Here is an 882,498-nt window from a genome sequence, read left to right on the forward strand (position 1 = left end):
CCAGGCAGGACATCGAGCGTCATCTGCCCGGCCTGTTGCAGCTCCTGTCCGAGGAACTGGGGTCCGGCAACGCGACGGGCAGAACCGGGAACACTGCGGCTCATTAGCCCACCGGGAGCACTGGCCGTCCTGCTGCTCTCACTGGTCAGAGGCGGGCCGTCATGAGCTCGGTGAGGCGCTGTGCAGGAGTCTCCCAGCCGAGCGTCTTGCGAGGTCTGGAGTTCAGCTCGGCGGCGACGGCGTCGAGCTGGTGGCGAGTGTGAACGCCCGGTGAGCGCCCATCTCGCTGCCCTGATCCCAGGTCAAGGAGCGCTTGAGATGAGCCGGCAGCGTGGCCATGGTCTCCACCAGAGCGTCGCGCATGCGCTCGGCGCTGCGGTCGATCGGCAGGTGGACGAGGCGGCGACCTGCCAGGACAGGCCACCGACGATGATCTGCGGCAGGGTGGCGATCCAGGCTCCCGCATCCGACTTGGGCCGGCCGGTGACCAGTTTCCCCGTCCTCATCTCCGAGACCGACGCCTCGATCTTCGCCGTCCGGGCCGTGAGGTCGAGGTTGTAACGCCGGAAGGCGGCGAGTTCGCCGCATCGCGTACTGCCGAAAGTCGCCAGGAGCACAAGGGCGCAGAACCGGCGAGGCACAACATCGGCCAGCGCGTAAAACTTCGAGACGGTCAGCACGGGGCGTTCTTCGGGACGCTCCACCCCGGCGTTCTTGATCTCGAACCGCTCACCCGCGTTCTGCGGGTGTGTCGGCCCGATCTAAGAGTTGGTCGGTGGGGCGACGACCAACTCGGTGTCCGGGTCGTGGTCGGTCTGCGGAGGGCCAGCGACGATCATGGTGGCTCGGGCCCACGGCTGTTCTCGCAGCAAGAACGGCAGTTCCTCCAGCAGCCAGTTCGCCACGTGCTCCAGCTGCTCGGGGGAGTCACCGTCGCGGACGATCAACAAGCGCTCTTGCTCATCCAGGTCACCCTGTATCCACACCGAGGCGTCCAACCACGGGGCAAGCTCTTCGCGGATGATGCCGGTGCCCTCGACCCAGATGACGTCGGCACCGGCGGGGATGGTGATCGATCCGGGCCGGTCGTGGGTGATCCAGGCATCAGGGCGGAAGTCCACCGCCTCACCCTGGTGCAGGGGTTGCAGGATGTTCTCGACGAGTACGGCGCCCCAGTCGAAGTAGGCGTGGTTCCAGGCGATGTCGTCGGTGTGCACGATGGCGGAGTTGAGCACCACCTTGCGTAGCCGCTCGGCCAGGGTCGTCTTGCCGGCGCCGCCCCGGCCGTCGATCGCGATCACCCGCGGACGTCCGGTGACGTCGGGTGACGCATCGCGCAGCTGCCGGACGGCGTCGAATACGGTCACCACCCGCCAGCCGGCGGCCTCGGTCTCGCCTGGATGTAGATGCATCGACAACCTGTCTCCCGAGATGAGGACAAAGATCAGCATATGAGCAGCTGCCGTCGACCAGGCCGCGAGCTCGCCGACCTGGGCAGCGTCGTTCCCTACGGATCAGAAGGTTGCGGTTTCGAGTACCTCCGGCCGCACACAGCATAAAGGCCCGTTACCAGGGAAAACCTGGAACGGGCCTTTGCGTTTGTCCTGACAATCTCGGGATCTTGCTAACGCCGCTGCTAACAAGGGGCGCTCACTCGCTGATCGCCTGGGCGAAGATGTCCGCTGCCGAGCGGCTAGACACGGCTGACTCCAGATAATTCATGGATCTTGATCGATGGGCCTACACCCCGATACGCGTGCCATCCCGTTCCATCTGTCCTGTTCCGTCTGTGAGACGCCTAGCAGATTCCTGACAGTCGGCAGTTCGGCCCTGCTCCGTGCCGTCCTCCCTGCCTCGATCAATGACGGAACAGGACGTCGAGTTCGCTGAAGTCAAGCGAGCCGTCCAGCGCCGTGAGACCGCCCGTGCCGAGCAGTTCCGCAGCGGCTCTGCGGGCCGCGGTGTAGGCGGCCTGGGCCAGCCCGGTGCCCAGGCTGATCCTGCGCACTCCGACCTGCGTGAGCTCGATGACACTCGGTCCACCGGCAACGGCCATCGCGTTGACCGGCAGCGGCGACTCGGCACAGAGGGTTTTCAGCATGTCCAGATCAAGCAGGCCGGGAACGAAGATGCCGTCGGCTCCCGCCTTGGCGTATGCCGCCGCGCGCGCCAGCACCTCGCCCAGTCGGTCCTCGGATGCGCCTATCGCGAACAGGAAGACGTCGGTGCGCGCATTGATGAACAGTTCCGGCAGGCCCGCCGCGGCCGCCTCGTCTCTGGCGGCGCGCAACCTGGCGCTCTGTTCGGCGACGTCGAACAGAGGCCCGCCGACGGCCGTGGAGTCCTCCAGATTGACGCCTACGGCACCGGCCTCGACCACCGCCCGCACGGTCGTGGCGACATCCGCCGGGGTCGGTCCGTACCCTCTCTCCACGTCGACCGTCACCGGCAAGTCGACAGAGTCCACGATGCGCCGCGCGGCCTCCACCATCTCGCCCCGGCTCAGCCGTTGCCCGTCACCGCGGCCCAGTGACCACGAGACTCCACCGCTGGTCGTGGCAATTGCCGTGGCGCCGACAGCGGCGATCACAGCCGCGCTGGCGGCGTCCCAGGCGTTGGGGAGCACCAGCACGGAATCGGTGCTCAGGCTGCGGAACAGCCGGGCCTTCCTCTTGGCTACGGCATCGGGGGAGGGGGAAATGTCAACAGACATGTGCATGACCGCCTTGGCGTTGTTCTGCTTCTCGGCACCCTGCCGTGGGCACCTGCTCCGGGGATGCTGCCGGGCAGGGGACCGAGCGTCCACTGATTAAGCTCGGACCGAATAGTGGAGGCGGGATGAAGGCGCGGCTGACCTTTTCGGTGAACGATCTGGCCGAGACCCGGTGCGCTGTCTCGCCCATGTGGGAAGTCGTCACCAGCTTCAGAGCGCTGGCCGCTGCCGCGGTGCCGGGCCCGCACCGCGGCTGGGCCGACCAGGTACGCCTGCGGCTCGCAGCCGCGAGTCTCGATCGCGGTTGGCTGGCCGACATGATTCCGCCTGTCGGCCACCTCCCCGACTTTCTCAACCCGACACCGGCGACCGCATCCCCCGACCTCTCCGACGAGTTGGCCGCCATCGCGGCCACCGACCCTGAGCAGGTACGGCGGGATCTCGACTGCTTGGCCGCCGAGCGTGAAGGCCGGTTGTCCCCTCGGCTGCGGGGCCTTCACCGGACCCCTTGGACCTACCTACCTCGGATCGTCGCGGAGATCGAGGTCTACTGGCGGCTTGCGCTAGCGCCCTACTGGGCCAGGATCCGATCAGTGCTGGAGGCGGACGTCTTTCACCGGGGCCGCCAGGTGGCCGAGCAGGGTACGGCCCAGGCTCTCAACGAGCTGCACCACACGGTGCGTTGGGCCAACGGCAGCCTCCACCTGGTACAGCGGCACTGCGCCATCACCAGGATCGAGACCGGAGCGGGGCTGCTCCTGGTGCCGTCGGTCTTCGCTTGGCCGCGGGTGCTGACCCGGTTCGTCGGGTCGGAACCACCTCAGCTGGCCTACCCGGCACGCGGGATCGGCACGTTGTGGGAGCGCCGGACACATGCGCACATGGAAGCCCTCGCCGCCGTGATCGGCCGATCCCGGGCGCTGATCCTGGCCGAACTGGACTCACCCGCCTCGACCACCGAACTCGCCCAACGGTCGGGCCTTTCCGCGGCGGGCGTGTCCCAGCACCTCACCGCACTGCGGGCCGCCGGCCTGACCAGCACGCACCGCGCGGGCCGCTCGGTGCTCTACGCCCGCACCGGCCTCGCCGATGCTCTGCTCACCGCACAGAAGTGAAAGCCTGCTCGAAGCGACGTTGATCGAGTGCGCGGCCTGTATGCCGGCCATGTACAGCAACAGGGCGGACAGCACCGCATCACGGCGTACACTCGCCCAGCGCCGCCAGCCGTCTATGTTGCGGCTGGCTCCCGTGAAGACAAGCGTCGGGGTTGTACTCCCAGGTCCAGGCGTCACTCACCGACGACCTCTCGGCGCGCGGATGTCGTGATCTCGTTGATTTCGGCCAAGGCTGAGTCCAACTTGACTCTGTCGGTCGTGGTGGTGACCTCCGTCTCCAATGCGTGCTGGCGGGCCGCTCGGGCGGGATAGCGCTGAATCGCCACAAACTCCCCCCATTGCTGCAAGAAATTCTGCAGAGGTGCCACGGTGCTCTGCCGCGCCGCCTGCTCTGTCGCCTGGTCGAGGTGGTCGACAAACTGGCTGAGGTTCCGGAACGCCTATGTGATCGGACTGTCGGGCAGGCTATGCGCTGTGTTCGTTGCTGGTGGGGGCGGGCGGGTTCGTTTCGTTGTGATCGAGGGTGGCGTACCAGGAAGCCAGGACTTTGAGGGCGTCGTGGTCGGGGGTGCCGGGTTCGGCGCTGAGGGCGGTGAGGGTGAGGCCGGGATCGTTGGGTACGGGCAGGGCTTCGAAGGCGAGGGTGAGGTCGCCGATGGCGGGGTGGTGGAAGCGTTTGATGCCGGTGTGGTGCAGGCGCACGTTGTGTGCGGCCCACAGCGTGCGGAATGGTTCGCTTCGGGTAGACAGCTCGCCGATCAGGTCGCTGAGGTTGCGGTTGTAGGGGTCCTGTCCGGCTTCGGTGCGCAGCAGTGCCGCGGCTGCGGCGCGCTGGGCGTCCAGTTCGGTCATGTACTCGGCGGCGCCGGGGTTGAGGAACTGGTAGCGGGCGAGGTTCACCGGCCGGGCGGGGGCCTCGAAGAGGGGCCAGTACAGGGCCTTGCCGAGGCGGTTGGTGGCCAAGATGTCGAGGCGGCCGTTGCGGATGAAGGCGGGTGCGTCGGTCATCGCGTCCAGCAGCTGTTGTAGGGCGGCCCGGATGGGTTGGGCGGCGCGACGGCGTGTGGGCCGTCGCGTGGTGCTGGCGGTGTGCGCCAGGTCCAGGAGATGGGCGCGCTCGGATTCGTCAAGCTGCAGGGCGCGGGTGAGAGAGTCCAGGACAGCCTCCGAGGCGCCGGAGAGGTTGCCACGCTCCATGCGCGCGTAGTACTCGGCGCTGACCCCGGCGAGCATCGCGACCTCCTCGCGCCGCAGTCCGTTGACACGCCGGTGCCCCGAGGCGGGCAGGCCGGCCTGCTGCGGCGTGATCTTGGCGCGGCGGCTGGTGAGGAACTCGCGGACCTCGCTGCGGTTGTCCATGTGTTCGAGGCTACGACGATCCCGCCGAACAAGGGGTGTACTGCCAGTACACGTATCAGCGGGTCCTTCCGCACGCGCCTGACCTGCCGTTTGATCGATATCAGGCCAGCACTGGGCCGCCCGTCCGCTCCAGCGGCGCACACCGCGGTTCGGGACGGAATGGAAGCCGATGCCCGTTTCCCGTCGCTGCGGGGACGTGCCGGGCATCGGCGCGGAAAGGAGCCGTCGATGTCGGAGAACAAGAAGCCCGAGGGCCCTCGGCAGCAGTTCGGTGATATCGCGCCGGCGCTGGCCGGTTACAGCGAGGACGTGCTGTTCGGGCAAGTGTGGGAGAACCGGGACCTGTCTCCACGAGACCGCAGCCTGATCACAGTGGCCAGCCTCATCACCAGCGGCAGCACCGAACAGCTCGCCTTCCACCTCGGCAGGGCGCGCGAGAACGGGGTCAGCGACAAGGAGCTGATCGAGACGGTCACACACCTGGCGTTCTACGCCGGATGGCCCAAGGCCATGTCCGCACTCACCGTTGCCAGGAGCGTTCTGACCGATTCTTGAACTGCCCCGTGCCCCGAGGAGGTGCCGCCGCCACCGTGTGGCTGTGCAGTCCCGGTGCCAGCTTCGTCATCGGCGTCGCCCTGCCCGTCGACGGTGGCTTTATCGCCCACTGAGTCCCCAAGGCTCCGAGGCGTGCGCAGCCCCGGTTCCGCATAGACCGAGCGACGCCAACATGCCGGGAACCATCTGCGGGCGACTCGTCACGTCCCCGAATGCCCATCGCAGCGCAGCCCGCCCATGAACCTGTAAGGAGCGTCATCATGGAGTACGTCCGTCTCGGTACCACTGGCCTGAGGGTGAGCCGGCTGGCTCTCGGCTGCATGAGCTACGGCGACCCCACCATCCCGAGAGCCCATCCCTGGGCGCTGACCGAGGACAAGGCCGCGCCGTTCTTCCGCCAAGCCGTCGAGCTGGGCATCACCTTCTGGGACACCGCCAACGTCTATCAGGCCGGCACCTCCGAGGAGATCGTCGGTCGCGCCATCACCGAGTACTCCCGGCGCCAGGACATCGTGCTCGCCACCAAGGTTCGCGGCAAGATGCACGACGGCCCCGGCGGTGAGGGCTTGTCGCGCAAGGCCATCCTCGAACAGGTCGACGCGTCCCTGGCCCGGCTGGGCACCGACTACATCGACCTGTACCAGATCCACCGCTTCGACGACGAGACGCCGGTCGAGGAGACGATGGAGGCGCTGCACGACGTCGTCAAGGCCGGCAAGGTCCGCTACATCGGCGCCTCCTCGATGTACGCCTGGCAGTTCGCGAAGCTCCAGCACGCCGCCGACCTCGGCGGATGGACCCGCTTCGTGTCCATGCAGAACCAGTACAACCTCCTGCGCCGGCAGGATGAGCCGGAACTGATGGCCATGTGCGGCGACATGGGCGTAGGCCTGGTGCCCTACTCGCCGAACGGGAAGGGCCGCCTCGCCCGCCCCACCGGCGAGCAGAGCACCCGCTCCCGTACCGACCACGTCGTGCAGTCCTTCGACAGTCCGTACGACGAGCCTGTCATCAACGCCGTGCAGCAGGTCGCGGAAACCCGCGGCGTGACCATGGCCCAGGTCGCTCTCGCCTGGGTGCTGCGTAACCCGCTGGTCTCCGCGCCCATCGTCGGAGCCACCCAACACCATCACCTTAAGCAAGCCGTGGACGCGCTCAACCTTCACCTCTCGGACGAGGAAGCGGCCACCGTGGAGGAGCCCTACACCAACATCGGGCCGTCTTGGTTCTAACACCGCCCAGGGCTGGACTCTCACGCTCAAGCTGGTGAACAAGCTGGGCAGGCTGTTCACTCCGCCGGCCGAGCCCGTCCCTGCCGGATCCGGTCGTGGAGCGCCATGCAGATGAACCGAGTCGCCATCGTCGGGTCATGTGGGAGCGGCAAGTCTCATGTGGCCCGCGAACTCGGCCGGCTGCTGGATGCACCGGTCACCCATCTGGACGCGGTCTACTTCGACGACGAGTGGAACCCGCTCCCCCCGGAGAAGTTCGAGGCCGCCCAGCAAGAGCTGGTCGCGGCCCCGCGCTGGGTCATCGACGGCAACTACAACTCCTCGCTGCACGTCCGGCTCCAGGCGTGCGACACCGTGGTGATGATGGATGTGCCCACCTGGGCCGCCCTGTGGGGGATCTTCTCCCGCCAGCTCCGGCATGGAGCCGGCCAGCACACCTCCGGCGTCTACAACCGCATCCACTGGGGCGTGCTCACCTATGTGGCCACCTACCGGAGACGCATGCGGCCCAAAGTGCTGGCAAAGATCAACGAGCTGGCCGCAGGCAAGCGCGTGGTCTTCCTCACCGGCCGCGCCAAAACGCGCCGCTGGCTGGAGCAGGTAGCCGTCAACCGCTGACCTGCGCGGACGTGTCCACGGCGCATCGGCTGCTCGGGTGGTCTCCGGCCACGGACCTGCTCACCGATATGACCGCGCAACTCGAATGGCTCACCGCCAATCGCAGCCGTTCACCCATTGCGGTAAAGACGGTCTGAGCAATGCTCGTCTGCCGCCGCCTCACGCCGTAGACGACGCGAAAAGAAAGGTCCATTGTTGTCACCGGGCAGGGCGGGCCCAGGCCAGTTTGATCGGAGCCAGCAGCGCCAGCGCGGCCAGCGCGAAGGTGGGGAGCAGGGCCCAGCGCAGCACCTGGTAGCCCACCTCCTGCTGTTTGGTCATGGTGCCGAGCGAGGAGCCGATGCTTTCGTACACCTCATCCAGCGAGTTGGCCGTCCGGGCGTTGTAGGCGCGTCCGGCGGTGCCTTCGGCCAGGGTGCGCAATGTTTCCTCGTTGGGTGGGACGTCAAGGCGGTGGCCGTCGATCTCGACGGTGCCGTCGGGCGTGCCGAAGGCGATGGTGGAGACCGGCACTCTGGCCGCGGCGGCGGCCTTGGTCGCATCGGGCACGACGCGGCCGGAGGTGTTGTCGCCGTCGGACAGCAGCACGATGGCCGCCGGCGGTGGATCGCTCGCGGCGTGCTGGTCGAAGGAGCGGATCGCGTCCAGACCGGAGAAGACCGCTTCGCTGATGGCGGTTCCGGGAGCGGGCTTCAGCGCGTCGATCGCCCGGATGACCGCCGTGTGGTCGAGGGTCGGCGCCACCACCACCGCCGCGGATCGGGCGAAGGAGATCAGGGCGACGTTGAACCGCTCGGGCAGGCTCGTGATGAACATCTTGGCCGAGCTCTTGGCGGCCTCCAACCGGGACGGCGGAATGTCGGTGGCGATCATCGACAGGGACACGTCGATGGCCACGATGATCGTGGCCCGCTCGCGGGGAACCTGAACGGAGGCGGCCGGGCGCGCCGCGGCCAGGATGAGCAGAGCCATCAGCACGACGAACACGGCCGCCGCGATATGCCGTGACCAGCCAGGACGGCAGGGCGCGATCAGATCGAGCAACCTCGGGTCGGTGAAGCGCGCCATCTGCCGGGGCCGCCTGAACTGGACGGCGATGTAGCCCGCCACGACGACAGCCAGGATCGCGAACGACCACAGCCAGCCAGCGGCCAGAAAGGCCATGCGCCCTCCCCATAACCCATCGGCAGGGGGGACAGGGCCAAGTCTAGTTCTCCTCCTTCTCCCACTTTCGTACGCCCTGATTCGGCTCGCAGGCAGGACTGTCAAGCATCAAGCGAGGCAGGACACGGCATCGTAGGGGGTACCGGGTCTCAGGACCAGCGCCCTCAGGTGCGCCGGACCAACGTACGCAAAGAACTGCACGCGACCGCCGCCTGCCTATCTTCCTATGGTCATGCCTCTTTATCCGACCAAGACAGGCTTTGGCCATCGATCACAAGGGATTGGACAATATATCGCATCCTCTTTGACGTGAGAGTCAGCTCCGCAGCCAATCTTCGACCGGCATCGGTTAGCACGAACGTATGGTCGCCATTCAGGTCGTTCATGGATTTTTTTAAGATGCGACCATCGACCTCAAGACTGTCCGACCAGCCCCACCGAGCCACAATGATGTGTGACTCGCTCGTCAACGCTACGTTGATGATCGTAGCCCATACCATGGAGCTTCGCTTCTCTGTGGATACGGTGGCACGCCAAAGGCTCTCTGCCGATGGTGCTTTGCGAGGTGGGACATCAGGTATCCGCGTTGGAGTGGAAGATACGTCGAACACCTGACCGTCGGCTGCGCGAAGATACAAAACAGGCGTTGCCCATTCCACGGGATTTGGAATTGCGTAGATAGCTCTTCGAGCATGGGCGATGCATGTATCAATGGGATCGCCAACGGCGAGCATCTCATAGAAAACCTTGGAGAAGGCAATCGCGGCGCGGTCGCTGATCTCGAACTGCATGGCCACTACCGCTGGAATACGTTGTTGTACGAGCGTCTGGGCCACTCCTGCCAGAGGGTCGACATGACCTGTGCGAGCGCCTTCACATGCGTTGAGGATGGCAAGGCGGAGAGAGCCGTGGTCATGGAGGAGGGCGGCTAGCTGAGCTGCTCCTACCGGCAGGCCACGGTGATTGTCATCTTCGAAGAGAAGCTCACCGTAGCCGACCTGCGGGCTGAACCGGCCATGTCCAATGAAATGGAGAATATGGTAGTCGCGGTGGCGTAGCTGAGCATCCAAGCGGCTAAGGGTTGGCGGCTCAAGACGATCAATTTCGACGTAGCCTGACTCCACTACACCGCTCAATGCCTCCTCAAGATTTGTCCACTCTCGTTCTACATCGAGTTCGTCGAAGTCGGGTTCGTTCGGATTGGAGATGACCACGAGCATCCTGAGTGGCCCGGTGACCGAAAGAACACGACTAGGATCGGGAAGCTCCAAAAATCGCACCATGGGGGTTCTGGTTGACAAGCAGATGAAGCGGCGTCGCTCGGGGTCGTACAGATACTCCCAAGGGAGATCGGCAAGTTCCGGACAACCTGACAAGCGTATTCTGATTCGCAACCCGGACTGCTCTTCTTCGGTGCTCTGCAGGCTCATGAGGAGGTGCGCTTGGACCTGCTCTTGGAAAACTGCAGAGTAGAGGCTGCCGCCAAATTCGATTGCGGCTGCGTTTGATGAAGGCGGAGCCCCGCGCATTCCGCGGCGACGTCCTATTTTGAGTAACAGTATCTCTAGCTGTTCATCGGTGAAGGGAAGTTGAAAAATACGTGTGGCGCCCTGGCCGCTGGGTGAGTCCAACACTCTGGCGCGGTAGGAGCTGCCATGTCGTTCGATGAGGATGTCGAAATTCTTGTAAGTATTCTTATTCATTGCCCTGTTTGGATCGATGCCAAGTCAACGAGATCTTGAAATTGGCCGAACCGCTCGTCTTCGCGATGAAGGCGCCGGCCTCCGCGCTCAGTCCTAGTCCGAACTCGACGTTGATCTCATCAGGCGCGTCCGAGAGGAGTCGGAGTCGATTGATCACGGCTTGGGCGGCTGGGCGTATACGTTCGACGGCTTGCTCGAAACTGCGGTCAGCCTCTTGGGCTGTGGGGCGTGAGCCCCATCCGCGTCTTGCCGCACCATCGGATGCGGGCAGGTCATGGACTTCCACCAGTAGCGTCTCTCCACCGTCTGACTGAAACTCGACGAGTCGCTCCATCATTGGCCTCCAAGGATCCTTGATAGCACTTGGAGTCGGCATCCGATAGTGAATAGGTCACAGAAGTGCGACGATTGCCGTGGTTCGAATAAAGATCACGGGCGGGGGATGAATCCTGCGCAATTATGCTCGCGCCGTAATCCATTGAGCGTCAATGCCCTATCTCCAGCAGAGGCGATATATGTGCCGCCGACGCCCCCTCTATCTGCCGAACAGCCAGGCGAGTATTTGTCGTTATTGCGTACTATAAATCGATATGCGAGATTGTTCGCTAACATCGCCGTCGAATCGGGATAGCGATGATGTCTGAGAGGCCCCAGCGCATGGTTCTTGCGGGCAGCCAGGGACGCGTATTGTCCGGTGACGCCGACCAACTGGCGGATCACGTGCGGGTTGCCGGCCGCGTTGACCCCGAAGATCTTGGCACGGCCGCGTCGATCCGCCGGCGTCCGTAGCGTGGTGGTCTTGCCGGCGCCGTTCGGGCCGATGGCGTCGAAGATTATACCGGGTCGTACCTCCAGATCGATCCCGTCGACGGCGCGGTGCTCGCCGAACGTTGCGCGCGTACGGCCAGATCGAGCCTTAAGAGGCCATCGGCGTATCGGACGGGCGCCAGTACGGTGAGCAGGCGACCATGGAGCCCCGCGCCCATCGCGCAGCCCCGAAACCGCCTGACCTGCACAGGCTCCGCGCGCTGCCGTACGGAACAGGATGCACTGTGCGACATCGGCAGGCCGGCGCACAACCTCAGCCCGCTGGTCGTGATCGTCCTGAAACCTTGCGATAACACCTTCATAACGTCCCATCTACTCGTGTTGCTACTGCGGAATCCCTAGCCGAATACTGCTGCAACACGAGTAGATGGGATTTGCGTAGTGGTCACACGCCGCGATGTGGCGCGGCTGGCCGGCACCTCAGACGCCGTCGTCAGCTACGTGCTCAACAACGGGCCGAGAAATGTCGCGCCGCACACCCGCGAACGGGTGCTGCGCGCGATCGACGAGCTCGGCTATCGGCCGAACGCCGTCGCACGCTCGTTGCGCACCAGCCGTACGCACACGATCGGGCTTGTCGTCCCCGACAACGCCAACCCCTTCTTCGCCGAGCTGGCCCGCGAGATCGAGGACGTCGCCTTCGAGCACGGCCTGACGCTGTTGCTCGGCAACGCGATGGACGACGACGATCGTGAGGCCGCCTACGTGCGGACCCTGATCGACCGCCAGGTGGACGGGTTGATCCTGATTCCTGCCCACGGCCCGCACGCCTGGCGGTCCCAGCTCGCCGCTTCCAAGGTGCCGTGCATCGTGCTCGACCGCGAGCTCGACGACACCCCGGCAAGCCACCTGCTTCTCGACAACGAGGGCGGCGCGTACGAGGCGACCGGCCACCTGCTCGCGCACGGGCAGCGGCGTATCGGTTGCGTGGCGGGGCCGAAGAACATCCATCCGACCGTCGACCGTGTCGCCGGCTGGTCGCGGGCGCTGACCGAAGCCGGTCTCGACCCGGCCTCGATGCCGCTGGTCAACGGTCCGTTCGGGCGGCGGCAGGGCTACCTCGGCGGCCACGAGCTCCTGTCACAGGAGGACCGGCCCACCGCGCTCTTCGTGACCAGCGACGAGCAGGCGATCGGCGTCGTGCGCGCCGCGGCCGAGCTGGGGCTGAGTGTGCCGGGCGACGTCGCGCTGTGCTCGTTCGACGGCATCGCCGCCTCCTCTTACACCGTGCCCGCGCTCACCACCATGCGCCAGCCGATCGAGGTACTGGGCAGGCGCGCAGTGGAGCTGCTGGTGGCACAGATCGGTGACTCATCAGGCGGCGAGCGTGTCGTCCTGTCCGCCACGCTGATCAGGCGCGGCTCGTGTGGCTGCCCTGACCCGGTCGGCGGGGTCGACGATGCGTGAGCTGGAGCTGGTCGTCGTCGGCAGTCTCAACATGGATCTCACGGTCCCGGTGACGCGCCTGCCCGGCCGGGGCGAGACGGTCGCGGGCGCCGCCGCGGTGCGGGCCGCCGGAGGCAAGGGCGCCAACCAGGCGGTGGCCGCCGCCCGGCTGGGCGCGCGGGTTCGCCTGGTGGGCCAGGTCGGCGACGACGCACTGGGCGGCGAGCTGCTCGCCGCCGTGGCGCGTGAGGGCGTGGACGTCTCAGGCGTACGGCAGGTGCCCGCCGCCACTGGGCTGGCGATGATCGTCGTCGAGGACGGCGGCGAGAACATGATCACTGTCGCCAGCGGCGCCAACGGTCTGCTCCGCCTCACCGACCTCGACCTCACCGGCGCCGACGCGCTCCTGCTACAGCTGGAGATCCCGGTGGCCGCCTGCCTCGCCGCCGCCCGGCAGGCCAGAGCCCACGGCGTGCCGGTGATCCTCAACGCCGCGCCGTACACGCAGGGTCTTGAAGAGCTGCTCACCCAGGTGGACCTACTGATCGTCAACGAGGGAGAGGCCGCCGCCCTGTGCGGCGGCACCGACCCCGCGGCGCTGCTCGCGCTCGGGCCGTGCGCCGCGGTGGTGACGCTGGGCGAGCACGGGGCGCGCGGCCAGGACGCCTCCGGCGTCTGCCAGGTGCCCGCATTCCCGGTGCATGCGGTGGACGCGGTCGGCGCGGGGGACACCTTCTGCGCGCAACTCGCGCTCGCCCACGCGGCCGGCTTGCCTCTCGCCCAGGCTGTACGGCTGGCCTGCGCGGCCGGCGCGCTGGCCACCACCGGCCACGGGGCACAGACCGCCATGCCCACCGGCGACCAAGTGGAAAGGCTGCTCGCCCGTGCGTCATGACGGCCTCTGGCATCCCCGCCTGCTGCACATCCTGTCTGCGGCGGGACACACCGACCTCATCGTGGTGGCCGACCCCGGCCTGCCCGTTCCGCCCGGCGTCGAGACGGTCGACCTCGTCTGGCGCAGGGGCGAGCCTGCCTTCCTGCCCGTACTGGAAGCGGTGCTCGGCGAGCTCGTCGTCGAGACCGCCTACGTCGCCGAGGAGTCGCCGCCCGGCTTCCTCGACGGCGTACTGACAAGAACCGAACGCATTCCTCACACCCGTCTCAAAGAGCTCACCGGCCGGGCCCGCGCAGTCGTGCGGACCGGCGAGGCGACGCCGTACGCGAACGTCGTCCTCCAAGCGGGCGTTCCCTTCTGAAGGAGAAACACCACATGAACAAGAAGATCGTCGTCGTGGCCGGTCTGGCACTCGCGCTGACCGCCTGCGGCAAGGAGGGCGGCACCACCGCCGCCGCGCCCGCCGCCGCCCCCAAGCCTGGTGAGAAGCCGAGCGTCTGCCTGGTGATGAAGTCGCTGGCCAACGAGTTCTTCCAGCAGATGCAGAAGGGCGCCGAGGAGCACGCCGCCAAGCGCGGCGACCTCACGCTCAGCGTGGTCGGCATCCAGAACGAGACCGACATCGACAACCAGGTCGCCGCCGTCGAGAAGTGCGTCACCCAGCAGGCCAAGGCGGTCGTGATCGCCCCCGCCGACTCGCGCGCGCTGATCGCGCCGATCAAGCGCGCCGTCGACGCGGGCGTGAAGGTCGTCAACATCGACGTTCAGCTCGACGAGGGCGCGATGAAGGCCGCCGGCATCGGCGACAAGGTGCCCTTCGTCGGCCCCGACAACCGCGAGGGTGCCAAGCAGTCGGGCATGGAGCTGGCCAAGGCCCTCGGCAAGGGCGCCGAGGTCGTCATCCTGGAGGGCAACCCAGGCGCGGCCAACGCCGCCCAGCGCAAGGCCGGGTTCGAGGACGCGATCAAGGCGGGCGGGCTCAAGCTCGTCGACTCCAAGACCGCGCACTGGGAGACCGACGAGGCGCACACCGTCTTCGGCAACATGCTCACCGGGCACCCGAACATCAAGGGCGTGCTGGCCGGCAACGACAACATGGCGCTCGGTGCGCTGAAGGCGATCGAGGAGCAGGGCAAGAAGGATCAGATCAAGGTCGCCGCGTTCGACAACATCCCGGCCATCGCCCAGTACGTCAAGGACGGCACCGTCGTGTCCACCCTGGACCAGTACGGGGCGCAGCAGGCCTCCAACGGCATCGACTACGCCATGAAGATGATCGCCGGCGAGAACTTCAGCGGCTGGCAGAAGACCGAGATCAAGCTCATCACCAAGGACAACGTCGGATGATGACCGTCACCGGCCTCATCAAGCGCTTTCCCGGTGTGATGGCGCTCGACGGGGTCGACCTTGACATCCGCGCGGGCGAGATCCACGCCCTCGTGGGAGAGAACGGCGCGGGCAAGTCCACGCTGGTCAAGGCTCTGGCCGGGATCCACGCGCCGGACGGCGGCACGATGACCTTCGACGGCGCGCCGTACACTCCCGCCAGCGCGGCCGACGGTCTGGCCGCCGGGATCTCGGTGGTCCACCAGGAGCTGGCGCTGCTGCCGTACCTCACCGTGGCGGAGAACCTGTTCCTGCGCGCGCTGCCGCGCACGGCGGGCGTCGTCGACAGGAAGCGGCTGCGCGCGGACGCCACGCGGCTGTTGACGGAGATCGGTCTGGAGGTCTCGCCCGACACCCTGGTCGAGCGGCTCGGCATCGCACAGATGCAGCTGGTGGAGATCGCGAAGGCGATCTCCACCAGCTGCAAACTGCTGATCATGGATGAGCCGACCGCCACACTCACCTCGCGCGAGGCGGGACGCCTGTTCGGCATCCTGCGGGCGTTGCGCGAGCGCGGCGTGGCCATCGTCTACATCTCCCACCACCTGCAGGAGGTGCTGGAGCTGGCCGACCGGGTCACCGTGCTGCGCAACGGGCGCAGCATCGAGACCCGCGAGATGGCCGGCGTGACCGCGCCCGACCTGGTCAGGTTGATGGTGGGGCGCGACCTGGCGCAGGAGTTCCCGGCCAAGCCACCGACGGAGCTGGGCGAGGTGGCGCTGAAGGTGCACGATCTCAAGGTCGCGGGCTTCGAAGGGCCGCTCTCCTTCTCGGTACGGCGCGGCGAGGTCGTGGGCCTCGCCGGGCTGGTCGGCTCCGGTCGTACCGAGGCGATGCGCGCGATCTTCGGCGCCGACCCCGCCTTGTCCGAAAATATCGAGCTTTACGGCAAGAAAGTGCACATCAGGCACCCCCAGGACGCGGTACGGCACGGCATCAGCCTGCTCACCGAGGACCGCAAGTCGCAGGGCCTGGTCCTCGACCTGCCGATCAGCGCCAACGTCACGCTCGCCAAGCTGCGCGGATTCCTGGTGCGCTTCGGCCAGGAACGCTCGCTCGCCGAGGACCTCGGGCGGCGCCTGCACCTGCGTTCCGCGGGCGTCGACCAGCATGTGCGCACCCTGTCGGGCGGTAACCAGCAGAAGGTCGTGCTGGCCAAGTGGCTCAACGCCGGATCCGACATCCTGATCGTGGACGAGCCCACCCGCGGCATCGACGTCGGCGCCAAGTACGAGATCCACGAGCTGCTGCTCGGCCTGGCCGCAGAAGGCAAGGCCCTGCTCGTCGTCTCCTCGGACCTGCCGGAGCTGATGGGCATCTGCGACCGCGTCCTGGTCTTCTCCCGCGGCAAGATCGTCGGCGAGGTCGCCCGGGCGGACTTCGACGCCGAGCACATCCTCACGATGGCCTACTCGGGCTACCTCAAGAACGGTGAAACACAGTGATCAAAAGGCTCGTGCTCGGCGAGGCCGGCATCGGCGTCGCCCTGGTGCTGCTCGCGGGCTTCTTCGTCATCGCCGCGCCGAACTTCGCGACCGAGCAGAACCTACGCAACATCATGACCCAGATCACGCTGAACACCGTGCTCGCCGTGGGCATGACGTTCGTGATCCTGGTCGGCGGCATCGACCTGTCGGTCGGCTCGGCGATGGCGCTGTGCGCGGTCGTGTCGGGCACCATGATGGCCGGATCCGGCTCCGCCATGACGCTGGTCGGCGCGATCTTGGTGAGCGTGCTCGTCGGCGGCGTGGTCGGCTGGGTCAACGGGTTCGTGTCAGAACAGTGGCGGGTGCCGTCATTCATCGTCACCCTGGCCATGCTCAACATCGCGCGCGGCGGCGCCGAACGGTATACCGACGCGGCCACCATCTACAACCTGCCCGCCGCGCTCAACGAGTTCGGGACCCTAACGCTCATGGGCATCCCCGCGGTGTTCTGGGTGGCGCTGCTGCTGGCAGGGGCCGGCTGGTTCGTGCTGTCGCGCACCGTCTTCGGGCGGCTGATCTACGCCACCGGCAACAACGAGGAAGCCGTCCGCCTGTCCGGCCACAAGACCTCCCGCATCAAGATCGCCGCCTTCATGATCGCCGGATTCGCTGTGGGCATCGCGGCCATCCTGTACATGGCCAGGCTCAACATCGCCAGCCCTATCCTGGGCCAGGGCTACGAGCTCAACGCGATCGCCGCCGTGGTCATCGGCGGAGCCAGCCTGCTGGGCGGGCGCGGCTCCATGGTCGGTACGTTCCTCGGGGCATGTCTGCTCGGCGTGCTCACCAACGGGCTGCTGCTCATGGGCGTCTCCGACTTCGAACGGCAGATCATCACCGGGCTGGTGATCCTGGTCGCCGTGGTGCTGGACGCGTACCGGCTGCGGCTGGCCCGCAAGCTGGCCGTCACCCAGCCCGCGCAGGCACTCACACCGGCGACGGTCCCCTCCTGACCATCGACCAACTCGGCGGACGGGTAGTGAGGGACTCGGAAAGGCGAAGGCCAGGTCGAAGGCCGCCTGAACAGGGCAGAGGGTGCAGCTCTCTTGCAGGTTGACGCGGATGCTGCACAGCAACGCCGCCTAACGGATCAGGAAGGTTGGGGTTTCGAGTACCTCCGGCCGCACACAGCATCAAGGCCCGTTACCAGGGAAAACCTGGAACGGGCCTTTGTGTTTGTCGGGACAATCTCGGGATCTTGCTAACGCTGCTGCAAACAAGGGGCGCTCACTCGGCGATCGCCTGGGTGAAGATGTCCGCCGCCGAGGCTTCCGCTGCGCGGATCACGTGGGCATAGACCCGCAGAGTGGCGGGACAGTCAGGCCTGTACTGCACGTTCAGCCATGTTTCCGTATACCGCGACGCCTCCTTGGCTGGAAGGTTGTCTTCGTGAGACGGCTATGGAGCATCGTCGCCACGCTCAGTACGGCATTGAGTGCAGTCGCCTGCACCGACCGGCCTGCTCCGTCCGTCGAGGTTGCTCAGACTTCATCGTGCTCCTCTGGCAACGTGTGCTACGCGGCTGTCGGCAAGGACCCGGCCATCGTCGTCTATCGAGGAGAGTTCTACTCCACGCTGATGCCGTTGACGGCGCGCCTGGAGTGGGTGGAAGGCGATTCGTGCCTGGTCGTCAAGAGAAATGGCAACACGGAGAACCTGTTCTCGACAGAGTACTCGCGGCTCCGCATAGCTTGCCTACTTTACCAACCGGAAGGTAAAGTAACGGCATGGCAAGAGCTGGAAAGCAACGCATCATCGACGGCGCGCTAGAGCTGCTCCGGGCGCAGGGGGGCGGCTCGATCACCCTGGATGGGGCCGCCAAGCAGGTCGGGCTGACCAAGCCGGGGTTGATGTACCACTTCCCGACCAAGGAGGCGCTGATGCTGGCGGTGGTCGACCATGTCGCCGCCCGCTGGGAGCATTTGCTGCTCGACCGCCTGGACAAGCCGCTGGCGGCCGCGTCGGCCACCGAGCGCATCCGTGCCTACGCGCAGGTCTCGCTGACCGAACGCCACGACCAGGCCGAGTTCGCGATCTACTTCGATGCGATGTACCGCGACGCGTTTACCGACGCCTGGGTGCGGCGGCTGCAACCCTGGCTGATCCTGCCCGACGACCTTTCGCCGGCCACCCGTGCCCGGCTCACCATGGTTCGGCTGGCGGCCGACGGCTACTGGATCGCCGCCGCCACCGGCGTGTTCGCCCCGGCCGAGCCAGACCGGGTGCTGCTGGCGACTGCTATCGACAAGCTTCTGGAAGACGAGACCGACTGATGAACAAGTGGCTGCTGCTCGCCGCGGCGATCCTCCTGGAAGTCACCGCCACCCTGTCGCTGCGCGCGGCCGTTGACCATCCCGGCTGGTACGCGCTCGTCGCGGCCGGTTATATCAGCGCTTTCGTCGCCCTGACCTACGTGCTACGGCTCGGCGTCGGTGTCGGCGTCGCCTACGGCATCTGGGCCGCCGCCGGCGTCGCCCTGACCGCCATCCTCGCCACCATCATCTTCGGCGACCCGTTGACCGGGGTCATGGCTCTCGGCATCGGCCTGGTCATCGGCGGCGTGCTCTGCGTCGAGATCGGGTCCCAGGCCGCCCACGCCAAGCAGGCCGCTCACACACAGGAAGGGCACATCTGATGGTCTGGCTCGCTCTCGTCGGCGCCATCCTGTCCGAGACGGCCGGCACCCTGGCGCTGCGCATGGCCTCGCAGCCCGGCGGCTCCAGGAAGTGGTTCATCGGTGTCGGCGCCGGCTACCTCACCGCGTTCACCATGCTCACCATCACCCTCAACGGCGGAATCGCCCTCGGCGTCGCCTATGGCATCTGGGCCGCCGCCGGCGTCGCCCTGACCGCCATCTGCTCCCGTATCCTGTTCGGCGAACCGCTCACCAAGGTCATGATGCTGGGCATCGCCTTGATCATCGGTGGCGTGATGGCCGTCGAACTCGGCGCTCAGCACTAACAGGGCTGACTCGATCCGCTCACCATGACACCCCATAGCCCGCGGTCCGGCGGCAGATCCGGACGCTTGTCGGTCTATCGATGATGTCGCCAGGCTGCGGCGCACACCTCTATCCAGGCCGCGAGGTCAGGCACGTCATCGATCGTGAGTAACGAGTACGGCGGGGAGCCGGCCAATGGCGCGACAGCTGTGAACGCGTGGTCCGGTGCGAAGAGAAGTAGCCGACCGTCGTGCCGATGTGCCAGCGTCAGATTCCCGTTGGCCTCTATGGCGACGGCGTAGTACTCATCGGGGCTGATGGAAACTTCCAGGCCGACGTCTTCCCAGAGCCACGCATAGTCGGTGAGTACATTTGCGATGCCTACGCGCGTCGCATCAACTGTGAGCACCTCGTTCTGGTTGTTCCACCAGGTGGCGGGCTCACGGAACCTTTCGACGATCCCGCCGCAGAGCTTCCAGAAGCTCTTGTGGGTCTGGGGGACGGAATCACCGTCCACATCGTGAGGCGGGTGGCAGAGCCATCCCCGTCGATCGTCCGGTGATCCCCATGCCAGCAACTCATAGGCATTGCTTCCGACGGAGACAGGCGTGAGGGTCGTCGATTGGAGCAGAGCAGACAGTTCAGGCAAGTCGTCGATCGATCCGCGGGTCCACGGCTGTGCCTCGCCCACTACAGCGCTATCTCCGGGTTGGAGGAACCATGAAACCTCGTGGAGGAACTGCTCCCAGTCGCTCATTGCACTGATGGTGGCAGAGTCGCCTTCGTCCATCGGTCAGGGGGCCGAGCGTCCGCTCATCGGTAGAGGCGGCTGTCCTCCCCGGTAGGAACGACGCCACTCGGCCGGCTTGGCGCGCTGCATGATGCACCAACCGTGCACACACCATGATCGACAGGTGCTGCGAAAGTGGCCGACGACGCGGTTCGGGCGGCACACATCGCGGCAGATGAGCGCGTTGGCGGCCCGCCTGGTTGGCCGGCGGAAAATGATTGGGCGGGACGACGTTCGGGCTGATAGCGTCCGCTACACCGTGACAGGCCGCGAGGAGGTGAGACCCATGAACGCTGTATCGATGTGGGTGCTCCCCCTCGTCATCACGGTCGGGCGATTGACGTAGGCGTCGCCGGGAGCGCCTCGACAAGGCACTCCCGAAAGGCAACAACCTATGGACTCTGGGCATTTCACTCCGGGCACGGGCGAGCATGCCGTAGCCATCACGCGGGTCGCGGAGAGGCAGTGGCACGCTGTGGCGGACGACCGGGTGGTCGGCCGCGGCGATTCTTCGCGCAGACCCGACGGGCGGATCTTCCTCAGCATCGACGCGTGGCACTGCGCGGCCTTCGACCAACTCGCCGATGCCATGCTGGCAGATCTGCCGAAGCCACTGCACACGCTGGTCGACGAGGCCGACCTCGACTTGACGTCCCACTGGGAGCGAGTCGGCTTCACGACCCGACGCCGCGAGTGGGAGTACCTCGTGCCCACCGACCCGCGGGTCACGGGACTCGGCTCAGTGCTGCCGCCGCCGGGCGTGACGATAGTCGCCGTCGGCGAGGCGGAGGAGGGTCCTCTGCGCAAGCTGGACCGCGTGATTCGCGACGAGGTCGAGGCCACCGTCGGATGGCAGGAGATGCCGGCTGAGGTGCTGCCTCGCCCGGACGGCGTCACCCTGCTGGACCCGTCGAAGTACGCGGTGGCGGCACAGTGCGGGGAATATGTGGGACTGGTCCGGTTGGCGCCGGTGACCCGGCAGCCACGGATCGGGCTGATCGCAGTCCGGTCCGACCACCACCGCCGCGGTATCGCTCAGGCGCTGCTCGCCCACGTGCTGGGTTCGCTGCACCGCTGCGGGATCGAAACGGCGTCCGCCGAGGTGAACGAATCCAACGGGGCGGCCACGGCGTTGTTCGAGGGCGTCGGCGCCCGGCGTACGAGCAGCAACCTGGAGTTGGTGCTCCGCTGACGCCCCACCGCCTCACCGCGCGAGGGGGCCGGCCTGATGCAGCGCGTCGATCACGGTTGCGTCAACGGAATCCGTCTCCTCATCGACCTCACAAGTCACCGACCGGAGAAGTGCGAGAATTATGACCAGAACAGCAGACGGCATCGAAGTCGAGGGCACCGTCGTCGAGTGCCTGCGCAACGCCACCTTCAGGGTGGAGCTTGCGAACGGGCACAAGGTGCTGGCGCACATCAGCGGGAAGATACGGAAGCACTACATCAAGATCTTGCCGTATGACCGGGTGCTCGTGGAGCTCAGCCCGTACGACCTCACCCGCGGCCGGATCATCTTCCGATACAGGACGTAGCGGCAGGCTGGGACGCGCCCTGAAGGCTCTCCCATCTGGACCGGAAATGCCCTCCAGGATGACGACTCGGCTCGGTTCTTCGTCCGGGTAGGCACGTCACCGGCCTGACGCGCCAGCGGGATCGAGCGTCCGGCTTCCAGCCGGTCGCCGATCCCGCTGGCGCATCGCGTCTTTGGTCACCTGCCCAGGCTCGCCGCCGTGCACCCGGCCAGGCAGGCATCCGACGGCTTCAGGGGTCGCCGGGCCTCAGGAGTGAGCACAGGTCGCGGGGCAGAACTTGGCCTCGGGGTAGCGCGATGACGGCTTGTCCAGGAGGGGCTGCCGCTGCGACTTCAGGTGCTGGTCGAGGAAGGCCGCCACGTAGGTGCGGGTGAGCTCGGCGCCGCGCGCCGCGCCCAGGACGCCGGGGAGGGGTTTGATGCCGAGGGCGTCCGAAAGCAGCGGGGTGTCGGTGAAGGACTGGTGTTCCGCTCCTGTCAGCACGATCCAGCGCTTCCATCCGGTGAGCAGCTTCCAGTCGCGGTCCCACGTAGGCATGGGGCCTCCGGAGACGTGCTCCGCCGAACCCAGGAACATGAACGGCCGAGAGAACCCGCTCTTGGGGATCCGGGCGTAGGCGGTGCCGTCCATGTCGATCCCGGCCCGCACTCGGGGGTCTTCGAGCATGGTCGCCATAGCGCTGGATCCGCCGATCGACTGGCCGACCATCGCGATGCGGGAGCGGTCGATCCGGTCGGAACCGGCCCACTTCGCCGGCAGCTGGTCGAGCACGAACGAGACGTCGGCCGCCCGGCCCTGGACGAGCCCGGCGCCGAAGCCGGGATCGGAGTTGCTGTCACAGGCGAGGCATTCGGCGACCCGCCCATCGGGGAAGGTCGTGGCGTAGCTCTCGTAGGTGTGGTCGATCCCGGCCACGACGTACCCTCGGCTGGCCAGGTCCTCGGCCAAGGACGTGAGGGTGCTCATCGGCTTGGTGAAGCCGGGGGAGAGCACCACCAGCGGCAACGTCTTCCCTGCGGGTTTGGCGTCTTTGATGGCGTTCGTGCGGGTCTTGCTCAGCGTGTCGGACGGCGCGCTCGCAATCCCGGAGCCTTTCAGGAGGAGTTCCGATTCCTTGGGTGTCATGTACGGCGCCTGCTGCCCGTCCCGTTGCTCGGTCGGATACCAGAGGGTGACCTTGAGCTCCCTGGCGTCGACGTCGAGGTTCCAGGGATCGGGGCGGGAGGTGTCCTTCAGATACAGGGCGGTGGTGCCGACCGGGTGGGCGCCGGAGGGGGCGGGCAGGGTGGCAGGCCCGGCGGGCGCGGCGGACACGGCGTCGGATCGGGGCGGCGCGGGTGTGGAGCAGGCGGACGCGGCGAGGACGGCCAGTCCCGCGGCGACGGCCAGGAGCAGTCTCATGGAGAGGTCCGTTCACTTGTGCAGCAAGGTCAGGGCCTTGGCCAGGGCGGGGTCGCGTCCGGCGGCCGCGTCCTTGGGGGTCAGGGGTACGTAGTGGTCGGGCGGCACGCCGATCCGGTCGATCACCTCGCGGTTGGGCCCCAGGTGATGCCTGGCCGGGAAGCCCAGCGCGGTGTTGTTACGCAGCAGGTACGACTGCGCGGGCCCGGAGATGACGCCGGCGGTTCTGGTGCCGACCAGCTGGCCCAGGCGCAGGTCCTTGACCGCGGAGCTGAAGTGCTCGCAGGCCGAGGCGCAGCTGCGGTCGGTGAGCACCATCAGGGGCAGGCCGAGCAGCTCGACGGTGTCGTCGGTCCGTGAAGTCTCGCACTTGCCGTCCACGGTGCACTGGTAGGCGGTGACCTTGCCGTGGCCGAACGCGCTCAGCAGCCGGATCGCCTCCGTGGGGCTGCCGCCGCCGTTGCCGCGCAGGTCCAGCACGACGCCGGACAACGTCCGGCCTTTCCGCAGCCTGGAGATCGCCCGCAGGGCCCGGTCCGCGGAGTCGGGCACGAATCCGGTCAGCCGTACGTAGGCGACATCGTCGTCCAGCAGCTTCGACTGCACCACTTGCAGGGCGGCCAGATCCCGCTGAAAGAGGCCGGGCTTGAGCGTCACGCTCCAGCGGCGGCCGGCGCTCTGCCGCAGGAGCCGCAGCCGGACCGGACGCGCTTCCGGATATTGCGGGTAGAGGGCGGCGATCGCGGGAGTGGCCTTCCCATCGATGAAGGGCGCCGATCCGTTGATCGATTCGATGATGTCACCCGCGCGCAGTCCGGCGGCCTGCGCCGCGCCACCCAGCACGGCGGTGACGAACAGCGGAGCGAGTGCGACGCCGAGGTTGCCGTCCGCCTGCGAAGCGTCCACGTTCGCCTGCAGACCCAGGCCGTAGCCGTCACCGTCGTAGTAGTCGGGCGGCCGCTTGGCGTCGTGCGTCCAGCCGGCATGGTTGTCGCCGAGGCCGGCCACCATCGCCTCAAGGGTGACGACGGCCAGCTTGTCACGCAGGTCCGGCACCTGATCGGTGACCTTCCGATAGACCCCCTCGAAGGCGGCCCAGTCGGCTTTGCGGTCGCCGGTCAGCGCGGGCATGCCGGCCCCCGGCAGGTCGCGTCCGTTGCGGTTGACCTCCTGGGTCAGGGCGACGAATCCGGCGGTCAGCAGTGAGCGGGCGTCCAGGGTGGCGCCGCTGTAGTAGTTGCCGAGGATGCAGAAGTACGCCTGCTCGATCACGTCGATCGTGGTGGGAGTCTCCGCCCCGGGCGCTCCCTGGGGCGGCGCGCAGACCGTACTGCCCGCCGTGCTCGCCTCGCCGCGCGGTGGCGCCGGTGCCGTGCAGGCCGCCGCCAGGAGCAGGGCGAGCCCGGCGGCCGCGATCCTGACGACGGTCATGACAAGCCTCTCCGTACCCGCCAGAAGCAGAGCCAGATGAGGCCGAGGGTGAGCAGGGCGTAGATCCCGGTCTCGATCCACTGGAAGGGCCAGAAGCTCTCGATGGGCTGGTACGTCGCCTGCTGCCGATAGCCGAGCCGGTTGATCTCCGCTGTGCACGCGTCCGTGCCCTGTCCCCTTGATGGTGCGCAGGGTCCCGACGTCGTGGAGATCGGGATGGACCGCGCGATCGTCGACGACGGCCCCGAGGCTCCATCGCCGCCGGCGACGGTACGTCCGGACGGATCGACCAGGACGCTGGACAGGACCCAGGCGCCCGCGTGGCCGGGAACGGCCGACGTGCTCAGGAAGACCTGCATGGCTCCGCCTTGCTGCCCTTGCGGCACGATGCCGTTCACGTTCGTCCGGCCGAGCTCGAAGGTCGACGTGACCGGGGGCATCAGGTGGGGACGGACCAGCAGCGGCATGGCGAGCTGGATCGCGGTGAAAGCGACCAGGGTGAGTGCCATGGCGGGCAGTGTGCGGCGCACCAGCACGCCCATGGTCACGCCCAGGACGAAGGCGAAGGCCGCGTACCCCATCGGGGCGATGCCGCGCGCGCTGAACACCAGGGGAGCCATCCGGGCCATTTCCGGAACCGCTGACTTGTCCAGGGGGTCGGACCACCAGGTCACCGCAAGGCCGCACAGACCGGCGGCGGCCGTGGCGGCCAGGCCGGTGAGCCCGAGCTTGACCGCCAGCCAGCGGCCGCGGGTGATGCTCTGGTTCCACACCAGCAGATGCGTGCCCGACTCCAGCTCGCGGGTGATCAGCGGAGCTCCCCAGAAGAGCCCGACCAGCGCCGGCAGGATCAGTACGACGAGGGTGAGGGCGAGGAAGGGGAGCTGGTACTCGTCGAAGAAGCGGTCGAAGAAGTCGTCGCAGGTGTTGTCCGGGGTGCAGCCGGCGATCCCCGCAGCGTAGCGGGAGGCCAGATCCGGGCCGGTCAGGGCCAGCACGGCGGTGAGAACCACGAGTACGGCGGCCGTCATCGCGGCCGAGCCGCGGAACTGCCGCCAGGTCAGCCAGGTCATCGCCGCACCTCCAGGGCGACTCGCCGGTTCTCGGCGGTGCGCCTGTCCATGTAGGCCAGGACGAGGTCCTCCAGGCTGAGCCGGCTGACCGTCCAGGCGGGGTCGTGGATCGGGGCGTCGGTACGGACCACGTACGTGCTCTGCCGGTCGGTGTGGCTGGCGGAGACCACATGCTGGTCGTCGGGGAGCCGGTCGGGATCGCGGCGCGGGCCGGTGAGCCGGTGATGGGTGGCCAGCAGCTGGTCGGTCTTCCCGGCGATCTGGACGCGGGAGTCGACGAGCACGATCAGGTAGTCGCAGACCCGTTCCAGGTCGGAGACCAGGTGGGAGGAGAGCACCACGCTCAGCTTGTGCTCGACGGCGGCCTCCATCAGCCCCTGCACGAACTCGTGACGGGCCAGCGGGTCGAGTGCGGCCGCGGGTTCGTCCAGGATCAGCAGCTCGGGCCGCTTGGCCAGGCCGAGGGTGAGGGCGAGCTGGGCGCGCTGGCCGCCCGACAGCTTGCCCGCCCGATGCGCGGGGACGAGGCCGAGCCGCGCGATGCGTTCCCGCGCCATGCCGTCGTCCCAGCGGGGGTTGAGCCGAGCTCCCAGCCGCAGGTGTTCGGCAACGGTCAGGCCCGCGTAGACGGGGGTCTCCTGGGCGACGAACCCGACCTTGGCCAACTGCGCGGACGTGCCGCCTGGCCGGCCGCCGAGCACGGTGATGCCGCCCGCGGTCGGTTCGAGCTGGCCGCTGGCCAGCTTCAGCAGCGTGGACTTGCCGGCTCCGTTGGGACCCACCAACCCCACGACGTGGCCCGCCGGGATGTCGATGGTGCACTCGCGCAGCGCCCAGCGTCTGCCGTACTTCTTGCCCAGTGCCTGGGCCTGCAGGACAGAAGTCACGCTATGTCCTCCTGAAAAGGTGGTCATGAACAGTGCCGGGAACGAAACTAGGTACTGCTCATGTGGGTGCGCTTCGGCCGTCAAACCGAGATCACGTACCGCCTGAGAACGAGGGGCCGCCGGCTCATCCCTGCGATCTAGTCCCGAAGAGCGGGAACTCCCGTCATGGCGACCGATGTGGGACGAACGGGGCAGGCGTGACAATGTGCCGGTGGAAATCGGTGAACGACGGTCGTGGTGGCGGCAGGTGCTCGACCTGTACAGCCGGCTGAACGAGGACTACTCAGATCAGCGCGGCGTCCGGGACACGCCGGGGCGGAGCAGCGGCGGACCCCCAAGGCTGTCTCGCGGAGCACTCGCCGTCGACGTGGTGATCGCGATCGTCCTGACGGTCATCGCGGTGACTCTATGGGCGAAAGATCCAGCGATCGGCTCTACCGCGCATCAGCCCGAAGCGATCGAGTACTTGCGGCTGCGACCTGGTCCTCCGGCCGGCCACGCACTACCTCCCGGCGCATCCCTACCGCTTGCCCGGCTTCCGTCCCACGACCCGCCCGTGTTCCTCGTGGCGCTGACGGCGTTGCCGCTGGCGGCGCGGCGCCGGTACCCGCTCATCGCCTTCTGGGTGGTGCTGGCAGCGGCCCGGGCCACCCAAGCGGATGCGACCTGGATCACCGTACTGACCTGCGCTGTCGCCGCGTACGGCGCCGCCGCCCACAGCCGTCACCGAATCCCGGCGATGGGTGGCCTCGTGCTCGCCGCCGGGCTCGCCGGTAGTGCCGGGTTCGGGGACATCACGCCTGCCTTGCCGGGCTGGATGGGGCCGTTCGTCGTCCTGCTGAGCGTCGGCGTCATCGGGAGTTTCGTCCGTTTCTGGCGGCGGCAGCTTGGAGCCAGCCGGCACCGGCTCACCGAGCTGCAGCAGGCGCAGGCGGACGCCATGCGCAGGGCTGTCACCGAGGAGCGGTCCCGGATCGCCGCCGAGCTCCACGATGTGGTGACCCACAATGTCAATGTGATGGTGATCCAGGCCGGTGCGGCCCGCAGCGTGATGGACGTGGAGCCGGAACAGTCGAAGCAGGCTCTGCTCGCGATCGAGTCCGGCGGCCGGGCCGCCATGGCCGAATTGCGCCATGTCATGGGCCTGCTCGCCGGCCCGGGCGGCGAACGCCTCGACGGGCCATCCGACGGGCTCGAACCCCAACCCGGGCTCGAACAGCTCGACGGCCTGGTGGAACGAGTCCGCGCCGCCGGAGTGCCGGTGCGCGTCGCGGTGTCGCCGCCCGGGCCTTTGCCCCCCGGGATCGACCTCGCCGCCTACCGGGTCGTACAGGAAGCCCTCACCAATACGATCAAGCACGCGCCCGGAGCCGCCGCGTCCGTGACGATCGGCCATCACGGCGACTGGCTGGAGATCGAGGTGAGCGACACCGGCGGGACACGAAGCGCCGGGCCGCGTACCGGTGACGGCAGGGGGTTGATCGGGTTGCGCGAGCGGCTCGCGGTCTACGGCGGGACCCTGGACGCCGGACGGACGCCCGGGGGCGGATTCCGGATCAAGGCCCGCGTCCCGTGGCGGACCGTATGACCGAGCGGTTGCGCGCCGTCATCGCCGACGACCAGGCACTGGTACGCACGGGATTCCGCATGATCCTCACCGCCAACGGCATCGAAGTGGCGGCCGAGGCCGTCGACGGGGCCGAAGCGGTCGCCGCGGTCCGCCGTACCAGGCCCGACGTCGTGCTCATGGACATCCGGATGCCGCAGATGGACGGCCTCGAAGCCACCCGGCGGATCCTCGCGGGCGGTGCCGAGGACACCCGCGTGCTGATCCTGACCACCTACGACCTCGACCACTACGTGTACGCCGCGCTCGCCGCGGGGGCGAGCGGGTTCCTGCTCAAGGACGTCTCACCCGAACACCTGGTGGCCGCGGTACGTCTGGTGCGCTCCGGCGACGCCCTGCTCGCGCCCACCATCACCCGCCGCCTGGTCGAGCGTTTCGCCCGCCGCGACGACGCGAAGCCCACCCTCCACCGCGATCTGCACCAGCTGACGCCCCGGGAACTGGATGTGCTGCGCCTGCTCGCCACCGGCCTGAGCAACGCCGAACTCGCCAACCAGCTGACCCTCAGCGTGGCCACGGTGAAGACCCACGTCGCCAGCATCCTGTCCAAGCTCGACCTGCGCGACCGTGTCCAAGCCGTGGTGGTCGCCTACGAGACCGGCCTGATCTCGCCCGGCGGCCCCGGCCCCGCCGACAGCTGAGGCGCTGTCGAGGACCTTCGTGAAAGGACCGGATGGCCTCCGCCCGCCATCCGGTCATGGGTTCAGGTGCTTCTATGGGCGCGAACCGTGAGTCGCGTCCGCACCGTTCTTGGGCTTACCGGCCAGCACCCCGACCCGATAGATGGCGGCCAGCTGGAGGCAGCCGACACGCGCGGCCTTCGAGTACGCGGGGCAGGTCTTCTTGACGAGCGTGGTGAAGAACAGGTTGTCCACCTTGGACTTCTTGTTCCGGTCGATGTACCACTTGTAGCCCTTGTAGGTGTTGCCGATCAGGCCGTAGCCGTAGTCGTGCATGTCACAGGGCACCCGGAAGTCGAACTTCCAGAACAGGTACCGGGGCTTGTCCGGCGAGTTCGTGCAGTGGTCGTGGTTGATGCCGACGACCTGGAATCCGGTGGGGGTGTTCTTGAACTGCGGGTTGTGCCAGCCGTAGTGCGCGGCCCAGGCCGAACAGCCCTTCTTCGTGTACCACAACCAGTTCTCGACGGTTGCGCACTTGGTGGGGGAGGACAGCGTCCCGTCGATGCTGGCAGGGTCGGTGAAGTCGGACGCGGGCGGTTCGACGGCGTTGGGGTCGCCGACTCCCGTAGCGCCGGCCAGGGGGTCGATGGCGGACGGACGGTCGAGCTCGGTCGAGGCCACAGTGGGGGAGGCACTGTTCGCGGGGAAGGACAGGTCCCAGTTGCCGAGCTCGAGCGAGTTCAGGTGGTCAAGGCGTCCAGCCGTGTCGTAGGTGTACGTCTCCGCCGCAGTGCCGCTGCTGGGGTCACTCGCGGCACTGAGCCAGCCTGACAGGCTGTAGTCGAATCTGGCCACGGTCTTCGGCGCCTCGGTGCCGGAGACGACGGTGATCTCCTTGACCTGGCCGGCGTAGTCGCCGAACGAGCCGGAGGTGGCCGTGGTGGTGGTCGCGTAGCGGAGCGTCACCGTCTCTTCCGGCTTCTCGTCGACGGCCGGGTCCTTGATGGTGCTGATCCGTCCGGCGGAGTCGTAGGTCAGCAGGCTCGTGCCGTACGCGCTGGTCCCGAACCCGGTGACACGCCAGTTGTCGCCCTGGAGTGTGCCCAGTTTGTTCCAGGTGTAGGTGGGGCTGAGCTCGGCCTCGGTGAACGGGGTGCCGCCGGCGTTGACGAAGACGTCGTCGCCCTCGTCCGCCGTGGCCAGGTTCGACGCGATGGTCTCCACGACCGTGGTGTGCAGCTCTCCGGCCGCCGCGTCCCACTTGGTGGTCTCCGTGATCTTGGAGCCGTTCGGGTCCTCGTACTTCTGGATGCCGCCGCCCGAGGGGAAGGAGATGCTGCTGGTCAGCGCGTAGCGGGTCGAGGTGCCGCCGTCCAGCTCGGTGACGACGACGGCGCCGTTCTGGATCTCCAGTTTCCGGGCGATCGTGCCGCCGAGGAACTCGGCCTGCCAGCCGGGTCCGAAGACGCCCAGCTCGGGACGTGACGCGGGGGCGGTCTGCGGCTTGGCCAGGCCATCGTCCACGACGGTCACGTTGTGACGCCGGCCGATCGCGCCCGCCGCCACGTCAGATTCATGCAGCTCGTAGGTGTGGGATGCGGGGAAGTAGAGGCCGGGGCCGATCCCCTGGACGGGGACCGTCGGCGCGTCCCCGACGGTGTCGGCGGCGGCGGGTGACGCGGCGAGCAGGGGAAGCAATACCGCCGCGACCGCGGTGGCTAAGGTGAACCTGCGCAAGCTGAGCTCCTCACAGACGCTACTCGTTGGTAACGAGATCGTCGCGACGCCGCCTGGCAGGCGGATGGCAGCTCGATGGCACCGGTTGTCAGGAATTCATTACACTGATCGACCAGCCCCGTTGACGTGTCCGGTTTGGCTGATCATTGTGTGATTGATCCACAAAAAAGCAGCATTATGCCATGCGTTCCTGGCAGCTGGCTGGCAACTCGATGACACCAGAAAGGTGGGGCAGTCGGTGAAGATCAAACTGCTGGGCCCACTGGAGATCCGTGACGACCAGGACGTGCTGATACCGGTCACGTCCGCCAAACAACGCATCATCCTCGCGGCGCTCACGCTCCGCCTCGGCGAGGTCGTCCCGGTCGAGCATCTGGTGGACTGCCTATGGGACCGCGAGCCGCCCCCGACGGCACGCGAGACCGTGCACAGCCATGTCATGCGCCTGCGCAAGCTCCTCGCGACCTCGCAGGTCCTGCTCACCAAACCGGGTGGTTACCTGCTGAACGTGGACAAGTGCGAGGTGGACACGGCACAGGTCCAGCGCCTGCGGGCGCGAGCCGCCCAGGCCGCCGCGAGCATGAACCAGCAAGGGCAGTCCGCGTTGCTCCGGGACGCGCTCGCGCTGTGGCGGGGCGAGCCGATGACCGGCATCGACTCCGAGGTGCTGCGGGCGCACTACGTCCGGGTGTGGGAGGACATCTGGTGCCAGATGATGGAGGAATGCATCGACGCCGAGCTCGCGCTGGGCCGGCACGCCTCGCTCGTCGGCGAGCTGCGCTTCCTCGTTGCCAGCCACCTGTTGCGTGAACGGTTCCACGGCCAGCTCATGCTGGCGCTGAACGCCTCCGGCCAGCGGGCCGAGGCCTTGCGGGTCTACCAGGAAGTCCGGCACGTGCTGATCGAGGAGCTGGGCATCGAGCCGGGCGAATACCTCCGCGAGGTTCACCGGCAGGTTCTGCACGCCTCGCCCGAGCCCGCTCCGATGTCGCCTGCCCTGCTGCCGCTGGACGTTTACGGATTCGTCGGACGCGCCCCCGAGCTGGAGCGGCTCGACGCGCTCCTGGGCGCCGCCGACGAACAGCCCACCGCGGTCGTCGTCACCGTGTTGTCGGGAGCGGCCGGAGTGGGGAAAACCGCCTTGGCGGTGCACTGGGCGCACCATGTCAGTAAACGTTTCCCGGACGGCCAGCTGTACCTCAACCTGCGGGGATTCGACCCGACCGGATCGCCGATGAGCCCCGCCGAGGCGATGCGCAGCCTCCTGGAGGCGCTGGGCGTGCCACCCCAACGGGTGCCGGCCGGCCTGGCCGCCCAGACCGGCCTCTACCGGAGCATGCTCGCCGGGCGCCGGGTTCTGATCGTGCTCGACAATGCCCGTGACTCCGAGCAGGTACGTCCGCTCCTGCCGGATTCGCCGGGCTGCCTGGTCCTGGTGACCAGCCGCAGCCAGTTGTCCGGGCTCATGGCGATGGAAGGCGCCCACCCGCTGCCGCTCAAGCTGCTGCCCGTCTCGGACGCCCGCAAGCTGATGGCCAAGCGCCTGGGCGCGAACCGGGTGGTCGACGAGGCAGACGCGGCGGAGGAGATCATCAGACGGTGCGCGCGGCTTCCCCTGGCCATCGCGATCGTGGCGTCACGGGCGGCGAGCAACCCCGACGTCTCGCTGTCCGTTCTGGTCGCCGAACTCGACGACGCCTACCTGGACGTCTTCGACGGCGGCGAACCGATGACGCAGATCCGTACCGTGTTCTCGTGGTCCTACCACGCGCTCACCGCCGACACCGCGCGGTTGTTCCGGCTGCTCGGCTCCCACCCCGGCCCAGAGATCACCGCGCCGGCCGCGGCCAGCCTCGTGGGCATGTCCCTGGCCCAGACGCGTCCCTTGCTGGCCGAGCTGACGCGTACGCACCTGATCACCCAGCACGCTCACGGCCGCTACGCCTTCCACGACCTGCTGCGTGCCTACGCCGCCGAGCTCGCGAGCGCCCACGAGGTCGAGTCCGAACGGCAGGCCGCGCTCCACCGGCTGCTCGACCACTACGTGCACACCGCGGACCACTCGGCCCGGCTGCTCAACGTCCATCAGAGCCCGCTGCTCCTGACGCCGCCCCAGCCCGGAGTCGTCCTGTCGGCGGCGAACGACCACGAGCAGGCCATGGAATGGTTCAAGACCGAGCATCCGGTCCTGATGGCGGCCGTCTCCCTCGCTGCGCAGTCAGGGTTCGACACGCATTTATGGCAGCTCACATGGCTGTTGAATGATTTCCTGGATCGACAGGGCCGATGGCGTGAACAGGCCGGGCTCCAGGAGCTGGGCCTGGAGGCCGCCTGCCGTACCGGCGACATGATCGGACAGGCGCACGCCTACCGGAACCTCGGGTGGGCCCTCACCAAGCTGAGCCGCTATGACGACGCCCTCGGGCATTTCCAGTCGGCGCTCCGGCTCTACGGCGACCTGGGCGACCTCACCGGAGCCGCGCACACGCACGGGAACATGTCAGGAGTGCTCGAACGGCAGGAACGCTACCGGGAGGCGCTCAGCCACGCCAAGCAGGCGCTCGAGCTCTACCAGCGGACCAACCATCAGGCCGGGCAGGCGCGGGCGCTCAACGCGGTCGGCTGGCACTACACGCTGCTCGGCGAGCATTCCAAGGCCCTCGCCTACTGCTGGCAGGCGCTCGACCTGCAGTTCCTGACGGGTGACCTCCACGGCCAGGCGGCGACCTGGGACAGCCTGGGCCACATCCATCATCATCTCCAGCAGCACGAGCAGGCCATCGACTGCTACCGGCAGAGCCTGGTGCTGTTCCGGAACGCGGGCGATCTGTGCAGCGTGGCGGGAACGCTCACCCGGCTGGGCGACAGCCACCAGAAGCTGGGCGAAGGCGAGACCGCCCGGCTCATCTGGGGCGACGCGCTGCACATTTTCGAGGAACTCGACCACGCCGACGCCCAGCGGGTCAGGGCCAGGCTCACGGGGCTGTCGGACTGGGATTCCATGGCCCATGAGCACATCACCCGATCGGCCGGCCTGCCTTTGTGAGCCGGCTGAGCGCCCGCACCTCCTGCAGCCGCCGCCCCGGCTGGTATTTGTCCGGTACCCGCACGCAGCAGATCAGGAAGGCTTGCCGATGTCCAGCGCCGTGGACGGGCTGCGGTCGTGCTCGGCGGCGATCGATCACAGTGAGGGTGAGCGCTCTACACTCGCTCGCTATGACCCGATTAACTGATCGTCTCGGTCCCGTCTCCCTGATTCTCGCGGTGCTCGCCATCTTCGTCGGCATCCGGCTGACGCAGGACTGGTTGAGGCCGGGGCTCGGGGTCATCGCGGCGGCGCTGGCATGGCCTGGGGTACGGAAGCAAGCCACGATCGCCACGGTGTACAACCGCAGCACATCGGTGGCGGGGATGGCGGTGGCGGCGGTGGCGATCGCCCTTAGTGCGGCGAAGTTGGCGTCCACCGCTCTCTTTTAGCGCTGATGGCAAGGGTGTTCAGCAGGCCGTGCCGTCTCCGTGGTGCTGTCCTATCTGTCGGAGACAGTTGTGGTGTAGCCGTCGACGATCTGGATGTCGGTGGCCGCGTCCGCCGAGGCGGGGATGGTCGGGGTGAGCAGGGCGGCGGCGGCCAGGGCGCCGAGAGTGGCGAGCATGGGTTCCTCCTGAGTGTCGTCCGGGAAGGGGCCTGGCGCTCCAGGCGGCCCGAGTCGCGAGTCGAAACGGTGATCTGGAGTTGCGCACCGACTCGCGCGCGGTTTGGTGGCGGAGCCCGGACGGCGTCGGTGTTGCCCGGCGCCGTCCCGGCTGGTTCTCGTGGTGTCTGTTGGCGCTGGTTCGAGCGCGTCAGGAGGTGACGGACTTGGCGGTGGGGAGGACCTCGGTGACGGTGGGGAACGGGCGGGGGTAGGGGGCGCCGATCTTGAACTGGCCGGCCAGGGTGTCGGCGAAGGCGGCGGCGATCCGTAGTTCGCCTTGGGCGTTGGGATGGGTGCCGTCCCAGGTGTGGGCGGAGGCGACGAACTCGGCGTGGGTGGCGGCGATGACGATGGGGGACTGCTGGGTGTGCAGGTCGTTGGCGACCAAGATCAGTTGCCGGTTGAAGTCGGAGACCCGGGCGTTGAAGAGGGGGTCGTGCGTGGCCTTGTGAGTGTCCAGCAGGGTGCCCAGCACCAGGCGCAGCGCCGGGTTGCCGGCGCGGGCGTTGCCGATGAAGGTACGCAGGTTCGCCTCGTTCTGCTCCGTCCCATGGTCGTACCAGAACAGGTCGTTGATACCGAGCAGCACCAGCAGATAGTCCGGGTGGTGCTCGGCGACCTTGGCGGTGATCTCGTTCATCTCCGCGCAGTAGGGACGTCCCCACTGCGCGTCGTGGTCGGAGTCGAAGTCGGGATCGGCATAGCTCTGGTCACCGTCGCCGGTCCGGGCCGTGGTGATGGCCTCCAGATCGTTTTTCGGCCCGACCAGGTCCAGGTTGACCCCGTGGTGGCGGAGGTGCTTGTAGAGCCGGTAGCGCCATGTCCAGTCCCCGCTGCTCCCGTGACTGATCGAATCTCCCACGATCATCACCTTGATGACGTCGGTCGCCGCTGGTTGCCTCATGCCCCGGCTCCTTCCGGTTCCGGCCGTGTGGCGGCCGGCGGTGGCCCGGCGATCGTGGCGTGCGTCTTTTCGGCGTGGGAGGTGCCGTTGGCAGTGGCGGGGCTTGGACGGCCGGCGATGACGATGATGGTGGCGGCGAGTGGTGCATGCCGTGGGGGGAGACGCATGATCCTCCGACCTCGAAACGATCGCTACATTAAGTAGTTGATTACGTTCGATAAGTAATCATGCGAGGTGGTGGTGGTGGCATTGCCGCCACGGTGATACCCGTATGCCCTGTTGTGGCGCCCCTCCGGGAAAGCGGTGGCGCAAGGTGGAGCGGGCAACATGTACTGAGGGTAGTTGATCTTTGACTGTGGGTTGCGGGAGGCTTCTCGGGTCGAAGTGATCTTCCTTTCAGGAGGCACCATGCTGCTCGCCCGCCGTCTGCTGGCCGGCGCCGCCGTCGTCACCGCCGTGAGCGCGCTCACCGCTCTGCCCGCTGCGGCCTCTGCCCAGCACCATGCCGCTCGCTCCGGCCTGGCTCCGTTCCCGGTCTGCATCGACGCCACCAACGACCGCGCCGACGGCACCGAGATCCGGCTGTGGCGCTGCCTGGATCACACCAACCAGCGGTTCGTCATCGAAGACGGCGCTATCAAGGTCGAAGACACCGTCGGCACCGCCCGGGAGGTATGCCTGGACGCCGGCAACACCCGCGCCAACGACGCCCGGGTCCGCCTGTGGCAGTGCCTGGACCACGCCAACCAGAAGTGGGTCGTCAGGCGAGGAAAGATCATCCTCCAGGACACCCTCGCCGCCGGTGAACCCGTGTGCCTGGACGTCGGCAACACCCGCTACAACGGCGACAAGGTCCGCTTGTGGCGCTGCATGGACCACGCCAACCAGCGGTTCGTCATTGACAACGGCCAGATCAGGGTCAAGGACGCCATGTAGAACACGGGGCTCCCAGGCGCGCACCTCGCCATCGCCACTTCACCGAACAAGACGCTCGGCACGTAGTCATCACCCGGCGGGAGGGTTCCGCTCGGGCACCAGAGAGGAACACCAGCGTGAAGGCAATCAAAAGAGCTCTCACCGCGAGCCTGGGCGCCGCCGCCGTCAGTGGCGCGCTCCTGGCCGGAGCCCTTCCGGCCCACGCCTCATCGTGGCACCGCGTCCACACCTCCAGCGATTTCGTGACCTGTCACGCATACATTCTGGTCACCTATGGCGGCTGGCTTGCGGACCACGTGAAATGCGAGCTCGACGGCACCTGGCACCCGTTCCAGACTTACGGCGTCTACATCTGGTACTGAGTCACTCCGGTCCGCACAGAGCGTCCGCGTGCTGAAACAGCACGCGGACCCTTACGACAGGGGGGCACACGAACGGCTGGTGACGGAGCGTTTCAGCCGCGCGGCGCGTACATGATCACGGCGACACCGGCCAGGATGCGCCCGAAGTTCGCATCAGGCTGAAGGGTGGCGACGAACCCGTACAGGCCCAGCGCGAGGACGCCGGCGCCGATCCAGATGACGCCGCGCTGCTCGCGTACGCCCTACCAGACCAGCCATGCTCCGCCGATCTCGGCGAGGGCGGCAAGGGCGAACAACGCGCAGCACGCCTTCTCCCGATCGGCCAGGTCCCGTACCCACGCCGCCACGCCGGGCTCGGCGCGCAGGCGGAAGCGGATGCCCTGGCTGGTCTTCTCCTGACCGAAGAGCCGCTGATATTCGTCCAAGCGCTGCTGGGCGGTATCGGGGGCGGTGCTCATGTCGCAAACCGCGCGCCGACCGTAGGCGGCACGGCGCCCCCGCTGCCGCGCCGCTCGGGGCGGGAGGTCGTCCGATGCCCGTACGCTGTGCGAACCCGCCGGGGAGCACGTCGCGGTCTCGGACAGCGAGCTCCCGGAGTGTGTTCGCCCAGGTCATGGGCGATTAGGTGCTCCTTCGCGTGATCGGGAGACCATCGTTCGCTGGTGAAAATCGGGTGGTATTTCGTATCACTTGCCGGAATGCTGGGGCAGGGCGATGAGTTTTGTCGGTGGTGCCGGTCAGACTTTGCATGACCACCAATTCGCCAGCCATGACCACATCATGTCCGACGACCCCCGATAGAGGTGCCGTGCCCAGCCCACAGCTCGACTCACCCGCCAAGTCCGCGACCGCCGGTTCAGGTCGCACCCCGGCCGTGATCCGGCTGCTGGTGCTCGCCACGTTCGTGGTCATCCTCAACGAGACAATCATGATCAATGCGATCCCGCGGTTGATGGGCGCGCTGCACATAACCGAGCAGACGGCTCAGTGGCTCTCGACCGCCTTCATGTTGACCATGGCCGCTGTCATCCCGATCACCGGATGGTTCCTGCAGCGGGTGTCCACCCGCAGCGCCTACACCACCGCGATGGGCCTGTTCCTGCTCGGTACGGCGTTGGCCGCGGTCGCGCCGTCGTTCGAGGTGCTGCTGGGCGCCCGCATCATCCAGGCGTCCGGGACGGCTGTGATGATGCCGCTGCTGATGACCACACTGATGCAGGTGGTGCCCGAGGAGGACCGGGGCCGGGTGATGGGCAACGTCACCCTGGCCATCTCGGTCGCGCCCGCCATGGGCCCGACGGTCTCAGGGGTGATCCTTCAGTTCGGGTCCTGGCGCCTGCTGTTCGCCGTGGTGTTCCCCATCGCCGCCCTGATCACATGGCGTGGCCTGAAGCAGCTCAAGAATGTCGGAGAGCCCGAGTTCAGCACCATCGACTGGTTGAGCGTGGTGACCGCGGCTGTCGGCTTCGGCGGCCTGGTCTACGGGCTCAGCCGGTTCGAGGGCGGTGACGTCGGTGTCGCCGCGGCGATCGTGGCGGTCGGCCTGGCGGCCATCGCCGTCTTCGTCTTTCGGCAACTGTCGTTGCAGAAGCGTGGCGTGCCGCTGCTGGACCTGCGGACCCTGCGCTACCGCACCTACACGGTCGCGTTGATCATGATGTCGGTGGCCTTCATGGCGATGCTCGGCTCGATGATCCTGCTGCCGCTGTACCTGCAGAACATCCGCGAGCTCACCGCACTGCAGACCGGCCTTCTCGTGATGCCGGGCGGCCTCGCGATGGGGCTGCTCGGTCCGACCGTCGGCCGGTTGTTCGACCAGTTCGGCGGCCGGGTGCTGGTCATCCCCGGCGCGATCGGGATCATGCTCGCGCTCACCGGCTTCACCCAGGTCTCGATGACCATGCCGTACTGGCAGCTTCTCGGTCTGCACGCGCTGCTGATGGCGAGTCTGGCCTTGACCTTCACCCCGGTGTTCACCCTTGGGCTCGGCGCGGTCCCCCCGCGGCTCTACTCCCACGGCAGCTCGATCCTGAGCACGCTGCAGCAGGTCGCCGCGGCCTTCGGCACCGCGCTTGTGGTCACCGTGATGAGCGCGCGAGCCGATGCCCTGAAGTCCGAAGGGGTCACGGAGGCGCTCGCCAGCCTCGACGGCATGCGGCTGGCCTTCATCATCGGCGCGGTGCTGTCCGTGGCCGTGGTCGTCACCGCCCTGCTCCTCCCCGCTCGAGCGGACAGCGCCGGCGAGGGGACCCAGCCGACGCACCCGGCGTGACAACGCCGGGGTGGAGGGTCAGGCCTGGCTGCTGAGCCGGGCGTAGGCCGCGGGTGGCATGCCGACCGCGGCGGTGAAGTCACGGGTCAGGTGGGCTTGATCGGTGTAGCCGAGTTCGGCGGCCAGCGTGGCAAGGTCGATGCCCTGGGAGATCCGCTCCGCGGCCTCGTGCAGCCGGAAGCGGCGGATCACCCACTTGGGGCCGATGCCGACATAGTCCCTGAACAGGCGCTGCAGCGACCGCACCGACCGGCCCGATATGGTGGCCAGCTCGTTGACCTTGGTCATGGACACGTCGCTCTCCACCGCCGCCACCAGCGCCGCGACCTCCTCGACCAGCGGATCCCGCTTCGGCCCCAGACCCACTAGAAACTTCTCGATGAGCCCGATGGCGGCCCGGGGGTCGGGTTCGGCCAGGACCTGCCCGACCAGGGCCGCGCCTGCCGTGCCGTACATTTCACCGATCTCCACGAAACGGTCGGTCAGCTCGGAGACCGGGCCGCCGAGGAGCGGCCGGAAGCCGCCGGGGCGGAACCGCGTGCCGAGCACGCGGCCGCTGCCCCGCATCGTGTAGGAGAACCCACCCTTGATCACTCCCGCTATCTGGTGGAAGTCCTGGGTGATGGTCATGTTCACGGTGGGGTGGGAGACGATGCGCTGTTCGTACGGCTCGGCGAGGTCGGTCCAGGTGACGACCCAGAAATGCTCCACGTACGGCGAAATTTCGGGGGATGGCGCCTGGCGCGCGAAATTGAAGGAGTTGAGCCCCGCGTACGGGTTGACCCAGCCGCGCTGTCGCGTTTCTACAAGCCGCGCCTGAGACGCGCGGGGCACCATGTCCGCCATGGACGACATGATGCCGCTGATGACACGCGCCACCGAACGCACCTCTGGATTGGTGCGCGCGGTGCGGCAAGACCAGTTCGGGTCGCCTACGCCATGCGCGAAGTTCGAGGTCAAAGACCTGATCAACCATCTGGAGTGGGTAGCGGAGCTGTTCGAGTCGCTGGGCCGTAAGGGGCCGTTGGTCGAGCAGGGCCCTTACGCGGGCGACTTCCCCGAGCGAGTGAAGGGCACGCTCGCCGCCTGGTCGCGGCGCGAGGCATGGGACGGGACCAGCCCCGGCATGGGCCTGCCGATGACCACGCTGGCCCACATGTACCTGGTCGACATGGTCGTGCACGGCTGGGACCTGGCCAGGGCCACCGGTCGGCGGTACGAGCCGGAGCCCGAGGCCGTCGCGCGGGCGCTCGACTTCACCGGCCGGATGGTGGAGATGGGCAGGCAGCGCGGCGCCTTCGGGCCGCCGGTGGCGGTGCCGGACGACGCCCCGGCGTTCGACCGTCTGCTCGGCGTCATCGGCCGGGATCCGGCCTGGACACCCTGATCCGCTACAGCCTTTAGGTTGTGGCGTCGGTGTAGCGGCGGGCCATGCGCGCGAAGGCGTCCTTGAGCTCGGCTGGGCCGACGACCTCGATGTCGGCGTCGAACCTGCCGATGGCGGCGGCCAGGCTGAGCCAGGACCACGAGTTCAGGATGAGCCGGCAGCGGTTCGGGCCGAGTTCCTCGACGATTCCGTCGCGGGTATAAGGGGACACGGCGGCGGCGGGTAGGCCGAGGATCACCTCGCCGCGGCAGGGCCAGTTGCCGGAGCGGTCGGAGTTCCAGAACTTGCTGACCACGAAGGCGGCCACGTCACCTGCGGGCAGCTCGCGCGGGGTGAAGCGGGGCCCTGTAGGGGTGCGCGGGGTGATCCGATCGGCACGGAAGGTGCGCCAGTCCTCGCGATCGAGGTCCCAGGCGACGAGGTACCAGCGCCCGCCCCAGGTGACGAGGTGATGGGGCTGCACCCGGCGCGGCGGGGTCCGCACGCCGTTGTCGTCCGCTCCTGCTGGGGTTACGGGGGTGTAGTCGAAGCGCAGCACCTCGCGGGCGTGGACGGCGGCGCTGAGTGCCATGAGTACGCCGCCGTCGGCCTGTGGGTCCGGTCGGATCCCGGGCCGCTCGACGGCGATGACCTGGAGGGTGTCGATCCGGTGGCGCAGCCGGGCGGGCATGACCTGCCGGACGGTGTTCAGCGCCCGGGCCGCGGCTTCCGCGATGTCGGCACCCGTGGTGGTGGCGATCTGGAGTGCGATGGCCAGAGCGATGGCCTGCTCGTCGTCGAACAGCAACGGGGGCAGCTCCGTGCCGGCCTCGAGCCGGTACCCGCCGTCGGGCCCCTTGAAGGCCACTATGGGATAGCCGAGCTCGCGCAGGCGGTCGATATCTCGGCGTACGGTGCGCGAGCTGATGTCCAGCCGCTCGGCCAGCAGCGCCCCCGGCCAGTCCCGGCGCGTCTGGAGCAGCGAGAGCAACGACAGCAGTCGCGCTGAAGTCTTCGGCATGCTGCCTATATTGCCCTGAGAAGAGGCCACTTCCTGTCCGCTTCACCTGCGACTGTTGTCGTGTGCCAGTCAACGACGACAACGCGAAGGGGCCGAACACCATGACCGCCACCACCACGCTCGACGCCGAGCGAGGCGACCTGCTCGCCCAGCTCGCGGACGCGCGAACCGCCCTGACCAACACCATCCGCGGGCTCGGCGACGAGCGACTCGGGGAGCGCCCGACGGTCAGCGAGCTGTGCCTGGGCGGGCTGGTCAAGCACGTCGCGTCCATGGAGGAGCAGTGGATGCGCTTCGTGGTCGAGGGCCCGTCGGCGATGTCCTACGACCTGCCCGACGGTGTCACCTGGGCCGACTTCGCAAGTGGTACCGCACGCGAGTTCCCGCAGTGGGCGATCGACCACCAGAAGGACTTCCAGATGCTGCCCGGTGACACGTCGGCCGGGATCCTCGCGCGGTACGAGCAGGTGGCCGCCCGCACCGCGGAGATCGTCGCCACAGTCCCCGACCTGTCGGCGACACACCCGCTGCCGGCGGCGCCCTGGCACGAGCCGGGAGCGGTGCGCAGCGTACGCCGGGTGCTGATGCACGTCATCGCCGAGACCTCCCAGCACGCCGGGCACGCCGACATCCTGCGCGAGACGCTCGACGGGCAGAAGTCCACCTGAACCGATGACCGTTCTCGGCACCCGGGCGCTCAACCGCGCGACACTCGCCCGGCAGTTACTGCTTGAGCACGCCGACCTGCCGGCCCTCGACGCCGTCGCGCACCTGTGCGGCCTGCAGGCGCAGGAGCCGCAGGAACCGTTCGTCGGGCTCTGGTCGCGGCTGCGCGCGTTCGACCCGGCGGTGCTCTCGGACCTGTTGATCCGCCGGAACGTGGTGCGGACCCACCTCATGCGCCGCACCGTCCACCTCCTCACGGCCGACGACGTCCTGGCCTGGCGGGCGCGCCACGACATCATGCTGCGCCAACGGGTACTCGGGACCTACCGCCGCGAGCTCGACGGGGTGGATCTCGACGAGCTCGCGGCGGCGGGCCGGGCGGTGATGGCCGACGACGAGCCCCGCTCGATGGCCGAGCTCGCGCGGGCGCTGGCCGAGCGCTGGCCGGCGCCGGGGCAGCGGGCACTGGGTGAGATGCTGATCGCCGCCCTGATCCCGATGGTGCAGCTGCCGCCGCGCGGGCTATGGCGCACGAGGGCGGGGGTACGCAACGTCCTGCTCTCCTCCTGGCTGGGGCGCGAGATCGACCCGCCGGCTACGGACGGCTCAGATCCGGTCGGTGAAGAGCTGGTACGGCGCTATCTGGCCGCGTTCGGCCCCGCCTCGTCAGCCGACCTGCGCGCCTGGTGCGGCCTCGCCGGACTGCCGGCCGCGGTGGCCGCGATACGCGAGGAGCTGGTCGCCTTCCGCGACGAGCGAGGCCGGGAACTGCTGGACCTCCCCGACGCGCCGCGCCCCGACCCCGACACACCCGCTCCGGTGCGGTTCCTGCCGGCGTTCGACAACGCGCTCCTCGGTTACCACGACCGCGGCCGGATCGTCGACGACGCCCACCGCAACCTGTCGGTCGCCGGTGCCCGCGTCGTCCTGGTCGACGGCCGGGTCGCCGCGACCTGGACCGTCGAGGCCGGCACCGTGATCGTCGCCCCGCTGCGGGGTTTCTCGCGAGCCGACGACACCGCCGTGGCCGAGCAGGGGCAGGCGCTGGCGTCGTTCCTCTCCGACAACGACAGTGACCGCGTACAGATCGTCGCGTCTACCGGCTGAGCGAATCTTGGCAGCTCAGGGATGCCGCACCCCCAACATCGACCGGATCGCCGACGAGGGTGTGCGTTTCACCGACTGCTACGGCGAGCAGAGCTGTACGGCGGGCAGGGCCGCGTTCATCACCGGCCAGAATCCCTACCGGACGGGCCTGACCAAGGTGGGCATGCCCGGCGCCGAGATCGGGCTGCGCGACGAGGACCCGACGATCGCCACCGCGCTCAAGGACCAGGGGTACGCGACCGGCCAGTTCGGCAAGAACCACCTCGGCGACCGTGACGAGTACCTGCCCACGGCACACGGGTTCGACGAGTTCTTCGGCAATCTCTACCACCTCAACGCCGAGGAGGAGCCCGAGCAGCCCGACTACCCGACCGAGGAGGAGTTCCCGGGGTTCAGGGAGCGGTTCGGGCCGCGAGGGGTGATCCACTCGTGGGCCGGCGAGGACGGTACCCAGCGCATCGAGGACACCGGGCCGCTCACCAAGAAGCGGATGGAGACCTGCGACGAGGAGTTCCGTGACTCGGCGATCGACTTCATCCGCCGCCAGACCGAGGCCGGCACGCCCTTCTTCGTGTGGTTCAACACCACCCACCCGTGTTCGTGGCGGCGACCGGCTATGTCACCGTGGCCGAACGGCCGCTGGACCCGGCCGATTCCCTGGCGCGCCTCCGGAGAACCTGGTGCCCGGGTCGATGGTGTTCGTACCGACGCGCGGCCCGGTCGATCTGCGGCATCTCAGTCTGTGGTGGAGGTGGACGCCGGGCGCGTGCTGGCGTTTTCCGGAGGGGACAGGATCGAGCGTCGACGACCGCCTCGACCATCCGGTGGTCCACGTCGCGTACGAGGACGCCGCCGCCTACGCGACGTGGGTCGGCGCCGCGCTGCCCACCGAGGCGCAGTGGGAGTACGCCGCACGCGGCGGACTCGAAGGCGCCTCGTTCGCCTGGGGCGACGAGCCCCGCCCGGGTGGTCGCATCATGGCCAACACCTGGGACGGAGCCGACTTCCCCTGGCGCTCGGCGGGGGAGTCCGGTTGGTCGGGGACCGCACCGGTCGGGTCCTTTCCGCAGAACGGTTATGGGTTGTTCGACATGGCGGGCAACGTCTGGGAATGGACCTCCGATTGCCGAACGGCATCCCGAAGCGGCCTGCTGCGGTGGTGATGCCGAATCGAGCTATGACCTGGCTCAGCCTCAGTTCCGCATCCCGCGCAAGGTGATCAAGGGTGGGTCGTACCTGTGCGCCGACATCTACTGCCTGCGGTACCGGCCCGCCGCTCGTCGGCCGCAGATGATCGACACCGGTATGAGCCACATCGGCTTTCGTTGCGTCTGGGGCTCTCCGGCTGCCGGGCGTATGACGGGTGGTGGCGCGCCGTGACTTCGGGGACCACGCTGCCGTCGTAGCGGCCTCGCCTGCGGCTGGTCTGGATTGTTAAGTCGAGGTTGATGGTGCGTTGTCAGATCTGTCGTTGTTCCAGGTGGAGAGCGCATTCGATGCTGGGGACGTAACCGAGCTGGATCGCCATGACCGCAACTCTAGCGCCGCTAGCGCTTCTGTCGAGGCTATGTTAGCGTCACTCCTGCAACTAGCGGCGCTAGAAATCGGAGTCAATCGTGCTCACCCCCGTTGCCTATGGACTCGCCATCCTGCTCGACCTGCTCATCCTCTTCATCGGCCTGCGGTTCCTGCTGGTGCCACAGGCCGCCGCCGCCGGCTACGGCGTCCCCGCCAAGAAGGACGGGGACTCCGCCTACCTGACCATCAAGGGTCAGCGCGACTCCGTCTACGGCCTCGTCGGCCTGGCCCTGCTCGTCTTCGTGGGTGCGCGCGCCGAGGCCTGGTTCATGCTGGTGGTCGCCATCCTCCCCCTCTTCGACACGGTCATCGTCCTGCGCAACGGCGGCACCAAGGCGGTGGCGTTCGGCATCCACTTCGCCACCGCCGTGCTCGTCCTCATCTGCGCCGCCCTGCTCTTCCTCGTCTGAACCAAAGGAGTCACCGAGATGTCGCTGATCGTGCCGGACTTCGACGAGTCCGTCATCGTCCGCTCCGCGGAGGCCGAAGTGATCGGCCAGGCCCCCACCACCATCCGGCTGCTGGCCGACAGCAGCTCGACCGGCGGCGCGCTCTCGACCCAGCGGGTGACGCTCGTGAACGGCGCGGACGGCGCCAAGCCGCACCACCACGCCGGCTCCGCCGAGCTGTTCTACGTGCTGGACGGCACCGCCCAGCTGCTGTCCGGCGAGCAGGTCGTCACCGCCGAGCGCGGCGACCTCGTGGTGGTGCCGCCCGGTCTCGCCCACGCCTTCGCCGCGGCACCGGGGGAGGATGCCGACATCCTCATCGTCATCACGCCGGGCGTCGAACGGTTCGAGTACTTCCGCCACCTGGAGCGCATCGCCTACGGCAAGGTGCCGCCGGAAAGCCTGCTTGAGGTGCAGGAGCTCTATGACACCTACTTCCTCAACAGCGCGACCTGGAACGACGCCAGGTCTTGACGCACCGTCGGCCGTACATCTCCCCCACAAAAGGTCACAAATCATGAAAAAGATCTATTACGCGGCACACACCTACATGATCTTCGGCGTGATCAGCGGTCTGTACTATCGCGAGCTCACCAAGTTGAACGACTTCACGGGCGACAGCCAGCTCGGAGTCGTGCACACGCACCTGCTGGCGCTCGGCATGCTCTTCTACCTTGTCGTGCTGGCGTTGGAGAAGCTGTTCACCTTGTCGGCCAGCAGGCTCTTCAACTGGTCCTTCTGGGTCTACAACGCGGGTCTCGGGTTGACCGTCCTCATGATGCTCATCCACGGCACCCAGACGGTCCTGGGCGCCGAGACCAGCGCGGCGATCTCCGGCATCGCCGGACTGGGACACATCGTGCTGACCGTGGGCTTGATCCTTTTCTTCATCAACCTCGGCAAGCGGATCCCCGGCAAGAACTGAGAGCTACGCGGTGGTGGCGCGGTTGCGGAGGTCGGCGGCCAGGGCGTCGATGCGGAGGTTCAGTGCCTCCTCGCGCCGGCGCTTCAGGTCGTCCTTGGCGGCGTAGGAGCCGTTTCCGGTCTTGTGCTGACCCTGGAGGTCGACGATCTTGGCCTGCAGGGCTGTGACGTCCTTCTGGCGTTGCCGGTTGCCGCTCGTACGCCGCAACTGGTCGGCCAAATGGTCGTATCGTGGCAAAAGGGAGCTGATAGCGGAGCTTTCATGAGCGACAATCTCTTTCGTATCGCGCTCGACGAGCTCGGCGCCGTGCTCGCGAAACTGGACGAGAAGCTGATCGACGCGGCCTGCCGGATGATCACCGATGCGCGAACGATCGGCGTCTACGGCTGCGGCCGGGAGGCGTTGCAGATCAACGGGTTCGCGATGCGCCTGTTCCATCTCGGTCTGACGGTCGCGGTGGTCGGCGACATGACCATGCCGGCGTTGGGGCCGGGCGACGCTCTCGTCGTCACCTCCGGCCCCGGCGAAGCCGCCACGGTGCTGGCGCTGATGCGAACGGCGAAGGCGGCGGGCGCGACGAACCTCCTGCTGACGGCTGAACCTGAGAGTAGCGCGGCGAAGCTCGCCGACTTCGCGCTCGTGATCCCGGCGCAGACCATGGCCAGCGACCAGGGCGGAAGGCGGACTTCCGTCCTGCCGATGGGTTCGGTCTATGAGGGCGCGCTGTTCGTGCTGTTCGAGGTGATGGTGCTGAAGCTCGGGACGCTGACCGGCGTCACTCCCGAGGCGATGCGCGACAGGCACACCAACATGGAGTGAAAGGTGGCGTGTGCCGAGATCGCGGTGGTTTGCGGCGGGCCTACTACTCATGCAAGAGTAGTCTCGTGTCTTCCATTCGGATCTTCATTCTTGGGGCACTGGCCGAACGCGGCCCCATGCACGGACACCAACTGCGGCTGCTCGCCGAGGAGGAGCACATCGATCTGTGGACGGACATCACCGTGGGCGGGCTGTACGGCGCGATCAAGCGCCTCGCGGCCGAGGAATTGATCGAGGAGCTACGGGTCGAGCGGAAGGGGGCATACCCGCAGCGTCAGGTCTGGGGGATCACCCAGGAGGGTTCGAGGACCCTCGCGTCCCTCCGGCTGACCGCGTTGCGCGAGATCGTGGTCAAACCCGACCCGTTCGACCTGGCCATGACCCGCCTCGACCCGGATCGCCTGGACGATCTGCCCGTCGTGATCGCGGCACGGATCGGCTCCCTGGAGGCGAGGCTCGCCGACCATGAAGCGCACGCTCAGGCGATCGCTTCCCATCTGACACTTGCCGAAAAGCTGTCGATGAAGCACGGGTCCTACCGACTGCGAGCGGAGATCGCGTGGCATCAGGAGCTGGCGTCTCTCCTTCCCGAGGTGATCGCCGATGAGAAGGCCCGGAAAGGGACATCATGAATCAGCAGAGTGCGCCGGCTGCGCTCCCGGCAACCGTTTCCCGCGCCACCTGGTTCGCCTTGGTGATCCTCTTGGCGGGCGTGTTCATGGCGCTCCTGGACACCACCATCGTCAACGTCTCCATCCCGACGATCCGCACCAGCCTCGGCGCCTCGGAGTCCACGTTGTCGTGGGTGATCTCCGGCTATGCGCTCGCGTACGGCCTGGCGCTCATCCCCGCCGGCCGGGTCGGTGATCGGTACGGCCATAAATGGGTCTTCATCGCAGGACTGGCCTTGTTCACCGTCGCGAGTCTGGCCTGCGGGCTGGCGCAGAACGACGTGCAGCTCATCGCTCTCCGCGTGGTCCAGGGCCTTGCCGGAGGCATCTTCTTCACGCCCGTCACGGCCCTCATCCAGCTGATGTTCCCGGGGCGGCTGCGCGGCAAGGCGTTCGCGATCATGGGGGCGACGATCGGGTTCTCCACCGCCCTCGGCCCCCTCACCGGCGGCCTCATCATCGAGGCGTTCGGAGCCGATGACGGGTGGCGATGGGTGTTCGAGGTCAATCTTCCGATCGGTGTCGTCGCCGTCGTCGCCGCCTTCTGGCTGCTGCCCTCGCGGGCCGAGGGAAGCCGGGACACGGGGACCGACTGGATCGGACTCGTGCTCATCGCCGGCGGCCTGGTCGCCCTGCTGGTGCCGCTCATCCAGGGCCAGGACCAGGGATGGCCCGAGTGGACCTATCTCTCGATGGCCGGCGGTGTCGCGCTGATCGTCGGGTTCGCGTTCTGGGAGCGCCGGGTCGCCCGCCTCGGAGGCAGGCCCCTCGTCCCGCCGCACCTGTTCGTCCATGCCTCCTTCACCGGCGGGGTCGTCCTGGCCTTCGTCTACTTCGCCGCGTTCACCAGCATCTTCTTCAGCGTCGCCCTGCTCTGGCAGGCGGGACTTGGCGCGTCCGCCCTGCAATCCGGCCTCGTCGTGCTGCCCTTCGCCATCGGCAGCATCATCGGCGCCTCCCAAAGCGACCAGCTCGCCAGCCGATTCGGCCGTACCGTTCTCCTCGTCGGCCTCGGACTCGTCGCCGTCGGCATCATCGCCATCTGGCTCGTCCTGGTGGCCGTCGCTCCCACCAACCTGCACGGGTGGTACCTGACCGTCCCGCTCCTCCTCGGCGGCGTCGGCAGCGGAATGTTCATCGCGCCCAATGCCGACTTCATCGTCGCGACCGTGGATCGGGCCGAAGCGGGAGCCGCGAGCGGCGTCATCGGCACCGTCCAGCGGATCGGTAGCGCTGTCGGCATCGCGGTGACCGGAAGCGTCCTGTTCGGAAACCTCGACTTCAGCACCCCCGGTCCCGACGCCGCCGCCATCGCCTTCGCCCACGGCGCCACGTACGCCATGGGAATCAGCGCCGGCTTCGCGGTCCTCGCCTTCGCCCTCGGGTTCACGTTGCCCAAGAAGGCCGCCTCATGACGCTGCTGTTTGGACCTGTTCGGGAGATACCTCACCGGCGATCATAGGCACGTGAACCCACAGGCCTTTTACCGCGCCCCGTACCCCCTTTATGCCGAGGCTCGCCGGACTCGTGGGCTCACCTTCGTACCCGAGCTGGACGCCTGGCTGGTGAGCAGACGCGAAGACGTACGCGAGGTGCTGAGCAAGCCCGAGCAGTTCTCCTCGGCCGGTGCGCTGCGGCCCGACTACCTGCCCAGCAAGGCCGCGCTCTCGGAATTGGTCAAGGGATTCGGCGGAGTGCAGGCGGTGCTCGGCGCCGATGGTGACGCGCACCGGCGCCTGCGCCGGCCCCTCACCAGAGGACTGTCCCCGGCCAGGGTCGCCGCCGCGCTCCCGTTCATCACCGAACGGGCCGAAGCGCTCATCGGCTCCTTCGCCGGGGACGGCCAGGTCGAGTGGATGGACGCGTACGCCAAACCGCTGCCCGCCGACGTGATCGGCCACCTGCTCGGCCTGGATCCCGCCGACGTCCCCGGCGCGATCAGGGGCGGGCAGCAAGCGGAGAACCTGGTGTTCACCGAGCTGACGGAGGCCGGGCAGGTCGAGGCCGCGAAAGAGATCGTGGCCCTGCAGCGCCTGCTCGACGGCTATGTCCGCGCGCGCAGGAGGGATCCGCGTGACGACCTGATCACGGAGATGGTCCGCGGCCTGGCGCCCGGATCCGAGGACCTCACGCTCGACCAGCGCAGGGAGATCGTGTCCAACGTCCAGAACCTGCTGCTGGCCGGCCACCTGACCACGACCGCCCTGCTCGGCACGGTCATGCTGAACCTGCTACGCGACCGCCGCCAGTGGGCACTGCTCTGCGAGCAGCCGGAGCTCATCCCCGCGGCCATCGAGGAGGCGGCCCGGTTCGAGGCGCCGATCCAGGGCTTCCGGCGTACGGTCACCACCGACGTGACACTGAACGAGACCGAGCTGCACCCGAACGACGTGGTCTTCGTCTCCTTCGCCTCAGCCGGCCGCGACGCGGACGCCGGCGCGCGCCCTGACGAGTTCGACATCAGCCGGCCGGCCTTCCGCCACCTGTCCTTCGGCCACGGCCCACACGGCTGCCCGGGCTCGCAGCTCGCCAAGGAGCAGGTGCGGATAACCCTGGAAATCCTGATCCGCGACCTCCCCGGCCTACGCCTGGCCCGCACAGACGTGACCATGGCCCCCACCCTCATCCACCGCTCTCCCGAGGCGCTCTTCCTCGCCTGGTGAGAAGGCCGGGTGGCAAGCCTTACCCGAGTGCGGCCAGATCCTCCGCGGTGATGGGGCGGAACGTCGGCAGTATGGCGAGCAAGGTCGCCTCTGTTGAGTCATGGCCGGCCACTTGCACCAGGGCGTCGCCATGCCTGGCGAACAGGAGGGTGGACTCGTTCTCCAGGCGCGTTCTCCAGACGCCGGGTGATATCTCCCTGCATGGCGTGATCGGCTGCCAGCCATAGTTCGGAATTGGATTCGCGCAGGCGGCCTTCGGAGTGGCGTCCGTGGCCCGCTGGATATAGGCCGCGATCGCCGGGCCGACCTTGTCCGCCGCTGTCGGATGATAAGTGAGGCTGACCATCTTGGGCAGGCGCCACTCGTCCACGGAAGCGAGCCGATAGTTCGGGATGACGGGCGCGATCAGCGGCACCCCGGAGTTCTTGAAATCTCTTGTCCGTTCCGATTCGCTTATTGCCCCGGCCACCGGTGGCGCGGCCAAGCAGGCGAGAACGATCGTCCCGGCCATGGCGGTGCCCACCGCCCAATTTTCCAGGGCGCACAGCCATGCCGTGAGGACAAACCCGATCATGGCAGGGACGGCGAAGGTGAGCAGGTGAAACAGGTTCCCCTCGGGTATCCACCAGCTGAATGGGAGCTCGACCATGGCAAGGCCGTACATGGCGAACGGCGCGAGCACTCCCACGAGGGGCCAATACGGCAGTTTGGTCGCCCAGCCGAGCAGTAATCCGAGCGGGAAAGGGGAAAGCGCCATCGCCACGACTCCGGCGAAGTCATCGGCTCCTGACCCCTGCGGCCAATAGTCCCCGACGAGATTCACCGACACGCCGATCGTGGCCCCTACCAGGGCGGCCTTGCCTAATATCCGCCGCATGCCGTGATTCTTTCGGTCGGGCCGTGGCGACTGTCAAGCGGTCGGACGACCATGATGGATCTATGGAGTCAGCCGACGAAGAGACGTTGCACGCACGAGCCGAAGCCGGCGACCCGGAGGCGATGATCGGCCTGTGGCTCGCGTGGCGGCACGGGCCGCGGGCCGAGGAGGGTGACGCGTGGGTGCGGCGGGCGGTGGCGGCGGGTTCCACCGAGGCCATGCGCAGGCTCGGCGCGTGGCGTGGCCGCCAGGATCCGGCCGAACAGGAGCAGCTCTACCTGCGTGCCGCCGAGGCGGGGGACCGTACGGCGTTCTCGCTGCTGGCGCGCCTCTACGAAGAGCAGGGGCGGCGGCCCGAGGCGGAGGTCTGGCTGCGCCGCGCCACCGAAGGCGGGTTCGACTGGTCGCTGAGTCCGAGGCTCGCCCTCCTGCTGGCGATGCGCGGTGCCGACGACGAGGCGCTGGCAGTCTGCCTGGAGTCCGATGAACCGGGCGGCGAGGCCTACCAGATCGCCGCGTCGTTGGCGGAGGAGGAGGGGCTGCGGGAGGCGGCCGATCGCTGGATGCGGGAGGCGTACGATCTCGGCTCCGCATTGGCGGCGGTGCATTACGCCGAGTTGCAGGAGCGCGAGGGCGACCTGGAGGGCGCGGAGCTGCTCTACCGTGAGGCCGGATCAGCCCGGGCACTGGGCGAGTTCCTTGAGCGGCGGGGGCGCGTGGCCGAAGCCCGGTCGATGCTGGAGGGGAAGGGGGACAGCGAGCGGCTCGCGGCGTTCCTCGAACGGCACGGTAATTCCGATGAGGCGGCCGCGATGCGGGACAGGATCCGGCGGGCCAGACCGACTGTCCCAGAAGCGGGGGAGTGGGTGACGGTCGTCGCCACTGTCGTGACGGCGTCCGCGCTGGTCCCGTTCGTGGAGGCGCTGATCGGCCGTATGGCCGAGGACACCTACGACGGGGTCCGCGGCAAGCTGCGCAAGCTCGCGCGCAGGCTCGGCAAGGGCCGCGAACCCGCCGAGAGCACGTTGATCGTGGTCAGCGATCCCCACTCCCACCTGCGCCTGCACATGCGTACCGACGCGACGGACGAGGCGCTGGCCGCGCTGCGCGACCTCGATCTCAGCGGCCCCCGCGGCGCGCTCCGCTGGAACCCGGAGACGCGCAAGTGGGAGCACCGGAACGGCCGATGAAGCCGCCTATGTCTGGGCGATGCGTCCCGTCGGGGGTGCGTCGCGGTGGAGCTCCAGGGCGGCGTCGATCAGGTCGACCCGGGGCAGGCTCGCCACCGCGTCCAGGTCGAACCAGGCGGCCTGGTCCGTCGTCCCGCCGACCTCGTGGCGCAGCTCACCGCTGACGATCCGCACCGCGTAGACGATCCGCAGCGATTGGAAGTCGATGGGGCCCTCTGGCCCGGCCAGTGCACGCCGCCGCGAATCGATCCCCAGGAGCCGCTCGGCGACCACCTCGTAGCCGGTCTCCTCCCGCATCTCCCGCACCATCGCGTCAAGGGGGTCCTCGCCGTGCTCCAATCCGCCGCCGGGCATGGTCCATCCCCACTCCGCGCCATCGGCGGAGATCCACCGCGCCAGCAGGACCTGACCGTTCTGTATGCACACCCCGTACGCGGCAACCCTCAGTGTTCGCTCCGCCATACCGAACCCTCCTGTGTCGCGCCGGGAGAAAGATCCATGGTGCCCGATGATGGAGAGGGCATGTGCGGACAGTGCGGGAGGATTCGTGGAACTCGGGTTGAGGGACAAGGTCGCCGTCGTCACCGGTGGCAGCTCCGGGATCGGCCTGGCCGTGGCGCGGGGGCTCGCCGCCGAGGGCGCGCATCTCGTGCTCGCGGCCCGTGCCGCCGACCGGCTGGAGGAGGAGGCGCGCGGCATCGTCGAGGCTCACGGTGTACGGGTGCTGCCCGTCGCGTGCGACGTGGCGACAGTGGAAGGCACCACGGCGCTGATCGAGGCGGCGGAGGAGGGCTTCGGGGGCGCGGACATCCTGATCAACAACGCCGGAGCCGGGTCCAACGAGACCATACTCGAGGCGCCGGACGAGAAATGGCAGGCGTACTGGGACCTGCACGTCATGGCGGCGGTCCGGCTGGCCCGCGCACTCGTGCCCGGTATGCGGCGGCGCGGTGGCGGGGTCATCCTGCACAACGCGTCGATCTGCGCCGTACAGCCGCTGTGGTACGAGCCGATCTACAACGTGACGAAGGCCGCGTTGATGATGTTCTCCAAGACGCTCTCGACGGAGGTCATCGACCACAACATCCGGGTGAACTGCGTCAACCCCGGCCTGGTCCTCACCCCCGACTGGGTGAAGACCGCCAAGCAGCTGACCGCCGACAGCGGCGGCGACTGGCAGGGGCACCTCGACGAGGTCGCGCGGGAGCACGCGCCGATCAAGCGGTTCGCCACTCCGGAGGAGGTCGCGGACTTCATCGTCTTCCTGTGTTCGGACCGGGCCGGTTATTCGGTGGGCGCCACGTACTTCGTCGACGGCGGGATGCTCAAGACGGTATGAAGGGTCAGGTGAAGTGCGCCTCGGCCCTCAGGTGGCCGGCCGCGTCCTGGACGGTCAGTTGTCCCGACTCCGGTGAGCCGGTGATGACGATCGGCTCGCCCGCGAAGACGGGGCGGCGCAGGCGGTACGTCAGGCCGGTGACCCGGCGGCCCGGGGCGTACCGGCGGGGCAGCTCGGCCATGAGGACGGCCAGCAGCGGGCCGTGTACGACGAGGCCGGGGTAGCGCTCGACGTCCGTGCAGTAGGGCAGGTCGTAGTGGATGCGGTGGGCGTTGGCGGTCAGCGCGCTGAAGCGGAACAGCAGCGGCGGAGCGGCGGTCATCGAAAGCCGCCATCCGGCACCGTCATCGGCGCCGGCGGTTTCACCGGCGACCGCCGCCGTGGGAGCCGTTGCCTGAGATGGTGGGTCTGAGCGGTAGACCAGGTCCTGTTCGTCGACCAGCCGCAGCTCTCCACCCTGCCGGTACTCGTAGCGCACCGTCACGAACAGCATCTCCCCCGACCGTCCCTCCTTCGGCGTGACGGCCGTCAGCTCAGCGGTCCGTACGGCGGGCCGCCCCATCTCCAACCCCCGCCGCGCCCGCATCCGCCCACCCGCGAACATCCGGCGCCGATGCGGGATCGGCGGCAGGAAGTGACCCTCGGCCGGATGCCCGTCGATGCCGAGCCGGGCCTGCGCAGGCCACTCCAGGAAGTACAGCCACTGCCACGGCAACGGCAGCGGCTCACCGGAAGGCGGCGCGTCGAGCACCGCCGCCAGAGCCGCCGCCGGGCCGGGCGAAATGACGTCTTCGCTGGTCACGACCCCAGGACGCCAGTCGCGTACGTAATCCGAGAGCGTCATTCCCCCACCACCCCTTGAGCGCGGAGCCGGGCCACCTCGGTCGTGGACATCGACAGCAGTTCGCCCAGCACCTCGTCCGTATGCTGCCCCAACTCCGGCGCGGGACGCGGCGGGAGTTGACGCCCGCCGAAGACCAGGGGCGGTCCGGGCGCGAGGTGCGGCCCGACGCCGGGCTGGGCGAGCTCGCCCATCAGCGGGCTGTCGCGCAGCGTGCCGTCCCGGACCAGCTCGCCGAAGTCCCGGTATTCGGCCCACAGCACGGACCCCAGAGCCCCTTCGAGCGCGGCGACGGTACGGCCGGCGAACCACGGCGCCAGCACGCCGCCCAGCGTCTCCCGGTAGGTGTAGCGGTCGGCTTCGCGCAGGAAGTCGGCGCCCAGGGCGCGTTCCAGCGCGGCCATCACCTCCGCCAGGCCGGTCGCCGCCACCAGGTCGCGCCAGTGCCTCGTGGTGAGGACCAGCACCATGACCCGCCGTCCGTCGGCGGTGGCGAAGTCGCGGCCGAAGTCGCCGAAGACGTGGTTGCCGAGTCGCGGGCGAGGGGTGGCGCAGAGCTGGGCCTCGGCCAGGTAGCCGAGGTTGCCCGCGGTGGCCAGCGCCACATCGTGCAGCGCCACCTCCATCCGCTGCCCCTGGCCGGTGACCAGGCGGTGCCGTTCGGCGGCGAGCAGCCCGACGGCGAGGTACAGCCCGCAGGCGACGTCCCACGCCGGCAGCACGTGGTTGACCGGCCCGTCGTGGTCCTCCGGCCCGGTGATGGCGGGGAAGCCCAGGGAGGCGTTGACCGTGTAGTCCACGGCGGTGCGGCCGTCGCGGTGACCGAGCAGCCGGGCGTACACGAGGTCGGGTCGCCGCTCGCGCAGGTCGTCGTAGGTCAGGCCGGGGCGCGGCGCGGCGTTGGTGAGCACGATGCCGGCGGTCGTGATCAGCGCGGCGACGACGTCGCGGCCGGCGGGGGAGCGGAGGTCGGCGGTGACGGAGCGCTTGCCCTTGTTCAGGCCGGCCCAGTAGAGGCTGCGGCCGGACGGGGCCAGCGGCCATCGGCCCAGGTCGGGGCCGCCGCCGAGCTGATCCACCCGGATCACGTCGGCGCCGAGCTGGGCGAGGGTCATCCCGCCGAGCGGCGAGGCGATGTAGCTCGACAGCTCGATGACCCGCAGACCCGCCAGGGGCGCCGCATCGTTCACAGAAGGCAGGTTAGTGGCAGGTGGTGACCCCAAGTCGTGGAAGAGCCGTCTCGACCATGCCAGGGACGGTTAGTGTCTGTTCGGACACAAGGAGTGATGATGACCATGCTTGCGCGCGCCATTGAGCTCAAGGCCGAGCTGATCCACTTTGCCACCTCCGGCCGGTTCGGGCGCGAGCTGAGCGAAGTGCTCGACCGGTTCTACGCCGACGGCCCGCCCGCCGACGAGGCCGCGGCCTTCCTGCCCGTCGACTACTTCGCCCACCAGCACCGGCTGACCGGCGGCGACACGGTCATCGACCGGTTCCTGCGCGAGCGGCCCGACCTCGCCAGGTCCGATGTCGAGCTGCTGTCGAGATGGAAGGACGTGGTCGAGGGCGTGTACGAGGTGCGGGTGGTCGACGGGGCGACCGTGCTGCTGTTCAACCTCGTGGACGAACTCGTCTACCGGGCCTTCTCCAATCTGGGCGAGGCGGCGTTCGAGGAGCTGCGGCCCGGCATGTACGTCGTGGGCAGGCTGGTGCCGCTCGGGCTCGACTGGCTGATCAGCGGCACCCCGGCGGTGCACCCGGCCGCCGCCCGCGACACGCTCCTGTCGACGGCCGCGCACATCGCGCTGGAGCATCCCGGCTGGGTGTTCCGCAACCCGGTGCTGCTGACCCAGGCCAGGGAGCTGCAGCGCGAGCAGCGCCAGTGCTTCATCGGCCACTTCGGGGCCGACCTGGTCGTGCTGCGGGGCGCCGAGCTGGCCGACCGCATGCGCGGCTACCTGGCCTACCAGTCGGGCCGGCTGGGCGGCGCCCCACCGGCCGGGCAGGATCTGCCCGAGCAGCTGACCGGGGCCGAGACGGTGGCGCTGATCTTCGACGAGGTCGCCGGGCTCGGCTGCTACGCCGACTTCGGCATGCTGGAGGAGGTCTTCCTGGACCCCGGCCTGATCGCCAAGCGGCCCTATCGCGAGCTCGTCAGCGCCTATCTCCGGGGCGACGACGTCTCGCCGGTGCCGATCCGGCGGCTGGCCGAACGCGATCCCGAGAAGGCCGGAGCGGTCTTCGCCGGGCTGCTGAACAAGCGCGGCTTCCAGTGGGAGCGCAGCGGCGAGCTGCTGTTGCGCACCCACAAGCCGGCGCATTTCACCGCCCGGCCGCTGCCCACGGTCATACCGGTCACCGGGGCCGTCGCCGAGCACCTGGGCGCCGCCTGACGAAGGCTCAGGAGGCTTCGGCCTTGTCTTCCGGGAGCGGGATCCACTTGTGCGCCCAGACGACCAGCTCGTCCAGGACGGGGCGCAGCTCCTCGCCCATCTCCGTCAGGTGGTATTCGACCCTGACCGGGGACGTGTCGAGCACCCGCCGCTCGATGAGCCCGGCCGCCTCCAGCTCCCGCAGGCGCCGGGCGAGCATCGTGTCGTTCACTCCGGGGATGGCCGCTTTGAGCTCGGCGTAGCGGTGCGTGCCTTTGAAGATCATGTGCAGCAGGGCGCCCGACCACCGCGCCCCGATCAGCTCCAGGGCGGTGTGAAACCGGGTGCATACCGAATGGAGGCTCACGGGACAGATCATACTCCTCAACTTGCTAAGAAATATGTAGTTACTCAATAATGTTGAGTGGCTAGACCTTCGAGACTGAGGAGCAGGACATGTCCAAGCCCGTACTGCAAGTGATCATCGCCAGCACCCGCCCCGGCCGCGCCGGCCGGGCGATCGGGGAGTGGTTCTACGAGCGGGCCGTGGCCGGGGGCGAGTTCGACGTCGAGCTGGTCGACCTGGCCGAGGTCGGCCTGCCCTTCCTGGACGAGCCGAACCACCCCAGGCTCAAGCAGTACGAGCACGCGCACACCAAGGAGTGGAGCGCCATCGTCGAGCGCGGCGACGCGTACGTCTTCGTGACGCCCGAGTACAACCACAGCTTCAACGCCGTGCTCAAGAACGCCCTCGACTACCTGCACCAGGAGTGGCAGCACAAGGCGGCGGGCTTCGTGAGCTACGGCGGCCTGTCCGGCGGCACCCGGGCGGTCAACGGCCTGCGCCAGGTGGCCAGCTCACTGAAGATGATCCCGGTGGTCGAGGCCGTCAACCTGGCGTTCTACCCGCAGTTCGTCGAGGACGGCACGGTCAAGGCCAACGACGTGATGACCGGCGCCGCCGACGCCATGCTGGCCGAGCTCGCCAAGCTCACCGGCGCCCTGCGCCCCATGCGGCTCGCGGCCGCCTGACCCAACAGGGCCGCCTGACCCAACAGGGCCGCCTGACCCGGCCGGCCTGCTTGGCTCGTCCGACGCGAGGGAGCCGAGCGGCGGGGTAAAGCCCGCCGGGCCGGTGCGGGAGTCATCGTCAGTTTTCCTGGTCGTCGTCGTCGATCAGGTGGTCGAGCGCGCGGGTCACGGCGTCGCCCAGCGGGCGGAACGCCTGGGTAAGCGCGTTCGCCAGCGGACCGAAGATCTCGGTCACCTCGTGGAGCAGATCTTCCGTCTTGCTCTCGGGCGGCGCCCAGCGCATCGCGTCGGCGCTCAGCGTCTCCCATTCGTCGACGACGCCGTCGATGGCGTCGAGAACATGGTCAGGATCGCTCGGCATGGCCCTTCTCCAAGGCGCGGGAGTGGGATAAGGCCACGGTACATCCAGCCAGAAATGCGACGCCAGACAATCAGGCGGGGATGGAGACGCCCACCCCGCCGCGCGTCTGCCCGCCGTACCTCTCCTTGTCGGCCGCGATGTCGAGCGGCCGGATGCCGGTACGAGCGGCGAGCACCTCGTCGGTGAGGAGCGCGGCGGGCACCAGCCACGAGACCTCGAACTCCAGCCCGTCGGGGTCGTGCGCGTACAGCGCCTTGGTGGTGGCATGGTCGGAGGCCCCCGCCAGCGCGCCGAGCTCGCTCAGCTTGGCCGCGACGCGCTCCAGCTCGTCGAGCGTGTCGACCTCCCAGGCCAGGTGGTAGAGGCCGACGGCGGACCGGCCGGCGGTGGACGGGCCCGCCTGCGCGCCGATCTGGAACAGGCCCAGGTCGTGGTCGTTGGATGAGCCGGCGGCCTGGAGGAAGGCGGCGCCGGGCATGCTCATGACGGTCTTGAAGCCGAGGGCCTCCCGGTAGAAGGTCACGCTGCGTTCGACGTCGCGTACGTACAGGACCGCGTGGTTGAGCCGTTGGACCGGCATGGTGGAACCCCTTTCGGCGGTAGCTACCGATAAGTATATGAGAGTTCAAGTAAAATGGCCGCATGACCCGATGGCTGGACGACGACGAGCAGCGCACCTGGCGTGACTTCATGGCCGCGACCCAGTTGGTGAACGAGGCGCTCGACCGCCAGCTCCAGCGTGACGCGGGCATGCCGCACACCTACTACATGATCTTGGTGGCCCTGTCGGAGGCGCCCGAGCGCTCGATGCGGATGAGCGAGCTGGCCGCCAGGGCGCAGAGCTCGCAGAGCCGGCTCTCGCACGCGGTCGCCCGGCTGGAGGAGCGCGGCTGGGTGCGGCGCCACCGCTGCGACTCCGACCGCCGGGGCAACTACGCCGTGCTCACCACCGAGGGGTTCGCCGCGCTGGCCGCCGCCGCGCCCGGCCACGTGGAGGAGGTACGGCGGAGCCTGTTCGACGTCCTCACCCCCGAGCAGCTGGGACATCTCGCCGAGATCTCCACGGCGCTCCGGAACACGCTGGAGCAGTAGCGCGAAACTGTCCCAGCGACGCCGTACCGTTCTCCCGGACCTAGTACAAGGAGAGCGGATGCACGACACAGATGAGGCACTTTTCAGGGCTGTCCACGGGATCGCCGGCCGCCTGGCGGGCCACCCGGTGCCGGTGGTGATGGAGGCCCTGATGCGCCAGTTGCCCAAGGCCCCAGGCCTTGACCTGGCCGAACTCCGCAGAATCGCCGAAGAGATCAGCGTGGGCAGAGACCCTTCGGGCTTGTGAAGCGAAGAACCCGGCAAACAAGACGCACGTAGCGGCGCCCAGCCGGTGAGGCGGAGGACCGTGCCCCTGGAAGGCCGCCGGCCCCGGTCGGCGGATGGGTCCTCCCGTGCCTGCCGTAACAAAAAGATCCCTTAAGACACCCCGATACCTAATCAGGGTCGGGTCAGGGGTGGGGCCTGATGTGGGGTGGGGGCGGTGGGCGGGAAAGTAGCGACATGACCGCAAAGAGGCTCTATCCCATCATCGCCTGCGGGTCGATCGTGTTCGCGGTGGTCGGGATCGTGGTCGGGCAGCTCGTGCCCGACCCGGACCTGAACCCCCTCAACGTGACCGTCAGCGAGTACGCCGTGTCCGACCGCGGGGGCGTCACGGAAGCGGCGATGATGGTGCTGGGCCTCGGTTCGCTCATTCTCCTGAAGGCGCTGAAAGCGGCGCACGCACCGGTGCGGGGGCTACCGGAGCGGCTGCTGTGGGTGTGGTCGGGCGCGCTGATCGTCGCCGCGGTCATCCCGACCACACCGATCGGCCACGACCTGACCCTGACCGCGCAGATCCACCGCTACGTGTCGGTGGCCGCGTTCGTCAGCCTGCCCGCCGCGGCGGCCCTGCTGGTGCCCCGGCTGGCGGCCGACGAGGCGTGGAAGCCGGTCGCGCGGACGGTCGAGTGGCTGGCCCTGGCGGGCGGGCTCGGGGTGCTGGCGATCACCTATGTGGCCCTGCCCGGCGAGCGGGTGATGATCGGGCTGGTGGAGCGGTTGCTGCTGGGCGCGGAGGTGGCGTTGCTCGCGGTGCTCGCGGCGTGGTTGGTGCGGCTCGCATGGGGCCGAGCAATTGCCCAGCAACCTGTGAATTTCCGGACATATCCTAAGTTTGTGGCTAGTCGATCTTAAAAACCGCCGCAATTGGTGCTATTGTCTCCCGCGATCTTCTATCCGGGAGCGGGCGTCATGGCATCTGGCAGATCCATCAGATTCAAGATCTCGACGCTGCTGGTTCTCCCACTGGTATCCCTGGTAGGACTCTGGGGATTCGCCGCGAGCACCACCTCCGGTGAGGCCCTGAACCTGTTGAAGGTCGACACGATCTGGAACGGCGTCATCAGCCACGCCGACTTCCTGGTCTACACCCTTGAGCAGGAGCGCCTCGCCTCCGCCGAGGTGATCTCCGGCAACGTCACCGACCCGGCCGCGCTGAGCACCACGCGCGCCAAGGTCGACGAGGTCAAGAAGCGGCTCAGCGACAATGGACTTACGGAGAAGACGCAGGCCGCCCTCACCCCTGAGATGCAGGGGAGGCTGAAGGAGGTCTTCGCGACCGTCGAGCGCCTGCCCGAGATCAGGAAGCAGGTCGACAACCGCAGGCTGAGCCCCGGCGGGCTGGTCACCGAGTACTCGTCGATCTCCGACGCGGTCCACCGCCTCTACCCGACGCTGACCCTCGCCACCGACGTCCGGCTGGCTCAGCAGGCACAGGGCCTGATCGCCGCCAGTGAGGTACGCGAGCTGCTGGACCGCGAGCGCGCGTTGATCGTCGCGGCGAACGGCAAGCCGTCCATGGCCGACATGCACATGCTCGCCAGGATCGACGGCACGCGGAGCTACCTGTTCCCCAAGGCCATGGCCAACCTCGACACCGAGCTGCGGACCCCGTTCGAGAAGATCACCAACTCCGTGCGCTGGGCCGCGATGGAGCGCACGCTGGACGGCTACGTCTCGGGCCGGCCGGTCGATCCGGCGGTCTGGCGCGGCATGGTCGACCCCGCGCTGAAGGACTACACGCAGGTCATCTGGGACAACGGGGACCGGTTCCTGGCCCGGATGGAGCCGGCGGGTATCAGCATCATCGTGCGGGCCGCGGTGGCGGGTGTCCTCGGCCTCATCGCGGTCGCCTTCTCCATCTTCATCTCGGTCCGGGTGGGCCGGCGGATCAGCCGTGAGCTGGCGGCGCTCCGCCGTACGGCCCTCGACCTGGCCGAGATCAGGCTGCCCGACGTCGTGACGAAGCTGCGGCAGGGGCAGAGCGTCGACATCCAGGCCGAAGTGCCGCCCATCAAGATGTGCGACGGCGCGACGAGCGAGATCGACGACCTGGCGAACGCGTTCGACAGCGTCCAGTACACCGCCGTGGACGCGGCCGTCGAGCAGGCCAAGCTGCGCCAGGGCGTCTCCGAGGCGCTGCGTAACCTGGCCCGGCGCAGCCAGTCGCTGCTGCAACGCCAGCTCAAGCTGCTGGACGAGATGCAGCGCGAGACCGAGGACCCCGAGGCGCTGTCGCGGCTGTTCAAGATCGACCACCTGACGACCCGCATGCGCCGCCACGCCGAGGGCCTGGTGCTGCTGTCCGGCGGCTCGGCGGGGCGCAGGTGGCGCGGCGTCATCCCGGTCGAGGACGTGCTGAGCGGCGCCGCCGCGCAGGTCGAGGAGTACACCCGGGTCCGCGTCTACCCGATGCCGGAGTGCGGGGTCTCCGGCGCGGCCGTGGCCGACCTCATGCACCTGTTCGCGGAGCTGATCGAGAACGCCGCCGCCTTCTCCTCGCCGGGCAACGAGGTGTCGGTCCGCGGCGAGCTGGTCGGCAGGGGCTTCGCCGTCGAGGTCGAGGACCGCGGCCTGGGTATGCCCGCCGAAGCCCGCCAGGCGGTCAACGAGCAACTGGCGAGCCCGCCCGAGTTCGAGGCGTCGCACACCGAGCGGCTCGGCTTCGCGGTGGTCGGCATGCTGGCCGCCAGACACGGCATCACGGTCACGCTCAAGCCCTCCCCCTACGGCGGAACCACCGCGATCGTGCTGGTGCCCACGGGGCTGATTCAGGCCCTCCCGACGCCGGTGCGGGTGCCCGAGCTGGAGTCGGTGTCCGTCTCGGTGGTCAGGACACCCGAGGACACGACGGCCCCGGGCCAGCTCCCGCGCCGGCAGCGCACGACCAAGCCGGGCCCTGAGCGCTCCCAGGAGGCGCAGCTGCCCCGCCGGGTGCGGCAGGCCAACCTGTCGCAGCGGCTCAAGGAGGCGCCCCCTGAGCAGGCGGAAGTACGCTCGCCCGCGGGCCGCTCGCCGGAGGAGGCCAGAGCCCTGCTCTCCTCGCTCCAGTCCGGCTGGCAGCGCGGGCGGCAGGACAGCGATCAGGATGGGGGATCCCAATCGTGACCCGTGAGCCCGACGAGTGGGTTGACGAGGAGGCCGGACCCGTCGTACGGCCGTACGCGGTGACCAGGGGGCGCACCAAGTCCTCCTCGCCCGCCGAACTCGACCTGCTGGCGACCGTGATGGCCACCGGCCAGCCGCCGCCGGCCAAGGCGGATCTGAGCGCCCGGCACCGCCGCCTGGTCGACTGCGTCACCGGGCAGACCAGACCGGTCGCCGAGATCGCCGCCGAGCTGGACCTGCCCGTGGGGGTGGCCAGGGTCCTGCTCGGAGATCTGCTCGACTACGGTCTGGTGTCGGTCCGGCCGCCGCTCAACAAGGCCACGACGCCTACGGAGAGCCTGCTCAGGGAAGTGATCGACGGTCTGCGGGCGCTCTAGCCCGCTGCTAGTTCGCCGACGTCAGCGTCCTCAGCGAGTGCTCGACCAGCGTGACCATGACCTCCTTGGCCGAGGTGCGCCGCCGTACGTCACAGAGCAGCACGGGCACGTCCTCGTCCAGGTCGAGCGCGATCCGCACGTCGTCCACGCTGTGCCGGTCGGCGCCGTCGAAGCAGTTGACGGCCACCACGAACGGGGTGCCGCGCTGCTCGAAGTAGTCGACGGACGGGAAGCAGTCGGTCAGCCGGCGGGTGTCGGCGATCACGACGGCCCCGAGCGCGCCGTAGGACAGCTCGTCCCACATGAACCAGAACCGTTCCTGCCCGGGGGTGCCGAACAGGTACACGACCAGCCCCTCGCGGATCGTGATGCGGCCGAAGTCCATCGCGACGGTGGTGGTGGTCTTGGTCTCCACACCGTCGAGATCGTCGACGCCGACGCCGCGATCGGAGAGCACCTCCTCCGTGCGTAGCGGCCTGATCTCACTGATCGATCCGACCAGCGTGGTCTTGCCCACGCCGAACCCCCCGGCGATGAGAATCTTCAGCGCGACTGGGTCCTCAGAGAGCACGGAGTCCATTGATCACTTCCTTGAGAATGCGCTCATTCGGGCGCGGGCCTGTCTCTGAGGGCGACGTCACCGAGATGAGGCCGTGGTCACGCAGGTCGCCGAGAAGCACTCGGACGACGCCTACGGGCAGATCGAGTTCGACGGCCACATCGGCCACCGAGATCGGGTTACGTGCGGCCCGAAGGATGAGTTGTTGCTCGGGTTCGAGGTCGTGGTGCGCCGGGTCGCCGACGACCGAGACACTCGCGATGAGGTCGAACACCTCTCCGGAGGTTCTGGTGCGCCCGCGTATGAGGGCGTAGGGCCGGACGATCGGCCCCGCGTCCTCGTCAAGCCACCGCGGGGGTTCCTTCATGACGATGTCGCCCGGGGGTTGGTGGATATGTGCTGGCCCACCCGCTTGACGAGCATCGCCATCTCGTACGCGATGTGCCCGACGTCCACGTTGGCGTCGGCCAGCACGGCCAGACAGGTGCCCTGCCCGGCCGCCGTCACGAAGAGGAACGCCGACTCCATCTCGACGATGGTCTGACGTACGTCGCCACCGCCGAAATGCCGTCCCGTGCCGCGGGCCAGGCTCTGGAACCCGGCGGCCACCGCCGACAGGTGCTCGGCGTCCTCGCGGGTCAGCCCTTTGGAGTAGCCGACCGCCAGGCCGTCGGTCGACAGGATGACCGCCTGCCGTACTGCTCCGACCCTGGTCGTCAGGTCGTCAAGGAGCCAGTTCAGCTCACCGGTGTTGGTCGTCGGCACACTCATGCCTCCCCCTCTTCATTCGCTTCTTCTCGGGCGCGTTGGGTTCCCCGCTGGAAGGCGGAGAACAGGTCCCGTACCTCATCGGGAGAGCGTTCTGTCTTCTCTTCCGGATCCGGCTCCGACGGCTCGTCCGTCTTGAGCTGGGGTGCCAGGTTGGCCTGTTTCACTCGCCTTGGCAGCCCGGCGTGTGTGCCGTTCACCACCGCGAGTGCTTTCTTCTTGGTACGGCTGGGCAGCGCGGGCGTCTCACCGCTGCCTGCCGTCAGTGCGGCCTGGTCGTTGACCAGACTGCGCGGCACCAGCACGATCGCGGTGGTGCCGCCGAACGGCGAACGGCGCATCAGCACCTGGATGCCGTGCCGTTCGGCCAGCCTGGCCACCACGAACAGGCCGAGCCTGTCGCTGTCGGCCAGGTCGAACTCCGGCGGGTTGGCCAGCAGCGCGTTGAACGTGGCGTACTCGCCGGCCGACAGCCCGAGGCCCCGGTCCTCCACCTCGATCGCGTAGCCGTTGCTCACCAGGTCGCCGCGCACCACCACGGTCGTGCTGGGCGGCGAGTAGATCGTGGCGTTCTCGACCAGCTCGGCGACCAGGTGGGTGAGGTCGGCGGCGGTGGCGCCGTCGAGCGCGCTGCCGGGCATGGCCTCGACGGTAACCCTGGTGTAGTCCTCGACCTCGGCGATCGCCGCCCTGACGATGTCGACCACGGGCACCGGCTTGCGCCAGGCCCGGCCGGGGGCGGCGCCGGACAGGATGATCAGGCTCTCCGCGTGGCGCCGCATGCGCGTCGTCAGGTGGTCGAGGCGGAAGAGCTCCTCCAGGCGGTCCGGGTCGTGCGTACGGCGCTGCATGCCGTCGAGCAGCGCGAGCTGGCGGTGCAGCAGGCCCTGCTTGCGCCTGGCCAGGTTGAGGAACACCTGGCCGATGCCGCGCCGCATCGCGGCCTGGCTCACGGCGGCCCGTACGGCGGTGCGCTGCACGGAGCCGAACGCCTTGGCCACGTCCACGATCTCGGCGGCACCGCTGACCTCGAGCGGTCTGGCCTCCTCCTTGACGTTCACCTCTTCGCCCCGGCTCAACCGGTCGACGAGGCCGGGCAGCCGGTCGTCGGACAGCTCCACGGCCGCGGACCTGAGCGCGGCCAGCTCGCCGGCGAGGCGGCGGCCGAAGCGTACGGAGATGATGATCGAGGCGAGCACGGCGATCAGCCCGAGACCGCCAGCGCTGCCGATCTTCACCATGGTCGCGCCGGCCGCGTCGAGCGCGCGCCCGCTCAGCACCTCGGAGGACGACACGCCCAGCCGGTCGAGCTGCGCCGCGAGCCGGTCCACGGTCGCGTTCCAATCCGTGCCGTCGGCGGGTGGGGCGCCGGTCGCGATGATGCGCGTCTCCATCGCCGTGAAGTCCCTGAACGGCTCGCCGGCGAAGATCTGCTCGTACGGCTTGCGGAGCGCCGTGTCGAGCCCGGCCTGGCCACGGGCGCTGAGGAACTTGCGGGTCGCGACGTATTCGGTGAACTCGGTGAGCTCCGGCTCGGTCAGCCGGTGGTCGATGAGCGCGCCGCTGATGAGCGCGTGCTCCCTGGCGATGATCTCCCGGGCGTTGCCCATGGCCTGCAGCGACGACGCCTGCTGGAAGATCTGCAGGTCGGGCAGCGAGATGAGGTGGTCATAGAGCCGGAAGATGGCGTCGAGGACCCCGTTGTACTCGTTGAGGCTGGTCAGCCGGGAGCTGTTGCCGCCGTCGATGTCGGCGCGGATGGAGCCGAGCCGGTTGAGCTCGCCGTTGAGGGTGTCGAGGGAGCCGCGCAGGTCGGGCATGATCGCGTCGCCGGCCTCGACAGCGGACTTCTGGAAGCGGGCGACGGACTTGTCGGTGGCGGCGCGCTGCGCACCGAGCTCCTGGGTGAGTTGACGGGTGGTGACCGCCACGGCCGATTGGGCCCGCTCGGCTTGGAGCTGTAAGCCCAGGTCGGTGGAGGTGACACCAATAGTCTGATAAAGCGTGTTGGCTCTTAGGAGGGCTTGACCGTCACCCACGGTGAGATTGAGGGCAAAGCCCCAGAGCGCACTCAGAGACAGGAGGGGTAGCAGCAGCAATAAGAAGATCTTGAACCGAATTGACCGGTTTTGCGAGCCCATGTCCCAACCTCGGAGTCGAGGGGCATTTCCACACTCTGTGTAAACACACCTCCGGAAGATCGCACAGGAGACTAGCACCGATTATGCTTCCGGCGCAGGGGGAGGAACGCGTTGATTAGCGTGATTACTGGGGCAAGTGCCGGCATCGGCGCCGCGGCGGCGGGCGAGCTGTCACGACGGGGACACCGGGTGGTGCTCGTCGGCCGGGACGAGTCTCGGCTCAAGGCCGTGGCCGACGGGTTGAGCGGATCCGAAGCCGATGTTTTGACCTGCGATTACACATCGCTTGACGACGTTCGTAGGTTGGCGGCGGTGCTGCGTGAGCGTTATGAGCGCATTGCCGTGCTGGCCAACAACGCGGGCGTGATGAGTCCGCGGCGCCAGATTACGGTGGACGGTCACGAACTGATGATTCAGGTCAACCATCTGGCCCCCTTTCTGTTGACCCATTCTCTAACAGATCGGGTTGACAGGGTAGTCACCACTTCTTCGCGGGCAGGCAGAAGCGGCCGGCTCGATCCGGCCGACCTGTCGCGTGAGCAGCGACGATGGAACGGCTGGCTCCAGTACGGCGATACGAAACAGGCGAATGCCCTGTTCACCGTCGCGCTGGCGGCCCGCGGGGTGGCGGCCACCTGTTTCCATCCGGGTGTGATCCGCAGCGGGTTCGCGGCGGAGACGTGGATCATGCGGATGTTCCTGGCGGTGCCCGGATACGCCAAGCCGCCCGAGTACGGCGCGCGAACGCTGGTGCACCTGGCGACGCACGCCGACGGCGAGAAAGGGGCCGGGCGCTATTTCGCGAAGCAGGCCCCGGAGCGGGTCCCGGACACGATGTCCGACCCCGGCCTGGCGGAGCGGCTCTGGCAGTCCAGCCTCGACACGCTGAAGCACGGTTTGAGGTAACAGCCTCATGTCCGCAGCTCGGCGACGGCCAGATGGGCGGCGGAGATGGCCGCGTCGGCGCGGGCGGACGGCACGGAGTCGCAGTTGGCGATCGCGATCCTGCCGAAGCGCCGGCGCGCGGTGTCGGCTGGGAACGGGCCGTCGGGGTAGAAGGAGTGCCACGGGCGGCAGTACTCCGGGGCGTACCCGTGGCCCCAGCGGTTGACCGTGATCGCCTCGACGTCCTTGGCCGGGTCGAAGCCGCCCGGGCCGAGCAGCCGGGCGAGCTGGTCGCGGATGGTGTACTCCAGCCGGCTGTAGGGCGTGTTGAGCAGTTCCTGCCTGCCCACGGCGGCGCCCGGCCCAGGACCCAGCTCCGACTGGCACGGCGCGGCCAGCATGCGCAGGTTGATCGGCTCGCCCGGGTCCTTCGGGTGGTCGTAGCCGGGCATGCCGACCGGGTGGTCGAGCTCCGACAGGCACCAGTAGGCGCCGGTCCAGCGGGTGCGGTCGATGCCGAGGCGCCGCCACGCCTCCCAGTTGCGCAGCTGCACCGCCGCGTCCAGCACCGGCATCTTGACCGCGTCGCGCAGCGCCTGCTTCTGGTCGTCGGGCAGCTCGGGGACGAGGTAGGGGATGACCATGTTCCAGCAGGCCAGGACGACCGCTCCGGCTTGGACCGTGCTGACCCGGTGGCCGTCGAAGTAGCCGACGGTCGCGGTGGTCGCGGTGTCGGGTGAGCCGTCGTTGCGGGCGAAGACGACGGGGCTCGACAGCCGGAAGCGGACCCGGTTCGCGGGCAGGTCGAGCCGGGCGTAGTCGAAGGCGGCGGTGGTGATGCCGTCCATGGTGGTGGAGCCGGCGAAGCCGGGGATCATCCGGCCCAGCATCATGCGGACTAGCGCCTGGTTGCCCTCGGGGAAGTGGTAGACGTTCGGGTCGGCGACCTTCCACTCCTTCTTCAGGCTGGGCGAGCTGAACCTCGACGGCTTGCCGGCGTCCAGCCCCAGCCCGCCGAACCCGGGGTAGTCGCTGCCCCAGGCGTCGATCGCGCCGAACGCCTGCGTGCCGTACCCCCATGCGACGCTCGGCATGGTCCGGAAGAACAGTTCGACGTCCGGGTGCGCGCGGCAGACCTTCAGCAGGAAGTCGGAGTAGGTCAGTTCCGCCAGCCGCTCCTCCTTACGCTCCGGCGACAGGCCGGGGAACCAGTCCGGCGGGTTCTCGTGCAGCATGACGAGGTCCTTCTTGGCCTGCTCGGCGACCGGCAGCCGGGTGACCCACTGCCTGGGCTCCACGCCCGGGGTGAGGCGGACGAGATGGTCCGCCCGGAACGTCTCCCGGTCGCACATCACGCTGCGGTGCATCCCGAGCCCGGCGTACAGGTGCCGGTCGAGGTACCCGCCCAACCTCTCCAGCTTGATGCCGAGCAGGTCGAGCAACTCCTTGCCCTCGGGCGTCCACACCGAGGGCGTCTTGATCGACCGGGAGCCGCCGCAGCCGACCAGCACGCCGTCGCGCCCGGCGGGGCGGAACTCGTTGCGCCGGGCCTGCCCGCCGATCTCGTCGTGGTTGTCCAGGATCAGGATGCGCGCCTCCGGACTCTGCCGGCGCCACTCGAAGGCCGCGCTCACCCCGCTGATGCCCCCGCCGACCACCACCAGGTCGTAGTGCTCGCCCGTGGGCACAGGGGAGCCCGCGTGCTCCCAGAAGCGGCCGTCGCGGAGCGCGTGGGGGACGCTGAGCGCCTCCGGCGTCCCGCCCCGGAGGCCGGTGAGGCTCGCCGGAGAGCCCACGTCCTGGGGGACGAGCAGCGCCTGGGTTCCGATGACAGTCGATCCGCCGGGCCGCGACGCGCAGCTCGCCGACGCGCCCAGGGCCATCGTCCCTGCCACCACGGCGACGCCGTCCAAGAAGTCCCGGCGGGTAATAGGCCGGTTCATCCCGAGGTCGCGCGCCGAGTGCGAGTTCATGTCACTCATGCGCTGATCATCACGACTCCGGGTAAAAGCCGCGTCCTCCCGCGCAGTGCTTCGAGAAACATTTTGCGTGACCTATTACCGCGAATGCCTGTTTGGAGTAGCGTCCGAAATATCACGACGGGGGGAGTCCGGTGGTCGGCAAGCAGGGCAGGGTCACTGGCAAGATCGGCCCTGGTCTCGTCGGCGAGGTCATGGTGCCGGTCAGGGGTGGCGTCGAGGCGTTCTACGCTCATCCGACCGTGCCTGACGAGGAGTTCCCCGTCGGAACGATCGTGATCGTGGTGGACTACTTCCCGCCGCGGACGGTCTACGTCGCCCGAGCACTCGTATAGGGAGGCTCCGATGTCCCCCGAGCCCTACATTCTCGGCGGTGGCATCCTCGCCGCCGTCATCGTGCTGATCCTGCTCTTCAAGGCCGTCTGGCGGGTCGCCGAGCCCAACGAGGCCCTGATCATCTCCGGTCTCGCCGCGCGCAGGCGCGGCGAGGGCCCGGACAGCCTCGGTTTCAAGATCATTACTGGCAAGGGTGCGGCCGTGCTGCCCGGCTTCCAGACGGCCAGGAGGCTGCGCCTGGACACCAGGGCGGCCAATCTCCAGGTCTCCTGTGTCACCCAGCAGGGCATCCCCGTGCACATCCGCGGCGTGGTGATCTACAAGGTCGGCGACGACCTGTCCTCGATCGCCAACGCCGCCCGGCGCTTCCTCGACCAGCAGGACTTCATGACCGGCGCGATCCACGAGCTGTTCACCGGCCACCTGCGCTCGATCATCGGCAACCTGACCGTCGAGGACCTGATCCTCAACAGGGAGCGGCTGACCAGCGAGACCAGGGCGTCGGCCGCCGACGAGATGAGCAAGCTGGGCCTGATCGTCGACTCGCTGCAGATCCAGGAGATCGACGACGAGACCGGCTACATCGTCAACCTGGGCAAGCCGCACGCCGCCAAGGTCGCCTCCGTGGCCCGCATCGCCGAGGCCCAGCGCGACCAGGAGGCCACCGAGGCCGAGCAGGCCGCCGCCGCGCGCAAGGCGGCCGCCGTACGCGAATCCAAGATCCAGCAGGCCGGTTACCAGGCCGAGATCGACCAGGCGGCGGCCAAGGCCAGGCAGGCGGGTCCGCTGTCCGAGGCGACCGCCAGGCAGGAGGTCGTCGTTCAGGAGACGAGGGCCGCCGAGCTGGAGGCGCAACTGTCGGAGCAGCGGCTGCAGTCACAGGTACGCAAGCCCGCCGACGCCAAGGCGTACGAGACCGTCACGCTCTCCCAGGCCGAACGCGACGCCCGCATCGCCCAGGCCGAGGCGGAGGCCAAGGAGACCGAGCTGCGCGCCGTCGCGCAGGCCTCCCAGGTCAAGCAGGCGGCCGCGGCGGACGCCGAGTCCGTACGGCTGCGCGGCGAGGCGGCCGGCGCGGCCACCAAGGTGGCCGGAGAGGCCGAGGCCCAGGCCGCCAAGGCACGCGGACTCGCCCATGCCGAGGCGGCGAAGGCGCTCGGGCTCGCCGAGGCGGAGGCCGCGCAGGCCAAGGGCCTGGCCGAGGCGAACGCCATCAGCGCGCGGGCGCAGGCGCTGAAGGAGAACCAGGAGGCGGTCATCGCCCAGCAGCTCGCCGAGCGCTGGCCCGAGGTGGTCGAGGCGGGCGCCAAGGCGTTCGGCAACATCGAGCACATGGTCGTGCTCAACGGCGCTCAGGGTGTCGAGGAGATGCTCGCCAAGGCGCTCACCCTCGGCGGCACCGGGCTCGGCCTGGCCCGGGCGCTGCTCAACGGCGCGGCCCCGAACGGCTCCGAATCTTCTGGAAAAGCGCAATAACCCGGCGTACCATCGCAAACAGGTGAGCCGGGAAGTCTGGTCGGCAGTGACTTCTTCCTGGGAGTAGCCATGGACTTGATCCCCACCGGCATCATCGCCGCTCTGGTCCTCGTCGCCATCGTCGCCTTCAAACTGATCTGGCGCGTCGCCGAGCCCAATGAGGCGATCATCATCTCCGGCTTAGGCGCGCGCGGCAGGGAGACGCTCGGCTTCAAGATCGTCACGGGTAAGGGCGCGCTGGTCGTCCCCGGGTTCCAGACCGCGCGCCGCATCTCGCTCGACAGCCGGGTCTCCGCGCTCGAAGTCAAGTGCGTGACCAAGCAGGGCATTCCCGTACACGTACGCGGGGTGGTCATCTACAAGGTGGGCGACGACTTCGCCTCCATCGCCAACGCGGCGCGGCGCTTCCTCGATCAGCAGAAGACCGTGGACGACAAGACTCATCAGCTCTTCTCCGGCCACCTCCGCTCGATCATCGGCAACCTCACGGTCGAGGACCTGATCATCAACCGCGACGCGCTCACCAACGAGATCCGCACCTCCTCCTCCGACGAGATGAGCAAGCTGGGCCTGATCGTCGACTCGATGCAGGTCCAGGAGATCGAGGACGCCACCGGCTACATCATCAACCTCGGCCGCCCGCACGCCGCCGCCGTGTCGGCGCTGGCCAGAACCGCCGAGGCACAGCGCGACCAAGAGGCCAACGCCGCCGAGCAGGAGGCTCAGATCAAGAAGTCCGCCGCGATCCGTGAGGCCAAGATCCAGCAGGCCGGCTACCAGGCGGAGATGGATCGGGCCGCGGCCAAGGCGAAGCAGGCCGGGCCGCTCGCCGACGCCACCGCGCGCCAGGAGGTCGTGGTCCAGCAGACGACGGCCGCCGAGCTGGAGGCGCAGCTCGCGGAGAAGCGCCTGGAAGGAGAGGTGCGCAGGCCGGCCGACGCGCGGGCCTACGAGCAGGTCACGCTCGCCGACGCGGACCGGCGCGCCGCCGTGTCACGGGCTCAGGCCGAGGCGGAGAGCATCCGGCTGCGCGGGGAGGCCGAGGCCGAGGCGACCAGGCTGCGCGGCATGGCCGAGGCGGACGCGGCACGGGCCAAGGGCCTGGCGCAGGCCGACGCCATCAAGGCCCGCGCCGAAGCGCTGGCCAGCAACCAGGAGGCGGTCGTCGCCCAGCAGCTCGCCGAGCGCTGGCCCGAGGTGGTCGAGGCGGGCGCGAAGGCGTTCGGCAACGTCGAGCACATGGTGGTGCTCAACGGTGCTCAGGGCGTGGAGGAGATGCTGGCCAAGGCGCTCACGCTCGGCGGCGCCGGTCTGGGCCTGGCCAGGACGCTGCTCAACCGGCCCGCATCGGAGCAAGCCGTAGCCGCGCCACCCACACCCAATGGAGCAAACTCCGAGGTCGTTCGCGAAACCCCTGAATTCCGCGAATAGCGCCGTTACTCAGCTCGTTAGTCCGCACTTCCTCTAGCGTTTTATGGTAAGTCGCTTGAGTGAGGTGGAGAATTCATGCTTAAGGCCTTTTCCATCCTTTGTCTGAGCATGATGGTCATATCGGGATGTGCCGCCGACGAGGTCGTGGAGGCGCCCCCGATGCCGTCCGCGCCCCCGACGTCCGCTCCGTCCCCGTCCCGGCCCGCGCCCGGCGCGGCCAGGCTCCGGGCCGGCCTGCTGCCCACCCCCAAGGGCATGACCCTGGCGTACGGGCCGGAGATCGGGGCGTTCGGCTCGCTCAAGTCCACCAAGCAGGGGCTCGACGCCGTCCGCCAGGCCAAGCTCGACCGGCCCGAGTGCGCCGGGGCCGCCCGGCTCGACGCCGCCAAGCCCGAGGTCGGCCGCGCGCCCGCCGCCGTGGTCGCGTTCTCCTCCGACCACGGCTCGATCACCCAGGCGCTGGTGTCGATGCCCGCCTCCGCCTTCCCCGCGCCGCTGCCCGCGCAGTGCGCCGCCTACGGGGCCGTCGTGCACGGCACCCGGGTGACCTACCGCACGCGCGCGCTGGACATGCCCAGGCGGGGCGACGAGTCGCGCGCCTACCTGACCACCGCGTCGGGCGGCCACAGCGACGCGCAGGTCGGTTCGGTGGTCATCCGGCGCGGCAAGGTCATCATGAGCATGCTCGTCGTCGGGCAGCAGGTGGCGCCCGCCGACCTGTTCGACCTCGCCGGCCTGGCCGACCAGAACCTGGCCCGCATCACCCGATGACACCGCACTGACCGCCGGTCACCGGCCCGGAGGTGACGGCCGGTCACCGGTGGGCGGTGGGCCGGTGCGTGGCCGGTGCGTGCGCGGTGCGCGCCCTCGCCGAGGCTTCCTGTCATCGGAAGACGACGAGGGAGCACCCCCATGAACAGCAAGAACATCCTGATCTCCGGCGCCAGCCTGGCGGGCCCCGCGCTCGCCTACTGGCTGACCCGCTCCGGCCACCGGGTCACGGTCGTGGAGCGCGCCCCGGCCCTGCGCGAGGGCGGCCAGGCGGTCGACTTCCGCGGCGAGGCCCACCTGACCATGCTGAAGCGGATGGGCATCCTGGAGGAGATCCGCCGCTGGCAGACCGCCCCGGGCCCCCTGGAGATCATCGACGGCACCGGCGCCACGAAGGCGTCCCTGCCCGCCTCGTTCACCGGCGGCGCCGTGGAGATCGCCCGAGGCGACCTGAGCCGCCTGCTGTACAACCTGACCAAGGACCGCGCCGAGTACATCTTCGACGACTCGATCGCCACACTCACCGAGACCGCGGACGGCGTGGACCTCACCCTCGACAGCGGCAGGAAGGGCACCTACGACCTGGTGATCGGCGCCGACGGCCTGCACTCGAACGTCAGGCGCCTCGCCTTCGGCCCCGAGGACGACTACGTCAAGTCCTCGGGCTATTACGTCGCCCTCTACAGCGTGCCGGACCTGCTGAACCCCGTGAACCGCTCCGTCCTCTACAGCGAGCCCGGCCGCGGCGCCGTGGTCCACGCCACCCCAGAGGGCGGCGGCGTCACCGTGGTTTTCGCGTCTCCGCCGTTGGCCTACCACTACAGGGACATCGCCCAGCAGAAACACCTCGTGGCGCAGGCCTGCACGGGAATGGGCTGGGAAATGCCGACCCACCTGAAGGCGCTCGACGGTTCGAGCACCTTCTATTTCGACTCGATCAGCATGGTTCACATGGACCACTTCACCAAGGGCCGAGTGGCCCTGGTGGGAGACGCGGGCTACGGCGCCACGATGGGCGGCATGGGCGCGGGCATGTCGCTGATCGCCTCCTACGTCCTGGCCGGCGAACTGGCCATGAACGCAGACCACGAAGCGGCTTTCGCCGCCTACGAAACGGCGATCCGCCCCTACGCCAAAGCCTGCCAACGTGTGGCCGGCAACGCGGGCAGCTTCTTCGCCCCGAAGACACGCAGGGGAATCACCATCCGTGACGCCGCCCACAAGATCCTCACGACCAAGGCCTTCATCGGCCTGCTGAACAACATGACCACCAAGGCAGCGAACGCTATCAAGCTGAAGGACTACCCACTCTGACGGAGAGCGGCGACAACTCCACCGGCCAAGAAGACGCACGTCACGGCGACAAGCACGCTCCACCGGAGAAGCGTGCCCCTGGACAGGCCCCAGCCCCGTACGGCGCTTGGGGCCCACCGGGCCGGCCGTAAAAGAAAAGCTAGATAAGCACGTGCGCGTCCGGCCGACCCACGAAGGAAAACTGCGCATTTCTAGTGAGTTTGATGTGGTCGGCTTGCCAGGTGTGCATGGCGGCGTCGGCGCTGCGCCAGTAGACGAAGTTGAACCGGTCCGCCGAGTAGATCTTGACGCTGTCCTCCTTGAGCCTGCGGACCAGGTGCGTGTCCTCGCCCCGGGTGATGTCCGCGAAGCCGTACGACCGGAACATGTCCGCCTTGCCGAGGAACGTCCCGCCCTGTACGAGGAAGGAGTACCGGTGCTCCAGCCCCGGCAGCCGCAGCATGGTGGTGTTGAGACCCTCGAAGTAGGAGTAGTGGGCGCCCTTGCCGACGAGTTCCGCGTCGGTGTAGTCGAACGACCTGACCAGGTCCGACAGGTAGTGCTCGCCGTACAGGTTGTCGTCGTCCATCTTGGCGATCAGGTCGCCGTCGGCGGCGGAGATGCCCAGGTTCATGCAGGCGCCCAGCGACAGCTCGGCCGAGGCGGGCAGCACGACGACGTCGGAGATGCCCGCCATGCGAGCCTTGTCGGCCACCACCACCGGGTCGATGTCCAGGCCGTGCAGGACCATGACGAGCTGCAGCGGCCGGTGGATCTGCTTGGCCACCGAGGAGATCGCGTGCTCGATCTGCGCGGCCCGGTTGGTCGGCAGCACCACGGAGATCGACCGGGGCCGCGTCGAGACGGGCCGCCCGAGGAACTGGAGTATCTGGTCCACCCGGTGCGTGAACAGGTGCTTGTCGAACACCTCGCGCATCGCCAGGTGCCCCATCCGGGCCCGCAGCTCCGGGCTGTTGATCAGGTGCAGCACCTGGTTGTACGACTCGACCGGCTCGCGGGCGATCGGCAGCAGCTCACCGAACGTCTCCTCGATCGCCCGGGACCAGCCCGAGACGACCGGCGTCGAGCAGGCCGACAGCTCGAACACGCGGCGCGCGCACATCGTGGGCGAGTCGAGCACCGAGTTGACGTTGAGGAAGACCTTGTACATGCGGTAGGCCGCGAGCATCTGGTCGTAGGGGAGCTCACCCACGATGTGCGGCCGGTACTTCTCCGGCCAGGCGTACTTCTCGTCGACCTCGCCGTTGCGGGCGAAGATGTGCAGGCCCAGCTCGCGGATCGGGTCGACGACCGTCTCCATCTGCTCGCGCCGTTCGGGATGCTTGTCGCGGAAGTACATGCCGGCGAAGACGACGTCGTGCAGGCGGCCCTGTCGCTGCTGGATCGGGTTGTGCACGCGCGGCTGGGCGGCGAACTGGAGCACGTCCACCCGGTCGTGGCCCAGAGTTTCACGATATTTCGGCAGCATGTCACCGTCGCAGGTGAACACGTAGTCGAACAGCCTGGCCGTGTCGATGAAGAAGTCGAAGTTCGGCGGGTCCTCCTTGTTCCAGAAGACCGTCGGGATCCCTTCGGCCCGGCACCACGCCACGAGGTCGCGCAGCGGGTCCTTGGGGGCGTTCGTCCCGGTCATCTGGTAGCGCCAGCGGCCCTGGTTCCCGTGCCAGGCCGACTCGCAGAACAGCAGGTCGGGCCGCTTCTCGGCGAAGATCTCCGGCCAGTCCTTGAGTCCGAACTCGATCTGGTCCCACTCGTACTTGAACGCCATCCGCGAGAAGTCGTCCAGGATGACGGCCACCTTGAGGTCGGGCCGGTTCACCGGCCCGGTCGGCCACTTCACCGTCGGCACCTCGACCAGCGGCGGCCGGTGGTTGGCCGTCTCGACGGCCTCGGTGACCGGGGTCGGCGCCGCGGGCGCCCGGTCCTTGGACCTGACCGCCTCCAGCACCTTGCCCGGGCTCTTCGACCCCAGCGCCTCACCCAGCTTGAACGTCCGCTTGGCCTGGGTGGCCGCCAGCTTCCAGGTGGCGTAGGCGGCCTTGGCCTCGGCTATCTCCAGCCTGCGGCGCAGCTCCCTGACCTCCGCCTCGTAGCGCTCGACGAGCTTGCGCTCCTCGGGCAGCCAGTTCACCGGACCGAGTCGCTGGTACGTGGGCTCTTCGGGGGTCTCGGGCATGTACGGGCCTTATCACTTAGCGGAGGTATGTCATGGTACGGCGGAGACCGTACGGAATGAGGGGCTTATTCGGAACGCACACCTTGTGCGGCGGGCGAGAGGTTGTCCCCCTTGAGCCAGGCCGAGATGACGCGGGCGATGCGCGGCCCGGCGGCGCCGTCCCACAGCGGCGGCAGCTCGCCCGACGGCGTCGCGGCGCCATCGGACAGGGCCTTCCCGGCGGCGGCCGGCAGCAGGGCCGGGGTGACGAGGCGGTTCGTGCCGTGGGTGATCGTGATCGGCCGCTCGGTGTTGGGCCGGACCGTCAGGCACGGCACGCCCAGCATCGTCGTCTCCTCCTGCACGCCGCCCGAGTCGGTGACCACCAGCGCGGCCCCCCGGACGAGCGAGAGGAAGTCCACGTAGCCCAGCGGCTCGATGACCTTGACCGAGGGGCCGTCGACCAGGCCCGCCTCGGCCAGCCGGGTACGCCCCCTGGGGTGGATCGGCACCACGATCGGGATCTGGCGGGCGACGTCCAGCACGGCCGAGACCAGCTCCTTGGCCGCCTCGGGGGTGTCCACGTTCGCCGGGCGGTGCAGGGTCGCCACCGCATAACGAGCCGGTAGGCCCAGCCGCGCCACCACGGGCGCCGGGTCCAGCGAGGGCAGCGCGGAGAAGAGGCTGTCGATCATGGGGTTGCCCACCAGGTGCACCTTGCCGGCGGGCACGCCCTCGGCCGCCAGATGCGAGAGCGCGTCGGGCGAGGTGGCGAAGAGCAGGTCCGACAGGGAGTCGGTGACGATCCTGTTGACCTCCTCCGGCATGCCCCGGTCGAACGAGCGCAGGCCCGCCTCGACGTGCGCGGTGCGGATCCCCAGCTTGGCGCAGACCAGGATCGCGGCCAGCGTGGAGTTCACGTCGCCGTAGACCACCACCAGGTCGGGATCGTGCTCAAGGACGACCTCCTCCAGGCCGACGAGGAGCGCCGCGGTCTGCTTCGCGTGGCTGCCCGAGCCGACCCCGAGGTTGGCCACCGGTTCCGGGAGCCCCAGATCGGCGAAGAACACGTCGGACATCAGCGCGTCATAGTGCTGACCGGTGTGGATGATGCCCTGCCGCACGCCGAGTTCACCGAGTGCTCGCACCACCGGGGCCGCTTTCACGAAATTGGGACGGGCGCCCAGAACGTGCAGGACCAGGGGGTTCTCCCTCATTGACCTCGCCTTTCATAGCGGAAGGGAAAAAACGCTGCCTATGGTACGGTCACCGCGTGGCATCCGACGCCAGTCGTGAAGACTCTCCCAGACCTGACGGCAAGGTATCCGCCAAGTCCGCTCGTGCCGGTGTCGGCGGCCTTATCAGGGGCTTCGTACAGCATCCGATCATCGTCTCCCGCGTCGTCATGACGAAGGTGAAGGCCGATCCGGTGCGCGTCGCGCAGGCGGCGGCCGAGTCCCTCCCGCCGGCGCTCCGCCCCGTCGTGGGCAAGGTCGCCTGGCCGGTCGCCCGCAGGGCCAGGCGCGCGGTCCGCAAGTTCAGCATGCGGGTGCTCAAGGGGCCGTGGAACGAGGCCAAGGAGCACTGGGACCAGGGCCGGATCACCGAGGCCGCGGCCGTGCTCGAAGCGCACACCAAATACCCCTTCGTCAAGCGCAGGGCCGCCTACTACCGGGGCGAGCTGGCCGCGATCAGCCCCGACCCGATCCCGCCGGGCCCCAAGGTGGCCGTCGTGGACCGGGTGGCCGGGCGGGTCCTCCACTGCGTCACCAACGCCCTGCCGTACACGCAGGCCGGCTACACGGTCCGTACGCACCGCATCGTCATGGCGCAGCAGGCCAAGGGCCTGGATCCGCACGTGGTGACCAGCTGGGGCTGGCCGATGCTGCAGGGGCACGCCGACGCGGCGCCGTTCGAGGAGCTCGAAGGCATTCCCTACCACCGGCTGCTGCCCGACGGGCACGGTGAGATGCCGTTCGAGACCCAGGGGCGGATCATCAGGGGCGCCGAGGGGGTCACCAAGCTCGTCAAGCAGCTCCGGCCCCAGGTCCTGCACGCCGCCACCGACCACCGCAACGGCTCCATCGCGCACGCCGTACGAGACCGGACGGGCACGCCGTTCGTCTACGAGGTCCGCGGCTTCCTGGAGGAGACCTGGGCCTCCCGCGACCCCGGCCGGATCGGCAGCCAGCGGCACGTGCTCCAGCGCGAACGCGAGGCGTTCCTGATGCGTGAGGCCGACGCGGTCGTCACGCTGGCCGAGACGATGGCCACGGAGATCGTCGAGCGGGGCGTGCCCAGGGAGCGGATCTTCCTGGCGCCCAACGCGGTCGACGACTCGCTGCTCACGGCCTCCTACGACGGCGAGACGTTCAGGTCGGCGATGGGCATCGCGAGGGACGAGATCGTCGTCGGCTCGGTGTCCAGCATCGTGGGCTACGAGGGGTTCGCGACGCTGCTGCGGGCGGCGGCGCTGCTGCGCGACGAGGGCTCGCCGGTGCGGGTGCTCATCGTGGGCGACGGCACCGAGCGTCCTGCCCTGCTGGAGCTGGTCGAGGAGCTGGGGCTGACGGACGCGCTCCTGCCGGGACGGGTGGGCCCCGACGAGGCCCTGCAGGCCCAGGCGGCCATCGACATCTTCTCTTGCCCGCGCGAGGACCTGCGGGTGACCCGGCTCGTCACGCCGCTGAAGCCCGTCGAGGCGATGGCGCTTGGCAAGCCGGTCGTGCTCAGCGACCTGCCCGCGCTGTCCGAGCTGGTCGGTTCCGACGGCGCCGGGCTGCTGGTGCCGCCGGGCGATCCGGCCGCGCTGGCCAAGGCGCTCGCCGGGCTCAGAGAGGACCCCGCCAGGCGTGCGGCGATGGGTGAGGCGGGCCGGGCCGAGGTGGCCGCCAAGCGTACTTGGGGCCGCGTTGCCGAAACCTACCAGGCTCTTTACCGATCCATTACCGAATCATGACCTTGGAATTGGCTGTCTGTTCTGACGGGTTCGGTCGCATTAGGCGTGAGCTAGGTGGACTTGAGATAACCTTTGCGACCATGAAGTGTTGTTTCCGGCTCCCTAAGGCACAGCTGTGACAGAAATCGACTTGGCTGTCATCGGTCTGGGCTACGTCGGCATGCCTCTCGCCAAGGAGGCTGTCGCCGCCGGTCTGCGGGTCGTCGGCGTGGACGTCGACGCCCGCAAGGTCGAGGCGCTCAATGCCGGACAGTCCTACATCGATGACCTGACCGACGCCGACCTCGAGCACATGCTGGCCAACGGGTTCAGCGCCACGCTCGACGAAACCGTGCTGGCCCGGAGCAACACGATCGTCATCTGCGTGCCCACTCCGCTGGACGAGGACCACCGTCCGGACCTCTCCTCCGTCGAGGGCGCCACCGGGTCGGTCGCGCGCAATCTGAGCAAGGGCACGCTGGTCGTGCTCGAGTCCACGACGTGGCCGGGCACCACCGACGAGGTGGCCCGCCCGATCCTCGAGGGCTCTGGTCTGGTGGCGGGGGAAGACTTCCACCTGGCCTTCTCGCCCGAGCGGATCGACCCGGGCAACCCCAAGTTCGGGCTGCGCAACACGCCCAAGGTGGTCGGGGGCTACACGGACAACTGCCGCGATCGCGCGACGGCGTTCTACGGCCAGTTCATCGAGCAGGTCGTGCCGGTCAGCGGCACTCGCGAGGCCGAGATGGCCAAGCTGCTGGAGAACACCTACCGGCACGTCAACATCGCCCTCGTCAACGAGATGGCGATCTTCTGCGACGAGCTCGGGATCGACCTGTGGGAGTCGATCGAGGCCGCGGCCACCAAGCCGTTCGGCTTCCAGAAGTTCCTGCCCGGTCCCGGCGTCGGCGGTCACTGCATCCCCGTCGACCCGTCGTACCTGTCCTACACGGTGCGCAAGCTCGGCTACCCGTTCAGGTTCGTCGAGCTGGCCCAGGAGATCAACGAGCGGATGCCGTCCTATGTGGTGGCACGGGTACAGCGTTTGCTCAACCGGCATAAAAAGGCCGTAAACGGCGCCAAGGTGGTTATGCTCGGCGTGACCTACAAGCCGGACATCGCCGACGAGCGGGAGACCCCGGCCCTGCCGGTGGCGCGTGCGCTGCTGGAACTGGGCGCCGAGCTCTCGTTCATTGACCCGTATGTTCTGGAGTGGTCAGTAGACGGCACCCCGGTGCCACGGGAAGAAGATCTGGCCGAGGCCGTGGTCGATGCCGACGTGACGCTGCTGCTGCAGCAGCACGCCGCGTTCGACCTCGACATGGTCGAGGCGAAGGCCAGGCTCGTGCTCGACACCCGCGGTGTTCTCACCGAGGGTGAACGCGTCGAGCGGCTGTAGCGACGGAGGGTTGCGCGCAGTGCACGTGCTCGTCATGACGGTGGTGCATAACCCCGAGGACGCGAGGATTCTGCATAGGCAGATTCGTGCCCTCGTGGATGCCGGTCATGAGGTCACGTATGCCGCCTCGTTCACCGCCCACGGGGTCGTTCCTCGTCCTTGGGTCAACGGCGTCGATCTGCCCAGGGCCGCGCAGCGTAGACGCGTGGCCGCGGTCTGGGCCGCCCGCAAGCTGTTCAAGCGCATGCGGCGCAAGGTCGATCTCGTGATGGTGCACGACCCCGAGCTGCTGTTCGCGATCTGGGGCGTGCGCAACCGCCCGCCCGTGGTCTGGGACGTGCATGAGGACACCCCGGCGACGCTCTCGCTCAAGCCGTGGCTGCCGTCGTTGCTGCGTCCTCCGATGCGTTTCCTCGCCCGGATGCTGGAGAGCATGGCGGAGCGCCACCTGCACCTGCTGCTGGCCGAGACGGCCTACGCGGGCCGGTTCAAGCACGCCCACCTGATCGTGCCGAACGAGACCTGGGTCCCCGACTCGGTCACGCCGCCCGGCGACGACCGGGTGGTGTACCTGGGCTGGCTGTCCAGGGCGCGGGGCGTGATGGACGCCGTCGAAGTGGCCCGGCTGCTCCAGCCGTACCGGGTGGCGGTGGAGCTGATCGGCTACGCCGACCCGCAGAGCCGTCCGGTGCTCAACCAGGCCGTCACGGAGGGCCTGCTGGAGTGGCGCGACTTCATGCCGAACGACGAGGCGCTGAAGCGGCTCGACGGCGCGCTGGCCGGGCTCTCCCTGCTGCACGACGAGCCGAACTACCGCCACTCGATGCCCACGAAGATCGTCGAGTACATGGCCCACGGCATCCCGGTCATCACGACCCCGTCCCCGCGCGCGGTCGAGCTGGTCGAGCGGTACGACAGCGGCGTCGTCGTACCGTGGGAGGACCCGAAGGCCGTGGCGCAGGCCGTGCTGACGCTGAGGGACGACGTGCGGGAGCGGCGGGCGCAGGGCGCGCGCGGCTACGCGGCGGCCCGGGCGAACCACCACTGGCCCAACTCGGCCAAGCGGTTCGTGGCCCAGCTCGAATCGTGGGCCGGCGTCAAGAACTAGGCGTCAAGAACTAGCGAGCGGTTTATCTTCGGCAGATCACTAGGGCGGTAGGTTCCTCATCGTGCGCTGGCTCCTCGTGCTCCTCGGCGCTGTGATCCTGGCCGCCGTCGCGGCCGTGATCGTCGTGCTCCCCAAGGACGAACCTCCCAAGAAGGCCAGCCAGCAGGTCAAGGCGACGCCGACCCGTACGGAGCCCACGCCGAAGGTGAGCGAGATCACCGACAGTTGTGGAACGTTCGAGACCAAGGAGAAGGCCCCGTACGCCGTCACCGGCTACTGGATCACCCCCAAGTCGAACCGCTGCACCTGGCGCCACCAGCTGGAGGACATCCACAACCTCGGTGGCGACACGGTCATCAGGATCGGCTACGGCCTGCAGTTCCGCGAGCCCGACGACGAGGGGCGCGTCCAGACCAAGGACGGCCAGCTCGACCCGCTCTACAAGGACTGCGTGGAAGACGGCCTGAGCTGCCGCGACGCGGCCGAACGCGATCTGCGGCAGGCCAACCCGAAGAACCGCGTCTCCCGCATGTACGTCTACCGCACCGACGAGTCGTTCGGGCCAGGCCTGTTCCGCTGCCCCCAGATGGAACACAAGATCACCGTGGGCAAGCGGGTGTACTTCCGCATGCTCACCCCGATGGACGGCTCCGACGACGCCACCTGCGACTTCACCAAGCCCAAGCCGTACGACATGATCCTCGTCGCCGGCTCGGACACTGACAGCCTGACGCAGCTCCTCGATCTCGGCGAGCAGTTCGGTGTGCAGGTCTTCCCGGCGCTGCCGCTCGCGCCGCGCGACCCCAAGACGCCGACCAGGGCCAACGACAAGCACATGGACACGCTCAGGACGCTGACCCGCCGCATCCTTCAGGACTACGGCGCGCGCTTCGCCGACCGCGCCTCGCTCGGCGGCGTCTACCAGCCGTTCGAGGTGCAGATGGCCGACACGCTCGCCGACAACCCCACCCTCACGGTGTACGCCGAGCAGCACCAGATCGTGGAGCAGGAGCTGCCCGGCAAACCCATCCTCATCAGCCCCTACCTCGACGCCCGCAAGCGCGTCCCCTTCGGGCAGACGCCCAAGCAGGTGGCCGAGGCGTTCGTGGCGCTGGCCAAGACCGGGGTGGGCATCATCGCGCCGCAGGACAGCCGCGGCACCGGCAAGGTCGGCCTGTTCTGGCCCGACCAGCGCGAGACCGAGGTCGATGCGCGGCTGCGCCCCGTCGTCGGCGAGACCACGTACGGCACGGCCTACCACGGCTCGACGCGCGACTACTACCGCGAGATGTCGGCGGCCCGTGAGCAGATGCTCCAGGCCGGCTACGACGTGCAGCTCTGGGCGAACGTCGAGGCGTTCGAGCCCTCGGGCGACCGCCCGTGCGCCCCGCAGGGCACCCGCGGCAAGACCGACAAGGAACGCCTCGACCAGGCCGTCACGATGGCCGGCCGCTACGTTCAGAAAATCGTCTCCTACATGTGGAGCGATTTCATGACCTGCGGCTCCCCCTCGCTGGAGACGGAGATCACCAAGGACTGGCAGCGGCCGATCGCGGTGGACGCCATCCGGCGCTCCCGCGACATCCAGGACGGCATGGAGGTGCGCGGCTACCACCTCAAGGACGGCACGATCACCGTCCAGTACGGGGACGAGCTGAAGGAGCTGGTCGTCTCCGCGGTGGGCTGGCTCGACGAGGACCCGCTGGAGGACCTGCCGGAGGGCATGCAGACGGCGTGGGTGCCGTTCGACTGGGCGCAGGTGCCGCCGGACGAGTGGGTCAAGATCGGCGTGAAGCTGCCCTCGGGCAAGGCCACCACCGAGCCGCTCCATGTCCGCATCGTGGCGTGATCGCTCCCGGCGCTTCGAACGCCTCGGACCGCCTGGCGTGTAACGTGCCTGCCATGGTCCCGAGCATCCCGGTCAGCGTCGACCTGGTCGTGCTCACCGTACGCTGCCAGGCCCTGAGCGCGCTCGTGTGGCGCCGGGACAATCCACCCTTCCTGCGCCGCTGGTCGCTGCCCGGCGGCTTCATCCAGCTCGATGAGGACCTCCCGGCGGCCGCCCAGCGCATCCTGGACGAACGCGCCGGCCTCCCCGGCGCTCCGGTGCACCTGGAGCAGCTCCAGACGTACGGCTACCCGGACCGCGACCCCCGCCAGCGCGTGGTCAGCGTCGCCTACCTGGGCCTCGCCCCCGACCTCCCGGCCTCGGAGAAGGCCCACATGAGCTGGCAGCCCGTCGACACCCTGTCGGTGATGGCCTTCGACCACCGCCGCATCATGCAGGACGGCATCGAACGGGCGCGGGCGAAGCTGGAGTACACCTCGCTGGGCGCCGCCTTCTGCCCCCCGGAGTTCACGGTGGCGGACCTGCGGCGCGTGTACGAGATCGTCTGGGGCCGCCCCCTGGACCCCCGCAACTTCCACCGCAAGGTCACCAAGGCGGAGGGCTTCCTGGTGGAGACCGGCGCCACCACCACCCGCGACGGCGGCCGCCCGGCCAAACTCCACCGCCGCGGCCCCGCCGAACTCCTCCACCCCCCGATGCTGCGCTCCCTGAAGGAGTGACGACCGGACCTCCCGGTGCTGCCTTGCCGGGCGGCTTCTTTTAGGGTGAGGCCATGCCTCGTTTCCGTTCGATTCTGGACACCATGCCGGCGTACAAGCCTGGCAAGGCCGTGACCTCCGCCGACGGCCGCTCGTACAAGCTCTCCTCCAACGAGTCGCCCTACGACCCGCTGCCGTCCGTGGTCGAGGCGATCGCCGAGGGGGCGAGGCAGGTCAACCGCTACCCCGACCCGGGGGCGGTCAAGTTGACGGAGGCCATCGCGGAGCGGTTCGGGGTGCCGGCCGAGCACATCGCGCTCGGCGCGGGGTCCGTCACCGTGGCGCAGCAGCTGTTCGAGGCCGTGGGGGAGCCTGGCGGTGAGGTGATCTACGCGTGGCGGTCGTTCGAGGCCTACCCGCTGCTGGCCGACCTGGCCGGGGTGGAGTCCGTCAGGGTGCCGCTGGCCGGTGAGGACCACGACCTGGACGCCATGGCCGAGGCGATCAACGACCGGACGCGCATGATCTTCGTCTGCAATCCCAACAACCCCACCGGCACCGCGATCCGCGAGGCCGAGCTGGTGGCCTTCCTCGACCGGGTGCCCGACGACGTGCTGGTGGTGCTGGACGAGGCCTACCGCGAGTACGTGCGCGACGAGGACGTGCCCGACGGCCTCACCCTCTACCGCGACCGGCCGAACGTCTGCGTCCTGCGGACCTTCTCCAAGGCGTACGGGCTGGCGGGGCTGCGGGTCGGTTACCTGGTGGGGCACGAGGCGGTGGCGTCGGCCGTACGGAAGACGATCATCCCGTTCGCCGTCAACCACCTCGCGCAGATCGCGGCGATCGCCTCCCTGCGCGCGGAGGACGAGCTGCTGGAGCGGGTCGACACGGTGGTCAAGGAGCGGACCCGGGTACGCGAGTCGCTCATCGCCCAGGGCTGGACGGTCCCCCTGACCGAGGCGAACTTCGTCTGGCTGCGTCTCGGCGACCGCACGCTCGACTTCGCGGCGGCGTGCGCGGCCGAGGGCGTGGCGGTGCGGCCGTTCGCGGGTGAGGGCGCCCGCGTGTCGATCGGCGATCCTGAGGCGAACGACGTGTTCCTCGCGGCTGCGGCGGCCTTCAAGGCGAGTTGACAGTTCGTGGGGCAAGGCCCTCTAATGGGCCTCTTGTCGCGTGTCGCCGGCCGGAGGACGTCGGCGGCATGGAGGCACCGGTTGTAGGGGATGATGTCGTGACTTCTCACTTCACAGGCAGCGCCTGATCTGATCGCGCGCCCGCGCGTCGTCCCCGCGCCCGGTGGTGCCCCGCATCACCGCCGCACGCGAAATCCTGTGCTGCCCGACGGTCCGGCGATCGCCTGACCGCTCCTTTCCGCGTGCTCATCGAGGCTCTCCGCCCGAGGCCGGTACGGCGTGCCGTGCGCCCCCGCATGGTCAACCCCGTCACTTTCACATCTGGAGAGCAAGCAGAGCATGCCCCAAGACTTCAATCAGCAGATCATCGACGAGTTCCGCGCCAACCAGGGACAGGTCGCCATGTTCGACGGCGCCCGGTTGCTCCTTCTGACGACCACCGGCGCCCGGACCGGCGCAAGCCACACCACCCCTGTCGGCTACCTGCCGGACGGCGGGCGGATGCTGATCATCGCCTCCGCCGGCGGGTCGCCCAGGCATCCGGCCTGGTACCACAACCTGCTCGCCGAGCCGAGGGTGAAGGTGGAGGACGGCGTCTTCACCTACCAGGCGGAGGCGGTCGTCCTGGAAGGCGAGGAGCGCGACAGCGCCTTCGCCCGCGCGGTCGAGCTGGATCCGGGCTGGGCCGCCTACCAGGCGAAGACGAGCCGGGTCATCCCCGTGGTCGCGCTGACCCCGCTCGGCGGCGGTCCGAACGCCGGCCGAGGGGGTGACATGCTGGTGGCGGTCCACGACGCGTTCCGCCGGGAGCTGCGGCTGATCCGCAAGGAGGTCGCCGCGTCCGGGACCGGCGGGCTGGGCGTGCAGTTGCGCGTCAACTGCCTGACCCTGTGCCAGGGCCTCCATCACCATCACTCCATCGAGGACGCGCGGATGTTCCCGGGGCTCGAAGGGCAGTATCCCGAGCTCGGCCCGGTCATGGACCGGCTGCGGGAAGAGCACCGGACGGTCGCCCGGCTCCTCGACGAGCTCCAGCGACTCCTGGCGGACGGCGAGCCGGAGGTGGCCGCCGAACTGGTGCTCGCGGAGGTGGAACGGCTCACGACCGAGCTGGAGGCGCACCTCGACTACGAGGAGGAGTATCTCGTCCCGATCCTCAACGGCTTCTAGACTCTGACCTCTTCCGGCGTGAGCCGTGCTGCTTTGGGTCGTCGCTCCGTGGACACCACGAGGGCGACGCCCAGCAGGATCACCACCCCGCCCAGCACGATCTGGGAGCTCACGTGCTCGTTCACGACGAGCGCGCCGAGGATCACCGCCACAGCGGGGTTCACGTACGCGTAGGTCGACACCAGCGAGATCGGCGCGTTGGTGAGCAGCCAGGTGAAGGCGGTGAATCCGACCAGCGACCCGACCAGGATCAGGTAGGCCAGCGCGGCCCATGACCGCCCGGTGACGGCCGTGAGGTCGAGTCGTTCGCCCACCGACGTCCCCGTGACGGCCAGCCCGGCCCCGCCGACCAGCATCTCGATCGTGCTGGCCGCGAACGGGTTGGCCGGCATCGGGATCCGTGCCGACAGGAACGACCCGATCGACCACGACAGCGACGCCACCAGGACCACCACGATCCCGGTGGTGCTCGTCGGCCCGCCGCCGCCGTTCAGCGACAGGGCCGCCACGCCGCCGAACCCGACCAGCACGCCGGCCAGTGTCGCCACCTTCGGCCGGTCCCTGACCACGATCCGGAACACCACCAGCCAGAGCGGCACGGAGGCGACGAGCAGCGCGGCCAGCCCGCTGGACACGTGCTGCTCCGCTATGGCCAGCATGCCGTTGCCGGTGGTCAGGAGCAGCAGCCCCACCAGCGCCGCGCCGCCGAACTGGGCCCGGGTCATCCGGAACGGAGCCCAGCCCTTGCGGACGATCAGCACCCCGCCGAGGATCAGCGCCGCCGTCACGAACCGCAGAGACCCGCTGAGCATCGGCGGCACGGACTCAACGGTGATCTTGATGCCGAGGTACGTCGATCCCCAGACCACGTACACGATGACCAGTGCGCCCCAGACAAGGAGTGGAGAGCGGTGGTCAGGGGTGTTCGATGACATAGCTCCTGACAATAGCGGTCGCTCCCGACAAAACGCCTGCGGGTTTCGGACCTCGCTCGGGGGGTGGCGGAATGTTAACGATAGTGGGCTTTCACGCCACTATCTAGCCTTCTGGCCGCCTGGCAACATCTGTCGCATCAGCTCGCCGTACGAGGGGATGAAATGTCAGGAAATGCAGCCGCTGTGGCCCACTTCTCCGCCCGCCTGGCCTTCGAGACCGACGTCTCCGACGTGGCCACCGACCTGGCCGCCCAGGCCGTCGTCGTGATCGACTCCCGCAGCCAGGAGAGCTGGGACCAGGGCCACGTCCAGGGCGCCGTCCATCTTCCCACCGCCGAGATCGCCACCCGCGCGCCTGCGACGATCCCCAAGGACGCCACAGTGGTGACGTACTGCTGGGGCCCCGGCTGCAACGGCGCCACCCGAGCGGCGTTGGAATTCGCCAGGCTCGGCTACCGGGTCAAGGAAATGCTGGGCGGCTTCGAGTATTGGGCCAGGGAAGGCTTCCCGGTGGAGACCGCGTCGGGCGTCACCCGCCACCGCGTGGACCCGCTCACCGCCCCGGCGGAAGGTATCGCCTGCGGCTGCTGAACGAGGAAATTTTGGTGCCCCCGTCCGAATCCCGTCGATCGGGGGCGACGCAATACATACCCCCTTCGATCGCAGTCAATCCCAAGTTCACCCACGTCAAAAACGCCGGATAAACGGGTCGGGGGCCCGCCGCCCCAGGAAAGGGGAAGGGGGGACGGCGGACCCGTATCAGGGGGCGGTCAGCGTGGCCCGAGTTTCTCCACGATGAGGCGGTAAAGCTGGCGTGGCCGGCCCGGTTGAGGCGTACGGTTGGGCGGCAGCGGCCACGCGAGTCCCTCGTCGACCAACGTGCGCAGCAATCGCCTAGCCGTACGCGGCGTCACTCCGAGCATCTTGCCCGCGCCCTCCGCGTCCACCACGGTGTCGCCGCCCTCCAGCTTGGCGGCCAGCCGGGCCAGCACCTCCACGCCCTTGGGTTTGAGCGCGGTGGAGCCCTGAGGCGGCATCCGCGGAGCCGGGATGAGGGCTCTGCCCTCGCGGTCCACGGCGAAGCCCTGGGCCTGCTTGCCCGCCTGCGTACGCGCCAGCGCCGCCCGTGCGTGCGACTCCGCGTCGTGGGTGGTGCGTCCCATGCCCACGCCGACCTCGACCGCCAGACCCAGCTCGTCGCGGATCCTGGCGGCGAACGGCAACACCCTGAACCCGTCGGTCGCGGCGGCGATCGAGCCCCTGGTCGCGGTGACCAGATAGCTGTGATCGTCGATCGGCCAGACGGTGGCGTTGATGCGGTTCGCCTCCTGGACGAGCAGCCGGTGCAGCGAGAGCCGGAGCTCGTCGCGCCAGTAACGTGGCGCGGCGCGGCGTACCGGCTCGCGTAGCGTCGGCACCTCGACCAGGACCACGGTGAGCTGTGACTCCTCCAGGCGGTGGTGTGCACCGAGCAGCGCTGCGGTGTGCAGCGCGGTGCGCACGGCCGCTGAGGTCGGCCTGATCCTGATGGCCGGGACACCGGACGCCTGAAGGCGTTCGGCGACCGCCGGCAGGCACGTGAGCGCGCCGGTGGTGGATCCCTGCCGGGCCAGGCGTTCGTGGTAAGCCGCGATCGTGCCGGTGGCGCCCGGCTCGTCGCGGCTGTGCACTTCTGTAGCGGCAATCCCGAGGTCTGTGTACGCCTCTTCCACGTCGGCCCTGGCGACCACGTCGATGCTCACCCGCTGCGGGTCGATGCGCGGATCCAGTGCCGCCTTGGCCAGGGCGGCGACCAGCGCCGCCCCGCCGAGCTGCACGTAGGTCGCGGGCATCGTCAGCACACCTGATCGCCTGGCCAGGTCGTAGGGGACCGGGCTGGCGAAAAGACATGCGTCCACGCCGGGACCGAGCCGCGTCACTTTGTCGGGCGCCTCCTGCTCATCGCGGTAGGCGGCCGCCACAAGACGGCACGGAAGTGGCGCAGCAGCGTGTCCCATCAACATGACCCGCTCGACCAGATCGTGGGGTCCGACCACACCAATGGTGAGGTCCGGTGTCATGGCACCCGGGCGTGACACTCGGGGAGTTTCTTCGGCCCTCTCGACCAATGTTCGTCCCATCCAGCTGTCTGTTGCAGTGCTCTCTTTTGGAACGATCGCTCGCGGGGACCATAATGTCACGCCCGACTTTTCCGGAAAGCCGTTCTGCTTGACTGGCTGAGAAGGTATATCAGCAGCTCAACGAGGTATTCCTAACGCTTTTTAGCGATCGGAAATCTCTTGTGTAATGTCCGCGCCCAGTGCCCGCATTCGCTCGGCGAGATGCGCGTGCCCGCGGTCGATGAGGTAACCCGACTCGATGACGGTCTCGCCTTCGGCGGCCAGTCCGGCGAGCACCAGCGCGATTCCGGAACGCAGGTCGTGCGCCGTCACCCGGGTGCCCTTGAGCGGGGTCGCGCCCCTGACGATGGCCCTGCTGCCTTCGACCTCCACGTCGGCGCCCATCTTGTTCAGCTCGCCGGCCAGCGCGAAGCGGCCGTCGAAGATGCGCTCGTGGATGTAGCTGGTGCCGTCGGCCAGGGCGGCGACCGTCATCATCGGCGACTGGAGGTCGGTGGCGAAGCCCGGGTAGGTGTCGGTGATGATGTTGATCGGCCGCAGCGGCCGCTCGCACCGTACGTGCAGGACCGCGCCGGGCCGGGCGAAGTCGACGCCCATCTGCTCCAGCTTGTAGCGGACGACGCCCAGGTCGAGGCCGGTGCCGACGAGGCTGAGGTCGCCGCCGGTGATCGCCGCGCCCATCGCGAACACGCCGGCGTCGAGCCGGTCGGGCATCACGGTGTGCTCGACGGCGTGCAGTTCGTCGACGCCCTCGACGGTGATGAAGCCGGTGCCGCCGCCGCTGATGCGCGCGCCCATCTTGGTGAGCATGTCGATGACGTCGAGCACCTCGGGCTCCAGCGCCGCGTTCTCGATCACGGTGATGCCCTTGGCCAGGGCGGCGGCCATGATGAGATTTTCAGTGCCGGTGTGCGAGGGGGTGTCGAGGTAGAGGGTCGCGCCGGTCAGGCCGGACGCCTTGACGTGGATGACCGTCTCGCCCTCGTCGACGACCGCGCCCAGACGCTTGTAGCCCAGGTAGTGGAAGTCGAGGTTGCGGCTGCCGAGATTGCAGCCGCCGACCCCTTCCACGATCGCCTCGCCCAGCCGATGCAGCAGGGCGGGAGTGAACAGGACCGAGCCGCGGAAGCGCCTGGCGATGTCGGCGGGCAGCACCGCGCTGGTCAGCCGGGAGGCGTCGATCACCAGCGTGCGCTCCGCCTCGTGCAGCTCGACGTAGGCGCCGACGGACTCCGCCAGCTCGACAGCCCGCCGCACATCCTCGATGATCGGCACATTGCGCAGGACGGTGCGGCCGTTGGCGGCCAGCAGAGCCGCACCGATCATGGGCAGCACGGCGTTCTTCGCGCCCTGGATGAAGGCGGTTCCACGCAGTGGGTTGCCACCGCGCACGCGGTAACGGACCATTCGTGCGGCTCCTCGGAGGTCTCGGTCTGGCTAGACCGGCCAAGAGTAGCCGCTAACCACACCTGCCCCAGCCGAATCATCCGCTAAAGGGGGCTCCGGTGATGCGCTCGTAAGCTTCCAGATAACGCTGTCTGGTCTGCTCCACTACCTTATCCGGAAGGCGAGGTGGGGGAGTTCCGGAGTCTTTGTCCCATCCCGATTCGGGCGATAGCAACCAATCTCTTACATATTGCTTATCAAAGGACGGTTGTGAGCGTCCGGGTTGCCACCCGTCAGCGGGCCAGAATCGTGACGAGTCAGGCGTGAGTACCTCGTCCCCCAGGGTGAGCACACCATCGGCGTCGCGACCCAGCTCGATCTTGGTGTCGGCCAGGATGATGCCCCGCTCGCGGGCGATCTCGGCGCCGCGCGTGTAGACGGCGAGCGTGATCTGGCGGAGTGCCTCGGCCGTCTCCGCGCCCACGTCGCCGACCACCCGCTCGAAGGAGATCGGCTCGTCGTGCTGCCCGACCGGGGCCTTCGTCGAGGGGGTGAAGATCGGCTCGGGCAGCCGGGACCCGTCTTCGAGGCCCGGCGGCAGCCGTACCCCCGAGACCGCCCCGTCGCGCCGGTAGTCGATCAGGCCCGAGCCGGTCAGGTAGCCGCGCGCCACGCACTCGACGCTCACCATCGACAGCGGCTTGCACAGCATGCTGCGGGAGTCGGGCCCCGGCCCCGCGATGTGATTGGGCACCACGTCGGCGAGCCGGTCGAACCACCACAGCGACATCTGCGTGAGGATGGCCCCCTTGTCCGGGATCGCGGGCTCCAGCACGTGGTCGAAGGCCGATATCCGGTCGGAGGCGACCATCAGCAGGAGCCCGTCGTCGGTCTGGTAGAGGTCGCGGATCTTACCGGAGTGCAGATGCTTCATCGGGCGATGTCCGTCCTGTGGTGCGAGCCGCGCAGGCGTACCCGGGAGACCAGCTCGTAGGCGTTGCGGCGGGCCGTCTCCTGGTCGGGGCCGGTGCCGACCACGTTGAGCACCCGTCCGCCGTCGGAGAGCACCTTGCCGTCGGCCAGTCTCGTGCCGGCGTGCAGGACGTAGGCGTCGGCGGTGGGTTCGAGCCCCTCGATGACGTCGCCCTTCACCGGGGTGTCCGGGTAGTTCTCGGCCGCGACGACCACGGCGACCGCCGACCCCCCGCGGAACACCGGCACCGGATGCTCGCTCAGCCGCCCGGTGGCGCACGCCGCCAGCAGCCCGGCCAGCGGCGTCTCCAGGCGGTCGAGCACCACCTGGGTCTCCGGATCGCCGAAGCGCGCGTTGAACTCGATCACCTTCGGCCCCTTCGCGGTCAGGGCCAGGCCCACGTACAGCACGCCCTGGAACGGGCAGCCGCGCCGGGCCAGCTCGGCGATCGTGGGCTGGACGACCTCGCGCATCACCTGCTCGGTGAGCCCGTCCGGCGCCCAGGTGAGCGGCGTGTAGGCGCCCATGCCGCCGGTGTTGGGCCCTTCGTCGCCGTCGTAGGCCCGCTTGAAGTCCTGGGCGGGCTGCAGCGGAACGGCCGTCGTGCCGTCGCAGAGCGCGAACAGCGAGACCTCGGGTCCGTCGAGGAACTCCTCGATCACCACCCGCTCGCACGCCGCCGCGTGCGCGAGCGCCTGCTCCCGGTCGCCGGTGACGACCACGCCCTTGCCTGCGGCCAGCCCGTCGTCCTTGACCACGTATGGAGCGCCGAACTCGTCGAGGGCCTGGGCCGCCTCCTCGGGCGTGACGCAGGCCCGCGCCTTGGCCGTGGGGACGTCGGCCGCCGTCATGACCTCCTTGGCGAACGCCTTGGAGCCCTCGATCATCGCGGCCTCGCCCGAGGGCCCGAAGCAGGCGATGCCCGCGGCGCGCACCGCGTCGGCCACGCCCGCCACCAAGGGCGCCTCGGGGCCCACCACGACCAGGTCGGCGGCGAGCCGCACGGCCAGCTCGGTCACCTGGCCGGGGTCGGTGGCCGTGACCGGATGCGTGGTCGAGATCTCCGCCATGCCCGCGTTGCCGGGGGCGCTGTGGAGCTCGGTGACCTGGGGATCGAGCATGAGTGAGCGGCACAGGGCGTGTTCACGCCCGCCGGATCCGATGACTAGAACGCGCACCGCCCCATTGTGGCAGGGACGGCCGGACGGCTTCCCGTCGCACCCGCGACAGACCGGCCCGGGCACTCGAAATGTGGGAATAGCCGGGAATCTTTGTGGAGTTCTACCTGATCTGACGACGGGTCAGGGAGTATCGTCGGTCTGGTCCATCCCGCCTGTGGTAACTTAGGGCGGCTTTGTGGCATCTCTTGTGATTGGAGGTGGTCCGGGATGAAACCTGGTGATCCCAGCAGTACGTGCTCACCCACGTACACCCTGTATGCCCCCGACCACTCCAATCCGGCAGCCTGATCGTGCCTCCACGCTTTTTCCTTGATTGAGGTGACTTTTCGTCGCGCGTGGAGCGTGCCAGGTCGGGCGGAAAGGGACTGCCATGCGCTCGTCCACGATTTTCCGTCGCACCACCCGTCACCCCGTACAGCCGCATGTCTCGCGCCAGCTCACCAAGCCGGTACGTGAGAGCTGCGTGCCTCCCATTGACTCCATCGTCGAGTTCGGCGCCTACATCAAGGGCAAGAAGGTCGACGCCGCGGGCATCGAGGAGTCGCTCGAGCTGGTCCGCGAGCACAACAGCCAGTTCGACGGCGCCAAGGCGTTCGTCTGGGTCGGCCTGCACGAGCCCGCCGCCCCCGAGGTCGAGTGGCTGGCCGGCGTGTTCGGCCTGCACCCGCTGTCCGTCGAGGACGCGGTCAAGGCCCACCAGCGCCCCAAGGTCGAGCGCTACGGCGACTCCCTGTTCATGGTGCTCAAGTCCATCGCCTACCTGGACCACGACGAGCTGACGGCCACCAGCGAGATCATCGCCACGGGCGAGATCATGGTGTTCCTCGGCGTCGACTTCGTGGTGACCGTACGGCATGGCCGGCACTGCCCCCTCACCGAGGTGCGCGAGCGGCTCGAAGACAAGCCCAAGCTGATGGACCGCGGCCCGGCGGGCGTGCTGCACGCCATCGCCGACCACGTCGTCGACCGCTACCTGCAGGTCGCCGACCTCATGCAGCTCGAACTCGAAGAGGTCGAGGCGACCGTCTTCGCCGACGTCAGCTCCCGCGACATCAACCGCATCTACCAGCTCAAGCGGGAGATGCTGGAGCTGAAGCGGGCGGTCACACCGCTCCAGGCGCCGCTGGCCGCGCTGCCGCAGCGCCGGGTGATCCCGTCGGAGATGCGGGAGTACTTCCGCGACGTCGGCGACCACCTCTCCCGCGTGTGCGAGCAGGTCGAGTCGTCGAACGAGCTGTGCAGCTCGATCCTGCAGGCGGCGCTGGCCCGCTCGAACGCGCTGGCCAACGAGGACATGCGCAAGATCTCGTCCTGGGTGGCCATCATGGCGGTGCCCACGATGATCGCCGGGATCTACGGCATGAACTTCGACTTCATGCCGGAGACCAACCAGGTATGGGGCTATCCGGCCGTGCTCGCCGTGATGATCACGGCCTGCGTTCTGCTGCACCGCGGCTTCCGCCGCAACGGCTGGCTCTAGACGGTGCTCAGACTCCCACGGGCCGCCTGAGCGGTCCGACGGGGTCGGGCAGTCGCAGCCCGCGCTCCCGCCACAGCTCGCGCATCCGATCGGGGTAGTCGGTGACGATCCCCGACACCCCCAGGTCCAGCATCCGGGCCGCCAGCGCCTTGTCGTTGACGGTCCAGACCGCGACGTCCAGCTCGGCCGCGGCCACCTGGGCCATCAGGTCCTCGTCGACCATCACGTGCTCGGGCGACAGCGTCGTGGCCCCCGCCTCGCGGGCGGCGGCCGGGATGTCGTCGCCCAGCGGGCCGTTCCAGTGCAGGGTGTCGAGCTCGATCAGCGCGAAGCGCCGCGTGCCCGGCGCCAGCCTGGCGGCGTGGCCGATGATCCGCCAGTCGAAGCTGAGAATCGCCGCGTTGTCCAGCCTGCGGTGCCGGTCGAACTCCTCCAGCACGAGCTCGGTGAACATCTCGGGGTCGGCCGTCAGCTCCGGCCTGGTCGGGTCGGACTTGAGCTCGACGTGCAGCCGTACGTCCTCGGCCTCGTAGGCGTTGACCAGGCCGAGCACCGCGCCCAGCGTGGGCATCCGGGTCTCGGGCATCGCCCGCTGCGTCAGCGCGAACGGATCGTCGGCATGCCGGGGCAGCCGCACGCCCACGTCGAGCGTGCGCAACTGGGCCAGCCCGAGCGAGTTGATCGGCTTGCCGACATAGGGGAAGTGGGGGTCGTCCTTCGCGATCGGCCGCGTGTCGGCACTGGTCACGGCCGAGACCGTGAGGTCGTGGGTCAACACGAGGCGCCGATCGGCGGTGAGCGCGACGTCGAACTCGAGCGCGTGCACCCCGAGCTCCATCGTGCGGCTCAGCCCGGGAAGCGTGTTCTCGGGCCAGAGGCCCCTCGCTCCCCGATGACCGTGAATCTCAACGCGCACACCGGGGACACTACCGTGCCCCGTGCCGCGATCACGACGTGCCACGCCGCGCCCTTTTTGTGGTGAGTATTACTATTCCTGGTTGAACGTCCATACGTAGACCATCTGGTCCCACTCGGGTATTCCGCCCGCTCCGCCGTACGTGGCCTGGGCCGCCTTGTTGTCCTCACCGGTGGCCACCCACATGCCGTAGCAGCCGCGTTCGCGGGCGAGCCGTTCCAGGGCCGCGACCAGCGCCCCGGCGATGCCCTGGCCGCGGAAACGCTCGTCCACGCCGAGCTCGTAGAGGAACATCTCGGTCCCCTTGTCGGGGTGGGTGGTCTCGACACCGGTGATCATCCCGGCCGGAGTCTCGTCCACATAGGCGATGAGCAGGTGGTGCCCCTCATCCGCGAGGAACCTCGCGGTGGCCGCCGGCAGGGGAGCGGCGTCGAAGAGGTGACCGGCCGCCTCGACGGCCTCGGGCCGGGTGGCACGACGGATGTCCATGTCCGGAGCGTAAGCGCAGGTCGGCGCGCCACGCGCGCCATTTATTAGGTCGATAAATGCGACTCTGTGGCAATAAGCTGGCGCTCATGATGGAGGCACTCGAAACGGTCCGGCCGGAAATCGTCCGGGCCTGGGTCGACGGCTGGGTGGTCTCGCGCAGCGCCCCGCTGCCCGTACGGGAGCCGTGGGGCCTGCGAGTGGACGTCGGCCGGCCCGGCCACGTCAGCCGCCACATCCTGCCCGCGCCCAACCCCGGCGACCTGCGCCTGCTGGCCGAGACGATCAGCACCCCCGGCACCTGGCTCAAGCTCTGCGCCCCCGCCGAGGCGGTCGTCCCCTGGCTCACGCCGGCGTGGTCGATCGACGAGCCGGAGTTCATGATGACGGGGCCGCTGTCGCGGGGCCGGGCCACGGCTCCCGACGGCTACACGCTGGCCGTCACCACCCGGTCGGACGTGACCGTGGCCCGCCTGCTCACGGCGGCGGGCGAGATCGCGGCCCGGGGGCAGATCGCCGTCACGGGCCGTACCGCGGTCGTGGACCAGGTCGAGACCGCGCCGGAGCACCGCCGTCGCGGCCTGGGCAGAGTGGTCATGACGGCCCTGGCCGACCTCGCCGCCTCCCGCGGCGCCAGGACGGGCATCCTGGTGGCCACGCCCGCCGGTCAGGCCCTCTACAGGACCATCGGCTGGACGACCCGCACGCCGATGACCGCCGCCGTCCTGGCGGCTTCCTGACGCCTCTGGGGGCTTTCTAACGCTCTGGGGGCTTTCTGGCACCGGGGTACGGCCGGCGACGCGGTGCCGGCCGTACCCGTGAAACCGGGAAGATCAGACGAGAGAGCGCAGCACCAGCGTCTGGTCGCGGCCGGGGCCGACGCCGATCGCGGAGATCGGCGCGCCGCTCATCTCCTCCAGCGCCCGCACGTACGACTGCGCGTTGGGCGGCAGGTCGTCGAAGGTCTTGGCGCCGGTGATGTCCTCCTGCCAGCCGGGCAGCTCCTCGTAGATCGGCTTGGCGTGGTGGAAGTCCGTCTGCGTCATCGGGATCTCGTCGTGCCGCGTGCCGTCGACCTCGTAGGCCACGCACACCGGGATCCGCTCCAGCCCGGACAGTACGTCCAGCTTGGTGAGGAAGAAGTCGGTGACCCCGTTGATCCGGGTCGCGTAGCGGGCGATGACCGCGTCGAACCAGCCACAGCGCCGGTTGCGGCCGGTTGTCACGCCGTACTCGCCGCCGGTCTGGCGCAGCCACTCGCCCATCTCGTCCTCGAGCTCCGTGGGGAACGGGCCCGAGCCGACGCGGGTGGTGTACGCCTTGAGGATGCCGATCACCTTCGTGAGCCGCATCGGCGGGATGCCGGACCCGGCGCAGGCGCCTCCGGCGGTCGGCGAGGAGGAGGTGACGAACGGGTAGGTGCCGTGGTCGATGTCGAGCAGCGTGCCCTGACCACCCTCCAGCAGCACGAACTTGCCCTCGTCCAGCGCCCGGCTCAGCACCAGCGAGGTGTCGGCGATGTGCGGCTTGAGGCGTTCGGCGTAGCCCAGGTACTCCTCCACGACGGCCTGGGCCTCGATGCCGCGCCGGTTGTAGACCTTGGTGAGCACCTGGTTCTTCTCGGTCAGCGCGACCTCGATCTTCTTGGCCAGAATGCCGGGATCGAGCAGGTCCTGGACCCGTACGCCCATCCGGTAGATCTTGTCGCCGTAGGCGGGTCCGATGCCCCGGCCCGTCGTGCCGATCTTGGCCTTGCCCAGGTAGCGCTCGGTGACCTTGTCGAGTGCTTTGTGGTGGGGCATGATCAGGTGCGCGTCGGCCGAGATCAGCAGGCGCTCGGCGGAGATGCCGCGCGCGGCCAGCCCGTCGATCTCGCTGAGCAGCACTCCGGGGTCGATGACGACGCCGTTGCCGATCACCGGCACCACGTGCGGCGACAGGATTCCGGTGGGCAGGAGGTGCAGGGCGTATTTCTGGTCGCCGATGACCACGGTGTGACCCGCGTTGTTGCCACCCTGATAGCGGACGACGTAATCGACGTCGCCACCGAGCAGGTCGGTGGCCTTGCCCTTGCCCTCATCGCCCCACTGGGCACCAACGAGAACGACAGCCGGCATGGTTCAGTCTCCTGAGCACAAAACGAAACCCCTGGCGCAAGTGCGACAGGGGCTCTTGCGTAGAGAGACTACCCGAGTCTGCCTATTCGTCCCAAGTGTTAGTTCTTGGTAAGTGCGTCGTAGGCCGCCTCACTGCTGTCCTTGAGGAACTGCATGCACCGCTCGGCCTCGTCCTTCTCGCCGATCGCCTGAGCGGCTCTGGCGAGCGAGTAGAGGCAGCGCAGGAAGCCGCGGTTCGGCTCGTGCTCCCAAGGGATGGGACCGTGCCCCTTCCAGCCGCTCCGGCGGAGCTGGTCGAGCCCGCGGTGGTAGCCGGTGCGCGCGAAAGCGTAGGAGGTGACGGCGTGGCCCTGCGCGAAGTACTCCTCCGCGAGCGTGGCCCAGGCCCCCGGATAGGCGGGGAAACGGGCTGCCACGTCGGCGGCCTTGGCGCCGGCTTCCAGCGCCTCCCTGGCCTCGGGCAGGTCCGGCAGTTGAGTCGGGGGCGGCCCGGCGAGAAGGTTATCCATAGGACAAGTCATACCCGCCGAGCCGCCGACGTGGCTAGGAGATCTTGGTCCCAGCTGATTTGAGGTGCTCACACGCCTCGACGACGCGGGCCGCCATCCCGGCCTCGGCCGACTTGCCGTAGGCGCGCGGGTCGTACGCCTTCTTGCTGCCGACGTCACCGTCGACCTTGAGCACGCCGTCGTAGTTGCGGAACATGTGGTCGGCGATCGGCCTGGTGAAGGCGTATTGGGTGTCGGTGTCGACGTTCATCTTGACCACGCCGTAGGAGATCGCCTCGTGGATTTCCTCCATCGCCGATCCGGAACCGCCGTGGAAGACCAGGTCGAACGGTTTGTCCTTCCCGTACTTCCCGCCGACGGCCTCCTGGATGTCCTTCAGCACGCTGGGCCGCAGCTTGACGTGGCCCGGCTTGTAGACGCCGTGCACGTTGCCGAACGTGGCGGCCAGCAGGAAGCGGCCCTTCTCGCCGAGCCCCACGGCCTCGGCCGTGGCCAGCGCGTCCTCGGGCGTGGTGTAGAGCTTCTCGTTCATCTCGCCGACGACGCCGTCCTCCTCGCCGCCGACGACGCCGATCTCCATCTCCATGATGATGTTGGCGCGGTGGCACTTGTCGAGGAGCTCCTTGGCGATCTCCAGGTTCTCCTCCAGGGGTACGGCCGAGCCGTCCCACATGTGCGACTGGAAGAGCGGGTCGAGGCCCTTGGCCACGCGCTCCAGCGAGATGTCGATCAACGGCCGCATGAAGCCGTCGAGCTTGTCCTTGGGGCAGTGGTCGGTGTGCAGCGCGACCGTCACCGGGTATTTGGCGGCGACCACCCTGGCGTACTCGGCCAGCGCCGTCGCGCCCGTCACCATGTCCTTGACCGTGGCGCCGGACAGGAACTCCGCGCCGCCGGTCGACACCTGGACGATGCCATCGCTCCCGGCTTCGGCGAACCCGCGCAGCGCGGCGTTGAGCGTCTGGGAAGAGGTCACGTTGATCGCCGGGTAGGCGAATCCGCCCGCCTTCGCGCGGTCGAGCATCTCGGCATAGACCTCTGGGGTTGCTATAGGCATGCTTCATCTCCCTGAGAAGTACGGCTTCGCGCAGCCCAGTATCCCGGTCCGCTACCCCGCGTGGTAGAGACAACGCGCGGCGGCCAAGAGCGTTCATGCCGGGTAGGCTCGCCTCGTGGACTGGCTTTCCAACCTCCTGGACCCGACGTGGTGGCTGACGATACTCGGCGCCTTCGCGACCGTCGGCGTCCTGGCGATCATCTTCGCCGAGACGGGCCTGCTCGTCGGGTTCTTCCTGCCCGGTGACTCGCTGCTCGTCGCCGCGGGCATCTTCAGCTCCGCCGCCGCGGCGAAGGGGATCGGCATCGAGCCGCTGTCCTTCCCCGTGCTGCTGATCGCCACACCACTGTGCGCGGTGGCCGGCGCCCAGCTCGGGCATCTCATAGGGGCCAAGGTCGGCGGGAGGTTGTTCGACAAGCCCGACTCGCGGCTGTTCAAGAGAGAATATGTGGAGAAGGCCGAGCACTTCTTCGTGAAGTTCGGCCCGGCCAGAGCGGTGATCATCGCCCGCTTCGTGCCGATCGTCCGCACCTTCATGAACCCGGTCGCCGGTGTCCTGGAGATGCCGGCCCGTACGTTCTTCCTGTGGAACGCCGTCGGCGGCGTGTTGTGGGTCGAGAGCATGCTGCTGATCGGCCACTTCCTCGGCGGCCAGGTCGACCCCACCAAGATCGACAAGTACATCCTGCCCGGTGTCTTCCTCATCGTGTTCATCTCGGTGATCCCGATCATCGTCGAGGTGATCAAGACCCGCAGGGCCGCCAAGCAGGTGCCGGAGCCCAACGGTAAGCACCACCGCGTGGGTTGATTCCTGCCGGTGGGCGGCAATGATCGAGATCGCTTCCGCCTACGAGTACGCTCCCCCTTGTGGGACGCCACAGGTCAGATCCGATGGGCCTCGCCCGCCTCGCGCTCGCCGTCCTGGCGGCGGTGGCCGTGGTGACGCTCTTGGTCGTCGGCGGTCGCGCGCTGCTCACCTCGCTCGACACGCGACAGCAGCAGCCCGAGCGCGCGAACGTCGCCGCCCAGCCGCAGGCCAGTGCCCAGGTGCCGACTGTCCGCATCGAGTGCGTGGCCGACACCTGCCCCCTTGTCACGGTGCGCGTACCGGGCGGCGATGTGCTGCAATATCGCGACATGAGCAGGGGCGAGGAGGTCAGCTACTTCGAGCCGGAGCTCGACGTGGTGCTCACCGACGCGGCCACGGTCCTGGTGACCGAGAACGGCAAGGCCCGCGCGCCGGGCAAGGCCGGTGCGCGGGAGGCGTTCACAGTCCGAGGTCCTGGAGCGTGAACGCGGAGCGGTAGTCGAGCCCCTCCTCGGCCATCCGGGGCGCGGCGCCCCGCTCGACGATCGTGGCCACCGCGACCACCTCGGCGCCCGCCTCGCGCAGCGCCTCGACGGCCGTCAGCGGGGAGGCGCCGGTCGTGGAGGTGTCCTCGACGGCGAGCACCCGGCGGCCCTTGACCTCCGGGCCCTCGATCCTGCGCTGCATGCCGTGCGCCTTCTGCGCCTTGCGCACCACGAACGCGTCGAGCAGCCGCCCCTGCGCCGCGGCCGCGTGCATCATCGCGCTCGCCACGGGGTCGGCACCCAGCGTCAGCCCGCCCACGGCGTCGAACTCCAGATCCTTGGTCAGGTCGAGCATCACCCTGCCGACCAGGGGCGCGGCCACGCCGTCGAGCGTGATCCGGCGCAGGTCGAGGTAGAAGTCGGCTTCCTGACCCGAGGAGAGCACGACCTTGCCGTGCACCACGGCCTTCTTCTTGATCTCGGCCAGCAGGTTGTCGCGATCTGTCATGGCACCAAGCTTAGGGTCCTGGCCAGGATGAGAGCCGGTCCGGTCGGAAGGTAAAGACGGCCCTTCGGTTTAACCATGGCGGCGGCTGCGGAATGCTCGGGGAGGCAACTTAAGGTAATCGCGAGGTAACTATGAGTGGTGTATCGCCATCTCCGCAGAGCGATGCGGATCTTCTTCACGCGGTCAGAGCCGGCGACGCCACCGCCTATCACGAACTCCACGAGCGCCACGTAGCCGCCGCGCGCTCGCTGGCCCGCCAGCTCGTCAGGGGCGAGGCCGAGATCGAGGACGTGGTCGCCGAGTCGTTCACCAAGATCCTCGACCTCGTCGGCCGCGGCGGTGGCCCCCAGGCCGGGTTCCGTCCCTACCTGCTGACCGTGGTTCGGCGCACCGTCCATGACCGGACGCGGGTGGCGAGCTGCCCGGTGCCCGCGGACGAGAGCTTCGATCCCGATGTGCCCTTCGTCGACCCGGCCCTCATCGGCCTGGAGCAGTCGCTGATCGCCAGGGCGTTCCTGTCGCTGCCCGAGCGGTGGCGGGCGGTGCTCTGGCACACCGAGGTCGAGCACTCCCCACCCGCCGACGTGGCCTTCCTGCTCGGCCTGCCGGCCAACGGTGTGACCGAACTCACCCGCCGCGCCCTCGCGGGCCTGCGCCAGGCGTACCTGCGGATCCGCCTGACCGCACCGACCCGCGATGCGTGCCAGCCGGTGCTCGGCACGATGAGCCGCTACATCAAGGGCGGGCTGGCCAGGCGCGTTTCCAAGGCGGTGGACGAGCATGTGAGCGACTGCCCCGAATGCCGCGCCGTCCTGCTGGAACTGACCGACGTCAAACGGGGCCTGCGCGTCATCATCGGCCCGATGATCGCCGGACCGGTCTTCGCCGGGTACGCGGCGGCACTGGCCAAGACGAGAACCGCGAGCTGCGGTTCGGGCGGGCTGGGTTGGATCTGGCGGTCGCCACTCGGTTGGTTCTGGCATGCGCTCGGTGGGATCGGGCGCGGGCCCACGTACGTGATCGGTCGGGTCGGGTGGGCGTCCAGCGGCGTGGTTGCTTGGGCCGGGCGGGTTTTCGGGCGCCTGGTCGGTTGGGTCGAGCGGGCGTCGAGGCATGTGCTCGGGCGGGTCCGGCAGGTGTCCACGTGCGTGCTCGGGTGGGTCCGGCAGGTATCCACGTGCGTGCGCGGTGGGGGCGGGCGGGTGTCCAGGCGCGTCCTCGGCTGGGTCCGGCGGGTGCCCACGTACGCGCGGGCGGCGGTCGCCGGCGGTACCGCCGCCGCCGTGGCGGCCGCTGCTATGTTCGCGCTGGTCACGGCCGAGGATCCGGTAAGAAGGCCGGTCGCCAAGCCCGTCGCGTCAGCCGGACCGCCACCTGTACGGCCGCTCGAAGAACCCACGCGGCCGGCCCCCGAACGTCTGGCGGCACCCCCGGAACGGAGGCCGCACGGACCCCGCCTGCACGCCACGATCGGCGCCCTCGGCGCACTGGTCCGCGCCCGGCCCGGCATCATCGCGATACGCCTCCGCAACTCGGGCAACGCCCCGAGCAGCGAAATAGAGGCCGCCGTAGACCTGCCCACAGGCGTCACGCTGATCCCCCCAGGCCGCCACACCGGGGGCGTCGCGCTGGAGCGGTCGCGTGGTCACGGTGGGGGTGTGGCTGCGGGCCTCAGGCCGTCGGCCGCTCATGGCGGGGGTGTGGCTGCGAGTGTCGCGCTGGAGCGGTCGGGCGGCTACGGCCGGGACGTGGCTGTGGGAGCCGTGCCGCCAGGTGGCAAGGGTCGCGGTGTCGCCGTGGTCACGCCCGTTCGGGCCGGGGGTGGCTGGAGTTGTCGTCCGGCCAGGCGGGGTGCGACGTGCGTCAGGGGGCCGCTCAAGGCGGCTCGCCGCAGCGCGGTCTTCCTGCGCGTCCAGGTGGCCGCTCAAGCGCCACAGGGGGGCGGTCCCGCTGTCCGGATCACGTCCGGCTCCCTGCGGGCCGCGGCGCACTCCGCGGCCGGGGTACGGCAGGTGGGCGCGTCCGCCAGGTTCGCCGCCGACGGAAAGGTGACGGTCAGGGCGATCGGCAACTCGCTGCTGAGCTGCCCGGCGGAGCGTGACGGTTGTGCGGAGGCCGGGCAGCGGCGGGGCGATGGGCGCGACGGCGAGGTGTGGCCCATGGAAGCCGTCGACGAGGACCGGGTGGCGGGAACGTACGTCTCCAGCGGCGCCACTCTGCGGCGGCCCCCGGGTGGGCGGGTCGTGTGGGCGGGTCTCTACTGGTCGGCCGGTGGGGAGAGCGCGGGGCCGATCAGTCTGCGACCGCCGGGTCGTCGGCGTTACCTGTCCATCAGGCCCGAGCAGGTGACGGTCAGCGAGCTGCCCTCGGGGTCCGCTTACCAGGCGTTCGCCGACGTGACCGGGCTGGTCGGGAGCGCCCGGCGGGACGGCATGTGGTGGGCGGCCGACCTCCCGATGCGGGAGGGGGCCGCGCGCCACGCCGGATGGAGCCTGGTGATGATCGTGACCGATCCCGCAGGACCGTACAGCCACGCCGTCGTGCTCGACACGGCAACGGTCGTCGGCGGCGAGGCCGATCAGGTGCGAATCCCATTGGGCGGCCTCGTCTCGGCAGGCTCGGCCGCCCGGATGCCGCAGGGCGGCCTGGTTCCCACGGGATCGCCCACCGCCGGCCCGGTCTCCACGGGGTCGGCGGCCCGGAGCCGTCGGGGTGGGTCGGTTTCCACGGGGTCGGCCGGGCGGATCGCGTTGGGGCGGGCGGACCGCAGGAGTTCGGCCGCGCGGATCGAGATGGTGACCTGGGGAGGCGATGCCGACCTCGACGGGGATCGGCTCTCGCTGGGGTCGGGGGCGCTCACTCCGGTGGGGGGCGATCGCGACTCGGGTAACGTCTTCGACGGCTCGTCCAACGGTGCCAAGGGAATGACGTTCGGTGTCGACGTCGATACTTTCGGTGCCGAACTCGGCAATGACCCGGCACTGGCGATCGCGACGCGGGAGGATGTGGTGCTGTTCGCGATTGCCGCTGTGTGCGTTCGTGCCCGGTCGTGACCAAAGTCCGACATATTGGTACGGTCAGCCCGAATGCACCGGCGTATGGTCGGGGCAGGGGCGAATCGTCGGGATTAACCCTCGCGCGATCACCTGCTTTCATTACCCTGAGACAGGGCCGCCGCGTCCGGCTCTGACGGTGCACGAGTCTGCTAGGTCGGACCACCAGGAAAGGGGCCGTGTCAGTGGATCGCTGCGCGCTGTTCGTGGACGCTGGCTATCTGCTGGCCGACGGCGCGATGGCCGTGCATGGGACCCGCCATCGTGAAGCCGTGGCCTGGGACTATCCAGGGCTGTTGCAGCTCATGTCAAGCCTCTCGCGCGAACGCACCGGGCTGCCGCTGCTGCGGTGCTACTGGTACGAGGCGACCGTCGAAGGACGTCGCACGCCAGAGCACGACGTGCTCGCCGACATCCCCGGTCTCAAGCTCCGCCTCTCGCGCATCCGTCCAGGACGGCGCGAAGGCGTGGACGCCCAGGTTCACCGCGACCTGATGACGCTCGCCCGAAACAGCGCCATCTGCGACGCCGTCGTGGTCAGCGGTGACGAGGACCTGGCCCAGGTGGTCTGCGACGCGCAGGACCTCGGCATCAGGGTGACCGTCGTGCACATCGCGACCGACGGCGGCTGGGCCGTCGCCCGCTCGCTCACCCAGGAGAGCGACGACCTCATCGAGCTGGGCGGCGTTCACCTGCGCCCCTACGTCAACCTGGTGACCGGCGCCATCGAGGTGACCAACGGCCACCACCAGCCGGTCAGCAACGGCCACGGCGGCCACGCGCAGCGGGAACTGCCGCCCGCCGAGTCGAGCGGGGGCGGCCACTCCGCCAACTCGACGCGCGCCAACGGCATGCCGCCGTCGGTGGGGCGCCGTCAGTCGCCACAGCCGTCGCTGCCCGCCTACTCCGACTACCAGCCCGACCCGCCGTCGGCGGCTCCGGTGACCGGGCCGATCCCGCAGCAGTCGCAGGCGCCGACGACCGGGCAGTTCAACTCGCCGTCCAACGGCACCTACCAGCCCTCGCAGCTCGGCGCCTACACCGGCCCGCAGCCCGCGCCCGTCTCCCAGCAGCCCTCGGCCGCCACGGGCGGGGCCACCACGCTGTCCGACGCCGTCAAGGCCGCCCACCGGGAAGGGCACGACTTCGGCGAGTCCGTGGCCCGCGACGCTCCGGCCCTGTGGCTGGAGGCCGTGCTGGCGCGCAAGCCACGGATGCCCTCCGATCTGGAGGCCCGCCTGCTGCAGGGCTCGTCGCTGCCGATCGACTTCCTGCTGCACGACGAGGTCCGCCACGCGCTGCGTCGCGGCTTCTGGGACGCGTTGGAGCGCGCCAGGCACTAGCCAGGCGCGGCCAGGCACCAGCCTGAGGCCCCTGCGGCTGGAGGGGCCGGTGGGATTGCCGTACTGGTCTCCGCGCCTCGTACGGACGACTTGGCGCCCGCGCCGCCGGCCTGAGACGCCTCGTACACGGACAGTCCGGCCTCAGCGCTCCAGTACGGACGGCAGGGCGCGCCCCGGCGACGACCGCCACATCCGGAGCGCCCTCTTATCCACAACCTGTTGACCGGCCGTGGGGCGAATTCACGACAGGGCGTCGAAACCGGCGCGGAGGTGGGCGAGCCGGTCGGCGAGGTCGGAGAGCGGGGCCGCCACCCCCGGGTCCGGCGTCTTGCGCGCCAACTCCCGTACTCTGGCCAGCTCGTCCTCCGCCGCCGTCAGCCGCCGGGACAGCTCGGGCAGGATCGCCGACTGGTCGCCCGCGCCCGGCGGCAGCTCGGCGGTCAGCCGCTCGCGCAGCATCGAAGCCTGCTCGGCCAGCCGCTTGTTCATGTTGTACAGCTCGGAGAAGACCGACACCTTGGCCCGCAGCACCCACGGGTCGAACGGCTTGGTCAGGTAGTCGACGGCGCCCGCCGCGTAGCCGCGGAAGGCGTAGTCGGGCGCGCTGTCGACCACGGTGAGGAAGATGATCGGGATGTTCCTGGTCCGCTCCCGCCGCTTGATGTGGGCGGCGGTCTCGAACCCATCCATGCCCGGCATCCGTACGTCGAGCAGGATGAGCGCGAACTCGGTGTTGAGCAGCGCTTTGAGCGCCTCCTCGCCGGACCTGGCGCGTACGGGCACCAGGTCGAGCGAGCTGAGGATGGCCTCAAGGGCGATCAGATTCTCCTCGCGGTCGTCGACCAGGAGGATCTTGGCACGATCAGGCATCGATCACGCCCCTTCGGCTGATGACTCGCCAGTGGATCGCCCTCGGCCGAGCCAGCCGCGCAGGCGTTCGAGCAGCCGGTCGACGTCGACGGGCTTGGGCACGTAGTCGGAGGCACCCGAGGCGATGCTCTTCTCGCGATCGCCCCGCATGACCTTGGCGGTCAGCGCGATGATCGGGAGATCGGCGAACTGGGGCATGCGCCTGATGGCCGAAGTGGTGGCCCAGCCATCCATCTCCGGCATCATGATGTCCATCAGCACGAGAGCGACGTCCTCGTTCCGTTCGAGCTGCTCGATTCCTTCGCGGCCGTTTTCAGCGTAGACGACGGTGGAGCCGTGCCGTTCGAGAACACTGGTCAGGGCGAACACGTTACGGATGTCGTCGTCGACAATGAGGATCTTCGCGCCGTTGAGCGGGTCGTCGCCGTGCCACTGGCTGGTCTCGGCGGGCGGTTCGATCAGCTCGGGCAGCGGCAGGTCGAGCGGGATCGGCGGCTCGTGCAGCGCGGCCGTCGGCTCCTCGACCGGCACGGAGAGCAGTTGCCTGCGCTCGATGCCGCTCTCGACCTCCGCGAGCGGGCCCGTGTAGGAGGCCGGCAGGTAGAGGGTGAACGTGCTCCCCTTGCCCAGCTCGCTGTCGACGTGGATCTCACCGCCGAGCAGCAGGGCGATCTTGCGGCAGATCGACAGGCCCAGCCCGGTGCCGCCGTACTTACGGCTGGTGGTGCCGTCTGCCTGCCTGAACGCCTCGAAGATGACCTCGCGCTTGTCGGGCGCGATGCCGATGCCGGTGTCGATCACCTGGAAGGCCAGCAGGTCGTGGGCGCCGTGCAGGGTGTCGTCGTCGAACTCGACCCCGGCAGGGACGGGCGTGACCCGTAGCTTGACCTCGCCCTTCGGCGTGAACTTCACCGCGTTGGACAGCAGGTTGCGCAGCACCTGCTGCAGCCGCTGCTCGTCGGCGCGCAGCTCCTGCGGCACGTCGTTGTCCACCTCGACCGCGAAGGCCAGCCCCTTGTCCTGGGCGAGCGGTGCGAACGCCGCCTCCAGGAGATCGACCATCTTCGGCAGCGACACCTGGATCGGATGGATGTCCATCCGGCCCGCCTCGACCTTGGACAGGTCGAGCATGTCGTTGATCAGCTGGAGCAGCGCCGACCCCGCGCCGTGGATCGTCCTGGCGAACTCGACCTGCTGCGAGGTGAGGTTGCCCTCGGCGTTCTCGGTCAGCAGCTTGGCCAGCACGAGCAGGCTGTTGAGCGGCGTGCGCAGCTCGTGGGACATGTTCGCGAGGAACTCGGACTTGTAGCGCGAGGACACGGCCAGCTGCTCGGCGCGCTCCTCCAGCGTGCGGCGGGCCTGCTCGATCTGGAAGTTCTGGATCTCGATGGCGCGGTTCTGCTTGGCCAGCAGCGCCGCCTTGTCCTCCAGCTCCGCGTTGGACCTGCGCAGCTCCTCCTGCTGGCGCTGCAGCTCGTCAGAGCGTTCCTGCAGCTCGCGGGTGAGTCGCTGCGACTCCGTCAGCAGGTCCTCGGTGCGCGAGTTGGCGATGATGGTGTTCATCGTGACGCCGATGGTCTCGACGAGCTGGGTCAGGAAGTCGAGATGCACCTCGCCGAACGGGGTGAACGAGGCCAACTCCAGCACGCCCAGGACGCGGTTCTCGAACAGGATCGGGAGTACGACGATCTGCGCGGGCGTCGACTGGCTGAGGCCGCTGTCGATGGTGATGAACCGCGGCGGCACGTCGTCGAGGACGATGTGCCGGCCCTGGGCCGCGGCCTGGCCGACGATGCCCTCGCCGACCGCGAAGCGCTGACGCGGGCCGCGGTCGGGGCGTACGCCGTAGCCGCCGATCAGCAGCAGCTCGTGCTCGCCCTCGGGATCGACGCCGTAGAAGGCGCCATAGCGGGCCGACACCAGCGGTGTCAGCTCGCTCATCGTCAGCTTGGCCACCTCGAACAGGTCGCGGTGGCCCTGCATGAGCCGGGAGATGCGGGCCAGGTTGGACTTGAGCCAGTCCTGTTCCTGGTTGGCCTGGGTGGTCTCGCGGAGGTTGGCCACCATCGAGTTGATGTTGTCCTTGAGCTCCGCCAGCTCGCCCTGCGCCTCGACGGCGATCGAGCGGGTCAGGTCGCCCCTGGCCACGGCGCTGGTCACGGTGGCGATCGCGCGTACCTGGGTGGTGAGGTTGCCGGCCAGCTCGTTGACGCTCTCGGTGAGCCGCTTCCAGGTGCCCTCCACGCCCTCGACCCGCGCCTGGCCGCCCAGCCGGCCTTCCGAGCCCACTTCGCGGGCGACTCGGGTCACCTCGGAGGCGAACGACGACAACTGGTCGACCATCCGGTTGATGGTCGTCTTGAGTGCCAGGATCTCGCCCTGGGCGTCCACGTCGATCTTGCGGGTGAGGTCGCCGTTGGCGACCGCGGTGGTCACCTCGGCGATGTTGCGCACCTGGTACGTCAGGTTGTTGGCCATGAAGTTGACGTTGTCGGTGAGGTCCTTCCAGACGCCCGACACGCCCTGCACCCGTGCCTGGCCGCCGAGCTGGCCCTGCGTGCCGACCTCGCGGGCCACGCGGGTCACCTCGTCGGCGAAGGACGAGAGCTGGTCGACCATGGTGTTGAGGGTGTCCTTGAGCTGGAGGATCTCCCCCTGGGCGTCGACGGTGATCTTCCTCGACAGGTTGCCCTGGGCCACCGCGGACGAGACCGCCGCGATCTGGCGCACCTGGGAGGTCAGGTTGTTGGCCATCGAGTTGACGTTCTCGGTGAGGTCCTTCCAGACCCCGGAGACGCCGCGTACCTGTGCCTGGCCGCCCAGCTGTCCCTCGGTGCCCACTTCGCGGGCCACCCGGGTCACTTCGGAGGCGAACGACGACAGCTGCTCGACCATCGTGTTCATGGTGGACTTGAGCTCCAGGATCTCGCCCTGGGCGTCCACGTCGATCTTGCGGGTGAGGTCGCCGTTGGCCACGGCCGTCGTCACCTGGGCGATGTTGCGTACCTGGTAGGTGAGGTTGTACGCCATGGAGTTGACGTTGTCGGTGAGGTCCTTCCAGACGCCCGACACGCCCTTCACCTCGGCGCGTCCGCCCAGCTTGCCCTCGGTGCCGACCTCGCGGGCCACGCGGGTCACCTCGTCGGCGAAGGACGAGAGCTGGTCGACCATCGTGTTGAGGGTGTCCTTGAGCTGGAGGATCTCGCCCTCGGCGTCGACGGTGATCTTCTTCGACAGGTTGCCCTGGGCCACCGCCGTCGCCACGGTCGCGATGCTGCGTACCTGGCTGGTGAGGTTGTTGGCCATGAAGTTGACGTTGTCGGTCAGGTCCTTCCAGACCCCGGAGACGCCCGTCACCTGGGCCTGGCCGCCGAGCTGGCCTTCGGTGCCGACCTCGCGGGCGACTCGGGTGACCTCCTCGGCGAAGCCGGAGAGCTGGTCCACCATCGTGTTGACGGTGTTCTTCAGCTCGAACATCTCGCCCACGGCGTCGACCGTCACCTTGCGGCTCAGGTCGCCCTTGGCCACGGCGGTGGTCACGACCGCGATGTCACGCACCTGCGCGGCCACGCGGGAGGACATCGTGTTGACGGCCTCGGTGAGGTCGCGCCAGCTACCGGACATGCCGCGCAGGTTGGCGCCGCCGCCCAGCCGGCCCTCGGTGCCGGCCTCCCGGGCCACCCTGGTGACCTCGGAGTTGAACAGCGCGAGCTGGTCGACCATGCCGTTGATCGCCTTGCCCAGACGGCGTACCTCGCCGCGGGCCGAGCGGTCGAGATCGATCCGCCGCGACAGGTCGCCCTTGGCCACCGCGTCGATCACGTCTGCGGCGCCGCTCACCGGGCTCACCAGGGCGTCGATCAACATGTTGACCGACTCGACGCTCTCCGCCCAGGCGCCGACCCCCGGCCCCGGCGTCAGTCGCTCGCCGAACCGGCCCTCCTTGACAACTTCCTTGCGTACGCGCACCAACTCATTGGCGAGGTGTTCGCGACGGTCGGCCACTTCGTTGAGCAGCAACCGCACCTCACTGAGGATGCCGGCCGGGGCATGGGGGACCCGGCGGCGGAAATCGCCGTCTCGCCAGGAGAACAGGGTCTCTAGGATCGGGACGAGATCCGACTCGGTGTAAGTCCTCTCCTCAGAGCTCAATGCGGCCTTGGCCGTTGTCATGGGACCTCCTTCACTCCCGGGGTGCCACCGCGAGTAGGTACAAGTCTGTCACGATGAGTAGCTCCTAGTCCCGTCCCTTGGATTTACCCCAAGCCACCAGGAAGTGTGGTAGGCACGTTGCGATGACTGGTACTCCCCATGCGGTGTTGGCCGCCACGTTCGCGCCCGGCGACACCGCTGTGACGGCTGCGATGAGGTTCACCCGTGAGGTCCTGACCGCGTGGGCAGTCGGCAGTGTGCTGCATGTGGCCGAGCAGGTCGCCGCTGACCTGGCCGAACAGGCGATAGACGAGCCGTTCGAAGTCATCTGGAAGCACTTCGGCGATGCCGTGCAGGTCGAGTTGAGACAGCGGAGCAGCTCACACGGCGACCCGAAGGCTCCGTCCGTGGGGGTAGAGGAGTGGGGCATCACCTTCGCGGGCGAGTCTCGTGTCCATTGGGCAAGACTCACGCTACCCGGCTCTACGGACAAAGTGTCATCCGAGTGGCTGGAGGAGAGCGCCAGGGGGCCGCATTGGCTGGGGTTCCTGGCCGACGCCAGTGACCTGCTCGCGGGCACTCTCGACCCCGACATGGTGCCCGCCATCATCGCCCAGATCGTGGTGCCGCGGCTGGCGAGCTGGTGCGCCGTCTACACCTCTGACACCGCTGTCGGTCCGCTGCGGCTGGTCTACCTCTGGCACGCCGACGAGGCCAGGATCGACGGGCTGCGCGAGCAACTCGGCGACATGGATGCGATGATCGCCGACGCCCGGGTCACCTCCACCATCCACCTGGCCGACTCGCAGGTGCTCGCGGTCCCCCTGACCGCGCGCGGCCGGGGCCTGGGCATGATGTGCCTGGGCCGGCCCGACCGCTTCACCGACGAGGTCATCCAGTTCGCCGAGGACATCGGCCGGCGGGCGGCGCTGGCCACCGACAACGCCCGCGTCTACGCGCAGCAGGCCGCGGCCAACCGGGCGCTCCAGCGCAGCCTGCTGCCGCCGAACGAGCCCGAGGTGCCCGGCCTCGACTACGGCGTCGTCTACGAGCCGGCCGGCGAGGCCAACGAGGTCGGCGGCGACTTCTACGACCTGTTCAAGGCCGGCGACGACTCGTGGCGGTTCGCGATCGGCGACGTGTGCGGCACCGGCCCGGAGGCCGCCGCCGTGACGGGCCTCGCCCGCCACACCCTGCGCCTGCTCGCCCGCGAGGGCTACGGAGTGGCGGCCGTGCTCGGCCGGCTCAACCAGGCGATCCTGGAGGAGGGCGAACGGGCCAGGTTCCTCACCCTGCTGCACGGCGACATCACGCCGGTGGCGACCGGCTTGGAGATACGCCTCGTGTCGGCCGGTCATCCGGAGGCGCTGCGGCTCAAGCCGAGCGGCGTGGTCGAGACGGTGACGACCCCGCAGTCGCTGCTCGGCGTCTTCCACGAGGTGGTGTTCGAGGCCGACACGCTGCATCTCGACCACGGTGACGTGCTGCTGGCGGTCACCGACGGGGTGACGGAGCGGCGCTCGGGCGGGCGGCTGCTCGACGACGACGGTGGTCTGGCCAAACTGCTCGCCGAGTGCGCCGGGCTGTCGGCCCGCGCCGTGGCGGAGCGGATCCGCAGGGGGGCGGCCGACTTCGCCACGGAGCCGAGCGCGGACGACCTGGCGATCGTCGTCCTCCGGGCCCGCTGAACCTATTTCCCGATGTTGACTAAGTGACTTTGCAAGTAGTCGATTATCAGAGCGGGTTTACGTGCTTGCGGGCGAATTCAAGCTGTAGTGCTATTTGCGCGATCCGTTCGGACATGACCAGGGAACCGCGGATCGCGTCGTAGGCGTACACCTCGTGCTCCCGGCCATGCTCGGCCAGTTTCGCCACGTACTTCTCTATCTGCCGTAGCGGGCACCGGCTGTCGTTCTCGCCGGCCAGGATCAGCACCGGGCTCTCCACCCGGTCCACGTAGGTGATGGGGGAGCTGGCGGCGTAGCGCTCGGGCTGCTCGTCGGGCGAGCCGCCCAGCAGCGCACGGTGGTAGGCGCGCAGGCTCTCGGCCTCGTCCTCGTAGGAGGTCTGGTGGCAGGCGATCGGCACCGCCGCGATGCCGGCCGTCCACAGCTCGGGCTGGGTGCCGAGGCCGAGCAGCGTGAGGTAGCCGCCCCAGGCGGTGCCCGCCAGCAGCATCCTGGTGGGGTCGGCGATGCCGCGCTCGACGACGTGCTCGCGTACGGCGGCGACGTCGGCCAGCTCGATGTGGCCGACGTCGCTGTGGAGCGCGTCGCGCCAGGCCGTGCCGTAACCGGTCGAACCTCGGTAGTTCACCCGCACCACCGCGAAACCGGCGTCCACCCAGGCCGCGACCTCGGGGGAGAAGGCGTCGCGGTCGTGCATTGTCGGGCCGCCGTGCAGCAGGAACACGGTGGGGTAGGGCGCGGCCCCGATCTCGGGCCGGGAGACCAGCGCGTGGATCCGGCCGCCGGGGCCGGGCACGTCGAGGTCTTCGACCGGGACGCTCGGCGGCGCCGAGGGGCCGCTGGGGTTGAGCACGACCTGGCCGTTGCTGGAGCGGATCACCGGCGGGCGGGAGGCGCTGGACCACGAGTATTCGACGTTGCCGCCGGGGCGCGGGCCCGCCGCGTCGATCACGCCGTGCGGCGTCTCCAGCAGGGTCAGGCCGCCGCCCGCGAGGTCGTAGCGGTGCAGGTAGCTGCGGGCGCGATTGTCGCGGGTGATCAGCAGGCCGCGGCCGTCGTCGTACCAGTCCGCGGTCAGCTCGCCGGAGTCCTTCATCCAGATCTCGCGCTGCTCGCCGGTCACCGGGTCCCAGACCAGGGGCTCCTGGCGCTGGCGGCGCTCGTGCAGGGCGAGCATGCGGCGGTCGCCCGGCACCGGGGCGAACCTGAGGCCGATCACGCCCTTGTCGGGGCCGTCGTAGAGCTCGGCGACGGCCTCGCCGTTGGGGCGGACGACACGGAGCGCCGGATGACGGAAGTCGCCGTACTCCGCATGATTTATCGCGATAAGTGCGCCGTCGAGGGACATGTCGGCTACCCAGGCCGCCTCGGCGTGCTCGTAGAGCAGGCGGGACGGCTCGCCGGGCCGTACCAGATGGATCCTGAACGAACCCTCGCTGGCCAGGCTGATCGCCGCGACGCCCGCCGTGGACAGGGCGATGCCACCCGGCTGGCCGGGGCCGAGGTCGTGGGCGACCGGCTCGTCGGGGCCGCCGGTGAACGGCTGGCGCCACCACAGGCCGAACTCGTCGCCCTCGGTGTCGGCGAACCAGTAGATCCATTGGCCGGTGGGATCGATCGCGGCGTGGGCGGTGCCCTTCGGTCTGTCGGTCACCTGGCGGTTGGCGCCACTGGCGCGGTCCCAGGCGTAGACCTCCCAGGTGCCGGTGGCGTTGGAGCGATAGATGGAACGGCTCGGGGCCAGCCGCGCCCAGGACGGCAACGTCATGCGTGACGCCCGGAACCTGGCCTGCCAGCGTTCCTCGGCCTTCATCCGGCGCGCCCCCCTCCCTCTCTCACCCCGCCTCTGGGCGTGGGTTGCCGTCCAGTATTGCGCCTGTCTCGCGGAAATACTCCGAGAATGTGGGGGAATTTCGGACTAAATGCCCCATCATTAACACGAGTCCCAGATGTCCGTCAAGGAACAGCCCTTGATCATGGTGACGCCTCGAAGATAGACAGATGGAACGCAGCCGTAGCCACCACTTTTTCTCGCTTTTTCGCGGTATCCCGAGAGAGAAAGCTCGAAATCCGGTTCGCCAGCTCGGTCGCCTCAGTGTGCCACGCGCTCGGCCCCATCCCCACCACCCCGGCGATCTCGCCGGGATCCAGCTCCAGGTCGAACTCGACCATCCGCCGGTCGGCCTCCTCGAACCCCGCAAGGCTCCTGGCCAGTCGCCGTTCCTTCTCCTCGTCAACCGAGAGCAGCCCCAGCTCCTGGACGAGCGGGCTCAGATGCGCCCGAGCGGGCGTCACGACGACCACCACGCCGCCGGGCCGCAGAATGCGGCGGAACTCGGGGCCGTTGCGGGGCGCGAACACGTCGATCACTATGTCGGCCACCCCGTCCCTGATGGGCAACGGCCGCCACACATCGGCCACGAAGGCCCCCACCCTCGGGTGCGCCCGAGCCGCCCGCCGCACAGCGTGTTTGGACACGTCGAATGCCATCCCGATGCCACGGTCCACCGCTCTCAGCACCGTCGCCAGGTAGTAACCGGTCCCGGCTCCGGCATCAACGATCACCGGCTCCTCCGCGTGGCCGGCCTCCTGCCGCGCCGACCCCGCCTCGCGAGCCACTGCGGCACTACGGTACGCCTTCTCAGCCGCCGCGTCCGGCAGTGCTGAGAACCTATCCCTACGGAAAGCGTCGCCTTCCCGGCCATTGGCGCTCTGTATCCGCAACCGCACACTCTCGGCGAGAGCGTCGGCGAGCGGAGCGTAGTGTCCGGCTCCCAGAAACTCGGCCCGTGCCGCCACCATCGCCGCGCTGTCAGCCGTCCCCGGCGTCCGCGACCCGACCAGCAGGCTCACGTAGCCCTGCTTGGCCACGTCGAACGCGTGGCCCTCGGCGCAGCGCAGCGTGTCACCCGCCAACCGCATCTCATGCGCACAGACCGGGCAGGCCAGGTATTCGACGATGTCAGCCAGCATGCGCCCATTCTCACGGTCGCCGGGCACTTGACGCGCCACCGGTAGGACGGGCTGACAAAGGAGAGGGTGGGCGGTGGAGTCACGCCCGAAGGTGTATGTCGTACAAGAATGGGTGCCGGGCGATATACGCAAGATCCGGCACAGGCACTGGGTCAGGCGCTGGCCTGGAGCAGGAAGGCCGCGTTGGACGGTGTCTCGCGGAGCTTGCCGACCAGCAGTTCCAGTCCCTGCTGCCGGTCGAGTGCGGTGAGCATCCGGCGGAGCTCCCAGACCACCTGCCGCTCACCGGCCGGTAGCAGGATCTCCTCGCGGCGGGTCCCGGATATGCCCAGGTCCACGGCCGGGAAGAGGCGGCGTTCGGCCAGGTCGCGGGCCAGGTGCAGCTCCATGTTCCCGGTGCCCTTGAACTCCTCGTACAGGCTGTTGTCCATGCGCGACCCGGTGTCCACCAGCACGGTGGCCAGGATCGTCAGGGAGCCGCCGCCCTCCACGTTTCGCGCGGAGCCGAAGAAGCGCTTCGGCGGGTAGAGGGCCGTGGCGTCGATGCCACCGGTGAGCACGCGGCCACCGCTGGGGGCCAGGTTGTTGTACGCGCGCCCGAGCCGGGTCAGCGAGTCGAGCAGCAGGACGACGTCCTGGCCGTTCTCCACGAGCCGCTTGGCGCGCTCGATGGCCAGCTCGGCGATCGCGGTGTGGTCGCGGTCGGGATGGTCGAAGGTGGAGTAGAAGACCTCGCCCTGGATGGAGGCGCGCATCTCCGTGACCTCTTCGGGGCGCTCCCCGACGAGCACGACCATGAGGTGCGTCTCCGGGTGGTTACGCGCGATGGCCGCCGCGAGCGCCTGCATGACCATGGTCTTGCCGGCCTTGGGCGGGGCCACGATGAGCCCGCGCTGGCCCTTGCCGATGGGCGCGAACAGGTCGATGACGCGAGTGCTGAGCGACTCCGTCTCGATGCGGAGGCGTTCGGTGGGATGGATCGGCGTCAGGTCGGCGAAGTGCGGACGGTGCCGCCACTCGGTGGTGCCGTTGACGGACTCGATCTCGATCAGCTTGCCACCCGCGACGGTGGCGACGACCTGGTCGCCGGGGCGCAGGCCGAACTGCTTGACCCGGTCGGGCGGCAAGCGGGTGTCATCCGGGCCGGGCAGGTGCCCCGCGCGAATGAAGGCGCCTTTCTCCCGGATGTCGAGCAGGCCGGTGACCTGTCGAGTGGGCGCGGCGGCGCGCGGTTTGGGAATGGTTTGAACAGACATGATGAACCCTCCTCGAGGGCAACGCCGAAGAAACCGGCGAGTGAAGAATGAGCCTGGCCCGAGAATCCGGGCGGGGCGATGGGGGAAGTGGCGGAGCAAGAAGCTCAACGCCGCTGGCAACGTATCACACGTTCCGGCCCATACAACACCTAGCCCTCATGGGCTATTCCCGGGGGGTTCTCGCGTCTTCCGCCTCGGCGCGCGGAGCGCGACGTAACAATGTTCTTCTCGGCACGGAGTGCTGCGAATTACCGCAGCTGGTGTGCACGACGACACAGATCGCCCATCAACGCACCGGCATCCTGTCAAGCGGGATGCAGGGCCACTGCAATCCGATGAGGCTTTCATAGAGACACGACTCCTTGGGGGATCACGATGATGAAGACCAGCACCCTTTGCCCGCGGTGTGACAACGAGCTCGACGAGGGCCCGATCATGTACCGGTGCGCGCACTGCTGCCGCGCCGTCTACGCCGCGGACCTCGAGAACGAGTACGTTCCGCGCCAGCGCGTGGCCGCCTAGTCTGGGCGAATGCCGCACAAGCCGCGTACGATCTCCGGCGTCGAGGTGACGCCTCTCTGCGACGCCGTGGGTCCCATGGGACCGACGATCCGCCGCCCGCTCACCGAGATGTTCCCGGGGGGAGGGCTCGCGGACGGGCCGTGGATCCTGCACTTTCACTGCTATTTGCTGCGTGACCCGGCGGGCCGGGTCACGCTCGTCGACACCGGCATCGGTGGCGCGGACTCACCGGCGTCGAGCTGGGCGCCGGTGCCGGGAACTCTGCCCGGTGAGCTGGCGGCCGCCGGAGTGGATCCGGCCGAGATCGGCACCGTGATCCTCACCCACCTGCACAGCGACCACGCCAGTGGCGCGGTCGTGGACGGCCGCCCGCTGTTCGAGAACGCCAGGTACGTTCTGCAGCAGGCCGAGGCCGACGCGGCCCAGGGCGCGATGCTCGATCAGATCCTCACCCCGATCAAGGGGCAGCTACAGGTCGTCGACGGCGATGCCGAGGTCGCGCCGGGCGTGCACGTCCATCTGGCGGCGGGGCACACCCCTGGTCACCAGATCGTCCGGCTGGGCGAGCTGGCGATGACCGGCGACCTGGTGCTGCATCCGGCGCAGCTCGCCGATCCGAGCGTTCACTACCTCTACGACGACGACCCCGTGAAGGCGGCCGCCACGCGTGCCGAGGTGCTCGGCGGGCTGCGGGCCGAGCGCGCGGTGCTCGCCACCGCGCACTTCAGCGACCCGTTCCTGGAGCTCTGAGCGTCTCGCCTCAGGCAGGGACCGGCAGGTCGGCCAGCAGGTCGGCGGGGAGGCTGACGATCGCGGTCAGCCCCCCGTACGGCGAGGCGCCGAGCGCGACCTTGATCCCGTTCCTGGCGGCCAGCCTGGCCACCACGAACAGCCCCAGCCGATCGCTCTGCGCCAGGTCGAACTCCGGCATCTCGGCCAGCCGCGTGTTGAGCTCGTCGAGCTCCTCCCTGGTCAGGCCGAGACCGCGGTCCTCGATCTCGACGTTCACCCCGTGCGGGGTGATCGTCGTCCGCAGGTCCACCCGGGTCTGCGGCGGCGAGAAGAGGGTGGCGTTCTCGATCAGCTCGGCCATCAGGTGAGCGACGTCGGTGACCGCCTGGCCGACCAGGGAGACGGGCGGCGGCTGCAGTACCTCGACCCGCGGGTACTCCTCGACCTCGGCCACCGCCGCGCGCAGCACGTCGTGGATCGGCACGGGGTTGCGCCAGCCGCGCCCCGGCGCCTGGTCGGACAGGATGATGAGGCTCTCGGCGTGCCGGCGCATGCGGGTCGTGAGGTGGTCGAGCTTGAACAGGTCTTCGAGCGTCTCGGGCTCCTCCGCGCCGCGTTCCATGCTGTCGAGCTGCAGCAGCTGACGGTGCAGCAGGGTCTGGTTGCGCCTGGCCAGGTTGACGAAGACCTGGCTGACGCCGTGCCGCAGCCTGGCCTGGCTCAGCGCGGTCGCCACGGCGGTGGACTGCACGTTGTTGAACGCCTGCACGATGTCATGCACCTCGCTGGTCTCCGCCTTCACCTCCAGCGTGGGCAGCTCGTCGGGCGTCGGCGGGCCGACGTCCGTGCGCAGCCGCTTGACCAGCGCCACCAGCCGTACCTCCGCCAGCTCGGTGGCGGCGTCGCGGAGCCCGGCGAGCTCGCGGACCAGGCGGCCGCGGAAGCGGAGCGAGAGCAGGACGGAGGCGAGTACGGCGATCAGGCCGACGCCGCCCGCCACGCCGATCTTGATCAGCACGTTGACGGCCGCGGGTGTGACGCGCTGCGTGATCCCCCGTACGGCCTGCAGCTGGTCGCGCTCGACGACCGTCCACACGTTGCTCGCGTCGATGGGCCAGGTGGCCGCCGTGGCGGGCAGGCCGTTCTTGGTGGCCTGGCCCGTGATGGCGTCCTCCGCCTCAAGGAACTCGCGGTAGGCGGGCGAGGAGATCAGCTGCTCGTACGGCCCGCGCAGCCCCGGGTCGAGATGGGACAGCGCCTGGGTGTAGAGGAGCCGCCTGGTGGCGACCATGCCGGTGAACTCCCGGCGCTCAAGGGTGCTCACCTTGCCCCTGGCCAGGAGCACGATGATGAGCGCCCGCTCTCTGGACAGCAGGTCCTTGGCCTCGCCGAGCATGGTGACCGCCCGCGCCTGCCGGTAGAGCGCCATGTCGGGCATGAGGATCATGGCGTCGTACATGCGGAAGGAGGCGTCGGCGATCTCGCTGTAGCCGTCGATCACGTCGAGCGGGGTGGGGCTCGCGCCGTCGACCTGGCGCCGGATCCCGGGTAGCTGGTCGAGCCGGTCGTACAGGGCTCTGAGCTGGTTGGCCATCCCGGACGAGACGTCCTGCTCGCCGGCCCGCCCGCGGAAGTCCGCGACGGCCTCGTCGGTCCGGATGCGCTGCTTGGCGAGCTGATCGGCGCCGCGCCTGGTCACCAGGAACTCGATGGAGGCCAGCCGCTCGCTCTGGAGCTCGACGTTGATCTGCTCGGACGGGTCGGCCAGGTTCGTCACCAGTTCGTTGATCGCCAGCAGGCGCAGGCCGTCGCCGCCGGTCAGGGTGGCCGCGAACGCCCACAGGCCGACCAGTGACGTGAGCGGGACGATCAGCAGGACGAGGAGCTTGATGGCGATGGGACGGCCACGCGTGGGGGGCATGCGACCTCCGGAGGCATGATGAGATCGCCTCGCACAGTACACCCACTTTTATCGGGATTTCTGGCGTCGGCCGACGCGAGGACCCCTGGCACCCTCGCGCCGGCCGCACTCAGATGCGCTGCCGTTACCGCCGCCTGGGGTCCTCGACGCCGCCGGCCACGAGGCGGTCGGCCGGCTCGGACTGGGGCTCGGGCCGGGGCACGGGCTGAGTCTCGTGCTCGTGCTCCAGCTTCCGCTGCAGCTCGCGCTTCTCTTCCTCCAGCCGGGCCACCCGGCTGGAGGCCTCGGCCCGCGCCACGCGCGCCTGGCGGCGGCGGGTGGCCGTCCGGCGGGAGCCGGAGCTGATCATCGCGATGCCCAGCAGCAGAACCGCCGCGGTCACGGCACCGGCGATGAACATGCCGAGGGAATCGAATTCGAACGTATAGCCGAACAGAATGTACCTGGCGGTCTCTTCAGAAGCGACCAGGGCGATGGCGCCACCAGCGAGCAGGACCAGGACCAGACCCAGCAAGATCATTTCAGCTCACTCCCTGTTGTCAGAGCGAGTCCCCACTGCCCAGACGCGGACGGAGTATGCCGCGCCATCCCCGTTCTCATAGGGGTTTGCGGCCATCATGGCGTTCATGAGACCCGAGCCCGGCCAGGTGCTGCACTTCTCCGAAGACCCGACGATCGAGCTGTTCGTGCCGCACGTCGCGCCGACCTCCGCGATGCGTGAGCCGTACGTCTGGGCGGTCGGTCACGACCGCTGTCCCGACTACTGGTTCCCGCGGGCCTGCCCGCGGGCGATGGCCTGGAAAGGGGCCGCCACCACCGCGGCCGACGCCGACCGGATCATCGGCGCGGGCTGCGGCGATCGGGTGCACGCCATCGAGTACGGCTGGCTCAAGGCGCTCATGGACGTCAGCCTGTACGCCTACCGGCTGCCGGCCGGCCCGTTCCGCGTCATCGGCGACGACGGCCACGCGCTCGTGGCCGAGGTGCCGGTGACGCCGCTCGGCCCCGCGGAGCCGGTGCCGGATCTCTTGGACCTGCACGAGGAGGCCGGGATCCAGCTGCGCGTGCTGGACAACCTCTGGCCGTTCTGGAACGAGGTGACGGCCAGCACGATGAAGTTCAGCGGGATACGGCTGCGGAACGCTCGTCGATGAGCGCGGTCAGTTCGGTGACCGGCATCGACCGGGGCGGCAGCTTCTCGCGGGCGTAGCGGTTGGCCTCGCGCTGGAGCACCTCGTTGGCCGGGGTTGGGATCCCGTACTCGCGGCCGAGCAGTACGATCTCGCCGTTGAGGTAGTCGGCCTCGATCGAGCCGGTGGACCTGGCCAGGCTCTGCCATGAGGATCCGCCGCCGCGTTCGAAGCCGTCGATCGGCCGGGGGTCCACCTTGTTGCCGCGGACCTCCGCCTGCTCGCCCGGCGTGGGGTAGGCGATGCCCGCCTCTTCCAGGACGGCCATGCCCTCGGCTCTGGTCTGCTCGTGCAGCGACTCGAGGCCGGGGTCGCGCCCGCAGAGCGCGTCGACCGCGTTGCCCAGGTTGCTGAGCAGCTTGCCGTACTTCCAGCGCATGACGTCGGGCGCGTCGAGCCCGGCCATCCAGCTCTTGTTGAGGTCGGTGACGAGCTGCTGCGAGACTTCATCCACATCCTGTGGATAACGTCCGACATGCAGCATGCCGGAGTACGGGTGGCCGTGGGCGGCCACCGTTCCGGGCTCGATGTGCGTCGCGGGCAGCCACACGCACATGCCGTAAACGCGCTCGAACCTCCGCAGGACCATCCGCTCGTTGTCGACGCCGTTCTGGGCGCACACCACCGGCAGGTGCCTGGGCCACGGGTCGAGCGCGCTGATCGTGTCCTGTGACTTGGTGGCCACGATCAGCACGTCGTCGTCACGCGTCGGGACGGGGCCGTCGGCCACGGGCACGTCCAGGGTCTCGCTCGAGTCGGGGGTGAAGAAACGCAGGCCGCCGTTCTTCAGCGCCTCGTAGTGGGCGCCGCGCGCGACCAGCACGACTTCGTGCCCGCCCTGGTACAACCGTGCTCCGATGGTGCCGCCGACTGCCCCTGCTCCGATGACTATGTAACGCATGATCCGAGAATGTCACCGTTCACTCGGCGAGCGCCACCTGGGCCTGCGCGGCCATCGCCCCGCGGGTGCGCTCACGGAGGATCGTCTTCAGTACGCGCCAGCCGTCGCGTACGGCGTGCAGGTTGCTCTCGCCGTGGATGCGGGAGTGCTCGTGGCTGGGTACCTCGCGGATGCGGAGTCCGGCCTGGGCGGCTCGTACGTTCATCAGTGTCTCGATCTCGAAACCGTCGCAGTCCAGCGCCAGCGCATCGAGGTGGTGGGCCCAGAACGCGTTGTAGCCGTAGCACAGGTCCGTGTAGCGGGTGCCGTACAGCAGGTTCGTCAGACCCGTGAGGACCTTGTTGCCGAGCGACCGGAGCGGGCTGATGTCGTCGGAGCCACCGCCGGGTGCGTACCTGGAGCCCTTGGCGAAGTCGGCGCCTTGAACCAGCGCGCTGACGAAGGAGAAGATCTCTCCGCCGTCGGTCGACCCATCGGCGTCGATCATGACAATGATGTCGCCGCGTGCCGCCGTGAAACCCTCGATGAGGGCGTTGCCTTTGCCACGTCCCGTCTGCGCGACGACGCGCAGGTCGGGCCGGAGTCGCCGGGCCACGGCGACAGTGTTGTCAATCGAGTTGCCGTCGACGAGGACTACTTCGTCGATCCAGGTAGGCAGCGTCGCGAAGACGTGGGGGAGATTGCCGGCCTCGTTCATCGCAGGAACGACGACAGTGACGCTCACGGCGAAGGGCTTGTTCATGCCCTGAAGGTGCGCTTTCCCGCATGCAAGCCGCTTGACAGCCCCTTGCACTGCTCTCTGATGTATGTATATGTCCGGACATTCAGCGCAGCAAAGGGAGTCGTCCGGTGAGGCGCTCCACCGTCGCGCGCGGGCCGAGGAGGCTGACGGCGTAGTAAGGCGGCTCCTCCGTCCGGGCGAGTTCGGCCAAGTACTCGTCGTAGACGTTGGTCCGCTGGGCGATGGCCGCCATGTCGGTGACGACCAGTTCGGGTTCGGCGGCGGCCTCGGCCCGCAGCCGGCTGACGATCGCGGCGGGCGCGGCCAGCACTGTGCAGCCGATCCACGGCAGCCCCGCGTGCTGGTGGCCGGCGGCGTCGGTGCCGCCCGAACCGAGGATGGCGGGCACCGTACGGCCGACGGACGCGGCGAGGCAGGCGGCGGCGTTGGCCTGGAGGCCGCGGGGCAGGTCGCGGTCCATCACCATCACCCATTTCACCGGGAGCTCCCGGGTGGGCAGGTCGCTTCGATGGTCGAGGCTGTCGATCCAGCCGGCGAGCATGGTCATCCGAGGTCCTTCCTCCTCCGAACTTATGAGGGAAAGGTGGCACGTATCCCGCTGTACCAACAACACGACGACTCTGATTCCGAAGAAAATTCGGAGATTCGTGGCAATATGTGGGCGTGGACGAACTTGATACGGCCATCGTCGTCGAGTTGCAGCGCGACGGCCGCCAGACCAACCGCGAGCTCGCCGAACGGATCGGCATCGCGCCCTCGACCTGCCTCGAACGGGTGCGGTCACTGCGCGGCCACGGCGTGATCGAAGGCTTCCACGCCGAGGTCAACCTGGCCGCCATCGGCCGCCCGGTGCAGGCGCTCATCCACGTACGGCTGCATCCCAAGATCCGCGAGGCGGTGGAGGGGTTCCGCGACTACGTGGCCGCGCTCCCGGAGACGTTGGCGATCTTCGTGGTGTCGGGGGGCGACGACTTCATCATCCAGGTGGCCGTGCGCGACACGGGGCACCTGCGCGACTTCGTGCTCGACCACGTCTCCCGGCACCGCAACATCGCCGACGTCCGCACCTCCCTGGTCTACGACCACATCCGCAAGACGTCTGTAGAAGTCCTCCCTCCTGAACGCCCCAGTCCCCCGCGTGCTGGCCGCAAGTGACTTTCTTCTGTTACGGCCAGCATGGGGCCAGCCCCACCCTTCTGGGCGGGGCCGGCCTCTGTCCAGGGGCACGCTCCTGAGGTTTACGGGGCTGGGCGCCGTGACGTGCGCACTCTTGACCCCGGCCGTCCTCAGGGCTTGGCCACTCGCAGGTGCCAGGAGGCCTCCGTCAGCTTCGCCTGCGCCGACTCACACGCCCACCAGCTTCCTCACCCGGTCGGCGCCCACGGCCAGGAGCAGGGTGGGGAGGCGTGGTCCCGTGTCGTTGCCTACCAGGAGGCGGTAGAGGAGGGCGAAGAAGGCGCGTTGGGCCGTCTTCAGTTCGGGGGTCGCCTTGGCGTCTGGCACCAGTCCGGCCTGGACCTTCGGTACGCCGTACACCAGTGTGGTCAGGCCGTCGAGTGACCAGTGTTCGTCGAGGCCGTCGACCAGTAGCCGGAGTGAGTCGCGGTCGGCCTCGTCGAGTGTGGCCAGTAGCTCGGTGTCGGGTGACTCGCGTACGCGGGTGCGCTGGTCGGCGGGGACCTGGGTGTCGATCCAGCGCTGGGCGCGGTCGAGCCGGGGGCGGGCCTCGTCGAGCGAGGTGAGCTCGCCGTCGAGGTCGCGCAGGATGCGCAGCGTCTGGTCGTCGTCGCCCGTGGTGATGTCGACGATGGAGGCGAGGGTCCGGTAGGGGACCGGGCGCGGCGTGGCGGCCAGCGGACCCTCGGACGTGCGCACGGCCCGCTCGTAGGCGGCCAGTTCGGCGGGCTGGGCGGTCTCGGTGGCGACCTTGCGGCCGAGGCTGTCCCATTCGTCGTAGAGCCGCTGGATCTCCTGGTCGAAGGCGATCTTGAAGGACTGGGCCGGCTTGCGCCGCGCGTACAGCCAGCGCAGCACCGGCGCCTCCATGATCTCCAGGGCGTCGGCCGGGGTCGGCACGTCACCCTTGGAGCTGCTCATCTTGGCCATGCCGGTGATGCCGACGAAGGCGTACATCGGGCCGATCGGCCGCTCGCCGCCGAACACCTCGCCCACGATCTGCCCACCGACGATCCAGGCCGAGCCGGGGGAGTGATGGTCGACGCCCGAGGGCTCGAACACCACGCCCTCATACGCCCAGCGCATCGGCCAGTCGACCTTCCACACCAGCTTGCCGCGGTCGTGCTCGGCCAGGCGCACGGTCTCGCCGAACCCGCACTCGCAGGTGTAGGCCAGCTCGGTGCTGTCGTCGTCGTAGGCGGTGACCGTGGTGAGATCCCGCTCGCACAGCTCGCAGTAGGGCTTGTAGGGGTAGTAGTCGGCCGCCTCCTTGGCCTCCTTGGCCTCCTTGGCCTCCTTGCCCTCCTTGGTCTCCTTGGTGCGGTAGCGGGCCAGGACCGCGTTGATCCGCTCCCGTTCGCGCATGGCGAGCAGGATCTGCTCGCGGTAGGTGCCGGCGGTGTACTGCTCGGTCTGGCTGATGCCGGTGTAGGCGACGCCGAGCTCGGCCAGCGCCTCGATCATCGGCGCCTTGAAGTGCTCGGCCCAGCTCGCGTACGGGCTGCCCGGAGGGGCGGGCACCGAGGTCAGGGGCTTGCCGATGTGCTCGGCCCACGACGGGTCGATGCCCGTCGGCACCCTGCGGAAGCGGTCGTAGTCGTCCCACGACAGCAGGTGGACGCAGTCGTGGCCGCGGCGGCGGATCTCGTCGGCGACGAGGTGAGGGGTCGTGACCTCCCGCAGATTGCCCAGATGGATCGGCCCGGACGGGCTCAATCCCGAGGCGCAGACGATCGGTTTGCCCGGGGCGCGACGCTCCGCCTCGGAGATCACCTCATCCGCGAACCTGGAGACCCAGTCGGTCTCCGTAGTGTCAGCCATCGAGCCATTGTTGCGGCTAGCCCGCGATCAGGCCAACGGAATGCGAGCCTAGGTCAGGGTCACGGGGCCGAGCGGGGTGTCGAGCACCGCCCGCAACGCGATCTCCGGGCCCTCGGTGACGTCCAGCTCGACGCCCAGTGCGGCCAGATCGCGGCGGAGCGCGCCGGGCTCCGGGTGGACGGCGCCGAAGGCGGACAGGCCCAGCCGGGGCAGCCCTGCGGGACGGGTGGTGCCGCCCCAGTCGATGAGGAACGGCACCGGCTGGACCGGCTCGGGATCCTCTCGCCTGGTGAGCCGCCACTCCAGCAGGGTGCCGTCGGGGGTGCGCCGGGACAGCGGCTCGATGTCGCCGGGGTCGTAGCCCTGCTCGCGGGCCTGCCGAACGGACTTGTCGAGGTCGGCGGAGCGCACGGCCCAGGTGATGAGCCGCGGTTCGGAGAGGGTCGCCAGGTCGAAGATGGGGCGCTGGAGGTCGGCCGCGGCTTCCGGATCGGGGCCGATGATCTCCAGGTAGGAGCTCTCGCCGAAGCCGACCAGGTAGTTGGCGGTGCCGCCGGGGTGGCGGCCGCCGACCGCCGGGGCGACCCCGGTGCGCTCGGCGAAGTCGGCCACGCCGCCCAGAAGGTCGGGCACGGCGTAAACGAGATGGTCGAGGCGGGGATCGGTCACTGGACTGCCTCCGGTCGTCGGTGGGCTCGCGGATCGATCACCAGTATGCCTCCGGTCGTCGGTGGGCTCTCGGATCGGTCACTGGTCCGGCTTCCCCTCGCCGGTGGGCTCTCCGAGCGAGAGCATGAGCCGGTTCGCCCAGTTGAAGAAGGCCGCCGCGTGGATCGTGTCGCTGATCGCCAGATCGTCCAGCCCGGCGGCGCGCAGCGCCTCGATGTGCTCGGCGCCGAACTCGACCGGCGTGGCCGCGAGCGCCACCGAGGCGTCGATGATCGCCCGCCACCGCCCGTCCTGCGGCGCCGCCACGCCCTCGTCGAGCAGCCGTCGCACGTCGTCGGGCCGCTTGGAGTAGTGCGCCGCGAACCGCGCGTGCACGGAGGCGCAGAAGACGCACCCGTTACGGCGCGAGGTGGCGGTCGCCGCCAGCTCGCGCTCCGGGCGCGGCAGGCCGCCCTTGGCGTTGTAGAAGATGTCGTTGTCGGTCTTGGTCCGCGCGTGCAGGATCTCCGGGTCGCGGGCGAGCAGCCTGAAGTACGGGGAAGCGGCGCGGGAGGCGTCGACCAGGGCCTCCCGGTGCGCGTCGGTCAGCTCGGGTTCGGTCAGCGGGGTCAGCCACGGCGCCCAGCCCAGTTGGTCCGTGGTGAAGCCGGTCATGAGGTGGTTCCCTTCTGGGTGGCGCCGAGCAGCCGCAGGCCCGCGACCACCCGGATCTGGAAGCTGAGGAAGGCGACGAGCTGCGAGAGCGTCACGATGCCCGTGACACTCCAGTCCGCGTCGGCGAGCGCCCGCAGGTCCTTGGGGCCGGCCTCGCGCGGGCGGAAGACGAGCAGGTGCGCGTGCTCGAACGCGGCGGCCAGCCGGGCCCCGAGCGCCTCGGGATCCCGCGTTCGGTAGCGCAGGCCCTCGTCGCTCTCGGCGGCGAGCGGCCCGTCGGCGGGGTAGCTGCCGTAGGGGCCGGTCGTGCTCGCGGCCTCGATCTCCAGCCGGACCGCGCCGAGCAGCTCGGGCGCCAGCTCGGCCAGCCGGTCGGCGTAGAAGCGGGCGGTCCGCGGATCCTGGTGCAGGCCGGTCACGAAGGCCGCCACCGCGTCCCGCTCGACCAGCGAGACCTCGCCGGGCACGTCAGGGGTGAGCAGCGCGTCGAAGGCGCGCTGGGCGTGCTCGCGGGCGTCCGGCCGCTGCTCACGCAGGTGATCGAGCGGGGAGTCCGGTTCGATCCCGGCCAGGTGGTCGATCACGTCGATCATGTGGTGCTCATTTCGGTGGCGGGAGCCGGCGTCCAGCCGAGCGCGGGCGCGACCTCGGTGGCCAGCAGTTCGATGGAGCGGAGGATCAGCGGGTGCGGCGGGTCGACCGAGTGCACCTGGAGGACCAGGTCGGTGACCCGGTCGAGCGTGGGATCGGCCTTGAGGCTGTCGATGACGTCCTGCGGGGTTCCCACGTGCACGTCGAAGGCGGTGATGCGGTCGCGGGAGGTCTCGAAGGGGAGCCGGGCGCGGCTCAGCCCGCGTTCGGCGTAACGCAGCGCCTCCGCCCGGCTGTCGGCCACGAACGCGGTCCGCGAGGCCACGATCCGGGGCGCGGCGTCCGCGGGCAGATTCTCGTAGTAGGCGTCCACGATGGGCCGCTGGATCTCCGCCAGCGTCGCCTCGGGATGCTCCTCAGGGCGTGGCTGGGTGCGCGACAGCATCAGCCCGTTGCCCGCCCGGCCCGCCCTGGCGCCGCCGCTCACCGAGAACGTGGCCTCCCAGACGGCGTCGAGCAGTCGCGGCGCCGCAGGGTAGAGCCGGTTGCCGCCGCCGAGATCGCGTCCCGACCAGGCGTCGACCAGCACCGCGAGATGCTCGGCGTAGCTGGCCGAGCGCTGCGCGCTCTCCTTCCCGAACGCGGCGAACGACGACGGCGTGCCGCCGCTGCCGACGCCCACTTCGAGCCGGCCGCCGCTCAGCAGGTCGAGGACGGCGGTGTCCTCGGCCACTCGCACCGGGTGTTCGAGCGGCAGCGTGATGATGCCGGTGCCGAGCCTGATCCGGCTGGTGCGCGCCGCGACGTGGGCCAGGAAGACCAGCGGCGCGGGTAGCCCGCCCTCGGCGCCGTCGAAGTGGTGCTGCGCCACCCACGCCGTGTCGAACCCGAAGGACTCCGCGTGCCCGATCTGCTCGGCGGCCAGCCGGTAGCGCTCGCCCGCGGGGGCGTCGTCGAGCAGCCGGCTGAAGAATCCCAGCCTCATCGCACCGGCTCCGGGATCGCGGCGAGGAGTTCGCGGGTGTAGTCGTGCTGTGGGTCGGTGAAGACCCGTTGTGTGGTTCCGAATTCCACTGTGCGTCCCTTGTTCATGACGGAAACGGTGTGCGAGATCTGGCGCACCACCGCGAGGTCGTGCGAGATGAACAGATAGGTCAGGCCGAGGTCGCGCTGGAGCTCTTCGAGCAGGCCCAGGATCTGCGCCTGGACGGTCACGTCGAGCGCGGAGACCGCCTCGTCGAGCACCACCACCGCCGGGTCGACGGCCAGCGCGCGGGCGATGGCGACACGCTGCCGCTGCCCGCCGGACAGCTCGCGTGGCCGGCGTTCGAGCAGGCTCTCGGGGAGCGCCACGCGTTCCATCAGATCACCCACCCTGGTACGGCGGGCGGCGCGGTCCCCGAGCCCGAAGTTACGCAGCGGCTCCGCCACGATCGCGGCGACGGACTGCCGGGGGTCGAGCGAGCCGTAGGGGTTCTGATAGACGAGCTGCACGTGGCGCCGGAAGTCGCGCCCCGTCCCCGCCCCGGCGATCGTCACGGTGCCGGAGGTGGGTTCGGCGAAGTGGACGACCATGCGGGCGGTGGTCGTCTTGCCCGATCCGGACTCTCCCACGAGGGCGTGCGTGGTGCCGGGCCGTACGTCGAAGGACACCCCGTCGACGGCGCGGAACGGGCGTCGCCCGACGCGGAACTCCTTGACCAGGTCGCGGACCACGATCGCGGGCTCTTCCGCGACGTTCTCCGCCACCTCCCTGAACTCGCGCACCGACAGGGCGGGCGCGTCGCGCAGCAACTGCCCGGTGTAGGCGGCCTGCGGAGCCGACAGCACCTGGGCCGACGGGCCCTGCTCCTCGATCCGGCCGTCCTTCATGACGACCAGGCGGTCGGAGCGGTCCGCGGCGATGCCCAGGTCGTGGGTGACCAGGAGCACCGCCGTGCCGAACTCGGCGCGCAGGTCGTCGATGAGGTCCAGGATGCGCCGCTGCACGGTGACGTCCAGGGCGCTCGTCGGCTCGTCGGCGATGATGAGCCGCGGTTCCAGGGCGATCGCGATGGCGATGAGGACCCGCTGGCGCATCCCGCCGGACAACTCGTGCGGGTACTGGCGGGCGCGCGTCTCCGGGTCCGGCAGGCCGACGCGGGTGAGCAGGTCCACGACGCGGCGGGAGATCGTCCGGCGGTCGCCGCGTTTGTGGATGCGCAGGACCTCGCCGATCTGGGCGCCGACGGTCTTGACCGGGTTGAGGGAGTTGGACGGGTCCTGGGGGATCAGGCCGATCTGGGCGCCCCTGATCGATTCCATCCGGCGGTCTGACCAGCTGGCCAGGTCGGTGCCGCCGAGCAGGATCTGGCCGCCGTCGAGGGTGGCGTTCGGCGGCAGCAGGCCGATGATCGCGTGGGCGGTGGTGGTCTTGCCGGAGCCGGACTCGCCGACGACCGCGACCATCTCGCCGGGTTCGACCGTGAAGGAGATCCCCTCGACCGCCCGCCTGGCGTCGTAGGAGACCGCGAGGTCGCGTACCTCCAGCAGGCTCATGTCCTGTCCCTTCCGATCGACCGGCTGATCCGGCTCGCGGCCAGCACCACGGCCACGACCACCACGCCGGGCAGCGTGGTCAGCCACCAGGAGGTCGCCAGGTAGTTGCGGCCCTCCGAGATGAGCAGGCCCCACTCGGGCGTGGGCGGCTCGGCGCCGTAGCCGAGGAAGCCGAGCGTCGAGATGGCCAGGATCGCCACCCCGAACTGCAGGGCGGCGAGTGCGATGACCGGGCCGAGCGAGTTGGGCAGGACGTGCCGCCAGAGCACGGCCGGGAACCGGCCGCCACTGCCGAACGCGGCCTCCACGTAGTCGGACCGGCGCACCCGTACGACCTCCGAGCGCGAGAGCCGGGCGAACGCGGCGACGGACCCGATGCCCACCGCGATCGCCACGTGGACCGTGCCGGGACCGAGCAGGATGATCACTGTGAGTGCCAGGAGCAGGCCGGGCACGGACAGCAGCACGTCGGCCACCCGCATGACGGCGTCGTCGAGCAGCCCACCGGCCGACCCGGCCAGCAGGCCTAGCAGCGTGCCCGCGAGCAGGCCGACGGCGACGGCGACGAACGCCCCCGACAGGGAGTGGACGGAGCCGTGCACCACGCGGGCGAACAGGTCGCGGCCCACGGCGTCGGTGCCGAACAGGTGCTCGGGACTCGGCGGGCGCAGCTTCTCGGCCGGCACCCCGGCCAGCGGGTCGTATCCGGTGAACAGGCCGGGCACGACGGCCCAGAGCAGGACGACGGCGACCGTCAACCAGGAGAGAACCTTCACGCCGCCGCCTTCAGCCGGGGGTCGAGCACCGGGAACAGCAGGTCCACGGCCAGGTTGACGAGGACGAACACGGTGCTCGCCAGCACCACGACGGCCAGCATCACCGGCGTGTCCTGCGCGTTGACCGCCTGCTCGGTCAGCCGTCCGACGCCGTTGCGGCCGAAGACCGTCTCGGTGACGACCGACCCGGCGATGAGCTCGCCGAACGTCATCCCGGCGACGGTCAGCGCGGGCAGCACCGCGTTGCGGGCCACGTGCCGCCACAGGATCCACCGGCGCGAGGCGCCCTTGGCGGCCACGACGGGCACGAACGGCTGCGTGTAGACCTGGTCGATGCCGCGCGCCAGCACCTGCGCGATCGGCGCCGAGATCGGTACGGCCAGCGTCAGCACCGGCAGCACGAGCTGCTGCGCCGGGCTGCCGCCGATCACCGGCACCAGCCCGAGCCGGAAGGAGAACACCTGGATCAGCAGGATCCCCAGCCAGAAGGCGGGCACCGAGATGAACAGCGACGGCACCGCCAGCAGCGCCCCGCGCAGCCAGGACGTCCGGCTGTAGCCGGCGGCGAAGGCGATCACCACGGCGATCAGCGCGGCCAGCGCGAAGCCCGCCGTGGCCAGCTTGGCCGTCTCCGGCAGCGCCTCGGCCAGCCGCTCGACCACCGGCGTGCCGGTGTCGATCGAGTAGCCGAAGCCGCCACGCAGGAAGCCGAGCAGCGTGTGGAGGTAGCCGACGAGCGGCGGGTCTCCGCCGCCGTAGTACGCGCGGATCTCGGAGATCTGCTGCGGTGACAGGCCGAGCTCCGGGTTCTGGAACTTGATCAGGATCGAGTCGCCGGGCAGCAGCCAGAGGAGCACGTAGCCGGCCGTGAAGGCGGCCCACAGCACCAGCGCCGCCTGCCCGACGCGTCGCAGGACGTATCGGGTCACCGCTTCGACAGCCAGACCGAGTAGAACGAGGGCCTGGCCACCGCCTCGAAGGCGACACCCTGCACGTAGGGCGCCGCGCCGTAGACCTGCGGCTCCTCGAACAGCGGGATCGCGTAGCCCTGGTCCACCACGTAGCGCTGGATCTCGCCGACCTTGGCGTCCCGCGCGGTCTTGTCCGCCAGGGCCGACTCCTCTTCCAGGAGCTTGTCGAGCTTGGCGTCCTTGGACAGGATGACGTCGCGGTTCTGGCTGTGGAAGTGGCTCTTGATCACGTCCTCGTCGGCGCGGCCGACCATCGAGTGGGCGATGGCCGTCTTCTCCGCGTCCTTGATGTCGACGGCCTGGGTGCCGGCGTCGGCGGGGCGGATCTCCAGCTTCACGCCGATCTTGGTCCACTGCTGGGCGACGAGTTCGAGGGTCTGCTTGGACAGCGGCTGCGGGCCCGAGACGAAGACGCCGAGCTGGAGCCGCTTGCCGTCCTTGGCGCGGATGCCGTCGGCGCCGCGTGCCCAGCCGGCCTTGTCGAGCAGCGCGTTGGCCTTGGCGGGGTCGTAGGTGAGCTCCTTGGACAGGTCGACGTACCCCTGGGCGAGGTGGCTGAGGACCGAGGTGGCGACCGGGTAGCTCGGGGTGAACAGGGTGTCGACCACCTCCTTGGCGTCCGTCCCGGCCTGGAGCGCCTTGCGGACGTCGAGGTCGCTGAGGATGCTGTTGCCGGGCCGCAGGTAGAGGCCGTTGTTCACGCCTCTGGTCGGCTCCGCATAAATCTTGAAATTCGCGTCTTTGACGGTTTTTTCGTCATAAGCCTGGACGTAGCGGACGTAGTCCGCCTGGCCGGAGGTGAGCGCGCCCACCCGCACGTTGTCCTCGGGCGTCACGATGATCTTGATCTGGTCGAGATACGCGCGGCCCTGGTGCTTCGACGACGCCGGCGCCCAGTTGTAGTCCTTGCGGGCGGCCAGGTCGATCTCCTTGTCCACGACCTGGTTCGCCACGGTGAACGGGCCGGATCCGATGACGTTCTTGAGCTGGCACTGCTGCTCGTACGGCAGCGAGATCGTCTTCTTCGACACCAGCCCGGCGCCGATGACCGAGGTGCCCTGGAGGAAGCCGGGTGACGGCTTGTTGAAGTGGAAGCGCACCGTCAGGGGATCGAGGACCTCGCTGCGGTCGTAGTTGTTGACGAACTCGGCCGGGGGCAGCTTGAGCTCGGTGTCGCCCTTGCCGTACACGTCGAAGTTGGCGGCGACGGCCGACGCGTCGAGCGGGGTGCCGTCGCTGAACTTCACGCCGTCGCGCAGGTGGAAGGTGTACTCGGTGGCGTCCTTGTTCACCTCCCACTTGGTGGCGATCCACGGCTCGATCTTCAGCGTCTTGGGGTCCTGCCAGGTCAGCTTGTCGGTGAGCTGGTTCAGCACGCCGCCGTTCGGATAGAACCCGGCGGCGGGCAGGTAGAGGCAGGTCGGCGGCTGATGCTCCAGGTAGGTCAGCGTGCCCCCGTAGACGGGTGCCCCTCCGGCCTGCGCCTGGACGGCGGGACCGCCGCCGCAGGCCGTTAGGAGCCCTGAGACGGCGAGCAAGGTGAGGGCGGCGGCGGAACGCATGGGACATCCTTCATGGTGGTCGGGGAAAACCACCATACCCTACCTAGATTGTAGGTAAATAGACCCCTACCGCATCGTCGGCGGCTTGACCGACCCCCGGACCACGATGTGCGTGCCGAGCACCACGTGCTGCGGCTCGTGCCGGTTGAGCGCCAGGCGTACGGCGGTGCGGCCCAGCTCCTCGGTGGGGATGTGCACCGTCGTGAGGCCGGGCGCCAGATCGGCGGCGAACGGGATGTCGTCGTAGCCCGCCACCGACACGTCGTCGGGAATGCGCAGCCCCGCCTCGCGCAGCGCGGCGAACACGCCCACGGCCACCATGTCGGTCGCCGCGAAGACCGCCGTGAAGTCGGCCCCCCTGGCCAGCAGGCGCTTGGTCGCCTCGTAGCCCGCCGCGCGGTCGAAGCTGGTGGGGACGACCAGGTCGGGGTCGTACGGCACGCCGTACGCCTCGTGCGCGCGGGTGAACCCCCGGTCCCTGCCGACCTTGGTGGTGCTGGCGTCCTCAGAGCTGACCGCGCCGAGGTAGACGATGCGCCGATGGCCCTGCGACAGCAGGTGGCTGGTCATGGCGTAGGCGCCGCCCTCGTTGTCGTACTCGACGACGGTGGTGGGCACGTCGTCGCCCAGCGACGGCCGCCCGCACAGGACCAGCCGGGAGCCCGCCTTGTCCAGCGCGTGCGCGAAGTGCGTCATGCGCTCGCGGTAGGTGTCGTCGAGCGAGCCGCCGCCGACCAGGATGACCGCGTCGGCGCGCTGCTCGCGCATGGCCTCCACGACGGCCAGCTCGCGCGAGGGGTCGCCGTGCGTGGTGCAGACCATGCACAGCCGCCCCTCGGCGGTGGCCTGCTGCTCCACGCCCTTGGCGACGTAGGCGAAGGAGGGTCCGGTGACGTCGTCGAGCACGAACGCCACCATCTTCGTGCTCGCCCCGGACAGCGCCCTGGCGTGCACGTTGAGCACGTAGTCGAGCTCGCGCATCGCGCGCATCACCCGCACGCGGGTGGACTGGGCGACCGGGTAGTCACCGGCGATCACCCGGGAGACCGTGGACGCCGACACGCCCGCCCGGGCGGCGACGTCGCGGATGGTGGCGCGCTCGCCGTCCTCGGGAGTCACTCTTCGCGACAAGGCTGGCCTTCCATGGTCTTCAGGCGGAGCAGTGTGGCCGAGCGTGGCGTCTCGCGGAACGCTCGCAGTCTACGACGATCATCGCCCGACCCTCCTTGAATAGAAACCGTTGTCTACGGTAGAAGCACTTCCCCTTAAGTTCAACAGTGCAGGTCATATACCTCTTATGTAACGTATGCGGCACGCAGCCGTAAGTTCACGGCGACCGGTTTCTATGGGAGGCCTCGTGATCCGCAATCCCGTCCTGCCCGGCTTCCACCCCGACCCGTCGATCCTGCGCGTCGGCGACGACTACTACCTGGCCACCTCGACCTTCGAGTGGTACCCCGGCGTGCGCGTCCACCACTCGCGCGACCTGGTCCATTGGCGGCCCATCGGCGGCCTGCTCACCGAGCGGCGGCTGCTCGACCTGTCCGGGGTGCCCGACTCCGGCGGTGTCTGGGCGCCCGACCTGACCTATCACGACGGGCTGTTCCACCTGGTGTACGGGGTGATGGACAACTACGCCCACGGCTACAAGGACATCGCCAACTACCTTGTCACCGCGCCCTCGATCGACGGCCCGTGGTCGGACCCGGTCAGGCTCCCGGGGCGCGGGTTCGACGCCTCGCTCTTCCACGACGACGGCGGCGGTTCCTGGCTGCTGAACATGGTCTTCGACTCCCGCCCTGGCCACGGCTTCGCGGGCATCGAGCTCCAGCCGCTGGCCGGCGGAGAAGCGCGGACCATCCTGGCGAACCGCCAGCTGACCGAGGGGCCGCACCTGTACCGGATCGACGGCTGGTACTACCTGATGGTGGCCGAGGGCGGCACCGGCTACGAGCACGGCATCACGGTTCTCAGGTCGCGTGAGCTCGCCGGGCCGTACGAGGAGGATCCGGCCGGCCCGATGCTGACGGCCCGCCACGACCCCACGCTGGAGCTGCAGAAGGCCGGGCACGGGTGCCTGGTCGAGACGCAGGGCGGCGAGTGGTACGTCGCGCATCTGGCGGCCCGGCCCTACACCCGGCGCGGGCCGTGCGTGCTGGGCCGGGAGACCGCGATCCAGCGCGTGGAGTGGACGGACGGCTGGCCCAGGGTGGCGGGCGGCGTCCCCGCCGTCGAGGTGCCCGCCCCCGACCTGCCGCCGCACCCGCACTCCCGCCCGCACGAGCTGTTCGCCGCCGACTGGAGCACGCTGCGGCGGCCCGCCTCGCCCGACTGGCTGCGCGTGGAAGGGGACCGGCTGACGATCGAGGGCGGCCAGTCACCGTACGGCCTGCGCACCCCGAGCCTGGTCGCCCGGCGGGTCACCAGCCGTACGTCCTCACTGGAGACGGTCGTGCGCTTCGAGCCCGGCAGCGTCCACCAGTCCGCCGGGATCACCGCCTACTACAACTCCCGCAACTGGCACTATCTCGCCCTGACCACCGACGGGCTCGTGCTCACCAGCAGCGACAAGGGCAAGCGGACCGTGCGCGGCACCGCCGAGGCCGTCTCCGGCATGGGGCTGCGGGCCGAGTTCGACGGGCCCGTCCTGCACTTCTCGTACGACGTGGGCCACGGCTGGCAGACCATCCCGGCGGAGCTGGACGCCACGATCCTGTCCGACGAGCACGCCGACGAGTTCGTGGACGGCCAGATCCGCGCGTTCGGCTTCACCGGCGCCTTCGTCGGCCTGTGGGTGCAAGACCTGGCGGGCGAGGGCTGCCGGGCGGAGTTCGACCAGACGATCTATCAGACGCCGGACAGTGTGAAATAACCGCTATTCGCCGGTCACGCCGTCGATGCGCTCGCGCAGCAGGTCGGCGTGGCCGTTGTGGCGGGCGTACTCCTCGATCATGTGGACGAGGATCCACCGGTGGGAGCAGTCCTGCCCGTGGCGCTGCTGCTTGCCCACGGCGTCGAGCGGCAGCCCGGCCGACACCTTGCGGGCGTGCTCGATCTCGGCCTGCCAGGTGGCGAACGCCTCGTCGACCGAGGCGGTGTCGACGTCCTCGAAGTCGGCGTCCTGGTTGGTGTCCTTGCCCCACAGCTTCGGGCCGACCTCACCGTCCAGCACTCCCCGGAACCACGCCCGCTCCACGTGGGCCATGTGGCGGACCAGGCCGAGCAGCGACATGCCCGACGGCGACGCCGAGCGCAGGCGCAGCTGTTCCTCCGACAGGCCGGCGCACTTGACGGCCAGGGTCCCACGATGCCAGTCGAGCCAGTTGTCGAGCATGGCGCGCTCGTCGCCGATGAAGGGGGGCGGGATGCGATTGTCACTCATGGTGGGCAAACGTAGCTGACCCCCCGGGTTACCGTCGAAGTAGGCCATCCAGGACGCCGAGCTCCACGAACAGAGAACAAGTAGGTGGAAACAGGAGTCGAACGGGTCAGGGGTGGAAACGACGGGGGGTCGTGCTCATGAGGCGGTTGATGGCTGCGATGGCGATGGTCACGTTGACATCGGCATCATGCGGGGGGACCGGACAGGAGACCAAGGTATGGCAGGCGTCCGTCAGGTCGGATGATCCGGTCGCGACGGTCGCGCCGACGTGGATCAACGGGTTGCGGGTGGTTCGCGACAGCGGCAAAGAGCAGTCGTGCGTCTGGTCGACCACGTACCCGCAGGTGCCGGGTGCGCAGCCGCTGACGGACGAGCTGCGCCGCCTCGTCGAGGAGCGGCGGGCCGGGTTCCTTGAGTGGGCGCGCGAGAGCGGCTGCGGCGAGTCGGACGTGAAGGCACCCGAGCTGAACATCGGGTTCGGCTTCCTGGCCGCCTCGGGCGACGTGATCGGGGTCCGGTTCACCGTCTACCAGCTCGGTGGCGCCGGCGACGGGAAGTCGACGACGTCCCGCTGGTACGACGGAGCCAAGGGGCAGGTGGTGCCCGCGCTCTCGCTCATCAACCCGCCGGCCATGAGCAGGTTCGAGGCGCTGACCGGGAAGGCGCTGGCGGACATCGACGCGCAGGCGCGGCTCACGGACACCCGGACGCTCGACGACCTTGCCTTCACCAGGAGCGGCGACCTGGTCGTGACCTTCGACGAAGGTGAGGTGGCGGCGGGGGCCGTCGGCCAGGTGCACGCCGTGTTGCCGCGCGCCGAGGTGGAGCCGCTGCTGTCGGACTTCGGCCGGCGGGCGCAGGCCCAGGTCATGCGGCCGGTCGGGCGGCTGGCGCTGCCCGGCTACACAGCGGACGGGTCGGTCGACTGCCGCCGGGTCAAGTGCGTGGCGCTCACCTTCGACGACGGCCCGAGTCCGTACACGGACAGGTTGCTGAAGTACCTCGCCGCGTACCACGCGCACGCCACGTTCTTCGTCGTCGGGCAGAACGTGGTCATGCACCCCGGCGTGGTGCGCAGAGCCATGCGGGCCGGGCACGAGATCGGGAACCACAGCTGGTCGCACCGCGACCTGACCACGCTGCCCCCCGCCGTGGTGCGGGCGGACCTGCTCAGGACCGACCGGGCGATCCTGAAGGCGACCGGGGTGGCCCCCACGCTGGTCCGCCCGCCGTACGGCGCGGTCAACCGCATAGTGCGCAGGCAGTCGCCGCACCCGCTGGTGCTGTGGGACGTGGACACGCTCGACTGGCTCTACCGCAACAGCGCGCATGTGACCCGTGCCGCGGTCCGCCCGGCGCGGCCCGGATCGATCATTCTCTTCCATGACATCCGGCCGACCACCGTGCAGGCGATCCCCCAGGTGCTGAAGCGGCTGTCCAAGCGCGGCTTCCACTTCGTGACGGTCAGCCAGTTGTACGGCGGCGAGGTCCCGGCCCGCGCCATCCGTGGCCCGCACCCTTGAGGTTCAGAGGCGGATGCATCTGAGCATTGAATAAGCTGCTCTGGAAAGCGCTTACCCCCTGCCGGAGGTCCGATGCCAGAGCACCGCATTTACGACACCGAGCCCGCTCTGACCTGGGAGGACGCGTTCCTGTCCGGTAACGGCGAGTACGGGATCATGGTCTACGGCGAGCCGCATGCCCAGCGCGTGGTGTTCAACCATCACCGGTTCGTCCTGCCCAACGGCACCCGCGACCTGCGCCCGCCCGCGATCGCCGACCGGCTGGGGGAGATCCGCGAGCTGATCCTGTCCGGGCGGGCCGCCGAGGCCCAGCGGGTGGCGGCCGACGGGCGGGAGCTGGCCTGGACGCAGGCGTTCCATCCGGGGTACGAGCTGGTCGTCGAAGGCCGGTCCGGCGGCCCCTACCGGCGCGCCACCGACTTCACGACCGGGGAGATCGCGGTCATGTCGGGCGAGCGCGCGCACCACGCGTTCGTCTCCCGCGCCGACTCCGTCGTGGTGCAGCGGCTGACCGGTGAGCTGCGGCTCCATCTCACCGGCGACCTGCCGGGCAAGCCGGACGACGTCCACTGTCAGACCTCCGCGTACGAGAAGGGCGGGCGGGTCTTCCTGAGCGTTCGCGGCGCCTATCCGGCCGGGCTCGGGGCCGCCGGGTTCGAGGGGCTGACGCTCGTCCTGGCCGACGACGTCTCCGTGACGGGGGACGTGGTGGTCACGCGGGGCGAGACGCTGCTGCTGACGAAACTGGACCGGTACGAGGAGCCCGGCTGGGGCACCGACCGGCTGGAAGCCGCGCTCACCACTCTGGCCGGTCACCCGTACGACGAGTTGCTGGCGCGGCATGTCGCCGTCCATCGGCCCATCTACGAGCGGGTGACCCTCGACCTGGACGTGGCCGGGGACCCGCCGGTCGGTGAGCTGATCGCCGAGCCCGGCCCGGCGCTGGTCGAGCGGCTGTTCCACTCGGGCCGCTACCTGCTGCTCAGCTCCTCGGGCGTGCTCCCGCCCCGGCTCACCGGTCTGTGGCTGGGCGCTTGGGGGGCGGCCTGGTCAGGCGACTTCACCACCGACGCGAACCTCAACCTGCAGGTCGCCGGGGTGAACATCGGCGCGATGCCCGAGCTCATGACCGGGTACGCCGCCCTGATCCGCGACCAGATCGACCACTGGCGGGTCAACGCCCGCGAGATCTACGGCCTCGACGGCATCCTCGCGCCGAGCCGTACGGACGGGGAGAGCGGCTACCTGTTCCACTTCGACGAGGATTGGCCGTGGACGATGTGGCTGGCCGGGGCCGACTGGCTGCTGTACCCGCTGCACGAGCACCACCAGGTCACCGGTGACCTGCCCGAGGAGCTGCCCGGCTGGCTGGCGGAGGCGGCCGCGTTCTGGGAGGGCTTCCTGACCGGGTCCGGCTTCGTGGTCGTGCCGTCGTTCTCGCCCGAGGTCGGTCCCGAGGGAGGTTCGTACGCGAGCGTCAACGCGACCATGGACCTCGCGGCGGCCCGGCACGCCCTGCGCCTGGCCGGATCCCCGCTGGCGGAGCGGGTGCCGCCGTACCGGATCGATGATCGGGGCGCGCTCACGGAGTGGGCGTGGGACGTGGCCCCGCACGAGGACCACCGGCATGTCAGCCACCTGTACCCGGTGTGGCCGCTGCACGAGATCAACCCCGACGACGAGCCGGAGCTGGCCGCCGCCGCGCACCGCGCCCTGGAACTACGCGGCGACGAGAACCTGTCGGCCCACGGCAGCCTGCACCGGGCACTGGTGGCGGCCCGGCTGAAGGACGCGGAGCTGGTCAGGATCAACCTGATGAAGATCCTGGGCGCGGACATGCTGTTCCGATCGCTCATGACCGCGCACAACCCCGGCCGGGAGATCTACAACGCCGATGCCGCGCACACCCTGCACGGGCTGTTCATCGAGCTGCTGGTGGACTCCCGGCCGGGGGTGGTGGAACTGCTGCCCGCCGTACCGGATCTGCTGGCGAGCGGGACGATTCGCGGCGTCGCCTGCCGGGGGCGGGTCGTCGTCGAGGAGCTGACCTGGGGTTCGGGGGGTGTCAGGGCGGTGCTGCGGTCGCCGGTGGACCAGCGGGTCACCTTGGTCCACCGCGCGTCCGCGTACCGGGAGGAGGTCGAGCTGGTCGCGGGCGAACCCCACCACGTGGCCCTGTAGCGACGGTGACGAGCGCGGGGTCCGCGCTCGTCACCATGGGGCTCAGCGCTCGACGGAGCAGCCGATCCACTTGGCGATGTGCTTGTCCTTCTTCGTGAAGCGCTGGGCGTCGACCTTCTCCGTGAACTTGCGCTTGTGCACGACGCCCTTCTCGTCACGGAACCTGACGTGCCAGCGGTCGCCGTCCTTGCGCTTGACCACGCACTTCATCTTCCCTGCCGGGCCGCACGCCTCGGGGCCGTCGATCCGCTCCGAGATGCGGATCCCCTCTTCGCCCCTGTACACCTTCTCGCCCTTGACCACCTTGAACATCTCAACGTGCTCGACGTCCGGCTCGGCACATTCGAGGATGGGGGTGAGCTGGTCGCTGGTGATGAGCTGCGGCTGGGACGGGTCGTCCGCCGCGAACGCCGGAGCGGACAGGGCAGCGGTGGTGCCGAAGGCCGCCACGGCGAGAATGGCGGCGCCAAGTGCGCGTCTCATGTGAGTCTCTTCTCTGAATGTCTGATCTCTGAACGCTTGAGGATGACGACCGGCCGGTCACCATGAAGATTGCCGGGGCGGGTGTTAATTCCATGTATGTCGGATGACGGCGTGAAAGCAGATCGCCCCATCGGTTGAGTACAGGTGTGACTGCCAACCTGACGGCTCCACTCCGCCTCGTTGATCCTCCGGGGGCGATCAGCGATGCGGACCTGCTGAAGGCGTCGTACCGAAAACCCGAGCGGTTCGGCGAGCTCTACGACCGCTACTTCCGGGAGATCCACGCGTACCTGGGCAGGCGGCTCGACCAGCAGGCCGCCGACGACCTCGCCGCGGAGGTGTTCCTCACGGCGTTCAGGAAGCGCACCACGTTCGACCGCGAGCGCGGAGAGGTGCGTCCCTGGCTGTACGGCATCGCGAGCAACCTGATCGCGTTGCACCGCCGTACCGAGACCAGGAAGCTGGCGGCGCTGCGCCGCAGCGCGGCCACGCGTGAGGGCGCGGAGCACGGCCACGAGGAACGCGTGGTCAGCCGCGTCGACGCCGCGAACGAGCAGGCGCGGCTCACGACGGAACTGCAGGCGCTGTCCGACGGCGACCGGGATGTGCTGCTGCTGAGCGCCCTGGGCGAGCTGAGCCACGAGGAGGTGGCCCAGGCGCTGGGCATCCCGTACGGCACCGTCGGGTCCCGTCTGTCGCGGGTGCGCAGGAAGCTTCGTGCCGCTCTGGGCGGCGTCAATCCCTTGAACGGAGGCTCCGATGGATGATTACCAGGCGGTGCGCGAACTGCTGCCCGCGCCGCCGCTGTCGCCGGAGGTCGAGCGGGCCGGGCGCGAACGACTGGCCGGCGCGTTCGCACAGGAGCGGGTACGGCGGGGCCGCAGGGCCGCCATCTGGAGCACACTCGGGCTCGGTCTGGCTGGGGCGGCGGCCGTGGTCTTGCTGACCGCGACCGGCGTGACGTTGACGCCGCGCCCTCCTGCCACGCACGGCGCGGTCGCTCCGGTCAACGCCAACCGGATCCTGCTGGCCGCCGCGACCTCGGTGGCCGCGACGCCCGACTCCGGCGCCTGGTGGGGCAGCAAGTTGGTCAACGGCAGCGTGTTCTACGACCCCGGCCACCACTACCTGCTGCGGCAGACCAAGTCGGTGGAGTCCTGGATCCCGGCGGACCCGGAGGCCCGTACCTGGTATCGCGAGACCTACCTCGGTGCCGTGCCCGCGAGCTCCCAGGCCGCGGCCGCCTGGCGGGCAGCCGGCGCGCCGACGTCCTGGACCTATAAGAAGAACCCCTTCGGCCTGATCGACAACGGCGGGCCACCGGGCATCGTCCGAGCGGCGCGGGGCGAGCCGTGGACCTTTTCGAGCGAGGACTGGGACTTCCGTATCGTCCTGGCAGGCAAGCCGCTGACCAGGATGAACGAGGTTCCGGAGACTCCCGAGGGGCTGCGTGCGCTCTTCTCCGGTGTGGATGATCAGGAGCTCGTCGACAACGTCGTGCGGCTGATCGTGTACGCGCCGGTGACGAGCGAGACCCGGGCCGCCGCCTACCGTCTGCTCGCGTCGATGCCTGGGGTCTCGGCCGTCGGCCAGGAGACGGACACGCTTGGACGTACCGGGCAGGCCCTTGAATACCAGTCTGCGGAGTACGCCTTTACCGAGTACGCGGGGGGCACCCGTACCCGGCTGGTGATCGATCCAGCCACCGGAATGCCCCTCTCGATCGAGACGCGCGTCACCGCAGATGGCCGTCTCCTGGAGTTCAGCGCGATCCAGGAGAGCGTCTGGACAGATGACAACCCACTAAAGGAGCAGAAGTGAGATCGCTGATCGCCGCCGTAGCCGGTTTGGCCTTCGCCGGAGTGTTCGCCGTACCCGCCCAGGCGACCCCGCCCGAGGGCGCGTACTGGCGGGTCGAGTCGGTCCTGACCTTGGCCCATCCACGGCCGGTCGGCAGCGGCTACTGGCTGACGGAGCGGAGGGCCTCCACCCACTGGAAGACGCCCGAAGGCAAGGGCTGGTTCGGCTACCGGCCGCTCGGCGCCCGGCCCACGACCAAGAAAGACGAGGCGGCCTGGCGCGCCGACGGCTCGCCGAAATCGTGGACCTACCGCACGGAAGGCATGAAGATCTCCCTTTCCACGGAACCCGGCAAGGGATCTGTGGAGCCGACGAAGGGCGAGCCCAAGGGCTTCCGCCTGGGCGAGAAGACCGTGACCTACCAGCAGCTCCAGAACCTGCCGTCGGATCCGGCCGCCCTCAGGGAGTACGTCGTGGCGAACGTGAAGGCCTGGATCGCCGAGGCGGCCGAGGAAGCCAAGACCACCTCCCCGAACTCCAAGATCGACGATTGGCTGTCCAACCTGGATTCGTACGTGGCCATCAACCTGGGCCAGATGCTGTACGAGACCCCGGTGCCGCCGAAGGTCAGAAGCGCCGCCTTCCAGGCACTCAAGACGACCAAGGGCGTCACCGATCTGGGGCGGGCCAAGGATCCGCTGGGCCGCTCCGGGCAGAAACTGGCCCTGCCGTCGAACATGACCAAGGGCACGGTGCTCATTGTGGACACCGAGACCATGACGCTGCTGGCCGAGTACACCGGCCCCACCGCCGACGGTGAGCCGCTGCCGGGCAAGACGAAGGTGGAGACGTTCAAGGCCGGCTGGACCGACGAGAAGCCCGCCGTCCCGGACGGAAAGTAGCCGCGACGCCCACTCGCCCCGACACTCTCGGGGCGAGTTTCTCGTTTTCGCGATCACGTATTGACGACCCCGCAGGCAGAGGCTAGCGTCGTCTCATAATTGACAGGAAACTTTACTATAAGTTTCTCGTCGGACCTCCCATCCACCCCCCAACCCGCCGGAGGTCGGAACACCTATGAGACACACCATCCTGAGCAAGGGCCTCGCGGTCCTGGCGGCACTCCTCCTGCCGCTGACCGCGACGGTCGCCATCCCCACCGGCGCGTACGGCGCCACCTCGGTCGTCTTCGCCGCCGCCTGGGCCCCATGGACCGCGTACACGGCGGGGACCCGCGTCACCTACAACGGCGTCGACTACGAGTGCATCCAGAGCCACACCTCCCAGCCCGGCTGGGAGCCGCCCAACGTGCCCGCGCTGTGGAAACCGGTCACCGGCGGCGGCACCGACACCACCGCGCCGTCCGTGCCCGCCAACCTGCGCTCGACGGGCGCCACCGCCAGCAGCCTCTCGCTGGCCTGGGACGCCGCCACCGACAACGTCGGCGTCACCGGCTATGACGTCTACCGAGGCTCGACGCAGGTGACCACGGCCACCGGCACCACCTACACCGACACGGGCCTGGCCGCCGCCACCAGCTACACGTACACGGTCCGCGCCCGCGACGCGGCCGGGAACATCTCGACCGCCAGCGCCGCGGTCACCGCCTCCACCTCGGGCGGCACCGGCGCTCCCGGCCAGCCGGGCACGCCCAACGTCACCGGCACGACCAGCAGCTCGATCACGCTGTCGTGGGGCGCCTCTTCCGGCACCGTCACCGGTTACCGCGTCTACGAGGGGACCACGGTCAAGGCCACGGTGACCGGCACGTCGGCCACCATCGGGTCGCTGAGCGCCTGTACGTCGCACACGTACACCGTCAAGGCGTACAACTCGGTCGGCGAGTCCGCGGCCAGCGCCCAGGCCACCGGCGCCACCACCGGATGCACCGGCGGCGGCAACAAGGTGCTCGGGTACTTCGTCCAGTGGGGCGTCTACCAGCGCGGCTACCACGTCAAGAACATCGACACCAGCGGCTCGGCGGCCAAGCTGACCCACATCAACTACGCCTTCGGCAACGTGCAGAACGGGCAGTGCGCCATCGGCGACAGCTACGCCGACTACGACCGCTTCTACCAGGCGGGCGAGAGCGTGGACGGCGTCGCCGACACCTGGGACACGGGCGCGCTGCGCGGCAGCTTCAACCAGCTCCGCAAGCTCAAGAAGAAGTACCCGAACCTGAAGGTGCTCTTCTCCTTCGGCGGCTGGACCTGGTCCGGCGGCTTCACCCAGGCCGCGCAGAACCCGACGGCCTTCGCCAACTCCTGCTACAACCTGGTCGAGGACCCGCGCTGGGCGGACGTGTTCGACGGCATCGACATCGACTGGGAGTACCCGAACGCCTGCGGCCTCACCTGCGACGCCAGTGGCGCCGCCGCGTTCAAGAACGTCATGTCGGCCCTGCGCTCCCGCTTCGGCTCCGGCAACCTCGTCACCGCGGCCATCACCGCCGACGGCACCAGCGGTGGCAAGATCGACGCGGCCGACTACGGCGGTGCCGCGCAGTACGTCGACTGGTACAACGTCATGACGTACGACTACTTCGGCGCCTGGGCGGCGCAGGGTCCCACGGCCCCGCACTCGCCGCTCACCTCCTACTCGGGCATCCCGACGGCGGGCTTCTACTCCGACAACGCCATCCAGAAGCTCAAGAGCAAGGGCATCCCGTCGAGCAAGCTGCTGCTCGGCATCGGGTTCTACGGCCGCGGCTGGACCGGGGTCACGCAGTCCGCCCCCGGTGGCACGGCGACGGGAGCGGCGCCCGGCACGTACGAGCAGGGCATCGAGGACTACAAGGTGCTCAAGACCCGCTGCCCGGCCACCGGCACCGTCGCCGGGACCGCCTACGGCTACTGCGGCGGCCAGTGGTGGAGCTACGACACGCCCGGCACCATCGGCGGCAAGATGAGTTACTCGAAGGGCCAGGGGCTGGGCGGCGCCTTCTTCTGGGAGCTCAGCGGTGACACCACCAACGGTGAGTTGATCACCGCGATGAAGAGCGGCCTGGGGTGATCACCTCCTCCGCATGAGTTCTGGGCCGGCCCCGCACCGCGGAGCCGGCCCTTCGCCCCTGGTTGGAGGGTTGATCCGGGAGCTGAGCGGAAATCTTGAAGCGGTGACGACGAACATGCTTCCGCCGTCGGCGTTCATCCGCAGAACACCGTCCGCACCGCGACGGAGGGGCAGAGCGACGTGGACGGCGCTCGCGCTCGCCGGAGCCGTGAGCCTCGGTGGGGGGTTCGGCTACTCGATGGGGCGGACCGCGCAGGACTCTCAGCCGCCGGTCCAGGAACGTGTGGCGGCCATGGCGGCCACGACCACGCTGGGCGCCGCACCGGCCGCTCCGTCACTCCCGTCGCCGGCCGCCGTGGCCCCAGCGGCCAAGCCCGCTTCCCGTCCAGCGGCCGTGTCGAAACATCGCCTGAAGAGCGCCAGACACCGATCGCCGTGCCTGCGATTCGAGGGTTTCAGGGCGCGGCTGTGCAGGAGCCTCTTCGACCCCAAAGGCTCATAGCCACGACTCCTCTGGCCGCCGCGCGATTCCACTCCCGCCAGGCCCGTTTCGCCGGATCGCGGGTCTCGAACACGAGCCGCCCACCGGGCCGCAACGCGTCATGGACCCCACGCAAGGTCCCCTCCGCCTCTTTAGTCATCCTTTGCGACCGATGCGTCACCGTGGGTAGTAACAATGCGGGGGTGATGACGATGAAGGGGTACGACTTCGAGGGACCTGCCCTGGAACTCGGGGCCCTGGTGCGTGAGAACGACACCGCCGGCCCGGTAGAGCGGATCCGCATCCCCCTGAGCATGCTGAACCGGCACGGACTGGTGGCCGGCGCCACCGGAACCGGGAAGACCAAGACCCTCCAGCTCATGGCGGAGCAGCTCGCCGCCCAAGGCGTGCCGATCTTCCTCGCCGACATCAAGGGCGACCTGTCAGGGCTCGCCTCACCGGGCACCGCCTCCGAGCGCGTCACCCAGCGTGCCGCCGAGGTGGGGCAGACGTGGCAACCCACGGCCTATCCGGTGGAATTCCTCTCCCTGGGCGGTCTGGGGTCAGGCGTCCCGATCCGCGCAACCATGACCGCCTTCGGGCCCACCTTGCTCTCCAAGGTCCTCGGGCTCAACGAGACGCAGGAGTCGTCGCTCGGGCTGATCTTCTATTTCGCCGACAAGCGGGGAATGCCCCTGCTGGACCTCAAGGACCTGATCGCGGTCATCCGGTATCTGACGACCACTCCGGAGGCGCTGAACGGGATCGGCGGGCTGTCGGCGGCGACGGCGGGGGTCATCCTCCGCGCGTTGACCAACTTCGAGGCGCAGGGGGCGGGGGCGTTCTTCGGCGAGCCGGAGTTCGACGTGCGCGACCTCATCCGGGTGACGCAGGACGGCCGTGGGATGATCTCCGTTCTCGAGCTGCCCGCCGTGCAGAACCGGCCGCAGCTCTTCTCCACCTTCCTGATGTGGCTCCTCGCCGATCTGTTCAACGTGCTTCCCGAAGTGGGCGATGTCGACAAGCCGAAGCTCGTGTTCTTCTTCGACGAGGCGCATCTGCTGTTCAACGACGCGTCCAAGGCGTTCCTGCAGTCGATCACCCAGACCGTGCGGCTGATCCGGTCGAAGGGCTTGGGCGTGTTCTTCGTCACCCAGACCCCGAAGGACGTGCCGGCCGACGTACTGGCCCAGCTCGGCGCGCGCGTGCAGCACGCCCTGCGCGCCTTCACCCCTCAGGACGCCAAGGCGCTCAAGGCCACCGTGTCGACCTTCCCCGAGTCCTCCTACGACCTGAAGCGCCTGCTCACCGAGCTCGGCATCGGCGAGGCCGTCGTCACGGTCCTGTCGGAGACGGGCGCGCCGACCCCGGTGGCCTGGACGCGGCTGCGTGCCCCCCAGACGCTCATGGCGCCGTCGAGCCCCGACGTGATCCAGGGCGCCATCACCGCTTCACCACTTCAGCAGAAGTACGGCACGGCGGTCGACCGCGAGTCGGCCTACGAGATCCTGGCCACGAAACTGGCCGCACAGCCCGCCAAGCCCACTCCCGAAGCCCCGCGCGAGCCGGAACCCGAACCTCGGCATTCCATGCTGGACTCGAAGGAGTTCCGCTCCCTGGCGCGGTCGGCGGCGTCCGCCCTCGGCCGGGAGATCGTCAGATCCATCTTCGGCACCGCCCGCCGCGGCCGCCGCTGAACCAGCACCCGCAGGTCAAATGACCGCCGTCAATGCGGACGACGGCGCCCGGCCGGCGACGATGACGTCGCGGGCCGGGCGCGTAGGAGCTGGTGGGGAGAGGGTTACTGCGGGGCGTCGAAGTTCCAGACGGCCTGGGCGCCGGGGCCCACGGTCAGCGTCGAACGTCCGATGCGCTCCTCATGCTTGGTCGCCGCGGCCTGGTTGAGCGAGAACGTGAGCTGCTTCAGGCCCGCCTGCGCACGCTCGACGGAGTCGAGCTGGATCGTGGTGCCGCCGCCCATCGCGATCACACCGCCGCCGACCTTCGTGACCTCGAATCCGCCCGCCTTGAGCAGGGGGACCGTGTTGGCGAGGTCGCGCGCGGTGACGCCCATGCGGATGCTGGTCACGTCCCGCATCTGATGGTCGGCGTAGGCGTCGGGCAGGTAGCGCTCACGGCTGACGTCACCGGGGTAGCTCTCCGGCTCGGTCTGGCTGCGCGGGTCGGCGAAGTACTCCGGGAAGTACTCCATCGCCCACGGGTCGAAGTGCTCGTACTGCTCGGAGGTGGTGCGGATGGTGTCGAACCACGGCACGGGAACGCCGTCGCCGAAGTCGCGCGTCTGGCGGTACTTGGCCGGGTCGCTGATGCCCAGGTCGGCCAGGTTCGCGGTCACCTTGGCCAGGTCGCCGCTGCGCTCGGTCGAGACGCCCAGTCCGGCGGAGCCGTAGAGGGCGTCCTGACCGGGCAGGTCGCCCTCGCTGAACAGCTCGACGTAGGTCTCGCGGCCCTTGAGATAGCGGCCCTTCCAGGTCATCCCGCCACCGGTCGTGGTGCGGACCTCGAAGTTGGCGAACTCCCGCAGGTAGGCGGTTGGCGGTCACCTGATCGCCCAGCAACGCGAAGGCTGCGCACCATCACCTGCCCGTCTGCGGCTCGCTGATGTTGACCATCCACGGCACACCGAACCTGTCGACGCACATGCCGAACTCGTCGCCCCAGGCCTGCTTCTGCATGGGCATCGTGACGGACCCGTCTGCGGACAGTCTTTCCCAGTAGCCGCGCAGGAGGTCGGCGTCGTCGCCGCTGAGACTCACCGAAGCGCCCGCCATGGGCTGGAATTGCATGTCGCCGATGACGTCGCTGGCCATGATCGTGTAACCGGCCTCCGTCTCCAGCATCGCGTGCATGATCCGGTCGGCATCCGGTGAGTCCGTGACGCCGAACTCGGCGAAGCTGTTGAGGGCGAGATTGCCGCCGAACACGTTCGCGTAGAACTCCATCGCCTGACGGGCGTTGCCGTTGAACACCAGGTAGGGGTTGAGCCGTGAGGACATGATCTCCTCCGAGAGTTGTGGGATGTGGATGAGGGCCACGTTACCCAGGGGCTATGACAAGGTCGGCTGCTGTGTCGTGTCGTGGATGGCGCGGGCGGCGTTGATCAGGCCGATATGGCTGAAGGCTTGCGGGAAGTTCCCGATGGGTTCGCCTGTGGCGGAGTCGACCTCTTCGGCCAGCAGGCCGACGTCGTTGGCGTACGAGGCGGCGGTGTGGAACACCTGCTTGGCCGGGGCGCTTTCGCCGGTGAGTGCCAGGGCGTGGGCGAGCCAGAAGGTGCACAGCAGAAACGTGCCCTCTTCTCCCGGGAGTCCGTCCGCGGCGCGGTAGCGGTGTACCAAGCCGCGGGCGTCGGTCAGGTGCGCGGCCACGGCGTTCACGGTGGCCCGGACGCGGGGGTCGTCGCTGGGCAGGAATCCGACCATGGGCATCATCAGCACGGACGCGTCCAGATCGGCGGCGGCGAATGTCTGGGTGAAGGCCCCCACCTGCTGGTTCCATCCGTGGGTCAGGATCGCGGCGCGGATCCGCTCGCGCTCGCGTGTCCAGCCGGGGACGCGGCTGGTGGCTCCCAGCAGGGGTGCCAGGGTGATCGCCCGGTCCAGACCCACCCAGCACATGAGCTTCGAGTGGAGGAAGTGCCGGCTGGGGCCGCGTATTTCCCAGAGGCCCTGGTCCGGCTCGCGCCAGTGCCGGGCGGCCGCGTCGGCCACGCCGATCAGGAAGGAGCGGGTGAGCGTGTCGGGCGGGTCCGCGTCATGGTAGATCTGGTGGGCCGCGTCGAGCAGTTCCCCGTAGATGTCGATCTGTCGCTGCTGCCAGGCGTCGTTGCCGACGCGTACCGGGGCGCTGCCCCGCCAGCCGCTCAGGTGGGTCAGGGAGCGTTCGCTCAGGTCCCGCTCGCCGCCGACGCCGTACATGATCTGCAGGTCGACGTCGTGGTCGAGTTGGGTGGCCGCGGCGCGGGCGAGGAAGGCGAAGAACGCGGTCTCCTCCATCTCGCACGCCGCCGTGGCCAGTGCCTGCAGGGTGAAGCTGGTGTCGCGGATCCAGGTGTAGCGGTAGTCCCAGTTCCGTTCTCCGCCGATGCTCTCGGGCAGGGAGGTGGTGGCCGCGGCGACGATGGCCCCGGTGGGGGCGAACGTCAGCGCTCGCAGCACCCGGCCGCTCTGGCCGACCTGATCTTGCCACGGGCCTTGGTAGCGCGCGTGCAACCGGGACCAGGAGCGCCAGCCGGTGACGGTGTCCCTGAGGCGGCGGCGGATGTGCCGGGGGTTCAGACACGGTTGTTCGGGGCCCCATGCCCAACCGGCCCGCAGGGCCAGCCCTAGGCGTTCTCCCGCTCGCAGCGTGTGGGTGGTGTCGGCGACCGCACCGCTCACTCGCAGGTCGATGGGCGTCGACATGGTGAGGACGTGGGCGCCGCCGTGCGCGATCAGGCCGCCGCGGACCGGTTCTATCAGTGGCTTGACGAGCCCGAACTCGGGCCTCGGCGCGTACACCACCTCTACGGGCACGCGCCCTTCGACGCAGGTCACCTGGCGCAGGAGAACGCCGGGTGAGGACGCGCCCATCGAGTGGCCGCGTTCTCCGTGGCCCAGTGCGAGGGCGTCCACGAGTACCACGGTTCCGTCCGGACCACGGAAGGTGGTCTCCAGCACCAGGCTGTCGTCCAGATACCTGCGGGTGATCTCCGCGGGCCGGGTGGGCCGGATGGACCAGTATCCGGCGTTCTCGTCGAGCAGCCGGGCGAAGATCGACGGACTGTCGAAGCGTGGCATGCAGAGCCAGTCCACCGAACCGTCGGAGGTGACCAGGGCCGCGGATCGGCAGTCCCCCAGCAGGGCGTGGTCGCTGATCGGCCTGGTGCTCAAGGGAGCCTCATGGCGATGATCGCCGGGCTTGCGGCGCTGGGAGGGGAGGTGGCGGCTCGGCCGGGGTCTTGTGCCGGCGCAGCCGGATGGCGTACGCGAGCGCGGATCCGGCGAAGAGCACGCCGGTGACCAGCAGCCACCGACCGAGATATGGGCTCGTGTCCAGCCCTGTTGACCTGTGGTAATTGCCCTCGGCCAGCCGGAGGATGAGGGGGAACCAGATGAGGAGCAGCAGGCCGGACAGCGCGGCCGGCACGCGCAGGTAGTTGATCGACGGTGGCCAGGTGGAGGTGCCGGACGGTGGTCGGCGGCGATGCCACGGCCGCCGTTGCGCGGTGACGTCGGCGAGGGAGTACAGCGGGTACAGCAGGAGGTCGTGGATGACCGCGGCGCCGACGAACCACACCAGGAAGCCGATCCAGATGCCCGCGGCGACGACGCGGCCGGCGGCGTATCCGGCCAGGGCGAAGCAGGCGAGCAGCGCCAGCAGGTGCAACGGGTCGGCCCCATAGCGGCCGGCCATCCTCCTGCGGATCCGGGAAGGCATGTCGTCCCTCATTTCGCCGTCGGATGGAAGCCGAGTCTGCGGACCCACTTCGTGTTGTGCACGCCGGGGGCGTTCGGGACGATGATCCTGGCGGGATAGCCGTGGTCGAGGGACAGATCGGCGCCGTTGACCCGCAAGGCGAGCAGGGAGCGGGGGTCGGCCACCTGGCCCGTGCTCAGCGATGCCCGGCGGAAGGAGCCGCCGCGTTGCAGGGATTCGACGAGCACCTCCGCCATGCCGGGCGTCATCCCCGCCAGCCGCGCCAGATCGGCCAGCCGTACGCCCGTCCACAACTGCTCTGTGGACCATCCCTCCACGCACGCGATGGGCAGCGCGTAGGTGTGCAGCGGCATCGCCAGCAGTTCGGCGCGGCTCAGGCCGGCCGGACGTGGTCCGGCCAGTTCCAGCCTCCATGCCGGGCCGGTGTCCGCCAGATGGACGCCCATGGCGGTGGCGGACTTGTTCACCTGGAAGTCGTTGGGGCCGGGGCCGTAGTCCCGCCCGTGCGGGGCCAGGAGCGCGGTGCGGCGCAGCGGTCCGTCCAGGGTCTGGCCGGCGGACAGACCGAGCGTGATCAGTGAGGCGCCGCCCACGAAGGCGAGCACGCCCCGCCGGGACATGGTGGGCTCCGCCGGAGACGGGGGAACCAGGCCATCGGGATCGGGTGGCTCAGGACGGGTCTCTTCCAGCCTGGTGCGCAGCTCACGAAGGAAGCTCCGCGACCGCAGCGATCGGACCATCTTCGGCAGCTTGAAGGCGACGTGGACCACGAAGGCCGCGAGGAAGATCCACGCCCCGTACAGGTGGGCCGGGTAGAAGGAGAACGGGAAGACGTAGAAGAGCTGGATGTTCAGGATGCCGGTGACGAACTCGAACGCCGCGCCGCCGACCAGGAGCAGCAGACTGGCGCGCTCCACGGCTTCGGCGGGGGAGCGCGCCGGTGGCCAGGTGAACAGCTTCGGGATCACCGACCACAGCTTGGCCAGCAGCACCGAGGTCAACGTCAGTCCGAGGACGACGTGCACTCCCTGCGTGACCCGGTACAGCCAGGCCGGGTGGGTTGGCCAGTCGAACAGGTAGAAGCCCAGCCATCCCTTTTCGGGGGTCGTGTCGTTGATGGGCAACTGCGGGTCATAGGCGGCGTAGGACACCAGTCCGGTGATCGCGATGATCGGGATCCCGAACAGCAGGATGAGACCGAAAACCGAGGTCAGCCACGGGCCACGCAGCGGACTGCGCCAGAACCCCGGCCGGAACGGGCCAGGCGGAGGATGTTCTCGCAGCCAGGCGGTGACGTTTTTCCGATCTGACACTGAATCACCCCGAAACAAGTGTTCTGCCGGAAATACCCCTATTTGGGATCGCATAACTGGGGCGGCCGCGGGGGCCGCGGCGGTCACCCGAGCCGTCGCGTGATCTCCGCGCAGGAACCCCGCCCCAAGGGGAGCCACAAGACCGAAGGCGGCGGAGATCCCCCGACGATCGGCCGGAACACCCCTTTCGGGACATCCGCCAGCAGCTTCTCAGGGCAGCGGCGGTAGTACCGTTTCAGATCGGGGGGAAATCCCCGGAGATCGGTCGGGCGCCCGACCACGATCGCGGCGAAACGCCGTTCGGTCACCGCGCGGGCGATGCTGCGTTCGAGCTCCGCCTGGGCGGAGCGGTCGGTGCCGCGCAGGATGTCGGCGGCGGCGGCTCGGTGGGCCACGGGCGGGAGCCCGGCCACCACGTTCAGTCCCGGATCGGAGAAAACCGCCACCGGCCCGTCGAACTCCCCCAGCCACGTGCGGAGCCGGTCACCCACACGTCGGTCAGCGGGGCCCGGGACCACCCGGTCGGCATCGAGGGTGCTCACGGCCAGGACAGCGATCTGCGCCAGGACCAGCAGACCGGCCACCGCCCCGCGCGGGCTCGGCGTCGAGCCGCCCATCCCGATACCCGCGAGCAACGCCACGGCGACATAGACCGGAAGCATGTTGTTCACCGCACCGCCCGCGTGCACGAGGCCGGCGTAACCTTCCACGACCAGGGCGAGGCAGCCCAGGCCGATGAGCAGCGGAGTCCGCCGCACCGCGAGCAGGACCGCGCCCAGCGCGAAGCCGAGGGCGGGCAACAGGTATCGGGTCCAGAACTCGGTGAACGCGGCGTGGTGAAGCCGGTGCTGGGCGAGCAGCTCGAAGACATAGAACACGTACCAGCCGTGGCTGCTCAGGCCCCATACGAGCGTGGTCAGGCCCATCACCGCCGCGAACGTCACCGCCAGCCACCCTCCCAGACGGCGCCGGGGACCGCACAGCAGCGCAGCGGTGATCGCCACCGCCTCGGCGAGCGCGCTCTGCTTGGTGAGGAAGGCCGCCGCGAGCAGCAGTCCGGCGGCCACCGCACCGCCCGGCCGGCGCATCCACCGGGCCAGGTACAGCCCGGCGAGACTGAGGAGAAGGAAGAGCGAGTCCACCCGGGCGAAGTCCAACCAGGAGTCGACGGCGAAGTAGGTCGCGGCGTAGAGCCCCGCCGCGGCCACCCCGGCGGCCAGATCTCCGGTCTCGCGCTGGACCAGCCGGGTGAGGAGGACGAAGCAGCCGAGCGAGGCGACCAGCGAGACCAGTCGGAGCGGGAGATAGGAGACCCCCAGCACGCTCGCGAGGGCCGCGGAGGTGGCGAAGTACAGCGGGGGATAGGCGTCGGGCACGTAGTCGACCGTGGGAGCGGAGTACAACGGGCGGCCGGTGAGCAACCGTTCCACCTCGACCAGGGAGTTGCCTTCCAGCCACTCCAGGGCGTACGGATAGCCCAGCCGGCTCACGGCGACGCCGACGTACACGGCCATCGCGACGAGTCCCGCGGCCGCGGCGAGCAAGATCGGAAGCCGTGCCACAGCCGCCGGGCTGAGCCATTCTCGAAACCCGCGACTACTCACGGACGGATTCCGGCATCGTCCGGAGAGCCGGGAAGACGTCCGCGGCCACACCGGTCACGTTAACGGCGAAGTCCCGGCGGCCGGGTCGACGCCGCCGCATGAAGCGGTCTCGACACGGTCAAAGGTCACTCGTGACCATGCCTGACGACCCGCGCTCTGGGCTCGCTGGAGTTCGGGCAATAGCGTTGGTGCGGTGAAGATACTGGTCACCGGCGCGGCCGGCTTCATCGGAAGTCATGTGGCCGAGGCGCTGCGGGTGGCCGGCCACGAGGTCACCGGCCTCGACCGCCGGCCGGGGGCCGGTCATGTGGTCGGTGACGTTCGTGACGCGGAGGTGCTCGCACGTCGGCTGCCGGGCGTCGACGCGGTGGTCCACCAGGCCGCGAAGGTAGGGATCGGGGCTGGTGTATCCGATCTGCCTGACTACACCTCGGTCAACGTACACGGCACCGGCGTGCTGCTCGCCGGCATGGCGGAGCACGGTGTGGGCCGCCTGGTCCTGGCCTCGTCGATGGTCGTGTACGGCGAGGGCGCCTACGACTGCCCCCGGCACGGCCGGGTCCGGCCGGGTCCTCGTGCCCGCGAGGATCTCGCCCGCGGCGCGTTCGAACCCCGCTGCCCGTATTGCGGGGCGGAGTTGGCACCCGCCGCGATCGACGAGGATGCGCCCCCAGATCCCCGCAACGTCTACGCGACCACCAAGCTCGCTCAGGAGCACCTGGCCGCCAACTGGGCGCGGGAGACCGGCGGTACGCCGATCGCGCTGCGCTACCACAACGTCTACGGTCCGAGGATGCCCAGGGACACGCCCTATTCGGGGGTCGCGGCGATCTTCCGGTCGGCTCTGGAGGCAGGCAGGGCACCTCGGGTGTTCGAGGACGGCCGCCAGCGACGTGACTTCGTGCACGTCCGGGACGTCGCCCACGCCAACCTCGCGGCCCTCGGCTCCAGCACTCCACCCGGAGTGCTGACGGTCTGCAACGTGGCCAGCGGTGAGCCGCACACGATCGGGGAGATGGCCACCGCGCTCGCGGCCGCGCACGGTGGTCCCGAGCCGGTCACGACGGGCGAGTATCGCCTGGGCGACGTGCGGCACATCGTCGCCGCCGCCGGCCGCGCCACCCGCGAGCTCGGCTTCCGCGCGGAGATCGGCTTCGCCGAAGGGATGCGGGAGTTCGCCGTGGCGCCGCTGGGAACTGGCGATTTCTCTGAAGGCACGTGACCCTCCCGTGAGGATCGGGTACGGCCTGCGGCTCTAGCGTCGACATATGAAGCTCGATGTGGTGCTGCCCTGCCTGGATGAGGAGGCGGCCCTGCCGTGGGTGCTCGGGCGTATGCCGGACGGCTTCCATCCGATCGTGGTCGACAACGGCTCGGCCGACGGATCCGCCCGGGTCGCCGCCGGGCTCGGCGCGACGGTGGTGACCGAGCCCCGGCGTGGGTTCGGCGCCGCCTGTCATGCCGGACTGCTGGCCGCGACCACGGACGTGATCTGCTTCATGGACGCCGACGCGTCCCTGGATCCCGGACAGCTGCCGTTGGTGGCCGGGCCCGTCCTGAACGGCGAGGCGGAGCTGGTCCTCGGACGGCGCGTCCTGCGTCCCGGCGCGTCGTGGCCGATGCATGCCCGGCTCGGCAACGCCGTACTGGCCAGGAGGCTGCGCCGCCGGACCGGCGCCCTCCTGCACGATCTCGGGCCGATGCGGGCATGTCGGCGCGCCGACCTGCTGGCACTGCGGCTGACCGACCGGCGCTGCGGCTATCCCCTGGAAATGGTCCTGCGCGCGGCGTCCGCAGGCTGGCGGATTGGCGAAACCGACGTGGACTACCTGCCCCGGGCGGGCCGGTCGAAGGTGACCGGTACGGTGCGCGGCACGCTGCGGGCCGTCGGAGACATGCGCCGGGTCCTGGCCGGCCGCGAGGGCAGGACATGAGCGGGCGGTACGGCGAGCATCCGATCCCTGCCCAGGTCGTAGTGATCGCCAAGGAGCCGGTGCCCGGGAAGGTCAAGACCCGGCTGATCCCGCCCTTCACCCCGGGCGAAGCCGCGGCACTCGCCGCCGCCGCGTTGGAGGACACGCTGCGGACGGTCGCCCGCGTGCCGGACGCCCGCCACGTGCTCGCCCTCGACGGAACCCCGGGAGCCTGGCTCCCCGAGAGCTTCACGGTGCTGCCGCAGCGCGGCCGCGGGCTGGACCAGCGGCTCGCGGCGGCCTTCGACGACGCCCACCGGCTCCTGCCCGCACCCATCGTGCTCATCGGCATGGACACGCCGCAGGTCACGCCGCGCCTGCTGACCACCGCCCTGTCCCTTCTCGGCGACCACGAGGCGGTGTTCGGCCCGGCGGCGGACGGCGGGTTCTGGCTGCTCGGCCTGCGTGTCCCCGACCCGGCGTTGCTGCTCGGCGTCCCGATGTCGGAGCCGACCACGGGTGAGGTCCTGCTGCGCAGGCTCACCCAGGCCGGCTTGAGCGTCGCCTCGATGCCGTGCCTGACCGACGTGGACACCGCGGCCGACGTGTTCGCGGTGGCGGATCTCACTCCGCGCTCCGCCTTCGCCGCCGCGCTCGCCAGGACGAGTCCGCTTCGCAGGTGACTCTCCCGGGGCGTTGCCGCGGCGATTTCTTACGGAGTACGGACGAACCGCGCTGCGGCAGCCTCATGAGGGGTGGCCGATGCGAAGCTGCGGAGCGTGAGCAGGCACACGATGTACGTCGGCGCGACACTCCTGGCGCTCGTCGCCGTCCTGGTCAGGATGGCGTTCGGGCGTCCTGACCTGCTGCCGTGGTACCTGGTCGCGTGGGGGCTGTTCGTGGTGGCGCTGTGGCTGGCCAGGTCGATGCCGGCGCGACAGCGCGCGGTGCTGGTCGTCGCGGGCGGCGTCATCGTGACCGCCACCGGCTTGGTCGCACCGCCGAGCACCAGCACTGATTCCTACCGGTACGCGTGGGACGGCCGGGTTCAGGCGGCGGGCATCTCGCCCTATGACCATCCTCCCGCCGATCCGGCGCTGAGCCCGTTGCGTGACGGCTGGCTGTTCCCGGATGACTGTGACGCGCCCGATCGCGCCCGGGTCTCGCAAGGGGTGTGCACCCGGATCAACCGACCCTTGGTGCACACGATCTACCCGCCGCTGGCGGAGGGGTACTTCCTGCTGGTGCACTGGCTGACGCCGGAGGGTTCGCGGCACAAGGGATTGCAGGCCGGCGGCGCGCTGATGGCGATCGCGGTGCTGCTGGCGTTGTGGCGATGGGCGGGCGCGGGCCGGGCCGCCTGTTGGGCGTGGTGCCCGGCCGTGCCCGCCGAGGCGGTGAACAACGCGCACATCGACATGCTGGGCGTGCTGCTCGTGGTGCTCGCCTTCTGCGTGGTCCGCGGCCGGGGAGCCCTGCTCGGCGCGGCCATCGCGGCCAAGCTGATCCCCGCGACCGCGTTGCCCGGCGCGCTGTCGGGGGTGCTCAAGGGCGGGGTGGCCTGGCGGCGCATCGCCGCCGTCGTCGTGCCCGCCGTCCTGGTGGTCATGCTGACCTACCTGCCCTATGTGCTCATCTCGCGGGGCTCCGTGGCGGGCTACCTGTTCGGGTACGTCCAGGAGGAAGGCTACGAGGCGCCCTCAGCGAGGGGGCGGTACGCGGTGTTGCGGCTGGTGATGCCGGATTCGTGGGCTCCGTTCGCCGCGATCCTGCTGCTGGCGCTGCTGGTGCTGTACGTACTGCGCTACGGAGATCCCGAGCGGCCCTGGGGCGGCGCGTTGCTGGTCAGCGGGTCCGTCCTGCTGCTGTTCACGCCCGAGTACTCCTGGTACGCCCTGCTGGTGGTCGCGCTGGTCGCCATGGACGGCCGGTGGGAGTGGCTGGGCGTGGCCTTGGCCGGAGCGGTCGGCTACCTGTTCGGCCCTGCGACGCTCGCCTACACACTGGCGGCCCTGGCCGTGCTCGCGGGCTGGGCCGTACGCCGGGCCCGCCGCTCCCGCACGGTCGTCGAGAGGGGAGCGGCGCAAGAGGTGGGAGCGGCGCGATGATCCTCCGGACCCTTGCGGTACACCGCAGTTCTTACGGCTTGCGAACGCGGCCGCGGCGGCTCTGACAACGCGCGGTCTCCACAGTTAACGTCAGCCAGGTGAAGGTCATGGTCACCGGCTCGTCCGGATTCATCGGTAGTCATGTCGTCGAGGCCTTCGAAGCGGCCGGGCACGGGGTGGTGCGACTCGATCTGAAGGACGGTCCCGACGTGCGGGACGAGGCAGTCCTGGACCGGGCTCTGCCGGGCGTGGGTCTGGTGGTGCACCAGGCTGCCAAGGTGGGTCTGGGCGTGGATGTAGCTGATCTGCCCGACTACGCGGCGGTCAACGTGTACGGCACCGCGGTCCTGCTGGCGGCGATGGCCAGACACGGCATTGAGCGGCTGGTCCTGGCCTCGTCGATGGTGGTTTACGGGGAGGGCGCCTACGACTGTCCCGAGCACGGCCGGGTACGCCCAGGCCCGCGCTCCGCCGAGGACCTCCGGCGTGGCCTCTTCGAGCCGACCTGCCCGGAGTGCCGCGCCACGCTGCACCGCGCGGTCATCGGAGAAGACGCTCCGCTCGACCCGCGCAACGCCTACGCCACGACCAAACTCGCTCAGGAGCACCTGGCGGCGAACTGGGCGCGGGAGACGGCGGGAACGGCGGTGGCGCTCAGGTATCACAACGTCTACGGTCCGCGGATGCCGCGCGACACCCCCTATGCGGGAGTGGCGGCGATCTTCAAGTCGGCGTTGGAGGCGGGCCGCGTGCCGAGGGTGTTCGAGGACGGCAGGCAGATGCGCGACTTCGTGCACGTGCGCGATGTCGCCCAGGCGAACCTGGCCGCGGCCGCGGCCACACCGGTGCCAGGTAGCTTGACCGCCTACAACATCGCCAGCGGCACCCCGCACACCGTCGGAGAGATGGCCGCCGCCCTGGCGGCCGAGCACGGCGGACCCGAACCGGTCGTCACAGGCGAGTACCGGCTGGGCGATGTCCGGCATATCGTCGCCGCGCCCGACCGGGCCAGAGTCGAGCTCGGATTCCGTGCCGGGGTCACGTTCGCGGATGGAATGAAAGAGTTCGCCACCGCTCCGCTGGGGATGTCATGACCGTCGACGTCGTGCTGCCCTGTCTGAACGAAGAGGCCGCGCTGCCGTGGATCCTTGACCGGATGCCGCCCGGCTACACGGCGATCGTGGCCGACAACGGCTCCACTGACGGCTCGGCCAAGGTGGCGGCGGAGTTCGGCGCGCGCGTGGTCAGCGAGCCCCGCCGCGGGTTCGGCGCCGCCTGCCACGCGGGAGTGCTGGCCGCGACGGCGGACATCGTCTGCTTCATGGACGCGGACGCCTCGCTCGATCCTCAGCAGTTGCCCGAGGTGGTCGCCTCCGTGCTGGCGGGTGAGGCCGACCTGGTGCTCGGGAGGAGGATTCCGCGGGCCGGCGCGGCATGGCCGGCCCACGCCCGCCTCGGCAACGCCGTACTGGCCAGGAAGCTGCGCCGCCGCACCGGTGCGCCCTTGCACGACCTGGGGCCGATGCGCGCCTGCTCACGAGCGGAGCTGATCGCGCTCGGCCTGACCGATCGCCGGTTCGGCTACCCCTTGGAGATGGTGTTGCGCGCCGCGCATGCCGGTTGGCGGATCGCCGAGGTCGAGGTGGACTACTTGCCGCGCAGCGGCCGTTCCAAGGTCACCGGCACCGTCCGCGGCACCATGCGGGCGGTCGCCGACATGCGGCGCGTCATGAACGCCGCGCGAAAGTCTGCATCACTACCGCCGGCAGCGGGACGGCGGGCGCGGAGCTGAGAATCCGCTCGCGCGAAGTGGCGGCACGCTCCGCAGCCAGGCCCACGCCGGCCGGAGACAGGCCGGAGCCGATCAGCCGTTCCTGAGCCGGTCGAGATCGGGGAATCATCGAAAAGATCTTGCGAGAACCCAGCATCCGGCTGCCGAGGATGTGCAGGGCGTGGTGTGCCAGCGCGACGGAGAAGCCGCCTTCGCGGAAGATGCCGATCACCGCGTTGGCGTACCGCGGCACGGCGGGTCCGGGTGTGGTCCGGGCCTCCACTGTGCGGGGCGCCCACATGTGACGGAGGATGACATCGCGCGCGGCGAGCACCGTACATGCTGGGCCATCACGCCCGGGGCAAGGTCGCCATCAGCGTGTAGGGCGACCCGGCCCGCCACCCGCGAGCCGAACACGTGGCCCGTATCGTTCGCACTCCGTAAGAAGTCCGTGCCGTAACGACCTTGTAAGAGATGACGCAGGTCACAGCCCTTATCTTCAGGGCATGACGCAGATCGTGATCATTGCCAAGGAGCCGGTGCCGGGCCGGGTGAAGACCCGCCTGACACCGCCCTACAGCCCGGCCCAGGCGGCTCGGCTGGCCGAGGCCGCGCTCGAGGACACCCTGCGTACCGTCGCGGTTACACCCGCCACCCAGCGGGTGCTGGTCCTGGACGGCCTGCCCGGCGGTTGGCTGCCCGCAGGCTTCGAGGTGATCCCCCAGCGCGGGTCCGGTCTGGACGAGCGCCTCGCCGCGGCGTTCGCCGACGCCTATCGGCTCTGGCCGGAGCCGATGGTGCTGATCGGTATGGACACCCCCCAAGTGACCCCCGAACTGCTGCACGCGGCCATACAGGGACTGAGCGAAGACGATGCCGTCTTCGGACCCGCCGCGGACGGCGGCTTCTGGCTGCTGGGGCTGCGTCGTCCCGATCCCGATCTGCTGCTCGGCGTGCCCATGTCGCAGCCCCACACCGGACGGGCGCAACTCGAACGCCTCAGCGGGGCGGGGCTGAGCGTACGGCACCTGCCCGAATTGACCGACGTGGACACCGCGGCCGACGCCGCCCAGGTCGCCTCCGACGCCCCGGCCTCACGCTTCGCCCAGGCGCTCCACGAGCTGGCGGCGGTCGCACTGCGATGATGGGCGAGATCTACGCCGACGCGCTGGCCGGAGCCTCCGCCGAGCTCGAGTACGTCGACGGCACCCGCACTCTCCTGGAGACCACTCGCTGGTTCGAGCCCATCGATGGCGACGAGACCATGCTGCGGCGATGCGCCGGGCCCACCCTGGACATCGGCTCGGGCCCAGGCCGGCTCACCGTCGCGCTCAACCGCCGCGGCATCCCGGCCCTCGGCATCGACATCACCCCGCACGCCGTACACCTGACCCGCCGAGCGGGCGGCTTCGCGCTGCGCCGCAGCGTCTTCGACGAACTGCCCGGAAGCGGCCGCTGGGAGACGGCCCTGCTCGCTGACGGCAACATCGGGATCGGCGGCCATCCCGGCGTCCTGCTGCGCAGAGTCAGAGAGCTGGTACGTCCGGGCGGCCGGGCCATCGTCGAGGTCGACCCGCCGGGGGTGAGCAGCCGTGTCGACCGGGTACGGCTGCGCCGCGACGATGTCGTGGGCGACTGGTTCGCCTGGGCGGTGGTCTCCGCCGACGACATCAGGCGCACAGCCCGGCTGGGCAGCTTCGACGTGACCGACTGCTGGCCGGAGGCCCGCCGCTGGTTCGCCGAGCTGCGCTAAGTCTTCGAACAGGCCGCACAGCTCATCGCGCCCGGCCTGGTCGGCGTGCTCGTATGCCCTCTCGCACTTAACGGCGCAGGGTGGACCTCTCACTGTCACGCTCGTTTGCGGCTGCCATCGAGGCGGACACTGTGATCCTGTCATTCGAACGAGTGTGGCGGTCAAATGAACAAGGGCCCGGCTCTCGATCTTGAGAACCAGGCCCTTACCTCGGGAACCCTGTCGGGGTGGCGGGATTTGAACCCACGGCCTCTTCGTCCCGAACGAAGCGCGCTGCCAAGCTGCGCTACACCCCGCTGCACGCCCTCTGCAGCGTGCTTGAGAAAGTCTAGCTGACTTCGCGGGTGCTTGTGACCGCCTTTACCGGCGCGGAAGCAGGGTCAGCAACGAGGCCTCCGGGAAGCAGGCGAAGCGGACCGGGGCGTACGGCGAGGTGCCGAGGCCGGCCGAGACGTGCAGCCAGGCGTCGTCGTGGCGGTTGAGGCCCTTGACGCGGGCCCGGTCGATGCCGCAGTTGGTGACCAGGGCGCCGTAGAAGGGGATGCAGAGCTGGCCGCCGTGCGTGTGGCCGGCCAGGAGGAGCTGGTAGCCGTCGGCGGCGAAGCGGGTCATGTTGCGGGGCTCGGGGGAGTGCATGACGCCGAGGCGGAGGTCCGCGTCGGCCGGGGCGGGGCCGGCGACCAGGTCGTAGCGGTCACGGTCGATGTGGGAGTCGTGGATGCCCGCCACCGCCACGTCGAGGTCGCCGATCTTGACGCGGGCCGTGGTGTTGTTCATGTCGAGCCAGCCCTCGGCGGTCATGCCGGCGCCGAGCTCCTCCCAGGGGAGGGACGGGACGTGCTGGCGACGGTCCTTCTTGGAGGTGCGCCAGAGGTAGCGGGCCGGGTTTTTGGGCTTGGGGGCGTAGAGGTCGTTCGAGCCGTACACGAACATCCCGGGACGGGCCAGCAGAGGCTCCAGGGCGTGCAGGAGCGCGGGCACGGCCTCCGGGTGGGCGATCGAGTCGCCCGTGTTGACGACCAGGTCGGGCTCCAGCGAGCCGAGCGAGCGGACCCAGTTGATCAGCTTCTTGCGCCCCGGCGTCAGGTGCAGGTCGGACAGGTGGAGGATGCGTACGGGTCGCTGCCCGCGCTCGAGTACGGGCACGTCGAAGCGGCGCAGCCGGAACCAGTTGCGTTCGACGACGGAGGCGTAACCCAACCCGGCCAGGCCGAGACCGAGGATGGACAGTGGTACAGCGGCGGCTTTCCTCACCCATTCATGATGCCCGACATCCGGCCCGGGCCGTCCCGAGTCTGCGAGAAGGAGGTAAGAAGGGCGCCAGCAGGCCGTACAAAGGCCGCGAAAGGGCCGGGTGCCGGGCTGTGTGATGGGGCGCGCGAGCGCGTAGCCGTCCGTACACGCGGCAAGATGGACCGCATGAGCGCATTGAAGGACAAGCTGAAGGCCGACCTCACGGCCTCCATGAAGAGCCGGGACGAGCTACGTCTCCGGACGATTCGGATGGCACTGGCCGCGGTCAACGTCGAGGAGGTCGCCGGCAAGGCGGCCAGGGAGCTCTCCGACGACGAGATCATCAAGGTGCTGACCAAGGAGGCCAAGAAGCGCCGGGAGGCGGCGGAGGCGTTCGGCAACGCCGGTCGCGCGGCGCAGGCCCAGGCGGAGCTGGACGAGCAGGCGGTGCTGGAGGAATACCTGCCGGCGCAGCTCTCCGACGAGGAGCTCGGCCGCCTCGTCGACGAGGCCGTCGCCGAGACCGGTGCCGCCGGGCCGCAGGCGATGGGTCAGGTCATGAAGGCCGTCAACCCGAAAGTCGCCGGTCGCGCGGAGGGGGGACGGGTCGCCGCCGCCGTACGCGCGCGACTGTCCGCCTAGCCAAGAGGGTGCCCGCCCCAAAGCGGGCACCCAGGGCTCCAAGCGAGCTCAGGTCAGTTCAACGGAGCGACGTTCGCCGGAGTGATGGGCGATTCGCCGCCGCGTCCCCGGCCCCGCCCCCGGTTGTCGTCGCCGTTGTCGTCGCGGTTGAACTGGTCGAAGAAGTCGTCCGGCGGGCCGCCCTGATCGTCCTTCTTCTCCTTCTTGGGCTTGGGCGCGCAGTTGTCGCCGCAGCCGCCGAACCGCTCCTGATCCACCGGCGTGAACTTGGTGGGCTCGACGCCCTTGAGCGCCCCGAGCATCGCCTGCTTCCAGATGCGGCCCGAGATCGACGCGCCGTACACGTAGCTGTAGTAGCGGCCGCCGATGGTGACGCCGATCAGGTTGTGCGTGAAGGCGCCGCGCGGGTCGCCGAGGCTGACGGCGGAGGCGAGGTTCGGGGTGTAACCGGCGAACCAGGCGGCCGTGTAGCCGTCGGTGGTGCCCGTCTTGCCCGCCGCGTCCCGGCCGATGCCGCCGACCTCCCGCATCGTGCCCTTGGTGAACACGCCCGACAGGATGCCGCTGACGGCGTCGGCGACCTCCTCCTCCATGACCTTGGAGCACTTGGGTTTGTACTGCGTGGCCTTGCCGTAGCGGTCCTTGATCTCGGTGATCGCCAGCGGCTTGCAGTACTGGCCGCGTGAGGCGAAGACCGCGTAGGTGCTGGCCACCGTGACCGGGTCGACCTCGTTGATGCCGAGCGTGAAGGTCTCGAACTCGCGGAGCTTCGTGCCATCGGCCCGCTTGAGCCCGATCCGCTTGGCCAGCTTGACGACCTTGCAGAGCGTGACGCGCTCCTCAAGCCGCATGAAGAACGTGTTGACCGAGCCCCAGGTGCCGGTCTGCAGCGTCTTGAAGCCGCCGCCGCCCTCGCTGGAGTTGCGTACCTCGTGCGTGGGGTCGCCCACCCGCTTGCCGTCGCAGTCCTTGAACGCGCCGTAGCCGGACGCGGTGAAGCCGGCGGGCGCCGGGTAGCCGTCGCCGTACTTCAGGCCCTCCTCGAGCGCTGTGGCGAGCGTGTAGGCCTTCGCCGTCGAGCCCTGCTGGAAGCCGCCGCCACCGCCGTGCTTGGCGTCGGCGACGACGTTGTAGCTCATTTCATTCTTCTTCTTGCTGCCGCCGAACTTGCGCGAGGCCGCCATCGCCTTGATCTCGCCGGTGCCCGGCACGACCATCGCCTGCGAGGCCACGGGCTTGTCCTTGGTGCTGACGTACTCCTTGATGGCCTTCTCGGAGGCTTTCTGCATCTTCTTGTCGATGGTGGTCTTGATGGTGAGACCGCCACGCTGGAGCAGTTTGAGGCGTTCCTTGGGGGTCTTACCGAAATCCTCGTTGTTGAGGATCTCGTTCTGAACGTAGAGGCAGAAGTACGGGTACTTGCTCTCCTCGCAGCCGCCGGAGACCTTGGTGTCCTTGAAGACCAGCTTCTTGGCCTTGGCCTCGGCGGCCTCCTGCGGTGTGATCTTGCCGAGTTCGGCCATTCGGTCGAGGACGACGTTGCGCCGGGCCTTCAGCAGTTCCCTGGACGCTTTGCTGACGTTCGGGTCGGTCCGGTTGGGGTTCTGGACCGCGCCCGCGAGCGTGGCCGCCTCGACGAGATTGAGCGCGGAGGCCGGCTTGCCGAAGAAGCGCTTGGAAGCGGCCTGGATGCCGTGCGCGCCGGCGCCGAAGTATGCGATGTTCAGATACTTTTCAAGGATCTGATCCTTGGTGTACTTCTTCTCGATCGCCATGGCATAGCGCAGTTCGTTGAGCTTGCGCCCGACGGTGGCCTCGATGGCCGCGGCCTGTTCCTCTTTGGTCTCGGCCGAGTTGAGCAGCACCTGCTTGACGTACTGCTGCGTGATCGACGAGCCGCCCTGGGTCACGCCGCCCGTGGTGAGGTTCTTGACCAGGGCTCGGGCCGTTCCCTCCACGTCGATCGGGCCGTGCTGATAGAAACGGAAGTCCTCGATCGAGATCAGCGCGGTGCGCATGATGGGGGCGACCTGGTCCAAGCTCACGGACTGGCGGTTCTCGTAGTAGAACTGGGCTATCTGCTTGCCGTCGGCGTCCTGCAGGACCGTGCGCTCGGGCAACGGGGGTTCGTCCAGGTCCTCGGGTTTTAGGTTGATCCCCGTCATCGCGGATTTGGCGGACATCCCCGCCCCGCCGACGGCCGGAAGGGCTATGGCAGCCGTGAGAACGCCCGCGGCCGCACCGGCGGCGATCAACCGCGTGATGTTCAGGAACGGCGAGGAACGATCTTTGCCCTGAGCTTGCACAAGTCCAAGAGTACGTCGAATGGGTGACCTTATCGGTAACTCGGCACCATTTCGCCTTGACTGACGGGGGTGACTAGTCATTCCCGGTCAAGACTGCAGCGAGAAATTGGTCCTCTGGGGTCTGTCGGCCCGAACGTCTAGTTGCGTACGTTCTCCTCTGCGGCAACTGAATACGGAGGCTCGGCGCCCGCGCCCGTCGGCCCCAAATGACGACTGACCACCTAAGGGGAGTGGGGTCGAAATGTGGATCACGGATTGGACCTCCCGTGCCGCCTGTCGAGGAGCGGACCCGGACGCGCTGTTCGTCCAGGGCGCCGCACAGAACAGGGCAAAGCTGATCTGCCGAGGATGCCCGGTCCGTACCGAATGCCTCGCCGATGCGCTGGACAACCGCATCGAGTTTGGCGTGTGGGGCGGTATGACGGAACGGGAACGGCGGGCTCTGCTTCGGCGGCGTCCTGACGTGGATTCGTGGCGAGAGCTGCTCGAGTCCGCCAAGGAAGAGTACGAACGGACTAACGAGTTGATCGCAGGCTGACCCAAGCCTCGGGAGTACGGCCGGTGCCGGCACCGGCCGTACTCTCATGTGCTCGCGAGGAGTTCCCCGATCCGGTGTAGACCCGCTAGATCGTGGACATCCTCCGACATCGCACTTACCTGGACGACCGGCACTGTGGGGTGGGCCGAGCTGAAATGGTCCCGCTCCCGGTGCTCGCGGGCGGCGAGCTGCATCCTGCCGGTGTGCAGCCGCAGTACGGCGGCGGTCAGCTCATGTTCGCCCCGCGACTCCAGGTCTTCCGCCGCGGCGGCGCTACGCGCGGCTGAGAGCGCCGCAGCGGTGGGTTCGTGCACCCGGTTGACCACCAGTCCGGCCAGGGGCATGCGCTCCTCAGCGAGGCGCTCGACGAAGTAGGACGCCTCACGCATCGCGTCGCGCTCGGGCGTGGCCACCACCACGAAGGCCGTACCGGGCGCCTGGAGCAGCCGGTAGGTCATCTCCGCGCGCTGCCTGAACCCGCCGAAGACGGCGTCGAGCGCCGACACGAACGTCTGCAGGTCCTTGATGACCTGCGCGCCCAGCAGCTTGGTCATCGCGCCCGCCATGAGCCCGAACCCGGCGTTGAGCAGCCGGAACGCGCTGCGCCCTCCCGCCTTGGCGGGCGCGGTCAGCAGCCGGATGAACCGCCCGTCGAGGAAGCGGCCGAGCCGCTCGGGAGCGTCGAGGAAGTCGAGCGCGGACCGCGAGGGCGGTGTGTCGACGATGATCAGGTCCCACTCGTCCGAGCGGCGCAGCTGGCCCAGCTTCTCCATCGCCATGTACTCCTGGGTGCCGGCGAAGCTGGAGGACAGCGACTGGTAGAAGGGGTTCGACAGGATCTGGCGGGCCCGCTCGGGGTCGGCGTGCGCCTCGATGATCTCGTCGAACGTACGCTTCATGTCCAGCATCATCGCGAACAACTGACCGCCGCCCTCGGGCGAGCTGATCAGCCGTGGCGTGTTGTCGAGCTCGGAGAGCCCCATCGACTGCGCCAGCCGCCGCGCGGGGTCGACGGTCAGCACGACCGCGCACCTGCCGCGCTCGGCGGCCCGCAGCCCAAGCGCGGCGGCCGTGGTGGTCTTGCCCACGCCGCCGGCGCCGCAGCAGACGATGATCCGGGTGCCCGGGTCGTCGAGGATGGCGTCGACGTCGAGTACGGCGGGCTTCTTCACGCTGCTCCCTGGGTGCGGATGGCCTCGGCCAGCTCGTACAGGCCGGCCAGGTCGACGCCGTCGGCCAGCAGCGGCAACTCGTAGGACGGCAGTGTCTCCTGCGCCAGCGAGGCGCGCTCGGCGCGTTCCAGGTCGGTACGGCGGGCATGCTCGGCGACCTCTTCCGCCAGCGCCTCCGCCGTCGAGGAGGCGCCGTCGGCGAGACCGGCCGCCTTGAGCCCGAGTGTGAGCTCGGCCACGTCGAATCGGCCCTTGACAGCACTGTCAAGTGCGGCCTGCGGGAGAAGTGATTCACGCACCATGTTGATGAAGATCCCACCGGGCGGCAGCCCCGCCGAACGCAGTTCGGCGATGCCGTCCAGCGTCTCCTGAACCGGCATCTCCTCCAGCAGGGTGATGAAGTGCACCGCTGTTTCCGGAGATTTCACGACCTTGCTCACCAGATCGGAGTGATTCTTGATCGGACCGACTCTGGCCAGTCCGGCGACCTCCTGGGTGACGTTCAGGAAGCGCGAGATGCGGCCGGTCGGCGGCGCGTCGAGCACGACGGCGTCGTAGACCCGCTTGCCGTTCTTGCCGCGACGGCGCACGGCCTCGGTGGTCTTGCCGGTCACCAGGACGTCGCGGAAGCCGGGTGCGACCGTGGTCGCGAAGTCGACGATGCCCATCTTGGTCAGCGCCCGCCCCGCCCTGCGCATGCCGTAGAACATCTCCATGTATTCGAGCATGGCCTCCTCGGGGTCTATGGCCAGCGCGTAGACGTCGCCGCCCGACGGGGCCACGGCGATCCGGCGCTCCTCGTACGGCAGCGGCGGCAGGTCGAAGATCTGCGCGATGCCCTGCCTGCCCTCCACCTCGACGAGCAGCACCTTGCGCCCGCCCGAGGCCAGTGCCAGGGCGAGGGCCGCGGCGACCGTGGTCTTGCCTGTGCCGCCCTTGCCGGTGACCACGTGCAGTCGCACGCCGTCCCAATCGGTGTCCCGAGAGTCCACGTTTCGAGGCTACCGAACGGTTATTTACCAGATGCCGACGACCACCCTTTGAGATTGCTCACATCGCGCTCAGCGGTGCATCACAGGCTGCTGGCTCCAGCACCTATGGCGTGCCGCGTTCAGCGGTGCGCCACAGGCTGCTGGTTACAGCGCCTACGCTGGCCCTCATGAAGAAATGGGAGTACCTGACGGCTCCGGTGCTGATCCACAACACCAAGATGATCCTGGACAACTTCGGAGCCGACGGCTGGGAGCTGGTCCAGATCCTGCAGGGTGCGACGCCCGAGCAGCTCGTCGCCTACTTCAAGAGGGAGAAGCAGTGACGCCCGAAGAGAAGATCGCCGAGCTGGGGCTGACGCTGCCCGAAGTGGTCGCGCCGCTGGCCGCCTATGTGCCGGCCGTACGGACCGGTGACCTCGTCTACACCTCGGGCCAGGTGCCCTTGGTCGACGGCAAGATGGCCCAGACCGGCAAGGTCGGCGCCGAGGTCGGCCTCGACGACGCCCGCGAGCTGGCCAGGATCTGCGCGCTCAACGCGCTGGCCGCGCTGAAGGCCGAGATCGGCGACCTGGGCAAGGTCGTGCGGATCGTCAAGGTCGTGGCGTTCGTGGCCAGTGACCCCGCATTCACACAGCAGCCCCAGGTCGCCAACGGCGCGAGCGAGCTGCTCGCGGAGGTGCTGGGCGAGGCGGGCAAGCACGCCCGCAGCGCCGTGGGCGTCGCCGCGCTGCCGCTCGACGCTCCGGTCGAAGTGGAGCTGATCGCCGAGGTCGCCTAGAGTCCGGATATGTCACCATGACCCGAGTGATGTTCTAGAAGGAGGTCATGTGACTGGTCTTCGACTCCCGGACGAGCTCGCCGAGCGAGCCAGGGACATCCTCGCCGGACGTGTCCAGCCGGTCCCCGCGCGGGACGCCGCCACGGTGGTGATCCTGCGCGAGGGGCCAGAGGTCTATCTGCTCCGGCGCAAGGCCACGATGGCCTTCGCGGCGGGCGCCTACGTCTTCCCGGGCGGCTCGGTCGATCCCCGTGACACCGACCACGCCGTCGCCTGGGCCGGGCCGTCTCCGGCGGACTGGGGCGAGGTTTTCGGCGCGGACGAGGCGGTCGCGCGCGGCCTGGTCTGCGCGGCCGTACGGGAGACCTTCGAGGAGTCGGGGGTGCTGCTCGCGGGGCCGGGGCCCGATTCGGTCGTCGACGACACCACGGGAGACGACTGGGAGGCCGACCGGCTCGCGCTGATCGACCGGAGCCTGGCCTTCGCCGACTTCCTCGCCAAGCGCGGCCTGGTGCTCCGCTCGGACCTGCTCAAGCCCTGGGCGCACTGGATCACGCCGGAGATCGAGACCCGGCGCTTCGACACCCGCTTCTTCGCCGCCGTGCTCCCCGAGGGGCAGCGCACCCGCGACGTCGGCGGCGAGGCCGACCAGGTCGCCTGGAAACGCCCGGCCGACGCCGTCGAGCTGGCGCACGAGGGAAAGATCTTCCTGATGCCGCCCACCTACCGCACCCTGAACGAGCTGGCCGCCTGCGACTCGGTGGCGGCCGTCCTGGCCGCGCGGCGCGAGATCGTCACGATCCTGCCCAGAGTCGTGGAGGTCGACGGTGAGTTCCAGTTGGTGACGGCATGAGCGGCCTGCACATCCCGGCCGGCTCACCCGACGGATCCCGTACGACCCACGCCGAGAACCTGCTCGCCCCCAACCCGTCACCGATGACCCTCGACGGCACGAACACCTGGATCATCGGCGACCAGGACACCATCGTCATAGACCCGGGCCCCGACGACGAGCGGCACCTGCGCCGGGTCGCCGACCACCTGGCCGGGCGCCGGGTGAGCGAGATCCTGCTCACCCACGGCCACCACGACCACAGCGGCGGCGCCAGGCGCTTCGCCGAGCTGGTCGGCGCGCCCGTGCGGGCGCTCGACCCCAGGCACCGGCTCGGTGACGAGGGGCTCGGCGACGGCGACGTGGTGCGCGCCGGCGACGTCGAGGTGCGCGTGTACGGCACGCCGGGGCACTCGTTCGACTCGCTCTGCTTCTGGCTGCCCCAGGACAAGGCCATGCTGACCGGCGACACGGTGCTCGGCCGCGGCACCACGGTGATCGCCCACGACGGCGACCTGGCCGACTACCTGCGCAGCCTCGACCGGCTCAGGGCCATGGCCGAGGAGCTCGGCGTGGCGGCGCTGCTGCCGGGCCACGGCCCGGTGCTGGCCGACCCGATAGGCGTGCTCGACGGCTATCTCGCGCACCGGCGGCAGCGCCTCGACCAGATCAGGGCGGCGCTGCGCCAGGGCGCCAAGACGCCCCGCCAGATCGTGGAGATCGTCTACAGCGACGTCGACACGTCGCTGTGGCCCGCGGCCGAGATGTCGGTGCGGGCCCAGCTCGACTACCTGGAGCGGTTGTAGAGGCGGTCCATGTCGAGGATGACCACGGCCTTGGCCTCGATGCGCAGCCAGCCGCGCTGCGCGAAGTCGGCGAGCGCCTTGTTGACCGTCTCGCGTGAGGCGCCGACGAGCTGGGCCAGCTCCTCCTGGGTGAGGTCGTGGTGGACGCGCAGCCCGTCGTCGGTCTTGGTGCCGAACCGCTCGGCCAGGTCGAGCAGCTGCTTGGCCACCCGGCCGGGCACATCGGTGAAGACCAGGTCGGCCAGCACGTCGTTGGTGCGGCGCAGCCGCTGGGCCAGCGCCCGCAGCAGGTGGAGCGCCACCTCGGGACGGCCGGTGAGCCAGGGCCGCAGGTCGTCGTGGCCCAGCCCGGCCAGGCGCACGTCGGTCAGCGCGGTCGCGGAGGCCGTGCGGGGGCGCGGGTCGAACAGCGACAACTCGCCGAACATCTCGCTCGGGCCCAGCACGCTGAGTAGGTTCTCGCGGCCGTCGGGCGAGGTGCGCGACAGCTTGATCTTGCCTTCGAGCACGACGTAGAGCCGGTCGCCTGTCTCGTTCTCGTGGAAGAGCGTCTGCCCTTTGGACAGCTGGACTTCGGTGATGCTCGTCCGCAGCGCCGCGGCGCTCTCACGGTCAAGCGCGGCGAACAGGGGGGCCTTGCCCAGCACATCTTCGGTGTTCACTCTGCCTCCTCTGCTGCCATTGTGACGCACCCCACTCCAGGCGGCACACGTAGGCTATGGGAATGCCCACTGAGTCCAGGCTCGCCCTCGTGCGTCGCGCACGCCGGATGAATCGCATCCTGGCGGAAACCTACCCCGACGCCCATTGCGAGCTCGACTTCGGTACCCCGCTCGAACTGCTGGTCGCGACGATCCTCTCGGCGCAGTGTACGGACAAGAGGGTCAACATGGTTACTCCGATCCTCTTCGCCAAGTACCCGACAGTGGATGACTATGCGGCCGCCGACCGAGCCGAAATGGAAGAGATCATCCGCTCGACGGGGTTCTTCCGCGCCAAGACCAACAGCATCATCGGCATGGCCCAGGCCGTGTGCGAACACCACGGCGGGGTGGTGCCCGGCAAGCTGAAGGACCTGGTCAAGCTGCCCGGCGTGGGCCGCAAGACGGCCAACGTGGTGCTCGGCAACGCCTTCGACGTGCCGGGGCTCACCGTCGACACGCACTTCCAGCGGCTGGTCCGCCGCTTCGGCTGGACCGACGAGACCGACCCGGTCAAGATCGAGCACGTGGTGGGGGAGCTGATCCCCAAGCGCGAGTGGACGATCTTCTCGCACCGGGTGATCTGGCACGGCCGCCGCATCTGCCACGCTCGTACGCCGGCCTGCGGCGTCTGTCCCCTGGCCGCCCTCTGCCCCTCGTACGGCACCGGCCCCACGGACACCGCCAAAGCCCAGAAGCTCGTCAGATCAGGTCCCTTCTCGTAAGCGGGGAAGCCCCCGAACCCCCGGCGTGTTGGAGTTTGCGTGAATCAGGTGCCTGACTGGCTCGACCGGCTCGCGGCGCGGGCCGTACGGACTTCGGTCCCCTCCGGGCTGCGGCCGCCCGCCGAGGGTGGCCGGCCCGCGGCGGTCCTGCTGCTGTTCGGCGAGGGGCCGCTCGGCCCCGACGTGCTGCTCATTCAGCGCAGCTCGCGCGGGCGCAGGCACGCGGGCCAGCCGGCGTTCCCGGGCGGCGGCGTGGATCCGGAGGACGGCGGGCCCGTCGGGGCGGCGCTGCGTGAGGCGGAGGAGGAGACCGGCCTCGACCCGGGCGGTGTGACCGTGCTCGGCACGATGCCCGAGCTCTTCGTCTGGCGCAGCGACAACCGGGTCACACCGGTCGTGGGCTGGTGGCATACACCGTCGGCGGTGCACGCGGCCTCGCCCGCCGAGGTCGAGTCCGTGGAGCGGGTGCCGATCGCCGAGCTGGTCGATCCGGGCAACCGGTTCACGCTGCGGCATCCGCGCGGCTTCGCCGGGCCGGCCTTCCGGGTGCGCGGCATGCTGGTGTGGGGGTTCACCGCGATGGTGCTCGACGCGGTGCTGCGCGAAGGCGGCCTGGAGCGGCCGTGGGACCCCGAGCAGGTGGAGGAGATGCCGCCCGACGTCCTGGACCTGGCGTCACGGGGCTGAACAGAGCTTCAGACCACCGGGCCCAGGCGGTCCGAGTCGCCCGTGGTCAGCGCGACGCCGAGCGCGGCCCAGCCGGCCACGTCGGGGTCGCTGTCGGCGGCCAGTGCCCGCAGCGCGTTCAGCCCGGCGCGGTCCGGCGGGTCGCCCAGCACGTGCTGGAGCGCGTACGCGGCCCCGTACCTGACGCGTGGGTCGTCGTGCACGGCCAGATCCAGCACGGACGGCAGCGACCGGGGGTCGGCCAGGTGGCCGAAGGCGATGAGCACGGAGTAGAGCACCATGACGTCGTCCCCGCTGGCCGCCAGGTAGCGCAGGACGGGCAGCGTCCGGTCCGCGAACGCCTTCAGCATGCCCATGATGTCCACTCCGAGCAGGCGCTGGGTGACGTCGTCCGCCGCGCAGAGCCGCCGCGCCTCGATGAAGGACTCCAGATCGTCACGCTGCCGTAGTACGGAGATCACGTGCCAGCGCACCGCCCCGTCGGGATCGTCGTCGTCAAGAGCCGCTTCGATGAGGCCGCGCACTGATTCGTCGGTCGGCGGCATGGCGCCAACGGTAACCAGCCGCTGACGACGTCCTTGGGAAGACGTGCACACTTGACCGGATCGCTGGTTACCTTTGAAACGTGCGCGGTGATCTGCTTGACCTCATATTGATCGGCCTCGTGATCGCCTTCGGCATCTCGGGTTACCGGCAGGGCTTCATCATCGGTGTCATGAGCTTCGTCGGCTTCGTCGGCGGGGCCGTGCTCGGGGTCTTCATCGCGCCTCCCATCGCCAAGGCCGTCGTCAGCGGTGACACGCCGCAGGCGTTGCTCGCGATCGTGATCGTCTTCCTGGCCGCGACGATCGGCCAGTTCGCCTCCTCGACGATCGGCGCCGTGGTGCGCAGCCATGTCACCTGGGAGCCGGCCAAGGTCGCCGACGCGGTCGGCGGCACGTTCGCCAGCGCGCTGTCGGTGCTGGTGATCGCCTGGCTGATCGGGTCGCTGATCGTGTCGACGGCGTTCACCCCGCTCGTCGACCAGGTGAAGAACTCCATGCTGCTCACCACGGTCGACGACTCGATCCCGCAGACCGCGCGCAACTGGCAGCAGCCGTTCAAGAAGTTCGTCGACCGGTCGGAGTTCCCGCCGGTGTTCGACGCCATCGGCGCGGGCCAGCTCGTCGACGTGCCGCCGCCGGCGCGCAGCATCCTGCAGGGCGCCAAGCTCGGCCGGGCGCAGCGGGCCATCGTCAAGGTGCAGGGCAACGCCGAGAGCTGCAACAAGCTCATCGAGGGCACCGGGTTCGTCTACGCCAAGGACCGGATCATGACCAACGCGCACGTGGTCGCCGGCGTGACACGTGACCTGAACGTCCTCGCCTACGACAACAAGCGCCACCCGGCCACGGTCGTCCGCTACAACCCGCAGCGGGACATCGCCATCCTGTACGTCCCCGGGCTGGACCTGCCGCAGCTCTCCTTCGACGGCACCGCGGAGAAGGGCGACAACGCCATCGTCGCCGGTTTCCCCAAGGGCCAGGGCTTCACGGCGGAGCCGGCCCGCATCCGTAGCCAGCTCGACGCCGAGGGCCCCGACATCTACCACAGCAGGAACGTCACCCGGAAGGTCTACGCGATCCGCGGCAAGGTGTTGCCCGGAAACTCCGGCGGCCCGCTCCTGACCGTGAACGGGCAGGTGTTCGGGGTCGTCTTCGCCGCCGCGGTCAGCCAGGAGGACACCGGCTACGTGCTGACGGCCAACGAGGTCAGGCCCGACGCCGACCAGGGCAGGACCGACACCACGCCGGCCGGCACGCAGGAGTGCGACTAGCCGGGCAGCTCGCTCAGGATCAGCGCGATGGCCTGCCCCGGGTCGCTGTCGGGGCTCAGGCCCGACGCCGCCCGGCCCACCGAGTCGTACGGCTCGCCGTACGACTGCACGCGGGCGGCGCCCCGGCCGAAGAGGGTCAGTGCCCCGCGCCCGTTGCCGCGTTGGAGATGCGTCAGCCCGACGCAGATCTGCGCCAGCCCCTGCCACAGCTCGCGCTCGTCATCGGGCGCGCACTTCCAGCGGCCCTCGAACACCTCGTGCGCGTTGAACGGCAGGCCCTCGCTCAGGAAGCGGCGCCCGTCGGCCAGGGCCTGCGGTGTGGAGGGCGCGTAGTCGTCGGGCACCCGGTCCACGCCGGTCGAGCCGTAGGGCAGCGGCCGGCCGTAGGCGTCGCGTGGCCGGGCGTTGCGCGGCTTGCCCTCGGGGTCGCGGTCTCTCATCGGTCAGGCTCCGGGTCGGACAGCCAGCCGATCAGCTCGGCATCGAACACGTCGGGGGTCTCCTCGTGGGGGAAGTGGCCGGCGCCCTCGATCAGTCGCCATCGGTAGGGAGCGGTCACGTAGCCGCCCGATCCCTGGGCGGTGCGCGGCAGCACCCGGCGGTCGAGCGCGCCGTGCAGTTGCAGGGTGGGGGCCTCGATCTCGGCCTTCATGGTCCTGGCGAAACGCAGGCCGTCGGGACGGAACTGGGAGCGGCCGAACCAGCGGTGATACTCCAGCGCGCAGTGGGCGACGGTCGGGATGCGGAACGCCTCGCGGTAGACGCGCGCGGTCTGCGCGTCCGGCCAGCCCGGGCCCGACCACGCGTCAAGCATCTTGCCGACCAGCGAGCCGTCGTTACGGGTGAGCCGGCGCTCGGGCAGCAGCGGGAGCTGGTAGCCGATCGACGGGCGGGTCGCCCGCAACTGGCCGAACGGGTCGGTCAGCAGCGACCTGCGCATGCGCAGCGGGTGCGGCGCGGACACGGTGACCAGCCGGCGCACGCACTTCGGGTCGAGCACCGCCATCGTCCAGGCGAGCAGGCCGCCCCAGTCGTGGCCGACCACGATGGCCCCGCTCTCGCCGAGCGCGCGGATCAGGCCGCTCGCGTCACCGGCCAGTGTGGGCAGGTCGTAGCCGCGCGGCGGCTTGTCGCTGCCGCCGTAGCCGCGCAGGTCCACCGCGGCCGCGCGGAACCCGGCGGCGGGCAGCGTCCGCAGCTGGTTGCGCCAGGTCCACCAGAACTGCGGGAACCCGTGCAGCAGCAGGACCAGCGGCCCCTCACCGGCCTCCACGACGTGGAAGCGGGTGCCGCCGGCGTGCACCGCGCGGTGCTTCCACGGGCCCTCGATCTGGACGACCGACTCGTCAGGCGCCATCACTGGTCACCGGCTCTATCTCCTTCTCCGGAGTGGCGATCTCCTTGAGGCCCTTGATCGACCTGGTCGTACGCTTCATTCCGGCGAGCCCTTTCAGCCTACGCGTGCCGATGAACACCAGCAGCGCGGCGACCACCAGGTAGAAGACGGTCACGATGAGGAAGGCCGCCCAGTTGGGCAGCCACTGGGCGAGCACGAACGCGATCGTGAACGAGGCGAGAATCAGGCACAGGTGCGCCATGAAGGCGGCGGCGGCGAACAGGCCACCGGCCGTGCCGACCCGCTTGGCGTCGAACCTGAGCTCGGCCTTGGCCAGCTCGATCTCCGAGCGGACCAGGGTCGAGATGTGATCGCTCGCCTGGGCGACCAGTGAGCCCAGGGATTCTTCCTCGGGAGTCTGCGGCATGAACGTCTCCTATCGAGGCCTGGTGGCCCTGTCAAACATCATCCAGCGCGATGCGGCGCTTGCGCACCCGTACGTGGAGCAGCACCGCCGCCAGGACGGAGGCGGTGAGGCTGGCCGCGAGGATCCCGGTCGTCACGGCGTCGGCCCGCTCCCGGTCGGCGCCGAAAGCCAGGTCGCCGATCAGTAGCGACACCGTGAACCCGATCCCGGCCAGCAGCGACACCGCCGCCATGTCCCGCCATTGGAGCTCTTTGGATAGTTTCGTCAGGCCCAGCCGTACGGACAGCCAGGCACCGCCGAACACACCCAGGAACTTCCCGATCACGAGCCCCGCTACCACTCCCAGAACTACCCGATCGGAGAAGATACCGCCGAGGCTGGACCCGTCGAGTTTCACCCCCGCCGACAGGAACGCGAAGACCGGCACCGCGAAGCCCGCGGAGATGGGCCGCAGGTAGTGATCGGCGGCCTCCGCGGGGGAGCGGGTCTCGTGCTCTCGCGTCGTGACGCGGGTGAGCAGACCGAGCGCCACTCCCGCCACGGTCGCGTGGACGCCGCTGGCCTCCACGGCGTACCAGGCGCCCACGGCCAGCGGCAGGTACATCCACAGCCTCCCGGCGCCCGAGCGCTGCAGGATCCCGTAGACGGCGATCAGGGCGGCGCCGGCCGCCAGCATGAGCAGGTTCAGGTGGTCGGTGTAGAAGGCGGCGATGATGGTGATGGCGCCGAGATCGTCGACGACCGCGCTGGTCAGCAGGAACGCCCGCAGGGCCGGGGGCATCGAGCTGGCGGTCACGGCCAGCACGGCGAGCGCGAAGGCGATGTCGGTGGCGGTGGGAATCGCCCAGCCGCGCGCCGCGCCCGGCGCCCCCCAGCTCACCGCGAGGTACACGAGGGCGGGCACGGCCATGCCGGACAGGGAGGCGACGATGGGCAGCGCGGCCTTGCGCAGGTTGGCCAGTTCCCCGTGGACGAACTCCTCCTTGACCTCCAGCCCGGCCACGAAGAAGAAGACCGTCAGCAGGCCGTGCTGCGCCCACTCATAGAGCTCCATGGGGCCGAGCGCGGCGTGCTGGAGCGCGGCGTAGCCGCCGTGCGCGACGTTCGCCCAGACCAGCGCGGCGACGGTGGCGGTCAGCATGACGATGCCGCCGATCGTCTCGGCGCGCAGCGCCTCGGCCACGGTGCGTGCGTAGCGGACGGTGGGTGGGAAGGGCCACATCTCGATGGTCTTGCGCACGGGGTCTCCTCTGGCAGGTGTCGCGGGGATCGCTTCCCCGTGACGCCGACCCGACTTCCCGGCACACCACTTTCACCCTAACCCGGTAACCGGCCCAGAAAACCCGGTAACCGGCCCAGAAAGCGCACGTCACGGCGGCCGGCCCCGTCCGGGGTCAGCGGCCGTTCCCCTGGAGGCCACCCGCCACGTGCGGCGGGTGGCGCCAGGTTGGCCGTGCCGTAAAGGATCAGTCTTCGCTCTTGGCGGACGGGAGCTTCTCCGAGATGAGGTCCATCACGGTGCTGTCGGCCAGCGTGGTGACGTCGCCCACGCTGCGGTTCTCCGCGACGTCGCGGAGCAGGCGGCGCATGATCTTCCCCGAGCGGGTCTTGGGCAGCTCGGGGACCACCAGGATCTGCCGCGGCTTGGCGATGGGACCGAGCGCCTTGGCCACGTGGTTGCGCAGCTCGGAGGCGATGTCGGCGCCCTCCTCCGCGGTGCCGCGCAGGATCACGAACGACACGATGGCCTGCCCGGTCACCGGGTCGGTCGCGCCCACGACGGCCGCCTCGGCGACCTTCGGGTGGCTCACCAGCGCGCTCTCCACCTCTGTCGTGGAGATGTTGTGGCCCGAGACGAGCATGACGTCGTCGACGCGGCCGAGCAGCCACAGGTCGCCGTCCGAGTCCTTCTTGGCGCCGTCGCCGGGGAAGTACATGCCCTCGAACCGGCTCCAGTACGTGTCGATGTAGCGCTGGTCGTCGCCCCAGATCGTGCGGAGCATCGACGGCCACGGCTCACGGATCACCAGGAAGCCGCCGCCCCCGTCGGGCACGCTGTTGCCCTGGTCGTCGACCACGTCCGCGTTGATGCCCGGCAGCGGGCGCATCGCGGCGCCCGGCTTGCCGCTGGTGACGCCCGGCAGCGGGCTGATCATGATGGCGCCGGTCTCGGTCTGCCACCAGGTGTCGACGACCGGGCAGCGTTCGTGGCCGATGTGCTCGCGGTACCAGACGTACGCCTCGGGGTTGATGGGCTCGCCGACCGAGCCGAGGATGCGCAGGCTGGACATGTCGTACTTGGCGGGGATGTCGTCGCCCCACTTCATGAACGTCCGGATCGCCGTGGGGGCGGTGTAGAGGATCGTGATCTTGTACTTCTGCACGATCTCCCAGAACCGGCCCCGGTGCGGGGTGTCGGGAGTCCCCTCATAGATGACGCTGGTCGCGCCGTTGGCGAGCGGGCCGTACACGATGTAGGAGTGTCCGGTCACCCAGCCGATGTCGGCCGTGCACCAGTAGATGTCGGTCTCCGGCTTGAGGTCGAAGACCGCGTGGTGCGTCCAGGCCGTCTGGGTCAGGTATCCGCCGGTGGTGTGCAGGATGCCCTTCGGCCGGCCGGTGGTGCCGCTGGTGTACAGGATGTACAGCGGGTCCTCGGCGTCGTGCGGCTCGGCGGTGTGCTGGTCGCTCTGCCGCTCGACCACGTCGTGCCACCACACGTCCTTGTCGCTCGTCGCCACGTCCTGGCCGGTGCGGCGGACGACCAGGACATGCTCGACCTGCGGGCACTCGGCGACGGCCTCGTCCACGGTCGGCTTGAGCGCCGAGGGGGCGCCGCGGCGGTAGCCGCCGTCGGCCGTGATGACCAGCTTGGCGTCGGCGTCGTCGATGCGGCTCTTCAGCGCGGTCGCCGAGAACCCGCCGAACACCACCGAGTGGACCGCGCCGATCCTGGCGCAGGCCAGCATCGCGATCGGCAACTCGGGGATCATCGGCATATAGACGGCGACGCGGTCGCCCTTGCGCACGCCCAGCTCCAGCAGGGCGTTGGCGGCCTTGCTGACCTCGGACTTCAGGTCGTTGTAGGTGAGGGTACGGGTGTCGCCCTCGGGCTCGCCCTCCCAGTGGTAGGCGACCTTGTCGCCGCGGCCCTCTTCGACGTGGCGGTCGACGCAGTTGTAGGCGACGTTCAGCTCGCCGCCGACGAACCACTTGGCGAACGGCGCGTTCCACTCAAGCGTGGTCTCCCACCGCTTGGCCCAGGTCAGCCGGTCAGCCGCACTCTCCCAGAACGCGAGCCGGTCGGCCGCCGCCTCGGTGTACGCGGCGGAGGTCACATTCGCCGCCGCCGCCAGGTTGGCCGGCGGTGCGAACCGGCGGTTCTCCTGCAGCAGGTTCGACAGCGCCTGGGGCTCGTTGCCAGGGGTTTCCGGGGCCACCTCGTACTCCTTCTATGGCCAGAACTGACGGGTCGTGTCCCACTCCACCAGCTCACCTGCTCCGCACACAAGAGGTCTAGACAGGTCTGTACATGTGGCGACGCGCGGCCGATCCGGTTATCAAGTGGTCTTACACGTGCTATTGAACTGTTGTCATCTTGGCACCGAACCAATATGGAACGGGCCAATGGGTGGGTTTATTGGGTCCCCCGCTAGTGTTGAATGCCGTGAGTGATCCACTGGCTGTCATCGCGGCACTTCCCGGCGTTCCCGAGGCGGTGGAGGAGGCCAGGCAGGCCGTAGACGGGCTGTATCGCCATCGCGTCCTGCGCCGCGCGAGCCCGACCGTGTCGGCCGAGTCGTCACTGCGCGGAGCGCGGGCGTCGGCGGCCATCGAGGGCGTCGACGTGCCCTTGGACGAGCTGCGACAGGGCTCGGTAGAGGATCCCGTCGTCCAGGGCGCCCTGCGCGCGTCAGCCGAGCTGGGCCGGTTGGGCTCCACCTGGCGCAAGGCCCCCCGTCAGGTGCTCGCCCGCCTGCACACGGTCGCCGCGGCGGGTCTCACGGACTCACTCGGCCGGCCGCGTACCCCGGACGAGGAGCTGGCCGCGCGTCTGGAGAGCCTGTTCGGGCTGCTCGAAGCCCCCACGAAGGCGCCCGCGCTCGTGCTGGCCGCCGTCGTCCACGCGGAGCTGGCCGTGCTGCGTCCGTTCGGTACGGCCGACGGCGTCGTCGCGCGCTCGGCCGAACGGCTCACACTGGTCGAGTACGGGCTGGATCCGAAGTCGCTGGTGGCCGTCGAAGTGGGGCATCTGGAGCTGCCCTATGCCGATGGCCTGCGGGCCTACCTGAGCGGATCCCCCGACGGGGTGGCGGCCTGGGTACGACACTGTGCCGCCGCGGTGACTCTTGGCGTACGCGAGACGACCGCGATCTGCGAGGCGCTGCAACGGGGCTGACATAACTCCGGCTGACATAGCTGACGGCGTCTCAGTCATGAGACGCCGTCGGCCGATACGTCACACCGGGTTACCAAGCGTGCACCTCTATTCGTCGGAGCGGGACAAGCCCGTCACGACGCGCCTCCCGCGGCTGGTCGCGCGTGGGTGCCTGGTTGACGCACCCGGACAAGTGGTCCGTGTCACCTTTGTACGACGGATCCGCCCTGATGGGAACCCCTGGGAGCAAGACCTTTACCCGGACGAGGGCCTGCGGGGGCGGAGATTTCGCGCGACCGGGGGTTTTGCTGTGGTTATCAACCTGTGACGATCACTCTGAGTGAGCTGCTTTATGTGATCGTTATGAGGGGGCGAAAAAACTTGGCGAAAATGCGAGATTGCTCCTCGACGAAACTCAAGTTGATCGGGCAGCATACGGGGGTATCTCTTGAAACTGGGGCGACTGTGCACGGGTTTGCATTGCCAGTCTCTTGCCATGCTCTGGTCAAGTGATGAAAGCTTTCTTCTGAAACGGGACCGGCTCTACCCCCCCGGAGCCGGACCGATCAGGCGACCCCCGCTCTCCCCCCCGGCGGGGGTCGCCCCTTTTCTATGCGACTTGGGTTCCCCTGGCCCCCTCGGCCCCTGGCCCCTTCGGCCCCAGGGCCTTCGTCCACAGGGACGAATCCCCCTACTCCCCTCCCGTCGTCCACAGGACCTCTCTCCTCCAGCCCCGTCGTCCACAGAACCACGTTCGGCGCCCCGCCACCCCACCCTCCCGACGCATGGTGTACCTCCCGACCACCAGATCAGGGAGACCCTCATGCACCGCCCACTGGTCATCACCGAAGACCGTGACCTACTCGACGACCTCGTCCGCGTTGCCGCCGCAGCCGGAGCCCAGCTCGACGTGGCCCACGCCCCCGCCCACGCGCGCCCTTTCTGGAACCTCGCACCCCTGGTGGTGATAGGCGGCGACCTGGCCGACGCGATGGCCGCCACCTCACCACCCGCCCGAGACGGCGTGCTCCTGGTCACCCGCGACCCGGAAGACCCCGACAGCTGGCGCCGATGTGTGGCCGTAGGCGCTCAGGCCGTCATCGACCTGCCCGGTGGCGAGCGGCGCCTTGTGGAGGAGTTCGCCGACGCCATGGAGCCCGATCCCCGCTCCGGTGTCGTGCTCTGCGTCATCGGCGGCCGGGGCGGGGCCGGCGCGAGCGTCCTGTCGGCCTGCCTGGCCTTGCGCGCCTCCGGCGACCGCCTGCGCACGCTGCTGATCGACGCCGATCCGCTGGGCGGCGGCATCGACGCGTTGCTGGGACAGGAGGAGGCCACCGGCGCGCGCTGGGGAGACCTGGTGGCCCGCGAGGGCCGGGTCGGCTCGGCGGCCCTGCAGGCCGCGCTGCCTGCGTTCGGCGACCTGACGGTCCTGTCCTTCCACCGCGGCGAGGTACGGACGATCCCCGCCCAGGCCATGCGCTCGGTGCTGGAAGCCGGACACCGCGGCTTCGACGTGGTGGTCGTCGATCTCCCGCGCCACCTCGACCCCGCCGCCATCGAGGCACTGGCAAGGGCGAGCGGCACCCTGCTCGTGGCCACGGCCGACGTACGCGGCGTCCTGGCCGCCGCCCAGGTCCTCACGGAGGTCAACCGGCACACCTCAGACATCCGCGCAGTCATCCGCCCCGGCGTCCTCGACGACGACGTGGTGGCGAGTTCCCTCGGCATCCCCTCCGCCGGCCACCTACCCGACCAGCCCCGCCTCCCCACCACCCTGAACCGCGGCGAACTCCCCAAGCTCGGCCCCCGCACCGTCCTCGGCGCCCTCTGCACGTCCCTCCTACGCGACCTACTCCCACCGTGACCAGACAGCCGTAGCTCCCACCCCCACGCCCTAACGCTCGCCCGCGTCTGTGCCCGTTGCCGTGCCCGTGAGGCTCCCGGGCAGGGCGGGCAGCCTCGTGCCGGAAAGCACCATCCACAGCGGACGCGCTGTCACCCAGTCCGCACAGGGATCAGCGCATGTCGGCCCAGCAGCGAGCACAGGCCAGAACCAACACAGAGCACAGAGCACAAGGAAATGAGCACATGAACCCGGGCGTCTCACCCGAGCTGATCGAGGCAGTGCGCGTACGGCTGGCCCGAACCGGCGTCGAACCAAGCGCCGCCCAGGTAGCAGTAGCCCTACGAGCCGAAAAATCCGTATACGGCGACGCCGAGATCCTCGCCGTAGCCCGTTCCCTCTGCGCCGACCTCATAGGAGCAGGCCCACTGGAGCCCCTCCTGGCAGAGCCCGACGTCACGGACGTCCTGGTCAACGGCTCTCGCGAGGTATGGGTCGACGACGGCCACGGCCTGCGCAGGACCTCGGTGACGTTCACCGACGACAGCGCCGTCCGCAGGCTGGCCCAACGTCTGGCAGCCGCCGCCGGCAGGCGCCTGGACGACGCCTCGCCGTATGTGGACGCAAGACTGGCCGGAGGAGTACGCCTCCACGCCGTGCTCCCGCCGATCGCCTCAGGCGGCACCTGCGTGTCGCTCCGTCTGCCACCAAGACGGACGTACACCTTGCCCGACCTGGTGACGGCAGGCACGATCCCACCGTCGGCAGTACCACTACTGACGGCCATCGTGACAGCCAGGCTGGCATTCCTGGTGACCGGCGGCACCGGCACAGGCAAGACAACTCTCCTGTCAGCCCTGCTGTCGCTGGCCGACCCAGGTGAACGCCTGCTTCTCGTAGAAGACTCAGCCGAACTCCGCCCGCTCCACCCCCACGTCGTACGCCTGGAGTCCCGTCCACCAAACCTCGAAGGCGCCGGCGGCGTCGGCCTACGAGACCTGGTACGCCAGGCCCTCCGCATGCGCCCCGACCGAGTAGTGGTCGGAGAGGTCAGGGGCGCCGAAGTAGTGGATTTGCTGGCCGCCCTGAACACCGGCCACGAGGGCGGCTGCGGCACGTTGCACGCCAACGCGGCCGCCGACGTACCGCCTCGGCTGGAGGCGCTGGGATGCGCGGCAGGCTTGAGCAGAGAAGCCGTTCACAGCCAACTCGCCGCCGCGTTGGACGTGGTCATCCACCTGACCCGCAACCGCTCCGACGGACGCCGCCGTGTAGCGGAAATCTGCCTCCTGTCGAGATCTTCGACAGGCTTCGTCGAATCCGTAACCGCCCTGACCTTCGACACAAAAGGCTACCCGCGCACCGGCCCAGGACACGACGCCCTGACGGAGCGGACTCGTCCATGACCAACCTCACGACGTGACGAGCCTGTCGCAGCCGCCCGAATTCGCGGCGCGTGGCAAAGACCTACGGACGTCGCCTCCACGCTGCACCGCAGCCGTAAAGAGGCATCGCGACCAGGCCGAACGGCAAGCGAGCGATGCAGCCCACGACCGAATCCAAGTCACGCGTCACGTGCCCAGTGAGCTCGCCGATCCATACCGCACCCGATGACGTCGTCCTACGCCCAGACCATTACTGAGAGTTCCTCTCGTACGTCCCCCGCCTCGTACGTTCGGCGACGTGTCGTACGCCCCGGACCATGACCGAAGATTCCCGACCGGTACCTCCACCCAGCCGTAGCGAGCATCGGCGCTGCGTACACCCAACCCGTACCTCCACTGACCCGCACCTCCCCGGCAAGCATCACTCGATCCGTACCTCGCCCCGGCGACATTCACCCGACCACGTATCGTCACCGAGCCACCGAACCGCGCCGAGCCGACCCTGCACCGTCACCGGCCCTGCACTGCCACCGACCAAGCTCACCCGACCGGACCACGACGAGCGAAGGGAGCGTAAATCCTGTGATCGCAGCCCTCATGGCCGCATTGTCCACAGCAGCCGCCATATGGCTGTGGACCGGCCCAAGCACTGCCACAGCCCGCCTCGACAGGATGACCTCCATCCGCGAGCCATTCCAGCAGCGATCCATAAAACACCTGATCACCCGCCCCAGCCCAGCCCGTCGCGCCGACGCCTGGCGCCGAGCATCGATCGAGCTCTGCCAAGCCCTCTCAGCCGAACTGACCGCAGGCCGTACTCCAGGCGAAGCTCTCACCAGAGCGATCAACGCAGTGGACTTCCCAGACCCGGAAGCCCTACGCCCGGTGATGGCGGCGGCAAGGGATGGCGGCGACGTGTCCACGGCTCTCGTCTCCGTGGCCCCACAGCAGGGCGGCGAGGGACTACGCAGCCTGGCGGCCTGCTGGAGCGTCAGCGTCACCGTAGGCGCAGGACTAGCTGCCCTCGTAGAACGCGTCGGCAGCACGCTACGTTCAGCCCAAGCCCACCGCCAGGACGTCACGGCACAACTGGCCGGCCCTCGCACCACCGCGAGAATGCTGGCCGCACTCCCCGCCCTAGGCCTCCTCATGGGAAGCGCACTGGGAATGCACCCACTCGCCTTCCTCTTCGGCAACCTCCCCGGCCTCGCCTGCCTCACGGCCGGTATCGCTCTCGACGCCTGCGGCCTGTGGTGGACCCACCAGATGGCGACCCACGCTGAAAACTCGTAACCACAACCTGCCCAGACCTCAGCCACGACCCGCCCAGACCTCAGCCTCAACCCGCCCAGACCTCCGCCTCAACCCGCCCAGACCTCAGCCACGACCCGCCCAGACCTCAGCCTTGGCCACCCTCAGCCTTGGCCACTACGGCCACTCAGCGGCGCCCGTTTCAGCCCGTCCACTTCAACGGCAGCGACCGGCTCCTTGGCTGCTATCTCCTTCCTCAAGCGATCGCGCCGCGCAACTTACCGGAACGGATCCCCGACGATGCTCGAACTGCTCTCCGCAGCCTGTGCCTGCGCAGCAACCTGGCTGTGGATCTCACCGACAACCCCGGCCGAACGCCTGACCCGCCTGCTACCGCCAGGAGCGGCCGCCCAAAACCGCCCCGGACCCCAGCGACCCACACGCGCACCCTCCGCAGGGCCAAATGCCGACACGTCCCCCATACGCCCGGATACCGACACTCTCTCCCCGCCAACCTGGCTCGATCACCCCGCAACTTCACCCCAACCGATCACCCGCCGCACGATCGTCGGAGCCCTCAGCGCCGCCCTCATCACCGCTCTACTCATCGGCGGAGCAGCCGGACTGATAGCGGCCCTGCTCATCGCCCCGATCGTCGGTGTGGCCCTACACAGACGAGACGACCCAGAAGCCCGCCAAGACACCAAACAGATCACCACAGACCTGCCGTTCGCCGCCGACCTGATGGCAGCTTGCCTACTCGCCGGGCAGCCGGTCAGCGCGGCCACCGAGATAGCAGCAGAAACACTGGCCGGCCCACTCGGCCAGCGCCTGTCATGGGTTAGCCGCCAACTCCGGCTGGGCGCCGACCCAGACCCCACCTGGGCCTTTCTCGCCAGAGAACCGGCTACGGCACAACTGTCACGAGCAATGAGCAGAGCCGCTCAGACCGGCGCCCCAGTGGCAGACGTCCTGACCCGCCTGGCCAACGACGCTCGCGAATCCACCCGAGCCACCTCCGTGGCCGCAGCCAGGAGCGTGGGCGTCAAGGCAGTAGCACCTCTCGGCCTGTGCTTCCTACCGGCCTTCGTCCTGCTCGGCATCATCCCCATCGTCGCCGGCCTCGCAACCGCCATCACCTTCCCGTAGCACCTACCCAGAGACCAGCCCGTGCTTCGGGCCCAGCTTGCATCCAGGGGCCAGTCCCGGGACTGGCCTTCCTCCCCGGGCTTGCCCTCCCCAGGACCTGCCCAGGACCTGCCCAGGACCTGCCCACCCCGGACTGCTCTGCTCCAGGATCGGGCTGCGCTTGAGGACCCGCCCGTGCCCAGGAACCTGCCTGCCTGGGCTCCGGGGCGGGCCTGAGTTCCCGAACCCGTCTGAGCTCTGCAGTCGGCCTGCGCCCTCGAACTGAAACCTGCCTGTGCTCAGCAGCACCCGTCCGCAGAGCAGGCTGATAGCGCTCGACTTCTTCGCCAAGGAGGGCGTGGACCTGACGAAGATCGTCGTCGGGCACGCGGGCGACACCAACGATCTCGACTACCTGATGCGTCTGGCCGACACGGGCGCCACGCCTTCGAGCCGGTCGGCCTGGCCTCGAATCAGCGTGGACTTCCGAGCCGACCCAGGCGCAGGCAGTATGCCTTGCCCTATCGCTCATCCACAGGTGCCCTACCACCTATCAACAGGCCGCTCCGACGCCTCCACTTATCCCCAGAACCCTGTTCGGGCCGTCCGCCGCATCCAGCCTTCAGGCACCGTTGGACCCACGCCGGACAACGCCCGGCCCCGATCACCTGGAGGCACCATGCACGATGCGGCAACTCCCCCGAACGCTGCCGCCACACCCCCCGAAGACCGACAGCTCGCCAAAGCGGCCAACCCAACCGCCCACCTCCACAACTGGCTCGCCGACAGGTGGATCCGCTGTTCGGGACCGCTCAGCGATCGCGGCATGTCCACAGCCGAATACGCAGTGGGCACGATCGCCGCATGCGCCTTCGCAGCGGTGCTGTTCAAGGTGGTCAGCAGCCCAAAGGTGCAAGTGATGCTCTCGAAGCTCATCGACCAGGCACTCAACGCAGCCGGATGACCCCGCCCCAAGCTGCGACCCCCAAACGCGTGAAACGTTCAACCCCACGTCTGAAGCGGCCAACATCGCACGTGAAACGCCCGTCATCGGACAGGAAGCACCCGGCATCGCGCGGCTCTGTGACAGCTGAGACCGCCATGGTCCTACCCGCACTGATGGTCGTCTTGGCCGCCGCGCTGTGGGCGATCCAAGCAGTCGGGGTTCAGTTGGCGTGCGTCGACGCGGCGCGCGCCGCAGCGAGGGCCGCCGCCAGAGGCGAGCCGCTGGACCAAGTTCGCGAACTCGTTCAATCCGCCACCCGGCCCAACGCACGGGTGGACATCAGCCGCAATCCAGAGAGCACAAAAGTAGAGGTCTCGGTGGAGGTACGACCAGCATGGGGAGCGTCTCTGCCCGCCGTACGAGTAGCCGCCTCCGCGACCGCTGACACGGAATCATGACGTACTGGCACACATGCGCGAAGAAGCATCGAGAGTCAACGTTCGCCAAGCAAGCAGACCGTGGCTCCGCGTCATTGTGGGGCGTCGCGCTCATGGGCCTGCTCATGACGGTTGCCATGGCCTTCGTCACGGTGGGTTCCGTACGCGTAGCACGTCATCATGTACAGGACGCAGCCGACCTGAGCGCTCTTGCCGCAGCCAGGCTCGCGATCGTCGATCCTCAAGCCGCCTGCGACAGGGCGAAGATCATAGCCGCGAAAAACGCCGTTCAACTCCTCCAATGCACACTCACAGGTGAAATCGCAGACGTCCGAACCTCGCTGACCATCACCCTGCCCGCCATAGGGACACGAACCCTGACCGGCAGAGCCCGCGCCGGCCCAAGCGAATACACAGACCAAGCGCGGCACCCATGGACCGGCACCCATGGACCGGCACCCATGGACCGGCACCCATGGACCGGAGCAGGGACGCCGAGCAGGGGAGCACGACCGGAGCAGGAACGCGGACCAGGCCAAGCACCACGAACCAGAGCAGGAACGCGAACCGCATAAGCATGCACAGGGTCGAGTACGAGTAGTGACGCGGACCTGATTGCTGGCAGAACGCGCCAGCCTGTGAGGTGGACACGGAAGGGCGCGCACAAGCAACCCAAGACCGATGGATCTGGTGAACGAGGGCGGGCAAGTGGGTGACCTGGACGTTGCTCAGCCAGGGCGTGGACATCCGGCCCCGCTCGGCGCGGCAGACCACCACGGTGATTCGGGCGAGTACACAAGACCGCAGGTGAAAGACCCTATCCGGCGGTTCTCCTGGACTGGTCAGATCCGCGTGCCACCGAGTAACAGGAAGAGCGGAACGCGGCGGCGACGCGCCATCTCGGCCAAGTCGCCGTCGAACCGCTCTTCCCGAGGAGCGCACTCACGTAGAGCTGACAGCGCAAACCCGGCGTTCACCAGCGCATCTACGTAGTCCTCAACCGTTCGATGAAACCAGGTGACGCTGCCGCCCAACCAGCTGCGCTGCCGTGGCCCCTTGAGGAAGTAGTCATCGACGATCCAGTTCGTGCGCGGCTCTCCTGTCCCGGCGTCATAGGAGCTGATAACGGGATGAACAACCGAAAAAACAATCCGCCCACCAGGAGAAAGACATGCATGGCACGCCATCAACACCGCCACAAAGTCCTCGACGTAGTGCAGTGCGAGACGAGAAACGATCAGGTCGAACGAGGACGGCGGGGCGGCGAAGTCCTCCATATCCACCTGCTCAGCACGCCCACAGGTGCCCTGAAGGGTTTCGCTGGCTGCCTCGACCATGACCGCAGAGCCGTCCAGACCCAGGTAGCTACTACAGCCAGCGTTCAGCAGAGTCCGCCCGATGGCCGCGTCCCCGCAACCGAGATCCAAAACCCGCAAGCCGGTGACCTTGCCCATCACGTCCAGTAGCGCGGGCTCCTCCATGACGTGATTGGGGCTCGTCACCCCGCTGTGACGATGGTCGAGATACCTCTGAGAGGTCGTAGGCGAGTCGTAGAAAGAACCACCACGCTGGGGTGTAGCAGTCATGAGGGGAAGCGTAGATCGATCAGCTGGTCTGACGACGTTGCCGCCGAGGCTGAACGTGTGGAACTGAGAGTGTGACGGCGACCCGTTTGTGGCTGCATCGTCCTGTCCTATAGCCCGGGTCCTGGCTCCATGCCCCTCCCGCCTCCCACCTCCCGGCTACCGTGCTGCGGGGTCACCGTGCGGAGTCTGCCCTTTTGAGAGGGTCGGGCCTTGTTCGCGCTGGGGGTTGGGGCCGGGCGGGGCCGGTATTTAGCGCAATGTTCGTGAAAGCAGAGGCGATTTTCGCTTCGCAGAACAATGTGGCTTCTGGGGCTGTCGGGGCTAGGTCGCAATCGAATTACGACTTCTTAGACAGAGTGTCCAAGAGTTAGATAGCTCACATAAGGTGCCGCTTACCCGTGAGTCCATGCCGTCTGGGACCGGAGTCTGGGATAGCCCGGATCTGAGCCATTAGGGTGCGGATTCAGGGGCGGTCGATGATCTATGTCGGCCGAGCGGACTGCACTTCCGGTCGTCGCGTGAACGCCCCAGGGTGGTCAGGCGGCGCGAGGCTCTCTATGGAGGGAAGCGCCGTGACGGTGGTTGGCAGAGCGATAGTCGCGACGGCGCTTGTGGCGGGATCCATCGTGCTCGGTGGGTCCGCTCAGGCGGCCGTGGTGATGCGGCAAGGCGCGAGCCCTGGGGAGATCACGTCTCCGTCCGACGGTCAGGTGGTCACGAGCGGATCCGTGCCGATCTCAGCGCGTACCGGTGTGATGCAGCTCAACATGGGCGTGTACGTGGAGGGGCCCTCGACCGCCAAGCAGAAGGTCGCCGGCGGAGGGGCCAACCAGACGCTTTCCGGTACGTTCGACGCCGGCAGCGTCCCCAACGGGACCTTCAACGTTATTCTCAAGGGCGAGATCACCGGCACCACTTACGCGACGAGCACCTTCAAGCTGAGGCGGCCCGCCGCTGCGCCGGACAACGTCGCCGCGGCCCTGGAGGGCACCGAGAAGATCGTGGTGACATGGAGCAAGGGTTCGGAGCCCGATCTCCAGTCGTACGAGGTCGCGACCAGCCAGTCCGGCATCGTGGGCAGGCTGCCCGCCGACAGCGCCTGTTCTGGATCATCGTGCAAGGCCGTGCTCGCCGTACCGTCCAAGGCGGCTGGGCAGCGGGTGGGCTTCACCGTGAAGGCGTTCAGGGGCGACGGTGACGGGGGGTCGATCGGGTCGGGCAATTCCGGCGCCGCGTACGTGACCGTTCCCGCTCCCCCAGCCGCCAAGCCCAAGAAGACCGCTACGAAACAGGAAACGCCGACCACCAAGAAGGGCGTCGACACCCTGCCGACGCTGCCCGGCAAGAAGCACACGCAGCCCACGGCCGTGCCCACGCGCAAGACGACCACGACGAAGAGCACCGACAAGCTCCCCGCCATACCCGACACCGACCCCAAGGGCAACCTCCCGATTCCGACCGCTGACACGACCGGAGACTCGGGCAAGACCGACGGCCTCACTCCCGACGACACCAAAGGCGACGCGGAATCCGCTCCCGTCGACTCCAAGGTGAAGGCTCAGTCATCGGAGTCGCCGACCGGAAGTATCGGCCAGTACGGCCTGTACGTCGCAGGTGGGCTCGTCTTGTTGCTGTTGGCCGCGCATGGAGGCGCGTGGGCGCGTCGCCGGTCTCTCGCTGGAGCTGCTGCAACTGCTGGGGGGTCGACGTCGCACGCGGCTGCCGCTTCGCCCAGTCAGGGCATTTCGCCGCAGCTCAGTACGGTCAGCGTTCCGTCCGCCACTACCTCGGTGCCCCGGCGTCCGGCGGTGGTCCTGGCCGTTGCCAAGGTCCGTTCGGCCAGTGAGCATTCTCGTACGCAAATGCCCGAACAGTCCGGTGCGCCGGAGCGGTCTGGCGTCGTCCAGAGGTCGGAGCTTTCTCGCGCGTCAGAGCGGCTTGGCGGGCGCCCTCAGCCTCAGGCTTCGGGGGCCCCGCGTACGCCGGAACGGTCAGGCGCGCAGGCGCCCGTACGGTCTCGCATGCAGGCTTTGGAACACCCTGGCTCAGCGGCGTCCGACCGGCTCGGTTTGGGAGTGTCTGACCAGCTCGGTGCGGGGGGTCCCGATCGATCGGGTGTGGGCGTGTCGGATCAATCCGGTCTGGCGACGTCTGATCGGTTGGGTGCGGGGGTTCCTGATCGGTCCGGTATGGGGGCGCACGATCGGCCTGGTCTGGGAGTGTCTGGGCAGTTCGGTGTGGCTGCTGCGTCCGATCGCTTCAATCTGGCGGCGGCCTCGGATCTACCCGCCACGCCATCCGCCGCAGCCTGGCGTTCTGAACAGGGGCCGAGTGTCGGTCGGGCTCAGGGGCCGGGGCAGGGGTTGGCTCGAGCGGAGGTGCGTGCTGCTCTCCCGCTGCACCTCAGCGACGCGGACATGGGTGCCGATCAGGATGACTGGGTGTCTATCGAGCAGGAGGTCGGGGCGCCTGTCGATCAGGGTGGCCGAACGGGAGCTGACCGAGAGGGCGTTGACCAGGGCGGTCGGATGCGGGTTGATCTGGACGGTCGGGAGGTCCGCCAGGAGCCTATTCGGATCGCATTGCCCAGTTCGGCCGTGATCGTGGTGCCTGAGTCGGCCGCCGCCGTCACCCCGCCCGACGTACGCATCGAACAGCGCTGGGACGACTACCTGCCGCCGTCGCCCAGAGCCATGGAGGACAGCGGCTTCTGGGAGCGCCCGCAGCCCGGGGCGGGTGACTTCTGGGCGGCTGACGAGGATGAGAGCGCGTTCGCCGGTCACCGCCATCGCGGCGGCGACAGCTAACTCACGGCCAACCCGACCCGTCTTCCGGCCTCCGATCTCGGTCCGGGTCCTCGGTCCGGGTCCTCGGTCCGGGTCCTCGGTCCGGGTCCTCGGTCCGGGTCCTCGGTCCGGGTCCTCGGTCCGGGTCCTCGGTCCCGGTCCCGGTCCCGGTCCCGGTCCCGGTCCCGGTCCCGGTCCCGGTCCCGGTCTGCAGTCCGGGTTCCCGGCCCCGGTCCCCGGCCTGCGATCTCATCGACTCCGCCCTGTATGCCGGAGGAATCGGCCGAGGGTGGTTTCGCTTGGATACATCCAGGCTTCGGGTGGTTGAGTGTTCGGCTAGACCGAGGTGGGAGTGGAGCGGAGCAGGGTGTCCAGAAGGTGGATGGCGCCGCGTTTGTCCAGTGGCTCGTTGCCGTTCCCGCATTTCGGGGACTGGATGCAGGATGGGCAGCCGCGTTCGCACTCGCAGGAGGCGATGGCCTCGCGGGTGGCCGTGAGCCAGTCGGTCGCACGGGCGTAGCCGCGTTCGGCGAAGCCGGCGCCTCCCTCATGACCGTCGTACACGAACACCGTCAGCAGGCCCGTGTCCGCGTGAAGTTCCGTGGAGACGCCGCCGATGTCCCAGCGGTCGCAGGTGGCGAAGAGGGGGAGCAGGCCGATGGCGGCGTGTTCGGCGGCGTGGGCGGCGCCGCCCAGGTCGAAGCCCTCCTCGGCCAGGGCGGCCACCTCTGAGGCGGGGAGGGTCCACCAGACCGCGCGGGTGCGGAGGGTACGCGGCGGGAGGTCCAGAGGCTCGTCGCCGAGCATCTCGCCGGACTGGAGGCGGCGCTTGAGGTACGAGACCACCTGACGGGTCACCTCCACCTCGCCGAAGTGGAGGCTGCCGGGGCCGAGGTCGTGCGAACGCAGGGAGGCGAGGACGGAGATGTCCGTGATGTCGCGCGCGAACGTCGTGTAGTCGGGCTGCGAACTGCCTACGAGGGCGACCCCGGCTTCCAGGTCGAGGAGCTCTACGAGGTACGTCTCGCCCTGGTGCAGGTAGACGGCGCCGGTGTGCACGGTGGTGTGGGCGGACGGCTCGTCCACGCTGCCCAGGAGGCGGCCGGTCGCGGACTCCACCACCTGGATGGGCGCGCCTCCGCCGCCCCTGATGTCGGCCAGGTCGGTGGCGCGTTCGCGCCGGGTCCAGAACCAGCCTGCGGGACGCTTTCTGAGCAGGCCCTGCGTGACGAGGTCGGCGAGGACGTTCGGGGCAGTGGGGCCGAAGACGGGCAGGTCGGCGTCGGTCAGCGGGATCTCCGCGGCGGCGGCGCAGAGATGGGGGCCGAGGACGTACGGGTTGTCTGGGTCGAGCACGATCGCCTCTACGGGCTGGCCGAAAAGGGCTTGGGGGTGGTGTACGAGGTAGGTGTCGAGGGGGTCGTCCCTGGCGATGAGTACGGCGAGAGCTTCCTGGCCGTCGCGGCCTGCTCGGCCCGCCTGTTGCCAGAGAGAGGCTCGGGTGCCCGGCCAGCCGGCGATGAGGACGGCGTCCAGGCCGGAGACGTCTACGCCGAGTTCGAGGGCGTTCGTGGTGGCCAGGCCCATGATGGAGCCCGAGCGGAGGGCCTTTTCGAGCAGTCTGCGGTCTTCGGCGAGGTACCCGGCCCGGTAGGCGGCGATTCGGTCCGGGAGGTCGGCCCAGTCGGCGGAATCGGGCAACGCCCAGGACAGTGCGCCCTGGTCTGGGGGCGGCGAGGGCGCCTCGCGATCAGCGGACGCCGAGGGGACGTCCCCGCCGTGGTCGAGGAACGGCGGGGTGATGCTGCGGCCCGGCGGCTGGGAGGGCCCGTCGTGGTCCAGAGTGGGCGCTTCGCGGTCTGGGGACGGCGAGGCGGCACCCTGGTCAGGGGACTGCGAGGGGGTGCCGTGGAGGGTGGGCGACAAGGGGGCGTCGTGGTCTGGGGACTGAGAGGGGGCGTCGCGGTCGGTGGGCGGCAAGGGGGCGTCGTGGTCTGGGGACTGCGAGGGGGTGCCGTGGAGGGTGGGCGACAAGGGGGCGCCCTGGTCGGGGGCCGCTGTGGGGAGGTCCTGGACTGTGGGAAGTGGTGGCGTGCCGAAAGCGCCGGCCGTAGGGGCGCTCGTACCCGATTGCGTGCCTGAGCCGCCCGTGGGCGCCCCAGGCGTACCACCTAGGGAAAAAGCGACGTCGGCGAGTTTGGCGCGGGCAGCGAGGGCGACCGTTTCGGCGCCGCGGCGTGAGCGGACGAAAGCGAGGGTGCGGACGTTCGCCAGGACGAGGTCCGTGAGGAGGTCCGCGGCCTCGGCCGTGGCGGTGCGGCGCACTGGAGCGCCTCTCTCGCCCCGTAGTTCGGTCAGGGGCGGCTCCCAGAGCGCGATGGTCGTCGCACCCTTCGGAGACCCGTCCGACGTCACCTCGGCCATCTCAAGCCCCGTCAGGCGCATCGCGAACGCCCCGGGTTCGCTGGCGGTCGCTGAGGCCAGCAGGAAAACGGGCTGAGAGTTGTATCGGGCGCAGATCCGGCGCAGGCGGCGCAGGATCTGCGCCACGTGCGAGCCGAACACCCCGCGGTACCCGTGGCACTCGTCCACCACGACCATGCGCAACCGCCGGAAGAACGATGACCACTGGGCATGCCGCGGCAGGATGCTTCGATGCAGCATGTCGGGATTTGTCAGTACGTAGTTGGCGTGCTGCCGGATCCAGGTACGTTCCTCGAACGGGGTGTCACCGTCGAAGCAGGCCGCGCGGAGCTGTGTGATGCGGAGTTCGCGGAGGCTGCGGAGTTGGTCGGCGGCCAGGGCCTTGGTGGGTGTGAGGTAGAGGACGGTGCCGCCGTCGAGGCAGGAGGCGACGGCCGGAGTGAGGTACGCCAGCGACTTCCCGGACGCCGTTCCGGTAGAAATGATCACGTTTCGGCCACGATGGGCTAGGTCGGCGGCTTCGTACTGGTGTGGCCACAATCCCGAGATGCCGCGGTTCGCCAAGCGCGTAACCAAGAGTTCCGGCGCCCAATTCGGCCATCCCGCTTGACCAGCCTGACGTGCTGGAACATGCTCCACATGGGTGACACGCTCATGACGTGCGGGAACTCCGAGCAGGTGCCGGAGGAGTGGACCTGGCCGGTGTGGGGAGGAAGCGGAGGAAGTCACTGTTTCCAGTCTGCATCCGTGGGCAAAGTCGCCGGGAATCGTGATTTCGTATAGACACAAGCCAGACGCGTGGTTGAATGCCGCGCGTCGGGGTCAGACGGTCTGGAGCCCCGTTCCAGACTGCCAGGCCCGCAAGGGTACTTTCGCAGGCGAGGCGCTGGAGGATCTGTGGATCTGAAGTTGGATCACCACAACGAGGACCGACTCACCATCGTCGAGGTCGAGGGTGAGATCGATGTCTACACGGCGCCGAGATTGCGTGAGCTCCTCATAGACCTGGTGAACAAGGGCAACTTCCACCTTCTCGTCAACATGGAGAAGGTCGACTTCCTCGACTCGACGGGCCTCGGTGTCCTGGTCGGGGGGCTCAAGCGGGTTCGGGCGCACGACGGTTCGCTCGAGCTGGTGTGCACGCAGGAGCGCATCCTCAAGATCTTCCGGATCACCGGGCTGACCAAGGTCTTCGGGATCTACGCTTCGGTCGACGAGGCCAAGGAAGCTCACGGCAAAGACAAGTAGTGATGGCTACCGTCGAGCTCACGTTCAGCGCCCTCCCCGCGCATGTGCGGACCGCCCGGCTGGTCGCGACGGCGATCGCCCGGCGCACAGGCGTGGAGGAGTCACTGCTGGACGAGGTCAGGCTCGCCGTCGGTGAGGCCTGCTCCCGGGCGGTTGAGGCGCATCGCGCACACTGCCCGGGAGAGCCCATCCGCATCGAGCTGAAAGACGATTCGGGGCGGTTCGAGGTAACGGTCAGCGATCAGGCTCCCAGCGACGAGATCAAGCAGGAGCAACCTCTCGATCTGGGCATGCTGTCCGACTCGTTCATGTCAGGGTTCGGCATCGCGGTGATCGCGGGGCTGGCCGATGACGTGGAAGTGTTCCCCAGTCCCAAGGGGATGCGCATCCGCATGAGCTGGCCCGCCGCGCGCAACGGTCACGTACCGACGCAAGCATAATTTTTTCTTTACGGCACAGCACGGTGGGCCCCAACCGCCGACCGTGGCTGGGCCCTGTCCAGGGGGACGGTCCTCTGGTGATACGGGGCCGGGCGCCGATACGAGGCCCGGCACCCATGGCTTCCGCCAGCCGACAGCCATAGGGCCTCCCTACAAGGCCGAGTCGTGGTGCCCACGGCTCGGCTTCGGCATGTCCAGAGCTCCAGCCCGTCCAGAGCTACAGCCAGTCCAGAGCTCCGGCGCGACCGAATCCCAGGTTTCGGGCGTGTCGTTTCGGGCACCTTGTCATGGCCGTAAACCGGCGGAAATATCGGTTGTCAGATGGCAAATCGCCGTGCTGGCAGGGGATTACTGGACGCGTGGCCAAATAGCGACCGGCAGAGCCTTCATATCCGCGCAGCCCGTGCGTAGACTCCCGGCACCGGCCAAGGTGATCCGGCGAAACTGCGGACTCATCCGGAAGCGGCACCCACAACCCGGATGGTGCCGCACCAGCCCGCCGATCTTTGCAGCACCGCCCGGGCAGGACGACCGGTCTTGCCGAGGAGAACGATGTTTAGGCAACTGCTGGCCGCAGAGCCAGCGTCCAATCTGGCCCTGAGCGGTAACAATCTCACTATCGTGATCGTGGTCGCCGCGGTCGCACTGATCGCCCTAGCCGTCGCCGGCGGCCTGGTGCGCGAAGTGCTGTCCGCCGACGCGGGCACGGAGCGCATGCAGGACATCGCCCGTGCCGTACAGGAAGGGGCCGCCGCGTATCTCGCGCGGCAGTTCCGCACGTTGGCGGTCTTCGTCGTCGTGATCCCCTTCCTGCTGCTCCTACTACCGGGTGAGACCGATGTGCGCATCGGCCGCTCGATCTTCTTCGTGGTCGGGGCGGTATTCTCCGCGCTGACCGGCTTCATGGGCATGTGGCTGGCCGTACGCGGAAACGTACGCGTCGCGGCGGCCGCCCGTGATTCGGGCGAGAAGCGCGCCATGCGCATCGCCTTCCGTACAGGCGGCGTGGCCGGCATGTTCACCGTGGGCCTCGGCCTGTTCGGCGCGGCCATTGTCGTCTTCGTCTATCAAGGTGACGCGCCGGGTGTCCTCGAAGGCTTCGGCTTCGGGGCGGCACTGCTGGCGATGTTCATGCGAGTCGGCGGCGGCATCTTCACCAAGGCCGCCGACGTGGGCGCCGACCTGGTCGGCAAGGTCGAACAGGGCATCCCGGAGGACGATCCGCGTAACGCGGCGACGATCGCCGACAACGTGGGCGACAACGTCGGCGACTGCGCGGGTATGGCCGCCGACCTGTTCGAGTCGTACGCGGTCATGCTGGTCGCCAGCCTCATCCTGGGCAAGGTGGCCTTCGGCGAGCAGGGACTGATCTTCCCGCTGATCGTGCCCATGATCGGTGTGCTCACCGCGATCATCGGCATCTTCGTCACCCGGATGCGCGACGGCGACCGCAGCGGTATGGCCGCCATCAACCGCAGCTTCTTCATCTCGGCCGCGATCTCCGCGGTGCTGGTCGCGGCGGCGGCGTTCTGGTACCTGCCCGACACCTTCGCCGAGCTGACCGGCTCAGCAGTGCAGTCCACCGCCAACCCGAGGCTCATCGCCATCGGCGCGGTGATCATCGGCCTGGTCCTGGCCAGCGCCATCCAGCTGCTGACCGGCTACTTCACCGAGACGACCAGGCGTCCCGTCCGCGAGATCGGCGAGAGCTCGGCCACCGGCCCCGCGACCGTCATCCTGGCGGGCATCAGCGTCGGCCTCGAATCGGCCGTCTACTCGGCGCTGATCATCGCGGGCGCGGTCTACGGCGCGTTCCTGCTGGGCTTCGGGAACGTGACGATCGCGCTGTTCGCGGTGGCGCTGGCCGGCACCGGCCTGCTGACCACGGTCGGGGTCATCGTCTCGATGGACACCTTCGGCCCGGTCTCCGACAACGCGCAGGGCATCGCCGAGATGTCCGGCGACGTCGAGGGTGAGGGCGCACGCGTGCTCACCAGCCTCGACGCCGTCGGCAACACGACGAAGGCCATCACCAAGGGCATCGCGATCGCCACGGCGGTGCTCGCGGCGACCGCGCTGTTCGGCGCCTTCCGCACGGCCGTGGAGACGCAGCTCACCGATGCGACTCAGTCGGTCAAGGAGGCGCTCGGCGCGTTCTCCACGTTCAGCCTGAGTATCGACCAGCCCAACGTGCTCGTCGGTCTGGTCATCGGCGCGGCGGTCGTGTTCCTCTTCTCCGGCCTGGCGATCAGCGCGGTCGGACGGGCCGCGATGCGCGTGGTCTTCGAGGTACGCGACCAGTTCCGCAACCACCCGGGCATCATGGACGGCACGGAGAAGCCCGAGTACGGCCGCGTCGTCGACATCTGCACCCGTGACTCGCTGCGCGAGCTGGCCACGCCCGGCCTGCTGGCGGTCATGACGCCCATCGCGGTCGGCTTCGCCTTCGGTTACGCGCCGCTGGGCGCGTTCCTGGCCGGGGCCATCGCGTGCGGCACGCTCATGGCGGTCTTCCTGTCCAACTCGGGCGGTGCCTGGGACAACGCCAAGAAACTGGTCGAGGACGGACACCACGGTGGCAAGGGGTCGGCGGCCCACGAAGCCACGATCATCGGTGACACGGTCGGCGACCCGTTCAAGGACACGGCAGGTCCGGCCATCAACCCGCTGATCAAGGTGATGAACCTGGTGGCGCTCCTGGTGGCGCCGGCGGTGGTCCTGTACGCGGGCAACCCGGCGCTGCGCATCGGGATCACGGTCGTGGCGGTGGGCGTGGTGGTCGGCGCGATCCTCGTCTCCAAGCGCCGTTCGGTCTCCAGCGAATCGACCAGCAACGACAACAACAGGGAGCACGAGCCGGTGGCTTCGTAGCGACCCCGTCCGGACGCCCGCTCCTCCGAGGTCTGGGGGAGCGGGCGTTTCACGTGCAAGAAACGGAGGGTCAGGTGCGGCACCCGCGGCACCCCGGTGGGAAACTGGGCGGATGAACGACAAGCCGCCCAGCGGCGGCAAGACGCTGGCCTACATCCTGCTGGCGATGCTGGCCATCCTCGCCGTGATCGTCGCGCTGGGCGTGTGGGCGACGAGAGGATGATGAAGCACGTGCGTACGTTGATCGTGCTCCGCCACGCCAAGGCCGCGCAGATTCCCGGGCTGGAGGACAGCGAGCGCCCGCTGACGCACAGGGGCGAGCGCGACGCGAAGCGGGCCGGGGACGAGGTGCGGGCCCTCGGGCTGGCTCCCGACCTGGTGCTGTGCTCCCCGTCCCTGCGTACGCGGCGCACCGCCGAGCTGGCCTTCCCCGAGGTGGCGGTCAGCTACGAGCGTGACGTCTACCAGGCCTACCCCGAGGAGCTGCTCGCGCTGGTCAAGCTGACCGATCCGGAGCTCGGGACGGTGGTGCTGTGCGGTCACAACCCGGGCGTGCACGAGCTGGCGATCTCGCTGGCCGGGGGCGACTACGGGTTCCGGCCGGGCTCGTTCGCGGTCATCCGTACCGAATCCGACTGGGTGGACCTGTGGCCGGGCCAGGCCGAGCTGGTCACGCGCTGGGACCCCAAGGGCGAGGTCACCGGCTGAGTACGCCGTCCTCGGCGTCCGCCGCCTCCACCTCGTCCCTGGAGATCCCGAGCAGGTAGAGGATCGAGTCGAGGTAAGGCGTGTTGACCGCCGTGTCCGCCGCCTCCCGGACGACCGGCTTGGCGTTGAACGCGATGCCGAGCCCGGCCGCCGCGATCATGTCGAGGTCGTTGGCCCCGTCGCCGATGGCCACCGTCTGACTGATCGGCAGCCCCGCCTCGCGGGCGAAGCGCTCCAGCGCGCGGGCCTTGCCCGGCCGGTCGACGATCTCGCCGACGACCCGGCCGGTGAGCTTGCCGTCGACGACCTCCAGGACGTTCGCCGCCGAGTAGTCGATGCCGAGGTCGTCGACCAGGGAGTCGGTGATCTGGGTGAAGCCGCCGCTGACGATGGCGAAGCGGTAGTCGAGCCGCTTGAGCGTGCGGACCAGCGTACGGGCGCCGGGGGTGAGCACCACCTGCTGGCGTACCTGCTCGAACACCTCCGCCGGCAACCCCTCCAGCAGCGCGACCCGGCGGCGCAGCGACTCGGCGAAGTCGAGCTCGCCGCGCATGGCCTCCTCGGTGACCCGGGCGACCTCTTCGAGACAACCCGCGTGCCCGGCCAGCAGCTCGATGACCTCGCCCTGGATGAGCGTGGAGTCGACGTCCATGACGACCAGCCGCTTGGCCCGCCGGGACAGGCCGGTGCGCTGCACGGCCACGTCGACGTGCAGGGCGGCGGCCTCGGCGGCCAGCTCGACGCGGAGCGCGCTCGGGTCGGCGCCGGAGACCGACAGCTCGATGCAGGTGACCGGCCACTGGGCGAGGCGTTCGATGCGGTCGATGTTCGCGCCGGCGGCGGCGATGCGCCCGGCGATCCCGGCGATCGCGGCGGGCTGGAGCGTCGCGCCCAGCACGCTGACCGACAGGCGGCCACGCCGGCGCTGCTCCTTGGTCTGCGAGCCGGTGGAGAGCTCCAGCTCCAGGCCGAGGTCCTCAGCCACCCGCTCGACGGCGGTCCACATGGCGCCGAGGGTGCTGCCCGTGCCGGTCGACGGACCGCCCGCGTACGCGACGAGCACGCCCAGGGTGAGCCGGCCGCGGATGACGACCTGCTCGATGTCGGCCACGGTCACCGGGAAGCCCGAGAGAACCGAGAAAAGCCGAGAAGTGACGCCCGGCCGGTCTGGGCCGGTCAAGGTAATCAGGAGGGTGCGCTGGTCCACATTGAGCCAGGCTACTGCGCACGTTCCGCCGCATGAGCACGAGGGGCCACTATCGGCTCAGCAGCAGGTGGGTGTCACCGAACTCGTGCCACAGGTATCCCTCCCGCAGCGCCGCCTCATAGGCGAGGGTGAGCGGCTCCCGTTCGGCGATCGCGCTGAGCATCATCAGGTGGCTCGACCTGGGCTCGTGCAGCCCGGTGATCAGCCCGTTCACGGCTTTCACCCCGATGACGGGCGTCACGATGTGCCGGGTCCAGCCCGCCGAGGCGGCCACCTGCCCGTCGCCGCCGACGGCCGTCTCCAGTGCGCGCACCACGGTGGTCCCGGCCGCCACCACCCGCCCGCCGTTCGCCGCGGTCAGGTTGACCAAGCGCGCCGTGGCCGCGGGCACCTCGTAGCGCTCGGCGTAGGGCGGCTCGTCCTTCTCCGGCGAGGCGACGCCGGTGTGCAGGGTGATCGGCGCGATCCCGACGCCGCGCGCCACCAGAGCCGTGACCAGCTCGGCGGTGAACGGCCGGGCCGCGCTCGGCATCTCGGCGCTGCCCGGCACGGTGGCGAAGACGGTCTGGTAGGAGTCGATCGGCCAGTCTCGGGACACGTAGGAGTAGCGGATCGGCACCCCGTGATCGCGCAGGTACGCCTCAACGTCACGGTCGAGCACGGCCCGCCACAGGCGCGGTGTCTCGCGTTCGATGAGCCGCAGCGTCGCCCGTCCCGGCAGCGGCAGCCACTCGCCCGGCTCGCCGCCGCCGTACGGCTCGGAGGCCTTGGAGTTACGGCGGCGCAGTTCGACCAGCCAGGTGCCGTCCTCGCGCGCGGTGGAGAAGTGCACGGCGAGCCGGTCGAGCCTGATGGCGGCGGGCAAGGTCGCCGAATTGTTGACCACGATCAGGTCGCCGGGGTCGAGCAATCCCGGCAGGTCGGTGAACCGGTGGTGCTCCGGCGGGAGCGAGCCGCGCGAGACCAGCAGGCGCACCGAGTCGCGGGTCAGCCCGCGCGCCTCGGGTGGTTCGTGCGCCGACAGCGTGTCCGGCAGCGCGAAGTCGAGCGCGGCGGTCATTGCAGGCTCACCCGGCCGCTCGCCGGGCGTGACCTGACCAGGTCGTACAGCGCCGCGGCCACCTTGGCGGGATCCGTGGCGCCGGCCGCCTCCTCGGCGCCGACGGCGTCGGCCAGCATGCGGGTGTTCATCTCGCCGGGATCGGCCCACCAGACGGCCAGATCGGGCTCTTCGGCCGCCAGCACGTTGGAGAGCTGCTCCAGGGCGGCCTTGGTGGCGCCGTAAGCACCCCAGCCCTCGTAGGCGCCGGTGGCGGCGTCGGAGGTGATGTTCACGATGGCGCCGCGCGTGGCGCGCAGCGCGGGCAGCGTCGCCTGGATGAGGGCCAGGGGAGCGATCACGTTGGTCTCCAGCAGCGCCCCGAACTCCTCCCGCGGGTACACCGCCAGCGGCGGCAGCGGAGTCACGCCCAGCCCGCTCGCGTTGTTGACCAGCAGATCCAGCTCAGGTACGGCCCGCGCGAGCCGCTCGACGTGCGCCGGGTCGGTCACGTCGCCGGGGATGGCGGTGGCGCCCAGCTCGGCCGCGACCCGCTCCAGGTCCGCCGCGCCACGGGCGGTGAGCAGGAGCTCCCACCCGGCGGCGGCGAGTGTCGTCGCCAGAGCCAGACCCAGGCCGCGGGAGGCGCCGGTGATCAGTGCGGTGTTCGTCATGTCTCGACGTTAGGAGCGCGGCGGCGGCCGGACATCGGGCTGAGGGCTCGCCTCGTCCTGGGCAGATGGACCTAGGACCAATGGGGCGTGGGCGTGGAGGCCCAGGCCCATAGAGTGGATCCCGTGGCCTCCGACAGAGCCTCCGACAGAGACGAGATCATGCAGGCGGTGAGCACCGCCGTGCTCGCGGTCACCCGGCACCTCTCGGTGCGCGAGGTGCTGCAGGTCATCGTCCGCTCGGCCCAGCGGCTGCTCGACGCCCGCTATGCCGCGCTCGGCGTGCCCGACGAGGACGGCTCGTTCGCCGAGTTCGTCGCCGAGGGTCTCACCGACAAGCAGTGGGACGCGATCGGCCCGCTGCCCAGGCAGCATGGCATGCTCGGCGCGATGCTCCGCGACGGGGCTCCGGTGCGGCTGCCCGACCTGCGCGAGGACCCCAGGTTCGAGTGGTGGCCCAAGGCGCATCCGGTGATGAAGGACTTCCTCGGCGTCCCGATCCGCGACGGTGAGGAGGTACTCGGCATCATCTTCCTGGCCAACAAGCGCGCCCCCGACGGCTTCACCCCGGCGGACCAGGACCTGCTCACGCTGTTCGCCGCGCACGCCGCGATCGCGCTGACCAACGCGCGGCTGTACGAGCGGGGCCGCGAGCTGGCCATGCTCGAAGAGCGCAACCGGATGGCCCGCGAGCTGCACGACGCCGTCACCCAGAAGCTGTTCTCGCTCCGGCTGACCGCGCAGTCCGCCGCCGTCCTGCTGCGCAGCGCCCCGGACGAGGCCGCCGCCGAGCTCGAACGCGTGCAGCGTCTGGCGGGAGAGGCCCTGGCCGAGCTCCGGGCGGTGATCGTCGAGCTGCGCCCGGCCGAACTCGACCGGCACGGCCTGGCGGAGACGCTGCGCAAGCACGTGCGCCTGCTCGACCGGCTCCACCCCGCGCGCGTCACGTTCGAGGGCGACGAGCTGCCGCCGCTCGACTCGGCGATCGAGGTGGCGGTGCTACGGGTCGCGCAGGAGGCGCTGCACAACGCCCTCAGGCACTCCGACGCCAGCCTCGTAGAGGTACGCCTGGGCGACGAGGGCGGCAAGCTGGTGCTGACCATACGAGACGACGGCAAGGGCTTCGAACAGGCCGAGTCGCGCGGCCTGGGCCTGGTGTCGATGAGGGACCGGGCGGAGTCCGTCGGCGGCGTCATGACCGTGGCCTCGCCCCGCGACGAGGGCACGACGGTCCGAGTGGAGGTAGGCGTTTGATCCGGGTGCTGATCGCCGACGATCATCCAGTGGTGCGGCAGGGCCTGCGGACCTTCCTCGACCTCCAGGAGGACATCACGGTCGTCGGCGAGGCGGCCGACGGGGCCGAGGCCGTCGCGCTGGCCGGCGAGCTCGTCCCCGACGTGCTGCTGCTCGATCTGAAGATGCCGGTGCTGGATGGGCTCGGCGCGCTGGCCCGGCTCTCGGGGGCGCTGCCCAGGGTGATCGTGCTGACCTCGGTGAGCGACCGGTCCGACGTGGCTCCGGCGATGCGGGCGGGCGCCGCCGGGTTCCTGTACAAGGACGTCGATCCGAACGCGCTCGTGCAGGCGGTGCGGGCCGTACACGGGGGGCAGGTGCTGCTCGCCCCCGAGGCGGCGGAGGCGATGCTGACCGGCGCGAACGGCTCGCCGGCGACATCGATGGGTCCGGTGTCGCTGACGGAACGGGAGCGCGAGGTGCTGGCGCTGATCGCGGCCGGCCAGTCCAACCGGGAGATCGCCAGGAGCCTGTCCGTCGCCGAGAAGACGGTCAAGACCCACGTGTCCAACGTGCTGATGAAGCTCGGCGTCCAGGACCGCACCCAGGCCGCCCTGTACGCCGTACGCCACGGCTTAGCTTGACCTGGCGATGTGAATGGCCAGCTGGGTGCGGTCGCGTAGCCGCAGCTTGCGCAGGATGCTGGAGATGTGGTTCTTCACCGTGCCCTCGGTGATGAACAGCCGCCTGGCGATCTCCCGGTTGGTCGCGCCATCGCCGACCAGGACGGCCACCTCGTGTTCGCGTTCGGAGAGCTGGTCGGCGAGGTGCGGCGGGGCGGGGGCGCTGCGCAGCTCGGCGACCACCCGCTCGGCGGCGACCCCGCCCAGCACGGTCTCGCCCCTGGCCGCCTTGCGGATGGCCGCCACCAGCTCGTCGGGCGGGGTGTCCTTGAGCAGGTAGCCGCGGGCGCCGGCGCGCAGGCCACCGAAGATGTAGTCGTCGTCGTCGAACGTGGTCAGGATGATCGCGGGGATGTCGAGCCGGCCGATCAGCTCGATCCCGTCCATTCTCGGCATCCGGGCGTCGACCAGCGCCACATCGGGCCGGGCCGAGGGGATCAGGTCGAGCGCGGCCAGCCCGTCCGCGGCCTCGCCGACGACCTCGATGCCTTCCTCCAGCTCCAGGAGCTTGCGCAGGCCCTGGCGCATCAGCACCTGATCGTCCACGATCAGCACCCGTACGGTCACACACCCACCCCCACTCCGACGATCAGCACCTGTACGGTCACACACCCACCCCCACTCCGGCGGGCAGGCTGACCCGTAACGCGAACCCGCCGCCCGTGAGGCTTCCGGCGTGGAGCGAGCCGCCGAGGGCGCCGACCCGCTGGCGCAGCCCGGTCAGGCCGTGCCCGGCGCCGAGCTCCTCGTCCGTCGCGCCGTGCCCGTCGTCGGTGACGGCCAGTTCGACGCGGTCGTCCGCGGTGCCGAGCACGACCTCCACGTGCCGCGCTCCCGAATGGCGTACCGCGTTCGTCAGCCCCTCCTGCAGCGCCCGGTACATCACCAGCTCGGCCTGTTCCGCCAAGGCCGGTTCCGTACCCTCCGCACGGAACACGACGTCCAGCCCGGTGCCCTCGAACGACCTGGCCAGCTCGGCCAGGGCCGCGGCGCCCGCCTTGCCCTCCAGCGCCAGCGGCTTGAGCGCCCGTACCCAGCGCCTGGTGTCGGCCAGGGCCTCGACCGTGAGCTGCTGGGCCTGGCGCACCTCGGCCCACGCCTCGCCGGGGCGGGCCTCGCGGTAGCGCTGGGCGTTCTCCAGACCAAGGTTGATCACCGTGAGGTAGTGGCCGACGGAGTCGTGCATCTCGCGCGACATCCGGGCCCGCTCCTCGGCCACCGTGAGCTCGCGCACCCTGGCGGCGTAGCGGCGCAGCTCCGCGTGGGCGCCGGTCAGCTCGGCCAGCAGCCGCTCGTTGTCGCCGGCGCGCTGCCTGGCGCCCAGCAGGACGCGGGCGGTGATCAGCGCCCACACGGTGAACACGGCCATCACGGTCGCCTCGCCCAGCGCCGAGGAACCGCGCCCCGCCATCAGATTGCCGATCAGGGAAAGGAGCGTCGCGGCCACACTGAAGCCGGTGCCGCCGCCGAGCCCGAACACGCAGACGACGTGCACGATGGTCACCACCACCAACGGGATGGTGGTGATCGCGCCTCCGACGGCCATCCCGCCCAGTGAGGCCAGTACGAAAAGCAGGCTCAGCGCCTTGCGGCCAGGCCTCGCCGCGCGATTCCATCGCAGGAGCCGCCAGCCGGCCAGCATCACCACGGGCGGTACGCAGTACGCCCACGGCACACGGCCCGCGCCCGCCGCCATGAGCAGGGCCCAGAGCAGCATCAGATCCGAACAGTAGAAAAGGGCGCTGAGAATGTAGGGGGCGCGCTCATCGGTGCCATGTGTCCAACGATCAGCCACGCTTCCACGCTAACAGCGGGGACGGCGGAGCCCTCGGGCTGAGCGGCCGAACATGACCTGCGACATATGGAAGGACAGGCCGGGATCGGTCTCGCGCAGGATTCGCCCGGCTACGCCGATCTCTACGTTCAGGCATATGAACCACGATTTCGTCAATGCCGCGACACGCAGCACCCATCCGCTGGTGGCGGTCCTGCTGGCGCAATTGATCTACGCCGCGGGGGTCGTCATCGGAATGGCGCTCTTGCTGCCTCTCGGCATGCTCTTCCCCGGCAGGCAGTCGGGCCCGCTCCTCGCGATCCTGCTGCTGCTGACGACCGTGATCCAGCACGCACCGATCTTCGTGCTGTTGTGGCTCTGGACGCGCTTCTACGAGAAGCGGCCGTTCGCCTCGCTCGGCCTCACCTGGGGCAGGGACGCCTGGCGGCAGCACCTGATCGGCTTCGGCCTGGGCGCGGCCTTCATCGCGGGCTGGCTTGTGTTGCAGTACGCCACGGGCAACCTGCGCGTCGTCGGCTCGCTGTGGGACTCCGCCCTGATCTACCTGCTGCCCGTGTCCTACCTGTCCAGGATCATGATGATCGCCATCGAGGAGATCCTCTACCGGGGCTGGATCCTGCAGAGCGCCGGGGCGCGGTGGGGCGTGCCCGCAGGCATCGCCCTGTCGTCCGCGGCGTTCGCGCTCTTCCATTTCTTCGGCCCCCTGATGCTGATCGCGCCGCTGCACACCTTCCACTGGGTGCTCGCGACCAACCTGGTGCTCTGGTCGGTGCTGGCGGCGCTGCTCACGCTGACCGGGCGCGGTCTCTGGGCGGCCATGGCCTTCCACGCAACGTCGCTCTGGCTGGCCAGCCAGGTCTTCGTGGTGGCCGGGCCGGGCCAGCGCCCGCCGGACATGGCCGTGCTCCTGCTGAGCCAGCCGAAGGCGAGCCCACTGGCAGGGGAGGCGGCCCTGGCCGGGCCCTTCACCGGCCTGCCGACCACGCTCCTGCTGGCCGTCCTGTGCGTGGGCGCCTTGGCGGTCTATCGCCGGAGGTCTCGCGTCGAGCCGCCCACAGCCGTTCCTGCCTGATCCGCCGCGTGTTACGGCCTGACAACTCGTGCTTCTCGACGCCCTGATAGGCGTGGCGACGCCGTCCCTCCACCACGCCGCCACGCCGTCTACCAGGCGCTACCGGACAGCAACGCCGCCCAGATCACCCGAGCTTCGGCGAGAGACCATCGGCTGGTCTCGTGGATCTCCTGCTTGCGGTCAAACCGAACGGTTCGCCGGATGAACGCCTGCCCGCCGCCCTCGCACAGTTCGTAGACGGTGGCGCGGCAGGCGCAGGTCCAGTTCACCGGCCTTATGCGATCAGACGTCCGGCATGGATTCCGCCACTCCAACCGAGTGTGATCGCGCTGAGCCATGGCCACATGCGGGCTCAGGCACTCTTCCAGCGACATCACGACGCGCCCCCATGGACCGGCTCCGACAACGAGCGGCTTTGATGTAGTTCCACGTACCGACGCGCGACACAACGGGCGACGGTAATCGGGTTTTCCACGTTGTAGACCGTGTAGAGCCGTCGTCCTGTCCGCCCCGAGATCTGCCCCGTCCACCAGCGGTAGACGAAGCCGTCCGTCCAGACCAGAGGGTCAAACCAGACGGACACCAGGGCGACGCCGTAGCCATCATGAACGTTAGCGAAGATCCCGTGCTGTTTCAGTGCGTTACTGAGCTGGTCGGCGGCGTGGACGGCAGGCGTCCGGGTCAGCAGAGCGGGAGCGATCATCGTTGTCCGTCTCCTCTCGGCGCGGTTGATGTTTGCAGTCGGATTGCCTTCCAAATGTGTAGCGAATTGACTACGTTCGGTAGTTGAATGCCTCCAACGGTGAACTCGCGGTTGCGTCTTTGGTAGGACACACAACGATTCGTGTAGTCCCTGTAGGACAGGAGTAGTGAGGCCCTCTCCGAGCGAGCTGGACGCGAACGCGAGCGTTCTTGCTTACTGGGGTTCCGAACTCCGTAAATACCGGGAGGCGGCGCAATGGAGTCAGAAGGAGCTCGTGAGAAGGATCTCCTATTCCACATCTCTTGTCGGTCTCATCGAGACGGCCAAGCGCGCGCCGACAAGGGAGTTCGCAGAGAAGTGTGATGACGCATTGGAGACGGATGGCGCTCTCGTCCGTCTATGGCCTTTGATCGGCAGGGACATCTACCCCGTCTGGTTCTCACCAAGCCGGACCCGCCCATGTTCTTGGCAACCCTGGACGAAGCCGTGTTGATCCGTCCCATCGGCGGCCCGCAAGTCATGCGCAAGCAGCTGGAGCAGCTTCTCGAATTGGTTCAGCGGCCCCGAATCACCATTCAAGTCATCCCGCTTGAAGTGCGCGCGCATGCCGGTCTAACCGGGGCATTCGTGATCGCGAGCTTCAGAGGATCGCCCGACATAGTCTATTTGGAAACCGCAGTCGAGGGTCAGATAGTCAACGGTCCCACTGAAATCGAGACACTGTTGACGCGCTTCGGGCGTGCGCTCTGCCACAGGCCGCGTCGGTGGCCCTGATTGAGAAGGCGACGGGATCATGAACCTGACGGACGCCCATTGGTTCAAGAGCAGCCACAGTGGCGGCAATGGTGGTGACTGCGTCGAGGTGGCCACCAACCTCCCCGGCATCGTTGCCGTCCGCGACAGTAAGGACCCCAGCGGCCCAGCTCTAGTGTTCGCACCCGAGGTGTGGGCCGACTTCATCGCGCAGGTGAAGGCAGGCAAGATCTAGGAGCTGGGCCAAACACCGACGCCCGTGCGTAGGCGTCCGGGCAGCCTGCCGCCGGAGGTCTCGGGCGGGGCTCCTACTGCTTGACCGGCTCGAAGATGGCGTGGTGTGCCGCCACCAGGGCCCGTCGTACGGCTCGGTCGAGGTCTCGCAAGGCGGCGCCGCGGGCGGCGATCTCCCCGGCGGTCAGGCCCCGCTCGTCGGCCAGTCGCAGCACCGCGGTCAGGCGCGTGGCCAGGGCGGAGACGCGGTGCGCCCGTGCCGGGTAGCCAGGTGCCAGCTCGCCGCCGAGCCGCCCCAGCCGCTCGGGCCACTCCTGTGCCGGTCCGCCGGCCGCGGCCAGCGTCTCGGTCGCCGACCGCATCGCGATCGCCAGCTCCCGCTCCGCCTCGGCCACGGACGGCAGGTCCACGCGTACGGGGCCCGACGGGTGTACGGCCAGTCGTACTCCGACATAGGACGACCCGCGCAGGTCGAGCGAGGGCACCAGCCCGAGGCACCGGTCGGAGAGCACTGCGATGACGGCCTGGCCGGCGTCCACCGCGGCCGCGTTGAAGGCGGGCGGGCCGGAGAGCCCGAGCGGGTCGCCGGGCGCGGGCAGCGCCAGCCGGAACTCGGTCAGTCCGTCGGACCGTAGCCCGGCGAGGTAAGCCCGCAACGGCACGTCGCCCACCGCAGCGGAACCCGGGACGTCGGCAGCGGAACTCGGGACGTCGGCCGGGGTGCCCAGGACGTCGGCTGGGGTGGCCGAGGCGTCGGCAGCGGAATCCGGCACGTCGGGGGGCCCCACGACGGCCGGACCCGAGGCGGTTTCGACCCGGTCGACGGCCTCGTCAAGGCCGACGTGACCGGCGAGCCAGGCGTTGCCCCAGGCGACCAGCGGAGGGGAGACAGGTGATTCAGGGAGCACCGGTCCACGATATGCGCTCGCCCTGCAATAGGTTTGTCCCGAGCGTTACTCCTAAAGGAGGGATCCGGGGATGGGTGGTCAGGTGCTGCGGCTCCAGGACGTCGCCGTCAGGCGCGACGGGGCGGCCCTGTTGCGCGGCATCGACTGGACGGTCAATGAGGACGAGCGGTGGGTCGTCATCGGGCCGAACGGAGCGGGCAAGACGACGTTGTTGCAGGTCGCCGCGACGCTGCTCTATCCGAGCGAGGGCATCGTGGAGGTGCTCGGCGAGCGGCTGGGCCAGGCCGACGTCTTCGATCTGCGGCCGCGCATCGGTCTGGCGAGCGCCGCGCTGGCCGAGCGGATCCCGCCGGAGGAGAAGGTCATCGACCTGGTTCTGACGGCGTCCTACGCGATCATGGGCCGCTGGACCGAGGAGTACGACTCCAACGATGTCACCAGAGCCGTCGAGCTGATCGACATGATGGGTGCCGCGCATCTGATCAGGCGCAGGTTCGGCACGCTGTCCGAGGGTGAGCGCAAACGTGTGCAGATCGCCCGCGCGCTCATGCCCGACCCCGAGATGCTGCTGCTGGACGAACCGGCGGCCGGGCTCGACCTGGGCGGCCGGGAGGACCTGGTGCGCCGCCTGTCGGTGCTCGCGGGCGACCTCCGCTCGCCCACGCTGGTGCTCGTCACGCATCACGTGGAGGAGGTGCCCAGCGGGTTCACTCACGGGCTGCTGCTCAAGCACGGCTCGGTCGTGGCCCAGGGGCCGCTGGAGCACGTGATGACGGCCGACCACCTGTCACAGACGTTCGGGGTGCCGCTGTCGCTGGACCGCAGCGCCGAAGGACGCTGGTACGCCCGCGCGCACTAAGTGCCTGTTCTAAGTGGCTCCGGCAGTAGCGCCAGGAGTTGTTTCGCGTGGCCGGGCAGTTCCACTTCTGCCAGGCCCGTAATGAGATCCCTCAGCGGCATGGGCTGATCGACCAGGACTGTGCCGTTGGACAGAAGCAGGGTCGGCACCAGTGTGTCGAGCTCGGCCTCGCTCAGCATCGGTCCGCCGAGTGCACAGAGGGCGTCTCCTTGGTGGCGGATGCGGTCCCGGAGCCCCGTGTTGCCGCCGGAGCGCGCGATGACCCGTTCGATGGTCCAGGTGTCGAGCGCCATGCGGTTGTCGTACGTCGTGTTCGCTCCCGAGGCGATCGAGGAGACGGCGGTGATGGTGGCGGCGTTGACGATGACGACGTGGCCCAGAATCTGCTCAGCGCTCCATTCGCCGGTCGGCGGGGCGGGGCTCGGGTCGCCGGAGTCGGCCACAGTGGCGGCGGCGTCCAGCAGCGCGCGATAGGCATCCCGGAGCGGGGTGGTGTCCAGCATGTCGTCTTCCTTCTCAGTTGTGTGGCCGTCTTAGGCGTGCGCGTTATGCATCTCCCATGGGGCCTGCGGGAGGACGTCTCCGGTCTCGAGCAGCGACTTGAGGTTCGCCAGCACGGCCGGCCATCCGTTCGAAATGCCGTTGAGCATGGCCAGGTTGGCGAGATTCTCGTGGGTCACGGTGAGGCGGACGATGTCTTGGTGCGGTTCGACGAGAAAGGTGACGACCGACGGCTCTCTTGGCGCTTCGGGGTCAGGGGCGTCGTCGAAGGTGATGACCAGGCGCGTCGGGGGCTCGGCCTTGAGCACCTGACCGACGACATCGACGACGCCTGATCCGTCGACGCGCTGGTGCTCCCAGGCCGAGCCCGGCTGCCAGTCCGAAATGTTGGCGTGCCCCCAGTAGCGCGCCGTCAGATCCGCGTCCGTCAGGGCCTGCCACACCTGCTCCGCGCTCGCGCGGATGTAGGTGACGTAGACGTAGGTCGGTACGGGCGTGGGTTCGTTGGTCATGGCGTACTCCTCTGCCTTGTTCTTGATGGCACTGATCGCTTGCAGCCGGGGCTTGTCGAAGCCCGAGATCCAGCGCTCCTCGATCTCGTGGATCGGCGCCGGGTTGAGATAGTGCAGCCGCTCCCGTCCGCGCCGGACGACGGTCACGAGGTTGGCCTGCTCAAGGATCCCGAGATGCTGTGTCGCCGACTGGCGTGCCATGTCCAGGCGGTCACACAGCTCGCGCAGCGACTGGCCGTTCTTCTCCCGTAGCCGGTCGAGCAGGAGTCGCCGGGTCGGGTCGGCCAGCGCTTTGAAAATCGAGTCCATCGCTGTCGCTTCGAGGCTCACGCTCCATTATGCAGGTATTTACCTGCCTAATGTCAACTGGGTCATGAGACGCCCGCCGTAGATCGCTTCTATCCGGTGAACGGCCAGTAGGATCAACGAAGGCGATCCCCTCGGCCTCGGAGCGTGCCATGTCCACGTCGCAGCTCATCGTCGCCCTCGTTGTGGTCGCGGCGGTGGGGTTGGGGGTGGCGCGTACGGTCCGCATCATTCCCCAGGCGACCGCGGCGATCATCGAGCGGCTCGGCCGCTATCACCGCACCCTGAAACCGGGGCTCAACCTGGTGGTGCCGTTCATCGACCGGATCAAGGACCTGATCGACCTCCGCGAGCAGGTCGTCTCGTTCCCGCCGCAGCCGGTGATCACCTCCGACAACCTGGTCGTCTCGATCGACACCGTCATCTACTTCCAGGTGACCAATCCGAAGGCGGCCACGTACGAGATCGCGAACTTCCTGGTCGGAGTCGAGCAGCTGACCGTCACCACGCTGCGTAACGTGGTCGGCGGCATGGACCTGGAGAGTACGCTGACCTCCCGCGAGGAGATCAACACCGAGCTGCGCGGCGTGCTCGACGAGGCGACCGGCAAGTGGGGCATCCGGGTCAACCGGGTCGAGCTCAAGGCCATCGACCCGCCGTCCTCCATCCAGGACTCGATGGAGAAGCAGATGCGCGCCGACCGCGACAAACGGGCCGCGGTGCTGGCCGCGGAGGGGCAGCGGCAGGCGGCGATCCTGACGGCCGAAGGTGAGCAGCAGGCGGCGGTCCTGCGGGCCCGCGGCGAGGCGGAGGCGGCCGTGCTGCGCGCCCAGGCGGAGGCCGAGGCCCAAGCCATGCGGGCCAAGGGGCAGGCCGACGCGATCGGGATGGTGTTCAAGGCGATCCATGAGGGCAAACCGGACCAGCGGCTGCTGGCCTACCAATACCTGCAGATGCTCCCGGAGATCGCCAAGGGTGACGCCAACAAGATCTGGATCGTCCCGTCGGAGATGGGCCGGGCACTGGAGAATCTCGGCGGTCTTTTCGCGCCGCCCAAGGATGACCCCGACCGGTAACCGGGAAATGGTCCACCTCTAAGCTCTGTCGGGTGACAATTTGGGAGGCCGTCGCGGTGTTCGCGGCCGGGATCGCGGCCGGAGCCATCAACGCGGTAGTCGGATCGGGCTCATTGGTCACCTTTCCCGCACTCGTGGCAGTCGGCATCGACCCGGTTGTGGCGAACGTCTCGAACAACATCGGCCTGGTCCCCGGCTCCTTCACCGGCGCGTACGGCTACCGCGCCGAGCTGGCCGGGCAGCGCGAACGGCTGCTGCGCCTCGGGCCGGCCTCGGCGATCGGCTCGCTGATCGGCGGGATCCTGCTGCTGTTCCTCGACCCGAGTGTCTTCAAGGTCGTGGTCCCGGTGCTGATCGGGCTCTCCTGCGTGCTGGTCGTGGTGCAGCCCAAGCTCAGCGGCTGGCTGTCGGCCCGGCGCGAGGAGGCCGACCCCCACGGCGGCGTGGTGCTCTGGCTCGGTGTGCTGGGGGCGGGGATCTACGGCGGCTACTTCGGCGCGGCGCAGGGCGTGCTGCTGATCGGGCTGCTCGGCAGCTTCCTGACCGAACCCCTGCAGCGGGTGAACGCGGCCAAGAACGTCCTGGCGCTGGTCGTCAACGGGACCGCGGCCGTGCTGTTCATCCTCATCGCCCACGTGGACTGGTGGGCGGTGCTGGCGGTGGCGGTGGGTGCCACGCTGGGCGGGTTCATCGGGGGCACGTTCGGGCGCCGCATCCCCGCTCCGGTGCTGCGCGGCATCATCGTGTGCGTGGGAATTGTGGCGATTATCAAACTAGTGTACGGATAAATACCCGGCATTCTGGGTATAAATCCGTACATGAAGGGTGATCGGGTCGAGATCGTCATCGATGCGGGCGGCTCCCCGCGCACCTACGAGATCGCCGCCACCCGCGCCGGCCGCCGCGTCGAGGTGGCCACGGGGCGCGGGGTGGTCGAGGTCAGTGAGGTGACCAGGAGCGGCACCGCGGTACGTACCGCGCGATTCATGTCCAGCCGCATCCTGGCCCTGGTGGAACACCCGGCCGACGAGAGCTGAGCCGGCGCTCCCCAACAGCGGCGCGGAACGTCAGCGGAAGTCGGCCGCGTGGTCGGCGGCCCACTCGCGGAACGTCAGCGCGGGCCGGCCGAGCAGCTTCGGCACCGTGTCCGTGATCCGCTCCGGCGTGTCCACGAACGCTCCCCAGCCCGCGAGTGCGCCGTCGACGAACCGCGCGTCGCCCCACGCGGCCAGCAACTGCTCGCGGGCGGCCTCCAGTGGCAACTCCGCCCACCGCACCTCGTGTCCGACCGCCTCGCCGATGATCCGCGCCTGCTCGGCCTGCGACAGCTGCTCCGGCCCGCTGAGGGCGTACTTGGCCCCGCCGTGCCCGGCCGAGGTGAGCACGTGCACGGCCACGGCCGCGATGTCCTTCTCGTGGATCAGCGCCCGGCGCGCCTCCCCGTACGGCCAGCGCACCACGCCCTGCCTGACCTGGTCGGCCCAGCCGAGCGTGTTGGCCGCGAAACCGACCGGCCGCAGGAACGTCCAGCTCATCCCGGTATGCCGGATCAGCCGTTCCACCTCCTGGTGGAACAGCGTCGCCTCCTCCCCGTCGGCCAGATCCTCGACGTCGGCCGACAGGTAGACGACGCGGCGCGCGTGGGCGGCGATGGCCTTCACCACGGGTGCGGCGGTCTCGGCCGCGAAGCCGGGCCAGATCAGGAAGACGGACTCGACGTCCTTCAGTGCCGGTTCCAGGGTCTCGGGGGCGGACAGATCGCCCTTGACCACCTCGACGCCTTCGGGCAGCCTCGCCCGGCCGGGGTCGCGGACCAGGGCGCGGACCGGGAGGCCCGCCCCGGCCAGTTGGGAGACGACGTGCTTGCCTACGTTGCCGGTCGCTCCGGTCACCAGAATTCTGCTCATGGTCGGACCGTAGAACTTAAACCAATGTTCAGGTCAAGCTCGGCCGTACCTGGATCGTGCCGTCGCTCCGGATCCGGGTCTCGAAGGTGGGCGCGGGCGCGGTCGCGGGACCATGCTTGACGGAGCCGTCGGCCAGCCGGAACGTGCTGCCGTGCCAGGGGCAGACCACGCACGCCTCGCCGTTCTCCACGACGAGCCGGCCCTGGTGGAGCGGGCCCGCGAGGTGTGAGCACCGGTCGGCGAGCACGGTGACGCCCTCGGTGTGCCGCAGCACGAAGAGCTGGATGTAGCCGAGTCGCCGCGACACGGGACGGCCCTTGGGCAGGTCGTTGACCAGGCACAGGTCGTGCCAGCCCAGCGGTACGAGATGGGTGACCTGGGGAGCGTGGTTGGCGCCCGCCGCCTGCCGGTAGGCCAGATGCCCGCCCAGGTAGGCGCCGAGGCTGCCGGCGCTGAGCCCGGCGACGGTCAGCACCTTGCCGGCGCGTTCGTCCCCGCGCAGCCGGGCCAGCAGCGAGGCGGAGAAGAGCCCCAGCGCGGTCACGTTCGCCAGCATGTGCACGAACCCGACGCGCTGCTGCTCGCGGTGGAGCGACGACCAGTCGGTCAGGCCGGCGGCCGCGGTCGGCAGCGCGCTGCCGAGGCCGGTGGCCAGCAGCAGCCGCGCGGCCCGGGGGTCGGCGTCGGTCCAGTCGAGCACCGCGGTGGACATCCAGCAGCCCAGGCTGAAGGTGGCGAGCGGCGGATGCAGCGGTTTGCCCGTGGGCACGCCGTGCAGCCAGTCGCGCAGCCGTCCCGGCCGGATCCGGTCGCGTACGGCCTTGGCCAGCACCCGGATCGGCCGGTCCATGGCCTTGGACCGCTCAAGCCGGTCGGCCAGATCGACCGGCCCCGCGAAACGCCGCAAATACCGCCGGTTAGCTCGCACTATCTCTTTCACGACAAGTCCCCTACCCCGGGCATGAGGGCATCACTCGGACAGGTGCCCCCTGGCCACGGAGAGCTCGACCAGCTCCAGCGCGTACGCCCCGAGCGACGGCGAGCCGTCCTCGATGAGCCGTACCTTCTCCTTGACCTGCGCGGCCGTCACCTTGAACAGCGACCAGGTGCCGCCCTCGGTGTGGTGGTTGGCCAGGATCGGCGCGAACCGGTCGAGCGCTCTGGCGAACCTCGCCTCCTGCGTCTCCCGAGCCTCGAACTCATCCCAGAGCGCCCGCATCCCCGCCCCCTGCTCGCCCGGGAGCAGCGCGAAGATGCGGTCCGCGGCGGCCCGCTCCGCGTCGGGCTGGGCGGCCACCGCGGCCGTGTCGTAGACGAACGTGTCACCGGCGTCGATCTCGACCAGGTCGTGCACGAGCAGCATCGCCACCACCCGCTGGATGTCGGTCCCCGGTGGCGCGTGCTCACCCAGGACCATGGCCAGCATGCCTACGTACCAGGAGTGCTCTGCGTCGTTCTCTCGCCGTGAGCCGTCCATGAGATGGTTGCGGCGGATGATCCGCTTTAACTTGTCGATCTCGACGGCGAAGGCGATCTGGGCGGTCAGGCGGTCCTCTTCTGGTGCGATAGTCACGCGCGACACCCTAATGTGCGGTGATCACACTGGTTGGCAGAATTGTTACGGGGACCCCATTGAACACGGCATTTCCCGACGGAACGTCGATAGCCGACTCATCGGTCAGCTCGTTCGCGCTGACCCCCGCGTGCTCGGCGGCGACCGTCTGAGCGCTGCCCCCATGTCCCCAGCCGTGGGGCAGGCTGACCACGCCCGGCATGATCGTGTCGGTGGGTTCGAGCGGCACCCTGAGCTCTCCCTTGGCCGAGCGGATCAGTGCCTCGCCGTCCAGTCCGAGCCTGGCCACGTCCGCCGGGTTGATCTGGAGCGTGCAGGTGTTGCTGCCGCCGACCAGCGAGCCCACGTTGTGCAGCCAGCTGTTGTTGGAGCGCAGATGGCGCCGCCCGATCAGCACGATCTCCGGCGGCTCCTGCTCCAGTCCGGCGCGCAGCCGCTCGACGTCCTCGATGAGCTGCGGCGGCGCGAGCTCGATCACCCCGGAGGCGGTCCTCAGCACCTCGGCCAGCCGGGGCTCCAGCGGCCCGAGATCCAGTCCGTGCGGGTTGTCGAGCAGCTTGCGCAGCGACAGATCGCCCTTGCCCGCCCACTCGCCGTACGGGCCCAGCTTGAGCATCAGGTCGAGCCGGAGCTCGGCCCCCGAATCGCCGTCGAGCGCGGCCCGCAGCTCGGCCACGTCGCGCCCCTCCACACCGGAGCCCGGCAGGTCGACGGCCTTGCGCAGCATCTGGTCGATGACGAACTCGTCGAGGTCACCCTCCAGCCCGGACGCGATCATGGTGAGTCGGGCCAGGATCTGCGCCTCCGACGGCTGCCCGTCCAGCGGCAGCAGCGGGCGCGAGTAACGGGTGTAGTTGCGTACCGCGAAATTGAGCAGGGCGAAGTCGTAGTGCCCCGACTGGAGCGCCCGCGGTGGCGGCAGGATGACGTTCGCGTGCTTGGTGGTCTCGTTCAGGTACGGATCGACGCTGACCATGAAGTCCAGCTGCCCGAAGGCCGCGTCGAGCCGGGTGCCGTGCGGCGCCGAGAGCACCGGATTGCCCGCCACGGTGACCAGGAACCGGAGCTGCCCGTCGCCGGGCGTCTCGATCTCGTCGGCGAGCGTGGCGACCGGCAGCTCGCCGTTCGCCTCGGGCAGGCCCCTGACGCGGCTCTTCCACCGGCCCAGTGTGTACGGCCTGCGGGCCACGCCGAACTCGGTGGCGGGTTTGGCGAACATGGCGCCGCCGGGCCGGTCGAGGTTGCCGGTGAGCACGTTGAGCACGTCCACCAGCCACTGGGCCAGCGTGCCGAACTCGGCAGTACAGGTGCCGATCCTGGCGTAGACGGCCGCCGTCCTGGCCGCCGCCAGCTCCCTGGCCAGCCGGACGATCACCTCGGCGGGCACGCCCGTGCGGCGGGACACCACGTCGGGCGGGAAGTGCTTGGCCGCCTCGCGTACCTCGTCCAGGCCGTTCACCTCGTGCGCCACTGTGGTCAGGTCCTCGGCCAAGAGCGTGTGCGCGATCCCGAAGAGCAGGTAGGCGTCGGCCCCCGGCCGGACGAACACGTGCTCGTCGGCCAGACCGGCGGTCCTGGTGCGGCGCGGATCGACCACGACCAGCCGGCCGCCGCGAGCGCGCAGCGCCTTGAGCCTGCCGGGGAAGTCGGGCGCGGTGCACAGCGAGCCGTTGGACTCCAGCGGGTTGGCGCCCAGCATGAGCAGGTAGTCGGTCCGGTCGAGGTCCGGCACCGGGACGGCGAGCGGGTGACCGAACATCAGCCCGCTGGCCACGTGCTTGGGCATCTGGTCGGCGGTGCTGGCCGAGAAGATGTTGCGCGTGCCGAGGGCCTTGAGCAGCGGCGTGCCGTAGAGCTGGCCCGCCATGTTGTGCACGTTCGGGTTGCCGAGATAGACGCCGACCGACTGACGGCCGTGCCGCTCCGTGACCTGGTCGAGGCCCTGTTTGACGGCGGCGAACGCCTCGTCCCAGCCGACCTCGCGCCAGAGCTCGCCCTCCCTGATCAGCGGCCTGCGCAGCCGGTCGGGGTCCTCGTCCAGGCGGCCCAGGCTGGCGCCCTTGGGGCAGATGAAGCCCTTGCTGAACGGGTCTTCCTTGTCGCCCCGCACGCTCGTCACGTGCCCGCCCTCGTCGAGGGTGAGCGTCAGGCCGCAGACGGCTTCGCACAGGGGACAGGTCCGGTGGACGGTCGACGTCATCTCGGCTCCTGAGTTCGTCAGTTGAACTCATCTTGGCCCGTACGGCACGCATGGGGAAGCCCCGGAGCCCCCGCGGTCTCCGGGGCTTGCACTGGGGAGCACCTCAGGCCCGAGGCGCTCCCCAGGTCATCGGCGGGCCGTCAGCCGACCTGCGTCAGCGCGAACGGCCTGGCCAGATCAGGGGGCTCCTCAAGGTCGCTCCGCAAGGAGATCCAGGCATGGCCGTAGAGCCGGGCGAGCCCGGGGGAGGCCGCGCCGGGCAGCTCGTCACGCCGGACGACCTCAACGATCAGCAGGTGCGCCCATTTGCGGTGCCGGTAGACGTTGGCGCTCCTGGCCCAGCACGCCGCGGCGATCTCCTCGGCGTAAGCCTCGAACTCCGCGGCGGAGATGCCCGCTCTGGTCATGACGAGGGCCTTCTCACCCGTGCGGGTGGGGGTGATCCACAACACCAGCGGGATCCGGCCCGCCCGGGTGTGCATCGTGGTCTCCAGGCAGGTCTTCTGCAGCCGGTGCCTGGTCGCCACGCACCAGAAGTGCGCCGCCACCCAGTTGCGGCCGGTCCTGGTCACCGCCGGCACCGAGACCGCGCTGGTCAGCATGATGAACGGCCACCACCGGCCCTGCTGGGTGGCGCCCAGCAGCGTCAGCACGAACAGGGTGAGCGCCCCGATCAGCAGCAGCTCGGTGCGGATCCGCCACAGCCTGGCGAGCAGTCCGGAACCGGCGGCCGGCAGGTCCTCGTTGGCCGGGTAGATCTGGTTACGTGGGTTCCTCGACATCTCAGGACACCTCCTCGACGATTCGGGAGGGAACCTTGAGCTGGTCGAATCGGGGGTCGCGGTAGCGACGTGCGCCGAATCCGGCCTTGGCGACGGTCCAGCCGCGCCGGTACGCGAACTCGTCCGGCTCCATGCAGATCTCTCGATCCGCCCACGCGATGAGTTCCTGGATCCGGGTCTTGATTCGGCTGAGTCCCTTGGTACCTTGTGAGTACATGGAACACCTCTTTCGCGGCATTACTCGAGGTGGGTTCTTGCGCCGGATCGCAGGCTGATGACCGGTGTCGCCGCAGGGTGGCAGCCCTTTTGAGCGGCAATGAGGTGGTCAGCCTGGGTCCGGCTTATCTGTGGTTCTCCGTGCTCGAATGAGCGACATTCGCGGCGGTCGATCAGATGAATGCGGGGTCCTTCCGGCAAGCGGCCTCCCTGGGGCAGAGATTCAGATCCGGGACGGCGACGTTGCCGGTGGTGCGGCCCGCGTGGCCGCCAGCGATCAGAAGCGGTAGGCCCGGTGTGTTCGGCCGTGTCGTCATCTCGGCCTCCCATCCGTCGGCAACCTTCCAGGGCTCGATCGTCTCTCCCGGAACCGCCTGGTGCAATACGTTCAGCAAGAGAAGATTTTGTTTTCTTGGTCCTTGCTTGAAGTTTGTGGTGCATCTGTTGGTGCAACTTGCACGCCAACTATCAGGTGTTCCTGGGGTCCGAGTACACGAGGGGGAACCGCCGTATGCCTGCCGCCCCAGGTCGAGCCCCTCTTGCACCTTGCGCTCACTACGTGAAACCCTTACGGCAAGCCTCAGCAGCAATGCTCGTGCAAGTTGCAGTGTAAGATTGGCTGAACGGCCAAACGGCCTTTCCCGTTACACCTTCATTCCCGACCGAGGAGAGTGGACGGTGCCATCGCAGCAGGGCAGTCCGACTGTTCGCAGGCTCAGACTCGGTCAGGAGCTACGCCTCCTACGCGAACGAAAGAAGCTGACGGGGGCCAGGGCGGCCAAGGATCTCGGCTGGAGCGCCAGCAAGATCAGCCGGATCGAAGCGGCCAAGACTGTGCCAAGCGCCGAGGACATCAAGGCACTGGCAGAGCTCTACAAGATCGACAGTGGTAAACGTGACGAACTCTTCGCCCTGCTGAGGGATGCGGATCAGCGTGGGTGGTGGGAAGATTACGAAGACGCCCTACCTGAGGAATACACAAGATTCCTCGGGTTGGAGGCGGAGGCGACATTCCAGCGCAACTGGGAACCCCAGATCGTGCCTGGTCTCCTCCAGACTGAGGACTATGCACGGGAGGTCGTCCTCTCCGTCCGCGGCATCTCGCGCATCACGCACAGCGGTGTCCGGAGCCGGGTCGAGGCGCGCATGGATCGGCAGCAGCGGGTGTTGCACCGTCCGCAGCCGTCCCAGCTACGTTTCGTGCTCGACGAACCGGCGCTGATGCGCCGTTTCGGTGAGCCCTCGGTCATGCGGGAACAGATGGAGCATCTCCTGGAGATGTCGCTGCTGCCACACGTCAGTGTGCAGGTGCTGGTGATGGATGCGCTGCACCCCGTCAACACGGGGGCTTTCATCCATCTGAAGTTCGCGGAATTCGACGATGTTGTATATCTGGAGCAGCTCTACACTGCTCACTTCGTCGATGATCTCGAACGAGTGGCTGGATACGAGGAAGCCTTCGACTACATCAAGTCCCAAGCGCTGGACGAGGACGAGTCACGTGTGCTCATCCAGCGCAAGGCCATGATGTGGCGAGGCTAGCGACAAAGATCACAACAAGGGGCAACGGTGCCCCTTTCGCCCGTTTGGGGAGAAAATGTACATCGATCCCGTGGCAGCGACCTGGCAGAAGAGTAGCTTCTGCAACGGCGCGAGCAGCTGCGTCGAAGTCGCGCCGCTTGCCGACGGAAACGTCGCCTTGCGAGACGGCAAGGAGCAGGACGGACCTGTCCTGGTCTTCACGCCGAGTGAGTGGGCTGCCTTCACGGCCGGGGTTCGTGATGGCGAGTTCGACCTGACCTCGCTTGCCGCTACCGCGTCATGAATAACGGCCCTGGCAGGTTGCTAGCACAACACCATCAGGGCCGCCGCGACTCCAGCTCGTCATCTTTCGCGAGAACCGAAGATCCCCATATCTTGGCCTGAAGTGCGTTGGAGATCAACTAGCGACTCACCCACTGCTCCACTTGGACCGCCCCCAACAGGCTCCACGTGAAACTGCCCGCGCCCTCACAGGGACGCGGGCAGTTTCACGTGCTCTGTGTCAGGCGAGGTCGAGGCCGCGGGCGACGCCCTGGCCGAGGTCCTTGTGGATGTTGCTCCAGTACTCCACGACCCGCTGCCTCATGTCCGAGGTGACCTCGGGGGCCGAGGCGTGGCCGACGATGTTGCTCACCAGGTGCTCGCGGTCCGTCTCGGACAGCACGTTCTCCCAGAGGGCGCGCGGCTGGACGTAGTCGTCGTCCTCGGCGTGCTTGGTGTACGCCGACCGGATGATCTCGCCCGCCACCTGGTAGTTCTCGCCCTCGTACAGCGAGGGGTCCGCCGCCGGGCCGTTGACGCTGTTGGGGGCGTACACCGGGTCCCGCTGGTTCGTGAAGGTCATCGGACCGTCGAAGTTGTAGGAGTTGACCGCGGTCCGGGGCTGGTTGATCGGCAGCTGCAGGTAGTTGGGGCCGATGCGGTAGCGGTGCGTGTCGGGGTAGGAGAAGAGCCTGCCCTGCAGCATCTTGTCCGGTGAGGTGCCGATGCCGGGCACCAGGTTCGACGGCTCGAAGCCGGCCTGCTCCACCTCGGCGAAGTAGTTGGCCGGGTTGCGGTTCAGGGTGAACGTGCCGATCGTGATCTCGGGGTAGTCGCTGTGCGGCCACACCTTGGTCAGATCGAACGGGTTGAACCGGTAGTCGGCTGCGGCCTCGAACGGCATGATCTGGACGTTCACCAGCCACGACGGGTGGTCGCCCGCCTCGATGGCCGTGTGCAGGTCGCGGATGTGGTGGTCGGGGTCGACGAGCAGCGCGGCGGCCTCGTCGCCGGTGTAGTTCTCGATGCCCTGCTCGGTCCTGAAGTGGTACTTCACCCAGAACTTCTCGCCTCCGGCGTTGTACCAGAGGAAGGTGTGCGAGCCGAAGCCGTGCATGTGCCGCCACGAGGCGGGGATGCCGCGGTCGGTCATGAGGAACGTGACCTGGTGCGCCGACTCCGGTGACAGGGTCCAGAAGTCCCACTGCATGTTGTTGTCGCGCAGATGGGTGTCGGCCCGGCGCTTCTGGCTGTGGATGAAGTCGGAGAACTTCTGCGGGTCCCGGATGAAGAAGATCGGCGTGTTGTTGCCGACGAGGTCGTAGTTGCCCTCTTCGGTGTAGAACTTGATCGCGAACCCCCGCGGGTCGCGAGCGGTGTCGGGGCTGCCGAGCTCACCGGCGACGGTCGAGAAGCGCAGGAAGAGCGGGGTCTCCTTGCCCTTCTGGAAGAGGCCGGCCTTGGTGAACTGGCTGACGTCCTCGGTGATCCGCAGGAAGCCATGGGCGCCGCCGCCTTTGGCGTGCACGACGCGCTCGGGAACACGTTCCCGGTTGAAGTGCGCCATCTTCTGGATCAGGTAGTGATCCTGCATGAGAAGAGGGCCGTTGGGGCCGACGGAGAGCGAGTGCTCGTCACTCGGCGCGGGAATGCCCGCGTCGTCGGTGGAGATGGGCCTGTTCGTCATAAGCGTGGTCCTTCGCGATCATCGTTGATGGCTAAGGCAGACGCTCCAGTACGTGACATCGGCTGCGTCCACGACATCGCGCACGGTCTGCGTGATCGCCACGCGGGCCGCGGTCGTCCGCAGCCCGCCCGACGAATTAGGTCATAGACCCCATATCCGGACACGCTATGCGCTAAACCTGAACGATTCAAGTAAAGGAATGGTGCAAGCTTCAGTTCACGCGGAGCCGTACCAGGAAGATCGAGCTCAACCCGGCCAGTACGGCCAGCGCCGCGAGCGCCACGGCGGTCACCATCGAGGCGGACCCGGTGCCGCCGCCCTGGCTCAGGGAGATGAACAGCGTGCCCACCGTAGAGACCCCGATCACCTGGCCGAGCTGCATCACGGTGAGGAGCGCCCCGCTCGCGTCCGCGGCGTAGACGTCGTCGACGTGGGTGGTGGCCAGGTTGGTCACCGCGACCTGCACGCCGAGCCCGGCGCCGATGAGCGCGCTCATGACCGCGTACGCCACGCCGCCACCGGCGGCGAGCCCGAGACCCACGTAGGCGGGTGCGGCCACCACGTAACCGAAGGGCACGAACGAGCGCTGGCGGCGGGGCGGCAGCAGCGGCCAGCCGAGCCCCACGAGCGCGAACGCCAGCGCGCACGGCACCAGCATCATGCCCGAGGCCAGCGGCGACAGCTTCAGGTCGCCCTGCAGGTGCAGCGCCGAGGTGAACAGGAACGCGCCCCAGGTCGCCGGCCCGAGGAGCAGTACGGCGAGCCCCGGCCGCATGCCGGGCGCGCGCAGCACGCGCGCGTTCACCAGCGGGCGCCCGCCGCGGTTGGTCACCCAGCGCTCAACGCGGACGAACACCACGAAGAGCACCACACTCAGCGCCATCGAAGCCCAGCCCCACAACGGCCAGCCGAGGTCCCTGCCGAGCACGAGCGGGACCACGAACAGCAACACGGCGGCCGACAGGCTCACCAGACCCCACGGGTCGAGCCCGCCCTGGCCGCCGCCCTGGTCGGCGGGGAGGACGCGCAGGCCCGCGATCAACAGCAGGACGCCGATCGGCACCAGGACGAGGAAGACGATCCGCCAGCCGGCGCCGAGCCCGAGCAGGATCCCGCCGAGCGCCTGGCCGACCACGATGCCGCCGCTCACCACCGCCGACCACAAACCCAGCGCCCGGCCTCTGGCCGCGCCCTGGTAGTTGTGCTGGATCAATGTCATGACCTGGGGCATCATCAGCGCGGCCCCGGCGCCCTGGGCGAGCCGGGCGGCGACCAGCGTGCCGGTCGTGGGCGCGAGCCCCGCCCCCAGCGTGGTGAGGGTGAACAAGGCGAGCCCGATGAGGAAGGCCCGGCGGTAGCCGAACAGGTCGCCGAGCCTGGCACCGGTGATCAACAGGACGGCGTAGACAATGGTGTAGCCGGCGACGATCATCTGCAGCCCGGCACCGGATGAGTGCAGATCGGCCTCGATGGTCGGGGTGGCCACGTTGACGATGTTGACGTTCAGGATGGCCAGGAACTGCCCCACGAGGATGACCGCCAGGAGCAGCCCGCTGGCCTTGCTCTTCTCCGGCTGTTGGACCGGCATAGGAGGAGCAAGAGGAGCAGATTGGGTCATAAGTCAAGTGTGGCGGCAATCCAGTACCAGTAACGAGAGCCCCTTTATACTGGTATTAACGCTACCTGGATCACTGACGCCCGCTCTCCCATAGTTGAGGAGTGACCGTGACAGAAGCAAGGCGCTCCGATCTGTCGGCATTCCTCCGCACCCGGCGCGAGCGGATCACCCCCGAGATGGTCGATCTGGCGCCGGGTCCCCGCAGGCGCACGCCCGGCTTGCGCCGCGAGGAGGTCGCCCAGCTCGCGGGGGTGGGCGTCACCTGGTACACGTGGCTGGAGCAGGGGCGGCCGATCAACGCCAGCAGTCAGGTGCTCGACGCGATCTCGCGCACGCTCCGGCTCGACACCGCCGAGCGGCAGCACCTCTACCGGCTCGCGGGCCAGTCGGGCACACCCATCCTCGACGACTCCACGCCGGTGACGCCGGAGATGCAGGCCATACTCGACCAGCTCGGCGCGATGCCCGCGTGCATCACGAACAGCCGCTGCGACCTGCTGGCCTGGAACTCCGCCTATGCCACGATCTTCCCCGAGACCGTCGACGCTCCGGAGTGCGAGCGCAACTCGCTCTGGCAGACCTTCGTCAAGCCATCCTGGACGACCATGCTGGTCAACCGCGGTCAGGAGCTGCCCCGTACCGTCGCCGTCTTCAGGGGCGCCTACAGCCGCCACTCCGACGACCCGTGCTGGCAGGACTTCGTCCGGCGGCTCGCCGCGGAGAGCGCCGAGTTCGCCCGGCTCTGGGCCAGGCAGGACGTGGCCGAGCCCGGGCCGCGCGTGAAGACGTTCGAGCACCGGCAGATGGGCCGGATCAGCTTCAGGACGACGAGCTTCAACCTCTCGTCGGCGCCCGAGACTCGCATGATCGTCTACACGCCGCTGGACCAGGGGTGCCTCGATGCCATGACTCGTCTCATGACAGAAGGTCAGCTTAGCTAGAATCGCCGCGGTTCATCCGCTCATGCCATGCTCGATGGCTGAAAGTCAGGATCGAGCGGAAGCGACCGCACATGAGACTCCCCCGTCCCCTACTCTCGGCGCCCCTCGCCGTCACGCTGGCCGCTGTCGCCGCATGCACGGCGGCCGAGCCGGAGCAGCCGCCGAAGACCGAACAGGCGGCGGAGGAACCGAAAGAGGCGAAGGTCTCCGCCACCCCAGCCCGGCGGCCGTACACCATCTCGTTCGGCGGGGACGTGCACTTCGAGGGTGGGCTGCGCAACAGGCTCGCCGCGCCGCGCACGGCGCTCGGGCCGATCGCGGAGGTGCTGCGCAAGGCCGACCTCGCGATGGTCAACCTGGAGACGGCGATCACGACCGGCGGTACGCCCGCGCCCGGCAAGGAGTTCACCTTCAGGGCGCCCGCCACGGCGTTCGCCGCGCTGAAGGCCGCCGGGGTGGACGTGGCGTCGATGGCCAACAACCACGGCATGGACTACATGGAGACCGGGCTCGCCGACTCGCTGGCGGCGATCAAGCAGAGCAAGTTCCCGATCGTGGGCATCGGGGCGAACTCCACGCAGGCCTACAAGCCATTCAGGAAGACCGTCAACGGCAACCGGGTCTCCATCCTCGGCGCCACGCAGGTGCTCGACGCCGAGTTCATCCAGGCGTGGACGGCGACGCCCGACAAGGGCGGGCTCGCGTCGGCCAAGGACGAGCCGCGCCTGCTCCAGGCCGTACGGCAGGCTCGCAAGAACTCCGACACCGTCATCGTGCACCTGCACTGGGGCACCGAGATGCAGAAGTGCCCCAACCCGGCGCAGCTCGCGCTCGGCCCGAAGCTGATCAAGGCGGGCGCCGACGTGGTGGTCGGCGGGCACGCGCACATCCTGCTCGGCGCCGGGTACATCGGCAACGGGTATGTCAGCTACGGCTTGGGCAACTTCGTCTTCTACAACTCCACGCCCGCCACCACCGGCAAGACCGGCGTGCTGACGCTCACCATCAAGGGTCGCAAGGTGCTCAAGGACCAGTGGACACCGGCCACGATCCAGGGGGGAGTACCGATCCCCATGACGGGCACGGCCAAGACACAGGCGGTGGCCGACTGGAAGGCTCTGCGGTCCTGTACAGGGCTGGCCGCCCGTCCTTGACGGGATCTATCATTGGACTCTACGTCTAATAGGAGGTCACGATGCGCTGGGTCGAGTCCGATGACGTGCGGTTGGCGGTCTTCGAGGAAGGCGATCCCGGCGACCCCACGATCCTGCTCGTGCACGGCTACCCGGACACGCACCGGGTCTGGGACGAGGTCGCCGAGCTGCTGCGCGACCGCTTCCACGTGGTCCGCTACGACGTACGCGGCGCGGGCTCCTCGACGGCCCCGCGCCACACCCGCGACTACGTCTTCGACCGGCTCGCCGCCGACCTGGCGGCGGTGCTCGACGCGATCGGCAAGCCGCGGGTCCATCTGGTGGGGCACGACTGGGGTTCGCTGCAGGGCTGGGACGCGGTGACCCGGCCCGGACTCCGCGACCGGGTGGCCTCCTTCACCAGCTTCGGCGGCCCGGGTCTCGCGCAGTGGCGCCACTTCATGAGGCACGGCCGGCGGCGCGACGTGCTGGCACAGCGGGCCAGATCCTGGTACATCGGCGTCTTCCAGCTTCCGGTGCTGCCCGAGGTGGCTTGGAGCACGTTCATGCCGCGGGTCCTGGAACGGACGATGCGGCTGAACGAGGGCATCGAGCCCAGGCCGGGCCACCCGGCCGAGACATTGGTCAGTGACGCCCGCAACGGTCTGCGGCTCTACCGCGGCAACATGGCCGACCGGCCCGGCGGTGACGCGTCCGGCCGATCCCGCGTCGACGAGGCGGTCCGTGGCGAGGCGGTCCGTGGTGACGCCGGCCGTGGTGACGCCGGCCGTGGTGACGCCGGCCGTGGTGACGCCGGCCGTGGTGGCGGTCCGACCGTCGCCGTGCCCGTCCAGCTCATCGAGCCGACGCGGGACCCGTTCGTCACCCCGGCATTGCTGGCCTCCCTCGGGCAGGGGGTCCCGAAGTTCTGGCACCGCAAGATCGCGGCCGGTCACTGGGCCCAGCGCAGCCATCCCGAGGTCATCGCCAGGATGATCGCCGAGTTCGCCACCCACACCGACGGCGGCGCGCCCACCAGAAGCCTGCGCGGAGCACGCGTCGAGAAGGGACAGAAGGCCTTCCACGGGCAACTGGTGGTGATCACCGGCGCGGGCAGCGGCATCGGACGCGCCACCGCACGCGCCTTCGCGGCGCATGGGGCCGAGGTCGTCTGCGCGGACCTCGATCTCGAAACGGCGACGCGCACGGCCGACGGCATCGCCAAGGACCTCGGCGGCACGGCCCACGCCGTACGGGTCGATGTCGCCGACACCACCCAGATGGAAGACTTCGCCAGAAATATCCGCGCTGAGTATGGAGTGCCGGACATTGTGGTGAACAATGCCGGGATCGCGGTCAGCGGGCCATTCCTCGACCACTCGGTCGACGACTGGCGCCGGACCCTCGACGTCAACCTGTGGGGCGTCATCCACGGCTGCCGCCTGTTCGCCGCTCAGATGGTCGAGCGGGGAGAAGGCGGCCACATCGTCAACATCGCCTCGCTGGCCGCGTTCGTACCGTCGCGGTTGCTGCCCGCCTACTCCACCTCGAAGGCGGCCGTGAAGATGCTGAGCGACTGCCTCAGGGCGGAAGTCGCCGAGCGGGGCATCGGGGTCACCGTGATCTGCCCCGGTTTCGTGTCCACGCCCATCGCGCGCAACGCCACGTACGTCGGACCGGACATCAGGGAGACGGCCGAACAGCGGCTCGCCCGCCGCGGCTACCCGCCCGAGCGCGTCGCCGCCCACATCCTGCGGGCCGTACACCGTGACCAGGCCGTCGTGCCGGTCAATGCGGAAGGGAAGATCGGCTACGCGCTGTCGAGGATCTCGCCGGGAGCGCTGCGGCGACTGGCACGAGTGACCGGCGTCACAGCAATTCCGCCATTCGCCAGGTAACGATCGTGCACTTGGGGGGAAGATGGAACCCGTGTCCTCCCCGATGATTGAAGACGGCTGCGCGCCGCCCAAATCGCTCCGGCGACGGCCGACGCAGCGCCGCAGTGCCCGCCGCGTCGAGCGGATGCTCGACGCGTGCGCCGAGCTGCTCGACGAGATGGGCTACGAGGGTCTGTCCACCACCCGCATCGCCGAGCGAGCCGGCGTCGCGATCGGGTCGGTCTACCAGTTCTTTCCCGACAAGCGAGCCATCACGCAGGAGCTGACCCGGCGCAACGTCGAGCAGTTCGTCTCCCGGGTCGGCCGCAGGTTCCTCGAAGAGGACTACCGCGGCTGGTGGGAGGCGGTCGACGCGATCATCGACGAGTTCGTCGACATGCATCGGACCGTGCCCGGATTCAGGAACCTGCGCTTCGGCGACGTGGTCGACCTCAACCTGCTCGACTCCGACTCCGACAACAACATGGTGATCGCCGGACGGCTGCGCGGACTGCTGCTGAAGGAGTTCGGGCTGGCCGACAGCCAGGAGCTCGACCTGGCCGTGCTGGTCGCCGTCGAGGCGGGCGACGCGGTGCTGAAGCTGGCCTTCCGCCGCGATCCCGACGGGTCGCCGGAGATCATCGAGGCGGCCAAGCAGCTGATCCGCGGCTTCCTGTCCCGCCAGCTCAAGTCCTGGTCTCCTTGAGGCGCCCGGGTCACGTTCCAGGCTCTCTGCAGGGTGCCCAAGTCCTCCTGGAGGCGTTCTGGGCGGCTACTCGGTTTCGTGTAGCTCCCTGAGGAGTTCGGGGAGCCAGGCGGGAGTCGAGCCGTGCTGGTGCTGTGCCTGGTCGTTCGATTCCGGGACGAGCGCGGCGGCGGGCGGCTGGTGCGGCTGGGTCCGCGACGGGCCGGTGCCCGGCACGCACGGTGCCGGGAGCGTCACCGGTCGTGCGTCGCGTGCCTCCCTCGCCATCCTGGTGTGCAGCCTGGCTTCCAGCGCATGGAGGTTTCGCTCAGCCGATTCGATGGCCTCCAGTCGGGCCGAAAGGTAGCCGACCGCCCCCGGAATCACGGCCGACAGCACGATGACGCAGACCAAGATGAAGGTCATCTGCTTGGACATGCCCATCGCGACTCCCTCCACTAGCGGACGAGCGCGACGGTTATATCCCCTCCGACCAGCACAGACACGCTGACTGTAGTCATACTTTAACGCTACGTTGCCGAACCCGTGCGAGATCCGCGATGTGCATTGACCGGGCAAAACCGCAAGCGGCTCGGTAGTCTCGCGGTGTGGCGCATGTGACCCGTGAGCACCTTGATCGCCTGCTAGAGCAGGCACTGCTGGCCGACGACCACGGTTCGCTGGCGAAGCGGCTGTACGACGTCGCGCTCGGCTATTCGTCGGGCGACGTTTCCAGGGCATCCATCCTGGTCCTGGCCGCCGAGGAATGGCGAGCGGCGGGACAACCCGCACGTGCGATGGAGTGCTTCCAGCGTGCGATGGAAGACGGTGGCGAGTCGAGCATCGACCCGCGAGCCGGCATAGCCGACACGCTTTTCGAGCTCGACAGACCGGACGAGGCAAGGGAGGTCATCGAGACCATCCGCGCGGAGGGCCGTGTCACCACGGCGACCGCTCACACGATCGCCGAGACCCTGGTGGCCTACGGTGACCTGAGGGCGGGGCACGAGTGGGCGACCCAGGCGGTGCTGGCCTGCGAGGAGAACGACCCCGAGCAGGTGGCCCTGCTGCGCACCCGCTACCGCATCCGGGTGGACCTCGGCCTGCCGGAGGACGACCTGGACGCCCTGGTTTCCTGACGAGGGAGGCCGTGGGCAGATGACGCGATCCGCCCCCTGTAGGAGGGCGGCGCGATCTGTCCTGCTGGGCGCATGGCGTGATCCGCGGATGGGTTGCGCGGGCCGTCTCCTCTGGTGCATGGCGCGGCCTGTCCTGTTGGGCGGGTGGCGCGAGCCGTTCCGTGGGTGAGTGCTGCGCGCTGTCCGGTGGGTGGGGGCGTGAGCGTGCGTGGGCGCGAGGCGTCAGTCCAGGGCCAGTCGCTGGATCAGGCCGTTGACGCCGTCGACGGCGGGGGCGTGCTCGGGCACCTCCGGCAGTACGGGGGCGACGGTCTCGCGCTTCACCTGATCGACGGGCGGGAGCGCGTTGACAGGCGGGAGCGCGTTGACGGGCCGGAGCGGGTCGACGGGCCGGAGCGGGTCGACGGGAGACTTGGCCACGGTGCCCACGATGCGTGAGCCGGCCGTGGTCGCGTCGCCGGGCATGTCCACGGTGGGCTTGCCGGTGTGCGGCAGGCGCCGCGGCATGGGGAGGTCGGGTGCCTCCGCCAGCCTCGACACGTCCGCCAGGCCCGCCGCGCCGGGGATGCCGCCGGGGAGCGTCGAGGCGCCCGTGGTGGCGGCCATCCCGCCCTGGTCGGCGATGTTCATCACCGAATGGCCCGTCGCCAGGCCGGTGACGCCGAGCCGGTCGGCCAGGCGTACCGCGGCCATGGACAGGCGGTCGCCGGCCGAACGGGCCATCGTGCCGCTCTGCGACCCGGCCGGCACCACGAGATCCGTGCTGTCGTCGCAGACACGGACCGTGGACGCGGATACGGACGTGGACGTGGACGTGGACGTGGACACGGACGCCGTCATATCCGCCGACGGGCCGCCACAGGCATCCGAGGCGTCGGAGGAGGCGTAGGCGCCTGCGGGGCCCGTGGCCATCCAGCTCACTGCCCCGCTCACTGCCACGGTCAGCGTGGCCACCGCGAGGATGCCGCGGAACTTCCGAGATGACACTGCACGTCCTCCTGCTTCGGCTTTCGATGATGCGACGAGAGCCGAAGCTAGCCACGACCGCCTCCGTCGCGGGCCGGCTTGCCGGAAGGGTGGCGCAACGCTTGACGACGGAGGGCCGCCGTTGACCGTGCCATCAACTACCACCGGTTGAAGCTGATGGTTTGCTCTCGCGGTCCCGTCTGGGTGAAGGGAGGCCGGTAGCGTGTGGCTGGTTGATGGCAGCCCAGCCCGCTATGCCGCGTGTGGCGATGTTGCGGGCCGCGATGTGGTCGGCGTGCCCAGCGAGGCCACACCGGGTGCAGACGAACCGGCCCCGCGCCGGCCGGTTCGCCCTGGACACGCACCCGCACTCCGGACACGCCTGCGAGGTATACGCGGGGTCGACCAGCAGGAAAGCGACTCCGGCGCGGGCGGCCTTGTAGCGGGTGAAGGCGATCTGCTGGGCGAACGCCCAGCCGTGCAGGGTGCGCCGCTGGAACCGGTAAGCCCTTACCCGGCCGCGGATACCCTGAAGATCTTCCAGGGCGACACCACGGCCGGTGCGTTCGGCTTCACGCACCACGTATGTGCTGATTTGGTGGTTGAGGTCGGTCGTCATCCGGTGCTCACGCCCGGACAGGCGGCGCAGCACCCGCCGCGCCGCCGAGGTGCCCTTCTTCTGCAACCGTCGGCGTTGGCGGTGCCGCCGTTCCCGCAGGGTGCGGACGTGGCCGTTGCCGCCGATCGGCCCAGGCAGGGCCGGGCCGGGCAGCACCGCGCCGTCGCAGGTGACCGCCAGGTTCGCCACCCCTTGATCCACCCCCACAAAGCCGCCGACCGGCTCACGCACCGCTGGCTTGGGCAGGGTGAGGGCGACCTGCAGCAGCCACACCCCGCGTCGACAGATCAGGTCTGCCTCCCCCATCGGCAGCGTATCCACGGCCTTGAGGTCTTCTGGCCGGCCGGTGTAGGGGACGGTAACGCGGCCGGTGGGGGTCCACAACGACACCGTCCGGGCATCGCGACTCCAGCTCATCAGCCGGGCGTCGTAGGGGACGGCGCCGTGCGGGCGGAAGATGTGAGCGCGTTTCTTGGTGGAGCGCCGGTTGGCGTAGGCGCTGGCGACCCGGGCGATAGCCCGCACAGCCGCCTGCGCGCCCAGCCCGGCCACCTGCGCCCGCACCGCGTAATAGGCCAGCCGGTGCAACTCCACCACCGTGAAGACGCGGTGCTGCCAGGCCAGCCGGGACACGACGGTGGCAGCCTGACTACACACCAGCACCGCTGCCGCCAGCGCCTCGGCCTGAGCCGGTGTCGGCGTGAGCCGCAACTGCACGATCGAGGGCAGGCCATGCCGTTTGGCGGCGGAACGGCGGATCGCCATCGCGCACCTCCTGTCACAGCGTCCTCACCCACCGCACACATTACCGAACGTGACCGAGTCTTTCCATGCTGTTTTCGAAAGGGGGGGTGGCCCGTGTCATGAAACGCCGACGCCCGGAAACCAGCCGGTCTCCGGGGCGTCGCGAGCGCGGGGTCAGCCGCGGGCGATGGTGAGCTCGTCGTCGCCGAGGTCCACCAGGACGCGGTCGCCGTCCACGACCTCACCCGACAGCACCGACTTGGCCAGCTTGTCGCCGATCGCCGACTGCACCAGGCGGCGCAGCGGGCGCGCCCCGTACATCGGGTCGTAGCCGGTGAGCGCCAGCCACTCGCGGGCCGCGTCGGTGACCTCCAGCGTCAGCCGGCGGTCGGCCAGTCGCTGGGCCAGGCGCTCGACCTGGAGGTCGACGATGCGCGTCAGCTCTTCCGAGCCGAGCGCGTCGAACAGGATCACGTCGTCGAGCCGGTTGAGGAACTCCGGCTTGAACGCGTTGCGCACCGCGCCCAGGACGGCCTCGCGCTTGGCGCCGTTGGCCAGCTTTGGGTCGACCAGGAACTGCGAGCCGATGTTGGAGGTGAGGATCAGGATCGTGTTGCGGAAGTCGACGGTACGGCCCTGGCCGTCGGTCAGCCGGCCGTCGTCGAGCACCTGCAGCAGGATGTCGAAGACCTCGGGGTGGGCCTTCTCCACCTCGTCGAGCAGCACGACCGTGTAGGGCCGCCGCCTGACTGCCTCGGTGAGCTGGCCGCCCTCCTCGTAGCCGACGTAGCCGGGAGGCGCGCCGACGAGCCGGGCGACGCTGTGCTTCTCGGAGTATTCGCTCATGTCGATGCGGGTCATCGCCCGCTCGTCGTCGAACAGGAACTCCGCCAGCGCCTTGGCCAGCTCGGTCTTGCCGACACCCGTCGGGCCGAGGAACAGGAACGAGCCCGTGGGCCGGTCGGGGTCGGAGATCCCGGCCCGGCTCCGTCGTACGGCGTCGGAGACGGCCTGTACGGCCTGCTGCTGCCCGATGAGGCGCCGCCCCAGCTCCTCCTCCATCCGCAGCAGTTTGGCCGTCTCAGCCTCCAGCAGGCGGCCCGCCGGGATGCCCGTCCAGGACGAGATGACCTCGGCGATGTCGTCGGGGCCGACCTCCTCCTTGACCATGGCGTTGTCGGGGGTGGCGGCCTCGGAGGCGGCCCGCAGGGCCTGCTCCAGGCGTGGCACCTCGGCGTACATGAGCCGGGACGCGGCCTCGAAGTCGCCGTCGCGCTGCGCCCGCTCGGCGCTGCTCCTGGCCTCGTCGAGCTGCTTCTTGAGCTCGCCGACCTTGTTCAGGCCGGCCTTCTCGGTCTCCCAGCGGCCGACGAGGGCGTTGAGCTCCTCCTGGCGGTCGGCCAGCTCCTTGCGGAGGCGTTCGAGCCGCTGGATGGAGGCCTCGTCGGTCTCCTTGGACAGAGCCAGCTCCTCCATCTTCATCCGGTCGACGTTGCGCTGGAGCTGGTCGATCTCGACGGGCCGCGAGTCGATCTCCATGCGCAGCCGGGAGGCGGACTCGTCGACCAGGTCGATGGCCTTGTCGGGGAGGAAGCGGTTGGTGATGTAGCGGTCGGAGAGCGCGGCGGCGGCGACCAGCGCGCTGTCGGCGATCTGGACCTGGTGGTGGGCCTCGTAGCGGCCCTTGAGCCCGCGCAGGATCGCGATCGTGTCCTCGACCGTGGGCTCGCCGACGTAGACCTGCTGGAAGCGGCGCTCCAGCGCGGGGTCCTTCTCGATGCGCTCGCGGTATTCGTCGAGGGTGGTGGCGCCGATCATGCGGAGCTCGCCGCGGGCCAGCATGGGCTTGAGCATGTTGCCCGCGTCCATCGCGCCCTCGGCGGCGCCCGCCCCGACGACCGTGTGCAGCTCGTCGATGAACGTGACGATCTGCCCGTCGCTCTCCTTGATCTCGGAGAGCACGGCCTTGAGCCGCTCCTCGAACTCGCCGCGGTACTTCGCGCCCGCGACCATCGCGCCCAGGTCGAGCGAGATGAGCCGCTTGTTGCGCAGCGACTCGGGCACGTCGCCGGCCACGATGCGCTGGGCCAGGCCCTCGACGACGGCCGTCTTGCCGACGCCGGGCTCGCCGATCAGCACGGGGTTGTTCTTGGTGCGCCGGGACAGGACCTGCACGACCCGGCGGATCTCGGAGTCACGGCCGATGACCGGGTCGAGCTTGCCGCTGCGGGCCCGCTCGGTCAGGTCGACGCCGTACTTCTCCAGCGCCTGGTAGGTGTCCTCGGGCGTCTCACTGGTGACGCGGGCGTGGCCGCGTACCTTCTCGAAGGCGTCGAGCAGCGCCTGCGGGGTCGCCCCCTGGGACTTCAGCAGCTCGGCGACCTGGCCGCCGTCGGTGGCCAGGCCGACGAGCAGGTGCTCGGTGGAGACGTACTCGTCCTCGAGCCGCTTGGCCCGCTGCGCGGCGGTGTTGATCACGGTCAGCAGCTGGCGGGAGCTCGACGGCGCGCTCACGGTGGAGCCCTGGGCCTTCGGCAGCGCGGCGAGCTGCTCCTCGGCCTTGGCGCGCAGCGTCTTCCAGTCGGCGCCGACGGCTTCGAGCAGCGGAACGGCGGTGCCGCCCGTCTGGGCGAGCAGGGTGGTCAGCAGGTGCGCGGGCGCGATCTCCGGATTGCCCTCCGCGGCGGCACGCCGCATGGCCCCGGAGAGAGCTTCCTGGCTCTTCTGGGTGAGCTTGTAGTCCATGTGTTTCTAGGCCCCCGGTGGCAGCTCGTAGCGGATCAGCGCCCTGACCATCTGCATCTCGGCGCGGAGGCGGTGAACCTCCTCACGCAGCCGCAGAGCCTCGTTCTCGAGCTCGAGAATCCGCTTGATGCCCGCGAGGTTGATGCCCTCCTCCTGGGAGAGCCGCTGGACCTCGCGGAGCTGGACGATGTCGCGGGTGGAGTAGAGGCGGCCGCGCCCCGCCGTACGGCCTGGACAGACCAGTCCGAGCCGGTCATACTGCCGCAGCGTCTGCGGGTGGAGACCCGACAGTTGCGCGGCAACCGAGATCACATAGACCGGTGTTTCGTCTGACAGGTCGAAATAGTTGGCGTCCATCGGCTACTCGCTTCTGGCTCTCTGTATGAGATCAGCCCGCGGGTCCTCGCCCGCGGTCGCGGTGTTGAACTCCGTGAGGAGTTCGCGGGACTTGTCGTCCAGCGTCTTGGGGACGACCACCTCGACGGTGGCGAGCAGGTCGCCCTTGGTGCCGTCCTTGCGGGCGACGCCCCTGCCGCGAACCCGGAACGTGCGGCCGTTGGGGGTGCCTGTCGGGATGCGCAGCGTGACCGGCAGGCCCTTGAGAATCGGCACCTTGATCTCGGCGCCGAGCGCGGCCTCGGAGAACGTCACCGGCACGGTGATCGTCAGGTTGTCGCCCGTCCTGCCGAACACGGCATGCGGTTTGACGTGCGCGAGGATGTAGAGGTCGCCGGCCGGGCCGCCGTTCTCGCCCGGGGCGCCCTTGGCCTTGAGCTTGACCCGCTGGCCGTCGGCCACCCCCGCGGGGATGCGCGCCTGGATGTTGCGGGTGCTCTTGGCCCGGCCGCTGCCCTCGCACACGGGGCAGGGGTCGTCCACGAGCAGGCCACGGCCCTTGCAGTCGCGGCAGGGCTCGGAGAAGGCGAAGTTGCCCAGGTTGCGGCTGGCCGCCCCGGTGCCCTCGCAGGTCGGGCAGACCCGCGGGGTGGTGCCGGCCTTGGCCCCGGTGCCGCTGCACGCCGTGCAGGCGGCCGAGCTGGTCAGCCGGAGCGACACCGTGGAGCCTTCGACCGCCTCGGTGAACGTGAGCGTGACCTCGGACTCGATGTCCTGCCCACGCCGCGGCCTGGTGGTGCTGGTCGTACGGGCCGAGCCGCCGCCGCGGTTGAACAGCCCGCCGAACAGGTCGCCGAGCCGCTCACCCGCACCGTGGCCCTGCTGCTGCTGGCTGGCGGTGCCGCCGAACAGGTCGCCGAAGTCGAACGGGAAGCCGCCACTGCCGGGACGCTGGCCGCCCACCCCCGACCCGAACAGCGTGCGCGCCTCGTCGTACTCCTTGCGGCGCTTGCCGTCGGACAGGACGTCGTAGGCCTCGGAGACCTCCTTGAACTTGGTCTCCTTGGTCACGTCGCCCTGGTTGGTGTCGGGGTGGTATTGCCGGGCCAGCTTGCGGTAGGCCTTCTTGATGTCTTCGGCGGTGGCTGACTTGGGCACACCAAGGACGGCGTAGTAGTCCTTCTCCAGGTAGTCCTTGGTGCTCATCTATCGCCCTTCGTTCTTCTTCGTCAGTTGTCGTCGTCGGACGCCGGAGGGGCGTCTTCTGGCTCCGCCACGGCCACCCGTGCCGGGCGGAGCACCCGGTCACCCATCCGGTAACCGGGCTGTAGCACCTCGACCGCGGTCGGCTCGGTGACGTCCGGCGAGTAGCTGTGCATCAGCGCCTCGTGAACGGTCGGGTCGAACGGGTCGCCCTTCTGCCCGAAGGAGTTGAGGCCGAGCTTGGTGACCGCCGCTTCCAGTGACTCTGCCACCTTCGCGAAGCCACCGGTGAGCTCGCCGTGATCACGTGCCCTGCCGATGTCGTCGAGCACGGGCAGGAGCTCCTGGAGGGCGCTCGCGACGGCCTGCTCGCGAACCGCGACCCGGTCACGCTCGACCCGCCTGCGGTAGTTGGTGTACTCCGCCTGGAGGCGCTGCAGGTCGGACGTCCGCTCGGAGAGCTGCCCCAGCAGGTCCCCGTCCTGCGCCGCCACCTCGGTGGGGGCGGGGGGAGCGGGGGCCTCCTGGTCTTGCGGACGTTCGCGCACCTGGCCCGTCTCCGGGTCGATCTTACGGTTGTCGCGGATCACCGGCTCGTCGTGCCCGTTGTCACGCGTCGGCATCACTTGTCCTTCTTCGGCTGGTCTTCATCGACGATCTCGGCCTCGACCACGTCCTCGTCGGCCTTCTGCTGCTCGCCGGCCGCGGCGTCCTGCGGAGCGCCCTCGCCGTCGGCCTGCTGACCCTGGCTCTGCGCGTAGATCGCCGAGCCCATCTTCTGGCTGACGGTCGCGAGCTTCTCGGCCGAGTTGCGGATGACGTCGGTGTCGGTGCCCTCAAGAGCCTTCTTCAGCTCGGCGAGCGCGTCGTTGACCTCGGTCTTGATCTCGCCGGGGACCTTGTCGTCGTTCTCGCGGAGGAACTTCTCCGTCTGGTAGGCGAGCCCGTCCGCGTTGTTGCGGACCTCGGCCTCCTCGCGGCGCTTCTTGTCCTCCTCGGCGTACGACTCGGCCTCGCGCATCATCCGCTCGATGTCGTCCTTCGGCAGCGCGGAGCCGCCGGTGATCGTCATCGTCTGCTCCTTGCCCGTGCCCAGGTCCTTGGCGGAGACGTTGACGATGCCGTTGGCGTCGATGTCGAAGGTGACCTCGATCTGCGGGATGCCGCGCGGCGCCGGGGCGATGCCGGTCAGCTCGAACGTGGCCAGCTTCTTGTTGTACGAGGCGATCTCGCGCTCGCCCTGGTAGACCTGGATCTGCACCGACGGCTGGTTGTCCTCGGCCGTGGTGAAGACCTCGGAGCGCTTGGTCGGGATCGTCGTGTTGCGCTCGATGATCTTGGTGAAGATCCCGCCCTTGGTCTCGATGCCCAGCGACAGCGGGGTCACGTCGAGCAGCAGGACGTCCTTGACCTCACCCTTGAGCACGCCGGCCTGCAGGGCGGCGCCGATGGCGACGACCTCGTCCGGGTTGACGCCCTTGTTGGGCTCCTTGCCGCCGGTCAGCTCCTTGACGAGCTCGGAGACGGCGGGCATGCGGGTCGAGCCGCCGACGAGCACCACGTGGGCGATGTCGGAGACCTTGATGCCGGCGTCCTTGATGACCTGGTGGAACGGGCCCTTGGTCCGCTCGAGCAGGTCGGCGGTCAGCCGCTGGAACTCCGCCCTGGTCAGCTTCTCGTCGAGGTGCAGCGGGCCCTCGGACGAAGCGGTGATGTAGGGCAGGTTGATGTTGGTCTCGGCCTGGCTGGACAGCTCGATCTTGGCCTTCTCCGCCGCCTCACGCAGGCGCTGGAGGGCCATCTTGTCCTTGGACAGGTCGACGCCGTGCGCGTTCTTGAACCGGTTGGCCAGCTCGTCGACGACCCGCTGGTCCCAGTCGTCACCACCGAGGTGGTTGTCGCCGGAGGTCGCCTTGACCTCGACGAAGCCGTGGCCGTCCTCCTGGCCGACGTCGAGCAGGGACACGTCGAAGGTGCCGCCGCCGAGGTCGAAGACCAGGATCGTCTGGTCCTGCTCCTTGTCGAGCCCGTACGCGAGCGCCGCCGCGGTCGGCTCGTTGATGATGCGGAGCACGTTGAGGCCCGCGACCGTGCCGGCCTCCTTGGTGGCCTGGCGCTGCGCGTCGTTGAAGTAGGCCGGGACGGTGACCACCGCGTCGGTGATCTTCTCGCCCAGGTAGGCCTCCGCGTCCTGCTTCAGCTTCTGCAGGACGAAGGCGCTGATCTGCTGGGGGGAGAACTTCTTGCCGTCGATCTCCTGGGACCAGTTGGTGCCCATCTCGCGCTTGACAGAGCGGATGGTCCGGTCCACGTTGGTGACGGCCTGTCGCTTGGCGACCTCGCCGACCAGGACTTCGCCGTTCTTCGCGAAGGCGACCACGGACGGCGTGGTCCGCGAGCCCTGCGCGTTGGCGATGACGGTGGGCTCACCGCCCTCGAGGATCGAGACGACGGAGTTGGTCGTCCCAAGGTCGATACCTACCGCACGTGCCATGAGTACGTCCCTGTAGTTAAAGTTGAGTCGGTTGGACTCAACGTACGAATGCCCGAACCGTTTGTCAAACAGCTTGAGCCTACCCGACTCAACCCCAGCCCGAGCACCCGCATTCCCCCCTGCAAGACGAGACCTCCGACACATGTGCCGGAGGTCTCATAGCGGAGGTTCAGGGCTTGGCGCCGTCCACGACCTTGCGCTTGCCGAGCGGCGACTTGAGCTTGACCGTCGTGGTCTTCTCCACCGCGATCATGATGCAGGCGACGTCCTTGGCCTTGGGGGCGGTGCCCTCGTAGAGCGTGACCGTGACGCGCTTGCCCGTCTCCTTGACCTTGACCCGGTCCAGGACGCTGCACGGCGCCACGCCCGACCACCAGGTCAGCTTGAGCTTGCGGCCGTGGGACGTCGGCTGCGCCTTGGTCCAGCGGACCTTGTGCGTGTTGATCGTGTCGCCCGTGGGCTTGACCGGTTTCGGAGACTTCGTGGGAGTCGTCTCGGCGGGTCCGCTCGCCACGGGGTCAGTGGTGACCGGCACCTGAGGGGCGGAGGCGGGGGCCTGCTTGGCAGGCGCCGGGGCCCCGCAGCTCGTCGCAAGCACCAGACATCCGGCCAGAAGAGTCGCTGTCATTGTGCGCATACTTCTTGGACGAATGGGACGCCTCGGAGGTTCAGCCGCCGGGATCCGGCGGAAACCGCGCCGGTGAAGTTAGGGTTGAACACGTGCTGCGTCAGGCCCTGTTGGCCGTCTCCAGGAGCGACCTCGCCGAGCGGGTCGTCACCACATCGCCGCTGACCAGGGACGTGGTCAGGCGCTATGTCGCCGACGACGTCGACGCGGTCATCGCCCGGCTGACCCGCGACGGGCTGCTCGTCACCGTCGACCACCTGGGCGAGGACGTCACCGACCGGGCGCGGGCCGAGCGCTCGGTCCAGGACCACCTCGCGCTGCTCGGCCGGCTGCCTCAGCACGCCGACGTGTCGATCAAGCTGACCGCGCTGGGGCTGCGGCTCTCCGAGCAGCTCGCGCTCGACAACGCGGCCACCATCTGCGAGGCCGCCGCGGCCAGGGGAGTGACGATCACCCTCGACGCCGAGGAGCACGACACGATCCCCACGCTCCACTCCGTGCACGCCACGCTGCGCAAGGAGCATCCCGACGTGGGCGTCGTGGTGCAGGCGTACCTGCCGGACGCCCGCGAGCGCTGCGAGCGGCTCGAAGGGGCCAGGGTGCGGCTGTGCAAGGGCGCCTACACCGCGCCCGGCGCCCATACCGCTCCGGCCGACATCGACCGCTCGTTCGTGCGCTGCCTCAAGGTGCTGATGAACGGCACCGGCTATCCCATGGTCGCCACGCACGACCCCCGGCTGGTGGAGATCGCCTCGGCGCTGGCCGTGCTGACCGGGCGGGACGCGACGGGCTTCGAGTATCAGATGCTGTACGGCGTGCGGCCCGCCGAGCAGGCCCGCCTGGCCGGGCTCGGCGCCCAGGTGCGCGTCTACGTGCCCTACGGCACCGACTGGTACGCCTACCTCATGCGCCGCCTCGCCGAGCGCCCGCGCAACCTGGGCTTCTTCGCCCGGTCGCTGGTGAGCAGGCACTAGCTAGGTAGGCTACCGGCGTGATTGCGATTCTGGGCACGGGCAAGATGGGCGAAGCCCTCCTGTCTGGTCTACTTCGGGCAGGGTTCGATTCGGGCGACATCATGGCGACGGCCCGCAGACCGGAGCGAGCGCAGGCGCTGCGTGAGGCGTACGGCGTGCGGACCGTCACCAACGCCGAGGCGGCCAAGGCCGCCGAGACGCTCATCCTGGCGGTCAAGCCGCAGGACATGGCGACGCTGCTGGCGGAGATCGCCCCTTACGTCCCCGCCGACCGCTTGGTGATCACCGCCGCCGCCGGCATCACCACCGCCTTCGTCGAGCAGCGGCTCGGCGTCGAGGTGCCGGTGGTCAGGGTCATGTCCAACACGCCGATCCGCTTCGACGAGGCGATGAGCGTGATCTCGGCGGGCGCCCACGCGGGCGAGGAGCACCTCAAGCACGCCGAGGACCTGCTCAAGCCGGTCGGCAAGGTGCTGCGCATGCCCGAGTCGCAGCAGGACGCGGCCACGGCACTGTCGGGCAGCGGGCCCGCCTACTTCTTCTACCTGGTCGAGGCCATGGTCGACGCGGGGATCCTGCTCGGCATGCCCAGGGCCGCGGCGCTCGACATGGTCACCCAGTCGATCGTGGGCGCCGCCGTGATGCTGCGCGACTCGGGCGAGCACCCGGTTATCCTGCGCGAGGCGGTCACCTCTCCCGGCGGCACCACGATCGCGGCGATCGCCGAGCTCGAACGGCACAGCGTCCGCGCCGCCTTCCTGGCCGCCATCGAGGCCGCCCGCGACCGCAGCCGCGAGCTCGCCTCGGGCTGAGCCCGGGAGGCCCAGAGCCGCCCGGACCGCCCTGCTCCTACGATGGGTCGGGTGACGATCCGTCGCGGCATCCCCCCGCTGCTCGTCCTGCTCGCGCTGACCGGTTGCTCGTCCGAGGAACCGGCCGCCGTACAACTGGCCGACGTCAAACGCGCCCCCGTCACCGAGGTCGTCGAGGCGCCGGCCACGATCGGCGCCCGCGCCACGGCCACCCTCCGCTCACCCGCCCAGGGCACGATCGCCAAGCTCTACGTACGCGAGGGCGACCACGTGCGCAAGGGCCAGATCGTGGCCAAGATCCGTTCACCACAGGCCCAGGACCAGCTCAGACAGGCTCGGCAGGCGTCGAAGTCGGCCTCGCCCGCCACCCCGAGCCTGGGCCGCCCGAACGTCCGGCTCGCCTCCTTCGACACCGGCGCGTTCGACCGCAAGGTGGCCAGGCACTTCGCCAGGGCGCGCAGGGAGGCCAAGAAGATCGACGACGCCCAGGCCCGCCGGCAGCTGCTCAGCGCCATCGGCCTGGCCGAGGCCCAGCACAAGGCGCAGACCAGGGCGCTGAAGTCGATCACCGCCCAGCTCAACCGGTCGATCAACAGCGTGCTGGCCGGCGTCACCAGCGGGTTCGGCGGGCTGACGTCGTCCATGGCGTCGTTGCAGGCGGCCTCCAAGTCCCAGGCGAAGGCCGCGGTCAAGGCGGCGGAGAGCACGGTGAAGTCGCTCACCGTCAAGGCGCCGTTCGGCGGGGTGGTCACGCTCGGCCGGCCCACCGGCGGCGGCGCCGCGAGCAGCCTCAACGGCCTGCTCAGCCAGCTGCCCACCGGCGGCCAGCAACTGCCCGCCGACACCTCGGGCGGCTCCGCGAGCGGCGGCACGCCGGTGGCCACGGGCGTCCCCGTGTCGGCGGGCGACCCGATCGTCACCGTCACGGACGTCTCGGAGCTCACGCTCTCCGCCGACATCGACGAGACCGACGTGCTGCTGGTCAAGAAGGGCACCCAGGCGACGGTCGAGCTCGACGCGGTCCCCGGCGCGGGCTACACGGCGCGCGTGACGGGCGTCGGCGTGACGCCGCTGGCGGGCACGACGGGCGGTGTCAGCTACCCGGTGCAGCTCACGCTCGGCGCGGGCAGGTTCGACGACGGAGCCGAGGCGCCCACTCCGAAACCGGGTATGAGCGCGGTGACGCGGCTGACGGTCCGCGAGTCGCCGGCCGCCATCGCGGCCCCGGCCTCGGCGATCGTCTCCAGCGGGCGCGAGAGCGTGGTCTGGGTGGTCAGGAACGGTACGGCGGAGCGCCGCGTGGTCAAGCTCGGCGCACAGGGAGAGGCGGTGGTCGAGGTGCTGAACGGGCTGTCGGTCGGTGACCGGATCGTGGTCAAGGGCGCGGACTCGGTACGACAGGGGCAGCGACTGCCATGACGACCACCGCCTTGGCAGCCGCTCTGGAAGCCGTCGACCTCACCAGGCGCTACCAGCTCGACGGCGTCGCCGTGGAGGCGTTGCGTGGTGTGTCGCTCCGCATCGGCCGCGGCGAGTTCGTGGCCATCATCGGGCCGTCCGGGTCCGGCAAGTCCACGTTGATGCACCTGCTCGGCTGCCTCGACCGGCCCACTTCCGGGCGGCTCCGGGTGAACGGGGTGGAGATGTCGCGGCTGTCCGACACCGAATTGGCCGAGCTGCGCAACAAGACCATCGGGTTCGTGTTCCAGTCGTTCCACCTGCTGGGCAGGACCACGGCGCTGGACAACGTGGCGCTGCCGCTGGTCTACCGGGGGATCGGCAAGGCCGAGCGCCTGTCCAGGGCGCGGGCGGCGCTGGAGTCGGTGGGACTCGGGCACCGGATGGAGCACCGGCCCTCGCAGATGTCCGGCGGCGAGCAGCAGCGCGTGGCGATCGCCAGGGCGCTGGTCGGCGAGCCCAAGGTGCTGCTGGCCGACGAGCCGACGGGCAACCTCGACACCCGCAACGGCGCCGAGGTCATGGCCATACTCGACCGGCTCAACAGCGACAGCGGGGTGGCCGTGGTGCTGGTCACGCACGAGCCGGAGGTCGCGGGGCACGCCCGGCGGCAGATCCACGTACGCGATGGGCTCATCGAGCTCGACACCGCGGAGCGTAACCCGGAGTGAGAGGGCGCGAGGCGTTCGGGATGGCGCTGGAGGCGCTGCGGGTCAACCGGCTGCGCAGCGTGCTGACCATGCTCGGCGTCATCATCGGCGTGCTCGCCGTGGTGATCCTGGTGGCCGTCGGCACCGGCGCGAAGGACGCGGTGGAGAAGGAGATCTCCGGCCTCGGGACGAACATCATCCTGGTCGTCCCGGGCCGGCTCAGCGTGGGCGCGGCGCCGACCCAGAGCAAGCTCAACCTGGCCGACGTCGCGTACGTGCGGCGCGTGGTCGGCGACCCGGCCAAGGTGACGGTGTCGCTGCAGTCGGGCGAGACCGTGCGGGTCGGCGGGAGCGAGGCGTTCGTCACCATCGTCGGCACCGACCAGAACCTCACCAACATCTTCGAGCGCCCGCTCGACAAGGGCCGCCACCTGAGCGAGACCGACGTCGACACCCGGCGCAGGGTCGCCGTGCTCGGCTCCGAGGTGGCCGACAAGCTGTTCGGCGACCTCGACCCGATCGGCAGGCAGCTCACCGTCTCCGGGGCGCGGTTCCGGGTCGTCGGCGTCTACGCCAAGATCGGCCAGACCTTCGGGGTCTCGCGCGACCAGGAGGTGCACATTCCGGTGACGACGGCCCAGCGGCTGCTCGGCATCGCCAGGGTCAACGGCATCGCGGTGGGCGCCTCGGGGCCCGACGAGATCGAGCCGCTCCAGGAGCGGGTCGTGGCGGCGCTGACCGAGAGGTACCCGGGGGAGAAGTTCTCGGCCGTCACGCAGACCCAGCTGCTCGGCACGATCGGCAGCGTGCTCGGCATGCTCACCGGCGTACTGGCCGCGATCGCCGGCATCTCGCTGCTGGTGGGCGGCGTGGGCGTGTCGAACATCATGTTGGTCAGCGTCCGGGAGCGGACCCGCGAGATCGGGCTGCGCAAGGCGCTCGGGGCCAAGCAGCGGGACGTGCTGGCCCAGTTCCTGATCGAGGCGGTGCTGCTGACGACGATCGGCGGCGTCATCGGGATCCTGCTCGGCGTGGGAGGCGCGTTCGCCATCCAGGCGCTCACGCCGGTGCCCGCCTCGGTCACCTGGTGGTCGGTCGCGCTCGCGTTCGGGGTGTCGGCGGCGGTGGGCGTGTTCTTCGGCGTCGCCCCCGCGCGGAGGGCGGGCCGGTTGGACCCGGTCATCGCCCTCCGTGCCGAGTGATCACGCGTCGCGCCGCCGCATCAGCACGGCACCCGCGAGCACGGCGACGGCCACCCAGACGAGGTAGACCGCGAACCCGCTCCACGGGCCCAGGGAGCCGTTGCTCTGGCCGGACACGACCAGCAGGCCGGCGTTCGTGGTGAAGTACTCGGCCACGGTCTTGCCCCAGTCGCCCGGGAGCTGGTTCGCGAATATGGGCAGCACCATGATCAGCGCGATGGCCGACACGATCGCGCCCGGCGTGTGTCTGACCAGCGTGCCCAGCCCCAGCCCGAACAGCCCGCACGCGGTCAGGTAGAGACCGGACCCGAGCGTGGACCGCACCACCTCGCCCAGTTCGATCGACGGCGGCTGGAAGATCGCCACGCCGACGCCGATCGCGCCGGCCGACGCGACCACGCAGACGACCAGCGAGATCACGACGAACACCACGATCTTGCCGGTCAGCAGGCGCATGCGCTTGGGCACGGCCATGAGCGAGGTGCGGATGCCCCCGGTGCGGTACTCGCTGGAGATCACCAGAACACCCAGGGTGGCTATGGACAGCGCGGCGATCATCGAACCGGTCAGGCTCATCGTGATCGCCTGATCGCCCGGGACCGGCCCGTCGGCCGTGCTCTTGGCCGCGATGCCGATGAGGGCGGAGAGGCCCAGCATCAGCCCGGCGGTGACGGCCAGCGTCCACACGGTGGACCGGACGGATCGGATCTTGGTCCACTCGGACCTGAGGATGTCCATCATGACGAGTACTCCAGGCTGTCCTTGGTGAGCTCCATGTAGGCCGCTTCGAGCGAGGGCTGGACGAGCGTCAGCTCCTCCAGCGGCAACCCGGCCCGCGCGGTGATCGTGCCGATCTCCAGCGGCGTCACCCCGGTCACCCGCAGGTGGTCGCCGTGCGGCTCGCCGACCCTGATCAGCTCGGCCACCTCGGCCAGCCGTGGCGAGCGCACCCGTACGTACGCCTGGGAGCTGCGCCCGATGAACTCCGACACGCTCGTGTCGGCGATCAGCGCCCCCTTGCCGATCACCACCAGGTGGTCGGCCGTCTGCGCCATCTCGCTCATCAGGTGGCTGGAGACGAACACCGTGCGCCCCTCGGCCGCCAGCTTCCGCATGAAGGTGCGGATCCACAGGATGCCGTCCGGGTCCAGCCCGTTGACCGGCTCGTCGAAGAGCAGGATCTCCGGATCGCCGAGCAGCGCGGCGGCGATGCCGAGCCGCTGCGACATGCCGAGCGAGAACCCGCCGATCCGCCGCTTGGCCACTTTGGCCAGGCCGACCACCTCCAGCACTTCCTCAACCCTGGAGGTCGGGATGCCGTTGGTCTGCGCGATGGCCAGCAGGTGGTTGCGGGCGCTGCGCCCGCCGTGCACGGCCTTGGCGTCCAGCAGCGCGCCGACCTTGCGCAGCGGATGCCGCAGTTCGGTGTACGGCGTGCCGTCCACGAGGACCGAGCCGCCCGACGGGTGGTCCAGGCCGAGGATCATGCGCATGGTGGTCGACTTGCCCGCGCCGTTGGGACCCAGGAATCCGGTCACCTGACCGGGTTCGACGTCGAAGGACAGGTCCGCGACGGCCACGGTGTCGCCGTAGCGTTTGGTCAGGTTGGTTGCCCGAATTGCGGTCATGACTCCAGCGTGGCCGTGGTCCGCCGGTTTCTCTTCCTGCTGGGGGACCGTTCGCGCGCGCGGTCTCTGGGACCCTGCTCCTACTCTCCAGGGGTGATCAGCGCCGCCTCGTAGGCCACGATCACCGCCTGCGCCCGGTCCCGGGCGCCGATCTTGGCGAACACGCTGGTCACGTGGTTCTTGACGGTCGAGGGGGAGACGTCCAGCTCTTCGGCGATCTCCGCGTTGGACCTGCCGCGGGCGATCAGGACGAGCGTCTCGCGCTCGCGCTCGGTCAGCCCGCCCAGCCGCGTGGGAACCGCCTGCCTGCGCGGTCGTGACGCCCGTACGAACGTGCCGATCAGCCGGGTCAGCAGCCGCGGCGCCACGGCGGACTCGCCGCGGTGCACCACGCGGACGCCCTCGACCAGCTCCTCGGGCGAGACGTCCTTGGGCAGGAACCCGGCGGCGCCCGCCCGCAGGGCCGCGACCACGTTCTCGTCCAGGTCGAACGTGCTCAGCGCGAGCACCCGCACGTCGGGCAGCTCGCCGGTGATCCACTCGGTCGCGCGTACCCCGTCCAGGCCGGGCATGTGCAGGTCCATGAGCACCACGTCGGGGCGCAGCCGCCTGCTCAGCACGACCGCCTCCGCGCCGTCGGCCGCCTGGCCCACCACGCGCATGTCCGGCTGGGCGTCGAGCATGAGCTGGAAGCCCTTGCGCACCAGCGCGTGGTCGTCGGCCAGCAGTACGGCGATCATGTTCTCTCCAGGGGGATCCGGGCGTGCACGACGAAGCCGCCCTCCAGGCGGGGACCCGTGCGCAGCAGGCCGCCGCACAGTGCCACGCGCTCCGCCATCCCGTCCAGCCCGAACCCCGGCGCGGGAGCCGTCCGACCGGTCGGCGCTGGCAGGCCGTCATCGATGACCTCGACCTCGACGGCCTCGCTCCCGTACGCCAGGCGGACGCTCGCCCGAGCCCCCGAGGCGTGCTTGCGGGTGTTGGTCAGCGCCTCCTGCACGATCCGGTAGACGGCGTGGTCGACGGCGGCGGGCAGCGTGACGGGCTCGCCGGTCACGGTCAGGCTCGCGGGCAGCCCGGCGGTCTCGGCCTCCTGGACCAGCGCGGGCAGCCGGGCCGCGCCCACCCCGGTCGCCGCGTCGGCGCCCCCCTCGGCCCTGTGCAGACCGTCGGTGGTGAGCACGCCGCCGGCCCTGAGCAGGCCGTCGGTGGTGAGCATGTCGCCCGTCCTGATCGGGTCGTCGGCCCTGAGCACGTTGAGGAGCTCGCGCATCTCGGCCAGCGCCTGGCGGGCGGTCCGCTCCGCGCCGGCCAGGGCGTCGAGGGCGACGTCCTCGCTCGGCGGCAGGGTGGCCCTGGCGCCGCCGACCAGCACGTTGATCACGCTGATGTGGTGGGCCACGACGTCGTGCAACTCCCTGGCGATGCGCCGCCGCTCGGCGCGGACCGCGCTCTCGGCCGCCTCCCGCCGGCCGCGCTCCCTGAGCTCGGCGCGCATCCTGACGAACTGCCCGACGCCTATGGTGATCAGCGGATATATCATCCCCGCGATCCAGGAGCCGGCCTCCGGCCTGGTCAGGAAGGTCGCCACCCCGTAGACCACGCTGCCGCCGGCGGCGGTGAGCGCGGCGGTCCTGCCCGGGGTGTAGCGGCCCACGCTGTAGAAGGCGATCATCGAGGTGAGGGAGTTGTTCGGCAGGATGCCGGCGGTCATGCCGAAGACGTCGGCGACCGACTCGATCGCGGCGACGGCGATCGGCCTGCTCCGCCGTAACAGCAGCGGGAACGTGCAGAGGATGAAGAGACCGGCGCCCTGGGCGACGTCCGGGTAGCCGCTGCGCAACGTGGAGTACAGGCCGATGCCCGCGCCGATGGCGAGCACGGCCACCAGCGTGGTGTCGAAGACACGCGGACGCTTGAAGAATCGCCATGCGGCCGTGATCCGACGCATGAAGCGCATGATCCAACCCTATGTTTCAATTCTTGAAAAGTGACGATATTTCGCCGGAGTAGCCGACGTCACCGTATGGACGTGGTCCGCTGACGCTGCGGTAACGTCGCCTCAAGGGGCGAGGCGACGGGAGCGGGCATGAGTTCGACGGCACGGGCCATCTGGGACGACGCTCTCATCTCCTACGACTTCGGGCCGGGCCATCCCCTGGCGCCCGTCAGGGTGGAGCTGACGATGGCGCTGGCCCGCGAGCTCGGCGTGCTCGACAAGATCGAGGTGGCCGGCTGCGTGCCCGCCACCGACGACGAGCTGGCCATGGTGCACAAACGCGACTACATCGAGGCGGTCAAGCGCGTCTCGGCCTCGGGCGGCCCCGACCTGTCCGCGGGGCTCGGCACGTCCGACAATCCCGCTTTCAAGGGCGTGCACGACGCCTCCGCGCTCATCGCGGGCGCCACCCTGGCCGCCGCCCGCGCGGTCTGGGAGGGCACGGCCGAGCACGCGGTCAACATCGCCGGCGGCCTGCACCACGCGATGGCCGGCTGCGCCAGCGGTTTCTGCGTCTACAACGATCCGGCGCTGGCCATCGCCTGGCTGCTCGCGCAGGGGGCCGGCCGCATCGCGTACGTGGACGTCGACGTGCACCACGGCGACGGCGTGCAGGCGCTGTTCTACGACGATCCCCGGGTGCTGACGATCAGCCTGCACGAGAGCCCGCGCACGTTGTTCCCCGGCACCGGGTTCCCCGGGGAGACCGGCGCCGGCGGCTCGGCGGTCAACGTGGCGCTGCCCGCGGGCTGCGGGGACGCGGGCTGGCTGCGGGCCTTCGACTCGATCGTGCCGCCGCTGCTGCGTGAGTTCCGGCCGGACATCCTGGTGACCCAGCACGGCTGCGACAGCCACGCGCTCGACCCGCTCGCCAACCTGATGCTCAGCGTCGACGGGCAGCGCGCCGCGTACGCGTACCTGCACCGGCTGGCCCACGAGACGGCCGGCGGCCGGTGGATCGCGACGGGCGGCGGCGGCTACGAACTGGTCCAGGTGGTGCCGCGGGCCTGGACGCACCTGATCGCCGAGCTGTCCGGGCATCCGCTCGATCCGGCCACCCAGACACCCCCGGAATGGCGGGCTTTCGTACGGGAGCGGACGGGGGAGACGGCCCCGCTGACCATGACGGATGGCAGAAGTCCGGAATTTCGCGACCTGTCGGGTGGTTATGACCCAGCAGACCCCATCGACCGTGCGGTCATGGCGACCCGACAGGCGGTCTTCCCCCTGCACGGCCTCGACCCGATGCCCTAGGGAGAGCTGTGCTCAGCCGCGACCAACTCCGTGAACACCTGATCCGGACCAGGATCGCCGGCGAGGTCGCGACTTCGCGCGAGAACAACCTCGACCACTACAGTTCGGCGGCCAACCGCGACCCGTACTACCTGCTGGGACTGACCCTCGAACAGCCGTGGTCGTTCCGCGACGTCCTCGCGCAGATGGCCAAGTCGGCGGGGGTGAAAGCCGATCCGGGACACCGCTGGGGCCAGGACACCATCGACCCCGACCTGACGATCGACGCACTCGACGCCATGGCCGACCGGATCGCCGGCGTGCTGTCGCGGGAGAACCCGCGGCTGCTGTTCGCCACCGGGCACCCCACGGGCCTGCTCGCCGTCCACCTGCCGCTCGCCCGGTTCGCCGTCGAGCACGGGGCGACGCTGCTGACACCGGCCGAGGGATGGACCTACTCGGGGTCGGGCTTCGGACGCGCGCGCAAGATCCGCTATCTCCAGGACATCGCGATGCTCGATGACAAGGGCGGGTTCGTGCACACCCACGACTCGGCCCCGATGGAGCGGATGCTCACCGTGCTGGGAGACGCCTCGCCGGACCTCGTCATCGCCGACCACGGGTGGGCAGGGGCGGCCGGAGAGGCGGGCGTGCCGACGGTGGCGTTCGCCGACAGCAACGACCCCGGGCTCTTCCTGGGTGAGGCGGAGGGCAAGATCGACGTCGTCGTCCCGCTGGACGACAACGTGCTACCGCGCCACTACGCTCCGTTGACCGCTCATCTGGTCACACGCGCCTCTCAGACCCCTTGAGTTCAATTCGGTCATCCCCATACGGTCTTTTCGCGCCTGCATTCCAAGAGGCTCGCAGTCCCTTTGCCAACTTTTGAGGCACCCTGGGCGACTCTTATGTGTGACAAGTTGGACAGTTCCAACGTCTAGGCGAGGTGCTCAAGCCAGTGGTTAACCAGCATCTTTGCTGGTTCGGCTGACAGGTGGCTCCGTCAACTGGGAAAATAGGGGGTTTGCGCTATCGGAGTCCCGACTTACGCTGACGGCAGTACACGTGCGTGAGCAATGGCACCAGTGGGGATAACCCGTAAACACGTGCGGAAGAGGCGTCCGATGGGTGCAGGCGAAAGACCTCTCAGCGAGGTGAAGTTCCTGACCGTGGCGGAAGTGGCCACGGTCATGCGGGTGTCCAAGATGACGGTGTACCGCCTGGTGCACTCTGGCGAGCTGCCGGCCATCCGTGTCGGCCGGTCGTTCAGGGTGCCCGAGCAGGCGGTCCACGACTATCTGCGGGAGGCCTACATCGAGGCAGGCTAAGACTGAGGTAGCGGCGTATGCCACACGCCGTGAATGCCGTCGTGGGCGACGCCCGGCCGCCGCTGAGCGGCCGGGCTCACCCCCCAGGGCGCGATCCACAGGCGATCGCCGGTAGTCTGTGAGCCGGTGTGCGCTCGCGCATCGATCAGACTTGCTATCAGTACCTGGGGGTCCCGTGGGCTCTGTGATCAAGAAGCGCCGCAAGCGGATGGCCAAGAAGAAGCACCGCAAGCTGCTCAAGAAGACGCGCATCCAGCGGCGTAACAAGAAGTAACAGACGCAGCTGCGAGGCGCTGATGACCCACACCGTGCTCGTCACCGGGGTCTCGCGCCACGTGGGCGCCCGGCTGGCGAGTGTTCTCGCCGCAGACCCGGACATCAGCCGCGTCATCGGAGTAGACACCGTGCCGCCGCCCTCGCTGACGCGAGATGGCGGCATCTCCCTCGGCCGGACGGAGTTCGTCCGGGTCGATCTGCGCAGCCCTGACATCGCTCAGGTGATCGCGGCTGCCGACATCGACACCGTTGTGCACATGAGCCTGGTCAGCGCTCCGTCGAGGGGCGCGGGCAGGGCCGTGATGAAAGAGCACAACGTCATCGGCACCATGCAGTTGCTCGGTGCCTGCCAGCGGTCGACGACCGTGCGGCGTGTGGTGGTCCGTTCGACCACCGCCGTCTACGGTTCGTCGCCACGGGATCCGGCGGTGTTCACCGAGGACCTGGAGTCGCACGAGGGCCCCAGCCACGGCTACGCCAAGGACGCGGTCGAGGTCGAGGGCTATGTGCGTGGTTTCGCGCGCCGTCGACCCGACATGGCGGTGTCACTGCTGCGGTTCGCCAACTTCATGGGTCCGGGTGTCGACTCGCCGCTGACTCGTTACTTCACCCAGCCGGTGCTGCCGACCGTGTTCGGCTTCGATCCGCGGCTGCAGTTCGTCCATGAGGACGACGCCGTCGAGGTGCTGCGCCGGATGGCGACCGAAGATCACCCCGGCACGTTCAACGTGGCCGGGGCAGGCGTGTTGCTGCTGTCGCAGTGCGCGCGCCGGGCGGGGCGGCCGACGTTGCCGCTGTTCTCGCCCGCCTTCCGCCTGCTGGGCGATTCCGCGCGCCGGGCCGGTCTGGTCGACTACTCGCCCGAGCAGGTCCGGTTGATGAGCTACGGCCGGGTGGTCGACTGCTCCAGGCTGGAGGCCGAGCTGGGCTGGAAGCCGAAGTTCACCACCGGAGCGGCTTTCGACGACTTTCTGCTCTCGCGGGGGCTGCACCCGCTCGGAGGTGTGCGGCATTGACCGTCCCAGACGACGAGGCCCGCGTGATTCCCATCAGCGCGGCACCGTCCTTCGAGGAGCCGGAGCCCCTCGCCAGGCTGCTGGCCTTCATCCGCAGGCGCATCACCGGCGACTACGAGGTCGACGAGTTCGGCTATGACGCCGAGCTGACCGACAAGGTGCTGCTGGAGCTGATCAGGCCCCTCTACCACCGCTGGTTCAGGGTGGAGACCGTCGGCCTGAAGAACGTTCCCGACGAGGGCGGCGCGCTGGTCGTGGCCAACCACTCGGGCACGCTGCCGGTCGACGCGCTGATGATGCAGGTGGCGCTGCACGACGAGGCGGACCGGCCGCTGCGGCTGCTCGGCGCCGACCTGGTCTACCAGCTTCCGCTGCTCGCCCACCTGTCGCGCAAGACCGGCCACACGCTGGCCTGCCGCGAGGACGCCGACCGGCTGCTGCGCAAGGGCGAGCTGGTCGGGGTGTTCCCCGAGGGCTTCAAGGGCGTCGGCAAGCCGTTCTCCGAGCGCTACCAGCTGCAGCGCTTCGGGCGCGGCGGGTTCGTCGCGTCGGCGATCCGCGCCGGGGTGCCGATCCTGCCCACCGCCATCGTGGGCGCCGAGGAGATCTACCCCAAGATCGGCGATCTGCCGTCGCTGGCCAGGCTGCTCGGCCTGCCTTACCTGCCGATCACGCCGCTCTTCCCGCTGCTCGGCCCGCTCGGCCTGGTGCCGCTGCCGTCGAAGTGGATGATCCAGTTCGGGGAGCCCATCCGTACCGACGAGTACGACGCGTCGGACGCCGACGACCCGGTGCTGGTGTTCAACCTCACGGACCATGTCCGCGAGGTCATCCAGCAGATGCTGAACGAGCTGAGGCTGCGCCGCGGCCCCGCCTTCCCGCCTTTCTTCTGACCTCGACAGATCTTGACAGGCTTGGTCAAGCGATCAAGGATGGGGAAACCGAGTAAGGCCCGACCCGGTTCGGACGTGGCCGTCCCGATGGAACGGTCCGTTGCGGAACGCTGGATACCCATGGGTTTCGACGCCTAGGGAGCGCGCATGAGACGGCTCGTCGACTCCGTGCTCGTCACGAACGCCGGCGACCGGGTGATCCTGTCGACCGGCTCGTGTGACGGTTTGTCGCTGCGGGGCGACCTCGACCGTGTCGAGCGGGCGGTGACGCTGCTCCGCGATGGCGTCGACGACAGCGAGATCAACGCCGACCGGGTGCCGGCCGACCTGGTGGCGGCGTTGACGCACATGGGCTGGCTCACCTCGGAGCCGCGGCGGACGCCGGCCGAGTCCACCGGCCGGCCCGGCTACCTGACGCTCTTCGCCCCCGGCGCGCCCGAGCTCCAGCCGCGGATCGCCGCGTGCTCGATCATGCTCCTGGGCGTGGGCGGCATCGGTGCGGTCGCCGCCCAGCACCTCGTCGCCGCCGGAGTCGGCCGCATCGTGGCCGTCGATCCCGGCGTGGTCGAGCCGCACGACCTCAACGGGCAACCGCCGTACCCGATGACAGCCGTGGGCACGCCCAAGGTCGAGGCGCTCAGCGGGTGGCTGCGCGGCTTCGCGCCCGAGACCGAGGTGGTGCCCGTACGGCGGCGCGTCGCCAGTGGCGCCGACCTCGACGGCCTGCCGCAGGTGGACCTCGTCCTCATCGGCGCCGACGAGCCCACCGAGCCGGCTGACGAATCCGCCGGGCCGGCTGACGGGCCCGCCGGGCTGGGCGACGTGGTCTGGCGGTGGTGCCGTGAGCGGGGCGTGGCCATGAGCGGCGTGGCGGTCGGTGATGGACACGGCTACTGGGGGCCGCTGCTGTCTCCCCGCCACGGGCACTGCCGCGGCTGCTTCGAACGCGAGGCCGGGTTGTCTTGGGAGATGCCGCCGGAGGGCGGCCACGGGCCCACGCCGTGGTCGTTCGGCGCCACCAGCACGGTCGTCGCGGCCTGGGCGGTGCACGACATCGTCCAGTACGCCGCCACGTCCGAGTGCCCCACGCTCAACCGCCGTGCCCACCTCGACTTCGCCCATGGCGAGCTGCACTTCCTCGACGGTCCCCGTCGCTGCTCCTGCAACCGGTAGCGCGCTCGCGGTGTTCTCCAGACGTAAGAACACCAGAAGCGAAGGAACACCATGGATCTGCAACTCGCCGGCCGCGTCGCCATCGTCACCGGGGCGTCCAAGGGCATCGGCCTGGCCGTGACCACCACGTTGATCGAGGAAGGCGTTCACGTCGTCGCGGCCTCCAGGACCCGCACCCCCGAACTGCCCGAGAAGGCGGTGCACGTGCCGGTCGACCTGATGGACCCGCAGGCGCCCGCCGAGGTGGTGGCCCGCGCGGTCGAGGAGTTCGGGCGGGTCGACATCCTGGTCAACAACGCCGGTGGGCCGCCGCCCGGCGTGACGCTGCCGCACGCCGGCTTCATGAACTCGGATGACGCCACCTGGCGGGCGATGTTCGAGTTCAACCTGTTCTCCGTCATCCGCATGATCCGCTCGGCCGTACCGGTCATGCTGGAGGGCGGCGGCGGCTCGATCGTCAACGTCTCCTCGGTCAGCGCCAGGCAGCCGTCGGCGATGAACATGGACTACGGCGCGGCCAAGTCGGCCCTGACCTACGTCAGCAAGGCGGTCGACGAGGAGTACGGCCCGCAGGGCATCCGGGTGAACACGGTCTCTCCCGGCCCCGTGCTCACCCCCTGGTGGACCGACGAGGGCGGCGCGGCGGACGTCTTCGCCGGCATGGTCGGCTCCGACAGGGACAGCGTGATCACCCAGGTGGCCCCTGAGATGATGAAGCTGACGACCGGCCGCCTGGTCGCCCCGCAGGAGGTCGCCGACGCGATCGCCCTGCTCGTCTCGCCGCGCTCCGGCAGCACGGCGGGCGCCGACCTGGTGATCGACGGAGGCTGCCTCAAGGAGCTGTAAACCCACCGTGAACCTCATCGGCGGGTTGTGGTGATACATCCGTGACCGACTTCCCCGCAGAAGGGCGGAGATGATCACGCAACCCGCCACCAGGGGTGCGGACGCCGAGCTGGTGAGCGCTTCCTTAACCGATCCTGAAGCGTTCGCCGAGCTCTTCGACCGCTACTCCGCCATGCTCTACAGGTACGTCTCCAAGCGACTCGGCCCCGAACCGGCCGAGGACATCGTCGGCGAGACGTTCCTGGTCGCCTTCTCCCGCAGGAGAAGCTACGACCCGAGCTACCCAGACGCCAGGCCGTGGCTCTTCGGCATCCTGACCAAACTCCTCTCCCGCCACCACCGCAGCGAGGCGGCCCGATATCGCGCCCTGCAGCGCGCCCCTGTCGACGCCGACGTGGAATCTCCGGCCGACCGTGTGGCCGCCGGGGTGACCGCGCAGGCGTCGCGCCCCGGACTGGCCAGCGCCCTGGCCGCCCTGCCCGCCAAGGACCGCGACGTGCTCCTGCTGATCGCGTGGGGCGATCTGACGTACGACGAGGTCGCGCGGGCGCTCGGCATCCCGATCGGCACCGTGCGCTCCCGCCTCAACAGGGGCAGGCGGAAGGTACGCGCGTCGCTCGGCGACACCAACCCGATGCTGGAGGAGGAGTGACGATGGACGACCTGAAGATGCTCCGGGACTTCGGCCGGGAGCTCGAACACCAGCCTCCGGCGACGCTGGTGCGCCAGCGGCAGCGCCTGCTCCAGGCCAGACCGAGGCGCAGGCGCGTGACGTGGCTGATGACGGGGCTCGTCGTGGTGGCCACGATGGCCGCGGTCGCCGTGCCCACGCTGCTGCTGAGCGGACGCCAGACCGTCGCCCCGCCGACGGGCGCCCGCCCGGCCAACGTGAGTGGCGCGTTGAACGTGCTCCTGGTCGGCAGCGACAGCCAGGCGGGTTCGGAGAGGTTCGACAACGGCGCCCGCTCCGACACTCTCCTGCTGCTGCACCTGCCGGCCGACAGGAAGAACGTCACCGTGGTCGCCTTCCCCAGAGACTCGATGGTGCAGATCCCCGCGTGCGGGTCGCAGGCGGCCAGGAGAGGCATGATCAACTCGGCGTACAACGTCGGCGGTCTCGCCTGTTCGGTGAAGACGGTCGAGTCTCTGACGAAGGTGCGCGTCGACCACATGATGGAGCTCGAGTTCTCCGGGGTCGAGGCCGTCGTGGAGGCCCTCGGCGGCGTCGAGGTCACGCTGCCGGAGGCGGTGGACGACAGGAACACGAAGCTGAAGCTCAGCGCGGGCAAGCACGTGCTCAATGGCGAGCAGGCGCTGGGCTATCTCCGGCTGCGTCGCTACGGCGACGGGTCCGACATCCACCGCATCAAGCGCCAGCAGGTGCTCATGATGTCGATGCTGAAGAAGGCCAAGCAGCGGCTGAAGGATCCGGCTGCCATGCGCGACTTCCTCGCCACGGCCAGCAAGTCGATCAAGACAGACGCGGAGTTCGACCTCGACACCATGCTCGGCATCGCCGGCACGCTGGACAAGAGCAAGGTGCGCTTCGTCATGGTGCCCTGGCTACCTGATCCGGAGGACAAGAACCGGCTCGTGTGGAAGCAGCCGGATGCGAATCAGCTCTTCGCCACCCTGCGCTAGCCCTGTGTCGAGCGGTAGTGCCTGCGCAGCGCGATGCCGGCGGCGATGCCGCCGGCCACCGCTCCGACGCCCGCGGCGATCGGCAGGGCGGTCAGCGTCGCCTTCCTGCCGGTGCGGAAGTCCTTGATCGGCCAGTTGTGCTTCCTGGCGTGCTCACGCAGCTCGCTGTCGGGGTTGATGGCCACCGGCTGCCCGACCAGCGACAGCATGGGCAGGTCGTTGGCCGAGTCGCTGTAGGCGGTGCACCGGGTGAGGTCGAGGCCCTCCCTGCGGGCCAGTGCCCGCATCGCCTCGGCCTTGGCCGGGCCGTGCAGCAGGTCACCGACCAGCCGCCCGGTGTAGATGCCGTTGCTGGTCTCGGCCACGGTGCCGAGCGCGCCGGTCAGGCCGAGGCGCTGGGCGATGACCCGGGCCAGCTCGACCGGCGTGGCCGTGACCAGCCAGACGCGCTGGCCGCGGTCGAGGTGGCTCTGCGCGAGCGCCCTGGTGCCGCCCCAGATGCGGTCGGACATGACCTCGTCGTAGATCTCCTCGCCCAGCCGGATCACGTCGTCGACCTTCGCGCCCGCCACGAACGCCAGCGCGGTCTCGCGGGCCACGGCGATGTGCTCGGGGTTCTCGTTGCCGCGCAGCCGGAACACCGCCTGGCCGACGGCGAACTTGAACAGGTCGGAGGTGGTGAACAGGCCACGGGTGGCCAGGCCCCTGGCGAAGTGGTAGATGGAGGCGCCGCGCATCATCGTGTTGTCGACGTCGAAGAAGGCGGCCGCCCGCTGGTCGGGCTCCGTAGGGGTCACCGCCACCGCGGCCGCCGCTGCGGCCTCGCCGGCGAGCTCCGCCTCCACCTCGTGCCGTCGTCGCATTAGCCGCCACATGCGCCTCAGCTTACCTATCTCGGTGCCACGAGCCCGTCGATGTAGTCGAGGTATCCGGTGGCCTTGTCCTGTTGGTCGCCGTCCATCCGTTCGAGCATCGGCTCGACCATGTTCTTCTGGTCACGCGCGAACCGGTTGATCTTCGGCGAGCGCGGTTCGGCCCGCTCCAGCCTGCTGATGCCCGAGCGGGTCGACTCCTCCATCTCGGTGAGCGTCTTGGTGACCAGCGGCCCGTCGCCGGACGAGCCGAGCAGCCGGGCGACCTCGGACGCCCGGGTCTTGGCCGAGATCAGCTCGCGCTCGGCCCGCTGCACGTCGTCGGCGCTGAGCCGGACCAGCGTGCTCTCCGCGGCGCGCTTGAGGGGGTAGAGAGTGTCGCCGGGGAGTGCCTGGTAGGTGGCGAACGCCGACAGCGTCATGGCCGCCGTCAGGCCGAACGTGGCGATCTGGGAGAGCCAGGAGAGCCGCCGTGCCCGGCGGCGACGGGAGCGGCGGGCCGGCCGTACGGGATCGGCGGCGGGGTGCGCGGACAGGATGGCGGGGTGCGCGGACAGGAGCTCGGCGCGGAGACGTTCCCGGAAGGCGGCGGCCGGCCCCCCGCCGAGCGGGAGCCTGCGCAGCTCCGTGAGGTGACCGAGCACGCGCTCCCGCGATCTGCGGCCCCTACCCATGACAGCTCCCTGACGCCCCCGAGAAAAGACCCGGTCGTGACACCTGCCTAACGACGCCTGGTCGGCGGAGGTTACGCCAAGTCGTGTTTGAGTGCCCTGGCCAATGCGCGGATCGCGCGGAATTGCAGCGCTTTGATCGCTCCACTCTTCTTCCCCATGATCAACGCGGTCTCGGCGAGCGACAGGCCGTGCAGGAACCGCAGAACCACGCATTCCTGCTGCTCGGGATTCAGATCCTGGACGGCGCGCAGCATCCGGTCGTTGATGATGGCCGTGACGACGGCGTTCTCCGGAATGTGCGGCCCATCGAGTGGGACGTCGATCACCTCTCCGGTCGGAATCTCCAGGCGATAGCGGCCGGACTTGAAGTGATCGGCGACCAGGTTCCTGGCGATGGTCACCAGCCAGGCGCCGAAGTCACGGCCCTGCCAAGTGAAGTCGGTGATCCGGCGAAGCGCGCGTAAGAAGGTCTCGCTGGTGAGATCCTCGGCCAGCGGGTGGGAACCGACGCGGAAGTAGATGTAGCGATAGACCAGATCCACATAGCGGTCATAGAGCGTGCCAAAGGCATCCGTGTCTCCGGTCTTGGCATGTAACACGAGCATGCGGAGGTCATCGGGAATCTCTTCGCGCACGGCAAGCTCGCTCGTCCGGGCGGGACCAGCGACCGCTGGTGTGAGTAGCCCGGCGAACGGCCACGAGTCAGGCATCCGGTATCCCTAGGGGTAAGGGGTGCGGCGTGCTCGAACACTCTAGAAATCAACCGGAAATTCCACAATCCGCTTCCCGAAGGCATGACTAGCCGTAATCGGCCGATACCGTGTGGACCGACCCGTTCCCTCTTCGGCTACCGGCTGGGAGGCATAGTCCGGCAGCATTGGAGTCACCATGGAGATCCTCGTTGCTGTCCTAGCCTTTGTCGGTGCCCTCCTCGCCGCGATCGCCGCAGTCGCCCTGGTCCGCCGGTTGCGCGAGGAGGTGGAGGGGTGGTTGATCGCCTGGACCGTTTCAGCCGTCGCGCTCTGCCTGACGCTCGGCGCGATCGGTGTCGGCTACCTGATGGGGTTCGGGGTCGCCACCTTCAAGGTCTACCAACTGACCGGATCCCTCCTCGCGCCCTTCTGGCTGGGCATCGGGCTGGTCCAACTCCTGTCGGAGAAGGTGCCGCCGAAATTCGCCGCCTGGCTGTTCGGGATCGCGTTCACCATCGTCTCCACGGTGGTGCTCATCTTCGACCCGGTCAGCAAGGCCGACGAGATGGGCAAGGTGCTCCCCGTGGCCGAGGGGCACTGGGACGTCATCCCCCGCTACCTGCTGGACGGCGCGCACTCCATCGCCGGGCTGATCATGCTGGCAGCCGTGGTGATCGCGGGGCTGCGCTGGCGCAACGGTGACGAACTCGACACCGACAACCTGCACGCCGTCATGGTCATCGCGCCCTCGGGCATCGCGATCATCGGCGCGATGCGGTTCGCGGTGCCGGGCGTCTTCGCCACCGCGCTGTTCGTGGTGGCCGCCGCGGGCATCTGGTACGCCGTGCTCCGCCCGCTCGCGCCGTACGAGGACGACGACGAGGACGACGCGTTCGAGAGCCACCGCGGTGAGCGCTCCGCCGAGCGGTCCACCGAGCGGGCCGCCCATGGCCGCCGGGCCATGCGGGAGCAGGATCCCTTCCCCCAGCCCGTCGCCGAGTCGCCGATGCAGGCGCCGCCCCAGCAACAGCAGCAGCAGCAGCCGCTGCCCCCCGGCCAGCCCCGCAGGTCGGGTCTGGGCGACCTGGTGGCCGAATACCGGGCGGGCGACCAGCCGGTCGACTACGCCGCCCGGATGGCGCCGCCCGACCAGGGCCCCTCGACCGGCTACATCATGAACGGCAGGCACGGCGGCGGGCCGCAGACGGGCCCTCAGGACTTCGGGATGCCCGCCACCGGCGCGGTATATCCGGGCGCCGATGTGTTCTCCCCCGGCTCCCGCGCGCCCCAGCAGCCGCCACAGGCGCCGCAGCCCCCTCAGGCCCAGCACATCCCACAGGCGCCGCAGCCCCAGCCACAGCAGCAGGCGGCCTCCAGCAGGCCCTCACCCAGCATCTACGGCATGCTGACCGTCTTCACCCTCATGGACGGCTCGGGCGAGGCGTTCGACCGCCTGGCCGAGCTCACCGTCGAGGCCGTACGCAGGGGCGAGCCCGACACGCTCATCTACGCCTGCCACGCGGTCAAGTCGGCCCCGCTCCAGCGCATCGTCTACGAGCTCTACCGCGACGAGGTGGCCTACCGTGACCACCAGCGCCAGCCGCACGTCGAGCGGTTCGTCAACGAGCGGCAGGCCATGGTGCTGGCCACCAACATCATCGAGCTGAACGTCAACGCCGCCAAGGTCGTGCCGCTCCCGACCGCGATGTACTAGCCGCTCAGCGCGGCGCGCAGCCGGTCTTCGGAGACCCGCCAGAAGTCGTGCTGGACCCCGTCGACAAGTGTGACCGGGATCATCTCCCAGTATTTCTCCCGCAACTCCTCGGAGGAGTCGATGTCGACCTCCTCCCACGGCACGCCAAGGTCTCCCGCCACGCGTGAGATGACCTCACGCGCGTCGTCGCAGAGGTGGCAGCCCGGCCTGCCGAGCAGCGTGATGCGGTGCATGCACGCAACCGTATCGCTCCGACTTTGTGCATCGCTTCACAAAGGGATTAACCTGAAAGGCGGTTCGATCCCATTCACGCGGCCGGGAGGCCGCTCGTCCCCTGGAGCTCCGGCACGTGAAGAGCCCGTCCCAATCCCGTGACCGCGGGATCCCCGAGGCAACGGTCGCCCGGCTCCCGTTGTACTTGCGGGCGTTGAACGGGATGGCCGAACGCGGTGTCGCGACCGTCAGCTCCGAGGATCTGGCCATGGCCGCCGGAGTCAACTCCGCAAAGCTCCGTAAGGACCTGTCCCATCTCGGGTCGTACGGCACACGAGGCGTCGGCTACGACGTCGAATACCTCGTCTACCAGATCTCCCGCGAGCTGGGCCTGACCCAGGACTGGGCGGTCGCCATCGTCGGAGTCGGCAACCTGGGCCGGGCACTGGCCAACTACGGCGGTTTCGTGTCCCGGGGCTTCCGTGTCGCCGGGCTGCTCGACGCCGACCCCGAAGTCGTGGGCGACGACATAGCGGGGTTGAATGTTGAGCACATCGACGTCCTTGAAACCGTCATCGAACGGCGTGGAGTCTCGATCGTGGTTCTGGCGACACCCGCGATGGCGGCGCAGGAAGTCTGCGACCGCGTGGTGGCGGCCGGGGTGACCAGCATCCTGAACTTTGCGCCGGTAGTGCTTTCTGTACCAGATGGCGTGGATGTCCGTAAAGTTGACCTATCAATAGAACTGCAGATTCTTGCGTTCCACGAGCAGCGCAAAGCAGGGGGGCCACTTATGGCCGTGGACAGTCAATGAGTGTTCTCACCGTCGGCATCAGCCACCGGACAGCTCCGGTGTCCATGCTCGAGCGCGTATCCGTATCCGGCGAGGCGCTCGTCAAGCTCTTGCACGACGTTCAGCAGGACGCGTGCGTCTCTGAGGCGATGGTGGTCTCGACCTGCAACAGGGTCGAGATCTACGCCGCCGTCGACCGCTTCCACGGCGCCCTCACCGGGATCAGTCGGCTGCTGAGCGTCCACTCGGGCGTTCCCGTGGCGGAGCTGACACCGCACCTGTACGTCCACTACGAAGACCAGGCCATCGAGCACCTGTTCTCGATGGCCTGCGGCCTCGACTCCATGGTCGTCGGCGAGGGCCAGATCCTCGGTCAGGTCCGCAGGGCGCTCACGCTGGCGCAGAAGCAGGGCACGGTCGGCGCCACCCTCAACGAGCTGGTGCAGCAGGCGCTACGGGTCGGCAAGCGCGCCCACGCCGACACGGACATCGACCAGGCGGGCGCCTCGCTCGTCACGGCCGGTCTGGCGCTGGCGGGTGACCTGGCCGGGCGCCGGGCGCTGGTGGTCGGCGCGGGCTCGATGAGCTCGCTCGCCGCCACCACGCTGGCCCGCGCGGGCGTGACCGACATCGTGGTGGCCAACCGCACCTTCGAGCGCGGCGTACGGCTGGCGGCCTCGGTCGGCGGCCGGGCGGTGGAGTTCTCCGCGGTTCCCCGAGAACTGGCGGCGGCCGACATCGTCATCACCTGCACGGGCGGCGGGCGGCACGTCGTCACCCCCGACATCGTGGCCGCCCACATGACGGGCAGGGGCGTGTTCCTGCTGGACCTGGCGCTGCCGCACGACATCGACCCCGCCGTACGCGAGGTGCCCGGAGTCACGCTGGTCGACTTGGAGACCATCCAGGAATCGGGCATAGGCTGGCGGGAGGGCGACACGGTCGACTCGGTGCGCAGGCTCGTCGCCGAGGAGCTGGCCGGGTTCCTCACCGCTGAGCGGGCCGCCAAGGTCACCCCGACCGTGGTGGCGCTGCGCAGCAAGGCGGCGACCGTGGTCGAGGCCGAGCTGGGCAGGCTTCTGATGCGCATGCCCCACCTCGACCGCAAGGCCAGGGACGAGGTGGCGCAGACCGTCCAGCGGGTGGTCGACAAGCTGCTTCACGAGCCCACTGTGCGTGTCAAACAGCTCGCCACCAGCCCGGGAGGCGATCATTATGCCGAAGCGCTGCGTGAGCTGTTCGACCTCGATCCGAAGATGCCCGATGCCGTCAGGGAGGTGGAGTTGTGACACTGCGCTTGGGCACCCGGCGCAGCCTGATGGCGACCACACAGTCGCAGATGGTCGCCGACTCCTACACCGAACGCACCGGGCGCGCGGTCGAGCTGGTCGGCGTCACCACGTTCGGTGACGTGACCAAGGCTCAGCTGGCGCAGCTCGGCGGCACGGGCGTGTTCGTCAGCGCGCTGCGTGACAAGCTGATCGAGGGTGAGATCGACTTCGCCGTCCACTCGCTGAAGGACCTGCCGACCAAGCAGGACCCGCGGGTGACACTGGCCGCCATCCCCGCCCGGCACGACCACCGCGACGCGCTGGTCGCCCATGCCAAGTTCGCCGACCTGCCCACCGGGGCCAGGGTCGGCACCGGATCGCCGCGCCGCATCGCCATGCTCAGGGCGCTGCGGCCCGATCTCGAGTACGTCCCGATCCGCGGCAACGCCGACACCCGGATCGGCAAGGTCACCGCCGGCGAGCTCGACGCGGTCGTGCTCGCCTCGGCGGGCCTGACCAGGATCGGCAGGGACGCGGAGATCGCGCAGATCTTCGAGGTCGAGGAGCTGCTGCCCGCCCCGGGGCAGGGCGCCCTGGCCGTGGAGTGTCTCTCCGACCGCGCCGACCTGATCTCCTTCCTCGGCGTGCTCGACGACCCGCGGACGCGCTCCGCGGTGACGGCCGAGCGCGCCGTCCTGTCCGCTCTCGAGGCCGGCTGCTCGGCCCCCGTGGGTGCTTTCGCCGTCGATGACGGGCAGACCCTGAACCTCACCGCCGTGGTCGTCTCTCTCGACGGCCAGGAGGCGGTGCGCAAGTCCGCCGCCGGCTCTCCTTCCGAGTCTGTGAATCTCGGCCAGCTCCTCGCGGCCGAGATGATCTCCGAAGGGGCCGACAGATTGATGGGGGAGCAATCCCGTTGAGCTCCGATAGTCCAACCTCCGGGTTCCTCGCGTTCGTGGGCGCGGGCCCCGGCGATCCGAACCTTCTCACGCTCCGCGGCGCCGAACTGCTCGCCAAGGCCGACGCGGTCGCGCTCGACGAGGAGCTGTTCGGCTCGTTCCTGCGCCATTGCCGCGAAGGCGTGGAGGTCACCTCCGGCGACCTCGTCAAGCGCGCCAAGGCCGGGCAGTTCGTCGTACGCCTGTGCGAGGGCGACCCGATGCTGTTCTCCTCCATCACCGAGGAGGTCGCCGCGGCCGCCGCGGCGGAGGTGGACTTCGAGATCGTGCCCGGCGTGCCGCCCGCGACCGCCGTGCTCACCTATGCCGGCATCCCCGCGGCGACGGGCCTGCCGGAGTTCCGGATCGTCGACGCCGCGCTCGAGCAGGACTGGGCCGCCCACGCCGCCTGCAAGGGCACGCTGGTCATCTACAACGGCATCGCCGGGGCCGTCTCGATCGGCAAGGCGCTGGTGGCGGGCGGCAAGCCCGACAGCACGCCCGTCGCGGTCAGCGGCAGCGGCACCACGACCGAGCAGTACACCGTCGTCTCGACGCTGGCCAGGCTGCAGGCCGACCTCAAGCACGCCGGCTTCACCGAGCCCGCGCTGATCGTCGTCGGCGACGCGGTCGGGCAGCGCGACAAGCTGTCGTGGTTCGAGACCAAGCCGCTGTTCGGCTGGCGGGTGCTGGTGCCGCGCACCAAGGAGCAGTCCAAGAGCCTGTCCGAGCAGCTGGCCTCCTACGGCGCCGTGCCGGAAGAGGTGCCGACCATCTCGGTCGAGCCGCCGCGCACGCCGCAGCAGATGGACCGCGCGATCAAGGGCCTGGTCACCGGACGCTACGAGTGGGTGGCGTTCACCAGCTCCAACGCGGTCAAGGCCGTACGCGAGAAGTTCGAGGAGTACGGCCTCGACGCCCGCGCCTTCGCCGGGCTGAAGGTGGCCGCCGTGGGCGACGCCACCGCGCGGGCCCTGGTCGAGTTCGGGGTCAAGCCCGACCTGCTGCCCTCGGGCGAGCAGTCGTCGGAGGGCCTGGTGGCCGAGTGGCCGCCGTACGACTCGATGCTCGACCCGATCAACCGGGTGCTCCTGCCGCGGGCCGACATTTCCACAGACACCCTCGTCGCCGGACTCACCGAGCTAGGCTGGGAGTGCGACGACGTCACGGCCTACCGCACCGTACGAGCCGCACCGCCCCCCGCCGCGATCCGCGAGGCGATCAAGGGCGGCGGGTTCGACGCGGTGCTCTTCACCTCCTCCTCGACCGTGCGCAACCTTGTGGGCATCGCCGGCAAGCCGCACAACGTCACCGTGATCGCGGTCATCGGGCCGCAGACCGCGAAGACCGCCGAGGAGTTCGGGCTGCGAGTCGACGTCATGGCCGACAGGCCGTCGGCGTCCGCCCTGGCCGCCGCGGTGGCCGCGTACGGCGCCAAGCAACGCCAGGCGGCCCTGGCCGCGGGCGACAGCCCACGGCGGCCGTCGCAGAACCGCAGAGGCGCCAGAAGGAGAGCCAAGTGAGTGCCGAATATCCTGTCGCCCGCCCGCGCAGGCTCCGCCGCAGTCCCGCGGTCCGGCGCATGGTGGCGGGCACCAGGCTGCATCCCGCTGACCTGATCCTGCCGATGTTCGTCAAGGAGGGCATCGACCAGCCGCAGCCGGTCGCCTCGATGCCCGGCGTGGTCCAGCACACCCGCGACTCGCTGCGCAAGGCCGCCCACGAGGCGGCCGACGCCGGGGTGTCGGGGCTGATCCTGTTCGGCATCCCCGCCGTGAAGGACGCGCGTGGCTCGGCGGCCGACGACCCCGAGGGCATCCTGCAGGTCGCGCTGCGCGAGGTGAACGAGGAGGTGGGTGATGCGGTGGTGGTCATGGCCGACACCTGTCTCGACGAGTTCACCGACCACGGTCACTGCGGCGTGCTGACCGCCTCCGGCGACGTCGACAACGACGCGACGCTGGAGCGCTACGCGTCGATCGCGGTCGCCCAGGCCAGGGCCGGATCCCAGATGATCGCGCCGAGCGGCATGATGGACGGCCAGGTCGGGGCCATCAGGGCGGCGCTCGACGCCGAAGGATTCCGTGACCTGCCGATCCTCGCCTACACCGCCAAGTACGCCTCCGCCTTCTTCGGCCCCTTCCGCGAGGCCGCCGAGTGCGCGCCGCAGTTCGGCGACCGCAGCACCCACCAGCAGGACCCGGCCGGGCCGCTGGAGGAGGCGCTGCGCGAGGTGCGGCTCGACCTCGCCGAGGGCGCCGACGCCGTGATGGTCAAGCCGGCGCTGGCCTACCTGGACGTCATCAGGCGCTTCCGCGACGAGGTCGACGTGCCGGTGGCGGCCTACCAGGTGAGCGGCGAGTACGCGATGATCGAGGCCGCGGCGGCCAACGGCTGGATCGACCGCGACCGGATGATCATGGAGTCGCTGGTCTCGATCAAGCGCGCGGGCGCCGACCTGATCCTCACCTATTGGGCCACTGAGGTGGCACGACGTCTGTGAACCAGAGGGTTTCCCGTCGCCCCTGGGACCCGTGCGTTAGACTGAGGTGACAAGTGCTGGTGTGTCCCGCGTGTGCTAGCAGCCAGGAGCCGGGACCTCTTCAGGCACTTGGACTCGACGGGAGACACCATGGTGGGGGTACCACTCGCTCGGCGTACCAGAAAACGGTCGCGCCCGACACGGATCGACTCCGTGCTGGGCTACGCCGCTCTCGGATGGCCGAGTGTGCCGGGTGCCCACCCGCTGCGCGAAGGCGCCCGCTCCTGCTCCTGTGACCGCCTCGGGTGTCCCGACCCGGGCGCGCACCCCTTGTCCCCCGCCTGGAACGTGCAGGCCACGTTGGACGCCACCCAGCTCACGCGCTGGTGGCAGGCCGATCCCGACGCCAACGTGATCCTGCCGACCGGCCGCGTGTTCGATGTCTTCGATGTACCGCTCGACACCGGCCTGTCGGCCCTCACCCGGATCGACGGCGCCGCAGCGCATTCAGGCCCGGTCGCCGCCAACGGCGACCGGGTTCTGTTTTATGTGGCCACGCGCGGCAATCCGGACGACGAGGACGAGTGGTGGTCCTGCCAGCTCGACTGCGACCCCGGCACCATCGAGGACAATCCGGGCCTGCGCTGGCACTGCCGCGACAGCTACGTCCTGGCGCCGCCCTCCACGCTCCCCACCGGTCAGCCCGTCTCCTGGCTGCGCCCGCCTGACGGCCGCCCGCTGCCCGACCCGCTGCGCATCCTCGACTGGCTCGCCGACTAGACCGTCATATTCCAGGACTAACCTGGTTCGCGTGAGCCGTACACAGAACTCCGAGGACCTGTTCGCCCGCGCCCGCGCCATCGTGCCGGGTGGCGTCAACTCCCCGGTCCGCGCGTTCGGCGCGGTCGGCGGCACCCCGCGTTTCATGGCCTCAGGACAGGGCCCCTACCTCACCGACGTCGACGGCAACCGCTACGTCGACCTGGTCTGCTCGTGGGGGCCGATGATCCTCGGCCACCGCCATCCCGCCGTCATCGACGCCGTCTCGTCGGCGCTCTCCCACAGCCTCTCCTACGGCACCGCCACGCCGGGCGAGGTGGAGCTGGCCGAGGAGATGGTCGCCAGGGTGGCGCCCGTGGAGAAGCTGCGCCTGGTCAGCTCGGGCACCGAGGCGACGATGAGCGCGGTGCGGCTGGCCCGCGGGTTCACCGGGCGGTCCAAGGTGGTCAAGTTCGCCGGGTGCTACCACGGTCATGTCGACGCGCTGCTGGCCTCGGCGGGGTCGGGCGTGGTCACGTTCGGGCTGCCCGACACGCCGGGCGTGACGGGGGCGTCGGCGGCCGACACCATCGTGCTGCCGTACAACGACATCAACGCGGTGGAGCAGGCGTTCACATCACCTGACAACGCCGGGGGGATCGCCTGTGTCATCACAGAGGCCTGCCCGGCCAACATGGGTGTGGTGCCGCCGCTCGACGGCTTCAACGCCCGCCTGCGCGAGCTCTGCACGGCCAACGGCGCGCTGCTGATCATGGATGAGGTGCTGACCGGGTTCCGCGTCTCGCCCGCCGGCTGGTACGGCCTCGACCCGGTCGACGCCGACCTGATGACGTTCGGCAAGGTCATGGGCGGCGGGTTGCCGGCGGCGGCCTTCGGCGGGCGGGCCGACGTGATGTCCTGCCTGGCACCGGAAGGACCGGTCTACCAGGCGGGCACGCTGTCGGGAAACCCGCTCGCCTGCGCCGCGGGCCTGGCCACGTTGCGCGCCCTCGACGCCGAGTCCTACGCCAAGGTGGACGCGGCGGCGCTGGCTGTCGGCCAGGCCGCCTCCGACGCGCTGACCGCGGCAGGAGTGCCGCACCGGTTGCAGCGGGCGGGGAGCCTGTTCTCGGTGTTCTTCACGGATGCGCCGGTGACGAACTTCGACGACGCTCGGGCCCAGAACACCTCGGTCTACACCGCCTTCTTCCACGCGATGCTGGATCGCGGGGTCTACCTGCCGCCCTCCGCGTACGAGGCCTGGTTCCTGTCGGCCTCTCACGACGACGAGGCACTCGGCCGGGTCGCCGACGCGCTGCCGGCAGCCGCCAAGGCTGCCGCGGCGGTCCTCTAGCTGCTTACTTGGCGGCCGGCTTCTGGTAGCGGACGCGCAGGTCACGGGCCTGCTCGGCGAGGGTCTTGAGGTAGGAGATGCTGGTCTGCTGCTGCTTCTGCGCCTTGTTGTTTCTCATGCATGTATTTTCTCCTGCTAAAGAGTCAAGCACAAGCGAGACTTTCTACGCTAAACCCTTTAGACTGGCTTACATGTTGGACTTGAACCGCCTCAAGGCCCTTCACGCTGTGCACATCTACGGATCTGTGGGCGCCGCGGCCGACGCGCTGATGGTCACGCCGTCGGCCGTGTCGCAGCAGATCGCCAAGCTGGAGCGCGAGACCGGCGCCCGGCTCATGGAGCGCAACGGGCGCGGGGTGCGGCTGACCGACGCGGCCGGGCTGCTCGCCGACCACGCCGAGCGGATCCTGGCACTGGTGGAGACCGCGGAGGCGGACTTCGAGGCGCTGCGCGGCGAGGTCGTGGGGCGGCTGAACATGTCGTCGTTCCCGACGGCGACCCGCGGGCTGATGCCCGCCGCCCTGACCGCGCTCAAGCGGCGCCATCCCGACCTGCACATCCAGCTCTCCGAGCGCGAGCCGGAGCGCATCGTGCGCGACGTGGCCAGGGGCGAGCTCGACCTGGGCGTCATCCAGGACTGGCTGAACCGGCCGATGGCCCTGCCCGAGGGGCTGTCCAGGACGACGCTGCTCGACGACATCGCCGACGTCGTGCTCCCCGCGGACCATCCGCTGGCCGGCAGCAGGGAGATAGCGCTGTCCGAGCTGCCCGCCAACGAGCGGTGGATCAGCTCCTCGCCCGGCACCGTCTGCCACGACTGGCTCGTCTACACGCTGCGCAGCGCGCAACTGGAGCCCGAGATCTCCTGCATGGCCGACGAATACCCGACCCAGATGGCGCTGGTGGCCGCCGGTCTCGGCTGCGCGATCATCCCCCGGCTGGGGCGCGACTGCGTGCCCGACGGGGTGGCCGTGGTGCCGCTCAGGCCCCGGCAGTCACGTCGCATCTATGTGATCTGGCGGACCGACGCGGCCCGCCGTCCCGCGATCAGGGCTGCGGTCGAGGCGCTCGCCGACGCCAGCCGTACACAGGAGAACGCCTGGGCCCTCGCCTGAGCCGCGCCGATGACCAGCGGGAACCCGGCGAACAGACCCGCCTGAGATCTCGGACCAGGCGGAACGGATAGGCTGTGGCACACCATGGCTGAAACCACCGTAGTTCACCTGATGCGCCACGGTGAGGTGCACAATCCCGAAGGCGTCCTGTACGGCCGGCTGCCCGACTACCACCTGTCCGAGAACGGCAGGCTGATGGCCGAGACGGTCGCCAAGTCGGTGGCGGGCCGCGACATCGTCGCCCTCTACAGCTCGCCGCTCGAACGCGCCCAGGAGACCGTCGCCCCCCTGGCCGCGCTGCTGGAGCTGCCGGTACGCACCGACGACCGGCTGATCGAGGCCGCCAACATGCTCCAGGGCCGCAAGGTCGGCCAGGGGATGGCGATCCTGCGCGACCCGAAGAACTACCGCTACTTCTGGAACCCGCTGCGCCCCTCCTGGGGTGAGCCGTACCCGGTGATCGTCAAGCGGATGCGCTCGATCATCGATGAGGCCAGGGCCGAGGCGCGCGGGCACGAGGCGCTGCTGGTCAGCCACCAGCTGCCGATCTGGTCGATCAGGATGGCGGCCGAGGGCCGCCGGCTCTGGCACGACCCACGGCGCAGGCAGTGCGGGCTGGCCAGCGTCACCACGCTCACCTTCGACGGCGACCGCCTGGTGAGCGTCGGCTACAGCGAGCCCGCCGGATCACTGGCGACCGGCCCCACCGTCCCGGGCGCCTGACCTCGCCGGTAGAGTTGCAAGCTCTACCGGTTGTAGTACAAGGAGATCTTCCTCCGTGCGCGCCAAGTCCACCACCCTCCTGTTGTTGGCCGTGCTGGTCGCGGGCTGCGCGGGCACCAACCAGTCCGGCCAGCCACAGGCCGGCGACACCCGTTTCGTCGCGGGCGACGGGAAGATGCAGGTGTTCGGTGCCGCCGACCGCAAGGCCGCTCCCGCGATCAGCGGGGAGACCCTCGACGGCGCGACCGCGTCACTCGCCGCGCACAAGGGCAAGGTCGTGGTGCTCAACTTCTGGGCGTCGTGGTGCGGGCCGTGCCGGGCGGAGGCGCCGGTGCTGAAAGAGGTCGCCGCCAAGACCAAGGGCGGCGTGGAGTTCCTCGGCGTCGACTTCAAGGACCGCAAGGCCGACGCGCAGGCGTTCGAACGCACCGAGCAGACCGGCTACCCGAGCATCTTCGACCAGCCGGGCAAGGTCGCGCTGGCCTTCCAGGGCACGGTGCCGCCCGCGGCCATCCCGTCCACGCTGATCATCGACGAGCAGGGCAAGATCGCCGCCAGGGCGCTGGGCGCGGTCAAGTACACCGACCTGATGAACGCGGTGACCAAGGTGCGCGATGAATGACGTCGTCGCCTCGGGCTCGCTGCTCCTGGCCGTGCCCATCGCGGTGCTGGCCGGGGTGGTGTCCTTCCTGTCGCCGTGCGTGCTGCCGCTCGTCCCGGGCTACCTGTCGTACGTGACGGGCATGAGCGAGGACCCCAAGCGCGGGCGGCTGGTGCTCGGCACGGTGCTGTTCGTGGCCGGGTTCGGGCTGGTGTTCGTGCTCAGCGGCGCGCTGTTCGGCGGGCTCGGCTCGGTCATGCTGGGCAACGCGGAGAAGATCACGCGGGTGCTCGGCGTGCTGACGATCCTGCTCGGCCTGGCCTTCCTGGGCGTGCTGCCCGGCCTGATGCGCGACGTCCGCATCCACAAGCTGCCCGCGGCGGGGCTGGCCGGGGCGCCGCTGCTGGGCGTGGTGTTCGGGCTGGGCTGGACGCCGTGCATCGGGCCCACGCTGGCCGTCGTGCTCGCGCTCGGGCTGAACGAGGGCAGCGCCGGGCGCGGCGCGCTGCTCGCCGTGGCGTACGCGCTGGGGCTCGGGCTGCCCTTCGTGGCCGCCGCCCTCGCCTACAGCAAGGCGCTGCGTACCTTCCGCGCCATCCGCAAGCACTCACGGCTGATCACCAGGATCGGCGGCGGCATGATGGTGGCCGTCGGCATCCTGCTGGTGACCGGCCTCTGGGGTGAGATGATCGCCACCATGCAGGGTCTGATCGGCGCTTTCCGGCCGGTGATCTGATGACCGTCGACGAGCTCGAAAAGGGGCAGAAGCGACCCGCCGGCATGGGGCCCGTGGGCTGGCTGCGGTGGACCTGGCGCACGCTCACCGCGATGAAGACGGCGCTGATCCTGCTCTTCCTGTTCGCGCTGGCCTCCGTGCCCGGCTCGCTGGTGCCGCAGCGCAGCGTCGATCCCGACAAGGTGGCCCAGCTCTTCCAGAGCGACCCGGCGCTCGCCGAGTGGTACGACCGCTTCCAGCTCTTCGACGTCTTCACCTCGGCCTGGTTCGCCGCGATCTACCTGCTGCTGTTCACCTCGCTGATCGGCTGTGTCCTGCCGCGCACCGCCACCTACGTGCGCGAGCTGCGCCGCCGTCCACCGGCCGCGCCGCGCAACCTGTCGCGCCTGCCCTACTTCTCGCGCCTGGACGACCCGCTGACCGTCGAGGAGGCCGCCAGCCGGCTGCGTCGGCTCCGCTTCCGCGTCGACGTCGGCGACGGCTGGGTGGCCGCGGAGAAGGGCTACCTGCGCGAGACGGGCAACCTGCTCTTCCACGTCTCCCTGCTGGGACTGCTCGTCGCGGTCGGGTTCGGCTCCCTGTACGGCTACCGCGGCAACGTGCTGGTGGCCGAGGGCGACGGCTTCGCCAACACGGTCGCCGCCTACGACCGGTTCATCCCGGGCACCCAGGTGTCGGCCGAGTCGCTGGAGCCGTTCTCGTTCACGCTCAAGGACTTCCAGGCGAGCTACCAGGTCGAAGGCGAGAAGAGGGGGCAGGAGCTCGACTACTCCGCCTTCCTGAGCGTCAACGACTCGCCGGGGTCGCCCGCGCGCGACTACACGCTCAAGGTCAACGAGCCGCTGGAGATCAACGGCACCCAGACCTACCTCATCGGTCACGGCTACGCGCCCGTCTTCAAGGTCACCGACGGCAAGGGGCAGGTCGCCTTCGAAGGGCCCGTGCCGTGCCTGATCGAGGACAAGCCCTCGCTCACCTCGGGCTGCGTGGTCAAGGTGCCCGACGCCCAGCCGTCGCAGCTCGGGTTCCTGCTGCGCTTCCTGCCCACGAGCGACGGCGCCGGGGCCTCGCTCTTCCCCGGCGCGCTCAACCCCCAGGTCCAGCTCCTCGGGGCCTTCTCCGGCGACCTGGGCGTACGCTCCGGCCAGCCGCAGTCCGTCTACGAGCTCGCGCCGCCAGAGGTGATGCGGAAGCTCACACCGCTGGTCATGGGCACCGGCCACGCGCCCCTCTCGGTCGGGGGATCCCTCGACCTGCCCAAGGGCGCGGGGAAGCTGGAGTTCACCGGGGTGAAGGAGTGGATGACGCTCCAGATCGCCTACGACCCGGGGCGGCTGCCCGCCCTGATCGCCGCGGCCGCGGCCGTCGCCGGCATCGTGTGCTCGCTGATGATCCGCCGCCGCCGGGTGTGGGTGCGGGTCAAGGACGGCGTGGCCGAAGTGGGCGGCCTGACCCGTACCGAAGGCTCCGCGGCGGGCTTCACCGAGGAGTTCGCCGACATCGTCAAGGTCCTATCAGCCGGAGGCAAGGATGCCCGCTGAACAGCAACTGGCCGGGGTGAGCGACCTCTTCATCGTCGCCGCCGTCCTGCTCTACCTGGCCGCCATGATCGGGTTCGCGCTGGAGCTGGCCTTCGGGCGCTCCAGCGCCGAATCGCCCGCCGTCCGCGCCAGGCAGCCCGTGGGAGTCGGTTCGTCGGGCGGCCCTGTGGACGCCTCCGCGGAGCCCGGCGGCGGGCCGGTGGCCGTCGAGCCACCGAACTGGGCGCCCAAGGCCGGGTGGCTGGCCATGGCACTCGGCTGGCTCGGCTGGACCGCGAACCTGTTCGCCATCGTCACCCGCGGCCTGGCCGTGGACAGGTGGCCATGGGGCAACATGTACGAGTTCGTGGTGGCCATCTGCTTCGCCGCGGTCACCGCCTTCCTCGGCACCCAGCTCCGGCACAACGTCCGCTTCCTCGGCGCCTTCGTCATGGTGACGGCCGCCCTGGGGCTCGGCTTCGCGGTCAAGGTCCTCTACACGGCGGCGGGGCCGGTCGTGCCGGCGCTCAACTCGTACTGGGTCGCCATCCACGTGACGGCGGCGATCCTGGCGAGCGGACTGTTCGTCCTGGCCGGGGTCTCGGGCATCCTCTACCTGATCCGCGGCGACGGGGCGTCACGGCTGCCGTCACGAGCCGACCTGGAGCGGGTGGCCCACCGCGCGATCGTCTTCGCCTTCCCGGTATGGACCTTCGCCGTCATCGCCGGCGCCCTCTGGGCCGACAAGGCATGGGGCCGTTACTGGGGCTGGGACCCCAAGGAGGTCTGGGCCTTCATCACGTGGGTGGCCTACGCGGCCTACCTTCACGCCCGGGTCACCGCGGGATGGCGTGGCCGCGCGGCGACCATCGTGCAACTGGTGGCGTTCGGCTGCCTGCTGTTCAACCTGGTGGGCGTCAACATGTTCATCTCGGGCCTGCACAGCTACTCGGGGCTGTGAGCTAACCGTCCTCGCCGCGCATGCGGCGGTCGAGGTCGCGCAGGAACTCGGGGTCGTCGTCCGGGCCCTTGGGGACCGGCCGCCGGCGGGCGCCCGGTTGCGGGGTCACCGGCCAGGCCTCTCGGTCCGGCTGGGGACGGCCGCGGAGCATCCAGACGGCCCCGCCCACCAGGGGCACCAGCGTGACGACGAGCACCCAGAGTGGTTTTGGTACGTTCCTAACCTCTTCCTCCGGCGTGGTGATGACGTCGAACAACGTGTACAGCCAGAAGGCCAACAGGGCCAAGCCGATAACGACACCTACCATGTCCGAACTGTAAGCCATTCGCGTCGTGATCGTGTTTTTCCGTTGTCCCATTTCGGATGACTCCAGCGAGACCTACGTCGTACGGTGGACACGATTCAGCGGCGTCCGCCCGCTGGGACCGCCGATCGCGGCGCCTCGCGCGCGGGCGTTCCACGGCGTTGAGGGGTGCGATGGCCTTTTCTAACGACAAGGGCCGCCATCGGCGGGGTCGTTGGTGGCGGCGCGGCTCGTATCTCTTCTCCCGTCGCGGTGAGGCGCCCCCCGACGCGGACCGATCTTTCTGGACGAACGACCGGCACGCGTTCCCCGGCAGGGCCGGACGGCCGGTCAACCGGCGGGACCGGGCACGTGAGGACGGCTCCGGGCGGCCGGTGTGGCCATGGCGGGCCGGTGCCAAAGACGCGGCCAAGGGTCGCCCGGTGTCCGAACGGTACGGGCACATGGGACGCGGATGGCCGGGCCGGGAGCCCGCCGGGCGGGACTCGATCGGGAGCGAGGGGAGTTTCGCGTTGTTCGGCTGGGTGGGCCGGGAGCGGCGCCAGGCCGGCGGCGGAGATTCCGACAGGTGGTCCTGGGGCGGGCGCGATCGACGCGGGCGGCAGGAGGGCGGGGAGTTCCAGCAGTGGGACGCCGCCGAGGCCGGGGAGCCGCGGCGGTGGGAGGCGGGGGAGCAGCGGTTGTCGGCGGCGGTGGTCGACCGCCCGCAGTACACCTGGCAGGACTTCGAGCTCGACGACGTGGCGCCCAGAGCGCAGCCCAACCGCCCCGACGCCCCCTCGATCGGCGACGGCCTGCAGCACTGCGGCAAGCTGGAGACCATCCTGCACCGCCAGTGGGACGCCCGGGAGGGCCCGCCGTCGCGGGAGGTCGTACGGGCCGTGGAGAGCCTGGCCAGGCTGCCCGACCTGCTGAAGGCGAAGCTCGCCGAGGGCCTCGAAGGCATCTATGTCGGCCCGGGCGGGGTGCCGGACCTGGACGACATGGGTTACCTGCGCGGCGCCCCGCTGCCGTCCGGCCGGGCCTCGTGGGACATCTGCGCCGGAGCCTACGGCGACGGGAAGATCGTGGTGGGTGACCGCCCCTCGCCCACGCCCGACGTGATGATGCACGAGGTCGGGCACGCCATCGACGACGTCGACTCGGCTTACGGAGACTGGGTGTCCGACTCCCGGGAGTTCGCGACGCTGTACGAGGAGATCACGCCGCTCCTGGTCTCCGCCTTCCATCGCCAGGGTGGCGGGCTGGGGCGCAAGGAGTTCTTCGCCGACGCGTTCGCCGCGATCGCCTCGCGCCAGCGACCGGCGCTCGTCGACATGCTGGGCGGTGACACCCGCACCGCGCTCAACGTCATGCTGTTCTTCAACCGGCGCTACGGAATCTAGGTGATCAGCCATGTACGTCATCCGGCTCGCTGACGGGACCCTGCGCGTGCCGCAGAGCCTGACCAGCGAAGACGGGCGTCTCATCGGCAACGCGTACGTGGAACTCGAACCCGGCGATCCCGACTACGACACGTGGCTACCGGAGTCCCTGACGGAGGAGGAGGCGGCGGAACGCCGGGAGCGCTGGCTGACGGACAACGACGACCTGGAGCAGGAGTTCCTGGCCTTCAAGGCCGAACAGGAAGACGCCTAGGGCCGTGGCGGCGGCCGACCCCGTGCCAGGGCCCCGGGAGATGCTCAGCCGGCGTTTCCTGGGCAGGGGGAGACGGCGATCCTGCATGCAGGACCACCGTCTGATGGAACGTCAAAAACGCGGGGACTCGGCCGACCGCTCGGCCGTTAGAACGTCCTCGCCTCTAAGAAGGGCGTGCACTTCCGACTCGCGGAACCGCCGATGCCCTCCGGGGGTGCGGATACTGCTGATGCGGCCTGCCGCGGCCCAGCGTGTAACCGTCTTTGGGTCTACCCGGAAGAGGGCGGCAACCTCTCCTGGGGTCAGCAGACGCTCGCTGCTACTCTCCACCAATCTCTCCCCCTCGCATCCCGCTTCCTGCCAGCGGGCGGACAGGTAACCAGTGTGTCGAGCGAAGCCTGATTTATCCGTGGTTTTCGACAAAGATCACGGGTTGTTATCAGCTGACTGCCCGATTGTTATATGATAGAGCCTCTTTGGGGCTCTCGTGGGTGTTTCTTTACGAAACATCCTAACTGGGAACACTAGCAGTGCCCGCGCCCGATGCGAAGAGCGACCGTCCACACAGGGCGAGTAACCTCGATCCTGTGCATCCCGTTCTCGTTTACACCGCGTCGCGGATCGGTCTGTTTGTCGTGACGCTAGGTGTCCTGCGCCTGCTTGGCCTGCAAAATCCACTGGTGCTGATCATCGTGACTTTCTTGATCAGTGGCATAGCCAGCTACGTCTTGCTGTCGAAGCAGCGTGACGCCGTAAGCACACGCATCAGCGACAAGATCGACCGACCCAAGCCACAGAGCGACTAGGGCAGGGGGAACATGCCAATCCGGGCATGGTACTCCCGTCCGAGTCGAGTTGTGTCACTACCAACGAGTAGTCCACCGCTGTACACCAGAAATGCCTTGACCCCGATGCCGCGCTCCCTGCCAGGATTCCAAGTCAGCGCCATTCCGGTGCTCGGATGAATGGCACCGATGCCCTCGCGGGGCACCGCTCCCGGCCCGGCTGAGTCGTGGCCCAGTGGATTGTTCAGCCACCGCTGGTGCCCGCCGACGTAGATCGCCGCACCGGTCACCGCCACCGCGTAGAGCGAGTCGCCGCCGGTCTTGTTGACCCAGGTGGGTGTGATTCGCTCGCCGCTGCCGTACGTCTCGAATCTGGCCGTGCTGTCACACAGCCGCTTGCCGCCTATCGGGCCGCCAGTGGTGACGACGGCGAAATAGCTGCCGTCGGGCGCGAAATCCAGGCCGCGTACGTAGGAGGGGAAGGCCTCCATGCATTTGGGGACGTACGCCTCGGTCCGCCAGTCGGCCACCTTGGCCCCTCCACCGCGGACGTCGATCAGCCCGAGCTGCGGTCGCGACAGCCCGTCGAGCGTGGTGAAGTTGCCGTCGACCGCGAGCCGTTCGGCGGTCACGGCGAGCGCGTAGACCTTCACCCTGGGCGCCAGCGGCGTCCCCGGTGTGATCGTGAACCTTGGGTCGGCCGCGCCGCTCGACGCGTCGAGCCTGGCCAGGGCCGTGCGCGGCCGGGTGAAGTCGCCGCCCGCGTAGAGCTGCCCGCCGCGCCTGGCCAGCGTGGTCACCGTCCCGCCGGAGACGCCGGGCGCGAAGTCCTTTATGACCGACCCGTCGATGAGGTTGAGCTTGGTCAGAGCCGTGGCCTGCGTCTCGCCGACCGAGGAGAAGTCGCCGCCGACGTAGACCGTGCCGCCGTCGCCGGGGGCCAGGCTGTAGACGGTCCCGTCGACCTGCGGTGCGAAGTAGCGCAGGATGTGTCCCGTGGCGAGGCTGTAGGCGAAGACGTTGTCGCGGGTGTAGGTGTGGGTCCGCGAGGCGTCGGCGACCTCGCTGAACGAGCCGCCCACGACGACGGTGCCGCCGACCAGGGTGATGGAGTTGACGATCCCGTCGAGCACGTGCGGGGTGGTGTCGACCGGGTCGGCCGACACGACGCGCGGGTGCGCGACGGGGGCCGTGGCGATGATCGCCGCGAGGGCGACACGTACAAACATTCGGCAATTTCTAGCAGACGGTGGGTAATCATGCGGCTACTTTCCGTCGATTGTCGCGATGGTCATAGGCTTGGGCCATGACGCGTGCTCAACTGGACAAGCAGCCGGATCAGGTCGCCGCGATGTTCGATCGCACGGCCCGGCGCTATGACTTGGTCAACGATGTGATCTCCCTGGGACAGGTGCGGTTCTGGCGCAAGGCGGTGGCCGCCGCCGTCGACGCCGGGCCCGGCGAGATCGTGCTCGACCTGGGAGCCGGCACCGGCACGTCCACCGACGCGTTCACCACGCTCGGCGCCCGCGCGATCGCCTCGGACTTCTCCCTCGGGATGCTGCGCACAGGGGTGCGCCGGCACGGTGGCAACGCGCTGAGCGGGGCGGGGGTCCCGTTCATCGCGGGCGACGCGCTGCGGCTGCCGTTCGCCGACGACGCCTTCGACGCGGTGACGATCTCGGTGGCGCTGCGCAACGTGCACGACACCGCGCAGGCGTTGCGGGAGATGCTGCGCGTGACGAAGCCGGGCGGCCGGCTGGTGATCCTGGAGTTCTCGCACGTGACGGTCGGCGCCTTCGACCTGGTCTACCGCGAATACCTGATGAAGCTGCTGCCGCGGGTGGCCACGGTCTTCGGGTCTAACGACGACTCCTATGCCTATCTGGCCGAGTCGATCAGGGACTGGCCCGACCAGCCGACGCTCGCGCGCACCATTCAGGAAGCCGGCTGGGAGCGGGTGGCGTGGCGCAATCTCACCATGGGCATCGTCGCGGTGCACAGGGGGTTCAAGCCCGTCTGAGTCGCCATTAATGCTTCTCGGGCCGGCCTTGCGGATATCACCGCCGGGAGATAGCGCTTATCGCGGGAATTAGCCGTTGTTCGGGCCGACGCGGCTCCGGGCGGGGATGGTTCCAGGTAATTCGCGGGCGGGCTGGTGTAGCGTTTCGGTTACGGAGTGTGACAGTGCTCGGCGCCGTCGTTGTAACGCACGTCACATTCGGCACGATAGGCTCCGATATATCCGTGACGCTACGAAGGAGTCCGCCCGGTGCACGTCCGCGAGTTCGAGGTCTGATCTCCCCGTGGCGACCACCCAGGGCCCTTCGTCTCCGACGGAGGGTTTTCGTTCGTGCGAAGACCGCCCCCCGGCTGACACTTTGTCCAGGAAAAGCGTTAGACTGCGGGCCGACAAGTTTGTGAAGGGGTTCACAAGAGAACGAAGGCGCCACACCCCGAGGCCTTCGAGCGTGTAGGACAGGACAGTCCAGTGACCGTGCCAGCAGCCATGCAGGCTGACGCCGACGTCATCGTCGTCGGCGCCGGTCCCGCCGGTTCCGCAACCGCCTTTTACCTCGCTCTCGCCGGGTTCGACGTGCTGCTCCTGGAGAAGACGAAGTTCCCCCGCGAGAAGGTCTGCGGCGACGGCCTGACCCCCAGAGCGGTCAAGCAGTTGCTCAACATGGGTGTCGACATCGACGCGCCCGGCTGGATCAGGAACAAGGGCCTGCGGGTGGTGGGTGGCGGGCACCGGTTCGAGCTCGACTGGCCGAAACTCGACCGCTTCCCCGACTTCGGCCTCGTACGCACGCGCCAGGACTTCGACCAGATCCTCGCCGCCAACGCCGTCAAGGCCGGGGTGCGGCTGATGGAGGGCGTGAACGTCACCGGCCCCGTGCTCGACGACCGCAGCGGTCATGTGGTCGGGGTGACGACCAAGGACGGGGTGACCTACCGCGGCCGTCTGGTGGTGGCCGCCGACGGCAACAGCACCCGGCTGGCCCTGGGCATGGGGCTGCACAAGCGCGAGGACCGCCCGATGGGCGTGGCCGTACGGACCTATTTCGAGAGCCCGCGCCACGACGACGACTACCTGGAGACGTGGCTGGAGCTGTGGGACGGCGACACGCTGCTGCCCGGCTACGGCTGGGTGTTCGGCGTCGGCGACGGCACCGCGAACGTGGGGCTGGGCCTGCTCAACACCAGCGACCAGTTCAAGAGCATCGACTACCGCGATCTGCTCAAGCGCTGGTGCAAGGCGATGCCCGCGGAGTGGGGCTTCACCGAGGAGAACATGACGGGCCCGATCCGCGGCGCCGCGCTCCCGATGGCCTTCAACCGCCAGCCCCACTACACCCGCGGCCTCGTGCTCGTCGGCGACTCCGGCGGGGCGATCAACCCGTTCAACGGCGAGGGCATCGCGTACGCCATGGAGACCGGCGAGATCGCCGCCGAGACCATCGTCAAGGCGCTGCGCGGGACCACCCCCGCGCAGCAGGAACGGATCCTGCGCACCTATCCTCAAGTGTTGAAGGACGCCTACGGCGGATATTTCACGCTTGGCCGGTGGTTCGTCGAGGCGATCGGGAAGCCAGGGGTGATGAGCTTCGGAACGCGGCACGGGTTGCCACACCCGAGGCTGATGCGCTTCGCGCTCAAACTCCTTGGTAATCTCACCGACCGGCGAGGCGATGCGTCGGACAAGATCATAAACGCACTCTCGAAGGTCGCGCCACCAGCATGAACCTCACACTCACCCGGCAAAGTCATAGATCAGGCTGCGCGCCCGCGCGCGTGGCGACTCCAGAGGAGGCGTAGCGATGGACCTTTACGTGCCCATCCTGGTGCTCGCCGTTCTCGCGGGGGGCTTCGCGATCTTCTCGGTCGCCATCGCTCCCTTCACCGGTCCCAAGCGCTGGAACCGCGCCAAGCTTGACGCATACGAATGCGGCATCGAGCCGACGCCCCAGCCGGTCGGTGGCGGACGGTTCCCGCTGAAATACATGATCACCGCGATGCTCTTCATCGTGTTCGACATCGAGATCATTTTCCTTTACCCCTGGGCTGTCTCCTTCGCGCCGCTGAAGAACGACGCGGGCAGCGTGCTCTCCTCGGGCCTCGGGGTGTTCGCGCTTGTCGAGATGCTGCTGTTCATCGTCACCGTGCTCGTGGCCTACGCGTACGTGTGGCGCCGCAAGGGTCTGGACTGGGACTAGAAATGGGACTTGAAGAGAAACTCCCCAGCGGGTTCATCCTCAGCACGGTCGAGCAGGCCGCGGGCTGGGCGCGCAAGAACTCCGTATGGCCGGCCACGTTCGGCCTCGCCTGTTGCGCCATCGAGCTGATGGCCACCGGTGGCCCCCACTACGACCTGGCGCGCTTCGGCATGGAGCGCGCTTCGGCGTCTCCTCGCCAGGCCGACCTGATGATCGTCGCCGGACGCGTGTCACAGAAGATGGCTCCCGTCCTGCGGCAGATCTACGACCAGATGGCCGAGCCCAAGTGGGTCATCTCGATGGGCGTGTGCGCCTCGAGCGGCGGCATGTTCAACAACTACGCCATCGTGCAGGGCGTGGACCACATCGTCCCGGTCGACATCTACCTGCCCGGCTGCCCGCCGCGGCCGGAGATGCTGATCGACGCGATCGTGAAGCTGCACGACAAGATCCAGAACATGAAGTTCGGCGCCCACCGCGCCAAGCAGATCGACGAGCTCGAACTGCAGGCGCTGCGTACGCTGCCGCTGATCGACCAGGGGGCCGCGAAGTGACCTCGCCCGACAACCTCCCCGAGGTCCCCACCAACGCCGAGGTCCCCGAGGTGCCGGCGGTCCCCGAGCCGCCCGTGGCCCGGCGCGGCATGTTCGGCGCGACCGGCACGGGTGACACCTCCGGTTACGGCGGCCTCGTCGTACGGCGGGCACCCCAGCTCTCCACGCCCCGCCCGTACGGTGGCTACTTCGACGAGCTGGTCGACACGCTGGCCATGGACGACGCCATCGAGCGGGTGGTCGTCGACCGGGGCGAGCTGACCCTGCACGTGAAGCGGGAGCGGCTCGTCGAGGTGTGCCAGAAGCTCCGCGACGAGCCCGCCCTGCGGTTCGAGCTCTCGCTCGGCGTCTCCGGTGTGCACTACCCGCACCTGAAGGGTGAGGAGCTGCACTCGGTCATCCACCTCTGCTCGATCACCCACAACCGGCGCGTCCGCGTCGAGACGAGCGCCCCCGACGAGGACCCGCACATTCCCTCGACCGTCGGCGTCTACCCGGGCCACGACTGGCACGAGCGCGAGGCGTGGGACTTCTTCGGGATCATCTTCGACGGCCACCCCGGCCTGACCCGCATCATGATGCCGGACGACTGGGACGGCCACCCGCAGCGCAAGGACTATCCGCTCGGCGGCATCCCGGTCGAATACCGCGGCGCCACGATTCCCGCGCCCGACCAGAGGAGGTCGTACGCGTGAGCATCGAGCTGAGCGTTGACGAACGAAGTGAGGTTGACTCGTGACCACCGGATACGACGAGGCGACCGAGGGCAAGGTCTACTCGGTCACCGGCGCGGACTGGGACGAGGTCGTCAGCGGTGTCCGCGACTCCGAGGACGAGCGGCTGGTCATCAACATGGGCCCGCAGCACCCGTCCACGCACGGGGTGCTGCGGCTGGTGCTGACCCTCGACGGTGAGACGGTCACCGAGGCGCGCAGCGTCATCGGCTACCTGCACACCGGCATCGAGAAGAACCTGGAATACCGCACCTGGACCCAGGGCACCACGTTCGTCACCCGCATGGACTACCTCTCGCCGATCTTCAACGAGACCGCCTACTGCCTGGGCGTCGAGAAGCTGCTCGGCATCGAGGACCGGATCCCCGATCGGGCCCAGGCCATCCGCGTGATGATGATGGAGCTCAACCGGATCTCCTCGCACCTGGTGGCGATGGGCACGTTCGGCATGGAGCTGGGCGCGACCACGCCGTTCCTGTTCGGCTACCGCGACCGCGAGCTGATCATGGACCTGTTCGAGTACATCACCGGGCTGCGCATGAACCACGCCTACGTCCGCCCCGGCGGCGTGAGCGTGGACCTGCCCGCGGGCGCGGTCGACAAGATCGGCGAGTTCCTCAAGATCATGCCGCAGCGGATCAAGGACATCCGCAAGCTGCTCGACGAGAACCCGGTCTACCTGCGCCGCACCAAGGACGTGGGCTACCTCGACCTGACCGGCTGTATGGCCCTGGGCATCACCGGGCCGATCCTGCGGTCCGCGGGCCTGCCGTGGGACCTGCGCAAGTCGCAGCCCTACTGCGGGTACGAGACCTACGAGTTCGAGGTGGCGACCGAGCGCGGCTGCGACGTGTTCTCCCGCTACCTGGTCCGGATGCGGGAGATGGAGGAGTCGCTCAAGATCGTCGAGCAGGCCCTCGACCGCATCGCCGGGCCGCTCAAGGGCGACCCCGTGATGATCGAGGACAAGAAGATCGGCTGGCCCGCGCAGCTCGCGCTGGGCCCCGACGGGTTCGGCAACTCGCCCGACCACATCGCGCACATCATGGGCAGCTCCATGGAGGCCCTCATTCACCACTTCAAGCTGGTGACCGAGGGATTCCGGGTGCCGGCCGGGCAGGCGTACGCGTCGATCGAGTCGCCCAAGGGCGAGCTCGGCGCGCACGTGGTGAGCGACGGCGGCACCCGCCCCTACCGCGTCCACTTCCGCGAGCCGTCCTTCTGCAACCTGCAGGGCTTCCCCGCGATGGCGGAGGGCGGCCAGGTCGCCGACGTCATCGCCGCGGTGGCATCTATCGACCCCGTCATGGGAGGTGTGGACCGGTGACTTACTCACCGGAAGTCCGAGAGCGTCTCGAACGAGACGCCAAGGAAATCATCGGGCGCTACCCGAAGACGCGGTCGGCGCTGCTGCCGCTGCTCCATCTCGTGCAGTCCGAAGACGGTCACGTCTCCGACGACGGGCAGGAGTTCTGCGCGGAGCTGCTGGGCATCAGCAAGGCCGAGGTCGTCGGCGTCGCGACGTTCTACACCATGTACAAGCGCAAGCCGGCCGGCGACTACCACGTCGGCGTCTGCATCAACGCGCTCTGCGCCGTCATGGGCGGCGACCAGATCTGGGAAGAGCTGTCGGAGCACGTAGGCGTCGGCCACGAGGAGACGACCAGCGACGGCAAGGTCTCGCTCGAACGCCTCGAGTGCAACGCGGCCTGCGACTTCGCGCCGGTCATGATGGTCAACTGGGAGTTCTTCGACAACCAGACGCCCGAGTCGGCCAAGCAGCTCGTCGACGACCTGCGTGACGGCAAGGACGTACGCCCGACCAGGGGGCCGAAGAAGCTCTGTACCTTCAAGGAGGCCTCGCGAGTGCTCGCGGGCCTGCCCGACGACCTGGCGGGCGACGGCCCGTCGGCGGCGGGCCCCTCGCTGGAGGGCCTCAAGGTCGCCAAGGCCAACGGATGGAAGGCCCCAGAGGCATGAGCACGACTCTCACCCCGGTCCTGACCGCGAACTGGGACCAGGCCAACTCCTTCACCCTCGCCGGTTACGGCGAGTATGAGGCGGCCAAGAAGGCGCTGGGGATGGACCCCGACGCGGTCATCCAGGCCGTCAAGGACTCGGGACTGCGCGGCCGCGGCGGCGCGGGCTTCCCGACCGGCATGAAGTGGGGCTTCATCCCGCAGGGTGACGGCAAGCCGCACTATCTCGTCGTCAACGCCGACGAGTCGGAGCCGGGCACCTGCAAGGACATCCCGCTGATGATGGCCAACCCGCACTCGCTGGTCGAGGGCGTCATCATCACCGCGTACGCGATCCGGGCCAACCACGCCTTCATCTACGTGCGGGGCGAGGTGCTGCACGTGATCCGCCGGCTGCACGCGGCCGTGCGCGAGGCGTACGAGAAGGGCTACCTCGGCAGCGACATCCTCGGCTCCGGCTACGACCTCGAACTCGTCGTGCACAGCGGGGCGGGGGCGTACATCTGCGGCGAGGAGACGGCACTGCTCGACTCGCTCGAAGGCTTCAGAGGTCAACCGCGGCTCAAGCCCCCGTTCCCGGCCGTGGCGGGCCTTTATGCCTCGCCTACTGTTGTGAACAACGTGGAGTCTGTGGCCAGTGTTCCCTCAATCGTGACCAACGGGGCCGACTGGTTCGCCGGGATGGGCACCGAGAAGTCCAAGGGCTTCGGCATTTTCTCGCTGAGCGGCCACGTCACCCGGCCCGGCCAGTACGAGGCGCCACTCGGCATCACGCTGCGCGAGCTGCTCGACATGGCGGGCGGGATCCGCGAGGGGCACGAGATCAAGTTCTGGACCCCGGGCGGCTCGTCCACGCCGATCTTCACCAATGAGCACCTGGACGTGCCGCTGGACTTCGAGTCCGTCGGCGCCAAGGGCTCCATGCTCGGCACCCGGGCGCTGCAGATCTTCGACGAGACGACCTGCGTGGTCCGTACGGTACTGCGCTGGACGGAGTTCTACGCCCACGAGTCGTGCGGCAAGTGCACGCCGTGCCGCGAGGGCACCTACTGGCTCAAGCAGGTGCTCAAGCGCCTGGAGAAGGGCCAGGGCACCGAGGAGGACCTGTCCACGATCACCGACATCGCGGACAACATCCTGGGCCGCTCGTTCTGCGCGCTCGGTGACGGCGCGACGAGCCCGATCCACTCCTCGGTGAAGTACTTCCGCGACGAGTACCTCAAGCACTTCGAGGTCGGCGGCTGCCCGTTCGACGCGAAGAAGTCCACTCTCTGGGGTGACCAGTGACAACAACCGCCGTAGAGACCAGTCTGGTAACCCTCACCATCGACGGGTTCCAGATCAGCGTCCCGAAGGGCACCCTGATCATCAGGGCGGCAGAGCTGCTGGGCATCCAGATCCCGCGCTTCTGCGACCACCCGCTGCTCGACCCGGCGGCCAACTGCCGCCAGTGCCTGGTCGACATCCCCGACGCCGGCAACGGCCGCGGCTTCCCGAAGCCGCAGCCGTCCTGCGCGATCGACGTCGCCGAGGGCATGGTGGTGCAGACCCAGCTCACCTCGCCGGTCGCCGAAAAGGCGCAGCGCGGGGCCATGGAGCTGCTGCTCATGAACCACCCGCTCGACTGCCCGGTCTGCGACAAGGGCGGCGAGTGCCCCCTGCAGAACCAGGCGATGTCCAACGGACAGGGCGAGTCCAGGTTCCAGGAGCAGAAGCGGACCTTCCCCAAGCCGCTGCCGCTGTCCACCCAGGTGCTGCTCGACCGCGAGCGCTGCGTCCAGTGCGCGCGCTGCATCCGCTTCTCCGACCAGATCGCCGGCGACCCGTTCATCGACTTCTTCGAGCGCGGGGCCAAGGAGCAGGTGGGCGTCGCCGACGGCAAGCCGTTCGACTCCTACTTCTCCGGCAACACGGTGCAGATCTGCCCGGTCGGCGCGCTGACCGGCGCCGCCTACCGGTTCCGGGCCAGGCCGTTCGACCTGATCTCCACGCCGAGCGCGTGCGAGCACTGCGCCTCCGGCTGCAGCCTGCGCACCGACCACCGGCGCGGCAGGGTCACCCGCCGCCTGGCGGGCAACGACCCGCAGGTCAACGAGGAGTGGAACTGCGACAAGGGCCGCTGGGCGTTCTCCTACGCCACGGAGCCCGACCGCCTCAAGATGCCGCTGGTCCGCAACGAGGAGGGCGTGCTCGAACCCACCTCCTGGCCGGAGGCGCTCAGCGTCGCGGCCAAGGGCCTGGCCGCCGCGCGCGGCAAGGCCGGTGTGCTGGTCGGCGGCCGGGTGACGGTCGAGGACGCCTACGCGTACGCCAAGTTCGCCCGGCTCGCCCTCGGCAGCAACGACATCGACTTCCGCGCCAGGCCGCACTCCGTGGAGGAGACGCATTTCCTTGCGCACGCGGTGGCCGGCAAGGGCATCGAGGTCTCCTACAGCGACCTCGAGAGCGCCCCGGCCGTGTTGCTGGTCGGGTTCGAGCCCGAGGAGGAGTCGCCCATCGTCTTCCTGCGCCTGCGCAAGGCGTGGATGAAGAAGGGGCTCAAGGTCACGGCGATCGCTCCGTTCGCCACCAACGGCCTGGCCAAGATGGGCGGCACGCTCATCCGGACCGCACCGGGCGCGGAGGCCGACGCGATCGGCGACCTGGTCGGCTCACTCGCCGAGGGCACGATCGTGCTCGCCGGCGAGCGGCTCGCCACGGTCCCCGGCGCGCTGTCCGCGCTGGTACGGCTCATCGCCGCCTCGGACGCCAAGTTCGCCTGGATCCCGCGCAGGGCCGGCGAGCGGGGCGCGGTCGAGGCCGGTGCGCTGCCCAACCTGCTGCCCATCGGCCGCCCGGTCGGCGACGAGGTCGCCAGGGCGGAGGTCGCCAGGGCGTGGAACGTGGGCGCACTGCCCGACACGCCGGGGCGCGACACCACGGGCATGCTGCTCGCGGCCCTGGAGGGGGAGCTGGACGCGCTGGTCGTGGCCGGTGTCGACCCCTACGACCTGGCCGACCCGGGCGCCGCGCTGGCCGCGCTGGAGCACACCCCGTTCATCGTCAGCCTGGAGATCCGCGCCAGCGCGGTCACCGACCGGGCCGACGTGGTCCTGCCGGTCGCCGCCGTGCAGGAGAAGGACGGCACGTTCGTCAACTGGGAGGGCAGGGGCCGCTCGTTCGAGGCCCCGCTCCGGGTGCCCGGCCTGCGGAGCGACCTGGCCGTGATCGGCAGCCTGGCCGACCGGATGGACGTCCACCTGGGCCTGCCCGACGCCGCGGCCGCCCGGCGCGAGCTGAGCGCGATGGGCTCCTGGCGGGGCACTCGCGTCGCCGCGCCCAGCACCGCCACCCGCTCGCAGCCCGCGCCGCGGACCGGCGAGGCGGTGCTGGCGACCTGGCACCTGCTGCTCGACGAAGGCCGCCTGCAGGACGGCGAGCCGTACCTCGCGGGCACCGCCCGCGCCGCGGAGGCGCTGGTCTCGGAGAGCACGGCGGCGGAGATCGGTGTCGTCGACGGCGACAAGCTGGTCGTCGGCGGCCAAGGTCCCAACGCTGTCACGCTGCCGGTACGCGTCGCCGACCTGCCGGACCGGGTGGTCTGGGTGCCGGCGAACTCCGGCGGCTGCTCGGTCACGCGCGATCTCGGCGCGTCGACCGGCGACATCGTCACGATCGGGAGCGCCTCATGATCCCTGTTCTCGCGACTGATCCGACCCTTGCCGACTTCGGCAAGGATCCGCTCTGGATCACGATCATCAAGGCCGTGATGCTGTTCGCTTTCCTGATGCTCTGCATCCTGTTCGGCGTCTGGTTCGAACGGAAGCTGATCTCCAGGATGCAGAACCGCTTCGGCCCCAACCGGGCGGGCAAGTTCGGCCTGCTCCAGTCGGTGGCCGACGGCATCAAGATGGGCCTGAAGGAAGACCTCTTCCCGCGGACCGTCGACAAGGTGCTCTACCTGATGGCCCCGGTCATCATGGTGATCCCGGCCTTCCTGGCCTTCTCGATCACCCCGTTCGGGCCGATGGTCAACCTGTTCGGCGTGCGGACGCCGCTGCAGCTGGTCGACCTGCCGGTGGCCGTGCTGTTCATGCTGGCCATGGGCGCCATCTCGGTCTACGGCGTGGTGCTGGCCGGGTGGTCGTCGCGCTCGCCGTACGCGCTGCTGGGCGGGCTCCGGTCGGCGGCGCAGGTGGTCTCGTACGAGATCGCGATGGGTCTGTCGTTCGTCGGCGTGTTCCTGTTCGCGGGGACGCTGTCGACGTCGGAGATCGTCAAGTCGCAGGCGTCCGGCGGCCAGCTGTGGGGTATGTCGATGCCCTCCTGGTACGTCGTCCTGCTGCTGCCGTCGTTCCTGATCTACGTGTTCTGCGCTTTCGGTGAGGCCGCGCGTATCCCGTTCGACCTGCCCGAGGGTGAGGGCGAGCTGGTCGGTGGCTTCCAGACCGAGTACTCCTCGTCGCTGAAGTTCGCGCTGATCATGATGGGCGAATACCTGCACACCTTCGTCGCCTCGGCGATGGCCATCACGCTGTTCCTCGGCGGGTGGCGGGCGCCGTTCCCGATCACGTGGTTCTGGGCCGGGGCGAACGAGGGCTGGTGGCCGCTGCTCTGGTTCTTCGTCAAGTTCGTGCTGGTCTTCTGCTTCGTGGTGTGGGTGCGGGCCTCGCTGCCGCGCGTCCGCTACGACCAGCTCATGTCGCTGGGGTGGAAGGTTCTCATCCCGGTCAACCTGGCGTGGATCATGCTGGTCGCCACGATCCGGACCGTCATGTACGTCAAGAACGGCGAAGCCGGCTTCGAGGGCACCCTGGCACCCGTCATGGTGGTCGCGGTGATCGTCATCGTCGGCGCGCTCGGCATCTGGGCCCGGTTCGACACCGTGAACCAGCGCCGCAAGGAAGCGAGGAAGGCGGAGGTCGAGGCGGAGTTCGAGGAGCTGTCCGACGAGCCAACGGCCGGTGGCTTCCCTGTGCCGCCGCTCGACCTGCCGCACTACCACGGGGTGCAGCACAAGGAGATTCCCAGTGGGACTAACTGATTGGCTGAACCCCGTCAAAGGCTTCGGGGTCACCTTCCACACGATGTTCAAGAAGCCCGTCACGGTCAACTACCCGGAGGAGAAGAGGCCGACAGCGCCGCGCTTCCACGGGCGGCACCAGCTCAACCGCTGGCCCGACGGGCTGGAGAAGTGCGTCGGCTGCGAGCTGTGCGCGTGGGCGTGCCCGGCCGACGCCATCTACGTGGAAGGCGCCGACAACACCGACGCGGAGCGCTTCTCGCCGGGTGAGCGTTACGGCCGCACCTACCAGATCAACTATCTGCGGTGCATCCTCTGCGGCTTGTGCATCGAGGCGTGCCCGACCCGGGCCCTCACGATGACCAACGAGTACGAGCTGGCCGACACCAACCGCGAGAGCCTCATCTTCACCAAGGAGATGCTGCTCGCGCCTCTGACCCAGGGGATGGAGCAGCCTCCGCACCCCATGCGGCTCGGGGAGACCGAAGAGGACTACTACCGGCTGGGACGGACCAATGGGTGAGACCATTACGTTCTGGGTGCTCGCCGTCGTATCCGTCGGCGCTGCGCTCGGCATGGTGTTCAACCGGAAGGCCGTCTACTCGGCGCTGATGCTCGGCACCGTGATGCTCTGCCTGGCGGTCCTCTACGCCGTGCAGGATGCGCCTTTCCTGGCCGCGGTGCAGATCATCGTCTACACCGGCGCCGTCATGATGCTCTTCCTGTTCGTGCTCATGCTGGTCGGCGTCGACTCCTCCGACTCGCTGGTCGAGACGCTGAAGGGCCAGCGCGTCTGGGCCGCGCTCGCCGCCGTCGGGTTCGCCGCGCTGGTCATCCTGGCCATCGGCAACGCGGTCTTCGCCAACCAGACGGGGCTGGCCTCGGCCATCGGGCAGGCCGGCTACATCCGGGCGCTGGCGCTGCTGCTGTTCACGAAGTACGTCTTCGCCTTCGAGATCACCTCGGCGCTGCTGATCACCGCCGCGCTCGGCGCGATGGTGCTGGCACACCGCGAGCGGCTGACCGTACGGCCCACGCAGAAGGACCTGGCCCGCGCCCGGTTCCTCGGCGACCGCCCGTCGCCGCTGCCCGGACCCGGCACCTACGCCAGGAACAACGCCATCGACATGCCGGCGCTGCTGCCCGACGGCTCGGTCGCGGAGAGCTCGGTCAACCGCTACATCGCGCGGTACGACGTCGAGCAGGGTCATCTTCCCGAGGACCCGAAGCTCGCCGAGGCCATCAAGCACAGGGCCGCCGTCGAGTCGGCTGATTCGGCTGAGTCGATTGAGTCGGTTGAGGAGGAGTCCAAGTGACCACCCATTACCTCGTCCTGTCGGGCCTGCTGTTCGCCATCGGCGCGATGGGCGTGCTCATCCGGCGTAACGCGATCGTGGTGTTCATGTGCGTCGAGCTCATGCTCAACGCGTGCAACCTCGCTTTCGTCGCCTTCGCCCGGCAGAACGGCAACCTCGAAGGTCAGATCATCGCGTTCTTCGTGATGGTGGTGGCCGCGGCCGAGGTTGTGGTCGGCCTGGCGATCATCGTGACGATCTTCCGAACCCGCAGGTCCGCGTCGGTAGACGACGCCAACCTGCTGAAGTACTAAGAGGTGACTGGTGGAATCTCCTGTTGAGATCGTCCAGCACACCGCCGGCGGCATGATCGGGGCCTCTTGGCTGATGATCGCCTTCCCGTTGCTGGGTGCGGCGATCCTGCTGATCCTCGGACGCATGACGAACCGGTGGGGCCATCTGCTGGGCGTGGCCATGTCCCTCGCCTCGTTCGTCGTGGCGGTGCTGACCTTCCTGGAGCTCATCGGTCTGCCGGCTGATCAGCGCCGCCAGGCCGTACATCTGTATGAGTTCATTCCCGGCATGGTCGACATGGGGTTGCTGATCGACCCGCTGTCGATCAGCTTCGCGCTGCTGATCACGGGTGTCGGATCGCTGATCCACATCTACTCGATCGGCTACATGGCGCACGACCCGGAGCGGCGCCGGTTCTTCTCCTATCTGAACCTCTTCGTCGCCGCGATGCTCCTGCTGGTGCTGGCCCACAACTACGTGGGGCTGTTCATCGGCTGGGAGGGCGTGGGTCTGGCGTCGTACCTGCTCATCGGGTTCTGGCAGTTCAAGCCCTCGGCGGCGGTCGCGGCCAAGAAGGCGTTCATCGTCAACCGGGTCGGTGACTTCGGGCTGCTGGTCGGGATGTTCGTCATCCTGGTCACCTTCCACACGCTGACCTTCAGCGAGCTGGGCGCGCAGATCGCCAAGAGCCCGCCGTCCGGCGGCGCGGTCACCGCGATCGGCCTGCTGCTGCTCCTCGGTGCCTGCGGTAAGTCGGCGCAGCTCCCGCTGCAGTCGTGGTTGCTCGACGCGATGGAGGGCCCGACCCCGGTCTCCGCCCTCATCCACGCGGCGACCATGGTCACCGCCGGTGTCTACCTGGTGGTCCGCTCCGGGGCGTTCTTCTTCCCGGAGGGGTCCCCGCAGGCGCTGGCCGTCTCGATCGTCGGCGCGGCCACGCTGCTGGCCGGTGCCATCATCGGTTGCGCGAAGGACGACATCAAGAAGGGCCTGGCGGGCTCTACGATGTCGCAGATCGGGTACATGATGCTCGGCGCGGGCCTCGGTCCGGTGGGTTACGCCTTCGCGATCGGCCACTTGATCACGCACGGCTTCTTCAAGGCCGACCTGTTCCTCGGGGCCGGGTCGGTCATGCATGCCATGAACGATGAAGTGGACATGCGGAAGTACGGCGGGCTGCGCAAGTACATGCGGACGACCTTCGCGACGTTCTTCATCGGCTATCTGGCGATCATCGGGTTCCCCCTGCTGTCCGGATATTTCACGAAGGACGGCATTATCGAGACCGCGGTTCATCACGCGCCGGTGCTCGGCTGGCTGGCCGTGCTGGGGGCGGGCATCACCGGCTTCTACATGTCGCGGATGGTCTTCATGACCTTCTTCGGCGAGAAGCGGTGGGAGAAGGACGCGCACCCGCACGAGTCGCCCGCGGTCATGACGTGGCCGCTGATCATCCTGTCGATCGGCGCGGTCTTCCTGGGTGGCTACCTGATCATCAGCAACCGGCTGATGGACTTCCTGGCGCCGGCGGTCGGTGCGCCCCCGCTGTCGGAGAGGCCGGAGTTCGACCCGTTCAGCACGGCCGGTCTCGCCACGCTGGCGCTGGTCGCCGTCGGGGCGGGCTTCGCCTGGGTCAGGTACGGCAGGGCCGAGGTGCCCGCCGTGGCGCCGCGCGGTTCGGTCCTCACCACGTTCGCCCGCCGCGACCTGTACGGCGACGCGCTCAACGAGTCCCTGTTCATGCGTCCCGGCCAGTGGCTGACCCGCTTCGCGGTGTACTTCGACAACCGCGGCATCGACGGGCTGGTCAACGGCCTGGCGGCGGGCATCGGCGGGACCTCGGGGCGTCTCAGGCGGATCCAGACGGGCTTCGCCAGAACCTACGCGCTGTCCATCCTGTTCGGTGCTGCCCTCCTGGCAGGCGCCCTGCTCCTCGTTGGGAACATCTGATGTCACCCTGGCTCCCGATACTCATGGCGGTGCCCGTCCTGGGCGCCATCGTGGTGGCCCTGCTTCCCAAGGGCAGTGACAAGCTGGCCAAGCAGGTCACGCTGCTGGTGTCCCTGGTCGTGCTGGCGCTGACGCTCGTGGTGGCGGTCCAGTTCAAGACTGGCGGCCCCAGGTTCCAGTTCCAGGCGGTCTACGACTGGATCCCGAGCTTCGGCGTGAAGTTCGGGGTCGGCGTCGACGGCATCGCGCTCGTCCTGATCGCGCTGTCGGCGGTGCTGGTGCCGATCGTGGTGCTCGCCTCCTGGCACGACGCCGACGGCACGCAGAGCGCCGACGGCACGCTGATCACCCCGAAGCGGTCGGTCAAGACGTACTTCTCGCTGCTGCTGGTGCTGGAAGCGATGATGATCGGCGTCTTCGCGGCGACCGACATCTTCCTGTTCTACGTGTTCTTCGAAGCCATGCTGATCCCGATGTACTTCATGATCGGGTCGTACGGCGGTGCGCAGCGGTCGTACGCGGCCGTCAAGTTCCTGCTGTACTCGCTGTTCGGCGGCCTGCTCATGCTGGTCGCGGTCATCGCGCTGTACGTGGTCGCGGGCAAGAACACGTTCATGTTCCCCGAGCTCGTCGGCGCCATCCAGGACCCCGCGACGCAGAAGTGGCTGTTCGCCGGGTTCTTCATCGCCTTCGCGATCAAGGCGCCGCTCTGGCCGGTGCACACCTGGCTGCCCGACGCGGCCGCGCAGGCTCCGGCGGGTGCCGCCGTCCTGCTCGTGGGCGTGCTCGACAAGGTGGGTACGTTCGGCATGCTCCGGTTCTGCCTGGAGCTGTTCCCCGACGCGGCCAAGGCGTTCACGATGCCGATCGTGGTGCTCGCGGTCATCAGCATCATCTACGGCGCGATCGTGGCCATCGGGCAGACCGACATGAAGCGGCTCATCGCCTACACGTCGATCTCGCACTTCGGCTTCATCGTGATGGGCGTGTTCGCCATGTCGCAGGTGTCGCAGTCCGGCGCCGCGCTCTACATGGTCAACCACGGCTTCGCCACCGGCGCGCTGTTCCTGGCCGCCGGGTTCCTCATCGCCCGGCGCGGCTCGCCGCACATCGCCGACTACGGAGGCGTGCAGAAGGTCACCCCGCTGCTGGCCGGCTTCTTCCTGATCGCCGGTCTGGCCGGGCTGTCGCTGCCGGGGCTGTCGTCGTTCGTCAGCGAGTTCATGGTGATGATCGGCACCTACTCCAGCACCGCCTTCGGCTCCGGCGCGCTCGCGGTCGCGGCGATCGTCTCCGCGCTCGCCGTGATCCTGGCCGCCGTCTACATCCTGTGGATGGTGCAGCGGGCGATGAACGGGCCGACCGCCGAGTCGGTCAAGGCGTTCAAGGACCTGAACGTGCGCGAGATCGTCGTGCTCGCGCCGCTCGTCGCGCTGATCATCGGCTTCGGCTTCTTCCCCAAGCCGCTGCTCGACGTGATCAACCCCACGGTCACCCAGACGCTGGTCAACGTGAAAGTGGACAACCCGGCTATCGCTGAGAAGGGGGCCGGCCAGTGAACGACGCTGTCGTGGCGCCGACCATCGAATACGGCACGCTGGCGCCGATGCTGCTGGTCTTCGGCGCGGCCGTCGTCGGCGTGCTCGTAGAGGCGTTCGCGCCGCGGTACCTGCGTAAGTCGATCCAGGTGCCCGTCACCCTGCTGTCGCTGGCCGGTGCGTTCGCGCTGGTCATCCTGCAGGTGGTCAAGGGCGCCGTGCCGACGGCCCCGGTCGCCATGGGCGCGGTCGCGGTCGACGGGCCCTCGCTGTTCATCTGGGGCATCATCCTCGTCCTGTCGTTCGTCTGCGTGCTGATGATCAACGACGAGGGTCACTTCGTCGCCTCGGCGGCGGCCGTGCCCGGCAGTGCCGACGAGGAGGAGGCCGAGGCCGCCGGTGGCTCGCACACCGAGGTCTACCCGCTGGTGCTGTTCGCGGTCGGCGGCATGCTGCTCTTCCCCGCCTCTCATGACCTGCTGACCATGTTCGTCGGCCTTGAGGTCATGTCGCTGCCGCTGTACCTGCTGTGCGGCCTGGCCCGCCGTCGCCGCCTGCTGTCGCAGGAGGCGTCGATGAAGTACTTCCTGCTGGGCGCGTTCTCCTCGGCGTTCTTCCTGTACGGCACGGCCATGGTCTACGGCTACGCCGGGACGGTGTCGTTCACCGGCATCAGCAAGGCCCTGGCCACCGGTTCGCTGCTCGACCCGATCCTGCTGCTCGGGCTCTCGCTGCTCGGTGTCGGCCTGCTGTTCAAGATCGGCGCGGCGCCCTTCCAGGCCTGGAAGCCGGACGTCTACCAGGGTGCTCCGACGCCCATCACCGCGCTCATGGCCTCCGGCACGCTGGTCGCGGCCGTGGGCGCCGTGCTGCGGGTGTTCTGGGTGGCGCTGGGCAACATGGACTGGGACTGGCGGCCGGTCATGTGGGCCGTCGCGGCCCTGACGATGGTGGTCGGCGCGATCCTGGCGATCACGCAGACCGACATCAAGCGCATGCTGGCCTACTCCTCGATCGCGCACGCGGGCTTCCTGCTGATCGGCGTCATGGCCACGTTCGACAAGAGCCTGCAGAACGCCAAGTCGCTCTCGGCGATCCTGTTCTACCTGCTCGTCTACAGCATCACCACGGTCGGCGCGTTCGCGGTGGTCACGATGGTGCGCGATCCCGGAGGCGAGGCGGGCCACCTGTCCCGCTGGGCCGGGCTGGGCAAGCGCGCGCCGATCCTGGCCGGCATCTTCGCGTTCTTCCTGCTGGCCTTCGCCGGCATCCCGCTGACCAGCGGCTTCTTCGGCAAGTACGCCGTGTTCGCCGCCGCGCTGGCCAGCGGGTCCGAGGCCGGTGACTCGCTCGGGGGCTGGATGACCGGGCTGGTCGTGCTGGGCGTCATCGCCTCCGCGATCGCCGCGTTCTTCTACGTGCGCGTCATCGTCCTGATGTTCTTCAGCGAACCGGCGGCCGACGGCCCCTCGATCGCGGTGCCCAGTATGGGGACCGTGGCCGTCATCGCGATCTCGCTGCTGGTTACGGTAGGAGTGGGGCTCTTCCCGCAGCCCATGCTCGACCTCGCCAACCAGGCTGCATCCGGCCTGTTCATCAGATAGGGGATCTGTATGTCCGCGCCTCCCGTGGTTGACCTTCCCATTGAGGACGAACGGTTGGCGCAGGACGTGGCCAACGGACTGGCCGCGGTCGAGAAGCTACTGCGCTCGTCGGTGGAGAGTGAGGATGCCTTCGTCACGGAGGCGTCCAAGCACCTCATCGAGGCGGGCGGCAAGCGCTTCCGCACGCTGATGCTGCTGCTCGCGGCCCAGTTCGGGGATCCGTCGGCGCCGGGCGTCGTGCCCGGCGCCGTGGTCATCGAGCTGACCCATCTCGGGTCGCTCTACCACGACGACGTCATGGACGAGGCTCCGGTACGCCGGGGCTCCCCGTCGGCCAACGCCCGGTGGGACAACACCGTGGCCATCCTCACCGGCGACTACCTGTTCGCCCAGGCGTCGGACCTCCTGGCGGACCTCGGGCCGGAGCTCATCCGCATCCAGGCCCAGACCTTCTCCCGCCTCGTACAGGGTCAGATCCGTGAGACCGTCGGGCCGCGTGGTGACGAGGACCCGGTGGCGCACTACATCAGCGTGCTGGCGGACAAGACCGGGTCGCTGATCGCGGCCTCCGGCCGGTTCGGGGCGCTGCTGTCGGGGGCGCCCACCGACGTCGAGGAGCGGCTCAGCCGGGCCTGTGAGGCGATCGGGGTGGCTTGGCAGCTCGGGGACGATCTGCTCGACGTGGCCTCCACCTCGACGGAGTCGGGCAAGACGCCGGGGACCGATCTGCGGGAGGGCATCCGTACGCTGCCGGTGCTCTACGCGCTGGCCTCGGCGCCTTCGTCGCGGCTGGCCGAACTGCTGTCCGGGCCGGTGGCGGAGTCGGACCTGGAAGAGGCCCTGACACTGCTGCGGGCGCACCCGGCGATGAGGCAGGCACGGGCGGAGCTGGATGCCTGGGTGGACCGGGCTCGTACCGACATTTCCGGCCTCCCAGACATCCCCGCCAAGAACGCATTTTTGGCGCTATGTGACTACGTTGCTCAGCGTTCTGGGTGATTTCCTGATCCGGGCGGCGTGAGCCGTACGGATGCTGTCGTAGGTGAAGATGGCCAAGGCCAGCCACACGATCGAGAACCCGATCCAGCGGCTGGCCGGCATGGTCTCCTTCGCGACCAGCACCCCGCACAGGAACTGCAGGACCGGCGCGATGTACTGAAGCAGACCGATCGTGCTGAGCGGCACCCTGATCGCGGCGGCGGTGAAGCACAGCAGCGGCACCGCCGTGATCACCCCTGCCCCCGCCATGAGCAGCGCATGGCCGAGGCCCTCGCTCCCGAACGTGGACTGCCCGGTCTGCCCGAGAAAGAGGATGTAGGCCAGCGCGGGGGCGAGCAGCACCAGGGTCTCGACGGTGAGGCTCTCGGCCGCGCCCACGTTCGCCTGCTTCTTCACCAGCCCGTACACCCCGAAGCTGACGGCCAGCGCCATCGCGATCCACGGCGGCCGGCCGTAGTCGATGGTCAGCACCAGCACGGCCAGCGTCCCGAACCCCACCGCCACCCACTGCAGCGGCCGCAGCCGCTCCTTGAGCAGCACGACCCCGAACAGCACGCTGATCAGCGGGTTGATGAAGTACCCCAGGGAACTCTCGACCACGTGATCGGTGTTGACGGCGTAGATGTACACGCCCCAGTTGACGGTGACGATGACGGCCGCCAGCGTCAGCAGCCCGAGCTTCCTGGGCTCCTTGAGCAGCCCTCTCACCCAGGACCAGTGACGCCGCACGGCCAGCACCGCGAGGACGGCGACCAGCGACCAGGCCATACGGTGCGCGAGGATCTCGACGGCTCCTGACGGCTTGAGCAGCGGCCAGTACAGGGGGAACAATCCCCACATCGTGTAGGCGGCAGCCCCGAACAGCACACCGCGCCTCAGGTCAGGCATGTAGCCCATTTTCGGGCATTACCACCTTTAAACACAAATGCGTATTTCTGTACGGAAATATGTAGGACTCCTAAATGGTTGAGGGTCTTGTAGCGTAGCTCTCAGGAGGTGGCACGATGGGTTGGCTGTTCGGCGGCAACAAGACATCGATGGTTGGTCCCTCGGACGCTCTGACCGGGCGTTCCGCGGAGATGCCGGTCCCGGCGCGGCACGCGGTCCTGGACGCGCCCCTGGCCCCGCCGTACCCTCCGGGCACGGAGATCGCCGACTTCGGCATGGGCTGCTTCTGGGGCGCCGAGCGCATATTCTGGCAGACCCCCGGGGTTGTCACGACCGCGGTCGGCTACCAGGGCGGCTACACGCCCAACCCGACGTACGAAGAGGTCTGCAGCGGCCTCACCGGACACACCGAGGCGGTCCGGGTGGTGTACGACCCGTCGAAGGTGTCGTACGAGGAGCTGCTGCGCGTCTTCTGGGAGGCCCACGACCCGACGCAGGGCATGCGCCAGGGCAACGACGCCGGCACCCAGTACCGCTCGGCGATCTACTGGCACTCCCCGGAGCAGCAGAAGGCGGCGGAGGCGTCGCGGGACGCGTACCAGGAGGTCCTGAAGGGGGCGGGGTACGGCGAGATCACCACGGAGCTGGCTGCGGCGGGGCCGTTCTTCTTCGCGGAGGAGTATCACCAGCAATATCTGTACAAAGTGCCCAATGGGTACTGCGGAATCGGCGGGACGGGCGTGGCCTGCCCCGTTGGTCTGACAACCAGCGACGGCGAGTGATAATTCGCGGTACGCGGCGAGGGAGTGAGACGGAGGCGCTGGCCGGGAGTCTCACTCCCGAGGAACGTCAGCTGATCCGTGTCCTCGATCTTCAGCGCCTCGCCCTGGAGAAGGAGGGCATGGCGCCCGAACGTGCGGCGCAGTTCGAGGAACCGACCTATGGCGTTCTTTCCTCACTCAAGTGGTGGGAGGACTTGGTCCACGACATGGAGGAGTGGCCTGGCCAGGACTTTTACCCGGTCTACGAGTACCTCAATGAGCTGACCATTCGGGATGGTCTGGAGGAGTACTGCGAGGCTCTGCAAGGGATGGCTCGCACCAAGCTCACCAGCACTCTGAACCGCCTCGACGACCGCTATCGCGCCGTGACGCACGAAGACGGCGGCGCTGAGCTTGCGCAGTACTGGCGGCCCCTCGCAGAGGGGAACGAGACACGATGGTGGTGGACTCGAAGGCCGAACGATCTACCCCCGGGCTGGTAGTCGCTCGTAGCTGCCCAGACGCAGCCCAAGATCGCACGATTGCTGACCGAGACAGCGCAACGCGGTGTCTCGGTCAGACTGTGCTTCGGCGACCCGAACGCTCAGGCCGTCCTGACGCGAGACCGTGAGGAGGGACTTGGTGGCACTCTGGCGGCCAAGATCCGATCGTCCCTGACGTACTACCGGGCACTGCCCGATCTCGACGGTTGCGAGATGCGGCTACATTCCACCACGCTCTACGTCTCACTGTTTCGCTACGACGATGACGTCCTGGTCAACCCGCACGCGTACGGTGAACCGGCGTCGGCCAACCCGACCTTCCACTTCCGCCGTCTGGACGGCGGGACGATTGCGGACCACTACATGTCATCGTTCGAGCGCGTCTGGGCCGGTGCAGTGCCGTGGTCCGGTGCGGAGATCTGAAAGGCAGCTCATGGGACGAGTCGAGTACTGGAACGACCCGGACGCACCGAAGGCGAACAGCCTGGTACCCGCCTGCGGGACGGTCACGGTGGACGACGCGGGGCGCATCCTGATGCAGCGCCGACGCGACACCGGTCAGTGGGCTCTGCCCATGGGCAAGATGGAGATCGGGGAGACACCGTCCCAGTGCGCCGTGCGGGAGACCGAGGAGGAGACCGGCGTCCGCGTCGAGCCGGTGGGCATCCTGGGCATCTACTCCGACCCCGGTCACATCGTGGCCTACACCGACGGCGAGATCCGGCAGGAGTACGAGGTGATGCTGATCGCCCGTCCGGTCGGCGGTCGGCCAGGGGCCAACGACGAGGCCAGCGACGTCCGCTGGGTAGACCCGGGCGACCTTCAATCGCTGGACATCCATCCCACTCAATGGCGGCAGATCAACGACTACCTAGAACGCGCCTACCCCCACGTTGACTGACATTGCCCATGTAAACCTCCTCACATGAATTGTTGCATAGAGTTAAGCCTTGCAATCAGCAGTACCTTACAAAGTGCCCAACTGCGGAATCGGCGGCCCGGGGTCTCCTGTCCGGTTGGACTGACGTCCAGCGACGCGTCGGCATACGTAGCGGCCGGTCCTCAGGTAAGGCGAGGACCGGCATTTTGCTACTTGAAGTAGTAAACTGAGCCTATGAGCATGCCAGAGCGAGACTTCGCCCCGGGAGACGGCCCGGCCGCCAAGGTCAGTGTGTCTCTGAGAGCGGGCAACATTCGCGCTGTCCGCGAGCGGGTCGGGGCCCGCGGGTTTTCCGCCTATGTTGATGCCGCTGTGGAGCGCCAGATCGAGCGGGATCTCTTGGAGGAGGCGCTGCAGGCGAACGAGGCCGCTTGTGGGCCGATCCCACAGTCTTTGCGTGATGAGGCGGCGGAGTTGTTCCACCGCGTCAAGTCGGCGCCCGAACTCCAAGAGGAGGATGGATGGCGCGCGCACGAAGCCGGTTGAGCGCGGGCACCGTCGTTCTCGATTGCGAGGGGCTCGTGCAGTGGTGCGAGGCCGACCAGCGGGTGACAGCGTTTGTGCGGGAGGCGCAGGACAACGACTTTCGGGTTGTGGTCAGCGCCATGACACCGATCGAGGCACAAGACATCACCGTCAAAAGCGATCGTCTCAGGTGGTACCTGTCCCGGCTGAAGATCGAGCCGGTGACCGAGGACATCTCGTCGCGAGCGATCGAGCTTCTTCGAGATGCCCGCCTGCACGGTCACAAGTACGCCATCGACGCTGTGGTCGCGGCCACCGCACTGCGCTCGGTGCGCCCTGCAATCGTCCTGACGTCTGACGAGGACGACATGACCAAACTGTGCGGGAAAGCAGTGCAGGTGGTCGGTGTCTGAGACTGCTTGCGGTCGAGCGGGAATCTCCGGAACTGTTGCGGGAGGCGAACCTCCACCACCAGCAGTGTGCCTAATGGGTACTGCGGGATCGGCGGGACGGGCGTGAGCTGCCCGGTCGGTCTGACATCCGGAGAGGCGTGAGCCTGTGCTCGCTCAGGGATCGCGGTTCTGTGCAGAAAGATATACAGTTGATGCATGACTGTTCTGCACGACGCTACTGAGCTGAGTGTCACAGAGGCGGCCCAGCGAGGCGTTGCCCGCCTGGTGGCTGATGCGGAGCAGGGGACCGATCTGGTGGTCACCCGTCGGCATCAGCCAGTGGCGGCCGTGGTGAGCATTCGCCGACTCAAAGAGTTGGAGGAGGCCGCGGCTGATCTGCGCGATCTTGCGCTTGTGCTCGCTCGGTCGGTCGGTGACACGGGGGAGCGGGTTTCGCTCGATGACGTGCTTGCCGCCTTCGGGCAAACTCGCGAGTCGCTGGCCGCCATCCCGGACGATGAGTGAGTCGTGTCCGACGTCGTCTTCACGGCGCCGGCGGTCGACGACCTCCGACGCATTGGCCCAGATGCGGTGCCCAAGGTGCTCAAGAAGATCCTTCTCCTGCTGGATAATCCTGAGGCCGGTTACCCGCTCGGTGGGGAGCTGACCGGTTTTCGGAAGCTGGTGGTCGGCCGTAACACCTGGCGTGTCGTCTACCGGATCACTGAGGACAAGTCGGTGGAGATCTGCGAGGTGTGGGCTGTCGGTGAGCGTGCCGACGCGGAAGTGTACGCGGAGGCGACAGCGAGGGTTCGCGAGGCGGGTGCTGCCCGTCCTGAGCTTGTCCAGCTCGGCCAGGTGATCGAGCGTCTCGGCACGCTGGCCGATCATCTTCGGATTGAGGAAGCACCCCCTAGAGAACCGGTTCCGGATTGGCTGGCGGACCGGTTGATCTACACGGTCGGGATGGCCCGCGAGGACGTTGCCGCTCTTGATCTTCAAGAGGCCGTCGACCTGTGGGCGGAGTACCGGTCTAGGTCTCATTAGGTCGCACATCTATTACCGGAAGCGAAGCGCTACCACCAGCAGTACCTTCAGAAAGTTCCGAACGGCTACTGCGGCATCGGTGGCACCGGTGTTTCCTGCCCGGTCGGCCTGACCTAAAGGCAAAGTCCTGCGCTTCGCGCGGGGCTCCCTGATTGGGGGGCCGAGCCCCCCAAGACCCCCGGGTGGGGCCTTCCGGCCCCACGCCCCGGCGTCCTAGCGCTGCACCGCGACTCATCGGTGTTCCCTGATCGCCTGTGTTCAGATCGTGTTCTGACTTACCCTGGATGAGTGAGCACCAGCCATGCCGACGCCGTCACGTTCTCCGACCTCTCGAGAAACCCCCGGGCCGTTGCCGAGCGCGCGGCACGCCTGGGACGTGTCCGAGTCACGCATCGGGACGCCCCCGACTTCTACCTCACGGCGGTAGACCGTGAGGAGGAGCGCGACCAGACGCTGGCCACGGCGTCCCGGCTCTTTCTTGCCTTGATCAAACACGATCCCACCGCGCGTGCATTGGTCCTCGCCATGCCTGAGGTCTTCCCCTGGGTGCGCCACCTTTCTCCGGAAGAGCTTCGCGCCTTTACCTTGGAACTGGTTGAGGCGCTCTCCGATGCCGCGGAGTTGGACGTTGATGTCACCACTCAAGAGGTCATCGCAGGGTGGCGGGCAACCGCTCGGATCAAGGCTGACCCTGAACGCTATGCCGAGGCCCGCAAGCCGACCGTAGGTGACTTCGGGCCGGTGGAGGTTTCAGCGTGAGCCCGAAACGCGGCGATCGCGTTACGGTGCCACCGCCGGATGACGAGTGGGACGTGCGGTTCGGTACCAGCGACGCGGTCAGGGGATGGGAAGAACTGTGTCGTCATGCCTTGGCCAATACGCGCCGATGCTTCGAGGTCCTGCGTGCTGATCCCCGTTCACGCTCAAGCCATGACCGCCAGCATCGCCTACGCGGCGATCTCGCGACTCATCGTCACAATGGCAAGGACCTGGAGCAGTGGGAATTCGAGGTCACCAGCGGCGGACGTGTCCGCTATGTCATAGATGACGTTTCTCGCACTGTCTGGGTGGTCTACGCATCGCCTCGACACCCGAAGGACACCGATTAGGCGGCTATTGATGCCCTGGTCGAAGTGCTACCACCAGCAGTACCTTCACAAAGTTCCGAACGGCTACTGCGGCATCGGTGGCACCAGCGTCAAGCTAGGTGACCCGTCCGAGTGGGTGTCGGCAGCTGTTTCGCAGCATGAATCCGCACCCGAGCTCCAGGGAGAGGGCGGATGGCGCGGCGGAGCCCGGGATGTTCACTCTGGAGAGTGACGGCAGAGGGCTAATAAGTCCTGATAATGGGCGGATGTTCGCAGCGGGCCGGGTTGGTAGGGCGGTTGACGGGGCGCTTGCGGTGGGCGTGGTCCTGGCTACGGTTGGGCCGCTTCTGCTGCCCGATCCCAAACCTTGGTGGATCATCGGACTGGGGCTGTTGGCGTCGGTGCCGGTGTGGTGGCGTAGGCGGGCGCCGATGGTGGTGGCGGTGGTGGTCGGGGCGGCGATGTCGGTGATGGTGACGTGGGAGAAGCCGTTCCTGCCCTTCGGGCCGCTGCTGGCCGTCTACACGATCGCCGACCTGAGCCCCACGTGGAAGAGACTGGCGGCGATTCCGGTGATCGTCGCGGCTGTGGGCATCTCGCTGGTGCTGCCGGGGGAGAACGACGAGACCTTCCGGCTGATGGGGACTGCCTTCGTGGCGGCCTACGCGCTGGGCACCAGTGCCAGGGCGAGCCGCTCGCGAGCTGCCGAGCTGGCCGAGCGGGCGCGGCGGCGGGAGCAGGAGCACATCGCGGCGGTAGCCGAGGAGCGCACCCGGATCGCGCGCGACATGCATGACATCGTCACCCATTCCGTTGGGCTGATGGTGGTTCAGGCCGAAGCCGGGCCGGTGGTGGTGCGCAGCGACCCAGACAGGGCCGAGGCGGTTTTCGATGTGATCGCCGGCACGGGAAGGGGGGCGCTGGCCGAGCTCCGGGGGGTGCTCGCCGCGCTGCGGTCCCCGGGGGAAGGTGGCGGACCGGCGTGGGGCCATGCCGGCGAGTCCCTGTTTCAGCCCCGTCTGGCCAACCTCCCGGCGCTGGTCGAGCGCAGCGGCCTCGATGTGGTGAGCACGACCGTCGGTACCCCGCGCCCGGTCGCCGAAAGCGTTGAGGCCGCCGTCTACCGCATCGTTCAGGAGGCGCTGACCAACGTGCGCAAGCACGCCGGTACGCGTGCCGTACGCCTCACTCTGACCTGGCGGGAGAGCCTGACGGTGGAGATCGCCGACGACGGGCGGGGGCCGGGTGAGGGCGGCGGGTACGGGCTGGCTGGGATGCGGGAACGGGCGGCGGCATGTGGCGGGACGCTTAGGGCCGGGGTGGGACGAAACGGGGGCTTCTTGGTTGAAGCGGAATTTCTGCTTGAATAACCCGCATGTTACGGGTGCTCATCGCCGACGACCAGGACCTGTTCCGCGCGGGGTTCGGGCTGATCCTGGACGCGCAGCCGGACATGGAGGTGGTCGGCGAGGCAGCCGACGGCGAGGAGGCGATCATCGAGGCCAGGCGGCTCCAGCCGGACGTGGTCCTGATGGACGTGCACATGCCGGGCAAGAACGGCATCGAGGCGACCAGGGAGATCTGCGCCACCACCGCCGCCAAGGTGCTCGTGCTGACCATGTTCGACCTCGACGAGTACGTCTACGACGCGGTCCGGGCGGGAGCGAGCGGTTTCCTGCTGAAAGACATCCGGCGCGACGAGCTCGCCCATGCCGTGCGTACCGTCGCCTTGGGTGAGGCCCTGCTCGCCCCGGCGGCGACCAGGAGACTGCTGGAGGACCTGGTACGCAGGCCCGCCCACGGCGTCGCCCCCCGGCTGGCGGCCAGGCTGGACGCACTGACCGAACGCGAGCGCGAGACGCTGAAGCTGGTCGCGCGCGGCCTGTCGAACGCGGAGATCGCCGCCTCGCTCGTGGTAACCGAGCACACGGTCAAGACGCACGTCAGCCGCATGCTCACCAAGCTGGACCTGCGGGACCGCGTCCAGGCCGTGGTGCTGGCCTATGAGTCCGGGCTGGTGGTCGCCGGTGAGAGTGACAACGGAGATCACACTCGAGACTGACGCGCCGGCAGGGTGGGGAGAAGCACGATCGTCGGCATGGAACGCATCCTTCTCACCCTCGCCTCCGCCGTCCTGATGCACTTCGGCACCGGTCTCCACCCCGTTTGGTGGCTCACCTGGCTCGCGCCGCTGCCCGTCCTGTTCCTGGCTCGCCGGGCGGGCAAGGCTACGGCTTTCGCCGCTGGGACGCTCGTCTGGCTCGTCGGCCAGGCGCAGATGTGGCCGTACTTCACCCAGCCCCTCGAGATGCCGCCCGCGCTGGCCGCCGCCCTCATCGCGGGCCCCGCGCTCTGCTACGGCCTGGGCGTGCTGCTCTTCCGCACCCTGCTCGTGCGCGGCAGGCCGCTCCTGGCGGCGGCAGCCGTACCGGCTGTCTGGGTAACCACTGAGTACGTCATGAACCTCGCCGGACCGCACGGGGCCTGGTGGAGCCTGGCGTACACGCAGGCCGACTTCCTGCCCGTGCTGCAGACCGCCTCTGTCGCCGGGGTCTGGGGCATCACCTTCCTCCTGCTGTTCGTGCCCGCCTCGATCGCGGTCCTGCGGCCACGCGCGGCGGTGGTCTCGGGCGTGCTGGTCGCGCTCACGCTCGGCCATGGGTTTGTACGGCTCGCGACGCCCGCCGACACCGGAGGACGGAAGGTCGCGTTGGTCGCGACGGACAACTCCGAGGATCTTGTCCGCCGGTACGGCGAGGCCATCGACACCGCGGTGGCCCGCGGCGCGGAGATCGTGGTGCTGCCCGAGAAGGTTTTCGAGACCGCCGACCTGCCGTTCGCCCGCCCGGGCGTGGAGGTGGTCGCGGGGATCGCCATGGAGACCAACAGCGCGGTGAGCTACCCCTCCGGCGTGCGCTACGACAAACACCACATGATCCCCGGGGTGGAGCGCGAGTTCCGGCCTGGCACCAGCTTGGCCTTCCTCGACGGCAATCGGCTCGGCCTCATCATCTGCAAGGACCTCGACTTCCCCGGCCTGGTCAGGGAGTACGGCAAGGCCGGCGTCGCCGCCCTGCTCGCGCCCGCCTGGGACTTCGACGAGGACGCGTGGCTGCACAGCCGCATGGCGGTGGTGCGCGGCGTGGAGAACGGCCTGGCGGTGGCCCGTGCCGCACGCGAGGGATGGCTGACGGTCAGCGACAACCGCGGCCGGATCGTGACCGAGCGCTACAGCGACAAGACGGGCATGACCACGGTCACGGCCACCCTGCCTCGGGACGGCTCGGCCACCCTCTACACCGCCCTGGGCGACTGGGCCGCGTGGGCCTCGGCCGGGTTGCTGCTGCTCGCGCTCGGCGTGCTGGCCCGTACGAAGTCTTCCAACTCGGTGAGCGAGGGCCCGATCGGCGGGACCAGGATAAGCCTGTCGACACCGAGCTCGGTGTAGGCGGCGACGATCTCCGGGATGAGGTGCCGAGCGGGCCTGACGGACGACGTCTTTCGGGGGCGGGTGGAGCTTGCCGGCGACGTGGCCGCCATGTACGACATGGGCCGTGCGTGATCGCGCCTCAGCTCCCTCGCGGGTTCACGGGTACCTCAAGGACGATGGCGTGAGCGCCGTCGGCGTGTCACTGTCATCTCCCCGAGGCGATCGCCGGCTCTCGGCGCTCTTGCTGCGCCGGCGCCAGCTGTTCGTGGAATCCGCCGTCGGGGGACCGCGTGATGATCCCGGTCTCCACTCCGTGCTCGGCCACGTGGTGATCCGTCTGTTGAAGTGCGAGGCAGATCCACCGGGTGATGACGAAGGCGATGACGGGGCCGATGACCACGGCGAACCTGAAGAAGATCGTCACAGCATTGACGTTCATCTGGAACTGCTGGGCGATCTGGTCGTTGGCCGCGGCTGCCCACAGCAGGCCGTAGAACGTGACGCCGACGGCCGCGATGGCTGTCTTCACCGGGGTCTCACGTGGGCGATCGAGCAGGTCGTGCGCGAACGTCTCGCGGGCCATGCGGCTCGTGGCCTTGGGCCGGCCCAGCGCGTCACGGCGGCCGCGTCGCGAGAGGAGGAAGCGCTCGGCCATGGGGTAGGCGGCCAGGGCGGTGAAGAAGGCCCCGGGTATCACCAGTGTGGGGATGAGGACCGCGAGGCTGAGTGTGTAGTCCCCGACGGTGAGTTCCCACCCGGGCATGATCCGGAGGGCGCCGTCGAGGAACCCCATGTACCAGTCGGGAACCGAGCCCGCCGAGATCTGCGTCGGCTTGGCAGGGCCGTACAGCCATATAGGGGCGATCTGGAACCCGAACCCGAGAATGATCAGCATGCCGATCGTCGCGAGCGCCATCATCGGGCGTGCGCTCCGCCGCGTCGGCAGCGAGGCGATGAATCGGGAGTGGCCGTGCCGCCGCACCAGCAGGTTGCGGGCGATCAACAGCGCGACCATGACGACCGCGATCAGCAGGTGCCCCCCGTACATGACCGGAATGACCCTGTCGCCGGGAAAGCCCGGGCCGAACAGCAGCGACAGCGCCCAGGTTCCCACTACGGGGATGGACTGCACAACCGACATGATCAGCCACAGGCTCCCGCCCGACAGCATGTCGTCAGGCAGGGCGTTACCGGTCTCGCCCGCGGCCATGCCCAGCGCCAGCAGCGTCACCCAGATCAGCCACTGCCCAGTGCGCGGGCGACGGAACGCGCCGGTGAGGAACATGCGCAGCAGCTGCACCACGACGGCCGCCACGAAGACGAGCGCCGCCCAGTGGTGGACCTGGCGGATGAGCAGGCCGCCGCGCACCTCCAGGCTCAGATGCATGGTCGAGTCGAAGGCATTGCTGACGAAGAGTCCGCGTAGAGGGCCGTACGAGCCGTCATAGGTCACCTGGGACATGCTGGGGTTGTAGAACACCATCAGCACCGCCCCGGTCACCGCCAGAACGACGAACGACCAGATGGCGATTTCCGCGAACATGAACGACCAGTGAGAGAACTGAAACGAGCGGTTTTTGGCCAATAGCGAACGCATTTGGGCCCCCTAACCTTGCCTACTCATATGACGGAATCGGACCCGGGAGTGTGACGCCAAATGGGGCGGCGGTGACGGTGATTCGCGTCACTACCATCGGATCCAGGCGACGCGAGGTGCGCGGCAGGTTGCGCGGGGCAATGGCGCAGACCCGCCTGGGTACCCGAAGGACACCGACTGGTCGACGCCGGTGGGGAGCGAGAGGTCGGCGTAGACCTGGTTGAGGACGGTGGGCAGCAAGGCTTGGGCTGTGGTCCGGCCGCCGGGCGACAAAGTCAGGTTTGTCCAGATCGCCAGTGTGACTTCATGGTCCGTGTCCTGGCCGATGAAGGAATTGAAGCCGGGCATCTCTCCGCCATCGGAGTCTCGAGGGCATTCGCGTTGCCTCTTCTGTCCGCCGGAGTGGTTGCAGGTAGTTGCGAAATCACTTTGAGTGGTCAAATTTCTGCGATCACCTGATCGCGGAATCTTGCCGCCATAGCATCGTTGCTATGGTCTGGGTAGCGTAGAGCTGGAACCGGAAGTTCGGGAGTGGCTGGAGAAGCTCTCGGCAGAGTCGTTCGCGCGAGCGGCTTTCTACATCGATCTGCTGGCGGCGGAAGGCCCGTTGCTGGGAGAGCCGTACACGCGACAGCTCGATGGCAAGCTGCGCGAGCTGCGGTTCTACCTTGATGATCTGACAATGCGGATCAGCTATCGAGAAGTGGACCGGGCGCGGCGGGCGTTGTCCCGTTGCAAGGACAAGGCACACTCGGCGGACGAGGAGTGGTGATGACCGAGCGGACCGATTGGGCTGATCTCCGTGACCGACGACTGTCCGAGCCCGGGGCGGCCGAGGCATACGATGCGGCTCGTCTCGCCTTCGAACTCGGTCGGGCAGTACGACAGATGCGGGAATCTCGTGGTTGGAGCCAGAGTGAGCTGGCTCGTGCGGCTGACATGACGCAGTCAGCGGTGGCCCGTTTCGAAGGAGGAGGCACCGTGCCGACGCTGCCGGTCCTCGAGCGACTGGCCAGGGCTCTGGACGCCGAGCTGGAGGTGCGAATCAGTCCACGTGCTCCCGCAGCCTGAGCCTGATTTATCGCACGATTTGTTCAAGGTGCCGAACGGGTACTGCGGGATCGGCGGCACGGGCGTGGCCTGCCCGGGCGGGCTGGAGGGCAGCCGCGCGGATCAAGGCTGACCCCGCACACTAAGCGGAGGCACGCAAGGCGACGAGTGGCGGTAGAGGTTTCGATTTGAGCCCGAAGCGCGGGGATCGGATTACGGTGCCACCCCTGAATGATGAGTGGGACGTCCGGTTCCGCACCAGCGATGCCGTCAGAGGCCGGCGTAGATCTGGTTGAGGGCGGTGGGAAGCAGGGCTTGGGCCGTGGGTTTGCCGTCGGGCGACAGGGTCAGGTTCGTCCAGATGACGAGCGTGACCTCGTTGTCCGGGTCGTGGCCGATGAAGGAGTTGAAGCCGGGCAGCTCTCCGCCGTGGTAGTACATCGAGGCGTTCGGACCGAAACGCTGGTAGGCGATGCCGTACCCGTACTTCTTGCCGCCGGGAGCGGCCGGGTCCTCGGCTTGCGGGCTGTGGAGCCACTGCTGCTGGAAGGCGGGGTTGAGGACCTTGCCCGTAACCAGGGCCCGGATCCAGGTGGCCAGGTCGTCCGCGGTGGAGATGGCGCCTCCGGCGGCGGTGGCGTAGGAGGGGTTCTGGTGGGTGTAGTCCATCGGCAGGAGCTTTCCGGACCGGGCCGCCGCCTGTACATCGGCGGGGTAGGGCCGGTCGACCAGCGCGTAGGCCGATCCGCCGTACATGTAGCCGTGTGAATAGGGGGTGGGGAGGGACAGGTCGGCGGCGGTGGGCAGTGAGGTCCCGGCCAGTCCGAGCGGGGCGAACAGCCGGTCCCGGAACTGCTGGGCCAGCGGGTGGCCGCCCGCCTTCTCGGCGACGAGGCCCAGCAGCGCGTAGTTGGTGTTGTTGTACTCGTAGGACCTGTCGGGTGCGAAGTTCGGCGGGTGCCGGAACGCGATGTCCAGCATCGCCTGCGGCGTCACGGCCTTGCCCGGGTTGGCGTCCATGGTCGCCGCGAGTTCGGGGGCGTCGGTGTAGTTGTAGAGTCCGCTGCGCATCTTCAGCAGCTCGGCGATGGTGATGTGTTCGCCGTTGGGCACTCCGGGAACGTAGGCGGACACCGGGTCGCTCAGCCGGAGTTCGCCGTCCTGGGCGAGGAGGAGGATCAGCGCCGAGGTCATGGTCTTGGTGTTGGAGGCGATTCGGAAGTGGTCGCCCGTGGTGGGCGGTTTGGCCGTCCCCAGCTCGGTTGTGCCGACAGTCGCCCGGAAAATTCCCTGTGGGGTGCGGAGCAGGACCAGCGCACCGGGAACCATGAGCTTCTTCGCCGCACGTTCGACGGTGGACTGGAACGCGGCCGGATCGATGGGCTTCAGCGCCGGCGGAGTGGCGCTTGCCGTCGGTTCATGCGTGGCCGACACGTCGGAGAGGGCCGTGAGACTCGCCTCCGAGGGCAAGGCGCAGCTCGCGATCAGCAGGGCTGCGCCCGGTGCCAGCAGAGCCATGCGGCGGGCGGTCCTCATGCTGACATCACCGCCCCCGTGCTTGGCGGTTCAGTACCGCGGCCAGGGCGATGCGGTACGACCAATGAGGACAAAACGGGACAATTTTATCATTTTTTCGATCGAGTTCCTCGACGTCCACCGCATGATGCCCAAGCAGATCAAAGAGCCTGCTGGTGACCGACGCGAGCCTCGCCGAGTTCCGCAAGATGGTCGACGAGGTGGAGACCAGGCCCAAGGACTCGACGTTCCTCAAGGAAAACGACCCAGCCTGGCTTCGCGACAACCGGCCGATCCTCCGAGGCTATGAGCAGGCGGAGAAGAACTACGGCTAGGAGCGTGCGCCCCCTGACACGCGCGGCGTCAGCTCCGCTGGCATCGGACATTCAGCCCACGGGTGGGAAGAAAGGTTCGCTAACCTCCTCAGGTGATTTCCTACCGTGCGATTGTCCCTGCGGAGCTCGACCGTGTGACCGCGTGGGTCGTGACCGAGCCCGTCGGCTGGATCCCGGCCGACCGCTACCTCGCGGAACTGGCCGAGAACATGTACCGGCCGGAGTGGACGTGGATCGCCGAGGTCGGCGACCGGGTCGTGGGGCGGGCGCTGTGGTGGGGGCCGAGGGACAGCGCGTACCCGGTCGCGCTCGATTGCCTCGACGTGGATCCCGCCCTGGGTGAGCGCACAGCAGTCGCCGCCGAACTGATCAGGGCCGCGCTGGCAGTGTTCCCACGACCGGTGCAGTACGCGATCAAGGCGGCCGGCGGCTGGCGTGACGATCCGGCCACGTCGGCGGCCGTGGAATGGCGGCGGGCGGCAGCACACGCGGCCGGCCTCACCCGGGAGGTGGAGCGGCTGCAGTTCGAGTGGGCGCCGGCCGACGGGGTGCCCACGGCGGCCGGGGCGTTGCGGTTCGCCGAGGCGTCCGATGAGGAGTTCCTGGCGGTGTTCGCGAGAATCGCCGAGGGCAGCCTGGACTTCCAGACCCGGACGAACGTGGCGGCCAAGGGCGTGGACGCGACCGCGCGCGAAGAGATGGACTTCTATCTCGGAGCGCCGGGCAAGCGGGAGTGGTGGCGGATCGCGTATACGCACGAGGGCGAGGTGGCAGGCATGGCGATCCCCTCGGCGACGCCGTACAGCGTGAACGTGGGGTATCTCGGGGTGGTCCCGGAGTTCCGGGGGCGCGGATATGTGGACGAGGTACTCGCCGAGATCACCCGCATGCACGCGGCCAACGGAGAGCCGCGCGTCACCGCCACCACCGACGTGGGCAACGCGCCGATGGCGGCCGCGTTCCTGCGCGTCGGATACCGCAACACGGAGATCCGGATCAACCTCTCCAACGACCTCCAGTCCTAAGGACTGGCTCGCCGTCTACCTCGACCGACCGGAAGATCATCATGACCGACGCCTTGATCAACCTGCTGCACGACGCGTTCCGCGACCGGCCGTTGCGGGTCGGCACCCGCAGTTCACCCATGGCTCTGTACCAAGCCAACGACGTACGCGACCGGATCCACCAGCGGGTACCGGGCCTGGACGTCGAGCTGGTGGCGATGACCACCAGCGCCGACCTGTGGCCCGGCGACCTGGCCGAACTGGGCGGGAAGGGCAACTTCACCAAGGAGATCGACCGCTCCCTGACGTCGGCTCAGGTCGATATCGCCGTGCACTGCATGAAGGACGTCCCCGGCGACGTGCCGCTGCCTCAAGGGACCGCGTTCGGCGCCTACCTCGAACGCGAGGACGTCCACGATGTCGTCGTCACCCGCGACGGCACGCCCCTCGCGGAATTCCCCCAGGGCTCCATCATCGGCACGAGTTCCGTCCGCCGCCATGCCCAACTCCACATGTACCGGCCCGACCTGCGGACCGAACCCATCCGAGGCAACGTCAACAGCCGCCTGGCCAAGCTGGACGGGGACACCAAGTACGCCGCGCTCATCCTCGCCCGCGCCGGCCTCGGCCGGATCGACGCCCTGGACCGGCACTATGAGGTTCTGCCGCTGGAGTTCCACCCGGCGGACAGCGGGATCGTCTCCATGGTGCCCGCCGTCGGCGCAGGCGTGATCGGCATCCAGGCCCGCACCGCCGACGACTCCGTCATGCGGCTGCTCGACGAGCTCAACCACCCCGCGACCGCCGCGCACATCCTGGCCGAACGCACGATGCTGCACATGCTGCGCGGCCACTGCAACAGCCCCATCGCCGGACACGCCTCCACCACGCCGGACGGGCAGATGTCGCTGTACGGGATGGTGTTCAACGGCGACGGCTCCCGGTTCGTCCGCGCCCACCTGTGGGGCGATCCGGGCGACCCGGCCACCCTCGGCTCCCGCGTCGCCTCCGACCTGCTCCACCAGGGCGCCCACCAACTGATCACCGAGACTCGGAAATAGGCAGCGGGCCTGGGCATGGCTTCCAGGGCGGCATTCCTGAGGTCGTAGTCCGGATGGTGGGGTAGCGGTCATCTTTCGGGGCCGAGCAGTTCGGCCACGACGTACAGGTCATCCGGCGCCGCCGTCAACTCGAAGTCATCGAGCTCGGGATGGACGCAGAGGAGCGCCACGTACATCGAGTACGGCCGCACCTCTTTCCGTTCCGACTGCTCGAGTTCCCGCCAGGATCGAACGGATGCGCCGGTCAGGTCGATCTCCTCGTAGGGGCCGCGCCAGGTGATGCGGCGCTCAACGTGCCGGAAGGTGCCCGTCTCGGAACACTTGGCGGGTCGTCTACCGGATCACTGAGCACAAGTCGGTGGAGATCTGTGAGGTGTGGGCCGTCGGTGAGCGAGCCGATGAAGTGTACGCGGAGGCGACGGCGAGGGTACGCGGGGCAGGTGGCGATCGTCTGGAGGTTGTCCAGCTCGGTCGGGTGATCGAGCGCCTCGGCGCCCTGGCTGATCACATCCAGGTGGCTGAAGCGTCCCGTAGAGAGCCGGTCCCTGACTGGCTCGCGGACCGGTTGATCTACACGGTTGGAATGTCCCGCGAGGACGTTGCCGCTCTCGATCTCGAAGAGGCGGTCGATCTGTGGGCTGACTTCCGGTCGCAAACGCGGTAGGTCAAACAAACTGCTATCACCAGCAGTATCGGCATGAGCCCGAAGCGCGGAGATCGGGTTACGGTGCCACCGCCGGCTGCCACATTCGGGTGGGAAACGGTGGTGGGAGCGTCACTCCGTTATGAGGCCGGCCTCGTGGGCGAGGACGGCCGCTTGTACGCGGTTCCGCAGGTCGAGCCGGGTGAAGATGCCGCTGACGTGGCCCTTGACCGTCCCCTCGACCAGGCCCAACCGGTTGGCGATCTGGCTGTTGGACAGTCCAGCGCCGAGCAGGGCCAGCACTTCGCGTTCCCGGTCAGTCAGCGCGCCCACCCCGGCGCGTGCTGCTGAGGCGCGGCGGAGTCCGCTGGATCGAAGTTGGCCGATCACCCGTGCGGCTATTTTCGGGGACAGATAGGCGCCGCCGCCGGCGACCGCGTGGACGCCGGCGATCAGCTCGCGTGGGTCGCCGGACTTGAGCAGGAAGCCGCGGGCGCCGTCGTCGAGTGCTCGGGCCAGGTAGGCATCCTCACCGAAGGTGGTGAGGATGGCGACGGCGACCGTGGGCGCCGTGCGGGTGATCTCGGCGCCGGCGGCGAGGCCGTCGAGGATGGGCATGCGGATGTCGAGCAGCGCCACGTCGGGGCGGTGCGCAAGGGTCAGTTCGATGGCCTCCCGCCCGTCCCCGGCTTCGGCCACCACGTCGATGTCCGGATCGGTGGTGAGGATGGCACGCACTCCGGCCCGGATCATCACCTCGTCGTCGGCCAACAGGACTCTGATCATGATTCCTCCAGGTGTGGCAACGTGACCACGACCTCGAACTCCTGATCACGTGGCCCGGCGTGGAGGGTTCCGCCGACGAGCCGGACGTGCTCCCGTAGTCCGGTCAGACCAGAGCGTCCTCCTGTACCCCGCTGCGCATTCCGTGACAGGGCGTTGGTCACGGTGATCACGGTGGTGCCGTCCGCCGTGGACAGCCGTACCCGCACAGCCGCCCCGGCCGCGTGCTTGGCGGCGTTGGTCAGCGCCTCCTGTACGACACGCTGCGCGGCCAGGTCGACCACCGGCGGAAGATGCCGTACGCCGTGCCACTCCAGCGATGCCGCCAGGCCGGCCCGGGCCGCCCGATCGACGAGGTCCTCGATACGGTCCGGCACCGGCCGCAGGGGCGGGGGCTCATCGGCGCGCAGCACGGTGAGGATCGCGGCCAGCCGTTCGGTCGCCAGCCCGGCACCGGCCCGCAGTTCCGTCGCGGCCTTCCGATGTCGGTCATCGAGATCGGGTGCCATCTCGAGAGCTCCGGCGCGCAGCGCCAGCAGGCTCAACTCGTGCCCGAGCGTGTCGTGCATGTCGTGGGCGATGCGGTTCCGCTCCTGCAACCGGGCCCGTTCGGCGGCGGTCGCGAGCAGTTCGGTCTGTTGGCGGATGGAGCGGCCCAGCACCCACGGCAACACCACCGTCAGACCGAGCAACAGGAGCCCGATGCCCCAAGCATCACCAGCGACCAGGCCGAGCGGGACGTTCAGCGCCGCCCCCGCCGCGAACACGCTCAGCGCCGGGGCCGGCCGGGGCATCCGGCGGCCGGCCAGCAGGCTGATCAGGAAGATGGCCGCGACGACCGCGACACTCCACACTGGGACGGCATCGCCCATGCCCAGCGCCGTCATGATGCTCGTGGCCGCGCACACCCCCAGCGAGATCACCGGGTACGTCGCCAGCAGCGCCACGGCCGCGACAGGCGCCAGCAAGGCCCCGGCCCATGCCCACGCCGGTAACTCGGCGTACGACAGGGCGACGACCGCGAGCAGTAGCGCCAGTATGCTCAGCGCCCACGGCGGGGCGGGCCACCTCGTCAACCGCCTCCTCACAGTGCCGACACTATCTCTCGCCGACCTGAGCGAACGCGTCCCGTACGGACGGGCTGCCGGCTGAACGGCGCGGCCGGGCCAACGCCGCGACACGGATGACCAGGACGCTGATGTTCATCACGGCCGCGACCGCCGTCCAGGTGACCAGCGCCACCGAGTAGTAGCAGAGTTGGATGAAGGTGAGGTCCCGCCCGCCGCCGACGAGCCCGCCCAGGTCCGGAAGGCTCACGAGCAGGGCGAGGGGGATGAGTCTGGGCAGAAGGCGCAGGACACGCCACCAGGGCGGCCGGGTGGCGAGCCGGTCCGCCCACGCCCGCGTACGCCGCAGGTTGCGGATGCCCAAGAACAGACTCAGCAGGGTGAGGCCGGCCAGCGTCAGGTTGATGAGCAGCCGCGGTGGGGCGCTGGTCGAGGGCCCGCCGCCGGTCACCAGGACGGCCAGCTCGTCCGCCAGTGGGCTGATGCCGTCGTTGCCCAGGCCGACGCCGCTGTTGCCGACGACCGCGATTCCGTAGCCGCCGGGGAGCAGAAGCTGCTCGGCCGCGTAGGTGAACCAGATGCCGCCGTGGTAGATCCTGCCCTTCTGGTCGGTGTCCCAGCCCATCCCGTACGACCACCGCCGGTCCGACGAGGTGTGCATGGCCGCGATGCTCGCCGCCGAGATCAACTGCTTGCCGTTGGCGGCCCGGCCCGCGTTGTTCTGAATGATCAGCCACTGGGCCATGTCGGCGCTCGTGGTGATCACGCCGTCGGAGCCGCTGACGAACCGTTTCGGCTCGGGGAGGGGAATCGACGCCCCGTAGGCGTAGATATGCCCTTCGCGTACGTCGTGCGGTAGATCGCGCGGAGCCTGGCCGATCGCGGTGGTCGCCCGCATACCGATGGGCTCGAACACGTGCTGCCGCAGATAGTCCGTGAACGGTTCGCCCGACACGACCTCCACCAGCCGGGCGGCGAGGTGGTAGTTCGTGTTCGTGTAGGAGTGCCTCGTGCCGGGCTCGGTGGCCAGCGTCGCGGCATGAGCTCGCGCCACGGCGCCCGTCGGCGAATCCGGCTGCGGCAGGCTCTTCTCCGGAAGCGTGCCGTCGGTGATCCCCGAGGTCTGGTTCAGCAGCTCGCGTACCGTGATCCGCGTTCCCCGAGGGTCGGCGATCCGGAAATCGGGCAGGTAGTCGCGCACCGGCGCGTCCAGCGTGACCTTCCCCGCCTCGACGAGCTGCATCACGCTGAGCGCGGTGAACGACTTGCTGACCGACGCCACCGGCATCGGCGTCGTCGCGGTCACGGCGGCGCCGGATGAGTCATGACCGTACCCGCCCGCATAAAGGACCTTGTCGCCCTTGGTGATCGCGACTGCGATGCCCGGGTAGCCAGTCTTGTCGGCGAAGTCGGATACCACCCGCTGTACCGCCGCCTCGTCGGGTACCCCCTTCGCGAAGGCTGGGCCCGGCAGCGCCAGAACCACCGAACAGGCGGCCACCACGGCCGCAACACTCCGCCACCAGCCCGTACCCTGCCACACAGCGATCTCCGATCGTCTCGTCGACGTCGGAAACACTAGATTTCGCGGCATCCCGGCACAGGACCCGAACGACACCCCCCACCCCTGACTTTCGTACGGGGCTCCACCAGAGGGTGCTATCGGGCAGGTGCGCTCGGCGGGGTGTCAGCCGGGCGCGCGGTCACGCGTGTTCTCAGGTAGATCCGGTTCGTATGGAGGTCCCGCAAGACCGTTCGGGATCATGATTCGGCCAGTGTGACCGCTCTTTCGAGGGCATGCCGGGCGCCCCGCGGCGAACGCCGGCCGAGGCCACAGGCAGGGGAGATGTCCACCGTACGAGAGAGGAGACTCTCCACGGTGCGCAGGATCTTCCGCTGGTCGTCCGGTGCTTGAGCCTCATGGACCAGGCCGGCGGCGAACCGGATGTCCCGGGGTAACGCGGCGAGGAGTTCCAGAGCTCGGTAGAAGCCCGGCTCCAGCGGTGGCGGCTGGTCGCCCGCCGCCAGCGGAACGTGGACGTACTCCAGCGAGCGGTCTTGCGGCCAGGCCCGCAGAAGCGCGTTGAGCATGGACACCGCGGGCGCGGCGGTGCCTAATCGCTTCAGCGCCTTGTTGTTGAGGTCGCCGACGCACAGGTGGACACCGAAGCGAGTGCCCGGCGGCGCGGCGGCGACCTGCTTGACCATGCCGTGCACCAGCAAGCGCGCGGCCGCCGTCCGCAGTGGCTTGGGGGTGCGGGCCACCATGACCAGTTCGACGGGCACCTCAAGCTGGAACAGCACGTCCTGGCCGCCCCACCCGGCGATCTCCTCGATCTCATGGGCGAGCGCGTCCCGGAAAGGTGCGCGGCGGCTGAACGCATTTGCCGATCCGAAGGCGAAGAGTGCGAGGTCCAGGTCGCCGGGGATCCCGACCTGGAACGACACGCCGTCCAGACGGTGTTCCTGACGGATCTCCTTGAACACCTCGTAGCTTTCCCGGGCGGCGGACGCGTGGCCGAGGTTCAGGGAGCCGGGGGTGAGCCGGTGTCCGCGCCGCACCCTGAAGACCGGGCGGTCGTCGTAGCCGGACCAGTCCCCGTCCGTCCGCAGCTCGACGTCGGGATGCTCGCGGAGGCCATCGATGATGTGCGTGATCCAACGGCGGCGGGGGCCGACCTCCCCGTCCGCCAGTGTCTTGAGGTACGGGCCGGCCACGCCTGCCACGATCGTCATGGCCTCGCGTGAGTCGGCTGCCGGATAGCTGCCGACGAGATGGATGTGGCGGCTTGGCATGCTGCTCCTCCTGTCAGCCCGCCACCACGAGGCGGCGGCCTCGTAACCGTGTTTCCGCGTTGGGGTGTGCTCCCCGAGTGTGATGGGTGTCTTCCGTCGGGTCGAGCGGCGGTTCCGAACGGTTACTGCGGGACGGCGTGGCTCTTCCGCCTGTCCCGCTTGGCGGAACGCCACGTGGAAGTCACGGGCGACGTGTCAGAAGAGGCCCAGTGGTCGATCATTCGGCGGCGGTCAGAGCTTGATCTGCTTCCGCTTGGTTCACTGACACAGGCGAATCTCGCGGCGTCGTAAGCCAAGGTGTAGGCCGAATTAATCATGCTCCTCTCGATCTGTCCTGGGCGGGGTGAGGTCAATGGTGGGACTCGCCTTGATTTGGCGGATCAATGCGTCGGATGCCGCCTCTGTGGTGGGGGCCCTGCCTGCCCGTGGTGGCGGGCTGCCCAGGAGCCGAAGATGAGCAACAGTTCGGTCCTCGGGATGGCGGCGAATTCTTCAGCGATGATGACGCGTGGGCCGTAGAGGTAGCTCAGGATTTCCGTGACGACGAACCCGCAGGTCAGGGTCCGCCTACGCGGACATCCAGAAACACCGGGCGCTTGCGCGGGAACAGCTCTCGGCCCTGCGCGTCGGTCATCTTCCAGTAGATGCGGCAGTTGCCGGGTTTGTTCGGGGCCTGTACCTGGACCGCGACGTCGACGGTTCGGCCGGGTGCCGTCGGCGGGATGGTCACCGTTCTGGGTGATCGGCAGGGTCCGGTGTTGATACGAGCCAGACGTCTGCCTTCCCAGGATGTCGTCCCGGTGTTGCGGATCCTCCACACTTTCCGGAACGACGCGCCCTGCCGTACTTCCGAGCCATCCGGGTACGTGACGTCACCCACGAATTCAGAGTCGTCCTTGGCTGTCGGCGCTGCTGGGGGATCGTCCTGGTTCGCGTTCGTCGTCAGATAGAAGACCGTCAAGCCGGTCACGATGATCGCGGCCAGGACCATGCCGAGGGTGCGGCGGTGGTTCCGTCGGCGCGCGGGCGGTGCCGGCGTTTTCCCGGCATTCGGTAGTTCGACAGCGCTGGTGTCGTCAGGAGAAGAGGCCGCCTTCGTACGCTCCCAGAGCTGCCGCCACTCGTGTTCGGTCTCCTCGGGATCATGCCCCAGCCGATCAACTGCCAGAACCCGGACGAATTCCCACGTGGTCTCCCAGCTCGGCAACTTCCGTCCCTGGGCGGCGCTCGCCAGTGACGACTTCGAGGCTGCCGCGCCGAGTCGAGAGGACATCTCGGCGTACGAGGGATCGCCCGCCTCCTCTTTCAGCCGCAGGAGCCGGTCGGCGAAGGCGCCCACCGCGCCCGAGTCGGGATCAGGCCGTATCGGCTGTCGTCCTCGACGCTTCACCGGATCCTCAGCGTGCACCTCGGCCCCACTTCCCTCCATTCACTCGCCACTCCGCTGGCCTCACGTCACAAATTATCTGACGGTACAAATCAGGGATCAGTTCGGGCCACCGCAGGTCAGGATTTGTCCAATGTCCAGTTTTGCCCGGTAGAGCGGACTTGGACAAACATCGCTGGGCGTCCCCGGCCGGCTGATGGCAACGTGGTGGACGTCCCCGGCGAACGCATCGCCGCCGGCCTGGGCGCGATGCCCGTGGCCTCAGACTCACGTGACCGCATCACTCCAGAGCGAAGGAGATATTCATGTCCACCAGCTCTCGCCTGGCGAGCCTGCGTACCCGAGTCGCGGTCGTTGCCACCGCGTCCGTCACCGTCGCCGGTCTCGGCGTCGGCCTTGGCGCCGCTCCGGCGTCGGCGGACGTTCATCGCGGGGTGAGCGGCTGTTTCGCCTGGTCATGGGGAGACGGCAACAGCTCGGTGACGGTGTACTGGCACAACCGGTGCCACAACAAGCGCAAGCTGAACATCAAGTACAGCCTCGGCTGGACCACCAAGAAGTACACGGCGGTGGTCAAGTCCAGTGGGAAGGGCCACAAGAGGTTCCAGACTGCTTCGATCGTGTCCATTACCGACGGGGGCCGCGCCTAGCCGCTCTGGCTGGCATTGGGGGTGCGGCGCGGACACGCGCCGCACCCCGGCGTGTGTCCACAGGCAGCGGAGCCGGCCGAAAGTACGCCCGATTGCCGGACGATCGGCCAGGCCAGAACGGGCCTTTCTCTCGATGAGCCGGCATCGCCTCAGTCGGCACACTCAGATCATGACCCACGAGAGTACGACGGAACGCCCCCCACTCCTGCAGAAACCGTCTCTCGCCACTGCCTCCCCCAGGAGGGGAGGGTGGCGCGTGCCCGCCGCCCTGATCGCGCTCAGCGCCATTCCCGTGATCGCCGGTGCCGTACGCATGACCGAGCTGACCGGCGGCGCGGCGATCACTCAGGACAACGCGCGGTTCTTCGCGATGCCGCTGCCCGTGGTGCTGCACATCATCTGCGTCAGCGTGTACAGCATTCTGGGGGCCTTCCAGTTCGCCTCCGGGTTCCGTCGCCGGCGGCTGGGCTGGCATCGCGTCGCCGGGCGGTTGCTGGTCGTATGTGGGCTGGTCGTGGCGCTGACGGGTCTGTGGATGACTCTGTTCTATCCCCGTCCGGAGGGGGATGGGGATCTCCTGGCCGGGATCCGGGTGGTGTTCGGTACGGCCATGTTCCTGTCGATCGTGCTCGGCCTGGCGGCGATCCGGCGGCGGGACATCGCCCGGCATCGGGCTTGGATGATGCGCGGTTATGCGATCGGGCTGGGGGCGGGAACGCAGGCGTTGACCCAACTGCCGTGGATTCTGCTCGTCGGCAAGCCTGGTGAGTTCCCCAGGGCGCTGCTCATGGCCGCCGCGTGGCTGATCAACCTCGCCGTGGCCGAATGGCTCATCCGTAAGCGGCCGCGCAGGCTCAGTTCTTGACGCGGTTGGTCTCGTACGCCCACATGGCGATCTCGACGCGGTTGCGGGCGCCGAGTTTGGCCATCAGGCTCGTGAGGTGGGACTTGACGGTGCTGAGAGAGATGTGCAGCTCGTCGGCGATCTCGCTGTTGGTTCGTCCACGGGCTACGGTGGCCAGGATCTGTTCTTCTCGATGCGTCAGCGCCTCGAAGGGTTGCACCGGCGGTACGGCGGGCCCGGTGCGGGCGAAGGTACCGAGCAGGCGGGCGGTGATGCTCGGGGCGATGAGCGCGTCGCCGTTGGCGGCGGCGTGGACGGCCTGGGAGAGCAGGTCGGCGCCGGCGTTCTTGAGCAGGAAACCTCGGGCGCCGGCTCTCAGGGCGGCGTAGACGTACTCGTCGAGGTCGAACGTGGTGATGACGACGACGGCGAGGGGGTCGTCGACGGCCGGTCCGGCGAGGGAGCGGGTGGCTTCGATGCCGTCGAGGCCGGGCATGCGAATGTCGAACAGGCACACGTCGGGGCGTAGCCGCCGCGCGAGCTCGACGGCTCGCCGCCCGTCGGCGGCCTCCCCGATGACCTCGATGTCCGGCTGGGCGTCGAGGATCATTGTGAGCCCGGTGCGGACGATCTCCTGGTCATCGGCGACGATCACTCTGATGCTCATGTGGCCGATCCGGTGCGGGGCAGTGTGGCGGTCACGGTCCAGCCCCGATCGGGGTCGGGGCCGGCTACGCAGGTGCCGCCGAGCAGGTCGGCGCGTTCGATCATGCCGATGAGTCCGTACCCCTGCGATCTGGCCGGCCGTTTGAGGCTGCCGTCGCCGTCGTCGCTCACGCGCAGGTGCACCGAGGTGTCGTCGGCGGTGACGCGGATCTCGATGCGGGTGGCGTGGCGCGCGTGCCGCCGGGCGTTGGTGACCGACTCTTGGGCGAGGCGGTAGATCGCGGCCTCGACCGATGGGGACAAGTCGTCGAGGCCGTCCGAGATCTCCAGGCTGACGGCCGGGCCGGTGCGGCCTTCGCCGGCGAGTTGCCGGAGGTCGGCGATGCGCCGGCCGGGTGCGAGGTCCGCTGGTTGGTCATGGCGCAGGATGCGCACCATGGCGCTCATCTCGCTCAGGGCATGCGCGGCCTCGGCCTCGATCACCCGCAGCGCGTCGGTGGCGGCGTCCGGTCGCGACGTCGAGGTGGCCAGGCCTGCCTGCGCGCGGATCGCCATCGCCGAGACATGATGGGCGACGGTGTCGTGCAGGTCGCGGGCCAGTTGCTCGCGTTCGCGCAGCTTGACCTGATCGAGCTCGCGTATCCGCGCCTTGGCCCGATACCGGAACGCCATGCCCAGGACGACGACCAGGAACACCACGGTGAATCCCCCGATGGCATCGGCGGGGCCGGGGTAGTCGGAGACCACCGAGAAGCCGGCCTCGACGAGAATGATCGCCAAGCCGAGCGCAGCCTCGCGTCCGGACCCCCACCGGAACAACGAGTAGGCCAGCAACAGCAGATAGACCATGGTGTAGGTCTCTGGAGAATGGCCGCCCGTCAGTAAGAGGGCCAGGGCCAGAGTGCCGAAGGCGATCGCGACCATCAGCAGGGGCCTGCTCCGGCGCCACAACAACGTGGGCGCCAGCCCGGCGGTGACGATCACCGAGACGGCCCGCCACGGAAGATCCGGCCGCAGCACTCCTTCGAGCAGCGCGAGCGGCACCAGCACTCCGACGAGTGCCCAGTCCCGCCACACCCGCGGCGGCGGGTTGGGGGGACGGGGCTCGTCCCACACCGAGCGGATGAGGGGGTGCACGCACTCATGGTACGAGAGCCGGTGCCGCTCCGGTCAGAGGCGGATCTGGCGGGGGATGGACTCGTCGGTGATGCGGGTGTCGGCGGCCGGCAGGAACGCCTTGGACAGGATGATCGACAGCATGCCACCTTCCTCCTCGAAGGGCAGGAAGATCTGGTCGGCTGCGCCTCGCGGGACGATGCACAGGTAGGCGTCGTTGGGATCCATGAGGATGTTGCCTGAGCCGAGACGGATCTTGTACGTGCGCAGGTCGCCGCGGACACGCAGGAATCGCTCTTCCAGGGTGCAGCGGTCGGCGATGGTCAGCCTGGGCAGCAGCCTGGCGAGGGCGTCGCGGCGGACCCGGGCGGTCTCGGGCAGTTCGCCGAAGCCGTTAGGACTGCCAGTATTCGCCATGTCCTTCCGGGTCGAGCCCGGTGGAGGTGGCGGCGGTGGCCGCCAGCGATCTTGAAACGGTGATCGGTCCGCATCGGAACCCCTTGTGGCGTGGGCGATCTCACGGACAGTGATCTCGATTCCAGTACACGGCGCTAGAACTTGCGTAAACTGCAAGCTATGTTTCAGTTTATGAAACAGCCGCCGTCCGTCTTGCTTCCGCTCCTGCGTTCTCCCTTCCAGGGAGAGCTTCTGGCCTGGCTCTTTCTCCATCCCGGTGAAGAATATGCACAGGTTGAGCTGGCGAAGAGGTTCGCTGTCTCCGCCTCGACCGTGACTCGCGAAGTCGATCGCCTCGCTGCCGCAGGTCTGGTCGTCGAGCGGAGAATCGGCAATCTGCGGATGATCCGCGCAGATACCGACGTAGTCGTGGCCCGACCGCTGACGGAGCTGCTCGCGCTGACATACGGGCCGGTGGCTGTGCTCGGTGAGCAGTTGTCTGACGTCATTGGCGTCGAGGAGGCGTACATCTATGGTTCCTGGGCTGCGCGGTACTCCGGCGAGCCGGGCAAAGTGCCGAACGATGTTGACGTCATGGTTGTCGGCGCCGTTGACGAAGATGATCTATACGACGTCGCCAGGGCAGCGGAGCGGCAACTCGGCAGAGAGGTGAACATGCGGCGGTTGAGCCGTGATGACTGGGAGTCCTCCGCCGATGATCCCTTCCTGGAAACGGTCAGGTCCCGGCCTTATGTGCGACTCAAGATTGAGAAGAGGAACAGTCGGTGAGATGGGAGCAGGGGCGCGCCACCCTTGAAGGCATGCTCAGTCGTGGCGAGATCCAAAAGGTCGTGGCGAGCCGTAGGCAGGCCGAGGAGTTGCTCGTTCAGGCTGGAAAACACCTGGCAACGGCTCGCCTCGCCATGGAATCGGATCCGATCGGCGCATACCAGTTGCTCTACGACGCAGCACGTAAGGCACTGTGCGCCGTGCTTGAGAACCAAGGGCTCCGGGCCGGCAGCCGGGGTGGGCACATCGCGGTGTATGAGGCGGTCAGCGCACAGCTTGATCCTCCGCTAGGTCAGAGCTTGCGCCCTTTTGACCGGATGCGGCGGCGACGGAACGAAGCAGAGTATCCGAGTCTCGGCTCACCAAGCTTTAGTGCCGACGATGTACGGGCCGATATGGCCAAGGTCGAGACGATCATGGAGATCGCAGCGAAAGTGATCGATCAGATGCAGCCGTTCTGACGACAGCTTCGAAACGCTCTCGGTCTCCGGGGGCTGTCGGCGCGGTGCAGTCGTCGAGCGTTCGGGATTGGATCTTCTCCCGCGCGTTCGCCGTCCCGTACGTAGGCGACCGCTTCTGCCTGTACCAGCCGCTGGGTCTGCGCCCGTACGTCCAGAGAACCGGCCGAAGCCTTGGCGAGGGTGGCGGAGGTTGCGGGTGCCGGGTATCTCAGTGCGATGAGCTCGATGAAGACTCGTGTGCGTTGCGGGCTTCGAGTAGGGCGGGGAGATGGTCCTTGCTCCAGGCGCGTGCGGCCGCGATCAAGGTCAGCAGGCTGCGCCCCAACGGAGTCAGCTCGTACTCGACCCGGGGCGGGTTCTCGTCGTACGCGGTGCGTGTGACCAGGCCGTCGCGCTGCATCGCCCGCAGGGTCTGGGTCAGCACTTTCGGGGTGATGCCGCGCAGTGGCGCCCGGAGCTCGTTGAACCGTCGCCGGCCGCCTTCGAGACAGAGCACGACCATGGCGGTCCACTTGTCGCCGATCTGGATCGGCATGGCGCTGGACGGGCATACGGGGTCGAACATCTGCGGGTCCAAGGGCTCGGTCATGCGCAAGAGGCTATCCCCAGTACCTTTGCGGTAATCGGTATCTCGTGGATACCGTCCCTTTCTGGCAGCGACGTAGGTGGCCAGATCGGAGCGACATGAGCAGGATTGTCATATTTGGGGCGGGCGGCCGGGCAGGACGAGCGGTTACGGCTGAGGCTCGGGAGCGCGGGCACGAGGTCACGGCCGTAGTTCGGGATCCGGGTAAATATCGGGACATTGAGAAGGATGGCGTCCGGCTGGTGCGGGGCGATGTCACCGACGTACAGGCGGTCGCGTCGATCGTGTCCGGTCATGATGCCGTGGTTCACGCGGTGAGCCCGTTCTCTGGGCCGGAGCAGGGGTTCGCCGATCTCGATCCTGAGTTCTACGTCAAGGCGGCCGATGCTCTGCTTCATGGTCTGGCGGAAGCGCGCGTGCCCAGGCTCGTTCTGGTCGGCCTGTTCGCGAATCTCAAGGACGCTCGCGGGCTTCTGGTGATGGACGATCCGGCGGCCTTCCCGGCCGAGATCCGGCCGTTCGCCGTTGCGCACACGGCTGGGCTGGACAGGCTGCGGGCGGCGGGGGGCACGGCGATCGACTGGCTCATGCTGACCCCGCCCGCGCTGCTGGAACAGGGCGGTCCCAGGACCGGTCGCTACCTGATCGGAGGGGAGAACGCGCCGCAGTCGACATCGGCGCATCTGTCCTATGCGGACCTCGCGGTGGCGGTGATCGACGAAATCGACACGCCACGGCACCACAGCACCCGCGTCTCCATCTTCAACTGAGCCTGCTGTCGGACGGGGGTTCGGCGGAGGGGGTGAGGTCGAGAAGGCGCTCGAGCAGTTGGTGCATGTGAGCGCGGAATCGCCGCAGTGCGTCGGGGTTGCTGGGGCGGCGACGCTGGCCTGTCGGGTCGAGGACTCCGCTCAGTGAGAACCCCTGGATGCACCAGACCATCGTGTATGTGGTGAACAGCGCGTCGGCGTGTGCGGGCTCCGCCAGGGCGGCGATGCTGTCGATGGCGTAGTGGGCCAGCGGCTGAGCGCTGAGTGACTCCAGCTCTTCGATGTCGCTGGCATCGGAGAGCCATCGGTGCATCCATAGCGCGGGAATCTCGGGATGCTCGACGCACAGGTCGATGTAACCGTCGATGAACCGGTGGAGTGCGGCCGGCCTCTCCTCGGGTGAGGCGGCTTTCAGGTCGTCGGCTCTGTTGTCGATGACGGATGCGAGAACCTGTTGGGCGCGTTCCATGACCGCCAGGTAGAGGTGGCGTTTGGTGGGGAAATGCGAGGTGATGGTGGCCGTGTTCAGCCCGGCTGCCTCACCGATTTGACCGATGGAGACGGCGTCGTGGCCGAGCGCGGCGAACAGCCTGGTCGCCACCTGCAGGATCAACTCCCGCTCGTTGTCTTCTGGAGAGGCCATGGACGCGACCATAGGACCGCGATGTCGCCCGGCCTACTGCTCGATCGGCAAGTGCGGGTAAAAGTAGCTTCTGTCCGAGCTGCGAAGCCGGGGCGCCCGCCATACGGGCATTTAAAGGGACAATCGGGGATATTTCGGGAAACTTCGTGCTGATTTTGAAAGAAGTGTGAAGAGGAGTCGGGGGTTCGGCGGAATAGAGGTGTACCCCACAGAAGGGACACCATGCGAATGGCCGCTCCCCCGGACGTGCCAGTGACAGACGATGACGCCGCGCTCATCGAGCGGTCATGGCACCACCCGGAAGCGTTCGGCGTGCTCTACGACCGCTACTTCGAAGAGATACATCGGTACGTCTCCGGACGGCTCGGCATGCAGATCGCGGATGATCTGGCCGCCGAGACGTTCCTGGTGGCGTTCAGGAAACGGCAGACGTTCGACTCCGCCCGCGGTGCCGTACGGCCTTGGCTGTACGGGATCGCCACCAACCTGATCGCTCAGCACCGAAGGAGCGAAACGCGCAGGCTGGAGGCTTTTCAGCGGGCACCTGCCGGCGAAGTGGCGGATGACGGGCACGAGGACGGGGTGATGGCGAGAGTGGCCGCCGCGAACGCACAGGGGCGGCTCGCGACAGCGCTTGGACGCCTCTCCACCGGCGATCGCGACGTGCTCCTCCTCGTCGCGCTCGCCGACCTCACCTATGAGGAGGTCGCGCAGACGCTCGACATTCCGTTCGGGACCGTCGGCTCCCGGCTCAACCGGGTGCGTAAGAAGCTTCGCAGAGCCCTGGGCGGCGTCAATCCGATGATCGGAGGGTTCGATGGATGAGCTGAACGACCGCCCGGACGAGCTGGCCGCCGTACGCGATCTCCTCTCGATGCCCGGTCCCGCATCCGAGGTCGTCGACTCCGGCCGAGCCAGGCTGCTGGCGGCGCTGGCCGCGCCACCTCAAGCCCCTCAACACGCACCTCAAGACCCTCAACGCGCACCTCAAGACCCTCAACGTGTACCGGTTCGAGCCGCTCGAAGAGAGCGGTCGCGAAGGGGGCGGTCGCGGTGGTGGGCGCCGGTCCGCAACGGGTTGATCGGGGCGGCGTCGGCGGCCGCGCTGGCGCTCGCCGTGGCCGTGCCCTCGAACTCGCTGATCGACCTCTCGCCTGATCCCGCCGTGTCCGCCTCCGCACCGCCGACCGCCAAGCAGATCCTGCTCGCCGCGGCGGTCGCGATGGCCACGGCACCGTCCGACGGCGCCTACTGGCGCACCCGCGTCGTGACCGGGCAGCTGATCCTCTCTCCCGACCGCCAGTACGTCATCAAGCGCCAGTCCGTCCGCGAGACGTGGCTCACCAGGAAGGACGGTCAGCGGGACCGTTGGACCGGCCGGTACCTCGGCGCGCGACCGGCGACACCCCAGGACGAGGCCGCGTGGCGAACCGCCGGGTCGCCGGGCCACTGGCAGTACCCGGCGGACGTGACCGGTTTGGGCCGCGTCTCCCCGGAGGCGCTGGTGGAGTCGGCGCCCGGTCCGCCGCAGGGTGGACCGCATCGCGTCGGATGGCGGAACGCGAACGGCATCCTGACCAAGCAGCTGGTCAGCTGGATGGCCCTGAGTACGATCCCGAGCGACCCCACGGCGCTACGCGCCTTCCTCGTGACCCACATCGCCCGGGAGAACGGCGCATATGTCGGGCGCAAGATGGAGGCCGAGCTGCGCGAGAGCTGCCTGGAGATCATCACCGGGCTGCCGGTCTCGCCCGAGGTGCGCGCCTCGGCGTACCAGATCCTGGCCTCGATGCCCGGCATGAAGCCGGAGGGCGAGGTCACCGACCCGCTCGGCCGGGCCGGCCAGGCCCTGAGCTACCAGGTGATGAGGGACGGCCGGCTCAGCGACGAGCGGCTCGTCATCGACGCGGAGAGTGGGCTGCCGCTGGCCACGGAGACGAGGAGCGTCAGCCGGGTGGCTGACGGGCGGGACGTCGAAATTGGCTCTTTCATCGCATATCAGCAAATCGGATGGACGGACGAAGGGCCTGCACGGTGACAACATTCACTTTGGACGACGTGCGCACGCTGACCTACAAGGCGCGGGACGCCTGGTGGACGGTGTTCCTGGTCGATCCGCTCGCCGGTCGTCTGGTGGTCGGCCTGGCGAACCGTACCTCCATCACGCCGAACCAGATCACCTGGAGCGCCTTCTTGCTCGGGTTCGGCTCGGCGGGCTGCTTCCTGATGGCCGACGGTTGGGCGTGGCTGGTCGCCGGCGCCGTCCTCTATCACCTGAGCTTCGTGCTGGACTGCGTGGACGGCAAGATCGCCCGGCTCAAGGGCACCGGCACCGTGCTGGGCGGCTGGCTCGACTACGTCTTCGACCGCATTCGGGTGCTCACCTGCGCCCTCGCGCTCATGTGGGGGCGCTTCGAGAGCACCGGTGAGGAGTTCTACCTCGTCCTCGGCATTCTCGTCGTCTTCCTCGACATGCTCCGCTACGTTGACGCGCTCCAGATCGCGAAGGTACGCCGCCAGATGCGCCGCAAACTGGACGAGGCGATCGAGGAGGTCACCGGCATCCCGGCCGTCTCGTTGCAGAGGCCGGACCTGGAGGAGGCGGGTCTCGAATCAGGCGAGATCCGCTCCGCCGACTCGGTGGACTTGCAGCAGAACTTCCGTGCGCACTTCGCCTGGTACATCCGCATCCGCGACTGGCTGCGCGACCACCGCGTCCGAGCTCATCTGATCAGCGGCATCGAGTTCCAGATGGCGGTGTTCATCGTCGGCCCGCTCACCGGGTGGATCGTGCCGGTGACCGTCGGTACGGCGGCCCTCCTGCTGGTATTCGAGGCCGCGATCATGTTCAAGCTCTATCTGTCCTCCCGGGACCTCACCCGGGCGCTGGCGAAGATTCGCTCGACCCCGATGCGGCCTCCGGCGCCGGTGGCTCAGCCACAGGGTTAGCGGCTTCAAGCGAAATCCTCGTCGGCGGGGAGGGCGAAGAGGCGGATGTACAGGGGGCGGGCGTCTGGGGGTGCGTCCTCGGCGCGGTGGCTGTATTTCAGTAGCAGGGCTATGTACTCCTCATAGAACCGGGCGAACTCCTCCTTGGTCATGCGGCCCATGCCGCGCGATCCCTTGGCCCAGTCAGGGTCGCGGCGGTAGGCCGCGGGGAAGCGTTCGAACAGTTCGCGGTCCTCGTCCATGCCGATGCGGTGGAATTCGGCGAGTACGGGGCGGTCCTCGGGGGCGAGTTGGTCCGGGGTGGGGAGGCGGATGTCTCTTGGGACGTCGGCGCGGCGCCACCAGCGTTCCCGGCCGGTCGAGCGTTCGGGGATCTCCTCGATGAAGCCGTACTTCTCGAGCTGGCGCAGGTGGTAGCTGGTCGTGCCGGTCTTGGCGCCCAGCAGTTCGCCGAGGGTGGTCGAGGTGGCGGGGCCGTGCACGTTGAGGTGGCGCAGCATGAGCCGTCGCATCGGGTGGGCCAGGGCCTTGAGCCGCTCCGGGTCGTCGAGTACGAACGCCTCGTCATCCTTCATGAGGAGCAGCCTAGTCCTCCTGCAGAACGATATCTGCAGAGAAGCCTTTGCCGAGATGTCTCTGCAGAGTAGGTTCGGCATATGAGACGGATTCTTGCCCGAGTGGCAGTGGCTCTCGCCCTGTGCCTACTCGTCACACCGGCCGCCGCCGCGGCCGCTGAACCAGCCCCGCTCGTCGTGCCGGCTGATCTGCGGGCGACCGAGGTGAGCTTCCGGGGTAGTGGGGGGCTCGCCATGCATGGCACGGTCCTGGCCCGGCCCGGGGCGAAGGCCGGTCGGCCGGGGATCGTTCTGGTGCACGGCGCGGGTACCGGAACGCCGCGCACGCAGTTACTCGGTGAGGCGGTGGAGTTCGCCCGCCGGGGGCTGTCTGTGCTGATCTACGACAAACGATCCGAGGGGTACTCGCTCTTCAACCGGTCCTACTCGCAGTTGGCCGACGACGCGCTCGGTGCCGTGGCCACGTTGCGGAAGCAGCCGGGCGTAGATTCGGCGAAGGTCGGGCTCTGGGGGCTCAGCGAGGGCGGCTGGGTGGTGCCGATCGCGGCGTCCCGCTCGAAGGAGGTCGCGTTCATCGTGCTCGTGGGGGCCAACGCGCTGGCGCCGCTGCGGCAGCAGACCTGGGCCGTGGCGGCCGGGCTGCGTAAGGCGGGGGTGTCGGGGTCGCTCGTCGAACGGGCCGAGCCCAAGCTGTACACGGCGATCGCCGACGGCGGGATGTTCCCCGAGCCCTACTACGATCCCGCGCCGACCATCGCCGCGGTACGCCAGCCCGTTCTCGGCATCTGGGGCGTGAACGACCTGCTGACCCCGCCCAAAGAGACCCCTCCGGTGTTCGCCAAGGCGCTGGAAGCGGGCGGGAATCGGCACTACACCTTCCAGTTCTTCCCGGGCGCCGACCACGCCGCCCACCAGACCCCTGACGGTGGTGTCACCCGGCTGAAGACGCTCGCCCCCGGCTACGCCGACCTGGTCGGGTCCTGGGTGAAAGACGTGACGGACGGCAGACTGCCCACGGCTCAGACGAACGGACCGGCCCCCGAGCAGGCGTCGCCGACCGTGCCGATGGATCCTCCGGCCTGGTGGGAGTCGGCGGGGATGCAGGTGGTGGCGTTGCTGGTGTTCCTGGTGGCGTTCGGGGCGTATCCAATGGTCGCGCTGGTACGGCGGCTTCGCCGTGCTTCCCTGGCGCCGGTGTCCAGGGCTGCCCGGTTGGTGAGCGCGGGCGGGTTCGGGGTGGTGCTCGGGGCGTTCGGGTACCTGTTCTACGTGGTCATGACCGGTGGCAAGCTGGCCGCTCCCGGGCCCATGGTGGCGGGTCACCCGGTGATCTGGGTGGCGTTGCAGCTCCTCGCGGTGGCCTGCCTGCTCGCCACCGTCCGCACGGCGCTGGCCTGGCGCCGGCGCCGCGCGTCCGTGCCGGGAGGGGAGAGAGTACGGCTCGGCCTGCTGCTCGCCGGTGGGGCGGTGTTCGTCCCATGGGCTCTCTACTGGGGGCTGCTGCTTCCTTGAGGAGCCAAGTTCCACTCGATGGCCTGTTCCGCACCGCGTACCCAGGTCACGTGGAGCGGCGGCCGACCCGGGCGGATCACCTCGAACAGGTAGGTGTCCGGGTGGTCGGGCTGTTCGAGCCGGCGGACGCTCTCGGCGCCGTCGAGGCGCGCGGCCAGGTCGGCGAAGGCGTCCGCGCTGGGGTGACGGACGCCGAGCGTCTCGCCGTCGTACGCCAGCAGGACGAACTTCGAGAACATCAACTGCAGCAGTTCGAGATGGTCGTCGGGCATCGGGGGCTCCGGGGTCTCCGGCCCGAGCTGCCAGCAGATCGTCCGCCGGAGGCCGCAGGACAGTGCCAGGAGGTTGCGCACCACGAGGTCGCGCGCGTTGATCCGGTGCCGCCGGTCCTCCAGCTCCGGCGGGCAGCCCGTCATGAACATCTGCAGGTTGGGCGGCAGTTCGCTCATCCGCGCGTACAGCCGCTTCATGGCCTCCCGGGCGGATGCGGGGGACAGCCCGCCCTTTCTGAACTCCTCGACCGTGAGCGTGTGCCACGGGGTCATGGCGCCAGAGCTCATGACGTCGGACAGGTGTTCCATCACCTCCGGGTACTCGAGGAGGAGCGGGCCGTTGTACTCGCCCGCCAGGATGGGCTTCTCGTACCCGTACGAGCGCATCACGGCGCGGATGTCGTCGATGGTGGCCGGAATCCGGTACGGGTCGCTGTACAGGTGGATGTCGAACACGTCATAGGCGCCTTCGGCGATGAGCCGCAGGAAGAAGTCCCGCTCACCGTCGGGGCTCTCGGGGGCGGGGAAGACGCCGGGCGGGCAGCCGCCGAGCACGACGTCGGCCTGCGGGTCGGCGCCCTTGATCGCCCGGTGGAAGAGGGTCAGCAGGTCGAGGTACTCGGTGGCGGTGCCGCCCCAGAACAGCGGGATGCACGGTTCGTTCTCGCACTGCCAGTAGCGCACGCGGCCCGCGCAGTGCGTCACCAGGGCGCGCAGCATCGCCTCGTACGCCGCCGGGTCGGTGGGCGGCGATCCGGGGAGCAGGTCGGTCGACCTGGTCGAGCCCCACGTCGAGGCCGCACTGAGGGTGAACCACAGCTCGGTGTCGTCGTCGACCTGGTCCAGGACCGCGTCCACCGAGGTCCAGTCGTAGCGGCCCGGCTCGGGTTCGAGCTGGGACCAGTAGAAGAACATCCGCAGCAGTCCGGCGCCCAGGTCGCGGGCCTGTGGGGCGAAGGTGCCGGGCTTGGCGACCAGACCGTACTGGATGCCGCGGACCACGCCCAACCGGATGCCGTCTGTCGAGGTCATGAGCTTTCCCTTCGGAGGAGGTTGTCCGCCCACGATGGCGCCGCACGCTGGCAGCCCGCTGCTATCGCCCTGTTAGGCCGCTGTTGGACCGGCCAAGGCGGTGGGGTCAGCGGAAAGCGACGTTCAACGCCGTACGTAGGAACTCCAACTGGTGCCGCAGCAGCCCCTCCACAGCCGCCTCGGCGGTCGGCATGTGCGTGGCCCCCGACAACGGCAGCACCTGGTGCGGCCGGCCCGCCGCCAGCAGCGCGGCCGACATCCGCAAGGTGTGGGCGGCCACCACGTTGTCGTCCGCCAGGCCGTGCACCAGCAGCAACGGGCGGCGCAGCCGGGCCGCGTCGCCGATGGGCGAGGAGCGCTCGTAGTTCTCCGGCTGCTCGTCCGGGTGGCCGAGGAACCGCTCCCGCCAGTGGGTGTCGTACAGCCGCTGGTCACTCGGCGCCGCCCCAGAGATGGCGGCATGGAACACCTCCGGCAGGCGCAGCACCGCCGCCGCCGCGAGCGTGCCGCCGTAGCTCCAGCCACGGATGCCCACCCGGCCCAGGTCGAGGTCGGGGCAGTGCTCGGCGGCTGCCCGCAGCGCCACGACCTGGTCTTCCAGCGGCGCGGTGAGCGTGTCTCCATGGACGGTCTTCTCCCAGACGGGGCCGCGTCCCGGGGTGCCCCGGCCGTCCGCCGTCACCACCGCGAACCCGTGCTCGGCGAACCACTGCGCCTCGGCCAGCCACCAGTGCCGGGCTCGGGTCACCAACTGCATCGCCGGTCCCGCGTACGGGGCCATCAGCACCGGCAGCGGACCGGAGCCCGGCCGATGCCAGGACGGCAGCAGCAACGCGGTCCGGATCTCCCGCTCACCCGCGCGCAGCCACGTGACCCGCGGGACGAGCACCGGCTCCGCCTGAAGCGAGGCGATCTCCGCGTCAGGCCGTCCGTGGCGGACCACGCGGAACGAGTGACCGGCCTCGGTGTGTGAGGCGAGCAGCAACGTGCCGCCCGCCCGCCGGCCGGTGTGCAGTCCCGGCCCCTCGCTCAGCCGTACGGGACCGCGTTCCGCGTCGTATGTCCACAGGTGCTGCTCGGTGGGCTCGTCACTCGCGGTGAAGAGCACGGATTCGCCGGAGACGTCCAAGACTGAGCGGATCTGCAGCCCTTCGGGGGTGACCGGACGGCCGTCCACGAGCAGCCGCCGGGTGCCGTCCAGGTCGCCGGTGTGCACCAGCGCGCCGGACGCGGTCCGCGCGGGCGTGCCCGCGATGAGCTGCACCCAGGCGGGGTCGCGCTGCTCGTGCAGGAGCTCCGTCTCACCGGTGTCCGGATCGGCGGCCAGCACGCGCAGCGTGCGCTGGTCCCGGCTCTGCACGCTGATCAGCGGACCGTGCGCGTCCCAGCTGACGGCGGTCACGTACTCGTACGCGGCCCGGTCCCACCGCAGCTCCACGGAGCCGCCGCCGAGGTCGAACACGTGCAGCGTGACCTCGGCGTTGGCCGTCCCGGCCGCCGGATAGGCGATCTCGCGCGGCGGCCGGGACGGGTCGGCGGGATCGGCGATCCACCAGCGCAGCACGGGCCGGTTGTCCACCCTGGCGGCCAGCAGCCGGGTGCCGTCGGGCGACCACCAATGGCCGCGTGTCCGGTCCATGGACTCCGCCGCCACATGCTCGGCCAGCCCCCAGACGATCTCCGGGTCATCGGGTACGGCCAGCCGCCGGTCATGCCCGTTGTCCAGCTCGACGACATGCAGCGCGCCGCCGGTCACGTAGGCGACCCGGCTCCCGGTGGGATCGGGGCGGGGATCCACCACCGGCCCGGCAGTGGGGACTGGCCGGGGCTCACCGCCATCGAGATGCACCGTCCACAGCCGCCCGTCCACAGCGAAGGCGACGGTACGTACCGCGGCATCGGCCGCATAGGCCACCACACCGGTCGCCCGCTCCCGAGCCCGCTCCCGCCGAACCCGCTCCTCCTCCGGCACGGCCCCGGTCGACCCCGGCGCCACGACCAGCCGCTCGCCCATCTCATCGACGACCCACAGACCGCTGTCCCGCTCCTCACCCCCAGGAGTCCGGAGGAACACCACCCGAAGCCCATCGGGTGACAGGGTGAAGGTGCGGGGCACTCCGAGCGAGAACCGCTGGCTACGGGCGAACTGACCTGGAAATCCTTTGGTGTCCATAAAGGAGACTCTGCAGCGGACTACCAGGAATGATGGGGAAGAGTGAAGCACGCGGGGAGACTCACCGGCGGCTGGGATCGACTGATCCAGTGGGTATCTTAGCAGGCGGGAACCGGCCAAGAAGGCGCACGTAACGGCGCCCGGCCCCGCCCACCGGAGGAGCGTTCCCCTGGACAGACGCCGGCCATGGACGGCGGGTGGGGGTGCCCCATGCCGGCCGTAATGAAATTTCAGGCTTTGACTGACAGCTCCCACAGACGCGCAGCCGACGCCGGGTCGAGCGCGTAGGCGGCCACGCCGTGGCGACTCATGGGCTTGTCACTCGGGAGGGCCTCGTTGCAGTCCTCGAAGTAGCGGCCGGTGACGCCGTCGAGCAGCGGCGACGCGGCGGCGAGCACCGACGTGGCCGCTCCCTGCTCGGTCGTCTTCCACGACATGTCCTCGCCGGAGGAGGCGGCGGCGGCGCGCAGCCGGTCGAGGTCCTCCTCGCTGACGTGACGCTGGAGGTTCGTGCGGATGCCGCCCGGCATCAGCGCGTTGACCGTGATTCCGTCGTCCGCCCAGCGCCGCCCCGCCTCCACCGCGAACAGCACGTTCGCCGTCTTGGACTGCCCGTACGCGGACCACGGCTCATAGGCGCGGTCCCGGAAGTTGATGTCCTCGAAGACGACCGGCGAACGGAGGTGCGCGCTGGAGCTGACCGAGACCACGCGGGCGCCGCCGGCCGCCGCGAGCGCGGCGTGCAGGCCGGTGGCCAGGGCGAAGTGGCCGAGATGGTTCGTGGCGAACTGGAGCTCCCAGCCGTCGGGCGTGTGCGCCTCGGGGCAGGCCATCACACCGGCGTTGTTGACCAGTATGTGGAGAGGGCCTTCCCACGCGGCCACGAACGACGTGACCGTGCTCCGGTCGGCGAGGTCCAGCGGGGCCACGTGGATCCGCTTGTTGCCGGTGGTCGCGATGATGTCCTCGGCGGTCGCCGCGCCCGCGTCGAGGTTACGGACGGCGAGGGTCACCTCCGCGCCCACCTCGGCGAGCGCGCGGGCGGTCTCGACGCCGATGCCGGACGCCCCGCCGGTGACGATGGCCCGCCGGCCGGTGAGATCGACGCCGGCCAGCACTTCAGCCGCAGTGGATCGGGCGGTGAACGGAGTGGTGATGCGAGTCATGATTCCCCAGTCCTTGTCAGGGATGCGGTGGGAGAGCTCCGGCCGGTACGATGTAACCGGAGGAGCCTCCAGTAAGTTCACTGTATTCGGAGCCTCCTCCGTTTAGCAAATCTCGCCCCGAATCCGACAGGAGACGCCGTGCAGGCCGGGTCCCGACCGCTGCGCGCCGACGCGCGCCGCAACCGCGAGCGGCTGCTCGACGCCGCCGTGCGCGCCTTCTCCCACGACGGCCCCGAGGTGACGCTCGACGCGATCGCCAAGGACGCGGGCGTCGGCATCGGTACGCTTTACCGGCATTTCCCCACCCGCGAGGCGCTCATCGAGGCCGCGTACCGCAACGAGCTGACCAGGCTGTGCGAGGCCGCCGCGAACCTCCTGCGCACCCTGCCGCCCGACCAGGCCACCCGCGCCTGGATGGACCGCTTCGTCGACTACATGACGACCAAGCGCGGCATGGCCGACGCGCTGCGCGCGGTCATCGCCTCCGGCGGCAATCCGTTCGCGGAGAGCCGCGACCGGCTGGTCGGCGCCATCGGGTCACTGCTGGCGGCCGGGGCCGCCGCGGGGGCCACGCGGGCGGACGTCGAGCCTGAGGACGTGCTGGCGAGCCTGGGCGGCGTGGCGCTGGTCGCCGCCGAGCACGGGCAGCGGGACAGGACCGAGCGCATGCTCAACCTGCTGATGGACGGCCTGCGCTACCGCGGGCCCTGACGATCACTGCTCCCGGCGCGTGGTGAGGGCGTCGAGCAGGCCGGGGAACGCCGCGTCCATCTCGGCGCGGCGCAGGGCGTTCAGCCGCGAGGTCCCGACGTAGTACTGCCGGATCAGGCCCGCCTCGCGCAGCACCTTGAAATGGTGCGTGGCGGTGGACTTGCTGACCGAGATGTCGAACGTGCCGCAACTGAGGTCCTCGTCGGCGGCGTCGAGCTGCGTGACGATGCTCCGGCGCACCGGGTCGACGAGCGCCTCCAGCACCTGCTGGAGGTCGAACTGCGACACCTCTGGGTGCGGCGGCGTACGTCCCATGAGCCTCATAGTACGACACCTATCGAAGTTTGACAGCCATCGTACTTCTGCGTAACAGTGGACCGCATGGCGAGGACAGTGCGATTTCACGAGGTCGGTGGGCCCGAGGTGATGCGGCTGGAGGACCTGGAGACGGGCGATCCGGGGCCGGGCGAGGTGCGGATCCGGGTGGACGCGATCGGGGTCAACAGGGCCGAGGCGCTGTTCCGGAGCGACCGGTACATCGAGCCGGTGAAGCGGTTCCCGGGCAGGCTCGGCTCCGAGGCGGCCGGAGTGGTCGAGGCCGTCGGCCCGGAGGTGACCGGGTTCGAGGAGGGGCAGGCGGTCAGCACTGTGCCGGCCTTCTCGCAGAATGACTACGGCGTCTACGCCGCCCAGGCGATCGTCCCCGCGGCCGCGCTCCTGCACCGGCCCGACGGGGTGGACGCGGTCTCCGGTGCGGCGGTGTGGATGCCCTACCTCACCGCATATGGCGCGTTGGTGGAAGTGGGCGGAATGCGAGCGGGCGATGTGGTGGCGCTGACCGCCGCCTCCAGCAGCGTCGGCCTGGCCGCGATCCACACGGCGAACCGGGTGGGAGCCACACCGATCGCCGTCACCCGTACCGGCGAGAAGAAGGAACGGCTGCTCGACGAGGGCGCGGCCGACGTGATCGTCTCCGACGAGGAGGACGTACCGGCCAGACTGCTGGCCCTGACCGGCGGCAAGGGGGTCGAGTACGTCTTCGACGCCGTCGCCGGGCCGGGCGTGACCGACCTGGCGCGGGCCGTGGCCCCCGGCGGCACGCTCTTCCTGTACGGCGCGCTGAGTGGCCAGCCGACGCCGTATCCAGGGTTCGACCTGGGCATGCCCGCGCTGAACATCCGGACGTACACGGTGTTGGAGACCACGAAGGACCTGCGGCGGCTACGTCGCGCCGAGGCGTTCGTCGCCTCGGGCCTGCGCGCGGGAGCCTTCCGGCCGGTGGTGGACCGCCTGTTTCCGCTGGAGGAGATCGTCCAGGCCCACCGGCACATGGAGTCCAACACCCAGTTCGGCAAGATCGTGGTCACCGTGGCCCACTAGGACCTCATGAGCGTGGCGGCGCAGCTGGTGACCAGGTCCTCCGCGTAGGCGGGGATCGGCCGTCCCAGGCTCTGGTGGCGGCGCACCGTGGCGTACGGCAGGTCGACCGTGGCCAGGAACAGCTGCTCGACCTCCCGTGGCTCGCGCCTGTCCAGCCGTTCGGCCAGGGCGCGAACCGCGTTGCGGACCCGGCGGTCGCTGCGTTCCAGGCGGTCGCGGGCCTCCTGGGGCCAGTTGGGTTCGTCGAAGTCGGCCGGGCCGTACAGCAGGATGTGGGCTTCGTGCGGGTGCGCCCTGCTCCAGGCGACGACGTGGCGCGCGGCGGCGGGGGCGGCGCGTGCGGCGGGTTCGGTGTTGAGCGCGGACAGGAAACCGTCCTGGAAGCGGTCGACGGTACGCAGCCACAGGGTGGCGAGCATCGAGGAGCGGCTGGGGAAGCGGTGATAGATCGAGCCGCTCGGCGCGCGGGCCGCGCGGGCGACCGCCGCCACGGTGACGGTGCTCGGGCCGCTCGCGGCCACCAGTTCGGCGGCCGCGTCAAGCAATCGGTCAACGTCGTGGCGAGGCGGTCGTCCCATGCCGTCGAGAGTATAGGGACAGGCTGAAGGCTTTCTGGACGCTAAATGGCCTCAGTTTTGGTCATCGCCTGATGGTCTTGTGACGGACTGCTCACAAACCGACAAGTGGACAGGGATAAGCCGGGCGACAGATATTGGACGAGGCCGGCACCCTGCTACCGGAGGTCTGTATGGACGTGCGTCTGGATCATCTCGTCTGCTGGGTCTCGGACCAGCTTCGCGCGCTCGACTTCTACGAGCAGGTCATCGGCCTGCCCGGGGTACGTGCAGAGGAGTTCAGGGATGGCAAGGCGCCGTTCCCCAGCGTGCGGGTCTCCGATGACACGATCATCGATCTGATGCCCGAGAACGCGGCGAACCGCGTCGACGAGGCCACCGGCGTCAGCGGCAGCGCCGGTCACCCGGTGAACCACTTCTGCCTGGCGCTCGGCCGCGCGGACTTCGACGCGCTCGAAGCCAGGCTGGCCCGGAACGGCGTCGAGGTCACCGGCACCGGCTCGAACTCGTTCGGCGCCAGAGGCATCGCACCGGACGTGATCTACTTCCCCGACCTCGACGGGAACGTGATCGAGGCCCGCTACTACGAGTGAGACCCGGTCGCCGCAGCCGGGGGGAAAGTGTCGGGGCGGTTTGCTACACAAGACACCATGGGTGTGAGCGTCGACGAGTTCCTCAAGCTGCTGGACGAGTTGCCCGAGGCGCGCCTGGGCGATCACGGTGGCACCTGGGTCAGCCTCAAGGTGCGCGACAAGGGCTTCGGCTACCTGTGGGAGGAGACCGAGACCGTCGGGCTCAAGGCGACGATCGAGGAGCAGATCGCGCTGGTCGCCGAGCGGCCTGAGGTGTTCGAGGTCCAGTTCACCGCCGGCCGGTTCGGGTGGGTCGTGGTGCATCTCAAGCGGATCGACGCCGACGAGCTGTTCGAGCTGGTCGCCGAGGCGTGGTGCTTGACGGCGCCCAAGGAGCTGGTCGCTCCCTTCGAGGCTGCTCATAAAATCGGGCAATAGGGCGTAAAAGTGGTGGAAGAGGCATTAGTCTCGGGCAGCGTGACAGGTTTGGACATCGAGCTGCGCGAGTGGTGCGCGGACGACGCTCCCGTGGTGTTGCGCGCGTTCCAGGCGCCCGACATGGTCAGCCAGGCGTCCTGGCCGATCGTGTCGCTCAAGGACGCGACGGGGTGGATCGCGGGCTGGGCCGGCGCCGGGCACGCCTTCGCCGTCACACTCTCCGGGCAGGTCGTGGGCAACGTCGCGGTGACGGGCATCGACGGCAACGGCAACGGCTCGGTCTCCTACTGGACGGTGCCCGAGGCCAGGGGCAGGGGTGTCGCGGTGGTGGCCATGATCGAGCTGACCCGCTGGGCCTTCCGCGAACGCGGCCTGTACCGGCTGGAGCTGGGACACCGTACGAACAACTCGGCCTCATGCCGGGTGGCCACGAAGGCGGGCTTCCGCCCGGAGGGCATCGAACGCCAGAAGCTCCGCTATGACGGCCGCCGCTACGACGTCGAACGCCACGCCCGCCTCGCCACCGACTGACCCGCCACCAACTCACGGGCGACCCGCCACCGACCGACCGGTCCGCGACCAAGCTGCCCGCGATCGACGGGCGCGCCACCAATTGGTCCGCGACCAAGCGGCCGGGCCGCATGACGGCAGGGGCCGTGGGGGCGAGGGGCATGAGGGCGGGGATGCCGGCCCGCACCCCCAAGGGCCTTGCGCCTGGTCATGGGTGGGCGGGCTGATCTAGGCTCGTGGGGTGGACAGCGAGAGCCTGGCCGCGGCCGGCCTGCTGGCGGCGCTGAGCCGGGCAGCGGAGATTCTCGCCGAGTTACACCACCCGTTCGTCAGGAACGAGCCCTTCTCCTATTTCTTCCCGCCCGCCGGCGTCCGGACCGGGACCGTCTTCACCCTCCCCGACGGCCGTGAGCTCAGCTTCACCGTCTCCATCGCCGCCGCCGACGGCGCGTTCCACGTCGACGGCGTGGTCTCCGTAGAGAGCGACGTGCTGCTGGCGCTGCCGCGCAAGACCACGTCCAGCATCCACGACGGGCTCGCCGTGTTCGACGACTACGCGGCCGAGGTGGCCGCTCCGGCCGGGCGGTTCATCGACCAACAATTGGACGAAACTGTCTAGTTGTCAGACAATGATGGGCATGAAGAACGGACCCCTCGCTGTCGTCGGTGCCTCCGTGCTCTGGGGGACGGCCGGCACGGCGGGACTGCTCGTCTCGGCGGACTCCATCGCCTTGGCCGCCGCCCGGCTGGTCATCGGTGGCGCGGCGCTGGCCCTGTTCGCCTGGACGGGGGTCAGGCGCGGCCCGCTGATCACTCCCGGGTTGCTGCTGGCCGCCGTCGCCGTGGCCGCGTACCAACTGTGCTTCTTCGCCGCGGTCGCCCGCACCGGTGTGGCCATCGGCACGGTCGTCGCGATCGGCAGCGGGCCCGTCTTCACGGGGCTGCTCTCCTGGCTGCTGCACGGTGAACGGCCGAGCAGCCGGTGGGCCGCCGCCACCGCCGCCGCGGTCGGCGGGTGCGCGGCGCTGATCGTCGGCGGTGGGGCGCAGGCGGGTGGGCAGGTGGTGTCCGGGGTGGCGTTCGCGCTGCTCGGTGGGTTGCTCTACGCGTTCTACGCCGTCACCGCCGCTCGGGCGATCAGCGCGGGCGCGCCGTCGAACGGAGTCATGGGGGTGCTGTTCGGTGGTGCGGCCGTCATCATGCTGCCGGTCCTGCTCTGGCGGGGCACCGAGTGGCTGGCCGAGCCGCGCGGGCTGCTCGCCGCCCTCTACCTCGGCCTCGGGGCCACCGCCCTGTCCTATTTCCTGTACGGCCGGGGCCTGCGCACCACCCCGGTGGCTACGGCCGCCACGCTCGCCCTGACCGAGCCGGCCGTCGCCGCGCTGCTCGGGCTGCTGGTCCTCGATGAGCGGCTGAGTCCGGTGTCGATCGCCGGTCTCGTCCTGCTGGCGATCAGCCTGGTCGTGGTGGCCGTACCGGAAAGGCCGCGTCGGGAAAAGAGGGCGGAGAGGGTGTGCCTCGACGAGGCGTTAGAGTCGCAGCCGTGACGTTGCCGCTCAGACCCGTCTCCGCGGTCGGCGCGCTCGCCGACGCGCTGCGCCGCAGGGTGCTCTCCGGCGAGATCGGGCCGGGCACGGCGCTGCCCGAGCAGGAGCTCGCCGCCACCTACGGCGTGGCCAGGCCCACGGTCCGCGAGGCGCTGGCCGTGCTGGTGCACGAAGGGCTGCTCAGGCGCGAGCGTAATCGCAGCGCCTATGTCCCTGAGGTGACGATCGCGGACCTCGACGATCTCATGTACGTACGCAGGCCGCTGGAGGGCCTGATGGCCACGGCGGTGGCGGGACGGCGGGTGCCGGAGGCGGAGGCGGCGCTGGCCCGCATGGGCGCGTTGCCCGCCGACGCGCCGTGGTCGGAGTCGGTGGCCGAGCACATGGCGCTGCACCAGGCGCTGATCGAGGCCGTGGGCAGTCCGCGGCTCGAACGGCTCTATGGCGCGCTCGCCGCCGAGACCCGGCTAGGCCTGGTCCGCCTGCGCGAGGTCTACGAGGACCGGGACGTGCTCGTGCACGAACACCGGGCGCTGCTCGACGCGATCGCCGCCGGCCCCGCCGAGACCGCGCAGGCCGCGGTGGCCGCCCACCTGGGCCACTCGTGGGGCGACGGAACCCCTCTCGAAGACCGCTCCTGAGCTTCCCGAGCCCCTCTTGACGGCCGTTCCCGAGTCTCTCGCGAGGCCGCGGCCGGGCCTGTCCTGACCTCCTGCTGAGCCACTTTCGCGAGGGAAAATCCCGAACCCTTGCGGGGGAACCCCAGATGTCGCAAGAATCGCGGCCATGCACGGCAACGCGATGCCGGACTCCTACGTGTATGTCACGGAAGAGGGCGTAACCCGTCACTATGCGGACGGGAGCGTCGAAGCCCTTGCGTGGGAGGACGTGGTCGAGGTCCGTGTGGTGACCGAGTCGGGAGAGGACGTCCTCTACATCCTGCTGGACCGCGACGGCGAGGGCTGCGTCGTGCCCAGGTCGGCCACCGACGCCACGTTTCTCGCCCGCCTCCGCTACCTACCCGATTTCGATCTTGACCGGCTGAACCTCGCCGCCGAGTCGGCGCATGACGGGGTCGTGGTGGTCTGGCGGAGCCCCGACCCGCCGTCCGCTTTGCCGGATCTGGAATATGACTAGCCACTTCATATTCCGGAAGCCGGCTGTAATTCAGCCATAAACTTCACGTTTGCCGACTCGCCGGTTGGCACTTTTGGATCGTTCCGTCAACCCCCCGGCCATCCCTAGATCCGTCCGGTTGTGGACATTTGACGGTATATCGCATGCTGGAGTGGATCTTTACTCTTTAGTGGGGGCCGCCGCCCTTGAAGGTGCATGGGGGACTTGTCAACCCATGAGGTTCAAGGAACGTCATGTTACTGCGGTGCACAGAGTCTTCAGGGTGGTGCTATGAGGGTGGGGACCGGGGAGTCCGACGTTGTGCTCCTCGAAGCCGTATCACGTCATGCGTCGAGCATCTGGACGCGAGCGTATTTACGGCTTCTTTGGGGTGGCGACATGGCGTGCGCGCTGATCGCGTGCGTCTGCGTGCTGAGTGTCCGTCTCTTGTCCGGCGCGTACGTATCGCCGGCCGAGTTTCTTCTGGGGGGCGGCCTGATCGTCGGCTGGCCCCTCGCACTGATGATGGGAGGCGCATACCGCCAGCGCGCGCACGGCGAGGGCACTGAGGAGTTCAGGGCCGTCTTCAACGGCGGCGTCGGGTTGATGGCCGCCGTCGCGATCGGCGCCTACGCCACGCAGACCGTCGTCGCGCGCAGCTTCGTGATGGCGATGCTGCCGCTGGCGCTGCTGTCCACGTTGTACTTCCGCTACAAGATGCGAAAACGGCTGCACAGCCGGAGAGTCGTCGGCGAGTACATGCGCCAGGTCATCGCCGTCGGCCATCGCGAATCCATTCTTGACCTGATCATGCAGTTCCGCCGCGAGCCGTACCACGGGATGATGGTCGTCGGTGCCTGCCTGCCGCCGGACCGGATGGACGCCGATCTCGACGGCATACCCGTGCTGGGCTCGTTCGGCGACGTCGCGGAGGTGGTGGAGCGGACGCGAGCCGACGCGGTCGCCGTCACCGCCTGCCAGGAGTTCGACGGGTCGGCGCTGCGGCGGCTGGCCTGGAGCCTGGAGACCGCGCGCACCGACCTGTTCGTCGCGCCCGCGCTCATGGAGGTCGCGGGCCCGCGGATCAGCATCAGGCCGGTGGCGGGGATGCCGCTGCTGCACGTGGAGCATCCCGAGTTCGACGGCACCAAGCAGTTCGTCAAGACCGTCTTCGACCGGCTCGTAGCGGGGGCCGCGTTGCTGCTCATGGCCGTGCCGCTGCTGGCGATCGTGCTGCTGATCCGCCTGACCAGCCCGGGTCCCGCGCTGTTCACCCAGACCAGGGTCGGCAAACGCGGCAGAGAATTCCGTGTCCTGAAATTTCGGACAATGGTGAAGGATGCGGAGAAGCTCAAAGGCACCCTCCTCGATGCCAACGAACTCGACGGGGTGCTCTTCAAGATTAGGAACGATCCAAGGATCACTCCGGTAGGCGCTTTCCTCCGCAAATATTCGCTGGACGAGCTCCCTCAGCTGTTCAACGTCATGCGCGGTGACATGTCGCTGGTCGGCCCCCGGCCGCCGCTGCCGGAGGAGGTCGCCAAGTACGGCAGCGACGTACGCCGCCGCCTGGTCGTCAAGCCGGGCATGACCGGACTCTGGCAGGTCAGCGGCCGTTCGAACCTCACCTGGGAAGAGTCCGTACGCCTCGACCTGCGGTACGTGGAGAACTGGTCCCTCATCCTCGACCTGCAGATCCTGTGGAAGACCTGGTCCGTCGTCACCCGTGGAGAAGGGGCTTACTAGCGGTGAAAGCACTCGTGCTCGCCGGAGGGTCGGGCACCCGGCTACGGCCCATCACCCACACCTCGGCCAAGCAGCTCGTCCCCGTCGCCAACAAACCGGTGCTGTTCTACGGCCTGGAGGCGATCGCCGAGGCGGGGATCAGGGAGCTCGGCCTGGTCGTGGGCGACACGCACGCCGAGATCGAGGCGGCCGTCGGCGACGGCTCCGCGTTCGGCCTGCAGGTGACCTACCTGCGCCAGGAGGCGCCGCTGGGCCTGGCCCACGGCGTGCTGATCGCCCGCGACTTCCTCGGTGACGACGACTTCGTCATGTACCTGGGCGACAACTTCATTGTGGGCGGCATCAGCGGCCTGGTGGACAGGTTCGTCAGGGAGCGGCCCACCGCCCAGATCATGCTCACCAGGGTCGGCGATCCGCGCCAGTTCGGGGTCGCCGAGCTCGACGCGGCCGGCCGGGTGGTCGGCCTGGAGGAGAAGCCCGACCGGCCCAAGAGCGACCTCGCGCTGGTCGGCGTCTACCTCTTCAGCCAGGCCATTCACGCCGCCGTGGCCGAGCTCAAGCCGTCGTGGCGGGGCGAGCTGGAGATCACCGACGCGATCCAGTGGCTGATCGAGGCGAATCTACGCGTCGAGTCGTCGGTGATCTCCGGTTACTGGAAGGACACCGGCAACGTCACCGACATGCTCGAGGTGAACCGGCTCGTGCTGGAGTCGCTCGACCGGCGGGTGAGCGGCCTGGTGGACCAGGCCAGCGAGCTGATCGGGCGGGTCGTGGTGGAGCCGGGGGCCGTGGTCGAGCGCTCACGCGTCGTCGGCCCGGTGATCATCGGCCCTGGCGCGCGGGTCCAGGACAGCTACGTTGGCCCGTTCACCTCGATCGGCGCCGACTGCGCGGTCGTCCGCAGCGAGATCGAGTACTCGATCGTGCTGCCCAGAGCCTCCATCCAGGGGGTCGGCCGGATCGAGTCGTCGCTGATCGGCCACGACGTCGAGGTCACCCCTGCCCCAGACACCCCCAAAGCCCACCGTCTAGTGCTGGGCGATCACAGCAAGGTGCAGATCAGTTCATGAGACGGATTTTGGTGACAGGCGGGGCGGGCTTCATCGGCTCGCACTTCGTCCATGGGTTGCCCGACGCGGACGTGACCGTGCTCGACAAGCTCACGTACGCGGGCAACCGGGCCAACCTCGAAGGGGCGCCGCACACGTTCGTCCACGGCGACATCTGCGACGCCGGGCTGCTCAGTGAGGTGGTGCCCGGCCACGACCTGGTGGTCAACTTCGCCGCGGAGTCGCACGTCGACCGGTCGATCGAGGGGCCGGCCGAGTTCGTGCGCACCAACGTGCTCGGCACCCAGACGCTCATGCAGGCGTGCCTGGACGCCGGTGTCCCGAAGGTGGTGCACGTGTCGACCGACGAGGTCTACGGGTCCATCGACCACGGCTCGTGGGACGAGTCCGCGCCGATCCTGCCGCGCTCGCCGTACGCCGCGGCCAAGGCGGGCGGTGACCTGGTCGCCCGCGCGTACGCGATCACGTACGGCCTCGACGTGTCGATCACCCGGTGCGGCAACAACTACGGGCCCCGGCAGTACCCGGAGAAGGTCATCCCGCTGTTCGTCACGAACCTGCTGCGCGGCGAGCGGGTGCCGCTCTACGGCGACGGCGGGAACGTCCGCGACTGGATCCACGTCCAGGACCACTGCGCGGGCATCCGCCTGGTGGCCGAGAAGGGCGGTCCTGGCGAGGTCTACCACATCGCGGGCACCGCCGAGCTGACCAACAAGGAGCTGACCGCCCGGCTGCTGGAGGCGTGCGGCCGGGACTGGAGCATGGTCGAGCCCGTCGCGGACCGCAAGGGCCACGACCGCCGCTACTCGCTCGACGACAGCAAGCTGCGCGGGCTGGGCTACCGGCCGGAGATCGCGTTCGAGCAGGGGCTGAAGGACACCGTCAGCTGGTACGCGAGCAACACGGCGTGGTGGGGGGCGAGCCGGTAGTTGAAGCAGAACACCTGGGTGACCCCCGCGCTCTGGGCGTTGCTGTCACCGTTCGCCGGCTGGGCCGTGCTCCGCGTGACCGGCTGGGAGCCCAAGTTCAGGTGGTCCCAGCTCGTGTCGTTCACCCCGTACGCTGCCGCGGGCTCGCTGGTGCCGCTGGCGTTCGCTCTGGCGGTGCGCAACCGGCCCGCCACGCTGGCCGCGCTGGTGGTGGGCGGGATGCTGGCCTCGGTCGTGCTGCCCCGCGCGGTGCCGCAGGGCGTCCCCGAGACGGACGGGCAGCCGCTCCGCGTGATGTCCGCGAACGTGCTCCGGGGCTCGGTGCCCGCCGAAGCCCTGATCAGCGCGGTCGAGCGGAACCGTCCCGACGTGCTCACCCTGCAGGAGTTCACCCCGTACCTCGCGGCGCGGCTGGCGGAGGCCGGTCTCGGCGCCCTGCTGCCCCATCACGTGGAACAGCTCGGCACGGCCATCTACTCGCGCTTCCCGCTGCGTCCGGGAATCGGCTTCGAAAAGGACCAGTGGCAGCACGTCGGCGGCCTGGTCACGCTGCCGGACGGTTCGGAGGTGGACATCGTCGGCGTGCACGCCTGCGCGCCCTCCGCCGGCTGGCTGGCGGGGTGCTGGGCGCAGAGCATCCAGGTCCTGCCACCCGCGATGCCGAAGGTGGCGAAGCGGCCGCGTGTCCTGGCCGGTGACTTCAACTCCACGCTCGACCACGCGGTGCTGCGGGAGCTGATCGCCACCGGCTATCAGGACGCCGCGTCCGTCACCGGAAAGGGGCTCGCCATGACCTGGCCGTACAACGGGCGCTCCGCCCTCGTCCCCAAAGTGGCCATCGACCACGTGCTGGCGTCCGAGGGGGTGGCCGTGCGCTCGTTCGAGACGCTCGCCCTCCCGCGTACCGACCATCGCGCCACGGTCACGGACCTGGTGCTGAGGCGGGCCGCATGAGGTGGATGATCACGGGTGCCGGCGGAATGCTCGGCACCGACCTGACAGAGTTGCTCCGGGTGACGCCCGGGATGCGGGTCGTCCCGTTCGCCCGGTCCGAGCTGGACCTGCGCGACGCCGACGCGGTGGCCTGGGCGGTCCGCGCGGCCCGGCCCGACGTGGTGGTCAACTGCGGCGCGTGGACGAACGTCGACGAGGCCGAGACGCGCGAGCAGGAGGCGCTGGCGATCAACGGGACGGCCGTGGCCGTCCTGGCCCGGGTCGCCGCCGAGCTGGGCGCCCGGCTGATCCAGCTCTCCACCGACTACGTCTTCGACGGCTCCGGGCACGACCCGTACCGGGAGACCGCGCCGACGGGCCCCATCAACGCCTATGGGAGGACCAAGCTCGCGGGCGAGCGCGCGGCCCTGGAACACGGCCATCACGTGGTGCGTACGGCCTGGCTCTACGGCGCCCAGGGCCGCAGCTTCGCCCGCACGATGGTCGGACTCGAAGGTTCCCGGCAGACCGTCTCCGTGGTCGACGACCAGTTCGGCCAGCCCACCTGGACCGGCGACCTGGCCGAGCGGATCGTCCTGCTCGGCCGGGCGGACGCGCCGCCCGGCGTCTACCACGGGACGAGCGCGGGGCGGACGACCTGGTACGACTACGCGCGGGAGATCTTCACTCTGCTCGGGGCCGATCCCGGCAGGGTCGAGCCCATCCCGAGCACTGCCCTGTGCCGGCCCGCCCCGCGCCCCGCCAACAGCCTGCTGGGGCACGGGAACTGGCGGGCCGCCGGGCTGCCGCCGATGCGCGACTGGTCCACCGCCTTACACGAGGCCTGGCCGGCCCTGCTGACCTCCTGGAGCGCTCGCGTAGTGAGCCAGGCAGTCGGCGTAGGAGGGGAGTAGACCGTGTTCGACGGCTTCGGCCAGCGTGGGCGCGGCGGCGTCCTTGTCCGCGAGGATCGGCTCGATGCCCTCCGGCCAGACGATGCCGAGTGCCGGGTCCAGCGGGTGGATGCCGTGCTCGCGCTGGGGGGCGTACGAGGTGGAGCAGAGATAGACCACGGTGGCCGACTCGCTGAGCGTGAAGAACGCGTGGCCGAGCCCCTCGGCCAGGTAGACGGCCCGCCGCGAGACGTCGTCCAACCGCGCCGCCGCCCAGCGGCCGAAGGTGGGCGAGCCGGTTCTGAGGTCCACCGCGACGTCGAGGACGCTGCCGGAGACGCACGTGACGTACTTGGCCTGGCCGGGAGGCACGTCCGCGTAGTGCACGCCGCGCAGCACGCCCTTGGTCGAGACCGAGCAGTTGGCCTGGGCGAGCTCCAGCGGGCGGTCGAGCTGGTCGTTCCTGAACCATTCGAGGAACGCCCCACGCCGATCCGTATGGATACGTGGGCTGAACAGCCAGGCGCCGTCGAAACCGAGGGGATCCATGGAGCGGATCCTGACATAGCAGGAACGTTCCTACCAGTGTGTGTAACGCGTGAGATGGCAGTCGCGAAATGCCAGTTGATTGAGGCATGTGATCCTGAGCGGGGTCAGGGTCGACATCGTCCCCATCAGTACGTTTCCGGGAGCCAGCAACCCATCCCGCCCCACGCACGTCCTCGCAAGACCTACGAGGGGAGATCGGTTCGACTCGCACCATGCACGTGTAGGGGGCAAGACCAGATGACCACGGTATTCACCGGCAGCACGATGAACGACGAGGCACGACGCGAGAGGATCTTCCAGGGCGACGTCTTCGTCTACGCGGCGTCGCCCGCGTCCCGCGAGCTCGTGTCCTTCGCCCGCGAACTGGTCGCCGAGACGTTCGGCGGCATGGACCCCACCACCGCCCAGCACAGCCTGCCGGTCGAACGCTTCGCCGCGCTGCTGGCCGACGTCAAGCCGCGCTTCATCCACCATCCGAGGTGCAAGGAGATCATCGCCGTCCTGCTGGACGAGCTGGGGTTCGCGCCGGGCGAGACCTACTTCGACGTGCCGCGCCTGCGGACCTCGACCTCCGACGGCTACCTCGACTCGGGCATCTCGTACGCCTACCACGCGCACCGCGACTGCTGGTACGCGGCGCCGTTCAACCAGGTGAACTGGTGGATCCCCGTCTACGACGTGGTGCCGGAGAACGTGTTCGCCCTGCACCCGGAGTACTTCGACCGGGCCGTGCGCAACGGCAGCGACCGCTACGACTACGCGTCGTGGGTCAGGACGGAGCGCCCATCGGCGGCCCAGCACATCTACAGCGACACGCGCGAGCAGCCGAAGCCGGAAGAGGACCTCGACCTGTCCGGCGAGCTCAGGATCGTCACGGAGCCGGGCGGGGTGCTCCTCTTCTCGGGCGCCCAACTGCACTCGACCGTGCGCAACACCTCGGGCGTGACGCGCTTCAGCATCGACTTCCGCACCGTCCACATCGACGACGTCAAGTCGCGCAAGGGCGCGCCCAACGTGGATGCGACGTGCCTGGGCACCACGCTGCGCGACTTCATGCGCGCCAAGGACCTGGCGCGCATTCCGGAGGAGCTGTCGGCGGAGTACGAGAAGGAGGCCAGGGCTCACTTGGAGCGAGCCAACGCCGAAAAAGCCGATATTTCGCACTGATCAGCGGTCGTTTCACTCATCGGGAGGGGATCATGTCTCGTCGGAAAGAGCGCGGAAGAGGTAGAGGCCGGTGACCCGTTGCCGGCTCTGCGGCTCGGCCGAACTGGCGAGCGTGGTCGACCTCGGCGCCACGCCGCCCTGCGAGCTGTTCCTCACCCGGGAGCGGCTCGACGAGCCCGAACTCACCTACCCGCTGCACCTGCGGGTCTGCACGAACTGCTGGCTCGCCCAGATCCCGCCGCTGATCCAGCCGGAGGAGACGTTCACGGAGTACGCGTACTTCTCCTCCTTCTCCACCTCCTGGGTGGAGCACGCCCGGGAGTTCGTGGACGCGGCCGTGGACCGGTTCGCGCCCGGCTTCGTGGTCGAGGTCGCCAGCAACGACGGCTACCTGCTGCAGCACGTGGCCGGCCGGGGCGTGCGCTGCCTGGGCATCGAGCCGTCGGCCAACGTGGGCCAGGCGGCCAGGGACAAGGGCATCGCCACCCGTACCGCGTTCCTCGACCCGGAGACCGGCGCGGCGGTCCGTGCCGAGCACGGTCCCGCCGACCTGGTCGTGGCCAACAACGTGTACGCGCACATCCCCGACGTCGTCGGCTTCACCAAGGGCCTGCGGGCGCTCGTCGCCGACGACGGGTGGGTCTCCATCGAGGTGCAGCACCTGCTCACGCTCGTGGAGCTGAACCAGTACGACACGATCTACCACGAGCACTTCCAGTACTACACGGTCGCCTCCGCGCGGCGGGCGCTGGCCACGGGCGGCCTGGCGCTGGTCGACGTGGAGCTGCTGCCGACGCACGGCGGCTCGATCCGGCTCTGGGCCCGGCCCGAGGAGGCGGGCGGCGAGCCCACCGATCGGGTGGCCGACGTGCTGGCCAGGGAGAAGGGGGCCGGTCTCGACGAGCTGGCCGGCTATGCGGAGTTCGCGGCGCGGGTGGCCAAGGTCCGCCGTGACCTGCTCCGCTTCCTCATCGACGCGGCCGAGGCGGGCAAGACCGTGGCCGGCTACGGCGCTCCGGGGAAGGGCAACACGCTGCTCAACCACTGCGGCATCCGCGAGGACCTGCTGGCGTACACGGTGGACCGCAATCCGTACAAGCACGGCAGGTTCACGCCGGGCACCCGCATCCCCATCCTGCCGCCCGAGCGACTCGCCGAGGACCGGCCGGACTACGTGCTGGTGCTCCCGTGGAACCTGCGAGAGGAGCTCACCGAACAGCTCTCCTACGTCCGCGCGTGGGGCGGTCAGCTGGTCTTTCCCATCCCGAGTCTGGAGATCGTGCCATGAAGGTCGTGCTCTTCTGCGGCGGGTACGGCACGAGGATGCGTACCGGCGCTCCGGGCGAGGTCCCCAAGCCCATGCAGCTCGTCGGCCCCCGGCCGCTTCTCTGGCATGTGATGCGCTACTACGCGCACTTCGGGCACACCGAGTTCATCCTGTGCCTGGGGTACGGCGCGCAGCACATCACGGAGTTCTTCCTCGACTACCGGGAGACCGTCTCCAATGACTTCCGGCTGCACGGCAGCCAGGTGGAGCTGCTGGCGCAGGACATCTCCGACTGGTCGATCTCCTTCGTGCAGACCGGGATCCAGTCGCCGATCGGCGAGCGGTTACGCCGGGTCCGCGATCATCTGGAGGGCGATGAGATGTTCCTGGCCAACTACGCCGACGTGCTCACCGACGCGCCGCTGCCGGAGATCATCGATCGCTTCACCGCCGCCGACGTGGGCGCGTCCATGATGGTCGTGCCGCCGCCCGGCACCTTCCACTGCGTCGACGTCGACGACGACGGGCTGGCGAGGAACATCGCGCCGGTCACGGAGCTCCCCATGTGGGTCAACGGCGGATATTTCGTGCTCCGTCAGGAAATTTTCGATCACATTCCTGAAAATGGGGATCTGGTGGGGGATGGGTGCATGGAGCTGACCAAGCGCGGCCGGCTTCTGACGTACCGGCACCGCGGTTACTGGCGGCCGACCGACACCGTCAACCAGCGGATCGAGCTGGACGAGGCGTACTCGCGCGGCGACCGGCCCTGGGCGCTGTGGGAGGCATGATCCGGCTGACGGCCGCCCGGATGGACCGGATCGTCGCGCTGGGCGCGCACTGCGACGACATCGCCATCGGGGCGGGCGGCACGCTGCTCACCCTCTGCGCGGGCCGTCCCGGACTACAGATCGACGCGCTGGTCCTGTCCGGCGGGGGCACTGAGCGGGAGGACGAGGAGCACGCGGCGCTCACCGCCTTCTGCCCCGGCGCCGACCTGCGGCTGACCGTGCTCAAGCTGCCCGACGGCCGGCTGCCCGCGAACTGGGAGCAGGCCAAGGAGGCGCTGGAACTGCTCCGGGCCAGGACCGACCCCGACCTGATCCTCGGCCCGCACCCGGGAGACGCCCACCAGGACCACCGGGGCCTGGCCGAACTCGTGCCCACGGCCTTCCGCGACCACCTGACGCTCGGCTACGAGATCGTCAAGTGGGACGGCGACCTCGGCCGCCCATCTGCCTACCAGCCGCTGCGGCCGGAGGTGGCGGCGGAGAAGGTCGCCCTGCTGAAGCGCCACTACCCCTCGCAACGCCGGCGTTCCTGGTTCGACGACGAAGCCTTCCTCGGGCTCGCCCGCATCCGCGGCATCGAGTGCGGCGACAGGTACGCCGAAGCCTTCCACACCCGCAAACTGACTCTCGACCTCGCAGGAGGCTAGCCGGATATGCGTGTACTGCTGACCGGACACCAGGGCTACCTGGGCACCGTCATGTCCCCCGTACTGGCCGGGGCGGGGCACGAGGTGATCGGCCTCGACTCGGGGCTGTTCGCCGACTGCGTCCTGGGGCCCCCGCCGGACGACCCGGAGGGGCTCGCCGTGGACCTGCGCGAGGTCCCGGCCGAGGCGCTGGCGGGGTTCGACGCGGTCGTACACCTGGCCGCCCTCTCCAACGACCCGCTCGGCTCGCTGGCGCCCGACCTGACCTACGACATCAACTACCACGCGTCCGTACGACTGGCCCGGCTGGCCCGCGACGCGGGCGTGCGGCGCTTCCTGTACGCCTCCACCTGCTCGGTCTACGGAGCCGCGGGCGGGGATGACCTGGTCACGGAGGAGGCGCCCCTGCGTCCCGTGACCCCCTACGCCGAGTCCAAGGTGCGGGTGGAGGACGAGGTGCTGAAGCTGGCCGACGCCGCCTTCTCGCCGGTCTTCCTGCGCAACGCCACGGCCTTCGGCTTCTCGCCCCGGCTGCGCGCGGACATCGTGCTCAACAACCTGGTGGGGCACGCGCACCTGTCCGGCGAGGTACGCGTGCTGTCCGACGGCACGCCGTGGCGGCCCCTGGTGCACGCGCTGGACATCGCGGAGGCGTTCGCCGCCGTGCTGAGCGCGCCGCGCGAGGCCGTGCACGGCGAGGCGTTCAACGTGGGCACCGAGCAGAACAACGTCACCGTGGCCGGGATCGCGGCGACCGTGGTGGAGGCGGTGCCCGGCGCCACGCTGGCCATCACGGGGGAGACGGGGGCCGATCCGCGCTCCTACCGGGTCGACTTCTCACGGATCCGCGCCGCGCTCCCCGGTTATGAGGCGCGCCGCTCGGTGAAGGAAGGCGCGCTCGAACTCATCGACGCCTATCGCCGCCACGGGCTGACCAGGGAGGGCTTCGAGCGCCGCTTCACCCGCCTGGCCCGCCTGTCGGACCGGCGGGCCGCGGGCACCGTCGACGATCGGCTGATGCCGTCGTGACCGGCCTAGGAAAGGAGATGCACGAGCTCGTCGAGCGGCTCTACCCGCTGTGCCGGAGCATCACGGGAGACGGCGTCCGGCGGACGTTGGAGATCATCGGCGAGCTCGTCCCGCTGGACGTGCACGAGGTGCCCACCGGCACGCAGGTGCTCGACTGGAACGTGCCCAAGGAGTGGAACATCCGCGACGCCTACGTCAAGGACCCCACGGGCGCCAAGGTCGTCGACTTCGCCGAGTCCAACCTGCACGTGGTCGGCTACAGCGTGCCGGTGGCGGCCCGGATGCCGCTGGCGGAGCTCCGCGACCACCTGCACACGCTGCCCGACCAGCCGGGGCTCATCCCGTACCGGACCAGCTATTACGCCGAGGACTGGGGGTTCTGCCTGCGCCACGAGACGCTGGAGAGCCTGCGGGACGGCGAGTACGAGGTGGTGGTGGACTCGACGCTGGAGGACGGCCACCTCACGTACGCCGAGCACGTCGTGCCCGGCCGGACGAGCGAGGAGGTGCTGATCTCCTGCCACACCTGCCACCCGTCGCTGGCCAACGACAACCTGGCGGGCATCGCGGTGGCCACCCAGCTCGCCCGGCGGCTGGCGGACACGTCGCCGCGCTACACCTACCGCTTCCTGTTCGCGCCCGGCACGATCGGGTCGATCACCTGGCTGGCCCGCAACAGGGACGCGGTCGAGCGGGTCAGGCACGGGCTGGTGCTCGCGTGCGCGGGGGACGGCGGCGCGCTCACGTACAAGCGGAGCAGGCGCGGCGACACGGAGATCGACCGGGCGGTGGGACACGTGCTGCGCACCTCCGGGCGCCCGCACCGCACGCTCGACTTCTCCCCGTACGGCTACGACGAGCGGCAGTACTGCTCGCCCGGCTTCGACCTGCCCGTCGGCTGCCTGACCAGATCGACGTACGCGGGCTACCCGGAGTACCACACGTCGGGCGACAACCCGGCTTTCGTGCTGCCCGAGTCGCTGGAGGACACCCTGGAGACCTGCTGGGAGGTGACTCGGGTGCTGGAGGACGACCGGCGCCTGGTCAACCTCAGCCCCTACGGCGAGCCGCAGCTCGGCCGGCGCGGCCTGTACGGGGCGCTGGGCGGCAGGAGCGACACCAAGCAGGCGCAGATGGCCATGCTCTGGGTGCTGAACCTCTCGGACGGCACGCACACGCTGCTGGACGTCGCGGAACGGGCCGGCCTTCCGTTCCCGGCGGTGGCCGAGGCCGCGCACAGCCTGGAAGACGCGGGATTGGTGAGGGAATGGAAACCATGAGCTTGCGGGTCGGAGACCTGGTGGAGATCCGCAGCGAGGCCGAGATCCTGGCCACGCTGGACGAGCGCGGCGAGCTGGACGGCCTGCCGTTCATGCCGGAGATGCTGAAGTTCTGCGGCCAGCGCCTCACGGTGCACAAGGTCGCGCACAAGCTCTGCGACACGCTGACGAAGACGGGCCTGCGGCGGATGGACAGCGCCGTGCACCTGCTCGGCGCGCGGTGCGACGGCTCGGCGCACGGCGGCTGCCAGACGGCCTGCTCCATGTACTGGAAACAGGCGTGGATCAAGCGGGTCGCGGCGGACGAGCTGCCCTCGCACGCCGTGCCGGACTCCCGGCTGCTGCCGCTGCTGGAGATCAACAGCCGCAAACCGCCGGGCGAGGACGGCGCGGAACGCTACTCCTGCCAGGCGACCGAGCTGCTGAGAGCGGCTCCCGTGCCGCTGCCGATGGCCGATCTGGGGCAGTTCGTGGCGGACGTGCGAACGCGCAACGTCGGTGTGCTCAGAACACTGCAGGCCACCGGGATCGGGCTGTACAACCGGTTCCAGCACCTGACCAGAAGGAAGCTGCCCCGCCTGTTGCGGATCAAGGGCGGCCGGCCGTGGGGCCAGATGAAGGGCAACGTCAGGGGCCGTACGCCGGTCCAGACGCTGAACCTCCAGCCGGGGGAGCTGGTCCGCGTGCGGTCCCGGCAGGAGATCCTGGACACCGTCAACGAGGACCTGTCCAACCGCGGCATGAACTTCGACGCCGAACTGGCCCGCCACTGCGGCCGGACCGCGCGGGTGCGCGCCCGGGTGGACCGCTGTATCGACGAGCCCAGCGGGCGGATGCTGGAGATGAAGACGCCCTGCATCGTGCTCGAGAACGTGGTGTGCGAGGGCGTCCACTCGCTGAACTGCCCGCGGGAGTTCTTCCCGTTCTGGCGGGAGATCTGGCTGGAACGGGTCGCGGACGGTGAGTGAGCCCACGGCGAGCGAACCCGTCACCAGCGATCACCGGGCCGGGTCGGCGAGCAGGGGACTGCGGTGGGGGCTGCTGGCCAGGGGCGGGTCGAAACTGGCCACCTTCACCCTGAGCCTCGTCCTCGCCCGCCTCCTCGCCCCGGCCGACTTCGGGTTGTACGCGGTCGCGCTGGCCGCCAACCAGTTCCTCTTCTACGTCAACGACGCCGGCATCGTCGCGGCCGTCGTGCAGTGGCGCGGCAAGCTGGAGGACATGGTGGTCACCGCGACCACCGTGGTCATCACCCTCAGCGTGGCCATCTACGCCGTGTTCTGGATGGCGGCGCCCTACTTCACCGGCCTGGCGGGCAACGTCTCCGCCACGCCCGTGGTGCGGCTGCTCACCGTGATCATCGTGATCGACGGGTTCGTCAACGTACGCAGCGCGGTCATGCTCCGTGGTTTCCAGCAGGACAAGATCGCCAAGGCGAACATGGCGGGCATCGCCGTCCAGGTGCCGGTGGCGATCACGCTGGCGGCCACGGGCGCGGGCGTCTACAGCTTCGTCATCGGCGCGGTGGCCAACTCCCTGGTGAGCGGCGTCCTGGTGTTCTACTGGGCCAAGATGCCCCTGCGGCTGGGCTTCGACCGGGCCATCGCCCGCAAGCTGCTCGGCTTCGGCGTGCCCCTGGCGGTCAGCCTGGCCATCGAGGCGCTGGTGCTCAACGCCGACGCGATCATCATCGGCCGGCTGCTGGGCGCCGCCACGCTCGGCTTTTACATGATCGCGCTGAACGTGTCGAGCTGGGTGCCCGGACTGGTCGGCGAGGCCCTGCGCCATGTCACGCTGCCCGGCTTCTCGCGGGTCGCCGAGGAGCGCCCCGAGGCGTTCTCCGCGCGCGTCCAGCAGATCGTGCCGATGCTGCTCACGCTGGTGCTGCCCGTCGCGGTGCTCTTCGGCGTGCTGGCGCCCCTGGTCGTGCCCTTCCTGTACGGCGAGAGGTGGCTGCCCGCCGCCCAGGCGCTGTCCTTCCTCATGGCGCTGATGGTGGTGCGGATGCTCACCGCGCTGGCCTTCGACATCCTGACCTCGCTCGGCGCGACCAGGCTCGTCGTGTGGATGAACCTGAGCTGGGCCGTGGTGCTGCTGCCCGCGCTCTACGCGGGCGCGCGGCTGGACGGCATCCGGGGCGTGGCGATCGCGCACGCGGCCGTCGCGCTCCTGATCGCCCTTCCCGTGACGGCGCTGCAGCTGCGCCGCTCGGGGGTCGTGCTCGGGCCGATCCTGCCCGGGATACTCCGGCTGCTCCTCGGCGGCCTGCTGGCAGGCCTCGCAGCTTGGCTGGTGTCCAGGTGGACCGAGGGGGCCATCGACTTCGTCCGGCTCTGCGCCGCGGGCGGAGCCGGAGTGATCGTGTACGTGGTGACCGGACTCTCGCGGGACCGGATCAGGAAGATTCGCGAGGTGGTGATGAGCTGAGCCGGCCCCGCCAGCCGCGCGCCACGTCGATGCCGGAGTGGGCGACGTTGCGGGCCATGGGCACGGCGTTGCGGCGCAGCCAGGGGCGCAGCGCGGCGTAGGCGCGCAGCCGCTGGCCGCGGCTGAGTGGAGCGTTCCTGATGACCCGGAGCAGCGCGCGGCCCTCCTCCACGTTCGGGAGGAAGAAGCGCTGGTCTCCGGGCTTCTCGCGGGCGCGGAAGGCGCGCGCGTGGTTGACCTGGCTGTTGCTGCCCGAGTGGTTGCGGTGCCGCAGCAGCAGCTCGTCCACCACGACCAGGGGCCCGAGCAGCGCCAGGCCCGAGATCATCACCCGGTCGGCGGGCAGGATGGGCTCCAGGGGCCGGGCGCGCAGCAGCGTCTCCCTGCGCATGAGCCCGTAGAAGTGCATGGTCTCGTCGTAGTTGTCCAGCCGGTGGCGCAGGCGCGCCACCGGGTCGGGCTGGTCGGTGGGGGCGGTGTCGCGCCAGGTGCCGATGGTCTGCCCCGTCTCGTCGATCTCCTCGACGCCCGAGATGGCGGCGGCGGCCGTCGGATGGCGGCGCAGCGCCGCTGAAAGCAGCGCCAGACGGTCCTCGCGGTACTCGTCGTCGGACGTGGCGTAGGAGAAGAACTCGCCACGCGTCTCGTGGACGACCTTGTTGTGGTTGGCCGTGATGCCGACGTTGCGCTCGCGCCGCAGGTAGCGGACGCGGGGATCGGTCCTGGCCAGCTCGCGGCAGAGCTCCTCGGTGCCGTCCGTCGAGCAGTTGTCGGCGATCACCAGCTCGAAGTCGACGCCCTTCTGGGAGAGCACCGATCGCAGGGCGCCCTCCAGGTACGGCTCGCCGTTGTAGACGGGCATGCCGACCCCGATGGGCGGTGCGGCGCGGCCGACGAGTGGGGCGGAGGAGCGTACGGACGGTGATCTGGACGTCATCCGGCCAGCCTTTCTGCGGAGGCTGAGGTACGGTCGGGGCGATGGTCTCGCGAAGTAGGGCGAACAGCAACCAAGAGCAGCGATTCGTAACATCGCACCGAGCGGTCACGATAAGCAATCTGTACCATTTTTTTTGGCCAGGCATGGCTCATACAGCGGGGGCTTGGGCGGGTAAATATGGCTTTTTGGAACGATCTGTTCGGCCTTATCCGGAACAAGCGCGTAGGACCTCCCATCATCGCCCTCGCCCTGGTCTTCGCGACAGTGGCGTTCTTCCTGGGTTCGCCGCGTTATAAAACGGAGTCGTCGCTCATCCTGACCGCGCCGCCGTCGGGTGGCACCCTGTCGATGGACCCGGCGAAGCCGGTCGGCCTGACCAACCCGCTGCTGCAGTACAACGACGGGCTGCGGACGGTCGCGGGCATCCTCATCCTGGCCCTCAACAGCAAGGACGAGCTGCGCAAGCTCGGGATCGCGGAGAACGGCAGCACCGAGATCGTCATCGACGACGGCCGCTCGAACGCCGACCTGCTCGGCGTCGTGACGCAGGGGCCGTTCATCCACATCGCGGTCGAGGACCCGACGGCGGCGACCGCCAAGGCCATCCTGGAGCGGGCGGAGCGGCGTCTGCGTGAGGAGCTGACCAGCTACCAGAGCTCGCTCGGCGCGCCGAAGAGCACGTTCATCGCGGTCAACAACGTGGCGCTGATCCCGGTCGAGTACGACGGCACCGGCAAGCTCCAGCTGGCCGTGGAGGTGCTGGTCGTGGCCCTGCTGCTCGGGTTCGGCGGCGCCTACCTGATGTCGGTCCGCCGCCTTCGCGGCCGGCCCGCTCCGGTGGGACCGGCCGCGAGCGCGGCGGACGTCGCCGCTGCCGTCCCTGTCGCCGCGCCGGACGCTGTGAAGGGGCTCGCGCTCAACGGCCGATCACCCTCAACCGCGTCGGCGGGCGGTACGGCCACGCCCGCACCCGGCGGATCGGACGACGGCCCGTCCGGCCGATCGGACAGCGGCCCGTTCAGCCAGTCGGCCGGCGACGGCCCGTCTAGGGGGTCCGGCGACGGCCCGTTCGCGGACCGTGAGAACGACGATCCGCCGACGGAGGAGTTCGCCCGGATCACGAGCGAGCTGCTGAACGCCGTCACCGACCCGCGCAAGTCCGACCGGGACAACCACGCGGGTTAGGAGACCCGGTTGGCGACCTCGGCACAGCGCCTGATGGCCGCCTGCCGTACCTCTCGCGGGGTCCCCGACTTGGCGGAGACCATCATGCCGATCGCCCCGGGCCCGAGGCGGTCGGCGAAGGCCAGGGCGGTCGGCAGGTCCATCGGCGACTCGTCGGAGGACTTGTGGCACAGGGAGGTGTCCGACGGCGGACGCCCGCCCGGCGAGCTGAGCACCTCGTCCACGAAGAGTCCGTAGAGCATGAACTCCGACACGTGCAGCCGGGACCCGAAGACGTCGGCCCAGTGCCGCCCCATGTTCTCGGTGAGCCGCCGCTGGAGCCCCCGCACGATGGCGGGGTCCCAGAAGGTGAGCGGGCTCATGTAGTCGGGCAGCGGCGGCTCGGGCGGGGGCGGCAACCTGAGCAGCTCGCGGGCGACCCGGTGCCACAGCACGTGCCGCGTCATGAGCGGGTGCACCCCGTCCTCCAGCCGGTGCAGCAGCGGCCGGCCGCCGACCAGGGCGCGCTGGGCCGTCGTCGGCCGGACGAGCACCACGTCGGAGTCGGCCACCAGGACCACGTCCGCGTCCATCGCCGCCGTGGCCGCGAGCTTGACGATCTGCTGCATCACCCAGCCGCGTACGGGCGGCCAGGGCCGCAGGACGTTGACCCATATGCCCTGCCGAGGCACCTTGACGTAGCGCTTCGGCAGCAGCTCGCCCACGGTCCTGACCCGGCAACGGGGCCCTTCGTGCGCGGCGAACAGGTGCCTGTCGGCGCGCGGCACGAAGACGTGGTGGACGGTGTCCTCCGGCGTGTACTCCAGCACGGAGCGGTGCAGCTCGGCGAACTGATCCGCGTCGGGCCCGTAGCTGGGAGTGACGACGGCCAGCGAGTTCAGGGGCTTGGTCACGTCACCCTCTATCGGGAGGAGGCTTTGGCACGTTACATGCGATAAGTAACGCTGGTCGCAGCGTCGGCGATGGCTTGTCGTACGGGTGTGAGAAGCCTGGGGGGCTGTGTTGGACTTCTGGAGAGCGATCGCCGTCCTCCTGCGTCGCTGGTATGTCGCGGCTCCCGCGTTCCTGCTGACGTTGACCGCCGCCTACGGCGTCTACACGCAGATCCCCGTCCAGTACACCTCGACCACGCTCATGGTGCTCACGGTGCCGCCGAACGGGTCGTACCGGCCGCCGAACCCCAAGAATCCCAACCCGCTGATCAACCCGCTGCTGAACTTCGACGGCGGGCTGAACATGTCGGCCTCCATCCTGGTGCAGATCCTCAACACCGCAGAGGTGGCCGGCCAGATGGGCGTCCGGACGGACGGCGACACCACGTACAAGGTCAACAACGGCCACCCCAATCCCGAGCTGCTCATCAGCGCGCCCTTCGTGGTCATCGAGGGGACGAGCCGGGCGCCCCAGGACGCGCGGGCGATCGTGGTCAGGGTCGCCGAGCGGGCCAAGGTCGAGCTGAAACGGCGCCAGGAGGCGCTGAAAGCCCCGCCGGAGACGTACATCAACCTGAACGAGATGGTCGCCCCGACCGAGCCGCAGCCGCAGCGCGGCGGGAAGATCCGCAGCGCCGCGGCCGTGTTCGCGCTGGGCGTGGCCGCCGCGCTGGGCGCCTCCTTCTGCACCGAGAGCGTCATGGCCGGGTTGCGGCGCAGGCGGGAGGAGGGCGAGCCGGAATCGGCGCCCGAGACCGGGGCTCGGACCGAGGAAGCGGTGTTGCAGCGTTGAACGTGGCCATAGAGCGGTCCATCGTCCGGCCGGTGCCCCACCGGGCCGACGCCGCCACCCTGTGCGCGATCTTCACCGTGGTCCTCATGCTGGTGCCCGCCCGCCAGGTGATCGGCGGCCTGCCGTTCGATCTCACCTACGCGGAGGCCATCGGGCTGTTCGCCGCCGTGTGGTGGTTCTGCGCGCACCTCACCAGCACGCTCGGCGCGGCCAAGGGGCCGGCGGCGGTGCGGTACGCGATCTACTTCTACGCGCTCGCCTTCGTGGCGACCTACGCCTATTCGACGGCCGGGTTCCTGCCCTCGTACGAGCTGGACCTGTCCGATCACGTGCTCGTCATCGCGGTCGCGATGGTGGGCATCTCGCTGATCGGCGTGGACGGGGTGCCCAGCCGCGAGCGGATCGACCTGGTGCTGAAGACGCTGGTGGTGGCCGGGGCCATCATGGGGGTGATCGGCGCGGTCCAGTTCGTGCTGTCGTTCGACCTGACCCAGTACATGCAGATCCCGGGCAGCCGCGTACGGGCGGTGGAAGTGACGATCCTGGAGCGCAACGGGCTCAACCGGGTGGCCTCGACGGCGGGGCACCCCATCGAGTTCGGCGTCGTGTCCGCGATGGTGCTGCCGGTCGCCCTCCACTACGCCTTCGGCGCGCGCGAACGCGGCGAGCCGCAGCGGCGCTGGTGGCTCCTGGTGACGCTGATCGCCTGCGGGATGGCCTTCTCCGCCTCGCGCTCGACGGTCCTGGGCCTGGCCGCCTCCGGGGCGGTGCTGTTCCTCGGCTGGCCCAACGCCCGGCGTATCAGGGCGGCCGCCGCGCTCGCCGGGTTCCTGGTCGTCATGAAGCTGCTCGTCCCCGGCCTGATCGGCGCGATCGCCGGGCTGTTCACCAACCTCGACAACGACGAGAGCCTGCGCTGGCGGACCAACGACTACACCACGGCGATCGCGGAGTTCTCCCAGCATCCGCTGCTGGGCAGGGGCAACGGCACCTGGTTCCCGCCGCACCATCCCGTCTTCGACAACCAGTACCTGCTGACGGCCGTGCAGGGCGGCGCGATCGGCGTGCTGGCGTTCGTCGGCCTCTTCGTCGTCGGGATGTGGTCGGCCCTGCGTGCCAGGCGGCTGAGCGTGGACGACCAGACCCGCGACCTCGGGCTGACGCTGGCCGCCTGCCTGATCGTGCCGATGGTGGGCTCGGCCACGTTCGACCTGAACTCCTTCAGCACGGCCACCGCGCTGTCGTTCCTGCTCATCGGTATGGCCGGGGCGCTGATGCGGGCCGCGCGCCGCGAGGTCAGCCTTCCAGGCGCCGCCGTGCCTCTTTCCACGAGCCGGCCGCCAGATCCCGCGCGCTGATCGCCGAGACCGGGAGCGGCCAGTCGATCGCCAGGTCGGGGTCGTCGTAGCGCACGGAGATGTCCTCGGCCGGGTCGTGCGGCCGGTCGATCCGGTAGCAGACGTCGGCGTCGCTCAGCGCCTGGTAACCGTGGAGCAGGCCGGGCGGGACGTACAGGTGGGTGAAGGTCTCATCGTCGAGGACCACCGACATCCGCTCGCCGAAGGTGGCCGACCCGGGCCTGGCGTCCACGAGCACGTCGAACACCGCGCCGCGGGCGCACCGGACCAGCTTGGCCTCGCCCCGGCCGGTGCGGCCGTGCATGGCCCTGATCGCGCCCTTGACCGTGCGGGACTGGCTGTCCTGGACGAACGCCGCGCCGTCCAGGCCGTGCTCGGCCGCGATCCCGGCGTCGAACGTCCTGGTGAACAGGCCGCGCTCGTCGCTGTGCGGGCTCGGAATGAACAGCAGCGTCCCCGCGAGTGCCCCTTGCTCGACTCTCATTTGCTCAACGCTCATGGCCACACATCTTGGCCCGCTCTTTTATCGGCCGCCAGCGTGTAACGGATATAGCCCGATAGCGATGTCAAAAGGGTGAGTCGTCAGACGGGGGGTGCGGCATTCCGATGGGCCACTCTTCATATGAGAACGGTCCAAAGAACCGCGCCCGGGTAGGCGCCGTCGGGATCGACGCGATCACCGAGCCGGAGGTCGCCGAGCAGCTGGCTCGGGCCTGGCATGACGGCCGGGGCGGCATGATCGTGACCGCCAACGTGGACATCGTCCGCGCCGCCACCCGCGCCCCCGAGCTCGCCGAGCTCGTGGCGGGCGCCGAGCTCGTGGTCGCCGACGGCATGCCGGTGGTGTGGGCGGCCCGGATCGGCGGGCTGCGGGTGCGCGACCGCGTCACCGGGGCCTCCCTGATCTACACCCTCAGCGAGGTCGCCGCCCGCGAGGGACGGTCGGTGTTCCTGCTCGGCGGCGAGCCGGGGGTGGCCGAGACCGCCGGCGAGGTGCTGGCACAGCGTTACTCGGGGCTGCGGGTGGCCGGCGTGTACGCGCCGCCCTTCGGCTTCGAGAGGCTCGCCGGGGGGATGGGGGAGATCGTGGAGAAGGTCCGCGCGGCCGCGCCCGACCTCGTCTTCGTGGGCCTGGGCTTTCCCAAGCAGGAACACGTCATCACCGCGCTCCGCCCTGAACTGCCGCGTGCCTGGTACCTCGGCTGCGGCGCCGCCATCCCGATGGCCGCCGGGCAGTTCCGGCGAGCCCCGGACGGAATGCAGCGGGTGGGCGGCGAATGGCTGTTCAGACTCGCCCTCGAACCCCGCCGCCTGGTACGCCGCTACCTCCGTGACGACCTGCCCTTCGCGCTCAGGCTGCTGGCCGGGGCCGCGTGGCACCGGCTGGCCGCGGGCCGGCGCTCCTGATCCCGACAGATTGGTCTGCCTGATGACTGTTCCCGAGCGGCCGCCGCTTGCCATCGTGATCGTCACCTACCAGAGCGGTCAGGTCATCGAGGAGTGCCTGCGTTCTCTGGACACCGTGTTACGTGAGGGGGACCCGTTCCGGATCATCGTCGTGGACAACGACTCCCCCGACGACACGGTGGAGCGGGTGCTCGCGGCCGGACCGCACGTCGAGCTGATCAGGACGGGCCGCAACGGCGGGTTCTCGGCCGGTGTCAACGCGGGCATCGCCGCCGCTGCCGGCTGTGACGTGCTCGTGCTCAACGCCGACATCCGGCTCAGACCCGGCTCGGTGCGACGGCTGCGCGAGGCGCTGGCCGTGCCCGGCACGGGCATCGCGGTGCCGCGGTTGCTGGGCGCCGACGGCGAGCTCCAACTGTCCCAGCGCAGGCGGCCCACCGTCCTGCGGGCCGTGGGGGAGGCCCTGCTCGGCGGGCTCAAGGCGGGCCGCCACGCGCCGCTGGGCGAGCTGGTCGTCGACCTTCGGGAGTACGAGCGGCCGGGCACGCCGGACTGGGCTACGGGCGCCGCCTGGCTGGTCTCGCGCGCCTGCCTGGACGCGGCCGGTCCGCTCGACGAGCGCTACTTCCTGTACTCGGAGGAGACCGAGTACATGCTGCGGATCCGCGACCTCGGCTTCACGGTCCTCTACGAGCCGGAGGCCGTGGCCGTCCACCTCGGCGGCGAGCAGGCCAACTCCAGCCCCCTGTGGACACTCGCCGCCGCCAACCGGGTGCGGCTGCACCGGCAGCGGTACGGCAGGCCCCGCGCGGTGCTCATGCGCCTGGCGGTCGCCCTGAACGAGGCGCTGCGCGCCGTCACCCGCGGCCGGCGGGCGGGGGAGCGGCACCGGGCGGCCCTGCGCGAGCTCGCGACGATGGCCGAGTGGCCCACGCCGCCGGGCGGCCCCTTATCGCCGCCGGCCTACGTCTGCTTCGCCGCCCAGGACTGGTGGTACCACAACAGGGCGCACTCCGACTTCCAGCTCATGCGGCACCTCGCGGGATCGCGCAAGGTGCTGATCGTCAACAGCATCGGCATGCGGATGCCGCTGCCCGGCCGCTCCACCTTCGTGCTCCGGCGCATCGCCAGGAAGCTGCGTAGCGTGGCCAAGTTCGTCAGGCGGGTGGAGCCCGACCTGTGGGTGATGTCACCGCTCCCGCTCCCCCTGTACGGCTCGCGCCTGGGCCGCGGGCTCAACGCCTGGCTGGTCAGGACACAGGTACGGGCGGTCTGCCGGGCGCTGGGCCTGAAGGTGCCGGTGATCGTGGTGACCATCCCCACCGCCTGGGACGTGGTACGCCCGATGCGCCGCCGCGCGCTGATCTTCAACCGCTCGGACCGCCACTCCGCCTTCCCCGAGTCCGACACGGACACGATCGAGACGCTCGAACGCGACCTGCTGGAACGTGCCGACCACGTGGTCTACGCCAGCCGCGGGCTCATGGCCGAGGAACGCCCGATCGCGGGCGCGCGGGCGCGCTTCCTCGACCACGGGGTCGACCTGGAGCACTTCAGCCGCGTACCGGCCGACCGGCAGCCCGCGGACCTGCGCGCCGTCCCTGGGCCGCGGATCGGCTTCTTCGGCGCCCTGGACGACTTCGTGGTGGACTTCGACCTGCTGGAACAGGTCGCGATCGGCCTGCCCGAAGCGTCACTCGTGCTCGTCGGCGACGCGACCGGGCAGATGGAGCGGCTCACGAAGCATCCCAACGTGCACTGGCTGGGGTTACGCCCCTATTCGGTGATCCCCGCCTACGGTTCGGGCTTCGATGTGGCGATCATGCCGTGGCTGGACAACGAGTGGATCAAGCACGCGAACCCGATCAAGCTGAAGGAGTTCCTGGCGCTCGGCCTGCCCGTGGTCAGCACCGAGTTCGACGAGCTGGCCCACTACGCCGGCCGGGTCAGGACCGCGACCACCCCGGAGCAGTTCATCGAGGCCATCCGCGTCTGCCTGGCCGAAGGCGGCCCGCAGTCGCCGGAGACGCTACGCGGCTCGCTGGCCGACGCCTCCTGGTCGGCGCGGGCGGCCGATCTCATGGCGCTGGCCGAGCAGCCGTCCGACGTGCGGTGATGAAGGTGAGGCTGACGACGATCGCGCAGTGGGCGGCGCTCCTGACCGCCGCGGCGGTGGCCGTCGGGGGCTGGCTGTGGCTGCGGTCCGTCCCGCCGAAGCCCGTCGCGAGCACGCTGCCCGCTCTGACGATGGCCTTGAGGGCGGTGCCGTGGGAAGGCGGCCCGGCCGCCTACGCTGGTTCGGCGGCGGCGGTGAAGGCGGGGTGGACCCGTCCCGGGTTCTTCCCCGTGGGGATCTGGTTCGCCTCGGTGCGTACCGGCAGGGAGGTCGCGCTGGACCGGGCGGCCGGGATCAACACCTACGTCGAGCTGACCGACGGCAGCCGCCCCGAGCTGCTCAGGCAGTCCGGCATGACCGCGCTGACCAGCCGCCGGCTGCCCGGCGCGGGCGCGGAGACCGTGGGCTGGCTGATCGCCGACAAGGCCGACGTGTGGGCGGGTCCCGGCAACGGGCAATGGACGGGCGCCCGGGGCTTCACCCGGCCCGTCTGCGCCCCCGCGCTCACCGCGTGCGGCTACACCGTGCTGCGTACGCTCGCCGAGCGCCTGCCCAAGGGCGACCGGCTGCGGTACGCCTCCTTCGGCAAGGGCGTGGCCTACTGGGAGGAGGAGGCGCAGGCCGCCAAGTTCGTCAACGGCTACACCGACGTGGTCGCGGCCGACGTCTCCTGGTACGGCGACGCCAACGTCTGCGCGGAGGCCACCCGGTGGCTGCAGCTCCCGGCGGCCCGGTGCCGCCTGGCCGCCAACTACGGCGCGACCGTCGAGCGGCTGCGCGCCCTGGACGCCACCGACGGCCGCCGGCAGCCGGTCTACGCGATCATCGCGCTCTCCGGCCTCACCCCCGAGCAGGTGGGCGGCGCGGCGATGAGCGCGCTGATCCACGGCGCCAGGGGGATCGTCTACGACGCGCACGGCACGCGACCGGCTTGCGAGGTGGACAACGTGCTCCGCCGCGTATGCGGGAAGGCGGTCAGGCGCGGGGTCGCCGAACTCGACCGCCGGATCAAGCGGCTCGCGCCGGTGCTCAACACCCAGTCGTACGCCTACGACTTCGCACCCGAGCTGGACACCATGCTGAAGCGCCACGACGGCGCCACCTACCTGTTCGCGATGCTCGGCCGCGGCCAGGCTCCGGGGCGGCACGTGCTGACCGTACCCAGCGATCTGTCGGCGTCGGGTCGCGTCGAGGAGGTCTTCGAGAAGCGGACCATCCAGGTCGACAAGGCGGGACACTTCACCGAGACCTTCGACGCGGAGCACAGCTATCACGTCTACCGGATCGCCCCGTAGCTGGGAGGGCTATGACTTCTCGACCGACGAACAGACGGATCCTGCTGATCGCGATCACCGTTGTGCTGGTGGTCGCCGTGGGCTGGGTCATCGCGCAGGCGAAGTCGACCCGCCACGAACTGGGCCTGCCGCGCGTCCCCTGGGACGGGGGCCCGGCCTATTACGCCAGGTTCGGCGCGCCGGCCGCCGCGGGCTGGACAAATCCGTCGTTCTTCCCCATAGGGGTTTGGTTCGAGTCCGTGGTCGAGGAACGCGACGTGCGGATGGACAAGGAGGCAGGGCTCAACACCTACGTCGAGCTGACGGCCAACAGCGACATGGGCCTGATCCGGAGCAACGGGATGTCGGCGATCACCAGCAAGCCCCTGACGGGATCGGGCAGCGAGACGGTCGGCTGGATGATCGCCGACGAGGCCGACATGTTCGCCGGGCCCGGCGACGGCGTCTGGAGCGGCAAGTACGGCGGCGAAGGCCAGGTGTGCGTGCCCGACAAGCCGCCCTGCGGCTACACCGCGATGCGCACCCTCAAGGACAAGCTGCCCAAGAACGACGGCCGCCTGCACTACGCCAACTACGGCAAGGGCATCGCCATGTGGGAGAACGACGGCGAGGCGACGAAGTTCGTCAACGGCTACACCGACATCATGTCCACCGACGTGTACTGGTACACCGACACCGGCATTTGCGAGGAGGCCGAGAACTTCCTCAAGCTGCCACGCGACCGATGCCCGCGGGCCGCCAACTACGGCCAGGTCGTCGACCGGGGCAGGCAGCTCGACGCCCTCGACGGCAAGAGGCAGCCGATCTACGCGTTCGTGGAGCTCGGCTGGCCGGGCACCAACGGCCTGCGCTCGATCGCCGGTGACGAACTGGCCGGCGCGGTGATGAACTCCCTCATCCACGAGGCGCGCGGCATCATCTACTTCAACCACAGCTTCGCCGGGCCCTGCCCGACCCAGCACGTGCTGCGTGAGCCGTGCGCCCAGGGGATCAGGACGGTCGCGACGGAGCTGAACCGCCGGATCCGCACGCTCGCGCCCGTGCTGAACACCCAGTCCTACGTCCACACCTTCGCGCCGGGACTCGACACCATGCTCAAGGACCTCGACGGCTCCTCCTACGTGTTCGCCATGCCCAAGGCGGGCGTCCAGCCGGGGCCGCAGACGCTGCGGCTGCCCGAAGCCCTGGCCTCGGCCTCCAGCGTGGAGGTGCTGTTCGAGAACCGGACGCTTCCGGTGAAGGACGGCGGCTTCACCGACTCCTTCGCGCGGGAGAACAGCTACCACGTCTACAAGGTCACGCCATGAGCGCCCCGGTGGAAGTGGGCCTGGTCGGCGCGGGCCCCTGGGCGCGGGACTTCCACGCGCCCATGTTCGCCGCCGGGCCCGAGACCCGGCTGGCGGGCGTCTGGAGCAGGCGGGCCCCGGCCGCGCAGGCGCTGGCCGAGCGTTTCGGCGTGCCGGCCTTCACCTCGTACGAGCGGCTGCTGGAGCGCAGCGAGGCCGTGGTCTTCGCCGTCCCGCCCGACGTCCAGGCGGTCATGGCCGTCCAGGCGGCCTGGCAGGGCCGGGCGCTGCTGCTGGAGAAGCCGATCGCGCTGACCGTACGCGACGCGAAGGCGCTGACCGACGCGGTGGACGCCACCGGCGTGGCCACACAACTCGTGCTCACCAACCGCTACCGTCCCGTGGTCCGCGAGTTCCTGAAGCAGGCCCGCGACTTCCCGGCCATCGGCGCTCGCGCCTGCCAGCTCACCGGCGAGTTCCTCGACGACACCTTCGCCGACAGCCCGTGGCGCTCGCGCGCGGGGGTGCTCTACAACACCGGCCCGCACGGCCTGGACCTGCTCGACGCGGCGCTGGGCCGCATCACGGAGATCAGGCCGGTCGCCAACGCGGCCGGATTCCTGGCGCTGACCTGCCTGCACGAGAACGAGGTGATCAGCCAGCTCACGATCAGCGGCCGGGTCCCGCCGCGCCGCAGAACCCGCTATGAGCTGTACGGCCCGGAGGGCACGCTGGTGCTCGACTCCGAGCTGCTGCCGGAGGACTCGATAGAGACCAGGGCGACCCTGCGCTCCGAGTTCGCCACCGCCGTACGGACGGGGCGGTCACACGAGATCGACGTGCACCGGGGCCTGCACCTGCAACGACTCCTGGCGCAGGCCGAACCGCGCTAGGGGGTCTCCGGGACCGGTGCGGCGGCCGGGACCGGGGCGGGCTTGCGATACCGCAGGCGCAGCGCGGGCTGTTCGATCAGCCGCCAGCTCAGGGCGGCCAGCGGCAGCACGATGGCGACCGTGGCAAGCAGCACGAGCACGGGCGACCGGAGCCCGGACTGGACCAGGACCTGCTGGGTGGGGAAGGCCAGCAGGTAGGTGCCGTACGACAGGTCGTACGAGCCGGTGGGACGGTGCAGCCAGGTCGGCGCGCGGAAGGCGATGAGGAACGTCAGGCAGGTGACCGCCGCGATCGCCGCCAGATTGGCCACCGGCGTGCCCCACAGCAGCCGCCACGCGATGACCACGAGAGCCGTCAGCCAGAGCGGGGGGACCCAGCGGACCTCCCGGATGAGCATCCCGAGCGCGAAGAACGCCACGGGCTGCGCGGCGTAGGCCGACACGACCAGCGGGATGAGCGGACCGGAGTAGCCGGTGAGATGCACGACCGAGGCGGCGGCCAGCCCGAGCAGCACCAGCCCCACCAGGATCGTCCGGCGCCGCAGCAGCCCCAGCAGGCCCATCACGGCCACGCCGATGTAGCAGAGCACCTCCACCCAGATCGTCCAGAGCGACCCGTTGACCGCGTCCGGATAGGGGAGCCCCTGGAAGACGCCGGGCAGCGAGTAGCTCACCGGCTGGATGAGCAGCCCTCTGGCGATGTAGCTCCAGGCGCCGGTGCCGGAGAAGTACGAGGCGGCGGGCAGCGTGCTCACCAAGGGGCCGAGCAGCAGGGCCGTGACGATGACGACCAGCGCGTACGCGGGATAGATGCGCAGTGCCCTGCGTACCGTGTAGCGGCGTGCCGACGGGTCCGACAGCCAGCTCGTGCTGATCAGATAGCCGCTGATGAGGAAGAAGACGCCGACGCCTATGCCGCCGACGCCGATCCCGCTGGCCGGGGTCAGCGGCGAGCCGTGCCCGGTCAGCACCCAGCTGTGCTCGACGATGACCGCGAGCGCGCCCAGAAGGCGCAGCAGGTTGAAGGCGTTCAGCCGGGAACGATTGGGTTCGACCACTTTTGGCGCTTCGGCCACTGCGCCGCTCCCCCGCGAGTCCGATGCATCTGATGTGTATCGGTTCGCGAAGGAGCTGCGTTACCCAGTGGTTTAGCCGATACGCCAGGTGTCGCCACCCAGGAGCAGGTCACTGAGGTCGCCGGGGCCTTTCTGAGCCACGGCCTCCTCCATCTGCTCGGCCATCAGCACGTCGTACGCGGGCCGGTCGACCGAGCGGAACACGCCGATCGGCACGTGCTCGAACGCGGGCTCGTCGAGCCGCGACAGCGCGAAGGCCAGCGACGGGTCCGGGTTGTGCGCGTCGTGCACCATGATCTGGTCCGCGCTCACCGAGGCGCGGTCGGCCACCTCGATGCCGCCGTTGGCGGCCCTGACGACCGCCTTCGACGCCGACACGATCGGCTGACCGTGCTCCAGCCTGAGCGTGATGTCGTCGCGGATCTCCGGATCCTTGAGCTGCTCGAAGGCGTTGTCGTTGAAGATGTTGCAGTTCTGGTAGATCTCCACCAGCGAGGTGCCGCGGTGGGCGGTGGCCTCACGCAGCACCGACTGCAGGTGCTTGCGGTCGGAGTCGATCGTCCTGGCCACGAACGACGCCTCGGCGCCGATGGCCAGCGAGATCGGGTTGAACGGCTTGTCCAGCGAGCCCATCGGCGTCGACTTGGTGATCTTGCCGACCTCGGAGGTGGGTGAGTACTGGCCCTTGGTCAGACCGTAGATCCTGTTGTTGAACAGCAGGATGTTCAGGTTGACGTTGCGGCGCAGCGCGTGGATCAGGTGGTTGCCGCCGATCGACAGCGCGTCACCGTCACCCGTGATCACCCACACCGACAGGTCGGGCCGGCTCGCGGCGAGCCCGGTCGCGATCGCCGGCGCACGGCCGTGGATCGAGTGGAAGCCGTAGGTGTTGAGGTAGTACGGGAATCGGGACGAGCAGCCGATGCCGGAGACGAACACGATGTTCTCGCGCTTCAGCCCCAGCTCCGGCAGGAAGCTCTGTACGGCGGCCAGGATCGCGTAGTCACCGCAACCGGGGCACCAGCGGACCTCCTGGTCGGACTTGAAGTCCTTCAGGGTCTGCTTGGCGTCGGTCTTGGGGACGAGCGAGAGGCCCCGCCCATTTACCAGTTCAGTCACTGTCGATCACGTCCTGGATGACTCCGGCCAGCTCCTCGGCCTTGAACGGAAGCCCGCGCACACGGTTGTAGCTGATGATGTCGACGAGGTAGCGCGCCCGCAGCAGCAGGGCGAGCTGGCCCAGGTTGATCTCGGGCAGCAGCACCTTGTCGTAGCTCTTGAGGATCTCGCCGGTGTTGGCGGGCAGGGGGTTGAGGTGCCGCAGGTGCGCCTGCGCGACCTTGCCACCGGCCCTCCTGATGCGGCGCACGGCCGCCGCGATCGGGCCGTAGGTCGAACCCCAGCCGAGCACCAGCACCTTGGCGTCACCGTCGGCGTCATCGACCTCGAGGTCGGGTACGTCGATCCCGGCGATCTTGGCCGCCCGGGTCCTGACCATCAGGTCGTGGTTGTCCGGGTCGTAGCTGATGTTGCCCGTGCCGTCGGCCTTCTCGATGCCGCCGATGCGGTGCTCCAGGCCCGGTGTGCCGGGGACGGCCCACGGGCGGGCGAGCGTGTCGGTGTCCCGCTTGAACGGCAGGAACTCGCCGTCGTCGCCGTTGGGCGTCGTGGTGAACTCCTGGGAGATGTCGGGTAGTTCGGAGACCTCCGGCAGGCGCCACGGCTCGGAGCCGTTGGCCAGGTAGCCGTCCGACAGCAGCATGACCGGGGTGCGGTACTTGACCGCGATCCGCGCCGCCTCGATGGCCGCGTCGAAGCAGTCGCTCGGCGACATCGGCGCCACGATCGGCACCGGGGACTCGCCGTTGCGGCCGAACATGGCCATCAGCAGGTCGGTCTGCTCGGTCTTGGTCGGCATGCCGGTGCTCGGCCCCGCCCGCTGCACGTCCACGATGAGCAGCGGCAGCTCGGTGGTGACCGCCAGGCCGACGGTCTCGGCCTTCAGCGCCACACCGGGCCCCGACGTCGTGGTCACGCCCAGCGCGCCGCCGAACGCCGCGCCCAGCGCCGCGCCGACGCCGGCGATCTCGTCCTCCGCCTGGAAGGTGCGGACGCCGAACCGCTTGTGCTTGGACAGCTCGTGCAGGATGTCGCTGGCCGGCGTGATCGGATACGAGCCGAGGAACAGCGGCAGCTTCGACTGCACCGAGGCCGCGATCAGGCCGTAGGCCAGGGCCTGGTTGCCGGAGATGTTGCGGTAGACGCCGGGCGCCAGCTGGGCCGGCTTCACCTCGTAGGAGACCGAGAACGCCTCGGTGGTCTCGCCGTAGTTCCAGCCCGCCTGGAAGGCCGCGATGTTGGCCTTGGCGATCTCCGGCTTCTTGGCGAACTTCTGCTCCAGGAACTTGATCGTGTGCTCGGTCGGCCGGTGGTACAGCCAGGAGAGCAGCCCCAGCGCGAACATGTTCTTCGAACGCTCGGCGTCCTTCTTGGACAGATCGAAGCCTTCGAGCGCCTTGACCGTCAGCGAGGTCAGCGCCACCGCGTGGACGCGCCACTCGCTGAGCGAGTCGTCCTCCAGCGGGTTGGCCGCGTAGCCCACCTTCTGCAGGTTGCGCTTGGTGAACTCGTCGATGTTGGCGATGATGTCGGCGCCGCGGGGCAGGTCGCCCAGGTTGGCCTTGAGCGCCGCCGGGTTCATCGCGACGAGCACGTTGGGAGCGTCACCCGGCGTCAGGATGTCATGGTCGGCGAAGTGCAGCTGAAAGCTGGAGACGCCGGGGAGCGTGCCTGCGGGGGCACGGATCTCGGCGGGGAAGTTGGGCAGCGTCGACAAGTCGTTGCCGAACTCCGCGGTGCCCGCGGTGAAGCGGTCGCCGGTGAGCTGCATGCCGTCGCCGGAGTCTCCGGCGAATCTAATGATCACGCGGTCGAGTTGCTGGACCTGCTTCGTCACAGCTCAGTCCTCCCCGACGCGCCGAGGCGCGGTCGTATGTGGCGCGTTCTCAGTTCCATGCTAGATCCTCGCGAGGTTCAACACGTTTCCTCGCTACAGAATGCGGGTAAACGCGGGGGCAATCAGGGGATACCGGAGAACCGTTAGGGGTGACACAGCCCGGCGGCGATTCTGCACAGGTCGACGTGCAGGCGTGCGAAGAGGACTGTTCGGGTCACGAGCGCCAACTATACGTCCCTCCCACGCGTGACTTACGTCAGGGGGCGATGACGCGCGATCTCCGACCCCGATCGGTAAAGGTGTCCGGCCTGCATACCTGCCGTTCCATACAATTCTGGAACAGTGACAAGCGTGTAACCCTTCCCCTGCAGCTTTTTGAGGATGTCCGGAACCGCGTCAACGGTCGCCGGGTGGACGCCGTGCATGAGCACGATGGCCCCGACGCGCGCCTGCCTGGTCACCCGGTCGGCGATCGCCTTGGCGTCGTTCGTGTACTTGTCACCCGCGTCGACGTTCCGGCCGACGATGGCGAGGCCCATGTCCCCCGCCACGTCCATCACGTCCTCGTTCAGCGCTCCGTATGGCGCGCGCATCAGCGTGGGCCGCTCGCCGATGGCCGCTGTGATGGTGTCCTGGGTACGGCGGAGCGAATCGGCGATCTTGCTGGTGGTCAACTTCGACAGGTCCAGGTGCGCCCAGGAGTGGTTGGCCACCAGATGCCCCTCGACGCTCATCCTGACCAGCAGATCCGGCCGGGCCGCGGCACTGGTGCCGACGGTGAAGAAGGTGGCCCGCGCCCCGGCCCGGTGCAGCATGTCGAGCAGCCTGGGCGTGTCCGGTCCCGGCCCGTCGTCGAAGGTCAGCGCGACGCACTTGGCCTTGGCGCAGTCGACCGACCCCGCCCGGTTGCTGACGGCCTCGGGGCTGGATGACGGGACCGTCCTCGGCACGGTCGGCGCCGCCTGCCTGGCGGCCTCCCGGACGGCCTCCTGCGCGCGCCGCCCCGTCGGCGACAGCAGGGGATCGGCCTGCCGGGCGGGTACGGCCACGGCCAGGCGGCCGAGGGAGCACGGCCCGACCTGGCAGTCGTCGAACTCCACCACCAGGTCCCCGCCCTGATTGAAGGCCATCGAGTCGAGCTGGTCGCCCGTCACCCTGCCGGGGTCCGTCGGGGATCCGCGCTTCGCGAGCCGATCCTTGACCAGTCGCGTGAGATCGCGCAGCGCGGCCCGGCCGGAGAGCAGGCCGGCCGAGCCGGTCGCCTTGCCGGTCCGCCGGTCGTACCAGAGGGTCCGGATGGAATTGCTCCAGCCGTTGCCGAGGGACTCGCCGGTGCGCAGCCGTACGCCGACGATGTCGCCGGAGGCGGCGGCGAGCTGCCAGTCCACATTCAGCTCGGGGCGGGGCCGCGGGGCGTCGAACTTGGTGAGGTCGCGGAAGTGGTGGAGCGTCCGCTCGGCCTCGTCGTGCAGGGCCCTGTTGAGGCGAGGCGCGTCCCGCAGCTCGGGGTAGGTGATATGCACAAGGCGACGCGCGTGCCCGTGCCCGCGGTCGGCGTCGCTCAGGGTTCTGGCGACCAGACCGCCCACGGTCGCGGGGTCGACAAAGTCGATCATGGTCGGCTCCGCGGGGACCAGGACGTCCCGCTCGGGGGAGGCGGTGGCCAGTCCACCACCTACGGCGGAAAGGGCCAGTAGGGCGATTCCTCCGATTAGTCCCTTTTTGTGCATGAAGGTCAGATTAAGGGGGCGATCTTGCGTTTTGCCCCGTTTTGGAACTATGGGGGACGAGGCTTGACTGAGTTACGATCAGGGCATGGACGGCTACTTCGGGTCCTATGTGCTGGTCGCCGCGCTGCTCGCCATCGGCGTGGCCATCGTGGCCGGGGCCCTCATGGCCAACCGTCTCCTGCGCCCGACCAGGCCGACGGCCGAGAAGCTGACCACCTACGAGTGCGGCGTCGACCCCGTCGGCGACGGCTGGGCCCAGTCGCAGGTGCGCTACTACGTCTTCACCTACCTGTACGTGGTCTTCGCCGTGGACGCCGTGTTCCTCTTCCCGTGGGCCACGGTCTTCGACGCGCCGGGATACGGGCTGACGACGCTCGTGGAGATGTTCGTCTTCCTGGGGTTCATCGCGCTCGGCATCCTCTACGCCTGGCGAAAGCGCGTACTCGGCTGGACTTAGGTTGTTTTTCGGTCGATCATCTGCCGCCCCTCTACTCCTTGGGTAGATCACGCGGGACAATGGCCATATGGCAGCCACGGATCTCCCGATGCCCACGGTGGGGCCGATCTCGCGCTTGGCACCCAAGCCGATGCGCTTCGTGCTCAACTGGGGGCGGCGTTATTCGCTGTGGGTGTTCAACTTCGGGCTCGCCTGCTGCGCGATCGAGTTCATCGCGACGTCGATGAGCCGCCACGACTTCATCCGGTTCGGGGTGATCCCGTTCGCCAACGGGCCGCGCCAGGCCGACCTGATGATCGTCTCGGGCACCGTCACCGACAAGATGGCGCCCGCCGTCAAGCGCCTCTACGAGCAGATGCCCGATCCGAAGTACGTGATCTCGTTCGGCGCCTGCTCCAACACCGGGGGCCCCTACTGGGACTCCTACTGCGTCACCAACGGCGTCGACCAGATCATTCCCGTCGATGTCTACGTGCCCGGCTGCCCGCCCAGACCTGAGGCGCTGCTCCACGGGATCATGAAGCTCCAGGAGAAGATCGCCGCCGAGAAGCTCAGCGACCGCTACGTCTGGTCCCGCTCGCACGGGGACGTGTCGTGACGCCTGAGGAGCGCTTCGGCGAGCGGGTCTCCGTCTCCACCTCCTTCGGCGAGACCACCGTCGACGTCGGCACGGCCGACTGGATTGAGGTCCTGACCTTCCTCAGGGACTCCGGCCACACCTTCTTCGACTGGTTGACCGGCGTCGACGATCCGCCCGACGGGTTCTTCGTGGTCGCCCACGTCTACGACCCCGACTCGTGCGAGCGGGTGCTCGTCCGCACCCGGGTGCCGCGCGCCGATCCGCGGCTGCCCACCGCCGTGGGCGTCTACCGGGGCGCCAACTGGCACGAGCGCGAGACGTACGAGATGTTCGGGGTGCTCTTCGACGGCCATCCCTACCTGGTGCCGCTGCTGCTGCCCGACGGGTTCGAGGGGCATCCGCTGCGCAAGGACTTCATCCTCGCCGCCCGGGTGGCCAAGCCCTGGCCGGGAGCCAAGGAGCCGGGCGAATCCGGGCACGGCTCGCCGAGCCGGCGCAAGACGCTGCCGCCCGGCGTACCCGCCGACTGGGGGACACCCGATGCTTGACGTGGTGCTGCGCTTCGCCTCCATCCTCATCGTGTTCCTCGTGCTGCCGTTGATCGTCGGGCAGACCGAGCACAAGGTCATGGCGCACATGCAGTCGCGCCTCGGGCCGATGTACGCGGGCGGCTTCCACGGCTGGGCCCAGCTCATCGCCGACGGGGTGAAGTTCGCGCAGAAGGAGGACGTCATCCCGGCCGCCGCCGACCGGCGCGTCTTCATGATCGCGCCCGGGGTCGCGCTGGTGCCGTACCTGCTCGTGCTGATCGCCATCCCCGTCGACCAGGGGCTGGTCGGCGTGGACCTCGACCTCGGGCTGTTCTTCGTGCTCGCGGTGATGGGCATCGGCGTGCTCGGCTCGATCATGGCGGGGTGGGCGTCGGCCAACAAATACTCGGTGCTCGGCGGCATGCGGTCGGCCGCTCAGCTCATGTCGTACGAGCTGCCGCTGGTGCTGGCCGCCTCCTCCGTCGCGATGGCGGCGGGCACGCTGTCCATCCCGGCGATCGTCTCGGCGTGGCAGTGGTGGTGGCTGCCGTGGCAGGCCATCGGCGGCGTGGTGTTCTTCCTGGCCGGGCTGGCCGAGCTGCGCCGGCCGCCGTTCGACATGCCGATCGCCGAGTCCGAGATCATCATGGGGCCGATGACCGAATACACCGGGATGCGGTTCGCCCTGTTCATGCTCTCGGAGTACGTCGGGATCGTCGTGCTGTCGTTCCTGACCACCGTGCTGTTCCTGGGCGGGTGGCACGGGCCGTTGCTGGCCGGATGGGTGTGGACCCTGGTCAAGGTGTTCGCGCTGGCTTTTGTGGTGATCTGGCTGCGAGTGAGCTTTCCCCGGATGCGTGAGGACCAGTTGCAGAAGCTGGCGTGGGTGGGGCTGGTGCCGTTGGCGCTGGTCCAGCTGGCGCTCACGGGCGTCGTGAAGGTGCTCACGTAGTTCCTCTGGTTCGTCGGCACTTTACCTCCGGCTTATCCGTCTTATGTGGATAGGGGGGCCTATGGAGGGTGATCTTCATGGACGTTCGATCTCAACCTCGGCTTCGGCCGGTCGCGGGGGCGGTGGCGGGGACTCCCTGTCCCCGGACGGAGGTGTTATGGGACGGCTCGGCGTTGGCCGTCTCCGACGACACGTCCGGCCAATCCGTGCGGCTGATGCCCGCGACGCTCTACCACTACCGCTACGAGCAGCGGGTCCTCGTGTCGAGGAGGAAGGCCAAGACCCTCTCGGTCCAGGGCCTGGCCGCGCTCGACGGCGACGGCCTGGTGCTGCTCGACCTGCCGGGTGAGTGGTACGTCCCGGACGTGGCCGCGTTCGTGAAGTCCGCGGGCCTCCCCATCGTCGACGCCCGCGGAGACACCTCGAAGCGGGTACGGGCGGTGCTCGCCGGCCGCGCCCCAGGCTGGCGCCGCTTCCGGGGCCTGCGGCCACCGTTCCTGGCCAGGTATCGCGGGCCGGTGAGCATCGGGGTCGGCGTCGCCGGGCTGGCGCTGATGGTCTACCTGGCGTCGACCGGTATGTGGGCGGCCTGGCGCGGGATCTCCATGGTGGGCAGGTCGCTCCTGGACCTTCTGGAGGTCAAGTGGCTGGCCATCGGCTTCAGCCCTCTGCTCCTCGTGCTGCGCCCGGTGTCCGCCCGCGTCCACCGCTGGCGCGCGGACCGCGGCCTGATCCTCGGCTCCGCCGGGGGGCCGTATCTCTCGGTGCTCCCAGGCGAGAAGTTGCAGGTGCATCGGGGTAAGGAACAGACACCGTCCATCGAGATCGGTGAGGGCCGGAGGAAGGCCGCGTCTCTGCTGCTCTACCGCTATGAGGATCTGGCCGGGCTGTTCGTCCTCGACGGGAACGGCAGTCCGCTGCACCACCTGCCCGGCGGATGGGCCCCTGATGCCGTCCACCGTTTCGCGGACCGCCACCTGCTGCGGCTGGCGGTGCACTCGATCTCGCGGGAGGAGTATCTGAACCTCACGCGCAACACCCGGGACGCCACCATCTGACCCCGGTCGTCCTGATCACCGTCCCGTTACGGGGCGCACTACGCACACCTCAGGGCCGTTGAAGTGACAGGGCCCGGCCCTGGTCGGCGGGCAGTGGCTGGGTTGGCTTGCCGTACAAGATCGCGATCTTCTCCCCGATCGGTGGTCGGCATCCGTGACGGCGGATCGCTCTGATCGGTGGTTGGTGTCTGTGGCGGTGGATCGTCCCGATCGGTGGTCAGTGGACGATTGCCAGCATCACGTCAGATGCGGATGGGCGGTCGTCGGGGCTCTTGTGCAGGCAGGAGCCCACGATGCTGCGGAGGGCAGGCGGCAGTGGCGACAGGTCCGGGTGGAAGGTGAGCACCCGATTGAACACCGCCGGCACCGTATCCTCCCCGAACGCCGGCCGCCCCGTCGCCGCGAACATCATCGTCACAGCCCAGCTGAACACGTCGGACGCCGGCCCCACCGGCGCCCCGGTCAACTGCTCGGGCGACATGTAAGGCGGGGTGCCGACCATCTTGCCCGAGGTCACCGTCATCTGGTCGAGCGCCCGCGCGATCCCGAAGTCGATCACCCGCGGCCCGTCCGGCCCGATCAGCACGTTGCTCGGCTTGAAGTCGCGGTGGACGATCCCCGCCTTGTGGATGGCGGCGAGCGCTCCGGCTGTGGATAACGCCAGCCGCGTCAGGCTGTCCTCGTCGCGCGGGCCGTACTTCCGTACGAGATGTTCGAGCGACGGGCCCTCGACGTATTCGCTGACGATGTAGGCGTGCTGACCCGTGATGCTGACATCGAGCACCCGCGCCGTGGAGAACGTCGCCACCCGCCGGGCCGCGTCGACCTCCCTGGCGAACCTGGCCCGCGCCACGTCGTCGACGAGGTCGTGCAGGACCTTGACGGCGACGCGTACGCCGTTGGGCGCCATCGCGAGATAGACCGCGCCCTGCCCGCCCCGCCCGAGGGGTTGGAGCACCCGGTAGTGCCCGATCCACTCGGGCTCGTGCGGCCGGCGCTGGGGACTCGGAGAGGTGGTGCGCTGGTGTAGATCGAAGGGCGGCGGAGTGCTCCGGTGCTGGTGGGGAGGCTGATAGACCGGTCTGTTGCGGCGCGCCCTGACCATCGTGGGGACCAGGATGCCCGAGTGGATGACCCCACCCAGCCAGCTGACGACGAGTCCGATCGAGACCAACCCCGACAGCGGGGCCGGGATGTCCTCGAACTGGTCGTAGGCCAAGGCCGCCATCACGAAAGAGCCGATGGAGATGGCGTAGATGCCCGCCGCGACAACATGCCATGTGCTCCGCAGCCAGTAGGCCGCGAACCCGATCGTGAACGGTGTTGCCAGCCCGCACGTCATCAGCGGCAGCACCGCCCACACGATGGCAGCCGCCCACGCTCCGCTAGTGGGGCGGGCAGGCTGGCTGTACGACATGGCGGGAAGACTATCGCGCAGGACTTTCACATATCGGCTGTGGACACATCTTGTGGATAACCTTCGGTCAGCCTGTGGATGACTGTGGAAAACTTGGGGACAACGGGCCAGGATCATTCACCTGCACGGTCAAGTGCGACATGATGTTGATATGGCGCGGATACCGGGAGTCGGCCTCGCGAAGGGTCTATCGGTGACTCTTCGCCACATGCTGCGCAAATCCGTAACGCAGCAGTATCCCGAGGTCAAGCCCGCCCTCCCGCCCCGCAGCCGCGGCGTCATCGCCCTGGTCGAAGAGAACTGCACCTCCTGCATGCTCTGCGCACGCGAGTGCCCCGACTGGTGCATCTACATCGACTCGCACAAGGAGACCCTTCCGGCCCCTGAGGGTGGGCGCGCCCGCCAGCGGAACGTTCTCGACCGGTTCGCCATCGACTTCGCCCTGTGCATGTACTGCGGGATCTGCATCGAGGTGTGCCCGTTCGACGCGTTGTTCTGGTCGCCCGAGTTCGAGTACGCCGAGGGCGACATCCGCAACCTCCTGCATGAGAAGGACCGGCTCGCGGCCTGGGCCGCAACGGTCCCGCCGCCGCCCGCCCACGACCCCGGCGCCGCACCCCCGAAGGAACTCACGGCCGCTCCCCGCCGCCCTGGCACCGCAGGCCCGGCCGCCGCCCGCCCTGACACCGCAGGTCCCGCTGCCGCCCGCCCAACCTCCGGTCGCACTGATGCCGATCGCCCCGCCGTCGCAGGTTCGACTGCCGACCGTTCTGGCCCCGCGGGTTCGGCGGATGACCGTCGCGGTGCCGCAGGTTCGGCCGCCGACCGTCCTGGCGTCGCGGGTTCGGCCGCTGACCAGCGGAGTGCCGCAGACTCGGCCGCCGCCCGGACCGGCACCGCTGACCGTCCTGGCAGGCCAGGCCCCGCATCCGGGTCGTCGGCACCTGCTTCCGGTCCGGCCGCGCCCACATCCGATCGGTCCGCACCTACATCCGATTCGCCCGCGACCACATCCGATCGGCCAGCGCCCTCATCCGGGCCACCCGCACCTACTTCCGGTCCGCCCGCGCCCACGTCGGGCCCGCCGAAACCCACTTCCGGTTCGCCTGCGCCTACATCTGGTCGGCCAGCGCCTGCTTCCGGTCCGTCGGCACCCGCTTCTGGTCCGTCGGCATCACCTTCAGGCGGTCCGTCATCCACAGGCCGGCCATCTGCCGAAGCGTCATCCACAGGCTCGGCCGAACCGTCGCAGCCACCCGGCGCGGGGGAGCAGAATTCTCGCGCGAGCCGGCGCGGGCGCAGGATGGCCGATCCTCGATCCATCCGCCCGCCCGGGCGGCTCGGCCCTGATGAGACAAGGGAGTCCGGGGAGGATTCGTGACCGAGGCGGTGCCCTCCTACCTGTCACCCACCGGGCAGGAGATCGTCTTCCTGCTGCTGGGCGCGGTGGCGGTCGGATCCGCGCTGCTCGTCGTCACGACCAGGCAACTGGTCCACGCCGCCCTCTGGCTGGTCGTCTCCTTCGGCGCCCTGGCCGGCGGCTACCTGGTGCTGACCGCCGAGTTCGTGGCCTGGGTGCAGGTGCTCATCTATGTGGGCGCGGTGGTGGTCCTGCTGCTGTTCGGCATCATGCTGACCCGTGCCCCGATCGGCCGCTCCGCCGATCTCGACAGCGGCAACCGGTGGGCGGCGGCCGTGGTGGCGGTGGCGACGGCGGCCGTCCTGGTCACGATGGTGATAGACGGCTTCCGTACGGCGTACACACCGCTGAAACCCGGCTCCGGCGCCGCCAAGGAGCTCGGCGCCAGCGTGTTCAGCACCTGGGTGCTGCCGTTCGAGGCGCTCTCCGTGCTGCTGCTGGCCGCGTTGATCGGCGCCATCGTGCTGTCTCGCACGGACATTCCCGGGGGTTCGCCACCCGAGCAGACCGGGGGTTCTTAGTGCACATCGTCTACCCGGCGGTCGTCTCCGCGCTTCTCTTCTCCGTCGGTGTCTATGGGGTGCTCGCCCGGCGCAACACGATCCTCGTGCTGATGTCGGTCGAGCTGATGCTCAATGCCGTCAACCTCAACCTGGTCGCGTTCGACGTGTGGCTGGGCGATCGGCTGCACAGCGGCCAGGTGCTCACGCTGTTCATCATCGTGATCGCCGCCGCCGAGGTCGGGCTGGGCCTCGCGATCGTACTGGCCCTCTACCGCAACCGCCGTACGGTCGACATCGACCAACTCCGCGACCTGTCCGAACCCGGCACCCCGGACGACCCGGTAGGTCCCGGTAGGTCGGGCGGCCCGATAGGTCCTGGCGTGTCGGATGATCCGGCAGGCTCCGGTAAGTCGGACGGCCCGTCAGGTCCCGGTGCTTCGGACCATCCGGAAGCTCCCGGTAAGTCGGGCGGTCCGTCAGGCCCCGGCACCTCGGACGATTCGGCAGACCCGCCGACTCGTCGGTCGGGGGAGCCCGCAGCGGCGGGGGATTCGGCCGAGACAGCCGAGGCGGCCGAGACAGCCGCGCCTGTCAGGCGAGGGGGCACGTTGTGACGATCTTCCCGCTCTTGGCCGTCGTTCTCCCCTTCGCTGCGGCCTTCGCGGGCCTGCTGCTGTCGCGTTGGCCGCACCGACGCCCGGCGGGCACAACGGGACCAGCGGCAGGCGAGGGCGCCAACGCGCGGGCGGCGTGGATCGCGGTGGTGCCGACGGCGGTCGCCGCGGTCCTGGCGCTCTGGCTGGCCTGGGAGCCCGGTTTCGCCTTTCTCGAAGGCGCCAGGCCGGGTCCAGCGGTCGGCCGCACTTACGGCACCATCGACACCGGCGCCATCCCGATCTCGCTGACCCTCCAGGCCGACGACCTGTCCGCCATCCTCGGCGTCCTGGTGACCCTCGTGGCGCTGGCCGTACAGGTCTACTCGGTCGGCTACCTCCACGACGACTCGCGCTATCCCTCCTACAGCGCCTTCATCAGCCTGTTCACCAGCGCGATGCTGCTGGTGGTCTACGCGGGCGACCTCCTCGTCCTCTATGTGGGCTGGGAGATCATGGGCCTGTGCTCATACCTGCTCATCGGCCACTGGTGGGAGGACAAGGGCAACTCGCGAGCCGCCATCAAGGCGTTCCTGGTCACCCGGCTCGGCGATGTCGGCTTCCTGTTCGGCATCTTCGTGCTCGGCGCCGCCGCGGGCAGCTTCCGGATAGCGGATGTGCTGGCGAAGGTGCCTGAGATGTCCACGGGCACGCTGGTGGCCGGCACGATGCTGCTGCTCGCCGGGGTGGCGGGCAAGAGCGCACAGGTGCCGCTGCACACCTGGCTGCCCGACGCGATGGCGGGCCCGACGCCCATCAGCGCGCTGATCCACGCCGCCACCATGGTGGCCGCCGGGATCTTCATCGTGGCGCGGCTCTTCCCCGCGTTCCAGGCCGCCCGCCCCACACTCGACGTACTGGCCGTCCTGGCCGCCCTCGGCATGCTGGGCGCCGCCCTGGCCGCGCTCGCCCAGGACGACCTGAAACGCGTGCTCGCGTACTCGACGATCAGCCAGCTCTCCTACATGGCCGGCGGGCTGGCGGCGGGTTCCGACAGCGCGGCGATCTTCCACCTCCTCACGCACGGCGCGTTCAAGGCGCTGCTGTTCCTGTGCGCGGGCGCGGTCATCCACCACGTCGGCTCGAACCTGATGACCCAGATGGGCGGCCTGAGACGGGAGCTGCCGGTCACGTTCGTCACGATGACGGTTGGATTCGCCGCCCTCGCGGGGCTGCCCCCGGCGAGCGGCTTCTTCAGCAAGGACGAACTCCTGCTGGCCATGGACCACGCACTGTCGAGCGGCGGTCTGACGGACGCCGCTGCCCTGCTGCTGTACGGGTGCGCGCTCGCGACCGTCGCCGTCACCGGGGCGTACGCGACGAGGGCCTGGCTCCGTACCTTCTTCGGCCAGGCGAGAGTCGTCGCGCTCCCCGAGCCCGAGCCCGGCATGGCCCACGTGATCGACGTCCGCGAGGCGCCGCGGACGATGCTGGTGCCCATCGTGCTCCTCACGGTTCCCGCCCTGCTGCTCGGACTCGCCGGCGGGCTCCACGTGGACCTGGGGGTGGCGGCCGTCGGAGTCGTGCTCGCGCTGCTCGGTGCCGGGGTGGTGTACGCGTTCTGGCGCAGTGATCCCCTCGCCGACCCGGCCCGCCTGCTCGGCCCTCTGCGCTTGCCGTGCGAGCGGGCGTTCTACGTGGACAGTGTGTACTCCGCCCTGTTCGTCCGGCCGATCCTGGCGCTGGCCAGGCTCGTGGTCAGGACGGACGACGTGGTCGTGGACGGGGCGGTGCGCGGCTCGGGGCGGTCCGCGCGAGGGCTGTCCGGGCTGCTGCGGCTCGCCCAGAACGGCAACGTCCAGCTCTACGTGAGCGGCGTGCTCGCCGGGGTCCTCCTGATCGTGGTGGGGGCGGTGGTGTTCACATGACGGGTGAGCTTCCCGGGGCGGTGGTGTCCACGTGACGAGCCTGCTTCCTGTCGCGCTGCTGGCCGTGCCTCTGCTCGGGGCGCTGTTGCTCCTGGTGGCGCCGACCGCGTTGCGCCCGTGGCTGCGGGTCTACGGGCTGGTCGTGTCGGGTGTCGCGCTGGTGCTCGCCGTGGTGATGGTGGCGACGTTCGACTACGGTCAGGCGGCGCGGCCGCAGTTCGCCGTCGACCGGGAGTGGATCTCTGGGCTGGGGCTCCATTTCCACCTGGCCGTCGACGGCATCTCGCTGCCGCTGATCGCGCTGACCGCCCTCCTGACGTTCCTCTGCTTCGTCTATCTGAGCTGGGGCGACGCGCGCGGTCCCGGCCAGTTGCTGCGGGCGAGAGCGGGCGGTGGGCGGCCTCGGGCGATGGTGTTCACGCTGCTCGTGCTCGAAGTCGGCATGATCGGTACGTTCCTCGCGCTCGACCTGCTGCTGTTCTTCGTGTTCTTCGAGATCGTGCTGATCCCGATGTACTTCCTGATCGCCATCTGGGGCGGCAAGGGCCGTCGCGGCGCGTCGATCAAGTTCATCCTGTACACGCTGCTCGGATCGGTCGTGATGCTGCTCGGCCTGCTGCTCGTCTGGGCGCGGACCGGCACACTCGACATCGTCGCCCTCGGTCAGGCCCACGGCGCGGCCATGCCCAGAGCCGTGCAGATCCTCGCGTTCGTCGCCATCGGCGTCGGGCTGGCGGTCAAGACGCCCATGTGGCCGCTGCACACCTGGCTGCCCGACGCGCACACCGAGGCGCCCACCGTCGGCTCGGTGCTGCTGGCCGGCGTGCTGCTGAAGATGGGCACGTACGGCTTCGCCAGGATCGCCATCCCTGTCCTGCCCGAAGGGGCGGTGGCGGTGGCGCCGTGGCTGGGGGCGTTCGCCGTGGTCGGCATCATTTACGGTGCTCTGGCGTGCCTCGCGCAGCGCGATCTCAAACGCATGATCGCCTACTCGTCCGTGGGCCACATGGGCTTCGTCCTGCTGGGCTTCGCCTCGCTGACCACGGTGGGCGTCAACGGCGCCCTGTTCGCGAACGTCGCCCACGGCCTCATCACCGGCCTGCTCTTCTTCCTCGCCGGCGCGATCAAGGAGCGCTACGGCACGGCCGACATGCGTGTCCTCGGCGGCGGCATGCTGGCGACGCTTCCCCACCTGGGGTCGGTGCTGACCTTCGCGGCCATCGCCTCGCTCGGGGTGCCCGGGCTGGCCGGGTTCTGGGGGGAGATGCTGTCCCTGTTCGGCGCCTTCCAGCCTGGGGGCGGGCTGCCGCGGGGGCTGTTCCTGACGTTCATGGTGATCGGCGGGCTGGGCGCGGTGCTGACGGCGGCGTACTTCCTCGTCATGCTGTCCCGCGTGACGCACGGGCTGCCTGAACGGGCGCCCGCGATGTCGGCCGGCGGGCCGTCCGGCGGGTCTCACCGGGTGGGCGATACGTCCGAGTGGCCTGGTGAGCGGCCGATCGACGGTAGGCGCGGGAGGCGGCTGTTGCCTGACATCCAGGGGTACGAGTGGGCCGCCTGGGTGCCGTTGATCGTGCTGATCCTGCTGTTCGGGCTCTGGCCCAAACTGCTCCTCTCGCTCACCACACCGGCCGTGCAGACCCTGCTGGGGGCCTTGTCATGATCCAGCAGATCGACTACTTCGTCATCGCGGTGCCTCTGGTCCTCGCGCTGGCGGCCGGGCTCGTGCTGATGCTCGACGCGTTCCTGCCCACCGGAGGGCGGACCCAGACCGGGCTCGGGCTGGTCAGTCTCGGGGGCATCGTCATCGCGCTGGGGTTCGTCGTGGCGCAGGCCGTACGAGGTGGCGGTCCGCGGGCGACCTTCTGCGTCCCCGAAAGCCTCGCCACCCCGGCGGGGGCAGGGAGCCCAGCGGCGGCGTGTTCGTTCGTGGTCGACCGGTTCACGCTGATCTTCGCGGGGCTGGTGCTGGTCGCGGCCGTCGTGGTCGTGCTGATGTCCATGTCCGAGCTGGCCGGGGGTGGCATTCCGTCTGGTGAGTGGTATTTCCTGGTGCTCTGTACGCTGGTCGGCGCGGTGACGCTGCCCGCCTCGCGGGACCTGATCATGCTGGTGGTGGCCCTGGAGCTGGTGTCGCTGCCGGTGTTCGCCCTCACCGCGCTCAAGCGCTACGACGGGCGCTCCTCCGAGGCGGCGGTCAAGCTCTTCCTCGTCTCGGTCGTGTCGACGGCCGTCATGCTGTTCGGGGTCTCCCTGCTGTACGGGATCGCCGGGACCGTCTACCTCTCCCGGCTCGCCTCGGTGTTCAGCGGGACGACCGCCGCGCCAGGTGCGGCGACGCTGGAGGCTCACTCGTCACTGCTGGCGGCCGATCACGGACTGCCGGGCGTGGTCACGGTCGGGCTGGTGCTCGTCGTGGCCGGTTTCGCGTTCAAGATCGCGGCTGTGCCGTTCCACTCCTGGGCGGCGGACGTCTACCAGGGCGCACCGGTCCCCGTCGCCGCGCTGCTTTCGGTGATCTCGAAGGCGGCCGGGTTCGCGGGCCTGATCCTCGTCCTGGTCACCGCGCTGCCCGGCCAGGCATCGACCTGGGCGCCCATCATCGCGATCGTCTCGGCGCTCACCATGACGGTCGGCAACCTCCTGGCCATGCGCCAGCGCTCCGCCGTACGCCTACTGGCCTGGTCCTCGGTCGCCCAGTCGGGCTACATCCTGGCCCCGCTCGCGGTGGCGGCCCGGAGCGGAGTGCCCAGTCTCACCTCCGGTGCGGTCGGGGCGTCGGTGGCCTACCTCGTCATCTACGCGGCCATGAACCTGGGCGCGTTCGCGGTCGTCATGCTGGTGTCGCGGACGATCGCGCGCAACGAGCTGGACGACTATCGCGGCCTCGCCTTCCGCAGCCCGGTGGCGGCGATCGCGTTGGCGTTCTGCCTGATCTGCCTGGCCGGGCTGCCGCCGGGGCTGGCGGGGCTGTTCGCCAAGGTGGTGGTGTTCCGGGAGATCATCGAGGGTGGAGCCGGGTGGCTCGCGGTCGTCATGGCCGTCAACACCGTGATCGGTCTGTACTACTACGTGGTCTGGACAGCACGACTGTTCACCCCGGTCGAGGCCGTGCCCGCCGGGGTCCGCCGGGCGTTTCCCGCTGTCTGGGTGGCTGTCGGGATCGCGCTTGTGGTGGCGCTCCTGTTCTCGGTCGCACCCCAGCTGGTGCTGGGGGTGACGTCGCTGTCCGCCTCGGGGTGATTAAGGGGACTCCAGTGATTTGAGCAGGCGGTTCGGTCGCGCTCTGCCCCCAGGTGAGCACGACGGGGAACGATGGACCGGGGGATCGTCGTTGGACCGGGTGAACCCACACCACGAAGGGGGGAACCTTGCACCACAACGGTCTGCGCACCGCCATTCTGCTGGGCGGCCTATCTGCGTTGATACTCGCGGTGGGAGGGTGGTTGGGCGGCGGCACCGGCCTGCAGATCGCGTTCGTGCTCGCCATGGCGAGCAGTGGTGTCGCCTACTTCTTCTCCGATCGGATCGCTCTGTCGGCGATGCGGGCTCGGCAGGTCAGCGAGGTCGAGCAGCCCATGCTCTACCGGATCGTACGGGAGCTCTCCACCGAAGCCCGGCAGCCGATGCCGCGCCTGTACATTTCCCCCACCGTGCAACCGAACGCCTTCGCGACCGGGCGGAGCCCGCGCCAGGCCGCGGTCTGCGTGACGTACGGGCTCACGCAACTGCTCAACCCGGACGAAATGCGCGGGGTCATCGGGCACGAGCTGTCCCACGTCTATAACCGCGACATTCTGCTCTCATCGGTGGCCGGGGCACTGGCCACGATGATCACTTGGCTCAGCTATCTGGCCGTCTTCTTCGGCGGGTCCGACGACGACGAGGGGCCCGGGTTCCTGGGGGCGCTGCTCATGATGCTGCTCGGGCCGGTGGCGGCGGGGATGGTGCAGATGGCGATCTCCAGGACGCGGGAGTTCCAGGCGGACGAGTCGGGTGCTCGGCTGACGGGCGATCCGCTGGCGCTGGCGTCGGCGTTGCGCAAGATCGAGATGGGCGCTCGCCGGCTGCCGCTGCCGGAGAACAGCCGACTCACCTCGGCTTCCCACATGATGATCGCCAACCCGTTCAGCGGGTCCGGGTTCGGGCGGCTGTTCTCCACGCACCCGCCCACCTCCGAGCGGGTGGCCCGGCTGGAGCGCATGGCAGGCTACCGCCGCTAGTCCGCCCCGTCGGGCTCGGGCAGCAGTGCGACAGGCTGGGCTACGTCGTCAGGTCGGGCTCGGACAGTTGGATCGCGGCGGCCGGGCAGACGCTCGCCGCCTCGCGCACGGCCTGGTGCAGGCGCGCCTCCGGGCTGTCGTCGAGCAGCAGCACGATCCCGTCGTCCTCGTCCTGGTCGAACACCTCCGGCGCGATCATCACACACTGTCCCGCCCCGCAGCACTTGTCCCGATCCACCGCCACCCTCATGGCCGTCCCTTCTCCGCGGTCACCACCTGATGGGCACCTGCTGGAGCCCGCCGACGAGCAGCCCCTCGCGGCGGGCCAGCTCGCGGGCGGGAACGGCCAGCTCCAGCGAGGGCAGTCGGCGCAGCAGTACGGACAGGACGGTCTGCAACTCGGTGCGCGCCAGCGCCTGCCCCACGCACGAGTACGGCCCGGCGCCGAAGGACAGATGGGCGTTGGGGGAGCGGCTCACGTCCATGTCGCCGGCGTCCTCGAAGGCCTGTCCGTCGCGGTTGGCCGAGGCCATGCTGCAGACCACCGTGGTCCCGGGCGGCAGCGTCGTGCCGCCGACCTCGATCTCCTCGGTGATGTAGCGCGGCATCCCGAATCCGGGGTTCGCGTCGAAGCGCAGGGTCTCCTCAACCGCCGAACGGACGAGCGACGGGTCCGCCAGCAGCCGCTCCCACTGCCGTCGGTCGGCCAGCAGCATCGCCACCATCTTCCCGATCATGTTCGCGGTGGTCTCGTGCCCGGCGACCAGGAGGCTCTGGCCGGTGCCCAGCACCACGGCCTCCGTCATCAGGTCGTCCTCCTTGACGAGGGCGAGGAGGTCGCTGATCAGGTCGTCGCCGGGTTGTGCCTGCTTGGCGGCGATGTGCGCGGCGAAGTACTCGTTGAACTCGGCCTGCGCGGCGTCGATCTCCTTCTGCTCGTACTTCGAGAGATTCATCAGAGTGTCCGACCAGTACGCGAACCGGAACCGGTCCTCGTTCGGCACCCCGAGCAGATCGCAGATCACCCATACCGGCAGCGGAAAGCCCAGGCCGGAGACGAGATCGGCCGGCGGCCCCTGCGCCACCATCGCGTCGATCAGTTGCTCGCTCATCGCCGCCATCCGCGGAGCCATGGCCGCGACGCGCTTGGCGGTGAACGCCCTGCCGACCAGGCGGCGCCACCGCTGGTGCCCCTCGCCGACCGAGGCGGCCATACCGCTCCTGCGCTGGGCGAACGGCCCGCCGGACGCGTTGGTGGTGGTCCTGGCCGCGTTGGCGGCGTCCAGGTGGCGGGTGAACCGCGGATCGGACAGCACCTGCTTGACGTCGTCGTAGCGGGTGAGCAGCAACGCCTCGTCGCCGCTGGCGAGCCGGATCGGCGCCACCGGGCAGCCCTCGCGCAGGTTCGCCCACTCCTCAGGCGGCTCCAGGGCGGTGGGATTGCGGAACGGGTAATCGGGCGTGCCACTCACGGTGACCTCCGGATGGCCGATATGACCGCATTTAAAACAATTGCCTTATTCCCGTCAAGCAGCAGAATTGATCTTGCGTACGATGGCGGCGAGGTCCTCGGGGAAGTAGACCTCGTCGGTGGCCTCCAGCTCCTCGGCGCTCCACCACCGATGACCCAGCGTGGTGTCCTTCTCCAGCTCCTCCATGTGCTCGTACGAGATGGTCACGCCCTCGGGCACCCGGACCGCGAAGAACGTCTGGTCCTGGGTGACGGCGTACTCGGCGAAGAAGAACTCGATCGTGCCCGTCCCGTACGGCCCGGTGAGCTGGTCGGCGCCGGCTCGGATGCCGACCTCCTCGTGCAGCTCGCGCAGGGCGGCCTCCTGGAGCGTCTCACCGTCATCGGCGGCGCCGCCGATGGTGTACCAGAACGGCTCGTCGGGCCGGGCGGGATCGAACCCGTGGAGCAGGAGCACCCTGCCCTGTTCGTCGATGGGCAGGGCACGGCCGGTGAAACGGCGCAGGGGGATCTTCGTCACGTCTCCGAATTGTGGGTGATTCCTGGGGTCAGCGCTAGAGGTCGCGGCTCGGCCCGCTGAGCGAACGGAGCGTCTCCGCCTGGCGGGCGCGATCGGCCAGGTCGTGATCGAGTGCGGCGATCGTACGGGCTGGGGAGGGTTCGTCGCGTAGCTCGGCGGCGCGGATGCGGTCCAGGCGGAACCCGCGCCCCGCACGACGGCTACGGCACCAGCCGATCAGATACCAGGAGCCCCCGGAGGCCAGCAGCCCGCCCGGCTCGACCTCCCGCTCGCTTTCCCGGCCGTTCGAGTCCGCGTACCGGATCCAGACCACCCGCTGCCGCGCCACGGCCTGTTCGACGGCGGCGAGGATGCCCGGAACGGTACGGGCGGGCAGCACATGGATCCGCTCGGTCAGCGCGCGGACCTCCTCGGCGGCGGACTCGCCGAGCGCGGCGGCCAGCTTCCGCATCGCGCCTGGACCGGCGGCCGAGAACGGGGTGGCGTCCTCGGCCCCGGCCAGCGCCGCCGCCACCGCGAGCGCCTCGGCGGCGGTGAGATTGATCGGCGGCAGGGCGCTGTTCCTGTCGATGAACCACCCGCCGTACTGCCCCGCCTCGCTCCGCACCGGCACACCGGTCTCCATCAGCGCTTGCAGGTCGCGTTGTACGGTGCGCCGCGACACCGCGAACCTGTCCGCCAGCCACCCAACCGTCCGGGGCCGAGGCGCGATGGCCCGCAACTCGTCGACCAGGGCATACAGGCGTTCGGTACGGTTCATGGCGATAACAGGTTAGGCGAGGTGGCGTCGGATGAAGTCTTCCTGACCCGCCAGTTCGCGCCGGGCCAGGGCCGTGGGCTGCAGCGTGAACCCATGCCACCCCTCGGCCGCCACCACCAGCTCGGCCGCGTTCCCCGCCGCCCACCAGCGGGCCGCCATGAACAGCGTGTCATCCAGCACCGGATCGGCCGTGCCCACGGTGAACCGCGCAAGGGGCATCCTCCTCAGATCGGCGTAGAGCGGCGAGATATCGGGATCAAAGCGTTCCTCCATCTTCCGCCCCGTCAGCGTCTGATCGCGGAACCACTTGAGGATCGGGGCGTTGATCAGCCGATTGCGGTCCCCGGCCCGGCGACTGCTCGGTGTCCCGTGCGCGAGGTCGTACGTGCCGAAGGACAACTGCGCGGCGCGGAACGCCTCGCCGGGCACCAGGCCATGCCGGTCCCGCAACCGCAGCAAGGTGGTCACGGACAGCCGGGCGCCCGCCGACTCACCGCCGATCATCAACCGTTCGGTCCCGAACTCGGCGGCGGCGTGCTCCAGCAGCCAGAGCGCGGCCTGCTCCGCGTCGTCCATGGCAGCGGGGTAGGGATGTTCAGGCGCCAGCCGGTATTCGACGCTGACGACGGCGACGCCGCAGTTGACCGCCAGATCACGCAGCCGCGGATCCTGGCCATCCGCCGAGCCGATCACCCCTCCACCACCGTGGTAGTGCAGGAACACGCCCGCCGGCGCTCGCCCTTCCCCCGGCAAGAAGACCCGCAGCGGGATCCGGCCGCCGGCGGTTCGCCAGCTCCCCTCTGGAAGAGGTGGCGCGGCCGGGAACCCGCCGCCACCCGAACGCTGGAAGGAGCGGGCGGCCGGCGGGTCATTCTGCACGTGGAGCGGGGTTTGGCGGTCGAGTAGTGCTTCCAGGCGGTCGTTGGCGGCGCGGGTCTCGGCTAGGTCGTCCGGGTCGAGTCCGGTGACGAGGATCGTGGGTGGGGTCATGGGGCCAGGTTCGACCGGGGGCGCGACACCGTACTGTCACGGTTGCGTGGTGACCTCCATCACAACGCGTTACGCGATCTTCGAAATCTCCGCTGAGCTTGACAGTTGATCTTTTATGCACAAGGTTGTTGCGTCTTTCCCTTCCAAGGAGCCCTCATGAAGCAGACTGTCGTGGGCGTAACCCTGATCGCAGGTCTGGCGCAGCTCGCCGCCGCCCCCGCGCAGGCAACCCCCCAGGTCGACCCGGTAAAAGCGCTCCAAGCCGCATGGACGCGCGGCAAGGGCATGAACGTCGTATCCACCACAAAGGTCGATTACGGTCGCGGCCTGTTCTACACGTTTTATATGGACGGCACTGTCGGGTTAGGCGCGCAGGGCGAAATCACCTCTGATGAGTCCCAAAGCCTGCAGCTCAGCAAAAGACTGATGAGCGGCCTGAAGAAACTCGGTATGGGGGAGGACGCCGCCGAGGATGAATTACCCCTGCGGGTGATCTCGTCAGGCCACGACGACTACGTCTCAGGCCCGAGCCTTGCCGACGCATTGCCTCAGGGCACGAGCTGGGTGCGTTACCCGTATGCCGATCGGCCGACCGGCAACCTGCTGCTGGATGTTCTGGAGCCGACCACGCTCAAGGCGCTGCTGGCGCACCGTACCTCCTGGCGGGGTGGGGTGCTGAAGGGGACGATCAAGACCGACAAGCTGGCCAAGGTGTCCCGTTCCTTCGCCTCGCGCTTCGGCGCGTACTCCGGGAGCGAGCCCGTCAGCACCGTCGCCTACACCCTCCGCCTGGGCTCGACCGGACTGGTGGAGCGGCTGTCGGCCAAGGGTGTCCTGCGCTCCTACAAGGGTTCCCTCCGGATCGACTCGGACACCCGCTACTCCGCTTGGGGACAGCAGGTCACCGTTCTGCTGCCCCTGAGAGGCGATGTGATCGACCAGGAGCAGCTCAAGGGCAAAGTGCCCAATCAGGTGCCTAGCGCCTGGAATTAGCTGGTCACCACCTGTCCTCACCGGCGGCCTGCGGTCGCTGAAAATCGGGGCCCCCAAACCGATCGCTGAGATAGTCGCCGCGCACCAACGGTAGGGCGCCCGATCAGTTTGCGTCGTCAGGGTCGCCGAAGGCTTTCCGGATCTTGGCAGCGCCGTACTGGCCCGCGGGATTGCAGATCGGGCACGCGCATGGCGGTCTTCCGTGGGCGTCCGGCATGTAGCGCCACCCCGTCACCTGATTGACGCTGCGGATGCGGTGGATCTCGTCAGCCCGGACAGGCCGCGAGAGGAAGAACTCGTACCCGCGCGCATCCGGCTGGGCCGCGATCAGCGCCGCCGCTTTGGCGCTGGTCATCTCGGCGGGAAACCGGCTGTAGTGGCCGACCTGCACCGGTTCGTCATCTGGCACTCGGAAATAGACGGCGACGAGCGTACGCTGCCCGCCTCGCCGCAGCTCGCGGACCCACTGATGGGTGATCTGGTACGACGGGAGCACCGGCAGGCAATAGACGCCAGAGACCCCCTCATGCCCACCGCTCACCGCGCGGATGCCGCTGCGCCGCATTGACCGTGTGTTCTTGGCCGCGGTGATGTGAACAAGCATGGTCATCGTGACAGGCTCCTGGCGAGATCGGGTAGAAGGTGGAAGATGCCCCTATCGCGGGGCCGCGCGCAGGACAGCGGTGGAGCTTGGTGAAGCGGCTACATGCCGGCGTCGGCCAGAACGCCCTCTTCGGCGCTGACCAACTCGGCGATGGTGCCGAAAAAGGCAGCGATGCCCGGCAGGTTGGCGCCCTTGGCACGCGAGGCGGCGAAGTCCTCCGCCGAGCGCCATTCGACGACATCCAGCCACTCGTCTCCGGGCAACCGCACCAGACGGGCACCGAGGAAGCCCTCCCGGTCGCCGCGGAAGTCGGCCAGCATCGCCGGGCGTGCCGCCAGCATCGCCTCCGCGTGGTCAGGGCGCACCTTGAAGCGGGTCAGTTCGATGGTTGTGCTCATGGGTTCCTCCTCGATCGCGGTACGGTGAGAACGGTATAGTCACCCAAGTATATAGTCAATAAAGGTGACTACTAAGCGGAGGCAGATCATGAGGCGTAGCGAGCGAAAGCGGGCGGATCCTGATTTGGGGGTGCTCGCCAGCCAGTTACTGTTCGCCGTGCAGGAGGAACTGTTCGACACCCTCGCCGAGCAGGGACATCCCGGCCTGCGACCGCAGCATGGGGCGGTCCTGGCCTATCTGGATGCCGAGGGCAGCCGTGCCACCGATCTGGCCCGCTCGTCGGGGCAGCACAAGCAGGTCGTCGGCAAGCTGATCGACGAACTGGAGGCCCTTGGCTACGTCGAACGCCGCCCCGACCCCAGTGACCGCCGCGCCAAGCTCATCGTGCCCACAGCGCACGGGCTGGACCAGATGAGTCGCTCGGACGCCATCCTGGCCGCGATCAAGCACCGGCACACGCACGCCATCGGCGCCGACGTGTACGCCGAGTTCGAGCGCCTCCTGCGCGAGATCACAAGACGGCAGCGCGCCTGGCGGGAGAGCGCGGGGGACTTATGACCAGCTACTGGCACTTCCCCTTGAGCCAGGCGCTGAGCTGGGGTGTGTAGTCGGTCGCGATCCGCTTGGTCTGCCGCTGGAGTGCGGCCTGCCAGGCGCTCTCGTTCAGCTTCCACGAGGGCGGCGGTTCCTCCCATTTGGTGACCTCCGGCCAACTGGGCCCACCGGTCAGCACCCGAGCCAGGCCCGCCGCGGTGACGCGCCGCTTGAGCTCGGCCTCGAGGTCGGCGTCATGGGAGTACAGGATGATCTCCTGCGACGCGTACCCCTCCCTGACCGGGTCCAGCACCTCCGCCCATGATCGCGACTTGATCGCGGCGTCGGCGCCGAGCAGGAGCGGCCGGGTCTCGGGCTTGATCTCGACCAGCCCGATCATGCTGTTGGCCTTCATGGCGGCCAGCCACTCGCGGAAGGTGTAGACGGTCTCACCGCTGAAGACGCCCCGGTTGATCGTTCGCCCCTTGAGCGCGGTGTCACCGGCGGCCCACCAGATATCGGTGATGTTCTTCTTGACGCCGCTCAGGCCCCAGGTGGAGGTGTTGTGCCACATGACGGCCTTCGTACCGTCCTTGGTGAGTTGCAGATCTGCCTCGACCCCCGCCGCACCCCAAGCCTTGTACTTCCGGATCGCCGTGGGGTTGTTGGGCTGGCGTACTTGATCCCTGTTCCAGGTGTCGGCGCCGTTGGCGCCGCTGGGATAGCCGCCGTGACCGAAGATCTGCGGACACGGCGGGAGCGCGGCGTTCGCCATTGCGGGACTGCTCGCAGGCAGTACGGTCGCCAGCACACCCACGGCCAGCCCGCCTGCGACACGCGATAACGCCAAGACCCCACCTTTCGATCACGCAAGTCCCGCGACTTTGGCATATCCCACTCAACGCTCGCAACCACAGGGCCCCACGCTCTATGGCGGGCGCTCTCGCATGCCCATCCCGATTTTGTCAGCCCCATCGGCCATGATCGGCACACACTTTCGGTACGTCCTTCCAAGGAGCGCCATGTCTGTCAATGAGCGACTCGGCTGGTCCGGCGTCGGCTGGGATGGCTGGACCGACCTCGACCTGATCCGTGCCCGGCTCGACGCGGGCGCGGACCCCAACTCGGGCGTGCCCCTCCACGTACGACCGTTACACGCCGCGGCTGAGCAAGGCTCACCGGAAGTCATCACGGAACTGGCCCGGCGCGTGGACGATGTCGACGCTGAGCATGAGGGCCGTACCGCGCTCTGGCAAGCCGTCTTCGCCAACCGCCCCGACAACGCCCGCGCACTGGTCGATGCAGGAGCCGACCCGTGGCGGCCGATGATGGGCGGCTGGTCACCCGGACGGCTCAGCCTGGCTGGACTCACCCCAGATCTGTTCCTTGTGCCGCCCGGTCAGGCGGGCCTGTCCACAGCGGAGATTGAGGCGGCGGCGGAGTCCAGGCGGTTGATCGCAGCCTTCGGCACGCTGTACGTGGAGGGCACCGGGCTGGCCTGCGTGGCCGGCATCACCGCGGCAGAAGCGGCAAGGCGGCTGTCGGCCACACCGGTCGAGGAGTCGGAGATCGAGGAGCTCGGATACGACGACGATGACGAAAGCATCCTCACGGTCGGTATCACGGATGTGCCCGGCGGATGTGTCGTCAGCCAGCCCTGGGGATACGGCCCGGAGATGCCCCGGGTCATGAAGCTGCTGTCAGCGGGCACTGTCTGCTACGGGCTCTACGCCAACCCCAAGAGTGGGAACCAGGGGAGCATTGTCCGTGACGGTGTCATCGAGGGCCGAGATCTGCACCCGGGCGGCGGGCACCCGTCGTCCGACGACTCGGCCAACGAGATCCTGGCCTCGTTCCTCTACCGGTACAACGCCGTGGCCTACTGCTGCGCCTACGCGGGACTACGGTTGACGAACGCCGCAGCCGTCAACGGGTCGCCCGACATGTGGGTGCGGCTGCCGGACGGCGACTACTGGCACTGACGACGGCCCGCGCCGAGACGGACTTTGCCCCCAATAAGCCATCTGCCCCCACCGACCGCGCACCTGCTGCCGGGCTCCGTGGTCGCACATCTGATCACCGGCGGCCCGCACGGCCGACCTTCCGCCCCGGCGCTTAGCACGTATGCGGAGGAGCGGCCCGAGGCACAGGAGAGAACGCGTGCCCTCGTGGACAGCGTGCTCGGCCGTGTGCCCCGGATGTGCCCTCCGCGATCTCTGACGTACGGTGGGCGCCCGCTACCGGTAATTCACGAACTGCAGGGCGATGTCCAGGTCCTTGCCCTTGAGCAGGGACATGACCTCCTGGAGATCGTCCTTCTTCTTCGAGCTGACCCGCAGTTCCTCACCCTGAATCTGGGCCTTGACGCCCTTGGGCCCCTCGTCGCGGATGAGTTTGGAGATCTTCTTGGCGTTCTCCTGGTCGATGCCCTCCTTGAGCGCGACCAGCATGCGATATTCCCTGCCGGACAGCTTGGGCTCATCCGCGTCGAGGATCTTCAGGGAGAGGCCTCGCTTGATCACCTTCTCCTTGAACACGTCGAGCGCGGCCCCGGCCCGCTCCTCGCTGTTGGCCTTGATCTCGATGCTCTGCCCGGACCAGCTGATGCTCGCCCCGGTGCCCTTGAAGTCGAAGCGGTGTCCGATCTCCTTGACCGTCTGGTTCAGCGCGTTGTCGACCTCCTGGCGGTCGATCTTGCTGACAATGTCGAAAGATGAATCGGCCAAAACGCACATCCTCTCGCTGCGTAAGCATTAGGCGGTATCCGGTTCCAGTTCTTGCGGACCTCGAAACGCGCCCCCTGCGAACGCGGACCCCAGCGTACGAGCCTAGCCAGCATCGGGGCGTCGTGCAGGGCAGCCGGGCCTTGATCCACACACCGTGCCGGCGGATCGTCGGCATCGCCTGCCTATTAGGGCGGGTTCCGATCAGGTTGGCAGGCGTCATGCGGGTGATCGGGGTCGGCTTCGGTCGTACAGGAACGCTGTTCATGAACGGCGCGCTCGAGCGGCTGGGAGCACTACCCCCGCGCCAAGGTCATCCTGACCGTGGGGGCCCAGAGCGCTGGCTGGCCGGTGAACGCGACCATCTTCAAGCACGCGTTGTGCACCTTCTCGAAGCATGTCGCCGAGGTCAAGGCCGTGATCGCGATCGAGCGCCCGCTCGTTCTTCCAGGTGAGCCCGGGCTGGGAGCCGCTCTGCGATTTCCTCGGCGTCCCGGTGCCGGAGGACCCGTTCCCGCAGGCCCATGACGCGGACATGTTCACGAGGACGGCACGGTCGGCGGTGGGGACGCTGTTGTTTCGGCGAAGCAGATGAGCGTGATCCGGCGTGGGACAAACCGGTGTCACGCGTACCTCGGAAGTCCGCTATTCTTCTTTCTGTCGCCGCGAGAGCGGAGGACGAGGCAGGTTGCCCGAGTGGCCAAAGGGAGCGGTCTGTAAAACCGTCGGCTCAGCCTACGCAAGTTCGAACCTTGCACCTGCCACACCAGCCTGAAGAGGCCCGTCACCAGCGGAAACGCGGTGACGGGCCTCTCGCTTTGTGTCCGGCTGTCCACGGTCGTCAACGGCGCTCTACGGGCTCGTGCGTCGTATGCGTGTCGGCGATCAGTCGGGCTTTTGTGGAGGCTTCAGCGCCTCGCTGATCAGCTTTCGGGCGAAGTCGTCCTGACCTACGATGCACTTCGCGTAGACCCGTAGAAGCACGTTCACGTTGTGACCCGCCCACTCAGCGACCTGGGGGCCGGAACCCCAGCGTTGAGCCACGTCGAGACGCAGGCGTGCCGCAGGTCGTATGGCCGGGCAGCGAGCGGTGAGGCGACCTCAGGCATGCTCAGCGCCCCCATACGAGCTTTCTGCCAAACGCGGCCATAGACGCTCTCCGAGAGCGGACCGCCGCGCTCTCCGACGAATAGGTGACCGTCCGGGCTTACGCCATACGTCGCGAGGTGAGCGCGAAGAATAGCCACCAAAGGCGGAGGGGCGAGAGCCCGCGTCATGAACGCCTCTCGCCAGGGCCTTTCAGTGGTGAGTGACCGCACGGTGTAGGTGGTGCCCGTTGGTGAGCACGCGCCACACGCGCACGTCGTAGGTGGTGTTCATCAGGCGGTCCTCTCGGGAGCTGACCGGCCAGCTCCGAATCACGGGTGTACTGGGAGATGAGCGACGTGATGTCTCGCCGGTCGCCCCGCGCCCCCGCACCGTCGTGGCGGTCGACATGACCAGGTCAGATGCGCAGGAACCGGACCCCGGCACCTGGCTGTTGAACAAGATCGACGCCCGCGAGCGGGCCCTGACCGGCCAGATCGAGCAGACCCAGGCGGAGGTTGACGCCATGGCCGCGCAACTCGGCGAACTGCACGAAAGAGCCGGCCCCACCGCCTCCCGTGGTCCCCGACCACCCCGCCTATCGGCAGATTCTGGACGTCTTCGCAGGCCTCGGCCGCCCCCTACCAGCTCGTGACCTCCGCGAGGCACTGGACCTGCCCATCGTGAAGAAGAACACCGAAAACATCCGCGCCAAGCTCAAGCGCCTGGTCAACCAGGGCATTCTGGTCGAGACCGAGCCAGGATTGTCGCTCAGCCACGCCCCCAACCCAGCTGATAACGCCCTGACCAGCCCGCCTTCCCCAAGGCAAAGGACGAAAGGGTCATCAACTCGCGCAATGCTCACCGAGAACTCGATCCGTCACATCGGGAAAAGACAGGCATGACACAAACGCACCCGGCGGTGACAGCCGAGGTGGACGACGCCGAGCTGATCCGCTGGTCACGTGACGACCCAGAACAGTTCGCCGGCCTGTTCGACCGCTACATCGAGCAGATCCACCGCTTCGTCGCCAGGCGGCTCGGCACTCAGGCGGCCGACGACATCGCGGCTGAGACGTTCCTGACCGCCTTCCGTGGCCGCGCTTCCTACGACCCTGCCCAGCGGCTCGCCGGTCCTTGGCTCTACGGCATCGCGACCAACCTCATCGCCAAGCATCGGCGCGGCGAGGAGCGGTTCCTGCGCGCCTTGAGCCGTACCGGCACGAACCCGCTGCCCGAGCCGCCGATGGCCGACACGGTCGTCAGCCGCGTGGCCGCGCAGGAGGTGGACCGCCGGCTCGCGGGAGCGCTGGCGTCCATGTCCTCCGGCGACCGCGACGTGTTGCTGTTGGTGGCGTGGGGCGAGCTGACGTACGAGGAGGTCGCGGCGGTGCTCAAGGTACCGATCGGGACGGTCCGCTCGCGTCTCCACCGAGCGCGCAAGAAGGCACGGATCGCCCTCGGGGGCGACGATCCAACAAGAGAGGTCGCATGATGGACGAGATCAAGCAGTTCCTCGGGTCCACCCCGGTGATCACCCGCGAGGCGAAGGACGCGGCACGCGCCCAGCTCCTGCAGGCGATGCGCGAACCGCTCCCTCAGCCGGCGAGGCGGCGCACGTTCCGCATCCCGCGCCTGGCCTGGCGGTTCGGGATCGCCGCCGTGGCGGCCTCGGCCCTGCTCGTCGGCTACGGCGTGGTACGCGGTGACGATCAGTCGGCCGCATACGCCGAGGTCAAGGAGCTCGGCGAGCGGGCCGCCAAGGCAGCCGAGCGCGGCCCCGACGACGCCTACACGCGAACCCCTTCTCAGGGGCAGTGGCTGTACGTGAAGGAGTCGATCGCTCCGCTGCTCGCCGAACCCCGGCCCGAGGTGGATCGCGACAGGCGCGAGACCCTGGAGACCTGGTACAGCCTGGACGGCAAGCAGATGGCGATCGACGACGGCGCGGGCAAGCTGGCCATCGAGGAGGTGAACGCCGGTCTCAAGGGATCCGACCTGGCCCAGGAGCCCGTCACGCCCGACGCGATGCTCGCCAAGGTCAAGGCGTCCGTCGCCGCGACGCCCGCCTCGCCGTTCGAGCAGGGGCGGGGGATGTCCGAGCAGGAGCGCGCCTTCCACACGATCAGCACGCTCATGGGCGGGCAGCCGCTCACCCCGCAGGTCCGCGCGGCGCTGTTCCGGGCCCTGCCGAAGATCGACGGCGTCTCGGTCAAGCAGGACGCCGTGGACGCCGCGGGCCGCCACGGCGTCGCGTTCGCCTACACCGGGCCACGGGAACGTTCCGAGATCATCGTTGACGCCGATGACTACCGCTTCCTCGGCCTGTACGGCGAGAACCTCGCCGACCAGCCGTTCCCCAACGAGGGCGGACCGGCCGCTCCGACCCTCCCCAGCGGGACGGCCGGAACCGTCAAGGCCGGCGCTCCGCTGGTGTGGAGCGCACAGCTGGAGACGAAGGTCGTCGACAAGCCGGGGACCCGTCCCTGACCCCCGGCTGAGTAGCGGGACGTGACTCAGGCAAGTACAACCTCTCGCTCGACGGGAACCCGGTTGCTGACGTAGCGCTGCGGGGCAATCTGCATGTAGAGCAGCCGCAGGGTCAGCACGATCTCAACCCTCACCTTGGCTCCGGGCTCCGGCGCCGGGTCGAGCTGGATGATCACGTCCGGCCGATCACCGACGAACCAGAGCGTCTCCCACTGGTTCGGCAGTTCCTCGACCCGGTAGCTGTGCCCCTGGAGCTCGAACCGCAGCCGGTCGGCGGGGATCTCCTGGCCGGACACCTTGGCGGTGAGGTTGTCCACCGCCGACAGCCAGAGACTGCGGTACCAGGGCAACTGGATCGAGACGGCGATGCCGTCCGGGTGCCGGTGGACGTCGGTCTCGGCGAACAACGAGTTGTGAGTGGCCACGATGCGTCCTCAGGCAATCGATTGGATGGTGCGGCGGATGAGCTTGTGCTGGGCTTTGACGAGTTCGACAGGGTCCGACTCGCCCAGGTCGGCGAAGGCGTGCCCCTCCCACTCGCTGGACAGGTAGCCGGTGTAGCCGCCCTCGACGAACTGCCGGATGATCCGCGGGATGTCCATCGCGGGCTCGTCGCCGTTGTCGTCGATGTCGTAGAACTTGGTGTGCACGTGAAAGATCCGCGGCATGATGTCCATCCACTCCTCCGGAGGCACCAGCCCGTGCATGTTGAAAGCCAGCCGGGTGAACGGCCCGAGCCGCGCCGGGTCGAAGCCGTGGGCGCGGAGATACTCCTCGAACTCCTGGTTCCGCTCGTGCATCGGGACTGGTTTGCGCCAGATCCGCTCCATCACCGCGAAGTGCTCGTCCGGCAGCCCCATCTGCCGGAGTGTGCGGTGCAGCGTTGGTGACAGGCTGTGCATGGTGGCGCTGAAGTCGGCGGTGAAGCCCAGCCGGTCGGATCCCAAACTGTCGTACAGCTCGCGGATTCCCATGATCTTGTCGTCGTTCGGTCCGGCCGGGGCATGCAGTTCATAGGCCAGCCGTTGGTCGTACTTCTCAGCCAGCGGTAGCAACCGTTGAAGCAGTTCCCGGCCGGCGCTGCGGATCACGACGGTGTGGAAACCGAGCCGGTTCGCCGTCCGCAGTTGCAACGCCAGGAAGTCGTACTCCTCGTCCAGGGTCATGTCCCGGTCCTTGCGTCGGCCCATGTCGAGGTTGGTGCCCATGGCGCTGGGCTCCAGCCCGAGTTGGTCGAGGCGATCGCGCCACATCCGAACGAAGTCGTCGTCCACGGAGGGGTAGGTCCGCAGCATCTGCGCGGCGTTGAACTCCACGCCCGGCCCAAGCCCGGAGTCCGCGACCTCCTGCAGCAGGCTCTCGAAGGTGTAGCGCCCGGCGGCCCACTCGGAGGTCAGTGAGTACAGGGTGATGCCGAGCTTCATCCCGGTGCCGGCGATGTCGGCACTCGAGGTCGTGGTCATGGTCATTCCTCCACCTAGAGATTGATCAGCCGCGGACGGGCTGGGCGAGATGACGGTGCAGGGCGTCCCGGGCCTGCGCCGGGTCGACGACCATGCGCGAGCCGGCGTTGTGTGCGGCCGAGCGCTGAAGCGCCTGCTCGGCCCGGACGATTTCGAACGGGCTCTCCCAGTAGTTCCAGTGCCAGCCCTCGTACTCGCTGGAGACGGCGCCGTTGTAGCCGACATCGACCAGCAGCGCGATCAGGTCGCGCACCGGGACCGACGGCTCCTCGCCGACGGCGTCGACACCGAAGAACTTGCCGTGACAGTGGCGGATCCACGGAGCGATCTCGCGCCAGGTGTCAACCGGCGCCGGGCCGAACAGGCCGGTTCCGTTGATCGCGAAGTCGATGCCGAGATCGGGCTGGCCGTGGCGGTGGGCCAGCTCGATGAAGGCGCCGAACCGCCGGCCGTGCGCGGCCTCGGTCAGCGGCGGGCCCTCCTGACAGGTCTGGTCCCACAGCGCGGAGACGGCCTGCAGCAGTTCCTCGGTTGCTCCGCGGCGGCGGTACGCCTCCAGCAGGGACGGCGCGAAGCGGCTGACGGTGGCTCCCCAGTCGGCGGTGAACCCGAGAAGGGGCGAACCGAGCTCCTCGTATTGGTCGCGCAGCGCGAGGATCAGCTCGTGACGGCCGTGCTGGTGGGCGTGCACCTCGAGGGCCAGCGTGACACCGTACCGCTCCGCGACTGGGAGAAGGGCCTGCATGGAGTCGGGGGTGAGCGAAATCTGCACCCGGGCGATCGGGAAACCGAGCTTGGCCGCGGCCTCGATCTGACGGGTCATGTAGGCGACCAGCTCGTACTGCGACATCAGGCGGTCCGGCCGCAGCGCCCAGTCCCCGTTGATCGCCAGTGAGGTCGGCACCAGGTCGACCTCGGCCACCAGGTCGCGGAACCAGCCGACGAACGCGTCGTCCAGCTGGGGAAAGCCGCGGAAGCTGGAGAACCCGATGATCTCCAGGCCTGGCCCGAAACCGTCGGCGGCAACCTTGCGTATCAGTCCCTCCAGGTCATACTCGCGGGCGTGAAAGGCGCGGGTGAAGCTGTAGAGGGTGACCCCCTGGATGGGCCGGCCTGGTGTCATCACTGCCTCGCCTCCATCGTGGCCGCCGTCGCGCGCATCGTCTTGGAGTCGCGCTCCTCGATCCGCAGCACGCCGTGAGCTGTGACGATGTACGGGATGTAGAGCTTGAGTTCGATGTCCACGCGGTGCTCGGTGTCGCCGGGCTCGACCGCGAGGTCGCCCTCGACGACCGCCGAGTCGGCCGGGAACCACCATTCGTCCACTTTGTCGGCCAGGTCGGGGATGGCGAACGTGCGGTCGTTCATGGTCCAGCGCAGCGACTCCGCATCGGCCTGGACGCCGTCCACCGTGAACGTCACCTCCGCGATGCACGATCCCGGGAGGGCCCGGTACCAGGGCAAGCGGACCTCGACGCCGGCCCGGGAGCCGTCCGTCGTCAGGGTTCCTTGTTCGATGATCCGGTCGGGAATCACCACGATCTCCTTGTCAGCGCTGGAAGCAGAATCTGGTGGAGGTGATAGCCGCTGAGCAGCGCGCTGGTGGCCGGGTGCGGACTGGGTGCGGTGTTGACCACGATCCAGCCGCCGTAGCCCAGTCGGCCGAGCGCCGCGAGTACCGCCGCCGGATCGACCAGGCCCGGCTCCTCGAGTTCACCGAACCAGCGCGGGATGCGGCGCTGCCCGCCGGACTGCCGCAGCGTGAATTCCGCTCCGGGACGAGTGAATTCGCCGAGCCCGTCGCCGGCCAGCGCGTTCGACAGGATCACGTGGCGCAGCGGCAGCGGGCTGCGCTCGATCTCGGCCAGCGGATCCCGCCCCGCCGCGGCCAGTTCGCCGGTGTCGAGGGCGAGACCGACCAGGGCCGGATCCAGCGCCGCCAGCAGGCGGTCCCAGCCGTCGGCCAGCCGTAGGCAGGACAGGAAGTCGAACCGCACCGTCGTCGTCACCCCCAGCTCCGCGGTCGCCTGGCCGGCGGCGTTCCAGCACTCGGCCAGCGCCGCGATCGCCGCGTCGTCCGCTTTCCCGGCGGCGCCCGAAGGTGCGGGGCGGCAGACCAGGACGTCGCCTCCGGTCAGCGCGACCGCCTCGGCGAACCAGCGGCACTTCGCCACTACCGCGTCCCGGTCGGCCGGCCTGCGGGCATCCGCACCGTGGCTGAGGTCTTCGTGGAAACCCTGACCGGGGTCGACGACGAACGCGGCGACGGCGTCCAGCGCGCACGAGCGGACGAACTCGCCGAAGCCGTCGACCGATCCGAAGTTGGCCGCCAGTTGGCGAGGGTTGCCGAGCGGCTGCCACCGGCCGGTGCCGGACGTCAACTGGACGCCGCTGAAGCCCGCGATCGCGATCGTCTTCAGCGCGCGCTCGTGGTCGCGGCGCCGGACGAAGTCGTCGAACTGCGGCTTCCACTGGTCGATCGCGTATCCCAGTTTGAACGTGGTCATGATGATCCTTCGGCGCGGCTCAGCGGTAGATCCGGGACAGGACGTGCTCGGCGTACCAGCGCGAGATGGCGGTGCTCTCGGCGTAGTCGCCACCTGCCTTGTTGGCCTTGTCGTGCTCGACGCTGATCCAGCCGCGGTAGCCGTTGTCGCGGACGGCGCGCATCATCGCCTCGAAGTCGACCAGGCCCTCGTCGGTGCCCATCTCGTAGAACCACTTGTCCGTGGTGGGCGCCATGATCTCCGAGTCGGGCCGGTGCCGGTGATCGTCGCCTCGCGCCTGATCACGGGTGTCCTTGAAGTGGAACCCGGTGACCCGGTCGGCGTGTGCGGTGTAGAAATCGACCGGGTCGACCGAGGCGATGCAGTGCTGCGCGGTGTCGACGAAGAGGTTGACGTAGCGCGGATCGGAGCCGGCGTAGAACAGGTCGAGGTCCGGGCGGCTCTGGATGCCGCAGAAGAACTCGTGATGACAGGTGAGCTTGACCCCCCACTGCAAGGTGATCTCGCCGACGGCGTTCCACAGGTCCGCGGTGGTCTTGATCTTGTCCGGTGTCACCGGTTCCATGTCGTAGTAGAGCGTCGCCGGCATCACGATGATGTTGTCGAGCTGGATGCCCGACCAGCGGTCCATGGTGACCCGGAAGTCCTCCAGGATCGCGGCGTGCGTCTCGGGGACATGTGGCGCATAGCTGCGCGGGTCGTAGTCGGCGGCGTGGAAGGTGTTGACGATCCGTTCCAGGCCGTGCTCCTGCACGAACTCCTGGTAATTCGCGACCGATCCGTAGTCACCCATGATCTGCCAGAAGCGGAAGTCGAAGGTGTCGATCGCGTCGAAGCCGGAGGCCTTGATCTGCTTGAGGAAGCGGCTCATCGAGGCCCGGTCGTACCACTGGTCGATCGGACCGGCCGGGCCCGCGGAGCGCCAGTGGTCCATGTAGCTCCACTTGATCGCGCGCTCGCCGGCCGCGGGCTCTGTCGCCGGAGCACTCATCAGGCGCCGGCCGCGATCGAGGTGATGTAGGCGACCGAGGCCGCCGACTCGGTGGCCGGATAGTACTCCAGGCCGATCGGCCCGTCGTACCCGCTGCTGCGCAGGCCGGCCAGCCGGGCCGGCCAGTCGATGGCGCCGGTGCCGGGCTCGTGCCGGCCGGGGTGGTCGGCGATCTGCACGTACTGGATGACGTCGGCGGCCGCGGCGAGCTCGGCGTCGACGTCCTCGCCCTCTACGGTGGAGTGGTACAGGTCGTAGAGCACGCCGAAGTTGGGCGAGCCGACCCCGCGGGCGATGTAGGCCGCCTCGCCGGTGCGGTCCAGCAGGGCACCGGGGTGGTCGACCCGGACGTTGACCGCCTCGAGGACCAGCGTGATGCCGGAGCCGCTGATGTGCTCCACGCCTTTGGTGAAGATCTCGATCAGCTCGTCGAGCTGGTCCTGGCGCTTGCGCCCGCCGAACCCGGTCCCGCTGCCGACCACCAACCGCGGGCAACCGAGCTGCTGGGCGACCTCGACCCCCGCGTCGAGCCCGCTGAAGAACGGCTCGTGGTTCTTCGGCGGGATCATGAACTGCACCCGGGGCTCGGCGAGCTGGGCGACCAGGGCGACGCCGGTCTCGGTCAGCGCGTCGCGCAGGGCGGAGATGTCCTTGCCGGTCGGTCCCCACATCTCGACGGCTTCGAAGCCGGCGGCGGCCGCCGCACGAACCCGGTCGTGCGCTTCGCCCGCCTCGCCGAACAGCAGGTCGATGTTGGGCGCAAGTTGGTACATCAGTGAATTCCTCTTCGGATCGGACGCGGGCGCGTCAGAACATCGGATGGTCGTGGACCGGATTCGTCGGCACGGGCTGCAACACGTCCCAGTGCTCGACGATCCGGCCGTTCTCGAATCGGTAGATGTCGGCGACGGCTGCCGGCTGGTTCCCGGGCCGGGTCGCCTTGACATGGACCATGGCCAGGTCGCCGTCCACGAGGATCCGCTGAACCTCGAATCGCGCGGCCGGGGAGCCGTCGAACTTGGGGGTCAGTGCCGCGACCGCCGCCTCCGGGCCATCGGCGATGGTGGGGTTGTGCTGCCGGTAGTCGTCAGCAACGAGGAACGCGAAGGCGTCGGCCACCCGCTTCTGCGTGTAGAAGAGGTCGACGAAGCGCTCGAAGGCGGCCCGGTTCGCGTGGCTTGTATGATCGCTCACGATCAGCCCTTGAGCCCGCCGGCGAAGCCCTGGATGAACCGTTTCTGGGCAATCAGGTAGAAGGCCAGGATCGGGATCATTGACAGGATCACGATGGCGAAGATCTGGTTCCACTGCGAGACGAGCGAGCCGATGTAGTAGTACATCGCCACCGGCAGCGTCTGCTGGTCCGATCCGCCGAGGAAGATCAGCGGCGTGAAGAAGTCGTTCCAGACGATCAGTCCGGCCAGGATCGCGACCGTGCCGGTGGCCGGAGCCATCAGCGGAAGCACGACCCGGAAGAAGATCTGTCCTGGGCCGGCGCCGTCGATCGCCGCCGCCTCCTCGTAGTCCGTTCCCAGACCGCGGAAGAAGCCGGCATAGATGAACACGGACAGCGGCAGCAGCAGGCCGCCGTAGAGCACGATCATGCCGGGGGCCGAGCCGGTCAGATGCAGAGTCCGCGCACCGATGTAGAGCGGGACCGTCCCGAGCTGGATCGGCAGCACGATGGCGACCAGGAACAAGAAGAACAGGCCCCGGCTCCAGCGGCGGGTGCTGCGGGCGATCACGTACCCGGTCAGCGAGCCCAGCAGCACCAGCACGACAATGCTGCCGGTGGTGATGAACAGGCTGTTGGCCAGTCCCACCTTGATGTCAGACTCGCCGCCGGCCGACAGCACATGGGTGAAGCTCTCCAGCGTCGGCGACTTCGGCGGCGCCAGCGCGGAGGTGCTGAAGACCTCGCTGTCCGGCTTCAGCGCGGTGGCGATCAGGACGTAGAACGGCGCCAGATAGACCACGGCGAGGAGCCAGAAGCCGATCTCCCGCAGGGCGGACAGTTTCGTGTAGCGGAACATCGGTCACACCTCCGAACGGCCCTGGACGACACGCTGCTGGATCACCGCGAAGACCAGGATGATGACGGTCAGGATCAGGGCCAGGGCCGCGCCGTAGCCGAAGTTGCCGAGGCTGAAGGCCTGCTTGTAGACCTCGGTGGCCAGGGTCGCGCTGGCGTTGGCGGGGCCGCCGCCGGTGAGGGCGAGGATCTGGTCGAAGATCCGAAGCCCGTTCACCAGCCCGAGCGTGGTGGCGATGGCGATCGCGGGCCGCAGGCACGGCAGAATCACGTTCCAGGTCCGCTGCCACAGGTTGGCGCCGTCGATCGCGGCCGCCTCCTCGACCTCCACCGGGACGGAGGCCAGCCCGGACATGTAGATGACCATCGCGAACCCGGTGTTCTGCCAGACGACCACCAGCAGAACCGCCCACAGTGCCCAGGTGGGGTCAGCCAGCCAGGGCCGGACCAGGCCGTCCAGGCCGATGCCGGACAGGATCGCGTTGAGCGGGCCGTCGAGCTGGAAGATGAACTTCCAGATGTACGAGGTGGCGAGCGGGCTCAGCACCACCGGCATGAAGAACAGTGTCCGCAGGATGTAGCGGGTCTTCAGCACGCGGTTGAAACCGATGGCCAGCACCAGCCCGGCCAGGTTGCTGAGGATCACCGACCCGAACGCCAGCACCAAGGTGTTCTTGAGCGCTGTGAGCTTGGTCGGGTCGTCGAAGATGCGCTGGAAGTTGCGCAGGCCGACCCATTCGAACGAGCCGATCCCGGTCCAGTTGGTGAAGGCGAACGACCCGCCGACTCCGGTCGCGCCGTAGTGCATGGCGATCACCAGCAGCGCGCCCGGCAGCGCCCACCACCAGCGTCCGAGAGTGTGGACCGCCCGCCTCTCGCCGCCGGAGCGGCGGCGAGAGCGGTCTGCCGACTCGGGCGGGGGTGGCTGCACGGCGGTGGTCATCGGATCTCCCGTCGGTATCTGCGTGGCAGTCATCTGGTCCCCAGTCGAGTCAGCGTTCGGTCGGTTAGATCACTGGTCCCAGGCGGTGTCCATCGCCTTGAGGACCTTGTCGACGGTGGACTGCCCGGTGAGCAGGCCCTGGACTCCGGTGCCGAGCGCGTCGTACACGCCTGCGCTTTTCCAACCGGAGTTGGGCAGCGGGGTGTAGTCGCCCTTCTTCAGCAGGTCGGCCACGTCGGCGTAGATCGTGGTGGAGAGATCCTGCTGCTGGAGCCCGCTGATGGGCAGGCCACCCGAGGCCTTGGCGAACAGGCTGGCCTGGGCCGGATCGGCCAGCCAGTCGATGAACGCCTTTGCGGCCTCCTTCTTCTGGGACGCGGCGTTGATCGACAGCGAGTAGGTCGCGCTGGCAACGCCGAAGGCCTTGCCGTCAGCGGTCGCGGGCGGGAACGCTTCGGCCACGAACTTCTGCTGCGGAGCCGCCTTCTGCAGTTCCGAGGCCGAGCCGAGCGGGCCGAAGAACGACACCGAGGTGCCCTTGGCCATGTTGTTGGTGATCGCGTCGAAGCCGGCGCCCTCGGCGCCCTTCTGGAAGCAGCCGGCCTTGTTCAGGTCGACGATGGTCTGCAGCGTGTCCTGCCAGCCCTTGGTGCCGGCGAACGTGGTCTTGCCGCCGGCTCGCTTGGTGTTCCAGTCGGGGTCATCGGCGTAGACCCGGGTCGCCGAGATGATCAGGCTGGTGATCCCGGCGTTGGGCACCGTGGCCCCGGCCAGCACGAACAGCGCCTTCCCTGCGGTGGCGGCCTTGGTGCAGGCGGCCTTCACCTCATCAAGGCTCTTCGGGGCGGCGGTCAGGCCCGCGGCCTGCGCGGCCACCGTGTTGTAGACCAGGCCGACATAGGAGATGCCCAGCGGCTCGCCGTACGTCGTGCCGTTGAGCTGGAAGAGGCTTTCGCTGCCGGACGGGATGGTCTTGGTCACGGCGTCACTGAGCGGTTCGAGGAACTTGGCCTCGGCCAGCGGGACGACGCTCCGCGACTGGCCCGAGCCGCCCTCGGTCTCGATCACGTCGGCGGCGTTGCCCGCCTGGAGCTGGGTACGGATCGAGTCCCCGTAGGTGTCGTTCGGTTTGCCCTCAAGCTTGATCGTGATGTTCGGGTTCGCCGTCATGTACTCCTTGGCCAGAACCTCGAACGGGCTCTGGATGTTGTTGGACTTGGCGTACGTGAGCGTGAACTCGGTCTTGCCGCCGGAACCCGAGCCGGAGTCCGAGGAGGAGGAGGAGGAGCAGCCGGCCAGCGCGAGAGCTACGACGGCCGCCGACACCAGGAACTTCCCCGTGTGGAGGTGATGGTTCATGTCAGCCCTTCTGACGTCGTTGTTGAGGCATCGACAAGCCAAGGCACGCACCCGCGAGGTCGGCGGCCAGCGCCGCGGCCCCGCGGACCGCGATCGCGACGCTGGTCAGCGTGGGGTTGCACGAGTTCGCCGTCGGGATGAGCCCATTGCCCGCGAGGACCAGGCCGGAGACACCCCAAACCCGCGACTGCGGGTCGCAGACGCTGGTGCCGTCGTCGACGGGGCCCATGCGGACCGTGCCCATGTAGTGCAGCGAGCTGCCGGCTGGCATGACCTTGGGCATGCCGTCGACGAACTCGCCGAGCGCCGCGGCCGCACGGGCCTGGTGGCCGCGGGCCCGCTCGAGCTCCGCCTTCTCGCGGTCCGTCAGCTCGTAGGCGATCCGGATGCCGGGCAGGCCGTTCTCGTCCGGGTCGTCGTCGGCGAAGACGAGCCGGTCCTCCGGTCGTGGCCATTTGCGCACGCCCCACCCCATGCCGACGTAGCCGGCGGAGTTGTTCCGGTGGCGGCTGTCCGCCGGCAGCGGTACCGGGCAGATCGGGCTGAACAGCAGCTGCGCGTGGTACGGGTGCCGCCCCTCGTCGAAGCCGATGGAGATGATCGCGCGGATCGGATCGACGGGCGTGACCGCGTCCTCGTCCTCGTCCACGGGGACGGTGCCCGGGCGCAGGGCGACGACTCCGAACAGCAGCGGGTGCTCGGTCAGGTACCGGCCCAGCGCCGGGGGGCGGATGCCGGAGGCCCACAGCAGTTGGGGGGTGCGGATCGCGTCGGCCGCGACGACCACCGCGTCGGCGCGGACCTCCTCCTCGGCGCCGGTCCGCTGGTCGCGCAGGACGGCGCCGACGACCCTGTCGCCGTCGTGGAGCAACCGCACGCACAGCGTCTCGGGCCGCAGTGTGAAGCGCGGATCGTCGAGCGTCGGACCGAGGACGACGTCCGTGCCGCTCCATCGCAGCGTGCCGTCGGGCCGGGAATCGGCGGCGACCGGGAGCGGCCGGACGGCGATCCCGTCCGGGGCGAATTCGGCGCCGAGCAGTTCGAGGATCGCGGCGGCCTGCGGCGAGTCGCCGAACGCCGTGCTGGTGACGTGGAGCAGCCGTTCGGCCGCGGCGATGTGCTCCTCCCACTCGGCCGGGTCGATGAAGCCGATCCGCTCGCTGCCGACCGGCCGGGGCGTGGCACACGTCCAATGCACACCCTGCCCGCCGACGCACGTGGCCGCGGCGGCGGCCGGCATCCCGGCGGAGCCCTCGGCGGCGCGCCCGATGAGGTGGGTGCCCTGGCGCGCGGTGATGGTGCCTTCGACAACGACGCCGCCGGGGATGCCGGACACGCCGCTCTCGGCGGACCGGCCCTGGGACGCGCGCCGGGCAGCGGCCTGCTCGTCCGGGTCGGTGAGGTTCTTGACGTTCATACCCGGTGGAGTCGAGACGACCGGCCCGGCTTCCACCATGAGCACGGAAATCTCGCGGACGGTCTCCAGCAGGCGGCGGGCATAGGTGGCGCCGGTCGGGCCGCTGCCGACGATCAGCACGGTGGCGGTCATGGGGCTCCTATCCAGCGGCCAGCGTGAGCCGCTTGCGGTCGCGGCCGCCGCCGGGCACGGGCATGTACGAGATGCGCAACCGGACGACGACCGAGAGGTCGTGCTCGCCCGATGCGAGGGGCTGGTCGGTCTCGAACGCGAGCCGGGCCCGTTCGCCCATCTCCCAGCGGTCGTCGGTGACGTCCGGCAGCCGGTCGAACGTGTAGGTGTTGCCGTGCACGGTGAACGTGGTCCGCTCGGCCGGAACCGGCGTCCCGTCCAGGACGACGTCGACGGCCTCGACCATCGACAGCGTCAGACCGCGGTAGTACGGCATCCGCACCTCGACGACGCCGCCGGGACGGCCGTCGTCGCGGTGTTGAAGGCTTTCGTCGCAGACGATGTACTTGTCGAACATCAGGCCTCCCCAAGAAGTCGGGCGAACATGGCGTGCTGGCGGCGGACCTGCTCGACGCTGTCGACCGGATAGGCGTCCTGGATGTGCCGGTTGCCCTCGTACTCGCTGGACAGGTAGCCGTCGAAGCCGCCCTCGACGAGCAGCGGAACGATCTCGTCGTACGGGATCGAGTACTCGACGCCGTCGTCGGTCATCTCGTAGAACTTGGCCTGGATGTGCCCGATGAGCGGCATGTACGACAGCATCAGCTTCGGGTCGGACCAGATGTAGTGGGTGGCCTGCCGGGCCAGACCGAAGTCGACCGGCCCGCCGCCGCGGTAGTTCACGATGTCCATCAGCGCATGTGAGTCGCCGTGGTCGTCGTAGGTTTTCACGATCAGGTCGACGAGCTCGGGCTTGGCGCCGTCGCGCAGCGCCCGTTCGCTGACGACGCGCGGGAAGCGCCGTACGTAGGTGCCCATGTCGGGCATCAGGCCGAGGGCCGGCGTGTCGAGCCGGTGCATGACCTCCAGGTGCTGCTCGATCCACGGGTGCGAGTAGTGGAACGGCGCGTGCACCTCCAGCAGCAGCCGTACGCCCTTCTCCTCGGCGTACGGCGCGGCGGCTTCCATGACCTCCGGCGGTGTGTTGATGATCGCCCGGATGACCGTCGCGCCGAGCCGCACCGCGATGTCGATGTCGCGGTGAACGGAGGCGACCTGCTCCTCGAGGGTCAGCCAGCGGCCCGGGTACAGCTTGGTGTCCAGGAACAGGTCGGTCGCTACCGGTGTGGTGTCGTACTTGTGCATCCAGCCGAACCAGGCGTCGACGAACTCGTCGGTGAGGTGCGGGTAGCCGGGGATCGACTGCTCCGGGATGATCTCGATTCCTCGGGCGCCGATGCCGGCGGCGGCGCGGATGCAGTCCTCCAGCGACATCGTCCGGAGGAAATACTCCTCCTGGAACGAGTAGAGGCTGACGCCGCGCTGGATGGTGCTCATGCGGTCCTCGTTTCCGTGGAATCTGTCCGGGGTTTGCGGGGATCCACCCAGTGCGGCAGGTCCCAGGGGCGGGCCAGTGCCTCGCGCAGCCGGGCGGCGAGGTCGTCGTGGTCGGGCAGCGGCGAGCTCCGGCCGTCCGGACGGGTGTAGACGCGGCAGGCCAGCGCCGGTGGTGTCGCGGCGGGGAACAGGTCGACGCGGCCGACCTGGAAGGTCGGTGAGCCGGGAAAGCCGAGCCGCTGTGCCTCGTCCCTGGTGCGTACCTCGCGTTCGAGCACGCGCACCTCGTCGCGGCCCAGCTCGGTGAGCGTGTCCTGCAGCAGGTCCGCCGCCTGCCCGTGGGTGGGGCAGCCCTGCCACCACAGCAGTTCCACCCGCCACTTGATCGAGCACCCGGCCGGCGAGGTGAGCGGCCGGGCGACCTCGCGGCCGGCGAGCATGTCGTCGAGGGCGTCGCGCAGCCACCGCGCGTCGTGCGCCGGGTCGTCGTGGTCGCCGTCGGGCGCACCGTGGTAGCGCACGACGTTGTCGCGGTCGATGACGAAGACCTCGGGGGTCGCGGTGGTGCCGTACGCGCGGGCGGCCGACTGGTCGGCGTCGCGCAGGAACGGCCCGGCCAGCTCGCCCGCCGCGACCCGGGCGGCCATCGCCGCGACGGAGTCCTCGGGGTGGTCGGTCTCGTCGTTGCTGACCACCTGCAGGACGGCGATGTCCCGGTCGGCGTACTCGCGCGCGACGGCCTGGATGCGGTCGTGCCAGGCGCGGGCGAACGGGCAGCCGTTGGCGGTGAACACGACGACGGACGCGGCGTGTCCCGCCGGTTGGAGGCGGACGAGCGTCCCGTCGGTAGCGGGCAGTTCGATCGGCGGGGCGGGGTCGCCCACAGTGAGCCGGTGTGCGGTCATGGGATGGTGAACTCCGTTCGGACGACCGCGCGCTGCACGAGCGGTACGCCGGCGGCCTGCTGGATGTAAGGGATGCGGACCGCGATACCGACCTCGATCGGCACGACGGTCCCTGGCCGGGCGGGCGCATCGAGCGTGACCTCGAGCGAGTCACGGAGGTCCCAGGCGGCGTCGCTGCGGCCGGCCTCCTCGAGCCGGCCGGTGAAGCCGGGGACCGCGATCGACCTGATCGCGACGCGGACGCCGTCGACGGCGACGTCGATGGATTCGATGCAGGAGATCGGCAGCGAGCGGTACCACGGCAGGTGTACCGCCACGGCCAGTTGCCCGTCCCGGGCGGTCAGCGCGTCGGGGCGGATCATGCCCTCGGTCATCGTCATGCGGTCACCGCCGTCGGGTGGTCGGCGAGTTCGGACAGCACCGCGAGGTGCGCGCGGGTGACGGCCAGCGGGTCGGCGTCGGCACTGTCGAGCAGCTCGTGACCGCCCCACTCGCTGACCACGGCGCCGCGGTAGCCGGCGTCGGTGAGCGCCGCGAGCCACGCGCCGTGCGTCGCGCGGATCGTGTCCACCGCCGGGTCCCAGAACTTCGCGTGGGCGTGACGGACGGCCGGGAGGACATGCGCCCAGTCGGCCGGCTGCGAGCGGCCGCAGCGGCCGAGAACCCCGGCGACCAGGTTGGCCAGGATCGCCTCGTCGCGGTGGCCGGCCACGGCGGCCAGGGCCGTGCCGATCCGACCTCCGATCGGTCCGTCGCCGTCCCACGCGCGGTAGACGGCCCGCACGGCGTCATCGGGAAGGTCGGCGCGGCGCAGCGCGGCGCCGAACGCGGCCGGCAAGGCGGGCGTGGTCAGGCTGAAGTCGACGGTGAAGCCGAGATGTAGGCTGCCGGACTCCTCCCGCAGCGCAAGGATGTCCACAATCGGTGGGGCGTCGGGCGGTGTCGCGCCCTGGATCTCGAACGTGAGCACCACACCGAGCCGGTCTGCCTCGGCGAGGACCCGGCGCAGGAGCGCGGGCCGCATGCCGAGCGTGGCGCGTACGACGCCGAATCCGAGCCGGGCCGCGACCTCCAGCTGCGGCCGGATGTCAGCGAACGCCTCATCGGTGGTCATCGGGAGGCCCGGGCGGCGGTACAGGTCGGTATAGACGCCGAGCGCGACGGGTCGCAGGCCCAGCCGGTCGATCGCGTCGCGGAAGGCCCGTTCGTCCGCTGTGGACAGTGCTGGGAAGCCACGCCACGCCTGATGTCCGATGACCTCGATCGCCGGACCGCAGCCGGCATCGGCGACGCGTTCCAGCAGTGTCACCGCGTCGGCGCCGACGCGCCACAGCGGCGTCAGCGAGAACATCGTCGTCCCCAGCGTCAGGTCGGCACTCACGGCATGACCTCGACCCACTGCGACGTCCGCGACGAAACCGGCACGGCGTCGCGCAGGCCGTCGGCGCCCGCTGCGGCGTCGACGCGCCGGTTGTCGCCGGCGGAACGGACGGCACGGGCGTGCACCACGCGATCGGCCATGGTTGAACTCCTTGGGTTACTTCATGCCGCCAGCGAATCCCTGGATGAGCTTCTTCTGGGCGAGCAGGTAGACGGCGAGGATCGGCGGCATCGAGTCGATGACGATCGCGTACATTTCGTTCCACGCGGAGACCGGCGAACCGGTGGTGTGTTTGGTCATGGGAGGCCTTTCGTGGCGATCCCAGGTAACCGGACGATGGGGACGAAAGGGTTCTGACTGCCACGGTCCGGACGGTCCGTGACATTGTTGTGCAGATGGGGCTGCCACCCATGCTTCTGCCTGCTACCGGAAAAAGTCAATGTCCTGCGAGCCAAAGATGAGTTATGCGTAACATCAGCGCAATCTATGGTGGCGTGGCGCGGGCAAAGGTCCGGCGAGGGCGCGCTGTGTAGCGAACTTCATCCACTGATCGTCATAAGGGCGCTCCGCACCGGCCGGCTTGGGAGGACGGGATCGACGGCCTGGTGGACTTCCGGACGGTGACCCGAGCCCTGTGGACCGTGGGTTAATCTGGCTAGGCTAGATCGCGTTCGAAAGCGATCAGGGCCTACGCCCCGCCGCCGGTGCCCTGCTGGGCGGCTACCTCATGTACCGCGAGCTGCACCCGGTCGTCGATCGGGCCGAGGCGACGGCGAAACTGGCCCAGTCAATACGTCGAGCACATCGTCGGAGACTCATCTGTGCTGAGTGAGCGCTTCATCTCGCTGGCCGCTGTTCTGGACGCTGTCCGGGACGGCGAGGGCATCACCCAGGCGACGCTCGTCGAGCGAACAGGGCTCGGCCGAAGCATCGTGGCACAACGCGTCGCCGAACTGGAGGCTGCTGGGCTGGTCGCCTCGGATGGCCTCGGCCCGTCGACCGGCGGGCGGGCGCCCCGACGGCTACGGCTACGCGCGGAGGCAGGATTCGTCCTGGGCATCGACATCGCGTCGAACGAGTTGACGGCCGGCATCGCCGACCTCGCCGGGACCCTGCACGGTACGAGCCACGAGCACATCGACCTGGACAGTGGGCCGGAGGCCGTCCTGGCCACGGCGGAGCGCATGTCCAACGTGCTCATGGAACAAGCCGGCGCGCGGGCAAGGATCCGGTCGGTCGCGCTTGGCCTGCCCGAACCGGTCGCGTTCACCAGCGGATCACCGGTCGCGCTGCCGACGATGCCCGACTGGGACCGCTACCCCGTCCGGGAGCGGCTGGCCTCCCTGTCCTCGGCCCCGGTATGGATGGACGACCGCGTCAACCTCCTGGCGCTCGGCGAGCGGCGCGTCAACCCGGAGGCCGGGCGGTCTGAGCACATGCTCTACATGGGCGGCGGCGCGAGCCTCGGTGCCGCTGTCGTGATGGACGGCCGACTCTACCGGGGTGCGCGGGGCCTGGCCGGTGCGATCGGGCACATGACCGCCCCGCAGGCGAACGAGGTCATCTGCCGGTGCGGGAAGGTCGGCTGTCTCGATACCGTCGCCGGCGGTGCGGCGCTCGCCCGGGACGGTCGGTTGTTCGCGGACACCGGGCAGAGTCCGGCGTTGGCCGCGGTTCTCGCGGACACCGGGGCTGTCCGACCGATCGACATCACGCGGGCCGCGGACAACGGAGATCCCGCGGCCCGGGCGCTGCTCAACAGGGCGGCGACGACAATCGGTGGCGGCCTCGCCGCGCTGGTCAACGCGTACAACCCCGACCTCGTGATCATCGGCGGCGGGATCGCCCGCGCCCGCGAGCATGTGCTCGGTCCCATCAGGCAGTCCATCCGCCAACACGCGCTTCCCGCAGCGACGCAAGGCTTGCGGATCGAGCTGTCCGCAGTGGACGAGGAGATCGCGGGGGTCATCGGAGCCGTGCAGTTCGCCCTGGACCAGCTGTTCTCTCCGGCGCACCTGGCCACCATACTGAGCGCGGCCCAGGCCCAGAGCACATAGGCGACGCTGATACCGCCTATCAGCACTTGCAGGCCCGCCATCGATTGACTTTCTCCACTCATCGGAAGAAGCTGAGCTCGCCTGAAATGTGAGTCCAGCCGACGCAAAGGTGGAAGGTGCCGATGAGTGAGCCGTACGACGTCGTCATCATCGGGTCCGGTCCGGTGGGCACAGCGGTCGCTCGCGAGTTGGCGGATACCGACCCGGCGCTGCGGTTGATCGTCCTTGAGGCCGGGCCCACCCTGGACGACCCGCCGGGTGGACACGTCAGAAACATCGCCGACCCCGATCAGCGCAACCGCGCGCTGGCCGATCTCCCACCTGGCGCGGACCCGATGCCTGGCGGAACCGCGGCCCGGCCCGGCACCGCTCTGGTCGGAGCGCCGGCGATGCCGAACGCGGCCATCTCCACGAACGTCGGGGGCATGGGCGCGCACTGGACAGCGGCGTGTCCGCGGCCGGTCGACGACGAGATCCCCGACGCCCTGGACGCTGACATCCTCGACAAGGCGCTGGGCCGAGCCGAGGAACTCCTCGCCGTCACCACGCACGCCTTCGACCGTGCCCCGCTGATCGGAGCCATCCAGGAACTGCTCGGCGCGTTGTTCGACCGGCCGGACCGCCGCCCGGTGGGACCGATGCCCGTTGCGGTCACGGTGGAGGACGACGGCGCGTTGCACTGGACGGGCCCCGCGATCATTGCCGGCGACCTGTGGCAGCGGCCGAACACCACTCTGCGCACCAGTGCGCTGGCCACGCGCATCCGGCTCGACGGCAACCGTGCGACCGGGGTGGAGCTTGTCAGTCTGGCCACCGGCGAGCGGGAGTTCCTCGGCGCCCGCGCCGTCGTGATCGCCGCCGACGCCTTCCGGACTCCGAGGCTCCTGTGGGTGTCCGGTGTCCGTCCCGCGGCGCTCGGCCGCTACCTCACCGAGCATCCCCAGATCATGGCCGCCTCCCTCTTGGACGAGAAGTACATCCCCGACGACGCGCCCGTCGACGTCCACCTACCGGTCTCGGCAGCCGTCACCCCGGGCAGCGGCGCCATCGTGCCTGTCTCCGGCGTTTCCTGGGTGCCCTACGCCCCCGACCGTCCCTTCCACGGCCAGATCATGCAGATGGATGCCTCACCGGTACCGCTGGACCCGGGCGTCACCGTCCGGCCAGGTCAAGTCATCGGCCTCGGCTGGTTCTGCCGCAAGGAACTCTCACCCGACAACCGGGTCTGGTTCGATGAGGACACCGCCGACGAGCACGACCTGCCGGCGATCCGCATCGACTACCGGCTGAGTCCGGCCGACCGGGTCGCGATCGCGACCGCGACCGAGGAGGTCCGCGCCGTGGCGCAGGCGCTCGGACGACCGCTCGGCGAGCCGTTCCTCATGCCGGCCGGCAGCTCGCTGCACTATCTCGGGACGACCCGTATGGGCCGCGTCAACGACGGCACCAGCGTCTGCGACCCCACCGGCCGGGTCTGGGACACCGACAACCTCTACGTCGGCGGCAACAACGTGATCCCCACCGCGACCGCCTGCAATCCCACCCTGACCGCCGTGGCCCTGGGCGTCATCACCGCCCGCGCCGTACGCGAGCAGCTCCGGACCGATCATTCGTTGAGTAAGGAACACCGTGCCTCGCACCTTGTTCACCGGTCAGTGGGCTGACCTACCGTTCGAGGAGGTCGGCCGACTGGCCTCTGCCTGAGGCTACGACGGCCTGGAGATCGCCTGCTGGGGCAATTGGTGACCGACGAGACGCTGGTCGCCGCAGTGCGCGTCGTTTGCGCTCTCGCGCAAGCTCATCGCCCAAGTCGCCAGATTCGATGTGCAACAACCGCAATTCGGCCAGCCTTTATGACGCCTTGCATCGAATACGGAAGGCTATTCTTGCTTTTTGCTTATGGACGCCAGTCTGTCGGCTCCGTATGGTCCATCCATGACCCAAGTCAGGGGACACTGGCGTAGAAACGCTAATGGCACGCTAAGTTGGGTACGAGCGCATTCCCGTGGCGCGGCAGCCGCAGGAGGGGCCGGGGGGATCCTCCTCGTCATCGGATTGTTCGTATGGGGAGGAATTTCGAATTCAGCCAGTAACGACGTTCGGCAGCCCCAGGTAACCGTGACCCGCAGTCCGTTGAGCCCTGCGCATGCACAGTTGGTCGAGGCCCTACGAGCTGCACGGCAGCGTTCTGGGCTCTCGCTCGAAGGCGCTGGTAGGCGTGCTGGCGTGTCCGCCAAAGAGGTCTCCGACATCGAGACGGGCTTGCTGGTTCCCACGCCAGATGACGTCACCGGCCTTAGCAATGCGTATCAGCTCTCACCAGATGAATGGACGAGCCTGGTGATTCTCCAGTCATCGGTCCATTAGCTCGAGCGTCACGTTCGCCATTCAAACATCGGGCAGATGTTCGATGTTTGCGCACTGCCGGGACGAACATGGCGTAAGGGCAACGAACATGTTCTGTAAAGCCGTCGGCTCAGCCTACGCAAGTTCGATTCCACGGCGTACTCCAGCACGTTGTGGAGGACGGCCCGCTTCCACTTGACGGTGTTGGCGCCCGCTTTCGTCCTGTCCGGGCACAACGCCAGGGCATCGAGCGCCGGGCGTCTCCCTGGTCAGAGCCGGAAGGGCCGTGGAAAGGGCGTCGGACATGCTGTCGCGGCTCTTGGACGCCGCGTGCAGCTCCGCAGTGGCGATGGCGCTGATCGTCACGCCCTCCAGGTCCCCTCAACCTGGTGGCGAACAGGCTGCTTGACGGGCAGACAATCTCGATTTTACAGAGTATTGGGATGGCCGATACGGTTGATTCGGTCAAGATCTTTGCTCTTATGAGGTTGAAGCATGTACCGCAAGAAGCTCACATCCGTTCTGCTCAGCTCCGCCGCCACGACGGCCATGCTGCTGACTCCGGCAACCGCAGCTTCCGCACAGGCAGGCACCGCACGGACGAGCACGGAGACCGCCGGGACGAAGGCCACCACCGCGTCGGCTCGAGCCGGGGTCGAGCGCGACAGCATCCGTTGCTCCAAGCCCAGAGGCAAGTGGGCCAACTACTCGTGGGGTGAGGGCAACACGAGCGCCACCATCTACTTCAACAACCACTGCAGCCACAAGGTCAGCGCCAAGATCATGTTCGTGAGGAAGGGCTCGGTCGGCGACAAGGCCGCCAAGTACCGTTGCATGACGGTCAACGCCCACACCAAGGGCAAGAAGAAGTTCTACGCCGCTGTCTACAAGCCGTATTCCGTCACCCGCGTCGCGCGCTGCAGCTGAGCCGGCCGGCCGTGCCCAGTGGGGGCTTGATCCGGAGTCGCCACGGCCAATGCGCGGCCAAGCTGAGGGCTCCCCGGAGATGATCTAGGCTGGGCGCCTCGATCTACGACCAAGTGGCGGCCCTCGTGCTCCCGTTACCGGCGATTCCCCCGCGCTGGGGGTTGTCCTTGTTGACCCTGGCGGCGCTGGCGGCTCCCGCCTCGCGTACCGCCTGGTGGGACTTCCCCGAAGAGCCGGTCTACTACTGGACGGGCTCTGCCTGCCCTTTGAGCGGTGAGCCGCCGGTCTTTACGGATGTCGGCTGGCTGGTAGAGATCAGCTGGGCAACCGTGTCCGCGGAGATCAACGGTTGGCCCACCGCGGTGATGGCGCTCGGTCTGAGTGCGACTATCGCCTTTCGGCGAAGGCGGGGCGCCATCGCTGGGTGGATGACTGCGGCGTTCATCTGTGGGATTGCGCGGACAAGCCGCAGGGCTCCGGAGTTCATGCGGAGTCCTGCGGCTTGTCCGGGCGAGATCGTCTCAGGAAGGCGGGCGGAGCCGCCGGCACCGGGCTCGCGTTCTTCAGGTCTTTTGCTTGAAGCTACCCGGTACGGATTGCCAGATCATCGATCTGGAACGCCGGCCCGGCGGTGCTCGCGTTCCAGACAAAGGTCCAGTCGACGCGGGTCGTGCCCGCGGGCGCGGTGAACGTGCCGGCCGCTTCGGTCCAGGCGGTCTTCTGGGCCAGGGAGATGGCGTCGGTACGCAGCACCGTGCCGGACTCGTCGCGCCACCGCACATTCCACGTGACGGCAGGCATGGTCGCCACGGCCTCCCGGTACCACAGCGACACGCGGTAGCTCGTACCGGCGACCACACCGCTGTATCCGGGGAAGTTGTCAAGCTGCACCGCGCTGCCAGACGCCTGGCTGCTGGTCATCTGCAGCGAGCCTGTGCCACCATGCGCGCCGCCGGTCTGGTGCGCCAGACTGGCCCCGTACCACGGGGTGTAGGGCGAGGTCGTCGAGGACTCGAAGTCCTGCTCGGTGATCGACGGCGGGACGGGCGTGCCGCCGTCGAACGTGCTGCCGGCGTCCTGGCCGTACTGGGGGCCGACCCACTGCCCGGGCGCGATGCGAGTGCCCATGTCGGTGACCCTGAACTGCCACGGTCCTGTGTAGGTGTTGTCGTGCCAGGAGTTGTTCGACTCGTGGACGATCGACTGCTGGATCACGGCGCCCTTGTACGGGGACCAGGCTGGGTAGGTGCCCCAGTTGGACAGCAGGGCCATGTGCCCGCAGTACTGCGTCGGGCAGCCGCCGTTGACGGCACTGGGGTCGAAGGCGAACGTGTTGTGGTGGATGTCGACGTTCTTCGTCCACCAGCGGCAGTTGGTGTAGAGCGGCTCGCTGGCGATGGTAGGATCCGAGCACTGCGAGGTGTTGGTCGGCCCGACGATCAGCGTGCAGTCGCTGGTCGTCGAGGCTGGGCTGTTGCAGAACCGGTCGGCGTTCGCCCACGCGGTGATCCCGCCCCAGTTGTTCTCCAACCGGTTGCCGGTGATCTCGATCTTGCTGGTCCGCGCTTTCACGCGGGGCTCACCATCCGCCTCGGACAGGTAGATCGCCGCTTCGGGGAACGGGTCGCCCTTCGTTGCCCGCTCTGAACCGGAGGCCCAGGCGTTGCCGCGGATAGTGTTGTTCCGGATCACGGCGTTGTAGCTGATCTCGTAGAAGATCGCGAGCGAGTCGTTGCTCTCAATGAGGTTGTTCTCGATGAGGAAGTCGTTGTTGTTGGTGTCCGCCCAGACCCCCGGCCCGTGGTTGCCGTGGACCCAGTTGCCGGTCACGTCGGCACCGTTCACCGCCCAGAACTTCATCCCGCCGGTACATCCGCACCCAGGGATCTGGTGCTCCCAGTCCTCGGTGTTGTTGCCGGTGAACTCGTTGTCCGCCACAACCAGGCCGGTGATGGTGTTGCCGGCTTTGTACGCGTTCAGTCCGTACTGCCCGTTGTCCTTCAAGCAGTTGCCACGGATCTTGTTCGTGGCCCCGGCCATCAGCCCCGCACCGGAGTTGTCACGGATCGTGTTGTGCTCCACGACCCAGCCGTCGCCGGAGTCGTGGTTGACCACACCCTGATCGTGCGGTGCGACGAACCCGGTGATGGTCAGGTACTGGATCGTGACGCCGATCGCCCCCTGAGTGAACGCGAACAGGTTCCGCCGCTGCCCGTCCAGTACCGCGCCGGGCGCGCCGATGAACGTCGCGCCGGTGCCGGGCATGATCTGGGAGTACTGGTCGGTGCCCAGCGTGTGCGTGCCGGTCTCGAAGTAGTACGTGGTGTTCGCCTTGCGTAAGTCCACGCCGCTGTTGTCGCCCGCAGGGACCACGACCGCGCCGGCGGGCGGTGTGGTCGGGCCGTTCAGTGACGAGCTGCCGCAGACCGCTGCCGTTGCCGTCGTCGAATTGGTTGCCGAATCGACCGCGTCGCCACTCGCCGGCGTCGCGCCGCTCATGACAATCGTGGCGAGGGCCACCAACGCCACCGGCCAGGTTCTTCGCATTCCTGTTCTCCTCCCGATTTTTGGCCAGCCTTAACTGCATTTGACTGCTGGCCGTCGCCACTGTAACCAGCTCGCGTCGGCCCTTAAGATCAAACGCTGAAAGAGGGCTGCGGGCGGATGCCGGCGTCCTGAGGATCAGGGTCAGCGACAGACATCACCGTCCCTGAGATGTCCTCGCACCATCGGCGTTCCCCTGTATGGCGTGGGCGAGGCAGGCTCCGTACCAGGCTCTGTCGCAGGCCAGGCCTGCGTAACCGGCCGTCGAGGAGGCCCACGGCGGCGAGGGTGACCACGACGACCGCCAGCGCGGGCCACGGGTCGACATCGAGCCTGCGCAGGACCACAACCGTCGTCAGTGCCGCGACCACGACCACCCACGTGATGCGAGGCGTGTCGACCACCTCGTGGCCGGCACGTCATTGCCGCTGCCTGACGTGGTCACGAGATGCGGGCTGGGCTCGGTCGAAACCCTCCGCCGGACGTTCGTGCGGCGGTACGGAATCCCGCCGTCGCAGTACCGCGCCATTCACATCGCTTCGGCCGGTCTCCCCAGTCCACGAAAGATCGCTAGAGGTCGCCGAAATCAGGAAGGGTGATCGAACCGTCCTCGGCGAGGGGGAACCCGGGATTGTGCGCGATCTCCCAGGCGTGGCCATCCGGATCGACGAAGGCACCGGAGTAGAACCCAATCGCGTTGATGGTCGCGGGCTTGGTGATGGTCCCACCAGCCCGCTCCACTGCCGCGAGCAGAGCATCGACCTCCACATCGGACCGGACGTTGTGTGCCAGGGCGATCCCGCCGAAACCGACCGCCGGCCCAGGCTCCAGGCCGCAGTCCTTCGCGAGTTTGTCGCGACCCCACAGGATCAGTCCTAGGCCGCCGGCCTGGAAGAAGACGGTCTCCTCGACTTCTTGCCCCCGCCAGCCCAGGGCCTCGTAAAAGCCCTTGGCGCGAGCGAGATCGGAGACCCCCAGCGTGATCAGAGTGATTCGCTGTTCCATGCGATCACGCTACTCCCCCCGATGATGCCAACCACGCCCTTCTGACCTGGTGGCAGGCATGACGTCGGGAAATGGGGACGGCCATCGCGTGAGCCTTCGAGTGCGCAGTTCAAGATCGAAGGAGAACAGGGCGATGGCCGTGGACAACAGTGTGACGCCCGCGCAGCGGCCGGCGAGGCAGATCGAGACCGATGATCCGGACATGTTGCGATCTATTGTCAAGATCATGACCGACGTGCCTGTCAGTGGTGGTGGTCGTGCCGGCCGAGGGTCTCCACGGGGGTCGCGCCGGGGCGGGTCCACTGCGGCACGGGGCGGCTGGTCGGGCCCCAGGTGGCGTTCCCGTCCGCGTCCGAGCGCCAGTACCAGCACGGGTGGCGCCCCTCGGGCCAGCCCTCGGGCTTGTCCTCCCACGCTTCGCCACGGCCGTAGGGCGTCATGTCGAGCAGGCTGAAGGACCCGGCGACCGCCTCGTTGCCACGGCCCGTCGTGGAGTAGGTGAGGAACACGCGGTCGCCGTCGCGCAGGAAGCAGGTGAGGTAACCCATGCTGCCGCCGACCGGAGCATCCACGTCGCGCACCGAGTACCAGGGCTGGGTGTAGCCCATGAACTCGACGTAGGAGACCACCTCGTCCCACGGGCCCGTGGTCAGGATGGCGAACGAGACACCGCGGGCGTTGAGGTAGACGGCGTCCTTCAGGTGCCAGGCCACGGTGGTGCAGCCCTCGCACTGCCCCTGGTGCGGCGCGCCGTCGTGCCACATGTGCTTATAGACCACGAGCTCGTCGCGGCCCTGGAACAGGTCCAGGAACGGGACCGGGCCGTCGGGTCCGACGACCTCGACCGTCCCGTCGAGCTCCACCATCGGCAGCCGGCGGCGGGCCGCGGCGATGGCGTCGCCCTCGCGGGTGTGGGCCTTCTCGCGGACCAGGAGCTCGTCGCGGGCGGCCTGCCAGGTGGCCAGGTCGACGATGGGCGGGCGGCCGGGCAGCGCGGTGGTCGGGTCATTCGGCGTGGTCGTCATGGTGTCCTCCGTGGTGTTCTCGTGCCGGACAGCGTCGTGCGACGCCCTTCGACGGTCAGCTGAACAGACCCGCGACCCGGCCGAAACTCATCGCGCGTGCCACCGAGCCCCTCGCGGGGCGCCCTCGACCCAGCTGACCAGCCCGTTGACCGTGCGGTGTGGTGTCAGCGGCCGTGTCAGGGCAGCGACGGTCCGGTATCAGAGCGGTCGGCGATGGTTGACCCATGAACGGTTCAGCGATCGCGGCCAAGACGCGGTCCACCAGCCGTCCATCCAATCTGAAGGAGCACACCATCATGTCCGTCACCCTTTCCGACCAGGACAAGCTCACCCTGCGGATCGCCGCATGGGGCGCCGTCTCGCTGATGTCGGCCGCCGGTGCCGCCGGCTCGGCTCACAAGGTCGCCACCCACGGCTCCATCGCCCTGACCTCCGCGACCGGCCTGGTCGGGCACGTGCTCACCAAGGCGCCCAAGGGCGTGAAGTACGGCAAGTCCGTGGCCGAACTCGCCGACCAGGTGCTCCCGGCCCTGACCGCCGCCATGCGCCTGCTGAACCAGCAGGATCCGGCAGAAGCCGACAACTTCCGCGGCACCGTCACCGTCGCCATCGAAGCAGCCCGCACCCACCAGGGCGAGCCCAGCCCCACCATGGCCGAGATGGCCCGCAAGATCACCGAAGCCCTCGACGCCGCTTGATGACATGCCGACCTGCTCGTCACCGGGGCCCGCTCCGGACCCCGGTGACACGACGGCGTGCCGGGTCAGGGATGAACACGATCCTGCCGAAGGGCACATTCCGCCGTCCCCGCCAGAGATGATCTAGGCTGGGCGCCTCCATCTACGACCACGTGGCGGCCCTCTTGCTTCCGTTACCGGTGGTTCCCCCGCGCTGGGGGGTGCCTTTGTTGACCCTGGCGGCGCTGGCGGCTCCCGCCTTGCGTACCGTCTGGCGATACTTCCCCGAAGGACCGGCCTACTCGACGCGGAGCTTTATCCGCTTCTCATGTGCCGACTACCCCTTCGCGAATGTCGGCTGGCTGATAGATATCAACGGGCAGACCATATCGGCGGAGATGAACGGCTGGCCCACCGCGGTGATGGCGTTTGGCCTGAGCGCGACTCTCGCCCTTCGGGGAAGGTGGGGGACACTCGCCGGGTGGCTGACGGCGGCGTTGTTCGTGATGATCGCCGGGGTATTCACGATTCCGTTCGCCATCCAGGTCGTCATGGATGGGTGTATGGACACCCTCCGTTTCGGGGGTTGGAAAATCGTGGAGTCCGGGCCGATCCTGCACTATTTGGCGGGTGCGGTGCTGGTCATGTTTTTGACGCTGGTTCGGCGTGAGGAGACGGGCACGCCCGGGGGAACGTTGCCGTAGTCCTCTGCGCCGGCATGGCCTGGATCGCCTCACGATCGGCGGTGTCACGGGCGATCGCGAGGCACGGTCACGCGACCAGGCGCAGCCAGGCCGCCGCGAGTGCGGCGTGACCGGCCGGCGTCGGGTGCGCGCCGTCCGCGGCCCAGTACTCCGGCCCGGTCGTCGCGGCGAGTTCGGCGAACATGCCGTCGGCGGCGAGCAGGTGCGCGCCGTACTTGCGGGCGAGCTCGCGCACGACCTGGATCTTCGGGTCCAGGTCGGCGCGCCATTCCTTTCGCTCCTTCTCGCCGACGTACACGTCACCGACCTCGACGCTTCCGCTGATCGGCAGGAGGAACGTCTCGATGAGGATGAGTTCGGCGCCGGCCTCGGCGAGGGGCGCGAGCAGGCGGTCGTAACCCGCCGCGTACTCCTCCGCGGAGATCACGTAGCCGTCCGGGTCGTACGTGTGCCAGGCCACGTCGTTGCCGCCGACGAGGATCGACACCACGTCCGGGCGCGCGTCGAGCACGTCCGCCTGCCATCGGGCTTCGAGGTCCATCACCTTGTCGCCGGCCATGGCGGTGTTCAGCCAGGTCACGGGCCTGTCCGGGTGCCGGAGTCCCCACTCTCCCGCGACGCGCAGCGGGTAGCCGAACCCGAGACGGTCTTCGCTCTCAAGTCGTTGGCAGTCGGTGACCGAATCGCCGGTGAACATTACGGTGCTTCCCGGTCGGAGGGTGATTGTCATGTGTACGCTCCTAGAACTCGGTTGAGGAGATTGTCGGATTACCGAACCAATGGCCGGCGGCCCGCTCAAAAGCTTCACGATCAGGCTCGCGATCACCTGCCCAGACGACTACGCCGTCAGGTCGGACAAGCACGGCACCTGATCCGAGGTCGTTTCTCGCCGGCCCGGCCGCATACCGCACCCGGCTCTCCCAGCCCATCGCTGAACCGTGGAGGCATCGGTCGATGCTGAAATCGAGCGCGACGCCTCGTCCGTCCTGCATCAGGTCGCCGAGGCGAGTGCCGTCCTCGAAACGGAAATCCGGGGCGTTACGGCCGACCAGCGGCTGCTCGCTGCCGAGGTCGTAGCGGATCGACGATCCCGACATCTTGTCGAACAGGTAGGTCGTTCCGTCACGGGTCCCGATCAGGTCGCGAATCACTCCTTGGATCGCCTGGGCATGCGGGTCCGGCTTCATGGCCGCCACCTGGGCGCGCGTCCAGTCGAGCACCCAGGAACCGATCGGATGGCGCTCGCGGGTGTAGGTGTCGAGAAGCCCGTCCGGCGCGTACCCGTGCACGGTCGCCGCGAGCTTCCATCCCAGGTTCATGGCGTCGCCGATGCCGGTGTTGAGTCCCTGCCCTCCGAGGGGAGAGTGGATGTGAGCGGCGTCGCCCGCGAGCAGGACGCGCCGCTGCCGGTAGGTCGTCGTCTGCATCGCCCGATCGGTATAGCTGGAGGCGAGATGGATCTCGCTCAGCGTCACGTCGGTGCCGGATACACGGCGCAGAACCGCCTGGAGATGTTCGCGAGTCGGCTGTTGCGAGCGATCGAACGCGCCGCCGTCGAACTCCATCATGCCGATGTGCCCTTTCAGGGGCGTCTGGAGGTACATGCCGGTCGGCGTCGGATTGAACCCGGGGCGCAGCTTCTCGGGATCGGCGATGGTGGCGTGCACGGCGTAGCCGGTGAACTGCGGCTCGGTGCCGACGAAGTCGAAGCCCGCGAGCCCACGCACCGCGCTGCGCCCGCCGTCGCAGCCGACGAGCCAGCGCCCCGCGTACTCGTGCTCGCCGGCTCGCGCGACCACGCTCTCATCGTTCTGCGCGATGGCTGAGATCGTGACGCCGCGCCTGATCTCCACGCCGAGCATGGATGCCCGCTCGGACAGTACGGTCTCGATCGCTTCGAGGTTCGTCATCACGCCCTCCATCGCCGGGCTGGGCAGCCGGAACGGCAGAGCGGCGACGTCGACCTTGGCCGGATCGAGCATCATGCCGGCGAAGTGGCCCACGCCACGAGGGGATGGTGACGGCTCGTCCGCGTCGGGATAGTCGTTGACGCCCGACGTCTTCAAGAGCGGGTGCAGCATCCCCCGGCGGTAGAACGCCTCGACCGACGCGGCGGACAGGCCCCGCATCCCGAGCGGGTCCGCCTTCCACGGGGAGCGGGGCTCCGGATCCCGCTCAAGCACCAGGACAGAGCAGCCCGCGAGACCAAGCTCGCAGGCAAGGAACAGACCAACCGGGCCGGCGCCCACGATCACTACGTCATGCATGAGAACTCCCTTTCCGAGGCTTTCGAGGCTTTCGAAGCTCGTCGTCCTGTTCTCTTCAGGCACCCCAAGACTGAAGCGGGCCGCTCACACGGGGCGCACACGGCGCTCACAGGGGCGCACACGGCGCTGACACCCCGCGTCACCGCTGCGTTCGAGCAAGCACCCGGCAGGCTTCCCATGGCGGATGATTTGGGGACCCGAGGGTGCGTACGCGAGGATCGGGAGATGGACGGGGGTGCGCGGCTTCGCGTCACGCTGCTCGGCGCCTTTCAGGCGTCTCGCTGTGACGTCGCCCTGTCCGTTCCGGGTGCGCGGTTGCAGGGTCTGGTCGTACGGCTCGCGCTCGCCGGCGGGCGCGCGGTCGAGCAGGGCGTCCTGTTCGACGCGATCTGGGCCGAGGACCCGCCGGCCGACCCCGCCCACGCTCTGCAGGCCCTTGTCTCGCGGCTGCGCCGGGCACTCGGCTCGGCCGGCGATGTCGCGCAGGTCGCGGGTGGCTACCGGCTGGACGTCGACGCGGCCGACGTGGACGCGCTGCGGTTCGAGCAGCTCGCCGCCGCCGGGCGTGACCGCCTGCGCGCCGGCGACCCGAATGGCGCGGCGGCTGTGCTCGGCGAGGCCGTGGCGCTGTGGGGCGACCGTCCCGGCGCCGAGCCCACGGTCGTCGCCGCGGTAGCGCCCGCCGCCGCGACCCGGCTGGCCCACACCTCGATCGAGGCCGTCGCCGACCTCGCCGATGCCGAGCTGTCCCTGGGCCGCGCCGACGCGGCCGCCGCCCGCCTGGCCGCCCTGCTCGCCGAGCAGCCGGTCTACGAGCGGGCGGCCGCGCTGCTCATGGACGCGCTCGCCGCCCAGGGTCGCCAGGCCGAGGCCCTGGCCCTGTACGAGCGGGTCCGCGAAACCCTGGCCGACGTCCTCGGCACTGACCCAGGCACCGCCCTACGCGAGCGCCACCTGCACCTGCTCCGCGCCGAGCGGCCCGCCGCCGCCACCGCCGCCGCCAGCACCGCCGCCAGCACTGCCACCGCCAGCACCGCCACCACCGCCGCCGCGAAGACCAGGCCGAGTAACCTGCCCGCGCCGCTGACCAGCTTCATCGGGCGCGACGACGACCTCGCCCGGATCGACACGCTGCTCGCCGCCGGTCGCCTGGTCACCGTGCTCGGCCCGGGCGGCGCCGGCAAGACGCGCCTCGCCGTCGAGGCCGCCCGCCGCCACCGCCACGACTACCGTGACGGCGCCTGGATGATCGACCTCGCCTCGGTCACCGAGCCGGCCAAGGTCGGCGCGGCCGTGCTCGCCGGGATCGGGCTGCGCGGTGGCGCGATGTTCGAAGCCCGGATGCGGGTCGAGGGCGACGAGCTGGACGTACTCGCCGACCAGCTCGGCGGCCGGGAGAGCCTGCTGCTGGTCGACAACTGCGAGCACCTGATCGACGCCGTGGCCCACCTGGTCGCGGCACTGCTGTCCCGCTGCCCCGGGCTGCGCGTGCTCGCCACCAGCCGCGAACCCCTCGCGGTCGACGGCGAGGTGCTGGTGCCGCTCGGCCCGCTCGCGCTGCCCGGGCCGGACGACGGCGTCGAGCAGGTCCGGCGGGCGGCGTCGGTACGCCTGTTCACCGAACGAGCGGCGGCCGTGCGCCCGGGCTTCGACGTGGACGAGACGACGCTGCCCGAGGTCCGGCGGGTGGTCCGCGGCCTGGACGGGATGCCGCTGGCGCTGGAGCTGGCCGCGGCCCGGCTGCGGACGCTGTCGCTGCCCGAGCTGGCCGACGGGCTGTCCGACCGGTTCCGGCTGCTCACCACCGGCAGCCGTACCGCGCTGCCCCGGCACCGCACGTTGCGCGCGGTCATCGCCTGGAGCTGGGAGCTGCTGAGCGAGCACGAGCGTACCGTCGCCGAACGCGTCTCGATCCTGTCCGGCGGCGTCACGCCGGCCTCGGCCACCGCGGTCTGCGCCGACACCGCGGTGTCGGCTGCCGAGATTCCCGAGCTGCTCGCGGGCCTGGTCGATCGGTCGCTGCTGCAGCTCGCGCCCGACCCGGGCCGCTACCGCATGCTGGAGACGCTGCGCGAGTACGGCATTGACCGCCTGGCCGAGACGAGCGACCTCGACACCGTCCGCGACCTGGCCGCCGGCTACTTCGCCGAGCTGATGGCCCGGTGCGACCCGCAGTTGTGCGGACCCGGCCAGCTGGCGGCCATGCGAGTCATCAGCGCCGAGTACGACAACACGCTGGCCGCCCTGCGCCGGCGGTGCGACACCGGCGACGCCCCCGGCGCGGTCGCTCTCGCCCTGAACCTGACCTGGTACTGGCAGATGCTCGGCCGGCACGCCGACGCGGCCTACTGGCTGGGTGAGGCACTGGCGGTGCCCGGCGGTGCGCCGACGCCCGACCGCGACTGCGCCCACGCGATCTACCTGATCAACCGGGTCGGCACCCGGCCGGGGATGACCACCGAGGAGGCCGCGTACGACCAGGCGCAGCTGCGCGAGCTGGCCGACCGGCTGCTCGCCTGTCCCGAGCTGCCGGGCCCGTACGGCGCGCTCACCGCGCTCCCGCTCGCGTTCGGACAGGAGGTGAAGACCACGCTCGTGATCACCGAGCGCTTGGTCGACGGCGACGACGTGTGGCTGTCCGGGCTGGCCCGCATGTTCCGGGCCCAGTTCGCCGAGAACGCGGGCCAGCTGGACAAGATGCGCACCGACGTGGAAGCGGCCCTGGCCTGCTTCCGGCAGGTCGGCGACCGCTGGGGCCAGGCCACCGTGCTGCCGATGCGCGCCCAGCAGCGGCAGTACGACGGCGACCTCGACGGAGCGCTGGCCGACCTGCGCGAGGCCCGGTCGCTGGCCGGGGAGTTCGGCTCACTCAGCCTCAGCGACGAGGTGTTCAGCGACCTGCGCTGGATCGACCTGCACCTGCGGCGCGGCGACACCGACGCGACGATCGCGATGATCGACTCGGCCCGGGAACGGGCGCTGCGTGCGAACTCGCCGGAGATGTCGGCCCTGGTCGACGCGTGGGAGGCCGCCTTCCGGGTGCGGCGCGGCGACCTGGACCGAGCGCGGGAACTGCTCGACGACGCCGACCGGGCTCTGCGCGGTGACACCACATTCCCCGGTCACCACGCGCGGGCGCTGGCCGGCAACGTGCGGGCCTCGCTCTGCCTGGAGCTGGGTGACCTGGCCGGCGCGAAGAAGACGCTGGAGAAGGCGTACGCGGTGGCGCTGGAGACCCGGGACCTGCCGATCCTGTCGCTGGGGGCGGTGACGGCGGCCGCGCTCGCGGCGGCGCACGGGCGGCATCACGAGTCGGCCGTCCTGCTCGGCGCCGCCTCCCGGCTGCGCGGCGCTCACGACCGCACCGATCAGCAGGTACGCGAGCTGACCCGCCGAGGGCGGGCCGCGCTGGGCGAGGAAGCCTTCGCCGCGGCGTACGGGAAGGGTTGGGAGCTGGACGGAAAGACGGCTGTGACCGAAGTCGACCCGGCCCGGCTGCGCCGGGAACTCAGGACGGCTCACCCGGATCCCGAGTGATCCAGCCGGGCGGGCACCTGCTCACGGTGTCAAGCGCGCTCGAAGGGGAGCACTTCCGTCAGGTGGAGGATCAGGGCACCGGGATTCCTGGTCTGTGTCATGATCCGGCCCGGCCCGGTGAACTCGAAGACCAAGCCTTCGCCTGACTTGAGTGACTGGACCGTCTTACCTTCGACCGCCCGGCGCAGATTGCTCTTGACCGTCTCGTCGTAGGCGACCAGGTGCCCGGAGTCCACCACGACCTGCTGCCCCTCCGCCAGCGTGATCACGTCCATCGCGCCGTAGCTCCGGTCGTGGTGGCCACGCAGGGGACGTTCGCCAACGTGGACCTGGAGGAACTGGTGATTCCCACGGTGCGCGTCCTCGGCGACTCCGATGCCCTTGTCGTCGCGGCCACCGCGCGTCCGGATGGTGCCGAGGAGGTGCGGAACCTCATGGGAACTGTCCCGGACAACGCACGGCTGGCGGACTTCATCCCCTTCGACATGCTGCTGCCCTTCGCCGATGTTCTGGTGACCAACGGTGGCTACGGTGGTGTGCATACCGCCCTACGGCACGGTGTCCCGCTCGTCGTCGGGGGCGCCACCGAGGACAAGCCGTTGATCGCCGCCCGGGTCGAGTGGAGTGGCTCAGGAGTCAACCTGGGCACCGCCCGGCCCGACGACGCCGCACTCCGCAGCGCCGTGGACACCGTCCTGTCGACGCCCTCATATCGCGCTCGTGCGCAGAAACTTCGGGATGATTTCTCCCGCTTCGACGCCCTGGAGGCGATCTCCAAGCTGGTGGACGCAGGAGTCTGACCTTCGCAAGCGGTCAACCGACCGCGCGCACGCGCTCCAGGAGTTCGTGGAGGAGGGTGACGACCTCGGTGGGGGTGAAGTCCATCGCGTTCTCGCCGACGGTCACCTCGAAGCTGCACCGGGACGGGTCCGGTCCGGATCGCACGCGGCCGTACAACTGGACGCCGTGTTCGGCGAGTATGGCCGCGCCGGCCTGCTCGACGGCCCGCCGGGGTGCCGGCAGGTGGACGTGGAAGATCGGCGTCTGCGGAGGATCGGGGTAGGCGCGGGCGGCGCCGTCGGCGTTGACGGCCGCCGCGATCGCGATGGCGTGGTCGCGGTAGACGGGCATCCGGTCAGCGATCGTGTCGAGGCCGACCAGGGCGGACAGGGCGAGCGGCCACGCGTCGCGGATGCCGCCGCCGAGCCGTTGCCGCCAGGTCCTGGCGGTGGCCACCGTGGCGGTGTCCGCCGCGAGTACGGCGCCGCGTGTGCCCAGCAGGCTCTTGTACAGCGAGACGTACACGGTGTCGAACAGCGCGGCGATCTCCGCCAGAGGGCGGCGGTAGTAGGTCTGGGCCTCCCAGATCCGGGCGCCGTCCAGGTGCGGGACGGCGCCGGTGGCCCGCGCGATCGCGACCTGGTCGCACAGGTCATCCCATTCGGGCAGGAGCCCGCCGAGATCACGCTGCGGCAGCTCCCACACCACCGCGGCGAGCGGTTCGCCGATGGCCGTCAGGTCTTCGGCGGTCATCAGCTCGAACGGGTCGCCGGTCCGGTGCAGCCATAGGCCGTGGACGGCGTTGTAGCCCTGTTCCTCCCATACGTCGAGGTGGGACTGGGGGTGCGCGGCGAAGGCGCGCCGTCCGCTCCGCTCGGCGTGCACCCGCAGCGCCGCCTGCTGGGCCATCGTCCCGCTCGGGAAGAACAGCGCGGCCTCCTTGCCGAGAAGAGCGGCCATGCGCCGTTCGAGCACCGCGACCGGGCCATCGGGGCCATCCGGCGGGGTGTCGTCGTCCACGAGGGCGAGCATGCGCTCCAGCACAGCGCGCGGCCCGCGCCGGATGGGCGCGTGGAGGAACAGGGACCGCCGTACTGGCGGGGTGGGGTCAGTCATGCTCCATATTATTGCGACTATTTAGCAATAGCATTGTATATGCGACTACTCTTCATTCTTGGTCGAGCTTGCCGTGAGCCTCCGCTGACAGGTCCTGCCAGTCGGCCCAGGTCTTGAGCCGGTCGGCGTAGACCTGCTGGATCATCGGGTAGAAGCCCTGGCCGAAGAGCACCCGCAGGGGCGGGTCGTCGGAGTCGACGATCTTGAGGAGCGCCTGGGCCGCGGCGGCCGGGTCGCCGGCGGGCTGCTTTCCCGCGATCCCCGCGAGGCGCTGGCGGAGACCGTCGTAGATCGGGTTGGGCGCGGCCACGTGGCCGTTGGCGAGCGGATCGGGGTTCTTGCCGGACCTGGTGGCGAAACCGCCGGGCTCGACCACGGTCACCTTGATGCCGAAGCCGGCGACCTCCTGGGCGAGGGCCTCGTTCAGGCCCTCCAGGGCCCACTTGGAGGCGTGGTACGCGCCGCCGAGCGGCATTGCCAGGAGCCCGGCCGCCGAGGACAGCTGGATGATGTGCCCCGCGCCCTGTTCGCGCAGGTAGGGCAGCGCGGCCTGAATGACCCACACCGCGCCGAACAGGTTGGTCTCCAGTTGGTCGCGCAGGTGCTGCTCGGTCAGCTCCTCGATCGCGCCGACCTGGGCGTAGCCGGCGTTGTTCACGATGACGTCCAGCCGGCCGAAGTGCTCCTTGGCCAGCTTGACGCTGTCGAAGACGGCGGCCTTGTCGGTCACGTCCATCTCCAGCGGAAGCAGTGCGTCGCCGTAGGTGGCGACCAGCTCGTCAAGGCTTGCGGTGTTCCGGGCGGTCGCGGCCACCTTGTCGCCGCGCGACAGGGCGGCCTCGACGAAGTTACGGCCCAGGCCGCGTGAGGAACCGGTGATGAACCAGACCTTGCTCATGATGTCTTTCCGTTCTTTCTGCGGTGGCGATCACCGCGCGGATCGCGGTGTCCTGACGAACATGAGGCGCCGCTGCCCCGACCTCTGTGACAGCGCGGCCATGTGACGTGCGCCACCGTCACGGATGTCACACAGCGGTGAGGGTCGCCGTCTTGTGAGGCGAGCACAGTTGACAGCGAACGGCAGGAGCCGGCCATGAACGAGCGCAGCGAGCCAACGACGGGCACAGCCGAGCCGCTCGCCGGCGGTGACCCGATGGACTCCGCCACCGAGGTGTTCGTCGCCCACCGCAACCTGCTCTTCACCGTCGCCTACGAGATGCTCGGATCGGTGGCCGACGCCGAAGACGTCCTCCAGGAAACCTGGCTGCGGTGGATGAAGGTCGACATGGGCCAGGTACGCGACCAGCGCGCGTACCTGGTCCGGATCACGACCCGGCGCTCGCTCGACCGGCTGCGCACCATGAGACGCCGCAAGGAGGCGTATGTCGGCTCCTGGCTGCCCGAGCCCCTGCTCACCACGCCGGACGTGGCCGAGGACGTCGAGCTCGCCGAAAGCGTGTCGATGGCGCTGATGCTCGTGCTGGAGACGCTGTCGCCGACCGAGCGCGCCGTCTTCGTGCTGCGTGAGGCTTTCGGCGTCAGCTACGACGAGATCGCGGCCACCGTCGGCAAGAACCCCGCCGCCGTCCGCCAGATCGCGCACCGCGCCCGCCGGCACGTCGATGCCCGCCGCCCTCGCGAGGTGATCTCGCCGAGCGAGGCCCGGACGGCTCTGGAGTCGTTGCGGCGCGCGCTCGAAACCAGGGACCTGCAGGGCCTCCTTGACGTGCTCGCCCCTGAGGTCGTCCTGGTGGGCGACGGCGGCGGCGTCAAGAAGGCCGCGCCGCGGCCGATCACCGGCGCCGGCAAGGTGTCCCGCTTGATCATCGGTGGCCTCGGCAAGGCTGGAGTCGCGGTCACCGGTGACCCCACGGTGGTCAACGGCAACCCGGCACTCGTCCTACGCCTGGACGGCGAGATCGACGGCGTCATCGCGATCCGGGTCGAGGACACCCGCATCACCGGCCTCTACTACGTCCGCAACCCGGAGAAGCTGACCCGCATCGCATCCGAGATCCCACTCACCCTGCGATGAACGCCGGAGCCGAGCCGGCTAAGCCAAAACCCGTCAGTGCCCTTTCAGGCAGCATTCCATGCCGCTCCGAATTTACGCCACCACTTACGGGCGCAGGCGTCCGTCATCATCCTTGACCCCTGAATCGCAGCGTCCGGCTCCGCGTCGGCGAGCGTCCAACCCCGACGCGCGATGTCCCAGGTGCCTCAGCCGGACAGGCTGGTATGGCGGCCACGGTCTTTGAACTTGTCGTCGGCGGCCCCTAGGCTCAGCCGAATGCACAGGGGTGTAGGGCGGGTCGCTTGATCCACTTCAGCGTCCTGGGCGCGCTACGTGTGAGCAGCGCCGGAGCGGAGATCCCCTTGTCCGGGCCCAAGCAGCGCATCGCGCTCGCGACGTTGCTGCTGCACGCCAACGAACGCGTCTCCGCCGACCACCTGATCACGCGGATGTGGGACGGTGACGAGTCGGCCAACGCGCGAGCGGCCCTGCAGACCCACCTGACCCGCCTGCGCCAGGCCCTGGGCGCCCCCGGTCTCATCCGGACCTTCGACGGCAGCTACACCATCACCGCCACCCCCGACAGCCTCGACCTGCTGCGTTATCGGGAGATCTGCCGACGATCCCGCAGGGGTGAGCCGGCCGAGGAGCTGGCCGCGCTGACCGAGGCGATGGCGCTGTGCGGAGAGCCGCTGCTGGCGAACGTCCCCTCGGAGGCACTTCATCGCGAGGAGATCTCCCTGCTCGTCGAGGAGCAGCTGCGTACCCTGGAACGCTGGTCGGACCTCCACCTCGAATGGGGCAGGCCGGAGCAGGGGATCGCCGTCCTCAGGGCCGCCACCGCCAGGCATCCCTACAGCGAGCGCCTGTGGGCCAACCTCATCCGCGCCCTGCACCGCTCGGGACGGCAGGCGGAGGCCATGGAGGCCTATCAGAGCGTCACCCACCGCCTGCGCGAGGACCTGGACGTACGCCCCGGCGAGCTGTTACGCCGGGCCCACCAGTCCATCCTGACCGCGGGCGAGACCGAGGTGGTCGCCGCCTCGATGACGCCGCAGCAGCTGCCCTCCGGCGTCGCGCACTTCACTGGGCGGCTGGCCGAGCTGGACCGGCTGGACCGGCTCGTGGCCGACGTGCCGGGGCGTACTGAGATCGTGGTGATCGGCGGCCCGGGAGGCGCGGGCAAGTCCGCGCTGGCGGTCCATTGGGCGCATCAGATGATCGACCGCTTCCCCGGCGGGCAGCTCTACCTGAACCTGCGCGGGTTCGGCCCCGGTGCGCCCATGGAACCGATGGTCGCCATCGAGACACTGCTGCGCGCGATGGGCGTCTCCGCCACCAGCCTGTCCGCGGACCTGGACGCGCGCGCGGCGATGCTGCGCAGCACGCTGGCCGGCCGGCGCATGCTTCTCCTCCTGGACAACGCCCGCGACAGCGCGCAGGTACGGCCCCTGCTGCCGGGGGCCAACTCGCTGGTCCTGGTCACCAGCCGCAACCAGCTCCGCGGGCTGGCCGCGAGAGACGGCGCCCGCCAGCTCACTCTCGACACCCTCACCGGGCCCGAATCCCTTGAGCTGCTGGAGAAGGTGATCGGCGCGCGACAGGTGGCCGACGAGCGTGACGCGGCCGTACGCCTGGTGGAGCTCTGCGCCGGCCTTCCGCTGGCGCTGTCCGTCATCGCGGAACGTGCCCACCGCGGCGGCGGCCTGGCCAGGATCGTCAGCGCCCTGGAGGACGAGAAGGCCCGCCTGGAGCAGTTCCGGATCGGCGAGGACGACCCCCTCGCCGATCTCAACACCGCCCTGCTGTGGTCCTACCGGGCGCTGACCCCGCCGGTGGCCAGGATGTTCCGCCTGCTCGGCCTGCATCCCACCGGAGACCTCTCGCTGGAGGCCGCGGCCGCGCTCGTCGGCGTGCCGCCGTGGGAGGCGAACGCGCTGCTCGACCAGCTCGTCGCCGCCCATCTCGTCAAGCAGGTCCAGCCGGACCGCTTCGAGCTGCACGACCTGGTGCACCTGTACGCCACCGGCCGCGCCATGGAGGAGGAGCGGGCCGGTGAGCGCGACGCCGCGGTGGACCGGCTGCTGGACTGGTACCTGTACACCGTCGTAGAGGCCGATCGGCAACTGCTGCCCCACCGCGTCCGGGACTTCGTCGAGCCGTACACCACCGAGATCCCGCCACTGGCGTTCGGCGACCACCGCCAGGCGACGAGCTGGCTGGAACGGGAGTATCACTGCCTGCGCTCCGTGATCGCCTGCGCGGCGGCGAGCGGCCAGGCCGGGCACGCGTGGCGCATCTCCATCGCCATGACCACCTTCTTCGACCGGTACATCCCCTGGCACGACGGCCTGGAGTTCGCCCGGTCGGCGCTGCGGGCGGCCGAGATCGCCGGCGAGCCGGCCGGGCAGGGCTACACACTCAACTCCCTCGGCTGCGTCCACTTCGACATGGGCGACCACCCGGCCGCCCTGTCCTGCTTCGAGCGGTCGCTGTCCCACTTCCAGCAGGCCGGACACGCCAGAGGCGAGGCGATGGTGCTGGGCAACATCGGCCTGGTCCACGGCGAACTCGGCGATCCCGCCGAGGGCAGGCGCTGTCTGGAACGGGCGCTGACACTGTACGAACGGCTCGGCGGTCAGTACGGAATCGCGCACCTCCTCGACAATCTGGGCACCGTGAGCCACCTGGCCGGCGACCACGTGCTCGCGGTTCACTACTTCCGCCGGGCCCTCGATGCCGCCGCCCTCAACGGCAACACCGATGTGCGCGGCGACGTTCTGAGTCATCTCGGACGTGCGTACGCGGCCCTGCGAGATTGGCGCCGGGCCCTGCGCTCCTTCCGCGAGGCGGTGGCCCTTTACCAGGGCAAGGGCAACCGCCGCTGGCTGGCCACGGCCCTGACCGACCTGGGCCAGGCCCTGGCGGACGCAGGCCGGCGCGAACCGGCCAGACAGGTCCTGCAGTCCGCACTGGCCGAATGGAAGGCCATGGACGACCCCCGGGTGGGGGAAGTCGTGGCGATCCTGGAAACGATCTAGCCCGCATATCGTGCAGGGCTTGGTCTTGGACCGCGCTGTTATGACGCCTCTTGGGCTGCCGGGGCGTTGAGCGGTTCGGTTGGGACGGTCAAGATCGTCGCGGTGAGGATGGCCAGGACCAGTGACGCGACTCCGATGACCGCGAGGGAGAGACCGAGCCCTCCGGTTGCCGCGGTCAGGGCGCTGACGAGCAGCGGAGAGAGGAATTCCCCGAGGAACAGAGCGCCCGTCCACAGGCCGGTTCCGCGACCGCGCTGGGCGAAGGGCAGCTTGTTGACCGCCCAGGTGAGCAGTGTGGGGAGCAGAACACCGGTGGCGAAGCCGGTCAGTACGGCACCCGCGATGATCAAGGGAACCGCTTGTGCCATGAAGATCAGCAGTAGGCCGAGGCCGGATACCACGAATTCGGCGATGAGCAGCGTCCGCGCCCCACGGGCGGAGACCTTGGCGAACAGGCCGGCTCCGATGGCGGTCGCCAGCGATACGAGCGCGGTGATGCCGCCGATCGCGGCCGTGTCGGAGACCCCCGCGTCGTCCAGGACATAGGACAGCTGGACGATGAGCGTGTAGAAGACGACGCCCCCGCCGATGGTGACCAGACAAGGGAGGGCCAGGATGCGCCATGGCCACGGGCTGCGTTCCTTGTGGTGCGAGGCAGCCGGTTGCCACAGAAGGACGGCCATGGGAATCGCGGCGAGCGCGGCCGCCGCGTACAGCCAGAACGGCGTGCGCCACCCGTCGGCCCCGAGCAATCCGCCCAGCGCGAAGAAGGCGGTCGCGGCCACGGTGGCGACCAAGGTCTGCAGCCCCAGATAGCGGACCCGGAGGGGGCCCGACCAGTAGTCGGAGATCAGGGTCGTGCAGCAGGTCATGATGGCCGCTTCACACACGCCGACGAGCACGCGGCTGGCCAGGATCGCCTGGATCGAGTCCAAGTAGAGCGGCGCGGTCCCGAAGATCGCGTAGCCGACCATGGCGGCGATCAGTAGGCGCTTGCGGTCGAACTTGTCGGCGATGGCGCCGGCGAAGGGTGCTCCGAGTGCGATGAACAGCGCCGGAACGCTCAAGATCACTGGGACCAGCACGTCCACGCCCGGCGTGGCGGCGAAGTGCTGGCTGATGCGGGGGAGGACAGGCGAGAGCAGGACGGCGCCCAGCACGGGCATGCAGCTGCCGATGAGCAGCAGAATCAGCTGCGGCAAACCCGCCTGCTTCACGGTGGCCGGCTGTGACATGCGGGCCTCGCTTGATGTCGCGGGGAATGTGCAGCATCACTGTTGGACACCGGACGCGGTGCGCGGAAGACGGAAAGTCGTGATGCCCGTTATTCAGCGGGTGGATGGCTCTGGGGCATTTCGCAAGGCTTGTCCCACCTCGGTAGCCCTTTCACGCAACCAGATGTGCGCGGGGTCGTGCTTGTGGTGCGGATGCCACCACAGGGCCATCTGTACCGGGACGGCGGGGAAGGGGCACGGCTCGACGCGTACGCGCGCGCCGCCGACCGAGAGACGAGCCAGTCGCTCCTGTATGAGGGCGACCCTCCGGGTCTTCTCCACCAGCAGGGGCAGCAGCTGGAAGGTAGGGGCATAGACCTCCACCCGCGGACTCGTCCCCATCATGCTGAGCTGCCGGGCGACCGGGGCGTCGTAGGCGCGCTGGTACACCACCCAGGGCAGGCGGTTGAGATCATCGAGAGTCGGCCCGCCGGGTACGTCGGGATGATCGTCGGCGATCAGGCACACCCAGCGGTCCTGGTACAGCTCCACGGCGGGCAGGCCGTCGATGACGCCGTGCGGCAGGACCATCCCGTCGATCGTGCTGAGCACGGTGGCGGCGTTCTCCACCAGCGCCGGGGAGAGATGGCGCAGATGGAGACGGATCTGGGGGGCGTGCTCGTGCAGGACGCGGGCCAACGCGGCGCCGAAGACCGCGGCGCCGTAGTCGGAGCAGGCCAGCGTGAAGTCGCGGGGTTCGGCCGGGTCGAAGGACGCCTGAGCGCTGAAGACCCGATCCAGCATGTCGCAGGCGGCCGCGCTTCGCTCCCGCAGGATGGCCGCCAGCGGGGTCAGTTCGTAGGCGTTGCCGGCGCGGGTGAGCAGGGGGTCGCCATAGTGGCGGCGAAGGCGCGCCAGCGCGGCGCTCATGGCGGGCTGGCTGAGGCCGAGCCGCGCGGCGGCCCGGGTGACGTTGCGTTCCTCCAGCAGTGCCCGGAGTGCGGCGACGAGGTTGAAGTCGAGATGTGTCATGTGGTCGCCTCGTGTCCGTTGTCGGAGAGAGCCGGTGGATCCGGGAGCTCGGCGGCCACCCGTTCGGCGGTTTCGCGTAGCCAGATGTGGGCGGCGTCGTGGGTGTGCACCGGGTGCCACCACATGGCCTCCTGCAGCGGCACCGCCTCGAACGGGCATGGCAGTGCGCGGACGGGGGCGAGGTCGCGCAGCAGGTGCGCGAGCCGCTGCTGCACGAGGGCGACCCGGCGGGTGCCGGCCACCAGTGACGGCAGGAGCTGGAAGCTCTGCACGGACACCTCCACGTGCGGTTCCAGCCCGAGCATGGTGAGCTGGCGGGTGACCGGGGTGTCGAAGGTGCGCTGGTAGACCACCCATGGCAGGCGGGCCAGATCGTCCAGCATGATGTGCTCGCCGATCTCCGGATGTCCGGCTGACACCAGGCACACCCATTCGTCGCGGTAGAGCTCGACCGCGGGCAGGCCGGAGATCACGCCGTGCGGCATGAGCATGCCGTCCACGCTGGGCAGCAGGGTTTCGGGGTTCTCCACGATGTCGGGCGGCAGGTGCCGGAAGTGCAGTCGTACGCCGGGCGCCGACTCGTGCAGCACGCGGGCCAGCCGCGCGCCGAAGACCGCGATCGCGTAGTCGGAGGAGAGCAAAGTGAAGTCGCGCTGTTCGGTGGCCGGATTGAAGTCGGCGCGGCTGGTGAACAGCCGTTCCAGCGTGGCGTAGGCGTTGGCGACGGGCGCGCGCAGGGCGGTGCCGAGCGGGGTCAGCTCGTAGCGGTTGCCCTGTCTGACCAGCAGTTCGTCGGAGAAGTGGCGGCGGAGTCTGGCCAGGGCGGCGCTCATCGCGGGCTGGCTCAGTCCGATGCGCAGGCCGGCCTTGGTGACGTTGCGCTCTTCCAACAGCGCGCGCAGGGCGACGAGGAGGTTGAGGTCGAGGTTGGCGAGGTTCACGCACATATCCATGTCGTGGATGGCTTGCATCTGAAGAATAAATTTCCCAAATTCTTATGGGTGGCTCAAGGTTAAGGCATCGCATCCGGAGGAAACCTCATGGAAACATCCCTGTCTCTCGCCGGCCCTTTCGCGCTCGGGTCCTTCTCCGCTGGGACCGCCCCGGCCTTTCCCGGCCTGGTCGTCGGCGATCGCGTCCTGGACCTGCGTCCTGTCGTCCCCGCGCCGACCACGCGCGCGCTGCTGGAGAGCTGGGAAGACGTCCTGCCGCTGCTGCACGACGCCGCGTCGACGTCTTCGGGGGCGTGGTTGCCGCTGGCGGAGCTGCGGGTGCACGCGCCCGTCGAGCCGCGGCAGATCCTGCAGTCCGGCGCGAACTACCGCACCCACGTGATCGACCTGGCCGTGGCGCACGAGCCCGCCGGCGGGCGGCCGGCCGAGCAGGTGCGGGCCGAGGTGGGGGCGATGATGGACCGCCGCGCGGCCGAGGACCAGCCGTACGTGTTCGTCGGCCTGCCCTCCTCCGTCACCGGCCCGTACGACGACGTGGTGATCCCGGCCTGGTGCGTGAAGCCGGACTGGGAGCTGGAGCTGGCAGCGGTGATCGGCCGCCCGGCGTTCCGGGTGGATCCGGAGGACGCGCTGGAGCACGTGGCCGCCTACACCATTGCCAACGACATCACCGCACGCGAGCTGGTGTTCCGCCGCGACATGCCGGAGATCGGCACCGACTGGCTGCGGGCCAAGAACGCGCCCACGTTCACACCGCTCGGCCCGTACCTGGTGCCGGCCGCGTTCGTGCCCGACCCGTCGAACCTGCGAGTGACGCTGCGGCTCAACGGCGAGGTCATGCAGGACGAGTCCACCAAGGACATGATCTTCGACGTGGCGCGGCTCGTCTCCTACGCTTCGCAGACCGTGGAGCTACTGCCCGGCGATCTCGTGCTCACCGGCAGCCCGGCCGGGAACGGCCTGCACCACGGCCGCCTGCTGCGCTCCGGTGACGTGATGGAAGGCACGATCACCGGGCTCGGCGTGCAGCGGAACGGGTGCCGCGATGAACGCTGAGGACGCCATCGCCGAGGCCGCCGCGAAGTACTCCAACTGGGGCCGATGGGGCGCCGACGACGTGCTCGGCACGGTCAACTTCATCGGCACGGCCGAACGGGCCGGCGCCGCCCGGCTGGTCCGGCGCGGCGTGAGCTTCTCGCTGGCGCAGCGGTTCGACATGAACGGCCCGCAGAAGGGCTGGCGGCGGCGGACCAATCCCGTGCACACCATGCTCGACACCGGCACGGACGCGGTCCACGGCGACCAGGGCTTCCCGCACGGCCTGGGCGGCGCGGACGACACGATCTTCATGCCGCTGCAGTGCTCCACCCAGTGGGACGGCCTGGGCCACATCTTCGACCACGGCCGGGCATGGAACGGCCGCCCCGCCGACAAGGTCGTCACCAGCGAGGGCGACCAGGTCACCGGCATCGAGCACCTGGCCGCCCCCGTGGCAGGACGCGGGGTGCTGCTGGACGTCGGCCGGGTGATCGGCGACGGCGAGCTGCCGGACGGGTTCGCCATCGCCGAGGAGCACCTGACGGCCACGGCCAAGGCGCACGGCGTCCGGGTGGGGTCCGGCGACCTCGTGTGCGTGCGCACCGGCCGGCTGGCCAGGGCGAAGCGCGAGGGCTGGGGCGAGTACGCGGGCGGACCCGCGCCGGGCCTGTCGTTCTGGAGCGCGGGCTGGCTGCATCGTACCGAGATCGCCGCCATCGCCACCGACACCTGGGGCTTCGAGGTGCGCCCCAACGAGTTCGAGAACTCCTTCCAGCCCCTGCACCAGGTCGTCCTCCCGCACCTGGGCCTGCTCGTCGGCGAGATGTGGGACCTGGACGCGCTCGCCGCCGACTGCGCCGCCGACGGCGTCTACGACTTCTTCCTCACCGCCGCGCCCCTGCCCATCACCGGCGCGGTCGGATCCCCCGTCAACCCCCTCGCCATCAAATGAGGCCCGTATGCCAGCAGTAGGGAACGTCCTCATCGTCGGCGGCGGCACCGCCGGCTCGGCCCTGGCGATCCTGCTCGCCCGTGCCGGAGTCGCCGTGGACATCGCGGAGATCGAGCCGGCCCCGACCACGTTCGGCTCGGGCATCACCTTGCAGGGCAACGCCCTGCGAGTGCTGCGCGACCTCGGCGTCTGGGAGCAGGTCAGCGCGGCCGGGTTCGGGTTCGACACGCTCGGGTTGCGCGCGCCCGACGGCGGCCTGCTCGCCGAGATCCCCGACGTCCGCACCGGCGGCGCCGACCTGCCCGCCACCCTCGGCATGAACCGGCCCGAACTGGCAGCCGTCCTTGCCACCGCCGTACGCGAGGCAGGGGTACGTGTCAGGTACGGGCTCACCGTGGACAGCGTCACAGCTGACGGCCGGGTGCGCCTGTCCGACGGCACGACCGCCGGCTACGACCTGGTCGTGGGCGCCGACGGAATCCGCTCCAAGGTCCGCGGCCTGATCGGCATCGGCCTGGCGCCCGAGCCGACCGGCATGGGCATCTGGCGCATCCACACCCGCCGCCCCAAGCAGGTGGAGCGCACCGATCTGATCTACGGTGGCCCCTGCTTCATCGCCGGCTACTGCCCGACCAGCGACGACACCATGTACGCCTACCTCGTCGAGAAGGCCCGTCCCCGGGAGGCCGTCGGCGACAAGGCCGGGCACATGCGCGCCCTCGCCGAAGGGTACGGCGGGGTCTGGGCGGAGATCCGCGAGGACATCACCGACCCGGCGCGCATCAACTACACGTGGTTCGAGTCGTTGCTCGTGGATCGCCCGTGGAACCGCGGACGCGTCGTGCTGATCGGCGACGCCGCGCACGCCTGCCCGCCCACGCTCGCCCAGGGCGCCGCCCAGTGCCTGGAGGACGCCGCCGTCTTGGCCGAACTGCTGCTCGCCGCCGACCGGCTCGACGAGGAGCTGTTCGACGTCTTCATGGCCCGCCGCCACGACCGGGTCAAGGCCGTGGTCGAAGCGTCGGTACAGCTCGCGCGCTGGCAGCTCGACGGGGTGCGCGACGCGGACGTGCCCGGCCTGATGGGACGGATCGCGGCGATGGTGAGCGAGCGCCCATGACGACCGTGGACGTACACGCGCACCTGCTGTTGCCCGAGATCGAGCGGGCAGTGGCCGGACAGCCCGGCCACGCCGCGCACCGGGAGCTGGACGCCCGCCGCAACGGCCCCGACGCGCTCGCCGTGTCGGGCGAGATGGTCGGCGAGCGGATCGGCCTGCTCACCCGGGTCGCCGACCGCCTGACGGCTATGGACGAGGTGGGCGTGGACGCGCAGATCGTCAGCCCGTCGCCCTCCCACTACCACTACTGGGCCGACCAGGATCTCGCCGGGGAAGTGTGCCGCCTGGCCGCCGAGGGCGTCGCCGGGCACGTGGCCGAGGCGCCCGACCGCCTGTACGGCCTCGGCCTGGCCCCGCTCCAGCACCCTGCCCTGATGGCGCAGACCCTGGACCACGCACTGGACCTGGGGCTGAAAGGGGTGGAGATCTCCTCGCACGCCCCCGGCCGCGAGCTGTCCGACCCCGCCTACGAACCGTTCTGGGCGCGCGCCGCAGAGTCGGGCGCGGTGGTGTTCCTGCACCCGTTCGGCTGCACGCTCGACGAACGTCTGAACCGCTGGTACCTGTCCAACATCGTCGGCCAGCCTGTCGAGAACGCCGTCGCCCTCTCCCACCTGATCTTCTCCGGTGTGCTCGACCGGCATCCCGGCCTGAAGCTGCTGGCGGCGCACGGCGGCGGCTACCTGCCGTACTACCTGGGCCGGTCCGACCACGGTTGGCGCGAGCGGCCCGACGCCCGCGGCTGTGCCCGCGAACCGAGCAGCTACCTGCGCCTGCTGCACTTCGACTCCCTGGTGCACGACCCGGCCGTGCTGCGCGAGCTGGTCCGGGCCGCCGGGCCCCAGCGCGTGCTGCTCGGCTCCGACTTCCCCTTCGACATGGGCGAACCCGACCCCCTTGCCGCCCTGCGCGCGGCCGGGCCCGACTCCACGACCTTCGACGCCATCCGCGGCGGTAACGCCATCCGCCTGTTCGACCTGAAGGACGGCTCATGAGACTCATCACTCATTTGCGGCACGTCGCTCTCGCCGTGCCCGATTACGACAAGCAGCGAGACTTCTACTCCGGCGTCTGGGGCCTGACCGAGGTCGCCAACGACTCGGGGATCAGCTTCCTGGCCGCCGAGGGCTCGCCCGAGCGGTACGTCATCCGGCTGCGCAAGGCGGAGGAGAAGCGCCTGGACCTGGTCTCCTTCGGCGCCGCGAGCCCCGCCGACGTGGACGCCCTGGCCGAACGGCTGCGCGCCGCCGAGGTCAGGCTCATCACCGAGCCCGGCAAGATGGACACCCCCGGCGGCGGGTACGGCTTCCGCTTCTTCGACCTCGACGGCCGTACCATCGAGGTCTCCGCGGACGTCGCCGTGCGCGGGCACCGCAAGCTGGAGGCCAAGGAGTCGGTGCCGGTCCGCCTCTCTCACGTGGTGCTCAACGCGCCCGACATCGACGCGACCCGCACCTGGTACGAGACCCACCTCGGCTTCGCCCTCTCCGACACCCTCGCCCACCCCCACATGGGCCAGGTCATGCACTTCATGCGCTGCAACCCCCAGCACCACAGCATGGCCATCGCCCGCGGCCCGCACGCCTCCCTGCATCACGTCAGTTTCGAGCTGCGCGGGCTGGACGAGTACATGTACGGGACAGGCAGGCTGCTGCGCGCCGGCGTCCACATGATCTGGGGCCCCGGCCGCCACCTCGCCGGCGACAACACCTTCTCCTACTTCCTCGACCCGCACGGCAACACCGTCGAGTACACCACCGAGCTGGAGGAACTGGACGAGGACGCCTGGCACCCGCACGTCCACGACTTCTCCCAGCCCGAGGTCACCGACCAGTGGGGCACCGCCAACCCCATGAACGAGCTGATCGCCAAGGAATCGTTCAACGACGTCGACCGCGGCGTGTTCGTCGCCCCGCCCGTCTGATGCGCCTGGCCACCTACACCCACGAGGGCCACGTCCGCTGCGGCGTCGTGGCAGGCGGCATGGTCGCCCCGGTGCACGGCGACCTGCTCGGCCTGCTCCGGCAGGGCCGCCTCGACGTGGAGCCCACAGGGGAGCCGGTCCCGCTGCCCGAGGTGCGGCTGCTGGCGCCGTTCCAGCCGCCGACCGTCCGTGACTTCGTCGCCTTCGAGGAGCACGTCGAAGGCGTGCGCAAGCACGTGGACGGCCGTGCCGGAGTGCCCGACGCCTGGTACGACGCGCCCGCCTTCTACTTCACCAACCCTTATGCCGTCATCGGCCCACATGACGACGTGCCGGTGCCGCCCGGCTGCCAAGATTTCGACTTCGAACTGGAGGTTGCCGCCGTCATCGGCCGGGCCGGGCGCGACCTGACCCCCGAAGCCGCGCGGGAGCACATCGCCGGGTACCTGATCATGAACGACTGGTCCGCCCGCGACCTGCAGTCCCGCGAGATGCAGGTCAACCTGGGCCCGGCCAAGGGCAAGGACACCGCCACCACGCTCGGCCCCTGGCTGGTCACCGCCGACGAGTTGGCGCCGTACCGGGACACCGACGGCTTCTTGCGCCTGGCACTCACCGTCACCGTGAACGGGGCCGAGGTCGGCCGTGACCTGTTGTCCAACATGGGCTGGCCGTTCGAGGACCTGGTCGCCTACGCCTCCCGGGGCACGTGGGTCCGCCCCGGCGACGTGCTCGGCTCCGGCACCTGTGGCAACGGCGGCTGCCTGGCCGAGCTGTGGGGACTGCGCGGCCGGCAGGACCCACCCCCACTGCGACCCGGAGACGTGGTGGAGATCGCTGTCGAGGGCATCGGCGCCATCCGCAACACCGTTGTCGCCGGCGTGGACCCGGTGCCGCTGCCGAAGGCACGCCCTCGCCTGCGGCGCCGTCCTTAGGAGCTACATGAACCGCGTACAGGGCAAGGTCGTCGTGGTCACCGGAGCCGCCCGCGGCCAGGGTGCGGCCGAGGCCGTCGCCCTGGCCCGGGAAGGTGCCGAGGTCGTCGCCACCGACCTTGTCCCGCCCGAGCTGGAGGGCAGCACCGGCCGCCGCCTGGACGTCACCGACGCCGCCTCCTGGGCAGAACTGGCGACGTGGCTGAGCGCCACGCACGGCCGGGTGGACGGTCTGGTCAACAACGCCGGCATCACTTGGCGCGCCCGCCTCGACGAAGTGACCGAAGCCGATATGTCCAGGGTGCACGCCGTCAACCTCACCGGCCCGCTGCTCGGCATCCAGCACCTCACACCCCTGATGGAGGCCGGCGCCTCCATCGTCAACGTCGGCTCCGCCGCCGCCCTCACCGCCCACTACCCGATTGCCTATACCACCAGCAAATGGGCCCTGCGTGGCCTGTCCGCCGCCGCCAGCCTGGAACTCGGTCCGCGCGGCATCCGCGTCAACACCATCCACCCCGGCTTCATCGAGACCCCGATGACCGCCTCTGCCACCCCGCCCTTCCGCGAGGCCAACCTGGCCCAGACCCCGCTCGGCCGCACCGGCACCGTGGACGACGTCGCCCCGCTGGTCGTTTTCCTCGTCAGCGACGAGTCGTCGTACATCACGGGCGCCGAGATCCCGATCGACGGCGGCTACACCGCCCATCGTGGTGCCAAGCCCATCTCGGACGCGCTTCGCGAGGCACCGCCATCAACCCGTCCAGCCGACGTCAGGAACTCGTGAGGATGACGAGCCGCTGGGTCGCTCGGGTCATCGCGACATAGCGGTCGACCGCTCCCTCGATGCCCTCGCCGAACGACTCCGGGTCGATGAGGACGACCAGGTCGAACTCGAGCCCCTTCGACAGCTCCGGAGTCAGCGACCGGACGCGGGACGTCGCCCGGAACGTGGGGTCGCCGATGACGCAGGCGATCCCGTCGGCATGGGCGGCGAGCCAGGTGTCGAGGATCGAGCCCAGGTCCGAAGTGGATCCGTGTACGACGGGGACGCCGCTGCCGCGGATGGAGGTCGGCACGTTGGCGTCCGGGAGCACGGCCCGGATGACCGGCTCGGCTTCCGCCATGATCTCTTCCGGGGTCCGGTAGTTGATGCTCAGGGAGGCCAGGTTGATCCGGTCGAGCCCGATCCGTTCGAGCCGTTCCTGCCACGACTCCGTGAACCCGTGCCTGGCCTGGGCTCGGTCCCCGACGATGGTGAAGCTCCGGGACGGGCAGCGCAGCAGCAGCATCTGCCACTCCGCGTCGGTCAGCTCCTGCGCCTCGTCCACGACGACGTGGGCGAACGGGCCGGCGAGCAGGTCCGGTTCGGTGCTGAGCAGTGCGGCCTCGTCGACCAGGGCGTCCCGTAGGTCGTGTCCGCGAAGCATCGTCACCGCGCCTTCACCGTCGTCATCGGCCTCGAGCAGGTTGTCGACGACACTGGCCATGCGCTCGCGTTCGGCGGCGACAGCGGCCTTCTGCCGGCGCTTGCGTCGCGCCGCCTCCGGGTCGCCGAGGCGTTGCCGGGCCGCGTCCAGGAGCGGCAGGTCGGACACCGTCCAGGCCTGGGCGTCCGCACGCTGCAGTCGCCGCACGTCATCGGGGGTGAGCCAGGGAGCGCACATCCGCAGGTAGGCGGGGACCGTCCACAGGTCTCCGACGAGGTCTGCCGCTTCGATCAGCGGCCACGCGCGGTTGAAGATCGTGAGCAGCTCCCTGTTCCGCAGCAGTGACTTGCGGAGCAGGTCAGGCGAGATGTCCTCGTTGTCGTGCTTGTCGGCCAGGATCGTGAGCAGCTCCTCCCAAATCTGGTCGCGTGCCTCGTTGTGCGGAGTGCCGGGTTCCGCCGCTTCGAACGCCTCGGCCCAGTCGTCGGCGCTCAGCCGGATGTCGGACCAGGGGGTCGTGACCGTCAGTCCCTTGGTGGGCGGGTTCTCGTAGAACCTGACGGCCGGCTCGATCGCCTTCACCAGGTTCGCGGACGACTTCAGCAGGGCCACGTCCGGGTCGGGCTCGATCGCGGCCGCGGCTCCCTCGGCGACGAGGTCCCGCAGGGTGCAGGTCTGTACGCCCTCCTCTCCGAGGCTGGGCAGGACATCGGCGACGTAGGCCAGGTAGGGCTGGTGCGGACCGACGAACAGCACCCCGCCCCGGCGGTGACCGAGGCGAGGGTCGGAGTAGAGAAGGTAGGCGGAGCGGTGCAGGGCGACGACGGTCTTCCCCGTACCCGGACCGCCGTCGACGACGAGAGCGCCGCTGGATCCCGCGCGGATGATGGCGTCCTGGTCGGCCTGGATGGTGCCGAGCACGTCTCGCATCCTGGCCGACCGGTTGCCGCCCAGGCTGGCGATGAAGGCGGACTGGTCGTCGAGCGCGGCGTGCCCTTCGAACCCGTCCGAGGTGAACACCTCGTCCCAGTAGTCGCTGATCCGGCCGCGGGTCCAGCGGTACCTGCGGCGGCTTGCCAGGCCCATCGGGTTGCCGTGGGTGGCTCCGAAGAACGGCTCGGCCGCGGGGGAGCGCCAGTCGAGCAGCAGCCGGCGACCCTCTCTGTCCGTAAGGCCAAGTCGTCCGATGTACACGGGCTCGGGGTCGTCCGCGCTGACTATATGCCCGAGGCACAGGTCCAGGCCGAAGCGGCGCAGTGCGCGCAGGCGGGAGGTCAGCCGGTGGACCTCCAGGTCCCGGTCCAACGCCTGCCGGCCCTTGCCGCCGGGCGCCTTGCGCTCGGCGGCGAGGCGGTCGGACAGGTCGGCGATCGCCTGCTCAAGGCTGTCCGCGATGGCCGCGAAGTGCTGCTCGTCGCCGGCGATCAGCTTCGGGTCGGCCTTGGGAGAGAGGTGGTCGGGAAGGTCAAACGCGCTGGTGGTCAGCGGGTTCACGTGATTGGCTCCGATCTGAGGTCGCTGGCGCGTCTTTACTGGCTGACCGCGTCGAGCAGCAGCTTCGCGGTCACCGTCGGGCCGAGCGGCCAGCGGTTCGACGTCCCCGCGCGATCCCCATGTCGACAACGACACCCGCATTTCGTACCCCCCATTTCCGCAGGTTCTGGCCCTACGGTCGGTAATCATGAGGCACGACCCGGGTCTTGCCGCAAGCCCCCCAGTGCGCTATACGTTGAGAGTGGAAAGGCGTGGATGCTCCCCTTTCCGTTACGTGCGGTAATTCTTCCCCAAGGGCTTACCAGGGATCGGCTTGGCGATGAGAGCGACGGGGATGAAGAAGCAGATCTGACCGATCACCAAGGTAAGCGTCCAGAGTGCCTTGTCGTCGTAGTGGGCGGATGCCCTGGCGTACAGCTCGTCGGGGACACGCTCCCCGAACGGGTTCGGGGTGAGGACGGCCTCCAGGAGCTCCAGCGCGACCCGTTCGGCATCGGTGAAGTAGGGGGCGTCCCGCCATGATGCCACGGCGGTGATGCGCTCCTCCGTCTCCCCGGCCTTGCGGAGGAGGCCGGTCTGCCGGACGGTATGGTACGTGGCGCCGACGATCTGCCCGGCGCGGAGCTGCACCAGACCCACGGTGGTCTGCGGAATCGCACCGTTCAGGGCGGCCTTGGACATGGCCCCGGCGATGCTTCCCACCTCGGGAAAGAACTGGGTGGGGTCGGGCATACGCGATCGAAGATCGGTCGTGGGTGTGGACATCGCGAGGTCTTCCTCTCTCGATTTCAGCGGTGTTTCAGTAGCCGACGACACAACCGCTGGGAATGTGAGACCTCACAGTTCAGGGCGCTGTTTCGTCGAATGGGTGAGGGCAGCTGCGACCAAGGGAGCCGACGACACCATGACCACCCCAGATCCGAGCCTGAGCGCGATCATGAGCGAGCGGCGTCAGCTGATCAATCTGGCGTACCGGCTGCTCGGCTCCCTGGCCGATGCCGAGGATGTCGTCCAGGAGACCTACACCCGCTGGTACGCCATGTCCCGGCAGCAACAGGACGCCATCGAATCGCCCGGTGCCTGGCTGACGACGGTGGCCAGTCGCATCTGCCTGGACCTGCTCGGCTCGGCACGGGCCCGGCGGGAACGCTACGTGGGCGAATGGATCCCTGAGCCGCTGCCCGATCGTACGGAGTGGATCAGCGCGCGGCCGGGCGGCACCGCGGTCGATCCGGCCGAACGGGTCACGCTCGACGAGTCGATCAACATGGCCTTCCTCGTCGTGCTCGAATCGATGACCCCGGCCGAACGCGTCGCGTTCATCCTGCACGACGTCTTCTGCCACTCCTTCGCCGAAGTGGCCGAGATCGTCGGCCGTACGCCCGCGGCCTGCCGCCAGCTGGCCTCCTCGGCCCGCCGGCGCATTCGCACGTCGCAGGCGCCCGCGACTCCAGCGGTGCGGCAGGCCGGCATCGTCCGGGACTTCAAGCAGGCATGGCAGGCCAAGGACATCGCCGCCCTCATCAGCCTGCTCGACCCGGACGCCACGGCGATCGCCGACGGCGGCGGCCTGGTCAGCGCCGTGCTCCACCCCATCCAGGGCAGTGAGGACATCGCGCGCTACGCCATCGACATCGCCATCAGGGCGGCCGATCTGGTGATCCTGGAGCGTACGGTCAACGGCCAGCCCGGCCTGATCGGTCAGCGGGACGGCGTCACCGAGATGGTGATGGCGTTCGACGTCGCAGGCGACCGGATCAAGCACATCTGGGCGGTACGCAACCCCGAGAAGCTCCGGCCGTGGACGGTGGCTTGATCGAGCAGGATCGGAGAAGCGCTGGTCATCGAGCTGTAGCTAGTGTGGACGGCTATGGACCTCACCATTCACACAACCGTCCTCCCGCATGACGACCCGGACGCCGCCCTGGCCTTCTACCGCGACACCCTCGGCTTCGAGGTACGCAGCGACGTCGGGCAGGGCACGATGCGCTGGATCACGGTCGGCCCCGTCGGCCAGCCCGGCACCTCCATCCTCCTGGCGCCGCCGGCCGCCGACCCCGGCATCACCGAGGACGAGCGCCGCACCATCACCGAGATGATGGCCAAGGGCACCTACGGCTGGATCCTGCTGGCCACCCGTGACCTCGACGACACCTTCGAGAAGCTGCAGGCCGGCGACGCCGAGGTCGTCCAGGAGCCGACGGAGCAGCCGTACGGCGTCCGCGACTGCGCCTTCCGCGACCCCGCGGGCAACCTGGTCCGCATCCAAGAGCTGCGCTGAAAGGAGTTCTCTCATGTGCCATCCCGCATGGGGGCGCGCGCTCACCGCGGCACAGCGCCTGAACGATCTCGCCCGGCTGCGCAGGGTCCGCGATCGGATCGATCGGGAGTACGCGCAGCCGCTGGACGTCGAGGCGCTCGCCCGTGGCGTGCACATATCGGCCGGGCATCTCAGCCGGCAGTTCCGGCTCGCGTACGGCGAGTCGCCGTACTCCTATCTGATGACGCGGCGCATCGAGCGCGCGATGGCGCTGCTGCGTCGTGGCGACCTCAGCGTCACCGAGGTCTGTTTCGCGGTCGGCTGCTCGTCGCTGGGCACGTTCAGCACTCGTTTCACCGAGCTGGTCGGCATGCCGCCCAGCGCCTACCAACGCCAGGCGGCGGGCGGCGCGGCGGGGATGCCGTCGTGCGTGGCGAAGCAGGTGACGAGACCGGTCAGGAATCGAGAAGCGCCGGTCATCGAGCCGCAACTAGCGTGACGGCCATGACTTCCATCGCATCCCTCACCCTCGAAGTGGCCGACACCGAGGCCGCCAGCCGCTTCTACACCGCTTTCGGTCTGGGCGCTCACGTGCGCCTGCGGGCCTCGGAGGTGCCGGCGACCGGCTTCCGTGGGTTCGTGCTGTCGCTCACGGTGTCCCAGCCCGCCACCGTCAACGCCTTCATCGGCGCCGCCCTCGACGCCGGCGCCACGTCGCTGAAGCCCGCCGCGAAGTCGTTCTGGGGCTACGGCGGCGTCGTACAGGCCCCGGACGGGACGATCTGGAAGATCGCGACGTCGGAGAAGAAGGACACCGGGCCTGCCCCTCAGCAGTTCGACGAGATGGTGCTCCTGCTGGGTGCCACGGACGTGGCCGCGAGCAAGCGGTTCTACGTCGACCAGGGCCTTGTCGTGGCGAAGAGCTTCGGCCGCAAGTACGTCGAGTTCGCCACCGAGTCGAGTCCGGTCAAGCTGGCGCTGTACGGGCGCCGTGCCCTCGCCAAGGATGTCGGCGTCCCCATGGACGGCACCGGATCGCATCGGATCACGCTCGGCAGCGATGCCGAGTCTTTCATCGACCCGGACGGGTTCGCATGGGAGGCCGCGGCATGACCGGCGCGCCGCCGCGTGAGCTCGAGGAGAGGCTGCGGGACACTCGCGCGAGACTGGAGGCAGACGTCAATCTCTGGGTCGCGACGCCGGGCTCGGCGGGCGTCCACCTCATCCCGCTCTCCTACCTCTGGGACGGGACCGCGTTCCTCATCTCGACGCCGAGCGCCTCGGTCACCGGCCGCAACCTGCTGGCGGACGGCCGGGTACGCCTCGGTCTCGGGCCGACGCGCGACGTCGTGGTCGTCGACGGCACCGCCGAGCCGGTGCACCTCGCCGACCTCGCCCCGGAGACGGGCGACGCGTTCGCGGCCAAGACCGGTTTCGACCCGCGCGAACTCGACGAGCCCTACCAGTACTTCCTGATCCGGCCACGGCGCATCCAGGCCTGGCGGGAGGCGAACGAGTTGCGGGGCCGCGACCTCATGCGCGACGGCCGCTGGCTCGGCTGACCGCCGCTCATGACTCGTCCAGGTCCGGCGCCGGTGAGATCGCCGCACCGGCCGACAGCAGTCTCTCCGCCAGCGCCCGACAGCGTCCGCCGAGCTCCGGGGGGTCGAGCACCTCGAAGTCGTGCCCCAGCAGGAGCACGTGCATGAGCACGAAGTCGAGGCTGCCGGCGCCACTGAGCACTTCGCAGAGCTCGGCGCCGCGCCGCCGTACGACCGCCGCCGACGCCGGAATCTGCGCGCGCACCGTGTCGGCCGACGCGTGCACGAGGAAGCGCGCCTGGTGCGGGTAGACCCGGCTCGCCACACTCTCCTGCACGTACGTGGCCGCGTCGGGCGCCGCGCGCGGGCGGAAGTGCCAGGTCCGGACGGACACGTCGGTCATCCGGTCGACGCGGAAGCTGCGCCAGTCGTCGCGATCGAGGTCGTAGGCGAACAGGTACCAGCGCCGGTCGGAGGCGACCAGGCGGTAGGGCTCGATCCGCCGTCGTCGTACCTCACTCCCGGACGGATAGTCGAAGCCGGCCTCGACCTCGTCGCGGCAGGCTCTGGCCAGCGTCATGAGCACCTCGGAGTCCACCGGCGTACGGCCGCCGCCGAAGGACTCCACCGAGCCGGAGAGCGCGCGCACCTCGTGCCGCAACCGGGTGGGCAGCACTCGGTCGAGCTTGGTCAGCGCCCGGAGCGCGGCGTCGCCGGCGCTGGCGACCGCGCCACCCGCGCCGACGAGCAGCGAGACGGCGGTGGCGATCGCCTCCTCGTCGTCGAGCAGCAGCGGCGGCAGGTCCTGCCCCGGGCCGAGCTGGTAGCCGCCGCCGACACCCTGGCCGGCATGCACCAGATAGCCGAGCGTGCGCAGCCGCTCGACATCACGTCGTATCGTGCGTGGCGTGACCCCGAGCCGTTCGGCGAGCTCGGGGCCGGTCCAGACCTGGCGCTGCTGCAGCAGCCCGAGCAGGGTGAGCACTCGCTCCGTCGTACCGCGATCCGCACCGCTTGCCAGGTCCATGTCCCACACCCTGCCAGAGATAGCGGACCGATCCTGTCCGCCAGGGGTGTCAGGGTGACTCCATGGACGCAGACGAACTCGACTGGAACCATACGCTGCGCGAGCAGTGGGAGTTCCATTGGAACCATCAGGTCCGAGCCCGGCTCGACGGCCTCACCGACGACGAGTACTTCTGGTCGCCGGTGCCGGACGCCTGGAGCGTGCGGCCGCGCGGCAGCTCGACGGCGCCCGTACAGGCAGGTGCCGGGGACTTCACGATGGACTACGCCTTCCCGCAGCCGGTCCCCGCGGCCTTCACCACGATCGCCTGGCGACTCGGTCATGTCATCGTCGGCGTGCTCGCCGCGCGCAACGCGGCGCACTTCGGCGCGCCGACGGCGTCGTACGAGACCTGGGAGTACGCCGGCAGCGCGGCCACCGCGCTCGACCAGCTCGAGTCCCAGCTCGACGTCTGGCTGACCGGGGTACGCGGCCTCGGCGCGGCCGGCCTCCAGGTCCCGGTAGGCGCGAAGGAGCCCTACCCCGAGGCGTCCACGGCCGATCTGGTGCTGCACATCCACCGCGAGCTGATCCACCACCTGTCCGAGGTCTGCCTGCTGCGCGACCTCTACCTGCACACGAACGGAGTGACTCCATGAGCCGCCACATCCAGGTCACCTTCGACGCCCACGACCCGCGAGCGCTGTCGTCCTTCTGGCGCGACGTACTGGGCTACGTCCACCCGGCCCCGCCCGGCGTCGACCTGCCCGAGGGCGCCGACCCGCTGGCCGCGTGGGACGACTTCCTCGCCCGGGTCGGCGTACCGGAGGAGCAGCGCAACACCAGATCGGCCATCGAGGACCCGGACGGGCACGGCCCACGGCTGTTCTTCCAGCAGGTGCCGGAGGACAAGGTCGCCAAGAACCGCGTCCACCTCGACGTCCGCGCCGCTCCCGGACTGCAGGGGGAGGAGCGGATGGCGGCACTGGAGGCCGAGTGCGACAGGCTCGTCGCGCTGGGAGCGACGCGGGTACGTCGTTACGAGCCTGATCCTCCGATGAGCGGGGGCAACATCGTGATGACGGACCCCGAGGGCAACGAGTTCTGCCTGGACTGACGCGGCTCAGCTGTAGTCGCGGGTCGGCTGCTAGGCGGGGAACTGTACGGGGCTGTCTCTGCGCGGATGCAAGCGCCGTCGTTGCCACCACGGCACGTCCGGCGACATATACGGCACCGGCGCCGTTCGACGGAGGAAGTATTGATCGACTGGGTGGACCAACGCGTACAGATACGGTTGGACCCACGGCGGCAAGGCGATGAGAGCCTGTTGAAGTCGCCAGCGGGGTGCCTCTCCGTTGCACTCCTCGCACATGCAGATACATTCGACCCGGTCAGCGGTCCCGAGCAGGACGGCCGCCTGCCAGGCGACGAGGGCCGCCGCCACCTCGCCTGGCCGCAACCGGGTGTGTTCGAGGGCGATCACCGCGGCCATGGGCCGCTGGCCGAAGCCGGGGACCTGGTGGATCAGGGCTCTGTGGGCTCCGCACACCGATCCACGCGTACGGACCTCGGAAGGGCGCCTACGCGGCATGGCCCTTTCTGATCGACGTCATGGGCATGATGATCGCACAGCCATGTGGTGGGCGCGGTTTCAGTCACGGTCCGGGTTGCCTCGTGGCCATGCGTCGAATTGGAGAGCGGGCGGGTGCAGGAAATCGCTGGCCCTCTTCACGCAGTCAGGGCAGATGGGTTCCTTGACCGATCTGGCCAGGGCTTCCGCTGTCGGCTCACGGACGGTGCCTAACACGGTCATGCCTGGAAGAAGGCCGGTCTCGGGGTCGATCATGGCGGTCGTGACGGTTGCCGGGTTAAAGCGGAAGGCGCGCTTGCACGCATGACATCTGCCTATGGTCGGGATCTGCTCATCTCCCATGGCGTCTATCCTCCTCTCTCACGCTGCTCTCTAGAAGGGCCCGGTGGCGCTGCGCTGGTCCAGCTGGCGAGGATGTTGAGGGCTTCGGCGGAGGGGGTGGCGGGCTCGGGGGTCAGGATGACGAGGGTCTGGTCGGGGTCGTCCTCGACGGCCAGGACCACGTAGTCGAGGGTCAGGTCGCCGACGAGCGGGTGATGCAGGCGTTTGGTGCCGGTGGTGTGGGCGAGGACGTCGTGGTCGGCCCACAGGCGGCGGAAGGCGTCGCTGCGCACGGACAACTCGCCGATCAGCTCGGTCAGCTGTGGGTCATCGGGGTGGCGTCCGGCGTACAGGCGCAGCGTGGCCACGCAGTCGCCGGCGGCGCGGTCCCAGTCGGCGTACAGCGTGCGAGCGGCCTCGTCGAGGAAGACGAAGCGGGCGAAGTTGCGCTCACGGTGGGGCCGGGCTTCGAAGTCGGTGAAGAGGGCGTAGCCGAGTCGATTGGCCGCCAGGACGTCCATGCGCCGCCCCTGGATGATCGCGGGGACGCTGAGCGCGTCCAGGGCCCGGTACAGGGTCGGGCGGACTCTCTGCGGGCTGAGCGGCCGGCGGCGGCGGGACCGGGCCGTGGTGGGCTGAGCGAGATCGAAGAGGTGGGCGCGTTCGGTGTCGTCCAGGTGCAGGGCGCGGGCGACGGCCTCCAGGACGGTTTCGGAGACGCCCTGGGTGCGGCCCCGCTCCAGGCGGATGTAGTAGTCGACGCTGACCCCGGCGAGCTGGGCGACTTCCTCGCGGCGCAGCCCCGGCACGCGGCGGGTCCCCGGGGGCGGGGCGAGGCCGGCCTGGTCGGGCGTGATCCGGGCCCGGCGGGTGCGGAGGAACTCACGGATCTCCGTACTGCGCTCCATGGTTCCACCGTACGACGGGCCCCCGCCGGCCTGTGACCTGGAAAGGGGTACTGACGGACCCCCGGAAGAACAGTGCCCCGTACGGGGGGCCGTGCGGTGGGCGTCGGGTGATTGCCTGGATTCAGGGGCGGGTCCCTGGCGTGCGGCACCTGATGGGAGGCCTGCGCCGACACACCGTACATCTGGAGAACAGGACAACATCCCATGACAGCGAAACTGACCGGCACCGCCGCCCTCGTCACCGGCGCGAGCAGCGGTATCGGCGCCGCCACCGCCCGCCGGCTCGCCGAGCACGGGGCCTCCGTCGCCCTCGTGGCCCGCCGCCATGAACGCCTCGACGCCCTCGCGGCCGAGATCGGCAAGGCGGGTGGCACCGCGCTGGTGGTGGCGGCGGACATCACCGACCGCGTCCAGGCCGAGGCGGCCGTGCAGCAGGCTGTCGAGCGATTCGGACGGTTGGACACCCTGGTCAACAATGCCGGCCTGATGCTTCTCGGCCCGGTCGTCGGCGCGGACGCCGAGGAGTGGGAGCGCATGATCGCGGTCAACGTCAAGGGGCTGCTGCACACCACCCGCACCGCTCTGCCGCACCTGCTGCGGGCCGCCGAGGAGGGTCCGCGCCGGGTGGCCGACATCGTCAACATCAGCTCGATCGCCGGCCGTGTGGCGTGGAGCGGTTACGGCGTTTACAACCTGACCAAGTTCGGGGTGAACGGATTCACCGAGTCCCTGCGTCAGGAAGTCGCCCAGCGGCACATACGCGTCGGCGTCCTCGAACCGGGTGGTGTGGCGACCGAACTCGGCTCGCACAACAAGCCCGAGGTCCGCAACGAGATGATCGACCCCTTCTACGAGCAGACCGAGGTCCTCGCTCCGGAGGACATCGCCGACGGCGTCGCCTACATGGTCACCCGTCCGCGCCATGCAGCCGTCGCCGAGCTGTGGATCATGCCCACCGAACAGGTTTGACCGCATCCGGCGACCCTCACAACAGCGAAGGAATCTCATGAGCAAGGTCATTTTCGTCACCGGTGCCGGACGCGGTCTGGGCACGGACATCGCCCGCGAGGCACTCGCCGCCGGCCACCAGGTCGTCGCCACCGGCCGCCGCCCCGAGGCCGTCGAGCAGACTCTGGGCGGGCCGCAGGACAACCTGCTGGTCGCGAAGCTGGACGTCACCAGCCTGGCGGACGCGCAGGCAGCCGCACAGGCCGCGGTCGGCCGCTTCGGACGTATCGACGTCCTGGTCAACAATGCCGGGAACTTCTTCGCCGGCTACTTCGAGGAGATCTCGCCCGCGCAGCTGCGCCGGCAGATCGAGACCAACCTCTTCGGTCCGATGAACGTCACCCGCGCAGTCCTGCCGATCATGCGTCAACAGCGCGCCGGCCACGTCATCACCATCTCCTCGTCCGCCGGCCTGATCGGCCAGGAGTTCTGCGCCGCGTATGCCGCCTCCAAGTTCGGGGTGGAGGGGTGGATGGAGTCGCTGCGCTACGACGTCGCCCCCTACAACATCCACACCACGATCGTGGAGCCCGGCTTCTTCCGTACCGAGTTGCTCGTGGACGCCTCCACCAACTGGCCCGAGCTGTCCATCGACGACTACGCCCCGCGGACCGCCCCGACGATCGAGGCCTGGAAGGGCATGAACGGCCGGCAGTCCGGTGACCCCGCCAAGCTCGCCCGGGCCCTGCTGACCATCGCCGACCGGGACGAGCCGCCGCTGCGCTTGGTCGCCGGCGCGGACGCGATCCAGGCCGTCGAGGGCAAGGCCCGGGAACTGCTGGCACAGGCCCAGGCCTCCCGCGAGCTGGGGGGCGACGACCTGGCATACGACGACACCAACGCCTAGAACCAGCAAGTCGCCGAAGTCGTGGGCGAGCGGGCTTTGCATGAGCATGCGTTTCAATGCATACTCTCTCTCATGTCCAAGGTTCTCACCTCCCTGCCCACCGGCGAGCGTGTCGGCATCGCCTTCTCGGGCGGTCTCGACACCTCGGTCGCTGTCGCGTGGATGCGCGACAAGGGCGCCGTCCCGTGCACCTACACCGCCGACATCGGCCAGTACGACGAGCCCGACATCGCCTCGGTGCCCGGTCGTGCGGCGAAGTACGGGGCCGAGCTCGCGCGCCTGGTCGACTGCCGGGCGGCGCTGGTCGAGGAGGGCTTGGCCGCGCTCGCCTGCGGTGCGTTCCACATCCGTTCGGCTGGGCGCCCCTACTTCAACACCACGCCGCTCGGTCGTGCTGTCACGGGGACGCTGCTGGTGCGGGCGATGCTCGAGGACGACGTGCAGATCTGGGGCGACGGCTCGACGTTCAAGGGCAACGACATCGAACGGTTCTACCGTTACGGGCTGCTCGCGAACCCCCACCTGCGCATCTACAAGCCCTGGCTGGACGCGGACTTCGTGTCCGAGCTCGGCGGGCGCAAGGAGATGTCGGAGTGGCTGCTGGTCCACGGCCTGCCCTACCGCGACAGCACCGAGAAGGCCTACTCGACCGACGCCAACATCTGGGGCGCCACCCACGAGGCCAAGACCCTGGAGCACCTCGACAACGGCATCGAGACCGTGGACCCGATCATGGGCGTGCGGTTCTGGGATCCCGACGTCGAGATCGCCACCGAGGACGTGACCATCGGGTTCGACCAGGGCCGGCCGGTGACGATCAACGGCAAGGAGTTCGCCACCCCGATCGACCTGGTGATGGAGGCCAACGCGATCGGTGGACGGCACGGCATAGGCATGTCGGACCAGATCGAGAACCGGGTGATCGAGGCCAAGAGCCGTGGCATCTACGAAGCGCCCGGGATGGCGTTGCTGCACGCGGCCTACGAGCGGCTGGTCAACGCGATCCACAACGAGGACACCCTGGCCAACTACTACAACGAGGGACGGCGGCTCGGCCGGTTGATGTACGAGGGCCGCTGGCTCGACCCGCAGGCGTTGATGATCCGGGAGTCGCTGCAGCGCTGGGTCGGCACGGCGGTCATCGGCGAGGTGACGCTGCGGCTGCGGCGCGGTGAGGACTACTCGATCCTGGACACCTCCGGCCCGGCTTTCAGCTACCACCCCGACAAGCTGTCGATGGAGCGCACCGAGGACTCGGCGTTCGGCCCGGTGGACCGGATCGGCCAGCTCACCATGCGCAACCTGGACATCGCCGACTCGCGCGCCAAGCTTGAGCAGTACGCCAGCCTCGGCATGGTCGGCACCACCCACCACGCGCTCATCGGCATCCCCGTAGCGGCCTCGACCGAGCTGATCGGTGCGATGCCGGAGGGTGGCGCCGAGGCCATCGCCTCACGCGGTGAGGTCTCCGAGGAGGACGAGATGCTCGACCGCGCCGCGATGGAGCTCGGCACCGACTGACCGGCCCCAGCCCCTGGGGAGCATCGATCTCAGGTGGAGAACGCCGCCGGGTTGCGGCGCACGGCGGCGGCCCGGCTGCGGCGTGCGTACACGATGGTCCAGGTCACGAGCGCGGCCGTGACCACGATGGGCAGCACCGTGGAGATCAGGACCATCGTCGAGGTGGGCAGCACGTACGACAGGACGACGCGTGCGACCGCCTCGGCGAGGTACACGACGCCCCACACGAGGGTGAGGACGCGCTGCGTCCGGCGGAAGCCGGCGTACTGCCAGAGGGCGTTCCACTTGGCCAGCCCCTCCTCGGTGCCGTCGGTGCCGAACTTCCGGCCGAAGTAGAACATCAGCGGGCGGCGCGTCAGCAGCGACCCGAGCAGCACCAGGCCGAACAGGCCGGTGGCCGCCGAGTCCTTGACCAGCACCAGCTCCGCGCTGCGGAACACGAGCGCGCTCAGCACGCCGAGCCCGACCACGATCAGCGCGAGCACGCCGAAGTCGTCGACGCGACGCTTGATCAGGAAGATGCCGAGCACCTCGACGGCGGGCCAGACTCCGGAGATCGCGAGCGCGGCGACCGTCGACACGCCGCGGTCGGTCAGCACCGTGTACGTCAGGTAGGGCAGGACGACGTTCAACACGATCGTCGGTCCCCAGTTCAGCGCGATTGCCCGGAACCGTGCCATCAGACCCTCCTCGTATGTCGAATAAACTCACGAGCGTGACCAAAAATGTATCATCGGATTGGTCGCTCACACGACCTTCGCGTGGGCGCTCTGTCGCGCTCGTCCCGTTCCTCTTCGGTGTCTCTGGGCTGACGGAGCTGTCCGGCACCGCGCTGACCCGCCTGTTGGGGGATCTCGGCCTGACCGAGGCGGCGGCGCGCGCCCTTGTCGCCCGGATGCGGCGCGACGGCCAACTGGTCAGCGAGCGGCGCGGCGGTGGCGCGTACTACCGGCTGGCCGGCGCCATGGCCGCCGGCTTCGCGCAGATCCGGCGCGGCGCCTCGAACGAGCCCCCACCATGGACGGGGCACTTCCACGCGCTGCTGTACCAGGTGCCGGAGAGCGAGCGCGCCTACCGCGACGCGCTGCGCCGGGCCGCGCTGCTCACCGGGTACGGTCTGCTCCAGCAGGGCGTGCTCATCGCGCTCACCGACCGCTCCGCCCACCTCGGTGGCCTGCTCACCCCGCCGGAAGGCGTCCGGCTGCACCGGGCCACTCTCGCGATGGCGGAGGCGGACGCCGCTCATGCCGCGTACGACGCCTGGGATCTCGGGGCGCTGAGCGACACGTACACCCAGCATGCCGAGGCCCTTGAGACAGCGGTCCGCACGGCCCCGGACGGGCTCCGGGCGGACGCGGCGGTGCTGCGTATGTTCAGCCGGCTGCTCAGCACGGCCCTGGTCGACACCCTGCGCGCGCCGCGACTGCCGGAACCGCTGCGGCCGGCCGGGTGGGCGCTGCCCCGGTTGTTCGCCGCGGTCGGCGCGGTGCAGCGGGTCTACGGTGCCCCGGCCATCACGTATGTGCGCCAGGTGCTGGAGGAGGACTGACCAGACCGAACGTGCCCTCCCGGCGTACGCTGTGCCAGCGCAGCCGTACGCCCAGCACCGCGGTCGCCAACGACTGGATCACCACGAGGTACAGGAGCTGACGGTAGACGAACTGCTGCAGCGGCAGCACCCACAGCGCCGAGGCCCGCTCGCCGTCCAGGCGTAGCGCGTACCAGCCGGTCAGCGCCTGCACCAGGACGAACCCGGCCCACACCGCGACCACCGGCAGCGGATCGCCCACGGCGGTGCTGTAGATCGCCATGAGGTCGACGACGGGTGCGAGCAGCGGCAGCAGCACCTGGAACAGCGCCAGGTAGCCGAGGCAGCGGCGACCGAACGGGTCCTTGTCGAGCACGGCGCGCCGATGCTTCCACATCGCCTGCATGGTGCCGTAGCACCAGCGGTAGCGCTGCTTCCACAACTGGCCGAGCGAGGTCGGCGCCTCGGTCCAGGCCAGCGCCTTCTCCTCGTAGACCACGCGCCATCCGGCCCTGCACAGCGCCATCGTGAGGTCGGTGTCCTCCGCCAGGGTGTCGCTGCTGACGCCGCCCAGGGCCACCAGCGCCGAGCGCCGGAACGCCCCGATCGCGCCGGGTACGGTCGCCATGCAGTCGAGCTGTTCGAAGGCGCGCCTGTCGAGGTTGAACCCGATGACGTACTCGATGTGCTGCCAGCGTCCGATCATGCCCCGCCGGTTGCCGACCTTGGTGTTGCCGCTCACCGCGCCGACCGTGGGGTCGGAGAGCTGGCGTACCAGCCGGCCGATGGTGGCGGGTTCGAAGACCGTGTCGCCGTCCACCATGATGAGCAACTCGTGACCGGCCTGTTCGATGCCGGTATTGAGCGCGGCGGGCTTGCCACCGTTGCGCCGGCGGATCACCCGTACGTTGGCGAACCCCAGCCCCGCGGCCAGTTCGGCGGTCGAGTCGGTCGAGCCGTCGTCGACGACGAGGATCTCCACCTGGCCCGGATGGGCGGTCTCGGCCAGCGAGCGTACCGTCGCCTGGATCCCGGCCGCCTCGTTGTAGGCGGGCACGATCACCGTCACCGGCGGGGGCGCCGGCCAGGCGGGCGCGCGTCCCCTTCGCCGCCTGCCACCTCGGGTACGGCGAGCATGCACCCACGCGAGCACGGCGAAGAAGACGAGCCGCGCCAGAGTGAGCGCGCCCGCGGCGACCAGGACCCACGACAGCGCACCGGTGAACCAGCCGGATGCCCGCTGGGCCACGTTCAGGGCGGAGCCGACGAACCGCTCCACGCCGCCGGCCGGTTGTTGCGCCGACGGCATACCGAGGGCCTTGGTCACCGTGACCGCCCGGTAGCCCTTGCCCATGAGCTCCTTCAGGACCAGATCGACGGCCTCGACGGTCTGCCGCCTGTCGCCACCCGAGTCGTGCATCATGACGATCGCGCCTCGCCCCCCGGCCGGGAGCGACGAGGTCACGATCTTCCGCGTGCCTGGGCGGCTCCAGTCCTTGGTGTCGAGATCCGCCAGCGTGACGAGGTACCCCTCGGCCGCCAGCGCCTTCATGCTCTCCCACTGCGGGCCCGTGATCGCCTCGGGTGTGGCGGAGTACGGCGGGCGCACCAGCGTGGTGTGCAGTCCCGTCGCTCCCGCCAGCGCCTTCTGCGTCAGTGACAGCTCCAGCCTGAGCCGCCAGCCGGGAACCGCCGCCAGGTCCGCGTGCGCGTAGGTATGGTTGCCCAGCTCATGACCTTCCGCGATGATCCGCCGGGCCAGTTCGGGGTGTTCGGCGACCTTAGAGCCGACGGCGAAGAACGTCGCCTTGGCGCCGTACTTCTTCAGGGCGTCGAGCACCGCCGGGGTCCAGGCCGGATCCGGGCCGTCATCGAAGGTGAGGGCGATCGTCCTGTCCGGCAGGCGAGCGCTGGAGGGCTCGCCGCCGGTGAGGTTCAGCACGGGTCCGCCTCGCCGTATCTCCGCGAGTTGCCGGGAAGGGTGGTCGGCGGTGGGCGGGACGGAGCGCGTCTCGCCGACGACGTTGGTCACGTACCCGTTGAGTACGAGCGCGAAGGCCGCCAACAGCATGCCGATGGCCAGCAGGAACCAGTGGCCTCTGGGGTCGGCCCGCTTGGCGGGTGGGGGCATGGGCACGGGGTTCTGCGTGGGTTGGCTCGCCCACCGGGCCGCGGCGGGATCCTGCCAGGCCGAGACCGGCGCGCGTGGCCAGACCTTCTTGTCCTGGTGATCGGCGAGGCCGCTCACTTCTTCGGCCCCTTCGTCCGGTCCGGGTCGAGCCCCGGCGGCGTCTTAGTCTGGCCGGGGGGCTGGTCGGCACTCGTGGTCGGGTCGGCGGTGGGCTCGGCCACCGGCTCGGTGGTGGGCTCCGGTTGCGTGCTCGGTTTCACACTGGGCGACGACTGCTGCGGCGGGGTCCGGTCGGTCTCGGGCTCCACCGACCGTACGGCGGACCTGGTGCCGCGCGGAGTGGGGCGGGCCGACGTCCGGGTCGCCGACGGGGTGGGCCGCCTGGTCATGCTCGTCCGAGGCGTCGCCGAAGGATCAGGCGAAGCCGTGCTGCCCATCCCTCCTGGGCGATCGCCCGGCCATCCGTTCACCGACAGCGTCGTGGGGGAGAACAAGCCGCCGATGACGACCGCGAGCAGCGCGATGGCCAGCACGCCCGACGCGATCGAGCCGATCATGATCAGCCGTCTGCGGCGACCGCTCTGGTCGACGAAGACGGCTGTCGTGTGGTGTTGCTCAGGAGACACATCAGGAAATGGTAGTGACCAGATGTAACTTGTGGGGAAATCAGGGGTGATCGGCCAGTCGTGAGCTGTGCTGAGCAAAAGGCGCAGAAGTCGATGTACGTAACATTCGCCCTCTAGGCTCTTGCGGACGCATCATCGAAAAGTGACTCCTTGTGATCAATCAGGGACGGATGGTGATAGCTATGCCTTCGGACGAGCCGGCTCGGATATACGACAGGGCAGCGATCAAGCGGCTCGGTGACGCGCTTGTCGACGACACCACCGGGACTTCTCCCGTGTCACATCTGGAAGAGGCCGGCACCTTTCCCCCGCATATGCGGATCGGCTGGGCCGCGATGGGTTTGCTCGGACTTCCGTTGGCCTTGGAGCACGACAAAATAGTCGCCGTCGCCGAGCGGAAGCTGGGCGACATGGTGCAATCGCTGCACGGCCGTCGAGACGAGCTGTATACGGCATCCGGAAACGTGGGCACCGCGGAAATGGAGAACATAGAAAATGCCAGAAATATTTAACGTCCCCATTCCCAAAGTCCCCGTTCCGGGCGGCACGCCCAGCCCGTACGAGTCCGGCGGCGGCGGCGATCTCCGGTGGATGCAGCTGACGACACTCAGTGAATACGCGTTCGCCAACGCCATATTTCCCGTGCTGCAGAATGCCGTGCTCACGTACGGCCTCACGATGTATGCGGATCCGCAATTGCTGCACAGGGCCTCGGACGGTTGGGGTGCCGTCAGTAGCAACTTGTCCGCCTCCGGCCAGTCCATGCAAGATGAGCACGACAGTGTGCCCGCGGTCAGTTGGCAGGCGCTGGATCGAGCGGCTTTCGGGCAGAAGGTTTCCGAGTACGCCACGGACTCGCAGGCCGGCGCCCACTCGGCCAGCTTTCTTTCGGCGATCCTCAGACTGCTGGCCGACGCTTTGACCGTGTGGATCTACTTCAGCTTCACGTTCGCGTCGTCCTTGGCGATGCTCGCCCTCTCCGGGGCGTTCACAGGAGGAGGAGGGAAGATCTTCGAGATATGGCGGGCGCATTCAATGGCCATCACGATTGAGACGCGGTTTTTGCTGCTGCGCCGCCTGCTTGCGGTGGACCTCTTCGCGCTGCTCGTGGAGTGTGGGGTCGCCTTCGGGTACGACAAGATCATGACGGACGGCCTGAAGTGACGGGTGTGGCGACATCGCTGGGTGACTCCAGTCGCTGAACGGTCCATCGCCACGCCCGAGGGCGGGTCACCCGGTCAGCTGCCGAACTCGTTGCGCATGCGGTTCAGTTCGCCCATCGTGTCGCTCATCATTCGGTCGAAGGCATGCTGCGCCTCTTCGACCCGCGCCAAAGCGGCTTCAGGATTCAGGGTGTCCTCGCCGAACGAATCCGTCAGGATCCCCGACAGCTGGCGCTTGAGGTCCGCGTCGGCATCGTGAATCGCCTTGAGTATCGCCGCGGACATCTCCTCGACGCTCATGCGCTTGGCCCGGGGGTCGATATCGAGTCTGCTCACCCCGGAGGAGGTGCACTCGACCGCGATATGGTCGTCGGCTGTAGTGGCCCGGCCGACCACGTCCGCGGCTCTTTGCTGTGCTTCCGCGAAACGGGCCGCCCGCTTCTGTGAATCCCGCAGGAACGCGTCGACATCTATGTTCGCGAAATCACCGAAGCCATGTGCTGCCACTTGTCCTACCTCAGCTCTCTACTTGCCGCCAGGGCGATGCAGGGCATCACAATATCGACATGCAGTGGGGTTTTGACAAGACGCCGCGTGTTAAATTCGGACGACCTGGACGCTATATCAGGGACATTGCCAGTAGTCGATTCAGGAGTATTCGAGGGAGAGGCGACGGAGGACCGCGCGGATGGCCTCGTTGAGGTCAGGGAGGTTGGTGCCGACCTCGGCGGGCTCGGGCTGGCGTGAGTATATCGTGGGGTAGGCCGTCCAGAACTCGACCGTGCGCCCCAGCAAGCCGCCGCGGCGGAAGTGGGTTCGCCGCGTGCTCCGCGTTCTTGTGGGTGGCGGAATGTGCCCGCACGCCGCCCGCCGTGTCCCACAGGCGGGCGAGGAGCGATGCGTACGCCTGCGGCGCGACCCGCAAAAGATCCGCATGCGCCACATCGCATTCTGGAGCGAGTCCTCTGGTCTCCGCCGCTCCGTGGCCGTGGATGGCGGCGAAGGTCTGCCGGACCAGAATGTCCAGGCGCTCCGTTGCCGTCTGAATGTAGTATCCCGCCGACCGTGCCCACTCCTGCAGCGCCTTCCGGCCTGCCCGGTCGCCGACTCGCTGTGCCTCCTGCGCGGTCAGCTCGGCCCGCCCTTGCTCATGCCGCCGGTAGTTCTCGTTTTCGATGGCTGTTTGGTAGGCATATCCGTAGTCGCTGTCTCCGGTATATCTCTCGCCACGGGCGGTCCCGAGCTGCACCTGGAACTCGTGGGCCCTGATTTCACCGTCGATCTCCTCCTGGACGGCCGCGTTGACGAACTCCTCCCGCCCCATGGTGAGCGGATCAGGCCCGCCCTGGTGGCGGGCGTGGTTCACTTCGTGAACGAAGGTCGCGGCCAGGTCCTCTGCCGAGCGGGTGTCCGCGCCCCCAACGCGCAGCACATCCAGCTCGTCCTGGAAGTCGCCGAGGCCGACAATCTCCTCGCTGCCGTCGAGATGACGCTTTTGGCCTTTCGCCGGTCAGGGCCCGCCGGGGAGGTGTTCGGCCAGTTGCCTGGCGAGGGTCAGTCCCGTGAGGACCGGGTTGACCGACCCGACCGTCGGGAACAGCGACTGGTCGCAGGTGTAGGCGTTCCGTACGTGATGGAAGCGCCCGATCGGGTCGGTCACCGAGGTGGCCGGATCGTCGCCCATCCACAGCGTGCCGGACTCGTGGTAGGTCGTACCGAGTCCGCGGTGCCATTCGGGGAACGGCCGGTCAAGGGGGAACGGCGCCGCGTGCCATGCGTTGTCGTACAGGTACTGGATCTGGTCCGGTGAGCCGGAGACCGCCCGGGCGATGGCGAGCGCCGCGGTGTCCATGGCCTGCCAGACCTGCTCGTCGCGCGGATCGAGCGTGAGGTGCAGGTAAGCGCGCGGGATGCCGTACTCGTCGACTTCGTGCGGACTGAGATTGATCCAGCTCTTGTCCGGATCCGGGATCGCGGTCGTCCGGTCCCCCCGCATCTCGCCGATGCAGCGCAGAGTGACGGTGATCCACTCGGGATCGGTGTTGGCCAGCTGCCGATCGAGCAGGTCGATGTCGGGGAGCATGCGGAACAGGAGCTCGTCGGATCCGCCCTGGCTCGTCGACGCGGTGACCTGGATGTGGAAGCGGCCGGCGGGCACCAGCCCGCGCAGGAGCAGCGCGCCCGTCTGCACGTGGTCCGGCACCGGGGGCAGTGCCGTCCGGCGGATCCTGACGGTGAAGTCGCTGCGTACGTGCGCCATCAGATTGCGGCCCATGAGCGGGGTGGGGAACGAGCACAGGGCGAGCCGGGTGGTCTCCACCGCGCTCGCGGCCAGAATCACGGCACAGCCGGGGGAGACCTGAAGGGACTCCGGCTGCCCGGCGGCGTCGACGTCGATCCTGGTCACCGCGCCGTCCGCCGTGTGCGCCCTGATGACGTGCGCCAGGGGCACCACGAAGAGCCGGCGATCCGCGTCGCGCCCGCCGGAGGCGGCCACGTCCTCCCGGACCGCGTCCATCAGCATCGGCAGGCTGCTGTACTTGTCGAAGCTGAAGAGCCCGGACACCGGCGAGTCTCCCTGCACGGCGAGCGGCGCGACCTCGGCGCCACGATCGCCGATGCCGGTCTCGAACCCCGGCGTCACCGAGGCGGCGCCGGCGAACGCCTCGAACAGCGTCGTACAGAGCTCTCCCGCGATGAAATCGGTGGCGGGCACGACGCCGATTTCGCTCTCCACCTCCAGGTAGTTGCCCTCCAGGTACGCGGCCGTCGACGCCGGCCAGCTCCGCAGATCACTCGCCGTGAGCCGCGGGCACCAGCCTCCCCAGTACAGGGACTTGCCGCCGGTGCAGTACGCCAGCCCGGGAAAGTCGACGTTGCCCCGCCACGGCAGCCCCCACACCAACTCTCGCGGCACGCGGGGATCGGCGCTGGGCGAGATGGGAGCGGGGACGTTGAGCCCGATGGGGCCAAGGTTCTGCACGTGCTCGGAGACCAGGAAGGGACCGGCGTCCAGCAGCAGCACCCGCTTGCCCGGGTGCCGCCGGTAGATCTTGGTCGCGCAGTAGGCCCCGTACATGCCGCCGCCGATCACCACCGCCGAGAACGGCGGCCCGCCGCCGCCCGTCGCCTCTTGCCAGGTGCTGCAGATGAAGCGGCCGAGAACATCGAGCGAGAAGCTCGTCCGCTGGACGTCCACCTGCTGACCGGAGGGAACCAGTTCGGGAAGGGCCATGGACAAGTAGACCCCGCGAACGTACTTCCCGCAATCCTCGGGGCGGATACCGCGATCCGCCCCGGATCCGGACTATTCGGCGCCGGCCCGTTCGGCCGCGCTGACCTCGACGCAGAACTCGTTCCCGGCCGGGTCCGCCATGACCACCCAGCCCCGGCCGTTCGGCTTGCGACGGTCGTCGACGATGGTCGCGCCGAGCGCGGACACCCGCTCGACCTCCTGGTCCCGCGACTGATCAGGTTCGAGGTCGAGGTGCAGCCGGTTCTTGACCGACTTCTTCTCCGGTACGCGGACGAACAGCAGGGTCGGCTGACCGGCGGGCACCGCCAGGCCCACCTCGTCGTCGCCCGGCTCGTCTATCGGGTCGATCGGATAGCCGAGTACTTTGCTCCAGAACTCGGCGAGCTCGTACGGCTCGTACGGCTCCGCGCAGTCGACAGTGATGTGTCGGATGATGGAGGTCATCTGAATCCCATGCTTGGTGAGGACACTGGTGGTCATGCGGAACGGCTCACGGATCTCAGCCCCCGCACCTCCAGAAATCGCCGACCGAACACGGTGTCCAACCGGACCCTAGCATCCCCGCAGGACGTCAGAGCTGCATCAATCCCGCCGGCGTGGGGCGGAAGCCGCACTGGGCGTAAAAGCCTTCGAGATGGGGTTCGTAGTCCACGTGCAGCCAGTCGGCGCCGCGAGACTTCGCCTCGTCAGCGGCCGCGCGGACCAGGAGCACCCCGAGCCCCGCTCTGCGCTCCGAGGGATGCACGGTGGTGTCCAGGATGAAGGCGTGGACGCCGCCGTCCGTGGCGACGTTCACGAAGCCGACCAGCCGGTCCCCGCGATGGGCGGCGATCCAGCAGAGGCTGTGGTCAAGTGTGCGGGCGAACGAGGTGTCGTCGTGGCCGGGCCAGGAGGCCGCGAAGAGGTCGTTGAGGTCGTGGTCGGTGAGGGGCGGGCACACGGTGAGCGTGATGCCAGGGGTCGGCGTCATGATCGAAAAGGCTACCTGAGCGCGTCCACCGGCTCCATTCTGGCCGCGCGCAGTGCCGGGTACAGCCCGGCCAGCAGGCCCACCACGGCTCCGGCGATGGGGGCCCCGATCGCCAGCCGTACGTCAAGGAGGGGCGTCCACTGCTTGGCGGCCGAGACGGCGACGACGGCGACCACGCCGACGCTCGCGCCGATCACGCCGCCGGCCAGCCCGATCAGCGTCGACTCCAGCAGGAACTGGGCGGCGATGTGCCGGCGGGCCGCGCCGAGCGAGCGGCGCAGGCCGATCTCGGCGATGCGTTCCATCACGGTGACGAGCGTGACGTTGGCGATGCCGACCGCGCCCACCACGAGCGAGACCAGGCCGAGGATCAGGAAGAGCGCGTTGACGTCGTCCTGCGCCTGGTCGCGCGCTCTGGTGGGGCTGGGCGGGGCGACCACCTGGAGCATGTCGCCGTTGCCGGGGGAGAGCGCGTCCGGCGCCTGCCCGGCGATCAGGTCGGCGGCGCCCAGGCTGGTGTTGACCAGCACCCTGGTCACGTCACGTAGTCCGAACTGCTTGCCCACCGTGGGCGGCACCATGACGGCGGTGCTCAGGTTCCGTTCGCGGCGCAGGTCGCCGAGGATGCCGATGACCGTGTACGCGTGCCTGCCGATGAAGATCGCCGGAGCCCGGTCGAGGCGGGTGATGCCGAGCATCTTGGCCGCCTGGTCGCCGAGGACGGCCACCCGGTCCGCGCGCCGGATGTGACCTGCGTCGTAGAACCTGCCCTGCACGATCCGGCCCCTTGCGGCCTCGGGCAGGCCGGTGGTGGCGGCCAGCACGGTCAGGGTCTGCGTGGTGACGCTGGTCGGGTCGACGATGTCGTTGGAGCGTACGGACAGGTTGGAGCTGTCCTTGCTCTCGGCCACCGCCGCCGCGGAGACCACGCCGCGCAGCCTGGTCAGCCGTTCGAGCGAGTCCCAGGCGACCAGCGGCGCGTTCGCGTTCTCGGGCACCTCCACCGTGATGGCCGTGGCGACCAGCTCGTCGAAGCGCCCGACGATCTGGTTGCCCGCGGTGGCGGCCACGCCGAGCGTGATGACCAGCGTGGTGATGCCCAGCACGGTGCCGAGCGTGGTGAGCGCGGAGCGCACCGGCCTGGCGAGCATGCCCGCGACCGCCTCGCCGGCCAGGTCTCGTACGTGCATCACGCCTCCTCCACCAGCACGCCGTCGGTGATCTTCACCCGGCGTCCGGCCCGCGTGCTGACCTCCCGCTCGTGCGTGATGACCACGATCGTCAGCCCCTGCTCGCGCAGCTCGTCGAACAGGTCGAGCACCGCCCCGGTGTTGCGGCTGTCGAGGTTGCCGGTGGGCTCGTCGCACAGCAGCAGGGACGGCCCGCCCATCAGGGCCCTGGCCATGGCCGCGCGCTGGCGTTCGCCGCCGGACAGGCGGTCGGGCAAGAAGTTCACGCGGTGGCTGAGCCCGACCCGGTCCAGCGCCGTCAGGGCTCGCTCGCGCCTGCCCTTGCGCGGGTGCCCGCCGTAGATCTCCGCGAGCATCACGTTCTCCACGACGCTGCGGTGGGCGAGCAGGTGGAAGGACTGGAAGACGAAGCCGATGCGGTCGCCGCGCAGCCTGGTCCTGGCACCGTCACGCAGGGCGGTGGTCTCGATGCCGTCCAGGCGATAGCTGCCCGAGGTGGGCCGATCCAGCAGGCCGAGGACGTTGAGCAGGGTGGACTTGCCGGAGCCCGACGGGCCGACGATCGCCAGGTAGTCGCCGCGCGCCACCCCGAGCGAGACGTCGTCGAGCGCGCGGACCGGCGGCTCGGCTGGGTAGTCCCTGCGTACGGCGGTCAGCTCGATGACCTGCTCAGGCATCGCCGACCACCACCCGGTCGCCTTCGTGGAGCGTGCCGCTGACCTCGACGTTTCCGTCGGCGGTCAGGCCGGTGCGGACCTGGACCTCCTTGGTCTTGTCCGTGGCGTACTCCACCTGCACGCGCGCCTTGCCGTCGGCCCCCGTGACGACCGCGGCCACCGGGACCACCAGCACCGGCTCCTCGGTCGCCCCCACCGTCACCCTGGCCGTGACCGCGGTGCCCGACAGGCCCTTGAGCCCCTTCATCGAGCTCGGCGTGAGCAGGACCGGTTGCGTGTTGTCGGCGGCCTTCTCCTGGCCGGGCACCGTGGCCTTCTCGCCGACCGCGGTGAGCGTCGCCGGGTACGTCTTGCCCGAGTCGAGCTCGATGACCGCGCTCATGCCCGCGCGGAGCAGGTCAGACTCCGCGGTCTCGACCGTCCCCGTCACCATGAACGTCGAGCTGGTCACCGTCGCGACCTCGTTCTCGACGGCCTGGCCCGCCTTCACCCCGGTCTTCTGCACCCGGGCGGGCAGTTTCGGCAGGAACACGACCTCGCCCGGGGGGATCGCCGTGCCGTAGGTCCGGCTGAACTCGGCCAGCAGCGACCTGGCCGCCGCCACGTCCTTGGCCGCGTCGGCCACCTTGAGCTTGGTGGGGGAGAGCTGCCGGGCCTGGCGCAGCGCCTGCTGGGCCGTGACCAGCCCGTCGTTCGCCGTGCGCACGGCCTTGCGCAGCTCCTCCAGCAGCTTGGCGCGAGCCTGCCGCGCCTCCTCCATGATGCGTCCGTACGCCTCACGCGCCTGCTCCAGCTCGGCCCTGGCGTTGTCCACCCTCAGCTCCAGCAGGCTCGTGTCCGTCGTCTGAGGCGCGGGGGTAGCCGTCGGGGTGGCGGTCGGCTGGGATCTGGCCGCGGTGAGCGCCTGCTCGGCTTCGAGCAGCTTCTCCTCGGCCGCGCGTACGGTCGTGTCGGCGGTGGCCAGCTTGGCGTCGTCCTCCGGGGTGAGCCGCTGCCCTTCCGCCTCCTTCAGCGCGGCTCGCGCCGACTTCAGGTCCGTCTTGGCGTTGGCCAGCTTGACCTTCAGCGGCAGTACGTCACGCCCCTGGTCGAGCGCCTGCTTCTCGGTCGCGAGGGTTTCCCGCGCGGTCTGTACGGCCTTGCGCAACTGGTCGTAGGCCTGCCGGTCGGCCAGCGTGGGCTGCTGGGCCTCGTACCCCTTCTTCTTGTACATCCGGGTGACGGCGGCGATCGTGGCCCCGTCGAACACCCCCGAGGCGGGACCGCCGAACCCGAGCCGGCGCAGCGCCTTCTGGAGCTGCTTGACGTCCTTGCCCTCGGTGCCCGGCCCGATCGTGCGGTGCATCGGCACGGAGCCCCGCAGCGCGAACACCGGGCGCCCGTTCACCTCCATGAACACCGCTCCTTCCGCCAGCCTGCCCTGACGCGGCGCCCGGGTGACCCGCTGCAGCTCAGAGGTGCCGCCGACCACCCCGGCAAGGGTGAGGGGCACCGGCGAGCCGTACGCGAGGGTGCCGCTGACCACGATCGTGCTGACCAGCTTGCGGCGCTCGACGGCGGCGGTGACGAGCGACGCCTTCGGCGCGGTACGGCGGGCGGCCTCGTCGGCCGGGGACCGCAGGCGGGTGCTCACGACCCAGCCGGCTGCGGCGATGACCACGACGCCCGCGATGACGAAGGCGAGCATCCTGCGGGGCGACTTCACCGTGCCTCACATGCCGAATTCTTCGTTGACCTGCCGGGTGACGGCCGCGTCCTTGGGCAGGTACGCCGGGTAGAAGTCCTTGCCGCACTCCAGGTCGTCGAGGGCCGCCTTGATCTCCTTGGTCAGGTAGGGCCTGGCCTCCTCCGGGGTGAGCGTGGGGGCGTAGGTCATCCTCATCTCGCCCTCCTTGACCGGCGGCGCGACATCGGGCACGTCGTCAAGCTGCTGCCTGCCCAGCTTGTCCTCCTGGACGAGGAACGTTTCCTGCCCCTGGCGGGACATGGCCATGGGCGTGGTCTTGCCGATCGGGTAGCCCTTGCCCTTGAGGCAGCCGGCCATGGCGGAGGCAAGCTCGATCAGCTTGGGGTCACTGTTGACCATCCTGGCAAGGGCCTGCTCGGAAGCCCGGTTCTGCTGGTTGAAGTAGTCGTCCATCGACTTCAAGGTCTTGCCGAGGACCTTCTTGGCCGCCTCGATCATGCAGCTGTCCGTCGCCTTCCGGTAGGCCGTCGACTGGGCCTTGGACAGCGAATTCTGGATCTCCCAGTTGGGGTTGATCTCTGGCTTGTCGGGCTTGACGGCCGGGTTCCCCATCTCCTTGGGGTAGACGTGCATCGCGAACACCCCGAACCCGTATTTTTCGCGATATTTCCGCATTGCTTGGTAGTCGCCGATGTCGCGGGCTTTGTCGTCCTCGCTGTCCTGCTTCGGCGGCTGGACGTAGGCGACGTACTTGAAGCCCTTCTGCTTCATGCAGTCGGCTTTGACCGATTCGAGCTGATGCTTCTTGTCCTTGGCCGCCGCGGCTTGGGATGGTTCCGGCGCGTTCTCGGTGGTGCCCCCGCACCCGCCGAGTACGACCAGTGCGGCCAGTGCCACGACAGGAGCAAGAGGGGATCTCTTGAGCATGGCAGGTGACCATACTCCGTTTAACAGAGCATGGTCAATCCAGGCAGTGCCTGCGCTGCCGATAGGGCGCGAACGCGGTCGCCAGGGTCAGCACGACCAGGACGCCCCAGTAGGCGAGGTGCTGCCTGGTGAGTTCGTCCGCGTGCAGGCCCAGGTCACCCGACGTGACCAGCAGGTAGATGCCAGCGGCCAGCGCCCAGCGCGGGTCGCGCGCCAGGTACGCGCCCGCCACGGCCAGTCCCAGCGCCACCGCCTCGACGGCCATCTTGCTCAGGCTGATCGGGAACCACGTGTCCTCCGGCAGCCACGAAGGGCCCGCCCACGAGGCCGCCACCGCCGCCGCGAACCACCACCATGACCGGACCCGCGGCCGATGCCGCCGCAAGATCAGCACCGCCAGCCCGGAGAGCGCGACCCCGTAGCCGGCGGCCACCACGACCGGGCTGCTGGTCTCGAACAGAGGGCGGTCGGTGAGCGCCGACGGGTAGACAGGCAGAAGGGTGAGGTCCAGAAGCGTCCAGCCGCCGGCGATCGCGAACGCCTTGACCCCGGTGACGAAGGTGAGCGCCAACGCCGGCCACACCCATCCGCGCATGACCGCCAGCAGCGCGAGCACCGACAGCAGCGTCCACAGCGGTAGCGAACCCGTGTACGGCAGCAACGCGGCCAGGTTCGCCGCCGAGACCGCCGTGATCCCGAGATGCAGGCCGTCCGCCCACGCGCTGCCCGTCGCCTGGTGGGTGATGCGGGCGCGCACGCCGCCCCGGAGCAGCCCCCACGCCTCCTTGAGCACCGGGGAGGACTGCCCAGGAGTGGCGGAATCGAGCAGGACGTCGAGCAGTTCGTCGCCGTGCGCCACGCGGTACTGCCTCGGGTAGGCCAGCAGCAGCCTGCGGTAGCGCCGTTCGAGCGCCGTCATGCGGTCGGGCGCGAGCCGAGGAGCGCGAACGTGGTCGGCCGCAGGACGAGCGACGCGGCCTCCTGCATGCGCCGGGCCTCGGCCTCCACCAGCGCCTGGCCCTCATCGGTGATCCTGAAGTAGCGCCTGTTGCGACCGTTGACCGTCTCCTCGCGGTCCACGGCGATCACGCCCCGCTCGTTGAGCCGCTCCAGGATGCCGTAGAGCGTGCCGACCGAGGGCTGGACCCGGCCACCGGACAGCTCCTTGATCGATTTGCTGATCGCGTGTCCGTGCAACGGGCCGCCGCGCAGCGCGGTCAGCACGAAGTACATCGGCTCGCTGACTTCTGAGGTTCCCCTGGGCATGGGATGAGATTATTCCGTTTAACGAAGCGTCTGCAACGGCTACAGCGTCCGGTACGCGATCAGCCAGCTCTGCCCGCCGCAGAGCCGTTCCACCTCCTCGGCCGGAAGCCAGGCGGCGCTCGTGCTCTCCGACTCTGGAGGGGGCCGCACGTCGGGCCCAGGGGAGTCGAGCCGCGCTTGGAACATCACCAGATTCGTCAGCGCCCCGTAGCGGTACCCCTCGGGCGCCGGCCCCGTCAGCTCGATCCGCAGCCACGCGAAAACGGAGAGCTCCTCCGCCGCCAGCACCAGCCCGGTCTCCTCGGCCAGCTCGCGGACGGCGGCGTCCACGGGAGATTCGCCGGGTTCGAGGTGCCCGCCGGGCATGTCCCAGCCGCGCCCCTCCCGATCGACGCAGGTCAGCAGCATCCTGTCGGCGTCGTCCCGGACGACGGCGAAGGCCGTGGTGATCTCTCCGGTGGGTGGCAGCCGGGAGGACAGGACGACCTCCAGCCGGTGCGGCATGGGGATCCATGGTGCGGTCTGCGTCGCGATCACCTGATCCATGGCCTATTTCCCCCAAAAGGGATGACAGGGCATGATCGGTAGTAACTCCGGAAGATTGGGCAGCATTCTGTATATGCTCCGTTACCTAGCGCGATGGTGGATGGTCGCGGTCCCCCTGCTGGCGCTCCTCGCTCTGGCGCTGTCATGGGGGAGTGAACTCCCGTTCGTCCTGGCGGTCATCCTGGCCGTCCTGCTCGCCGGCGCCGTACTGGCCGCCGTGCACCACGCCGAGGTCATCGCGCACCGGGTGGGCGAGCCGTTCGGATCGCTGGTGCTGGCCGTGGCCGTGACGGTGATCGAGGTGGCGCTGATCGTCAGCCTGATGATCTCAGGTGGCGAGCATTCGGCGTCGCTGGCCCGCGACACGGTGTTCGCCGCAGTCATGATCACCTGTAACGGCATCGTCGGGCTGTCGCTGCTCAGCGGCACGCTCCGGCGCAGGGTGGCGGTCTTCAACGCCGAGGGCACGGGCGGCGCGCTGGCGACGGTCGCCACGCTGAGCACGCTCAGCCTCGCGCTGCCGACGTTCACCACGAGCGCCAAGGGGCCCGCCTTCTCTCCCGCGCAGCTCGGGTTCGCGGCGGTGGTGTCGCTCCTGCTGTACGGGCTGTTCGTGCTGACTCAGACCGTACGGCACCGCGACTACTTCCTGCCGGTCACCACCGAGGGCACGGCCGCCACCACCGAGGAGCACGCGCCGCGGCCGTCGGCGCGGGCCACCATGATCAGCCTCGGGCTGCTGCTGGTGGCGCTGGTGGCGGTCGTCGGCCTGGCCAAGGTCGAGTCGCCGGTGATCGAGCTGGCGGTCTCGTCGGCCGGGCTGCCCCAGGCGGTCGTCGGCGTGGTGATCGCGCTGCTGGTGCTGCTGCCGGAGACCATCGCCGCCGTTCGGGCGGCCCGGCGCGACCAGATCCAGATCAGCCTCAACCTGGCCCTGGGCTCGGCGATGGCCAGCATCGGGCTGACGATACCGGCCATCGCGGTGGCCTCCATCTGGCTGAAGGGGCCGCTGTTGCTCGGCCTCGGCGCCACGCACCTGGTGCTGCTGGGACTGACCTTCATCGTCACGACGCTCACCGTGGTGCCGGGGCGGGCGACGCTGCTGCAGAGCGGCGTACATCTGGTGCTGTTCGCCGCGTTCCTGTTCCTGGCGATCAGTCCCTAGACGCCGCGTCTCATCGCCCGGTTGCCCAGCCAGAGGCCCAATGCGGCGATCAGGCAGGTGGCCGCCGTGCCGTACAGGATGGACGGGTCGGTGAGATCGCCCGAGAAGAGGGCGCGCTGGGCGTCGACGACGTACGAGATCGGGTTGATCCGGCCGACCACCCGCAGCCACTCGGGCCCCGACTCCACGGGCAGCAGCACCCCGGACAGCAGCAGGACCGGGAACATCACCACCTGGGTGACCATGTAGAACAGGGTGCCGCTGGGCGCAGACTTGATCGCGAGGACGAACGACAGCGCGCCGAGCCCGACACCCAGCGTGATGAGCATCGCGAGCCCGGCCAGCACCCCGACCGGATACAGCCGGAAGCCCAGCGGGATCGCCAGCAGGATGATCAGCACGGCCTGGCAGAGCAGGACCGCCATCTCCTTCAGCGTCCGGCCGACCAGCATGGCCGTACGGTTCAGCGGGGTCACCATGAGGCGCTCCATCGAACCGCCGAGCAGCTCGACCAGCATCAGGTAGCCCGCGGCCATGGGCCCCGACAGGCACATCATGACCAGGATCCCGGGCACGAACCACTGCCACGACGAGCCGACCGCCCCGTCGAGCAGCGAGCCGAACAGGAACAGGAACAGCAGCGGCTGCCCCATCGAGAACAGCAGCCCGGCGGGCTCGCGCAGGGCGGGGATGGCTTCGCGGGTGAGGACGGTCGCGGTGTCACGCAGGAAGGTCGTCATCGGTGAGGCTTCTCCCGGTAAGGGTGAGGAACACGTCGTCGAGGGTCGGGCGGGCGGTCTCGGCGGTGACGACCTTGACGCCGGCCGCCTCCAGCGTGCGCAGGTATTCGGGCAGGGCCGCGGCCGCGTTCGCGACGCGCAGCCACACGGTCGTGCCCTGGACCTCGACCGCTTTGGTCGCCGCACCGGCTGCCGTCTCGACCGTCATCTCGCCGTCGGCGATCTGGGCGGCCATGGCCGCTTCCTGCTCGGTCGCCGTGGTGATCGTGATGCGGTCGCCGGCCAGGTCGTTCTTGAGCCGCTCGGCGGTGCCGTCCGCGATGATCTCGCCGTTGTCGATGATCACCACGCGTTCGGCCATGCTGTCGGCCTCTTCGAGGTAGTGGGTGGTCAGGAAGAGCGTCGTGCCGTACGCCTCGCGCAGCCGCAGGATGTGCGACCAGACGTCGGCGCGGCTCTTGGGGTCGAGGCCGGTGGACGGTTCGTCGAGGAAGAGCAGCCCCGGGCGGTGAACGAGGCCGAGCGCGATGTCGAGGCGGCGGCGCTGGCCGCCCGACAGCGTGCCGGGCTTGCGCTGGGCCAGTGGCCGCAGTTCGAGCAGGTCGAGCAGCTCGTCGGCGCGCCTGCCCGCCTCCGCCGGGGTCAGGCCGTAGCAGCGGCCCTGGGTGACGAGCTCGTCGCGGGCGCGGAAGTTCTCGCCGGCGCTGTTCTTCTGGCCGACGTACCCGATGCGGGCGCGCACACCGGCGGGGTCGCGGGCGATGTCCCGGCCCGCCACGGTGGCGGTGCCGGAGGTGGGTGGCAGCAGGGTGGTCAGCATGCGGAGGGTGGTCGACTTGCCTGCGCCGTTCGGGCCGAGGAAGGCGACCAGCTGGCCGGCCTCCACGTCGAGATCGATCCCGCGTACGGCTTCGACGGACTCTTTCTTCAGCTTGAACACTCGGGTCAGTCCCCGGGCGTGGATCATGGTTGTTCTCCTCCGGGCATGGCGAAGAAACCCCAGGTCGGGGGCTCGATTGAGGATCAGCATCAGCTTGAGCCAGTTAAAGCCGGTTTGGCAAACGCGAATGTCACGTTCATATACGGCTGTGACCTGCGGAGACGCCCTTTCGCGCACAGGCTGTGGATAACGATTTTCTGGCCGCTGAAATGCGGTTTTATATCGATATATGAGATTTCTTGCGAGCCCGTGTGGCGCTCCGAGATGATCTTCCGCGTGAAACGTCTGTTGTTATTGGCGGCGGTCGCCACGGCCGGCATGACCGGCACCGCGTGGGCCGCCGACGGGGTCGCCGGGGTGGACGTCAGCAACTGGACCGGCGAGATCGACTGGCCGAGTGTCGCGTCCGGTGGCGGGAAGTTCGCGTTCGTGCACGCCACCGAGGGGACCGACTACCGCAACCCCTCCTTCGACGCGCAGTACGGCGGCGCGGCGGAGGCCGGGCTGTTCCGCGGGGCCTACCATTTCGCGCAGCCGCACGAGTCCGACGGCGCCGCCCAGGCCGAGTTCTTCGTGCAGAACGGCGGCGACTGGAAGATCGACGGCCGGACCTTGCCCGGGGTGCTCGACCTGGAGGAGAACCCGTACAAGGACAAGAACGGCAAGGACGGCTGCTACGGCCTGTCGCAGAAGGACATGGTCGCCTGGGTCAAGTCGTTCAACGCGAAGTACCGGGAGCAGACCGGCCGCCGGGCGATCATCTACACCACCCGGGCCTGGTGGCAGACGTGCACCGGCGACTCCGGCAAGTTCGGCGCCAACCCGCTGTGGCTGGCCCGCTGGGGCGGCGACCCCGGTGAGCTGCCCAAGGGCTGGGAGCGGCACACCTTCTGGCAGTCGGCCGAGAAAGGCACGCTGGCCGGTGGCCAGAACTCCTTCAAGGGCTCCGAGGCCGAACTGGAGGAGCTGGCCAACCCGGCCGCCGAGGTGACGGTCTCCGGCATGGCCAGGAACAGGAAGTCCTACACGGTCACCGTGGCCAACACCGGCCCGGTCACCGTCACGCACGTCAAGCTGACCGGCCGCGCGTACGGCGGCCAGCGGGTGGTCGCGGCATCGGGCTGCGACTTCAGCGGTACGGCGGTCCGCTGCGACGTCGCCGAGCTCCGGCGGGGCCAGAAGGTCACGCTGACCTTCACCACGAACCCCAAGGCCAAGGGGAAGGTGGGCATGCGCTTCACGGTCGGCTCGGTGAAGCTCGTCCTCGCGGCCCGATAAGCCGGCCCGCCTACGCGGCCTCCCGATAAAGCAGAATAAATCCCGATGCCTACTTTTCGGGAGTCAGCGAGATCTTTTCGGGAGTCACCGGGATCGCGATGGCGTTGGGTGGCGATCGCGCTCGTCCTGGTGACCGCCACCGCGTCGATGCCGCTCCTGCGCTACCCCGTCCCTTCGGTGATCGTCAGGATCGCGTACGAGATCGAGCGGCGGGGCGTCGTCTACTCCTGGGGCGGCGGCCACGGCTCGGACCCCGGCCCGTCGAAGGGCACGTGCCAGGGCTACCGGGGAAAGACCCGGCCCTGCCCGGCGGCCACGACGCGGGGGCTCGACTGCTCGGGTTTCACCAGGTGGGTGTACGCCCGGGCCTTCGGTCTCGACGTGCTCGGCCCCGGCACCACCGACGCCCACGTGCGCCGGATGCGCCGGGTCGGCTCCGCCGTACCGGGCGACCTCGTTTTCTTCGGAAAAATAACGAAAAACACCGTTAAGACACACCATGTAGGCATCTACCTGGGCAACGGAAAGATGATGAACGCCCCCGAGACCGGAGCCTCAGTACGCGTCGACGACATCGGGCGGAAAAAGGATTTCGCGGGCTTCTACCGCTATTGAGCGATCGCCTCCCGTGGTACGAGATCACCTACGCCTGAGAGGAGCCGACAGTGATCGTCGAGTGGGCCGCGCTGTCCGCCGCGGATCTGCCGGCGGTCGCCGATCTCGCCCAGCGGTGCGTGGCGCACGACGGTGGGCCCCAGGCGACCGCGTCCCCGTCCTTCCTGGAGCGCAGGTACACCACGGGGCCGGCGGTGGGCGCGTTCACCGATGGCCGCCTGGTCGCCTGCGGGGTCGTGCGCCCCGTGGGCGACGTGCCGGCGGTGACCGGCCTGGTCGATCCGGAACATCGGGGACGCGGCCTGGGATCCGGCCTGCTCGACCGGCTGATCAAGGGCCCGGTCCGGCTGGAGACCGAGTCGCTGACCCCGCAGGCCCATGCGCTCTTCGTGTCGCGCGGGTTCCGGCAAACGTTCGCCGAGGACGTCTATCGCCGCGATCTGACCCTTCCGCTTCCGGCCGTCCCCTTCCCTCCGGAGCTGGAGATCGAGGAATGGTCGCAGGACACCGAAGGGTCCTTCTATGAGGCCTACGCCGCGTCCTTCGCCGACCGTCCCGGCTTCCCCGGCTGGTCGCGGGAGGAGTGGGTGGACTGGCTGGTCGACGACGAGTTCCTGCCCGAGTGTTCGCTGGTGGCGCGCGGAGCGGGCGGGGCCGCCGGGTTCGTGGCGTGCGCGGAGGGGTTCCTGATCCAGGTCGGCGCCGTACCCGGGTGGCGGCGGCGCGGCCTCGCCCGGGCACTCGCGGCCGCCGCGCTCGACCGCATGCGCACCCGCGGGGCGACGGAGGTCTTCTTGGACGTCAACGTCAACAACCCGGCCTCGGCCGCCCTCTTCCAGGACCTCGGGTTCGAGGTGATCGCCCGCCGGGCCCGCTACGAATGACCCAACGCGATCAGCGAGCCGGGAGACGGATCTTCGGCACCGGCTGGGCGCGGCGGGCGGCCTCGGTCTGAAGTCGGCGCCGTAGCTGTCTGCCGTGGCCGAGAAAGGAACGGGTCCGCACGCGGCGGTCCTCGGGCAGGCTCCAGTCGGGCAGCGCGCGGTCGATCGCGACGGTGAGCCGGTCGTCGCCGCAGGCGGTGGCGGTGCCGAGCAGTACGACGTTCTCCTGCCACCGCATGCCGGGATCGTGCCGGTGGAAGGTCAGGCAGACCGGGCCGGGCGCGGCGGCCACACCGGCGGGCAGGTCCAGCTCGTACCCGGTGGCGATGGGGGAGAAGGCGCGCGCGGGCACGGTCACGGGCAGGCCGTCCGCCACCATCGACACGATCGGCCGGCCCAGATCGCGGGCCCGGCGGGCGTACGGGCGCCATTCGGCGGGCGGCGCGGAGCGGCTGGGCAGGCGGGGGCCCGACGGGACCGGGTCGGAGGCGGGGGCCGTGGTGCCGGGCGGGCAGGTCCAGGACAGTGGATCGCCGGTCAGGTCACCGCCGGGCCACCAGGTGATCCGCTCGGGGGTCACCTCGACGTAGATCCGCGCGAAGTACCAGGTCAAGCGCTTGACCACAAACCACGGCATTCCCGAGAAGGCGTCCGGGATCTTGACCAGGGAGTCGCGGACGTACCGGTCGGTGTTGGCCTGCAGGTCGGCGTCGCGGACGGTGGCGCGGCCCTGCACCAGCACCACCGGGTCGCCCTCGAACAGCAGGGCGACGCGCGGATCGCGGCGCGCCCGCTCGGCCTTGCCGGGATAGGTCAGGCCGGTGCTGACGTCGATCGTGCCGCGGGGGCCGGTGTACGGGGTGACGGGCCAGGTGATGGGGCGCTCGTCGCGGGTGAGCGAGGTGTAGGCGCACACCACGGAGCTCTGGAACGTCGTGGTGGGGAGCGTGAGTGTCATGGCCGCACACGCTAATGACCGGGTCTTGAGCCGCTCTTGGAGCCGATCTTCCAGAACCGCCCAAGACCGAGCGGCCACCATGACGGCACCTCTCCAGAGCAGAAGGAGCACGACCATGCGTACCGCCGCGCACCCGAACATCCCGCAGATCATGCTGCCCGGTCAGGCCGCCGTCGCGCCGGGGCCGCTCGACATGACCAACATGTACCTGGCGCACTACGGTTTCCGCCGCGACCTCGGCCATCTGCTCACCGCGATCGGCCGGGTCCCCCTCGACGACCGGCGGCGCGTCACCGCCCTGCGCGAGCACTACGCGTGGGTGCTGTTCGTGCTGCACCACCACCACACCTCCGAGGACGAGACGGTCTGGCCGCGGCTGCGGGAGCGGGCGCCGCAGGCGCTCGGCACCATCGACGCGCTGGAGGCCGAGCATGAGGCCTGCGACCACTGGATCCGCGAGAGCACCGAAGCCTTCCAGGCGGTCGACGCCCGGCCGTCCGAGCAGGGGCGCGAGCGGCTCATGACCGCCCTGCGCGCGCTGGCCGACACCATCGGTGCGCACCTGGCGCACGAGGAGATCGACGGGATCCCGCTGATGATGGCCCACATCACGCCCGAGGAGGACGCGGCGACCCACAAGGCGATCATGAAGCAGTACGGCCTCCGCAACCTGATCACGCTGCTCGGCTGGATCACCTCCGAGCTGCCGGCCGACGTCGAGGCCCACCTGCGCAAGACCTCGCCTAGGCCGCTGCTGCTGCTCAGCACCCTGGCCAGGGGCCGCTACCAGCGGCGTACGGCCTACTTGTGGGGCTGACCCAGCTCCCGCTCCACGATATCGGCGTGCTCGGCGTGCCGCCGCGCGGCCTCGGTGTCGCCGAGGGCCTCGGCCAGCTGCGCGAGCGACCGGCTGACCGGCCACATCAACATGCTCAGCCCGGCGATCCCCATCCGGTCGGCGTACGGCAATGCCTCCTCGTACAGGTCGGCGCAGGCCTGCCGGTCGCCCAGTGCCGCCCAGACCTCGCAGCGGATGACCAGCCAGAACAGGTAGACGAACGTGCGTGGCATCGGTGGTTGCCGCTCCCACGGTCCGAGCACCTGCCGCGCCTCCGCCGGCCGGCCGCTGACCACCAGGTAGTGGGCGTACCCGTCCGGGTTGAACTGGTCGAGCTGCTCGTGCGCGATGTCCTGCGGCGGCTGCGCCGCGTCCGCCGTCCCGCGGCGCAGGCGCATGAGCGCGACCTGGTACGTGACGCCGGTCGTGCTCGTCTCCACGCCCCACATCGAAGTGGCGCGCTGCTCGGCGGCGGTGGCCGCGAGCAGCGACTCGGCCGCCTCCAGGTCGCCGCGGTGGACGAGGACGCCGAGCCGCAGCCAGCCCAGCATGATGCGCAGGTACGGCATGTGCGTGCGGCCGATCAGTCGCTCCGCCTCGGCCAGCACGTCCAGGGCCGCACGCACCCGGCACAGCTCCAGCAGCGTGCCACCTTGGCAGGTGAGCCCGATCGTGCGCAGCTCGTCGTCGCCCGCCTCCAGCCCGGCGCGGGCCATCTCCTCGCCCGCCGCCAGCCGCTGGTGCACCGAGTCGGGGTCGAGCAGCGCGTAGTAGCGGGCGAACAGCACCCGGCCGAGCAGCGTCGCGTCGTTCTCCTGACGCGCCAGCCGCGCCGCCTCGGCGCTCCACCGGTCCCGCTCCGCCGGGTCCCGCCCCGGCTGGTAGTACGTCTGGAGCGCCAGGCAGGCCAGCACCCGGGCCCGGGCCAACGGCTCCAGCCCCCCGTCGGCGGCCAGCTCCATCAGGTCCGCCACCAGGTCGGCGTCGTAGCCGCCGTAGACCTTCCAGGGTTGCAGGATGCGGCCGCCGTACCCGGTCGCGGCCTCGATCCAGCGCCGCCGGTCGCCCTCCTGCTTGGCCAGGCGGCGGATCCGTGTCAGCTCGGCCTCCTGCCCCAGCGAGTCGCCCGCCCCGAACCTGGCCTCGGCCAGCGCGAACAGCAGGTCCATCCGCTCGGCCTGGTCCAGCTCGGGGTCGTCCTCGGCCACCCGCTCGGCCCGCTCCAGCAGCTCGACGGCCGCGTCGTACGCGCGCAGCCGTTTGGCCTCCTCGGCCGCCCGCCACGCCGCCCGCCAGGCACGCGCGGTGAGGCCCGCGGGGATCGCCTGGAACCAGTGGTGGGCGGCGGCGGCCAACCGGTCGGAGGCCGAGCCGCCGGTACGCGACTCGAGCGCGGTGGCCACGGCGGCGTGCAGCCGGGCCCGGCGCAGCACCGGCACCACCTCCGTGAGCGCCTCCTGCACCAGCGCGTGCACGAACAGGAACCGGCCGGGCCGCCCCTCCGCGACCAGGCCGGCGGCCATGGCCGGTTCCAGCCGGTCCAGCGTCGCGTCCAGGTCGAGCCCGGCGGCCTCGGCCACGATCGCCACGTCGAACTCCCGGCCGGCCACCGCCGCCGCCCGCAACAGCTCGGCGGACGGCTCGGGAAGCCGGTTCACCCGGCCGAGCACGACGTCCCGCGCGCCCAGCGGCAGCGTGCCGCGGCCCGGCGATCCGGCTTCCAGGTAGCGCATCAGCTCCGTGACGAGGAACGGGTTGCCGTTCGTGCGGTCCCTGAGCGCCCGCACGTCCGTGCCCGCCGGGGTCAGCTCGGCCAGGTCGGACGCCGACAGGCCGGACAGCGGCAGCCGTACCGCCTGCCGGCGCGACAGTGCTTCGAACACCTCTGCCAGCGCGCCCTCTGGCGGGGGCCAGTCGCGTGCCGTGCCCACCACGGCCAGCCTGCCGTTCAGCGCGTACTCTGCCAGGTAGCTCAGCAGCCGCAGCGAGGACCGGTCCGCCCAGTGCAGGTCGTCCAGCACCACCAGCACCGGCCGCCGCCCCGCGGTCAGGGCCCGTGCCGTGGCCTCGTAGGTGCGGAACCTCGCGCCCTCGGGGTCGGTCCCGGTCGCGGAGCCGACTCCGGGCAGGTTCGCCCGCACGTCGGCGGGCAGCGGCGGCAGTGTGTCGGCCAGCCGCTCCAGCACCGTCACCCAAGGCCAGAACGCCGGCGCGCCCTCCGTCGCCGCGCACCGCCCTACCGCGACCGTGAAACCCCTGGCACCGGCTCGGCTCACCAGTTCCTCAGCCAGCCGCGTCTTGCCGATCCCCGGCTCGCCGGTGATCAGCGAGAACCCCGCTCGGCCCGCCGCCGCCGCTTCCAGCAAGCCGTCCAGCGCGGTCAGCTCCGCCCGCCGACCCGTGATCCCCCGTTCGGCCACCTGCGGTTCGATCGGCGGCGGCCGGTTGGGGAGCAGCGCGGGGGATTGGCCGAGGATGTCGCGTTCCAGCTCGCGTAACTCCTCGCCCGGGTCGATGCCGAGCTCCTCGGCCAGGATCCGGCGCGCCGTGCGCAGCGTCTCCAGGGCCTCCCCCTGGCGACCGCTCCGGTAGAGCGCCACAGCCCGCAGCGCCCACAGCCGTTCGCGCAGCGGGTGCTCGTACGTCAGGGCCTCCAGCTCGCCCAGCAACTCGCCGTGGCGGTCCTGATGGATGACCGCGCTCACCCGCAGCTCGCGGGCCCGCTCCCGGGCCTCGGTGAGCCGCGCCCTGATGGCGGCCACGTACGCCTGATCGTCCAGGTCCTGGTACGGCTCCCCGCGCCACAGCGCCAACGCCTCGCTCGCCAGCCGCTCCGCCTCGGCGGGCTCGGCCGCCTGCTCGGCCTGCCTGACCAGGCGCAGGAAACGCGTCGTGTCCACCTGCTCCTGATCGATCGCCAGCGTGTAGCCCACCGGTCCGAACGTCAGCAACCGGCTCTGCTCCCTGGCCTGGCGTCCCGGCTCCAGCAGGCGGCGCAGGTTGGACACGTACGAGTGCAGCGAAGCCTGTGCCTCGGCCGGCGGCTCCTCGCCCCACAGCCGGTCGATCAGCGTGGCCGGGGCCACCGGCCGCCCCTCCGCCAGTACCAGCGTGCTCACCAGCGCCCGCAGCTTCAGCGACGTGATCTGACACGAGTGCCCGTCGTCGCCGACGATCTCCAGCGGGCCCAGCACTCGGATGTCCACAGCCTTACCACTCTCGTGAAGTCGCCCGATTTTACGACAAGGGGAGGCCGGGGTGGTTCATGCCGTCTCTCTCGTCGGCTCGGCAATTGAGATAGACGTGCCTTGATCGTGGGAGGCGTTAGGTGCGTGGGGCTCGAAGATGCCGGTCTCGATTGCGGGAAAACGGCGCTGGCCGAGGACCTTCAGGAGAACGGTGGTCACTTTCCGGCCCGCCCGGGAACATCTGCGATTCGGTTGATCCGGTTCGCTACCGACTCGGTATGGCGTGTAACGCCTGTCGCGTAGCGGAAATTGAGAGACCCAGGAGCTACTGTGTGCCGCTATGGACAGGCGATGGGTCGGGATAGACGGCTACGAGGTCGTTCTCGCCGAGCGTGACGGCCGGCAGGTGCTCCGGGTGCGCCGGGACGGGGTTCCTGTCGCCGACTGTGTGTCGGTCGCGGAGGTGGCCCGTCACGTCGATCTGGCCGATCTCTGCGAGGTCGTCGATCTGCCGTTTCAGCGGGGGTACGAGGCGGTCGGCTGATGAGGCTGACGAGTTCGCATCATCGCTGAGTGCCGTGTATGGTTACACCTGTCCGCAGCGCCGGACAGGCCCCTATAGCTCAGTCGGCAGAGCGTCTCCATGGTAAGGAGAAGGTCAACGGTTCGATTCCGTTTGGGGGCTCGCACACTGACAAGGCAAACGCCCGGACCCAGATCACTTGGGGCCGGGCTTTTCTGATCATCCAGGGATTTTCGCGATGGATTCGCCCTCTTAAGAGCTCTCCGGCAGTTCTCGCCAGAGAAGAGCCACCAGTAACCCCAACGCCATCACGCTATTGTGATGATATAGCTACCTTCTGTGACTGTTGTTGGCGTCGACAGTTGGAGGGCTGCGTGAGAAGCCAGTCGGCCGCGCGTCTGATCGCCGCACTGTTAGCCGTCTCGAGCGGATGCGCCGACCAAGCCGAGGGTGGCGAGAATTGCGAACTCCATTGAGCAGCGGTCCGCCCGAGCAGCTGCGCTGCGACATGTGGCTGACGTTCTGCGAATGTGCGTCCTCGGCCGTCCTCGCAAGGGGATTCTCGGTTACGCCTCCTCCGGACCCCGACGCAGACCGCTGACCATGTATGCATCTCGGTGGAGAGCGCTCCCGGAGGCCGTTGCCCGTGCCCTCCGCCCAACGCCCGAACCGGCGCTCGGCACTGCTGCCGAATGGGTGCTGGCCAGGGAATCGGGCGGCTGGGCGGTCCGGCCCGGTGGTGCTCTCGACGGCGCACCGACATACTTCACCGCGGACATCCCCGCGGATGATCAGAACGCGGCGTTCGACTGGGCGCGCGAGATCACGCCCACCGCCGACCAGAAGGCGATCCCACTACATGGGGCCGCCGCCGCGCTGACCATCGCGTGCTGAACCATCCGTCATCCCGGGACGTATCAAGGGAGCGAAGAGTCGCACGTGTCGTTGTTCATCGGCAGATGGGAATCAGCCAATGTCTCGTCGCGCAATCGCCCTGTTCTTAGGCGCCTCGCTCGCCGCCTCGGTCTTCGCCGGGCCGGCCTCCGCCACCACCGACACCACCCCGCCCAGCGCCCCGACCATCCTGACGGTCTTCGAGTACCAGTTCCTCGAGTTGGCCTTCAGCTACTCGCTCTCGACGGACGATGTCACGCCGAAGGCCGCGATCACGTACGAGCTCTATCTCGACGGCGTATTCGAGAGCGACATCGTCCCGTTCATCCGGCCCCAGTTCCCGAACAGCTCCAACGCCTTCGCCTACGCCCACGCTCCCGGACCGGTCACCCTCACGATGCGGGCGGTGGACGCGGCGGGCAACAAGTCGGCGTTGAGCAACGCCATCACGGTCACCGCGACCGAATAGCGCCGAAGATCGGCCGCACAGCGTTTGCGCTGATTTTGCCCGCCGTGCACTGGCTGCTAGGCTTACTGGCTGGCCAGCCCGGTAGAGCTGGCCGAGTACGTATGCGCTCCCCAGGTCAGGTATTCTCTACGGGCCGGGGTCGTTCGTCCGGCTCAAAGGCGGAGTAGCTCAGTCAGGCAGAGCAAACGGCTCATAATCGTTGTGTCGCCGGTTCAAGTCCGGCCTCCGCTACTGCCCCTCCCCAGGTCGCCGACCTGGGCTTGGGCATGTCCCAGTCCCAAACGTAGAAAGGCACTCCCACGTGGCTGCCACCGACGTTAGGCCGAAGATCACGCTGGCCTGCCAGGAGTGCAAGCACCGCAACTACATCACGCGGAAGAACCGGCGCAATGACCCGGATCGGCTTGAGCTGAAGAAATACTGCCCCAACTGCCGCTGCCACCGCGCGCACCGCGAGACCCGCTAGCTCTTTTCCGAGCGCGGTCTCGCCAGGGGCATTCTCCTGGCCACATAACGCACAACCGGCGTCCTACCTCAGGGCGCCGGTTTGTCGTGTCTACCTGCTGCCTGCTCTTGCAAAATCGCGGTCATCACGGCGACAGCCGAACCTTGTTCTGTTAGCGTCTGCCTAACGGACATGCGAGGGAGCACAGATGGCCTTGAACCGCGACTTCGTGGGCCGGACGTACGCGTCCAAGGCTTCGTACGAGGTCAGCCGGGTGAAGATCAGGGAGTTCGCCGCCGCGATCGGCGACGGCAATCCGATCTACCGCGACCGGGACGCCGCCCAGGCCGCCGGCCATCCCGATGTGGTGGCACCGCCGACCTTCCCCATCGTGTTCAGCCTGCAGAGCGGCGGTGAGGCGCTGGCCGATCCCGACCTCGGCCTCAACCTCGCCATGGTCGTCCACGGCGAGCAGCGTTTCGAGTACGTTCGCCCCATCTACGCCGGCGACGAGCTGGTCACCAGCTCCACGATCACCGACATCCGCAGCGCCGGGCGCAACGAGCTGCTGACCGTGCGAAGCGACATCACCACGGTCGACGGCGAGCCGGTCTGCACCACGTACAACACGATCGTCGAGCGCGGAGGGGCGGCCTGAGATGACGGCCACGGTGAAGTACGACGAGATCGAGGTCGGGCACGAGATCCCGGCCACCGACTATGGAGTCCGCAGGCTCAATCTGGTGATGTACGCGGGAGCGTCGGGCGACTTCAACCAGATCCACTGGAACGAGCGGTTCGCCAAGGCGGTCGGGCTGCCTGACGTCATCGCGCATGGGATGTACACGATGGCGCAGGGCGGGCGGTTCGTCACCGACTGGGTCGGGGATCCCGGCGCGGTGGTCGACTTCGGAGTGCGGTTCTCCTCGATGGTGGTCGTCCCCGACGACGACGAGGGTGCGACGATCACGGTCAGTGGGGTCGTGGAGGAGAAGCTGGCGGACAGGCGGGTGGTCGTCGCGCTGACGGCCAAGGCGGGCGACGCCCGTGTGCTGTCCAAGGCCCGCGCGGTGGTCCAGCTCGCCTAGCGCGGCGAGCCTGGCGCGGTGGGCCTGGCGGCGGCGAGCCCGGTGCGGCGAGCCTGGTGGCGATGAGCCCGGCGTGGTGGGCTTGGTGGCGATGAGCCCGGCGTGGTGGGGCTGGCGTGATGATAGGCGGGGCGGCTCTCGGGTACGCGGGAGCCTATGAATACAGCTCCGCACCACGTCAGGATCTGGCCCACGGTCGAATCGATCCCGGTCTCCGCGGTGACCGACAAGCCGCCTGGCCATCTCGGTCCGGTCAGAGCCGCAGCCCCGGCGGACACAGTGGCTGGCGCCGTAGGCACGGGCCGCGACACGACCGGCGGTGACGCGGCCGGTCATGACACGCACGCGACAACCAGCCATGACATTCACACAACGACCGGCTACGGCCCGAACGCGCCGACGGGCCGCCCGGGCGCGCCGACCGGCCGCGACACCAGGCCGGCGACCGGTGTCGGTACGGCGGGTGCCCAGCCGCGCGGCGCGGGTGCCCGTGGCAATCCCGCCGCTGAGATGGGCTTCTCCGGTGACCCCGAGCAGCGCGGCGATCCCGGCGACGACATGCTGCATGCCCAGCGCATCTGGGACGGGAGCCTGGCCGCCAACCGGCTCGACGACGCGGGCGTGACGGCCGAGCGGCAGCGGGTGGCGACCGCCGAGGTCACGGCGTCCATCTGCCTGATCATCGACGGTTGGCCGGAGGACGTCTGGGCCTCCGTCGAGTCGGTGCTCGAGTACACCGACGCCCATGTCCTGGCCCTCGACCTGGGCGACGTGGACGGCGCCGGCGAGGTGCTGCACAAGCTGGCCCTGCGGCATCCGGACCGGATCACCGAGTGGCGGGTGGCCGAGACCCCGCACTGGCGCGGCGGCTCGGCGACGTGGGGCGCCTGCCGCGCCAAGCTGCTCCGCCTCGACACGTCCGAGGTGCACGTGCTGATGGAGACCTCGATAGCGCTGGCGGGCGACGCGCTCACGCCGCTCGTCGCGGCGGTCGCGGACGGCGCGGTGGCCGCGGGCCGGCGCGGCGCGGAGCCATCGCCGGACGGCACGGAATGGCACGAAGCGGGACCCGGCCCCGTCCGCGCGCTGCGCGGCGACCTGATGGCGGTACGCCGGTCGGCCGCGATCGGCGCGCTGCCCGAGGACGCCCGCTACGGGGGGAACGCCGACCTGGAGCTCTCGCTGGCCCTGAAGGGTGAGCTGGTCGTGCCCTCCGACCGCCTCCCGGTACGGCAGTTGCGCCACCACGATGTGTCCCCCGAGTATCGGGACCGCGAATCCCGGCGAAACCACGACAATGTGCTGCGCATGCTGAGCGCCTCATAAGCTTGGGCCCCATGGAGAACCTCGCGCCGTACACCACCCTGGGGCTGGGCGGCCCCGCCCGCGAATTCGTCGAGGCCAGTACGGCGGAGCACCTCGTCTCGCTGATCGCCGAGGCCGACAGGCTGGCCCGGCCCACCCTGGTGCTCGGCGGCGGGAGCAATCTCGTGGTGGCCGACGAGGGGTTCGACGGGCTGGTCATCCGGGTCGTCACCCAGGGCGTGGCCGTCTCCCGTGACGGCGACGAGGTGCTGGTCACGGTCGAGGCGGGCGAGGACTGGGACGCGCTGGTCACCCGCGCGGTCGCCGAGGGCTGGTCCGGCATCGAGTGCATGTCCGGCATCCCGGGGCTCGTCGGCTCGACCCCGATCCAGAACGTCGGCGCCTACGGCCAGGAGGTGGCCCAGACCATCAGGTGCGTACGGGCCTACGACCGCAAGACGCGGCAGGTGGTCGACCTGGAGGCGCGGCAGTGCGGCTTCTCCTATCGCGACAGCGCGTTCAAGCGGGATCTGGCCCGGCATGTGGTGCTCGGCGTGACGTACGCGCTCGATGTCTCCGAGCTGTCGGGCCCTGTGGCCTACCAGGAGCTGGCCGGGCGGCTCGGCGTCGAGCCGGGTGACCGGGTGCCGCTCGACCGGGCCCGACAGGCGGTGCTGGAGCTGCGGCGCGGCAAGGGTATGGTGCTCGATCCGGCCGATCCCGACACGCGCAGCGCTGGGTCGTTCTTCACCAACCCGATCCTGTCGCCCGCCGAGGCCGAGGAGCTGGCGGCGCGGGCGCCCGGCCACCCGCGCTGGGACATGCCTGACGGTTCGGTCAAGGTGCCCGCCGCCTGGCTGATCGAGCAGGCGGGCTACCCCAAGGGCTACGAACGCGGCCCGGTGCGCATCTCCACCAAGCACACGCTGGCCCTGACCAACCCCACCGGCGCGGGCACCACGGCCGACCTGCTGCTGCTGGCCAGGGAGGTGCGTGACGGGGTGCTGGAGAAGTACGGCGTCACGCTCGTCAACGAGCCGGTGCTGGTCGGCTGCTCCCTGACGGAATAGGTCCTCGGGGACCGCTGTTAGGGTTAGGCGGAATTACCGAAGGGGAGTAGTCCCAATCGCGTGATCGACATACTGGCGCGCTCGCGCGCCCGGTCACGCGGGCCTGAACGGGCGGACGAGACCTTCGGCCTGGTAGCTATGGAGCAAGACGCTGCCGGGCCGAAGTCGTGCCCGAAATCCCCTGGGGTGCCTGCTTCCGGCTCGGTGGCGCGGAAGAGGACCGTTGGAAGCGTTCTGGATCAGCCTTGTGGTCATTTTCGTGGCCGAACTGGGTGACAAGAGCCAGCTCATGGCGATGACGTTCGCCACCCGTTTCAAGACCTGGCCGGTGCTCGCCGGCATCACGATCGCCACGACCGCCGTGCACCTCGTCAGCGTCGCGGTGGGCGGGCTGATCGGCGACTCGCTGCCCACCACCGCCATCTCCATCGTGGCCGGCATCGCCTTCCTCGGCTTCGCGCTGTGGACGCTGCGCGGTGACGAGCTGACGGAGGAGGAGTCGGGCAAGGCCCGGCGCACCACCAGGAACGCCGTGGTCGCGGTGACGGTGGCGTTCTTCCTGAGCGAGCTCGGCGACAAGACCATGCTGGCCACGATCACGCTGGCGACGCAGCACGGCTGGCTGGGCACTTGGATCGGGTCCACGGTGGGCATGGTGGCCGCCGACGCCCTCGCGATCGTGGTGGGCCGCCTGCTGGGCAAGCACCTGCCGGAGAAGGCGATCAAGTATGGCGCCGCCGCCGCGTTCGCGATCTTCGGCGTCGCCCTCCTGGCGGACGCGATCCTCTGATCAGCGCCGCTCGATGAGGACCTGAAGCCCGTCCAGGACGCGCTGGAGCCCGAAATCGTAGGCGTGGCCGGTGCTGTAGGGGGCTTGGTGCACGGCCCCGGCGGCCGCGCCGACCCGGCTGGCCGTCGGGTAGGCGGCCTCGTCGATGACGCGGGCGAGCAGCGGAGAGCTGACCGCCCACCACTGCTCGTCGGTCATCGCCTCGCTCTGGGCGCTGCGCGCGTCGGCGGCCGAGCGGGCGGAGGCGTGCACGAAGCCGAGCAGGTAGGTCAGGGCGGCGTCCATCTCGACGTCGTCCAGGCCGAGCCCCTCGAAGGCCCTCAACTCGTGCTCGTACTTGGCCAGCACCCCCGGGCCGAGCGGCGGGCGCGTGGTGGACACGGCGAGCACCCACGGATGCCGTTCGTACAGCGTGAGGTTGTCGCGCGCCACCGCCTCCAGCCGCGCCCGCCACGGCAGCTCCGACAGGTCGGGGCGGGGCATCTGGCCGAACACCGTGTCGAGCATGAGGTCGAGCAGCTCGGCCTTGCCCGGCACGTACGTGTAGAGCGACATGGCGCCGATGCCGAGCGCCTGGGCGACCCGTCGCATCGTCGTGGCGTCGAGCCCCTCCTCGTCGGCGACGGTGATCGCGGCCGCCACGACCTCGTCGACCGTGCGGCCCTGACGTGGCCCGCGCTGCGCCGGCCGCGCTCCCGGCTGCCTCCAGAGCAGCTCCATGGTGCGTACGGGGTCTCCGGCGCTGGTCCGGTCGGTCGTGGGTGGCACGGCATCCATCTTCTCACCGAGCATAACTCCGTACATAGTACTATGTACTTCGTACGGAGTTTATCGAGATCAAGGAGTGGCGTTGCTGACGTCCTGTATCCAGATCATCGGCGCGCGGGAGAACAACCTCCGCGACATCTCCCTGAGCATCCCCAAACGGCAGATCACCGTCTTCACCGGCGTGTCCGGGTCCGGGAAGTCGTCCATCGTGTTCGACACCCTCGCCGCGGAGGCGCAGCGTCAGCTCAACGAGACCTTCACCAGCTTCGCCCGCAACAGGCTGCCGAAGTACGGGCAGCCGGACGTCGACGTGATCGAGAACCTGTCCGCCGCGATCGTGGTCGACCAGAAGCGGCTCGGCGGCGGATCGCGCTCGACCGTCGGCACGATCAGCGACATCTACTCGCTGTTGAGGCTGCTGTTCTCGCGGGTCGGCAAGCCGTTCGTCGGCTACTCCAACGTCTTCTCGTTCAACGATCCGCAGGGCATGTGCCCCGAGTGCGAGGGCCTGGGCCGTACGGTCGCGCTCGACCTCGACGTCTTCCTGGACAGGTCCCGGTCGCTGAACGAAGGGGCCCTGCTGCACCCGCACTTCGCCGTCGGCACCTGGTACTGGAAGATCTACGCCAACTCCGGCCTGTTCGACAACGACAAGAGGCTGGCCGACTACGACGAGCGGGAATGGGCCATGCTGCTGCACGGCGCCCGGGCCAAGGTGGCGCTGGAGTGGCAGGGCGGCACGGTCAACTCCAGCTACGAGGGTGTGGTCGAGCGGTTCACCCGGCTCTACATCAAGAAGGACGTCGCCGAGATGTCCGACGCCAACCGCCGGCTCTTCCAGGAGTACGTGACGACGGCCACCTGCCCCCTGTGCGCGGGCGCCCGGCTCAACCAGGAGGTGCTCGGCTGCGAGATCGACGGCTTCAATATCGCCCGGCTCGCCGCGATGGAGGCCACCGAGCTCGTCGAGGTGCTCGCCGGGTTCACCGACCCGCGGGGCGCCCCGGTGGTGGCGAGCCTGCTCGACCGGGTGCGCGACCTCGTCACGATCGGCCTCGGCTACCTCAGCCTCGACCGCGAGACCGCCACACTCTCGGGCGGCGAGTCGCAGCGCGTCAAGATGGTGCGGCACCTCAGCAGCAGCCTCACGGACATGATGTACGTCTTCGACGAGCCGAGCGTCGGCCTGCACGCCCGCGACGTCGAACGGCTCAACACGCTGCTGCGGAAGCTGCGTGACAAGGGCAACACGGTCGTCGTCGTCGAGCACGACCCCGAGGTGATCAGGATCGCCGACCACGTCGTGGACATCGGCCCCGGAGCCGGGGTGCACGGCGGCCAGGTGGTGTACCAGGGCACCGCGGCGGAGCTGGCCGAGGCGGCCACCCTGACCGGCCGGCACATGAAGCGGCGGCTGCCCCTGAAGACCGCCTACCGGCGGCCCACGGGCGCGATGACGATCGCCGGGGCGAGCACCCACAACCTGAAGGACGTCACCGTCGACATCCCGGCCGGCGTGCTCACGGTCGTGACGGGCGTGGCAGGGTCCGGCAAGAGCACACTGGTCAACGACGTGTTCCTGAGCCGGCACCCCGAGGCGGTGGTCATCGACCAGTCGGCCGTCAGCGCCTCGCGCCGCTCCAACCCCGCCACCTACACCGGGATGCTGGACGAGATCCGGCGGCTGTTCGCGCGGGCCGGTGGGGTGAGCGCGTCGCTGTTCAGCGCCAACTCCAAGGGCGCCTGCCCCGACTGCCAGGGGCTCGGCATCGTCTACACCGACCTGGCGTTCATGGACGGGCTGAAGTCGACCTGTGAGGTCTGCCAGGGGCGGCGCTTCCGGCCGGAGGTGCTGGAGCACAAGCTCGACGGGAAGTCGATCAGCGACGTGCTGGAGATGACGGCGGCCGAGGCCCTGGAGTTCTTCCCGCAGCCGAAGCTCGGGAAGGTGCTGCGGGCCGTCAACGACGTCGGGCTCGACTACCTCACGCTCGGCCAGCCGCTCAGCACGCTGTCGGGCGGCGAGTGCCAGCGCCTCAAACTGGCCACCGAGCTGCACAAGAGCGGCACCGTCTACGTCCTGGACGAGCCGACCACCGGCCTGCACATGTCAGACGTGAAACGGCTGCTCGACATCATGGACCGGCTCGTCGACGCCGGGAACTCGGTCATCGTCATCGAGCACGACCTGGACGTGGTCAAGAACGCCGACTGGGTCATCGATCTCGGGCCCGAGGGTGGCGGCCAGGGCGGCCGGGTGATGTTCGAGGGCACCCCGCGCGACCTGCTGGCGGCGACCGGCTCCCACACCGCCGAGTTCCTCAGACGAGACCTGGCTTCCTAACGGGACAGCAGCGAGAGGCGGTGCGCGGCCGCGGCGGCCTCACCGCGGGTGGTCACGCCCAGCTTGGCCAGGATGTTGGAGACGTGCACGCTGACGGTCTTGGCCGAGATGAACAGCTCGGCGGCGATGTCCCGGTTGGTACGGCCGAGCGCCACCAGCCGGAGCACCTCCGTCTCACGTGGCGTGAGCAGTTCGGGGTTGGCCGCCTGCTGCTGGACGACGCCGACCCGGCGGCAGAGCGCCTCGATCTCGTCCATCAGCGGCCGCGCCTCCAGCGCGGCGGCCAGGGGCGCGGCCACGGTGAGCCGGGTCGCCGCGCCCTCCCGGTCGCCGGAGCGCGCCGCGGCCGTGGCCGCGCGTACGAGGGCCTTGGCCTGGTTGTGCGGGCGCTTGAGCCGCTCCCAGGCGGTCGCCGCCGCGTCGAAGTCGCCCGAGTAGGACAGCCGGTACGCCTCAGCGACCGGCCCGCTGACCTTGAGGCTCGCCGCCACCTCGGCGGCCGTCTCGCGCACCGCGCGAACCCGGGCCGGCTCGGTGGCCTCCATGGCGTCGCAGACCAGGCTGAGCTGGGCCAGCAGCCGCCAGCCCAGCATGGCCTTGGGAGACTGGGACGGCCGGGACAGGAACTGCTCCGTCACGGCCAGCGCGGCCTGCGGCTCGCCCCTGAACAGGTGCCAGCCGATGCGCAGGCGGGTGTTGTTGGTGAGGTCCTGAAGGAAGACCTCGGGCCGCTCCTTGAGCACGCCGAGCTCCGACAGGATGCCTTCGACGACCGCGAGCTCGCCTCGGGCCAGCGCGATGTCGGCACGTACGCGGAGCAGATGCTGATGGGTGCGCAGCACGGGACCGAAGCTGAGCGCCTGCCCGACGGTGTCGATGGCCTCGTCCCAGCGGCCGATCGCCTCCAGCGCCTCGGCCCTGTTGAGGAGGATGAACAGCCCGTTGAGCCGCATCCGGCCGTACTGCTTGGCGAGCTGCCAGCCTTCCTCGCTCAGCGCGAGTGCCTCGTCCGAGCGGCCGAGATCGCTCAGCGCGTCGATGTTGTTGCCGATCGCCCGGGTGATCAGCCGTCCCGAGCCCTCCGCGCGGCCCAGCTCCAGCGCGCGCAGGTTGGTGGCCAGCGTCGACTCCGTGTCACCGGCGATCGAGTGGCCGAGCGCCAGGTTCAGCAGCAGGTCGCCTTCGAGGCACTTGTCGCCCAGCTCCCTGACCAGGTGCAGGCCCTCCTCGATGAGCCGGGTGCCCTCCTCGACGTCGCCGCGGAGCATCAGGTGCTGGCCCAGCGGCATGACGACCTCGGCGCGGGCCAGGTTCGGCTCGGGCACCAGGCGCAGGGCGTGGCGGAAGTCCTCGAGCACGCCCAGCTTGCCCTTGTAGATCTTGAGGTTCGCCCAGCGCACGATCAGCGCGGCGACCCGGGCGGGCTCCTGGGTCTCGTCTAGCTCCGACAGGGCCGCCCTGACGAACTTGATGCCCCGGTCGAGCTCGCCGCCCGCGTGGGCGGCCTCACTGGCCCGTTCGAGCACTGCCGTGTGGTCCGCGCCGATGCGCTCGGCCGCGTCCGGCACCCGGTCCCAGAGCATGAGCACGCGTTCGAGCAGCGGGATCGCCTCGGTGTACGCGAAGGCGAAGAACGACTTCTGCGCGGCCTCCCACGCGGAGATGAGCGCCCACAGGTCGTTCCGGGCGCCGTACCAGTGGTGGGCCAGCTCCACCGCGGCCCGGCCGGGCGGGACGAGCTTGCGGTCGCGGGAGATCTCCTCGGCGTAGCGCGCGTGCAGCCGCTGGTGCTCGCCGGGCAGCAGTTCCTCGTGTACGGCCTCGCGGATCAGGGCGTGCCGGAAGACGTAGGCGCGGTTGTCGGCGATCTGCAGCACGTTCCCGGCGATGGCCGGGCGCAGCGCGGCCTCCAGCTCCAGGTCGGACAGGCCGCTGGCGGCGGCGAGCAGGGCGTGGCCGACCCTGATGCCGCCCGCGGCGGCGATGCGCAGTACGCGCTGGGTCTCCTCGGGCAGCCGCTCGACCGAGCCGAGGATCAGGTCCTGCATCGACTCGGGGAACGTGCCGTCCTCGCCGCAGTCCAGCAGGGCCTCGACGAACAGCGGGATGCCCTCGCTGCGCTCGTAGATCTTCTGCACCTTGGGGTATTCGGGGGCGCTGCCGAGTATCCCGGCCATCTGCAGGGCGACCTCGTCCCTCGACAGGCGGGGCAGGTCGAGCCTGAGCACGCCGCTGACCCTGCCCAGCTCGGCGAGGACCGGCCGGAGCGGATGCTGCCGGTGCAGGTCGTCGGAGCGGTAGGTCATGACGAGCAGTATCTGCGCCGCGCTGAGGTTGCGGCTGAGGAAGGCGATCAGGTCGCGGCTGGACCGGTCGGCCCAGTGGATGTCCTCGATGAGCAGGATCGTCGGCCGGTGGCTCGCCAGCCGTTCGAGGAGCGTCAGGAACTGCTCGAACAGGCGGGCCCGGCCGGTGTCGGTCTCACCGTCGCCGCTGGGCTCGCCGAACTCGGGGAGCAGCCGCGCCAGGTCGCGCTCGGCGCCGCCCGGCAGCAGCGCGGCGATCTGGGAGGTGCCCTGCTCTCTGACGAGCTGTCTGAGGGCAGCGGTGAACGGCGCGTAGGCCAAGCCCTCCGTGGAGAGCTCGACGCACCCGCCGTACAGCACATGGGCGCCGTTGCGCGCCGCCTGCTCGGCGAAGCGCTGCACCAGCCGGGTCTTGCCGACTCCCGCCTCGCCGCCGACCAGCACGGCCGTCGCGGCGCCCTTCCGGGCCTCGTCGAAGGCTTGAGAGAGGGCTGTGAGCTCCTCTTCCCGCCCCACGAAGACGGGACTTACCGAACGTCCCAGCATGTCATCCAGCATGTCATGCCCCAACAGCCGCTTTCGACGCATTTATGGAGGAATAATGGCCCGGCCGCGAGGGAGGTTGCGGCCGGGCGCTTGTGGGGTGGTCATGAGGAGCGGCGCTTGCCGAAGACCGAGCGACGCTCGGACTTGTTACCCTCCTGAGCCTCGCGTACCTGACGGTGCCGGGCGGCCGCCTGGCGCAGCTCGTTCACGTGGCTCTTCATGATCTGGTATTCGATCTCGGGACTCACGGTGACTCCTTCTTGTTTCTTGCTGACACTCTTAAGGTTCGGGCTAAGGCACCCACCGGCACATCGGGCGGATGCCCTATCTCCGGGAATCTCCAGGCTGTGAGGTACCTAGGAGATGGGCGGGAACCGCCTTATAGATCCGGTTTGGAGGTAGCCCTCCCGGTCAGCGATCCTGTGGAGGTGTCAACTGTGACTACCTCGCTCGCCGACGTCGGCTCGTCCGGCGCGACGCTGCGAGCATTCCTGCACGGCCTGCCCGGCGTCGACCGGGTGGGCGCGGACCAGCGAGCGGCGATGCTCGGCACCCGCTCCATCAAGACCAGCGCCAAGGCCATGGCGATCGACCTGGCCATCTCGATGGTCGACCTCACCACGCTGGAGGGCGCGGACACGCACGGCAAGGTCCGTGCGATGTGCACCAAGGCGATGCATCCCGGCGAGGGAGCGCCCCGGGTGGCGGCCGTCTGCGTCTACCCCGACCTGGTGGCCGTGGCCGCCGGGTCGCTGCGCGGCTCGGGGGTGAAGGTCGCCTCGGTGGCGACCGCGTTCCCGAGCGGGCGTTCCTCGCTGGAGGTCAAGGTGTCCGACACCGCGCTGGCGGTCGCGGCGGGCGCGGACGAGATCGACATGGTGATCGATCGGGGCGCGTTCCTGTCGGGTGACTATCTCAAGGTGTACGAGGAGATCGTCGCGGTGAAGGCCGCGTGCGGCGCCGCCCACCTGAAGGTGATCCTCGAGACCGGTGAGCTCTCCACCTACGACAACGTGCGGCGGGCCTCCTGGCTGGCGATGCTGGCCGGCGCCGACTTCATCAAGACCTCTACCGGGAAGGTGGCTCCGGCGGCGACGCTTCCGGTGACGCTGATCATGCTGGAGGCGGTGCGTGACTTCCGTGAGGAGACGGGCCGGCAGGTGGGTGTGAAGCCGGCGGGCGGGATCCGCACCACCAAGGACGCGATCAAGAATCTGGTCCTGGTCAACGAGACGGCGGGCGAGGACTGGCTGTCGCCCGACTGGTTCCGGCTGGGCGCGTCGTCGCTGTTGAACGACCTGCTGATGCAGCGTCAGAAGCTGGCCACCGGCCGTTACGCGGGCCCCGACTACTTCACCCTGGACTGATGATGGCGATGTTCGAGTACGCACCGGCGCCCGAGTCGCGCGACGTCGTCGAGGTGAAGCCGTCGTACGGGCTGTTCATCAACGGCGAGTTCGTGGACGGCGGCGGAACGTCGTTCAAGACGGTCAACCCGGCGACGGAGGAGAAGCTGGCGGAGGTCGCCACGGCCTCCGCCGACGACGTCGACCGGGCCGTACAGGCCGCGCGTAAGGCGTTCGGGGTCTGGAGCGCCATGCCGGGCTCGGAGCGGGCCAAATACCTGTTCCGGATCGCCCGGATCATCCAGGAGCGGGCCCGCGAGCTGGCGGTGCTGGAGTCGCTGGACAACGGCAAGCCCATCCGTGAGTCGCGCGATGTGGACCTGCCGCTGGTCGCCGCGCACTTCTTCTACTACGCCGGCTGGGCCGACAAGCTGGAGTACGCCGGGTTCGGCGCCGATCCCCGGCCGCTCGGCGTCGCCGGGCAGGTCATCCCGTGGAACTTCCCGCTGCTCATGCTGGCCTGGAAGATCGCGCCGGCGCTGGCTTGCGGCAACACGGTGGTGTTGAAGCCGGCCGAGACGACGCCGTTGACGGCGTTGCTGTTCGCGGAGATCTGCCAGCAGGCCGACCTGCCGCCCGGTGTGGTCAACATCGTCACCGGAGCGGGCGAGACCGGCGCCGCCGTGGTCGCCCACCCCGACGTGAACAAGGTGGCCTTCACCGGTTCCACCGAGGTGGGCCGGATCATCGCCAGGACGGTGGCGGGCACCGGCAAGAAGCTCACGCTGGAGCTGGGCGGCAAGGCGGCGAACATCGTGTTCGACGACGCCGCGCTGGACCAGGCCGTCGAGGGGATCGTCAACGGGATCTTCTTCAACCAGGGTCACGTGTGCTGCGCGGGGTCCCGGCTGCTGGTGCAGGAGTCGATCCAGGACGAGCTGCTGGCGGCGCTCAAGCGGCGCCTCGGCACGCTGCGGCTGGGCGACCCGCTCGACAAGAACACCGACATCGGCGCGATCAACTCGGCCGACCAGCTGGCGAAGATCCGCTCGCTGAGCGAGGCCGGCGAGCAGGAGGGCGCCGAACGCTGGTCGCCCGCCTGCGAACTGCCCGAGCGGGGTTTCTGGTTCCCGCCGACCCTGTTCACCGGGGTGGCGCAGTCGCACCGGATCGCCCGGGAGGAGATCTTCGGGCCGGTGCTGTCGGTGCTGACGTTCCGAACTCCGGCCGAGGCGGTGGAGAAGGCGAACAACACGCCGTACGGGCTGTCGGCGGGGGTGTGGACGGAGAAGGGGTCGCGCATCCTGTGGATGGCCGACAAGCTCAGGGCCGGCGTGGTCTGGGCCAACACGTTCAACCGGTTCGACCCGACCGCGCCGTTCGGCGGGTACAAGGAGTCCGGGTACGGCCGCGAAGGCGGCCTCCTCGGGTTGGAGGCCTACCTTGATGTGTGAGCACCGCCGTTCCCGCCGGGTCAAACGGCGGAAGCAGGCCACCCGGGGCCACGCCTTCGCCCGCGCGGGCCGGCCCGTACGCACCGGCTGGTACGCCCACCGGTGCGGCGTGAGCCGGTGCGGCCAGGTCTTCGCGCCGGTCCAACTGTCGGAGGAGACCATGTGGAGGGGGCGCGGCGATGAGTAGGTTGGCCGTTCGCAAGACCTACAAGCTGTACATCGGCGGGGCGTTCCCGCGCTCCGAGAGCGGGAGGTCCTACGCCGTGACCTCGCCCAAGGGCGACTTCCTCGCCAACGCGTCGCGTGCCTCGCGCAAGGACGCCCGTGACGCCGTGGTGGCGGCACGCAAGGCGTTCCCCGGCTGGTCGGGCGCCACGGCCTACAACCGGGGCCAGATCCTCTACCGGATCGCCGAGATGCTGGAGGGCCGCCGCGCGCAGTTCGCCGAGGAACTGGGCGGCGGCAAGAAGGCGGCGCTGGAGGCCGTGGACGCCACGGTCGACCGGCTGGTCTGGTACGCGGGCTGGTCCGACAAGATCGCCTCCGTGCACGGCACGGCCAACCCGGTCGCCGGCCCGTACTTCAACCTCTCCTCACCGGAGCCCACCGGGGTCGTCGCGGTCGTCGCCCCTGAGGACCCGCTGGTGGGGCTGGTCTCAGTGGTCGCGCCGGTGATCGTCACGGGCAACACCTGTGTCGTGATCGCCTCCGAGAAGGCGCCGCTGCCGTCGATCACGCTGGCGGAGGTGCTGGCCACCTCGGACCTGCCGGGCGGCGTCGTCAACGTCCTCACGGGTCACCAGCGGGAGCTCGCGCCCTGGCTGGCGGCCCACATGGACGTCAACGGCCTGGACCTGACCGGCGTGTCCGACGCCGACCTGGCCCTGAGCTGCGAGCAGGCGGCGGCGGAGAACCTCAAGCGGGTCCTGCGCCCCTCGGACGAGGACTGGCGGGCGGCGCCGGCTCTCACCCGCATGACGCGTTTCCTGGAGACCAAGACGGTCTGGCACCCGCTGGGCGCCTGACCGTCAGGCCGGTGGGATGTTGGCGTTGAGCCGGAACAGGTTGCCGGCATCCCACACGGCCTTCAGCGCCACGAGCCGCCGGTAGTCGTCCGGGTCGTAGGCCAGGCGCACCTGGTCGGGCGCGGCGTTCTCGCCGTACAGGAAGTTCAGGCTGCGGCCTCCGGTGGCCCACGGCGACAGCGCCTCGCGGACCCGCTGGTGGAGCGGGCGCACCTCGCCGGGGTCGCCGCCCGGTGCCAACCGGGACAGGACGCCGACCTGGTATTCGGCGTCGCGGTTGACCACCGGCCCGAGCCCCGGCTTGGCCAGCGCGCCACCCAGGTGCCTGATCTCCAGGATCGCGCGCTCGGTCGCCAGCAGCGCGTCCACAGCCTGTGCGGGGAGCTCGCGCAGCAGCGAGTGGGTGGCGTAGTAGGCCATCGGCTCGGCCGGGTCGTTGTGGATGCTGCCCGACTCGGTGTAGGGCAGCTCCTTCACCGAGTCCACCAGCCGGGGGCCGACCGCGCGCAGCGGCTCCAGCAGGCGCTCGCCCTCTGCCGGGCCGCCCGTGTACGCGATCCGCACGTGGGCGACGCGGCGGCCGCGGAACACCTCGGGCACCTGCGGCGCGTCGGGGAACGGGATCACCGCGACGGACGAGGTCATCTCCTCGGGCAGCCCCTGTGTCCACTCGGCCCAGCGCTGCACCACGCCGGTGGCGAGATCGAAGAACAGGCCGCCCCCGTACAGACCGGCCACCGGGACCAGCCCGATCTCCAGCGCCGTGACCACCCCGAAGTTGCCCCGCCCGCCGAGCAGCGCCCAGAACAGGTCCGGCTCCGTCGCGGCCGTCACCTCCCTGAGCTCGCCGTCGGCGGTGACCACTTCGACGGCGCGTACCTGGTCGACGGCGTACCCGTAGCGGCGCGCCATGAGCCCCAGCCCACCGCCGAGCGTGTACGACACGGCGCCGACAGACGGCGCCGAGCCGGACAGCGGCGCCAGCCCGTGGCGGGCCGCCTCCTCGATGACCCGCTCCCAGCGCACCCCGGCCTCGATCCGAGCCGTCGCCGCCTCGGGGTCGATCCGCACGCCGGTCATCCTGCGCGTGCTGATGAGCAGGCCGCCCTCGGCCGCGATCGGCATGCCGTGCCCGGTGGCCTGCACGGCCACGGGCAGCCCGTTCGCCGCCGCGTGGGCCACGGCCGCGCGCACGTCGGCGGCGTCGGTCACGCCGACGATCACGTCCGGCCGGTGGTGGGCGAGTGCCTGGAAACCTGCGCGTTCGCCGTCATATCCCTCATCACCCGGTCGGAACACCGGGCCCTTCACCATGTCCATGGATCCAGCCTGTGTTCGACCTATCCAGAAGTCAAAGAGATGGATTGTCTGGCTGCTAGCATGTTTGGTTATGGAGCTTCGGCAGCTTGAATACTTCGTGGCCGTGACCGAGGAGTCGGGCTTCACCCGGGCCGCGGCCCGGCTCCATGTGGCCCAGCCCGGGGTGAGCGCGCAGATCCGGCAGCTGGAGCGGGAGCTGGGCCAGCCGCTGTTCGACCGCTCCGCGCGGCAGGTGCGTCTCACCGAGGTCGGAGAGGCCGTGCTGCCCTACGCGCGGGCCGCGCTCGCGGCGGTCGCCGCCACCCGGCTGGTCGTCGACGAGATGACCGGGCTGCTGCGCGGGCACGTCGTGATGGGCGGTGTCTCCGCTCCCTCCGTGCTCGACCTGCCCGGGCTGCTGGCCGAGTTCCACGAGCGGCATCCGGCCGTGGAGATCTCGCTCCGGGAGACCGACCCCGAGAGCCTGATCGAGGCGGTGCGGGCGGGCCGGATGGACCTCGGGCTCCTCGGCATCGGATCGAGCGTGCCGTCGGGGCTCGACGCGCAGGTGGTGGTCGACCAGGCGCTGGTGGCCGCCGTCGGAAAGGATCACGATCTGGCGGGGAAGCCTGCCGTCGGGGTCGCTCACGGCTCTGCGGGGACGCCCGCTGTCACGCTGCGGGAGCTGGCGGATCGGGCGCTGATCTGCCTGCCGCGCGGCACCGGCTTGCGGGCCGCTCTCGACGAGGCGTGCGCCGCCGCCGGGTTCACGCCGCGTGTCGCCTTCGAGGCCAGCGAGCCGTACGTGCTGGGGCAGCTCGCCGCCAAGGGGCTCGGTCTGGCCGTGCTGCCCGAGTCGGCGGTCGCCGCCGCGAAGGACGAGCTACACGTACTGGAGATCACCGAGCCGCGGTTGCGCGGCCGGATGGCGCTCGTGTGGCGGTCCACGGGGTCGTCGGGCCCCGCGGCGCGGGCGTTCATCGCCCACGCCCGCCGGCGGCTGCCCGACTTTGGGTGAGAACAGTTAGTTCGAGTAGCCCCGTGGGCGGACCGGTGGGTGGGCGGCCGACAGTTGGGCGGCCAGGCCGAGCAGTTGCGGTTCGCCACCGGGTGGGGCGATGAGCTGGACGCCGATCGGCAGGCCGCTGGAGTGCGTGGCGATGGGGACGGTGAGCGCGGGCCAGCCGCACATGTTCCAGGCGCCGGTGGCGGGTGCGTACCTGATGTTGGCCAGCAGGTTGCGCGGGAAGCCGCGATCGCCCCAGCGGTCGGCCTTCGGCGGGATCGCGGCCAGCGTCGGCGTGATCAGCACGTCGGCGTCGCCGAACCACTGGTCGGCACCGTAGCCGTGCCAGCGGGCACGGCGCCGCCTGCCGTCCAGCCGGAGCGTATGGAGCACGTGGCCCGCGCGGGCGAGCACGCGGGTGCGGCGTTCCAGGCGACTCCGGTCGAGGCCGGCGGCCGCGCTCGAAGCACGGGTCAGCCAGGTGGCGATCGTGGCGGGGCCCAGCGCGGCCGGCAGGCGGCGGTCGTGCTCGACGACCGTGTGCCCGGCGATCCTGAGCGTCTCGGCCGCCGCGCGCACCGCTGCCTGGAACTCCCGGTCCATCGGCAGGCCGACCGGCAGCGGCTGAGGGGCGTACGCCACACGCAGGTCGAAGGGCTCCGGGCTGTCGGGCGGCGGCTGGGCGGCCCACACCTCGTCGTCGTCGGCCCAGACCGAGCGGAGCAGGGACGGCCGGGGCTCCACCCGCGTACCGCCGCGCCACGCCTCGGCCAGGCCCGGGTCGGCGGCCAGGATGGAGAGCGTCAGCGCCAGGTCCGGCACGTTCCTGGCCAGCGGGCCGTTCTCAGTGAGGCCGCCCCAGTCGTCCGCCGGCGGAGGTACGAGGCCCGTGCCCGGCTTGATGGCGAACACCCCGCAGCACGCGCCGGGGATACGCAGCGAGCCCATCCCGTCGTTGCCCAGCGCCACCGGCACCATCCCGGCCGCCACCGCCGCGGCGCTGCCCGCCGACGAGCCGCCGGCCGTACGGGTGAGGTTCCAGGGGTTGCGTACGATGCCGTAGGCGCTGTCACCGAAGGCGACCAGGCCCAGCTCGGGCAGGTTCGTCAGGCCGATGACCACCGCGCCGGCCGCCCGCAGCCGGCCGACCGTCTCGTGATCCTTGGGCGCGGGCCGGTCCGACGTGGCGGCGGATCCGCCGCGAGTGGCCTCGCCCGCGACCTCCAGATTGTCCTTCACCGCCACGGGCACGCCGGCGAGCGGCAGCTCCGCGAGGTCACGGCGCCGCTGCAAGGCCCGCGCCTCGTCCACGGCCCGCTCCCTGACCAGGCGGAACGCCCCGACTCCCGGATCGCGCTCGGCGATCGCGTGCAGATGCTCCTCGACGACGGCCGCGGCCGTCACCTCACCTTGACGTACGGCTGTCGCGATCTCGATGGCGGACCTGCCTGCCCACAACATGCCTTAAAGTGTGCGGGTTTTCACTCTTCCTTGCGAGGCTCCCGGCCCGCCTGCTTCAGCGCGAGCCGCAACGCGTACTCGATCTGCGCGTTGACGCTGCGGAGATCGTCGGCCGCCCACTTGGCGAGCGCGTCGTAGACGGCCGGGTCGAGGCGCAGCAGGAGCTTCTTACGCTCAGGCATACAGGCTGCCGGTGTTCACCACCGGCTGGATCGCCCGGTCACCGCAGAGGACGACCAGGAGGTTGGAGACCATCTGCGCCTTGCGCTCCTCGTCCAGCTCGACCACTCCCTCGGCGGCCAGCCGGTCGAGCGCGAGGTGAACCATGCCCACCGCGCCCTCGACGATCCGGGTGCGTGCGGCCACGACCTGCCCGGCCTGCTGGCGGACCAGCATGGCCTGGGCGATCTCCGGTGCGTACGCGAGGTGCGTGATGCGTGCCTCCAGCACCTCGATCCCGGCCAGCTCGGTGCGCTCGCGCAGCTCGGCGGTGAGCTCGGTGGCCACCTCCGCGCCGTCGCGCAGGCTGGTGCGCCCGGCGTCGTGCGAGTCGTACGGGTGGGTGGTGGCCAGGTGGCGCACCGCGGCCTCCGACTGGATCGCGATGTAGTTCTCATAGTCGTCCACCGAGAACTTGGCCTTGGCCGCGTCGGTCACCTTGTAGACGACGACCGCGGCGATCTCGACGGGGTTGCCGTCGGCGTCGTTGACCTTGAGCTTGGCCGTCTCGAAGTTACGGACCCTGAGCGTGATCTTGCTCTTGTAGCTGAACGGCAGCACCCACACGAAGCCCGCGTCCTGGACCGTGCCGATGTAGCGGCCGAAGAACTGCACCACCTTCGCCTCATTGGGGTTGACCACGGTGAACCCGCTGGCGACGAGCACGAAGACGACGACCCAGACGAGGGCCAGATCCTCCAGCGACACCACGGCCGCGATCGCGGCGAGCACCAGCAGGACGAGCAGGACCAGGAAACCGTTCAGGCGGAAAGCGCGTCTTTCCATTCCAGCTCCTTGCTATCGAAGTGATATCACGATGATAGCGCGTTTAGGCTTGGGCGGCGTGAACGGACCATCCCTTGCCTCGGGCCAGCGTTCCCTGGGCGATCCCTCGATCACGTATCCGCTGTGGCCGCCGCTGACCCGTGGTTGCCCGAGGACGAGCACCGCCTCGCTGGCCTACCCGGTCGAGGTCGACTACGACTACGCACGAGTCGGCGCGAGCCTGTTCGAGCAGGAGCCGGGCCCCGACCTCGCCCGCTGGTCACCGCTGCTGCCGCCGCTGCACGCGCCCACGCTGGGCGAGGGCGGCACGCCGCTGATCCCGCTGGAAGGCGTGTACGTCAAGGACGAGTCGCGCAATCCCACCTGGTCGCACAAGGACCGGCTCAACCGGATCACGGTCAGCGCGGCCCTGGGCGCGGGGGCGCCCGGCGTGGTGGTGGCCTCGTCGGGCAACCACGGCGCCTCGGCCGCCGCGTACGCCGCCCGCGCCGGCCTGCCCGCGATCGTGCTCGCCTCGGCCGACGCGCCGCCCGCCGTCCACTCGTTCGTCCGGGCGTACGGGGCCAAGGTGCTGGCCGTGCCGGTCGAGGCGCGCTGGCCGCTGATGCGCGAGATCGTGGACCGGCTCGGCTACCACCCGGTCAGCAACCTGACCGTCACCCACACCGGGCACCCGTTCGGTCCCGAGGGCTACAAGACGATCGCTTACGAGCTGTTCCTGCAGCTCGGCGGGGTGCCCGCGGCGGTGTTCGCGCCGACGGGCTACGCGGAGCTGCTCTACGGCGTGTGGAAGGGATTCACCGAGCTGCGCCGGCTGGGGCTGGCGGGCGCGACGCCGCTCATGTTCTCCTGCGAGGCCGTCGCGGGCGGTCCCATCGCCCGGGCCGTCGCCACGGGCGCGCCGGCTGCGATCGTCTCGCTCCAGCACACCGAGGCCTACAGCATCGGCTGCTCGGTGGGCGGGCACCGGGGGGTACGGGCGGTGCGCGACAGCGGCGGCGAGGCGCTACTCGTCACCGACGACGAGATGCGGGCGGCGCAGCGGGCACTCGCGGCCCGGGGGCTGTGGCAGGAGGTGTCGGGGGCCGCGGGGCTGGCGGCCTATCGCAAGCTGGGGCGGGACTTCGACGGGCCGGTGGTCTGCATCGCCACGTCCAGCGGGTTCAAGGGTGTGGGGGTGGGGGAGGAGCCGGTCGAGGTACTGACGAACCCGACGGTGGACGACGTGCTGTGAGGTCGGGTGCGGTGCTGCGGGCGACGTGCTCCGAGGTCCTCCGGGGCGTCTCCGGGCCGGGCCGGCGCGTGCGGGGTCATGCCTTCAGCCACACACGGAGTGGGCCGATCGGGGTGAAGCCGTGCCGGGACGCGGGGGCCGGGTCGGTCTCGTAGCCGACCAGTGGGCGGCCGGGGAACAGCTCGGCCGCCAGCGCCACCGTGCCCGACCAGGCGGCGTCCAGGTCGCAGCCGGAGGCGAACACGTTCGACACCCCTACGACGCCGCTGCTCGCGTTGAGCGCGGACCCGCACACGATGTCGCCGCCGATCCGGCCCGCCAGCACGGTGACTTCGCGCAGCAACAACGGCCGGAACAGGTCGTTGTCCTGCCCGGGGAAGCAGGCGCGCTCCCAGTCACGGAGCGTGCCTGGGTCGCGGACCACCGCCCAGTCGACGACGTCACCGGTCGCCGCGGTGGCGATGGCCTGGTTCGCGGGGGCGGGGCGGTGGATCCACTCGGCCTCGAACAGCAGGTCCCAGCCGGGCGGCCGGATCGCGGCGAAGCTGTCCTTGACGGAGGCGCTCTCCTTGCCCTCGACCCCGTCCCGCAGGTCGGTCCAGGTCGCGTCCGGGGAGAGGGTGATGGCGTCGGGGTAGTAGGGCGGGGTGGCGCTGGGGTTGGTCCAGCTCAGGGCGCTGAATGTGCCGGGCGATCCGTGTGAGCGGCATACCGCGTCACACCACTCGGCGTTGTTGCGCGCCGCCTCAAGCAGCCGGTCATCGGTCATCTCGCACTCCATCTCACCCGGCTCGCCCGGCCGCGCGAGTCGCCCGTCAGGCGGGTCATCTGTTGTTCGGGTCGCCCGGCCGCGCGGGTCATCTCGGGTTTGTGCGGCGGGTGGGGGCCGCGGTCAGTGGGTCCTCCGGCCAAGGGTGTCTGGGGTAGCGGCCGCGTAGTTCCGCGCGGACCGCACGGTAGCCGTCGCGCCAGAACGACGCCAGGTCCGCGGTGACCGCCACCGGGCGGCCGGCGGGGGAGAGCAGGTGTACGAGCAGCGGCACGCCGGCGATCCTCGGCGTCTCCGTCCAGCCGAACAGCTCCTGCAGCTTGACCGCCAGCACCGGCTGCCCGCCCGAATAGTCCACACGGACGCGGGAGCCGGTCGGCACCGCGATGCGCTCGGGCGCCACCTCGTCCAGCCGGCGGTTCCAGGGGATCAGCCGTTTCAGGGCGGTGGCCACGTCGATGCGCTCCAGGTCGGCGCGGCGGCGGGCGCGGGAGAGTTCCGGTTCCAGCCAGCGTTCGGCCAGGGCGGTCAGGTCGTCCATCGGGGGCCATGGGTCGCCGAGTTCGCGATGGCAGAACGCCAGGCGGTCCCTGAGCGCGGTGGCCTCCTTGGTCCAGGTCAGCACGTCTTCGGTGCGCAGGCCGTACAGGATGGCCTCTCGCACGTCCGCGTTCTTCAGCGGGGTGGAGGAGAGCTCGATCGCGCCGAGCCGTTCGATCGCGCGGGCGGACACGTCGCCGCGGCGCTCGCCCGGCGGGGTGCGCCACGCGATCTCCTCCTCGGTGGTGACCGGGAGTGCCAGCCGGGCGGTCTCCTCGTCGATCACCACGGCCTGGCGGATCCGCGCCGACGCCGACCCGGTGGGACGGTCCGCCACCGCCACGGCCAGCCACTTCGCCTCGCCGAGCCGCGAACCCTCGGCCAACTGGGCCTGAGTGCCGGACGCCATCAGGTAGCCGCCGCCACGCCGCCGCGCCACCCGCTCGGGGAACGCCAACGCGACCGCCAGCCCGGCCATCGCATCGTCGGTCATGTCCCGCTCGTCTGCTCGGGCTTGTGGGGTGCTTCTGGTGAGGCGGCGGACCTCCTGGCGCCAGCGGGCGGTGAAGCCGTCGCGGCCGTGGCGGGCCGAGCGCCAGATCTCCACGAGGTCGTCACCCGCCTCCCGCGGGAGCTGGTCGGACAGGAGCGCCACCACCTCGGCGGCGCGCGGTCCGAGGTCGAGGAGCGTTCTGGCCAGGCGCGGGTGTACGCCGACGAGGGCCATTCGCCGTCCCCGCTCCGTCACGCGCCACGTCACCCGATCGGCGCCATCGCCCAACGCCTGATCGGCCCCGGTGCTCGGGGTTCGATCGGTGTCGTCGTGCAGTGCGTACGCGGGCAGGTAGGCGGAGTTGTTGGGGGCCGGTTCCAAGGCGCCCAGGGTGTGGAGGGTGCGGGTGGCGGCGGTCATCGCGGCGGGTGGGGGTGGGTCCAGGAGGGCGAGGCCGGAGGCGTCCGGGGTGCCCCAGCAGGCGGCCTGGAGGGCGAACCCCGTGAGGTCGGCCAGTGCGATCTCCGGCCGGGCGTGGTCGGCGAGGCGCTCATGTTCCGCCACTGTCCAGCATCGGTACACCGTGCCGGGGGCCTCTCGTCCCGCCCGGCCGGCGCGCTGGTCGGCTGAGGCCTTCGAGACTCGTACGGTGGTGAGTGAGCCGAGTCCCCGGGCGTGGTCGGTGCGCGGTTCCCTGGCCAGGCCGGAGTCCACCACCACCCGCACCCCTGGCACGGTCAGGCTCGACTCTGCCACCGACGTGGCCAGCACCACCCGGCGGCCCACCCCGGGCGACAGTACGGCGTCCTGGACCCGGGCCGGTGCCTGGCCGTGCACCTGAAGCACCTCAACGCCACCGAGCATCGACGCCACCCTCGCGATTTCGCCCGTGCCGGGGAGGAAGCACAGGATGTCGCCGTCCCGTTCCGTCAGCGCCTGCCGGACGACCTGGGCGACGTGAGAGAGCAGGGCGGGGTCGACGCGGAGGCCGTGTGGTGGGGCGGTCGGGCGTACCGGTGGGGTCCACACGATCTCTACGGGGTGGGTCGCGCCCGAGGCGTGGACGATCGGGGCGTCGCCGAGGAGGCGGGACCATGGGGCGGCGTCCGGGGTGGCCGAGGCGGCGAGGATGCGCAGGTCGGGGCGGAGTGTGTCCCGTACGTCGAGCAGGAAGGCCAGGGCGGTGTCGGCGTCGAGGTGGCGTTCGTGGCATTCGTCGAGCATCACCACGTCCACGCCGGGCAGCTCCTGGTCGCGCTGGAGCCGTTGAAGGAGTACGCCGGTGGTGACGACCTCCACCATGGGGTTCGCGCCGGTGTGCCGCTCGCCGCGGATGGTGTAGCTGACGCCCATCCGCTTGGCGGCGGCTCGTACGGCCAGTCGTCGCGGCTCCGCCACCAGCACGCGTAGCCCGGCCTCCGCCAGCGCGAGCGGCACGACGGTGGTCTTGCCCGTGCCGGGCGGGGAGGTCAGAACGGCTGCGCCGACGCCATTGAGCACTCCGAGCAGCTCGGGCAGGACATGCCGGATGGGCAGCCCGTCATCTGGAGACACCGACCGCCCATCAGCCGGGGGAACCGGCCGTCCGTCAGACGCGGGCCGTCGCTCAGACCGGGACATGGGCCGCCGACAGGATCGAGTCGAGCAGGCCGGGGAAGCGGGCGTCGAGGTCGGTGCGCCGCAGGCTGATGTACTTCAGCCGCCCCTCCTGCTTCGACATGATCACCCCGGCCTCGCGCAGCGCCCGGTAGTGGTGCGAGGCGGTCGACTTGTGGACGCCGAGGTCGTCCCCCGCGGTGGTGCACGTCATCTCGCCGCGCAGGGCGAGACGGATGACGATCTCCATGCGTACGGGATCGGACAGCGCGCGCAACACCTCGGTGAGCTGGATGTCCTCGGTGGCCGGATGTGGGAGCAGGCGCATGGTCCGACCTTACCTCCGTCTTATTGTTTGACAACAATCCAACTATGCGTCAGTTTGATGAGCATCCAACTAAAGGAGACCCAGTGAGCAGTCGGCTCTACCCCCTAGCGCTCGGGAACTTCGCCGTCGGCACCGGCATGTTCGTCACCGCCGGGCTGCTGGCGCCCATCTCCCGTGACCTGAACATCTCGCCGTCGGCAGCCGGTCAGTTGATGACCGTGTTCGCGATGGCCTACGCGTTGCTGTCGCCGCCGCTCGCCGCCCTGACCGCCCGGCTGTCGCGCCGGCGGGTGCTGCTGATCGCGCTGGGCGTGTTCGTGCTGGGCAACACGTTGACCGCGCTGGCGCCCACGTACCCGCTGGTGATGGCCACCCGAGTGATCGCCGCGGCCGGTGCGGCGATGTTCACGCCGACCGCCTCCGGCGTCGCCACCGCGCTGACCTCGCCGGAACGCCGTGGCCGCGCGCTCGCGCTGGTCATGGGCGGCCTGACCGTCTCGTCGGCGATCGGCGTGCCGCTGGGCACCTGGCTCGGCGCCGCGTCGAGCTGGCGGGCCACGATCTGGCTGGTGGTCGGGCTCGGTGTGGTCGGGTTCGCCGGGGTGGCCGCCGTGGTACCCGACGTCATGATCGAGACGACGCGACGGCTGGCCGATCGGTTCGCCCCGCTGGCCGACCGGCGCGTGGTGGCGGTGCTGACGACGCAGCTGCTGATGTTCGCCGCCGCGTTCGCCGCCTACACCTACATCGGCTCGCTGTTCGACCTGCCGCTGCCCGCCGTGCTGTGGGCGTGGGGGATCGGCGGGATCGTGGGCAACCAGCTCGGCGGGCGGTTCACCGACGCGTACGGGCCGCGGCGGATGGTGCTGATCGGCATCGCCGCCTCGACGGTGTTCATGGCGCTCATCCCGGTCGCGAACCTCGCCCTGCCCGTCGCCCTGGCGTGGGCGTTCTGCTGGGGCGCGCTCGGCTGGCTGGTCGGGCCGGCGCAGCAGTACAGGACCGTCGCGGCCGTGCCGCATAACGTGCCGATCGGTCTCGGGCTGCTGTCGTCGGCGCAGTATGTCGGGCTGTTCGTGGCGGGCATCGCCGGTGGCCTGGCACTCGACGGGTACGGCCGGACAGGCGTCGTCGTGCTGGCCACCGGGCTCGGGCTGCTGGCGCTGCTGTTCACGCTGGTCACCTACCGGCCGGAGCCGGCCGACTCGTCGAGCCAGAGCGCGCCCGTCAGCCCTGAGCGGGAATCCAGCCGATCGTGACCGCGAGGATGACGAACAGGCCCAGCAGGATGCGGTAGACGACGAAGGCGGTGAAGCGGTGGCTGCCGATGTACTTCAGGAACCAGGCCACCGCGGCGTAGCCGACGAAGAACGAGATGATCGTCGCCAGGATGGTCGGGCCCCAAGCGGGAGCCGTGGTCCCGCCGATCTGGGCGACCTCCAGCAGGCCCGACGACAGGACCGCGGGGATGGCCAGCAGGAAGGAGTATTTGGCGGCGTCCTCGCGCCGGTAGTCGAGCAGCAGACCCGCGGTGATCGTGCCGCCGGAGCGGGAGACGCCGGGGATCAGCGCCAGCGCCTGCGCGAAGCCGTACACGATGGCGTGCGTGAAGCTCAGGTGCTTCTCCAGCGTGAGCTTGTTGCGGGCGGTGTGGTCGGCGAACCAGAGGATGATGGCGAAGACGATCAGCGTGGTGCCCACCAGGCGCAGGTCGCGGAAGACCGTCTCGATCTGGTCCTTGAACACGATGCCCAGGACGCCGATGGGCAGCGAGCCGACGATCACGTACCAGCCCATGCGGGCCGCGTAGTGGCTGCGCAGGTCCGGTGTCCACAGGGCGCGGGTCCAGGTGGAGATGATCTCCCAGATCTCTTTCCTGAAGTAGATCAGCACGGCGGTCTCGGTGCCGAGCTGGATCACCGCCGTGAACGCGGCGCCGGGATCCGGCCAGCCGAAGAACGCGGAGACCACCCGGATATGGGCGCTGGAAGAGATCGGCAGGAACTCCGTGAGGCCCTGTATGAGCCCCAGCACCACTGCCTCGAGCCAGCCGATCACGACTTCACCCTTCCTGCGCCCGCGTAAGTGACCAGGCGAGGCTAGCGGATCCGCGGGCCGAGCAGTTGCTCGCGGAGGGCGGTCAGCTGGTGGGAGTGCTCGACGGAGCGGGTCTCGTCGACCGAGTCGAGCGCCAGCAGCAGCGCGTCGGCCACGATGATGCCGGTCAGCGGCTCGGCGCTGATGCCGGTGGGGGTGTGGGGGGCGGCCAGCACGGCGTCGACGCGGTCGGCGAAAGTGCCGCCCAGTTCGTCCGAGATGAGGATCACGCCGGCGCCCACCGCGTGCGCCCGGTCGATCAGGACCGTGAGCTCCCTGAGCTTGCGGCCGGGCTGGAAGATGACGACGGCCTCGCCGTGCCCGAGCGAGAGCAGGTCGTCGGCCAGCGCGAAGCCGGTGGCCGAGACCGCGCGGGCGCGGTGGCCGCGGCGGCCCAGCTTGAGCGCGAAGTAGCGCGCCGCCGGCTCGGAGGCGCCCACGCCGTAGACGAGCACCGAGCTCGCGTGGGCCATCACCTCGATCGCGCGCTGGAACGCCTCGGCGTCATAGAGCCGATGACAGTGGTCGACGCGCTCGCGGGCTTCGTCGAAGACCCTGGTCCAGATCGCCGACAGGTCGTGGCCGACGTGGCTGATGCGTTGCCGCAGACGTACGTCGGGCGCGACCGCCGAGGTGAACTCGCCGGCCAGTGCCCGCTTGAGCCCCGGCAGCCCGCCGAACCCGAGCCGCTGCATGGTGCGGATCACGGTGGCGTTGCTCGTGCCGGAGGCCGTGCCCAGCTCCTGCGCGCTGGAGAAGAGGATCTGCTCGGGCGCGGCGGAGATCAGAAACTGGCACACGGATCGCTCGGCCGGCGACAGCTCGTCCCAGAGCTGCTTGACCACGCTCCTGAGCTGCTCGATCGGGCTGTGTGAATTTTCCATTACGACTCTTGACTCCCGTGTAGCGCTCATTACTCTTGCTTGGAAACGACCGCTACAGACTCGTTGCCTCGCTGAAATGAACGTTACAGGCAATCGGCCGGTCCAAGGAGAACCATTGAGCCTCACTTCCCTGCCCGTCGTCGAGATCGCCGGCGGTCCGCGAGAACGCGGCCGCCAGTACGGCGAGCAGGCCCGCGACCGGATCCACCGGGCGATGGCCTACTACACCGAGGCGTTCGGCCACTCCAGCGGCCTGACCTGGCCGCAGGTGACGCAGCGCGCGGCGCGCTGGGTGGAGCCGAGCAAGGCGTTCGCCCCCGACCTGGTCGAGGAGATGGAGGGCGTCGCCGAGGGCGCCGGCCTGGACTTCCTCGACATCGTCGCGCTGAACGCCCGCGGGGAGATCATCTACGACACCACGTTCAACTCCATGGAGCCCGACGGGTGCACCTCCTTCGCCCTGCTGGAGCAGGCGTCCGGCGACGGCCACGTCTACGCGGGGCAAAACTGGGACTGGCGCGACGGCGTGTCCGACACGCTCATGGTGCTCAGGGTGGTCCAGCCGGGGAAACCCACGGTGATCATGCATGTCGAGGCGGGTCAGGTCGGGCGGCAGGGGGCCAACTCGGCGGGCATCGCGCTCAACGCCAACGGGCTCGGCGGGCGCTTCGACGACGCGATCGGCGTGCCGCAGACGCTGATCAGGCGCCGGGTGCTCGACAGCGCCGACCTCAACGCGGCGCTGGAGGCGCTGACCAAGTCGCGGGCCCACATCGCCAGCAACGCGCTGATCACCCATCGCGACGGCTTCGCGATCGACCTGGAGACCACGCCGGGACCGGTCGGCTGGATGTATCCCACCGACGGGCTGCTCGTGCACGGCAACCACTACCAGGCGTTCATGCCGCCCCAGCTCGCCGCCACCTACCGCCCCGGCTCGGCCGACTCGCTGTTCCGGGTGCCGCGCGCGGAGGGCGGCCTGCGGGCCGTACGGCACGCGTCCGGCAGTGCCGAGGCGCGCAAGCTGATCAGGCACGCCATGTCCGACCACCTCGGCTACCCCGAGTCGCTCTGCACCCACCCAGACGAGACCCAGCCCCCCGTGAAGCGGTGGGCCACCCTGCTGTCGAGCTGCGTCGACCTCACCACGGGCGACTATCTGATCGCGGCCGGCACGCCCTGCGACCACGAGTACGAGCGCGTGCCCTGGAACCTCTATGACGGACCGCACGGAGAAGAGACGTTGTGAAGAAGACACTCGCCCTGGTCGGGCTGATCGGGCTCACCGCCGCGTGCGGCGGCCCGGCCGCCACCACCAAGGCGCCCGACCCGGCCAAGCTCACCCTGGTCAACCAGACGGCCAAGGCGACGGGCGCCCTCGACTCGGCCACCTGGCTGCTCGACGAGGAGCCAGGCACGCTGGACATGGACATCGACGGCAACACCAACAACCGCACGGTCATGGCCAACGTCTGCGAGCGGCTCATGCAGACGCAGCCCGACATGACGGTCAAGCCGTGGCTGGCCGAGAAGGTCGAGCAGCCCGACCCGAAGACCATGGTGCTGACCCTGCGCAAGGACGCCACCTTCCACGACGGCACGCCGGTCACCGCCGACGACGTCGTGTGGAGCCTGAAGCGGCACGCGGGCGAGGGCATGGACGAGTCCGACGAGTTCGAGGACGTCGACTCGATCACCAAGTCCGGCGAGGGCAAGGTCACGATCACGTTCAAGAAGCCCAACGCGCTGTTCGTCCAGGCCATGGCGGGCGGCGGCGGCATCGTCCTGAACAAGAAGATCGTCGACAAGCTCGGCAAGGAGTACGGCACGCCGGGCCACGAGGACGCCTGCAGCGGGCCCTACCAGGTGAAGGACTGGAAGTCGGGCACCGAGCTGTCCATCGAGCGCTATGCCTCCTACTGGAACAAGGACGTCAAGCCGCTCACCAAGACGGTGACCTTCAAGTGGGCCGCCGACACCGCGCTGGTCAACAGCCTGACGACCGGCGCGGCCGACGGCGCGTACCTCTCCGAGACCGGCCCTGCGGTCGCGCTGCAGGGCAACCAGGCGGTCAACGTCGCCTACGGGCCCACCACACGCGTGTACGTGCTGCTGCCCACCGACCGCGGCGTGCTGAAGGACCCGAAGATCCGCCGGGCGCTGTCGCTGGCGGTGGACCGGGCGGGCATCGCCAAGTCCGGGTTCGCCGGGCTGGCCAGGCCGTGGAAGGTGCCGGTGGGCGCGGGCGCCTGGTCGTACGAGAAGCAGGCGTTCCAGACCGCCTACGACCAGCTCTCCGGCGCGCCCGAGACGCCGTCGCTCGACGAGGCCAAGAAGCTCGTCCAGGAGGCCGGCACGCCCAAGGAGCCGATCGTGGTGGCCACCAACGGCGACGAGGCCCGTACGGTGATCGCCAACGCGGTGGTCGACGCGGCCAAGAAGATCGGGCTCAGCGCGCAGATCAAGACCGTGCCGCCGTCGGAGTTCGGCAGCTTCTACACCGACAAGTCGCTGCGCGCCCAGGTCGACCTGGTGCCCGACGACTGGTACATCACCAAGTCCGACCCGATCGGCTTCTACGACAACGGGCTGACGGGCTCGGCCAACAACTGGGTCGGCTTCAGCTCGCCCGAGTACGACGCGCTCGTCGCGAAGGCGCTGGCCGACACCGACGACGCCCAGCGCGCCAAGGACGTCATCGACCTGCAGCAGCGGTTCACCGCCGACATGGTGTGGATCTCGCTCGTCGAGGTGCCGTCCGCGGTCGTGCTCGGCGGCAAGGTGACCGGGCCGCCCGCCTCCCAGGTCTACATGGGCTACCCGTGGGCCGCCGATCTCGGGGCCAAGGGCTGACCATGGTCCGCAAGCTGGCGGGCCTGCTCGCGACGCTGCTGGTCACCTCGTTCGTCATCTTCGGGGCGTCGTACGCGGCGCCCGGTGACCCGGTGACGTTCCTGGCGGGCGGCAAGGAGAACCTGACGCCCGAGTATCTGGCGGCCGTCCGCGCTCAATACCACCTGGACGACCCGTTCCTCGTCCAGTTCGGGCGCTGGCTCGGCGACGCCGTGACGGGTGACCTGGGGCGGTCGACCCAGTACAACGACCAGGTGGGCGACCTGCTGGCGGCGCGGCTGCCGAGCACGCTCGGGCTGGTCGCCTACGCGGCCGTGCTGTTCGTGGTGTTCGGCATCGCGCTGGGCGTGCTGGCGGCGGTACGCGGCGGGCGGACCGACGCGGCGGTGGTGGCGGGCACGACGTTCGCCACCTCCGTGCCGCCGTTCGTGGTGGCCACCGTGCTGATCTCGCTGTTCGGCGTCCGGCTCGGCTGTTTCCCGGTCATGGGCGGCGGCTCGCTCTGGCACCTGACCCTGCCCGCCGTGACGCTGGCGCTCGGCGCGCTCGCGATCATCAGCCGGGTCACCAGGCAGGCCATGGTCGAGCAGCGCGAGCTCGACCACGTGACCGTCGCCCGCGCCTCCGGGCTGGCCGAGCGGCTGATCGTGGTCAGGCACGTGTTCCGCGGCGCGCTCGGCCCGATCGTGACCATGTGCGGGCTGGTGACGGCCGGCATGCTCGCCGGGACGGTGACCGTGGAGACCGCGTTCGGCCTCAGCGGCATCGGCTCGCTGCTGGTCAACGCGATCAACACGCACGACTTCCCCGTGACACAGGCGGTGCTGCTGCTCATGGTCACCGCCTACATCCTGGTGACCACGCTGGTGGAGCTGGTCCAGCCGCTGATCGACCCCCGAGCAAGGAGGCGGGCATGACTGCTGTCGCGACCCTGTCCCCGCGGCCGGCCCGGCCGCTCGGCTACCTGCTCGCCACCGCCTTCCTCGCCCTGGTCGTGGTCGCCGCGGTGTGCGCGCCGCTGGTCACGCCGTACGAGCCGGACGCGGTCGACTTCGCCGGCTCGCTCGCGCCGGTCTCGCCCGAGCACCTGCTCGGCGCCGACCAGTCGGGCCGCGACCTGTTCACCCGGATCCTGTACGGCGCCAGGACCTCGCTGGTCGGGCCGCTGGTGCTGCTGGCCATCGCCTCGGCCCTCGGCGTCGCCCTGGGCACGCTGGCGGCCTGGCACCGGGGCTGGGTCGACACCGTGGTGTCCAGGGTGACCGATGTGATGTACGCCTTCCCCGGGCTGCTGTTCGTGGTGCTGATCGTGGCGGTCTTCGGCAACGGCATGACCACGGCGGTCATCGCCCTGGGCCTGGCCTACGCGCCGACGATCGCCAAGTACACCAGGAGCGTCGCGCTGGCCGAGTGCGGCAAGCCGTACATCGACGCCTATCGGGTGCAGGGCATGGGCGGCCTGGCCATCTGCGTGCGCCACCTGGTGCCGAACATGGCCCGCTCGATCGTCGGCTACCTCGTGGTGCTGTTCGGCGAGGGGCTGATGAGCTTGGCCACGCTGAGCTTCCTGGGGTTCGGCGCGCAGCCGCCGTCGTCCGACTGGGGCCTCATGGTCAAGGAGGGGCAGCCGGCGATCGTTCAAGGCGCCTTCCTGCCCGTGCTGGTGCCCGGTGCGGCCATCGCCCTGGTGGTCGTGTCGTTCAACGTGATCGGCGTACGGCTCGCCGACCGCATGGGCGTGAGGGGAACCTGATGCTGCTCTCCGTGGAGGACCTCACGATCGAGGCGGGCGGCCGGCGGCCGATCCTGCGCGAGGTGTCGCTGAGCGTCGGCAAGGGCGAGGTCGTCGGCCTGGTCGGCGAGTCCGGCTCGGGCAAGTCCACGATCGCCCGCGCGGTGCTCCGCCTGCTGCCGCAGGGGGCGACGGTCTCGGGACGGGTGCTGGTCTCGGGTGCCGACGTGCTCTCGATGAGCCCCGCCGCGCTCAGGGACCTGCGTGCCTCGCAGGTGTCGATGATCTACCAGGATCCGCGCTCGTCGCTCAACCCGGTACGCCGGATCGGCGACTTCCTCACCGAACGCATGGTGCACACCCTGGGCCGGCCCAAGGCCGAGGCACGGGCGCGGGCCCTGGAGCTGCTGGCCGCCGTCGGCATGCGCGACCCCGAGCTGTGCGTACGGCAGTACCCGCACGAGCTGTCCGGCGGCATGCTCCAGCGTGTGGTCATCGCCGCCGCGCTGGCCGCCGATCCGGCGCTGCTCCTGGCCGACGAGGCGACCAGCGCGCTCGACGTCACCACCCAGGCCGAGACGCTCGCCCTGCTCCGCCGCGTCCAGGCCGAACGGGAGCTCGGCATGCTGTTCATCACGCACGACCTGCACCTGGCCGCCGCCTACTGCGACCGGGTCCACGTGCTGTACGCGGGGACGGTGGTGGAGTCCCGGCCGGCCAAGGAGCTGTTCGCGGACCCGCGGCATCCGTACACGGCCGGACTGCTCGCCTGCACGCCCGAGCTCGGCGACCCGCGCCCGATCCGCCCCATTCCCGGCCGGCCGCCGTCGCTCGACGACGCGTTCACCGGTTGCCCGTTCGCGGCGCGCTGCCCGCACGCGAGCGCCGAGTGCGACACCTGGCAGCCGCGGCCCCTGACCGTCGCGGGCGGCTCGGCCGCCTGCCGCCTCGTGGAGACCTGATGCCGGCCGTACCAGACCCGATGCCAGCCGTCCCAGACTCGATGCTGGCCGTACAGAAGCTCTGCAAGTCCTTCCAGAGCACCGTGGCCGCCGACGAGGTCTCCTTCGAGCTGCCGCCGGGCGGCTCGCTCGGCCTGGTCGGCGAGTCCGGCTCCGGCAAGACGACGATCGCCCGGATGCTGGTCGGCCTGGTCACCCCCGACTCCGGCACGATCACCGTGGCCGGCCGCGCCCGCGGCCCGAAGGAGCACGGCAGGGCGGCCAGGCTGCGCAGGGCCCGCGAGATCCAGATGGTCTTCCAGGATCCCTATCTGTCGCTGGACCCCCGGCTGACCGCGACCGAATGCCTGCACACCTCGCTCCGCCTGCACGGCAAGCCGCCCGGCCGCGCCACCCAACTCCTCGACCAGGTGGGCCTCGGCAGCCGCGAGGCCGGCGCGCGCCCGCACCAGCTGAGCGGCGGCCAGCGGCAGCGCCTCGCGATCGCCAGGGCCCTCGCGGTCGAGCCGTCGGTCCTGGTGCTCGACGAGGCCGTGGCCGCGCTCGACGTCTCCATCCAGGCCCAGATCCTGGAGCTGCTGGCCCAGGTACGCCGCGACTCGGGCGTGGCCCTGCTGTTCGTCAGCCATGACCTGGCCGTCGTCCGGCATCTGTGCGACGAGACGCTGGTGCTGCACCGGGGGGTGGTCGTGGAGCGGGGCCCGGTCGAACGGGTGCTGTCCGAGCCCGAGCACCCCTACACGCGCCTGCTGCTGGCCTCCGTGCCCGGCCCGGGCTGGGACCCGGCCAAGGTGGTGCGCTAGCCGCGTTTTCCGCACGTACCGCTTCGTCACCGGCACCGCAAGCGATCGCCGTCCCTACTCCCCAGAAGGACCTCAGCGATTGCCGCCCCCGCTCCTTGGAAGGACCCCAGCCGAAGTACGGCGGGGAGTGCGGAATGCGGGGCTAGCGCACGGTCCAGGCCGGGGCGTTCGCGGCGGCGTAGTCGGAGAAGTCGCGGGCGGGCCGGCCGAGCGCCTGGCGTACGCCGTCGGCCAGGTGCGCGTTGCGGCCGTCGAGGACCTCGGCGAACAGCCCGTTCAGCCCCTCGATCTCGTCCTCGGGCACGCCCTGCTCCCGCGCCCCCGCCGCGAACTGATCGGCCGTCACCGGCACATAGCAGATATCCCGGCCCGTGGCCTTGGACAGCTCGGCGGCCACGTCCGCGAAGGTGAGCAGCCTCGGCCCGGTCAGCTCGTACAGCTTGCCGGTGTGGCCCTCCTGGGTCAGCGCCGCCACCACGACATCCGCGATGTCGTCCACGTCCACGAACGGCTCGGGAACGTCCGCGATCGGCAGCGCGATCACTCCTTCGAGCACCGCGTCGAGCAGGTAGCCCTCGCTGAAGTTCTGCATGAACCAGCTGCACCGCACAATCGTCCAGTCGGCCCCTGACGTCTGGACGATCCGCTCGCTCGCCTCGGCCATCGGCTCGCCCCGGCCCGAGAGCAGGACCAGCCGCCCCACGCCGCTCGACACGGCGAGCTCGGTGAACGCCTCGACGGCTTCGACGGCCCCGGGAAAGGCGAGGTCCGGGTAGTAGGTCACGTACGCCGAGTCGACGCCGTCCAGCGCGGGCGCCCACGTCGACCGGTCGGTCCAGTCGAAGGGCGGTCTCGCGGAGCGCGAGCCGATCCGCCACGGATGGTCGAGTACGGTGAGCCGGTGAGCCACGCGGCGGCCGGTCTTGCCCGTGCCGCCCAGCACCAAAGTTGTCATGGCTCAAGTAAGCCGCCGAAGGCTGAGACTCTCCATGGTTGAGAAGCGCAATCCCATATGCGATCGTCTAACCCATGGACCAGCTTGCCGCTCTACTCGACGGTCCGCGGGCGAGGGGCGCCTTCATGCTCCGCTCCATCCTCGATCCGCCCTGGTCGTTGCGGATCCAGGACGAGGCGCCGCTCACGGTGGTGGTCATGGTGCGCGGGGAGGCGTGGGTGGTGCCCGACGACGGTGACCTGACCAGGCTGCGCCCCGGGGAGGTGGTGATCGTGCGCGGGCCCAAGCCGTACACGGTGGCCGACGACCCCGCCACGCCGCCGCAGGTCGTCATCCTCCCTGGCCAGCGCTGCGCCACGATCGACGGGGAGTCGCTGTACCAGGACCTGGACCTGGGCGTACGCACCTGGGGCAACGCCACGGACGGCGACACCGTGGTGATCACCTGCACCTACCACATGGAGGGGGAAGTGAGCAGGCGGCTGCTGGACGTGCTGCCCACGCTGCTGGTCCAGCAGGGAGACCCGCTCCTCCCGCTGCTGGCCACCGAGATCGTCAAGGACCAGCCGGGGCAGGAAGCGGTCCTCGACCGGCTGCTCGACCTGCTGCTCATCTCCGTGCTGCGGTCCTGGTTCGCCACCCACGAGGCGCCGGCCTGGTATCAGGCGCAGAGCGATCCGGTGGTCGGCCGGGCCATGCGGATGCTGCAGAACAACCCGGCCCACCCCTGGACGGTCGCCACGCTGGCCGCGCAGGTGGGCGTCTCGCGGGCCTCGCTGGCCAGGCGCTTCACCGAGCTGGTCGGCGAGCCGCCCATGGCGTTCCTGACCGGCTGGCGGCTGGCTCTGGCCGCCGACCTGCTGCGCGAGCCCGACATGACGATCGGCTCGGTGGCCAGGCAGGTCGGCTATGGCAGCCCGTTCGCGCTCAGCGCGGCCTTCAAGCGGGTGCGCGGCGTCAGCCCGCAGGAGCATCGGGCCGGCCGATGAGACCACTGCTGCTGCTCGACGTCGACGGTGTGCTCAACCCGTTCAGGCGGCCCACACCCGACTTCCGCCGCTACCAGTGCAATGTCGGCGAGGAGGTCTACACCGTGCACCTCAACCCCAGGCACGGCACCAGGCTGCTGGAGCTGGCCCTGGTCACCGGGGCCGAGCTGGTCTGGGCGACGACCTGGGAACAGCACGCCAACGAGTGGATCGGGCCCCGGATCGGCCTGCCCGAGCTGCCCGTCATACCCATGGGGCCGGACCGGGGCGGCTCGTACGGCGAGATGTTCAAGACGCCACATGTGGCCGCCTATGTCGATCGCAGGCCGTTCGTCTGGTTCGACGACCAGGTGTGGCTGGAGGACGAGGAATACCTCAGGGGCACTCAGGGTCTCGATGATTTCCTGCTCATTCATGTCGAGCCGAGAGAGGGCCTGACCAGCCGACATCTCGCCCAGGCGCACGAGTGGCTGACCCTCTCAGGGTTTTCTCGGGGTTCCTAGTGGGATATCTCCTGCCTGACCATCCGTTTCTCAGGTAGGTGCAACCAACGGAGGAACACGATGTACCGCTCACGAGAGCACAGAATCCTGGCCGGCGTCTGCGGCGGTCTCGCCGACAAGTTGGGCTGGTCTCCCACCCTCGTCCGGATCCTCTGGCTGCTGCTGTCGCTCATTCCCGGGCCGCTCTGGGTGGTCTACGTGATCATGTGGATCCTCATCCCCGAGGAGCCGAAGCGCTTCTAGACGTCCTATCCTGGGACGCATGAGGGCAAGGCCGCTGACACTCGTCCAGGATGAGCTCGTCGATTACGACAAGGCGATGGAGCGCATGACCGACCTCGTCGGTGAGCGCCAACGGGACGAGCGGCCGGACACGCTCTGGCTGCTGAGTCACCCGCCGGTCTACACGATCGGCCGCCGCACGCCGGTGACTCACCTGCCCGACCCGTCGCGTGGCATCCCCGTGGTCGAGACCGGCCGCGGGGGCCAGCTCACCTACCACGGCCCCGGCCAGCTCGTCGGCTACCTCATCGTCAAGCTGGGCGAGGAGGAGGGCATCGTCGACTACGTGCGGGAGGTGGAGCTCCGGCTGGTCGAGGCGCTGGGCGCGCTGGGCCTGCCCGCGGAGCGCCGCGACACCCCGCCCGGGTCCGAGTTGCTGACGGGTGTCTGGACGTCCGAGACGGGGCGCAAGGTCGTGTCCATCGGCATGAGGCAGAGCCGTGGCGTCACCAGCCACGGCTTCGCGCTCAACGTCGACGGCGACCTGGAGCCGTGGCACTGGGCCGTCGCCTGCGGCATGCCCGACGTGGACATGACCTCCCTCAAGAGGGAGCTCGGGGCCACGTCGATGGACACCGTCCGCTCGGCCGTGGCCACGGCTTTCGAGGCGTCCTAAGGCATGGGCAGTTCGTCGACCGTCCTGCGTGGCCCGGTGAACCAGTGCTTGGCCGACAGCTTCCACCACAGGGCGATGCCGATCAGCACGACCCCGACCAGGACCGGCGCGTAGTTCACGTCCGTCCAGGTGAACTTCTCGTTGCCCGGGATCGCCGAGGGCTTGATCGGCATGATGAAGTAGATCGAGATGATCACGATCTCGATGCAGGCGATCCAGCACATGGCCCGATATTTCCGGCCAAGGGTCCACGGGCCGGGCCGGAAGCTGTCGCCCATGCGCAGCCGTAGCCAGATCGGGATGAGGAACGCCAGGTAGAGCCCGATGACCGCGATCGACACGACGGCGAGGAAGGCCACCGGAGTGGTCGAGCCCGGCGGCGCCCAGAGCGCGGGCAGCGTGATCAGCGCGGCCACCACGCAGCCGGCGATGATCGCGTTGACCGGAGTCCGGTTGACGTCGACCTTGGACCACAGCCGCCAGCCCGGGACGGCACCGTCTCGCGAGAACGCGTAGGTCATCCGCGACATCGAGGTCACGCAGCTCATCCCGCAGAAGAACTGGCCGATCGTGGAGATCGCGAAGATCGCGGTGGCCAGCGGGGAGGAGAGCGCGGTCTCGAAGATGGCGCCCACGAAGCCGCCCTGCTTGTTGATCTCGTCCACGTTCGTCGCGGCGAACAGGAACGCCAGCAGCAGGATCCAGCCGCCGATCGCCGAGTAGAAGATCGACTGCCAGAGTCCGCGGGCCGCCGCCGTGGAGGCGCCCTGCGTCTCCTCCGACACGTGCGCGCAGGCGTCGAAGCCGGTGATCGTGTACTGCGTGAGCAGGAAGCCCAGCGGCAGCACGTAGAACCAGAACGGTATGCCGCCTTCACCGGAGCCGAAGCCGGAGTTGTTGATGGTGTCGGTGAAGACGAAGCCGACCGTCTGGTGGCGGGTCGGGGCGAAGATCAGGATCGCCACCACGATCGCGGCACCCGCCACGTGCCACCAGACCGAGATGTTCTGCAGCAGCGAGATGAGCCGGTGGCTGTAGATGTTGATCAGCGCGTGGAGCACCAGAATGATCACGAACAGCAGGAACGCGTTCCCGAGCGAGGCCTCCCAGCCGCCGCCGGTGAGCCGGTTGATGGTGATGTTCAGGAACGTGGCGCAGCCGTAGTCGACCGACGCGGTGACCGCGATGAGGCCGATCAGGTTGAGCCAGCCGGTGAACCAGCCGTGGATCGGCTTGCCCATCGTGGCGGCCCACCAGTAGATGCCGCCCGCCGTCGGGTACGCGGAGACCAGCTCCGACATACAGAGACCGATGATCAGGATGAAGATGGAGATCAGCGGCCAGCCCCAGGAGATGGCGATGGGGCCGCCGTTGTTCCAGGCCTGGCCGAACGTGGTGAAGCAGCCGGCGAGGATCGAGATGATGGAGAAGGAGATGGCGAAGTTGGAGAAACCGCTCCAGGTCCTCGCCAGCTCCTGCTTGTAACCGAGCTCGGCGAGGCGCTTGGAATCCTCTTCTGTGGTCATTGAGGTCTCCCTGGGGGGTATGTGAAGGAGGGGACTCTCTGGGTATTTGGTCTAGGTCTAGACCATTTCCAGTCCACAGGCAAGGCGTTACAGCCGAGTTTCGACCTGGTAAGGACCGTTCTTTACCTAAATAGGCACCGCAGGTGCACCGCACCCGCGACCGCGGCCCCCACGGCGTACCAGAACAGGTCGGGCGGGTTGAAGGTGCTGCCCAGCAGCGGCCGGAGCAGCGGCGGGATCTCCCAGAGCTGGGCGAACTCGATCGCCCAGCTCAGCCCGGTCGCCCCCAGCGCCGCCCACACCGGCCGGACGCGCGGCAGGACGAGCACGATGAGCAGGTAGATCAGGACCGTGTAGAGCGCGTCCCCCGAATATTTGGCGAACGGGCCATCCCACAGCAGCCGTACCCCCAGCCCGGCCATGACGGTGACGACGGCGGCGGCGAGTACGGGCCAGCGAGGCATTTGGCTCACGTTAGTAGCATCGATCTACATGAGCGCGACGATGGTGGTGAAGGACCTCGCGGCGGGGCACGGCGAGCGGGTCCTGTTCTCGGGCCTCGACCTGGTGGTGGCCCCCGGCGACGTCATCGGGCTCGTGGGGGCCAACGGGGCGGGCAAGTCCACGCTGCTGCGCCTGCTGGCCGGGCTCGACCGGCCCGAGGAGGGTTCGATACGGCTCAGCCCCGCCACGGCCACGGTCGGCCATCTGCCGCAGGAGCCCGAGCGCCGCCCCGGCGAGACGGTCGCGCGGTTCCTGGCCAGGCGCACCGGCGTCGAGCGGGCGCAGCGTGAGCTCGACGACGCCACCCAGGGCCTGGTCGAGGAGCGGCCGGGTGCCGACGACGACTACAGCGTCGCGCTGGAGCGCTGGCTCGCGCTCGGCGGCGCCGATCTGGAGGAGCGGGCGGCGGAGATCGGGCTGCCGGTGGACCTGGAGCAGCCCATGACCTCGCTGTCCGGCGGCCAGGCGGCCCGCGCGGGGCTGGCCTCGCTGCTGCTCAGCCGCTATGACCTGTTCCTGCTCGACGAGCCGACCAACGACCTCGACCTCGACGGGCTGGACCGGCTGGAGGGCTTCGTCCACGGCCTGCGGGCCGGCACGGTGGTGGTCAGCCACGACCGCGAGTTCCTGGCCAGGACCGTCACCAAGGTGCTGGAGCTCGATCTGGCCCAGCAGCAGATCCGGCTGTACGGGGGCGGCTACCAAGCCTACTTGGACGAGCGCGAGGTGGCTCGGCGGCACGCCCGGGAGCGGTTCGAGGAGTACGCCGACACCCGATCCCAGTTGGAGGCCCGGGCCAGGACACAGCGGGCCTGGATGGAGAAGGGTGTCAGGAACGCCCGGCGCAAGGCGCCTGACAACGACAAGATCGGCCGCAACACGCGCATCGAGACGACCGAGAAGCAGGCCGCCAAGGCCCGCCAGTCGGAGAAGCTCATTGAGCGCCTGGAGGTGGTCGAGGAGCCGCGCAAGGAGTGGGAGCTGCGGATGGAGATCGCCGCCGCGCCCCGCTCCGGCGCGGTGGTGGCCACACTGCGTGGCGCGGTGGTCAAAAGGGGCGCGTTCACGCTCGGGCCGGTCGATCTGGAGATCGGCTGGGCCGAACGGGTGGCGATCACCGGGTCCAACGGCGCGGGCAAGACGACGCTGCTGGCCGCGCTGCTCGGGCGCACCCCGCTCGACGACGGGCACGCCACGCTCGGGCCCGGCGTGGTGGTCGGCGAGGTGGACCAGGTCAGAGGGCTGTTCGAGGGCGGGGAGCCGCTGCTGGACGCCTTCGCCGCGCAGACGCCGGAGCTGCCGCCCGCCGAGGTGCGGACGCTGCTGGCGAAGTTCGGGCTGCGGGCCGCGCACGTGCTGCGGCCCGCCGACACGCTGTCGCCCGGCGAGCGTACCCGCGCGGCGCTGGCCTTGTTGCAGGCCAGAGGCGTTAACCTGCTGGTGCTGGACGAGCCGACGAACCATCTCGATCTCCCCGCGATCGAGCAACTGGAGTCGGCTCTGTCGAGCTACCCTGGCACGCTGTTGCTGGTCACCCACGATCGGCGGATGCTCGATGCCGTTCACGTCGATCGCCGCCTGAGCGTGAGCGACGGAACGGTCCTTGAGCTCGGCTGAAAATTTACACCGCTCAAGGAAACGAAGGTGAAACAATTTTCCGTCACTCGTTGACACGCGGTGTTCGTATGGTGTGCCTTTCTCTACACAGGAAACCCCCGCCTGAAGGTGAGGCACAATGAGGAAATGGTTCGCACGCCTGGCTCTGCTGGGCGTAGCGGTATTAGTTGCAGGTCAGGGCCAGGCGGCCCAAGCCGCGGAACCGGCAGCGGGGAAGAAGATCGTTCGCATCGGTGCCACGCAGTCGATGGACTCGATGAACCCCTTCCTGGCGGTCAGGCTGGTCTCGTCGGCGATCCAGCGTGAGATGTACAGCTTCCTGACCGTGCCCGACCCCAAGACGCTGAAGCCCAGCCCGGACCTGGCCGAGTCGTGGACGACTTCGCCCGACGGGCTCACGTGGATCTTCAAGATCCGCAGCGCCAAGTGGTCCGACGGCCAGCCGATCACCGCCGAGGACGCGGCCTGGACGTTCAACAAGGTCATGACCGACGACGCCGCGAAGACCGCCAACGGTCCGGCCGTCGAGAACTTCGAGAGCGTCACCGCCAATGGCCAGGAGCTGGTCATCAAGACCAAGGCGCCGCAGGCGTCCATGCTGGAGAACCCGATCCCGATCATGCCCAAGCATGTCTGGGAGAAGGTCACCGACATCGCCAAGTACGAGGCCGATGTCTACCCGGCCGTGGGCAGCGGGCCGTACATCGCGGTCGAGCAGAAGAAGGACCAGTACGTCAAGCTCAAGGCCAACCCCGACTACTGGCTGGGCAAGCCCAAGATCGACGAGCTGCAGTTCATCTTCTATGACAACCCGCAGGCCGCCATCGCGGGCCTGAAGAAGGGTGACATCGACCTGATCGGCCGCATGACGCCGCCGGACTTCGAGTCGATCAAGGGCGACCCCAACATCGAGCAGTGGAACACGCAGGGCCGCCGCGCCGCGTACCTGGAGGTCAACCCAGGCGCCACCACCACGGACAACAAGCCCGTCGGCGACGGTCACCCCGCGCTGAAGGACCCGAAGGTGCGCACCGCGCTGCACTACGCGATCGACAAGCAGAAGCTGGCCGACGAGGTGCAGAGCGGCCTGGCCAAGCCCGCCGACGGCTCGATCATCCCGCCGCTGTACAAGGAGTTCTTCTGGGAGGCCACCGGCGACCAGAAGGTCACCTACGACGTCGCCAAGGCCAACAAGATCCTCGATGACGCCGGCTACAAGAAGGGCGCCGACGGCGTCCGTACGATGCCCGACGGCAAGAAGAAGCTGGAGTTCCGCTTCAGCATCCACACCGACACCCCGATCGAGGACAAGCTCGCCGAATACCTGACGGGCTTCTTCAAGGAGATCGGCGTCACGCTGACCACGGTGAAGCTCGACTCCAGCAAGTTCAGCGAGCAGACGGGCGTCACGGGGCTGTACGACATCGCGATCAGCGGCTGGTCGGTCAACCCCGACCCCGAAGAGGTCCTGGCCACGCACCTGTGCAGCCGCAGGCCCACCGCGGCGGGCGAGGGTGGCGGCACCGAGTCGTTCTACTGCGACCCGACCTTCGAGAAGCTCTACCAGGAGCAGCTCAAGGAGCTCGACCGGGCCAAGCGCGTGGAGATCATCAAGAAGATGCAGGAGCGCCTCTACACCGACGCTCCGGTGATCGCCATCTACTACCCGAACGACCTTGAGGGCTACCGCAAGGACCGGATCACCAGCGTCACCCCGGTCCCCGAGGACAAGGGCCTGATCTACGGCGGCAGCAGCGGCTATCCGTTCTACGCCATGGACGTCAAGGCCACCGCCACGGCGGGGTCCGCGGCCGCCGGCGGCTCCAACACCGGCCTCATCGCCGGCGTGGTCGGCGGTGTCGTGGTCATCGGCCTCGCCGCGTTCTTCCTGACCCGGCGGCGTAAGAGCGTCGCCGACGAGCGCGAATGACCACTCCGCTCGAAGCGGCAGAGCCCGCCGTCCAGGCGGCGGGCTCTGGTGACGACCGCCCCGCCTACCGCGGCACGCTGAAGTACGCGCTGTCGAAGGTCGGCGGGGCGTTGTTCAGCATCGCCATGGTGATCGTCGGCACGTTCTTCGTGTTCCGGCTGCTGCCCGGCGACCCCGTGCGCAACCTCGCGCAGGGCCGCAACATGACCCCGACGCAGCTCGCCCTGGAACGGCACCGGCTCGGCCTGGACAAGTCGATGATCGACCAGTTCTTCGACTTCGTCGGCAAGACGCTCCACTTCGACCTGGGCACCTCCTACGAGTACAAGCGGCCGGTCCTCGACCTCATCGGTGAACGATTCCCCGCGACGCTGCTGCTCGCGGGCGGCGGCCTGGTCATCGCGGTCAGCCTCGGGATCTGGCAGGGCCAGCGGGCCGGATGGCGGCGCGGCAGCCGCTTCGACCAGATATCCACGGGCGTCTCGCTGGTGCTGTGGTCCATGCCGACGTTCTGGTTGGGGCTGCTGTTGCTCATGGTGTTCGGTGTCGGGATCGGGCCGATCCCCGGCCTCTTCCCGACCCGGGGCATCGAGAGCGTGGACGCGCCCGACGGCTTCGCCTACGTGCTCGACGTGGGCATGCACATGGTGCTGCCGTGCCTGACCCTCGTGGCCGTGGTCTACGCGCAATACCTGTTGGTCATGCGGTCGTCGCTGCTGGAGGAGGTGGGCCAGGACTACGTGAACGTGGCCCGCGCCAAGGGCCTGCGCGACGAGGAGGTACGGCGGCGCCACGCGGTCCCCAACGCGCTGCTGCCCACGGTGACCCTGGTCTTCATGCGCATCGGCTTCGTGGTCGGCGGCGCGGTCACCGTCGAGACCATCTACAGCTGGCCCGGACTCGGGCAGCTGTTCTACGAGGCGATCAGGGTGCCTGACTTCACACTCATGCAAGGCACGTTCATGCTGATCACCGTGTCGGTGATCCTCATGAACACGCTGGCCGACGTGGTGTACCACATCATCGACCCGAGGGTGAGGTCGGCATGACCTCCGTCGCCGCGTCCCGCAGGCGGCTGGCACTCGGCCGCTTCTGGGGGAGCTTCCGTCAGGAGCGGGCCGGGATGGCCGGGCTGGTGGTGCTGGTCATCGCGGTCCTTTTGGCCCTGGTCGCGCCGCTGTTCATCGATGACGGCGTGACCAGCGTGGTGAGCGGGACGGGCGAAGACTTCGCGGCGCCCAGCCTCGCGGAGCCGTTCGGCACCGACGAGTCCGGCCGGTCCATCCTGCTGATGGTCTGGTGGGGCTCCCGCACCTCGCTGCTCATCGGCTTCCTCGCCGCCCTGCTGAGCATCGTTATCGGCATGATCGTCGGCATCGCCGCCGGACACTTCCGCGGCTGGATCGGGGCCGTGCTCATGCGGGTCACCGACTGGTTCCTGGTGCTGCCCTCGCTGATCACGGCGCTGGTGCTGGCGGCCATCCTGGGTGGCAGCACGGCCACGATCATCGTGGCCATCGGCATCACCACCTGGCCGTCCACCGCCCGGCTGATCAGGTCGCAGACGCTGTCCGTGGAGGCCAGGCCGTACATCGAGCGGTCGAAGGCGCTCGGCGGCGGGCACTGGCACATCACCACGCGGCACGTGCTGCCGAACGTGGCGCCGCTGCTGCTCGCCAGCACCACGCTGGAGGTCGCCAGCGCGATCGTCACCGAGTCCACGCTGGCCTTCCTCGGTGTCAGCTCGAACAAGACCTCCTGGGGCACGATGCTGCGCGCGTCCTACGACTTCGGCGCTCCCAATGAAGGCGCGTGGTGGTACATCCTCATCCCCGGCCTGTGCATCCTCGCCGTCGTCATGGCGTTCACGCTGGTGGGACGCGCACTGGAAGCCGTGCTCAACCCGCGGCTCAGGAAGGCGGGCGCATGACCCTGCTCGAACTCGACGACCTCTCGGTGACGTACCGTATCGCCTCGGGCGAGGTGCCGGCCGTACGGGGAGTTTCTCTGAAGCTGGACTCGGGAGCGGCGCTCGGGGTAGCGGGCGAGTCGGGGTCCGGCAAGTCGACGCTGGCCATGGCGCTGCTGCGGCTGCTGCCGCGCGACGCCCGCGTCGGCGGCCGGATCCTGCTCGACGGCGAGGACATCCTCACCATGAAGTGGGGCCGGATGCGCGCGGTCCGCTGGGCCGAGGCGTCGATCGTCTTCCAGGGTGCCCAGCACGGTCTCAACCCGGTGCAGCGGATTGGCGACCAGATCGCCGAGCCGCTGCTGGTGCACAACCTGGCCAAGCCCGACCAGGCCGGCAAGCGGGTGGCCGAGCTGCTCGAACAGGTCGGCCTGCCCACCTGGCGGGCCCGCAGCTACCCGCACGAGCTCTCCGGCGGCCAGCGGCAGCGCGTGATGATCGCGATGGCGCTGGCCTGCTCGCCGCGGCTGATCATCGCCGACGAGCCGACGACCGCGCTCGACGTGATGGTCCAGGCCCAGGTGCTGACCTTGATCAAGGAACTGATCGCCGAGCAGAACATCTCGCTGGTCATGATCTCGCACGACCTCTCGGTGCTCGCCGACGTCTGCGACCAGCTCGCGGTCATGTACGCGGGCCGCGTCGTGGAGAACGGCCCGTCGCGCGAGGTGTTCCACGAGGCCAGGCACCCCTACACGGGGGCACTGGCGGCGGCCTTCCCCACGGTCGGCGATCCGGTGTCGCGGCTGGCGCCCAAGGGCCTCGGCGGCGATCCGCCGGATCCGATGGACCTGCCCACCGGCTGCACGTTCCATCCGCGCTGCCCGGTGGCGCTGGAGGAGTGCGCGACCCTCGATGTCGAGCTCTGGCCCGCGGGCGGCGGCCGTACCGCCGCCTGCGTGCACGTACGGGCGAAGGAGGAGGCCTCATGATCGAGACGGAGACGTCCTCGGACACCACTGACACGGCGCACCACACCCTGCTGGAGGCCCGTGACCTGCACGTGGAGTTCCCGTCGCGCGGGCGGCGGGCCCGTGCGGTCGACGGGGTGAACCTGTCGATCGGCGCGGGCGAGATCGTGGCGCTCGTCGGCGAGTCCGGCTGCGGCAAGACCACGCTGGCGCGCACGCTGATGGGCCTGGAACGTCCTACCTCGGGCTCGGTCGTGTACGACGGGAAGGCGCTGGACTACCACTCCAAGGCGCTCAAGGCGTACCGGAAGATCGTCCAGCTCGTCCTTCAGGACCCGATGGGCTCGCTGAACCCGCGGCACACCGTCTACGAGGCGGTCGCCGAGGGCCCGCGTATCCACAGCCTGTCCGGCGAGCGGGAGATCGTGGCCGAGGCGCTGTCCAGGGCCGGGCTGCGGCCGCCCGAGCGCTTCTTCCAGCGCTATCCGCACGAGCTGTCAGGTGGTCAGCGTCAGCGGGTGGTCATCGCCGGGGCGCTGGCCCTGAATCCCAAGGTGCTGGTCGCCGACGAGCCGGTGGCCTCGCTCGACGCCTCGGTGCGGGGCGAGATCCTCGCGCTGCTGCTCAAGCTCCGTGCGGATCTGGGCCTGTCGGCGCTGGTCGTCACCCACGACCTCGGGCTGGCCTGGAACATCGCCGACCGGGTCGCGGTCATGTACCTCGGCCGGATCGTCGAGTCGGGCCCGGTCGAGCAGGTGCTGACCGCTCCCCGGCACCCGTACACGCAGGCTCTGATGTCGGTGCTGCCGGAGTCGCCCGAGCGGATCGTGCTGACCGGTGAGCCACCGGACCCGACGCGGATCCCGGGTGGCTGCCGCTTCCACGCCCGCTGCCAGGTGCTCGCCTCCGGCAAGGCGGCCGAGGCGGGCGTGGACGGCAAGTGCCGGTCGGAGCTGCTCGACATCCTGCCCGCCACGACGGCGGCGCAGGCGGCCTGCTACTACGCGGAGCTCAGCGCTTGAGCTGCCGGGCGCTCAGCGCTTGAATGCCACGGCGTGCTCGGTGGCCCACTGGGCGAAGGAACGCGGTGCCCGGCCGGTGACCTGCTCGACGGTCGGGACCACCGTGTAGCCGACCTCGGGGGTGTCGCCGAGCGCGCCGATGAGGAACTCGATCGTCTCCGCCCCCATGCCGTCGGCGAGCCACTTGGCGCGGGCCTCGTCCTCGGAGAGCTCGACGAACCGGATCTCCTGGCCGACGGCCTCGCTGAGGATGCGTACCTTCTCCGTGGTGGTGATGGCCCGCGGCCCGGTCAGCGTGTACGTCTTACCCGCGTGCCCGTCGCTCGTCAGCACGGTGGCCGCCACGGCGGCGATGTCACGCTCGTGCACCACGGCGCTGAGCCGGCCGCCGAACGGCTCCCTGATGACACCTTCGGCCTTGATCGTCTGGGCCCACCACTGCAGCGTGTTGGACATGAACTCGACCGGCTCCAGCAGCGTCCACTCCAGCTCACTGGCGGCCAGGGCCTGCTCCAGCGGACCGTCGGCACGCCCGCCCAGGACGGTGACCTTACGCACGCCCGCCTTGGCGGCCAGCTCCACGAGCTGCTCGCCGGTCTTCAACGGCGCGTAGTCGTCGCCCGCGAAGTTGATGAGGTGAACAGCCTCGACGCCGTCGAAGGCGGCCGTGAGGCTGCCCGGCTCGGCCAGGTCTCCGGCGACGACCTCCACACCTTCGGGCAGGTCGGCCTTGGCCGGGTCGCGGGTCAGGGCCCGCACCTGGTGCCCGTTCCGGGCGAGCTCGTCGACGATGAGGCGGCCGACGGTTCCGGTGGCACCGGTGACGAGAATCGTCATGACAGGCTCCTATGCTTGGAACGGAACGTTCGGTTCTCACTATATCAGAACGGAATGCTTTATTCCACGTAGTTCTTCAGCGTGATGGCCGTCGCGGCGCGGGCCATGGGCCCGGCGATGCGGTCGATCATCCGGTCGCGGCCGGGCAGGTGGGGGAGCAGCTTGATCATCCTGGTCTGGAACCAGATGACCGCGCGCGACGGCAGCACCATGCCCTTGACGTTGGCCGGGCCCAACTTCTGGTTGGCGTCCACGAACCCGCGCATCTCCCGCTCGTAACCGTCGACACCGCCGCCGGCGGCCAGCTCGCCGGCCAGCACGTACGCCCCCACCAGGGCCAGGCTGGTGCCCTGGCCCGAGGCCGGTGAGGCGCAGTAGGCGGCGTCGCCCACCAGCACGACCCGGCCCTTCGACCAGCGGTCCATGTGGATCTGGCTGACGGAGTCGAAGTAGAAGTCCGTCGATCCGCGTACGGCTTCGAGCAGCTCGGGCACCTCCCACTCGACCCCGGCCATGGCCTGGGCCAGCAACTCCTTCTGCTGGGCGAGGTCGCGATGGTCATAGGCGAGCGGCTGTGACGACCACATGAACAGCGCCTTGGCGTTGGTGTCCTGCCGCGTGCTGTAGACGTTCGCGGTCCGGCCGGGGGCGGCGTGGACCGCCTCCTCGCGGTCGAGGCCCAGGCGGTTGGGGACCGTACAGATCGAGATGTAGTAGCCGAGGTCGCGGACGAAGGCCGACTCCTCGCCGAAGGCCAGCCGGCGGGTGTTGGAGTGCACCCCGTCGGCCCCGACGACCAGGTCGAACCGGCGCGGCGCCGACCGCTCGAAGGTCACCGTCCCGTCCTCGGAGATGCCGGTGATCGAGTCGTCGAAGATGTACTCGACGTCGTCGCGGGTCAGGTCGTACAGGAGCTCGTTGAGGTCGCCGCGCATGATCTCGGCGTCGGTGCCCTCGCGCCCGCCGAACAGGTCGGCGTCCATCTCCGCGATCCGCCGGCCCTTGGCGTCGTAGTGCGTGGCGATCCGCATGTCGGTGCTCCTGGCGCGGACCGCGTCGAGCAGGCCCATCCGCTCGATCACGTCGAGTGCCACGCCGCGGATGTCGACCTTGTAGCCGCCCTCGCGGAGTGCGGGCGCCCGCTCCACCACGGTGGGGGTGAAGCCGTGCCGCCGCAGCCAGTAAGCCGTCGCGGTGCCGGCGATGCTCGCGCCGGAGATCAGGATGTTCGTCATGCCCTGAAAGGTACACACGTCTCAGACGCTTGTCTAGAACGATTGTGTTAGACTTTGGAGTATGGGAAACCGGGAAGATCTGCTGGCCGGGGCAAAGCGTTGCCTGATCGAGAACGGCTACTCGCGCACGACGGCGCGCGACATCGCCACCGCCTCCGGCGTGAGCCTGGCGGGCATCGGCTATCACTTCAGATCGAAGGAAGCGCTGATGAACGAGGTGCTGTTCGAGGTGATGCGCGAGTGGGGCGATGACCTGGCGGCGACGCTGACCGCCGACATCAAGGCCGACGCGACGCCCCTCGAACGCTTCGAGGCGGCGTGGGACCGGGTGATCGAGTCATTCGACCGGCTGCGGCCGCTCTGGGTCACCCAGTTCGAGCTGCTGGGCCAGATCGATCACACACCGGACATCCGGCAGCAGCTCGTGGCCGGTATCAAAGAAGGGCGTGACGGGCTCGCGGAGTTGTTCGAGGGCATCGACCCGGCGGCCGAGCCGGAGCGGGCGCGGCTGGTCGGCACGTTCTACCAGGCCATGCTGACGGGGTTCCTGTCGCAGTGGCTGGTCGACCCGGACAGCGCGCTGTCGGGCCGCGAGTTGGTCGCGGCCCTGCGCATGGTCCAGAACTCGGGGTGACTCGGGTCAGAAGGCGCTGATCGTGGCGGGCGCCCGCTCGGCCCGGCTCAGCGTGCGGATCACCGCCGTCGCGCCATGACGGTGTACGGCCAGCCGCGCCAGCAGCTCGACGACCGGATCGATGACCGAGGCCGGCAGCTTGGGAGTCTCCACGCCCACGCTGGCGGCCAGGTCGTCGGAGTGCACGACCAGCTCGACCAGCCGGGTGAGCAGGAAGTCGTCGAACCGCAGCGACCAGCCCGACCACGGCAGGTGCACCACCTTGTCGCGGGGCTGCGCCGGCAGCTCGGCCCGCTGCCGCTCGAACAGCTCTCCGGCCTTGGCGGCCAGCGCCGCCGGGCCGTCGGCGGCGGCCGCCTCACCGGCCCGCCTGATGCCCACGTTGCTCTCATGGTCGAGGCCCGCCTGCACCCACGGGGACCTGGAGAAATGCTCGATCAGCGGGACCGGCTCACCGGGCACTCCGCCGTCGTCGAGCAGGCTGTCGATGCGGACGAGCTGGTGGGCCAGGTGCGCGGCCAGCCCCGCGACGCTGAACTCGTTCAGCGCGCTCGGCTTGCTCCACGCGGCGGCCACGGCGGGCTCGCGCAGCAGCGCCACCGCGGACTCCGCGGCGACCAGATAGGACTCTCTGATCTCCCCCATGTGCCGCCCTTCCCCGGTTTCTGATGATGACCCGGCCCACACTATCCCCCGTGGGATCAGGGTGAGCGGGCGCCTCTGAGGCTGTCAGGCCAGGGTGCGCTTGATCGCCGCCCTGATGAAGACCCGGGCCAGCGTCCCCCGCCTGTATCGGTTCAGGAACGGCCGCGGCAGGTCGTACCTGCGGGCTCGGATGTCCTCCACCACGTTCATCGGCGCGCCCATCTCGGCCAGCACGTCCAGGGCCTCCCGTTTGGTGATCAGCCGTCCGTCCCGCAACGTGACCGTGGCTCTGGCGACGGTGATCATCCCGAGATCCACCCAGACGTCCTGCAGCCAGCGCTTGCGCCCGCGCGTCCTGGCCAGCCAGAAGTCCCGGAGATCGGTCCGGATGAACTCGCTCAGCTCCTGGTCCGACACCGGCGGCAGCAGTCCCGCGGGCGGCTCGCCGTACAGCTCAAGAGCGCCCGCGTGCAGCTCACGGCGGGTCACCGGGGTGACCGGCCGCTCGTACAGCTCCTGGTGCGCCCAGGTCACATGCTCGGTCGCGAAGTCGTCCAGCCGGTGCCTGGGCATGTAGGAGCAGTGCAGGTGCTCGACGAGCGGCAGGTTGAGCCGCTCGTGCAGCTTGGTGAGCCGCTGCCGCTGCTCCTCGGTGACGTCCGTCTCGACCACCGCGATGAGATCGAGATCGCTCTTGCCCGGCTGGTAGTCGCCCGCCGCGAGCGACCCGTGCGCCCACAAGGAGACCAGGGGTACGGACGGCCTGAGGTCGTCGAGAAAACGGGTTAGCAGGAGGTCGGTGGGTCCGTGCATGATGGCCACTATGGTCGATACAAGATCCAACGGAAAAGTGGCCCTGGTCACCGGCGTGGGCCGCACCGTCGGCATCGGCGCGGGGATCGCCCGCCAGTTGGCGGCCTCGGGTTGGGACATCGCCTACACCTATTGGACGCCGTACGACGAGCGCATGACCTGGGGTGCCGAGCCCGAGGCGGCCGAGGCGATCGGCAAATCCCTCGCCGGGCGCGGCGCGGCGATCGAGGCGGACCTGGCGGACGTCGACACGCCCGCACGGATCTTCGACGAGGCCGAACGCCGGTTGGGCAACGTCACCGCCCTGGTGATGTGCCACTGCGAGTCGGTCGACTCCAGCCTGCTCGACACCACCATCGCGAGCTTCGACCGGCACTTCGCCGTCAACGCGCGCGCCACCTGGCTGCTGGTCCGCGAGTACGGGCGCCGTTTCGCGGGCACCAGCGGGACCGGCCGGATCATCGGCCTCACCAGCGACCACACCGTCGGCAACCTGCCCTACGGCGCGAGCAAGGCCGCCCTGGACCGCATCATCCTGGCCGCCGCCCGCGAGCTGGCCCACCTCGGCGTCAGCGCCAACGTCATCAACCCCGGCCCGGTGGACACCGGCTGGATGTCGGACGAGGTCCGGGAGAGCCTCACCCGCCAGACCCCGTCCAACCGCCTCGGCACGCCCCAGGACACCGCCCACCTCGTCGACTTCCTCTGTTCCCCGCAGGGCCAGTGGATCAACGGTCAGCTGCTGATGAGCAACGGCGGCTTCGCCTAGAGCGCATGGCCCCCCGCCACCTGGAGGACCTGACCGGTGATCCAGCGTGCCTGGTGCGAGGCGAGGAACACGACGGCGTCGGCGATGTCGGCCGGCTCGCCCACGCGGCCCAGCGGCACGATCTCGCCGGCCCGCGCGTACGTCTCGGCGTCCATCCAACCGGTCTGCACGGGGCCGGGGGCCACCGCGTTGACGCGGATTCCGGCGGCGCCGAGGTCGAGCGCGGCGGCCCGGGTGAGGGCCTCCAACGCCGCCTTGGACGTCCCGTACCCGATCTGGCCGGGGAAGGCGCGGGCGGCGTCCGTGGAGATGTTCACCACGCACGGCCGGCGGCCGTCCCGCCGCCGTGCCAGTTCGGAGACGAGCAGGGCGGGGGCGATCGCGTTGACCTCGTAATGGCGGCGCAGGCCATCGGCGGTGAGGGAGCCGAACGCGTCCGGGGCCTCGCAGTGCGCGGCGTTGTTCACCAGCACGTCGACCGGTCCCAGCCGCCGCTCGACCTCGTCGAGCAGGTGCCGGGCCGCGTCCGGCTCACGCAGGTCGGCGGGTACGGCCACCGCGTCCCCGAGCTCGGCGGCCAGCGCCTCGGCGACGTCCGCGGCGGGGGTGACGTGCTCCCAGGTGACGCCCGGAGGAGCGGATCTCTCGCTGAAGTAGTGCACCGCCACCCGCGCCCCCTCGGCCGAGAAGGCCCGCGCGATCGCCGCGCCTATTCCGCCGCTCGCGCCGGTGACGAGCACGGTCTGACCCGCGAGTTTCGTATCAACCATCCGAGGAGCATGCCGTGATCGATCCGCGATTGCGAGGACGGGTGGCTCTGGTGACCGGGGCATCGGCGCGCGTCAGGCTCTACTGATGCGTCACGGCGTCCCGAACAGCGCGCTCACCGACTCGCCGTCGTGGATCCGCCGCATCGCCTCGGCCAGCGCCGGGGCGATCGACAGGACCGTGAGCTTGTCCGTGGGCTTGGGCCCGGGCACGGTGTTGGTGCAGACGATCTCCTCGACCTCGGGCAGCGAGCTCAGTCGCTCGATCGAGCCGGCGGCGAACAGACCGTGCGTGCACGCGATGCGTACGGAGTTGACACCGCGCTCGCGCAGCCGGTCGAGCAGCTCGATGACGGTCGTGCCCCTGGCGATCTCGTCGTCCAGGACGATCACGTCCTTGCCCTCGACCTCGCCGATCACCGAGCTGATCACCACCCGGTCGTCGCTGAAGCGCTGCTTGGCGCCCATCGCCACGTCGGCACCGAGCAGCCGGGCGAAGTGGGAGGCCTCCTTGGCGTTGCCCAGGTCGGGGGAGACGACGACGGTGTTGGACAGGTCGTACTGGCGGAAATGGGCGGCCAGCTCGCGCAGCGCGTGCAGGTGGTCGACCGGCACGCTGAAGAAGCCGTGCACCTGCGGCGAGTGCAGCGTCATCGCCAGCACCCGCCCGGCGCCCGCCGCCACCATCAGGTCCGCCACCAGCCTGGCCCCCATGGAGATGCGTGGCGCGTCCTTCTTGTCACTTCGGGCGTAGGCGTAATGCGGCATCACGACGGTCGTCCTGGCGGCCGACGCTCCGCGGGCGGCGTCGAGCATGAGCAGCAGCTCGACCAGGTTCTCCTGTACCGGCGGCACCAGCGGCTGGATGATGAAGACGTCGCGTTCCCTGCAGTTGGCCTGGAGCTGGACCTCCAGCACGTCGTTGGCGAACCGGTTGACCTGGACCGGATGGAGCGGGGTGCCCAGGTGGGAGCAGATCTCCTCAGCCAGATCGGGGTGGGCGCTGCCGCTGAATACCGTGATGTCTCGCACGATTCCGAAAGGATAGCTTCACGGGCTCAGGTAGTGGTGCACCAGGGCAGGCTCACCGGCCGAGTTGCGCCATCGGGCCCGGGAAGTGGCGACGCGCAGCCAGCCGTACCTCTCGTAGGCGGCGATGGCCGCCGTGCCCTCGTCGGAGACCTCCAGTGTGAGCCGCCCGCCCTCGGCGGCGAAGGCGGTGTCGAGCAGACGGGCGGCGAGCCCGCCGCGCCGGGCGGAGGGCGTGACGAACAGGCGGGTCACGGACGCCCGGACGGGCGTGCCGAGCAGCTCGGCCACCCGCGGCTCGACCTCGGCGAGCCCGACATGGCCGACGACGGCCCTCTCCTCGTCCAGGGCGATCCAGGCGCGGAGCAGGTCGCCGGGGGTCAGCCAGCCGTGCGGATCGTCGGGCCAGTCCACGGGGTAGCGGTCGGTGGCCTGCACCTCGGCCAGGGCCTTCACGCACGCGTCGAGGTCGGCGGGAGTTCTGAGCCTGATCATCGGTCGATCGCCGCCACGGTGAGGGAGTCGAGGTCGGGCACGACCCGCCAGGCGAGGGCCAGCGCGTCGGGGGCGGGCGGATAGCGGGGATGGGGGACGGCGATCACCCGCATCCCGGCCGCGTGCGCCGAGCGCAGGCCGTTGCTCGAATCCTCCACCGCCACACACGCGCGCGGATCGACGCCGAGCTGGGCGGTCGCCTCCAGGTAGCCGTCGGGGGCGGGCTTGCCGCGCGGCACCTCCTCGGTGGAGACGGTGACGGCGAAGCGGTCACGGAACCCGGCCGCGTCCAGGACCACCTCGATCAGGGCGCGCGGCGAGGAGCTGGCCAGGCCCAGCGGGAGCTCGTCCGCCAGGCGCCGTACCGCCTCGGGCGCCCCCTTCATCAGCGGTACGCCGTGACGGTAGCGCTCGGCCATCTGGTCCACCACGCCGCGGGCGATCTCGTCGGGAGGCAGGGTCACGCCGAGTTCGTGCAGGTAGGCGGCCCACTCCTGGGTGCTCATGCCCATGAGCCTGGACTGGGTGTCCTCCTGCCAGGTGCCACCGTGATCGGCGACGAACGCCCGGCGTACCTCCTCCCAGACCGGCTCGGAGTCGACGAGCACCCCGTCGAGATCGAACACGCACGCTTCCACCGAACCTCCGTAGCTACTGCGGTCTTTGTCGGGATTGCCCATTATCGAGGATATGCGTTGACCGGTATCCGGGAATGGCCCCGGGCATGGCGGACCTACCACTCCACGATCGCGGTGACTTCGAGGCGGCGGCGGGCCGCGGCTTCATCGCGAAGTTCAGTCCGGCGGTGGTCAGCGCCGCCGACAGCAAGGTCATCTGGGACGGCGACTCCAATGCCTTCCTGGAGCAGGAGTGTCCCGGCAGCGCGCATCCCAGCCTGTGGCGGCAGGCGCGCCTGTCCGCCCGGCAGGGGCTGTACGAGGTGACGGACGGCGTGTACCAGGTACGCGGGTTCGATCTGTCGAACATGTCGATCGTCGAGGGCGACACCGGCGTCATCATCATCGATCCGCTCATCTCCACCGAGTGCGCGGCCGCGGCGCTACGCCTCTACCGAGCCCATCGCGGCGCGCGACCGGTGACCGGCGTGATCTACACGCATCCGCACGCCGACCACTTCGGCGGCGTACGCGGCGTCACGGGCGGCGGCGTGCCGGTCCTGGCGCCCGCGGGGTTCCTGCGGAGCGTGGCCCGCGACCACCTCCACGCCTGGTCCACCACCGCCCGCCGGTCCGTCTACCTGTACGGCCAGGCCCTCGAACGGTCACCGGACGGCCAGATCGGCACGGGCCTGGGCAAGCCGGGGACGATCTCCCTCATCACCCCCACGGTCCACGTCGAACGTACGGGCCAGGAGGAGACGGTCGACGGCGTACGCGTCATCTTCCAGCTCGCCGAGGCGCCACCGGAGCTGGCCCTGTACCTGCCCGGCCACCGGGCGTTGTGCCTGAGCGAGAACGCCACCCGCAACCAGCACAACCTCCTGCCCCTGCGGGACGCCAAGGACCTGGCCCGGCAGCTCGACGAGACCCTCACGCTGTTCGCGGGGGAGTTCGACGTCGCCTTCGCCTCGCACCACTGGCCCATCTGGGGCGGGCCGGAGATCGCCGGATACCTGTCGCAGCAGCGCGACCTGTACGCCTACCTGCACGACCAGACCCTGAGGCTGATGAACAAGGGCCTGACCGGGGCGGAGATCGCCGAGGCGATGCGGGTGCCACCCGGGCTTGAGCAGGTCTGGCACACGCACGGTTACCACGGCCCGGTCGGCCACAACGTCAAGGCCATCTATCAGCGCTATCTGGGCTGGTTCGATGGCAATCCCGCGCATCTGTGGGAGTACCCGCCGAGGGAGAGCGCGATCCGCTACGTGGAGTGTCTCGGCGGCGGGCAAGCCGTCGTCGCCCTCGCCAGGGCCTACCTCAAGGAGCAGGACCTGCGCTTCGCCGCGCAACTGCTCAACCACGCCGTCTTCGCCGATGAGGGCAACAAGGAGGCCCGTGACCTGCTCGCCGAGGTGTACACCCGGCTCGGGCACGCCGCCGAGAACGGCACCTGGCGCAACCTCTACCTGACGGGGGCGCTGGAGCTGAGCGACGGCGTCGTGCCGGCCACCACGGAGCGGGCCGCGCCCGGCCTGGTCGACGCGCTCGGGGTGGACCAGATCCTCGACTCGATCGCCATCCGCGTCGACGGGCCGCGGGCCTGGAACGAGAGCCTGTCCATCGACTGGCACCTGACCGATCTGGGCGAGCGGTATCGGACCACGCTGTCGAACGGAGCGCTCATCCAGCGGGCCGACCCGCCTGACGGGCCGGTCGACCTGACGTTGCGGCTGACCAAGGCACAACTGCTCGCCCTGCTGGCCGGCCGGGGGGTCGAACGGGTCGAGCGGGAGGGCGACATCGGGGTGCTGCGGCGGCTGGTGGCCGTACTCGACCACCCGATGCCCGACTTCGCCATCGTGACCGCCTAGCTCCTACGGCGGGGCGCCAGACTCGAGATCACGTAGTAGAGGATCCCGGCGAGCACCAGCGCGACCACCACGCCGATGTTGGCCGCCCCGAACGTGCCCGCCTTCAGCTGGTCGCTCATCAGGAAGCCCACCACACGGGCGATGTTCGGGTCCAGGGAGGTGATCAGCCCGATGCCCACGATCGACGCCAGGACCAGCGAGATCACCCCGGGCCAGTTCAGGGCGGGCGCGCCGGGGCGCAGCAGCCGCTCGTCGTAGGACCGGCCACCCGCGCGCCACCGCCACATGTCGACCAGGAAGACGGCCACCCAGGCGGCCATCACCACCCCGATGATCGCCAGGAACGCCTGGAAGGTCGCCAGGAAGCTGGACGAGACGAACAGCAGGTAGTAGCCGCCGAGCACCATCAGCGCGCCGTCGATGAGCACCGCGTAGTGCCGCTTGATCGGCACCCCCAGCGCCAGCATGGACAGCCCCGACGAGTAGATGTCCATGATCGCCCCGGCCAGGAACCCGCCGATGGCGGTCAGCAGGTACGGCAGCAGGAACCAGGTCGGCAGGGCGCTCGCCAGTGCCCCGACCGGATCCGCGCCCGCGGCCGCGGCCAGCTTGGGGTCGCCGCCGGCGAGCAGCACGCCGAAGACGAGCAGCACCATGGGCGGCACGGCCCCGCCCACCGCCGTCCACAGGGCCACCGACGACGGCTTGGAGCCGGCGGGCAGGTAGCGCGAGTAGTCGGCGCCGCAGTTGACCCAGCCCAGGCCGAGCAGCGTCATCGCGAAGATGACCGCGCCCACCCAGGCGCCGGGCCCGGCGGTCGTGTTCAGCGTGGTGCCGAGCCTCGGGGCCATCAGGATCATGTACACGACGGTCAGCACGACGAACGCGTACGTCAGGTACCGCTGCACCGCCATGATCAACGCGTGGCCGTACACCCCGACCACGATCACGACCAGCGCGGCGACCGCGAAGCAGACCGCCACGGCGGTCGTGCCGGGAATGCCGGGCGCCACCCGGTTCAGGATCGCCGCGCCGCCCTGCGCCGACAGCGTGACGAGGACGATCTCCCAGCCGACGTTCGAGATGTAGGACAGGACGGCCGGCAGCTTGTTGCCCTGGTAGCCGAAGGGGGCGCGGCCGAGTGTCATCGTCGGCACCCCCGACCGGGTGCCCGCGATCGCGACCAGCCCGACCAGCCCGAACGACAGCGCGTAGCCGAGCGCCCCGGTGATGATCGCCGGGAAGACCCCCAGGCCCAGCCCGACGATGTAGACGCCGAAGGCGACGCCGAAGAGGGAGAGGTTGGAGCCGGCCCACGGCCAGAACAGGTCCGAAGGCTTACCATGCCGCTCGGCGGCCGGAACGGCGTTGATGCCGTTCTGCTCAACGGTCATCGTGTCCATGATCGGACATTACACCCGGCGACCTCGCCTGCCCCAGAGCAGAAGCCGGATCAGTCGCCGAGGTCCAGCAGGGTGGCCTCCACCTTCGGGTCCAGGCCGACGGGCGGCCGGTCGGTACGCATGGGCGCCTGGCCGCCGATGCTCCGCAGCCAGTCCCACGTGTCGGCCACCGTCTCCGCCACCGGCCGGAACCGCAGCCCCGCCGCCACCGCCTTCTGCACGTCACCCTGGTGCATGGCCTCGTAGTCGTCGCCCTGCAGCCAGATCGGCAGGTCGGTCCACGGCTCCACCCCGGCCGCCAGGATCGTCTCCGGCTCCACCCACCGCAGCCCGGCCCCGGACCCGGTCACGCGGACGCAGGTCTCCAGCAACTCCTCCATGGTGACGAACCCCGACGGGCTCACCACGTTGTAAGCTCCGCCGAGCCCGTCGCCGGCCGCCTCAAGACACCACTGGGCCAGGTCGCGCACGTCCACGTACTGCAGGGGCAGCCCGGCGGGCCCCGGCGCGAGCACCGGCCCGCCCCGCGCGATCCTGCTCAGCCACCACGGCAACCGCCCGATGTTCTCGTAGGGCCCCAGAATCAGCCCGGCCCGAGCCAGCAGCGCCCGCTCCCCGAACGCCGCCACCGCGGCCAGCTCTCCACCGGCCTTGAACCGCGCGTAACCCACCTCGTCGCCGTCATCGGCCGATGCCTCCACCACCGGAGCGTCCTCCCCGGCACCGGCCGCGGTCGGATAGGTGTAGACGGACCGGCTGGACACGTAGACGTAGTGTCCCGCCCGCCCGGCCAGCAGCGCCGCCGCGTCGCGTACGGCGGACGGCGCCCACGACCAGGTGTCGACCACGACGTCCCACTCACCGGTGCCGAGCGCGGCCAGCCCGTCCGGCTCCGCCCGGTCGCCCCGCAGCGCCGTCACCCCGGGTGCCGGGGCATGCGTGCCCCGGTTGAACACGGTCACGTCCCAGCCGGAGGCGACCGCCTCGTCGACGAAGGCGCGCCCCACGAACTCTGTCCCGCCCAGCACCAGCAGTCTCATGCCCACACCCTGCCGCCCCCGGCGGCCGCCCGGTAGCCATGCACGCTGACAGCGGAATCGCCGAAAGCGAATCTTGTTACTCTCCGCTACTCTTTAGCGCCGCTAAAGTAGATATATCAGCAGGTAGGGCCCAATAGCGGTTTAAACGTCACGAATGGGTAGTGGATTACATACAGTGATATTGGAGGGCCTTTAGCAGGTGAAACAGATCTTTCCTCGCTCAATCCGGGCGCGTCTGACGGTGCTGGCGAGTCTGATCGCGGCGGTGGTACTCACCTCCACGGCAGTCATCACCCTTGCGACGCTGCCCGGCAGCCTCCGCGGCGCCGTGCAGAACAGGGTGGAGCTGGACGTACGGCGGGTCGCGAGCGACGCCCGCACGACCCAGCTGCGCAGCATGCTGCCCACGTCGCCCCGTGTTCACCTCCTTCAGGTGGTCTCCCGCGAGGGCACCGTCCTGGCGGCCAGCCACAACCTGCGGGGCAAGCCCCCCATCACGCACCTCCAGCTGGCCAAGCCGGAAACGATCTACACCACCGAAGGCCGGCTCAGCGGCGACCCCGAGGTCATAGAGGCCGATGCCAAGTACCTGATCATGGCCATGGAGTCGCATACTCCATACGGCCTGGTGACGGTGTACGGCGCGGCATCCCTGGCCGATGTGGACCGGGCGCTGGGGTGGCTCTATGCCGTGATCTTCCTCGGCATCCCCCTGGTGCTGGTCATCGTCGGGAGCATCACCTGGACCGTGGTCGGCCAGGCCCTGAGCCCGGTCGAGCGCATCCGGTCCGAACTGGCCGAGATCACCGGGCACGACCTGAGCCGCCGGGTTCCCGTACCGGACAACGGGGACGAGATCACCCAGCTGGCCGCGACCACCAACCACACCCTCGAACGCCTGGAACGTTCCGTGGAGACGCAACGCCGCTTCGTGGCCGACGCCTCGCACGAGCTGCGCAGCCCCATCACCGCGCTGCGCACCCAGTTGGAGGTCGCCACCGCCTACCCGGACGACACGGACTGGCCGTCGACGGGCGCCAGGGCCCTGATGTCCGCCGACCGCCTGACCGACATCATCGACGAGCTCCTGATGCTGGCCCGGCTGGACGCGGGCGCGGTCACCGACCGGCACGTCGTCGACGCCTGCCGCCTGGCGGAGGAGCAGGAGCGGCGCCGCGCCGGAGGTGCCGTCAGCATCGTCACCGACGCGCCGGGCACGGCACCCGTCTTCGGCTCTCCCCTGCAGCTTGACCGGCTGCTGACCAACCTGCTCGACAACGCCACCCGGCACGCGAGCGCCAGGATCGATCTCCAGGTGGCAGTGGACGAAGGGGACAAGACCGTCGTCATCAAGGTCACGGACGACGGGCCGGGTATCGCGCCCGAGTACCGGGACTGTGTCTTCGAGCGCTTCACCCGCCTGCCCGAGGCCCGGGCCATGGACAAGGACGGCAGCGGCCTCGGCCTGGCCCTGTCGCGGGAGATCGCCCTGGCGCACCAGGGGAGCCTGACGATCAGCGACCACTTCCCCGGCGCCCAGTTCGTCACCCGCCTCCCGCTGTACGTGGAAGGCTATTCACCGGCGTGAGCGGTGCGCGCCCGTCCAGGACGGCCGCCACGTTCGACACCGACAGACCACACATCCGCTCGCGGGTCGCCGTGCCCGCGCTGCCGATGTGCGGGGTCAGCACGGTGTTGCCGAGCTCCGGCGGAACGCCTCGCGAAGCTCCTGGCAACCTGCGCTTCGGTCACCTTGGTCGGCATGCGGCCTGGCCTACGCCGCGTCGGCCGAACGGCACGGCCTTGAGAACGCGGGTCATCTGGTGCCGGCGGCGCCCGCCGCAACGAGTCCCAGGAGGTTGTCGTGAATCTCGGTGAACCGGGCCCGCACCGCTTCCGCGGCCTTGGCGACATCGGGCGCGGCGGGGTCGCGAGGCCGTTCGAGCAGCAGGTGGACGGTGTCGGCGAGGGCGATTTCGGGATCGTCGATGCTGAGCGGGCCTGCGACATCGGCGTCGTTCATGACGGTGCTGAACCCGACCAGCACGGCGTGCAGGGCGTACATCTGCCTGGATAGCGGGAGATCGTCGCGCACGATCCCGCGGTCGCGCAGGATCGTTACGACCGCGTTGCCCATCGCGCTCGCGGTGGCCTCGGCGAAGCGCTCCTGGTCGGCGGGGCGGTGGAGCAGCTGCCGCAGGGCGCTGTCGTCGCTCATGAGCAACCGCAGCCACGGGTTGCCCAGTATCGTGCGGATAAGCAGCGGAGCGAGACGGCGGGGCAGGATGGACTGCGGGTCCTGGGCGATCTGGTTGTTGATGGTCTCGATCCAGACCAGTACCTCGCGCGCGGCCAGCCCCACGAGCAGGTCTTCCTTGGTCTCCCAGTACAGGTAGACCGTGCCCTTGCCCACGCCCGCGGCCGCGGCGATCTCGGCGATGGTCACCTTGCGGATGCCGTGTTCGAGGACCAGCTCGCGCGCGCTGTCGAGGATTCTGGCCGCCTTGACGGAGTCGTGTTCGATCAGCCGGCTCACCGTCGTGGTTCCTCCCGTTCGCTCTTCGGCGGCATGATGTCACGTGGGTTCACGGAGGTGAACCCTACAGCGCGGCGGGCCCGTGGCCGGGTCACGTCAGGGCGATGTCGACCGTCTTCATCCGGGAAGCCTTGCTGCGGTGCTCGGCCTCCGAGAGGAGTGTTCTGCCGAGCGTCGTCCCCACCACGTGGTCGAAGACGAACCGGATCCCGTACTCGGTGCGGTCGGCCGGGACGAAAAGCTTGCGCATGGCCATGCCGGAGCCCTGGTGGAACTCGATGAAGGGGCGGAGTTTCTCCTCCCAGGCCCGCAGCGCCCGCGGCACGTCTCCGGGATACCGCTCCAGCATCGTGCCCAGCATGTCGGCCCCGGCCAGGCCGCTGGAGGCCCCCATCCCGGAGTAGAGGGTCAGGCACCACGCCGAGTCGCCGACGAGCACCACCCTGCCCTGGTGCCACGTGTCGAGCCGCACCTGCTCGGCGGTGTCGAACAGGTAGTCTGGCGCCTGCTCGAACTGGTCGAGCAGCCAGCCGAGCGTCGCACCCGTGGGCTCCGGACCGAACACCGCCCGCAGCGAGTCGATGGCGGGCCGGGTGAACTCGCCGTCCACATCGTCGGTCCGGTAGTTGAACAGCACCGTCGGTGGCCGGTCTGCGAAGGCGAACACCCATGCCGACCGGCCCAGCTCGGACATGATGATTCCGTCCGTGCCCCGGAAACCGGGGACCGGGCCGGGCAGGGCGCACGCCGCGACCATGTAGCCGAGACGGTGAATGCGGCCCTCATCGGGCCCGAACGCCAGCCGGCGCACGGTCGATCGCAGGCCGTCGGCCCCGACCACGAGGTCGAACCGTTCGGTGGTCACCGTCCCCGTGGTCCGGTCCTCGATGTCAACCTGCACGCTCTCCGCGTCCTGGCGTAGCGCGACCGGAACGGAGGAGTACCGGATCTCCACGTCCTCGGGCAGGGCGTCGAACGCGGCCTGCTCGACGTCGCCGCGCACGACCGGGCGTGACTCGCCGGCCACGGCCTCGGCGAAGCCCATGCCGCGCCGCCGCCGGCCCGCGCGATCGACGTTGTAGTAGGCGATGTCCGTCGAGAAGCGGTTCGGCACCTCGATGCCCAGGCGCTTTGCCGCGGTGATCCCGGTGCCGAAGAGGGTGAGAAAGTACCCGCCGCGGCGGCGTTCGGCTGCTTTCTCCAGGACGACAATGTCCCAGCCCGCCTTGTGCAGCCGTAGCGCGGAGGCGGTTCCGCTGACGCCGAGTCCGACTACAAGAGCCCGCTGTCGCGGGGTGGTGTTCGTCTTCATGGCGGTGACTATACTCGCTGACCAGATTGGTCATCTGGTCAGCTTGATCAATATGAACGGAGTTCCCGCCATGCCAACCGTTTTCGTCCACGGCTTCCCTGAGACGCCGGAGGTCTGGGAGCCGCTGCTCGTCGAGCTCGAACGTATCGCTCCCGCTCGACCCGGCCCGATCCGCCTGTCCCCGCCCGGTTTCGGGGCGCCCTTGCCGACAGGGTTCGGTGCGACCGTCGGTGATTACCGGGACTGGCTCATCGGCGAATTGGAGCGTTTCGCCGAGCCCGTCGACCTGGTCGGGCACGACTGGGGCGGCGTGCACACCCTCAACGCGGTGATGGCCCGCCCGGACCTCGTGCGCAGCTGGGTCAGCGATGTGATCGGCCTGTTCGACCCGGACTACGTGTGGCACGAGTTCGCCCTGAGTCAGCAGGCGCAGGAGAGCATGGGACCGGACCCCGCCGTCCCGCTCGGCCCGGACCTCGCGATGCGGGTCGCGATGCTCGTGAAGTTCGGCATGAGCGAGCCGACGGCGAAGCGGGTCGCTGTAGGCCAGGACGAGGCGATGGGGCGGGCCGCACACGCGCTCTACCGATCAGCCGCCCAACCGGTGATGGCCGAGCTGGGCCGGAACCTCGAACGCGCGGCGCAGCGGCCGGGCCTCGCCCTTCTCGCCACCGAGGACCTCTTGGTCGGGACCAACGAACAGCGGTGCCGCACGGCGCGGCTGGCCGGCGCCGGGACCGCGACCCTCGACGGGCTCGGCCACTGGTGGATGACCCAGGACCCCGGCCGGGGTGCCCAGGTACTCACCGAGTTCTGGGACTCGTTGGACCGCTGACGAGCCAAGCGACCCGAACTGTCGAGCGGGTGCGATCGGCTGTCACATTCAGCCCCTCGTCCTTGTCCTATTTACCGATTCGACGAGAAAGGGCGGAACGCAATGACGAGAAAGGAAGGAACGCAATGAGGATGGCGGTGGCCGGGGGAACCGGCTGGGTCGGCAAGCTGGTGGTTGAGCGGGCGCGGAAGCAGGGCCACGAGGTCGTGGTGATGTCCCGGTCGGGCGGCGTCGACCTGATAACCGGGGCCGGTCTCGACGACGCGCTGCGCGGTGTGGACGTCGTGATCGACGTGGCGAACGTGACGACGCTCAGCCGCAAGAAGTCGGTGGCGTTCTTCGAGACCGAGACACGCAACCTGCTGGCGGCGGAGGAGCGGGCGGGCGTACGCCACCACGTGCTCCTGTCGATCGTCGGGGTCGACCGGGTCGACTCGGGCTACTACATCGGCAAGCGCCGCCAGGAGGAGCTGGCGCTGGCCGGCCCGATCCCGGTGACGCTCCTGCGGGTGACGCAGTTCCACGAGTTCGCGGCGCAGATGCTCGACAAGGTGCCGGGGCCGGTAAAGGTGGCGCCGGTGATGGTGAGCCGGCCGGTCGCCGCCTCCGAGGTCGCCGCCGAGCTCGTACGCCTGGCCGAAGGCCCCGCCCAGGGCCGGGCGACCGAGCTGGCCGGCCCCGAGGTGCTGACGATGGCATCGATGATGCGCCGCCTGGCCAAAGGCAAACTGGTGCTGACGGTGCCCGTCGGCAAGGCGATGGCGAACGGTGGCGTACTGCCGACCGGCGCCTTCCGCAGCGGGAAGATCACCTTCGAGCAGTGGGCGGCGTCGCGATGACCGTGGCGGCCAAGCGCTGGATGGCCGGGGTGCTGGCGGTGGCGGCGGCGTACCAGGGGGTGTGGGCGGCGGCGTTCCCGTGGTCGTACTACACCGACTTCCCGGCGCCGGGGCTCCACTGGGTGGCGGCGCTCGGCCCGTACAACGAGCATCTGGCCGTCGACGTGGGGGCGCTCAACCTGGCGCTGCTGGTGCTGAGCATGTGGGCGCTGCGCCGGCCGACCCGGGCGTCCATGGCGGTGACGGGGGGCGCATGGTCGATCTACAATGCGATCCACTTCGTGTGGCACATGATGCACCTGCACGTCTTCCCGATCATCGACAAGATCAGTGTGGCGGTGATATTGGGTGGTCTCCTGATCCTCTCGATCCTCCTGATGCTGCCCGTCAAGGAGATCAAACCCGGTCCTTCCGTACGCGTCGGCGAGGACGCTGGGCAGGGCTGACCTCAGACGTACACCCGCGCTGTAGCTGGGAGTCGCATCTTCAATGTGATCTCACAAGCCGGCGGCTCCAGCTATCACTCACATCCGCCATCTATCGTTCACATGGCTCGCCGGGGCCTGGTGGGGGCGCCAGGTCGGCGCCGACCAGCAGCGGTCACAGCTACCGGACCGGCCTGATCTCGCTCGGCTTCGTGCCAACCGCGTGGGCGTTCCTCTTGCCTGCGGTCCTGGGTTTCCGCATTCCCCGCAACCCCAGAGAATACGGAAACCCAGTCGGCTCGCTATGCGAGCAGGCCCTTCAGGTTGTTTCGCTAGGGAGTGACGGTGATGCGGTTCGTCGTGGGCGGAGCGATCGGGTTGTCGCGGCCCAGCTGGTCGACGAAGGCGTCGATGTCCAGCGGCCCGCTCCAGAGGTCCGTACCGTCCTTGAAGCCCAGGAAGGCGTCACCGCCGCCGACCAGGAAGTTGTTCGCCGCGACCCGGATCGTCTGCGTGTCCGTCACCGCGACGCCGTCGATCTTCATGTTCGAGACCTTGGATCCCCACGCCGCGCCGCTGCTGTAGGTGTAGGTGAAGTTCGCCGACGGCTGGAGGATCTTGGTGAACGGCTGGGCGTTCGGCCCACCGGTGAACTGCTGCTCCAGGACCGTCTTGAGCTGCGCACCGGTCAGCGTCACGACCTGCATCAGGTTGTTGAACGGCTGCACGGTGAACGCCTCGCCATAGGTGACCACGCCGTCGCCCTCACCGGCCGAGGAGCCGGCGTAAGTGAGCGAGGCCCGGACGCCACCCGGGTTCATCAGAGCGATCTGCGCGTTGCCGCCCGTCTTGGTGGCGGCCAGCTGGCCGTCGGCGATGAGATCGCCGAGCGGCGACTCGCCGCTGGGGGCGGCGGTGTTGGGGATGTCCGCGGTGATCCGGCCGACGGCCTTGTTGGCGACCGGGGCGACCCGATCCTTCCAAGTCTGCACGAACGCCGAAATTTCGGGATCTGGGGTGACTGTGCGGGTCACGACGTGGTTGTCCGCTACCACCGAGGCGCGGTCGATGTCCCGCGTCTTGACGTTCACGTTGAGGTCGACCTGCGTGATGACGCGGCCGAACGAGCCGCCCTGCGAGTACACGCGGTCCTGGCCGGCGGGGTCCTTGACCTTGCACAGGTACGCCTGGTGCGAGTGGCCGCTGAGAATCACGTCGATCTCGGGGTCGACCTGCGTGGCGATGCGGTTGCCCGCGCCCGGGACGGCGCTGCACGCGTCAGGCGACTGGCCCGCGGTCACCTGGTCGCCCTCGTGCACGAGCACGACCTGGGCCTTGACGCCCACCAGCTTGAGCAGCTTGGACGCCAGGTTCGCGGCCTTGACCTCGTCCACGAACTTGAGGTCCTTGATGCCCTCGGCCGTGACGATGTTCGGGGTGGTCTGGGTGACCAGGCCGATGAAGCCGATCGGCACGCCGTTCATCCACTTGACGCTGACCGGCGGCAGGGCGGGCACGCCCCAGTCGCTCATCAGCTTCCTGGCCTGCGCCTGCTGCGCGCCCAGCGCCGCGAGCGCGTCGGTCTTCTCGTTCGGGTTCTTGAACAGGACGTTCGCACCCACGTAGTCGTACTGGGCGCCCTTCCACGGACCGGCGGGCGAGCACCCGTCCACCGGGTGGCAGCCGCCCTTCATGATCCGGCGTAGCTCCGTGTAACCCTCGTCGAACTCGTGGTTGCCGACCGCGGCCACCTTGAGCCCGAGCTTGCCCATGAACTCGACGGACGGCTCGTCATGGTAGGCCGCCGAGATCAGCGGGCTCGCGCCGATCAGGTCGCCCTGGGCCACCGCGATCGTGTTCTTGTCGGTGAGGGCCTTCATGTGCGTGGCGACGTACGCGGCGCCGCCCGCCTCGACGGTGGCGCCCGTCTCGTCGACCATCCGGCCGGAGGAGCCGGTGGGGGGTTCGAGGTTGCCGTGGAAGTCGTTGAGCGCGAGCAGCCGGACCGGAACGGTCTTCGGAGCCTTGCTCGCGTCCGCGGGGGCGGCCGCCGCGGCGAACCCGCCCGCGGCGACGGCTCCGGCCAGGACGAGCCGGAGGAGGGAACGTGGGGTCATGGCCTTAGACGTTACGGCCGGAAGCCATGCAGCCAATGTCGCAAAGGTAACGATTCATCGGCCGACCACATGGCGGTATTTGCCAGGCGTACGCCTAGAGTTCGTGCTGTGACTGCGCACGTGGAGATCAGACAACGACTTGATGACCGCGAAATCACCCAGGTGCTCGGCGTGGTGGAAGCGGCGACGAAGGCCGACGGCGTCCGCCCGCTCAACGAGCATGTCATGCTCCACCTGCGCTACGGCGGCGATCCGCAGGCCCGTTCCCTGCTGTTGTACGACGACGAGACGTTGGTGGGCTATGCCCACATAGACCCCACCGACGAGGTCGAGGGCCCCAGCGGCGAACTGGCCATCCATCCCGCCCACCGCCGGCAGGGACACGGCACGCGGCTGCTACGGGCCGTACTCGAGAAGTCGGGTGGCAGCCTGCGCCTGTGGGCGCACGGCGATCATGAGGGCGCGGGCGCGCTGGCGGCGTCGGCGGGGTTCGAGCGCGTGCGCTCGCTCTGGCAGATGCGGCGGTCGCTGTCCACGCCGCTGCCCGCTTTCGACCTGCCCGACGGAGTACGGCTACGCGCCTTCGTACCAGGTCAGGACGAGGAGGCGTGGCTCAAGGTCAACGCCGCGGCCTTCGCCCACCACCCAGAACAGGGCGCCTGGACGGCGAACGACCTGCGCCAGCGCGAGCAGGAGCCCTGGTTCGACCCGGAGGGCTTCTTCCTGGCCTTCCGCGGCGAGCGGCTCGCCGGCTTCCACTGGACCAAGATCCACGGCTCGTCCGAGCACGGCCACGAACCGATCGGCGAGGTGTACGTCGTCGGCGTCGACCCCTCACAGCAGGGCACCGGCCTGGGCAAGGCGCTCACACTGGCGGGCCTGGACCATCTACGCGCGCGTGGCCTCGCCCAGGCGATGCTCTACGTGGACGAGGCCAACACGGCGGCGATCCGCCTGTACGAGTCCCTGGGCTTCGACCGCTGGGACGTCGACGTGATGTATGCCGCTACTCAACCACCCAATGCAGAGCGAAATAGGACACCGCAGCCACCAGAGCCGCAGCCGGAATCGTAAGGATCCACCCGGTCACGATGTTGCCCGCGACACCCCAGCGCACGGCCGAGAGCCGCTTGGTGGCGCCGACCCCCATGATCGCCGAGGTGATCGTGTGCGTGGTGGAGATGGGCGCCCCGAACCCGATCGCCGCCGTGTACAGGACCACTGCCGCCGCGGACTCGGCGGCGAAGCCCTGTGGCGGGTCGAGCGCGATGATCCGGCGGCCCAGCGTACGCATGATGCGCCAGCCGCCGGAGTACGTACCGAGCGAAATCGCCCCCGCCGACGCGAGGATGACCCACTGCGGGATCTCCGCCCCCGGGTTGATGTACCCGCCGACGACGAGGGACAGGAAGATGACGCCCATCGTCTTCTGCGCGTCCTGCAGCCCGTGGCCGAGCGCCATCGCCGCGGCCGAGACGGTCTGCGCGTAACGGAAGCCGCGGTTGGTCTTGCCCGGCTGGCTGTTGCGGAAGATCCAATAGATTGCGATCATGATCGCGCCGGCGAGCGTGAACCCGAGCAGCGGTGACAGCACCATCGGGAGGACCACCTTCTCCAGCACGCCGTCCCAGTGCACGGCGCTGGCCGACGCGAGTGCCGCGCCGACCAGACCGCCGATGAGGGCGTGGCTGGAGGAAGAGGGCAGGCCGAAGTACCAGGTGATCAGGTTCCAGCAGATGGCGCCGATGAGCGCCGAGGCCACGATGACCAGGCCGTGCGAGCCGTCCGGCGCGTCGATGATGCCCTTGCCGACGGTCGCGGCGACCTGGGTGCCCAGGTGGGCGCCGATGAAGTTCATCGCGGCGGCCATGAACAGCGCGGCTCTTGGAGTGAGCGCGCGGGTCGAGACCGAGGTCGCGATGGCGTTCGCCGCGTCGTGGAACCCGTTGGTGTAGTCGAAGGCCAGTGCGATGACGACCACGCCGATGACGAGGGCGAGCGAAAGGTCCACAGAGCTTAGCTTTCCTTGACCGCGATCGACTCGACCGTGTTGGCGACGTGCTCGAAGGCGTCGGCCGCCTCCTCCAGTGCGTCGACGACCTCCTTCATCTTCATGACCGTGAGCGCGTCGTACTCGCCGCTGAACAGCTTGGCCAGCAGCCTCCTGTAGACCTGGTCGCCCTGGTTCTCCAGCCGGTTGACCTCGATCCAGTACTCGTTGAGGTTCTTCATCGACCGCAGCCGCGGCATGGCCTCGGCGGTAAGCTCCGCGGCCCGCTCGAGGACTTCCACCTGGCGGACGACGTCCTTGGGGAGGTGGTCGATCTGGTACAGAACGATGAGGTCGGACGCCGCTTCCATGGCGTCCATCACGTCGTCGAGGTTCGATGCGAGGCGGTAGATGTCCTCGCGGTCGAACGGGGTGATGAAGCTCTCATTGAGCCGGTTCATGATCGCATGGGTGCGTTCGTCCCCGGCATGCTCGCAAGCGCGCATCTTTTCGGCCAGGGTTTCCCTGTCCGATCCGTCGCTGATGATCTCGACCAGAAGGCGGGATGCCGTGACCAGGTTGTTCGCGGAGTCGGCGAACAGGTCGTAGTAGCTGTCCTCACGTGGCGTGAGACGCAGGCGCACGTCGTTCTCCAGATGTGCGGGGATGGTCCGTGGTAGAGAGTACGGGTTACCAGGTGAAATGCGAACTTCATGTCCCCTTCTCCTAGTGGCTACCCTCCGTTTGGTATGCGACACCGGGCCTGCCGGTAGTTTGATCGCCCTTTTTCGCGCGGCGAGGTGGGGGGAGGCTTGACCGGGGGTTTCGGTCGTGGCATGTCCAGTCCATCTTGGTGACATTTCCGGACCACCGCTAGGCCGGGGGTGCGTGTTGGGCGTGTCTTTGGGGGTGGGGTGGGCTTTTGGGCAGGGCTGGGTGGGGGAGCGGAGCGGTTGTGTGCGGGCCGGTTGTGTGCGGGCTGGCCCTTCTTCAGAGCTCCTCCTGGCGGGCCCACGGTGGGTGCCTGCAGATTGCTCCTTGCGGGTGCCTCCAGCGTCGGGAGCAGCTCCCAAGCCGTCCGATGCAGTTCCAGCCCCGTCAGTGGCGACTCCAGCCTCGCAAGTCGACCCCAGCCCCGTCAGTGGTGACCCCAGCCCCGCCAGCCGACCCCAGGCCCGCCAGTCGGCCTCAGGCACCCCGAGGAGCGGCCCAGGTATTCCTGGAGGGCGTCTTGTAGGAAACAGCTCTTGGACGGCTGTTCTCGGGACATCGTCGTCCAGGAGGCGCATTACGGGAAGCAGACACGCACAAGATCGCGTCTCGGGCAGGGACCTTTCACCGGCAACAAGCGTGAGCAACCGCCTTCACAGGCCACCCACTCCGGCCGAGCCCTCAACCATGGGCGTCAGATCTTGGTCCGATGAAAGTTCCGAAAAGATCGAGACGGCGTCGGCCCACGCTGCCCCTGATACCGCGACCCGTACTTCGGCGACCCATACGGATGCTCAGCCGGAGAACTCAACCGGAACACACACAACTGCCCGATCTTCATCCCCGGCCACAGCTTGATCGGCAACGTGGCCACATTGGACAGCTCCAACGTCACATGCCCACTGAACCCCGGATCGATGAACCCCGCAGTCGAGTGAGTCAACAACCCAAGCCGCCCCAGCGAACTCTTCCCCTCCAACCGCGACGCCAGATGATCAGGCAAGCTGATCACCTCGTACGACGAGGCCAGCACGAACTCCCCGGGATGCAGAATGAACGGATCATCCCCCTCGGGCTCCACCATCCGCGTCAGATCCGGCTGCTCTACGGCCGGATCGATGTGCGGATACCGATGATTCTCGAACACCCGGAAGAACCGATCGAGCCGGACGTCGATGCTGGACGGTTGAATCATGTCCCGATCGAACGGATCAAGGGCGAGTCGCCCCGAGTCGATCTCGGCCAGGATGTCGCGGTCAGATAGCAGCACGCAGAGCAACCTACCGCGTGCCGGTGGGAAACTTGGGGGCACGGCTGGCTGATGTGGGCCGAGTTTCCGCTAGAGTGGTGGTCGCGGTTGCGGCCGATGCGGGTGTAGTTCAATGGCAGAACATCAGCTTCCCAAGCTGACAGCGCGGGTTCGATTCCCGTCACCCGCTCCATTTCGTACTGTGGCAGGCCCGGCTCTCGTGTGTGCGTGAGGGATGTCACCCTTCCTCTGTAGTCTCTTGAAGACAAGGAAGGGAGCGGGCATGACCGCACAACCGCAGGACTTCATCTCCGTCGGCGCGCCTCTGCCTGAGAAGAACCTGCGAGGCATCCGCGCCGCGCTGGTCGTCCCGGAAGATCGCGAGGCTTTCGACGCCGGGCTCAAGGCTGTGCTCGACGAGGTCAGGGTGAGCCTGGATCTTGGAGCGCTGAACGCTTTCGTGCACCGCTGGTGGATCTCCGCGTGTGACACCGCAAAGGATCCCGAGGGGCGCCGTCAGATGCACGTCCGCGCCCAGCAGGCTCTGGCCGGCGAACCCGTTCCTCAGGGGAGGCCATGGCGGGAGATCCTTGCTGCTCGTGGGATCGATGTCTAGGTGTTCAAGCTCATCATCGATCCCGTAGCCGAGGAACAGATCGCTGCCCTACCTGATCATGCACTGCATCCGCTCGCGGATCTGTTCGCGCTGCTGGAGACCGCTCCTTGGAGTGGAGACCCGTACAACTCCAAGGACCCAAGGGCGAACATGCTTACGCACCCGTTCGGAGAACGTGGTCTCGCCACCTATGTGGTCCTGGACCGGCAGCACGAGGTCTACCTTGTTCGCATCGAATGGCCATAGGGGTCCGTGCCCGTTGCGTGCCCGTTCTCACAGCGATCAGCGGGGAGTCACGGGAACTCACGGTCACTCGACCGGCATATGCCCAGGTCGGCGTTTCCCCTGCTCAGAGGACATGATCTTGAAAGACTTCCCAAGCTGACAGCGCGGGTTCGATTCCCGTCACCCGCTCTTAGCGTGATAGTCCAGGTCGGATGCGAAACCTGAGACCTGGGCTTTTTGATCGCCTTAGCTCAGATCGTGGTGGAGGCGCTCCTCTTGAACTGGGCCCATGCTCGCTTACCAAGCCAACCCATCAGCCATCGGACATGTGATGGCGCTCCCAGATGCCGGCCTTCCTGCCCTTCACCCATACGGGCGGCGACCACATGCACGGTTCCTCCTTTTCTCCGATGGTGCTCACCGCGATCTCTGCCTCATCTTGCGGCGAGACCTCGAAGTAACCGTCATTGAACGGTTCGGCGAAGTCGCGGGCAATCGACTCCGCGAGCCACGACGCGGCTGAAACTCAAGGAGGTCCTGGCAGCCTGCCCGCACCTCGACGCCTTACACGGCCACATCAAGACCTTCGCGGAGATGATGACCGAACGCCAAGGCCACCGCCTCGACGCCTGGATCGACGCCGTCCGAGCTGACGACCTGCCCCACCTGCATTCCTTCGCCAACGGCCTCGAACGCGACCACGCCGCCGTCCTGAACGGACTCACGCTCCCTTACAGCTCAGGCGCTGTCGAGGGCAAAGTATGCAAGATCAAATTCTTGAAACGGCTCATGTTCGGCCGCGCCAACTACGACCTACTCAGAAAGATGGCACTGCTGAACTGAGCCGAGATCACCGACCGTGACCACTCCCCAGCAAATGCACCAGACCCCGGTGAATGGCCGGAGCCTTCGGCGCTATTTGGCCGGGCCGGGTTCAGGTGTGCCGGCGAGGTAGCGGTGCAGCGAGGTCTTGGGGATGCCGGTCTTGGTGGCGATGACGCCGAGGGAGTGGCCTTGAGCCTTGAGGAGTCGCGCGTATTCGATCTTGTCGTTTGGATGGGCCTGGGGTCGGCCGACGCGGCGGTTGTTGGCCTCGGCGACGGTGCGGGCGTGGGCGGCGCGTTCGGTGGTGAAGGTGCGTTCCATCTCGGCGAACAACGCCAAGAGGAGGAAGGCGATTCTGGCCATGCCCTCGTCGGCGGTGTTGATCGGGAGGGGGTCGGCCAGGGATCGCACCCCGATGCCGCGCTCGGACAGGTCGTGGACAAGGTTGAGGACCTCGCGCAGGTTGCGGCCGATCCGGTCCAGGGTGTGCACCACGATGGTGTCGCCGGGCCGGGCGTAGGCGAGCAGCTGGTTCAGACCATCGCGATCGACGGTGGTGCTCGTCTTCTTGTCGACGTAGGTCCGTTCGTCGCCGATGCCGATGGCGGCCAACGCGTCGAGTTGCCGTTCGAGGGACTGCTTGGTGGTGGAGACCCTGGCGTAGCCAAGTTCCAGACCTTGCTGGGGATGATCGATACCGCTGCCCATGCCCGGCAGAGTACCGAAATTCATCTCCGTACTCTATTTACGGAACGGCTGTTGTGGAACGACTTCCGGAACGGCAGTCGTCCACCGATGTCCGGTTTCCTGGCTGAGATGACGGACCTCGGCAAGGCGTTCCGGTTCCAAGGATGTGGAACGACGACGTGGTCGCGGTCGTTGTCGCGGAGGGCCAGGTGATGAAGGAGCTGGAGCGGTTCCTGCTGGATCGGGCAATGGAGCACGACTCGCCGACGCTGCTGTTCAATCTGGCGCGCGAGTATCTGATGGCGGCCAAGGTGATCCGGCCCGGCGCGCTGGTGTTGGCCAAGATGGTCGGCACCGCGCGTAAGGCGGCATCTGATCTGACGTCGCAACTGGTGGCGCACCTGCTGACGGTGGAGGTTCGCTCCGATCTGGGGCGGATGCTGCTGGTGGATGCGGGGTTGGGGATGACCCGGCTGGAGTGGCTGGTCACGCTGGCCCGGGGTGCTTCGGCGACCTCGGTGAAGACCGCGATCGACAAGCTGACCTGGTTGCGCGCGATCGACGCCCACTGCCCACCGGCGCCGACCGCCAGGCCGCCCTCAACAAGTTGACCGTGGACGAGTAGCGGGAGGCACGTCCGTTACCGCCATCCCGGTGATGAATGGACCACGGTGGGCTCCAACCTGTTCGGCATCCTTGTGGAGATCGACTCGTCGCCCATAGGAGCACATAAGGTCAGAGCGTGGATAGTTCGCTCTACGTTCTCGTCGAGGATCTGCACGGTGAGGGCGTCGAGAAGGTGCTCGACCGTGTGCGGGGATACGGCGTGGCCGGGATCACGGTCGGCGCCGTCCATCACGGGTCCAGCGACATCACCCCGCACGGGCGGTCCAGGCTGACCCTGCGGCACGACGGGGCACACTTCGACCTGCCTGACGACCTGTTCGCCGGGCTTCGGCTGGTGCCGCCGGCCGGTTACACCGACGCCTTCGACGGCCTGCTTGACGCCTGCCGCGCGCGCGGGCTGAAGCTGCACGGCCGGACGGTGTTCCTGCGCAACGGCACGCTCGGCGCCCAGCATCCCGACGTGATCGTGCGCAACTGCTTCGGTGACCGCGGCTACCCGACCGACCTGTGCCCGGCCCACCCCGATGTGCGGCAGTACGCTGTGGCCCTGGCCAGGTCGGTGGCCAGGCTCGGGGTGGACAGCGTTGTCGCCGAGGGACTGCACTACCGGCCGCTCAAGCCGGAGCGGTCGTTGGTACCGCTCGGGCCTATGGACGCCTACCTGATGGCCTTGTGCTTCTGCAACTTCTGCATGGCGCGCGCGTCCGATCTCGGCGTCAACGTCGACATGGCGCGCGAGGAGTGCGCGCGGATCGTCGGCGGCGTCCTCGACGGCGACCCGCCGGCCGAGGGCGAGGTGACCAGGGCCGCTCTGACCGCCTACGCGGGGCCCGACGTCGTCGACTACGCGCGCGCCCGCTGCGAGACCGTGACCTCGCTGGTCTCGCAGGTGGCGGACGCGGTGGCGAGCGAGGGTTCCAAGCTGGTCTTCGTCGACCCGACGGGCGCGGTGAAGGGCTACCGGGACGGCCTGCCCTCACCAGTGCTGGCCGCGCACGACGCCTGGCAGCTCGGCGTCGACCCGGTCGCGCTGAGCGACCTCGTGCCCTCCTTCGCCGTACTCGCCTACGCGCGCGACGCCGCCCGGGTGGCCGACGACGTAGGCGCCTACCTGCGTTCGGTGGGCAAGGACCGGGAGGTGCGGGCGGTGCTGCGCCCCGGCTACCCCGACAGCGACTCGGCCGACCGGCTGACCGCCAAGGTGCGCGGCGCCCAGGCGGCCGGCGCGCAAGCCATCGACTTCTACTCCTACGGCCTGGCCAGCAGCCCCGTGCTCGACCGCATCCCGCACGCGCTCAGCTGACTCCGCGTGCCGAGAGGCGGTGGCGTCCGCGAAACCATGGAAACGCTTTGCCCTCCGTCCGCCGCCGTGGCGTTCGGTGCGCAACTGCTCCAGCTCGGCACGCAACTCCATGAGCTGCCCTTCCCGGACCGCGCGCTGCTCCTACAGCTCATCCCGGGTTCCGGTGAGCTCGACCGCCAGGCCCTCACAGGCGGCGCGTTCGAGCGCCTGGCGGGCGTCCGCCTGGCCCTGCTCGGCGCGGGCCTGCGCAACCTGTGCGGCCCGGAGGTCGCGGGCGGCCTGGTCCTGGGTGGTGCGGATTGTGTCGGCGGCCACCGTCTTGGCCTGTTCGGCTACGGCGCGGTCCGCCGCGGCGTCGGCCTGAGCCTGGTGACCGTCGGCGTTCGCTTGCCGCTGGATCCGGTCGGCCTCCTCGCGGGCCTGGTGCACGTCCGCCTTGGCCTGAGCCGCGGTGTCCCTGGCCAGCGCGTTCGCGTGTGCGATCTGCTGCTCGGCCTCTTCACGGGGCCTGGCGCACGTCCGCTGATGAACTCGGCCCCCTTGGAGCGGCGGTAGGACAGCGGTGTCGGCGGTTCAGGCCCGCGTCGATGGTCGTATGCGGGCGTCGGGCATGTCGCCGGTGGCAGGCCAACGCCTGCCGCCTTCCCAGTAGGACTGGACTTCGTCCAGGGAGCGGCCCTTGGTCTCCGGTGCCAGGAAGTGCACGAAGAGCCAGGCCAGGGTGGTGATGGTCAGGAGGATGAGAAAGGTCAGCATGCCGCCGACGGCGTTGAGCAGGTCGAGGAAGAACTGGGCGATGAACAGGTTCGTCGTGAGGTTCGTCAGCAGCATCACCGACGCTCCGGCGCCACGAAGGTGGTCTGGGAAGCCTTCGGCAGCAAAGATCCACACGACCGCTCCGAAACCGGAGTTGAAACCAATGATGAAGACAATGAGGCCGAGGAAACCCACCACCTCGGGAGAGTCGGTGGCGAACATGAGCACCATCAGCGCATGGCCCAGGCCCATGAGGGCGGTGCCGGTGAGCAGAACGAGCCGTCTGCCGAACCGGTCGATCGTCAGTGCGCAGACGAACGCCGCGGCAGCGCCCGCCAGTTGGACGAAACCAGGCAGAACCAGCAGCCCGAAGCTATCGGTATAGCCCATGCGCTGGAAGATCCGGGGGCTGAAGAACACTATCGCGTTGACGCCCGTAGCCTGCACGAAGAAGCCCAGCGTGACAACGAAGAGCGTCAGCGCCCGGTATCGGGAGCTGAGCATGGTGCGCAGGACACCCAGCCGGCGCGAGGCCCCGGCCGTCGAGTCGGCCCTGCGATCCTGCTGGAGTTGACGCCAGCGGTCGGTCTCGGGCAGCCGTATCAGCGGCGCGGTGCTGGCGAGGGCGAGGACGCCGGGAATGACGAGCATCAGACGCCACTGCCCGCCGCCCGCGAGGAGGTAGCCGCAGAGGTAGCCCATCGCACATCCGAGCGAGGTCGCCACCTGGTACAGGACCGCGATGCGTCCGCGAGCGCGCGTCGAGGCCGATTCAGCGATGAAGATGGGCATCGCCACGATGGCTACGCCCATCATGGTGCCCTGCACGAAGCGGCTTGAGTCCAACCACACCAGGGTTTCCGACGTCACGGTAAGGGCGGTGGCTGCCACGTACAGCAGCGCCAGCCAGATCAGGGTTGCCCGACGGCCGAGTGTGTTGACGAGCTTGCTGCCCAGCAGCGCGCCGACGATCCATCCAGTCGCCGTAGCGGCGTACAGCGAGCCCTGCTGAGTCGTGGTGAGCCTGAAATGGTCCGTGACCAGTAGTAGCGCGCCGGCCATGGCGCTGGCGTCGTATCCGCCGGTCAGTCCTTTGAGCATGGCCAGGAGACTCACTTTGGTGTCCTGTCGGTGCCGGACAGTGGGTGTGGGAGTCAAGGAATTAGTCCTCCACGGGTACAGGGGCCGTGTGCCGCTTTGGTCGTCGAGCTGGGGGCGACTGATCTCCGGTCAGGCCCGGAGCCGGTACGGCGCGTTCGTTGCGGCACGCCGGCGGTGACGGCGATGCCAGCTGATTGCCGGTGCGGCTCGAAGATGGGGTCGGTGGGTCGTCGTCGCACCGGGCCTCGGCGATCGGCTGGGGTCGAGCAACTGATGAGCGAGCCAGCCGTTCAGTACCAGGAGGAACAAGACGACGAGAGATACGGCGGCCTGAAGCAGCAGCATTCCTCTATCGTTCAGCGGCGCTGGTCGGTGAACCAGTGACAAGAATGCCGATGGTCGATAGTTTCTGGCCATGCATCGAGTGGCGGTCCTGGCGGTCGATGGTGTCGACAGCCTCGACCTGGCGATCCCCCTTCAGGTGTTCGGCCTCGCCCACTCGCTGGACAAAGCCCCAGGCGCCCTGTTCGGCGAGCCGCTGTATGAAACCTTGATCTGCGGCGAACGGCGCACTCTGACGGTGACCGGTGCCGGAGGTGTGGAGTTGTTCCAGATGACAGCCCCGCATCTGCTCGACGTGGTGCACACCGCTGACACGATCGTCGTCCCTGGCAGCAACGAGGACCGGGAACCGACACGGGCGGTGATCCAATGCCTGCGGGACGCGCACGACCAGGGTGTGCGGATCGCCTCGATTTGCAGCGGAGCGGTCATACTGGCGGCAGCCGGCCTGCTCAACGGCCGATCAGCCACGACCCATTGGAGCAGCGCGGCCCAGCTCGCTGAGCGCTACCCGGACGTCAACGTGGATCCTGACGTCTTGTTCGTCGACGAAGGCGACGTGCTCACCTCGGCCGGTGCCGCCACTGGGCTGGACCTGTGCCTGCACATGGTCCGCACCGACTTCGGGTCGGCCATCGCGGCCGAAGTAGCCCGGCACACCGTCATCGCACCTCAACGCGACGGCGGGCAAGCCCAGTTCATCATCCATCCCCAACCAGGCCCAGACCACGGCTCGCTCGAACCGACGATGCGCTGGATCCGCGATCACCTCTCCGAACCGATCACGCTGGCCGACATGGCTGGCCACGCTGCCGTCAGCCAGCGCACCCTCAACCGCAGATTCCGCGAACAGACCGGGACGACTCCGCAGCGATGGCTACTCCTGCAGCGGATCCACCTGGCCCAGGAAATCCTCGAAACCTCAGATCTCTCCGTGGAAGAGGTCGCTCGGCGATGCGGCTTCGGCACTTCAATGAACCTCCGACAACACTTCGCCAAGCACGTCTACACCTCCCCGAACCGCTACCGGCAAACCTTCAACCCCCGCTGACCAATGCCGCCTTCACCAACCTCATGCACTCAGCTCACCATCGCCCGGGCGGTGAGCCCGCACCTCACACCGCGGGACATGCGGGTCGGCGGGGGGTGCAGGCGAGCGCGGCACAGTGTGCGATGGTGAACATCGTGCGCCTCCCGGCAGCGGTCTTTACACACTTCCGTCTGCGTTTGGTGATACCCCCACCAGGGCCCCCGACCTTGGAGATCGCGGGGCCCTGCCACGCGTCTATTACCGGCGCCCCTACTTGAGCGATCTGCAAGCGATCGGCCGGCCGGCGACGACGCAGCGCTCGACCAGCGCATCCCGAGGCACGAAATAGGGGGCGAGCAGCGGTGGCAGACGATCGCTGGCAGGGGGATTCTGGTGTTCGTGGCGGCGGATGAGACGGGCGGTCCGGTCGGCCCGGCCGGTGAATCCGGCGGGCAGGACGGTCGTGGGGGTCCGCTGAGCGGCCTGACGGAGCTTCGCCGCCAGCAGGCGATGGAGCGGTGGCGGCTTCTCCGCCCGCATGTGGAGGACGGCGTGCCGCTGGCAACGCTCGCGGCTCGCTGTGGCGTCCCTGAACGGACGCTGCGGCGCTGGCGCGCGGACTACCAGGCCGACGGCCTGGCCGGTCTGGCTCGTGCGCGGCGTTCGGACCGTGGCCGCCGCAAGATCCCCGACGAGCTGGTCGTCTTCATCGAAGGCCTCGCGCTGGCGCCCGCCCAAGCCGAGCGTCGCGGCGATCCACCGGCAGGCAGCCAGCGTCGCCGCCGCCCGCGGCTGGCCGGTCCCGGGATACACCACGATCTACGAGGTCGTCAGGAACCTCGACCCCGCGTTGGTGACCCTCGCGCTGGAGGGTACGAAAAGGTACCGGGAGGTGTATGACCTGGTGCATCGCCGTGAAGCGTCCAAGCCGAACCAGATCTGGCAGGCCGACCACACCGAGCTGGACATCTGGGTGATCGACGCCTCCGCCAAGCCGGCGCGGCCGTGGCTGACGTTGATCGAGGACGACCACTCCCGCGCGATCGCCGGGTACGCGCTCAACCTGGAGGCACCCTCGGCACTCACGACCGCGCTGGCGTTCCGGCACGCGATCTGGCGCAAGAGCGAACCCGGCTGGCATGTGTGCGGCATCCCCGAGGTGTTCCATCTCGACCACGGCTCGGACTTCACCTCCGCACACCTGGAGCAGGTGATGGCCGACCTGAAAGTCCGTCCAGTGTTCACCAAGAAGGGACAGCCGCACGGCCACGGCAAGATCGAACGGGTCCTGGAGACCTTCAACCAGATGTGCCTGGCGCACCTGCCCGGCTACGCACCCGTCGGCACCCCCGACCGGGCCGGCCAGGCCACCCTGACCCTGCCCGACTCGACGCCGCGATCGGCCGGTTCATCCGCGAGGTGTACAACCTGCGGCCGCACTCCGAAACCAGGACACCGCCCCAGACACGCTGGGAGGCGGGCGCGTTCATCCCGCGCATGCCCGACTCGCTCGAACAACTCGACCTGCTGCTATCGACGGTCGCCAAACCCCGCAAGGTCCACACCGACGGGATCCATTTCCTGGCGCTGCGGTTCATCGACCCGGTCCTGGCCGACTACGTCCGCGAGGACGTCACCATCCGCTACGACCCCCGCGACATCACCGAGATCCGCGTCTACCTGCGCACCCTGGACGGGGAGAAGTTCCTGTGCCGGGCCATCTGCCCCGACCTGGCCGAAGAGACGGTCAGCCTCAAAACGATCACCGCCGCTCGCAACGCCCGCCGCAAACACCTGCGCGGCCAGCTCACCACCCGCACCGCGGTCGTCGACGCCCTCCTGGCCGCCCACAGCGAACCCCTGCCCGCCGCCTACCCGGCCCCCGCCCTGCGCACCTGGACGACTCCCGACGAAAGCACCGCGGCCGACCCCGCTGCCACCGGCCACACGAGCGGCCCGAAACCGGCTCCGTCGTCCGCCAGGCCCCTGAGCAGGACGGCGCCAACCCTACCCCAGGTGACGCTCCGCGACTCAAACGCTACTGGAATGAGTGAGCTGCTCCCCGCCCGGACAAACACCCAGGCGTGGAGCAGCCCTCAGACCCAGACGAGAACACGGCCGAACCGGACCCAGCAGACCTCCCCGACCCTTTATCCACCCGACTGCCAGTACCCGCTGGCGGCCTGACGTACGCCAGCGATCGACCAGCCCCGCCCGACCCCACCGCGGCCGCCAACACCACCGACAGCGGCCCGCCCGCCGCCACACCGATCATGGCGACCAAAGAACACCGCCGGTTCCTGGAATTCGCCGACGCCGTCCGCCGCAAACGCTACGTCGGCCTGTGCTTCGGCGCCCCCGGCGTCGGCAAGACCGAATCCGCCCGCAGCTACACCCGATGGGACCAACTCGCCCCGCACCTGGCCGGCACCCGAGCCACCGGCTCCCAGGACACCGACGCCGACGTCCACGAGGTCCTGGCCGCCCGCGCCGTCATGTACACCCCCAAGGTCCACAGCACCCCCCAAAACCTCGACAAAGAGATCTCCTACCTGTGCGACAGGCTCGGCTGGACCGTCGAACTCATGCTCCAGACCGGCCGGCGACCGCGCACCCGGCCCGAGCAGCCCGTGCCCCAGCGGTGCCGAACTTCTCATCGTCGACGAAGCGGACCGGCTGAAGACCGCCGCGCTGGAACAGCTCCGCGACCACCACGACCGCACGGGGATCGGACTCATCCTCATCGGCATGCCCGGCATCGTTCCCTACCCGGTTCGGGTCTGTTGCAATTTGATCTTTCATAGTCGTCTTGGAGCCCATCAGGGCACGGGATCGCAGTCCCAGGGCTCGGAGGAGATACCTAGTGCCGCGTCAGGCAACGTTTGCGACGTTCGTCGTAGACCCTGAGCCGACGGTAGGTGACGTGGCACCGTGCATCGAAGTCGAGCGTTATGGGCGCCGTCCCGTTGCGAACCTGAACGCCCCGAGCGCCGAATTGGTCGTGCGCTCGGTCTGCGGTCTGGTTCGCATCACGACGGCGTCAAAGTTCGCATCACGACGGTGTTGAGTAGGTGGAATCGGGCGCCGATGAGAAATGGCGCCGACAGTCGTCTAAGTACGGTCCGGTGAAAACGCGCTGCGCGCATCAAGGGAGAGCAACGAGATGAGACCACTTCGATACTCGATCAACGTCACGCTCGACGGCTGCTGCCATCACGAGGCAGGGCTCCCCCCGGACGAGGAGTCGATGCGCTACTGGACCGCTGAGATGGAGCGAGCCGATGCCCTGCTATTCGGCCGGGTGACCTACGAGATGATGGAGTCGGCGTGGCGGAAGCCGGCCACGGACACGTGGCCTGACTGGATGGATGAGTGGCAGATCCCGTTCGCCGAGACCATCGACCGGGCGAAGAAGTACGTCGTGTCGAGCACGCTGAGCGGGGTCGATTGGAATGCCGAGCTGGTGCGAGGCGACTTGGGGCAAGCGGTTCAGCGGCTCAAGCAGGAGTCAGGCGAGGGCCTGTGGGTGGGTGGCGTGACGCTCCCCCTGGCGTTGGCAGATCTGGGACTGATCGACGAGTACGAGTTCCTTGTGCAGCCGGTCCTTGCCGGACACGGGCCGACGTTGCTCGCCGGTCTGCGCGAGCGCATCCAGCTTGAGCCCGTGGACCGCCATGAGTTCCGGTCGGGGGCGGTCGCCCTGCGATACCGGCCCACGCGAGTTACGGCTTGACGTGGTGCATCCTGGCACGTTGGCCGCTCCCTCGCGACGGAACGACGGCTCGGGGTCGCGTTGGCCGCGCTGGCCGTGCCCCCGAACGCGCGGACATATCGACGGGGGACATCGCCCCGAGGTGCCGGTAGCGGACAGGGCAAACGTTGCCTGACGTGGCACTAGGCCTGTTTCAGGGCCTGGGGTCACTTGGCGGTGAGCTTGTCGACGTCGGGGGCGTAGACGGTCATCCAGTGCGGGCGCAGTCGGTAGAAGACCACATCGTTGTCCCAGTCGAAGGCGGTGCTGCCGTAGAAGTCTTTGAAGTAGGCCAGCAGGTCTGGCCAGTCCGCGGCAGACTCACCGTCTTGGGGATTGAGGATCTCCACCGTGCCATGCGTAAACACACCCAAGTCCTCTCCGCGCATGTGCGCGACGCTGGCGGCCGGCCGGGCGGCGAGATGGCGGGCCTTGGCGGCGCTACGCGCCGTGCCGAAGTGCCACTTGCCGCGCAGGAAATGCCCGTCCACGCCGCTGATCCGCGGCTCGCCCTTTGCCGTCACAGTTGACAGGGCGAGGGTGCACATGCCAGTGAGGACCTGGGTGAGCTGCTCCGCGGTCAGGGTGCGTTCGGTGATGATCGACTGGAGGTGTGAGGTGGAGCGGGAGAGGGAGGAGTCGAGGAGGCCTTGGAGCTCTTTGAGATCTTCTGGCGTTTCGCGCATTGAGGTCCTTATCTATCCGCATCTATCTGTAGGCCCGGTTCGCGTCCGCCATTGACGCCGACCGGTGAAACCATGCTCGACCAAAAACCTGACACCTTGTGTCGTATTTTCCTCTGGAGATGATCAACCACGCACGGATGTATCAACACACCTACCCGCGGCGGTGGGCGCGCCCATTAGCGGGTGAAGGTGTCGTTGGCGCGGCGGGTCGGCCGGTGGTCGGCGAGGACCGCGACGGCGTCGTGGTGCCGCCGGGCGAGTTCGGCCAGGGCCTCGTCTCGCTGCTGCTGGGCCTGGATGAGCTCGTCGGTGAGTTCGGTGATGACAGCGGCGTAGGTGTCGACGAGTTCCTTGAGTCGTCGCTTGTCCTGGCGAACTTTGGTCAGGTCCTTCTCCAGTTTGGACGGGCGCCGACACTTGGCCCAAGGTCTTGAACTCGGCTTGGAAGGCGTGCATCAACTCGGGATGCTTGTGGGTGAGGACCCAGCGCTTGATACCCGCCTCGGCCGCCAGGTCGGAGACCGTCAGTTTTCCCGATGACCTCAGCGCCGTCCCGGCGATCAACCGGTCGGCAGCACCGCGCAGGTCCTTCAGCAGCTTCTCGTCCGGTTCAGCCTTCGTCATGGCCGATCACCTCATCGTCGGTCACGCTCGTCCCGTGCTCAGTGATGATCTTCTCCAGCCGGTCGAGTTGTCTGCGCTCGCGATCGTGGCGGATCGGGGGGCTGAGCGGATCATCGACGATGGCTCGCAGATCGGTGGCGTGCTGGTGCACGGTGGCCATGTCCTGGTCGGTGCGTGCGATGTTGCGGCAGCCGGGGCGGCAGTCGTCCAGGTCCGGGGTGCGTCGGTCGTCGCCGGTGTCGGTGCCGCGCATCTGGCAGAGGGCTTGGGTGGGGTCGAAGACGCAGGTCATACCCTTTCCTGGATAGATCTGCAGGGCTGGGTTGGCCAGGACGGCCTTGGCTTGGCGGCCACTGCGGATTACCCGGCCCGCGAACCGGGCCGGACCACCGACGACGCGGCTGCGGTAGTTGTCGGCGGCGGGTCCGCTGACGTGCTCGCCCGCTTGAAGGCGTTGCTCGGCCTGTTCGAGGTGTTCGAGGCGGGTCAGCCATTCCTCCAGGGCCAGTTCGTCGGGGAATCCGGAGGCGTAGGTGCCGCTGTAGCCAAGGCTCTGCAGCATGTGCAGGTGTCCGTACTGCAGCGCGCAGGCGACCAGGCCGCGCGGCCGTCGACAGATGAACCAGGCGAGGGTGCGTCGGAACCGGGACGGCGTGATGGATCCGCAAGGGTCGTCAGGGATGGAGTCACGGCGGTCGTTGGCGGTGCAGTAGGTGTTCACCCAGTCGATGAACTCGGCCATCGTTTCGCTGATCTCGGCGCTGTTGCGGGCCCGGTCCTTGCCGGACGGGCCCTTGCGCAAGACGACAGCGGGGAACAGCAGGTCGCTGCTGTGCAGGCGTTCCAACGCGGCGACGGCATGGGCGACCGGTTCGGCGATCACCCATGGGTGCTCACGTTCCTGTCCCTCGGGGATCTTCATCCCGTTCTCGTTGCGGGCGCCCTTCCACTTGCGGCCGTGCATGAGCCACATCCGGGTGTCGGTGTCGTAGCTGACGCAGCCGCGGCGCAGGCTGAGCACCTCCCCTGGCCTGGCGCCCGAGAGGTAGGAAATCGCGGCGAAGCAGGCGCCGGACAGGATCCGAGATCTTCTTGTCCCCGCAGCGTTCGCCAGGCCGTGCCCGCTGCGTGCCCGTTCGGACGGCGATCAACGGGGAGTCGCGGAGACTCACGGTCACTCGACCGGCATATGCCCAGGTCGGCGTTTCCCCTGCTCAGAGGTCATGATCTTGAAAGGCTTCCCAAGCTGACAGCGGGGGTTCGATTCCCGTCACCCGCTCCACTTATGAAGGCCCAGGTCAGGATGTGAATCCAGGTGGTGGATCTTCGTCGGCTTCTGAAATAACCCTCTGGGCCAAGAGGCCTTCGGGCGCTTACTCATTCGGGTCGGCGCCGCCTGGCGCGATAGTGATCGGCACGCTCCGCCGCCATGCGTTCCCGTCGCTCCTGAATCAGGATCTCCTGGGGACTCGGCACCCGCCGCTTCTCATGTCTGATCGCCAGGCGGATCGCCCAGTAAAGAAAGAAGAACACCAGCACAGCCGGAATGGCCCATATCACCAGCAAGAACAGAATCTCGGTGAACCCGATCGTCATCTGATCCTCCGTACAGGGGAAACCAGCATGCCTGATCTTGCGGAATGCGTCCATCGATGACTTCGCCCGGCCGTCGGCCTAAGGTCAGTTTTCACGTGCCATCTACGCCGCTCCATGCTCACCGTTCCCAGGGATCGGGCTTGATCGCGTGCCAGATGCGTGCCAGAACAGGCGGGTCGCATGATGTTGTAGAAGTCGGCGATCCAGGTGGCGATCTTCAGGCGGGCTTCGGCTCTGGTGCGGAACCGGTGGCGGTGCACGTACTCGACTTTGAGGGTGCTGTTGAAGGCTTCGGCGGCGGCGTTGTCGAGCGCGCTGCCGACCCGGCCCATGGACTGGACCACGCCCAGGCGCCGGCATAGGTCCTGGTAGCGGGCGGCGGGTTCCCCGCGCCGCCGGTCGCCGCTCGAAGCGCGTAGGCGTTGCTCACCTGGCGTACCTCCCCTGCCTCCAGCGATCCAGGGTGTGGTCGAGGTACTGGTCGAAGAGGCCGACGAGGTCAACGGTGGGGTCGAGGAGCCACTGGATCTCCAGCCCGTCCATGGTGGCGCACAGGGCGCGGATCTCCGATTCGGCCTGAACCGGAGTGATGGGCGGGATCTCGCCCGTTCGCGCCACGTCGACCAGCCGCTCGGCGAGCATGTCGACGAAGGTGGGCGTTGCGGAGATGGCCCGCACAGCTCGGCGTATCGGGGTTACGCCGGTGAGGGGATGTTTGAGAGATCGACCCGATCGCGATGGCAGACGGCGCAGGGCGGAGTGTGTCTGACGTTGGAAACCAGCGCATGCAACGAGCTGCCTCCACGGTGCCGCTAGCACATCAGCATGCGGGACGCAGTCAGGTGGCGGGCCGGGCGTAGCGCGGGTCCTGGTTGCCGGAGTAGACCACGGTCATGGTGAGTCGAAGCGTCTCAGCGGTCGGGTTTCGGTACAGATGGGCTCGGTCGCCTCGGATGCGTATGGACCCGCCTTCCGCGACGTGGAACGTGGCCCCGCCGACTTCCACCACCAGTTCTCCCTGATGCAGGTGGATCAACTCGCGAGTGCCGACGGGATGGGCGTGCGAGCTGATCTCGTCGTTCGGCGCGATGACGAAATCCCATAGCTCGACGAAAGGCGCTTGCCCATCGTTGATGAGCAGCCTCGCCTCGCTGGCGCGTCCAGCTCGCCGAACGTCGATGTCGGCGGCGGGCGTCACGCGGCCGAGGTCTTCCGGCGGCTCGACAAGCTGTCCGATGGTGATCCCGAGTGTGGCGCAGATGCGGGCGACCGTCGCGATAGAAGGATTGGTCTGACCCGTTTCGATTTGCTGGAGCATGCCGCGGCTGACACCGCTGCGAGAGGCGAGGTCTTCCAAGCGCCATCCGCGCTCTCTTCTTCCCGCCCGCAGATTCGCCGCCAACGTCGCACTGACCGCCTCTGCTGGATCTGTTGACAACTTCACGCCTCCATGTCCAAGATTCTATATCCGCAATCCAGGATAATGTACCCAGGGAGAGTTGAACATGGCGAGTCAGAACCTAGCCACCCGCCAGGATGTCCAGTTCTGCCTAGACGGGATAGGCGTAACCCGGCCCGGCTGGAAGACGCTTATCGTCGCCGCAACAGCCGACAGCCCAGCCGACCCGCACGACGTCTGGACACTCTGGAGCGACCTGAGCAACTGGCCGTCCTGGTCGCCGTTGCACCAGGCCACCGAGTGGACCGGACCGCCCGGATTCGCAGTAGGTGCGACCTTCGACCAGACCCTTCGCCTCGGTTTTCCCGCCGGGACCACCACCGACCATGTCACCGTCGGCATCGCCGAGCCCGCCCGTCGCGCCTCCTGGACTGGTGACGCCAACGGCGTACGGTCCTGCCATTTGTGGACCTTCACCGCGCGAACTGGAGGAGGAACCCGAATTGGCAACACCGAGGTCTTCACCGGCACAGTCATCGGACTAACCAAGCCGATGCTCGCCTCACGATGGCGCCGCCAGTTCCAGCAAGCTGTCGACGCACTCGCAAGCATGGCGATGTCAGGCCGTCGTTGAAGGCGTCGCCAGCACACCGGGTTCGCGAGGCCTGACTCACTCGTCCAGCGAACCCGCGTTGGCTACGACAACCGTAAGTGGGCCAGACCCCGAGTAGGTCCGTCACAGCCACCCGCGTCCACGTCGGTCCCGAGATCGCCGCCGCCTCGGCCCGACGGGCGTCTCAGGATCCAGGACGTTCCCACGCGTGCCTGATCACCATCACTCCGGTCCAGCACCTCATCGATTCAATGACTGAGAACGGTCACGGCCCCACAGAGGGCTGGACACGGCTCATGGACGAGCACGACATCTCGATCTCCTAAGGCACGATCAGGCTTCGTGCCCACAGCCAGACCCGCTGACGGCTCAAACTTCGCTGTCAGCTCTTCATCGACCTGCACGCTCACACAGCGGGCCAGCTGCCGCTCGAGCCCGCGCAGGCGCTGGAGATGCTGCTGCGGCAGCTCGGTGCGCCGACCGAGCGCATTCCCGCGTCCATGACCGAAAGGGCAGCGCTGTGGCGAGCGGAGTTGGCCGGCCGCCGAGTGCTGCTGGTATTGGACAACGCCGCCGACACCGCCCAGATCCGGCCCCTGCTTCCGGGCGCTTCGAACAGCCTGGTGCTCATCACCAGCCGCCAGCGGCTCACCGACCTGGACGGCTCTCAGCCCCTGTCGATGGACGTCGTGGCCCACCTCGCCGGACGCCTGCGTGACGAGCGCCGCAGGCTCACCGAGCTGGCCAGGTCGGAGCGCGGCGTGGCGGCCGCGTTCACCCTGTCCTATCGGCAACTCACCGCCGACCAGCAGCGGCTCTTCCGGCTGCTCGGGCTGCATCCCGGCCGCGACATCGAGCCCCATGCGGCCGCCGCGCTCGCCGATCTTCCCGCGGAGCGTACCGAGGACCTGCTGGACGCGCACATGCTCCAGCAGCGCGCCACCGGCGACCGCGACTGGCGGAATCGGTGTCCTCACCGGTCCCCCTCCGTGACGCCCCGCAGGCGCTGGCCTGGCTGGACGCCGAGCGAGCCAACCTCGTCCTGGCCGCCGATCGCGACGTGGTGCACACCGGCCTGCTGGCCACCACGCTGTATCGCTACCTCTACGACCACGCCCACCACGACGATGCTCTCGCTCTGTACGGCAAGGCGCTGCGGGCCGCCCGATCCCGCGAGGATCGGACCGGTGAAGGGCGGGCACTGACCGACCTCGGCTGGGTGCATCGCGTACAGGGCAGCCATGACGTCGCCCGTGAGCACTTCGATCGAGCTCTGGCCGCATGCCGTACGTCCGAAGACCTGCGAGGTCAAGCGCGGGGGCCAAGGTGCTCAACAGCCTGGCCGGGATCGCCGCGACCATGGGCGATCCCGGCCAGGCCATACGACTGCACACCGCCGCCCTCGAGCTGGCCGTGGACGTGCACAGCCGGGGCGAGGAAGAACGGGCCCGTGAGGCCATCGCCCTACTCCAAATCAACCTCGGAGACCTCCCGTATCAACAAGTGGGGGCGGTCACCAGCCTGCGCAGGGTCATCGGCTCGGCCAGGACCAGCTCCAGAACCTGCTTGGCATGGCGGAAATGCGGAGAGGTGCAGTGCTCCACGAGGGCTTGGGGGCTGGCCCATTCCTCGATTGCCACCATGCTGGCGGGGTGGTTGGGGTCGGTGTAGATGCGGTAGGCCAGGCAGCCGGGTTCGTCCAGGGACGGTTCGATCATCGCCTCCAGCGCGGTGCGGAGCCGGTCTTCCTGCCCTGGCACGGCCAGGCATTCGGTGAGGTGGATGAGGGACATTTCCTTCACTCTCCCTGCGTGATGACAGGCGGTTACGGACGGGCGGCGCCGGTACCGGCGCCTGTGGCGGTGATCGCGGCGGCGACTTCCTCGAGGTCTGCCGGGGTCAGCCGCACGGCGCCCGCTCCGATCCAGCCGCCGACCTGCTCCGGCTTGCGGGCGCCGACGATGGCACCGGTAACGCCGGGCCAGGCCAGTGCCCAGGCGATGGCAACCTCGGCCAAGGTGCGGCCATGCCGTTCGGCGATGGGGCGTAGCGCGTCGGCGAGCTGGAGGTTGGCGGTCAGGCCGGTGGTGAAGTCGTCGTGGGCCGCGCGCCAGTCGTCGGCGGGCAGGTTCGCCACTCGTTCGGCGGAGAAGGCGCCGGTGAGAAGCCCCGACTGGAGCGGTGAGTAGACGATCACACCGGTGTCGTGGGCGCGGGCCCAGGCGATCTCCGCGGCAGCGGAGCGGTTGATCGCGGAGAACGGCGGTTGGATGGCGTCGACGTGGGCGATCTGTTCGGCGGCCTCGAGCAGGTCGGGCGTGTGGTTGGACAGCCCGATCGCCCGGACCTTGCCCTCGGCCTTCAAATCGGCCATGACCTGCCAGTACTCCTCCAGCGGCGTGGCGTTGGGTGACACCGCTCCGAACCCGCCACCGGCGTACTCCAGCGACTCGCCGGTGTCGGGATAGTGCACCTGGTACAGGTCGATGCGGTCGATGCCCAGCCGCCGCAGCGAGTCTTCAAGCTCGCGGCGCACGCTGGCCGGCTTCATGATCCGCCGAGGCGCGGCCGACGGATTGTCCGGGTCCCAGACCAGGCCAACCTTGGTGAAGATGTACGGCCAGCCGGCCTCGGGCAGGTCGGCGATCGCCTTGCCGACCAGCTCTTCGGAGTGGCCGAGTCCGTAGACGGCGGCGGTGTCGATCCAGTTGACGCCGGAGGCGACGGCGTTGCGGATCGCGGCGATCGACTCGGCGTCGTCGGTGGCACCCCAGCCGAAACGCCAGCCGGACCCGGACACCGCCCAGGAGCCGAAGCCAAGACGCGTGATGTCCATGCCGGTGCTGCCGAGAGGCCGGGTCGGCACATCAGTGGTGCTCATGTCGCAGTGCTCCCTGTGAGATCGAGTGGCCAGGCACCGTTAGGGGCGTCTGGCGCTGCGCACACCACTGTTGTCTCCCGGCGGCTGACGACCCAGTGCCCGCCGGTGCCTAGGCACGGCATGACCAGGCTCGCAACGGCAGCATGGGGCCCGGGTAGGGATACTGGTCACATGGAATCGGGCAGACGCGCAGAATTGGGTGAATTCCTGCGATCGCGCCGGGCCCGGTTGCGGCCCGAAGAGCTTGGCCTACCAGAATTCGGCGGCCGCAGACGTGTCCCGGGGTTGCGCAGGGAGGAGCTCGCCCTGCTGGCCGGGGTCAGCGTCGACCACTATGTCCGGCTGGAGCAGGGCCGCAGCCTGCACTTTTCCGCGGAAGTCCTGGACGCGGTCGCCCGCGCTCTGCGGCTGGACGCCGCCGAACGCGACCATCTGCACCGCTTGGCCCGACCGGACCCTGCCACCGCACCCGGCGCCGCCGACCGCCGGCCTCCGCGCTCAGGCATCTACCGCCTGCTGTCATCGATCCACGACGTGCCCGCCTACCTGGTCGACCGCAACACCACCGTGCTGGCCTGGAACCCGTTGGCCGCCGCGCTGATCACCGACTTCGGGGCGCTGCCACCCGAGCGGCGCAACCTGGCCCGGCTGAACTTCTTGGACGAGGGCGTGCGCCGGCTCTACGCCGATTGGCCGGCACGGGCCCGCGATCTGGTCGGCTTCCTGCGGCTGGACGCCGGTCACCGACCCGCCGACCCGTCCACTGCGGCCCTGATCGAAGAGCTGTCCGCCGCCAGCGCGGAGTTCCGTCAGCTGTGGGCGGAGCACCAGGTGAAGGACAAGCGACACGGGCGCTACCTGTACCGGCATCCTCTGGTCGGCGAGCTCGAGCTGGCCTACGAGACCCTGCGCCTGCCGGACGACCCCGGACTGGCCCTGGTGGTACACGCCGCCGACGAAGGGTCGGCCTCCCACACCGCGCTCCAGCTCCTGGCCACCTGGACCGGCCGACGTTAGAAGACGTTCTTCAGGAAGGGCAGCAGGGCCTCTGCTGTCCGCTCGGGGAACTCCGACATCGGGTAGTGGCCGGCGTCGTCGATCACCACGGCCTGCCCGCGCAGCAGCGACGCCTGCGTCCGCGCCTCCGCCGCCGGGTCGGGGAAGTCGGGATCCTTGGCTCCCATGAGGACCAGCGACGGGCAGCGGACCTGCGCGATGACCTGTTCGGCTTCCGGAGCGCGGTTGAGCAGCATGCGCCGCATCGCCTCGCGCCGCTGCGGGTCGCGCAGCATGGCCACCAGTTTGGCGCGGTGTTCGGCCAGGTCGGCGGGCTTGGCGGTCGGATGGGCCGTGGTGTAGTACACGCTCCACAGCCGCGGGGACGAGGCGATCAGCCTGATGAGCGCACGGACGGCGAGGTTGAGCGGGATGGCCCGGATGAATCCGTCGATGGGCACGATCCCGGCGACCCGCTCGGGGGCGTCGGCAGCCGCGCGGATGATGCCACCTCCGGCGTAGGAGTTGCCGAGCAGGACGACGGCGGGCGCGTCCAGGTGCTCCAGGAGGGCCACGATGTCGGCCCCTACCGCGGACTGGGAGTAGTCGTCCCAGCCCGCCGACGACTCCCCGTGGCCTCGCAGGTCCATCGCCACCACCCGGTATCCCGCTGCCACCAGCACCGGGCGCAGCGACCGGTAGGCGTCCCGGGTGTCGCCCAGACCGGGTACGCACACGAGGAGTGGCCCTTCGCCGGCGGAGTCGTAGGCCAGGCGGCCCCCTGGCACGTCGATGAACAATTCGATGCCCTTCCTAGCTGAGGATGTCAACGGCCAGGCCCAGGACGAGTAGCAGGGCCATGACACCGCCGGAGACGATCGCGCGCCAGGTGATCGAGGTGCGTTGCCGTACTGAACGGAAGTAGAAGAAGGCGCCGGTCACCAGGAGAACGCCCTCGATGACGGCCGTGGCCCACGGGGTCTGCCACAGGCCGAGGCCAAGCAGCGGCAGGTCGCCGGCGTTGCCGGGCAGCAGGGGCAGGTCGGCGCGGTGGACGAGCAGGTCGAGCACCCAATGGCTGAAGACCATCAGGCCGAGCACAGTCCCGGCCCGGCGGCCCCACCGCCATGTGCCGAAGCCGCCGTACAGGGCCGCCAGCAGCAACGATCCCAGCAGGGAGTGGGTGTACTGCGCGTTGATCAGCGCCTCGCCGTACGTTCCCGGGGCGACGGCCTGGAAGGACTCGATTCCGCCCGCCAGGTAAAGGACGACGAAGACGACGTCGAGGAACTGCGTGGCGAGCATGAGCGACCACAGCGGGACGCGCGGCTGGGCTGCCTTGACCGACGCGGCCAGGCCGAAGTGTCCGATGAACATTCAGTGTCCTTCCTTGCTGCCGGGATTGGGGGTGCGAGTGGCCCAGTGATCGAGCCAGCCGCACAGGACGACGAACAGCAGCAGAAAGATCAATAAGGACATGCGTTTCTCCTTACGTCACCGTTGGGGAACAGGTACGACGGTACGGAGGGAGGGCGTACGTCCGGCATCGGACGATTGACTGGTAATCCCGCGATGACGGTAGATTCCGATGGTGTTGCTGGGGCGAAAGCGGGAACAGGCGCAGATCGAGGCTCTGATCGCGGAGGCCAAGGATGGCCGGAGCGCGAGCCTGGTCATCCGGGGCGAGCCCGGGATCGGCAAGTCCGCGCTCCTCGGCCACGCCGATCAACTGGCGGAGGGACTGCAGCGGCTGCACGGTACCGGCATCGAGACCGAGGCCGAGCTGCCCTTCGCGGCACTCCACCTGTTGCTGCGCCCGGCCCTCGACCGCATCGGCGCTCTGCCTGCACCGCAGGCCAGGGCGCTGGAGGGCGCGTTCGGCCTCGCCACCGCCCCTCAGGACCGGTTCCTCATCGGCCTGGCCGCCCTGACACTGCTCACCGAACTGGCCGAGGACGGCCCGCTGCTCGTGCTGGTCGACGACGCCCAATGGATGGACAGATCCTCGGCCGAGGCACTGCTGTTTACGGCCAGACGGCTTCACTCGGAGGGGATCGCCCTGCTGTTCGCGGCCAGGGACACCTTCCACGCGCCCGGGGTGCCCGAGTTGCGGCTCAACGGTCTCGACCGCCAGGCCGCCTCCGACCTGCTGCGCGAGCACACGCCCGGTCTCGGTCCGGCCGTACGGGAAAGGATCCTCGCCACCAGCGGCGGGAACCCCCTCGCGCTGATCGAGCTGCCCCGGGTGCCCGACGCGCTGCCCGACACCCAGGAGCCGCTGCCGCTGCCGCGCCGCATCCAGGAGGCCTACGAGGCACGGATCGCCGTACTACCACCGGACACCCAGACGATGTTGCTGGTCGCGGCCCTCGACGACGCCGGCGATCTCGACGTCGTCGTCCGCGCAGCGGGGACGCTGGGAGTAGGCGCCGCCGCCCTCGGCCCAGCCGAGCGCGCCGGGTTCCTGTCCACCGCGGGCGGTCGCCTGTCCTTCGGCCACCCGCTGATGCGTACGGCGGCGGCACGGCGGGCGGCCTACGACGAACGCGTGACCGTGCACCACGCACTGGCCGGGGCACTCAACGACGACCAGGACGCCGACCGCCGCGCCTGGCACCTGGCGGCCGCCGTGACCGGCCGCGACGAGCCCATCGCCGCCGCGCTCGAACAGGCGGCCGGCCGTGCCCGCGAACGCGCGGGCCACGCCGCGGCCGCCGCCGCACTGGAGCGCGCCGCCCGGCTCACCCCCACGTTGACCGAACGTGCCCGACGGCTGGCCCTGGCCGCAGAGGCCGCCGCCGAGGCCGGAGCCCTGGAACACGCTCAAGTCCTGGCCGACCAGGCGCGGCGACTCGGTGACTGCCCGCTCACCCTCGCCAGGCTGGCAGGACTGCGCGGCCGGATCGCCTTCGACCGGGGCAATGTGCACGACGCGCACCGGATCCTCCTCGACGGCGCCGCCTCCATCGCCGACGTGGACCGGAAGGAGGCGGCGCTCATCCTGCTCGACGCGGTCCGCAACGCCTGGTACCTCAGTGATCCCGCGGCCGTCACCGAGGCCGCGGCGCGGCTCGCCGAGCTGCCGCTGACGCCGGAGGACGGGATGGACGGGTTCGTCCGGGCGGCCCGCGCGATGGCCGACTTCCTGGCCGGCGACCTGGACCGGGCGCTCCCACCGTTCCGCGAGCTCATCGCCGTGGCCCTGGCGATCCCCACCGGCATGACGGCCCTCAGGATCAGCGTCTGCTCACTCGCCGGAATCTCGGGCGACTTCGACAACGGGCTCGCCATCGCCCACTCGGTGATCGAGGAAGGCCGGGCCGACGGCATGGTCGGGCTGCTGTCGCTGGGCCAGGTGGTGCTGGCGATCCACCAGATGTACCTCGGCCGGTTCCGCGACGCCCTCGCGACCGCCACCGAGGGGCGCCAGCTCGCCACCGACATCGGCCAGACGCACCGCATCGCGCACTTCGAGAGCGCCATGGCCATGGTTGCCGCCGTCCAGGGCCGCGAACAGGACTGCCGTGAGCTGGCCGAACGTACGATCGCGCACCACGAAGCCCACCCGGTGGCGACGATCGTCGGCTGGGCCGAGTGGGCGCTCGGCCTGCTGGACCTCGGCCAGGGCCGCTTCGAGGCCGCGCTCGAACGCTTCGAGGCCGCCGCCCTGGGACCGCTCCGGCACCAGATCATGCCCATCTACTTCGCGCCCGACCAGATCGAGGCCGCCGTACGGCTCGGCCTGCCCGACCGCGCCGCGGAACCGCTCACCCGCTTCGAGTCCTGGGCCACGGCCGCCCGCCACCCGTGGGCCGACGCCGTACTGCACCGCTGCCGTGCCCTCCTCGCCCACGACGAGGAGGAGGCGCAACAGCATTGGGAACAGGCCGCACGCTCACACGCCGAGGCGAATCGGCCCTACGAGCGGGCCCGTACCGACCTGCTGCACGGCGAGTGGCTGCGCCGCGCCCGCAGGAGAAACGAATCTCGCACCCGGCTGCGCGCCGCCCTGGAGACCTTCGACCGCGTCGACGCCGCTCCCTGGGCCGAGCGCGCCCGCGCCGAGCTGCGCGCGGCCGGGGAGACAGTCGCGCCGAGCGCCCCCGACCTGATCGCTCTGCTCTCTCCCCAGGAACTCCAGGTGGTACGGCTTGCCGCCACGGGAGCAACTAACAGGAAGATCGCCGCCCAGCTGTTTCTCAGCCCCAGGACCGTCAGCCACCATTTGTACCGCGCCTTCCCCAAGCTCGGCGTCACCACCCGCACCGAACTCGCCCGCCTCGACCTGGTCTGAGCCTGCCCTTCAGCTGCGCCACAAGCACAGAAGGTGTAGGTGACTTGCTCGACGCGGCGCTTTGCCGAGATGAAGGTCTGGCCCTTCGGCGACTTGAAGACGAACTCCTCGGGATACTTGCCGGCGATGTTCGGCAGGATCGCGTCCATGACCATCGGGGACAGGGCGATGGTCCGCCTTGACTGCTTGGTCTTGGGCGGGCCTGGCTTGAAGGTGTTGTCCGCCTGGTGCTTCCGCGCTCGCCGCACGCGCAAGGTCGGCACCGGCTTGGCGAACGGCTCGATGTCACGCACCTGAAGAGCGGCGAGCTCGGCGTAACGCATGCCTGTCCCCGACGAACACCGTGAGCATGTCGCGGACGTCAGGCTTGGCACAAGCAGGCGACGGCGTACACGGTCAGCATTGCAGCTGAGTTCCTGACGTCGAGGAGTGTGCGCTCCTCCTTGGTCGGATTGCGCGCGGTGATGTGATCGAGCGCAGTGCCGGCCGCGCCCCCAGCGTAGTGAGACACCGCCGCAGGCGTCGTCATCGCACGCGAAGCCGGAGCCACCGCGCCGACCACCGTCACGCCGCCGCCAGAGCCGCGCGGCCCTGCTCATCTCGGCCGGTGGATCATCACAGCCGCTTGAGGCTGAGGAACGTAGAAACCCTCCACCAGCGCGATCTCATCCGACGAGCAGCACCACAAGAACTTCACCTCTGCGTTCCGCTTGAGCAGATCCACCGTGCAGGCCACCGCCGACACGGTCCGCACCGGAGACGAGCCGACCCACACATCGATGCCCTCACCGTCCCCGCCTTGAGTCCCCGACAAGAAGGCATAATCCAGCGGGTAGACGAAGCTCGACACCTTTGGATGCGGCGTGCCCGCAGGACGATCAATCACAATCTCGGCGTCACCCACGAGGGAATCCGCTTGCTCCCACAAGGAAAGCCGCGCCCATGCTTCAAAGTCCGGCATGGGCAGACCATAGCCTCCGGCAGGGGCGCTCCGGCTCCGGGATGATCGCCGCGCGGACCGGGAAACCGTAGAGGGCTGACGTAGAAGCCTGATCATCCCGCCCGCCATCGACCCGGGACAAGCTGAGCGGGCCAGGGCCATGGCAGACGGGATGATCAGTCGGGCGGAGGCTTGCGCAGGTGCGCATATCCCAGAAACCCTACGGACATGCTCACCGTACGGCAGCTCCTTAACTACCTCGAAGGTCTACCCGACGACGCTCCGGTAGTGATCGACGTCCGCCCTGGCGATGAGTACGTGCTGGTCGAAGACATCACCACTACCGACGAAGGCCAGGCAGGAAGCCGTACACCCACGGGCGTGGAGTTGGCGACGCGTAGAATCCAGCGAGACGCGATCCAACGAGAGCTTGGTGAACTGCGCGCGGCACTCTGCTACACCTTGGGCAAGTTCCATAGGGAACCAGGCCCGCAAGGATTGACGATCATCTCGGTGCTGTCCGACCAGGAGATCTTCAACGAGATCCACAGGCTCCGCACGATTGCCGAGTCCGTCGAGAAGCAGAGCTCAGGGCCCTGATCGCCGTGCGATTAGCGTGCCATTAGCCAGGGTGACGAGGGGTCAACCACGGTCACCCATGACCGCCCTCAGTCGCAGATCAACGCCTCTACAAGCCAAGATCGTTTTCCCGCGCTCTGGGGTACGTCATTCGCCCTCGGGGTCCTCGGCCTCCCAGCGCAGCAGGTCGCCCGGCTGGCACATAAGTACCTCGCAGAGCGCGGCGAGCGTCGTGAAGCGCACCGCCTTAGCGCGGCCATTCTTGAGTACCGCCAGGTTGGCGGGCGTGATTCCTACGCGGTCCGCGAGGTCGCCCACGGACATCTTCCGCCTGGCCAGCATCACGTCGATGTCGACGACGATCGGCATCAGATCACGTCGTCCAACTCGGCCTGCATGTGCGCCGCTTCGACGTCGCGCGCCACGGCCTGGGCGAGCAGCATCCGCAGCACGAGCACGATGAGCGCGACCCCCAGGATGGCCAGGCCAATCCCGCCCATGATGACGGTGACGCCTGGGTCTTCCCGCTGGCCCGGCGCATTGAGGGCCGTGACCGCGAACCACAGGAGGGCAGCCGCCACGATCGCGCCGATCACGGCGTCCACGTACCGGAAGGCGGCGTGGGAGAACACGGTTCCGCGTCGCACCATCGTCACCAGCCGCCATACGCTGACCAGGGCGACCTGGACCGTCACCATGCCCAGGATCGTGATCACGCGCAGCGAGGTCAGCGGGAGCGACCCGTCCTCCGGGTCGCTCCCGCTGATCAACACCCACACCATCAATGCCTGTACGCACACGGTGCCGCCGAGCACCACCACGAGCACGGCGCGAAGCGCACGCACTGCCAGCTTTCCCATGACCCATCCTTCCATCGAGTTACGATGAGAATCTATTGAATCTCGATAGGTGAGGCAAGGGCTGGGGAGGAGGGTTGCAGCAGGGGGCGTCGCCATGCGGCCGCTGGGCCGCATCGGACAACGCGTCGACTCATCGGCAGGCCACCGCTGGCGGGTTTCGCTTGTATACGATCACATTATGTTCGCCCCCCGAAGAACACGGATTTTTCTGGCGACACTCGCGGCCTCGACCGGTGGCGCTTTCCTCGGTGTCCTTGGCGAAAAGGTCTTCATCCAGGGCATGCCCCTTTCAGATGCTTCCAGCGCTGCTCTGAACTCCTGGGTGATATTCCCTGGGTTCTTTCTCGGGTTGATAGGCGCCCGTCGCAGCCTGCAGCGGGCAGCGAAGGAAACGCCTAGGCAGGAAGCAGTCTCCGGCGGGGGGTACTCGGCTCCGGGATGATCAGGCGGGAGGGGTACGCGCGATGCGCTTGAACCGCAGCTCGTGGGGGTGATCGTCGGGTCAGATGCATGCCAGAACAGGCGGCAAGTCAAGGTCAATAAGAGTCGCTCACGGTCACTCGGCCATGCCTGACTAGGGCCCCGTTTTCCCAGCTCAGAGCGGATTCGATTCCCGCCACCCGCTCGACCATGATCTGCGCGAACCGTTCCCGGAAGCCCGCGATAGCGCCCTCGTTCACTCGCCTTACCGAAGCTCCCTTCCTCCTGACGGCCTCACCAGCTTAAGATGATGAAAAATTTCATGAAATTCGTGAAATGAAGGTGGCGTCGCTGCCGTGAAGGACACTGAACTCGTCGGAGTGCAGAAGACCCTCAGCCCCGTTCTCAGGGCCAAAGCGCTGGACAACCGACTGCCGGCCCCGATTCTCGGCGATGAATACGCCGAACAGGCGATGCGCCGCCTCGACCCCGACTACGACAACCGTAGATTCGGCACCAGCCAGCTGGGCCTCGCCGCCGTGGTGCGCGCCAAGGCCCACGATGACTGGGCCCGAAGCTTCCTCGCCGACCACCCCAACGCGGTGGTGTTGCATCTGGGCTGTGGCCTCGACGCCCGGGTGTACCGGATCGACCCGCCCGCCACCGTTGACTGGTACGACCTGGACTATCCGTCCGTCATCGAACTGCGGCGACAATTCCTTCCGCCGCGCGAGCACTACACCCTGATCGACTCCAGCGTCACCGACCTGACCTGGCTGGAACGCATCCCCCGCGGCCGGCCGGCACTGATGATCGCCGAGGGACTGGTGCCCTATCTGACCGAGACCGCCGTCCGGCAACTGCTGACCAGCGTCGTCGACGCCTTCCCCACAGGCCAAATACAGTTCGACACGGTGCCGGTCTGGGCGTGGCGAACCTCTAAATGGGACCCTATGCTGCGCAAATACGATGCCCAGTTCCACTGCGGCTTCAACAACCCGGCCGCGCTGGCCGATTGGCACCCGCGGCTCGAATACGTCGACGAGGCGCCGATGAACGACTCGCCAGTGCTGATGGCCAAGGCACCCGCGAACGTACGCCGCATGTACCGCCTCATGAACCTGCTGCCGGGCATGAAACGGTCCACCCGCATCGTGCGGTTCCGGTTCTAACGCGCCGACGGGCTCTGTTACGTCTGGGCAAAGCTGGGCTCGCGATGCCCCCACTGTTCTGGAGCCAAGACCTGGGCATCGGAGGGTTGGCCGGCATGAGCTGGCCCCCCGGCCCCAGCCGTGTGTCGTGTAGGGACGGCAAGGCGTAGCGGCACTTCACGAGATTGAGGGTGGCCGGGCGGCCGACCGGCGTCTATCCAGATTCGGGCGTTCGCTGACATCGCGCTATGAAATGAAGGCGGTCATGGCGTGATCCTTCGAGGGCTCAGTCCAAGATCGAAGGAGAACACGGCGGTCAAGGCCATGGCCCAGTCGGGCCGCGGCTCTCGTCCTGCGTGCGCTCATACTTCAGATCATGGAACTGACCACACCTCGGCTGCTGCTGCGTGAATTCCGCACGAGTGACCACGCAGCCGTTCACGCGTTCGCCAGCGATCCCGAGGTGACCCGCTATGCCGACTGGGGGCCCAACAGCTTGCATGACACCACCACCTTCCTCACTGAGGTGGCACGGGATGCCCGCGACCTTCACCGATGCCGGATCGCGCTTGCCGTCGTCGACCGCGAGCATGACATGCTCATCGGATCAATAGAACTGCGGATCACCAGCGCCTCCCACCAGCGCGGAGAGATGGGCTACGTCGTACACCCCCAATGGTGGGGAAGGGGATATGCGAGTGAAGCCGCCCGCGCCCTCCTTCGCTGGGGTCACCACGAGCTTGGCCTGCACAAGATTTCAGCCACCTGCGATCCCGACAACGCCGCCTCGGCTCGAGTCCTCGCCAAGATTGGTATGCGACGCGAAGGTCATCTACGAGAACACCTGTATGTCCGAGGGCAATGGCGAGACCGTCTGCTCTATGCGGCATTGGCCCGATAGCCAGCAAAGTCAAAGCGGGGGCCAGTTATGGCACAACACTGGATACGGGGCTCATCGCAGAAGAGGGTGTAGTCGGGGTCCGCCGGTTTTCGAGGTCGTCCGCACGGATTTTCACGCTCGGCTGCGCTCCTATCCGGGCGCGACGAGACGTGCGCCGGGGAACGAGCTATGCACCGTCATTGCCTTCGTGCAGGGAATGGATCATGCTCCGCAGGATCCGGAACGCGTCTGACTGCTCGGTCTCGGTCATGCCGGCCAGCATTCTGACCTCGACGGACCGGACCGCTACGGTCGCCTTCTCGAGGCTCCGTCGGCCGCGAGGCGTGAGCCGCGTGGGAAGAGCCTTCCCGACGGGTGCCTCCGCGGGCCTGGTCACGTAGCCGTCTCGTTCCAGGGCCTGGAGCAGCACGTTCATCGTCTGCCGGGTCACGAACGCGCCCCGCGCGAGCTCGGAGTTCGACAAGCCCGGTCGTTGAGCCAGCAGTTCGAGGCAGGAGTAGTGCGTCACGCTCATCCCGAGCGGCCGCAGCACCTCCTCCATGGCTGCACGGAGGGCGCTCGACGCCTCTTTCAGCAGGTAGCCCAGTGACGTCTCCAGGTCGACGCCGATACCGTTTTGACTCATGTCAGTATTCTGACATAGATTCGCCTGTGTCAGAAAACTGACACGAAGTGAAGGAGTATCATCATGCCCGCCACCGGCCCCGACTTCATCTCGCTCCAAGCGCGCGACCTCGACGCTTCGCAGGCGTTCTACGAGCAGTACCTCGGCCTCGTCCGCTCGCAGGCCGGGCCTCCGCACGCCGTCGTCTTCGAGACGAAGCCGATCGCGTTCGCACTCCGCGACATCGTTCCCGGCACCGATCTCGCATCCGCGGCTCAGCCCGGCATCGGTGCCGCGATCTGGCTCCACGCCACAGACGTCCAAGCCATTCACGATGCTCTGGTCGCCGACGGTCACACCATCGTCTCCGCACCGATCGACGGCCCCTTCGGTCGGACATTCACCTTCGCCGACCCCGACGGCTACCAGATCACTCTCCACGATCGCGCCTGACAGGCCAAACGCCACCAGACGATTACCGGCCCCCAAAGACCGCGATCGCGCCCGAGGCTCGAGAATCCAGGCGACGTTTGTTTACCCAGGTTGATCACCTTTCCGGCTCTTCGCACTTGGGGTGGACGGAGTGTGACGTCGAGGCCGGGCGGTCATGGTTCAGCACGTCGAGGGCCGAATAGAGGTCGAGGTCTCCCAAGGATGGAGGTTCCTACGCCGCCTATCCGGAAGACCTCGACGTGCCCGACGCTACCGTCGGCGTGGGCTTCGCCTGCGCTGATCTGACCACCTTCTGCCGACTCGACGAACTCGGACTAAGTACCTGCAACTGGGGCGTAGGCGGCTGAGGTGGAAGCCTGATCACCCCGTTCGCCATCGATCCCGGACAAGGCGAGCAGATCAGGACCACGGGTATCACGTCGTTCGTCCGGTTCTGGTACCTGTGGCCCTGGCCCGCTTCCCTTTCGGGCGGGTCGACGGCAGACGGGATGAACAGGCGAGGCGGAGTGTGCGCGGTGCGCAACCGTGGACACTGCTGGCATGAGCAACCGCCCCGATCCCACCAGATCCGTAACCATCCAGGTCCCTGTATACGTTCCGGACTATGGAGTCGCCTGGGCGTGGCCCATGGATCATCCGCTGAGCGTCCGAGTGCATCCCGGCGAGGTCGTGATCGAGGGAGACAAGATCGCGCTTCGTACTCTTGCCGAACTTCTGCTGACGCTTTCTGAGCCCGATACACCCTCTAGCTTTCACTTCCATCTAGAGGCATCCAAAGGAGATCTAACACCAGAGTCCGTGAACCTCGTGTTCGATCATGATGAGTGGGACGAGTGACGGCCGGGCCATTGATGGGCCATTAACCAGGTTCGATTCCCGTCACCCGCTCCACACATGGAAGCCCAGATCACCGGGTCGATTCTGGGGTTGAAGTTGCAATTCTGTCGAGCCTTGATCACGGCGTCTCTGTCATGTCGCTCTTGTGGCGAGCGGCAGTGGCTGCCATCAGAAGTCGCTCGGTGACGCCATCCGCACGGGTCCGCCGGCCCAGCCATCGCGCGATGTTGGACTTTTGCACGGCCCAGGCTACGATCTGGCGTCCATCAGTCAAGGTGAAGCAGAGGCCGTGATAGCCGCCCGAGACCATGCTGATCTCTGCGAGAGAGACTCGATAGGTCTTATAAGGGTTGCGAACGACCACGCTGTCCTCGGTCAAGGTGATGTTCGGTCGCACACCCAGGAGCCAACAGCGCACCCCCGCTGCTCCAATAAGAGGACACACCCCGATCAGACTAAGAACGCCTATAAACGCATCGCCGCTCACGGCCATCTGCACTCCGATCGCTGCAAACGCGACCATCAGTCCTGCGAAAACCACAGTGCCCAGCACGCCAGCAATACGTCCGGCATATCCAACTCGCCACACCTGCCGCATTGTCCAGCCACCTCACAGAGACTCAGGAGCCAGATAACCAACTCGTGAACGAATGGCGCTCGCAGAGCGTTCCTGCCTCTGGCGCCGCTTCGGCGTGGTGACTTTCGCAAATCCGACGTAGATCACGTGCCAGATCCGAGCCAGAACGAGCGGCCAACCACGGTCACATAAGATCAGTCGACTACTCCTGACCAGTGCTCTCGTTTGTGCAGGTAACACGGCCATTCAGGACCGGCTCTCATCACGCCGTGTCGATGCGGTTCCCAAGCTGACAGTGCGGGTGAGTCGCATCGGTAACGCTGGGTAGCCGTGGGCCTCGACGGCCCTGCTGGGTGGGACGGCGGCGGCGGGGCGATCAGGCGGGGTTACGTGAGTGACATGGCGGCAGTTACTGTCGCCTCATGGAGTCTCGATCGCCGTTGATCACGCATGTTTCATGGGGCCGGATGGTGGTCGAAGGCTTGGGTGAAAGCAAGGACTTCAAGCTTTACCCCGGCGGCGGGAGACCCTGGGACTGGCGCGAAACTGGCACAAGACACAAGCCCGGCATCCAACCCGCGGACGTACAGGAGCTACTCGACAGAGGCAGTCAAGTGATCGTTCTCTCCCGGGGGATGCGCTTGGTCTTGGAGACCTGCCCCGAAACGCTGGATCTCTTGAAAGCTCACGGCGTCGAGGTGTACGTCGAGGAGACAACCGTGGCCGTTCACCGCTACAACACGCTGGCTGAATCCCTTCCTGTCGGAGGCCTGTTCCACTCCACTTGCTGATGGCGTGAGAGCATCCGCGGGTGAGCGGTCCATGGGATGCCATCGATGGTCATGTCTTCGCAGAGCGCATCATCCAAGCCTTAATGATCATTCGAGATCAGTTCGGCGACACGGTTCCCGAAGCCATAGACCGGTTCAGCGAACGCTATGAGTATCTCCGGGAGACACGTCCAGACGACTTCGCCAAGCCCCGCGAGGAGTACGGGCGAGGCTTTTACTCCTGAGGTAGACAGTTTCATCCCGTCCCACGACGTTTATCGGAGACCGCACGGTACCCCTCACCTGCGTTGAATCGTGTGGACAGCTCAAGATCGAGCTTTAATCCGTATGCGGCTCATTGGCGTCAGGCGGAAGCGCACCACATGCACTTTCGATCTCTCCTGTCGCGATCATGTCTCGTACAGCAGCGATCATAGAGGCGAGGCCTGGGTCGCGAATGATGATCTGATCGGAACACCAGAAGTACCGGCCGTTGAGACATTCGCCCGTGTCTCGCCAGCGATCCATGACCTTGCTGACGACCGCTGGCGTCATGAACGTTGCGTAGCGACGAGTACCGTCAGGAAGTGTGATGGTCGCGTCAGCCTCATCCGCCGTCTCGAGAGCGTGGTCCTCCCAACGTGGGATCTGCATCTCGAATTCGGGCTCACTGATGCGGTAGAAGGCACCATCGATCTCGATCACGGGCCTACCCTGTCGGGCTTCTCGTTGTGTCGCAACGACGTCGCATCAGTGCCATCTCTTCCACGCAGGTCATGCGCTGATCGCCAGTTGGGTGGGGCGACGGTGACGGGATGATCTCAGACGTCGGTGGACTGGTGCGGGAGATATCGCTGCCCCATAACCTTGTCCAGACCTGATCACCGAAGGGTTCGATGTGCGCATATTCGTCGTGGCCATCGTCGCGATCCCGCTCTTGGGGGGTTGCGCAGTATCGATCCGTGACCAGCATGGTTCGGGATCCGAACCGATGCCTCGCGGCCTGATTGACCCACCCGCAGTCACTCGTACTCTCACGGATCTTGTGCGAGGAGCCAAAGGAAAGGTGCTCCTTCATCACGTCGATCGGAAGGGGCAGAACACTGTCTGGAGCACGGAGCTCAATATGGGAACGTCGTTTCGCCTATCCATCGACTGCGTAGAAGCGAGTGGGGTGATGACCGTCCTCATTGATCAGTCTCGGTTGCCGCACCAATGCTCTATCGGTCCCAACGACATTCGGATCAGTACAGTCCCCGACGAGCTGGCCCTCCGGAGCATCAAGGTGGAAGTGCCCAAGGGGGCCAAGTGGGCCATTCTCATTTCGAAACCACCTCAGAGCTGAGAGGAACCTGTGCGAGAGGTCGTCAGTCGACGGGCCTGGTAGCGACGACGTCGGCCATGATCGCGTGCCAGATGCGGTTCAGAACGGACGGGGAACCGCGCTCTCTCGCGGGAACTCGCGACCACTCAACCCCCGCCGACCTGGATCCCCGTTTTCCCAGATCAGAGCGTCAAGATCAGCAGTCGGTTCCCAAACTGAGAGTGCCGGCTCAATTCTCGTCACCTGCTCTTTTGAAGCCCCAGGTCATACAGGCTGGGGATTGTTTGTCGTCCATCTTTGCTCTGGGAGTAGGCCTGCCACCCCGCGGCGCTCGCGGCTGCGGGCCTTCACGGTCGCGGAGTCCACTTGATCGACCATACGTCAGCCAGGAGGGCCGTCGGCGGATCGACACCGGAAGTGCTCGTAGACCGCCTTCCAGCCTTGCCAAGTGAACGGCCCCGCCTCCCCTCTTCGTAGCGGATGCGGTGCGCGCTTACCGCTTCCGAGGCGGCGGGGGCAGGAGCGTGGCAGTGAGCGTGTCGGCCAGCCATTCCTCGTACGTGTCTGCGGACCAGCCCCGTCCTGTTGTGAGCTGGGTGTACAACTGTGGGCCGGTCAGGGCCCAGACGGCGTCCGCCAGGTGGGCCGGATCCGCCTCCGGACCCCGGCCTGGGTTAGCAGTGCGAACAGCACGGCGATCCGTTCATGGATTCCGCGCGTACGCGGCGTAAAGCCGGAGCTTGGCGCCCAACTCTCTGGTCCGCAGGATCTCTCGCACCTGGGGGCGGTCCGCCATGGGAACCGGTTCGACGAGTGCCGGCGTTTCCCCGACGTGGTCTACCTCGCGCCGACACCTGACCAGCCGTTTCGCGCCCTGACCGAGGCCGTCGTGGCACGGTGGCCCGAAGCGCCGCCCTACGTTGGGCAGTTCGCGGACGTCATCCCGCACCTGACTGTCGCCCACGACCGGCAGGCGCACGTGTTCGACGAGGTGGAAGCCGCGTTGACCGCACGACTGCCCATCACTGCCAATGTGGCCTCGGTCAGCCTCTTCGTCAGCGACGGCAACCGCTGGCACCCACGCGCCGAGTTCCCACTACTCGGGTGATCTCCCACTCGCCATCGACCCGGGACAAGCCGAACTCCTTCGGGCGGGTCGACGGTCAGCCGGGCGGGGTGCGACGTCGCGCGGGAAATCATTCAGGCGGTGGCCAAGCAGGGGATCACACGCATCTTTCTCAGCGTCGAGCGCGCCAACTACACCGCCAAGCAGCTCGCCGACACCATGATCTACGAAGCTTCATAGTTTCTCTGCCGGAACGAAGCGCCTCCGGCAGGGGCACTCGGGGCCGCCTTACAGGGCCGAAAACACGTTGCAGGAGAAGACCGAGACACGGAACGCTTCCGGCGTGAAGATGCACGACAACCAGCTGTCAGTGTCACCGGAGACAGTGCGCACATTGGTGGATGAGCAGTTCCCTGAGTGGCGGAGCCTTCCCATCACAGGCGTCGCTTCGCATGGGACGGTCAACGCCATCTTTCGCATCGGCGACCGCTTCGCAGCTCGGTTCCCTCTACAGGCCGGGCACGTCGACCCAACGCGGCGCTGGCTGGAGTCCGAAGCGGAAGCAGCCCGCGAGCTGGCCGGTCGTACGCGGTTCAACACGCCCGAGCCGGTCACGCTCGGTGAACCCGGCGCGGGATACCCACTTCCATGGTCGGTGCAGACTTGGCTGCCCGGCGTCGTGGCCACCGATGAGGACCCGGGCGAATCAGTCGCGTTCGCCCATGACCTGGCCGATCTCATCAATGACCTGCGCGCGATCGACACGCGTGGCCGCGTGTTCGCCGGCAAAGGCCGGGGAGGCGACCTTCAATCCCACGACGCATGGATGGAGACCTGTTTCAAGCACAGCGAACAACTCCTGGACGTTCCGCGTCTTCGCGAGCTGTGGAAAAACCTTCGAAGCCTGCCGCGCAAAGCCGCCGACGTGATGACCCACAGTGATCTCATCCCCGGCAACGTGCTTGTGTCCGCTGGTCGGCTGGCCGGGGTTCTCGACGTCGGTGGCTTCGGACCGGCCGACCCTGCTCTGGATCTCGTGAGTGCCTGGCATCTGCTCGAGGCTGGGCCGCGGCAGGTGCTCCGTCTGGACCTCGAGTGCGACGACCTTGAATGGGAGCGAGGCAAAGCGTGGGCGTTCGTACAGGCGATGGGGCTCGTCTGGTACTACCTCGAAACCAACCCGGTCATGAGCCGGATGGGACAATGCACCCTGGAACGCATCCAGGCCGACAAATCGCCGGTCTGAGCTTGGAGATCCCGGTTGGCGCGCGCCCGTGTTAAAGCCGCGGCATGACGTTATCGAGGGCGGGTCCCCAGGTTCTGAGAGATGCGCAGCAGGTAGCCGTCCGGGTCCTGCACCGCGAACTGGCGCACGCCCACGGCGTCGACGGTGCGCGCGTACCAGCGATCTTCCAACGGCAGCCACATCTCGTAGCCGGCGGCAAGCAGCGTGGTGTGAATCTGGTCTACGTCATCCACTTCGACGGTGAGGTTGATCCCACGCCCGTAGGGGTGGTCCAGTTCGGCGCGCGGGTAGAGACGGTCCCGGCTCCGCGGCTGCTCCAGCATCAGGTCCGCTCCACCACCACGTTCCAGGTAAGCGAATCGCTCCTGGGGGCGCTCGTAGCGAATCGTGAAGCCCAGCAGGTGGTAGAAGGCCAGGCTGGCCTGGATATCGGAGCAGATCAGCTCAGGAACAATCAGCGACACTTCATCACTCTGGCAGTTCCCCGAACACTCCAGCAAATCTCATCGGCCCAGTGCTCGGGGGGAAGGAGGAAGTCAACCCATCAGCAGGCTGGTGAGCGGAGACCGTACATCGGCCGGGTAGAGGTTCACCTGCTCGAACTCGCCTGCAGTTACCCATCGGAGCTCGAAGCTGTTGTCCGGCCCGTGTGCCGCAGCTTCGTCACCTGACGGCACAGGGACACCGCTCACCCCAACGACCAGGAAATAGAAGGCGGGGCGTCCGTTATGCGTGCTCGTCCACAGCAACCGATCGATCTCTCCCGTCAGGGTGGTCTCTTCGTGCAGTTCACGGAGCGCCGCGATCTCTGCTGATTCACCAGCCTCGACATGCCCGCCGGGGAGGACGGCGTAGTCATGTCCGGGACATTGAGGACCTTGCCGCTCGGCTGCCTCACACATGACGCAGCCCACTCTGCGGCTACGCCGAAGGAACCGCTTGATGATCAAGACTCGGTCGCCATCGACGACAACAGCAGCGGCCCGGGGGATCGGCATGATCTCGATCATAAGTCGGGTTCGGTTAGCGAATGGGGTCGGCGTCCTCGAACTCATGGCGATCATCAGGGAGCATGTGCGTCCGGAGAGCGGAGGCGCCGCCGGCCCGGTGCTCACGCCGAGCCGGCCGACCTGCCGACCCGGGCCTGGAGCGCGCGCAACGAATCGGCCACCACCTCCGGGTACTCCTCGTGCAGGAGGTGACCCGCCGACGGGACCACCCGGACCGTGAGGTCGTCGGCGTACCGCTCGCCGCCCGGCAGGAGGTCCGGCGGTATCACCGGGTCCAGTGCGCCGCCCAGGATCACCGTGGGCACGGCCAGCCGGAGGCGGCGGTGCGTGCCGAGGAGTAGCGCCGGAATGTCGCGCAGCACGTACTGCCAGAACATCGACTGTCCCGCGTGCGCCGACACGGCGGTCGCGGCGGCGAACTCGTCGAGGTCGGCGGTACGCCACGCCGACGGATCCGCGACGCCGTACCTCAGCAGGAACCGTGCGAACCCCGGCCGGCGCCGCAGTATCCACCGGCCCAGTACCGGATACTCGACCACTGCGGTGAACCACATCCGCCACAGGTTCCGCAGCACGGACAGGTGCCGTGGCCACGGATGGACCATGTTCAGCGCCAGGTACGCGGCGACTCGCTCGGGGGCGCGCAAGCACAGCCGGAAGCCGACCTGTGCGCCCCAGTCGTGCGCGACCAGGACAACCCGGTCGAGGCCGAGCTCGTCCAGCAGGGCCAGCATGTCACGGCCCAGCCCTTCGATGTCGTAACCGCGCCTGGTCTGCTGCGACCAGCCGAAGCCCCGCAGGTCCACGCAGATCAGCCGGTGGCCGGGGAGCAGCGGTACGAGTTTGCGCCACGCGAACCAGTGCTGCGGGAAGCCGTGGAGCAAGAGCACGGGGTCGCCGCCGCCGGACTCGTCCCCGAACTCGGCGACATGCAGCCGTACGCCGCGAACCTCCACCCACCGGTGCCGGACGGCCGCCTGGGCCATCTGGGGCATCGGCCGCTCATTTCGCAGTTCCATGACGGCACCTCTCTTCTCGGGCAGGCTTTGCACCCATCGAGAGGCGGGCCGGCGCGCGGAGGTTCCCCGGGCGGTCGGGTCGCGGATGTGTTCCATGTCACCGGAACCTTCCGCGCCCTCGCCCCCTCCTCCAGCCGGACACTCATAACGCCGTCGTGGAGGTCGCGTTGAACCTGGACCCTGGAAGACCCGTTCCATGCCCACCCAGGCTGTAATGGTGCGTATGCCCACCCCCGAGGGAAGTCGCGGGTCCGGGCTGGTGCGTGGCGTGGACCCGGCGCGTACCCGCGCGCTCGTGCGGGCCGCGCAGCGCGATGACGCGCTGGCCATGCAGGAGTTGCTAGCGCTCCTCAGCCCGTACGTGGGGCGGCTCGCGGGCCCGATCGCCCTCGAAGACGGCCCCGACGCCACCCAGGAGGCACTCATCGTCATCTTCACCAGCCTGAAGCAGCTCAGGGAACCGGACGCGCTGTTCGGTTGGGCACGGGCCATCACGGTTCGCGAAGCCGTACGGATCGCGCGCAAGGCCGGTCGGGCACGGCCCGCCGAGCTCAAGGACGTGCCCGCGCCCGGCGACCCGCAACTGTCCGCCGACGTCCGTGACGTGTTGGACCGGCTCTCGCCTGAGCACCGTGCCGTGCTTACCCTGCGCGAGCTGGAGGGCCTCGACGAGCGGGCCGTCGGCGAACTGCTCGCCGTGCCGCCGGGCACCGTCAAGTCCAGACTGTTCCGCGCCCGGCGCAGCTTCAGGAAGGAGTGGGATCGATGACCTGGCCCATCGCCGAGATCGACGACGTCGCGAGACTGCGCGTCCTCGCCGCCGCCCAGCCCAGCGCCGTGTTCGCGGACGGGTTCGTCGACGCCCCCTTCGAAACCGTGTGGGCGGTAGCCGCCGACTTGGAGCGGGAACTGCCCGTCCTGTTGCCCGACGTACGCTCTCTGCGTGTGACGGCGGCCGACGGGGAGCGGCTGCGCGCCCTCGCGCGCGGGTACGGCGGGCTGCGCGCGCAGTTCGACATTGTGCTGAGGCCGGGCTGGTGCGTGATGCAGAGCAGGTTCCTGCTGGGCGGCATGGCCGCCGTCCGGGTGGGGGACCGGACCAGATTCGCCTTCCTCGGTGGCTTCCGGTTTCCCGGTGTACGGCTGCTGCGCCCGGCCCTGACCCCGGTCGGCCGCGCCTACGCTCCGATGGTCCTCCGCAGGCTGCGCGACCGCCTAGGGAGCTCAGACAGTTTCTAGTGGGGGTGCGGCCCCCACGCCCCGCTCAACTGCATCGCCTTCGCTTACGGGGGCTGCTTCGCGCCGATCAAGCTCAGACTGTCGCTTTCCCTTCGGGCGGGACGACGACAAACGGGAGGATCAGACGGACGGCGTATGCGCGTGGCGCTCCCAGTCGACCTCGTCGTATTCGTCGATCCACACTTCGGCGCGGACCTCGCCCAGAAGCTTGATCACGGCGGCGTCCAACATGAAGCACAGAGCACCTTCTCCTGGTCCGAGCAGGTCACGCGTAAGGTGCAGTTCGGTCTTTGCTCCCTGACTGACCAGTGAGGCGAGCTTGCCCGGGCTGTCAAGGGAGGAACCGCTCCGGGCGGAAGTCCGCAAGCATCTCATCTCTCTTCCCGCTGAGGATCTCCGAAGCGAGCAGTCGGCCGATTACCGGCCCGAGTGTGATGCCGCTGTGGGTAACGGCCTCGTAGTAGCCCGGCACAGACGGCACCGCTCCCACCGAGGGGAATCCGTCGGCCGGGATGGGCCGGTTGGCTACCCGTGTCTCTACGATGCGGGAGTTGCCGAGCTCGGGAACGACGTGCCGCGCCGATTCGTGGAGCAGCCGTGCGAGTTCCGCTGGATCTTCGCCTGTGTCGATGAGTGCGTCGATCTCGCGGCTGTGGAGGACCATCGAGGCGTCTCCGTCAGGACGGAGCTCGATGTGAGGCGCGTGCATGGCCCGGTGAATCGGGACCTGGGCACAGCTGATCCGGGTGATGACGCCGGGTTCCCGGCGCATCGGCAAGTGCCGCGCGATGAGCTCGGCGACGTGGGAGGCGTTGGGGCCTGCTGCGTTCACGACGATGTCGACGTCGAGACGGCTCCCATCGGATAAGGCAACTGCCCGGATGCTCCCGTCGGCACCGGTGCCGATGTCACGGACCGCGGTGCCGGACCGGTGCTCGGCGCCGGATGCGACGGCCTGGCCGACCAGGCGGCCGACGAGATGACGTCCGTGCACCCAGGCTTCGTCGGCGTAGAACAAGACTGGAACCTCGCCGGGCATCGTGAGAGCAGGTTCGAGGCGGCGGCGCACCTCGGCACCCGTGTACACCTCGACCCGGTAGTCCCAGCTAGCCAGCAGTTCGGCTGTTTCCAGGAACTTCGCCTCCGCTGCGGGATCGTCTGTCCAGCGCAGGTGGCCGCTGGGATGCCACCATGAGTCTGGCCCGATGGTCCTGGCCAGCTCACGGTACGCTGCCATGCCTGCGACGTTCAGGTCGAAGTAGGACTTGCGCACAGTCTTGTTGCTGGCATTGACCCACGAGAAAGACCAGTTGGTGACGCCTTCGCCCGGCTGGCCCGCGTCGATGAAGACCACCTTGGCGCCGTGCCGGGTCAGGTTCCATCCCACGCTGGCTCCGAGGATGCCTGCTCCGATGACCGCAACACGTTCGGGCCGCTTCACGGACGCGATCCTCACGAACGGCCCCTTCCCAGATCACGGGCGAACTCCCGTTTCTAGTATGCAAACAGGTGGAACGGTGAGCACTATGAACGGGACAGGCAAAAGCTCCGTAATCGGGTGCGAAGCGGGCCCGGCTTCTTGGTGATGGCAGGCGATGGCACCGACATTCCCGGGGCGGTCGTCTTCCCGGATGGCGGTGCGTGGGCGGCGCGGGTAGGTGGCGAGACCGGCGGCGTTGGAGCTGGCCAGATGCGACGAGAGGGGCTGCACTCATGGGAGCAGCCGCCTGATGATCACGTGTTGGTGAAGACAACAGTGCGCGGAGGCGGTCAGGCAGCTGACCAAGGACAAGAAGGGCGAACGGCATGGGGAGGTCCGCCCCGCCGGCAAGGACTGCTTCGGGCTCGACCAGTGCCGGGCACGTGCGTACTCGCCCGGTCACGCCGCACGCTGGCGTGCTTGGCGACGCTGCCACCAGGCACGTCCCCGCTGGTTCCACCGCCGCACCCGCCTCAGCCGACCTGGCGGCTGCCGTACTAGATCTCCGTTCTCGCCTGCTCGATTTGCCGCACGATGGCATCGGCACCATGCGCCTGTGCGATGGCGTGCGCCTCGTCGAGTGTCGCGAGCGCGTCCGCCCGGCGGTCCTGGGCGGCGGCGATGTAGGCCAGCCCGACCATGTTGGCGGCGGTCTCGTTGTCACGTCGGATGACCTGATGTAAGCAGCCGATCCAGAACAACGCCTCGGCCTCGCCGCGCGCCTCGCCCAGCGCCCGGTACAGCTCGATCGCGCGCTCGAACAACGGCAGTTCAGCCGGGTCCTCGACGGGTGACGAGCCGGCGCCGGCGCGCTCGTTGAGGAACCGCGCATGCAGGATCCGCCCACGGGCCAACGCGGTATCGGCCTCCACCGCGTCCAGGTCCCGTTCGGCGTTGGTCAGCACGCTGGTGTCGCCGCTGAACACTGCCCGTTCATAGAGCGTCTTGGCCCGTTCGATCCGGTCTTCGGCGTTCATCGCCGCCCCCGCCCTGGCATCGCCACTATGTACTGGATCAGCAGCAGAGTACTCAGGCCCAGGATCGTCATGTGGACGGTCAGCGATGAGTGGGTTGGCCAAGCAGGTGGGCGGCCGCCACGTGATCATCTTCGACTTGTGGAGACAAACTTCAGAACCGCCGTCCTGCACTACCTCGTGCTGGTCATGCCGTACTGGTCAGCTGTGCGGCTGACCGTCCCGGAGATCAATCGGACCCGGGCGTACCAGAACAACGCCCCAGGCGCCGGTAAGCGGTGCCTGGGGCGTGTGTGGTGCTGCGTCAGGCGGCCCCACTTCCACCGGCCAGATACCGCTCGTTATCCGAACTGGCCGGGCTGGTAGTCGCCGGCGGGCTGCTGGATGATGACGTTCAGCCGGTTGAAGGCGTTGATGAGGGCGATGAGGGACACCAGGGCGGCGAGTTGGTCCTCGTCGTAGTGCTTGGCGGCGTTCGCCCAGACCTCGTCCGTGACGCCACCGGCCGCGTCGGCGATGCGGGTGCCCTGTTCCGTCAGCTCCAGGGCGGCGCGTTCGGCGTCGGTGAAGACCTTGGCCTCCCGCCAGGCCGCGACCAGGTTGAGGCGTACCGAGGTCTCCCCGGCGTGGGCGGCGTCCTTGGTGTGCATGTCGGTGCAGAAGCCGCAGCCGTTGATCTGACTGGCGCGGATCTTCACCAGTTCCTGCGTCGCGGCGGGCAGCGTCGAGTCCGAGAGGACCTTGTCCGCCGAGACGATGTGCTTCAGGACCTTGCCTGCGATCGGGTTGCCGAAGACGTTCAGACGTGCATCCATGGTTGATTCCTCTGCCGTTGCCGGTGGTTACACATGTCCGACGGAATCGCGTGGCGAGATGTGACACGAACGAATGTGATGTGCGTCTCCCTCGCACCGCCACTCCGGCGGGTCGGCGTAGGCGGGCAGGGGCGAGCCGACCAGCAGCGGCGCCGCGCAGGCGAACATCGTTCACGAGATTGTTGGGAAGGATGGGGCGGCATCGGGCAAGAAGAGATGTTGGCCTGATCCGGGAGCCGTTGAGTGATCCTTGCCCCTGACACGTTTGAAGCGGTGTTCGATGCCCATTACGAGGAGATCCGCCGCTATATTGCCAGCCGGATCGGCCTGGATATGGCGGAGGACCTCGCGGCCGAGACCTTCCTTATCGCGTTCCAGCAGCGCGAGCTGTTCGATGCCTCGCTGGGTGGCATGCGGCCGTGGTTGTACGGCATCGCGACGAATCTCATCAGCCGGTACCGGCGCGCGGAGTTGCGCCGTTACCGCGCGCTGGCCAGGTCTGGGCCTCCGCCTGACGACGTGGGGCACGACGAGCGCGTGGTGGATCGGCTCGCAGCGGGGGTGGCGGTGGACCGGCTCGCCCAGGCGCTGGCGGACCTCTCGCCTGGCGAACGTGACGCGGTCCTGCTCGTGGCTTACGGAGCGCTGAGCTATCCCGAGGTGGCGGCCGCGCTGGGAATCGCTGAGGGGACCGTGGCATCACGGCTGAGCAGGGCCAGGACGAAATTGCGCAACACGCTGGGGGTGGAGGTGTGATGAGGGAGTTCCAGTTCATCGAAGAGGTGATGCCGGCTGTCCCGCCTGCCTCCCCTGAGCAGATCGCCGCTGTACGAGCCCGCGTCTTGAACGCGGCGTCGAACTCCGGTGGCGCCTCGCGTTCGAAAGCCTCGCGTTCGAGAGCAGCCTTGCGTTCGAGAGCAGCCTTGCCTTCGAGAAAGGCGGGACTCGTTCGCCGACCGCCCGGCGCCCGGCGAACCACCCACGGGCTGATCGGGACGGTGCTGGCCGCGGTGGCCGTCGTCCTCGTGATCACGATCGTGATGGTCGCGATGCCCAGGCCGAGCGAGAAGGCGGCCGTGACCTCCCCCAGACAGGAGCTCAACGCGGCAGCCGACAGACTCGCCGCCCAGCAACCGGCCACGGGACGCTACTGGTGGTTGAAAACCCAGGAACTCGTGCGGACCAAAGACGCTGAAGTCGACATGGTCGAGCTACGCGGTGACGACGTGCTGGTCATCGGACGTGACGGGCACCGGTACACCTGGTACGAAGCCGTGTCGACCAGACCATACGGCTCGGCAGCGGAGCAGGCGTGGAAAAAGGCTGGATCGCACAAGCTATGCCCAGGGCGCGGTTGCGACTCCAAGAAGCGCTTCTACGCGAGCCGGTCGCTCGATGAAGCGCTGAAGCTCGCGAACGGCCCCGACCTGACGCTTAAGGATCTCCTTGACCTGCCGAAGGAGGCCACCGCGTTGCGGACTCGGCTGCTGGAGGACTACCCGCCTAACTCCGATCTGAGCCGGGAGCAGTGGCTGATGGAAGTGGGCATCAGGCTTGTCACCGAGACCCCGGCCACTCCTGGGACGCGTGCGGCGGGTTACCGGATGCTGGCCGCACTGCCAGGCGTGAGTGTGACGGATCGCGTACCTGACGTGATCGACCGTCGAGGGGTGGTCCTGCAGTTTCCCACCCCGCAAGGTGTTGTCTGGACCCAGCTCGTCATCGACAGGGAGAACGGAGAGCCGCTGGCCGTCCAGGGAGTGGGTCCCATGCCTGGCCTGCCCGAGGGCACAGCGTTTCATGTAAGGATCATCAAAATGGCGAGCTGGACCGATACTCGCCCTGTGGTGCCGCCCGGCTGCCGCTCTGGATGCGAGGGCACGTACTGAAACAGTGCTCGATGGTGACGTGGTGCCGCTCGGTCAGTCGCTGGGCGATCAACGATCGGTGGCAGGCCTCGGGGTCGCGCTCGACACAGAGCAGCGCTGCGGTCCCACTGCTCGGCAGCGCCGACACGATCGGCGTGAGGTCGGCGCGGTCGAGGATCTCGGTGGTGTAGCGGCGGGTGTACTCGGCAGCGAGTTCGCGGCGCGAGCGCTTGCCGACCCCGCCATAGACGCCGATTGTCACCACCCTGAGCACCGGAAATCACCCACCTGCCTACTACTCGTGCCGCCTCCGGCAGCCCTGCCGGAGGCGGCGTGGTCACATCACGCGACGGCGGTTCCCTCAAGCTCGACCATCAGGTCGGGGATCGCCAGCCGTGTCACTCCGAGCATCGTGGTGGACGGTGCCACCCCGGCGGCGCCCAACCGCGACGCCAGCACGCCGTAGTGCTCGAAGAGCCGATCGACGTCGGTGGTGTAGACGTTGAGCCGGACGAGGTTCGCGAGGGACATGCCGGCCTCGCCGAGCACGGCCTCCAGGTTGTCGAGGCTCAGCGCCAACTGCGCCGCCAGGTCATCGGCATGCTGGGGCTTGCCGTCGCCGCTCATCGCGGTCTGCCCCGAGCAGTACAGGGTCCGGGTGTGCCCAGAGACGATCTCACCCTGGTTGTACCCGAGGTTCACCGACCACGCCCACGGGTTGACCGCAGTTCGCTCCATTGCCACATCAGCTCCATTCGATTCGTCGACATTGCGTACGTCCATCTGGGCGCGCTGCTGAGCCTCCCAACAAATCACGACATCCTGTGTCGTGTATTTCGATAGGGTTTTCGTATGCGCGCCGACCGGTTGGTCTCGCTGGTGCTGCTGCTGCGACAGCACGGTCGGCTGTCCGCGACCGCGCTGGCCCGCGAGCTGGAGGTATCCACCCGCACCGTGCTGCGCGACATCGAGGCGCTGTCGGCAGCCGGCGTCCCGGTCTACGCCGAACGCGGCCGGCACGGCGGTTTCGCGTTGTTGCCCGGTTTCCGGACCGAGCTCACCGGACTGAACCCCGACGAGGCCCTTGCCCTGCTGGTCGCCGGATCGCGGCGCGGCGCCCAGGCATTCGGCCTCGGCTCGGCGCTCGCTTCGGCGATGCTCAAGGTGGTTGACGCGCTACCCGAGAGCTATCGGGACACCGCGGCCGGCGCGGCCGAGCGATTGCTCATCGACCCGGAGACCGATCTCCTCTCGCGTCGGCTGGTCGATGAGGAGGTGCCCGACGCCATAGCGGCCGAGGTCCTGCGCGCGGTGTTCGCCGGACACAAGCTGCAGATCCACTACGCGGCTGTGGACCAGACCCCGAAGTGGCGCACGGTGGACCCGATCGGCCTGGTCACCATACGAGACCGGGGCTACTTGCTGGCCATGAGGTCTGGCGAGGACCGCACCTACCGGCTGTCCCGGGTCTTGGCCGCCAAGGAACTCGCCGAACCCGCACAGCGACCAGACCGGGTCGATCTGGACCGGGCCTGGCAGGAACGCAGCACGCAGTTTCGGAGCGGCGGCGACGACCAAGTCACCGTGCTGGTACGAGTGAACCCGGCGCGGCGGGAGGACCTGGTGGGCACCGCGCTGGCCGTCCTCGCCGAAGAAGCCGACCCAGACGGCTGGCTGCGGCTGGAGGTGACCTTCCAAGATGCGAGACACGCCGTATGGGCGCTGTGGCAGCTCACCACGAACGCGGAAGCCCTGTCCCCGCAGTGGTTGCGCGACTCGCTGCGCAACCGCGCCGCCGCGATCGCCACCCGCTACGGAGTGCCATCCTGAGAGTTGTCGCCTTCTGCGGGCCACCACCAGACTCACAGATCCTTCGAGGGAAGTGGTGCTCGGTGCGCGGGATCTCACGGCGCCACCGGGCCTGCGACCTCATCCGCCGTGGCGGTTCCCGACGAATACTTCTAGGAAGCGCTCCGCCGAGCGTTCACTCTTACCGGGGGGTTGCGTGAAGGAAAGACTGCGGAAGCTCGGCCTTGCCTTCGTGGCGGTTCTGGTCCTTGGGCTGGTCGCTCTGACGGTGGTGATCTCCGTGCCGGAGTCACTGCCGTATGTGCTTTTCGCCGTGGTGGCCATCCTCGTGGTGGGCTCCATTCTCTTCGACCGCTTGGTCTTCTCCGATCCGGAGCCCCCCGACCTGCCGCCGCGATCGGCTCACGATGTGCGGAGGGAACAACGTCGTCGCGATCCCTGGTGACGCCGTCTTCTCGCTTAACATGATCACCATGCATCGCAGTCGTGTCTACGCCCTCCTGATCGACACCCCCACGGCGGAGGCCGAGGCGGCGGCCGCCTTCTGGGCCGCGGCGCTGGGGGCCACGGCTCGCCCGCTGCCCTCCGAAGAGCAGTTCATCTCCCTGCACGGCGCCTTGCCCGAGCCCGGTCCGCTCGTGGCCGTGCAGTCGGTCGACGACGCGCCCCGCTTCCACGTGGACATCGAGACCGACGACGTCGAGGCGGAGACCCGGCGCCTGCTCGCCCTGGGCGCGAGTGAGGTGACGCGGTGGCAGGAGTGCCGCACCCTGCGCGCCCCCGGCGGTCATCTCATGTGCGTGCTGCCCGTGGAGAGCGACCGCGCGGTGTTCGAGTCCGAGGCCAAGACCTGGCCCTGAGCCTCCCGCTGGTAGACCAGGGTGGGGCGTAGAGGACCTCGCGGGTCAGGGCGTTCGCGAACTCGTACGCGCTGCCGCACACCACCAGCAGCCCCTGGCCCAACCCGCGCAGTGCCGGTCCCGCGGTGGTTTTGAAGGACGGCGATGGCTTTGCACTGGTGGCCGGCCCTGGAGAGCTGCAGGTTGCGGAGGATCTTCCAGCTCTTCAGTTGCGCGTTCGCCGGGGCCGCGGAGTTTGGCGTGGGCGCGGTTGGCCCGCCTGAGGGACTCGGGTTTGTTCTTGCCTTTGTACGGGGTGGAGCCGGAAAAGGGTTCACTGATCTTGACGCTCCACCACAGCGGTGCCAGCATCCAGTTGCTATGACCGCCGATCCCTTACTTGCCAACGGGCAAACCTATAAGCCCCTCGCCTACGTTCTCGCTTTGCTGAGCGTGGTCTTTATGATCATGCCGGTTCGCCGCGTCGTGATCGAGGTCAGCGAGTTCGGCCTGCGGGAGCTTTTTGTTCCGGTGCTCATCCTGGTCGGACTACCCGTGCTCGGAGCGCTCGGTGGAGCCTTCTTGAGGTTTCGGGGTCCAGGTGGCAGATTCCTCGGAATCATGTTGGGGATCTTTGCCGCCACTCTGCTCTTGATGGCGCTACTCGCCTACTGGTGGTTTTACTCCATCACCACCGGCTTCTGATCCGGTTCCAGACACGACCGCCAGAGACGGTTGATCTCTCTCGTTCCTCAGCTGTCACAATTCAGGCATGTTCGTTGTCACAGTGACCTACACAGCAGCGCTGGATGAAGTGGATCAGTGGCGGCCGGCCCACGGCGACTGGCTGAACGATCTCATTTCACGACGGTTGTTTCTCGTCGCCGGGCGCCGGGTTCCCCTGACCGGCGGCGTCTATCTCGCCTCGGAGATGCCCGCCGAAGAGCTTGACTCGATTCTCGCCACCGATCCGTATGTCCTCAACGGCGTCGCCGCGCACAGTGTCGTGGAGTTCACGCCGTTGCTGGTCGCAACCGGTCTGGAGAGCCTCAAGGGTTAGAGGAGATGCCTTGTGAGCGATGACGTCTGGGCTTCCCTTGCCGACCAGTTCGTGGACGGGGCATACGCGTCAGTGAAGGGGCAGGTCCGTACCTACGTTCTCCATCAGCAGTTGATGGAGCACCTCATTGAGCCGCCAGGAGCTGTCTTGGATGTGGGGGGAGGGGCGGGCCATCAGTCGTTCCCATTGGCCCGGGCTGGCTATGAGGTGACCCTCCTCGACTCCTCCCCGACGATGCTGGCCAAAGCTGAGCAGAGGCTGGCATCCGAAGCCCCGGAGGTGCGCGACCGCGTTCGGTTGGTGCAAGCCCGTGGTGAGGACGCCGCCGAGGCGACCGGTGGCCGGCGCTTCGAGGCTGTGCTCTGCCACGGCGTTCTCATGTACGTCGACGACCCCGGCCCGCTCATCACCTCGCTGTCCAGCTGCGCGGCCCCTGGTGGAATCGTGTCGGTGATGGCGCTGAACGCCAAGACCCTGGCGATCCGCCCCGCACTGGAGCGCCGATGGGCTGACGCGCTGGCGGCCTTCGAATCCAAGGGTGAACAAGGGATCCTTGGTGTCGAGACCCGGGCGGACACCGTCGAGGAACTGTCCGAGCTGTTCCGAGTTAACGACGTAGAACCGGTGGCCTGGTACGGCGTATGGCTCTTCGCCGACTGGATGGACCTCGCGGTGACCGAGGAGGTCTCGGCCGTGGCGGCCGTCGAACTGCGAGCCAGCCGCCGGGACCCTTATCGCCGGCTCAGCCGGGTCTTCCACCTGGTGGGTCGCAGCCGAGCCAAGGCTTGACTTCCACGGCACTCGTGGTCGTGCCTCACATCCGGGATCTCAGCACGTCGATCTCACAGCCCGGCGCGAACGGGTCGAAGCCGTGCTCGACCAGCCAGCGGATCGCCAGCAGGCTTCGCAACGACCACCACGCGCGGATCACGTCGAGGTCGACGTCGGTGCCATAGCCGGCGACGACGTCGCCGAGGTGCTCCTCGTGTCCGAGTGTCAAGATGGCGAGGTCGAACAGGGCATCACCTTGGCTCGCCTCGGACCAGTCGATGATGCCCGTGATCCCGTCGCCGTCGACGAACACGTGATTGAGCTGCAGGTCGCCGTGCGTGAATACCGGAGCCCACGGCCGGAGCGCGGCCTCGGCGACCTGGCGGTTGCGCGTGACCAGCTCGGCAGGAAGGACGCCGTTGGTGATGAGCCACTCGCATTGGACGTCGAGGTCCGCCGCGATGTCGTCGAGGCTCCGGCCGGGCCATGGCGGCAGCGGCGCGTTGTGCAACCTCCGGATGGCGGCGCCCGCCGCGGCCCACGCCGCCGGGGACGCGGTCGACGGCTCGCCGAGGCGGCCGAGCGCTGTCCCCGGGACTGCGGCGATCGCGAGCACCGGCGGCTTGTGCCACAGGACCTTCGGGGTCGGGACCGGCGCCAGGGCCATCGCCCCGACCTCGACGTCAATGCGCGCCTGATCGGCGTCCACCTTCAGGAACACGTCGCCGACGCGCAGGGTCGCGCGCTCGGAATGAGCGACGACCACTTTGACCTCATCCATGGGCGACCAGTATCCCCGGGGATGATCGTCGACGTCACCGGGTTTATCGTGTGCGGCCGCGTCCCGCACCGCAACACCCCGATCGTGCGGGCCATCACGCCATCGAGACAGGCCGCTACTCAGGATGAAAGGCGTTCCATAATCGAGTAGCTCATGCTCCCGATCCTCATTACCGTGACCAGGTGCTGAGCTATGACGTGCTCGTCGAGCAAGCCGTCCAGGCATCCGTCCGCGGATGGGACTTCAACTGGCTGCGCGGCCGAGTGAACGGTGGAAATCCGTCGTGGGTGTACACCGAGCGAGCCCTGTCGCTGCTTCCAACGGCGCGGCGGGTGCTCGACATGGATACCGGCGGTGGTGAGGTCCTGGCTTCCCTGTCCCCACTTCCGCCTTCCACGGTCGCCATGGAGAGATGGCAACCCAACATCCCCATCGCCGGCGAGCGGCTGAGGCCGTTGAGGGTGCCGGTCTTGGGTGGGACCGCCGAGCACATCCCCATCCGCGACACCACCTTCGACCTGGTGCTCAACAGGCACGGTGCGCTGAACGCGGCCGAAGTCGCCCGAGTTCTCGTTCCTCATGGCCGACTGCTCACGCAGCAGGTCGGCAGCCGTAACGGGTTGGACCTGAACGTCGCCCTGGGTGCGCCGCCCCCAATCGATCCAGAGAGCTGGACATTGGCCGTCGCAGTCGACCGCCTCCGCCACTGCGGGCTGCGCGTGCTGGACGCGCGTGAGGAGATGGTCGAGTACGTCTTTCACGACATCGGCGCAGTCGTCTTCCAGTTACGTGCCGTTCCTTGGCAGGTTCGCGACTTCGATCGCAACCGCTACGACCGGCCGTTACGTGCTCTTCATGAGCGCATCTGTTCCGAGGGTGCTTTCGCTACTCGCGATCATCGCTTCCTCATCGAAGCCGAACTGCCTAGTCGCTAAGGGCGATTCCTTCCGTATTCCCAAGCCGCTCATCAGCGCGATCTTCGCTCGCTAGCATCGGTCGGGGTAACCGAGGGACGCGAAGGGGACACATGGAGTCGGAAGCACGGTTCACGCTTCTCGGGCCGGTGTCGGTCCATGGGCCTGACGGGCCGATCGCGCTGGGCTCGCCGAAGCAGCGGACCGTGCTGGCCGCGCTCCTGCTCCATGCGAACCACACGGTGTCGGACGACCGGCTCGTCGCTCTGGTCTGGGGCGAGTGGGCGCCGCGCACGGCGGTCGCGCGCTTGCAGGTGTACGTACACGAGCTGCGGGCGCTGGTCGGCAAGGAGCGCATCAGCCGCGTCGGCGCCGGCTACCGCATCCAGGCCGGCGCGGACGAGGTCGACCTGCAGTTGTTCGAGCGGTACAGAACAGCCGCGCGCGCCGACGCCGAGGAGGGGCGGCACGCCGACGCCGTGGCGCGGCTGCGTGCCGGTGCGGGACTGTGGTGCGGGCCCGCGCTGGCGGGGACCAGCGCCACGCTCATCGACCAGGAACGCCCGGGCCTCGAGGACAGGCGGATCTGCGCCCTGGAGGAGTTGTACGACGCGGAGCTGGCGTCCGGGCGGCACGCCGAAATTCTCGGCGAACTTCACGCCGCGGTGGTCGAGCACTCGCTGCGCGAGCAGCTACTGGGACAGCTCATGCTGGCACTGCACCGGTGCGAACGTCGCGCCGAGGCGCTGGCCGTGTACCGGGACGCGAGACAGCGGCTGGTCGACGAACTGGGCATCGAGCCCGGCCGGCCTCTACGCGAGTTGCACCAGCGGCTCTTGGAGGACGAACCGGACGTCCCGGGGCCAGACACACAGAGGGCCGCGCAGCCGACGCCGCAACGCGGACCGGTGGCACCCCTTGTCGCGCGGCCGGCCGAATTACCCAGGGACGTGCCCGGGTTCGCCGCCCGCGAGGCGGAGCTGGCGTGGCTGGACGAGTGCCTGGGCGGCGGCGACGGCGTGTGCGTGCTGAGCGGCACCGCGGGCATGGGCAAGACGGCCCTCGCGTTGCACTGGGCCCACCGGGTCAAGGAGCGCTTCCCCGACGGCCAGCTCTACATCGACCTTCGTGGTTATGATCCGGACCACGAGCCGCTGACCACGACCGCCGCGCTGACCCGGCTACTGGTCTCGCTCGGCGTCGATCCCGAACGGGTGCCGGGCGGGTTCGAGACCCAGCTCGGTGTCTACCGTTCGCTGCTGGCGGGGCACTCGTTCCTGCTGGTCCTGGACAACGCCCGCTCAGCGGCCCAGATCGAGCAGCTCCTGCCCCCGACCGGCGTGGCGCTGGTGACCAGCAGGCACCGGCTCGGCGAGCTGGTGGCGTACGCGGGTGTCAGGCAGCACTCGCTCGGCCCGCTCTTCGACGAGGACGGCCGGGCGCTGCTGGACGGCGTACTCGGGCCGGCGGCCGACCCGGCCGAGTCGGACGCGCGGGGAGAGCTGGTCCGTGCGTGCGGCGGGTTACCGCTCGCGCTGCGCATCGCCGCCGCGAACGCCGCCACCCGGCCCGACGGCGGCACCACGGCGGTCGCGGCGGAGCTGGCCGCCGGCAACCTGCTGACGGGACTCACCGTGGACGGCACCGAGCACAACGCCATCACCCTCGCCTTCTCCGCCTCCTATCGCGTGCTCGCCCCCGTCGAGCAGCGGGTCTTCCGTCTGCTCGGGCTCGTGCCCGGCCCCGATGTCACCGTGGCGGCCGCGGCGGCGGCCACCGGCCTGTCTTCGGACACGGCGCGTGCCTCGCTCAAGTCCTTGGCCGCGGCCCACCTGCTCGAACATCACCTCACCGACCGGTACCGCTTCCATGACCTCGTCCGGCTCTACGCCGTGGCGGAAGCCGGGCGTGACCCCGAATGTGCGTCGGCATGGCATCGCCTGTTCGACCACTACCTGGAACTGGGCGCCACCGTCGCCGCCCAGTGCGCGCCCGGCGAGTTCCTGCTCCCCGGTCCCCAGCCGCACACGGACGCCTGTGAACAGTCGCTCCCCGAGGCGGCCGACGTCATCAATCTGATGGCCGCGCTGACGCACGCGGTCGAGCGTGAGCCCGGCCCGGGGGTCTGGCGCCTGGCCGACATGGTTCGCGCCATCTGCGCCCGCACCGGGCGCATCGGTGAGTGGATGGAGATCGCGCCGACCCTGCTGGCGGCCGCCTCCGCCCACGATGTGCCGGCCGTGACCGCCATGCTGCACACCGGCATGGGCGAGGGCCTGTTCCGGATCGGCCGCCGTGAGGATGCCGTCGGGCACCTGGAACAGGCCGTCCGCATCGCCCGCGACAGCGGTGAGCTGAAGGGCGAGGCGGCGGCCCGGATGGGGCTGAGCTTCGCGCACGCGTGGACCGGCCACCTCACCGAAGCGATGGCCGACAACGTACGGGCCACGCAGCTCTTCGGTGAGCTCGGCTCGGTGCCCGGGCACATCCTGGCCCTCAACGCGCTCGGCAACCAGTACCACCAGTTGGGCCGGCTCGTTCTGGCCGAGGAATACTGCAGGCAGGCGGTCACGTTGAGCCGGCGCCACAGTCTGTCCCACGCCGAGGGAGCCGGCCTGCGGGAGTTGGGTGCCGTACTCCTCGACCAGGGCCGGTACGGCGAAGCGGAGACCTGCCTTCGGCAGTCGGTCGCCCTGATCGTCTCGATAGGCGGCCACGGCGCGGCCACGTCGCAGATCTGGATCAGCCGGCTGCACTGGGAGAACGGCCGGTGGGCGCAGTCGCGGGACGAGGCGCTGCGAGCGCTCGACGTGTGCCACAGCCAGGGTGACCGGCTGGTGGAGGCGGCGGCGCTGGTCGCCCTGGCCGATGCCGGAATCCGCCTCGGTCTGACGACAGAGGCCTCTGACAGTCTCGACCTGGCCGAAGAACTCATCAGCACAGGTGGCCTGCCCTGGCATCGGGCGTACGGGCTGCTCGCCCGTGCCCGGCTGCACGACGCCCAAGGCGACCACGAGGGTGCCCTCCGCCACGCGCTGCGGGGGCGTGCCATCGCGTCCGAGAACGCGTACCGGCTGCCGGAGCTGGCCGCCCTGACGGAGCTGGCCGGGCTGGAACAGCGGCGCGGCAACCGCGAGGCGGCGGCGCGCAAGGCCGACCAGGCCTTGCGACTGTGCCGGCAGATCGGACACGCATCATGTACGGAGAAGCTCGCGCCGCTGCTGGTGGACGCGATGTAAGCACCTACAGGTGACCGCGGGTCACTTCAGGACCCAGAGCGCCCAGAACGGGCTGTCCCATTCGCATTCCCAGTATTCCTGGTCCCCGGAATACTTGAAGCCCGCTTTCTGGCACTGCGCGTAGGTCTTGTGAACGCTCTTGATGTGGCCGGCCTTGGTCGTCGCCACGTCCGCGCTCGCGGAGGCCGCGGTGCCGAGCGTCGCGGTCGTCGCGGTCGTCGTCAGGGCGGCCGCTGCGACCACCGCACTCATGATCTTGTTCCTCATGCGAAAAGTGTCGCAGTCAGGGCTTCCGTAAATCTTCTCCTTCGCTCGCCCATCAGTACGGAGCCGGAACCGGAACGGAAGAAGAACGGAAGAGCGGTCTCGTAGCATTTCGGAACGCCACGGTGGTGTTCGCAGTCCCTCTTTCTCTCTCTCTGATCGTGTCTTTCCGTCGGGGGCAGGGAGAGGAAGAGGGGTCGGTCTCTGTTCAGCTACCCTTTGGGCCGTGAATCAGAACGGTAGTGTCGAAGCGGCCGAGCAGGCTCTGACCGGCCTTGGGGGAGATTCCTCCCGCGTGACCTTGCGCCGCCTCACCATTGACGATCAAGACGAGTTCATCGAGTTGGTGCGTGCCAGTGCCGACCTGCACCAACCGTGGATGTCCTTGCCCAGCACACCGCAGGACTTCCGCAACTTCCTCGGGAAGTTCGACGACCCTCAGTCCGCTGAAGCCCTACTGGTCTGTGTGCGTGACACCGGAGCCGCAGCGGGCAACATCAACATCAACAGCATCATCCGGGGGCGGTTCCAGTCCGGCTCACTGGGCTATGCGGCCTTCGCTCCCTCCGCCGGCCGAGGGTACATGTCCGAAGGAGTCGGCCTGGTGCTGCGGTACGCGTTCGAGCACTTGCGCCTTCACCGGCTGGAAGCCCAGATCCAGCCCGGCAACCACGCTTCTCTGAAGCTGGTTCAACGCCACGGGTTCCGCTCCGAGGGTTACTCGCCCGACTTGCTGTTCATCGATGGCGCCTGGCGGGATCACGAACGGTGGGCCATCACCAACAGCATGGCCGGCATTGTTCCGAGCGCTCCACATCCAAGCCAGCCCGTTCGTTGAATGAGTGGCGATCAGCTCATGCCCCATCGCTGATGAGCTTCGAATACAGATACATGTCCCGACGCTCGCCCCCCACCTCCTGCCAGCTACGCAAGAGGCCCTCGCGAACGAACCCCGCCCGCTCGGCGGCCTTCCACGACGGTGCATTCCACGGCTCCACGTGTAACTGCAGCCGGGGAATCCTCAGCCCTTCCAGGCCCCAGGACGAGATCGCCCGCAAGGCCGTACACGCGACCCCCTGACCCCGGGCCGACTTCGCGACCCAGTAACCCACCGACGCCCGGCCATGAGGGCCGGGCCACAACCCGATCTGGCCCACGGCTCGGTCGTCGGTGGCGTTCGCGATCGCGATCGCGAAGGAGTACCCGACTCCGTCGGCGGCCTTGCTCCACTGGCGCCCGATGAAGGCGGCGCCCTCCGCGTCCGAATAATTCGGCGGCACGCCGGTGATCAGCGGGATGTACGCGTCTTCGGAAGCCTCGCGCACCACCGCGGCATCATCCAGCCGCCATGGGCGAAGGAAGAATTTCTCGCCGGCGCGGAGTTCGGGAACGACGAGCGGGTTGGCCATTCTCGCATCATGCCACCGGAGGTGATTTCGGGGCGGAATGGCGGGTGCCGAATAGACTGCGGCGATGACCGCGTACCGGATCCTGGCGGTGGACGACGATCAGGCCATCCTGCGCTCGCTCCGGCGCGGCCTGCGACTGGAGGGGTTCGCCGTGGACACCGCCGAGTCGGGGCGGCAGGCGCTGGAGCGGGTGGAGGGCCGGCCCGATGCGATCATCCTCGACGTGTCTATGCCGGAAATGTCGGGCATCGAGGTGTGCAGCCGGTTGCGTGGGGCTGGGTCGCAGGTGCCGGTGTTGATGCTGTCGGCCATGGATGAGGTGGCCGACCGGAAGGCCGGGCTGGCGGTGGGCGCCGACGACTACGTCGTCAAGCCGTTCGATCTGGGTGAGCTGGTGCTCCGCCTGCGCGCTCTGTTACGCCGTGCCGGATGTGCTCCGGGGGCGGTGGTGCGCGTCGGAGCGCTGGTCGTCGAGCCTGACGCGCGCCGGGTCACCTTACGCGGTCGTGAGGTCGAGGTGACGCGGCGTGAGTTCGACCTGCTGGAGGTGCTGGCGCGTAACGCGGGCATCGTGTTGTCCCGGTCGGTGCTGCTGGAGCGTGTCTGGGGCTATGACTTCGAGGTGACCGGCAACGCGGTGGACACGTTCGTCGGATACCTGCGGCGCAAGCTGGAAGCCGATGGCGAGCCGCGCATGCTGCACACGGTGCGCGGGGTGGGGTTCGTCCTGCGGGAAGCACAGCCGTGAAGCTGTCCACCCGGTTCGCGCTCTGCCTCGCTGTCGCGGTTCCGCTGCTGGTCGCGCTGGCGGGGCTGGTCTTGCTGGGGCTGGTCTCGCAGGATCTGCGCGCTGAGCGAGACGACCAGCTCACGGCGCGGCTGCGGGCGCTGACCCCGCTGGCGGCGACGTTCACGGTGCGGACCCGCATACTGCCCGCCATCCCGCCCGACCTGCTTCAGCAGCGGCTGACCACGGCCGCCAGCACGGGCGGGGTCTGCGTCGCGGAGCAGGAGAAGAAACTGCTGGTTATTGGGGATGTTCCGGGTACGCTGCCGGCCGGTGCCGGGCCTGCCGATCATGTCGAGGGGGAGCGGCGCTGGCGGTTCGTGGCCGCCGACGTGCGGCGGGGGACCGCGCGTCTGATCCTCTTCGATCCGGAGGAACGCCTCGGCGACCAGATCGCGGTGCTCCGCAACCGGCTGATATCCGTCACGCTCGTCGCGGCCGGGGTGGGCGCGGTGGCCGGGTTGCTGCTGGGCAGGTTCGCGGTACGTCCGCTGTCGAGGCTGGGCAGCCAGGCACGGACGATCGACAGGCGGCAACGGCCGCCGGACCGGCAGACGCGCCTGGCGACCACGGCAGGCGTCGCCGAGATCGACGAGCTGGCCCGCCTCCTGAACGATCTCCTGGACCGGCGCGACGCGGCCGTGACCCGTACCGGCGAGGCCCTGGAGACCGCCCGCGCCTTCGCGGCCACCGCCGCGCACGAGCTCCGCACCCCGCTCACCAGCATGGGTACCAACCTCACCCTCCTGGACCACCCCGAACTGGACCCCGCGGACCGCGCCGAGATCATCGCCGACCTCGCCGCCGAACAAGGCCGCATCCAGCGGCTCATCACGATGCTGCGCCGGCTCGCGCGCGGTGAGCTGCTCGACCCCGGCGCCTTCGCGGACACCGACCTGACCGAGATCGTCAACGACGCGGTCGAGGACGCGCGGCACCGTCACCCGCACGCCACGATCACGGCCCGTCTGGCGGACAAAGTGCGCGTACGCGGCTGGGCGGAGGGGCTGCGCATGGTCGCCGACAACCTGCTCGACAACGCCGCCGTCCACGGCGCCGACGGGTCCGGCCGGGCGGCGATCAGCGTGAGCCTGGACGTGGGGGAGGAGGTCATCCTCGCCGTTCAGGACGCGGGCTCGGGGGTGGTGCCGCAGGACCGCGATGCGATGTTCGCCCGCTTCCGCCGCCGCTCCGGCAGCCCGGGCTCCGGGCTCGGCCTCACGCTGGTGCGGCAGCAGGCGACGCTCCACGGCGGCACCGCCACGCTGAGCGCTTCCCTCGACGGTCCGGGAACGCGCGCCGAAGTACGTCTCCCCTTGACCGGCCGGCAAGCGCCGGCATCCGCGCGGTCCTGGCTGGAATAGACCGCCCGCCTGCCAGAGATCTGCCAAGAAGCATCGTCACCATGCCTCGCATGATCACACCAAGACTGGGTGCCGCCCTCATGGCCACCGCCACCCTCCTCGTCACGTTTCCGCAGCACGCCGCCGCGGCCACTCCGCCGGTGACGCCCGACTGCGCATGGGAGGTCAAGGTCTCCGCCGACACGCGCAACGTCTTCTACCCCGACTCCGCCGCCACGTACTGGGTGCTGCCGTTCACCGTGCAGGAGGGGTTACGGATCACGCTGTCCGGCGAGTACCCCGACAGCCGGTACGCCTCTGTCCAGGTGTACAAGGAGGGCGGCGGCCTGTTCGAGTCGAACGGCGTCCCATCGTCGCTCACCGACCACCGCATCCAGCCGGACGCGGGCAGCGTCAACCCCTGGCAGCAGCAGGCGACCCCCGGCGGCCACTACACGCTCACGGTGGCCGCCGATGCGGCTCCGGGGCAGGTCAACACGCTGCCGCTGGCCCCGCCCGGCACCTCAGTAGGGGCCACGGGGAACATCGTCTACCGCGTCTACCTCCCCGCCGACGGGGACTTCAGCCAGGTGCGACTCCCCGCCGTCACCTTCGAGCGCGACGGCGTCTCGCAGCCCGTACCCATCTGCGACGATCCGCAGCCCACGACCAGCATCGCCACCCCACCAGCGAAAGGCACGGCCGTGGCCACGCGAGCCGCGGCCGCGTTCGCCCGCGCGGACCCCGCCGACCGTCCGACCGGCGGCTTCCCGAACGGGGACTCCGCCTATCTCTACGCCGACGTCACCCCACCCGTCGGCGGCCGGGTCGTCGTCATCCGCGGCAAGGCCCCGCACAACGCCCAGGGCTCGCACCCGGCCCCCTGGCCGGCCCTGGGCAAGGACGTGCGCTACTGGTCCATGTGCACGAACCTGACCCTGCCCCCGTACCAGGTCGTGGTGAACCCGCTGCCCGACGGCACGTCCGACTACGGATGCCGCGCCGACGACCACACCGGGCTCGACTCCGACGGCCGCTACAGCTACGTGGTCGGCGGGGAGTCGCAGCGGGAGGCGATCGAGCAGGTGCCCGGGGTGACGTTCCTGCCGTTCTCGGCCGCCCGGCCCGCGGCGACGCATCGGATCATCCTCCGCAACATGGTCGTGGACGCCGGCTTCGCCGAGGCCGTGCAGAACGTGCCGGAGGACGGCGATCCCGCCTCCGCCGCGGCCGTCATGGGTGAGTACTACCCCGTCACGAAGGTCTGCTCGCTGGCCGCGCTCACCTCGGAGGGTCCCGCGGACTGCTGAGTCACGGCCGGCGGCGGGAGTATGCGTCCATTGATAAGGACGGGAGAATTGCCGCCCAGAGTTACCATTCGCTACAACCAGTTGTCCCGTCAAAAGGTCAACCAGTCAAATCTTCAAGCGGTCAACCCGAAATCAATGAACAGCCGGTCACGGGCAGGCGACGCAGTGCCGTTGAATTCCACCTGGCAAATCCACCTACCGATATCAGGAGCCTGAATCGGCCGCCCAAATCTCCCAGCCAATTGTTATGTACGGGAATCACGGTAAACGTTCTCAGAAAGTTAGATAACGTTTACAGTGGCCCTCATGACGAGATGGAGCGGCTGATGGTTCCAGTCTTGACATACGGAATCCTGGGCCCATTGATTGTCCGACGTGATGACACCGAGGTCCCCGTCGCCGGGATGCGGGACCGCACCGTGCTCGCCCGCCTCCTTCTCGCCCCCGGCGAGGCGGTCTCCAAAGACCAGCTCATTGACGCCCTCTACGGCGACTCGCCGCGCAAGACAGCGTCCACCCAGATCCACGGCGCCGTCAAGCGGCTGCGCGGTCTGCTCGGTGCCGGGTCGATCCAGCGGAGCGTCGACGGTTACGCGCTGTTCGCCGAGCCCGAGGCCGTCGACGCGCACGTCTTCGACGGGCTGGTCGGCCGGGGGCGTGCGGCGGCGCGCGCCGGCCGGACCGGTGAGGCCGCCGCCGAGCTGTGCCGGGCGCTGGAGCTGTGGCGCGGCCCCGCGCTGGCCGGGTTCGAGGGCGAGGTCTTCCAGACGGTGGCCCGCAGATGGGAAGAGTTGCGCCTGGCCGCGCTGGAAGAGCGCATCGAGGCCGAGCTGGCCCTGGGCCGCTACGCGGAGCTCATCCCTGAGCTGCACCTGCTGACAGCGGTCCACCCGATGCGCGAACGCTTCGCCGCCCAGCTCATGCTCGCCCTCTACCACTCACAGCGCGGACCTGAGGCGTTGCGCACCTACGTCGAGCTGCGCAACCGGCTGATCGACGAGCTGGGCGTGGATCCGGCGCCGGAGCTGCAGCGGCTGTACGCGCAGATCCTTCAGCAGGACTCCGCCCTGCACCACTGGCATGAGGTCGTGCTCGCCCCCCAGCAACTGCCCCCGGGCCTGCCGTCGATGATCGGCCGGGGCGCCGAGGTGAAGCAGGCGATGCTCGCGCTGACCCCGCAGCGGCGCAGGCACCTGCCCGTGGTGGTCGTCGTCGGGCATGGCGGGATTGGCAAGACGACCGTGGCGCTGGAGGTCGCGCACGCCCTCAAAGGGGACTATCCCGACGGCCAGCTGTTCGCCAACCTCGGCGGTACGGGGCCGCGGCCGGCCAGGCCGCACGAGGTCCTGGCCAGGTTCCTGCGCGCCCTGGGGACGGGCGGCGCGGCCGTTCCCGCGGACATGGAGGAGCGGTCCGAGATGTTCCGGTCCGTGGTCGCCGACAAGAGCCTGCTGATCGTCCTGGACGACGCGGTGGACGCCCAGCAGATCGCCTCGCTCCTGCCCGGGAGTTCCGGCTGCGCGGTGATCGTGACCAGCCGGGCCAGCGCCGCCCAGTTCCACGGCGTCACCCTGATCCCGCTCCTGCCCTTCGAACTGGACGACGCCAGGGCGCTGCTGACCCAGTGCGCCGGAACCGAGCGGATGTCCGCCGAGCCGGAGGCGGTCAATCGCGTCATCGAACTCTGCTTCGGGCTGCCGCTCGCCCTGGCCATCGTCGGCTCCCGGCTGGCGGCCAGGCCCATGTGGCAGATCAGCAAGGTGGCCGCCCGGCTCGCCGACCGGGAACGGATACTCACCGAGCTGAGCGAGGTCGAGCCGGTGCTCGAGTGGGCCTACGGCACGCTGGACAGCGAGACGCGCTCGCTGCTGAGACGTATCGGCCTGTCGGGCCAGCGCGAGGTGTCCGCCTGGATGGCCGCCGCCCTGGCCGGCGTCTCGCTCCTGGCCGCCGAGGAGCGCCTCGACCAGCTCGGCGAGGCGGGCTTCCTGTCCCCGACCGGCGAACGGTCGCACGAGGGCGCCCTCTACACCTGTCATGACCTCGTCCTGGCGCTCGGCCACGCGCGGGCGCTCAAGGAGGACTCACCCGCGGAGCGGATCGCGGCGCTCGACCGGTCCTTCGGCGCGCTGCTCAGCCTGAGCGACGGCGCCTACGTCGCCATCCGCGGCGGGCACTGGGGCATCGTGCGGGGTGGCGCCCGCCGCTGGGAGCCGCGCGGGGCCGCGCTCCACACGCTGCCGCCCGACTGGGCACCCGCCTGGCTGGAATCCCAGGCCGCGCGGATCGCGGCCGCGGTGCACCAGGCCGCCGAGCTCGGCCGGGCGGAGTACTGCTGGGAGCTCGCGCTGGCCCTGTTCCCCCTGCTGGAGGCGGGTGGCCACTTCGAGTTGTGGCGTACGCTCACCGATCGCGCCTTGGAGGTCGTCCGGCAGGCAGGAGACCTGCGCGGTGGGGCCGCCATGCTCTACTCCCAGGGCCACCGGGCCGTCATCCATCACGATCGGGGCGAGGCGAGAAAGCTCCTCGACCGAGCGGCGGCCCTGTTCCGGCTCCTCGGGGACGCCGGGGGCGAGGGACTGGCGTTGAGCGACGTCGCCGCCATCCGCAGGAGCGCGGGTGATCTGGCCGGGGCGGAGGAGACGTACGCGAAGGCCGCCGCGCTGCTGGCCGCGGTGGGTGACCGGGCGAGCGAGGCGGGGGCCGTACACGGGATGGCCAAGATCTTCCTGGACCGGCACGCCGACTGGACGGCCCGCGTCTACCTGGAGAAGGCCAGGCTGCTCGCCCATACGGCGGGCAACCGCGGCCTGGAGGCGCAGATCCTGCACAGTCTGGCCGTCCTCGACGCGCACGTGGGCAATCTCGACGCGGCCGAGATCGGGTTCGAGAACGCGTTGCGGATCATCCGCTCCGTCGTTCACCACGTCGGGACCGCGTTCGTCCTGGTGGATCTGGGCGTATTGCAGGTCGGCCAGGGCAAGCGGGACGCCGGGTTCCTCAGCCTGCTCGAAGCCTGTGAGCTGGCCCAGATCGCCGGGGAGCGACGCATTGAGGCCAAGGCGAGATGCGCCTTGGCCTCGGAGTACGTGAAATTCGGAGAGCTGGCGCTGGCGGTCGCCGACTATACGGCGGCCCGGGCGCTCTTTCTCGCGCTCAGCGACGAAGAGGGCGCCGCTCGCGCTCAGGAGGGACTTGCGGACATTGCACGGGCGGTGCCTTAGCAGAAGAAACCCCACGGCGGGTCACACTGGACCGCCGTCGGGGAAAAAGCCGTGTCGGCCGCGACCGGCCCGGCGATCGCGAAGGCGAGCAGAGCAATGAATGTTCCGGCGATTGCCTGTTTCCATCTCATGAACCGAATCATTCAGCACCTCACTACCTGCGCTCTATCCCTGCCCTACGTCCGCTGACCCGAGTTCCCGGCCATGGCATAGCGTCTCCGCGTAGGAGAAGACGAAGCCGCGGCCGACCTCGGCCGGCGCGAGGGCGGCCAGGTCGTCCTCCAGGTCGTCGGCGAAGCGCAGGCTCGCCGCGCCCGCCCAGATCTCGCCGAACTCGACGCCGGCGACCACGGAGACCACCAGTTGCGAGAGCGGTTGCTCCGGGGGGACCCAGGCGGGGAAATGCCGGGTGTGCACGAGCGGAACGGTGTGCAACTCGGGCGGGTCGCCGACCGGCCCGTCCAGGGTGACGCTCGCCTCGGCGATGCGGCGGCCGTACTGGGAGGCGATGCCGTGGAAGCGCCCGCCCCCGGCCAGCCGCGGACCGGCGTGGCCCACGGCCTTGGGATGGGTCTGGTGGACGGTGCCGAACTGCTTCGGCATGCCCTGGATCCAGCCGCGGGCCATCGGGACGGCGCCGTCCACCCAGGCGTACGGGCAGCGCGCCATCGGCCGCCCCTCCGCGGTGCAGCCGAGCAGGATCAGGAACTCGTTGAACTGGTTGCGCGCGGGGTCGGCCGACTCCCGGTCCGGCTCCGAACACCAGTGCCAGTGCGCGAAGACGGCGGCGGCCGCACCGGGATCGGCGCCGGGGTCCACCCCCGGCGGGAGGAAGGCGGCGGCGACAGCGGGGTCGACCCGGTACTCGACCATGATCACGTCACCGGAGAAGTGCCACGGGGGCGGGGTGACCATGGCCGAGAGTCCGGAGGGGGACAAGGGGAGGCTGTACCCATGGGGTCCAGTGGCTACGTGCATGAGCGGGTCCGATCCGTCGGGTTCCAGGCCGCGGCCAGCCTGAGCGCGGCGGCGGCCAGCCTGGCCGGTGAGTTGAAGCTGTAGGCGAGCCGGATGCTCGGCTGCGCCGATCGGCCGAACCGGGAGCCGGCCAGGACTCTGACCCCCGCTTCCTGCGCCGCGGCCAGCAGCGCCGGTTCGTCCTGCTGACCGTACGAGCGGAGCCAGAGGAAGAAGCCGCCCGCCGGGCGGTCGAACCTGATCTCCTCGGGCAGGTGGGCGCGGAGCGTGTCGGCGAGGGCGTCGCGACGGGCCCGCAGGCGGGCCCTGAGCCAGCTCAGCTGCCGGTCGTAGGCGCCGCTCGACAGCAGGTGGGTCACCGCGAGCGAGGCCAGGTGGTTCGGCGAGCCACCGCTGTCGAACACGGCGTGCCCCTGGATCCTGGCGGCCGTCTCGGGGTCGGTGGCCAGCCAGCCGAGGCGCAGGCCGGGAGCCACCGACTTGGAGAAGGAGCAGAGCCGGATCACTCCGCGATACCCGGACAGCGCGCCCAGTGAGTCGCGCGTCGCGGCGCGGTCCAGGGCCAGCTCGGCGTACGCGTCGTCCTCGACGAGCGGCACCCCGTGCTCGGCGGCGACCCTGATGAGCTCGCGCCGCCGCTCTCCCGGCACCAGCAGTCCGGTGGGATTGTGGAAGGTGGGACTGAGGTAGACGAACGCGGGACGCCCGTCACGGTCGGCCAGCGCGCGGTCCAGCGCCTCCGGGACCATGCCCGAGGCGTCCATCTCGACGGCGCGCGGGCGCAGACCGCAGTCGGCCAGGATGGCGCGGCCGAGGTCGTACCCGACCTCCTCGACGAGCGCGACGTCGCCCGGCCCGCCCAGGATGGTGGCGATCAGGTAGAGCGCGTGCGACGTGCCGGCCGTCACCACGATGTGATCGGGGGTGCAGAGGTGGTCGGCCCGCTCGGCGAGGATCGTACGCAGCGGGAGCGCCCCGGCGTTGTGGCCGTAGCTGAGCGCGGCCGACCCGAATTCGGCCAGCGCGTCCGCGTAGGCCGCGCGAAGGAGATCGACCGGTAGCAGGGCGGGATCCAGATAACCGGGCCCGAGGTCGAACATCCGCGGCGGGGCCACGTCCTGCACGACATCCGGATACCACCGCCTCCGGTGCGACAGCGGCCCGGCGAGCTCCTCGGGCTCGGCCATCAGGCTTCCGAGAGCACGGCCCGTAGCGCCGCCGCTCCCGCCGCGAGCGCGGACGGCGGCCTGGCCAGCGCGATGCGCAGGATGCCCTCGCCCTCGTCGGGATTGTTCCAGTAGAACTTCTGGCACGGCAGCGCGAACACGTTGTGCTCGCGCAACGCCGACCACACGGCCAGGTTGGACCGCGACCCGATGCCGATCCGCTCCACGCTGGTGCGCGAGAACGGGTCGAGGAACTCGACGCCGGGAACGTTCGCCAGCGTGGTACGCAGCATCGCCCGGTTGCCGGCGATGAACTCGTGCAGCTCGGCCAGCCCGCCCTCGGCGGCGTCCTCGCAGAATCGCCGCACCATGGACATGATCAGCGGGGAGACGCCGAGCAGGATGTCCGAGTACACCTTGGCCAGCGGCAGCCCGACATGGGCCGCCGACACCAGCCAGCCGATCTTGAGCTCCAGCGTGGGCCACAGCTTGCCGGTGTCCTCGATGACCACCCACCGGCATCCGCTGGCTTCGAGCACGGCGTAGTGGTCGTAGTGGGCGTCGGTGTCGAACCCGCGGAAGCACGTGTCCAGGGCCAGCACCACGTCGTGCTCCGCGCACTCGTCGGCCAGGCGGCGCAGCCGCTCTCGGGAGACCACCCGGCCGGTCGGGTTGTTGGGGGTCGTGATGAAGATGGCCCCGACGCCGCGCAGCAGCTCCGGGTCGAGGTCGCCGCCGTGCAGGGCGTCCTCCTCGATGGGTACGAGCTTGAGCCCCACCCCGCGCAGGATGTCGGGGATGTTGTCGAAGGTGGGGTGGACGAGCCCGATCGAGCCGCTCACTCCGGCGAGTGACCTGGCGAAGATCTCCATGGCCACCGACGAGGAGTAGCAGCTCAGTACGCGGCCTTCGGCGATCGGGTAGTGGTGCTGACCGAGCAGCCCGAAGAAGGCGCTCTGCGTGTCCGCCTCGACCTCGCTCACCGGCCGCTTGACGGCGTCGGTCCAGAGGCTCGGCAGCTCTTCGATGATTCTGGCCTGGTTGGGGGTGAGTTCCTGCCGGGCATGGCCGTCAGAAAGGTTGAGTGGACTGTTCAGCGCCAGGTATTCAAATTGGGTGAGATTTCCTAGCTCGATGGCGAGTGGATTCCGTATTGCGTTCACAAGCACCTCGCTCAGCCGGGGGACTTAAGCGATCATAATAAATCCACCAAAAGCAGCAAGGGCTAAAAAATGGCCGACCTGCGTACTTAACATATAATTCAAAAATGTCGACACCGGTGCCGGCCGGCGGGATGATGCGCCCATGGTGGCTACTATTAGGGATGGCGCCGTGAGAAACCGGGCAATCAACATCGTGTCGATCAGCGGCTGGGACGTGCGGTGGGCGCCCGTGGACGAGCCGCGCCTGCGGCTGTTCTGCGCCCCGCACGCGGGCGGCGGAGCCGCCGTCTACAGGACGTGGGCCCGGCTGCTCGCCCCGGAGATCGAGGTGGTCGCCATCCGGCTGCCGGGCCGGGAGATCCGCTTCCAGGAGACCCCGTACACCCGCGTGGACCAGCTGGTGCCCGAGCTCGTCCGGGGCATCGCGCCGCTGCTGGACCGGCCGTACGCCTGGTTCGGCCACAGCATGGGGGCGCTCATCGCGTTCGAGGCCTGCCGGTGGATCCGGCACCTGGGGCTCAGCGAGCCCAGCGGGCTCGTGGTGTCCGGGCGATCGGCGCCCGACCTGCCCATGCGGGAGCGTCCGGTGCACGGCGTGCCCACTCCCGAGCTGGCGAAATGGCTGCGCGAGACCGGGGGCACGCCGCAGGAACTGCTGGACGATCCGGACCTGTTCGCGGCCCTGCTGCCCATGTTGCGCGCCGACCTGGCCGTCGCCGAGACCTACCGCTACCGTCCCGAGCCGCCGCTCTCCTGCCCGCTCTCGGTCTTCGGCGGCAGCGACGACCACTATGCCGACGAGGACGAACTCCGGCGGTGGGGCCGGCACACCACCGCCGAATGCCGGGTACGGATTTACCGCGGCGGACATTTCTTCATCCACGATTCGCAGGAACAGATCCTCCCGGTCATAAGCGCGGACCTGTTGCCCTGCCGCGCTATTCCCGGCGCCGGACCAGCCTCCCGGTGATCTGCAGCAGATCGACCCGCCCGGTCGCCGGGTCGCGAAGGAATCTGCCGATATAAGGCATCGCGCCCCGGTCCGCTCCGGCGGTGGTGAAACGCAGGTCCTGGAAGCAGCTCAGCTTCCACCCTGGTTCCGACCCGACGGAGAGGTACAGCTCCCCGCCGGACGCCTCCACGACGCACGTCCAGGACCCGTTGGCGTAGTGACCGGCGCACTCGGCGGGGCCGGGCACCGGCGGCCCGGGGTCGAGCAGTGCCGACAGGCGGTAGTCGCCCACGTCCAGCCCCATCGACCGGAGCTCCCCGACCAGCGCCTCCCACAGACTGACGCCGGTACTCCCGTTGGTCATCAGCGCGACCACGGTCCCGCTGACCGGCTCGGCACGCAGGTGGCACCACGCTCCGTCGCCGGTCCCGTCGTGCCCGAACCACTCCCGCCCGGCACGGCGGTACAGCGACCAGCCGGGACCCCAGCCGTCCGCCAGTCCGAACGAGCCGACGGCCACGTCGTCGAGCCGGTCGCGCCGCATCTCCTCGGTGGTCGCGTCGTCCAGCAGCGCCGGCTCGGGGCACGCGGGCAGGTGCAGCCCGGCGAAGGCGACCAGATCCGCCGCACTGGCGGCCAGCCCGGCGACCGGTTCCTCCAGCGGGGACACGGACTGCTCCCTGATCGGCAGCGCCGGGGCATGCGGCCGGACCGCGTGCCCGTCGGCGACGGGCGGCGTCCCTGAGCGCGGCGGAGGGTCCACGACGAACAGCGGCGCGATGCCCAGCGGGCGCAGCAGGAACGACTCCACGGCCTGCCGCCAGCTCATCCCGGTGATCACCTCGACGAGGTGCGCCGCCAGGAGATAGCCCGCGTTGGAGTACGAGAACGCGAAGCCCGGCGGGTGCGCCATCGCGGCGCGGGAGTCCACCCACCGACGCCGGGTCATGCCCGAGGCCGTCTCGTCGACGGTGGCCACCAGCCCGCCGGTGTGGCTGAGCAACTGCCTCAGGGTCACCTGCCCGGGCCCGAAGCCGAGCTCGGGCAGGTATGTGGCGAGCGGCACGTCGAGCTCGACGTCGCCGTCGGCGACCAGCATCATCGCCAGGGTCGCGGTGAACGGCTTGGTAAGGGATCCCATCGGGAACGCGGACCGGCTGGTGACGGGACGGCCCGTGGCGACGGACTCCTCGCCCGCTTCGGCGGTGATCGTCTGGCCCTGCCACCGTACGGCCAGTTGCGCCCCCGGAATGCGATGCCGCCGCACCAGTCGCGCCAGCAGGACGGACAAGGTCTCGGAATCCACCTGTGGCCTCACCGTTCGATGCCCGGGTCGCTGAACCGAGCGAGTGACCGCAGAGCCGTCCGGAAGTCCTCGGCCACCCGTTCGACGGTGGCCCGGTCATGCAGGCCGGTCGAGTAGTGCCAGTTGAACATGAGCCGGCCCTCCTCCGCCGCGCCGACGATCTCCAGCGGGTGGACCACCTGTTCGTCGGGGTGCTGTTCCTGCCCGATGGTGTCGTGGAAGGCGTGGTACAGGGACCGGCCGTCCGTTCTGGTGATCTCGTCGATCTGGCTGTGGTAGTTGAACAGCGCCTGGGGCGAGACCCGGCCGGCCAGCGCGGAGTCGGCCGGGCCGAGGTGGCGCAGCGCGCCGTACCCCAGGCCGTTGCCGGGAACGGAACGCAGGCACCGGCGGACGGACCTGACCACCGCCGGCCAGTCCTGGTCCGTCAGGCTCGGCACGTCGAGGACGACGGGGTAGGAGCTGGTGAACCAGCCGACCGTGCGGGACAGGTCGATGTCGTCGAAGATCTCCTCCCGCCCGTGGCCCTCCAGCTCGATCACCAGCCGCCTCTCGCCCGACCACCGGCACAGCGTCCAGGCCAGGGCGCTGAGCAGCACGTCGTTGACCCGGGCGCGGAACACCCCGGGAGCCACGTGCAGCAACGCCTCGCTCTCCCGCTCGGTCAAGGTGATCGGCAGGATCCTCCTGGAGGACACGGTGTTCGGGCCGGGTCCGTCAGCGGGCAGCGGGGTGCTCTCCGGCAGCGCGGCCCAGTAGCCGAGCTGCTCGTCGAAGCCGCCGTCCTTGACGTGCCCGGCGAGCCGGTCGGCCCACTGCTGGAACGAGGACGTCTTGGGCCCCAGGTCCACCGGTTCGCCGCTCGCCGCCTGCCGGTAGGCGGTGTCCAGGTCGTCGTTGAGTATCCGCCAGGACACCGCGTCGATCACCAGATGATGCACGGTGAGGTACATCCACGCCCGTCGGCCCGCGCCGAGGTCGAACAGCAGCGCGCGCAGCAGCGGACCCTCGGCCAGATCGAGCGTCGAGTCGGCTTCGACCGCCAGCTCGTCCATGGCCCGCGCGCGCCTCGACTCGGCCACGGCCGACAGGTCATGCCGGTGCAGCAGCTCGGCCTGTTCCGCCGGGGCGTTGTACTGCGACCACCGGTCCCCATCGCGTACGTAGCGCAGCCGCAGCGCGTCGTGGTGCGCCAGCACGGCCGACAAGGCGGTGCGCAGCGCGTCCTCGTCGACGTCCGCGGCCAGCTCGACGAGCATGGACTGGGTGAGGTGGTGCGGGGCCACCGTGTGCGTGTCGAAGAACTCCCGCTGGATCGGTGTCAGCGGGACCGCGCCCACCACCGCCGTCTGAGTCGCCGCGATCTGCTCCGCCTGACCGGCCACCGTGGCGAGCTCCGCGATGGTCTGGTGCCGGAACAGGTCGCTGGAGGAGACGGGCAGACCCGCTCGCCTGCTCCTGAAGACCACCTGGATGCTCAGGATCGAGTCCCCGCCCAGCTCGAAGAAGTTGTCCTCTACGCCGACCCGCGGGACACCGAGTATCTCGGACCAGATACCGGCCATGGCCTCCTCGACCGGCGTGCGCGGGGCGACGTACGGGCGGTCGGCCAGTCCCTGCTCGGGGGCGGGCAGCGCCCGGCGGTCGACCTTGCCGTGCGGGGTCAGCGGGAGCTGCTCCAGCACGACGAACGCGGCCGGCACCATGTACTCCGGGATCTTGCCCGCCACGAACCTGCCGAGCTCCTTCGGCTCGACGGTGGCGCCCGCCTTCGCCACGACGTAGGCGACCAGGCGTCTGTGCCCCGGCTGGTCCTCCCGCACGATGACGGCGATCTGGGCGACCCCGGCGTGCCGGGCGATGACCTTCTCGATCTCGCCGAGCTCGATCCGGAAGCCCCGGACCTTCACCTGGTCGTCGGTCCGGCCGACGAACTCGAGATTCCCGTCCGCCCGCCACCGCATCAGGTCGCCGGTGCGGTACATCCGGGAGCCCGGCGGCCCGAACGGATCGGCCACGAACCGCTCCACGGTCATCGCCGGCCGGGCCCAGAACCCGCGGGTGACGCCGTCGCCGCCGATGTACGCCTCGCCCGCCACTCCCGTCGGCACCACGTTCAGGTCGTCGTCCAGCAGGTAGATCGTGGCGTGGGCGACCGGCCTGCCGATGGGCACCACGGTGTCCCCCGGCCCGATCGAACGGACCGGGAAGCAGCCGGCGGTCACCGAGCACTCGGTGGGACCGTACGCGTTGACGATCTCCAGGTCGGGCAGCCGGTCCAGCACCCGCGCGCAGTGCGCCGGCGAGAGCGCCTCCCCGCCGATGACGACCTTCCGCAGCCCGGACAGGATCCCGGGATCGGTGTCCGCGATGGCATGGAAGAACCCGGCCGAGAACGACATCGCGGCGACCTGGTTGGCCTTCAGGAACTCGTCCAGCTCGTCGACGGCGTGGAAGCCGCCGGGCCGCACCGCCAGGCAGGCTCCGGTGAGCAGCGCGTTCCAGAGCTCGTTCTGCGAGGCGTCGAAGGAGATCGAATGGTGCTGGGCGATGATCTCGGCGCCGGCGAAGGTGTGCGGGCCGGCGGCGAGCACCAGCCGTACCAGGCCCCGGTGGGTGAGCATGGCGCCCTTGGGCACGCCGGTGGAGCCGGAGGTGTAGACGAGCACCGCGAGGTTGTCAGGCTCCAGGCGGACCGCCGGTGCCGTTCGGGGATGCCGGGCGATGGCGGCCTGACGTTCGTCCAGGTAGATCACGTTCGCCCGGGTGGCCGGCAGCCGGTCGGCCAGCCGGGTCGCGGTGAGCAGGACCGGGACCGCCGTGTCGTCGAGCATGTACGCCAGCCGCTCCGGCGGGTAGCCCGGGTCGAGTGGCACGTAGGCGCCGCCCGCCTTCAACACGCCCAGCACCGCCGTCACCATGTCCAGGCCGCCTTCGAGGCAGATCCCGACCGGGACCTCCGGCCCCACCCCGCACTCGGCCAGTTCGCGGGCGAGCTGGTTGGCGCGGGCGTCCAGCTCCGCGTAGGTCAGCCGGGCCTCCCCGCACACGACGGCCGGCGCGTCCGGTACCCGCCGGGCCTGTTCGGCGAAGATCTCGGGCAGGCAGCGGGCGGGATAGCCGGTGGCGGTGTCGTTGCGCTCCACGACGAGTCCGCGCAGCTCCGCGTCGCCGGCGACCGGCAGCGCCCGCAGGGGACGGTCCGGCGCGGTGACCATGGCGTCCAGCAGCCCGAGCAGGTGATCCGAGAACCGCCGGGCCGTGTCCTCGTCGAACAGCCGGGGGTCGTAGCCGAGGCGCATGCGCAGCGTGTCGGTGATGAAGGCGACACAGGTGAGCGGGTAGTTCGAGGTCTCCACGCTGGTCATCTCGCGGACCTGGAGGCCGTTTTTGGCCGCCGCCTCGTCGTCGTAGGGGAAGTTCTCGAACACGACGACGCTGTCGAACAGGTTGCTGCCGTGCGGTATCTCGCTCCACTGGCGTACCTGGGCCAGCGAGACGTACTCGTACTGCCGGGCGTCCACCTGCTGTTCCTGGATCCGCCGCAGCCACGACAGCGTGTCGAGATCGCGGTCCACACGTACCCGGGCCGGCAGCGTGTTGATGAACAGGCCGATCATCTCGTCCGCGCCGGGGAGCTCCGCCGGCCGGCCGGACACGGTGGTCCCGAAGGACACGTCCCGCTCGCCGCTGTAGCGGGACAGCGACATCGCCCAGGCCCCCTGGATCACGGTGTTCACCGTCAGACGGGCGTTCCTGGCGAACCGCTCCAGCCGCCGGGTGTGCTCCTGCGACAGTGCCAGATCCAGCCAGGCCGAGTCGCGGGACTGGTGGGCCCGCACCGGAGCACGGTCGAACGGGAGCGGGGTGGGCGCGGTGAAGCCGGCCATCGTCCGCCGCCAGTGGTCGGCCGCGGCGTTCTTGTCCTGGTCGGCCAGCCACCGCACGTACTCCCGATAGGGGCGGCGGACCTTCGGCGCGCTCACCTGTTCGCCGGTGAGCGCGGCGTGCTCTTCGAACACCTCCGACAGCACGTCGGCGAAGCTCCAGCCGTCCAGCAGGATGTGGTGCGACGACCAGAGGATCTGGACGCCGGTCTCCGACAGCCGGGCCATGTGCAGTCGCATCAGCGGCGGCCTGGTCAGGTCGAGCTCCTGTCGCGTGGCCTCCTCCCACAGCCGCTTCTTCCGCTCTTCCTGCGCGGCTGCGGACAGTCCGCGCCAGTCGTGCTGGGTCACCGGCAACCGGACGTCTCGGTACACCACCTGTAACGGCTCGCCGGCCTCCTCCCCGGCCACGGCGGTACGCAGGATCGGCGTCCGGTCGACCACCCGCTGGAAGGCTTCGGCGAGGATCTCCGGATCGGTGACCCCGTCCAGCACCAGACCGAAGTGCGTGAAATAGATGTCGGTGTCGTGCGCGCCGAGCGAGTGGAACAGCAGCCCGCTCTGCATCGGCGTCAACGGGTAGACGTCCTCCACCGACCGCCCGTCACCGGCGATCCGGTCCACACCGTCCTGGTCCAGCCCCGCCAGCGGGAAGTCCGACGGCGTGCAGCCCCCCGCGCCCGGCCGCGCGCAGTGCTCGACGATCTGCTCCAGAGCGGCCACGAACTCCGCGGCCAGCCGGGCGATGGTCGCCTCGTGGTGGATGCCGACCGCGTACTCCCAGCCGAACTCGAGCTCGCCCTGCCGCACCATGCCGGTGACCTCGATGAGGTTCTGCCGGGCCAGGTCCGGGCTCCGGTCCGCGACCGGGCTGGGCAGCCAGCCGCGGACCAGGCCGCCGCCGTCGTCGGTGTCCACGTCGAAGCGGCCGTGGTAGTTGAACCCGACCTGGCAGGGGCGGCCCCGCCCGAGCGCGCCGCCATTGCCCAGGTAGCGCAGCGCGCCGTAGCCGAGCCCGGCCGTCGGTATCTCGCGTAACTGCTCCTTCACCGCTTTGATGACCGCTCCCCAGTCCGGCGCCGACGGTACGGTCAGCGCGACCGGGAACAGGGTGGTGAACCAGCCGACCGTGCGCGAGAGGTCGACGTCGTCGAACAGGTCCTCCCGGCCGTGACCCTCCATCTCCACCGGAATCGTGTCGCCACCGGTCCACGCGGACAGCACCGTGGCGAGCGCGCCGAGCAGCACGTCGTTGACCTGGGTCCGGTAGACACCGGGCACGTCCCGCAGCAGGGCCCGGGTCGTTTCGGCGCTCAGCCGCACCGATACGGTGCGCGTGGCTCCGACCGTGTTTTCCCCTGAGACGGTGTTCTCCCCGGAGCCGTCCACCGGCAGGACCGCCGCGTTCTCGACCGCCCGCTCGACCTCCGACCAGTACGCGAGCTCCCGCTCGAACCTGCCCGCGGCCACCGCCTCGCCCAGGCGGCCGGACCAGTCCCGGTACGAGCTCGTCTTCGGCTCCAGCCGCACGTCCTCGCCACGGGCGGCCTGCTGGTAGGCGGTGTCCAGATCGGACAGCAGCACCCGCCAGGACACGCCGTCGACCACGAGGTGATGCGCGGTGACGAACAGCCGGGGACTCCGGCCCCGGCCGAGGGTGAAGAACACGGCTCTGACCAGCGGCCCGGTGTCCAGCCGCAACCCGCGCTGCGCCTCCATGACGGCGTCGCGCATCGCGCGGTCCTGGCCGGGCTCGTCGAGTTCCGACAGGTCGGCCGTCCGGAAGACCTCGCCGTCCTCGATGCTCGCGTAGTGCTGCCGCCATCCGTCCGCCGTGCGCTCGGCCCGCAGCCGGAGCGCGTCGTGGTGGGCGAGCGAGCCGGCGAACGCCGTGCGCAACGCCGCGACGTCGGGGTCGTCGGACAGTTCCAGGAACATCGACTGGTTGAAGTGCTCGGCTCCGTCCGGGTACTCCTCGAAGAACCAGTGCTGCACCGGCGTCAGTCGCACGTCCCCGACGGCCGGGCCCGCCGCCGCCCTCGGTACGTCCTCGACGGTCACCACCGTGGCCAGGTCGGCGACGGTCTGGTGGAGGAAGATCTGTTTCGCGGTCAGTCGCAGGCCCGCCCGCCGCGCCCGGGACACCACCTGCAGGCCGAGGATCGAGTCCCCGCCGAGGCCGAAGAAGTTGTCCTCGATGCCGACGCCGCCCTGATCGACGCCGAGCACCTCGGCCCAGACGGCCGTCAGCACGGTCTCGACGTGGGTCCGGGGAGGTACGTACCGATCCGCCGCCCGCTCCACGCGGTCCGGGGCGGGCAGGGCGCGCCGGTCCAGCGTTCCACTGGAGGTCAACGGCAGCGCGTCCAGTATCACCAGGGCGGACGGCACCGCCGGGTCCGGCACGATGTCGGCCAGGAAGGCCCGCAGCTCACCCAGATCCGGCGCCCGGTCCCCGGCCGGGACCACATAGCCGACCAGGCGGTCGCGGCCCGTCTCGTCCCGCCGGACGGCGGCCGCCGCGGCGGCGATCCCGGTGTGCCGCAGGATCGCGGTCTCCACCTCGCCGAGCTCCACCCGGAATCCGCGGACCTTGACCTGGTCGTCGGCCCGGCCGACGAGCTCCAGGTTGCCGTCGGCGCGCCAGCGGCCGAGGTCCCCCGTCCGGTACAGCCTGGCTTCGGGATCGGTGGTGAACGGGTCGCGCAGGAATCGCCGCTCGGTGAGGTCGGGACGGTTCCAGTAGCCCTGTGCCACGCCGTCGCCGCCGATGTAGAGCTCGCCGAAGACGCCGACCGGGACCGGGCTCATGCGCGCGTCCAGTACGTACACCCGCGTGTTGATCAGCGGCCGGCCGACGGGGACCATCGCCGCCGGCCCGATCGGGTCGGCGCGCAGCTCGAACACCGTGGAGTCCACGGTGGTCTCCGTCGCGCCGTAGGCGTTGGTGACGACGGTGTCCGGGCCGACCTGCTCCAGCAGCTTCGCGCAGTCGTCGGCCAGCCACGGCTCGGAGCCCACGGCGAGCACCCGCAGCGAGTCCAGGCTGCCGCCGACCCAGGTGAGCTCCTGCGACACCGCCTTCGCCAGCGACGGCGTGGTGACCAGGATCTCCGGGGCCTCCTGTCCCAGCATCGCGGCCAGTGCCGGCGGGTCGGCCACCACGTCCGCGGGGCACACCACCAGTTCGCCGCCGAACAGCGTGGACAGCAGGAAGTCGCCGAAGAACACGTCGACCCCGAGGCTGGAGACCGAAAGGCAACGCCCGCGCAGCCGGGTCAGGCCGTAGCGGGCGTCCCAGGCGCGCATGATGTGCCGCACGTTGTGGTGGTTGACCATCACACCCTTCGGCGTTCCGGTCGATCCCGAGGTGTAGACGACATAGGCCAGGTCGTCGGGGGTCACCGTGGTGGCGGGCGGCACCGCCGGCAGCCGGTCCAGCGCCGGCCGGTCCCGGTCCATGTCCACGATGGTCGCCTGGTGCGCGGCGACGCGGTCGCGCAGCCGGGCTTCGGTGATCACGACGGAGGCGGCGCCGTCGTCCAGCATCGTGGTCAACCGCTGGGCCGGGTGGTCCGGGTCCAGCGGCAGGAAGGCGCCGCCGGCCTTCAGGACGCCCAGCAACGCGACGACCGCGTCCACGCCGCGTTCGAGGCAGACGCCCACCAGCACTCCGGGGCCCACTCCCAGGCCGGTCAGGTGCTGGGCCAGCTGGTCGGCGCGGGCGGCCAGGCCGGCGAACGTCAGCCGCTCGTCGCCGCAGCTCACCGCGATCGCGTCCGGGCTGCGCCGGGCCTGCTCGTCGAACAGCTCGTGCACGCAGCGGGCCGGACCGCGTCGGACCGTGAGGCCCTGCCAGGCGGTGGTCAGCTCGTGGAGCTCGGCTTCGGTGAGCATGGCCAGCGCGTGCAGAGGGCTGTCGGGAGCCTCGGTGATGCTGGTCAGCAGCATGAGCAGATGCCGGCTCATGCGCTCGATCGTGGCCCGGTCGTACAGGTCGGTGCTGTATTCGAGATAGCAGGTCAGAGACCGGGCGTCCTCGTAGAAGTCGAAGGTGAGATCCAGCTTGGCCACGTTCATCGGCGGCTGGATCTCCGACACCTCCAGCCCGTGGAAGGCGGGCGCGCCGTCCGCCGTGTTCTGCAGGTTGACCATGACCTGGACCAGCGGCGGGCGGCTCGGGTCCCGCTCCGGCCGGAGGATCTCGACCAGCCGCTGGAAGGGCACCTCCTCGTTGGCGAACGCGTCCAGCAAGGTGGAGCGGACCTGCGACAGGAAGGCCGTGAACGGCAGCGACCCGTCCACCTGGGAACGCAGCACCACCGTGTTGATGAAGAAGCCGATCAGGTTCTCCAGGTCCGGCCGGCCGCGGCCGGAGGTCACGGTGCCCAGAGCGATGTCCTGCTCGCCCGAGTAGCGGCTGAGCAGGAGCTTCGTCGCTGCCGCCAGCGGCATGAACAGCGTCGCGCCGTTGTCGCGGCTCAGCTCCCGCAGGCGCGACACCAGCGGCTCCGGCACCTCGAACACGTGCACCGCGCCGGCCGAGGTACGCACCGGAGGCCGTGGCCGGTCCGTGGGCAGTTCGAGGGCGGTCATCCGGTCCAGCCGCCCCCGCCAGTAGGCGAGCTGGTCATCGAGCGCGGGGCCGGCCGCCCGGTTCCGCTGCCATGCCGCATAGTCGGCGTACTGGACGGGCAGCGGGGGCAGTACGGCTTCGGTCCCGCTCAGCTCGGCCGTGTACGCCGTGGACAGCTCGCCGGCCAGCCGGCCCATCGACCAGCCGTCGCTGACGATGTGGTGCATGCTCAGCACCAGGACGTGGTCCCGCGCGCCCATCCGCAGCAGGGACGGCCGGAACAACGGGCCGCGCCGCAGGTCGTACGGCGTGTTCATCTCGTCGAGCAGGCACTGCTCCACCGCGCCGTCGGACGCCCGCCCGGACAGGTCGACCAGCGGGAGGGGCAGGTCGACGTGGTCGTGCACCACCTGGACACCGCTGCCGTCCACCGCGTCGAACGTGGTCCGCAGTGACTCGTGCCGCCGCACCACGTGGTTCAGGGCGGCGGTCAGCGCCCGGATGTCCAGGTCACCGCGGAGCCGCAGCGCCCGCAGCGCGTTGTATTCGGCGCTGCCCGGCTCCAGCTCGGCATGGAACCACAGGCGTTGCTGGGCGAACGACATGGGCAGGACGCCGTCTCGCGGCACCTGGGCGATCTCCCGGTCTTCGGGGTGCGGCTGCTCGCCGGCGAGCCGGCGCCGGACGAGCTCTCGGAGATGGGCGGGAACGGCGGCCAGCTTGTCTTCGAAGGACGTGGACATAGATCGTGGTCCCTTCAGATCCTGCCTGAGGCGTCGAGTCCGGATGCTGTCGGCAGGCTCTCCAGGATCTTGCTCTGGATCCGCTCGGCCAGCGCCGCGATCCGCGGTCGATCGAAGAGGTCATGCGGCGAGACGTCGACGTCGAAGGCGCCGCGGATCCTCGACACCAGCCGAACGCTGCTGATGGAGTCGCCGCCCAGGTCGAAGAAGTTGTCCTCGATCCCGATGTGGTCGATCGCCAGCACCTCCGACCAGATCCGGCACAGCGCCTCTTCCGTCGGGTTGCGCGGAGGCAGATACTCCTTCTCGGCGTCGTCCTGGTAGCCCGGCGCGGGCAGCGCCTCGCGGTCGAGCTTCCCGTTGCGGTTGAGCGGCAGCTTCGCCAGCGGTACGAAGGCGGACGGAATCATGTAGTCCGGCAGGAACTCCGCGAGATGCCCGCCGAGCTCGCCGCCGGAAGGCGTGGGGGCGCCGGGCGGCGACACCACGTAGGCGATCAGGCGTTTGTTCCCGGCCTCGTCCTCGTGGATGGTCACGGCCGTCTCGGCCACGCCCTTGTGCCGGGACAGGACGTTCTCCACCTCTCTCGGCTCCACCCGGAAACCGCGGATCTTCGCCTGGTCGTCGGCCCGGCCGGCGAACTCCAGCGTGCCGTCCGGGTTCCAGCGGACGAGGTCCCCGGAGCGGTACAGCCGGGCGCCCGGCGGACCGAACGGGTCGGCGACGAAGCGCTCGGCGGTCAGTCCGGGGCGGCCGACGTAGCCGCGGGCCACGCCGTCGCCGCCGATGTACAGCTCGCCGGTGACGCCGACCGGAACGGGGGAGAGCCGCGCGTCCAGCACGTAGACGCGGTCGTTCGGGATGGGCAGCCCGATCGGTACGTTGCCGTACTCCGTCCCCGGCTCCACCGGGAACAGGGTGACGGCGATGCTGCCCTCGCTCGGCCCGTAATTGTTGACCAGCCTGCGGCCCCGTGACCAGATTCTGGCCAGCTCGGAGGTGAGCACCTCGCCACCGACCCGGATGAACTCCAGACCGGACAGCGCCTCGGCGTCGAGGGCCGGCAGGACGGTGGGCGGCATGGTCACGGCCGTCACGATCTTCGTACGCAGCTGCTCGATCAGCTGCGCGCCGCCGTACCCCGGAGCCGTCACCGGAGCCACCAGCGTGGCCCCGCTCACCAGCGTGGTGAACAGATCCAGCGAAGCGGCGTCGAAGCTCATCGGGCAGAGCTGGAAGACCCTGCTCTCCCGGGTCAGCCACAGGTCGCACACCGCCACGACCGTGTTGTACAGCGAGCGATGCTCGACCATGACCCCCTTGGGCTGCCCGGTCGAGCCCGAGGTGTACACGACGTAGGCGAGGTCGCGCGGCCCGCCGGTGTTCGGCGGCGGAGCATCCGGGCACTGGGCGATGGCCGGCCAGTCCCGGTCCAGGCACACCGTACGGGCACCGGCCGCGGACAGGTCGGCGACGAGCCGTTCATGGGTCAGCACCACCGCCGGCTGGGACTCGGCCAGCATGACGCGCAGCCGTTGCGCCGGATAGTCCGGGTCCAGCGGCACGTAGGCGCAGCCGGACTTGAGCACGCCGAGGATCGCGACGACGAGGTCCAGGCTGCGTTCGACGGCCACGCCGACCAGCACGTTGCCGGTGACGCCCAGGCCGGTCAGGTACTGGGCGAGCCGGTTCGCCCGCGTCTCCAGCTCCGCGTAGGACAGCCGCTGCTCACCGCACTCCACCGCGATCGCCTCCGGCCATCGCCGGGCGCCTTCGGCGATCACCTCGTGGACGCGGCGCTCGATCGAGTAGTCGGCCGTCGTGCCGCTCCACTCGTCCACGATCATCCGGAACTCCGCGCCGGTGAGCATGGGGATCTCGCCGATCACCTGGCCGGTGTCTGCCACGAAGGAGGCGAGCAGGGCCAGGAGGTGCTGGGAGATCCGGTCGATGGTGGTGGCGTCGAAGAGCTCCGGGTCGTAGAGCAGCCGCATCGACAGCGTCTCGTCGGGGAAGACGCTGAGACCGATGGGGTAGTTCGTACTGAATTCGGGGTTGAAGGAGACGAGGTCGAGGCCGTCCGCTGTCGTCCGACGATCGAACGGGTAGTTCTGGAAGACCAGGACGCTGTCGAACAGGTTGACCCCGGCCGGCACGTCGCTCCACGACTGCACCCGGGGAAGCGACACCGAGCCGAACTCCCTGGCACTCGCCTGTTCGCGCTGCGCTTCGCGCAGCCAGGGCAGCAGCTGACGGCGGTCGTCGACGTCGATCCGGATGGGCAGGGTGTTGATGAGCATCCCGAGGATCGAGTCCGCTCCGTCCAGGTCGGCGGGCCGTACGGACACCGTGGTGCCGAAGCACACGTCCCGCTCGCCGCAGTGCCGTGCCAGCAGGATCGCCCAGGCGCCCTGGACCAGGGTGTTCATCGTCAGCTTGGTGCGCTGCGCGCAGGAGACGATCTTCGAGGCCAGCGCCTCCGGCACCTCCACCTGGACCGATTCCGTCGCCCGGGGCCGGTAGCCCTCCCCGGGCTGCCGGTCGAAGGAGAGCTTCGTGGGCGTGTCGAAACCGGCGAGCTTGTCCCGCCAGTACGTCTCCGCGGCCGGTTCGTCGTGCCGATCCAGCCATTCCACGTAATCGCGGAACGCCCTCCGGGGGGCGGGCGCCGCGGTGCCGCCGTAGTGGGACAGGACCTCCCCGAGCAGCTCGGCGGCGCTCCACCCGTCCACCAGGATGTGATGGACCGACCAGATGACCTCGACCCTGGTGTCGGTCAGCCGGATGATGGACAGCCTGCTGAGCGGAGCCTGGGTGAACTCGACGCCGGCGGCCCGGTCCGCGGCGATCAGCCGGCGCAGCTCGCGTCGCCTGTCGTGCTCGGGCAACGATCGCCAGTCGGCGTGGGTGATGGGCAGCGTGGCCCGCTCGTACACGACCTGGAGCGGGGTGTCGACGTCTTCCCAGACCACGGCGGTGCGCAGGATCGGATGGAGATCCGCGGCATGCTGCCACGCCCGGCCCAGCGCCTCCGGGTCGTCCACGCCGTCCAGCACCACCTCGAACTGGATGAGGTGGAGGCCGGAGTCGCGCACCATCAGCGCGTCGAACAGCATGCCGCTCTGCATCGGTGTCAACGGGTAGACATCGGCCACGTCGACGCCGCCTGTCGCCGGCGGCAGTTCGGCGGCCGGCCGGTCGGTGGCGCGGCGGTGCTCGTCCACCGGAGCGGGCAGCGGCTCGGCGGCCGCCGCCAGCTCGGCGATGGTCTGCTTGACGAAGACGTCCTTGGCGGTCAGGCGTACGCCGCGGGAACGGGCTCTGGACACCACCTTCATGTTCAGGATGGAGTCGCCGCCGAGGGCGAAGAAGTCGTCGGTCACGCCGACGTGCTCGATCCCCAGCACCTCGGACCAGACGTCGGCGAGGATCCGCTCGACGTCCGTACGCGGAAGCACTGCTTCGGCAGCGGGCCGTGGCGCGGCGTCGGGCGCGGGGAGCGCCCGCTTGTCGATCTTCCCGTTGCTGGAGATCGGCAGGCTGTCCAGCACGATGAAGCGGGACGGGACCATATAGCTCGGCAGCCGCTCGGCCGCGAAGCGCCGCAGCTCCATCTCCTCGGCCTCGCCGGCCACCACGTAGGCGATCAGGTTGCGCGTCCCGTGGGAGTCGTGGACCGTCACCACGGCTTCGGCGACCCCGGGGTAGCGGCGCAGCGCCGTCTCGACCTCGCCCAGCTCGATGCGGAAGCCGCGGATCTTCACCTGGTCGTCGACCCGGCCGACGAACTCGATGTCCCCGTCCGCGCTCCACCGCACCAGGTCGCCGGTCCGGTACATCCGGCTGCCCGCGCCGAAGGGGTCCGCGACGAAGCGCCCGGCCGTGAGCTCGGGGCGGCCGAAGTATCCCCTGGCCAGACCCTCGCCGGCCAGATACAGCTCACCCGGGGCGCCGATGGGGACGGGCCGCAGGCACTCGTCCAGCACGTACGTCCGCGTGTTGTCCGTGGGCCCGCCGATCGGCGCGACACCGGCCCGCACCTGCTCCAACGTCAGCACCTGGGTGGTCGCGAAGGTCGTGGTCTCGGTGGGGCCGTACCCGTTGAGGACGACCGTGCCGGGACAGGCCTGAAGGACCCGTTCCACCGCGGCCAGCGATGGGGCCTCGCCCACCGTCCACGCCTCCCGCAGGCCCGCGAAGCAGTCCGGCGCCTCCTCGGCGAAGAGGCGGAACAGGGCGGCGGTGAGCATCACGGCGGTCACGCCGTGGTCGGCGACCAGCCCGCGCAGCACCTGTGGGGTCAGCTCCGCCGGCGCGACCACCACCCTGCCGCCCATCAGCAGCGGGACCCACACCTCGTAGGTCGCGGCATCGAAGGCGTGCGGGGAGAAGAACAGGAATCGCTGGTGCGTCTCGGAGCGCGCGTGACGGTCCCAGGCCAGGCTCACGATGTCCCGGTGGGTCACCGCCACACCCTTCGGGGTGCCGGTGGAGCCCGAGGTGTACATCACGTACGCCAACTGCTCCGGACGCACGGTCACCGCGGGGGCGTCCGCGCGCGGCTCGGCGAGGTCCGGCTCGTCCACCACGATCACCGGGATGCCGGCCGCCCGCGCCTTCGCGCCCATGGTCCGGTCGGTGAGCAGGACCGCCGCGCCGGTGTCGCGGAGCACCCAGCGGATCCGTTCCGCCGGATAGCTGTCGTGCAGGGGTACGTAGACCGCGCCGGCCTTGAGCACCGCGAGCATCGACACGACCGCGCAGGGCGAACGGTCCAGCAGGAGGCCGACCCGGGACTCGGTGGTCACGCCCTCGGCCAGGAGGCGGTGCGCCAGCCGGTTCGACAGGCCGTCCAGCTCGGCGTAGGTGAGGATCACGTTGCCCGCCACCACGGCCGGTTCGTCCGGGTTCGCACGGGCCTGCTCGGCGATCAGCTCGGGTACGCACTGGTCCGCCGGATAGTCGTAGGCGGTGTCGTTCCACTCCACGAGCAGCCGCCGCCGCTCGGGCTCGGTCAGCAGCGGCAGCTCGGACACCGGCCGGCCAGGGTCGGTGAGCACTCCCGCCAGCAGGACCTCGAGATTGCCGGCCAGCCGCTCGATGGTCTCCGGGTGGAACAGCTCGGCGTTGTATTCGACCGACAACGCGAGGGGGCCGGTCTGTTCGGCGAAGGTCACCGCGATGTCGACGGGATTGGCCGGTGGGCCGCCCTGTACCACCATCGCGCGTATCAGGGGCTGGTGCCGTACGTCGGGCTCGGCGAACGCGGTGCGTACCGTTTCCCGGACCGTGGCCAGGAAGGCGTCGAACGGCTGTGTGCCCACCACCCGCGACCGCAGCAGGAGCGTATGAGGTGGATATTCGGTGCCCACCGCTATGTCCTCCTGCCCGGAATAACGGGCGAAGAGCACCTGGCAGGCGGCGGTCAGGATGACGAATAGGGAGGCGTCGTGACGGGCGCCGAGTTTGAGCAGTCCTTCGGTGAGTTCCGCGGAAAGCGCGAATGGATGGGACGCGGGGGAGAATTTCCGCGCCCCGGACCGGCGGCGATCGGCCGGTAGCCGGAGCGGGGTCGCCGGCAATTCCGCGGATTCCCGTGTGGACGTCAACCTATCATCGGACATGTTCGACCTCCGATAGAATTCCGCGCCGCTGGAACGGATATCAACCCCACGCGGAATTCCGAATTTATTTCACCTGGGGGTGCCAGCTTCCCGCGGAATATGCGGGAGATCCACGTCATTGACTCGGCAGCTAAACAGAGTGGTCGGGCCTCACTCGCGGGCGCCGATGGCCTCCACCGGCCTCTGCCGCATGGCGACCCGCGCGGAAATCATGATCGCCGGCCAGGCGACGAGCACGGCGGCGAGCACGATGCCCGCGTACGCGAGCGGCGGAATCGACGGCACCGGCCAGCGGCTCACGGCCACGCTGACGCCGACCAACGCCGGGATCGCGGCCAGCGTGCCGATGAGCACGGCGGCGACCACGATGATCCGCGTCTCGCGGCGCATCATCGACAGGACCTGGGCGCGCTTGGCGCCGATGAGCCGCAGCATGGCGAATTCGCGTACCCGCGCGACGGTGGCCATGACCAGGGTGTTCACCACAGCGATGGCGATGTAGCCGAGCAGGATCGCGTTGAGGAGGAGGCTGACCGCGGAGTCGCCCGCCCCGTCGCCGCTCTGCGCGGCCGTGAAGGACCCGCTGTCGGCGACCGCGGCCGTCGGGTAACGCGCCAGGGCCGAGCGCAGGTCGGTGCCCTTCGCCGCCTTGACCAGCAGCCAGGAGTCGAGATGGTCGGTGGTGTGCCGGATGACCAGGTCGTGGGGGAGAGTGACGTCGCCGAAGCCGAAGCCCTTCTCGTAGAGCGCCACCACCCGCGCCCGGACGGCGGCGCCGTCGCCGAGCCGCAGGGTGACGGTGTCGCCGAGGCCCGCGCCGATGGTGCCCGCGGCGATCCGGCTCAGCGCCACCGTCTCGCCGCGCAGGCCGGCGAGGTCGCCGGAGAGGACGCCGAGATCCATGGTCGCCTTGAGGCCGCCGGGGTCGACGCCCTGCGTCGCGAAGATCTTGTACTGCTGACTGTCGTCGGAGGTGTAGGTGGCGATCGTCTGGGTCCGGACCACCGGCGTCACCGCCGCCACACCGGCCGTCCTGCCGAGCACGCCGGCGAGCTCCGGAGACAGCCCCGCGGACCTCGGGGTCACCACGTAATCGGCGCGGATGCCCTCGACGGCCTGGCTCTGCGCGGCGGACGCCAGGGTGGTGGCGCTGAAGATCTGCGCGGCGGCCATCGTCACGCCCATGATCAGCGGCGTGGTGGCCGAGCTGAGCCGCCGCGATCTGGCGTGGGCGTTCGCGATCGCCAGGAAGCCGCTGACCTCCCCGGACCGGTTCAGCCGCGGCCCGAGCACGGAGACGGCGCCCCCGAGCAGGCGGGGGCCGAGCAGGGCGACGGCGATGACCAGCATCAGGGCGGAGCTGCTCGCGCCGTCCACGGCCGCCTCGCCGGGCAGCACGATCGGCAGGACGATCGCGGCCGCCAGGGCGGCCGGGATGAGCAGCACGCCGACCGTCATGCGGATCCAGCCAAGCTTGCGTGGATCCACCGCCGCGTCGCCGAGCGCCTCGACCGGGCTGACCTTGGCCGCGCGCCGTGCGGCGATCCAGCCGCCCATCCGGGCGCCGATCACGCACAGCACCATGGAGGCCAGCACGGGGACCGGGCCGATCACCAGCTCGAAGTCCTCGGGTAACACGCCGACCGCGGCGAAGACCTCGTGGAACACCAGGCCCAGGCCGATGCCCGGAACCGCGCCGAGCACCGCTCCGGCCACGCTGACCAGGGTCGCCTCGGCCCCGATCATGCCGAGGACCTGCTTCGGGGTCGCGCCGATCGCCCGGAGCAGCGCCAGTTCCCTTCTCCGCTGCTGTACGGACAGCGCGAGCGTACTGGCCACGACGATCACGACCACCATGACCATGGTGGCGCCGAACGACAGGGCCAGCTCGATCACGAACGAGCGCGTCGCCCCGATGTCCAGGATCTCGGCGTCGCTGCGGTCGTCGCCGGTGTAGGTCACGACCTTGGGGACGGCCTTCTCGACGTCGGCGGCGAGATCGGCGGGCTCGGCGTGCGGGGCGGCCAGGACGCCGATCGCGTCCACCTGATCCGGCCGCCCGGACAGCTGCCGGGCCCGCTCGTTGGTGAGGAACAGCGCGGACTGCCGGATCAGCCGCCCGCCCGGCGGGGTCACCAGGCCGCTCACCCGGTAGCTCGACGGGGTCGAGCCTACGGTCAACGTCACCGAGCCGCCGACGGAGACCCCTGCCCGCCCGGCCAGCCCCGATTCCAGCACGACCTCGTCCGGCGCCTGGGGCTGCCGCCCGGCGCTCAGAGTGAACGGCCCGAGCACGGCGGCCGGCCAGCCGTGTCCGAGCAGGGGAAAGCCGTCCGGCCCGTCGAGCACCCGGCCGTCCCGGGTCACCACGCTCATCGGCACGCTGACGTCACCGATCGCGGCGCGCACGCCGCGTACCCGCGCGACCTCACCGACGCGGGCGGCCGGCAATCGGACCCGCTCGCTGAACCGGGGGTCGATGTCATCGGCGATCGGCAGGGACTGGTAGGCGCCGACGACCACCGCGGCCGCCCGGTACCGCTCGGTCGGGACGCCGGAGCTGAGGCCGGTCTCCAGCAGGATCCCGCTGGCGGTGATGACCGCCGACCCGAACATCACCGCCAGGAACGCGGCGACGAAACCCCCCTTACGCCCCTTGATCGTGCTCCAGGCCAGGGACAGTGCCCGCTTCGACATCACGCGCGGCGCCATGTCACCAGTCGCCCAAACGAGTCATCCGGTCGGCGACCTTCTCCGGCGAGGCCCCGCGCAGCTCACCGGCCAACCGGCCGTCGGCCAGGAACACCACCGAGTCGGCGTGGGAGGCGGCGACCGGATCGTGGGTCACCATCAGCACCGTCTGCCCCATCTCCTTGACCACCTGCCGCAGCAGCTCCAGGATCTGCCGGCCGGTGCGGGTGTCGAGCGCTCCGGTCGGCTCGTCGGCGAACACCGCGTCCGGCTGATTGATCAACGCCCGGGCGATCGCGACCCGCTGCCGCTGGCCGCCGGAGAGCTGGCTCGGATAGCGGTCGTGCTGCTCGCTGAGGCCGACCGCCGCCAACGCGGTCCGCAGACGATCGTGCTGGATGGGTTTCTCCGCCAGGCGGAACGGCAGCGTGATGTTCTGTTCGACGGTCAACGAATCGAGCAGGTTGTACGCCTGGAAGACGAACCCGACGCGCTCGCGCCGGAGCTCGGTGAGCGCGTCCTCTTTCAAGCCGGATAACTCCGTGTCGCCCAGCCAGACCTTTCCCGACGTGGCCCGGTCGAGGCCGGCCGCACAGTGCAGGAACGTGCTCTTGCCCGAGCCGGACGGGCCCATGACCGCGGTGAACGTGCCTCTCGGCAAGGCCATCGTCACGTCGTTGAGCGCGTGTACGGCGTTGCGTCCTGATCCGTACACCTTGCCTACCGAATCCATTCGGACCGCGTACGTCGCCACCCCGCACCCTCGCAAGTATCGAATGTCGCGCCGAGTATTGCATTAAGACTAGTTCATTTTCGCCGTTCGCTGAACATGCCCGTGAACTGGGTTTTTCTCTGACGAGTCAAACAGGTAGTCGCCGGCCGGGCCGATGCGAATACTGGGGAAAGCTCGGCGTGACCCTCCGCGGCCGGCGGCTGCCGGAGTTTCGCCTGCGCATTTTCGCCGGCCAGGGCATTTAAGAATGCCTGATGAGTATCGACCGGATTGGCCGTCTGCCATGATTCCAGCGCATCTCGAACGTGCCGTCTTCGGAATTTATTCTACCTACTCCCTGCATCTCGCCGACAAGTCCGGGGTGTTCACCTACCTCGCGGACAACGCCGGCGCCACCACCGCGAAGCTCGCGGGCGCGCTGGAGACCGACGAGGAGACCCTCGAACGGCTGCTGCTCGTCCTGGCCTCGCTGAACGTGCTCGATCGCACGGCCGGCGGCCAGTACGCCCTCGCCGACGGAGTGCGGCCCTACCTCGACCGGCGGGAGCCGCGATACCTGCTGGGATTCGTCGACCATCTGCTCGGCAGCACGGCGGAACGGTTCGGCCAGTTGGCCGCCTATCTGGAGCGCGGCAAGAACGCGGTCGACGCCGACCTGCCCGCGCCGTTCGCCACGCTGTATCGCGACGAGGAGTCCACCCGGCGGTTTCTCACCGCGATGTGGCAGCTCAGTTTCCACGTCTCCCACGAACTCGCCGCGCTCGCCGACCTCGGCGACGCCCGGCGACTGGTGGACGTCGGCGGCGCGAGCGGCCCGTTCTCCGTGGCGGCCCTGCTCGCCTACCCGCGCCTCCGCTCGACCGTGTTCGACCTGCCGCAGGTCGGGCCGTACCTCGCGGAGACCGCGCGAGAGCACCGGCTCGGCGACCGGCTCGGCTTCACCGGCGGCGACTTCTTCCGGGATCCGCTGCCCGAAGGCGACTGCGTCGCGTTCGGCTACATCCTGTCCGACTGGGACGACGAGACCTGCGCCCAACTGCTGCGCAAGGCGTACGACGCCTGCCGGCCGGGCGGCCGCGTACTCGTCATGGAGCGCCTCTTCGACGAGGACCGGCAGGGCCCGCTGGCCACCGCGGTGATGAACCTGTCGATGTACTTCGAGACCCAGGGCAGGCACCGGACCCCCGCGGAGTACCTGAGCTTGCTGGAACGCGCCGGATTCACCCGCTGCGCCGTGCACCGCTCCACCGCCGACAAGCACCTCCTGGTCGGTCGGCGCGATTGACCACCGCTCGCAACCCCGTGGGGAACAGATGACCACCGATGCCGTTCGATTAACCTTCCCTGAACACAGCACAGCGCTCGCCGACCGGCTGGCCACGACCGCGCTGGCCGAACTGAGCCAGGAAGAACTGGCCGACCTGTCCCGCCGCTACGACGAGGCGCTGGCCGGTCCGGACACCGAAGAGAACGACACCATCCGCCTGCTGACGCGTCCGTTCAGCCGGCGTCTCGCCATTCCCGAGTACTACCGCTACACCGGGCTGCACGTCTTCGGCCAGTTCCTCTCCGGCCAGGACGACGCCTTCGGCGGTTGCCTGCTCGCGATGCACGCGACCCTGACCGAACTCGCCGATCTGGAACGCCGGGAGGCCTGCCGGCACGCGGTGGTGCCCGAGCACCTCGCCGAACGCCTGCTCGGCCTGCATCGGGTCATCGATCAGGTCGGTGCGATGTCCGTCGCGCCTTACAGCGCGCTGCGCGGCGCGGACCTGGTGCGTGCCGCGCACGAGGACGAACGGCTCGAACGGCAGTTGCTGCTGCTCAGGCGGTGCTGCGGATTCCGCCGCTCGGACAAGCACGACGAGCACATCTTCATCCGCTCCGTGCAGGCCTGCGAGCTGACCTTCTTCATGATCCGAGGGCTGGCCCGCCAGGCGATCGCGGTGGTCGGCCTCGACCGCGCCGAGTTCATGTTCCGGATGGGCCAGCTGATCGCCTGCTCCGAACTGCTCAAAGAGATCTTCCACGTGCTGAAGACCCTGTCGCCCGAGCTGTTCCTCGGCTTCCGGGACGCCACCGGGGACGCCAGCGCGGTCCAGTCGTTGAACTACCACCTGATGGAGCTGGTGGTGTACGGCTACGACGAACGCAAGGCGGAGACGTACGCCGGTTTCGCCCACCTCGACCTGATCAACGACCCTCGGCTGCGGGAATTCCGCTCCCTGAAGGACGTGGTCGCCGCCGGCGCGGACGCGGAGGTGGTCAGCGCGTACACGGAGGTGGAGCGGTGCCTGCTGATGTGGCGGGGCCGGCACTACGGATTCGGCCGCACCTACCTGCCGAACATGAAGGGTTCGGGCGGCACCGAGGGAGCCGGCTACCTCAAGCGGTTCATCGACAAGAGCGGCCTCTGCTCCGGCACCAGGCTGGACGACCCCGAGGACCTGCTCTCCCGGTTCGCCTTCTGCTGATCGACCGTACGAAAGAGGCCTCCGCTCTGGTTCGCCAGAGCGGAGGCCTCTTCATCGACGGCTGATCAGGTGCAGCCCTCTGTGCTCGTCGCCGTCACGGCCTTGGCGGTGTACGGGCACTGGAAGCCGATCCAGCGAAGCTTGGGCCACAGCAGCGACCACGACTCACGGGGCTGCCGGCACACCATGAACTCCTGCCCCCGGTCGGACACGGGCAGGTCGATGTCGAACTTGCCGTGCGGCTCGCACCGGGCGAACAGCTTCGAGAACTGGGCACGATCCACGCCGATCGTGATGACGACGGTCTTGTCATCGGTCGGCTGTCCGAAGTCGGCGTAGGAGTTGTGGCCGCTGTAGGCGTGCGGCAGCCCGTACTGGGGGCCGTACTTGTCCAGCGCGCCCGCCTGGCCGTAGTGGTTGCCGTAGAAGATGGCATGGGCCTGGTCCGCCGCCGGCAGCCCTCGGTAGATGGCGGCGGCCTGGGCGGTCAGCTCCGGCCACCCGGCCTGGTCGAACTGGACGATGGCGAGTTCCTGCAGCACGGGATTACCGGCATACGTCTGGATGGGGAACACCGGCAGCATCAACACCGCCGACGTCACCAGATTGAGGCCCACCGCCGCCCCGAACAGGTATTTACGCGTGACGGTCCGTGCCCATTGCTCGACCATGACACATCCGGTGGCCAGCAGCACGAACTGCAGAGCCGAGGCGTACGCCGCCTGCCCGCCGATGACGAGCAGCAGCACGACCATGAAGAGGTAGGCCACCCCGATGAACCGGTACGGACGCCATTGCGGGCGGCGCAGCAGGCCGACCAGGCCGGCGATCCACACCGGGCTCAGGAACAAGCCGATCATGAGGATCTGCATCGGGATGAAGGAGACCCTGGACAGGGTGTCGAGCGCCGTCGACAACGCCTTGGACATCTCGACCTGCGGCCAGCCGTGCATCACCTGCCACACCAGGACGGGTGCCGCGATCACCGCCGCGATGACGACGCCGGCGACCAGTTTCCAGCTACGCAGCGCCTCCCGCGGCCCGCAGAGCAGTATTCCCGCCGCGAGGGAGAGCAGGAGCAGAGCGAGGAGGTATTTGGCGTGCAAGCCGAATCCGACCACCGCGCCCATCACCAGCCACAGCCGGTAATCGCGGGTACGGGCGAGCCTGATGGCCAGCCAGCAGACGACGACCCAGACGAGCACGTCGAAATTGTTGGTGCCCAGGATATGTCCGGTGTGCAGCGCGAGACCGGACGCCGCCGCGGCGATCGTGGCGAGGAGCTGGGCTCGCTGATTCGCCCCGAGTTCGCGGGCGATGAATGCGGCGAGAATCACCACCACCCCGATCAGCAGGGCGGGCACTATGCGAAATGCCGTCAGGCTGTCGCCGAACACCATTATTTCCAGCCTGGCCACCAGCGCGACCAGTGGCGGCTGGTCGATCTGCCCCCAGTCGAGATGCTGGCTGGCCGCTCTGGTGTACAGCTCGTCGAGGTGGTAGCCGTGCCGCCCCGACAGTACGAGGAGCAGGGCTGTCAGCGCACCGGCGACGCTCAGCAGGGGCCACCATCGCACGGCGGGTAATGTGGCCTTGATCGAGGTCGGTAGGTCGGGTTTGGCTGTCGTGGTCGTCACGACATACCTCCATTCCATCGCAGCCTGGCGAAACGCAGGCCGCGTGAGGCGTGAATCAGTCGACCGTGGCCGTCGCTGCTCTCCCGATTTCTTTCTGTGACCGCAGTGGCGGCGGAGGCACCTGGCCGCCTCATGGTGTTGGACACCGGTCCCGTGCGGCAATGAAGTTGACGCGTGCAGAAAACTCGCAGGCCATTCTTTTGCGGCCGGTGGCCTTCATGGCGTGGCCCTGGCCTCCGGATTTCGCGGTCGAGTCAAAGACATAGCCGGCCGGGCGAATTCAGCAGCAAGATCTGAAGGTAAGCGCGGTTCGGCCATTGGGCGCCTCCGCGGGGACATATTCCTGCGCGTGAGGATCGGCCCGGCATTCGGGCACCAGAACAGATCGGCGGGCGCATGGCGCGACACGACCAGATCGGCGGGCGCATGGCGCGGCACGACGAGAGCACCGGGCGTACGGCGCGACGCGACGAGAGCGCCGGGGTGTCGGTGCCGGGTGGCGGCGGACGGGACGAAAGCACCGTGGTGTCGGCGGGGGACGAGCCGGTTCGGTTGTCCCGGAACCGCGACTACAACATCCTGTGGACCAGCATGTTCCTGTCGGAACTGGCCGGCGAGATCGTGTTCGTCGCCTTTCCGCTGCTGCTCCTGGCGCACTCGGCCTCGGCGGTGCAGATCGGGCTGATCACCTCGATCTTGGCGGCGGCGCGGATGGCGGTGAACGTCCCGGCAGGTGTGATCGCCGACCGGTGGGACCGCAAGAGAGTCCTGTTGCTGTCTCAGGCGGTGCGCTCGGCGGCGATGTTCAGCATCGTGATCGCGCTGCTGCTCGGGGTCTTCTCCTTCCCCCATGTCGTTCTCGTCGCCGTGATCGAGGGCGCTTTCAGCTCGGTGTTCCAGCCGGCGGAGCATGCGGCGCTTCCGCAGGTCGTACCCGGTGCCCAGTTGCCCGACGCGCTGGCGCGCAACGCGGCGCGCCCGTTCGGGGCGCTCCTGCTCGGCCCCGCGGCGGCCGGGTTCACCTTCGGGCTGCACGAGCTGGTGCCGTTCTCGATCGACGCCGGAATGCTGGCGGTCTCCTTCGCCGCGCTGACGGTGCTCCGGCTCCCTCGCCGCCGCCCCGCCGGTCAGGTCTCGCCCGGTCAGGTCTCGCCCGGTCAGGTCTCGCCCGGCCGGCCGAGCGATGACGGGCTCTTGAGCGGGTTTCGCTGGCTGTTGCGGCAGCCCGTCATCAGGACGACCGTCGTGTGGATCGTTTTCGTCAATCTCGCGTTCCACGCGCTGATCATCATCATCCTGGTCCAGTCGGGCGAGGCCGAGGTGGCTTACGGCGAGATCGGGTTGATGATGGCCTGCTTTGGCGTCGGTGGGCTGCTCGGCGCCATGGTGGCGGGCCGGCTGCACGCCGCGCTGCCGGCACCCGTGATCATCATCGGCGCGTCGTGGGTCTTCGCCGCGATGGCCGGGCTGATGGCGCTCGTGTCGCGAGGGCTCCTGCTCGGCGTGTTACTCGGGCTGGCCGCGGTGTTCTTCCCCGTCGCGAACACCACCATCGTGACCTACCAGCTCACGATCGCCCCTGACGAGATACGCGGCCGTCTGAGCGGTGTCGTCGGCCTCTGCTCCGACCTGGCCGGCACGGTGGGTCCGATGGCCGGCGGCCTGCTGATCGCCGTCACGGGCGACGGTGCGATGAGCATCCTGATCTGCGCCGCGGCCCTGGGCATCGTGGCACTCGGCGCCAACCTCAGCCCAACCCTCCGCCACTTCCCAACCCTGCGCCCCGCACCCGCCGCCCCGGAGACGTAGCCACCCGGTCTACGACCGCGCCCCCGCGTGACCACTCGGCGACCCGGGCGGTTTTTATGATCCCGGTGCCGCGGGAAAGGGGTGCCGCAGGGAAGCGGGCCAGGCGTACGGAAGCGGGCCGGTCGCTGCGGCGCTCGTCGAGTGCCTGCGGTCGCGACCGGCCCGCTCCAGAAACCACACCAAATCAGGAGATCAGTAGATCGTCCGAGATTCCGCGCCCAGCCGGCGGGCCCGGGATTTACGGAGATCCCTGGCGATATTGAGCCGCCGCAGCCATCTGTCGGTTCCGTCGAACCGCGCGGAGAACGCGTTTCGCCCGTGCACCATCCGATAGTTGTCGATGAAGCAGATATCGCCGGGCCGGAGCACGATCTCGGTGACGACCGCGTCGAGCGCGCGGGTCACCACATCGAGCGCCTCCTGCTCGGCCACCCCCTGGACGTGCCGCATGAAATGCGGGTCGATACGGATATATGGATCGTCCGGGTCACCGAACAGCACCGCGGTCGCCGTCGGCGAGCGCAGCTCCTGGTCGACGATCTTCCGGCTGCTGCGCAACAGCGCGGCGGCCTTGTGCCGCAGGCCGTCCGCGCCGGCGGGGGCGCCCACGCTCTCGGGCCGGTGCGAGTGGTCGGGCAGGATGCGGAAGCGCTCCTGACGCAGCAACTCGCCGGTGACCTGGTCCAGGCGTACGTCGGCGACGTCCGCGACGGTGGTCGCGACCCCGTCGTGGTTGCGCAGGCAGATCAGCCCGAGATAGTCCGTCCGCAGCGGGTGGAAGGCGTCCTCGGTGTGCCAGGTGAGCACCTCCTCGCAGCCCGAGCCGATCTGCTCACGCTCATGCCCCTTGATGGGCAGGATGTCGTGCATGAGATAACCGTCTTGCTGGGTGGCCCAGCCGATGGGCTCGCCGAGCAGGCAGGCCATCAGGTAGAAGGCGATGTCCTGCCGCAGCGACGGCGACGGCACCGGCTTGTCCTTCCAGTGCGCCGGGGTCGGCCCGATCACGCGGTCGTCGACGGGCAGCCCCGAGATCACGCAACCGCCGTGGCGCTCCGCCGCGACGAATCCGTTCAGGGCCGCGCGCAGGCGCCGGGGTAATTCCTGGGCGAAGGTCTTGGCCTCTCGCTGGAAGTCGGCCGACTCCACGCTCTGGTGGTGTTCGGACAGCTCGTCGACGAGTTCGTGGACGAACTTGGTCTCGGCCGCGTCCAGTTTTATCGTGAGCACGGGTGAGTCCTTTCTTGATGGGCGCTGGCGAATCTCACGACCCCTCCATCGACCTGACGAGGCTGGCGGGCCGCATGTCGGTCCAGTTCGCCGTGACGTAGTCGAGCGCCGACTGCCGGTTCGTGTCGGCCCGGGCCACGGTCCATCCGGCGGGCACCTCGGCGAACGAGGGCCACAGCGAGTGCTGCCCTTCCTCGTTGACCAGCACGTGGTAGGTGCCGTCCGGGTCCTCGAACGGGTTGGTGCTCATCATCGATCCCTTCCATGGCTAGCGGGCCGGTACGGATTCGCGGCGTCGCAGGAGAGCGACGCCCAGCGGCGTCAGTGTGTGGAGCACCGTGTTCCTGCTCCTGGAGGCGTTGGCCAGACCGGCCCTGCGCAGGACGGTCGCGTGTTTGCTCGCGCCGGCGAGCGAGATGCCGAGGCGCTGAGCCAGTTCGCCGGTGGTACAGCTTTCGGCGAGCGCCTGTAGGGCCGCCGCCCGGGTGTGGCCGACCAGAGCGCCGAGCGCCTGCTCAGGCGGGGGCTCGGTGCCGAAGATGTCGGCCACGTCGAAACGCATGGAGTAGGCCAGTGCGGGCGGTTTGTCGTTTCCGGCGCCCACGACTACGCAGGACCTACTGCGCAGGAACAGCGACGGGCTGAGCAGCAGCCCGCGCCCGCGCAGATGGACGTCGCGTTCTTCGTCGTCACGGATCTCGAGGACGGGTGGATTCCATTCCATGTTGGGGTGCAAGGTACGGAGCAGACCCTCGACCCCGGTAGTGATGCCGATGCGGCCGCGGATGGCCCGTTCGGCCTCCAGAGAGCTCTGAACCCGGCCCCAGTAAGGGACCACGGCCGCGCCGCAGAACTCGAAGACCAGCGCCGTGACCCGCGCGCGGGTCTTGGCGTCGGCGGGGGCATCACCGAGGAGCTCCAGCAGCTCGGCCAGCGAAAGGCGCTCGCGGAGCAGCTGCTCCATGGCGCCGACGCGTGGTCCGAGACGTCGGCGCACCTGCTTGCGCCAGCCGTCGAAGACGGCGCCGTTGCGCTGGAACAGGTCCAGGGCGAAAGCACCTTCCGCCACCAGCCCGAGTCCCGCGCTCATGCGCAGGCGGCCCATATCCTGGACCGTGAAGTGAATCCTCAGCACACTTCACGAAATTAGGGACGACCGCTATCTCGGGACTACCGCGGTCCTACCCGGCAACAGCGCGGTAACGAGCGGACGATGTTACTGTGGCGGCGCACGAAGTGCCGCGTCGGAACGCTTCGTGTGTCACGGCTGTGGCTCCCAGGGCGCGCTCAAGCTAGTCGCTGCTAACGCAGAGGAGCGCTGTGTCCACCTTGGTGATCGGAGCCCGCGGAAGCGTCGGGCGTCATGTCGTCGATCGGCTGCTGGCCGCCGGAGAATCGGTGCGCGCGTCGGTGCGTGACCTCGCGTCGGCGGACCTGCCCGCAGAAGTGTCCGTGGTCGCCGCGGACCTCACCCGGCCCGACACGCTGAAGGCCGCGTTGGACGGGGTGCGGAAGGTCTTCCTGTACGCGCCCGTCGGCGGCGCCGATGCTTTCGTTGGTGCCGCTCGGGACGCTGATCTCGAACGCATCGTGCTGATGTCCTCGGGAAGCGTCTTGCTGCCGTACGCGGCGGGAAACGCGATAGCCGAAGAGCATCGGTCGGTCGAGCGGGCACTGGATGGTTCGGGTCTGCCCTGGACGCCGATCCGCCCGCTGGTTCTGGCGAACAACGCGCTGAACTGGGCCCACTCGATCCGTACCGACGGCATCGTCCGGCTGGTCCATCCCGAAGCGGTGATGGCCCCCATCCATGAACGCGACATCGCCGCGGTCGCGGTCGCGGCCCTTGCGGGGGAGGCCGGCAAAGAAGCCGGCGCCTTGCTGACGGGTTCCGAGCTGCTGTCCCAGCGGCGTCAGGTCGAGTTGATCGGCGCGGCGATCGACAAGGACCTCCAGATCGAGGAGTTGTCGGAATCAGCGGCACGTGACCGTTTCGGGCAGTTCGAGAAGCCGTACATCGTCGACGCGATCCTCGAGTTCATCAAGGCGGCGGCGAACGGAGGATCACCGGCGACAGGCACGGTAGAACAGGTCCTTGGACGACCCGCCGTACCCTTCTCGCAGTGGGCACGAGAGCACGCTGCCGACTTCCACTGACCCTAGGGTCGGCGCAGCATTACGGCCAACCGTGGCATGCCCACGAGCAACTCCGCGGTGAAGCGCCGGCGGGCGCGTCGATCGGGCAGCGCGTGGAGCTCTCCGAGCCACTCCGCGATCCAGCGAGCCCGGACAGCATGCGGAAGGATGATCGCCCCCGCAGTGATCACCCGGAGAAACGCCTGCGTTCCGGCATCGAGTCTCGCCCGCGCGAGACCTTCGAGTTCCCGGCCGATCTCGTCCATGCCCAGCCGGCCGGCGATCGGCACGAAGACGTCGAGGGTCTCACGCGCTTTCCGCAGTTGCTTGTCCGGCGGGAGGAATCGCATCGTCCGCTGGTTGTGCAGGCGATCGGCCACCTTCAAGGTCAGCACCCGCTCGTCGGTGGTGGCCGCCCAGCCTTCAGCCAGCAGCGCGGGGTCATCGAGCGGCCGCAGGTCCGTCACCAGACGCACGATCGTCTCGCCGAACTCCGCCGCCAGTTCCGTCTCGGGACACGAGGTGTCTTCGAGGACGTCGTGAAGGAGCGCCGCGCAGAGTAACTCGTGGTCAGCGCCGTACTCGGCCAGGATGGCGGCGACCGCGAGTGGATGGGTGATGTACGGCTCCCCGCTCCTCCGTGTCTGGTCGCGGTGCCAATAGGCGGCCACCGTGTACGCACGCTCGACCATCCGCGCCTGATCCGCTGTCAGGTAATCGGGCAAGGCGTCTTCCAGGGTGTTCATGCCGTGCCTCCAGCGATCCCGGGACGCCTGCTTCCGGCGGCCCGCCTGCGCTTTCCGGCCGTCCGAGCGATGGCCTCACGGCCGCGTTCGAGGCCGTCTTCGGTGATTCTGTAGTGCCGGCGCGGTGGACGACCCTGGTGGGCGGCCGGGTCATCCCAGCGGCTCTCCACCCAGCCGTACGCTTCCAGACGGACCAGAATGGGATAAAGAGTGCCACCGGCGATTCCGGTGGCTTTACATAATCCCAGTCCGTAATGCTCGGCCAAGGGATCATTCAACAGCTCCCGCAAGACCGAGATGGTCTGCGGCGTCATTCGTGGACTGCCTGCCATGACTCTTAATCTAGCTAGGTAGAGATGGCCCGCCATGTCTCTCGAAAGTGACAGCGATGTCGCGGCGCAGGGGTGGGCGGCGGGCCCAGGTGGCCCAGCGCCAGAGCCATTCGAGGGGGCCTTGCTGGTACCGCCGCAGCCAGAGGGCGGACCACAGCCACTGGACGGCGAGGACGGCGCCCGCGATCAGCAGCACCGTCGTCAAAGACCAGTCGTCCGACCGGCCGCGGAGGACGCGGCTGATCGCCAGGACGAGGATCGTGGCGGTCAGGTAGTTGGTGAGCGCCATCTGCCCCAGCGGTGCGAAGACCGCCTGCAGCGCTGGTCGGATCGGTGTCCTGAGCAGGACCAGCAGGGCGCACACGTACACCCCTGCGATCAGCAGCCCGGCCAAGGCGAGCGAGCCGCTGAAGCCCGACCCGCCGGTGGAGTGGGTCTGCCACCACAGGGCGGGCGCGGCCCCCACCGCGAGGACTAGGCCGAGCACGGCAGGGCCGCGGGTGGACCGCTCGATCCGGGCGATCACCCCGTACCGGGTCAGCGCTGAGCCCAGCAGGAACAGCCCGGGGACCAGTGCGAGAAAGCCGCTGCCGACGATCAACGGCGCCACGAGGAGCGCGGCGGCGAGGCCGGCCACGGCCCACCGCGGCAGCCAGGTCGAGGGCAGCAGTACCACCAGGCCGACGACGGCGTAGATGGCCAGGATGTCACCCTCCCAAAGCAGGAAGTGGTGCACCAGGCCCATCGCGAGCAGCACCAGGAGCCGGCGCAGCAGGAGCAGCCGCGGGTGAGGGGCGCGGTCGGTGGCGGAGTTCAGCAGCAGCGAGAACCCGACGCCGAACAGCAGAGAGAAGATCGGGAAGAAGCGCTGCTCGACGAGCAGCCCCATCCATTCCTCCCCAGGCATCGGTGCCGGCTCCACGGCGACGCTGCCGACGTGGGCTATCGGCTGGACGTTGGCCACCAGGATTCCGCACAGCGCGAACCCGCGTATTACGTCGAGCGCGGCGATACGCGGTCGCCTGGAGGTGACGCGGGCGGCTTCCGGCACCGAATAGGGATCTTGATGTCGCATGAGGCTCATCCTGCGAGCCCGGCCCGATGCCGGGCATCGGGCGAAAGCAGGGTTACACCATGCACGACGGTACTTTCGGCCGGTTCGGTGCGCGGTGCACATCTCCTAGCCTGAACCATGTGAATGTGCGGGCCGGGATCGCGGCCGACGCCGGGCTCGGCGCCGTGTTCGCGGCGGCGCTCGCCTTCCAGGCGTACCGGATCGCGGACAGTTGGGGCGACGGTTACTGGCAGTTCGACTGCGTCGCCGGAGCGGTGGTGTGCGCGACAGCTCTGGTACGCCGGCGCCACCGGGTATGGGCGGCCGTGGCGGGCCTGGCCGTCGCGGCGGCCGCCATGCTCATCACCCGCTTCGTCCATCTCCCCAGCGAGCCCGGCCTGGCCATGGCCCTGGCCCTGTCCGTGCTCGTCGGCTCCGCGATCAGAGCGCTCCCGGCCCCCTCGGCCTGCGCGGTCGCGGCCGGTGGATTCGCGGTGGTCGTGGGCAGCCTGCTCGCCACCCGCACCCCTGCCGCCGGCGTTTCGCCCGTCGTGGTGCTGAACGGCGCGGGATGGCTCGCCGCCGTCGCGCTCGGGCTGGGCCCGCGACTGCTCGCCGCCCGCCGGAGGACCGTCGCCGAGCGGGTACGCCGCAACGAGCGCCTGGTGCTGGCCAGGGAACTCCATGACGTCGTCGCCCACCACATCACCTCCGTCGTACTCCAGGCCCAGGCCGCCCAGCTCGTCACCCGCAAGCACCCGGAGAAGACGGAAGACTCCCTCGCGAGCATCGAGGCCGCTGGCTCCGACGCGCTGGCCGCGACCCGCCGCGTCGTCGGCCTGCTGCGCGACGCCGAGGACGCGGCCCCCGCCACGCCCGGCCCCGAACAACTCAGCGAACTGGTCGAACGCTTCGGCGGCCACGGCCCCGAAGTGAGCCTGAGCCTGCCCGAGGACGAATCGGGGTGGCCGCCCGAGGTGTCCAGCACCGTCTACCGGGTCGTACAGGAGTCGCTGACCAACATCTCCCGCCACGCACCGCACGCCCGCTCGGTGACGGTCAGCGTCGCCCGCGAGCGAGACGTGGTCACCGTCGAGGTCGCCGACGACGCCCCGCCGGTCCCGGCCCGTTACCCCCACCGCGGCGGCTACGGCCTGGTCGGGATGCGCGAACGCGTCGAGGCCCTCGGCGGCCTGCTGTCCGCCGGCCCGCGCCCCGGGACCGGGTGGTCCGTACTCGCCACCCTGCCCGTCCCCGCGCGGAAACGCCGATGACCACCTTGCGGGTCGCCGCGCGGAGACGTCCATGACCATCAGGGTCCTGCTGGCCGACGACCAGGCGATGATCCGTGGCTGCCTGCGGCTCATCCTGGAGGACGAGCCCGACATCACCGTGGTCGCCGAGGCCGCGGACGGCGCCGAGGCGGTCGCTCTGGCCCGCAGCCTGCGGCCGGACGTGTGCCTGGTGGACATCCAGATGCCCCGCCTCAACGGCATCGAGGTCACCCACGCACTGGCCGGCCCCGGCGTCCCCGACCCGCTGCGGGTCATCGTGGTCACCACCTTCGACCTCGACGAGTACGTCTACGGCGCGCTGCGCGGCGGGGCGGTCGGCTTCGTGCTGAAAGACGCCGGCCCCACCCTGCTCGTCGAGGCCGTCCGCGCCGCCAACGCCGGGGACGCCTTGATCTCCCCGTCGATCACTCTGCGGCTCCTCCGCCACCTCACCGCCACCGGCGCACCGACCGCCCGCAAAACCGCCCAGCCGCTGTCCGAACGGGAGGCCGAGGTCGTCCGGGCCGTCGCCCGGGGCCGCACCAACCAGGAGATCGCCGCCGAACTGTTCATCTCCCTGAGCACCGTCAAGGGCCACATATCCGGCATCCTGGCCAAGCTAGGCATGCGCAACCGAGTCGAGATCGTCGCCTGGGCCTGGGAGAACCGCATCGTGGGGTAGACCCAGGCAGACGAACGCCGCTAGACCGACCAAAGTTGACCCCACGCCCGTACGTGGGCATCGTGAACCGGGTGACCAGCGATGAAACGCGGGACGGAGTGTCGCTCACCAATCTCGACCAGCCGCTGTTCGACGGATCGAACGCGACGAAACGGGATCTGGTCGACTACCTGGACGCCGTCCGCGACCGCATCATCCCCGTCCTGCGGGACCGCGCGCTGTCGGTGATCCGCGTACGGCCCGGCCAGGCGCCGTTCATGCAGAAGAACGTGCCCAAGTACGCCCCCGACTGGATCCGTACGATCTCCGTCTGGGCCGAGGCGTCGCACCGGCAGGTGTCCTACGCGCTGTGCGACGACCGCAGGACGCTGCTGTGGTTCGCCAACCAGAGGGCGGTCGAATACCACCCGGCGCTGTTCCGCGGCGAGCATCCCACCCATCTCGTGCTCGACCTCGACCCGCCCGTCGAGGACGCGTTCCCGCTGGCCGTGGGGGCGGCCCGGCTGGTGCGCCAGGCCCTCGACGACGCGGGGCTGGCCGGGGCGGTGAAGACCAGCGGGGCGAAGGGGCTGCACGTGTTCGTGCCCGTGGTGGCGGGGACCGCGATGGACGACCTGGCCGCGGCCACCCGCGCCCTGGCAGCCCGCGCCGAGCGCGTCGACCCGGCGCTCGCCACCACGGCGTTCATCCGGGAGGACCGCGAGGGCAAGGTGTTCCTCGACTCCACCCGCGCGGGCGGCGCGACGGTGGTGGCCGCCTACAGCCCGCGCATCCGGCCGGGCGCGCCGGTCTCCTTCCCCTTGGCCTGGGAGGACCTCGACCGGGTCACGCCGTCCGACTTCACCATCCACACCGCGGCGCGGCTGCTCGCCGACGCCGACCCCTGGGCGGAGCTCATGCCCGAGCCGCAGCCGCTGCCCGCCGACCTGGTCGAGGAGGGGCACACGATCCCGATCGCCCGCGTCCAGGCGATGCACGAGGGCAAGCGCCGAGCGAAGGCCAGGAGAGGCGAGTGATCAGCGGGCCGGCGTGGCCTGCTTGAGTGAGCGCAGGACGGAGTCCGGGTCGTCGGCGAAGAAGCGGATCGTGGTGGCCTCGGCCCGGCCACCGAGCGGGCGGATCACGGTGATCGGCTCGGCCAGTTGGACGATCACGTTGGTCTGGGAGGAGACCGCCACACTGAGCCGCCCGTCCGCCACGGCGACCATCCTGCTCTCGTTGTAGCTGCGCGACAGCCGTACCGAAGAGATCAGCTCGCGGGGAACGCGCAGGTCGAAGTACACCCCGAACCGGACACGCAGCTCGCCGGGCGTCACGACGTGCGGCCGGGTGACGCAGGCCGCGCCGAGCGCCAGGCAGTAGAGGATGCCGTAGACGTCGCCGATCAGCACCACCACGCGCAGCCAGTCCGGAACGTCGATCGCCCGTAGGAGCAGGTCTATCCCCACTGTCTCCACAATCATCACGAACAGGAAGACGAGCAGGATCGGCGCCTGCTCTCTCGCGTACGGCACGGCGGTGGCGCCGGCCGGCACGCCGTGGCGTCGCCGCGCGATCCACAGGACGAGACTCACCAGGCTCAGCAGCTCGATCTGGACTAACCGAAGCACCTTGCGTGCCATCAGAACCTCTCCTTGAGCGCGATCAGAAGCAGCCGGAACACCTCGGACTGCGCGGGGGTGAGCTCCGAGAACATCGCTTCCAGCCACCCGCCGTCCCCGGCGGAGCCGTCCGGCAGGTGCGCGATCATCTGCCTCGCCATCTCGTCCGGCAGGTGCGCGGCGAGGTCGGTGGCGAGCGCGGCGAGGCGGGGGTCGCCGGGATCCGCCTGGGCGAGCTCGTCGAGCCGCCGGTAGAGGGCGTGACCCCGCGCGAGCGCGCCGGGCTCGGTGAGCGGGCGCATCAGGTCGAGCATCCGCGTCTGGGCAGCCGGGTCGGCCACCGTGTTCACCACGGTCAGCAGCTCGCGATCGAGCTCGGCGAACCTCGAACCCGCCGCGGGCAGCTCGCGCAGCACCTCCGCCAGCTCGGGTGACATCAGCGAGCCGGAATGGAGGTCGGCCGCCTCCAGGAGCGCGGCCAGCCGGTCCCGCTTGGCGTCGATGGCCGCCTGCTGCCTGGCCAGGTCGGCGTCGAGCTCCTGGAGCACCTCACGCAGCTCGCGCCCCTCGTCGTCGGCCAGGACGTCGCGGAGCTCGTCGAGGGACAGGCCCAGCTCGGCCAGCTGCCGGATGCGGGCGAGGGCCACCGCATCGCGCAGCCGATACTCACGGTAGCCGTTGGCCAGCCGCGCCGGCTCGGGCATCAGGCCCAGGTGATGGTAGTGGCGCACGGTCCGGGTGGACACCCCGACCAGCGCGGCGAGCTCGCCGATTCGCATGTGCTCATTACACACGTTGACCTTACGTGAAGGTCAATTCATCACAGAGCGTAGGCGAGCGCCGCTTCCACGATGACCAGCAGCGGCACGAGCGGCACGGCGTACAGGGCCGCCCGGCGAGCCCCCGCGTGCCGCTCCGGGACGGCCGAGAGCAGGGCCAGCAGCACCGCGCAGCCGATCGGCGCGAGCAGCCAGGTCGACAGGGTGACCGTGCCCCACGTGCTGACCGTGTCGCAGTCCTCGATCTGGTACGAGGTCAGCGCGCACGCCTTCTCACCGAGGATCGACACGGCCAGCCAGGCGATGAAGCCCGCCAGCCAGATGACGACGGCGAGGACGGAGGTCAACGCGACGGATGTGCCGCTCGGCGAGGTCGTCCGGTCGGCAGCGGGAGAGGGGGCGATCACGGCAGGACTCTAATGGTGATCAACGCCGGCGGGGCCGGCTTTGATCAACCTGAGTCGTCTTCAGCGCTTCACGACGGCCACCCCGCCCGCGGGGACCTCGCCCGTGAAGGGGGCGCCGGTGAGCAGGTCCGTGCCCGTCATGCCGGTCACCGTGACGGGCGCGTCGCCGTGGTTGATGAGGAAGGCGAAGGCGCCCCGCCGTACGAGCTCCAGGGTGTCGGGAAGGTCGCGCGGCCGGGAGACGCCCGCGCGGTCGAGCACCTCGCCGAGCAGGGCGCGCAGGTCGTCGCCGCCGAGCGCGGCGGCCAGGTAGCTCGCGGTGCCGCCGCCGAACGCGTTGGCGGTCACGGCGGGATGGCCGGCGTCGGGGCCGTCGGTGAAGTGCCGCATGGCCACCGCCCGTTCGAGGCGGACCCGCTCGGACCAGATCCGGCCGGTGGCCCCGCCGGTGAGCGTCACGGTCTCCAGCTCGCGCAGCGGGTGGAACTCCTCGACCGACAGCCCGAGCACCTCGCGCAGCGCGCCCGGGTAGGCGCCCGCGTGGACGGTGTCGTTCTCATCAACGATGCCGGAAAAATACGACACGAGCAGGTGGCCGCCCGACTCGACGTAGCGCTGCAGGTTCTTGGCCGAGCCTTCGGCGAGCAGGTACGAGCTCGGCACGACAACCAGCCTGTATCCCGAAATATCGGCGGAAGGGTGGACGAAGTCCACCGTGACGTGCTCCCGCCAGAGGGCCTCATAGAAGGCGTCCACCCGCTCGCGGAAGCGCAGATCGCCCGAGGGCCGCCACTCCAGCTCCAGCGCCCAGTACGACTCCCAGTCCCAGACCATCGCCACCTCGCTGGTGACGCGCCCGTCCTTGACCGGGGCCAGTCGGCGCACGTCGGCGCCGAGCGAGACGACGTCGCGCCAGATCTGCGAGTCGGTCCCCGCGTGCGGAATCATCGCCGAGTGCCACTTCTCGGCGCCGTACCGCGAGGCCCGCCACTGGAAGAACAGCACCGAGTCCGAGCCCCTGGCGACGTGGGCGAGGCTGTTGCGGCGCATCTCACCGGGACGCTTGGCGATGCCGCGCGGCTGCCAGCTGATCGCGCTCGTCGAGTGCTCCATGAGCAGCCACGGCCCGCCGCCGGCCAGGGAGCGGCTCAGGTCGGCCGACATGGCGAGCTGGATGTGGTTGTCGGGCTGTTCGCCGTTCAGATAGTGGTCGTTGGCGATCACGTCCAGCTCGGGGGCCCATCGCCACAGGTCCATCGACTTGCAGTTGACCGTGCCCGCGAAGTTGGTGGTGACCGGTTTGCCGCTCCGGCGCAGAATGTCGCGCTGCAACCGGTAGTGCGACAGGTGCTCCTCGTTGGCGAAACGGGCGTAGTCGAGGCGCTGCGCCGGGTTGACCACGGTATGACTCCACCGGGGCGCGTCGATCTCGTCCCATTCGCCGTAGTGCTGGCCCCAGAAGGCGGTGCCCCAGGAGGTGTTGAGCGCGTCGAGGCTCTCGTACCGCTGCCGGAGCCAGTCGCGCCAGGCGGCCACGCTCGACTCGCAGTAGCACTCGCCGAGCGGCGCCCCGTACTCGTTGTGCACATGCCACATCACCACGGCGGGATGCTCGCCGTAGCGGGCCACCAGCCGCTCGGCCAGCCGCGCGCTGGCCGCGCGGAAGGCCGGGTGGCTGGAGCAGGCGGTCTCGCGCGCGCCCGCGCCGACGCGCAGGCCCTCGCGGGTCACGGGGGAGGCATCGGGATACTTTCTGGCGAACCAGGCGGGCGGAACCGTGGTCGGGGTGCCCAGGTTCACCGAGATGTCCGCGCTGTGCAGGCGGTCGATGATGGTGTCGAGCCAGCCGAACTCGTACACCCCTTCGGCGGGCTCCATCAGCACCCACGCGAAGATGCCCAGGCTGACCAGGTTCACCCCGGCCTGCCGCATCAGCCGCACGTCCTCTTCCTGCACCTCCAGCGGCCACTGCTCGGGGTTGTAGTCCCCGCCGAACGCGATGCCCTCAGGCATATAAGTCCCCCTTTTTTGATAATTTGTCAGGCTTTGACGGCGCCGCTGCTGAGGTCGGTGCGCCAGAACCGCTGCATCGTGAGAAAGAGCGCGATCAGCGGAATCAACGCCAGGAACGTACCGATGAGGATGAGGTTGTAGAGACTCGGATGGTTCGCCCCCGCGGCCAGCATCGTGTAGAGCCCGACCGTCAGCGGGAACTTGCCGTCGTCGCCGAGCATGATGAACGGCAGCAGGAAGTTGTTCCAGATGGCCACGAACTGGAACAGGAAGATGGTCACCATCCCCGGCCCCATCAGCGGCAACGCCACCCGGGTCAGCAGCGTCCAGTGCGAGGCCCCGTCGATGCGCCCGGCTTCGAGCAGCGAGTCGGGGATGGCCGCGCCGGCGTACACACGGGCGAGATAGATGCTGTACGGATGCAGGATCTGCGGCAGCAGGACCGACCAGTACGTGTCCGCCAGCCCGACCTTCGCGAACAGCAGATACTGCGGGATCGCCAGCACCACCGCGGGCACCAGGATGCCGCCGATCAGGATGTTGAAGATCAGGTTCCGGCCGGCGAAGCGGTACTTGGCCAGCGTGTAGCCCGACACCGCGGACACGGCGGTCGACAGCAGCGCCCCGCCACCGGCGTACAGGAGCGTGTTGAGCATCCACAGCCAGAACACCCCGTCGCGATAGGCGGCGAGATCGGCGAGGTTCTGGAAGAACCCGGTGCCGGGTGAGAAGGTCGAGGTCGAGAACAGCTCGCCGGACGTCTTGGTGGCGGCGATCACCACCCAGCTCACCGGGAACAGGCAGTACACCGAGCCGATCAGCAGGATCCCGGTCGGGGCCAGGCCGAGCGGCGCGTACGCGGCGCGGGCGCGGGCCATCACGCCTCCCCGAACGCGCGGTTCTTCACCACGCGCAGGAACCCGAACGACAGCACCAGCGAGATCCCGGCGATCACCACAGCCGTCGCCGCCGCCGCGTACAGGTCACCGGTCACGAAGGCGTCCCGGTAGATCTTCATCAAGGGACTCCAGGTCGAGCTGATGGTGTTCGTGAACGGCCGGAGCGTGGTCGGCTCGGTGAACACCTGGATCGTGGCGATGATCGAGAAGACGGTGACCAGGATGATCGCCGGGGCCAGGATCGGGATCTTGATCCGCAACGCGATCTGCAGCTCCGACGCGCCGTCGATCCTGGCCGCCTGATACAGGTCCTGGGGTATGGCCCGCAGGTTCGTGTAGAGCACCAGCATGTTGAAGCCCGTGCCGCCCCACACCGCCACGTTGGCCATCGAGTACACCACCGCGCTCTGGCTCAGCGGCGCCACCCCGAACAGCTCACTGATCGGGCTCACGCTCGGCAGGTAGAGGAAACCCCACATCAGGCTGGCGGCCACGCCCGGCACCGCGTACGGCATGAAGATCGCGATCCGGGAGAAGCGGGCCAGCCGTACCTTCGCGGCGTCCAGCATCAGCGCGAACACCAGCGCGAGCCCCAGCATCACGGCCAGGACCAGCGCGGCGTAGCCGACCACCCGCAGCCAGCCGGCCCACAACTCGCCGTCGCCGATGGCGGCGACGTAGTTGTCGAGCCCCACGAAGATCTCCCGCTTCGACCCCTTGCCGAGCCCGAGCCCCGACACCTTGGTCCGGCGCAGGCTGAGATAGACGGTGTAGCCGATCGGCAGGGCCAGGAACAGGGCGAACAGTGTCACGGCCGGGGTCAGGAACAGGTACGGTGCCCAGCTCTTCCTTGTTGTGCCTGTCATTGGGCGAGCTTGAAGCCGGACTTCGTCATGTCCGCGACCGTGGCGTCCTGGACGCTCTGGAGGGCGCCGCTGAAGGAGGTCTTGTTCAGCGCGGCCTTGTCGAAGGCGTCCTTGAAGGCGTTGTAGGTCACGTTGACGTTCGGGCCGAAGGTGAAGCCGCGCGCTCCCGCGCCGAACCCGGCCGCCTGCTTCCAGAAGTCGGGCACGTTCGAGAAGTACGCGGGCGGCTCGGAGAGCAGGTCGGCGCCCTTGGTCGCGGCGGGGTAGACGGAGCCCTCCTTCACCAGCAGGGCGAGCGCTTCAGGATCGCTGTTGAGCCAGGTGGCGAACTTGGCCGCGGCCTCCTTGTTCTTGGAGCCCGCCGACACGGAGACGGCCGAGCCGCCCCAGAAGCCGCTGAAGTTCTCGCCGGCGTTCCACTGTGGCAACTGCGCGATCCCCCACTTGCCCTTGGCCTTGGGCGCGTTGGTCGACAGCGGGCCGGGCGCCCAGATGGCCGATGGCCAGGTCAGCAGCCTGCCGTCGTTCAGGGCCTTGTTCCACTCGGGGGTGAAGTAGGGCATGTTGTCGATGACGCCCTCCTTGACCAGGCCGCCCCAGTAGTCGGCGAGCTTCTTGGTGGGCTCGTCGTTGATGGCGACCTTCCACGCCTCGCCGCTGATCGACCACCACTGCCCGCCCGCCTGCTGGGCGAGGCCCGCGAAGGAGCCCGGGTCCTTGCTGGAGAACGTACCGAGGTACACCTTTGCGTCCTTCGCGTGCACGGTCCTGGCCGCGTCGGCGTACTCCTGCCAGGTCTTCGGTACGGCTATGCCGTACTTCTTGAACAGGTCGGCCCGGTAGTAGAGCAGCATCGGGCCGCTGTCCTGCGGGATGCCGTAGACCGCGTCGGTGCCGAGCATGACCAGCCCCCAGATACCCTCGCCGAACTGCGCTTTGACCGGATCCGCCGCCGGCTTGATGTCCGCCACCGCCTCGGCGGCCACGAACGACGGCAGGGCCTGATACTCCGCCTGGACGAGGTCCGGCGGGTTCCCGCCCTTGGCGGCGGTGAGGAACTTGGTGGCCGAGTCGTCCCCGCCCGCCTGGGTGCTGGAGGTGACCTGGATGTCGGGATGCGCCTTGTTCCAGACCGCGACGATCTTGTCCATGCCGGGCACCCAGTTCCAGTAGGTCAGGGCGACCTTCTGCGCGGCGGGGCTCGACGGGGCGGCGCTCTGCTGCGCGCCACCACTGGAACAACCGGCCACGAGGGTGACGGCTGCGGCTACAGCGGCAAGCCTGTTCATCTGCATGGGTACCTCGACTTGGGGGGAGTCTGTGAACGTTCACAGCGTGTGTCTGGGCACTCTGCGCTGTCAACCCTTCGTTACGGGGTCGTTAAACGGGCTAAAAGGTGTGTGCACGTTCACAGTGTTTGGGCTGCGGGGCATGAGATGCTGAACCCGTGAAAAGGCCGACCATCCATGACGTGGCCGCGGTGGCCGGGATCTCGCGCGGCACCGTCTCGCGGGTCCTGAACGGCGACCGTTATGTGAGCCCCGCGGCCCGGATCGCCATCGAACGCGCCATCGCCGAAACCGGCTACGTCGTCAACCGCAACGCCCGCAACCTGGTCAGACAGCGCGCCGGATCGGTCGTCATGGTCCGCTCCGAAGCCCACTTCGAGGACCCCAACTACAGCACCACGATCCGCACCGCGATCCGCCTCCTCGGCGAACGCGACCTCTCGCTGGTCATGATGATCGCCGGCGACGACAGGGAGCGCGAACAGGTGCTCCGCTACGTACGCGGCGGCCACGCCGACGGCGTCCTGCTCCTGTCCACCCACGCCGGCGACCCCCTGGTCGACACCCTCCACGGCGCCGGCATCCCGGTGGTCTCCTGCGGCGCCGTCATCGGCAGGGAGACGGTGATCCCGTACGCGGCCTGCGACGAACGGGGCGGCGCCCGCCAGATGGCCGAATACCTGGTCTCGCGCGGCCGCAAGAAGATCGCCATGATCACCGGCCCGATGGACACACCGGGCGGCATCCAGCGCCTTGAGGGCTTCGCCGACGTCCTCGGCCGCAAGGCGTCCAAGAAGCTGATCGAGCATGGCGACTGGACTCACGCCAGCGGCGAGAGCGCCATGGCCCGGCTGCTGGACCGCGTACCGGACCTGGACGCGGTGTTCGCGGCCTCGGACGTGATGGCGTCGGGTGCACTGCACACGCTGCGGGCGGCGGGGCGGCGGGTGCCTGAGGACGTGGCGGTGGGCGGCTTCGACGACTCGTCGGTGGCGATCTCCACACACCCGCCGCTGACTACGGTGCGGCAACCGCTGGGGGACGTGGCGATGGAGACGGTACGGCTGCTGCTGGCGCTCATCGACGGCGCTGAACGGGTCGACTCGATCGCCCTGCCCACCAGCTTGATCGTCCGCGACTCGGCCTAGCCTCTAAAGGGCCTTCGCTTCGCTCCGGGGGTTCCTCCCCCACGCCCGCCGTCAAAGGGCCTCCGCTTCGCTCCGGACGTTTCTTTCTTCCCACCCGTTACCCGATTCGGTGGTTGGCCGTTTGATACCCGCCCGCCCACAAAGGCCCTCCGCTACGCTCCGGACGTTCTCCCAGGCGGGCTGACGCCCGCCCCCTGAAGGACCTCGCTACGCTCGGACCGCCTTCTCCAGCACGCTTCGCCGGGCTGGCTGGTTGGAGCGGGAAAAGATGGACGTCCAGTTCAGAGCTTTCGGCATGCTTGACGCCAATAGCTGTCATCAGTCACCGAACAGCAGGACTCCGTCCCTAGCCGGTGCTGCGCTTGTCGAGCTGTTCACACGGCCTGCGTGCCGTACCAGCGCCACTTGGTGAGTTGTGGGCGATCGGGGAGAGCGGTGCGTCCGGTCGCCCACAGCAGGGTCTCCCAGACGTCAACATCGATGGCGGCATGGGGAAAGAGCCTCTTCAGGACCCGTTCGCACAACTCCCGTGGGGGCGACCACTCCAGATTCAGCCCCTGAGCGATGTCATGGACGTGCACGAGGGTCTCAACGACAACCATTGCGGCGAAGCCCTCTGGCCCGGCACGTCTTGGTCCCCGCTCTCGGATTGTTATCGAACGGGCCCACGCAGCCGTTCTTGCACGGATCCGGCGGTGGTTTCGGCTGCGGATTCTCCGGCTATTCCGTGTTCATCATTCTCCTCACGCGGATGACCATTTCCAGGCGAGCCGCTGCGGGTCGGGTGGTCGAGGGCCGGGGCCGCAGCGGGGTCTGGGCGCGGTCCCCCTCTCGGCCGACCTCCCGCGCTCACCGCGGAGCAGGTGGCTCACGCCCGGCACATGCTGACCGCGCCTGACGCGACGGTCGCCAGCATGGCGAAGCTGCTCGGGGTCAGCCGATCCACGATAAGTACGTGCCCGAGCTGACCGGAGCCGAAGTTACAGCTGCCGGGACGCGGTAACGCACGGCGTCTCGGGACGCAGATCCCGCACATGCACGGTCAGGGCACGCGCGAGGGTGTATTCGAGCCGATGGAAAGCGTCCAGCGGAACGTCCTGGGCGATGGTCAAGCGAGGCGCTCCGTCGAGGTCCAGGGTGACGACGTCTCCCAGCACGCCATACAGCTCGTACTCGCCGCCCGAGGTGTAGACGTGCGCCTCGGCGCGGAGACGCGGGCATGACCGGATCGCCTGCGGGATGCACCCGAGGCACGTCGCAGGCTTGGTCGCATAAAGCGATGCGGAGGGCGCCGGCCGGGGGAAGACCCACCACAGGCGTCCGCTGGACGCGTCCAGGGCAGTTCCCCCGCACACCTGGCACAGCGCGTTCAGCATGCACTCCCGCTGCCGCAAGGTGTGCACCTGGTCCCACAGAGGTGTGCCGCGCCGATGGCTCTCCTGGCGGGCCCACAGCACCCCCAACTGCCAGTCGTCCTCGGCCGGATCGGGGTAGGACAGCCTGCGACCATCCGTCGCACCGTCGTAGAACGCCAGGACAACCCCGAGGTCGACCCGCTCGGCGCTGCGGGGTGCGATGTATGGCACCGGAAGAATGGTGGCCGCAGTCATGCCAGCACCCCGCGGACGTTGGTCTCCCAGATGGCCTGGTGGAGCAGCCCCGCGGTTCGGTCGGCGATCGGCTGTCGCCCTCGGCGCCACGTCCTGTGTCGGGTCAGCCAGATGCGGTTCTCCCTCCGCGCCAGCCACGTAGGGTAAGCGCGCAACAGCAGGTCGCACACGCAGCGGGTGTAGGCCGGGTCGTCGTAGTAAGCCACGACGTCTTCCTCGGTCACAGCCGTGCCCCCGTCTGGAAGGGCAACTCCCGAGGAGACGTCATCCACGGCAGGGGCACCGGCTTCGGCTTGGTGGAGGGCTGCGGGTCGCGCTCTCCTATCCCCACGTCATCGTCAAGGTGCATGTCCGGCACGGCTTGATCGCTGTCCCCGGATCGAGATCGAACGGGCCGACGCAACCGTTGTCGCACGGCTTCTCCGGCTCGTTCGCTTCCGTGGTCACTGTTCTCCTTTGGGGGGTGACTGTTTCGGGCCGAGCCGCCGTGCGTCAGGTGGTCGAGGGCCGGGACTGCAGCGGGGTCTGGGCGCGGTCCCCGGCCGAGCAGCCCTGCCGGTCCGGAACGGGCAGGGCTGAGTCCGGCAGCGGGCCATGCGGACGAGACGGCGACCCAGGTGTTCCGGACATTCGTCGGCGCGATCATGCGCTCAGCCCGCTCACACGCACCGAATGAGCGATGCGCACAATCGGCGCCTCGACCATCTCCAGAAGCTCGAACGTCAGAGCATCGATCACCACGCCACAGCCGAAATGCGTGGCGGTCCACATGCGGTCATCGCGCCTATGGACGTCATGAAACTCGACGATCTCCAGATGGATCGCGGTCTCAGCTGAGGCGGGCGCGTGCTCGACGGTCTGCCGACGCCGCGTCACATCGCCGTCGGCAGACCCGTTCGTGGCGTCAACGCCCGCCGGGAAGGGCGTTCCCGTGGGAGATGCAGACCTGTGACTGTCCATGCCCAGGACGGTACGAGCGGCCCCAGCAGGATCTCAAGGCGATTGCGCGCCATTGCGCTGGCTTGGAACAAAGTAGCTCACGATAGCTCGGTCGGATCCCCCTCAGGGAAGTGCGTAGCGGCAAGGTCGTCCAACACGCTGGTCATCAGCGCGCGTGCGGCCTTTCCGTACAGGGCGACATCCTTCATCAATCCGAAGATCTTGGCGTAGACCGCGATCTCCTCCGGTTGCGTGAGCGAGAGCTCCGCCGCGAATGTCTCGACGGTCACCAGACCCGTGCCATAGATCCAGAATCCATGCACGGGTGACTTGGGAAGGCGGGCCGTGAAGGGGATCACGCCGAGAGCGACGTTGGGCAGGGTGGCCGATGCGATCAGTCGCTCGATCTGCCCCATCAGGATCTCAGGGGGGCACAACAGGTTGCGGACGGCCGCCTCAGTGAGGACGAAATGGAAGCGGTGGCCGGGCTTGTAGAGGATCTCCTGACGCTCCATGCGGGCTTGCAGACCATCCTCCAGGTCGTCGACGATGTCGTGAATCGCGATCGACTGGGCCATGATGTGCCGCGCGTACTCCCTGGTCTGGAACAGGCCAGGCACCGTGGCGGGCTCGAATCCGCGGATAAGGTCGGCTTCCGCCTCGATAGTGGCGATCTGGCGCTGCCGGTCGCGCGTCCCGGTGCGCAACTGCCGCTGCCACGCCGCGTAGGCCAGCTCAAGACCGCGGAGCTGAGCGATCAGCGACGACTGCTGGTCGGCCGCGCCGCAGGCGCCGAGCCAGGCGCGAATGTCGTCCTCGCTGGGCGTCTGCTTGCCGAGCTCGATCCTCGAGACCTTGGTGGCCTGCCAGTGGAGCGTCTGCGCGAGCTGCTTGCCGTTGAGGCTGGCGTCCTTGCGCAGCTCGCGCAATCGCGCTCCGAGGGCTTCACGCGTCTGGCGCGGGTTCGCCAAGATCAGCCCACTTCGGTGCGTATTCCTGATACGGGATTGCGAGACGCCAGGTCGCGTCCCGGCCGGCGCAGAAGTTCTCGATCGCCGCGGGCGCGTCGACAAGCTCCATGCCGAGGAGATCGTCGTCGTCGCCGAAACGGAGCACCACGGCGGTGGCGGAGTCGAACAGCCAGTAGTCCTCCGCAGGGAGGGCCAGCCCTTTGATCTGGTCGCGCGGGAGGTAGCGGATGACTTCGCCCGCTTGGGCATTGCCTTCATTGAGGCGGAGCTCGAACTGGATGTACTGGGTCGGCGGTTCGGAGACCACTCTGACCCGTTCCACGCGCTTGCCTGCCGAGGTGACGTCCCCAATAAGCTGCATCCAGGTGGCGCGCTGGGCCTTGTTCAGCTCGTCCAGCCGTGGCCAGTCGCGAGCTTGGAACGCCTCCCAGCGGTCACGCTCGTCGGGCACGTTGTAGCGGTCGCGGAGTTCCAGCCGGAAGACGTCCGACTTGGCCTGGCGGAACAGGTCGAGGAACTGCTCGCCCGATATCTGCAAGGTCACCGCGCGCGCCGTCCGAGCTCGATGACGTCCCAAGGCACCTCGACAGCGATCTCGTCGGGGGCGAGATCGCGGAGGTCGCCGAGGGCCTCGGGGTCGGTAATACGCTTCCCCTGCACGACGGCGGTGCCGCGGTCGGTCTGGTAGAGAGCCGGGCAGCTGCCTTCATTGCTGGTGCCGGTCTTGCCGAGATACGTCAGTCGCATGGTCGTCCTCTCGACGGGCGATTGCGCGCCATCGCGCGCATGCTCATCGATATTTCATTCCATGGCTGGCGGCCGCGTCAATCCCGCCGCCTGCGCCTGCTCGACGCCAACAGCTGCCATCAGTCACCGGACAGCCGGGTTCCGTCCCCCGTACTCCAGCTGTAGATCGTGATCTTTCCGTCCAGCGTGGCTGGGCAGGCGAGATGGCGGATTGGCGCGTGGGATCAGTGTCGTGCCGCGGGCCACGCGACCAGGGCCAGTTCGGCGGTTTCGGCCAGCTCGGCCGCCGCGGCCCCGTCGCGGGCGCGCTGCGACATGCCCTGGATGATCGCGGCGAAGTACGCGGCCAGCGCACGGGGGTTGGCCGCATCGGACAGCTCGCCAGCCTGTTGCGCCACGCGTAGGTGGGCTTCGAAGACGTTCAGGTTCTCGTTGCGTATGTTGCGCAGGAACGCCTCCACGTCGGCGTCTTGCGGGGTGACGTTGGTGGCTGCGCAGATCGTCAGGCATCCGGCCGGGTGGGCGGGGTCGGGATAGATGACCGCTGCCTCACGCAGGATGCGGGTGAACGCGGCGTGGGCGGTGGGTTCCTCCTCAAGGGCAACGCCCATGAAGGCGCCCACGGGGGAGCGCCCATAGCTGTGCACCACTTCCTTGAACAGAGACTTCTTATCCCCGAAGGCCGCGTACAGGCTGCCGGGCCTGATGCCCATCGCCTCGGTCAACTCGCCGATGGAGGTGGCCTCGTAGCCGCGTTCCCAGAACAGACGGGTGGCCGCGGTCAGTGCCGCGGCGCGGTCGAACGCCCTCGGCCGTCCTCGCTTCGCGCGTGTCTCAGTCACTCCTCCATTTTAGAGCGCTCGTTCAAGAAGGCGTGCTACCTTATTTGTTGAGTCATCGCTCAATAAATCGGGAGTGGCCACATGGGAACACGCACACTTGAGGGAAAGATCGCACTGGTCACCGGCGGCAGCCGCGGGATCGGCCGGGCCATCGCGCAACGTCTCGGCCAGGACGGCGCCACCATCGCTGTCGCCTACGCCCGCGACGAGACAGCGGCGAACGAGGTCGTCGAACTCATCCGCAAGGACGGCGGCCGGGCCTTCGCCCTGCACGCGGAGATGGGACGGCACGGGGACGCGGCCTCCCTGTGGGCTGCTTTCGACGCCCATGCCGACGAATACGCATCTGGCGGAGCCGTCGACATCATCGTCAACAACGCCGGCATCGGCCGCAGCTCTGATCTGGCGTCGCTGACCGAGGACGGCTTCGACGAGGTCTTCGCCGTGAACGTCCGCGCACCGTTTTTTATCGTGCAGCAGGGGTTGAAGCGGCTGCGCGACGGAGGGCGGATCATCAACATCTCCAGCGGCGCGGCTCGCCTCGCCATGCCAGAGATCATCGCCTACGCCGCCACCAAGGGTGCGCTCGACACCTTCACCCTCAACCTCGCCAAGGAACTGGGACCCCGAGGCATCACCGCGAACTCGGTGGCGCCCGGCATCATCGACACAGACGTCAACGCGAGCTGGCTACGCGGCAATCCGCAGGCCGAAGCTCAGGCGGCGTCCCTGGCCGCGCTGGGCCGGGTCGGGCAGCCGGAAGACGTGGCTGACATCGTGGCCTTCCTCGCTTCCGACGACGCACGCTGGGTGACCGGCCGGGTGATCGACGCGACGGGCGGTTCTGGGCTGTGAGTCTCTCTCCTTGGGCGGGAGCACCCCGCAGTGATTTCCGCCTGAGGGGCCAGTTGGAGTACTAGAAGGCCAAGGCGGCCCGTCGTGCGGTGCTGCGAGCACTCACACGCCCTGCGAGCCGTACCAGCGCCACTCGGTGAGTCGTGGGCGATCAGGGAGAGCCATGCGTCCAGTCGCCCACAGCAGGGTCTCCCAGGCATCAAAATCGATGACGACATGGGAGAAGAGCCTCTTGAGGACCCGTTCGCACAGCTCCCGTGGCGGCGACCACTCCAGATTCAGCCCCTGAGCGATGTCATGGACGTGCACGAGGGTCTCAACGACGCCCATCGCGGCGAAGCCCTCTGGATCCGAGGCCCCGAAGACGTGGTAGGCAACGGTGGTCGAGGGGGCGGTGCGTAGGACGGACGCGAGCAGGCCACCACACGCCTCAAAGATGGTCAGGAGGCCCTCGGGGCCCGAGGCCGGGTCAACGAAGATGACGTTTTCGGGCCCTCCGCTTCGGTCGCTGCTCGTCCGGAATGGCAACAGCGCGGACACCGGCGGCTTCTCGAGCCCGAACCTCGCGGCGTAAGTGAACAGGTCATCGGCCAGGTGCTCGAGCGTCTCCCAGCACGTCCACTCGAGCGTTCCCGCTTTGGCCTCCCACGCGTGAGGATCTGCACCTCTTAGTGTGTCGATGGCCAGAGCGACGACCTGACGTACGTCTTCTCCGTCGACTGCGCTGTCTGCTCCGTGCATGCGAAGGATCGTAACAACGGACAACTTGAGCCCTGGTCCGCTTGACTCCCCAAAGGCCCTCCGCTTCGCTCCGGACGTTCTTCCTTCCCTCCCGTTACCCGATTCGGTGGTTGGCCGTCTGATGCCCGCCCGCCCACAAAGGCCCTCCGCTACGCTCGGGACGCTCTCCCAGGCGGGCTGACGCCCGCCCCCTGAAGGACCTCGCTCCGCTCGGACCGCCTTCCAAGCACGCTTCGCCGGGCCGACTGGCCGGAGCGGGACCAAGCGGATATGTGGCGCCGAGGGTGCCAAATGAACGTGGACCAGGTCGAGTTGCACTCCGTCGACCTCGGTCAGCAGCTGACACACCGCGTGCGACCAGGGGCGCCTCTGATCGTGCTGTATCTCCAGTACCCGGATCAGCGTTCCACGCACGAACCACACCAGGTGGCAGCCGTCGTGGTTGGATTTCATTGGGAATCCGCGCATGCCTAGCACCCGCTCAGCTCACATCAGGGTGCGAAACCTAGCCTCCCGGACACCGAGCGCGTGAAAGTCGACCTAGGCCATCCTGGGGATCTGCCGACGCAGTCAGGTGTCATCTCGGCCGTCGTTGTCGAACCCGTCATCATGCACATCGGATGATCCCACCCGTAACAGCTTCGTCTCTGACCTTCTCTATTCGGCGGAAGTGAGGCCCCCGGTTGGAAAGTGCGTCCAACCGGGGGCCACCTCATCCGCGAACACCAGGGACGGACGTCCGCGGATGAGGGGATGCCCTGGTTGGGAGGTAGGGGGCAGTTCTCAATCAACCAAGGCGAGGTTGAGAGAGCTTGTTGCGGCCTTCGTCGCTACCGGATTCAACGACGAAGGCCGCCCCCAAGGCCCACTCCAAGAGACAACTTGGCGGCCTGTCTCCTTTTCCGCTGCTCAGCGGTGGGGCGGGGGGAGCGTGACCAGCCGTGCGGCAACAGCTTGAGCGGCTGCTGTCGCTGACCGACCATCCGAAGATCACGATTCAGATTGTCCCGCTTGAGACCGAGCAGACCACGGGCCTTCTCGGCGGCTTCGCCATCGCACAGCTACCCAATGCGCAGCACTGGGCTTACCTGGAGTCTCCATCCAGCGGCCAAGTAACCGATCGCTCGGAAGAGGTGCAGGCTATTAGCCTGAGGTACGAAACGATCCGTGCATGGGCACACCCCTTGCATGTCACCAAGAATGTGCTGCGCGAGACGCTAGGGAGGTATGAGAATGAATGAGGAGCTATCCGAGGAACTGGCCGGCGCCGCATGGCGTAAGGCCAAGGCATCGGGCTCGAACAACGGCAACTGTCTGGAGGTTGCCCCGCTGTTCGGTGGGCGTGTCGGTATTCGCGACACCGAGGCTCCCGACCAGGCCCCGTACGTCGTCACTGCTCCCGTGTGGGAAGCTTTCAAAGACGGCGTCCGAAAGGGCGAATTCGACTTCTAATGGCACGCGAAGCTCCCGATGTTACATCGGGGGCTTTGCTATTGCTATATTCCGGTTTGTCTTGTTGGTTGTGCCACAAACAATCGCCACATCTGGCCTAGCTTGAATTAGGCATCTAGCGTCAAATGGAGAACAGTCCCCAACGCGGAGGCTCGAATGACCTTGATGCAAGATCAGCCCGTACGCCCGTGGGGTTTGAGTCGGATGACCAAGCCTTCCCCGGTGGGGCCACCGGAGTACACCACCGTCGAATTCGACGCCGCAACCCAGCTCACTCACTTCTACGACGCCAAAGGCGAGATCGTGGACATGCAGCGGGGCACGGTGACCAAGTCGCCAAAGAACCAGGGGAACGACGGCACGGGCGGCCCGCTAGTTTCAGACGATTCCGACGACTGATGTCGCGTAGCCCGCGTACGGTGCTGGTCGTCACGTCTCCAGCAGACGAGACGGCCAACACGGTCATCCGAGCCTTGCAGGAGCGCGGGGCGCACGTGGCCCGCGTTGATCCAGCCGACATCGGGGCAGGGCTGACGTTCAGCGCCCGCATCGAGGACGGCTGCGACTGGTGGAGCGGCCAACTCGTGACGCCAAGCCGCAACACACCCCTGGAAAAGATAGGAGCGGTCTACTACCGCCGGCCGAGCCCTTTGCGCAGCGACGCCACCGAGGAACAGGCCCGGTTGTTCGCGATCAACGAGGCCCGTCACGGGCTGGGCGGCCTGTTGAGAAACCTACCGAACAGCCGCTACGTCAACCATCCTGGAGCGACCGAAAGAGCAGATTTCAAGATTGCCGAGTTGCAGGTGGCGACCCGCCTCGGCATGCGTATTCCCAAAACGCTCGTAACGAACGATCTGGACGCTGCTCGAGAATTCGCCATCAAGCATGTGCAGGTCATCTACAAGTCATTTCGATCGGTCCCGGTCGCCCCAGACGGCCGCGTGGGTGCGATATGGACACAGCGCGTAAAACCGGATGATTTGGACCAGTCGGTGTCCATGACGGCGCACATGTTTCAGGAGGAGATCCACAAGTCGAGCGATGCCAGGGTGACCGTAGTCGGTCGTCAGGTGTTCGCCACTAGGATTACGCACCCGGACGATGCCGTCGACTGGAGGGAGGGAGACTGGGACGACCTGATATATGGCCACATTGATGTGCCCGAAGTGATCAGGCGTGCTCTATACGCCTACCTCGAACATTTTGGTCTTGTGTTCGGCTGTTTTGACTTTGCCCTCGAAGACGGCGAATTTGGCGAAGCCTGGACTTTCATGGAGTGCAATCCAAACGGCCAGTGGGCGTGGCTTCCAGATTTCGGCACGATAGCGCAAGCCTTCGCCGACGCACTACTTGAAGGATGGTGGCCATGAGCGACACGGCCGCGACGCTCCGCCGCGAACTGGCGGACAAAATAGGGTCTGCCAGTTGGCGAAAAGCACTGGAAACGGTGCCCCGCGAACGGTTCTTGGGAGAAGCTGTTTATCGCCCCGACAAGAACCGATTCGGCTGGTGGACACCCGTCCGCCGCGCCGACACACCCGAAGGCGTATGGCTCGCCCTGGCATACGCCAACGAGACCTGGCCGACTCAGGTTGAGGGGCTCCTGGCTGAAGACTCGACACGGCCCGTATCTGGATACCCGTCGTCATCATCCACGCTTCCCAGCCTGGTCGTACGGATGCTTGAGGCTGCCGAGATCGAGGAGGGCGACAAGGTCCTGGAGATCGGAACCGGCACGGGCTACTCAACCGCGCTGATGTGTCAGCGACTTGGAAGCGACGCCGTCGTTTCGATCGAGTACGACCCGCTGGTCGCCGCCCGAGCCCGTGACGCGATCATGGGTGCGGGCTACGCTCCCACGCTGGTGGAGGGCGACGGGCTGCGCGGATATGCGGAGAACGCCAAATACGATCGGCTCATCGCGACCTGCTCTGTCCGCACGGTCCCCCGGGAGTGGTCGCAACAGATCCGTGTCGGCGGGACCATCACCGCTCCGTTGTCAGGATGGATGGGTGAAACCGCGTTCGCGCATCTCACCGTGGCCGACGACGGCACCGCGAGCGGCCGTTTCCTCGAAGATGACCTCTCCTTCATGACCGCCCGATCACACCTGCCCCCGCCGCGTCCGCCATTGGTGAGGGGTTTGGGGATCGCCCGCGAGTCCAGAGTCGATCCGTCGGTCCTCCAGGACAGAACAGCTCTATGGGTCGCCCAGCTCGCCATTCCGCAGGCCCAAATTGCATGGGGCGATGACGCCACGTTCCTCGTCGACGCCGGCACCGGTTCGCGGGCCGAAGCTCAACCGGATCCCGCACGCGGATGGACTGTGCGCCAGCACGGACCGCTCAAACTGTGGGACGCGGTCGAGAAGGCCATCGAAACGTGGCAGGAAGCAGGCAGCCCGCATAAGTCTGGCTTCGGGCTCACGGTCACCGGTGAGCGCCAGCGGGTGTGGCTCGGCAACCCTGCGGGGCCGAACTGGAGTCTGCCGGCGTAGATCCTGCGATCAACAGAAGGGGTGCGCTGCGGGCGGGAGCCGTCGCCGGGTTGTCCGAATGCACCCAGAAGGTCACGACGTCACCGAGGTGACCATCGGCAGCCAAGTCGATCCGGACGCCGGCGTCCGGCCGCTGACCGCCGCTTCACCGATGAATACGAACCGTGTTGTCCGGACGGGCCACGAACCCGTCGAGGGACATACAGAAGCTGGCGCTCACGGTCATGATCAAACTCCTTGTCATGTTGCTCAGGTCCCGCCGGTTCACCGAGTCGACGGCGCCTTGAAGCCCACCAGAGGCGCAGTTCGTGCGCTCTTCCTGTCGTGGGCTTCGTGGATCCTCTCGTTCCGGTGTGTGCTTCCGGACAGTTAGACCGCCGACGATCGGCGAACTCATCGCTCGCCAACCACATCTGGATGCCACCAGAGCATCCGCCATGATCACGTGGACGCCAGCGGCCTCGCCCGCACGGTGGGAGGTTTGGATCTTGGTGTCTCCGATGAAGTCCACCTTGTCCCCTGGCCGCCCCGGTGAATTTATCTGGGGGTGGCACATGTTTGTGCCGAAGGATTCCGGCTGCTAGCTGGGGTTCCTGGGTTCTTTCTCGTTTCGCTGATTCGTGAGGTGTGAGAGGCGTATGTTAGGCGCTGCCTTCATTCTTCCGGTGTGAGGAAGGTGTGCCGGTGGTGCGGTCTCGACTGCGGGTGCTGGAGGGTGGGGTGCTCCCGCCCGAGCCTTTGGCCAGTGACCCGATGGAGTATCAGGCGCGATGCGTCGAGGCGTTCGTGGCATCGTGGGCCGCTCGCGGGTTCAGCCCCGTGACCATCGAGAACGACACCAGTCTGCTGGAGCGAACCCTGACCGCACTGGGCCGTCCGGCCTGGGAGGTCACTCCCGAGGACATTGACCGGGTGGTCGGCGACCTGGCGGTGGCCGGTCGCGCCGCCTCGACGCGGCGCGAGTATGTGCAGGTTCTCAAGGGCTTTCACCGGTTTCTGCAGGTGCGTAAGGCCGCTGAGATCGAGGCTGCGTTCGGGGTGCGGCTGGACTGCCCGGTGGATGAGTTCAACGCCTCCCGGCATGTCGGCGATGACTCCCCGGCCGAGCTGCCGCCGCCGACGCCGGAGCGGGTGAGCGGCTTCTTCGACTTCCTCAAGGAGCGCATCGCCACTGCCCGCAAGTACGGCCCGGCGGCACGGGATTACGCGCTGTTCCGCACCCTGTATCACGCTGGGCTGCGGTCGGAGGAGGCCGCGCTGCTGGACCGGCCGGACGTGCACTTCACCCGGGGCCCGTTCGGCAAGCTGCATGTCCGCTTCGGCAAGGGCGCCCGCACCTCCGGGCCGCGGCCGCGGTGGGTGCCCATGCTGGACGGGCTGGACCTGGTGCTGCGCTGGTTTCTCAAGGACGTGCGCGGCCGCTTCCCCGACTCGCCGGTGCTGTTCGCTGATGAGTCCGGCGGGGCGCTGCATCGCGGCACCATCCGTAACCGGCTGCGCTATCTCATGCAGTTGGAGGGGCGGCCGCAGACCGAGTGGTTCAGCCCGCATGCGTTGCGCCGGGCGTGCGCCACCCACAACTACGAGCGCGGCGTGGACCTGGTGGCCATCCAGCAGTTGCTCGGACACTGGACGGTGAGCTCGACGATGCGCTATGTCCGGCCCTCGGCCACCTTCATTGAAGATGCCTATCGCCGGGCGGTGACCAGCACCCTGGGCGAGCTGAACGGACAGGGAGACCCGACCGCATGAAGATCCGGTGGAAACTGCGCATGGCCGCCGCGCAGCGCGAGGTGTGGACCGGCGCTCAGCTGCGGCGGCTGCTGGCCGACAAGGCCGGGCTGGAGCTGTCGGCGGCGTCGGTGTCGGCGCTGCTGACCAAGGAGCCCACCCAGGTGAAGCTGTCCACCCTGGCCGCGTTGTGCACCGCGCTGGAGTGCAGCCCCAACGACCTGATCGAGGTGGACACCACCCCCGTCGAACAGCCCGCCCGCCCGCCGCAGCCGGCGACTGAGCCCAAGGCCGCCACCAGCGGCGGCCGGTCTATGCCGCCACTGTGACCTGAGCAGGAGGACGGCGATGGGCCAACGGCAACGCGACTGTGTGGACTGCGGCGGCCCGGTCGGCATCATCGGCCGCATGCACTGCTGCCGCTGCCTCAGACGGCTCAACGAAGCGGCCGCCAAGGCGTCCTGCTGTCGGCGTACGTCTTGAAGTGCAGAGGTGCGTACGAGTAAACGCGCAGAGACCGATCCTCAGTACTGCGGCTACAAGGGCGACTGCCAGACACTGCGCGCCAAGTCCGCGACGGCGGCGGCCTGGGCGTGACCTGCGCGGGCGGCGGGTGCGCGGCGAGAGGGGTCCAGCAGGCCGGTACGGAACGCCTTTCTGGTGACCTCGTCCGGTGTGATGACCACCACTTGGGCGGCGCCGAGCTTGGAGCGCTGCTGCTCGACTGTCTCCACCGGGCCGCCGGCACGCGTCACCGGTGCCAGAGCCACCACATGGCTGCAGCCCTTGGCCAGGTCCAGGTTCAACGGTGAACGTATCCCGCCATCCGTGTAGCGGCGCTCACCAATGGTGATCGGCGGGCGCACGCCGGGGCTGGAGCAACTGGCCGCCACCGCCCTGACCAGGTCGGCCCCCGAGGCGGCATCGAACATCGCGAACTCGCCGGAAGCGGCGTCCACGGCGGTGATCAGCAGTTCGCGAGTTGGCCACTCCGTCGCCCCGCCGAGCCATTCCGCCACGGTGCGCAGCCGCTCCTCCTCCGAAGGGGTCTTGGCCTTCAGCGCCATCCGGCCCATTCGCTCTCTGAACGCCTGCGCGTCCGTACCCGCGCGTACCGACGCCCAGGCGAGCTTGAGCAGGGCTTTCGCGACGCCTTGGGGAGCTGTCTCGCCCGCGACGGGCACGAGTTGGGCCTCATAGCGTTGCCGTAAATCGAGCCCGCACGCCAGCTGCGCACCGACGACCGCGCCCGCCGAGGTGCTGATCACCACATCGGCGGAGGAGAGATCGACTTCGTGCTCGGCCAGACCGGCCAGCATGCCCAGTTCCCAGGCGATTCCCGTGACACCGCCTCCGCCGAGTACCAACGCCCGCCGCATGTCCCCATTCTGCATGACCACCGCCGCACTGATCCTCTCTGCACGTTTACCTGTACGTGGCTCGGCAATTGAGCCCGTACGCCGACACCTGCCCGGGCTGCGGCAAGCAACGGGTGCTGCAGGCCGACACCGGCCGGTGCATCATGTGCTCACGCGTCTGCACCGAGTGCGGGCATCCCGTCCGCTCGCCGGAGGCGACGCTATGCCGGGACTGCACCCGCAAGGCTCGGCACGGCCGGCGCAACAACCGTGCCCGCGCTGCGGCCGCCCGGGCTATCTGCGCCAATCCACCGGCTGGTGCGGGACCTGCTCACGTCCTCGCCAGGCGAAGGACCCGCCGCGCGTCTGCGACGACTGCGGGCAGTTGCGCCCGCATGCCGGCCACGGCCTGTGCTCGGCCTGCTGGCAGCGCCGCCCCGAACGGCCCTTCGTCGCTGGTGAGAACCTCATCGCCCGGCTGACTGCCCCGCCTCCCTGGCTGGGCGAGCTCATCGGCCACCTGGCCGCCGGTCACTCTCCGGCCCGAGCCTGCGTCCTGATCAGCCAGCTGGGACGGCTGCTGGGCGACGAACACCTCAACCACCCCCAAGCCCTGTTGGAGCGGGCCCGGCTGCCCGGCCGCTCGATGGGGCCCTTGGCCCGAGGGCTGGAGATCTTCTTCGTCGAACGCGGTCTGGCGCTGGCCACCGATCACGCCGAACGGCTGGCCGCCGGACGCCGTCGCCGCCGGATCGACGCCGTCCCAGCGCCGCTGCGGCCCGCGGCGGAGGCCTTTAACACTTTTCTGCTGCGCTCCCGCGAGCGCGCCCGCCGGGCTGGGACACTGCCCCGTGCCGACATCACCCTCGACATCAAGCTGTCCACCCTGCGCGATCTGGCCCAGCACGTCAGCGCGGGTGGAAAGCAGGACTGGGCCCTGGTCGACGTGCACGACATCGAGACGTTCCTGGCCGCCCAGCCCAAGAACCGGCCCCGCGGCTGCAGATCGCCCGGCAGTTCTTCCGCTTCGCCAAAACCCACAAGATGATCCTTATCGACCCCACCAGCGGACTGTCGGCGAAGGCGGCCAAGGGCTTCATCGGCAAGACCCTCACCCTCGACCAGCAAAGACGCCTCTTCCAGAGATGGATCACCGACCCGGCTGTCCACCCGCACGAGGCTCTGCTGGGCATCCTGTCACTGTTGCACGGCGCCTCCAGCGCTGAGGTCCGCCACCTGCGCCTGGACGGCATCGATCCCGCCAACCGTGCCATCCGTCTCGGGCAACGCCCCCACCTCGTGCCCCTGGACCCGGTCAGCTGGAGCATCGTGCAGCGATGCATGGCCCACCGCGAGACCCAGCGCACCAGCAACCCGCATCTGATGGTCACCAAGGGCACCAAAGCGGGCCGGAACCCGGCCTCCGTCGCCTATGTCAGCCACATCCTGGATCCGGCCGGCATCTCACCGCGAATGCTTCGCTCCACCCGCCTGATCGACCTGGTCAACATCATGGACGCCAAACTCGTCGCCGCGGCGTTCCGGATGACCCCCGAAGGCATCATGATCTATCTAGCCGACCACGTCGTCGATGGCCGGCTGCCCAGGCCGCCCAACGGCGAGACCTCTGGGGAATCACAGCTCAAGTACTGACGGATGGGCTTCGGGCCGACCATAGGTCAGAACACGCAACAGTCCATCGCGCAGCTGATCGATGATGTCATCCTCGACAGCCAGGGACGCCTCGATCTCGTGGTCGTCCAGCCCCAACGCATCCAGGCTGTCGGCTGCCACCTTGACGCGCAGTAGTCTGTCACGGAGCGTCACCTCTTCAACGACGCCATAAGCGGTGCCCTGACCTGCGGTGACCAGGCAATAGGTGTCCATCCCAAGCTCAATGTCCTGCTCATCGGGCTCGAACAGACCACACATGAACAGCAACACCATGCCAGCGCCGTCTTCACCCTCGGCGACGCCCACCGTCAGGCAATCGTCGGCTTCTTCCTCCACGCCCGCAACCCGGGCAGTGAACCTGATCGTCATGACCAGGAGCGTAACGACCATGACCGACAACGCCGCCCACACTCACCAGGTATCCCCGGACAGGAACCCGTGCTGCTTCGGCAGCACCTCGCACATATTCGCGCGAACATGTGCGCTTTGCCGAACGGCTTGTTACTGGTCACGATCAGGCTGGCCCGCTCATACCGGCTGGAAGAACAAGTTGGCCGCGTAGCCGACCTCATCCACGATCAGGACCGGCAGCCGGGCGAGTTTGACCAGCTCGTCCTGCAACCGCCCGGCGACGGGGTCTCCTTCGGGCCCCGCTATAGGGGGGCCAAAATAGGCTGTCCGTCGATCCGCTGAGGAGGCAACGCTCGGATGGACTTGAAGACGCTGAGGGAAGTCGCGCAGATGGGCGACCCTGTGGAGCGAGCCCGCGTTCTCAGCCGACTCATGACTGAGGAGCAGGGCTTGGTCACTGAGGCGGCCAAGATGCGGCGGCAGGCCGTCGCCGAGGCCCGCGAGTCCGGCATGAGCTTGGAGGAGCTCGCCGGTCGGCTTGGCGTCTCTCCCGGCCGCATCTCGCAGATGGGGAAAGGACCGGCAGCCCGCGCGCCGGAAGGGCCTGCCGCGCCAGCGCCCAGAGTGCTGGTGCAGCGAGCCTTGCCGACCGAGCCCGCTGTACGAGGCTCGAAGTCCCTGTTTCTCGCCGAGGCCGAACGCCAGGGCCTCAAGGCCGGCCGCCGGATGTTGTACGTCGGCCTGGAGGCCGCCGGCGATCACGTGGCAGCCTGCCTGCGCGTTGAGCCCGGCACCGAGATCGTCGCCCGCCGCAAGATGATGACCGCCAACGACGTGCCCGTACGGATCGCGACGAGCTACTTCCGAGCCGACCTGTTCGGCGACACCCGGCTGGCCGAGCCGGAGTTCGTACAGCCGTCTCTTCAGTCCGCGCTGATCGCTCTGGGCCATGCCTTCGGCCACGCGGAGGAGAACCTGACCGCCCGGCCGCCGACGCCCTTCGAGCGGGAGACGCTGGAGCTTGAGCCCGGTGAGTGGATTGTTCAGGTGCTGCGGGCCAGCTATTCGACTGAGGACACGGCTGTCCACGTGTTGGAGACGATCTGCGCCGCCAATCGACACATCTTCCCGATCGGCCAGGTCTCCGGCTACGACGAATTCTGAGCCCGGCAGCCCTCACAGCCCTTCGGAGGGCGGTTCCTCCACGGTGGTGAAACGGTCGGCGAACGCAGCTCTGTTGGCGGAGTCTGGCGAGCGGTCCCAGACCGCGAAGACAACCCGTTCGAACACAGTCGAGAATGCGGCGCCTGCGGTGAGGTGGTGGTGAAATGCATCCGCGACCTGGTGCGGGTCGTTGCGGAACACCCCGCATCCCCAGGCGCCGAGAACCAGTTGACGCGCGCCGTGGTGGGCGGCCACGGCCAGTACTCGTTCCGCACGCTGGTAGAGCACCCGCTGGATTCGGTTCCGCGCGCTCGGCTCACGGCGCAGCACTTGTCCGGCGTTGGGAGCGGGGCAGGTCAGGAACGAGACCGGATACGGCTCGGCCAGCAATCGGCCGTCGTCGCGGTGCACGGGAACGTCGGGGGACCAGATGACGCGGTGGCTGTAGAGCAGGTCAGGGGAGTCGCGGTGAGCGGCGTAGTAGTCGGGAGCCTGAAGGAGACAGGGATACAACAGCGCGTTGCGACAGAGATCCTCTTCCTGTGCTTTGGCGCCGCCGAGGTAGCCGCCTCCGGGGTTACGGGCCGAGGCGAAGTTCAGAACGGCGATCCGTTCGGCCCCGGCAAGGTGCAGCCGTCGCGCGGCCTGAAGGCTGTCCTCAGCCGTCACCTCGAAAGATGTCCGGTGACCGATCGCCGTGGGGGGCACATCGACGAGCCCGTCCGGTGGATGGCTCACAGTGCCGGAAACCGCTGCCTCCAGTGCCGGGCCCACGACGACGATGGTGCCGTCATCGGTCGTGTACTCGCCATCGGTGATGATCTGGGCGTTGACGGCCGCGATCCCACGTAGTCTTCTGCTCACGCGTCCGCATGGTAGGCCGTGACCAGCTCCCCGGGCGAACAGTTTCGCCCGGCTGCGAACCCGCCACCGTTACTTTTGGGCTTGGGTTCCGACGCATCGCTCCCAGATGAGCCCCGAAGCGTGGTGGACCTTGACCTTCGACGGATCAGTTCTCGCGGGTCCAGGCCGGCGTGATCCGCTGTTCGCGGAATCGCCAGCCCGCCGGCGTCCGGACCACGGTGCCGGCCAGTCGCAGGCCGCCTGTGAAGTGGGGCGCTTGGCCGTCGCGGTAGTAGTACACCAGCGAGTAGGCCGAAGCGGCCGCCTGGTCACCGTCGATGTCCACCAGCAGGTCGGTGGTGGTGTGCAGGGCGTGCTGCCCCTCGACCTCGCTCTGTCGCATGAAGCCGACGACCTTGTCGATGCCGCGGAGTTCGCCTCCGCGCGGTGAGTGCACCATCACATCGTCGGTGAAGACGGTGTCGGCGTTCTCCCACCGCTTCTCGTCAAGTAGGCGCGCGAAGCGGGTGAACAGGTCGGCGATCTCGATGCGGTTGGCGATCAGCGTATCTGTGGACATGGAATCCTCTTTCATGCTGGAGGGCGGCGATGTTGTCTCTGTGCCTGATGGCGAGTTTCGAGGGAGAAGGGTTCAGGGGCCGACCAGTACCGCGTTGGCCCTGTCCAGGACGATGCCCAGGACGCGGCCCGCGGTGGCCAGGTCCTCAGCCGGCAGGTCGCCCCACAGTCCCTGGGTGATCGGGCCGATCGCGGTGCGGACCTGCGTCCAACGCGCCTGTCCTTCGTCGGTGACCTGGACGCGGCCGTCGCCGCCCTCGCGCAGGAACCCTGCGGTGGTCAGCTCGGTGATGCGTTCGGCCACCGACGCCTGGCTGAACTGTGTGGCACCGCTGACCCGGCGGATGAGCTCGGCCCGGTCGATGGCCCCGCCACTGACCACGGTCAGCGTGAGGGTCACCCACTGGGGCTCGGTGATGCCGGTCCCGGCGAGTTGCCGGTCCAGGATCGCGTTGAGCGCCTTCTCGGTCTGGCCGATGAGCGCGGTACCGAAGGCCTGGGCTGTGGTCGTCACGATGATCTCCAAATCCGTTTCTAAGGCTAACGTTTATTTGCCTAACGTTTCTGCCATGAACGAACCTACATCGTTAGTCCGACTAACGCAACCGGGTAGGATCAGCGTCATGGCCAGCAGAGTCGAAGCCGCGGACATGCCCGACGACGGTGAGATCAAGACGCCCGAAAGACTGCGCCGACGGGCCAGTCGCCTGCTGTCACAGATGACCGCGCAGTCGGACCGGCTGATCAATGAGGGGCTGGCCCAGGCCGACGCCCGCAAGTGGCACTACGCCGTGCTCGCCTCGTTGCAGGAATACGGCCCGGGCAGCCAGGCGACGCTGAGCCGACGCACCGGCATCTACCGCAGTGACATGGTCGGCGTCCTCAACGAACTGGCCGAGCGCGGCCTCGTCGAGCGGGCACCGGATCCTGGCGACCGCCGCCGCAACGTCATCACGATCACCGCCCAGGGCCGCCGGCACCTGCGCCGCCTGGACAAGGTCCTGGACGACCTCCATGAAGAACTGCTCGCCCCGCTGCTCCCCGCTGAGCGCGACCAGTTCGAGCAACTGCTCACCCGCCTACTGGACCACCACACGCAGCAGGCGCACCGAGCCCCCTGACTCCGGCATCACGCGGTGGGCGGCGAGCGCCGCGTTCGCGCAGGACCGGCGTGTGATCACGCGTGGGCCTCGACGTCGAAGGCCGCCACCCCGGTCACGCGTCGGCCGCTCGGCGAAGGGTCCACGTAAGGCGTTCGGCATGGCTTGACGTCAACAATTGCGATCAGTCACCGGACAGCAGGGTTCCAGCTGCGCTCGTCGAGCTGTTCACACGTCCTGCGTGCCGTACCAGCGCCACTCGGTGAGTCGTGGACGATCAGGGAGAGCGGTGCGTCCGGTCGCCCACAGCAGGGTCTCCCAGGCGTCAACATCGATGGCGACATGGGGAAAGAGCCTCTTCAGAACTCGTCCGCACAGCTCCCGTGGCGGCGACCACTCCAGATTCAGCCCCTGAGCGATGTCATGGACGTGCACGAGGGTCTCAACGACGCCCATCGCGGCGAAGCCCTCTGGATCCGAGGGCCCGAAGACGTGGTAGGCGACGGTGGTCGAGGGGGCCGTGCGCAGGACGGACGCGAGCAGGCCACCACACGCCTCAAAGATGGTCAGCAGGCCCTCGGGGCCCGAGTTCCGCTCAACGAAGATGACGTTTCCGGCCCGCCGCTTCGGTCGCTGCTCGTCCGGAACGGCAACAGCGCGGACACCGGCGGCTTCTCGAGCCCGAACCTCGCGGCGTAAGTGAACAGGTCATCGGCCAGGTGCTCGAGCGTCTCCCAGCACGTCCACTCGAGCGTTCCCGCTTTGGCCTCCCACGTGTGGGGATCTGCACCTCTTAGTGTGTCGATGGCCAGAGCGACGACCTGACGTACGTCCTCTCCGTCTATGGCGCTGTCTGCTCTGTGCATGCGAAGGATCGTAACAACGGCCAACATGGGCCCTGGTCCGCCCGGTACTCGATTCGGTGGTTGGCCGTTTGACGCCCGCCCCCTGAAGGACCTCGCTGCGCTCGGACCGGAGCGGGACCAAGCGGATATGTGGCGCTGATGGCGCTATTCCAGAAAGTTCTGCGCGTAATGGGCGTGGGGCGGTCCACAGGACGCACATGGCCTCGACCGCGCCTCCGCGACGGCCGTCGGGCTCGGTTCAGGCAGTAGCCGCGACGGCCGTCGGGTCGGGTTCAGGAGCAGCAGCCCGAGCTCCCCGTGCTGGGCCGTCCGCTGTGGAGGTCGTCGTCATGGCCGGCGGTGATCCGTGCCCATTGCGCGGTCGGTCGTCCGTCCTTGCGGAACTGCTGGCCGCGGGTCTCGTACGGCTGCGGCCAGCCCGACGGGGAGTCCTCCCAGGTCTCCTGCCGCCCATGTACGGTCATGTCGAGGATGCCGTAGGACGGCGCCATGGGTTCGACGCCGCGGCCGGTGGTCCAGTACGTTTCGTAGACGCGGTCCCCAGCGCGGAGGTAGCTCGCCTTCATCCCGAAATGGCGACCGGCGAGGAGCCGTTCGTGCGACTCGGCGGGCACGGAGTACCAGGGCATGTCCCAGCCCATGAATCGGCGGTAGCGGTCGGACTCCTCGTAGGGGCCCTGGCAGAAGACGGCGAAGGTGACGTCACGCTGGTGCAGATAAGACAGTTCGCGGACCTGGCCGGTGAAGAAGGTGCAGCCCTCACACTGATCGGCGGCGGGGCGGCCGTCGTGCCACATGTGATACGACACGAACAGCTGGGTGCGGCCCTCGAAGACGTCGATCAGGGGGACGGCTCCGTTGCCTCCGATGATCGGAATCGACGGGTCCGCTTCGGTCATGGGCAGCCGTCGCCGGGCGGCGGCGATCGCGTCGCCCTCGCGGGTGTGCGCCTTCTCCCGGGCGCGCAGGGTGTCGATTGCGGCCAGCCACTCCGTGCGGGAGACGACCGGCGGTGTGTTCACAGTGGTCATGCCTGTACTGACCGGGTAGCCCGCAAGAAGTCATCGGTGGCACCCGAGGCGGGCGCACACCGACCACGACCTCGCCGGGCGACACGGACGTGATGACACCCTCGATCCAACCCCCGGCGAGGACCATGTCAACGCCCCTTGGCCACACGATCACCGCCACGCGTTTACGCGCAACACTTCTGTAATCTCGCTCAGTTTCACTTCGTCGACCTCGGTCGGCAGATGACACACCGTGTGCCACCAGGGGCGCCTCTGATCGTGCTGTATCTCCAGTAGCTGGATCAGCGGTCCACGCACGAACCACATCGGGTGGCAGCCGTCGTGGTTGGACTTCACCGGGAATCCGCGCGGACCCCGAGCGCGTGAAGGTTGGGTTCGGCGAATCTGGGGATCTGCCGACGCAGTCGGGTGTCGTCTCGCTCGTCGCTGTCAAACCGCCATCACGCGCACTGGATGACCCCACCAGTAACGGCTTCATCTCTGGCCTGTGAAAGTGAAGGGCCCGGTTGGAAAGTGCATCCAACCGGCCAAGGCGAGGTTGAGATCTTGTTGCGGCCGTCGTCGTTGCCGGATTCGACGACGACGGCCGCCCCCAAAGCCCACTTCAAGAGACAACTTGGCGGTCTGCCTCCTTTTCCGCTGCTCAGCGGTGGGGCCGTGACCAGCCGTGGCGGTCATCAGCCCTCCGTAGCCCGTTCGCCGTGCCACCGACCAGCCATACCGGCCATGTCGGCTTCGGCGCACGCCTTGCCCTCCAGTCGTTAACCCCATTATCTTGGAACGAGCGATCCAAGATAGGAAGTGGCGTATGCCTGACATCAAGCACTTCGACCCGGAGATGGCGCTGGAGGAAGTGGTGCGCCTGTTTTGGCAGCGCGGCGCGGATACCGCCGGCATCGCCGAAGTGGTGCAGGCGACCGGGCTGAGCCGCTCCAGCCTGTATGCGACATTCGGCGGCAAGGAACGGTTGCAGGTGGCCGCTCTGCGCCGTTACCTGGAGCGGCGCTCACGGCCGGTGTTCGACGCCCTGGCCGCGGACGGCCGCGGCCTGCCCGCCATCGCCGGCTTCTTCGAACAGCTGGTGGCTGCGCGCTGCACCGGTGAGCATGCCCGCTGGGGGTGCCTGGTCACCAACACGCACGCCGGAGCCACCGGCGAGGTAGCCGAGGTCCGCGACGTTCTGGACGCCCATCACGCCGCTCTGCGGGACGCGATGCGTGCCGCGCTGCAGACGGCACGCGAGCACGGCCAGGTGCGTCCCGGCCTGGATGTGGAGTCGGGCGCGGAGGCGCTGGCGCTGCTGGCCTACGGGGTCAACCTGCGCTCGCGGGCCGGAGCCGAGGCAGACGACCTGCTGGCGGGCGTGCACGCCGTACTGGATGGTTTCACCCACGTTGAGGAGAGATGATGATCGATTTCCGTGTGTACGACGAGAGCGACGCCCCCGAGGCGGCCCGCCCGATGCTGGAAGCGGCCAAGAAGCGTATGGGGTTCGTCACCACGCTGAACGGGGTGATGGCCGAATCGCCCGAACTGCTGGCCGGTTACAACGCCCTCGCCGAGCAGTTCGGAAAGTCGTCCCTGCCGTCGCAGGCCAAGCAGGTCGTGTTGATCACCGCGAGCGTGGAGAACGGGTGCGAGTACTGCGTGGCCGCGCACTCCACGCTTGCGCTCAAGGCGCGGGTGCCCGCTGAGGTGGTGGAAAGCCTGCGCACGGGCAAGTCGCTGCAGGAGGCCGGGCTGGAGGCGGTGCGCAGGTTGACCCAGCTCATGGTCGCCCAGCGGGGTTGGGTGGACGACGCCGAGATCGAGGCGTTCCTGGCGGCCGGTTACACCCGCCGCCAGGTGCTCGACGTCATCCTGGGGGTGGGGATGAAGACGCTGTCGAACTACACCAACCACATTGCCCACACCCCGCTCGACCCGGCCTGGCAGGACCAGGAGTGGAGTCGCTGACACAGCCGACCGCGCGTGTCCGGACCTGGGCGACTGAATGCGAACGTAGGCCAAGCCGCTCCATCCCGCTCGCGGCAACAGGCGTGGCCGGCGCGGCCCGCGTGTCGTCTGATGAGCGCAGGCTCAGACGCAACTGCCCGGCTTCAATGACTTGGACCAGGCCGGGAGTACGTCGGTGATCTGCGGACGGGTTATGGACCAGAGTTCACGCCCTCGCCCCGGCACGAGTTCCTGGCCGCCCAGGAGGACGTACGAGGTCTTGTCGAAGATGAGGGATTCGCGGCCCCGGTTGTCCACCCGGGTCACGGCGATGACGGATTTGCCGGTGGCGTCCTTGAGCTCTTCCATCTCGATGCCCGGCAGCGTCGCGGCGATCTTGAAGATGGCCGCCTGCTGCTTGGGCGGGACCGGGCTGCCGAGGGCGCTGACGACGCCATTCCAGGTCTGGGTCGCGGCGTCCTTGTTGGCGACGATCTCGTTCCCGCGTTCGGCCAGCTTGTGCCGGAGCTGCTCCTGGTCGGTCGGCCACTCACGGAGGTCGGCGTAGGCGGGTCCGGAGCGGCCGGGGCACCGGGTCCGGAGTTCCTTGTACTCGCGGTCCTGTGGCCTGGATTTCGACGGCTTGTGCCACCACAGTTCTGGGCGGGAGCCGTCGACGGACTCCCAGACCTCGCCCGTTATGTGGCGCGGACCGACGTTGGGAACCCCGTTCTCGCTGCGCGTCTCCGCGATCCGCTCGTAGTGGAGGTACTGGTCGTCGCGGGGTTCCGGCCACGGAGTGGCGGTCGCGGCCTCGGCCGCCAGCCTCAGGACCTCGGCGGCGCTCGCGGGCGCGGAGGTGTTGAACGTCTGGACGGCGATCACTCCTGCCGTCATCGCCGCGACCAAGCCGCCTGCCAGCATCAGACGCCGCAGGCCGACCGCCCGGGGCCGCCGCTTCGTGTGGGCCTCGGCCAGGAGGGCGGTACGGGCGGGGGCGAGGCGGTCCGCCGTGGGGTGCGGCGTATCGGCGAACAGGTCGCGGAGTTCGGTCAGGTCGCTCAGCTCGTTCATGAGGTCTGCTCCGTCGTGGGGTCGGTGCTGCCGAGGACGTTGCGGACGATGGCCCGCGCGCGGTTGAGGCGGGAACGGACTGTTCCGACCGGGATGGACAGGGCGTTGGCGACCTCCTCGTAGGTGAGGTCGGCCCAGGCCACGAGTAAGAGGACGTCGCGGTCACGGGCCTTCAGCGAGGCGAGCGCCTGGGTGAGAGGGCGCCGTACGGCATGCGCGCTCGCCCGCTCAAGGGCTTGTTCGGCGGCGGCGTCGTCGGCGTCGAAAAGCACGCCCATTTTCGAGTACGCCTTATAGCGGTGTGTCTCCGCGCGCTGATGCCGCCGGATGAAGTTGGTCGCGATGCCGTACAACCAGGGGAGGGCCTCGGGACGGGCGGTGTCGTAGTCGCGGCGCTGCCTGAACGCGGCGAGGAACGTCTCGGAGACGACGTCGTCGGCCGTGTCGTCGCCGAGCCGGCGGGCCACATAACGGTGGATGTGTCCCGCGTGCCTGTCGAACAGCAAGGCGAAATCCTCGGGATCTCGCCACGACCGTTCGATCAGGGTGGCGTCAGACAGGGTCGTACCGAGCGGCATGTGGTTGGGCCTTCCCAAGGAAGTAGTGTCGCCCGTCTTTCACCCGAGTCAGGAAACGAGTTCACGGGACGCCGTCAACCATGCGGTGTCGTGTCAGCGGCGGCGTCAGGGCGGCGACTGCCCGGTATCAGAGCGGTTGGCCATGGTTGAGCCATGAACGGTTCAGCGATCGCGGCCTTGGGGCTGCGAACTGGGCCGAGCTCGCAGGATCGAAACAATGCAGCACAAGGAGAGCATGATGCAGACGTTCGACACCCCCGCCCCGATCGCCGCCGTCCTGGACATCCCTGCGGGGCGCGTCCGGTTCATCGCCGCCGACCGGGTCGACACCACGGTCGAGATCGTGCCGGTGAACGCGGCGAAGAGCCGGGATGTGCAGGCGGCGGAGCAGACCACGGTCGCCTACGCCGATGGCGTCCTGCGGATCGTGAGCGCCGAGGCGAAGAACCAGTACTTCGGCCCGTCCGGATCCATTGAGGTGACGATCCAGTTGCCCGCCGGTTCCCGGGTCGAGGCCAAGGCGGCCAGCACCGAGCTGCGGGCCGTCGGCCGCCTCGGTGACGTCGTCTTCGACGGCGCGTACAGCCAGATCAAGATCGACGAGGCGGCGAGTGTCCGCCTCACCGCGGTCGACGGTGACGTCGAGGTCGGCCGGCTGGGCGGCCCCACGGAGATCAGCACCGCACGGGGCGACATCCGGATCGCCGAGGCCGCGGGCGGCACGGTCGTGCTGCGCACCCAGTCCGGCGACATCTCGATCGCCGCCGCCGCCGGCGTCTCGGCCGCCCTGGACGCCGGCACCAGCCACGGCCGCATCACCAACGCCCTCAAGAACGACGGCACCACCGAACTCGACATCCACGCCACCACCTCCAACGGCGACATCACCGCCCGCAGCCTGTGACCCGCAGCCTCCAGAGTTCATCTCCGACCTTCGTGCGGCGCTCATGGAAGCCCATGAGCGCCGCACCGGGGCGGGCCTTACAAGATCGAACGCTGTAGGTAAGGAGGGGAGGAACCTGACGGCGCGAGGGTCGTAGCCGCGGCCGGGCGCGCCACAAACGCCCGGCAAATGAATTGATGACCAACACCATTGATCGGCGCCCAATTGCCGATTGACGGTTTTCTGGTGCAGACGTAGGGTCCGGGCGACCAAGAGAGGACGGTCGATGATCCAATGCACACGGGCGGTCAGGGGAAGAAATTACCCGATAGTAAAACGGGCGGCGACACGAACCAGTCGATGACCAAGACGAAACGTAAACGCACAGACGGGGTGGACGAAACGAGTGCCGTCCCTCCCAAGGAAAGCGACCCTGGTGGAAGCGCTCCAGAGTCGCAAGACTCCTCAAAGCGTTCGAAGACCATCAGCACGTCAATAGGGCCCCCGACGAACATCGGCGACCCAACGGTCCAGGCACCCGCACCCGCTCCATCGCATCTCCAGCGCAACACCGCCATTCTGTGCCGGAACGGCGCCTTCGTCGCACTCGACCAGGCGGACAGCGAAGACTCGTTCGTACAGGCACTCCGGTACATCCTGACGAACCCGATATTCTCCGACCTGCTCGACGCGGTCGACGCCAACGCCGCCAAAGCGCAGGACGTCCAGGCGATCTTTGACGCGGAGATGCGGGGCAATCCCTCGAACGAACGGCGCAACGAGCTCACAGCGATCGCGCAGGGCCTGAAAACCGGAGCAAAGATCGTGGTGACGGACGCCACCGGCTACCACGGCTCTTGGGCAAGCCACCGACCGGACGAGAACATGATCCTGGTCGGCGATATTCAGGACCCTCTCAAAGGCTGGGACAAGTACACCGGAGACTATTGGCCCTGCCTTGAAGCGATGCTGTTCGAGCTCTGCAACGCGGCGCGCGCCAATGTCTCTCGCAGCATCATCCGGGAGGCGGGCGAGGGTACGCTGGGCTGCGCCTCATTCGTGCTGTCGGCGGAACTCAACGAGGACCGCTCCGCTGTCGCGTTCGACTGGCTCTGGAGCAAGATAATGGCCGCCGGTCCCCACGAAGTCAACAAGGGCGGCGAAATCATCAAGAGCGACGTCCCGGACCTGTGCTTCGTCAAGTGGGACGTCATGATGGACAATCCCTTCTACGCCCAGAAGCACAGATGGACGACGAATCTTTACGGAGGGCACGTCGCCGAGTATGCGCGAATGTGGTTCTCGAACTTCTGCCAGAAATTCATGCAGATAAACAAGGAAAACCCCGAAATCGTCAACAGTTTTGTCGCACTTGTCGCCCCGTCGAAAAGGGAGATTCCGGAGGAGGGTCCGTCCGCCCGGGACAAGAAGCAGATCATCGCAGACGTCAAGCGTCTGACGGGTTACGAGCCGCCCCCGTACCAGATTGTCGACGTGGTGGCAGTCATGCGTGCCGCGCGCTCCGCAATCGCGGGACAGTAGGAAGCCTACGGAAGTCCCGATGACTCAGGTCACCGAGTGGTGGGCCAGCCTGGTAGGGAGATCGTCGCCCGCCGCAAGGTGATGACCGCCAACGACGTGCCCATACGGATGGCTGGCCGAGCCGGAATTCGTACAGCGTTGAGATCAAGTCGAGGCGGAGACGTTGGCGATCCGGCTCGCCAACAGGCCGTACGACGGAGAATGTCCGCCGACATATGGCCGCGAAGCGCCGATACCGCTCAGGCATGTCCATTGTTCCTCCAGCCGTTAAGGTCTGTCGTGATGACGACTTCTGCCTTATCGGGCGCGCGGTGGTTGCTGCTGGACGAGTACACCGGTGAGGTGGGTGAGCCGGACGTCACGCTGGGCGTGTGCCACGACATCGACGGGCTCTTCGTGGACCCCGAGCCCTTACCTCCGCCCGAGACCTTCACCTTGCTCGGCTGCGATCCGGCGGGTCCGCTGCTGGGGGCACTGCGGCATTTGGGGACCGAGCGGGCGTGGCTGCCCAGCATCGCTTTGACTCCCGTTCACCGGCCGGAGCACCGACCCGCCGGGTGCTGGACGTACGAGTACGGGTGCACGTGCGAGGAGGAGCTCATCGACGTCACCGTGATCAGCCGACGCCCGTCGGCAGCACAGGACGGTCTGGCGGACCTCGACTTACGCGGATATGTCCGGCTGCTTCCGGAGTGCGAGATGCCGGAGGAGAAGCCTGACGGGACGGGGTTCCGGCTGTCCACGCTCGATAACGAGAATCTCGGCGAGTGCCTGGACGTCACCGGCGTCTTCCGCGTACGCCCCGCCGCGCCCGTCCGGCCGGTGACGCTTATCGGCTTCCGACCCGAAGCGACGCTGCCGGGGGCCGTCGAGGGACACAGGATCACGGCGTCCCTCCTGGCCGTCCAACGCGACGGACGCACCGCTGGACACTTCGGGGTGCTGTCGGCCGTCGTCGTCTCCGCCCGACTGTCGAGGTTGGGCGACGGCCTGCTGGACATCGCCCTGGACGACGGGGTGGAGGAGCCGCTGCCGAGCGGCGCTCGTGAGATCTTCCAGATGTGGTACGACGGCGGCCCGGCCGAGCCCAACCTGTGGGCACGCTATGACCGGCTGCTGCGGCACGAATGGTCCGGCCGGGCGGGCTGTCACCGTCCTCAGGGCCTGCCCGACAAACCGGCTGGAATGACGTATCACCTCGACGGCCGTTTCATCACCGACATCGACGCCTTCTACTGCGCCATCGGCGAGGCGATCAACGGCCCCGGCGGCTACTTCGGCGGGAACCTCGACGCCCTGCACGACTGCCTCCACGGCGGATGGGGTGCCGCCAGCCCATTTCGGCTGGTCTGGCACCACTCTGACGTGGCTCGCCGGCATCTCGTCCCTGGTTACGACCGGTCCAGCCACGACCTGCGGTATTGGAGTCCGAACGCCGAACTGGACGACCTCCTGGAGATCTTTTCCGAGCACGATATCGAGGTCGAGTTCGGCTGACCCAACCGTTGGTCGCATCTCGTCTTTCGAATCGACATGGCACAGCCGTGCTGGACATCAGCGGGCAGGCATCGCCTTGGAGGCCTACGACGCAACACAAGGGGCGACGTTCGGCATGCTCACCGCCCTGGCCGTGTGAAGCCTTCGAGGGCTCGTCAGCGCCGAACGGGTCATTGCGGTCGCGCCGAGCGAGACTGGGCGGCGGCGGTTGCGAGGTCCTGTTCCAGTAGGTCGTTGTGGATCGCGACCGCGACGCTACTGGCATGGCCGGCCGCGCCGATCGCCAGCAGGGCGGGGACGGTCGTGGTGCCGGTCGCCCAAACGCCAGGGACGCTGGTACGGCCTGCCGAGTCCGTCTCGACGGCCCCGGCTGCTGTTCCCGCTTCTGTGTGGCGGCAGCCGAGCTGCTGCGCGAGGTATGTCTGCTGGCGTTGGCGTGTGACGACGAAGACAGCGCGTACGGGGAGAGGGGTGCCATCGGCGAACTCGATGCTGCGCAGACGCCCGTCATGGGACACGAGGCGGCGGACACGCTGTGTCTGGACCGCGACCCCGGCGGCATGGAGCCGCTCACGCTGGGCGGCATCGAGCTCGTCGCCGTCTGTCAGCAGTACGACCTCGCTGCTCCACCGACTGAGCAGCAGCGCTCGATCGACTCCGCGCTGAGGCATGCCGCGAAGGCTCAGCTGCGCGAGCGGCTCTCCGCGAACTTCCCAACCATGGCAGTGCGGACACGCGACGACATCCCGCCCCCACAGCTCGGGAACACCCGGCACGTCCGGAAGTTCATCGACGAGCCCGGTGGCGAGAACGACCGCGCGGGTCTGCCACACCCGCCCATCCCGGCTGGTCACGTGGAGACGGTCACCCACTGGTGCGTGCTCGATCCGGACCACACGATCACGTTCCAGCGCAACGTCGTAGTCGCCGAGGGCCGCTCGGCCGGCCTCCAGCAGGGCGGCCGGGGTGGAGCCGTGCTGTCCGAGGAAGTTGTGCACGTGCGCGGCGGGAGCGTTCCGGGGGCGACCGTCATCGATCACGACCACTCGGCGGCATGCCCGGCCGAGTGTAAGTGCGGCTTGAAGCCCTGCGAGGCTGCCGCCGATCACGACCGCATCGGCATCCGGCGCGTTCAGCTGATCCATGGCAGCTACCATCCATATCGTATGGTGATACGCGATTCCTGCATTGTGGACAATGCTGCCGCGTGGACATGCCTGACCGCCACAGGCTTTCGATAGATGAGACTGCGGAGATCGGCCCGATCCAGACCGGCAGAAGCTGGGCTCCAAGGGCGAACCGCCCCCGGCTTCGACCAAGAGGCTTACAAGGGGCGCAACACTGTCGCACGCTGCGTCAACAAGCTCCGTCAGCACCGCGCTATGACAAGAGAGAACTCATCTACCAGGGCACCATCTGGCTACGCGGCCCGGTCACGTGATCCCACAGAATCATTGTTGGCCACCGGTTCTCAGCCGCACGCCGAAGGGGTTGTCGATGACATATCGCCAGCGTCCGTCGGGCCCGCGTCGGGCGACATCGGTGGCGGTGTCCTCGATGTGCACAGGCCGCCCATCGCGGTCCGTGCCGTCGATGACCCAGTCCACGATCAGCAACGCGATGTCTCCTGTGGTGTAGACGTGCCGTGGCCGAACGGTGATCGGCAGTCCGAGGCCCACGAACCGGCCATTGGCGGCGCGGGCCTGTGTCCCGGTCAGCGCAGAGCCCGGCTCAGCGACGAACACCGCCCCGCTCTCGTACACCTCCGCCACCGCTGCCAGATCACCGCTGTTGAACCGCTCGGCGAACACCATGGGCACATCCTCGGGACGTTCAGCAAGCTGGCGCATCATCAACGCATGTCCTTCCCAGCAGGTAGAAATCACCCAGACGCCGCAACGCTAGGAGGCACCCTCGTGACTCACCAAACGGTTGGTCACCCGACCAAGCCGGGCCTGCCCGACGACCCTCGCGCGAACGTCGCCGAACCCACCCCGTACTGTCCAGTGGAGATCACCCTCGCAGCCCTGCGCGGCCGCTGGACAACTTTGGTGATCCGCGAACTCCTGCATGGCGACCGCACCTTCACCGAACTCCGCCAAGCGCTGCCCACGCTGTCGGACAAGGTCCTGTCCGACCGTCTCGCACACCTCACCCAAGCCGGAGTCCTCGATCGCCATCGCCAGCCCGGCTGGCCTCCCCGCACGCGCTACCGGCTCACCCCGCAAGGGCACCGCCTCGGCCCTGTCCTCCAAGAGCTCTGGGACTGGGGTGCCCAGCACCGGCCCCCGGGCGACCAGGACTCGATCGCGCCGACACATGATCCACGGGACACCGCCTAATAGTCCGCACGGTTCCTCCCGCCCGATATCCGCTTCGATGGTTGGCCGTCTGATGCCGCGCGCCCCAAAAGGGCCTCCCTCACGCGCCCCGAGAAGATCATCAGCCGGGCCGTCTGTGACGCAGGCTGACTCGATCCGTGAGGTTCACTTTCATGCCCCCGGGAAGGACGCGGCTGCCTCCTCCCGGTCGCGTGATTCGAGGCTGCCGCAAGATGATGCCGTACGGATCGCGACGATCTGTGCCGCGAACCGGCACATCTTCCCGACCGGTTCGGCCTGACCGTCACTCCCACGGGGCGCCGGGCCCTCCTCGAACGTCAGCCCGGCAGGCATCGCCTTCATGGTCCACGACGCAGCACTTGTGGATCGCGATCGCGACGGAACTCGGCACGCCACCTGGCAGCAAGCGGCCTCCTGTGATGCGGATCACTTTCCAGAACGTGAACTCGCGCCAGCCGTACGGGCGAAAGCTGACGAACCCGTGCGTACGGACAGGAGCACCATGTGATCGCCGAAGAATTCGGCAGAACCGACGACGCCGAGCTGATACGGCGCTCGGAGCGCGTTCCGGAGGACTTCGCCGACCTCTTCGACCGGCACGCGCCCGCCATGCGGCGGTATGTCGCCAGGCGGCTGGGCCCCTCCCTGGCCGACGACATCGTCTCCGACACCTTCCTGGCCGCTTTCCGGCGCCGCCACCGCTACGACCTGAGCCATCCCGACGCCCGGCCCTGGCTGTACGGCATCGCCGCCCGGCTCATCAGCCGGCATCGGCGGGTGGAGATCCGGTTCTACCGGGCGCTGGTCCGCAGCGGCGTCGACGAGATCGCCGAGCCGTATGCCGAGCGCGTCGACGATCGGGTCGCCGCGCAGCAGACCGGGCTGGCGGCGGCTCTGGCGCAGCTGTCACCCGGCGACCGGGAGGTGCTGTTACTCGTCGCCTGGGCCGACATGTCGTATGAGGACGTAGCACGTGCGCTGGGCATCCCGGTCGGCACCGTCAGATCCCGCCTGCACCGGGCCAGGGTCAAGACGCGCCAGGCGCTGGGCGGATCCAACCCTTTGGCGACCCGAGAGGAGTCTTTCGATGGATGACCTGCGATCGCTGCGTGCCTGGCGCGCCGAGGTCCCTGAGCCGGGCCAGGAGTGGATCATCCCGGAGCGCCGGCGGCTGCTGACACGGATCCGGGGGCGGGGACTGGGGCGCCGCCTGCTCGTGGTCGGGGCGTTGGGGGCCGCCGCCGCGCTCGCCGTGGTCACCCTGCGGCCCGAACCGCTCACCCCGGGCCCAACCAGCACGCCGTCGGTCGTCCGGCTCGACTCCAGCGTGGTACTTGCCCGCGCCGCCGAGGTGGTCGGCAGGCGCGGGAGCGCCCAGGTGCCCCTGCCGACACAGTGGCAGTACACCAAGACCCTGGACAAACAGCCGAATTCAGACACGATCAGGACCAGCGAACAATGGATGCGCTACGACGGCATGCAGGCCGCCAACTTCGGCGAGGACGGCGAGCTGCACGTCGGCCCTGAGGGCGATCCTCGGGATCCAGGCGATGACGACCTGACGCCGCAGGAGTACGACGCCAAGCTTCGCGACCTGCCGACCGACCCGAGGAAGCTGCTCGCCAAGGTCACCGGCGATCGCCACTGGATCGAGGGGGCACGCGAGGAAGGTGTTCCCAAGAGCGTCGTACCCGCCAACGTTCGCGCCTATAACGTGATCATGCTCTACCTGAGCAGGTACGGCACGATGCCACCGAAGCTGGAGGCGGCCATGTATCGCGCTCTGGCGCTCATTCCCGGAGTCCGGATCGAGCAGGGCGTGAGCGACGCCGCCGGCCGCCGTGGGCTGGGCGTCTGGCTGGAGCTAGCTGGTGATGCGTGGGCCGTCCGCAAATACGAGATCCTGGATCCGGCTACCTACCGCTACCTGGGTAGCCGGATGGTCTGGCTGCGTGATGAATCGCCGCCCGGCATGAGCGGGCCCGTCACCCGCAAGGGGGCGGTCTGGAGCACGGCCCTGCTGTCGTCGGTGATCGTCGACCGTCCCGGCCAGCGAGGCTGAGCGCCGCGGTGGCTACTGGATGGGCACCGCGGTGCCGGAGACCTTGACGCGAGAGTCGCCGGCAATGGCGTTACAGGTCAGGAGGCTGGGCCGCCCCATGTCGACGCCCTGGTGAATGGTGAGAACCGCGCCATCTTCCAGGCGTCCCAGCGCACGCAGGTAGCCGGTGAAGGCGGCGGCCGCGGCGCCGGTCGCCGGGTCCTCGACGACGCCGCCAGGCGGGAACGGGTCCCGGGCGTGGAAGACGGTGGGGGATTCCGGCCAGAACAGGTGGACGGTGGTCCATCCCAGGTCAGCCATGATCTTGCCCAGGGCCTCGAAGTCGTAGTCGAGATCGGCCAGGCGACCCCGGCCGGCCGCGGCCAGGACGAGGTGGTCGTTGCCGGCGTTGGCGACGTGCGCCGGGTAGGCGGGGTCCAGGTCGTCGGCCGACCAGCCCAGTGCGGCGAGCACGGGCCGTACCTCCTCTTCGGAGGCCGGGCGGGTGGAGGTCGGCGGACTGGTCAGGGTGGCGGTGATCCCGCCGGCCGGATCCGCGGCGATCTCCACCGGGACCGGTCCCGCCTGGGTGGCGAGGTTCACGGTTCCGGGGCCGATCCGTTCGCCGAGCGCGACCGAGGCCGCGATCGTCGCGTGGCCGCAGAAGGCGACCTCGGCCAGGGGGCTGAAGTACTGGATCCGGTACTGGCGCTCGTCCGTCGGGTGCAGGAAGGCGGTCTCGGAGTAGCCGAGTTCGGCGGCGATGGCGAGCATCTCCGCGTCTGACAGGTTCCGGGCATCCAAGACCACTCCGGCGGGGTTGCCGCCAGCGGGAGTGGTCGTGAAAGCCGCATACCTGAGGACTTCGTTCATGCGGTCATCATGGCGCATGCCAGTCCCGCCGGGCTCACTCGCTGCTGGTGAGGGTCACCTCCGCCGGGCCGCGGCCGGGGGTGCCGGTGCAGCTGTGGTTCTTCTCGGTTCCCTTGTGGTCCCACAGTTGGGTCAGGCAGGTGCCGATGGCCTGCTGGCCGTAGTAGTTGGGGTGAACGGATTCCTGCGCCTGGCCCTGGGATTCCAGGACGACAAGGAAGCGGGTCCATTCACTGATGTCGCCGGGTAGCGGGTTCTGAAGAGAGTTGGCGGCGGTGGCTTGCCGCGCCCGGTTGGCGCAGGCCTCGTGGCCGTCGAACTGGTTTCGCAGGTCGAGGAATTCCACGTTATGGGCGCGGGCGACCTCCCGCAGCATGTCGGATATGGCGGGAATGACGGTGTTGCGGGCCCAGTCGGAGTCGTCGTTGAACATCGGGCAGCCGCCCACGTTGAAGCGCGAGTCGCTGAACTCGTGATAGCGGTTCTGGTCGGCTGGCGGAATGGGAGACGGGTAGGACTGCAGGACGAACCGGTAGGAGCCGGCATCGCTCATGGCCCGCTGGATTTCGGTGACGGCCTTTTCCACCTTGCGCTTCGTCTCCACCAGAGCGTTACGGATGACAGGCTCCTGGTCCACATGGCAGTGCTCGATCCCGTGCTGCTTCTGCCATCTCTTGACGCATTTCTCAAGGACGGAGGCGAAGCCGAGGTCATTGCCGCCGATGGACAGGACCACCATCTCGACGTCGTAGTGGCGGGCGACGCGGCGGAGCTGGTCGGCCTGGGGCGGCTCTCCCTTGAACGATTTTCCGCCCGCGTCGGCCCCGATCACGTTGATGGTCTTGGCGCCGGAGCAGGCGAGGTTGATCCGGCGCAGTACGTTGATGGACGCGCTCTGGATCTCGGCCGAGTCCGAGCGGTTGCAGCCGTTGTCGAAGGACTCACCGTAGACGCGTCGGGCGTTGTGGCTGCACCGCAAACCGCTCGACGTGCAGTTGTAGGCGGCGCGGTCGGTCCCCCAGCGGTCCCCCAGCGTGCTCGCCGGGACGGCATTGCCCTGCCAGCGGCCAGCCTCGCCGGAGATGTAGCTGTCACCGAGGGAGACGATGGCGGTCCGGTCCGCGGGTTTGTCGAGAACGGCCACACCGATCGGAAGCCGGCCGACGTTGATGGTCGTGGCTTGCTCGTTGGTGGCGGTGTTGATCACCGACACGGTGTCCGACCGGTTGTTGGTGACGTAGGCGCGGGTGCCCGCGGTGTTGATCGCCACGCCACTCGGTGACTGACCGACCTTGATGGTGGTGGTCTCCTTGTTGGTGGCGGTGTCGATCACTGACACGTTGTCCGAGAAGTGGTTGGCGACATAGGCGAAGGTGCCCGCGGGGTTGATCGCCACGGCGATCGGATGGTCGCCGGCGCGGATGGTGTCCGTGACCTTGTTGGTGGTGGTGTCGATCACCGACACGAGGTTGGGGTTGGCCGCCCCGTAGTGCGTCACGTAGGCGCGGGTGCCGCCGGGCGTGATGGCCACACTCTTGGGGAAGCTCTTGACGCCTATGGTGGCGACCTTGTTGTTGGTGTCGGTGTCGATGACCCACACGTTGCTCGCCCCGTAGTTGGTGACGTAGACGCGGGTGCCGGCCGGGTTGATCGCCACACCTGTCGGAAATCGGCCGACGGCGATCGTGGTGACGGAGGGTGGGTCGGTGGTGGTGTCGATCACTGACACGCTGTCCTCGCTGCTGTTGGCGACGTAGACGCGGGTGCCGGCCGGATTGACCGCCACACCGCTCGGCGAACGGCCGACGGCGATCGTGGTGACCTGCTTGGTCTCGGTGTCCACCACCGACACGTTGCCCGAGGCGCTGTTGGTGACGTAGAGACGGGTACCGGCCGAGTTGATCGCCAACTGGCTGGGCGAACGGCCGACGCCGACGGGAGTGATGGTCTTGTAGAGCGTGTCGATCAGCGACACGTTGTCCGCACCGCTGTTGGCCACGTAGAGGAAGTCCTGGAGCTGTGGGTCCGCGGTCGCCGGCGCGGATTCGGTCATCGGCACCGCCAATGCCGCCGCGACGGCGACCCCGGCCGCTGCCCAGATCCGGGACCGCCGCACTCTCTTCTGACGTGTCGGCATCGGAACCCCCGTATTGCGTGATGAGGGTTCTGTTCTAGAGGGGACGGCAACTCGCTCAGCGGGGGGGACGCGCCTGGAAGGGGTTTCCTGACTGATCATTGGCGCGAGCGTTCATCATGATCGGCGTTTTCACGGTCTTAGGGCCGGGCGGTCACTGAGGCAGAGCTGAGCCGCTCGCTGGGCGTCTCACGCACCCCCGTGCGAGAGGCGCTGCTGCGGTTGGAGGCGGAGGGCGTGCTCGATTCCTGGCGAACACCGCGACCCCCATGGGCACGCCGCCCGAGGCCTCGACCCGGCTGGCCGACCACGCCGCCGCTGTCTCCGACGAGGCCTGGAACAAGGCCGCCGACCACTTCGACGAGCAGCAGCTGGCCTCTATCCTGCTGATGATCGCCGTCACCAACCTCTTCAACCGCCTGAACGCCCCGATCCGGCAGGTCGCCGGCAGCTGGTAAGCCCCGCCCCCCACGCACAGGAGAAGGCATCTGCTCACACCGCCACTGCGTCGCCGACGCCGATCTGGAGGATTTCCTGGCCCGCCGGAGCTCGCTGATAGCGACCGTCCGGAAGGGGCACCCCGGGCTCGCCCGATGATCGGGGGCAGCGCCGTACTCGCAAACTTCACCGGTGAGGAGTCCACCACGTGTCCAAGTCGGCCGACGCTTCCTCCGCGACGGCGAACCGCTCGTATCGTGACGTGCTGCGCAACAAGCGCGTGGCCGGGCTGCTGCTCGGCGACATGCTGGCCAACATCGGCACCGGCATGATCATCGTGGCCATGCCCGTACAGACCCTGCGCATCCACGGGCACATACCCCCGGCGATCGCCGTCGGGATGGTGGAGGCGGCCCCGTTCATCCTGTCCACGGTCCTGGCACTCGGCATCGGCCTGGGCCGGGTCCGGATACCGCCCCGTACCCTGCTGATCGCCGACTGCGCGCTGCGGGCGCTGACCTTCACCGGCCTGGGCATGGCCGCGGTGACCGGCCGGCTCAGCCTGCCCGTCCTGGTCGTCGGGCTGTTGTTGGGAGCGGCCTTCCGGATGGCCGGTGCCAGCAGCCGCCGTCTGCTCGTCACCTCGATGGCGGACGAGGGGGAACGGTACGGCGTCAACGGACTGCTGGGCCTGAACAGCAATGTCGCACTCTACGTGCTGGGGCCTGTGGCAGGCGGGCTCATGGTGGCGGCCAACGGGCCCGGCGCGGTGTTGTTCGTCGACGCGTGCGGTGCGCTGCTGCTGATGGCCTGCGTGCTGCGCTGGGTGCCGCGGACAGGGGCGGAGTCGAAGGAGTCCACGGACACGCGGCAGGACGAGTCGGGCTGGCGCATCCTGCGCCGCCGCCCCGTGGCCGCCAGGCTGCTGGTCGTGGTGTTCTTCTTCAACTTCTTCTACATGCCGATCGAGGTGGCACTGCCCCTGTACGTCCAGGGCACCCTGCACAGCGGCGCGTCCGGTCTCGGCCTGCTCTGGAGCACCCTGGGCGTCGGCGCGATCGCGGGTGCCGCTCTGGTCAACCTGATGCGCGGCCTCCCTCAGCGCCGGCTGCTCGTCGCGATCATCGGCCTGTGGGCCCTCTGCCCGATCGCCCTGGCCGCCGTGGACAACCTGACCGCCGCGATGATCGTGTTCGCGCTGGGCGGCCTGGTCTGGGCGCCGTTCACCCCCGTCGCGTACAGCTTCCTGCAGTCAGGCCTGCGGCCCGGCGAGCAGCAGCCGGTGGTGACGCTCTGGACGACGGGGGCGACGATCGCGGCCCCGCTGGGCCTCGTGGCCGGCGGCCCGCTCATCCAGCTGACCGGCACGGGCACGGGCCTGATCGTCTCGGGCCTCCTCACCCTGCTGCTGGTGCCGGTCGCGGCGGTGAGCGTCCTGACCCGGTCACCCGAGAAGACCCTCCCTCGCCCGGCGTAACCGTGAGGGGTGGGCAGGGCAGGCCGATGTTGCGAATGCCGGGTGGATGGCCGGGACGCTCAGGCAGGCGAACACGAACACACGCACGGTCTCCGGCTCAGCCGCTGACGGGAGTGATGGCCGGATCATCGGCCGCTGCCGCCGCGAGTGGGGCTGCCTTCGGGCGGGGAAGAACAAAAGCCAGCAGGCCGCCCAGAACGGAGGCGGTGCCGCCGATCCACATCGCCGTGCGCAGGCCGTCCAGCACCGCCTGCGCCGCGGGTGGATCGCCAAGGCCCGCCGTGGCGACGGCCACCAGGACGGCCAGGCCCGCCGCGCCGCCGACCTGCTGGGCGGTGGTGGCCACGGCGGACGCGATGCCCGCCTCGCTGGGGCGCACGCCCGAGGCGGCGCACACGAACATCGCCGGAAAGGTCACGCCTCCGCCGATGCCCCAGACCACCACGCCCGGCAACAGCATCCAGTAGGAGGCTCCCGTCGACATGGCCACCGCCAGCAGGACCATGCCCGTGCCGTTCACGGCCATCCCGGCGAACAGCGTCGCGCGGGGCCCCCAGCGGACGAGCAGCGCTCCGGCCAGCCGCAGCGACGCGCCCATGGAGATGACCGTCAGCGGAACGAAGGCGAGCCCGGCCTCCAGCGCCTCGTACCCGAGCACCCCCTGCAGATAGGTGGTGAACAGGTAGTACGCGCCACCCAAGGCGCTCTGGAAGACCAGGATCACGCCGATCACCGTCACCAGCCCGCGATCGGCGAACAGTCGCAGCGGCACCAGCGCGTCCTTCGTTCTCCCCTCGACCAGGACAAATGCCGCCAACAGCAGCAGACCGGCCGCCAGGAAACCCAGACCGCGCACCGAGACCCACCCCGCCTCCGGGCCGCTGACCAGCCCGAGCACCAGCAGCGCCGATCCGAGCGTGGCCAGGACGGCGCCGGGCACGTCGAACCCGCCGCGCGTCACCGCGTGCCGTTCGTCCGGCGGAAGTACGGCCGGGGCGAGCGCGGCGGCGGCCAACGCCGGCGGCACCAGGACGAACAGCACCCACTCCCAGCCCCATGCCTGGGTGAGCAGGCCGCCTGACAGTGCGCCGGCGGCCAGCCCGCCGCTGCCTGCCGCGCCCCAGACGGCCAGAGCGCGGGTCCGCGCCGGGCCCTCCTCGAACCGCGTGTTGATCAGCATCAGGGTGGCGGGGGACAGCAGCGCACCGCCGAACCCTTGCGCCGCCCGCGCGGCGACGAGTACGCCCGGCTCGGTGGCGAACCCACCGGCCAGGCACGCCAACCCGAAGATCACCGAGCCGAGAATGAACACCCGCCGTCCGCCTAACCGGTCGACGAGCCGCCCGCCGAACAGCAGGAACCCGCCGAACGCGACCGCGTACGCGCTGACGACCCACTGCAGCGACTGGGCGGAGAAGCCGATGGCCCGCCCGATGTCGGGAAGCGCGACGTAGACGATGTTGTAGTCGACCGCGACGGTGAACTGGGCGAACGCCAAGAGCGCCAGCATCCGGCCGGGCCGGATCACGAGGCGGCCTTCACGGCGCCGCCGTCCAGCAGGTGGTCGCTGCCGGCGATGCTGCGGGCGCGGCCGGAGGCCAGGAACACGACCAGGTCGGCGACCTCGTCCGGCTCGATGACCCGTCCGGTCGTCATCCCGGCCGAGGCAGGAAGACCGGCGAGCAGGCCGGCGGAGTCGGTGCCATAGGCGGTGGCGACGGTGTCCCAGAACGCGGTGCGCACCGGCCCCGGCGACACGGTGGTCACCCGCACGCCCTGGGGCCCGAACTCCTCGTCCAACGCCTTGCCCAAAGCGGTCAGCGCAGCCTTGGGCACGCTGTAGTCGACCGTTCCGGCGCCGGGCACGCGGGCCACCACGGAGGAGATGTTGACTATCGTGCCGCGCCGCCGCAGCAGGCTCGGCAGCGCGGCACGGGTGACCCGGACCGCGCTGAAGAAGTTGCGGTCGAACGCACGACGCCACAGGTCGTCGTCCGCGCTCAGGAAACCGCCGACGGCGAAGTCCTCACCGCCGCCGACATTGTTGACCAGCACATCGACACCGCCGAGCTCGGCGACCGCCCGGTCGACGAGCAGCGCGGCGCCCTCGGCGGTGGTCAGGTCGGCCTCGACGGCCACAGCGCCGGTCTCCTTGAGCTCCGGAGTGACGGTGCGGGCCGCCGCGGCGACCTGGACGCCTTCGGCGGTGAGCGCGCGCACGATCGCCAGCCCGATGCCGCGGCCGGCTCCGGTGACCACGGCGGTGCTTCCGGACAGACCCAGATTCATGTTCGATCCCCTTCATTCGGCAGCACGCCGTCGAGAAACTGAACGGCGTGTAGTTGCTGCACGAAGATTAGCCACTGAACGCTGTAGGCTGTCAAGCGTGGTTAACCAGAGGGCGATCAGATGCTGAACCGGCGCGCCCGCCTGCGGGCCGAGACCATTGCCGAGATCCGCGCGATCGCGTTGAAGCTCATGGCCGAGGGTGGCCCCGACGCGATCTCGCTGCGCGCCATCGCGCGCGAGATGGGCATGACCGCGGGCGCCATCTACGGCTATTTCCCGACCCGCGATGACCTGATCACCACGCTGATCCGGGACGTGCACACCTCGCTGGTCGACGCGCTGGAGGCGGCGCGCGACACCGTACCCCGGGATGATCCCTCCGGGCGGATCCTGGCGTGGGCGCTGGCCTTCCGCGAGTGGGCGCTGGCCAACCCGCAGGGCTTCCGGCTGATCTACGGCGACCCGGTGCCCGGCTACCAGGTCCCCGAGGGCGGTGCCGCGCCCGAGGCCGAACACCGCACCTGCATGGGACTGACGGGCCTCGTCGCCGGCGCCTGGCCCCAGACCGAACGGATCCGTCCCGCGGACGCCTACGACTGGGCCGACTTCGACGAAGCCCTGGTCACGAAGGTCCGCGCGGAGTTCCCCGGCCTGCCGCCCGCCGCGATCGCCGAGGCGCTGCGCATGTGGGGCCGCCTGCACGGCCTGCTGTCCCTGGAGATTTACGGTCATCTGAGCGGCCAGACCCGCAACCCGGCCAAGGTCTACCGCGCCGAGATCACCGAACTGGTCCGGTCCCTGGGCCTCACCTCTCCCAGCTGAAATTTGGTACGGGACGTCCGTCATCCGTATGCGTCTCCCAAGCGGTAGTCATCGCCGGAGACAACGAGACGGAGATGATCGATGGACGACGGGTTCGCCGAATATGTGGCACAGCGGCACTTACGGCTGTGCCGGATGGCCTATCTCCTCGCCCGGGACTGGGGCACGGCCGAGGATCTGGTGCAGACCGCGCTGGCGAAGGCATGGATCGCCTGGCGGCGGATCGAGGGTAACCCCGACCCCTACGTCTATCGGATCATCGTGAACACCCACGCGTCGTGGTGGCGCAGGCGGTGGCGCGGAGAAGTGCCGGCCGAGAGCATCCCTGAGACGGCCGATCCACGCGACCCGGCCGCCGAGGTGGCCGACCATGCCGCGATGTGGAGCGCCATCGGCACACTCTCTTCGCGCCAGCGCGCCGTGGTCGTTCTGCACTACTTCGAGGGACGGACACTCACCCAGGTCGCCGACATCGTCGGGTGCTCACTGGGAGCGGTGAAGAGCCAGCTCAGCCGAGCCCTCACCCGTCTTCGGGTGGATCCGGATATTCAGACCATGAACTTGGAGAGGGTCCAGCGATGAGGCACACCGAGAGCGACCTGCGGCAGTTCCTGACGGAGTTCGGCCAGGACCCCGCGGGCGGCGAACCGCCTGCTCATCTCGACGCGATCGTACGGCGCGGCCGCCGCATGCGCCGTACTCGGCGAGCGCTGACGGCCGGGGCGACCATGGCCGTCGCCGTAACGGCCGCCGGACTGGTGAACGGCCTGCTGGCCGGACCCCAGGCGGACAGGACGTCGGTCGCGAGCCGCCCAGCGAGCTCGGCTCAGGTCGATTCCGGGCCGAAGCTGCCCGCGAGCTATTCCGTGGTGCTCGGGGCGGAGAAATTCGATCTCCCCCTCATGCACTCCCAGCGGTTCGAGACGACGGGCGTCGGCCGGACGGTGACCTTCACTCCGACCAGTCTCTCCACCGGGTACAAGGTGGTCTGCGACGATCCGCAGGCGTGGGTGGTCACAGTGCAAAAGCTCAAGGGCGGCGAACTGGGGGGTATGACCGGACGGTGCAAGAATGCACTGGGCAGCCATCACGACGAGCTTTCAGCACCCACCGACTGGCTGAAGAAGCCGCAGTCCCTGCAAATCTGGGTCTTTCCGGCGGACGCCCCCATCCGGGAGGTGGCGAAAGCCGTCACGGATTGCAAGCCGACCCCGAAGTCGAAGTCGACGGAGTGTGACGACGACGAGAGCACTGCTTCCTGGGCACTGCGGCGCCCCGAAGTGCTCGAACGACTGTCGGCCGAAGTCGGTGAACGTCCCGGCAACTGGGCCGTAGGGGTCTACGACCGACCCGCCGGAGCCGAGTCCGCATCGAGCGGCGCACCCTCGGCGGCTAAGTAGCCAGAGAAAGCGCCGCATTACACCACCATGCGCCGATCCCCTGCGTCGCCGTCGGAAGACCCGCTTTACTCGCCCTGGAACCCGGCCCTCGCGCTGATCGTTAAGGCGGGCGGCTGACACAACCAATCTCGACAACAGGGAGACGACAGCGTGGTCTTCAAGCGGATGCTGGGTGCCTTCGGCGTGGGCGCGCCCTCGGTGGACACCGTCCTTTCCACCCCGCGGATCCAGCCGGGCGGCATGCTGGCCGGCGAGGTACGTCTCAAGGGCGGCGACTTCGACGCCGAGATCGAGCACATCACCCTCGGCCTGGTGGCCCGGGTGGAGATCGAGCACGGCGAGGGTGAGCACGCCGGGCTGGGTGAGTTCTCCCGCGCCCAGGTCTCGGGCCCGTTCACGCTGCGTCAAGGCGAGAACCGCAGCCTCGACTTCCAGATCCCGGTGCCGTGGGAGACGCCGATCAGCGAGATCGACGGCCGGCCGCTGACCGGCATGGCGCTGGGCGTACGCACCGAACTGGCCATCGCCAAGGCCGTCGACAAAGGAGACCTGGACCTGATCGCGGTCGAACCCCTGCCCTCCCAGCTCCGCATCCTGCAGGCGTTCCTACAGCTCGGTTTCCAGTTCAAGGCCGCCGATCTGGAGGCCGGCCGGCTGTACGGCGTGCGCCAGGACCTGCCGTTCTACCAGGAGATCGAGTTCTACCCGCCACCCCAGCACGCCGGAGTCGTGGGCGAGGTCGAGGTCACCTTCGTGGCCGGGCCGACGGGTCTGGACGTCATCCTGGAGGCCGACAAGCGGGCCGGCCGTTACTCCGGTGACGCCATCGGCCGCTTCCACGTCAGCCACGACGACGCGCTGCGTACCGACTGGCCCGGCGAGCTCGACCGCTGGCTGGCCGGGCTGACCCAATACGGCCACGCCGGCTTGCTCGGCGGCCATGGCTCCCAACACGGGCACTACGACCACGACGACCACGGCGGCCCCGGTTGGGGAACGGTTGCGGCGGCCGGAGCCGCGGGCTTGGTCGGCGGGTTCGTCGCGGCCGAGGTCGCCGAAGAGATCTTCGAAAGCGACGAGGAAGACGGAGGAGGCGACTGGTAGAAGCGCCAGACGCCGCTGTCTGGCAGGCCAGCCCGCCCAACCAGCGGGTTGTCCTGCCAGAGGCCATGATCACCTGATACGCCGACTGCCGTAGAGTCGCACTCTGATGGAAATCGTCTTCATCGCGCTGCTCCTGCTGATGCTGGCCTGGCCGGTCCCGGCGCTGGCCGCTCTCGTGCTCCCGGCTCTCGCGCTGCGAGCCCGAGCCCGAGGCCGGCGGTGGACGGGTTGGTGGCTGCCCGCAGCGGCGCTGTGTGCGGCGATCGCCACCTACGGGTACGGGCTGAAGTCGACGACCTTCGGGGCATTGACCGACCCGGACGACCGGTGCGGGCTGGTCCGGCCGGACTTGTACAGCTACGGCTACCGCGGTCCGGCGAACGGATCGCAGGACATGTGGCCGCTCCACGACACCACATGCGGCCCTGACCTGGTGCCCGGCTTCGTCAACCCGCTGGTGACCGGATCGGTGGCGCTGTTCGCGGCCTCCGTGCTGACCATGACGGTGGTGACGATCAGGGCCCGCACCTGGTGGTGCCGGGAGATCGCTGCGGGGCCAGGCACATCAGCCAGATCGCGGAGATCAGATTGTCCGCCGACGACCGGCTATGGGGATGACTGCCCGCAAGAATAGGGCGCACCAACCCAATGCAGGGCGATGTAGGCCTCCGCCTGGCCGCAGTAGCGCACCCGCTCGCGGGTGACGCGGTAGCGGGCGCCGGTCTCGGGCTCGTCGGGCGAACGCCGCGGGACGGGAACCGTCAAGAGACCGATGTCCTGGTCGATGTGGGTGAGCAGACCGTGGCACGGGCCGCCGAGGCAGATGGCGTTGCCGTCGTGGCAGCCGTCCGGCGGGTGCGCGTTCATGCCGGGTAGGCGTGCGTCTCGGTGGCCTTCACCGACGCCCAGATCCGCTGGCCGGGGGTGAGGTCGAGGTCGGCGAGGGCGGCCGGGGTGATGTCGGCGAAGGCGGTGACGGGGCCGCTGAGGTGGACGCGTACGTTGTCGCCGTGCCGTTCGATGCCGTCGATCGTGGCCTGCCACAGGTTGCGCGGGCTGCCGTCGGGGCGGGTGCGGTAGAGGGCCACGGCGGCGGGCGGGAAGGCCACGAACACCGGGCCTTGGAGGTGCTCGGTGGTGCTGAGCAGTAGGTCGCCTACCTTGACCCGATGGCCGTCGGACAGGCCCTGGTAGAGGTTGAGCCCGACCAGCCGGGCCACGTAGTCGGTACGCGGCTGACGGGCCACTTCGGCGGGGCCGCCCTGCTGGACGATGGCGCCGTTCTCGATCACGATGAGCCGGTCGGCGAGCACCATGGCGTCGAGCGGATCATGGGTGACCAGAACGGTGGCGCCGTCGAAGTCGGCCAGGTGCCGGCGCAACTGCGAACGGATCTCCAGCCGGGTGTGCGCGTCGAGCGCCGCGAGCGGCTCGTCGAGCAGCAGCAGGCGCGGGTGTACGGCCAGCGCCCGGGCCAGGGCGACCCGCTGCGCCTGGCCGCCGGACAGGTGCCGGGGCTTGGCGGCGGCGCGGTCGGCCAGGCCGACGCGGTCCAGCAGGGCGGCGGCGGTACGGCGGGCCTCGGCCTTGGAGGCGCCGTGGCAGCGCGGCCCGAAGGCGACGTTGTCCAGCGCCGTCAGGTGAGGGAAGAGCAGGTAGTCCTGGAAGACCATGCCGATGGGCCGTTCTTCGGCGGCCTGGGTGTGCAGGGGGAGGCCGTCGAGGGTGATCTGCCCATCGGACAGGGGGGTGAGCCCGGCCAGGGCGCGCAGGGCGGTGGTCTTGCCCGCGCCGTTGGGGCCGAGCAGCGCGACCACTTCGCCGGGGGCGGCCTCCAGGGCGATGTCCAGGGCGAACGCGGGCCGGGTGACGACCAGCCGGGCCCGCAGACCGTCGGTCATGGGGAGTTCACCCACCGATCGCGCAGGCTCGACAGGATGATCACCGAGACGGCGAGCAGGACGAGACTGAGCACGATCGCGGCCTCCGGCTCGGTCTCCAGCGCCAGGTAGACGGCCAGCGGCATGGTCTGGGTGGTGCCGGGGAAGTTGCCGGCGAAGGTGATGGTGGCCCCGAACTCACCCAGCGCCCGCGCCCAGCACAGCACCGCCCCGGCTACGACGCCCGGGGCGATGAGCGGCAGCGTGACGCGCCGGAACACGATCCAGCGCGAGGCCCCGAGCGTGGCGGCCGCCTCCTCGAAGCGCTGGTCAGCGGCGCGTAGCGCGCCTTCGACACTGATCACCAGGAACGGCATCGCCACGAACGCCTCGGCGACGACGACCCCGGCGGTGGTGAAAGGCAGCGTGATGCCGAACGTCGCCTCCAGCCATTGCCCGATCAGCCCCCGTCGCCCCAGTACGAGCAGCAGCGCCACCCCGCCGACCACCGGCGGCAGCACCAGCGGCACGGTGACCAGGGCCCGCACCAGCCGCCGGCCGGGGAACGACACCCGGGCCAGCAGCCAGGCCAGCGGCACCCCGAGCAGCAGGCACACGACCGTCGCGATGGTGGCGGTCACCAGCGACAGCCGCAGCGCCTGCAGCACCTGCGGCTCGGCCAGCCGTTCCAGCAGGGTCGGCCAGGGCGCCCGTACCAGCAACCCGGCCAGCGGCAACACCAGGAAGGCCAGCCCGAGCACGGCCGGCACCACCAGCACCCAGGGCAGACGCCCGGAAATGCCGGCTGCCCCGCCGCGCAGCTGTTCGCGGCGGGGGCGGTGCGGCGCTGAAGGGGTCATCTCCGTCAGGGAGCCTCGAACCCGGCCTTGGTCAGCACGTCCTTGCCCTGTGGCGACAGCACCAGGTCGACGAACTGCTTGGCCAGGTCACCCGCGGGCGCCTTGGTCAGGGTGGCGATCGGGTAGTCGTTGATCGCCTTGTCCGCCTCGGGGAAGGTGATGCCCTTCACCTTGCCCGCGGAGGCGATCACGTCGGTCGTGTAGACCAGCGCGGCGTCCACCTCCCCGAGTTCGACCTTGGTCAGGGTGGCCTTGACGTCCTGCTCCAGGGTGACCGGCTTGACCTTCAACCCGGCCGCGTCCAGCGCCTTGATCGCCGCCGCACCGCACGGCACCTGCTCGGCGCACAGGGCGACCTTCACCTTGGGGTCGGTCAGGTCTTTCAGATCGTCCACCTTGGCCGGATTGTCGGCGGGTACGGCGATCTGCAGCTTGTTGCGGACGAACGTGGTCGGCGCGCTCGCCAAGGAGGCGTCGGTCACCGTCTTCATGGTGGCCGGACTGGCCGCGGCGAACACGTCGGCCGGAGCCCCCTGGGTGATCTGCTGGGCCAGCGTCGCGCTGGAGCCGAAGTTGAACTTCACCGTGGTGCCCGGGTGGGCGGCCTCGAAGGTCTTGCCGAGCTCGGTGAACGTACCGGTCAGGGACGCGGCGGCGAACACCGTCACCTCCTTGGCCCCGCCACCGGCAGACGCCGAAGCCGAGGCGGAGGTGCCGGACGTGGCCGGTTCGCCGGAGCCGCAACCGGCCAGGCCCGCCAGCGTGAGCGCGACGGGCACGGCGATCGCCCACCGGGAAAGACGCCTGAACACCAATGTGGCTCCTTACTGGCTGCCGGCCACGCGTTCGTGGCCGGGAATCTCGACGACGACGTTGGTGGACTTGATCACGGCGACCGCCACCACCCCCGGCTCCAGACCCAGCTCATCAGCGGCCTGACGGCTCATCAGCGACACCACCCGGTACGGTCCCGCCGCGATCTCCACCTGCGCCATCACCGCGTCCCTGATCACCTCGGTCACGATCCCGCGAAAGCGATTACGCGCCGAGGACCGGCCACCATCGCCGGCCGACTCGATCTGCGCACGAGCGAAGGCAGCCAGATCCGCACCGTCCAGACGCCGATGGCCGTGCTCGTCCCGCCCGGCCGCCAGCCGCCCCGCGTCCACCCACCGGCGCACGGTGTCGGAGCTGACCCCGAGCAACGCGGCGGCCTCGCTGATCCGGAACGTCGTCACAAGCAATCACCATACCCTTCGCACATTCCAGGCTGAAGACCGGTACTTAGCCGCAGGCGCGGCACGATCAATAGTTTTGTCATGGCATCCACGAGACTTCACCCGCCCAAAAAGGCCCTCCGCTTCGCTCCGGACGTTCTTCCCCCCACCCATCACCCGATTCGGTGGTTGGCCGTTTGATGCCCACCCTCCCAAAAGGTCCTCCGCTACGCTCCGGACGCTCTCCCAGGCGGGCTGACGCCCGCCCCCTGAACGACCTCGCTCCGCTCGGACCGCCTGCCAAGCACGCTTCGCCGGAGTGGCTGGACGGAGCGGGACAAGATGGACTCGAAACCGGCACCAAGTCCTATCCCTCGCACCCACCCGCCGATCAGGAACGCATCACTGATTTCGCGGGTGAGTAGTAACAGCACACCTGGTCTGGCTGCGCGATCGCCGGCAAGCATGACCAAGGGGAGAGCATGGCGGGTCGAGGTTGGCGGCGATGGTCGCGCCGACGGCAGCGGTCAGCGCACCGATGAGGACTGGGCCTCCTGCGAGCAAGGTTGCTCGCCACCTCACGCCACCTGCGGCGCACCTTCAGGCGCGCCCGTTCGCTGTGCGCGGTGAATCGCTCGCCCGGTCAGGACCCGGACCGCGAACGCGACCTGCCAGAGCCCGATGAAGAGCGTCGGCAACCGCTCGAAGAAGCCGGCCGGAGAGTCTCCGCCGTCGTGGCCTTGAGCCGCCGCGACAGTCGCGAAGAACGCTGCGACCGCAACGAGGGAAACGGCGCCGCTGGCGATCGAGAAGACGGACCAACCGCGAAGCGGGCGGCGCGCGGCGACGAAAGCGGCGGCCGAAAACGCCACGAACACCACCAGGGCGCCGAGATTGTGCACGGTGCCGCCCAGGGTGACAACGGCAGGCTCACCGGCCGGGAAGCCGAGGATCGGATCCGTTCGGAACGGGCCGATGAGGATGAGGCCCACCCCGGCGGCGACGAGGAGCGCATATCCCCGCGTGTTGACGGCACCCGAACGTCTGAGTCCTTCGGCGAAGCACAGCGTGAGCACTCCGTAGAGCACGAAGTTGGCGATCTGGAGCCAGCCGTGGGGGGCCAGGCTGAGCGCGCTGATGGTGTCGTGCCAGGAGCTGTAGCCGGGCTGTGCCGCCCCGTTGACGAGGTACGCCGTGATGAAGATGACCGGACCGGCCGCACCCAGGACCAGCGGAATCTGTGTACGAGGTATGCTCATGCGTACATCGTACACAGACTAAAATACGTTGTACTCATCAGAGAGGAAGCGGCATGACATCCCTTTGGGAGCGGCTCGAAGAGACCGCTACCGCGGCACGGCAGGCCCTGTCCGCCCAGCGGATCGCCGTGGCAGCGGTGGCCATCGCCGACGCCGAGGGGCTCGACGCCATCACGATGCGACGCCTCGCCACCGAGTTGGGCGTCGCTCCGATGTCCGCCTACCGTCACGTGGCGGGCAAGGACGATGTCCTGGAGCTGATGGTCGACCTCGTCTACGGCGAGGTGAATCTCCCGGACGGTGCCGGTTGGCGGGAGACCCTGCGCGCACTGGCCATGGGCGTTCGCGCCCTGGTGCTGAAGCACCCTTGGCTCACCCGGCTCTCCGCTTCGCAGATGGTGTACGAGCTGACGCCCAACCGGATGGCCCTCACGGAGCGAGCGCTCGGCGCGCTGCACAGCCTGAACCTCGACGTTGACACGGCAATGACCGTTTTCCGCACTGTCGCCGCCTACGTGCACGGTGCCACCGGCGCCGAGATCGGTCTACGGCAACTGATGGACGATCGAGGCTGGACCAGCGGCGACGAGACCCGGGCGGGGCTTTCCGCACAGATGACCTGGCTGTTGAACACAGGCCGCTATCCGGCGTTCCAACGCTACGTCCGTGAAGGCGCTCGCAAGGATGACCTGCAATGGCAGTTCGAGACCGGGCTCGAACACGTCCTCGACGGCATCGCCGCCCGCCTCGCCTCGTGAACGTGGGCATCATCGGGCAGGCCGCCGGCCTGTTCGCCGTCACCAACATCGACGACATCGTGATCCTCGCCCTGTTCTTCGCCCAAGGGGCCGGGCACCGCGGCGCCACCTCGCGGATCATCCTGGGCCAGTACCTCGGGTTCACCGCCATCCTCGCCGTCGCCACCGCAGCCGCCTTCGGCGCCACCTTCCTGCCCGAGCGCGTCATCCCCTACCTCGGCCTGCTACCCCTGGCCCTGGGCCTCAAGGCCGCCTGGCAGGCATGGCGCGACCACGTCAACGGCGAGCACGCCGACGACGAGCAGACCAAGACAGGCGGCCCCAGGGCACTGGAGGTCGCCGCGGTCACCTTCGCCAACGGCGGCGACAACATCGGTGTCTACGTCCCCGTCCTCGCCACCGCCGGTCTCGGAGGGATGAGCGTCTACGCGGTCGTCTTCCTTGTTCTGGTGGCCGTGTGGTGCCTGGCGGGCAGGTTCTTCGCCACCCGGCCCGTCATCGCCGAGGCCCTCAGCCGATGGGGCCACCTCCTCCTGCCCATCGTCCTGATCGCGCTCGGCCTGCTCATCCTCATCCAAGGCGGCGCCTTCCGCCGCTGAATCAGTCAAGGCGGATGATCAACATTTCGTTCAGCGCCGCCCCGCCGAGACGGCCAAGACGGTGAACGGCGCTCGCCTGCGCATCACCGGGTGACGGTCATGGTCCTGCCTTCGGGAAGGGAAACTTCGGTTCCACCATGCCGGGCTGCGGCAATCGCGGCAACAGCCCGGTTCCGAAGGGCACCTGACCGTAGGGCACGTACTGGGTGGGGTCGACGTAGCCGCGGTTCACGTGGCTGAAGAAGGCGCTCGGCGTGTTAGTGGTCACCTCGTACATGCGCAGCGTCCTGATGGCCACGAAGTCCGGCATGTCCTTGCCGGTGACCGTGAAGAAGTGCTGGTTGATGTCGGGGTGGTTGGCGGCGGCCCGCTCCACGGCCTTGCCGACGTTGATCCGCCCGAGGAATCCGCCCTTCGGGTTGAGCGCGGCGTCCATCTCCGGCTGGCTCAGGTACCGGCGCATGTCGTCCGGGTTCTTGGTGAAGTGGTCGCGCAGGTTGTTCACCACGCGCTTGAGCGTGTCGAGCGGGCTCTCGCAGCCGACCGAGGTGAGGATCTCGTCCTCGTCGCACATGTCGCCGGCCACGCGCAGCGAACCAGGAGGCTGGGCGCCACCGCCCAGCGCGTCGGTGGCGGGCTCGGGCGTGGGCGCCTTCACCACCTTGACCGGTTCGGTGGCCGGTGCACCGGCGGCGTCCGGCACGTTCACCGGCAGCGCCTCGGGCGGCGCGAGGGCCGCCGGGGTGGTCGGGTGGATCACCGGTCCGGCGTCGCGCACGGCCCGGTCGTGCATCCGCCACAGCGACCGGGTGGTGTCGCCCACGACGTCGTTGGTGCCGTCGGTGACGGTGGCCGGGCGGCGGATGCCATCGGATATGCGCTGTTTGGGGTCGGCGTATCGGGGACGGCGCAGCCCCTCTTTGATCTTGCGGACGTTCTTCTTCGCGTCCTGCTCGGCCCTGCGCTTGGCCGCCGCCGTCCTGGCGCGGGCAGCGGCGATGGCGCGGGCCCGTGCGGCCGCCGCCTGTTGAGCGGGAGTCGGGCCGTTGTAGCCGCTCCCGCCGCTCCCGCCACTCCCACCGCCTGAGCCGCCGGAACCTCCGGAGCCGCCGCCGAACCAGACCCACGGCGGGGGCATCCAGAAGTACGCGGATCCGCCCATCAGGTAGTAGATCTTGTAGAGCTGGCCGAGCGGCGTGAGGTTCTGGCAGGTACGCAGCATCTCCAGGAACGCCGACCAGCAGTCGGAGGTCCACCCGGTCCGGGTGCTGCAGTGCCCCGAGGGATCGGCGGCGTCGAGTGGCCCGGCGTCGGCGTAGGTGTAGCGGTTGCCGGCGACGGAGTCGGGCAGCGGGTCGAGCGTGAGGTCGTCGCGGCTGTCGAACGTCCCGGTCTGCGGGTCGTACCAGCGGGCGCCCATGTCGACGTGCCCGGTGCCGGGGTCGGTCCAGTCCCCCTGGAAGCCGACGGGTGGGACACCGCCCCGGCTCGCGGTGACCCTGCCGAAGGGATCATAGGCGGCCGAGTCGTCCAGGCCGGACAGGGCGGCGCCGGGGACGAAGCCGCCGACCTGGTCGCCGTGCTTGTCGGCGAGCGCGACCTGCCCGCCGGACCCCTGGCCGTAGGCGAGCAGCTCCTCCGCGGGACCCCGGGCGTAGCGGAACGTCCCGTCGCTTGCCGGCTCGTCGCCGGTCCCCGAGTACGACAGGCGCGCGCCGTCACTCGTGGCCAGCCGGTCGGGCGTCGCCGGTCGTCAGCGCGGCCCCGAACCTGTCGCCCGACGTCGCCTGTTCGGCCGCCCCGGCCTCCTGCAGCCAGAAGGCCGTGCCCAGCTTGCTCGCGGCGCCAGGGAAGATCACGACAGAGCCGCTCTTCAGGTCGGCGCCCAGCACCTCGCCAGGAACGCCGACGGCGAGGTCGGCGTAGCCGTCCTTGTCGAAGTTGCCGACGGCGAGCGCGGTGCCGAAGTTGTCGTCGGCCTCGTTGCCGCCCCCGTTGCCCTCCTGCGTCAGGCCGAAGCCTGCCGCCTTGCCGGACGCGGCCCCCGGGATGACGTAGATGGCGCCACTGCCTGCCGGGTCGGACCCCGGTGCCTCCGCCGGCGCGCCCACCACGAGGTCGGCGTGCGAGCTGCCGGTCACGTTGCCGGTCGCGAGCGCGGCGCCGAACCGGTCACCGGCCTCGGTACTGCCGCCGGCGTCCTCCTGCTTGGCCGTCCATCCCCCGACGATCCCGCTGGAGGAGCCCTTGTACACGAAGACGGCCCCGCCCTTGGCGGTCTCCTGGTAGGGGACCTCACCCGGCACCCCGATGGCCAGGTCGGCGTAGCCGTCGCCGTTCAAGTCGCCCGCCGCCAGCGCGGCGCCGAAGTTGTCACCGGCCTCGTTGCCGCCGCCGCCGGTCGTCTGGTCGTACCAGTTGCCGTTCGACAGCCCGCCCGAGCCGCCGGGGAAGACGGCGATCGAGCCCGCGTTCGCCGCCGAGCCGACCGCCTCGCCCGGCGAGCTCACGGCGAGATCGGCGTACCCGTCCTTGTTGAAGTCGCCCGCCGCCAGCGCGGCCCCGAACCGGTCACCCGCCTCAATGCCGCCGACCCCATTGGCCTGCGTGATCCGGGTGCCCGGCGTGACCAGGCCGTTCGCCGACCCCTTGAACACCGTGACGCTCCCGCCCGCCACACCTCCCACGGTGTCCTGGGGCGCGCCCACGGCCACGTCGGCGTAGCCGTCCTTGTTGAAGTCACCGCTCACCGCCGTCGCGCCGAACCTGGCCCCGGCCGTGGCGGTGGCAGGCGCCGCCACCCGGCGGGTGTACAGGTCGGCGGCTGTACAGGGCGCGGCGGCGGGCGCCAGGCCCGTCACGGTCTCGGACGCGATCGTCGCGAGGACGCATAACCAGACGAGCGGACGATAACGGGCCATTGATCCGACCTCCGCCTAGACAGGGACTGAACCCCGGCGAAGATATCCAGGACGAGGAGGTCAGGGCGTCAGCCACAGGGTGGAAAACGCCCTGCACCCAACGGCATACACCTTGTCAACGAACGCGGTAGCCCTTCCGGGCTCCGGTGAAGCGTTCGGGGCGGAAGTCCTTCAGGACCGGGTGCCTGGCGCCGGTGAGCACTTCGTACGCGGTGAGCTCGCCGGCGATGAGTCCCAGCGTCGCGCCGGAGTGCGTGAACGCCACATGGCAGCCGGGCACCGCCTGGAGTTCGCCGAACACCGGCTGGCCGTCGCCCGGCACGGGTTTGCGCCCGAGCTTCCACGAGGCCGCCTCAAGCGAGATGTCCCCGTCGAACAGGGCGGACGCTTCGGCGACGAGCTCCTTGACGTAGATCTCGTCGATCGAGCAGGTGCCGTCCTCGTGCTCGACGATGTGATCTTCGTACCAGCTGTGGTCGATCGCGAACGTCGACCCGGGATTGGGCCGCATCGCCGCGCGCGGAGTGTTCAGCACCGTCGTGACCTCGGTGCTGACCGGTTCGGTGATGACGAGCATGGACAGCGGGGACCCGTCGGGGAGCTCCACGCCGAGGTCCGCGAGCACGGCCGGCGTCTGCGCGCCGCAGGCGACCACGACGGCGTCACCGCGCCATGACGTGCCGTCGGCGCCGGTCACTCCTCGCGCGCGGCCGTCCCGCACCGTCACCGAGCAATGCCCGGCGCCGGTGACGATCTGCCCCCCGAGGCGGACCAGTTCGTCCGCCAGCTCCTGGATCAGGTGGGGGAGGGACACCCAGCCCTCGCCCGGATTGTGGATCGCGAGTTGCCCGCTCGGCCCCGCCTGGACGCCGGCGACCCGGCGGCCGACGTCCGCGCGGTCGACGAGGTGTGACTCATAGCCGTTCGCGACTTCGTGCGCGTGCTGTGCGCGGACCGCCTCGGTTCTGTGAGGGGTCGTCCACCACAGGCCGCCGTCGAAGCGCAACCACTTCCGGGCCGGGTCGGCGGCGAACAGGGTGCGATAGCGGTCGATGCCGAGCAGGCGCAGGAGATGGTACGAAGGGGACCGCGTCCCCGCCGAGTTGAGCCAGGACAGCGAACGTCCCGACGCCCCGCTGGCCAGTTCCGCCTCGGTGACCAGGACGACCTCGGCACCGCCGCGTACGAGATGCACGGCGGTGGACACGCCGAGGATGCCGCCTCCGAGGACGACGACCCGTTGAGCCGCGGTCTGGTCTGCCATGTGTCTCCTCACTTATTCGAGCAGGCGTGGGCCGCTCGCGGAACGCCTACACCATCGCCAAATAATCAGCGAGCTCGTCCGCCGACGAGGTCGAGATCCCCACATAGCCATCCGGCCTGACCAGCGTATGCCGCTCGTCACCGTACGGCTCGGCCGGCTCGTACGCCCGCACCTCCGGCCCGTTCACCACAAGAGGTGCGGGATCAGGCGACAGCAGCGTGAAATGCGTCCCCCGCAACAGGTCGAACATCCGCGCCTCGCTGCCGTCGGCCAGCCGCACCCGGCCGTCCGGCACCCGGTCCCCGCCGCGCCGGGCCAGCGAGCCGCCCCGATAGCTCACCAGCAGCTGATGGGTCTCCTCGTCGCGTTTGTAGGACTTCTTGTCGTGCAGGTCGGTGCTGAGGCCGAGCACGCGGGCGGCAACCGGCCGGCGCTCCTCCTCGTACGTGTCGAGCAGCGCCTCCGGAGCGCCGGCGAGCACCCGGGCGAGCTTCCAGCCCAGGTTGTAGGCGTCCTGCACGCCGGTGTTGAGCCCCTGCCCACCCGCGGGCGAGTGCACGTGGACGGCGTCCCCGGCGAGAAAGACCCGGCCGGACCGGTAGCTGTCGGCCAGGCGGATGTTCACCCGGTACAGGGACGACCACAGCAGCTCGGTGATCCGAACCCCGCGCAGCATCGACCGTTCGGCGAAGATCTGCTGGTAACCGGACAGCGTCAGGTCCGGCGCAACGCCCGGCTTCAGCGGGGCGAGCATCTGGAAGGTGTCGGTGCCGGCCATCGGATAGAGCGCCACCATTCCCTTGTCAGGCCGGACCCAGACATGGATGTGGTCCCGGCCGAGCCCCTCGATCCGCACGTCGCCGAGGACCATTCGCTCCTCGTCGCGGGTCTGCCCGGTGAAACCGATGCCGAGCGCCTTGCGGACGCGGCTCTTGCCGCCGTCGGCCGCCACCAGGTAGTCCGCCCGCAGAGTCTCCCCGGTGCCCAGCCGGGCCGTCACCCCGCCCGCGTCCTGCTCGAACCCGGTCAGCTCGACGCCCTGCTCCACCTTTCCGCCCAGCTCGGCCAGCCGCTCACGCAGCACGGCCTCGGTACGCCACTGCGGGTGCATCATCACCATCGGGTACGGCACCGCGTCCGTGGGGGCGGTGAGCTTGTGCATCCGGCCCTGGTACACCGGCACCCTGCCGATTCTCACCCGCAGCGGCGGATAGAGCGTCGTGGCCGCCCGAACCCGGTCGATCACCCCCAGATCATCGAAAACCTCCTGCGTACGGGGCTGCAGCCCTTTGCCCTTGGAGCCGCCGGAGGGCTCCGACGCCTGCTCCACGATGCGGCAGTCGACGCCGCGCCTGGCCAGATCCACGGCGAGAGTGAGCCCGGTGGGTCCGCCGCCGACGATGAGAACGTTCGTCTTCTCGGTCATGGCGCGACAGTGCCAGCCCGTACTGCCAGATCTCTGTCATCACCGGGCTCGCCGCTGTCATCGTCCGTGTCCTCTTATGTCGGACAGGACCGCGGGAAAGCCTTAGCGGGGTGCGGCGAAGGGAGGGGGACAACCGTTCGCAGGAGGGTGAAGATGTGACGACGGAGACGCGCGAGCAAGAGGACGACGACGAACTCGTCGCCCGCTTCCGGCTGGACGCGGAGGAGTTCACGGCCGTCTACGACCGTTACTTCCGCGAGGTGTACCTGTACGCGGCCGGCCGCCTGGACGTCCAGGTCGGGGAGGACATCGCGGCGGAGACGTTCTGCCTGGCCTTCCGCGACCGGGAGCGCTTCGATCCCGCCCGTGGAGGGATCCGGCCCTGGCTGTTCGGCATCGCCACGAACCTGATCGCCCGCCACCGGCGCAAGGAAGCCCGCCACTACCGGGCACTGGCTCGTACGAGCGCCGAACCTCCCGCCGACAGCCACGAGGAGCGCGTGGTCGACTCGGTCATGGCACAACACATGAGATCCAGCCTGGCCGGGGGCCTGGCCGCGCTCAATCGGGGCGAGCGCGACGTGTTGACGCTGATCTACCTGGCGGAGCTCACACACCAGGAGGTGGCCGATGCCCTCGGCGTCTCCTACGGAACCGTCGGCTCCCGGCTCAACCGTGCTCGGAACAAGATCCACCGTGAGATGGCCAAGGAGGACAACCATGGATGACCTACGCGAGATCGGCACCCTGCTCGCCAAGCCCGACCCATCCCCCGAGACGGTCGCCCGGCGGCGCCGGCAGTTGCGGGCCGACATGGGCCGCCACGCTCCCAAGCGACGGGCACGGTGGTTCCTGATCCCCCTGGCCGCCGCGGCCACTGCCGCCGCACTCGTGATCGCGTCCAGCCGTTTCGGCGACTCTCCGCCATCGATCGAGAGTGGGCGGGACGTTCTGCTCGTCGCCGCCGCCACCGCGGAGCGCACTCCCGAGGGCTCCGGGACGTACTGGCACATCACCATCACCCACGAGGGGCATCCGCTGGAGCAGTACTGGTACCGGCGAGACGGTCAGTTCTGGCTCAAAGGCAAGGGGCTGAAAGGCGATGGCAGGCTCTTGAAGTTCCCCGGAGAGCCTATGCCGTTCGCGGTAGGGCCGCTGCGCATGCGCTTCGATGAGCTGCGGCGGCTGCCTGACGACGAGAACGCCCTGTACACCCGGCTACGGTCGGCTGTCGCCGAAGCCGACGTCCGCACCAGCGCGGGCGTGCCGAGCGCCGCCGAGCAGGACGGCTTCGCCGTAGAGACGTTGCTCTCGCTGATCAGCGAGGCGCCGGTCTCGCCCCAAGTCCGCGCGGCCGCCTACCGAGCGCTCGCCGCGCGGCCGGGGGTCGTGGACCTCGGTGAGGCCGACGGCGGGCGACGCCTGCAGATTCCGATGGCTCACGGTCTGGAAACCGTGGTCGTGGACCCGAACACCGCGAGGGTCCGCAACACGCCCGTCTGGGCTCTCCTCACCGGAGGAATCGCTTCCAGCCAGGACGGCGGGGTGACGATCGACGCCGAGTGGACAGACCAGCTCCCCGCTGAATGATACTTCTCGTATGTCCTCCGTGATCTCCAGCGTGCTCTCCGTGGCCGGGATCTCCGTTCTCGCCCTCTACCTGGCGTGGATGATCATCGCGAACCTGCCCCGCCGGGATCGGGCGACGTCGCACGGGCTGGCCGATCGCACGGGTGTGGTCGTCTATTGGCGGCCCGGCTGCAAGTACTGCATGAGGCTGCGCATGCGGCTGCGCTTCACGCGGTTGCGGCACGCCGAGGTGAACATCTGGCGAGACCCCGATGCGGCGGCGTTCGTCCGCTCGGTCGCGGACGGGAACGAGACCGTGCCGACCGTGACGGTGGCCGGAAAGGCGATGGTGAACCCGTCGAAGCGCCGGCTGTTTGCGGCGATCAGGACGGATGCCCCGCACCTGCTGTCTCAGGGCCCTTCCTCGCGGAAATAGGCCTGGGTCCTGGCATACTGCCCGGATGTCCGACTTCACCGCCTTTTTCGCCGCCGGACGCGCCGCCCTCCTGTCGGGCCGCGCCACCTACGACCGGCCGATGGTGGAGGGAGCGGCTCGCTGGGGAGCCACCACGATCCTGCGGCCCGTCGGTACGGTGCTCGACCGGCTGGTGGAGCTGGCCCAGCAGGCGGGCACGGTAGCCGGCCCAGGGCACTGGGCGCACGGCGCGGACTGCCTGCACGTCACACTGCGTTCCCTGGAGCCCTACCGGTCCGTCATCCCCGCGGACGATCCGCTCCGGCGGGCTTACGTGGACGCTCTGCAGGAGGCGGCCGCGGGGTTGCCGCCGGTCCGGGTGGAGCTGCGGGGGGTGAGTCCCCATGCGGGTGGGGTGCTCGCCTGCGGACATCCGGCCGACGACACGCTGGTCACCCTCCAGAAGCGGTTCGCGCACGGGCTGGCCGCTCGCGGGGTGCGCGACCTCGAACACGCCCGTGTGCGTGATCGCTGGTACGTCAGCCTCGTCCACTTCGCCGAGCCCGTGCCCGTCGCCACGGCCGAGGCGATCGTCGGTTGGTGCGATGAGCGGGCCGACCTGCCAATCGGCGTCGCGGAGCTCGGCGCGGCCGAGATCGTCCAAGCCGTCCACACCGGGACCGGCGTGCGGCTGGACACACTGGAGCGGGTCCCGCTGAGGTGGGCGCCGGCGCGCGCCCCCGAGCCGCGCTGACGCCCACCGGCCCGCACGCGCGGCCCAAGGCCACCGCGCGGCCCCACGGACAGCGCCTACCGCACCAGCAGCGCGGTGACGAACTGCAGCAGATGCCAGGCCACATAAGCGCTGAGCGAGCAGAACGCCCACTCCTTGGCCCGCGAGATCCGCGACACCCGCCGCAACACCTCGACCGGCTCCCGCTGCGGCCGAGCCGTGATGGCCAGGAAGTACGCCGACACCAGCCAGGCCGCCCCCGACGCGGTCACCAGGCCGAGTGAGAGGGCCAGCAGCGGTCCTGATGCGGGCATCGGGTCAGCCGGGGAGAGCTGCCGGTACCAGAAGGCGAGCACTCCGGTCAGCACGGAGACGGTGATCCGCCGGTCCTTGCGCGCCTGTCGCTTGAGCCAGTGCAGGTCCCGACTGAGCCAGCGCAGGTCTCGACGCGGCTGGTTTCTGAGCATCCGGTTCACCTCCGTTGGAGTAGCTGGTGGTACCAGCTAACGGCAGGAGCCCGGTCAAGATCTGCGACCTCAGGTCGCAAAATTTACGACATTTGGCGGAGTTCGGCGGAGGCTTTCTTGAGTTCGAAGACATCGCCCACCTCTTCCAGGATGCGTACCGCCTCCCTCAGGTTGGCCACGGCCTCGGCCCGGTCGCCGGCCCGGTGGGCGATCAGGCCGATGGCCCGCAACGCGCAGCCCAGGTCGCGCCGGGTGCCGCAGACGAGATGCACGTCCCTGGCCTGCGAGGCGAACGTCAGCGCCTCATCGGGCCGGTCCAGGTCGAGCAGGATCATGGCCAGCGTGGTGAGCGCCGCCGCCCAGCGGTCCTTGGTGGCGCTCTCGTTCTGCAACTCGACCGTCTCCCTGGCGTACTCGAGCGCGGCGGCCGTCTTGCCCGCGACGTGCAGGGCCTGCGCGATCGACAGCAGCGCGCTGGCCTTGTTGTCGCGTACCTCCTCCCGGATCTCCAGCGACGCCTTGGCGGCGCGCAGCGCGTCCTTGTGCCGGTCCAGCGACAGGTACGTGTAGGCGAGCGTCTCCTGGACGTCCGCCTCGGCCCGGCGGTTGCCCATGCCCTGGACGAGGTCCAGCGCCTCCAGCGCGTGGACGAACGCGACCTGCGGCAACCCCTGGCGCCGCCGTACCCGCGCCAGCCGGTTGAGCATCCGGGCCTCCACGGGCAGGTCGCGGATCTCCCGGCTGATGGCCAGCGCCTGGTTGAGGTAGTCGTCGGCGCGCAGGTAGTCGGCCAGCCGCCAGTGCACCAGCCCGATGTCGCCGAGCGTCTCGGCCCGTCCCTGCTCGTGATGGAGCTCCCGCTGTACGGCCAGCGCCTGCTCGTAGTGTTCGAGGGCTTCGTCGTAACGGGAGCCGTTGCGCGCGATGCGGCCCAGCGCGCACAGGGCCCGGCCGCAGCCGTGCTGGTCGCCGGTGGCCGTGTACCCGGCCAGGGCCCGCTCGGCGTCGCGCTGCGCGTCGTGCGGCAGCCGGAGCGAGTCGTAGATCTCGGCCAGGCAGAGCAGCGTCTCGGCCTCGCTGTGCTCGTCGCCCAGGTCATGGCAGATCGCCAGGGCCTCCAGACCCTCCGACAGGGCCGCGTTCAGCTCGCCCAGGTGGTGCTGGACCCGGGCCAGGATGATCAGGCTCTGGGCGGTGCCGTGCAGGTCGCCGAGCTGCTCGCGTACCTCCAGCGCCTGCCCGGCGTGGTGCAGCGCGAGCTCGTGCCGTTCCTGGGACAGGTGCAGGCGCGACAGCGAGTGCAGGCAGTCGGCGACCCCGGCCAGGTCGCCGATCTCCTCATAGAGCTCCAGCGCCTCGCCCGCGCACTTGAGCGCGTCCTCGCTGTTGCCGGCGATGCCGTGTACCTCGGCCAGGTCGTTCAGGGCGCGGGCCCGGCCCACGCGGTCGCCGAGCGAGGTGAAGTCGGACAGAGCCTCGCCGATGTAGCGGGCGGCCTGGGTGGACGGGCCGATGTCGCGGTGTATCGAGCCGAGATGGCTGCGCATCAGCGCGATCGCCCGCCGGTCGCCGATCCGCGCCGCCGAGTTGAGCCCGATCTGCTGGATCTCCAGGTCGTTCTGGTAGTAACGCAACCGCCTGAACGGCTCGAACACCGCCTCGGCCAGCCGCCATGCGGCGTGGTGCGCGCCGGTCTCCTCCGCTAGCCGTACGACGGAGACCAGCGGGCGGCGCTCGGCCCCGAACCACGCGCGCGGCGTGGCCGGGTCGGTCGCCATGCCCAGGTAGTGGTCGAGCAGCCGGACCCTGGCCTCGCGCACGCCGGCCTCCGCGTGCCTGCCCAGCTCCCTGGCCAGCCGCTTGACCAGGTCGTGCACGCGATAGCGCGGCCCGGCCATCGGCTCGATCAGGTACGCCCGGTGCAGGCCCTCGACCGCGATCACCGCCTCGCCGACGGAGGTGCCGAGCGCGGCGGCCAGGACCTCGGGCGTGAAGTCCTGACCGGGCAGCAGCCCGACGTGCCGGAAGGCGCGCCGCTGGGGCGGGGTGAGCGACTCGTAGGCCAGGTCGAGCGCGGAGCGGAAGGCGTCCTCCGGGTCGCCGGAGAGCGGCTGCCGCCGGTCGGGCCCGCGCAGCTCGCGTACCCGCGACTCGACGCTGAGCCCGGGGTCCTCGGCGAGCTTGGCCGCCGAGATGCGCAGCGCGAACGGATGGTACGAGCAGACCCTGGCCAGCTCGGCCAGCGCGTCACGGTCGGCGGCCCGCGGCGACTCCTCGCCGAGGACCGCGACCAGCAGCGCGACGGCGTTGCCCGGATCGAGCACGGACAGGTCCATCAGGTCGGCGTGTCCGGTGGCGCGCAGCGGGGCCATCCTAGTCCTGCTGGTCACCAGCACGACGCAGTCCTTGCTGCCCGGCAGCAGCGCCCGCACCTGCGCCGGGTCGGCGGCGTTGTCCAGGATGAGCAGCAGCTTCCGCCCCGCCAGCCGACTGCGGTACAGCAGCATCAGCTCGGCCTCGTCGGAGGCGGGCATCTGCTCGCCGACGCCGAGCGAGCGCAGGATCTGCCCGAGCGCCTCGGCCGGGGTCATGGGCGGCTGGCTGGGCGACTGGCCGCGCAGGTCGATCACGATCTGCCCGTCGGGGAACCGCCGCGCCTGCTGGTGCGCCCAGCGCGTGACCAGCGCCGTCTTCCCCACGCCCGGTAACCCCTGGACGACCATCGTGTTCGGCCGGCGCGGCCGTTCCAGCCATGAGCTGAGCAGGTCGAGGCTCTGCTGCCGCCCGGTGAAGTCGGACACGTCGGCGGGCAGTTGAGCGGGCCGGGGCACCTCCCCGGTGGGCAACGCCTCGACCGGCGCGCCCGGCCGGGTCAGGAACGGGGTGACCCGCCCCTCCCAGGGAGCGGACAAGTGCTCCCAGGCCCCGGCGACGCCGCGCAGCGCCACCGCGTCGGAGATCCGCAGCCGCCGGTACCCGGGCCGGACCAGCCAGCCCCGCCGAACCCACTGAGTGAGCTGCCGCTGCACCACATCGGGCGCGCTGCCCACCAGATCGGCCAGCGTCTCCATGGACAGGGGCGGCGCCGACTCGCCGGCCAGCCCGTAACGCTCGTCCAGGTGCAGCAGCCACACGGCCAGCCGCGCGGCGACGGGCGCCCGGGCCAGCGCCTCGTGCCTGCGGGCGGCGACGTCCCTGGCGAACAGTTCCTGCACCAACGCCATGGCCACAGCCGTATTGGCCGCGGCGTGTTCCCGCAACGTCCGCACATCGATCGGCCACGCCCGAACCTCGGTCAGCGCGTCGATCCGCACCCGCTCGGCCGGGCTCCAGAACGCCAATTCGCCGACGAGATCACCGTCGGCGCGCAGATCGTGAATGCCTTCGCGCTCGCCGCCCGCCAAATATTCCCGCGCATAGCCGTAATCGATGACAAATACTCGGTTGGCGGGCCGCAATACAGAGCAAATATTTTCGTTACGCCGGAAAATCCGGGGCCGCGCGCCTTCTTCGACGAGCGACCGAAAGATCCCCACCCCGACACCACCCCCCTCGGGACGGCGGTGTCCGCGACGAAACAGCCCACACGACATGACAGCGACACGACCGCCAAGGGCCGTCCTGTCACATCAGTGGAACCCTGGGGATCGCACCTGTCAACCGCTGTGCGGGGAAGATCACGCGTGGGCAGGCTCCGTGCGGTCGGGGACGAACCGGTAGCCCACGTTGCGGACCGTGCCGATCAGCGACTCGTACTCGGTGCCCAGCTTCGCGCGCAGCCGCCGGACGTGCACGTCGACTGTCCGGGTGCCGCCGAAGTAGTCATAGCCCCAGACCTCCTGCAGCAGCTGGGCGCGGGTGAACACGCGGCCCGGATGCTGCGCGAGGTATTTGAGCAGCTCGAACTCCTTGAACGTCAGATCGAGCACCCGCCCCCGCAGCCGCGCCGTATAAGTCGCCTCATCGATGGACAGATCGCCGCTGCGGATCTCGTCCGGAACATCCTCGGCCTGGGTCGTCCGGCCGATGGCCATGCGCAGCCGCGCCTCCACCTCGGCCGGCCCCGCGCTGTCGAGCAGCACGTCGTCGACACCCCACTCGGCGGTCATCGCGGCCAGCCCGCCCTCGGTGACGATCACCAGCAGCGGGCAGTCGATGCCCGTCGTGCGGATCAACCGGCACAGGCTTTTGGCCTGCACCAACTCCTTTCGGGCGTCGACCACAACCGCGTCCGCGGGCGGCGTGTCGATCAGCGCGGACGCCTCGGCCGGCGAGACGCGGACCGAGTGGAGCAGCAACCCCAGTGCCGGAAGCACCTCGGCGGATGGCTCAAGGGCGTTGGTCAGCAGGAGCAGGTTGCTCATATCGGCCTCCTCAAACACACAAGGACCCGGGGGCTTCATCGCCCAGGTCCTGTAGGCGAGGATATCCCACGCGAACGTCGCGTCCATTGCGCGTCCAACAGATGAACAGCGTAAACGATGGGTCGCGGATGTTAACGCGGTCCCACAATGGAGCTGAGACGAATGTGAGGTGGCCATGGCCACGGGAAAGGTACGTTATTGGGCCGCGGCGAAAGAGGCGGCCGGAGTCGCCGAGGAGCCGTTCGACGCGGTCACACTTGGTGAACTCATGACCAAAATCACACAAAATCGTGCCGAGCTGGCCCGCGTCGTCGGCCGTTCGTCGTTCCTGGTCGACGGCTCGCCGGTGGGCAAGCGGGCCCATGAGGAGGTGATCCTGGGCGACGGAGCGACGGTCGAGGTGCTGCCGCCCTTCGCCGGGGGGTGATCGGACGCTTGGCCGGGGAATGAGGCATCCCAGTCGATAAGCTCATGATCCCCCGTTGTGAGAAGGATGTCCGATGCGCAAACTGATCATTTTCCTGATCGTGCTGGTCGTTCTCCTCGCCGTCGTCGATCGAGTGGCGGTCGCCGGAGTGCAGCGCGACCTCGCCAACCGGATCGGTGCCGCAGCCGACCTCAACAGCACGCCAACGGTGACTATTGAGGGCATCCCATTTCTCACACAGGCAGTCTCCGGAAGGTATCCAGAGGTACGGTTCAATCTCGGCACTCTCACCTACGGGGGAGTTCCGGTGAAGAACCTGCAGGGCGTCGCCTACGACGTGACCGCCCCGCTGGCCGACGTGCTCCAGAACAGAGCCAACGTCCGGGCCGGGCGCCTGACCGTCCGCGGCACTCTGACCAGGGCGACGATCGACAAGTACGCGCCGCAGGGCGTCAAGATCTCCGGGAACGGCCAGCGGCTCGTCGCGTCGGGTGAGGTGACGGTAGGGGTGAGCAAGGTGAAGTTCAACGCGGAGCTGCGCGTCCAGGTCACCGACGGGGGCATCAAGCTCCAGGCGGAGAAGATCCAGGGTGTGCCCGCCGCGCTCGCGCAGTTCGTGACGTACACGATCCCGTTCAAGGGGAAGCTCCCGTTCGACGTGAAGGTGACAGGAGTGAAGAGCGTGGCCGAAGGATTGGAGTTCGCTGCCGAAGCGTCTGACGTGCCGCTCCGTGGATGACTTCGAACCGGTCAGCCCCGCCGTACGTGATGAGGGTGTGACTGCAGCAGACACCGCCGACGAGGAGCTGGTCAAGACCCTCTTCGACGAGCACGCTGGGCCACTTTACGGATACGTGCTGCGACTCACGGGCGATTCGGGACGAGCGGAGGACGTCGTGCAGGAAACGCTGCTGCGGGCCTGGCGGCATCCTGACGCCCTCACCGGCCGCCCGATTCGTGCATGGCTGTTTACGGTTGCCCGTAATCTCGTCGTGGACCAGCACCGCGCCCGTAAGTCCCGCCCGCCGGAGACCGGTGATGAGGCGCTCGCCGTACTTCCGGCGGACGACGAGCTGGAACGGGCGGTCGAGTCGTGGGCCGTGGCCGAGGCGCTGGCGGCGTTGCGGCCCGAGCACCGTGAGGTGCTGTTGGAGGTCTACTACCGGGGGAGATCGGTGAAGGAGGCGTCGGCCACGCTGGGCATCCCGCCGGGCACGGTCAAGTCACGCACCTACTACGCGCTGCGCGCGCTCAGGCTCGCGCTCGAGGAGCGAGGGCTGGCGCCGTGATGACGTGTGAGGAGGTACGGCTGTCACTGGGCGCGCACGCGCTCGGCGCGCTGGACCCCGAAGAGGCGATGGAGATCGACGTCCACCTGGCGACCTGCGAGGTGTGCGGAGCCGAACTGCTGGACCTGGAGGGCGTCGCGTCCTTCCTCGGCAAGGTGTCGGAGCGCGACGTCGAGCTGGTCGCCAGCCCCCCGCGACAGGTGCTCGACCGGCTGCTGAACGCCCGCGCCCGGCGCCGGAGGAGGGGTCGCGCGCTGCTTGCCGTGGCCGCCTCGGTCGCGGTGATGGCGGTCGGCGGCACGGTGTGGACGGCCGCCCAGCAGTCGAACGCCCACCAGACCTCCGCCGCCGCGCCCGCCACCACCGCCGCGCCGGCCGCGCCCCAGGAGAACTCGGCGCTCTCCGCGCAGGACAGCGCGCCGAGTGACGCGACCGCGAAGCGCAAGTCCGATGTGCGGCCGACCCCGAGGCCATCGGCGAGCCCGACGACGCCCGGCCGCGAGTTCCCCGGAGAGAACGAGGCCAAGGGCTACTACGCGACCGTGGCGGCCTTCCCCGGCGACGACGTGACCAAGCTGGCGGTGCGGGTCACGGGCCTGCCGATCGGCACGACGTGCCGGCTGGTGGTGGTCGGCAGGGGCGGCGAGCGCGACTCCACCGAGAGCTGGACGGTCGACCGCGAGACCTACACGGACAAGGCCGTCTTCCCCCGCCAGACCCAGATCCCGATGAACCACATCGCCAGGTTCGAGATCGTCGATACGGGCGGCAGGGTGCTCGTCAAGATTCCGGTCCCGACGCGGAAGTAATCCGGTCCGCCCGAGGTTGCAGCAGTGGATGACAGGACTATGGGTGGCGCTGGCGACGCTGGCGATCGGCTCGGTGATCGGGGTGGTACGGCTGCGCCGCGACGGCAGGGTGCGCGACACGGCTCAGGCGGACGACCGTCTGGTCATGGCCGATCTGGGTGCGGACCTGGGGGAGCGGGCGACGCTCGTGCAGTTCTCGACGGCCTTCTGCCAGCCGTGCCGGGCGACCCGGCGGGTGCTGGCCGACGTCAGCGAGCTGGTGCCCGGCGTGGCGCATGTCGAGATCGACGCCGAGTCGCGGCTGGATCTCGTCCGGCGGCTCGACATCATGCGTACGCCGACGGTCCTGGTCCTCGACAGCTCGGGAAACATCGTGAAAAGGGCCTCTGGCCAGCCCCGCAAGGCGGACGTCCTCGCCGCTCTGGCAGGGGCCGTGTCTCACGTTTCGTCTCAAAACCCGGACGACATGTGACAGATGGCGAGACGGCGGGTAGTGTCATCGCCATGAACCCATCGACAGAGCTGCTGACGAAGCGGCGCGCGGTTGATTTCTGCCGCGTCGCCACCGCGCTCTGTCGCGCTGCCTGAGGACGGTCTCGCGCGGACTTCCGATCCGCCCCAATCCGACCCCCTTCAGGAGCATCCTTCGATGCGTGCCGACCCTAGAGCGCTGCGCTTCAGCGCGACCATTACGACTGTGGTCCTCGCCCTCGTCCTGGTGACGGGGAGCGTCTGGTCGGCTGCTGCCCTCGTGCTGCTCGCCGCTCAGGCGCTGGTCTTCGCACTCGGCGTGGCACACCGCTCGCCGTACGGGACGCTTTTCAAGGTGCTCGTCAAGAGCGCTCCGAAGGAGACAGAAGACGCCCGCCCGCCCCGCTTCGCGCAGGGTGTCGGGCTGGTCTTCGCGGTCGCGGGCCTGGTCGGATACCTCGCCGGGATCACGCCGCTGGCCCTCGTGGCCACGGCCGCGGCTCTCCTCGCCGCTTTCCTCAACGCAGCCTTCGGATTCTGCCTTGGCTGCGAAACGTATCTGCTGATTCGCCGTCTACTGCCCGCCGCCAAATTGGAGGTTCCCCAATGAGCCGCTCCGCCGTCCTGGTGGATGCCGAATGGGTCGAGGCCAACCTCGACACCCCCGGCGTCGTCCTCGTCGAGGTCGACGAAGACGCCAGTGCCTATGACAAGGGCCACATCCGTGGCGCCGTGAAGGTCGATTGGCAGAAGGACCTTCAGGACCCGGTCCGCCGTGACTTCGTGGACAAGACCGGCTTCGAGACGCTGCTGTCCGAGCGCGGCATCTCCAACGACGACACCGTCGTGCTTTATGGCGGAAACAACAACTGGTTCGCCGCCTACGCCTACTGGTACTTCAAGCTCTACGGCCACGACAACGTCAAGCTGCTCGACGGCGGACGTAAGAAGTGGGAGCTCGACTCGCGTGAGCTGGTCAGGGACGTGCCGCAGCGCGCCAAGACCTCCTACGTGGCCCAGGAGCAGGACAGCGCCATCCGCGCCTTCCGCGACGACGTGGTCGCCGCGATCGGCAAGCTCAACCTGGTCGACGTCCGCTCTCCCGACGAGTTCACCGGCAAGCTGCTCGCCCCGGCCCACCTGCCACAGGAGCAGGCGCAGCGCGCGGGCCACGTGCCCACCGCTCGCAACATCCCGTGGTCCAAGGCGGCCAACGACGACGGCACGTTCAAGACCGACGATGACCTGCGCACGCTCTACGGCGACGCGGGGGTCAACTTCGACAAGGACACGATCGCCTACTGCCGCATCGGCGAGCGTTCGGCGCACACCTGGTTCGTGCTGCACGAGCTGCTCGACCAGGCCAACGTGAAGAACTACGACGGTTCGTGGACCGAATACGGCTCGCTCGTGGGCGTGCCGATCGAGTTGGGGGAGGCCCGCTGATGAGCACCACTCAGACCGCACAGACCACACAGGCCGCACCGGGTTGCGGAGCTCCGGAGCAGACCATCGCGCTGCCCGCGGGGATCGATCTGGCCAACCAGGCCGTGATCCAGGGCGTCGTGACGGGCGCCGGCACCGCGTACGCGCGGCTGCTCGACCACTCCGGCGAGTTCACCGGCGAAGTCGTCGTGTCGGACGAGGGCGTGTTCCGCTTCTTCGCCGCACCGGGCGACTGGACCGTGCGCATCATCGCCGGCGGCGGTGTCACGCGTGACGTCCAGGTCGAGGCGAGGCTGGGCGAGGTCTCCCAGCTGGCCGTGGCCGTCTGATCCGGCTGCTTTAGAAGAGGCTCGCGTCCTCCTGGGCGCATGAAAGGGCTCGCGTCCGACTTCGGGCGCGGGTCCTTTCGTTTGTCGCGGTGGCGGCTGTGGCGGTTTTTGGGGCTTTTCCGCCGGTTGCGGAGCGTCTCTGTCTCTTTTTCTGTTACGGCACGGCCAGGCAGGCCGCCACCCGCCGCACGGGGCCGGGGGCCTCCAGGAATACGGCCGCTGACCCCGCACGGGGCCGGGCGCCGTGACGAGACGGTGAGACCATGGCCGGTCAAGTGTGCAACCGAATCCGCGACGGCGGTGTTCTACCTGGTGTGAGTGACATCGACTGCCTCGACCCGGTGCGGAAGGCGCTGCTCGACGACCTCGATGAGGGGTTCGCCGAGCTGTTCAGCGGCTATCGCGGCGTGGTGTTCTCGACCGCGTTGCGGCTGAGTGGCCGGTGGGCCGACGCCGAGGACCTCACCGCTGAGACGTTCCTGCGTGCCTACCGGGCCATGGCCGGATACGAACGGGACCGGATCGCCGCCCTGCAACCGCGGGCGTGGCTCCTGACCATTCTGCTGAACATCTGGCGGAACTGCGCCCGCGCCAAGTCCCGCAAGCCGCCACCCGATCTGCGTGAGGAGCCGGTCGACACCGTTGATCCACAGGAGAGCGTCGAGGACGCGGCGGCACGGCGTGAGACCGGTGACGAGCTCGCCGAACTGCTCGGCATGCTGCCCGACGAACAGCGGGCGGCCGTCGTGCTCAGGCATGTCGTCGATCTGCCGGTCAGTGAGATCGCCACGGTGCTCAGGGTTCCGCAGGGCACCGTCAAGTCGCACGTGTCGCGGGGACTGAAGCGACTGCGCACACTAGGCACACCAGGAGGTGCCCAATGACCCAGGATCCGCTGCTCGCCGGACTCGCGGCCCTCGCCACGGACGCGCCCGACGGGCTGCTCGACCGGATCGCCGCGCGCTGGGTGACGGCGCCGTCTCCGATCGGGGAGGTGTCCGTCGCGTTCACCGACCAGGGCATCGCCTACGTTCATCTGGGCGACGGCTTCGCCGCCGCTTTCAGGGCCCGCGCCGGACGTCCGTTGCTGCCCGCCGACCGCCCGCCCGCCGGGCTGGTGCCCGCACTGCGCACCGGACGGTCCTCGGGGATCGCGCTCGACCTGCGGGAGCTGAGCGACTTCCAGCGCGACGTCCTGCTCGCCGCCCGGACGATCCCTCGGGGCGAAGTGCGTCCCTACGCCTGGGTCGCGGCCCAGGTGGGCAGGCCCAAGGCGGTGCGCGCGGTGGGCGCGGCGCTGGGCGCGAACCCGGTCCCGCTGCTCGTCCCGTGTCACCGGGTGACCAGGTCGGACGGGGTGGCGGGCGACTACGTGTTCGGTGGGACGGCCAAGGAGCGGCTGCTGCTGGCCGAGGGCGTGGACCTGGACGCGCTGCGCGGGCTGGCGCGGGAGAGGGTGTTCTACCTGGCCAGCGACACCACCGGTGTGGTGTGCTTCCCGACCTGCCACAACGCCAGGCGCATCACCTCGGCACACCGGCACGGCTTCCGCAGCCTCGCTCAGGCTCAGGAGGCCGGTTACCGGCCCTGCCGTACGTGCAAGCCCGCCCTGGCCGCCTGAGTGCCCCTCAGGGAGGGGCCGGAGTCGGGTAGCGCATCAGCAGCGAGGCCCTGACCTCTTCCGGGCCGACCGCGCGGTAACTGTGCGGGACGTCCGAGAGCCACGAGATGTGGTGGCCCGGTCTCGCGGTCAGCGGCGCGTCCACCGGGCCCGCGATCAGCGTGCCGCTGTAGACCGTGAGGTGCTCGCTCACGCCTTCGAGGTGCGGGGCCGAGGTCTGGGTGATGCCGGGCGGAATGCGCAGCCGGTACAGCTCGTAGGTCACCCACTCGTCCTCGAACAGCTCAAGCAGCGCCGCCTCGACCGCCGTGCCCCGCATGATCTGCGGCGACGGCGGCGTGTCGAGTATGGCGCCGATCGGCACGCCGAGCTGGGCGGTGATGGCCCAGAGCGTCTCCATCGTCGGGTTGCGCGTGCCGGTCTCCACGCCGGACAGAGTCGCCGTGCCGATGCCGGCGCGCTTGGCCAGCTCGGACAGCGAGACGCCGGCCGCCTGCCGGAGCACCCGCACTCGCTCCCCGACCACGCGTGGATCTGTGTCCAGTGCGGGCCGCGATTCCATGCCGCCATGGTCCCTCAGAATCCCGCTGGATTGTGCTGTGCGCTCCGGGTTTGTTGTCACCATTTCGCGCTGATCATTATGGTCCGGTGCGGGAGGGCTTCAGACGATCATCATGCCTGATAGGCGCATGTGTCGACATGTCTGTAGGATCCCGTGGGTGTCTGCGTTGTCAGGAGTGATGGCCCCGTCCCGGCCCATGCCCGTACCAGGGCAGGGACCGATGCCGTCGCCGTTCTCGCTGCCCTTGCACGCGCTACGCATCGCCGGGAAGTGCGCACTACCGCTGATCGCCTGGTTCTCGGCCGGTCAGGCGGTGCGCTTCGCGCTGCTCTATCTCGGCACCGAGATCTCTCATGGAGACGCCCGGCAGTTCCGCCTGGTCGCGACCATCGCGGTGCTGACGCTCATCGTCATGGCGTCGATGACGGTCACCGCGGGCATGCTGTGGTCGCTGCGCGGCGCGCTCTGGGAGATCAACGCCCGGCGGGCGTCCGGCGAGGAGGACGAGCGCTACTGGGTCTCGATGAACCGTGTCGCCCCGGCCTTCGCGGTCATCTATCTGACCTGGGGGTTTCATGTCGAGGATGCCCGGAACTTCGTACAGACCGACTTCCTGCACAACGTCGACGACTTCATCGACGACAGTGTTCTCGGCAGGGGCAGCACGGTCGGGCGGGGGCTCGTCGACCTCGACTGGCGAATCTCGGCCGGTCTGATGGTCGTCGCGTTCCTGCTGCGCGCGCTGTTCAGCAGGATGGTGGAGCGGGGGGACGGGAAGATCTCCGGGCTGGCCACGGCGGTGTCGGAGTTCGCCTTCGTGTTCTTCGGATTGAACGCCACCTTCGTGCTGGCCAACGCGCGCTCCGACTGGGTCTCGCACCGCGCCGCCGTGTCCACCTCCGACCAGCTCGTGTCGCAGGCCGAGCAGAGCATCCCGGGGTGGGAGGCGTTCTGGGGAGCGGTCGGTGACATCTGGCCGTACATCGTGGACGGTGTCTTCATCCCGCTCACCTGGCTGACGGTGGCGGTGCTGGTCTTCGGCACGTACGCCGACGACGCCCGTACCATGCTCCGCGACACCCGCTTCGAGAAGGGGATCGACAAGCTCTACTCGACCCACTCGCTCACCCAGAAGTCGGTCGAGAGGATCACCGGCGGCTTCCAGGAGCGCTGGGTGCCCCTGGCCAACTCCTTCAGGCAGACGCTGACGGGCGGTATAGCGCTGTTCGGGATGATGTGCCTGTGTTACGTGTCGCTGCACGTCGGCTCGGAGTACGCGATGCGCGGCGTGCGGACGCTGATCGGGTCGAGGACGGAGTGGTTCTGGATGGCCATCGGCGCTCCGGTCGACTTTGTCAAGGACCTGCTCGTCACGGTCCTGACCATGGCCCTGCTGGCCGCCGCGTTCGACATCGCGGCCACGCGCGGCCGCCGGATGGCGCCGGCGCCCGCCGTACCCGACGGCCGGACGGGCGCCTGAAGCGCCTGGCGGGGCGTCAACGCTTGAAGCGCAGCACGTCCTCTTCGGGTTCCGTTTTCGTGGTCATCAGTTTGCTCGTGGGGATGTCCGCGCGGTAGTTGCTCGGCGTGAGCAGCAGCTCGACCTCGCCCGCCTGCGCGGTCGGCACCCGGGCATAGGCCGTCATCTGGTACGGCTTGCCGATCTCCATCTTTTCGGGCGGCGTCGTGTCGTCGGCGACGAGAGCCACCCAGGTGCGGCCCCGGCGATCCGTCACGAAGAGTTCCTTGGGCTTGGCCGTTTTGACCGCGCCGTCCGCGTCGACGGCCGACCGGACGATGTCGATCTTGGCGTAGCTGGTCCCCGGCTGGGGCTTGTCGCCGGGCAACTGCTGCACGGTCTTCAGCGTGGACTTCCAGGTGACGTGCTTGACCGTGACGGACTGCCCCGCCGCCACCACCTGCTCCTGCTTCGGCGAAGCCTGCCCCGACCGGACCAGGTAGACCTGATAGCGGTCGTAGCTCAGCGCCCCGAGCGCCACGGCCAGCGCGGCCGTGGCCGCGAACGCCGTCAGCACGGGCCGGCGCCGGCGTGGCGGTGGAGCCACGGCGGCCGGGACCTCGGTGGTGGGCGGTTCCACGGGTGGTTCTACGGACAGGGTTACCGGAAGGGGCGGTTCCACGGGCGGGGCCACGGGAGGCGGCGGTTGCACAGGCGGGGCTACGGGAGGGGGCGGTTCCACGGCAGGGGGCTGCTTGGCGGGCCGGGGTAGCGGCCCGGCGCTGGGGATGGCCGGGAGCGGCTGGGTGGAGCTCTCCACCGTGGGCTCCACCCGCTTGGGCGGCCACACCTGCTGGTCGGGAGGGATCACCCGCGGCACGGCGCGCGACGGCGCGACCGGACGCCGCCGCCGCGGCCTCGCCTGCGGCTGGGCCGGGGGCTGAGCTGGGGGCTGACGCTGGGGGTCCGGATTCTGGCTGGGCGGAGGGGAGAACCAGCCGCGGTCGTCTGTGCTCATCAGCTCTTCTTCAGGGTGTAGACATCGCTGGGCGCTGACTTGAGCCGGGCCGCCGCCGGGCCGTCGATGCCCAGGTCGACCTCGACCTCCGGCTCGAAAGGCTCGACCAGGGCCGTTCCGGGCAGCTTGAACACGACCCGCGCGCCTTCGAGCGCCGAAGGGGGGATCTCGAAGACGAAGTAGCCGTTGACCCAGAAGCCCGGCTGCACCCAAGGGTTGGCCAGCGTCTCGGAGGACTCGATCTTGTCCGTGGCGTCGTAGGCGACGCCGTCCGGGGTCAGCAGCGCGGGCGTGCCCAGGTGCATGGGCTTGGTGTCCGAGGTCGCGGACGCCTGGACGACCAGGAACAGCTGCTCGGTCTCCACCTTCCCGGACACGCCCTGCACGGCGCGCGCCGACGCGACCGAGTTGACGCGTACCGCGAACCTGCCCGCGTTCACGTCCTGGCCCTTGGCGCCGACGGTGGTGATGGGCGCGTCGATCTCGTTCGGGGTCGGGTTGAGCGTCTGGAGGCCGACGGCGCCGCCCAGCAGCACCAGGCCGGCGAGGGCGCCGAGCACGCGCGAGCCGCCCGGCCGGCGGGAACGGGAACCGCGACCGCGCGGGCGGCGGGAAGCCGTGGCCGTCATGCCGCCTCCGCGTCGTGCACCGGGAGCGTCACCTGGGCCTGGACGACGGGGAGCAGGACGTCGTCGTCCGTTTCCGACTCCATGGTCCAGTGGAAGCTCGGGTCGTTGAAGCCCCCCTCGTAGACGAAGCCCCCCACGTCCAGCGTCACCTTCTTCGGGGGTGTGGCCCCCTTGTCCAGGTCGTACCGGAGGATGACCGTGGTCGGGACGCCCGGCTGGAGCTGGCCGCTCTTCGCGTTCTTCGACAGGCTGTAGACCGACGGCACGCCCTTCACCTGCACCTGCGGGGTCACTTTGATCAGCGACCCGGCGAAGCTCGTCAGCGAGGCCGCGCGCTCCGGCTTGTCCGGGGGAAGGCCGACCATGGCCGTGGCCTTGCCTTGGTTCGTCACCTTGAAGACCAGCTCCACGAAGCGCTTGTCGATGTCCCAGTCGGCGGTGGCCTTCTGCGTGGTCACCTTGGCCGTCACGAACTGGGTGCTGAACTGTCCCTGGTCGAGCACCGCTCCCTCACCGTATTGGGGAGGCGCGGGATCGGGAACTTCGGCGAAACCGCCGAGCAGGGCGGTGATGCCGAGGGCGGTGACCGCCACCAGGGCCACTGCGGGCACCACTACCGGGCGTTTGGGTTTCTTGCTGCCGCCGGAGGGTTCCGTCATGGGTAAGGATGGTAATAGGTCACGCTTGTCCCATCTGCCGCTAGCCTCCCATCTGGCTGGTCTAATTGCCGAGAACCCTGCCGCAGCAGGGGGTGTAGCTCATACGCTGTCACGGAGCGGAGGCTCAGCCCCCACTAACGACATATCGCGGCCGGAGGGTCACGTGGCGGACGTGCATCCCGAGCATGCGCAGCTCCAGGCGGACCGCATCTACCTGGGCTGGCAGTACATCCTGCTGCACCCTGATCCGGGACCGCCGCCGAAACGCCCCTCGCCCGCCGAGGAGGAGGCCACCTCCGCGGCGGCCGACCAGGAGTTGCTGCGCCGCGAGCGCTTCCAGGAAGACCTGCTCAACCGGCCGGTGCGGGTGTTCAGGGTGTTCATGGTCATCCTCACGGTGCTGATACTCGGGCTGGCCGTCGCCGGCCTCCTGCAGTGGTCGTTCGCCCTGCTCGGCCTGGTCGCGGCCGGCGGCGTGGCGATCATCTGCAGCTACGCGCTCGCCCAGGGCGACCGGGCGGTCCGCTACCGGGTGAGCGAGCAGCAGGCCCGCGACGACCGGCAGCGCCAGGAACGTGACAAAGAGCTGTTCCGCGCGCAGGAGGAGCACGCCCAGCGCTACCGCGAGTGGCAGGAGGTCAAGGAACGCCACGACCGCCAGCTCACCTGGTACGCCGTGGCGGTTCCCGACGAGATCGACCGCATCGACGTGGCGGGCGGCACGCTGCCCGGCTGGTCGGCGTTGATCACGCTGCTCGGCGCCACCCGCCTCTACAGCGGCGGCCACCTCACCGTGCTCGACCTGTCCGAGGGCGCGGTCGCCAAGGACCTGATCGAGCTGGCCCGCCGGGGCGGCGACGACCCGCTGGTCTGGGTGCTGCCGACGGACCTGCCCCGGCTGGACCTGGGTGCGACGCTGAAGCCCGAGGCGTTCGCCGACGTCCTCGCCCACGTGGTCAGCGTGAGCGAGGAGCACCGCACCACGCGCGACCTCAGCTTCGACAACGCGATCCTCGAACGGGTGCTGGAGGTGCTCGGCGAGAACGCCACGATCAACCAGGTCACCGCCGCGCTGCGGGCACTCGCCCAGGTCGGCGACCCGCGCGACGACCTGAGGTTCGGGTTGATCACGGCGACGCAGCTCGAACGGATCGGCACGCTGTTCGGGCGCGGCGTTAGCGACCGCGTGGTGATCGAGCGCGCCTGGGCCCTGGAGTCGCAGCTGCGCAAGCTGGAGACACTCGGCACGCAGGCCGTACGGCTGCCGCCGGCCAGGCTCAGGGTGGTGAGCATGGACCGGCAGGCCGGCGTGTTCGGCAACCGGGTGCTCGGCACCTACGTGGCCACCGCGCTCACCCACATCCTGCGCCAATCGCCCGCTTCCGACCGGCCCTGGTATCACACGATCATCGTGGCGGGCGCCGACAAGCTCCGCGGCGACGTGCTCGACCGGCTCATGGACGCCTGTGAGACGTCCAGGACCGGCCTCGTCCTGACATACCGGAGCCTGACCCCGACCGTGCGCGAACGGCTCGGCAGGGGCCACGCGGCGGTGGCGTTCATGCGCTTGGGCAACGCCGAGGACGCCAGGGTGGCCAGCGAGCACGTCGGCACCGAGCACCGGCTGGAGCTGGCCCAGCTCACCGAGACGATCAGCGACTCGATCCCCGGCCTCGACGGCGGTTACACCTCGACGATCTCCCAGGTCGAGGATGCCTCGGGGGCACGCGACGACAACCGTACGGACCTCGCGGAGGACCTCGCCGAGTCGACGGAGTGGGGCAGGACGGCCGACAAGATCGCCGAGAAGGAGCGGGTGCTGCAGCGTTCTCGTGAGTTCCTCGTCGAGCCGCATCAGCTCCAGCAGTTGCCCACCACGTCCGTGATCGTCACTGACGCGACCGCGCAGGGCCGCCGGGTCCGCCTGGCCGACGCTAACCCGGCAATCCTCACATTCCCCAAGACCACGCTCGGCGAGCTGGAGGACGTCCGCGAGGCCGTACTCGCGATCGACGGCAAGGGCGGAGACGGCGACGGCGAGCCGCCACCGAACCTCGGGCCGCCGCCGCCACGCCTGGACTGGCGCAAGGACAGGTAATGACATGGTCAATGTCAAGGTGACGTGCGGACGGTCGGCGGGACTTTACTAACAACCGTCTGTGGGGGAATGAAATGCAGCCGAGTGTCTCGCTGAGCGGGCCCTGGTACCGAATCCAGTCGATCGCGGCACCCTCGCGAAGCTCGTCGGCGGAGTGGGACTTCGTCACCGTGCTGCCCGCCGTGTTGTCCGCGGCGCAACGTGACCGGCCGTTCGTCATCGGCTGGCTCTCCCGCGGTTCCGGCGCGCCGCTGGAGCTCATCACCAACGCCGGGCCGCTGTCACCGCCGCGCCAGCCGCGTCGCGCCACCGACGCGCCGGGGGTGCCGGCCGGTCCGCAGCCGCTGCTCTTCCCCGGCGGGGCGCGCGGGGTGCAGCTCGACGAGGAGTACCTGGCCGACCTCGCCGACCTGGTGTGGACGCCGTGCCCCGGACGGCAGGCGCCGCCGCTCGGCGGCCGGCGCGAGTACGGCGAACCCGATGAGCTGAAGCGGCCGACGCTGTTCGAGGCGACGCTGGTCACGCTCATGTCGAGGCCGTTCGCGTGGCTGGTGGTGGCCGAGCCGACCGACCTGCTCGACGCCGAGGTCGCGCACCTGCGTACGCAGCTCAACGTGCTCAGGCAGTACGGTGACGCCTCCGAGCGCAGCAGGTTCGACGCCGAGCGGGCCGAACGCCGCATGCAGGAGCTCGACGCCTTCCGCGAGGCCGGGCTCTGGAACGTCCGCGTGCTGGCCGGTGGCGCCACGGCTGAGGAACTGCGGCAGATCGCGCCGGTTCTGGTCGGCTCCGTCGAGATGAGCCACCATCCGTACCGGCTGCGCAGCGCCCAGGGCGCCGTCTACGGCCTGTCGGAGGCGCTCGGCCTGACCATGCAGGACCCGGCCGACGGCGCGGCCGCCCCCTTCGCCGCCACCGCCGGGGCGCTCGCGGCGCTGGCCGGGTTGCCCAGGCGCGAGGTGCCGGGCGTACGGGTGCTCGACTCGGGGTTCTTCGACGTGACCTCCGAGGCCGAGGAGGGCGAGCTGGACCTGGGCGAGATCCTCGACGGGCAGGACCGGTGCGTCGGCTCGTTCCGGGTGCCGCTGAGCACGCTCAACAGGCACGCCTTCGTCACCGGGGCCACCGGCTCGGGCAAGTCACAGACGGTCCGGCACCTGCTGGAGCAGCTCAGCAGGGCCGGCATCCCGTGGCTGGCGATCGAGCCGGCCAAGTCCGAGTACGCCGCCATGGCCGGCCGCCTTGAGCTGCTGGGCAACCGCGAGCCGTCGAGCACGGTCACGGTGATCAACCCGTCGGCGCCCGCGGGCGTGCCGTTCAGCATCAACCCGCTGGAACCCGAGCCCGGCTACCCCGTCCAGGCCCACATCGACATGGTGCGGGCGCTATTCATGGCGGCCTTCGACGCCGAGGAGCCGTTCCCGCAGATCATGTCGCTGGCCCTGCAGCGCGTCTACGAGGCCACCGGCTGGGACGTGGTCACCGGCGGCGCCGTGCCGGGCTCCAAGGTGCCACCCAGCGTGCCGACCCTCGAACTGCTCCAGCAGCACGCCATGGACGTGATCAGGGAGATCGGCTACGGCCGCGAGGTCCAGGCCGACGTCGAGGGCTTCATCTCGCTGCGGCTGCGCTCGCTCCGGGTCGGCTCGGCCGGCCGCTTCTTCGAGGGCGGCCACCCGGCCGACATCGGCGGTCTGCTGGAGCGCAACGTGGTGCTGGCGATCGAGGACGTGGCCAACGACGAGGACAAGGCGTTCCTGATGGGCACGCTGATCATCCGCATCGTCGAGCATCTGCGGATGCGGGCCAGGCAGGAGAAGTCCACCGGCCTGCGCCACGTCATCGTCATCGAGGAGGCCCACCGGCTGCTGCGCGACCGCGGCACCGGCCGCGCCTCCACCCACGCCGTCGAACTCCTGGCCGGCATGCTCGCCGAGATCAGGGCCTATGGCGAGGGCATCGTGGTGGCCGAGCAGATCCCCACCAAGCTCGTCACCGACGTGGTGAAGAACACCGCGCTGAAGGTCGTCCACCGCCTCCCCGCCGAGGACGACCGGCAGCTCGTCGGCGCGGCCATGAACCTCAGCGAGGAACAGTCCCGCCACGTCGTCTCCCTGCAGCCGGGATCGGCCGCGGTGTTCGCCGACGGGATGGACCGCCCGCTACGCGTCCGGGTGCCGCTCGGCGAGTCCCGCGAGCGGCTCCTGGCCGGCCCGCCCCCGCCGATCCGGGGCCGAAGATCGGCGGCCTGCGGCAGCCAGTGCCGTACCGGCCAGGCATGCACGCTGGTCGAGCTGCGTGAGGCCGACGTCCTCGCCGACGCCCCCGACTGGGCCTGGTTGCGCATCTGGTGCGACACGGTCGTCCTGGCCTTCGTGAGCAACCGCCCGCTGCCCGGCGTACCGCGCGTACTGGCCGCCGCCTGGTCCGACCTGCCGGCCAGGCGCAGGGAGTGCCTGCTGGCCACCCTGATCGAACGGTCGGTGCAGCGCCGGGCCTGGTCGCTGCGGAGCTGGTTCGACCCGGCCCTGCTCACCGAGAAGGCCGCGGAGACGGCCACGCGACTGCTGGCCGCCGTGGAGAGCGGCGGCGAGCGCCCCGGCGCCTCCTGGGTCATCCCGCAGGTGCGCTGGCTGCACGAGGTCGACAGACTCTTCCCGTACGGCCAGCCGGCCCCGAACCTCCGCAGCCCCGCACCCCCGATGGAGTACGCCCTGTTCCGCAACGCCCCCAACGGCACCTCCGCCGAACTCCAGCACTCGGAGCTGCTCGGCCACCGAGCCAAGGCACTCCGGCACCACCCACTGTCCATGGAGGTCGACCACAACAGGGCACTGGCCTGGCGGGTCATCCTGGGCGACGACGAGAACGAGGGCGTCCAGCGCGACATCACCACGGTCGCGATCGGCGTCGACCCTTCGGCCCGACTCCGGCACGTGGGCCAGACCATGGGGGCCGGATGGCTCGAAGGGGTACTGTCTTGGCCACGCCGCTTCGTCCTCCCCTTCGACCGAGACGGCGCCCCGGAACTCTCCTTCGCCGAACCGGGCTGAACCCGTTTACCGGCTGGGCCATCTGACGCCCCGCCACAAAGGGCTCGCCATTGGCGCTTCGCGCTTTGGAAGCTCGACGTTCTTCCTTCGGCGCTCACGCGCACTGCAAGGGCTCACCCGATCAGGCGCTCCGCGCCCAAGGGCTCCCCGGGGCCTTCGGCCCCTCCCCTGCGAGGGCAAGCCCTCGCGCTCCCCGCTCCGCCACAGCCAGACCACAGCGAAAGCGCCAGTGCGACCGGCCCGTACAGGCCCACTGCACGACGGGCGTAACGGGCTGTCACCCGGGGAGTTGTCGCGAGTAGGCGACTCCCTAGATCAGCAACCTCTGGCCCGAGGCCCTCTCCAGGCGCGGTGAGAGCGCAAGCCCCCTGTTGGGCCCGGATGTCCGTGGCGATCTCTATCATGCTGGCCCAGAGACTGTCCGTGGCGATAGGGGACCCACCGTGGAGCGTCAGTTCGTGAGAATTGTCGATGGCCCGTTCGCCGGCCTTGACGCGGAGCTCGTCTCTGTGGACGGTGACAGGTTGACCGCGCGTGTGACTGTGTTCGGCCGGCAAACAGCGGTGGAACTCCATCGGGACCAGATAGAGCATCCCGAGGACATACCCGCGCTGTGGTCCAGCGAGGCGGAGGCCGACGAGGAGGTCCTTGCGGGGCTGCGGGAGCGGATAGCGGCGCAATACGACGACCTCGGGTATGGGGAGAAGTTCGAGTTCTTTCTCGAGCGTGTCGATCTTCCCGAGGAGGATCTGGCCCAGGAGTGGGACGCTTACACCGCGTTGTGTGCCGAGGTTGACGCCCGTGCGCAGAGGCACAAGGTGGTGGCGTTGCGCGCGTTCGATCAGGAGATCGCTCCGCTGCCGGCCCGTGAGGCGAGAAGGCGGGTGGCGGCCGACTCCGGCCGCTGGCTGCCGGCTGCGGCCGCCCGGGAAGAGCGCCGGTCGCGGTACCCGGCCATCGACCGCTCCAATGCCGAAGAACGGTTGCTGGCCACGACATTCGGGCATCCCGATCCGCCGCCGACGCTGTGGGAACGGGCCCACCGTCGGCGGGCCGCATCGCGTTCCGCCGCCGACCTGCGAAATTACGCGGTGTGGAAGGCGGCGAACCGACCACAGGAACAGAACGAGCAGGCGAGGTCGGCCGCTGTGGCCCAGGCGGAGCACGAGCGCGCCGCGATCGAGGAACGTGTTGCCCGCGACTGGGGATTCCGGCTGCCTGACTCGATCTTCCGGTTTCGGGCCTTCCTGCTGTCCCTGGGCCCGACCGAAAAGCAGGCCCTCGACGAACTGGAACTGTCCCCGTTCGGGATCATGGACCTGTTCGATGATCCCGCTCGCAGTTCCCGGGCCGGCATCGATGTGCGCGTACACGGCCGCTACTACCGCGACCCGCCCGAGTTCCTCACGTTCATGCACGGCGGCACCGACGGGCTGCATTTCGGGCTCTGGTACGACGACGGGCGCACCTGCACCGGCGTCGCCTCCTACTACAACAACGATGGTGGCGGCGTGGGCCTCCCATCGCGCACCCCTCTTGAGGCCGTCCGGCACACGCTCGAATGGGGATGGCGACACCTCGGAGACTGGGACGATGAGCCGGCCGATCCCATGAGCCTCGCGTTGGTCGCACGACGGCACCGGCTACGGCTCCTGCGCGAGGTCCTGATGACCTTCGAGACCGGCGACCGCGAGGAACAGGGCGAGGATTACCATGACGCCTACAAGGACTCGCCAGAATTGCTCGAGTACGGAGATCCGGATCGGATCGAGACTCTGGACGGCGGCGGCGCGCTCGTCGATGGTGACACCGCAAGTGAGCGCGGCCGGCAGAGGCCATGGAACGACTACGACTTCTGCACGGCCCTGCAGAAGGAGCTGACCGAGGACCCAGCCGCCCGCGAAGCCCGCGTCACCGAGGCACGGCGCCGCTGCGCCGCCGGACACCCCGCCGATGCTCTCGCCCTCGGCCGTGACCTGCACTGGATCAGCGCTGGAAACCCCGGGCTCGAACGCCATGCCAACGACCTACTCACCATGGCCTACCGTGCCCTGGGCCGCGACAACCTCGCCGCGATCGCCCAAGCCCACCACCGCCACCGCAGTCTCCCTCAGGTGCACGTCCTCGAAGAGACCTGATCGCAGTCACCGTCAACGCACCGCGGACCCGGGCAGCAGGTTGAAAGCGGGGTTCAGGCGTGGCGCACGGCGGCGCGCAGGGATTCGGCGATGTGGTGGGCGTCGGCTGTGGTGGTTCGCCAGTTGCTGAAGGCGGCGCGCAGCGCGGGCACGCCGTTCAGGACGGTGGGGGTGAGGAACGCTTCCCCGGCGAGGTTTTCGCAGAGCGCGGCCAGCCGCTCAGCGGTGGGGTTGTCGCTCAAGGTGAAGCACACGACATTGAGCCGGACGGGCGCGAACAGTCGCAGACCGGGTATGCCGTTAATGGCCTCGCCCAGTACCCCGGCGCAGGCGATGCACCGTTCGGTGATCTCACGGTGGCCGTCCTGTCCGTAGGCGCGCAGGGTGAACCAGGCGGCCAGTGCCCGCAGGCGCCGGGAGTTCTCCGGGGTGAGGTGGCCGCTGTCGGGCGTGTCGCCGAGCGGGCCGAGGTAGGCGGCGGCGTTCTGGAACACGGCCGTCTGCAGGTCGGGGCGGCGGGTGAATTGCAGGGCGCTGTCGTACGGCACGTTCAGCCATTTGTGCAGGTCGACGCAGATCGAGTCGGCCAGGTCAAGGCCGTCGCACAGGTGCGCGTGGGCGGGAGAGAGGGCGGCGAAGGCGCCGAACGCGGCGTCCACGTGCAGCCAGAAGTCGTGCCGCTCGCGCAGCGCCGCGATGGCGCGTAGATCGTCGAAGTCGGCGGTGTTGACGGTGCCGGCGTTGGCCACCACGATGCACGGACCATCGACCTCACGCAGTGCGAGCTCCAGGGCCGCCGGATCGACGCACTCCCGTCCCGGGCTGGTGGGCACGGTGACCAGGGCGCGGCGCCCGAGCCCGAGCATGGACAGGCCCTTGGGCACGCTGGAGTGGGCGGTGCCCGACAGCACCGTCACCGGGCCGAGGGCGCCGACCCCGTTCTCGGCCGGTGAGACGCCGGTTCGTTCGCCGATCCATTCGCGGGCTACGGCGAGCCCGACGGTGTTGGACATGGTCGCACCGCTGACGAACGTCCCGTGATGGTCGTCGGAGAGGCCGAACAGGGTGCGGAGCCAGGCGATCGTCTGGCGTTCCAGGTGCTGCCCCGCTGCGTCGAGGGAGGTGAAGGAGTTCTGGTCCCAGGTCGCGGTCAGCCAGTCACCGGCCAGCGCGGCCGGTGTGACTCCTCCGGTGACGAATCCCCAGTAGCGGGGGCCGGCGCTGGCTGACAGCGTCGGCTCCCAGCGCGCGGTGAACTCCTCCAGCGCCGCTCGCAGCCCTTCGCCCGGTACGGGTAGCGCAGCCGGCTCGGGGATCGGGGCCGCGGGGACGACTGGGCGTTCGGCCAGGTGTTCCAGCAGGCCGGCGCTGTGCTCTTGGACCGTCCGCAACAGCTCGGGCAGCTCGTCGCGGTCGGCGGCGAGGGTGGGATGCATGATGTTTCTCTTTCATCGGAAACTCGTCGGCAACGGATACGACGGTAGGCGGCCCATCTACCTGTCGCCTGGTCCAATCGTGGAAAACTGGACCAGTGCGGATGGGAGAGCAGCAGCTAGCCAGGACTCTGGGGTCTTGGCGCGGCAGCGGGGAACCGCTCGGCACGGCGCTGGCCCGGGCCGTACGGGAGGCGTTGCTGGACGGCCGCATCCGCGTCGGCAGCGAGCTGCCCGCCGAACGCCGACTGGCCGCGGCGCTGGGGGTCAGCCGCGGTACGGTGACGGCCGCCCTGGCGCGGCTGCGCGAGACAGGATGGGTCCACACGCGGCACGGAAGCGGCAGCCTTGTCCGGCTGCCCGCGGCGGTGGCCGAGCGGGTGGCCCCGCTCTCGGCGACCGGGGACGCCGGGTCGATGATCGACCTTCGCCGGGCCGTCCCGGCCGCACCGCAGAAGCAGTACCTGGAGGCAACGCTGCGAGCGGCCGAGCGGGCCGGGCCTGTTCTGGCCGAACACGGGGAGCCGGGGCCGGGGCTGCCAGAGCTGCGCGCGGTGATCGCCGCGCGCTACAGCCGCGAGGGGACGGCCACCCGGCCGGAACAGATCCTGGTCACCAACGGGACACGGGCCGCGCTGACCCTGCTGGCGGCCCATTTCCAGCCTCGCCTCACTGCGGTGGAGATACCGACGTACGTCGACGCGCTCCATCTGCTGCGCGCCACAGGTACGAGGCTGGTCGGCGTCCGGGTCACCGGCGACGGATGGGACCTAGAGCAGCTGGAGTCCGCCTTCGCCGCCGCGCGCGGCCACCTCGCCTACCTGGTGCCCGACTTCCACAACCCGACCGGGACGCTGATGTCCCCGCGCGTCCGCCACACCGTCGCCGAACTGGCCGCCCGCTACCGGATGACCGTGGTCGCCGATGAGACACTGCGCGACCTGGACCTGCGCGAGGAGCCGACCGGCATACCGCGGATCGCCGGCGCGCTGCTCATCGGGTCGGCCAGCAAATCGGTGTGGGGTGGGCTGCGCGTCGGCTGGATCCGGGCCCGCGCCTCACTCGTACGCGATTTGCAGGAACACCCCCTGGCCGGGCCCCTGTCGGCGCCTCCCATGCAACAGCTCGTCGCCGCCGAACTCTTGAGCGACCCGCATCCGGTGCTCAGGCGGCGCCAAGACGAGTTGCGGGCGCAGCGCGACCACCTCTGCGCCCTGCTCGACGGCGACGATCGCTGGCGCTTCACCTGCCCGCCCGGCGGACTGGCCCTGTGGCTGCGGCTGAGCGCCACACCCGCGGAGACCGTCGTGCGCCACGCGAACGAGCACGGGATCGCGCTCGTCGCGGGCCCGCACTTCGCGGCCGACGCCACTCTGACTCACTACCTGCGCGTCCCGTTCACCCCGCCGCGCCCCGTCCTGGATCGCGTCGCCGCGGTCCTCGGCGACGCCTGCGCGCAGGGTCGTGACACGCTCTGACGTGCCGCGGGACGGCTCAGCTGTTCCACGGCCTTCTGATCCCCCAGGGAAGCGTGACCTTGGCCGCCGCCGGCTTCCCGGTGACCAGTTCGAAGGCCGGCTGGCTGAGATTCAATTGATTCGGCGCACAGCTCGAGCAGCGCCCGCCGATCCGGAATTTATAGACCTTGCCCTGGTAGTCGAGCCTGACGAATTTCCGGCACAGGGGATCATTGCTGGACTTGTCGGCAGTCCAGTATGCGGCCGGCGCACTGGCGATCGCCCAGGCAGTCGGGTCCATCTTGGTGCCGCAGGCGCGGTAGTTGGCCAAGGTGTCGTCATGGGTGATGACGCCCTTTTTGACATTTGGCGGTGGGGTGTCGCCATAGGCGGCAGGAACAGCCAGTGCCGACAGTGCGCAGGCGGTCAGCGTTGCCGCTGCGAGGACGTTACGGCCGAGGGTTTTCATCGAGGACCTTTCTTTGAATGCGGCTCGCGTCGCCGTAGTCGTGCATATCGCCGAGCGACGGTGGTAATCACCACGCATTCGTCAGATTATGCCGGTAGCACGCAAGGTGGCCAGGACGCCACGGCGGTTTTGAACCGAGTTTCGGCTGGTCCAAGCTTGCCTGAACGGTTAATTGCCCCTCATTATTCACCGTTCTGCCGGTAATTAGCACGATGGCAATATGTCGAGATAATTCACCGACAAACTGCGGCGATCGGTGCGGACAGGGATGCGTCAGGCTTCCTGCTCGATCTCGGCCAGTCGTGTCCGCACCTGGTCCCCAGCGGACGCTCTCCTGCTCCCGCGCCGTGACCGACACTTTCCGCCGGACATGGCAGGAGCACCATCCCGAAGGGACGGTCATCTACCGCGACCTCACGGCGAACCCCATCCCGCACCTCACCGCCGACGCGCATACAGCAGGCCAGTCCGACCCGGCTTCCCATAGCCTTGCCCAGGCCGCGGCCTTCGCCCAGCGGCTGACGTTGATAGAGGAACTGGAGAACGCCGACGCCGTGCTCATCGGCGCCCCGATGTACAACTACTCCATCCCGTCCACGCTCAAGGCGTGGCTGGACAGTATCGTCCTGGTCGGCCGCACCGCCGCGACCGAAGACTCAGCCGTCAGGGATTCCTCTGTTCGAAGCCTCACGTCAGCACGCACTCGACGACGCCGCGTCCAAGGCCAAGGCCGTCGCAGCCCGATTCGCCGCGTAAGAAGCGGGCGGTAAGAACGGCGATCGTCAGGCACCCTCGCAACCGACCGCCGTTTTCACCGGACGATGACCGGGCCATCATGGCGAGTCGAGCTGAAGCTGGAACACGATCCGGTCGACTTCCGGGCCGTCATAGTTGGGCACGGGCCCCACAACCGTGAAGCCCATCGCGGTATGGAAGGCGATGGAGCCGTGGTTCTGCGGTGAGGTGATCGCCCGGATGCTCGTACGATCCCCGGCCCTGGCAAGCTCGAAGAACCGCTGGTAGAGAAGGCGACCCAGCCCGCTGCCGCGAAGGCGCGGGTCGACGCCGACGAAGTGGATGTAGGCCGCGTCGGCCACCGAAGGGGACAGGAACCCGACGAGAAACCCCACCAGTTCCCCGTCCTCCTCGGCCACCATGCTGGTGCGATGGAAGTGGTCGAGGAACAGCCGCGGCAAAATTGACCGAATCGGCCGCCCCCACCAGCCATCCACCACGGCAACGATGCGATCGTAATCACCGGGCTCGGCCGCCCGCAGCCGCGGGCTCTCACTCATCATCATCCACATGCTCCCTGCGTTCGCTGGTAAGCGGACCTGCTTGCGCCATGCCCGACATGTTCTACCGCCTGGCATGCCGCTGCTGATGCTCGACCTCGACAACACCTTGGTCGACCGGGACGCCGCCTTTCGGGACGCGACGACCGCGTTCCTGGCCGAGGCCACCTGCGACGCGCTCGGCAGCGCAACCGCCAACGGCTGGATCTGCACGATCGCCACCAACGGCCGAACCATGCATCAGGAGGCGAAGATCCGGAACACCGGCCTCGACAGGCTGGTCCACGGCTGGACGATCTCCGAGGCGATCGGTCACCGGAAGCCCGAATCGGAGATCTTCATGGCGGCGGCACACCGTCTGACTGCGTCGACTCTCGCGACCTGAACCCTCGTCGACCACACTGGGTCCATGGAGTACGTCGGCCGGGTGCCCGCCCCGCCGCTCGACCTGTTCATCGACGACATCTACTGCCTCACCGGGGTGCCGCGCCACCGCCGGATGAACGTACCGCCGATGCCGTCGGCACACTTGTTCGTCAACCTGGGCGAACCCGCCCGCCTGTGGGATTCCGACCCTTCGGTGCCGCCGGTAGTGCTCACCGATGGGTGGTTCATGGGTGTATGGACCAGGCGTTTCCTCATTGAGTACCCCGCACGAGTGCGGCTCGTCGGTGTGCACTTCAAGCCTTGGGGGATGTCGCCGTTCGTCGACATGCCGGCGACGGAGCTGCGGGACCGATGGGTACCGGTCGACGCCGTCTGGCAACGGTCTTTGGACCGGATCCGCAACAAGGTCGGTGACACCGCATCAGCCGCCGAGACACTGCGGATATTGGAGAAGGAGCTGCGATCGCGACTCGCCGAGGCACCGTCGCGCGGTCTCGACCTGGTCCAGTACGCAGGCAGGCGTCTGGAGACTTCCCACGGCGCGGTCCCGGTCGGTGCGCTGACCGATGCCGCCGGGGTGAGCGGTAATCACCTGGCCACGCAGTTCAAGTCTCATGTCGGGATCACCCCGAAGCGGGTGGCGCGGATCTACCGCTTCGCGCGGCTGATCGTGTCGGTGGACCCCCGGCGTCCGGTCGACTGGTCGGAGCTCGCTCAAACGGCGGGCTACTTCGACCAGGCCCACTTCAGCAGAGAGTTCAAGGACTTCACCGGCCACACCCCGACCGAATACCTGGCCCTGCGGCGCCGATTCCCGGCCGAGCAGGGGTTCCCACCGGACAGCGGTCCGATGCCCGCTGATTGATTTTTTACAAGCCCATTCGCCTCCCGGGGCGACAGGATCGGGGGCGAATGCGCAAGGAGGCTTGAGGAGAACCTGTGGGCGCAGTAATCATGCACAACGTGGTGTCGGTGGACGGCTTTATCGCCGACAAGAACGACGATGTCGGGCCACTCCACGATTGGTACTTCAACGGGGACACCCCGATCATCGAAGGCGACGACCAGCAGTACGATCATTCCGGAGCCGGCAGCCGCTTCAAGGTCTCACGCGCATCGGCGGAATACGTTCGGCCGATGTGGGAGTCGATCGGCACGATTGTGATGGGCCGCAACCTGTTCGACCTGGTGAACGGCTGGGAGGGTCAGCCGCCCGCGGGCGACCACGTGGTCGTGGTGTCCCACCGGCCCAAGCCCAAGGGCTGGCACCCCGAGGCGTCGTACCATTTCGTCGATGGCGTGACTGCCGCGATCGACAAGGCCCAGGAGCTCGCCGGGGAGCGGACCGTCGCTGTGAACGCCGGCGAGGTGGGCGGCCAGATCCTCGCGGCCGGCCTCGTGGACGAGGTGGCGATGGATGTGGTGCCGGTGGTGTTCGGGTCGGGCAAACGCTACTTCGGCAGCACCGACGGGCAGCTTCTGTTGGAGCATCCCCATGTGGTCATCCAGGGCGACGGGGTGCTGCACCTGAGGTTCAAGGTACGCCGCTAGACCCCGACAGCTCCCCAGCCGATGTCGGTGAGCCTTGACACCACGGTGGTGGCGAAGTTCAGAGGGCCGACGACTCCTCCGGTGATCCTGAACGTAATACACCATGATGGATCGGTGATCACTATTCTGACTCCGTCGCCCGGCAACGGCGATATTTTCAAGGCTCCCGTCCCCGACGAAACATATCCCCTCCCTGTCTCTTCGTGGGATATCGGCGTGTTCTTTGAGCGGGCGTGGTCGCCTTTTCTGGTCGGTGTGATCACAGGGGCGCTCATTGCCGCAGTGGCCGCCGTGATCATCGTCAGGGTGCAACGCAATCGAAACCGACCCCGCGAGGACTAAAGCCGCGCTCCACAGCCGGAAGCGGACGGCTGACCCTCCCTAATCCATGGCGCGTAGGAACGCTACTACCGTGAGGTGAATTTTCGAGTCATTGAGGCAGATGTCCGGACAGCGTCGATGATCCACTGCCAGGCCATCCTCATCCGCCTATAGGGCCATACTTTGGTCTCTCGCATGGTCTGGCTGTGGCGAAGCGTGGGAGCGCGAGGGCTTGCCCTCGCTGGGGAGGGGCCGAAGGCCCCGGGGAGCACGCCGAGGCCCGTGGGCGCGGAGCGCCTGATCGGGTGAGCCCTTGGGGTGCGCGTGAGCGCCGAAGGAGGAACGTCGAGCTTCCATGGGCGCGAAGCGCCGATGGCGAGCCCTTTGTGAACGATCAGCGGTCTCGGCGGCGTTCGATGCGTTTGCGGCGCGCGACCTCACGCTTGTGCCGGGCCGCCTCCTCCCGGCGAGCCCTCCGATCCCCAGCGGCCTCCTGCTTGCGGCTCTCCAGCTCCAACCGCATGGCCTCCTGCGCCGCCGTACTCCTCGAAGACACCCGCGCCGCAGCCCGTGCGGCCAGCTTGGCGGCCCGCTTGGGGTTGACCCGCCCGTCTCCCCGGGTCTCGCCGGCCCGCACGGGGGGCGCGGAAGACGCCTTGTCCAGCAGCGACAGGCCGTACCGCATCAGATAGTCGTACAGCTCCGGATCGGTCGGCTCGGCGCCGAGTGTGAAGCGGGTGGCTCGTAGTTCGCCGTCCTCGACGAGCTCCAGCACGCCGACCCAGAACGGCCCGTCGAGATAGACGGACAGCGTCACCATGGTTGCCCTCCAGCGGATATGCCGAACGACGGCCTGACGAGGCCGCTGCCGGCACACCGGACATCCCTGGAAGGGCGGATACGAGAAGCGTCGCCCGGGCTACCGAACCGGGCCGCGTTTTCGTGTGCGTCACCAGACTAGCGCCCAACGCCGACTAGGATCCTGTGCCATGACCCAGCTTCCACTGCGGGCTCTGCTCGCGAGCGCCCTGGGCCGCAGTGCCGCCACGCTGTCGAGGATGACCGGGCGCGGCGACGGCTCGGTGATCGGCGGTCGGGTCGGCCTGATGCTCGAGCCCGATCTGCTCCGGCAGCTCGCCCGTGACCGCAGGCTGGCCTTGGTCAGCGCCACGAACGGCAAGACCACCACGACCCGGCTCATCACCTCGGCGTTGCTGGAGCTCGGCGAGGTGGCCACCAACGCGTTCGGCGCCAACATGCCCGCGGGTCACGTCTCGGCGCTCTCCCTGCACAAAGACGCCCCCTACGGCGTGCTGGAGGTCGACGAGAAATACCTGCCCGAAGTCCTCGACACCACCGGCGCCGGCGTCGTCTGCCTGATGAACCTCAGCCGCGACCAGATGGACCGCGCGGCCGAGATCTGGCTGCTCGCCCAGAAGTGGCGCAGGGCGCTGTCCGGCAAGCCGACGCACGTCATCGCCAACTGCGACGACCCGCTCGTCACCTGGGGCGCCTCGACCGCGGCCAAGGTGACCTGGGTCGCGGGCGGCCAGCGCTGGAAGGAAGACTCCTGGTGCTGCCCCGAGTGCGGTGGGCCGCTCGACCGCAAGGACGCCGACTGGGCGTGCCGGGAGTGCACGTTCCACCGGCCTGAGCCGCAGTGGGTCCTCGACGACGACGCGGTGATCGATCCGCGCGGGCAGCGGTGGCTGCTGGACATCCAGCTGCCCGGCCTGGCCAACCGGTCCAACGCCGCGATGGCGCTGGCGGTGGGCGAGGCGTTCGGGCTGCCGGTCGAGCGGGCGCTGCCCCGGCTGCGCGAGGTCACCTCGGTGGCCGGCCGCTACACCACGGTCGAGCGGGACGGCCGCTTCGCGCGGCTGCTGCTGGCCAAGAACCCGGCGGGCTGGCTGGAGGCGTTCGACGTCTCCGACCCGCAGCAGCCGATCATCCTGTCGGTCAACGCGCAGGGGCCCGACGGGCGGGACACGTCCTGGCTGTGGGACGTCGACTACCGCATCCTGCGCGGCCGCCCGGTGTTCGTCACCGGCGAGCGGCGGCTGGACCTGGCGCTCCGGCTCGACGTGGCCGACGTGCCGTTCGCGCTCTGTGCCACGTTCACCGAGGCGCTGGCCATGCAGCCGCCGGGTCGCGTCGACGTGATCGCCAACTACACCGCCTTCCAGCAGATCCGATCGGAGTTCGGTCGTGCCGTCTGACAGCGCCCTTCGCATTGTCTGGATCTATCCCGACCTGCTGAGCACGTACGGCGACCAGGGAAACGTGCTCGTCCTGGAGCAGCGGGCTCAGCGCAGGGGCATCGAGACCGAGACCGTCTACGTGCGGTCGGCCGATCCGGTGCCGGAGACCGGCGACATCTATCTCATCGGCGGCGGCGAGGACCGTCCGCAGATCCTCGCGGCGGCGCGGCTGCGCAAGGACGGTGGGCTGCACCGCGCGATCGCGCGGGGTGCGGCGATGCTCGCGGTCTGCGCGGGCTACCAGATCATGGGCAGTACGTTCGGCGGCGAGGAGGGCCAGCCGGTCGACGGCATCGGCCTGCTCGACATCGCCAGCTCCCGCGGTCCCCAGCGGGCGGTCGGCGAGCTGGTGGCCGAGGTGGACGCCGAGCTGGGCCTGCCGACGCTGACCGGCTTCGAGAACCACATGGGGGTCACCCGCCTGGGCCCGGGCGTCAAGGCGCTCTCCCGGACGACCGTGGGGGTCGGCAACGGGGACGGGTTCGAGGGGTGTTACGCGGGGCACGTCGTCGGGACCTACCTGCACGGGCCCGCGCTGGCCCGCAACCCGGCGCTCGCCGACCTGCTGCTCTCGTGGCGCGCGGGCGAGCTGGCCCCGCTCGACGACACCCGCTACGAGCAGCTCCGACAGGAGCGCCTGGCCGCCGTTCGGGCCAACTGAGCCAAGTCACGGCACAGCCCGGCCGGCCCCAGTCGCCGACCATGGCCGGGCGCCTCCAGGGATACGGCCGCTGATCCCGCACAGGGCCGGGCGCCGTTACGAGGTGTCCTCGGCCGCCCGCGTGGTCAGCGCGCCGGCCTTGGCGTGCAGGTAGCGCTGCTGCTGGAGGCTGCTCGTTCGCCGTGCGGCCGCCTCGTACGCCGCCCGGGCCGCCCGGTGGTCCCCCGACCTCTCCAGCAGGTGCGCCCGGACCGCGTGCAGGCGGTGGTCTTCGGCTATCCGTACGTCCTTCTCCAGCTCTGCGAGCAGGGCGAGACCCGCTGCCGGGCCGTCGACCATGGCGGCCGCGACGGTGTGGTTGAGCGTGACCACCGGGTTGTCGGAGAGCCGCATCAGGAGCTCGTACAGGGCCTTTATCTGCGGCCAGTCGGTCGCCTCCGCGGTGGGGGCCTCGTCGTGCAGGGCGGCGATCGCCGCCTGGAGCTGGTACGGGCCGGTCGGGCCGCGGGGGAGGGCGTTGGTGATGAGGGCGATGCCTTCGGTGATGCAGGACGTGTTCCAGAGCGTTCGGTCTTGTTCGGCCATGGGGATCAGGGAGCCGTCCGGGCCCGTACGCGCCGGTCTGCGGGCGTCGGTGAGGAGCATGAGGGACAGCAGGCCCGCCACCTCGGCGTCGTCCGGCAGCAGGCGGTTGACCAGGCGGGTCAGGCGGATCGCCTCGGTGGTCAGCTCGGTGCGCTGCAGGGCCGGGCCGGAGGTGCTGGCGTAGCCCTCGTTGAAGATCAGGTAGAGGACGTGCAGAACCGCGGCGAGCCGTCCCGCGCCGTCCTCACCGGAGGGGAGGCCGCTGTCCTTGATGCGGTTTTTGGCCCGGGTGATGCGCCGGGTCATGGTCGCCTCCGGGACCAGGAACGCCCTGGCGATCTCCGCGGTCGTCAGGCCGCCGACGGCCCGCAGGGTGAGCGCGATCTGCGACGCGGGCGACAGCGAGGGATGGCAGCACATGAACAGCAGGATGAGCGTGTCGTCGGACTCCGCCGCCGGCCGGTCGGCGGCGGGCGCCAGCCACTGGTCGGGCAGGGTCCAGCGTGAGACGGTGTCCTCGCGCTGCCGGCGGGCCTGCTCGCTGCGCAGCAGGTCGGTCAGCCGGCGCGCGGCGACCGTGATCAGCCAGCCGCGCGGGTTGTCCGGAAGGCCCTCTTCAGGCCACTGCAGGGCGGCCGCGAGCAGCGCCTCCTGCGTCGCGTCCTCGGCCGTGGCGAAGTGCCCGTAACGCCGTACCAGCGCGCCGAGAACCTGCGGCGCCAGCCCGCGCAGCAGGTCCTCGACCTCGCCGCCGGTCACAGCTCCTCGAAGCTCCCGGCGATCGGCCGCACGTCCACGTGCCATTCGTGGGTCAGGGTCGCGTTCGCGGGGTGGGGAGTGCCGGCCAGCCGCGCGGCGATCTCGGTCGCCCGGTCGAAGCTCGCGCACTCGACGATCGTGTAACCGGCCAGGACCTCCTGCGTCTCGGAGTAAGGGCCGTCGGTCACGACCGGCACCCCGTCCTTGAGCTGGACCCTCCTGGCGTGGACGGGCTCACTCAGGCCCTGCGCGTCCACGAACTCCCCGGATTCGACCAGGGCGTTGTTCCACGACTCCATGAAGGCGTGCATCGCCGCGACGTCCTCCCCGGACCAGGCCGGGTTGCCGGGCTTTCCGGCCAGGTTGTCGTAGTCGCGCTGGGTGCCGAACATCATGATCATGTACTTCACGATCTCTCCTCTCGGTCGGCACCACCGCGGTGCCGCACATCAGAGACGTCGGAACCAACGGACCGCTCCGGACAGCTAGTACACGAGAGCCTGTGCGTCCTTCGCCACGGCCTCCTCGACGAAGGTGGAGGCGCCGGCGATGCGGATGCCGGGGATGAGGTCGTCGGCCGTGATCTCGCGCCGGGCCGCACACTGGGTGCAGACCGTCACCCGGCCGCCCGCCAGAACGGCGTCCAGCAGGTCCGTGAGCGGAGCGGCGTGGGCCAGGTTGAACTCCTTGGCCCTCCCCGGCAGCCCGAACCATGAGGACTCCCCGGTCAGCCAGAGCGAGACCGGAACACCGCTCGCGAGCGCGGCGGCCGCGACCGTGAACGCCTGGTTGCAGCGCTCAGGGGCGTCGGCGCCGGCGGTCACCTTGATCACCAGTGATCGTGCCATGCTCGTCACCCTAACGCTCCTTCCCACCGGACGTCTTAGAGCGGGTGGGCCAGTAGAGTTTGATGCCATGGAAGATGCTGATGTCCAGGTGCCGGTGCATCCCGATCTGGAGCCGATCGCGTTCCTGATCGGCCGCTGGGAGGGCGCCGGTGTCGGGGGTTATCCGACGATCGAGAGCTTCAACTTCGGTCAGGAGATCGAGTTCGGCCACAACGGCAAGCCGTTCCTGTCGTACGTGAGCCGCACCTGGCTGCTCGACGACGCCGGCAACCGGGTCAGACCCCTCGCCACCGAGTCCGGCTACTGGCGGCCGCAGCCCGACCGGCAGATCGAGGTGCTGCTGGCGCATCCGACCGGCATCGTGGAGATCTACATCGGCGAGGTCGTCTTCCACAAGATCGAGCTGCGCACCGACGTGGTGGCGCGCACCGCCTCGGCCAAGGAATACACCGCGGCCACCCGCCTGTACGGGCTGGTCAAGGGCAACCTCATGTGGGCCTACGACATGGCCGCGGTCGGGCACCCGCTCACGTCGCACATGTCGGCGGAGCTCAAGAAGGTAGCTTGATCCATATGAGCACCCCTTTCACCGCTGAGGCGGTCGAGGCGATCAAGCGGCACATGAACGACGACCACTCGGACGACTCGCTGATCATCGTGCGGGGGCTGGGCGGGCGGCCCGACGCGACGACCGCGGTCACCAGCGGGGTCGACGGCGAGGCGATCGAGTTCACGATCGACGGCGGCGAGCGGGTCAGGGTTTCGTGGGGGGAGACGCTGACCGAGCGCCCGCAGGTGCGTATGGCGGTCGTCCGCCTCTACCGCGAAGCCTGCGACAAGCTCGGCATCCCAGCCCGCGGCGCGCACTGACCGAGGGCAAAAAAGAAGGGCCCCAGGCGGCGTTCCACTCGTGATTGAGCGGGCCGGATGGACCACGGACGGGATTGGGTCCCGCCCTCCGGCTGCCGGGGGCCCCGGTGGTTGTCTCGAATTCGCCCAACAGACGAGACATCAGTCCGCGTCGTTAGCGGACAACCACCTCGCTAGTCCAACTATGAATCACCATTGTTTGGACCACCTCCTTTCCGCGTACCCCAGAAGCTATGCGCTCGGCCGCGGAGGGGGCAAGCGATTAATACTCAGCCGTAGACTCGGAGGCATGACGGAGACGCAGTGGCACGAAGAACTCCGCGCCAAGGGCTACCGGGTGACCCCGCAGCGGCAGCTCGTGCTCGAAGCGGTCAAGGCGCTCGAGCACGCCACGCCCGAAGAGATCTCCGTCAAGGTGCGCGAGACGGCCCGCGGCGTCAACATCTCGACCGTCTACCGCACGCTGGAGCTGCTCGAAGAGCTCGGCATGGTCACTCACACCCACCTCAGCCACGGCGCCCCCACCTACCACCTGGCGGCGGACGCCGATCACCTGCATCTGGTCTGCCGGGGTTGCGGCGCGGTCAGCGAGATACGCCCGGAGATCGCCGACGGGCTGGTCAAGGGCCTGGACGACGAGCTCGGCTTCGTGGCCGACGTACGCCACCTGACCGTCTTCGGCCGCTGCCGCAACTGCCGATAACCTGGAAGGCATGCGTAGCCCTCTGCTCGACCTCCCGGGTGCCGTCGCCGCCGACGGCCCCGACTCCGATGTAGCCGCCCACTACGGTGACCTGTTCGCCGAGCAGCGGGCGCTGGTCAAGGGCGAGGCGGTGGTCGACCGCAGCAACCGCGAGGTGATCCGCATCTCCGGGGCGGATCGGCTGAAATGGCTCAACGACCTGACCTCGCAGAAACTCGACACGCTGGCTCCCGGCGAGTGGACGCAGACGCTCGACCTCGACCTCCAGGGCCGGGTCCTGCACCACCTGACGCTGGTCGACGACGGCGAGACCGTGCTGGCGCACGTCGAGCCCGGCACCGCCGACAGCCTGGTGGCCTACCTCGACCGGATGCGGTTCATGCTCCGCGTCGAGGTGTCGCGCGCCGACGACCTGGCGGTGCTCTCCTCCGCGACCGAGGACTTCCTGGTGCCGCGCGCCGAGCTGCCCGACCACCTGGGCAAGCCGCTGGCCGGGCTCTGGGCGTACGAGGCGCTCCGCATCGAGCAGCACCGGCCCCGGCTCGGCTTCGACACCGACCACAAGACGATCCCGCACGAAGTGGGCTGGATCGGCTCTGCCCTTCACCTCAGCAAGGGCTGCTACCGGGGCCAGGAGACGGTCGCCCGGGTCCACAATCTGGGGCATCCGCCGCGGCGGCTGGTGTTCCTGCACCTCGACGGCAGCGTTGACACGCTGCCGGTGCACGGCGCCCCGGTGATCTTCGAGAGTCAGGAGGTGGGGGTGGTCGGCTCCGCCGCCCGCCACCACGAGCTGGGCCCGATCGCGCTGGCCATGGTCAAGCGGACGGTGCCGGTGGACGCGCCCCTGCTCGCGGGTGGCGTCGCCGCCGCCCAGGAGGTCATCGTCCCGCCCGACGCGGGCCGCAACGTCACCATCGACCCGGCTATGCGCCGCCGCCTCCGATAAATCGATCCGTCCCGCGCGGCCAGTCCGTCTTTACGCGCGCAGATAATGGGCCCAATACCCCTGCCAGGAGCCATACCGCCCGGCCAGGCCACGGAGCTCGTCCTCCGACAGCTGTCGGCCATAGACCCGCGCGGCGGAGCGGACCAGCTCCCGGTCGATCGGGGCCTCGTCCATCCTGCCCAGGCCCCTGATGAGGATGAACGACGCCGACCACGGCCCGATGCCGGGCAGGCCGCGCAGGAAGTCCTTGACCTCGTCGTAGGGGGCGGTTCGGAGGAAGTGCTCGTCCACTTCCGCCCACGCCCTGAGGGAGGCGTACAGGCGGTCGCCCTTGGTGGAGTTCCCGGCGAAGGCCGTGAGCAGGTCGGCGGGCACGGCGAGCAACTGGTCCAGGTCGGGGAAGGCGGCGTACTCCTCGCCGTCGAAGGTCAGCCGGTTGCCCACGTGTGACACGAGGGCGTCCTTGGCCTTGGTGGCGACCGCCATCGGCACCCGCTGGCAGAGGATGGCCCAGACCAGGTTCTCCAGCGGAGAGGGGAACTTGACCTGGTGGTAGCCGTACAGGTGGTCCATGACCAGGGCGAAAGGCAGGTCCTGCTTGCCGATCGCGTAGAAGGGCGCGAGGTCGTCGGCGAGGCTGAGGTAGAAGGACAGGCGGTCGGCGGCGGCCGACACTGCCTGTTCGGTCAAGGGCTGGTCGGCGTGCAGGTCACAGCGCAGGCCCTCATCGGCGGGGGTGAGCCGGGCGACCATGGTCTGGCCGCCGGCGCGCAGCGCCTTCGTCAGCGACTGCTCGGCCAGCTGTTGCTCGCCCGCCGTCGCGGGGAAGCGCCGCAGGAACCTCAGCGAGGCGGCGAAGTCGAACGGCGCCGTCGCGGGAAGGGTGATCGTCGTCATGACATCCTCGGAGTGGGACTAGGTCGCCAGAGGGCGGAGCATGGCTATGAGGCCGGTGCTGTCGGGGACTGACCGGAAGAACTCTGCGTCGGCCCGCTCCACCTCGGTGACAGCGCGCTGAGCCAGCTCCTGGCCCTGCGGGGTGAGGCGCAGGCGCCTGGCCCGGGTGTCGCCGGGGTCCACCTCGCGTACGAGGAGACCCTTCTCCTCCAGCTTCCGCAGCACCTGCGAGGTCATCTTGACGTCGGTGTCCGCGTGCCTGGCGATGCTGAGCTGGTTGGGGTGCTCGCCCTGCGTGTTCAGCCACCACGTACTGGCCAGCAGCACGAACTGGACATGCGTGAGGTCGAGCGGTGCCAGGGCTGCCGTGACGGCCCGCTGCCAGCGCAGCGTGACCCGCCAGAGCAGGAATCCCGGACTGTCGTCAGCCGCGGTGGGCATCGGCATCATGCCCATAGACTACACACAGATCGTCTGCGCGCAGATTATATGTCGAGCACCAGCGTGATCGGTCCGTCGTTGACCAGGGACACCTGCATGTTCGCGCCGAAGCGGCCCGTCTCCACATGTGCCCCGAGCGCCCTGAGCTCCTCCACCACGGCGTCCACCAGCGGCTCGGCGACCGGTCCAGGGGCGGCGGCCTGCCAGGTGGGCCGCCGGCCCTTGCGGGCGTCGCCGTACAGGGTGAACTGGCTGATCACCAGGAGCGGCGCCGACACGTCGGAGCAGGACTTCTCCCCGTCCAGGACGCGCAGGCCCCAGAGCTTGGCGGCGAGCTTGCGCGCCTCGGCGCGCGTGTCGGTGTGCGTGACGCCGACCAGCACGAGCAGCCCCGGCTCGTCGATCGCTCCGACGGTCTCCCCGCCGACTACCACGGACGCGGTGCTCACTCGCTGCACGACTGCTCGCATGGGAACCCATTCTGGCCCAGGTCAAAAGCTTCGTAGACTTCGTGCCGAAAAGGGGGTGGCGAATGTCGCTGGTTGTGGAGGTCGTCCGGTCCGGGTTCGTGGAGTCGACCCATCAGGTGCGCATGCTCACCATGGACGCCTCAGGCGAACCGGTCGAGGCGCACGGCGCGGTGCACGTGCCGGCCTCGCCGCGATCGGCGATGAAGCCGCTCCAGGCCGTCGGCATGCTCCGCGCCGGGCTCGCGCTCGACGGCGAACTCCTCGCGCTGGCCTGCGCGTCCCATTCCGGGGAGCCCTACCACGTGGACGGCGTACGGAAGATCCTGGCGGGGGCCGGGCTGGCCGAGTCGGCGCTGCTCTGCCCCGAGGACTACCCCGACGACCGGGCGGCGACCGACTACGGCCGCGTCTACATGAACTGCTCGGGCAAGCACGCCGCCATGCTCGCCACCTGCGTGCTGAACGACTGGCCGCTCGCCACATACCTGGAGCCCGCGCATCCGCTGCAGCGGACGATCCGCCGCACGGTGGAGGAGCTGACGGGGGAGCGGGTCGCGGCCTCGGGAGTGGACGGGTGCGGCGCGCCGCTGTTCTTCGTCTCGATGGTGGGCGTGACGCGGGCCTTCCGCGCGCTGCCTCTGGGGGAGGCGGGCTCGTACGAGCGGCGGATCTTCGACGTCATGCGCGCGCATCCGGAGTGGACGTCCGGCACCGTCCGGGCGGAGGCCGAGCTGATGCGGGCCCTGCCGGGGCTGATGGTCAAGGTGGGCGCGGAGGGGTTCGACGCGTTCGTGTTCGAGGACGGGCGGGTGGGCGCCGTCAAGGTCGAGGATGGCGCCCAGCGGGCCCGCATGCCCGCCACGGTGGCGGCACTGCGCTCGCTCGGCCTGGACGCCCCGGAGCTGGACCCGATGGCCCGCCCGCCGCTGATGGGCGGCGGACGCGCCGTGGGCGAACTACGCCTGCGCTGAGTGCCCCTACAGGGTGCGGAACTGGCGGCTGGCCGAGATCGCGCCCGAGGTCGTGGTGGTGAACGTACGCATCGACCCGGCGAACTTAGACAGATCCCACTCAGCCGGGCCGTGATACCAGTACAGATTGTCGGACTGGTGGCCATTGCCGGTGACCGAGGCGACGACCCGGGACCAGTGCTCCACCCCATCGAAGATCACCGCGTACGGGAGATACCGGGAGAACAGCTCCACCCGGTGCTGCTCGGGCACCTCCCCGAGATCACCGGAGAACAGGTACTCGCGGAAACCCAGCGTGTGCGCCAGCGCGGCCGAGCCCTTGGCGGTCTTGGCGGGCATGTACTGCCCGCCGACCGCCAGCGCGCCGCCCGCGATGACCAGCGCCAGTCCCAGCAGTCCGTAGGTGGTGAACCAGGCGAGCGCCACCGTGGCCAGCAGGCCCAGGCCGATGAGCGCCACGCCGATGACGGTCCAGCGCGTACGCTCGGTGTCGGGACGGCGGGCGAACCACCCCTGCGTCACCACGTCGGTGTAGAGGGCGTCGCGGACCTTGCCCAGATGGCTGGCGAACGAGCCGGACAACTGGGACAACAGCACCATGTCGCGCCCGTCGAAGATGGCGTCGTAGAGCGCCCGCTCATACGGCAGCAACGTGTTGACCGGCGCGTTCGGCAGCCTGACCAGCGTCCAGTCGGGCGCGTCGTAGGCCTGCCGCGGCTGCTCGTCGATCCGCAGGTAGCCGCGGACCGCGAGGTCCACGATCGTCGCGGTGACGTCGACCACGTCGGCTTGTTCGTCCACGAGCGTGCCGATCTGGCCGGGCCGTACCCCGTCGGGCGGGGAGAAGTGCCCGTTCTGAACGGGTGCGACCGTGTTCCGCTCGTTTCCGGCGGCCCGGGAGTCGCGTCCGCGCGTCCAGTAGAGCAGGCCGACGCCGCCGAGCAGGAGCACCAGCAGGGCGGCGAGCGCGCCGCCGGTGACGGCGTTCAGCGTGAAGGCGCCGGCCAGCGAGAAGCGCCGTTCCAGGATCGGCGCGCCGCTGGTGGAGCCCTTGGTGTAGCCGACGACCACGGTCAGCGCCTGGCCGGGGCCGACGTTCTGCTGCTCGAAGGTGGCCTCGGTGGCGCCGTGGTCCATGGAGGCGGACGTGCAGCCGATGGCCGAGGTCAGCTCGCCGGCGAAGCACGACAGGTTCTGCACCTGACCGGGACCGCTCACCTTGACCGTCGCCTTGGCGACCGGCGTGCTCCAGCCGTTCACCGCGAACCAGCGCAGTTCCTCGATCGCGCCCGCGGGAGTCACGGCCCCCTTGACGTCGTACTCGACGGTGCCGGGCGCCTTCATGGTCAGCACGTCGCCGGCGAGTGTGCCGCCCTTGACGTTCGAGATCTGGTACAGCCGGTCGTTGTCGTCGTCGAAGCGTGTCCTGGTGAGGAAGGTCCGCTTGAGCTCCCCCGAGCCGTTGCTGATCTTCTCCACCACGTGCAGCGTGCCGTTCTTGGCGAGGCTCATGGTCACCTCGTCGGTGATCCCGGCCGCCGCCGTGGCGGGGACGGCGGTCAGCGATAGAGCGACGGCCCCCAGTATGGCCAGCGTGCGCCTGATACCCGTCATGGCGGCACATCGTAGCGGTTCGTACACCTTGTGCGGGCAGGTGGGATCAATCCAGCGTGATGCCGTTGGCGGCCCGCTCGACGCTCTCCGGAGCCGCGGCCTGGCCCGGGTTCTCCAGGGCGAGCGCCTGGTTGAGCTCGACGAACGGCCGCATCCGCTGCTCGTAGCGGTCGAACGCCTGGCCGGTGTCCCTGGCCAGCTCCTGAGCCAGGACGTACGCGCCGACCATGGCCAGGCTGGTGCCCTGACCGGACAGCGGCGAGGCGCAGTAGCCCGCGTCGCCGACCAGCGTGACCCGGCCCTCGGACCAGCGGTCCATCCGGATCTGCGCCATGGCGTCGAAGTAGAAGTCATCGGCTTCCCACATCGCCTTCAGCAGCCGGGGCGTCTCCCAGCGCAGCTCCGAGCAGTGCTCCTCGATGAGCCGCTTCTGCTGCTCGACGTCGCGGTAGTCGTAGGCGACGGGCTCGGAGCCGAAGCCGATGTTGACCCGCATCGAGGCGTTGCCCGGGACGGTGTAGAGGCCGAACCCGGCCTCGCCCTCCCGGTGCCACACCTGCCAGCGGTCCAGGTCGAGGAAGTTGGCGGCGCTGTAGATGGCCACGTACATGCCGAGGTGGTTGATGAACCGCGACTCCTCGCCGAACACCAGCCCGCGCACGTTCGAGTGCAGCCCGTCGGCGCCGACCACGTAGTCGAAACGTCGCCGCAGGCCGCTCTCGAAGGTCACCTGGACTCCCTGGTCGTCCTGGTCGAGTGCCGCGATCGAGTCGCCGTAGAGATATTCGGTGCCTTCGGCCGAGGCGGCGATGACCAGCGCGGTCAGGTCGTCACGCATGATCTCGATGTCGGGGCTGTCCAACCGGCCGCCGCTGATTGTCTCCTCGGTGCTGCGCATCAGCTCGTTACCGTCGCCGTCGACCATCGACATGCCGCGCATGTCGGTCTTTTTGGCTCTTGCCTGCTCCAGGATGCCCATGCGCGCGGCCACCTCCAGCGCGGCTCCCCGGATGTCGATCGCCTGGCCGCCCCGGCGGGGCTCGGGGGCGCGTTCGACGACGGTCACGTCGAAGCCGTGCTCGCGCAGCCAGTAGGCCAGGACGGGGCCGCCGATGCTGGCGCCGGAGATGAGGACGTTCATGGCAGGGTCTCCCTTGTCTGCTGTTGACGCTGTACGAAGTGAATGTACGGCGTACAGACAGGGTTTGCAACAGGGATTCTGCTAATCTCTGTACTAGTACAGGGGTGGGGAGGCCGGGAGTCGTGGAAGCAGCGCCGCCGTACGTGCGGATCGTCGATGACATCAAGCGCCGCATAGCGGACGGCGAGTTGCGGGCCGGGGATCGGGTGCCCTCCACCCGGCAGCTGGCCAGGGACTGGGACGTCGCGCTGGCCACCGCCGCCAAGGCGCTGGCCCGGCTCGCGCAGCTGGGCGTGGTCGTGGCCGAGCCACGCGTCGGCACGGTCGTCGCCGGGCCGCCGGGCCGGTCACCACGACGCCCGCACAGCGACCCCGACGACCCAAGCCGTGACACGAGCCACGGCCCCGCGCACGACCCGGCGCGTGATACGGCGCGTGACCCCATGCGTGACCCCGCGCGTGACTCCGGGCGTGACCCCGCGCGTGACTCCGGGCGTGACCCCGCGCGTGACCGGGGGCGAGAGTCTGGGCGTGATGCGGCGCGTGATCTGACGCGGGATCGGGTCGTGCGGACCGCCGTCGAGATCGCCGACGCGGAAGGGCTGTCCGCGCTGTCCATGCGCGGCGTGGCCGGCCGGCTCGGCGTGGCCACCATGTCGCTCTACCGCCACGTGGGCAGCAAGGACGACCTGGTCGAGTTGATGATCGACCAGGTGCTCGGCGAGTTCCCGCTCCCCGCCGAGCCCCCGCACGGCTGGCGGACCCGGCTGGAGGTGGCGGCCCGGCTGCAGTGGGCGGCCTACCGGCGGCACCCGTGGATGGCCCGGGTCACCTCGCTGACCCGGCCGCTGCCGTCACCCAGCCTGCTCAAGCACACCGAATGGGCGCTGGCGGCGATCGACGGCCACGGTCTCGATCCGGAGACCATGATGCACGTGCACATCCTGATGTACAGCTACGTCGAGGGGATCGCGGCCAACTTCGAGCTGGAGAGCCAGGCGCAGGCCGCGACCGGCCTCACCGACGACGAATGGATGAAGGCCCAGGACGCGCAGCTGACGGCCATCGTCACCTCGGGGCCCTATCCCACCTTCGTCGACGTCGTCGCGCGGATGGGAGGCGACTTCGACCTCGATTTCGACCGGCTCTTCGAGTTCGGCCTGGGACGGCTGCTCGACGGACTGGCCGGGATCATCGAGAGGGACTAGTCGGAGATCGCGATGCGGAGACGGCGGAAGCCGCGCCCCTTGCTCTCGATCTTGGCCACCCTGATGTGCCCGATCTGCTTCGTCGAGGCGACGTGCGTGCCGCCGTCGGCCTGGGTGTCCAGCCCGACGATGTCGATGATCCGGACGTCGGCCACGTGCTCCGGCACCAGGTTCGTCGCCGTCCGGATGATGTCCGGGATCTCGAAGGCCTCCTGGCGCGGCAGAACCCGTACGTCGATGCGCCGGTCCGCGACGATCTCGGCGTTGCACGCGTCCTCGACCGCCTCCTTGAAGCCCGGCGGCACCTCCGGCAGGTTGAAGTCCATCCGCGCGCTCAGCACGTCCATGTTGCCGCCCGTCACCAGCGACCCGTGGTCGCGGAACACGACGCCGCACAGGACGTGGAGCCCCGAGTGGGTACGCATGAGGGCCGAGCGGCGTTCGTCGGCCACCGCCCCCTGGACGACCGTGCCGACCGGCGGTATCGGGTCGCCCTCTGCCGGAATCAGGTGCAGATCATCGGCTTTGCGCACCCCGACGATCCGGGTTTCCACCCCCTGCCAGAGCAGAACTCCGTGATCTGCCGGCTGGCCGCCTCCACCCGGATAGAATGCCGACTTGCTCAGGACGATCCCGTCGGGTGTGGAATCCAGGACGACGGCTTCGAAGTCGCGCAGATTCTGATCCGACAATTCGAGCCGTTGTGTCCGCCCGTGGAGGTCATGAGTCATGTCGGCAGCTTAAGCCCCGAGGTGGTTATGCGCGGCCTGCTGGATCGAGCCCTGATCGCACCGGCTGTCGCGATATTGGGGATTTGTTGCGCGATATCGGGATGCGGCGGTGGAGCTGGTGAAGCGTGGCCAAGCCCCGCGCAGTTCCGCTCCGAAACGCCCGCGCCGATGCACGGCTGGCCGTCGGGGCCGGCGAGCGGATCGGCCGCGCCCGTCGTGATGTTCGTCGGCGACAGCTTCACGGTCGGCTCCGGCCCGGTCCCCACCTGGCGGACCTACGCCGCCGAGTCGGCTCGCCTGCTGGGCTGGCAGCCGGTCATCGCGGGCGCGGGCGGCACCGGCTATCTCAACAAGGGCCGCGTCGGCCGTACGTTCCGGCAGTCGTTCGAGGCCGAGCTGGCCTGGCGCCCCGCCCCCGACCTGCTGATCATCTCAGGCGGCCACAACGACTGCCGCTGGTCCGCGGAGAGCGTGCGGCGAGCGGCGGAAGGCCTCATATCCGAGGCGAGGGCCCACTGGCCGCGAACCCGCATCGTCATGATCGGCCCCATCTGGCTGCGCGGCACCCCGCGCAAGGCCTATCGGGTGCGTGACGCCCTGTCGGGCCTGGCCCAGCAGGAAGCCATCCCCTTCCTGGACCCGCTCGACGAACCCCGGACCCCACCAGGCCAGTTGCTCCCCGACGGGATCCATCCGACCGCCGAAGGCCATTTCCACCTGGCCAAATGGCTGACGGACGCCATCGGCCGGCTGCCGAAGGGGGAAGGTCACCAAGGTCCGTAAGGGCCGTTGTTGCCGCCGCGTCCGCCCATGCCCTTGACGGCGGGCTTGACGTCGACGATGTAGACCGTCGCCGCGATGACGGCGATGATCGAGAAGAACCCCAGCCCGATCCCGATGAACTGCGTGCCGCCCACGGCCATGAAGGCGTTGTAGTAGTCCCACGCGCCCGCGGCGGCGAACAGCGTGGCGAGGACCAGGATGATCAGCCAGAGATTCTTCTGCAGCTTGCCGGCCGACACGAACGCGTTGGTCGGCACCCGTAGCGCGTGCACCAGCGCATAGATCGACATGCCGAGGATGCCGGCCGCGAGCAGCAGAAAGAGAAGATTCAGCCCGCCGTTGATCATTTCCATGTGAGTCCGCCCAACGCTCGCGATGAAACGGCCCCAGCCTAGTAGGCGCCCCTGACAAACGAGCACCATCAACGCGGAAAGGCCCGCCTCGTGGAGGCGGGCCTTCGCTCACGGTCAGGCCTTGGGCGTGGTGGCCTTGGTGGTGCGGGGCTTCTTGACGGGAGTGGCGACGGGCGGCTCGGCGGCCTCCGACACCTCCTCCAGCTCCAGCGCGGCCTCGCCGCTCGCCTTGCTGACGACCTTGCGCCCACGGGTGGCGAAGTCCTCGTAGGCCTCGGTGGCGAGGACGGTCAGCTGGTCGGCGTAGGTGCGCGCCTTCTCGGGGAACTCCTTGGCGAAGCCCTCGGCCTTGTCGGCGTAGGTGCGGGCCTTCTCCGGCAGGTCCTTGGCGATCTCGGCGCGGCGGGACTGCAGCTTCAGCAGCTGCTCGGGCAGCTCGCGCAGCTTCTCCACGGCGTAGTCGCCCACGCCCGCCACGGCGTAGAAAGGCTTGGAGTCGGTGAGCTTCTTGACCTCGGTGGCCAGCGTCATGGGTTAACCTTCCTTGGTTTCCTGGTTGGCGGTGCCGTTGCCGGTGGACGCCGCAAAAGGCTCAAGCGCGGCGAGAAATTCCTCGGGCAGCGGCTCGTCGTCCGATTCGGAGTCGTGCCGGAGATGAGCGTTCTGGGAGGTCTGCTCGTCTTCGGCCCGCTTCTCTTTGCGAAACGACTCATAAATGTCGATCAGCACCTGGCGTTGCCGCCCGCTCAGGAGCGGGTCGGCGCGGATCGCGGTGATCACGTCACTCGGCGGCTCGCGATCCTCGATGAGGCCCGCTTGCACGTAGAGCGCCTGCGAAGAGATGTGCAGGCCTTTGGCGATCTGGTTGAGAATCTCCGCGCTCGGCTTACGCAGACCGCGCTCGATCTGGCTGAGATAAGGGTTGGACACCCCCGCGGCCGTCGCGAGCTGGCGCAGGGAGATCTTCGCCTGCTGCCGCTGCTCGCGGATGTATTCGCCGATCGAGCCGACCTTCGGTAGTGCCATACCGATAGTCTGCCTCAGAGTGCTTGCAATTGCAAACGCTCAGCTAGCACCTGCAAGCGCTAGAGCTGGATGGTCCACAGGAACGGCGTGGCTGTGACCAACGTCACGGAGAGCGCGATGATCCCGTAGCGCGCCGCGGCGGGCAGCGAGGGACCCGGCTTGATCAGGCGGTCCACCCTGGCCATGACGTTCTTGGCGTGCACGCCGAGCATGCCCTGCGGGGTCGGCATGGCGCCCGCCGTACCGAACCTGAGCAGGGCGGTGGCCAGCATGCGCGGTGAACAGTAGCGGCGCGCGCGGTCGTCGGCGGCCATCTCGATGAGCAGCTCGACCTGCCCCTGCGCGTCGAAGGCCACCTTGGACCAGGGCAGCGCCCGGCGCAGCGCGGCGAACGGCAGCAGCACCAGGTCGTGGCGCTCCCGTACGTGCGCTGCCTCGTGCGCGAGCACGGCCGTGAGCTCGTCGTGGGACAGCAGCTTGAGCGCGCCCTCGCTGACCACCACCTGCGAACGCAGCCCCGGCACGCAGTAGGCCGCCGCGCTCGGATGGTCGAGCACCCGCACGCCGGGCACGCCCGGGTCGTCGCGGGCGATCAGGGCGAGCAGCACACGGTGGCGCCGGCGGGCCCGCAGGGCCTGCACGCCCGCGGTGATCAGCACCACGACGAGTACGGCCAGCGCGGCCAGTCCGGCGATCATCGCCGCCACGTGCAGCGGATCCCAGCTCTGACGCGGAGGTTCGCCGTTCGCGAAGGCGATCATGCTCGGCAGCACGCCCACCTCGTACGGCTGGACGGCGTAGGCCAGCATGGCGCCCGTCGTGGCCAGGCCCCAGGCCACGCCCAGGGACTGCCAGAGAATGATGGCGATCCGCGGCGCCCGGGACGTCCAGCGAGCGGTCGTGAGACGCCAGGAGCCGAGCCCGCACGCCATGGCGAGCGCTGCCAGCGTCGCTGCCGTGATCACTCTTCCTCCAGCTCCGTGAGAGCTCTCCGCAGGATCTCCGCCTCCGAGCCCGACACGGCCTGGGCGAAGCGGGTGAGGGCGGCCGAGCGGTCGCCCGTCAGGTCCAGAGCTTCCAGCATAAGCTCGGCGATGTACGCGTCGCGGCTCGCCGCCGGTTCGTAGCGCCAGGCGCGGCCGTCGCGGGTCCGCTGGAGGAACCCCTTGCGGGTCAGACGGTCGAGGACGGTCATGACGGTGGTCGGGGCCAGGTCGCGGTCGGCGATGAGACGGCCGACCTCACGGGCCGTTAGCGCGCCGCTCTCCGCCCAGATGATGTCCATGATGCTGCGTTCGAGCTCGCCAAGACCCTTCACACGCATCAGCGTAGTACTACAAAGCGTCGAGCAGCCATCCGGGATGCTGGTGAGATGGACATCACGCTCGTCCAGGGGGACATCACCGCGCAGACAGTCGACGCCATCGTCAACGCCGCCAATTCGTCGCTGATGGGCGGGGGCGGGGTCGACGGCGCGATCCACCGGCGGGGCGGCCCGGAGATCCTGGCCGAGTGCCGGGCACTGCGGGCGTCCCACTACGGAAAGGGATTGCCGGCGGGGCAGGCCGTGGCCACGACCGCCGGACGGCTCGACGCGACCTGGGTGATCCACACCGTCGGGCCGGTCTATTCGCGGACGGATGATCGATCCGGCGTCCTGGCCTCGTGCTATCGCGAGTCGCTCCGGGTGGCCGACTCGCTGGGGGCCCGGTCGGTAGCCTTTCCGGCGATCTCGACCGGCATCTACGGGTGGCCGCTGGACGACGGCGCCCGCATCGCACTGCGTACCGTGCGGGAGTTTTCCACAGCTGTGGACGAGGTGCGGTTCGTGCTGTTCGACGCGGTGGCCTACGCCGCCTTCGAGGCGGCTCTTTAGAGCGGCGCCACGGCCTCCCAGGGGAGGGTCAGTTCCCCCAGGCGCCACCTGGCCGTGCCGCCCAGTGGCGGAGTCCGATGGATGGGCCAGGTGCCCGCCAGGACGTCCACGGCGGCCAGCCAGCGCTGCCTGCGGCCGTGGGCGCCATAAGGGGCGGTCCTCGCCCAGGCGCGGTCGAAGTCGCTCAGGAACGCATGGATGCGCTCGCCTGGGACGTTCCGGTGGATGAGGGTCTTCGGCAGGCGGTCGGCCAGGTCCGAGGGGCGGTCGAAGGCGTCGAACCTGGTCGACAGGGTGAGCGTGCGCGGGCCGGTCCGATCCACCCCGGCCCAGATCGCCCGGTGGCCGGTCTCCGAGCAGGTGCCCTCCACCAGTACGCCGCCGGGGGCCAGCTTGCCGCGCAGCGTCTCCCAGTAGCGCCAGGCGTCCGCCTCGCCGTACTGCCGCAGGACGTTGAAGGCCCTGATCAGCAGCGGGGGACGCGAGACCGGCAGCTCGAAGCCGCCCAGCGCGAAGCTCAGGCCCGGGCGCTCGTACGGCTTGGCCAGGGCGACCCGCGCGGGGTCGATCTCGATGCCCACCACCTCGATGTCGGAGCTGATCCGGCGCAGCCGGGTGAAGAGCTCCAGCGTGGTGGTGTGGGAGGCGCCGTAGCCGAGGTCCACGGCCAGCGGCCGGGCGGCGGTGCGCAGCACCCGGCCGTGCGCGGCGGCGATCCACCGGTCGGCGCGCCGCAGCCGGTTGTGCCCGGTCGTTCCTCGGGTGATGGAGCCGACCGGTCTAGCCACCGACGCGGTGCACCTTGTGCTGGGCGGCCTGGGCGCGCGGGCGCATGACCACGCGGTCGATGTTGACGTGCGCGGGCCTGGTGACGCACCACACGATCGCGTCGGCCACGTCGTCGGAGGTCAGCGGGTCCGGTACGCCCTGGTAGACGCGGGCGGCGGCCGCCTCGTCGCCGCGGAAGCGGGTGACCGCGAAGCCCTCGCTCTGGACCATGCCCGGCGCGATCTCCACGACGCGTACCGGCTGCCCGACCAGTTCGAGCCGGAGCGTCTCGGCCATCGACCGCTGTGCCTGCTTGGCCGCCACGTAGCCGCCGCCGCCCTCGTACGCCACCAGGGCCGCGGTCGAGGTGAGCATCACCAGCACCCCGTCGCCCGACTCGACGAGCTTGGGCAGCAGGGCCTGCGTCATGCGCAGCGACCCGAGGACGTTCGTGTCGTACATCCCCTGCCAGTCGTCGATCCGCCCCTCGGCCACCGTCTCCATGCCGAGCGCGCCGCCGGCGTTGTTGACCAGCACGTCGCAGCGGTCGAGTGCGGCCGCGAGGGCGTCCACCGATTCCTGGGAGGTCACGTCCAGGGACACGGGGCGGATCCCGGGCACCTCGGCGGCCAGTTTGTCCAGCCGGTCCTGCCGCCGTGCGCCCGCCACCACGTCATAGCCTTCGGCGGCCAGCCGCCTGGCTGTCGCCTCGCCGATCCCACTGCTCGCGCCTGTCACCACAGCCGTCTTCTTCATGGCTCACATCTTGCCAGCCCGCTCATGACACCCCGCTTGTCGGGAATGTCGGAATGTTCGGCATAGTTGTACTTCCTCTGGAGGTGGTGTCGGGTGAGGCGACAACGGGTCAACCGGGTCGCGACCATCAGCATGCACACGTCTCCCCTGGAACAGCCCGGCACGGGCGACGCCGGCGGGATGAACGTGTACATCGTCGAATCGGCCAAGCGGCTGGCCGAGTCCGGCGTCGAGGTGGAGATCTTCACCCGGGCCACCAGCGGAGACCTGCCACCGGTGGCCGAGCTCGCCCCCGGCGTCCTGGTCCGCCACCTGACCGCCGGCCCGTACGAGGAGCTGACCAGGGCCGACATGCCCGCTCAGCTCTGCGCGTTCCTCTCGGGCGTGCTGCGGACCGAGGCGATGTACGACCCGGGTCGCTACGACGTCATCCACTCGCACTACTGGTTGTCGGGACAGGTCGGCTGGCTGGCCAAGGAGCGCTGGGGCGTGCCGCTCGTGCACACCATGCACACCATGGCCAAGGTGAAGAACCTGCTGCTGGCCGCGGATGACCAGCCCGAACCGCAGGCCCGCGTGGTGGGCGAGCAGCAGGTCGTGGAGATCGCCGACCGGCTCGTGGCCAACACCGGTGACGAGGCGAACGAGCTCATCGAGCTGTACGGCGCGCCGGAGGAGCGCGTCGCGGTCGTGAACCCTGGTGTCAACCTCACCCTCTTCCAGCCCGCTTCACAGGGCGCCGCCCGGCGCCGGCTCGGTCTGCCGCAGAACGCGCACGTGCTGCTGTTCGTGGGCCGGATCCAGCCGTTGAAGGCCCCCGACGTGCTGCTGCGGGCCGCCTCGCGGATGCTCATCGACGACCCCTCGCTGCGCGGCCGCCTGGTCGTGGCGTGCGTGGGCGGTCCGTCGGGCAACGGCCTGGCCAGGCCGTCCCTGCTCGTCGAGCTCGCCGCCGAGCTGGGCATCTCCGACGTCGTCCGGCTGGTGCCGCCGGCGCCGCAGCACGAACTGGCCGACTGGTACCGCGCGGCCGACGTGACCGTCGTGCCGTCGTACAGCGAGTCGTTCGGCCTCGTCGCCCTGGAGTCACAGGCCTGCGGCACCCCTGTCGCGGCGGCCGCCGTGGGCGGGCTGCGCACGGCCGTACGGGATGGGGTGTCCGGGGTGCTCGTGGACGGCCACGACTCGCACGAGTGGGCGCGGGCGCTGCGCCGCTTCGTCACCGCGCCGGCCTGGCGCGACGGCCTGTCGGCCGGCGCCCGGGCGCACGCGGCGGCGTTCGGCTGGCAGGCCACGTCGTCTCAGCTGATGGAGGTCTACGCGGGCGCCGTCGCCGACCTGAACAGGTTGCCGGTCGCCGTCATTTCGTAGGCTGTACGACATGCGCGATGTCGTAGAAACCGCGCTCAAGGCCGCGGACGTCTCCTTCGACGAGCCGCGACCAGGGGCGTTCCTGGTGAAGCTGCCCGGGCAGCACAAGCTCGCCACGATGACGTGGTTGATCATCGGCGATCAGGCACTGCACGTCGAGGCGTTCTTCTGCCGCCAGCCCGACGAGAACCACACCGAGTTCTACAAGTGGCTGCTCGCCAAGAACGGCGGCATGTACGGCGTCCACTTCTCCGTCGACACCGTCGGCGACGTCTACCTCGTCGGCCGGGTGCCGCTCACGGCGATCACCGAAGCGGAGATCGACCGGCTGCTCGGCTGCGTGCTGACCTACTCCGACGACTGGTTCGACCGGGCGCTGGAGCTCGGCTTCGCCTCGTCGATCAGGCGCGAGTGGGAATGGCGCGCCAAACGCGGGGAGTCGCTGGCCAACCTGCAGGCGTTCGCCCGTTTCGCGGATCCGGCGCGGAACGGTGGCTGAGGCCCGCCATAGGATTGCCCGCATGGCGACTTTGGTGCTGCTACGGCACGGCGAGAGTGACTGGAACGCGAAGGGCCTGTTCACCGGATGGGTGGATGTGAGCCTCTCGGCCAAGGGCGAGGACGAGGCCCGCCGGGGCGGCAAGCTCCTGGTGGAGGCCGGCGTGCGGCCCGATGTGGTCCACACCAGCCTGCTGACCAGGGCCATCCAGACGGCCCAGCTCGCCCTGGGCGAGGCCGACCTGCTCTGGCTGCCGGTCAAGCGCTCGTGGCGGCTCAACGAGCGCCACTACGGCGCGCTTCAGGGCAAGAACAAGGCGCAGACGCGTGAGGAGTTCGGCGACGAGCAGTTCATGCTCTGGAGGCGCTCCTTCGACGTCCCGCCGCCCCCGATCGCCGACGGCGACGAGTACTCCCAGGCGGGTGACCCGCGCTACGCCCTGCTGCCGCCCGAGCTCATGCCGCGTACCGAGTGCCTCAAGGACGTCGTCGACCGCATGCTGCCCTACTGGTACGACGAGATCGTCCCGGATCTCGCGGCCGGGCGCACCGTGCTGGTGGCGGCGCACGGCAACTCGCTGCGCGCGCTGGTCAAGCACCTCGACGGCATCCCCGACGAGGAGATCGCCGGACTCAACATCCCCACGGGCATCCCGCTGCGCTACGAACTGGACGACGAGTTCCGGCCGCTCAAGCGCGGCGGCGAATACCTCGACCCCGAGGCGGCGAAGGCGGCGATCGAGGCGGTCGCCAACCAGGGCCGCTGACACCTCGTGTGGGGCGCCTGCGAGCGCCCCACCGAGGTCAGCTCGGGCGGGCGCCCGTCACCAGATAGACGACGTCACCGGCCACGCGGACCGCGTGGTCGGCGTAACGCTCGTAGTAGCGGCCGATCAACGTGATGTCGATGGCCGGCTCGACGCCGTGGGGCCAGTCCTTGGACAGGATGTTCCTGAACAACCGCCGGTGCAGCTTGTCCATGGCGTCGTCGTCGGACTCCAGCTCCATCGCCGACTCCACGTCCTGCGAGGCGATGCAGCTACCCGCCTTCGTGACCAGGGTCTCGGCGATCTGGCCCATCTGCAGGATCGTGGGCCGCACCTCCGGCGGGATCGCCGTGTCGGGGTGGCGCAGTCGCGCGACCTTGGCCACGTGGACCGCCAGGTCGCCCATGCGCTCCAGGTCCGTGCCCATCCGCAGAGCCGTGATCACCATCCGCAGGTCAACGGCCACCGGCTGCTGCCTGGCCATCAGCTCGAAGATGGACGTCTCGATCTCCTCGAACGTCGCGTTCACCTCCGCATCCCTGGAGATCACGCTCTCCGCGAGCTGGAGGTCGGAGTCGAGCAGGGCGGTGGTGGCCCGGGAAATGGCCGAGCGGACCAGCGTGGTCATCTCGACCAGCTTGGCGGTCAGGGAATCGAGTTCTTCATGGTACGCGTCGCGCATGCCGTCAACCTACGTGGATCTCGATGAACGAACTCCTACCACGAGATGAACTTTCCTGGAAAGAGACGTTCATCCCCAGGTGAGAGGGGTGCCCCTTGAGGAAGGCCACCTACCATCGAAGACATGAGTGAGATGGCCATGAGCTTGACGGCCCTGGCGGGGTTCGTCGTGGGAGCGCTGGCGGTCCTGTTCTACCGCAACCAGATCGAGGCCCAGAACAGGACCGCGACGGCCGGTGACCAGGAGCCCGGCGCCCTCCCACAGGGCGTGGCCTCGGTGCTGGCCGTGCTGCCCTCGTCCGCGGTCGTGCTCGACGCGCACGACCGCGTGCTGCGAGCCAGCTCGGCCGCCCGCGCGTTCGGGCTGGTCAAGGGCGACCGGCTGATGGCCGCCGAACTGCTCGCCCTGGCCAGGCAGGTACGACGGGACGGCGAGATCCGGGAGAGCGAGATCGACGTCGCCGGGCACAAGTTCGGCCAGGAGATCACGAACTTCGCGGTCCGCGTGGCCCCGCTCGGCTCCTACGGCCAGGTCCTGGTGCTCGCCGAGGACCAGACCGAGCGGCGCAGGGTCGAGGCCGTCCGCCGCGACTTCGTGGCGAACGTCAGCCACGAGCTCAAGACCCCCGTCGGCGCGCTGAGCCTGCTCGCCGAGACCATCCAGGACGCCGCCGACGATCCCGAGGCCGTCACCCGGTTCGCCGGGCGCATGCAGCACGAGGCCGCCAGGCTCAACTACCTGGTGCAGGACCTGATCACGCTGAGCCGGATCCAGGGCGCCGAGCCCATCCCCACCCCCGGCCAGGTCTCGATCGACGAATCCATCAACGACGCCATCGACCACTGCAACACCAGGGCGATCGCCAAGGACATCACCCTCGTCACCGGCGGCGCGGAGGGCCTGCGCATCTGGGGAGACGACGAACTGCTCGTCACCGCCCTGCGCAACCTCATCGACAACGCCGTCGCCTACAGCCCCGAACACACCCGGGTCGTCGTCAGCGTCAGACCGGCGGGCGACTCCGTCGAGATCAGCGTCAGCGACCAGGGCATCGGCATTCCAGAGGAATCCCTGGAACGCATCTTCGAACGCTTCTTCCGCGTGGACGCGGCCAGGTCCCGGGCGACCGGCGGCACCGGTCTCGGCCTCGCGATCGTCAAGCACGTCGCCGCGGCGCACGCCGGCGAGGTCTCCGTCTGGAGCAAGGAAGGCTCCGGCTCCACATTCACGCTGCGGCTGCCCGCATTCGGCGGCACCGCGGTGGTCGTTCCACCCCCGAACACCCTGGAGGCCGCAAAATGACCCGAGTTCTCGTGGTGGAGGACGAGGAGTCGTTCTCCGACGCCCTGTCGTACATGCTCCGCAAGGAAGGCTTCGAGGTCTCCGTCGCGGCGACCGGGCCCGAGGCGCTCGACACATTCGACCGGAGCGGCGCCGACCTGGTGCTGCTCGACCTGATGCTGCCCGGCCTGCCGGGCACCGAGGTGTGCCGCTCGCTGCGGCAGCGTTCCAAGGTGCCGGTCATCATGCTGACCGCCAAGGACAGTGAGATCGACAAGGTCGTGGGCCTGGAGCTGGGCGCCGACGACTACGTCACCAAGCCGTTCTCCTCGCGCGAGCTCGTCGCCCGCATCCGCGCCGTGCTGCGCCGCCAGGGCGACGTTGTGGACGAGCTGGAGTCGGCGGTGCTGGCCGTGGGGCCCGTGCGCATGGACGTCGACAGGCATGTGGTGGCCGTACGCGGCGAGCAGGTGCAGTTGCCGCTGAAGGAGTTCGAGCTCCTGGAGGTGCTGCTGCGCAACGCCGGGCGGGTGCTCACCCGGGGCCAGCTCATCGACCGTGTGTGGGGCGCCGACTACGTGGGTGACACCAAGACGCTCGACGTGCACGTCAAGCGGCTGCGCGCCAAGATCGAGTCGGATCCGTCGAACCCGCGCTGCATCCTGACCGTGCGCGGGCTGGGCTACAAGTTCGACGCGGTGGAGAGCTGAAGATCTGAGGGGAGCCCCGGTACGTACCGGGGCTCCCCGCTTTGTCAGTGGGCCACGTGTCAGTGGGCCGCTTCGGTGGCCTCGGCGGAGGCCGACGGCGAAGGCGTCGGCGCGGCGGTCGCGTTGGGCGCCGGCGGGTAGTCCTTGAACTCGCGGCTGCGTGTGACCACAGGGACGTTCATGGACACGACCCCGGCGTTGGCGAACTGGAGGTCCAGGTGGATGCTCTCGCCGCCTCTGAGGGCCTTGGAGATGCCTTCCAGCATGATCTGCGGGCTCGGCTTGCCGGTGTTGACCAGCTGGTTGCTCGGCAGCTGGATCGGCGCCGCCACCTTCGCGGTGGCCACGGTGCCGGCACTGACCGCCGTGAGCGTGTCGGGGGCGCCGTTGGTGTTGAGGATGTTCAGATAGACCGGGGCGGAGCCGCGCCAGGCGAGCTGCGCGCCGGAGTCGGGGCCGAGGATGAACGCCTGGGGGATCTGGATGCCGTGCATGCCGTAGTTCTTCGCCTGATCGAAGAGAACGCCTGCCTCATTGGGTGCATACGGCTTGTTGGTGTTGGCGTCGAATCCAGCCGAACAACCGGCTAGCACAGGGGCGACCAGGAAGACGGCGGCGGCGACAATCCAGCGGCGGCGGGTCACGAGCGGGTTCTCCTAGGGTCTTGCACATGCGTGTAGGGCAGCGCCCACCATATCCATCCGAATCCATGGTCATATCCGCACCCCTGCAGGTCATTAGCTATGCCCGCATATGCGATTCATAGAGTTGACCGGTTGTCAACCCCCAATATGCCGCTTTGACCTGCAGTTATGATGATTTCACTGTTCCGGGAGCCTGTGGATGCGTGGTACTCTGGAGTACAGCGGAAGGGGTACTTGTCACATGACTTTCCAGGTCGGCGACACTGTCGTCTACCCCCACCATGGGGCTGCTCGGATCGAAGCAATCACGAAGCGATCCATCAAGGGTGAGGAAAAGACCTACCTGGTGCTCAAGGTCGACAAGGGCGACCTTACCGTCCAGGTGCCAGCTGAAAACGCGGAACTAGTCGGCGTGCGCGATGTTGTCGGCCAGGAAGGCCTTGAGCGGGTTTTCGATGTTCTTCGGATGCCGCACACCGAGGAGCCGACCAACTGGTCCCGGCGCTATAAGGCCAATCTCGAGAAGCTCGCGTCCGGCGATGTCAACAAGGTCGCCGAGGTGGTCCGGGATCTTTGGCGGAGGGACCGCGAGCGCGGCCTGTCCGCCGGTGAGAAGCGCATGCTCGCCAAGGCCCGTCAGATCCTGGTGAGTGAGCTGGCCCTCGCCGAGAAGACCAATGAGGACAAGGCGGAAGCCCTGCTCGACGAGGTCCTCAACTCCTGAACACGAAACTTCCACGGGTGGGCGTCGGAGTCGACGTCCACCCGTTCGTTTCAGGGCGGGAGTTGCATCTCGCCGGCCTGTACTGGCCGGGCGAGACCGGACTCGCGGGTCACTCCGACGGCGATGCCGCCGCGCACGCGGCCTGCGACGCCCTGCTGTCCGCCGCCGGGCTCGGTGATCTCGGCGGTCTGTTCGGCACCGACGATCCACGCTGGGCGGGCGCCTCGGGCGTCACCCTGCTGGCGGAGGCCGCGCGCCAGGTGCGTTCGGCGGGCTTCGAGATCGGCAATGTGGCCCTCCAGGTCATCGGTAACCGGCCCAAGCTGGCTCCTCGCCGTACAGAGGCCGAGAAGGCGCTCAGCGCCGCTCTGGGGGCGCCAGTGAGCGTCAGCGCGACCACCACGGACGGGCTCGGGCTGACCGGGCGCGGCGAAGGGGTGGCGGCCATCGCGACCGCGCTTGTTGTTCTCTAGCGCTTGGTCAACCTACAGCCGCACTGCCGCGTCTTTCTGTGGGATGCGTTGAGGGTATCCCGGCGGGTGCTGCCTCCGGCCCGCCGAGTCGAACGGGGCGGCGGTCCGTTACTGGCGCGGTACGGATCGCCGCCTTCCCATGGGTAGCTTCCCGATATGTCGGGTAAGTCCTCCTAAGACATGTGGAACGTCTTCGGGGGGAGCAACACATGATCGGCGCGATTGTTTCCGCGGTCGTCATCGGCGCCATTGTCGGAGCGCTGGCCCGGCTGATAGTGCCCGGCAAGCAGAACATGTCCATCGGCCTGACGTTGATCGTCGGCATCGTGGCGGCTCTGCTCGGCACGCTCATCGCCCAGGCATTCGGCTGGGCCGACACCAGGGGCATCGACTGGATCGAACACATACTCCAGCTCGCCCTGGCCATCGTCGGAGTCCTGATCGTCACCAAGATGACCACCGGGAGGAGCGGCCGCACCGGAGGAACCCCGATCTGACCTGCCCTTTCGAGTCGGCAACGCATATTCGCCGATGCTCGGGTACTGATCTCTCCCGAGAGTGAACGGCTCACTCTCACTGGGAGGTTTGGTCATGACAATCCAGTCCATCCTTGGCGCCATCGTGATCGGCGCCGTGATCGGCGCCCTCGGTCGTCTGCTGCTTCCCGGCAGACAGGCCATCGGGTGGATCCTCACCATCGTCGTCGGTATCGTCGCCGCCCTGGTGGGCACCCTCATCGCCCAGGTCCTCGGCGTCGCCACCACCAATGGCATCGACTGGATCGAACTGGTCATGCAGGTCGTTCTCGCCATTGTCGGTGTCGGGCTCGTGGCTGGGCTGCGGCGGGGCAGTGGTACGAACGTGTAGACGATGGCTAGACGGTTCCGCGACTGTGCCGAATCCCCTTCGGCGCGGGACGGTACGCGAAGACCCGCCCGGTGCTCACACCGGGCGGGTCTTCTGCTCATTCCTCCGGAGGGAGGGGGGTGCTGCGGAGCCTGCCTGAGGGGGCTGGGGCGTCGTCTTCTATGACCGGCTGCGGGGCGGTGTCCTCCAGGTCCCGGTCTTCCATCGGGCGGGAGCGGGCGGTGGCGGACTCGGCGGGGTCGGCGGCTTCCGGGCCGTGGTCGGGGTCGGGGCTGGCTGGTTTTTGGCTGGTGCGGGCGGATGTGTCCGGGATGTCGCTGTAGATGCGGACCGGTTGGGTGTCGGTGTCCCGGTCGGAGACGGTGGGGGTCCGGGGGTGGACCAGGACGTCGGTCGGCTTGATCCGATCACCCCAGCGCACGGGTCGCTTCAGCTCGGGCTCCGGCTCTGCTTCCGGCTGTGGTTGTAGCTGTGGTTCGCGGGATGTGTCGGGCCGGGATTCTCCGCCTGTCTCGGGCCCTGCCTCGCTGTGCCCTGCCTCGCTGTGCCCCGCCGCGCTGTGGCCTGCCACGCGGTGGTCTGTCTCCGGAGCTGGCTCGGGCTCTCGGCTGGGGCGGGGCTCCGGGGCCGGCCGGGGTTCCTCGAAGGTGGGTTCCTGAGCGCGCTTACGGAGGCCACGGCGGAGTTTCGGCGCCCGTGTAGGGGCGTCGCCGGCTTGCGACCCTATGCGCCCGCCCGGCTCTGTGCGCCCGCCCGGCTCCGTGCGTTCACCTGGCTCGGTCCGCGCGCTCGGCTCGGACCGTTCGCCTGGCTCGGTCCGTTCGCCCGGTTCAGTCTGTCCGCTTGGCTCGGTCCGACCGCCTGACTCGGTCCGTCCGCTCGGCTCATTACGTCCGCTCGGCTCCGGCCCTTGCCACGGCGCGGTGGCCCGCGAGGCCGTACTCGCTCGCTGGGCGTCGTCCTCTCGGCGAGCCTGGGGGCGGGGATCCGGCTCCGGCGGCAGGTCGTCGGACTGCGGGCGTGGTCGTGGCGGCGCTACCGGCTCCGTCAGGGCCGCACGCTCGCGACGGTCCTCGAACTCCGGCTCCTGGTCCGGGGTAACGGGCCAGCGGGTCACCTGGGCGGAGATGGGCGGGGTTTCCGGAGCGGCCGTGGGGCCGACGACCGGTGTGGTCTCCAGCACGGGGTGGAGCGGTTGGGTGAGCGGCGGCGGCGTGTCGCCGGGGCGGCCCCGGTGGAAGGGCACGATGTCCGGCTCCGCCGTACCGTCGTCATCGTCGTCCATGGACGTCCTGCGGCCCTGAACGTGCTTGATGAGCAGCAACCACAGCCAGAGTGCGAGCGCCAGCATGACCCACGGGGCGACCGCCACCCCCACCGCGAGAGGTTGTACGTCGAGCTGGACCTGGAGCGCCGGCGCGACGTTCGACGCGGCGGCGGCCACGATGAGCAGGACCAGCACGACCGCGGCCTGGGCGCGTACCAGCAGGTGGGCCGAGCGCAGCAGGAGGACGCCGATCAGCGCGACGACCAGGAGCGCGTCGAAGCCGGCCGGATAGAGGAAGGCGAGGTCGGGTCGGGACTCACCGCGGATGGCCAGTGCCCGCAGGTCGTCGAAGGAGAGCACGCAGGCGACCGCCGTGAGGCCGGCCACCGCGAGACCGGCGAGGGCGATGCCCAGGCGTCGGAGCGTAGAAGGGGGAGTCACGTCCATGGCGGTTCGAGCCTACAGAAGAATGGGGGTCAGGACCGATCAAGGGAGATACATGGCCGAGCTCTCAGAGGGCGTGCGCGAGCTGTTCGACGGGCCCAACTACGCGACGGTGACCAGCCTCAATCCCGACGGCGGGCCGCAGTCGACGGTCGTATGGGTGCGTACGGACGGAGACGACGTGCTTTTCTCCACCGCCAAGGGCCGGCGCAAGCCGCGCAACTTCGAGCGCGACCCCCGGGCGAGCCTGCTCATCATCGACCCGGCGAACCCCTACCGCTACGCCGAGGTGCGTGGTCACGTGACCATGGAGGACGACCCCGCGGGCGACCTCATCCAGGAGCTCTCGCGCAAGTACACCGGTAAGCCCTGGGAGGACAAGCCAGGAGTTGAGCGACTAATTGTCCGGATAAGGCCAGAGAAGGTCACCATGCGTGAGTGATTAAAGGGCCTGCGATGCTGGCATAGGCGTTAGCCTTTCTTTCGTGAGCCTGCACATCTACGACACCAGCGCACGCGCCACTCGCGAATTCGTTCCGGTCCAAGCCGGCCGGGCGTCGATCTACCTGTGTGGGGCGACCGTGCAGGCTCCCCCGCACGTGGGGCACATCCGCTCGGGGGTCAACTTCGACGTGTTGCGCCGCTGGCTGCTGCGTTCCGGATATCAGGTGACGTTCTGCCGCAACGTCACCGACATCGACGACAAGATCATCCGGGTGGCCGCCGAGGATGGCGTCCCCTGGTTCACGGTCGCCGAGCGCAACCAGCGCGCCTTCACCTGGGCGTACGACACTCTCGGCTGCCTGCCCCCGACCGTCGAGCCCCGTGCGACCGGTCACGTGCCCGAGATGATCGTCCTGATGCAGCGGCTCATCGACCGCGGCCACGCCTACGCGTCTGGCGGCGACGTCTACTTCGACGTCGTCTCCTACGAGGACCGCTACGGCACGCTGTCCAACCAGAAGCTGGCCAACATGCGACCGGCGGCCGACACCGACGACGAGTCGTGCAAGCGCGACCCGCGCGACTTCGCCCTCTGGAAGGGCGCCAAGCCCGGCGAGCCGACCTGGCCGACCCCCTGGGGCCTCGGCCGTCCCGGCTGGCACCTGGAGTGCTCGGCCATGGCGACCAAATATCTTGAGTCGACGTTCGACATCCACGGCGGCGGCCTCGACCTGATCTTCCCGCACCACGAAAACGAGCTCGCCCAGTCCCAGGCGGCCGGCGACGGCTTCGCCCGCTACTGGATGCACAACGGCCTGGTCAAGATCGGCGCCGAGAAGATGAGCAAGTCGCTCGGCAACTCGCTGCTGATCCCGGAGATGGTGCAGAAGGTGCGCCCAGTGGAGCTGCGCTACTACCTCGCGGCACCGCACTACCGTTCGTCGATCGACTACTCGGAGGAGGCGCTGCGGGAGGCCGCGGCCGCCTACCAGCGCATCGAGGGCTTCGTGACCCGAGCCGCCGAAGTGATCCACGACGTCGACGCCGACGCCCCGCTGCCACAGGCGTTCACCGACGCGCTCGACGACGACCTGGGCACCCCGCAGGCGCTCGCGGTCGTGCACGAGGTGGTGCGCGAGGGCAACGTGGCACTGTCCAGAGGCGACAAGGAAGCGGTGGCCCGCCTGCTGGCCGAGACCCAGAACATGCTCGACGTGCTGGGCCTCGATCCGCGTTCACCGCAGTGGCGCTCCGCGAAGTCCGACCTCAAGCCGGTGGTCGACGCGCTGGTGGCCGTGGCACTCGAGCAGCGTAAGGCGGCTCGGGCACGCAAGGACTACGCGGCGGCCGACGCGATCAGGGACCAGCTGGCGGCGGCTGGGGTCACAGTGGAGGACACGCCGCATGGAGCTCGTTGGGAGCTGTCCCGCTAGCCCTGTTTTTCCCGTACACCGCGATTGCCGATCTGGCGCGTAATCGGCGCAGATCAGGGTTCGTGACGTGCGGAAAAGGGGGCTAGCCCTCTCTGCAGCCCTCGACAAGATCGGCAGGGTGTATGGGCGGCCGGGCGAGCACTCACTCGATCGAAGTGCGGTCCGATGTGGTGGTCAAGCGATACCGATCGACGGACCATGGCCAGCCCGAGCGGGAATGGCGCGCCCTGGAGTTGCTCAACCAGTACGCGCCCGGGCTGGCGCCCGCCCCGGTGACCGCCGATTTGGCTGCTGATCCGCCGACGGTGGTGATGTCTCGACTTGGCGGCGCCGCCGTGCAGGAACCGATCCGTGGGCACTTGGCCAACGCACTGGCCGAGGCCGTCACCAGAGTCCAGCAGGCGGTCCCTCAGCCCGTGCTGGAGCGGGTCCCCGCGCGTGCCGGCCATCCGGTCGAGCTCCTCCAGCAGGTACGAACGTGGTCCGCGACGGCGTCTTCTGACGGAGGCTCCGCGGTCACGGACGCGCTTCGCCAGGCTGCGAACTGGGTGGCACAGCCGAGGTTGGAGGAACTGCTGGCGCGGCCGGGCACTCCGGTGTTCGGCACCGGTGACGGGAACCTGGCCAACTACTTGTGGGATGGAACGGACATCCGCGTTGTCGATTTCGAGTACTCCGGCCGCAGCGACCGCGCATTCGAAGTGGCCGAGGTCATCGAGCACATATCGGTCTGGCGCAACGACCCCGCCGGCATGACCGCCGTGCTGGAGCGCTTGGAGATGACCGCTGACGAAGCCGACAGACTCATCGAGTGCCGTCGCCTTCTCGCCCTGTTCTGGCTGCTGCGGACTCGCGGGGAGACCCAGATCGATCAGGCGAGCCGGATGTTGGCCTTGCTGTAGAACTTCATGCGGTGCGCCCTGGTCTTCGCCAGGCGACGGTCAGTGGGCTTCTTCACGACCGGCGCCGCTTCCAGCACTGGATCAAGGCCGCCGATTTTCGGGTACAAATCGCTATGAGCGTCTTCGGCTCTCTGTGTTCACAGCTCATGGGGATCCGAGCGCGGGGCCGCCGGAAGGGCTTTCGGCTGCCGAGAGGTAGCGGGAGCGCATGGCGTCGCTGGCGGCGGGGCCCGCGGTGAAGACGTAGGCGCTGCTGTCGTCGAGGCGGTGACCGGTCTTTGCGTCGACGACGACCGGTTCGACCTCTTCACCGGTCCTGGTGTCGACGAGGATCATGCTGCGTGCATCGGGAGCGAGGCGGGAGTTGCCCCACGCCGCCAGAGCAAGGATGACCGGGCGCAGGGAGCGGCCGAGTTCGGTGAGGACGTACTCGTGGCGTACGGGGTTGGTCTGGTATGGGCGGCGCTCCAGGAGTCCGTCCGCGACCAGAGTCTTGAGACGGGTCGTGAGCATGCTGGAGGAGATCAAGGAGTGGCTGAACCGCTCGGCTGGCGAGTACACATACACCGTCCGCCTCACCGGCGCTCAGCAGACAGACGACACTCACTTCATCGCGACCCAGCACCTCGAAGGCGACTTCCCCGGCGGTGTCGTCGACCTGCACTACCGCTTCAGCCTCCGCGGCGACCACATCGAGCGGCTCGAAATCGAACCCTGAGACTCCCAGTACGTCAGCCTTGCCCCTGGCCCTGGCGAATCGAAGAGCTTGATGAAGGACTCCTGGGCATAGGCTGCCACCGACCATTCGATCTTCGCTGGCACGAACCTGCTGATCACCAAGATCAACGCCGTTGCGTTTAGCGTCGCGGGCGAGGTGCAAGTCCGTCTTCCATGACGGTGACCTGGGCATGGAAGGTGTAGGTCTGCGTGGTGGCAGGGCCGGCGTTCGGGCCGTACTTGCTGGTCGGGTTCTTCCGGCTGCGGGCCCTGACGCGAGGGCGACGCCAGGCGGGCAGCAGGCCGCGCAGCACCGCACGGCCGATTGGGTCGATGAGGGTGACGTGCTCGGCGGGCCAGACGGCGCTGGCGGTGGCGACCAGGTCGCCCGCGGTCTCCAGCAGGATCGTGAAGCTGATCCGGTCCATGTCCAGTCCCGGCCTGCTGGCCGCGACGTCGGCGGCGGTGCGGATCAGGGCCTGGTATACCACCTGGCGTAGACCGGTTCGCCCTCGCTTTCGGGACCAAGGCAGCAGCCAGCACGGCCCCCGGGTGCCGCACTCGACCACGACCAGTAGCCGCACCAACGGATAGCCGAACTGGACCATCCTGGATGAGGAACGCGATCTCATCGCTGAAAAGCGCGGAACCACTCGACTCGCCTTCGTGATCTTGCTGGGTTCTACCCTCTGGGGCCTCGTCTCCCGCTCCGGCACCCCTGACCACCCCCGGACGGTGGTGAGGCTGTCTCTACCACCGTCCGGGGGCGGCCTTCATGGCTTCCTCAGCCGGGCGCGGCCATTCTGATCAAGGAAGTTGGCCAAGCGCCCAAATCGACTGGAGGACCCCATGCGTGTTCAGGTGAACGGCACGTCGCTGTACGTGGACGTCGAAGGCGCCGCCCTGGAGCCCGACGGCTACACGATGCGAGAGAAGCCGACCCTCCTGCTGCTGCACGGCGGCCCCGGGCACGATCACTCGATCTTCAAGCCCGCCTACGGTCAACTCGCCGACCTGGTCCAGATCGTCTACGTCGACCAGCGCGGCAACGGCCGCAGCCAGAGCTCCGACCCGGCCACCTGGAACCTCGACCAGTGGGGCGACGACGTGCGCGCCCTGTGCGACACGCTCGGCATCGTCAAGCCGATCGTCCTGGGCTGGTCCTGGGGCGGAGCCGTGGCCATGAGCTACGCCTCTCGCCACCCCGACCACCCGGCCAAGCTGATCCTGCAGAGCACCGTCGCCCGCTGGGACCTGGACCGGATCGTCGAAGGCTTCCGCGCCGAGGCCGGCGAGGAGGCTGCCACGGCCGCCAAGATGTTCCTCACCGAGGGAACCCCGGAGACCTTCGCCGCCTTCGGGCAACTCTGCGCCCCCGCCTACAGTCCCGACCCGAACTTCCCCGCCGAATCCGACATACAGGCCATGACCCGCATCCTCCCGAACCCCGGGCTCACCATGAGCTTCATGTCCACCGCCCGGTTCGACCTGACCGCGCGCCTGGCCTCCATTCGATGCCCGGCGCTCGTCATGGCCGGTACCCGCGACCCCATCACGCCGCTGTCCACGGCGCGGGAGATCGTGGACGGCCTGCCCGGGGCACGCCTGGAGGTGTTCGAACGCTCCGGCCACTTCATCCCCGACACCGAAGGCGAGCGGTTCTTCTCCCTGCTGCGCTCCTTCATCACCGGCTGACCCGGCGCCATGACCTACCTGCCGGTCGGCGAACGGCGACGCGCCATCATCGACGCCGCCATCGAGGTGATCGCGGAGGAGGGACTCGCCCGCGCCACCACCCGCCGCATCGCCGAACGGGCCGGCACGCCGCGAGGGACCATCCACTACTGCTTCCGCTACAAGGACGAGCTGACCCTTCTCATCCTGACCCGAGCCCGCTCCACCATGCACGCCGCCTTCGCCCGTCTGTCACCCGACTCCGGATTCGAGGCGACCGTCCGGGCCGCCGTCGCCGCCTACTGGCAGTGGATCCGCGACGCCCCCGGCCTACACCTGGCACTCCTGGAGCTGACCCTGTGGGTGATCCGAAACCGGCAGACCGTGGCGCCAAGCGGCGACGCTTGGGCCGCGGTGAACGCCCCCTTCGGCGGGGACCTCCTCGAGGACGCCTTCGCCACCGCCGCCCGGACCGACAACCTGCACCCCGCCGTCCCCGTCCCCGACCTGGCCCGCTTCCTCATCCACCGCATGGACGGCCTCGTCCTGGAACTCGCCGAAACCCGTGACCAGGCAGCCTGCGAGCACCAGACGCACCTACTCGCCGACGCCCTCATCGCCCTCGCCACCCCGCGACTCAACATCAACGACACAGATCACGAATGAAGATCAACGCGGTTTGGGGGTCATGACGTTATTCTTGCTGCCACCCCTTCAAGCCCCCTTGACCAGCAGCCGCAGAGCCAAACGCAACAGCGTTGTCGTCAAGATTCGCTGGCGATCTTCGGTGGTACAGGGCGCCTCGTTCTCACCCTCGAAGCGCTGAGCCATTCACTGACAGGGCGACGTCGATGTTGCCGCGTGTGGCGTTGGAGTACGGGCACACCTGATGCGCGGTGTGCACCAGACCGGCGGCCTGCTCCGGGTCCTCGATCGAGGGCAGCGTGATGTCCAGCTCGACTCCGAGCTTGAACGTGCCGTCAGCGTTCGGGATCAGCATGACCTTGGCGTCCACAGCCGCGTCCCCAGCCTTCAGCCCCTGTCGTTGCCCGAGCATCGTCAGGACGGCCGAGAAGCAGGCGGCATAGCCGACCGCGAACAGTTGCTCCGGATTGGTCCCGTCGCCATCTCCACCCAGCTCCTTCGGCTGGCGCAGGTCCACGTCCAGCATCCCGTCGCTGGAACGCCCATGCCCGTGTGCCCGGCCGCCGGTCACCTGAGCCTGCGCGGTATAGAGCGGTTTCGTCACTTCAGAGCCCTCCTCATTGGTTTCCCGAAAGTGAATCATAGACTTCAAAAACAGGAAGTCAATGGTCTAGGATCCGGCTGTGATCACTTCACTGGGAGGAACCATGGCGGCTCTGAAGGTCGGCTTTCTGCTGCCGACACGTGACTGGATCGTTCTGGGCGATCGGGAGCCGTCCGCGCTGATCGAGCAGGCGCGACTGGCCGAGGATCTCGGCTTCGACTCGGTTTGGGCTGGTGACAGCCCCGTGACCCGTCACCGTGCGGATCCGCTGATGCTCCTGTCCGCAGTGGCCGCCGTGACGGAACGGGTGGCCCTCGGCACGGCCGTGCTCCTGCCCGCCTTACGCCATCCGATCCTGCTGGCTCACCAGCTCGCCACGCTGGACCGGATCTCCGACGGGCGCCTCATCGCCGGGATGGGCGCCGGATTCCCGCACCCGAACACCGAGGCTCAGTGCGAAGCGCTCGGCATCGACTTCAAGCGCCGTGTCAGCCGTACCGAAGAGTCGATCGACGTGATGCGGCAATTGTGGGCAGGTGCGACGGTGTCGCACCAGGGGGCGCATTTCGCCTTCCAAGACGTGACGCTGGAACCCAAGCCCGCACAGGCAGGAGGGCCACCGATCTGGCTGGCGGGAAGCGGCGAGGCTGCGCTGCGGCGAGTGGGACGACTGGCCGATGGGTGGCTGCCCTATCCGCCGACAAGCCAGATGTACGCGGATGAATGGGGCGTGGTCCAGGAGATGGTCCGCCTCCGCGGTCCTGCGTCGAGCGAGGCGGGGCCCTTGATTGAGTCTGCTTCGGGTGTGGTCACACCCGCGTTGTACGCGACGGTCTGTCTCGACGAGGACCCTGAGCGGGCGCGAGGTCGGCTGCGGACCAGCATTGAGCGGTACTACAACGCGCCGCTCGAGTTCATCGAGTCCATTCAGGCCACGTTCGCGGGCACTGCGGATGATGCGGTCGATTGGTTGAACTCGTATGCGTTGGCTGGGGTGCGGCATGTGGTGATCCGGTTCGCGGTCGATGACCATCGCGGGGCCTTGGAGGAGTTCGCCGAGCGGGTGCTGCCGCGGCTTCACGTGGGGGTCGGTTCTTGACCACCTTTGTGCTGGTTGCCGGCGCTTGGCATGGTCCTTGGGCTTGGGATCGCGTCGTTCCGTTGCTCGAAGGCGCTGGAGCGCGAACGATCGTTCCTGACCTCGCGTACGGTCGGGACGTGGGGTTGCACGACCATGTGGCACAGGTCGTCGCCGCCCTCGACGCTGCCGGCACTGGCACTGGCACTGGCACCGGCACCGGTCCAGGCACGGACACCGATCCTGAGACGCGTCGCGACGTCGGCGTCCGCGAGGCTCACCACGACGCTGACTTCCGCGGTGCCCGCTACGACGCTGACATTCGCGAGAACCGGTACGTGGCTGATGCGCATGCCGGCGGTGGTGTCGTGCTGGTTGGGCACAGTTACGCGGGGTTGGTGGTGCGGCAGGCAGCCGACCTTCATCCTGAACGCGTTGACCATGTGATCATGGTGGAGGGCTGGGCCGGGGCGGATGGGGACAGCCTGTTCAGCCTGGCTCCTGAAGGATTCGTGAAGTTCGTCCAGGATTCGGCGGAGCTCACCGGTCAGGGGGCCTCGGCTCGTACCTCTGCTGGGAGTTCGTCTGATGGCTGGCAGGTGCCTGCTCCCGCGCCGGCGCTCTTCGGCATCACCGATTCGGACGACACCCAGTGGCTTCAGGAACGGTTGCGTCCGCAGCCGCTACGTACCTTCACCGAAGGTACGCGCCTGACTGGGGCCGTCGATCAGATCCCTGGGACGGCGATCTACTGCAGGCCGCAGACTTTTGCCTTCGACAGGTTCGCCGAGGCGGTCGGGTATCGGACCGTCGCTCTGGACGGGCCGCATGATGTGATGCTCACTGATCCGGGTGCTGTCGCTGACGTACTTATGAGTGCGAGATTCAGAAACAGGAAGCTCGAAGCTTAGAATGTTGAAGTGGATCAGCGAACGTACAACCAGTTCTGTGCCACTGCCCGGACCCTGGACCTCGTCGGCGAGCGGTGGACGCTGCTGCTCGTGCGCGAGCTGCTGACCGGGCCGAAGCGGTTCGGGGATCTGCAGCACAGTCTTCGCGGACTGGGCACCGGGCTGCTGGCGGCGCGGATGAAGCATCTTGAGCGCGAGGGGCTGGTGCGCAAGATCGTGCTGCCTGCGCCGGCGCGTACACCTGCTTACGCCCTGACCGAAGCCGGTCAGGAGCTGGAACCTGCCGTGCTGGCTTTGGCGCGGTGGGGCATGAAGTGGGCGATGGGGGAGCGGCGCGAAGGGGAGGCGTTCCAACCAGGGTGGGCGGTGCTGGCGTTGCGGGTCGGCTTTGATCCGGAGGCGGCGGTGGGGATGCGGACGGTGTACGAGTTCCGGGTCTCTGATGAGGTTTTTCACGCTCGGATCGACGACGGGACGATCGAGACCGTACACGGACCTGCTCAGCGGCCGGATGCGGTTATTGAGATGGATGACGATGTTCTGGTGGAGATGGGGGAGGGGAAGACGACGCTTGGTGATGCGATCAAGAGTGGAGCTGCTCGGGCATTTGGTGATCTTCCGGCTTTGGGGAGGTTGCACGGGCTGTTCCGGTTCCCTCAGCCGGAGGCTCGGACGGGTGGGCATTCGTAACTGGGGGCTCAGGGATTAGCCGGGTGGTTCGCTACCTGTGACTCGGGGCCTGTGATGTGGCTGCTCCGCGTACTCCGTGAATCCGCGTATTTCAGGCGACGGACACCCATACGAACTCTTCGCGCCCCATGGTGGCATAGTGGGGCCTCGGCGCCGCGCGGTCCGTGATCGGGCCGCATGCGGGCGTTTCGGGATCCGGGCAATCCGTACGCCGTACCCCGTGACTTGTCGGGCGTGGGCGATCGGAGAGCGACGGATGCCGGTTGGACTGATCGCGCTGGCACTCGGCGGGTTCGGCATCGGTCTGACCGAGTTCTTGATCGCCGGGCTGCTGCCGCAGGTGGCGTCGAGTTTCGCGGTGTCCGAGGCGGCAGCGGGCTGGCTGATCTCCGGGTATGCGTTGAGTGTCGCGATTGGTGCGATCGCGCTGACTGCGGCGACGGCGCGACTGCCCCGAAAGGGGATCCTGGTCGGCTTGATGGCGTTGTTCGTCATCGGCAATCTGTTGTCCGCGATCGCGCCGAACTATCCGGTGATGCTGCTTGGGCGGATCGTCGCGGCGTTGTGCCATGGTTCGTTCTTCGGTATCGGCTCGCTGGTCGCCCGCAGTCTGGTCGCGCCGGAGAAGAAGGCTCGTGCTGTGGCGGTGATGTTCGCCGGGCTGACGGTTGCGAACGTTCTGGGCGTCCCGTTCGGCGCGCTGGTCGGTGAACGATGGGGCTGGAGAGCGGCCTTCTGGGCAGTCACCGGAATCGGCGTGCTCGCCCTGGCGGGAATCGCCGCTCTTGTCCCCGGTTGGGCGGGAGAGACGCGGCCGCCGACAGTGACGGGCCGTTCCGAACCGATACCGCCCAGCGGCTTGCGGGCGCAGTTTCGTGCGTTCCGGTCGTGGCAGGTCTGGCTGACCCTGACGGCCACCGCGCTCAGCTATGGCGGGATGTTCGGTGCGTTCAGCTATATCGCCTACACGTTCACCGAGGTCGGCGGCTTCTCCCCGGCGGATGTCGCCTGGTTGCTGATGGTGTACGGCGTCGGTCTGGTCGTCGGGAACGTGGTCGGCGGGCGAGCGGCCGACCGAGACCGTGACCGCGCCCTGGTCCTCGCCCTGATCGGACTCACCATCACACTGGCCGTGTTCGGTCTGCTGGCCGGCAGTGCCACCGCGTCGGTGATATTGGTGTTTTTGATGGGGTTGTTCGGGTTCGCCAGCGTGCCCGGCATGATCATTCGCGTCACCGACTTCGCCCACGGTGCGGCATTGGCTGCCAGTGCCAACGTGTCCGCGTCCAATATCGGCAACGCCCTTGGCGCCTGGCTCGGGGGTCTGGCCATCACCGCGGGCCTTGGCTATGCCGCGCCGCTGTACGTCGGCGCCGGCATCGCCCTGACCTCCGTCATCGTCATGGTCGTTGCCGCGCACCAAGCGAGGTCGCCCGCGCAGCAGACTGAGCACTCCATGTGACACCCGGTGCCGTTTGGGCCGCCATCGATCACCTGCGGCCGGTGCTGCGGTGTCTTGAGCTTGCGTTTCACGGTCCGTAATCTCTCCGGACCCGAGCCGGGCCGTAGAACGCCCCGATATCACTCGATCAAGTTCAGGTGCCGGTTCTGTGGCTCTGTGCATGTAGGCCGTACCCTGCTCGGGACCGTGATCTTGAGTGAGGCGTGAGGTGGGTGATGGCCCGAGTACCCTTAATGCCATGGCAGCTGGCGGTAGGGCATCGGGCAGGCCCGCGAAGAAGAAGGGCCCGTCCAAGGGCACCGGTGGGCAGGGACGCCGCGGGCTCGAGGGCAGGGGCTCCACCCCGCCTGCTGAAATGCGTCACTGGTTCAAGGACAAGGCGCGTTCCGAGCGGGTCGCCCGTGAAGAGCGAGGCGGGCAGCGGCCTGGCCCGGCTCGGCAGCGGCGTTCCGAGGACGCGCCCGAATACATCGGCGGACGCAACCCGGTGCTCGAGGCGCTGGTCGCCGGGGTGCCGGCCAACGCGCTGTATGTCGCGCAGCGCATCGAGAGCGATGACCGCGTACGCGACGCGATCAAGGTCGCGACGGAGCGGGGCATCGCGCTGCTCGAATCGACCCGCGAAAAGCTTGACCGGCTCACTGAGGGCGCCGTTCACCAGGGGATCGTGCTCCAGATCCCCGCTTACGACTACGCGCACCCTTCTGAACTGGTCGAATTGGCGCAGGACGCGGCAGAAGTGCCGTTGATCATAGCGCTCGACGGGGTCACCGATCCGCGCAATCTGGGCGCCATCGCGCGCTCGGCGACTGCTTTCGGCGCGCACGGCATGCTGATTCCGTCGCGGCGCTCGGCCGGCGTGACGGGCGGGGCGTGGAAGACGTCTGCGGGCACGCTGGCCAACCTGCGTGTGGCGCGGGCGGCCAATCTCACGGCGGCGCTGCGGGAGTATCGGGACGCTGGACTGTTCGTGATCGGGCTCGATGGCGAGGGCAGCGCGGACATCGGTGATGTCGACCTGCTGGGCGAGCCGTTGGTGATCGTGGTGGGGTCCGAGGGCAAGGGGCTGTCGCGGCTCGTGCGGGAGCACTGTGACGTTGTGGCACGGATTCCTATGCGGGCGGCTGCGGAGTCGTTGAACGCGGGGGTGGCGGCCGGCGTGGCGTTGTACGAGGTGGCTCGTCATCGGCGCCGTTGACCGTCTACACTGATAGGCCGCGCCGACGTAGCTCAATCGGCAGAGCATCTGTCTTGTAAACAGAAGGTCAGGGGTTCGATTCCCCTCGTCGGCTCTGTGTTTGAACAGGGGAAAACGCCCGGTCTGAGATCAACTCGGACCGGGCGTTCTTGATCTAATGCGATGAGAGTGCGATCGATCTTGGATTTTCAGGCCTCAGCTGTCACAAGCTCGACCACGTCCGCGTCGGCGGAGAACGGCGGAATCGGGTCCCGCTTTCCCTCCCGGAACGGCTTCAAGAGATCGTCGAGCATCGCCACCGGCGAGTGAAGAGCGAACCAGGCGCGCTCGGCGAGCGCCTGCTCCCACACCTGTTGAAGATCCTTGCGGAGCTGGGTTCGCCATTCCTTGGCGATGTGCGTGTACCGGCGGCGCATGTCGCCCCGCTTCATTCCCAGTGAGGCGTGCCCGATCCGGTCGTCCCTCAGCCGGACCGGCGTCCCCAGCCCGTCCAGCAGCGTGGAGTGACCATGCCGCATTCCGTGCGGCGTCAACCACTCTTTGGCCGGCAGCCACGACGCCAGCGGGCCATCATCGGTTCTGCGGTGCGGGCGCACCAGCCGGTCAAGGATCTCCTGGCGCGTCATGTCCTCCGCCACCGCCTGACTCAGACCCTGCTCCACTGCGAAGGCCACCAGCTTCTCCTTTGATGACGCCGCGTTCACCCCCAAGACGGCTGGCCGCCGCTGATAGCCACGCCCGGCTGGCCGCTCGTATGGTTCGCCCGGCACGGCCTGCGGCCACGTCGGCACCGGCTCGCCCGGCCACAGCCCGCCGACGTCGACCAGCACCGGCTTGGTCTCAGAGGAACGCTGGCCTTTCGAACCGGTGTAGCGGCCGTCCGCTGCGGGGTTGAAGAACCGCTGCGCATAGTTGGAGTCCACGATGTGCGCGCCCTGCGGTCCCAGGAACACGAAGGCGCCGCCCTGGCACGGCTGCTCCTGCTGACCATCGAGCCGCATCGGCTTGCACGGGCAGTGCTGGTCAGGGTGCGCCTTGATCTGCCGGGCCAGCAGATCCTGCAGGAACGGCGGGATGTCGCAGTCCCGGTTCGAGTCGTCCTTGGCGCGCCTGGTCGGCTCCGTCGCCGAAGTTCATGACCCACGATCACGGGTGGCGGAGGAGGTCGAGCCCGGCGCTGATGCCCAGAGGCTCAGCGCCGGGCGTTGTTCATGTCGCGGCTGGGCAGGTCGGTGTTTCGAATGTCACGCCGTCCAGGACGTTCCCGCTTTCTGGGTTGTCGCCCGCGGTCGCGACCGACTCGAAGGCGAAGCGCGTGACGGTCTGGCCGGCCGGAACGATGTATACCCCGGTGTAGCGGCGCCAGGCGGTGTTGCCATCGATGATATCGGGTGAGATGGCTCCGGTGGGGGTCTGGGCCACGGTGGCGCCGGGGGCGCCGATCAGCACGCGCATCACGTCCGGGCCCAAAAGGCCCCGGTGATACAGCGACCAGGTCATGCGGGTGCCCGGCACGGTGGGTAGGTCCTGATAGAGCGTGGCGGCTTGGTTGGCGTTGAGCTCGGCGAACTGCTGCCCGTCGGCTGAGGGGACTCCGTTGTAGCCGGTACGCCAGAACTCCACCAGGCGGTTGGTGGCGGTGGTGTGCCAGCCGATGCCCGGGTTGGTGGAGGCGTCGGGAAGGAACTGGAACCCGGTCACGGGCGGTGCTTCGAAGCTGCCGTTGGCCAGGCGGATGGGCGTATCGGTGCAGGGGACGGTGACGGTGACCGTGGCGGTGCTGGTCCCGCAGGCGGTGGTGATGGTGTAGGTGAAGGTGTCGGTGCCGACGAAGCCCGGAGCGGGGGTGTAGAGCACGTTGGTGCCGGAGACGGTCGCGGTGCCGTTGCCGGGCTTGGTGACGTTGCTGATCGTCGGTGCGGTGGCGGTGTCGTTGGCCAGGACGGGAACGCTTACGGCCTTGCCCTGGGTAGTGGCGGTGTCGTCGGTGGCCATGGTGGGCGCGATGGACTGTCCGTTGACGATCTGGATCGGGGGTGCGGGGGTGTTGTTTCCGAGCTGGCCGGGAGCGGCGAGGACGCTGCTGATCCCGGTCGGCCGGATGGTCATGCTGCCGCCGATGGTGCCTTGCCTGACCTGGAAGGTGATGACTTTCGCAGGGGGGTCGGTCTTGGTGCCCGATGAGGGGATCGTCAGGGTGTTGCCGGAGATGCTGCCGGCTCCGGACTGGCTGAGCACGTCGGCGTTGGCCAGCAGCGACGACAGGTCCCAGGTGGTGGTGTAGCTGCGGACCAGCAGCGGCCATCGGGCGGTGCGGTGCGTCAAGGTGAGGGTGAAGGTGCTGCCGGGGGCGATCTGGCCGCCCCACAAGGATGGGGAGGTGTCGACCGAGACCGACTCACTGCCCAGCTGCATGTTGGCTATGTTCTTCCAGTAGTAACTGACCGGGTAGGTCGTCTGCCCCTGTCGGACGCAAGGCGCTGCGGCGGCTTGGGCGGTGTGGCGCGCGATGGCGGCGTGCGTACCGGTGTCGGCCGTCGCCGGTAGTGCCGGCGCGGCCAGCAGCGTCGTCAGAACGCAGGCCGGCAAGGTGAGCACGGATCGAGGTCGTAGTGGTATCGGCATGGCATTCCGATCTGTTGTGAGGGATGGCCTGGCCTCTTAGGCCGAACTACCGCGATGCTGCATTCAGTAGTGGATCAACTACTGTTAGTAACATCGATGGGCCTCTGTGTCGCCTCTCGCGCCGAAGGGGGCAGCCGGAGTACGGAAGAACACACCGCGTCGCTACATCTCTCCAGGTCATCGCCCTCATCCCCGGCTGGGGCGGGTCTCTGCATGTACCACGTGACGCCAGTCGAGGTGCTCATCGCCCGCCTCCGGATCGGCGGTTCCTTCTATGCCTGGCCGTCCCAGCGTGCCTCGGTGGCGTGCTGGTGAGTCCGGCAGATCGTGGAGTCGACGTTCACCGTGTGTGACTTGGATCGCTGGATGACGTGATTTTGGGATCGCTATTTGTCGTGGTTGGCGTGGAAGCGATGACTGGATCCACGCCGTCGCCCTCCACGATCCGCCGACTCGCCAGATAACCCAGAAACGAAGCGGGCGCGCTGCGCGGCGGCCACCCAGCTCACGCCCTGCGTATGATCGCCACCTTTCCAGACCCCGGCGTCAACCGCGTAGACGAGTGAGGGCCTGCGGTGTCAGGTGGCGTGCCAGTTCTTCCAGCAGCCCGCAGAGGGGGCGTAGATCCGCCCCATGAGGCCGATCCCGCACGATCAGTCATCGGCCTGCTACCTGCTACCCGGCTGGTCAGACGACCCATGAGGTAGTTGTGGGGGAGGTGCCGCGCCCCGCAGAGTGGGTCAGACCGCCGGGCGCTGTCCAGAATCGGCGAGGCCCATCACCGCGAGATCGCGCAACAGGGCGGTGGCATTGTCAGCCAGAGCGGTCATCTGCTGGTCGGTGAAGAACGCCCGGTTGTAGGGGATGACCGCGCCCAGCGAGCCGCCGCGGTTCATGACGTGGAGCACCGGCACGGGGCCGGGAATGAAGGTCGCGGAGTGACGGTCCACGCACCGCAGGCCACCGGGTAGCTCGCCCAGCCTCTTGCGCCCCAGGTTGGAGATCCCGATTGTGATCGGCAGCACGGGTCCGGCCAGGAGGTCGAGTAGTCCCACCACCTCGCATTCCAGAGCCTGCCATCGAGCTTGGAACAAGCCCGCCGAGATGGCGCGCGCCACGGCGAGCGGATCGTCGTCTACTTGTGCCGGGAGGTGGGCAGCGGAGCAGGCGAACATGGGCTGTTGTGGCGCGATCCGGAGGTGGAGGCGCATGTTCACCGGCATGTGGCAGGTCAGTGTCAGCGATCGCTCGCCGGTCATCATGCGGCGTGCGGCGACCAGGAGCGCGCCGCAGACCACCGCATGGGTCGACAGTCCGGCAGCTGCCGCCGTACGCTCCAGCCCTTCGGTCGCGGTGCGGCCAAGCTCCAGGTATCGGGCGGCGTAGTCCAGGGGCGCTTTCGAGTCCCGCGCGGGTAGTGTCGCCACGATGGCGCGCTGGGCGAGGGCGGTCCTGTGGGCGACATGGTCGGCCACCTGCTCCGGGGTGACCCGGCCCGCCAGGAAGGACTCCAGCGGAGGGGGCAATCCCGCTTGCCGCGGTGCGTCACCGCCCCCGTAAAGGGTCCAGAGCAGGTGCTCCACGGCGAAGGCGCTGGACCCATCGATGATCGAATGGTGGAAGAGGAGCACCACGGTCGAGTCCTCGTGACCGTGAGGCACGACCAGGACTCGGAGCGGTGCCCCCGGGTCGGCTCCCGGCCTGGGCAGAGCGGTCGACAGCGCGTTGAACAGTTCCGTACCGGCGGGAAAGACCTGAATCGGCAGAGGCTTGCCGGTCGCATACAGCCACGAGCCGTCCGCGATGCGTGTGGTGAGCATCGGGACGCTGGTCGCCAGCGTGGCGCACGCCTGGGTGAGGCCGTCGATTCGCAGTGGCCCCCGAACCCGGCTCCAGAGCGCGGCCCAGATCTCCTCCTGGGCAAGGAGCCATTCGACCGGCGAGAGAGCACGGCCCTCACGCATCGCCGGCCTCGGCTTGGATACGTTTCCATAGCCCGGCCATATGGGCCCGGTCGGTAGCCGGTCCTCCGGCGGCCATGCGGAGCACATAGCGGCCGCGAACCTGCGACGAACTGAGATAGATCTCGCCGGTGGAATTGATCCGTGCGAGCAGCTCGGCGTTGCGGTCGTCATCCGCCCGGAGACGGAAACAGACCAGTCCGAACGGGTGCGGGGCGACGATTTCGAAGCGCGGATCGGCCCTGACCCATCCGGCGAACTCCTGGGCCAGCGCGACTCCCCGACGCAGGTGGGCGCGCAGCCCTTCCGCACCATAACAGCGCAGCACGAACCATAGCTTGAGCGCGCGGAAGCGCCGTCCCAGCGGAATCTGCCAGTCACGATAGTCTCTGGCCTGGCTGCTGATCTCCGTCAGATAGCCGGCCGAGACGTTCATGGCGTTGGTCAGGGCCTCGGGATCGGCCACCCACATCACGCAGCAGTCGAATCCGGTGAGCAGCCACTTGTGCGCGTTGACGCAGTAGCTGTCGGCGTCCTGCAGGCCATCGTTGATCCACCGCAGCTCCGGGCAGATGGCTGCGACCCCCGCGTATGCGCCGTCCACATGCAGCCACAGGTCGTAGGCGTGGCACAGCTTCCCGATGGCGGGCAGAGGATCGACTGCGGTCGTGGATGTCGTCCCAACGGTCGCGATCACCGCGACCGGGGTCAGGCCCTGCGCGATGTCAGCGTCGATCAAGGCGCGCAGGTGCTGCGGCCGCATCGCCAGGGTTCGACCGTCGACCTCGACCCATCGCACCCCCGCGTCTCCGATACCCGCGATTCTGGCGGCCTTGGCCACGCTGCAGTGGCTCTCGCAGGAGGTGTAGACGGTGTACCGGCCGCCGCTGCCGCCGTCCCGCCATGCCAGGCCCGCGCGGCGCCACAACGCCGCCGTCAGCGCCACCAGTGCCCCGGCGGAGGCGGTGTCCTGGATGACGCCTCGGCCGGCGAAGCACGCCGGCAGGCCCATCAGGTCCGCCAGCCAGTCGGTGACAGTCATCTCCAGCTCGGTGCACGCGGGGTTGGACGACCAGGTCATGCCCTGCGCGTTGAGCCCCGCGGCCAGCAGCTCGCCCAGCACCGATGGCCCTGAGGTGGTCATCGGGAAGAAACCCAGGAAGCCTGGATGCTGCCAGTGCGCCATCCCCGGGAGCAGCAGCCGGTCCACATCGGCGAGCATCGCCGAGAACGGCTCGCCGTATTCGGGTGCCCGCTCGGGAAGACGGCCGGCCACGTCACCCGGCTGGACCGACGGCATGACGCGGAATCCCTCGCGCCTCGACCAGTAGTCCGCGATCCAGTCGACGACCGTGTGGCCGTGCCGGCGGAACTCCTCGGGGCCCATGTGCGGGGCGCTCACCGAGAGCTCCGTAGGGGGAAGAACCTGCGGTAGGCGGCCAGGTGCTCGGGATCTCCCTGCAGGAACGGCAGATCGGAGTGGACCATGTGCCGTACCGCCAACAGCGGCACCGGGCTGCGCAGAGGCCGGAACCACGGATTGTGCAGCCCTGGCACATCGGGCGGGCCGTCGTGGAACTCGCCGATCATCAGCCCGCGCCGTACGAAGGCCGGCTTGAGGCGACGCTGCACGCCTTCGATCGTCAAGCCGTGATCGGCGGCGGTGAGCCGTGGGAAGAGCACCAGCAGCGCCTGGTCAGGATCCGTGGAGCGCTCGAACCAATGGAGACACTCGGCCATGATCGCCGTCATCGCGGTGGCGTCCGCTGGGCAATCCGGCCATGTCACCGCCCACACCATGCCACGGTCCAGCGCGCGCCGGGCGTACGGGCAGACCGGTCCGCTCCGCCCGAGCTCGGGATGCGGTCGACACAGGTATTCCCGTACCCAGGTGCCGGCCACGCCGCAGGCGTCGGCCTCCCCCGGCTCGGCTCGCACCGGCCGGGGATCGGGTACGGGCTGCCTCATATCTGGCTGAACTCGGTGTGCGGCCGATCGCTGGTGTAGAAGTCCACAGCCGCTGCGAGCAGCTCATCGACGCTGATCTTGCCGTCGACGCCGGCGTCGGCCGCGGCGGCCGCCTCCGCGGCGCGCTCCGGGGTGGCCCCCATGGCACGCAACACGGTGGCCCACTCCTCCAGGCTGACCGCGCCATCGCCGTCGACATCGGCTACGTCGATCACTGCTGTCGCCCACGGCCGCAGCGCCGAGGCGAAACCCTCGGCGTTGCCGCGCAGCTTGGACGCAGCCGCGGCCAGGAACTCCTCCTTGGTGATGGCCCCGTCGTGGTCGGTGTCGGCCACCTCAGCCAACGCCGTGAAGTACTGCTGCGCCGCTGCCAGCAGCGCCGCTCCCTTAGGCGACTGGGGTGAGTGCCCACACGCCCCCAGAATCCGCTTCGCCATGGCCTTGAAGTCGTCGGCCCTGATCGCACCATCATGATCTTGATCGAACGTGTCGTACCGGTCGGACATCTTCGCTCTGTAGGCACTTGCCGTGGCAGTGGACATCTTCCTCCCCATCCGGTCGAGCGCTGCTAACGAGCAGCGTAAATTACTCTAAGCACATGGTCAACTACATAAAGTAATTACCGTGTTCTCTTTGCGAAGATATCCGCAGCTGTGGCCACTTGGTCCTGGATCACATGGGCGTAGACGCGGAGCGTGATGGCCGGGTCGGCGTGGCCGAGGCGGGCTGCGACGACGTGGACGGGTACGCCCGCCAGGAGCAGCGTGGTGGCGTGGATGTGTCGGAGGTCGTGAAGGCGGGCGTGGGGAGCTGGCCTCTTGGGTTCTGCTTGTTGTGGATCTCGATGAGCTTGGGCATCAGAGAGCTGGGCGTGTTGGTAACGGCGCAGCCAAAGGGTGCAGAACAGCCACTGGGCCGTGAGGATGGCCTCCGCGGTCCAGTACGCCGCCGTCAAGGACTGGCCGATCGGCAGGCCGAGGATGTGACTGGCCACCAGAACGAGGAGTGTGGCGGTCAGATAATCGGTCAGCGCCATCCGCCCCAGTGGCGCGAAGACGAACTGCAGCGCCGGTCGCAGCGGCGTTCTGAGCAGGACCAGCAGGCCGCACACGTACACACCGACGAGCAGCAGATCGGCAAGGCTGGACATGGAAGATAGGTACGTCGTGGCCCCCACGGCCCGCATGTTGGCCTGTACCCACAGGGCAGAAGCCAGTCCCGCTGCGAAGGCCAGGCCCAGCAGGGCCGGCCCTCGGGTGGACCGCTCGATCTGCTCGATCACCCCGTAGCGGACCAGTGTCGAGCCCAGTAGGAACAGCCCGGCGATCAGCGGGGGCCCGCCCCCGCCGAAGATCAGTGCCGCCGGGATGAGTGCGGCGGCGAGGCCGGCCATGGCCCACCGCGGCAGCCAGGTCGAGGGCAGCAGCACCAGCATGCCGACGACGGCGTAGTCGGTCAGGATCTCGCCCGGCCATAGCAGCATGTGCACGAGGCCGATCGCGAGCAGCGCCCCAAGCCGGCGCAGCAGGACCAGGCGTGGTCGGGGGACGCGGCTCGCGGCGGAGTTCAGCAGCAGCGCGAACCCGATACCGAACAGCAGGGAGAAGACCGGCAGCGCGAGCCAGGGGTCCCAGTCGCCCATGGGCTGGCTTTCTGGGCGCCACCCGAACGGACGATCACGAACTGAGATGAACGGGTCTGAATAGCCGAAGCTCTGGCGACCAGTGCGGTGAACAGGTCTGAACGGCGCTGGAGATCGTTTGGGGACCTTGTAAACGGAAGGTCAGGGGTTCGATTCCGCTCGTTGGCTCTCACATGGGAAGCCCCTGAACAGGCGTTACGCCATCAAGGGCTGCTGATTTGTCAGGACAATATTGAGATCTTGCCAACCCGAACCACGTTCGCTGCATGGCAGCAATCTAGCAAATGGGGTTCCCTTACGGAACCTTGGGCGCTACCTTTATCAGAGTCTCCTAAAGAAACCTCGAAAGGGATCCGATGACATTCATAAGGCGCTTCGACCACGTCGGCATCACTGTCGCCGACCTCGACGCCGTGACGGCGTTCTTCGTCAATCTCGGTCTGGAGGCCGATCGGAAGATGGCCGTCGAAGGCGAGTTCCTGGACACGGTGATCGGCATGACCGACGCCCGCACCGAGATCGTCATGCTGCGACCGCCCGGCGGAGGTACGACGCTGGAGCTCTCGAGCTTCACGCGGCCGGACCACCTCCCGGGTTCGCCTGCCGCGCCGGCCAACGAACTGGGCCTGCGCAACGTCGCCTTCGAGGTGCACGACCTCCAAGCCGCGGTCGACCACGCCGCAGTCGACGGTTACGGCCTGGTGGGAGGCATTGGTGAATACGAGGGCGTGTGGCGGATGGCCTACGTCCGCGGGCCCGAAGGAATCATCGTCTCGTTGGCCGAGCGCATCGAGAAGTAAGGAGACATCATGAGCACGACCGTGACCGACGAACAGATTCGGGCTCTGGCCGCGACCGCGAAGCCCTACAGCCTGGCGCTCCTTCAGTGGGGGCCGGAGCGGACCATGGACGGCGCGGACGCAATCGAACTCGAACACCAGCGACGCATGGTGTCGCTGCGCGCGGAGGGGGTGATCGCGATCCTGTGCCCGGTCGCCTCCGACACCATGGCCGGCGTCGCGATCATGACCGTGCCGGCCGAAGAAGCCGCGGAGATCATGGCCGGGGACCCCTGCGTGCGAGCCGGGATGATGCGCTGCGAGGTTCACCCGTGCCACGGCTTCCCTGGAGACGCCCTCCCCGCATGAACGATCCCGGCCACGGCAATCAGCACCTACCCGATCCCGGGACCATCGTCGACGCCGATTCGGTCACGTCCGCGGAAGGGGTATCACTTCACGCCGCCGACCGGCAGATCGGCCAGGCACCGTAGGTGGTAGCCGTGCAAGCTGGATGACCTGCGCGGATGGCATTATCCGCCGACCCAGAGCCGCCGCCCTCGGAGTCGACCGCTACAGCTGCCTGTCGAGTATGATGCGCCCGTTCTTGGTGAGCCGGACGTCGATGCTCCTGATTTGCTTCTTGGTCAGCCCGGTCGTGCCGACGGGCATGGTCGTGGTGTCGGGCGACGCCATCCAGGTGGCCAGCCTCGTACTGCTGCCCAGTAGGTCGGTGACGTACATGGCGTACTCGAACGTCTTGGGCGGGGCCGGGTCGGCGGGCACGGCGTAACGGCAGGTCAACTCCACTCGGGTGCCCCAGGGTTCCTGGATGACGCGCACCTCGGCGGTGACAGGGCTGGGAATCGTCTGCAGCATCGGCAGGGCGGTCTCCTGCCGCTCGGGCGGGAGCGGGGACGCCTGCATCGGCAGGGCGGCCTCTTGCCGCTCGGGCAGGAGCGAGGACGCCATCACCCCGGCAAGAGCCGCCGCGATGGCGACCGCGGCGGCACGTATCCGGCCCCACCGCCGGGCTCGCCGGCTGGAGTTCATCAGCTCGGGCAGCAGGCTCGCCGGCACCTCGGCAGGCGAAGGGTCGGCGTGCGGCGGGCGCAGGGCGTGATCCGGCGGGACGGTCGAGAGGATGCCGGGTATGCCGACGAGCGAGGCGACCGCCTGCGAGCAGGTGGCGCATCCGCTCAGGTGCTCTTCGTACTCGAGTCGTTCGCGGGGGGACAGGGCCCCGATGACGTACGCCGCGTCCCATTTCGCGTACGGATCCGTTGAGGACATCAATGAGTGGTAACCCCCCTTTCCTGCAGCGCGAGTCGCAGGGCCCTGAGAGCGTAGTGCAGTCTCGACTTCACCGTGCCGGGCGGCAGGTCGAGTTTGTCGGCGAGTTCGGCGACGGATTCGCCGCCATAATAGGTGCGCACGATGACGGTTCTGTGGTTCTCCGACAGTTGCGCGAGGGCGTCGGTGACCAGCCAGGCGTCGAGTGTGGCGTCTATCTGGTCGGCGCTGGACGTTTCGGGGAGCCGGTCGGTGCCGACCTCCCGGCGTACCCGAGCGCTGCGGCTGTGGTCGATCACCACGTTCCTGGCCACGGTGTACAGCCAGGCGCGCGATGCCGTCTCACCCTTGTGGAAGACCTCCGGGCTCTTCCACGCTCGTAGCAGCGTTTCCTGGACGACGTCGTGGGCGAACTGGTTGTCGCCGGTCAAGCGGACAACGAAGCGCCACAGCGCGGGCGCGTGCTCGTCGTACAGTGCCCGCAGGAGTGCCGCATGCGCATCGGTCATGTCCACACCCATGTGAGAAGGGGGTTACTTTCCCGGGAAAACGGGCCTTCGCTTGCTCAGGAAGGCTTGCGTGCCCTCGCGCATGTCCTCACTGGTGAACGTGCGGCGGAAGGCGTGCGCCTCGATGTCGAGCGCGGCGCCGATCTCCCGGCCGCGCGAGTCGTTGACGGCCTCCTTGCACAACGCCACGGCGATCGGCGAGTTCGCTGAGACCAGCGCCAACGACCCGTACGCCGCCTCCAGCATCTCCTCCCTGGTCACGAACACCCGGTTGACCAGGCCGATCCGCAGGGCCTCCCCGGCATCGACGTTGCGGCCCGTGTAGATCGTCTCCCTGGCCCGGCCGGGGCCGACGTGACGTTGCAGCCGCACGCATCCGCCGAAGGCGGGGATCAGCCCGAGCCGTACTTCCGGTTGGCCGAATACGGCGTCCGCCGTCGCGTAGATGTAGTCGCAGGCCATGGCCAGCTCACACCCGCCCCCGAGCGCGTACCCATTCACGCAGGCGATCACTGGGAACGGCGCCGCCTCGATCAGCCGGGTGACCTCCTGGCCCAGCCTGCCGAATTCCTCGCCCTCCTCCGGCGTCATCGCCGCCATCTCCCGGATGTCGGCACCGGCGACGAAGGCGCGTTCTCCCGAACCGGTGAGGATCATTCCGCGGAAGCCGGTCAGGCCGGTGAGGAAGCGTTTCAGCTCGGTGAGGGTCTGCCGGGACAGGGCGTTGAGCACGCCGGGCCTGTCGATGGCGAGCGTCACGATCTGATCATTGTCGTCGACCGTCAGTGTTCGGAAAGCCATGGACCGTCCTCCAGAGATCACGCGCTGTCAGGTCAGGAATCCCAGATCGCTCCGTACGCGGGGACACCCCGCATCTCAAGTTGTTCGACGAGGTGCCAGGTGGTCCTCTTGTTGGAGATGCAGATGATCGCCTCGGCGTCGAACTCCACATACGCCCGGTAGGCCAGGGCCAGAAGGTCGGGCTTGCCTTTGGCATCGGTGTCCCAGACGACCGCGTCTGGCTGCACGGCGAGGATCTCCTCCACCAGTTCGTCGCCGTATGTCGTACGGGGGCGCCGTGTCGACCAGACCAGCCGCGACGGCGTGTCGCGGGACAGCAGGTGCGGCAGGCACGGGCCGATGCCGCTGCCCGTGGCCACCCAGACGACGCGCGCGAACAGCTTGTCGATGTTGCCGACGCCGGCCGTCGGTATGCCCTTGACCCACAGGTGAGAGGGACCGTCGTCGATCAGCGACCCCGTCCAGTCGCCGGCCCGCGAGACGGTGAGCCGGAAGCCGTTCCTGCCCGGGGTGGGCACATTGGCGAAGGAGTGCCACTCAAGCAGCGGACTACGGCTCACGGTGGTCGACGAGCCCGCGAACGGCGTGACGCCGTAGTCAAACCCGAGCAGGGCCACGTGCGACGATGGCCTGGAGATCCGGACAGGCACGCGCCGCAGGCGCAGCCACGGCAGCGCGACGCTGAGGGTGATGGCCGTGAGCGCCCAGAACGTCGCCTGGTGGGCCGCGGTCAGCAGCGCATGCGCCCAGAACAGGGCGAGCACCGTCCAGCCGCCGAACCGGTGCACGACCTCGAACACGTTGTGGAGCCGCGCCCGCAGCGAGGGCAGCGCGAAGACCACCATCGCGACCAGCAGCGCCAGGATCGCGTACGTGAGCGTGCGCAGCCCCGCGGAGACCCCGGAGGGGCGTACGGTCATCACCCCGGCGAGGAAGGCGAACCACAGGGTGGCCGCGACCGTCCCGCCGACGTGTAGTCCACCGAAATGGTAGACCTTGCCCAGAATGCGGCGGACCGCCAGCGGCCAGCGGACGGGAGCATCGGTGGCCACGTGAAAGAGCAGGTTGATGACGTACTGCTGGCGGATCAGCACGGCCAGGGTGACATTGGCCACCACCAGGAGGGACAGGGTGCTCGGGTCGGCCCACCAGCCGACGGTGATCGCGTGGACGAGGAACCCCGTGTTGACGGCCAGCACGACGGCGGCGAGCCGGTTGTAGTGCATGAAGCGCCGGCCACTGCCGAGGATCCTGATCGCCGAGCGCGGCGGAGGCAGTTCGAGCGCATCCGACAAGGAGCGCACGACCGTCATGCGACCACATCGATCAGGTCGGGCAGGGCGGTCTTGTCGACCTTGCCGCGGTCGGTCATCGGCAGCTCGTCGACGGCCACGACGCGGGAGGGCACGCAATAGTACGGCAGCGACTGCTCGACGGACTTCCTCGCCGCCTCGACGTCCACGCTCGCCGGGCTGACGAAGCCGATCAGCTCGCCCTCGCGCAGGACCGTGGTGGCGCGGGCGCAGTCCGCGGTCAGCTCCAGTGCGCCGGTGACCGCGTCCAGCTCGACCCGGAAGCCTCTGACCTTCACCTGGTCGTCGGTACGGCCGTGGTGTTCCAGCTCACCGTCCGGTGTCCAGCGGCCCAGGTCGCGAGTGCGGAACATCAGGTGGCCGCCGCCACGGAAGGGATCGGGCCGGTACCTCTGCATGGTCACGACGTCGTTTCCAAGATAGCCCGCGGTCACGCAGGCGCCGCCCGCCCACATCTCGCCGATTTCGCCGATCGGGCATGGCCTGCCGTTCTGGTCGAGGATGTAGACCGTGGTGTTGGGCAGCGGTCTGCCGATGGTCAGGACGCGGCGCCGCGGATCGTAGCGCTGGATCGTGTTGACGATGGTGACCTCGGTGGGTCCGCACGCGTTGTGGAAGGCGCTGAAGCGAGACCAGGTGTCCGCCAGCTGCCGGGGGCAGCGCTCGCCCGCGACCGCGACCACCTTGACGTTGCGGCACCGAGAGGCGTCGAGAGAGCCCAAGATTCCCGGGGTGGCGATGACGACGTCGACGTCGCGCACGGTCTCCTCGATGTCGTCGCCGCGGATGACGAGCGTGGCGCCGTGCGACAGGGCTCCAAGGATCTCCCAAACCGCCATGTCGAAGGCGATGTTGAGGATCTGGGCCACCCTGGTCCCAGGGCCGATTCCCAGGGAGCCCGGCTCGTTCAGCAGGATGTTGCACAGGTTGGCGTGGGTCACGTTGACACCGTTGGGGTGGCCGGTCGTCCCAGAGGTGAAGATGACCACCGCCACGTCGCCCGACCCGCCCGGGACTCGCGAGGACCACTCGCCCGAGCGCGGGACCTCGTCCACCGCGATGACCTCGTGACGATCGCTGGCGGGGATCCTCGGCGCCGTATCGGAGGAGGTCAGGATCACCTTGATGGAGGCCGTGTCGACGATGTGGCGCAGGTGGACGGTAGGGGTGATCCGGACATCCTGCGGCACGTAGGCCGCGCCGGCCTTCAAGATCGCGAGGATGCCCACGACCATCGGGATCGACCGTGTCATGAACAGGCCGACTCGGTCGCCAGGACGCACGCCACGGTGGGCGAGCGACGCGGCGAGGCGGTTGGCGTGGCGGTCGAGTTCCAGGTAGGTCATGCTCTCGCCGAGATGCGTGACGGCGATCGCGGTCGGCGCGGCCTTGGCGTGGGCCTCGAAGGCATGGTGAATGCGGTCGAACGCCGGGGTGGCCTCCGGGCCGGCGCCGAAACTCTGGAACAGGATCCGATCCGCAGAAGGAAGATCGACGAGAGCAGAGCGATTCAGACGCAGTGTCACTGGAAGTCTCCCGCTGAGTCGACGTGAGCTTGCTGTCCGCGTTTGGCTGATCTTCGAAACGATGTAGCCGCCGACCCGGTTCAACGATGGGGTGAACTTTTCGCAATCGACTCGCCCTGGCTGCGACGGGGTCTCGGTAACCAGCCCTGGCGCCTGCCGGGTGTCGATGCGGGCGGCGTCGTGGTCGGGGTGCCTGTCGAGGCGGGAAGCCGAAGCGCCGGTTACGTCGAGGACCTCTAGGGCGGGCCGACATGCTGAAAACGGCGCGCATTCGACCTTCAGCAGGATCGCTCAGCCGGCTATGTCAAGATCACGGCATCTGGAGGCAGCCCGCTCGGAGTGGCATTTCCTCCTCTCAGTTCTGCCTGGTAGCGGGCTCGGCCGCCCTGTTGAGACTTATGCCGCGCTTGGGCCGTCTGCGGCTCGCGAGCCCGTGTCCGCGGTGCGGTCACGGGCTCGCGTCGTTTATCCGCTACTGTGCGGCGCCTACTTGGACGCTCTGGCTCAGCGCGTCCTGGAAGTGTTCGCCGCCTTCGAAGCGGGCTCGCCAATGGCCGGCCGCAGGCTCGGTGATGGCGTCAGCGAAGGCGTAGCCGGTTCCGTCCCAGTAGGCGGGGCGGGTGGACCGAGTGGCCCAGGTGGTTCCGTCGGTGGAGAATTCGATGATCGCTTCTGGGTCGGCCGGGGTGGAACTGCCGGTGAAGGCGAGATGGCCCGACACTACGACCTCGGCTTCCTCCCGTACCGCTGTGAGGTTGGTAAAGGATGCGGGGTGGGCGACGGTGAACGCGATGGTGGTGCTGGCGTGTGCCTTGAAGGGGTCTTCGGTGTAGTAGGCGACGGTGACGGTGCCTGTGGTGTAAGGCACGAACGTCAGGCTGTAGCGACCTTGCGCGTCAGTGGTGACGGACGTGGGCGCGCCATTGGTGTTCTCGACCCGGACGGAGAGCTTGGTGTCGGGGATGGGCTGCCATCCTGCGGGGGAGCGCCATCTGGCCAGGCCGGAGACGGTGAGCGGGTCTCCTGCGTTGACCCTTGCCGGGGCCACGTTGGCCGTTACCTCGGTGGCAGACTCCTTCGCCTTGACGATCAGCTTGTCGGAGGTGCCGCTCATGTACCAGAGGTGGTCGTTGCTGTAGGGGTAGGTCGCCCTGAACTCAGCGCCCATCTTGAGGGTGAGCGAGTGCCGGAACCGGCCCTTGGCGTCGGTAGTGAGTTCGGCGTGGTCGAAGCCGGCGTAGCCGCCCGTCTTGTTGAGGTACGAGATGCCGAAAGAGATGGGGAAGCCTTGCCCAAGCGGTTTGCGCTCCCCGCTGCCGGGCCAGATGCCATAGAGGCGGCCTTTGACGGTGACGTGGCGGTGGGTGTAGTCGACGGTGGCGCGGCTGGGAGTGAGTGGGTCGAAGACGGTCTTCACCATGTAGATGAGCTGGCCGGTACGTTCGGCGGTGACGTGGGTGCCTTCGGTGTCGGTGGCTTCGACGTCGATGCGGTAGGTGCCGAGGTCGGTGAGCTGGACGCGGGTGCGGGTGGTCCAGATGCCGTTGGTGGAGGTGCCTGAGGTGAGGGCGAAGTCGTCGATGGTGGCCAGTTCCCCGCCGGTAGCGGAGATGACGTGGGCCTTGAGCGTGGCGATCGGCTGGTCGGAAGTGGTGGACACGCGGATCTTGCCGAGGTCGCCCTCGTCGCTCCCGGACCAGTTGATCGTGATCGTGCCCAGAGATCGGGCTGTCGCGGGTTGTGGACCGGCGATGAGCGTCAGGCCGACAAGGATGCCGGATAAAGCCGCGATGATACGTCGCACGTTGTTTCTCCCCGTGGTGTGATGTGACCCCGTTGCTGAGATATTGAAGCTTTTGGACGTTATCGGCAAGAGTGAATTTTGTTGATGTGGAGGTGGCCCAGCGACGCCGTCTAATGCGATTGTGCGTCACCAGTCGGCAACAGCTGCCTGAGCAGGTAAAAGGCTGCGGATGGTGGTCTGAGGTCGACATCGGACCAGCGGACCGGTCGTTGTATCACCGAGACCGAAGGAATGTCGCGACAGCGGGACGACAGCGGGACGACATCGCGAGCGGATAAAGTGCCGATCGGCTATTGCGATTCCGCGCTCCTTTGGACGACGTACTTTGAACAGATAGGCCGTGGGGGTGCCGTCCTTATCCAGGGCCGCGAGGAAGCCATCCACGGCGACCATCCGCCAGTGGAGTGCTCGAAGCGCAGCATTTCCCGCGCATCAGGGAAAGCATCCAATTCCGACGCCCCGACCGGCCCGAGAAATGCAGCGCCGTCACCGCAGTGGAACAGCCAGCGTTCCTGCTGCCATCCAGAAAAGCCAGGAGTTCTCCGACTGATGATCTCGATCGTGACTTTCGGCGCGTCGTTGGGGGCGTCGTAGACATCTACAAGTTCGGCGTCATAGCGGGCTGCAGGCTCCCGTCCGCGATGCACCAGGGACATGGTCCCTCGTGAGCGGCGGGTAGTCTCCGGTCGCCTTCCGGGCTGGCGTCATCCTGCGATCGGGCCTGACGCCGCATCGAGAGCTGTGGCCCAGTGTTCGATGGCGACGTGCACCTGATGGCGGTCATAACCCCGAAGAACCACGTCAAAGGCCGTCTGACGGACCTCGGCACCGGTGATCTCGCCCGCCTCGACACGCGCTCGCAGGGCGTCCACCTGCGTGCGGCTGTAGCCCCGTAGCGCCACCTTGAAGCGCGCGGGCAACGTGTCCAAGAGCCGCGCCCACCTCTCGGCCATCGCCACGACCTGATGCACGTCGTACCCGTTCTCGACCGGATTGGCGTGCAATGCCACCAGCTCCTTGAGCAACTGATGGCCCGTGAATTCCTCTTCCCCCGCGCGAGCCCGTGCGACCCGCTCAGCCAGCCGGTCGTAGCCGGCTGGGTCGACCCCCTTGGGGCGAATGTCGAAGTTCGCCATTTCCCGATAGTGACAGTGGCGCGCCCGTATTGCCAGGAAGCAGCATAAAGGCGGACTAACCGCATGTGCTGTGGCGGTTGGGGAGAATCGCCGGAGTTAGGCGTCGAGGTCGCGGAGCCCGACGGCGTCGTGACGCCAGAACGGCTCGGAGTAGACCAGCGTCCCCGTCATCCATGGCTCGTACGCCGGAAGCCTGATCACCTGGAAAGCGGCGTCGGGGATGCGCAGGGACGGCTTGCGGAAGCTCAGCTCGGCCCCCGGGGTGAACCCCAAACGGGAGTAGTAGCCGGGGTCGCCTTCCAGGAAGACGAGGGGGCTCTCTCCTTCGGAGAGAGTCGCGAGCCCGGCGCGGACCAGGGCCGAACCGATGCCCTGCCGCTGGTGCTCGGGCAGTACGCCCAGCGGGCTGAGCACCTGCACATCGATCAGCCGCCGCGGGGCGTCGAGCAGGCTGCGGGTGAACATGACGTGCCCGACGACCTGCCCGGCGACCTCGGCCACGAGCGCCAACCCTCCGCCGGAGCGGACGCCGTGGCGCAGGGTGTCGACGAGGTCGGCCACGACTCCGCCGTGGTCGCCGAACGCTCGCAGATGGACGTGGCGCACGGCGCCTGCGTCGCCCGGCTGCTCTTCTCGAAGCTCCACCCCCCGGAGGGTAGCGATCTATCCCGTCGCCAACATCTGCTTTTTCACCCGCCTGCCCCGCATACGGACGGCGAGGCGCAGCGTGGGCCCCGGCATGGCTATACAGCAGCGCGTACAGCACACCGCATCACACGAACGAGCACACCCCACCAGTCCGCATCCACCCACAAAGCACCTCGGCGAGCAACTGACGAAAGGCCTTCTCTACGGATCAGAAGGTCAAGTGTCGAATGCGCCGTCCCATGGTTCATAGAAGCCGATGTTGTTCGGGTAGAACTCGGCGTGTTCTTCGCCTTCGAAGGTCTCGATGACTAGGCCGAACAGGACCCCGTCGAAGATGTGCTGGAAGGGGCGTATGGCAATGTCGCCGTAGCGAAGGCCGGTAAGGGCGTCGAGCCAGCGGTTCAGCCGCTCTAGCGCGGTGTCGGCGGCTGCTCGATGGTCGTCGTCGGCTCCGACATGCTCGACGCGGGTGGAAAGGTGATGACCGGCCGCGTCGAAGGTGTGGAGGACGGCATACCAGCGTTTGTGCGCCGGCCAGTCGTCGGTGTGGGTGTATCCCTCGCGGAAGGCGGCGATGGCGGAGCCGAAGAACTGCCCGCCTTCCCACTGGCCGATCGCACCGGTGTGGTAGTCGGGTTCGTACATGATGGGAATGATCTCGGGGACTGCCATGCGCCGGAGAGTAGCCATCGGGGACGACAAACGACTTTGCGCAATTACGATCTTGCAAGCGCCGGCGCTTGCAACGCTCTGGACGGTCCTGTACGTCTTGGATATTCCGAGGCTATGAGCCCGGATGACCAGGCGTTTCTGTCAGCGGTGAGCGTCTCCGGCCTTGTTACGGATCAGAAAGGTACCCGAGCCCAGCGCTACTCCGTGGTCAGGCACAATCAGACCGTGGATCTCCAGGATTCCCCGCTTCTGAAGGCTGTCCGGCTCTGTGCGGCCGACATACGGACCGCGGCCGGCGCCGGCGTAGCCGAAGTTCTGGAGTACCTGGAGCGCGACGACTGGGAGATGGCCCTTCTCCTTCTCGAAGAACTCGGCAACGCGCATTCTCAGCCGCGCGAGTTCTGGGACCTGCTGGCCGACGCCGCCCGCCTGCTGGGGCTCCGCAAAGACGCTGACTGGTACGGATGGCGATACAGCGAGGTTCGGAACGGTGCCGTTCTCGCTGAACTCTGCCTCATGAGCCCCGAGGAGGGAGGCAGGACGAGACCCATACCCCCAGGCGGAGCGCTCCGGCCCATGTGGGACATCGGCCTTCTAACGCCCGAGGGTAAACCCCTGCTCGGCATCGCGTTACTTTGGGTCGAAGGCCGTGATCCCTTGGAGCCGGGCGAGTGGGGGTCGGTGAGGCTGCTCCCCCTGACCTTCGAGCATTGGTGGCACCTTGAGCCCGGCGATGTGATCACCATGCACGAGATACGGCCTCCTGTCGGGACGGCACGCGTCACCGAGATCATTCCGCCTCGGACAACTGGTTCCTAGTCACGCTCCCAGCGTCGTACATCATTGTTCCAGGCGCATCCTGGAGCCTGATGGTCCGGGAGGGACTGATCGGGACAGCAGGAGTGCCGCTGTCACCTCAGCCATAGCTACTGACTCCCGGAGCCCGATAGCGGTCAGCGACGGCCGCCATACAAAGACACTCGTTTGTCCTTGTCGTGGTCAATCTCCGCAGTGAGGAATATGTCGCGTTGCCACTGCTTGTGGGCGATGTTGATGGTTCATTGCTCGTAGTACCACTGCGTGCTGTAACCACTGAAACGGAAGTTCGCCCGGTAACGGGCATGACCGAGCCTTTCGGGCCAGGAGGTCCGAACTCTGCGTACCAACTGCTCCTCTCCGAGTCATAGCCGCCACGAGAGTTCGGTCTTCGTGTACTTCCCGTCGTGCTGAGCGCGGAACGCGGCCGACGCCTTGTAAAGCCGGCTGAAGGTGAGCGTCTCCTGGTAGAGCATGGTGCGGGTTGCCCGCCGGCGTCGGTTCCTTCTTGGCGCTGGTTAGAAGGGGCCGCTCTCCGGATAGCCAGCCTTTATGACGGCCTTGCGGGTCTTCGCGTTGAGTTTCTTCTCGCTGATGACCTTGCTGGCCGCCGGTGTAGCGATCTTCACCTTGGTGCCCCAGTCCGAATACTTGGTATCGGTGTGGAAGGCCATCTGGTCATAGGCCGTGCTGTCGCCGTCCGGGTAGGCCGTCGTGTCGACGACCGTGCGGGTGAGCAGGTTGTGTTCATCGAAGTACAGGCTGAACTCGACGTTGCCTTCTCCGGCGGACTTGTCGTGCCGGAATTTGGCGAGTGTGGCGGTGCCCTGATATTGGCCGGTCGCTACCTCTGATGCGTTGTCCAGCATGAACTGTAGTTCCGCTGGAGTGGCGCCCATGTTGAGGAGAGCGTTTTCGGGCCCGCCGGCCTTCGACTGGATCCAGGAACGACCGGAGGGCAGGGCCTTGGCGATGCCGGCGTTGGTCACGTAGGCGTTTCTGCCCTGAGCGATGACCCGGTAGGGAGGGTTGGACCCTTTCTGGCGTGAGGACATGCGGACACGCAGATCGGCAGCCGCTACGTTGCCTTTGTCGAAAGCCAGGGTACCGACCGTTTGGGTGGTCACCTGTACCTGCATAGCCTGGTCGTCGGAGGTGAAATCGAGGGTGATGCCGTTTGATTCGGTGATCTTTACGCCTTTGCCTGAGACCAGCTGGGCCTTCAGGGCTTTCACCGGGTCCGCTGGAGCGGCCTGCACGGAGGCTACGGATGTCGCCTGAGCGGGTACGGTCACCGCGCACACGGCAGCGGCCGTTGCCACGAGGCCTGCTAAGAAGAGCTTCATTAGCGTCCTTGCTTGGGGGGATATAGCAGAGAAAAGAGTAAGTGGGTGGTGTGGGCGAGATAAGGGATTTCTTGTAACGATCCTGTGCAGACTGGTGATGCCAAAGGGTGATAACCCTCGATGAAGGTGGGTGGGGGGTAGTCCTTGGGTCCGCTCTCGTATTTCCGGATTAGGGCTGGCAGAGGTGGCTATCCTCAGGAATGCAAGTCCTCACCGCTGCTGCTGCCCGGAACTACTCGGCTGAATACGACGCGGGCCTGCCCGCAGGTCTGCCGCATTGCCCTTGCAGGTATCAAGGCGGCAGCCGGGCATGCGGCCTGGGGGGCAGATCCCGGCCGCCGGCAGCTTGGGCCGCCGCTGATCGCCGATGGGCTCGCTTTCCGCTTACGACGATTCAGGCTTGCGAGCTAGAAGGCAGACATGCTGCCGCTTCTGCCCCTCGCCGGGCTCCTCGAGTAGTCGGGCGAACGATCGGCCCACGTCTGCTGCGTACCGTGTGGACTTGATCGGTAGAGTGGCCGGCCATGGGCGTTCTCGTCGACTATTTCACGGCGGACTCCGACCAGTCCGCGGGGCTGGCCCTGGCTGGCGGGCCGGAGGCGGTGAACCTGCCGTACGTCGACTGCAAAGGGTGGCTCGACGAGCTCGACACACTGGTCGCGGAGCTCACCGGACACGATCTCAGCGAGTTCGGGGACAGTGAGGCCATCGTGGACGATGGCGAGTCGGCAGGCGTGGACCGGGCAGCACCCGAGACTGTCGCAGCACTCGCCGCCGTGGACGACGCGCGGCTGCGCGGGTATGCCGAAGACGAGCTGCTTGACGAGTTCGAGGTCGAACGCATTACAGCTTTGCGGGATCTGGCGCGTGAGGCGGTGCGGCTCAACCAGGGGCTATATCGCTGGATGTGTGTCTGAGTGCCTCGAACAATTCCTCGCGGAGTGAGGGCGGCAACTTGCGCCCCATATCCAACGGACTCACCAGCGCCTGGTCGTCGTTCTGCACCAGGGCCGTGTCCGCGAGGAACTCCAAGCTGAAGTGCGCCTCCTTCCGGTGATGTGCGTCCTGCCACTGCTCAACCAAGGGCAGCACCGCCTCCACGCGCGCGCTGATCCGATCGAGAAGCGCGTAACCGGGCAGGCCGGGCCAGCGCTGGGCCTGCAGGTCGATGTGATGCAAGGCGACGTAATCCAGCTCCGCGCCCGTGAAGTCGTTTCCGGTGAAGTCATTGCGGTCCCTGCCCAGCGCGGCCTGGTGGTCGGTCGGGCGCCCCCAGAAGTTGACGTTCCGCACGCGACCGAGGAAGACGCAGTCGACGAACTCCGCTTCGGAGGTGCTCGTCTGGTCTCTCAGTCGAGACCGGTCGAAAGTGCACCTCTCGAAGCGGACGTTGCCGAAGAACGTGGAGGACGCGAAGCGGGTGCGCCGGAACACGCAATCGCGAAAGACTGACTGGGGCCAGCTGACACCGTCCCATGTTCCTCGCACGCGCGTCGAGCCCATCGACAGTTGCTCGAAGACGGCGTTGGTGAAGTCACATTCCTCGAATTCGCTGCCGTGAACGGTGAACTGGGCGAACCGCGTTCCGGAGAAGTCCACGTCCGCCAGCTGTGCCCGGTCGAAGGTCACGCTCGACACGCCGGTGGGCATTTCGAACCGCTGGCCGCGAAGCTCACCGCGCGCGATCCACGCAGGGTTCCATGCCTCTGGACTGGGCTGGAGGCTGAGTTGCTCGAACGCGCTCATATGGGCCGCCTGCCGTGAGTGCGATCGGAATGCTTGTCCGCGGAGCGTGTCACCGCGTCGGGGGGACCGGCTGCAACGGTGTTCGCTGAAAGAACGAGATCATGCATATGCGGAGTCTGGCAGTCCCATCCGACAAACTGCAGGCCGAGCCGGTACTGGGGTCCAGCGCTCCTACGCTTGTGCGATCGTCGGCAATTCGGCAGGCATCTCCTCTTGAAGGTGACGCCGACGAACTCCCTTTCCATAGGATGCTTCGGTGATCGACGGTGATGGCCTCGCGTACCAGATGATTTTCTCTCACGCTGACGAGGCGATCGATGAGTACTGGACCAAACTCGGTGGTCAGCCCGTCTGGTTGGAGGAGCCGCACTGGCCGCTCTGCTGGCGGCATGAGCGTCTCATGGGGTTCATCGGGCAGTTCCGGTTGCCCGGCCGGCAGATCCGGATGGCTTACCTGTTCGTGGACAACGAATCCGAGGAGTCGTGGAATCCGGAAGGCGGGGAGAACGCGCTCATCGTGCAACCGGGCCGGATTCCGCCCTTGGTGCAGGCATCATAATTCCGATGACTGCCAGCACGATCCCGCATGAGCGCCGCATATAAGCAGGTTAAGCAAGGTCGACCTTGCTGCCACGGACCGTGATCATACTGGCGTTCAACCGTAGTCGGACCTGGGGCCCGGCGGTGCGGACCGGTCCGACCTGTACCCGCGATCAGCTCATTTCACCGATCGGACGCTGCCATCCAGGCGGCAATTTGAGTGCGCGACTTGAAGCCGAGCTTGTTCAGAATATGGCGAACATGGCTGTCCACGGTGTGTTCGGAAATGAAGAGCCGGGCCCCGATCTGCTTGTTGCTCAGGCCGTCCGCGACCAGTCGCGCGACCTCTGCCTCCCGCTTCCCGAGCGGCGCCACGTCGGTGGAGGCGGCTATCGGGGGAGGTTCGCCGAGAGCCAGTCCGATGGCGGCGGCCCGGCTCAAGCGTTTCCCCGCCTCGAATTCGGCCGCGAATCTGGAGGGTCCGAGTTCTGCTGCCGCCGATTGTTCGGCACGGGTGACGAGTGGGACGAGGAAGGGCAGGATGCTCGCGCCCGCGCCCGTGCGCACGGTTTCCGCCGCCCCCAGGAGTCGCGCCGCGAGTCGCGCCTCGCCCGAGCCGGCGGCGTGGCACCCCAAGGCGTCGAGCAGGCAATACTGCGCCACCCGGTCGTCGATCCGATGGGCGATTCGCAGCGCCTCGGTGAACAGTGGCTTGGATTCGCCGAGATCACCGGCCATCAGCATGACGGAGCCGTGGTTGAACAGCATCATGTCGAGGCTGTAGAGATCGCCGATTTCCCGGCTGATCCGCACGCCTTGTGACGAGGCGGATCTCACGCTGTCGAGATCGCCGTCGAACAGTCCGTTGAGCGACTGGGCCTGTAGCGACATGAGTGTGGCCGGGAGGTCGTCGCACGCCGCGCGGGCCTCGCCGAGCAGGCGTTCGGCGGATTCGCGATCACCGGTCATGCTCGCGGCCATCGAGGCCAGGGAGAGCGACTGTGACAGCAGACTCGGCTCCCGGGCCGCCGCCACCGCCTTTTCGAGCGCCGATGCGGCGGCTACCGGATCGGACTGCAGCACGGCCAGGAATCCGCGCATGAAGTGTCCCCGCGCGTTATCGCCTCCGGACGCGATCAGCTCGTCGAGCCACCGAACGCCTTCATTGGTCGCCCGCGTCATCCAGTACCAGCCGAGGGAGGTGGCGAGGGCGATTCCGCCGGAGAAATCCTCCTCGTCCAGGGAGCGCCGGAGAACCGAACGGACGTTGTCGATCTCCAGGTTCATCCATTCGAGCCACTCGACAAGCTGAAATCGGGCCTCGGCCGTGGAACGCAGGCACCTCGTTCTGTAGTAGTCGGCGAATCGCCGTTCGACGGCCTTTTCCTCACCGGCCGCGCGCAGCTTGAGAACGGCGTATTCGCGCATTGTCTCGTGCAGCCGATAGCAGGCGAGATCTCCGGCGTCCTCCTTCATCACCAGGGATTTGTCGACGAGCGAAGACAGAAGGTCCAACGCATCCGCGGAATCGCAGACGTACTCGATGTCTTCGAGCGTGAACCTGCCCGCGAACACGCACAACCGCCGCAACAACGTCTGCTCGCCCGCCGCCAGCAGGTCGTGGCTCCAATCGATGGTCGTACGCAATGTCTGATGGCGCGGCAGCGCGGCCCGGCCACCCCCGACGAGCAGCCCGAACCGGTCGGTCAGGCGATCGAGGATCTGCCCGGCGGTGAGCACCCGGGTCCTGACAGCCGCCAGCTCGATCGCCAGGGGCAGACCGTCGAGCCGGCGGCACAGATCGACCACGACCGCCTGGTTCGCCGCGGTCAGCTCGAACGCGCCCGATCCCGCCGCGGCCCGTTCCACGAACAGCGTGACCGCCTCGTTCTGCCGGAGCCGCGTGAGAGGCGTGTGAGCCGCGGGCAGTTCGAGCGGCGGCACGGGGACCACGTGCTCGCCCGGCGCCGACAGCGGCTCGCGGCTGGTGACCATCACCCGCACGCCCGGCGCGGCCTTGAGCACCTCTGTCACGAGCCGGGCGGCCGCTTCGACCAGGTGCTCACAGTTGTCCACCACCAGCAGCAGCTTCTTGTCGCGCAGGTAGGACAGCAGCCGGGCCAGAGGCTCGGTCGCCGCCTGGTCGCGCAGGTCCAGGGTTGTCAGCACGGTGTCGCCGACGCGGGCCGGATCCCGTACCTCGGCCAGCTCCACCAGCCACGTCCCGTCCGGGAACCCGCGGCCGAGATCGGCCGCCATCCTGATCGCCAGGCGCGTCTTGCCGACCCCGCCCGGCCCGACGAGGCTGACCAGGCGCGCCTCGGTGAGTTTCCTCCTGATGTCCGCCAGCTCGTGGCGGCGGCCCACGAAGCTGGTCGCTTCGGCCGGCAGATTGCCCGAGAGGCGCGGCGGTCTGGCCATGGTTGCCCTGGACACTACTACCGAATCACGAATCTCCGTGATATTCGCGGCCCGGCCCGCTGTCTACCGTGACGAGCATGTCCGAGGAGCCGGCGATACAGCGCGTCGAGGTCGGCGCCCCGCGAGGAGACGTCATGAAGGCAATCCGCTTCAACCGGTACGGTTCGCCTGATGTCCTGAGTTTGGAGGACGTCGACCTGCCCGCTGTCGGCGATGACGACGTGCTGGTCAGGGTGAAGGCGGCCGCCGTCAGCCCGCTCGACGTCCGCACCATGACGGGCACGCCGTACTTCATGCGACTGCTGTGCGGCCTGCCCCGGCCCAAGCCCATCGGCCTGGGCGGCGAGATGGCGGGCTGCGTCGAGGCTGTGGGCGGGAACGTCACCAGGTTCCGCCCAGGAGACGAGGTCTACGGCGGCCGTGGCATGGCACCCACCGCGCGCAGTGCGGCGTTCGCCGAGTACGCCAGCCTCCCCCAGGACGGGATGGTGGCCAAGAAGCCGGCCAACCTCTCCTTCGAGGAGGCGGCGGCCATGCCGGTGTCGGCGCTCAGCGCCCTTCAGGCATTGCGCGACAAGGGCCGCATTCTGCCTGAGCACAAGGTGCTCGTGAACGGTGCTGGGGGAGGCGTGGGTACGTTCGCGGTGCAGCTCGCCAAGGCGTACGACGCCGAGGTGACCGGTGTGTGCGGCACCCATAACGTGGACATGGTCCGCTCGATCGGTGCCGACCACGTCGTGGACTACACCCGCGACGACATCACCGGGACGGGACGCCGCTACGACCTGATGATCGACATGGCCGGTAACCACCCCCTGCCCGTGATCAGGCGGCTGCTCGCCCCGAACGGCGTGCTCGTGGCCGTCGGCGGGCCGCTCAAGGGGATGTGGATCCGCCCCTTGCTCGGTCCGCTCAAGCTGCTCGTGCTCTCCCCGTTGATCAGTCAGCGGCTGGCGCCGATGGTGACGAAGGCGAGCGGCGACGATCTCGACCTGCTGCGACGGTACGCCGAAGCCGGGAAGATCACTCCGGTCATCGATCGGACGTACGCGCTCAGCGCCGTCCCGGACGCCATCCGCTATCTCGGCAAGGGACACGCTCGGGGCAAGGTGGTCATCACCGTTTCATGAGCTCAGGTCCGGGAGCGGTAGCGGCCCGGGGTGGTGCCGATGAGGCTGGTGAAGGCTGCGATGAAGCTGCTGGGATTCGCCCAGCCGCAGGCGTGGGCGACGCGGGTCGTGTCGTGGCCGTCGGCGAGGAGGACGAGTGCGTGGTAGACGCGTAGTTGTGTGCGCCATTCGTAGAAGGTCATGCCGAGTTCGTTGTGGAACAGCCGGCTGAGAGTGCGGGCGCTGGCTCCGATCGCCTGCCCGAGTTCGGCCAGTGAGGCGTTGTTTCCGGGCTGCTCGTACATCATCTGGGCGATGGCCTGCAACCGGTCATCGCGCGGTTCCGGCAGGTGCAGTGGCTGCTCGCGTGCTTCGTGGAGTTCGTCGACGAGGACTCGACGGAGGCGAGCGCCCGCGGCCCGGCTGGGGTCGCCCGCGGCGCGGTCGTAGTTGCGTGGGCCCGTGAGGGCGAGCAGGATTTCGCGGGCGAGGTCGGAGACCATGAACACGGCAGGATGACCGGGTACGAGCCGGGCCAGCGAGGGCGGCAGGAAGACGATCCGCATGTCGGTGCTGCTGTGAGCGCGGTGATAGTGCGTGAACCCGGCGGGGGTCCATGCGACTCGATTGGCCGGCACGATCGATGTGCCACGTTCGGTGTGTACGGACAGGACGCCACGGGCCGCGTACACCAGATGTCCACGTGAATGGGAATCCACCGGGCTGGTTCCGCCCGATGGCCATAGATGTACGCCTCCGGACGGCCATAGATGTGACGTCGGACCGGACGCGGCAAGTTGGCGGCCAACGGGCATAACTTGGCATTCTACCGGTGGACGGTCACAGCGCTCTTTCACGACAGTGGATGCATACGCGATCAACCCATGCCGAGAGGGAGTACGACCATGCGAGCGGCGGTCTGTGTCAGGGCGGGTGCCCCGGAGGTGCTGGAGATCCGTGAGCTGCCGGTACCGGCGGTTCGGGAGGGCTGGAGCCTGGTGCAGGTGAAGGGCGCGGGCTTGAACCGATCGGAGCTGAGAACCCGCCAGGGGCATTCCCCGAACGTGAAGTTCCCGCGGGTGCTCGGCATCGAATGCGTGGGAATCATGGCATCCTCCACCGATCCCGACTTGCCGGACGGGACGACCGTCGCGGCGGTGATGGGTGAGATGGGCCGGGAGTTCGACGGCGGCTACGCGGAGTACGCGTTGCTGCCGAACTCGCTGCTGATGCCGGTCACCACCACCCTGCCCTGGGACGTCTTGGCCGCGCTACCTGAGACGTACCTGACCGCGCAGGGCTCGCTGGACGCGTTGGGGGTCGTGCCGGGCGGTCAGGGGCGGCTGCTGATCCGTGGCGGGACGTCGTCGGTGGGGATGGCGGCCGCGTCGATCGCGGCCGGCTACGGTGTCGAGACCGCGGCCACGACCCGGCGGCCGGACAAGGTCGACGCGTTGACCGCGGCCGGCGTCGACCATGTGCTCGTCGACGCCGGGGGGCCGCTGACGGCGAGCGTGCACGCGGTCTGGCCCGAGGGCCCGGACCATGTTCTGGATCTCGTCGGGGCGCGTACGGCGGTGGAATCGCTGCGCCTGGTCCGTCGTGGCGGGACGGTGTGCGTGTCGGGCTCCCTCAGCGGATGGCTGATCCCGGACTTCGAGCCGATAGCGATGATCCCTTCCGGAACCAGGCTCACGGCTTTCCACAGCGACGACTTCAAGGGCAGCGCGGGCACGACCGTGCTGCAGCGAATCGTCCACCAGGTCGAGGCAGGCGTCTATCGACCCAACATCGACCGTGTCTTCGGCCTGGACGACATCGTCGCGGCCCACCGGTACATGGAGAACGACCAGGCCACCGGGAAGGTCATCGTCGTGCCCTAGGCCCCCTTGTAGCGGCACTCATTGGTCCTGGAGCAGCCCGAGGACGTTGCCGTCGGGGTCGGTGACGGTGGCCACCAGGCGGCCGCCGCCGACGTCGTGCGCGGGCTCCTTCACCGTGGCGCCCGCGGCGGTCACCTCGGCCAGCTTCACCTCGATGTCCGGTACGTGCCAGTAGGCCACCGGCGAGGTCATGCCCTGCGGTCCACCGCCCGGCACCAGCCCGATGTGCTGGCCCTCGGCCTCGAAGCCGACGTAGTAGGGCCCGTCGGCCTGCGGCTGTACGCCGAGCAGCGCGGCGTACACCTTCTTGGCCGCCGCCAGGTCGGAAACGGGATGCAGCACGGTCTTGATTCCCTGGGTGGAAGAGCTGGTCATGGTCACTCCTGACGTCGTGGTGGTGAGGTCCATGACGGTCAGGCTAGGTGCGGTTCGAGGGTGCGCGCTTCTCGATTCCTGACCAGTCAGGTCAGAAGTTCTCGCCGTGCTAACACCTCCCCTGACCGGCCCGAATACTGGATGAGGAGGGGGCACATGGAGTTGCGGCATTTTCGCTATTTCGTGGCGGTAGCCGAGGAGGGGAGCTTCACGCGGGCGGCAGCCCGGCTGCACGTGTCGCAGCCCACGCTGAGTCAGCAGGTGCGGGAGCTGGAGCAGCGGGTGGGCGCGACGTTGTTCGCCCGCGACCCGGCGGGCACCAGGCTCACCGCCGCGGGCGAGGCGTTCTACGAGCGGATCAAGGTCGTGCTGAGCGCGGTCGAAGAGGCGGCCAGAGCGGCCAGGCACGTGGCCGGTGCCGGGGAGGGCGCGTTGCGGGTCGGGGTCTCCCTGCCTCTTCCCGACGAGCTGCACTTCTCGGTGCTCAGTGCCTTCACCGCGGCGTATCCGAGGGTGCGGACGAGTTGGCGGCAGGTGGGGTTGATCGATTTCGACCGTCCGCTCATCAACGGGGAGCTCGACGCCGCGCTCATGTTCATGCCGGTGGACTCCGAGCGGCTGACCTGGGAGCCGCTCACCACGGTGCCGAGGGCGGTTGCCGTACCGGTCGGCCATGCGTTCTGGGACGCCGGGAGCGTGCCTTACACGGATGTGTTCGACGAGCCGCTCGTGCCGGTGGCCTCCGCCGTACCCGAGAGGGTCACGCGCTGGTGGCACATGCACGAGGAGCGCAACGAGGAGACGCCCCGCCTGGTCGGTCAGCCGGGCGCCACCCCGGACGAGCTGCTGATGGCCGTACGCCTGAATCGGGCGCTCTGTCCCGGCCCCTACAACTTCAAGGACACCCCGCTGCCGTCGGGCATCCGCATGGTCGAGGTCACCGGCCTGTCCGAGGCGGTGGTCGTGGCGGTACGGCGGGCCGGCGACAACGGAGGGCTCGCCGAGGCGTTCTGCCATCTGGCGGCACGCACCGCCCATGAGATCACCGGCCTGCGGCGATAGGCATGGCCAATGGGGTATTGGCGATGGGACTTCGACAGCCCTGGCGCGGCGCCTCGATGCTGATGGCGTGGATCCGTTCATGGTGGCCGCCGGCTCGGCGGTGGTGGGGGCGATGGCCTCGGAGGGTTGGCAGGACGCGCGACGGGCGATCGCCGCGCTCTGGCGGAAGCCGCATCCCGAGCGGGTGCCCGCGATCGAGGCGGACCTCGAGGAGGTACGCGCGGAGGTGCTGACCGCCAGGAAGGCCGCGGACCAGCAGACCGAGGAGGAGCTGGCCGTGGAGTGGCGGCGCCGGCTCGGGCGCCTGGTCGCGGCCGATCCGGAGCTGGCCGAAGAGCTGCGGCGGATCGTGGACGGGCTCACCCCGCGGGCCGACGAGGGCGGTGCCCCCGGCGTCATGATCGCCCGGGCGTCGGGCCGGGCCAGCCTGTTCCAGTCCGGCCGGGACATGCACGTACGCGAGCGATGACCGCACCCTCCCAGGCGCCGCGAGACGACGCGAGAACGGGAGTGAAACTCGAGGCCAAAGCCTTCTTCTTGGCGCGGATCTACCAGGCGGCGCGCGACCTGTACGTCACCGTCGTCAACCTGCCACGCAGCCTCACCGTCTCCCTGGTCACATTGATCGTCGGGGCGATGGTGGCGGGCGTCGCCTGGTTCGTCGTGGGGGTGGTCCTCCCGCAGTACGCGCCGACGTACAAGACGCAGTTCCTGATCGACGCCACCTCCGAGCCCGGCGACATCACCAGGTCGCTCATGACCGTCGTCGGCTCCGCCGGCGACCGGGACGCGCTGGCGCTGCGCCGCTTCGGCGGCGAGTGCGGCGCCGACGACAACACCACGCAGCTCGTGTCCTTCGGCACCGGCAACCGGCGGGACATCAAGGCGGCGGCGGGCCAGGTGCGCGCCGGGGGCCAGAGCACGCTGCTGCGCGGCATCGTCGCGGCGGTCGAGGATTTCGCCGCCCCCTTCGCGCAGCGGGCCAAGCAGGTCAACCGGGTCATCGTGATCAGCAACCACGGCGCCGACGCCTGCGACGCGGACACCGCCTTCGTCGAGCGCGAGATCCGGGAGCGGGTCGCGTCGGCGGGGCTGAACATCCAGTTCCGCGTGGTCGGCTACCGGGTCCCGCGCGCTCAGCGCGAGGCGCTGGAGCGCATCGCCACCGCTTCCGGCGCCCCCGCGCCGCTGTACGCGGGGACGCCGGCGCAACTGGACTCCGCCCTGGACTGGTTCACCAATGTCGAGCCCGTGCTGGAGAGCGCCAGGCGGGTCATCACCACGCTCAACGCCACTGTCGACAGGGTCAACGCCGCTCTGCTGGCCATCCGGGACGGCAGGCTGGATGTCGCCGCGCGTGAGCTGCGACAGGCCGGAACGGGCGGCGTGGACACCGAACTGGACGACCTTGCGGGGCGGGCCAAGACCCCCGCCGCCCGCGACCTCCACGCGCGGGCGGCCGACCTGCGCACCCAACAGGGCCGCCTGCTCGACGGCACCCGGCGGTTGCTGGACGGCGCGCGCGCCGGTTCGTCGCCGGAGCTCGCCTCGCTCGAACGGGCCACCGCGGACTACAAAGACAGGGTCAAGCGCATGAACGACGCGATCAAGGCACTGCTCGCCACGGCCCCGGCGAGCACCTCATGACCGCCCCGGCCAAGGCCCGCAAGCGGCGGGTGGCGGTGGTCGTCGTGCTGCTGCTCATCCTGGCCGCGATCGCCTACCTCATCTACCTCGCCATTCCCGGCCATCGCACGGCCTTCCTCGTGGACACCTCGGAGAGCCGGGTCGACATCGGCGCGATAGCCGCCTCCGTGGGGTCGGCCGCGCGGAACGCCGGTGACAGTGACGCCGTCTCGCTGCGCAGGTTCGGCGGGACCTGCGGGGCCGTCGACAACACCGCCGAACTGGTGAGCAGCGGCACCGGGCGGGGCGAGCAGGTCGCCTCGGCCGCGCGGACACTGACCTCGGCGGGCAAGGTCACCCTGGAGAGCGGTGTGCTCGCGGCGATCGACGACTTCTCCGGCCTCTACCCCTTCCGGGGGCTGCGGGGTAACCGCATCGTCGTGGTGACCAGCCACGGCACCGACGCCTGCACCCGTGACCAGAACGCGGTCCTGAAGGCGATCCGCGAGCGTGTGGCCGCCGCGGGGTTGACGCTGGAGTTCCGTTTCGTCGGCTTCCAGGTGCCCGACGGGCAGCGCGACGAGCTCCAGACGCTGGCCAGGGCCAGCGGCGCGCCCGAGCCGCGCTTCGTCCGCTCCGCGGCCGAGCTGGACGTGGCGCTCCGTGAGCTGGTGATCCCCGACTTCGGCCTGGCCAAGCCCGTGGACCTCCCCTCTGAGCGGGAGTCGAAGCCGGCCAAGGAGTACGACTTCGCGGTCGCCCTCCTGACCGGCTGGGGCGTCACGGTCACCGGCGCGCCGGTCCAGTGCCACGCCACGACCGGCGAGACGGACCAGAGCCGGACCCTGTGCCGCTTCCGCCTCGCCGAGGGGCAGCGCATCGGCTTGGTCGCCAAGGTCTCGGGCCCCGATCCCAACCCGATGCGCGCGCGGAACAACCCCAACTACCGGCCGATCAACACCCCTCTCTGGTACGGCTGCGACGAGGGGCCGATGTCGCGTACCTGCAGCGTGACCATGACCCGCGAGCGCCTGGCGAAGGCTGTGGCCAAGTCCGGCGACGCGCCGTCGACCTCGATGCTGGCATGCGTGACCACCCGGGATCCGGCCGCCGACGTGCTGGCCGCGACGTGCGCCGCCCTCACCGGCTCCGAGCCGCCCCCCACGCCTGCTGTCACCTACGCCGACGGCTCCGTTGACGGCGGCTGAGTCACGGGCGGCTCACGCGGGGTCCGGCAGGCGCATCGAGGCGAGCCTGGCGGGATCGGCCACGATCGCGATGGCGGTGATCCGGTCGTCGGTGACCGTGAACGAGATGATCGAGAGCGGGGTTCCGTCCTCGCGCCAGGAGACGTACCCGGGAAGGCCGTTGACGAGCACCGCCTGATGGCGTGCGACTTGGCCGGAGAACATCTTCGCGCCGGCGGCGACTTCGGTGGCGCCGAGCGTGACGACCACCCCACCGGGGGTGTCGACGGTCAGCCTCACGTCCGGGTCGAGCACGCGCAGCAGTGCTTCGAAATCGCCGCCCACGGCCGCTGCGCGGAAGGCTTGGATGACCTCTCGTTGTTCTCGCCCGACGACCGTCGGCCGTTCGGTCGCCTGTACCTTCTTGCGAGCGCGGCTGGCGATCATCTTGGTGGCGTCGGCGGACTTGCCGAGGATCTGACCGATCTCGGCGAACGGCACCGCGAACAGATCGTGCAACACGAATGCCAGCCGCTCGCTCGGCCCGAGCGAGTCCAGGACGACGAGCAGCGCGAGCCCCACCGAGTCGGCGAGCGCCACGTACTCCTCGGGCTCGGCGCCGTCGTCGGCCGTTACCAAGAGCCCAGGAAGCTCGTCGCCGTAGGACGCCTCGGGGCGGGTCTGGCGTGACCGCAGGACATCCAGGCTGATCCTGCCGACCACCGTGGTCAGCCAGCCCGCCAGGTTGGCGATGGTCGCCGTGTCCTGGCGGGCGAGCCGCATCCAGGCCTCCTGGACCGCGTCCTCGGCGTCGGCGTGCGATCCGAGCACGCGGTAGGCGACCGCGCGCAGCCGATCGCGCTGGGCCTCGAACGCCTCGGCCACCAGGTCTGTCCGGCTGGTGTCATTCATCTCGTCATCGTCCTCGGATCTGCTTGCTCATGTCCGTCGGTACGGTTTCGGCGGCGCTGCTCGCGGAGCGAGATCCGGTTGCCGTCCGGATCCACTGCCTCGATGCGGACGCCGAACGGGTAGTCCTCCGGTTCGGGCTGATCGAAGGTCACGCCTCGCCGGCGAAGCACCTCGAAGTCCTTCCTCAGGTCGTCCGACTCGAGGAAGATCGGACCGGGGGCGCCGCCCGGCTGCTTCCCGATCGGTTGCCCCGCGGCCGGCGCATGCGACCAGAGGACGATCTCGACCGGACTGCCAGCAACGCCAACGGTGAGGAAGCGTGATTCCGGCCCCGGGTAGTCGATGCGCTTCTCCAGGCCGAGCCCTTCGGTGTAGAACTCCAGCGCGCGGTCCTGGTCGGTGACATAGACCGTCACATACATGATGTTCGTCAGCACTCTGGTCTCCCATCCAGTTGTCGGTCCGACGACCGTGGGGCCGTCGCCTGTATGACGGGAGCCGGCGCCCGAAGGTAACCGGCGGCTATCGGAGGCCGGGGGAGGAGCGCGCGAGGCGGTCTTGAATCAGTCGCTGGCGTTCCGCCGGTAGCCGGCGAGCATTCATCGCCCTCTGTAGAAGAGCGGAGTCGAATCCATGCTTGCCCATGTGGCCGAGGAGAGGTTCATAGCGATCAGGCCGCTCTCGCAAGAGCTCTGTGGCCAGCCGTAGCTCCAGGCGAATCACCGGAACACGATGAGAGCCACAGGTGATCAGGACATAGTGCTCCCACGGGCCGCGGCCGACGCACTCCATCCCATCGGAGTCATCTTGCGTCTCGACGGTGCTGATCTCCACCTCGACCCCGTTCACCTCGTACTTGGTGAAGTACTGCGAACTTTCGGGGATCCAGGATGGGGGGTAGAGGCAAGGAAACGATGAGAGGGCGGCGGCGAACGTGTCCACGTCCTCTCGTCGAGCCACCAAAATGTCGATGTCCCCGGCGGGGAGATGGACACCGTGCAGCAGGGCGGCGCTTGTGCCGCCCACGCGGTATGCCGGGTCGGCGTCCGCGGCTCTCAGGGCGGTGAGCGTCATGTCCAAGGTCGTAGTTACGTCCACCAGCCGCAGAGATGCTTCGCGATCACCCATAGAGGTCAGCGTATCGATCACGGAGGCGCGCACGTCAGGGCTGCGGATGGCCGGCCGCACGGAAGACCGGGACTAGGAAATACGCTTCCAGTAAGCGGAGATGGACTCCCAAAGGATCTTCCGGTCCGATTCCAGGCTCGCGGACTTGTCGTGCCAGATGCCCTGGTGCCCTCGTTGAACGTCGTACGCATTTGTCATCGGCTTGAGATTGAGCTCTAGGATCTTGTTGGCGAACCGACCGAACAGCCCAGGCTTTCCGGCCAGATCCTTTTCATTCCAGACCGGGCCCAGGGTGGGGCCGAGGGCATTTATTGTTCTCTGCCGGTCGACATCAAATATCGGGCGGTCGTTCACGACTGACATGTTGCTCTTATAGAGCACGTTGTAACCCAGTTGGACGAACTCATCGAGACTGGTCTTCGCCCAACCTTTGCCGACCCACGTGCGCCGCTGATCCGATGAGCCGGAGCTGCTGTCCCTACCGTTGGTGATCTTCATCGTACGGCCCTTGGCCAGGTCGAACTCGCGGCCGAACTGGCCGGTCCGTTTCTGCAGGAAGAAGGGGTTCTTTCTGTCCTCGGCAAACTTCGCGAGCGCGAAGGCGAAGACCGCGGGAGCGGTGATCGTGAGAATCCCCAAGGCCCACTTGACGTCATGCCACCGCTTGGCCGGACTCTGCTTCCAGGCTCTGCCCCGCAGACTCTTGTAGCCCGGGACGGGCCAGCTCCGGGTGGCGATTGCCGCGCCGGTGCTGAGAACGGCCATGCCGAATCCCATCTCAGAGGCGTGTTTCCAATTCCAGCCGGCGCCGCCGGCCCATCCCGCGGTCGCCAGCACGGTGGTGCTCACCGCCCCGCCGACCAGGATCCGGGAGAATGCCCGCTCCCACGTGGCCGACTCCATGGCCTCGGCCAGGCCGGTGAGCGCGGGTCCGCCTCGGCGCAGTAATGCCGGCAGCGCGGCGTGCGCACCGGCCATCAACCCGCCGGCGAGCGCTCCGTGCAACGTACTCCGAAGCAGCCCCGCCGCATCGATGGTGCCGGTGGCGAACAGCTGATCGATCGCGCTCAGCCCGCCGGAGTACATCGCGCCTAGCGCCGCCTGACGGATGCTCAGCAAGGTGATCCGCAGCGCCAGGCCCTCCGCTCGGAGCAGCCTTTTCACCACGGCGTCGAGTAATGGGCCGAGCCGGGGGGCCAGTAGCTTCGTGAGGATCATCAGCGCCAGCACGAACGCCGCGCACGCCACGAATCGCCACCTGGCCTTGACGATCGCGTCATAGGCGATCTGGCCGCAGTCGGCGAGATGCTCGCACCGCCGCCGCAGGTCCGCCAGCTGCCCCTTATCGCCGTGCACCACCCGCGCGGCCTGCCCGAACGCGGCCGTGGCCGGCCCGCCCCCGCCTCCGGCCCCGGCCGCCCGCTCGGCCTGCCCGGCGATCTGCTCCTGAACATCGCCGATCACGCGTCCCAGCGCCGTCGCGGCATCCCGCAGCCGCGCCACACCGTCGAGATCGCCATCCGGCCACGCGGCCCCGGCTCCAACGGACTCGAGGAACCAGAGCGCCTGGCTCACGAGGTCAGGCGGTGGCGTGGTCGTCGGCAGGCCGCACGAACCCTGCGCGGGCTTGTACTCCTCCGGCTCCGCCAGCCATGCCGGGCATGACCGCGCGCCCGGGATCCCGGTGTTCGCCCCCTCGGCTGTGGCATACGTGGCCCCGGTGACGACCAGCCCCGCCGCCATCCCGCGGAGCAGATTCACCGCCACGACCAGGTCTTTCAGCAGGTCATCACGTATTCGGGCGAACCCCGGCAGGCCCGCTTCGGGGTCACCCTCGAACAGCGCCCGGCCCAGGTCGTCCTGACCGAAGGGCCGTTCATCCATCGCCCGGCAGAACGCGTCCACGCCCCGGGCCGCATCATCAGCGGCCTCCCAGACGCCTCTTCCCGCGCTGATCCAGATCTCCGGGTTGAATTGCAACACCCATGCAGGGGCCAGATGGTTGGGGACGATGTCTCCTCAACTCCGTGATCTCCAGCAAACGTTTGCAAACTCTAACGGATCACCCAGTTGCGCACGCGTCCGATTGCGCGGCCCTTCGGTGCCAGGGCGGCCTGTTATGTGGTGGTGCGGGGGACGATCTGGGAGATGCGCTGGTGGGACAGGCCGAGCACGCTACCGATGTCGCGGGTGGTCCAGCCCTTGTCGATGAGGGTGCGGGCGGCGTTGCGAAGAGCGTCGCGTTCGCCGTGGTAGGTGGTCGTGATCTGGAGTTCGAGGTCTTCGGGGAGCGGCTGGGCTTTGCGATCATCCGGTAGCGATCATTCGGCAGACGAGACTGATCTTGCGCCGGTAATCTTCCCTGCGTCGTTCGCCGGACGCCTGGGAGATGCCACATTCCCCGGCGGGCCGGTGACGTCTTCATCAACACAACGAAGATGAGGAATGCTCGTGATCCGACGCTTCAGGGCTCTGTTACCCGCATCGGCCATCCTGCTGGCCTGCACCGTCGCGCAGCCCGCTGCCGCGGACGATGCCGCGACCGGCGGACCCGCCGTCGTACGGCCGGTCTCGGGTACCAGCCCGCTGCCCGCAGGCTGCGGACTTCCCCCGGCCGACGGCTACACCCTGAACCCCAACACCGAAGTCCTGCCCACACTGGCGCGGGACCCGAACCGTCCGCAACACCTCGTCACGGTGTACCAGCAGGATCGCTGGAACCGGTACGGCAGCAACGGCGCGGTCACCGCCGTGTCGGACGACTACGGCCTGACCTGGCAGCGGTCCACGAACCTGCCCGCCTTCTCCCAGTGCAACGGCGGCACGAGTGCCAACGGCGGGGACTACGCCGTCACGACGGACAACTGGATCACGATCACGCCATCGGGTGCCGCGGTGGCCGCGTCGTTGTCGATGTCCCGCGCCGGCGACGTGACCGCCATCCTGGTGGCCCGCTCCGGCGACGGCGGCCGGACCTGGGACGCGCCGACCACTCTGCAGCGGGACGACAACCCGCAGTTCTTCAACGACCGCCCGACGGTGACCGCGGACCCGTACCACCCGGGCGTGGTCTACGCGGTGTGGGACCGCATCGACGACCAGTCGACCAGCACCACGCCGAACTGGGTACAGCCGATCTACCTGGCCAAGTCGACCGACGACGGACGCACCTGGACCACCAGCAAGGTGTACGACGTGCCCACCAACGAAGGCGCCATCGGCACCCAACTGGTGCCGCTCCCGGACGGGACGCTGCTGATCGGCACGCACTACGAGACGAACACCGACGGCTCCACCCGGGTCATCCGCTCGACCGACGGCGGCAAGACCTGGTCGCCGACGCTGAACGTCCCGGCCCCGCTCGCGGTGGGCCCCCGCATCCCGGACCCGGACAACTCGGGTGACCCGGTACGCAACGCCTCCCTGCCGCTGCTGGCCGCCCAACCGGGCACCCGGGTGGTCAACGCCACCTGGCAGAGCCAGGAGGCCGACGGCACCTTCCACGTGGCCTACGCGCGCTCGGCGGACGGTGGGCAGACGTGGTCCACCCCGATCCGTCTGGACAAGACGCCCACCGGTTCCGCCGCCGTACCGGTCGTCACCGCGTCCAAGACGGGCACCGTGGCGGTCACGTACTACGACTTCCGCAACAACACGTCCGACCCGGCCACCCTGCCCACCGACCTGTGGGCCGTGACCTGCTCGAGCAACTGCACGAAGCCGGGAGCGTGGCGCGAGCAGCACATCGAGGGGCCGTTCGACACGCGGAAGCTCCCGTTGACGAGCGTGGGACGCCTGCTCGGTGACTACACCGGCCTCGTCTCGATCGGCAACAACGCCTTCACGGCCGCGTACGGCGTCTCCACCGGCGACGCCGCCAACCCGGTGGACGTGCACAGCGCGATCTTCTCCGGCTGAGCGGTCGTACGCCGCCGGCGGGGCCCGGTCCGGACGGACCGGGCCCCGCCGTTAGAACGCGACCGTCGAGCAGCGGCGCCCGCGCGGGCGATGCGCTTGAGGCGGTCGCCAGTGACGGTGCTGGGCAAGGGACTTGCCGTGATGAGATAGAGATCATCATCTGTGATTATCCGCGCATGAAACGCATATGGGTCGCGCTGGCGGTAGCCGGTCTGGTGAGCGTCGCGATTCCCGGCGGCGCCGTGCACGCGACTCCCGAATCGAAGTCCCTCGACTCCGTCGTCAAAGCGATCAAGAAGCAGTTCGCGAAGAAGAGCAGCGTGCGCTTCTCCGTCAAGCGACGCGGCGGGCCCCCGCCCGCGGAGGACATCCAGGCGTCCGGTGCGTACCGTTTCAGGGCTTCAGGCGTGTACGCCGCCGACACCACGGAGATCTCCCACGAGAAGGCGGCGACAGGCCGGTCCCGGGAAATCAGCATCGGCCGGGAGTTCTACTCACAGGGCTACGTGCGTTCCAAGGACGGCAAGTACGTCTGGAAGTCGCCGTCGACAGTGGGGAAATGGACCAATGCGCAGAACCTGGCCGGGGTCATCTGGGGAGAGGACCTGATCAACGGGATCAACCCGGGCTTCCTCAAGCTGGTCGCCTCTCACGGTGCGACCAGCGCCGACGGCGGAACTTTCGAGGGAGTGAAGACGACCCTCCACAGCGGCACGGTGACGGTTCCCAAGCTGGATGAGAGGCAGGCTGGGATGTACTTCGAGACCCGGGAGGAGGAGTTCGCGTATGGCGGGCCGATCACCTGGAAACTCTGGGTGGGCCCGGACAACCTGCCGCGACGTTTCCACGCCATCATGAAGTTCACCCGGCCGAAGGGCGGTGACGCCGAGACCATGACGATGAACATCATCTACCGAGGATGGGGAAAACCCGTCAAGATTACGGCTCCGCCCGAGCACCTCATCACCGACGACTGGTGATCGACGAACTGCGGAACGACACCCAAGGCCTCTTGGGGATCAACGCTCGCTCTGCGGAGAGTCGTCGTAGGCGCGTATCCTGCCGTGGGGCCTTACGGTGCGATCTCATGAGACGAGGTCTGTGGATCCCCCTGACGGCGGTGTTCGCGCCGATTGCCGCGGTGTTCGTCTTGGTCATGACGCCTGTATGGCGGGACAACGCCCGCCTCGAAGCCCTGTACGAGCGCGTCCTCGCCTATCCTCTTCCGCCACGTACCGGAGACGTCTTCCCGATGGATCGTGACGTGACCTTCGGGAAGAACCTGGCCAAGGGGAGCGGAGCTTACTGCGACTATCGCGTCAGGATCACGCTGCAAACTGCGCTGACGCCTCAGGAGATCCATCGCCACTATGGCAACGCATCGATCACGGGCGCCTCGGAAAAGGCGATGATCTCCCTGTTCTTCGAAGACGAGGGACCTGCCGGCGGACGCCGAGTCATTGTCGAGGTGTACGACTCCCATGACTGGGACTGGGACTGGCGCTGTATGTAGAGCGAAACGAATCGATGGCCTTGCGTATGGAGCCGGATGGATTCGTGGTTCGCCGCAGGCTCGCTCGGGCTGCGGCCAATCGAGCCCCTGGGTGGCACCACGGCCCTCATCGAGTGGATTACAGCGAGGCGAGCCCCTCAAGCTGCCGGACGACCTGCTCTATCGGAGCGGACGTGTCGATCTCCATGGTCGCGGTGGCCCGTAGCAGCGGCTCGACAACGCGAAGGTTCTCCAGGATGGCTTCTCGTTCTTCTGGCCGCTTGCCATACGGATTGTTGGTCCGCGCCATGACCCGGGCCAACAGCACCTCAGCGGGCGCGCTCAGCAACACGACGTGGTCGAACTGCTGGTAGAACTTCCCCTGATTGCTCTTGCAGCCGGCCACGAACAAGCTGTCCTGCTCGTGCCCGGTGAGCAGGTCGGTCATGGCCTCTTCGCGCCATACCCAGTCCGACGACCCATCAGACAGCATGATCTCGTGGCTCCACTGGCCGTAGTCCGTATCTACTATCCGGTGCCCCCGTGAGCCCAAGATCCGAAGAGCAGTCGATTTGCCGGTCCCCGACATTCCCGTGATCAATACCTTGGACATGGCATCACCCTAGGTGAGGCCGACCGCTGTGCCCGCGGCCTGAATGGATCGCCACTCTTCGCGATCAACGTGGCCACGCCGCCGCCAGCCAGCGCCACCCACGCCAGGACCGGAACGCGCAGCTTGCGGTGCGAGCAGTACACCATGTCGTGGGTGCGTCGGAGATCGTGAAGGTGGGCATAGAGGAGCTGGTCGCTCGGGTTCTGCTGGTTGGTTCTCGATGAGCCTGGGCATCAGGGAGCTGGGTGTGTCGGCGACCTCACAGCGGCCTGAGCAGGTCATGGGCCGCGACCCAGAGCGTGTAGGGGTTCGCCAGGTTCAGGTTGTAGACGACAACGCCGGCGATGACTGGATTCAGGCCGGGCATATGGACGACGCTGCAGTGCACGGTGTCGCTGGTCCCGACCGGGATCAACGTGGCCGTCGAGGCGCCGACGGGAATCGTGGTGCCGGCCGGCCGCCAGGATCCATCTTCGCGAAACACACCAGCATGAACACGTCACCTGACCTGTCCGCTAGGAGGTTCTGATGGACACGGACCCAGCTGAAGCTTCTGTGGGGGCGCGCCTGGTCTCGCTCGTGGGGCGTTCTCCCGTCCTCGACGCGGCCCAACTCGGAGTGCTGCGCGGTTATGGCAGCGAACGGGACGTGGCCGCCGGTGACGTGCTGTTCGCCGATGGCGACGAGACCTACGATCTGATCGTGCTGCTCGCGGGCACGGCCGACATCGTGGACGGGTACGGCAGGCCAGGGGCGGCCGTCGTCACCGGTTACGGTCCGTCGGAGTTCCTCGGTGAGATCGGCATGCTCACCGGGCAGCGCGCCTTCCTCAGCGCCGTCGCCACCTCCGCGGGGCGGGTCCTCGCGGTGCCGGTGGCGCAACTGCGCCGGATCATGGCGCAGGAGCCGGGCCTCAGCGATCTCTTCCTGCGGACCTTCCTGCTCCGTCACTCCATCCTGATGAGCCGCAGCACAGGCCTGACCCTGATCGGATCGCGCTTCGATCGTGACACGCGGCGGCTGTTGGAGGTTCTGGCGCGCAACCGCCTGGTCTGGAACTGGCTGGATCTGGAGGCGTCGCCCGAGGCCGAGCAGATTCTGCAGGGGCTGGATGTTCCGATCGCCGATCTTCCGATCATCATCGTGCCCGGCGGGCCGGTGCTGAGGAATCCCGGCAGCCGCGTGCTCCTGGACGCGCTGGCCATCTCGGGACACGCCGGGGCGTATCCGCCGGGTGTGTGTGACCTGCTCGTCGTCGGGGCGGGCCCAGCCGGGCTGGCCGCCTCGGTCGCCGGCGCGTCCGAGGGCATGGCGACCACCCTGGCGGAAGACACCGCGCTCGGCGGCCAGGCGGGGACCTCGTCACGTATCGAGAACTACCTCGGTTTTCCCGCGGGCTTGTCCGGGGAAGAGCTCGCGGCCCGGGGGACGCTGCAGGCGCAGAAGTTCGGCGTACGCATCAAGCTGGCCGCGAAAGCCGCCTCACTGTCGTTCCAGGACGGCGTTCACCAGGTCGCCTTCGATGACGGCGAAGCCGTCCAGGCCAAGTCGGTGATCATCGCAACAGGCGCACGGTACAACAGGCTTTCCCTGGACCGCCTGGCGGAGTTCGAGGGCGTCGGGGTTTACTACGCGGCGACCCAGGCGGAGGCCCAGGCCTGCGGAACCGGGCCGGTCGCGATAGTCGGTGGCGGGAACTCCGCGGGGCAGGCCGCTCTTTTCCTCAGCCACTCATGCGCCGAGGTGCATGTGATCATCCGCCAGGATGCGCTCGACGTCTCGATGTCGCGGTATCTGGTGGACAGGATCGAGCGCAACCCGCGCATCGTCGTCCGGCCTTCCACCCACGTCACAGCCCTGATCGGGACAAACCAACTCGAGGCGGTAAGGCTCCGCCGCGAGGGTCGGCAGGAAGCGGACGAGCTTGCTGTAGCCGGGCTGTTCATCTTCATCGGCGCGCAGCCGGGAACCGGCTGGCTGGCCAGCCAGTTGGCCGAGGACAGGCATGGCTTCCTCCTGACCGGCAGCGACATCCCCGCCGCCCGACTGGAGCACGAGGGCCAGACACCACTGTTTCTGGAGACGAGCAGGCCTGGCATATTCGCGGTCGGCGACGTGCGCAGTGGCTCCGTCAAGCGGGTCGCAGCCGCCATCGGTGAGGGCTCGGTGGCCGTCCGCCTCGCCTTCGAACGCCTCCAGTCGGCAGGTCAGGCCGATCTCATCGGCCCGGCCGCTCCCCAGCCGACAAGCTGAGTCATGGCTGCCAAGCCATCTTGCGTTCGTGCCCTGCTGTCCCTTGGGGTGGCCGCGAGGAACACTCCTCGCGCCGAACGTCCTACTCATCCTGGGAACCCGCACCCGCGCCCACCTGACGGACTCATCAGCAATCGGATGCGACGTCGCACGTTGTCCACGGAACGAGATCTTGGCCAGGGTAACTTCGGACAATGATCCGATCCACCCCCAACTGTTGAGGGTAAAGCTCCTTGATGCCATGCTCGTCGGTAGAGATATCGACGGCGTTCGGCGCTGTTTCCATGTACGTGTTGACTGCGGAGATTGCGAGAAGTTTCCTCATCTCCGGGCCGATGCTCTTGTTCTTGGTAAACTTCCCCCCTTCTTCGGAGGCGTTCCAGGTGAGCCATCTTCCCCCTAAGCCTTTGCTGTCCTTGGTCGAAAACCATTGGCATGCATCATTCAATCCCCAAGCATGCGTTTTGTAGTTCGACGGATTTCCTTGATAGATGGACTGGTAGATATAGCTGTTCGCTGTCGCGCCGGAGAGGAAGACTGTCGTATCGGCGTCGCTGTTCACCGGGATATCAGCGAACGTGGTCTTGTTGAGTGTTATGGGGCTTGATGGATTCATATTAGGCCTGAACGTTGGCTGGAATTGGCGATTGCAGGACGTCACAGAATATGCGAGCACCACGTCTGAGTCATCCGAGAGAACGTCAACCCAGTATCCGCGCCCAGGGAAAACGCTCTCGATCAGTTTGCGCCCCGTATTGCTGACCTTGGCGCGGTAGAGCGGGTCTCCGAGGGTCGACTTGAATTTCTCCATACTGAAACCTGCTTGCAGGCCGGTCAGCTTGCGGTACTCATTTTCTCGCCAATTAAATGTGCGCGTGTACCAGTCGCCGGCGCTGGATACCGAAGAAATGATCGTAATTATGGACGACGCCAGAAGGGCGACGAAGACTATGACGACGATGGTGAAATTGCGTTTTGTCCACGAGTCGAAACGTGTGCCAAAAGATTGTCTCCCGTCCATCGGCCATGCTTCCTATGTCAGCTACCAGCGGATATGGGCATAGCGGGCTCTTTGCCTGGTATCGCGCGATTGTGTGAATCGTTACAGCGATTGATTGATCGTGTGTGTGAGGGGTGGGCAAAGCGAACTTTTCACCGGAATTCCGGCGCAAGGCTTCTTCTGTAACTACTGCACCGGCTGAGGCGACCTCGGCGATCCCACATGCCGGCGCGTCTCCGCTGGACAACCTCGCCGCCAACACCGGCGCCGCGAGCGGATGCCTCCCCGCGTGCTCCGCCGAGCCGGTGCCGCTGCGGGTGCTGCGCCATGAGGGGACTCCGGCCCGGGTTCAAGGGTGTTTCAGACCCTCCACCGGACCCGCGTTCCGAGCCCTTCCGCAGCGTCAACAGGGCGTATCAACACTTTCCAGAACAAGTTAAATCGTCGGCATCCCCCGAGTACCGCCGAGGGTGCTGGGTATCCACCTGCCGTTAACGTGGATCAGGGCGGCGAATTATGGGTCATGACCCTGCCCCAGAAAGCTGGACGAACGCCGCCCTTGCCCGACGACACGACGGAGGACGACTCGTGACCGTTACGCCGACTTTGCAGGCACCGCCATTTCCCGGCATCATCAAGAAACCGCAGCAGGGCGAAGCCGTAAAGAAGTGGCAGCAGCGGATGCAGGACCGCGGCTGGCACATCAAAGTAGACGGGATCTATGGAACAGAGAGCGAGCGCCTCTGCAAGAACTTCCAGGCCGAGAAGGACCTTCAGGTCACCGGCATCGTCGACGAGACGACGTGGAACAAGACGTGGACGGCCCCGAGCGCGGTGGCTCCGCCGTTCCCCGGTCGCGTCCTCAAGCAGCCGCCGATCATGAACGGCCAGGATGTGCGGCAGTGGCAGGAAGAGATTAGCAAGCGCGGCTGGCCCATCACGGTCGACGGGAGCTACGGGCAGCAGAGCGAAGAAATCTGCCGCCAATTCCAGAAAGAGCACGCTCTCGTGGTCGACGGCATGGTCGGGCGGAACACCTGGACCAATACCTGGGTAGAGACGATCTGAACCGGACTTACCCAGGCCAGAGCGGCCCTTCGCCGGAGAAAAGCGGTGAGGGGCCGCTCGCGTTTCTTCAGGCGGCGTCCGTCGGTGCGGGCTGTGCCGCTTTCGCGTGGTCGGCCTCCGGCATTGCGGGAAATCCCTTCACGATGAGCAGAATCCCCAGGGCGACTTCGAAAAGGCCGCCGGGGATCGACGTCGTCAGTGCGATCTTGTAGCCGAGGAGTTCGGCGATCGTGCCGGCCATGAAGAGCGCGTACCCGCCCAGCCCCCACACCGCCAGGAACGCGGGCACCAGCCGCTCACGCAGCATCGCGCGGCAGAACACCACCATCGCGGCGCAGACCGCGAGCATCCCGAAGTGGAAGGCGTAGTAATTCCCCTGCTCGGCGACCCGCGCCAGCGCCGGGAAGACCGAGGCGTGGCCGCCGGCCGCGTACTCCTGTGCGAGCGGTATCAGCAGGAGCAGGAAGAGGATCCCGACGGCCAGCACCACCACCTCGATGATCCTGATCGTCAGGTAGGCGGTGGCGGCGAACGGGCGGCGCGTCCGCAGCAGGTTGAAGATCAATAAGCCGTTGACGATGTCGAAGACGGAGTTGGCCAGCATCAGCAGGGCTCCCGCCGACAGCGCCGTCTTGGCGGCGAGAACCCCGGACAGCACGTCGGCGCTGTCCGAGGCGGTATCGACCAGAGCGCCGACGAAGAGCGAGAGAGCCGCGCCACGTGTGCCGCTCACCCGGGAGCGGGTGCTGCGGGCAGCCATCGACGTGGCCGACGCGGGCGGGATCGGCTCGCTGACGATCCGCTCGCTCACCCAGGCGCTCGGCGTCAAGCCGATGTCGGTCTACTACCACGTCGCCAACAAGGACGAGATCCTCGACAGCATCGTCGACCTCGTCGCCAGTGAGATCGAGCTGCCGTCTCCCGACGGTGACTGGCGCGCGGAGATGCGGCGGCGGGCCGATTCGACCCGGCGCGTGCTCAGAGGCCACCCTTGGGCCATCGGCCTGCTCGAGTCGCGGGCCACCCCCGGCCCCTCGACGCTGCGGCACCTCGACGCGACCATCGCCACGCTGCGCTCGGCCGGCTTCTCGGTGCCACTGACCGCGCACGCGCAGACCCTGCTCGACAGCTACACGTACGGCTTCGCGCTGCAGGAGGCCTCGTTGCCCTTCAAAGGCCCGGACTCAGCGGCCGAGGTGACCGAGTCCATCATGGAGCAGTTCGCCGACGGCGCTTATCCGCACCTCGTGGAGATGGCGACCGAGCACGTCCTCCGGCCCGGTTACGACTTCGGCGACGAGTTCGAGTACGGCCTCAACGTGATCCTCGACGCCCTCGCGCGATCGCTCCCCGGTGACGGCGGCCACCACCCATGAGGACGGTCATGACAGCCGTTCTGCCAGGATCCGAGCGCGGGCGAGTTGGACGTTGCGCGCCTGGCCCGCGGCGAAGCCGACGAGGAGCCACGGGGCCGTCAGGTCGAGCCGGTCGCTGACCCGGGTGCCGGTGCCGTCCGGCTCAAGGTCGAAGCGGTAGGCCAGGCGAATGCGGGCCGGGCTCCGCACCTCGCCGTAGAGGGACAGGTCGTCGGTGTGGAGGGCCACTTCGATCGGGTTGTCGTAGGTGAAGATCGAGAGGAATCGGAAGCGCTCGACGGCCGTGTACCGGATCACGCCCGGCTCCGAGCGGTTCACATCGCTGACGGCGACCACGAGGGGGGACAGGCCGATATAGCTCTCCGGAGTCGTGAGGTGCTCGAACACCTTCTCCGGGGCGGCGCCCACGTGGAATTCGTGGGTCAGCACGCTGTTCGACACCCGGCCTCCCGTACCTGCGCCAGGCCTGGTTGAGGCCGGGTCTCGGCAACTGAAATGATCAGCGTAGTCCCTGTTACCCCTCTGTATCGCAGGAGCACTCTTGTTCAAGCGTCGTGGTTTGACCTTGTCCGCAGCCCTCACCGCGCTGTTGGTGTGCGTCGCCGTTCCGGGCGCGTCGGCGGGCGAGCAGTCGGATGATCCGACAGATCCGGGGCCGGTCTACAAGACGGTGACGGACAAGAGCGGGCTGCTGTCCTTGCAGACCAATGGGCGGCCGGACGGGCGGGACATGGTCTTCCGGATTTCGGGAGCCGTTTACGCCAACATCGAGGGCAACGCTTATGACCCGCAGCTGCGCCATGGCCAGAAACTGTTCAACGTCGAGGGCTACAACATCCGGCGGCTCTATCGGGTGCCCGGCACCACGCAGCTCTACCAGCTCTCCCGCGAGATCGTGTTCTACACCGACCCCGCCGACCCCACGAAGATCCTGCGGGAATGGAAGAACCCGATCGACCTCCAGACGTACCCTGTCGTTCCCATCAACAACGACGCGGTGAACTTCGGTCCGTTCAACGTCACCTCCTCCTACGTCGGCCCGCCTCTGCGGCAGATGTACGACGAGACGGAGTGGACCAGCGACATCCCGGTTCGCACGGACCTCAAGCTCGCGTTGGGCGAGTCGTTCGGCCTGGTGAAGGGCGTTTACGCGGCTCAGGAGATGTTCGACTTCTACGTCGACTCCCGCGAGGTCGAGGCCCGCACCACCGCGGGCGGCGTCCCCAACGGCGCGATGAAGACCAAGATCAGCTGGTCCAGGACGAGCCCGTGGGCGCCGTTCATGTGCCTGCCGGAGACCGACGTCCGCGGGCAGCTCACCTACCACGCCCGCAGCTGGTCGCTGCCGTCCTACCTGGACATCGAGCCGTGGCTGCGTGCGGAGGTCGAGGCCTCCTACCCGCTGTTCAAAGCGGCTCCCACCGCGCCCGGTCCGAGCGAGAACTCCTGGACCTCCTTCTACAACAAGCAGCTGGGCAAGGGTGCCACCACGTGGGCCGACTGGTGCGCCGCCAACGGAAAAGCCTGACTTTCGAACTTCTCTGACATTCCTCGCATCAGACTGGTCATGAACTCACCCGCCGAGTACAAGACCAGCCGCCGACTCCGTGCCTGGGCGGGGGCCGCCGCCATCGCGACCTCACTGGCGCCGTTCCTCGTCATGGGCACCGCCACCGCGGACAGCACGGCCGCCGTCGCGAACGGGTTCGACTGGGGGCCCGTGGTGGAGCGGGCGCTGCACTGCCTCAAGCATCGGCCGGAGGACACCTGGTACGTCGTGCGGGCCCGCGTCGCCGCCGTGGGCGACCTGACGGGTGACGGCAAGCCCGAGACCGTGGTCGTGTCGTCATGCCCGAGCCCCACGTCGGGCAACCCCGTGATCTCCTTCGTCTACGACGGTGGCGCCAAGCGCTCGGCCCCTCGCCTGCTCGGCGCGTTGGGCAAGAACCGCTACTTCAAGTCCCAGACCGTGACCATCCGGAAGGGTCAGGTACACCTGCGGGGCAAAGTGGTCAGCGACCGGGCCGCCAATTGCTGCCCCGATCTGATCGTCAGCCAGACGTACAAGTGGAACGGCACGAAGTTCCTCAGGACGGCCGAGAAATCGACCCGCATCTCGTGATCCCCGGCTCGGCGCATGAAATCTCTCAGCGTTCGTTGCACGGAGCGGGATAGCCGTTCTTCCGAACATGGTCACGAAAATGCCCGTGGCCGTGGCCACTAGCTCCTGGATCGCATGAGCATGGACGCGAACCTTCCGGCCGCGGCATTTTCATGACCCCACTGAAACCTTGACGCACATGCGCTTCCGTTTCATAGTGAGCCAGTCACTCCAAGCGCATCTTCGGAGGTCGTACAGAACGCAAAAATGTTAGCGCTAACAAAGCACCTTCCTTTCCGTTCCTGCCGTGATGTCGCAGGTCGGCGGGGCATCTCCCGGCATCGCGGCGCCCCCTGAAAGGCAGTGGTCAGTCATGCTCAAAAAGGCACTGTTATCCGCGGGTGCGGCCGTCGCGCTCGTCGCCGGCCTGCTGGTCGGCGTCTCCACGCCCTCGCAGGCCGCGACGTCGCTCGCGTGTGACATCTACGCCGCCGGCGGTACCCCCTGCGTGGCGGCGCACAGTACGACCCGCGCGCTGTACGCCGCCTACAACGGCCCGCTTTACCAGGTGCGCCGCTCCTCGGACAACACCACCCGGGACATCGGCCTCCTGAGCGCGGGCGGATATGCCAACGCCGCCACGCAGGATTCTTTCTGTTCCGGTACGACCTGCCTCATCACCATCATTTACGACCAGTCGGGTCGCGGTAACCGCCTCACCCAGGCGCCCCCCGGTGGATTCTCCGGCCCGGCCGCGGGCGGATATGACAACCTCGCGGTCGCGACCGCGGCGCCGACCATGATCAACGGGCACAAGGCGTACGGCGTCTACGTGGCTCCTGGCACCGGATACCGCAACAACAGCACCAACGGCATCGCGAAGGGCGACCAGCCCGAGGGAATGTACGCGGTCTTCGACGGCACGCACTACAACGGCGGCTGCTGCTTCGACTACGGCAACGCCGAGACCAACAGCCGGGACAACGGCAACGGCACCATGGAGGCCATCTACTTCGGGAACATCAAGGTCTGGGGCTACGGCACGGGCAACGGCCCCTGGGTCATGGCCGACCTCGAGAACGGCCTGTTCTCCGGAGTGAACGCGGGCTACAACGCCAATGACCCGACCGTGAGCCACCGGTACCTGACCGCCATCATCAAGGGTGAGCCGAACCACTGGGCGATCCGGGCCGGCAACGCGCAGTCGGGCAGCCTGTCGACCTACTACAACGGACCGCGCCCCAACGTCTCGGGCTACAACCCGATGAAGAAGGAGGGGGCGATCATCCTCGGGATCGGCGGCGACAACAGCAACGGTTCCGCCGGCACCTTCTACGAAGGCGTGATGACGTCCGGCTATCCGACGGATGCCACCGAGAACGCGGTGCAGGCCGACATCGTCGCCGCCGGATACACGACGTCGAGCGGCGGCGGCACGCCCGGTACGCTCACCCCCGGCTCGTCGATCTCGCTACGCGCGACGACGTCCTGCTGCACGACCCGCTACATCCGTCACCAGAACGACCAGGCGGTCACGTCGGTGATCACCTCGTCCAGCTCGTCTGTCGACAAGAGCGACGCCTCGTGGATCGTGCGCAGCGGCCTGGCCAGCAGTTCGTGTGTGTCGTTCGAGTCGAGGAACTACCCCGGCGACTACCTGCGGCACCAGAACTACCAGTTGTACCGGCAGCACAACGACGGCAGCACGCTGTTCGCCGCCGACGCCACCTTCTGCCCGCAGACCGGCAAGAGCGGCCAGGGCACCTCGCTCGCCTCCTACAACTTCCCGACCCGGTTCATCCGCCACTACAACAACATCGTCTACATCGCCAGCAACGGCGGCTCGAACTCCTTCGACAGCGCGACCTCGTGGGCCGCCGACGTGAGCTGGTCCGTCGACCAGCCCTGGGCATAGCCGAGCGGAGTCGTCCCCGGGCCACAGCGCTGATACGGGCGGAACCGTAATGCCATTCCCTTGACGGTCCCTCGCCTGATTCTTAGATTTCGGTCATGACCTTAATAAGGCGAATCGTGGTGGCGGGGATCGCCGTCACCACGCTCCTGGGTGTGGCGGCCCCCGTCAACGCGGGTGTGGGCAAGGTGACCGATCTCGGTGTCCCGCTGCAGGACGTGCTCCTCCTCGGCGGCGTCGTGGCTCCAGGCCCCGAAGGCCGCACGGTGCTCTGGGGTGCCTCCTCGGGCACTCCCGCCCACCTCAACGCCGTCGACCCGGCCACCGGCGACGAAAGCGGCCGGTTCGACCTGCCGGGCGCCGCCGGGGCCTGGGCGGTGGACGCGACGCCGGACGGCAGCCTCTACGCCGGTACGTACGGTGACGGCCGCCTCTACCGCTGGACCCGCGAGAGCGGCGTCGCCGACCTGGGCCGCCCCCTGCCATCGGAGAACTTCATCTGGTCAGTGGCGGCCGGCGAGGGCGCGACCGTCTACGGCGGCACGTCACCGGGCGGCCGGCTGTTCGGCTACGACCCGGCCGGCGGCGTCCGCGACTACGGCCGGCTGTCTCCGGCGCACGCCTACGTCCGCAGCGTCTCCTACGCCAAGGGCAAGATCTACGCGGGTACGGAGGGTCCGGCGGCCGTCTTCGAGGTGGACGCCGCCACGGGCGTGGCCGAACGGCTGCCCGACCCGCCAGGGCTCGACCCCGCCGGCAAGTGGGCCTACGACGTCAACGCCGCAGGAGGCTTCCTCTACGTCAGGTTCGGGGGCGCTTTCCCGGGGCCGTTGCACGTGTGGGACATCGCCGCTCGTACCTGGACGGACGCCATCGAGTCGGCCCACGGCCTCGACGTGTCGCCGCCGGACGATCAGGGCCGCGTCTACTTCGTCAAGGCCGGCGAGCTGGTGGGCTACGACCCGCGCACTCGTACGGTGACGGGGACCGGCATGCCGTTCACGGGACGGGTGGCGAACACCAGGGGCATCGGCTGGGCGGAGCTGGGCCTGCCCGACTACCCCGGCAAGAGCCTGGTCGGGCTGCTGTGGCGGGGGCTGATGTTCCGCTACAACCCGCAGACCGGCGCGCGCTCGTTCGTTCAGACCGGCATCCAGGGCGAGCCGATCGACATCACGGCCATCGCCGACGGCCCGGACGGCCGCGTCTACACCGGCGGTTTCCTCAACGGCGGGTTCGCCGCGCTCGACCCGAGGACGGGGGAGCGGACCGAGTTCCACACCTTCTCCCAGAGCGAGGCCATGACGGCGCACGCCGGCAAACTGTACGTCGGCGCCTACCCCGAGGCCAGGGTCTACGCCTACGACCCCGCGCTGCCGTGGAACAGCACCGAGTACTCACCCAGCCCGGAGCCGGGACCGGAGCCCAACCCGGCCAGGCTGTTCGACCTCGCGGCCGACAAACAGATCAGGCCGCGCGCCCTGGTGTCGGCGGGCCGCTACCTGGTCGCCGGCACGATGCCCGACCTCGGCAACCTCGGCGGGGTGCTGGCGGTGTGGGATCCGAAGAAGGGCGCGCTGAAGTACGCCCGGCGCAATGTGATCCAGGACCAGAGCATCGTGTCGCTGGCCTACCGCGACGGCGTCGTCTACGGCGGCACCTCGATCTACAGCGGCCAGTCGGCCACCCCGCCCACACAGCCCGAGGCCAAGCTGTTCGCCTGGTCGGTCCGGGAAGACCGGCTGCTGTGGGAGATCGTCCCGGCGCCGGGCAAGCCGGCCATCCCGGCGCTCACCTTCGACCGCCTCGGACGGCTGTGGGGCATCGCGGGCGGCGAGGTGTTCAGGGTGAACGTCGCGGCCCGCAAGGTGGTCTCCACGATCACCCTCTCGTCGAGTACGAGCGCGAGCGGGGCCCTGGCCCTCAACCGGGTGGACGGTCTGCTCTACGGCGCGCACGCGGGGACGGAGGTGTTCGCGCTGAACCCGGTCACCGGGCGGCGGACGGTGTTGCGGCAGGGACCTGTGCACCAGCTCGCGGTGCACAGGTCCGGAGACGTCTACTTCGCCGAGGGCCCGCGGCTGTTCAAATATCAGCCGCAGAGCCGGTAGGTATAGAAGTTCTCGAAGCGTGACAGATACAGGTGTTCGTCCGGGCCCTTGAGCAGGATCGAGATCGGGCGGGCGATGAGCGTGAGCGTCATCGCCGCCCGGTCGATCCGGTAGGCCTTGCCCTGCACTTTGCCGTACAGCATGCCGTCGCGGCCCAGCTCGATGTTGGTGTCGAGCCAGACCTGCGTGGCGGTGGACCAGGGGTAGGTCTGGTGCTTCACGGTGCGCAGGACCGTCCCCGTGGCCGGATCGAGCTCGAAGAGCGTGTCCGGTGAGAGCCCCCAGAGCTTGCCTTCACCGTCGAAGGTGATCGAGCCGAGCGACAGATCGCCGGGCACCGGGGTGCTGGTCCACTTGAGGGTGTCGGTGGCGATGTCGTAGGCGAAGGCGTGGGCGGCGTCGCCCTGGGGCGTGCTGGTGCCGCCGAACGCCGAGGTCGTGCCGTACAGGACGCCGTCGCGGTAGGCCAGGGCGATGATGCTCTGGCCGGGGATGAGGTTCCGCCTGATCACCGACTTGCCGGTGGCGGGGTCGAGCAGTCCCAGCGCGCCGCCGACCGTGCCGGCCTTGGGCACGGTGCCGAAGGCGAGCCAGTCGCCGGCCGAGACCATCGCGAACGGCCGGTCCTGCTCCTGGTCGGCGAGGCCGAGCAGCAGCCGGGGTTCGGTGCCGTCGAACTCGTAGATGCGGGCGCCGGGATAGACACCGAGGTAGAGCTTGCCCTTGTGGGTGACGATGCCCTCGCTCTGACCGACGTTCGGCCAGAACTGTGACGCGCCGGTCGCGGGGTCGTAGGCGGCCAGGCCGCCGGTGAAGAAGCCGCCCGCGTAGACGCGGCCGTCGGGGCCGATCCCCATCGACCTGATAGAGACGGGCTGGCCGGTCAGCGTGGAGTCGAACAACCTGCCCCGGCCGCTCTTGCGGTCGTAGTGCCACATGCGGCCGGTGGAGGAGGTGCCGACGAGCGTGCGGCCCATCCAGCCCAGCGGCCGGGCGGCGCCGCCGCCGAAGTCGGTGAAGCCGAGCCTGGTGGTCTTCTTGCGCCTGATGTCGTAGACGGCAAGCTCCTCGCCCTGGAACAGGTAGACCTGGTGTCCGTGCGCCCCGCCGCCGACGGTGAGGCTGTCGACGTCGTCCACCACGTCGCGCCACCGGTTCCTGACCAGGTCGTAGACGCCCATGGGGTTGGTGCCGGTGGAGGTGGTGAAGCGGACCAGGAGGTGACCGGCCACGACGTCGAGGTCGTAGGCGTAGCCGCTGCCGTCGATCGGTGGGTCGATCACCTTGATCAGGGTGCCGTCGGGCTTGAGCACCGCTACCTTCATGCTCGCGGCGCCCATGCCCGCGTAGATCGTGCCGTCCTTGGCGATGGCGAGGTCGCGTATGTACTGTTCGCCGGGCACCGGGCTGCCCAGGTCCGCGATCTTCCCGGTGGCCGTGTCGTAGCGGAAGAGCCGGCCGTTGGGTGAGGTGCCGCCATAGACGGCCGAGCCGTCCGGGCTGGCGGCCACAGTCCACACGAACGTCTCGCCCGGCACGGCGATGCCCAGTTCGCTGACCAGGTCTGTGGCGGGGTCGTAGCGGAAGAGCCGGCCCATGGCCCCGGCCGTGGCGTTGTAGCTCCCGACGTAGACGGAGTGATCGGGGGCCACGGTGACGGCCCAGGAGCCGAGCGCGTACGGCAGCGGCCGCTCGGCGATCAGGGCGGCGTCCGCCGCGTTCCTGATGCCGAGCATGGCGGGGCCGGACGCGCTGGAGGTGACCGAGTAGACGCGGTCGCGGTCGCGCGCGGTGCCCGCGGTGGTGGCGCCGGTGAGCGGCAGAGTGCCCAGACTCTGGAAGCCACAGCCTGTCGGAGGTGCGGCTGCAGCGGTTTCGGCCTTGACCGGAGATGTGAGGGAGAGTGCAATGGCTAACGCAACGGCGAGGATGCGCATGGGGCCTCCGATGAGAAGATAACGGCCTTGACCGTAATTCGTCGGCAGACCCCCTGGCAAGATGGTGCTCTCAGGGCAGCTGGTCAGGTGTCTCCGTCAAGCCGTAGTAGATACGCGGGGCGCCGTCCAGGTGGACCTTGACCTTGCCGTCGCGGGCGGTGAGCCGCCGTTCCCTGCCGATGCAGTCGAGCTCCCTGACCGAGCTCCCGCCTGCGGCCACCTTGAGCTCCGTCTTGGTCGGCCAGCCGTCCACCCACGGTTCCGGCGCGGCGAACCAGGTGGAGTCCGGCGCGTGATCGGTGTTGAGCAGGTAGCCGTCCTTCCTGCTCCACAGGATGGAGACGGGTCCTTCCGGCGTGTTGAACAGCAGCCCCTTCAGGTCGGGGTCGGCCGGCTTCAGCCAGCGGACGAACGTCGCCTGGTCCAGCACCTGTGCGGCGGTGGCGTAGGCGAGCATGGACGGCTTGGCGCTGGTGTCGCGGTTCATGAGGCCGTAGTGGTACTCGGGGTTGGCCGGGTCGGCCAGCTGCGGTTTGCCGAGGACGCTGTCGTGCAGTTGATACCAGTTCACGCAGCGCACCCCCTCGGCCATGGCCAGCGCCAGGGTGAGCAGGACGTTCTCCGCGGCCTGCCGGTAGGTGTCGTGCCACCAGCTGTTCGGCTTCGTGCAGGCGTAGGCCTCGGTCAGCCACAACTCCTTGTGCCCGTACTCCGCGATCGTCTCGCGGGCCTTGCGCAGGCCGCCGAGGAAGTTCCAGTAGGAGCCGTTGCCGCCTTGCGTCCACTCCTCAGGAGGCGGCGCGTAGTCCGGCGTGAAGTTGCCCCTGCCTGGATGGAAGGCGAACCCGTCGATGAGGTCCCAGCCGCCGGCATCGTGGAAGTTCTTGGTCCAGACATGGTCCATACCGGCCAGACCGGCGTTGAGCACCTTGGTGGGCGCCCCCGCGGCGGTGAGCCGGTCGCGTACCGGGCGCAAGCCGTCCCGTACGTAGGCGGCGGCGGTCTCGCCGCTCATCCACGGCTTGTTCACCTCGTTGGCGACCTCGAAGTAGCCGGCACCTGAGCTGATCGCCTTCTGCGTGTTCGTGTCGGCCCAGGCGGTGACCTCGGCGGCGGTTCCGCCCAGAGGGATCCCGGCGAGCTCGATGTTGTGACCGATCCCCGCCGCGTCGAGGGTGGCGGGCGGCAGGCCCGGCCCGCCGTCGTAGGAGATGCGGACCCGCTGGATGCCCAGGCGTTTCATCAGTCCCACGACGGCGGCGGCGTCCGGCTTGAGCAGCCAGGGGTAGTTGGCGATACCGAACATGCTGTCGGCGCCCGCCTGATAGGTATGCGGCGGCAGGACGGCGAGGTTGGTGCGGGCGAACGCGCTGTCCGTGCCCGCGGTGGCCTTCACCTCGGTGAACACGATCCCGCGGGGTGGTGAGGTGACGGTGAAGGTCTGTTTCCACGTGGCTCCCGCCGCGACCGTGCCGGTCACGCTGCCCTTGGCCAGCGTCCTGCCGTCGAAGTCGCGCGCCCACCACGACAGCTTCACGCTGCGGGCGGCGCTTCCCCCGTTGGCCACCTCCGCGTGCAGGGCCATGGCCTGGCCGCCGGCGTCCCAGAGGGAGAAGGGCTGGTCGGTCCAGACCTCAACGCCGAGGGGCAGGCCCGCGCCCATGGTGCCGCCCGCGGCCGGTCGCATCGAGCCGAGCACCAGGTCGGCCTCCGTCACGGCCGCACTCGCCGTCCCGGTGCCCGGCGCGTGGATCCAGGTGGCGTTGGTCCAGGCAGGGGTGGTGGTGGCCAGCCGGAAGTAGGCGCGGGTGTCGGCCCAGGTCTCCTGGTAGACGACCCCGGCATTGCTCTCGTACGGCACTCCGCCCCCGGCATCGCGGTTCCATGTCGTCAACGCGGCGAAGGACTCGGGCGCCGAGGGCGAGACGACGGCGCGGCCGAGCATGAAACCGGCCGGGATCAGCGTGGTCGAGCCGGCGACCTCCCAACGGAGCTTCGCGCGGTGCGGCGCGACGCGGAAGACGCCGCGGACGGTGATTCCCCCGGCCGCGGTGGGGAGCGTGTAGTCGACCTGGATGGCCTGCGTGCCGTCCTGGAGTGTGACGAGCGACGGCGTTCCGCCGGTGGTGCGCTGGATGCCGGTGACGGAGTCCTTGGTCATGAACCCGGTGAGCCTGACCCGTTCGACGCCGCCGCCGTCGCGGACGGTGATGCCGCCGTCGGTGCCGGCGGTCAGCGTGATGCCGTCAGCGGAGATCGAAGGGGTATCGGCCTTGGCCGGGGCCGTGGGAAGCAACGCTCCTGCGAGTCCGGCGGCTACGGCTCCGCCGAGGAAGCGGCGTCGGGGGATGTCAGACATGAAGATCTCTTCCCTGTCGACCTAATGCGGATTAGGGAGATGTGTACTCCGGCTGAAACGAGAGTGTCAAGGGTGATTTGTGCGCATCACGTAATCTGGCGGTAACGCCTTGACACCGTCTCCTAATGCGGATTAGATGCCACCTAATCCGCATTAGGCCAGAGGAGTCGCCATGGATGTATCAGCCTCCAGAAGGTGGATGGCGGGGGCGCTCGTGCTCGCCGCCGCGACGGCGGGCTGCTCGTCCGGCTCGTCGGGTGAGGACTCGGGCAAGACCGCCATCACCGTGGCGGGCATGCCTCCCACCACCGCCGCCAAGACCCGCAAGCAGTTCCTCGACGCGGTCGCCGCGTTCGAGAAGGCCAACCCCACCATCAAGATCAAACCGACCGACACGCAGTGGGACGCCAGGACGTTCGCGACCAGGCTGGCTGGCGGCAACGCGGAGACGGTGCTGACCGTGCCGCTCACCGAGCCGCCGGGGCTCATCGCCCGGCGCCAGGTCGCCGACCTCAGCGCCGAGATCAAGAGCCTGCCGCACGCGGGAGACTTCGACCCGCGCGCGCTGGCCCCGGCGACCGGCGCGGACGGCAAGGTCTACGGCCTGCCCGTCACCGAGTACGCGCTGGGCCTGGTCTACAACCGCGCCCTGTTCACCAAGGCGGGGCTCGACCCGGACCGGCCACCGGCCACGTGGGACGAGGTCAGGGCGGCGGCCAAGAAGATCGCCGGGACGGGTGCGACCGGATACACGCAGATGACGGTCAAGAACACCGGCGGCTGGATCCTGACCGCGATGACCTACTCCTTCGGTGGGCGGATGGAGAAGCAGGAGGGCGACAAGTACGTGTCCTCCCTCCTGGACGGCCCGGCGGAGGAGGCGCTGCGGCACCTGTCCGCGATGCGGTGGCAGGACGACTCCATGGGCGCCAACCACCTGCGCACCCAGCAGGACGCGGAGCGCGACTTCGCCGCCGGCAAGATCGGCATGCTGATCGGCACCGTGAACAGCTACAACCGCTACACCACCCTCTACTCCGGCAAGCCGGACGACTTCGGCATCGCGGCGCTGCCGCAGCAGGGTGCGGGCAAGGCGACGCTGCTGGGCGGCCTGGTGGCGGCCGTCAACGCCAAAGCCACAGCCGCGCAGCGAGCCGCCGCGGTGAAGTGGATCGACTTCTACTACCTCAAGCCCAACTACGACCCGGCGGCCGCCGAGCAACTGGCCGTGGCCAACGCGGCGGACAAGCTGGCCGTCGCCCTGCCCACGCTGCCGTTCTACGGCGTGTCGGTGGCGGGCCCGGTGAACGCCGCGATCGCCAAGCACGCCAACATCCCGGTGTCGAACTTCGCGCCCTACGTGAAGGACACCGACAAGCTGGAGTACGTCGTCGAGCCCCCTGTCGCCGCCCAGGACCTGTACGGCGCGCTCGACACCGCCGTGCAGGCCGTTCTGACCCGTAAGGACGCCGACCCGCGCGACGAGCTGACCAAGGCGGCGGCGCGAGTCGCGCCGCTGCTCGAGAAAGCACAGTGACCCGGTCCAAAGGCGTCGCGGCCGCGCTGTTCCTCATCCCGACGGTGCTGGTCTTCGGCCTGTTCTCGTGGTGGCCGATCATCCGTAGCGTGGTGCTCGGCTTCCAGCGGACCAACCTGGTCGAGGCGGCGACGTTCGCGGGCCTGGACAACTTCCGCACCCTGCTCGCCGACCCCCTGCTGGGCATGGCGGTGCGCAACACGCTGCTGTTCACCGGTCTGGCCCTGCTGATCGGCTTCCCGCTGCCGATCTTCCTGGCGGTGCTGATGTCGGAGTTGCGGCGCGGCTCCGGGTTGATGCGGGTGTTGGTGTACCTGCCGGTGGTGGTGCCGCCGGTGGTGGCCGTGCTGATGTGGAAGTGGTTCTACGACCCGGACTCCGGCCTGTTCAACCAGTTGCTCGGGTTGGCCGGGCTGGGACCGTACCCCTGGTTGCAGTCCACGGGCATGGCGATGCCGAGCCTGGTCCTGGAGGCGACCTGGGCGGGCGCCGGCGGCGCCGTGCTCATCTACCTGGCCGCGCTGTCCGGCGTGCCCACCGAGCTGTACGAGGCGGCCGAACTGGACGGGGCGTCGGTGTGGCGCAGGTTGTGGCACGTGACGCTGCCGCAACTGCGGCCCATCCTGCTGATCATGCTGCTGCTCCAGGTGATCAGCACCTTCCAGGTGTTCACCGAGCCGTTCGTGCTGACCGACGGCGGGCCGGAGGACTCGACGGTCACGGTGCTGCTGTTGATCTACAGGTACGCCTTCGTCAACGGCGACTACGGCACGGCGGCGGCGCTGAGCGTGAGCCTGGCCGTGGTGCTGGCGGTGCTGTCGGCCGTATACCTGCGGCTCACCAGAACGTGGGGGACGAAGTGAGAGGAGTGATCTCCGACACCGAAAGGCGCGGGATGCGCCTCGGCTTGGGCACCACCCAGGTGCTGCTCATCGTGGCCCTGGTCCTGGAGGGTGCCGGGCCGATCTACTGGATCTTCAAGGGCGCGATCTCCTCCACCCAGGAGTCGCTGCGCCGGCCGCTGGCCCTGTGGCCGGCCGACGTGCGATGGTCGAACCTGGCGGAGGCGTGGACGACCCTGGAGGTCGGCCACTACCTGACGAACACCGTCGTACTCGTCGGCGGCTCCTGGTTCACGCAGCTGTTCGTCGCGACGACAGGCGCCTACGCCCTGTCGGTCCTGCGGCCCTCCTACGGCAAGTACGTCTATGGCGCGGTCCTTGCGACGCTGTTCCTGCCTGGCACGGTCTCGATGGTCTCGCTGTACCTGACCGTCCTGGACCTGTCCATCGCCAACACCCCGCTGTCGGTGTGGTTGCCCGCAGGGGCACACGCCTTCAACGTCCTGCTGGTCAAGCAGTTCTTCGACGGTATCCCCAAGGAGCTGTTCGAGGCGGCGCGCCTCGACGGCGCCGGGCCGTGGCGGATCTTCACCCGGCTGGTGCTGCCCATGTCGCGTCCGATCCTGGCCGTGGTATCACTGCTGGCTGTCATGAACGCGTGGAAGGACTTCCTCTGGCCCATGATCGCCCTCACCGACACCGAGAGCCAGCCGCTGGCGGTGGCCCTGCCCCGGCTCGCGGACACCTCGGACCAGGCCCTGCTCATCGCCGGGATGCTGATCGCGATCATCCCGCCCGTTGTGGTGTTCCTGCTGTTCCAGCGGCAGATCATCCGGGGCATCGCCTTCACGGGGCTGAAGGGATGAGGGTCCTGGTCACCGGTGCGGCCGGCCGCCTCGGTTCCGCCGTACTGACCGAACTCGCCTCGCGGGACATCGCCGTGACCGCGCTCGTCGCGGAGGATCCCGGCCCGCTGGCGGCGGAGCGGGTCGTCGTGGGCGACGCCCGTGATCCGGCCGCCGTCCGCTCGGCCCTCGAAGGGGCCGACGCCGTCGTCCACACGGCGGCGCTGGCCTCGCCCGAGGTGGCGGCGCCCGAGGTGGTGTTCTCGGCCAACACGCTGGCGACGTTCGTCGTGCTGAACGAGGCGGGGGAGCAGGGGGTACGGCGAGCCGTGATCGCCAGCAGCTTGTCGATCACTGGTCTGCCCTTCGCCAGGTCGCGCCCGAGCCCGCCGTATCTGCCGCTGGACGAGCTGACGCCGTTGCGGATCGAGGATCCGTACGCGCTGTCCAAGCAGGTGGACGAGGCCACGGCGGTGATGATGCACCGGCGGCACGGCATGACCGTCGTCGCGCTGCGTTTCCCGTTCCTCGGCGACCGGGCCAGGCTCGCCGCGCGCGCGGAGCGGCTGGCCAGGGAGCCCGCGGCCGGGGCCGCGGAGGTGTGGAGCTACCTCGACCTGCGCGACGCCGCGCGCGCCTGTCTGCTCGGGCTGACGGCTCCGCTGCACGGCGCGCCGGTCGTCTTCGTCGCCGCGCCCGAGACGCTCGTGACGACTCCCACCGAGGAGTTGCTCGCGACACACCACCCCGGCGTGCCGTGTCGTACGGCGTTTCCCGGCAGAACGGTGGCCATCGATCTCGAACCGGCCAGGCGGCTGCTCGGGTTCACCGCCTCGCATCCGTTTCCAGAGGAGCGACAATCATGATCATGCCGGAGACGCAGGCGCCGTGGGAGGCCAGGGACGGGCTGCGCATCACCGGTGTGCGCACGATCGTCACCGCCCCGGGCGGGGTGCCGCTCGTCGTCGTGCGGGTCGACACCTCGGAGCCCGGCCTGTACGGCCTGGGCTGCGCCACCTTCACCCAACGCTTCCACGCCGTGGTCGCCGCGATCGAGCAGCACGTCGCGCCCATGGTCATCGGCCGGCATCCGGCCGATATCGAGGACATCGGCCGGATGCTGCACTTCTCCTCGTACTGGCGGGGCGGGCCGGTGCACAACAACGCGCTGTCCGGCATCGACCAGGCGTTGTGGGACATCGCGGGCAAGCGTTTCGGTGTGCCGGTGTACGAGCTGCTGGGCGGGCGGGTCAGGGCGGCAGCCGCCGTCTACACCGGGGCTCGCGGTGGCGAGATCGAGGAGTCGATCGAGCGGGCCGCCGCGCTCGCCGAGAAGGGCTACCGCTACGTGCGGCTGCAGGCGGGCGGGCCGGGGCTCGGCACGTACGGCGGCGTCGGCACGCCCGGCGGGTATCCCGGCAGCCCCCATCCTGACGGCTGGGACGTCGGTCACTACCTGCGGACCACGCCGCGGTTGTTCGAGCGCGCCCGCGAGGTTCTCGGTGATGAGCTCGGCCTGCTGCACGACGCGCACAACCGGCTCACGCCGAAGGAGGCCGTGGTGCTCGCGCGGTCGCTGGAGCCGTACCGGCTGTTCTTCCTGGAGGACCCGCTCGCGCCCGAGCACTTCGACCGGCTGCCCGAGGTGCGGGCGGCGGCGCCGATGCCGATCGCCTCCGGCGAACTGGTCTCCTCGGTGACCGACGCGGCGCGTCTCATCACCTCCGGTGGCGTCGACTACCTGCGCCTGCACGTCTCGGCCGTCGGCGGGCTGACGCCCGTGCGCAAGCTCGCCGCGTTGTGCGAGCTGACCGGGGTACGGACGGCCTGGCACGGGCCGCCGGACGTGTCGCCGGTGGGTGCCGCGGCCAACGTCACACTCGACGTCACCAGCCCCGCGTTCGGGATCCAGGAGGCGCACGTCTACCCGGAGACCGTGCACGAGGTGTTCCCGGGAACGTTGCGGACGGTCAACGGCTACATCGCCCCCTCCGACCGGCCCGGCTGGGGTATCGACCTCGATGAGGACGCCGCCAGGCGATATCAGCCGGAGACGCACCTGCACGAGCGGTGGGCCGCACAGGTGCGCAGGCCGGACGGCGGGATCGAGGCTCCGTGATCTACTACTTTTTGGGGGATATGCCATGAGTCGCCCTCGTCAGGCGGACATCGCTCGACTGGCCGGCGTCTCGCAGCCGACCGTGTCGCTGATCCTCGGCGGCGGCGCCGCCGCCGTGGGGATCGCCGAGGAGACCCAGCGCAAGGTCATGGAGGCCGCCGCGCAGCTCGGGTACATGCCCGACCCGATCGCCACCCGCCTGGCGGCCGGGCAGAACAACCTGCTCGGTCTCTACACCTTCACCTCGACCTTCCCCACCGAGATGTCCCACGCCTACTACCCGTTCCTGGTGGGCATCGAGGAGGAGTCGGCGGCGCAGGGCTACGACCTGCTGATGTTCATCGCCTCCAGCATCACGGGCGAGCGCCCGCACGCCCAGGTGCTCAACCGGGTACGGCTGGCCGACGGCTGCCTGTTCCTGGGCAGGCACCTGCCCGTGCCGGAAATGGATCGCCTGCTGGCCACCGATCTGCCCGTCGTCTACATAGGGCGGCACGACGAGTTCGGCGACCGCCTGCCCTACGTCGGCGCTGACTACGTCTCCGCGAGCGCCGCCGTGGTGCGGCACCTGGCGGGGCTCGGCCACGAGCGCATCCTGTACGTGCGCGAAGCCGACGAGGCGATCACCTCCGTCGACAGGGAGGCGGGCTTCAGGAGCGGCATGGACGAATGCGGGCTGGCGGCCGCGGTGGTGCGCACCGACGGCACCGACCTGACCCCTGAGCGGTTGCGCGCCTGGCGCGAGCAGGGCGTCACCGCGATGGTCACCGAGGCCACCGACACCGACGCCGCCCACCGCGCCCTCCTGGTGGCCGCCGAGCGCGCGGGTCTCCGCTTCCCTGACGACCTCTCCTTGGCCACGCTCGGCGACCCTCGCGACCGCGCGGCAGGTCTCACCGGCTTCGCCGTACCCCGTCGCGAGATGGGGGCCGCGGCTGTCCGGCTGCTCACGAAACTCATCGCGGGAGACCGTACGGTCCTCAGGCACCAGCTCATGGCCTGCGAGCTGGAGCCAGGCGAGACCGCGGCACCTCCCCGCTAGCCCTTGGAAAGGCACCACCCATGACCGACATCCTCATCGTCGGCGGTGGGCTCGGCGGCGTCGCCGCAGCCCTGGCCGCCTGCCGCGCGGGCCACGACGTCGTCCTCACCGAAGAGACGGACTGGATCGGTGGCCAGCTCACCGCGCAGGCCGTACCCCCTGACGAGCACCCGTGGATCGAGAGCTACGGAGCCACCGCCACTTATCGTGACGTGCGCGGCTCCATCCGCGACTACTACCGGCACTGGTACCCCATGACCGGCGGCGCACGGCGCTGGCGCGAGCTGAACCCCGGCGCCGGATATGTCAGCAAGTTGTGCCACGAGCCGCGCGTCTCCCTGGCGATCCTCAAGGCCATGCTGGCTCCCCACCTGGCCGCCGGGCGGCTGCGCGTCCTCCTGGAACACCGCCCCGTCGACGTCGAGGTGGACGGCGACCGCGTCAGGGCCGTCACGCTGCTGGACACCCGCTCCGGCGACTCGCACACCATCGCCGCCGCCTATGTCCTCGACGCGACGGAGACCGGCGAGTTGCTGCCGCTGGCGAAGACGGAGTACGTCACGGGCGCGGAGGCCAGGAGCGAGCACGACGAGCCGCACGCGCCGGAGGAGTATCAGCCGCTGAACATGCAGGGCATCACCTACTGCTTCGCCGTCTCGCACCACGAGGGTGAGAACCACGTCATCGACCGGCCGGTGGACTACGGATTCTGGCGCGACTACCGGCCAGGCTTCTGGCCCGGGCCGCTGCTCGGCTTCAGCGCACCGGACCCACGCACCCTGGAGCCCGAAGCCCGCTGGTTCGACCCCAACCCGCCCGGTGACCCCCGCGGAGTGCTGGCCGACCAGAGCGCCCAATCAGGGGACAAGGACCTGTGGATGTTCCGCAGGATCCTCGCCCGCGACCTGTTCGAGCCCGGTTTCGCCGCTTCCGACATCACTCTGGTCAACTGGCCGCTGAACGACTACTGGCTACGCCCGATCATCGAGGTGGATGCCGACACGGCCGCGCTGGCGCACCGGGAGGCCAAGCAGCTGTCGCTGTCCCTGCTGTACTGGCTCCAGACCGAAGCGCCCCGTCCTGACGGTGGCACCGGTTTCCCCGGGCTCCGGCTCCGCCACGACGTGGTCGGCACCGCCGACGGGCTGGCGAAGTCCGCCTACGTCAGGGAGTCGAGGCGCATCCGCGCGGTCACCACCGTCACCGAGCACCACGTCTCCAGGGCCATCGTCGGTGACCGCGGCACGCCGCGGCACCATGACTCCGTCGGGGTCGGCGCGTACCGCATCGACCTGCACCCGTCGACCGGCGGGGACAACTACATCGACATCGCCAGCGTGCCCTTCGAGATCCCGCTCGGCGCGTTGCTTCCGGTCACGATGCGCAACCTGCTGCCCGCGGGGAAGAACCTCGGCACCACGCACATCTCCAACGGGTGTTTCCGCCTGCACCCGGTGGAGTGGAACGTGGGTGAGGTCGCGGGCCATCTGGCGGCGTACTGCCTGCGTCGGGGGGTGGAACCGCAAGAGGTCAGGGAGCGGGAGGCGCTGCTGGAGGAGTTCACCGGGGAGCTGGACAAGATCGGGGTGGAGCGCCACTGGCCGGCGCCTGCGGGCTACTGAGCCTTCAGCCCGTAGGTTCCGATGCGCGATAAGCGGCGGCCAGATGGTCCTGGAGTTCGGCGTGCCGGAACTGGTAGATCGGGCCGACCGCGCGCAACAGGCTGAGGCGGTGCGCGTCGTCCAGGAACAGCATCAGCTTGCGGGGAAGCCGACCGGCCAGGGCAAGACGGATGGTAGCGATCAGGTACGCCATCCAGGCGTGGTGATGCCCGGCCGCGAGCCCGGCGGTGAGACCGAAGGCGAGCGCGTACACAAGGCCGACCGAGAACCCGAACGCGGGGGTCTCGGTGAGCCCGGCTGCGAGCCCGGCTGCCAGGCCGCCCGTCAGGGCGGCACTGAAGCCGATCGTGCCGGCGCGGACGAGGTTGAGCGTCCGGTCGGCTCGCCAACTGGTCAGTGGGGTGCTGGCCTGCCCCTCCGGGGTCGGAGCCTCCGCCCAGGCGGCGAACCCCGACGCGGTGCCGTGGGCGAGGCCGACCGCGAGCGCGGAGACGGCCCCGGCGACGAGGGTGGAAACGACGGAACCGACGGTGAGCCACATCAGGATCACCATCGCCAGCCCGGCGGCCAGGCCGAAAACCAGGCCGCGCACCGGGGTGGTGCGGCGGGGCCAAGGTCCGGTGGCCAGGGCCGTGCCGAGAGCGAACACGATGATGGCGAAGACGAAGCCCGTGAGCAGGGTGAGTGAGCCGATCAGCGCGATGACGGCCCGCCAGTTGCCGACCAGCATGCCCACCAGCACGACGAGGAACGTCACGTTCGACACCACGGCGGCCACGGGATGCCACGCCTGCGCCGTGGACGCGGCGTAATGGCGGACGATCAACCCGACGGCGAACGGTACGAGCTGGAGGACCGCCACGGTCAGCATCAGCGTCGCGACGTCGAGCGAGACCCCACCACCCACGTTCGCGGTCTTGAGGATGACATTGACCGTCGGCCCGAAGGTGACGCTGCCGATGGCGGCCAGCAGCACCTGCGTCGCCGCACCGGCGACCACGTCGCCGTTCTGCACCATGGCGAGTTTCGCGCCGAACGGTCCGCCAGGTGAGGACGCGACGAGCAGCAGCGCGATGAACGAGGCCGCGGGCAAGCCGAACAGCGCGGCGACACCCCAGCCGAGGAGCGGGACGCACACCAGGTTGGCCAGGAGTACCAGCAGGAGCAGCGGGAGGTCGGTGAAGACGGTACACAGCGCCGGCAGGGTGGTCGCGAGACCGGCGGCGAACATGGTGGCCGCTATGAAGACAACGGTGACGGCGTTGAACAGCAACTGAAGTGTGTTCATGTGGATCCCAGGTCCTCAGTCTGTGAGGTCACCCAGCCAGCGCAGCGCGGTCAGTCCCGGCATGAAGCAGTATTCGCCGCCGCGCGTGACGACGAACCGCGGCAGCGCGACCAGGCGTCGCCGTACGGGACGCCGGGGAATGGTGAAATCGCCGGAGCCGTCGTGGGCACCGATGACGGGATCCCGCGCGTCGCCCGCGCCGAAGAAGACGCCGTCGTTCATCCATTCGGACTGGGCGAACTCGAACTGCCGCCCCAGGTGCGCCCCGACGAAGGCGAACATCAGCCCGCGATCGGCCCCGTCGTCTTCCAGGACGCCCTCGGGCAGCAGCGGGCCGTAGGCGGTGCCGCGTCTGATCATTCGGTGCAGCCTCGGCACTCCGGCCACCGCCGCGTCCCGGGGGTTGCCCCGTCGGATGTGGCTGCCACCGGGAGTGGCGAAGCCGGCCGGATCGTCCTGCGCGTACAGGAAACTGTTGTTGCGGTACGGGTCGGCGCCGAGCGTGGGATCGTCGTGCAGGGGGCAGAGCGCCAGAGGCGCGCCGCTGCGCCAGCGGCCCATGATCTTGGCGGCCAGGAGTTCCTCGTCCTCGGGGCTGGTGGCGTTGTCCTTCAGGTAGCGCCGGAACAGGGCGACGCGCTGGTGGAGCTTGCGGAAGACCACGTAGGTGCCGTTGCGGCCGAGCACCTCGGGCTTCGGCGTCTGGATGCCGCCGAGCTCGTCGGGGTAGCCGAGCACGAATTCGCCGGCTTTGAGGGGCACCTCCAGCTTGTTGGATCCGGCGATGCCGCTGCCCTCGACGGCCGGATGGCTGATGCCGTCGCGGTAGCCGAAGGGTTCGGTCTCGGTGGGCAGCGCGTGGCAGTTCTGACGCCAGATGGCCGTCACACCGGGGAGGGCGTCGTAGGCCGGGCGGGCACGGTCGATGGCCGCCTCCAGGTGCGTGCTGTCGGGAGCGAGTGCCACCAGCACCACGTGCGCCTCGGGCGTGCCCAGCGGCGCCTCCCAGTGCTCGGGGGCGCTCTCGCCGACGTCGCCCAGCGCTTTGGCGCGTGCGGCCATGCCCTGCCGGAACTCCCAGGCGAAGGTCTCCAGCGACTCCCGCGGCACCCCGAGCGCCTTCAGGCCGTGATAGGTGAGCGCGACACTGACCCAGGTCTCGCCCAGTGGGCTCACCGTGTCGGCGGCCGAGGTCGTCACGGCGCCGACCCGCCGCATCAGCTCCCGTCCGCGGTCGCGGTCGTCGATGCGGAACAGGATGTAGGTCGCCGCGTACGGGCTCGGCCGGGGGCTGAGGACCCCGCGCTGGATGTCGTCGAGTTCGAGCTTGACGGGGGTTCGCTCGCTCACGGAAACCCGCCTTCTTCCCGCGCTACTTCGCCGAGACGATGTTGTTCCAGAAGGCGCGCAGGCTTTCGTCGACGCCGAACAGCGAGCTGAAGATCGTGGTGTCCGCCATGATCACGTCACCGGCCCGGTCACCGCTGGGCGGCATCCACAGGAACATGTTGAACTCGGTGTTTCCGGCCTCCGTGAAGGGGTGCGGTCTGGACAGGTCGATCGGCTGTCTGCCCAGCACATGGATGACGTTCGGGTCGTCGGTGGTCACGGCGTAGTGGGGGAGGTGCATGTGGAAGTTGAAGCTGGACACGCCTTCCAGCCACCTCTTGGTGTCCAGATCCCGGGCGATGGACAGAGGAGCGCTCTTCTTCCCTTCCGTCACCGCGGGACGGAGGCCGTAGCGGTTCTCGACGGGCACCCCCAGACCGGCGATCAGCGATCTGGTGTACCTGCCGAAGCGTTGCTGGCGGGGCACCAGCGCGTCACCGTGGTGCCGATATTCGATCTCGCGCACCGCCAGGTCGTCCGACGCGCCCACGTCATGATGCGGCCCCAGGGCCAGGCAGGTCCCTTCGCGGGTGAGGAAGTCACGCACCGCCTCGATCTCGGCGGAGGTGGCGTCCTGCCCGGTGATCATGTGGTCCAGCCCCCACACGAACATCGTGTCGGTGTCGGCCAGCACCCGCTCGTCCAGAGGGGTGTGGAATCCGGCCTGGTCGACGCGTTGATACACGGGTACGGGATGTCCGGTGGTCTCCTGGACGAACTGCTGGAAAGGCAGCCAGCCCCAGAAGAACAGCTCCAGCCCGCCCGCGATGCCTTGCTGGAACCGCAGCGGATCCGACCACTTCGGGTCTTCGTAGGCCGGCCAGGTCACGCGGCGCACTTCGGTCATCGTGGAGAACCGGTTGTCCAGCTCGGCCGGGTTCCTGCCCGCCTCGGCTGGATAGCTCCACGCGACGTAGATGCTCAACCGCCGCCGGCCGGGAGTGTAGGGACGCGGTACGTGGTTCTGGTTGTAGGTCCGCGCCGTTCTGAACTCGTTCATCTCGCCTCCGGGCCGTCACTGGAGCTGGTCGAGCATCTCCGACAGGGCGCTCTTGATCCGCAGAGCCTTTTTGATCTCGTCCGCGGTGACGTACGGATACTCGCCGTACTCGATGAAGCTCGGGCAGTGATGCTCACGGACGAACCTGATGAACGCCTCGGGGTTGGTCCTCCAGTCCTCGGGGAAGCCTTCGAGGTTCTCGAAGGCCGTGCTCACGCCCGCCTTGCTGAACAGCGCGATGGCGTCCTCGGTGTACTTGTCGAAGTCGGTGTCGAAGATCCCCTGGTACATGAAGCGCGTGTCGTCGTCGAAGAGCACCCAGCGCAGGTAGTGCAGCTTGAGCGGCGCGAGGAGATACGGATCGCCTTCCAGGGCCTTGGCGAGCGTGGAGCCGTACTCTCGCATGGCATCGGCCCGGCCTGGTTTGACCTTCGCGATGACGGTGAACCCGTAACATGCCGGGCTACGCGGGTAGACGGGGCCGTACTTCCCCTGCTCCAGCCGGTCGGTCTCCTTCGGGATGACGACCGCCTGCGGCCTGATGTCCATGGCCGTCCCTCTCCATCGTCCTGCTCACGGGGGGAGACTGAAGCGACCTGACTATGACAATTGTCGCACAGGGTAGCGCGTTGAAGACTTAGTAATCGGTACCGTATCGTTTACTAAATGACCGTACTCATCGTGGGCGCCGGCCCCACCGGGCTGGCCCTGTCCATCCACCTGGCACTGCACGACATCCCCGTGCGCGTCATCGACGCCGCTCCCGCCCCCGCCACCACCTCCCGCGCCCTCGGCCTGCAACCACGCGGCGTCGAGGTCCTCGAACGGATCGGCGCGCTCGGCGAGCTGCCACAACGTTCCCAGTCGTCCCTCAACATGTCCTACAACGAGGGATCCCGTACCGTACTGCGGTTCCACGTCGGCCAAGCCGTCGCCGACCAGCCGAAACAGGCGCTGCTGATCTCACAGGCCGACGTCGAGGGCACCATGCGGCAACGCCTGGCCGAACTGGGCGGCCACGTCGAATGGGGCACCCGGCTGGTCGCCGCCCGGCAGGACGACGCGGGCGTCACCGCCACCGTCCAGACCGCCGACGGCGCCGAACATCACGTCGAGACCCACTGGCTGATCGGCTGCGACGGCGCGCACAGCACCGTCCGCAAACTCGCCGCAATCGGCTTTCCCGGCCGCAAACTCCTTGAGCGCCTGCTCATGGTGGACGTACGGGCCCAGTGGCCATGGGACAGGAACGGCAGCACGACCTGGATGGATGCCGGTCACATGCTGTCGGTCACCGCGCTGCCCGACGACACCTGGCGGGTGTTCACCGAACCACCGTCGGACCTGCCGGACCAACTTTCCGAAAAGGAGATCACCGACCGGGTGCTGAGCGAGCTCTCCCGCCGCAGCGGCGTCGACCTCGACACGGTCACGGACATTCGCTGGGCCACGGAGTTCCGCATCCACCGTCGGCTCGCCGACGCCTACCGGCGCGGCCGGATCCTGCTCGCCGGAGACGCGGCACACATCCAGAGCCCCACTGGCGGTCAGGGGCAGAACACCGGGCTGGGCGACGCGGAGAACCTGGCCTGGAAGCTGGTGCTGGTCGCCCGCGGCCGCGCCGACCAGCGGCTGATCGACACCTACGAGGGCGAACGACGACCGCTGGCCCGCAAAGTCCTCCGCGCCACCAGCGCCGCCGTGGGCATCATGCTGCCGCACGACCCGTGGAAGCGCCTGCTGCGCGACAAGGTCGTCCTGCCGGTCGTCCGCCTGCCCGCGGTGCAGCGCCGGCTGTGGCGGGCCGCCTCCCAGCTCGGCATCAGCTACCGGGGCGGTCCGCTGGCTCCGGGCGCGCATCGGTGGATGCCGGGCCCGCGTCCCGGCGACCGGATGCCCGACCTCACCTGCCGACGTCTCGACGGCGGCCGGACCACGCTGCACGCCGCGATCTCCGGGCGCTGGGTGGTGCTGGCCGGCGATCAGGATGTCGCCCGCCGCCACGTCGAGGCCGCCGCGGCGCTGCTGGGTGCCGACCTCGTCGTCGGGCTCACCCCGGTGGAGCGCGGCTCGTCCGACGTGGTGCTGATCCGTCCTGACGGGCACATCGGTTGGCGTGGCCGTCCGGCACCCGACAAACTGACGGCATGGCTGAACCAGGTGCTGTGGCCCGCGTAGAACGCCACGGCCGCCCACGCGACCCGGGAAACGACGCCGCCATCCTGGACGCGGCGTTGGACCTGCTGATCGAACGCGGCGCGGCGGGCACCAGCATCGAAGCGGTCGCCCAACGCGCCGGCGTGGCGAAACTGACCGTCTACCGGCGCTGGCGAGCCAAGGACGACCTCCTGATGGCCGCGTTGGAGCACGCCCGTGCCTCCGACATGGACGCCGCCCCGGCCGGGCAGACGATCGACGAACTGGTCTCGTCCATCGCCGAGCTCCTCAGCCGCCCCCGCTTTCGCGCGCTGATGGCACGTGTCATCGGCGCCTCGGTCGACTACCCGCAACTGGTGACCGCCTACACCGAGCGCTACCTGAAGCCACGACTGGACGCCCTGACGCAGATCGCGCAGCGGACCATCGACGCCGGTCTCCTCCCGCCGGACACTGATCCCGGTGTCATCCGGGAGATCCTGGCCAGCTCGATCGGCTCCGTCCTGCTCCAGCATGAAGAAGACGTGACCGCGGCACAGATCGAGCGCCGGCTGCGGAGCCTGTTGCACCACATCGGATATCGGTCGTGATTTCCCGGCCGCTGAACGCAGTAAGGGCCCGCATCCATGCGGATGCGGGCCCCTACCTAAGGCATGCGCCGTGATCAGGCGGGAACGATGTTCTCCGCCTGCGGGCCCTTCTGGCCCTGGACGACATCGAAGGCCACCTTCTGGCCCTCGGTCAGCTCACGGTAGCCACCGTTCGAAATGATGTTGGAGTAGTGGGCGAAGACGTCGGCGCCGCCGCCGTCCTGCGCGATGAAGCCGAAGCCCTTTTCCGAGTTGAACCACTTCACGGTTCCGGATGCCATATCAATCTCCTTCTGATGGTTGCAGATACGGGATCCGCACTTTACGGATCCTGTGTCGCTTTGATGAGCCCATCCGGAGATGACCGGCAAACAAAAAACGCACCTGAACTTCATGCTAGGTCAGGTGCGCACAAGTCTTTATGGGTACCACAACTGCAACGTTCAGACCATAGCACACATTTTGCCGCAGCCGCAAACCCGTACGAGCGGGCTCCGCACTTGACCTTGACCCCAGGGGCCGGGTTTAGCGTCCCGCCCATGGAAGACACCCTTCACGGCCGGGCCGTGCTCATCACTGGTGGCGGTACCGGGATAGGCCGGGCCACGGCGCGGCGTTTCGCCGCCGCGGGCGCCGACGTCCTCATCGTCGGACGTACGGCTGAGACCCTGGTGGCGGCCGCCGAGGAATGTCCCGGCATCCGGATGTTCGTGGCCGACGTCGCCGCGCCGGACGGCCCGGACGCCATCGTGGCCGCCGCGCTCGACGCGTTCGGCCGGATCGACGCTCTGGTCAACAATGCCGCCATCACTCGTCCGGCGGCACTTGAGGCGATCGACAGGAAGATCGCCGAGGAGCAGCTCGCCACGAACCTCCTGGGACCGGTGTTCCTCACCCAACGCGCGCTGCCGTACCTGGAGAACGGGGGCACCATCGTCAACGTCACGTCCAACCCGCCGCACTATGGTTGGGCGAACAATTCGATTTACGGGTCCACGAAGGTGGCCCTCGATTTCCTGACCCACACGTGGGCGGTCGAGCTCGCGGAGCGCGGTATCCGGGTCGTGTCCGTGGCGCCGGGGGTGACATCGACGTCGGTGCTCGGCAACGCCGGGTTCTCGGCCGAGGAGATCGCCGCCGTGGGAGAGTCGCTTCGGGCTCGGATTCCGTTGGGGCGGATCGCGCGGCCGGAGGAGATCGCCTGGTGGATCGTGAACGCGGTACAGCCGGAAGGCGGTTATCTCAACGGTACGGTCATCCGTGTCGACGGTGGGCTGAGTGCGTCTGGGTGAGAAAATGCTGATCGGAGAGCTGGCCAACAGCGCAGGCACCACCATCAAGGCGCTGCGCTATTACGAGCAGGAGGGCCTGCTGCACCCCCGGCGGGCGCCGAACGGTTACCGGGAGTATGACGAGGCGGCCGTCACCCAGGTGAGCACTATCAAGGCGCTGCTTTCACTCGGCCTTACCGCCAACGACCTTCGGGCCTTTCTGCCCTGCCTCGGTGAGGGCCTCCCCGACGGGCCCATCTGTCCCGACAGCGCGCGGGTCATCGCCCGGAAGCTCTCCGATGTGGAGGGGAAGATCGCCGAGCTGGAAGTTCTGCGCGGGCGGCTGATCGAGGCGCTGAATTCATGATCCGTTGATGCTGAACGGCGAGAACCACTGACTGATGACCCGCACCTTCCCAGGAGACGGAGGAATGACGGCGACGTAAATGGCGCCGCTCTTCATGGTGACCTTGGACTTGTAGAACGCGCCGCGGCTCAGCGCCGCCCATCCGCGCTGCGTCAGCCGCAGCTCCGCCGCGCCGGGGCGGGCGGTGTAGGTGTCCTGCTGGCGCACGCCGTACCAGACCACGGCGCCGCCGTCCTCCGTCCTGAGCGCGTAGATCTCCGGTACGAGCTGCGGCTGGTATTTCAGCGTCCACTGGCCCCGCGCCTTCTGCCGGTCGCTCCGCAGGCCGGCGACGAGCTCGGTGGTGTAGTCACCGGAGGCGAACATTCGCTTGGCAGCCGCGTCCTCGCCGAGTGTGCTCATCAGGCGCGTGTGCGTCTCCGCCGCCTGCCGGGGGGAGGCGGCCAGGTCACCGCGTTCGTCGGCGTTCAGGGCGGTGGCGAGACCGTTGGGATCCGTCGCGATGGCGGGTGGCCGCGCCACGGAGCCGGAGACCACCCGCCATCCTTCGGCGGTCTTCTGGAAGATCAATTGCGTCCAGTCCGACCCGGTCTGGTATTCGGCCAGGAACCAGGCGCCGCTCGGCGGAATCGCGAACCGCGTCTTGGTGAAGGCGGGTCGTTTCCCTGGGCGTTCGCCGAGCAGCGCGTTCACCCGGTTGTCGGCGTTGGTCATTTGCAACGAGAGCCCGGCTTCCGCGGACTTCCAGTCCGCCTGCTTCGCCAGGCGCTCGTACTCGCCGAGAATGCGTTTGGCCTCGGCCTGGGGAACCGGGGCGAAGGCCGCGGGAGAGGACACCGCGCCACCCGCGAAAGCCGGTTGTGCGGGTTCGCCACCGCTACATGCGGCGGCGCCGGATAATGCGAAGAAAATGGCTAGATACCGGATCTTCATGGCCGTCTCCGGAAAGTCGATTGCCACGAAGTACGTAGTGCGCCCTATTAGAGGTTCACTGGTATGCCAGATGAGTAACTCTCAACGATCTTTAAATCGTGCCCGGGTGAACGTGGGCAGCAGCCCGCGGGGCAGGAAAAGCACGACGAGGATGAGCACGAGCGCGTAGACCGCGTACGACAGCACGCTCGGCGCGTACGTGGGCATCCCCGGCAGGCTCGCGACCCTGTCGAGCCCCTGCACCAGCAGCGTGATCGCGGTGGCCCCGACCACGGCTCCCCAGACCGTGCCCAGCCCGCCGACGACGGCCATGACGATGTACTGGATCGAGATGAGCACCGGGAACGACCCCGGCGCGACGTACCCGGTGTAGAAGCAGTAGATGCCGCCCGCAAGGCCGGCGAAGGCGGCCGACAGCGCGAAGACGACGAGCTTGTAGCGGCCGACCGGGATGCCGGCGGAGGCGGCGGCGGTCTCGCTGGTGGCCAGGGCGCGCAGGGCCCGGCCCGGCCGGGAGGTGATCACGTTGTGCGTCACGAGCATCACCAGCGCCAGGCCTGCCCATGTCAGGTAGGCGTACGCCGGCGCGCTGCCCGCCTCGAACGAGCCGACGCCGAACTGCGGGATGGCCTGCAGCCCGATGTCCCCGCCGGTGACGTCGAGCTGCCCGGCCAGGGAGAGCAGGATCAGCTGCATGGCCAGGGTGGCGAAGGCTAGGTGGTGGCCGCGGAGCCGCAGCAGCGGCGTCCCGATCACGAGGGCGAACGCGGCCGCCGCGACGGGAGCGGCGACCAGCCCGACCAGGGGAGGGACGCCGTTCAGCGCGAGCAGGGCGGCGGTGTAGGCGCCGATGGCGTAGAAGGCGCCCTGGCCGAGCGAGACCTGCCCGGCGTACCCCATGAGCAGGGAGACCCCGACCGTGACCATGGCCGCCAGGCCGAGCAGGATGTACACGGCCAGCGAGCTGTCGTCCAGCACGACGGGCAGGACGAGCGTGACGGCGGCGATCAGCAGCCCGACGGCCGGCCGTTTCACACCGCCTCCTGGTGGATGGTCGATCGGCGGCTCGCCTGTACGATCATGACCACGAGCATGAGACCCAGGGCGACCTCCAGCTGGTGAGACCCGTACCCGTACCCCGCCGCCATGGTCTCGGCGACCCCGAGCAGCAGCGCGCCGCCGAGAGCGACGGCCGGACGGGTGAGCCCGCCGAACACGGCGGCGGCGAAACCGTTGACGATGAGTGTGACGTCGGTGTCGAACGAGATGGGCCGCAGCGGCGTGACCAGCACTCCGGCGATGCCGCCGAGCAGCCCGCCCAGGGCGAAGGCCAGCAGCCCCATCAGCCGGGTGTCGATGCCGATCACGCGGGCGGCGTAGGGGTTGGAGGCGCACGCGGTCAGCGCCTTGCCCAGGTAGGTGCGGCCGAAGAAGAGGACGAGCAGGACGAACGTCGCCGCGGTGACGGAGATGACGAGCAGATGCTGGGTCTGCACATGAGCCCCGGCGATGGTCACGGAGCCGGCCAGGCCCGGGGCCGAGCGCGGCTGGTCGCCCCACAGGACGATCTCCACGGCGTAGGCGAGGACGCCCACGCCGAGCGTGATGATGAGCGACGACAACGGAGTGGTGTCCCGTTTGCCGGTGGCGGCCAGACCGGTCAGGAGCCCCGCGAGCGCGGCGACCAGGACGGCGGCCACCTCGCTGACCCCGTGGGGAACCCCGAGGCCCAGCAGCGAGGAGGTGCAGAGCCCGGCGACGACGGCGAAGGTGCCCTGGGCGAAGTTGACCACCCCGGTGACCCGGTAGATGGTGACCAGCCCGCTGGCGATGAGCGCGATGGCGCACCCGACGGCCAGCCCGTTGAGCAGATAACCGATGAACGCGCTCATGTGATCGCCCCACCCAGGTACGCGCCGGCCACGCGCGGGTCGTCGGCCAGCTCGGCGCACGCGCCCTCGGCCACCACTCGGGCGGACTCGAGGACGTACGCCCGCTCGCACAGCTCGAAGGCCAGCCGCGCGTTCTGCTCGATGAGCAGCACCGTCAGGCCCAGCGTCCGGTTGAGCTCGACCAGGTGACCCGCCAGCTTCGCGGTGAGCAGCGGCGCCAGCCCCAGCGACAGCTCGTCGACCACGAGCACGTCGGGCCGCGACATCAGGGCCTGGCCGAAGGCCACCATCTGCTGTTCACCGCCCGACAGCACGCCCGCGCGCCTGCCGGACAGCTCGGCCAGCTGGGGCAGCAGCCGGTAGACGGAGGAGGGGTCGCGCAGACCGGAGCGCCAGCCGCCGAGGGCGAGGTTGTCGGCGACCGACAAATCCGGAAAAAGTTGGCGGCCCTCCGGGATGAGCGCCAGCCGGCCGCCGATCCGCACCGTGCCGGACGCCGGGGTGAGGAGGCCCGCCAGGGTGTTGGCCAGCGTCGACTTGCCCGCCCCGTTCGGGCCGAGCAGCGCGACCATCTCGCCGCGGGCCACCGAGAGCGTGACGTGGTCGAGCGCGATGGCCGCGCCGTACGAGACGACCAGGTCGGAGACATCGATCATGAAGCCTGTCCGAGATAAGCGGCGAGCACGAGCGGATCCGCGCGTACCTCGGCCGGAGAGCCGTCCGCGATGACCCGCCCGAGGTCGAGGACCACGACGCGGTCGGCGAGCCGGGTCACGAACGCGACGTCGTGCTCGATGAGCAGAATGGTCAGCCCACTCGCGCGCAGCTCCTCGACCAGGGCCGCGAGCCGTTCGCGCTCGCCGCCGCGCAGGCCGGACGCGGGCTCGTCGAGCAGCAGCAGCCTGGGCCGCGCGCACAGGGCGCGGGCCAGTTGCAGCGCCCGCTGCTGGCCGATCGGGAGCTGGTCGGCGGCGCGGTCCGCCCACTCGGCCAGCCCCACCCGGTCCAGGGCGAGATCCGCCTCGCGGACGATCTCGCGCTCGTCGGCGCGATGCCGCGGCAGCCGCAGCGCCGCCGCGACGAACCCGGCCCGGGTCCGGCTGTGCATCCCGACCATGACGTTCTCCCTGACCGTCATGCCGCGGAACACCCGGGCGCCCTGGAAGACGATGGACATGCCGAGCCGGGCCCGCCGGTGGGGCGGCAGCCGCTCGACCCGGCGTCCGAGAAAGGTGATCTCGCCCCGGTCCGCGGGCAGATGGCCGGTGATGAGGTTGAACAGGGTGGACTTGCCGGCGCCGTTGGGCCCGATGACCCCGCACACCTCGCCCTCCGCGACGCTCAGCGAGACGTCGCCGACGGCGTAGACGCCTCCGAAGGAGCGCGAGATCCCGGTGACCGTCAGCACCGCTACTCCGCGGCCACGGTCTTGGCGAGCTGCGTCTTGGCCCAGGCAGTGGTGATGAACTGACCGTTCTTCACGGTGTTGACCGAGATGTACTCGGGGGAGAGCCCGGAATGGTCGGTGGGGGAGTAACGGAACCGGCCGTTCGGCGTGACCAGGTCCATGGTCTCCAGCGCCTGCTGGATCTTGGCCTTGTCGGTGCCCCCAGCCTTCTTGATCGCCTCGAACAGCAGCAGGCTCGCGCTGTAACCGTCCTGCGCGAACTGCGGTGGCGGGTAGCCGTGTTTCTGCTGGTACGGCTTGGCCATCTGCTCGATGACCTGCTTCTGCTTGCCGTCGGGTAACTGCTCGCCCACCACGCCGATGGCGCTCTGCACGGTCATCCCCTCGGCCGCGGCGCCCATCGGCTCCAGCCAGAGCTTGCTGGCCTGGGACGCGGTCAGGAACAGCGGCACCTTCAGCCCGGCGGCGGCGTACTGCTTGGCGGCGGTGACGCCGGGCGCGCCGGAGCCCCAGAAGACCAGCGCCTCGGCGGCGGAGCCGCGTACGTGGGTGAACAGGGGGCTGAAGTCGGAGGTCGTGGTCTCGTACGGCTCGTCCACGGCGATCTTGACGCCGTATTTCGGGGCGAGCGCGACCATGGCCTTGTGGCCGGAGACGGAGTAGGCGCTCTTGGAGTCGTAGGCGACCGCGATCGTCTTGAGGCCGGTGGCCTGGATGTACTGCAGGTAGCGCTCGGCGTACATGCTGGACAGCGCGGGCGTGACGAAGACGTACGACTTGATCGGCTCGACCTGCTCCTGGGCGGGCGCCAGCGACAGGTACGGCATCTTGTCCCGCTGGGCCAGAGGCTCGATCGCCAGTGCCGAGTTGGAGAAGACCGGGCCGATCAGCGCGTCGATCTCGCCCTTGATCTGGTTGTAGGCAACGATGCCCTGGTCCGGGGCGGTCTTGTCGTCGCGGGCGACGAGCTCCACCTTGCGGCCCAGCAGC

The 882,498-nt window shown here is 68.9% G+C and carries 903 protein-coding genes, 6 tRNA genes and 11 pseudogenes (2 of these 920 cut by a window edge); 506 read left to right on the forward strand and 414 right to left on the reverse strand.

Annotated features, from left to right (window positions below; all coding sequences use genetic code 11):
• Positions 1-107, forward strand: the 3' portion of a protein-coding gene (locus ACGFNP_RS11435) for a helix-turn-helix domain-containing protein (RefSeq protein ID WP_358342272.1). The gene continues 214 nt to the left of window position 1, outside the view; only the last 107 of its 321 coding nucleotides appear in the window; its start codon lies beyond the left edge, outside the window; its stop codon occupies positions 105-107.
• Positions 108-145: 38 nt separating this feature from the next.
• Here the strand turns inward: ACGFNP_RS11435 and ACGFNP_RS11440 are convergent.
• Positions 146-399, reverse strand: a pseudogene (locus ACGFNP_RS11440) (IS30 family transposase); the annotation flags it as partial.
• Here ACGFNP_RS11440 and ACGFNP_RS11445 point away from each other — a divergent pair.
• Positions 319-561 carry a hypothetical protein gene (locus ACGFNP_RS11445; RefSeq protein ID WP_358342320.1) on the forward strand — a complete coding sequence of 81 codons (243 nt, stop codon included), beginning with the start codon at positions 319-321 and terminating at the stop codon, positions 559-561. The pseudogene ACGFNP_RS11440 and the gene ACGFNP_RS11445 sit on opposite strands and share 81 nt — an antisense overlap.
• A gap of 200 nt (positions 562-761) precedes the next feature.
• On the opposite strand, the gene ACGFNP_RS11450 is transcribed toward ACGFNP_RS11445, so the two are convergent.
• Complete coding sequence (locus ACGFNP_RS11450) at positions 762-1,412, reverse strand: uridine kinase (protein WP_393317371.1); 651 nt, start codon at positions 1,410-1,412, stop codon at positions 762-764.
• Between the two features lie 446 nt (positions 1,413-1,858).
• Positions 1,859-2,713 (reverse strand): isocitrate lyase/phosphoenolpyruvate mutase family protein, encoded by an 855-nt coding sequence (locus ACGFNP_RS11455; protein ID WP_393317374.1) that lies wholly within the window; start codon positions 2,711-2,713, stop codon positions 1,859-1,861.
• Positions 2,714-2,838: 125 nt separating this feature from the next.
• Between ACGFNP_RS11455 and ACGFNP_RS11460 the strand changes: the two genes are divergently transcribed.
• The gene (locus ACGFNP_RS11460; RefSeq protein ID WP_393317377.1) at positions 2,839-3,828 is read left to right on the forward strand and encodes a DUF5937 family protein; all 990 of its coding nucleotides are present in this window, start codon (positions 2,839-2,841) and stop codon (positions 3,826-3,828) included.
• Between the two features lie 465 nt (positions 3,829-4,293).
• Here ACGFNP_RS11460 and ACGFNP_RS11465 read toward each other — a convergent pair whose 3' ends face one another.
• A complete protein-coding gene (locus ACGFNP_RS11465) occupies positions 4,294-5,187 on the reverse strand; it encodes a helix-turn-helix transcriptional regulator (protein ID WP_393317380.1) in 894 nt (297 codons plus the stop codon).
• 228 nt (positions 5,188-5,415) lie between these two features.
• Between ACGFNP_RS11465 and ACGFNP_RS11470 the strand changes: the two genes are divergently transcribed.
• The 3 genes from ACGFNP_RS11470 (at position 5,416) to ACGFNP_RS11480 (ending at position 7,592) form a co-directional block, all read left to right on the forward strand.
• On the forward strand, positions 5,416-5,742 hold the full coding sequence (locus tag ACGFNP_RS11470; RefSeq protein WP_358342263.1) for a carboxymuconolactone decarboxylase family protein: 327 nt from the start codon (positions 5,416-5,418) through the stop codon (positions 5,740-5,742).
• A gap of 260 nt (positions 5,743-6,002) precedes the next feature.
• Positions 6,003-6,974 carry an aldo/keto reductase gene (locus tag ACGFNP_RS11475; protein WP_393317383.1) on the forward strand — a complete coding sequence of 324 codons (972 nt, stop codon included), beginning with the start codon at positions 6,003-6,005 and terminating at the stop codon, positions 6,972-6,974.
• A gap of 111 nt (positions 6,975-7,085) precedes the next feature.
• Positions 7,086-7,592 carry a topology modulation protein gene (locus ACGFNP_RS11480; protein ID WP_393317386.1) on the forward strand — a complete coding sequence of 169 codons (507 nt, stop codon included), beginning with the start codon at positions 7,086-7,088 and terminating at the stop codon, positions 7,590-7,592.
• 198 nt (positions 7,593-7,790) lie between these two features.
• Here ACGFNP_RS11480 and ACGFNP_RS11485 read toward each other — a convergent pair whose 3' ends face one another.
• The 3 genes from ACGFNP_RS11485 to ACGFNP_RS11495 all read right to left on the reverse strand — a co-directional run bounded on the left by ACGFNP_RS11485 (position 7,791) and on the right by ACGFNP_RS11495 (position 10,793).
• The gene (locus ACGFNP_RS11485) at positions 7,791-8,756 is read right to left on the reverse strand and encodes a VWA domain-containing protein (protein WP_393317389.1); all 966 of its coding nucleotides are present in this window, start codon (positions 8,754-8,756) and stop codon (positions 7,791-7,793) included.
• A gap of 230 nt (positions 8,757-8,986) precedes the next feature.
• Positions 8,987-10,459: a CHAT domain-containing protein gene (locus ACGFNP_RS11490; protein ID WP_393317392.1), complete on the reverse strand. Its 1,473-nt coding sequence runs from the start codon at positions 10,457-10,459 to the stop codon at positions 8,987-8,989.
• Positions 10,452-10,793, reverse strand: a complete 342-nt coding sequence (locus ACGFNP_RS11495) for a CU044_2847 family protein (protein WP_393317395.1) — start codon at positions 10,791-10,793, stop codon at positions 10,452-10,454. The genes ACGFNP_RS11490 and ACGFNP_RS11495 overlap by 8 nt, the downstream gene beginning before the upstream one ends.
• 875 nt (positions 10,794-11,668) lie before the next feature.
• Here ACGFNP_RS11495 and ACGFNP_RS11500 point away from each other — a divergent pair.
• From ACGFNP_RS11500 to ACGFNP_RS11545, 10 genes are all read left to right on the forward strand, one after another.
• Positions 11,669-12,694, forward strand: a complete 1,026-nt coding sequence (locus ACGFNP_RS11500) for a LacI family DNA-binding transcriptional regulator (protein ID WP_358338935.1) — start codon at positions 11,669-11,671, stop codon at positions 12,692-12,694.
• Complete coding sequence (locus tag ACGFNP_RS11505; protein WP_358338937.1) at positions 12,687-13,568, forward strand: ribokinase; 882 nt, start codon at positions 12,687-12,689, stop codon at positions 13,566-13,568. Before ACGFNP_RS11500 ends, ACGFNP_RS11505 begins: the two co-directional genes overlap by 8 nt.
• Entirely contained in the window at positions 13,558-13,929 is a 372-nt protein-coding gene (locus ACGFNP_RS11510) for an RbsD/FucU domain-containing protein (protein ID WP_219534534.1), read from the forward strand. Before ACGFNP_RS11505 ends, ACGFNP_RS11510 begins: the two co-directional genes overlap by 11 nt.
• 14 nt (positions 13,930-13,943) lie before the next feature.
• A complete protein-coding gene (locus tag ACGFNP_RS11515; protein ID WP_393317400.1) occupies positions 13,944-14,915 on the forward strand; it encodes a sugar ABC transporter substrate-binding protein in 972 nt (323 codons plus the stop codon).
• Complete coding sequence (locus ACGFNP_RS11520) at positions 14,912-16,399, forward strand: sugar ABC transporter ATP-binding protein (RefSeq protein WP_393317403.1); 1,488 nt, start codon at positions 14,912-14,914, stop codon at positions 16,397-16,399. Before ACGFNP_RS11515 ends, ACGFNP_RS11520 begins: the two co-directional genes overlap by 4 nt.
• Positions 16,396-17,394 (forward strand): ABC transporter permease, encoded by a 999-nt coding sequence (locus ACGFNP_RS11525; RefSeq protein ID WP_393317406.1) that lies wholly within the window; start codon positions 16,396-16,398, stop codon positions 17,392-17,394. The genes ACGFNP_RS11520 and ACGFNP_RS11525 overlap by 4 nt, the downstream gene beginning before the upstream one ends.
• 436 nt (positions 17,395-17,830) lie before the next feature.
• The gene (locus ACGFNP_RS11530) at positions 17,831-18,211 is read left to right on the forward strand and encodes a hypothetical protein (protein ID WP_393317409.1); all 381 of its coding nucleotides are present in this window, start codon (positions 17,831-17,833) and stop codon (positions 18,209-18,211) included.
• Positions 18,169-18,714: a TetR family transcriptional regulator gene (locus ACGFNP_RS11535; RefSeq protein WP_358338951.1), complete on the forward strand. Its 546-nt coding sequence runs from the start codon at positions 18,169-18,171 to the stop codon at positions 18,712-18,714. The genes ACGFNP_RS11530 and ACGFNP_RS11535 overlap by 43 nt, the downstream gene beginning before the upstream one ends.
• Entirely contained in the window at positions 18,714-19,076 is a 363-nt protein-coding gene (locus ACGFNP_RS11540) for a DMT family transporter (RefSeq protein ID WP_393317412.1), read from the forward strand. Before ACGFNP_RS11535 ends, ACGFNP_RS11540 begins: the two co-directional genes overlap by 1 nt.
• The gene (locus ACGFNP_RS11545; protein WP_393317415.1) at positions 19,076-19,402 is read left to right on the forward strand and encodes a DMT family transporter; all 327 of its coding nucleotides are present in this window, start codon (positions 19,076-19,078) and stop codon (positions 19,400-19,402) included. The genes ACGFNP_RS11540 and ACGFNP_RS11545 overlap by 1 nt, the downstream gene beginning before the upstream one ends.
• Positions 19,403-19,476: 74 nt before the next feature.
• On the opposite strand, the gene ACGFNP_RS11550 is transcribed toward ACGFNP_RS11545, so the two are convergent.
• Positions 19,477-20,139 carry a hypothetical protein gene (locus ACGFNP_RS11550; protein WP_393317418.1) on the reverse strand — a complete coding sequence of 221 codons (663 nt, stop codon included), beginning with the start codon at positions 20,137-20,139 and terminating at the stop codon, positions 19,477-19,479.
• A gap of 427 nt (positions 20,140-20,566) precedes the next feature.
• Between ACGFNP_RS11550 and ACGFNP_RS11555 the strand changes: the two genes are divergently transcribed.
• Positions 20,567-21,364: a GNAT family N-acetyltransferase gene (locus ACGFNP_RS11555; RefSeq protein WP_393317421.1), complete on the forward strand. Its 798-nt coding sequence runs from the start codon at positions 20,567-20,569 to the stop codon at positions 21,362-21,364.
• Positions 21,365-21,485: 121 nt separating this feature from the next.
• Positions 21,486-21,710, forward strand: a complete 225-nt coding sequence (infA, locus tag ACGFNP_RS11560) for a translation initiation factor IF-1 (RefSeq protein ID WP_393317424.1) — start codon at positions 21,486-21,488, stop codon at positions 21,708-21,710.
• Positions 21,711-21,956: 246 nt separating this feature from the next.
• Here the strand turns inward: infA and ACGFNP_RS11565 are convergent, their stop codons facing one another.
• The 4 genes from ACGFNP_RS11565 to ACGFNP_RS11580 are packed head-to-tail and all read right to left on the reverse strand — an operon-like array spanning position 21,957 to position 26,502.
• A complete protein-coding gene (locus ACGFNP_RS11565; RefSeq protein WP_393317427.1) occupies positions 21,957-23,111 on the reverse strand; it encodes an alpha/beta hydrolase family protein in 1,155 nt (384 codons plus the stop codon).
• 12 nt (positions 23,112-23,123) lie between these two features.
• Complete coding sequence (locus ACGFNP_RS11570) at positions 23,124-24,542, reverse strand: S41 family peptidase (RefSeq protein ID WP_393317430.1); 1,419 nt, start codon at positions 24,540-24,542, stop codon at positions 23,124-23,126.
• Positions 24,539-25,615 (reverse strand): ABC transporter permease, encoded by a 1,077-nt coding sequence (locus ACGFNP_RS11575; protein WP_393317433.1) that lies wholly within the window; start codon positions 25,613-25,615, stop codon positions 24,539-24,541. Before ACGFNP_RS11575 ends, ACGFNP_RS11570 begins: the two co-directional genes overlap by 4 nt.
• The gene (locus ACGFNP_RS11580) at positions 25,612-26,502 is read right to left on the reverse strand and encodes an ABC transporter ATP-binding protein (RefSeq protein WP_393317435.1); all 891 of its coding nucleotides are present in this window, start codon (positions 26,500-26,502) and stop codon (positions 25,612-25,614) included. The genes ACGFNP_RS11575 and ACGFNP_RS11580 overlap by 4 nt, the downstream gene beginning before the upstream one ends.
• Positions 26,503-26,713: 211 nt before the next feature.
• Between ACGFNP_RS11580 and ACGFNP_RS11585 the strand changes: the two genes are divergently transcribed.
• The gene (locus ACGFNP_RS11585) at positions 26,714-28,090 is read left to right on the forward strand and encodes a sensor histidine kinase (protein ID WP_393317437.1); all 1,377 of its coding nucleotides are present in this window, start codon (positions 26,714-26,716) and stop codon (positions 28,088-28,090) included.
• Positions 28,087-28,770, forward strand: a complete 684-nt coding sequence (locus ACGFNP_RS11590) for a response regulator (RefSeq protein WP_393317439.1) — start codon at positions 28,087-28,089, stop codon at positions 28,768-28,770. Before ACGFNP_RS11585 ends, ACGFNP_RS11590 begins: the two co-directional genes overlap by 4 nt.
• Before the next feature lie 72 nt (positions 28,771-28,842).
• On the opposite strand, the gene ACGFNP_RS11595 is transcribed toward ACGFNP_RS11590, so the two are convergent.
• Positions 28,843-30,489 carry a phospholipase A2 gene (locus ACGFNP_RS11595; protein ID WP_358338987.1) on the reverse strand — a complete coding sequence of 549 codons (1,647 nt, stop codon included), beginning with the start codon at positions 30,487-30,489 and terminating at the stop codon, positions 28,843-28,845.
• Positions 30,490-30,727: 238 nt separating this feature from the next.
• On the opposite strand from ACGFNP_RS11595, the gene ACGFNP_RS11600 reads away from it, so the two are divergent.
• Together ACGFNP_RS11600 and ACGFNP_RS11605 are read left to right on the forward strand one after the other, a co-directional pair.
• Entirely contained in the window at positions 30,728-33,535 is a 2,808-nt protein-coding gene (locus ACGFNP_RS11600) for a BTAD domain-containing putative transcriptional regulator (RefSeq protein WP_393317443.1), read from the forward strand.
• A gap of 170 nt (positions 33,536-33,705) precedes the next feature.
• Positions 33,706-33,966 (forward strand): hypothetical protein, encoded by a 261-nt coding sequence (locus ACGFNP_RS11605; RefSeq protein ID WP_393317446.1) that lies wholly within the window; start codon positions 33,706-33,708, stop codon positions 33,964-33,966.
• A 50-nt stretch (positions 33,967-34,016) separates the two neighbouring features.
• On the opposite strand, the gene ACGFNP_RS11610 is transcribed toward ACGFNP_RS11605, so the two are convergent.
• Positions 34,017-34,142 carry a hypothetical protein gene (locus ACGFNP_RS11610; protein WP_358338996.1) on the reverse strand — a complete coding sequence of 42 codons (126 nt, stop codon included), beginning with the start codon at positions 34,140-34,142 and terminating at the stop codon, positions 34,017-34,019.
• A 190-nt stretch (positions 34,143-34,332) separates the two neighbouring features.
• Positions 34,333-35,088 carry a GDSL-type esterase/lipase family protein gene (locus ACGFNP_RS11615; protein WP_393317449.1) on the reverse strand — a complete coding sequence of 252 codons (756 nt, stop codon included), beginning with the start codon at positions 35,086-35,088 and terminating at the stop codon, positions 34,333-34,335.
• Between the two features lie 408 nt (positions 35,089-35,496).
• Between ACGFNP_RS11615 and ACGFNP_RS11620 the strand changes: the two genes are divergently transcribed.
• Both ACGFNP_RS11620 and ACGFNP_RS11625 read left to right on the forward strand, forming a co-directional pair.
• Positions 35,497-36,024 carry an RICIN domain-containing protein gene (locus ACGFNP_RS11620; protein ID WP_358339002.1) on the forward strand — a complete coding sequence of 176 codons (528 nt, stop codon included), beginning with the start codon at positions 35,497-35,499 and terminating at the stop codon, positions 36,022-36,024.
• Between the two features lie 116 nt (positions 36,025-36,140).
• Entirely contained in the window at positions 36,141-36,386 is a 246-nt protein-coding gene (locus ACGFNP_RS11625) for a hypothetical protein (RefSeq protein ID WP_393317452.1), read from the forward strand.
• A 92-nt stretch (positions 36,387-36,478) separates the two neighbouring features.
• Here ACGFNP_RS11625 and ACGFNP_RS11630 read toward each other — a convergent pair.
• Positions 36,479-36,712 (reverse strand): annotated as a pseudogene (locus tag ACGFNP_RS11630) (YnfA family protein).
• A 482-nt stretch (positions 36,713-37,194) separates the two neighbouring features.
• Here ACGFNP_RS11630 and ACGFNP_RS11635 point away from each other — a divergent pair.
• Positions 37,195-38,658, forward strand: coding sequence for an MDR family MFS transporter (locus tag ACGFNP_RS11635; protein ID WP_393317455.1), 1,464 nt, complete (start codon positions 37,195-37,197; stop codon positions 38,656-38,658).
• 18 nt (positions 38,659-38,676) lie between these two features.
• Here ACGFNP_RS11635 and ACGFNP_RS11640 read toward each other — a convergent pair whose 3' ends face one another.
• Positions 38,677-39,504 (reverse strand): helix-turn-helix domain-containing protein, encoded by an 828-nt coding sequence (locus ACGFNP_RS11640; protein WP_358339011.1) that lies wholly within the window; start codon positions 39,502-39,504, stop codon positions 38,677-38,679.
• Between ACGFNP_RS11640 and ACGFNP_RS11645 the strand changes: the two genes are divergently transcribed.
• Positions 39,503-40,045 (forward strand): TIGR03086 family metal-binding protein, encoded by a 543-nt coding sequence (locus tag ACGFNP_RS11645; protein WP_393317459.1) that lies wholly within the window; start codon positions 39,503-39,505, stop codon positions 40,043-40,045. The two genes, ACGFNP_RS11640 and ACGFNP_RS11645, sit on opposite strands and share 2 nt — an antisense overlap.
• A 13-nt stretch (positions 40,046-40,058) precedes the next feature.
• Here ACGFNP_RS11645 and ACGFNP_RS11650 read toward each other — a convergent pair whose 3' ends face one another.
• Positions 40,059-41,045 carry a helix-turn-helix transcriptional regulator gene (locus tag ACGFNP_RS11650; protein ID WP_393317462.1) on the reverse strand — a complete coding sequence of 329 codons (987 nt, stop codon included), beginning with the start codon at positions 41,043-41,045 and terminating at the stop codon, positions 40,059-40,061.
• 62 nt (positions 41,046-41,107) lie between these two features.
• Here ACGFNP_RS11650 and ACGFNP_RS11655 point away from each other — a divergent pair, with 62 nt between their 5' ends.
• From ACGFNP_RS11655 to ACGFNP_RS11690, 8 genes and pseudogenes are all read left to right on the forward strand, one after another.
• Positions 41,108-41,713 carry a DinB family protein gene (locus ACGFNP_RS11655; protein WP_393317465.1) on the forward strand — a complete coding sequence of 202 codons (606 nt, stop codon included), beginning with the start codon at positions 41,108-41,110 and terminating at the stop codon, positions 41,711-41,713.
• A 4-nt stretch (positions 41,714-41,717) separates the two neighbouring features.
• Positions 41,718-42,818, forward strand: a complete 1,101-nt coding sequence (locus ACGFNP_RS11660; RefSeq protein ID WP_393317468.1) for a winged helix DNA-binding domain-containing protein — start codon at positions 41,718-41,720, stop codon at positions 42,816-42,818.
• Between the two features lie 61 nt (positions 42,819-42,879).
• Positions 42,880-43,350: pseudogene (locus ACGFNP_RS11665) on the forward strand (sulfatase-like hydrolase/transferase); the annotation flags it as partial.
• 160 nt (positions 43,351-43,510) lie between these two features.
• Positions 43,511-43,981, forward strand: coding sequence for an SUMF1/EgtB/PvdO family nonheme iron enzyme (locus ACGFNP_RS11670; RefSeq protein WP_393317471.1), 471 nt, complete (start codon positions 43,511-43,513; stop codon positions 43,979-43,981).
• On the forward strand, positions 43,896-44,198 hold the full coding sequence (locus ACGFNP_RS11675) for an SUMF1/EgtB/PvdO family nonheme iron enzyme (protein ID WP_393317474.1): 303 nt from the start codon (positions 43,896-43,898) through the stop codon (positions 44,196-44,198). Before ACGFNP_RS11670 ends, ACGFNP_RS11675 begins: the two co-directional genes overlap by 86 nt.
• Before the next feature lie 236 nt (positions 44,199-44,434).
• Positions 44,435-44,806 (forward strand): DUF4267 domain-containing protein, encoded by a 372-nt coding sequence (locus ACGFNP_RS11680; RefSeq protein WP_358339029.1) that lies wholly within the window; start codon positions 44,435-44,437, stop codon positions 44,804-44,806.
• 18 nt (positions 44,807-44,824) lie between these two features.
• Positions 44,825-45,319, forward strand: a complete 495-nt coding sequence (locus ACGFNP_RS11685) for a cupin domain-containing protein (protein ID WP_358339032.1) — start codon at positions 44,825-44,827, stop codon at positions 45,317-45,319.
• Between the two features lie 43 nt (positions 45,320-45,362).
• The gene (locus ACGFNP_RS11690) at positions 45,363-45,770 is read left to right on the forward strand and encodes a DUF2871 domain-containing protein (protein WP_393317478.1); all 408 of its coding nucleotides are present in this window, start codon (positions 45,363-45,365) and stop codon (positions 45,768-45,770) included.
• A gap of 3 nt (positions 45,771-45,773) precedes the next feature.
• Here the strand turns inward: ACGFNP_RS11690 and ACGFNP_RS11695 are convergent, their stop codons facing one another.
• The gene (locus ACGFNP_RS11695) at positions 45,774-46,007 is read right to left on the reverse strand and encodes a hypothetical protein (RefSeq protein ID WP_393317481.1); all 234 of its coding nucleotides are present in this window, start codon (positions 46,005-46,007) and stop codon (positions 45,774-45,776) included.
• 24 nt (positions 46,008-46,031) lie between these two features.
• On the opposite strand from ACGFNP_RS11695, the gene ACGFNP_RS11700 reads away from it, so the two are divergent.
• The 4 genes from ACGFNP_RS11700 to ACGFNP_RS11715 all read left to right on the forward strand — a co-directional run bounded on the left by ACGFNP_RS11700 (position 46,032) and on the right by ACGFNP_RS11715 (position 49,923).
• Positions 46,032-46,589 (forward strand): SIS domain-containing protein, encoded by a 558-nt coding sequence (locus tag ACGFNP_RS11700; RefSeq protein WP_393317484.1) that lies wholly within the window; start codon positions 46,032-46,034, stop codon positions 46,587-46,589.
• A 65-nt stretch (positions 46,590-46,654) separates the two neighbouring features.
• On the forward strand, positions 46,655-47,221 hold the full coding sequence (locus tag ACGFNP_RS11705) for a PadR family transcriptional regulator (protein WP_358339044.1): 567 nt from the start codon (positions 46,655-46,657) through the stop codon (positions 47,219-47,221).
• On the forward strand, positions 47,218-48,675 hold the full coding sequence (locus tag ACGFNP_RS11710) for an MFS transporter (RefSeq protein WP_393317487.1): 1,458 nt from the start codon (positions 47,218-47,220) through the stop codon (positions 48,673-48,675). The genes ACGFNP_RS11705 and ACGFNP_RS11710 overlap by 4 nt, the downstream gene beginning before the upstream one ends.
• Positions 48,676-48,726: 51 nt before the next feature.
• Positions 48,727-49,923 carry a cytochrome P450 gene (locus ACGFNP_RS11715; protein ID WP_393317490.1) on the forward strand — a complete coding sequence of 399 codons (1,197 nt, stop codon included), beginning with the start codon at positions 48,727-48,729 and terminating at the stop codon, positions 49,921-49,923.
• A gap of 19 nt (positions 49,924-49,942) precedes the next feature.
• Here ACGFNP_RS11715 and ACGFNP_RS11720 read toward each other — a convergent pair whose 3' ends face one another.
• Positions 49,943-50,800, reverse strand: a complete 858-nt coding sequence (locus tag ACGFNP_RS11720; protein ID WP_393317493.1) for a hypothetical protein — start codon at positions 50,798-50,800, stop codon at positions 49,943-49,945.
• A 62-nt stretch (positions 50,801-50,862) separates the two neighbouring features.
• On the opposite strand from ACGFNP_RS11720, the gene ACGFNP_RS11725 reads away from it, so the two are divergent.
• Positions 50,863-51,990, forward strand: coding sequence for a hypothetical protein (locus ACGFNP_RS11725; protein WP_393317496.1), 1,128 nt, complete (start codon positions 50,863-50,865; stop codon positions 51,988-51,990).
• Positions 51,991-51,996: 6 nt separating this feature from the next.
• On the opposite strand, the gene ACGFNP_RS11730 is transcribed toward ACGFNP_RS11725, so the two are convergent.
• Positions 51,997-52,452 carry an NUDIX hydrolase gene (locus ACGFNP_RS11730; protein ID WP_393317498.1) on the reverse strand — a complete coding sequence of 152 codons (456 nt, stop codon included), beginning with the start codon at positions 52,450-52,452 and terminating at the stop codon, positions 51,997-51,999.
• A gap of 85 nt (positions 52,453-52,537) precedes the next feature.
• On the opposite strand from ACGFNP_RS11730, the gene ACGFNP_RS11735 reads away from it, so the two are divergent.
• A complete protein-coding gene (locus ACGFNP_RS11735) occupies positions 52,538-53,329 on the forward strand; it encodes an SDR family NAD(P)-dependent oxidoreductase (protein ID WP_393317501.1) in 792 nt (263 codons plus the stop codon).
• Positions 53,330-53,333: 4 nt separating this feature from the next.
• On the opposite strand, the gene ACGFNP_RS11740 is transcribed toward ACGFNP_RS11735, so the two are convergent.
• Positions 53,334-54,173, reverse strand: coding sequence for a hypothetical protein (locus ACGFNP_RS11740; protein ID WP_358339065.1), 840 nt, complete (start codon positions 54,171-54,173; stop codon positions 53,334-53,336).
• Positions 54,170-55,360 (reverse strand): CoA transferase, encoded by a 1,191-nt coding sequence (locus ACGFNP_RS11745; RefSeq protein ID WP_393317504.1) that lies wholly within the window; start codon positions 55,358-55,360, stop codon positions 54,170-54,172. The genes ACGFNP_RS11740 and ACGFNP_RS11745 overlap by 4 nt, the downstream gene beginning before the upstream one ends.
• A 99-nt stretch (positions 55,361-55,459) precedes the next feature.
• Here ACGFNP_RS11745 and ACGFNP_RS11750 point away from each other — a divergent pair, with 99 nt between their 5' ends.
• Positions 55,460-56,563, forward strand: coding sequence for a hypothetical protein (locus tag ACGFNP_RS11750; RefSeq protein WP_358339070.1), 1,104 nt, complete (start codon positions 55,460-55,462; stop codon positions 56,561-56,563).
• A 7-nt stretch (positions 56,564-56,570) separates the two neighbouring features.
• Here the strand turns inward: ACGFNP_RS11750 and ACGFNP_RS11755 are convergent, their stop codons facing one another.
• Positions 56,571-56,909 carry a helix-turn-helix domain-containing protein gene (locus tag ACGFNP_RS11755; protein WP_214634886.1) on the reverse strand — a complete coding sequence of 113 codons (339 nt, stop codon included), beginning with the start codon at positions 56,907-56,909 and terminating at the stop codon, positions 56,571-56,573.
• Positions 56,910-56,998: 89 nt separating this feature from the next.
• Between ACGFNP_RS11755 and ACGFNP_RS11760 the strand changes: the two genes are divergently transcribed.
• Positions 56,999-57,574, forward strand: a complete 576-nt coding sequence (locus tag ACGFNP_RS11760) for an NADPH-dependent FMN reductase (protein ID WP_393317508.1) — start codon at positions 56,999-57,001, stop codon at positions 57,572-57,574.
• A 118-nt stretch (positions 57,575-57,692) separates the two neighbouring features.
• Here the strand turns inward: ACGFNP_RS11760 and ACGFNP_RS11765 are convergent, their stop codons facing one another.
• Positions 57,693-57,935 carry a hypothetical protein gene (locus ACGFNP_RS11765; RefSeq protein ID WP_358339076.1) on the reverse strand — a complete coding sequence of 81 codons (243 nt, stop codon included), beginning with the start codon at positions 57,933-57,935 and terminating at the stop codon, positions 57,693-57,695.
• Between the two features lie 70 nt (positions 57,936-58,005).
• Complete coding sequence (locus tag ACGFNP_RS11770) at positions 58,006-58,515, reverse strand: VOC family protein (protein WP_358339079.1); 510 nt, start codon at positions 58,513-58,515, stop codon at positions 58,006-58,008.
• Between the two features lie 62 nt (positions 58,516-58,577).
• Between ACGFNP_RS11770 and ACGFNP_RS11775 the strand changes: the two genes are divergently transcribed.
• The 5 genes from ACGFNP_RS11775 to ACGFNP_RS11795 all read left to right on the forward strand — a co-directional run bounded on the left by ACGFNP_RS11775 (position 58,578) and on the right by ACGFNP_RS11795 (position 62,794).
• On the forward strand, positions 58,578-59,027 hold the full coding sequence (locus ACGFNP_RS11775) for a MarR family transcriptional regulator (protein WP_358339081.1): 450 nt from the start codon (positions 58,578-58,580) through the stop codon (positions 59,025-59,027).
• A 58-nt stretch (positions 59,028-59,085) separates the two neighbouring features.
• A complete protein-coding gene (locus ACGFNP_RS11780; RefSeq protein WP_358339084.1) occupies positions 59,086-59,274 on the forward strand; it encodes a hypothetical protein in 189 nt (62 codons plus the stop codon).
• Between the two features lie 215 nt (positions 59,275-59,489).
• The gene (locus tag ACGFNP_RS11785) at positions 59,490-60,164 is read left to right on the forward strand and encodes a DUF998 domain-containing protein (protein ID WP_358339087.1); all 675 of its coding nucleotides are present in this window, start codon (positions 59,490-59,492) and stop codon (positions 60,162-60,164) included.
• A gap of 57 nt (positions 60,165-60,221) precedes the next feature.
• Positions 60,222-62,417: a nitrate- and nitrite sensing domain-containing protein gene (locus ACGFNP_RS11790; RefSeq protein ID WP_358339090.1), complete on the forward strand. Its 2,196-nt coding sequence runs from the start codon at positions 60,222-60,224 to the stop codon at positions 62,415-62,417.
• Positions 62,414-62,794 carry a DUF742 domain-containing protein gene (locus ACGFNP_RS11795; protein WP_358339093.1) on the forward strand — a complete coding sequence of 127 codons (381 nt, stop codon included), beginning with the start codon at positions 62,414-62,416 and terminating at the stop codon, positions 62,792-62,794. The genes ACGFNP_RS11790 and ACGFNP_RS11795 overlap by 4 nt, the downstream gene beginning before the upstream one ends.
• Positions 62,795-62,801: 7 nt before the next feature.
• On the opposite strand, the gene ACGFNP_RS11800 is transcribed toward ACGFNP_RS11795, so the two are convergent.
• The 4 genes from ACGFNP_RS11800 to ACGFNP_RS11815 are packed head-to-tail and all read right to left on the reverse strand — an operon-like array spanning position 62,802 to position 66,160.
• Positions 62,802-63,374, reverse strand: a complete 573-nt coding sequence (locus ACGFNP_RS11800; protein WP_214634877.1) for an ATP/GTP-binding protein — start codon at positions 63,372-63,374, stop codon at positions 62,802-62,804.
• Positions 63,355-63,720 carry a DUF742 domain-containing protein gene (locus ACGFNP_RS11805; RefSeq protein WP_219534491.1) on the reverse strand — a complete coding sequence of 122 codons (366 nt, stop codon included), beginning with the start codon at positions 63,718-63,720 and terminating at the stop codon, positions 63,355-63,357. The genes ACGFNP_RS11800 and ACGFNP_RS11805 overlap by 20 nt, the downstream gene beginning before the upstream one ends.
• Positions 63,717-64,124, reverse strand: a complete 408-nt coding sequence (locus tag ACGFNP_RS11810) for a roadblock/LC7 domain-containing protein (RefSeq protein ID WP_358339097.1) — start codon at positions 64,122-64,124, stop codon at positions 63,717-63,719. Before ACGFNP_RS11810 ends, ACGFNP_RS11805 begins: the two co-directional genes overlap by 4 nt.
• Positions 64,121-66,160, reverse strand: coding sequence for a nitrate- and nitrite sensing domain-containing protein (locus tag ACGFNP_RS11815; protein ID WP_393317517.1), 2,040 nt, complete (start codon positions 66,158-66,160; stop codon positions 64,121-64,123). The genes ACGFNP_RS11810 and ACGFNP_RS11815 overlap by 4 nt, the downstream gene beginning before the upstream one ends.
• A 222-nt stretch (positions 66,161-66,382) precedes the next feature.
• Here ACGFNP_RS11815 and ACGFNP_RS11820 point away from each other — a divergent pair, with 222 nt between their 5' ends.
• Positions 66,383-67,168 carry an SDR family NAD(P)-dependent oxidoreductase gene (locus tag ACGFNP_RS11820; RefSeq protein WP_358339407.1) on the forward strand — a complete coding sequence of 262 codons (786 nt, stop codon included), beginning with the start codon at positions 66,383-66,385 and terminating at the stop codon, positions 67,166-67,168.
• Between the two features lie 5 nt (positions 67,169-67,173).
• Here the strand turns inward: ACGFNP_RS11820 and ACGFNP_RS11825 are convergent, their stop codons facing one another.
• Positions 67,174-69,129: an NAD(P)-binding protein gene (locus tag ACGFNP_RS11825; RefSeq protein ID WP_393317520.1), complete on the reverse strand. Its 1,956-nt coding sequence runs from the start codon at positions 69,127-69,129 to the stop codon at positions 67,174-67,176.
• Positions 69,130-69,260: 131 nt separating this feature from the next.
• Here ACGFNP_RS11825 and ACGFNP_RS11830 point away from each other — a divergent pair, with 131 nt between their 5' ends.
• The 5 genes from ACGFNP_RS11830 (at position 69,261) to ACGFNP_RS11850 (ending at position 74,454) form a co-directional block, all read left to right on the forward strand.
• A complete protein-coding gene (locus tag ACGFNP_RS11830; protein ID WP_214634871.1) occupies positions 69,261-69,461 on the forward strand; it encodes a hypothetical protein in 201 nt (66 codons plus the stop codon).
• Positions 69,462-69,471: 10 nt separating this feature from the next.
• Complete coding sequence (locus tag ACGFNP_RS11835; protein WP_393317523.1) at positions 69,472-70,938, forward strand: SPFH domain-containing protein; 1,467 nt, start codon at positions 69,472-69,474, stop codon at positions 70,936-70,938.
• A 69-nt stretch (positions 70,939-71,007) separates the two neighbouring features.
• Positions 71,008-72,369, forward strand: coding sequence for a flotillin family protein (locus ACGFNP_RS11840; protein ID WP_393317526.1), 1,362 nt, complete (start codon positions 71,008-71,010; stop codon positions 72,367-72,369).
• 108 nt (positions 72,370-72,477) lie between these two features.
• Positions 72,478-73,140, forward strand: a complete 663-nt coding sequence (locus ACGFNP_RS11845; protein ID WP_393317529.1) for a hypothetical protein — start codon at positions 72,478-72,480, stop codon at positions 73,138-73,140.
• Between the two features lie 141 nt (positions 73,141-73,281).
• Positions 73,282-74,454, forward strand: coding sequence for an FAD-dependent monooxygenase (locus ACGFNP_RS11850; protein WP_393317532.1), 1,173 nt, complete (start codon positions 73,282-73,284; stop codon positions 74,452-74,454).
• Between the two features lie 139 nt (positions 74,455-74,593).
• Here ACGFNP_RS11850 and ACGFNP_RS11855 read toward each other — a convergent pair whose 3' ends face one another.
• Both ACGFNP_RS11855 and wecB read right to left on the reverse strand, forming a co-directional pair.
• The gene (locus ACGFNP_RS11855; RefSeq protein WP_358339118.1) at positions 74,594-76,630 is read right to left on the reverse strand and encodes a glycosyltransferase; all 2,037 of its coding nucleotides are present in this window, start codon (positions 76,628-76,630) and stop codon (positions 74,594-74,596) included.
• A 65-nt stretch (positions 76,631-76,695) separates the two neighbouring features.
• A complete protein-coding gene (wecB, locus tag ACGFNP_RS11860; RefSeq protein ID WP_358339121.1) occupies positions 76,696-77,826 on the reverse strand; it encodes a non-hydrolyzing UDP-N-acetylglucosamine 2-epimerase in 1,131 nt (376 codons plus the stop codon).
• Between the two features lie 56 nt (positions 77,827-77,882).
• Here wecB and ACGFNP_RS11865 point away from each other — a divergent pair, with 56 nt between their 5' ends.
• The 7 genes from ACGFNP_RS11865 (at position 77,883) to ACGFNP_RS11895 (ending at position 86,907) form a co-directional block, all read left to right on the forward strand.
• The gene (locus ACGFNP_RS11865; protein WP_393317536.1) at positions 77,883-79,568 is read left to right on the forward strand and encodes a glycosyltransferase; all 1,686 of its coding nucleotides are present in this window, start codon (positions 77,883-77,885) and stop codon (positions 79,566-79,568) included.
• A 115-nt stretch (positions 79,569-79,683) separates the two neighbouring features.
• Positions 79,684-80,946: a nucleotide sugar dehydrogenase gene (locus tag ACGFNP_RS11870; protein ID WP_358339126.1), complete on the forward strand. Its 1,263-nt coding sequence runs from the start codon at positions 79,684-79,686 to the stop codon at positions 80,944-80,946.
• A gap of 19 nt (positions 80,947-80,965) precedes the next feature.
• Positions 80,966-82,054 carry a glycosyltransferase gene (locus tag ACGFNP_RS11875; RefSeq protein WP_358339409.1) on the forward strand — a complete coding sequence of 363 codons (1,089 nt, stop codon included), beginning with the start codon at positions 80,966-80,968 and terminating at the stop codon, positions 82,052-82,054.
• Positions 82,055-82,115: 61 nt separating this feature from the next.
• Positions 82,116-83,903, forward strand: a complete 1,788-nt coding sequence (locus tag ACGFNP_RS11880) for a DUF4434 domain-containing protein (RefSeq protein WP_393317539.1) — start codon at positions 82,116-82,118, stop codon at positions 83,901-83,903.
• 53 nt (positions 83,904-83,956) lie between these two features.
• Complete coding sequence (locus ACGFNP_RS11885) at positions 83,957-84,622, forward strand: NUDIX domain-containing protein (protein WP_219534478.1); 666 nt, start codon at positions 83,957-83,959, stop codon at positions 84,620-84,622.
• Positions 84,623-84,675: 53 nt separating this feature from the next.
• Positions 84,676-85,737 (forward strand): histidinol-phosphate transaminase, encoded by a 1,062-nt coding sequence (hisC, locus tag ACGFNP_RS11890; RefSeq protein WP_393317542.1) that lies wholly within the window; start codon positions 84,676-84,678, stop codon positions 85,735-85,737.
• Between the two features lie 339 nt (positions 85,738-86,076).
• A complete protein-coding gene (locus tag ACGFNP_RS11895; protein ID WP_358339138.1) occupies positions 86,077-86,907 on the forward strand; it encodes a nitroreductase/quinone reductase family protein in 831 nt (276 codons plus the stop codon).
• Here the strand turns inward: ACGFNP_RS11895 and ACGFNP_RS11900 are convergent.
• A complete protein-coding gene (locus ACGFNP_RS11900) occupies positions 86,904-87,842 on the reverse strand; it encodes an EamA family transporter (protein WP_393317547.1) in 939 nt (312 codons plus the stop codon). The genes ACGFNP_RS11895 and ACGFNP_RS11900 overlap by 4 nt on opposite strands.
• 162 nt (positions 87,843-88,004) lie before the next feature.
• On the opposite strand from ACGFNP_RS11900, the gene ACGFNP_RS11905 reads away from it, so the two are divergent.
• A complete protein-coding gene (locus ACGFNP_RS11905; RefSeq protein WP_358339144.1) occupies positions 88,005-88,433 on the forward strand; it encodes a rhodanese-like domain-containing protein in 429 nt (142 codons plus the stop codon).
• A 179-nt stretch (positions 88,434-88,612) separates the two neighbouring features.
• Here the strand turns inward: ACGFNP_RS11905 and ACGFNP_RS11910 are convergent, their stop codons facing one another.
• The 4 genes from ACGFNP_RS11910 to purD form a co-directional block, all read right to left on the reverse strand.
• Positions 88,613-89,902, reverse strand: coding sequence for a GTP cyclohydrolase IIa (locus ACGFNP_RS11910; protein ID WP_214634856.1), 1,290 nt, complete (start codon positions 89,900-89,902; stop codon positions 88,613-88,615).
• Positions 89,903-90,103: 201 nt separating this feature from the next.
• Positions 90,104-91,369: a UDP-N-acetylglucosamine 1-carboxyvinyltransferase gene (murA, locus tag ACGFNP_RS11915; protein ID WP_358339147.1), complete on the reverse strand. Its 1,266-nt coding sequence runs from the start codon at positions 91,367-91,369 to the stop codon at positions 90,104-90,106.
• 76 nt (positions 91,370-91,445) lie between these two features.
• Positions 91,446-92,282 carry a phosphoribosylaminoimidazolesuccinocarboxamide synthase gene (locus ACGFNP_RS11920; RefSeq protein ID WP_358339149.1) on the reverse strand — a complete coding sequence of 279 codons (837 nt, stop codon included), beginning with the start codon at positions 92,280-92,282 and terminating at the stop codon, positions 91,446-91,448.
• The gene (purD, locus tag ACGFNP_RS11925) at positions 92,279-93,499 is read right to left on the reverse strand and encodes a phosphoribosylamine--glycine ligase (protein WP_358339152.1); all 1,221 of its coding nucleotides are present in this window, start codon (positions 93,497-93,499) and stop codon (positions 92,279-92,281) included. The genes ACGFNP_RS11920 and purD overlap by 4 nt, the downstream gene beginning before the upstream one ends.
• Before the next feature lie 466 nt (positions 93,500-93,965).
• Between purD and corA the strand changes: the two genes are divergently transcribed.
• On the forward strand, positions 93,966-94,982 hold the full coding sequence (gene corA / locus ACGFNP_RS11930; RefSeq protein ID WP_358339155.1) for a magnesium/cobalt transporter CorA: 1,017 nt from the start codon (positions 93,966-93,968) through the stop codon (positions 94,980-94,982).
• Between the two features lie 7 nt (positions 94,983-94,989).
• Here the strand turns inward: corA and ACGFNP_RS11935 are convergent, their stop codons facing one another.
• Positions 94,990-95,898, reverse strand: a complete 909-nt coding sequence (locus ACGFNP_RS11935; protein WP_393317553.1) for a glycerophosphodiester phosphodiesterase family protein — start codon at positions 95,896-95,898, stop codon at positions 94,990-94,992.
• Between the two features lie 72 nt (positions 95,899-95,970).
• Positions 95,971-96,387 carry a GNAT family N-acetyltransferase gene (locus tag ACGFNP_RS11940; RefSeq protein ID WP_393317556.1) on the reverse strand — a complete coding sequence of 139 codons (417 nt, stop codon included), beginning with the start codon at positions 96,385-96,387 and terminating at the stop codon, positions 95,971-95,973.
• Positions 96,388-96,473: 86 nt separating this feature from the next.
• Between ACGFNP_RS11940 and ACGFNP_RS11945 the strand changes: the two genes are divergently transcribed.
• Complete coding sequence (locus ACGFNP_RS11945) at positions 96,474-97,124, forward strand: GNAT family N-acetyltransferase (protein WP_393317559.1); 651 nt, start codon at positions 96,474-96,476, stop codon at positions 97,122-97,124.
• A 93-nt stretch (positions 97,125-97,217) separates the two neighbouring features.
• Here ACGFNP_RS11945 and ACGFNP_RS11950 read toward each other — a convergent pair whose 3' ends face one another.
• The 3 genes from ACGFNP_RS11950 to fbaA form a co-directional block, all read right to left on the reverse strand.
• Positions 97,218-98,501 carry an adenylosuccinate synthase gene (locus tag ACGFNP_RS11950; RefSeq protein WP_358339167.1) on the reverse strand — a complete coding sequence of 428 codons (1,284 nt, stop codon included), beginning with the start codon at positions 98,499-98,501 and terminating at the stop codon, positions 97,218-97,220.
• Positions 98,502-98,599: 98 nt separating this feature from the next.
• A complete protein-coding gene (locus tag ACGFNP_RS11955; RefSeq protein ID WP_214634848.1) occupies positions 98,600-99,010 on the reverse strand; it encodes a DUF3151 domain-containing protein in 411 nt (136 codons plus the stop codon).
• Positions 99,011-99,044: 34 nt separating this feature from the next.
• A complete protein-coding gene (gene fbaA / locus ACGFNP_RS11960) occupies positions 99,045-100,067 on the reverse strand; it encodes a class II fructose-bisphosphate aldolase (protein ID WP_358339171.1) in 1,023 nt (340 codons plus the stop codon).
• Positions 100,068-100,182: 115 nt separating this feature from the next.
• On the opposite strand from fbaA, the gene ACGFNP_RS11965 reads away from it, so the two are divergent.
• Both ACGFNP_RS11965 and ACGFNP_RS11970 read left to right on the forward strand, forming a co-directional pair.
• Entirely contained in the window at positions 100,183-100,875 is a 693-nt protein-coding gene (locus tag ACGFNP_RS11965) for a VTT domain-containing protein (RefSeq protein ID WP_358339174.1), read from the forward strand.
• A gap of 83 nt (positions 100,876-100,958) precedes the next feature.
• Positions 100,959-101,360: a hypothetical protein gene (locus tag ACGFNP_RS11970; RefSeq protein WP_358339177.1), complete on the forward strand. Its 402-nt coding sequence runs from the start codon at positions 100,959-100,961 to the stop codon at positions 101,358-101,360.
• Here ACGFNP_RS11970 and pyrE read toward each other — a convergent pair.
• The gene (gene pyrE, locus ACGFNP_RS11975; RefSeq protein WP_214634845.1) at positions 101,335-101,868 is read right to left on the reverse strand and encodes an orotate phosphoribosyltransferase; all 534 of its coding nucleotides are present in this window, start codon (positions 101,866-101,868) and stop codon (positions 101,335-101,337) included. The genes ACGFNP_RS11970 and pyrE overlap by 26 nt on opposite strands.
• Positions 101,869-101,999: 131 nt before the next feature.
• Between pyrE and ACGFNP_RS11980 the strand changes: the two genes are divergently transcribed.
• Together ACGFNP_RS11980 and ACGFNP_RS11985 are read left to right on the forward strand one after the other, a co-directional pair.
• Positions 102,000-104,921 (forward strand): sigma factor, encoded by a 2,922-nt coding sequence (locus ACGFNP_RS11980; RefSeq protein ID WP_393317565.1) that lies wholly within the window; start codon positions 102,000-102,002, stop codon positions 104,919-104,921.
• A gap of 179 nt (positions 104,922-105,100) precedes the next feature.
• Complete coding sequence (locus tag ACGFNP_RS11985; protein WP_393317568.1) at positions 105,101-106,264, forward strand: NYN domain-containing protein; 1,164 nt, start codon at positions 105,101-105,103, stop codon at positions 106,262-106,264.
• A gap of 240 nt (positions 106,265-106,504) precedes the next feature.
• On the opposite strand, the gene ACGFNP_RS11990 is transcribed toward ACGFNP_RS11985, so the two are convergent.
• Both ACGFNP_RS11990 and ACGFNP_RS11995 read right to left on the reverse strand, forming a co-directional pair.
• A complete protein-coding gene (locus ACGFNP_RS11990) occupies positions 106,505-107,134 on the reverse strand; it encodes a two-component system response regulator (protein ID WP_393317571.1) in 630 nt (209 codons plus the stop codon).
• Positions 107,135-107,137: 3 nt separating this feature from the next.
• Entirely contained in the window at positions 107,138-111,307 is a 4,170-nt protein-coding gene (locus ACGFNP_RS11995) for a HAMP domain-containing protein (RefSeq protein ID WP_358339185.1), read from the reverse strand.
• A gap of 122 nt (positions 111,308-111,429) precedes the next feature.
• Here ACGFNP_RS11995 and ACGFNP_RS12000 point away from each other — a divergent pair, with 122 nt between their 5' ends.
• Positions 111,430-112,974, forward strand: coding sequence for a GAF domain-containing SpoIIE family protein phosphatase (locus ACGFNP_RS12000; protein WP_358339188.1), 1,545 nt, complete (start codon positions 111,430-111,432; stop codon positions 112,972-112,974).
• A gap of 46 nt (positions 112,975-113,020) precedes the next feature.
• Here ACGFNP_RS12000 and ACGFNP_RS12005 read toward each other — a convergent pair whose 3' ends face one another.
• From ACGFNP_RS12005 to rho, 3 genes are all read right to left on the reverse strand, one after another.
• A complete protein-coding gene (locus ACGFNP_RS12005; protein ID WP_393317575.1) occupies positions 113,021-114,787 on the reverse strand; it encodes a S9 family peptidase in 1,767 nt (588 codons plus the stop codon).
• Between the two features lie 161 nt (positions 114,788-114,948).
• Positions 114,949-115,947 (reverse strand): putative RNA methyltransferase, encoded by a 999-nt coding sequence (locus ACGFNP_RS12010; protein WP_393317578.1) that lies wholly within the window; start codon positions 115,945-115,947, stop codon positions 114,949-114,951.
• Between the two features lie 152 nt (positions 115,948-116,099).
• Positions 116,100-117,203: a transcription termination factor Rho gene (rho, locus tag ACGFNP_RS12015; protein ID WP_393317581.1), complete on the reverse strand. Its 1,104-nt coding sequence runs from the start codon at positions 117,201-117,203 to the stop codon at positions 116,100-116,102.
• Positions 117,204-117,581: 378 nt separating this feature from the next.
• Here rho and ACGFNP_RS12020 point away from each other — a divergent pair, with 378 nt between their 5' ends.
• Positions 117,582-117,725, forward strand: coding sequence for a hypothetical protein (locus ACGFNP_RS12020; protein ID WP_393317584.1), 144 nt, complete (start codon positions 117,582-117,584; stop codon positions 117,723-117,725).
• Positions 117,726-117,734: 9 nt separating this feature from the next.
• The gene (locus tag ACGFNP_RS12025; RefSeq protein ID WP_393317587.1) at positions 117,735-118,475 is read left to right on the forward strand and encodes an MBL fold metallo-hydrolase; all 741 of its coding nucleotides are present in this window, start codon (positions 117,735-117,737) and stop codon (positions 118,473-118,475) included.
• A 10-nt stretch (positions 118,476-118,485) separates the two neighbouring features.
• On the opposite strand, the gene ACGFNP_RS12030 is transcribed toward ACGFNP_RS12025, so the two are convergent.
• Positions 118,486-120,378 carry a nitrate- and nitrite sensing domain-containing protein gene (locus ACGFNP_RS12030; protein ID WP_358339205.1) on the reverse strand — a complete coding sequence of 631 codons (1,893 nt, stop codon included), beginning with the start codon at positions 120,376-120,378 and terminating at the stop codon, positions 118,486-118,488.
• A 124-nt stretch (positions 120,379-120,502) separates the two neighbouring features.
• Positions 120,503-120,898: a hypothetical protein gene (locus ACGFNP_RS12035; RefSeq protein ID WP_393317590.1), complete on the reverse strand. Its 396-nt coding sequence runs from the start codon at positions 120,896-120,898 to the stop codon at positions 120,503-120,505.
• A gap of 106 nt (positions 120,899-121,004) precedes the next feature.
• Here ACGFNP_RS12035 and ACGFNP_RS12040 point away from each other — a divergent pair, with 106 nt between their 5' ends.
• Positions 121,005-121,532 carry a DUF6886 family protein gene (locus tag ACGFNP_RS12040; protein WP_358339211.1) on the forward strand — a complete coding sequence of 176 codons (528 nt, stop codon included), beginning with the start codon at positions 121,005-121,007 and terminating at the stop codon, positions 121,530-121,532.
• On the opposite strand, the gene ACGFNP_RS12045 is transcribed toward ACGFNP_RS12040, so the two are convergent.
• The 3 genes from ACGFNP_RS12045 to ACGFNP_RS12055 form a co-directional block, all read right to left on the reverse strand.
• Complete coding sequence (locus tag ACGFNP_RS12045) at positions 121,498-122,469, reverse strand: ketopantoate reductase family protein (RefSeq protein ID WP_393317594.1); 972 nt, start codon at positions 122,467-122,469, stop codon at positions 121,498-121,500. The genes ACGFNP_RS12040 and ACGFNP_RS12045 overlap by 35 nt on opposite strands.
• A gap of 19 nt (positions 122,470-122,488) precedes the next feature.
• Positions 122,489-123,211, reverse strand: a complete 723-nt coding sequence (locus ACGFNP_RS12050; RefSeq protein WP_358339217.1) for a glycosyltransferase family 2 protein — start codon at positions 123,209-123,211, stop codon at positions 122,489-122,491.
• An 82-nt stretch (positions 123,212-123,293) separates the two neighbouring features.
• Positions 123,294-123,758 (reverse strand): DUF2000 domain-containing protein, encoded by a 465-nt coding sequence (locus ACGFNP_RS12055; protein WP_393317598.1) that lies wholly within the window; start codon positions 123,756-123,758, stop codon positions 123,294-123,296.
• A gap of 116 nt (positions 123,759-123,874) precedes the next feature.
• Between ACGFNP_RS12055 and ACGFNP_RS12060 the strand changes: the two genes are divergently transcribed.
• Positions 123,875-124,366 carry an Lrp/AsnC family transcriptional regulator gene (locus ACGFNP_RS12060; protein WP_308127296.1) on the forward strand — a complete coding sequence of 164 codons (492 nt, stop codon included), beginning with the start codon at positions 123,875-123,877 and terminating at the stop codon, positions 124,364-124,366.
• 189 nt (positions 124,367-124,555) lie between these two features.
• Here the strand turns inward: ACGFNP_RS12060 and lysS are convergent, their stop codons facing one another.
• From lysS to ACGFNP_RS12110, 10 genes are all read right to left on the reverse strand, one after another.
• Entirely contained in the window at positions 124,556-126,208 is a 1,653-nt protein-coding gene (gene lysS, locus ACGFNP_RS12065; RefSeq protein WP_393317601.1) for a lysine--tRNA ligase, read from the reverse strand.
• A 48-nt stretch (positions 126,209-126,256) separates the two neighbouring features.
• Positions 126,257-126,877, reverse strand: coding sequence for a VOC family protein (locus ACGFNP_RS12070; RefSeq protein WP_393317604.1), 621 nt, complete (start codon positions 126,875-126,877; stop codon positions 126,257-126,259).
• A gap of 78 nt (positions 126,878-126,955) precedes the next feature.
• A complete protein-coding gene (locus ACGFNP_RS12075; protein ID WP_358339228.1) occupies positions 126,956-127,531 on the reverse strand; it encodes an alkylhydroperoxidase domain protein in 576 nt (191 codons plus the stop codon).
• Entirely contained in the window at positions 127,528-128,124 is a 597-nt protein-coding gene (locus ACGFNP_RS12080; protein WP_393317607.1) for a CMD domain protein, read from the reverse strand. The genes ACGFNP_RS12075 and ACGFNP_RS12080 overlap by 4 nt, the downstream gene beginning before the upstream one ends.
• Entirely contained in the window at positions 128,121-129,107 is a 987-nt protein-coding gene (locus tag ACGFNP_RS12085) for a putative FMN-dependent luciferase-like monooxygenase (RefSeq protein WP_393317610.1), read from the reverse strand. The genes ACGFNP_RS12080 and ACGFNP_RS12085 overlap by 4 nt, the downstream gene beginning before the upstream one ends.
• The gene (locus ACGFNP_RS12090) at positions 129,104-130,660 is read right to left on the reverse strand and encodes a dipeptide ABC transporter ATP-binding protein (protein WP_393317613.1); all 1,557 of its coding nucleotides are present in this window, start codon (positions 130,658-130,660) and stop codon (positions 129,104-129,106) included. The genes ACGFNP_RS12085 and ACGFNP_RS12090 overlap by 4 nt, the downstream gene beginning before the upstream one ends.
• Entirely contained in the window at positions 130,657-131,436 is a 780-nt protein-coding gene (locus ACGFNP_RS12095) for an ABC transporter permease (protein ID WP_358339240.1), read from the reverse strand. The genes ACGFNP_RS12090 and ACGFNP_RS12095 overlap by 4 nt, the downstream gene beginning before the upstream one ends.
• On the reverse strand, positions 131,433-132,365 hold the full coding sequence (locus ACGFNP_RS12100; RefSeq protein WP_358339243.1) for an ABC transporter permease: 933 nt from the start codon (positions 132,363-132,365) through the stop codon (positions 131,433-131,435). Before ACGFNP_RS12100 ends, ACGFNP_RS12095 begins: the two co-directional genes overlap by 4 nt.
• Positions 132,362-133,969, reverse strand: coding sequence for a TIGR04028 family ABC transporter substrate-binding protein (locus tag ACGFNP_RS12105; protein ID WP_393317617.1), 1,608 nt, complete (start codon positions 133,967-133,969; stop codon positions 132,362-132,364). Before ACGFNP_RS12105 ends, ACGFNP_RS12100 begins: the two co-directional genes overlap by 4 nt.
• A gap of 66 nt (positions 133,970-134,035) precedes the next feature.
• On the reverse strand, positions 134,036-135,100 hold the full coding sequence (locus tag ACGFNP_RS12110) for a LacI family DNA-binding transcriptional regulator (RefSeq protein ID WP_358339249.1): 1,065 nt from the start codon (positions 135,098-135,100) through the stop codon (positions 134,036-134,038).
• Positions 135,101-135,326: 226 nt separating this feature from the next.
• On the opposite strand from ACGFNP_RS12110, the gene ACGFNP_RS12115 reads away from it, so the two are divergent.
• Complete coding sequence (locus ACGFNP_RS12115; protein WP_393317621.1) at positions 135,327-136,841, forward strand: glycoside hydrolase family 43 protein; 1,515 nt, start codon at positions 135,327-135,329, stop codon at positions 136,839-136,841.
• A 3-nt stretch (positions 136,842-136,844) separates the two neighbouring features.
• On the opposite strand, the gene ACGFNP_RS12120 is transcribed toward ACGFNP_RS12115, so the two are convergent.
• On the reverse strand, positions 136,845-137,351 hold the full coding sequence (locus ACGFNP_RS12120) for a DinB family protein (RefSeq protein ID WP_358339255.1): 507 nt from the start codon (positions 137,349-137,351) through the stop codon (positions 136,845-136,847).
• Between the two features lie 173 nt (positions 137,352-137,524).
• On the opposite strand from ACGFNP_RS12120, the gene ACGFNP_RS12125 reads away from it, so the two are divergent.
• Both ACGFNP_RS12125 and ACGFNP_RS12130 read left to right on the forward strand, forming a co-directional pair.
• Positions 137,525-138,874 (forward strand): polysaccharide deacetylase family protein, encoded by a 1,350-nt coding sequence (locus ACGFNP_RS12125; RefSeq protein ID WP_393317623.1) that lies wholly within the window; start codon positions 137,525-137,527, stop codon positions 138,872-138,874.
• Between the two features lie 72 nt (positions 138,875-138,946).
• On the forward strand, positions 138,947-141,055 hold the full coding sequence (locus ACGFNP_RS12130; RefSeq protein ID WP_393317626.1) for a glycoside hydrolase N-terminal domain-containing protein: 2,109 nt from the start codon (positions 138,947-138,949) through the stop codon (positions 141,053-141,055).
• Between the two features lie 42 nt (positions 141,056-141,097).
• Here ACGFNP_RS12130 and ACGFNP_RS12135 read toward each other — a convergent pair whose 3' ends face one another.
• A complete protein-coding gene (locus tag ACGFNP_RS12135; RefSeq protein ID WP_358339263.1) occupies positions 141,098-141,538 on the reverse strand; it encodes a hypothetical protein in 441 nt (146 codons plus the stop codon).
• A 146-nt stretch (positions 141,539-141,684) separates the two neighbouring features.
• Between ACGFNP_RS12135 and ACGFNP_RS12140 the strand changes: the two genes are divergently transcribed.
• From ACGFNP_RS12140 to ACGFNP_RS12160, 5 genes are all read left to right on the forward strand, one after another.
• The gene (locus ACGFNP_RS12140; RefSeq protein ID WP_358339266.1) at positions 141,685-142,305 is read left to right on the forward strand and encodes an RNA polymerase sigma factor; all 621 of its coding nucleotides are present in this window, start codon (positions 141,685-141,687) and stop codon (positions 142,303-142,305) included.
• Positions 142,298-143,359, forward strand: coding sequence for a CU044_5270 family protein (locus tag ACGFNP_RS12145; RefSeq protein ID WP_393317630.1), 1,062 nt, complete (start codon positions 142,298-142,300; stop codon positions 143,357-143,359). Before ACGFNP_RS12140 ends, ACGFNP_RS12145 begins: the two co-directional genes overlap by 8 nt.
• The gene (locus tag ACGFNP_RS12150) at positions 143,356-144,240 is read left to right on the forward strand and encodes a hypothetical protein (protein WP_358339270.1); all 885 of its coding nucleotides are present in this window, start codon (positions 143,356-143,358) and stop codon (positions 144,238-144,240) included. The genes ACGFNP_RS12145 and ACGFNP_RS12150 overlap by 4 nt, the downstream gene beginning before the upstream one ends.
• Before the next feature lie 175 nt (positions 144,241-144,415).
• Positions 144,416-146,350, forward strand: coding sequence for a glycosyl hydrolase family 18 protein (locus ACGFNP_RS12155; RefSeq protein ID WP_393317634.1), 1,935 nt, complete (start codon positions 144,416-144,418; stop codon positions 146,348-146,350).
• A gap of 687 nt (positions 146,351-147,037) precedes the next feature.
• Positions 147,038-148,528, forward strand: coding sequence for a helicase HerA-like domain-containing protein (locus ACGFNP_RS12160; RefSeq protein WP_393319654.1), 1,491 nt, complete (start codon positions 147,038-147,040; stop codon positions 148,526-148,528).
• A gap of 104 nt (positions 148,529-148,632) precedes the next feature.
• Here the strand turns inward: ACGFNP_RS12160 and ACGFNP_RS12165 are convergent, their stop codons facing one another.
• The 6 genes from ACGFNP_RS12165 to ACGFNP_RS12190 form a co-directional block, all read right to left on the reverse strand.
• A complete protein-coding gene (locus ACGFNP_RS12165; RefSeq protein WP_393319657.1) occupies positions 148,633-149,376 on the reverse strand; it encodes a DUF5829 family protein in 744 nt (247 codons plus the stop codon).
• Between the two features lie 52 nt (positions 149,377-149,428).
• Complete coding sequence (locus ACGFNP_RS12170) at positions 149,429-149,848, reverse strand: VOC family protein (protein WP_393317637.1); 420 nt, start codon at positions 149,846-149,848, stop codon at positions 149,429-149,431.
• Positions 149,849-149,899: 51 nt separating this feature from the next.
• Positions 149,900-151,723: a glycoside hydrolase family 15 protein gene (locus tag ACGFNP_RS12175; RefSeq protein WP_393317640.1), complete on the reverse strand. Its 1,824-nt coding sequence runs from the start codon at positions 151,721-151,723 to the stop codon at positions 149,900-149,902.
• A gap of 7 nt (positions 151,724-151,730) precedes the next feature.
• Positions 151,731-152,270, reverse strand: a complete 540-nt coding sequence (locus tag ACGFNP_RS12180) for a hypothetical protein (RefSeq protein ID WP_393317643.1) — start codon at positions 152,268-152,270, stop codon at positions 151,731-151,733.
• 8 nt (positions 152,271-152,278) lie between these two features.
• Positions 152,279-153,583: a molybdopterin-dependent oxidoreductase gene (locus tag ACGFNP_RS12185; protein WP_393317646.1), complete on the reverse strand. Its 1,305-nt coding sequence runs from the start codon at positions 153,581-153,583 to the stop codon at positions 152,279-152,281.
• 83 nt (positions 153,584-153,666) lie between these two features.
• A complete protein-coding gene (locus ACGFNP_RS12190) occupies positions 153,667-155,145 on the reverse strand; it encodes a glycosyltransferase family 39 protein (protein WP_393317649.1) in 1,479 nt (492 codons plus the stop codon).
• A 235-nt stretch (positions 155,146-155,380) separates the two neighbouring features.
• On the opposite strand from ACGFNP_RS12190, the gene ACGFNP_RS12195 reads away from it, so the two are divergent.
• From ACGFNP_RS12195 to ACGFNP_RS12220, 6 genes are all read left to right on the forward strand, one after another.
• Entirely contained in the window at positions 155,381-156,409 is a 1,029-nt protein-coding gene (locus ACGFNP_RS12195; RefSeq protein WP_393317652.1) for an NAD-dependent epimerase/dehydratase family protein, read from the forward strand.
• A 46-nt stretch (positions 156,410-156,455) separates the two neighbouring features.
• Positions 156,456-157,121: a glycosyltransferase family 2 protein gene (locus ACGFNP_RS12200; RefSeq protein ID WP_393317655.1), complete on the forward strand. Its 666-nt coding sequence runs from the start codon at positions 156,456-156,458 to the stop codon at positions 157,119-157,121.
• The gene (locus tag ACGFNP_RS12205) at positions 157,118-157,783 is read left to right on the forward strand and encodes a TIGR04282 family arsenosugar biosynthesis glycosyltransferase (RefSeq protein ID WP_393317658.1); all 666 of its coding nucleotides are present in this window, start codon (positions 157,118-157,120) and stop codon (positions 157,781-157,783) included. Before ACGFNP_RS12200 ends, ACGFNP_RS12205 begins: the two co-directional genes overlap by 4 nt.
• Positions 157,784-157,879: 96 nt before the next feature.
• Positions 157,880-159,208 carry a glycosyltransferase 87 family protein gene (locus tag ACGFNP_RS12210; RefSeq protein WP_393317661.1) on the forward strand — a complete coding sequence of 443 codons (1,329 nt, stop codon included), beginning with the start codon at positions 157,880-157,882 and terminating at the stop codon, positions 159,206-159,208.
• 98 nt (positions 159,209-159,306) lie between these two features.
• Positions 159,307-160,302, forward strand: a complete 996-nt coding sequence (locus ACGFNP_RS12215; RefSeq protein ID WP_393317664.1) for an NAD-dependent epimerase/dehydratase family protein — start codon at positions 159,307-159,309, stop codon at positions 160,300-160,302.
• Positions 160,299-161,000, forward strand: coding sequence for a glycosyltransferase family 2 protein (locus tag ACGFNP_RS12220; RefSeq protein WP_358339305.1), 702 nt, complete (start codon positions 160,299-160,301; stop codon positions 160,998-161,000). The genes ACGFNP_RS12215 and ACGFNP_RS12220 overlap by 4 nt, the downstream gene beginning before the upstream one ends.
• Here ACGFNP_RS12220 and ACGFNP_RS12225 read toward each other — a convergent pair.
• Entirely contained in the window at positions 160,936-161,313 is a 378-nt protein-coding gene (locus tag ACGFNP_RS12225) for a hypothetical protein (RefSeq protein WP_393317667.1), read from the reverse strand. The genes ACGFNP_RS12220 and ACGFNP_RS12225 overlap by 65 nt on opposite strands.
• A 172-nt stretch (positions 161,314-161,485) precedes the next feature.
• On the opposite strand from ACGFNP_RS12225, the gene ACGFNP_RS12230 reads away from it, so the two are divergent.
• Together ACGFNP_RS12230 and ACGFNP_RS12235 are read left to right on the forward strand one after the other, a co-directional pair.
• Positions 161,486-162,124, forward strand: a complete 639-nt coding sequence (locus tag ACGFNP_RS12230; RefSeq protein ID WP_393317670.1) for a TIGR04282 family arsenosugar biosynthesis glycosyltransferase — start codon at positions 161,486-161,488, stop codon at positions 162,122-162,124.
• Positions 162,124-162,732: a class I SAM-dependent methyltransferase gene (locus ACGFNP_RS12235; RefSeq protein WP_393317673.1), complete on the forward strand. Its 609-nt coding sequence runs from the start codon at positions 162,124-162,126 to the stop codon at positions 162,730-162,732. The genes ACGFNP_RS12230 and ACGFNP_RS12235 overlap by 1 nt, the downstream gene beginning before the upstream one ends.
• A 222-nt stretch (positions 162,733-162,954) precedes the next feature.
• On the opposite strand, the gene ACGFNP_RS12240 is transcribed toward ACGFNP_RS12235, so the two are convergent.
• Positions 162,955-163,028, reverse strand: a tRNA-Pro gene (locus ACGFNP_RS12240).
• A 64-nt stretch (positions 163,029-163,092) separates the two neighbouring features.
• Positions 163,093-163,986, reverse strand: coding sequence for a metallophosphoesterase (locus tag ACGFNP_RS12245; RefSeq protein ID WP_393317676.1), 894 nt, complete (start codon positions 163,984-163,986; stop codon positions 163,093-163,095).
• Positions 163,987-164,151: 165 nt separating this feature from the next.
• On the opposite strand from ACGFNP_RS12245, the gene ACGFNP_RS12250 reads away from it, so the two are divergent.
• On the forward strand, positions 164,152-164,607 hold the full coding sequence (locus ACGFNP_RS12250) for a GatB/YqeY domain-containing protein (protein WP_358339317.1): 456 nt from the start codon (positions 164,152-164,154) through the stop codon (positions 164,605-164,607).
• Between the two features lie 53 nt (positions 164,608-164,660).
• On the opposite strand, the gene ACGFNP_RS12255 is transcribed toward ACGFNP_RS12250, so the two are convergent.
• On the reverse strand, positions 164,661-166,913 hold the full coding sequence (locus ACGFNP_RS12255; RefSeq protein WP_358339320.1) for a transglycosylase domain-containing protein: 2,253 nt from the start codon (positions 166,911-166,913) through the stop codon (positions 164,661-164,663).
• Positions 166,914-167,154: 241 nt separating this feature from the next.
• Here ACGFNP_RS12255 and ACGFNP_RS12260 point away from each other — a divergent pair, with 241 nt between their 5' ends.
• Positions 167,155-167,451 carry a WhiB family transcriptional regulator gene (locus ACGFNP_RS12260; protein ID WP_148036282.1) on the forward strand — a complete coding sequence of 99 codons (297 nt, stop codon included), beginning with the start codon at positions 167,155-167,157 and terminating at the stop codon, positions 167,449-167,451.
• 44 nt (positions 167,452-167,495) lie between these two features.
• On the opposite strand, the gene ACGFNP_RS12265 is transcribed toward ACGFNP_RS12260, so the two are convergent.
• Positions 167,496-168,623, reverse strand: coding sequence for an ArsA family ATPase (locus tag ACGFNP_RS12265; protein WP_358339323.1), 1,128 nt, complete (start codon positions 168,621-168,623; stop codon positions 167,496-167,498).
• Positions 168,620-169,615 (reverse strand): ArsA-related P-loop ATPase, encoded by a 996-nt coding sequence (locus tag ACGFNP_RS12270; protein WP_358339326.1) that lies wholly within the window; start codon positions 169,613-169,615, stop codon positions 168,620-168,622. The genes ACGFNP_RS12265 and ACGFNP_RS12270 overlap by 4 nt, the downstream gene beginning before the upstream one ends.
• A 167-nt stretch (positions 169,616-169,782) precedes the next feature.
• Between ACGFNP_RS12270 and ACGFNP_RS12275 the strand changes: the two genes are divergently transcribed.
• Genes ACGFNP_RS12275 through ACGFNP_RS12290 form a run of 4 tightly spaced genes read left to right on the forward strand, consistent with a single transcriptional unit; the run spans position 169,783 to position 172,031 of the window.
• A complete protein-coding gene (locus tag ACGFNP_RS12275; protein WP_165959776.1) occupies positions 169,783-169,938 on the forward strand; it encodes a hypothetical protein in 156 nt (51 codons plus the stop codon).
• The gene (locus tag ACGFNP_RS12280; RefSeq protein ID WP_358339329.1) at positions 169,935-170,393 is read left to right on the forward strand and encodes a RidA family protein; all 459 of its coding nucleotides are present in this window, start codon (positions 169,935-169,937) and stop codon (positions 170,391-170,393) included. The genes ACGFNP_RS12275 and ACGFNP_RS12280 overlap by 4 nt, the downstream gene beginning before the upstream one ends.
• Before the next feature lie 49 nt (positions 170,394-170,442).
• On the forward strand, positions 170,443-171,246 hold the full coding sequence (locus ACGFNP_RS12285) for an NUDIX hydrolase (protein ID WP_393317682.1): 804 nt from the start codon (positions 170,443-170,445) through the stop codon (positions 171,244-171,246).
• A complete protein-coding gene (locus ACGFNP_RS12290) occupies positions 171,243-172,031 on the forward strand; it encodes an MBL fold metallo-hydrolase (protein ID WP_393317685.1) in 789 nt (262 codons plus the stop codon). The genes ACGFNP_RS12285 and ACGFNP_RS12290 overlap by 4 nt, the downstream gene beginning before the upstream one ends.
• Here ACGFNP_RS12290 and ACGFNP_RS12295 read toward each other — a convergent pair.
• Positions 172,013-172,693, reverse strand: coding sequence for a Crp/Fnr family transcriptional regulator (locus ACGFNP_RS12295; RefSeq protein ID WP_185069893.1), 681 nt, complete (start codon positions 172,691-172,693; stop codon positions 172,013-172,015). The two genes, ACGFNP_RS12290 and ACGFNP_RS12295, sit on opposite strands and share 19 nt — an antisense overlap.
• 56 nt (positions 172,694-172,749) lie before the next feature.
• On the opposite strand from ACGFNP_RS12295, the gene nth reads away from it, so the two are divergent.
• Both nth and ACGFNP_RS12305 read left to right on the forward strand, forming a co-directional pair.
• Positions 172,750-173,457 (forward strand): endonuclease III, encoded by a 708-nt coding sequence (nth, locus tag ACGFNP_RS12300; RefSeq protein WP_393317689.1) that lies wholly within the window; start codon positions 172,750-172,752, stop codon positions 173,455-173,457.
• 39 nt (positions 173,458-173,496) lie between these two features.
• Positions 173,497-174,144, forward strand: coding sequence for a CoA pyrophosphatase (locus ACGFNP_RS12305; protein WP_358339341.1), 648 nt, complete (start codon positions 173,497-173,499; stop codon positions 174,142-174,144).
• Between the two features lie 8 nt (positions 174,145-174,152).
• Here the strand turns inward: ACGFNP_RS12305 and ACGFNP_RS12310 are convergent, their stop codons facing one another.
• Positions 174,153-174,689: a HEAT repeat domain-containing protein gene (locus ACGFNP_RS12310; protein WP_393317692.1), complete on the reverse strand. Its 537-nt coding sequence runs from the start codon at positions 174,687-174,689 to the stop codon at positions 174,153-174,155.
• A gap of 80 nt (positions 174,690-174,769) precedes the next feature.
• Here ACGFNP_RS12310 and ACGFNP_RS12315 point away from each other — a divergent pair, with 80 nt between their 5' ends.
• Positions 174,770-175,960: a MarP family serine protease gene (locus ACGFNP_RS12315; RefSeq protein WP_393317695.1), complete on the forward strand. Its 1,191-nt coding sequence runs from the start codon at positions 174,770-174,772 to the stop codon at positions 175,958-175,960.
• Here the strand turns inward: ACGFNP_RS12315 and ACGFNP_RS12320 are convergent.
• The 5 genes from ACGFNP_RS12320 to acs all read right to left on the reverse strand — a co-directional run bounded on the left by ACGFNP_RS12320 (position 175,957) and on the right by acs (position 181,163).
• On the reverse strand, positions 175,957-176,400 hold the full coding sequence (locus ACGFNP_RS12320) for a DUF309 domain-containing protein (RefSeq protein WP_358339349.1): 444 nt from the start codon (positions 176,398-176,400) through the stop codon (positions 175,957-175,959). The genes ACGFNP_RS12315 and ACGFNP_RS12320 overlap by 4 nt on opposite strands.
• Positions 176,397-177,317, reverse strand: a complete 921-nt coding sequence (locus ACGFNP_RS12325; RefSeq protein WP_358339352.1) for an alpha/beta hydrolase — start codon at positions 177,315-177,317, stop codon at positions 176,397-176,399. Before ACGFNP_RS12325 ends, ACGFNP_RS12320 begins: the two co-directional genes overlap by 4 nt.
• Positions 177,307-177,723, reverse strand: coding sequence for a phage holin family protein (locus ACGFNP_RS12330; RefSeq protein WP_358339354.1), 417 nt, complete (start codon positions 177,721-177,723; stop codon positions 177,307-177,309). The genes ACGFNP_RS12325 and ACGFNP_RS12330 overlap by 11 nt, the downstream gene beginning before the upstream one ends.
• Before the next feature lie 31 nt (positions 177,724-177,754).
• Entirely contained in the window at positions 177,755-178,963 is a 1,209-nt protein-coding gene (nhaA, locus tag ACGFNP_RS12335) for a Na+/H+ antiporter NhaA (protein ID WP_393317700.1), read from the reverse strand.
• A 226-nt stretch (positions 178,964-179,189) separates the two neighbouring features.
• Positions 179,190-181,163, reverse strand: a complete 1,974-nt coding sequence (acs, locus tag ACGFNP_RS12340) for an acetate--CoA ligase (protein WP_358339358.1) — start codon at positions 181,161-181,163, stop codon at positions 179,190-179,192.
• A gap of 227 nt (positions 181,164-181,390) precedes the next feature.
• Between acs and ACGFNP_RS12345 the strand changes: the two genes are divergently transcribed.
• The 8 genes from ACGFNP_RS12345 (at position 181,391) to ACGFNP_RS12380 (ending at position 189,666) form a co-directional block, all read left to right on the forward strand.
• A complete protein-coding gene (locus ACGFNP_RS12345; RefSeq protein WP_358339360.1) occupies positions 181,391-182,122 on the forward strand; it encodes an oxidoreductase in 732 nt (243 codons plus the stop codon).
• Between the two features lie 802 nt (positions 182,123-182,924).
• The gene (ssd, locus tag ACGFNP_RS12350) at positions 182,925-183,965 is read left to right on the forward strand and encodes a septum site-determining protein Ssd (RefSeq protein ID WP_393317704.1); all 1,041 of its coding nucleotides are present in this window, start codon (positions 182,925-182,927) and stop codon (positions 183,963-183,965) included.
• 224 nt (positions 183,966-184,189) lie between these two features.
• Positions 184,190-185,350 carry a TadA family conjugal transfer-associated ATPase gene (locus tag ACGFNP_RS12355; RefSeq protein WP_393317707.1) on the forward strand — a complete coding sequence of 387 codons (1,161 nt, stop codon included), beginning with the start codon at positions 184,190-184,192 and terminating at the stop codon, positions 185,348-185,350.
• Between the two features lie 651 nt (positions 185,351-186,001).
• On the forward strand, positions 186,002-186,622 hold the full coding sequence (locus tag ACGFNP_RS12360; protein ID WP_393317710.1) for a type II secretion system F family protein: 621 nt from the start codon (positions 186,002-186,004) through the stop codon (positions 186,620-186,622).
• Positions 186,623-187,324: 702 nt separating this feature from the next.
• Positions 187,325-187,729, forward strand: coding sequence for a type II secretion system F family protein (locus ACGFNP_RS12365; protein WP_358339418.1), 405 nt, complete (start codon positions 187,325-187,327; stop codon positions 187,727-187,729).
• Between the two features lie 274 nt (positions 187,730-188,003).
• Positions 188,004-188,672 (forward strand): DUF4244 domain-containing protein, encoded by a 669-nt coding sequence (locus ACGFNP_RS12370; protein WP_393317713.1) that lies wholly within the window; start codon positions 188,004-188,006, stop codon positions 188,670-188,672.
• A complete protein-coding gene (locus tag ACGFNP_RS12375; protein ID WP_393317716.1) occupies positions 188,669-189,112 on the forward strand; it encodes a TadE family type IV pilus minor pilin in 444 nt (147 codons plus the stop codon). Before ACGFNP_RS12370 ends, ACGFNP_RS12375 begins: the two co-directional genes overlap by 4 nt.
• Entirely contained in the window at positions 189,109-189,666 is a 558-nt protein-coding gene (locus ACGFNP_RS12380; RefSeq protein ID WP_393317719.1) for an Rv3654c family TadE-like protein, read from the forward strand. The genes ACGFNP_RS12375 and ACGFNP_RS12380 overlap by 4 nt, the downstream gene beginning before the upstream one ends.
• A 267-nt stretch (positions 189,667-189,933) precedes the next feature.
• On the opposite strand, the gene ACGFNP_RS12385 is transcribed toward ACGFNP_RS12380, so the two are convergent.
• Complete coding sequence (locus tag ACGFNP_RS12385; RefSeq protein WP_393317722.1) at positions 189,934-190,572, reverse strand: class I SAM-dependent methyltransferase; 639 nt, start codon at positions 190,570-190,572, stop codon at positions 189,934-189,936.
• A gap of 677 nt (positions 190,573-191,249) precedes the next feature.
• Between ACGFNP_RS12385 and ACGFNP_RS12390 the strand changes: the two genes are divergently transcribed.
• Complete coding sequence (locus ACGFNP_RS12390; protein WP_393317725.1) at positions 191,250-193,484, forward strand: hypothetical protein; 2,235 nt, start codon at positions 191,250-191,252, stop codon at positions 193,482-193,484.
• Between the two features lie 315 nt (positions 193,485-193,799).
• Here the strand turns inward: ACGFNP_RS12390 and ACGFNP_RS12395 are convergent, their stop codons facing one another.
• Positions 193,800-196,376, reverse strand: coding sequence for a DEAD/DEAH box helicase (locus ACGFNP_RS12395; RefSeq protein WP_393317728.1), 2,577 nt, complete (start codon positions 196,374-196,376; stop codon positions 193,800-193,802).
• A gap of 408 nt (positions 196,377-196,784) precedes the next feature.
• Here ACGFNP_RS12395 and ACGFNP_RS12400 point away from each other — a divergent pair, with 408 nt between their 5' ends.
• The 4 genes from ACGFNP_RS12400 to ACGFNP_RS12415 all read left to right on the forward strand — a co-directional run bounded on the left by ACGFNP_RS12400 (position 196,785) and on the right by ACGFNP_RS12415 (position 201,154).
• A complete protein-coding gene (locus ACGFNP_RS12400) occupies positions 196,785-197,135 on the forward strand; it encodes an STAS domain-containing protein (protein ID WP_020542579.1) in 351 nt (116 codons plus the stop codon).
• 2 nt (positions 197,136-197,137) lie between these two features.
• The gene (locus ACGFNP_RS12405; RefSeq protein ID WP_219529099.1) at positions 197,138-197,575 is read left to right on the forward strand and encodes an ATP-binding protein; all 438 of its coding nucleotides are present in this window, start codon (positions 197,138-197,140) and stop codon (positions 197,573-197,575) included.
• A 552-nt stretch (positions 197,576-198,127) separates the two neighbouring features.
• Positions 198,128-200,446 (forward strand): sodium-translocating pyrophosphatase, encoded by a 2,319-nt coding sequence (locus ACGFNP_RS12410; protein WP_358339378.1) that lies wholly within the window; start codon positions 198,128-198,130, stop codon positions 200,444-200,446.
• Positions 200,447-200,677: 231 nt separating this feature from the next.
• Complete coding sequence (locus ACGFNP_RS12415; RefSeq protein WP_358339380.1) at positions 200,678-201,154, forward strand: histidine phosphatase family protein; 477 nt, start codon at positions 200,678-200,680, stop codon at positions 201,152-201,154.
• Here ACGFNP_RS12415 and serB read toward each other — a convergent pair.
• Genes serB through ACGFNP_RS12430 form a run of 3 tightly spaced genes read right to left on the reverse strand, consistent with a single transcriptional unit; the run spans position 201,144 to position 204,074 of the window.
• Positions 201,144-202,361 (reverse strand): phosphoserine phosphatase SerB, encoded by a 1,218-nt coding sequence (gene serB, locus ACGFNP_RS12420; protein ID WP_358339382.1) that lies wholly within the window; start codon positions 202,359-202,361, stop codon positions 201,144-201,146. The two genes, ACGFNP_RS12415 and serB, sit on opposite strands and share 11 nt — an antisense overlap.
• A gap of 49 nt (positions 202,362-202,410) precedes the next feature.
• Entirely contained in the window at positions 202,411-203,421 is a 1,011-nt protein-coding gene (locus tag ACGFNP_RS12425) for an S-adenosylmethionine:tRNA ribosyltransferase-isomerase (RefSeq protein ID WP_393317733.1), read from the reverse strand.
• Positions 203,418-204,074 (reverse strand): SDR family NAD(P)-dependent oxidoreductase, encoded by a 657-nt coding sequence (locus tag ACGFNP_RS12430; RefSeq protein ID WP_393317736.1) that lies wholly within the window; start codon positions 204,072-204,074, stop codon positions 203,418-203,420. The genes ACGFNP_RS12425 and ACGFNP_RS12430 overlap by 4 nt, the downstream gene beginning before the upstream one ends.
• 123 nt (positions 204,075-204,197) lie before the next feature.
• On the opposite strand from ACGFNP_RS12430, the gene ACGFNP_RS12435 reads away from it, so the two are divergent.
• Positions 204,198-205,325, forward strand: coding sequence for a GAF domain-containing sensor histidine kinase (locus tag ACGFNP_RS12435; RefSeq protein ID WP_393317739.1), 1,128 nt, complete (start codon positions 204,198-204,200; stop codon positions 205,323-205,325).
• Positions 205,322-205,948, forward strand: a complete 627-nt coding sequence (locus tag ACGFNP_RS12440; RefSeq protein WP_393317742.1) for a response regulator — start codon at positions 205,322-205,324, stop codon at positions 205,946-205,948. Before ACGFNP_RS12435 ends, ACGFNP_RS12440 begins: the two co-directional genes overlap by 4 nt.
• On the opposite strand, the gene ACGFNP_RS12445 is transcribed toward ACGFNP_RS12440, so the two are convergent.
• A complete protein-coding gene (locus tag ACGFNP_RS12445) occupies positions 205,940-206,554 on the reverse strand; it encodes a response regulator transcription factor (protein WP_358339392.1) in 615 nt (204 codons plus the stop codon). The two genes, ACGFNP_RS12440 and ACGFNP_RS12445, sit on opposite strands and share 9 nt — an antisense overlap.
• A 37-nt stretch (positions 206,555-206,591) precedes the next feature.
• Positions 206,592-207,782: a sensor histidine kinase gene (locus ACGFNP_RS12450; protein ID WP_358339394.1), complete on the reverse strand. Its 1,191-nt coding sequence runs from the start codon at positions 207,780-207,782 to the stop codon at positions 206,592-206,594.
• A gap of 136 nt (positions 207,783-207,918) precedes the next feature.
• Here ACGFNP_RS12450 and ACGFNP_RS12455 point away from each other — a divergent pair, with 136 nt between their 5' ends.
• Positions 207,919-208,854, forward strand: a complete 936-nt coding sequence (locus tag ACGFNP_RS12455) for a CPBP family intramembrane glutamic endopeptidase (RefSeq protein WP_393317746.1) — start codon at positions 207,919-207,921, stop codon at positions 208,852-208,854.
• Positions 208,855-208,943: 89 nt separating this feature from the next.
• Here the strand turns inward: ACGFNP_RS12455 and ACGFNP_RS12460 are convergent, their stop codons facing one another.
• The gene (locus ACGFNP_RS12460) at positions 208,944-209,123 is read right to left on the reverse strand and encodes a hypothetical protein (protein WP_393317749.1); all 180 of its coding nucleotides are present in this window, start codon (positions 209,121-209,123) and stop codon (positions 208,944-208,946) included.
• Positions 209,124-209,227: 104 nt separating this feature from the next.
• Entirely contained in the window at positions 209,228-209,557 is a 330-nt protein-coding gene (locus ACGFNP_RS12465) for a hypothetical protein (RefSeq protein WP_393317752.1), read from the reverse strand.
• 166 nt (positions 209,558-209,723) lie between these two features.
• On the opposite strand from ACGFNP_RS12465, the gene ACGFNP_RS12470 reads away from it, so the two are divergent.
• Genes ACGFNP_RS12470 through ACGFNP_RS12480 form a run of 3 tightly spaced genes read left to right on the forward strand, consistent with a single transcriptional unit; the run spans position 209,724 to position 210,545 of the window.
• A complete protein-coding gene (locus ACGFNP_RS12470; RefSeq protein ID WP_393317755.1) occupies positions 209,724-210,050 on the forward strand; it encodes a multiprotein-bridging factor 1 family protein in 327 nt (108 codons plus the stop codon).
• On the forward strand, positions 209,957-210,331 hold the full coding sequence (locus ACGFNP_RS12475) for a DUF5753 domain-containing protein (protein ID WP_393317758.1): 375 nt from the start codon (positions 209,957-209,959) through the stop codon (positions 210,329-210,331). The genes ACGFNP_RS12470 and ACGFNP_RS12475 overlap by 94 nt, the downstream gene beginning before the upstream one ends.
• A 19-nt stretch (positions 210,332-210,350) precedes the next feature.
• A complete protein-coding gene (locus tag ACGFNP_RS12480; RefSeq protein WP_358339421.1) occupies positions 210,351-210,545 on the forward strand; it encodes a DUF397 domain-containing protein in 195 nt (64 codons plus the stop codon).
• 73 nt (positions 210,546-210,618) lie between these two features.
• Here ACGFNP_RS12480 and ACGFNP_RS12485 read toward each other — a convergent pair whose 3' ends face one another.
• On the reverse strand, positions 210,619-211,452 hold the full coding sequence (locus ACGFNP_RS12485) for a hypothetical protein (protein WP_358339423.1): 834 nt from the start codon (positions 211,450-211,452) through the stop codon (positions 210,619-210,621).
• A gap of 70 nt (positions 211,453-211,522) precedes the next feature.
• On the opposite strand from ACGFNP_RS12485, the gene ACGFNP_RS12490 reads away from it, so the two are divergent.
• Positions 211,523-212,311, forward strand: a complete 789-nt coding sequence (locus ACGFNP_RS12490; RefSeq protein ID WP_358339425.1) for an ABC transporter ATP-binding protein — start codon at positions 211,523-211,525, stop codon at positions 212,309-212,311.
• Here ACGFNP_RS12490 and ACGFNP_RS12495 read toward each other — a convergent pair.
• Positions 212,308-212,814: a hypothetical protein gene (locus ACGFNP_RS12495; protein WP_393317763.1), complete on the reverse strand. Its 507-nt coding sequence runs from the start codon at positions 212,812-212,814 to the stop codon at positions 212,308-212,310. The genes ACGFNP_RS12490 and ACGFNP_RS12495 overlap by 4 nt on opposite strands.
• 30 nt (positions 212,815-212,844) lie before the next feature.
• Positions 212,845-213,654, reverse strand: coding sequence for an ArsR/SmtB family transcription factor (locus ACGFNP_RS12500; RefSeq protein WP_393317766.1), 810 nt, complete (start codon positions 213,652-213,654; stop codon positions 212,845-212,847).
• Positions 213,655-213,782: 128 nt separating this feature from the next.
• Between ACGFNP_RS12500 and ACGFNP_RS12505 the strand changes: the two genes are divergently transcribed.
• Genes ACGFNP_RS12505 through ACGFNP_RS12515 form a run of 3 tightly spaced genes read left to right on the forward strand, consistent with a single transcriptional unit; the run spans position 213,783 to position 215,743 of the window.
• Complete coding sequence (locus ACGFNP_RS12505; protein ID WP_358339430.1) at positions 213,783-214,706, forward strand: SPFH domain-containing protein; 924 nt, start codon at positions 213,783-213,785, stop codon at positions 214,704-214,706.
• A 32-nt stretch (positions 214,707-214,738) separates the two neighbouring features.
• The gene (locus tag ACGFNP_RS12510; protein WP_358339431.1) at positions 214,739-215,494 is read left to right on the forward strand and encodes a sulfite exporter TauE/SafE family protein; all 756 of its coding nucleotides are present in this window, start codon (positions 214,739-214,741) and stop codon (positions 215,492-215,494) included.
• A 30-nt stretch (positions 215,495-215,524) separates the two neighbouring features.
• On the forward strand, positions 215,525-215,743 hold the full coding sequence (locus ACGFNP_RS12515; RefSeq protein WP_358339433.1) for a hypothetical protein: 219 nt from the start codon (positions 215,525-215,527) through the stop codon (positions 215,741-215,743).
• Positions 215,744-215,773: 30 nt separating this feature from the next.
• Here the strand turns inward: ACGFNP_RS12515 and ACGFNP_RS12520 are convergent, their stop codons facing one another.
• The 7 genes from ACGFNP_RS12520 to ACGFNP_RS12550 all read right to left on the reverse strand — a co-directional run bounded on the left by ACGFNP_RS12520 (position 215,774) and on the right by ACGFNP_RS12550 (position 221,779).
• The gene (locus ACGFNP_RS12520) at positions 215,774-216,613 is read right to left on the reverse strand and encodes an NAD(P)H-binding protein (protein ID WP_393317771.1); all 840 of its coding nucleotides are present in this window, start codon (positions 216,611-216,613) and stop codon (positions 215,774-215,776) included.
• 28 nt (positions 216,614-216,641) lie between these two features.
• Positions 216,642-217,520, reverse strand: coding sequence for a Rieske 2Fe-2S domain-containing protein (locus tag ACGFNP_RS12525; RefSeq protein ID WP_358339436.1), 879 nt, complete (start codon positions 217,518-217,520; stop codon positions 216,642-216,644).
• A 63-nt stretch (positions 217,521-217,583) separates the two neighbouring features.
• The gene (locus ACGFNP_RS12530; RefSeq protein ID WP_358339439.1) at positions 217,584-218,195 is read right to left on the reverse strand and encodes an HD domain-containing protein; all 612 of its coding nucleotides are present in this window, start codon (positions 218,193-218,195) and stop codon (positions 217,584-217,586) included.
• A 1-nt stretch (position 218,196) separates the two neighbouring features.
• Complete coding sequence (locus ACGFNP_RS12535) at positions 218,197-220,386, reverse strand: molybdopterin-dependent oxidoreductase (protein ID WP_393317775.1); 2,190 nt, start codon at positions 220,384-220,386, stop codon at positions 218,197-218,199.
• A gap of 140 nt (positions 220,387-220,526) precedes the next feature.
• Complete coding sequence (locus tag ACGFNP_RS12540; protein ID WP_393317778.1) at positions 220,527-221,168, reverse strand: hypothetical protein; 642 nt, start codon at positions 221,166-221,168, stop codon at positions 220,527-220,529.
• Between the two features lies 1 nt (position 221,169).
• Positions 221,170-221,385, reverse strand: coding sequence for a hypothetical protein (locus tag ACGFNP_RS12545; protein WP_358339444.1), 216 nt, complete (start codon positions 221,383-221,385; stop codon positions 221,170-221,172).
• Positions 221,386-221,557: 172 nt separating this feature from the next.
• A complete protein-coding gene (locus ACGFNP_RS12550; RefSeq protein ID WP_358339446.1) occupies positions 221,558-221,779 on the reverse strand; it encodes a hypothetical protein in 222 nt (73 codons plus the stop codon).
• Between the two features lie 283 nt (positions 221,780-222,062).
• Between ACGFNP_RS12550 and ACGFNP_RS12555 the strand changes: the two genes are divergently transcribed.
• Together ACGFNP_RS12555 and ACGFNP_RS12560 are read left to right on the forward strand one after the other, a co-directional pair.
• On the forward strand, positions 222,063-222,926 hold the full coding sequence (locus tag ACGFNP_RS12555; protein ID WP_393317782.1) for a helix-turn-helix domain-containing protein: 864 nt from the start codon (positions 222,063-222,065) through the stop codon (positions 222,924-222,926).
• A 55-nt stretch (positions 222,927-222,981) separates the two neighbouring features.
• Positions 222,982-223,209, forward strand: a complete 228-nt coding sequence (locus ACGFNP_RS12560; protein WP_219529118.1) for a DUF397 domain-containing protein — start codon at positions 222,982-222,984, stop codon at positions 223,207-223,209.
• 219 nt (positions 223,210-223,428) lie between these two features.
• Here the strand turns inward: ACGFNP_RS12560 and ACGFNP_RS12565 are convergent, their stop codons facing one another.
• Both ACGFNP_RS12565 and ACGFNP_RS12570 read right to left on the reverse strand, forming a co-directional pair.
• Positions 223,429-224,874 (reverse strand): catalase, encoded by a 1,446-nt coding sequence (locus tag ACGFNP_RS12565; protein ID WP_393317785.1) that lies wholly within the window; start codon positions 224,872-224,874, stop codon positions 223,429-223,431.
• Positions 224,875-225,085: 211 nt separating this feature from the next.
• The gene (locus ACGFNP_RS12570) at positions 225,086-226,462 is read right to left on the reverse strand and encodes an MFS transporter (protein ID WP_393317788.1); all 1,377 of its coding nucleotides are present in this window, start codon (positions 226,460-226,462) and stop codon (positions 225,086-225,088) included.
• A 137-nt stretch (positions 226,463-226,599) separates the two neighbouring features.
• Between ACGFNP_RS12570 and ACGFNP_RS12575 the strand changes: the two genes are divergently transcribed.
• The 4 genes from ACGFNP_RS12575 (at position 226,600) to ACGFNP_RS12590 (ending at position 231,149) form a co-directional block, all read left to right on the forward strand.
• Complete coding sequence (locus tag ACGFNP_RS12575) at positions 226,600-227,433, forward strand: helix-turn-helix transcriptional regulator (protein WP_358339450.1); 834 nt, start codon at positions 226,600-226,602, stop codon at positions 227,431-227,433.
• A 71-nt stretch (positions 227,434-227,504) separates the two neighbouring features.
• Entirely contained in the window at positions 227,505-228,587 is a 1,083-nt protein-coding gene (locus ACGFNP_RS12580; protein ID WP_393317792.1) for a CapA family protein, read from the forward strand.
• Positions 228,588-228,628: 41 nt separating this feature from the next.
• A complete protein-coding gene (locus tag ACGFNP_RS12585; protein ID WP_393317795.1) occupies positions 228,629-230,464 on the forward strand; it encodes an SDR family oxidoreductase in 1,836 nt (611 codons plus the stop codon).
• 43 nt (positions 230,465-230,507) lie between these two features.
• Complete coding sequence (locus ACGFNP_RS12590; RefSeq protein ID WP_219529509.1) at positions 230,508-231,149, forward strand: TetR family transcriptional regulator; 642 nt, start codon at positions 230,508-230,510, stop codon at positions 231,147-231,149.
• Positions 231,150-231,215: 66 nt separating this feature from the next.
• Here ACGFNP_RS12590 and ACGFNP_RS12595 read toward each other — a convergent pair whose 3' ends face one another.
• On the reverse strand, positions 231,216-231,566 hold the full coding sequence (locus ACGFNP_RS12595) for a hypothetical protein (RefSeq protein ID WP_393317798.1): 351 nt from the start codon (positions 231,564-231,566) through the stop codon (positions 231,216-231,218).
• Between the two features lie 170 nt (positions 231,567-231,736).
• Between ACGFNP_RS12595 and ACGFNP_RS12600 the strand changes: the two genes are divergently transcribed.
• Positions 231,737-232,267: a tetratricopeptide repeat protein gene (locus tag ACGFNP_RS12600; protein ID WP_358339457.1), complete on the forward strand. Its 531-nt coding sequence runs from the start codon at positions 231,737-231,739 to the stop codon at positions 232,265-232,267.
• A 222-nt stretch (positions 232,268-232,489) separates the two neighbouring features.
• Here the strand turns inward: ACGFNP_RS12600 and ACGFNP_RS12605 are convergent, their stop codons facing one another.
• From ACGFNP_RS12605 to ACGFNP_RS12640, 8 genes are all read right to left on the reverse strand, one after another.
• On the reverse strand, positions 232,490-233,254 hold the full coding sequence (locus ACGFNP_RS12605) for a hypothetical protein (RefSeq protein WP_393317801.1): 765 nt from the start codon (positions 233,252-233,254) through the stop codon (positions 232,490-232,492).
• Between the two features lie 133 nt (positions 233,255-233,387).
• Positions 233,388-234,617 (reverse strand): RNA-guided endonuclease InsQ/TnpB family protein, encoded by a 1,230-nt coding sequence (locus ACGFNP_RS12610; RefSeq protein WP_393317804.1) that lies wholly within the window; start codon positions 234,615-234,617, stop codon positions 233,388-233,390.
• 153 nt (positions 234,618-234,770) lie between these two features.
• Positions 234,771-237,341, reverse strand: a complete 2,571-nt coding sequence (clpB, locus tag ACGFNP_RS12615) for an ATP-dependent chaperone ClpB (RefSeq protein WP_358339463.1) — start codon at positions 237,339-237,341, stop codon at positions 234,771-234,773.
• Positions 237,342-237,347: 6 nt separating this feature from the next.
• Positions 237,348-237,698, reverse strand: a complete 351-nt coding sequence (locus tag ACGFNP_RS12620) for a heat shock protein transcriptional repressor HspR (RefSeq protein WP_393317808.1) — start codon at positions 237,696-237,698, stop codon at positions 237,348-237,350.
• A 3-nt stretch (positions 237,699-237,701) separates the two neighbouring features.
• Positions 237,702-238,883 (reverse strand): molecular chaperone DnaJ, encoded by a 1,182-nt coding sequence (gene dnaJ, locus ACGFNP_RS12625; protein ID WP_358339465.1) that lies wholly within the window; start codon positions 238,881-238,883, stop codon positions 237,702-237,704.
• A gap of 23 nt (positions 238,884-238,906) precedes the next feature.
• A complete protein-coding gene (grpE, locus tag ACGFNP_RS12630) occupies positions 238,907-239,503 on the reverse strand; it encodes a nucleotide exchange factor GrpE (protein WP_358339467.1) in 597 nt (198 codons plus the stop codon).
• Positions 239,503-241,374 (reverse strand): molecular chaperone DnaK, encoded by a 1,872-nt coding sequence (dnaK, locus tag ACGFNP_RS12635; RefSeq protein WP_358339469.1) that lies wholly within the window; start codon positions 241,372-241,374, stop codon positions 239,503-239,505. Before dnaK ends, grpE begins: the two co-directional genes overlap by 1 nt.
• 169 nt (positions 241,375-241,543) lie before the next feature.
• Positions 241,544-242,002: a hypothetical protein gene (locus ACGFNP_RS12640; protein WP_393317813.1), complete on the reverse strand. Its 459-nt coding sequence runs from the start codon at positions 242,000-242,002 to the stop codon at positions 241,544-241,546.
• A gap of 92 nt (positions 242,003-242,094) precedes the next feature.
• Between ACGFNP_RS12640 and ACGFNP_RS12645 the strand changes: the two genes are divergently transcribed.
• From ACGFNP_RS12645 to ACGFNP_RS12665, 5 genes are read left to right on the forward strand one after another with little or no spacing between them, the layout of a single operon-like run.
• Entirely contained in the window at positions 242,095-242,976 is an 882-nt protein-coding gene (locus tag ACGFNP_RS12645) for a proline dehydrogenase family protein (RefSeq protein ID WP_393317816.1), read from the forward strand.
• A 17-nt stretch (positions 242,977-242,993) separates the two neighbouring features.
• Entirely contained in the window at positions 242,994-243,788 is a 795-nt protein-coding gene (gene proC, locus ACGFNP_RS12650; protein WP_358339475.1) for a pyrroline-5-carboxylate reductase, read from the forward strand.
• 51 nt (positions 243,789-243,839) lie between these two features.
• On the forward strand, positions 243,840-245,207 hold the full coding sequence (locus ACGFNP_RS12655) for an efflux RND transporter periplasmic adaptor subunit (protein WP_393317819.1): 1,368 nt from the start codon (positions 243,840-243,842) through the stop codon (positions 245,205-245,207).
• Positions 245,204-245,917 (forward strand): ABC transporter ATP-binding protein, encoded by a 714-nt coding sequence (locus ACGFNP_RS12660; RefSeq protein WP_393317822.1) that lies wholly within the window; start codon positions 245,204-245,206, stop codon positions 245,915-245,917. Before ACGFNP_RS12655 ends, ACGFNP_RS12660 begins: the two co-directional genes overlap by 4 nt.
• Complete coding sequence (locus ACGFNP_RS12665) at positions 245,914-247,098, forward strand: ABC transporter permease (protein ID WP_358339481.1); 1,185 nt, start codon at positions 245,914-245,916, stop codon at positions 247,096-247,098. Before ACGFNP_RS12660 ends, ACGFNP_RS12665 begins: the two co-directional genes overlap by 4 nt.
• Here the strand turns inward: ACGFNP_RS12665 and ACGFNP_RS12670 are convergent, their stop codons facing one another.
• The 4 genes from ACGFNP_RS12670 to ACGFNP_RS12685 form a co-directional block, all read right to left on the reverse strand.
• Positions 247,099-247,839, reverse strand: coding sequence for an ABC transporter permease subunit (locus tag ACGFNP_RS12670; RefSeq protein ID WP_393317825.1), 741 nt, complete (start codon positions 247,837-247,839; stop codon positions 247,099-247,101). It abuts the gene before it with no gap.
• Positions 247,836-248,726: an ABC transporter ATP-binding protein gene (locus ACGFNP_RS12675; RefSeq protein WP_393317828.1), complete on the reverse strand. Its 891-nt coding sequence runs from the start codon at positions 248,724-248,726 to the stop codon at positions 247,836-247,838. Before ACGFNP_RS12675 ends, ACGFNP_RS12670 begins: the two co-directional genes overlap by 4 nt.
• A gap of 80 nt (positions 248,727-248,806) precedes the next feature.
• Complete coding sequence (locus ACGFNP_RS12680) at positions 248,807-249,466, reverse strand: response regulator transcription factor (protein WP_358339486.1); 660 nt, start codon at positions 249,464-249,466, stop codon at positions 248,807-248,809.
• On the reverse strand, positions 249,463-250,686 hold the full coding sequence (locus tag ACGFNP_RS12685) for a sensor histidine kinase (RefSeq protein WP_393317831.1): 1,224 nt from the start codon (positions 250,684-250,686) through the stop codon (positions 249,463-249,465). The genes ACGFNP_RS12680 and ACGFNP_RS12685 overlap by 4 nt, the downstream gene beginning before the upstream one ends.
• A 129-nt stretch (positions 250,687-250,815) precedes the next feature.
• Here ACGFNP_RS12685 and ACGFNP_RS12690 point away from each other — a divergent pair, with 129 nt between their 5' ends.
• The 10 genes from ACGFNP_RS12690 (at position 250,816) to ACGFNP_RS12735 (ending at position 259,131) form a co-directional block, all read left to right on the forward strand.
• On the forward strand, positions 250,816-251,979 hold the full coding sequence (locus ACGFNP_RS12690; RefSeq protein WP_358339490.1) for an acetoin utilization protein AcuC: 1,164 nt from the start codon (positions 250,816-250,818) through the stop codon (positions 251,977-251,979).
• Positions 251,980-251,987: 8 nt separating this feature from the next.
• On the forward strand, positions 251,988-252,770 hold the full coding sequence (locus tag ACGFNP_RS12695; protein ID WP_358339492.1) for a phosphatase: 783 nt from the start codon (positions 251,988-251,990) through the stop codon (positions 252,768-252,770).
• 312 nt (positions 252,771-253,082) lie between these two features.
• Positions 253,083-253,286, forward strand: coding sequence for a helix-turn-helix domain-containing protein (locus ACGFNP_RS12700; protein ID WP_026214222.1), 204 nt, complete (start codon positions 253,083-253,085; stop codon positions 253,284-253,286).
• Between the two features lie 175 nt (positions 253,287-253,461).
• On the forward strand, positions 253,462-253,560 hold the full coding sequence (locus tag ACGFNP_RS12705; protein WP_018654693.1) for a 30S ribosomal protein bS22: 99 nt from the start codon (positions 253,462-253,464) through the stop codon (positions 253,558-253,560).
• Between the two features lie 22 nt (positions 253,561-253,582).
• Entirely contained in the window at positions 253,583-254,578 is a 996-nt protein-coding gene (locus ACGFNP_RS12710; RefSeq protein ID WP_358339494.1) for an NAD-dependent epimerase/dehydratase family protein, read from the forward strand.
• Between the two features lie 23 nt (positions 254,579-254,601).
• A complete protein-coding gene (locus ACGFNP_RS12715; protein ID WP_358339764.1) occupies positions 254,602-255,471 on the forward strand; it encodes a lysophospholipid acyltransferase family protein in 870 nt (289 codons plus the stop codon).
• Positions 255,472-255,618: 147 nt separating this feature from the next.
• Positions 255,619-256,644, forward strand: a complete 1,026-nt coding sequence (locus tag ACGFNP_RS12720) for a HesA/MoeB/ThiF family protein (RefSeq protein WP_393317836.1) — start codon at positions 255,619-255,621, stop codon at positions 256,642-256,644.
• 51 nt (positions 256,645-256,695) lie between these two features.
• Complete coding sequence (locus ACGFNP_RS12725; RefSeq protein ID WP_393317844.1) at positions 256,696-257,490, forward strand: SDR family NAD(P)-dependent oxidoreductase; 795 nt, start codon at positions 256,696-256,698, stop codon at positions 257,488-257,490.
• A 70-nt stretch (positions 257,491-257,560) separates the two neighbouring features.
• Positions 257,561-258,142, forward strand: coding sequence for a sigma-70 family RNA polymerase sigma factor (locus ACGFNP_RS12730; RefSeq protein WP_358339499.1), 582 nt, complete (start codon positions 257,561-257,563; stop codon positions 258,140-258,142).
• A 2-nt stretch (positions 258,143-258,144) separates the two neighbouring features.
• On the forward strand, positions 258,145-259,131 hold the full coding sequence (locus tag ACGFNP_RS12735) for an LCP family protein (RefSeq protein WP_358339501.1): 987 nt from the start codon (positions 258,145-258,147) through the stop codon (positions 259,129-259,131).
• Here the strand turns inward: ACGFNP_RS12735 and ACGFNP_RS12740 are convergent.
• The 3 genes from ACGFNP_RS12740 to ACGFNP_RS12750 form a co-directional block, all read right to left on the reverse strand.
• Positions 259,128-260,006, reverse strand: coding sequence for an HAD family hydrolase (locus ACGFNP_RS12740; RefSeq protein ID WP_393317848.1), 879 nt, complete (start codon positions 260,004-260,006; stop codon positions 259,128-259,130). The two genes, ACGFNP_RS12735 and ACGFNP_RS12740, sit on opposite strands and share 4 nt — an antisense overlap.
• Positions 260,007-260,020: 14 nt before the next feature.
• On the reverse strand, positions 260,021-260,677 hold the full coding sequence (locus ACGFNP_RS12745) for a DUF5667 domain-containing protein (protein ID WP_358339505.1): 657 nt from the start codon (positions 260,675-260,677) through the stop codon (positions 260,021-260,023).
• A gap of 71 nt (positions 260,678-260,748) precedes the next feature.
• Positions 260,749-261,387, reverse strand: a complete 639-nt coding sequence (locus ACGFNP_RS12750; RefSeq protein WP_214640665.1) for a sigma-70 family RNA polymerase sigma factor — start codon at positions 261,385-261,387, stop codon at positions 260,749-260,751.
• A 178-nt stretch (positions 261,388-261,565) separates the two neighbouring features.
• Here ACGFNP_RS12750 and ACGFNP_RS12755 point away from each other — a divergent pair, with 178 nt between their 5' ends.
• Positions 261,566-263,083 (forward strand): putative quinol monooxygenase, encoded by a 1,518-nt coding sequence (locus tag ACGFNP_RS12755; protein WP_393317852.1) that lies wholly within the window; start codon positions 261,566-261,568, stop codon positions 263,081-263,083.
• On the opposite strand, the gene ACGFNP_RS12760 is transcribed toward ACGFNP_RS12755, so the two are convergent.
• Positions 263,080-263,316, reverse strand: coding sequence for a glutaredoxin family protein (locus ACGFNP_RS12760; protein ID WP_358339509.1), 237 nt, complete (start codon positions 263,314-263,316; stop codon positions 263,080-263,082). The two genes, ACGFNP_RS12755 and ACGFNP_RS12760, sit on opposite strands and share 4 nt — an antisense overlap.
• 116 nt (positions 263,317-263,432) lie before the next feature.
• Here ACGFNP_RS12760 and ACGFNP_RS12765 point away from each other — a divergent pair, with 116 nt between their 5' ends.
• The 13 genes from ACGFNP_RS12765 to ccsA all read left to right on the forward strand — a co-directional run bounded on the left by ACGFNP_RS12765 (position 263,433) and on the right by ccsA (position 276,549).
• On the forward strand, positions 263,433-264,110 hold the full coding sequence (locus ACGFNP_RS12765; RefSeq protein WP_358339510.1) for a redox-sensing transcriptional repressor Rex: 678 nt from the start codon (positions 263,433-263,435) through the stop codon (positions 264,108-264,110).
• Entirely contained in the window at positions 264,107-265,378 is a 1,272-nt protein-coding gene (locus ACGFNP_RS12770) for a glutamyl-tRNA reductase (RefSeq protein ID WP_393317857.1), read from the forward strand. Before ACGFNP_RS12765 ends, ACGFNP_RS12770 begins: the two co-directional genes overlap by 4 nt.
• Positions 265,375-266,280 (forward strand): hydroxymethylbilane synthase, encoded by a 906-nt coding sequence (hemC, locus tag ACGFNP_RS12775; RefSeq protein ID WP_358339514.1) that lies wholly within the window; start codon positions 265,375-265,377, stop codon positions 266,278-266,280. The genes ACGFNP_RS12770 and hemC (ACGFNP_RS12775) overlap by 4 nt, the downstream gene beginning before the upstream one ends.
• Entirely contained in the window at positions 266,277-267,821 is a 1,545-nt protein-coding gene (locus ACGFNP_RS12780) for a bifunctional uroporphyrinogen-III C-methyltransferase/uroporphyrinogen-III synthase (RefSeq protein WP_358339516.1), read from the forward strand. The genes hemC (ACGFNP_RS12775) and ACGFNP_RS12780 overlap by 4 nt, the downstream gene beginning before the upstream one ends.
• Positions 267,818-268,801: a porphobilinogen synthase gene (hemB, locus tag ACGFNP_RS12785; protein ID WP_393317861.1), complete on the forward strand. Its 984-nt coding sequence runs from the start codon at positions 267,818-267,820 to the stop codon at positions 268,799-268,801. Before ACGFNP_RS12780 ends, hemB begins: the two co-directional genes overlap by 4 nt.
• 129 nt (positions 268,802-268,930) lie before the next feature.
• Positions 268,931-269,560: a bifunctional DNA primase/polymerase gene (locus ACGFNP_RS12790; protein ID WP_358339520.1), complete on the forward strand. Its 630-nt coding sequence runs from the start codon at positions 268,931-268,933 to the stop codon at positions 269,558-269,560.
• Between the two features lie 31 nt (positions 269,561-269,591).
• Positions 269,592-270,893 carry a glutamate-1-semialdehyde 2,1-aminomutase gene (gene hemL, locus ACGFNP_RS12795; protein ID WP_393317864.1) on the forward strand — a complete coding sequence of 434 codons (1,302 nt, stop codon included), beginning with the start codon at positions 269,592-269,594 and terminating at the stop codon, positions 270,891-270,893.
• Between the two features lie 191 nt (positions 270,894-271,084).
• Complete coding sequence (locus ACGFNP_RS12800; protein WP_358339524.1) at positions 271,085-272,008, forward strand: LysR family transcriptional regulator; 924 nt, start codon at positions 271,085-271,087, stop codon at positions 272,006-272,008.
• An 84-nt stretch (positions 272,009-272,092) separates the two neighbouring features.
• Complete coding sequence (locus ACGFNP_RS12805) at positions 272,093-272,731, forward strand: histidine phosphatase family protein (RefSeq protein WP_358339526.1); 639 nt, start codon at positions 272,093-272,095, stop codon at positions 272,729-272,731.
• A 55-nt stretch (positions 272,732-272,786) separates the two neighbouring features.
• Positions 272,787-273,353 (forward strand): TlpA disulfide reductase family protein, encoded by a 567-nt coding sequence (locus tag ACGFNP_RS12810; RefSeq protein ID WP_358339528.1) that lies wholly within the window; start codon positions 272,787-272,789, stop codon positions 273,351-273,353.
• Positions 273,346-274,068: a cytochrome c biogenesis protein CcdA gene (locus ACGFNP_RS12815; protein WP_358339530.1), complete on the forward strand. Its 723-nt coding sequence runs from the start codon at positions 273,346-273,348 to the stop codon at positions 274,066-274,068. The genes ACGFNP_RS12810 and ACGFNP_RS12815 overlap by 8 nt, the downstream gene beginning before the upstream one ends.
• A complete protein-coding gene (locus ACGFNP_RS12820) occupies positions 274,068-275,609 on the forward strand; it encodes a cytochrome c biogenesis protein ResB (RefSeq protein ID WP_393317870.1) in 1,542 nt (513 codons plus the stop codon). Before ACGFNP_RS12815 ends, ACGFNP_RS12820 begins: the two co-directional genes overlap by 1 nt.
• Complete coding sequence (gene ccsA, locus ACGFNP_RS12825) at positions 275,599-276,549, forward strand: cytochrome c biogenesis protein CcsA (RefSeq protein WP_358339534.1); 951 nt, start codon at positions 275,599-275,601, stop codon at positions 276,547-276,549. Before ACGFNP_RS12820 ends, ccsA begins: the two co-directional genes overlap by 11 nt.
• Before the next feature lies 1 nt (position 276,550).
• On the opposite strand, the gene ACGFNP_RS12830 is transcribed toward ccsA, so the two are convergent.
• Positions 276,551-276,856 carry a PLDc N-terminal domain-containing protein gene (locus ACGFNP_RS12830; RefSeq protein ID WP_358339536.1) on the reverse strand — a complete coding sequence of 102 codons (306 nt, stop codon included), beginning with the start codon at positions 276,854-276,856 and terminating at the stop codon, positions 276,551-276,553.
• A gap of 170 nt (positions 276,857-277,026) precedes the next feature.
• On the opposite strand from ACGFNP_RS12830, the gene ACGFNP_RS12835 reads away from it, so the two are divergent.
• On the forward strand, positions 277,027-278,238 hold the full coding sequence (locus tag ACGFNP_RS12835) for a hypothetical protein (RefSeq protein ID WP_358339538.1): 1,212 nt from the start codon (positions 277,027-277,029) through the stop codon (positions 278,236-278,238).
• A 10-nt stretch (positions 278,239-278,248) separates the two neighbouring features.
• Positions 278,249-278,491 (forward strand): hypothetical protein, encoded by a 243-nt coding sequence (locus ACGFNP_RS12840; RefSeq protein ID WP_219529161.1) that lies wholly within the window; start codon positions 278,249-278,251, stop codon positions 278,489-278,491.
• A gap of 111 nt (positions 278,492-278,602) precedes the next feature.
• Here the strand turns inward: ACGFNP_RS12840 and ACGFNP_RS12845 are convergent, their stop codons facing one another.
• Positions 278,603-278,821 carry a BldC family transcriptional regulator gene (locus ACGFNP_RS12845; RefSeq protein WP_219529162.1) on the reverse strand — a complete coding sequence of 73 codons (219 nt, stop codon included), beginning with the start codon at positions 278,819-278,821 and terminating at the stop codon, positions 278,603-278,605.
• A 257-nt stretch (positions 278,822-279,078) separates the two neighbouring features.
• On the opposite strand from ACGFNP_RS12845, the gene ACGFNP_RS12850 reads away from it, so the two are divergent.
• Complete coding sequence (locus tag ACGFNP_RS12850; protein ID WP_219529163.1) at positions 279,079-279,297, forward strand: DUF4229 domain-containing protein; 219 nt, start codon at positions 279,079-279,081, stop codon at positions 279,295-279,297.
• On the opposite strand, the gene ACGFNP_RS12855 is transcribed toward ACGFNP_RS12850, so the two are convergent.
• Positions 279,294-280,505, reverse strand: a complete 1,212-nt coding sequence (locus tag ACGFNP_RS12855) for a hypothetical protein (RefSeq protein WP_393317876.1) — start codon at positions 280,503-280,505, stop codon at positions 279,294-279,296. The two genes, ACGFNP_RS12850 and ACGFNP_RS12855, sit on opposite strands and share 4 nt — an antisense overlap.
• A 77-nt stretch (positions 280,506-280,582) precedes the next feature.
• On the opposite strand from ACGFNP_RS12855, the gene ACGFNP_RS12860 reads away from it, so the two are divergent.
• From ACGFNP_RS12860 to ACGFNP_RS12940, 17 genes are all read left to right on the forward strand, one after another.
• On the forward strand, positions 280,583-281,299 hold the full coding sequence (locus ACGFNP_RS12860; RefSeq protein WP_358339542.1) for a demethylmenaquinone methyltransferase: 717 nt from the start codon (positions 280,583-280,585) through the stop codon (positions 281,297-281,299).
• A gap of 486 nt (positions 281,300-281,785) precedes the next feature.
• On the forward strand, positions 281,786-283,021 hold the full coding sequence (locus ACGFNP_RS12865; RefSeq protein ID WP_358339766.1) for a geranylgeranyl reductase family protein: 1,236 nt from the start codon (positions 281,786-281,788) through the stop codon (positions 283,019-283,021).
• A gap of 76 nt (positions 283,022-283,097) precedes the next feature.
• Positions 283,098-283,493 (forward strand): NADH-quinone oxidoreductase subunit A, encoded by a 396-nt coding sequence (locus ACGFNP_RS12870; protein WP_214640645.1) that lies wholly within the window; start codon positions 283,098-283,100, stop codon positions 283,491-283,493.
• A gap of 2 nt (positions 283,494-283,495) precedes the next feature.
• The gene (locus ACGFNP_RS12875) at positions 283,496-284,047 is read left to right on the forward strand and encodes an NADH-quinone oxidoreductase subunit B family protein (protein WP_219529166.1); all 552 of its coding nucleotides are present in this window, start codon (positions 283,496-283,498) and stop codon (positions 284,045-284,047) included.
• Positions 284,044-284,742, forward strand: a complete 699-nt coding sequence (locus ACGFNP_RS12880; protein ID WP_393317881.1) for an NADH-quinone oxidoreductase subunit C — start codon at positions 284,044-284,046, stop codon at positions 284,740-284,742. Before ACGFNP_RS12875 ends, ACGFNP_RS12880 begins: the two co-directional genes overlap by 4 nt.
• A 40-nt stretch (positions 284,743-284,782) precedes the next feature.
• Positions 284,783-286,108 (forward strand): NADH-quinone oxidoreductase subunit D, encoded by a 1,326-nt coding sequence (locus ACGFNP_RS12885; RefSeq protein WP_358339544.1) that lies wholly within the window; start codon positions 284,783-284,785, stop codon positions 286,106-286,108.
• A complete protein-coding gene (gene nuoE, locus ACGFNP_RS12890; protein WP_358339546.1) occupies positions 286,105-286,761 on the forward strand; it encodes an NADH-quinone oxidoreductase subunit NuoE in 657 nt (218 codons plus the stop codon). The genes ACGFNP_RS12885 and nuoE overlap by 4 nt, the downstream gene beginning before the upstream one ends.
• Positions 286,758-288,047 (forward strand): NADH-quinone oxidoreductase subunit NuoF, encoded by a 1,290-nt coding sequence (gene nuoF, locus ACGFNP_RS12895; protein WP_358339548.1) that lies wholly within the window; start codon positions 286,758-286,760, stop codon positions 288,045-288,047. Before nuoE ends, nuoF begins: the two co-directional genes overlap by 4 nt.
• Positions 288,044-290,431 carry an NADH-quinone oxidoreductase subunit G gene (locus ACGFNP_RS12900; protein ID WP_393317886.1) on the forward strand — a complete coding sequence of 796 codons (2,388 nt, stop codon included), beginning with the start codon at positions 288,044-288,046 and terminating at the stop codon, positions 290,429-290,431. Before nuoF ends, ACGFNP_RS12900 begins: the two co-directional genes overlap by 4 nt.
• A complete protein-coding gene (nuoH, locus tag ACGFNP_RS12905; protein WP_358339552.1) occupies positions 290,428-291,783 on the forward strand; it encodes an NADH-quinone oxidoreductase subunit NuoH in 1,356 nt (451 codons plus the stop codon). Before ACGFNP_RS12900 ends, nuoH begins: the two co-directional genes overlap by 4 nt.
• Entirely contained in the window at positions 291,770-292,285 is a 516-nt protein-coding gene (gene nuoI / locus ACGFNP_RS12910; protein ID WP_214640637.1) for an NADH-quinone oxidoreductase subunit NuoI, read from the forward strand. The genes nuoH and nuoI overlap by 14 nt, the downstream gene beginning before the upstream one ends.
• Positions 292,278-293,078 (forward strand): NADH-quinone oxidoreductase subunit J, encoded by an 801-nt coding sequence (locus ACGFNP_RS12915; protein ID WP_358339553.1) that lies wholly within the window; start codon positions 292,278-292,280, stop codon positions 293,076-293,078. Before nuoI ends, ACGFNP_RS12915 begins: the two co-directional genes overlap by 8 nt.
• Positions 293,075-293,371 (forward strand): NADH-quinone oxidoreductase subunit NuoK, encoded by a 297-nt coding sequence (gene nuoK / locus ACGFNP_RS12920; RefSeq protein ID WP_214640635.1) that lies wholly within the window; start codon positions 293,075-293,077, stop codon positions 293,369-293,371. Before ACGFNP_RS12915 ends, nuoK (ACGFNP_RS12920) begins: the two co-directional genes overlap by 4 nt.
• Before the next feature lie 52 nt (positions 293,372-293,423).
• On the forward strand, positions 293,424-295,301 hold the full coding sequence (gene nuoL, locus ACGFNP_RS12925; protein WP_393319661.1) for an NADH-quinone oxidoreductase subunit L: 1,878 nt from the start codon (positions 293,424-293,426) through the stop codon (positions 295,299-295,301).
• A complete protein-coding gene (locus ACGFNP_RS12930; RefSeq protein ID WP_358339555.1) occupies positions 295,301-296,860 on the forward strand; it encodes an NADH-quinone oxidoreductase subunit M in 1,560 nt (519 codons plus the stop codon). The genes nuoL and ACGFNP_RS12930 overlap by 1 nt, the downstream gene beginning before the upstream one ends.
• A 47-nt stretch (positions 296,861-296,907) precedes the next feature.
• The gene (gene nuoN, locus ACGFNP_RS12935) at positions 296,908-298,443 is read left to right on the forward strand and encodes an NADH-quinone oxidoreductase subunit NuoN (protein WP_393319664.1); all 1,536 of its coding nucleotides are present in this window, start codon (positions 296,908-296,910) and stop codon (positions 298,441-298,443) included.
• 9 nt (positions 298,444-298,452) lie between these two features.
• Positions 298,453-299,442 carry a polyprenyl synthetase family protein gene (locus tag ACGFNP_RS12940; protein ID WP_358339559.1) on the forward strand — a complete coding sequence of 330 codons (990 nt, stop codon included), beginning with the start codon at positions 298,453-298,455 and terminating at the stop codon, positions 299,440-299,442.
• Here ACGFNP_RS12940 and rarD read toward each other — a convergent pair.
• Complete coding sequence (rarD, locus tag ACGFNP_RS12945; RefSeq protein WP_358339560.1) at positions 299,410-300,330, reverse strand: EamA family transporter RarD; 921 nt, start codon at positions 300,328-300,330, stop codon at positions 299,410-299,412. The genes ACGFNP_RS12940 and rarD overlap by 33 nt on opposite strands.
• 116 nt (positions 300,331-300,446) lie before the next feature.
• On the opposite strand from rarD, the gene msrA reads away from it, so the two are divergent.
• The 14 genes and pseudogenes from msrA (at position 300,447) to ACGFNP_RS13015 (ending at position 308,974) form a co-directional block, all read left to right on the forward strand.
• The gene (gene msrA / locus ACGFNP_RS12950) at positions 300,447-301,112 is read left to right on the forward strand and encodes a peptide-methionine (S)-S-oxide reductase MsrA (protein ID WP_358339562.1); all 666 of its coding nucleotides are present in this window, start codon (positions 300,447-300,449) and stop codon (positions 301,110-301,112) included.
• Between the two features lie 119 nt (positions 301,113-301,231).
• Positions 301,232-301,594 carry a hypothetical protein gene (locus tag ACGFNP_RS12955; protein ID WP_358339564.1) on the forward strand — a complete coding sequence of 121 codons (363 nt, stop codon included), beginning with the start codon at positions 301,232-301,234 and terminating at the stop codon, positions 301,592-301,594.
• Between the two features lie 39 nt (positions 301,595-301,633).
• Complete coding sequence (locus ACGFNP_RS12960) at positions 301,634-302,017, forward strand: hypothetical protein (RefSeq protein ID WP_358339566.1); 384 nt, start codon at positions 301,634-301,636, stop codon at positions 302,015-302,017.
• A gap of 10 nt (positions 302,018-302,027) precedes the next feature.
• Positions 302,028-302,495 carry an NUDIX domain-containing protein gene (locus tag ACGFNP_RS12965; RefSeq protein WP_358339568.1) on the forward strand — a complete coding sequence of 156 codons (468 nt, stop codon included), beginning with the start codon at positions 302,028-302,030 and terminating at the stop codon, positions 302,493-302,495.
• Between the two features lie 213 nt (positions 302,496-302,708).
• Entirely contained in the window at positions 302,709-303,020 is a 312-nt protein-coding gene (locus ACGFNP_RS12970) for a hypothetical protein (protein WP_358339570.1), read from the forward strand.
• Positions 302,996-303,412: a PIN domain-containing protein gene (locus ACGFNP_RS12975; protein WP_358339571.1), complete on the forward strand. Its 417-nt coding sequence runs from the start codon at positions 302,996-302,998 to the stop codon at positions 303,410-303,412. Before ACGFNP_RS12970 ends, ACGFNP_RS12975 begins: the two co-directional genes overlap by 25 nt.
• Positions 303,413-303,607: 195 nt before the next feature.
• Positions 303,608-303,916, forward strand: a complete 309-nt coding sequence (locus ACGFNP_RS12980; RefSeq protein WP_358339573.1) for a type II toxin-antitoxin system prevent-host-death family antitoxin — start codon at positions 303,608-303,610, stop codon at positions 303,914-303,916.
• 3 nt (positions 303,917-303,919) lie between these two features.
• Positions 303,920-304,438, forward strand: a complete 519-nt coding sequence (locus ACGFNP_RS12985) for a type II toxin-antitoxin system RelE/ParE family toxin (RefSeq protein WP_358339575.1) — start codon at positions 303,920-303,922, stop codon at positions 304,436-304,438.
• 21 nt (positions 304,439-304,459) lie between these two features.
• A pseudogene (locus ACGFNP_RS12990) lies at positions 304,460-304,555 on the forward strand (peptide-methionine (S)-S-oxide reductase); the annotation flags it as partial.
• A gap of 171 nt (positions 304,556-304,726) precedes the next feature.
• Positions 304,727-305,197, forward strand: a complete 471-nt coding sequence (locus tag ACGFNP_RS12995) for a hypothetical protein (RefSeq protein ID WP_393317896.1) — start codon at positions 304,727-304,729, stop codon at positions 305,195-305,197.
• Positions 305,194-305,547 carry a hypothetical protein gene (locus ACGFNP_RS13000; RefSeq protein ID WP_393317899.1) on the forward strand — a complete coding sequence of 118 codons (354 nt, stop codon included), beginning with the start codon at positions 305,194-305,196 and terminating at the stop codon, positions 305,545-305,547. The genes ACGFNP_RS12995 and ACGFNP_RS13000 overlap by 4 nt, the downstream gene beginning before the upstream one ends.
• Positions 305,548-305,840: 293 nt before the next feature.
• On the forward strand, positions 305,841-306,896 hold the full coding sequence (locus ACGFNP_RS13005) for a sensor histidine kinase (protein WP_393317902.1): 1,056 nt from the start codon (positions 305,841-305,843) through the stop codon (positions 306,894-306,896).
• A gap of 5 nt (positions 306,897-306,901) precedes the next feature.
• Complete coding sequence (locus ACGFNP_RS13010; RefSeq protein WP_358339585.1) at positions 306,902-307,588, forward strand: response regulator transcription factor; 687 nt, start codon at positions 306,902-306,904, stop codon at positions 307,586-307,588.
• Between the two features lie 36 nt (positions 307,589-307,624).
• The gene (locus ACGFNP_RS13015) at positions 307,625-308,974 is read left to right on the forward strand and encodes a nitrilase-related carbon-nitrogen hydrolase (RefSeq protein WP_393317905.1); all 1,350 of its coding nucleotides are present in this window, start codon (positions 307,625-307,627) and stop codon (positions 308,972-308,974) included.
• Positions 308,975-309,161: 187 nt separating this feature from the next.
• Here the strand turns inward: ACGFNP_RS13015 and ACGFNP_RS13020 are convergent, their stop codons facing one another.
• Complete coding sequence (locus tag ACGFNP_RS13020; protein WP_393317908.1) at positions 309,162-310,499, reverse strand: cytochrome bc complex cytochrome b subunit; 1,338 nt, start codon at positions 310,497-310,499, stop codon at positions 309,162-309,164.
• Between the two features lie 589 nt (positions 310,500-311,088).
• On the opposite strand from ACGFNP_RS13020, the gene ACGFNP_RS13025 reads away from it, so the two are divergent.
• Together ACGFNP_RS13025 and ACGFNP_RS13030 are read left to right on the forward strand one after the other, a co-directional pair.
• Positions 311,089-311,325: a type II toxin-antitoxin system RelE/ParE family toxin gene (locus ACGFNP_RS13025; RefSeq protein ID WP_358339772.1), complete on the forward strand. Its 237-nt coding sequence runs from the start codon at positions 311,089-311,091 to the stop codon at positions 311,323-311,325.
• The gene (locus tag ACGFNP_RS13030; RefSeq protein WP_103956704.1) at positions 311,325-311,624 is read left to right on the forward strand and encodes a helix-turn-helix domain-containing protein; all 300 of its coding nucleotides are present in this window, start codon (positions 311,325-311,327) and stop codon (positions 311,622-311,624) included. The genes ACGFNP_RS13025 and ACGFNP_RS13030 overlap by 1 nt, the downstream gene beginning before the upstream one ends.
• A 249-nt stretch (positions 311,625-311,873) precedes the next feature.
• On the opposite strand, the gene ACGFNP_RS13035 is transcribed toward ACGFNP_RS13030, so the two are convergent.
• Complete coding sequence (locus ACGFNP_RS13035; protein ID WP_393317911.1) at positions 311,874-313,121, reverse strand: serine hydrolase domain-containing protein; 1,248 nt, start codon at positions 313,119-313,121, stop codon at positions 311,874-311,876.
• Positions 313,122-313,294: 173 nt separating this feature from the next.
• On the opposite strand from ACGFNP_RS13035, the gene ACGFNP_RS13040 reads away from it, so the two are divergent.
• The 4 genes from ACGFNP_RS13040 (at position 313,295) to ACGFNP_RS13055 (ending at position 316,182) form a co-directional block, all read left to right on the forward strand.
• Positions 313,295-313,453: a hypothetical protein gene (locus tag ACGFNP_RS13040; protein WP_358339593.1), complete on the forward strand. Its 159-nt coding sequence runs from the start codon at positions 313,295-313,297 to the stop codon at positions 313,451-313,453.
• A gap of 92 nt (positions 313,454-313,545) precedes the next feature.
• The gene (locus ACGFNP_RS13045) at positions 313,546-314,478 is read left to right on the forward strand and encodes a GNAT family N-acetyltransferase (protein ID WP_393317914.1); all 933 of its coding nucleotides are present in this window, start codon (positions 313,546-313,548) and stop codon (positions 314,476-314,478) included.
• Between the two features lie 41 nt (positions 314,479-314,519).
• Positions 314,520-315,518: a hydroxymethylbilane synthase gene (gene hemC, locus ACGFNP_RS13050; protein ID WP_358339597.1), complete on the forward strand. Its 999-nt coding sequence runs from the start codon at positions 314,520-314,522 to the stop codon at positions 315,516-315,518.
• A 358-nt stretch (positions 315,519-315,876) separates the two neighbouring features.
• Entirely contained in the window at positions 315,877-316,182 is a 306-nt protein-coding gene (locus ACGFNP_RS13055) for a hypothetical protein (RefSeq protein WP_358339599.1), read from the forward strand.
• Between the two features lie 111 nt (positions 316,183-316,293).
• Here ACGFNP_RS13055 and ACGFNP_RS13060 read toward each other — a convergent pair whose 3' ends face one another.
• The 5 genes from ACGFNP_RS13060 to ACGFNP_RS13080 form a co-directional block, all read right to left on the reverse strand.
• Positions 316,294-316,947, reverse strand: coding sequence for a response regulator transcription factor (locus ACGFNP_RS13060; protein WP_358339600.1), 654 nt, complete (start codon positions 316,945-316,947; stop codon positions 316,294-316,296).
• Entirely contained in the window at positions 316,944-318,020 is a 1,077-nt protein-coding gene (locus ACGFNP_RS13065; protein ID WP_393317919.1) for a sensor histidine kinase, read from the reverse strand. Before ACGFNP_RS13065 ends, ACGFNP_RS13060 begins: the two co-directional genes overlap by 4 nt.
• Positions 318,021-318,042: 22 nt before the next feature.
• Positions 318,043-319,554: a serine hydrolase domain-containing protein gene (locus ACGFNP_RS13070; protein WP_393317922.1), complete on the reverse strand. Its 1,512-nt coding sequence runs from the start codon at positions 319,552-319,554 to the stop codon at positions 318,043-318,045.
• Positions 319,555-319,772: 218 nt separating this feature from the next.
• Positions 319,773-320,807 (reverse strand): hypothetical protein, encoded by a 1,035-nt coding sequence (locus tag ACGFNP_RS13075; RefSeq protein ID WP_393317925.1) that lies wholly within the window; start codon positions 320,805-320,807, stop codon positions 319,773-319,775.
• Between the two features lie 556 nt (positions 320,808-321,363).
• Positions 321,364-322,146, reverse strand: a complete 783-nt coding sequence (locus tag ACGFNP_RS13080; RefSeq protein ID WP_393317928.1) for an NBR1-Ig-like domain-containing protein — start codon at positions 322,144-322,146, stop codon at positions 321,364-321,366.
• A gap of 353 nt (positions 322,147-322,499) precedes the next feature.
• On the opposite strand from ACGFNP_RS13080, the gene ACGFNP_RS13085 reads away from it, so the two are divergent.
• Both ACGFNP_RS13085 and ACGFNP_RS13090 read left to right on the forward strand, forming a co-directional pair.
• A complete protein-coding gene (locus ACGFNP_RS13085) occupies positions 322,500-322,844 on the forward strand; it encodes a hypothetical protein (RefSeq protein WP_358339612.1) in 345 nt (114 codons plus the stop codon).
• Between the two features lie 256 nt (positions 322,845-323,100).
• Positions 323,101-323,709, forward strand: a complete 609-nt coding sequence (locus ACGFNP_RS13090; protein WP_358339614.1) for a DUF2306 domain-containing protein — start codon at positions 323,101-323,103, stop codon at positions 323,707-323,709.
• Here the strand turns inward: ACGFNP_RS13090 and ACGFNP_RS13095 are convergent.
• The 3 genes from ACGFNP_RS13095 to ACGFNP_RS13105 are packed head-to-tail and all read right to left on the reverse strand — an operon-like array spanning position 323,699 to position 325,887.
• On the reverse strand, positions 323,699-324,355 hold the full coding sequence (locus ACGFNP_RS13095) for a response regulator transcription factor (RefSeq protein ID WP_358339616.1): 657 nt from the start codon (positions 324,353-324,355) through the stop codon (positions 323,699-323,701). The genes ACGFNP_RS13090 and ACGFNP_RS13095 overlap by 11 nt on opposite strands.
• Positions 324,352-325,491: a sensor histidine kinase gene (locus ACGFNP_RS13100; RefSeq protein WP_393317932.1), complete on the reverse strand. Its 1,140-nt coding sequence runs from the start codon at positions 325,489-325,491 to the stop codon at positions 324,352-324,354. Before ACGFNP_RS13100 ends, ACGFNP_RS13095 begins: the two co-directional genes overlap by 4 nt.
• A gap of 33 nt (positions 325,492-325,524) precedes the next feature.
• Positions 325,525-325,887: a hypothetical protein gene (locus ACGFNP_RS13105; RefSeq protein WP_393317935.1), complete on the reverse strand. Its 363-nt coding sequence runs from the start codon at positions 325,885-325,887 to the stop codon at positions 325,525-325,527.
• Between the two features lie 171 nt (positions 325,888-326,058).
• Here ACGFNP_RS13105 and ACGFNP_RS13110 point away from each other — a divergent pair, with 171 nt between their 5' ends.
• Both ACGFNP_RS13110 and ACGFNP_RS13115 read left to right on the forward strand, forming a co-directional pair.
• Positions 326,059-326,655 (forward strand): MarR family transcriptional regulator, encoded by a 597-nt coding sequence (locus ACGFNP_RS13110; protein ID WP_393317938.1) that lies wholly within the window; start codon positions 326,059-326,061, stop codon positions 326,653-326,655.
• A gap of 32 nt (positions 326,656-326,687) precedes the next feature.
• Positions 326,688-327,116, forward strand: coding sequence for a HEPN domain-containing protein (locus tag ACGFNP_RS13115; protein ID WP_393317941.1), 429 nt, complete (start codon positions 326,688-326,690; stop codon positions 327,114-327,116).
• 208 nt (positions 327,117-327,324) lie between these two features.
• On the opposite strand, the gene ACGFNP_RS13120 is transcribed toward ACGFNP_RS13115, so the two are convergent.
• On the reverse strand, positions 327,325-327,705 hold the full coding sequence (locus ACGFNP_RS13120; protein ID WP_358339625.1) for a helix-turn-helix domain-containing protein: 381 nt from the start codon (positions 327,703-327,705) through the stop codon (positions 327,325-327,327).
• A gap of 95 nt (positions 327,706-327,800) precedes the next feature.
• On the opposite strand from ACGFNP_RS13120, the gene ACGFNP_RS13125 reads away from it, so the two are divergent.
• Complete coding sequence (locus ACGFNP_RS13125) at positions 327,801-328,472, forward strand: NAD(P)-dependent oxidoreductase (protein WP_393317944.1); 672 nt, start codon at positions 327,801-327,803, stop codon at positions 328,470-328,472.
• Here the strand turns inward: ACGFNP_RS13125 and ACGFNP_RS13130 are convergent.
• Positions 328,465-329,115, reverse strand: a complete 651-nt coding sequence (locus ACGFNP_RS13130; RefSeq protein WP_393317947.1) for a TetR/AcrR family transcriptional regulator — start codon at positions 329,113-329,115, stop codon at positions 328,465-328,467. The two genes, ACGFNP_RS13125 and ACGFNP_RS13130, sit on opposite strands and share 8 nt — an antisense overlap.
• A gap of 252 nt (positions 329,116-329,367) precedes the next feature.
• Here ACGFNP_RS13130 and ACGFNP_RS13135 point away from each other — a divergent pair, with 252 nt between their 5' ends.
• Genes ACGFNP_RS13135 through ACGFNP_RS13145 form a run of 3 tightly spaced genes read left to right on the forward strand, consistent with a single transcriptional unit; the run spans position 329,368 to position 332,064 of the window.
• Positions 329,368-329,940: an RNA polymerase sigma factor gene (locus ACGFNP_RS13135; RefSeq protein ID WP_393317950.1), complete on the forward strand. Its 573-nt coding sequence runs from the start codon at positions 329,368-329,370 to the stop codon at positions 329,938-329,940.
• Complete coding sequence (locus tag ACGFNP_RS13140; protein ID WP_393317953.1) at positions 329,933-331,153, forward strand: CU044_5270 family protein; 1,221 nt, start codon at positions 329,933-329,935, stop codon at positions 331,151-331,153. Before ACGFNP_RS13135 ends, ACGFNP_RS13140 begins: the two co-directional genes overlap by 8 nt.
• A complete protein-coding gene (locus ACGFNP_RS13145) occupies positions 331,150-332,064 on the forward strand; it encodes a CDP-alcohol phosphatidyltransferase family protein (RefSeq protein WP_393317956.1) in 915 nt (304 codons plus the stop codon). Before ACGFNP_RS13140 ends, ACGFNP_RS13145 begins: the two co-directional genes overlap by 4 nt.
• 5 nt (positions 332,065-332,069) lie before the next feature.
• On the opposite strand, the gene ACGFNP_RS13150 is transcribed toward ACGFNP_RS13145, so the two are convergent.
• Complete coding sequence (locus tag ACGFNP_RS13150) at positions 332,070-332,639, reverse strand: ArsR/SmtB family transcription factor (protein WP_393317959.1); 570 nt, start codon at positions 332,637-332,639, stop codon at positions 332,070-332,072.
• An 81-nt stretch (positions 332,640-332,720) separates the two neighbouring features.
• Between ACGFNP_RS13150 and ACGFNP_RS13155 the strand changes: the two genes are divergently transcribed.
• Positions 332,721-334,151, forward strand: coding sequence for an alpha/beta hydrolase family protein (locus ACGFNP_RS13155; protein ID WP_393317962.1), 1,431 nt, complete (start codon positions 332,721-332,723; stop codon positions 334,149-334,151).
• Here ACGFNP_RS13155 and ACGFNP_RS13160 read toward each other — a convergent pair.
• From ACGFNP_RS13160 to ACGFNP_RS13170, 3 genes are all read right to left on the reverse strand, one after another.
• Positions 334,127-335,455, reverse strand: a complete 1,329-nt coding sequence (locus ACGFNP_RS13160) for a hypothetical protein (RefSeq protein ID WP_393317965.1) — start codon at positions 335,453-335,455, stop codon at positions 334,127-334,129. The two genes, ACGFNP_RS13155 and ACGFNP_RS13160, sit on opposite strands and share 25 nt — an antisense overlap.
• A gap of 106 nt (positions 335,456-335,561) precedes the next feature.
• Complete coding sequence (locus ACGFNP_RS13165; protein ID WP_393317968.1) at positions 335,562-337,628, reverse strand: prolyl oligopeptidase family serine peptidase; 2,067 nt, start codon at positions 337,626-337,628, stop codon at positions 335,562-335,564.
• A gap of 230 nt (positions 337,629-337,858) precedes the next feature.
• Entirely contained in the window at positions 337,859-338,794 is a 936-nt protein-coding gene (locus ACGFNP_RS13170) for an SDR family NAD(P)-dependent oxidoreductase (RefSeq protein WP_393317971.1), read from the reverse strand.
• Between the two features lie 138 nt (positions 338,795-338,932).
• Between ACGFNP_RS13170 and ACGFNP_RS13175 the strand changes: the two genes are divergently transcribed.
• The gene (locus ACGFNP_RS13175) at positions 338,933-339,505 is read left to right on the forward strand and encodes a TetR/AcrR family transcriptional regulator (protein ID WP_393317974.1); all 573 of its coding nucleotides are present in this window, start codon (positions 338,933-338,935) and stop codon (positions 339,503-339,505) included.
• Positions 339,506-339,508: 3 nt separating this feature from the next.
• On the opposite strand, the gene ACGFNP_RS13180 is transcribed toward ACGFNP_RS13175, so the two are convergent.
• Positions 339,509-339,820 carry an ArsR/SmtB family transcription factor gene (locus ACGFNP_RS13180; protein ID WP_393317977.1) on the reverse strand — a complete coding sequence of 104 codons (312 nt, stop codon included), beginning with the start codon at positions 339,818-339,820 and terminating at the stop codon, positions 339,509-339,511.
• 66 nt (positions 339,821-339,886) lie between these two features.
• On the opposite strand from ACGFNP_RS13180, the gene ACGFNP_RS13185 reads away from it, so the two are divergent.
• Positions 339,887-340,885 carry a zinc-dependent alcohol dehydrogenase family protein gene (locus tag ACGFNP_RS13185; protein WP_393317980.1) on the forward strand — a complete coding sequence of 333 codons (999 nt, stop codon included), beginning with the start codon at positions 339,887-339,889 and terminating at the stop codon, positions 340,883-340,885.
• On the opposite strand, the gene ACGFNP_RS13190 is transcribed toward ACGFNP_RS13185, so the two are convergent.
• Positions 340,882-341,463: a TetR/AcrR family transcriptional regulator gene (locus ACGFNP_RS13190; protein WP_219529220.1), complete on the reverse strand. Its 582-nt coding sequence runs from the start codon at positions 341,461-341,463 to the stop codon at positions 340,882-340,884. The two genes, ACGFNP_RS13185 and ACGFNP_RS13190, sit on opposite strands and share 4 nt — an antisense overlap.
• 170 nt (positions 341,464-341,633) lie before the next feature.
• On the opposite strand from ACGFNP_RS13190, the gene ACGFNP_RS13195 reads away from it, so the two are divergent.
• The 12 genes from ACGFNP_RS13195 (at position 341,634) to rfbD (ending at position 351,235) form a co-directional block, all read left to right on the forward strand.
• On the forward strand, positions 341,634-342,053 hold the full coding sequence (locus ACGFNP_RS13195; protein WP_358339651.1) for a VOC family protein: 420 nt from the start codon (positions 341,634-341,636) through the stop codon (positions 342,051-342,053).
• Between the two features lie 57 nt (positions 342,054-342,110).
• Positions 342,111-342,470 (forward strand): MmcQ/YjbR family DNA-binding protein, encoded by a 360-nt coding sequence (locus tag ACGFNP_RS13200; RefSeq protein ID WP_358339653.1) that lies wholly within the window; start codon positions 342,111-342,113, stop codon positions 342,468-342,470.
• A 39-nt stretch (positions 342,471-342,509) separates the two neighbouring features.
• Complete coding sequence (locus ACGFNP_RS13205) at positions 342,510-343,001, forward strand: GNAT family protein (protein ID WP_358339655.1); 492 nt, start codon at positions 342,510-342,512, stop codon at positions 342,999-343,001.
• 220 nt (positions 343,002-343,221) lie between these two features.
• Positions 343,222-343,599, forward strand: coding sequence for a hypothetical protein (locus ACGFNP_RS13210; RefSeq protein ID WP_393317984.1), 378 nt, complete (start codon positions 343,222-343,224; stop codon positions 343,597-343,599).
• Between the two features lie 19 nt (positions 343,600-343,618).
• Positions 343,619-344,527 (forward strand): DMT family transporter, encoded by a 909-nt coding sequence (locus tag ACGFNP_RS13215; protein ID WP_393317987.1) that lies wholly within the window; start codon positions 343,619-343,621, stop codon positions 344,525-344,527.
• Positions 344,524-345,168, forward strand: a complete 645-nt coding sequence (locus ACGFNP_RS13220) for a GntR family transcriptional regulator (RefSeq protein WP_358339661.1) — start codon at positions 344,524-344,526, stop codon at positions 345,166-345,168. The genes ACGFNP_RS13215 and ACGFNP_RS13220 overlap by 4 nt, the downstream gene beginning before the upstream one ends.
• Before the next feature lie 145 nt (positions 345,169-345,313).
• The gene (locus tag ACGFNP_RS13225; protein WP_214640566.1) at positions 345,314-345,664 is read left to right on the forward strand and encodes a hypothetical protein; all 351 of its coding nucleotides are present in this window, start codon (positions 345,314-345,316) and stop codon (positions 345,662-345,664) included.
• Between the two features lie 378 nt (positions 345,665-346,042).
• Complete coding sequence (locus ACGFNP_RS13230; RefSeq protein WP_358339663.1) at positions 346,043-347,389, forward strand: sugar transferase; 1,347 nt, start codon at positions 346,043-346,045, stop codon at positions 347,387-347,389.
• Positions 347,390-347,391: 2 nt separating this feature from the next.
• Positions 347,392-348,459 carry a glucose-1-phosphate thymidylyltransferase gene (locus ACGFNP_RS13235; RefSeq protein WP_358339665.1) on the forward strand — a complete coding sequence of 356 codons (1,068 nt, stop codon included), beginning with the start codon at positions 347,392-347,394 and terminating at the stop codon, positions 348,457-348,459.
• The gene (rfbB, locus tag ACGFNP_RS13240) at positions 348,456-349,388 is read left to right on the forward strand and encodes a dTDP-glucose 4,6-dehydratase (RefSeq protein WP_358339667.1); all 933 of its coding nucleotides are present in this window, start codon (positions 348,456-348,458) and stop codon (positions 349,386-349,388) included. The genes ACGFNP_RS13235 and rfbB overlap by 4 nt, the downstream gene beginning before the upstream one ends.
• Positions 349,389-350,342, forward strand: coding sequence for an endonuclease/exonuclease/phosphatase family protein (locus ACGFNP_RS13245; protein WP_393317992.1), 954 nt, complete (start codon positions 349,389-349,391; stop codon positions 350,340-350,342).
• Positions 350,339-351,235 (forward strand): dTDP-4-dehydrorhamnose reductase, encoded by an 897-nt coding sequence (rfbD, locus tag ACGFNP_RS13250; RefSeq protein ID WP_358339671.1) that lies wholly within the window; start codon positions 350,339-350,341, stop codon positions 351,233-351,235. The genes ACGFNP_RS13245 and rfbD overlap by 4 nt, the downstream gene beginning before the upstream one ends.
• Here the strand turns inward: rfbD and ACGFNP_RS13255 are convergent.
• Positions 351,155-351,763 (reverse strand): dTDP-4-dehydrorhamnose 3,5-epimerase family protein, encoded by a 609-nt coding sequence (locus ACGFNP_RS13255; RefSeq protein WP_393317995.1) that lies wholly within the window; start codon positions 351,761-351,763, stop codon positions 351,155-351,157. The genes rfbD and ACGFNP_RS13255 overlap by 81 nt on opposite strands.
• Positions 351,764-352,000: 237 nt before the next feature.
• Here ACGFNP_RS13255 and ACGFNP_RS13260 point away from each other — a divergent pair, with 237 nt between their 5' ends.
• The 8 genes from ACGFNP_RS13260 to ACGFNP_RS13295 all read left to right on the forward strand — a co-directional run bounded on the left by ACGFNP_RS13260 (position 352,001) and on the right by ACGFNP_RS13295 (position 360,371).
• Positions 352,001-352,930: a hypothetical protein gene (locus tag ACGFNP_RS13260; protein WP_358339675.1), complete on the forward strand. Its 930-nt coding sequence runs from the start codon at positions 352,001-352,003 to the stop codon at positions 352,928-352,930.
• Between the two features lie 70 nt (positions 352,931-353,000).
• Entirely contained in the window at positions 353,001-354,218 is a 1,218-nt protein-coding gene (locus ACGFNP_RS13265) for a class I SAM-dependent methyltransferase (protein ID WP_393317999.1), read from the forward strand.
• Positions 354,215-354,988 carry a glucose-1-phosphate cytidylyltransferase gene (locus tag ACGFNP_RS13270; protein WP_358339678.1) on the forward strand — a complete coding sequence of 258 codons (774 nt, stop codon included), beginning with the start codon at positions 354,215-354,217 and terminating at the stop codon, positions 354,986-354,988. The genes ACGFNP_RS13265 and ACGFNP_RS13270 overlap by 4 nt, the downstream gene beginning before the upstream one ends.
• Positions 354,985-355,635: a PIG-L deacetylase family protein gene (locus ACGFNP_RS13275; protein WP_393318003.1), complete on the forward strand. Its 651-nt coding sequence runs from the start codon at positions 354,985-354,987 to the stop codon at positions 355,633-355,635. The genes ACGFNP_RS13270 and ACGFNP_RS13275 overlap by 4 nt, the downstream gene beginning before the upstream one ends.
• Positions 355,636-355,641: 6 nt before the next feature.
• Positions 355,642-356,664, forward strand: a complete 1,023-nt coding sequence (locus tag ACGFNP_RS13280) for an SDR family oxidoreductase (protein WP_358339682.1) — start codon at positions 355,642-355,644, stop codon at positions 356,662-356,664.
• Positions 356,665-356,681: 17 nt separating this feature from the next.
• Positions 356,682-357,944: a DUF4910 domain-containing protein gene (locus tag ACGFNP_RS13285; protein WP_393318008.1), complete on the forward strand. Its 1,263-nt coding sequence runs from the start codon at positions 356,682-356,684 to the stop codon at positions 357,942-357,944.
• Positions 357,941-358,912: a hypothetical protein gene (locus ACGFNP_RS13290; protein WP_358339686.1), complete on the forward strand. Its 972-nt coding sequence runs from the start codon at positions 357,941-357,943 to the stop codon at positions 358,910-358,912. Before ACGFNP_RS13285 ends, ACGFNP_RS13290 begins: the two co-directional genes overlap by 4 nt.
• Positions 358,905-360,371: an oligosaccharide flippase family protein gene (locus ACGFNP_RS13295; protein WP_358339687.1), complete on the forward strand. Its 1,467-nt coding sequence runs from the start codon at positions 358,905-358,907 to the stop codon at positions 360,369-360,371. The genes ACGFNP_RS13290 and ACGFNP_RS13295 overlap by 8 nt, the downstream gene beginning before the upstream one ends.
• Here ACGFNP_RS13295 and ACGFNP_RS13300 read toward each other — a convergent pair.
• Complete coding sequence (locus ACGFNP_RS13300; RefSeq protein ID WP_358339689.1) at positions 360,340-361,308, reverse strand: glycosyltransferase; 969 nt, start codon at positions 361,306-361,308, stop codon at positions 360,340-360,342. The genes ACGFNP_RS13295 and ACGFNP_RS13300 overlap by 32 nt on opposite strands.
• Positions 361,309-361,485: 177 nt before the next feature.
• On the opposite strand from ACGFNP_RS13300, the gene ACGFNP_RS13305 reads away from it, so the two are divergent.
• The gene (locus ACGFNP_RS13305; protein WP_358339691.1) at positions 361,486-362,493 is read left to right on the forward strand and encodes a hypothetical protein; all 1,008 of its coding nucleotides are present in this window, start codon (positions 361,486-361,488) and stop codon (positions 362,491-362,493) included.
• Here the strand turns inward: ACGFNP_RS13305 and ACGFNP_RS13310 are convergent.
• Complete coding sequence (locus ACGFNP_RS13310) at positions 362,490-363,386, reverse strand: DUF6492 family protein (RefSeq protein WP_358339693.1); 897 nt, start codon at positions 363,384-363,386, stop codon at positions 362,490-362,492. The two genes, ACGFNP_RS13305 and ACGFNP_RS13310, sit on opposite strands and share 4 nt — an antisense overlap.
• A 109-nt stretch (positions 363,387-363,495) precedes the next feature.
• Between ACGFNP_RS13310 and ACGFNP_RS13315 the strand changes: the two genes are divergently transcribed.
• Both ACGFNP_RS13315 and ACGFNP_RS13320 read left to right on the forward strand, forming a co-directional pair.
• On the forward strand, positions 363,496-364,218 hold the full coding sequence (locus ACGFNP_RS13315; RefSeq protein WP_358339694.1) for a hypothetical protein: 723 nt from the start codon (positions 363,496-363,498) through the stop codon (positions 364,216-364,218).
• A gap of 2 nt (positions 364,219-364,220) precedes the next feature.
• Positions 364,221-365,576 (forward strand): O-antigen ligase family protein, encoded by a 1,356-nt coding sequence (locus tag ACGFNP_RS13320; RefSeq protein ID WP_358339774.1) that lies wholly within the window; start codon positions 364,221-364,223, stop codon positions 365,574-365,576.
• Here the strand turns inward: ACGFNP_RS13320 and ACGFNP_RS13325 are convergent.
• Positions 365,515-366,060, reverse strand: a complete 546-nt coding sequence (locus ACGFNP_RS13325; protein WP_358339696.1) for a dTDP-4-dehydrorhamnose 3,5-epimerase — start codon at positions 366,058-366,060, stop codon at positions 365,515-365,517. The two genes, ACGFNP_RS13320 and ACGFNP_RS13325, sit on opposite strands and share 62 nt — an antisense overlap.
• 122 nt (positions 366,061-366,182) lie before the next feature.
• Between ACGFNP_RS13325 and ACGFNP_RS13330 the strand changes: the two genes are divergently transcribed.
• Genes ACGFNP_RS13330 through ACGFNP_RS13350 form a run of 5 tightly spaced genes read left to right on the forward strand, consistent with a single transcriptional unit; the run spans position 366,183 to position 372,573 of the window.
• Entirely contained in the window at positions 366,183-366,983 is an 801-nt protein-coding gene (locus tag ACGFNP_RS13330) for a WecB/TagA/CpsF family glycosyltransferase (protein ID WP_393318015.1), read from the forward strand.
• Positions 366,984-367,005: 22 nt separating this feature from the next.
• On the forward strand, positions 367,006-369,099 hold the full coding sequence (locus ACGFNP_RS13335) for a glycosyltransferase (RefSeq protein ID WP_393318018.1): 2,094 nt from the start codon (positions 367,006-367,008) through the stop codon (positions 369,097-369,099).
• Positions 369,099-370,394 carry a hypothetical protein gene (locus ACGFNP_RS13340; RefSeq protein ID WP_393318021.1) on the forward strand — a complete coding sequence of 432 codons (1,296 nt, stop codon included), beginning with the start codon at positions 369,099-369,101 and terminating at the stop codon, positions 370,392-370,394. The genes ACGFNP_RS13335 and ACGFNP_RS13340 overlap by 1 nt, the downstream gene beginning before the upstream one ends.
• An 11-nt stretch (positions 370,395-370,405) precedes the next feature.
• A complete protein-coding gene (locus ACGFNP_RS13345) occupies positions 370,406-371,701 on the forward strand; it encodes a hypothetical protein (RefSeq protein WP_393318024.1) in 1,296 nt (431 codons plus the stop codon).
• Entirely contained in the window at positions 371,698-372,573 is an 876-nt protein-coding gene (locus tag ACGFNP_RS13350; protein WP_393318026.1) for a Gfo/Idh/MocA family protein, read from the forward strand. The genes ACGFNP_RS13345 and ACGFNP_RS13350 overlap by 4 nt, the downstream gene beginning before the upstream one ends.
• On the opposite strand, the gene ACGFNP_RS13355 is transcribed toward ACGFNP_RS13350, so the two are convergent.
• From ACGFNP_RS13355 to ACGFNP_RS13370, 4 genes are all read right to left on the reverse strand, one after another.
• Positions 372,570-373,649, reverse strand: coding sequence for an acyltransferase family protein (locus ACGFNP_RS13355; protein WP_393318029.1), 1,080 nt, complete (start codon positions 373,647-373,649; stop codon positions 372,570-372,572). The two genes, ACGFNP_RS13350 and ACGFNP_RS13355, sit on opposite strands and share 4 nt — an antisense overlap.
• 72 nt (positions 373,650-373,721) lie before the next feature.
• Positions 373,722-374,768: a 2-oxoacid:ferredoxin oxidoreductase subunit beta gene (locus ACGFNP_RS13360; protein ID WP_393318032.1), complete on the reverse strand. Its 1,047-nt coding sequence runs from the start codon at positions 374,766-374,768 to the stop codon at positions 373,722-373,724.
• Positions 374,761-376,605, reverse strand: coding sequence for a 2-oxoacid:acceptor oxidoreductase subunit alpha (locus tag ACGFNP_RS13365; RefSeq protein WP_358339711.1), 1,845 nt, complete (start codon positions 376,603-376,605; stop codon positions 374,761-374,763). Before ACGFNP_RS13365 ends, ACGFNP_RS13360 begins: the two co-directional genes overlap by 8 nt.
• A 251-nt stretch (positions 376,606-376,856) precedes the next feature.
• Positions 376,857-378,335 (reverse strand): polysaccharide deacetylase family protein, encoded by a 1,479-nt coding sequence (locus ACGFNP_RS13370; RefSeq protein ID WP_393318035.1) that lies wholly within the window; start codon positions 378,333-378,335, stop codon positions 376,857-376,859.
• Positions 378,336-378,420: 85 nt separating this feature from the next.
• On the opposite strand from ACGFNP_RS13370, the gene ACGFNP_RS13375 reads away from it, so the two are divergent.
• The 5 genes from ACGFNP_RS13375 to ACGFNP_RS13395 all read left to right on the forward strand — a co-directional run bounded on the left by ACGFNP_RS13375 (position 378,421) and on the right by ACGFNP_RS13395 (position 381,912).
• Complete coding sequence (locus ACGFNP_RS13375) at positions 378,421-378,792, forward strand: NADH-quinone oxidoreductase subunit A (protein WP_358339714.1); 372 nt, start codon at positions 378,421-378,423, stop codon at positions 378,790-378,792.
• Positions 378,793-378,880: 88 nt separating this feature from the next.
• The gene (locus ACGFNP_RS13380; protein ID WP_214640702.1) at positions 378,881-379,390 is read left to right on the forward strand and encodes an NADH-quinone oxidoreductase subunit B; all 510 of its coding nucleotides are present in this window, start codon (positions 378,881-378,883) and stop codon (positions 379,388-379,390) included.
• A complete protein-coding gene (locus tag ACGFNP_RS13385) occupies positions 379,387-379,920 on the forward strand; it encodes an NADH-quinone oxidoreductase subunit C (protein WP_358339716.1) in 534 nt (177 codons plus the stop codon). The genes ACGFNP_RS13380 and ACGFNP_RS13385 overlap by 4 nt, the downstream gene beginning before the upstream one ends.
• Positions 379,913-380,854, forward strand: a complete 942-nt coding sequence (locus ACGFNP_RS13390; protein ID WP_393318039.1) for an NADH-quinone oxidoreductase subunit H — start codon at positions 379,913-379,915, stop codon at positions 380,852-380,854. The genes ACGFNP_RS13385 and ACGFNP_RS13390 overlap by 8 nt, the downstream gene beginning before the upstream one ends.
• Before the next feature lie 77 nt (positions 380,855-380,931).
• Positions 380,932-381,912 carry a hypothetical protein gene (locus ACGFNP_RS13395; RefSeq protein WP_393318042.1) on the forward strand — a complete coding sequence of 327 codons (981 nt, stop codon included), beginning with the start codon at positions 380,932-380,934 and terminating at the stop codon, positions 381,910-381,912.
• Between the two features lie 217 nt (positions 381,913-382,129).
• On the opposite strand, the gene ACGFNP_RS13400 is transcribed toward ACGFNP_RS13395, so the two are convergent.
• Complete coding sequence (locus ACGFNP_RS13400) at positions 382,130-383,329, reverse strand: serine/threonine-protein kinase (protein ID WP_358339722.1); 1,200 nt, start codon at positions 383,327-383,329, stop codon at positions 382,130-382,132.
• A 313-nt stretch (positions 383,330-383,642) separates the two neighbouring features.
• Between ACGFNP_RS13400 and ACGFNP_RS13405 the strand changes: the two are divergent.
• The 7 genes and pseudogenes from ACGFNP_RS13405 to htpX form a co-directional block, all read left to right on the forward strand.
• A pseudogene (locus ACGFNP_RS13405) lies at positions 383,643-383,795 on the forward strand (4Fe-4S ferredoxin); the annotation flags it as partial.
• Positions 383,796-384,706: 911 nt separating this feature from the next.
• Positions 384,707-385,270 (forward strand): NADH-quinone oxidoreductase subunit J, encoded by a 564-nt coding sequence (locus tag ACGFNP_RS13410; RefSeq protein ID WP_358339724.1) that lies wholly within the window; start codon positions 384,707-384,709, stop codon positions 385,268-385,270.
• Positions 385,270-385,554: pseudogene (gene nuoK / locus ACGFNP_RS13415) on the forward strand (NADH-quinone oxidoreductase subunit NuoK); the annotation flags it as partial. The gene ACGFNP_RS13410 and the pseudogene nuoK (ACGFNP_RS13415), both read left to right, overlap by 1 nt.
• 326 nt (positions 385,555-385,880) lie before the next feature.
• Entirely contained in the window at positions 385,881-387,773 is a 1,893-nt protein-coding gene (locus tag ACGFNP_RS13420; protein ID WP_393318045.1) for an NADH-quinone oxidoreductase subunit L, read from the forward strand.
• Positions 387,774-387,804: 31 nt separating this feature from the next.
• Positions 387,805-389,436 carry a NuoM family protein gene (locus ACGFNP_RS13425; protein WP_393318048.1) on the forward strand — a complete coding sequence of 544 codons (1,632 nt, stop codon included), beginning with the start codon at positions 387,805-387,807 and terminating at the stop codon, positions 389,434-389,436.
• A complete protein-coding gene (locus tag ACGFNP_RS13430) occupies positions 389,433-391,016 on the forward strand; it encodes an NADH-quinone oxidoreductase subunit N (RefSeq protein WP_393318051.1) in 1,584 nt (527 codons plus the stop codon). The genes ACGFNP_RS13425 and ACGFNP_RS13430 overlap by 4 nt, the downstream gene beginning before the upstream one ends.
• Positions 391,017-391,144: 128 nt before the next feature.
• On the forward strand, positions 391,145-391,996 hold the full coding sequence (gene htpX, locus ACGFNP_RS13435) for a zinc metalloprotease HtpX (RefSeq protein ID WP_358339732.1): 852 nt from the start codon (positions 391,145-391,147) through the stop codon (positions 391,994-391,996).
• Between the two features lie 40 nt (positions 391,997-392,036).
• Here the strand turns inward: htpX and ACGFNP_RS13440 are convergent, their stop codons facing one another.
• Genes ACGFNP_RS13440 through ACGFNP_RS13460 form a run of 5 tightly spaced genes read right to left on the reverse strand, consistent with a single transcriptional unit; the run spans position 392,037 to position 395,737 of the window.
• Positions 392,037-392,246: a ferredoxin gene (locus ACGFNP_RS13440; protein WP_393318056.1), complete on the reverse strand. Its 210-nt coding sequence runs from the start codon at positions 392,244-392,246 to the stop codon at positions 392,037-392,039.
• Between the two features lie 19 nt (positions 392,247-392,265).
• Positions 392,266-393,468, reverse strand: coding sequence for a cytochrome P450 (locus ACGFNP_RS13445; RefSeq protein ID WP_358339736.1), 1,203 nt, complete (start codon positions 393,466-393,468; stop codon positions 392,266-392,268).
• A gap of 54 nt (positions 393,469-393,522) precedes the next feature.
• Positions 393,523-393,987, reverse strand: a complete 465-nt coding sequence (locus ACGFNP_RS13450; RefSeq protein WP_393318059.1) for an NUDIX hydrolase — start codon at positions 393,985-393,987, stop codon at positions 393,523-393,525.
• Between the two features lie 34 nt (positions 393,988-394,021).
• Positions 394,022-394,747, reverse strand: a complete 726-nt coding sequence (locus tag ACGFNP_RS13455) for a WYL domain-containing protein (protein WP_358339740.1) — start codon at positions 394,745-394,747, stop codon at positions 394,022-394,024.
• Positions 394,748-394,759: 12 nt separating this feature from the next.
• The gene (locus ACGFNP_RS13460; protein ID WP_393318062.1) at positions 394,760-395,737 is read right to left on the reverse strand and encodes an alpha/beta hydrolase; all 978 of its coding nucleotides are present in this window, start codon (positions 395,735-395,737) and stop codon (positions 394,760-394,762) included.
• Between the two features lie 156 nt (positions 395,738-395,893).
• Between ACGFNP_RS13460 and ACGFNP_RS13465 the strand changes: the two genes are divergently transcribed.
• On the forward strand, positions 395,894-396,730 hold the full coding sequence (locus tag ACGFNP_RS13465; protein WP_393318065.1) for a hypothetical protein: 837 nt from the start codon (positions 395,894-395,896) through the stop codon (positions 396,728-396,730).
• Positions 396,731-396,833: 103 nt separating this feature from the next.
• On the opposite strand, the gene ACGFNP_RS13470 is transcribed toward ACGFNP_RS13465, so the two are convergent.
• Positions 396,834-397,340 carry a hypothetical protein gene (locus ACGFNP_RS13470; protein ID WP_358339746.1) on the reverse strand — a complete coding sequence of 169 codons (507 nt, stop codon included), beginning with the start codon at positions 397,338-397,340 and terminating at the stop codon, positions 396,834-396,836.
• 92 nt (positions 397,341-397,432) lie between these two features.
• Positions 397,433-397,732: an antibiotic biosynthesis monooxygenase family protein gene (locus ACGFNP_RS13475; RefSeq protein WP_393318068.1), complete on the reverse strand. Its 300-nt coding sequence runs from the start codon at positions 397,730-397,732 to the stop codon at positions 397,433-397,435.
• Positions 397,733-397,820: 88 nt separating this feature from the next.
• Between ACGFNP_RS13475 and ACGFNP_RS13480 the strand changes: the two genes are divergently transcribed.
• Positions 397,821-398,291 (forward strand): MarR family transcriptional regulator, encoded by a 471-nt coding sequence (locus tag ACGFNP_RS13480; RefSeq protein WP_358339750.1) that lies wholly within the window; start codon positions 397,821-397,823, stop codon positions 398,289-398,291.
• A gap of 4 nt (positions 398,292-398,295) precedes the next feature.
• On the opposite strand, the gene ACGFNP_RS13485 is transcribed toward ACGFNP_RS13480, so the two are convergent.
• Complete coding sequence (locus ACGFNP_RS13485) at positions 398,296-399,117, reverse strand: glycerophosphodiester phosphodiesterase (RefSeq protein ID WP_393318071.1); 822 nt, start codon at positions 399,115-399,117, stop codon at positions 398,296-398,298.
• 172 nt (positions 399,118-399,289) lie between these two features.
• Here ACGFNP_RS13485 and ACGFNP_RS13490 point away from each other — a divergent pair, with 172 nt between their 5' ends.
• The gene (locus ACGFNP_RS13490; RefSeq protein WP_393318074.1) at positions 399,290-400,249 is read left to right on the forward strand and encodes an ankyrin repeat domain-containing protein; all 960 of its coding nucleotides are present in this window, start codon (positions 399,290-399,292) and stop codon (positions 400,247-400,249) included.
• A 255-nt stretch (positions 400,250-400,504) separates the two neighbouring features.
• Here ACGFNP_RS13490 and ACGFNP_RS13495 read toward each other — a convergent pair whose 3' ends face one another.
• Positions 400,505-401,002 (reverse strand): YajQ family cyclic di-GMP-binding protein, encoded by a 498-nt coding sequence (locus ACGFNP_RS13495; protein ID WP_358339756.1) that lies wholly within the window; start codon positions 401,000-401,002, stop codon positions 400,505-400,507.
• A gap of 439 nt (positions 401,003-401,441) precedes the next feature.
• On the opposite strand from ACGFNP_RS13495, the gene ACGFNP_RS13500 reads away from it, so the two are divergent.
• Positions 401,442-401,585, forward strand: coding sequence for a sulfotransferase (locus ACGFNP_RS13500; protein WP_393318077.1), 144 nt, complete (start codon positions 401,442-401,444; stop codon positions 401,583-401,585).
• 87 nt (positions 401,586-401,672) lie between these two features.
• Positions 401,673-401,754, forward strand: a tRNA-Tyr gene (locus ACGFNP_RS13505).
• Between the two features lie 740 nt (positions 401,755-402,494).
• On the opposite strand, the gene ACGFNP_RS13510 is transcribed toward ACGFNP_RS13505, so the two are convergent.
• Positions 402,495-402,629, reverse strand: coding sequence for a hypothetical protein (locus ACGFNP_RS13510; protein WP_393318080.1), 135 nt, complete (start codon positions 402,627-402,629; stop codon positions 402,495-402,497).
• A gap of 130 nt (positions 402,630-402,759) precedes the next feature.
• On the opposite strand from ACGFNP_RS13510, the gene ACGFNP_RS13515 reads away from it, so the two are divergent.
• Genes ACGFNP_RS13515 through ACGFNP_RS13525 form a run of 3 tightly spaced genes read left to right on the forward strand, consistent with a single transcriptional unit; the run spans position 402,760 to position 404,566 of the window.
• Positions 402,760-402,981, forward strand: coding sequence for a hypothetical protein (locus ACGFNP_RS13515; RefSeq protein ID WP_393318083.1), 222 nt, complete (start codon positions 402,760-402,762; stop codon positions 402,979-402,981).
• Positions 402,978-403,571 carry an RNA polymerase sigma factor gene (locus ACGFNP_RS13520; protein ID WP_393318086.1) on the forward strand — a complete coding sequence of 198 codons (594 nt, stop codon included), beginning with the start codon at positions 402,978-402,980 and terminating at the stop codon, positions 403,569-403,571. Before ACGFNP_RS13515 ends, ACGFNP_RS13520 begins: the two co-directional genes overlap by 4 nt.
• Positions 403,568-404,566, forward strand: coding sequence for a CU044_5270 family protein (locus ACGFNP_RS13525; protein ID WP_393318089.1), 999 nt, complete (start codon positions 403,568-403,570; stop codon positions 404,564-404,566). Before ACGFNP_RS13520 ends, ACGFNP_RS13525 begins: the two co-directional genes overlap by 4 nt.
• Before the next feature lie 26 nt (positions 404,567-404,592).
• Here the strand turns inward: ACGFNP_RS13525 and ACGFNP_RS13530 are convergent, their stop codons facing one another.
• From ACGFNP_RS13530 to ACGFNP_RS13620, 19 genes are all read right to left on the reverse strand, one after another.
• On the reverse strand, positions 404,593-404,991 hold the full coding sequence (locus ACGFNP_RS13530) for a DUF6379 domain-containing protein (RefSeq protein WP_393318092.1): 399 nt from the start codon (positions 404,989-404,991) through the stop codon (positions 404,593-404,595).
• A gap of 9 nt (positions 404,992-405,000) precedes the next feature.
• Complete coding sequence (locus tag ACGFNP_RS13535) at positions 405,001-406,029, reverse strand: sugar phosphate isomerase/epimerase family protein (RefSeq protein WP_393318095.1); 1,029 nt, start codon at positions 406,027-406,029, stop codon at positions 405,001-405,003.
• Positions 406,030-406,054: 25 nt separating this feature from the next.
• On the reverse strand, positions 406,055-407,155 hold the full coding sequence (locus tag ACGFNP_RS13540; protein WP_393318097.1) for a sugar phosphate isomerase/epimerase family protein: 1,101 nt from the start codon (positions 407,153-407,155) through the stop codon (positions 406,055-406,057).
• Positions 407,152-407,565 carry a DUF6379 domain-containing protein gene (locus ACGFNP_RS13545; protein ID WP_393318101.1) on the reverse strand — a complete coding sequence of 138 codons (414 nt, stop codon included), beginning with the start codon at positions 407,563-407,565 and terminating at the stop codon, positions 407,152-407,154. The genes ACGFNP_RS13540 and ACGFNP_RS13545 overlap by 4 nt, the downstream gene beginning before the upstream one ends.
• Positions 407,562-408,536, reverse strand: a complete 975-nt coding sequence (locus ACGFNP_RS13550; RefSeq protein WP_393318104.1) for a sugar phosphate isomerase/epimerase family protein — start codon at positions 408,534-408,536, stop codon at positions 407,562-407,564. The genes ACGFNP_RS13545 and ACGFNP_RS13550 overlap by 4 nt, the downstream gene beginning before the upstream one ends.
• 19 nt (positions 408,537-408,555) lie before the next feature.
• Positions 408,556-409,527 carry a sugar phosphate isomerase/epimerase family protein gene (locus tag ACGFNP_RS13555; RefSeq protein WP_393318107.1) on the reverse strand — a complete coding sequence of 324 codons (972 nt, stop codon included), beginning with the start codon at positions 409,525-409,527 and terminating at the stop codon, positions 408,556-408,558.
• The gene (locus tag ACGFNP_RS13560; RefSeq protein WP_393318110.1) at positions 409,527-410,300 is read right to left on the reverse strand and encodes a TIM barrel protein; all 774 of its coding nucleotides are present in this window, start codon (positions 410,298-410,300) and stop codon (positions 409,527-409,529) included. Before ACGFNP_RS13560 ends, ACGFNP_RS13555 begins: the two co-directional genes overlap by 1 nt.
• 34 nt (positions 410,301-410,334) lie before the next feature.
• Positions 410,335-410,721 (reverse strand): nuclear transport factor 2 family protein, encoded by a 387-nt coding sequence (locus ACGFNP_RS13565; RefSeq protein ID WP_393318113.1) that lies wholly within the window; start codon positions 410,719-410,721, stop codon positions 410,335-410,337.
• Between the two features lie 2 nt (positions 410,722-410,723).
• Positions 410,724-411,560: a carbohydrate ABC transporter permease gene (locus ACGFNP_RS13570; RefSeq protein ID WP_393318116.1), complete on the reverse strand. Its 837-nt coding sequence runs from the start codon at positions 411,558-411,560 to the stop codon at positions 410,724-410,726.
• A gap of 3 nt (positions 411,561-411,563) precedes the next feature.
• Positions 411,564-412,502, reverse strand: a complete 939-nt coding sequence (locus tag ACGFNP_RS13575; RefSeq protein WP_393318119.1) for a carbohydrate ABC transporter permease — start codon at positions 412,500-412,502, stop codon at positions 411,564-411,566.
• A 69-nt stretch (positions 412,503-412,571) separates the two neighbouring features.
• Entirely contained in the window at positions 412,572-413,861 is a 1,290-nt protein-coding gene (locus ACGFNP_RS13580; protein WP_393318122.1) for an ABC transporter substrate-binding protein, read from the reverse strand.
• 1 nt (position 413,862) lies between these two features.
• Entirely contained in the window at positions 413,863-415,410 is a 1,548-nt protein-coding gene (locus tag ACGFNP_RS13585) for a GMC oxidoreductase (protein ID WP_393318125.1), read from the reverse strand.
• Between the two features lie 7 nt (positions 415,411-415,417).
• Positions 415,418-415,807, reverse strand: a complete 390-nt coding sequence (locus ACGFNP_RS13590; protein ID WP_393318128.1) for a DUF6379 domain-containing protein — start codon at positions 415,805-415,807, stop codon at positions 415,418-415,420.
• Positions 415,807-416,787: a sugar phosphate isomerase/epimerase family protein gene (locus ACGFNP_RS13595; protein WP_393318131.1), complete on the reverse strand. Its 981-nt coding sequence runs from the start codon at positions 416,785-416,787 to the stop codon at positions 415,807-415,809. The genes ACGFNP_RS13590 and ACGFNP_RS13595 overlap by 1 nt, the downstream gene beginning before the upstream one ends.
• Positions 416,784-417,692, reverse strand: a complete 909-nt coding sequence (locus tag ACGFNP_RS13600) for a redoxin family protein (protein WP_393318134.1) — start codon at positions 417,690-417,692, stop codon at positions 416,784-416,786. Before ACGFNP_RS13600 ends, ACGFNP_RS13595 begins: the two co-directional genes overlap by 4 nt.
• Entirely contained in the window at positions 417,689-418,072 is a 384-nt protein-coding gene (locus ACGFNP_RS13605) for a hypothetical protein (RefSeq protein ID WP_393318137.1), read from the reverse strand. The genes ACGFNP_RS13600 and ACGFNP_RS13605 overlap by 4 nt, the downstream gene beginning before the upstream one ends.
• Entirely contained in the window at positions 418,069-419,073 is a 1,005-nt protein-coding gene (locus tag ACGFNP_RS13610) for a hypothetical protein (RefSeq protein WP_393318140.1), read from the reverse strand. Before ACGFNP_RS13610 ends, ACGFNP_RS13605 begins: the two co-directional genes overlap by 4 nt.
• Positions 419,070-419,213 (reverse strand): hypothetical protein, encoded by a 144-nt coding sequence (locus tag ACGFNP_RS13615; protein WP_393318143.1) that lies wholly within the window; start codon positions 419,211-419,213, stop codon positions 419,070-419,072. The genes ACGFNP_RS13610 and ACGFNP_RS13615 overlap by 4 nt, the downstream gene beginning before the upstream one ends.
• Positions 419,214-419,229: 16 nt before the next feature.
• Complete coding sequence (locus ACGFNP_RS13620; RefSeq protein WP_393318146.1) at positions 419,230-419,373, reverse strand: hypothetical protein; 144 nt, start codon at positions 419,371-419,373, stop codon at positions 419,230-419,232.
• 521 nt (positions 419,374-419,894) lie between these two features.
• On the opposite strand from ACGFNP_RS13620, the gene ACGFNP_RS13625 reads away from it, so the two are divergent.
• The 4 genes from ACGFNP_RS13625 to ACGFNP_RS13640 all read left to right on the forward strand — a co-directional run bounded on the left by ACGFNP_RS13625 (position 419,895) and on the right by ACGFNP_RS13640 (position 424,403).
• Positions 419,895-421,130 carry an ROK family transcriptional regulator gene (locus tag ACGFNP_RS13625; RefSeq protein WP_393318149.1) on the forward strand — a complete coding sequence of 412 codons (1,236 nt, stop codon included), beginning with the start codon at positions 419,895-419,897 and terminating at the stop codon, positions 421,128-421,130.
• Between the two features lie 122 nt (positions 421,131-421,252).
• Positions 421,253-422,794 (forward strand): GMC oxidoreductase, encoded by a 1,542-nt coding sequence (locus tag ACGFNP_RS13630; RefSeq protein WP_393318152.1) that lies wholly within the window; start codon positions 421,253-421,255, stop codon positions 422,792-422,794.
• A 271-nt stretch (positions 422,795-423,065) separates the two neighbouring features.
• Positions 423,066-423,497 carry a helix-turn-helix domain-containing protein gene (locus tag ACGFNP_RS13635; RefSeq protein WP_393318155.1) on the forward strand — a complete coding sequence of 144 codons (432 nt, stop codon included), beginning with the start codon at positions 423,066-423,068 and terminating at the stop codon, positions 423,495-423,497.
• Between the two features lie 474 nt (positions 423,498-423,971).
• Positions 423,972-424,403, forward strand: a complete 432-nt coding sequence (locus tag ACGFNP_RS13640) for a hypothetical protein (RefSeq protein ID WP_393318158.1) — start codon at positions 423,972-423,974, stop codon at positions 424,401-424,403.
• Between the two features lie 582 nt (positions 424,404-424,985).
• On the opposite strand, the gene ACGFNP_RS13645 is transcribed toward ACGFNP_RS13640, so the two are convergent.
• The 3 genes from ACGFNP_RS13645 to ACGFNP_RS13655 form a co-directional block, all read right to left on the reverse strand.
• Entirely contained in the window at positions 424,986-426,950 is a 1,965-nt protein-coding gene (locus ACGFNP_RS13645) for a right-handed parallel beta-helix repeat-containing protein (RefSeq protein WP_393318161.1), read from the reverse strand.
• Positions 426,951-427,517: 567 nt separating this feature from the next.
• A complete protein-coding gene (locus ACGFNP_RS13650; RefSeq protein WP_393318164.1) occupies positions 427,518-427,952 on the reverse strand; it encodes a VOC family protein in 435 nt (144 codons plus the stop codon).
• 242 nt (positions 427,953-428,194) lie between these two features.
• Complete coding sequence (locus ACGFNP_RS13655) at positions 428,195-428,977, reverse strand: DUF899 domain-containing protein (RefSeq protein ID WP_358337756.1); 783 nt, start codon at positions 428,975-428,977, stop codon at positions 428,195-428,197.
• A 296-nt stretch (positions 428,978-429,273) separates the two neighbouring features.
• On the opposite strand from ACGFNP_RS13655, the gene ACGFNP_RS13660 reads away from it, so the two are divergent.
• Positions 429,274-429,675 carry a hypothetical protein gene (locus ACGFNP_RS13660; RefSeq protein WP_358337753.1) on the forward strand — a complete coding sequence of 134 codons (402 nt, stop codon included), beginning with the start codon at positions 429,274-429,276 and terminating at the stop codon, positions 429,673-429,675.
• A 209-nt stretch (positions 429,676-429,884) separates the two neighbouring features.
• Positions 429,885-430,358, forward strand: a complete 474-nt coding sequence (locus ACGFNP_RS13665) for a hypothetical protein (protein ID WP_393318168.1) — start codon at positions 429,885-429,887, stop codon at positions 430,356-430,358.
• Between the two features lie 67 nt (positions 430,359-430,425).
• Here ACGFNP_RS13665 and ACGFNP_RS13670 read toward each other — a convergent pair whose 3' ends face one another.
• Positions 430,426-431,088 (reverse strand): GDSL-type esterase/lipase family protein, encoded by a 663-nt coding sequence (locus tag ACGFNP_RS13670; protein WP_358337747.1) that lies wholly within the window; start codon positions 431,086-431,088, stop codon positions 430,426-430,428.
• A gap of 10 nt (positions 431,089-431,098) precedes the next feature.
• Complete coding sequence (locus tag ACGFNP_RS13675; RefSeq protein WP_393318171.1) at positions 431,099-432,688, reverse strand: FAD-dependent monooxygenase; 1,590 nt, start codon at positions 432,686-432,688, stop codon at positions 431,099-431,101.
• A 162-nt stretch (positions 432,689-432,850) separates the two neighbouring features.
• On the opposite strand from ACGFNP_RS13675, the gene ACGFNP_RS13680 reads away from it, so the two are divergent.
• Positions 432,851-436,162: a BTAD domain-containing putative transcriptional regulator gene (locus tag ACGFNP_RS13680; protein WP_393318174.1), complete on the forward strand. Its 3,312-nt coding sequence runs from the start codon at positions 432,851-432,853 to the stop codon at positions 436,160-436,162.
• Positions 436,163-436,191: 29 nt separating this feature from the next.
• On the opposite strand, the gene ACGFNP_RS13685 is transcribed toward ACGFNP_RS13680, so the two are convergent.
• Positions 436,192-436,437: an AIM24 family protein gene (locus tag ACGFNP_RS13685; protein ID WP_393318177.1), complete on the reverse strand. Its 246-nt coding sequence runs from the start codon at positions 436,435-436,437 to the stop codon at positions 436,192-436,194.
• A gap of 18 nt (positions 436,438-436,455) precedes the next feature.
• On the opposite strand from ACGFNP_RS13685, the gene ACGFNP_RS13690 reads away from it, so the two are divergent.
• Positions 436,456-436,962, forward strand: coding sequence for a glycosyltransferase (locus ACGFNP_RS13690; RefSeq protein ID WP_393318180.1), 507 nt, complete (start codon positions 436,456-436,458; stop codon positions 436,960-436,962).
• Between the two features lie 13 nt (positions 436,963-436,975).
• Here the strand turns inward: ACGFNP_RS13690 and ACGFNP_RS13695 are convergent, their stop codons facing one another.
• Positions 436,976-438,058, reverse strand: a complete 1,083-nt coding sequence (locus tag ACGFNP_RS13695; protein WP_393318183.1) for a threonine aldolase family protein — start codon at positions 438,056-438,058, stop codon at positions 436,976-436,978.
• Between the two features lie 52 nt (positions 438,059-438,110).
• Entirely contained in the window at positions 438,111-438,956 is an 846-nt protein-coding gene (locus ACGFNP_RS13700; RefSeq protein ID WP_393318186.1) for an SDR family NAD(P)-dependent oxidoreductase, read from the reverse strand.
• A 195-nt stretch (positions 438,957-439,151) separates the two neighbouring features.
• Here ACGFNP_RS13700 and ACGFNP_RS13705 point away from each other — a divergent pair, with 195 nt between their 5' ends.
• On the forward strand, positions 439,152-440,093 hold the full coding sequence (locus ACGFNP_RS13705) for an RNA polymerase sigma-70 factor (protein ID WP_393318189.1): 942 nt from the start codon (positions 439,152-439,154) through the stop codon (positions 440,091-440,093).
• Between the two features lie 281 nt (positions 440,094-440,374).
• Positions 440,375-443,113, forward strand: a complete 2,739-nt coding sequence (locus tag ACGFNP_RS13710) for a BTAD domain-containing putative transcriptional regulator (protein ID WP_393318192.1) — start codon at positions 440,375-440,377, stop codon at positions 443,111-443,113.
• A gap of 38 nt (positions 443,114-443,151) precedes the next feature.
• On the opposite strand, the gene ACGFNP_RS13715 is transcribed toward ACGFNP_RS13710, so the two are convergent.
• The 3 genes from ACGFNP_RS13715 to ACGFNP_RS13725 all read right to left on the reverse strand — a co-directional run bounded on the left by ACGFNP_RS13715 (position 443,152) and on the right by ACGFNP_RS13725 (position 446,300).
• The gene (locus tag ACGFNP_RS13715; RefSeq protein ID WP_393318195.1) at positions 443,152-444,315 is read right to left on the reverse strand and encodes an MFS transporter; all 1,164 of its coding nucleotides are present in this window, start codon (positions 444,313-444,315) and stop codon (positions 443,152-443,154) included.
• 126 nt (positions 444,316-444,441) lie between these two features.
• Positions 444,442-445,359 (reverse strand): LysR family transcriptional regulator, encoded by a 918-nt coding sequence (locus tag ACGFNP_RS13720; protein WP_393318198.1) that lies wholly within the window; start codon positions 445,357-445,359, stop codon positions 444,442-444,444.
• Positions 445,356-446,300 carry a LysR family transcriptional regulator gene (locus tag ACGFNP_RS13725; protein ID WP_358337718.1) on the reverse strand — a complete coding sequence of 315 codons (945 nt, stop codon included), beginning with the start codon at positions 446,298-446,300 and terminating at the stop codon, positions 445,356-445,358. Before ACGFNP_RS13725 ends, ACGFNP_RS13720 begins: the two co-directional genes overlap by 4 nt.
• A 99-nt stretch (positions 446,301-446,399) precedes the next feature.
• On the opposite strand from ACGFNP_RS13725, the gene ACGFNP_RS13730 reads away from it, so the two are divergent.
• The 7 genes from ACGFNP_RS13730 to ACGFNP_RS13760 are packed head-to-tail and all read left to right on the forward strand — an operon-like array spanning position 446,400 to position 453,068.
• A complete protein-coding gene (locus ACGFNP_RS13730) occupies positions 446,400-447,368 on the forward strand; it encodes a fumarylacetoacetate hydrolase family protein (protein WP_393318201.1) in 969 nt (322 codons plus the stop codon).
• Positions 447,358-448,302 (forward strand): cyclase family protein, encoded by a 945-nt coding sequence (locus ACGFNP_RS13735; protein ID WP_393318204.1) that lies wholly within the window; start codon positions 447,358-447,360, stop codon positions 448,300-448,302. Before ACGFNP_RS13730 ends, ACGFNP_RS13735 begins: the two co-directional genes overlap by 11 nt.
• A gap of 7 nt (positions 448,303-448,309) precedes the next feature.
• Complete coding sequence (locus ACGFNP_RS13740; RefSeq protein ID WP_358337709.1) at positions 448,310-449,422, forward strand: FAD-dependent monooxygenase; 1,113 nt, start codon at positions 448,310-448,312, stop codon at positions 449,420-449,422.
• Positions 449,419-450,417, forward strand: a complete 999-nt coding sequence (locus tag ACGFNP_RS13745; RefSeq protein WP_393318207.1) for an amidohydrolase family protein — start codon at positions 449,419-449,421, stop codon at positions 450,415-450,417. The genes ACGFNP_RS13740 and ACGFNP_RS13745 overlap by 4 nt, the downstream gene beginning before the upstream one ends.
• Entirely contained in the window at positions 450,414-451,346 is a 933-nt protein-coding gene (locus tag ACGFNP_RS13750; RefSeq protein ID WP_358337703.1) for a VOC family protein, read from the forward strand. Before ACGFNP_RS13745 ends, ACGFNP_RS13750 begins: the two co-directional genes overlap by 4 nt.
• On the forward strand, positions 451,346-452,281 hold the full coding sequence (locus tag ACGFNP_RS13755) for a fumarylacetoacetate hydrolase family protein (RefSeq protein WP_393318210.1): 936 nt from the start codon (positions 451,346-451,348) through the stop codon (positions 452,279-452,281). Before ACGFNP_RS13750 ends, ACGFNP_RS13755 begins: the two co-directional genes overlap by 1 nt.
• 7 nt (positions 452,282-452,288) lie before the next feature.
• Complete coding sequence (locus ACGFNP_RS13760) at positions 452,289-453,068, forward strand: SDR family NAD(P)-dependent oxidoreductase (protein WP_393318213.1); 780 nt, start codon at positions 452,289-452,291, stop codon at positions 453,066-453,068.
• Here ACGFNP_RS13760 and helR read toward each other — a convergent pair.
• Together helR and ACGFNP_RS13770 are read right to left on the reverse strand one after the other, a co-directional pair.
• The gene (gene helR, locus ACGFNP_RS13765) at positions 453,055-455,205 is read right to left on the reverse strand and encodes an RNA polymerase recycling motor ATPase HelR (RefSeq protein WP_393318216.1); all 2,151 of its coding nucleotides are present in this window, start codon (positions 455,203-455,205) and stop codon (positions 453,055-453,057) included. The two genes, ACGFNP_RS13760 and helR, sit on opposite strands and share 14 nt — an antisense overlap.
• A gap of 270 nt (positions 455,206-455,475) precedes the next feature.
• Positions 455,476-455,970, reverse strand: a complete 495-nt coding sequence (locus tag ACGFNP_RS13770; protein WP_358337691.1) for a carboxymuconolactone decarboxylase family protein — start codon at positions 455,968-455,970, stop codon at positions 455,476-455,478.
• Positions 455,971-456,109: 139 nt separating this feature from the next.
• Here ACGFNP_RS13770 and sigJ point away from each other — a divergent pair, with 139 nt between their 5' ends.
• The 5 genes from sigJ to ACGFNP_RS13795 are packed head-to-tail and all read left to right on the forward strand — an operon-like array spanning position 456,110 to position 459,027.
• Entirely contained in the window at positions 456,110-457,021 is a 912-nt protein-coding gene (sigJ, locus tag ACGFNP_RS13775) for an RNA polymerase sigma factor SigJ (RefSeq protein ID WP_393318219.1), read from the forward strand.
• Between the two features lie 54 nt (positions 457,022-457,075).
• A complete protein-coding gene (locus ACGFNP_RS13780; RefSeq protein ID WP_358337685.1) occupies positions 457,076-457,486 on the forward strand; it encodes a VOC family protein in 411 nt (136 codons plus the stop codon).
• A gap of 13 nt (positions 457,487-457,499) precedes the next feature.
• Complete coding sequence (locus tag ACGFNP_RS13785; protein ID WP_358337682.1) at positions 457,500-457,964, forward strand: helix-turn-helix transcriptional regulator; 465 nt, start codon at positions 457,500-457,502, stop codon at positions 457,962-457,964.
• A gap of 5 nt (positions 457,965-457,969) precedes the next feature.
• The gene (locus ACGFNP_RS13790) at positions 457,970-458,578 is read left to right on the forward strand and encodes a glyoxalase (protein ID WP_358337679.1); all 609 of its coding nucleotides are present in this window, start codon (positions 457,970-457,972) and stop codon (positions 458,576-458,578) included.
• Positions 458,575-459,027, forward strand: a complete 453-nt coding sequence (locus ACGFNP_RS13795) for a pyridoxamine 5'-phosphate oxidase family protein (RefSeq protein WP_393318224.1) — start codon at positions 458,575-458,577, stop codon at positions 459,025-459,027. The genes ACGFNP_RS13790 and ACGFNP_RS13795 overlap by 4 nt, the downstream gene beginning before the upstream one ends.
• A gap of 7 nt (positions 459,028-459,034) precedes the next feature.
• Here the strand turns inward: ACGFNP_RS13795 and ACGFNP_RS13800 are convergent, their stop codons facing one another.
• On the reverse strand, positions 459,035-460,033 hold the full coding sequence (locus ACGFNP_RS13800) for a helix-turn-helix transcriptional regulator (RefSeq protein WP_393318227.1): 999 nt from the start codon (positions 460,031-460,033) through the stop codon (positions 459,035-459,037).
• A 62-nt stretch (positions 460,034-460,095) separates the two neighbouring features.
• On the opposite strand from ACGFNP_RS13800, the gene ACGFNP_RS13805 reads away from it, so the two are divergent.
• Both ACGFNP_RS13805 and ACGFNP_RS13810 read left to right on the forward strand, forming a co-directional pair.
• Positions 460,096-460,671 carry a DinB family protein gene (locus ACGFNP_RS13805; protein ID WP_393318230.1) on the forward strand — a complete coding sequence of 192 codons (576 nt, stop codon included), beginning with the start codon at positions 460,096-460,098 and terminating at the stop codon, positions 460,669-460,671.
• Positions 460,668-461,129: a VOC family protein gene (locus ACGFNP_RS13810; RefSeq protein WP_393318233.1), complete on the forward strand. Its 462-nt coding sequence runs from the start codon at positions 460,668-460,670 to the stop codon at positions 461,127-461,129. Before ACGFNP_RS13805 ends, ACGFNP_RS13810 begins: the two co-directional genes overlap by 4 nt.
• A gap of 534 nt (positions 461,130-461,663) precedes the next feature.
• On the opposite strand, the gene ACGFNP_RS13815 is transcribed toward ACGFNP_RS13810, so the two are convergent.
• Positions 461,664-461,945, reverse strand: coding sequence for a hypothetical protein (locus ACGFNP_RS13815; protein WP_393318236.1), 282 nt, complete (start codon positions 461,943-461,945; stop codon positions 461,664-461,666).
• Positions 461,946-461,950: 5 nt separating this feature from the next.
• On the reverse strand, positions 461,951-462,832 hold the full coding sequence (locus tag ACGFNP_RS13820; RefSeq protein WP_358337660.1) for a helix-turn-helix transcriptional regulator: 882 nt from the start codon (positions 462,830-462,832) through the stop codon (positions 461,951-461,953).
• A gap of 204 nt (positions 462,833-463,036) precedes the next feature.
• Between ACGFNP_RS13820 and ACGFNP_RS13825 the strand changes: the two genes are divergently transcribed.
• From ACGFNP_RS13825 to argG, 3 genes are all read left to right on the forward strand, one after another.
• Positions 463,037-463,801 carry an SDR family NAD(P)-dependent oxidoreductase gene (locus ACGFNP_RS13825; RefSeq protein WP_393318239.1) on the forward strand — a complete coding sequence of 255 codons (765 nt, stop codon included), beginning with the start codon at positions 463,037-463,039 and terminating at the stop codon, positions 463,799-463,801.
• 37 nt (positions 463,802-463,838) lie between these two features.
• Positions 463,839-464,687, forward strand: coding sequence for an SDR family oxidoreductase (locus tag ACGFNP_RS13830; protein ID WP_358337654.1), 849 nt, complete (start codon positions 463,839-463,841; stop codon positions 464,685-464,687).
• A 72-nt stretch (positions 464,688-464,759) separates the two neighbouring features.
• Positions 464,760-466,208, forward strand: a complete 1,449-nt coding sequence (gene argG / locus ACGFNP_RS13835) for an argininosuccinate synthase (RefSeq protein WP_393318243.1) — start codon at positions 464,760-464,762, stop codon at positions 466,206-466,208.
• A 29-nt stretch (positions 466,209-466,237) separates the two neighbouring features.
• Here the strand turns inward: argG and ACGFNP_RS13840 are convergent, their stop codons facing one another.
• Positions 466,238-466,888, reverse strand: a complete 651-nt coding sequence (locus ACGFNP_RS13840) for a VC0807 family protein (RefSeq protein WP_358337648.1) — start codon at positions 466,886-466,888, stop codon at positions 466,238-466,240.
• A 35-nt stretch (positions 466,889-466,923) separates the two neighbouring features.
• Between ACGFNP_RS13840 and ACGFNP_RS13845 the strand changes: the two genes are divergently transcribed.
• Positions 466,924-467,757 carry a hypothetical protein gene (locus ACGFNP_RS13845; RefSeq protein ID WP_393318246.1) on the forward strand — a complete coding sequence of 278 codons (834 nt, stop codon included), beginning with the start codon at positions 466,924-466,926 and terminating at the stop codon, positions 467,755-467,757.
• Here the strand turns inward: ACGFNP_RS13845 and ACGFNP_RS13850 are convergent.
• Together ACGFNP_RS13850 and ACGFNP_RS13855 are read right to left on the reverse strand one after the other, a co-directional pair.
• Positions 467,723-469,984 carry a bifunctional polysaccharide deacetylase/glycosyltransferase family 2 protein gene (locus ACGFNP_RS13850; protein WP_393318249.1) on the reverse strand — a complete coding sequence of 754 codons (2,262 nt, stop codon included), beginning with the start codon at positions 469,982-469,984 and terminating at the stop codon, positions 467,723-467,725. The two genes, ACGFNP_RS13845 and ACGFNP_RS13850, sit on opposite strands and share 35 nt — an antisense overlap.
• Positions 469,981-470,493 (reverse strand): hypothetical protein, encoded by a 513-nt coding sequence (locus tag ACGFNP_RS13855; protein WP_358337639.1) that lies wholly within the window; start codon positions 470,491-470,493, stop codon positions 469,981-469,983. The genes ACGFNP_RS13850 and ACGFNP_RS13855 overlap by 4 nt, the downstream gene beginning before the upstream one ends.
• Before the next feature lie 182 nt (positions 470,494-470,675).
• On the opposite strand from ACGFNP_RS13855, the gene ACGFNP_RS13860 reads away from it, so the two are divergent.
• Complete coding sequence (locus tag ACGFNP_RS13860; protein ID WP_358337637.1) at positions 470,676-471,005, forward strand: hypothetical protein; 330 nt, start codon at positions 470,676-470,678, stop codon at positions 471,003-471,005.
• Positions 470,989-471,657 carry a hypothetical protein gene (locus ACGFNP_RS13865; protein WP_393318252.1) on the forward strand — a complete coding sequence of 223 codons (669 nt, stop codon included), beginning with the start codon at positions 470,989-470,991 and terminating at the stop codon, positions 471,655-471,657. Before ACGFNP_RS13860 ends, ACGFNP_RS13865 begins: the two co-directional genes overlap by 17 nt.
• Before the next feature lie 74 nt (positions 471,658-471,731).
• Here the strand turns inward: ACGFNP_RS13865 and ACGFNP_RS13870 are convergent, their stop codons facing one another.
• From ACGFNP_RS13870 to ACGFNP_RS13925, 12 genes are all read right to left on the reverse strand, one after another.
• Positions 471,732-472,163 carry a hypothetical protein gene (locus ACGFNP_RS13870; protein ID WP_358337632.1) on the reverse strand — a complete coding sequence of 144 codons (432 nt, stop codon included), beginning with the start codon at positions 472,161-472,163 and terminating at the stop codon, positions 471,732-471,734.
• A gap of 196 nt (positions 472,164-472,359) precedes the next feature.
• Positions 472,360-473,088, reverse strand: a complete 729-nt coding sequence (locus ACGFNP_RS13875; RefSeq protein WP_393318255.1) for a hypothetical protein — start codon at positions 473,086-473,088, stop codon at positions 472,360-472,362.
• Positions 473,089-473,166: 78 nt separating this feature from the next.
• A complete protein-coding gene (locus ACGFNP_RS13880; RefSeq protein WP_393318258.1) occupies positions 473,167-474,891 on the reverse strand; it encodes a GMC oxidoreductase in 1,725 nt (574 codons plus the stop codon).
• Positions 474,892-474,963: 72 nt separating this feature from the next.
• Positions 474,964-475,356 carry a VOC family protein gene (locus ACGFNP_RS13885; protein ID WP_393318261.1) on the reverse strand — a complete coding sequence of 131 codons (393 nt, stop codon included), beginning with the start codon at positions 475,354-475,356 and terminating at the stop codon, positions 474,964-474,966.
• A 127-nt stretch (positions 475,357-475,483) separates the two neighbouring features.
• Positions 475,484-475,882, reverse strand: coding sequence for a GNAT family N-acetyltransferase (locus ACGFNP_RS13890; protein ID WP_358337620.1), 399 nt, complete (start codon positions 475,880-475,882; stop codon positions 475,484-475,486).
• Positions 475,883-475,893: 11 nt separating this feature from the next.
• Entirely contained in the window at positions 475,894-477,072 is a 1,179-nt protein-coding gene (locus ACGFNP_RS13895; RefSeq protein WP_393318264.1) for an ABC transporter permease, read from the reverse strand.
• Positions 477,072-477,749 carry an ABC transporter ATP-binding protein gene (locus ACGFNP_RS13900; protein WP_393318267.1) on the reverse strand — a complete coding sequence of 226 codons (678 nt, stop codon included), beginning with the start codon at positions 477,747-477,749 and terminating at the stop codon, positions 477,072-477,074. The genes ACGFNP_RS13895 and ACGFNP_RS13900 overlap by 1 nt, the downstream gene beginning before the upstream one ends.
• Positions 477,742-479,454, reverse strand: a complete 1,713-nt coding sequence (locus tag ACGFNP_RS13905) for a peptidoglycan-binding protein (RefSeq protein ID WP_393318270.1) — start codon at positions 479,452-479,454, stop codon at positions 477,742-477,744. The genes ACGFNP_RS13900 and ACGFNP_RS13905 overlap by 8 nt, the downstream gene beginning before the upstream one ends.
• Positions 479,455-479,460: 6 nt before the next feature.
• A complete protein-coding gene (locus tag ACGFNP_RS13910; protein WP_358337609.1) occupies positions 479,461-480,363 on the reverse strand; it encodes a hypothetical protein in 903 nt (300 codons plus the stop codon).
• Between the two features lie 34 nt (positions 480,364-480,397).
• Positions 480,398-481,282 carry a hypothetical protein gene (locus ACGFNP_RS13915; protein WP_393318273.1) on the reverse strand — a complete coding sequence of 295 codons (885 nt, stop codon included), beginning with the start codon at positions 481,280-481,282 and terminating at the stop codon, positions 480,398-480,400.
• Positions 481,279-481,629, reverse strand: coding sequence for a PadR family transcriptional regulator (locus ACGFNP_RS13920; protein ID WP_393318275.1), 351 nt, complete (start codon positions 481,627-481,629; stop codon positions 481,279-481,281). Before ACGFNP_RS13920 ends, ACGFNP_RS13915 begins: the two co-directional genes overlap by 4 nt.
• 39 nt (positions 481,630-481,668) lie before the next feature.
• The gene (locus tag ACGFNP_RS13925) at positions 481,669-482,175 is read right to left on the reverse strand and encodes an NUDIX hydrolase (protein WP_393318278.1); all 507 of its coding nucleotides are present in this window, start codon (positions 482,173-482,175) and stop codon (positions 481,669-481,671) included.
• 73 nt (positions 482,176-482,248) lie between these two features.
• Between ACGFNP_RS13925 and ACGFNP_RS13930 the strand changes: the two genes are divergently transcribed.
• On the forward strand, positions 482,249-483,340 hold the full coding sequence (locus ACGFNP_RS13930) for a calcium:proton antiporter (RefSeq protein ID WP_393318281.1): 1,092 nt from the start codon (positions 482,249-482,251) through the stop codon (positions 483,338-483,340).
• On the opposite strand, the gene ACGFNP_RS13935 is transcribed toward ACGFNP_RS13930, so the two are convergent.
• Complete coding sequence (locus ACGFNP_RS13935; RefSeq protein ID WP_358337596.1) at positions 483,337-484,080, reverse strand: ABC transporter permease; 744 nt, start codon at positions 484,078-484,080, stop codon at positions 483,337-483,339. The genes ACGFNP_RS13930 and ACGFNP_RS13935 overlap by 4 nt on opposite strands.
• Positions 484,061-485,047 carry an ATP-binding cassette domain-containing protein gene (locus ACGFNP_RS13940; RefSeq protein WP_393318284.1) on the reverse strand — a complete coding sequence of 329 codons (987 nt, stop codon included), beginning with the start codon at positions 485,045-485,047 and terminating at the stop codon, positions 484,061-484,063. The genes ACGFNP_RS13935 and ACGFNP_RS13940 overlap by 20 nt, the downstream gene beginning before the upstream one ends.
• Positions 485,048-485,296: 249 nt before the next feature.
• Between ACGFNP_RS13940 and ACGFNP_RS13945 the strand changes: the two genes are divergently transcribed.
• The 3 genes from ACGFNP_RS13945 to ACGFNP_RS13955 all read left to right on the forward strand — a co-directional run bounded on the left by ACGFNP_RS13945 (position 485,297) and on the right by ACGFNP_RS13955 (position 487,797).
• Entirely contained in the window at positions 485,297-486,298 is a 1,002-nt protein-coding gene (locus ACGFNP_RS13945; RefSeq protein ID WP_393318287.1) for a lysozyme, read from the forward strand.
• A 108-nt stretch (positions 486,299-486,406) separates the two neighbouring features.
• Complete coding sequence (locus ACGFNP_RS13950) at positions 486,407-486,913, forward strand: C40 family peptidase (RefSeq protein ID WP_393318290.1); 507 nt, start codon at positions 486,407-486,409, stop codon at positions 486,911-486,913.
• Between the two features lie 50 nt (positions 486,914-486,963).
• A complete protein-coding gene (locus ACGFNP_RS13955) occupies positions 486,964-487,797 on the forward strand; it encodes a GNAT family N-acetyltransferase (protein ID WP_358337584.1) in 834 nt (277 codons plus the stop codon).
• 10 nt (positions 487,798-487,807) lie between these two features.
• Here the strand turns inward: ACGFNP_RS13955 and ACGFNP_RS13960 are convergent, their stop codons facing one another.
• Positions 487,808-488,755 carry a hypothetical protein gene (locus tag ACGFNP_RS13960; RefSeq protein ID WP_393318293.1) on the reverse strand — a complete coding sequence of 316 codons (948 nt, stop codon included), beginning with the start codon at positions 488,753-488,755 and terminating at the stop codon, positions 487,808-487,810.
• Positions 488,756-488,870: 115 nt separating this feature from the next.
• Here ACGFNP_RS13960 and ACGFNP_RS13965 point away from each other — a divergent pair, with 115 nt between their 5' ends.
• Positions 488,871-489,572, forward strand: coding sequence for a hemerythrin domain-containing protein (locus tag ACGFNP_RS13965; RefSeq protein WP_393318296.1), 702 nt, complete (start codon positions 488,871-488,873; stop codon positions 489,570-489,572).
• Here the strand turns inward: ACGFNP_RS13965 and ACGFNP_RS13970 are convergent.
• The gene (locus ACGFNP_RS13970; RefSeq protein ID WP_393318299.1) at positions 489,557-492,799 is read right to left on the reverse strand and encodes a BTAD domain-containing putative transcriptional regulator; all 3,243 of its coding nucleotides are present in this window, start codon (positions 492,797-492,799) and stop codon (positions 489,557-489,559) included. The genes ACGFNP_RS13965 and ACGFNP_RS13970 overlap by 16 nt on opposite strands.
• A gap of 322 nt (positions 492,800-493,121) precedes the next feature.
• On the opposite strand from ACGFNP_RS13970, the gene ACGFNP_RS13975 reads away from it, so the two are divergent.
• The 11 genes from ACGFNP_RS13975 (at position 493,122) to ACGFNP_RS14025 (ending at position 499,365) form a co-directional block, all read left to right on the forward strand.
• Positions 493,122-493,325: a transposase gene (locus ACGFNP_RS13975; protein WP_214640437.1), complete on the forward strand. Its 204-nt coding sequence runs from the start codon at positions 493,122-493,124 to the stop codon at positions 493,323-493,325.
• A gap of 68 nt (positions 493,326-493,393) precedes the next feature.
• Positions 493,394-493,466 (forward strand) — tRNA-Thr (locus ACGFNP_RS13980).
• A 441-nt stretch (positions 493,467-493,907) separates the two neighbouring features.
• Entirely contained in the window at positions 493,908-494,198 is a 291-nt protein-coding gene (locus tag ACGFNP_RS13985; protein WP_393318302.1) for a hypothetical protein, read from the forward strand.
• A 79-nt stretch (positions 494,199-494,277) separates the two neighbouring features.
• Positions 494,278-494,667: a hypothetical protein gene (locus ACGFNP_RS13990; RefSeq protein WP_393318305.1), complete on the forward strand. Its 390-nt coding sequence runs from the start codon at positions 494,278-494,280 to the stop codon at positions 494,665-494,667.
• 157 nt (positions 494,668-494,824) lie between these two features.
• Positions 494,825-494,898 (forward strand) — tRNA-Met (locus tag ACGFNP_RS13995).
• Between the two features lie 70 nt (positions 494,899-494,968).
• On the forward strand, positions 494,969-495,133 hold the full coding sequence (gene rpmG / locus ACGFNP_RS14000; protein WP_019632658.1) for a 50S ribosomal protein L33: 165 nt from the start codon (positions 494,969-494,971) through the stop codon (positions 495,131-495,133).
• 187 nt (positions 495,134-495,320) lie between these two features.
• Complete coding sequence (locus ACGFNP_RS14005; RefSeq protein ID WP_214640434.1) at positions 495,321-495,770, forward strand: MaoC family dehydratase N-terminal domain-containing protein; 450 nt, start codon at positions 495,321-495,323, stop codon at positions 495,768-495,770.
• A 1-nt stretch (position 495,771) separates the two neighbouring features.
• The gene (locus tag ACGFNP_RS14010; protein WP_358337567.1) at positions 495,772-496,200 is read left to right on the forward strand and encodes a MaoC family dehydratase; all 429 of its coding nucleotides are present in this window, start codon (positions 495,772-495,774) and stop codon (positions 496,198-496,200) included.
• Positions 496,201-496,356: 156 nt separating this feature from the next.
• Positions 496,357-497,526 carry a hypothetical protein gene (locus tag ACGFNP_RS14015; protein WP_393318310.1) on the forward strand — a complete coding sequence of 390 codons (1,170 nt, stop codon included), beginning with the start codon at positions 496,357-496,359 and terminating at the stop codon, positions 497,524-497,526.
• An 11-nt stretch (positions 497,527-497,537) separates the two neighbouring features.
• Positions 497,538-498,575 carry a UDP-N-acetylmuramate dehydrogenase gene (locus ACGFNP_RS14020; protein ID WP_393318313.1) on the forward strand — a complete coding sequence of 346 codons (1,038 nt, stop codon included), beginning with the start codon at positions 497,538-497,540 and terminating at the stop codon, positions 498,573-498,575.
• Positions 498,576-498,798: 223 nt separating this feature from the next.
• Positions 498,799-499,365: a TMEM165/GDT1 family protein gene (locus ACGFNP_RS14025; RefSeq protein ID WP_358337558.1), complete on the forward strand. Its 567-nt coding sequence runs from the start codon at positions 498,799-498,801 to the stop codon at positions 499,363-499,365.
• Here the strand turns inward: ACGFNP_RS14025 and ACGFNP_RS14030 are convergent, their stop codons facing one another.
• Positions 499,366-500,133 carry a TetR/AcrR family transcriptional regulator gene (locus ACGFNP_RS14030; RefSeq protein ID WP_393318316.1) on the reverse strand — a complete coding sequence of 256 codons (768 nt, stop codon included), beginning with the start codon at positions 500,131-500,133 and terminating at the stop codon, positions 499,366-499,368.
• A gap of 82 nt (positions 500,134-500,215) precedes the next feature.
• Here ACGFNP_RS14030 and ACGFNP_RS14035 point away from each other — a divergent pair, with 82 nt between their 5' ends.
• Entirely contained in the window at positions 500,216-502,477 is a 2,262-nt protein-coding gene (locus ACGFNP_RS14035; protein WP_393318319.1) for an ATP-binding cassette domain-containing protein, read from the forward strand.
• Here the strand turns inward: ACGFNP_RS14035 and ACGFNP_RS14040 are convergent.
• Both ACGFNP_RS14040 and ACGFNP_RS14045 read right to left on the reverse strand, forming a co-directional pair.
• Entirely contained in the window at positions 502,474-505,329 is a 2,856-nt protein-coding gene (locus ACGFNP_RS14040) for an ATP-binding protein (protein ID WP_393318322.1), read from the reverse strand. The two genes, ACGFNP_RS14035 and ACGFNP_RS14040, sit on opposite strands and share 4 nt — an antisense overlap.
• A gap of 101 nt (positions 505,330-505,430) precedes the next feature.
• The gene (locus ACGFNP_RS14045) at positions 505,431-505,577 is read right to left on the reverse strand and encodes a hypothetical protein (RefSeq protein ID WP_214640428.1); all 147 of its coding nucleotides are present in this window, start codon (positions 505,575-505,577) and stop codon (positions 505,431-505,433) included.
• Positions 505,578-505,766: 189 nt separating this feature from the next.
• On the opposite strand from ACGFNP_RS14045, the gene deoC reads away from it, so the two are divergent.
• Genes deoC through ACGFNP_RS14065 form a run of 4 tightly spaced genes read left to right on the forward strand, consistent with a single transcriptional unit; the run spans position 505,767 to position 509,154 of the window.
• Positions 505,767-506,696, forward strand: a complete 930-nt coding sequence (deoC, locus tag ACGFNP_RS14050; RefSeq protein WP_358337547.1) for a deoxyribose-phosphate aldolase — start codon at positions 505,767-505,769, stop codon at positions 506,694-506,696.
• The gene (locus ACGFNP_RS14055; protein ID WP_358337544.1) at positions 506,696-508,129 is read left to right on the forward strand and encodes an aldehyde dehydrogenase family protein; all 1,434 of its coding nucleotides are present in this window, start codon (positions 506,696-506,698) and stop codon (positions 508,127-508,129) included. Before deoC ends, ACGFNP_RS14055 begins: the two co-directional genes overlap by 1 nt.
• Positions 508,122-508,316, forward strand: coding sequence for a hypothetical protein (locus tag ACGFNP_RS14060; protein ID WP_393318327.1), 195 nt, complete (start codon positions 508,122-508,124; stop codon positions 508,314-508,316). Before ACGFNP_RS14055 ends, ACGFNP_RS14060 begins: the two co-directional genes overlap by 8 nt.
• Complete coding sequence (locus ACGFNP_RS14065) at positions 508,309-509,154, forward strand: aldehyde dehydrogenase family protein (RefSeq protein ID WP_393318330.1); 846 nt, start codon at positions 508,309-508,311, stop codon at positions 509,152-509,154. The genes ACGFNP_RS14060 and ACGFNP_RS14065 overlap by 8 nt, the downstream gene beginning before the upstream one ends.
• 3 nt (positions 509,155-509,157) lie before the next feature.
• Here the strand turns inward: ACGFNP_RS14065 and ACGFNP_RS14070 are convergent, their stop codons facing one another.
• Positions 509,158-510,474, reverse strand: a complete 1,317-nt coding sequence (locus ACGFNP_RS14070; RefSeq protein WP_393318333.1) for an FAD-binding oxidoreductase — start codon at positions 510,472-510,474, stop codon at positions 509,158-509,160.
• Between the two features lie 70 nt (positions 510,475-510,544).
• Between ACGFNP_RS14070 and ACGFNP_RS14075 the strand changes: the two genes are divergently transcribed.
• Complete coding sequence (locus ACGFNP_RS14075) at positions 510,545-511,471, forward strand: LysR family transcriptional regulator (RefSeq protein ID WP_393318336.1); 927 nt, start codon at positions 510,545-510,547, stop codon at positions 511,469-511,471.
• A 6-nt stretch (positions 511,472-511,477) separates the two neighbouring features.
• Here the strand turns inward: ACGFNP_RS14075 and ACGFNP_RS14080 are convergent, their stop codons facing one another.
• Genes ACGFNP_RS14080 through ACGFNP_RS14090 form a run of 3 tightly spaced genes read right to left on the reverse strand, consistent with a single transcriptional unit; the run spans position 511,478 to position 513,925 of the window.
• Positions 511,478-512,920, reverse strand: coding sequence for an amidase family protein (locus ACGFNP_RS14080; RefSeq protein WP_358337531.1), 1,443 nt, complete (start codon positions 512,918-512,920; stop codon positions 511,478-511,480).
• A gap of 20 nt (positions 512,921-512,940) precedes the next feature.
• Positions 512,941-513,102 (reverse strand): hypothetical protein, encoded by a 162-nt coding sequence (locus ACGFNP_RS14085; protein ID WP_358337528.1) that lies wholly within the window; start codon positions 513,100-513,102, stop codon positions 512,941-512,943.
• Entirely contained in the window at positions 513,095-513,925 is an 831-nt protein-coding gene (locus ACGFNP_RS14090; RefSeq protein WP_393318340.1) for an SPFH domain-containing protein, read from the reverse strand. The genes ACGFNP_RS14085 and ACGFNP_RS14090 overlap by 8 nt, the downstream gene beginning before the upstream one ends.
• A gap of 58 nt (positions 513,926-513,983) precedes the next feature.
• Between ACGFNP_RS14090 and ACGFNP_RS14095 the strand changes: the two genes are divergently transcribed.
• Positions 513,984-515,159, forward strand: a complete 1,176-nt coding sequence (locus ACGFNP_RS14095) for a pyridoxal-phosphate dependent enzyme (protein WP_393318343.1) — start codon at positions 513,984-513,986, stop codon at positions 515,157-515,159.
• A 76-nt stretch (positions 515,160-515,235) separates the two neighbouring features.
• Here the strand turns inward: ACGFNP_RS14095 and ACGFNP_RS14100 are convergent, their stop codons facing one another.
• The 3 genes from ACGFNP_RS14100 to ACGFNP_RS14110 form a co-directional block, all read right to left on the reverse strand.
• Positions 515,236-515,928, reverse strand: a complete 693-nt coding sequence (locus tag ACGFNP_RS14100) for a hypothetical protein (RefSeq protein ID WP_393318346.1) — start codon at positions 515,926-515,928, stop codon at positions 515,236-515,238.
• A gap of 88 nt (positions 515,929-516,016) precedes the next feature.
• Complete coding sequence (locus tag ACGFNP_RS14105) at positions 516,017-518,515, reverse strand: ATP-dependent RNA helicase (protein WP_393318349.1); 2,499 nt, start codon at positions 518,513-518,515, stop codon at positions 516,017-516,019.
• Positions 518,516-518,567: 52 nt separating this feature from the next.
• Positions 518,568-518,885, reverse strand: a complete 318-nt coding sequence (locus tag ACGFNP_RS14110; protein ID WP_358337514.1) for a helix-turn-helix transcriptional regulator — start codon at positions 518,883-518,885, stop codon at positions 518,568-518,570.
• Positions 518,886-518,968: 83 nt separating this feature from the next.
• Between ACGFNP_RS14110 and ACGFNP_RS14115 the strand changes: the two genes are divergently transcribed.
• Positions 518,969-520,144, forward strand: a complete 1,176-nt coding sequence (locus ACGFNP_RS14115; RefSeq protein WP_393318352.1) for an MFS transporter — start codon at positions 518,969-518,971, stop codon at positions 520,142-520,144.
• On the opposite strand, the gene ACGFNP_RS14120 is transcribed toward ACGFNP_RS14115, so the two are convergent.
• Positions 520,113-520,943, reverse strand: coding sequence for an undecaprenyl-diphosphate phosphatase (locus ACGFNP_RS14120; RefSeq protein WP_358337508.1), 831 nt, complete (start codon positions 520,941-520,943; stop codon positions 520,113-520,115). The two genes, ACGFNP_RS14115 and ACGFNP_RS14120, sit on opposite strands and share 32 nt — an antisense overlap.
• 41 nt (positions 520,944-520,984) lie before the next feature.
• A complete protein-coding gene (locus tag ACGFNP_RS14125; protein WP_393318354.1) occupies positions 520,985-521,866 on the reverse strand; it encodes a MurR/RpiR family transcriptional regulator in 882 nt (293 codons plus the stop codon).
• A gap of 115 nt (positions 521,867-521,981) precedes the next feature.
• Here ACGFNP_RS14125 and ACGFNP_RS14130 point away from each other — a divergent pair, with 115 nt between their 5' ends.
• The 6 genes from ACGFNP_RS14130 to ACGFNP_RS14155 are packed head-to-tail and all read left to right on the forward strand — an operon-like array spanning position 521,982 to position 528,216.
• The gene (locus ACGFNP_RS14130) at positions 521,982-523,115 is read left to right on the forward strand and encodes a C45 family autoproteolytic acyltransferase/hydolase (RefSeq protein WP_393318357.1); all 1,134 of its coding nucleotides are present in this window, start codon (positions 521,982-521,984) and stop codon (positions 523,113-523,115) included.
• Positions 523,112-524,719, forward strand: a complete 1,608-nt coding sequence (locus tag ACGFNP_RS14135; protein ID WP_358337499.1) for an ABC transporter substrate-binding protein — start codon at positions 523,112-523,114, stop codon at positions 524,717-524,719. The genes ACGFNP_RS14130 and ACGFNP_RS14135 overlap by 4 nt, the downstream gene beginning before the upstream one ends.
• 2 nt (positions 524,720-524,721) lie before the next feature.
• The gene (locus ACGFNP_RS14140) at positions 524,722-525,636 is read left to right on the forward strand and encodes an ABC transporter permease (RefSeq protein WP_393318360.1); all 915 of its coding nucleotides are present in this window, start codon (positions 524,722-524,724) and stop codon (positions 525,634-525,636) included.
• Positions 525,633-526,472, forward strand: coding sequence for an ABC transporter permease (locus ACGFNP_RS14145; protein ID WP_358337494.1), 840 nt, complete (start codon positions 525,633-525,635; stop codon positions 526,470-526,472). Before ACGFNP_RS14140 ends, ACGFNP_RS14145 begins: the two co-directional genes overlap by 4 nt.
• Positions 526,472-527,413, forward strand: coding sequence for an ABC transporter ATP-binding protein (locus ACGFNP_RS14150; RefSeq protein WP_393318363.1), 942 nt, complete (start codon positions 526,472-526,474; stop codon positions 527,411-527,413). Before ACGFNP_RS14145 ends, ACGFNP_RS14150 begins: the two co-directional genes overlap by 1 nt.
• The gene (locus ACGFNP_RS14155; protein WP_393318366.1) at positions 527,413-528,216 is read left to right on the forward strand and encodes an ABC transporter ATP-binding protein; all 804 of its coding nucleotides are present in this window, start codon (positions 527,413-527,415) and stop codon (positions 528,214-528,216) included. The genes ACGFNP_RS14150 and ACGFNP_RS14155 overlap by 1 nt, the downstream gene beginning before the upstream one ends.
• A 142-nt stretch (positions 528,217-528,358) precedes the next feature.
• On the opposite strand, the gene ACGFNP_RS14160 is transcribed toward ACGFNP_RS14155, so the two are convergent.
• Complete coding sequence (locus ACGFNP_RS14160) at positions 528,359-529,171, reverse strand: NmrA family NAD(P)-binding protein (protein WP_393318369.1); 813 nt, start codon at positions 529,169-529,171, stop codon at positions 528,359-528,361.
• Positions 529,172-529,245: 74 nt separating this feature from the next.
• On the opposite strand from ACGFNP_RS14160, the gene ACGFNP_RS14165 reads away from it, so the two are divergent.
• The 4 genes from ACGFNP_RS14165 to lipB are packed head-to-tail and all read left to right on the forward strand — an operon-like array spanning position 529,246 to position 531,561.
• On the forward strand, positions 529,246-530,160 hold the full coding sequence (locus ACGFNP_RS14165) for an AraC family transcriptional regulator (protein ID WP_393318372.1): 915 nt from the start codon (positions 529,246-529,248) through the stop codon (positions 530,158-530,160).
• Positions 530,157-530,663, forward strand: coding sequence for an HAD domain-containing protein (locus ACGFNP_RS14170; RefSeq protein WP_358337479.1), 507 nt, complete (start codon positions 530,157-530,159; stop codon positions 530,661-530,663). Before ACGFNP_RS14165 ends, ACGFNP_RS14170 begins: the two co-directional genes overlap by 4 nt.
• Positions 530,664-530,723: 60 nt before the next feature.
• Entirely contained in the window at positions 530,724-530,906 is a 183-nt protein-coding gene (locus tag ACGFNP_RS14175; protein WP_393318375.1) for a PspC domain-containing protein, read from the forward strand.
• Positions 530,907-530,925: 19 nt separating this feature from the next.
• Positions 530,926-531,561 (forward strand): lipoyl(octanoyl) transferase LipB, encoded by a 636-nt coding sequence (gene lipB, locus ACGFNP_RS14180; RefSeq protein ID WP_393318378.1) that lies wholly within the window; start codon positions 530,926-530,928, stop codon positions 531,559-531,561.
• Here lipB and ACGFNP_RS14185 read toward each other — a convergent pair.
• Together ACGFNP_RS14185 and ACGFNP_RS14190 are read right to left on the reverse strand one after the other, a co-directional pair.
• Positions 531,558-533,087 carry an amino acid permease gene (locus tag ACGFNP_RS14185; RefSeq protein ID WP_358337473.1) on the reverse strand — a complete coding sequence of 510 codons (1,530 nt, stop codon included), beginning with the start codon at positions 533,085-533,087 and terminating at the stop codon, positions 531,558-531,560. The two genes, lipB and ACGFNP_RS14185, sit on opposite strands and share 4 nt — an antisense overlap.
• A gap of 122 nt (positions 533,088-533,209) precedes the next feature.
• Positions 533,210-533,551, reverse strand: a complete 342-nt coding sequence (locus ACGFNP_RS14190) for a DUF2809 domain-containing protein (RefSeq protein WP_393318381.1) — start codon at positions 533,549-533,551, stop codon at positions 533,210-533,212.
• A 28-nt stretch (positions 533,552-533,579) separates the two neighbouring features.
• Between ACGFNP_RS14190 and ACGFNP_RS14195 the strand changes: the two genes are divergently transcribed.
• The 6 genes from ACGFNP_RS14195 (at position 533,580) to ACGFNP_RS14220 (ending at position 541,040) form a co-directional block, all read left to right on the forward strand.
• Positions 533,580-535,208, forward strand: a complete 1,629-nt coding sequence (locus ACGFNP_RS14195) for an ABC-F family ATP-binding cassette domain-containing protein (RefSeq protein ID WP_358337468.1) — start codon at positions 533,580-533,582, stop codon at positions 535,206-535,208.
• A gap of 118 nt (positions 535,209-535,326) precedes the next feature.
• Positions 535,327-537,138: an ABC transporter substrate-binding protein gene (locus tag ACGFNP_RS14200; protein ID WP_358337465.1), complete on the forward strand. Its 1,812-nt coding sequence runs from the start codon at positions 535,327-535,329 to the stop codon at positions 537,136-537,138.
• Positions 537,135-538,187 (forward strand): ABC transporter permease, encoded by a 1,053-nt coding sequence (locus ACGFNP_RS14205; RefSeq protein ID WP_393318384.1) that lies wholly within the window; start codon positions 537,135-537,137, stop codon positions 538,185-538,187. The genes ACGFNP_RS14200 and ACGFNP_RS14205 overlap by 4 nt, the downstream gene beginning before the upstream one ends.
• Complete coding sequence (locus tag ACGFNP_RS14210; protein ID WP_393318387.1) at positions 538,184-539,068, forward strand: ABC transporter permease; 885 nt, start codon at positions 538,184-538,186, stop codon at positions 539,066-539,068. Before ACGFNP_RS14205 ends, ACGFNP_RS14210 begins: the two co-directional genes overlap by 4 nt.
• Positions 539,065-540,039: an ABC transporter ATP-binding protein gene (locus ACGFNP_RS14215; RefSeq protein ID WP_358337456.1), complete on the forward strand. Its 975-nt coding sequence runs from the start codon at positions 539,065-539,067 to the stop codon at positions 540,037-540,039. The genes ACGFNP_RS14210 and ACGFNP_RS14215 overlap by 4 nt, the downstream gene beginning before the upstream one ends.
• A complete protein-coding gene (locus ACGFNP_RS14220) occupies positions 540,036-541,040 on the forward strand; it encodes an ABC transporter ATP-binding protein (protein WP_393318391.1) in 1,005 nt (334 codons plus the stop codon). Before ACGFNP_RS14215 ends, ACGFNP_RS14220 begins: the two co-directional genes overlap by 4 nt.
• Positions 541,041-541,052: 12 nt before the next feature.
• Here ACGFNP_RS14220 and ACGFNP_RS14225 read toward each other — a convergent pair whose 3' ends face one another.
• On the reverse strand, positions 541,053-541,877 hold the full coding sequence (locus ACGFNP_RS14225) for an NAD(P)H-binding protein (protein ID WP_393318394.1): 825 nt from the start codon (positions 541,875-541,877) through the stop codon (positions 541,053-541,055).
• Between the two features lie 59 nt (positions 541,878-541,936).
• A complete protein-coding gene (locus ACGFNP_RS14230) occupies positions 541,937-543,112 on the reverse strand; it encodes an FAD-dependent monooxygenase (RefSeq protein ID WP_393318397.1) in 1,176 nt (391 codons plus the stop codon).
• A 61-nt stretch (positions 543,113-543,173) separates the two neighbouring features.
• Here ACGFNP_RS14230 and ACGFNP_RS14235 point away from each other — a divergent pair, with 61 nt between their 5' ends.
• The gene (locus ACGFNP_RS14235) at positions 543,174-543,746 is read left to right on the forward strand and encodes a TetR/AcrR family transcriptional regulator (protein ID WP_393318400.1); all 573 of its coding nucleotides are present in this window, start codon (positions 543,174-543,176) and stop codon (positions 543,744-543,746) included.
• 6 nt (positions 543,747-543,752) lie between these two features.
• On the opposite strand, the gene ACGFNP_RS14240 is transcribed toward ACGFNP_RS14235, so the two are convergent.
• Together ACGFNP_RS14240 and ACGFNP_RS14245 are read right to left on the reverse strand one after the other, a co-directional pair.
• Positions 543,753-544,391 (reverse strand): maleylpyruvate isomerase N-terminal domain-containing protein, encoded by a 639-nt coding sequence (locus ACGFNP_RS14240; protein ID WP_358337438.1) that lies wholly within the window; start codon positions 544,389-544,391, stop codon positions 543,753-543,755.
• 84 nt (positions 544,392-544,475) lie between these two features.
• Entirely contained in the window at positions 544,476-545,204 is a 729-nt protein-coding gene (locus ACGFNP_RS14245; RefSeq protein WP_393318403.1) for a nucleotidyltransferase domain-containing protein, read from the reverse strand.
• A gap of 10 nt (positions 545,205-545,214) precedes the next feature.
• Between ACGFNP_RS14245 and ACGFNP_RS14250 the strand changes: the two genes are divergently transcribed.
• Positions 545,215-545,973 (forward strand): SDR family oxidoreductase, encoded by a 759-nt coding sequence (locus tag ACGFNP_RS14250; protein WP_393318406.1) that lies wholly within the window; start codon positions 545,215-545,217, stop codon positions 545,971-545,973.
• Here ACGFNP_RS14250 and ACGFNP_RS14255 read toward each other — a convergent pair.
• The 4 genes from ACGFNP_RS14255 to ACGFNP_RS14270 form a co-directional block, all read right to left on the reverse strand.
• Positions 545,970-546,743 carry an SDR family NAD(P)-dependent oxidoreductase gene (locus ACGFNP_RS14255; RefSeq protein WP_393318409.1) on the reverse strand — a complete coding sequence of 258 codons (774 nt, stop codon included), beginning with the start codon at positions 546,741-546,743 and terminating at the stop codon, positions 545,970-545,972. The two genes, ACGFNP_RS14250 and ACGFNP_RS14255, sit on opposite strands and share 4 nt — an antisense overlap.
• 90 nt (positions 546,744-546,833) lie before the next feature.
• Positions 546,834-547,772 carry a ribose-phosphate pyrophosphokinase gene (locus ACGFNP_RS14260; RefSeq protein WP_358337427.1) on the reverse strand — a complete coding sequence of 313 codons (939 nt, stop codon included), beginning with the start codon at positions 547,770-547,772 and terminating at the stop codon, positions 546,834-546,836.
• Positions 547,773-547,790: 18 nt separating this feature from the next.
• Positions 547,791-548,264 carry a GNAT family N-acetyltransferase gene (locus ACGFNP_RS14265; protein WP_393318413.1) on the reverse strand — a complete coding sequence of 158 codons (474 nt, stop codon included), beginning with the start codon at positions 548,262-548,264 and terminating at the stop codon, positions 547,791-547,793.
• Complete coding sequence (locus tag ACGFNP_RS14270; protein WP_358337421.1) at positions 548,261-548,902, reverse strand: HAD family phosphatase; 642 nt, start codon at positions 548,900-548,902, stop codon at positions 548,261-548,263. Before ACGFNP_RS14270 ends, ACGFNP_RS14265 begins: the two co-directional genes overlap by 4 nt.
• 86 nt (positions 548,903-548,988) lie before the next feature.
• On the opposite strand from ACGFNP_RS14270, the gene ACGFNP_RS14275 reads away from it, so the two are divergent.
• On the forward strand, positions 548,989-550,758 hold the full coding sequence (locus ACGFNP_RS14275) for an alkyl/aryl-sulfatase (RefSeq protein WP_393318417.1): 1,770 nt from the start codon (positions 548,989-548,991) through the stop codon (positions 550,756-550,758).
• On the opposite strand, the gene ACGFNP_RS14280 is transcribed toward ACGFNP_RS14275, so the two are convergent.
• Together ACGFNP_RS14280 and ACGFNP_RS14285 are read right to left on the reverse strand one after the other, a co-directional pair.
• Complete coding sequence (locus tag ACGFNP_RS14280; protein WP_393318420.1) at positions 550,755-552,161, reverse strand: purine-cytosine permease family protein; 1,407 nt, start codon at positions 552,159-552,161, stop codon at positions 550,755-550,757. The genes ACGFNP_RS14275 and ACGFNP_RS14280 overlap by 4 nt on opposite strands.
• 50 nt (positions 552,162-552,211) lie before the next feature.
• Positions 552,212-553,201, reverse strand: coding sequence for an NAD-dependent epimerase/dehydratase family protein (locus ACGFNP_RS14285; protein ID WP_393318423.1), 990 nt, complete (start codon positions 553,199-553,201; stop codon positions 552,212-552,214).
• A gap of 241 nt (positions 553,202-553,442) precedes the next feature.
• Here ACGFNP_RS14285 and ACGFNP_RS14290 point away from each other — a divergent pair, with 241 nt between their 5' ends.
• Positions 553,443-554,789, forward strand: coding sequence for a HAMP domain-containing sensor histidine kinase (locus ACGFNP_RS14290; RefSeq protein ID WP_358337408.1), 1,347 nt, complete (start codon positions 553,443-553,445; stop codon positions 554,787-554,789).
• Between the two features lie 228 nt (positions 554,790-555,017).
• Here the strand turns inward: ACGFNP_RS14290 and ACGFNP_RS14295 are convergent, their stop codons facing one another.
• Together ACGFNP_RS14295 and ACGFNP_RS14300 are read right to left on the reverse strand one after the other, a co-directional pair.
• A complete protein-coding gene (locus tag ACGFNP_RS14295; protein WP_358337405.1) occupies positions 555,018-555,737 on the reverse strand; it encodes a helix-turn-helix domain-containing protein in 720 nt (239 codons plus the stop codon).
• 91 nt (positions 555,738-555,828) lie between these two features.
• Positions 555,829-557,049, reverse strand: a complete 1,221-nt coding sequence (locus ACGFNP_RS14300; protein WP_393318428.1) for an FAD-dependent monooxygenase — start codon at positions 557,047-557,049, stop codon at positions 555,829-555,831.
• Positions 557,050-557,119: 70 nt separating this feature from the next.
• Here ACGFNP_RS14300 and ACGFNP_RS14305 point away from each other — a divergent pair, with 70 nt between their 5' ends.
• The 3 genes from ACGFNP_RS14305 (at position 557,120) to ACGFNP_RS14315 (ending at position 559,169) form a co-directional block, all read left to right on the forward strand.
• Entirely contained in the window at positions 557,120-557,884 is a 765-nt protein-coding gene (locus ACGFNP_RS14305) for an alpha/beta hydrolase (RefSeq protein WP_358337399.1), read from the forward strand.
• 125 nt (positions 557,885-558,009) lie between these two features.
• On the forward strand, positions 558,010-558,723 hold the full coding sequence (locus ACGFNP_RS14310; RefSeq protein WP_358337396.1) for an NAD-dependent epimerase/dehydratase family protein: 714 nt from the start codon (positions 558,010-558,012) through the stop codon (positions 558,721-558,723).
• Complete coding sequence (locus ACGFNP_RS14315; RefSeq protein ID WP_393318431.1) at positions 558,705-559,169, forward strand: hypothetical protein; 465 nt, start codon at positions 558,705-558,707, stop codon at positions 559,167-559,169. Before ACGFNP_RS14310 ends, ACGFNP_RS14315 begins: the two co-directional genes overlap by 19 nt.
• 311 nt (positions 559,170-559,480) lie before the next feature.
• Here the strand turns inward: ACGFNP_RS14315 and ACGFNP_RS14320 are convergent, their stop codons facing one another.
• A complete protein-coding gene (locus ACGFNP_RS14320; protein ID WP_393318434.1) occupies positions 559,481-561,265 on the reverse strand; it encodes a bifunctional metallophosphatase/5'-nucleotidase in 1,785 nt (594 codons plus the stop codon).
• Between the two features lie 108 nt (positions 561,266-561,373).
• On the opposite strand from ACGFNP_RS14320, the gene mshD reads away from it, so the two are divergent.
• Positions 561,374-562,339 carry a mycothiol synthase gene (gene mshD / locus ACGFNP_RS14325; RefSeq protein ID WP_393318437.1) on the forward strand — a complete coding sequence of 322 codons (966 nt, stop codon included), beginning with the start codon at positions 561,374-561,376 and terminating at the stop codon, positions 562,337-562,339.
• On the opposite strand, the gene ACGFNP_RS14330 is transcribed toward mshD, so the two are convergent.
• From ACGFNP_RS14330 to dcd, 3 genes are all read right to left on the reverse strand, one after another.
• Positions 562,272-563,276, reverse strand: a complete 1,005-nt coding sequence (locus ACGFNP_RS14330) for an inorganic phosphate transporter (RefSeq protein ID WP_358337385.1) — start codon at positions 563,274-563,276, stop codon at positions 562,272-562,274. The genes mshD and ACGFNP_RS14330 overlap by 68 nt on opposite strands.
• A 5-nt stretch (positions 563,277-563,281) precedes the next feature.
• Positions 563,282-563,899: a DUF47 domain-containing protein gene (locus tag ACGFNP_RS14335; RefSeq protein WP_132627671.1), complete on the reverse strand. Its 618-nt coding sequence runs from the start codon at positions 563,897-563,899 to the stop codon at positions 563,282-563,284.
• A 761-nt stretch (positions 563,900-564,660) separates the two neighbouring features.
• Positions 564,661-565,236 carry a dCTP deaminase gene (gene dcd / locus ACGFNP_RS14340; protein ID WP_358337382.1) on the reverse strand — a complete coding sequence of 192 codons (576 nt, stop codon included), beginning with the start codon at positions 565,234-565,236 and terminating at the stop codon, positions 564,661-564,663.
• A 98-nt stretch (positions 565,237-565,334) separates the two neighbouring features.
• On the opposite strand from dcd, the gene ACGFNP_RS14345 reads away from it, so the two are divergent.
• From ACGFNP_RS14345 to ACGFNP_RS14360, 4 genes are all read left to right on the forward strand, one after another.
• A tRNA-Gly gene (locus tag ACGFNP_RS14345) sits at positions 565,335-565,408 on the forward strand.
• 90 nt (positions 565,409-565,498) lie between these two features.
• Positions 565,499-565,831, forward strand: a complete 333-nt coding sequence (locus tag ACGFNP_RS14350) for a DUF6247 family protein (protein ID WP_214644045.1) — start codon at positions 565,499-565,501, stop codon at positions 565,829-565,831.
• Positions 565,832-566,077, forward strand: a complete 246-nt coding sequence (locus ACGFNP_RS14355; RefSeq protein ID WP_393318443.1) for a hypothetical protein — start codon at positions 565,832-565,834, stop codon at positions 566,075-566,077. It abuts the gene before it with no gap.
• Between the two features lie 498 nt (positions 566,078-566,575).
• On the forward strand, positions 566,576-566,899 hold the full coding sequence (locus ACGFNP_RS14360; RefSeq protein WP_358337809.1) for a transposase: 324 nt from the start codon (positions 566,576-566,578) through the stop codon (positions 566,897-566,899).
• A gap of 72 nt (positions 566,900-566,971) precedes the next feature.
• Here the strand turns inward: ACGFNP_RS14360 and ACGFNP_RS14365 are convergent, their stop codons facing one another.
• Positions 566,972-567,613 carry a recombinase family protein gene (locus ACGFNP_RS14365; RefSeq protein ID WP_393318446.1) on the reverse strand — a complete coding sequence of 214 codons (642 nt, stop codon included), beginning with the start codon at positions 567,611-567,613 and terminating at the stop codon, positions 566,972-566,974.
• Positions 567,614-567,732: 119 nt separating this feature from the next.
• On the opposite strand from ACGFNP_RS14365, the gene ACGFNP_RS14370 reads away from it, so the two are divergent.
• From ACGFNP_RS14370 to ACGFNP_RS14380, 3 genes are all read left to right on the forward strand, one after another.
• On the forward strand, positions 567,733-568,179 hold the full coding sequence (locus ACGFNP_RS14370; RefSeq protein ID WP_393318449.1) for a DUF4158 domain-containing protein: 447 nt from the start codon (positions 567,733-567,735) through the stop codon (positions 568,177-568,179).
• A gap of 131 nt (positions 568,180-568,310) precedes the next feature.
• Positions 568,311-569,498, forward strand: a complete 1,188-nt coding sequence (locus ACGFNP_RS14375) for a hypothetical protein (protein ID WP_393318452.1) — start codon at positions 568,311-568,313, stop codon at positions 569,496-569,498.
• A 36-nt stretch (positions 569,499-569,534) separates the two neighbouring features.
• On the forward strand, positions 569,535-570,053 hold the full coding sequence (locus ACGFNP_RS14380) for a hypothetical protein (RefSeq protein WP_393318455.1): 519 nt from the start codon (positions 569,535-569,537) through the stop codon (positions 570,051-570,053).
• Between the two features lie 18 nt (positions 570,054-570,071).
• On the opposite strand, the gene ACGFNP_RS14385 is transcribed toward ACGFNP_RS14380, so the two are convergent.
• Positions 570,072-571,355 carry an MFS transporter gene (locus tag ACGFNP_RS14385; RefSeq protein ID WP_393318458.1) on the reverse strand — a complete coding sequence of 428 codons (1,284 nt, stop codon included), beginning with the start codon at positions 571,353-571,355 and terminating at the stop codon, positions 570,072-570,074.
• 415 nt (positions 571,356-571,770) lie between these two features.
• On the opposite strand from ACGFNP_RS14385, the gene ACGFNP_RS14390 reads away from it, so the two are divergent.
• The 6 genes and pseudogenes from ACGFNP_RS14390 to ACGFNP_RS14415 all read left to right on the forward strand — a co-directional run bounded on the left by ACGFNP_RS14390 (position 571,771) and on the right by ACGFNP_RS14415 (position 576,460).
• Positions 571,771-572,748, forward strand: a complete 978-nt coding sequence (locus ACGFNP_RS14390) for a helix-turn-helix domain-containing protein (protein ID WP_358337311.1) — start codon at positions 571,771-571,773, stop codon at positions 572,746-572,748.
• A 489-nt stretch (positions 572,749-573,237) separates the two neighbouring features.
• A complete protein-coding gene (locus tag ACGFNP_RS14395; RefSeq protein ID WP_393319669.1) occupies positions 573,238-573,627 on the forward strand; it encodes a helix-turn-helix domain-containing protein in 390 nt (129 codons plus the stop codon).
• Between the two features lie 73 nt (positions 573,628-573,700).
• Positions 573,701-573,928: pseudogene (locus ACGFNP_RS14400) on the forward strand (transposase); the annotation flags it as partial.
• Positions 573,929-574,146: 218 nt separating this feature from the next.
• Positions 574,147-574,914 carry a Mu transposase C-terminal domain-containing protein gene (locus ACGFNP_RS14405; RefSeq protein WP_393318462.1) on the forward strand — a complete coding sequence of 256 codons (768 nt, stop codon included), beginning with the start codon at positions 574,147-574,149 and terminating at the stop codon, positions 574,912-574,914.
• Between the two features lie 504 nt (positions 574,915-575,418).
• Positions 575,419-575,634 (forward strand): hypothetical protein, encoded by a 216-nt coding sequence (locus ACGFNP_RS14410; RefSeq protein WP_393319672.1) that lies wholly within the window; start codon positions 575,419-575,421, stop codon positions 575,632-575,634.
• A 256-nt stretch (positions 575,635-575,890) separates the two neighbouring features.
• On the forward strand, positions 575,891-576,460 hold the full coding sequence (locus ACGFNP_RS14415; protein ID WP_138716294.1) for a dihydrofolate reductase family protein: 570 nt from the start codon (positions 575,891-575,893) through the stop codon (positions 576,458-576,460).
• A 185-nt stretch (positions 576,461-576,645) separates the two neighbouring features.
• On the opposite strand, the gene ACGFNP_RS14420 is transcribed toward ACGFNP_RS14415, so the two are convergent.
• Positions 576,646-577,164 carry a pyridoxamine 5'-phosphate oxidase family protein gene (locus ACGFNP_RS14420; protein WP_393318465.1) on the reverse strand — a complete coding sequence of 173 codons (519 nt, stop codon included), beginning with the start codon at positions 577,162-577,164 and terminating at the stop codon, positions 576,646-576,648.
• A gap of 119 nt (positions 577,165-577,283) precedes the next feature.
• On the opposite strand from ACGFNP_RS14420, the gene ACGFNP_RS14425 reads away from it, so the two are divergent.
• Entirely contained in the window at positions 577,284-577,598 is a 315-nt protein-coding gene (locus tag ACGFNP_RS14425; RefSeq protein WP_393318468.1) for a hypothetical protein, read from the forward strand.
• Between the two features lie 176 nt (positions 577,599-577,774).
• Here ACGFNP_RS14425 and ACGFNP_RS14430 read toward each other — a convergent pair whose 3' ends face one another.
• The 5 genes from ACGFNP_RS14430 to ACGFNP_RS14450 form a co-directional block, all read right to left on the reverse strand.
• Positions 577,775-578,809 (reverse strand): hypothetical protein, encoded by a 1,035-nt coding sequence (locus tag ACGFNP_RS14430; protein WP_358337294.1) that lies wholly within the window; start codon positions 578,807-578,809, stop codon positions 577,775-577,777.
• A 356-nt stretch (positions 578,810-579,165) separates the two neighbouring features.
• Positions 579,166-579,384 carry a hypothetical protein gene (locus ACGFNP_RS14435; RefSeq protein WP_358337292.1) on the reverse strand — a complete coding sequence of 73 codons (219 nt, stop codon included), beginning with the start codon at positions 579,382-579,384 and terminating at the stop codon, positions 579,166-579,168.
• On the reverse strand, positions 579,381-579,728 hold the full coding sequence (locus tag ACGFNP_RS14440) for an integrase core domain-containing protein (protein ID WP_358337289.1): 348 nt from the start codon (positions 579,726-579,728) through the stop codon (positions 579,381-579,383). Before ACGFNP_RS14440 ends, ACGFNP_RS14435 begins: the two co-directional genes overlap by 4 nt.
• Before the next feature lie 82 nt (positions 579,729-579,810).
• Positions 579,811-580,062 (reverse strand): hypothetical protein, encoded by a 252-nt coding sequence (locus tag ACGFNP_RS14445; RefSeq protein WP_358337286.1) that lies wholly within the window; start codon positions 580,060-580,062, stop codon positions 579,811-579,813.
• Positions 580,063-580,222: 160 nt separating this feature from the next.
• Positions 580,223-580,828, reverse strand: coding sequence for a helix-turn-helix domain-containing protein (locus ACGFNP_RS14450; RefSeq protein ID WP_393318473.1), 606 nt, complete (start codon positions 580,826-580,828; stop codon positions 580,223-580,225).
• Between the two features lie 61 nt (positions 580,829-580,889).
• On the opposite strand from ACGFNP_RS14450, the gene ACGFNP_RS14455 reads away from it, so the two are divergent.
• Entirely contained in the window at positions 580,890-581,417 is a 528-nt protein-coding gene (locus ACGFNP_RS14455) for an SRPBCC family protein (protein WP_358337280.1), read from the forward strand.
• Positions 581,418-582,459: 1,042 nt separating this feature from the next.
• Positions 582,460-582,624, forward strand: a pseudogene (locus tag ACGFNP_RS14460) (hypothetical protein); the annotation flags it as partial.
• A gap of 268 nt (positions 582,625-582,892) precedes the next feature.
• Here ACGFNP_RS14460 and ACGFNP_RS14465 read toward each other — a convergent pair.
• Both ACGFNP_RS14465 and ACGFNP_RS14470 read right to left on the reverse strand, forming a co-directional pair.
• Positions 582,893-583,189: a putative quinol monooxygenase gene (locus ACGFNP_RS14465; RefSeq protein ID WP_358337277.1), complete on the reverse strand. Its 297-nt coding sequence runs from the start codon at positions 583,187-583,189 to the stop codon at positions 582,893-582,895.
• Positions 583,190-583,221: 32 nt separating this feature from the next.
• Positions 583,222-584,277: an aldo/keto reductase gene (locus ACGFNP_RS14470; protein ID WP_393318477.1), complete on the reverse strand. Its 1,056-nt coding sequence runs from the start codon at positions 584,275-584,277 to the stop codon at positions 583,222-583,224.
• Positions 584,278-584,448: 171 nt separating this feature from the next.
• Between ACGFNP_RS14470 and ACGFNP_RS14475 the strand changes: the two genes are divergently transcribed.
• Positions 584,449-585,294, forward strand: a complete 846-nt coding sequence (locus ACGFNP_RS14475; RefSeq protein ID WP_393318480.1) for a helix-turn-helix domain-containing protein — start codon at positions 584,449-584,451, stop codon at positions 585,292-585,294.
• Here ACGFNP_RS14475 and ACGFNP_RS14480 read toward each other — a convergent pair.
• Together ACGFNP_RS14480 and ACGFNP_RS14485 are read right to left on the reverse strand one after the other, a co-directional pair.
• A complete protein-coding gene (locus ACGFNP_RS14480; protein ID WP_358337268.1) occupies positions 585,291-586,073 on the reverse strand; it encodes an alpha/beta hydrolase in 783 nt (260 codons plus the stop codon). The genes ACGFNP_RS14475 and ACGFNP_RS14480 overlap by 4 nt on opposite strands.
• Positions 586,074-586,086: 13 nt before the next feature.
• Positions 586,087-586,650, reverse strand: a complete 564-nt coding sequence (locus tag ACGFNP_RS14485; RefSeq protein WP_393318483.1) for a permease — start codon at positions 586,648-586,650, stop codon at positions 586,087-586,089.
• Between the two features lie 214 nt (positions 586,651-586,864).
• Here ACGFNP_RS14485 and ACGFNP_RS14490 point away from each other — a divergent pair, with 214 nt between their 5' ends.
• Positions 586,865-589,567: a LuxR C-terminal-related transcriptional regulator gene (locus ACGFNP_RS14490; RefSeq protein ID WP_393318486.1), complete on the forward strand. Its 2,703-nt coding sequence runs from the start codon at positions 586,865-586,867 to the stop codon at positions 589,565-589,567.
• Positions 589,568-590,162: 595 nt separating this feature from the next.
• On the opposite strand, the gene ACGFNP_RS14495 is transcribed toward ACGFNP_RS14490, so the two are convergent.
• Positions 590,163-590,528, reverse strand: a complete 366-nt coding sequence (locus ACGFNP_RS14495) for an Inorganic pyrophosphatase (RefSeq protein ID WP_393318489.1) — start codon at positions 590,526-590,528, stop codon at positions 590,163-590,165.
• Positions 590,529-590,735: 207 nt separating this feature from the next.
• On the opposite strand from ACGFNP_RS14495, the gene ACGFNP_RS14500 reads away from it, so the two are divergent.
• Entirely contained in the window at positions 590,736-591,107 is a 372-nt protein-coding gene (locus ACGFNP_RS14500; protein WP_393318492.1) for a hypothetical protein, read from the forward strand.
• Between the two features lie 126 nt (positions 591,108-591,233).
• Here ACGFNP_RS14500 and ACGFNP_RS14505 read toward each other — a convergent pair whose 3' ends face one another.
• Positions 591,234-591,455: a helix-turn-helix transcriptional regulator gene (locus ACGFNP_RS14505; RefSeq protein WP_358337254.1), complete on the reverse strand. Its 222-nt coding sequence runs from the start codon at positions 591,453-591,455 to the stop codon at positions 591,234-591,236.
• The gene (locus tag ACGFNP_RS14510; RefSeq protein WP_358337251.1) at positions 591,455-591,946 is read right to left on the reverse strand and encodes a DUF2975 domain-containing protein; all 492 of its coding nucleotides are present in this window, start codon (positions 591,944-591,946) and stop codon (positions 591,455-591,457) included. Before ACGFNP_RS14510 ends, ACGFNP_RS14505 begins: the two co-directional genes overlap by 1 nt.
• A gap of 776 nt (positions 591,947-592,722) precedes the next feature.
• Here ACGFNP_RS14510 and ACGFNP_RS14515 point away from each other — a divergent pair.
• Positions 592,723-593,538 carry a class I SAM-dependent methyltransferase gene (locus tag ACGFNP_RS14515; RefSeq protein ID WP_393318495.1) on the forward strand — a complete coding sequence of 272 codons (816 nt, stop codon included), beginning with the start codon at positions 592,723-592,725 and terminating at the stop codon, positions 593,536-593,538.
• A gap of 355 nt (positions 593,539-593,893) precedes the next feature.
• Positions 593,894-594,418, forward strand: a complete 525-nt coding sequence (locus ACGFNP_RS14520; RefSeq protein WP_393318498.1) for a GNAT family N-acetyltransferase — start codon at positions 593,894-593,896, stop codon at positions 594,416-594,418.
• A 166-nt stretch (positions 594,419-594,584) separates the two neighbouring features.
• Here the strand turns inward: ACGFNP_RS14520 and ACGFNP_RS14525 are convergent, their stop codons facing one another.
• Positions 594,585-595,043, reverse strand: a complete 459-nt coding sequence (locus tag ACGFNP_RS14525) for a MarR family winged helix-turn-helix transcriptional regulator (protein ID WP_393318501.1) — start codon at positions 595,041-595,043, stop codon at positions 594,585-594,587.
• Between the two features lie 63 nt (positions 595,044-595,106).
• Here ACGFNP_RS14525 and ACGFNP_RS14530 point away from each other — a divergent pair, with 63 nt between their 5' ends.
• Entirely contained in the window at positions 595,107-595,475 is a 369-nt protein-coding gene (locus ACGFNP_RS14530) for a VOC family protein (RefSeq protein ID WP_030510433.1), read from the forward strand.
• Positions 595,476-596,015: 540 nt separating this feature from the next.
• Entirely contained in the window at positions 596,016-596,312 is a 297-nt protein-coding gene (locus ACGFNP_RS14535) for a hypothetical protein (protein WP_358337238.1), read from the forward strand.
• Between the two features lie 118 nt (positions 596,313-596,430).
• Here the strand turns inward: ACGFNP_RS14535 and ACGFNP_RS14540 are convergent, their stop codons facing one another.
• Positions 596,431-596,910 (reverse strand): hypothetical protein, encoded by a 480-nt coding sequence (locus ACGFNP_RS14540; protein ID WP_393318506.1) that lies wholly within the window; start codon positions 596,908-596,910, stop codon positions 596,431-596,433.
• A gap of 401 nt (positions 596,911-597,311) precedes the next feature.
• On the opposite strand from ACGFNP_RS14540, the gene ACGFNP_RS14545 reads away from it, so the two are divergent.
• Positions 597,312-597,680 carry an Mth938-like domain-containing protein gene (locus tag ACGFNP_RS14545; RefSeq protein WP_393318509.1) on the forward strand — a complete coding sequence of 123 codons (369 nt, stop codon included), beginning with the start codon at positions 597,312-597,314 and terminating at the stop codon, positions 597,678-597,680.
• A 20-nt stretch (positions 597,681-597,700) separates the two neighbouring features.
• Positions 597,701-597,904: a hypothetical protein gene (locus tag ACGFNP_RS14550; RefSeq protein ID WP_393318512.1), complete on the forward strand. Its 204-nt coding sequence runs from the start codon at positions 597,701-597,703 to the stop codon at positions 597,902-597,904.
• A 94-nt stretch (positions 597,905-597,998) separates the two neighbouring features.
• On the opposite strand, the gene ACGFNP_RS14555 is transcribed toward ACGFNP_RS14550, so the two are convergent.
• Positions 597,999-598,364, reverse strand: coding sequence for a hypothetical protein (locus tag ACGFNP_RS14555; RefSeq protein WP_393318515.1), 366 nt, complete (start codon positions 598,362-598,364; stop codon positions 597,999-598,001).
• Between the two features lie 1,259 nt (positions 598,365-599,623).
• Here ACGFNP_RS14555 and ACGFNP_RS14560 point away from each other — a divergent pair.
• Both ACGFNP_RS14560 and ACGFNP_RS14565 read left to right on the forward strand, forming a co-directional pair.
• Positions 599,624-600,091 (forward strand): 2'-5' RNA ligase family protein, encoded by a 468-nt coding sequence (locus tag ACGFNP_RS14560; RefSeq protein ID WP_393318518.1) that lies wholly within the window; start codon positions 599,624-599,626, stop codon positions 600,089-600,091.
• A 307-nt stretch (positions 600,092-600,398) separates the two neighbouring features.
• Positions 600,399-601,295: an aminoglycoside phosphotransferase family protein gene (locus tag ACGFNP_RS14565; RefSeq protein ID WP_393319675.1), complete on the forward strand. Its 897-nt coding sequence runs from the start codon at positions 600,399-600,401 to the stop codon at positions 601,293-601,295.
• A 50-nt stretch (positions 601,296-601,345) separates the two neighbouring features.
• Here the strand turns inward: ACGFNP_RS14565 and ACGFNP_RS14570 are convergent, their stop codons facing one another.
• The 3 genes from ACGFNP_RS14570 to ACGFNP_RS14580 all read right to left on the reverse strand — a co-directional run bounded on the left by ACGFNP_RS14570 (position 601,346) and on the right by ACGFNP_RS14580 (position 603,324).
• Positions 601,346-601,759: a bleomycin resistance protein gene (locus tag ACGFNP_RS14570; RefSeq protein WP_393318521.1), complete on the reverse strand. Its 414-nt coding sequence runs from the start codon at positions 601,757-601,759 to the stop codon at positions 601,346-601,348.
• A gap of 72 nt (positions 601,760-601,831) precedes the next feature.
• Entirely contained in the window at positions 601,832-602,293 is a 462-nt protein-coding gene (locus ACGFNP_RS14575) for an NUDIX domain-containing protein (protein ID WP_393318524.1), read from the reverse strand.
• A 113-nt stretch (positions 602,294-602,406) separates the two neighbouring features.
• The gene (locus ACGFNP_RS14580) at positions 602,407-603,324 is read right to left on the reverse strand and encodes an alpha/beta fold hydrolase (RefSeq protein ID WP_393318527.1); all 918 of its coding nucleotides are present in this window, start codon (positions 603,322-603,324) and stop codon (positions 602,407-602,409) included.
• Between the two features lie 223 nt (positions 603,325-603,547).
• Between ACGFNP_RS14580 and ACGFNP_RS14585 the strand changes: the two genes are divergently transcribed.
• Together ACGFNP_RS14585 and ACGFNP_RS14590 are read left to right on the forward strand one after the other, a co-directional pair.
• Positions 603,548-604,093 carry an RNA polymerase sigma factor gene (locus tag ACGFNP_RS14585; RefSeq protein ID WP_393318530.1) on the forward strand — a complete coding sequence of 182 codons (546 nt, stop codon included), beginning with the start codon at positions 603,548-603,550 and terminating at the stop codon, positions 604,091-604,093.
• Complete coding sequence (locus tag ACGFNP_RS14590; protein WP_393318533.1) at positions 604,090-604,563, forward strand: hypothetical protein; 474 nt, start codon at positions 604,090-604,092, stop codon at positions 604,561-604,563. Before ACGFNP_RS14585 ends, ACGFNP_RS14590 begins: the two co-directional genes overlap by 4 nt.
• A 331-nt stretch (positions 604,564-604,894) precedes the next feature.
• On the opposite strand, the gene ACGFNP_RS14595 is transcribed toward ACGFNP_RS14590, so the two are convergent.
• The 3 genes from ACGFNP_RS14595 to ACGFNP_RS14605 form a co-directional block, all read right to left on the reverse strand.
• A complete protein-coding gene (locus ACGFNP_RS14595; RefSeq protein ID WP_393318536.1) occupies positions 604,895-606,004 on the reverse strand; it encodes an NAD(P)/FAD-dependent oxidoreductase in 1,110 nt (369 codons plus the stop codon).
• A 536-nt stretch (positions 606,005-606,540) separates the two neighbouring features.
• Complete coding sequence (locus tag ACGFNP_RS14600) at positions 606,541-607,020, reverse strand: hypothetical protein (protein ID WP_393318539.1); 480 nt, start codon at positions 607,018-607,020, stop codon at positions 606,541-606,543.
• Between the two features lie 338 nt (positions 607,021-607,358).
• The gene (locus ACGFNP_RS14605) at positions 607,359-607,832 is read right to left on the reverse strand and encodes a carboxymuconolactone decarboxylase family protein (protein WP_393318542.1); all 474 of its coding nucleotides are present in this window, start codon (positions 607,830-607,832) and stop codon (positions 607,359-607,361) included.
• 243 nt (positions 607,833-608,075) lie between these two features.
• Between ACGFNP_RS14605 and ACGFNP_RS14610 the strand changes: the two genes are divergently transcribed.
• Positions 608,076-608,588, forward strand: a complete 513-nt coding sequence (locus tag ACGFNP_RS14610) for an RNA polymerase sigma factor (protein WP_358334293.1) — start codon at positions 608,076-608,078, stop codon at positions 608,586-608,588.
• Entirely contained in the window at positions 608,588-609,721 is a 1,134-nt protein-coding gene (locus ACGFNP_RS14615) for a hypothetical protein (RefSeq protein WP_393318545.1), read from the forward strand. Before ACGFNP_RS14610 ends, ACGFNP_RS14615 begins: the two co-directional genes overlap by 1 nt.
• Here the strand turns inward: ACGFNP_RS14615 and ACGFNP_RS14620 are convergent.
• Positions 609,645-609,974: a DUF488 family protein gene (locus ACGFNP_RS14620; protein ID WP_393318548.1), complete on the reverse strand. Its 330-nt coding sequence runs from the start codon at positions 609,972-609,974 to the stop codon at positions 609,645-609,647. The two genes, ACGFNP_RS14615 and ACGFNP_RS14620, sit on opposite strands and share 77 nt — an antisense overlap.
• Positions 609,975-610,042: 68 nt before the next feature.
• Complete coding sequence (locus ACGFNP_RS14625; protein ID WP_358334299.1) at positions 610,043-610,438, reverse strand: RidA family protein; 396 nt, start codon at positions 610,436-610,438, stop codon at positions 610,043-610,045.
• Positions 610,439-610,552: 114 nt separating this feature from the next.
• Between ACGFNP_RS14625 and ACGFNP_RS14630 the strand changes: the two genes are divergently transcribed.
• The 3 genes from ACGFNP_RS14630 to ACGFNP_RS14640 all read left to right on the forward strand — a co-directional run bounded on the left by ACGFNP_RS14630 (position 610,553) and on the right by ACGFNP_RS14640 (position 612,369).
• Complete coding sequence (locus tag ACGFNP_RS14630) at positions 610,553-611,530, forward strand: WYL domain-containing protein (RefSeq protein ID WP_358334302.1); 978 nt, start codon at positions 610,553-610,555, stop codon at positions 611,528-611,530.
• Positions 611,531-611,741: 211 nt separating this feature from the next.
• Positions 611,742-611,954: a hypothetical protein gene (locus tag ACGFNP_RS14635; protein WP_393318553.1), complete on the forward strand. Its 213-nt coding sequence runs from the start codon at positions 611,742-611,744 to the stop codon at positions 611,952-611,954.
• Between the two features lie 28 nt (positions 611,955-611,982).
• Positions 611,983-612,369, forward strand: a complete 387-nt coding sequence (locus ACGFNP_RS14640) for a VOC family protein (RefSeq protein ID WP_358334308.1) — start codon at positions 611,983-611,985, stop codon at positions 612,367-612,369.
• A 116-nt stretch (positions 612,370-612,485) separates the two neighbouring features.
• On the opposite strand, the pseudogene ACGFNP_RS14645 reads toward ACGFNP_RS14640, so the two are convergent.
• A pseudogene (locus tag ACGFNP_RS14645) lies at positions 612,486-612,666 on the reverse strand (IS5/IS1182 family transposase); the annotation flags it as partial.
• Positions 612,667-612,729: 63 nt separating this feature from the next.
• Here ACGFNP_RS14645 and ACGFNP_RS14650 point away from each other — a divergent pair.
• The 3 genes from ACGFNP_RS14650 (at position 612,730) to ACGFNP_RS14660 (ending at position 614,197) form a co-directional block, all read left to right on the forward strand.
• Complete coding sequence (locus ACGFNP_RS14650) at positions 612,730-613,053, forward strand: hypothetical protein (protein ID WP_358334311.1); 324 nt, start codon at positions 612,730-612,732, stop codon at positions 613,051-613,053.
• A gap of 67 nt (positions 613,054-613,120) precedes the next feature.
• Positions 613,121-613,408: a YciI family protein gene (locus ACGFNP_RS14655; RefSeq protein WP_358334314.1), complete on the forward strand. Its 288-nt coding sequence runs from the start codon at positions 613,121-613,123 to the stop codon at positions 613,406-613,408.
• Positions 613,409-613,420: 12 nt separating this feature from the next.
• Positions 613,421-614,197, forward strand: coding sequence for a class I SAM-dependent methyltransferase (locus ACGFNP_RS14660; protein ID WP_393318555.1), 777 nt, complete (start codon positions 613,421-613,423; stop codon positions 614,195-614,197).
• Positions 614,198-614,222: 25 nt separating this feature from the next.
• Here the strand turns inward: ACGFNP_RS14660 and ACGFNP_RS14665 are convergent, their stop codons facing one another.
• Positions 614,223-614,960, reverse strand: coding sequence for a phosphotransferase family protein (locus ACGFNP_RS14665; RefSeq protein WP_393318557.1), 738 nt, complete (start codon positions 614,958-614,960; stop codon positions 614,223-614,225).
• 182 nt (positions 614,961-615,142) lie between these two features.
• Between ACGFNP_RS14665 and ACGFNP_RS14670 the strand changes: the two genes are divergently transcribed.
• Both ACGFNP_RS14670 and ACGFNP_RS14675 read left to right on the forward strand, forming a co-directional pair.
• Complete coding sequence (locus tag ACGFNP_RS14670) at positions 615,143-615,895, forward strand: class I SAM-dependent methyltransferase (protein ID WP_358334323.1); 753 nt, start codon at positions 615,143-615,145, stop codon at positions 615,893-615,895.
• A 92-nt stretch (positions 615,896-615,987) separates the two neighbouring features.
• Positions 615,988-619,113 carry a BTAD domain-containing putative transcriptional regulator gene (locus tag ACGFNP_RS14675; protein ID WP_393318560.1) on the forward strand — a complete coding sequence of 1,042 codons (3,126 nt, stop codon included), beginning with the start codon at positions 615,988-615,990 and terminating at the stop codon, positions 619,111-619,113.
• A gap of 21 nt (positions 619,114-619,134) precedes the next feature.
• On the opposite strand, the gene ACGFNP_RS14680 is transcribed toward ACGFNP_RS14675, so the two are convergent.
• A complete protein-coding gene (locus ACGFNP_RS14680) occupies positions 619,135-619,380 on the reverse strand; it encodes a hypothetical protein (RefSeq protein WP_393318563.1) in 246 nt (81 codons plus the stop codon).
• A 223-nt stretch (positions 619,381-619,603) separates the two neighbouring features.
• On the opposite strand from ACGFNP_RS14680, the gene ACGFNP_RS14685 reads away from it, so the two are divergent.
• Positions 619,604-620,215: a GNAT family N-acetyltransferase gene (locus tag ACGFNP_RS14685; RefSeq protein WP_358334331.1), complete on the forward strand. Its 612-nt coding sequence runs from the start codon at positions 619,604-619,606 to the stop codon at positions 620,213-620,215.
• Positions 620,216-620,231: 16 nt separating this feature from the next.
• Here ACGFNP_RS14685 and ACGFNP_RS14690 read toward each other — a convergent pair whose 3' ends face one another.
• Complete coding sequence (locus ACGFNP_RS14690) at positions 620,232-620,786, reverse strand: GNAT family N-acetyltransferase (RefSeq protein ID WP_393318566.1); 555 nt, start codon at positions 620,784-620,786, stop codon at positions 620,232-620,234.
• Between the two features lie 64 nt (positions 620,787-620,850).
• Between ACGFNP_RS14690 and ACGFNP_RS14695 the strand changes: the two genes are divergently transcribed.
• The 4 genes from ACGFNP_RS14695 to ACGFNP_RS14710 all read left to right on the forward strand — a co-directional run bounded on the left by ACGFNP_RS14695 (position 620,851) and on the right by ACGFNP_RS14710 (position 627,450).
• Positions 620,851-621,534, forward strand: coding sequence for a response regulator transcription factor (locus ACGFNP_RS14695; protein ID WP_393318569.1), 684 nt, complete (start codon positions 620,851-620,853; stop codon positions 621,532-621,534).
• Positions 621,531-622,937, forward strand: coding sequence for a sensor histidine kinase (locus ACGFNP_RS14700; RefSeq protein ID WP_393318572.1), 1,407 nt, complete (start codon positions 621,531-621,533; stop codon positions 622,935-622,937). The genes ACGFNP_RS14695 and ACGFNP_RS14700 overlap by 4 nt, the downstream gene beginning before the upstream one ends.
• A gap of 50 nt (positions 622,938-622,987) precedes the next feature.
• Positions 622,988-624,226, forward strand: coding sequence for a hypothetical protein (locus ACGFNP_RS14705; RefSeq protein ID WP_393318575.1), 1,239 nt, complete (start codon positions 622,988-622,990; stop codon positions 624,224-624,226).
• 362 nt (positions 624,227-624,588) lie between these two features.
• Positions 624,589-627,450, forward strand: coding sequence for a BTAD domain-containing putative transcriptional regulator (locus ACGFNP_RS14710; RefSeq protein WP_358334345.1), 2,862 nt, complete (start codon positions 624,589-624,591; stop codon positions 627,448-627,450).
• 165 nt (positions 627,451-627,615) lie between these two features.
• Here ACGFNP_RS14710 and mppR read toward each other — a convergent pair whose 3' ends face one another.
• Genes mppR through mppP form a run of 3 tightly spaced genes read right to left on the reverse strand, consistent with a single transcriptional unit; the run spans position 627,616 to position 630,757 of the window.
• Positions 627,616-628,428, reverse strand: coding sequence for an enduracididine biosynthesis enzyme MppR (gene mppR / locus ACGFNP_RS14715; RefSeq protein ID WP_358334348.1), 813 nt, complete (start codon positions 628,426-628,428; stop codon positions 627,616-627,618).
• Positions 628,419-629,615 (reverse strand): aminotransferase class I/II-fold pyridoxal phosphate-dependent enzyme, encoded by a 1,197-nt coding sequence (locus tag ACGFNP_RS14720; RefSeq protein WP_393318579.1) that lies wholly within the window; start codon positions 629,613-629,615, stop codon positions 628,419-628,421. The genes mppR and ACGFNP_RS14720 overlap by 10 nt, the downstream gene beginning before the upstream one ends.
• Positions 629,615-630,757, reverse strand: coding sequence for an enduracididine biosynthesis enzyme MppP (mppP, locus tag ACGFNP_RS14725; protein WP_393318582.1), 1,143 nt, complete (start codon positions 630,755-630,757; stop codon positions 629,615-629,617). The genes ACGFNP_RS14720 and mppP overlap by 1 nt, the downstream gene beginning before the upstream one ends.
• A gap of 169 nt (positions 630,758-630,926) precedes the next feature.
• Here mppP and ACGFNP_RS14730 point away from each other — a divergent pair, with 169 nt between their 5' ends.
• Positions 630,927-631,727, forward strand: a complete 801-nt coding sequence (locus ACGFNP_RS14730) for an alpha/beta fold hydrolase (RefSeq protein WP_358334358.1) — start codon at positions 630,927-630,929, stop codon at positions 631,725-631,727.
• Here the strand turns inward: ACGFNP_RS14730 and ACGFNP_RS14735 are convergent.
• From ACGFNP_RS14735 to ACGFNP_RS14755, 5 genes are all read right to left on the reverse strand, one after another.
• The gene (locus tag ACGFNP_RS14735; RefSeq protein WP_393318587.1) at positions 631,696-633,015 is read right to left on the reverse strand and encodes a serine hydrolase domain-containing protein; all 1,320 of its coding nucleotides are present in this window, start codon (positions 633,013-633,015) and stop codon (positions 631,696-631,698) included. The two genes, ACGFNP_RS14730 and ACGFNP_RS14735, sit on opposite strands and share 32 nt — an antisense overlap.
• Positions 633,016-633,023: 8 nt before the next feature.
• Positions 633,024-642,221, reverse strand: coding sequence for an amino acid adenylation domain-containing protein (locus ACGFNP_RS14740; protein ID WP_393318590.1), 9,198 nt, complete (start codon positions 642,219-642,221; stop codon positions 633,024-633,026).
• 14 nt (positions 642,222-642,235) lie between these two features.
• Positions 642,236-647,845 carry an amino acid adenylation domain-containing protein gene (locus tag ACGFNP_RS14745; protein ID WP_393318593.1) on the reverse strand — a complete coding sequence of 1,870 codons (5,610 nt, stop codon included), beginning with the start codon at positions 647,843-647,845 and terminating at the stop codon, positions 642,236-642,238.
• 150 nt (positions 647,846-647,995) lie between these two features.
• Positions 647,996-650,557, reverse strand: coding sequence for an FtsX-like permease family protein (locus tag ACGFNP_RS14750; RefSeq protein ID WP_393318596.1), 2,562 nt, complete (start codon positions 650,555-650,557; stop codon positions 647,996-647,998).
• 1 nt (position 650,558) lies between these two features.
• Positions 650,559-651,269 carry an ABC transporter ATP-binding protein gene (locus tag ACGFNP_RS14755; RefSeq protein ID WP_358334372.1) on the reverse strand — a complete coding sequence of 237 codons (711 nt, stop codon included), beginning with the start codon at positions 651,267-651,269 and terminating at the stop codon, positions 650,559-650,561.
• A 283-nt stretch (positions 651,270-651,552) separates the two neighbouring features.
• Here ACGFNP_RS14755 and ACGFNP_RS14760 point away from each other — a divergent pair, with 283 nt between their 5' ends.
• The gene (locus ACGFNP_RS14760; protein ID WP_358334375.1) at positions 651,553-652,554 is read left to right on the forward strand and encodes a methyltransferase; all 1,002 of its coding nucleotides are present in this window, start codon (positions 651,553-651,555) and stop codon (positions 652,552-652,554) included.
• Positions 652,555-652,582: 28 nt separating this feature from the next.
• Entirely contained in the window at positions 652,583-653,743 is a 1,161-nt protein-coding gene (locus ACGFNP_RS14765) for a tryptophan 2,3-dioxygenase family protein (RefSeq protein ID WP_393318600.1), read from the forward strand.
• A gap of 65 nt (positions 653,744-653,808) precedes the next feature.
• On the opposite strand, the gene ACGFNP_RS14770 is transcribed toward ACGFNP_RS14765, so the two are convergent.
• Positions 653,809-655,380, reverse strand: coding sequence for a glycosyltransferase family 39 protein (locus ACGFNP_RS14770; protein ID WP_393318602.1), 1,572 nt, complete (start codon positions 655,378-655,380; stop codon positions 653,809-653,811).
• A 396-nt stretch (positions 655,381-655,776) separates the two neighbouring features.
• Here ACGFNP_RS14770 and ACGFNP_RS14775 point away from each other — a divergent pair, with 396 nt between their 5' ends.
• Positions 655,777-657,189 carry an MFS transporter gene (locus tag ACGFNP_RS14775; RefSeq protein ID WP_393318605.1) on the forward strand — a complete coding sequence of 471 codons (1,413 nt, stop codon included), beginning with the start codon at positions 655,777-655,779 and terminating at the stop codon, positions 657,187-657,189.
• A 192-nt stretch (positions 657,190-657,381) separates the two neighbouring features.
• Here the strand turns inward: ACGFNP_RS14775 and gntD are convergent, their stop codons facing one another.
• Genes gntD through ACGFNP_RS14790 form a run of 3 tightly spaced genes read right to left on the reverse strand, consistent with a single transcriptional unit; the run spans position 657,382 to position 659,524 of the window.
• Positions 657,382-658,419, reverse strand: a complete 1,038-nt coding sequence (gntD, locus tag ACGFNP_RS14780; RefSeq protein ID WP_393318608.1) for a guanitoxin biosynthesis L-enduracididine beta-hydroxylase GntD — start codon at positions 658,417-658,419, stop codon at positions 657,382-657,384.
• 34 nt (positions 658,420-658,453) lie between these two features.
• Positions 658,454-658,669, reverse strand: coding sequence for an MbtH family protein (locus ACGFNP_RS14785; RefSeq protein WP_393318611.1), 216 nt, complete (start codon positions 658,667-658,669; stop codon positions 658,454-658,456).
• Between the two features lie 18 nt (positions 658,670-658,687).
• Positions 658,688-659,524 (reverse strand): winged helix-turn-helix domain-containing protein, encoded by an 837-nt coding sequence (locus ACGFNP_RS14790; protein WP_358334389.1) that lies wholly within the window; start codon positions 659,522-659,524, stop codon positions 658,688-658,690.
• 215 nt (positions 659,525-659,739) lie between these two features.
• Here ACGFNP_RS14790 and ACGFNP_RS14795 point away from each other — a divergent pair, with 215 nt between their 5' ends.
• Positions 659,740-660,576, forward strand: coding sequence for an SDR family oxidoreductase (locus tag ACGFNP_RS14795; protein WP_393318614.1), 837 nt, complete (start codon positions 659,740-659,742; stop codon positions 660,574-660,576).
• A 2-nt stretch (positions 660,577-660,578) separates the two neighbouring features.
• Here the strand turns inward: ACGFNP_RS14795 and ACGFNP_RS14800 are convergent, their stop codons facing one another.
• The 3 genes from ACGFNP_RS14800 to ACGFNP_RS14810 are packed head-to-tail and all read right to left on the reverse strand — an operon-like array spanning position 660,579 to position 662,708.
• Positions 660,579-661,301 (reverse strand): HD domain-containing protein, encoded by a 723-nt coding sequence (locus tag ACGFNP_RS14800; protein ID WP_393318617.1) that lies wholly within the window; start codon positions 661,299-661,301, stop codon positions 660,579-660,581.
• Positions 661,298-661,615: a helix-turn-helix transcriptional regulator gene (locus ACGFNP_RS14805; protein ID WP_358334398.1), complete on the reverse strand. Its 318-nt coding sequence runs from the start codon at positions 661,613-661,615 to the stop codon at positions 661,298-661,300. The genes ACGFNP_RS14800 and ACGFNP_RS14805 overlap by 4 nt, the downstream gene beginning before the upstream one ends.
• Positions 661,616-661,643: 28 nt before the next feature.
• The gene (locus ACGFNP_RS14810; RefSeq protein WP_393318620.1) at positions 661,644-662,708 is read right to left on the reverse strand and encodes a DUF418 domain-containing protein; all 1,065 of its coding nucleotides are present in this window, start codon (positions 662,706-662,708) and stop codon (positions 661,644-661,646) included.
• 119 nt (positions 662,709-662,827) lie between these two features.
• Here ACGFNP_RS14810 and ACGFNP_RS14815 point away from each other — a divergent pair, with 119 nt between their 5' ends.
• The 3 genes from ACGFNP_RS14815 (at position 662,828) to ACGFNP_RS14825 (ending at position 665,659) form a co-directional block, all read left to right on the forward strand.
• The gene (locus ACGFNP_RS14815) at positions 662,828-663,961 is read left to right on the forward strand and encodes a sensor histidine kinase (protein ID WP_393318622.1); all 1,134 of its coding nucleotides are present in this window, start codon (positions 662,828-662,830) and stop codon (positions 663,959-663,961) included.
• A gap of 31 nt (positions 663,962-663,992) precedes the next feature.
• On the forward strand, positions 663,993-664,643 hold the full coding sequence (locus ACGFNP_RS14820) for a response regulator (RefSeq protein ID WP_393318625.1): 651 nt from the start codon (positions 663,993-663,995) through the stop codon (positions 664,641-664,643).
• Positions 664,644-664,714: 71 nt separating this feature from the next.
• Entirely contained in the window at positions 664,715-665,659 is a 945-nt protein-coding gene (locus tag ACGFNP_RS14825; protein ID WP_358334410.1) for an ATP-dependent DNA ligase, read from the forward strand.
• Here ACGFNP_RS14825 and ACGFNP_RS14830 read toward each other — a convergent pair whose 3' ends face one another.
• Genes ACGFNP_RS14830 through ACGFNP_RS14860 form a run of 7 tightly spaced genes read right to left on the reverse strand, consistent with a single transcriptional unit; the run spans position 665,660 to position 672,497 of the window.
• Entirely contained in the window at positions 665,660-666,265 is a 606-nt protein-coding gene (locus ACGFNP_RS14830; RefSeq protein WP_393318628.1) for a hypothetical protein, read from the reverse strand.
• A complete protein-coding gene (locus tag ACGFNP_RS14835; protein ID WP_393318631.1) occupies positions 666,265-667,023 on the reverse strand; it encodes a MerR family transcriptional regulator in 759 nt (252 codons plus the stop codon). The genes ACGFNP_RS14830 and ACGFNP_RS14835 overlap by 1 nt, the downstream gene beginning before the upstream one ends.
• Positions 667,024-667,064: 41 nt before the next feature.
• Positions 667,065-667,430, reverse strand: a complete 366-nt coding sequence (locus tag ACGFNP_RS14840) for a hypothetical protein (RefSeq protein ID WP_358334418.1) — start codon at positions 667,428-667,430, stop codon at positions 667,065-667,067.
• A 60-nt stretch (positions 667,431-667,490) separates the two neighbouring features.
• On the reverse strand, positions 667,491-669,443 hold the full coding sequence (locus tag ACGFNP_RS14845; protein WP_393318634.1) for a beta-galactosidase: 1,953 nt from the start codon (positions 669,441-669,443) through the stop codon (positions 667,491-667,493).
• Between the two features lie 26 nt (positions 669,444-669,469).
• Positions 669,470-670,321, reverse strand: coding sequence for a carbohydrate ABC transporter permease (locus tag ACGFNP_RS14850; protein ID WP_358334423.1), 852 nt, complete (start codon positions 670,319-670,321; stop codon positions 669,470-669,472).
• Entirely contained in the window at positions 670,321-671,208 is an 888-nt protein-coding gene (locus ACGFNP_RS14855; protein WP_393318638.1) for a carbohydrate ABC transporter permease, read from the reverse strand. Before ACGFNP_RS14855 ends, ACGFNP_RS14850 begins: the two co-directional genes overlap by 1 nt.
• Entirely contained in the window at positions 671,205-672,497 is a 1,293-nt protein-coding gene (locus ACGFNP_RS14860) for an ABC transporter substrate-binding protein (RefSeq protein ID WP_393318641.1), read from the reverse strand. The genes ACGFNP_RS14855 and ACGFNP_RS14860 overlap by 4 nt, the downstream gene beginning before the upstream one ends.
• 158 nt (positions 672,498-672,655) lie before the next feature.
• Between ACGFNP_RS14860 and ACGFNP_RS14865 the strand changes: the two genes are divergently transcribed.
• The gene (locus ACGFNP_RS14865; protein ID WP_393318644.1) at positions 672,656-673,645 is read left to right on the forward strand and encodes a LacI family DNA-binding transcriptional regulator; all 990 of its coding nucleotides are present in this window, start codon (positions 672,656-672,658) and stop codon (positions 673,643-673,645) included.
• 374 nt (positions 673,646-674,019) lie between these two features.
• On the opposite strand, the gene ACGFNP_RS14870 is transcribed toward ACGFNP_RS14865, so the two are convergent.
• Positions 674,020-674,247 (reverse strand): hypothetical protein, encoded by a 228-nt coding sequence (locus ACGFNP_RS14870; protein ID WP_393318647.1) that lies wholly within the window; start codon positions 674,245-674,247, stop codon positions 674,020-674,022.
• Between the two features lie 171 nt (positions 674,248-674,418).
• Between ACGFNP_RS14870 and ACGFNP_RS14875 the strand changes: the two genes are divergently transcribed.
• The gene (locus ACGFNP_RS14875) at positions 674,419-674,613 is read left to right on the forward strand and encodes a helix-turn-helix domain-containing protein (RefSeq protein ID WP_393319678.1); all 195 of its coding nucleotides are present in this window, start codon (positions 674,419-674,421) and stop codon (positions 674,611-674,613) included.
• A gap of 12 nt (positions 674,614-674,625) precedes the next feature.
• Here ACGFNP_RS14875 and ACGFNP_RS14880 read toward each other — a convergent pair whose 3' ends face one another.
• The 7 genes from ACGFNP_RS14880 to ACGFNP_RS14910 all read right to left on the reverse strand — a co-directional run bounded on the left by ACGFNP_RS14880 (position 674,626) and on the right by ACGFNP_RS14910 (position 678,754).
• Positions 674,626-675,231 (reverse strand): hypothetical protein, encoded by a 606-nt coding sequence (locus ACGFNP_RS14880; protein WP_393318650.1) that lies wholly within the window; start codon positions 675,229-675,231, stop codon positions 674,626-674,628.
• Positions 675,232-675,251: 20 nt separating this feature from the next.
• A complete protein-coding gene (locus tag ACGFNP_RS14885) occupies positions 675,252-675,479 on the reverse strand; it encodes a hypothetical protein (RefSeq protein WP_393318652.1) in 228 nt (75 codons plus the stop codon).
• Positions 675,480-675,897: 418 nt separating this feature from the next.
• Positions 675,898-676,215: a hypothetical protein gene (locus ACGFNP_RS14890; protein WP_393318655.1), complete on the reverse strand. Its 318-nt coding sequence runs from the start codon at positions 676,213-676,215 to the stop codon at positions 675,898-675,900.
• A 77-nt stretch (positions 676,216-676,292) separates the two neighbouring features.
• Positions 676,293-677,165: a helix-turn-helix domain-containing protein gene (locus ACGFNP_RS14895; RefSeq protein WP_393318658.1), complete on the reverse strand. Its 873-nt coding sequence runs from the start codon at positions 677,163-677,165 to the stop codon at positions 676,293-676,295.
• Positions 677,140-677,742: a DUF6879 family protein gene (locus tag ACGFNP_RS14900; RefSeq protein ID WP_393318661.1), complete on the reverse strand. Its 603-nt coding sequence runs from the start codon at positions 677,740-677,742 to the stop codon at positions 677,140-677,142. Before ACGFNP_RS14900 ends, ACGFNP_RS14895 begins: the two co-directional genes overlap by 26 nt.
• Entirely contained in the window at positions 677,706-677,912 is a 207-nt protein-coding gene (locus ACGFNP_RS14905) for a hypothetical protein (RefSeq protein WP_393318664.1), read from the reverse strand. The genes ACGFNP_RS14900 and ACGFNP_RS14905 overlap by 37 nt, the downstream gene beginning before the upstream one ends.
• A 224-nt stretch (positions 677,913-678,136) precedes the next feature.
• The gene (locus tag ACGFNP_RS14910) at positions 678,137-678,754 is read right to left on the reverse strand and encodes a TetR/AcrR family transcriptional regulator (protein WP_393318667.1); all 618 of its coding nucleotides are present in this window, start codon (positions 678,752-678,754) and stop codon (positions 678,137-678,139) included.
• 81 nt (positions 678,755-678,835) lie between these two features.
• On the opposite strand from ACGFNP_RS14910, the gene ACGFNP_RS14915 reads away from it, so the two are divergent.
• Positions 678,836-679,609: an SDR family oxidoreductase gene (locus ACGFNP_RS14915; protein WP_393318670.1), complete on the forward strand. Its 774-nt coding sequence runs from the start codon at positions 678,836-678,838 to the stop codon at positions 679,607-679,609.
• A gap of 102 nt (positions 679,610-679,711) precedes the next feature.
• Here ACGFNP_RS14915 and ACGFNP_RS14920 read toward each other — a convergent pair whose 3' ends face one another.
• Positions 679,712-680,350 carry a hypothetical protein gene (locus ACGFNP_RS14920; RefSeq protein ID WP_393318673.1) on the reverse strand — a complete coding sequence of 213 codons (639 nt, stop codon included), beginning with the start codon at positions 680,348-680,350 and terminating at the stop codon, positions 679,712-679,714.
• Between the two features lie 941 nt (positions 680,351-681,291).
• Between ACGFNP_RS14920 and ACGFNP_RS14925 the strand changes: the two genes are divergently transcribed.
• The 7 genes from ACGFNP_RS14925 to ACGFNP_RS14955 all read left to right on the forward strand — a co-directional run bounded on the left by ACGFNP_RS14925 (position 681,292) and on the right by ACGFNP_RS14955 (position 686,362).
• Positions 681,292-681,591 carry a Scr1 family TA system antitoxin-like transcriptional regulator gene (locus tag ACGFNP_RS14925; RefSeq protein ID WP_393318676.1) on the forward strand — a complete coding sequence of 100 codons (300 nt, stop codon included), beginning with the start codon at positions 681,292-681,294 and terminating at the stop codon, positions 681,589-681,591.
• A complete protein-coding gene (locus ACGFNP_RS14930; protein WP_393318678.1) occupies positions 681,584-681,802 on the forward strand; it encodes a DUF397 domain-containing protein in 219 nt (72 codons plus the stop codon). The genes ACGFNP_RS14925 and ACGFNP_RS14930 overlap by 8 nt, the downstream gene beginning before the upstream one ends.
• Before the next feature lie 165 nt (positions 681,803-681,967).
• Complete coding sequence (gene tgmA / locus ACGFNP_RS14935) at positions 681,968-682,201, forward strand: putative ATP-grasp-modified RiPP (RefSeq protein WP_393319680.1); 234 nt, start codon at positions 681,968-681,970, stop codon at positions 682,199-682,201.
• Between the two features lie 20 nt (positions 682,202-682,221).
• Positions 682,222-683,175 carry an MvdC/MvdD family ATP grasp protein gene (locus tag ACGFNP_RS14940; protein WP_393318681.1) on the forward strand — a complete coding sequence of 318 codons (954 nt, stop codon included), beginning with the start codon at positions 682,222-682,224 and terminating at the stop codon, positions 683,173-683,175.
• Complete coding sequence (gene tgmC, locus ACGFNP_RS14945) at positions 683,172-684,302, forward strand: ATP-grasp peptide maturase system methyltransferase (RefSeq protein WP_393318684.1); 1,131 nt, start codon at positions 683,172-683,174, stop codon at positions 684,300-684,302. Before ACGFNP_RS14940 ends, tgmC begins: the two co-directional genes overlap by 4 nt.
• Positions 684,303-684,989: 687 nt before the next feature.
• Entirely contained in the window at positions 684,990-686,054 is a 1,065-nt protein-coding gene (locus tag ACGFNP_RS14950) for a tyrosine-type recombinase/integrase (RefSeq protein WP_393318687.1), read from the forward strand.
• Complete coding sequence (locus ACGFNP_RS14955; RefSeq protein WP_139638452.1) at positions 686,051-686,362, forward strand: helix-turn-helix transcriptional regulator; 312 nt, start codon at positions 686,051-686,053, stop codon at positions 686,360-686,362. Before ACGFNP_RS14950 ends, ACGFNP_RS14955 begins: the two co-directional genes overlap by 4 nt.
• Before the next feature lie 207 nt (positions 686,363-686,569).
• On the opposite strand, the gene ACGFNP_RS14960 is transcribed toward ACGFNP_RS14955, so the two are convergent.
• Positions 686,570-687,412 (reverse strand): patatin-like phospholipase family protein, encoded by an 843-nt coding sequence (locus ACGFNP_RS14960; RefSeq protein WP_393318691.1) that lies wholly within the window; start codon positions 687,410-687,412, stop codon positions 686,570-686,572.
• Between the two features lie 202 nt (positions 687,413-687,614).
• On the opposite strand from ACGFNP_RS14960, the gene ACGFNP_RS14965 reads away from it, so the two are divergent.
• A complete protein-coding gene (locus ACGFNP_RS14965; RefSeq protein ID WP_393318694.1) occupies positions 687,615-688,439 on the forward strand; it encodes a hypothetical protein in 825 nt (274 codons plus the stop codon).
• The gene (locus ACGFNP_RS14970) at positions 688,436-689,044 is read left to right on the forward strand and encodes a hypothetical protein (protein WP_393318697.1); all 609 of its coding nucleotides are present in this window, start codon (positions 688,436-688,438) and stop codon (positions 689,042-689,044) included. Before ACGFNP_RS14965 ends, ACGFNP_RS14970 begins: the two co-directional genes overlap by 4 nt.
• On the opposite strand, the gene ACGFNP_RS14975 is transcribed toward ACGFNP_RS14970, so the two are convergent.
• On the reverse strand, positions 689,027-689,434 hold the full coding sequence (locus ACGFNP_RS14975) for an Imm10 family immunity protein (RefSeq protein ID WP_393318700.1): 408 nt from the start codon (positions 689,432-689,434) through the stop codon (positions 689,027-689,029). The genes ACGFNP_RS14970 and ACGFNP_RS14975 overlap by 18 nt on opposite strands.
• Positions 689,435-689,550: 116 nt before the next feature.
• A pseudogene (locus ACGFNP_RS14980) lies at positions 689,551-689,695 on the reverse strand (ATP-binding protein); the annotation flags it as partial.
• Between the two features lie 171 nt (positions 689,696-689,866).
• Between ACGFNP_RS14980 and ACGFNP_RS14985 the strand changes: the two are divergent.
• Positions 689,867-690,580, forward strand: a complete 714-nt coding sequence (locus ACGFNP_RS14985) for a UTRA domain-containing protein (RefSeq protein ID WP_393318703.1) — start codon at positions 689,867-689,869, stop codon at positions 690,578-690,580.
• 12 nt (positions 690,581-690,592) lie between these two features.
• Here ACGFNP_RS14985 and ACGFNP_RS14990 read toward each other — a convergent pair whose 3' ends face one another.
• The 3 genes from ACGFNP_RS14990 to ACGFNP_RS15000 form a co-directional block, all read right to left on the reverse strand.
• Positions 690,593-691,444: a TIGR02452 family protein gene (locus ACGFNP_RS14990; protein WP_393318706.1), complete on the reverse strand. Its 852-nt coding sequence runs from the start codon at positions 691,442-691,444 to the stop codon at positions 690,593-690,595.
• Positions 691,445-691,589: 145 nt separating this feature from the next.
• Positions 691,590-692,003 (reverse strand): nuclear transport factor 2 family protein, encoded by a 414-nt coding sequence (locus ACGFNP_RS14995; protein WP_393318709.1) that lies wholly within the window; start codon positions 692,001-692,003, stop codon positions 691,590-691,592.
• Between the two features lie 72 nt (positions 692,004-692,075).
• Positions 692,076-692,516 (reverse strand): MarR family winged helix-turn-helix transcriptional regulator, encoded by a 441-nt coding sequence (locus ACGFNP_RS15000; protein ID WP_393318712.1) that lies wholly within the window; start codon positions 692,514-692,516, stop codon positions 692,076-692,078.
• Between the two features lie 109 nt (positions 692,517-692,625).
• Here ACGFNP_RS15000 and ACGFNP_RS15005 point away from each other — a divergent pair, with 109 nt between their 5' ends.
• Positions 692,626-693,123 carry a MarR family transcriptional regulator gene (locus ACGFNP_RS15005; protein WP_358334463.1) on the forward strand — a complete coding sequence of 166 codons (498 nt, stop codon included), beginning with the start codon at positions 692,626-692,628 and terminating at the stop codon, positions 693,121-693,123.
• A 207-nt stretch (positions 693,124-693,330) separates the two neighbouring features.
• On the opposite strand, the gene ACGFNP_RS15010 is transcribed toward ACGFNP_RS15005, so the two are convergent.
• Both ACGFNP_RS15010 and ACGFNP_RS15015 read right to left on the reverse strand, forming a co-directional pair.
• Positions 693,331-693,558 carry a hypothetical protein gene (locus ACGFNP_RS15010; RefSeq protein ID WP_393318716.1) on the reverse strand — a complete coding sequence of 76 codons (228 nt, stop codon included), beginning with the start codon at positions 693,556-693,558 and terminating at the stop codon, positions 693,331-693,333.
• Between the two features lie 682 nt (positions 693,559-694,240).
• Complete coding sequence (locus tag ACGFNP_RS15015; RefSeq protein WP_393318719.1) at positions 694,241-694,999, reverse strand: DUF899 family protein; 759 nt, start codon at positions 694,997-694,999, stop codon at positions 694,241-694,243.
• Positions 695,000-695,807: 808 nt separating this feature from the next.
• On the opposite strand from ACGFNP_RS15015, the gene ACGFNP_RS15020 reads away from it, so the two are divergent.
• Positions 695,808-696,407 carry a TetR/AcrR family transcriptional regulator gene (locus ACGFNP_RS15020; RefSeq protein WP_358334472.1) on the forward strand — a complete coding sequence of 200 codons (600 nt, stop codon included), beginning with the start codon at positions 695,808-695,810 and terminating at the stop codon, positions 696,405-696,407.
• Positions 696,407-696,955, forward strand: coding sequence for a carboxymuconolactone decarboxylase family protein (locus ACGFNP_RS15025; RefSeq protein WP_358334475.1), 549 nt, complete (start codon positions 696,407-696,409; stop codon positions 696,953-696,955). The genes ACGFNP_RS15020 and ACGFNP_RS15025 overlap by 1 nt, the downstream gene beginning before the upstream one ends.
• Before the next feature lie 123 nt (positions 696,956-697,078).
• Here the strand turns inward: ACGFNP_RS15025 and ACGFNP_RS15030 are convergent, their stop codons facing one another.
• A complete protein-coding gene (locus ACGFNP_RS15030; protein ID WP_393318723.1) occupies positions 697,079-698,008 on the reverse strand; it encodes a CU044_5270 family protein in 930 nt (309 codons plus the stop codon).
• Entirely contained in the window at positions 698,005-698,604 is a 600-nt protein-coding gene (locus ACGFNP_RS15035; RefSeq protein ID WP_393318726.1) for an RNA polymerase sigma factor, read from the reverse strand. Before ACGFNP_RS15035 ends, ACGFNP_RS15030 begins: the two co-directional genes overlap by 4 nt.
• Positions 698,605-698,824: 220 nt before the next feature.
• Between ACGFNP_RS15035 and ACGFNP_RS15040 the strand changes: the two genes are divergently transcribed.
• The 3 genes from ACGFNP_RS15040 to ACGFNP_RS15050 all read left to right on the forward strand — a co-directional run bounded on the left by ACGFNP_RS15040 (position 698,825) and on the right by ACGFNP_RS15050 (position 702,508).
• The gene (locus ACGFNP_RS15040) at positions 698,825-699,490 is read left to right on the forward strand and encodes a DUF4097 family beta strand repeat-containing protein (RefSeq protein WP_393319682.1); all 666 of its coding nucleotides are present in this window, start codon (positions 698,825-698,827) and stop codon (positions 699,488-699,490) included.
• A gap of 339 nt (positions 699,491-699,829) precedes the next feature.
• Positions 699,830-701,011: a hypothetical protein gene (locus ACGFNP_RS15045; RefSeq protein ID WP_393318729.1), complete on the forward strand. Its 1,182-nt coding sequence runs from the start codon at positions 699,830-699,832 to the stop codon at positions 701,009-701,011.
• Positions 701,012-701,293: 282 nt separating this feature from the next.
• Positions 701,294-702,508 (forward strand): barstar family protein, encoded by a 1,215-nt coding sequence (locus tag ACGFNP_RS15050; protein WP_393318732.1) that lies wholly within the window; start codon positions 701,294-701,296, stop codon positions 702,506-702,508.
• A 170-nt stretch (positions 702,509-702,678) separates the two neighbouring features.
• On the opposite strand, the gene ACGFNP_RS15055 is transcribed toward ACGFNP_RS15050, so the two are convergent.
• Both ACGFNP_RS15055 and ACGFNP_RS15060 read right to left on the reverse strand, forming a co-directional pair.
• Entirely contained in the window at positions 702,679-703,665 is a 987-nt protein-coding gene (locus ACGFNP_RS15055) for an NAD(P)/FAD-dependent oxidoreductase (RefSeq protein WP_393318735.1), read from the reverse strand.
• Positions 703,666-703,959: 294 nt separating this feature from the next.
• The gene (locus ACGFNP_RS15060; protein WP_393318738.1) at positions 703,960-704,361 is read right to left on the reverse strand and encodes a YybH family protein; all 402 of its coding nucleotides are present in this window, start codon (positions 704,359-704,361) and stop codon (positions 703,960-703,962) included.
• Between the two features lie 63 nt (positions 704,362-704,424).
• Here ACGFNP_RS15060 and ACGFNP_RS15065 point away from each other — a divergent pair, with 63 nt between their 5' ends.
• The 3 genes from ACGFNP_RS15065 to ACGFNP_RS15075 all read left to right on the forward strand — a co-directional run bounded on the left by ACGFNP_RS15065 (position 704,425) and on the right by ACGFNP_RS15075 (position 706,912).
• Positions 704,425-704,850, forward strand: coding sequence for a winged helix-turn-helix transcriptional regulator (locus ACGFNP_RS15065; RefSeq protein WP_393318741.1), 426 nt, complete (start codon positions 704,425-704,427; stop codon positions 704,848-704,850).
• Between the two features lie 504 nt (positions 704,851-705,354).
• Positions 705,355-705,945: an RNA polymerase sigma factor gene (locus tag ACGFNP_RS15070; RefSeq protein WP_358334490.1), complete on the forward strand. Its 591-nt coding sequence runs from the start codon at positions 705,355-705,357 to the stop codon at positions 705,943-705,945.
• On the forward strand, positions 705,938-706,912 hold the full coding sequence (locus tag ACGFNP_RS15075; protein WP_393318744.1) for a CU044_5270 family protein: 975 nt from the start codon (positions 705,938-705,940) through the stop codon (positions 706,910-706,912). Before ACGFNP_RS15070 ends, ACGFNP_RS15075 begins: the two co-directional genes overlap by 8 nt.
• A 12-nt stretch (positions 706,913-706,924) precedes the next feature.
• Here the strand turns inward: ACGFNP_RS15075 and ACGFNP_RS15080 are convergent, their stop codons facing one another.
• Together ACGFNP_RS15080 and ACGFNP_RS15085 are read right to left on the reverse strand one after the other, a co-directional pair.
• Positions 706,925-707,764 carry a PhzF family phenazine biosynthesis protein gene (locus tag ACGFNP_RS15080; protein ID WP_393318747.1) on the reverse strand — a complete coding sequence of 280 codons (840 nt, stop codon included), beginning with the start codon at positions 707,762-707,764 and terminating at the stop codon, positions 706,925-706,927.
• 34 nt (positions 707,765-707,798) lie between these two features.
• Positions 707,799-709,901, reverse strand: a complete 2,103-nt coding sequence (locus ACGFNP_RS15085) for a beta-propeller fold lactonase family protein (protein WP_393318750.1) — start codon at positions 709,899-709,901, stop codon at positions 707,799-707,801.
• 159 nt (positions 709,902-710,060) lie between these two features.
• Between ACGFNP_RS15085 and ACGFNP_RS15090 the strand changes: the two are divergent.
• The 3 genes and pseudogenes from ACGFNP_RS15090 to ACGFNP_RS15100 form a co-directional block, all read left to right on the forward strand.
• Positions 710,061-710,138 (forward strand): annotated as a pseudogene (locus tag ACGFNP_RS15090) (GntR family transcriptional regulator); the annotation flags it as partial.
• 29 nt (positions 710,139-710,167) lie between these two features.
• Positions 710,168-710,356, forward strand: a complete 189-nt coding sequence (locus ACGFNP_RS15095) for a hypothetical protein (protein ID WP_393318753.1) — start codon at positions 710,168-710,170, stop codon at positions 710,354-710,356.
• Between the two features lie 188 nt (positions 710,357-710,544).
• Complete coding sequence (locus ACGFNP_RS15100; protein WP_393318756.1) at positions 710,545-711,813, forward strand: MFS transporter; 1,269 nt, start codon at positions 710,545-710,547, stop codon at positions 711,811-711,813.
• A 97-nt stretch (positions 711,814-711,910) separates the two neighbouring features.
• Here ACGFNP_RS15100 and ACGFNP_RS15105 read toward each other — a convergent pair whose 3' ends face one another.
• Complete coding sequence (locus tag ACGFNP_RS15105) at positions 711,911-713,341, reverse strand: MFS transporter (RefSeq protein ID WP_393318759.1); 1,431 nt, start codon at positions 713,339-713,341, stop codon at positions 711,911-711,913.
• Complete coding sequence (locus ACGFNP_RS15110) at positions 713,338-714,102, reverse strand: SDR family oxidoreductase (RefSeq protein ID WP_358334507.1); 765 nt, start codon at positions 714,100-714,102, stop codon at positions 713,338-713,340. The genes ACGFNP_RS15105 and ACGFNP_RS15110 overlap by 4 nt, the downstream gene beginning before the upstream one ends.
• A gap of 120 nt (positions 714,103-714,222) precedes the next feature.
• Here ACGFNP_RS15110 and ACGFNP_RS15115 point away from each other — a divergent pair, with 120 nt between their 5' ends.
• From ACGFNP_RS15115 to ACGFNP_RS15135, 5 genes are all read left to right on the forward strand, one after another.
• The gene (locus ACGFNP_RS15115; protein ID WP_358334509.1) at positions 714,223-714,924 is read left to right on the forward strand and encodes a TetR/AcrR family transcriptional regulator; all 702 of its coding nucleotides are present in this window, start codon (positions 714,223-714,225) and stop codon (positions 714,922-714,924) included.
• Between the two features lie 81 nt (positions 714,925-715,005).
• Entirely contained in the window at positions 715,006-715,506 is a 501-nt protein-coding gene (locus tag ACGFNP_RS15120) for a SigE family RNA polymerase sigma factor (protein ID WP_358334512.1), read from the forward strand.
• Positions 715,503-716,324 (forward strand): hypothetical protein, encoded by an 822-nt coding sequence (locus ACGFNP_RS15125; RefSeq protein WP_358334515.1) that lies wholly within the window; start codon positions 715,503-715,505, stop codon positions 716,322-716,324. The genes ACGFNP_RS15120 and ACGFNP_RS15125 overlap by 4 nt, the downstream gene beginning before the upstream one ends.
• Positions 716,325-716,474: 150 nt before the next feature.
• Positions 716,475-717,428 (forward strand): sporulation protein, encoded by a 954-nt coding sequence (locus ACGFNP_RS15130; RefSeq protein WP_393318764.1) that lies wholly within the window; start codon positions 716,475-716,477, stop codon positions 717,426-717,428.
• A gap of 106 nt (positions 717,429-717,534) precedes the next feature.
• On the forward strand, positions 717,535-718,062 hold the full coding sequence (locus ACGFNP_RS15135; protein WP_393318767.1) for a hypothetical protein: 528 nt from the start codon (positions 717,535-717,537) through the stop codon (positions 718,060-718,062).
• Here the strand turns inward: ACGFNP_RS15135 and ACGFNP_RS15140 are convergent.
• The 6 genes from ACGFNP_RS15140 to ACGFNP_RS15165 all read right to left on the reverse strand — a co-directional run bounded on the left by ACGFNP_RS15140 (position 718,035) and on the right by ACGFNP_RS15165 (position 722,644).
• Entirely contained in the window at positions 718,035-718,295 is a 261-nt protein-coding gene (locus tag ACGFNP_RS15140; protein ID WP_393318770.1) for a hypothetical protein, read from the reverse strand. The genes ACGFNP_RS15135 and ACGFNP_RS15140 overlap by 28 nt on opposite strands.
• Complete coding sequence (locus ACGFNP_RS15145) at positions 718,292-719,329, reverse strand: ABC transporter ATP-binding protein (RefSeq protein ID WP_358334527.1); 1,038 nt, start codon at positions 719,327-719,329, stop codon at positions 718,292-718,294. The genes ACGFNP_RS15140 and ACGFNP_RS15145 overlap by 4 nt, the downstream gene beginning before the upstream one ends.
• A complete protein-coding gene (locus ACGFNP_RS15150) occupies positions 719,326-720,168 on the reverse strand; it encodes an ABC transporter permease (protein WP_393318774.1) in 843 nt (280 codons plus the stop codon). Before ACGFNP_RS15150 ends, ACGFNP_RS15145 begins: the two co-directional genes overlap by 4 nt.
• A gap of 5 nt (positions 720,169-720,173) precedes the next feature.
• Positions 720,174-720,980, reverse strand: a complete 807-nt coding sequence (gene modA, locus ACGFNP_RS15155) for a molybdate ABC transporter substrate-binding protein (protein WP_393318777.1) — start codon at positions 720,978-720,980, stop codon at positions 720,174-720,176.
• Between the two features lie 12 nt (positions 720,981-720,992).
• Positions 720,993-721,406, reverse strand: coding sequence for a helix-turn-helix transcriptional regulator (locus ACGFNP_RS15160; RefSeq protein ID WP_358334536.1), 414 nt, complete (start codon positions 721,404-721,406; stop codon positions 720,993-720,995).
• Positions 721,407-721,963: 557 nt separating this feature from the next.
• Positions 721,964-722,644, reverse strand: coding sequence for a DUF998 domain-containing protein (locus ACGFNP_RS15165; RefSeq protein WP_358334539.1), 681 nt, complete (start codon positions 722,642-722,644; stop codon positions 721,964-721,966).
• Between the two features lie 53 nt (positions 722,645-722,697).
• Between ACGFNP_RS15165 and ACGFNP_RS15170 the strand changes: the two genes are divergently transcribed.
• The gene (locus ACGFNP_RS15170; protein ID WP_358334542.1) at positions 722,698-723,402 is read left to right on the forward strand and encodes a TetR/AcrR family transcriptional regulator C-terminal domain-containing protein; all 705 of its coding nucleotides are present in this window, start codon (positions 722,698-722,700) and stop codon (positions 723,400-723,402) included.
• The gene (locus ACGFNP_RS15175; RefSeq protein ID WP_393318782.1) at positions 723,399-724,001 is read left to right on the forward strand and encodes a cadmium resistance transporter; all 603 of its coding nucleotides are present in this window, start codon (positions 723,399-723,401) and stop codon (positions 723,999-724,001) included. The genes ACGFNP_RS15170 and ACGFNP_RS15175 overlap by 4 nt, the downstream gene beginning before the upstream one ends.
• Positions 724,002-724,098: 97 nt before the next feature.
• Here the strand turns inward: ACGFNP_RS15175 and ACGFNP_RS15180 are convergent, their stop codons facing one another.
• From ACGFNP_RS15180 to ACGFNP_RS15195, 4 genes are all read right to left on the reverse strand, one after another.
• A complete protein-coding gene (locus ACGFNP_RS15180) occupies positions 724,099-725,733 on the reverse strand; it encodes an RHS repeat-associated core domain-containing protein (RefSeq protein WP_393319685.1) in 1,635 nt (544 codons plus the stop codon).
• Positions 725,720-726,922, reverse strand: a complete 1,203-nt coding sequence (locus ACGFNP_RS15185; protein WP_393318785.1) for an FG-GAP-like repeat-containing protein — start codon at positions 726,920-726,922, stop codon at positions 725,720-725,722. Before ACGFNP_RS15185 ends, ACGFNP_RS15180 begins: the two co-directional genes overlap by 14 nt.
• A gap of 115 nt (positions 726,923-727,037) precedes the next feature.
• The gene (locus ACGFNP_RS15190) at positions 727,038-728,186 is read right to left on the reverse strand and encodes an NAD(P)/FAD-dependent oxidoreductase (RefSeq protein ID WP_393318788.1); all 1,149 of its coding nucleotides are present in this window, start codon (positions 728,184-728,186) and stop codon (positions 727,038-727,040) included.
• A 46-nt stretch (positions 728,187-728,232) separates the two neighbouring features.
• Positions 728,233-729,612, reverse strand: coding sequence for an FAD-dependent oxidoreductase (locus tag ACGFNP_RS15195; protein ID WP_393318791.1), 1,380 nt, complete (start codon positions 729,610-729,612; stop codon positions 728,233-728,235).
• 155 nt (positions 729,613-729,767) lie between these two features.
• Here ACGFNP_RS15195 and ACGFNP_RS15200 point away from each other — a divergent pair, with 155 nt between their 5' ends.
• The 4 genes from ACGFNP_RS15200 to ACGFNP_RS15215 are packed head-to-tail and all read left to right on the forward strand — an operon-like array spanning position 729,768 to position 732,350.
• The gene (locus ACGFNP_RS15200) at positions 729,768-730,340 is read left to right on the forward strand and encodes an RNA polymerase sigma factor (RefSeq protein ID WP_393318794.1); all 573 of its coding nucleotides are present in this window, start codon (positions 729,768-729,770) and stop codon (positions 730,338-730,340) included.
• Positions 730,333-731,202, forward strand: coding sequence for a hypothetical protein (locus ACGFNP_RS15205; RefSeq protein WP_358334562.1), 870 nt, complete (start codon positions 730,333-730,335; stop codon positions 731,200-731,202). Before ACGFNP_RS15200 ends, ACGFNP_RS15205 begins: the two co-directional genes overlap by 8 nt.
• 10 nt (positions 731,203-731,212) lie before the next feature.
• On the forward strand, positions 731,213-731,617 hold the full coding sequence (locus ACGFNP_RS15210; protein WP_393318797.1) for a glutaredoxin domain-containing protein: 405 nt from the start codon (positions 731,213-731,215) through the stop codon (positions 731,615-731,617).
• Positions 731,618-731,642: 25 nt separating this feature from the next.
• Complete coding sequence (locus ACGFNP_RS15215; RefSeq protein WP_358334567.1) at positions 731,643-732,350, forward strand: hypothetical protein; 708 nt, start codon at positions 731,643-731,645, stop codon at positions 732,348-732,350.
• A gap of 56 nt (positions 732,351-732,406) precedes the next feature.
• Here ACGFNP_RS15215 and ACGFNP_RS15220 read toward each other — a convergent pair whose 3' ends face one another.
• The 3 genes from ACGFNP_RS15220 to ACGFNP_RS15230 form a co-directional block, all read right to left on the reverse strand.
• Complete coding sequence (locus ACGFNP_RS15220; RefSeq protein ID WP_358334570.1) at positions 732,407-732,796, reverse strand: hypothetical protein; 390 nt, start codon at positions 732,794-732,796, stop codon at positions 732,407-732,409.
• Positions 732,797-732,879: 83 nt separating this feature from the next.
• A complete protein-coding gene (locus ACGFNP_RS15225) occupies positions 732,880-736,200 on the reverse strand; it encodes a tetratricopeptide repeat protein (protein ID WP_393318801.1) in 3,321 nt (1,106 codons plus the stop codon).
• Between the two features lie 273 nt (positions 736,201-736,473).
• The gene (locus ACGFNP_RS15230; RefSeq protein WP_358334575.1) at positions 736,474-737,160 is read right to left on the reverse strand and encodes a response regulator transcription factor; all 687 of its coding nucleotides are present in this window, start codon (positions 737,158-737,160) and stop codon (positions 736,474-736,476) included.
• Positions 737,161-737,335: 175 nt separating this feature from the next.
• Between ACGFNP_RS15230 and ACGFNP_RS15235 the strand changes: the two genes are divergently transcribed.
• The 10 genes from ACGFNP_RS15235 (at position 737,336) to ACGFNP_RS15280 (ending at position 743,552) form a co-directional block, all read left to right on the forward strand.
• Positions 737,336-737,587, forward strand: coding sequence for a MoaD/ThiS family protein (locus ACGFNP_RS15235; RefSeq protein ID WP_358334577.1), 252 nt, complete (start codon positions 737,336-737,338; stop codon positions 737,585-737,587).
• A 73-nt stretch (positions 737,588-737,660) separates the two neighbouring features.
• Positions 737,661-738,326 (forward strand): DUF2993 domain-containing protein, encoded by a 666-nt coding sequence (locus ACGFNP_RS15240; RefSeq protein ID WP_214642144.1) that lies wholly within the window; start codon positions 737,661-737,663, stop codon positions 738,324-738,326.
• Positions 738,327-738,363: 37 nt separating this feature from the next.
• Positions 738,364-738,876 carry a sigma-70 family RNA polymerase sigma factor gene (locus ACGFNP_RS15245; protein WP_214642240.1) on the forward strand — a complete coding sequence of 171 codons (513 nt, stop codon included), beginning with the start codon at positions 738,364-738,366 and terminating at the stop codon, positions 738,874-738,876.
• Entirely contained in the window at positions 738,876-739,685 is an 810-nt protein-coding gene (locus ACGFNP_RS15250; RefSeq protein ID WP_358334997.1) for a zf-HC2 domain-containing protein, read from the forward strand. Before ACGFNP_RS15245 ends, ACGFNP_RS15250 begins: the two co-directional genes overlap by 1 nt.
• A gap of 28 nt (positions 739,686-739,713) precedes the next feature.
• Positions 739,714-740,157, forward strand: a complete 444-nt coding sequence (locus tag ACGFNP_RS15255; RefSeq protein WP_358334581.1) for a thioredoxin family protein — start codon at positions 739,714-739,716, stop codon at positions 740,155-740,157.
• 177 nt (positions 740,158-740,334) lie between these two features.
• On the forward strand, positions 740,335-740,766 hold the full coding sequence (locus tag ACGFNP_RS15260; protein WP_393318806.1) for a DUF4395 domain-containing protein: 432 nt from the start codon (positions 740,335-740,337) through the stop codon (positions 740,764-740,766).
• Positions 740,763-741,602, forward strand: a complete 840-nt coding sequence (locus ACGFNP_RS15265) for a sulfurtransferase (protein WP_358334587.1) — start codon at positions 740,763-740,765, stop codon at positions 741,600-741,602. Before ACGFNP_RS15260 ends, ACGFNP_RS15265 begins: the two co-directional genes overlap by 4 nt.
• Positions 741,602-741,931, forward strand: coding sequence for a DUF1416 domain-containing protein (locus tag ACGFNP_RS15270; protein ID WP_393318809.1), 330 nt, complete (start codon positions 741,602-741,604; stop codon positions 741,929-741,931). Before ACGFNP_RS15265 ends, ACGFNP_RS15270 begins: the two co-directional genes overlap by 1 nt.
• 314 nt (positions 741,932-742,245) lie before the next feature.
• Positions 742,246-742,815, forward strand: a complete 570-nt coding sequence (locus ACGFNP_RS15275; RefSeq protein ID WP_393318812.1) for an RNA polymerase sigma factor — start codon at positions 742,246-742,248, stop codon at positions 742,813-742,815.
• Positions 742,812-743,552, forward strand: coding sequence for a methylated-DNA--[protein]-cysteine S-methyltransferase (locus ACGFNP_RS15280; protein WP_358334596.1), 741 nt, complete (start codon positions 742,812-742,814; stop codon positions 743,550-743,552). Before ACGFNP_RS15275 ends, ACGFNP_RS15280 begins: the two co-directional genes overlap by 4 nt.
• Before the next feature lie 7 nt (positions 743,553-743,559).
• On the opposite strand, the gene ACGFNP_RS15285 is transcribed toward ACGFNP_RS15280, so the two are convergent.
• Entirely contained in the window at positions 743,560-744,114 is a 555-nt protein-coding gene (locus ACGFNP_RS15285; RefSeq protein WP_358334599.1) for an XRE family transcriptional regulator, read from the reverse strand.
• Between the two features lie 157 nt (positions 744,115-744,271).
• On the opposite strand from ACGFNP_RS15285, the gene ACGFNP_RS15290 reads away from it, so the two are divergent.
• On the forward strand, positions 744,272-745,594 hold the full coding sequence (locus ACGFNP_RS15290; RefSeq protein WP_393318817.1) for a hypothetical protein: 1,323 nt from the start codon (positions 744,272-744,274) through the stop codon (positions 745,592-745,594).
• 16 nt (positions 745,595-745,610) lie between these two features.
• On the opposite strand, the gene ACGFNP_RS15295 is transcribed toward ACGFNP_RS15290, so the two are convergent.
• Complete coding sequence (locus ACGFNP_RS15295) at positions 745,611-746,213, reverse strand: hypothetical protein (protein ID WP_393318820.1); 603 nt, start codon at positions 746,211-746,213, stop codon at positions 745,611-745,613.
• Positions 746,214-746,328: 115 nt separating this feature from the next.
• On the opposite strand from ACGFNP_RS15295, the gene ACGFNP_RS15300 reads away from it, so the two are divergent.
• Entirely contained in the window at positions 746,329-746,517 is a 189-nt protein-coding gene (locus ACGFNP_RS15300) for a hypothetical protein (RefSeq protein WP_393318823.1), read from the forward strand.
• 73 nt (positions 746,518-746,590) lie between these two features.
• On the opposite strand, the gene ACGFNP_RS15305 is transcribed toward ACGFNP_RS15300, so the two are convergent.
• Together ACGFNP_RS15305 and ACGFNP_RS15310 are read right to left on the reverse strand one after the other, a co-directional pair.
• Positions 746,591-747,220: a hypothetical protein gene (locus tag ACGFNP_RS15305; protein ID WP_393318826.1), complete on the reverse strand. Its 630-nt coding sequence runs from the start codon at positions 747,218-747,220 to the stop codon at positions 746,591-746,593.
• The gene (locus ACGFNP_RS15310; RefSeq protein ID WP_358334611.1) at positions 747,217-747,879 is read right to left on the reverse strand and encodes a hypothetical protein; all 663 of its coding nucleotides are present in this window, start codon (positions 747,877-747,879) and stop codon (positions 747,217-747,219) included. The genes ACGFNP_RS15305 and ACGFNP_RS15310 overlap by 4 nt, the downstream gene beginning before the upstream one ends.
• 163 nt (positions 747,880-748,042) lie before the next feature.
• On the opposite strand from ACGFNP_RS15310, the gene ACGFNP_RS15315 reads away from it, so the two are divergent.
• The 3 genes from ACGFNP_RS15315 (at position 748,043) to ACGFNP_RS15325 (ending at position 755,168) form a co-directional block, all read left to right on the forward strand.
• Positions 748,043-749,977: a hypothetical protein gene (locus ACGFNP_RS15315; protein ID WP_358334614.1), complete on the forward strand. Its 1,935-nt coding sequence runs from the start codon at positions 748,043-748,045 to the stop codon at positions 749,975-749,977.
• Between the two features lie 74 nt (positions 749,978-750,051).
• Positions 750,052-753,030 (forward strand): ATP-binding protein, encoded by a 2,979-nt coding sequence (locus ACGFNP_RS15320; protein WP_358334617.1) that lies wholly within the window; start codon positions 750,052-750,054, stop codon positions 753,028-753,030.
• A 371-nt stretch (positions 753,031-753,401) separates the two neighbouring features.
• Entirely contained in the window at positions 753,402-755,168 is a 1,767-nt protein-coding gene (locus ACGFNP_RS15325) for a KOW motif-containing protein (protein ID WP_393318830.1), read from the forward strand.
• A gap of 53 nt (positions 755,169-755,221) precedes the next feature.
• On the opposite strand, the gene ACGFNP_RS15330 is transcribed toward ACGFNP_RS15325, so the two are convergent.
• Entirely contained in the window at positions 755,222-756,604 is a 1,383-nt protein-coding gene (locus ACGFNP_RS15330; RefSeq protein WP_393318833.1) for a pyridoxal phosphate-dependent decarboxylase family protein, read from the reverse strand.
• 101 nt (positions 756,605-756,705) lie between these two features.
• Between ACGFNP_RS15330 and ACGFNP_RS15335 the strand changes: the two genes are divergently transcribed.
• Positions 756,706-758,079: a PLP-dependent aminotransferase family protein gene (locus ACGFNP_RS15335; protein WP_393318836.1), complete on the forward strand. Its 1,374-nt coding sequence runs from the start codon at positions 756,706-756,708 to the stop codon at positions 758,077-758,079.
• 16 nt (positions 758,080-758,095) lie between these two features.
• Here the strand turns inward: ACGFNP_RS15335 and ACGFNP_RS15340 are convergent, their stop codons facing one another.
• Entirely contained in the window at positions 758,096-758,527 is a 432-nt protein-coding gene (locus ACGFNP_RS15340; RefSeq protein ID WP_358334628.1) for a hypothetical protein, read from the reverse strand.
• A 212-nt stretch (positions 758,528-758,739) separates the two neighbouring features.
• Between ACGFNP_RS15340 and ACGFNP_RS15345 the strand changes: the two genes are divergently transcribed.
• Positions 758,740-759,297, forward strand: coding sequence for an FMN-dependent NADH-azoreductase (locus tag ACGFNP_RS15345; RefSeq protein ID WP_393318839.1), 558 nt, complete (start codon positions 758,740-758,742; stop codon positions 759,295-759,297).
• Positions 759,298-759,360: 63 nt separating this feature from the next.
• Here ACGFNP_RS15345 and ACGFNP_RS15350 read toward each other — a convergent pair whose 3' ends face one another.
• Positions 759,361-759,822, reverse strand: a complete 462-nt coding sequence (locus tag ACGFNP_RS15350) for a GNAT family N-acetyltransferase (RefSeq protein WP_358335002.1) — start codon at positions 759,820-759,822, stop codon at positions 759,361-759,363.
• Positions 759,823-759,910: 88 nt separating this feature from the next.
• On the opposite strand from ACGFNP_RS15350, the gene ACGFNP_RS15355 reads away from it, so the two are divergent.
• From ACGFNP_RS15355 to ACGFNP_RS15365, 3 genes are all read left to right on the forward strand, one after another.
• Complete coding sequence (locus ACGFNP_RS15355; RefSeq protein ID WP_393318842.1) at positions 759,911-760,207, forward strand: HAD family hydrolase; 297 nt, start codon at positions 759,911-759,913, stop codon at positions 760,205-760,207.
• A 24-nt stretch (positions 760,208-760,231) separates the two neighbouring features.
• The gene (locus tag ACGFNP_RS15360; protein ID WP_393318845.1) at positions 760,232-761,074 is read left to right on the forward strand and encodes a helix-turn-helix domain-containing protein; all 843 of its coding nucleotides are present in this window, start codon (positions 760,232-760,234) and stop codon (positions 761,072-761,074) included.
• A gap of 89 nt (positions 761,075-761,163) precedes the next feature.
• Positions 761,164-761,760, forward strand: a complete 597-nt coding sequence (locus ACGFNP_RS15365) for a dihydrofolate reductase family protein (protein ID WP_393319689.1) — start codon at positions 761,164-761,166, stop codon at positions 761,758-761,760.
• On the opposite strand, the gene ACGFNP_RS15370 is transcribed toward ACGFNP_RS15365, so the two are convergent.
• Both ACGFNP_RS15370 and ACGFNP_RS15375 read right to left on the reverse strand, forming a co-directional pair.
• On the reverse strand, positions 761,757-762,023 hold the full coding sequence (locus ACGFNP_RS15370) for a hypothetical protein (protein WP_393318848.1): 267 nt from the start codon (positions 762,021-762,023) through the stop codon (positions 761,757-761,759). The genes ACGFNP_RS15365 and ACGFNP_RS15370 overlap by 4 nt on opposite strands.
• 452 nt (positions 762,024-762,475) lie before the next feature.
• A complete protein-coding gene (locus ACGFNP_RS15375; RefSeq protein ID WP_393318851.1) occupies positions 762,476-762,901 on the reverse strand; it encodes a YjdF family protein in 426 nt (141 codons plus the stop codon).
• 169 nt (positions 762,902-763,070) lie between these two features.
• Between ACGFNP_RS15375 and ACGFNP_RS15380 the strand changes: the two genes are divergently transcribed.
• The gene (locus tag ACGFNP_RS15380) at positions 763,071-764,300 is read left to right on the forward strand and encodes a MurT ligase domain-containing protein (protein WP_358334648.1); all 1,230 of its coding nucleotides are present in this window, start codon (positions 763,071-763,073) and stop codon (positions 764,298-764,300) included.
• Positions 764,290-765,003, forward strand: coding sequence for a glutamine amidotransferase (locus ACGFNP_RS15385; protein ID WP_358334651.1), 714 nt, complete (start codon positions 764,290-764,292; stop codon positions 765,001-765,003). The genes ACGFNP_RS15380 and ACGFNP_RS15385 overlap by 11 nt, the downstream gene beginning before the upstream one ends.
• A gap of 96 nt (positions 765,004-765,099) precedes the next feature.
• On the opposite strand, the gene ACGFNP_RS15390 is transcribed toward ACGFNP_RS15385, so the two are convergent.
• The 3 genes from ACGFNP_RS15390 to ACGFNP_RS15400 form a co-directional block, all read right to left on the reverse strand.
• Positions 765,100-766,392 carry an RNA polymerase sigma factor gene (locus ACGFNP_RS15390; protein ID WP_393318854.1) on the reverse strand — a complete coding sequence of 431 codons (1,293 nt, stop codon included), beginning with the start codon at positions 766,390-766,392 and terminating at the stop codon, positions 765,100-765,102.
• Positions 766,344-766,748: a YciI family protein gene (locus tag ACGFNP_RS15395; RefSeq protein ID WP_393319692.1), complete on the reverse strand. Its 405-nt coding sequence runs from the start codon at positions 766,746-766,748 to the stop codon at positions 766,344-766,346. The genes ACGFNP_RS15390 and ACGFNP_RS15395 overlap by 49 nt, the downstream gene beginning before the upstream one ends.
• Positions 766,749-766,832: 84 nt before the next feature.
• Complete coding sequence (locus tag ACGFNP_RS15400; protein WP_358334655.1) at positions 766,833-767,195, reverse strand: DsrE family protein; 363 nt, start codon at positions 767,193-767,195, stop codon at positions 766,833-766,835.
• Between the two features lie 67 nt (positions 767,196-767,262).
• Here ACGFNP_RS15400 and ACGFNP_RS15405 point away from each other — a divergent pair, with 67 nt between their 5' ends.
• The 4 genes from ACGFNP_RS15405 to ACGFNP_RS15420 all read left to right on the forward strand — a co-directional run bounded on the left by ACGFNP_RS15405 (position 767,263) and on the right by ACGFNP_RS15420 (position 769,717).
• Complete coding sequence (locus ACGFNP_RS15405; RefSeq protein WP_358334658.1) at positions 767,263-767,763, forward strand: FABP family protein; 501 nt, start codon at positions 767,263-767,265, stop codon at positions 767,761-767,763.
• A 5-nt stretch (positions 767,764-767,768) separates the two neighbouring features.
• A complete protein-coding gene (locus tag ACGFNP_RS15410) occupies positions 767,769-768,065 on the forward strand; it encodes a DUF2470 domain-containing protein (RefSeq protein ID WP_358334659.1) in 297 nt (98 codons plus the stop codon).
• A gap of 289 nt (positions 768,066-768,354) precedes the next feature.
• The gene (locus ACGFNP_RS15415; protein ID WP_393318858.1) at positions 768,355-768,768 is read left to right on the forward strand and encodes a Fur family transcriptional regulator; all 414 of its coding nucleotides are present in this window, start codon (positions 768,355-768,357) and stop codon (positions 768,766-768,768) included.
• A gap of 10 nt (positions 768,769-768,778) precedes the next feature.
• A complete protein-coding gene (locus tag ACGFNP_RS15420; protein WP_358334663.1) occupies positions 768,779-769,717 on the forward strand; it encodes a glycine cleavage T C-terminal barrel domain-containing protein in 939 nt (312 codons plus the stop codon).
• Positions 769,718-769,747: 30 nt separating this feature from the next.
• Here the strand turns inward: ACGFNP_RS15420 and ACGFNP_RS15425 are convergent, their stop codons facing one another.
• The 3 genes from ACGFNP_RS15425 to dtd are packed head-to-tail and all read right to left on the reverse strand — an operon-like array spanning position 769,748 to position 771,525.
• A complete protein-coding gene (locus ACGFNP_RS15425; protein ID WP_393318861.1) occupies positions 769,748-770,614 on the reverse strand; it encodes a DNA-3-methyladenine glycosylase family protein in 867 nt (288 codons plus the stop codon).
• 18 nt (positions 770,615-770,632) lie between these two features.
• Complete coding sequence (locus tag ACGFNP_RS15430; RefSeq protein ID WP_358334684.1) at positions 770,633-771,064, reverse strand: MarR family transcriptional regulator; 432 nt, start codon at positions 771,062-771,064, stop codon at positions 770,633-770,635.
• A gap of 35 nt (positions 771,065-771,099) precedes the next feature.
• Positions 771,100-771,525 (reverse strand): D-aminoacyl-tRNA deacylase, encoded by a 426-nt coding sequence (dtd, locus tag ACGFNP_RS15435; RefSeq protein ID WP_393318864.1) that lies wholly within the window; start codon positions 771,523-771,525, stop codon positions 771,100-771,102.
• Positions 771,526-771,587: 62 nt separating this feature from the next.
• Between dtd and ACGFNP_RS15440 the strand changes: the two genes are divergently transcribed.
• Complete coding sequence (locus ACGFNP_RS15440; RefSeq protein ID WP_358334690.1) at positions 771,588-772,496, forward strand: asparaginase; 909 nt, start codon at positions 771,588-771,590, stop codon at positions 772,494-772,496.
• A 6-nt stretch (positions 772,497-772,502) separates the two neighbouring features.
• On the opposite strand, the gene ACGFNP_RS15445 is transcribed toward ACGFNP_RS15440, so the two are convergent.
• Entirely contained in the window at positions 772,503-774,110 is a 1,608-nt protein-coding gene (locus ACGFNP_RS15445) for a DUF2207 domain-containing protein (protein ID WP_393318867.1), read from the reverse strand.
• 46 nt (positions 774,111-774,156) lie between these two features.
• Complete coding sequence (locus ACGFNP_RS15450; protein ID WP_393318870.1) at positions 774,157-775,251, reverse strand: FAD-dependent monooxygenase; 1,095 nt, start codon at positions 775,249-775,251, stop codon at positions 774,157-774,159.
• 122 nt (positions 775,252-775,373) lie between these two features.
• Between ACGFNP_RS15450 and ACGFNP_RS15455 the strand changes: the two genes are divergently transcribed.
• Positions 775,374-776,459, forward strand: coding sequence for a TetR/AcrR family transcriptional regulator C-terminal domain-containing protein (locus tag ACGFNP_RS15455; RefSeq protein WP_393318873.1), 1,086 nt, complete (start codon positions 775,374-775,376; stop codon positions 776,457-776,459).
• On the opposite strand, the gene ACGFNP_RS15460 is transcribed toward ACGFNP_RS15455, so the two are convergent.
• Positions 776,456-777,190 (reverse strand): alanyl-tRNA editing protein, encoded by a 735-nt coding sequence (locus tag ACGFNP_RS15460; protein ID WP_393318876.1) that lies wholly within the window; start codon positions 777,188-777,190, stop codon positions 776,456-776,458. The genes ACGFNP_RS15455 and ACGFNP_RS15460 overlap by 4 nt on opposite strands.
• 168 nt (positions 777,191-777,358) lie before the next feature.
• Between ACGFNP_RS15460 and ACGFNP_RS15465 the strand changes: the two genes are divergently transcribed.
• Entirely contained in the window at positions 777,359-777,973 is a 615-nt protein-coding gene (locus tag ACGFNP_RS15465; RefSeq protein ID WP_393318879.1) for an SGNH/GDSL hydrolase family protein, read from the forward strand.
• Here the strand turns inward: ACGFNP_RS15465 and ACGFNP_RS15470 are convergent.
• The 5 genes from ACGFNP_RS15470 to ACGFNP_RS15490 form a co-directional block, all read right to left on the reverse strand.
• Entirely contained in the window at positions 777,958-778,326 is a 369-nt protein-coding gene (locus ACGFNP_RS15470; protein WP_358334707.1) for a DUF2516 family protein, read from the reverse strand. The genes ACGFNP_RS15465 and ACGFNP_RS15470 overlap by 16 nt on opposite strands.
• Positions 778,327-778,440: 114 nt before the next feature.
• Positions 778,441-778,857: a hypothetical protein gene (locus tag ACGFNP_RS15475; protein ID WP_393318882.1), complete on the reverse strand. Its 417-nt coding sequence runs from the start codon at positions 778,855-778,857 to the stop codon at positions 778,441-778,443.
• Between the two features lie 3 nt (positions 778,858-778,860).
• Positions 778,861-779,352 (reverse strand): helix-turn-helix domain-containing protein, encoded by a 492-nt coding sequence (locus ACGFNP_RS15480; RefSeq protein ID WP_358334713.1) that lies wholly within the window; start codon positions 779,350-779,352, stop codon positions 778,861-778,863.
• Positions 779,353-779,411: 59 nt separating this feature from the next.
• Positions 779,412-780,317, reverse strand: coding sequence for a M56 family metallopeptidase (locus ACGFNP_RS15485; protein WP_358334716.1), 906 nt, complete (start codon positions 780,315-780,317; stop codon positions 779,412-779,414).
• Positions 780,314-780,670, reverse strand: a complete 357-nt coding sequence (locus ACGFNP_RS15490) for a BlaI/MecI/CopY family transcriptional regulator (RefSeq protein ID WP_358334719.1) — start codon at positions 780,668-780,670, stop codon at positions 780,314-780,316. Before ACGFNP_RS15490 ends, ACGFNP_RS15485 begins: the two co-directional genes overlap by 4 nt.
• Positions 780,671-780,724: 54 nt before the next feature.
• Here ACGFNP_RS15490 and ACGFNP_RS15495 point away from each other — a divergent pair, with 54 nt between their 5' ends.
• A complete protein-coding gene (locus tag ACGFNP_RS15495) occupies positions 780,725-781,228 on the forward strand; it encodes an O-acetyl-ADP-ribose deacetylase (RefSeq protein WP_393318887.1) in 504 nt (167 codons plus the stop codon).
• Here ACGFNP_RS15495 and ACGFNP_RS15500 read toward each other — a convergent pair.
• Together ACGFNP_RS15500 and ACGFNP_RS15505 are read right to left on the reverse strand one after the other, a co-directional pair.
• Entirely contained in the window at positions 781,225-782,016 is a 792-nt protein-coding gene (locus ACGFNP_RS15500) for a class I SAM-dependent methyltransferase (RefSeq protein WP_358334725.1), read from the reverse strand. The two genes, ACGFNP_RS15495 and ACGFNP_RS15500, sit on opposite strands and share 4 nt — an antisense overlap.
• The gene (locus ACGFNP_RS15505) at positions 782,009-782,752 is read right to left on the reverse strand and encodes an SDR family NAD(P)-dependent oxidoreductase (protein ID WP_358334728.1); all 744 of its coding nucleotides are present in this window, start codon (positions 782,750-782,752) and stop codon (positions 782,009-782,011) included. Before ACGFNP_RS15505 ends, ACGFNP_RS15500 begins: the two co-directional genes overlap by 8 nt.
• A 132-nt stretch (positions 782,753-782,884) precedes the next feature.
• Between ACGFNP_RS15505 and mshA the strand changes: the two genes are divergently transcribed.
• From mshA to ACGFNP_RS15520, 3 genes are read left to right on the forward strand one after another with little or no spacing between them, the layout of a single operon-like run.
• Positions 782,885-784,123, forward strand: coding sequence for a D-inositol-3-phosphate glycosyltransferase (mshA, locus tag ACGFNP_RS15510; RefSeq protein WP_358335008.1), 1,239 nt, complete (start codon positions 782,885-782,887; stop codon positions 784,121-784,123).
• 10 nt (positions 784,124-784,133) lie between these two features.
• Positions 784,134-784,622: a YbjN domain-containing protein gene (locus tag ACGFNP_RS15515; protein WP_358334731.1), complete on the forward strand. Its 489-nt coding sequence runs from the start codon at positions 784,134-784,136 to the stop codon at positions 784,620-784,622.
• Positions 784,623-784,644: 22 nt separating this feature from the next.
• Positions 784,645-785,388, forward strand: coding sequence for a phosphoglyceromutase (locus ACGFNP_RS15520; protein ID WP_219534707.1), 744 nt, complete (start codon positions 784,645-784,647; stop codon positions 785,386-785,388).
• A gap of 37 nt (positions 785,389-785,425) precedes the next feature.
• Here the strand turns inward: ACGFNP_RS15520 and phoU are convergent, their stop codons facing one another.
• A complete protein-coding gene (gene phoU / locus ACGFNP_RS15525; RefSeq protein ID WP_358334737.1) occupies positions 785,426-786,070 on the reverse strand; it encodes a phosphate signaling complex protein PhoU in 645 nt (214 codons plus the stop codon).
• Between the two features lie 123 nt (positions 786,071-786,193).
• Here phoU and ACGFNP_RS15530 point away from each other — a divergent pair, with 123 nt between their 5' ends.
• Positions 786,194-787,372 (forward strand): ATP-binding protein, encoded by a 1,179-nt coding sequence (locus ACGFNP_RS15530; RefSeq protein ID WP_358334740.1) that lies wholly within the window; start codon positions 786,194-786,196, stop codon positions 787,370-787,372.
• On the forward strand, positions 787,369-788,061 hold the full coding sequence (locus ACGFNP_RS15535) for a response regulator transcription factor (protein WP_214642201.1): 693 nt from the start codon (positions 787,369-787,371) through the stop codon (positions 788,059-788,061). Before ACGFNP_RS15530 ends, ACGFNP_RS15535 begins: the two co-directional genes overlap by 4 nt.
• Before the next feature lie 59 nt (positions 788,062-788,120).
• On the opposite strand, the gene ACGFNP_RS15540 is transcribed toward ACGFNP_RS15535, so the two are convergent.
• The gene (locus ACGFNP_RS15540; protein WP_393318894.1) at positions 788,121-788,705 is read right to left on the reverse strand and encodes a copper chaperone PCu(A)C; all 585 of its coding nucleotides are present in this window, start codon (positions 788,703-788,705) and stop codon (positions 788,121-788,123) included.
• Positions 788,706-788,946: 241 nt separating this feature from the next.
• On the opposite strand from ACGFNP_RS15540, the gene ACGFNP_RS15545 reads away from it, so the two are divergent.
• The 4 genes from ACGFNP_RS15545 to ACGFNP_RS15560 all read left to right on the forward strand — a co-directional run bounded on the left by ACGFNP_RS15545 (position 788,947) and on the right by ACGFNP_RS15560 (position 790,769).
• On the forward strand, positions 788,947-789,429 hold the full coding sequence (locus ACGFNP_RS15545; RefSeq protein WP_043624891.1) for a CarD family transcriptional regulator: 483 nt from the start codon (positions 788,947-788,949) through the stop codon (positions 789,427-789,429).
• 17 nt (positions 789,430-789,446) lie between these two features.
• On the forward strand, positions 789,447-789,902 hold the full coding sequence (gene ispF / locus ACGFNP_RS15550; protein ID WP_358334746.1) for a 2-C-methyl-D-erythritol 2,4-cyclodiphosphate synthase: 456 nt from the start codon (positions 789,447-789,449) through the stop codon (positions 789,900-789,902).
• Between the two features lie 209 nt (positions 789,903-790,111).
• A complete protein-coding gene (locus ACGFNP_RS15555) occupies positions 790,112-790,399 on the forward strand; it encodes a GlsB/YeaQ/YmgE family stress response membrane protein (RefSeq protein WP_358334749.1) in 288 nt (95 codons plus the stop codon).
• A 94-nt stretch (positions 790,400-790,493) separates the two neighbouring features.
• Positions 790,494-790,769: a GlsB/YeaQ/YmgE family stress response membrane protein gene (locus tag ACGFNP_RS15560; protein WP_214642204.1), complete on the forward strand. Its 276-nt coding sequence runs from the start codon at positions 790,494-790,496 to the stop codon at positions 790,767-790,769.
• A gap of 97 nt (positions 790,770-790,866) precedes the next feature.
• Here ACGFNP_RS15560 and ACGFNP_RS15565 read toward each other — a convergent pair whose 3' ends face one another.
• Positions 790,867-792,477 carry a DUF2637 domain-containing protein gene (locus ACGFNP_RS15565; RefSeq protein ID WP_393318898.1) on the reverse strand — a complete coding sequence of 537 codons (1,611 nt, stop codon included), beginning with the start codon at positions 792,475-792,477 and terminating at the stop codon, positions 790,867-790,869.
• Between the two features lie 58 nt (positions 792,478-792,535).
• Between ACGFNP_RS15565 and ACGFNP_RS15570 the strand changes: the two genes are divergently transcribed.
• The 3 genes from ACGFNP_RS15570 to ACGFNP_RS15580 all read left to right on the forward strand — a co-directional run bounded on the left by ACGFNP_RS15570 (position 792,536) and on the right by ACGFNP_RS15580 (position 795,259).
• Positions 792,536-792,922 (forward strand): PPOX class F420-dependent oxidoreductase, encoded by a 387-nt coding sequence (locus ACGFNP_RS15570; protein ID WP_358334754.1) that lies wholly within the window; start codon positions 792,536-792,538, stop codon positions 792,920-792,922.
• 43 nt (positions 792,923-792,965) lie between these two features.
• Positions 792,966-794,357: a cysteine--tRNA ligase gene (gene cysS, locus ACGFNP_RS15575; protein ID WP_393318901.1), complete on the forward strand. Its 1,392-nt coding sequence runs from the start codon at positions 792,966-792,968 to the stop codon at positions 794,355-794,357.
• A 122-nt stretch (positions 794,358-794,479) separates the two neighbouring features.
• Positions 794,480-795,259: a phosphotransferase gene (locus ACGFNP_RS15580; protein ID WP_358334760.1), complete on the forward strand. Its 780-nt coding sequence runs from the start codon at positions 794,480-794,482 to the stop codon at positions 795,257-795,259.
• Positions 795,260-795,403: 144 nt separating this feature from the next.
• On the opposite strand, the gene ACGFNP_RS15585 is transcribed toward ACGFNP_RS15580, so the two are convergent.
• Complete coding sequence (locus ACGFNP_RS15585; protein ID WP_358334762.1) at positions 795,404-795,772, reverse strand: helix-turn-helix domain-containing protein; 369 nt, start codon at positions 795,770-795,772, stop codon at positions 795,404-795,406.
• On the opposite strand from ACGFNP_RS15585, the gene ACGFNP_RS15590 reads away from it, so the two are divergent.
• Positions 795,765-795,977 (forward strand): hypothetical protein, encoded by a 213-nt coding sequence (locus ACGFNP_RS15590; RefSeq protein ID WP_393318906.1) that lies wholly within the window; start codon positions 795,765-795,767, stop codon positions 795,975-795,977. The two genes, ACGFNP_RS15585 and ACGFNP_RS15590, sit on opposite strands and share 8 nt — an antisense overlap.
• Before the next feature lie 139 nt (positions 795,978-796,116).
• On the opposite strand, the gene ACGFNP_RS15595 is transcribed toward ACGFNP_RS15590, so the two are convergent.
• The gene (locus ACGFNP_RS15595) at positions 796,117-796,467 is read right to left on the reverse strand and encodes a hypothetical protein (RefSeq protein WP_393318909.1); all 351 of its coding nucleotides are present in this window, start codon (positions 796,465-796,467) and stop codon (positions 796,117-796,119) included.
• 358 nt (positions 796,468-796,825) lie between these two features.
• On the opposite strand from ACGFNP_RS15595, the gene ACGFNP_RS15600 reads away from it, so the two are divergent.
• Together ACGFNP_RS15600 and ACGFNP_RS15605 are read left to right on the forward strand one after the other, a co-directional pair.
• On the forward strand, positions 796,826-797,671 hold the full coding sequence (locus tag ACGFNP_RS15600; RefSeq protein WP_393318912.1) for an alpha/beta fold hydrolase: 846 nt from the start codon (positions 796,826-796,828) through the stop codon (positions 797,669-797,671).
• A 9-nt stretch (positions 797,672-797,680) separates the two neighbouring features.
• Positions 797,681-798,316: a TetR/AcrR family transcriptional regulator gene (locus tag ACGFNP_RS15605; RefSeq protein WP_393318915.1), complete on the forward strand. Its 636-nt coding sequence runs from the start codon at positions 797,681-797,683 to the stop codon at positions 798,314-798,316.
• 142 nt (positions 798,317-798,458) lie between these two features.
• Here ACGFNP_RS15605 and ACGFNP_RS15610 read toward each other — a convergent pair whose 3' ends face one another.
• Positions 798,459-798,899 (reverse strand): organic hydroperoxide resistance protein, encoded by a 441-nt coding sequence (locus tag ACGFNP_RS15610; protein WP_393318918.1) that lies wholly within the window; start codon positions 798,897-798,899, stop codon positions 798,459-798,461.
• Between the two features lie 79 nt (positions 798,900-798,978).
• Between ACGFNP_RS15610 and ACGFNP_RS15615 the strand changes: the two genes are divergently transcribed.
• From ACGFNP_RS15615 to ACGFNP_RS15640, 6 genes are all read left to right on the forward strand, one after another.
• Positions 798,979-799,998 carry an LLM class flavin-dependent oxidoreductase gene (locus ACGFNP_RS15615; protein ID WP_393318921.1) on the forward strand — a complete coding sequence of 340 codons (1,020 nt, stop codon included), beginning with the start codon at positions 798,979-798,981 and terminating at the stop codon, positions 799,996-799,998.
• 8 nt (positions 799,999-800,006) lie between these two features.
• Positions 800,007-800,888, forward strand: coding sequence for an alpha/beta fold hydrolase (locus ACGFNP_RS15620; RefSeq protein WP_393319695.1), 882 nt, complete (start codon positions 800,007-800,009; stop codon positions 800,886-800,888).
• A 9-nt stretch (positions 800,889-800,897) separates the two neighbouring features.
• The gene (locus ACGFNP_RS15625) at positions 800,898-801,578 is read left to right on the forward strand and encodes a winged helix-turn-helix transcriptional regulator (RefSeq protein WP_358334780.1); all 681 of its coding nucleotides are present in this window, start codon (positions 800,898-800,900) and stop codon (positions 801,576-801,578) included.
• Between the two features lie 256 nt (positions 801,579-801,834).
• Complete coding sequence (locus ACGFNP_RS15630; protein WP_393318924.1) at positions 801,835-803,040, forward strand: MFS transporter; 1,206 nt, start codon at positions 801,835-801,837, stop codon at positions 803,038-803,040.
• A gap of 238 nt (positions 803,041-803,278) precedes the next feature.
• Positions 803,279-804,238: a 23S rRNA (guanosine(2251)-2'-O)-methyltransferase RlmB gene (gene rlmB / locus ACGFNP_RS15635; protein ID WP_393318927.1), complete on the forward strand. Its 960-nt coding sequence runs from the start codon at positions 803,279-803,281 to the stop codon at positions 804,236-804,238.
• Between the two features lie 21 nt (positions 804,239-804,259).
• Positions 804,260-804,332 (forward strand) — tRNA-Thr (locus ACGFNP_RS15640).
• Between the two features lie 94 nt (positions 804,333-804,426).
• Here ACGFNP_RS15640 and ACGFNP_RS15645 read toward each other — a convergent pair.
• The 7 genes from ACGFNP_RS15645 to ACGFNP_RS15675 all read right to left on the reverse strand — a co-directional run bounded on the left by ACGFNP_RS15645 (position 804,427) and on the right by ACGFNP_RS15675 (position 812,434).
• On the reverse strand, positions 804,427-805,239 hold the full coding sequence (locus ACGFNP_RS15645; protein WP_393318930.1) for a hypothetical protein: 813 nt from the start codon (positions 805,237-805,239) through the stop codon (positions 804,427-804,429).
• Positions 805,240-805,447: 208 nt separating this feature from the next.
• Positions 805,448-806,836, reverse strand: coding sequence for an Ig-like domain-containing protein (locus ACGFNP_RS15650; RefSeq protein ID WP_393318933.1), 1,389 nt, complete (start codon positions 806,834-806,836; stop codon positions 805,448-805,450).
• A gap of 767 nt (positions 806,837-807,603) precedes the next feature.
• The gene (locus tag ACGFNP_RS15655) at positions 807,604-808,827 is read right to left on the reverse strand and encodes a hypothetical protein (RefSeq protein WP_393318936.1); all 1,224 of its coding nucleotides are present in this window, start codon (positions 808,825-808,827) and stop codon (positions 807,604-807,606) included.
• On the reverse strand, positions 808,820-810,226 hold the full coding sequence (locus ACGFNP_RS15660) for a pyridoxal phosphate-dependent decarboxylase family protein (RefSeq protein ID WP_393318939.1): 1,407 nt from the start codon (positions 810,224-810,226) through the stop codon (positions 808,820-808,822). The genes ACGFNP_RS15655 and ACGFNP_RS15660 overlap by 8 nt, the downstream gene beginning before the upstream one ends.
• The gene (locus tag ACGFNP_RS15665) at positions 810,223-810,792 is read right to left on the reverse strand and encodes a DUF6875 domain-containing protein (protein WP_358340885.1); all 570 of its coding nucleotides are present in this window, start codon (positions 810,790-810,792) and stop codon (positions 810,223-810,225) included. Before ACGFNP_RS15665 ends, ACGFNP_RS15660 begins: the two co-directional genes overlap by 4 nt.
• Positions 810,789-811,298: an EF-hand domain-containing protein gene (locus tag ACGFNP_RS15670; protein ID WP_393318942.1), complete on the reverse strand. Its 510-nt coding sequence runs from the start codon at positions 811,296-811,298 to the stop codon at positions 810,789-810,791. Before ACGFNP_RS15670 ends, ACGFNP_RS15665 begins: the two co-directional genes overlap by 4 nt.
• 113 nt (positions 811,299-811,411) lie before the next feature.
• Positions 811,412-812,434, reverse strand: a complete 1,023-nt coding sequence (locus ACGFNP_RS15675) for a DUF418 domain-containing protein (protein ID WP_393318945.1) — start codon at positions 812,432-812,434, stop codon at positions 811,412-811,414.
• Positions 812,435-812,790: 356 nt separating this feature from the next.
• Here ACGFNP_RS15675 and ACGFNP_RS15680 point away from each other — a divergent pair, with 356 nt between their 5' ends.
• The 3 genes from ACGFNP_RS15680 to ACGFNP_RS15690 are packed head-to-tail and all read left to right on the forward strand — an operon-like array spanning position 812,791 to position 813,707.
• The gene (locus tag ACGFNP_RS15680) at positions 812,791-813,234 is read left to right on the forward strand and encodes a VOC family protein (RefSeq protein WP_393318948.1); all 444 of its coding nucleotides are present in this window, start codon (positions 812,791-812,793) and stop codon (positions 813,232-813,234) included.
• Between the two features lie 9 nt (positions 813,235-813,243).
• On the forward strand, positions 813,244-813,582 hold the full coding sequence (locus ACGFNP_RS15685; protein WP_358340877.1) for a hypothetical protein: 339 nt from the start codon (positions 813,244-813,246) through the stop codon (positions 813,580-813,582).
• On the forward strand, positions 813,579-813,707 hold the full coding sequence (locus ACGFNP_RS15690) for a hypothetical protein (protein WP_393318951.1): 129 nt from the start codon (positions 813,579-813,581) through the stop codon (positions 813,705-813,707). The genes ACGFNP_RS15685 and ACGFNP_RS15690 overlap by 4 nt, the downstream gene beginning before the upstream one ends.
• 79 nt (positions 813,708-813,786) lie before the next feature.
• On the opposite strand, the gene ACGFNP_RS15695 is transcribed toward ACGFNP_RS15690, so the two are convergent.
• The 10 genes from ACGFNP_RS15695 to ACGFNP_RS15740 all read right to left on the reverse strand — a co-directional run bounded on the left by ACGFNP_RS15695 (position 813,787) and on the right by ACGFNP_RS15740 (position 822,915).
• Complete coding sequence (locus ACGFNP_RS15695; protein WP_393318954.1) at positions 813,787-814,506, reverse strand: anti-sigma factor family protein; 720 nt, start codon at positions 814,504-814,506, stop codon at positions 813,787-813,789.
• The gene (locus tag ACGFNP_RS15700; RefSeq protein WP_246652910.1) at positions 814,506-815,015 is read right to left on the reverse strand and encodes a sigma-70 family RNA polymerase sigma factor; all 510 of its coding nucleotides are present in this window, start codon (positions 815,013-815,015) and stop codon (positions 814,506-814,508) included. Before ACGFNP_RS15700 ends, ACGFNP_RS15695 begins: the two co-directional genes overlap by 1 nt.
• A 24-nt stretch (positions 815,016-815,039) precedes the next feature.
• Positions 815,040-815,816, reverse strand: a complete 777-nt coding sequence (locus ACGFNP_RS15705; RefSeq protein WP_393318957.1) for an enoyl-CoA hydratase-related protein — start codon at positions 815,814-815,816, stop codon at positions 815,040-815,042.
• A gap of 32 nt (positions 815,817-815,848) precedes the next feature.
• Positions 815,849-817,129 carry a hypothetical protein gene (locus ACGFNP_RS15710; protein WP_393318960.1) on the reverse strand — a complete coding sequence of 427 codons (1,281 nt, stop codon included), beginning with the start codon at positions 817,127-817,129 and terminating at the stop codon, positions 815,849-815,851.
• The gene (locus tag ACGFNP_RS15715) at positions 817,126-818,655 is read right to left on the reverse strand and encodes an amino acid adenylation domain-containing protein (RefSeq protein WP_358340869.1); all 1,530 of its coding nucleotides are present in this window, start codon (positions 818,653-818,655) and stop codon (positions 817,126-817,128) included. The genes ACGFNP_RS15710 and ACGFNP_RS15715 overlap by 4 nt, the downstream gene beginning before the upstream one ends.
• A gap of 472 nt (positions 818,656-819,127) precedes the next feature.
• Positions 819,128-820,459 (reverse strand): hypothetical protein, encoded by a 1,332-nt coding sequence (locus ACGFNP_RS15720; protein ID WP_393318963.1) that lies wholly within the window; start codon positions 820,457-820,459, stop codon positions 819,128-819,130.
• Between the two features lie 290 nt (positions 820,460-820,749).
• On the reverse strand, positions 820,750-821,115 hold the full coding sequence (locus ACGFNP_RS15725; protein WP_393318966.1) for a CbrC family protein: 366 nt from the start codon (positions 821,113-821,115) through the stop codon (positions 820,750-820,752).
• Positions 821,116-821,163: 48 nt separating this feature from the next.
• Positions 821,164-821,595, reverse strand: a complete 432-nt coding sequence (locus tag ACGFNP_RS15730) for a hypothetical protein (protein ID WP_358340865.1) — start codon at positions 821,593-821,595, stop codon at positions 821,164-821,166.
• Between the two features lie 96 nt (positions 821,596-821,691).
• Entirely contained in the window at positions 821,692-822,240 is a 549-nt protein-coding gene (locus ACGFNP_RS15735) for an N-acetyltransferase (protein WP_358340863.1), read from the reverse strand.
• A gap of 219 nt (positions 822,241-822,459) precedes the next feature.
• A complete protein-coding gene (locus tag ACGFNP_RS15740; protein WP_393318971.1) occupies positions 822,460-822,915 on the reverse strand; it encodes a hypothetical protein in 456 nt (151 codons plus the stop codon).
• 225 nt (positions 822,916-823,140) lie between these two features.
• Here ACGFNP_RS15740 and ACGFNP_RS15745 point away from each other — a divergent pair, with 225 nt between their 5' ends.
• Positions 823,141-823,734 (forward strand): hypothetical protein, encoded by a 594-nt coding sequence (locus ACGFNP_RS15745; protein ID WP_393318974.1) that lies wholly within the window; start codon positions 823,141-823,143, stop codon positions 823,732-823,734.
• Between the two features lie 515 nt (positions 823,735-824,249).
• Here ACGFNP_RS15745 and ACGFNP_RS15750 read toward each other — a convergent pair.
• Entirely contained in the window at positions 824,250-825,077 is an 828-nt protein-coding gene (locus tag ACGFNP_RS15750; RefSeq protein ID WP_393318977.1) for a hypothetical protein, read from the reverse strand.
• A 524-nt stretch (positions 825,078-825,601) separates the two neighbouring features.
• On the opposite strand from ACGFNP_RS15750, the gene ACGFNP_RS15755 reads away from it, so the two are divergent.
• Positions 825,602-825,994, forward strand: coding sequence for a hypothetical protein (locus tag ACGFNP_RS15755; RefSeq protein WP_393318979.1), 393 nt, complete (start codon positions 825,602-825,604; stop codon positions 825,992-825,994).
• Here the strand turns inward: ACGFNP_RS15755 and ACGFNP_RS15760 are convergent.
• On the reverse strand, positions 825,960-826,823 hold the full coding sequence (locus ACGFNP_RS15760; RefSeq protein ID WP_393318982.1) for a pentapeptide repeat-containing protein: 864 nt from the start codon (positions 826,821-826,823) through the stop codon (positions 825,960-825,962). The two genes, ACGFNP_RS15755 and ACGFNP_RS15760, sit on opposite strands and share 35 nt — an antisense overlap.
• Before the next feature lie 256 nt (positions 826,824-827,079).
• Between ACGFNP_RS15760 and ACGFNP_RS15765 the strand changes: the two genes are divergently transcribed.
• The gene (locus tag ACGFNP_RS15765; protein WP_393318985.1) at positions 827,080-827,382 is read left to right on the forward strand and encodes a hypothetical protein; all 303 of its coding nucleotides are present in this window, start codon (positions 827,080-827,082) and stop codon (positions 827,380-827,382) included.
• A gap of 164 nt (positions 827,383-827,546) precedes the next feature.
• Here ACGFNP_RS15765 and ACGFNP_RS15770 read toward each other — a convergent pair whose 3' ends face one another.
• Positions 827,547-829,784: a LuxR C-terminal-related transcriptional regulator gene (locus tag ACGFNP_RS15770; RefSeq protein WP_393318988.1), complete on the reverse strand. Its 2,238-nt coding sequence runs from the start codon at positions 829,782-829,784 to the stop codon at positions 827,547-827,549.
• Between the two features lie 134 nt (positions 829,785-829,918).
• Here ACGFNP_RS15770 and ACGFNP_RS15775 point away from each other — a divergent pair, with 134 nt between their 5' ends.
• Complete coding sequence (locus ACGFNP_RS15775) at positions 829,919-830,914, forward strand: NAD(P)-dependent alcohol dehydrogenase (RefSeq protein WP_393318991.1); 996 nt, start codon at positions 829,919-829,921, stop codon at positions 830,912-830,914.
• Between the two features lie 2 nt (positions 830,915-830,916).
• On the opposite strand, the gene ACGFNP_RS15780 is transcribed toward ACGFNP_RS15775, so the two are convergent.
• On the reverse strand, positions 830,917-831,585 hold the full coding sequence (locus ACGFNP_RS15780) for an AraC family transcriptional regulator (RefSeq protein ID WP_393318994.1): 669 nt from the start codon (positions 831,583-831,585) through the stop codon (positions 830,917-830,919).
• A gap of 213 nt (positions 831,586-831,798) precedes the next feature.
• Here ACGFNP_RS15780 and ACGFNP_RS15785 point away from each other — a divergent pair, with 213 nt between their 5' ends.
• A complete protein-coding gene (locus tag ACGFNP_RS15785) occupies positions 831,799-832,776 on the forward strand; it encodes a zinc-binding dehydrogenase (RefSeq protein ID WP_393318997.1) in 978 nt (325 codons plus the stop codon).
• A gap of 18 nt (positions 832,777-832,794) precedes the next feature.
• Here ACGFNP_RS15785 and ACGFNP_RS15790 read toward each other — a convergent pair whose 3' ends face one another.
• Positions 832,795-833,184, reverse strand: coding sequence for a VOC family protein (locus tag ACGFNP_RS15790; RefSeq protein WP_393319000.1), 390 nt, complete (start codon positions 833,182-833,184; stop codon positions 832,795-832,797).
• Positions 833,185-833,307: 123 nt separating this feature from the next.
• Here ACGFNP_RS15790 and ACGFNP_RS15795 point away from each other — a divergent pair, with 123 nt between their 5' ends.
• From ACGFNP_RS15795 to ACGFNP_RS15810, 4 genes are all read left to right on the forward strand, one after another.
• The gene (locus ACGFNP_RS15795; RefSeq protein WP_358340833.1) at positions 833,308-834,213 is read left to right on the forward strand and encodes a LysR family transcriptional regulator; all 906 of its coding nucleotides are present in this window, start codon (positions 833,308-833,310) and stop codon (positions 834,211-834,213) included.
• Between the two features lie 67 nt (positions 834,214-834,280).
• The gene (locus ACGFNP_RS15800; RefSeq protein WP_358340831.1) at positions 834,281-834,682 is read left to right on the forward strand and encodes a hypothetical protein; all 402 of its coding nucleotides are present in this window, start codon (positions 834,281-834,283) and stop codon (positions 834,680-834,682) included.
• A 41-nt stretch (positions 834,683-834,723) separates the two neighbouring features.
• Positions 834,724-835,860: a hypothetical protein gene (locus ACGFNP_RS15805; RefSeq protein WP_393319005.1), complete on the forward strand. Its 1,137-nt coding sequence runs from the start codon at positions 834,724-834,726 to the stop codon at positions 835,858-835,860.
• Positions 835,857-837,047 (forward strand): hypothetical protein, encoded by a 1,191-nt coding sequence (locus tag ACGFNP_RS15810; protein ID WP_393319007.1) that lies wholly within the window; start codon positions 835,857-835,859, stop codon positions 837,045-837,047. Before ACGFNP_RS15805 ends, ACGFNP_RS15810 begins: the two co-directional genes overlap by 4 nt.
• Before the next feature lie 12 nt (positions 837,048-837,059).
• Here the strand turns inward: ACGFNP_RS15810 and ACGFNP_RS15815 are convergent, their stop codons facing one another.
• The 4 genes from ACGFNP_RS15815 to ACGFNP_RS15830 form a co-directional block, all read right to left on the reverse strand.
• A complete protein-coding gene (locus tag ACGFNP_RS15815) occupies positions 837,060-837,938 on the reverse strand; it encodes a sigma-70 family RNA polymerase sigma factor (RefSeq protein ID WP_358340825.1) in 879 nt (292 codons plus the stop codon).
• Positions 837,935-838,375 carry a VOC family protein gene (locus ACGFNP_RS15820; protein WP_393319010.1) on the reverse strand — a complete coding sequence of 147 codons (441 nt, stop codon included), beginning with the start codon at positions 838,373-838,375 and terminating at the stop codon, positions 837,935-837,937. Before ACGFNP_RS15820 ends, ACGFNP_RS15815 begins: the two co-directional genes overlap by 4 nt.
• Before the next feature lie 85 nt (positions 838,376-838,460).
• The gene (locus ACGFNP_RS15825; RefSeq protein ID WP_393319013.1) at positions 838,461-839,066 is read right to left on the reverse strand and encodes a hypothetical protein; all 606 of its coding nucleotides are present in this window, start codon (positions 839,064-839,066) and stop codon (positions 838,461-838,463) included.
• A gap of 72 nt (positions 839,067-839,138) precedes the next feature.
• Positions 839,139-841,049 (reverse strand): sugar transferase, encoded by a 1,911-nt coding sequence (locus tag ACGFNP_RS15830; protein WP_393319016.1) that lies wholly within the window; start codon positions 841,047-841,049, stop codon positions 839,139-839,141.
• Between the two features lie 44 nt (positions 841,050-841,093).
• On the opposite strand from ACGFNP_RS15830, the gene ACGFNP_RS15835 reads away from it, so the two are divergent.
• From ACGFNP_RS15835 to ACGFNP_RS15850, 4 genes are all read left to right on the forward strand, one after another.
• The gene (locus tag ACGFNP_RS15835) at positions 841,094-841,384 is read left to right on the forward strand and encodes a hypothetical protein (RefSeq protein ID WP_393319019.1); all 291 of its coding nucleotides are present in this window, start codon (positions 841,094-841,096) and stop codon (positions 841,382-841,384) included.
• A 133-nt stretch (positions 841,385-841,517) separates the two neighbouring features.
• Entirely contained in the window at positions 841,518-842,984 is a 1,467-nt protein-coding gene (locus tag ACGFNP_RS15840; RefSeq protein ID WP_393319021.1) for a sialidase family protein, read from the forward strand.
• A 176-nt stretch (positions 842,985-843,160) separates the two neighbouring features.
• Entirely contained in the window at positions 843,161-843,964 is an 804-nt protein-coding gene (locus ACGFNP_RS15845; RefSeq protein ID WP_393319024.1) for a hypothetical protein, read from the forward strand.
• 107 nt (positions 843,965-844,071) lie between these two features.
• On the forward strand, positions 844,072-844,497 hold the full coding sequence (locus tag ACGFNP_RS15850; protein WP_393319027.1) for a hypothetical protein: 426 nt from the start codon (positions 844,072-844,074) through the stop codon (positions 844,495-844,497).
• A 118-nt stretch (positions 844,498-844,615) separates the two neighbouring features.
• Here ACGFNP_RS15850 and ACGFNP_RS15855 read toward each other — a convergent pair whose 3' ends face one another.
• Entirely contained in the window at positions 844,616-845,089 is a 474-nt protein-coding gene (locus ACGFNP_RS15855) for an RNase adapter RapZ (protein ID WP_393319030.1), read from the reverse strand.
• A 259-nt stretch (positions 845,090-845,348) separates the two neighbouring features.
• Positions 845,349-845,573, reverse strand: a complete 225-nt coding sequence (locus ACGFNP_RS15860) for a hypothetical protein (RefSeq protein WP_358340808.1) — start codon at positions 845,571-845,573, stop codon at positions 845,349-845,351.
• 44 nt (positions 845,574-845,617) lie between these two features.
• On the opposite strand from ACGFNP_RS15860, the gene ACGFNP_RS15865 reads away from it, so the two are divergent.
• Positions 845,618-847,342 carry an FAD-dependent oxidoreductase gene (locus ACGFNP_RS15865; RefSeq protein ID WP_393319033.1) on the forward strand — a complete coding sequence of 575 codons (1,725 nt, stop codon included), beginning with the start codon at positions 845,618-845,620 and terminating at the stop codon, positions 847,340-847,342.
• A gap of 127 nt (positions 847,343-847,469) precedes the next feature.
• Here the strand turns inward: ACGFNP_RS15865 and ACGFNP_RS15870 are convergent, their stop codons facing one another.
• Positions 847,470-848,363 carry an ETEC_3214 domain-containing protein gene (locus ACGFNP_RS15870; protein ID WP_393319036.1) on the reverse strand — a complete coding sequence of 298 codons (894 nt, stop codon included), beginning with the start codon at positions 848,361-848,363 and terminating at the stop codon, positions 847,470-847,472.
• 567 nt (positions 848,364-848,930) lie between these two features.
• Between ACGFNP_RS15870 and ACGFNP_RS15875 the strand changes: the two genes are divergently transcribed.
• A complete protein-coding gene (locus ACGFNP_RS15875; RefSeq protein ID WP_358340802.1) occupies positions 848,931-849,410 on the forward strand; it encodes a peptidoglycan-binding protein in 480 nt (159 codons plus the stop codon).
• A 67-nt stretch (positions 849,411-849,477) separates the two neighbouring features.
• On the opposite strand, the gene ACGFNP_RS15880 is transcribed toward ACGFNP_RS15875, so the two are convergent.
• Entirely contained in the window at positions 849,478-850,143 is a 666-nt protein-coding gene (locus tag ACGFNP_RS15880; protein ID WP_358340800.1) for a DUF4386 domain-containing protein, read from the reverse strand.
• On the opposite strand from ACGFNP_RS15880, the gene ACGFNP_RS15885 reads away from it, so the two are divergent.
• Positions 850,133-850,786, forward strand: coding sequence for a TetR/AcrR family transcriptional regulator (locus ACGFNP_RS15885; RefSeq protein ID WP_393319040.1), 654 nt, complete (start codon positions 850,133-850,135; stop codon positions 850,784-850,786). The two genes, ACGFNP_RS15880 and ACGFNP_RS15885, sit on opposite strands and share 11 nt — an antisense overlap.
• Before the next feature lie 6 nt (positions 850,787-850,792).
• Here ACGFNP_RS15885 and ACGFNP_RS15890 read toward each other — a convergent pair whose 3' ends face one another.
• Entirely contained in the window at positions 850,793-851,227 is a 435-nt protein-coding gene (locus ACGFNP_RS15890; RefSeq protein ID WP_358340797.1) for an SRPBCC family protein, read from the reverse strand.
• A 100-nt stretch (positions 851,228-851,327) separates the two neighbouring features.
• On the opposite strand from ACGFNP_RS15890, the gene ACGFNP_RS15895 reads away from it, so the two are divergent.
• The 4 genes from ACGFNP_RS15895 (at position 851,328) to ACGFNP_RS15910 (ending at position 856,910) form a co-directional block, all read left to right on the forward strand.
• Positions 851,328-852,314, forward strand: coding sequence for a DUF1838 family protein (locus ACGFNP_RS15895; protein ID WP_393319043.1), 987 nt, complete (start codon positions 851,328-851,330; stop codon positions 852,312-852,314).
• Positions 852,315-852,353: 39 nt separating this feature from the next.
• Positions 852,354-852,908, forward strand: coding sequence for a hypothetical protein (locus ACGFNP_RS15900; RefSeq protein WP_358340793.1), 555 nt, complete (start codon positions 852,354-852,356; stop codon positions 852,906-852,908).
• A 352-nt stretch (positions 852,909-853,260) separates the two neighbouring features.
• On the forward strand, positions 853,261-854,802 hold the full coding sequence (locus ACGFNP_RS15905) for an alpha-L-arabinofuranosidase B (protein WP_393319046.1): 1,542 nt from the start codon (positions 853,261-853,263) through the stop codon (positions 854,800-854,802).
• A gap of 95 nt (positions 854,803-854,897) precedes the next feature.
• Positions 854,898-856,910: a hypothetical protein gene (locus ACGFNP_RS15910; protein ID WP_393319049.1), complete on the forward strand. Its 2,013-nt coding sequence runs from the start codon at positions 854,898-854,900 to the stop codon at positions 856,908-856,910.
• Here ACGFNP_RS15910 and ACGFNP_RS15915 read toward each other — a convergent pair.
• Entirely contained in the window at positions 856,892-858,847 is a 1,956-nt protein-coding gene (locus ACGFNP_RS15915) for a hypothetical protein (protein ID WP_393319052.1), read from the reverse strand. The genes ACGFNP_RS15910 and ACGFNP_RS15915 overlap by 19 nt on opposite strands.
• 70 nt (positions 858,848-858,917) lie before the next feature.
• Complete coding sequence (locus ACGFNP_RS15920; RefSeq protein ID WP_393319055.1) at positions 858,918-861,206, reverse strand: hypothetical protein; 2,289 nt, start codon at positions 861,204-861,206, stop codon at positions 858,918-858,920.
• Positions 861,207-861,378: 172 nt separating this feature from the next.
• Here ACGFNP_RS15920 and ACGFNP_RS15925 point away from each other — a divergent pair, with 172 nt between their 5' ends.
• The 7 genes from ACGFNP_RS15925 to ACGFNP_RS15955 are packed head-to-tail and all read left to right on the forward strand — an operon-like array spanning position 861,379 to position 869,213.
• The gene (locus ACGFNP_RS15925; protein ID WP_358340786.1) at positions 861,379-862,743 is read left to right on the forward strand and encodes an extracellular solute-binding protein; all 1,365 of its coding nucleotides are present in this window, start codon (positions 861,379-861,381) and stop codon (positions 862,741-862,743) included.
• Positions 862,740-863,606 (forward strand): sugar ABC transporter permease, encoded by an 867-nt coding sequence (locus ACGFNP_RS15930; protein ID WP_358340785.1) that lies wholly within the window; start codon positions 862,740-862,742, stop codon positions 863,604-863,606. The genes ACGFNP_RS15925 and ACGFNP_RS15930 overlap by 4 nt, the downstream gene beginning before the upstream one ends.
• Positions 863,607-863,638: 32 nt before the next feature.
• Entirely contained in the window at positions 863,639-864,451 is an 813-nt protein-coding gene (locus ACGFNP_RS15935; protein ID WP_358340783.1) for a carbohydrate ABC transporter permease, read from the forward strand.
• A complete protein-coding gene (locus ACGFNP_RS15940) occupies positions 864,448-865,296 on the forward strand; it encodes an NAD-dependent epimerase/dehydratase family protein (RefSeq protein WP_393319060.1) in 849 nt (282 codons plus the stop codon). Before ACGFNP_RS15935 ends, ACGFNP_RS15940 begins: the two co-directional genes overlap by 4 nt.
• On the forward strand, positions 865,293-866,549 hold the full coding sequence (locus ACGFNP_RS15945; protein ID WP_393319063.1) for an enolase C-terminal domain-like protein: 1,257 nt from the start codon (positions 865,293-865,295) through the stop codon (positions 866,547-866,549). The genes ACGFNP_RS15940 and ACGFNP_RS15945 overlap by 4 nt, the downstream gene beginning before the upstream one ends.
• A gap of 25 nt (positions 866,550-866,574) precedes the next feature.
• A complete protein-coding gene (locus ACGFNP_RS15950; RefSeq protein WP_393319066.1) occupies positions 866,575-867,591 on the forward strand; it encodes a LacI family DNA-binding transcriptional regulator in 1,017 nt (338 codons plus the stop codon).
• A 20-nt stretch (positions 867,592-867,611) separates the two neighbouring features.
• Positions 867,612-869,213, forward strand: a complete 1,602-nt coding sequence (locus tag ACGFNP_RS15955) for an FAD-dependent oxidoreductase (protein ID WP_393319069.1) — start codon at positions 867,612-867,614, stop codon at positions 869,211-869,213.
• 4 nt (positions 869,214-869,217) lie between these two features.
• On the opposite strand, the gene ACGFNP_RS15960 is transcribed toward ACGFNP_RS15955, so the two are convergent.
• Genes ACGFNP_RS15960 through ACGFNP_RS15975 form a run of 4 tightly spaced genes read right to left on the reverse strand, consistent with a single transcriptional unit; the run spans position 869,218 to position 873,439 of the window.
• On the reverse strand, positions 869,218-870,501 hold the full coding sequence (locus ACGFNP_RS15960) for a bile acid:sodium symporter family protein (protein WP_393319072.1): 1,284 nt from the start codon (positions 870,499-870,501) through the stop codon (positions 869,218-869,220).
• A gap of 15 nt (positions 870,502-870,516) precedes the next feature.
• The gene (locus ACGFNP_RS15965; protein WP_393319075.1) at positions 870,517-871,851 is read right to left on the reverse strand and encodes a Dyp-type peroxidase; all 1,335 of its coding nucleotides are present in this window, start codon (positions 871,849-871,851) and stop codon (positions 870,517-870,519) included.
• A gap of 22 nt (positions 871,852-871,873) precedes the next feature.
• Entirely contained in the window at positions 871,874-872,890 is a 1,017-nt protein-coding gene (locus ACGFNP_RS15970; RefSeq protein ID WP_358340770.1) for a hypothetical protein, read from the reverse strand.
• Positions 872,891-872,905: 15 nt separating this feature from the next.
• Complete coding sequence (locus ACGFNP_RS15975) at positions 872,906-873,439, reverse strand: hypothetical protein (RefSeq protein WP_358340768.1); 534 nt, start codon at positions 873,437-873,439, stop codon at positions 872,906-872,908.
• 117 nt (positions 873,440-873,556) lie between these two features.
• Between ACGFNP_RS15975 and ACGFNP_RS15980 the strand changes: the two genes are divergently transcribed.
• Both ACGFNP_RS15980 and ACGFNP_RS15985 read left to right on the forward strand, forming a co-directional pair.
• A complete protein-coding gene (locus tag ACGFNP_RS15980; protein ID WP_393319080.1) occupies positions 873,557-875,068 on the forward strand; it encodes an FAD-dependent monooxygenase in 1,512 nt (503 codons plus the stop codon).
• Positions 875,038-875,637: a TetR/AcrR family transcriptional regulator gene (locus tag ACGFNP_RS15985; RefSeq protein WP_358340764.1), complete on the forward strand. Its 600-nt coding sequence runs from the start codon at positions 875,038-875,040 to the stop codon at positions 875,635-875,637. Before ACGFNP_RS15980 ends, ACGFNP_RS15985 begins: the two co-directional genes overlap by 31 nt.
• Positions 875,638-875,711: 74 nt before the next feature.
• On the opposite strand, the gene ACGFNP_RS15990 is transcribed toward ACGFNP_RS15985, so the two are convergent.
• On the reverse strand, positions 875,712-875,918 hold the full coding sequence (locus ACGFNP_RS15990; RefSeq protein ID WP_219534776.1) for a cold-shock protein: 207 nt from the start codon (positions 875,916-875,918) through the stop codon (positions 875,712-875,714).
• Positions 875,919-876,176: 258 nt separating this feature from the next.
• On the opposite strand from ACGFNP_RS15990, the gene ACGFNP_RS15995 reads away from it, so the two are divergent.
• Positions 876,177-876,929, forward strand: coding sequence for an SDR family NAD(P)-dependent oxidoreductase (locus tag ACGFNP_RS15995; RefSeq protein WP_393319085.1), 753 nt, complete (start codon positions 876,177-876,179; stop codon positions 876,927-876,929).
• A gap of 4 nt (positions 876,930-876,933) precedes the next feature.
• Positions 876,934-877,275 carry a MerR family transcriptional regulator gene (locus ACGFNP_RS16000; RefSeq protein WP_393319087.1) on the forward strand — a complete coding sequence of 114 codons (342 nt, stop codon included), beginning with the start codon at positions 876,934-876,936 and terminating at the stop codon, positions 877,273-877,275.
• Here ACGFNP_RS16000 and ACGFNP_RS16005 read toward each other — a convergent pair.
• The 6 genes from ACGFNP_RS16005 to ACGFNP_RS16030 all read right to left on the reverse strand — a co-directional run.
• A complete protein-coding gene (locus ACGFNP_RS16005) occupies positions 877,270-878,112 on the reverse strand; it encodes a hypothetical protein (protein WP_393319090.1) in 843 nt (280 codons plus the stop codon). The genes ACGFNP_RS16000 and ACGFNP_RS16005 overlap by 6 nt on opposite strands.
• Positions 878,113-878,289: 177 nt before the next feature.
• Positions 878,290-879,243 (reverse strand): branched-chain amino acid ABC transporter permease, encoded by a 954-nt coding sequence (locus ACGFNP_RS16010; protein WP_358340756.1) that lies wholly within the window; start codon positions 879,241-879,243, stop codon positions 878,290-878,292.
• Entirely contained in the window at positions 879,240-880,100 is an 861-nt protein-coding gene (locus tag ACGFNP_RS16015) for a branched-chain amino acid ABC transporter permease (protein ID WP_393319093.1), read from the reverse strand. The genes ACGFNP_RS16010 and ACGFNP_RS16015 overlap by 4 nt, the downstream gene beginning before the upstream one ends.
• The gene (locus ACGFNP_RS16020) at positions 880,097-880,756 is read right to left on the reverse strand and encodes an ABC transporter ATP-binding protein (RefSeq protein ID WP_393319096.1); all 660 of its coding nucleotides are present in this window, start codon (positions 880,754-880,756) and stop codon (positions 880,097-880,099) included. The genes ACGFNP_RS16015 and ACGFNP_RS16020 overlap by 4 nt, the downstream gene beginning before the upstream one ends.
• Complete coding sequence (locus ACGFNP_RS16025) at positions 880,753-881,508, reverse strand: ABC transporter ATP-binding protein (RefSeq protein ID WP_393319099.1); 756 nt, start codon at positions 881,506-881,508, stop codon at positions 880,753-880,755. Before ACGFNP_RS16025 ends, ACGFNP_RS16020 begins: the two co-directional genes overlap by 4 nt.
• Positions 881,509-881,510: 2 nt before the next feature.
• Positions 881,511-882,498, reverse strand: partial view of an ABC transporter substrate-binding protein gene (locus ACGFNP_RS16030; RefSeq protein ID WP_393319102.1) — the 3' portion only. 191 nt of this gene lie beyond the right edge of the window; only the last 988 of its 1,179 coding nucleotides appear in the window; the start codon falls outside the window, past its right edge — the gene reads right to left on this strand; the stop codon is at positions 881,511-881,513.

Origin of the sequence: Nonomuraea sp. NPDC049269, from assembly GCF_043197155.1 — a bacterium.
Classification (GTDB): Bacteria; Actinomycetota; Actinomycetes; order Streptosporangiales; family Streptosporangiaceae; genus Nonomuraea.

What these genes read in the sequence shown, in the direction of transcription:
- ACGFNP_RS11445 (WP_358342320.1), top strand. Translation starts at nt 319, where the DNA reads ATGAGCCGGCAGCGTGGCCATGGTCTCCACCAGAGCGTCGCGCATGCG.
- ACGFNP_RS11450 (WP_393317371.1), bottom strand. Translation starts at nt 1,412, where the DNA reads ATGCATCTACATCCAGGCGAGACCGAGGCCGCCGGCTGGCGGGTGGTG.
- ACGFNP_RS11455 (WP_393317374.1), bottom strand. Translation starts at nt 2,713, where the DNA reads ATGTCTGTTGACATTTCCCCCTCCCCCGATGCCGTAGCCAAGAGGAAG.
- ACGFNP_RS11460 (WP_393317377.1), top strand. Translation starts at nt 2,839, where the DNA reads ATGAAGGCGCGGCTGACCTTTTCGGTGAACGATCTGGCCGAGACCCGG.
- ACGFNP_RS11465 (WP_393317380.1), bottom strand. Translation starts at nt 5,187, where the DNA reads ATGGACAACCGCAGCGAGGTCCGCGAGTTCCTCACCAGCCGCCGCGCC.
- ACGFNP_RS11470 (WP_358342263.1), top strand. Translation starts at nt 5,416, where the DNA reads ATGTCGGAGAACAAGAAGCCCGAGGGCCCTCGGCAGCAGTTCGGTGAT.
- ACGFNP_RS11475 (WP_393317383.1), top strand. Translation starts at nt 6,003, where the DNA reads ATGGAGTACGTCCGTCTCGGTACCACTGGCCTGAGGGTGAGCCGGCTG.
- ACGFNP_RS11480 (WP_393317386.1), top strand. Translation starts at nt 7,086, where the DNA reads ATGAACCGAGTCGCCATCGTCGGGTCATGTGGGAGCGGCAAGTCTCAT.
- ACGFNP_RS11485 (WP_393317389.1), bottom strand. Translation starts at nt 8,756, where the DNA reads ATGGCCTTTCTGGCCGCTGGCTGGCTGTGGTCGTTCGCGATCCTGGCT.
- ACGFNP_RS11490 (WP_393317392.1), bottom strand. Translation starts at nt 10,459, where the DNA reads ATGAATAAGAATACTTACAAGAATTTCGACATCCTCATCGAACGACAT.
- ACGFNP_RS11495 (WP_393317395.1), bottom strand. Translation starts at nt 10,793, where the DNA reads ATGGAGCGACTCGTCGAGTTTCAGTCAGACGGTGGAGAGACGCTACTG.
- ACGFNP_RS11505 (WP_358338937.1), top strand. Translation starts at nt 12,687, where the DNA reads ATGCGTGAGCTGGAGCTGGTCGTCGTCGGCAGTCTCAACATGGATCTC.
- ACGFNP_RS11515 (WP_393317400.1), top strand. Translation starts at nt 13,944, where the DNA reads ATGAACAAGAAGATCGTCGTCGTGGCCGGTCTGGCACTCGCGCTGACC.
- ACGFNP_RS11520 (WP_393317403.1), top strand. Translation starts at nt 14,912, where the DNA reads ATGATGACCGTCACCGGCCTCATCAAGCGCTTTCCCGGTGTGATGGCG.
- ACGFNP_RS11535 (WP_358338951.1), top strand. Translation starts at nt 18,169, where the DNA reads ATGGCAAGAGCTGGAAAGCAACGCATCATCGACGGCGCGCTAGAGCTG.
- ACGFNP_RS11540 (WP_393317412.1), top strand. Translation starts at nt 18,714, where the DNA reads ATGAACAAGTGGCTGCTGCTCGCCGCGGCGATCCTCCTGGAAGTCACC.
- ACGFNP_RS11545 (WP_393317415.1), top strand. Translation starts at nt 19,076, where the DNA reads ATGGTCTGGCTCGCTCTCGTCGGCGCCATCCTGTCCGAGACGGCCGGC.
- ACGFNP_RS11550 (WP_393317418.1), bottom strand. Translation starts at nt 20,139, where the DNA reads ATGAGCGACTGGGAGCAGTTCCTCCACGAGGTTTCATGGTTCCTCCAA.
- ACGFNP_RS11555 (WP_393317421.1), top strand. Translation starts at nt 20,567, where the DNA reads ATGGACTCTGGGCATTTCACTCCGGGCACGGGCGAGCATGCCGTAGCC.
- infA (WP_393317424.1), top strand. Translation starts at nt 21,486, where the DNA reads ATGACCAGAACAGCAGACGGCATCGAAGTCGAGGGCACCGTCGTCGAG.
- ACGFNP_RS11565 (WP_393317427.1), bottom strand. Translation starts at nt 23,111, where the DNA reads ATGAGACTGCTCCTGGCCGTCGCCGCGGGACTGGCCGTCCTCGCCGCG.
- ACGFNP_RS11570 (WP_393317430.1), bottom strand. Translation starts at nt 24,542, where the DNA reads ATGACCGTCGTCAGGATCGCGGCCGCCGGGCTCGCCCTGCTCCTGGCG.
- ACGFNP_RS11575 (WP_393317433.1), bottom strand. Translation starts at nt 25,615, where the DNA reads ATGACCTGGCTGACCTGGCGGCAGTTCCGCGGCTCGGCCGCGATGACG.
- ACGFNP_RS11590 (WP_393317439.1), top strand. Translation starts at nt 28,087, where the DNA reads ATGACCGAGCGGTTGCGCGCCGTCATCGCCGACGACCAGGCACTGGTA.
- ACGFNP_RS11605 (WP_393317446.1), top strand. Translation starts at nt 33,706, where the DNA reads ATGACCCGATTAACTGATCGTCTCGGTCCCGTCTCCCTGATTCTCGCG.
- ACGFNP_RS11610 (WP_358338996.1), bottom strand. Translation starts at nt 34,142, where the DNA reads ATGCTCGCCACTCTCGGCGCCCTGGCCGCCGCCGCCCTGCTCACCCCG.
- ACGFNP_RS11615 (WP_393317449.1), bottom strand. Translation starts at nt 35,088, where the DNA reads ATGAGGCAACCAGCGGCGACCGACGTCATCAAGGTGATGATCGTGGGA.
- ACGFNP_RS11620 (WP_358339002.1), top strand. Translation starts at nt 35,497, where the DNA reads ATGCTGCTCGCCCGCCGTCTGCTGGCCGGCGCCGCCGTCGTCACCGCC.
- ACGFNP_RS11645 (WP_393317459.1), top strand. Translation starts at nt 39,503, where the DNA reads ATGGACGACATGATGCCGCTGATGACACGCGCCACCGAACGCACCTCT.
- ACGFNP_RS11640 (WP_358339011.1), bottom strand. Translation starts at nt 39,504, where the DNA reads ATGGCGGACATGGTGCCCCGCGCGTCTCAGGCGCGGCTTGTAGAAACG.
- ACGFNP_RS11650 (WP_393317462.1), bottom strand. Translation starts at nt 41,045, where the DNA reads ATGCCGAAGACTTCAGCGCGACTGCTGTCGTTGCTCTCGCTGCTCCAG.
- ACGFNP_RS11660 (WP_393317468.1), top strand. Translation starts at nt 41,718, where the DNA reads ATGACCGTTCTCGGCACCCGGGCGCTCAACCGCGCGACACTCGCCCGG.
- ACGFNP_RS11670 (WP_393317471.1), top strand. Translation starts at nt 43,511, where the DNA reads ATGGTGTTCGTACCGACGCGCGGCCCGGTCGATCTGCGGCATCTCAGT.
- ACGFNP_RS11675 (WP_393317474.1), top strand. Translation starts at nt 43,896, where the DNA reads ATGGGTTGTTCGACATGGCGGGCAACGTCTGGGAATGGACCTCCGATT.
- ACGFNP_RS11685 (WP_358339032.1), top strand. Translation starts at nt 44,825, where the DNA reads ATGTCGCTGATCGTGCCGGACTTCGACGAGTCCGTCATCGTCCGCTCC.
- ACGFNP_RS11690 (WP_393317478.1), top strand. Translation starts at nt 45,363, where the DNA reads ATGAAAAAGATCTATTACGCGGCACACACCTACATGATCTTCGGCGTG.
- ACGFNP_RS11700 (WP_393317484.1), top strand. Translation starts at nt 46,032, where the DNA reads ATGAGCGACAATCTCTTTCGTATCGCGCTCGACGAGCTCGGCGCCGTG.
- ACGFNP_RS11710 (WP_393317487.1), top strand. Translation starts at nt 47,218, where the DNA reads ATGAATCAGCAGAGTGCGCCGGCTGCGCTCCCGGCAACCGTTTCCCGC.
- ACGFNP_RS11720 (WP_393317493.1), bottom strand. Translation starts at nt 50,800, where the DNA reads ATGCGGCGGATATTAGGCAAGGCCGCCCTGGTAGGGGCCACGATCGGC.
- ACGFNP_RS11725 (WP_393317496.1), top strand. Translation starts at nt 50,863, where the DNA reads ATGGAGTCAGCCGACGAAGAGACGTTGCACGCACGAGCCGAAGCCGGC.
- ACGFNP_RS11730 (WP_393317498.1), bottom strand. Translation starts at nt 52,452, where the DNA reads ATGGCGGAGCGAACACTGAGGGTTGCCGCGTACGGGGTGTGCATACAG.
- ACGFNP_RS11740 (WP_358339065.1), bottom strand. Translation starts at nt 54,173, where the DNA reads ATGACGCTCTCGGATTACGTACGCGACTGGCGTCCTGGGGTCGTGACC.
- ACGFNP_RS11750 (WP_358339070.1), top strand. Translation starts at nt 55,460, where the DNA reads ATGACCATGCTTGCGCGCGCCATTGAGCTCAAGGCCGAGCTGATCCAC.
- ACGFNP_RS11760 (WP_393317508.1), top strand. Translation starts at nt 56,999, where the DNA reads ATGTCCAAGCCCGTACTGCAAGTGATCATCGCCAGCACCCGCCCCGGC.
- ACGFNP_RS11765 (WP_358339076.1), bottom strand. Translation starts at nt 57,935, where the DNA reads ATGCCGAGCGATCCTGACCATGTTCTCGACGCCATCGACGGCGTCGTC.
- ACGFNP_RS11770 (WP_358339079.1), bottom strand. Translation starts at nt 58,515, where the DNA reads ATGCCGGTCCAACGGCTCAACCACGCGGTCCTGTACGTACGCGACGTC.
- ACGFNP_RS11775 (WP_358339081.1), top strand. Translation starts at nt 58,578, where the DNA reads ATGACCCGATGGCTGGACGACGACGAGCAGCGCACCTGGCGTGACTTC.
- ACGFNP_RS11780 (WP_358339084.1), top strand. Translation starts at nt 59,086, where the DNA reads ATGCACGACACAGATGAGGCACTTTTCAGGGCTGTCCACGGGATCGCC.
- ACGFNP_RS11785 (WP_358339087.1), top strand. Translation starts at nt 59,490, where the DNA reads ATGACCGCAAAGAGGCTCTATCCCATCATCGCCTGCGGGTCGATCGTG.
- ACGFNP_RS11790 (WP_358339090.1), top strand. Translation starts at nt 60,222, where the DNA reads ATGGCATCTGGCAGATCCATCAGATTCAAGATCTCGACGCTGCTGGTT.
- ACGFNP_RS11800 (WP_214634877.1), bottom strand. Translation starts at nt 63,374, where the DNA reads ATGGACTCCGTGCTCTCTGAGGACCCAGTCGCGCTGAAGATTCTCATC.
- ACGFNP_RS11805 (WP_219534491.1), bottom strand. Translation starts at nt 63,720, where the DNA reads ATGAAGGAACCCCCGCGGTGGCTTGACGAGGACGCGGGGCCGATCGTC.
- ACGFNP_RS11810 (WP_358339097.1), bottom strand. Translation starts at nt 64,124, where the DNA reads ATGAGTGTGCCGACGACCAACACCGGTGAGCTGAACTGGCTCCTTGAC.
- ACGFNP_RS11825 (WP_393317520.1), bottom strand. Translation starts at nt 69,129, where the DNA reads ATGAGTGACATGAACTCGCACTCGGCGCGCGACCTCGGGATGAACCGG.
- ACGFNP_RS11835 (WP_393317523.1), top strand. Translation starts at nt 69,472, where the DNA reads ATGTCCCCCGAGCCCTACATTCTCGGCGGTGGCATCCTCGCCGCCGTC.
- ACGFNP_RS11840 (WP_393317526.1), top strand. Translation starts at nt 71,008, where the DNA reads ATGGACTTGATCCCCACCGGCATCATCGCCGCTCTGGTCCTCGTCGCC.
- ACGFNP_RS11845 (WP_393317529.1), top strand. Translation starts at nt 72,478, where the DNA reads ATGATGGTCATATCGGGATGTGCCGCCGACGAGGTCGTGGAGGCGCCC.
- ACGFNP_RS11850 (WP_393317532.1), top strand. Translation starts at nt 73,282, where the DNA reads ATGAACAGCAAGAACATCCTGATCTCCGGCGCCAGCCTGGCGGGCCCC.
- ACGFNP_RS11855 (WP_358339118.1), bottom strand. Translation starts at nt 76,630, where the DNA reads ATGCCCGAGACCCCCGAAGAGCCCACGTACCAGCGACTCGGTCCGGTG.
- wecB (WP_358339121.1), bottom strand. Translation starts at nt 77,826, where the DNA reads ATGAGGGAGAACCCCCTGGTCCTGCACGTTCTGGGCGCCCGTCCCAAT.
- ACGFNP_RS11885 (WP_219534478.1), top strand. Translation starts at nt 83,957, where the DNA reads ATGGTCCCGAGCATCCCGGTCAGCGTCGACCTGGTCGTGCTCACCGTA.
- hisC (WP_393317542.1), top strand. Translation starts at nt 84,676, where the DNA reads ATGCCTCGTTTCCGTTCGATTCTGGACACCATGCCGGCGTACAAGCCT.
- ACGFNP_RS11895 (WP_358339138.1), top strand. Translation starts at nt 86,077, where the DNA reads ATGCCCCAAGACTTCAATCAGCAGATCATCGACGAGTTCCGCGCCAAC.
- ACGFNP_RS11900 (WP_393317547.1), bottom strand. Translation starts at nt 87,842, where the DNA reads ATGTCATCGAACACCCCTGACCACCGCTCTCCACTCCTTGTCTGGGGC.
- ACGFNP_RS11905 (WP_358339144.1), top strand. Translation starts at nt 88,005, where the DNA reads ATGTCAGGAAATGCAGCCGCTGTGGCCCACTTCTCCGCCCGCCTGGCC.
- ACGFNP_RS11910 (WP_214634856.1), bottom strand. Translation starts at nt 89,902, where the DNA reads ATGACACCGGACCTCACCATTGGTGTGGTCGGACCCCACGATCTGGTC.
- murA (WP_358339147.1), bottom strand. Translation starts at nt 91,369, where the DNA reads ATGGTCCGTTACCGCGTGCGCGGTGGCAACCCACTGCGTGGAACCGCC.
- ACGFNP_RS11920 (WP_358339149.1), bottom strand. Translation starts at nt 92,282, where the DNA reads ATGAAGCATCTGCACTCCGGTAAGATCCGCGACCTCTACCAGACCGAC.
- ACGFNP_RS11940 (WP_393317556.1), bottom strand. Translation starts at nt 96,387, where the DNA reads ATGGACATCCGTCGTGCCACCCGGCCCGAGGCCGTCGAGGCGGCCGGT.
- ACGFNP_RS11945 (WP_393317559.1), top strand. Translation starts at nt 96,474, where the DNA reads ATGATGGAGGCACTCGAAACGGTCCGGCCGGAAATCGTCCGGGCCTGG.
- ACGFNP_RS11950 (WP_358339167.1), bottom strand. Translation starts at nt 98,501, where the DNA reads ATGCCGGCTGTCGTTCTCGTTGGTGCCCAGTGGGGCGATGAGGGCAAG.
- ACGFNP_RS11955 (WP_214634848.1), bottom strand. Translation starts at nt 99,010, where the DNA reads ATGGATAACCTTCTCGCCGGGCCGCCCCCGACTCAACTGCCGGACCTG.
- fbaA (WP_358339171.1), bottom strand. Translation starts at nt 100,067, where the DNA reads ATGCCTATAGCAACCCCAGAGGTCTATGCCGAGATGCTCGACCGCGCG.
- ACGFNP_RS11970 (WP_358339177.1), top strand. Translation starts at nt 100,959, where the DNA reads ATGGGCCTCGCCCGCCTCGCGCTCGCCGTCCTGGCGGCGGTGGCCGTG.
- pyrE (WP_214634845.1), bottom strand. Translation starts at nt 101,868, where the DNA reads ATGACAGATCGCGACAACCTGCTGGCCGAGATCAAGAAGAAGGCCGTG.
- ACGFNP_RS11980 (WP_393317565.1), top strand. Translation starts at nt 102,000, where the DNA reads ATGAGTGGTGTATCGCCATCTCCGCAGAGCGATGCGGATCTTCTTCAC.
- ACGFNP_RS11990 (WP_393317571.1), bottom strand. Translation starts at nt 107,134, where the DNA reads ATGCCTGATCGTGCCAAGATCCTCCTGGTCGACGACCGCGAGGAGAAT.
- ACGFNP_RS11995 (WP_358339185.1), bottom strand. Translation starts at nt 111,307, where the DNA reads ATGACAACGGCCAAGGCCGCATTGAGCTCTGAGGAGAGGACTTACACC.
- ACGFNP_RS12000 (WP_358339188.1), top strand. Translation starts at nt 111,430, where the DNA reads ATGACTGGTACTCCCCATGCGGTGTTGGCCGCCACGTTCGCGCCCGGC.
- ACGFNP_RS12005 (WP_393317575.1), bottom strand. Translation starts at nt 114,787, where the DNA reads ATGAAGGCCGAGGAACGCTGGCAGGCCAGGTTCCGGGCGTCACGCATG.
- ACGFNP_RS12010 (WP_393317578.1), bottom strand. Translation starts at nt 115,947, where the DNA reads ATGCTGGCTGACATCGTCGAATACCTGGCCTGCCCGGTCTGTGCGCAT.
- rho (WP_393317581.1), bottom strand. Translation starts at nt 117,203, where the DNA reads ATGTCTGTTCAAACCATTCCCAAACCGCGCGCCGCCGCGCCCACTCGA.
- ACGFNP_RS12020 (WP_393317584.1), top strand. Translation starts at nt 117,582, where the DNA reads ATGAAGACCAGCACCCTTTGCCCGCGGTGTGACAACGAGCTCGACGAG.
- ACGFNP_RS12025 (WP_393317587.1), top strand. Translation starts at nt 117,735, where the DNA reads ATGCCGCACAAGCCGCGTACGATCTCCGGCGTCGAGGTGACGCCTCTC.
- ACGFNP_RS12030 (WP_358339205.1), bottom strand. Translation starts at nt 120,378, where the DNA reads ATGCCCCCCACGCGTGGCCGTCCCATCGCCATCAAGCTCCTCGTCCTG.
- ACGFNP_RS12035 (WP_393317590.1), bottom strand. Translation starts at nt 120,898, where the DNA reads ATGATCTTGCTGGGTCTGGTCCTGGTCCTGCTCGCTGGTGGCGCCATC.
- ACGFNP_RS12040 (WP_358339211.1), top strand. Translation starts at nt 121,005, where the DNA reads ATGAGACCCGAGCCCGGCCAGGTGCTGCACTTCTCCGAAGACCCGACG.
- ACGFNP_RS12045 (WP_393317594.1), bottom strand. Translation starts at nt 122,469, where the DNA reads ATGCGTTACATAGTCATCGGAGCAGGGGCAGTCGGCGGCACCATCGGA.
- ACGFNP_RS12050 (WP_358339217.1), bottom strand. Translation starts at nt 123,211, where the DNA reads ATGAACAAGCCCTTCGCCGTGAGCGTCACTGTCGTCGTTCCTGCGATG.
- ACGFNP_RS12055 (WP_393317598.1), bottom strand. Translation starts at nt 123,758, where the DNA reads ATGACCATGCTCGCCGGCTGGATCGACAGCCTCGACCATCGAAGCGAC.
- lysS (WP_393317601.1), bottom strand. Translation starts at nt 126,208, where the DNA reads ATGGCTGACACTACGGAGACCGACTGGGTCTCCAGGTTCGCGGATGAG.
- ACGFNP_RS12075 (WP_358339228.1), bottom strand. Translation starts at nt 127,531, where the DNA reads ATGACCGGCTTCACCACGGACCAACTGGGCTGGGCGCCGTGGCTGACC.
- ACGFNP_RS12080 (WP_393317607.1), bottom strand. Translation starts at nt 128,124, where the DNA reads ATGATCGACGTGATCGACCACCTGGCCGGGATCGAACCGGACTCCCCG.
- ACGFNP_RS12085 (WP_393317610.1), bottom strand. Translation starts at nt 129,107, where the DNA reads ATGAGGCTGGGATTCTTCAGCCGGCTGCTCGACGACGCCCCCGCGGGC.
- ACGFNP_RS12090 (WP_393317613.1), bottom strand. Translation starts at nt 130,660, where the DNA reads ATGAGCCTGCTGGAGGTACGCGACCTCGCGGTCTCCTACGACGCCAGG.
- ACGFNP_RS12105 (WP_393317617.1), bottom strand. Translation starts at nt 133,969, where the DNA reads ATGCGTTCCGCCGCCGCCCTCACCTTGCTCGCCGTCTCAGGGCTCCTA.
- ACGFNP_RS12120 (WP_358339255.1), bottom strand. Translation starts at nt 137,351, where the DNA reads ATGAGTGACAATCGCATCCCGCCCCCCTTCATCGGCGACGAGCGCGCC.
- ACGFNP_RS12130 (WP_393317626.1), top strand. Translation starts at nt 138,947, where the DNA reads ATGCCAGAGCACCGCATTTACGACACCGAGCCCGCTCTGACCTGGGAG.
- ACGFNP_RS12135 (WP_358339263.1), bottom strand. Translation starts at nt 141,538, where the DNA reads ATGAGACGCGCACTTGGCGCCGCCATTCTCGCCGTGGCGGCCTTCGGC.
- ACGFNP_RS12145 (WP_393317630.1), top strand. Translation starts at nt 142,298, where the DNA reads ATGGATGATTACCAGGCGGTGCGCGAACTGCTGCCCGCGCCGCCGCTG.
- ACGFNP_RS12155 (WP_393317634.1), top strand. Translation starts at nt 144,416, where the DNA reads ATGAGACACACCATCCTGAGCAAGGGCCTCGCGGTCCTGGCGGCACTC.
- ACGFNP_RS12160 (WP_393319654.1), top strand. Translation starts at nt 147,038, where the DNA reads ATGACGATGAAGGGGTACGACTTCGAGGGACCTGCCCTGGAACTCGGG.
- ACGFNP_RS12170 (WP_393317637.1), bottom strand. Translation starts at nt 149,848, where the DNA reads ATGTCCTCACGGCTCAACCCCTACCTGGTGTTCAACGGCAACGCCCGT.
- ACGFNP_RS12180 (WP_393317643.1), bottom strand. Translation starts at nt 152,270, where the DNA reads ATGCCTTCCCGGATCCGCAGGAGGATGGCCGGCCGCTATGGGGCCGAC.
- ACGFNP_RS12200 (WP_393317655.1), top strand. Translation starts at nt 156,456, where the DNA reads ATGAAGCTCGATGTGGTGCTGCCCTGCCTGGATGAGGAGGCGGCCCTG.
- ACGFNP_RS12205 (WP_393317658.1), top strand. Translation starts at nt 157,118, where the DNA reads ATGAGCGGGCGGTACGGCGAGCATCCGATCCCTGCCCAGGTCGTAGTG.
- ACGFNP_RS12220 (WP_358339305.1), top strand. Translation starts at nt 160,299, where the DNA reads ATGACCGTCGACGTCGTGCTGCCCTGTCTGAACGAAGAGGCCGCGCTG.
- ACGFNP_RS12230 (WP_393317670.1), top strand. Translation starts at nt 161,486, where the DNA reads ATGACGCAGATCGTGATCATTGCCAAGGAGCCGGTGCCGGGCCGGGTG.
- ACGFNP_RS12235 (WP_393317673.1), top strand. Translation starts at nt 162,124, where the DNA reads ATGGGCGAGATCTACGCCGACGCGCTGGCCGGAGCCTCCGCCGAGCTC.
- ACGFNP_RS12250 (WP_358339317.1), top strand. Translation starts at nt 164,152, where the DNA reads ATGAGCGCATTGAAGGACAAGCTGAAGGCCGACCTCACGGCCTCCATG.
- ACGFNP_RS12260 (WP_148036282.1), top strand. Translation starts at nt 167,155, where the DNA reads ATGTGGATCACGGATTGGACCTCCCGTGCCGCCTGTCGAGGAGCGGAC.
- ACGFNP_RS12275 (WP_165959776.1), top strand. Translation starts at nt 169,783, where the DNA reads ATGAAGAAATGGGAGTACCTGACGGCTCCGGTGCTGATCCACAACACC.
- ACGFNP_RS12290 (WP_393317685.1), top strand. Translation starts at nt 171,243, where the DNA reads ATGAGCGGCCTGCACATCCCGGCCGGCTCACCCGACGGATCCCGTACG.
- nth (WP_393317689.1), top strand. Translation starts at nt 172,750, where the DNA reads ATGGGAATGCCCACTGAGTCCAGGCTCGCCCTCGTGCGTCGCGCACGC.
- ACGFNP_RS12310 (WP_393317692.1), bottom strand. Translation starts at nt 174,689, where the DNA reads ATGCCGCCGACCGACGAATCAGTGCGCGGCCTCATCGAAGCGGCTCTT.
- ACGFNP_RS12320 (WP_358339349.1), bottom strand. Translation starts at nt 176,400, where the DNA reads ATGAGAGACCGCGACCCCGAGGGCAAGCCGCGCAACGCCCGGCCACGC.
- ACGFNP_RS12325 (WP_358339352.1), bottom strand. Translation starts at nt 177,317, where the DNA reads ATGGCGCCTGACGAGTCGGTCGTCCAGATCGAGGGCCCGTGGAAGCAC.
- ACGFNP_RS12330 (WP_358339354.1), bottom strand. Translation starts at nt 177,723, where the DNA reads ATGCCGCAGACTCCCGAGGAAGAATCCCTGGGCTCACTGGTCGCCCAG.
- ssd (WP_393317704.1), top strand. Translation starts at nt 182,925, where the DNA reads ATGCACCGCCCACTGGTCATCACCGAAGACCGTGACCTACTCGACGAC.
- ACGFNP_RS12355 (WP_393317707.1), top strand. Translation starts at nt 184,190, where the DNA reads ATGAACCCGGGCGTCTCACCCGAGCTGATCGAGGCAGTGCGCGTACGG.
- ACGFNP_RS12360 (WP_393317710.1), top strand. Translation starts at nt 186,002, where the DNA reads ATGACCTCCATCCGCGAGCCATTCCAGCAGCGATCCATAAAACACCTG.
- ACGFNP_RS12365 (WP_358339418.1), top strand. Translation starts at nt 187,325, where the DNA reads ATGGCAGCTTGCCTACTCGCCGGGCAGCCGGTCAGCGCGGCCACCGAG.
- ACGFNP_RS12375 (WP_393317716.1), top strand. Translation starts at nt 188,669, where the DNA reads ATGACCCCGCCCCAAGCTGCGACCCCCAAACGCGTGAAACGTTCAACC.
- ACGFNP_RS12380 (WP_393317719.1), top strand. Translation starts at nt 189,109, where the DNA reads ATGACGTACTGGCACACATGCGCGAAGAAGCATCGAGAGTCAACGTTC.
- ACGFNP_RS12385 (WP_393317722.1), bottom strand. Translation starts at nt 190,572, where the DNA reads ATGGAGGAGCCCGCGCTACTGGACGTGATGGGCAAGGTCACCGGCTTG.
- ACGFNP_RS12405 (WP_219529099.1), top strand. Translation starts at nt 197,138, where the DNA reads ATGGCTACCGTCGAGCTCACGTTCAGCGCCCTCCCCGCGCATGTGCGG.
- ACGFNP_RS12410 (WP_358339378.1), top strand. Translation starts at nt 198,128, where the DNA reads ATGTTTAGGCAACTGCTGGCCGCAGAGCCAGCGTCCAATCTGGCCCTG.
- ACGFNP_RS12425 (WP_393317733.1), bottom strand. Translation starts at nt 203,421, where the DNA reads ATGACCGCCGCGCTCGACTTCGCGCTGCCGGACACGCTGTCGGCGCAC.
- ACGFNP_RS12430 (WP_393317736.1), bottom strand. Translation starts at nt 204,074, where the DNA reads ATGACGAACACCGCACTGATCACCGGCGCCTCCCGCGGCCTGGGTCTG.
- ACGFNP_RS12455 (WP_393317746.1), top strand. Translation starts at nt 207,919, where the DNA reads ATGAACCACGATTTCGTCAATGCCGCGACACGCAGCACCCATCCGCTG.
- ACGFNP_RS12465 (WP_393317752.1), bottom strand. Translation starts at nt 209,557, where the DNA reads ATGATCGCTCCCGCTCTGCTGACCCGGACGCCTGCCGTCCACGCCGCC.
- ACGFNP_RS12475 (WP_393317758.1), top strand. Translation starts at nt 209,957, where the DNA reads ATGGCCTTTGATCGGCAGGGACATCTACCCCGTCTGGTTCTCACCAAG.
- ACGFNP_RS12480 (WP_358339421.1), top strand. Translation starts at nt 210,351, where the DNA reads ATGAACCTGACGGACGCCCATTGGTTCAAGAGCAGCCACAGTGGCGGC.
- ACGFNP_RS12490 (WP_358339425.1), top strand. Translation starts at nt 211,523, where the DNA reads ATGGGTGGTCAGGTGCTGCGGCTCCAGGACGTCGCCGTCAGGCGCGAC.
- ACGFNP_RS12495 (WP_393317763.1), bottom strand. Translation starts at nt 212,814, where the DNA reads ATGCTGGACACCACCCCGCTCCGGGATGCCTATCGCGCGCTGCTGGAC.
- ACGFNP_RS12505 (WP_358339430.1), top strand. Translation starts at nt 213,783, where the DNA reads ATGTCCACGTCGCAGCTCATCGTCGCCCTCGTTGTGGTCGCGGCGGTG.
- ACGFNP_RS12515 (WP_358339433.1), top strand. Translation starts at nt 215,525, where the DNA reads ATGAAGGGTGATCGGGTCGAGATCGTCATCGATGCGGGCGGCTCCCCG.
- ACGFNP_RS12520 (WP_393317771.1), bottom strand. Translation starts at nt 216,613, where the DNA reads ATGAGCAGAATTCTGGTGACCGGAGCGACCGGCAACGTAGGCAAGCAC.
- ACGFNP_RS12535 (WP_393317775.1), bottom strand. Translation starts at nt 220,386, where the DNA reads ATGACGTCGACCGTCCACCGGACCTGTCCCCTGTGCGAAGCCGTCTGC.
- ACGFNP_RS12540 (WP_393317778.1), bottom strand. Translation starts at nt 221,168, where the DNA reads ATGTCGAGGAACCCACGTAACCAGATCTACCCGGCCAACGAGGACCTG.
- ACGFNP_RS12545 (WP_358339444.1), bottom strand. Translation starts at nt 221,385, where the DNA reads ATGTACTCACAAGGTACCAAGGGACTCAGCCGAATCAAGACCCGGATC.
- ACGFNP_RS12560 (WP_219529118.1), top strand. Translation starts at nt 222,982, where the DNA reads ATGTACATCGATCCCGTGGCAGCGACCTGGCAGAAGAGTAGCTTCTGC.
- ACGFNP_RS12565 (WP_393317785.1), bottom strand. Translation starts at nt 224,874, where the DNA reads ATGACGAACAGGCCCATCTCCACCGACGACGCGGGCATTCCCGCGCCG.
- ACGFNP_RS12570 (WP_393317788.1), bottom strand. Translation starts at nt 226,462, where the DNA reads ATGCCGGTCCAACAGCCGGAGAAGAGCAAGGCCAGCGGGCTGCTCCTG.
- ACGFNP_RS12580 (WP_393317792.1), top strand. Translation starts at nt 227,505, where the DNA reads ATGAGACTCCCCCGTCCCCTACTCTCGGCGCCCCTCGCCGTCACGCTG.
- ACGFNP_RS12585 (WP_393317795.1), top strand. Translation starts at nt 228,629, where the DNA reads ATGCGCTGGGTCGAGTCCGATGACGTGCGGTTGGCGGTCTTCGAGGAA.
- ACGFNP_RS12590 (WP_219529509.1), top strand. Translation starts at nt 230,508, where the DNA reads ATGATTGAAGACGGCTGCGCGCCGCCCAAATCGCTCCGGCGACGGCCG.
- ACGFNP_RS12595 (WP_393317798.1), bottom strand. Translation starts at nt 231,566, where the DNA reads ATGTCCAAGCAGATGACCTTCATCTTGGTCTGCGTCATCGTGCTGTCG.
- ACGFNP_RS12610 (WP_393317804.1), bottom strand. Translation starts at nt 234,617, where the DNA reads ATGGCGATCCGCCGTTCCGCCGCCAAACGGCATGGCCTGCCCTCGATC.
- clpB (WP_358339463.1), bottom strand. Translation starts at nt 237,341, where the DNA reads ATGGACTACAAGCTCACCCAGAAGAGCCAGGAAGCTCTCTCCGGGGCC.
- ACGFNP_RS12620 (WP_393317808.1), bottom strand. Translation starts at nt 237,698, where the DNA reads ATGGACGCCAACTATTTCGACCTGTCAGACGAAACACCGGTCTATGTG.
- dnaJ (WP_358339465.1), bottom strand. Translation starts at nt 238,883, where the DNA reads ATGAGCACCAAGGACTACCTGGAGAAGGACTACTACGCCGTCCTTGGT.
- grpE (WP_358339467.1), bottom strand. Translation starts at nt 239,503, where the DNA reads ATGCCGACGCGTGACAACGGGCACGACGAGCCGGTGATCCGCGACAAC.
- dnaK (WP_358339469.1), bottom strand. Translation starts at nt 241,374, where the DNA reads ATGGCACGTGCGGTAGGTATCGACCTTGGGACGACCAACTCCGTCGTC.
- ACGFNP_RS12640 (WP_393317813.1), bottom strand. Translation starts at nt 242,002, where the DNA reads ATGACAGCGACTCTTCTGGCCGGATGTCTGGTGCTTGCGACGAGCTGC.
- ACGFNP_RS12660 (WP_393317822.1), top strand. Translation starts at nt 245,204, where the DNA reads ATGACGACCACCGCCTTGGCAGCCGCTCTGGAAGCCGTCGACCTCACC.
- ACGFNP_RS12670 (WP_393317825.1), bottom strand. Translation starts at nt 247,839, where the DNA reads ATGATGGACATCCTCAGGTCCGAGTGGACCAAGATCCGATCCGTCCGG.
- ACGFNP_RS12675 (WP_393317828.1), bottom strand. Translation starts at nt 248,726, where the DNA reads ATGACCGCAATTCGGGCAACCAACCTGACCAAACGCTACGGCGACACC.
- ACGFNP_RS12680 (WP_358339486.1), bottom strand. Translation starts at nt 249,466, where the DNA reads ATGATCGCCGTACTGCTGGCCGACGACCACGCGCTGGTGCGCAAGGGC.
- ACGFNP_RS12685 (WP_393317831.1), bottom strand. Translation starts at nt 250,686, where the DNA reads ATGCGCTTCATGCGTCGGATCACGGCCGCATGGCGATTCTTCAAGCGT.
- ACGFNP_RS12690 (WP_358339490.1), top strand. Translation starts at nt 250,816, where the DNA reads ATGAGTTCGACGGCACGGGCCATCTGGGACGACGCTCTCATCTCCTAC.
- ACGFNP_RS12700 (WP_026214222.1), top strand. Translation starts at nt 253,083, where the DNA reads ATGGGTGCAGGCGAAAGACCTCTCAGCGAGGTGAAGTTCCTGACCGTG.
- ACGFNP_RS12710 (WP_358339494.1), top strand. Translation starts at nt 253,583, where the DNA reads ATGACCCACACCGTGCTCGTCACCGGGGTCTCGCGCCACGTGGGCGCC.
- ACGFNP_RS12720 (WP_393317836.1), top strand. Translation starts at nt 255,619, where the DNA reads ATGAGACGGCTCGTCGACTCCGTGCTCGTCACGAACGCCGGCGACCGG.
- ACGFNP_RS12725 (WP_393317844.1), top strand. Translation starts at nt 256,696, where the DNA reads ATGGATCTGCAACTCGCCGGCCGCGTCGCCATCGTCACCGGGGCGTCC.
- ACGFNP_RS12730 (WP_358339499.1), top strand. Translation starts at nt 257,561, where the DNA reads ATGATCACGCAACCCGCCACCAGGGGTGCGGACGCCGAGCTGGTGAGC.
- ACGFNP_RS12735 (WP_358339501.1), top strand. Translation starts at nt 258,145, where the DNA reads ATGGACGACCTGAAGATGCTCCGGGACTTCGGCCGGGAGCTCGAACAC.
- ACGFNP_RS12740 (WP_393317848.1), bottom strand. Translation starts at nt 260,006, where the DNA reads ATGTGGCGGCTAATGCGACGACGGCACGAGGTGGAGGCGGAGCTCGCC.
- ACGFNP_RS12745 (WP_358339505.1), bottom strand. Translation starts at nt 260,677, where the DNA reads ATGGGTAGGGGCCGCAGATCGCGGGAGCGCGTGCTCGGTCACCTCACG.
- ACGFNP_RS12750 (WP_214640665.1), bottom strand. Translation starts at nt 261,387, where the DNA reads ATGCCTGACTCGTGGCCGTTCGCCGGGCTACTCACACCAGCGGTCGCT.
- ACGFNP_RS12755 (WP_393317852.1), top strand. Translation starts at nt 261,566, where the DNA reads ATGGAGATCCTCGTTGCTGTCCTAGCCTTTGTCGGTGCCCTCCTCGCC.
- ACGFNP_RS12760 (WP_358339509.1), bottom strand. Translation starts at nt 263,316, where the DNA reads ATGCACCGCATCACGCTGCTCGGCAGGCCGGGCTGCCACCTCTGCGAC.
- ACGFNP_RS12770 (WP_393317857.1), top strand. Translation starts at nt 264,107, where the DNA reads ATGAGTGTTCTCACCGTCGGCATCAGCCACCGGACAGCTCCGGTGTCC.
- ACGFNP_RS12790 (WP_358339520.1), top strand. Translation starts at nt 268,931, where the DNA reads ATGGTGGGGGTACCACTCGCTCGGCGTACCAGAAAACGGTCGCGCCCG.
- ACGFNP_RS12800 (WP_358339524.1), top strand. Translation starts at nt 271,085, where the DNA reads ATGTTGGACTTGAACCGCCTCAAGGCCCTTCACGCTGTGCACATCTAC.
- ACGFNP_RS12805 (WP_358339526.1), top strand. Translation starts at nt 272,093, where the DNA reads ATGGCTGAAACCACCGTAGTTCACCTGATGCGCCACGGTGAGGTGCAC.
- ACGFNP_RS12815 (WP_358339530.1), top strand. Translation starts at nt 273,346, where the DNA reads ATGAATGACGTCGTCGCCTCGGGCTCGCTGCTCCTGGCCGTGCCCATC.
- ACGFNP_RS12820 (WP_393317870.1), top strand. Translation starts at nt 274,068, where the DNA reads ATGACCGTCGACGAGCTCGAAAAGGGGCAGAAGCGACCCGCCGGCATG.
- ccsA (WP_358339534.1), top strand. Translation starts at nt 275,599, where the DNA reads ATGCCCGCTGAACAGCAACTGGCCGGGGTGAGCGACCTCTTCATCGTC.
- ACGFNP_RS12830 (WP_358339536.1), bottom strand. Translation starts at nt 276,856, where the DNA reads ATGGTAGGTGTCGTTATCGGCTTGGCCCTGTTGGCCTTCTGGCTGTAC.
- ACGFNP_RS12835 (WP_358339538.1), top strand. Translation starts at nt 277,027, where the DNA reads ATGGCCTTTTCTAACGACAAGGGCCGCCATCGGCGGGGTCGTTGGTGG.
- ACGFNP_RS12840 (WP_219529161.1), top strand. Translation starts at nt 278,249, where the DNA reads ATGTACGTCATCCGGCTCGCTGACGGGACCCTGCGCGTGCCGCAGAGC.
- ACGFNP_RS12855 (WP_393317876.1), bottom strand. Translation starts at nt 280,505, where the DNA reads ATGTTTGTACGTGTCGCCCTCGCGGCGATCATCGCCACGGCCCCCGTC.
- ACGFNP_RS12860 (WP_358339542.1), top strand. Translation starts at nt 280,583, where the DNA reads ATGACGCGTGCTCAACTGGACAAGCAGCCGGATCAGGTCGCCGCGATG.
- ACGFNP_RS12865 (WP_358339766.1), top strand. Translation starts at nt 281,786, where the DNA reads ATGCAGGCTGACGCCGACGTCATCGTCGTCGGCGCCGGTCCCGCCGGT.
- ACGFNP_RS12870 (WP_214640645.1), top strand. Translation starts at nt 283,098, where the DNA reads ATGGACCTTTACGTGCCCATCCTGGTGCTCGCCGTTCTCGCGGGGGGC.
- ACGFNP_RS12875 (WP_219529166.1), top strand. Translation starts at nt 283,496, where the DNA reads ATGGGACTTGAAGAGAAACTCCCCAGCGGGTTCATCCTCAGCACGGTC.
- nuoF (WP_358339548.1), top strand. Translation starts at nt 286,758, where the DNA reads ATGAGCACGACTCTCACCCCGGTCCTGACCGCGAACTGGGACCAGGCC.
- nuoH (WP_358339552.1), top strand. Translation starts at nt 290,428, where the DNA reads ATGATCCCTGTTCTCGCGACTGATCCGACCCTTGCCGACTTCGGCAAG.
- ACGFNP_RS12915 (WP_358339553.1), top strand. Translation starts at nt 292,278, where the DNA reads ATGGGTGAGACCATTACGTTCTGGGTGCTCGCCGTCGTATCCGTCGGC.
- nuoL (WP_393319661.1), top strand. Translation starts at nt 293,424, where the DNA reads ATGATCGGGGCCTCTTGGCTGATGATCGCCTTCCCGTTGCTGGGTGCG.
- ACGFNP_RS12930 (WP_358339555.1), top strand. Translation starts at nt 295,301, where the DNA reads ATGTCACCCTGGCTCCCGATACTCATGGCGGTGCCCGTCCTGGGCGCC.
- nuoN (WP_393319664.1), top strand. Translation starts at nt 296,908, where the DNA reads ATGCTGCTGGTCTTCGGCGCGGCCGTCGTCGGCGTGCTCGTAGAGGCG.
- ACGFNP_RS12940 (WP_358339559.1), top strand. Translation starts at nt 298,453, where the DNA reads ATGTCCGCGCCTCCCGTGGTTGACCTTCCCATTGAGGACGAACGGTTG.
- rarD (WP_358339560.1), bottom strand. Translation starts at nt 300,330, where the DNA reads ATGCCTGACCTGAGGCGCGGTGTGCTGTTCGGGGCTGCCGCCTACACG.
- msrA (WP_358339562.1), top strand. Translation starts at nt 300,447, where the DNA reads ATGGGTTGGCTGTTCGGCGGCAACAAGACATCGATGGTTGGTCCCTCG.
- ACGFNP_RS12955 (WP_358339564.1), top strand. Translation starts at nt 301,232, where the DNA reads ATGGCGCCCGAACGTGCGGCGCAGTTCGAGGAACCGACCTATGGCGTT.
- ACGFNP_RS12965 (WP_358339568.1), top strand. Translation starts at nt 302,028, where the DNA reads ATGGGACGAGTCGAGTACTGGAACGACCCGGACGCACCGAAGGCGAAC.
- ACGFNP_RS12970 (WP_358339570.1), top strand. Translation starts at nt 302,709, where the DNA reads ATGAGCATGCCAGAGCGAGACTTCGCCCCGGGAGACGGCCCGGCCGCC.
- ACGFNP_RS12975 (WP_358339571.1), top strand. Translation starts at nt 302,996, where the DNA reads ATGGCGCGCGCACGAAGCCGGTTGAGCGCGGGCACCGTCGTTCTCGAT.
- ACGFNP_RS12980 (WP_358339573.1), top strand. Translation starts at nt 303,608, where the DNA reads ATGACTGTTCTGCACGACGCTACTGAGCTGAGTGTCACAGAGGCGGCC.
- ACGFNP_RS13010 (WP_358339585.1), top strand. Translation starts at nt 306,902, where the DNA reads ATGTTACGGGTGCTCATCGCCGACGACCAGGACCTGTTCCGCGCGGGG.
- ACGFNP_RS13015 (WP_393317905.1), top strand. Translation starts at nt 307,625, where the DNA reads ATGGAACGCATCCTTCTCACCCTCGCCTCCGCCGTCCTGATGCACTTC.
- ACGFNP_RS13020 (WP_393317908.1), bottom strand. Translation starts at nt 310,499, where the DNA reads ATGTTCGCGGAAATCGCCATCTGGTCGTTCGTCGTTCTGGCGGTGACC.
- ACGFNP_RS13030 (WP_103956704.1), top strand. Translation starts at nt 311,325, where the DNA reads ATGACCGAGCGGACCGATTGGGCTGATCTCCGTGACCGACGACTGTCC.
- ACGFNP_RS13035 (WP_393317911.1), bottom strand. Translation starts at nt 313,121, where the DNA reads ATGGCTCTGCTGGCACCGGGCGCAGCCCTGCTGATCGCGAGCTGCGCC.
- hemC (WP_358339597.1), top strand. Translation starts at nt 314,520, where the DNA reads ATGACCGACGCCTTGATCAACCTGCTGCACGACGCGTTCCGCGACCGG.
- ACGFNP_RS13060 (WP_358339600.1), bottom strand. Translation starts at nt 316,947, where the DNA reads ATGATCAGAGTCCTGTTGGCCGACGACGAGGTGATGATCCGGGCCGGA.
- ACGFNP_RS13075 (WP_393317925.1), bottom strand. Translation starts at nt 320,807, where the DNA reads ATGCCAAGCCGCCACATCCATCTCGTCGGCAGCTATCCGGCAGCCGAC.
- ACGFNP_RS13085 (WP_358339612.1), top strand. Translation starts at nt 322,500, where the DNA reads ATGTCCACCAGCTCTCGCCTGGCGAGCCTGCGTACCCGAGTCGCGGTC.
- ACGFNP_RS13095 (WP_358339616.1), bottom strand. Translation starts at nt 324,355, where the DNA reads ATGAGCATCAGAGTGATCGTCGCCGATGACCAGGAGATCGTCCGCACC.
- ACGFNP_RS13105 (WP_393317935.1), bottom strand. Translation starts at nt 325,887, where the DNA reads ATGGCGAATACTGGCAGTCCTAACGGCTTCGGCGAACTGCCCGAGACC.
- ACGFNP_RS13110 (WP_393317938.1), top strand. Translation starts at nt 326,059, where the DNA reads ATGAAACAGCCGCCGTCCGTCTTGCTTCCGCTCCTGCGTTCTCCCTTC.
- ACGFNP_RS13115 (WP_393317941.1), top strand. Translation starts at nt 326,688, where the DNA reads ATGCTCAGTCGTGGCGAGATCCAAAAGGTCGTGGCGAGCCGTAGGCAG.
- ACGFNP_RS13120 (WP_358339625.1), bottom strand. Translation starts at nt 327,705, where the DNA reads ATGACCGAGCCCTTGGACCCGCAGATGTTCGACCCCGTATGCCCGTCC.
- ACGFNP_RS13125 (WP_393317944.1), top strand. Translation starts at nt 327,801, where the DNA reads ATGAGCAGGATTGTCATATTTGGGGCGGGCGGCCGGGCAGGACGAGCG.
- ACGFNP_RS13130 (WP_393317947.1), bottom strand. Translation starts at nt 329,115, where the DNA reads ATGGCCTCTCCAGAAGACAACGAGCGGGAGTTGATCCTGCAGGTGGCG.
- ACGFNP_RS13140 (WP_393317953.1), top strand. Translation starts at nt 329,933, where the DNA reads ATGGATGAGCTGAACGACCGCCCGGACGAGCTGGCCGCCGTACGCGAT.
- ACGFNP_RS13150 (WP_393317959.1), bottom strand. Translation starts at nt 332,639, where the DNA reads ATGAAGGATGACGAGGCGTTCGTACTCGACGACCCGGAGCGGCTCAAG.
- ACGFNP_RS13155 (WP_393317962.1), top strand. Translation starts at nt 332,721, where the DNA reads ATGAGACGGATTCTTGCCCGAGTGGCAGTGGCTCTCGCCCTGTGCCTA.
- ACGFNP_RS13160 (WP_393317965.1), bottom strand. Translation starts at nt 335,455, where the DNA reads ATGACCTCGACAGACGGCATCCGGTTGGGCGTGGTCCGCGGCATCCAG.
- ACGFNP_RS13165 (WP_393317968.1), bottom strand. Translation starts at nt 337,628, where the DNA reads ATGGACACCAAAGGATTTCCAGGTCAGTTCGCCCGTAGCCAGCGGTTC.
- ACGFNP_RS13170 (WP_393317971.1), bottom strand. Translation starts at nt 338,794, where the DNA reads ATGACTCGCATCACCACTCCGTTCACCGCCCGATCCACTGCGGCTGAA.
- ACGFNP_RS13180 (WP_393317977.1), bottom strand. Translation starts at nt 339,820, where the DNA reads ATGGGACGTACGCCGCCGCACCCAGAGGTGTCGCAGTTCGACCTCCAG.
- ACGFNP_RS13185 (WP_393317980.1), top strand. Translation starts at nt 339,887, where the DNA reads ATGGCGAGGACAGTGCGATTTCACGAGGTCGGTGGGCCCGAGGTGATG.
- ACGFNP_RS13190 (WP_219529220.1), bottom strand. Translation starts at nt 341,463, where the DNA reads ATGGGACGACCGCCTCGCCACGACGTTGACCGATTGCTTGACGCGGCC.
- ACGFNP_RS13195 (WP_358339651.1), top strand. Translation starts at nt 341,634, where the DNA reads ATGGACGTGCGTCTGGATCATCTCGTCTGCTGGGTCTCGGACCAGCTT.
- ACGFNP_RS13200 (WP_358339653.1), top strand. Translation starts at nt 342,111, where the DNA reads ATGGGTGTGAGCGTCGACGAGTTCCTCAAGCTGCTGGACGAGTTGCCC.
- ACGFNP_RS13215 (WP_393317987.1), top strand. Translation starts at nt 343,619, where the DNA reads ATGAAGAACGGACCCCTCGCTGTCGTCGGTGCCTCCGTGCTCTGGGGG.
- ACGFNP_RS13225 (WP_214640566.1), top strand. Translation starts at nt 345,314, where the DNA reads ATGCACGGCAACGCGATGCCGGACTCCTACGTGTATGTCACGGAAGAG.
- ACGFNP_RS13230 (WP_358339663.1), top strand. Translation starts at nt 346,043, where the DNA reads ATGGCGTGCGCGCTGATCGCGTGCGTCTGCGTGCTGAGTGTCCGTCTC.
- rfbB (WP_358339667.1), top strand. Translation starts at nt 348,456, where the DNA reads ATGAGACGGATTTTGGTGACAGGCGGGGCGGGCTTCATCGGCTCGCAC.
- rfbD (WP_358339671.1), top strand. Translation starts at nt 350,339, where the DNA reads ATGAGGTGGATGATCACGGGTGCCGGCGGAATGCTCGGCACCGACCTG.
- ACGFNP_RS13255 (WP_393317995.1), bottom strand. Translation starts at nt 351,763, where the DNA reads ATGGATCCCCTCGGTTTCGACGGCGCCTGGCTGTTCAGCCCACGTATC.
- ACGFNP_RS13260 (WP_358339675.1), top strand. Translation starts at nt 352,001, where the DNA reads ATGACCACGGTATTCACCGGCAGCACGATGAACGACGAGGCACGACGC.
- ACGFNP_RS13270 (WP_358339678.1), top strand. Translation starts at nt 354,215, where the DNA reads ATGAAGGTCGTGCTCTTCTGCGGCGGGTACGGCACGAGGATGCGTACC.
- ACGFNP_RS13275 (WP_393318003.1), top strand. Translation starts at nt 354,985, where the DNA reads ATGATCCGGCTGACGGCCGCCCGGATGGACCGGATCGTCGCGCTGGGC.
- ACGFNP_RS13280 (WP_358339682.1), top strand. Translation starts at nt 355,642, where the DNA reads ATGCGTGTACTGCTGACCGGACACCAGGGCTACCTGGGCACCGTCATG.
- ACGFNP_RS13285 (WP_393318008.1), top strand. Translation starts at nt 356,682, where the DNA reads ATGCACGAGCTCGTCGAGCGGCTCTACCCGCTGTGCCGGAGCATCACG.
- ACGFNP_RS13290 (WP_358339686.1), top strand. Translation starts at nt 357,941, where the DNA reads ATGAGCTTGCGGGTCGGAGACCTGGTGGAGATCCGCAGCGAGGCCGAG.
- ACGFNP_RS13300 (WP_358339689.1), bottom strand. Translation starts at nt 361,308, where the DNA reads ATGACGTCCAGATCACCGTCCGTACGCTCCTCCGCCCCACTCGTCGGC.
- ACGFNP_RS13305 (WP_358339691.1), top strand. Translation starts at nt 361,486, where the DNA reads ATGGCTTTTTGGAACGATCTGTTCGGCCTTATCCGGAACAAGCGCGTA.
- ACGFNP_RS13325 (WP_358339696.1), bottom strand. Translation starts at nt 366,060, where the DNA reads ATGAGAGTCGAGCAAGGGGCACTCGCGGGGACGCTGCTGTTCATTCCG.
- ACGFNP_RS13330 (WP_393318015.1), top strand. Translation starts at nt 366,183, where the DNA reads ATGGGCCACTCTTCATATGAGAACGGTCCAAAGAACCGCGCCCGGGTA.
- ACGFNP_RS13335 (WP_393318018.1), top strand. Translation starts at nt 367,006, where the DNA reads ATGACTGTTCCCGAGCGGCCGCCGCTTGCCATCGTGATCGTCACCTAC.
- ACGFNP_RS13340 (WP_393318021.1), top strand. Translation starts at nt 369,099, where the DNA reads ATGAAGGTGAGGCTGACGACGATCGCGCAGTGGGCGGCGCTCCTGACC.
- ACGFNP_RS13345 (WP_393318024.1), top strand. Translation starts at nt 370,406, where the DNA reads ATGACTTCTCGACCGACGAACAGACGGATCCTGCTGATCGCGATCACC.
- ACGFNP_RS13350 (WP_393318026.1), top strand. Translation starts at nt 371,698, where the DNA reads ATGAGCGCCCCGGTGGAAGTGGGCCTGGTCGGCGCGGGCCCCTGGGCG.
- ACGFNP_RS13370 (WP_393318035.1), bottom strand. Translation starts at nt 378,335, where the DNA reads ATGCACAAAAAGGGACTAATCGGAGGAATCGCCCTACTGGCCCTTTCC.
- ACGFNP_RS13375 (WP_358339714.1), top strand. Translation starts at nt 378,421, where the DNA reads ATGGACGGCTACTTCGGGTCCTATGTGCTGGTCGCCGCGCTGCTCGCC.
- ACGFNP_RS13380 (WP_214640702.1), top strand. Translation starts at nt 378,881, where the DNA reads ATGCCCACGGTGGGGCCGATCTCGCGCTTGGCACCCAAGCCGATGCGC.
- ACGFNP_RS13390 (WP_393318039.1), top strand. Translation starts at nt 379,913, where the DNA reads ATGCTTGACGTGGTGCTGCGCTTCGCCTCCATCCTCATCGTGTTCCTC.
- ACGFNP_RS13395 (WP_393318042.1), top strand. Translation starts at nt 380,932, where the DNA reads ATGGACGTTCGATCTCAACCTCGGCTTCGGCCGGTCGCGGGGGCGGTG.
- ACGFNP_RS13400 (WP_358339722.1), bottom strand. Translation starts at nt 383,329, where the DNA reads ATGTCGTACAGCCAGCCTGCCCGCCCCACTAGCGGAGCGTGGGCGGCT.
- ACGFNP_RS13430 (WP_393318051.1), top strand. Translation starts at nt 389,433, where the DNA reads ATGATCCAGCAGATCGACTACTTCGTCATCGCGGTGCCTCTGGTCCTC.
- ACGFNP_RS13440 (WP_393318056.1), bottom strand. Translation starts at nt 392,246, where the DNA reads ATGAGGGTGGCGGTGGATCGGGACAAGTGCTGCGGGGCGGGACAGTGT.
- ACGFNP_RS13455 (WP_358339740.1), bottom strand. Translation starts at nt 394,747, where the DNA reads ATGAACCGTACCGAACGCCTGTATGCCCTGGTCGACGAGTTGCGGGCC.
- ACGFNP_RS13460 (WP_393318062.1), bottom strand. Translation starts at nt 395,737, where the DNA reads ATGACCCCACCCACGATCCTCGTCACCGGACTCGACCCGGACGACCTA.
- ACGFNP_RS13465 (WP_393318065.1), top strand. Translation starts at nt 395,894, where the DNA reads ATGAAGCAGACTGTCGTGGGCGTAACCCTGATCGCAGGTCTGGCGCAG.
- ACGFNP_RS13470 (WP_358339746.1), bottom strand. Translation starts at nt 397,340, where the DNA reads ATGACCATGCTTGTTCACATCACCGCGGCCAAGAACACACGGTCAATG.
- ACGFNP_RS13475 (WP_393318068.1), bottom strand. Translation starts at nt 397,732, where the DNA reads ATGAGCACAACCATCGAACTGACCCGCTTCAAGGTGCGCCCTGACCAC.
- ACGFNP_RS13480 (WP_358339750.1), top strand. Translation starts at nt 397,821, where the DNA reads ATGAGGCGTAGCGAGCGAAAGCGGGCGGATCCTGATTTGGGGGTGCTC.
- ACGFNP_RS13490 (WP_393318074.1), top strand. Translation starts at nt 399,290, where the DNA reads ATGTCTGTCAATGAGCGACTCGGCTGGTCCGGCGTCGGCTGGGATGGC.
- ACGFNP_RS13495 (WP_358339756.1), bottom strand. Translation starts at nt 401,002, where the DNA reads ATGTGCGTTTTGGCCGATTCATCTTTCGACATTGTCAGCAAGATCGAC.
- ACGFNP_RS13520 (WP_393318086.1), top strand. Translation starts at nt 402,978, where the DNA reads ATGACACAAACGCACCCGGCGGTGACAGCCGAGGTGGACGACGCCGAG.
- ACGFNP_RS13525 (WP_393318089.1), top strand. Translation starts at nt 403,568, where the DNA reads ATGATGGACGAGATCAAGCAGTTCCTCGGGTCCACCCCGGTGATCACC.
- ACGFNP_RS13535 (WP_393318095.1), bottom strand. Translation starts at nt 406,029, where the DNA reads ATGACCACGACCTCGAGTGCCGACATCGCCGGCACCGGGATGAAGCTC.
- ACGFNP_RS13550 (WP_393318104.1), bottom strand. Translation starts at nt 408,536, where the DNA reads ATGACCACGTTCAAACTGGGATACGCGATCGACCAGTGGAAGCCGCAG.
- ACGFNP_RS13555 (WP_393318107.1), bottom strand. Translation starts at nt 409,527, where the DNA reads ATGAGTGCTCCGGCGACAGAGCCCGCGGCCGGCGAGCGCGCGATCAAG.
- ACGFNP_RS13560 (WP_393318110.1), bottom strand. Translation starts at nt 410,300, where the DNA reads ATGTACCAACTTGCGCCCAACATCGACCTGCTGTTCGGCGAGGCGGGC.
- ACGFNP_RS13570 (WP_393318116.1), bottom strand. Translation starts at nt 411,560, where the DNA reads ATGTTCCGCTACACGAAACTGTCCGCCCTGCGGGAGATCGGCTTCTGG.
- ACGFNP_RS13575 (WP_393318119.1), bottom strand. Translation starts at nt 412,502, where the DNA reads ATGACCACCGCCGTGCAGCCACCCCCGCCCGAGTCGGCAGACCGCTCT.
- ACGFNP_RS13580 (WP_393318122.1), bottom strand. Translation starts at nt 413,861, where the DNA reads ATGAACCATCACCTCCACACGGGGAAGTTCCTGGTGTCGGCGGCCGTC.
- ACGFNP_RS13585 (WP_393318125.1), bottom strand. Translation starts at nt 415,410, where the DNA reads ATGACCGCCACCGTGCTGATCGTCGGCAGCGGCCCGACCGGCGCCACC.
- ACGFNP_RS13590 (WP_393318128.1), bottom strand. Translation starts at nt 415,807, where the DNA reads ATGTTCGACAAGTACATCGTCTGCGACGAAAGCCTTCAACACCGCGAC.
- ACGFNP_RS13595 (WP_393318131.1), bottom strand. Translation starts at nt 416,787, where the DNA reads ATGAGCACCATCCAGCGCGGCGTCAGCCTCTACTCGTTCCAGGAGGAG.
- ACGFNP_RS13600 (WP_393318134.1), bottom strand. Translation starts at nt 417,692, where the DNA reads ATGACCGCACACCGGCTCACTGTGGGCGACCCCGCCCCGCCGATCGAA.
- ACGFNP_RS13605 (WP_393318137.1), bottom strand. Translation starts at nt 418,072, where the DNA reads ATGACGATGACCGAGGGCATGATCCGCCCCGACGCGCTGACCGCCCGG.
- ACGFNP_RS13615 (WP_393318143.1), bottom strand. Translation starts at nt 419,213, where the DNA reads ATGGCCGATCGCGTGGTGCACGCCCGTGCCGTCCGTTCCGCCGGCGAC.
- ACGFNP_RS13620 (WP_393318146.1), bottom strand. Translation starts at nt 419,373, where the DNA reads ATGACCAAACACACCACCGGTTCGCCGGTCTCCGCGTGGAACGAAATG.
- ACGFNP_RS13630 (WP_393318152.1), top strand. Translation starts at nt 421,253, where the DNA reads ATGAGTGAGCCGTACGACGTCGTCATCATCGGGTCCGGTCCGGTGGGC.
- ACGFNP_RS13635 (WP_393318155.1), top strand. Translation starts at nt 423,066, where the DNA reads ATGACCCAAGTCAGGGGACACTGGCGTAGAAACGCTAATGGCACGCTA.
- ACGFNP_RS13640 (WP_393318158.1), top strand. Translation starts at nt 423,972, where the DNA reads ATGTACCGCAAGAAGCTCACATCCGTTCTGCTCAGCTCCGCCGCCACG.
- ACGFNP_RS13645 (WP_393318161.1), bottom strand. Translation starts at nt 426,950, where the DNA reads ATGCGAAGAACCTGGCCGGTGGCGTTGGTGGCCCTCGCCACGATTGTC.
- ACGFNP_RS13650 (WP_393318164.1), bottom strand. Translation starts at nt 427,952, where the DNA reads ATGGAACAGCGAATCACTCTGATCACGCTGGGGGTCTCCGATCTCGCT.
- ACGFNP_RS13655 (WP_358337756.1), bottom strand. Translation starts at nt 428,977, where the DNA reads ATGACGACCACGCCGAATGACCCGACCACCGCGCTGCCCGGCCGCCCG.
- ACGFNP_RS13660 (WP_358337753.1), top strand. Translation starts at nt 429,274, where the DNA reads ATGTCCGTCACCCTTTCCGACCAGGACAAGCTCACCCTGCGGATCGCC.
- ACGFNP_RS13670 (WP_358337747.1), bottom strand. Translation starts at nt 431,088, where the DNA reads ATGACAATCACCCTCCGACCGGGAAGCACCGTAATGTTCACCGGCGAT.
- ACGFNP_RS13680 (WP_393318174.1), top strand. Translation starts at nt 432,851, where the DNA reads ATGGACGGGGGTGCGCGGCTTCGCGTCACGCTGCTCGGCGCCTTTCAG.
- ACGFNP_RS13685 (WP_393318177.1), bottom strand. Translation starts at nt 436,437, where the DNA reads ATGGACGTGATCACGCTGGCGGAGGGGCAGCAGGTCGTGGTGGACTCC.
- ACGFNP_RS13695 (WP_393318183.1), bottom strand. Translation starts at nt 438,058, where the DNA reads ATGACTGACCCCACCCCGCCAGTACGGCGGTCCCTGTTCCTCCACGCG.
- ACGFNP_RS13700 (WP_393318186.1), bottom strand. Translation starts at nt 438,956, where the DNA reads ATGAGCAAGGTCTGGTTCATCACCGGTTCCTCACGCGGCCTGGGCCGT.
- ACGFNP_RS13705 (WP_393318189.1), top strand. Translation starts at nt 439,152, where the DNA reads ATGAACGAGCGCAGCGAGCCAACGACGGGCACAGCCGAGCCGCTCGCC.
- ACGFNP_RS13720 (WP_393318198.1), bottom strand. Translation starts at nt 445,359, where the DNA reads ATGACACATCTCGACTTCAACCTCGTCGCCGCACTCCGGGCACTGCTG.
- ACGFNP_RS13730 (WP_393318201.1), top strand. Translation starts at nt 446,400, where the DNA reads ATGGAAACATCCCTGTCTCTCGCCGGCCCTTTCGCGCTCGGGTCCTTC.
- ACGFNP_RS13735 (WP_393318204.1), top strand. Translation starts at nt 447,358, where the DNA reads ATGAACGCTGAGGACGCCATCGCCGAGGCCGCCGCGAAGTACTCCAAC.
- ACGFNP_RS13740 (WP_358337709.1), top strand. Translation starts at nt 448,310, where the DNA reads ATGCCAGCAGTAGGGAACGTCCTCATCGTCGGCGGCGGCACCGCCGGC.
- ACGFNP_RS13745 (WP_393318207.1), top strand. Translation starts at nt 449,419, where the DNA reads ATGACGACCGTGGACGTACACGCGCACCTGCTGTTGCCCGAGATCGAG.
- ACGFNP_RS13750 (WP_358337703.1), top strand. Translation starts at nt 450,414, where the DNA reads ATGAGACTCATCACTCATTTGCGGCACGTCGCTCTCGCCGTGCCCGAT.
- ACGFNP_RS13755 (WP_393318210.1), top strand. Translation starts at nt 451,346, where the DNA reads ATGCGCCTGGCCACCTACACCCACGAGGGCCACGTCCGCTGCGGCGTC.
- ACGFNP_RS13760 (WP_393318213.1), top strand. Translation starts at nt 452,289, where the DNA reads ATGAACCGCGTACAGGGCAAGGTCGTCGTGGTCACCGGAGCCGCCCGC.
- ACGFNP_RS13770 (WP_358337691.1), bottom strand. Translation starts at nt 455,970, where the DNA reads ATGTCCACACCCACGACCGATCTTCGATCGCGTATGCCCGACCCCACC.
- sigJ (WP_393318219.1), top strand. Translation starts at nt 456,110, where the DNA reads ATGACCACCCCAGATCCGAGCCTGAGCGCGATCATGAGCGAGCGGCGT.
- ACGFNP_RS13780 (WP_358337685.1), top strand. Translation starts at nt 457,076, where the DNA reads ATGGACCTCACCATTCACACAACCGTCCTCCCGCATGACGACCCGGAC.
- ACGFNP_RS13785 (WP_358337682.1), top strand. Translation starts at nt 457,500, where the DNA reads ATGTGCCATCCCGCATGGGGGCGCGCGCTCACCGCGGCACAGCGCCTG.
- ACGFNP_RS13790 (WP_358337679.1), top strand. Translation starts at nt 457,970, where the DNA reads ATGACTTCCATCGCATCCCTCACCCTCGAAGTGGCCGACACCGAGGCC.
- ACGFNP_RS13795 (WP_393318224.1), top strand. Translation starts at nt 458,575, where the DNA reads ATGACCGGCGCGCCGCCGCGTGAGCTCGAGGAGAGGCTGCGGGACACT.
- ACGFNP_RS13800 (WP_393318227.1), bottom strand. Translation starts at nt 460,033, where the DNA reads ATGGACCTGGCAAGCGGTGCGGATCGCGGTACGACGGAGCGAGTGCTC.
- ACGFNP_RS13805 (WP_393318230.1), top strand. Translation starts at nt 460,096, where the DNA reads ATGGACGCAGACGAACTCGACTGGAACCATACGCTGCGCGAGCAGTGG.
- ACGFNP_RS13810 (WP_393318233.1), top strand. Translation starts at nt 460,668, where the DNA reads ATGAGCCGCCACATCCAGGTCACCTTCGACGCCCACGACCCGCGAGCG.
- ACGFNP_RS13815 (WP_393318236.1), bottom strand. Translation starts at nt 461,945, where the DNA reads ATGGGAGATGAGCAGATCCCGACCATAGGCAGATGTCATGCGTGCAAG.
- ACGFNP_RS13820 (WP_358337660.1), bottom strand. Translation starts at nt 462,832, where the DNA reads ATGGAGCGCAGTACGGAGATCCGTGAGTTCCTCCGCACCCGCCGGGCC.
- ACGFNP_RS13825 (WP_393318239.1), top strand. Translation starts at nt 463,037, where the DNA reads ATGACAGCGAAACTGACCGGCACCGCCGCCCTCGTCACCGGCGCGAGC.
- ACGFNP_RS13830 (WP_358337654.1), top strand. Translation starts at nt 463,839, where the DNA reads ATGAGCAAGGTCATTTTCGTCACCGGTGCCGGACGCGGTCTGGGCACG.
- argG (WP_393318243.1), top strand. Translation starts at nt 464,760, where the DNA reads ATGTCCAAGGTTCTCACCTCCCTGCCCACCGGCGAGCGTGTCGGCATC.
- ACGFNP_RS13840 (WP_358337648.1), bottom strand. Translation starts at nt 466,888, where the DNA reads ATGGCACGGTTCCGGGCAATCGCGCTGAACTGGGGACCGACGATCGTG.
- ACGFNP_RS13860 (WP_358337637.1), top strand. Translation starts at nt 470,676, where the DNA reads ATGCCTTCGGACGAGCCGGCTCGGATATACGACAGGGCAGCGATCAAG.
- ACGFNP_RS13865 (WP_393318252.1), top strand. Translation starts at nt 470,989, where the DNA reads ATGCCAGAAATATTTAACGTCCCCATTCCCAAAGTCCCCGTTCCGGGC.
- ACGFNP_RS13880 (WP_393318258.1), bottom strand. Translation starts at nt 474,891, where the DNA reads ATGGCCCTTCCCGAACTGGTTCCCTCCGGTCAGCAGGTGGACGTCCAG.
- ACGFNP_RS13885 (WP_393318261.1), bottom strand. Translation starts at nt 475,356, where the DNA reads ATGACCTCCATCATCCGACACATCACTGTCGACTGCGCGGAGCCGTAC.
- ACGFNP_RS13890 (WP_358337620.1), bottom strand. Translation starts at nt 475,882, where the DNA reads ATGACGCCGACCCCTGGCATCACGCTCACCGTGTGCCCGCCCCTCACC.
- ACGFNP_RS13895 (WP_393318264.1), bottom strand. Translation starts at nt 477,072, where the DNA reads ATGCACGTACGAGACCTGGCCGGCGAGGCGGTCGCGGGCATGCTCGCC.
- ACGFNP_RS13900 (WP_393318267.1), bottom strand. Translation starts at nt 477,749, where the DNA reads ATGCCTGAGCAGGTCATCGAGCTGACCGCCGTACGCAGGGACTACCCA.
- ACGFNP_RS13910 (WP_358337609.1), bottom strand. Translation starts at nt 480,363, where the DNA reads ATGCTCAAGAGATCCCCTCTTGCTCCTGTCGTGGCACTGGCCGCACTG.
- ACGFNP_RS13915 (WP_393318273.1), bottom strand. Translation starts at nt 481,282, where the DNA reads ATGACGGCGCTCGAACGGCGCTACCGCAGGCTGCTGCTGGCCTACCCG.
- ACGFNP_RS13920 (WP_393318275.1), bottom strand. Translation starts at nt 481,629, where the DNA reads ATGCCCAGGGGAACCTCAGAAGTCAGCGAGCCGATGTACTTCGTGCTG.
- ACGFNP_RS13925 (WP_393318278.1), bottom strand. Translation starts at nt 482,175, where the DNA reads ATGGATCAGGTGATCGCGACGCAGACCGCACCATGGATCCCCATGCCG.
- ACGFNP_RS13930 (WP_393318281.1), top strand. Translation starts at nt 482,249, where the DNA reads ATGCTCCGTTACCTAGCGCGATGGTGGATGGTCGCGGTCCCCCTGCTG.
- ACGFNP_RS13935 (WP_358337596.1), bottom strand. Translation starts at nt 484,080, where the DNA reads ATGACGACCTTCCTGCGTGACACCGCGACCGTCCTCACCCGCGAAGCC.
- ACGFNP_RS13940 (WP_393318284.1), bottom strand. Translation starts at nt 485,047, where the DNA reads ATGATCCACGCCCGGGGACTGACCCGAGTGTTCAAGCTGAAGAAAGAG.
- ACGFNP_RS13960 (WP_393318293.1), bottom strand. Translation starts at nt 488,755, where the DNA reads ATGACACTCACGCTCCCCACCACGACGTTCCAGAGCTCCGTGGTGTGC.
- ACGFNP_RS13965 (WP_393318296.1), top strand. Translation starts at nt 488,871, where the DNA reads ATGCGTACCGCCGCGCACCCGAACATCCCGCAGATCATGCTGCCCGGT.
- ACGFNP_RS13975 (WP_214640437.1), top strand. Translation starts at nt 493,122, where the DNA reads ATGGACAGGCGATGGGTCGGGATAGACGGCTACGAGGTCGTTCTCGCC.
- ACGFNP_RS13985 (WP_393318302.1), top strand. Translation starts at nt 493,908, where the DNA reads ATGTATGCATCTCGGTGGAGAGCGCTCCCGGAGGCCGTTGCCCGTGCC.
- ACGFNP_RS13990 (WP_393318305.1), top strand. Translation starts at nt 494,278, where the DNA reads ATGTCTCGTCGCGCAATCGCCCTGTTCTTAGGCGCCTCGCTCGCCGCC.
- ACGFNP_RS14005 (WP_214640434.1), top strand. Translation starts at nt 495,321, where the DNA reads ATGGCCTTGAACCGCGACTTCGTGGGCCGGACGTACGCGTCCAAGGCT.
- ACGFNP_RS14010 (WP_358337567.1), top strand. Translation starts at nt 495,772, where the DNA reads ATGACGGCCACGGTGAAGTACGACGAGATCGAGGTCGGGCACGAGATC.
- ACGFNP_RS14015 (WP_393318310.1), top strand. Translation starts at nt 496,357, where the DNA reads ATGAATACAGCTCCGCACCACGTCAGGATCTGGCCCACGGTCGAATCG.
- ACGFNP_RS14020 (WP_393318313.1), top strand. Translation starts at nt 497,538, where the DNA reads ATGGAGAACCTCGCGCCGTACACCACCCTGGGGCTGGGCGGCCCCGCC.
- ACGFNP_RS14040 (WP_393318322.1), bottom strand. Translation starts at nt 505,329, where the DNA reads ATGCTGGGACGTTCGGTAAGTCCCGTCTTCGTGGGGCGGGAAGAGGAG.
- ACGFNP_RS14055 (WP_358337544.1), top strand. Translation starts at nt 506,696, where the DNA reads ATGATGGCGATGTTCGAGTACGCACCGGCGCCCGAGTCGCGCGACGTC.
- ACGFNP_RS14060 (WP_393318327.1), top strand. Translation starts at nt 508,122, where the DNA reads ATGTGTGAGCACCGCCGTTCCCGCCGGGTCAAACGGCGGAAGCAGGCC.
- ACGFNP_RS14065 (WP_393318330.1), top strand. Translation starts at nt 508,309, where the DNA reads ATGAGTAGGTTGGCCGTTCGCAAGACCTACAAGCTGTACATCGGCGGG.
- ACGFNP_RS14070 (WP_393318333.1), bottom strand. Translation starts at nt 510,474, where the DNA reads ATGGACATGGTGAAGGGCCCGGTGTTCCGACCGGGTGATGAGGGATAT.
- ACGFNP_RS14075 (WP_393318336.1), top strand. Translation starts at nt 510,545, where the DNA reads ATGGAGCTTCGGCAGCTTGAATACTTCGTGGCCGTGACCGAGGAGTCG.
- ACGFNP_RS14080 (WP_358337531.1), bottom strand. Translation starts at nt 512,920, where the DNA reads ATGTTGTGGGCAGGCAGGTCCGCCATCGAGATCGCGACAGCCGTACGT.
- ACGFNP_RS14085 (WP_358337528.1), bottom strand. Translation starts at nt 513,102, where the DNA reads ATGCCTGAGCGTAAGAAGCTCCTGCTGCGCCTCGACCCGGCCGTCTAC.
- ACGFNP_RS14090 (WP_393318340.1), bottom strand. Translation starts at nt 513,925, where the DNA reads ATGGAAAGACGCGCTTTCCGCCTGAACGGTTTCCTGGTCCTGCTCGTC.
- ACGFNP_RS14100 (WP_393318346.1), bottom strand. Translation starts at nt 515,928, where the DNA reads ATGACCGATGACCGGCTGCTTGAGGCGGCGCGCAACAACGCCGAGTGG.
- ACGFNP_RS14110 (WP_358337514.1), bottom strand. Translation starts at nt 518,885, where the DNA reads ATGCGCCTGCTCCCACATCCGGCCACCGAGGACATCCAGCTCACCGAG.
- ACGFNP_RS14125 (WP_393318354.1), bottom strand. Translation starts at nt 521,866, where the DNA reads ATGGAAAATTCACACAGCCCGATCGAGCAGCTCAGGAGCGTGGTCAAG.
- ACGFNP_RS14140 (WP_393318360.1), top strand. Translation starts at nt 524,722, where the DNA reads ATGGTCCGCAAGCTGGCGGGCCTGCTCGCGACGCTGCTGGTCACCTCG.
- ACGFNP_RS14145 (WP_358337494.1), top strand. Translation starts at nt 525,633, where the DNA reads ATGACTGCTGTCGCGACCCTGTCCCCGCGGCCGGCCCGGCCGCTCGGC.
- ACGFNP_RS14150 (WP_393318363.1), top strand. Translation starts at nt 526,472, where the DNA reads ATGCTGCTCTCCGTGGAGGACCTCACGATCGAGGCGGGCGGCCGGCGG.
- ACGFNP_RS14155 (WP_393318366.1), top strand. Translation starts at nt 527,413, where the DNA reads ATGCCGGCCGTACCAGACCCGATGCCAGCCGTCCCAGACTCGATGCTG.
- ACGFNP_RS14160 (WP_393318369.1), bottom strand. Translation starts at nt 529,171, where the DNA reads ATGACAACTTTGGTGCTGGGCGGCACGGGCAAGACCGGCCGCCGCGTG.
- ACGFNP_RS14165 (WP_393318372.1), top strand. Translation starts at nt 529,246, where the DNA reads ATGGACCAGCTTGCCGCTCTACTCGACGGTCCGCGGGCGAGGGGCGCC.
- ACGFNP_RS14170 (WP_358337479.1), top strand. Translation starts at nt 530,157, where the DNA reads ATGAGACCACTGCTGCTGCTCGACGTCGACGGTGTGCTCAACCCGTTC.
- ACGFNP_RS14175 (WP_393318375.1), top strand. Translation starts at nt 530,724, where the DNA reads ATGTACCGCTCACGAGAGCACAGAATCCTGGCCGGCGTCTGCGGCGGT.
- lipB (WP_393318378.1), top strand. Translation starts at nt 530,926, where the DNA reads ATGAGGGCAAGGCCGCTGACACTCGTCCAGGATGAGCTCGTCGATTAC.
- ACGFNP_RS14185 (WP_358337473.1), bottom strand. Translation starts at nt 533,087, where the DNA reads ATGACCACAGAAGAGGATTCCAAGCGCCTCGCCGAGCTCGGTTACAAG.
- ACGFNP_RS14190 (WP_393318381.1), bottom strand. Translation starts at nt 533,551, where the DNA reads ATGCCTCGCTGGCCCGTACTCGCCGCCGCCGTCGTCACCGTCATGGCC.
- ACGFNP_RS14195 (WP_358337468.1), top strand. Translation starts at nt 533,580, where the DNA reads ATGAGCGCGACGATGGTGGTGAAGGACCTCGCGGCGGGGCACGGCGAG.
- ACGFNP_RS14200 (WP_358337465.1), top strand. Translation starts at nt 535,327, where the DNA reads ATGAGGAAATGGTTCGCACGCCTGGCTCTGCTGGGCGTAGCGGTATTA.
- ACGFNP_RS14205 (WP_393318384.1), top strand. Translation starts at nt 537,135, where the DNA reads ATGACCACTCCGCTCGAAGCGGCAGAGCCCGCCGTCCAGGCGGCGGGC.
- ACGFNP_RS14210 (WP_393318387.1), top strand. Translation starts at nt 538,184, where the DNA reads ATGACCTCCGTCGCCGCGTCCCGCAGGCGGCTGGCACTCGGCCGCTTC.
- ACGFNP_RS14215 (WP_358337456.1), top strand. Translation starts at nt 539,065, where the DNA reads ATGACCCTGCTCGAACTCGACGACCTCTCGGTGACGTACCGTATCGCC.
- ACGFNP_RS14220 (WP_393318391.1), top strand. Translation starts at nt 540,036, where the DNA reads ATGATCGAGACGGAGACGTCCTCGGACACCACTGACACGGCGCACCAC.
- ACGFNP_RS14225 (WP_393318394.1), bottom strand. Translation starts at nt 541,877, where the DNA reads ATGACGATTCTCGTCACCGGTGCCACCGGAACCGTCGGCCGCCTCATC.
- ACGFNP_RS14230 (WP_393318397.1), bottom strand. Translation starts at nt 543,112, where the DNA reads ATGACGAACATCCTGATCTCCGGCGCGAGCATCGCCGGCACCGCGACG.
- ACGFNP_RS14235 (WP_393318400.1), top strand. Translation starts at nt 543,174, where the DNA reads ATGGGAAACCGGGAAGATCTGCTGGCCGGGGCAAAGCGTTGCCTGATC.
- ACGFNP_RS14240 (WP_358337438.1), bottom strand. Translation starts at nt 544,391, where the DNA reads ATGGGGGAGATCAGAGAGTCCTATCTGGTCGCCGCGGAGTCCGCGGTG.
- ACGFNP_RS14245 (WP_393318403.1), bottom strand. Translation starts at nt 545,204, where the DNA reads ATGCACGGACCCACCGACCTCCTGCTAACCCGTTTTCTCGACGACCTC.
- ACGFNP_RS14250 (WP_393318406.1), top strand. Translation starts at nt 545,215, where the DNA reads ATGGTCGATACAAGATCCAACGGAAAAGTGGCCCTGGTCACCGGCGTG.
- ACGFNP_RS14255 (WP_393318409.1), bottom strand. Translation starts at nt 546,743, where the DNA reads ATGGTTGATACGAAACTCGCGGGTCAGACCGTGCTCGTCACCGGCGCG.
- ACGFNP_RS14265 (WP_393318413.1), bottom strand. Translation starts at nt 548,264, where the DNA reads ATGATCAGGCTCAGAACTCCCGCCGACCTCGACGCGTGCGTGAAGGCC.
- ACGFNP_RS14275 (WP_393318417.1), top strand. Translation starts at nt 548,989, where the DNA reads ATGGCGGACCTACCACTCCACGATCGCGGTGACTTCGAGGCGGCGGCG.
- ACGFNP_RS14280 (WP_393318420.1), bottom strand. Translation starts at nt 552,161, where the DNA reads ATGGACACGATGACCGTTGAGCAGAACGGCATCAACGCCGTTCCGGCC.
- ACGFNP_RS14285 (WP_393318423.1), bottom strand. Translation starts at nt 553,201, where the DNA reads ATGAGACTGCTGGTGCTGGGCGGGACAGAGTTCGTGGGGCGCGCCTTC.
- ACGFNP_RS14300 (WP_393318428.1), bottom strand. Translation starts at nt 557,049, where the DNA reads ATGAAGACGAACACCACCCCGCGACAGCGGGCTCTTGTAGTCGGACTC.
- ACGFNP_RS14305 (WP_358337399.1), top strand. Translation starts at nt 557,120, where the DNA reads ATGCCAACCGTTTTCGTCCACGGCTTCCCTGAGACGCCGGAGGTCTGG.
- ACGFNP_RS14310 (WP_358337396.1), top strand. Translation starts at nt 558,010, where the DNA reads ATGAGGATGGCGGTGGCCGGGGGAACCGGCTGGGTCGGCAAGCTGGTG.
- ACGFNP_RS14320 (WP_393318434.1), bottom strand. Translation starts at nt 561,265, where the DNA reads ATGACCCCACGTTCCCTCCTCCGGCTCGTCCTGGCCGGAGCCGTCGCC.
- ACGFNP_RS14350 (WP_214644045.1), top strand. Translation starts at nt 565,499, where the DNA reads ATGACCGCACAACCGCAGGACTTCATCTCCGTCGGCGCGCCTCTGCCT.
- ACGFNP_RS14365 (WP_393318446.1), bottom strand. Translation starts at nt 567,613, where the DNA reads ATGAATTTCGGTACTCTGCCGGGCATGGGCAGCGGTATCGATCATCCC.
- ACGFNP_RS14370 (WP_393318449.1), top strand. Translation starts at nt 567,733, where the DNA reads ATGTGGAACGACGACGTGGTCGCGGTCGTTGTCGCGGAGGGCCAGGTG.
- ACGFNP_RS14380 (WP_393318455.1), top strand. Translation starts at nt 569,535, where the DNA reads ATGGAAACGCTTTGCCCTCCGTCCGCCGCCGTGGCGTTCGGTGCGCAA.
- ACGFNP_RS14385 (WP_393318458.1), bottom strand. Translation starts at nt 571,355, where the DNA reads ATGCTCAAAGGACTGACCGGCGGATACGACGCCAGCGCCATGGCCGGC.
- ACGFNP_RS14390 (WP_358337311.1), top strand. Translation starts at nt 571,771, where the DNA reads ATGCATCGAGTGGCGGTCCTGGCGGTCGATGGTGTCGACAGCCTCGAC.
- ACGFNP_RS14395 (WP_393319669.1), top strand. Translation starts at nt 573,238, where the DNA reads ATGGAGCGGTGGCGGCTTCTCCGCCCGCATGTGGAGGACGGCGTGCCG.
- ACGFNP_RS14415 (WP_138716294.1), top strand. Translation starts at nt 575,891, where the DNA reads ATGAGACCACTTCGATACTCGATCAACGTCACGCTCGACGGCTGCTGC.
- ACGFNP_RS14420 (WP_393318465.1), bottom strand. Translation starts at nt 577,164, where the DNA reads ATGCGCGAAACGCCAGAAGATCTCAAAGAGCTCCAAGGCCTCCTCGAC.
- ACGFNP_RS14425 (WP_393318468.1), top strand. Translation starts at nt 577,284, where the DNA reads ATGATCAACCACGCACGGATGTATCAACACACCTACCCGCGGCGGTGG.
- ACGFNP_RS14435 (WP_358337292.1), bottom strand. Translation starts at nt 579,384, where the DNA reads ATGACGATCGGGTTCACCGAGATTCTGTTCTTGCTGGTGATATGGGCC.
- ACGFNP_RS14455 (WP_358337280.1), top strand. Translation starts at nt 580,890, where the DNA reads ATGGCGAGTCAGAACCTAGCCACCCGCCAGGATGTCCAGTTCTGCCTA.
- ACGFNP_RS14465 (WP_358337277.1), bottom strand. Translation starts at nt 583,189, where the DNA reads ATGTCCCTCATCCACCTCACCGAATGCCTGGCCGTGCCAGGGCAGGAA.
- ACGFNP_RS14470 (WP_393318477.1), bottom strand. Translation starts at nt 584,277, where the DNA reads ATGAGCACCACTGATGTGCCGACCCGGCCTCTCGGCAGCACCGGCATG.
- ACGFNP_RS14475 (WP_393318480.1), top strand. Translation starts at nt 584,449, where the DNA reads ATGGAATCGGGCAGACGCGCAGAATTGGGTGAATTCCTGCGATCGCGC.
- ACGFNP_RS14485 (WP_393318483.1), bottom strand. Translation starts at nt 586,650, where the DNA reads ATGTTCATCGGACACTTCGGCCTGGCCGCGTCGGTCAAGGCAGCCCAG.
- ACGFNP_RS14495 (WP_393318489.1), bottom strand. Translation starts at nt 590,528, where the DNA reads ATGCCGGACTTTGAAGCATGGGCGCGGCTTTCCTTGTGGGAGCAAGCG.
- ACGFNP_RS14500 (WP_393318492.1), top strand. Translation starts at nt 590,736, where the DNA reads ATGCTCACCGTACGGCAGCTCCTTAACTACCTCGAAGGTCTACCCGAC.
- ACGFNP_RS14505 (WP_358337254.1), bottom strand. Translation starts at nt 591,455, where the DNA reads ATGCCGATCGTCGTCGACATCGACGTGATGCTGGCCAGGCGGAAGATG.
- ACGFNP_RS14510 (WP_358337251.1), bottom strand. Translation starts at nt 591,946, where the DNA reads ATGGGAAAGCTGGCAGTGCGTGCGCTTCGCGCCGTGCTCGTGGTGGTG.
- ACGFNP_RS14520 (WP_393318498.1), top strand. Translation starts at nt 593,894, where the DNA reads ATGGAACTGACCACACCTCGGCTGCTGCTGCGTGAATTCCGCACGAGT.
- ACGFNP_RS14525 (WP_393318501.1), bottom strand. Translation starts at nt 595,043, where the DNA reads ATGAGTCAAAACGGTATCGGCGTCGACCTGGAGACGTCACTGGGCTAC.
- ACGFNP_RS14530 (WP_030510433.1), top strand. Translation starts at nt 595,107, where the DNA reads ATGCCCGCCACCGGCCCCGACTTCATCTCGCTCCAAGCGCGCGACCTC.
- ACGFNP_RS14535 (WP_358337238.1), top strand. Translation starts at nt 596,016, where the DNA reads ATGAGCAACCGCCCCGATCCCACCAGATCCGTAACCATCCAGGTCCCT.
- ACGFNP_RS14540 (WP_393318506.1), bottom strand. Translation starts at nt 596,910, where the DNA reads ATGCGGCAGGTGTGGCGAGTTGGATATGCCGGACGTATTGCTGGCGTG.
- ACGFNP_RS14545 (WP_393318509.1), top strand. Translation starts at nt 597,312, where the DNA reads ATGGAGTCTCGATCGCCGTTGATCACGCATGTTTCATGGGGCCGGATG.
- ACGFNP_RS14565 (WP_393319675.1), top strand. Translation starts at nt 600,399, where the DNA reads ATGCACGACAACCAGCTGTCAGTGTCACCGGAGACAGTGCGCACATTG.
- ACGFNP_RS14575 (WP_393318524.1), bottom strand. Translation starts at nt 602,293, where the DNA reads ATGCCGATCCCCCGGGCCGCTGCTGTTGTCGTCGATGGCGACCGAGTC.
- ACGFNP_RS14580 (WP_393318527.1), bottom strand. Translation starts at nt 603,324, where the DNA reads ATGGAACTGCGAAATGAGCGGCCGATGCCCCAGATGGCCCAGGCGGCC.
- ACGFNP_RS14585 (WP_393318530.1), top strand. Translation starts at nt 603,548, where the DNA reads ATGCCCACCCCCGAGGGAAGTCGCGGGTCCGGGCTGGTGCGTGGCGTG.
- ACGFNP_RS14590 (WP_393318533.1), top strand. Translation starts at nt 604,090, where the DNA reads ATGACCTGGCCCATCGCCGAGATCGACGACGTCGCGAGACTGCGCGTC.
- ACGFNP_RS14600 (WP_393318539.1), bottom strand. Translation starts at nt 607,020, where the DNA reads ATGAACGCCGAAGACCGGATCGAACGGGCCAAGACGCTCTATGAACGG.
- ACGFNP_RS14605 (WP_393318542.1), bottom strand. Translation starts at nt 607,832, where the DNA reads ATGGATGCACGTCTGAACGTCTTCGGCAACCCGATCGCAGGCAAGGTC.
- ACGFNP_RS14615 (WP_393318545.1), top strand. Translation starts at nt 608,588, where the DNA reads ATGAGGGAGTTCCAGTTCATCGAAGAGGTGATGCCGGCTGTCCCGCCT.
- ACGFNP_RS14625 (WP_358334299.1), bottom strand. Translation starts at nt 610,438, where the DNA reads ATGGAGCGAACTGCGGTCAACCCGTGGGCGTGGTCGGTGAACCTCGGG.
- ACGFNP_RS14630 (WP_358334302.1), top strand. Translation starts at nt 610,553, where the DNA reads ATGCGCGCCGACCGGTTGGTCTCGCTGGTGCTGCTGCTGCGACAGCAC.
- ACGFNP_RS14640 (WP_358334308.1), top strand. Translation starts at nt 611,983, where the DNA reads ATGCATCGCAGTCGTGTCTACGCCCTCCTGATCGACACCCCCACGGCG.
- ACGFNP_RS14650 (WP_358334311.1), top strand. Translation starts at nt 612,730, where the DNA reads ATGACCGCCGATCCCTTACTTGCCAACGGGCAAACCTATAAGCCCCTC.
- ACGFNP_RS14655 (WP_358334314.1), top strand. Translation starts at nt 613,121, where the DNA reads ATGTTCGTTGTCACAGTGACCTACACAGCAGCGCTGGATGAAGTGGAT.
- ACGFNP_RS14665 (WP_393318557.1), bottom strand. Translation starts at nt 614,960, where the DNA reads ATGGATGAGGTCAAAGTGGTCGTCGCTCATTCCGAGCGCGCGACCCTG.
- ACGFNP_RS14675 (WP_393318560.1), top strand. Translation starts at nt 615,988, where the DNA reads ATGGAGTCGGAAGCACGGTTCACGCTTCTCGGGCCGGTGTCGGTCCAT.
- ACGFNP_RS14680 (WP_393318563.1), bottom strand. Translation starts at nt 619,380, where the DNA reads ATGAGGAACAAGATCATGAGTGCGGTGGTCGCAGCGGCCGCCCTGACG.
- ACGFNP_RS14690 (WP_393318566.1), bottom strand. Translation starts at nt 620,786, where the DNA reads ATGGCCAACCCGCTCGTCGTTCCCGAACTCCGCGCCGGCGAGAAATTC.
- ACGFNP_RS14695 (WP_393318569.1), top strand. Translation starts at nt 620,851, where the DNA reads ATGACCGCGTACCGGATCCTGGCGGTGGACGACGATCAGGCCATCCTG.
- ACGFNP_RS14705 (WP_393318575.1), top strand. Translation starts at nt 622,988, where the DNA reads ATGATCACACCAAGACTGGGTGCCGCCCTCATGGCCACCGCCACCCTC.
- mppR (WP_358334348.1), bottom strand. Translation starts at nt 628,428, where the DNA reads ATGCACGTAGCCACTGGACCCCATGGGTACAGCCTCCCCTTGTCCCCC.
- ACGFNP_RS14720 (WP_393318579.1), bottom strand. Translation starts at nt 629,615, where the DNA reads ATGGCCGAGCCCGAGGAGCTCGCCGGGCCGCTGTCGCACCGGAGGCGG.
- ACGFNP_RS14740 (WP_393318590.1), bottom strand. Translation starts at nt 642,221, where the DNA reads ATGTCCACGTCCTTCGAAGACAAGCTGGCCGCCGTTCCCGCCCATCTC.
- ACGFNP_RS14745 (WP_393318593.1), bottom strand. Translation starts at nt 647,845, where the DNA reads ATGTCCGATGATAGGTTGACGTCCACACGGGAATCCGCGGAATTGCCG.
- ACGFNP_RS14750 (WP_393318596.1), bottom strand. Translation starts at nt 650,557, where the DNA reads ATGGCGCCGCGCGTGATGTCGAAGCGGGCACTGTCCCTGGCCTGGAGC.
- ACGFNP_RS14755 (WP_358334372.1), bottom strand. Translation starts at nt 651,269, where the DNA reads ATGGATTCGGTAGGCAAGGTGTACGGATCAGGACGCAACGCCGTACAC.
- ACGFNP_RS14760 (WP_358334375.1), top strand. Translation starts at nt 651,553, where the DNA reads ATGATTCCAGCGCATCTCGAACGTGCCGTCTTCGGAATTTATTCTACC.
- ACGFNP_RS14765 (WP_393318600.1), top strand. Translation starts at nt 652,583, where the DNA reads ATGACCACCGATGCCGTTCGATTAACCTTCCCTGAACACAGCACAGCG.
- ACGFNP_RS14775 (WP_393318605.1), top strand. Translation starts at nt 655,777, where the DNA reads ATGGCGCGACACGACCAGATCGGCGGGCGCATGGCGCGGCACGACGAG.
- ACGFNP_RS14785 (WP_393318611.1), bottom strand. Translation starts at nt 658,669, where the DNA reads ATGAGCACCAACCCGTTCGAGGACCCGGACGGCACCTACCACGTGCTG.
- ACGFNP_RS14790 (WP_358334389.1), bottom strand. Translation starts at nt 659,524, where the DNA reads ATGGGCCGCCTGCGCATGAGCGCGGGACTCGGGCTGGTGGCGGAAGGT.
- ACGFNP_RS14800 (WP_393318617.1), bottom strand. Translation starts at nt 661,301, where the DNA reads ATGAACACCCTGGAAGACGCCTTGCCCGATTACCTGACAGCGGATCAG.
- ACGFNP_RS14805 (WP_358334398.1), bottom strand. Translation starts at nt 661,615, where the DNA reads ATGACGCCGCAGACCATCTCGGTCTTGCGGGAGCTGTTGAATGATCCC.
- ACGFNP_RS14810 (WP_393318620.1), bottom strand. Translation starts at nt 662,708, where the DNA reads ATGCGACATCAAGATCCCTATTCGGTGCCGGAAGCCGCCCGCGTCACC.
- ACGFNP_RS14820 (WP_393318625.1), top strand. Translation starts at nt 663,993, where the DNA reads ATGACCATCAGGGTCCTGCTGGCCGACGACCAGGCGATGATCCGTGGC.
- ACGFNP_RS14830 (WP_393318628.1), bottom strand. Translation starts at nt 666,265, where the DNA reads ATGGCACGCAAGGTGCTTCGGTTAGTCCAGATCGAGCTGCTGAGCCTG.
- ACGFNP_RS14835 (WP_393318631.1), bottom strand. Translation starts at nt 667,023, where the DNA reads ATGCGAATCGGCGAGCTCGCCGCGCTGGTCGGGGTGTCCACCCGGACC.
- ACGFNP_RS14845 (WP_393318634.1), bottom strand. Translation starts at nt 669,443, where the DNA reads ATGCCTGAGGGCATCGCGTTCGGCGGGGACTACAACCCCGAGCAGTGG.
- ACGFNP_RS14850 (WP_358334423.1), bottom strand. Translation starts at nt 670,321, where the DNA reads ATGGCCCGCGCCCGCGCCGCGTACGCGCCGCTCGGCCTGGCCCCGACC.
- ACGFNP_RS14855 (WP_393318638.1), bottom strand. Translation starts at nt 671,208, where the DNA reads ATGACAGGCACAACAAGGAAGAGCTGGGCACCGTACCTGTTCCTGACC.
- ACGFNP_RS14860 (WP_393318641.1), bottom strand. Translation starts at nt 672,497, where the DNA reads ATGAACAGGCTTGCCGCTGTAGCCGCAGCCGTCACCCTCGTGGCCGGT.
- ACGFNP_RS14870 (WP_393318647.1), bottom strand. Translation starts at nt 674,247, where the DNA reads ATGGTTGTCGTTGAGACCCTCGTGCACGTCCATGACATCGCTCAGGGG.
- ACGFNP_RS14890 (WP_393318655.1), bottom strand. Translation starts at nt 676,215, where the DNA reads ATGGACAGTCACAGGTCTGCATCTCCCACGGGAACGCCCTTCCCGGCG.
- ACGFNP_RS14905 (WP_393318664.1), bottom strand. Translation starts at nt 677,912, where the DNA reads ATGCGACTGACGTATCTCGGCAAGACCGGCACCAGCAATGAAGGCAGC.
- ACGFNP_RS14915 (WP_393318670.1), top strand. Translation starts at nt 678,836, where the DNA reads ATGGGAACACGCACACTTGAGGGAAAGATCGCACTGGTCACCGGCGGC.
- ACGFNP_RS14920 (WP_393318673.1), bottom strand. Translation starts at nt 680,350, where the DNA reads ATGCACGGAGCAGACAGCGCAGTCGACGGAGAAGACGTACGTCAGGTC.
- ACGFNP_RS14930 (WP_393318678.1), top strand. Translation starts at nt 681,584, where the DNA reads ATGAATGAGGAGCTATCCGAGGAACTGGCCGGCGCCGCATGGCGTAAG.
- tgmA (WP_393319680.1), top strand. Translation starts at nt 681,968, where the DNA reads ATGCAAGATCAGCCCGTACGCCCGTGGGGTTTGAGTCGGATGACCAAG.
- tgmC (WP_393318684.1), top strand. Translation starts at nt 683,172, where the DNA reads ATGAGCGACACGGCCGCGACGCTCCGCCGCGAACTGGCGGACAAAATA.
- ACGFNP_RS14955 (WP_139638452.1), top strand. Translation starts at nt 686,051, where the DNA reads ATGAAGATCCGGTGGAAACTGCGCATGGCCGCCGCGCAGCGCGAGGTG.
- ACGFNP_RS14960 (WP_393318691.1), bottom strand. Translation starts at nt 687,412, where the DNA reads ATGCGGCGGGCGTTGGTACTCGGCGGAGGCGGTGTCACGGGAATCGCC.
- ACGFNP_RS14965 (WP_393318694.1), top strand. Translation starts at nt 687,615, where the DNA reads ATGCCGGGACTGCACCCGCAAGGCTCGGCACGGCCGGCGCAACAACCG.
- ACGFNP_RS14970 (WP_393318697.1), top strand. Translation starts at nt 688,436, where the DNA reads ATGATCCTTATCGACCCCACCAGCGGACTGTCGGCGAAGGCGGCCAAG.
- ACGFNP_RS14975 (WP_393318700.1), bottom strand. Translation starts at nt 689,434, where the DNA reads ATGACGATCAGGTTCACTGCCCGGGTTGCGGGCGTGGAGGAAGAAGCC.
- ACGFNP_RS14995 (WP_393318709.1), bottom strand. Translation starts at nt 692,003, where the DNA reads ATGTCCACAGATACGCTGATCGCCAACCGCATCGAGATCGCCGACCTG.
- ACGFNP_RS15005 (WP_358334463.1), top strand. Translation starts at nt 692,626, where the DNA reads ATGGCCAGCAGAGTCGAAGCCGCGGACATGCCCGACGACGGTGAGATC.
- ACGFNP_RS15010 (WP_393318716.1), bottom strand. Translation starts at nt 693,558, where the DNA reads ATGGGCGTCGTTGAGACCCTCGTGCACGTCCATGACATCGCTCAGGGG.
- ACGFNP_RS15015 (WP_393318719.1), bottom strand. Translation starts at nt 694,999, where the DNA reads ATGACCACTGTGAACACACCGCCGGTCGTCTCCCGCACGGAGTGGCTG.
- ACGFNP_RS15020 (WP_358334472.1), top strand. Translation starts at nt 695,808, where the DNA reads ATGCCTGACATCAAGCACTTCGACCCGGAGATGGCGCTGGAGGAAGTG.
- ACGFNP_RS15025 (WP_358334475.1), top strand. Translation starts at nt 696,407, where the DNA reads ATGATCGATTTCCGTGTGTACGACGAGAGCGACGCCCCCGAGGCGGCC.
- ACGFNP_RS15030 (WP_393318723.1), bottom strand. Translation starts at nt 698,008, where the DNA reads ATGAACGAGCTGAGCGACCTGACCGAACTCCGCGACCTGTTCGCCGAT.
- ACGFNP_RS15040 (WP_393319682.1), top strand. Translation starts at nt 698,825, where the DNA reads ATGCAGACGTTCGACACCCCCGCCCCGATCGCCGCCGTCCTGGACATC.
- ACGFNP_RS15045 (WP_393318729.1), top strand. Translation starts at nt 699,830, where the DNA reads ATGACCAAGACGAAACGTAAACGCACAGACGGGGTGGACGAAACGAGT.
- ACGFNP_RS15050 (WP_393318732.1), top strand. Translation starts at nt 701,294, where the DNA reads ATGACGACTTCTGCCTTATCGGGCGCGCGGTGGTTGCTGCTGGACGAG.
- ACGFNP_RS15055 (WP_393318735.1), bottom strand. Translation starts at nt 703,665, where the DNA reads ATGGTAGCTGCCATGGATCAGCTGAACGCGCCGGATGCCGATGCGGTC.
- ACGFNP_RS15060 (WP_393318738.1), bottom strand. Translation starts at nt 704,361, where the DNA reads ATGATGCGCCAGCTTGCTGAACGTCCCGAGGATGTGCCCATGGTGTTC.
- ACGFNP_RS15075 (WP_393318744.1), top strand. Translation starts at nt 705,938, where the DNA reads ATGGATGACCTGCGATCGCTGCGTGCCTGGCGCGCCGAGGTCCCTGAG.
- ACGFNP_RS15080 (WP_393318747.1), bottom strand. Translation starts at nt 707,764, where the DNA reads ATGAACGAAGTCCTCAGGTATGCGGCTTTCACGACCACTCCCGCTGGC.
- ACGFNP_RS15085 (WP_393318750.1), bottom strand. Translation starts at nt 709,901, where the DNA reads ATGCCGACACGTCAGAAGAGAGTGCGGCGGTCCCGGATCTGGGCAGCG.
- ACGFNP_RS15095 (WP_393318753.1), top strand. Translation starts at nt 710,168, where the DNA reads ATGGGCACGCCGCCCGAGGCCTCGACCCGGCTGGCCGACCACGCCGCC.
- ACGFNP_RS15110 (WP_358334507.1), bottom strand. Translation starts at nt 714,102, where the DNA reads ATGAATCTGGGTCTGTCCGGAAGCACCGCCGTGGTCACCGGAGCCGGC.
- ACGFNP_RS15115 (WP_358334509.1), top strand. Translation starts at nt 714,223, where the DNA reads ATGCTGAACCGGCGCGCCCGCCTGCGGGCCGAGACCATTGCCGAGATC.
- ACGFNP_RS15120 (WP_358334512.1), top strand. Translation starts at nt 715,006, where the DNA reads ATGGACGACGGGTTCGCCGAATATGTGGCACAGCGGCACTTACGGCTG.
- ACGFNP_RS15125 (WP_358334515.1), top strand. Translation starts at nt 715,503, where the DNA reads ATGAGGCACACCGAGAGCGACCTGCGGCAGTTCCTGACGGAGTTCGGC.
- ACGFNP_RS15135 (WP_393318767.1), top strand. Translation starts at nt 717,535, where the DNA reads ATGGAAATCGTCTTCATCGCGCTGCTCCTGCTGATGCTGGCCTGGCCG.
- ACGFNP_RS15140 (WP_393318770.1), bottom strand. Translation starts at nt 718,295, where the DNA reads ATGAACGCGCACCCGCCGGACGGCTGCCACGACGGCAACGCCATCTGC.
- ACGFNP_RS15145 (WP_358334527.1), bottom strand. Translation starts at nt 719,329, where the DNA reads ATGACCGACGGTCTGCGGGCCCGGCTGGTCGTCACCCGGCCCGCGTTC.
- ACGFNP_RS15150 (WP_393318774.1), bottom strand. Translation starts at nt 720,168, where the DNA reads ATGACCCCTTCAGCGCCGCACCGCCCCCGCCGCGAACAGCTGCGCGGC.
- ACGFNP_RS15165 (WP_358334539.1), bottom strand. Translation starts at nt 722,644, where the DNA reads ATGAGCATACCTCGTACACAGATTCCGCTGGTCCTGGGTGCGGCCGGT.
- ACGFNP_RS15170 (WP_358334542.1), top strand. Translation starts at nt 722,698, where the DNA reads ATGACATCCCTTTGGGAGCGGCTCGAAGAGACCGCTACCGCGGCACGG.
- ACGFNP_RS15185 (WP_393318785.1), bottom strand. Translation starts at nt 726,922, where the DNA reads ATGGCCCGTTATCGTCCGCTCGTCTGGTTATGCGTCCTCGCGACGATC.
- ACGFNP_RS15190 (WP_393318788.1), bottom strand. Translation starts at nt 728,186, where the DNA reads ATGGCAGACCAGACCGCGGCTCAACGGGTCGTCGTCCTCGGAGGCGGC.
- ACGFNP_RS15195 (WP_393318791.1), bottom strand. Translation starts at nt 729,612, where the DNA reads ATGACCGAGAAGACGAACGTTCTCATCGTCGGCGGCGGACCCACCGGG.
- ACGFNP_RS15205 (WP_358334562.1), top strand. Translation starts at nt 730,333, where the DNA reads ATGGATGACCTACGCGAGATCGGCACCCTGCTCGCCAAGCCCGACCCA.
- ACGFNP_RS15210 (WP_393318797.1), top strand. Translation starts at nt 731,213, where the DNA reads ATGTCCTCCGTGATCTCCAGCGTGCTCTCCGTGGCCGGGATCTCCGTT.
- ACGFNP_RS15215 (WP_358334567.1), top strand. Translation starts at nt 731,643, where the DNA reads ATGTCCGACTTCACCGCCTTTTTCGCCGCCGGACGCGCCGCCCTCCTG.
- ACGFNP_RS15220 (WP_358334570.1), bottom strand. Translation starts at nt 732,796, where the DNA reads ATGCTCAGAAACCAGCCGCGTCGAGACCTGCGCTGGCTCAGTCGGGAC.
- ACGFNP_RS15230 (WP_358334575.1), bottom strand. Translation starts at nt 737,160, where the DNA reads ATGAGCAACCTGCTCCTGCTGACCAACGCCCTTGAGCCATCCGCCGAG.
- ACGFNP_RS15235 (WP_358334577.1), top strand. Translation starts at nt 737,336, where the DNA reads ATGGCCACGGGAAAGGTACGTTATTGGGCCGCGGCGAAAGAGGCGGCC.
- ACGFNP_RS15240 (WP_214642144.1), top strand. Translation starts at nt 737,661, where the DNA reads ATGCGCAAACTGATCATTTTCCTGATCGTGCTGGTCGTTCTCCTCGCC.
- ACGFNP_RS15250 (WP_358334997.1), top strand. Translation starts at nt 738,876, where the DNA reads ATGACGTGTGAGGAGGTACGGCTGTCACTGGGCGCGCACGCGCTCGGC.
- ACGFNP_RS15255 (WP_358334581.1), top strand. Translation starts at nt 739,714, where the DNA reads ATGACAGGACTATGGGTGGCGCTGGCGACGCTGGCGATCGGCTCGGTG.
- ACGFNP_RS15260 (WP_393318806.1), top strand. Translation starts at nt 740,335, where the DNA reads ATGCGTGCCGACCCTAGAGCGCTGCGCTTCAGCGCGACCATTACGACT.
- ACGFNP_RS15265 (WP_358334587.1), top strand. Translation starts at nt 740,763, where the DNA reads ATGAGCCGCTCCGCCGTCCTGGTGGATGCCGAATGGGTCGAGGCCAAC.
- ACGFNP_RS15270 (WP_393318809.1), top strand. Translation starts at nt 741,602, where the DNA reads ATGAGCACCACTCAGACCGCACAGACCACACAGGCCGCACCGGGTTGC.
- ACGFNP_RS15280 (WP_358334596.1), top strand. Translation starts at nt 742,812, where the DNA reads ATGACCCAGGATCCGCTGCTCGCCGGACTCGCGGCCCTCGCCACGGAC.
- ACGFNP_RS15285 (WP_358334599.1), bottom strand. Translation starts at nt 744,114, where the DNA reads ATGGAATCGCGGCCCGCACTGGACACAGATCCACGCGTGGTCGGGGAG.
- ACGFNP_RS15305 (WP_393318826.1), bottom strand. Translation starts at nt 747,220, where the DNA reads ATGACGGCCACGGCTTCCCGCCGCCCGCGCGGTCGCGGTTCCCGTTCC.
- ACGFNP_RS15310 (WP_358334611.1), bottom strand. Translation starts at nt 747,879, where the DNA reads ATGACGGAACCCTCCGGCGGCAGCAAGAAACCCAAACGCCCGGTAGTG.
- ACGFNP_RS15320 (WP_358334617.1), top strand. Translation starts at nt 750,052, where the DNA reads ATGCAGCCGAGTGTCTCGCTGAGCGGGCCCTGGTACCGAATCCAGTCG.
- ACGFNP_RS15330 (WP_393318833.1), bottom strand. Translation starts at nt 756,604, where the DNA reads ATGCATCCCACCCTCGCCGCCGACCGCGACGAGCTGCCCGAGCTGTTG.
- ACGFNP_RS15335 (WP_393318836.1), top strand. Translation starts at nt 756,706, where the DNA reads ATGGGAGAGCAGCAGCTAGCCAGGACTCTGGGGTCTTGGCGCGGCAGC.
- ACGFNP_RS15340 (WP_358334628.1), bottom strand. Translation starts at nt 758,527, where the DNA reads ATGAAAACCCTCGGCCGTAACGTCCTCGCAGCGGCAACGCTGACCGCC.
- ACGFNP_RS15345 (WP_393318839.1), top strand. Translation starts at nt 758,740, where the DNA reads ATGGCAATATGTCGAGATAATTCACCGACAAACTGCGGCGATCGGTGC.
- ACGFNP_RS15350 (WP_358335002.1), bottom strand. Translation starts at nt 759,822, where the DNA reads ATGAGTGAGAGCCCGCGGCTGCGGGCGGCCGAGCCCGGTGATTACGAT.
- ACGFNP_RS15355 (WP_393318842.1), top strand. Translation starts at nt 759,911, where the DNA reads ATGCTCGACCTCGACAACACCTTGGTCGACCGGGACGCCGCCTTTCGG.
- ACGFNP_RS15360 (WP_393318845.1), top strand. Translation starts at nt 760,232, where the DNA reads ATGGAGTACGTCGGCCGGGTGCCCGCCCCGCCGCTCGACCTGTTCATC.
- ACGFNP_RS15365 (WP_393319689.1), top strand. Translation starts at nt 761,164, where the DNA reads ATGCACAACGTGGTGTCGGTGGACGGCTTTATCGCCGACAAGAACGAC.
- ACGFNP_RS15375 (WP_393318851.1), bottom strand. Translation starts at nt 762,901, where the DNA reads ATGGTGACGCTGTCCGTCTATCTCGACGGGCCGTTCTGGGTCGGCGTG.
- ACGFNP_RS15380 (WP_358334648.1), top strand. Translation starts at nt 763,071, where the DNA reads ATGACCCAGCTTCCACTGCGGGCTCTGCTCGCGAGCGCCCTGGGCCGC.
- ACGFNP_RS15390 (WP_393318854.1), bottom strand. Translation starts at nt 766,392, where the DNA reads ATGGCACGTGGACGTGCGGCCGATCGCCGGGAGCTTCGAGGAGCTGTG.
- ACGFNP_RS15395 (WP_393319692.1), bottom strand. Translation starts at nt 766,748, where the DNA reads ATGATCATGATGTTCGGCACCCAGCGCGACTACGACAACCTGGCCGGA.
- ACGFNP_RS15400 (WP_358334655.1), bottom strand. Translation starts at nt 767,195, where the DNA reads ATGGCACGATCACTGGTGATCAAGGTGACCGCCGGCGCCGACGCCCCT.
- ACGFNP_RS15405 (WP_358334658.1), top strand. Translation starts at nt 767,263, where the DNA reads ATGGAAGATGCTGATGTCCAGGTGCCGGTGCATCCCGATCTGGAGCCG.
- ACGFNP_RS15410 (WP_358334659.1), top strand. Translation starts at nt 767,769, where the DNA reads ATGAGCACCCCTTTCACCGCTGAGGCGGTCGAGGCGATCAAGCGGCAC.
- ACGFNP_RS15415 (WP_393318858.1), top strand. Translation starts at nt 768,355, where the DNA reads ATGACGGAGACGCAGTGGCACGAAGAACTCCGCGCCAAGGGCTACCGG.
- ACGFNP_RS15420 (WP_358334663.1), top strand. Translation starts at nt 768,779, where the DNA reads ATGCGTAGCCCTCTGCTCGACCTCCCGGGTGCCGTCGCCGCCGACGGC.
- ACGFNP_RS15425 (WP_393318861.1), bottom strand. Translation starts at nt 770,614, where the DNA reads ATGACGACGATCACCCTTCCCGCGACGGCGCCGTTCGACTTCGCCGCC.
- ACGFNP_RS15430 (WP_358334684.1), bottom strand. Translation starts at nt 771,064, where the DNA reads ATGATGCCGATGCCCACCGCGGCTGACGACAGTCCGGGATTCCTGCTC.
- dtd (WP_393318864.1), bottom strand. Translation starts at nt 771,525, where the DNA reads ATGCGAGCAGTCGTGCAGCGAGTGAGCACCGCGTCCGTGGTAGTCGGC.
- ACGFNP_RS15440 (WP_358334690.1), top strand. Translation starts at nt 771,588, where the DNA reads ATGTCGCTGGTTGTGGAGGTCGTCCGGTCCGGGTTCGTGGAGTCGACC.
- ACGFNP_RS15445 (WP_393318867.1), bottom strand. Translation starts at nt 774,110, where the DNA reads ATGACGGGTATCAGGCGCACGCTGGCCATACTGGGGGCCGTCGCTCTA.
- ACGFNP_RS15450 (WP_393318870.1), bottom strand. Translation starts at nt 775,251, where the DNA reads ATGAACGTCCTCATCTCCGGCGCCAGCATCGGCGGCCCCGTCCTGGCC.
- ACGFNP_RS15460 (WP_393318876.1), bottom strand. Translation starts at nt 777,190, where the DNA reads ATGACTCATGACCTCCACGGGCGGACACAACGGCTCGAATTGTCGGAT.
- ACGFNP_RS15465 (WP_393318879.1), top strand. Translation starts at nt 777,359, where the DNA reads ATGCACGGCTGGCCGTCGGGGCCGGCGAGCGGATCGGCCGCGCCCGTC.
- ACGFNP_RS15470 (WP_358334707.1), bottom strand. Translation starts at nt 778,326, where the DNA reads ATGGAAATGATCAACGGCGGGCTGAATCTTCTCTTTCTGCTGCTCGCG.
- ACGFNP_RS15475 (WP_393318882.1), bottom strand. Translation starts at nt 778,857, where the DNA reads ATGACGCTGGCCACCGAGGTCAAGAAGCTCACCGACTCCAAGCCTTTC.
- ACGFNP_RS15480 (WP_358334713.1), bottom strand. Translation starts at nt 779,352, where the DNA reads ATGGCACTACCGAAGGTCGGCTCGATCGGCGAATACATCCGCGAGCAG.
- ACGFNP_RS15495 (WP_393318887.1), top strand. Translation starts at nt 780,725, where the DNA reads ATGGACATCACGCTCGTCCAGGGGGACATCACCGCGCAGACAGTCGAC.
- ACGFNP_RS15505 (WP_358334728.1), bottom strand. Translation starts at nt 782,752, where the DNA reads ATGAAGAAGACGGCTGTGGTGACAGGCGCGAGCAGTGGGATCGGCGAG.
- mshA (WP_358335008.1), top strand. Translation starts at nt 782,885, where the DNA reads ATGCACACGTCTCCCCTGGAACAGCCCGGCACGGGCGACGCCGGCGGG.
- ACGFNP_RS15515 (WP_358334731.1), top strand. Translation starts at nt 784,134, where the DNA reads ATGCGCGATGTCGTAGAAACCGCGCTCAAGGCCGCGGACGTCTCCTTC.
- ACGFNP_RS15520 (WP_219534707.1), top strand. Translation starts at nt 784,645, where the DNA reads ATGGCGACTTTGGTGCTGCTACGGCACGGCGAGAGTGACTGGAACGCG.
- phoU (WP_358334737.1), bottom strand. Translation starts at nt 786,070, where the DNA reads ATGCGCGACGCGTACCATGAAGAACTCGATTCCCTGACCGCCAAGCTG.
- ACGFNP_RS15530 (WP_358334740.1), top strand. Translation starts at nt 786,194, where the DNA reads ATGAGTGAGATGGCCATGAGCTTGACGGCCCTGGCGGGGTTCGTCGTG.
- ACGFNP_RS15535 (WP_214642201.1), top strand. Translation starts at nt 787,369, where the DNA reads ATGACCCGAGTTCTCGTGGTGGAGGACGAGGAGTCGTTCTCCGACGCC.
- ACGFNP_RS15545 (WP_043624891.1), top strand. Translation starts at nt 788,947, where the DNA reads ATGACTTTCCAGGTCGGCGACACTGTCGTCTACCCCCACCATGGGGCT.
- ACGFNP_RS15555 (WP_358334749.1), top strand. Translation starts at nt 790,112, where the DNA reads ATGATCGGCGCGATTGTTTCCGCGGTCGTCATCGGCGCCATTGTCGGA.
- ACGFNP_RS15560 (WP_214642204.1), top strand. Translation starts at nt 790,494, where the DNA reads ATGACAATCCAGTCCATCCTTGGCGCCATCGTGATCGGCGCCGTGATC.
- ACGFNP_RS15570 (WP_358334754.1), top strand. Translation starts at nt 792,536, where the DNA reads ATGGCCGAGCTCTCAGAGGGCGTGCGCGAGCTGTTCGACGGGCCCAAC.
- ACGFNP_RS15580 (WP_358334760.1), top strand. Translation starts at nt 794,480, where the DNA reads ATGGGCGGCCGGGCGAGCACTCACTCGATCGAAGTGCGGTCCGATGTG.
- ACGFNP_RS15585 (WP_358334762.1), bottom strand. Translation starts at nt 795,772, where the DNA reads ATGCTCACGACCCGTCTCAAGACTCTGGTCGCGGACGGACTCCTGGAG.
- ACGFNP_RS15600 (WP_393318912.1), top strand. Translation starts at nt 796,826, where the DNA reads ATGCGTGTTCAGGTGAACGGCACGTCGCTGTACGTGGACGTCGAAGGC.
- ACGFNP_RS15605 (WP_393318915.1), top strand. Translation starts at nt 797,681, where the DNA reads ATGACCTACCTGCCGGTCGGCGAACGGCGACGCGCCATCATCGACGCC.
- ACGFNP_RS15630 (WP_393318924.1), top strand. Translation starts at nt 801,835, where the DNA reads ATGCCGGTTGGACTGATCGCGCTGGCACTCGGCGGGTTCGGCATCGGT.
- rlmB (WP_393318927.1), top strand. Translation starts at nt 803,279, where the DNA reads ATGGCAGCTGGCGGTAGGGCATCGGGCAGGCCCGCGAAGAAGAAGGGC.
- ACGFNP_RS15645 (WP_393318930.1), bottom strand. Translation starts at nt 805,239, where the DNA reads ATGCGGCTCGATGGTCAGCAGGAGCAGCCGTGCCAGGGCGGCGCCTTC.
- ACGFNP_RS15655 (WP_393318936.1), bottom strand. Translation starts at nt 808,827, where the DNA reads ATGCGTGAGGGCCGTGCTCTCTCGCCGGTCGAATGGCTCCTTGCCCAG.
- ACGFNP_RS15665 (WP_358340885.1), bottom strand. Translation starts at nt 810,792, where the DNA reads ATGAGGCAGCCCGTACCCGATCCCCGGCCGGTGCGAGCCGAGCCGGGG.
- ACGFNP_RS15670 (WP_393318942.1), bottom strand. Translation starts at nt 811,298, where the DNA reads ATGTCCGACCGGTACGACACGTTCGATCAAGATCATGATGGTGCGATC.
- ACGFNP_RS15675 (WP_393318945.1), bottom strand. Translation starts at nt 812,434, where the DNA reads ATGGGCGACTGGGACCCCTGGCTCGCGCTGCCGGTCTTCTCCCTGCTG.
- ACGFNP_RS15680 (WP_393318948.1), top strand. Translation starts at nt 812,791, where the DNA reads ATGACATTCATAAGGCGCTTCGACCACGTCGGCATCACTGTCGCCGAC.
- ACGFNP_RS15685 (WP_358340877.1), top strand. Translation starts at nt 813,244, where the DNA reads ATGAGCACGACCGTGACCGACGAACAGATTCGGGCTCTGGCCGCGACC.
- ACGFNP_RS15690 (WP_393318951.1), top strand. Translation starts at nt 813,579, where the DNA reads ATGAACGATCCCGGCCACGGCAATCAGCACCTACCCGATCCCGGGACC.
- ACGFNP_RS15695 (WP_393318954.1), bottom strand. Translation starts at nt 814,506, where the DNA reads ATGTCCTCAACGGATCCGTACGCGAAATGGGACGCGGCGTACGTCATC.
- ACGFNP_RS15700 (WP_246652910.1), bottom strand. Translation starts at nt 815,015, where the DNA reads ATGACCGATGCGCATGCGGCACTCCTGCGGGCACTGTACGACGAGCAC.
- ACGFNP_RS15705 (WP_393318957.1), bottom strand. Translation starts at nt 815,816, where the DNA reads ATGGCTTTCCGAACACTGACGGTCGACGACAATGATCAGATCGTGACG.
- ACGFNP_RS15710 (WP_393318960.1), bottom strand. Translation starts at nt 817,129, where the DNA reads ATGACGGTCGTGCGCTCCTTGTCGGATGCGCTCGAACTGCCTCCGCCG.
- ACGFNP_RS15725 (WP_393318966.1), bottom strand. Translation starts at nt 821,115, where the DNA reads ATGTCCCTGGTGCATCGCGGACGGGAGCCTGCAGCCCGCTATGACGCC.
- ACGFNP_RS15730 (WP_358340865.1), bottom strand. Translation starts at nt 821,595, where the DNA reads ATGGCGAACTTCGACATTCGCCCCAAGGGGGTCGACCCAGCCGGCTAC.
- ACGFNP_RS15740 (WP_393318971.1), bottom strand. Translation starts at nt 822,915, where the DNA reads ATGGCAGTCCCCGAGATCATTCCCATCATGTACGAACCCGACTACCAC.
- ACGFNP_RS15750 (WP_393318977.1), bottom strand. Translation starts at nt 825,077, where the DNA reads ATGAAGCTCTTCTTAGCAGGCCTCGTGGCAACGGCCGCTGCCGTGTGC.
- ACGFNP_RS15755 (WP_393318979.1), top strand. Translation starts at nt 825,602, where the DNA reads ATGGGCGTTCTCGTCGACTATTTCACGGCGGACTCCGACCAGTCCGCG.
- ACGFNP_RS15760 (WP_393318982.1), bottom strand. Translation starts at nt 826,823, where the DNA reads ATGAGCGCGTTCGAGCAACTCAGCCTCCAGCCCAGTCCAGAGGCATGG.
- ACGFNP_RS15770 (WP_393318988.1), bottom strand. Translation starts at nt 829,784, where the DNA reads ATGGCCAGACCGCCGCGCCTCTCGGGCAATCTGCCGGCCGAAGCGACC.
- ACGFNP_RS15775 (WP_393318991.1), top strand. Translation starts at nt 829,919, where the DNA reads ATGAAGGCAATCCGCTTCAACCGGTACGGTTCGCCTGATGTCCTGAGT.
- ACGFNP_RS15785 (WP_393318997.1), top strand. Translation starts at nt 831,799, where the DNA reads ATGCGAGCGGCGGTCTGTGTCAGGGCGGGTGCCCCGGAGGTGCTGGAG.
- ACGFNP_RS15790 (WP_393319000.1), bottom strand. Translation starts at nt 833,184, where the DNA reads ATGGACCTCACCACCACGACGTCAGGAGTGACCATGACCAGCTCTTCC.
- ACGFNP_RS15795 (WP_358340833.1), top strand. Translation starts at nt 833,308, where the DNA reads ATGGAGTTGCGGCATTTTCGCTATTTCGTGGCGGTAGCCGAGGAGGGG.
- ACGFNP_RS15810 (WP_393319007.1), top strand. Translation starts at nt 835,857, where the DNA reads ATGACCGCCCCGGCCAAGGCCCGCAAGCGGCGGGTGGCGGTGGTCGTC.
- ACGFNP_RS15815 (WP_358340825.1), bottom strand. Translation starts at nt 837,938, where the DNA reads ATGAATGACACCAGCCGGACAGACCTGGTGGCCGAGGCGTTCGAGGCC.
- ACGFNP_RS15825 (WP_393319013.1), bottom strand. Translation starts at nt 839,066, where the DNA reads ATGGGTGATCGCGAAGCATCTCTGCGGCTGGTGGACGTAACTACGACC.
- ACGFNP_RS15845 (WP_393319024.1), top strand. Translation starts at nt 843,161, where the DNA reads ATGAAACGCATATGGGTCGCGCTGGCGGTAGCCGGTCTGGTGAGCGTC.
- ACGFNP_RS15850 (WP_393319027.1), top strand. Translation starts at nt 844,072, where the DNA reads ATGAGACGAGGTCTGTGGATCCCCCTGACGGCGGTGTTCGCGCCGATT.
- ACGFNP_RS15855 (WP_393319030.1), bottom strand. Translation starts at nt 845,089, where the DNA reads ATGTCCAAGGTATTGATCACGGGAATGTCGGGGACCGGCAAATCGACT.
- ACGFNP_RS15865 (WP_393319033.1), top strand. Translation starts at nt 845,618, where the DNA reads ATGGACACGGACCCAGCTGAAGCTTCTGTGGGGGCGCGCCTGGTCTCG.
- ACGFNP_RS15870 (WP_393319036.1), bottom strand. Translation starts at nt 848,363, where the DNA reads ATGGACGGGAGACAATCTTTTGGCACACGTTTCGACTCGTGGACAAAA.
- ACGFNP_RS15900 (WP_358340793.1), top strand. Translation starts at nt 852,354, where the DNA reads ATGAACTCACCCGCCGAGTACAAGACCAGCCGCCGACTCCGTGCCTGG.
- ACGFNP_RS15905 (WP_393319046.1), top strand. Translation starts at nt 853,261, where the DNA reads ATGCTCAAAAAGGCACTGTTATCCGCGGGTGCGGCCGTCGCGCTCGTC.
- ACGFNP_RS15910 (WP_393319049.1), top strand. Translation starts at nt 854,898, where the DNA reads ATGACCTTAATAAGGCGAATCGTGGTGGCGGGGATCGCCGTCACCACG.
- ACGFNP_RS15915 (WP_393319052.1), bottom strand. Translation starts at nt 858,847, where the DNA reads ATGCGCATCCTCGCCGTTGCGTTAGCCATTGCACTCTCCCTCACATCT.
- ACGFNP_RS15920 (WP_393319055.1), bottom strand. Translation starts at nt 861,206, where the DNA reads ATGTCTGACATCCCCCGACGCCGCTTCCTCGGCGGAGCCGTAGCCGCC.
- ACGFNP_RS15925 (WP_358340786.1), top strand. Translation starts at nt 861,379, where the DNA reads ATGGATGTATCAGCCTCCAGAAGGTGGATGGCGGGGGCGCTCGTGCTC.
- ACGFNP_RS15935 (WP_358340783.1), top strand. Translation starts at nt 863,639, where the DNA reads ATGCGCCTCGGCTTGGGCACCACCCAGGTGCTGCTCATCGTGGCCCTG.
- ACGFNP_RS15940 (WP_393319060.1), top strand. Translation starts at nt 864,448, where the DNA reads ATGAGGGTCCTGGTCACCGGTGCGGCCGGCCGCCTCGGTTCCGCCGTA.
- ACGFNP_RS15945 (WP_393319063.1), top strand. Translation starts at nt 865,293, where the DNA reads ATGATCATGCCGGAGACGCAGGCGCCGTGGGAGGCCAGGGACGGGCTG.
- ACGFNP_RS15950 (WP_393319066.1), top strand. Translation starts at nt 866,575, where the DNA reads ATGAGTCGCCCTCGTCAGGCGGACATCGCTCGACTGGCCGGCGTCTCG.
- ACGFNP_RS15955 (WP_393319069.1), top strand. Translation starts at nt 867,612, where the DNA reads ATGACCGACATCCTCATCGTCGGCGGTGGGCTCGGCGGCGTCGCCGCA.
- ACGFNP_RS15960 (WP_393319072.1), bottom strand. Translation starts at nt 870,501, where the DNA reads ATGAACACACTTCAGTTGCTGTTCAACGCCGTCACCGTTGTCTTCATA.
- ACGFNP_RS15970 (WP_358340770.1), bottom strand. Translation starts at nt 872,890, where the DNA reads ATGAACGAGTTCAGAACGGCGCGGACCTACAACCAGAACCACGTACCG.
- ACGFNP_RS15975 (WP_358340768.1), bottom strand. Translation starts at nt 873,439, where the DNA reads ATGGACATCAGGCCGCAGGCGGTCGTCATCCCGAAGGAGACCGACCGG.
- ACGFNP_RS15980 (WP_393319080.1), top strand. Translation starts at nt 873,557, where the DNA reads ATGACCGTACTCATCGTGGGCGCCGGCCCCACCGGGCTGGCCCTGTCC.
- ACGFNP_RS15985 (WP_358340764.1), top strand. Translation starts at nt 875,038, where the DNA reads ATGGCTGAACCAGGTGCTGTGGCCCGCGTAGAACGCCACGGCCGCCCA.
- ACGFNP_RS15990 (WP_219534776.1), bottom strand. Translation starts at nt 875,918, where the DNA reads ATGGCATCCGGAACCGTGAAGTGGTTCAACTCGGAAAAGGGCTTCGGC.
- ACGFNP_RS15995 (WP_393319085.1), top strand. Translation starts at nt 876,177, where the DNA reads ATGGAAGACACCCTTCACGGCCGGGCCGTGCTCATCACTGGTGGCGGT.
- ACGFNP_RS16000 (WP_393319087.1), top strand. Translation starts at nt 876,934, where the DNA reads ATGCTGATCGGAGAGCTGGCCAACAGCGCAGGCACCACCATCAAGGCG.
- ACGFNP_RS16015 (WP_393319093.1), bottom strand. Translation starts at nt 880,100, where the DNA reads ATGAGCGCGTTCATCGGTTATCTGCTCAACGGGCTGGCCGTCGGGTGC.
- ACGFNP_RS16020 (WP_393319096.1), bottom strand. Translation starts at nt 880,756, where the DNA reads ATGATCGATGTCTCCGACCTGGTCGTCTCGTACGGCGCGGCCATCGCG.